Source organism: Clostridium sp. LIBA-8553 (genome assembly GCF_057782465.1).
The window spans coordinates 1,268,775-2,191,520 of the sequence record NZ_CM173489.1 but is presented as its reverse complement, the minus strand read 5'-3'; the positions used below and the strand labels follow the sequence as shown (position 1 = coordinate 2,191,520).

The 922,746-nt window shown below is 28.1% G+C and carries 825 protein-coding genes, 1 tRNA gene, 1 other RNA gene, 10 pseudogenes, 11 riboswitches and 3 other annotated features (2 of these 851 running past the window's edge); of the genes and pseudogenes, 473 read left to right on the top strand and 364 right to left on the bottom strand.

Translation table 11 applies throughout. The features are described 5' to 3' along the window. The 13 genes from AC2JAQ_RS09700 to AC2JAQ_RS09640 all read left to right on the top strand — a co-directional run. On the top strand, nt 1-1,090 hold the 3' portion of the coding sequence (locus tag AC2JAQ_RS09700; protein ID WP_488456269.1) for a cellulose biosynthesis cyclic di-GMP-binding regulatory protein BcsB. The gene continues 995 nt to the left of window position 1, outside the view; the window shows 1,090 of its 2,085 coding nt (coding positions 996-2,085); its start codon lies beyond the left edge, outside the window; its stop codon occupies nt 1,088-1,090. Between the two features lie 477 nt (nt 1,091-1,567). Continuing rightward, nucleotides 1,568-2,914 carry an NADP-specific glutamate dehydrogenase gene (gene gdhA, locus AC2JAQ_RS09695; RefSeq protein ID WP_488456268.1) on the top strand — a complete coding sequence of 449 codons (1,347 nt, stop codon included), beginning with the start codon at nt 1,568-1,570 and terminating at the stop codon, nt 2,912-2,914. 204 nt (nt 2,915-3,118) lie between these two features. Continuing rightward, on the top strand, nt 3,119-3,430 hold the full coding sequence (locus AC2JAQ_RS09690; RefSeq protein WP_488456267.1) for a hypothetical protein: 312 nt from the start codon (nt 3,119-3,121) through the stop codon (nt 3,428-3,430). Nucleotides 3,431-3,450: 20 nt separating this feature from the next. Further along, nucleotides 3,451-4,668, top strand: coding sequence for a DEAD/DEAH box helicase (locus tag AC2JAQ_RS09685; RefSeq protein ID WP_488456266.1), 1,218 nt, complete (start codon nt 3,451-3,453; stop codon nt 4,666-4,668). A 307-nt stretch (nt 4,669-4,975) separates the two neighbouring features. Then, nucleotides 4,976-5,473, top strand: coding sequence for a DUF4358 domain-containing protein (locus AC2JAQ_RS09680; protein WP_488456265.1), 498 nt, complete (start codon nt 4,976-4,978; stop codon nt 5,471-5,473). Nucleotides 5,474-5,690: 217 nt separating this feature from the next. Then, nucleotides 5,691-7,058: an MBOAT family O-acyltransferase gene (locus AC2JAQ_RS09675; RefSeq protein WP_488456264.1), complete on the top strand. Its 1,368-nt coding sequence runs from the start codon at nt 5,691-5,693 to the stop codon at nt 7,056-7,058. A gap of 23 nt (nt 7,059-7,081) precedes the next feature. Continuing rightward, complete coding sequence (locus AC2JAQ_RS09670; RefSeq protein ID WP_488456263.1) at nt 7,082-8,182, top strand: DHHW family protein; 1,101 nt, start codon at nt 7,082-7,084, stop codon at nt 8,180-8,182. Between the two features lie 81 nt (nt 8,183-8,263). After that, nucleotides 8,264-11,539 (top strand): ligand-binding sensor domain-containing protein, encoded by a 3,276-nt coding sequence (locus tag AC2JAQ_RS09665; protein WP_488456262.1) that lies wholly within the window; start codon nt 8,264-8,266, stop codon nt 11,537-11,539. A gap of 150 nt (nt 11,540-11,689) precedes the next feature. Beyond that, on the top strand, nt 11,690-12,082 hold the full coding sequence (locus AC2JAQ_RS09660) for a hypothetical protein (RefSeq protein WP_488456261.1): 393 nt from the start codon (nt 11,690-11,692) through the stop codon (nt 12,080-12,082). 166 nt (nt 12,083-12,248) lie between these two features. Next, entirely contained in the window at nt 12,249-12,689 is a 441-nt protein-coding gene (locus tag AC2JAQ_RS09655; RefSeq protein WP_488456260.1) for a PH domain-containing protein, read from the top strand. Between the two features lie 9 nt (nt 12,690-12,698). Further along, entirely contained in the window at nt 12,699-14,117 is a 1,419-nt protein-coding gene (locus AC2JAQ_RS09650; protein WP_488456259.1) for a PH domain-containing protein, read from the top strand. A 183-nt stretch (nt 14,118-14,300) separates the two neighbouring features. Next, entirely contained in the window at nt 14,301-16,484 is a 2,184-nt protein-coding gene (locus AC2JAQ_RS09645) for a DNA topoisomerase III (RefSeq protein ID WP_488456258.1), read from the top strand. A 248-nt stretch (nt 16,485-16,732) separates the two neighbouring features. Next, a complete protein-coding gene (locus AC2JAQ_RS09640; protein ID WP_488456257.1) occupies nt 16,733-17,689 on the top strand; it encodes a polysaccharide deacetylase family protein in 957 nt (318 codons plus the stop codon). Nucleotides 17,690-17,735: 46 nt separating this feature from the next. On the opposite strand, the gene AC2JAQ_RS09635 is transcribed toward AC2JAQ_RS09640, so the two are convergent. Continuing rightward, nucleotides 17,736-19,319, bottom strand: coding sequence for an ABC-F family ATP-binding cassette domain-containing protein (locus tag AC2JAQ_RS09635; protein ID WP_488456256.1), 1,584 nt, complete (start codon nt 19,317-19,319; stop codon nt 17,736-17,738). A 187-nt stretch (nt 19,320-19,506) separates the two neighbouring features. Between AC2JAQ_RS09635 and uraA the strand changes: the two genes are divergently transcribed. The 12 genes and pseudogenes from uraA to AC2JAQ_RS09575 all read left to right on the top strand — a co-directional run bounded on the left by uraA (nt 19,507) and on the right by AC2JAQ_RS09575 (nt 30,460). Continuing rightward, nucleotides 19,507-20,808: a uracil permease gene (uraA, locus tag AC2JAQ_RS09630; RefSeq protein ID WP_488456255.1), complete on the top strand. Its 1,302-nt coding sequence runs from the start codon at nt 19,507-19,509 to the stop codon at nt 20,806-20,808. 427 nt (nt 20,809-21,235) lie between these two features. Further along, the gene (locus AC2JAQ_RS09625; RefSeq protein WP_488456254.1) at nt 21,236-22,249 is read left to right on the top strand and encodes a resuscitation-promoting factor; all 1,014 of its coding nucleotides are present in this window, start codon (nt 21,236-21,238) and stop codon (nt 22,247-22,249) included. Nucleotides 22,250-22,483: 234 nt separating this feature from the next. Further along, nucleotides 22,484-22,771: a thiamine-binding protein gene (locus AC2JAQ_RS09620; protein WP_488456253.1), complete on the top strand. Its 288-nt coding sequence runs from the start codon at nt 22,484-22,486 to the stop codon at nt 22,769-22,771. A gap of 102 nt (nt 22,772-22,873) precedes the next feature. Further along, nucleotides 22,874-23,917, top strand: a complete 1,044-nt coding sequence (locus AC2JAQ_RS09615) for an N-acetylmuramoyl-L-alanine amidase (protein ID WP_488456252.1) — start codon at nt 22,874-22,876, stop codon at nt 23,915-23,917. A gap of 137 nt (nt 23,918-24,054) precedes the next feature. Next, the gene (locus AC2JAQ_RS09610) at nt 24,055-24,765 is read left to right on the top strand and encodes a LytR/AlgR family response regulator transcription factor (RefSeq protein WP_488456251.1); all 711 of its coding nucleotides are present in this window, start codon (nt 24,055-24,057) and stop codon (nt 24,763-24,765) included. Beyond that, a complete protein-coding gene (locus AC2JAQ_RS09605) occupies nt 24,759-25,862 on the top strand; it encodes a GHKL domain-containing protein (RefSeq protein ID WP_488456250.1) in 1,104 nt (367 codons plus the stop codon). The genes AC2JAQ_RS09610 and AC2JAQ_RS09605 overlap by 7 nt, the downstream gene beginning before the upstream one ends. Further along, nucleotides 25,832-26,086 carry a GHKL domain-containing protein gene (locus AC2JAQ_RS09600; RefSeq protein ID WP_488458796.1) on the top strand — a complete coding sequence of 85 codons (255 nt, stop codon included), beginning with the start codon at nt 25,832-25,834 and terminating at the stop codon, nt 26,084-26,086. Before AC2JAQ_RS09605 ends, AC2JAQ_RS09600 begins: the two co-directional genes overlap by 31 nt. Nucleotides 26,087-26,276: 190 nt before the next feature. Further along, the gene (locus AC2JAQ_RS09595) at nt 26,277-27,155 is read left to right on the top strand and encodes a ComEC/Rec2 family competence protein (RefSeq protein WP_488456249.1); all 879 of its coding nucleotides are present in this window, start codon (nt 26,277-26,279) and stop codon (nt 27,153-27,155) included. A 320-nt stretch (nt 27,156-27,475) separates the two neighbouring features. Then, a complete protein-coding gene (locus AC2JAQ_RS09590) occupies nt 27,476-27,979 on the top strand; it encodes a QueT transporter family protein (protein WP_488456248.1) in 504 nt (167 codons plus the stop codon). A gap of 188 nt (nt 27,980-28,167) precedes the next feature. Next, nucleotides 28,168-29,031: pseudogene (locus AC2JAQ_RS09585) on the top strand (tRNA 2-thiocytidine biosynthesis TtcA family protein); the annotation flags it as partial. 324 nt (nt 29,032-29,355) lie between these two features. After that, nucleotides 29,356-29,853 (top strand): DedA family protein, encoded by a 498-nt coding sequence (locus AC2JAQ_RS09580; protein WP_488456247.1) that lies wholly within the window; start codon nt 29,356-29,358, stop codon nt 29,851-29,853. Between the two features lie 106 nt (nt 29,854-29,959). Next, nucleotides 29,960-30,460, top strand: a complete 501-nt coding sequence (locus tag AC2JAQ_RS09575) for a DedA family protein (protein ID WP_488456246.1) — start codon at nt 29,960-29,962, stop codon at nt 30,458-30,460. 67 nt (nt 30,461-30,527) lie between these two features. Here AC2JAQ_RS09575 and AC2JAQ_RS09570 read toward each other — a convergent pair whose 3' ends face one another. After that, nucleotides 30,528-30,950 carry a hypothetical protein gene (locus tag AC2JAQ_RS09570; RefSeq protein WP_488456245.1) on the bottom strand — a complete coding sequence of 141 codons (423 nt, stop codon included), beginning with the start codon at nt 30,948-30,950 and terminating at the stop codon, nt 30,528-30,530. A 140-nt stretch (nt 30,951-31,090) separates the two neighbouring features. Between AC2JAQ_RS09570 and AC2JAQ_RS09565 the strand changes: the two genes are divergently transcribed. The 11 genes from AC2JAQ_RS09565 (at nt 31,091) to AC2JAQ_RS09515 (ending at nt 39,290) form a co-directional block, all read left to right on the top strand. Continuing rightward, complete coding sequence (locus AC2JAQ_RS09565; protein ID WP_488456244.1) at nt 31,091-31,867, top strand: sulfite exporter TauE/SafE family protein; 777 nt, start codon at nt 31,091-31,093, stop codon at nt 31,865-31,867. Nucleotides 31,868-31,970: 103 nt separating this feature from the next. Then, nucleotides 31,971-32,828 (top strand): hypothetical protein, encoded by an 858-nt coding sequence (locus tag AC2JAQ_RS09560; RefSeq protein WP_488456243.1) that lies wholly within the window; start codon nt 31,971-31,973, stop codon nt 32,826-32,828. Between the two features lie 204 nt (nt 32,829-33,032). Next, complete coding sequence (locus AC2JAQ_RS09555; RefSeq protein WP_488456242.1) at nt 33,033-33,221, top strand: hypothetical protein; 189 nt, start codon at nt 33,033-33,035, stop codon at nt 33,219-33,221. 182 nt (nt 33,222-33,403) lie between these two features. Then, a complete protein-coding gene (locus tag AC2JAQ_RS09550; RefSeq protein WP_488456241.1) occupies nt 33,404-33,589 on the top strand; it encodes a hypothetical protein in 186 nt (61 codons plus the stop codon). 252 nt (nt 33,590-33,841) lie between these two features. Continuing rightward, a complete protein-coding gene (locus AC2JAQ_RS09545) occupies nt 33,842-34,843 on the top strand; it encodes an ABC transporter substrate-binding protein (protein WP_488456240.1) in 1,002 nt (333 codons plus the stop codon). After that, nucleotides 34,818-35,573: an ABC transporter permease gene (locus AC2JAQ_RS09540; protein WP_488456239.1), complete on the top strand. Its 756-nt coding sequence runs from the start codon at nt 34,818-34,820 to the stop codon at nt 35,571-35,573. Before AC2JAQ_RS09545 ends, AC2JAQ_RS09540 begins: the two co-directional genes overlap by 26 nt. A 1-nt stretch (nt 35,574) precedes the next feature. After that, entirely contained in the window at nt 35,575-36,261 is a 687-nt protein-coding gene (locus AC2JAQ_RS09535) for an ABC transporter ATP-binding protein (protein WP_488456238.1), read from the top strand. Between the two features lie 16 nt (nt 36,262-36,277). Then, entirely contained in the window at nt 36,278-37,606 is a 1,329-nt protein-coding gene (locus AC2JAQ_RS09530; protein WP_488456237.1) for an MATE family efflux transporter, read from the top strand. Nucleotides 37,607-37,859: 253 nt separating this feature from the next. After that, nucleotides 37,860-38,054: a DUF4250 domain-containing protein gene (locus AC2JAQ_RS09525; protein WP_488456236.1), complete on the top strand. Its 195-nt coding sequence runs from the start codon at nt 37,860-37,862 to the stop codon at nt 38,052-38,054. A 38-nt stretch (nt 38,055-38,092) separates the two neighbouring features. Continuing rightward, on the top strand, nt 38,093-39,058 hold the full coding sequence (locus AC2JAQ_RS09520; protein WP_488456235.1) for a carbohydrate kinase family protein: 966 nt from the start codon (nt 38,093-38,095) through the stop codon (nt 39,056-39,058). Between the two features lie 79 nt (nt 39,059-39,137). Further along, on the top strand, nt 39,138-39,290 hold the full coding sequence (locus AC2JAQ_RS09515; RefSeq protein WP_423238832.1) for a hypothetical protein: 153 nt from the start codon (nt 39,138-39,140) through the stop codon (nt 39,288-39,290). Between the two features lie 52 nt (nt 39,291-39,342). On the opposite strand, the gene AC2JAQ_RS09510 is transcribed toward AC2JAQ_RS09515, so the two are convergent. Next, nucleotides 39,343-40,998 carry a SulP family inorganic anion transporter gene (locus AC2JAQ_RS09510; RefSeq protein WP_488456234.1) on the bottom strand — a complete coding sequence of 552 codons (1,656 nt, stop codon included), beginning with the start codon at nt 40,996-40,998 and terminating at the stop codon, nt 39,343-39,345. Nucleotides 40,999-41,216: 218 nt separating this feature from the next. Between AC2JAQ_RS09510 and AC2JAQ_RS09505 the strand changes: the two genes are divergently transcribed. Both AC2JAQ_RS09505 and AC2JAQ_RS09500 read left to right on the top strand, forming a co-directional pair. Further along, the gene (locus tag AC2JAQ_RS09505; protein WP_488456233.1) at nt 41,217-41,852 is read left to right on the top strand and encodes a hypothetical protein; all 636 of its coding nucleotides are present in this window, start codon (nt 41,217-41,219) and stop codon (nt 41,850-41,852) included. Between the two features lie 127 nt (nt 41,853-41,979). After that, a complete protein-coding gene (locus tag AC2JAQ_RS09500; RefSeq protein WP_488456232.1) occupies nt 41,980-42,516 on the top strand; it encodes an N-acetylmuramoyl-L-alanine amidase CwlD in 537 nt (178 codons plus the stop codon). A 17-nt stretch (nt 42,517-42,533) separates the two neighbouring features. On the opposite strand, the gene AC2JAQ_RS09495 is transcribed toward AC2JAQ_RS09500, so the two are convergent. Then, complete coding sequence (locus AC2JAQ_RS09495) at nt 42,534-43,250, bottom strand: polysaccharide deacetylase family protein (RefSeq protein WP_488456231.1); 717 nt, start codon at nt 43,248-43,250, stop codon at nt 42,534-42,536. Between the two features lie 176 nt (nt 43,251-43,426). Between AC2JAQ_RS09495 and AC2JAQ_RS09490 the strand changes: the two genes are divergently transcribed. Both AC2JAQ_RS09490 and AC2JAQ_RS09485 read left to right on the top strand, forming a co-directional pair. After that, complete coding sequence (locus AC2JAQ_RS09490; RefSeq protein WP_488456230.1) at nt 43,427-43,717, top strand: hypothetical protein; 291 nt, start codon at nt 43,427-43,429, stop codon at nt 43,715-43,717. Between the two features lie 11 nt (nt 43,718-43,728). Then, nucleotides 43,729-44,613, top strand: coding sequence for a LysR family transcriptional regulator (locus AC2JAQ_RS09485; protein ID WP_488456229.1), 885 nt, complete (start codon nt 43,729-43,731; stop codon nt 44,611-44,613). A gap of 46 nt (nt 44,614-44,659) precedes the next feature. On the opposite strand, the gene trhA is transcribed toward AC2JAQ_RS09485, so the two are convergent. Beyond that, nucleotides 44,660-45,307 carry a PAQR family membrane homeostasis protein TrhA gene (gene trhA / locus AC2JAQ_RS09480; protein WP_488456228.1) on the bottom strand — a complete coding sequence of 216 codons (648 nt, stop codon included), beginning with the start codon at nt 45,305-45,307 and terminating at the stop codon, nt 44,660-44,662. A 236-nt stretch (nt 45,308-45,543) separates the two neighbouring features. Here trhA and AC2JAQ_RS09475 point away from each other — a divergent pair, with 236 nt between their 5' ends. From AC2JAQ_RS09475 to AC2JAQ_RS09465, 3 genes are all read left to right on the top strand, one after another. Then, the gene (locus AC2JAQ_RS09475) at nt 45,544-46,098 is read left to right on the top strand and encodes a DUF1836 domain-containing protein (RefSeq protein WP_488456227.1); all 555 of its coding nucleotides are present in this window, start codon (nt 45,544-45,546) and stop codon (nt 46,096-46,098) included. 93 nt (nt 46,099-46,191) lie between these two features. Further along, on the top strand, nt 46,192-46,830 hold the full coding sequence (locus tag AC2JAQ_RS09470; RefSeq protein ID WP_488456226.1) for a hypothetical protein: 639 nt from the start codon (nt 46,192-46,194) through the stop codon (nt 46,828-46,830). 141 nt (nt 46,831-46,971) lie between these two features. Beyond that, nucleotides 46,972-47,436 (top strand): dUTP diphosphatase, encoded by a 465-nt coding sequence (locus tag AC2JAQ_RS09465; protein ID WP_488456225.1) that lies wholly within the window; start codon nt 46,972-46,974, stop codon nt 47,434-47,436. Nucleotides 47,437-47,730: 294 nt separating this feature from the next. Here the strand turns inward: AC2JAQ_RS09465 and AC2JAQ_RS09460 are convergent, their stop codons facing one another. Beyond that, on the bottom strand, nt 47,731-49,662 hold the full coding sequence (locus tag AC2JAQ_RS09460; RefSeq protein WP_488456224.1) for an ABC-F family ATP-binding cassette domain-containing protein: 1,932 nt from the start codon (nt 49,660-49,662) through the stop codon (nt 47,731-47,733). Between the two features lie 170 nt (nt 49,663-49,832). Here AC2JAQ_RS09460 and AC2JAQ_RS09455 point away from each other — a divergent pair, with 170 nt between their 5' ends. Then, nucleotides 49,833-51,119, top strand: coding sequence for an aminotransferase class V-fold PLP-dependent enzyme (locus AC2JAQ_RS09455; RefSeq protein WP_488456223.1), 1,287 nt, complete (start codon nt 49,833-49,835; stop codon nt 51,117-51,119). A gap of 136 nt (nt 51,120-51,255) precedes the next feature. Continuing rightward, nucleotides 51,256-51,621, top strand: coding sequence for a C-GCAxxG-C-C family protein (locus AC2JAQ_RS09450; protein WP_488456222.1), 366 nt, complete (start codon nt 51,256-51,258; stop codon nt 51,619-51,621). Between the two features lie 60 nt (nt 51,622-51,681). Here the strand turns inward: AC2JAQ_RS09450 and AC2JAQ_RS09445 are convergent, their stop codons facing one another. Further along, on the bottom strand, nt 51,682-52,884 hold the full coding sequence (locus AC2JAQ_RS09445; protein WP_488456221.1) for a 6-phosphofructokinase: 1,203 nt from the start codon (nt 52,882-52,884) through the stop codon (nt 51,682-51,684). 381 nt (nt 52,885-53,265) lie between these two features. Here AC2JAQ_RS09445 and AC2JAQ_RS09440 point away from each other — a divergent pair, with 381 nt between their 5' ends. The 3 genes from AC2JAQ_RS09440 (at nt 53,266) to AC2JAQ_RS09430 (ending at nt 57,956) form a co-directional block, all read left to right on the top strand. Continuing rightward, entirely contained in the window at nt 53,266-53,676 is a 411-nt protein-coding gene (locus AC2JAQ_RS09440) for a Fur family transcriptional regulator (protein WP_488456220.1), read from the top strand. Nucleotides 53,677-53,967: 291 nt separating this feature from the next. Further along, nucleotides 53,968-56,391: an FN3 associated domain-containing protein gene (locus AC2JAQ_RS09435; protein WP_488456219.1), complete on the top strand. Its 2,424-nt coding sequence runs from the start codon at nt 53,968-53,970 to the stop codon at nt 56,389-56,391. A gap of 173 nt (nt 56,392-56,564) precedes the next feature. Continuing rightward, nucleotides 56,565-57,956, top strand: coding sequence for an MATE family efflux transporter (locus AC2JAQ_RS09430; protein ID WP_488456218.1), 1,392 nt, complete (start codon nt 56,565-56,567; stop codon nt 57,954-57,956). A gap of 145 nt (nt 57,957-58,101) precedes the next feature. Here the strand turns inward: AC2JAQ_RS09430 and AC2JAQ_RS09425 are convergent, their stop codons facing one another. From AC2JAQ_RS09425 to AC2JAQ_RS09415, 3 genes are all read right to left on the bottom strand, one after another. Further along, the gene (locus AC2JAQ_RS09425) at nt 58,102-58,911 is read right to left on the bottom strand and encodes a metal ABC transporter permease (RefSeq protein WP_488456217.1); all 810 of its coding nucleotides are present in this window, start codon (nt 58,909-58,911) and stop codon (nt 58,102-58,104) included. Nucleotides 58,912-58,928: 17 nt separating this feature from the next. Continuing rightward, nucleotides 58,929-59,597 carry a metal ABC transporter ATP-binding protein gene (locus AC2JAQ_RS09420; protein ID WP_488456216.1) on the bottom strand — a complete coding sequence of 223 codons (669 nt, stop codon included), beginning with the start codon at nt 59,595-59,597 and terminating at the stop codon, nt 58,929-58,931. A gap of 72 nt (nt 59,598-59,669) precedes the next feature. Further along, complete coding sequence (locus tag AC2JAQ_RS09415; RefSeq protein ID WP_488456215.1) at nt 59,670-60,005, bottom strand: hypothetical protein; 336 nt, start codon at nt 60,003-60,005, stop codon at nt 59,670-59,672. Between the two features lie 167 nt (nt 60,006-60,172). Between AC2JAQ_RS09415 and AC2JAQ_RS09410 the strand changes: the two genes are divergently transcribed. The 8 genes and pseudogenes from AC2JAQ_RS09410 to AC2JAQ_RS09375 all read left to right on the top strand — a co-directional run bounded on the left by AC2JAQ_RS09410 (nt 60,173) and on the right by AC2JAQ_RS09375 (nt 68,584). Further along, a complete protein-coding gene (locus AC2JAQ_RS09410) occupies nt 60,173-60,571 on the top strand; it encodes a DUF6762 family protein (RefSeq protein WP_488456214.1) in 399 nt (132 codons plus the stop codon). Nucleotides 60,572-60,591: 20 nt separating this feature from the next. After that, on the top strand, nt 60,592-62,391 hold the full coding sequence (pepF, locus tag AC2JAQ_RS09405) for an oligoendopeptidase F (RefSeq protein WP_488456213.1): 1,800 nt from the start codon (nt 60,592-60,594) through the stop codon (nt 62,389-62,391). A gap of 16 nt (nt 62,392-62,407) precedes the next feature. Beyond that, nucleotides 62,408-63,439 carry a rhomboid family intramembrane serine protease gene (locus AC2JAQ_RS09400; protein ID WP_488456212.1) on the top strand — a complete coding sequence of 344 codons (1,032 nt, stop codon included), beginning with the start codon at nt 62,408-62,410 and terminating at the stop codon, nt 63,437-63,439. 408 nt (nt 63,440-63,847) lie between these two features. Beyond that, nucleotides 63,848-64,819 (top strand): YkvA family protein, encoded by a 972-nt coding sequence (locus tag AC2JAQ_RS09395; protein ID WP_488456211.1) that lies wholly within the window; start codon nt 63,848-63,850, stop codon nt 64,817-64,819. Nucleotides 64,820-64,832: 13 nt separating this feature from the next. Beyond that, the gene (locus tag AC2JAQ_RS09390; RefSeq protein ID WP_488456210.1) at nt 64,833-65,465 is read left to right on the top strand and encodes a ribonuclease H1 domain-containing protein; all 633 of its coding nucleotides are present in this window, start codon (nt 64,833-64,835) and stop codon (nt 65,463-65,465) included. A gap of 79 nt (nt 65,466-65,544) precedes the next feature. Next, nucleotides 65,545-65,703, top strand: coding sequence for a YtxH domain-containing protein (locus tag AC2JAQ_RS09385; protein ID WP_488456209.1), 159 nt, complete (start codon nt 65,545-65,547; stop codon nt 65,701-65,703). 296 nt (nt 65,704-65,999) lie between these two features. Beyond that, nucleotides 66,000-67,302: pseudogene (locus AC2JAQ_RS09380) on the top strand (helix-turn-helix domain-containing protein). Nucleotides 67,303-67,318: 16 nt separating this feature from the next. Then, nucleotides 67,319-68,584, top strand: coding sequence for a helix-turn-helix domain-containing protein (locus tag AC2JAQ_RS09375; protein ID WP_488456208.1), 1,266 nt, complete (start codon nt 67,319-67,321; stop codon nt 68,582-68,584). Between the two features lie 596 nt (nt 68,585-69,180). On the opposite strand, the gene AC2JAQ_RS09370 is transcribed toward AC2JAQ_RS09375, so the two are convergent. Beyond that, nucleotides 69,181-71,241 (bottom strand): helix-turn-helix domain-containing protein, encoded by a 2,061-nt coding sequence (locus AC2JAQ_RS09370; RefSeq protein ID WP_488456207.1) that lies wholly within the window; start codon nt 71,239-71,241, stop codon nt 69,181-69,183. A gap of 267 nt (nt 71,242-71,508) precedes the next feature. On the opposite strand from AC2JAQ_RS09370, the gene AC2JAQ_RS09365 reads away from it, so the two are divergent. The 14 genes and pseudogenes from AC2JAQ_RS09365 to AC2JAQ_RS09300 all read left to right on the top strand — a co-directional run bounded on the left by AC2JAQ_RS09365 (nt 71,509) and on the right by AC2JAQ_RS09300 (nt 86,005). After that, nucleotides 71,509-71,790, top strand: a complete 282-nt coding sequence (locus AC2JAQ_RS09365; RefSeq protein WP_488456206.1) for a GIY-YIG nuclease family protein — start codon at nt 71,509-71,511, stop codon at nt 71,788-71,790. Further along, nucleotides 71,768-72,388 (top strand): DUF2238 domain-containing protein, encoded by a 621-nt coding sequence (locus tag AC2JAQ_RS09360; RefSeq protein ID WP_488456205.1) that lies wholly within the window; start codon nt 71,768-71,770, stop codon nt 72,386-72,388. The genes AC2JAQ_RS09365 and AC2JAQ_RS09360 overlap by 23 nt, the downstream gene beginning before the upstream one ends. Nucleotides 72,389-72,582: 194 nt before the next feature. Beyond that, nucleotides 72,583-73,395 carry a formate/nitrite transporter family protein gene (locus AC2JAQ_RS09355; protein ID WP_488456204.1) on the top strand — a complete coding sequence of 271 codons (813 nt, stop codon included), beginning with the start codon at nt 72,583-72,585 and terminating at the stop codon, nt 73,393-73,395. A 147-nt stretch (nt 73,396-73,542) separates the two neighbouring features. Further along, nucleotides 73,543-74,235, top strand: a complete 693-nt coding sequence (locus AC2JAQ_RS09350) for a Crp/Fnr family transcriptional regulator (RefSeq protein ID WP_488456203.1) — start codon at nt 73,543-73,545, stop codon at nt 74,233-74,235. 243 nt (nt 74,236-74,478) lie between these two features. Then, the gene (gene asrA, locus AC2JAQ_RS09345; protein WP_488456202.1) at nt 74,479-75,495 is read left to right on the top strand and encodes an anaerobic sulfite reductase subunit AsrA; all 1,017 of its coding nucleotides are present in this window, start codon (nt 74,479-74,481) and stop codon (nt 75,493-75,495) included. Beyond that, complete coding sequence (asrB, locus tag AC2JAQ_RS09340) at nt 75,488-76,279, top strand: anaerobic sulfite reductase subunit AsrB (protein ID WP_488456201.1); 792 nt, start codon at nt 75,488-75,490, stop codon at nt 76,277-76,279. The genes asrA and asrB overlap by 8 nt, the downstream gene beginning before the upstream one ends. Nucleotides 76,280-76,290: 11 nt before the next feature. Then, nucleotides 76,291-77,271 carry a sulfite reductase subunit C gene (gene asrC, locus AC2JAQ_RS09335; protein ID WP_423238869.1) on the top strand — a complete coding sequence of 327 codons (981 nt, stop codon included), beginning with the start codon at nt 76,291-76,293 and terminating at the stop codon, nt 77,269-77,271. Nucleotides 77,272-77,455: 184 nt separating this feature from the next. Further along, entirely contained in the window at nt 77,456-78,658 is a 1,203-nt protein-coding gene (hemA, locus tag AC2JAQ_RS09330; protein WP_488456200.1) for a glutamyl-tRNA reductase, read from the top strand. Further along, nucleotides 78,622-79,278, top strand: a complete 657-nt coding sequence (locus AC2JAQ_RS09325; RefSeq protein WP_488456199.1) for an NAD(P)-dependent oxidoreductase — start codon at nt 78,622-78,624, stop codon at nt 79,276-79,278. Before hemA ends, AC2JAQ_RS09325 begins: the two co-directional genes overlap by 37 nt. A 147-nt stretch (nt 79,279-79,425) precedes the next feature. Further along, a complete protein-coding gene (hemC, locus tag AC2JAQ_RS09320; protein ID WP_488456198.1) occupies nt 79,426-80,301 on the top strand; it encodes a hydroxymethylbilane synthase in 876 nt (291 codons plus the stop codon). An 8-nt stretch (nt 80,302-80,309) separates the two neighbouring features. Beyond that, complete coding sequence (cobA, locus tag AC2JAQ_RS09315; protein WP_488456197.1) at nt 80,310-81,788, top strand: uroporphyrinogen-III C-methyltransferase; 1,479 nt, start codon at nt 80,310-80,312, stop codon at nt 81,786-81,788. Between the two features lie 56 nt (nt 81,789-81,844). Next, nucleotides 81,845-82,810: a porphobilinogen synthase gene (gene hemB, locus AC2JAQ_RS09310; RefSeq protein WP_488456196.1), complete on the top strand. Its 966-nt coding sequence runs from the start codon at nt 81,845-81,847 to the stop codon at nt 82,808-82,810. Between the two features lie 63 nt (nt 82,811-82,873). Then, nucleotides 82,874-84,151: a glutamate-1-semialdehyde 2,1-aminomutase gene (hemL, locus tag AC2JAQ_RS09305; RefSeq protein WP_488456195.1), complete on the top strand. Its 1,278-nt coding sequence runs from the start codon at nt 82,874-82,876 to the stop codon at nt 84,149-84,151. Between the two features lie 206 nt (nt 84,152-84,357). After that, nucleotides 84,358-86,005: pseudogene (locus tag AC2JAQ_RS09300) on the top strand (FAD-binding protein). 91 nt (nt 86,006-86,096) lie between these two features. On the opposite strand, the gene cls reads toward AC2JAQ_RS09300, so the two are convergent. Both cls and AC2JAQ_RS09290 read right to left on the bottom strand, forming a co-directional pair. Further along, complete coding sequence (cls, locus tag AC2JAQ_RS09295) at nt 86,097-87,527, bottom strand: cardiolipin synthase (RefSeq protein WP_488456194.1); 1,431 nt, start codon at nt 87,525-87,527, stop codon at nt 86,097-86,099. Nucleotides 87,528-87,602: 75 nt separating this feature from the next. Next, entirely contained in the window at nt 87,603-89,144 is a 1,542-nt protein-coding gene (locus tag AC2JAQ_RS09290) for a GTP pyrophosphokinase (RefSeq protein ID WP_488456193.1), read from the bottom strand. A gap of 335 nt (nt 89,145-89,479) precedes the next feature. On the opposite strand from AC2JAQ_RS09290, the gene clpB reads away from it, so the two are divergent. From clpB to AC2JAQ_RS09265, 5 genes are all read left to right on the top strand, one after another. Next, the gene (gene clpB / locus AC2JAQ_RS09285) at nt 89,480-92,080 is read left to right on the top strand and encodes an ATP-dependent chaperone ClpB (RefSeq protein WP_488456192.1); all 2,601 of its coding nucleotides are present in this window, start codon (nt 89,480-89,482) and stop codon (nt 92,078-92,080) included. Nucleotides 92,081-92,324: 244 nt separating this feature from the next. Continuing rightward, the gene (locus AC2JAQ_RS09280; protein WP_488458795.1) at nt 92,325-93,005 is read left to right on the top strand and encodes a DUF969 domain-containing protein; all 681 of its coding nucleotides are present in this window, start codon (nt 92,325-92,327) and stop codon (nt 93,003-93,005) included. 12 nt (nt 93,006-93,017) lie between these two features. Continuing rightward, nucleotides 93,018-93,947 carry a DUF979 domain-containing protein gene (locus AC2JAQ_RS09275; protein ID WP_488456191.1) on the top strand — a complete coding sequence of 310 codons (930 nt, stop codon included), beginning with the start codon at nt 93,018-93,020 and terminating at the stop codon, nt 93,945-93,947. A gap of 34 nt (nt 93,948-93,981) precedes the next feature. After that, nucleotides 93,982-94,623, top strand: coding sequence for a pyroglutamyl-peptidase I (pcp, locus tag AC2JAQ_RS09270; protein WP_488456190.1), 642 nt, complete (start codon nt 93,982-93,984; stop codon nt 94,621-94,623). Further along, nucleotides 94,623-95,063, top strand: a complete 441-nt coding sequence (locus AC2JAQ_RS09265) for a gamma-glutamylcyclotransferase family protein (RefSeq protein ID WP_488458794.1) — start codon at nt 94,623-94,625, stop codon at nt 95,061-95,063. The genes pcp and AC2JAQ_RS09265 overlap by 1 nt, the downstream gene beginning before the upstream one ends. 46 nt (nt 95,064-95,109) lie before the next feature. On the opposite strand, the gene AC2JAQ_RS09260 is transcribed toward AC2JAQ_RS09265, so the two are convergent. From AC2JAQ_RS09260 to AC2JAQ_RS09250, 3 genes are all read right to left on the bottom strand, one after another. Then, nucleotides 95,110-95,289, bottom strand: a complete 180-nt coding sequence (locus tag AC2JAQ_RS09260) for an alpha/beta-type small acid-soluble spore protein (RefSeq protein ID WP_060795835.1) — start codon at nt 95,287-95,289, stop codon at nt 95,110-95,112. A gap of 232 nt (nt 95,290-95,521) precedes the next feature. Continuing rightward, nucleotides 95,522-96,499 carry a P1 family peptidase gene (locus AC2JAQ_RS09255; RefSeq protein WP_488456189.1) on the bottom strand — a complete coding sequence of 326 codons (978 nt, stop codon included), beginning with the start codon at nt 96,497-96,499 and terminating at the stop codon, nt 95,522-95,524. A gap of 97 nt (nt 96,500-96,596) precedes the next feature. After that, entirely contained in the window at nt 96,597-97,349 is a 753-nt protein-coding gene (locus tag AC2JAQ_RS09250) for an ECF transporter S component (RefSeq protein WP_488456188.1), read from the bottom strand. A 352-nt stretch (nt 97,350-97,701) separates the two neighbouring features. On the opposite strand from AC2JAQ_RS09250, the gene AC2JAQ_RS09245 reads away from it, so the two are divergent. Both AC2JAQ_RS09245 and AC2JAQ_RS09240 read left to right on the top strand, forming a co-directional pair. After that, a complete protein-coding gene (locus tag AC2JAQ_RS09245) occupies nt 97,702-98,352 on the top strand; it encodes an HDIG domain-containing metalloprotein (protein ID WP_488456187.1) in 651 nt (216 codons plus the stop codon). A 70-nt stretch (nt 98,353-98,422) separates the two neighbouring features. Further along, a riboswitch (glycine riboswitch) is annotated at nt 98,423-98,501 on the top strand. A 2-nt stretch (nt 98,502-98,503) separates the two neighbouring features. Beyond that, nucleotides 98,504-98,587, top strand: a riboswitch (glycine riboswitch). A gap of 75 nt (nt 98,588-98,662) precedes the next feature. Beyond that, nucleotides 98,663-100,051, top strand: coding sequence for an alanine/glycine:cation symporter family protein (locus AC2JAQ_RS09240; RefSeq protein ID WP_488456186.1), 1,389 nt, complete (start codon nt 98,663-98,665; stop codon nt 100,049-100,051). A gap of 41 nt (nt 100,052-100,092) precedes the next feature. Here AC2JAQ_RS09240 and AC2JAQ_RS09235 read toward each other — a convergent pair whose 3' ends face one another. Next, nucleotides 100,093-100,821 (bottom strand): lysophospholipid acyltransferase family protein, encoded by a 729-nt coding sequence (locus AC2JAQ_RS09235; protein ID WP_488456185.1) that lies wholly within the window; start codon nt 100,819-100,821, stop codon nt 100,093-100,095. Between the two features lie 159 nt (nt 100,822-100,980). Next, a riboswitch (SAM riboswitch) is annotated at nt 100,981-101,093 on the top strand. A 77-nt stretch (nt 101,094-101,170) separates the two neighbouring features. Between AC2JAQ_RS09235 and metF the strand changes: the two genes are divergently transcribed. From metF to AC2JAQ_RS09185, 10 genes are all read left to right on the top strand, one after another. Beyond that, nucleotides 101,171-102,055, top strand: a complete 885-nt coding sequence (metF, locus tag AC2JAQ_RS09230) for a methylenetetrahydrofolate reductase [NAD(P)H] (protein ID WP_488456184.1) — start codon at nt 101,171-101,173, stop codon at nt 102,053-102,055. Nucleotides 102,056-102,077: 22 nt separating this feature from the next. Continuing rightward, the gene (locus AC2JAQ_RS09225; protein ID WP_488456183.1) at nt 102,078-102,749 is read left to right on the top strand and encodes a methionine synthase; all 672 of its coding nucleotides are present in this window, start codon (nt 102,078-102,080) and stop codon (nt 102,747-102,749) included. Continuing rightward, nucleotides 102,742-105,087, top strand: coding sequence for a homocysteine S-methyltransferase family protein (locus AC2JAQ_RS09220; protein WP_488456182.1), 2,346 nt, complete (start codon nt 102,742-102,744; stop codon nt 105,085-105,087). Before AC2JAQ_RS09225 ends, AC2JAQ_RS09220 begins: the two co-directional genes overlap by 8 nt. A 23-nt stretch (nt 105,088-105,110) precedes the next feature. Then, nucleotides 105,111-105,950 carry a homocysteine S-methyltransferase family protein gene (locus AC2JAQ_RS09215; protein WP_488456181.1) on the top strand — a complete coding sequence of 280 codons (840 nt, stop codon included), beginning with the start codon at nt 105,111-105,113 and terminating at the stop codon, nt 105,948-105,950. A 45-nt stretch (nt 105,951-105,995) separates the two neighbouring features. Beyond that, a complete protein-coding gene (locus AC2JAQ_RS09210) occupies nt 105,996-106,592 on the top strand; it encodes a GNAT family N-acetyltransferase (protein WP_488456180.1) in 597 nt (198 codons plus the stop codon). A gap of 316 nt (nt 106,593-106,908) precedes the next feature. Further along, nucleotides 106,909-109,488, top strand: a complete 2,580-nt coding sequence (locus AC2JAQ_RS09205; protein WP_488456179.1) for an alpha-mannosidase — start codon at nt 106,909-106,911, stop codon at nt 109,486-109,488. A gap of 387 nt (nt 109,489-109,875) precedes the next feature. Beyond that, nucleotides 109,876-110,313 carry an ACT domain-containing protein gene (locus AC2JAQ_RS09200; RefSeq protein ID WP_488456178.1) on the top strand — a complete coding sequence of 146 codons (438 nt, stop codon included), beginning with the start codon at nt 109,876-109,878 and terminating at the stop codon, nt 110,311-110,313. A gap of 180 nt (nt 110,314-110,493) precedes the next feature. Then, nucleotides 110,494-111,639 (top strand): cysteine desulfurase family protein, encoded by a 1,146-nt coding sequence (locus tag AC2JAQ_RS09195; protein ID WP_488456177.1) that lies wholly within the window; start codon nt 110,494-110,496, stop codon nt 111,637-111,639. Further along, the gene (gene thiI, locus AC2JAQ_RS09190; RefSeq protein ID WP_488456176.1) at nt 111,636-112,793 is read left to right on the top strand and encodes a tRNA uracil 4-sulfurtransferase ThiI; all 1,158 of its coding nucleotides are present in this window, start codon (nt 111,636-111,638) and stop codon (nt 112,791-112,793) included. Before AC2JAQ_RS09195 ends, thiI begins: the two co-directional genes overlap by 4 nt. A 104-nt stretch (nt 112,794-112,897) precedes the next feature. After that, nucleotides 112,898-113,152, top strand: coding sequence for a DUF1653 domain-containing protein (locus AC2JAQ_RS09185; protein WP_488456175.1), 255 nt, complete (start codon nt 112,898-112,900; stop codon nt 113,150-113,152). 301 nt (nt 113,153-113,453) lie between these two features. Here AC2JAQ_RS09185 and AC2JAQ_RS09180 read toward each other — a convergent pair whose 3' ends face one another. Together AC2JAQ_RS09180 and rsxC are read right to left on the bottom strand one after the other, a co-directional pair. Next, nucleotides 113,454-114,425 carry an RnfABCDGE type electron transport complex subunit D gene (locus tag AC2JAQ_RS09180; RefSeq protein ID WP_488456174.1) on the bottom strand — a complete coding sequence of 324 codons (972 nt, stop codon included), beginning with the start codon at nt 114,423-114,425 and terminating at the stop codon, nt 113,454-113,456. 13 nt (nt 114,426-114,438) lie between these two features. Continuing rightward, nucleotides 114,439-115,749 (bottom strand): electron transport complex subunit RsxC, encoded by a 1,311-nt coding sequence (gene rsxC / locus AC2JAQ_RS09175; RefSeq protein ID WP_488456173.1) that lies wholly within the window; start codon nt 115,747-115,749, stop codon nt 114,439-114,441. Nucleotides 115,750-116,012: 263 nt separating this feature from the next. Here rsxC and AC2JAQ_RS09170 point away from each other — a divergent pair, with 263 nt between their 5' ends. Together AC2JAQ_RS09170 and AC2JAQ_RS09165 are read left to right on the top strand one after the other, a co-directional pair. Further along, entirely contained in the window at nt 116,013-117,584 is a 1,572-nt protein-coding gene (locus tag AC2JAQ_RS09170) for a ClC family H(+)/Cl(-) exchange transporter (protein WP_488456172.1), read from the top strand. Nucleotides 117,585-117,704: 120 nt separating this feature from the next. Next, the gene (locus AC2JAQ_RS09165) at nt 117,705-117,884 is read left to right on the top strand and encodes a hypothetical protein (protein WP_488456171.1); all 180 of its coding nucleotides are present in this window, start codon (nt 117,705-117,707) and stop codon (nt 117,882-117,884) included. A gap of 47 nt (nt 117,885-117,931) precedes the next feature. Here AC2JAQ_RS09165 and AC2JAQ_RS09160 read toward each other — a convergent pair whose 3' ends face one another. Then, nucleotides 117,932-118,513 carry a flavin reductase family protein gene (locus tag AC2JAQ_RS09160; RefSeq protein WP_488456170.1) on the bottom strand — a complete coding sequence of 194 codons (582 nt, stop codon included), beginning with the start codon at nt 118,511-118,513 and terminating at the stop codon, nt 117,932-117,934. A 156-nt stretch (nt 118,514-118,669) separates the two neighbouring features. On the opposite strand from AC2JAQ_RS09160, the gene AC2JAQ_RS09155 reads away from it, so the two are divergent. After that, entirely contained in the window at nt 118,670-119,395 is a 726-nt protein-coding gene (locus AC2JAQ_RS09155) for an N-acetylmuramoyl-L-alanine amidase (protein ID WP_488456169.1), read from the top strand. Nucleotides 119,396-119,569: 174 nt separating this feature from the next. On the opposite strand, the gene AC2JAQ_RS09150 is transcribed toward AC2JAQ_RS09155, so the two are convergent. Further along, nucleotides 119,570-120,721, bottom strand: a complete 1,152-nt coding sequence (locus AC2JAQ_RS09150) for an amidase domain-containing protein (RefSeq protein ID WP_488456168.1) — start codon at nt 120,719-120,721, stop codon at nt 119,570-119,572. 168 nt (nt 120,722-120,889) lie between these two features. On the opposite strand from AC2JAQ_RS09150, the gene AC2JAQ_RS09145 reads away from it, so the two are divergent. The 7 genes and pseudogenes from AC2JAQ_RS09145 (at nt 120,890) to AC2JAQ_RS09115 (ending at nt 127,537) form a co-directional block, all read left to right on the top strand. Beyond that, nucleotides 120,890-121,159: a hypothetical protein gene (locus AC2JAQ_RS09145; protein ID WP_488456167.1), complete on the top strand. Its 270-nt coding sequence runs from the start codon at nt 120,890-120,892 to the stop codon at nt 121,157-121,159. Between the two features lie 456 nt (nt 121,160-121,615). Further along, on the top strand, nt 121,616-124,537 hold the full coding sequence (locus tag AC2JAQ_RS09140; protein WP_488456166.1) for an insulinase family protein: 2,922 nt from the start codon (nt 121,616-121,618) through the stop codon (nt 124,535-124,537). A 181-nt stretch (nt 124,538-124,718) separates the two neighbouring features. After that, nucleotides 124,719-125,627, top strand: a complete 909-nt coding sequence (locus tag AC2JAQ_RS09135; protein ID WP_488456165.1) for an exonuclease domain-containing protein — start codon at nt 124,719-124,721, stop codon at nt 125,625-125,627. A gap of 268 nt (nt 125,628-125,895) precedes the next feature. Further along, on the top strand, nt 125,896-126,240 hold the full coding sequence (locus AC2JAQ_RS09130) for a hypothetical protein (RefSeq protein ID WP_488456164.1): 345 nt from the start codon (nt 125,896-125,898) through the stop codon (nt 126,238-126,240). Between the two features lie 11 nt (nt 126,241-126,251). Beyond that, nucleotides 126,252-126,668, top strand: coding sequence for a TcaA second domain-containing protein (locus AC2JAQ_RS09125; protein ID WP_488456163.1), 417 nt, complete (start codon nt 126,252-126,254; stop codon nt 126,666-126,668). Nucleotides 126,669-126,670: 2 nt separating this feature from the next. Beyond that, nucleotides 126,671-126,769: pseudogene (locus AC2JAQ_RS09120) on the top strand (hypothetical protein); the annotation flags it as partial. A 12-nt stretch (nt 126,770-126,781) separates the two neighbouring features. Further along, nucleotides 126,782-127,537, top strand: a complete 756-nt coding sequence (locus AC2JAQ_RS09115; RefSeq protein WP_488456162.1) for a TcaA 3rd/4th domain-containing protein — start codon at nt 126,782-126,784, stop codon at nt 127,535-127,537. Nucleotides 127,538-127,579: 42 nt separating this feature from the next. Here AC2JAQ_RS09115 and deoD read toward each other — a convergent pair whose 3' ends face one another. After that, nucleotides 127,580-128,287 (bottom strand): purine-nucleoside phosphorylase, encoded by a 708-nt coding sequence (deoD, locus tag AC2JAQ_RS09110; RefSeq protein ID WP_488456161.1) that lies wholly within the window; start codon nt 128,285-128,287, stop codon nt 127,580-127,582. A gap of 200 nt (nt 128,288-128,487) precedes the next feature. On the opposite strand from deoD, the gene AC2JAQ_RS09105 reads away from it, so the two are divergent. Then, on the top strand, nt 128,488-128,748 hold the full coding sequence (locus AC2JAQ_RS09105) for a hypothetical protein (protein ID WP_488456160.1): 261 nt from the start codon (nt 128,488-128,490) through the stop codon (nt 128,746-128,748). Nucleotides 128,749-128,784: 36 nt separating this feature from the next. Here the strand turns inward: AC2JAQ_RS09105 and AC2JAQ_RS09100 are convergent, their stop codons facing one another. After that, nucleotides 128,785-130,371 (bottom strand): DEAD/DEAH box helicase, encoded by a 1,587-nt coding sequence (locus AC2JAQ_RS09100; RefSeq protein WP_488456159.1) that lies wholly within the window; start codon nt 130,369-130,371, stop codon nt 128,785-128,787. 203 nt (nt 130,372-130,574) lie between these two features. Between AC2JAQ_RS09100 and AC2JAQ_RS09095 the strand changes: the two genes are divergently transcribed. The 10 genes from AC2JAQ_RS09095 (at nt 130,575) to AC2JAQ_RS09050 (ending at nt 141,596) form a co-directional block, all read left to right on the top strand. Beyond that, nucleotides 130,575-131,363, top strand: coding sequence for a sugar phosphate isomerase/epimerase family protein (locus AC2JAQ_RS09095; protein WP_488456158.1), 789 nt, complete (start codon nt 130,575-130,577; stop codon nt 131,361-131,363). Nucleotides 131,364-131,488: 125 nt separating this feature from the next. Then, nucleotides 131,489-132,775 (top strand): trigger factor, encoded by a 1,287-nt coding sequence (gene tig / locus AC2JAQ_RS09090; protein WP_488456157.1) that lies wholly within the window; start codon nt 131,489-131,491, stop codon nt 132,773-132,775. Nucleotides 132,776-132,964: 189 nt separating this feature from the next. After that, nucleotides 132,965-133,549 (top strand): ATP-dependent Clp endopeptidase proteolytic subunit ClpP, encoded by a 585-nt coding sequence (gene clpP / locus AC2JAQ_RS09085; protein WP_423238913.1) that lies wholly within the window; start codon nt 132,965-132,967, stop codon nt 133,547-133,549. Nucleotides 133,550-133,588: 39 nt separating this feature from the next. Beyond that, nucleotides 133,589-134,896 (top strand): ATP-dependent Clp protease ATP-binding subunit ClpX, encoded by a 1,308-nt coding sequence (gene clpX, locus AC2JAQ_RS09080; RefSeq protein WP_488456156.1) that lies wholly within the window; start codon nt 133,589-133,591, stop codon nt 134,894-134,896. Between the two features lie 104 nt (nt 134,897-135,000). Then, nucleotides 135,001-136,713: an ATP-dependent protease LonB gene (gene lonB / locus AC2JAQ_RS09075; protein WP_488456155.1), complete on the top strand. Its 1,713-nt coding sequence runs from the start codon at nt 135,001-135,003 to the stop codon at nt 136,711-136,713. Between the two features lie 122 nt (nt 136,714-136,835). Next, nucleotides 136,836-139,166: an endopeptidase La gene (lon, locus tag AC2JAQ_RS09070; RefSeq protein WP_488456154.1), complete on the top strand. Its 2,331-nt coding sequence runs from the start codon at nt 136,836-136,838 to the stop codon at nt 139,164-139,166. Then, the gene (gene yihA, locus AC2JAQ_RS09065; RefSeq protein ID WP_423238917.1) at nt 139,166-139,759 is read left to right on the top strand and encodes a ribosome biogenesis GTP-binding protein YihA/YsxC; all 594 of its coding nucleotides are present in this window, start codon (nt 139,166-139,168) and stop codon (nt 139,757-139,759) included. The genes lon and yihA overlap by 1 nt, the downstream gene beginning before the upstream one ends. Before the next feature lie 495 nt (nt 139,760-140,254). Beyond that, on the top strand, nt 140,255-140,398 hold the full coding sequence (locus tag AC2JAQ_RS09060; protein ID WP_488456153.1) for a hypothetical protein: 144 nt from the start codon (nt 140,255-140,257) through the stop codon (nt 140,396-140,398). 122 nt (nt 140,399-140,520) lie between these two features. Further along, nucleotides 140,521-140,823, top strand: a complete 303-nt coding sequence (locus tag AC2JAQ_RS09055; RefSeq protein ID WP_423238919.1) for a hypothetical protein — start codon at nt 140,521-140,523, stop codon at nt 140,821-140,823. A gap of 83 nt (nt 140,824-140,906) precedes the next feature. Further along, nucleotides 140,907-141,596, top strand: coding sequence for a hypothetical protein (locus AC2JAQ_RS09050; protein ID WP_488456152.1), 690 nt, complete (start codon nt 140,907-140,909; stop codon nt 141,594-141,596). Between the two features lie 64 nt (nt 141,597-141,660). On the opposite strand, the gene AC2JAQ_RS09045 is transcribed toward AC2JAQ_RS09050, so the two are convergent. Further along, a complete protein-coding gene (locus AC2JAQ_RS09045; protein ID WP_488456151.1) occupies nt 141,661-142,581 on the bottom strand; it encodes a hypothetical protein in 921 nt (306 codons plus the stop codon). 99 nt (nt 142,582-142,680) lie between these two features. Between AC2JAQ_RS09045 and AC2JAQ_RS09040 the strand changes: the two genes are divergently transcribed. After that, nucleotides 142,681-143,277 carry a zinc dependent phospholipase C family protein gene (locus AC2JAQ_RS09040; protein ID WP_488456150.1) on the top strand — a complete coding sequence of 199 codons (597 nt, stop codon included), beginning with the start codon at nt 142,681-142,683 and terminating at the stop codon, nt 143,275-143,277. A gap of 331 nt (nt 143,278-143,608) precedes the next feature. Next, the gene (locus AC2JAQ_RS09035; RefSeq protein WP_488456149.1) at nt 143,609-144,478 is read left to right on the top strand and encodes a methionyl aminopeptidase; all 870 of its coding nucleotides are present in this window, start codon (nt 143,609-143,611) and stop codon (nt 144,476-144,478) included. Nucleotides 144,479-144,519: 41 nt separating this feature from the next. Here the strand turns inward: AC2JAQ_RS09035 and AC2JAQ_RS09030 are convergent, their stop codons facing one another. Continuing rightward, nucleotides 144,520-145,461 carry a DUF6414 family protein gene (locus AC2JAQ_RS09030; protein WP_488456148.1) on the bottom strand — a complete coding sequence of 314 codons (942 nt, stop codon included), beginning with the start codon at nt 145,459-145,461 and terminating at the stop codon, nt 144,520-144,522. A gap of 248 nt (nt 145,462-145,709) precedes the next feature. Here AC2JAQ_RS09030 and AC2JAQ_RS09025 point away from each other — a divergent pair. The 3 genes from AC2JAQ_RS09025 to AC2JAQ_RS09015 all read left to right on the top strand — a co-directional run bounded on the left by AC2JAQ_RS09025 (nt 145,710) and on the right by AC2JAQ_RS09015 (nt 146,875). Further along, nucleotides 145,710-145,796 (top strand) — tRNA-Leu (locus tag AC2JAQ_RS09025). 69 nt (nt 145,797-145,865) lie between these two features. After that, nucleotides 145,866-146,453, top strand: a complete 588-nt coding sequence (locus tag AC2JAQ_RS09020; RefSeq protein ID WP_488456147.1) for a class D sortase — start codon at nt 145,866-145,868, stop codon at nt 146,451-146,453. 95 nt (nt 146,454-146,548) lie between these two features. After that, the gene (locus tag AC2JAQ_RS09015) at nt 146,549-146,875 is read left to right on the top strand and encodes a hypothetical protein (protein WP_488456146.1); all 327 of its coding nucleotides are present in this window, start codon (nt 146,549-146,551) and stop codon (nt 146,873-146,875) included. 23 nt (nt 146,876-146,898) lie between these two features. Here AC2JAQ_RS09015 and AC2JAQ_RS09010 read toward each other — a convergent pair whose 3' ends face one another. Continuing rightward, on the bottom strand, nt 146,899-148,011 hold the full coding sequence (locus tag AC2JAQ_RS09010) for a DUF5808 domain-containing protein (protein WP_488456145.1): 1,113 nt from the start codon (nt 148,009-148,011) through the stop codon (nt 146,899-146,901). Nucleotides 148,012-148,042: 31 nt separating this feature from the next. Beyond that, a complete protein-coding gene (locus AC2JAQ_RS09005) occupies nt 148,043-148,402 on the bottom strand; it encodes a GntR family transcriptional regulator (protein WP_488456144.1) in 360 nt (119 codons plus the stop codon). A 228-nt stretch (nt 148,403-148,630) separates the two neighbouring features. Between AC2JAQ_RS09005 and AC2JAQ_RS09000 the strand changes: the two genes are divergently transcribed. The 7 genes from AC2JAQ_RS09000 (at nt 148,631) to cax (ending at nt 155,143) form a co-directional block, all read left to right on the top strand. Next, a complete protein-coding gene (locus AC2JAQ_RS09000; protein WP_488456143.1) occupies nt 148,631-149,182 on the top strand; it encodes a hypothetical protein in 552 nt (183 codons plus the stop codon). A gap of 271 nt (nt 149,183-149,453) precedes the next feature. Then, nucleotides 149,454-150,227, top strand: coding sequence for a M15 family metallopeptidase (locus AC2JAQ_RS08995; protein WP_488456142.1), 774 nt, complete (start codon nt 149,454-149,456; stop codon nt 150,225-150,227). 35 nt (nt 150,228-150,262) lie between these two features. After that, nucleotides 150,263-151,174 carry a DUF368 domain-containing protein gene (locus AC2JAQ_RS08990; RefSeq protein WP_488456141.1) on the top strand — a complete coding sequence of 304 codons (912 nt, stop codon included), beginning with the start codon at nt 150,263-150,265 and terminating at the stop codon, nt 151,172-151,174. 198 nt (nt 151,175-151,372) lie between these two features. Next, a complete protein-coding gene (locus AC2JAQ_RS08985; protein WP_488456140.1) occupies nt 151,373-151,786 on the top strand; it encodes a hypothetical protein in 414 nt (137 codons plus the stop codon). A gap of 135 nt (nt 151,787-151,921) precedes the next feature. Then, a complete protein-coding gene (locus tag AC2JAQ_RS08980) occupies nt 151,922-152,281 on the top strand; it encodes a hypothetical protein (protein WP_488456139.1) in 360 nt (119 codons plus the stop codon). A 149-nt stretch (nt 152,282-152,430) separates the two neighbouring features. Next, nucleotides 152,431-153,717, top strand: a complete 1,287-nt coding sequence (locus AC2JAQ_RS08975; protein WP_488456138.1) for an alkaline phosphatase family protein — start codon at nt 152,431-152,433, stop codon at nt 153,715-153,717. A gap of 379 nt (nt 153,718-154,096) precedes the next feature. After that, complete coding sequence (gene cax / locus AC2JAQ_RS08970) at nt 154,097-155,143, top strand: calcium/proton exchanger (RefSeq protein ID WP_488456137.1); 1,047 nt, start codon at nt 154,097-154,099, stop codon at nt 155,141-155,143. Nucleotides 155,144-155,206: 63 nt separating this feature from the next. Here the strand turns inward: cax and AC2JAQ_RS08965 are convergent, their stop codons facing one another. The 5 genes from AC2JAQ_RS08965 to AC2JAQ_RS08945 all read right to left on the bottom strand — a co-directional run bounded on the left by AC2JAQ_RS08965 (nt 155,207) and on the right by AC2JAQ_RS08945 (nt 161,718). After that, nucleotides 155,207-156,283: a pyridoxal phosphate-dependent aminotransferase gene (locus AC2JAQ_RS08965; RefSeq protein WP_488456136.1), complete on the bottom strand. Its 1,077-nt coding sequence runs from the start codon at nt 156,281-156,283 to the stop codon at nt 155,207-155,209. Between the two features lie 112 nt (nt 156,284-156,395). Continuing rightward, nucleotides 156,396-157,091, bottom strand: a complete 696-nt coding sequence (gene thiT / locus AC2JAQ_RS08960; RefSeq protein ID WP_488456135.1) for an energy-coupled thiamine transporter ThiT — start codon at nt 157,089-157,091, stop codon at nt 156,396-156,398. Nucleotides 157,092-157,181: 90 nt separating this feature from the next. Continuing rightward, nucleotides 157,182-157,284: riboswitch (TPP riboswitch) on the bottom strand. Between the two features lie 69 nt (nt 157,285-157,353). Next, nucleotides 157,354-159,192, bottom strand: coding sequence for a S8 family peptidase (locus AC2JAQ_RS08955; protein WP_488456134.1), 1,839 nt, complete (start codon nt 159,190-159,192; stop codon nt 157,354-157,356). 80 nt (nt 159,193-159,272) lie between these two features. Continuing rightward, nucleotides 159,273-160,586 carry a sodium-dependent transporter gene (locus AC2JAQ_RS08950; protein ID WP_488456133.1) on the bottom strand — a complete coding sequence of 438 codons (1,314 nt, stop codon included), beginning with the start codon at nt 160,584-160,586 and terminating at the stop codon, nt 159,273-159,275. A gap of 352 nt (nt 160,587-160,938) precedes the next feature. Further along, nucleotides 160,939-161,718: a histidinol-phosphatase gene (locus tag AC2JAQ_RS08945; protein ID WP_488456132.1), complete on the bottom strand. Its 780-nt coding sequence runs from the start codon at nt 161,716-161,718 to the stop codon at nt 160,939-160,941. Nucleotides 161,719-162,025: 307 nt separating this feature from the next. On the opposite strand from AC2JAQ_RS08945, the gene AC2JAQ_RS08940 reads away from it, so the two are divergent. The 4 genes from AC2JAQ_RS08940 (at nt 162,026) to AC2JAQ_RS08925 (ending at nt 169,980) form a co-directional block, all read left to right on the top strand. Next, nucleotides 162,026-162,529, top strand: a complete 504-nt coding sequence (locus tag AC2JAQ_RS08940) for a GNAT family N-acetyltransferase (RefSeq protein ID WP_488456131.1) — start codon at nt 162,026-162,028, stop codon at nt 162,527-162,529. A gap of 238 nt (nt 162,530-162,767) precedes the next feature. Next, nucleotides 162,768-167,909: a CehA/McbA family metallohydrolase gene (locus AC2JAQ_RS08935; RefSeq protein WP_488456130.1), complete on the top strand. Its 5,142-nt coding sequence runs from the start codon at nt 162,768-162,770 to the stop codon at nt 167,907-167,909. 76 nt (nt 167,910-167,985) lie between these two features. Beyond that, nucleotides 167,986-169,149 (top strand): YibE/F family protein, encoded by a 1,164-nt coding sequence (locus AC2JAQ_RS08930; RefSeq protein ID WP_488456129.1) that lies wholly within the window; start codon nt 167,986-167,988, stop codon nt 169,147-169,149. A 78-nt stretch (nt 169,150-169,227) separates the two neighbouring features. Further along, complete coding sequence (locus tag AC2JAQ_RS08925) at nt 169,228-169,980, top strand: hypothetical protein (RefSeq protein WP_488456128.1); 753 nt, start codon at nt 169,228-169,230, stop codon at nt 169,978-169,980. Between the two features lie 31 nt (nt 169,981-170,011). On the opposite strand, the gene AC2JAQ_RS08920 is transcribed toward AC2JAQ_RS08925, so the two are convergent. Next, nucleotides 170,012-170,665, bottom strand: coding sequence for a GntR family transcriptional regulator (locus AC2JAQ_RS08920; protein ID WP_488456127.1), 654 nt, complete (start codon nt 170,663-170,665; stop codon nt 170,012-170,014). A gap of 221 nt (nt 170,666-170,886) precedes the next feature. On the opposite strand from AC2JAQ_RS08920, the gene AC2JAQ_RS08915 reads away from it, so the two are divergent. The 4 genes from AC2JAQ_RS08915 (at nt 170,887) to ybaK (ending at nt 177,572) form a co-directional block, all read left to right on the top strand. Next, nucleotides 170,887-175,314 carry a discoidin domain-containing protein gene (locus tag AC2JAQ_RS08915; protein WP_488456126.1) on the top strand — a complete coding sequence of 1,476 codons (4,428 nt, stop codon included), beginning with the start codon at nt 170,887-170,889 and terminating at the stop codon, nt 175,312-175,314. Nucleotides 175,315-175,431: 117 nt separating this feature from the next. Then, entirely contained in the window at nt 175,432-176,376 is a 945-nt protein-coding gene (locus AC2JAQ_RS08910) for a ribonuclease Z (RefSeq protein ID WP_488456125.1), read from the top strand. An 89-nt stretch (nt 176,377-176,465) separates the two neighbouring features. Next, entirely contained in the window at nt 176,466-177,026 is a 561-nt protein-coding gene (locus AC2JAQ_RS08905) for an AAA family ATPase (RefSeq protein WP_488456124.1), read from the top strand. 60 nt (nt 177,027-177,086) lie between these two features. Further along, on the top strand, nt 177,087-177,572 hold the full coding sequence (gene ybaK, locus AC2JAQ_RS08900; protein WP_488456123.1) for a Cys-tRNA(Pro) deacylase: 486 nt from the start codon (nt 177,087-177,089) through the stop codon (nt 177,570-177,572). Between the two features lie 34 nt (nt 177,573-177,606). On the opposite strand, the gene AC2JAQ_RS08895 is transcribed toward ybaK, so the two are convergent. Further along, nucleotides 177,607-178,014 carry a hypothetical protein gene (locus AC2JAQ_RS08895; protein WP_488456122.1) on the bottom strand — a complete coding sequence of 136 codons (408 nt, stop codon included), beginning with the start codon at nt 178,012-178,014 and terminating at the stop codon, nt 177,607-177,609. A gap of 206 nt (nt 178,015-178,220) precedes the next feature. Here AC2JAQ_RS08895 and AC2JAQ_RS08890 point away from each other — a divergent pair, with 206 nt between their 5' ends. The 3 genes from AC2JAQ_RS08890 to AC2JAQ_RS08880 all read left to right on the top strand — a co-directional run bounded on the left by AC2JAQ_RS08890 (nt 178,221) and on the right by AC2JAQ_RS08880 (nt 181,340). Continuing rightward, entirely contained in the window at nt 178,221-178,589 is a 369-nt protein-coding gene (locus AC2JAQ_RS08890) for a DUF2164 family protein (protein WP_488456121.1), read from the top strand. 163 nt (nt 178,590-178,752) lie between these two features. After that, on the top strand, nt 178,753-180,597 hold the full coding sequence (locus AC2JAQ_RS08885) for an SH3 domain-containing protein (RefSeq protein WP_488456120.1): 1,845 nt from the start codon (nt 178,753-178,755) through the stop codon (nt 180,595-180,597). A gap of 146 nt (nt 180,598-180,743) precedes the next feature. Continuing rightward, nucleotides 180,744-181,340, top strand: a complete 597-nt coding sequence (locus tag AC2JAQ_RS08880; RefSeq protein WP_488456119.1) for a hypothetical protein — start codon at nt 180,744-180,746, stop codon at nt 181,338-181,340. A 79-nt stretch (nt 181,341-181,419) separates the two neighbouring features. Here the strand turns inward: AC2JAQ_RS08880 and AC2JAQ_RS08875 are convergent, their stop codons facing one another. Then, nucleotides 181,420-181,983: a class IV adenylate cyclase gene (locus AC2JAQ_RS08875; protein WP_488456118.1), complete on the bottom strand. Its 564-nt coding sequence runs from the start codon at nt 181,981-181,983 to the stop codon at nt 181,420-181,422. A gap of 147 nt (nt 181,984-182,130) precedes the next feature. On the opposite strand from AC2JAQ_RS08875, the gene AC2JAQ_RS08870 reads away from it, so the two are divergent. Beyond that, on the top strand, nt 182,131-183,171 hold the full coding sequence (locus AC2JAQ_RS08870; RefSeq protein ID WP_488456117.1) for a nucleoid-associated protein: 1,041 nt from the start codon (nt 182,131-182,133) through the stop codon (nt 183,169-183,171). Between the two features lie 45 nt (nt 183,172-183,216). Here AC2JAQ_RS08870 and fba read toward each other — a convergent pair whose 3' ends face one another. The 3 genes from fba to AC2JAQ_RS08855 all read right to left on the bottom strand — a co-directional run bounded on the left by fba (nt 183,217) and on the right by AC2JAQ_RS08855 (nt 185,308). After that, entirely contained in the window at nt 183,217-184,083 is an 867-nt protein-coding gene (gene fba, locus AC2JAQ_RS08865) for a class II fructose-1,6-bisphosphate aldolase (RefSeq protein ID WP_423239927.1), read from the bottom strand. 95 nt (nt 184,084-184,178) lie between these two features. After that, nucleotides 184,179-184,613: a DUF4363 family protein gene (locus AC2JAQ_RS08860; protein WP_488456116.1), complete on the bottom strand. Its 435-nt coding sequence runs from the start codon at nt 184,611-184,613 to the stop codon at nt 184,179-184,181. Next, a complete protein-coding gene (locus AC2JAQ_RS08855; RefSeq protein ID WP_488456115.1) occupies nt 184,610-185,308 on the bottom strand; it encodes a DUF421 domain-containing protein in 699 nt (232 codons plus the stop codon). Before AC2JAQ_RS08855 ends, AC2JAQ_RS08860 begins: the two co-directional genes overlap by 4 nt. Nucleotides 185,309-185,438: 130 nt before the next feature. Between AC2JAQ_RS08855 and AC2JAQ_RS08850 the strand changes: the two genes are divergently transcribed. After that, nucleotides 185,439-187,094 (top strand): nucleoside kinase, encoded by a 1,656-nt coding sequence (locus AC2JAQ_RS08850; protein WP_488456114.1) that lies wholly within the window; start codon nt 185,439-185,441, stop codon nt 187,092-187,094. 87 nt (nt 187,095-187,181) lie between these two features. Here AC2JAQ_RS08850 and galT read toward each other — a convergent pair whose 3' ends face one another. Together galT and AC2JAQ_RS08840 are read right to left on the bottom strand one after the other, a co-directional pair. Beyond that, a complete protein-coding gene (gene galT / locus AC2JAQ_RS08845) occupies nt 187,182-188,678 on the bottom strand; it encodes a UDP-glucose--hexose-1-phosphate uridylyltransferase (RefSeq protein ID WP_488456113.1) in 1,497 nt (498 codons plus the stop codon). An 85-nt stretch (nt 188,679-188,763) separates the two neighbouring features. Beyond that, on the bottom strand, nt 188,764-189,927 hold the full coding sequence (locus AC2JAQ_RS08840) for a galactokinase (RefSeq protein ID WP_488456112.1): 1,164 nt from the start codon (nt 189,925-189,927) through the stop codon (nt 188,764-188,766). 224 nt (nt 189,928-190,151) lie between these two features. Here AC2JAQ_RS08840 and AC2JAQ_RS08835 point away from each other — a divergent pair, with 224 nt between their 5' ends. Further along, nucleotides 190,152-191,177 carry an aldose epimerase family protein gene (locus AC2JAQ_RS08835; RefSeq protein ID WP_488456111.1) on the top strand — a complete coding sequence of 342 codons (1,026 nt, stop codon included), beginning with the start codon at nt 190,152-190,154 and terminating at the stop codon, nt 191,175-191,177. Between the two features lie 44 nt (nt 191,178-191,221). On the opposite strand, the gene mglC is transcribed toward AC2JAQ_RS08835, so the two are convergent. From mglC to mglB, 3 genes are all read right to left on the bottom strand, one after another. Next, nucleotides 191,222-192,250, bottom strand: a complete 1,029-nt coding sequence (mglC, locus tag AC2JAQ_RS08830; protein ID WP_488456110.1) for a galactose/methyl galactoside ABC transporter permease MglC — start codon at nt 192,248-192,250, stop codon at nt 191,222-191,224. Continuing rightward, nucleotides 192,222-193,769 carry a galactose/methyl galactoside ABC transporter ATP-binding protein MglA gene (mglA, locus tag AC2JAQ_RS08825; RefSeq protein ID WP_488456109.1) on the bottom strand — a complete coding sequence of 516 codons (1,548 nt, stop codon included), beginning with the start codon at nt 193,767-193,769 and terminating at the stop codon, nt 192,222-192,224. Before mglA ends, mglC begins: the two co-directional genes overlap by 29 nt. An 84-nt stretch (nt 193,770-193,853) precedes the next feature. After that, nucleotides 193,854-194,918, bottom strand: coding sequence for a galactose/glucose ABC transporter substrate-binding protein MglB (mglB, locus tag AC2JAQ_RS08820; protein ID WP_488456108.1), 1,065 nt, complete (start codon nt 194,916-194,918; stop codon nt 193,854-193,856). A 214-nt stretch (nt 194,919-195,132) separates the two neighbouring features. Here mglB and AC2JAQ_RS08815 point away from each other — a divergent pair, with 214 nt between their 5' ends. Further along, entirely contained in the window at nt 195,133-196,146 is a 1,014-nt protein-coding gene (locus tag AC2JAQ_RS08815) for a LacI family DNA-binding transcriptional regulator (protein ID WP_488456107.1), read from the top strand. Nucleotides 196,147-196,263: 117 nt separating this feature from the next. On the opposite strand, the gene AC2JAQ_RS08810 is transcribed toward AC2JAQ_RS08815, so the two are convergent. Continuing rightward, nucleotides 196,264-197,109 carry a patatin-like phospholipase family protein gene (locus AC2JAQ_RS08810; protein ID WP_488456106.1) on the bottom strand — a complete coding sequence of 282 codons (846 nt, stop codon included), beginning with the start codon at nt 197,107-197,109 and terminating at the stop codon, nt 196,264-196,266. A gap of 117 nt (nt 197,110-197,226) precedes the next feature. Beyond that, nucleotides 197,227-197,336, top strand: a riboswitch (TPP riboswitch). A 74-nt stretch (nt 197,337-197,410) separates the two neighbouring features. Between AC2JAQ_RS08810 and thiD the strand changes: the two genes are divergently transcribed. The 8 genes from thiD to AC2JAQ_RS08770 all read left to right on the top strand — a co-directional run bounded on the left by thiD (nt 197,411) and on the right by AC2JAQ_RS08770 (nt 206,657). Continuing rightward, nucleotides 197,411-198,205, top strand: a complete 795-nt coding sequence (gene thiD / locus AC2JAQ_RS08805) for a bifunctional hydroxymethylpyrimidine kinase/phosphomethylpyrimidine kinase (RefSeq protein WP_488456105.1) — start codon at nt 197,411-197,413, stop codon at nt 198,203-198,205. A gap of 11 nt (nt 198,206-198,216) precedes the next feature. After that, nucleotides 198,217-199,014 (top strand): hydroxyethylthiazole kinase, encoded by a 798-nt coding sequence (gene thiM / locus AC2JAQ_RS08800; protein WP_488456104.1) that lies wholly within the window; start codon nt 198,217-198,219, stop codon nt 199,012-199,014. Beyond that, nucleotides 199,007-199,630, top strand: coding sequence for a thiamine phosphate synthase (gene thiE / locus AC2JAQ_RS08795; RefSeq protein ID WP_488456103.1), 624 nt, complete (start codon nt 199,007-199,009; stop codon nt 199,628-199,630). The genes thiM and thiE overlap by 8 nt, the downstream gene beginning before the upstream one ends. 245 nt (nt 199,631-199,875) lie before the next feature. Beyond that, entirely contained in the window at nt 199,876-201,654 is a 1,779-nt protein-coding gene (gene recQ / locus AC2JAQ_RS08790; RefSeq protein ID WP_488456102.1) for a DNA helicase RecQ, read from the top strand. A gap of 94 nt (nt 201,655-201,748) precedes the next feature. After that, nucleotides 201,749-203,671 (top strand): PrkA family serine protein kinase, encoded by a 1,923-nt coding sequence (locus AC2JAQ_RS08785; protein WP_488456101.1) that lies wholly within the window; start codon nt 201,749-201,751, stop codon nt 203,669-203,671. A 4-nt stretch (nt 203,672-203,675) separates the two neighbouring features. Next, complete coding sequence (yhbH, locus tag AC2JAQ_RS08780; protein ID WP_423239910.1) at nt 203,676-204,854, top strand: sporulation protein YhbH; 1,179 nt, start codon at nt 203,676-203,678, stop codon at nt 204,852-204,854. 26 nt (nt 204,855-204,880) lie between these two features. After that, complete coding sequence (locus AC2JAQ_RS08775; RefSeq protein WP_488456100.1) at nt 204,881-206,230, top strand: SpoVR family protein; 1,350 nt, start codon at nt 204,881-204,883, stop codon at nt 206,228-206,230. 73 nt (nt 206,231-206,303) lie between these two features. Then, on the top strand, nt 206,304-206,657 hold the full coding sequence (locus AC2JAQ_RS08770) for a hypothetical protein (protein WP_488456099.1): 354 nt from the start codon (nt 206,304-206,306) through the stop codon (nt 206,655-206,657). A 42-nt stretch (nt 206,658-206,699) separates the two neighbouring features. Here AC2JAQ_RS08770 and pssA read toward each other — a convergent pair whose 3' ends face one another. Beyond that, nucleotides 206,700-207,221, bottom strand: a complete 522-nt coding sequence (gene pssA / locus AC2JAQ_RS08765) for a CDP-diacylglycerol--serine O-phosphatidyltransferase (protein ID WP_488456098.1) — start codon at nt 207,219-207,221, stop codon at nt 206,700-206,702. A 316-nt stretch (nt 207,222-207,537) separates the two neighbouring features. On the opposite strand from pssA, the gene AC2JAQ_RS08760 reads away from it, so the two are divergent. The 3 genes from AC2JAQ_RS08760 (at nt 207,538) to AC2JAQ_RS08750 (ending at nt 209,677) form a co-directional block, all read left to right on the top strand. Then, complete coding sequence (locus tag AC2JAQ_RS08760; RefSeq protein ID WP_488456097.1) at nt 207,538-208,419, top strand: YegS/Rv2252/BmrU family lipid kinase; 882 nt, start codon at nt 207,538-207,540, stop codon at nt 208,417-208,419. Nucleotides 208,420-208,492: 73 nt separating this feature from the next. Next, complete coding sequence (locus tag AC2JAQ_RS08755; protein WP_488456096.1) at nt 208,493-209,161, top strand: hypothetical protein; 669 nt, start codon at nt 208,493-208,495, stop codon at nt 209,159-209,161. A gap of 72 nt (nt 209,162-209,233) precedes the next feature. Next, nucleotides 209,234-209,677, top strand: a complete 444-nt coding sequence (locus AC2JAQ_RS08750) for a hypothetical protein (protein WP_488456095.1) — start codon at nt 209,234-209,236, stop codon at nt 209,675-209,677. 96 nt (nt 209,678-209,773) lie between these two features. Here AC2JAQ_RS08750 and AC2JAQ_RS08745 read toward each other — a convergent pair whose 3' ends face one another. Genes AC2JAQ_RS08745 through AC2JAQ_RS08735 form a run of 3 tightly spaced genes read right to left on the bottom strand, consistent with a single transcriptional unit; the run spans nt 209,774 to nt 211,938 of the window. Continuing rightward, on the bottom strand, nt 209,774-210,481 hold the full coding sequence (locus tag AC2JAQ_RS08745; protein ID WP_488456094.1) for an amino acid ABC transporter ATP-binding protein: 708 nt from the start codon (nt 210,479-210,481) through the stop codon (nt 209,774-209,776). A 12-nt stretch (nt 210,482-210,493) separates the two neighbouring features. Then, nucleotides 210,494-211,135 carry an amino acid ABC transporter permease gene (locus tag AC2JAQ_RS08740; RefSeq protein WP_488456093.1) on the bottom strand — a complete coding sequence of 214 codons (642 nt, stop codon included), beginning with the start codon at nt 211,133-211,135 and terminating at the stop codon, nt 210,494-210,496. Nucleotides 211,136-211,149: 14 nt separating this feature from the next. Further along, complete coding sequence (locus tag AC2JAQ_RS08735; RefSeq protein ID WP_488456092.1) at nt 211,150-211,938, bottom strand: amino acid ABC transporter substrate-binding protein; 789 nt, start codon at nt 211,936-211,938, stop codon at nt 211,150-211,152. A gap of 334 nt (nt 211,939-212,272) precedes the next feature. Here AC2JAQ_RS08735 and AC2JAQ_RS08730 point away from each other — a divergent pair, with 334 nt between their 5' ends. The 6 genes from AC2JAQ_RS08730 to nth all read left to right on the top strand — a co-directional run bounded on the left by AC2JAQ_RS08730 (nt 212,273) and on the right by nth (nt 217,858). Then, nucleotides 212,273-213,544, top strand: a complete 1,272-nt coding sequence (locus tag AC2JAQ_RS08730) for a magnesium transporter (protein ID WP_488456091.1) — start codon at nt 212,273-212,275, stop codon at nt 213,542-213,544. Between the two features lie 58 nt (nt 213,545-213,602). Further along, nucleotides 213,603-213,840, top strand: a binding site (T-box leader). A gap of 44 nt (nt 213,841-213,884) precedes the next feature. After that, nucleotides 213,885-214,796 carry a cysteine synthase A gene (gene cysK, locus AC2JAQ_RS08725; protein ID WP_488456090.1) on the top strand — a complete coding sequence of 304 codons (912 nt, stop codon included), beginning with the start codon at nt 213,885-213,887 and terminating at the stop codon, nt 214,794-214,796. 18 nt (nt 214,797-214,814) lie between these two features. Further along, the gene (gene epsC / locus AC2JAQ_RS08720) at nt 214,815-215,324 is read left to right on the top strand and encodes a serine O-acetyltransferase EpsC (protein WP_488456089.1); all 510 of its coding nucleotides are present in this window, start codon (nt 214,815-214,817) and stop codon (nt 215,322-215,324) included. Between the two features lie 158 nt (nt 215,325-215,482). Continuing rightward, complete coding sequence (queG, locus tag AC2JAQ_RS08715; RefSeq protein ID WP_488456088.1) at nt 215,483-216,475, top strand: tRNA epoxyqueuosine(34) reductase QueG; 993 nt, start codon at nt 215,483-215,485, stop codon at nt 216,473-216,475. 37 nt (nt 216,476-216,512) lie between these two features. Then, a complete protein-coding gene (locus tag AC2JAQ_RS08710) occupies nt 216,513-217,217 on the top strand; it encodes a lysophospholipid acyltransferase family protein (RefSeq protein WP_488456087.1) in 705 nt (234 codons plus the stop codon). An 11-nt stretch (nt 217,218-217,228) separates the two neighbouring features. Further along, on the top strand, nt 217,229-217,858 hold the full coding sequence (gene nth, locus AC2JAQ_RS08705) for an endonuclease III (protein ID WP_488456086.1): 630 nt from the start codon (nt 217,229-217,231) through the stop codon (nt 217,856-217,858). Between the two features lie 28 nt (nt 217,859-217,886). Here the strand turns inward: nth and AC2JAQ_RS08700 are convergent, their stop codons facing one another. Next, the gene (locus tag AC2JAQ_RS08700; RefSeq protein WP_488456085.1) at nt 217,887-218,750 is read right to left on the bottom strand and encodes a DMT family transporter; all 864 of its coding nucleotides are present in this window, start codon (nt 218,748-218,750) and stop codon (nt 217,887-217,889) included. A 200-nt stretch (nt 218,751-218,950) separates the two neighbouring features. Between AC2JAQ_RS08700 and AC2JAQ_RS08695 the strand changes: the two genes are divergently transcribed. The 30 genes from AC2JAQ_RS08695 (at nt 218,951) to AC2JAQ_RS08550 (ending at nt 253,573) form a co-directional block, all read left to right on the top strand. Continuing rightward, entirely contained in the window at nt 218,951-221,314 is a 2,364-nt protein-coding gene (locus AC2JAQ_RS08695; protein WP_488456084.1) for a sensor histidine kinase, read from the top strand. Nucleotides 221,315-221,435: 121 nt separating this feature from the next. After that, nucleotides 221,436-222,341 carry a D-alanine--D-alanine ligase gene (locus AC2JAQ_RS08690; RefSeq protein ID WP_488456083.1) on the top strand — a complete coding sequence of 302 codons (906 nt, stop codon included), beginning with the start codon at nt 221,436-221,438 and terminating at the stop codon, nt 222,339-222,341. A 71-nt stretch (nt 222,342-222,412) separates the two neighbouring features. Further along, on the top strand, nt 222,413-223,378 hold the full coding sequence (locus AC2JAQ_RS08685; protein ID WP_488456082.1) for a glycoside hydrolase family 25 protein: 966 nt from the start codon (nt 222,413-222,415) through the stop codon (nt 223,376-223,378). A gap of 169 nt (nt 223,379-223,547) precedes the next feature. Beyond that, nucleotides 223,548-225,044: a VanW family protein gene (locus AC2JAQ_RS08680; RefSeq protein ID WP_488456081.1), complete on the top strand. Its 1,497-nt coding sequence runs from the start codon at nt 223,548-223,550 to the stop codon at nt 225,042-225,044. A gap of 148 nt (nt 225,045-225,192) precedes the next feature. Further along, a complete protein-coding gene (locus tag AC2JAQ_RS08675; RefSeq protein WP_488456080.1) occupies nt 225,193-226,026 on the top strand; it encodes a Cof-type HAD-IIB family hydrolase in 834 nt (277 codons plus the stop codon). Between the two features lie 88 nt (nt 226,027-226,114). After that, nucleotides 226,115-226,576: a tRNA (cytidine(34)-2'-O)-methyltransferase gene (locus tag AC2JAQ_RS08670; protein ID WP_488456079.1), complete on the top strand. Its 462-nt coding sequence runs from the start codon at nt 226,115-226,117 to the stop codon at nt 226,574-226,576. A gap of 14 nt (nt 226,577-226,590) precedes the next feature. Then, a complete protein-coding gene (locus AC2JAQ_RS08665; protein WP_488456078.1) occupies nt 226,591-227,430 on the top strand; it encodes a DegV family protein in 840 nt (279 codons plus the stop codon). 104 nt (nt 227,431-227,534) lie between these two features. After that, nucleotides 227,535-228,602, top strand: a complete 1,068-nt coding sequence (locus AC2JAQ_RS08660) for a BMP family lipoprotein (RefSeq protein ID WP_488456077.1) — start codon at nt 227,535-227,537, stop codon at nt 228,600-228,602. Between the two features lie 58 nt (nt 228,603-228,660). Next, a riboswitch (cobalamin riboswitch) is annotated at nt 228,661-228,832 on the top strand. 544 nt (nt 228,833-229,376) lie between these two features. Beyond that, nucleotides 229,377-229,886, top strand: a complete 510-nt coding sequence (locus AC2JAQ_RS08655) for an ECF transporter S component (protein ID WP_488456076.1) — start codon at nt 229,377-229,379, stop codon at nt 229,884-229,886. Further along, the gene (locus AC2JAQ_RS08650; RefSeq protein WP_488456075.1) at nt 229,873-230,646 is read left to right on the top strand and encodes a hypothetical protein; all 774 of its coding nucleotides are present in this window, start codon (nt 229,873-229,875) and stop codon (nt 230,644-230,646) included. The genes AC2JAQ_RS08655 and AC2JAQ_RS08650 overlap by 14 nt, the downstream gene beginning before the upstream one ends. A gap of 200 nt (nt 230,647-230,846) precedes the next feature. After that, the gene (gene rpoN, locus AC2JAQ_RS08645; RefSeq protein ID WP_488456074.1) at nt 230,847-232,232 is read left to right on the top strand and encodes an RNA polymerase factor sigma-54; all 1,386 of its coding nucleotides are present in this window, start codon (nt 230,847-230,849) and stop codon (nt 232,230-232,232) included. A gap of 227 nt (nt 232,233-232,459) precedes the next feature. Next, nucleotides 232,460-233,494, top strand: coding sequence for a sugar-binding transcriptional regulator (locus AC2JAQ_RS08640; RefSeq protein ID WP_488456073.1), 1,035 nt, complete (start codon nt 232,460-232,462; stop codon nt 233,492-233,494). Between the two features lie 91 nt (nt 233,495-233,585). Then, nucleotides 233,586-234,584, top strand: a complete 999-nt coding sequence (gene gap, locus AC2JAQ_RS08635) for a type I glyceraldehyde-3-phosphate dehydrogenase (RefSeq protein WP_003460339.1) — start codon at nt 233,586-233,588, stop codon at nt 234,582-234,584. 151 nt (nt 234,585-234,735) lie between these two features. Beyond that, nucleotides 234,736-235,929, top strand: a complete 1,194-nt coding sequence (locus AC2JAQ_RS08630; RefSeq protein WP_488456072.1) for a phosphoglycerate kinase — start codon at nt 234,736-234,738, stop codon at nt 235,927-235,929. A 241-nt stretch (nt 235,930-236,170) separates the two neighbouring features. Continuing rightward, nucleotides 236,171-236,917 (top strand): triose-phosphate isomerase, encoded by a 747-nt coding sequence (tpiA, locus tag AC2JAQ_RS08625; RefSeq protein WP_488456071.1) that lies wholly within the window; start codon nt 236,171-236,173, stop codon nt 236,915-236,917. Nucleotides 236,918-237,042: 125 nt separating this feature from the next. Further along, nucleotides 237,043-238,581: a 2,3-bisphosphoglycerate-independent phosphoglycerate mutase gene (gene gpmI / locus AC2JAQ_RS08620; RefSeq protein WP_488456070.1), complete on the top strand. Its 1,539-nt coding sequence runs from the start codon at nt 237,043-237,045 to the stop codon at nt 238,579-238,581. A gap of 233 nt (nt 238,582-238,814) precedes the next feature. Beyond that, the gene (locus AC2JAQ_RS08615) at nt 238,815-239,582 is read left to right on the top strand and encodes a GDSL-type esterase/lipase family protein (RefSeq protein WP_488456069.1); all 768 of its coding nucleotides are present in this window, start codon (nt 238,815-238,817) and stop codon (nt 239,580-239,582) included. A gap of 172 nt (nt 239,583-239,754) precedes the next feature. Then, complete coding sequence (locus AC2JAQ_RS08610) at nt 239,755-240,231, top strand: DUF4358 domain-containing protein (protein WP_488456068.1); 477 nt, start codon at nt 239,755-239,757, stop codon at nt 240,229-240,231. Between the two features lie 14 nt (nt 240,232-240,245). Then, nucleotides 240,246-241,652, top strand: a complete 1,407-nt coding sequence (locus AC2JAQ_RS08605; RefSeq protein ID WP_488456067.1) for an MBOAT family O-acyltransferase — start codon at nt 240,246-240,248, stop codon at nt 241,650-241,652. Nucleotides 241,653-241,671: 19 nt separating this feature from the next. Further along, nucleotides 241,672-242,817: a DHHW family protein gene (locus AC2JAQ_RS08600; protein ID WP_488456066.1), complete on the top strand. Its 1,146-nt coding sequence runs from the start codon at nt 241,672-241,674 to the stop codon at nt 242,815-242,817. Nucleotides 242,818-243,195: 378 nt separating this feature from the next. Beyond that, complete coding sequence (gene gadC, locus AC2JAQ_RS08595; protein ID WP_488456065.1) at nt 243,196-244,653, top strand: glutamate/gamma-aminobutyrate antiporter; 1,458 nt, start codon at nt 243,196-243,198, stop codon at nt 244,651-244,653. Between the two features lie 237 nt (nt 244,654-244,890). Then, nucleotides 244,891-245,031 (top strand): hypothetical protein, encoded by a 141-nt coding sequence (locus tag AC2JAQ_RS08590; RefSeq protein ID WP_423239878.1) that lies wholly within the window; start codon nt 244,891-244,893, stop codon nt 245,029-245,031. A gap of 300 nt (nt 245,032-245,331) precedes the next feature. After that, entirely contained in the window at nt 245,332-246,627 is a 1,296-nt protein-coding gene (eno, locus tag AC2JAQ_RS08585; RefSeq protein ID WP_423239877.1) for a phosphopyruvate hydratase, read from the top strand. Between the two features lie 335 nt (nt 246,628-246,962). Continuing rightward, nucleotides 246,963-247,271 (top strand): hypothetical protein, encoded by a 309-nt coding sequence (locus AC2JAQ_RS08580; RefSeq protein WP_488456064.1) that lies wholly within the window; start codon nt 246,963-246,965, stop codon nt 247,269-247,271. A gap of 789 nt (nt 247,272-248,060) precedes the next feature. Continuing rightward, entirely contained in the window at nt 248,061-248,618 is a 558-nt protein-coding gene (locus tag AC2JAQ_RS08575) for a tryptophan transporter (protein WP_488456063.1), read from the top strand. 138 nt (nt 248,619-248,756) lie between these two features. Beyond that, nucleotides 248,757-248,987 (top strand): preprotein translocase subunit SecG, encoded by a 231-nt coding sequence (gene secG, locus AC2JAQ_RS08570; protein WP_423239875.1) that lies wholly within the window; start codon nt 248,757-248,759, stop codon nt 248,985-248,987. Between the two features lie 242 nt (nt 248,988-249,229). Beyond that, nucleotides 249,230-251,488, top strand: a complete 2,259-nt coding sequence (rnr, locus tag AC2JAQ_RS08565) for a ribonuclease R (RefSeq protein ID WP_488456062.1) — start codon at nt 249,230-249,232, stop codon at nt 251,486-251,488. A 584-nt stretch (nt 251,489-252,072) separates the two neighbouring features. Further along, entirely contained in the window at nt 252,073-252,210 is a 138-nt protein-coding gene (locus AC2JAQ_RS08560; protein ID WP_488456061.1) for a hypothetical protein, read from the top strand. Continuing rightward, nucleotides 252,188-252,658 carry an SsrA-binding protein SmpB gene (smpB, locus tag AC2JAQ_RS08555; protein WP_423239873.1) on the top strand — a complete coding sequence of 157 codons (471 nt, stop codon included), beginning with the start codon at nt 252,188-252,190 and terminating at the stop codon, nt 252,656-252,658. Before AC2JAQ_RS08560 ends, smpB begins: the two co-directional genes overlap by 23 nt. A 312-nt stretch (nt 252,659-252,970) precedes the next feature. Beyond that, a complete protein-coding gene (locus AC2JAQ_RS08550; RefSeq protein ID WP_488456060.1) occupies nt 252,971-253,573 on the top strand; it encodes a hypothetical protein in 603 nt (200 codons plus the stop codon). Between the two features lie 79 nt (nt 253,574-253,652). On the opposite strand, the gene AC2JAQ_RS08545 is transcribed toward AC2JAQ_RS08550, so the two are convergent. Continuing rightward, nucleotides 253,653-254,633, bottom strand: coding sequence for a tetratricopeptide repeat protein (locus tag AC2JAQ_RS08545; RefSeq protein WP_488456059.1), 981 nt, complete (start codon nt 254,631-254,633; stop codon nt 253,653-253,655). A 172-nt stretch (nt 254,634-254,805) separates the two neighbouring features. Here AC2JAQ_RS08545 and AC2JAQ_RS08540 point away from each other — a divergent pair, with 172 nt between their 5' ends. From AC2JAQ_RS08540 to AC2JAQ_RS08500, 9 genes and pseudogenes are all read left to right on the top strand, one after another. Next, a complete protein-coding gene (locus tag AC2JAQ_RS08540; protein WP_488456058.1) occupies nt 254,806-255,384 on the top strand; it encodes a xanthine phosphoribosyltransferase in 579 nt (192 codons plus the stop codon). A 396-nt stretch (nt 255,385-255,780) separates the two neighbouring features. Further along, nucleotides 255,781-256,141: a transfer-messenger RNA gene (gene ssrA, locus AC2JAQ_RS08535) on the top strand. A gap of 98 nt (nt 256,142-256,239) precedes the next feature. After that, the gene (locus tag AC2JAQ_RS08530) at nt 256,240-256,578 is read left to right on the top strand and encodes a hypothetical protein (protein WP_488456057.1); all 339 of its coding nucleotides are present in this window, start codon (nt 256,240-256,242) and stop codon (nt 256,576-256,578) included. A 47-nt stretch (nt 256,579-256,625) separates the two neighbouring features. After that, entirely contained in the window at nt 256,626-257,387 is a 762-nt protein-coding gene (locus AC2JAQ_RS08525; RefSeq protein ID WP_488456056.1) for a ComEC/Rec2 family competence protein, read from the top strand. Between the two features lie 282 nt (nt 257,388-257,669). Beyond that, nucleotides 257,670-258,124 (top strand): annotated as a pseudogene (gene tnpA, locus AC2JAQ_RS08520) (IS200/IS605 family transposase). Nucleotides 258,125-258,482: 358 nt separating this feature from the next. Beyond that, on the top strand, nt 258,483-261,446 hold the full coding sequence (locus AC2JAQ_RS08515) for a zinc-ribbon domain-containing protein (RefSeq protein WP_488456055.1): 2,964 nt from the start codon (nt 258,483-258,485) through the stop codon (nt 261,444-261,446). A gap of 327 nt (nt 261,447-261,773) precedes the next feature. Beyond that, nucleotides 261,774-264,635: an SIR2 family protein gene (locus AC2JAQ_RS08510; RefSeq protein ID WP_488456054.1), complete on the top strand. Its 2,862-nt coding sequence runs from the start codon at nt 261,774-261,776 to the stop codon at nt 264,633-264,635. A gap of 426 nt (nt 264,636-265,061) precedes the next feature. Beyond that, entirely contained in the window at nt 265,062-266,144 is a 1,083-nt protein-coding gene (locus AC2JAQ_RS08505) for a hypothetical protein (RefSeq protein ID WP_488456053.1), read from the top strand. Between the two features lie 14 nt (nt 266,145-266,158). Further along, complete coding sequence (locus AC2JAQ_RS08500; protein ID WP_488456052.1) at nt 266,159-266,575, top strand: hypothetical protein; 417 nt, start codon at nt 266,159-266,161, stop codon at nt 266,573-266,575. A 68-nt stretch (nt 266,576-266,643) separates the two neighbouring features. On the opposite strand, the gene AC2JAQ_RS08495 is transcribed toward AC2JAQ_RS08500, so the two are convergent. After that, entirely contained in the window at nt 266,644-267,072 is a 429-nt protein-coding gene (locus AC2JAQ_RS08495) for a DUF1097 domain-containing protein (RefSeq protein WP_488458793.1), read from the bottom strand. 574 nt (nt 267,073-267,646) lie between these two features. On the opposite strand from AC2JAQ_RS08495, the gene AC2JAQ_RS08490 reads away from it, so the two are divergent. The 4 genes from AC2JAQ_RS08490 (at nt 267,647) to AC2JAQ_RS08475 (ending at nt 273,920) form a co-directional block, all read left to right on the top strand. Beyond that, nucleotides 267,647-269,365, top strand: coding sequence for an ABC transporter ATP-binding protein (locus tag AC2JAQ_RS08490; protein WP_488456051.1), 1,719 nt, complete (start codon nt 267,647-267,649; stop codon nt 269,363-269,365). 3 nt (nt 269,366-269,368) lie between these two features. Beyond that, the gene (locus tag AC2JAQ_RS08485) at nt 269,369-271,210 is read left to right on the top strand and encodes an ABC transporter ATP-binding protein (protein WP_488456050.1); all 1,842 of its coding nucleotides are present in this window, start codon (nt 269,369-269,371) and stop codon (nt 271,208-271,210) included. Between the two features lie 359 nt (nt 271,211-271,569). After that, nucleotides 271,570-271,977, top strand: a complete 408-nt coding sequence (locus AC2JAQ_RS08480) for a MarR family winged helix-turn-helix transcriptional regulator (RefSeq protein ID WP_488456049.1) — start codon at nt 271,570-271,572, stop codon at nt 271,975-271,977. Nucleotides 271,978-272,027: 50 nt separating this feature from the next. Next, nucleotides 272,028-273,920: an FUSC family protein gene (locus AC2JAQ_RS08475; RefSeq protein WP_488456048.1), complete on the top strand. Its 1,893-nt coding sequence runs from the start codon at nt 272,028-272,030 to the stop codon at nt 273,918-273,920. A 241-nt stretch (nt 273,921-274,161) separates the two neighbouring features. On the opposite strand, the gene AC2JAQ_RS08470 is transcribed toward AC2JAQ_RS08475, so the two are convergent. Continuing rightward, nucleotides 274,162-274,911 carry a GntR family transcriptional regulator gene (locus tag AC2JAQ_RS08470; protein ID WP_488456047.1) on the bottom strand — a complete coding sequence of 250 codons (750 nt, stop codon included), beginning with the start codon at nt 274,909-274,911 and terminating at the stop codon, nt 274,162-274,164. Between the two features lie 416 nt (nt 274,912-275,327). On the opposite strand from AC2JAQ_RS08470, the gene AC2JAQ_RS08465 reads away from it, so the two are divergent. The 34 genes from AC2JAQ_RS08465 to AC2JAQ_RS08300 all read left to right on the top strand — a co-directional run bounded on the left by AC2JAQ_RS08465 (nt 275,328) and on the right by AC2JAQ_RS08300 (nt 323,813). After that, nucleotides 275,328-276,719 carry an MFS transporter gene (locus AC2JAQ_RS08465; RefSeq protein WP_488456046.1) on the top strand — a complete coding sequence of 464 codons (1,392 nt, stop codon included), beginning with the start codon at nt 275,328-275,330 and terminating at the stop codon, nt 276,717-276,719. Between the two features lie 240 nt (nt 276,720-276,959). After that, nucleotides 276,960-277,112 carry a hypothetical protein gene (locus tag AC2JAQ_RS08460; RefSeq protein WP_322502258.1) on the top strand — a complete coding sequence of 51 codons (153 nt, stop codon included), beginning with the start codon at nt 276,960-276,962 and terminating at the stop codon, nt 277,110-277,112. Between the two features lie 140 nt (nt 277,113-277,252). Then, complete coding sequence (locus AC2JAQ_RS08455; RefSeq protein WP_488456045.1) at nt 277,253-277,897, top strand: cupin domain-containing protein; 645 nt, start codon at nt 277,253-277,255, stop codon at nt 277,895-277,897. Between the two features lie 396 nt (nt 277,898-278,293). Beyond that, on the top strand, nt 278,294-281,767 hold the full coding sequence (locus AC2JAQ_RS08450; RefSeq protein WP_488456044.1) for a beta-N-acetylglucosaminidase domain-containing protein: 3,474 nt from the start codon (nt 278,294-278,296) through the stop codon (nt 281,765-281,767). A gap of 620 nt (nt 281,768-282,387) precedes the next feature. Continuing rightward, the gene (locus tag AC2JAQ_RS08445; RefSeq protein ID WP_488456043.1) at nt 282,388-284,310 is read left to right on the top strand and encodes an OPT family oligopeptide transporter; all 1,923 of its coding nucleotides are present in this window, start codon (nt 282,388-282,390) and stop codon (nt 284,308-284,310) included. Further along, nucleotides 284,303-284,644, top strand: coding sequence for a PqqD family peptide modification chaperone (locus AC2JAQ_RS08440; protein ID WP_488456042.1), 342 nt, complete (start codon nt 284,303-284,305; stop codon nt 284,642-284,644). The genes AC2JAQ_RS08445 and AC2JAQ_RS08440 overlap by 8 nt, the downstream gene beginning before the upstream one ends. 555 nt (nt 284,645-285,199) lie before the next feature. Continuing rightward, entirely contained in the window at nt 285,200-286,381 is a 1,182-nt protein-coding gene (locus AC2JAQ_RS08435; protein WP_488456041.1) for a NupC/NupG family nucleoside CNT transporter, read from the top strand. Nucleotides 286,382-286,677: 296 nt separating this feature from the next. Further along, nucleotides 286,678-287,256: a hypothetical protein gene (locus AC2JAQ_RS08430; RefSeq protein WP_488456040.1), complete on the top strand. Its 579-nt coding sequence runs from the start codon at nt 286,678-286,680 to the stop codon at nt 287,254-287,256. A 196-nt stretch (nt 287,257-287,452) separates the two neighbouring features. After that, nucleotides 287,453-288,775 (top strand): FAD-binding oxidoreductase, encoded by a 1,323-nt coding sequence (locus AC2JAQ_RS08425; RefSeq protein WP_488456039.1) that lies wholly within the window; start codon nt 287,453-287,455, stop codon nt 288,773-288,775. Nucleotides 288,776-289,085: 310 nt separating this feature from the next. After that, nucleotides 289,086-290,345 (top strand): CYP152 family fatty-acid peroxygenase CypC, encoded by a 1,260-nt coding sequence (cypC, locus tag AC2JAQ_RS08420; protein ID WP_488456038.1) that lies wholly within the window; start codon nt 289,086-289,088, stop codon nt 290,343-290,345. A 216-nt stretch (nt 290,346-290,561) separates the two neighbouring features. Further along, entirely contained in the window at nt 290,562-291,884 is a 1,323-nt protein-coding gene (locus AC2JAQ_RS08415; protein ID WP_488456037.1) for an FAD-dependent oxidoreductase, read from the top strand. Nucleotides 291,885-292,460: 576 nt separating this feature from the next. After that, a complete protein-coding gene (locus AC2JAQ_RS08410) occupies nt 292,461-293,822 on the top strand; it encodes an MATE family efflux transporter (RefSeq protein WP_488456036.1) in 1,362 nt (453 codons plus the stop codon). A gap of 118 nt (nt 293,823-293,940) precedes the next feature. After that, entirely contained in the window at nt 293,941-294,906 is a 966-nt protein-coding gene (locus tag AC2JAQ_RS08405) for a tRNA dihydrouridine synthase (RefSeq protein WP_488456035.1), read from the top strand. Between the two features lie 198 nt (nt 294,907-295,104). Further along, entirely contained in the window at nt 295,105-296,253 is a 1,149-nt protein-coding gene (gene fliB / locus AC2JAQ_RS08400; RefSeq protein ID WP_488456034.1) for a flagellin lysine-N-methylase, read from the top strand. Nucleotides 296,254-296,720: 467 nt separating this feature from the next. After that, complete coding sequence (locus tag AC2JAQ_RS08395; RefSeq protein WP_488456033.1) at nt 296,721-297,551, top strand: ABC transporter permease; 831 nt, start codon at nt 296,721-296,723, stop codon at nt 297,549-297,551. Between the two features lies 1 nt (nt 297,552). Continuing rightward, nucleotides 297,553-298,335, top strand: a complete 783-nt coding sequence (locus tag AC2JAQ_RS08390) for an ABC transporter permease (RefSeq protein WP_488456032.1) — start codon at nt 297,553-297,555, stop codon at nt 298,333-298,335. Between the two features lie 35 nt (nt 298,336-298,370). Next, complete coding sequence (locus tag AC2JAQ_RS08385; RefSeq protein WP_488456031.1) at nt 298,371-299,402, top strand: ABC transporter ATP-binding protein; 1,032 nt, start codon at nt 298,371-298,373, stop codon at nt 299,400-299,402. A 160-nt stretch (nt 299,403-299,562) separates the two neighbouring features. Continuing rightward, nucleotides 299,563-300,609, top strand: coding sequence for an ABC transporter substrate-binding protein (locus AC2JAQ_RS08380; RefSeq protein WP_488456030.1), 1,047 nt, complete (start codon nt 299,563-299,565; stop codon nt 300,607-300,609). A gap of 15 nt (nt 300,610-300,624) precedes the next feature. Beyond that, on the top strand, nt 300,625-302,331 hold the full coding sequence (locus AC2JAQ_RS08375; RefSeq protein ID WP_488456029.1) for an adenine deaminase: 1,707 nt from the start codon (nt 300,625-300,627) through the stop codon (nt 302,329-302,331). A gap of 104 nt (nt 302,332-302,435) precedes the next feature. Then, nucleotides 302,436-303,770, top strand: coding sequence for an amidohydrolase (locus AC2JAQ_RS08370; protein WP_488456028.1), 1,335 nt, complete (start codon nt 302,436-302,438; stop codon nt 303,768-303,770). A 276-nt stretch (nt 303,771-304,046) separates the two neighbouring features. After that, complete coding sequence (locus AC2JAQ_RS08365; RefSeq protein WP_488456027.1) at nt 304,047-304,304, top strand: hypothetical protein; 258 nt, start codon at nt 304,047-304,049, stop codon at nt 304,302-304,304. Nucleotides 304,305-304,791: 487 nt separating this feature from the next. Beyond that, nucleotides 304,792-307,275, top strand: coding sequence for a GH39 family glycosyl hydrolase (locus AC2JAQ_RS08360; RefSeq protein WP_488456026.1), 2,484 nt, complete (start codon nt 304,792-304,794; stop codon nt 307,273-307,275). Nucleotides 307,276-307,804: 529 nt separating this feature from the next. Next, complete coding sequence (locus AC2JAQ_RS08355) at nt 307,805-309,520, top strand: glycoside hydrolase family 3 protein (RefSeq protein WP_488456025.1); 1,716 nt, start codon at nt 307,805-307,807, stop codon at nt 309,518-309,520. A 26-nt stretch (nt 309,521-309,546) separates the two neighbouring features. Next, entirely contained in the window at nt 309,547-310,194 is a 648-nt protein-coding gene (gene pgmB, locus AC2JAQ_RS08350; RefSeq protein ID WP_488456024.1) for a beta-phosphoglucomutase, read from the top strand. A gap of 29 nt (nt 310,195-310,223) precedes the next feature. After that, nucleotides 310,224-311,306 (top strand): alpha/beta hydrolase, encoded by a 1,083-nt coding sequence (locus tag AC2JAQ_RS08345; RefSeq protein ID WP_488456023.1) that lies wholly within the window; start codon nt 310,224-310,226, stop codon nt 311,304-311,306. A 143-nt stretch (nt 311,307-311,449) separates the two neighbouring features. Next, complete coding sequence (locus AC2JAQ_RS08340) at nt 311,450-312,556, top strand: alpha/beta hydrolase (protein WP_488456022.1); 1,107 nt, start codon at nt 311,450-311,452, stop codon at nt 312,554-312,556. An 11-nt stretch (nt 312,557-312,567) separates the two neighbouring features. Beyond that, nucleotides 312,568-313,425 (top strand): phosphatase PAP2 family protein, encoded by an 858-nt coding sequence (locus AC2JAQ_RS08335; protein ID WP_488456021.1) that lies wholly within the window; start codon nt 312,568-312,570, stop codon nt 313,423-313,425. After that, nucleotides 313,388-313,906: a hypothetical protein gene (locus tag AC2JAQ_RS08330; protein WP_488456020.1), complete on the top strand. Its 519-nt coding sequence runs from the start codon at nt 313,388-313,390 to the stop codon at nt 313,904-313,906. Before AC2JAQ_RS08335 ends, AC2JAQ_RS08330 begins: the two co-directional genes overlap by 38 nt. A 270-nt stretch (nt 313,907-314,176) precedes the next feature. After that, nucleotides 314,177-318,241: a glycoside hydrolase family 2 TIM barrel-domain containing protein gene (locus tag AC2JAQ_RS08325; protein ID WP_488456019.1), complete on the top strand. Its 4,065-nt coding sequence runs from the start codon at nt 314,177-314,179 to the stop codon at nt 318,239-318,241. 179 nt (nt 318,242-318,420) lie between these two features. Then, nucleotides 318,421-319,902 (top strand): hypothetical protein, encoded by a 1,482-nt coding sequence (locus AC2JAQ_RS08320; protein ID WP_488456018.1) that lies wholly within the window; start codon nt 318,421-318,423, stop codon nt 319,900-319,902. A 116-nt stretch (nt 319,903-320,018) separates the two neighbouring features. After that, entirely contained in the window at nt 320,019-320,732 is a 714-nt protein-coding gene (locus AC2JAQ_RS08315) for a DUF434 domain-containing protein (RefSeq protein WP_488456017.1), read from the top strand. A gap of 125 nt (nt 320,733-320,857) precedes the next feature. Next, on the top strand, nt 320,858-321,175 hold the full coding sequence (locus tag AC2JAQ_RS08310; RefSeq protein WP_488456016.1) for a DUF6442 family protein: 318 nt from the start codon (nt 320,858-320,860) through the stop codon (nt 321,173-321,175). Nucleotides 321,176-321,503: 328 nt separating this feature from the next. Beyond that, complete coding sequence (locus AC2JAQ_RS08305; RefSeq protein ID WP_488456015.1) at nt 321,504-323,042, top strand: ABC transporter permease/substrate-binding protein; 1,539 nt, start codon at nt 321,504-321,506, stop codon at nt 323,040-323,042. Nucleotides 323,043-323,054: 12 nt separating this feature from the next. Next, on the top strand, nt 323,055-323,813 hold the full coding sequence (locus AC2JAQ_RS08300) for an ATP-binding cassette domain-containing protein (RefSeq protein ID WP_488456014.1): 759 nt from the start codon (nt 323,055-323,057) through the stop codon (nt 323,811-323,813). 156 nt (nt 323,814-323,969) lie between these two features. On the opposite strand, the gene AC2JAQ_RS08295 is transcribed toward AC2JAQ_RS08300, so the two are convergent. Continuing rightward, nucleotides 323,970-327,245 (bottom strand): glycoside hydrolase domain-containing protein, encoded by a 3,276-nt coding sequence (locus AC2JAQ_RS08295; RefSeq protein WP_488456013.1) that lies wholly within the window; start codon nt 327,243-327,245, stop codon nt 323,970-323,972. Between the two features lie 451 nt (nt 327,246-327,696). On the opposite strand from AC2JAQ_RS08295, the gene AC2JAQ_RS08290 reads away from it, so the two are divergent. Beyond that, nucleotides 327,697-332,451 carry a discoidin domain-containing protein gene (locus tag AC2JAQ_RS08290; RefSeq protein ID WP_488456012.1) on the top strand — a complete coding sequence of 1,585 codons (4,755 nt, stop codon included), beginning with the start codon at nt 327,697-327,699 and terminating at the stop codon, nt 332,449-332,451. A gap of 255 nt (nt 332,452-332,706) precedes the next feature. Here AC2JAQ_RS08290 and AC2JAQ_RS08285 read toward each other — a convergent pair whose 3' ends face one another. Together AC2JAQ_RS08285 and AC2JAQ_RS08280 are read right to left on the bottom strand one after the other, a co-directional pair. Next, nucleotides 332,707-333,171, bottom strand: coding sequence for a GreA/GreB family elongation factor (locus AC2JAQ_RS08285; protein ID WP_488456011.1), 465 nt, complete (start codon nt 333,169-333,171; stop codon nt 332,707-332,709). A gap of 186 nt (nt 333,172-333,357) precedes the next feature. Next, entirely contained in the window at nt 333,358-334,716 is a 1,359-nt protein-coding gene (locus AC2JAQ_RS08280) for an FAD-binding oxidoreductase (protein ID WP_488456010.1), read from the bottom strand. 310 nt (nt 334,717-335,026) lie between these two features. Here AC2JAQ_RS08280 and AC2JAQ_RS08275 point away from each other — a divergent pair, with 310 nt between their 5' ends. The 9 genes from AC2JAQ_RS08275 (at nt 335,027) to AC2JAQ_RS08235 (ending at nt 350,144) form a co-directional block, all read left to right on the top strand. Further along, a complete protein-coding gene (locus AC2JAQ_RS08275) occupies nt 335,027-335,647 on the top strand; it encodes a hypothetical protein (protein WP_488456009.1) in 621 nt (206 codons plus the stop codon). 66 nt (nt 335,648-335,713) lie between these two features. Continuing rightward, the gene (locus AC2JAQ_RS08270; RefSeq protein ID WP_488456008.1) at nt 335,714-336,844 is read left to right on the top strand and encodes a deaminase domain-containing protein; all 1,131 of its coding nucleotides are present in this window, start codon (nt 335,714-335,716) and stop codon (nt 336,842-336,844) included. Between the two features lie 137 nt (nt 336,845-336,981). Next, nucleotides 336,982-337,302: a hypothetical protein gene (locus AC2JAQ_RS08265; RefSeq protein ID WP_488456007.1), complete on the top strand. Its 321-nt coding sequence runs from the start codon at nt 336,982-336,984 to the stop codon at nt 337,300-337,302. Between the two features lie 2 nt (nt 337,303-337,304). Continuing rightward, on the top strand, nt 337,305-338,222 hold the full coding sequence (locus tag AC2JAQ_RS08260; RefSeq protein WP_488456006.1) for a coiled-coil domain-containing protein: 918 nt from the start codon (nt 337,305-337,307) through the stop codon (nt 338,220-338,222). A gap of 184 nt (nt 338,223-338,406) precedes the next feature. Then, nucleotides 338,407-340,290: a DNA phosphorothioation-dependent restriction protein DptF gene (gene dptF / locus AC2JAQ_RS08255; protein WP_488456005.1), complete on the top strand. Its 1,884-nt coding sequence runs from the start codon at nt 338,407-338,409 to the stop codon at nt 340,288-340,290. Between the two features lie 4 nt (nt 340,291-340,294). Then, on the top strand, nt 340,295-341,686 hold the full coding sequence (dptG, locus tag AC2JAQ_RS08250; protein ID WP_488456004.1) for a DNA phosphorothioation-dependent restriction protein DptG: 1,392 nt from the start codon (nt 340,295-340,297) through the stop codon (nt 341,684-341,686). Then, nucleotides 341,667-346,838 carry a DNA phosphorothioation-dependent restriction protein DptH gene (gene dptH / locus AC2JAQ_RS08245; RefSeq protein WP_488456003.1) on the top strand — a complete coding sequence of 1,724 codons (5,172 nt, stop codon included), beginning with the start codon at nt 341,667-341,669 and terminating at the stop codon, nt 346,836-346,838. The genes dptG and dptH overlap by 20 nt, the downstream gene beginning before the upstream one ends. 134 nt (nt 346,839-346,972) lie before the next feature. Then, nucleotides 346,973-348,727 (top strand): KAP family P-loop NTPase fold protein, encoded by a 1,755-nt coding sequence (locus AC2JAQ_RS08240; RefSeq protein WP_488456002.1) that lies wholly within the window; start codon nt 346,973-346,975, stop codon nt 348,725-348,727. Between the two features lie 202 nt (nt 348,728-348,929). Beyond that, nucleotides 348,930-350,144, top strand: a complete 1,215-nt coding sequence (locus AC2JAQ_RS08235; RefSeq protein ID WP_488456001.1) for a hypothetical protein — start codon at nt 348,930-348,932, stop codon at nt 350,142-350,144. 192 nt (nt 350,145-350,336) lie between these two features. Here the strand turns inward: AC2JAQ_RS08235 and AC2JAQ_RS08230 are convergent, their stop codons facing one another. The 7 genes from AC2JAQ_RS08230 to AC2JAQ_RS08200 form a co-directional block, all read right to left on the bottom strand. Further along, nucleotides 350,337-351,527: a cysteine desulfurase family protein gene (locus AC2JAQ_RS08230; RefSeq protein ID WP_488456000.1), complete on the bottom strand. Its 1,191-nt coding sequence runs from the start codon at nt 351,525-351,527 to the stop codon at nt 350,337-350,339. Further along, complete coding sequence (locus AC2JAQ_RS08225; RefSeq protein WP_488455999.1) at nt 351,524-351,913, bottom strand: DndE family protein; 390 nt, start codon at nt 351,911-351,913, stop codon at nt 351,524-351,526. Before AC2JAQ_RS08225 ends, AC2JAQ_RS08230 begins: the two co-directional genes overlap by 4 nt. A 2-nt stretch (nt 351,914-351,915) precedes the next feature. After that, complete coding sequence (gene dndD / locus AC2JAQ_RS08220; protein ID WP_488455998.1) at nt 351,916-354,072, bottom strand: DNA sulfur modification protein DndD; 2,157 nt, start codon at nt 354,070-354,072, stop codon at nt 351,916-351,918. After that, nucleotides 354,062-355,687, bottom strand: a complete 1,626-nt coding sequence (gene dndC / locus AC2JAQ_RS08215; protein ID WP_488455997.1) for a DNA phosphorothioation system sulfurtransferase DndC — start codon at nt 355,685-355,687, stop codon at nt 354,062-354,064. The genes dndD and dndC overlap by 11 nt, the downstream gene beginning before the upstream one ends. Next, the gene (dndB, locus tag AC2JAQ_RS08210; RefSeq protein ID WP_488455996.1) at nt 355,680-356,780 is read right to left on the bottom strand and encodes a DNA sulfur modification protein DndB; all 1,101 of its coding nucleotides are present in this window, start codon (nt 356,778-356,780) and stop codon (nt 355,680-355,682) included. The genes dndC and dndB overlap by 8 nt, the downstream gene beginning before the upstream one ends. A gap of 961 nt (nt 356,781-357,741) precedes the next feature. Beyond that, nucleotides 357,742-360,459, bottom strand: coding sequence for an SH3 domain-containing protein (locus AC2JAQ_RS08205; protein ID WP_488455995.1), 2,718 nt, complete (start codon nt 360,457-360,459; stop codon nt 357,742-357,744). A 405-nt stretch (nt 360,460-360,864) separates the two neighbouring features. Then, nucleotides 360,865-361,422 carry a hypothetical protein gene (locus tag AC2JAQ_RS08200; protein WP_488455994.1) on the bottom strand — a complete coding sequence of 186 codons (558 nt, stop codon included), beginning with the start codon at nt 361,420-361,422 and terminating at the stop codon, nt 360,865-360,867. Nucleotides 361,423-361,642: 220 nt separating this feature from the next. On the opposite strand from AC2JAQ_RS08200, the gene AC2JAQ_RS08195 reads away from it, so the two are divergent. The 3 genes from AC2JAQ_RS08195 to asrC (AC2JAQ_RS08185) are packed head-to-tail and all read left to right on the top strand — an operon-like array spanning nt 361,643 to nt 365,434. Then, nucleotides 361,643-363,364, top strand: a complete 1,722-nt coding sequence (locus AC2JAQ_RS08195) for a ferredoxin hydrogenase (protein WP_488455993.1) — start codon at nt 361,643-361,645, stop codon at nt 363,362-363,364. 15 nt (nt 363,365-363,379) lie between these two features. Then, the gene (locus tag AC2JAQ_RS08190) at nt 363,380-364,411 is read left to right on the top strand and encodes a 4Fe-4S dicluster domain-containing protein (RefSeq protein WP_488455992.1); all 1,032 of its coding nucleotides are present in this window, start codon (nt 363,380-363,382) and stop codon (nt 364,409-364,411) included. Between the two features lie 24 nt (nt 364,412-364,435). Further along, the gene (gene asrC, locus AC2JAQ_RS08185; protein ID WP_488455991.1) at nt 364,436-365,434 is read left to right on the top strand and encodes a sulfite reductase subunit C; all 999 of its coding nucleotides are present in this window, start codon (nt 364,436-364,438) and stop codon (nt 365,432-365,434) included. A gap of 462 nt (nt 365,435-365,896) precedes the next feature. Here asrC (AC2JAQ_RS08185) and AC2JAQ_RS08180 read toward each other — a convergent pair whose 3' ends face one another. After that, complete coding sequence (locus AC2JAQ_RS08180) at nt 365,897-366,265, bottom strand: DUF6483 family protein (protein ID WP_488455990.1); 369 nt, start codon at nt 366,263-366,265, stop codon at nt 365,897-365,899. Nucleotides 366,266-366,481: 216 nt separating this feature from the next. On the opposite strand from AC2JAQ_RS08180, the gene AC2JAQ_RS08175 reads away from it, so the two are divergent. The 17 genes from AC2JAQ_RS08175 (at nt 366,482) to AC2JAQ_RS08095 (ending at nt 386,293) form a co-directional block, all read left to right on the top strand. Further along, nucleotides 366,482-367,489 carry a serine hydrolase domain-containing protein gene (locus AC2JAQ_RS08175; RefSeq protein ID WP_488455989.1) on the top strand — a complete coding sequence of 336 codons (1,008 nt, stop codon included), beginning with the start codon at nt 366,482-366,484 and terminating at the stop codon, nt 367,487-367,489. Between the two features lie 449 nt (nt 367,490-367,938). Further along, complete coding sequence (locus AC2JAQ_RS08170; protein ID WP_488455988.1) at nt 367,939-369,387, top strand: ABC transporter substrate-binding protein; 1,449 nt, start codon at nt 367,939-367,941, stop codon at nt 369,385-369,387. Nucleotides 369,388-369,581: 194 nt separating this feature from the next. Next, on the top strand, nt 369,582-370,988 hold the full coding sequence (locus AC2JAQ_RS08165) for an ABC transporter substrate-binding protein (protein ID WP_488455987.1): 1,407 nt from the start codon (nt 369,582-369,584) through the stop codon (nt 370,986-370,988). A 119-nt stretch (nt 370,989-371,107) separates the two neighbouring features. Then, nucleotides 371,108-372,274, top strand: coding sequence for an iron-containing alcohol dehydrogenase (locus tag AC2JAQ_RS08160; RefSeq protein WP_488455986.1), 1,167 nt, complete (start codon nt 371,108-371,110; stop codon nt 372,272-372,274). A gap of 566 nt (nt 372,275-372,840) precedes the next feature. Beyond that, nucleotides 372,841-373,740 carry a sulfide/dihydroorotate dehydrogenase-like FAD/NAD-binding protein gene (locus AC2JAQ_RS08155; protein WP_488455985.1) on the top strand — a complete coding sequence of 300 codons (900 nt, stop codon included), beginning with the start codon at nt 372,841-372,843 and terminating at the stop codon, nt 373,738-373,740. Continuing rightward, nucleotides 373,733-375,127 (top strand): NADPH-dependent glutamate synthase, encoded by a 1,395-nt coding sequence (gene gltA, locus AC2JAQ_RS08150; RefSeq protein ID WP_488455984.1) that lies wholly within the window; start codon nt 373,733-373,735, stop codon nt 375,125-375,127. The genes AC2JAQ_RS08155 and gltA overlap by 8 nt, the downstream gene beginning before the upstream one ends. A gap of 36 nt (nt 375,128-375,163) precedes the next feature. After that, the gene (locus AC2JAQ_RS08145; RefSeq protein WP_488455983.1) at nt 375,164-375,502 is read left to right on the top strand and encodes a hypothetical protein; all 339 of its coding nucleotides are present in this window, start codon (nt 375,164-375,166) and stop codon (nt 375,500-375,502) included. Between the two features lie 241 nt (nt 375,503-375,743). Next, nucleotides 375,744-376,469, top strand: a complete 726-nt coding sequence (locus tag AC2JAQ_RS08140) for a Bax inhibitor-1/YccA family protein (protein ID WP_488455982.1) — start codon at nt 375,744-375,746, stop codon at nt 376,467-376,469. A gap of 216 nt (nt 376,470-376,685) precedes the next feature. Beyond that, nucleotides 376,686-377,669, top strand: coding sequence for a hypothetical protein (locus AC2JAQ_RS08135; protein ID WP_488455981.1), 984 nt, complete (start codon nt 376,686-376,688; stop codon nt 377,667-377,669). Nucleotides 377,670-377,679: 10 nt separating this feature from the next. Next, nucleotides 377,680-378,843: a hypothetical protein gene (locus AC2JAQ_RS08130; protein WP_488455980.1), complete on the top strand. Its 1,164-nt coding sequence runs from the start codon at nt 377,680-377,682 to the stop codon at nt 378,841-378,843. 189 nt (nt 378,844-379,032) lie between these two features. Further along, nucleotides 379,033-379,524, top strand: a complete 492-nt coding sequence (locus AC2JAQ_RS08125) for a hypothetical protein (protein ID WP_488455979.1) — start codon at nt 379,033-379,035, stop codon at nt 379,522-379,524. A 149-nt stretch (nt 379,525-379,673) separates the two neighbouring features. Next, nucleotides 379,674-380,606, top strand: a complete 933-nt coding sequence (locus tag AC2JAQ_RS08120) for a flippase-like domain-containing protein (RefSeq protein ID WP_488455978.1) — start codon at nt 379,674-379,676, stop codon at nt 380,604-380,606. A gap of 214 nt (nt 380,607-380,820) precedes the next feature. Beyond that, nucleotides 380,821-381,141 carry a hypothetical protein gene (locus AC2JAQ_RS08115; RefSeq protein WP_488455977.1) on the top strand — a complete coding sequence of 107 codons (321 nt, stop codon included), beginning with the start codon at nt 380,821-380,823 and terminating at the stop codon, nt 381,139-381,141. A gap of 357 nt (nt 381,142-381,498) precedes the next feature. After that, nucleotides 381,499-384,048 carry a bifunctional lysylphosphatidylglycerol flippase/synthetase MprF gene (gene mprF, locus AC2JAQ_RS08110; RefSeq protein WP_488455976.1) on the top strand — a complete coding sequence of 850 codons (2,550 nt, stop codon included), beginning with the start codon at nt 381,499-381,501 and terminating at the stop codon, nt 384,046-384,048. 472 nt (nt 384,049-384,520) lie between these two features. Further along, the gene (locus AC2JAQ_RS08105; RefSeq protein WP_488455975.1) at nt 384,521-385,492 is read left to right on the top strand and encodes a Gfo/Idh/MocA family protein; all 972 of its coding nucleotides are present in this window, start codon (nt 384,521-384,523) and stop codon (nt 385,490-385,492) included. A 129-nt stretch (nt 385,493-385,621) separates the two neighbouring features. Continuing rightward, a complete protein-coding gene (locus AC2JAQ_RS08100; RefSeq protein WP_488458792.1) occupies nt 385,622-386,032 on the top strand; it encodes a L,D-transpeptidase in 411 nt (136 codons plus the stop codon). Nucleotides 386,033-386,083: 51 nt separating this feature from the next. Then, entirely contained in the window at nt 386,084-386,293 is a 210-nt protein-coding gene (locus AC2JAQ_RS08095) for a heavy-metal-associated domain-containing protein (RefSeq protein WP_488455974.1), read from the top strand. A gap of 41 nt (nt 386,294-386,334) precedes the next feature. Here AC2JAQ_RS08095 and AC2JAQ_RS08090 read toward each other — a convergent pair whose 3' ends face one another. Further along, nucleotides 386,335-386,544 carry a cold-shock protein gene (locus AC2JAQ_RS08090; protein ID WP_110028513.1) on the bottom strand — a complete coding sequence of 70 codons (210 nt, stop codon included), beginning with the start codon at nt 386,542-386,544 and terminating at the stop codon, nt 386,335-386,337. Nucleotides 386,545-386,691: 147 nt separating this feature from the next. Here AC2JAQ_RS08090 and AC2JAQ_RS08085 point away from each other — a divergent pair, with 147 nt between their 5' ends. From AC2JAQ_RS08085 to AC2JAQ_RS08065, 5 genes are all read left to right on the top strand, one after another. Next, a complete protein-coding gene (locus AC2JAQ_RS08085) occupies nt 386,692-387,351 on the top strand; it encodes an HAD family hydrolase (RefSeq protein WP_488455973.1) in 660 nt (219 codons plus the stop codon). Nucleotides 387,352-387,634: 283 nt separating this feature from the next. Next, nucleotides 387,635-388,408, top strand: coding sequence for a YdcF family protein (locus AC2JAQ_RS08080; protein WP_488455972.1), 774 nt, complete (start codon nt 387,635-387,637; stop codon nt 388,406-388,408). A 485-nt stretch (nt 388,409-388,893) separates the two neighbouring features. Continuing rightward, a complete protein-coding gene (gene mgtE / locus AC2JAQ_RS08075; RefSeq protein ID WP_488455971.1) occupies nt 388,894-390,231 on the top strand; it encodes a magnesium transporter in 1,338 nt (445 codons plus the stop codon). Between the two features lie 28 nt (nt 390,232-390,259). Beyond that, nucleotides 390,260-390,424 carry a hypothetical protein gene (locus tag AC2JAQ_RS08070; protein ID WP_488455970.1) on the top strand — a complete coding sequence of 55 codons (165 nt, stop codon included), beginning with the start codon at nt 390,260-390,262 and terminating at the stop codon, nt 390,422-390,424. A gap of 84 nt (nt 390,425-390,508) precedes the next feature. Next, complete coding sequence (locus AC2JAQ_RS08065) at nt 390,509-390,682, top strand: hypothetical protein (protein WP_488455969.1); 174 nt, start codon at nt 390,509-390,511, stop codon at nt 390,680-390,682. Between the two features lie 89 nt (nt 390,683-390,771). Here the strand turns inward: AC2JAQ_RS08065 and AC2JAQ_RS08060 are convergent, their stop codons facing one another. Then, nucleotides 390,772-392,214: an MFS transporter gene (locus AC2JAQ_RS08060; RefSeq protein ID WP_488455968.1), complete on the bottom strand. Its 1,443-nt coding sequence runs from the start codon at nt 392,212-392,214 to the stop codon at nt 390,772-390,774. Between the two features lie 309 nt (nt 392,215-392,523). On the opposite strand from AC2JAQ_RS08060, the gene AC2JAQ_RS08055 reads away from it, so the two are divergent. The 8 genes from AC2JAQ_RS08055 (at nt 392,524) to AC2JAQ_RS08020 (ending at nt 408,780) form a co-directional block, all read left to right on the top strand. Then, the gene (locus AC2JAQ_RS08055) at nt 392,524-393,135 is read left to right on the top strand and encodes a hypothetical protein (protein ID WP_488455967.1); all 612 of its coding nucleotides are present in this window, start codon (nt 392,524-392,526) and stop codon (nt 393,133-393,135) included. Between the two features lie 61 nt (nt 393,136-393,196). Next, on the top strand, nt 393,197-393,880 hold the full coding sequence (locus tag AC2JAQ_RS08050) for a superoxide dismutase (protein ID WP_488455966.1): 684 nt from the start codon (nt 393,197-393,199) through the stop codon (nt 393,878-393,880). Between the two features lie 124 nt (nt 393,881-394,004). Continuing rightward, entirely contained in the window at nt 394,005-398,633 is a 4,629-nt protein-coding gene (locus tag AC2JAQ_RS08045; RefSeq protein WP_488455965.1) for an endo-alpha-N-acetylgalactosaminidase family protein, read from the top strand. A 152-nt stretch (nt 398,634-398,785) separates the two neighbouring features. Further along, on the top strand, nt 398,786-401,791 hold the full coding sequence (locus AC2JAQ_RS08040) for a beta-N-acetylglucosaminidase domain-containing protein (RefSeq protein ID WP_488455964.1): 3,006 nt from the start codon (nt 398,786-398,788) through the stop codon (nt 401,789-401,791). Between the two features lie 361 nt (nt 401,792-402,152). Beyond that, the gene (locus AC2JAQ_RS08035; RefSeq protein ID WP_011592237.1) at nt 402,153-402,845 is read left to right on the top strand and encodes an iron-sulfur cluster assembly scaffold protein; all 693 of its coding nucleotides are present in this window, start codon (nt 402,153-402,155) and stop codon (nt 402,843-402,845) included. A gap of 33 nt (nt 402,846-402,878) precedes the next feature. Next, complete coding sequence (locus tag AC2JAQ_RS08030) at nt 402,879-403,880, top strand: GGGtGRT protein (protein ID WP_003452142.1); 1,002 nt, start codon at nt 402,879-402,881, stop codon at nt 403,878-403,880. Between the two features lie 597 nt (nt 403,881-404,477). Further along, the gene (locus tag AC2JAQ_RS08025; protein ID WP_488458791.1) at nt 404,478-408,077 is read left to right on the top strand and encodes an SH3 domain-containing protein; all 3,600 of its coding nucleotides are present in this window, start codon (nt 404,478-404,480) and stop codon (nt 408,075-408,077) included. 394 nt (nt 408,078-408,471) lie between these two features. Continuing rightward, entirely contained in the window at nt 408,472-408,780 is a 309-nt protein-coding gene (locus tag AC2JAQ_RS08020; RefSeq protein ID WP_488458754.1) for a hypothetical protein, read from the top strand. Nucleotides 408,781-408,807: 27 nt separating this feature from the next. Here the strand turns inward: AC2JAQ_RS08020 and AC2JAQ_RS08015 are convergent, their stop codons facing one another. Further along, entirely contained in the window at nt 408,808-410,046 is a 1,239-nt protein-coding gene (locus tag AC2JAQ_RS08015; RefSeq protein WP_488458753.1) for a 3D domain-containing protein, read from the bottom strand. Nucleotides 410,047-410,265: 219 nt separating this feature from the next. After that, nucleotides 410,266-410,444, top strand: a riboswitch (cobalamin riboswitch). A 222-nt stretch (nt 410,445-410,666) separates the two neighbouring features. Here AC2JAQ_RS08015 and AC2JAQ_RS08010 point away from each other — a divergent pair. From AC2JAQ_RS08010 to pepV, 16 genes are all read left to right on the top strand, one after another. Then, the gene (locus tag AC2JAQ_RS08010; protein WP_488458752.1) at nt 410,667-411,509 is read left to right on the top strand and encodes a sirohydrochlorin cobaltochelatase; all 843 of its coding nucleotides are present in this window, start codon (nt 410,667-410,669) and stop codon (nt 411,507-411,509) included. Further along, nucleotides 411,509-412,138, top strand: coding sequence for a precorrin-8X methylmutase (locus AC2JAQ_RS08005; protein ID WP_488458751.1), 630 nt, complete (start codon nt 411,509-411,511; stop codon nt 412,136-412,138). The genes AC2JAQ_RS08010 and AC2JAQ_RS08005 overlap by 1 nt, the downstream gene beginning before the upstream one ends. 18 nt (nt 412,139-412,156) lie before the next feature. Further along, nucleotides 412,157-413,254, top strand: coding sequence for a cobalt-precorrin-5B (C(1))-methyltransferase CbiD (gene cbiD, locus AC2JAQ_RS08000; protein WP_488458750.1), 1,098 nt, complete (start codon nt 412,157-412,159; stop codon nt 413,252-413,254). A 27-nt stretch (nt 413,255-413,281) separates the two neighbouring features. After that, on the top strand, nt 413,282-413,893 hold the full coding sequence (gene cbiE, locus AC2JAQ_RS07995) for a precorrin-6y C5,15-methyltransferase (decarboxylating) subunit CbiE (protein ID WP_488458749.1): 612 nt from the start codon (nt 413,282-413,284) through the stop codon (nt 413,891-413,893). A 19-nt stretch (nt 413,894-413,912) separates the two neighbouring features. Beyond that, entirely contained in the window at nt 413,913-414,506 is a 594-nt protein-coding gene (gene cbiT / locus AC2JAQ_RS07990) for a precorrin-6Y C5,15-methyltransferase (decarboxylating) subunit CbiT (RefSeq protein ID WP_488458748.1), read from the top strand. Further along, entirely contained in the window at nt 414,506-415,168 is a 663-nt protein-coding gene (locus AC2JAQ_RS07985; protein ID WP_488458747.1) for a cobalt-factor II C(20)-methyltransferase, read from the top strand. Before cbiT ends, AC2JAQ_RS07985 begins: the two co-directional genes overlap by 1 nt. Nucleotides 415,169-415,182: 14 nt before the next feature. Next, complete coding sequence (cobM, locus tag AC2JAQ_RS07980) at nt 415,183-415,938, top strand: precorrin-4 C(11)-methyltransferase (RefSeq protein WP_488458746.1); 756 nt, start codon at nt 415,183-415,185, stop codon at nt 415,936-415,938. A gap of 2 nt (nt 415,939-415,940) precedes the next feature. After that, nucleotides 415,941-416,954: a cobalt-precorrin 5A hydrolase gene (cbiG, locus tag AC2JAQ_RS07975; RefSeq protein WP_488458745.1), complete on the top strand. Its 1,014-nt coding sequence runs from the start codon at nt 415,941-415,943 to the stop codon at nt 416,952-416,954. Nucleotides 416,955-416,956: 2 nt separating this feature from the next. Further along, the gene (gene cobJ, locus AC2JAQ_RS07970; protein ID WP_003452107.1) at nt 416,957-417,679 is read left to right on the top strand and encodes a precorrin-3B C(17)-methyltransferase; all 723 of its coding nucleotides are present in this window, start codon (nt 416,957-416,959) and stop codon (nt 417,677-417,679) included. Nucleotides 417,680-417,697: 18 nt separating this feature from the next. Continuing rightward, the gene (locus tag AC2JAQ_RS07965) at nt 417,698-418,462 is read left to right on the top strand and encodes a cobalt-precorrin-6A reductase (protein WP_488458744.1); all 765 of its coding nucleotides are present in this window, start codon (nt 417,698-417,700) and stop codon (nt 418,460-418,462) included. Between the two features lie 12 nt (nt 418,463-418,474). Further along, nucleotides 418,475-419,473: an ABC transporter substrate-binding protein gene (locus AC2JAQ_RS07960; RefSeq protein ID WP_488458743.1), complete on the top strand. Its 999-nt coding sequence runs from the start codon at nt 418,475-418,477 to the stop codon at nt 419,471-419,473. 412 nt (nt 419,474-419,885) lie between these two features. Continuing rightward, nucleotides 419,886-420,932, top strand: coding sequence for a FecCD family ABC transporter permease (locus AC2JAQ_RS07955; protein ID WP_488458742.1), 1,047 nt, complete (start codon nt 419,886-419,888; stop codon nt 420,930-420,932). Beyond that, nucleotides 420,929-421,684, top strand: coding sequence for an ABC transporter ATP-binding protein (locus AC2JAQ_RS07950; RefSeq protein ID WP_488458741.1), 756 nt, complete (start codon nt 420,929-420,931; stop codon nt 421,682-421,684). The genes AC2JAQ_RS07955 and AC2JAQ_RS07950 overlap by 4 nt, the downstream gene beginning before the upstream one ends. 162 nt (nt 421,685-421,846) lie before the next feature. Further along, the gene (locus tag AC2JAQ_RS07945; protein ID WP_488458740.1) at nt 421,847-422,257 is read left to right on the top strand and encodes an acyl-CoA thioesterase; all 411 of its coding nucleotides are present in this window, start codon (nt 421,847-421,849) and stop codon (nt 422,255-422,257) included. A 292-nt stretch (nt 422,258-422,549) separates the two neighbouring features. Then, on the top strand, nt 422,550-423,860 hold the full coding sequence (locus tag AC2JAQ_RS07940) for a uracil-xanthine permease family protein (protein WP_488458739.1): 1,311 nt from the start codon (nt 422,550-422,552) through the stop codon (nt 423,858-423,860). Nucleotides 423,861-424,007: 147 nt separating this feature from the next. Continuing rightward, on the top strand, nt 424,008-425,405 hold the full coding sequence (gene pepV / locus AC2JAQ_RS07935; RefSeq protein ID WP_488458738.1) for a dipeptidase PepV: 1,398 nt from the start codon (nt 424,008-424,010) through the stop codon (nt 425,403-425,405). Nucleotides 425,406-425,531: 126 nt separating this feature from the next. Here the strand turns inward: pepV and perR are convergent, their stop codons facing one another. Beyond that, the gene (gene perR, locus AC2JAQ_RS07930) at nt 425,532-425,951 is read right to left on the bottom strand and encodes a transcriptional regulator PerR (RefSeq protein ID WP_488458737.1); all 420 of its coding nucleotides are present in this window, start codon (nt 425,949-425,951) and stop codon (nt 425,532-425,534) included. Nucleotides 425,952-426,584: 633 nt separating this feature from the next. On the opposite strand from perR, the gene AC2JAQ_RS07925 reads away from it, so the two are divergent. Both AC2JAQ_RS07925 and AC2JAQ_RS07920 read left to right on the top strand, forming a co-directional pair. Beyond that, on the top strand, nt 426,585-426,920 hold the full coding sequence (locus AC2JAQ_RS07925) for a hypothetical protein (protein ID WP_423240283.1): 336 nt from the start codon (nt 426,585-426,587) through the stop codon (nt 426,918-426,920). 29 nt (nt 426,921-426,949) lie between these two features. Continuing rightward, nucleotides 426,950-427,126: a hypothetical protein gene (locus tag AC2JAQ_RS07920; RefSeq protein ID WP_322503278.1), complete on the top strand. Its 177-nt coding sequence runs from the start codon at nt 426,950-426,952 to the stop codon at nt 427,124-427,126. Nucleotides 427,127-427,212: 86 nt separating this feature from the next. On the opposite strand, the gene AC2JAQ_RS07915 is transcribed toward AC2JAQ_RS07920, so the two are convergent. Then, entirely contained in the window at nt 427,213-428,685 is a 1,473-nt protein-coding gene (locus tag AC2JAQ_RS07915) for a nicotinate phosphoribosyltransferase (protein WP_488458736.1), read from the bottom strand. A gap of 152 nt (nt 428,686-428,837) precedes the next feature. Between AC2JAQ_RS07915 and AC2JAQ_RS07910 the strand changes: the two genes are divergently transcribed. From AC2JAQ_RS07910 to AC2JAQ_RS07895, 4 genes are all read left to right on the top strand, one after another. After that, nucleotides 428,838-430,832 (top strand): ATP-dependent helicase, encoded by a 1,995-nt coding sequence (locus AC2JAQ_RS07910; protein WP_488458735.1) that lies wholly within the window; start codon nt 428,838-428,840, stop codon nt 430,830-430,832. Nucleotides 430,833-431,039: 207 nt separating this feature from the next. Continuing rightward, complete coding sequence (locus tag AC2JAQ_RS07905; protein WP_488458734.1) at nt 431,040-432,236, top strand: M20 metallopeptidase family protein; 1,197 nt, start codon at nt 431,040-431,042, stop codon at nt 432,234-432,236. Nucleotides 432,237-432,295: 59 nt separating this feature from the next. Then, nucleotides 432,296-433,270, top strand: coding sequence for an RluA family pseudouridine synthase (locus tag AC2JAQ_RS07900; protein ID WP_488458733.1), 975 nt, complete (start codon nt 432,296-432,298; stop codon nt 433,268-433,270). Between the two features lie 21 nt (nt 433,271-433,291). Next, nucleotides 433,292-434,908: a putative polysaccharide biosynthesis protein gene (locus AC2JAQ_RS07895; protein ID WP_488458732.1), complete on the top strand. Its 1,617-nt coding sequence runs from the start codon at nt 433,292-433,294 to the stop codon at nt 434,906-434,908. Nucleotides 434,909-434,949: 41 nt separating this feature from the next. Here AC2JAQ_RS07895 and AC2JAQ_RS07890 read toward each other — a convergent pair whose 3' ends face one another. Continuing rightward, complete coding sequence (locus AC2JAQ_RS07890; protein ID WP_488458731.1) at nt 434,950-437,556, bottom strand: calcium-transporting P-type ATPase, PMR1-type; 2,607 nt, start codon at nt 437,554-437,556, stop codon at nt 434,950-434,952. A gap of 272 nt (nt 437,557-437,828) precedes the next feature. Here AC2JAQ_RS07890 and AC2JAQ_RS07885 point away from each other — a divergent pair, with 272 nt between their 5' ends. The 10 genes from AC2JAQ_RS07885 to AC2JAQ_RS07840 all read left to right on the top strand — a co-directional run bounded on the left by AC2JAQ_RS07885 (nt 437,829) and on the right by AC2JAQ_RS07840 (nt 453,601). Further along, nucleotides 437,829-438,740: a nucleotidyltransferase family protein gene (locus tag AC2JAQ_RS07885; protein ID WP_488458730.1), complete on the top strand. Its 912-nt coding sequence runs from the start codon at nt 437,829-437,831 to the stop codon at nt 438,738-438,740. A 1-nt stretch (nt 438,741) separates the two neighbouring features. Further along, nucleotides 438,742-439,848 carry a phosphotransferase enzyme family protein gene (locus AC2JAQ_RS07880; RefSeq protein WP_488458729.1) on the top strand — a complete coding sequence of 369 codons (1,107 nt, stop codon included), beginning with the start codon at nt 438,742-438,744 and terminating at the stop codon, nt 439,846-439,848. A 122-nt stretch (nt 439,849-439,970) separates the two neighbouring features. Beyond that, entirely contained in the window at nt 439,971-440,762 is a 792-nt protein-coding gene (locus AC2JAQ_RS07875; RefSeq protein WP_488458728.1) for a rhomboid family intramembrane serine protease, read from the top strand. A 9-nt stretch (nt 440,763-440,771) separates the two neighbouring features. Then, entirely contained in the window at nt 440,772-442,169 is a 1,398-nt protein-coding gene (locus AC2JAQ_RS07870) for an MATE family efflux transporter (RefSeq protein ID WP_488458727.1), read from the top strand. Nucleotides 442,170-442,271: 102 nt separating this feature from the next. Then, nucleotides 442,272-444,617 carry a helicase C-terminal domain-containing protein gene (locus AC2JAQ_RS07865; protein WP_488458726.1) on the top strand — a complete coding sequence of 782 codons (2,346 nt, stop codon included), beginning with the start codon at nt 442,272-442,274 and terminating at the stop codon, nt 444,615-444,617. 254 nt (nt 444,618-444,871) lie between these two features. After that, a complete protein-coding gene (locus AC2JAQ_RS07860; RefSeq protein ID WP_488458725.1) occupies nt 444,872-446,860 on the top strand; it encodes a YgiQ family radical SAM protein in 1,989 nt (662 codons plus the stop codon). Nucleotides 446,861-447,150: 290 nt separating this feature from the next. Further along, the gene (locus AC2JAQ_RS07855; RefSeq protein ID WP_488458724.1) at nt 447,151-450,078 is read left to right on the top strand and encodes an acyl-CoA dehydratase activase-related protein; all 2,928 of its coding nucleotides are present in this window, start codon (nt 447,151-447,153) and stop codon (nt 450,076-450,078) included. Between the two features lie 8 nt (nt 450,079-450,086). Beyond that, a complete protein-coding gene (locus AC2JAQ_RS07850; protein WP_488458723.1) occupies nt 450,087-451,349 on the top strand; it encodes a 2-hydroxyglutaryl-CoA dehydratase in 1,263 nt (420 codons plus the stop codon). 160 nt (nt 451,350-451,509) lie between these two features. Next, nucleotides 451,510-452,187 (top strand): response regulator transcription factor, encoded by a 678-nt coding sequence (locus tag AC2JAQ_RS07845; protein WP_488458722.1) that lies wholly within the window; start codon nt 451,510-451,512, stop codon nt 452,185-452,187. After that, a complete protein-coding gene (locus AC2JAQ_RS07840; protein WP_488458721.1) occupies nt 452,174-453,601 on the top strand; it encodes a HAMP domain-containing sensor histidine kinase in 1,428 nt (475 codons plus the stop codon). Before AC2JAQ_RS07845 ends, AC2JAQ_RS07840 begins: the two co-directional genes overlap by 14 nt. Nucleotides 453,602-453,635: 34 nt before the next feature. Here the strand turns inward: AC2JAQ_RS07840 and AC2JAQ_RS07835 are convergent, their stop codons facing one another. Next, a complete protein-coding gene (locus tag AC2JAQ_RS07835) occupies nt 453,636-454,214 on the bottom strand; it encodes a metal-binding protein (protein WP_488458720.1) in 579 nt (192 codons plus the stop codon). A gap of 337 nt (nt 454,215-454,551) precedes the next feature. Between AC2JAQ_RS07835 and AC2JAQ_RS07830 the strand changes: the two genes are divergently transcribed. The 4 genes from AC2JAQ_RS07830 to AC2JAQ_RS07815 all read left to right on the top strand — a co-directional run bounded on the left by AC2JAQ_RS07830 (nt 454,552) and on the right by AC2JAQ_RS07815 (nt 458,997). Continuing rightward, a complete protein-coding gene (locus tag AC2JAQ_RS07830; protein ID WP_488458719.1) occupies nt 454,552-455,886 on the top strand; it encodes an APC family permease in 1,335 nt (444 codons plus the stop codon). Between the two features lie 265 nt (nt 455,887-456,151). After that, nucleotides 456,152-457,648: a glutamate/gamma-aminobutyrate family transporter YjeM gene (gene yjeM, locus AC2JAQ_RS07825; RefSeq protein ID WP_488458718.1), complete on the top strand. Its 1,497-nt coding sequence runs from the start codon at nt 456,152-456,154 to the stop codon at nt 457,646-457,648. Nucleotides 457,649-457,762: 114 nt separating this feature from the next. After that, complete coding sequence (locus AC2JAQ_RS07820; RefSeq protein ID WP_488458717.1) at nt 457,763-458,173, top strand: hypothetical protein; 411 nt, start codon at nt 457,763-457,765, stop codon at nt 458,171-458,173. 53 nt (nt 458,174-458,226) lie between these two features. Continuing rightward, complete coding sequence (locus AC2JAQ_RS07815; protein WP_488458716.1) at nt 458,227-458,997, top strand: putative ABC transporter permease; 771 nt, start codon at nt 458,227-458,229, stop codon at nt 458,995-458,997. Between the two features lie 37 nt (nt 458,998-459,034). Here the strand turns inward: AC2JAQ_RS07815 and AC2JAQ_RS07810 are convergent, their stop codons facing one another. Then, nucleotides 459,035-460,300, bottom strand: a complete 1,266-nt coding sequence (locus AC2JAQ_RS07810) for a VanW family protein (RefSeq protein ID WP_488458715.1) — start codon at nt 460,298-460,300, stop codon at nt 459,035-459,037. 253 nt (nt 460,301-460,553) lie between these two features. Between AC2JAQ_RS07810 and AC2JAQ_RS07805 the strand changes: the two genes are divergently transcribed. Next, nucleotides 460,554-461,456: a DUF2156 domain-containing protein gene (locus AC2JAQ_RS07805; RefSeq protein WP_488458714.1), complete on the top strand. Its 903-nt coding sequence runs from the start codon at nt 460,554-460,556 to the stop codon at nt 461,454-461,456. A 20-nt stretch (nt 461,457-461,476) separates the two neighbouring features. Here the strand turns inward: AC2JAQ_RS07805 and AC2JAQ_RS07800 are convergent, their stop codons facing one another. The 4 genes from AC2JAQ_RS07800 to AC2JAQ_RS07785 form a co-directional block, all read right to left on the bottom strand. After that, nucleotides 461,477-461,674 carry a hypothetical protein gene (locus AC2JAQ_RS07800; protein WP_488458713.1) on the bottom strand — a complete coding sequence of 66 codons (198 nt, stop codon included), beginning with the start codon at nt 461,672-461,674 and terminating at the stop codon, nt 461,477-461,479. 19 nt (nt 461,675-461,693) lie between these two features. After that, nucleotides 461,694-461,882, bottom strand: coding sequence for a hypothetical protein (locus AC2JAQ_RS07795; protein WP_488458712.1), 189 nt, complete (start codon nt 461,880-461,882; stop codon nt 461,694-461,696). A 227-nt stretch (nt 461,883-462,109) separates the two neighbouring features. Continuing rightward, nucleotides 462,110-462,841 carry a type 1 glutamine amidotransferase gene (locus AC2JAQ_RS07790; protein WP_488458711.1) on the bottom strand — a complete coding sequence of 244 codons (732 nt, stop codon included), beginning with the start codon at nt 462,839-462,841 and terminating at the stop codon, nt 462,110-462,112. A gap of 18 nt (nt 462,842-462,859) precedes the next feature. Continuing rightward, nucleotides 462,860-464,215, bottom strand: coding sequence for a MurT ligase domain-containing protein (locus tag AC2JAQ_RS07785; protein WP_488458790.1), 1,356 nt, complete (start codon nt 464,213-464,215; stop codon nt 462,860-462,862). Between the two features lie 259 nt (nt 464,216-464,474). Here AC2JAQ_RS07785 and manA point away from each other — a divergent pair, with 259 nt between their 5' ends. From manA to AC2JAQ_RS07765, 4 genes are all read left to right on the top strand, one after another. Next, the gene (gene manA, locus AC2JAQ_RS07780) at nt 464,475-465,452 is read left to right on the top strand and encodes a mannose-6-phosphate isomerase, class I (protein WP_488458710.1); all 978 of its coding nucleotides are present in this window, start codon (nt 464,475-464,477) and stop codon (nt 465,450-465,452) included. A 310-nt stretch (nt 465,453-465,762) separates the two neighbouring features. Then, nucleotides 465,763-466,677, top strand: a complete 915-nt coding sequence (locus AC2JAQ_RS07775; RefSeq protein WP_488458709.1) for an undecaprenyl-diphosphate phosphatase — start codon at nt 465,763-465,765, stop codon at nt 466,675-466,677. A gap of 209 nt (nt 466,678-466,886) precedes the next feature. Next, nucleotides 466,887-467,987 carry a 6-phosphofructokinase gene (locus AC2JAQ_RS07770; RefSeq protein WP_488458708.1) on the top strand — a complete coding sequence of 367 codons (1,101 nt, stop codon included), beginning with the start codon at nt 466,887-466,889 and terminating at the stop codon, nt 467,985-467,987. A gap of 229 nt (nt 467,988-468,216) precedes the next feature. After that, nucleotides 468,217-468,996, top strand: coding sequence for a serine hydrolase (locus AC2JAQ_RS07765; RefSeq protein WP_488458707.1), 780 nt, complete (start codon nt 468,217-468,219; stop codon nt 468,994-468,996). Between the two features lie 88 nt (nt 468,997-469,084). On the opposite strand, the gene AC2JAQ_RS07760 is transcribed toward AC2JAQ_RS07765, so the two are convergent. After that, a complete protein-coding gene (locus AC2JAQ_RS07760; RefSeq protein ID WP_488458706.1) occupies nt 469,085-470,185 on the bottom strand; it encodes a site-specific integrase in 1,101 nt (366 codons plus the stop codon). Between the two features lie 31 nt (nt 470,186-470,216). Further along, nucleotides 470,217-470,456, bottom strand: a complete 240-nt coding sequence (locus AC2JAQ_RS07755; RefSeq protein ID WP_488458705.1) for a helix-turn-helix domain-containing protein — start codon at nt 470,454-470,456, stop codon at nt 470,217-470,219. Between the two features lie 264 nt (nt 470,457-470,720). On the opposite strand from AC2JAQ_RS07755, the gene AC2JAQ_RS07750 reads away from it, so the two are divergent. Beyond that, nucleotides 470,721-470,867, top strand: coding sequence for a hypothetical protein (locus AC2JAQ_RS07750; RefSeq protein WP_488458704.1), 147 nt, complete (start codon nt 470,721-470,723; stop codon nt 470,865-470,867). Nucleotides 470,868-470,883: 16 nt separating this feature from the next. Here AC2JAQ_RS07750 and AC2JAQ_RS07745 read toward each other — a convergent pair whose 3' ends face one another. Then, nucleotides 470,884-471,231 (bottom strand): helix-turn-helix domain-containing protein, encoded by a 348-nt coding sequence (locus AC2JAQ_RS07745; RefSeq protein ID WP_488458703.1) that lies wholly within the window; start codon nt 471,229-471,231, stop codon nt 470,884-470,886. Nucleotides 471,232-471,413: 182 nt separating this feature from the next. Between AC2JAQ_RS07745 and AC2JAQ_RS07740 the strand changes: the two genes are divergently transcribed. From AC2JAQ_RS07740 to AC2JAQ_RS07430, 63 genes are all read left to right on the top strand, one after another. Continuing rightward, on the top strand, nt 471,414-471,644 hold the full coding sequence (locus AC2JAQ_RS07740; protein ID WP_488458702.1) for a helix-turn-helix transcriptional regulator: 231 nt from the start codon (nt 471,414-471,416) through the stop codon (nt 471,642-471,644). Between the two features lie 40 nt (nt 471,645-471,684). Next, nucleotides 471,685-471,990 (top strand): histidine kinase, encoded by a 306-nt coding sequence (locus AC2JAQ_RS07735; RefSeq protein ID WP_488458701.1) that lies wholly within the window; start codon nt 471,685-471,687, stop codon nt 471,988-471,990. 31 nt (nt 471,991-472,021) lie between these two features. Then, nucleotides 472,022-472,192, top strand: a complete 171-nt coding sequence (locus tag AC2JAQ_RS07730) for a hypothetical protein (protein WP_488458700.1) — start codon at nt 472,022-472,024, stop codon at nt 472,190-472,192. Between the two features lie 15 nt (nt 472,193-472,207). Beyond that, nucleotides 472,208-473,119, top strand: a complete 912-nt coding sequence (locus AC2JAQ_RS07725) for a YqaJ viral recombinase family nuclease (RefSeq protein WP_488458699.1) — start codon at nt 472,208-472,210, stop codon at nt 473,117-473,119. Nucleotides 473,120-473,121: 2 nt separating this feature from the next. Next, a complete protein-coding gene (locus tag AC2JAQ_RS07720; RefSeq protein WP_488458698.1) occupies nt 473,122-473,934 on the top strand; it encodes a recombinase RecT in 813 nt (270 codons plus the stop codon). Nucleotides 473,935-474,051: 117 nt separating this feature from the next. Then, the gene (locus AC2JAQ_RS07715; protein WP_488458697.1) at nt 474,052-474,987 is read left to right on the top strand and encodes a hypothetical protein; all 936 of its coding nucleotides are present in this window, start codon (nt 474,052-474,054) and stop codon (nt 474,985-474,987) included. A gap of 21 nt (nt 474,988-475,008) precedes the next feature. Continuing rightward, nucleotides 475,009-475,692: a hypothetical protein gene (locus AC2JAQ_RS07710; protein ID WP_488458696.1), complete on the top strand. Its 684-nt coding sequence runs from the start codon at nt 475,009-475,011 to the stop codon at nt 475,690-475,692. A gap of 150 nt (nt 475,693-475,842) precedes the next feature. Next, on the top strand, nt 475,843-476,385 hold the full coding sequence (locus AC2JAQ_RS07705) for a dUTP diphosphatase (protein ID WP_488458695.1): 543 nt from the start codon (nt 475,843-475,845) through the stop codon (nt 476,383-476,385). A gap of 1 nt (nt 476,386) precedes the next feature. Further along, nucleotides 476,387-476,800, top strand: a complete 414-nt coding sequence (locus AC2JAQ_RS07700; RefSeq protein ID WP_488458694.1) for a single-stranded DNA-binding protein — start codon at nt 476,387-476,389, stop codon at nt 476,798-476,800. A 54-nt stretch (nt 476,801-476,854) separates the two neighbouring features. Then, nucleotides 476,855-477,598, top strand: a complete 744-nt coding sequence (locus AC2JAQ_RS07695) for a helix-turn-helix domain-containing protein (RefSeq protein WP_488458693.1) — start codon at nt 476,855-476,857, stop codon at nt 477,596-477,598. 1 nt (nt 477,599) lies between these two features. Further along, complete coding sequence (locus AC2JAQ_RS07690; protein ID WP_488458692.1) at nt 477,600-478,016, top strand: hypothetical protein; 417 nt, start codon at nt 477,600-477,602, stop codon at nt 478,014-478,016. Next, the gene (locus tag AC2JAQ_RS07685) at nt 478,013-478,411 is read left to right on the top strand and encodes a RusA family crossover junction endodeoxyribonuclease (RefSeq protein ID WP_488458691.1); all 399 of its coding nucleotides are present in this window, start codon (nt 478,013-478,015) and stop codon (nt 478,409-478,411) included. Before AC2JAQ_RS07690 ends, AC2JAQ_RS07685 begins: the two co-directional genes overlap by 4 nt. A 13-nt stretch (nt 478,412-478,424) precedes the next feature. Further along, on the top strand, nt 478,425-478,595 hold the full coding sequence (locus tag AC2JAQ_RS07680; protein WP_488458690.1) for a hypothetical protein: 171 nt from the start codon (nt 478,425-478,427) through the stop codon (nt 478,593-478,595). Next, the gene (locus AC2JAQ_RS07675) at nt 478,592-479,113 is read left to right on the top strand and encodes a hypothetical protein (RefSeq protein ID WP_488458689.1); all 522 of its coding nucleotides are present in this window, start codon (nt 478,592-478,594) and stop codon (nt 479,111-479,113) included. The genes AC2JAQ_RS07680 and AC2JAQ_RS07675 overlap by 4 nt, the downstream gene beginning before the upstream one ends. An 11-nt stretch (nt 479,114-479,124) precedes the next feature. Then, nucleotides 479,125-479,331: a hypothetical protein gene (locus tag AC2JAQ_RS07670; protein WP_488458688.1), complete on the top strand. Its 207-nt coding sequence runs from the start codon at nt 479,125-479,127 to the stop codon at nt 479,329-479,331. Continuing rightward, nucleotides 479,324-479,863 (top strand): hypothetical protein, encoded by a 540-nt coding sequence (locus tag AC2JAQ_RS07665; protein ID WP_488458687.1) that lies wholly within the window; start codon nt 479,324-479,326, stop codon nt 479,861-479,863. The genes AC2JAQ_RS07670 and AC2JAQ_RS07665 overlap by 8 nt, the downstream gene beginning before the upstream one ends. 51 nt (nt 479,864-479,914) lie before the next feature. Continuing rightward, entirely contained in the window at nt 479,915-480,547 is a 633-nt protein-coding gene (locus AC2JAQ_RS07660) for a hypothetical protein (RefSeq protein WP_488458686.1), read from the top strand. Further along, nucleotides 480,547-480,858 carry a hypothetical protein gene (locus tag AC2JAQ_RS07655; RefSeq protein ID WP_488458685.1) on the top strand — a complete coding sequence of 104 codons (312 nt, stop codon included), beginning with the start codon at nt 480,547-480,549 and terminating at the stop codon, nt 480,856-480,858. Before AC2JAQ_RS07660 ends, AC2JAQ_RS07655 begins: the two co-directional genes overlap by 1 nt. Before the next feature lies 1 nt (nt 480,859). Next, the gene (locus AC2JAQ_RS07650; protein ID WP_488458684.1) at nt 480,860-481,162 is read left to right on the top strand and encodes a hypothetical protein; all 303 of its coding nucleotides are present in this window, start codon (nt 480,860-480,862) and stop codon (nt 481,160-481,162) included. Nucleotides 481,163-481,177: 15 nt separating this feature from the next. After that, the gene (locus tag AC2JAQ_RS07645) at nt 481,178-481,648 is read left to right on the top strand and encodes a YopX family protein (RefSeq protein ID WP_488458683.1); all 471 of its coding nucleotides are present in this window, start codon (nt 481,178-481,180) and stop codon (nt 481,646-481,648) included. A gap of 11 nt (nt 481,649-481,659) precedes the next feature. Then, nucleotides 481,660-481,884, top strand: coding sequence for a hypothetical protein (locus tag AC2JAQ_RS07640; RefSeq protein WP_488458682.1), 225 nt, complete (start codon nt 481,660-481,662; stop codon nt 481,882-481,884). 220 nt (nt 481,885-482,104) lie between these two features. Then, nucleotides 482,105-482,545, top strand: a complete 441-nt coding sequence (locus AC2JAQ_RS07635; RefSeq protein ID WP_488458681.1) for a terminase small subunit — start codon at nt 482,105-482,107, stop codon at nt 482,543-482,545. After that, a complete protein-coding gene (locus AC2JAQ_RS07630) occupies nt 482,538-483,785 on the top strand; it encodes a PBSX family phage terminase large subunit (protein ID WP_488458680.1) in 1,248 nt (415 codons plus the stop codon). Before AC2JAQ_RS07635 ends, AC2JAQ_RS07630 begins: the two co-directional genes overlap by 8 nt. Before the next feature lie 13 nt (nt 483,786-483,798). Next, nucleotides 483,799-485,244 carry a phage portal protein gene (locus AC2JAQ_RS07625; RefSeq protein ID WP_488458679.1) on the top strand — a complete coding sequence of 482 codons (1,446 nt, stop codon included), beginning with the start codon at nt 483,799-483,801 and terminating at the stop codon, nt 485,242-485,244. Continuing rightward, entirely contained in the window at nt 485,244-486,761 is a 1,518-nt protein-coding gene (locus AC2JAQ_RS07620) for a minor capsid protein (RefSeq protein ID WP_488458678.1), read from the top strand. Before AC2JAQ_RS07625 ends, AC2JAQ_RS07620 begins: the two co-directional genes overlap by 1 nt. A gap of 13 nt (nt 486,762-486,774) precedes the next feature. Then, complete coding sequence (locus tag AC2JAQ_RS07615; protein WP_488458677.1) at nt 486,775-486,942, top strand: hypothetical protein; 168 nt, start codon at nt 486,775-486,777, stop codon at nt 486,940-486,942. After that, on the top strand, nt 486,939-487,133 hold the full coding sequence (locus AC2JAQ_RS07610) for a Thoeris anti-defense Tad2 family protein (protein ID WP_488458676.1): 195 nt from the start codon (nt 486,939-486,941) through the stop codon (nt 487,131-487,133). The genes AC2JAQ_RS07615 and AC2JAQ_RS07610 overlap by 4 nt, the downstream gene beginning before the upstream one ends. 74 nt (nt 487,134-487,207) lie before the next feature. Further along, nucleotides 487,208-487,462, top strand: coding sequence for a crAss001_48 related protein (locus AC2JAQ_RS07605; RefSeq protein ID WP_488458675.1), 255 nt, complete (start codon nt 487,208-487,210; stop codon nt 487,460-487,462). A 152-nt stretch (nt 487,463-487,614) separates the two neighbouring features. Then, complete coding sequence (locus tag AC2JAQ_RS07600; protein ID WP_488458674.1) at nt 487,615-488,265, top strand: phage scaffolding protein; 651 nt, start codon at nt 487,615-487,617, stop codon at nt 488,263-488,265. 4 nt (nt 488,266-488,269) lie between these two features. Continuing rightward, nucleotides 488,270-489,130: a N4-gp56 family major capsid protein gene (locus AC2JAQ_RS07595; protein ID WP_488458673.1), complete on the top strand. Its 861-nt coding sequence runs from the start codon at nt 488,270-488,272 to the stop codon at nt 489,128-489,130. A 63-nt stretch (nt 489,131-489,193) separates the two neighbouring features. Continuing rightward, nucleotides 489,194-489,490 carry a phage head-tail connector protein gene (locus AC2JAQ_RS07590; protein ID WP_488458672.1) on the top strand — a complete coding sequence of 99 codons (297 nt, stop codon included), beginning with the start codon at nt 489,194-489,196 and terminating at the stop codon, nt 489,488-489,490. After that, on the top strand, nt 489,490-489,801 hold the full coding sequence (locus AC2JAQ_RS07585; protein WP_488458671.1) for a hypothetical protein: 312 nt from the start codon (nt 489,490-489,492) through the stop codon (nt 489,799-489,801). Before AC2JAQ_RS07590 ends, AC2JAQ_RS07585 begins: the two co-directional genes overlap by 1 nt. Further along, complete coding sequence (locus tag AC2JAQ_RS07580) at nt 489,795-490,142, top strand: hypothetical protein (protein ID WP_488458670.1); 348 nt, start codon at nt 489,795-489,797, stop codon at nt 490,140-490,142. Before AC2JAQ_RS07585 ends, AC2JAQ_RS07580 begins: the two co-directional genes overlap by 7 nt. Then, complete coding sequence (locus AC2JAQ_RS07575; protein ID WP_488458669.1) at nt 490,142-490,573, top strand: HK97-gp10 family putative phage morphogenesis protein; 432 nt, start codon at nt 490,142-490,144, stop codon at nt 490,571-490,573. The genes AC2JAQ_RS07580 and AC2JAQ_RS07575 overlap by 1 nt, the downstream gene beginning before the upstream one ends. Before the next feature lie 12 nt (nt 490,574-490,585). Next, nucleotides 490,586-491,251 (top strand): hypothetical protein, encoded by a 666-nt coding sequence (locus tag AC2JAQ_RS07570; protein ID WP_488458668.1) that lies wholly within the window; start codon nt 490,586-490,588, stop codon nt 491,249-491,251. 4 nt (nt 491,252-491,255) lie between these two features. Then, the gene (locus AC2JAQ_RS07565; protein ID WP_488458667.1) at nt 491,256-491,576 is read left to right on the top strand and encodes a hypothetical protein; all 321 of its coding nucleotides are present in this window, start codon (nt 491,256-491,258) and stop codon (nt 491,574-491,576) included. A gap of 77 nt (nt 491,577-491,653) precedes the next feature. Then, on the top strand, nt 491,654-491,872 hold the full coding sequence (locus tag AC2JAQ_RS07560; RefSeq protein WP_488458666.1) for a hypothetical protein: 219 nt from the start codon (nt 491,654-491,656) through the stop codon (nt 491,870-491,872). Then, nucleotides 491,872-494,148 carry a phage tail protein gene (locus tag AC2JAQ_RS07555; RefSeq protein WP_488458665.1) on the top strand — a complete coding sequence of 759 codons (2,277 nt, stop codon included), beginning with the start codon at nt 491,872-491,874 and terminating at the stop codon, nt 494,146-494,148. The genes AC2JAQ_RS07560 and AC2JAQ_RS07555 overlap by 1 nt, the downstream gene beginning before the upstream one ends. A gap of 16 nt (nt 494,149-494,164) precedes the next feature. Beyond that, nucleotides 494,165-494,548 (top strand): phage tail domain-containing protein, encoded by a 384-nt coding sequence (locus tag AC2JAQ_RS07550; protein WP_488458664.1) that lies wholly within the window; start codon nt 494,165-494,167, stop codon nt 494,546-494,548. Continuing rightward, a complete protein-coding gene (locus tag AC2JAQ_RS07545) occupies nt 494,545-497,841 on the top strand; it encodes a phage tail spike protein (protein WP_488458663.1) in 3,297 nt (1,098 codons plus the stop codon). The genes AC2JAQ_RS07550 and AC2JAQ_RS07545 overlap by 4 nt, the downstream gene beginning before the upstream one ends. A 37-nt stretch (nt 497,842-497,878) precedes the next feature. Next, a complete protein-coding gene (locus AC2JAQ_RS07540) occupies nt 497,879-499,471 on the top strand; it encodes a hypothetical protein (RefSeq protein ID WP_488458662.1) in 1,593 nt (530 codons plus the stop codon). An 11-nt stretch (nt 499,472-499,482) separates the two neighbouring features. Beyond that, nucleotides 499,483-499,743, top strand: coding sequence for a hypothetical protein (locus AC2JAQ_RS07535; RefSeq protein ID WP_488458661.1), 261 nt, complete (start codon nt 499,483-499,485; stop codon nt 499,741-499,743). A 31-nt stretch (nt 499,744-499,774) separates the two neighbouring features. After that, nucleotides 499,775-502,570 (top strand): hypothetical protein, encoded by a 2,796-nt coding sequence (locus AC2JAQ_RS07530; protein WP_488458660.1) that lies wholly within the window; start codon nt 499,775-499,777, stop codon nt 502,568-502,570. A 94-nt stretch (nt 502,571-502,664) separates the two neighbouring features. Continuing rightward, nucleotides 502,665-503,081: a phage holin family protein gene (locus AC2JAQ_RS07525; RefSeq protein ID WP_488458659.1), complete on the top strand. Its 417-nt coding sequence runs from the start codon at nt 502,665-502,667 to the stop codon at nt 503,079-503,081. A gap of 12 nt (nt 503,082-503,093) precedes the next feature. Continuing rightward, nucleotides 503,094-504,125, top strand: a complete 1,032-nt coding sequence (locus AC2JAQ_RS07520; RefSeq protein WP_488458658.1) for an N-acetylmuramoyl-L-alanine amidase — start codon at nt 503,094-503,096, stop codon at nt 504,123-504,125. 129 nt (nt 504,126-504,254) lie between these two features. After that, a complete protein-coding gene (locus AC2JAQ_RS07515; protein ID WP_488458657.1) occupies nt 504,255-504,581 on the top strand; it encodes a hypothetical protein in 327 nt (108 codons plus the stop codon). A gap of 4 nt (nt 504,582-504,585) precedes the next feature. After that, nucleotides 504,586-504,798, top strand: coding sequence for a helix-turn-helix transcriptional regulator (locus tag AC2JAQ_RS07510; RefSeq protein WP_488458656.1), 213 nt, complete (start codon nt 504,586-504,588; stop codon nt 504,796-504,798). 271 nt (nt 504,799-505,069) lie between these two features. Next, on the top strand, nt 505,070-505,243 hold the full coding sequence (locus AC2JAQ_RS07505) for a hypothetical protein (RefSeq protein WP_488458655.1): 174 nt from the start codon (nt 505,070-505,072) through the stop codon (nt 505,241-505,243). Between the two features lie 336 nt (nt 505,244-505,579). Next, entirely contained in the window at nt 505,580-506,005 is a 426-nt protein-coding gene (locus AC2JAQ_RS07500) for a hypothetical protein (RefSeq protein WP_488458654.1), read from the top strand. A 12-nt stretch (nt 506,006-506,017) separates the two neighbouring features. Then, nucleotides 506,018-506,260, top strand: a complete 243-nt coding sequence (locus tag AC2JAQ_RS07495) for a hypothetical protein (RefSeq protein WP_488458653.1) — start codon at nt 506,018-506,020, stop codon at nt 506,258-506,260. A gap of 11 nt (nt 506,261-506,271) precedes the next feature. Further along, complete coding sequence (locus tag AC2JAQ_RS07490) at nt 506,272-508,671, top strand: type IV secretory system conjugative DNA transfer family protein (protein WP_488458652.1); 2,400 nt, start codon at nt 506,272-506,274, stop codon at nt 508,669-508,671. Nucleotides 508,672-509,239: 568 nt separating this feature from the next. Further along, entirely contained in the window at nt 509,240-510,163 is a 924-nt protein-coding gene (pyrB, locus tag AC2JAQ_RS07485) for an aspartate carbamoyltransferase (protein WP_488458651.1), read from the top strand. Nucleotides 510,164-510,167: 4 nt separating this feature from the next. Further along, entirely contained in the window at nt 510,168-510,326 is a 159-nt protein-coding gene (locus AC2JAQ_RS07480; RefSeq protein WP_488458650.1) for an aspartate carbamoyltransferase, read from the top strand. 21 nt (nt 510,327-510,347) lie between these two features. After that, entirely contained in the window at nt 510,348-511,547 is a 1,200-nt protein-coding gene (locus AC2JAQ_RS07475; RefSeq protein WP_488458649.1) for a dihydroorotase, read from the top strand. 9 nt (nt 511,548-511,556) lie between these two features. Next, nucleotides 511,557-512,420, top strand: coding sequence for an orotidine-5'-phosphate decarboxylase (pyrF, locus tag AC2JAQ_RS07470; RefSeq protein ID WP_488458648.1), 864 nt, complete (start codon nt 511,557-511,559; stop codon nt 512,418-512,420). Nucleotides 512,421-512,442: 22 nt separating this feature from the next. Beyond that, the gene (locus AC2JAQ_RS07465; protein WP_488458647.1) at nt 512,443-513,183 is read left to right on the top strand and encodes a dihydroorotate dehydrogenase electron transfer subunit; all 741 of its coding nucleotides are present in this window, start codon (nt 512,443-512,445) and stop codon (nt 513,181-513,183) included. Between the two features lie 17 nt (nt 513,184-513,200). After that, nucleotides 513,201-514,100, top strand: a complete 900-nt coding sequence (locus AC2JAQ_RS07460; protein WP_488458646.1) for a dihydroorotate dehydrogenase — start codon at nt 513,201-513,203, stop codon at nt 514,098-514,100. Nucleotides 514,101-514,213: 113 nt separating this feature from the next. Beyond that, nucleotides 514,214-514,792 carry an orotate phosphoribosyltransferase gene (gene pyrE / locus AC2JAQ_RS07455; protein WP_488458645.1) on the top strand — a complete coding sequence of 193 codons (579 nt, stop codon included), beginning with the start codon at nt 514,214-514,216 and terminating at the stop codon, nt 514,790-514,792. 631 nt (nt 514,793-515,423) lie between these two features. After that, nucleotides 515,424-515,852: a hypothetical protein gene (locus tag AC2JAQ_RS07450; RefSeq protein ID WP_488458644.1), complete on the top strand. Its 429-nt coding sequence runs from the start codon at nt 515,424-515,426 to the stop codon at nt 515,850-515,852. A 484-nt stretch (nt 515,853-516,336) separates the two neighbouring features. Continuing rightward, entirely contained in the window at nt 516,337-517,047 is a 711-nt protein-coding gene (locus AC2JAQ_RS07445) for a nuclease-related domain-containing protein (RefSeq protein WP_488458643.1), read from the top strand. 136 nt (nt 517,048-517,183) lie between these two features. Then, nucleotides 517,184-517,654, top strand: a complete 471-nt coding sequence (locus tag AC2JAQ_RS07440; RefSeq protein WP_488458642.1) for a glutaminase — start codon at nt 517,184-517,186, stop codon at nt 517,652-517,654. A gap of 169 nt (nt 517,655-517,823) precedes the next feature. Then, a complete protein-coding gene (locus AC2JAQ_RS07435) occupies nt 517,824-518,621 on the top strand; it encodes a class I SAM-dependent methyltransferase (protein WP_488458641.1) in 798 nt (265 codons plus the stop codon). Between the two features lie 25 nt (nt 518,622-518,646). Continuing rightward, on the top strand, nt 518,647-519,069 hold the full coding sequence (locus tag AC2JAQ_RS07430; RefSeq protein ID WP_488458640.1) for a GNAT family N-acetyltransferase: 423 nt from the start codon (nt 518,647-518,649) through the stop codon (nt 519,067-519,069). Nucleotides 519,070-519,251: 182 nt separating this feature from the next. On the opposite strand, the gene AC2JAQ_RS07425 is transcribed toward AC2JAQ_RS07430, so the two are convergent. After that, nucleotides 519,252-519,674, bottom strand: a complete 423-nt coding sequence (locus AC2JAQ_RS07425) for a GNAT family N-acetyltransferase (protein WP_488458639.1) — start codon at nt 519,672-519,674, stop codon at nt 519,252-519,254. A gap of 202 nt (nt 519,675-519,876) precedes the next feature. On the opposite strand from AC2JAQ_RS07425, the gene AC2JAQ_RS07420 reads away from it, so the two are divergent. Next, nucleotides 519,877-520,629, top strand: a complete 753-nt coding sequence (locus AC2JAQ_RS07420) for an exodeoxyribonuclease III (RefSeq protein ID WP_488458638.1) — start codon at nt 519,877-519,879, stop codon at nt 520,627-520,629. An 80-nt stretch (nt 520,630-520,709) separates the two neighbouring features. On the opposite strand, the gene AC2JAQ_RS07415 is transcribed toward AC2JAQ_RS07420, so the two are convergent. After that, nucleotides 520,710-521,246 carry an ECF transporter S component gene (locus AC2JAQ_RS07415; protein ID WP_488458637.1) on the bottom strand — a complete coding sequence of 179 codons (537 nt, stop codon included), beginning with the start codon at nt 521,244-521,246 and terminating at the stop codon, nt 520,710-520,712. Between the two features lie 170 nt (nt 521,247-521,416). Here AC2JAQ_RS07415 and AC2JAQ_RS07410 point away from each other — a divergent pair, with 170 nt between their 5' ends. From AC2JAQ_RS07410 to AC2JAQ_RS07400, 3 genes are all read left to right on the top strand, one after another. Beyond that, nucleotides 521,417-522,151: an HAD-IB family hydrolase gene (locus AC2JAQ_RS07410; protein ID WP_423239159.1), complete on the top strand. Its 735-nt coding sequence runs from the start codon at nt 521,417-521,419 to the stop codon at nt 522,149-522,151. A gap of 352 nt (nt 522,152-522,503) precedes the next feature. Then, complete coding sequence (locus AC2JAQ_RS07405; protein ID WP_488458636.1) at nt 522,504-522,887, top strand: NUDIX domain-containing protein; 384 nt, start codon at nt 522,504-522,506, stop codon at nt 522,885-522,887. A gap of 61 nt (nt 522,888-522,948) precedes the next feature. Further along, nucleotides 522,949-523,167 carry a hypothetical protein gene (locus tag AC2JAQ_RS07400; RefSeq protein WP_423239161.1) on the top strand — a complete coding sequence of 73 codons (219 nt, stop codon included), beginning with the start codon at nt 522,949-522,951 and terminating at the stop codon, nt 523,165-523,167. Between the two features lie 30 nt (nt 523,168-523,197). On the opposite strand, the gene AC2JAQ_RS07395 is transcribed toward AC2JAQ_RS07400, so the two are convergent. Next, complete coding sequence (locus AC2JAQ_RS07395; protein WP_423239162.1) at nt 523,198-523,845, bottom strand: YczE/YyaS/YitT family protein; 648 nt, start codon at nt 523,843-523,845, stop codon at nt 523,198-523,200. Between the two features lie 277 nt (nt 523,846-524,122). Between AC2JAQ_RS07395 and AC2JAQ_RS07390 the strand changes: the two genes are divergently transcribed. After that, nucleotides 524,123-524,455, top strand: coding sequence for a hypothetical protein (locus AC2JAQ_RS07390; protein WP_488458635.1), 333 nt, complete (start codon nt 524,123-524,125; stop codon nt 524,453-524,455). Between the two features lie 37 nt (nt 524,456-524,492). Here AC2JAQ_RS07390 and AC2JAQ_RS07385 read toward each other — a convergent pair whose 3' ends face one another. Then, the gene (locus AC2JAQ_RS07385) at nt 524,493-525,713 is read right to left on the bottom strand and encodes a dicarboxylate/amino acid:cation symporter (RefSeq protein ID WP_488458634.1); all 1,221 of its coding nucleotides are present in this window, start codon (nt 525,711-525,713) and stop codon (nt 524,493-524,495) included. A 213-nt stretch (nt 525,714-525,926) separates the two neighbouring features. Further along, nucleotides 525,927-526,101: riboswitch (Lysine riboswitch) on the top strand. 123 nt (nt 526,102-526,224) lie between these two features. Here AC2JAQ_RS07385 and AC2JAQ_RS07380 point away from each other — a divergent pair. Continuing rightward, nucleotides 526,225-527,655, top strand: a complete 1,431-nt coding sequence (locus tag AC2JAQ_RS07380) for an amino acid permease (protein WP_488458633.1) — start codon at nt 526,225-526,227, stop codon at nt 527,653-527,655. A 155-nt stretch (nt 527,656-527,810) separates the two neighbouring features. Here the strand turns inward: AC2JAQ_RS07380 and ilvA are convergent, their stop codons facing one another. Further along, on the bottom strand, nt 527,811-529,010 hold the full coding sequence (gene ilvA, locus AC2JAQ_RS07375) for a threonine ammonia-lyase (protein WP_488458632.1): 1,200 nt from the start codon (nt 529,008-529,010) through the stop codon (nt 527,811-527,813). A gap of 122 nt (nt 529,011-529,132) precedes the next feature. On the opposite strand from ilvA, the gene AC2JAQ_RS07370 reads away from it, so the two are divergent. Continuing rightward, nucleotides 529,133-529,351, top strand: a complete 219-nt coding sequence (locus AC2JAQ_RS07370) for a DUF3892 domain-containing protein (RefSeq protein ID WP_488458631.1) — start codon at nt 529,133-529,135, stop codon at nt 529,349-529,351. A gap of 832 nt (nt 529,352-530,183) precedes the next feature. Beyond that, the gene (locus tag AC2JAQ_RS07365) at nt 530,184-531,191 is read left to right on the top strand and encodes a tyrosine recombinase XerC (RefSeq protein WP_488458789.1); all 1,008 of its coding nucleotides are present in this window, start codon (nt 530,184-530,186) and stop codon (nt 531,189-531,191) included. 106 nt (nt 531,192-531,297) lie between these two features. On the opposite strand, the gene AC2JAQ_RS07360 is transcribed toward AC2JAQ_RS07365, so the two are convergent. Then, entirely contained in the window at nt 531,298-531,687 is a 390-nt protein-coding gene (locus AC2JAQ_RS07360) for a hypothetical protein (protein ID WP_488458630.1), read from the bottom strand. A gap of 240 nt (nt 531,688-531,927) precedes the next feature. Here AC2JAQ_RS07360 and lexA point away from each other — a divergent pair, with 240 nt between their 5' ends. Beyond that, complete coding sequence (gene lexA / locus AC2JAQ_RS07355) at nt 531,928-532,539, top strand: transcriptional repressor LexA (RefSeq protein WP_488458629.1); 612 nt, start codon at nt 531,928-531,930, stop codon at nt 532,537-532,539. Between the two features lie 53 nt (nt 532,540-532,592). Here lexA and AC2JAQ_RS07350 read toward each other — a convergent pair whose 3' ends face one another. The 9 genes from AC2JAQ_RS07350 to ppcA form a co-directional block, all read right to left on the bottom strand. Further along, nucleotides 532,593-533,498: a hypothetical protein gene (locus tag AC2JAQ_RS07350; protein ID WP_488458628.1), complete on the bottom strand. Its 906-nt coding sequence runs from the start codon at nt 533,496-533,498 to the stop codon at nt 532,593-532,595. 183 nt (nt 533,499-533,681) lie between these two features. Further along, the gene (locus AC2JAQ_RS07345; RefSeq protein ID WP_488458627.1) at nt 533,682-534,962 is read right to left on the bottom strand and encodes a methionine gamma-lyase family protein; all 1,281 of its coding nucleotides are present in this window, start codon (nt 534,960-534,962) and stop codon (nt 533,682-533,684) included. Nucleotides 534,963-535,065: 103 nt separating this feature from the next. Beyond that, nucleotides 535,066-535,308: an RNA chaperone Hfq gene (gene hfq, locus AC2JAQ_RS07340; RefSeq protein ID WP_003460455.1), complete on the bottom strand. Its 243-nt coding sequence runs from the start codon at nt 535,306-535,308 to the stop codon at nt 535,066-535,068. A 42-nt stretch (nt 535,309-535,350) separates the two neighbouring features. Further along, entirely contained in the window at nt 535,351-536,283 is a 933-nt protein-coding gene (miaA, locus tag AC2JAQ_RS07335) for a tRNA (adenosine(37)-N6)-dimethylallyltransferase MiaA (RefSeq protein ID WP_488458626.1), read from the bottom strand. 17 nt (nt 536,284-536,300) lie between these two features. After that, nucleotides 536,301-538,358: a DNA mismatch repair endonuclease MutL gene (gene mutL, locus AC2JAQ_RS07330; RefSeq protein WP_488458625.1), complete on the bottom strand. Its 2,058-nt coding sequence runs from the start codon at nt 538,356-538,358 to the stop codon at nt 536,301-536,303. Nucleotides 538,359-538,392: 34 nt separating this feature from the next. Beyond that, nucleotides 538,393-541,128 (bottom strand): DNA mismatch repair protein MutS, encoded by a 2,736-nt coding sequence (gene mutS, locus AC2JAQ_RS07325; RefSeq protein ID WP_488458624.1) that lies wholly within the window; start codon nt 541,126-541,128, stop codon nt 538,393-538,395. Between the two features lie 131 nt (nt 541,129-541,259). Then, nucleotides 541,260-541,967, bottom strand: a complete 708-nt coding sequence (gene pflA / locus AC2JAQ_RS07320; protein WP_488458623.1) for a pyruvate formate-lyase-activating protein — start codon at nt 541,965-541,967, stop codon at nt 541,260-541,262. Between the two features lie 76 nt (nt 541,968-542,043). Further along, a complete protein-coding gene (gene pflB, locus AC2JAQ_RS07315) occupies nt 542,044-544,278 on the bottom strand; it encodes a formate C-acetyltransferase (RefSeq protein ID WP_488458622.1) in 2,235 nt (744 codons plus the stop codon). A 1,095-nt stretch (nt 544,279-545,373) separates the two neighbouring features. Then, nucleotides 545,374-546,987: a phosphoenolpyruvate carboxylase gene (gene ppcA / locus AC2JAQ_RS07310; protein ID WP_488458621.1), complete on the bottom strand. Its 1,614-nt coding sequence runs from the start codon at nt 546,985-546,987 to the stop codon at nt 545,374-545,376. Nucleotides 546,988-547,291: 304 nt separating this feature from the next. On the opposite strand from ppcA, the gene AC2JAQ_RS07305 reads away from it, so the two are divergent. Next, complete coding sequence (locus AC2JAQ_RS07305; RefSeq protein WP_488458620.1) at nt 547,292-548,587, top strand: acetyl-CoA hydrolase/transferase family protein; 1,296 nt, start codon at nt 547,292-547,294, stop codon at nt 548,585-548,587. A gap of 45 nt (nt 548,588-548,632) precedes the next feature. On the opposite strand, the gene miaB is transcribed toward AC2JAQ_RS07305, so the two are convergent. From miaB to AC2JAQ_RS07290, 3 genes are all read right to left on the bottom strand, one after another. Beyond that, nucleotides 548,633-549,976 carry a tRNA (N6-isopentenyl adenosine(37)-C2)-methylthiotransferase MiaB gene (miaB, locus tag AC2JAQ_RS07300; protein ID WP_488458619.1) on the bottom strand — a complete coding sequence of 448 codons (1,344 nt, stop codon included), beginning with the start codon at nt 549,974-549,976 and terminating at the stop codon, nt 548,633-548,635. A 178-nt stretch (nt 549,977-550,154) separates the two neighbouring features. Next, the gene (locus AC2JAQ_RS07295) at nt 550,155-551,138 is read right to left on the bottom strand and encodes a linear amide C-N hydrolase (protein WP_488458618.1); all 984 of its coding nucleotides are present in this window, start codon (nt 551,136-551,138) and stop codon (nt 550,155-550,157) included. Between the two features lie 212 nt (nt 551,139-551,350). Further along, complete coding sequence (locus tag AC2JAQ_RS07290) at nt 551,351-552,127, bottom strand: class I SAM-dependent methyltransferase (RefSeq protein ID WP_488458617.1); 777 nt, start codon at nt 552,125-552,127, stop codon at nt 551,351-551,353. A gap of 119 nt (nt 552,128-552,246) precedes the next feature. Here AC2JAQ_RS07290 and AC2JAQ_RS07285 point away from each other — a divergent pair, with 119 nt between their 5' ends. After that, entirely contained in the window at nt 552,247-552,642 is a 396-nt protein-coding gene (locus AC2JAQ_RS07285) for a DUF5684 domain-containing protein (protein WP_322503357.1), read from the top strand. Nucleotides 552,643-552,801: 159 nt separating this feature from the next. Here the strand turns inward: AC2JAQ_RS07285 and AC2JAQ_RS07280 are convergent, their stop codons facing one another. Then, a complete protein-coding gene (locus tag AC2JAQ_RS07280) occupies nt 552,802-553,326 on the bottom strand; it encodes a GNAT family N-acetyltransferase (protein ID WP_488458616.1) in 525 nt (174 codons plus the stop codon). A 184-nt stretch (nt 553,327-553,510) separates the two neighbouring features. On the opposite strand from AC2JAQ_RS07280, the gene AC2JAQ_RS07275 reads away from it, so the two are divergent. After that, on the top strand, nt 553,511-553,981 hold the full coding sequence (locus AC2JAQ_RS07275) for a helix-turn-helix domain-containing protein (RefSeq protein ID WP_488458615.1): 471 nt from the start codon (nt 553,511-553,513) through the stop codon (nt 553,979-553,981). Nucleotides 553,982-554,025: 44 nt separating this feature from the next. Here AC2JAQ_RS07275 and AC2JAQ_RS07270 read toward each other — a convergent pair whose 3' ends face one another. After that, a complete protein-coding gene (locus tag AC2JAQ_RS07270) occupies nt 554,026-554,598 on the bottom strand; it encodes a hypothetical protein (RefSeq protein WP_488458614.1) in 573 nt (190 codons plus the stop codon). A 139-nt stretch (nt 554,599-554,737) separates the two neighbouring features. Here AC2JAQ_RS07270 and AC2JAQ_RS07265 point away from each other — a divergent pair, with 139 nt between their 5' ends. Then, nucleotides 554,738-554,887, top strand: a complete 150-nt coding sequence (locus tag AC2JAQ_RS07265) for a hypothetical protein (RefSeq protein WP_488458613.1) — start codon at nt 554,738-554,740, stop codon at nt 554,885-554,887. A gap of 99 nt (nt 554,888-554,986) precedes the next feature. Here AC2JAQ_RS07265 and AC2JAQ_RS07260 read toward each other — a convergent pair whose 3' ends face one another. The 7 genes from AC2JAQ_RS07260 to AC2JAQ_RS07230 form a co-directional block, all read right to left on the bottom strand. After that, a complete protein-coding gene (locus AC2JAQ_RS07260) occupies nt 554,987-555,778 on the bottom strand; it encodes a GNAT family N-acetyltransferase (RefSeq protein WP_488458612.1) in 792 nt (263 codons plus the stop codon). A 106-nt stretch (nt 555,779-555,884) separates the two neighbouring features. After that, on the bottom strand, nt 555,885-556,733 hold the full coding sequence (locus AC2JAQ_RS07255; protein ID WP_488458611.1) for a 4-hydroxy-3-methylbut-2-enyl diphosphate reductase: 849 nt from the start codon (nt 556,731-556,733) through the stop codon (nt 555,885-555,887). A 1-nt stretch (nt 556,734) separates the two neighbouring features. Then, nucleotides 556,735-557,388, bottom strand: coding sequence for a (d)CMP kinase (cmk, locus tag AC2JAQ_RS07250; RefSeq protein ID WP_488458610.1), 654 nt, complete (start codon nt 557,386-557,388; stop codon nt 556,735-556,737). A 121-nt stretch (nt 557,389-557,509) separates the two neighbouring features. Beyond that, complete coding sequence (locus AC2JAQ_RS07245; protein ID WP_488458609.1) at nt 557,510-558,730, bottom strand: BaiN/RdsA family NAD(P)/FAD-dependent oxidoreductase; 1,221 nt, start codon at nt 558,728-558,730, stop codon at nt 557,510-557,512. Between the two features lie 239 nt (nt 558,731-558,969). Then, nucleotides 558,970-559,845: a MurR/RpiR family transcriptional regulator gene (locus AC2JAQ_RS07240; protein ID WP_096515963.1), complete on the bottom strand. Its 876-nt coding sequence runs from the start codon at nt 559,843-559,845 to the stop codon at nt 558,970-558,972. A 32-nt stretch (nt 559,846-559,877) separates the two neighbouring features. Beyond that, nucleotides 559,878-560,429 carry a tRNA 5-(aminomethyl)-2-thiouridylate-methyltransferase MnmM gene (mnmM, locus tag AC2JAQ_RS07235; protein WP_488458608.1) on the bottom strand — a complete coding sequence of 184 codons (552 nt, stop codon included), beginning with the start codon at nt 560,427-560,429 and terminating at the stop codon, nt 559,878-559,880. A 5-nt stretch (nt 560,430-560,434) separates the two neighbouring features. Further along, nucleotides 560,435-561,145: a pseudouridine synthase gene (locus tag AC2JAQ_RS07230; protein WP_423239194.1), complete on the bottom strand. Its 711-nt coding sequence runs from the start codon at nt 561,143-561,145 to the stop codon at nt 560,435-560,437. Nucleotides 561,146-561,361: 216 nt separating this feature from the next. Here AC2JAQ_RS07230 and AC2JAQ_RS07225 point away from each other — a divergent pair, with 216 nt between their 5' ends. After that, nucleotides 561,362-562,180 carry a TIM barrel protein gene (locus AC2JAQ_RS07225; RefSeq protein WP_488458607.1) on the top strand — a complete coding sequence of 273 codons (819 nt, stop codon included), beginning with the start codon at nt 561,362-561,364 and terminating at the stop codon, nt 562,178-562,180. A gap of 62 nt (nt 562,181-562,242) precedes the next feature. Here the strand turns inward: AC2JAQ_RS07225 and AC2JAQ_RS07220 are convergent, their stop codons facing one another. Continuing rightward, nucleotides 562,243-562,440 (bottom strand): hypothetical protein, encoded by a 198-nt coding sequence (locus AC2JAQ_RS07220; RefSeq protein WP_488458606.1) that lies wholly within the window; start codon nt 562,438-562,440, stop codon nt 562,243-562,245. 125 nt (nt 562,441-562,565) lie between these two features. Between AC2JAQ_RS07220 and AC2JAQ_RS07215 the strand changes: the two genes are divergently transcribed. Continuing rightward, complete coding sequence (locus tag AC2JAQ_RS07215; protein ID WP_488458605.1) at nt 562,566-562,955, top strand: PadR family transcriptional regulator; 390 nt, start codon at nt 562,566-562,568, stop codon at nt 562,953-562,955. Between the two features lie 214 nt (nt 562,956-563,169). Here the strand turns inward: AC2JAQ_RS07215 and AC2JAQ_RS07210 are convergent, their stop codons facing one another. The 18 genes from AC2JAQ_RS07210 to AC2JAQ_RS07125 form a co-directional block, all read right to left on the bottom strand. Next, complete coding sequence (locus AC2JAQ_RS07210) at nt 563,170-563,985, bottom strand: acetyl-CoA carboxylase carboxyltransferase subunit alpha (protein ID WP_488458604.1); 816 nt, start codon at nt 563,983-563,985, stop codon at nt 563,170-563,172. Beyond that, complete coding sequence (accD, locus tag AC2JAQ_RS07205; RefSeq protein ID WP_423239198.1) at nt 563,978-564,856, bottom strand: acetyl-CoA carboxylase, carboxyltransferase subunit beta; 879 nt, start codon at nt 564,854-564,856, stop codon at nt 563,978-563,980. Before accD ends, AC2JAQ_RS07210 begins: the two co-directional genes overlap by 8 nt. Beyond that, nucleotides 564,849-566,201: an acetyl-CoA carboxylase biotin carboxylase subunit gene (locus AC2JAQ_RS07200; protein WP_488458603.1), complete on the bottom strand. Its 1,353-nt coding sequence runs from the start codon at nt 566,199-566,201 to the stop codon at nt 564,849-564,851. Before AC2JAQ_RS07200 ends, accD begins: the two co-directional genes overlap by 8 nt. Before the next feature lie 11 nt (nt 566,202-566,212). Next, on the bottom strand, nt 566,213-566,632 hold the full coding sequence (gene fabZ, locus AC2JAQ_RS07195; RefSeq protein WP_322503375.1) for a 3-hydroxyacyl-ACP dehydratase FabZ: 420 nt from the start codon (nt 566,630-566,632) through the stop codon (nt 566,213-566,215). A gap of 2 nt (nt 566,633-566,634) precedes the next feature. After that, a complete protein-coding gene (gene accB / locus AC2JAQ_RS07190) occupies nt 566,635-567,126 on the bottom strand; it encodes an acetyl-CoA carboxylase biotin carboxyl carrier protein (RefSeq protein WP_488458602.1) in 492 nt (163 codons plus the stop codon). Nucleotides 567,127-567,137: 11 nt separating this feature from the next. After that, nucleotides 567,138-568,379, bottom strand: coding sequence for a beta-ketoacyl-ACP synthase II (gene fabF / locus AC2JAQ_RS07185; RefSeq protein WP_423239201.1), 1,242 nt, complete (start codon nt 568,377-568,379; stop codon nt 567,138-567,140). A 10-nt stretch (nt 568,380-568,389) separates the two neighbouring features. Further along, entirely contained in the window at nt 568,390-569,130 is a 741-nt protein-coding gene (fabG, locus tag AC2JAQ_RS07180; protein ID WP_488458601.1) for a 3-oxoacyl-[acyl-carrier-protein] reductase, read from the bottom strand. Nucleotides 569,131-569,133: 3 nt separating this feature from the next. Next, nucleotides 569,134-570,078 (bottom strand): ACP S-malonyltransferase, encoded by a 945-nt coding sequence (gene fabD, locus AC2JAQ_RS07175; protein WP_488458600.1) that lies wholly within the window; start codon nt 570,076-570,078, stop codon nt 569,134-569,136. Between the two features lie 95 nt (nt 570,079-570,173). After that, nucleotides 570,174-571,148, bottom strand: coding sequence for a beta-ketoacyl-ACP synthase III (locus tag AC2JAQ_RS07170; protein ID WP_488458599.1), 975 nt, complete (start codon nt 571,146-571,148; stop codon nt 570,174-570,176). A 1-nt stretch (nt 571,149) separates the two neighbouring features. Beyond that, nucleotides 571,150-571,614, bottom strand: a complete 465-nt coding sequence (locus tag AC2JAQ_RS07165) for a MarR family winged helix-turn-helix transcriptional regulator (RefSeq protein ID WP_488458598.1) — start codon at nt 571,612-571,614, stop codon at nt 571,150-571,152. Nucleotides 571,615-571,786: 172 nt separating this feature from the next. Continuing rightward, nucleotides 571,787-572,287, bottom strand: a complete 501-nt coding sequence (locus tag AC2JAQ_RS07160; protein WP_423239206.1) for a deoxycytidylate deaminase — start codon at nt 572,285-572,287, stop codon at nt 571,787-571,789. A gap of 74 nt (nt 572,288-572,361) precedes the next feature. Then, the gene (locus AC2JAQ_RS07155; protein ID WP_488458597.1) at nt 572,362-573,162 is read right to left on the bottom strand and encodes an RnfABCDGE type electron transport complex subunit B; all 801 of its coding nucleotides are present in this window, start codon (nt 573,160-573,162) and stop codon (nt 572,362-572,364) included. 17 nt (nt 573,163-573,179) lie between these two features. Further along, nucleotides 573,180-573,755: an electron transport complex subunit RsxA gene (rsxA, locus tag AC2JAQ_RS07150; RefSeq protein ID WP_488458596.1), complete on the bottom strand. Its 576-nt coding sequence runs from the start codon at nt 573,753-573,755 to the stop codon at nt 573,180-573,182. Between the two features lie 29 nt (nt 573,756-573,784). Next, nucleotides 573,785-574,453 (bottom strand): RnfABCDGE type electron transport complex subunit E, encoded by a 669-nt coding sequence (locus tag AC2JAQ_RS07145; RefSeq protein WP_488458595.1) that lies wholly within the window; start codon nt 574,451-574,453, stop codon nt 573,785-573,787. A gap of 16 nt (nt 574,454-574,469) precedes the next feature. Then, nucleotides 574,470-575,504 (bottom strand): RnfABCDGE type electron transport complex subunit G, encoded by a 1,035-nt coding sequence (locus AC2JAQ_RS07140; RefSeq protein ID WP_488458594.1) that lies wholly within the window; start codon nt 575,502-575,504, stop codon nt 574,470-574,472. A 255-nt stretch (nt 575,505-575,759) separates the two neighbouring features. Further along, complete coding sequence (locus AC2JAQ_RS07135) at nt 575,760-576,812, bottom strand: alanine racemase (RefSeq protein WP_488458593.1); 1,053 nt, start codon at nt 576,810-576,812, stop codon at nt 575,760-575,762. A gap of 190 nt (nt 576,813-577,002) precedes the next feature. After that, nucleotides 577,003-577,947, bottom strand: coding sequence for an SPFH domain-containing protein (locus AC2JAQ_RS07130; protein WP_488458592.1), 945 nt, complete (start codon nt 577,945-577,947; stop codon nt 577,003-577,005). A 12-nt stretch (nt 577,948-577,959) separates the two neighbouring features. Continuing rightward, nucleotides 577,960-578,373 (bottom strand): NfeD family protein, encoded by a 414-nt coding sequence (locus AC2JAQ_RS07125; protein WP_488458591.1) that lies wholly within the window; start codon nt 578,371-578,373, stop codon nt 577,960-577,962. Between the two features lie 306 nt (nt 578,374-578,679). Between AC2JAQ_RS07125 and AC2JAQ_RS07120 the strand changes: the two genes are divergently transcribed. Further along, nucleotides 578,680-580,587, top strand: coding sequence for an NAD(+) synthase (locus tag AC2JAQ_RS07120; RefSeq protein ID WP_488458590.1), 1,908 nt, complete (start codon nt 578,680-578,682; stop codon nt 580,585-580,587). A gap of 371 nt (nt 580,588-580,958) precedes the next feature. Continuing rightward, the gene (locus tag AC2JAQ_RS07115; RefSeq protein ID WP_488458589.1) at nt 580,959-582,395 is read left to right on the top strand and encodes a tetratricopeptide repeat protein; all 1,437 of its coding nucleotides are present in this window, start codon (nt 580,959-580,961) and stop codon (nt 582,393-582,395) included. A gap of 121 nt (nt 582,396-582,516) precedes the next feature. On the opposite strand, the gene hisJ is transcribed toward AC2JAQ_RS07115, so the two are convergent. From hisJ to AC2JAQ_RS07090, 5 genes are all read right to left on the bottom strand, one after another. Continuing rightward, a complete protein-coding gene (gene hisJ, locus AC2JAQ_RS07110; RefSeq protein WP_488458588.1) occupies nt 582,517-583,341 on the bottom strand; it encodes a histidinol-phosphatase HisJ in 825 nt (274 codons plus the stop codon). Between the two features lie 237 nt (nt 583,342-583,578). Continuing rightward, a complete protein-coding gene (locus AC2JAQ_RS07105) occupies nt 583,579-584,367 on the bottom strand; it encodes an endonuclease/exonuclease/phosphatase family protein (protein ID WP_488458587.1) in 789 nt (262 codons plus the stop codon). Between the two features lie 146 nt (nt 584,368-584,513). Next, nucleotides 584,514-584,753 carry a DUF1292 domain-containing protein gene (locus tag AC2JAQ_RS07100; RefSeq protein ID WP_488458586.1) on the bottom strand — a complete coding sequence of 80 codons (240 nt, stop codon included), beginning with the start codon at nt 584,751-584,753 and terminating at the stop codon, nt 584,514-584,516. Between the two features lie 181 nt (nt 584,754-584,934). Next, nucleotides 584,935-585,360 carry a hypothetical protein gene (locus AC2JAQ_RS07095; RefSeq protein ID WP_488458585.1) on the bottom strand — a complete coding sequence of 142 codons (426 nt, stop codon included), beginning with the start codon at nt 585,358-585,360 and terminating at the stop codon, nt 584,935-584,937. 3 nt (nt 585,361-585,363) lie between these two features. Beyond that, nucleotides 585,364-586,719 (bottom strand): rhodanese-like domain-containing protein, encoded by a 1,356-nt coding sequence (locus AC2JAQ_RS07090; RefSeq protein WP_488458584.1) that lies wholly within the window; start codon nt 586,717-586,719, stop codon nt 585,364-585,366. 332 nt (nt 586,720-587,051) lie between these two features. Between AC2JAQ_RS07090 and AC2JAQ_RS07085 the strand changes: the two genes are divergently transcribed. Together AC2JAQ_RS07085 and AC2JAQ_RS07080 are read left to right on the top strand one after the other, a co-directional pair. Then, on the top strand, nt 587,052-588,236 hold the full coding sequence (locus AC2JAQ_RS07085; RefSeq protein WP_488458583.1) for a class I SAM-dependent methyltransferase: 1,185 nt from the start codon (nt 587,052-587,054) through the stop codon (nt 588,234-588,236). Nucleotides 588,237-588,413: 177 nt separating this feature from the next. Continuing rightward, nucleotides 588,414-588,560: a hypothetical protein gene (locus AC2JAQ_RS07080; protein WP_488458582.1), complete on the top strand. Its 147-nt coding sequence runs from the start codon at nt 588,414-588,416 to the stop codon at nt 588,558-588,560. Nucleotides 588,561-588,828: 268 nt separating this feature from the next. On the opposite strand, the gene AC2JAQ_RS07075 is transcribed toward AC2JAQ_RS07080, so the two are convergent. From AC2JAQ_RS07075 to AC2JAQ_RS07060, 4 genes are all read right to left on the bottom strand, one after another. Further along, on the bottom strand, nt 588,829-589,992 hold the full coding sequence (locus tag AC2JAQ_RS07075) for a class I SAM-dependent methyltransferase (RefSeq protein ID WP_488458581.1): 1,164 nt from the start codon (nt 589,990-589,992) through the stop codon (nt 588,829-588,831). A 229-nt stretch (nt 589,993-590,221) separates the two neighbouring features. Continuing rightward, nucleotides 590,222-590,656 carry a PIN domain-containing protein gene (locus AC2JAQ_RS07070; RefSeq protein WP_488458580.1) on the bottom strand — a complete coding sequence of 145 codons (435 nt, stop codon included), beginning with the start codon at nt 590,654-590,656 and terminating at the stop codon, nt 590,222-590,224. Between the two features lie 226 nt (nt 590,657-590,882). Then, nucleotides 590,883-591,335 carry a thioredoxin fold domain-containing protein gene (locus tag AC2JAQ_RS07065; protein WP_488458579.1) on the bottom strand — a complete coding sequence of 151 codons (453 nt, stop codon included), beginning with the start codon at nt 591,333-591,335 and terminating at the stop codon, nt 590,883-590,885. 99 nt (nt 591,336-591,434) lie between these two features. After that, on the bottom strand, nt 591,435-597,329 hold the full coding sequence (locus tag AC2JAQ_RS07060) for a discoidin domain-containing protein (protein ID WP_488458578.1): 5,895 nt from the start codon (nt 597,327-597,329) through the stop codon (nt 591,435-591,437). A gap of 345 nt (nt 597,330-597,674) precedes the next feature. Between AC2JAQ_RS07060 and AC2JAQ_RS07055 the strand changes: the two genes are divergently transcribed. After that, entirely contained in the window at nt 597,675-598,400 is a 726-nt protein-coding gene (locus AC2JAQ_RS07055) for a LytR/AlgR family response regulator transcription factor (RefSeq protein ID WP_488458577.1), read from the top strand. A 17-nt stretch (nt 598,401-598,417) separates the two neighbouring features. Here AC2JAQ_RS07055 and AC2JAQ_RS07050 read toward each other — a convergent pair whose 3' ends face one another. The 15 genes from AC2JAQ_RS07050 to cobT all read right to left on the bottom strand — a co-directional run bounded on the left by AC2JAQ_RS07050 (nt 598,418) and on the right by cobT (nt 614,244). Then, complete coding sequence (locus tag AC2JAQ_RS07050) at nt 598,418-599,194, bottom strand: sensor histidine kinase (protein WP_488458576.1); 777 nt, start codon at nt 599,192-599,194, stop codon at nt 598,418-598,420. Between the two features lie 46 nt (nt 599,195-599,240). Then, a complete protein-coding gene (locus tag AC2JAQ_RS07045; protein ID WP_488458575.1) occupies nt 599,241-601,205 on the bottom strand; it encodes a diguanylate cyclase in 1,965 nt (654 codons plus the stop codon). Between the two features lie 209 nt (nt 601,206-601,414). Then, nucleotides 601,415-603,133, bottom strand: coding sequence for a hydroxylamine reductase (hcp, locus tag AC2JAQ_RS07040; RefSeq protein ID WP_488458574.1), 1,719 nt, complete (start codon nt 603,131-603,133; stop codon nt 601,415-601,417). Between the two features lie 224 nt (nt 603,134-603,357). Beyond that, nucleotides 603,358-604,821 carry a cobyric acid synthase gene (locus tag AC2JAQ_RS07035; protein ID WP_488458573.1) on the bottom strand — a complete coding sequence of 488 codons (1,464 nt, stop codon included), beginning with the start codon at nt 604,819-604,821 and terminating at the stop codon, nt 603,358-603,360. A gap of 9 nt (nt 604,822-604,830) precedes the next feature. Beyond that, complete coding sequence (locus AC2JAQ_RS07030; RefSeq protein WP_488458572.1) at nt 604,831-605,484, bottom strand: Dph6-related ATP pyrophosphatase; 654 nt, start codon at nt 605,482-605,484, stop codon at nt 604,831-604,833. A 9-nt stretch (nt 605,485-605,493) separates the two neighbouring features. Then, nucleotides 605,494-606,249: an ABC transporter ATP-binding protein gene (locus AC2JAQ_RS07025; protein ID WP_488458788.1), complete on the bottom strand. Its 756-nt coding sequence runs from the start codon at nt 606,247-606,249 to the stop codon at nt 605,494-605,496. Between the two features lie 4 nt (nt 606,250-606,253). Continuing rightward, complete coding sequence (locus AC2JAQ_RS07020; protein ID WP_488458571.1) at nt 606,254-607,285, bottom strand: FecCD family ABC transporter permease; 1,032 nt, start codon at nt 607,283-607,285, stop codon at nt 606,254-606,256. After that, entirely contained in the window at nt 607,272-608,189 is a 918-nt protein-coding gene (locus AC2JAQ_RS07015; protein ID WP_488458570.1) for an ABC transporter substrate-binding protein, read from the bottom strand. Before AC2JAQ_RS07015 ends, AC2JAQ_RS07020 begins: the two co-directional genes overlap by 14 nt. 310 nt (nt 608,190-608,499) lie before the next feature. Next, nucleotides 608,500-608,675, bottom strand: a riboswitch (cobalamin riboswitch). Between the two features lie 80 nt (nt 608,676-608,755). Next, entirely contained in the window at nt 608,756-609,820 is a 1,065-nt protein-coding gene (cobD, locus tag AC2JAQ_RS07010) for a threonine-phosphate decarboxylase CobD (protein ID WP_488458569.1), read from the bottom strand. After that, nucleotides 609,817-610,764, bottom strand: coding sequence for an adenosylcobinamide-phosphate synthase CbiB (gene cbiB, locus AC2JAQ_RS07005; RefSeq protein ID WP_488458568.1), 948 nt, complete (start codon nt 610,762-610,764; stop codon nt 609,817-609,819). The genes cobD and cbiB overlap by 4 nt, the downstream gene beginning before the upstream one ends. Before the next feature lie 2 nt (nt 610,765-610,766). Next, on the bottom strand, nt 610,767-611,411 hold the full coding sequence (locus AC2JAQ_RS07000) for a histidine phosphatase family protein (protein ID WP_488458567.1): 645 nt from the start codon (nt 611,409-611,411) through the stop codon (nt 610,767-610,769). A gap of 4 nt (nt 611,412-611,415) precedes the next feature. Further along, nucleotides 611,416-611,796 carry a bifunctional adenosylcobinamide kinase/adenosylcobinamide-phosphate guanylyltransferase gene (locus AC2JAQ_RS06995; RefSeq protein ID WP_488458566.1) on the bottom strand — a complete coding sequence of 127 codons (381 nt, stop codon included), beginning with the start codon at nt 611,794-611,796 and terminating at the stop codon, nt 611,416-611,418. Nucleotides 611,797-611,809: 13 nt separating this feature from the next. Continuing rightward, nucleotides 611,810-612,565, bottom strand: coding sequence for an adenosylcobinamide-GDP ribazoletransferase (locus tag AC2JAQ_RS06990; RefSeq protein ID WP_488458565.1), 756 nt, complete (start codon nt 612,563-612,565; stop codon nt 611,810-611,812). Then, nucleotides 612,549-613,109 carry a bifunctional adenosylcobinamide kinase/adenosylcobinamide-phosphate guanylyltransferase gene (locus AC2JAQ_RS06985; RefSeq protein ID WP_488458564.1) on the bottom strand — a complete coding sequence of 187 codons (561 nt, stop codon included), beginning with the start codon at nt 613,107-613,109 and terminating at the stop codon, nt 612,549-612,551. The genes AC2JAQ_RS06990 and AC2JAQ_RS06985 overlap by 17 nt, the downstream gene beginning before the upstream one ends. A 49-nt stretch (nt 613,110-613,158) precedes the next feature. Next, a complete protein-coding gene (gene cobT, locus AC2JAQ_RS06980; protein ID WP_488458563.1) occupies nt 613,159-614,244 on the bottom strand; it encodes a nicotinate-nucleotide--dimethylbenzimidazole phosphoribosyltransferase in 1,086 nt (361 codons plus the stop codon). Between the two features lie 65 nt (nt 614,245-614,309). Here cobT and AC2JAQ_RS06975 point away from each other — a divergent pair, with 65 nt between their 5' ends. Continuing rightward, entirely contained in the window at nt 614,310-615,110 is an 801-nt protein-coding gene (locus AC2JAQ_RS06975; protein ID WP_488458562.1) for a phosphotransferase, read from the top strand. A gap of 206 nt (nt 615,111-615,316) precedes the next feature. Here AC2JAQ_RS06975 and AC2JAQ_RS06970 read toward each other — a convergent pair whose 3' ends face one another. The 4 genes from AC2JAQ_RS06970 to AC2JAQ_RS06955 all read right to left on the bottom strand — a co-directional run bounded on the left by AC2JAQ_RS06970 (nt 615,317) and on the right by AC2JAQ_RS06955 (nt 621,137). Then, nucleotides 615,317-616,615, bottom strand: a complete 1,299-nt coding sequence (locus tag AC2JAQ_RS06970) for a M20 family metallo-hydrolase (protein WP_488458561.1) — start codon at nt 616,613-616,615, stop codon at nt 615,317-615,319. A 176-nt stretch (nt 616,616-616,791) separates the two neighbouring features. Next, on the bottom strand, nt 616,792-617,526 hold the full coding sequence (locus AC2JAQ_RS06965; RefSeq protein ID WP_488458560.1) for a metalloregulator ArsR/SmtB family transcription factor: 735 nt from the start codon (nt 617,524-617,526) through the stop codon (nt 616,792-616,794). Nucleotides 617,527-617,725: 199 nt separating this feature from the next. Further along, nucleotides 617,726-619,171, bottom strand: a complete 1,446-nt coding sequence (locus AC2JAQ_RS06960) for an ABC transporter substrate-binding protein (protein ID WP_488458559.1) — start codon at nt 619,169-619,171, stop codon at nt 617,726-617,728. Between the two features lie 568 nt (nt 619,172-619,739). After that, nucleotides 619,740-621,137, bottom strand: a complete 1,398-nt coding sequence (locus tag AC2JAQ_RS06955) for an ABC transporter substrate-binding protein (RefSeq protein WP_488458787.1) — start codon at nt 621,135-621,137, stop codon at nt 619,740-619,742. A 222-nt stretch (nt 621,138-621,359) separates the two neighbouring features. On the opposite strand from AC2JAQ_RS06955, the gene AC2JAQ_RS06950 reads away from it, so the two are divergent. Then, nucleotides 621,360-621,905, top strand: coding sequence for a phosphatase PAP2 family protein (locus AC2JAQ_RS06950; protein WP_488458558.1), 546 nt, complete (start codon nt 621,360-621,362; stop codon nt 621,903-621,905). On the opposite strand, the gene AC2JAQ_RS06945 is transcribed toward AC2JAQ_RS06950, so the two are convergent. Together AC2JAQ_RS06945 and AC2JAQ_RS06940 are read right to left on the bottom strand one after the other, a co-directional pair. Then, nucleotides 621,902-622,990 carry a pyruvate kinase gene (locus AC2JAQ_RS06945; RefSeq protein ID WP_488458557.1) on the bottom strand — a complete coding sequence of 363 codons (1,089 nt, stop codon included), beginning with the start codon at nt 622,988-622,990 and terminating at the stop codon, nt 621,902-621,904. The genes AC2JAQ_RS06950 and AC2JAQ_RS06945 overlap by 4 nt on opposite strands. Nucleotides 622,991-623,345: 355 nt before the next feature. After that, entirely contained in the window at nt 623,346-623,786 is a 441-nt protein-coding gene (locus AC2JAQ_RS06940) for a hypothetical protein (protein WP_488458556.1), read from the bottom strand. A gap of 113 nt (nt 623,787-623,899) precedes the next feature. Here AC2JAQ_RS06940 and AC2JAQ_RS06935 point away from each other — a divergent pair, with 113 nt between their 5' ends. After that, nucleotides 623,900-624,373, top strand: a complete 474-nt coding sequence (locus AC2JAQ_RS06935) for a DUF4883 family protein (protein WP_488458555.1) — start codon at nt 623,900-623,902, stop codon at nt 624,371-624,373. 25 nt (nt 624,374-624,398) lie between these two features. On the opposite strand, the gene folK is transcribed toward AC2JAQ_RS06935, so the two are convergent. From folK to AC2JAQ_RS06900, 7 genes and pseudogenes are all read right to left on the bottom strand, one after another. Next, nucleotides 624,399-625,211, bottom strand: a complete 813-nt coding sequence (folK, locus tag AC2JAQ_RS06930; RefSeq protein WP_488458554.1) for a 2-amino-4-hydroxy-6-hydroxymethyldihydropteridine diphosphokinase — start codon at nt 625,209-625,211, stop codon at nt 624,399-624,401. Between the two features lie 11 nt (nt 625,212-625,222). Continuing rightward, nucleotides 625,223-626,032 carry a dihydropteroate synthase gene (gene folP, locus AC2JAQ_RS06925; protein ID WP_488458553.1) on the bottom strand — a complete coding sequence of 270 codons (810 nt, stop codon included), beginning with the start codon at nt 626,030-626,032 and terminating at the stop codon, nt 625,223-625,225. A gap of 12 nt (nt 626,033-626,044) precedes the next feature. Then, nucleotides 626,045-626,518, bottom strand: a complete 474-nt coding sequence (locus AC2JAQ_RS06920; RefSeq protein WP_488458552.1) for an HD domain-containing protein — start codon at nt 626,516-626,518, stop codon at nt 626,045-626,047. A gap of 25 nt (nt 626,519-626,543) precedes the next feature. Then, on the bottom strand, nt 626,544-627,101 hold the full coding sequence (gene folE / locus AC2JAQ_RS06915; protein ID WP_488458551.1) for a GTP cyclohydrolase I FolE: 558 nt from the start codon (nt 627,099-627,101) through the stop codon (nt 626,544-626,546). Then, on the bottom strand, nt 627,091-627,885 hold the full coding sequence (locus AC2JAQ_RS06910) for an aminotransferase class IV (RefSeq protein ID WP_488458550.1): 795 nt from the start codon (nt 627,883-627,885) through the stop codon (nt 627,091-627,093). The genes folE and AC2JAQ_RS06910 overlap by 11 nt, the downstream gene beginning before the upstream one ends. Before the next feature lie 18 nt (nt 627,886-627,903). Next, a complete protein-coding gene (gene pabB / locus AC2JAQ_RS06905; RefSeq protein ID WP_488458549.1) occupies nt 627,904-629,250 on the bottom strand; it encodes an aminodeoxychorismate synthase component I in 1,347 nt (448 codons plus the stop codon). A 5-nt stretch (nt 629,251-629,255) separates the two neighbouring features. Beyond that, a pseudogene (locus tag AC2JAQ_RS06900) lies at nt 629,256-629,848 on the bottom strand (anthranilate synthase component II). A gap of 271 nt (nt 629,849-630,119) precedes the next feature. Between AC2JAQ_RS06900 and AC2JAQ_RS06895 the strand changes: the two are divergent. Then, nucleotides 630,120-630,962 carry a PHP domain-containing protein gene (locus AC2JAQ_RS06895; RefSeq protein WP_488458786.1) on the top strand — a complete coding sequence of 281 codons (843 nt, stop codon included), beginning with the start codon at nt 630,120-630,122 and terminating at the stop codon, nt 630,960-630,962. 205 nt (nt 630,963-631,167) lie between these two features. Further along, nucleotides 631,168-633,804 carry an FAD-dependent oxidoreductase gene (locus AC2JAQ_RS06890; RefSeq protein ID WP_488458548.1) on the top strand — a complete coding sequence of 879 codons (2,637 nt, stop codon included), beginning with the start codon at nt 631,168-631,170 and terminating at the stop codon, nt 633,802-633,804. Nucleotides 633,805-633,845: 41 nt separating this feature from the next. On the opposite strand, the gene AC2JAQ_RS06885 is transcribed toward AC2JAQ_RS06890, so the two are convergent. The 3 genes from AC2JAQ_RS06885 to AC2JAQ_RS06875 form a co-directional block, all read right to left on the bottom strand. Continuing rightward, nucleotides 633,846-634,580: a GntR family transcriptional regulator gene (locus AC2JAQ_RS06885; protein ID WP_488458547.1), complete on the bottom strand. Its 735-nt coding sequence runs from the start codon at nt 634,578-634,580 to the stop codon at nt 633,846-633,848. A gap of 173 nt (nt 634,581-634,753) precedes the next feature. After that, nucleotides 634,754-637,156 carry a glycoside hydrolase family 38 N-terminal domain-containing protein gene (locus AC2JAQ_RS06880; protein ID WP_488458546.1) on the bottom strand — a complete coding sequence of 801 codons (2,403 nt, stop codon included), beginning with the start codon at nt 637,154-637,156 and terminating at the stop codon, nt 634,754-634,756. 105 nt (nt 637,157-637,261) lie between these two features. Further along, nucleotides 637,262-638,140, bottom strand: a complete 879-nt coding sequence (locus tag AC2JAQ_RS06875; RefSeq protein ID WP_488458545.1) for an ROK family protein — start codon at nt 638,138-638,140, stop codon at nt 637,262-637,264. A gap of 163 nt (nt 638,141-638,303) precedes the next feature. Between AC2JAQ_RS06875 and AC2JAQ_RS06870 the strand changes: the two genes are divergently transcribed. Further along, nucleotides 638,304-640,055, top strand: coding sequence for a class I mannose-6-phosphate isomerase (locus AC2JAQ_RS06870; protein ID WP_488458544.1), 1,752 nt, complete (start codon nt 638,304-638,306; stop codon nt 640,053-640,055). A 107-nt stretch (nt 640,056-640,162) separates the two neighbouring features. Here the strand turns inward: AC2JAQ_RS06870 and AC2JAQ_RS06865 are convergent, their stop codons facing one another. The 9 genes from AC2JAQ_RS06865 to AC2JAQ_RS06825 all read right to left on the bottom strand — a co-directional run bounded on the left by AC2JAQ_RS06865 (nt 640,163) and on the right by AC2JAQ_RS06825 (nt 647,783). Beyond that, complete coding sequence (locus AC2JAQ_RS06865) at nt 640,163-640,408, bottom strand: TIGR03905 family TSCPD domain-containing protein (RefSeq protein ID WP_322503441.1); 246 nt, start codon at nt 640,406-640,408, stop codon at nt 640,163-640,165. Between the two features lie 40 nt (nt 640,409-640,448). Further along, nucleotides 640,449-640,829: a RidA family protein gene (locus AC2JAQ_RS06860; RefSeq protein ID WP_488458543.1), complete on the bottom strand. Its 381-nt coding sequence runs from the start codon at nt 640,827-640,829 to the stop codon at nt 640,449-640,451. 82 nt (nt 640,830-640,911) lie between these two features. Then, nucleotides 640,912-641,169, bottom strand: a complete 258-nt coding sequence (locus AC2JAQ_RS06855) for a phage holin family protein (protein WP_488458542.1) — start codon at nt 641,167-641,169, stop codon at nt 640,912-640,914. 129 nt (nt 641,170-641,298) lie between these two features. Continuing rightward, complete coding sequence (locus AC2JAQ_RS06850) at nt 641,299-641,658, bottom strand: methylglyoxal synthase (protein WP_488458541.1); 360 nt, start codon at nt 641,656-641,658, stop codon at nt 641,299-641,301. 157 nt (nt 641,659-641,815) lie between these two features. After that, nucleotides 641,816-644,089 carry an EAL domain-containing protein gene (locus tag AC2JAQ_RS06845; protein WP_488458540.1) on the bottom strand — a complete coding sequence of 758 codons (2,274 nt, stop codon included), beginning with the start codon at nt 644,087-644,089 and terminating at the stop codon, nt 641,816-641,818. 139 nt (nt 644,090-644,228) lie between these two features. Continuing rightward, nucleotides 644,229-645,635, bottom strand: a complete 1,407-nt coding sequence (locus AC2JAQ_RS06840) for an aminopeptidase (RefSeq protein ID WP_488458539.1) — start codon at nt 645,633-645,635, stop codon at nt 644,229-644,231. A gap of 59 nt (nt 645,636-645,694) precedes the next feature. Beyond that, nucleotides 645,695-646,624, bottom strand: a complete 930-nt coding sequence (locus AC2JAQ_RS06835) for a magnesium transporter CorA family protein (RefSeq protein WP_488458538.1) — start codon at nt 646,622-646,624, stop codon at nt 645,695-645,697. 44 nt (nt 646,625-646,668) lie between these two features. Further along, nucleotides 646,669-647,592, bottom strand: a complete 924-nt coding sequence (hprK, locus tag AC2JAQ_RS06830; protein ID WP_423239266.1) for an HPr(Ser) kinase/phosphatase — start codon at nt 647,590-647,592, stop codon at nt 646,669-646,671. An 11-nt stretch (nt 647,593-647,603) separates the two neighbouring features. Beyond that, nucleotides 647,604-647,783: a DUF896 domain-containing protein gene (locus AC2JAQ_RS06825; RefSeq protein WP_003448677.1), complete on the bottom strand. Its 180-nt coding sequence runs from the start codon at nt 647,781-647,783 to the stop codon at nt 647,604-647,606. 307 nt (nt 647,784-648,090) lie between these two features. On the opposite strand from AC2JAQ_RS06825, the gene AC2JAQ_RS06820 reads away from it, so the two are divergent. Both AC2JAQ_RS06820 and aspD read left to right on the top strand, forming a co-directional pair. Beyond that, the gene (locus AC2JAQ_RS06820) at nt 648,091-649,113 is read left to right on the top strand and encodes a hypothetical protein (RefSeq protein ID WP_488458537.1); all 1,023 of its coding nucleotides are present in this window, start codon (nt 648,091-648,093) and stop codon (nt 649,111-649,113) included. A 215-nt stretch (nt 649,114-649,328) separates the two neighbouring features. Next, on the top strand, nt 649,329-650,954 hold the full coding sequence (aspD, locus tag AC2JAQ_RS06815; RefSeq protein ID WP_488458536.1) for an aspartate 4-decarboxylase: 1,626 nt from the start codon (nt 649,329-649,331) through the stop codon (nt 650,952-650,954). Between the two features lie 67 nt (nt 650,955-651,021). Here aspD and AC2JAQ_RS06810 read toward each other — a convergent pair whose 3' ends face one another. From AC2JAQ_RS06810 to AC2JAQ_RS06780, 7 genes are all read right to left on the bottom strand, one after another. After that, a complete protein-coding gene (locus AC2JAQ_RS06810) occupies nt 651,022-651,636 on the bottom strand; it encodes a DUF488 domain-containing protein (protein ID WP_488458535.1) in 615 nt (204 codons plus the stop codon). Nucleotides 651,637-651,762: 126 nt separating this feature from the next. Continuing rightward, the gene (locus tag AC2JAQ_RS06805) at nt 651,763-651,918 is read right to left on the bottom strand and encodes a zinc-ribbon domain-containing protein (RefSeq protein ID WP_061427728.1); all 156 of its coding nucleotides are present in this window, start codon (nt 651,916-651,918) and stop codon (nt 651,763-651,765) included. Nucleotides 651,919-652,075: 157 nt separating this feature from the next. Continuing rightward, the gene (locus AC2JAQ_RS06800) at nt 652,076-652,642 is read right to left on the bottom strand and encodes a hypothetical protein (protein WP_488458534.1); all 567 of its coding nucleotides are present in this window, start codon (nt 652,640-652,642) and stop codon (nt 652,076-652,078) included. A gap of 217 nt (nt 652,643-652,859) precedes the next feature. Next, nucleotides 652,860-654,518 (bottom strand): glutamate--tRNA ligase, encoded by a 1,659-nt coding sequence (gltX, locus tag AC2JAQ_RS06795; protein ID WP_488458533.1) that lies wholly within the window; start codon nt 654,516-654,518, stop codon nt 652,860-652,862. Nucleotides 654,519-654,572: 54 nt separating this feature from the next. Beyond that, nucleotides 654,573-654,797 (bottom strand) — a binding site (T-box leader). 283 nt (nt 654,798-655,080) lie between these two features. After that, nucleotides 655,081-656,796, bottom strand: coding sequence for a hypothetical protein (locus AC2JAQ_RS06790; protein ID WP_488458532.1), 1,716 nt, complete (start codon nt 656,794-656,796; stop codon nt 655,081-655,083). A gap of 16 nt (nt 656,797-656,812) precedes the next feature. After that, entirely contained in the window at nt 656,813-657,523 is a 711-nt protein-coding gene (locus AC2JAQ_RS06785; protein ID WP_488458531.1) for a hypothetical protein, read from the bottom strand. A gap of 231 nt (nt 657,524-657,754) precedes the next feature. Beyond that, nucleotides 657,755-658,795 (bottom strand): M42 family metallopeptidase, encoded by a 1,041-nt coding sequence (locus AC2JAQ_RS06780; protein ID WP_488458530.1) that lies wholly within the window; start codon nt 658,793-658,795, stop codon nt 657,755-657,757. 174 nt (nt 658,796-658,969) lie between these two features. On the opposite strand from AC2JAQ_RS06780, the gene AC2JAQ_RS06775 reads away from it, so the two are divergent. Beyond that, a complete protein-coding gene (locus tag AC2JAQ_RS06775) occupies nt 658,970-659,884 on the top strand; it encodes a radical SAM protein (RefSeq protein WP_488458529.1) in 915 nt (304 codons plus the stop codon). Between the two features lie 159 nt (nt 659,885-660,043). On the opposite strand, the gene AC2JAQ_RS06770 is transcribed toward AC2JAQ_RS06775, so the two are convergent. Beyond that, nucleotides 660,044-660,754, bottom strand: coding sequence for a Crp/Fnr family transcriptional regulator (locus tag AC2JAQ_RS06770; RefSeq protein WP_488458528.1), 711 nt, complete (start codon nt 660,752-660,754; stop codon nt 660,044-660,046). Between the two features lie 213 nt (nt 660,755-660,967). Here AC2JAQ_RS06770 and AC2JAQ_RS06765 point away from each other — a divergent pair, with 213 nt between their 5' ends. Further along, entirely contained in the window at nt 660,968-662,035 is a 1,068-nt protein-coding gene (locus tag AC2JAQ_RS06765) for an NAD(P)H-dependent flavin oxidoreductase (RefSeq protein ID WP_488458527.1), read from the top strand. Between the two features lie 78 nt (nt 662,036-662,113). On the opposite strand, the gene truA is transcribed toward AC2JAQ_RS06765, so the two are convergent. Next, nucleotides 662,114-662,860 carry a tRNA pseudouridine(38-40) synthase TruA gene (gene truA / locus AC2JAQ_RS06760; protein WP_488458526.1) on the bottom strand — a complete coding sequence of 249 codons (747 nt, stop codon included), beginning with the start codon at nt 662,858-662,860 and terminating at the stop codon, nt 662,114-662,116. A 134-nt stretch (nt 662,861-662,994) separates the two neighbouring features. Beyond that, nucleotides 662,995-663,441: a GNAT family N-acetyltransferase gene (locus tag AC2JAQ_RS06755; RefSeq protein ID WP_488458525.1), complete on the bottom strand. Its 447-nt coding sequence runs from the start codon at nt 663,439-663,441 to the stop codon at nt 662,995-662,997. Between the two features lie 298 nt (nt 663,442-663,739). Between AC2JAQ_RS06755 and AC2JAQ_RS06750 the strand changes: the two genes are divergently transcribed. After that, complete coding sequence (locus tag AC2JAQ_RS06750; RefSeq protein WP_488458785.1) at nt 663,740-664,465, top strand: tRNA 2-thiocytidine biosynthesis TtcA family protein; 726 nt, start codon at nt 663,740-663,742, stop codon at nt 664,463-664,465. A 36-nt stretch (nt 664,466-664,501) separates the two neighbouring features. On the opposite strand, the gene AC2JAQ_RS06745 is transcribed toward AC2JAQ_RS06750, so the two are convergent. Next, complete coding sequence (locus AC2JAQ_RS06745) at nt 664,502-666,382, bottom strand: sensor histidine kinase (RefSeq protein ID WP_488458524.1); 1,881 nt, start codon at nt 666,380-666,382, stop codon at nt 664,502-664,504. Nucleotides 666,383-666,771: 389 nt separating this feature from the next. Between AC2JAQ_RS06745 and AC2JAQ_RS06740 the strand changes: the two genes are divergently transcribed. Both AC2JAQ_RS06740 and AC2JAQ_RS06735 read left to right on the top strand, forming a co-directional pair. Further along, nucleotides 666,772-668,280 carry a YfcC family protein gene (locus AC2JAQ_RS06740; protein ID WP_488458523.1) on the top strand — a complete coding sequence of 503 codons (1,509 nt, stop codon included), beginning with the start codon at nt 666,772-666,774 and terminating at the stop codon, nt 668,278-668,280. Nucleotides 668,281-668,430: 150 nt separating this feature from the next. Next, complete coding sequence (locus AC2JAQ_RS06735) at nt 668,431-669,849, top strand: spore germination protein (protein WP_488458522.1); 1,419 nt, start codon at nt 668,431-668,433, stop codon at nt 669,847-669,849. 166 nt (nt 669,850-670,015) lie between these two features. Here AC2JAQ_RS06735 and AC2JAQ_RS06730 read toward each other — a convergent pair whose 3' ends face one another. Beyond that, nucleotides 670,016-670,186, bottom strand: a complete 171-nt coding sequence (locus AC2JAQ_RS06730; protein WP_488458784.1) for a pantoate--beta-alanine ligase — start codon at nt 670,184-670,186, stop codon at nt 670,016-670,018. Nucleotides 670,187-670,267: 81 nt separating this feature from the next. Between AC2JAQ_RS06730 and AC2JAQ_RS06725 the strand changes: the two genes are divergently transcribed. After that, a complete protein-coding gene (locus AC2JAQ_RS06725; RefSeq protein ID WP_488458521.1) occupies nt 670,268-671,050 on the top strand; it encodes a Tim44 domain-containing protein in 783 nt (260 codons plus the stop codon). A gap of 77 nt (nt 671,051-671,127) precedes the next feature. Here AC2JAQ_RS06725 and AC2JAQ_RS06720 read toward each other — a convergent pair whose 3' ends face one another. Together AC2JAQ_RS06720 and AC2JAQ_RS06715 are read right to left on the bottom strand one after the other, a co-directional pair. Then, on the bottom strand, nt 671,128-671,595 hold the full coding sequence (locus AC2JAQ_RS06720) for a hypothetical protein (RefSeq protein WP_488458520.1): 468 nt from the start codon (nt 671,593-671,595) through the stop codon (nt 671,128-671,130). Between the two features lie 122 nt (nt 671,596-671,717). Next, complete coding sequence (locus tag AC2JAQ_RS06715; RefSeq protein WP_488458519.1) at nt 671,718-673,550, bottom strand: beta-N-acetylhexosaminidase; 1,833 nt, start codon at nt 673,548-673,550, stop codon at nt 671,718-671,720. A gap of 166 nt (nt 673,551-673,716) precedes the next feature. On the opposite strand from AC2JAQ_RS06715, the gene AC2JAQ_RS06710 reads away from it, so the two are divergent. The 3 genes from AC2JAQ_RS06710 to AC2JAQ_RS06700 all read left to right on the top strand — a co-directional run bounded on the left by AC2JAQ_RS06710 (nt 673,717) and on the right by AC2JAQ_RS06700 (nt 677,525). Then, nucleotides 673,717-674,535 carry an AraC family transcriptional regulator gene (locus tag AC2JAQ_RS06710; RefSeq protein ID WP_488458518.1) on the top strand — a complete coding sequence of 273 codons (819 nt, stop codon included), beginning with the start codon at nt 673,717-673,719 and terminating at the stop codon, nt 674,533-674,535. A gap of 153 nt (nt 674,536-674,688) precedes the next feature. Then, nucleotides 674,689-675,201, top strand: coding sequence for a ferritin (locus AC2JAQ_RS06705; protein WP_488458517.1), 513 nt, complete (start codon nt 674,689-674,691; stop codon nt 675,199-675,201). A 326-nt stretch (nt 675,202-675,527) separates the two neighbouring features. Next, on the top strand, nt 675,528-677,525 hold the full coding sequence (locus tag AC2JAQ_RS06700; protein ID WP_488458516.1) for a KUP/HAK/KT family potassium transporter: 1,998 nt from the start codon (nt 675,528-675,530) through the stop codon (nt 677,523-677,525). A gap of 47 nt (nt 677,526-677,572) precedes the next feature. Here AC2JAQ_RS06700 and AC2JAQ_RS06695 read toward each other — a convergent pair whose 3' ends face one another. Both AC2JAQ_RS06695 and AC2JAQ_RS06690 read right to left on the bottom strand, forming a co-directional pair. After that, nucleotides 677,573-677,926, bottom strand: coding sequence for a hypothetical protein (locus tag AC2JAQ_RS06695; protein ID WP_488458515.1), 354 nt, complete (start codon nt 677,924-677,926; stop codon nt 677,573-677,575). Between the two features lie 262 nt (nt 677,927-678,188). Beyond that, the gene (locus AC2JAQ_RS06690) at nt 678,189-680,141 is read right to left on the bottom strand and encodes a GTP-binding protein (protein WP_488458514.1); all 1,953 of its coding nucleotides are present in this window, start codon (nt 680,139-680,141) and stop codon (nt 678,189-678,191) included. A gap of 210 nt (nt 680,142-680,351) precedes the next feature. Here AC2JAQ_RS06690 and AC2JAQ_RS06685 point away from each other — a divergent pair, with 210 nt between their 5' ends. From AC2JAQ_RS06685 to AC2JAQ_RS06675, 3 genes are all read left to right on the top strand, one after another. After that, entirely contained in the window at nt 680,352-681,371 is a 1,020-nt protein-coding gene (locus AC2JAQ_RS06685; RefSeq protein WP_488458513.1) for a lactonase family protein, read from the top strand. Nucleotides 681,372-681,566: 195 nt separating this feature from the next. Beyond that, nucleotides 681,567-681,737 (top strand): hypothetical protein, encoded by a 171-nt coding sequence (locus AC2JAQ_RS06680; protein WP_322503475.1) that lies wholly within the window; start codon nt 681,567-681,569, stop codon nt 681,735-681,737. Nucleotides 681,738-681,749: 12 nt separating this feature from the next. Then, nucleotides 681,750-681,893 carry a hypothetical protein gene (locus tag AC2JAQ_RS06675; RefSeq protein ID WP_322503476.1) on the top strand — a complete coding sequence of 48 codons (144 nt, stop codon included), beginning with the start codon at nt 681,750-681,752 and terminating at the stop codon, nt 681,891-681,893. 50 nt (nt 681,894-681,943) lie between these two features. Here AC2JAQ_RS06675 and AC2JAQ_RS06670 read toward each other — a convergent pair whose 3' ends face one another. Beyond that, the gene (locus AC2JAQ_RS06670) at nt 681,944-682,732 is read right to left on the bottom strand and encodes a histidinol-phosphatase (RefSeq protein ID WP_488458512.1); all 789 of its coding nucleotides are present in this window, start codon (nt 682,730-682,732) and stop codon (nt 681,944-681,946) included. Between the two features lie 239 nt (nt 682,733-682,971). On the opposite strand from AC2JAQ_RS06670, the gene AC2JAQ_RS06665 reads away from it, so the two are divergent. After that, entirely contained in the window at nt 682,972-683,595 is a 624-nt protein-coding gene (locus AC2JAQ_RS06665; protein ID WP_488458511.1) for a methyltransferase, read from the top strand. Nucleotides 683,596-683,628: 33 nt separating this feature from the next. After that, nucleotides 683,629-685,083, top strand: coding sequence for a cation:proton antiporter (locus tag AC2JAQ_RS06660; RefSeq protein ID WP_488458510.1), 1,455 nt, complete (start codon nt 683,629-683,631; stop codon nt 685,081-685,083). A gap of 24 nt (nt 685,084-685,107) precedes the next feature. On the opposite strand, the gene AC2JAQ_RS06655 is transcribed toward AC2JAQ_RS06660, so the two are convergent. Further along, a complete protein-coding gene (locus AC2JAQ_RS06655) occupies nt 685,108-687,015 on the bottom strand; it encodes an FUSC family protein (protein ID WP_488458509.1) in 1,908 nt (635 codons plus the stop codon). Nucleotides 687,016-687,226: 211 nt separating this feature from the next. On the opposite strand from AC2JAQ_RS06655, the gene AC2JAQ_RS06650 reads away from it, so the two are divergent. Beyond that, nucleotides 687,227-687,736 (top strand): flavin reductase, encoded by a 510-nt coding sequence (locus tag AC2JAQ_RS06650; protein WP_488458508.1) that lies wholly within the window; start codon nt 687,227-687,229, stop codon nt 687,734-687,736. 74 nt (nt 687,737-687,810) lie between these two features. Here AC2JAQ_RS06650 and AC2JAQ_RS06645 read toward each other — a convergent pair whose 3' ends face one another. The 7 genes from AC2JAQ_RS06645 to AC2JAQ_RS06615 form a co-directional block, all read right to left on the bottom strand. Further along, nucleotides 687,811-687,936 carry a hypothetical protein gene (locus AC2JAQ_RS06645; RefSeq protein WP_488458507.1) on the bottom strand — a complete coding sequence of 42 codons (126 nt, stop codon included), beginning with the start codon at nt 687,934-687,936 and terminating at the stop codon, nt 687,811-687,813. 16 nt (nt 687,937-687,952) lie between these two features. Continuing rightward, entirely contained in the window at nt 687,953-688,948 is a 996-nt protein-coding gene (locus AC2JAQ_RS06640; protein ID WP_488458506.1) for a hypothetical protein, read from the bottom strand. A 258-nt stretch (nt 688,949-689,206) separates the two neighbouring features. Further along, nucleotides 689,207-690,457 (bottom strand): Gfo/Idh/MocA family protein, encoded by a 1,251-nt coding sequence (locus AC2JAQ_RS06635; protein ID WP_488458505.1) that lies wholly within the window; start codon nt 690,455-690,457, stop codon nt 689,207-689,209. Nucleotides 690,458-690,569: 112 nt separating this feature from the next. Then, complete coding sequence (locus AC2JAQ_RS06630) at nt 690,570-691,733, bottom strand: dicarboxylate/amino acid:cation symporter (RefSeq protein WP_488458504.1); 1,164 nt, start codon at nt 691,731-691,733, stop codon at nt 690,570-690,572. A gap of 582 nt (nt 691,734-692,315) precedes the next feature. Continuing rightward, the gene (locus tag AC2JAQ_RS06625; RefSeq protein WP_488458503.1) at nt 692,316-694,802 is read right to left on the bottom strand and encodes a CoA-disulfide reductase; all 2,487 of its coding nucleotides are present in this window, start codon (nt 694,800-694,802) and stop codon (nt 692,316-692,318) included. Between the two features lie 498 nt (nt 694,803-695,300). Beyond that, on the bottom strand, nt 695,301-695,423 hold the full coding sequence (locus tag AC2JAQ_RS06620; protein ID WP_423239830.1) for a CPC_1213 family protein: 123 nt from the start codon (nt 695,421-695,423) through the stop codon (nt 695,301-695,303). Between the two features lie 336 nt (nt 695,424-695,759). Next, nucleotides 695,760-696,206, bottom strand: a complete 447-nt coding sequence (locus AC2JAQ_RS06615) for a rhodanese-like domain-containing protein (RefSeq protein ID WP_488458502.1) — start codon at nt 696,204-696,206, stop codon at nt 695,760-695,762. A gap of 305 nt (nt 696,207-696,511) precedes the next feature. Here AC2JAQ_RS06615 and yjeM (AC2JAQ_RS06610) point away from each other — a divergent pair. Next, nucleotides 696,512-698,122, top strand: a pseudogene (yjeM, locus tag AC2JAQ_RS06610) (glutamate/gamma-aminobutyrate family transporter YjeM); the annotation flags it as partial. Nucleotides 698,123-698,260: 138 nt separating this feature from the next. Here yjeM (AC2JAQ_RS06610) and AC2JAQ_RS06605 read toward each other — a convergent pair. From AC2JAQ_RS06605 to kdpA, 7 genes are all read right to left on the bottom strand, one after another. Then, a complete protein-coding gene (locus tag AC2JAQ_RS06605) occupies nt 698,261-699,229 on the bottom strand; it encodes a hypothetical protein (protein WP_488458501.1) in 969 nt (322 codons plus the stop codon). Between the two features lie 237 nt (nt 699,230-699,466). Beyond that, entirely contained in the window at nt 699,467-699,838 is a 372-nt protein-coding gene (locus AC2JAQ_RS06600) for a hypothetical protein (RefSeq protein WP_488458500.1), read from the bottom strand. Between the two features lies 1 nt (nt 699,839). Beyond that, nucleotides 699,840-700,553 carry a response regulator gene (locus tag AC2JAQ_RS06595; protein ID WP_488458499.1) on the bottom strand — a complete coding sequence of 238 codons (714 nt, stop codon included), beginning with the start codon at nt 700,551-700,553 and terminating at the stop codon, nt 699,840-699,842. After that, nucleotides 700,528-703,230, bottom strand: a complete 2,703-nt coding sequence (locus AC2JAQ_RS06590; protein WP_488458498.1) for a DUF4118 domain-containing protein — start codon at nt 703,228-703,230, stop codon at nt 700,528-700,530. Before AC2JAQ_RS06590 ends, AC2JAQ_RS06595 begins: the two co-directional genes overlap by 26 nt. A gap of 11 nt (nt 703,231-703,241) precedes the next feature. Continuing rightward, nucleotides 703,242-703,838, bottom strand: a complete 597-nt coding sequence (gene kdpC / locus AC2JAQ_RS06585; protein WP_488458497.1) for a potassium-transporting ATPase subunit KdpC — start codon at nt 703,836-703,838, stop codon at nt 703,242-703,244. 14 nt (nt 703,839-703,852) lie between these two features. Next, nucleotides 703,853-705,919, bottom strand: a complete 2,067-nt coding sequence (gene kdpB, locus AC2JAQ_RS06580; protein ID WP_488458496.1) for a potassium-transporting ATPase subunit KdpB — start codon at nt 705,917-705,919, stop codon at nt 703,853-703,855. 13 nt (nt 705,920-705,932) lie between these two features. Continuing rightward, on the bottom strand, nt 705,933-707,669 hold the full coding sequence (gene kdpA, locus AC2JAQ_RS06575; protein WP_488458495.1) for a potassium-transporting ATPase subunit KdpA: 1,737 nt from the start codon (nt 707,667-707,669) through the stop codon (nt 705,933-705,935). Between the two features lie 461 nt (nt 707,670-708,130). Here kdpA and AC2JAQ_RS06570 point away from each other — a divergent pair, with 461 nt between their 5' ends. Together AC2JAQ_RS06570 and AC2JAQ_RS06565 are read left to right on the top strand one after the other, a co-directional pair. Then, nucleotides 708,131-708,619, top strand: a complete 489-nt coding sequence (locus AC2JAQ_RS06570; protein ID WP_488458494.1) for a DUF2975 domain-containing protein — start codon at nt 708,131-708,133, stop codon at nt 708,617-708,619. Between the two features lie 12 nt (nt 708,620-708,631). Continuing rightward, nucleotides 708,632-708,856 (top strand): helix-turn-helix domain-containing protein, encoded by a 225-nt coding sequence (locus tag AC2JAQ_RS06565; RefSeq protein ID WP_423239819.1) that lies wholly within the window; start codon nt 708,632-708,634, stop codon nt 708,854-708,856. Between the two features lie 37 nt (nt 708,857-708,893). Here AC2JAQ_RS06565 and AC2JAQ_RS06560 read toward each other — a convergent pair whose 3' ends face one another. Both AC2JAQ_RS06560 and AC2JAQ_RS06555 read right to left on the bottom strand, forming a co-directional pair. Continuing rightward, on the bottom strand, nt 708,894-709,535 hold the full coding sequence (locus tag AC2JAQ_RS06560; RefSeq protein WP_488458493.1) for a pentapeptide repeat-containing protein: 642 nt from the start codon (nt 709,533-709,535) through the stop codon (nt 708,894-708,896). A gap of 22 nt (nt 709,536-709,557) precedes the next feature. Further along, entirely contained in the window at nt 709,558-710,334 is a 777-nt protein-coding gene (locus AC2JAQ_RS06555) for a YdcF family protein (protein ID WP_488458492.1), read from the bottom strand. Between the two features lie 303 nt (nt 710,335-710,637). Between AC2JAQ_RS06555 and AC2JAQ_RS06550 the strand changes: the two genes are divergently transcribed. From AC2JAQ_RS06550 to AC2JAQ_RS06535, 4 genes are all read left to right on the top strand, one after another. Further along, entirely contained in the window at nt 710,638-710,793 is a 156-nt protein-coding gene (locus AC2JAQ_RS06550) for a hypothetical protein (RefSeq protein ID WP_322503504.1), read from the top strand. Nucleotides 710,794-711,081: 288 nt separating this feature from the next. Next, a complete protein-coding gene (locus AC2JAQ_RS06545; RefSeq protein WP_488458491.1) occupies nt 711,082-711,312 on the top strand; it encodes a hypothetical protein in 231 nt (76 codons plus the stop codon). 213 nt (nt 711,313-711,525) lie between these two features. Then, on the top strand, nt 711,526-712,104 hold the full coding sequence (locus AC2JAQ_RS06540; RefSeq protein ID WP_488458490.1) for a metal-dependent hydrolase: 579 nt from the start codon (nt 711,526-711,528) through the stop codon (nt 712,102-712,104). Nucleotides 712,105-712,239: 135 nt separating this feature from the next. After that, nucleotides 712,240-713,421: a collagen-like protein gene (locus tag AC2JAQ_RS06535; protein ID WP_488458489.1), complete on the top strand. Its 1,182-nt coding sequence runs from the start codon at nt 712,240-712,242 to the stop codon at nt 713,419-713,421. A gap of 36 nt (nt 713,422-713,457) precedes the next feature. Here AC2JAQ_RS06535 and AC2JAQ_RS06530 read toward each other — a convergent pair whose 3' ends face one another. The 7 genes from AC2JAQ_RS06530 to AC2JAQ_RS06500 all read right to left on the bottom strand — a co-directional run bounded on the left by AC2JAQ_RS06530 (nt 713,458) and on the right by AC2JAQ_RS06500 (nt 720,736). Beyond that, nucleotides 713,458-714,753: an ABC transporter permease gene (locus AC2JAQ_RS06530; protein ID WP_488458488.1), complete on the bottom strand. Its 1,296-nt coding sequence runs from the start codon at nt 714,751-714,753 to the stop codon at nt 713,458-713,460. 9 nt (nt 714,754-714,762) lie between these two features. Then, nucleotides 714,763-715,686: a COG1361 family protein gene (locus AC2JAQ_RS06525; RefSeq protein ID WP_488458487.1), complete on the bottom strand. Its 924-nt coding sequence runs from the start codon at nt 715,684-715,686 to the stop codon at nt 714,763-714,765. Between the two features lie 57 nt (nt 715,687-715,743). Then, the gene (locus AC2JAQ_RS06520) at nt 715,744-716,409 is read right to left on the bottom strand and encodes an ABC transporter ATP-binding protein (protein ID WP_488458486.1); all 666 of its coding nucleotides are present in this window, start codon (nt 716,407-716,409) and stop codon (nt 715,744-715,746) included. 227 nt (nt 716,410-716,636) lie between these two features. Beyond that, entirely contained in the window at nt 716,637-717,173 is a 537-nt protein-coding gene (locus tag AC2JAQ_RS06515) for a glutathione peroxidase (protein WP_488458485.1), read from the bottom strand. Nucleotides 717,174-717,459: 286 nt separating this feature from the next. Further along, nucleotides 717,460-718,671 carry a BaiN/RdsA family NAD(P)/FAD-dependent oxidoreductase gene (locus AC2JAQ_RS06510; protein ID WP_488458484.1) on the bottom strand — a complete coding sequence of 404 codons (1,212 nt, stop codon included), beginning with the start codon at nt 718,669-718,671 and terminating at the stop codon, nt 717,460-717,462. 189 nt (nt 718,672-718,860) lie between these two features. Further along, on the bottom strand, nt 718,861-720,192 hold the full coding sequence (locus tag AC2JAQ_RS06505; RefSeq protein WP_488458483.1) for a DUF4179 domain-containing protein: 1,332 nt from the start codon (nt 720,190-720,192) through the stop codon (nt 718,861-718,863). Nucleotide 720,193: 1 nt separating this feature from the next. Beyond that, entirely contained in the window at nt 720,194-720,736 is a 543-nt protein-coding gene (locus tag AC2JAQ_RS06500) for a sigma-70 family RNA polymerase sigma factor (protein WP_488458482.1), read from the bottom strand. Between the two features lie 401 nt (nt 720,737-721,137). On the opposite strand from AC2JAQ_RS06500, the gene AC2JAQ_RS06495 reads away from it, so the two are divergent. Further along, nucleotides 721,138-721,365, top strand: a complete 228-nt coding sequence (locus AC2JAQ_RS06495) for a single-stranded DNA-binding protein (protein WP_488458481.1) — start codon at nt 721,138-721,140, stop codon at nt 721,363-721,365. Between the two features lie 72 nt (nt 721,366-721,437). On the opposite strand, the gene AC2JAQ_RS06490 is transcribed toward AC2JAQ_RS06495, so the two are convergent. The 11 genes from AC2JAQ_RS06490 to AC2JAQ_RS06440 all read right to left on the bottom strand — a co-directional run bounded on the left by AC2JAQ_RS06490 (nt 721,438) and on the right by AC2JAQ_RS06440 (nt 736,693). Continuing rightward, entirely contained in the window at nt 721,438-722,289 is an 852-nt protein-coding gene (locus AC2JAQ_RS06490; protein ID WP_488458480.1) for an AraC family transcriptional regulator, read from the bottom strand. 217 nt (nt 722,290-722,506) lie between these two features. Next, nucleotides 722,507-723,535, bottom strand: a complete 1,029-nt coding sequence (locus tag AC2JAQ_RS06485) for a Gfo/Idh/MocA family protein (protein WP_488458479.1) — start codon at nt 723,533-723,535, stop codon at nt 722,507-722,509. Nucleotides 723,536-723,667: 132 nt separating this feature from the next. Next, entirely contained in the window at nt 723,668-724,588 is a 921-nt protein-coding gene (locus AC2JAQ_RS06480) for a sugar phosphate isomerase/epimerase family protein (protein WP_488458478.1), read from the bottom strand. Between the two features lie 112 nt (nt 724,589-724,700). Then, nucleotides 724,701-725,792 (bottom strand): Gfo/Idh/MocA family protein, encoded by a 1,092-nt coding sequence (locus AC2JAQ_RS06475; protein WP_488458477.1) that lies wholly within the window; start codon nt 725,790-725,792, stop codon nt 724,701-724,703. A 416-nt stretch (nt 725,793-726,208) separates the two neighbouring features. After that, nucleotides 726,209-727,114, bottom strand: coding sequence for a sensor histidine kinase (locus AC2JAQ_RS06470; RefSeq protein WP_488458476.1), 906 nt, complete (start codon nt 727,112-727,114; stop codon nt 726,209-726,211). A 12-nt stretch (nt 727,115-727,126) separates the two neighbouring features. Then, entirely contained in the window at nt 727,127-727,882 is a 756-nt protein-coding gene (locus AC2JAQ_RS06465) for an ABC transporter permease (RefSeq protein ID WP_488458475.1), read from the bottom strand. After that, nucleotides 727,875-728,795 (bottom strand): ATP-binding cassette domain-containing protein, encoded by a 921-nt coding sequence (locus tag AC2JAQ_RS06460; protein ID WP_488458474.1) that lies wholly within the window; start codon nt 728,793-728,795, stop codon nt 727,875-727,877. Before AC2JAQ_RS06460 ends, AC2JAQ_RS06465 begins: the two co-directional genes overlap by 8 nt. A gap of 256 nt (nt 728,796-729,051) precedes the next feature. Further along, the gene (locus AC2JAQ_RS06455; RefSeq protein ID WP_488458473.1) at nt 729,052-729,744 is read right to left on the bottom strand and encodes a response regulator transcription factor; all 693 of its coding nucleotides are present in this window, start codon (nt 729,742-729,744) and stop codon (nt 729,052-729,054) included. A gap of 383 nt (nt 729,745-730,127) precedes the next feature. Then, a complete protein-coding gene (locus AC2JAQ_RS06450; protein ID WP_488458472.1) occupies nt 730,128-732,566 on the bottom strand; it encodes a glycoside hydrolase family 38 N-terminal domain-containing protein in 2,439 nt (812 codons plus the stop codon). 205 nt (nt 732,567-732,771) lie between these two features. Further along, on the bottom strand, nt 732,772-734,079 hold the full coding sequence (locus AC2JAQ_RS06445; protein WP_488458471.1) for a dicarboxylate/amino acid:cation symporter: 1,308 nt from the start codon (nt 734,077-734,079) through the stop codon (nt 732,772-732,774). 141 nt (nt 734,080-734,220) lie between these two features. Further along, nucleotides 734,221-734,459: a binding site (T-box leader), on the bottom strand. Between the two features lie 98 nt (nt 734,460-734,557). Next, a complete protein-coding gene (locus tag AC2JAQ_RS06440) occupies nt 734,558-736,693 on the bottom strand; it encodes an EAL domain-containing protein (protein ID WP_488458470.1) in 2,136 nt (711 codons plus the stop codon). Between the two features lie 529 nt (nt 736,694-737,222). Here AC2JAQ_RS06440 and AC2JAQ_RS06435 point away from each other — a divergent pair. Next, complete coding sequence (locus tag AC2JAQ_RS06435) at nt 737,223-738,104, top strand: hypothetical protein (RefSeq protein ID WP_488458469.1); 882 nt, start codon at nt 737,223-737,225, stop codon at nt 738,102-738,104. A 352-nt stretch (nt 738,105-738,456) separates the two neighbouring features. Further along, the gene (locus tag AC2JAQ_RS06430) at nt 738,457-739,113 is read left to right on the top strand and encodes a pentapeptide repeat-containing protein (protein WP_488458783.1); all 657 of its coding nucleotides are present in this window, start codon (nt 738,457-738,459) and stop codon (nt 739,111-739,113) included. Nucleotides 739,114-739,170: 57 nt separating this feature from the next. Here the strand turns inward: AC2JAQ_RS06430 and AC2JAQ_RS06425 are convergent, their stop codons facing one another. Next, entirely contained in the window at nt 739,171-741,069 is a 1,899-nt protein-coding gene (locus AC2JAQ_RS06425) for an endonuclease MutS2 (RefSeq protein WP_488458468.1), read from the bottom strand. A 669-nt stretch (nt 741,070-741,738) separates the two neighbouring features. Between AC2JAQ_RS06425 and AC2JAQ_RS06420 the strand changes: the two genes are divergently transcribed. The 4 genes from AC2JAQ_RS06420 (at nt 741,739) to AC2JAQ_RS06405 (ending at nt 744,906) form a co-directional block, all read left to right on the top strand. Then, nucleotides 741,739-742,083 carry a DUF1622 domain-containing protein gene (locus AC2JAQ_RS06420; protein WP_488458467.1) on the top strand — a complete coding sequence of 115 codons (345 nt, stop codon included), beginning with the start codon at nt 741,739-741,741 and terminating at the stop codon, nt 742,081-742,083. A 31-nt stretch (nt 742,084-742,114) separates the two neighbouring features. Continuing rightward, a complete protein-coding gene (locus AC2JAQ_RS06415) occupies nt 742,115-742,450 on the top strand; it encodes a DUF1622 domain-containing protein (RefSeq protein WP_488458466.1) in 336 nt (111 codons plus the stop codon). A 134-nt stretch (nt 742,451-742,584) separates the two neighbouring features. After that, entirely contained in the window at nt 742,585-743,907 is a 1,323-nt protein-coding gene (locus AC2JAQ_RS06410) for a hypothetical protein (protein WP_488458465.1), read from the top strand. 111 nt (nt 743,908-744,018) lie between these two features. Next, on the top strand, nt 744,019-744,906 hold the full coding sequence (locus AC2JAQ_RS06405) for a DUF7852 domain-containing protein (RefSeq protein ID WP_488458464.1): 888 nt from the start codon (nt 744,019-744,021) through the stop codon (nt 744,904-744,906). Nucleotides 744,907-744,989: 83 nt separating this feature from the next. Here AC2JAQ_RS06405 and AC2JAQ_RS06400 read toward each other — a convergent pair whose 3' ends face one another. The 15 genes from AC2JAQ_RS06400 to AC2JAQ_RS06330 form a co-directional block, all read right to left on the bottom strand. After that, a complete protein-coding gene (locus AC2JAQ_RS06400) occupies nt 744,990-745,499 on the bottom strand; it encodes a GNAT family N-acetyltransferase (protein ID WP_488458463.1) in 510 nt (169 codons plus the stop codon). Nucleotides 745,500-745,713: 214 nt separating this feature from the next. Then, entirely contained in the window at nt 745,714-746,388 is a 675-nt protein-coding gene (locus AC2JAQ_RS06395) for a ferric reductase-like transmembrane domain-containing protein (protein ID WP_488458462.1), read from the bottom strand. Nucleotides 746,389-746,600: 212 nt separating this feature from the next. After that, nucleotides 746,601-748,079, bottom strand: coding sequence for an amino acid permease (locus AC2JAQ_RS06390; protein WP_488458461.1), 1,479 nt, complete (start codon nt 748,077-748,079; stop codon nt 746,601-746,603). Nucleotides 748,080-748,755: 676 nt separating this feature from the next. Beyond that, the gene (gene dhaT / locus AC2JAQ_RS06385; RefSeq protein ID WP_488458460.1) at nt 748,756-749,913 is read right to left on the bottom strand and encodes a 1,3-propanediol dehydrogenase; all 1,158 of its coding nucleotides are present in this window, start codon (nt 749,911-749,913) and stop codon (nt 748,756-748,758) included. Nucleotides 749,914-750,009: 96 nt separating this feature from the next. Further along, nucleotides 750,010-750,438 (bottom strand): GlcG/HbpS family heme-binding protein, encoded by a 429-nt coding sequence (locus tag AC2JAQ_RS06380; protein WP_332833396.1) that lies wholly within the window; start codon nt 750,436-750,438, stop codon nt 750,010-750,012. Between the two features lie 23 nt (nt 750,439-750,461). Continuing rightward, complete coding sequence (locus AC2JAQ_RS06375) at nt 750,462-750,974, bottom strand: cob(I)yrinic acid a,c-diamide adenosyltransferase (RefSeq protein WP_488458459.1); 513 nt, start codon at nt 750,972-750,974, stop codon at nt 750,462-750,464. A gap of 18 nt (nt 750,975-750,992) precedes the next feature. Beyond that, complete coding sequence (locus AC2JAQ_RS06370; protein WP_488458458.1) at nt 750,993-751,343, bottom strand: glycerol dehydratase reactivase beta/small subunit family protein; 351 nt, start codon at nt 751,341-751,343, stop codon at nt 750,993-750,995. Next, nucleotides 751,336-753,186 (bottom strand): diol dehydratase reactivase subunit alpha, encoded by a 1,851-nt coding sequence (locus AC2JAQ_RS06365; protein WP_488458457.1) that lies wholly within the window; start codon nt 753,184-753,186, stop codon nt 751,336-751,338. The genes AC2JAQ_RS06370 and AC2JAQ_RS06365 overlap by 8 nt, the downstream gene beginning before the upstream one ends. A 17-nt stretch (nt 753,187-753,203) precedes the next feature. Further along, nucleotides 753,204-753,629 (bottom strand): diol dehydratase small subunit, encoded by a 426-nt coding sequence (locus AC2JAQ_RS06360; protein WP_003451918.1) that lies wholly within the window; start codon nt 753,627-753,629, stop codon nt 753,204-753,206. Between the two features lie 19 nt (nt 753,630-753,648). Beyond that, the gene (locus tag AC2JAQ_RS06355; protein WP_488458456.1) at nt 753,649-754,215 is read right to left on the bottom strand and encodes a propanediol/glycerol family dehydratase medium subunit; all 567 of its coding nucleotides are present in this window, start codon (nt 754,213-754,215) and stop codon (nt 753,649-753,651) included. Between the two features lie 13 nt (nt 754,216-754,228). Beyond that, nucleotides 754,229-755,893, bottom strand: a complete 1,665-nt coding sequence (locus tag AC2JAQ_RS06350) for a propanediol/glycerol family dehydratase large subunit (protein WP_488458455.1) — start codon at nt 755,891-755,893, stop codon at nt 754,229-754,231. A 338-nt stretch (nt 755,894-756,231) separates the two neighbouring features. Then, on the bottom strand, nt 756,232-756,984 hold the full coding sequence (locus AC2JAQ_RS06345) for a response regulator transcription factor (protein ID WP_488458454.1): 753 nt from the start codon (nt 756,982-756,984) through the stop codon (nt 756,232-756,234). A gap of 18 nt (nt 756,985-757,002) precedes the next feature. After that, the gene (locus AC2JAQ_RS06340) at nt 757,003-758,235 is read right to left on the bottom strand and encodes a sensor histidine kinase (RefSeq protein WP_488458453.1); all 1,233 of its coding nucleotides are present in this window, start codon (nt 758,233-758,235) and stop codon (nt 757,003-757,005) included. Between the two features lie 165 nt (nt 758,236-758,400). Continuing rightward, complete coding sequence (locus tag AC2JAQ_RS06335) at nt 758,401-759,105, bottom strand: MIP/aquaporin family protein (protein WP_488458452.1); 705 nt, start codon at nt 759,103-759,105, stop codon at nt 758,401-758,403. Nucleotides 759,106-759,331: 226 nt separating this feature from the next. Beyond that, nucleotides 759,332-759,514 carry a hypothetical protein gene (locus tag AC2JAQ_RS06330; protein ID WP_488458451.1) on the bottom strand — a complete coding sequence of 61 codons (183 nt, stop codon included), beginning with the start codon at nt 759,512-759,514 and terminating at the stop codon, nt 759,332-759,334. Nucleotides 759,515-759,914: 400 nt separating this feature from the next. Here AC2JAQ_RS06330 and AC2JAQ_RS06325 point away from each other — a divergent pair, with 400 nt between their 5' ends. Then, nucleotides 759,915-760,943 carry a threonine aldolase family protein gene (locus AC2JAQ_RS06325; protein ID WP_488458450.1) on the top strand — a complete coding sequence of 343 codons (1,029 nt, stop codon included), beginning with the start codon at nt 759,915-759,917 and terminating at the stop codon, nt 760,941-760,943. Between the two features lie 44 nt (nt 760,944-760,987). On the opposite strand, the gene AC2JAQ_RS06320 is transcribed toward AC2JAQ_RS06325, so the two are convergent. The 3 genes from AC2JAQ_RS06320 to AC2JAQ_RS06310 form a co-directional block, all read right to left on the bottom strand. Next, nucleotides 760,988-761,809, bottom strand: a complete 822-nt coding sequence (locus AC2JAQ_RS06320; RefSeq protein WP_488458449.1) for an MBL fold metallo-hydrolase — start codon at nt 761,807-761,809, stop codon at nt 760,988-760,990. A 437-nt stretch (nt 761,810-762,246) separates the two neighbouring features. Further along, nucleotides 762,247-762,660 carry a hypothetical protein gene (locus AC2JAQ_RS06315; protein ID WP_488458448.1) on the bottom strand — a complete coding sequence of 138 codons (414 nt, stop codon included), beginning with the start codon at nt 762,658-762,660 and terminating at the stop codon, nt 762,247-762,249. 19 nt (nt 762,661-762,679) lie between these two features. Continuing rightward, the gene (locus tag AC2JAQ_RS06310; RefSeq protein WP_488458447.1) at nt 762,680-763,312 is read right to left on the bottom strand and encodes a hypothetical protein; all 633 of its coding nucleotides are present in this window, start codon (nt 763,310-763,312) and stop codon (nt 762,680-762,682) included. Between the two features lie 207 nt (nt 763,313-763,519). Here AC2JAQ_RS06310 and AC2JAQ_RS06305 point away from each other — a divergent pair, with 207 nt between their 5' ends. Then, a complete protein-coding gene (locus AC2JAQ_RS06305; RefSeq protein WP_488458446.1) occupies nt 763,520-765,541 on the top strand; it encodes a tetratricopeptide repeat-containing diguanylate cyclase in 2,022 nt (673 codons plus the stop codon). 62 nt (nt 765,542-765,603) lie between these two features. Here the strand turns inward: AC2JAQ_RS06305 and AC2JAQ_RS06300 are convergent, their stop codons facing one another. From AC2JAQ_RS06300 to AC2JAQ_RS06280, 5 genes are all read right to left on the bottom strand, one after another. Beyond that, the gene (locus tag AC2JAQ_RS06300) at nt 765,604-766,149 is read right to left on the bottom strand and encodes a nitroreductase family protein (protein WP_488458445.1); all 546 of its coding nucleotides are present in this window, start codon (nt 766,147-766,149) and stop codon (nt 765,604-765,606) included. A gap of 142 nt (nt 766,150-766,291) precedes the next feature. Beyond that, nucleotides 766,292-767,638: an AMP-binding protein gene (locus tag AC2JAQ_RS06295; RefSeq protein WP_488458444.1), complete on the bottom strand. Its 1,347-nt coding sequence runs from the start codon at nt 767,636-767,638 to the stop codon at nt 766,292-766,294. Nucleotides 767,639-767,660: 22 nt separating this feature from the next. Further along, a complete protein-coding gene (locus AC2JAQ_RS06290) occupies nt 767,661-768,896 on the bottom strand; it encodes a thiolase family protein (RefSeq protein ID WP_488458443.1) in 1,236 nt (411 codons plus the stop codon). Between the two features lie 105 nt (nt 768,897-769,001). After that, nucleotides 769,002-769,538, bottom strand: coding sequence for a biotin transporter BioY (locus AC2JAQ_RS06285; RefSeq protein WP_488458442.1), 537 nt, complete (start codon nt 769,536-769,538; stop codon nt 769,002-769,004). Beyond that, the gene (locus tag AC2JAQ_RS06280; protein ID WP_488458441.1) at nt 769,539-770,168 is read right to left on the bottom strand and encodes a hypothetical protein; all 630 of its coding nucleotides are present in this window, start codon (nt 770,166-770,168) and stop codon (nt 769,539-769,541) included. Nucleotides 770,169-770,502: 334 nt separating this feature from the next. Between AC2JAQ_RS06280 and AC2JAQ_RS06275 the strand changes: the two genes are divergently transcribed. Beyond that, on the top strand, nt 770,503-771,321 hold the full coding sequence (locus tag AC2JAQ_RS06275; RefSeq protein WP_488458440.1) for a nitroreductase family protein: 819 nt from the start codon (nt 770,503-770,505) through the stop codon (nt 771,319-771,321). A 44-nt stretch (nt 771,322-771,365) separates the two neighbouring features. Here AC2JAQ_RS06275 and AC2JAQ_RS06270 read toward each other — a convergent pair whose 3' ends face one another. The 4 genes from AC2JAQ_RS06270 to AC2JAQ_RS06255 form a co-directional block, all read right to left on the bottom strand. Next, nucleotides 771,366-771,746, bottom strand: coding sequence for a YxeA family protein (locus AC2JAQ_RS06270; RefSeq protein WP_488458439.1), 381 nt, complete (start codon nt 771,744-771,746; stop codon nt 771,366-771,368). 150 nt (nt 771,747-771,896) lie between these two features. Beyond that, nucleotides 771,897-773,186 (bottom strand): MFS transporter, encoded by a 1,290-nt coding sequence (locus AC2JAQ_RS06265; RefSeq protein ID WP_488458438.1) that lies wholly within the window; start codon nt 773,184-773,186, stop codon nt 771,897-771,899. Between the two features lie 166 nt (nt 773,187-773,352). After that, nucleotides 773,353-775,176 carry a hypothetical protein gene (locus AC2JAQ_RS06260; protein WP_488458437.1) on the bottom strand — a complete coding sequence of 608 codons (1,824 nt, stop codon included), beginning with the start codon at nt 775,174-775,176 and terminating at the stop codon, nt 773,353-773,355. A gap of 341 nt (nt 775,177-775,517) precedes the next feature. After that, nucleotides 775,518-775,715, bottom strand: coding sequence for a hypothetical protein (locus tag AC2JAQ_RS06255; protein ID WP_488458436.1), 198 nt, complete (start codon nt 775,713-775,715; stop codon nt 775,518-775,520). A 142-nt stretch (nt 775,716-775,857) separates the two neighbouring features. Here AC2JAQ_RS06255 and AC2JAQ_RS06250 point away from each other — a divergent pair, with 142 nt between their 5' ends. Next, a complete protein-coding gene (locus AC2JAQ_RS06250) occupies nt 775,858-776,037 on the top strand; it encodes an oleate hydratase (RefSeq protein WP_488458782.1) in 180 nt (59 codons plus the stop codon). Nucleotides 776,038-776,079: 42 nt separating this feature from the next. On the opposite strand, the gene AC2JAQ_RS06245 is transcribed toward AC2JAQ_RS06250, so the two are convergent. The 3 genes from AC2JAQ_RS06245 to AC2JAQ_RS06235 all read right to left on the bottom strand — a co-directional run bounded on the left by AC2JAQ_RS06245 (nt 776,080) and on the right by AC2JAQ_RS06235 (nt 777,535). Continuing rightward, complete coding sequence (locus tag AC2JAQ_RS06245) at nt 776,080-776,358, bottom strand: hypothetical protein (protein WP_488458435.1); 279 nt, start codon at nt 776,356-776,358, stop codon at nt 776,080-776,082. A gap of 22 nt (nt 776,359-776,380) precedes the next feature. Beyond that, on the bottom strand, nt 776,381-776,716 hold the full coding sequence (locus AC2JAQ_RS06240; RefSeq protein WP_488458434.1) for a hypothetical protein: 336 nt from the start codon (nt 776,714-776,716) through the stop codon (nt 776,381-776,383). Between the two features lie 99 nt (nt 776,717-776,815). Then, nucleotides 776,816-777,535: a nitrite reductase gene (locus tag AC2JAQ_RS06235; protein WP_488458433.1), complete on the bottom strand. Its 720-nt coding sequence runs from the start codon at nt 777,533-777,535 to the stop codon at nt 776,816-776,818. A gap of 258 nt (nt 777,536-777,793) precedes the next feature. Between AC2JAQ_RS06235 and AC2JAQ_RS06230 the strand changes: the two genes are divergently transcribed. Next, entirely contained in the window at nt 777,794-778,438 is a 645-nt protein-coding gene (locus AC2JAQ_RS06230) for a DedA family protein (protein ID WP_488458432.1), read from the top strand. Nucleotides 778,439-778,503: 65 nt separating this feature from the next. Here AC2JAQ_RS06230 and AC2JAQ_RS06225 read toward each other — a convergent pair whose 3' ends face one another. The 3 genes and pseudogenes from AC2JAQ_RS06225 to AC2JAQ_RS06215 all read right to left on the bottom strand — a co-directional run. Then, a complete protein-coding gene (locus AC2JAQ_RS06225) occupies nt 778,504-779,931 on the bottom strand; it encodes an MATE family efflux transporter (RefSeq protein ID WP_488458431.1) in 1,428 nt (475 codons plus the stop codon). 240 nt (nt 779,932-780,171) lie between these two features. Beyond that, on the bottom strand, nt 780,172-780,837 hold the full coding sequence (locus AC2JAQ_RS06220) for a biosynthetic peptidoglycan transglycosylase (protein WP_488458430.1): 666 nt from the start codon (nt 780,835-780,837) through the stop codon (nt 780,172-780,174). Nucleotides 780,838-781,134: 297 nt separating this feature from the next. After that, nucleotides 781,135-781,248, bottom strand: a pseudogene (locus AC2JAQ_RS06215) (alpha/beta hydrolase); the annotation flags it as partial. A gap of 131 nt (nt 781,249-781,379) precedes the next feature. Between AC2JAQ_RS06215 and fliB (AC2JAQ_RS06210) the strand changes: the two are divergent. Then, a complete protein-coding gene (gene fliB / locus AC2JAQ_RS06210; protein ID WP_488458429.1) occupies nt 781,380-782,534 on the top strand; it encodes a flagellin lysine-N-methylase in 1,155 nt (384 codons plus the stop codon). A 129-nt stretch (nt 782,535-782,663) separates the two neighbouring features. After that, entirely contained in the window at nt 782,664-783,797 is a 1,134-nt protein-coding gene (locus AC2JAQ_RS06205; protein ID WP_488458428.1) for an SLC13 family permease, read from the top strand. Between the two features lie 129 nt (nt 783,798-783,926). Here the strand turns inward: AC2JAQ_RS06205 and amrS are convergent, their stop codons facing one another. The 5 genes from amrS to AC2JAQ_RS06180 form a co-directional block, all read right to left on the bottom strand. Next, complete coding sequence (gene amrS / locus AC2JAQ_RS06200; RefSeq protein WP_488458427.1) at nt 783,927-784,829, bottom strand: AmmeMemoRadiSam system radical SAM enzyme; 903 nt, start codon at nt 784,827-784,829, stop codon at nt 783,927-783,929. A 15-nt stretch (nt 784,830-784,844) separates the two neighbouring features. After that, nucleotides 784,845-786,230, bottom strand: coding sequence for an AmmeMemoRadiSam system protein A (gene amrA, locus AC2JAQ_RS06195; RefSeq protein ID WP_488458426.1), 1,386 nt, complete (start codon nt 786,228-786,230; stop codon nt 784,845-784,847). 137 nt (nt 786,231-786,367) lie between these two features. Then, nucleotides 786,368-787,369, bottom strand: a complete 1,002-nt coding sequence (locus tag AC2JAQ_RS06190; protein ID WP_488458425.1) for a tyrosine-protein phosphatase — start codon at nt 787,367-787,369, stop codon at nt 786,368-786,370. Between the two features lie 24 nt (nt 787,370-787,393). After that, nucleotides 787,394-788,077: an MgtC/SapB family protein gene (locus AC2JAQ_RS06185; RefSeq protein ID WP_488458424.1), complete on the bottom strand. Its 684-nt coding sequence runs from the start codon at nt 788,075-788,077 to the stop codon at nt 787,394-787,396. A 377-nt stretch (nt 788,078-788,454) separates the two neighbouring features. Continuing rightward, complete coding sequence (locus AC2JAQ_RS06180) at nt 788,455-790,050, bottom strand: beta-N-acetylhexosaminidase (RefSeq protein ID WP_488458781.1); 1,596 nt, start codon at nt 790,048-790,050, stop codon at nt 788,455-788,457. Between the two features lie 225 nt (nt 790,051-790,275). On the opposite strand from AC2JAQ_RS06180, the gene AC2JAQ_RS06175 reads away from it, so the two are divergent. Beyond that, nucleotides 790,276-791,910 carry a glycoside hydrolase family 20 protein gene (locus AC2JAQ_RS06175; RefSeq protein WP_488458423.1) on the top strand — a complete coding sequence of 545 codons (1,635 nt, stop codon included), beginning with the start codon at nt 790,276-790,278 and terminating at the stop codon, nt 791,908-791,910. Nucleotides 791,911-792,166: 256 nt separating this feature from the next. Here the strand turns inward: AC2JAQ_RS06175 and AC2JAQ_RS06170 are convergent, their stop codons facing one another. From AC2JAQ_RS06170 to AC2JAQ_RS06145, 6 genes are all read right to left on the bottom strand, one after another. Further along, entirely contained in the window at nt 792,167-792,928 is a 762-nt protein-coding gene (locus AC2JAQ_RS06170) for an SDR family NAD(P)-dependent oxidoreductase (protein ID WP_488458422.1), read from the bottom strand. A gap of 305 nt (nt 792,929-793,233) precedes the next feature. Next, a complete protein-coding gene (gene mgtA, locus AC2JAQ_RS06165) occupies nt 793,234-795,903 on the bottom strand; it encodes a magnesium-translocating P-type ATPase (protein WP_488458421.1) in 2,670 nt (889 codons plus the stop codon). A gap of 330 nt (nt 795,904-796,233) precedes the next feature. Beyond that, nucleotides 796,234-796,391: riboswitch (M-box (ykoK) riboswitch) on the bottom strand. 91 nt (nt 796,392-796,482) lie between these two features. Continuing rightward, nucleotides 796,483-797,175, bottom strand: a complete 693-nt coding sequence (locus AC2JAQ_RS06160; RefSeq protein WP_488458420.1) for a hypothetical protein — start codon at nt 797,173-797,175, stop codon at nt 796,483-796,485. A 15-nt stretch (nt 797,176-797,190) separates the two neighbouring features. Beyond that, a complete protein-coding gene (locus AC2JAQ_RS06155; protein ID WP_488458419.1) occupies nt 797,191-797,877 on the bottom strand; it encodes a pseudouridine synthase in 687 nt (228 codons plus the stop codon). Nucleotides 797,878-798,096: 219 nt separating this feature from the next. Then, nucleotides 798,097-798,765, bottom strand: a complete 669-nt coding sequence (locus tag AC2JAQ_RS06150; protein ID WP_488458418.1) for a DUF3592 domain-containing protein — start codon at nt 798,763-798,765, stop codon at nt 798,097-798,099. A gap of 506 nt (nt 798,766-799,271) precedes the next feature. After that, entirely contained in the window at nt 799,272-802,565 is a 3,294-nt protein-coding gene (locus AC2JAQ_RS06145) for a DEAD/DEAH box helicase (RefSeq protein WP_488458417.1), read from the bottom strand. Between the two features lie 171 nt (nt 802,566-802,736). On the opposite strand from AC2JAQ_RS06145, the gene AC2JAQ_RS06140 reads away from it, so the two are divergent. Then, complete coding sequence (locus tag AC2JAQ_RS06140; protein WP_488458416.1) at nt 802,737-803,669, top strand: hypothetical protein; 933 nt, start codon at nt 802,737-802,739, stop codon at nt 803,667-803,669. A 112-nt stretch (nt 803,670-803,781) separates the two neighbouring features. Here AC2JAQ_RS06140 and AC2JAQ_RS06135 read toward each other — a convergent pair whose 3' ends face one another. Both AC2JAQ_RS06135 and AC2JAQ_RS06130 read right to left on the bottom strand, forming a co-directional pair. Beyond that, on the bottom strand, nt 803,782-804,975 hold the full coding sequence (locus tag AC2JAQ_RS06135) for a hypothetical protein (protein WP_488458415.1): 1,194 nt from the start codon (nt 804,973-804,975) through the stop codon (nt 803,782-803,784). Next, nucleotides 804,976-805,485 carry an RNA polymerase sigma factor gene (locus AC2JAQ_RS06130; protein WP_488458414.1) on the bottom strand — a complete coding sequence of 170 codons (510 nt, stop codon included), beginning with the start codon at nt 805,483-805,485 and terminating at the stop codon, nt 804,976-804,978. Nucleotides 805,486-805,775: 290 nt separating this feature from the next. Between AC2JAQ_RS06130 and AC2JAQ_RS06125 the strand changes: the two genes are divergently transcribed. Further along, nucleotides 805,776-807,023: a hypothetical protein gene (locus AC2JAQ_RS06125; protein ID WP_488458413.1), complete on the top strand. Its 1,248-nt coding sequence runs from the start codon at nt 805,776-805,778 to the stop codon at nt 807,021-807,023. 171 nt (nt 807,024-807,194) lie between these two features. Here AC2JAQ_RS06125 and AC2JAQ_RS06120 read toward each other — a convergent pair. The 14 genes and pseudogenes from AC2JAQ_RS06120 to AC2JAQ_RS06055 all read right to left on the bottom strand — a co-directional run. After that, nucleotides 807,195-807,440, bottom strand: a pseudogene (locus AC2JAQ_RS06120) (pyridine nucleotide-disulfide oxidoreductase); the annotation flags it as partial. A 179-nt stretch (nt 807,441-807,619) separates the two neighbouring features. Then, a complete protein-coding gene (locus AC2JAQ_RS06115; protein WP_488458412.1) occupies nt 807,620-809,656 on the bottom strand; it encodes a CotH kinase family protein in 2,037 nt (678 codons plus the stop codon). A gap of 87 nt (nt 809,657-809,743) precedes the next feature. Beyond that, nucleotides 809,744-810,433, bottom strand: coding sequence for a DUF4956 domain-containing protein (locus tag AC2JAQ_RS06110; RefSeq protein WP_488458411.1), 690 nt, complete (start codon nt 810,431-810,433; stop codon nt 809,744-809,746). 198 nt (nt 810,434-810,631) lie between these two features. Then, nucleotides 810,632-811,318 (bottom strand): polyphosphate polymerase domain-containing protein, encoded by a 687-nt coding sequence (locus AC2JAQ_RS06105; protein ID WP_488458410.1) that lies wholly within the window; start codon nt 811,316-811,318, stop codon nt 810,632-810,634. Nucleotides 811,319-811,609: 291 nt separating this feature from the next. Next, a complete protein-coding gene (locus AC2JAQ_RS06100; protein WP_488458409.1) occupies nt 811,610-812,866 on the bottom strand; it encodes a sensor histidine kinase in 1,257 nt (418 codons plus the stop codon). 3 nt (nt 812,867-812,869) lie between these two features. Further along, nucleotides 812,870-813,553: a response regulator transcription factor gene (locus AC2JAQ_RS06095; RefSeq protein ID WP_488458408.1), complete on the bottom strand. Its 684-nt coding sequence runs from the start codon at nt 813,551-813,553 to the stop codon at nt 812,870-812,872. A gap of 381 nt (nt 813,554-813,934) precedes the next feature. After that, nucleotides 813,935-814,354 (bottom strand): hypothetical protein, encoded by a 420-nt coding sequence (locus AC2JAQ_RS06090; protein WP_488458407.1) that lies wholly within the window; start codon nt 814,352-814,354, stop codon nt 813,935-813,937. Nucleotides 814,355-814,529: 175 nt separating this feature from the next. Then, nucleotides 814,530-816,392, bottom strand: a complete 1,863-nt coding sequence (locus tag AC2JAQ_RS06085; RefSeq protein WP_488458406.1) for an FUSC family protein — start codon at nt 816,390-816,392, stop codon at nt 814,530-814,532. Between the two features lie 198 nt (nt 816,393-816,590). Next, nucleotides 816,591-818,534, bottom strand: a complete 1,944-nt coding sequence (locus AC2JAQ_RS06080; protein ID WP_488458405.1) for an FUSC family protein — start codon at nt 818,532-818,534, stop codon at nt 816,591-816,593. Nucleotides 818,535-818,988: 454 nt separating this feature from the next. Then, a complete protein-coding gene (locus tag AC2JAQ_RS06075; protein WP_488458404.1) occupies nt 818,989-819,123 on the bottom strand; it encodes a hypothetical protein in 135 nt (44 codons plus the stop codon). A gap of 120 nt (nt 819,124-819,243) precedes the next feature. After that, nucleotides 819,244-819,492 (bottom strand): lysozyme family protein, encoded by a 249-nt coding sequence (locus AC2JAQ_RS06070; RefSeq protein WP_488458403.1) that lies wholly within the window; start codon nt 819,490-819,492, stop codon nt 819,244-819,246. 451 nt (nt 819,493-819,943) lie between these two features. Continuing rightward, nucleotides 819,944-820,153 carry a zinc ribbon domain-containing protein gene (locus AC2JAQ_RS06065; RefSeq protein WP_488458402.1) on the bottom strand — a complete coding sequence of 70 codons (210 nt, stop codon included), beginning with the start codon at nt 820,151-820,153 and terminating at the stop codon, nt 819,944-819,946. 303 nt (nt 820,154-820,456) lie between these two features. Further along, nucleotides 820,457-820,783, bottom strand: a complete 327-nt coding sequence (locus AC2JAQ_RS06060; RefSeq protein ID WP_488458401.1) for a winged helix-turn-helix transcriptional regulator — start codon at nt 820,781-820,783, stop codon at nt 820,457-820,459. A 234-nt stretch (nt 820,784-821,017) separates the two neighbouring features. After that, the gene (locus tag AC2JAQ_RS06055; protein ID WP_488458400.1) at nt 821,018-821,224 is read right to left on the bottom strand and encodes a DUF3955 domain-containing protein; all 207 of its coding nucleotides are present in this window, start codon (nt 821,222-821,224) and stop codon (nt 821,018-821,020) included. Between the two features lie 308 nt (nt 821,225-821,532). Here AC2JAQ_RS06055 and AC2JAQ_RS06050 point away from each other — a divergent pair, with 308 nt between their 5' ends. Continuing rightward, a complete protein-coding gene (locus AC2JAQ_RS06050; protein ID WP_488458399.1) occupies nt 821,533-822,351 on the top strand; it encodes a nitroreductase family protein in 819 nt (272 codons plus the stop codon). Nucleotides 822,352-822,827: 476 nt separating this feature from the next. On the opposite strand, the gene AC2JAQ_RS06045 is transcribed toward AC2JAQ_RS06050, so the two are convergent. The 7 genes from AC2JAQ_RS06045 to AC2JAQ_RS06015 form a co-directional block, all read right to left on the bottom strand. Then, the gene (locus AC2JAQ_RS06045) at nt 822,828-824,432 is read right to left on the bottom strand and encodes a putative ABC transporter permease subunit (RefSeq protein WP_488458398.1); all 1,605 of its coding nucleotides are present in this window, start codon (nt 824,430-824,432) and stop codon (nt 822,828-822,830) included. Nucleotides 824,433-824,466: 34 nt separating this feature from the next. Then, entirely contained in the window at nt 824,467-825,177 is a 711-nt protein-coding gene (locus AC2JAQ_RS06040) for an ABC transporter ATP-binding protein (protein WP_488458397.1), read from the bottom strand. Between the two features lie 304 nt (nt 825,178-825,481). Beyond that, entirely contained in the window at nt 825,482-826,048 is a 567-nt protein-coding gene (locus tag AC2JAQ_RS06035) for a hypothetical protein (protein ID WP_488458396.1), read from the bottom strand. A 315-nt stretch (nt 826,049-826,363) separates the two neighbouring features. Continuing rightward, a complete protein-coding gene (locus tag AC2JAQ_RS06030; RefSeq protein WP_488458395.1) occupies nt 826,364-826,972 on the bottom strand; it encodes a DUF3267 domain-containing protein in 609 nt (202 codons plus the stop codon). A gap of 608 nt (nt 826,973-827,580) precedes the next feature. Further along, on the bottom strand, nt 827,581-828,954 hold the full coding sequence (locus AC2JAQ_RS06025) for a sensor histidine kinase (protein WP_488458394.1): 1,374 nt from the start codon (nt 828,952-828,954) through the stop codon (nt 827,581-827,583). 31 nt (nt 828,955-828,985) lie between these two features. Next, entirely contained in the window at nt 828,986-829,654 is a 669-nt protein-coding gene (locus AC2JAQ_RS06020; protein WP_488458393.1) for a response regulator transcription factor, read from the bottom strand. A gap of 301 nt (nt 829,655-829,955) precedes the next feature. Beyond that, on the bottom strand, nt 829,956-830,465 hold the full coding sequence (locus tag AC2JAQ_RS06015) for a PepSY domain-containing protein (protein ID WP_488458392.1): 510 nt from the start codon (nt 830,463-830,465) through the stop codon (nt 829,956-829,958). 318 nt (nt 830,466-830,783) lie between these two features. Here AC2JAQ_RS06015 and AC2JAQ_RS06010 point away from each other — a divergent pair, with 318 nt between their 5' ends. Then, a complete protein-coding gene (locus AC2JAQ_RS06010; RefSeq protein ID WP_488458391.1) occupies nt 830,784-831,272 on the top strand; it encodes a GNAT family N-acetyltransferase in 489 nt (162 codons plus the stop codon). A gap of 978 nt (nt 831,273-832,250) precedes the next feature. Here the strand turns inward: AC2JAQ_RS06010 and hcp (AC2JAQ_RS06005) are convergent. From hcp (AC2JAQ_RS06005) to AC2JAQ_RS05980, 6 genes are all read right to left on the bottom strand, one after another. Next, nucleotides 832,251-833,891: a hydroxylamine reductase gene (gene hcp, locus AC2JAQ_RS06005; RefSeq protein ID WP_488458780.1), complete on the bottom strand. Its 1,641-nt coding sequence runs from the start codon at nt 833,889-833,891 to the stop codon at nt 832,251-832,253. 643 nt (nt 833,892-834,534) lie between these two features. Further along, nucleotides 834,535-834,771, bottom strand: coding sequence for a branched-chain amino acid ABC transporter substrate-binding protein (locus AC2JAQ_RS06000; protein WP_488458390.1), 237 nt, complete (start codon nt 834,769-834,771; stop codon nt 834,535-834,537). 525 nt (nt 834,772-835,296) lie between these two features. Beyond that, nucleotides 835,297-836,034, bottom strand: coding sequence for a hypothetical protein (locus AC2JAQ_RS05995; protein ID WP_488458389.1), 738 nt, complete (start codon nt 836,032-836,034; stop codon nt 835,297-835,299). Then, the gene (locus AC2JAQ_RS05990) at nt 836,027-836,491 is read right to left on the bottom strand and encodes a hypothetical protein (RefSeq protein ID WP_488458388.1); all 465 of its coding nucleotides are present in this window, start codon (nt 836,489-836,491) and stop codon (nt 836,027-836,029) included. The genes AC2JAQ_RS05995 and AC2JAQ_RS05990 overlap by 8 nt, the downstream gene beginning before the upstream one ends. Before the next feature lie 415 nt (nt 836,492-836,906). After that, the gene (locus tag AC2JAQ_RS05985; RefSeq protein ID WP_488458387.1) at nt 836,907-837,434 is read right to left on the bottom strand and encodes a hypothetical protein; all 528 of its coding nucleotides are present in this window, start codon (nt 837,432-837,434) and stop codon (nt 836,907-836,909) included. A gap of 756 nt (nt 837,435-838,190) precedes the next feature. Next, on the bottom strand, nt 838,191-838,664 hold the full coding sequence (locus AC2JAQ_RS05980; protein ID WP_488458386.1) for a hypothetical protein: 474 nt from the start codon (nt 838,662-838,664) through the stop codon (nt 838,191-838,193). A gap of 239 nt (nt 838,665-838,903) precedes the next feature. Between AC2JAQ_RS05980 and AC2JAQ_RS05975 the strand changes: the two genes are divergently transcribed. Together AC2JAQ_RS05975 and AC2JAQ_RS05970 are read left to right on the top strand one after the other, a co-directional pair. Beyond that, nucleotides 838,904-839,071 carry a hypothetical protein gene (locus AC2JAQ_RS05975; protein ID WP_488458385.1) on the top strand — a complete coding sequence of 56 codons (168 nt, stop codon included), beginning with the start codon at nt 838,904-838,906 and terminating at the stop codon, nt 839,069-839,071. Between the two features lie 418 nt (nt 839,072-839,489). After that, the gene (locus AC2JAQ_RS05970) at nt 839,490-840,524 is read left to right on the top strand and encodes an acyltransferase family protein (protein ID WP_488458384.1); all 1,035 of its coding nucleotides are present in this window, start codon (nt 839,490-839,492) and stop codon (nt 840,522-840,524) included. A gap of 85 nt (nt 840,525-840,609) precedes the next feature. On the opposite strand, the gene AC2JAQ_RS05965 is transcribed toward AC2JAQ_RS05970, so the two are convergent. The 11 genes from AC2JAQ_RS05965 to AC2JAQ_RS05915 all read right to left on the bottom strand — a co-directional run bounded on the left by AC2JAQ_RS05965 (nt 840,610) and on the right by AC2JAQ_RS05915 (nt 850,429). Then, nucleotides 840,610-840,879 carry a hypothetical protein gene (locus AC2JAQ_RS05965; protein ID WP_488458383.1) on the bottom strand — a complete coding sequence of 90 codons (270 nt, stop codon included), beginning with the start codon at nt 840,877-840,879 and terminating at the stop codon, nt 840,610-840,612. A 223-nt stretch (nt 840,880-841,102) separates the two neighbouring features. Beyond that, nucleotides 841,103-841,654, bottom strand: coding sequence for a hypothetical protein (locus AC2JAQ_RS05960; RefSeq protein WP_488458382.1), 552 nt, complete (start codon nt 841,652-841,654; stop codon nt 841,103-841,105). Between the two features lie 483 nt (nt 841,655-842,137). Further along, complete coding sequence (locus AC2JAQ_RS05955; protein ID WP_488458381.1) at nt 842,138-842,875, bottom strand: hypothetical protein; 738 nt, start codon at nt 842,873-842,875, stop codon at nt 842,138-842,140. A gap of 214 nt (nt 842,876-843,089) precedes the next feature. After that, nucleotides 843,090-843,767, bottom strand: a complete 678-nt coding sequence (locus AC2JAQ_RS05950) for a hypothetical protein (protein ID WP_488458380.1) — start codon at nt 843,765-843,767, stop codon at nt 843,090-843,092. A gap of 354 nt (nt 843,768-844,121) precedes the next feature. After that, entirely contained in the window at nt 844,122-844,535 is a 414-nt protein-coding gene (locus AC2JAQ_RS05945; protein WP_488458379.1) for an EamA family transporter, read from the bottom strand. A gap of 290 nt (nt 844,536-844,825) precedes the next feature. Continuing rightward, nucleotides 844,826-845,248 (bottom strand): MarR family winged helix-turn-helix transcriptional regulator, encoded by a 423-nt coding sequence (locus AC2JAQ_RS05940; protein WP_488458378.1) that lies wholly within the window; start codon nt 845,246-845,248, stop codon nt 844,826-844,828. Nucleotides 845,249-845,423: 175 nt separating this feature from the next. Further along, nucleotides 845,424-845,888, bottom strand: coding sequence for a hypothetical protein (locus AC2JAQ_RS05935; RefSeq protein WP_488458377.1), 465 nt, complete (start codon nt 845,886-845,888; stop codon nt 845,424-845,426). 278 nt (nt 845,889-846,166) lie between these two features. Then, a complete protein-coding gene (locus tag AC2JAQ_RS05930) occupies nt 846,167-846,802 on the bottom strand; it encodes a dihydrofolate reductase family protein (RefSeq protein WP_488458376.1) in 636 nt (211 codons plus the stop codon). A gap of 638 nt (nt 846,803-847,440) precedes the next feature. Beyond that, a complete protein-coding gene (locus AC2JAQ_RS05925; protein ID WP_488458375.1) occupies nt 847,441-847,662 on the bottom strand; it encodes a hypothetical protein in 222 nt (73 codons plus the stop codon). A 346-nt stretch (nt 847,663-848,008) separates the two neighbouring features. Beyond that, a complete protein-coding gene (locus AC2JAQ_RS05920) occupies nt 848,009-849,940 on the bottom strand; it encodes a beta-N-acetylhexosaminidase (protein WP_488458374.1) in 1,932 nt (643 codons plus the stop codon). A gap of 219 nt (nt 849,941-850,159) precedes the next feature. Next, the gene (locus AC2JAQ_RS05915; protein WP_488458373.1) at nt 850,160-850,429 is read right to left on the bottom strand and encodes a hypothetical protein; all 270 of its coding nucleotides are present in this window, start codon (nt 850,427-850,429) and stop codon (nt 850,160-850,162) included. A 282-nt stretch (nt 850,430-850,711) separates the two neighbouring features. Here AC2JAQ_RS05915 and AC2JAQ_RS05910 point away from each other — a divergent pair, with 282 nt between their 5' ends. After that, complete coding sequence (locus tag AC2JAQ_RS05910) at nt 850,712-851,389, top strand: ferric reductase-like transmembrane domain-containing protein (RefSeq protein ID WP_488458372.1); 678 nt, start codon at nt 850,712-850,714, stop codon at nt 851,387-851,389. 373 nt (nt 851,390-851,762) lie between these two features. On the opposite strand, the gene AC2JAQ_RS05905 is transcribed toward AC2JAQ_RS05910, so the two are convergent. Continuing rightward, nucleotides 851,763-853,226: a sulfatase gene (locus tag AC2JAQ_RS05905; protein ID WP_488458371.1), complete on the bottom strand. Its 1,464-nt coding sequence runs from the start codon at nt 853,224-853,226 to the stop codon at nt 851,763-851,765. Nucleotides 853,227-853,553: 327 nt separating this feature from the next. Continuing rightward, nucleotides 853,554-853,895, bottom strand: coding sequence for an SdpI family protein (locus AC2JAQ_RS05900; RefSeq protein WP_488458370.1), 342 nt, complete (start codon nt 853,893-853,895; stop codon nt 853,554-853,556). A 487-nt stretch (nt 853,896-854,382) separates the two neighbouring features. On the opposite strand from AC2JAQ_RS05900, the gene tlp reads away from it, so the two are divergent. Next, a complete protein-coding gene (tlp, locus tag AC2JAQ_RS05895; RefSeq protein WP_488458369.1) occupies nt 854,383-854,610 on the top strand; it encodes a small acid-soluble spore protein Tlp in 228 nt (75 codons plus the stop codon). A gap of 553 nt (nt 854,611-855,163) precedes the next feature. Here tlp and AC2JAQ_RS05890 read toward each other — a convergent pair. Beyond that, nucleotides 855,164-856,174, bottom strand: coding sequence for an SPL family radical SAM protein (locus tag AC2JAQ_RS05890; RefSeq protein WP_488458368.1), 1,011 nt, complete (start codon nt 856,172-856,174; stop codon nt 855,164-855,166). A gap of 1,273 nt (nt 856,175-857,447) precedes the next feature. Continuing rightward, a riboswitch (cobalamin riboswitch) is annotated at nt 857,448-857,626 on the bottom strand. 171 nt (nt 857,627-857,797) lie between these two features. Between AC2JAQ_RS05890 and AC2JAQ_RS05885 the strand changes: the two genes are divergently transcribed. From AC2JAQ_RS05885 to AC2JAQ_RS05870, 4 genes are all read left to right on the top strand, one after another. Then, nucleotides 857,798-858,067: a hypothetical protein gene (locus AC2JAQ_RS05885; protein ID WP_488458367.1), complete on the top strand. Its 270-nt coding sequence runs from the start codon at nt 857,798-857,800 to the stop codon at nt 858,065-858,067. Between the two features lie 40 nt (nt 858,068-858,107). Further along, entirely contained in the window at nt 858,108-858,452 is a 345-nt protein-coding gene (locus tag AC2JAQ_RS05880; protein ID WP_488458366.1) for a hypothetical protein, read from the top strand. A 193-nt stretch (nt 858,453-858,645) separates the two neighbouring features. After that, nucleotides 858,646-859,131: a hypothetical protein gene (locus tag AC2JAQ_RS05875; RefSeq protein ID WP_488458365.1), complete on the top strand. Its 486-nt coding sequence runs from the start codon at nt 858,646-858,648 to the stop codon at nt 859,129-859,131. Between the two features lie 276 nt (nt 859,132-859,407). Then, nucleotides 859,408-860,166 carry a class I SAM-dependent methyltransferase gene (locus AC2JAQ_RS05870; protein WP_488458364.1) on the top strand — a complete coding sequence of 253 codons (759 nt, stop codon included), beginning with the start codon at nt 859,408-859,410 and terminating at the stop codon, nt 860,164-860,166. Between the two features lie 70 nt (nt 860,167-860,236). Here AC2JAQ_RS05870 and AC2JAQ_RS05865 read toward each other — a convergent pair whose 3' ends face one another. Next, on the bottom strand, nt 860,237-860,428 hold the full coding sequence (locus AC2JAQ_RS05865; RefSeq protein ID WP_488458363.1) for a GNAT family N-acetyltransferase: 192 nt from the start codon (nt 860,426-860,428) through the stop codon (nt 860,237-860,239). A gap of 362 nt (nt 860,429-860,790) precedes the next feature. On the opposite strand from AC2JAQ_RS05865, the gene AC2JAQ_RS05860 reads away from it, so the two are divergent. Then, on the top strand, nt 860,791-861,003 hold the full coding sequence (locus AC2JAQ_RS05860; protein WP_488458362.1) for a hypothetical protein: 213 nt from the start codon (nt 860,791-860,793) through the stop codon (nt 861,001-861,003). Between the two features lie 48 nt (nt 861,004-861,051). Continuing rightward, nucleotides 861,052-861,657 carry a YdcF family protein gene (locus AC2JAQ_RS05855; RefSeq protein WP_488458779.1) on the top strand — a complete coding sequence of 202 codons (606 nt, stop codon included), beginning with the start codon at nt 861,052-861,054 and terminating at the stop codon, nt 861,655-861,657. A 389-nt stretch (nt 861,658-862,046) separates the two neighbouring features. Here the strand turns inward: AC2JAQ_RS05855 and AC2JAQ_RS05850 are convergent, their stop codons facing one another. Continuing rightward, the gene (locus AC2JAQ_RS05850) at nt 862,047-862,469 is read right to left on the bottom strand and encodes an NUDIX hydrolase (protein ID WP_488458361.1); all 423 of its coding nucleotides are present in this window, start codon (nt 862,467-862,469) and stop codon (nt 862,047-862,049) included. A 212-nt stretch (nt 862,470-862,681) separates the two neighbouring features. Between AC2JAQ_RS05850 and AC2JAQ_RS05845 the strand changes: the two genes are divergently transcribed. After that, the gene (locus AC2JAQ_RS05845) at nt 862,682-862,903 is read left to right on the top strand and encodes a hypothetical protein (protein ID WP_488458360.1); all 222 of its coding nucleotides are present in this window, start codon (nt 862,682-862,684) and stop codon (nt 862,901-862,903) included. Nucleotides 862,904-863,129: 226 nt separating this feature from the next. On the opposite strand, the gene pulA is transcribed toward AC2JAQ_RS05845, so the two are convergent. Next, entirely contained in the window at nt 863,130-871,037 is a 7,908-nt protein-coding gene (gene pulA, locus AC2JAQ_RS05840) for a type I pullulanase (RefSeq protein ID WP_488458359.1), read from the bottom strand. 429 nt (nt 871,038-871,466) lie between these two features. Here pulA and AC2JAQ_RS05835 point away from each other — a divergent pair, with 429 nt between their 5' ends. Genes AC2JAQ_RS05835 through AC2JAQ_RS05820 form a run of 4 tightly spaced genes read left to right on the top strand, consistent with a single transcriptional unit; the run spans nt 871,467 to nt 873,344 of the window. Further along, a complete protein-coding gene (locus AC2JAQ_RS05835) occupies nt 871,467-871,601 on the top strand; it encodes a hypothetical protein (RefSeq protein WP_488458358.1) in 135 nt (44 codons plus the stop codon). Continuing rightward, nucleotides 871,598-872,227, top strand: coding sequence for a class I SAM-dependent methyltransferase (locus tag AC2JAQ_RS05830; protein ID WP_488458778.1), 630 nt, complete (start codon nt 871,598-871,600; stop codon nt 872,225-872,227). Before AC2JAQ_RS05835 ends, AC2JAQ_RS05830 begins: the two co-directional genes overlap by 4 nt. A gap of 57 nt (nt 872,228-872,284) precedes the next feature. Further along, entirely contained in the window at nt 872,285-872,794 is a 510-nt protein-coding gene (locus AC2JAQ_RS05825) for a DUF5643 domain-containing protein (RefSeq protein WP_488458357.1), read from the top strand. Continuing rightward, on the top strand, nt 872,781-873,344 hold the full coding sequence (locus AC2JAQ_RS05820; protein ID WP_488458356.1) for a hypothetical protein: 564 nt from the start codon (nt 872,781-872,783) through the stop codon (nt 873,342-873,344). The genes AC2JAQ_RS05825 and AC2JAQ_RS05820 overlap by 14 nt, the downstream gene beginning before the upstream one ends. 471 nt (nt 873,345-873,815) lie before the next feature. Here the strand turns inward: AC2JAQ_RS05820 and AC2JAQ_RS05815 are convergent, their stop codons facing one another. Next, on the bottom strand, nt 873,816-874,037 hold the full coding sequence (locus AC2JAQ_RS05815; RefSeq protein WP_488458355.1) for a hypothetical protein: 222 nt from the start codon (nt 874,035-874,037) through the stop codon (nt 873,816-873,818). Nucleotides 874,038-874,270: 233 nt separating this feature from the next. Here AC2JAQ_RS05815 and AC2JAQ_RS05810 point away from each other — a divergent pair, with 233 nt between their 5' ends. Further along, nucleotides 874,271-875,032 (top strand): hypothetical protein, encoded by a 762-nt coding sequence (locus tag AC2JAQ_RS05810; protein ID WP_488458354.1) that lies wholly within the window; start codon nt 874,271-874,273, stop codon nt 875,030-875,032. A 174-nt stretch (nt 875,033-875,206) separates the two neighbouring features. Here AC2JAQ_RS05810 and AC2JAQ_RS05805 read toward each other — a convergent pair whose 3' ends face one another. Together AC2JAQ_RS05805 and AC2JAQ_RS05800 are read right to left on the bottom strand one after the other, a co-directional pair. Continuing rightward, the gene (locus tag AC2JAQ_RS05805; protein WP_423239421.1) at nt 875,207-875,389 is read right to left on the bottom strand and encodes a transcription initiation factor TFIIIB; all 183 of its coding nucleotides are present in this window, start codon (nt 875,387-875,389) and stop codon (nt 875,207-875,209) included. 439 nt (nt 875,390-875,828) lie between these two features. Next, complete coding sequence (locus tag AC2JAQ_RS05800; protein ID WP_488458353.1) at nt 875,829-876,395, bottom strand: hypothetical protein; 567 nt, start codon at nt 876,393-876,395, stop codon at nt 875,829-875,831. 298 nt (nt 876,396-876,693) lie between these two features. Between AC2JAQ_RS05800 and AC2JAQ_RS05795 the strand changes: the two genes are divergently transcribed. Both AC2JAQ_RS05795 and AC2JAQ_RS05790 read left to right on the top strand, forming a co-directional pair. After that, a complete protein-coding gene (locus AC2JAQ_RS05795) occupies nt 876,694-877,395 on the top strand; it encodes a 5'-methylthioadenosine/adenosylhomocysteine nucleosidase (RefSeq protein WP_488458352.1) in 702 nt (233 codons plus the stop codon). 39 nt (nt 877,396-877,434) lie between these two features. Beyond that, on the top strand, nt 877,435-877,737 hold the full coding sequence (locus AC2JAQ_RS05790; RefSeq protein ID WP_488458351.1) for a hypothetical protein: 303 nt from the start codon (nt 877,435-877,437) through the stop codon (nt 877,735-877,737). A gap of 429 nt (nt 877,738-878,166) precedes the next feature. Here AC2JAQ_RS05790 and AC2JAQ_RS05785 read toward each other — a convergent pair whose 3' ends face one another. The 6 genes from AC2JAQ_RS05785 to AC2JAQ_RS05760 all read right to left on the bottom strand — a co-directional run bounded on the left by AC2JAQ_RS05785 (nt 878,167) and on the right by AC2JAQ_RS05760 (nt 884,389). Next, nucleotides 878,167-878,574, bottom strand: a complete 408-nt coding sequence (locus AC2JAQ_RS05785) for a DUF5412 family protein (RefSeq protein WP_488458350.1) — start codon at nt 878,572-878,574, stop codon at nt 878,167-878,169. A gap of 95 nt (nt 878,575-878,669) precedes the next feature. After that, on the bottom strand, nt 878,670-879,140 hold the full coding sequence (locus AC2JAQ_RS05780; RefSeq protein WP_488458349.1) for a hypothetical protein: 471 nt from the start codon (nt 879,138-879,140) through the stop codon (nt 878,670-878,672). Nucleotides 879,141-879,475: 335 nt separating this feature from the next. After that, nucleotides 879,476-882,118 carry a calcium-translocating P-type ATPase, PMCA-type gene (locus AC2JAQ_RS05775; protein WP_488458348.1) on the bottom strand — a complete coding sequence of 881 codons (2,643 nt, stop codon included), beginning with the start codon at nt 882,116-882,118 and terminating at the stop codon, nt 879,476-879,478. A 263-nt stretch (nt 882,119-882,381) separates the two neighbouring features. Further along, nucleotides 882,382-883,236: a Cof-type HAD-IIB family hydrolase gene (locus AC2JAQ_RS05770; RefSeq protein ID WP_488458347.1), complete on the bottom strand. Its 855-nt coding sequence runs from the start codon at nt 883,234-883,236 to the stop codon at nt 882,382-882,384. Between the two features lie 187 nt (nt 883,237-883,423). Continuing rightward, a complete protein-coding gene (locus tag AC2JAQ_RS05765; RefSeq protein WP_488458346.1) occupies nt 883,424-883,684 on the bottom strand; it encodes a helix-turn-helix domain-containing protein in 261 nt (86 codons plus the stop codon). Between the two features lie 3 nt (nt 883,685-883,687). Further along, a complete protein-coding gene (locus tag AC2JAQ_RS05760; RefSeq protein WP_488458345.1) occupies nt 883,688-884,389 on the bottom strand; it encodes a GOLPH3/VPS74 family protein in 702 nt (233 codons plus the stop codon). Between the two features lie 474 nt (nt 884,390-884,863). Between AC2JAQ_RS05760 and AC2JAQ_RS05755 the strand changes: the two genes are divergently transcribed. Both AC2JAQ_RS05755 and AC2JAQ_RS05750 read left to right on the top strand, forming a co-directional pair. Beyond that, a complete protein-coding gene (locus tag AC2JAQ_RS05755; RefSeq protein ID WP_488458344.1) occupies nt 884,864-885,091 on the top strand; it encodes a hypothetical protein in 228 nt (75 codons plus the stop codon). A gap of 86 nt (nt 885,092-885,177) precedes the next feature. After that, entirely contained in the window at nt 885,178-885,477 is a 300-nt protein-coding gene (locus AC2JAQ_RS05750) for a hypothetical protein (protein ID WP_488458343.1), read from the top strand. 393 nt (nt 885,478-885,870) lie between these two features. On the opposite strand, the gene AC2JAQ_RS05745 is transcribed toward AC2JAQ_RS05750, so the two are convergent. Both AC2JAQ_RS05745 and nagE read right to left on the bottom strand, forming a co-directional pair. Continuing rightward, nucleotides 885,871-886,260 (bottom strand): hypothetical protein, encoded by a 390-nt coding sequence (locus AC2JAQ_RS05745; protein WP_488458342.1) that lies wholly within the window; start codon nt 886,258-886,260, stop codon nt 885,871-885,873. A 293-nt stretch (nt 886,261-886,553) separates the two neighbouring features. Continuing rightward, nucleotides 886,554-888,008 (bottom strand): N-acetylglucosamine-specific PTS transporter subunit IIBC, encoded by a 1,455-nt coding sequence (gene nagE / locus AC2JAQ_RS05740; protein ID WP_488458341.1) that lies wholly within the window; start codon nt 888,006-888,008, stop codon nt 886,554-886,556. 552 nt (nt 888,009-888,560) lie between these two features. Between nagE and AC2JAQ_RS05735 the strand changes: the two genes are divergently transcribed. Further along, nucleotides 888,561-888,779, top strand: coding sequence for a DUF4318 domain-containing protein (locus tag AC2JAQ_RS05735; RefSeq protein WP_488458340.1), 219 nt, complete (start codon nt 888,561-888,563; stop codon nt 888,777-888,779). A gap of 131 nt (nt 888,780-888,910) precedes the next feature. Here the strand turns inward: AC2JAQ_RS05735 and AC2JAQ_RS05730 are convergent, their stop codons facing one another. Beyond that, the gene (locus tag AC2JAQ_RS05730; protein WP_488458339.1) at nt 888,911-889,114 is read right to left on the bottom strand and encodes a helix-turn-helix transcriptional regulator; all 204 of its coding nucleotides are present in this window, start codon (nt 889,112-889,114) and stop codon (nt 888,911-888,913) included. A gap of 5 nt (nt 889,115-889,119) precedes the next feature. Then, nucleotides 889,120-889,530 carry a hypothetical protein gene (locus tag AC2JAQ_RS05725; protein WP_488458338.1) on the bottom strand — a complete coding sequence of 137 codons (411 nt, stop codon included), beginning with the start codon at nt 889,528-889,530 and terminating at the stop codon, nt 889,120-889,122. A gap of 601 nt (nt 889,531-890,131) precedes the next feature. Here AC2JAQ_RS05725 and AC2JAQ_RS05720 point away from each other — a divergent pair. Next, nucleotides 890,132-891,871, top strand: coding sequence for a S41 family peptidase (locus tag AC2JAQ_RS05720; protein ID WP_488458337.1), 1,740 nt, complete (start codon nt 890,132-890,134; stop codon nt 891,869-891,871). 179 nt (nt 891,872-892,050) lie between these two features. Here the strand turns inward: AC2JAQ_RS05720 and AC2JAQ_RS05715 are convergent, their stop codons facing one another. The 11 genes and pseudogenes from AC2JAQ_RS05715 to AC2JAQ_RS05665 all read right to left on the bottom strand — a co-directional run bounded on the left by AC2JAQ_RS05715 (nt 892,051) and on the right by AC2JAQ_RS05665 (nt 901,186). Next, nucleotides 892,051-892,701: a TetR/AcrR family transcriptional regulator gene (locus AC2JAQ_RS05715; protein ID WP_488458336.1), complete on the bottom strand. Its 651-nt coding sequence runs from the start codon at nt 892,699-892,701 to the stop codon at nt 892,051-892,053. Nucleotides 892,702-892,722: 21 nt separating this feature from the next. Beyond that, nucleotides 892,723-893,862 (bottom strand): ABC transporter permease, encoded by a 1,140-nt coding sequence (locus AC2JAQ_RS05710; RefSeq protein WP_488458335.1) that lies wholly within the window; start codon nt 893,860-893,862, stop codon nt 892,723-892,725. Beyond that, complete coding sequence (locus tag AC2JAQ_RS05705) at nt 893,862-894,578, bottom strand: ABC transporter ATP-binding protein (RefSeq protein ID WP_488458334.1); 717 nt, start codon at nt 894,576-894,578, stop codon at nt 893,862-893,864. The genes AC2JAQ_RS05710 and AC2JAQ_RS05705 overlap by 1 nt, the downstream gene beginning before the upstream one ends. Nucleotides 894,579-894,859: 281 nt before the next feature. Next, complete coding sequence (locus AC2JAQ_RS05700; RefSeq protein ID WP_488458333.1) at nt 894,860-895,744, bottom strand: sensor histidine kinase; 885 nt, start codon at nt 895,742-895,744, stop codon at nt 894,860-894,862. A gap of 263 nt (nt 895,745-896,007) precedes the next feature. Beyond that, nucleotides 896,008-896,691 carry a hypothetical protein gene (locus AC2JAQ_RS05695; RefSeq protein WP_488458332.1) on the bottom strand — a complete coding sequence of 228 codons (684 nt, stop codon included), beginning with the start codon at nt 896,689-896,691 and terminating at the stop codon, nt 896,008-896,010. Further along, nucleotides 896,684-897,607, bottom strand: a complete 924-nt coding sequence (locus tag AC2JAQ_RS05690; protein ID WP_488458331.1) for an ABC transporter ATP-binding protein — start codon at nt 897,605-897,607, stop codon at nt 896,684-896,686. Before AC2JAQ_RS05690 ends, AC2JAQ_RS05695 begins: the two co-directional genes overlap by 8 nt. A gap of 78 nt (nt 897,608-897,685) precedes the next feature. After that, nucleotides 897,686-898,363: a response regulator transcription factor gene (locus AC2JAQ_RS05685; RefSeq protein WP_488458330.1), complete on the bottom strand. Its 678-nt coding sequence runs from the start codon at nt 898,361-898,363 to the stop codon at nt 897,686-897,688. A gap of 283 nt (nt 898,364-898,646) precedes the next feature. After that, nucleotides 898,647-899,999 (bottom strand): MATE family efflux transporter, encoded by a 1,353-nt coding sequence (locus tag AC2JAQ_RS05680; RefSeq protein WP_488458329.1) that lies wholly within the window; start codon nt 899,997-899,999, stop codon nt 898,647-898,649. A 165-nt stretch (nt 900,000-900,164) separates the two neighbouring features. Then, nucleotides 900,165-900,608 (bottom strand): VOC family protein, encoded by a 444-nt coding sequence (locus AC2JAQ_RS05675; protein ID WP_488458328.1) that lies wholly within the window; start codon nt 900,606-900,608, stop codon nt 900,165-900,167. Between the two features lie 64 nt (nt 900,609-900,672). After that, nucleotides 900,673-900,885, bottom strand: a pseudogene (locus AC2JAQ_RS05670) (GNAT family N-acetyltransferase); the annotation flags it as partial. A gap of 85 nt (nt 900,886-900,970) precedes the next feature. Continuing rightward, nucleotides 900,971-901,186 (bottom strand): hypothetical protein, encoded by a 216-nt coding sequence (locus AC2JAQ_RS05665; RefSeq protein WP_488458327.1) that lies wholly within the window; start codon nt 901,184-901,186, stop codon nt 900,971-900,973. Nucleotides 901,187-901,642: 456 nt separating this feature from the next. Here AC2JAQ_RS05665 and AC2JAQ_RS05660 point away from each other — a divergent pair, with 456 nt between their 5' ends. Then, nucleotides 901,643-902,101, top strand: coding sequence for an NUDIX hydrolase (locus AC2JAQ_RS05660; protein ID WP_488458326.1), 459 nt, complete (start codon nt 901,643-901,645; stop codon nt 902,099-902,101). 140 nt (nt 902,102-902,241) lie between these two features. Here the strand turns inward: AC2JAQ_RS05660 and AC2JAQ_RS05655 are convergent, their stop codons facing one another. The 5 genes from AC2JAQ_RS05655 to AC2JAQ_RS05635 form a co-directional block, all read right to left on the bottom strand. Continuing rightward, entirely contained in the window at nt 902,242-902,403 is a 162-nt protein-coding gene (locus tag AC2JAQ_RS05655; RefSeq protein ID WP_488458325.1) for a hypothetical protein, read from the bottom strand. A gap of 157 nt (nt 902,404-902,560) precedes the next feature. After that, the gene (locus AC2JAQ_RS05650; RefSeq protein ID WP_488458777.1) at nt 902,561-902,998 is read right to left on the bottom strand and encodes a GNAT family N-acetyltransferase; all 438 of its coding nucleotides are present in this window, start codon (nt 902,996-902,998) and stop codon (nt 902,561-902,563) included. Next, nucleotides 902,982-903,488, bottom strand: a complete 507-nt coding sequence (locus AC2JAQ_RS05645; protein WP_488458324.1) for a GNAT family N-acetyltransferase — start codon at nt 903,486-903,488, stop codon at nt 902,982-902,984. Before AC2JAQ_RS05645 ends, AC2JAQ_RS05650 begins: the two co-directional genes overlap by 17 nt. 129 nt (nt 903,489-903,617) lie before the next feature. After that, nucleotides 903,618-904,226 carry a histidine phosphatase family protein gene (locus AC2JAQ_RS05640; protein ID WP_488458323.1) on the bottom strand — a complete coding sequence of 203 codons (609 nt, stop codon included), beginning with the start codon at nt 904,224-904,226 and terminating at the stop codon, nt 903,618-903,620. Between the two features lie 111 nt (nt 904,227-904,337). Then, complete coding sequence (locus tag AC2JAQ_RS05635) at nt 904,338-904,523, bottom strand: hypothetical protein (protein ID WP_488458322.1); 186 nt, start codon at nt 904,521-904,523, stop codon at nt 904,338-904,340. A gap of 353 nt (nt 904,524-904,876) precedes the next feature. On the opposite strand from AC2JAQ_RS05635, the gene AC2JAQ_RS05630 reads away from it, so the two are divergent. Together AC2JAQ_RS05630 and AC2JAQ_RS05625 are read left to right on the top strand one after the other, a co-directional pair. Continuing rightward, nucleotides 904,877-905,395, top strand: a complete 519-nt coding sequence (locus AC2JAQ_RS05630) for a transposase (RefSeq protein ID WP_488458321.1) — start codon at nt 904,877-904,879, stop codon at nt 905,393-905,395. Nucleotides 905,396-905,505: 110 nt separating this feature from the next. Beyond that, the gene (locus tag AC2JAQ_RS05625; protein ID WP_488458320.1) at nt 905,506-906,066 is read left to right on the top strand and encodes a GNAT family N-acetyltransferase; all 561 of its coding nucleotides are present in this window, start codon (nt 905,506-905,508) and stop codon (nt 906,064-906,066) included. 749 nt (nt 906,067-906,815) lie between these two features. Here AC2JAQ_RS05625 and AC2JAQ_RS05620 read toward each other — a convergent pair. The 11 genes from AC2JAQ_RS05620 to AC2JAQ_RS05570 all read right to left on the bottom strand — a co-directional run bounded on the left by AC2JAQ_RS05620 (nt 906,816) and on the right by AC2JAQ_RS05570 (nt 916,295). Continuing rightward, complete coding sequence (locus tag AC2JAQ_RS05620) at nt 906,816-908,072, bottom strand: sensor histidine kinase (RefSeq protein ID WP_488458319.1); 1,257 nt, start codon at nt 908,070-908,072, stop codon at nt 906,816-906,818. Further along, nucleotides 908,065-908,745: a response regulator transcription factor gene (locus AC2JAQ_RS05615; RefSeq protein ID WP_488458318.1), complete on the bottom strand. Its 681-nt coding sequence runs from the start codon at nt 908,743-908,745 to the stop codon at nt 908,065-908,067. Before AC2JAQ_RS05615 ends, AC2JAQ_RS05620 begins: the two co-directional genes overlap by 8 nt. Before the next feature lie 115 nt (nt 908,746-908,860). Next, nucleotides 908,861-909,409, bottom strand: a complete 549-nt coding sequence (locus AC2JAQ_RS05610) for a ubiquitin (RefSeq protein ID WP_488458317.1) — start codon at nt 909,407-909,409, stop codon at nt 908,861-908,863. A 394-nt stretch (nt 909,410-909,803) separates the two neighbouring features. After that, nucleotides 909,804-910,325 carry a DUF4342 domain-containing protein gene (locus AC2JAQ_RS05605; protein ID WP_488458316.1) on the bottom strand — a complete coding sequence of 174 codons (522 nt, stop codon included), beginning with the start codon at nt 910,323-910,325 and terminating at the stop codon, nt 909,804-909,806. Between the two features lie 101 nt (nt 910,326-910,426). Further along, nucleotides 910,427-910,792, bottom strand: a complete 366-nt coding sequence (locus AC2JAQ_RS05600) for a hypothetical protein (RefSeq protein ID WP_488458315.1) — start codon at nt 910,790-910,792, stop codon at nt 910,427-910,429. A gap of 105 nt (nt 910,793-910,897) precedes the next feature. Next, nucleotides 910,898-911,263, bottom strand: a complete 366-nt coding sequence (locus AC2JAQ_RS05595; RefSeq protein WP_488458314.1) for an ArsR/SmtB family transcription factor — start codon at nt 911,261-911,263, stop codon at nt 910,898-910,900. A 16-nt stretch (nt 911,264-911,279) separates the two neighbouring features. Next, entirely contained in the window at nt 911,280-912,056 is a 777-nt protein-coding gene (locus AC2JAQ_RS05590) for a nitroreductase family protein (RefSeq protein WP_488458313.1), read from the bottom strand. Nucleotides 912,057-912,159: 103 nt separating this feature from the next. After that, nucleotides 912,160-913,209 carry a helix-turn-helix domain-containing protein gene (locus AC2JAQ_RS05585; protein ID WP_488458312.1) on the bottom strand — a complete coding sequence of 350 codons (1,050 nt, stop codon included), beginning with the start codon at nt 913,207-913,209 and terminating at the stop codon, nt 912,160-912,162. A gap of 366 nt (nt 913,210-913,575) precedes the next feature. Further along, nucleotides 913,576-914,538, bottom strand: coding sequence for a helix-turn-helix transcriptional regulator (locus tag AC2JAQ_RS05580; protein ID WP_488458311.1), 963 nt, complete (start codon nt 914,536-914,538; stop codon nt 913,576-913,578). Nucleotides 914,539-914,767: 229 nt separating this feature from the next. Continuing rightward, nucleotides 914,768-915,613, bottom strand: coding sequence for an aldo/keto reductase (locus AC2JAQ_RS05575; RefSeq protein WP_488458310.1), 846 nt, complete (start codon nt 915,611-915,613; stop codon nt 914,768-914,770). Nucleotides 915,614-915,659: 46 nt separating this feature from the next. Then, on the bottom strand, nt 915,660-916,295 hold the full coding sequence (locus AC2JAQ_RS05570) for a flavodoxin family protein (RefSeq protein WP_488458309.1): 636 nt from the start codon (nt 916,293-916,295) through the stop codon (nt 915,660-915,662). 239 nt (nt 916,296-916,534) lie between these two features. On the opposite strand from AC2JAQ_RS05570, the gene AC2JAQ_RS05565 reads away from it, so the two are divergent. Beyond that, complete coding sequence (locus AC2JAQ_RS05565; protein WP_488458308.1) at nt 916,535-916,876, top strand: winged helix-turn-helix transcriptional regulator; 342 nt, start codon at nt 916,535-916,537, stop codon at nt 916,874-916,876. A 189-nt stretch (nt 916,877-917,065) separates the two neighbouring features. Here the strand turns inward: AC2JAQ_RS05565 and AC2JAQ_RS05560 are convergent, their stop codons facing one another. From AC2JAQ_RS05560 to AC2JAQ_RS05525, 8 genes are all read right to left on the bottom strand, one after another. Then, the gene (locus AC2JAQ_RS05560) at nt 917,066-918,316 is read right to left on the bottom strand and encodes an NUDIX hydrolase (protein WP_488458307.1); all 1,251 of its coding nucleotides are present in this window, start codon (nt 918,314-918,316) and stop codon (nt 917,066-917,068) included. Between the two features lie 14 nt (nt 918,317-918,330). Further along, complete coding sequence (locus tag AC2JAQ_RS05555) at nt 918,331-919,317, bottom strand: ROK family transcriptional regulator (RefSeq protein WP_488458306.1); 987 nt, start codon at nt 919,315-919,317, stop codon at nt 918,331-918,333. Nucleotides 919,318-919,557: 240 nt separating this feature from the next. Beyond that, the gene (locus AC2JAQ_RS05550) at nt 919,558-920,115 is read right to left on the bottom strand and encodes a hypothetical protein (protein ID WP_488458305.1); all 558 of its coding nucleotides are present in this window, start codon (nt 920,113-920,115) and stop codon (nt 919,558-919,560) included. 290 nt (nt 920,116-920,405) lie between these two features. Then, entirely contained in the window at nt 920,406-920,972 is a 567-nt protein-coding gene (locus tag AC2JAQ_RS05545; RefSeq protein ID WP_488458304.1) for a manganese catalase family protein, read from the bottom strand. 12 nt (nt 920,973-920,984) lie between these two features. Further along, nucleotides 920,985-921,236, bottom strand: coding sequence for a spore coat protein CotJB (locus AC2JAQ_RS05540; RefSeq protein WP_488458303.1), 252 nt, complete (start codon nt 921,234-921,236; stop codon nt 920,985-920,987). Between the two features lie 12 nt (nt 921,237-921,248). Then, nucleotides 921,249-921,395 carry a spore coat associated protein CotJA gene (locus AC2JAQ_RS05535; protein ID WP_488458776.1) on the bottom strand — a complete coding sequence of 49 codons (147 nt, stop codon included), beginning with the start codon at nt 921,393-921,395 and terminating at the stop codon, nt 921,249-921,251. A 284-nt stretch (nt 921,396-921,679) separates the two neighbouring features. Then, nucleotides 921,680-922,009 carry a hypothetical protein gene (locus tag AC2JAQ_RS05530; RefSeq protein WP_488458302.1) on the bottom strand — a complete coding sequence of 110 codons (330 nt, stop codon included), beginning with the start codon at nt 922,007-922,009 and terminating at the stop codon, nt 921,680-921,682. 4 nt (nt 922,010-922,013) lie between these two features. Further along, nucleotides 922,014-922,244 carry a PH domain-containing protein gene (locus AC2JAQ_RS05525; RefSeq protein WP_488458775.1) on the bottom strand — a complete coding sequence of 77 codons (231 nt, stop codon included), beginning with the start codon at nt 922,242-922,244 and terminating at the stop codon, nt 922,014-922,016. 415 nt (nt 922,245-922,659) lie between these two features. Here AC2JAQ_RS05525 and AC2JAQ_RS05520 point away from each other — a divergent pair, with 415 nt between their 5' ends. Next, on the top strand, nt 922,660-922,746 hold the 5' portion of the coding sequence (locus AC2JAQ_RS05520) for a DUF3784 domain-containing protein (RefSeq protein WP_488458301.1). The gene runs 246 nt beyond the window's last position; only the first 87 of its 333 coding nucleotides appear in the window; it begins with the start codon at nt 922,660-922,662; the stop codon falls past the right edge of the window.

The window sequence follows — 922,746 nt, the reverse complement described above, 5'->3', positions numbered from 1 at the left end:
AATGACCTTTGAAAATCTTGGATATGATAATGCATTTATGGAAGGTCCATTTAAACAAACAATGAATTTAAGTGTAGGTATTCCAAAAAATAGAGTGTTAAATGACCAAGCAAGCATAGTGACAAAGGTTAAATATTCTAAGAATCTAGATTTTAATAAGTCACTTTTAACGGTATTAGTTAATGGAGTGCCTGCTGGAAGTAAAAAGCTTTCTGCTGATAATGCTGATAATGATAGTTTAGAAGTTAAAATACCAAAAGAAGTTAGGAACGATTCTTCTCTAAACGTTCAGGTAAGGTTTGATTTAGAGATGAAAGATGAATATTGTGATTTTACAGAACAACAAACTCCTTGGGCTTTTGTTTCAAAGGATTCATATTTAAACCTTTCCTTTACAGATAGAACTGGTTATGACTTAAAATATTTACCATATCCATTTTTAAAAAATAATTCTATAAATAATACTGTTATTGTTCTTCCTGATAAACCTAATTTAGAATACTTGAATATGGGATTAGATATTAGTTCTTATATTGGAAGAAACATAAATGGAAATAGTGGGGAAATCCAAGTGGTTAAGTATTCAGACTTAACAGATGATTTGAAGAAAAAGAATCTTATACTTATAGGAACCCCAGAGGAGAATCCACTTATAAAAGATGTTAATAACTCATTACCAATAAAATTTAATGAGGATTTTACTTCTTTTGAAGGAAATGATAAGTTAAACATGAATCCTGACTACGCTAAAGAAATTTCTTCTATACAATTGTGCAAGTCAACTTTTAATAATGAGAATGGAGTTATGGTTATAACTGCTCCAAATGCTAAATCACTTGTGTATGCAGAAGAATATTTAAGTGATGAAGCTTTAATAAATAAACTTGAAGGAAAAGCCGTGCTAATAGATCAAAAAGGTAATACAACATTTTTAAAAGATGAAAATAGTAAGGTTCAACAAGAGGAAGTTAATAAAAAACAAATACTTAGTACACAGGGAAAAGTTCTTTTAGGATTTGTAGCTGTAATAGGTATTTTACTTATAGTTTCAGTGATAACAATAAGAAAGAAATATAAGAAAAACAAGTAAATTTAAACTTTACATAAAGAAGGCAATGTTAAAACCATTGCCTTCTTTACTTATAATAAATTATAAGTAAAGTAAGAACAATTTTAAGGATTAAAAGGTATAGGATTTGATTTCTTTTAAGGATATTATTTTTCAAAACCTGTTTCTTTTAAAGAATTAAAGCTAATTCACAATAAAAGGAATAGGTGTGATATAAGTAAAAATAGAGTCGAAATTAAGCTATTTTAACGATAAAAATGATTAATTAAAATATAATAAATGGTAAAATTATTAATTTATTAAATATTTAAGATTAATATTCAATAAATGGTATCTTATGCTATAATATAAAATAAGATTTAGTTAAAAGAAAATAATATTTCTTAACTAAATTTTAATAAAAACTATGGTTAAATGCTTAAAATCCAAATTAGTATGGGGTGGATTTAAGAATCTATAGTTATTATATAACTTCAAAAATAACAAGGGGGCATTAAAATGGAAGTAAAAAAATATGTAGACAATTTAATGGAAGATTTAAAGAAGAATAACCCTGGAGAAAGTGAGTTTTTAGCGGCTGCAGAAGAGGTTTTATATTCTTTAGTACCTGTTCTTGAAAAAAATCCAAAGTACATTGAAGAAGGAATTTTAGAAAGAATGGTAGAGCCTGAAAGAGTTATAATGTTTAGAGTTCCTTGGGTTGATGATGCTGGAAATGTAAGAGTTAACAGAGGATATAGAGTACAGTTTAATAGCGCTATAGGACCATATAAAGGCGGGTTAAGATTTCATCCCTCAGTTAATTTAAGTATAATAAAATTTTTAGGATTTGAGCAAATTTTTAAAAATTCACTAACAACTCTTCAAATTGGTGGAGGAAAAGGTGGATCAAATTTTGATCCTAAGGGAAAATCAGATAGAGAAATAATGAGATTCTGTCAAAGTTTTATGAGTGAGCTTTATAGACATATAGGTCCTAATACAGATGTGCCAGCTGGAGATATTGGAGTTGGTGGAAGAGAAATAGGATATATGTTTGGTCAATATAAAAAGCTTAAAAATTCTGTAGATGCTGGAGTTTTAACTGGAAAGGGCTTAACTTATGGTGGAAGCTTAGCTAGAAAAGAAGCTACAGGATATGGATTAGTATATTTTGTAGATGAAATGTTAAAAGATAATGGGCAAACAATAGAAGGAAAAACTGTTGTTATTTCTGGTTCAGGAAACGTTGCAATATATGCTACAGAAAAAGTTCAAGAGCTTGGTGGAAAAGTAGTTGCTTTGTCAGACTCATCAGGATATGTATATGATGAAAATGGAATAGATTTAGCAGTTGTAAAAGAAATTAAGGAAGTTAAAAGAGGAAGAATTTCTGAGTATGTAAATTATATTAAAAGTGCTAAGTTTACTGAGGGATTTTCAGGAATTTGGAATATTAAATGTGATATAGCACTTCCTTGTGCAACTCAAAATGAAATAGATGAAAATAGTGCAAAAACTCTAATTGAAAATGGAGTAATTGCTGTAGGAGAAGGTGCAAATATGCCTTCAACTTTAGAAGCTCAAAAACTTTTTGTTGATAGTAAAATTTTATTTGCTCCAGCTAAAGCAGCTAATGCTGGTGGAGTAGCCACTTCAGCTTTAGAGATGAGTCAAAATAGTTTAAGAATGTCTTGGTCTTTTGAAGAAGTTGATTCAAAACTTAAGGATATAATGAAAAATATCTATTACAATTCTAGAAATGCAGCTTCTGAATACGGATATGATGGGAATTTAATAGTTGGTGCTAATATTGCTGGATTCAAGAAGGTTGCAGATACTATGTTAGATCAAGGCATTGTATAAGACAAAATATATTGAAACTTTAATTATAAAATAATGAGTTTAATATAACCAGTTTTTGTTATTATTTTAAGAAGAAACTATATCAAAACTTTAAAGTTTTGATATAGTTTCTTCTGTTTTTTTCTTTTTACTTATGATATATTAAATGATGTTATGTTAATAATTTATGTGAAATCATAATTTATTTAGAAAGGAACAGAAGATATGGCAAAGATAACTAGTAGAAATAATGATTTTTTAAAGATGCATAGAAATTCGACTTCTCCTAAGGTATATTCTTTATTGTTAGAACTTATAAATGATGATAGAGAAGATTTAGCAAATGAAGTAATAAAGATAGATTATTTAGTTGATTATTTTAATACATGTATTAAGAAAAGAGATAAAAAAGAGGGAAAGGAAACTCTAGATAGAATAAATGCAAGACTTTCTAAATTAGAGAAAGAGGGAATAGACACTTCTCATTTCGAAACCCTTTGTGAGAATATATTAAAAAATAATAAGGTTAAACTTTAGAATAAAAGGATGGGATGCCAATGAATAAATTTTTAGAATTAGGATTAAGTGAAGAGGTTGCAAAATCATTAATAGGATTAAATATAAGTGATCCAACAGATATTCAAGAAAAAGCTATACCAGAAATTTTAAAAGGGAAAAATGTTATAGGAAAGGCTGAGACAGGAACGGGAAAAACTTTAGCATATTTACTTCCTATAATAGAAAATATTGATGACTCAAAAAATGAGATGCAAGCAATAATATTATCACCAACTCATGAATTAGGAGTTCAAATAAATAATGTTTTAAATGACCTTAAAAGAGAACTTGGAAAGAAAATAACTTCAACAACTCTAGTTGGTAGTGGAAATATAAAAAGACAAATGGAAAAGCTTAAAAATAAGCCACATATACTTGTAGGAACTACAGGAAGAATTTTAGAGCTTATAAACAAAAAGAAAATAACAGCTAATACTATTAAAACCATAGTTATTGATGAGGGTGATAAACTATTAGATTTTATAAACATAAAAGATGTTAAAAGTGTTGTAAAAGCTTGTCCTAGAGATACACAAAAACTTATATTTTCAGCTACTATGAATGAAAAAGCTTTAGAAACAGCAGAAGAATTAATTGGGGAAAGTGAACTTATACAAGCAAAAGCTGTCAATAAAGTTAATGAAAATATATCACATGGATATTTTCAGGTTGAATTAAGAGATAAAATAGATTTTTTAAGAAAGCTTATACATGCTATTGGAGATAAGGAGAAAATCATAGTATTTATAAATAATAGTTATAATATAAACAATGTAATTCAGAAGTTAAAGTATAATAAAATAAATGCAGTCTCTCTCCATGGAAGTGATAATAAGATGGATAGAAAGAATGCTCTTCAAGATTTTAGAAAAGGAAAGGCAAAGGTTTTAATAACTTCAGATGTATCTGCAAGAGGCTTAGATATAAAGGGAGCTACACATATAATAAATTTAGATATACCTATGAATCCTCAAAATTATTTACATAGAGTAGGGCGTGTAGGAAGAGCAGGAGAAGAAGGCGTTGCTTATTCTTTAGCTGATTATAAAGAAGAAAAAATAGTTGGAAAATGTGAAAGACAATTAAAGGTTAAAATTCCTAGATTATATTTATATGAAGGAGAAATTCATAAGACAAATGTAAAAAACACTTCTTCAAGCAAAAGTAATAATGGAAAGAAAAAGCCTATGGGAAAGAAGCCATTTAAAAAGAAATAATTTAATTATAGATTTTATTTCTAATTTAGGTGAATGTTTAGTTTTATCTAGATATTAATACTTATCTAAAAATCAATAATGGTTTAAAATGTAGCCTTAATTTAAAGCACCGTTAAGAAGAATTCTTAAGGTGCTTTTTATTATAACTCAAAATGAAAATTTGGTGCATAAGGGAGAATTTTGGGGGGATTATACTTGAAAAGTTACTAAAGAATTAACAATTAATCAAAGCTGTTGGAGGGGGTTAGCTTATAATGTATAATAACGTTAACATAATAAATATGTATATGTGGGAGTGAAATTAGGGATGAAAAAATTTTTTGTAAGTATTTTAGCTGCTGCTATGATAGGAGCTACGTTAATGGGATGTGGAGCTAAAAATAATGATGGTACTCAGGTTGAACAAAGCAATATTCAAATGTCAATGAGTGCTTCTGATATGACTAATAAACTAGTGGAAGCAGATATGGTTAGAATGCCTATGCCAGTGGATGAGCAAACAGCCAAAGAAGTTTATCATTTAAATTTAGATGATATAGAGGAATATGGAATTGCTGAAACTGGAATATCACCAGGAAATTCTGCCATTATAATTGTAAAAGCTAAAGAGGGAAAGGTGGATTCTGTTAAGGAATCAGTAGATAAAATTTTAGAAGATAAGATTGGAAAGGCTTTTTATCCAGAGGAAGAGAAAGTTGCAAAGTCTTCAGAAGTAAAAGTTAATGGGAATTATGTTTCATTATTTGTTTTACCACAGGATCAGTTAGAAGAAGCTAATAAGATTTATGAGGAAGCATTTAAGTAATATTTAATTTTATATTTGATTTTAAATAAAAATAGCATTTGATTAACTTAAGTAATATCAAATGCTATTTTTATAGGGTGAAAGAATATAGCAAATCAAAGGATTTAAAGTTTTTAACTATATAAGACTTAATAAAAAAAGAGACTGCTACTTCTAATCAAATTAAAAGAAGAAAAAGTCTCTATAAATATAAAATTAAATTTTTAGGAGATTTAAAATGGTATTTAGTAGCATTATGTTTATATTTAGATTTTTGCCAATAGCTTTTATTATATACTACTTAACTCCAAAAAAATTTAAAAATTTAACTTTACTTATATTAAGTTTATTTTTTTATTCTTGGGGAGAACCAAAATATTTTTTTATAATGATTTTATCAATAATAGTAGATTATTCTATAAGTATATTGATAGAAAAATATAGAGGAAGAATATTTATTAGCAAAACACTTTTAATTAGTTCGATTACTTTTAATTTAGGTATGCTTATGTTATTTAAGTATATAAATTTTTTTGTTAAAAATATAAACTTAGCTTTTGGAACATCAATATCTTTAATCTATTTAACTCTTCCTTTAGGTATAAGCTTTTATACATTTCAAACTATGTCATATACTATTGATGTATATAAAGGAAAAGTTAGGGCTGAAAGAAATATAATAAACTTTGGCACTTATGTTTGTCTTTTCCCACAGCTTATAGCAGGCCCTATAGTTAGATATACTGATGTAGATAGTGAACTTAAGAGTAGAAATATGAAAATGGATCAGATTGAAGAGGGAATTAAAGAGTTTATAATAGGCTTAGGAAAAAAAGTAGTCATAGCAAATAATATAGGACTTTTATGGAATGAGATTGAAGGATTAGGAGTTAGTAATGTTTCTACTTCTCTATTATGGCTTGGAGTAATAGCATTTTCTTTGCAAATATACTTCGATTTCAGTGGATATTCTTCTATGGCTATTGGATTAGGTAGGATGCTTGGATTTAACTTTCCTCAGAATTTTAATTTTCCATATATATCAAGAAGTATAACGGAATTTTGGAGAAGATGGCATATTACCTTAGGAAATTGGTTTAAGGAGTATGTATATATTCCTTTAGGAGGAAATAGGTTAGGACGTAAAAGAACAGTATTTAATCTTTTTGTAGTATGGTTTTTAACTGGTTTTTGGCATGGAGCCGAATATAACTTTATAGTATGGGGACTTTATTTTTTTATTTTAATTATATTGGAGAAATTTTATTTGCTTAAATATTTAAATAAATATAAATTAGCATCACATATATATGGAATACTTGCTATAGTTTTTGGATGGGCGATTTTTATTTTTGAGGATTTAGGAAATATAAAATACTTGTTTCAATTAAATTGGTCCTTGGATTTTATGTATTACTTAAGAAACTACTTCTTAGTATTTTTAATAGCAATATTGGGTTCAACAAAATTTATTAATGATATTTATGAAAAAAAGATAAAGAAAAATAAATATGTAGAATGTTTTATTTTAAGTATGATATTTATAATATCAATAGCATATTTAGTTGATTCTACTTATAATCCATTTTTATATTTTAGATTTTAAATTAATTTGAAAGGAAATATTTCATGAAAAAATATCCTATGGTTTTCATATTTTTTTCTATTGTCATTCTATTGGCAACTTTTGATATGAGTAAAAAAAATATAAATTTTTCAGAGTTTGAAAATAGAATTTTAGCTAAAAAGCCTAAGTTTTCTATTGATGCATTTATGAGTGGAACTTACGGTCATGAATATGAAGAATATATAAATGATAACTTTGCTTTTAGAGAAAAATGGATAAACTTAAAGTCCATAAGTGAATATGCTCTAGGAAAAGTTGAAAATAACAATATAGTTTATGGAAAAGAGAATTATATGTTTGATAAGATTATTTCCTATGATGAGGAAAGATTTAATAACAATTTAAAAGCATTGAATGAATTTATTGATGGATATGATGGAAGAGTTACTACTATGATTGTACCTAATTCATACACCATATATGAGGAATATATTCCATGGGGATTAAAACTTTTGAATCAAGAAGAACTTATATCTAAGGTTTATGAAGCTAGTAATAAAGATACTAATATTGATTTGATAAAACTTCTAAAGAAGAATAAAGAAGATTATATATATTATAAAACAGACCATCATTGGACAACATATGGAGCTTATTTAGCGTATGTAGCCTATATGGAAAGTTTAGGGGAAAAGCCTATTGAATTAATAGATAAAGAGAAACATGAAGTTTATGGTTTTTATGGCACATATTTTTCTAAATCTAAGCTTTTTAATGCAGAAAGTGATATTCTTACTTATTATGATATAAATAATGCAACTATGGAGATTCAAGGAGAGTGTTTTAATAATCTATATGATTATGAAAAGCTAAATACGAGAGATAAGTATTCATTTTTCATAAGAGGAAATAATGGACTTACTATAATAAGAAATAATGAAATTAAAAATAAGAAAAGACTACTAATGTTTAAGGATTCTTTCGCAAACTCAATGATTCCGTTTTTAAGTGGAAATTTTGAGGAGATTCATGTTATAGATTTAAGGAGTTTTCCATTTAAGGTAAGTGAATATATAAAAGATACGAATTTTAATGAGATTTTAATATTATATAATATGGATAATTTTTTGAGAGATGTTAATATTATTAGGATAAAGTACTAAAATTAATATGACATAGTTTGACAATATTCTTGTTTTTTGAGAAAATTAAATTGTTATTTTAGTTTTAGAGAGGTAATAAAATTGAATATAAAAAAATTAGCTATAAGATACGTTTTTGTATCCTTAATACTAATATTAATTCAGTGTGAAAATGTTTTTGCATTAGGAGAGTCAGAACTTAGATTCAACAGTTTAACTTTAAAAGATGGATTATCCCAATCTTCTGTGACGAAGATATTTCAAGACAATAGAGGATATATGTGGTTTGGAACATCTGATGGATTAAATAGATATAATGGACATGAATTTGTTATATTTAGAGAAGAAGGAAATAATAAGGAAAGTATTAATTCAAGTTATATATCATCTATAGTTGAGTATGATAAGGATAATATTCTTGTTGGAACTAGTAGAGGCGTAAGCAGTATAAACATAATTACAAATAAGGTTCATAGAATGTTTGAGGATGAAGAAGGGAAAAGTAAGTTATCTAATGATAATATATGGGATATATTAAAACATAGTGATGGAACTATATGGATAGCTACTCGGAAGGGATTAAATATTTATGATCCTCAGACGGAAAAGATAGAACAAATTTTTAAAGATAAGGAACCAAAAGGGTTAAAGAGTAATGTAGTTACTTCATTATGCGAAGATAAATATGGAAATGTTTGGATAGGTACAAGTGAGGGGTTAAGTTTATTTAACACCAAAACCAAAGAATTTCAACCAATAAATAATTTAGTTGATAATGATAATTCAGCAGTTTCTACAATTTATAAAGATAGAGAAGATAATATATGGGTTGTAACAAATAATCACACTATATGCATATCTAGTAATTATAAAGATGTTAAGTTTATAGATAAAGAAATTGAGTCTTTCAACATAACTCCAAACAATGTAAATAGTATTTACGAGGATACATATGATAACCTATGGTTATCTACCCAAAAAGGATTATTAGAATATGATAAAGATAATAAAAAGATGCATCTTTTTGAAAATAGATATTATGATGATACTAGTTTAGTAGATAATAATGTGTTAACTGCATATGAGGATAGAAGTGGACTGCTTTGGTTTGGAACATATAATGGGATAAGTTTACTAAATCCTAATCAGCCATTTAAACAATATAAAAGAGAACCCAATAAAGAAAATACTCTTAGTGCTAATAGTATGAGCGGAATTTATAAGGACTCAGACGGTACTTTATGGCTTGGAACAAATTCTGCGGGATTAAATGCTCTAAATACTAAAACCGGTGACGTTAGAAATTTTTATAGTGAAATTAATGATCCAAATACCTTAAGTAGCAATGTGGTTTGGCAAATATGCGAGGCTGATAAAGATCATTTATGGGTTGCGACTCAGGGAGGAATAAATAAAATTAATAAAAAGACAGGAGTAGTTCAACGGATTGAATATCCAGAAAGCATGCAGGAAAAAAATAAAATGGATGCTAGAAATGTTTATGTAGATAAAGATGGACTTTTATGGATTGGAACTAGAGGGGGATTACAATCTTATGATGATAAGACTGGAACTTTTACTGATTATTCAAATTTATTTAAAGCTGTAGGTATTGTTGAAAATGCTGTAACAAGTATATCACAAGATGAGGAAGGTTTTTTATGGATTACTATTGGAATTGATGGTGGAGTAGTACAGTTTGATAAGGAGAAAGGAATATTAAAAAGCTATGTAAATGATAGCTTTAATAGTAATAGTCTTATAGATAACGGTGTGCGTTGTTTAGCAAAAGACTCCAAAGGAAATATTTGGATTGGAACAGATGCGGGATTAAGCAAGTTAGATCCTAAAACAGATAATTTTACAAACTATACTGTTGAAAATGGATTAGCTAATAATCTTATATACGGAATACTTATAGATAAGGAAGATAATCTTTGGATAAGCACAAATGGAGGTTTATCTAGGCTTGATACTAAAACAAATAAATTTATAAATTATACTGTTATGGATGGACTACAAAGTAATGAGTTTAATGGAAGATCATACTTTGAAAGTAAAGATGGAGAAATGTTTTTTGGGGGAATAAACGGTGTAACTGCATTTTATCCCAAAGAGGTTTTAAATTTTACAGGGAATAAAACTAAGACAAAGGTAGTAATAGATGATATCAAGATTAATAACAAGTCATATCCTTATTACGGAGGAGAGCTTAACTTAAAATACAATGAAAATAATATATCTGTGGATTTCTTTTTACCAGATTATTTAAACACAACAAAGACAACCTATGAATATAAATTAGAAGGAATTGATGAGGATTGGGTTTTTGCAAATAAAAGAAATAATGCAAATTATGCAAATCTAGAGTCCGGAACTTATAAACTTCTAATTAGAGCAAGAGATAATCATGGAGATTTAACCCCAATAACAACTTTGGATTTAAAAATAGCTCCTCCACCTTGGAGAACACCGACAGCTTATTTAATCTATTTTTCTAGTGCAGTAATAGTTATATTCTTAATGTGGAGTTACATAACGGCATTAGAAAAGACAGTTAAAAAAAGAGCTGAACAATTAAAAAAAGAGGCTAAAGAGAATGAGAAGCTTTATCTTGAAAAAGAAAAACTTTTCAAGGAAGCTACAGCTTTAAAAGATGAAATGATTCAAAGACAAAAATTTAAAAATGATTATTTTGTAAATCTTTCCCATGAACTTAGAACTCCTTTAAATGTTATATTAGCAACAGTTCAATTAATAAAATTGAAAAATAAAGAAGAGTCTTTAGGAAAATATCAAGTAGAGGATTATAGCAATACTCTTAAAAATAATGCAAATCATTTATTAAAAATAATAAATGATATAATAGATTCCTCAAAAATAGAATCAGGAGCATATAAACTTAATATAGAGAGTTGTGAGATAGTTTCTTTAGTTGAGGATACAGTATTAAGTTTAAAATCTTATATTGAAGAAAATAACTTAGAACTTATAATAGATCCAGAAATAGAGGAGTTACAAGTTGAATGTGATAAAAATGAAATTGAAAGATGTGTCATTAATTTATTATCTAATGCAATAAAATACACTCATGGACATGGAACTATTGAAGTCTATATAAAAGAATATGATGATAAAGTAGAAATTTCAATAAAAGATACTGGGGTTGGAATTTCTAAAGAACAACAAGAAATCATATTTGATAGGTTTGGACAAGCAGATAGTGTATCTAAAAAGAAATATAGAAGTAGTGGAATCGGATTAACTTTAGTAAAAAGTATAATAGAATTACATCATGGAACAATTAGGGTGGAAAGTGAATTGCAAAAAGGAAGTACATTCATAATTACATTACCTTTAAGACAAAGTGATGAATAGAATTTTTTTATAAGAGATGTATCATAATTATTGATATATCTCTTTTCCTTTAGTTCATTGCTATAAGGTTTATTAATTTATTTTTTAAGGAATTTAGAGTAATTATAATACATAAACTTTATGGAATAAGTAATGCATTAGGAGAAAGAAATGTTTGATTTAAAAAGATGTGCAATAAAAATGGCTTCCAATATAAAGGTAGTAGGGAGTAAACGAGGAAAAGTAATATTAAAAAACGATTTTATACTTAAGGGCTTATTGAAAAATAAGAAGTATGAGGAGTTAGTTGGAAGATTAATAAAGATGATGAGAGAAATAAATAAAGTTGAATTTCTTTATGATGATTTAAAACTAGTTATTTCTTATGACTGGACAAGAACTTCAGAAAAAAAAGTTGTGAATTGGATAAAGTTAATAATAGAAATTTTGCTAGATAATTATGAGGAGATTAAAAAATTTATAGAAAGAAATAATAAAGAAGAATTAATAAATTTTATAGAACATCAAGTGAGAAGTGAGCTTAAATTCATGAAATATAAATAAGTGGATATATTAGGTAGAGAAGTGCTTTATAAATATAATGATTTAAATAAAAATAATAATGTGGTAAAATATTTAATACTAAGGGAAACTTTAGAAATAGAGAAGAATAGGGTTGCCTATAAGAGTGATTTTCTTATAGGTTTTTTTATTACTAAAGGAGGAGTGAATGAAATATAAATTAAGCAAACTATTTATTGTTAGAGCTGTTATATTTAGAACATTGCTTTTTATATGTATGTACTTTATTTTACAAATAGGAATTAAAGAGATTCAAGGGATTGCAGGTATTATATTATATAGTGTTCAATTAGTAGTTAGTATTTTATATGTTATATTAGGATTAGTAGGACCAATAATTGAATTTTTTTCATGGTCATATTTTATATTTGATGATTTTATTGAAATTAGATACGGAGTTTTGTTTAAACGATATATATGTATTAAAATAGATAAAATTAAATACATAAATATATTTGAAGATCCAATATCAATGCTTTTAAGAATTAAAAGTGTTAATATATATACTGCTGGAGGAAAAGTAGGAATTCCATCTCTTAGGGAAAGCCAAGCAAAAATGTTTTATGATATAGTCAAAGAGAATATCTAGGGGTGAAAAATGAGATTTTATAAAAAAAATCATTGGTATAATATTTTTATAACTTTTTTTAGAATAATGAAAAAAGCTTGGCCTATAATAATTTTTTTAGCTTTAAAATTTAATGAGTATATTATTGAAACTATTGTAGTATCTATGGTTTTAATTTTAGTTTTTTCAATATTAAGATGGTTGAATACAAGTATTTTGATTGATGATGGTTTTTTAATATATAAAGAAGGTGCTATCTTTAAGAGAGAACTTATAGTTCCTTTAAAAAGCATATCTTTAATAGAGCTTGAAAGAAATATAATATATAGAATTTTTCATTTGAGAAAAATAAAAATCGATAGTGTATATCCTGCTTCTAAGAGAAGTGCCGAAATAGTCATGGTGCTTAAGAAAAGAGATTTAGATTTTCTTTATGGGAATTTAAGTTTAAGAATAAGAAATTTAATACATGATGAACGAGAAATAAATGAGACGTTAGCTTACAATATATCAGCAATTCATTTAATTTTATTATCAATGCTTAGAAATAATATAATATTAGGAATTGGAGTTTTATATTCTAGCATACACTTTATGAATAAAATATACAAAGGATTAAATCAAGGGTTAATAAATTTTTTTACAAATGTTATTGAAGAAAATGTAATATCTAGAAATACAATATTAGCAATATTTTTATCAGCACTTTTTTTATTTAGTATCTTATTATTAATAATATTAGTATTTTCAATATCAGCAATATTGTCTAAATATTATAAATTCACAATATACAGAAATAATAACTATTTAAAGGTGGAATATGGCCTATTAACCAGAAGAAGTTATTCAATACCAACAGATAATATACATGCTTTAAAAATAGAACAAAATATTATAAATCAAATATTTAAATTTTATACAATAAAATGTTGTGTTGTTGGATATGGAAATACGATAAAAGAAGATGAGCTTATATTCCCACTTTGTAATGATAATGGATATAGAGAAATACTTAAAAACCTTGTACCTGAATTTATATTTGAGGGAGAGATATATAAGCCAGAAAAAAGCGTAATGAGAAGATTTTATACAGTTCCTCTTCAAGTAGCTATTTATTCAGGTATAATAATATTCTTATTAACTGGAGAGATATGGGTGATGATGGTAGCTATAACTTTAGTTGTTATTGAGAGAACTTTACTTTACAGAAATACTAAGATTGGATTTGGAAAAGATTTATATTATGTAAGTTATAAGTCTTTCAATAGAAGACAATTTTTTATAAGAAAATCTAGTATGGAGGAAATTAAAGTTACATCAAATCCATTTCAAATAAGGAAAAATATAGGGAGCTTTAAACTGAGATTCTATTCCCAAAAAAAGATAGATTGGATAAAATTAAAAAATTTAAAGGTAGATATATATAATGAGCTGAAAAGATGGGCTTAGTTGAAAATCTTTTTATTTAAAATTGATGTCTGAATAGATTAGATTATTTGGACATCAATTTTTTATTTGTTAAGTAAGAATATTTAATGTAGTATATTATTATGCAAGGTATTATTAAAAAGTCTTAATAATATCTAAAGAGGTACTATAAAAGGGATTTAGTACTATGAAAGGATGATTTTATTGAAAAAATTAGTATTAGCAGAAAAGCCAAGCGTTGGTAGAGAAATTGCTAAGGTTTTAAAGTGCAATAATAATAAAGGTAGTTATATAGAGGGAAAAGATTATATCATAACTTGGGCTTTAGGGCATTTAGTTGAGTTACAATCACCAGAGGATTATGACAATAAATTTAAAACATGGTCTATGGAGACTCTTCCTATGCTTCCTAAAAATATGAAGCTTAAAGTTATAAAAAAAGCTACAAAGCAATTCTATGAAGTTAAAAAACAAATGGAAAGAAAAGATGTAGATGAAATTATAATTGCTACAGATGCAGGAAGAGAAGGAGAACTTGTAGCACGTTGGATAATAGAGAAGGCTCATGTTAAAAAGTCTATTAAGAGACTTTGGATATCTTCTCAAACTAATAAGGCTATATTGGATGGATTTAAAAATTTAAAGCCAGGAAATCAATATGATAATTTATATAGAGCTGCTCAATGTAGAGCAGAAGCAGATTGGTTAGTTGGCTTAAATGTAACTAGAGCTTTAACTTGTAAATATAATGCTCAACTTTCAGCTGGAAGGGTTCAATCACCTACTTTAGCAATGATAGTCCAAAGAGAAGAGGATATAAAGAACTTTAAACCTAAAGCTTTTAATACAATCTCTGTGGATACAGACAAGTGCTCTTTCACATGGGTTAATAAGGATAATAATTCAAGAATATTTAATGAAGAGTTTAAAGATAAAGTTGTAAATAAATTAAAGAGTGTTAATGGTAAGATAGTAAGTATAAACGAAGCTAGTAAAAAGAAATTTGCTCCTCAGTTGTATGATTTAACTGAACTTCAAAGAGACTGCAACAAGATATTCGGATATTCAGCTAAACAAACTTTAAATATAATGCAAAGATTATACGAAAATCATAAGCTTCTTACATACCCAAGAACAGATTCAAGATATATTTCAAAGGATATAATTTCTACAATTCCAGATAGATTAAAAGCTGTTGCTACAGGAGAATTTAGAACTATAGCTACAGAGCTTTTAAAAGGACAAATAAAGAGTAATAAAAGTTTTGTAGATGATAGCAAGGTTTCAGATCATCACGCTATAATTCCAACTGAAGAAAGAGGTAATTTAGCTAATTTAAGTTCTGATGAAAGAAGAGTATATGAGCTTGTAGTTAAAAGATTTTTAAGTGTTTTAATGCCTCCATTTGAATATATTCAAACGACTTTAACTGGGGAAGTTAATGGAGAGAAGCTGATTGCAAAGGGAAAAGTTGTTAAATCCAAAGGATGGAAGAAACTTTATGATAAAGAAATAGAAGAGGATGGAGAAGAAGAGATAAAAGAGCAAGAACTTCCTAAATTAAATAAGGGAGATGAATTTAAAGTTCTTAAGGTTAATGTTAAAAAAGGAGAAACTAAGCCACCAGCAAGATTTAATGAAGGTACTTTATTATCTGCTATGGAAAATCCTCAAAAGTATATCTCTATAGATAAATCTTCAGCCAAAACTTTAGGAGAAACAGGAGGTCTTGGAACTGTTGCAACAAGAGCTGATATTATAGAAAAATTATTTAATTCCTTTGTAATAGAGAAAAGAGGAAAAGAAATAGTTCCAACTTCTAAGGGAAAACAACTTATAGATTTAGTTCCAAAGGATTTAAAATCACCACTTTTAACAGCTAACTGGGAAGAGATGTTAGAGAGAATAAGCAAAGGAAAAGGCGATTCTAAAAAATTTATAAAGGATATAAGAAATTATACGGTTGCATTAATTGAGGATGTAAAACTTGGAGAAAATAAGTTCCATCATGATAATTTAACAGGAAAAAAATGTCCAGAGTGTGGTAAATATATGCTTGAGGTTAAAGGAAAGAACGGAACTATGAATGTATGTCAGGATAGAGCATGTGGGTATAGAGAAAATATTTCTAGAATAACCAATGCTAGATGTCCTGAGTGTAAGAAAAAGTTAGAGCTTAGAGGTCATGGAGAAGGTAAAATATATGTTTGTCCAGGAGCTAACTGTAATTTTAGAGAGAAAGAATCTCAGTTTAAGAAGAGATTTGATAAAAATAATAAAACTAATAAAAGAGAAATAAATAAAATAATGCAAAAAATGAAAAAGGAAGCAAATGAAGATATAAATAATCCTTTTGCTGATCTTTTAGGTGGACTTAAGTTTGATTAATTAAATTTTGTAGAGCTTAAATATGCTTTTTAGTATATTTAAGTTCTTATTTTTTTATAAAATAATATAAAATCTTATTTTGAATATACTATTTGTATAGAGAAAAATTTTTACGCTATTTTAAAAGTTTATATTGATAATTAATGAAAAATACATAATATAACATCATTCTGTAATAAAAAATTTACCACTTAAAAAGGAAGAATTTTGTATAATTAAATAGAATTAAGTTGTGTTTTGGAGGGAATATGAGTAAGAGGAGTTTTAGCAAAAGAAAAAATAAGGCTTTAAAAAGAAAATATATACGAAGAAGGATAGGAGTAGTTTTACTTGCTATAGTTGTTTTAGTATTTTTGGGGACAAGAATTGCTTTAAATGGAAAGACAGAAATAGTTAAGGGAAATACAGGAGATGAAAATAAAGAGGTAGAAATGGAAGAAGCTACAGTTCAACTTCCTGAATATAAAGCAACTGATATTGTTCCAGGTAGAAATGTTACTTTTGATGGTAAAAACTATGCTGTAAATGTACAAGATGTAAGTAAAATGGTAGATGGTTCTTATAAAGGAGATGAGAAGTATGTGTTTCTTACTTTTGATGATGGACCTAGCCCACTTACAGAACAGGTTTTAAATATCCTAAAAAGTGAGGATGTTAAGGGAACTTTCTTTGTTTTAGGAACAAGACTGGAGTCTGGACAAGCGACGAAAGAAACTTTAAAAAGAGCGATAAGTGAGGGGCATGCCATAGCTAATCATAGTTATAGTCATAATTTTAAGAGTCTTTACCCAGGAAATGCAACAGATGTTGATTATTTTATGGATGAGTTTAAAAGGACTAATGATTTAATGAGAGAAGTACTTGGAGTTGAGTTTGATACAAATGTTTTAAGGATGCCAGGTGGATATAATAGCAGAGTGTATTATAAAGATAGAAACTTGAATGAATTAAATAATAGTTTAGAAAAGAATAGAGTAGTAAATGTAGATTGGAATGCTTTAAATGGAGATGCTGAAGGAAAACCATATACAATAGATGAAATGATTGAATATGTCAAAAAAACTTCGAAAGGAAAAGATCAAGTTGTTTTACTTATGCATGATACTTTCGGGAAAGAAAAAACAGTAAAAGCATTGCCTGAAATAATAAAGTATTATAAAGATGAAGGATACGAATTCAAAACAATAAGTGATGCAAATATTTAATTATATATCTTAAATAGAAAAGCACTAGAAAAACTAGTGCTTTTTATTATTTACTCTCTAAATATTCATCATATGAGCAAACTTTATCAAATTTAATTCCTTCTGGAGTTAACTCTATGATTCTATTTGCTATAGTTTGAACGAATTGGTGGTCGTGACAAGCGAATAATAGTACACTCTTATAGTCAGCTAAACCGTTATTTACTGCTGTTATTGATTCAAGATCTAAGTGGTTAGTAGGTTGGTCTAATGTTAAAACGTTAGCTGAGCTAAGCATTAACTTAGAAAGCATACATCTAACTTTTTCTCCCCCTGATAATACAGAAGCTTGTTTTAGAGCCTCTTCACCTGAGAATAACATTCTTCCTAAGAATCCTCTTAAGTAAGATTCAGATTTTTCATCAGAGAATTGTCTAAGCCAATCAACTAGGCTTAATTCACAACCCTCAAAGAATTCAGTGTTGTCTTTAGGGAAGTATGCGCTTGAGATAGTTACACCCCATTTGTAATCTCCTGAATCTGGTTCCATTTCTCCGTTTATAATCTTGAATAAAGTTGTTATTGATCTTTCATTTCCAACGAAAGCAATCTTATCGTCTTTGTTAACTCTAAAACTTACGTTATCTAAAAGTTTAACTCCGTCAACTGTTTTTGATATTCCATTAACTTCTAATATATCATTTCCAACCTCTCTTTCAGGTTTAAATCCAACGAAAGGATATTTTCTGCTTGAAGGTTGAATATCATCTAAAGTTATTTTGTCTAATAACTTCTTACGAGAAGTAGCTTGCTTAGATTTAGAAGCGTTAGCACTGAATCTAGCAATGAAGTTTTGAAGTTCTTTAATCTTCTCTTCTTTTTTCTTGTTTTGGTCTTTAGCCATTTGAAGAGCAAGTTGACTTGATTCATACCAGAAATCATAGTTACCAACATATAATTTGATTTTTCCAAAGTCAACATCACATATTTGTGTACAAACCATGTTTAAGAAATGTCTATCATGGGATACAACTATAACTGTTCCTTCAAAGTTTCCTAAGAAGTTTTCAAGCCATGTAATAGCTTTTATATCTAAGTGGTTTGTAGGCTCGTCAAGGATAAGTACATCAGGTTTACCAAACAGTGCTTGGGCTAAAAGAACCTTAACTTTTTCATCACCTTTAAGATCACCAACAGTGTTGTAGTGAAGTTCAGTACCTATTCCTAACCCTTGAAGTAATGAAGAAGCTTCTGATTCTGCTTCCCATCCATCTAAATCTGCAAATTCTGCCTCAAGTTCAGCAGCTTTTATTCCGTCTTCATCAGAAAAATCAGGCTTTGCATATAAAGCATCTTTTTCTTCCATTATTTCAAATAATCTTGGATTTCCCATTATAACTGTTTTTAAAACTTCACAATCATCATATTGATAATGATCCTGTTTTAAAACAGAAACTCTAGTCTTAGCAGGGATTGAAACTTCTCCTGTATTAGGTTCTATTTCACCAGCTAATATTTTTAAAAATGTAGATTTACCAGCACCATTTGCGCCAATAACTCCGTAACAATTTCCAGGAGTAAACTTTAAGTTAACATCTTCAAAAAGTTTTCTTCCACCAAATCTTAAGCTTACATTATTTACTGTAATCATTAAGTTCTGTCCTTTCTTCTTCTAATTTTAATAATTTGTTAATGCACAAAAATAGTTTTATGTACATGGATACTTATTATAACATAAAATGCGACAAAAAAATATTGAATTATTATGAACGGTGTGCTATATTTTATATAAACTTTTAATTTAGACCTGAGAGTCTAGAAAAGGGAGGAGAAATAACATGGCAGAAGCTGAGAAAAATAAAGAGGTAGAACTACTAGAAGTCATAGGAGTAGAGGATAAAGTACCTCTAAAAAAAGCAATTCCTTTAAGTGTCCAACATTTATTTGCAATGTTTGGATCATCAGTCTTAGTACCAATTCTTTTAAATATTGATCCTGCAACGGTCTTATTCTTCAATGGAATAGGAACCTTAATATATGCATTCATAACAAAAAGAAAGATTCCAGCATACTTAGGATCAAGTTTTGCATTTATATCACCAGTATTACTTTTAATGGGACAAGGATATTCCTTCAATGAAGTACAAAGTGGGTTTGTAGTTTCAGGTTTATTGTTTGCTACTATAGCTATTATTGTAGGCTTTGTAGGAACTGGTTGGATTAGAAAGTTATTTCCACCAGCAGCTATGGGGGCTATAGTAACAATAATAGGGTTGGAGTTAGCTCCAACAGCTGCAGATATGGCTGGTTTTCCAGTAGGTTTGTCTAATTCACCAACCTTAAATCCAACATGGGTATTAGTTTCAATGATTACAATAATAACTGTAATTTTATCTTCAGTATTGTTAAGAGGTTTCTTAAAGGTAATACCTATATTAATAGGTATAGTTACTGGATACGTAGCTAGTTGCTTCTTAGGTTTAGTAGATTTTACACCAGTAAGAGAGGCAAGTCTTTTTGTACTACCTCAAATACATATAGCTAAACCGAGCTTAAATGCAATATTAACAATTTTACCAGCAACATTTGTAGTAGTTGCAGAGCATGTTGGTCATTTAGTAGTAACAAGTAGTATAGTTGGAAAAGATTTATCTAAAGATCCTGGTCTTAATAAATCTCTTTTAGGAGATGGAATATCAACTATGATATCTGGATTTTTTGGATCAGTACCTACAACAACTTATGGTGAGAATATTGGAGTTATGGCATTAACAAAGGTTTATAGTTCTTATGTAATATGTGGTGCAGGAGCACTTTCTGTAATCTTAGGATTTTCAGGAACTTTATCAGCTCTTATAAGAAGCATACCAACACCAGTAATAGGAGGAGTAAGTTTACTTCTATTTGGTACTATAGCTACATCAGGATTAAGAACATTTATAGAAGAGAAAGTTGATTACTCAAAATCAAGAAACTTAATATTAACATCAGTAGTAATGATAGTTGGATTAAGTAATATAGCAGTAAGATTTGGTGCAATAGAAATTAAAGGAATGGGATTAGCAACAATAGTTGCTATGATTTTAAGCTTATCATTTATGTTATTTGATAAATTAGGTTTAATGAATGAAAAAGAATAGTTAAACAGAAAAGCTAAATTCTATTAATAAATTGGAATAAAGGATAAAAATTAAAGTTTTTTATTAATCCTTTGGTTTAGGTTTTTAATAGAATTTAGCTTATTTTTTGCCAAAAAAACCTTTAAAATAAATTTAGTGAATTGTCTGAATTTTAAATTAATAGCATAAAACTATGCATTATTTAGAGATACAAGAAGTATAATAGAGCATTTATAGAGTTGAACAGGGTTTTAAGAGAATATATCTAAGAATTTATAGAAATAGTACGAATATGAGTAAAATAGGCCATTTGATTAATTATTACAAATGGGTTACAATAAGTAATGTATTTTACTTAAAAAGTGTAAAATCCCTTCTGACATACAGAAAAGCGTATAACTTTCGCATGGAAGCGTAAAACTTTTACTTGCCAGAAGGAGGAGATAATATGGTAAATATTAAAAAGTTGTTTTCAAAGGAAAATAGAAATAAAACTTTAGCAGTTGGGCTGACGGGGTTGGTCTTAGCTGGAGGAATAGTAGTATTTTCAATGAGAAAAACTCTTAACGTAGTAGTTAATGGAGAGAAAACGGAGATTGTTACCTACCAAGGTACAGTACAAGGGGCTTTACACGATAATGGAATAACAGTAGCACCTCAAGACAAAGTAATACCTTCATTAGAAAGTAAAATATCAAAAAATGAGACAATCACTGTAAATAAGGCTGTTAATGTAAAAGTAAAAACAGCAGAGGGCGAAAAAGAGATTGTCAGTGCGGAAGATAATGTAGAGGATATGTTAAAATCAGAAGGAATATCTTTTGATGATAATGATAAGATACTACCAAGTAGAGATGAGAGTCTAAAAGATGGAATGAATGTTGAAGTGGTAAATGTTGATGTAAAGAAAGTTACAGAAGTTCATCCTATAGAATTTACAACAGAAGTTAAAAAAGATGAATCTAAGCCACAAACATATACAGAAGTATTAAGTAATGGACAAAATGGTGAGAAAGAAGTAACTCGCGAACTTGTTTATGAGAATGGAAAAGAAATAAGTAATAACGTTGTACAGGAATTAGTTGTTAAAGAACCTGTAAATAAAGAAGTTGTAAAAGGTACGCAAGAGGCTCAAACCCTAAGTAGAGGGGGAGAAAGTATAAACTTTAAGAAAAAGATAAGTGTTACCTCTACAGCTTATACTCATCCAGCAGGCTCAGCAGAGGCATATACAGCATCAGGAATGCATGTTCTTAGAGACCCAAATGGGTATAGTACAATTGCTGTGGATCCTAATGTTATACCTTTAGGAACAAAGCTATATGTAGAGGGATATGGATATGCTATTGCGGCTGATACAGGTGGTGCTATAAAAGGAAATAAGGTAGACCTTTTCTTCAATACAGAGGCAGAGGCATCTAACTGGGGCGTTAGAAACTTAGACGTTTATATATTAAATTAACTACGATAAAAGGACAGGCTTTTTAGCCTGTCTTTTTGTTTTGACTAAAAATATTTTTAAAAGTAGTATTTTCTAAAAATAAAAGCTTTATATCTATTAAGAATATAAGCTATTTTTATTGAAATAGAATTTATGATAAAATGGAATTATATAGAATAATATAAGTCCATTTTTTGTTATTGCATAATAACTTTAATGTATAATGTAAATTTTTAATATGAGGAGTGAATTAAGATGATGACTTGTAATGTTAGTTTGCAAATAATACCATCGGTAAAAGAAGAAAGACTTTATGAAGTTGTTGATAGGGTTATTGAATATATAGAGTCAACTGGTGTTAAATATGAGGTTGGACCTATGGAAACAACTATGGAAGGAAATATTGATGAACTATTAGAAATAGTAAAGAAATCTCAAGATATATGCCTTAAAGAAGGGGCAGGAAGAATTATATCCATAGTAAAAATAGATTATAAGAAAGATGGAGTTACTATGGAAGAAAAAGTTGGGAAATACAGATAAAATAACATAAATTAAAGAAAATTTTAGAATATTGGAACTGAAATTACTATTTGAAAATATTTATATAATGAGAAGAAAATATTTTTCAGGAGGTAATTTCTTATGAAAATAGCAGTAAGAGGTGGACATAATTTTCAAGCAAAGGGTGCAAGTGGAATAATAGATGAAACAACTGAGAATAGAAAGGTTTATAAGGCTTTAATTAAATATTTAGATAAAATAGGTCATAATGTTATTGATGTAACTCCAGGAGATTGTGATGTTAACACAGATTTATATTTAGGAGTACAAAAAGCAGAAGATAATGATGTAGATTTATTTATATCCATACACTTTGATAAGGCTTATAATATTTATGAAGGTGCATTGGGAACAGGTACTTGGATTTATGGTACTGGAGGAAAAGCAGAAGAATACGCAAAAAAAATAGTTGATAAAGTTTCTAGTGAAACTGGATTTAAGAATAGAGGTGTTAGAGTTAATTCTAAGCTATATGAATTAAGGAAAACATCAATGCCAGCAGTTATAGTAGAAGTTTGTTTTTGTGAAGCAACTGAAGATGTTAGAATATATAAAGAAAAAGGACCAGATTTTATAGGAAATTTAATTGCAGAAGCAATAGATGGAAATAGTATAAGTAGTGATAATGGATCTGATTCAGAAAATAATGGTGGGGAGACTCCGCCTTCTATAAATGACTCTTCAAAAGATAAGTTTTTAAAAATAACTAATGCAAAAGCAATGGTTGCTTTAGATCCAAGGGACAATCCAAGTAGTAATTATAGAGATTTAGGAGAAATATTTGCTGGAGAGAGAATTAGGATTTTGCCTGAAGTATGCGATAAAAAAGACTATTTACCAGTGACTTATTGGAAAGATTTTAATGGGGTAGAATCTTCAAGGGTGTGGGTTAGTGCTAATCAAAAATATTTGAGAATAGATACTAATGCAACGGCTATAAATATAGTGACAGAATTAGATGCTAGATATAATCCATCACAAACATCAAGTAGGATGGGATATGTTAAAAATAATGAAAGACTTTATGTTCATAAAATAGAAAATGAGTATGCTTTGGCAACTTATTTAGCTAGTGAAGGATATAAGACTGCATGGTTTACTGCAAAGTATATTAAAATGGATTAATGTTAATAAGACCTGGTTTTTCTAGGTCTTGTTTAGTTTTATTAAATATTTAAAAAATGACTTAGAATTTCCACCAATGTATAGAAAAATATGATAAAATTACGAGTGTACAATAAGGTAAAAGGAGATTATTAGACATGTTTACTATTGCATTATGTGAAGATAATTCCTTGCAAAGAGAAGAACTAAAAAATAATTTAAGTAAAGTTTTAGATGAAATAGGTATTGATTATAAAATAATAGCTTTTGAAAGTGGAGAAGATTTATTAAAATCATATCCAGAAAAGTTGGACATACTTTTTTTAGATATTCAAATGGGAAAATTAACTGGAATGGAAACAGCTAGAAAAGTTAGGGAATATGACGATAAGGTTGAGATTATATTTATAACAGCTTTATGGGATTATGTTCAAAAAGGATATGAAGTAAGGGCTTTCAGGTATTTGATAAAACCAGTTAAGCTTATAGAATTAAAAGAGCAAGTAACTGCTTGTGTAGAGAGTATTATTAAAAAAAGAGATACATATATAACAATAAAAGATAAGGGAAGTATGCTTAAGCTTAGGATTGAAGACATATTGTTTCTTGAAACCTTTGATAGAAAGGTGATTATACATACTAACTCCCAGGAATATATAGTAAAGACTAGTATGAACAAATTAGAAAAAGAACTAAAAAATATTGGCTTTTTTAGATGTCATACAAGCTATATTGTTAATTTATCAAAAATAGAGGAGCTTCAAAAAGACTCTCTTATAATAAATGAATTTAATCTACCTGTAAGTAAGCATAGAATGAAGAACTTAAAGCTGAGATTAACTAGTATTTTAGGAGACTTAATATGCTGATGAACAATATAACTTGGGATTTGATGGAGATTGTTTCTATACTTATAGAGTGGTTAAGTTTTTATATTCTTATAAGTCAATTTAGTGAAAAAAAGAGAAGTACTAAATATGGAATTTTCTCATTTATAATAATAATAATTTTTTCTATTGGTTTGAAATTTATAAATGTATATCCTAATGAGCGGATAATAATATGCTTTTTTTTAGGTCTAGTATTTTATAAGAGAAATTTTAAGGTTAACAATATAAAATGTATTATGGTTTCTTTAATATTTTGGTTGTTTATGCTTACAGTAGAGGCTTTGTCTATATCCTTTGTGGTTAAGATAAATGATTTAAGTAGTGTTTCTGAACTTTTAAACAGAAATTTTTATAGACTTGAAACAATGATATTATCTAAGGTTATTTTGATATCTTTAATTATTATTGTTAAGTATTTAAAGCTTCATGTGGATATTGGTAAAGGCGATTTTTTATATATGCTTACACCTATAGCAACCAATATAATAATGATATTAGTTATTTTTGGATATGCCTTTAGTGGTGGAAATGAGAATTTAGGAGATGATATTTCTATATTTTTTATTGCCATACTGATTTTGTTATCTAATATGTCTTTAATGTTTATTGTTAGCAAAATAATTAAAAATAATAAGTTAAAGTTAGAAAATAAATTTATAAAAAATAAATTGGAAATGGAATATGAATATTATTCTAATTTGAGAGATAATCAAGAAAAGGTAAAGAGGCTTTATCATGATATGAAAAATCATATTTCTTGTATTGAAGGAAATAATAAGGATTCAGAAATTAGAAAAAAATACATAGATAGCATTAAATTAGAAATTGATAAGCTTAATATTGGATTTAATACAGGAAATGAAGTTTTAGATGTAATATTAAATAATAAAAAAGATGCTTGTATTAAAAATAATATTGACCTGAAAGTTTTTATAGATTTTTCAAAGGCTAATTTTATTGAGTACTTCGATATATGTACTATTTTTTCAAATTGTATTGATAATGCTATAGAAGCTTGTAAGAAAATAAAAGATTATGAAAGAAGATATATATATATATTAAAGGAACATATGTAAATAATTTTTATGTTGTTAAGATTGAAAATTCAAAGACTAATAAAGTTAAAGTATTAAATGGGGCATTTTTAACAGATAAGAGAGATAAATTTTTGCATGGAATAGGACTTAAGAATATAAGATTAGCCTTAGAAAAATATGATGGAGAAATAAGCATTGAATCTTTAGAGAATAAATTCATTTTGAAAATGCTTATTCCCTTAAATAGAGAAAAAGAAGCTTAGACATAAAAAATCTATGCTTCTTTTTTTATATTTATATATTTGGTGACTATGTCTTAATTATATTATATTTCGGCTAATTTTAGAAGGGGATATTATACATAAAAGAACTATTTAAATTAAGAAAAAATACAATAAAGATTAAAAATATGTTAATATTATAAAAAATATATAAAAAACTTTTGGAGGGAAAATGTTTAAAAAAATATTAGCAATAATAAGTACAATTACAGTTTTAAGCTTTGTAGGGTGTGGAGCACAAAAAAGCAATACAAGTGTGAAAACTACTCAAGTTCAGGGAAATGGTATAAGTGTTACATATTTGAATGTTGGACAAGGGGATAGTGAATTAATTCAGGTTAATGGAAAAAATATGCTTATAGATGCAGGAACAAATGCAGGAGCTCAAGACTTAGTTAAGGATTTAAAAAATAGAGGAATAAAGACTATTGATATAGCTATAGCAACTCATCCACATGAGGACCATATAGGGGGAATGGATGAGGTTTTAGAAAATTTTGATGTTAAATCTTTTTATGCTCCTAAGGTGGCACATACAACAAAAACTTATGAAAATATGTTGAAAGCAGTGAAAAATGAAGGATTAAAAATAAAACAAATAAAAGAAGGAACTGATATAGATTTAGGAAAGAATACAAAGGTGGAGGTTTATTCTCCTATAAAAACAAATTACGAAGAGTTAAATGACTACTCGCCAATAATGAAGATATCTTATGGTAATAATTCATTTATGTTTACAGGCGATGCAGAAACTCCTGTAGAGCAAGAAGTTTTAAATGAGCATAAAAATCTAAAAGCAGATGTACTTAAATTAGGGCATCATGGATCTCATTCTTCAACTAGTGAACCATTTTTAAAAGCTGTTGATCCAAGTATTGCTATAGTTTCTTGCGGAAAGGACAATAAATATGGTCATCCACATAAGGAAACCATGAGCAATCTTAAAAAAGCAGGAGTTACAGTTTATGAAACTTTTAGAGATGGAGATATAACAATTACATCTAATGGAGAAAAACTTGATGTGAAATTACATAGTGAGAGCGCTAAATAGTTATTAAATGATGTGTTGATTTTTTTTTGTATATATTATATAATGACTTAGAAAATAAGATATAGACAGTTCGGAAGCCTCCTGTCTTTAAACAAAACTACGGTGTTTTAAGTATAATTATGTAAATTTTTTATGTAATATTTATTTGCATGCTTTAAACCGTAGAAATTTTTTCTGCGGTTTTAATTTTTATTGTTTAAAAATGATTTAAATTTATTTCTTAGTTTTATTAAAGAAGTAATTTTTTATGTGCAAATTATTGATTCTCCTTAAGGCATCTTAGTTACATTGGACTTCAAAATATGTTCTTAGGAGGAATTATGAAAGATAATGATATAAAGAGAATAGTTACATCAGCACTTATTGCCGCATTATATGCAACTCTAACAATAGCATTAGCTCCAATAGGTTATTTAGGAGTTCAATTTAGAGTATCTGAGGTGATGGTACTTTTAGCTTTTTATAAGTCAGATTATATAATTGGATTAACTTTAGGATGTTTTATAGCTAATATATTAGGTCCTAACGGTACCGTTGATGTGGTTTTAGGAACCTTTGCAACATTTATAAGTGTATGGGCTATATATTTGACTGGAAAGTATATAAAGGGTAAAAAATCTATATGGATAGCATCAATTTGGCCAACGATATTTAATGGGCTTATAATTGGATGGATGCTTAATTATGTTTATGGATTACCATTAGTTTTATCAATGGGGCAAGTTGCTTTGGGAGAATTTGTTATAATAACAATTATAGGAGTTCCTTTATTTAACTTTATAAACAAAAAATACTTTGGCAAATTGAATATGATAACAAGATAGTTTTTAGCTATATAAAAACAAATTGGTTGTATCATTTTAAGTTTTGATACTTACTATTTTAAGAAGTTTTTATATAGCTTTTAATTTTTTATAGTTGGTTCATTTTTAATTAACTATTATTTTATAAAGACAAAAAGAAATAAAATTGTTATAATAACAAAAGAGTTTTATATTGTGAGGTGATTTAAATGAGTGGTGTAGCAGGAGAAGGATGCGAGATTTTAGTACCATTTAATGAGAGAAGACCTTTAGCTGAGATAGAGAGAAGTTTAGTTAAAACATATAGAAAACAAGTTTGGTCAAAATTTATAAAAGCTATAAAGGATTATAAATTAGTAGAAGAAGGAGATAAAATAGCAATTGCCATTTCTGGAGGAAAGGATTCTTTAATAATGGCAAAACTATTTCAAGAGCTTAAGAAGCATGGGCAAATAAATTTTGAACTTGTTTTTTTAGCAATGGACCCAGGATATCATCCTCAAATTAGAGAGTTACTTGAGGATAATTGCAAATATTTAGATATACCAGTACATATTTATGATTCAGGAATATTCCAAGTTGTAGACAAAATAGCTAAGGATTATCCATGTTATATGTGTGCAAGAATGAGAAGGGGATCATTATATGGTAAGGCAAAGGAGCTTGGATGTAATAAGTTAGCCTTAGGACATCACTTTAATGATGTTATAGAAACAACAATGCTTAATGTTTTATATGCAGGCAACTTTAAGACAATGCTTCCAAAACTTAAAGCTGCAAATTTTGATGGAATAGAGCTTATAAGACCATTATATTATATAGAAGAAAAATATATAAAAAGATGGATTCAAAGAGCTGGAATATGGCCATTAAACTGTGCATGTATGGTTGCTGCTAAGAAGATTGGTAATAAGCGTTTTGAAATTAAGGATATGATAGAAGAGTTTAAGGAAAAGTTTGATGGTGTAGATAAATCAATATTCAGAGCTGCACAAAATGTAAGTGTTGATTCTATTTTAGGATGGGATATTGATGGAGAACATTATTCTTATCTAGACTTTTATGATGAAGATTCATTATTAAATTCAACAGCGGAATTAAAACAAAAGGGCTTAGTAAATGAAGCTGTAGCATATGAAAGACAAAATATAGCTAGAAATCTTATTGGACTATTAGATGATGAAGTTATTGCAGAAAAAACAGGACTTTCTTTAAAAGAAATAAAAAGCATGCAAATAGAAAATTAGAGAAAAAGCGTATTAAGGATTAATCCTTAATACGCTTTTATTTTTATAATGCTTTTAAGAACTAATTAAAATTTTTATAATAATAATATATGTTATAATATTCTATATTAACCTGTTAATATTAATTAAGGAAAGAATGGTGAATATTTTATGACTATGCAAGATGTTTTATATTATATACATACATATGGTTTAATAGTATTATTTTTAGTAGTTGTAGGAGAATATTGCATACCAGGAATACCAACAGGTATAGTAATGCCAGCAGCTGGAATAGTTGCAGGACAAGCTCATAAGGGATTAATTGAAGTAATGCTTATATCATTAATTGCAGGTGTTGTTGGAAGTATAATATTGTATTTAGTAGGATATTTTTTAGGCACAACATTATTAGAAAAACTTAAAATAAAACATCCTAAAATAGAAAGTGGAATTGAAAAAACACAGCATGTTATGGAAGAACACAGTTTTGTTGGGATCTTCATATGTAGATTAATACCAATTGTTAGGACCTATGTATCATTAATATGTGGAACAGTAAAAGTTAATTTCTTGAAATTTATGATTTTTTCTATTCCAGGTATATTCTGTTGGAATTTTAGCGGAATAGTAGTTGGATATTTATTTGGAGGAAAGATAGTTATTTAGATTAAAACATTATTAATACAAGTATTAAAATATATTGAATTTAATCTATTTTTAAGGGGAAAATATTATATTAAGGGAGTTTGTGAAAGGAGAATAAGAAAGATTTATGAGTCTTGATGTTGTTTTGAATTATTTTGCAACATATGGTTTAACCTTGTTATTTGTAATAGTATTTTTAGAATATTTAAATTTACCAGGATTACCGGCAGGGATAATAATGCCGGCGGCTGGGATTATAGCAACTAGGAATAATGAAAGCTTATCTTTAATAGTTTTTATTTCAGTAGTTGCTGGAGTACTTGGAAGTATAGTATTATATGCTTTAGGATATTATGGGGGAGCACTTTTGCTAGATAAAATAGCTAAAAAGTATCCCAAAACACAGCCCACTATAGATAAAACTAGATTAATTTTAAAAGAAAGAGGAAGTTTTGGAATTTTTCTATGTAGATTAATTCCAGTACTTAGAACTATAGTATCCATAATAGCTGGTTCTGTAAGAATGAGTTTTGGAAAATTTTTAATATACTCTGCTCCAGGTATATTTCTTTGGAATTTAGGATTTATTTTTGCAGGATATTTCTTTGGAGATATATTATTTAAATAAAAGAATAGAAAATAAAGGTTAAAAAGTACAGAATGCACTTTTAAAGTGGACATTCTGTACTTTTGTTTTACATAAGAAAAAAATTAGCTAAAGTGGAATTGGGATTTTCTTTTAAAACTTGTTTTGCAAGATTAGAGCATATTTCATAAGTTAATAGAGGCTTTTCTAAAGTTCCAAATAATAATAGCCATTCCATATATCTAATTGAATTTTCTAATTCAAATGCTTTTTTGCCATGATAAAAAGCTAATTCTTCGTAGTATAATGGGGTCATTACTATGAATAAATAATAAGAAATAAGATAATTACAATAAGCTAACTCCTCCTTTTTTGAAGAATCAGTAGAAAGAAGTTTATTGTAAAGATAAAAATAGAAGTTATTTTGAGTGTAAAAATCTTCTGTCTTTAATAATATTAAGTGTTCTTCAGTTATATCAAAAATATTAGATTTATTTAAATCTAAATTTAGTAAGTCATTTAATGTTTCCATAATACTAAGCTCCCTAGTTTATATTTATAACTATACCATACTACATAAAAAATCTTATGTAAACAATTGAATTTTTATGTTGTTAAAAATAATTTGTTGTAATATATTGGTATAGAGGGCTTGGGAAATAGGAGGAGTATATGGTTTTAATTTATTTTTTTGTGGCTTTATTATCAACTATTGCTGGTTCTATGGCTGGATTAGGTGGAGGAGTAATAATAAAACCTGTTTTAGATTTTTTAGGAGATTACAACATAGCAACTATTAGTGTATTATCTTCCTTTACAGTTTTTTCTATGGCTATAGTTTCCATAATAAGACAAATATTTTATAAGAGTAAAATAGATATAAAAAATACTGGAGCTTTAGCAATAGGCTCAGTATTGGGAGGATTATTAGGCCAACAGGTGTTAACATTAATATTAAAGGTGATTGAAGGTAGAATTGTTTCTTTAGTACAAAGTGGAATTTTAGCTTTGCTTCTTATCTTTGTTTATGTTTATATGAATCATAAGGAAAAATTTAAGAGTTATAAGATTAATAGTTTTATCTTAAGTATTTTAATTGGGATATTTTTGGGACTGATAGCAGCTTTTTTAGGTATTGGAGGAGGGCCTATAAATGTTGCTTTTCTAACGATATTTTTTTCAATGGAAGCTAAGAATGCAGCTAGAGATTCAATTATAATAATTTTATTTTCTCAAGGTTCTAAACTTTTAACTATTGCTTGTGGAACAGGATTTTCAGTATATGATTTATCTATGCTAGGTTATATGGTTTTAGGTGGTATTTTAGGTGGGTTTATAGGTGCTAAATTTAATAAAATATTTAATAATGAAGTTATTCTGAAAGTTTTTAATACAGTGGTAATTATGATTATAGGATTAAATATATATAATTTTATAATTACAATTTAAAAAACTTTATGGTTTGATACTCAGATGGAATATATATGTTAATAAAATGTGATATAATAGGTGAAAAAGAATATATTCTCAACAAAGTGAAGGTGATAAAAGTATGGGAAGAACTAGCATAAGTTATGGAGCTAAAGATATTTTATATAAGCTTATGGGACAACTTTATAAAGGAAGACCATTAGAAGCATTGGGAGTTAATGATATGCCCCAAATAATGGACAGGCTACCTAGAAACTTTTTTGAAAATGATGTTTTAGAGGGGGGACCTAATGAAATATTTATTTTAGAAGATGGTTCAATTTTACTGTTTGGATATGAAGATGAAAAGAATATAGATGAAAATATGTTTATATATTTAGAGGTAGCTGTTAAGGTAATAAAGAGATATTATAAACATAGAGGAAAATTTCCAAAGGTCAGAATGGCTATAATATACAATTCAAGTGTTAAAGAAGCTAGAAATACTTTAAGTTTTGGTGATATACTTATTTGTTCAGAAAGCGTATTTATGTCTGAGTTAGTTGCAGAGAAAGCTTTAGTTGAATTAAAGGAAAAAGTGCTAGAAGGAAATTTAACTCAAGCTGATAAAATAAAGTTTACAATGATACCACTTATGAAAAGTGAGCATGATGACAGTAATATTTTAAGGGATTGTGTGCAGCTAGCAAAATCAATAAAATCTGAAAGAGATGAAGCTATTATATTAAATGGATTAATTGAATCTACAGATAAATTTATTAGTGAAGATAAAGCTAGAGAACTTAAGGAGTTGTTAGAAATGACTAAAATTGAAAGATTATATAATGAAGAGAGAGATTTAGCCGTTAAAAATGCGAGAAAAGAAGAACAATTAAGAATAGCAAAAAATCTTGCTGGAATATTATCACCTGAGTTAATATCAGAAAAATTAGGTGTTACTTTAGAAGAAATTTATGAACTTCAAAATGCTGAGGGCTAAATATTACAGAATATTTTATTGTTAATTAAAAGATAAAAGAGACTTTGGATAAAAAGAGTTTTTGTTTTAGTAATAAAAATTATTTTTACCCAAAGTTTTTTATATTTATAAAGTATTTCTTTAAAATATAAAAATTATCAAACAAATTCTTAGAATGTATATTAAGATAATAGTAAATAATTCTATTATATGGAGGTAGTCAATATGAGTAAATTTGATAATGGTATGTTTAAAACCTGGCAACATATATTGAATGTTGAGGATAAAAATAAAGAAAATAAGAGAGAGCTTTTTATAAGAGAAGATGAAAGACATAAAATAGCCAATAGATTATTCGAATTAGGAATTGAAAAGGAAATAATATTTAAGGCTACTGGAATAGATTTAAAATAATAAAAATATTGATTTAATTGAATTATCATAATTAAATATGCTTTTATAAAAGTTAATTAAAATAGAAAATTCATAATAAATAGTATCTTGAAATCCTAATTATTATAAAGAAAATATTCATAAAAATGAAAAATATGCTATAATTAAAAGCATTATAAAGTTAAGGAGAGGAGTAATGAAAAATGGAGCTTTCAGTTTATGTTAAGGGGAGAAGAGATCCTTTTGTTTATAGTGGAGATAGAGTAGATGTTTTAGATTTTGAGATGAATGGAATAAAATATAAACAAATAAGATATTTTAGAAAGGGATTTTCTAAATCAGAACTTATAGAGACTGAATTAATAAAGAGAATTCAAGAGAAAAAATAGAGTTGCTTTGTTATGAATAAAATGAGCCTTTACTCATAAAATAAAATTAGTTTAATATGAGGAGGTGAAATTTATGGCAAAACGAAATCAACAATCTTCTTGGAATTCAAAAAGGTTTGAAACACCTAAAAAAAATAACGAGGAACCAGTGCCAGAAATTCAAGGTAAAGAAAAAAATAAATAAATATTGAAAAAATAATGAATAAGTGGCAAAATAAAACATAGAAAATTTTATTACATGGAGGCATAGGGGTGAAAAAGATAAGTAAAATTTTATCATTAATTCTAATGGTCACATTTTCAGTGTTTTTATTTGCAGGATGTAACACTTCAAAAGAAGAAGCTAAAGCACCTGCAGAAAAAACATCTGTAGAAATAGTTGTACCAGATGGATTACCAGCTATAAGTATAGTTAAAATGATAAAAGAAAAACCAGAAATGAGTAAGAACTTAAACATAAATTATTCAATTGTAAAAGGATCAGATGCTTTAGTATCTAAGGTTTTAAAAGAGGAAGGAGACATTTGTATAGTTCCTTCAAATGTAGCAGCTATTGCATATAACAAAGGAATAGGCTATAAACTTGCAGGGACTGTAGGATTTGGTTCATTATATGTAATCAGTAGTGATGATTCAGTTAAAAACTTAGAGGATCTTAAAGGAAAAGATGTTTATAATGTTGGTCAAGGATTAACTCCTGATTTAATATTTAAAATAATTCTTCAAAATAATGGAATAAATCCTGAAAAAGATTTAACGTTAAGTTATGTAAATGCAGCTTCAGAATTAGCACCTTTATTTATAGAAGGAAAAGCTAAATATGCAGTTGTTCCAGAGCCGATGTTAACTCAAATAATGACAAAAAAACCAGATACTAAAATAGTTGCATCTTTAAATGATCAGTGGAAAGAGATTAGTGATTCTCAAATGGGATATCCTCAATCTAGTGTTATAGTTAAAGAAGATTTAGTAAATAATCATTTTGATGATGTTCAAAAGATACTTAAAGAAATAGATGAGAGTACTAAATGGGCAAACGAAAATAAAGAAGAAGCTGGTTCTTTTGCAGAAGAAGTAGGAATAACAGGTAAGAAAGAAATAATAGCTAAATCATTAGAAAGAGCTAATTTAAATTATGTAAGTTCTGTTGATAATGAAAGTATTTATATTGGATATTATGACAAGATTTACAGCTTAGAGCCTAAAGCTATAGGAGGTAAAAAGGTAAATGAAGAAATTTTCTTACAAAAATAAGAAATTAATATTTTTATCTTCAATTATACTTTTTATTATATGGCAATCAGCTAGTATGATTATAGGGAGTGAGGTAATATTACCTTCTCCCTATTTAACATTTAAGGGAGTAATTGAAGTAATAAAATCAAATGATTTTTTTAAAATAATTATAAGCACCCTAGGAAGAACATTTATAAGTTTTATATTAGCTTTGGTTATAGCAATATGTTTAGGAGTTCTCAGTGCATTTAATAAATATATATATAATTTTATGATTCCTATAATTAATATAATGAGATCCTTACCAACTATAGGATTTATAATATTAGCATTAATTTGGTTAAGTCAGGGAAGTGCACCTATACTAGTTGGCTTTGTAATGAGTTTTCCAATATTTTATGATGCAATAATAGGTTCTATATTAAATATAGATAAAAAGATATTGGAAATGGCAAATGTTTATGGAGTTGGTAAAATTAATTTAGTAACTAACATTTATTTACCAAGTATAAGTTTTGCTATATGCAGAATTATGGTATCTACATTTTCTTTGACTATGAAATTAGTTATTGGAGGAGAAGTTATTGGACAACCTAAATATGGTATAGGAACTGCCCTTTTTGTTGAAAAGAATTATTTGAATACTAACATGGTTTTTGCATGGATAATACTGGTGATAATTATAGGAATAATTTTTTCTTTAATACAAAAAACTATTAATATTAGGGTTTTTAGGTGGATGAGGTAAAATGGATATTAAATTAATAAACATAGAGAAAAGTTTCAATAATAAAAAATTATATAATAAGTTTTCAGTGATTTTTGAAGAGGGAAAGGTTAATTGTATTTTAGGAAAGTCTGGTTGCGGTAAAAGCACTCTGCTAAATATTATAACTGGCCTTGAAGAATTACAATCAGGTAAAATAATAGGAGTTCCATCAAAAATCGCCTATGTGTTTCAAGAAGATAGGCTTATTGAGTGGAATAGTATATATAAAAATATGGAACTACCTCTTTTAAAACTTTATAAAAAAGATCAGAGAAAAGAAAAAATAAAAAGAATGCTAAAGGAAATAGAACTAGAGGATTACATAGATAGTTTTCCAAAGGAATTAAGTGGAGGGATGAGACAAAGGGCAAATATAGCGAGAGCTTTTCTTTGTGAAGAGAATCTTCTTTTAATGGATGAACCTTTTAAATCTCTAGATGAAAATAGCAAGAAAAATATTATAAAAATTTTCAAAAGGATTCATTTAGAAAAAAATAATACGGTTATAATGGTTACTCATGATATAAAGGAAGCTTTAGATTTTGCAGATAATATATTTGTTCTAGGCAATAACCCAGTGAATTTAATGGCACATTTTAAAAATGTAAGAAAAGTAGAAAACGGTATTATAGAAGAAAAAATTCTATGTATTTTAAAAGAAAAATAATAGAGGAGGGGGCACATTGAGCAAAAAATTAGATTTACTAAATGATAAAGAAAGTACACTGTTAAGAAGGTATATGATACCTTCAGTAGCTGGAATGTTAGGTCTTTCTGTATGCATATTATTTGATACTATGTTTATAGGTCATAAACTTGGGGAGCTAGGTTTAGCAGCATTAAATATAGCTTTACCTACATATAATTTATATAATGCCATAGGATTAGCTATTGGAGTTGGGGGAGCAACAGCATTATCAATAGCTATGGGACAAAAGAAATTTCATAAGGTTAATAGAATATTTACTTCAGCTGTATTTGCAGCTATTATATTTTGCATAATAATAAATTTATTAGAATTTTTCTTTTTAGATAATATAGTCTATATGTTAGGAGCATCAGAGGCTACTTTTTCTCTAACTAAGGATTATTTAAAAGTTATTTTAACTTTTAACTCAGCTTACATTTTTGCATCAGCTTTTATTGTTTTTGTAAGAAATGATAGAGAGCCAAAACTAGCTATGTATGCTGTAATAGCATCTAATATAACAAATATAATTTTAGATTATGTCTTTATTTATATTTTCAATTGGGGAATGTTTGGGGCAGCTTTAGCTACTTCAATAGGTCAGGTAGTTGCTTTAATTGTGTTATCAATACACTTTATAAAAAAGAAAAATACCATGCATTTAGAAATTGGAGGAATTAACTTAGAGCATATGGGAAAAGTGCTCAAAAATGGAGCACCTAGTTTCTTAAATGAAATATCAGCTGGATTTGTTATATTTATTTTTAATATTGCAATATATAAATTTGAAGGAGATTTAGGTGTATCAGCCTATGGAATAATCACAAACCTTGTTTTAATATTTACTGCTATATTTAATGGAGTTTCTCAAGGAGTTCAGCCTTTAATAAGTGTAAACTTTGGTGCTCAAAAAGAGGAACGTGTTAAAGAGTTTTTAAGATTAACAAGAAGAATAGTATTAATCTTAGGAGTGATATTCTTGGGAATGGGATTACTATTACCAGATCAAATGATAGGTATATTTACAAGTGATACAGGTAAATTACTAAGCATAACTAGACAAGGGATTTACTTATACTTTATAGCATTCTTATTTAATGGTAGTAATATAGTAAACGTAGCCTATTTACAAGCCGTTGAAAAAGCAAAGGAATCCTCTTTGTTATCTAGTTTAAGAGGATTAATATTTATTATAATCTTTATTATTATATTACCTAGAATACTAGGAGTTTACGGTGTCTGGTTAACAATACCAAGTGCAGAATTAACAACACTTATAATATTTTTACTATTCCAGATTAAGAATAAAAGAAAAAATGTTTAAAACAATAAAAACCGTTGATTATCAACGGTTTTTACTGTAAATGCAAAGAAATAAATACAGTATAGTAAGAGTTATAGTGATTTTGTAAACAGGAGGTTAAGTTCTTATAAGTGAGGTATTGACTTATAATTAACCTAATAATATAGTATGCTAATTTATTAAAATGTGACAATAAATTAAATAAAAAATTGTAGAACTCAAATAAGTTGTATATAATAATATTAAAGCATTTTTTAAAGGAGAGATTTTTATAATGGACATTGGAAACTATAAAGAGATGGATCCGTATATGTTACTTAGTATTATAAATTTAAAATTAAGAGATTATTACAGTAATTTAGATAGTATGTGCGATGACTTAGCAGTTGACAAGGAAGTTATTGGACAAAGGCTAAAGGAATGTGGATACATATATAATAGTGAAAGTAATCAGTTTGTTGCTGAATAATATAATTTATGTTTTTTTAAATAGGGAGGATTAATTAAATGAACTTAAGAAAAGAACCATACTTATTGGTGTTTGGAGCTTCTGTAGTAGATGTATTTGGATTTAGTAAGGCAAGTTATAGAGCATATAACTCAACACCAGGTCATGTAAAGATATCTTTTGGAGGGGTTTGCAGAAATATTGCTGAAAATATGGCAAGAGTAGGAGTAAATACTAACTTTATGTCAATATTAGGTAATGATGAACATGGAAAGAGCATATTGGAGCATTCAAAAAAAATAGGATACTACATGGATGATTCTATGGTAATTGAGGGTGGAAGTACCCCAACTTATTTAGCTATTTTAGATGAAAATGGTGAAATGGTTTCTGCTATTGCAGATATGAAAAGTATAGGAGCTATGAATACTGATTTTATAGATTCTAAAAGAGAAATATTTGAAAATGCAGAATATACAGTTTTAGATTCTGATAATCCAGAGATAATGGAATACTTATTAAAGAACTTTAAGGATAAAACTAATTTTATATTAGATCCAGTATCAGCTGAAAAGGCAAGCTGGATAAAACACCTTATAAAGGATTTCCATACAATAAAGCCAAATAGACATGAAGCTGAAATATTAGCAGGCTTCCCTATAACAGATACAGAGGATTTAATAAAGGCAAGTAATTATTTCTTAGGTTTAGGAATTAAAAAAGTATTTATAAGCTTAGATGCTGATGGTATATTTTATAATGATGGTGTATGTTGTGGTAAGATAAAAGCAACAGAAGTTGAAGTTAAAAATGTTACAGGGGCTGGAGATTCATTTGTAGCTGGATTAGGTTATGGATATATGAATGATTTATCTATAGAAGATACAGTTAAATTTGCTATAACAATGTCTAATATAACAATATCTCATGAGGAAACTATTCATCCAGACATGTCTTTAGATAATGTTTTAACTAAGTTAGAAAAGACAGAATGGAAAGAAGAAAAATACGATTTAAATAAGTAGAGTGAATAATAAATTTTAAACTTGACAATAGTCTTAATTATAAACATACATAAATATATAAATGTGGTGAGGTGAGATTATGAGTAAAAAAATAAAAAAAGGAAAACTTGCTCTACTAGCTCTAGCAGGAAGTGCTTTTATAGCATCATTAGTATATGATAAAAATCAAAAAAATAAAAAAGAAATGGAAAATTTAGAGTTAGAATTAGAAAATAAAGATTCTGAAGTTTAGTTTATAAAATAAAAGACACTAGTGTTTATGCTAGTGTCTTTTTTATGTATTCTTAAACTAAAGAATTAGCTTTTTCTAAAGCTTCATCAAAGGTACTTGCAAAATGATCTTCACCTAAATTGTTAATTAATCCCATTAGTCTCATAACCTTTTTTGGTTGTTCTTGTACTTCAGATAATATTAATGTAATATTACGAGATTTACAACTTAAGGCTATATTTTTTATTTGCTTATAACCAGTTACATCTAAAGTCTTTGTATGTCTCATTCTTAAAACAAGAACTTTAGCATCATCATTTATTTCTTTCATTGTATTCATAAAAGTATCAACAGCACCAAAGAATAAATGACCTCTTATGTCATATACAAGAACATTTTCTCCAACTTTAAGGTTTTCCATATCAGTATCTATAGTAGATTTATCAGAACAGTCACCTTCATTTAATTCATTTACTTCTATAGAAGTAGCAACTCTTCTCATAAATAAGCACATAGATACTAACATTCCAATTCCTATAGCAATTACTAAATCAAATAATACTGTTAAGAAGAATGTTGTTAATAATATGGCTATATCGCTTTTAGGTGCCTTAAGTATAGCTTTAAAACTTCTCCATTCACTCATATTATATGAAACTATCATTAATATTGCTGCTAAAGTAGTTAATGGAATGAATTTAGCAAGAGGCATAAATATAAGCATTATAAGTAATAATGTTATTGAATGAACCATACCAGATATAGGAGTTCTTCCTCCATTTTTTACATTGGCTGCAGTTCTAGCAATTGCTCCAGTTGCAGGTATTCCACCAAATAAAGAAGATCCTATATTAGCGACTCCTTGAGCTATAAGTTCAGCATTAGAATTATGCTTGTCTCCAATCATACCATCTGAAACTACAGCAGATAATAAGGATTCGATACCACCTAAAAGCGCTATTGTAAAGGCAGGCCCTATTAATGCTTTTAATGTTTCAAGATTTAAATTTGGAATATGAGGCATTGGAATAGTAGAACTTATTTTCCCAAATTGGCTTCCTATTGTTGCAACAGGTAAATTGAAAATAAATACAACAAAAGTAGTTACTATTAAGGCTACTAAAGAACCTGGAATCTTTTTATTAATTTTTGGCCAAAAAATAAGAATAGCTAAAGCTAATAATCCAATAGCTAAAGTATAAAAATTTGTAGTATTCATATGAGATATATATGCTTCCCACTTAGGTATGAACTCAGAAGGTGTTTTAGCAATTGTAAGACCTAAAAAATCTTTAATCTGAGTTGAAAAAAGTGTTACGGCTATACCAGATGTAAATCCTACTGTTATTGGATAAGGTATATACTTTATTAAGCTACCAAATCTCAATAAACCAAATAAAATAAGAATAATACCAGCCATAAATGTGGCAATTATTAATCCATCAATTCCATGGTTTTGAATTATGCCAAAGACTATAACAACGAAGGCACCAGTAGGTCCACCTATTTGAACTCTACTTCCTCCTAATAAGGAAATTATGAATCCAGCTATAATTGCAGTTATAAGACCTTTCTCAGGAGATACACCTGAAGAGATACCTAATGCAATTGATAGAGGTAAGGCAATAATAGCAACTATTATACCTGCAATTAAATCTTTAAAAAATTGTTCTTTTGAGAATCCATTCTCTTTATCACCAAATAAAGAGAGTAATTTTGGTTTATACATTGAAATATATCAGCTCCTTATAAAAACAGTCGATTTCTATTATATTACTTAAATGGGAGCTTTACAATTTCGTGGAACGATTTGAAACGTTATTAATTAGAAAATATGCTTTATTTACAAAAAGTTTACAAAATGTTTTTGGGTGGTAACCTATGTTACAGAAGAATAGGGAAAGATAAAATATAATTAAAATATAATTTATATTTAGAGGTGAAAATATGAGCTTATTTTTAGGAAAAATACATTTTTGGTTATTTGATAAAATAAAATGGTTTGAAAATTTAGAAGAGGAAGTTTTAGAAATAGCAAAAGAAAGAAATATGCCAGTAGATCAATGGGTTTCTTATGCTAACTTAACTTTTGGTGAGAAAACTCCAAACAAACCTTTAGATGAAATAATAGATGAAAGTAACATACATGGCTGGTTAGAATCAAGAATAAATGCAGCTGAAGGTAGATGCGCATATTATATAACTAATATGCTTAATAGGGATAAATCTGTGAAAGAAGATTTAATTAAACTTTATAAAAAACATGGTAGACTAAATGCTGAGGAATGTAAAAATCAATTAGATAAAGAGAGTGCTATTGAAATTTATACAGCCTTAAATGATTATATTTTAGATGGAATGCCTTGTGATAGAATAAATGAAGTTTTAGAAAACTCTAATGATAAAGTTGTATGGAGTATGAGTAGAGATTTACATAAGAGATTTTGGGATGAAGTGGATGGAAATGTAGAAGAGTTTCATAGTTTAAGAAATTCATGGATAACTACTTTTGTAGAGAAAATTAACCCTGAATTTGAATTTATAACTTATGAGAATGGAGATAAGGCAATATTAAGGAAATAAGTTTTAATATTAAATTTTATTTCTAAGGTAGAATTAAACAAAATAATATCAAATGAAATAGAATTATGGCATTTTGACCAAGACAAACATATTATAAAATATACCATTTTTAACATAGGAGGATAATATGTATTTGTCTCAAGGTGCCATTATAAGTATGGACTTAGGTAAAGATCATATTAAAGGAGAAAATACATCAGATAAATTAAAAGAAAATATTAGAGAGAAAATAAGCTATTTTTTTAAAAAGTTTATTGTTAATAATAATTTGAAATTTGTTGATTGTACTCCTTATAATGAAAAATTTTTTTTTAATGGAGAAGAACTAAAAAGCAGAGTTGAAAAAGTTAATCTCAGCAATTCATCTTTACACATTACATTAAATATTGATTTTTCAAAAGAAAATGAGATACTCTGTTTAGTAAATGAATTTGATCCTAGAGGAAAAAAGTTTGCAGAAAATATATGTACATCATTTGAAATGATTCAGTATAAAAATAAAGGAATAAAAAGTTCAGAAGTATATAATTTACTATACGTAAATAAGCCAAGTATAATAATAAATTTAAGTTTAGATGTGAATGATGAAATTGAGATGAGTGAGAAATGTTCTTTTATAGCTCAAACCTTAGTAGACTCAATTTTGACTTTAGGAACGAAATAATAAAGGCTGAGAAATTCTCAGCCTTTATTTTTTACTCTATAAATTTCTGGAGTTGTTTCATCTATTACTTCAAAACTATAACCAGAAGCTTTGAAGTGATCTATTACTGCAGGTAATGCTTTAACAGAGTTTTTGTTTATGGATCCACAATGCATTAAAAGAACTACGTAATCAGAGTTAGTAATACATTTTTTAAATATTGAATTTGGACTAAGGTTAGGATTTAAAGAATCGGTACTATCTACAGTCCAATCATATATTCTAAAACCTTGGCTATGTAAAGTTTCTACTAAAGAATTAGTAAGCTTATAGGCACTATTATTTGAGCCAAAAGGAAATCTAAGAGAAAATACTTTTTTTCCAATAACCTTTTCTATAGCGTCTTGTGCTTTAAGATTTTCTTGAATAAAAGAATTATTATTTCTATAAATTTTACTTCTTTCATGAGTAAAAGTGTGTACTCCTATAGAGTGTCCTTCATCATCCATACGTTTAACTAAGTCAGGATATTGTTCAACTTGTTCTCCTATTAAAAAGAAGGTAGCTTTGACATCTTTTTCTTTAAGTATGTTTAAAATATCCTCAGTAACCTTTCCACCAGGACCATCATCAAAAGTTAAAAAGATTTTTTTATTGTTATCCTCTAGTGTAGTTGCATTAACAGTTCCTGAGGAAACGTTAATTAAAGAAAAAGAGAAAACACATGTAATTAATAAAAGTATAAATTTTTTCATTTTGTCACTTCCTTAATTTCTGATTTTTGTATTTAAGATGTCTTAATTAGTATTGTCAGAAAATCATTAAATATAAGAGAAAATATATAGTAATTTTGAAACTAATAAGTGTTTTTTATTTTTTTCACTTTATGTTATAATTAATAAAATAAAAAATATAAAGAGAGTGATAATATATGGAGAAGTATTTAAAAATAGGATTAGGGATAATTATTGCAATACTTTTATTACAATTTGCATTTTTTATACTACCTTATGTTATAATTGGAGGGCTAATACTAATCTTTATAGGATGGGTATATTTTAAATTCATAAGAAAGTATGTTATTAAACGTAAAAATAAAAAAAATACTACAGAAACTTATAGTTATAAATTCACAAAAGAAGAACATAAATCAGAATCTGAAATGCAAGATGATGGACCTGTTATTGATGTTGATTTTGAAGAAGTAAAAGACGATAAGTAAGGATTGATTACATGAATTTTAGAAAGTTAAAAATATTTTTTGAAACAGCTAAATGTTTAAATATGACTAAAGTAGCTAAGTCTATGTATATAAGCCAACCATCTATAAGTCAAGCTATAGCTGAGCTAGAAAGTGATCTTGATGTTAAGCTTTTTGATAGAATAGGAAAAAAACTTTATCTTACTCATGAAGGAGAAGTTTACTTTGAATATAGTAGAAGAATTCTAAATTTATATGAAGAGGCTAACAGTACTATAAGAAGTAGCAAAGAGGGTCAAAAGGGCAAAATTGTTATAGGAGCGAGTACAACAATTGGAGTTTACATACTTCCTGAATTAATAAAGGAATTTAATGAATTACATAAAAATATAGAAATTTCTTTAATAATAGAAAATACTCAACTAATAGAGCAACTTATTATGGAAAATAAAGTTGACATTGCATTAGTTGAAGGGCATGTAATGTCAGATGAATTAGAGGTTTTAAGTGTAGGGCAAGATGAATTGATATTTATCGCCAATCCAAGTAATCCTATATTTTCAAAAGATAAAGTGACATTAAAAGATTTAGAATATGAAAAATTTATAATGAGAGAAGCAGGTAGTGGAACAAGAGAAGTTGTTGAAAACTATCTTATAAACAATGATTGTAATTATAATATGTATATGGAACTTGGAAATACTGAAGCTATTGTAAGAATCGTTGAAACAGGATTGGGTATAGCTTGCGTTTCTTGTAAGGCAATAGGAGATAAAATTAAGGATGGTTTAATAAAACAAATAAAGATAGATGGTGTGGAAATAAGTAGAGATTTATTTCTTATATATCATAAAGATAAGTTTATTTCTAAAAATTTAGAAATATTTATAGAGGAAATCAAAAATTCAGACATATAAAAAAAGGATATTATACTTAGTATTAAGTATAATATCCTTTTTTATTTTATAATAGATAAAAGAATATTGATATAAAATGACATAAACTTCCCAATAATATGAATATATGAAATATCTCATGAAATCCTAAGGCTTTAAATTCGAGAAACTTAGGTTTTAAAGCATAAATTACTCCGCCAATTGTATAAATTACTCCTCCTATTGCTAACCAAACTAAGGCTAAAGTAGGTATGTTTTTGAAAAATGGAATTGCACCTAAAGAAATCCAGCCCATTCCTATATACATAAGAGTAGAAAGTATTCTAGGACAATTAAACCAAACCATCTTAAATAAAATACCTAGTATTGTAAGGATTACTATTAGTGAAGTTATAAATATTTGTGCTTTGCCTTCAAGTCCAATTAAGCAGTAAGGCATATAACTTCCGCATATAAGTATAAAAATCATAGAATGGTCTAGACGTCTTAAAAATGCAATAGTTTCTTTTTTAGCATTAACTAAATGATAAATAGCAGAAGCGCTATAAAGTAAAATTAATGAAAATCCAAAAAGTATAACTGATAAAAGTGGTAATCCAATTCCATATACATAAGTAGCTTTAATTGTCAATGCTACTAGAGCAAATAAGGAAAGAATGGCACCAAATAAATGGGTAAAACCATTTATGGGCTCTCTAAAATAAATATTTTTCATAACATACCTCCAAGGAATAAATTCAAGTAGTTTTCAAAACTACGTATTATCATATTACAATTATCATCTAATTATAGGAATAATTCAACCTTTAAATTAAGGAGAATTTCAATAATATATAAAGAATATTGCCAAATAGCTTGAATTTATTTTAAATTACTAATAATATAATATATATAGAACGAAATGTAGTTTTAAAAACTATGTAATGCATTAAAACGAATGGAAGTGATTTTATGAATTTAAATAATTTGCTAGAAAACTTAAATTTAGATAAAAGTATAAACTTAGATGACATACCAGAATTAGATTTATATATGGATCAGGTAATACAGTTATTTGAAAATAAATTAGGTGAAAATAAAAGGTTTGAAGAGGATAAGATTTTAACTAAAACAATGATTAACAATTATGCTAAGGGCAAATTGCTAATGGAGATTAAAAATAAGAAATATACCAAAGAACATATTATATTGATGTGCTTTATATATAATATGAAAGGAATACTAGCTTTAAGTGATATAAAATTAGCTTTAGGAGATATAGTTGAAAAGTATAATAAAGAAGAAATTAACTCTAATGATATAAGAGAATTATATAAATTGTATTTAAAAGGCCATGAAAAAAATTTAGATGAAATGAATAAAGAAGTTAGTACTGATTTGAATAATTTAGGAGAAAACTTTGATTCCTTAGAAAAGAGTGAAAAAAGATTGTTAATTTCTGCAATACTTGTAGATAAGGCCAATATGTATAAGAGATTAGCAGAAAAAATATTAGATTTTGAATAAAATAGGAAAAATATCAAAAGTATAATTTGTAACAATTTGTAAAATGTAGTCATAATATATACTAATCATATGATGAAATTTAGGAGGTAGATTATGGACTACAAAGAGTACTGCAATGATCAATATGGAGGAATGAATGATTTAGAAGAATTATTTGAGGATATAGATTGTCACAATGATGATTATGAATGTCATGAGAATAATGATTGGGAATGTCATGAAGATGATAGAGATTGTTGTAAAAGAGCTAAACCAAAACCAATGCCTAAGATGGGAACTATTGAAGTTCAATCTTTATTAGGATGCTCAGATGGAGATCCAATAAGCGGAATGGCAATTCAATTATACAAAGTAGATTGTAATACTGGATTTGAACTTGTAGATTGCAAAGAGACAGATCGTTGTGGAAAAGTTGTATTTAAATGTTTAGAGGATGGATTATATGCTATTAAACAACCTGTAGATCGTTGTTATTTTGAAAATCCAGAATACTATCCATGTTATGAAGTATGTATCTCTCCAAGAAACAAATTTGCTAGAGTCATAATAATCAATAAGTTTAGAAAGAGAGAAGAAGATTGTAATAGACCACCAAAACGTTGTAGGTGCAAAGATCTTGATGAGTGCAATAGTAAATCAAGACGTAGCAGATCAAAACGTTGTAGTAAATCAAGACGTTGCAGTAGATCAAGGCGTCGTAGTAGATCAAGATGTTGTAGATGCTGCGATTAAGATTGTAAATAATTAGCAAAAACCTTATTTATAGGCCCATAGAGAAATCTGTGGGCTTTAATTTTTAAGAATAAAATTATATAATAGCTATAGTTTAAGTCATAATGATTATATAGGTTAAGCAAAAGAAAGGAAAATTATATGAAGATTAGAATTAAATATTTTGAGGGAGCAACTAAGTTAAAAAAAATAGTAAAAGGTAACTGGATAGATGTATATGCTAATAAGGATGTATTTGTTGAAAGTGGAGAAAGAGCCATGATACCTTTAGGTTTTGCCTTAGAACTTCCTAAGGGATGGGAAGGACATTTAGCACCTAGAAGTTCAACTTTTAAAAGTTGGGGAATAATACAAACAAATAGTGTAGGTGTTGTTGATGATACATACATAGGAGACAATGATCAGTGGCATATGCCGGTTTATTGCTTACAAGGAAAGCATGTTGAAGTAGTAGATGGAAAAGAAATGAAAGGCACTTGGGTAAGACAAGGAGATAAAATAGGACAATTTAGAATAATGGAAGTTATGCCAGAGATAGAATTTGAAGAGGTTTCTTCTTTTGGCAATGAAGACCGTGGCGGATTTGGTACTACAGGAGTAAAATAAGTTAGATATAAAAAAGGCATAGAGTATTAGGGCTCTATGCCTTTTCTATATTTGGCTATGTTTTAAACTAGTGTTGACTTTTACATATATCTGTAAGCCCATCGTAATGAACATCTAGTATTACATCATATACAAAAGAATAATAGCGTTAAGAAGATTTTTCTGTTTGAGCGGAGCGAGTTTAAAAGCTTTAGCTATTATTCTGGAGTAGATGATAGCAATACTTTGTGAAATTAAGTTAGGTCTGAAAGAATATCTAAAAATCACAATTGACCTAAAATATAGCTCTATATTTTAATCTTCCAGAGATTCAGAAAGTTCTTCCCAAGTTGCATAAAGAGAATCTATTTCTTCTTGAACTAAGTTTATTTCCTTATTAACTCTTATACTTTCTTCAGGATTTGAATAAACTTCCTCAGTACAAAGCATTCCTTGAAGTTTTTCAAGTTCTTCTTCCTTTTGAGGAATCATCTTTTCTATTTCTCTTAACTGAGCTCTTAAAGCCCTAGCTGATTTCTCAGCTGTTTTTTTCTTTTTTCTTTCCTCTTTAATTTGTGTTTTGGTTTTTCCTTGGTTTATTTCTTCATCTAGATCCTCGTATCTATTAGGATTGGCTTTTTTGTCCATGTAATAGTTATAATTTCCTAAGTAAGTTTTAAGACCATCTTCTTGAAGTTCAACTATTTTATTGATAACTTTATTTAAGAAGTATCTATCATGAGAAATTACTATTAAAGTTCCATCATAGCTTAAAATAGCATCTTCTAGTGCCTCTCTAGACATAATATCTAAATGGTTAGTAGGCTCATCTAGAAGGAGAAGATTAGCTTTTGAAAGCATAAGTTTTAAAAGGTTGATTTTACACTTTTCACCACCGCTTAAAAGAGAAATCTCTTTAAACACATCATCACCAGTAAATAAGAAAGATGCAAGATAATTTCTAACTTCAGTAGTAGTAAGATTAGGAAAATCATCCCAAACCTCATCTATTATAGTTTTATCAAGATTTAAGTTAGATTGTTCTTGATCATAATATCCTGTAAATACGTTCTTACCAAGAGAGACAGAACCTGAATCTTGTTTTATCATGCCCATTATTATTTTAAATAGAGTGGTTTTACCTCTACCATTTTCACCTATTAAAGCAACTTTTTCTCCACGTTTTAAATCTAAATTTACATTTTGGAATAGAAGATTATCATAGCTTTTCTTTAAGTTTTCAATATGAAGAACATCATTTCCGCTTTTAACTAAAGTTTCAAAACTTATTCTAGAAGCTTCTTTTATAACTTCGGGAGCTTCTAAACGCTCCATTTTATCAAGGGATTTTTGTCTACTTTCAGCAGCTCTAATGCTTTTCTCTCTATTAAAGGAACGAAATTTTTCTATTATTTCTTCTTGTCTTTTTATTTCAGCCTGTTGTAGGTTATAAGCTTTTAATCTAGCCTCAATATCTTTCTTTCTAAGTTCAAGAAACTTAGTATAACTTGCGTTGTAGCAATGTATTTTTCCACCTATAAGTTCAAAAGTAGTATTAGTTACAGAATCTAAGAAAAATCTATCATGGGAAATAACAAAAACAGTTCCTTTATAATTATTAAGATATTCTTCAAGCCATTCTATAGCTTCTAAATCTAAGTGGTTAGTAGGCTCATCTAAAAGGAGTAAATCTGGTTTCCTTAAAAGCAATTTACAAAGAGCAAGTCTAGTTTTTTGCCCTCCACTAAGATTTATGATTGGAGTGTTGAAATCTTCTTCCAAGAATCCTAATCCTTTAAGAACTCTAGAAATTTCTCCTCTAAAAGTATAACCACCTCTATTTTCATAAAGTTCTTGAGAAAGAGTGTAGTCTTTTATAAGCTTATTATGATACTCTTCCTTAGAAGCATCATAAGGCTCATTAAGTTTTTCTTCTAAATTTTTAATTTTATCCTCAAGTTCAGTTAAAGAGGAGAATACAGAAAGCATCTCATCATAAATAGTGTTTTCACTATCTAAAGATAAATTCTGTGAGAGATATCCTAGTGTTTTGTTTTTATCTAAAAATAATTCACCGTTATCATAATCAATTTGCTTGGTAAGAATTTTAAATAATGTTGATTTTCCTTCTCCATTTGGACCTATTAAACCAACTTTGTCACCTTCATTTATATTAAATGTTACATCTCTTAAAATCTCATCAATACCAAAACTTTTAGTTAAGTGTCTACAGCTTAAAATAATCATTTTAAAACTCCCATCATTGAATTTATAGTATTAATCAATACAATTATACTAATAATGAGATATTTCATCAAATTAAATGTATTAATAGTCAAGGAATTAGGCATATATTAAGTTTTTTAAGAACCTAATTTAGCACGTGAGAATAATATATACTATTGGAGTGATGTGGTATGAATAATAATTATAGAGATTTGTTTATAGGTATTGATGATGAAATAACTATTTATAATGGGAAAAAAGTAGTACCAATTAATTTAGATAATGGGGCTACTACTCCTGCTTTAAAAGAATGCTTACGGTGTGTCAGTGATATGCTATATGTCTATAGTTCAATAGGAAGAGGAAAGGGATATAAAGCTAAATTCTGCAATGAATTCTATGAAAATTCAAGAAAAAAGATTCTAGAGTTTTTTCATGTTAAAAACCCTGATGACTATACAGTTATATATGTAAAAAATGCTACGGAAGGATTAAATCTTTTAGCTCATTCCTTAGTAAATAAGAAGGATTATGTAATAAGTACTAGAATGGAACATCATGCAAATGATCTTCCTTGGAGAGAATGTAGTAATGTAGTATATGTTGAGGTTGATGAATTAGGGCTTTTAAAAAAAGATGAGATAGAAGAATTAATTAAAAAGCACAAAGGAAAGGTAAAGTATTTAACAATAACAGGAGCATCTAATGTAACAGGATATTTAAATCCAATAAATGAAATAGCTAAAATAGCTCATGAACATGGAGTGAAAATAATCGTAGATGCTGCACAGTTGGTAGCTCATAAAGCAATAAATATGGGGGGCACAGGAAATAATGATCATATAGATTTTCTTGTTTTTTCAGCTCATAAAATGTATGCTCCTTTTGGAACAGGAGTTGTTATTGCATTAAAGGAAGTTATAAAAGATAAAGAACCTTTGCTAAAAGGTGGAGGTGCAGTGGACTTAGTTTCAGATAATAAAGTTTATTTGGATAGTGAGCCAGAACGATTTGAAGCTGGTACACCTAATATAATAGGGGTTTGTGCACTCTTATCTGCTATTAGAGTAATAAATTCTATAGGATTTGAAAATATAGAATTAACAGAGACTGCTTTAAAAAGGTATTTGCTAGATGGATTAGAACGCATGCCTGATATAATAACATATGGAGATTCTAAATGTGAAGATAGAATTGGAGTGGCAGTATTTAATGTGAAAGACATTCATCATGATATAGTATCAGAAGGACTAGCAAATTTTAGGGGAATAGATATTAGAAATGGTACTTTTTGTGCTCATCCTTATGTTAGAAGGTTATTAAAGCTTAAAGATGAAGAATTTTTAAAGTTTGCCTATAGAGCTAAACCTAGGCCAGGTATGCTTAGAACGAGTTTAGGACTATATAATAATAAGTACGAGATAGATGAATTTTTAAATACTTTAGAAATAGTTAAGCAAAAAGATTTTAAGCTTTGAAGTTTATTCTAAATAAATTCTTTTGTGTATTTAATTTAAGAATTTATTTAGAATATTTTGTGCAAAAATCACAGAAATAAAATAGTTTTCTTGTATAATAATAATATAACTAAATTAAAAAGTAAGGAGAAGAGATATGAAAAAACCATCAGAATATCATAAAGAAGGATATACATGTGCAGAGGCTATAATAAAGTCTTATAATGAGGAGTTTAATAAGGATATACCTGTAGCTTTAGGTAGTGGTATGGGAACAGGTATAACTGTTGGAAGCTTATGTGGAGCTATTAATGGGGCAGTAGTAGCTATTGGATTTATAAAAGGAAGAGAAAGCAATGAAGAAAAGAATGAAGCAAGAGCTTATTCAAGAGAACTTATAAATAGAATAAGAGAAGAGTTTAATTCAGAAATTTGTTTAGATTTAAAAAAGAATAAGGTAAGCTGTGCAGAAATAATAGATTTTTCATATGAGACATTAAAGGATGTACTTAAAGAAAAATAAAAGACATGCATCTTATGCATGTCTTTTATTATAATGTGGGTAATTTGAGTAAAATAATATCTATAAAACAAAACTATGATAAAGAGGAAGAGAATCTCTATCCTCGAAATCGCTAATTAAAGGTTTAAGGTATGATAAACCTTCTTCAGTAATATTATTACCTTCTGAGTTTATCCATTCAGTTGGGAAATATTTTATATTGTTAGCTATTTTATCTGCCTCAATTAAGAATGTAGAACTTTTATATGGGAATGAAGATTCTCTCTTTATTGCTACCATATATCCACCTTCAGAAGTAGTAGAAGCTTCTAAAGCGGCTTGCCCTACCATTACAGCTTCATTTACATCTATTTGTGATGAAGAGTGCATAGCACATCTTTGTAAAGTATTAAGCTCTAAAGATTTAACTCTGTTTGTTATACTAGCTTGAATTATTAAGTTCTTTAAGTAAGCTCCTACACCACCTAATTGAGCATGTCCAAATGAATCTCCATTTGCTGCAGTTTCAGTAAGAAACTTTCCATTTTCATTTTTTAATCCTTCAGAAGCTACTATATACACATGTTTCTTTTCTTTAAATATTCTAGATACGTCAGTTAAAAAGCTTTGTACTGAAAACGCTCTTTCAGGTAAATATACTAGGTCAGCACATTGAACTCCGTTTATAGTTGCTAAAGCACCAGCGGCTGCTAACCAACCTGTATCTCTTCCCATAGTTTCAACTATGAAAATTCCATTGTTAGTATAAACTTTTGAGTCTAAATAAGTTTCTAAAACAGCTGTAGATATAAATTTTGCGGCACTACCAAAACCAGGTGTATGATCTGTGTGCATTAAATCATTATCTATTGTCTTTGGAATTCCAAAGAACTTTATATCTATATTTTTAGCCTTTGCATAAGCATTCAATTTAGCTGTTGTATCCATTGAATCATTTCCGCCTACATAGAAGAAAGCTTTTATATCAAGTGAATTTAAGATTTCAAGAAGTTTTAAGTATTCTTCTTCACTTTCATGTAGTGGTTTTAATTTGTATCTACAAGAACCTAAACCTGATGCAGGTGAATTTTTAAATCTTTCTAATTGAAGATCATCAAGTTCTGAAAGGTTTATTATGGTTTTGTTTAATATACCTTCTATTCCGTTTAAACCACCATAAACATTATCATATAATTTTAGTTCCTTGTTAGCTTTAACTAATCCATAAACGCTTGAGTTTATTACTGAAGTTGGACCACCAGATTGAGCTATAATACAATTCATTTAAAAAATCTCCCCTTTATGTTAAACACATTAATACTTAGAAAAGTTAAATGTGCTATACTATTTCGTTTAATATCATACTCTGTTTATTAATATACACTATATTTATTAAAAAATAAAGTGAAAAATGCAAAAAAATTTATATTTTTTTTATAAATAAAGTTCTATATATACGGAGAAGTGTTGATATTGCTGGTGTTTAATTGTTTTTATGATAAATACTAATATGATATACTATTTGATAAATAGTGTATCATAATTGAAAATGTTTTCTTGGGTTATGGGGAGTATAAAAAAGAATTTATAATATATTGCTATTTAAGTATTTGTAGTATGATATAATTTATAATAATGATTTAAATATTTGTTTAGGAGATTGTTATGGAAGTAAAAGAAATATTTAAGGCTAAGGGCGTAAAGATTACCAAAGCTAGATTATTAATATATGATTTGTTAAAAGAAAGTGATAGAAGTATTACTGCTGATTATATATATAGTAAGTGCAATGATATAAATTTATCTACAGTGTACAGAACTTTAGAAATATTTTTTGAAAAAGATTTAATAGATAAATTTGATTTAGGAGATGGAAAGAGTTCTTACAAGTTAAAAGATAAAAATATGCATAAGCATGTTTTAGAGTGTGACTTGTGTCATAAAGAAATAGAAGTTCCATGTCCAATGCAACAAATTGAGGAGCTTTTAAGAAATCAAACAGGATTTAAGGTTAAAGAACATAATTTAACTTTAAAAGGAATATGTGAAGATTGTATTAATCACAATAAAAAATAGAATAGTAGTCAACGAGTAGAATTAGTATTGATTTACTTAAATCAATAAAGATATATATATTTGCAGTCTTATTTATTTTTACATTTATATTGATGCTGAATTAGCAATTTTAATATAAAAAAAAGCTATGAAGTAGTGAATAAAATTATTCATACTTCATAGCTTTTTTTATTAAATTGTATGAACTTACAAAAAAGAATTTATAAAGAAAATCTTAATAAAAACTAAAATTTGTTCATTGTTTAAAGTAATTAGATTACTTAAAATGAGGTAAAAAGGGGTGTTTATTATATGATAAAGTTTGAGGGGAAAAAGAATAATAATTTAACTATAGTAAATATATATAATTTCATAAGAAAAACTGTTTATCCAAGTGGAGAATTTGTTGAGGATGATTTCCAAACAGTAGTTCAAGAAATTGAATTAATAAAGCAATATGGATTTCCAGCTACATATGCTCTAAAGCATGATGCTTTAATGGACGAAAGATTCACAAATCTTATAAAAAGTTCTGTAGATGAATATGATGAAGTTGGAGCTTGGTGGGAAATAACAGAGGAGTTAGCAAGAAAGGCTGGAGTAAAATGGAAAGGAAAAACTCCAATTGATGATCATGTTCATATAGGATATTCCTTAGGGTATAGTCCAGAGGATAGAATCAAAATGGCTGATGTTTATATGGAGGATTTCAAAAATATTTTTGGGCACTATCCTAAAACTGTAGGTTCTTGGGTTATTGATATAAGAACTTTAAGTTATTTAAAAGAAAAATATGGTGTAATAGGAGGGGCTATTTGTAGAGATCAAATAGGAACCGATGGATTTACACTTTGGGGTGGATATTTCAATCAGGCTTATTATCCGAGTAAATTAAATGAATATATACCAGCTCAAAGCGAAGAGATGCAATTAGACCTGCCTTTATTTAGACTTTTAGGACCAGATCCTATATATAATTTTGAGGAGGGATTACGTCCAGAGCTAAAGGGAGTTCATACTTTAGAGCCAGCATGGATAATTGGACAAAGTAAAGAGTGGGTAGATTGGTTTTTTGAGTGTTTAACTGATGAAGATGCCTTAGGTTTTTCTTATGCTCAAGTAGGACAAGAAAATACATTCTTATGGAATACCATGTACAAAGGATATGAGGTTCAAATAGAGCATATTTATAACTTAGAAAAAAAGAATAAAGTTAGAGTTGAAACTTTAGTTGAGAGTGCACTTTGGTATAAGAAAAAATACAAGTTAACACCTCCAACTACATTTGGAGCCAAAAAGGACTGGAATACTTATAATATGAAAACTTTATGGTATAACAGTAGATTTTATAGAAGTAGTTTTTTATTTGAAAATAATGTTTTAAGCATAAGGGATATTCATTTATTTAATGAGAACTATAAATCTAGATATTATGAGAGCTCATTAGATAGTACTGAAAGTATATTTGATGCATTACCTTTAATGAGACCACATTATTGGAAAGATGAAATAAATGAAAGACCTGAAATAAGTTTTGTTAAAGCAAAGAGAATTGGTGTATATGAAAAAGTAGAAGGAAAATATTTAGACTTTAAAGCAATTGGAGAGGAAAAATATGAAATCTTATGGCATCTTCATGAAGATGAGAAAATAAGAATACTTTGTGAAGAAGACAAGATTAAGATTAATTTTAATGTGAAATCTCCTGAAAAATATATGATTTGCTTAAATACTTTACCTGTTCTTAAGGAATTAAATTTAAATACAATTTTATGTGAACACAATAATTTTAAGTATAAAGTTTCTTTAATTAAAGGTAAGTTTACAATAGATGAGGACTTTAAAATATTAATAACTTCTGATGACGGTGAAGTTGTTATTGATTTAAATGAAACCAATAAAATAGTTAAGGAAAAAGAATGCTTTAATGAGGAATATTTAAAAAATAGAGAACAAATAGATGAATATGTGCCAGAATATAAGAGATATTATAAAAGCAACAAAGTTAAGTTAAGAGCTTTTAGGCCTATTGTAAATATTGATACTTTATTAGTAAATAAACCTTTTACTAAAGAGATTCTTTTAGGAAAAAAAGATAAAAAAGGAGAGATTAGATATACATTAGATGGAACTGAGCCAAATGAGAATTCAACTTTATATAAGGAGCCAATAGTTGTTAATGATAGGGCATTTATAAAAGCAAAAGTTTTTAAAGAAGGATATAAGCCAAGTGATACTATTGAAAGTAGAATATATGTTACTTTACCAATAGCTGATATTAAAGGCCTAACTAATCCTACAAATCATTATATGTACAATAAAAATGGAGTTTATGATTTAATTGATGGACAAAAAGGAAGTTTACATTATACTGACGGAAGATGGCTTGGATATACAGAGGATATGGAAGTAATAGTTGACTTAGGAGAAATAAAAGATATTAAAGAGGTTATGGTAGGCTTTTTACAAGATACAAGGGCTTGGATTTATTATCCTAAGTTTGTAGAATTCTATTCTTCAATAGATGGTAAGGAGTTTTCTATTTTATCAAGAGAAGAAAAAGACCAAAATGAGAAGAGAGAGGAGGTTGGTAAAAAAGACATTGTGGCAAGAAAAGAGAGTAAAGCTAGGTATATTAAGATATTTGCGAAAAATGAAGAGGTATGTCCACTATGGAGTATTATGCCAGGAGAAGGACCAACATTCATGTTTGTAGATCAAGTTACTGTACTATAAAAGATATTTTAAATTAGATAAAAGGTCTTTTATAAATTTCTAATTAAAAAAACATATGCTTTATAAAAAATAAATTCAAATTATTTTTTATAAAATAATTTTATATATTTAGATTAAATATAATATGAATTATAATGTGTAATAATAATTTTTTGAGATACACAGGGGGAAAAATGGACAAGAGAATTGACTTAACAGAAGGAAAAATAACAAGCAACCTTATAAAACTTTCCATACCAATTATGGCAACTTCTTTCATACAAATGGCTTATAATATGGCTGATATGCTCTGGGTTGGTAGAATAGGAAGTAATGCTGTAGCAGCCGTTGGAACAGCTGGATTCTTTCCATGGCTTGGTATGGCTTTTGTAATGATTTCTAAAGTAGGAGCCGAGATTAAAGTCGCACAGAGTTTAGGAAGACATGATATTGAAAGCACAAAGGATTATATAAAGAGTGCATTTCAAATTAATATTATACTTTCTATTTTGTATTCAATAATTCTACTTTTATTCAATAGTCAGTTAATAGGATTTTTTAATTTAGGAGATGCAGAAGTTATAAAAATGGCTGAAACCTATTTAATTGCTGTTGCTTTAGGAATGATATTTAATTTTTTAAATCCTGTTTTCACAGCGGTATTTACAGGTTCAGGAGACAGTAGAACTCCTTTTATAGCAAATACAATAGGGTTAATATTTAATATAGTATTTGATCCAATATTAATATTTGGAATAGGGATATTTCCAGAAATGGGGGTTTTAGGTGCGGCTCTTGCAACTGTTATAGCACAGGCTATAGTTACATTTAGTTTCTTATATATAATGATAAAGAGTAAGGCTGAACACTTAAAGATAAATTTATTTAGTGGAATAAAGATAAATTGTATAAAAACATTATTCCATATTGGATTGCCAGCAGCTCTTCAAAGTGGGTTATTTACTGTTTTTTCAATGTTTATAGGAAAAATAGTAGCAGTTTTTGGACCAGTGCCTATAGCTGTTCAAAAAGTAGGATCACAGGTTGAAGCTATTGCTTGGATGACAGCAGGAGGAATATCTACTGCTTTAAGTAGTTTCGTTGGTCAAAATTATGGGGCTGGAAAGTTAAAAAGAATAACTAAAGGTTTTAATATAACAATGATAATTTCTCTTATAGTAGGAGTGTTTGCTTCAGCTGTATTGATATTTTTGGGAGAGGAGATATTTAGAGTATTTATACCAGAAGCACAAGCTATTGAACAAGGAACAGTTTATTTAAGAATACTTGGTTATTGCCAAATTCTTGTGTGTGTTGAAATAACAACAACAGGCGCATTTAATGGACTTGGAAGAACCTATATTCCTTCAATAGTAAGTATATTACTAACTGGTGCTAGAATTCCAATGGCATATATCCTTTCAAAACCAGAATTTTTAGGCTTAGATGGAATTTGGTGGGCTATAACCATAACTGGAGCTTTAAAGGGAGTAGTAGTATACGCTATCTATAGATATCTTTATAAGAAGAATAAACTTTTCAAAGTTTATAAAGACAATAATGAATTAGAGTGTGTAAATATATAATCTTTAAATTTAGGGAAATTTAAAGTGGGCATAAAAGAGTAATTAAGATTAAAACATAATTCAAGTTAAAAGAAAAGTCTATAAGTAGATATTAAAAATATCTTATCTTATAGACTTTTTATTTAGTATAGTTATTAAATTTATTTTATAATTTTTTTCTGTTTAAAAGTAATGCAAGTATAAGAACCACTACAGAGGTTAAAGCTATGGTTCCTCCTGGAGCTAAATCAAATAGAGAAGCCAAGATTAAACCACTTAAAACATCTATAACCCCTATTATCATTGAGATAACAAGAGATTTAGTAAAGCCTTTCTTAAATTGCATTGCCGTAGCTGCTGGTATAACTATTATTGAAGATATAACTAGTATCCCCATAACTCTAATTGAAACAGAAATAGTAGCACCTACTATAATTGTAAAAATATAATTTATAAGTTTAGTGTTTATTCCTGCAACTTTAGCTCCTTCTTCATCAAAGGTAGTATAAACTAGTTTATTATATAATGAAAATATACCTATGAAACAAAGTAAGGAAACTACGGCTATAATTATTAAATCAGCTTTTGAAACTGTTAGTATGCTTCCAAATAAAAAAGAATTAACAGTTGTACTGGACTTACCGCTACTAACTAATATTAAGGCCAAACCTAAACTAAAAGTAAGTATAATAGACATAGATAATTCTGCATATTTCTTATAATAATTTCTTAATATTTCTATAAGTAATGCACAAATGGTAGTAAATACAAAGGCTGTTAAAAGAGGATTAAAACCAAAGACTAATCCAATGGCAACTCCAGCAAATGATGAGTGAGAAAGAGTATCCCCTATCATTGAATATCTCTTTAATACAAGAAAAAGTCCTATGCATGGGCATAGAAGAGATATTATAAATCCAGCCATAAATGCATTACGCATAAATTCAAATTGAAACATATTTTGTATAATAGACATGTTTTAAAGAGCCCTTTCTATATAAATTCATTATTCATTTTGTTAAGTTTTTTTATATATTCATCAGTTTTAAATAGATTAGCATGTGCATTTTTTAATTCAAGAATATATGATGAATATTTAAGAGATTTTCTTATATTGTGCTCAACGCATATAATAGTCATTTTTTTCTCTTTATTTAATTTATAAATAAGTTCATATATATCTTTTTGAGTTTTTTCATCTATTCCTGTGGATGGTTCATCTAGTATTAGTATATCTGGATGACCAATTAAGGCTCTTGCTATAAAAACTCTTTGTTGTTGACCACCAGAAAGAGAACCAATTAATCTATTTTTAAAATCTAACATATTAACAGCTGAAAGAACTCTGTCTATTTCACCTTTGTCTTTTATTTTTAGAGTTTTTAAATGTGTTTTTAATATTTCATAAACCGTAATGGAAAATTGGGAGTTGAAATTATCAACTTTTTGAGGAACATACCCAACGCTATTTAAATTTATTTCAATATTACCTTTAATAGGCTTTAAATATCCTAAAAGAAGTTTTAAAAGAGTAGTTTTAGAACTTCCATTTTCTCCTACTATTGAAATAAACTCATTTTTAGGCAAAGATAAGTTTATATCGTCAAGTTGATAAGGTTTTTTACCACTATAGGAAAAGGAAAGATTATTTATTTTTATCAAATCGTATCACTCCTAGTATAATTCTAAATAAATTATACATTGATTTTCAGGTAAGTGCAAATAATTTGCATTTTAAGTTAGTCTCTCAATTCTTTTTAAATTCCAAATAGAATTTTTGTTTTTTTTAAAGTAAGCATTGCAAGAAATCGACTTATGAGGCTTTTCGTAGCTCAGTCCATTAATTTGAACAACAGCTATATCTTCATCTAAAAATGATAGTTCGAAGTTTTGAATTGTTAAAAGACTATTTTCAATATTCCCTTTGGTGGTTAAATATTCAGTGGCGAAGTATAAATCTTTACACTTTTGTCTAACATAAATTTTATTAATAATAAAAGCACTTGAAAATATAATTATAAAAAATAAAGATATTACTAAAATTAGGCGTCTAAGTAAAAACTTATTCATAAAACTCACCTCTATATATAATGATATAGAAGTATATTACCATAATTTTACAAATGAATAAAGAGTAAAAATATTACATTATTTATATATGTCATATATACACTTGAAAATATAAAAAGAAAATTTATAATTAGTATATATGACAAAACAGGAAAGGATGAGATAGTATGGATTTTTCTTCATTAGTTATAATGGAAAAAGAGAAAGAAAGTGGAGCTATAAAAGGAGAATTAGGAAGTTATTCCGTTGGAGAAGGAACTAATTATGTTAAAAAATTATATTGTGTAGATGGAGATGTAAGTCTATTTTTTGATACTGATAAGGATGTTGAAGAATGGGAGTTTTCAGCAATATATGATCTATTTAATGTGGAGGCTCTTACTTCATTAGGATATATAGTAGAAGAGTTTGATGAAGAATATAATCCAACTTGGGTGGTTAAATTTAAGTTTGATGATGAACATGAGGAAATGAGAGCAATTTTAAATGAGGTTTGCTCAATAATAAATGAACAGATGAATAAGGTGTTTGAGGATATAAAAGGGAAAGAAGAAGATTATAAATAATATTTGAAAGGAGAATTATAATGAGTGAGGTTAAAAAGCTTAGAAGAAGAGAGGAAATTCCAGAAAGTGATAAGTGGAGAATTGATAAAATTTATGAAACTCCAACTCTTTGGAATGAGGAGTTAAATCAATTAAAAAATGAAGCTCCAAGATTAAAAGATTTTGAAGGAAAATTAGGAAATAAGGAAAGTTTAAAAGAATTTCTTGCATTAAGTGAAAAGTTAAGTAGAAAACTTGGAAAACTATATGTTTACGCACACATGAGAAGTCATGAGGATACATCTAACTCTGAAATGCAGACTCTAGTAAATAAAATAGATCCATATTCAGCAGAGTTTTCAAGTTATACTGCTTATTTTGTTCCAGAAATACTAAGTTTAAAAGAAGGAACAATTGAAGAATTTATAAAGGAAGATAAGGATTTAGAGAAATATAAAATATACTTTGAGATGATATTAAACGAAAAACCACATATATTATCAAAAGAAGTAGAGGCAGTTTTAGCATCTGTTTCAGATTGCTTGGGAGCAGCAGAAAGTATATACTCAATGCTTACTAATTCAGATATAACTTTCGGGGAGATAACTGATGAAAATGGTGCTAAAGTAGAATTAAGTGAAGGTAACTATAGTTCTTTCATAAAGAGTAAAAATAGAAAAGTAAGAGAAGAGGCATTTAAACTTTTATTTGGAACATATAAAAAGTATGAAAATACATTAGCAACAAGCTTAGCTAGTTCTATTAAAAATTTTGTTTTTGAAAGCAAAACAAGAAAATATAATAGTTCTTTAGAAGCTTCTTTAAAACCTAATAATATTCCAGTAGAGGTATATCATAATGCTTTAAATACTGTAGATGAAAATATTGAGGCTCTTCATAGATATGTTGGAATAAAGAAGAAACTACTTAATTTAGATGAGATGCACATGTATGATTTATATGTACCAGTTATAGAAGCTGAAAAAGAGCATTTAGAATATAAGGATGCTATAAAATTAGTTGAAGAAGGATTAAGACCTTTAGGAAAAGAATACTTAGATATATTTAATGAAGGAATAAATGAAGGTTGGATAGATGTATATGAAAATAAAGGTAAGAGAAGTGGTGCTTACTCATGGGGAACATACGATACTATGCCATATGTTCTTTTAAACTATAATTATGAGCTAAATGATGCTTCAACTTTAGCTCATGAAATGGGGCATTCAATACATTCTTACTATACTAGAAAAACACAACCTTATATATATGGAGATTATAGCCTTTTCTGTGCAGAGGTTGCATCAACAACAAATGAAATATTACTTATACATCATTTAATAGAAAATGAAAAAGATAAGAATAAAAAATTATATCTAATAAATCAAGAGTTAGAGCAAATAAGAACAACTGTATTTAGACAATTAATGTTTGCAGATTTTGAGCTTAAGACTCATGAGGCTATTGAAAATGGAGAAGCTCTTACTTCAGAAGAATTATGCAGAATGTGGAAAGATATAAATGTAAAATATTTTGGTGAAGATATGATTGTAGATGAAGAAATTTCTATAGAATGGGCTAGAATACCTCACTTCTATTCTGATTTCTATGTATATCAATATGCCACAGGATATGCAGCAGCAGCTTCCTTTGCAAATTCAATACTTACAGGAGGAGAAGAAGCTGTTGAAAAATATAAGAGTTTCTTAAAAGCTGGAGGATCAATGTATCCTATTGATACATTAAAAATGGCAGGAGTAGATATGACAACTTCTAAGCCACTTAAGGATACTTTAGACAGATTTAATGAGCTTTTAGATATGTTAGAAGAAATAATTTAGAAGATGAGGAGAGGCTATGAGTAGATTTGAGCAAGATTATTTTAATTTGCTAATAAATAATTATGGTTTTTATGTAGAAGATCTAAAAGGAGAAAATAATAAAGAATTATGGATAGCTATAAAAACTGTTAATAATGAAGGAAAGTATGCAGTTATAATATCTAAGTCTTATGAAGAAGATGAAAATTTTAAAATAGCAGAAGATTATTTAAAGAGTTTAGATAAACCTTATTCTCTTCATAATATAATTCTTTATAAAAACTATAATAGTACTGAAGGAGAGGAAGATGATTTTTCTATAGATAAGAATTATCATAGAATAATTGTTGATGCTCAAAAAAAGGAAATTTTAAAAAGTGATAGAAGCTCTGAGCCTCTAGTTAAAATATTAGAATTTTTATTAAAGAAGAAAGAAGAGTCTAAAATTCCGTGGTATAAGAAAATAAGATGTGGAAAAGTAACAGGTATTTTAATTGGTTTAAATATCTTAGCTTTTTTAACTTGTCTTATTGTAGCTACTGTTTTAGGAGCTGGCTTTTTCAAGAATTTGTTAAGTGTAAATCCACAGATTCTATACTTGATGGGTGCTAAGCATAATAATGCAATACTTCTACATGGAGAGTATTACAGATTAATAACATCTATGTTCTTACATGCTGGAATAATTCATCTTTTATTTAATATGTATGCTTTATATGTATTAGGTGATTTTATAGAACGAGTGTATGGAGCAAAAAAATACCTAGTTATTTATTTTGTGTCAGGAATAATAGCTGGTATATTTAGCTTGTATTTCTCTCCAGTTATGGGTGTTGGGGCTTCAGGAGCAATATTTGGACTTTTAGGTGCTGCCCTAGTTTTCGCTTATTATGAAAAAGATAGAATTGGTAAGGGGTTAGTGACCAATATAATAATCATTATATTATTAAATGTATTTATTGGGTTATCAATGACTAGCATAGATATATCAGCTCATTTTGGTGGATTTATAGGTGGAGCTATATTAGGTCTTTTCTTCCATAATTACAAAGTAATAAAAAATAAATAAAAATACAAAATCCTCTGTGAGTAAAACAGAGGATTTTTTGTATATAATATTTGGTTTGGAGTAATTAAAGTTTCTAATACAGTAGCTAGAAACAATTATTATTATACAGTGTTAAAAAAATAAGTCTAATTAATTCTATAAGTTTTACCAAGGTAAGTTATGGATGAAATCATTGTTTATTTGTAGTATTTTTAATATTAGACTATCCTTTAGAAGAATATTGATTTTTAGTTAGGCTTTAGATTCATTTAAAATCAAGACATGTTTAAAGCAGAGAACAATATCTAAAAGAACGTAGATAGATTATTTAGTAAATGGTACCCAGTGGAGAATTTACCTTTAAAATCATATGCAAATAAGATATACTAAAAGATGGTTAACTACTAAATAAATAGGGGGAGAAGTACTTTGCAAATTTCAAATATAGATATAAAATTAAGCGCAGATGATTTAATGAGTTTTATTAATGATTTTGTAAAAATAGAAGGGTTAGAAATAAAGAGTTTAAAAATAAATAATAAAATAGAAGTGGAAGGAGTATTTAAAAAGATTCTTGCACTTGGATTTAAAGCAACAATAGATGTTCTAGGCTTAGAAGGAGATAACTTAATTATTGAGTTTTCTAAGGCTAAACTTATGAGTGTTGGAATTTTAAAGCCTTTTAGAAAGATAGGACTTAAAATAGCTTTAAAAGGTTTTAAAAATCAAGGAATATTAGTAAAACAGGATAAAATACTTATAAGTTATAAAACAATGCTAGATAAGATACCTTTTTTAAATTTAAACTTTAAGGAGTTAAGAATTCAAGAAAATACTTTAAATGTAAATTTAGAAAAGGTAGATGTTGAACTTTCAAGATTAAAAGAGCCAATGGTAGAAATTGAGGTAAGAGAAGAAATTGAGCATGAGGAAAAAACTGATGACTACATTATGAGTATAGATGTAGAAAAGGTTGAGGATATGTACACAAGTAGTAGAGAATATGTAGTTAAACATATTCCAGAAAAAGCTAAGGATTATAAAGATTACATAATGTTTATACCAGATATAGTAGCTTTAATCTTTAGACTTTTAAAAGATAGCAGAGTTCCAGTTAAAACTAAAGCTGTAGTAGGAGCTTCTTTAGTTTATGTAAGTTGTCCTTTTGATATATTACCAGATAAAATACCTTTCATAGGGACATTAGATGATATAAGTGTTGTATTTTTTGCTTTAAATAGAATAATAAATGATGTAGATATAAATATTATTTTAGAAAATTGGCAAGGTAAAAATGAATTCGTAGTTATTTTAAGAAAAACTGTAGATTTCTTTAGTGGATTTACAGGAGCAAATAATTTAGATAATATATATGAAGTCATAGATTTAATAAGTAATTAGAAGGAGCGAAATAATGGCTAAAAAATATTATGCTATAGCAAAAGGAAAATCAGGGGTTTCTAAGATCGTTGAAACATGGCCTGAATGTCAGAAAGAGGTCATAGGATGTAAGGGAGCTAAATATAAAAGTTTCACTTCAATAGAAGAGGCAAAGAATTTTATTGCTATTCATGAAAATGGTGGAGTTTCTTTAGAAGTCAAAGGAAATGAAGAGGAAGTTAATGATGATTCTATTTATATCTATGTAGATGGTAGTTTTATGGTTCATAAAGAAAACTATTCTTATGGGTTTTTAGTTGTAAAAAACAATGAAGTTCTATTTAAGGATAATGGTGTTGGATATGACAAGGAAGCAGTAGCTTTAAGAAATGTTTCAGGTGAAGTTGAAGGTGCTATGAAAGCAACAGAATATGCTATAAAAAATGGGTATAAAGAAATAATACTTTGCTATGATTATCAAGGAATAGAAAGTTGGGCTTTAGGCACTTGGAAAAGAAATAATAGAATAACTCAAAATTATCATGAATTTATGCAAGAAAAATTTAAAGTTATAAATATTAAATTTAAAAAAATAAAAGGACATAGCGGAAATAAATTTAATGATATGGCAGATATACTTGCTAAAAAAGCATTAGAAAGTATTTAATGCTATGAATTACCTCTAATAAAAAGTTTTGATTTGACCAAACTAAATATGAAGTCATTATTATAAAGAGGTGATTGTTATGGCAAACAGATTGATGACTACTTTAGCCGTAGGTGCTATTGGAGCAGCAGTTGGTATGATGGTAACTCCAAACTTAGACAGAAGAACTCAAAGAGCTATTAAAAAAGCGACAAGAAGAGTGATGAATGCAGCAGAATCTATGGAATGGATGAAATAATACAGAAAAAGCAGCTATTAAGCTGCTTTTTTTGTATATTTATAGAAATTTTTTTATTTTGTAGAGAAATTTTTAATTATAATATATAATAATTTTAAAGAATATGCGTATATATTTAGAAATTAATAATAAGCATTACAAAAATTTAAATAGGTTATTAAAAATGTTAAAAAATACACAAAGGTATATAGAATTTTACAAAAATACTGAATAATTGACATAAAAACCTAAATTTATGATATAATTTAATTGGTTATGGATGTTAAAATAATAACAGTAAGAGGATGATTTAAGCTATGGAAATATTATCATTGGGAGAAAAAATAAAAAGAAGAAGAAAAGAATTAAATATGACTCTTAAGGAATTAGCAGGGGAGAGAATAACACCAGGACAGATAAGTTTGGTAGAGTCAGGAAGGTCAAACCCTTCGATGGATCTTTTAGAGTATATTGCAATTACATTAAATACTTCTGTTGAGTATTTAATGGAAACGGAGAAAACACAGGCAGAAAAAATATGTTTATATTATGAACAAATAGCAGAAGGTGCTATTTTAAATGATGATATAAAAAAGGGTGAGAAATTTATAGAATATGCAATCTATTATGCCGATAAATATGATTTGGTATATAGAAAGGCAAAGAACTTAGCCTTAAAGGCTGAGATATATTTAAAAAGAGAAGAATATGTTTTAGCACAGCAGTACTTCTTATCTGCAAATATGTTATTTTTACAAATAAATAGCAATGTAGATATGGTGAAGACATATTTAAATATAGCAAAAATAAGCTTACATTCAAAGGCGTACTATTCAGCTAATTCATACCTAAGAGAGGCTGAAAAGATATATATAAATAACAAATTAACAGAGGACTTGCTTTTAGGTGAAATATATTATTTAATTTCAAAAACATATTTCTTTATTGAAAACTTACCTAAGGCAATAAATTTTGCATTTCTAGCAAAAAGCGAATTTGAAAAAAGTTTACAACAAAAAGGCTTATGCTAAGAGCTTAGAGTTATTAGCAGAAGAGCATGCTAAAGTTGGAGACTTAGAAAGTGCTATAGCATATTCAAAACAAAGTCTTAATGTTTATAAGGAATTAGAACAATTAGACAAGATAAGTTCTATAGAAGATTCTTTAGGAAAATTATTCTTTGAATTTGATAACATAGAAGAATCTTTTGAACATTATAATAGAGCCATGAAAATAAGAGAAGAAAACACTGACTCTAAACTTTTAGATACTTTATTTAATTTATGTGAAAACCATATTAAGACAAAGAATATGACTAAATGCATAGAGATTCTTAATGAAATAAAGAATAAATTAAATATAAGTGATGTTAATAGGTTAATAGAATATAAGGTTCTGACTTTTAGAATAGAAGTATTACAAAATAATATAAAAGAGGCGGAAAATATTTTATTAGATACACTTGAAATTGCTAAGAGAAATGATATGAAAAAGAAAGAGGCTGACATATCTATAAGACTAGGTAAATTTTATCTAGAGCTTAAGAGAGATTATGAAGCAGCTAAGTACTTAGATAAAGGTATAAATAACTTGAAAAATTTAGGTGTAATTAAAAGTTAAGGTATAGGTGAGAGTGATGGATTTTTTATCTACTGGTGAGAAAATAAAAAGAGCTAGAATATATAAAGGGTTAACATTAAAGCAACTTTGTGAAGATGATATATCTATATCTAGAATGAGCTGCATAGAAAATGGAAAAGTAAAAGCAGATAGATGGGTACTAGAGCTAGTTGCTAAAAGATTAAATTTAGATTTAGATTATCTTTTGTGTGATGATATAACTCAATTAAACAACTCAATTGAAAAATATGTTGGAAAGAAAATTTTAACAGAGAACGAAGCAAATGAAATTAAGGAGTATTTAGAGTATTCTTTAAGTAGGGAATATGATGAAATCTCAGCAAAACTTATGCATATTTTATTTATGAATTATACAAATCTTAGAGATTTCAGAAAAGCAAAAGAATTATTAAATGAATATTCAAGCATATATGAAAGCAATAGAAATAATAAAAGAGTATATTATGAAGATTTAGCTTTATATTTTACTGTAAGAAAAAACTTTGCAGATGCAATAACATATTATAATATGCTTTTAGACTTTTTGTTAAAAGATGGAATAGAAAAGAAGAATGAAGTTTATATAAAAAATGCTACAGCTTTAGCTATATGTAATTATAGAGTGGGACAAATAGAAAAGAGTAGTGAAATATTAAGAGACATTTTCTCAATTGAAGGTATTGATATAAATAATAAATACTTAGGTGAGGCACAAGGAGTCTTAGCTACTATAGCTTTATTAAATAAAAATATTGAGGAATTTGAAAAAAATTATAATCAATACAAAGATAAAGTCGATTGTAAAGCTTATAATTGGAAAAGAATAAATAGTCTTATTATAGATGCTTTTTTAAAGAATGGTAACTATGAAGAAGCACAAAAGCTTACAGAAGAGTCTATAAATAAGATTGATACAGAAGATAAAATAGGATATATAGAACTTCTATTATTCATAATAAATGTTTATAATGCAAATGAATGCATAGAAAGTATAAAAGAATACTGTGAATTATCCTTAGAGTTATCAATAAATAAGAACAACATGTTTTTTATAGAAAGAAGCTATTATTTTAAAGCCAAATTAAGTAAAAAGGAGAGAAATGATATGCAATGGGAAATGTATATGAATTTAGCGACAGATCTTTTACTTAAGTTTGGTACATATGAAGAAAAGAGAGAAAGATACTTAGAGATGGCGGATCTTTATCATTACTTAGATGATACTAATGAGGCTTTAAAATATCTAAGCTTTGCTATAAAGGAAGTTGATAATTTATATTAATATAAAATAAGGAGTTATATCAAAAATTAGTAATACACCTTACAAACATATTCTGAGAATTATTAGATTTCGCTAAGAATTTATAATCATTATTCCGAAGATATTACTAAAGCTTCGAAACTTGCTTCATTTCGAACAGTCTCAGCTTTTTAACGTAATATCTTCTTCATAATAATTTAAATTCTAAAGTTCATCTAGATATTCTCTTCATACTGTTTGTAAAGTGTATAAAAAGTTAATTTGATATGACTCTTAATTTTATTTAAAATAGAAAAAGAGCTAGGATTTTAAATCCTAGCTCTTTTCATATATATATTTAATCTCTATAAAATAAGTCCATTGTTTGTTGTAAAAAACTTAATTTGCAATTAAAACAGTTTAAATTGATCGGTCTAAAAAATTTTTTTAGCCTTGCCATAAAAAAATACCTTCTTTCATATCTTCTCTTTTCTTCTATAGTTATATTATATACCTATTTCCTCAATAAAATAATTTGCATGTATGTTTAAAAAAATGTACAAATGTAAGGAAAGTTTTTTAGGAAAATTTTTGAAAAAGGCAAAAAAGTACTCTTTTTTCATGGTTATTATACAATATTAAACTTTTTTAAGTATAAATAATTCAGCACAATATCCTTGGAGAGTTGTTTGAATGTTTAAAATTGTATTTTTTTTAGAGTATTCAAACTCTATTTTAGGATAAGATGCTTGAAATAATATATCCTTCTCTTCTTTTCTTAATCTTTTAGGTTTTCCCATTGAAAGCCAATAGTTAAATGAAGAGCCAAAGTTTTCTCCTATGGTATATTTAGTTATTCTAACATCACTATCTAAATCAAGTAGATTTAAGGAAAGCTTTTTATCTACTAGGTCTTTTATTCCTCTTAATTTAGTAAAGTTTTTAAAGTCTATAAGAGAATTAATTTCATCATTATATGTGTATATAAGAAGTTGATACTCATCTTCTGACTTAGTTAGTATATATCCATCTCCTTTATAAAGAAGGGTATCTCCAAGTTTGCTTAAGAAGTAATATGCATAATAAGAAGGTTTTTTAATTCCTTTATCATTAACCATGGCTGGATATCCAAAGAAAACTTCATTTGTAATATCAATTTGTCTATCTAAGGCATCAAAAGCTTTTATAAAATTTAATTTGCTTCCGGAATTTACTGTGTTGTGAATTATAAATGGAAGCATATAAGCAGTATCATATATTAAGTCTATTTTGTTATTAGGATTATATAGATTATCTACCAAAGTTAAATCTTTAGATTCAAATAATTCTATCAAAGAATTTTTGAGATCTTGATTAAATGTAGAAGTAAATTGGAATTTTAAATCTGTTAATTCAAAACTCTCTACTTCGCTGAAAAAGTCTATAAATGAATTTATAACATCTAAGAAGTTATCTTTAGAATATCCAGAATCATCTAAAACAATTAGAGGTATTAAATCCAAAGAAGATATATACTCAAAAATATCAAGGGTTCTAGTCCAGTTGAAAAATTTTGAACCAGGGAATATTCCCATATCAGATGAGAATACATGAAGAAGTCGTATATAGTTATATCCTATATGTTCTTGTAGATCTTCAACAATATCTTGATTATCTTCTAAAAGTAAGTCGAAGGCATCTCCAACGTTAAGCACTTCTTTAAAGTATTTATTAAATTCAGTACCTTCAATATTCATATTAAAAGTAAGTTTATGAATCTTATCTTCATAGTTAAACCTAGGATAATCGTCTAAATAGTAAGACAGTTCATTAAGACTTTCTTCTAAAGGATAATAAGTTATTTCTTTCTGCTTATTATACTCTTCTTCACTTATTTTATGTTTCTTTCTAAATTGCAAAGGGGTACAATTATAATAAGCTTTAAAGTGCTTATTGAAATAACGAGTGTGTGAAAATCCTATTTCATAAGAAATTTCAGAAAGTGATTTATCACTATCTAAAAGAAGCTTCACTGATTCTTCAACTCTGGTCAAGTTAAGGAGATCTGTAAAGCTTAACCCAGTTGCATATTTAATTTCATGAGAAAGATAATGGGTGCTAAGAAATTCTGTATTTGCAATATCTTTTAAAGTTATATTTTTATTATAGTTATTGTATATATACTTTGAAATTCTATGATATCTTTCTAATAACATGTTATTTTCATGTATTTCCTCATTATCATATAAAAGATAATGGAAGTTGTTTAAAAGGTGAAATAAAAGCTCTACTAAGGATTTTTCAATATATTTATCATAATCATCTACTTTTTGAGCTTCTTCACATAAAATAATTGATAAAAATACTCTAAGTTTATCATAAGATTCATCACTTTGAGCACCTTCATCAGAGGTGTTTGTATAAAAGAACATATTTTCTATATCACTATAATATTTTTCAAAAAAATGAGGATCTATTTTAAATATTAAAACTCTATTATCTTCATTAGAGTAAATTCTATGAGTTTGTTCTGTATTTACTATTTCAATTTCATCTTCTAGTATTTCATAACTGTCAGTATCTATATCTACTTGGATGCTACCTTTAAGTACATACAGTATTTCGATTGCATCATGCCAATGCAAGGGATAGTTTTTTATGTTTGCATAAGATATTGTTACTGGAATGTCTGAAGGGTAGTTCACATATTCTTTTCTCACTTAAAAAACTCCTTTATATAATAAGTTGAGACTAAGAGATTAGAAAACATATTAAGTTCTAAAAATTTAGTCTTATTTATATAATTCTAAATAGTTTTTCAATTTATTATTGAAAAAAATTAGAAATTATTTAGTAAATTTTAGATAAAAGTATTTATAGTATTATTATATCTCAATAAAAAATAAAAATAAAATTTCGTTAAATAATGTTATGTTTTCAGTTGATAAAAGTATAGGTATGATTTAATATAAAAAGTGGTGATTACTTTGAATTATGTTTATATATTAAAATGCAAAGATAATTCTTTATATACAGGATGGACTAATAATTTAGAAAAGAGAATTAATGCACATAATAATGGATGTGGAGCAAAATATACTAGAGGAAGAGGTCCTGTAAAGCTTATGTATTTTGAGGTTTTTGAAGATAAAAGAGAGGCTCAAAGTAGAGAGTATTATATAAAGAAGTTAACGAAAGAACAAAAATTAAAGCTTATAAATAGTAAGGATATTGAGGAGGGGACTTATGAAAAAGAAATTAACGTATGATATTTATTTTGAAATCATATTTTATATCTTACTTGTAGCATATTTAATATATGGAATAATAAATAAAGATATGATTTTATTATATTCAACAGTTTTAACATTCATTACTTTAGTTTTACCTAGAGCTATATGTAAAATTGCTAAAATAAAATTATCTCCATTTTTAAACTTTATAATTGTGGGATTTATTTTTATTTCAATGTTTTTAGCCAAAGTAAATAACTTCTATGCTATACCACATTGGGATACATTTTTACATGTATTATCCGGAATATTAACATTTATACTTGGATATTTGTTATTTTTATACCTTAATAACTATAAAACAGATAATGTAAACTCATTAGTAATAGTTGTATTTGCTCTTTTATTTGGAATAGCTTGTACAGCTGTATGGGAAATGTGGGAATTTTTCACAGATCAAACTTTTGGATTAACAGCACAAATAAGTTTATTTGATACTATGAAAGATATTATAACAGGAAGTATATTCCCTATTGTTTTATCACCATTTTTAAATAGATTTTTAAAGGGTAAACCTAATAAATTATTTCAAGATTTAACTGACTTTATGAAAAATAATAATAAAAGAAAATAAATTAAAGACTTTACTATTGATTTAGTAAAGTCTTTTTACTTTTATAAGATTAATTTAAATTAAAATATTGATTTAGTATTAATTAACTATGGATAAAAAGTTAAAAATAGATATTTTACTATTTTTATTATGGTTATTAAGCTTATTTTATTTTAGAATCTTAAAGGAAGGTTTTTTAGTGGGGAGGCTTTAACATGTTTAATGAGGAATTTAGTAGAGTTAATAGTGCTGGCATAGGAAAAATAGATTTGCTAAATAATAGTAAGGGACGTTATTTAGTATATGCTATGATGGCTGGACTTTATGTAGGTTTTGGTATAATGTTAGCATTTACCATAGGAGGGATATTAGATAGTGTGAATTCTCCAAGCACAAAAATGGCAATGGGTGCATCTTTTGGAGTGGCTTTAAGTTTAGTAGTTTTTGCAGGAGCAGAGCTTTTTACAGGAAATAATTTTGTAATGACCATAGGAATACTAAATAAAAAAATAAATTTTAAAGAATGCGGAAAAATATGGGGAATGGCTTACTTAGGAAATTTCTTGGGATCTATAGTAGCAGCCTTAGGGTTTGTAGGAGCAGGTTTAGCTACTGGTAGTGTAAGCGAATTTATAATTAAAACAGCTGGAATTAAAATAAGTATGCCAGTGGAACAGTTAGTTATAAGGGGAATACTTTGTAATATATTAGTATGTTTAGCTGTATGGTGTACTTATAGGTTAAAAACAGAGTCTGGTAAGCTTATAATGATGTTTTTATGCATTTTTGCTTTTGTAACAGTTGGATTTGAACATAGCGTTGCTAATATGAGTTTACTAGCAATAGGAGTTGTTTTAACAAAGGGAACAACTATAACAATATATGGTTATTTATACAATTTATTTTTTGTAACAATAGGTAATATAATAGGTGGAGCTATTTTGGCTATGGCATATTATTATATATCTGAGGAAAACAAAATAAGTAAGAAAAAAATAGTTAAGAAAAAAGATATTTTTGTGAACTAAGCTCAATTAAATAGGTATCTTTTATATTTTAAGACTAAATATTTAAAATATGATCATTTAAGTTCTGTTATTTCGTGAAGTTTTATGTTAAATTAGATTATATTGTGTGAAAATACTAATATTTTGTGAATTACAGTAGGAGAGATTATGAAAGTAATAAGTATTGATGAGTTAAAGAACATAAGTTTTTTTTCGAGACTTAATGATGATACATTAAAATATATAGCTCAAAATTCGAAAGTATTAAAAAAGAAAAAGGGAGAGCATATTTTTAGAGATAAGGATAAAGTTCAAGATATCTTTATTGTATTAAAAGGAAAAGTTACTCTTTATAAGATGAATGAGTATGGTCAAAAAAGAATAATATATATCCTTGGAGAAGAAAGCTTTTTAAATGAAGTAATAGTTGATAATCTATCTTCATCAATAAATGGAGAAGCTTTTGAAAATTCAATTATATTAAGTATAGAAAAAAACAAGTTAATAAAAATAATGAGCGAAGATTTTGAATTAACAAAAATTGTTTTAAATGAAATGAGTAGAAAAATAAGAAGACTTTATAGACAAATGAAGAACGTAACTCCTATAAAACTTGAAAAAAGAGTAGCAGCAAAGCTTTGGAAGCTTAGTAAAGATTATGGAAAAGAAGTTGATGAAGGAACACTTATTGATCTAGATATAAGCATAACATATTTAGCAGACATGTTTGGTTCACCAAGAGAAAGTGTTTCTAGAGCTATTAAAACATTAAAAGATGAGAATCTAATAATAAAAAATAACAAAAAAATAATAATACCTGATAGAGAGAGAATTGCAGCATATTTTAAATCTTTATTATAGGTAGAGTCCTTGTGGTTAAAAGTTATAAATATTTATTTATAACTTTTTATTTTTAAATAATCTAAGAAATTTTACAGTGTAACAAAAATCACATCATCTTTAACACTTTATTCTTATAATATACTTTGTTAAATTCTTAATTATTAAAGTTTAGTTTATGAAAGAGTAGCTTCTTTCATTTTATAAAATAAATTAGAATTTATTTAATTTCAAAATAAAGTTAAGTTTAAGAGGTGTTTTATTATGGGTTTAAGGCTTACAAAAGACAATTTTGATAAGATAATAGACTGTTTAAAAAAAGAATATAAGATATACGCTCCTAAAGTTATGGAAGGTAAAGGTAGATTTTCAGATACTGACATGACAAGATATGGAGAAATAGATTCTATAAATGATATTGAGTTTTCAAAGAAGTCAGATTTCTCATATAAAGAAGTTTTACTTCCAATAACTCAAACATTATTTTTCTTTACTGAAGATAAATTTAGTGAAGCAAGTGTAGAAGAAAAGAACATATTAATTTTCTTAAGAAGTTGTGATATGCATTCATTAAGAAGAATTGATGATATATATTTAAGAAATGGTTTTGAAGATCCTTATTATAAAAAGTTAAGAGAAAAAGCTAAGTTTATAGTAATGGGATGTGAAAATAGCTTTGATAATTGTTTCTGTGTAAGCATGGGAACTAATAAAACAGATGAATATTCAGCATATATAGGAATAGATAAAGATGAAGTTTTATTAGATATAAAAGATGAAGAATTAGCAAAAATCTTTGAATCAGTAGAAATTAATAAAGAAGAGGTTTCACCAAAGTTTGTAGAAGAAAATGAAACTAAGGTTGAAGTTCCAGAAGGAATTGATTTAAACATAATAAAATCAACTGTATGGAATGAGTATTCAGAAAGATGTATAGCTTGTGGAAGATGTAACTTTGTATGTCCAACATGTACTTGTTTCACAATGCAAGATATATTCTACAAGGATAATGAAAATGCAGGTGAAAGAAGAAGAGTTTGGGCTTCATGTCAAGTAGATGGATATACAGATATGGCTGGTGGACATAGCTTTAGAAAAGATAAAGGACAAAGAATGAGATTTAAAGTTATGCACAAAGTATATGACTACAAGAAGAGATGGGGATACCATATGTGTGTTGGATGTGGTAGATGTGATGATATATGTCCAGAATACATATCTTTTTCAGAATGTGTAAATAAACTTAAAGATGCTGTAGAAGAGGTGAAAGATAATGCATAATGAATATACTCCTTTTATATCAAAAATATTAAACGTAAAAAAACATACTGACATAGAATATACTTTTAGAATGGAATTTAAAGGCGATGTTAAGCCAGGTCAATTCTTTGAAGTTTCTCTTCCAAAGTTTGGAGAAGCTCCAATATCAGTAAGTGGTATAGGAGAGGACTATGTAGAACTTACAATAAGAAGAGTTGGAGTAGTAACAAATGAAATATTTGAAAAATATGAAGGAGATAAACTTTTCTTAAGAGGACCTTATGGTAATGGCTTTGATGTTGAAAACTATAAAGGAAAAGAAGTTATAGTTGTTGCTGGAGGAACTGGTCTTTCACCAGTCAAAGGAATAGTAGATTATTTTTCACAGAATCCACAAGATGCAGAAAGCTTTACTCTTATAAGTGGATTTAAAGGACCAAAGGATATTCTTTTCAAAGATGATATGAAAGAATGGGAAAAGAATATGAATATGATCATAACTGTTGATTCAGCAGAAGAAGGTTATGAAGGAAATACAGGACTTGTAACTAAGTACATTCCTGAATTAGAAATAAAAGATATGGATAATGTTCAAGTTATAGTTGTTGGTCCTCCAATGATGATGAAGTTTACAGTTTTAGAGTTCTTAAAAAGAGGAATTAAAGAAGAAAATATTTGGATATCTCAAGAAAGAAAAATGTGTTGTGGATTAGGTAAATGCGGACACTGTAAGATCGATGATACATACATATGCTTAGATGGACCAGTATTCAACTATACTAAGGGTAAACTTTTAATAGATTAGGAGGAAGGACTATGTCTTTAGATATAAATACTAAAAAACTTAAAAAGAACGCTTTTAGAGTAACTAAAAGAAGAGGATATACAGCATCAAGAATAAGAGTTCCAGGTGGACATTTAGATGCTAAATTATTACTTGGTATTCAAGAAATAGCTGATACTTATGGAGATGGTACAGTTCATATCACAACTAGACAAGGTTTCGAAATACCTGGAATAGATATGAGAGATATACCTGAAGTAAATAAAAAACTTCAACCTATTATAGAAGCTTTAGAAATAAACCAGGAAAATCCAGGAGATGGATACAATGCAGCAGGAACAAGAAACGTTTCAGCTTGTATAGGAAATAATGTTTGTCCATATGCAAATTACAATACAACAAATTTCGCAAAAAGAATAGAAAAAGCAATCTTCCCAAATGATTTACATTTTAAAGTTGCTTTAACTGGATGTCCTAATGATTGTATTAAAGCGAGAATGCATGACTTTGGAATAATAGGAATGACAGAACCACAATATGAAAGAAATAGATGTGTAACTTGTGGAGCATGCGTTAGAGCTTGTAAAAAGAAAGCTACAGGAGCTTTAAGTTTTGAAAACTTTAAAGTTGTTAGAGATGCAAGTAAGTGTATAGGTTGTGGAGAATGTGTTATGAACTGCCCAACAAATGCATGGACAAGAAGTAAAGAAAAATACTATAGATTAGCTATAATGGGTAGAACAGGAAAGAAAAATCCAAGATTAGCAGAAGATTTTATACTTTGGGTAGATGAGGATAGTATTGTTAAAATTATCTTAAATACTTATAAATATGTTACTGAATATATTGATAAAAATGCTCCAGGTGGAAAAGAGCACATTGGATACATAATAGACAGAACTGGATTCATGGAATTCAAAAAATGGGCTTTAGAAGGAGTAACTTTATCTGAAAAAGCATTAATGAAAAATAATGTTTATTGGAGCGGAATACATTACACAAACGGATTTTAATAAAAAGCACTCTATTTATAGAGTGCTTTTATTTATATAAGCAATAACTTATAATGAATATATATTTTTTTGATATAACTAATACAATTATTTCATTGGGCATATATAATTTTTATGATATTATAAAATATGTAGTATTTTAATAAAATTTTAACAGATGATATATAAACTTAGGAGGCAGTTCATGATAGGTGTTATAGGGGTTAAAAGGAATGTAGATATAGAAATAAGAGAAAAATTAGCCTTATATCCTAAAAAACATAAGAAATATATAGAAAAATTATTAGATTCATTTAAAGAAGTTGTAATAGTAAATACTTGCAATAGAACAGAAATTTACTTTAATTGTACTAAAAATATTTCAGATGATGAAATTTTTAATAAGATTTTTAGTGCATTTAATTGGGATGATGATTTAAAAAAATATATGTTTTTATCAAAGGAAAAGAGAGCAGTAACCCACCTTATGGAGGTTATCTGTGGATTCCACTCAAGAATTTTAGGGGAAGATCAGATTTTAGGGCAAATTAAAGATGCTTACAAAAAAGCTATTTCTGATAATAGTATTTCAAGTGAATTACAAAAGATGTTTGAAATAGCTATTGCTTGTGGTAAAAAGTTTAAAACTGAGTGCAAAATGTTTGAAGTGCCAGTTTCGTCGGTATCAATATCAATAAATAGTGCTTTATTAAAAGGGTGCAAAAAATTTATGGTGTTAGGCTACGGTGAGATTGGAAAACTTGCAATTAAGCACCTTTTATGCCATAAGGCGGAGTGTATTTATTTAATAGTAAGGGATAAGAGTAAGGCTAGTGATCTAAAAGATGAAATTGTAGAAATCTTAGATTTTAATGAAAAAAATGAAGTTATAAATGAGGTTGATTGTATAGTTTCTTGTACAGCAGCACCTCACACAGTAGTTAGAAATGGAGACATAAAAGAAGATGGCGAGAGAATATATATATATGATTTAGCTGTTCCAAGAGATGTTGATAAAGAATTATCAGGAAAAGAGCGAATAATTCTTAAAGATATAGATGAAATAAGTAAAATTGATGATAAAAATAAGCAAATAAGAAAAGAAAGAATGGAAGAATATAAGTATATAGTTGAAGAGAGTATAGACGAATTCATAAATTGGCTTAAAATAAGAGAGATTTCAAGTAGAATAAGAAACATAAAAATAAGAGAAAATGAAATTTGTAAAGAGAGAATAAAGACTTTTTCTAATAAAGGAAATGGAGAAAATGCTAAATTAGCAGAGAGAATGATAAAAAGTACAGCTGATGCTTATGTTAATAGGGCTATAGAACTTTTAAAAAGTGAAGCTTTAAAGGGAAGTGATAGTTCTTGTGTAGAAATAATAGAGAAGATATTTTTAACTTAGTACCAATAAATATTATAAGTAGCAAATTCCACGTTAAGGTAATAGGTGGTGGAAAGGCTGCAGCTATAAAAGTTAAAGGACTATTAGAAAAAGGTTGTTATGTACATATTTTATCAAAAGAGTTCTCAAAGGAAATATTAGATATTAACAATGAAAACTTAAAGCTTGAAAAGGGAACTTATTATAAAGAGTTTATAAAAGATGCTCATCTTATAATAATAGCTGTAGATGAAGATGCCTTAGCATATGAAATATGTAATGATTGTAATGATGAATATAAATTATATTTAAATGCCATTGATTACAAAGATGGTATGGTGTCTATTCCTTACAGTAGATGTTATGAAAATTTAGGATTTAGTATAAGTAGTAAATTAGGGTCACCTAGATTAACTAGAGCTATAGGTGAAGAGGTAGCAAATATTATTAAAGAAAATGATATATACTCAATTAAAGTAGCTAAGATTAGAGAAAAAGCTAAAAAAGAAGAATTAAAGGATGAAATAATAAAGGCTATTTCAAGTAAAGAATTTAAGAATGCTTTTTTAGAGAAAAGAGAATATGAATATTTAAGAAGTGTTTTGGGGGAAAAATTAGCTAATTCACTAACTGAGGATTAAGGTGAATATAATATTAATTTAAAATGATTCTTTATAATCATTAGCTTTATTAAAATAAGGATCTGTTTTAAACATTCACCTAAAATATAGTCTGAGAAAAAGAGTATTAAATTTATTATAAAAATAATCAATGTGAGGTTTGAACTAATGGAATTAATAATAGCAACTAGAAAAAGTAAGTTAGCACAAGTGCAAACTGAAAAAGTTATGGAACTTTTAAAAGAAAAAGAAAATATAGACAGTAAGAAACTTTTAGTTATGACAGAGGGAGACAGAAGACTAGATGTTTCGTTAAATAAAATAGGTGGTAAGGGGCTTTTTGTAAAAGAGATAGAATTAGCTCTTTTAAATAAAGAAGCTCACGGTGCAGTTCATAGTATGAAAGATGTTCCTTTTGAACTTCCTAGTGAATTTGAGCTTGTTGCAATGCCAGAAAGAGAAGATATAAGAGATGCCTTTGTGTCTTTAAATGGTTCAACTTTATCTAATCTAAGAAAAGGAGCTAGAATTGGAACTAGTAGTATAAGACGTGCAGAACAATTGAAATTATTTAGAAATGATTTAGAAATCGTTCCAATTAGAGGAAATGTCCAAACTAGAATAAGAAAAATAACTGAAGATAAATTAGATGGTATTATATTAGCCGCAGCAGGATTAAAAAGACTTGGTATGGAAGATGTAATAAGTGACTATTTCGATCCAAAGGTATTTTTACCAGCCATAGGACAAGGAGCTTTAGGAATAGAGTGTTTAAAGGGTGGAGAGTTTAATAACTATTTCAAAGCATTAGATAGCAAAGAGGTTAGAGTTACTGTTGAAGCTGAAAGAAGTTTTATGAAAGTTTTAAATGGAGGATGTCATAGTCTTATAGGTGCTTATTCAGAGGTTAAAGATAATGACTTGTATATGATAGGTACATTCACAGTAAACAATAAAATAGTTAAAAAAGATATATTAGGAAAGAAAGAAGATAATATATTATTAGGAAAAAAACTTGCAGAAAAAATATTAGGAGAGGTTTAGGAGGAACTATGAATAAAAAAGCATATATAATAGGCGCAGGTCCTGGAGATGAAGAGTTATTAACAATTAAGGCAATAAATGCATTAGAAAAATGTACAGCTGTCTTATATGATAGATTAGTTGGAAACAACATACTTAATTATTTAAATGATGATTGTGAAATTTATTATTGTGGAAAAGAGCCGGGATGTCATTATAAAACGCAGGAAGAGATAAATGAAAGTATAGTTGAACTTGCTAAAAAAGGACACATTGTAGGAAGAGTAAAGGGTGGAGATCCTTATGTATTTGGTAGAGGTGGAGAAGAGGTACTAGCTCTAGTAGAAGAAAATATTCCATTTGAAGTTATACCAGGAGTCACATCTCCTATTTCTGTACTTAATTATGGAGGAATACCTATAACTCATAGAGGGTTAGCACAAAGTTTTCATATAGTAACAGGAATGTCTGCTAGAACTTTGAATGTTAATTGGGAAGCTTTAGCTAAAGAGAACGGAACATTAGTGTTTATGATGGGGCTTTCAAATTTAGAAACAATAGTTGAGAAGCTTTTAGAAAATGATAAAGATATAAAGACTCCTTGTGGTGTGGTAATGAGAGGAACGACTTCAAAACAAAGAAAGGTTATTGGAACTTTAGAGAATATATGTTCAAAAGTTAGAGAGGCTAAATTAGAATCACCTTGTATAATAGTTGTTGGAGATGTTGTTTCATTAAATGAGAAACTTTCATGGTTTGAAAAGTTACCTTTATTTGGAGCTAATATCTGTATTACAAGATCTAAAGAGCAGTCAAAAGAACTTAAGTGGAAATTAAAAGAATTAGGGGCGGAAGTAACAGAAATAAACTCTATAAAAATAAAAGAAACTGCTGAAAATTTAGATGAATATATTAATAGTTTAGAAAAATATAATCATATAATATTTACTTCAGTAAATGCTGTTAATGTATTCTTTAATTACTTAGTAAAAAAGCAAGTTGATATAAGAAAGATAAGAGCAGATTTTGCTGTACTAGGAAAAGCGACTAAAAAAGCCTTAATAGCAAGAGGACTTATACCAACTATAATGGCAGAGTCATTTACAGCAGAAGGTTTATTTGAAGCCTTAAAAGATAATATTAAAGAAGGAGAAGAGATATTAATTCCATGTTCTTCTTTAAGTAGGGAATATTTATTTGATAATTTGAATGCTTTAGGAGCTATATGTCATAGAGTTAATATTTATGATACTGTATGCGGAGATGTTAAAAATCCAAGAGCTTTCAAGGAAGTTGATATGGTATTATACACAAGTCCTTCAACGGTTAAAAACATGATTGATATGATTGGACTTGAATCTCTTAAAGAGAAAGTAAGCATAGCTATAGGACCCATAACATTAAAAGCCTTAAATGAAAGTGGAATTCAAGGAAAAATGTGCAAAACACATTGTGGAGATGGATTTTTAAGTGAAATTGAGGGTATATGGAACGAGGTTAAAAAATAAATTTGTGGTAAAATTAAATTTATAAGTAAATCACAAATAAATTAGGAGGAAAGATTATGATAAAGAGAGGAAGAAGACTTAGAATAAATAAGGAAATGAGAGATCTTGTTAGAGAGAATACTTTAACAGCAAATGACTTTATATTTCCTATATTTGTAGTTGAAGGAAACAACGTAAAAGAGGAGATAAGTTCTTTACCAGGAAACTATCATGTATCTTTAGATAGATTAAATGAAATAGTAGATGAAGTTGTAGCTTTAAATATAAAAGGTGTAATTATATTTGGTCTTCCAGATCATAAGGATGCCTGCGGATCAGAGGCATATTCTGACGAAGGAATTGTTCAAAAAGCTATTAGAAAACTAAGAGAAGATTATGAAAATCTATTAGTAATAACTGATGTTTGTATGTGCGAATATACAAGTCATGGTCATTGTGGAATAATAGAAGGAAAAGATGTAGATAATGATAAAACTTTAAGTTTCTTAGATAAAATAGCAGTTTCACATGCAAAAGCTGGTGCTCATATGGTAGCTCCTTCAGATATGATGGATGGAAGAATATTATCTATGAGAAATGCTTTAGATGAAGCTGGATTTGTTAATGTTGGAATAATGAGTTATTCTGCAAAATATTGCTCAGCTTTTTATGGTCCTTTTAGAGAAGCTGCTAACTCAGCACCACAATTTGGTGATAGAAAAACTTACCAAATGGACCCTGCGAACTCAAGAGAAGCTATAAAAGAAGTAGAACAAGACATAGAAGAGGGTGCAGATATAGTTATGGTTAAGCCTGCTTTATCATATTTAGATATTGTTAAAGAAGTTAGAAGTAAAGTAGATGTACCAGTTTGCGTTTACAATGTAAGTGGTGAGTTTGCTATGGTTAAGGCAGCAGCTAAACTTGGACTTATAAATGAAAAGCAAGTAGCTTTAGAAATGCTTTTATCAATGAAAAGAGCAGGCGCAGATATGATAATAACTTATTATGCTATAGAAGCTGCTAAATGGTTACAAGAATAGTTTAAGACTATAATATAATCAAAAATATATTTGATTAACAATCTTATAGTTAGGAGAATGAATATGGACAGAAATAAAGAAATATTTGAAGAATCAAAAAAATACATGCCAGGTGGAGTTAATAGTCCTGTAAGATCTTTTGGAAGTGTTGGAATAAATCCTCCAATAATAAAAAGTGGTAAAGGAGCTATGATAAAGGACGAGAATGGAAATGAATATATTGACTTTGTCTTAGCTTGGGGACCAATGATATTAGGTCATTGTGATGAAGATGTAGTAGAAGCAATAAAGAAAACTTCAGAAGAAAGTATAGCTTTTGGTGCTTCAACAAAATTAGAATTAGACTTAGCTAAACTTTTATGTGAAACATTAGATAATGTTGACATGATAAGAATGGTAAACTCAGGTACAGAAGCTACTATGAGTGCTGTAAAGTTAGCAAGAGGATACACAAAGAAAGATAAAATAATTAAATTTGCAGGATGCTATCATGGACACTTTGATGGATTCTTAATAGAAGCTGGATCTGGAGTGTTAACAGAAGGAATTCCAGGATGCTTAGGTGTTCCAGAAGAAAGTATAAAGAATACTTTAATAGGAATATACAATGATGAAAAGCAAGTTGAAGAATTATTTGAAAAGTACGGAAATGATATTGCTGGAATAATAATAGAGCCAGTTGCTGGAAATATGGGAGTTGTTAAATGTGATCCTAAGTTCATGAGAAAACTTAGAGAATTATGTGATAAATATGGAGCGCTTCTTATATTTGATGAAGTTATGTGTGGATTTAGAGTAGCTTATAAAGGAGCACAAACTTTATTTGATGTTAAGCCAGATTTAGTTACTTATGCTAAAATAATGGGTGGTGGACTACCTTGTGGAGCATATGGTGGAAGAAGAGAGATAATGGAAAACTTATCACCACTAGGTGGAGTTTATCAAGCTGGAACAATGTCAGGAAACCCAATAGTAATGAGTGCAGGACTTGCAACAGTTAAAAAACTTTATGAAAATCCATCATACTATAATCATATTGAAAAAATAGGATCAAAACTTGAGACTGGTGTTCTTGAAATAGCAAAGAAAAAAGGTATTGGGCTTGTTGTTAATAGACAAGGTGGAATGATGACTTTATTCTTTACTGATTTAAAAGAAGTTAAATGTTATGATGATGTAAAAACTTGTGATGGAGAAAGATTTAAGAGATACTTCTTACATATGTTAAACAAAGGATTTAACATACCACCATCACAATTTGAAGCAATGTTCTTAAGTGTAAAACATACAGAAGAACATATAGATAAATTCCTAGAGGCTTTTGAAAGCTTTGAAGGATAATAAATTTTAAAAAGTTTTAAATGAATGCTGATTTTTAGGTATATGTTTAAGGAAATAACTTAATTTAATAGGGAGCTTTATTACAAATCAATATACTTATATGTTTTTGTATTAGAAATTTTCTTCTTAATTAAGCTATTTATATACCTATAAGTCAGCTTTAATTTTATGATAAGAAATTTTAATTTTAATTAAGTGGGGTTTTTATGAGAGAAAAAGTGAAATTAAAAAAAGACAAAGAATGTGATGTTTTTGTAATGGGAGCTGGAATTGCAGGAATTATGGCAGCAATCCAAGCCTCTAATAATGGTGAAAAGGTAATAATAGCAAGTAGTTCAAATATCTTTTCAGGGTCAAGCTTTTATCCTGGTACATGGGGCTTAGGTTTAATAGGGCCAGAGAATAAAAATGATGAAGAGGATTTAGCTAAGACAATTAAAGAAGTTGGTTGCAATGTGGTAGATGAGGAATTAGTAGAAACCTTTGTTAAAAATATTAATCCAAGTATAGATTTATTAAAAGAAATGGGTGTTAAGCTTAAACAAGCGAATAATTCAGGAGAAAAAGAATTCATTCCATGCTTTGACCATAAAAATAGAAATTGGAATGGTATTTTATTTGAAAGTGCAAAAAAAAGTTTTAGATCATAAGTTAAAGAGCAATGAAGTTTTGGAATATCCTTTCTCAGAGGTAATTGAAATAGTAAAGGAAGATAATAATGTCATAGGTGTAATCATTATCAATAAGTTGAATCAACTTGAATTTATAAAATGTAAAGCACTTGTAATAGCTTCTGGAGGAATAGGTGGTCTATTTAAATATAGATTAAATACTATTGATATAACAGGAATGGGGCAGTCTTTGGCATTAAAAGCTGGATGTAAATTAGTGAATATAGAGTTTATGCAGATGATGCCAGGATATATAAAGCCATGTCCAAAGACTATATTTAATGAAAAGACCTTTAAATATATAGAATCTAGAAATGAAGCTGGTGAAGATATATTTAAGAATATAGAAAATTTAGAAGAAAAACTTCAAGAAAGATCAACTTATGGACCTTTTACTTCAAGATTAAATTCTAAAGAGATTGACTATGCTATATTTAAGGAATTTATGAAAAATAACAACGGAGTCACTGTTAGATATAAGGAAGATTTACAATATAATATGCCAGAATTTATTGAGGTTTATTTTAAATGGTTGAAAGAAAATAAGAATCTTACTATAGAGGATAAAATAAACATAGGAATATTTTTTCATGCAGCGAATGGTGGAATTATTATAACTAAAGAGACAGAGACAAATGTAAAAGGATTATTTGCAGCAGGAGAATGTACAGGAGGCATGCATGGTGCAGATAGAATAGGAGGTTTGTCTACAGCAAATGGTCTTGTTTTTGGGAAAATAGCTGGAGAAAGTTCAAGTAAATATGCAAAAAATAAAAGTTTAAATGATAAAGATGAAGTAGAATTTGAACTTTATGAAATAGATAAGGCCGAAGAGCTTATTTTAGAAGTTCAAGAAATAATGTTTAAAAATGCAATGATAGAAAAAAATGAAGTTGGAGTTAAAAATGCTATTTCAAAATTAGATAAGATGTCTAAGGAATTTATATATAAGAAAGATATAAATATGGAAAATATAAAACATTCATATAGATTAGAAAATAATATATTGTTATGTAAAGCAATATTAAAAGCAATTGAGCTTAGAAAAGAGAGTAGAGGATCTCATTATCGAAATGATTATCCCAATATAAATAAAAATATGGAAAAAATGATACTAGCTGAATTAAAGGATGATATTAAAGTATATTTTAAAGAAGAAAAAAATAATTATACTTTAGTATAACTTTATTATTTCAATTAAGATAACTTAGAATTTTAGAATTGAAAATAAATAAAAAAATACAGTGTATGTAAAACAACACTGTATTTTTTTATTACATTAAAGGAGAAACAAGTCTTATTATTGATTCACCAATTTTAGATAGAATAGAACGATTTTCAAATTTTTCAAGAGTGACTTTTTCACAAGCCTCTAAATCCTTTAAAAATTGATCCTCCATAGCTTTTGAAAGTTTTTCATTATATACGAATATATTACTTTCAAAGTTTAAAGAGAAGCTTCTTATATCCATATTAGCAGTTCCTATGCTACATATAGAAGAATCTGCTACTATGGTTTTAGCATGTAAAAATCCTTTTTGATATAAGTAAATATTTGCACCAGCTTTTAGTAAAGATTCAAAATACGAATTTGCTATCCAACCCATAAACTTATGATCAGGGTTTCCAGGTAACATTATTTTTACATCAACTTCAGATAATGCAGCAAGTCTTAATGCTTCAAGCATAGGTTCATCCAGTACAAAATATGGAGTTTGTATAAATAAATTTTTCTTAGCAGAATTTATAATTTTAAAATAACCATTTTTAATCTGCTGTTCAATGTGGTCAGGACCTGAAGAAACTATTTGAGCTCCAATAATTTTATCAGGTACATCTAAAGAGTTAGGATGTATAAAGTACTTTTTAAGATCTATATTTAAGTCTGAATCATTAGCATAACTCCAATCAAGAAGGAATCTTCCTTCTAAATCATTTATTGCAAATCCTTTTATCTTAGTGTGGGTATCACGCCAATAACCTATTTTTTTATCTCTTCCAAGATATTCATCACCAATATTAAATCCACCTAGAAAAGCTACTTTTCTATCTATAACAAGTATTTTTCTATGATTTCTATAGTTTATTCTTAGGTTTATATATTTGCAAAAGCCAGGAAAGAATATTTTAAATTCTCCACCAGCAGCCTTAAAGTCATCTATATATTTTTTATGTATAGAGTTACCAATAGAGTCTACTAGTAGTTTTACCTCAACTCCTTCTTTAGCTTTTTCTGTTAAGGCTTTTAATATTTTTTTACCAATTTCATCGCTTTTAAAAATATAAAATTCCATATGAATAAATTCTTTTGCTTGTTCTATTTCATTTATCATCTCTTCAAAAAGACTGTGAGCATCAAAATATAGATCTATATCATTACGTTGAGTATAAGTTGAGTTATCATTATTAAAGTTCATCATTATTAAATCTTTATATTTTAAAGAAATATCATCTAATTTGTAATGTGCTTTAAATGCATTTAAGTATTTTTGTTTTGTTTTATCATCTGTAATTTTTTTCTTAAAGTTTTTCTCACGTGTTATGTTTTGACCAAAAAGAATATAAATAATAAATCCTATTATAGGTAAAAATGTTAATATTAAAATCCATGCCCAAGTAGTTGCAGGATTTTTCCTTTCAAAAAATATAATTGATAATATGAATATAATATTTATTAAAAATATTGCGCTTAAAAAAAAGTGCATAAAACTTCCTCCTTCGTATATTAAAAATATCAGTACAATAATTAAATTTGTGCAGACTGATATTTTAATTATTCATTATCTAATATAAATTTGCTCTAAAAGCTCACATGTGTTAATTGGAGAATTAATGTTATTTGAAGCTAGTAATTTAATCCCTTTATAGCTTATTCTAAGTTTACATTTACTATTTTTTAACTCCTTAACAAATTCAAGAATTGAATTTATGTTTATTTCAGAATTAAAAATACTTAATATATTAAGGTAAAGATATTCTGTATATAAGCATTTATAATCTGAATATCCTTCATAGGATTCCATATTTTCACATAAGAATTTAACATAATCATCAATGACATTAAATATTTCGGAAAGTTTATCTCTATATATGAATTTTAAGGAATCAACTTCTAAAAATGCTTTGCTTAAAGCGGATAAAATATCTTCCTTTATTATAGAAACTTCATCAGATGAGAAGAGTAAATATAGATTCAAATAAGAATCTCTTTTAGAAAAAATAGTTTCTAAATAGTTTATAAATGAATAGAAGTCCTCTCTATTATTACCTGGTTCTATTTGAAATAATATTTTGAAAAATAGATTCCAGTGGAAATCATAGTTCATAGCATGAGCCAATTTATTGCCTATAGAAATAGAAAAATCTGAATCAAAGTCTAAAGGCTCATTTCCAATAGATAATTTATTCTTAAAAGAAATAGAATTTTTAAAAACTTCATTTAATCTTACAGAAGTATTTATAAAAGTGGTGTAGTAATCTTCAGATGTATTACAATTATTCTTTGTAAATATGTAATCAATTATTATATCGCAAGCATTTCTAAAGTCAATTGATATTCCCAATTCATTTTTTACTTTAGAAGAGTAGATATCATAAATCATTTTAGATAAAAGAAGTTCTATACCTTCTTTTTTAATTCCCATACCAGGAGTATTATTCATGTTGGAATTAACATGATTAAATATTGTAAGAAGTTGGTTATCTATTAAACATAAATTATTCTTAATAGAATGAAGTATATTTTTATAAAACTTATCACCTAAAATCATGTTATAATTTTTATAAATAATCTTATGTTCAATTTCTCCCCAAAAATTATTTACCATTGATTTTATTTGAAGTTCAAAGTTAAATTTTTCACCTTCATTAACTACAAAGCCATCTATTCTATATAATTCAAAACCATTTTTTTGTTTTAAAGGTTGATGTTCATTTAGGTCTAAAAATATATTAGGGTTTTGAGAAGAATAATTGAAACCCTCTTCATTAGTACAGTTAAAAACTGTTCTTATGAATTTAAAAATATGCTCTTCATCTTCTATAAATCTACATTCTATTCTTACCCCTATTAAATCAGATAAATTTTCAAATAAATCCTTAGGAGAGTTATATTTAAGATAATAGTTATGTCGTATTATCTTTTCTTTTAAGCTTGAAGCGGATTTTACTCTAGTTGATATATTAAAAAAACCTTCACAAGAATTTTCTAGTAAGGAGTAGAAAAAATCATCTAATAAATTTGCACTATATGCAAGTTCCTTTTTTATATCCTTAAGTAATTCCAAAGTAGCTTTAGTGAATTCAAAAACTTTTAATTCCAAATTTAAAACACCATCCTTGTTAGTTAAAGTTGTTAAAGTCAGTATAGTTTAATAATATCAACATATATTAAGTATAACAATATAAGAATTTAAAATATTATGTATATAATATTGCTATTTTTTTGAAATAAAAATACATTTTGTTATTTAAATAGAGAATTAGTTTTAAATTTATTAATATAAATTATTATTAACTAATAGTTTATAAAGAAAAGAGGATATTAATTAAGATAATAAGAAAAAAATTAAAAGCTAAAAATAGACTTTGACTTTCTTTGACTTTTATAGTATTATTATTACATAAGATACAAACAAGAGAATATTGAGGTGATAAAATGAATGCAGATAAAATGACATTAAGAGTACAACAAAGCTTAAATGATGCTTATGAAATAGCAGTTAGATATAATAATCAACAATTAGATGTAATTCACTTATTTTCAGCATTAGTGAATCAAAAAGATGGTTTAATTCCTAATATATTTGAAAAAATGGGTGTTAATGTTGAGTCATTAAAAAGAGACATTCATGTTCAAATAGATAAAATGCCTAAAGTCTTAGGAGAAGCAGCACAATCATCAGGTGTTACTGCTACAAGAAGAATAAATGAAGTATTAATAAAAGCAGAAGAAATTTCAAAACAATTTGAGGATTCATATATAAGTGTTGAGCATGTAATGCTTGCAATTATGGATATAGATAAAAATGGAGTTGTGGGAGAAATCTTAAGAAGAAATAATATAACTAAAGATGGATTCTTAAAGGTTTTAAACGAGGTTAGAGGAAGTCAAAGAGTTGATTCACAAGACCCAGAAGGAACTTATGAAGCATTAGATAAATATGGAACTAACTTAATAGAACTTGTAAAACAACATAAATTAGATCCTGTTATAGGAAGAGATGAAGAAATAAGAAGAGCTGTTAGAATTCTTTCAAGAAAAACTAAGAATAATCCAATATTAATAGGTGAACCTGGAGTTGGTAAAACTGCTATAGTTGAAGGATTAGCAGAAAGAATTGTAAGAGGGGATGTACCAGAAGGATTAAAAGATAAGGTTATTATCTCATTAGATATGGGAGCTTTAATAGCTGGTGCAAAATACAGAGGAGAATTTGAAGAAAGATTAAAAGCTGTATTAAAAGAAGTTCAAAGCTCAGAGGGAAAAATTCTTTTATTCATAGATGAAATTCATACAATAGTAGGAGCAGGTAAAACAGATGGTGCAATGGATGCAGGAAATCTTATTAAGCCAATGCTTGCAAGAGGTGAATTACACTGTATAGGAGCTACAACTTTTGATGAATATAGACAATATATTGAAAAAGATAAAGCTTTAGAAAGAAGATTCCAACCTGTAATAGTTGAAGAACCAACAGTTGAGGAAACTGTATCAATTTTAAGAGGATTAAAAGAAAGATTTGAAATTCACCATGGAATTAGAATCCATGATTCAGCAATAGTAGCTGCTGCAAAACTTTCTCATAGATATATTCAAGATAGATATTTACCAGATAAGGCTATAGATTTAATAGATGAAGCTGGTGCAATGATAAGAAGTGAAATAGATTCTCTTCCAACTGAATTAGATATTATAAGAAGAAAAATTTTAATGCTTGAAACTGAAAAGGAAGCTTTATCAAGAGAAAGTGATGATGCATCAAAAGAAAGATTAGTCGCTTTAGAAAAAGAGCTTGCTGAACTTCAAGATAAAAATGATGAAATGACAATTAAATACGAAAAAGAAAAATCTCATATTTCAGCAGTTAGAGACTTAAAAGCTGAATTAGATGAAGCAAGAGGATTAGCTGAAAAATATGAAAGAGAATATGATTTAAATAAAGTTGCAGAACTTAAATATGGAAGAATTCCAGAGCTTGAACGTCAAATAAAAGAACAAGAAGCTTCAATGGAAAAAGATAATGAAAATGCATTATTAAAAGAAGAAGTTACTGAAAATGAAATTTCAGAAATAATTTCAAAATGGACTGGAATTCCTGTTACAAAACTAGTTGAAAGTGAAAGAGAAAAACTTTTAAGATTAGAAGAAGAGCTAAGAGAAAGAGTAATAGGTCAAGACGAAGCTACAACTGCTGTTGCTAATGCAGTAATAAGAGCTAGAGCTGGACTTAAAGATGAAAGAAAGCCAATAGGATCATTTATATTCTTAGGACCTACTGGGGTTGGTAAAACAGAGCTTGCAAAAACTTTAGCAAGAAATCTGTTTGATAGCGAAGATAATATAGTAAGAATAGATATGTCTGAATATATGGAAAAACATGCTGTATCTAGATTAATAGGACCTCCTCCAGGATATGTTGGATATGAAGAAGGTGGACAATTAACAGAGGCTGTTAGAAGAAATCCATATTCAGTAATATTATTTGATGAAATAGAAAAAGCACACGATGATGTATTTAATTTATTCCTTCAAATACTAGATGATGGTAGATTAACAGACAACAAAGGTAAAACTGTTGACTTTAAAAACACTATAATTATTATGACTTCTAACATAGGAAGTAGCTATTTATTAGAAAATAAATCTAATGAAGGTATAGAAGATGATGTTAGAGAAAATGTAATGAATGAAATGAAGTTAAGATTCAAACCAGAATTCTTAAATAGAGTAGATGACATTATAATGTTTAGACCTTTAAGTAGTGAAGGTATTAAGAAAATTATAGATATCTTCTTAAGAGATGTTGAAAATAGATTAAGAGAAAGAAATATAACTCTTGAAGTTACTGATGCAGCTAAAGATATATTAGCTGAAGAAGGATATGATCCAGTATATGGAGCTAGACCATTAAAGAGATATATAAGTAATGTATTAGAAACTGAAATAGCTAAGAAGATAATAGCAGGAGAAATTTATGATGGATCTGTTGCTTTAATAGATGGAGTAGATGGAAAAATTATAGTTTCAAGAAAATAAAATATTAATTAAAAGAAACCGTAGGTTTTAAATAAGACCTATGGTTTCTTTTTTTGTTTTAATTTTAAATAAACTTTAAATAAAATGAAAATAAAATTAAAATGATAATAAAAAAGTCTTAAATTTAAAAAATATTCATAAAAAACTGTAGAAAATTGATAAATTTATGGTTATAATAATTTTAAAATAATAAAAAGAAAATTTTAACGGTATTAAGATGATAAATTGAAAAGGGGAGATAATGATGGAACTAATAGGAATATTAATCGTAATAATAGGATTTGCATTAAAGTTTGATACTATAGCTGTTGTATTAGTTGCAGGTTTAGCTACTGGGTTAGTAGCAGATATGAGTGTATATGAAATATTAGAAAAATTAGGTTCAACTTTTGTAAGTCAAAGACATATGACTTTATTTATTTTAACCTTACCTGTAATCGGTATGTGTGAGAGATTTGGTTTAAAAGAAAGAGCTATAACTTTAATAAAAAATATGAAAAATATGTCAACTGGAAAACTTTTAAGTTGTTACCTATTCATTAGAGAGGCTGGGGCAGCAGTTTCACTAAGATTAAGTGGACAAGCGCAGTTTATAAGACCACTTATAAATCCAATGGCTCAAGGAGCAGCAATAAGTAAATATGGAAAAATAGATGATAAAAACGAAGATTTAATAAAGGGAACAGCAGCGGCTATGGATAATTATGGTAATTTCTTTGGACAGAATGTATTCTTAGCAAGTTCAGGAGTACTTTTAATAGCTGGAACACTACAAGAATTAGGGTATGGAGTTAGTACTCTAGAAATAGCAAAGGCTTCAGTACCAATAGCTATAATAGCTTTAATACTAGGAGTATTGCAAAATAAGTTATTAGATAAAAAGTTAAGTAAAAACCTATCAAAGAACAAAGAAGAAGTAAAGTAGAGGTGAGATTTAATGAATATGGAAATGATTTCTAATATATTGCTTGAAATCTTTTATATAATAGTAGGTCTTTTAATGTTAAATACGGCAATTGACACACTAAGAGATAAAGAACATAAAACTAGAATAGGAACAGCAATTTTTTGGACTATACTATCAATTATATTCATAGCTGGAGGAGCTATTCCACCAGTAGTAGTAGGAGCTTTACTTTTAGTTATAGGTGTATTAACGGCAAGTAAGCAAGTTAATATAGGAAACTTAAAGATGCCTAATATAGATTTTGCAGAAATGCAAGCTAAGAAGTTAAAGAATAAGATTTTCTTACCTTCAATCGTAATAGCAATAGGTTCTTTGGTAATTGCCCAATTTACAAGTTTATCAGGGACTGTTGCGATAGGTATATCTTCAGTGGTAGCGGTAATAACAACATTTATAGTATTAAAAGCTAAGCCTAAGCACTTAGTAGAAGATAGTAATAGAATGGTTCAGTCAGTTGGATCTACAAGTATATTACCTCAGCTTTTAGCAGCCTTAGGAACAGTATTTACTGCTGCAGGTGTTGGAGATGTTATATCATCAGGAATATCTAATTTTATCCCAGAAGGGCATATATTAGCTGGTGTAACAGCTTACTGTGTAGGTATGGCCGTATTCACTATGATAATGGGAAATGCCTTTGCAGCCTTCTCAGTTATAACTGTAGGAATAGGATTACCGTTTGTATTTGCTCAAGGAGCTAATGTTGCTGTAGCGGGAGCCTTAGCCTTAACAGCAGGATACTGTGGAACATTATTAACACCAATGGCAGCAAACTTCAATGTAATGCCAGCGGCTCTTTTAGAGACAAAAGATAAGAATGTGGTTATGAAATGTCAAAGCTTATTTGCTATAATTTTATTAGTGATACATATAGCATTAATGTATTTCTTAGCATTTTAATTAACTATGATTTTAAAGTAAGGAGTGTATGAGAATGAAAGTATTAATCACAGGATTCGATCCTTTTGGAGGAGAGAGTATAAATCCAGCTTTAGAAGCTGTTAAAATGATACCAGAAAATATAGAGGGAGCTGAGGTTATCAAGTTAGAAATACCTACAGTTTTTAGAAAATCTCTTGAAAAAATTGAAGAGAAGATAAATGAGATTAATCCAGATGTAGTTATTTCAATAGGACAAGCTGGAGGAAGATTTGGTATAACTCCAGAGAGAGTAGCTATAAATATTGATGATGCCAGAATAAAAGATAATGAGGGAAATCAACCAATAGATATTCCTATATATGAAGATGGAGAAAGTGCATACTTTAGTAATTTACCTATAAAAGCAATGGTTAAGGAAATGTTGGATAATGGAATACCAGCATCTGTTTCTAATACAGCAGGAACTTTTGTTTGTAATCATGTGATGTATGGAGTTTTACACTTAGTTAATAAGAAGTATAAAAATATAAGAGCAGGATTTATACATGTACCTTATATTCCAGCTCAGGTTGTAAGTAAACCCAATACACCATCTATGTCAATTAATGATATAGCAAAAGGATTAGAGCTTAGTATAAAAGCTATTGTTTTAAATGATAATGATATCAAAGTTATAGGAGGCGCTGTTTGCTAATGTTAGAACCTAGGATAAAAAGAAAAATCTTTGTTTATGGAAGTTTAAGAACAGGATTTTTCAACTATGATAAGTACTTAAAAGGAAAAGTTATAAAGAGTGAATTAGGAAGAGTAAAAGGAACTTTATATCATATGCCTAAAAAGGGATATCCTGCTTTAGTAGAGGGGGATGGTTTTGTATATGGAGAGGTAATGACTATTCTTGATTATGAAGATGTAATAAATGCTATGGATCTTATGGAAGGTTACTTTGGAGTTAATAATAATAGTAATGAATATAATAGAGTTGAAATGGATGTAGAAATCCTAGGAAAAAAATCACCAGAAAAATGTTATGTTTATTATTATGCAATGAATGATAAAGAAGAATTTGAAAATAATAGTATTTTAATAGAGGATGGAAATTGGAGAAACTTTATGCTTCAAAAGGTTTCTTAAGAAAAAGACTAGAGGATAAGAATTTCTTATCCTCTAGTCTTTTTTATTATTTCATTGATTGTTCGTATTTTTCTACCATTCTTTTAACCATTTCTCCACCAACGCTTCCGCATTGTTTTGAACTTAGGTCACCATTGTAATCTGAGAATGGTACTCCCATTTCATTTGCTACCTCATTCTTAAATTTTGCTAATCCGTTTTTTGCTTCTGGAACTAATTGTGCCATTTTGAATTCCTCCTTTTAAGTTAAATGAGATTTTTTGAAAGGAGAAGTTTTCTTTTCCTTTCGCTATTATGATGTGCAGAAATAGATTTAATAAACTATAAAATGATATCCATTACAGGATTAAAAGACATGTTATGGAATAAAATGAAAAAATAATTTTTAAATTTTATAATAACTAATAAATCAAATAAAAAAACTCAAACAGAAATAGCATCTGCTTGAGTTCAAAATATTATACATCAAAATTTAAATCTTTATAAGCTAGAAATCCATGACAGGTATCTGCCTCTTTTACTGCCTTAATAATAGCTTTTTCCATAACTTGAGCAGCTAAAAGACCAACAACATTTATATCAGCAGCTACTTTATTTGAAGAAAGAGCAAAGATTGTATCACCGTCAAACATAGTATGAGCTGGTCTTATGGTTCTTCCAAAGCCGTTTTGAGCCATAGAAGCAATCTTATTAGTTTGAGCTTTATTAAACTTACCATTAGTGACTATGGCCCCTATAGTGGTATTACCTTTAAAAGCATTTCTAGGATTTGCATAGTTGCCTATTAAACTTTCCTCAGTGTCAATGAAGGCTTTCATATCTTCACTTAATCCACCAGCAATGATTTTATTATTATTATTTGGATCAACGATATCTCCAAGACTATTAACCCCAACAATAGCACCAACTTTTAAGTCACCAACTTGCACTGCATAGCTTCCAAAGCCACCTTTCATTGCAAATTTAGGATTTATAGCTTTACCTACAGTAGCACCAGTACCACAACCGATGTTACCATTTTTTGAATCTTTATAATCTTCGGAATTTTTACAAGCTTCTATTCCCATTTCCTTATCAGGTCTTACTTTTGGATTTCCACATATTAAGTCAAATAAAACAGCTCCGCACACTATAGGGACTTTAGCTACGCCTACATCAAAGCCAACATTTTTATTTTCTAGGTATTCCATAACTCCAGAACAAGCATCAAGACCAAATGCAGAGCCACCAGATAATACAACAGCATGAACTTTATCAACCATTTCCATTGGATTTAAAAGATCTGTTTCTCTAGTACCTGGCGCACCACCACGTACATCAACACCACCAGAAGCTCCTTCCTCACAAATCAAAACTGTACATCCAGTAGCACCTTCAAAATTATGCGCATGTCCTAACTTAAATCCGTCAATATCAGTAATTTTTATTTCAAACATATAATATACACCTCACATTATTAAACCTTTACTATTCATTAAATAAAATTTTAGCGTATAACTTTAATAAGCTATACGCTAAAACATATTTATAAAATTATTTTAATATTTTTCTAACTCCAAGTATAACAGGTATAGATATTAAGGCAGATATAAAAGCCTCAGGTATTCCATTTGTTATACCTATTCCTGCTAAAGTTAATTTAGCAGCTTGTTCAGATATTCCTAAAGCAGAAGCATATCTTTCTAAATAAAAAACATATGTTAAACCAAGTACACCAACAGTGTTTACTAAGGTTCCAATTACGGAAGCTGTACCTATAGATAAGGCTTCTTCTTTATTATTATGTTTAAATTTAAACATAATAATTACGCTTGCTACAAAGAATAAAATTCCAATTATAGCTGATGTAAGTAAAGAATTTGTTAAAGCTAATGAACTTATAAATAAAAGAACTCCAAGAATAAGAGAACTTATAAAAGTTGTGGCTTTTAAATTCTTTTTAACTCCCTTAATCATAAATGCGTATACATAGTAACTTACTACACCTATAAGAATTCTAGGAACTAAAGCTATAATAGGATTCCAAAACATAAAGCTAGTTGGCATTGGTGCCGTAAAAGCTTGATACATAGAAAATAATCCAAATACTAGTCCTATTAATCCTCCTACAATTGGTCCTTCAATAATAGCACCTATTATAACAGGAATATGCATAATAGTGGCTTTAACAGGTGGAATATTTATAAAACCTAATCCTGTTAATCCTAGGAAAATTGATATACCAGATAGCATACCAATAACTACTAGTTTTCTCGTCTTTTGTCTAGTTTGATAAACTGCACTCATTGACTCTCCTCCGTTCTTATTCCCTTTGGGATATAATTCGGTTATTAAGTTTTTAACCGTGAAAAAATTGTTCAGCTTCTAAGATAGAATACCGACAGTGATATTTTAACATTAATTTTTTAAGTAATTCAATATGAAAAGGAAAATTTGTGCAAATATATAAGTGCCATAAAAGGCAGAATGGCTTATTTACAGGAATCAAAAACATAAAGTAGTAATTTTCTGACAATTCATTATAGGAATTGAATTTAAAAATTAGTGGTAAAATATAATTAATCTTAAGTTTAAAATAAGTTCTACTTGAGATTAATTTGATAGATAAAATTATAATATAAAGTTTAGGAGTTTTACTATGAATGATAGAGAATTATTTAAAGTTTTAGAAAAGCATATTTTAGAAGATAAAGTTCCATCAAAATTTTTAATTTCTCTGAATGAAGAAGGAGAGTTAGAAAATTCTTTTTTAGAAATAGTAAAGGAGTTAGAGAAAGTTCATCAGGAAAAGAAACATCATCCAGAGGGTAATGTATGGAATCATACTTTGCAGGTTTTAGATGAAGCAGCCAGTTTAAGAGAACTTGCTAATAATAAAAGAGAATTCATGTGGGCAGCTTTACTTCATGATATAGGTAAAAAGGATACTACTAAGATGAGAAAAGGAAGATGGACTGCTTATGATCATGATAGAGTAGGAGCAAATCTTGCAGAAAATATTCTAAGAAATGTAGTAGAGGATGATAAGTTTATACGAGATGTAAGCAATCTAATAAGATATCATATGTCATATCTTTATATAGATAAAAACTTGCCATTTGCAAAGCCAGAAGAGATGGTTTTAAATTCAGATTTACATGATATAGCTTTATTAACTTATTGCGATAGAGTCGGTAGGGGAGAAAAGAGTTTAGATGAAAAGAAAAAAATATTAAATTCAATAAATGATTTCATTGAAAAAACAAATAGTATAACTAATAAAAAATATGAAAAATTAAATATTTTGTAAAAATAGTATTTGATTTTTGTAGCAAATACTTATATAATGACTATAATAAATTAAAATTCAATATGTTCGGATGAAGGTAATGGGAGAGTGATATTTTATATATCCACCGAAGAGGGAAATCTTTCAGGTATTAGGACCGTTACTGGACGAGCCTCTGGAGAGACTCTTGTAAAAGAGCACCGAAGGAGCAAGGTCAAATTATTTTGACTGAAACTCTCAGGTAAAAGGACAGAGGATAAGGTTAGTTACTTAAGTTTTTTAAGTATCCTTATTCTCCTCCGCAAATTTAAATTTAAGGAGGATTTTTTTTATGGAAAACTTATTAAATCAAATCGACAACTTAGTATGGGGAGTGCCGCTTCTTGTACTACTTGTAGGAACAGGAATTTACCTGACTATAAGATTAAAATTATTACAAATTTTAAAATTACCAATGGCTTTAAAGTATGTATTTGGAAAGGATGATGAATCTTCTTGTGATGATGCAGAAGGAGATGTTTCAAGTTTTGGAGCCTTATGTACAGCACTTTCGGCTACAATAGGAACAGGGAACATAGTAGGGGTTGCAACAGCTATAAAAGCTGGAGGACCAGGAGCCTTATTTTGGATGTGGATAGCTGCTTTCTTTGGAATGGCAACTAAATATGCAGAAGGTGTACTTGCTATAAAGTACAGAGTGGTAGATGAAAATGGTCAAATGGCTGGAGGACCAATGTATTATATAAAAAATGGTCTTGGTCTAAATTGGCTAGCAAATATTTTTGCTTTCTTTGGAATTGGTGTAGCCTTGTTAGGAATAGGAACTTTTGGACAAGTTAAATCCATAACAGATGCTGCAAGTATTACATTTAATATTCCAACTGTAATTACAGCAGGAATAGTTACTTTATTAGTTACTTTAGTAACTTTAGGTGGAATAAAGAGAATATCTAGTGTATCAGAAAAGGTTGTTCCTTTAATGGCAGGTCTTTACATATTAGGAGTTTTGATTGTTATAGCTTTTAATTTAGATAAAGTTCCAAATGCCGTAGCAATAATTGTAGAGAGTGCTTTTAATCCTAGAGCGGCCTTAGGCGGAGCTGTGGGAGTTAGTATAATAACTGTTATGAAAAGTGGAATAGCAAGAGGAGTTTTCTCAAATGAAGCTGGCCTTGGAAGTGCTCCAATAGCAGCGGCTGCAGCTAGAACTAAGTCACCAGTTAAGCAAGGACTTATTTCTATGACCGGTACATTTTTTGATACAATTCTTATTTGTACAATGACAGGTATAGTTATAATTCTTACAGGTGCTTATACAGGAAACTTAGAAGGTGCCGCCCTTACAACGCAAGCTTTTGAAATTGGTCTTCCTATTAGTAATATAGGAACATATATAGTTAATATAGGACTTATGTTCTTTGCTTTCACAACAATATTAGGATGGAATTATTACGGAGAAAGATGTGTTGAGTATTTATTTGGAATAAAAGCAATAAAACCATATAGAATATTATATATACTTCTTGTTGCTGTAGGATCATTCTTACCATTAACATTAATATTTATAATAGCTGATATTGTTAATGGATTAATGGCAATTCCAAACCTTGTAGGTATTATTGGACTTAGAGAAGTGGTTATAGAAGAAACAGAGGAATTCTTTAAAGAGAAGGCTCTTAATAAAGATAGTGTTGAATTAGAAGAAACTGTTTTGAATTGATATAAATAAAAAATCCATGAGTAATATACTCATGGATTTTTTTATTTTCCCTCATTAGGAAGTTTGCTTCTAACTATATTTTCAACTTTTTCAGGAAGTTCTGCAATCTCTTCCTTTGTAAGTTTATCAGTATAAACTGGTGGATGAATATAAAGATTTACTTCACCAGGTTTTATAAAATAGTGATTTCCTTCCATTATTTTATATGTTCCATCAATTGTTAAAGGAACTATAGGAGCTTTTGATTTAGTAGCTAATTTAAAACTACCTGCCTTAAATTCTCCCATTTTACTACATTGACTTCTTGTTCCTTCAGGAAAAACAACCATTGAATAACCTTCTTTTAATTGTTTAATTCCTTGTAAAATACAAGCCATTGCTTTTTTTGGATGCTCTCTATCAATAAATATTGCTTTTGAAAGTAGTATCCAATCTTTTAATATAGGCATTTTTTCAAGTTCTTTTTTTGCTATGAATCCTTTTGGTCTATCAATAGAATACATGATAACAGGAATATCCATATTACTTTGGTGGTTACCAACAAAAAGAACAGGTCCTTCAGGAATATTTTCTAAACCTTGAACGTTAACTTTTATTCCGGCATCTTTAAGAAAAGTATGAGCTATCCTTCTACTACATTGATAGATATATTCATCTCTTTCTTCAAGTTTGCCTTCCTCTTCCATTTTATTTATTTTTTTTATATCAGATAAGGATTTTATTAATGTCCAGGCATATCCTTTTCCATACCAATATATAGATCTAAACATATATTTCGCCCCTTTAATATTACTAGTACTAAGTAATATTATAACAGTTTTTAAAAAATATCAAATAGACAAGGATTTTTATAAATTATAATAATAAAAAAAACTTATATATTTACTATTATGGTTTTATATACTATAATTTACCAAAACAGAATATTATTCTTATCAAGAGAGGTGGAGGGACTGGCCCTGTGAAACCCAGCAACCTATAGTATAAATAAATTTTATTCTATAACGGTGCTAAATCCTGCAGGTTTACTGAAAGATAAGTTTTAAAGTTAAGAAAATGAGAGATTTTATGCCTAAAGGATTACTTCCTTTAGGCTTTTTTATTTTTAGGAGGGATTTTATGAATATTAGAGAATTATTTGACAAAAAAGAATTTGTGTTTTCTTTTGAGGTTTTTCCTCCAAAGGAAAGTACGCCAATAGAAAATATATATAGAACTTTAGAAGAGATACAAGAATTAAGACCAGATTTTATAAGTGTAACTTATGGAGCAGGCGGGAATTTTGTAAGCAATAGAACAATAGAATTATCATCAATAATAAAAAACAAATATAATTTAGAAACTTTAGCACATTTAACTTGTATAGGAGCAGAAAAAAAAGATATAGAAAAAACTTTGAGTATATTAAAAAGCAAGGGAATAGAAAATGTATTAGCTTTAAGAGGTGATAAAAGAGAATATATTATATCGGAATATAACTCTTCAATAGATTTAATAAAACATATTGGAGAATATAGAGATATAAATATTGCGGGAGCTTGTTATCCAGAAATTCATCCAGAAGCCATTAATAAAGAGAATGATTTAGAATTTTTAAAAAGAAAAGTTGATGCAGGTGCTAATCACTTAATATCTCAATTATTTTTTGACAATGATATATTTTTTAATTTTCTAGATGCATGTGAAAAAAAAGGAATAGATGTACCTATTCAGGCAGGAATAATGCCTGTAGTTAATAAAAAACAAATAGAGAGAATACTATCTCTTTGTAAGGCCACATTCCCTAAAAAATTTATGAAGATAGTAAATAAGTATGAGTATGACAAGGAAGCTTTAAGGGATGCCGGAATAGCTTATGCAAATGAGCAAATAATAGATTTAATCTCTAGTGGAGTAAGAGGTGTGCATTTATATACAATGAATAATTCATATGTAGCAAAAAATATAGTAAGTGGAACTAAGAATATTATTAATTCAGTAAATAGAAAGGAAAAAATATCTTAAAAGGAGAAAGAATTATATAAATATGAAAATTACTAATATAGATAAAAAAGAAGTACTTAGATATTTGGGTGTAAAAGGAAAGGAAGAAGATTTTGAACTTATAGATAAATGTATTGAGGAATGTAAAGAAATAGTTGATTATAGGGTAACTTATAGAGAATATGGCTTAGAAGAGTATAAAGATAATTTAAAAATATTAGGAACTGAAAAATTTTTAAAGGGAATATCAATAAAAAGGCATTTAAAAGGATGTTATAAAGTTATTTTATTGGGTGTTACCTTAGGGTATGAGGTAGAGAGAGCTATAAATAAATATGAGAAAATTGATTTGTTAAAAGCACTTGTCTTAGATGCTTGTTCTACTGCCGCTATAGAAGAAGTTTGTAACGAAATTGAAGAGGCTATAAAAGAGAGAGTTGAAAGTAGAAATGAGTTCATAAGAGAAAGATTTAGTCCAGGGTATGGAGACTTTTCAATAGAATTTCAAAAAGATTTTTTAGAGCTAATAGATGGGCAAAGAGCAATAGGTTTAAATTTAACGGAAAGTAATATTTTAATACCAAGAAAATCAGTTACAGCAATAATTGGTATAAGTAAATATAGAAATAATCAGGCTTCTATAAGAAGTTGTGATAAATGTAGTTTTTATACAAAGTGCAATTATAGGAAAGGCGGTAAGAGATGTTATGATTAAGATTTTTGATGGGGCTATTGGGACTATGCTTCAAAAGTTAGGATTAAAGCTTGGAGAGAATCCAGAAGTTTTTAATATATATAATGAAGATATTATATATGAAGTTCATAAAAGATATATAGAGGCAGGAGCAAATTTTATAACTACTAATACTTTTGGAGCAAATAGAAAAAAGTTAGTGAATACAGATTTTAAAGTAGAAGAAATTATAACAAAAGCTTTAGAAATAGCAAAGAGAGCTAGAGAGGGAAATGAAGTTAAAATAGCTTTGGATATAGGACCTATAGGAGAGCTTTTAGAGCCTATGGGAACTCTAAGCTTTGATGAGGCCTATGACATATTTAAGGAACAGATTATAGTTGGAGCAGAAAATGGGGCTGATATTATACTTATAGAGACAATGAGTGATTTATATGAAGCTAAAGCAGCTATTTTATCAGCAAAAGAAAATTCTAAATTGCCTGTATTTTGTACTATGAGTTTTGAAAAGAATGGGAGAACTTTTACAGGGTGTATTCCTGAAAGTATGGCTATGACATTAGAGGGATTAGGAGTAGATGCATTAGGGATTAATTGCTCTTTAGGACCTAGAGAAATGGAATCAATAATAAAAAGAATAGTAAAGTCAACTAATAAGGATGTAATAGTACAGGCTAATGCAGGAATGCCTATTATAGATGGAGATAGGACAAGTTATGAAGTTGATAAATATGAATTTTGTGAATATGGAGAAAGATTTGTTTCTTTAGGCGTTAATTATATTGGTGGATGTTGTGGGACTAATCCTGAATATATAGAGGAATTATCAAACAGATTAAAAAAGAAAGAAAGTATAAAAAGAGAGAAAGTTAGTTTAACCGGTGTATGTACACCTTCACTTACTATAAGTGGAAGAGGTGTTTCTGTAATTGGAGAAAGAATAAATCCTACTGGCAAAAAGAGATTTAAAGAGGCTTTAAAGAATAATGACATAGATTATATTGTGAGACAAGCAATTGAACAGGTTGAAGCTGGAGCAAATATTTTAGATGTTAATGTAGGAATTCCAGATATTGATGAAGAAAAAATAATGGTTAAAATAGTAAAGGATCTTCAAAGTGTTTTAGATGTTCCTCTTCAAATAGATTCTTCTAATCCAGAGGTAATAGAAAAGGCGTTAAGGTATTATAATGGTAAATGTATCTTAAATTCAGTAAATGGAGATGAAGAGACTTTAGATATAATACTTCCAATAGTTAAAAAGTATGGAGCTATGGTCATTGGATTGACCTTAAGTAATAAGGGGATACCTAAAACTTGTGAAGAGAAAATAGAAATAGGAAAAAGAATAATAGAGAAGGCTTCTGAATATGGAATCAGTAAAGAAAATATAATTTTAGATCCTCTTATATTAACAGCGGCAACAAATCAAATGGAAGTTAAAGAAACTTTAAGAGCTATTAGAAGAATAAAGAATGAACTTGGAGTTAAGACTACTTTGGGGGTTTCAAATGTTTCCTTTGGACTTCCAGAAAGAGAAAACATAAATGAGGTGTTTTTAGGAATGGCTCTTAATGAAGGATTAGATTTTCCTATAGTTAATCCAAATAAAGAAGGAATAATAAAAGTAATAAGAGGATTTGAACTTCTTTATGGATATGATCAAGGTGCTAATAAGTATGTAAGCTATTATTCTAAGAAAAATAATATTAAGGAAGAAAATTTAAGAGAAAATGGAGAAAATCGTTTAACCTTAAAAGAAATAGTAATAAAGGGATTAAGAGGAGAGGCAAGAAGAAAGACAGAAGAACTTCTTAAAACCATTAAAGGTATGGATATTGTTGATGAGGAATTAATACCTGCTTTAGATATAGTTGGAGCAAAATTTGAAAAGGAAGAGATATTTCTTCCACAGTTAATAGCATCAGCTGAAACGGTTAAGGAATCCTTTGAGGTTATAAAATCAAGTATTGATTTTTCTAAAGAGGACAAAAATAAGGGATGCATAGTATTAGCTACAGTAAAAGGAGATATACATGATATCGGTAAAAATATAGTGAAAGTTATACTAGAAAACTATGGTTATGATATTATTGATTTAGGAAAAAATGTAGAACCAGAAGAAATTTTAAAGGTGTGCATTGAAAAAGATGTTAAATTATTGGGACTAAGTGCTTTAATGACAACAACTTTAAAAAGTATGGAAGAGACAATAAAGAAAGTTAAAGAAAAAGACTTAAAAACTAAAATATTTGTTGGAGGAGCTGTTTTAACAGAGGAATATGCAAAGAAAATAGGAGCAGATTTTTATGCTAAAGATGCTAATAGAGCTGTAGAAATAGCCAAGCAAGTATTTTAAAATTGATTGGAGAAAAGCTTAAGATGAAGAAAGTAGATTTAAAGAAAAATTTAATATTAGCTGATGGAGCTATGGGAACTAGGATTATGGAGTTAGGAGTAAATTTAAAAGAGACTCCTTCAGAACTTTTAAATATTAAGAGGCCTGAATTAATAGAAAAAATTCATAGAGAGTATAGAGAGGCTGGAGCTAACTTAATACTTTCAAATACATTTATGTGCAATGTTATAAATGCAAAGAGAAATAATTATAATTTAGAAGAAGTGATTGAAGCAGGCGTTAATGTTGCTAAAAAAGTATGTGACAATGAAGGATTAGTTGCCTTAGATATAGGTCCTCTTTCATATTATATAGAAGAAACTAATAACGACTTTAAAAAGGTTGTAGAAGAGAATACAGAAAGAATAATTAACGCTTCTAAGAATAACTTTGACTTAATTGTTTTTGAAACTTTAGGAAGCCTAAAAGAAGCAGAATTAGCAATAAAGAAAGCCTTAGACTTAACTGATAAACCAGTTATATGCTCCTTTACTTTAGCTGGAAAAAATGATATTCCTAAATTCATAAAAGAAATGGTTTCAAGTTTGGAGCCTTGTGGAGTAAGTGCCTTAGGAATAAATTGTACAGAGTATGAGGAAGTGTTAAAGGCGTTAGATATTTTAAAAGAAAATACTTCTCTTCCTATTATGATAAAAGCTAATTTAGGAATACCTAAAAAAATAGGAGATGAACTTATATATGAACAAACTCCAGAAGAATTTAGAGATTTTTCTAAAAGGGCTATTGAAAAAGGTGTAAATATAATAGGAGGATGTTGTGGGACAACACCAGAATATATAAGAGCTATTTGTAACTTGATATAGAGTATAAGTTGTAAAATTTTCCAATGATATAATAAGGGGGATAATGTGAGTATTAAAAATCAATTTTTAGAAAATAAAATAGAAAAATTTTTCTTAGAGTTTCCAATTGTTGAAACTAAACGATTTATACTTAAAGAGATAGAAGAAAAGTATAAGGAGAATTTCATTAATTTATTTTCAGATGAAGATGTTATGAAATATTCTGGAACAGAAGTTTCTAATCCGGAAAAACAAGTGGATTTTTATCTAAAAAAAGTTAAAGTAATGTATAAGGAGAAAAAAGTCATAAGGTGGGCTATAGTCAATAAGGAAAGTAAAGAGTTCATTGGAGATATAGGTTTTTATAATATGGATTTTTATTCTAATAATACTGAGATTGGGTATACTGTAGCAAAGAAATTTTGGAGGCAAGGGGTTGCTTCTGAGTGCATTAAAGCTATAGAAAACTTTGCATTTGAAAATTTAAGTATGAATAGAATTGTAGCTATGATCGATAGTAATAATATTTCATCAATTAAACTATTAGAAAAGCTTGGATTTCATAGAGATGGAATATTAAGAGAACATTATTATAATAAGAATAGAGATGAATATATTAATATATGCGTTTATTCAGTTATAAAAAGTGATATAAAAATATAATAAGATTAGAGTAATAAATATTTAAAAGCCGGTAGTTTTAATGATTACTGGCTTTAATTTTTAGCTGTGTTTTAGTTGGGTGTTGATTTTTAGATAGAACCATAAGATAGGTCTTAGGGAATATCTAAAAATTAATATCAGTTTAAAACATAGCTTAATTTTTTTATATACAACTTTGATAAAAAAACAATTAGCTAAAATTAAATAACCTATAAAAAGTCCACTAAACATATAAGATTGAAAATTGAAGAAATGTGTTGTAAACGTATATAATATAGGTATAGGTTAATGAACTTTAGATAAGGAGAGGTTAGACATGAAAAAAGTACATGTAGTTTCACATAGTCATTGGGACAGAGAGTGGTACATACCATTTCAAAAACATAGAGTTAAATTAGTAGATTTTATGGATTCATTAATAGATACATTAGAGAATAATGAGCATTTCAAATATTTCCACTTAGATGGACAAACTATAGCTTTAGATGATTATTTAGAAATAAAGCCATATATGTTTGATAGATTAAAAAAGCTTATAGGAGAAGGAAGGCTTCACGTAGGTCCTTGGTATGTTCTTCAAGATGAATATTTAATAAGTGCAGAAGCAAATGTAAGAAATATGCTTTTAGGAATGAGATTTGCAAAGAGATTTGGAAATCCAGTAAAAATAGGATATTTCCCAGATTCATTTGGTAACATATCTCAAGCGCCTCAAATATTAAGAGGATTTGGAATAGATAATGCAGTATTTGGTAGAGGAATAACTCCAATAGCATTTGATAACCAAAAGGTTGAAGAAGCAGGAGAAAATGAGTACCATTCAGAAGTATTATGGAAATCACCAGATGGATCAGAAGTTTTAGGAATACTTATGGCTAACTGGTATAGTAATGGTAATGAAATTCCAGCGGATAAGAAAGAAGCTGTTGAATTCTTAAATGACAGAGTTAATAAAGCAGATATGTATGCTACAACAAATCAAATATTATTAATGAACGGATGTGACCACCAACCAGTTCAAACAAATGTTGGTGACATAATAGATAATGTTAAAGAAGATGTTGATTTTGAATTAGTTCATAGTAATTTAGTTGATTATATATCAGATGTTAAGAAGGAAGTTAAGGACTTAAAAGAAGTTACTGGAGAGTTAAATGGACAATATACAGATGGTTGGTGGACTTTATGTAATACAGCTTCAGCAAGACTTTATTTAAAGCAAATGAACAACAAATCTCAAGTTCTTTTAGAAAGATATGTTGAACCTTTAGGAGTTATGGCTTCATTAGAAGGAAAGAAATACGAAAGTGATTTCATACTTCAATCATGGAAATACTTAATTCAAAACCATCCTCATGATTCAATTTGTGGATGTAGTATTGATGAGGTTCATCAAGATATGGTAACAAGATTTAAAGCTAGTATGCAAATATCAGAAGAAATGATAGATAGAAGTACTGAGCATATGCTAAATCTAGTAAATGGAACTACTACTGACAGAGAAAGCATCGTTGTATTTAATACATTAGGATGGGATAGAAGTGAAGTAGTAGAAGCAACAGTTGATGTAAATAAAGAATCAGGAATAGAAAACTTTAAGGTTGTTACAGAGAATGGAGAAGAGGTTCCATCAGTAGTTGAAGCTTTAGGCGAAACATTTAAATATACTCTTCCAAACAATAGATTTAGACAACCAGAGTATGTAAATAGATTTAAGGTTAAATTCTTAGCTAATAATATAAAAGCTTTAGGATTAAAATCATTTAAAATAGTTCCATGTGAAGCTATAGAAGAAAAAGAAGTTTCTCAAGATTTAACTTTTGAAAATAAATTCTTCTCATTAAAATTCAATGAAAATGGTACATTTGATTTACTTCATAAAGGAACAAATAAAGAATATAAGAACTTAAATGCCTTTGAAGATTGTGGAGATATAGGAGATGAATACATCTTCAGAGCTCCAGAGAAAGACTTAGTAGTAAATACTTTAGGAAATAAAGCTGAGATTAAAGTATTAAAAGATAATTCAGTAGAAAAGATAATCGAAGTTAAAAATACTTTAGAAGTACCAGTAAAAGCTATTAAGAAAGAAAGCAGAAGAGTAGAGGAAATGACTGAAATTAAGTTAGTTTCTACTATAATATTAAGCGAAGTTTCTAAGAGGGTTGATGTTAAGGTTGAAATAGAAAATACTGCAGAGGATCATAGAGTAAGAGCATTATTCCCAACAGGAATAGAAGCAAGCACTCACTTTGCAGAAGGACATTTTGATGTTATAGAAAGAGAAACAACTCCATGGGAAGGATGGCAAAATCCATCTAACTGTCAAAAACAAACAAACTTTGTTGATGTAAATGACGGAAAAGTTGGACTTATGGTTGCTAATATGGGATTACCTGAATATGAGGTATTAAGAGATGGAGAAAACACTATAGCTATAACAATATTAAGATCTGTTGGAGAATTAGGAGATTGGGGAGTATTCCCAACACCAGAAGCTCAATGCTTAGGAAAAAATGTTGCTGAATATTCAATAATAGCTCATGAAGGAGATTACACTGGAGAAAGAGCTTATGAAGAAGCATACAACTTAAATACTCCAATGTTAGCTCTTCAAGGAGACTTTAAAGGAGAAGATTCTTTAGTTTCAATTACAGGAGAAAATATAGTTTTATCAGCATTTAAGAAAGCTGAAGATAGAGATTCTATAATAGTAAGAATATTTAATATTTCTGATAAAGAAGAAAACTTCCAAATAAAAGTTAATAGAGATGTTAAGGAAATAAATGAAGTTAACTTAAATGAGGAAATTATAGAAAAACTAGAAGTAAAAGAAAATGCTATTAATGAAACTCTTTCAAAGAAACAAATAAAAACATTTGAAATAGTACTTTAGTTGATTTATTATAAGGGGATGTATCGTTAAGATATATCCTCTTTGTTAATTTTATATGTCTTTTGTACAAGAACATTTGTGTTTTAAAATCTTGAGTGATATACTTTTTATATAGATAAATTTAAAGTATACTTTAGTATATGAAAGGATAAGTTGAAAACGTATATTTTATCTAATAAAGGAAATAAATTAAAATAAATAGGATTGCTTTAATAAATAATTAGTTTTTTTAATTAAAATATTTATAAATTTAATTAACAATAAGTGATGCTTCTTATTGAAAATATTAATTAGAGGTGGTATTTTAATAAGTGGCGAATAAAAGAGGGCTATTATTTACTTAAGTTTTGGGCATTTATATAAAGATAAAAGAGGTGAATAGTTCCAATGGAAGGAAATTTATTAGTTATAGATAAAAGAGTATTACCAGAGGTTTTTGAAAAGGTAATAAATGCTAAGAGACTTTTAAAAGAAGGAAAAGTTAAAGAAATAACAGAAGCTACAAAGCAAGCTGGAATTAGTAGAAGTGTATATTATAAGTATAAGGATTATATATTTGAGTTTGCAGAAACGCTTCAAGGAAGAAAAGTTATATTTAATATGGTGGTTACTCATGAAAAAGGAGTTTTATCATCTGTTTTAAATATATTATCAGATGTTGGGGGTAATATACTTACAATTGATCAAGGGTTGCCTATACATGGTTTAGCACATGTAAGTTTTACAATAGATATATCTACTATGAAATGCGATATAAAAGAAATGCTGAGTGAAATAGAATTAGTACAGGGTGTTGAAAAAGTAGAGTTTGTTGCTATGGAATAGAAAAATTCCTAACTTAGTGTAATCTAAGTTAGGAATTTTTTTTGAATTTTTTGAATTTGACATAAAATGTCTTTGATAAGGATTATTATTATGGTTTAATAATAGATATAATTAGGGGAATATGTATATATAATTATTTAATAGAAAAGTATATAAGTATTAAGTATAAGGAGGGTGAATATGCAAGTTTATTTTGATAATAGTGCTACTACTAAGCCTTTAAAGGAAGTTAGAGAAGAAGTTTGTTATGCTATGGATGAATTTTGGGGAAATCCATCATCTTTACATAAGTTAGGTGTAAAATCACAAAGAAAGATAGAGGAGCTTCAAGACTCTATATCAAAGAAGTTAAATTGTTCTAAAGAAGAAATAGTATTTACTTCAGGTGGAAGTGAGGGTAATAATATGATTATAAAAGGGCTTGTAGGAGCAAATAATCATATTATAACTACAGCCTTTGAGCATTCAAGTGTTTTAAATACATATAGAGAATTAGAAAAACAAGGTGTAAATGTAACTTATTTAAAAGTAGATAATAAAGGGTTCATAGATTTAAAGGAATTAGAAGAGGCCATAAACAAAAATACTGTTTTAGTTTCTATAATGCATGTAAATAATGAAATCGGAAGCATACAAAAGATTAAAGAAATAGGGAAGTTAATCAAAGAAAAAAGCAAAAGAGCTAAATTCCATGTAGATGGAGTTCAAGGATTTGGAAAATTTAAGATTGACGTGAAAGAGTGTAATGTAGATTTTTATTCTGTGTCAGCTCATAAGTTTCATGGTCCTAAAGGTATAGGATTTATATATATGAGAAAAGGATTAAACTTAAAATCTCTAATAATTGGTGGTGGCCAACAAGGCGGTTTAAGAGCAGGAACAGAAAATATTCCAGGTTATATGGGTATGGTAAAAGCCATGAATATAGCTTATGACTCTTTAGATGATTCTTATAATCATGTAAAGAAACTTAAGGAGTATTTTATAGAAAGGCTTTCTAAAATGGAAAATATCATAATAAATACTCCAAACAGTGAAGAATACAGTCCGTATATACTAAATGTTTCATTTTTAGGGACTAGATCAGAGGTGTTACTTCATATGCTAGAGGAAGATGATATTTTTGTTTCAACAGGTTCAGCCTGTTCCTCAAAATCAGCAGTAGCAAAAGGAAGTTATGTATTAAATGCTATGGGTTTAGAACCAAGATGCATTCAAGGATCTATAAGATTTAGTTTTTCTAAATATAACACCTTAGAGGAAGTAGATTATACCATAAATTCTTTAGAAAAATCTTTGAAGTTTTTAAGGAGAATAAAAATATGAATAAATTAATTTTAGTAAAATATGCTTCAGAAATATTTTTGAAGGGACTTAATAAAAATAAGTTTGAAAGAAAATTAAAAGATAATATAAGAAAGAAATTAAAAGATATAGACCATGAAATAATAACAGACCAAAATAGATGGTTCATAAAATCAGAAGATTTAGATGGAGTTATTGAAAGAGTAAAAAAGGTTTTTGGAGTTAAAGAACTTTGCTTAGTTACTCAAGTAGAAGGAACTTTTGATGCAATAAAAGAAGAAGGATTGAAAAAGATTAAGGAAAGCAAAGCTAAAAGCTTTAAAGTAGAGACAAATAGAGCTAATAAGAAATTTCAAATGAACTCTATGGAGGTTTCAAGAGAAGTTGGAGGATATATTCTTTCAGAGCTTAAGGATGAAATAGAGGTAGATATACATAATCCGGAATGTAAACTTTATGTTGAAATAAGAGGAAATGCCTACATATTTACTGATAAAGATAAAATAAAGGCTGTAGGAGGGCTACCATATGGAATGAATGGAAGCACTATGGTCATGTTATCAGGAGGAATAGATTCTCCAGTAGCTGCTTATTTAATGGCTAGAAGAGGAGTTGAAACACACTGTGTTTACTATCATTCTCATCCATATACATCAGAAAGAGCTAAGGATAAAGTTAAAGAATTAGCTAAAATAGTAGGCAGATATACAGAAAAAATAACACTTTATGTTGTTCCATTTACAGAAATACAAATGGATATAATAGAAAAGTGTAGAGAAGATGAATTAACTATAATAATGAGAAGATTTATGATGAGAGTTGCTTGTGAACTTTCTGAAAGAAAAAATATACAATCAATTACAACAGGTGAAAGTATAGGTCAGGTGGCTTCTCAAACTATGGAAGGACTTATGGTAAGCAATGATGTAGCTGATAGACCAGTATTTAGACCATTAATAGCTATGGATAAAGAGGATATAATGGATATTGCAAGAGAAATAGATACTTATGAAACATCAATACTTCCATATGAAGATTGTTGTACAATATTCGTACCAAAGCACCCAAAGACTAAACCTAGAGTTAAGGATATGAGAATAGCTGAAAGAAAACTTGATATAGAAGCTTTAGTAAATAAGGCTATTGATGAAATGGAAACATTCATATTTGAGTAAGTAGTTTTATATAAACTTATTAGAATATTGTACTTTAAATAAATTAAATATAAAATAAAAGAATCAAGATTATCTTGGTTCTTTTATTTTTAGGAGGAATTATTATGGATAGAAACATTGAAAATAGTATAGGAAAAATATTTAGACATTTTAAAGGAGATCTTTACTTAGTAGAAGGAATAGTTACTCATTCTGAGAGCAGAGAAAAATTGGTTTTATATAGAGCTTTATATGGCGATTGTGGTCAATTCGTAAGACCTTATGATATGTTTTTAGAAGAGGTTCCAAAGGAAAAAGAAAATCCTACAGGACAGAAATATAGATTTGAAGAGTTTGAAGTTAAAAGTTTAAATAGATAAAGAGACAATTTAATATACGATTGAAAAAATTATATATTAAAAACGTAATAGCTCAGAAAGAATTCTAGAATACTTTCTGAGCTATCTTAATGAATAAGAGGTTATAGCAGACTTAGCTATAACGAAATGAGTTTAGAGGAATTTAAGACCCTAAAATAATAACACGTACATTTTAGAATACAGTCTTAAATTGAAACTCTAAAGTAGAGAAAATTTATATAGGAACAGCTGTATAGATTAAATGACTCTACAGCTAATATTATTAACATATAAAAGAATTTATATACTAAAATTAAAAAAATTATTTTTTGTGGCCAAAACCCTTAGGTTTAATGTAGTGATCTATAACAGGTACAAGTAAATTCATAAGAAGAATAGAATAAGATACTCCTTCTGGATAACCACCAAATATTCTTATTAATGTAGTTATAAGTCCACATCCAAAAGCAAATAAAATTTGTCCTTTTTTTGTCATTGGAGAGGTTACATAGTCTGTTGCCATAAAAAAGGCACCTAGGAATAAACCACCTGTGAAAATTTCATAAAGACCATTTCCACTTAAGAAACCATTTCTACCTATAACAGTTGTTAATATTAAAACTGTAGCAATATAGACAACAGGTATATGCCAAGTTATTATTTTTCTATACATTAAATATATAGCACCAATTAATATAGCAAGAGCAGAAACCTCTCCTATACATCCGGCTATGTTACCTAAGAAGGCATTACTTAGTGAAGGAAGATTTCCCTGTCCACTTTTTAATAAAGCTAAAGGTGTAGCTGTAGTAACACCATCTAAGGTAAAAATACTAATAGCTTCAGGCCATGCAGCTAGGATAAAAGCCCTAGCTGCTAAGGCTGGATTCATAAAGTTACATCCTATACCACCAAAAATTTGCTTTACTAATACTATTGCTACGATAGAGCCTATACATGCTACCCAAAGTGGTGTGTTAACAGGAAGATTTAATGCTAGTAAAACACCTGTAACGACTGCACTTAAATCCTTTATGGTAATCTCTTTCTTTGTGAGCTTTTGAAAGGCGTACTCAGAAATCACAGCGGAGAGTGCACAGGTTGCAATAATAAATATGGCTCTTAATCCAAAAACTAAAGCTCCAACTAGAGAGGTAGGAATTAAAGCTATTAAAACATCTCTCATTATGCTTTGAGTGGATGTATTCGTCCTTATATGGGGAGATGAATTAACTAAAAGGTCCTTATCGTTTATTAAGAGTGGGTCCATATACTCTTGTTTTGTATCAATCATTCTTTTCACCTCTTTACTTTTTAGAATTATTTCTAATTGATTTCTTTGCTTCTCTAATATTATTAACTATAGAGATTTTGGCAGGACAAGAAAATGTGCAACAACCACATTCTATACAATCCATTCCATTAAATGATTTAAAGTCTTCAAATTTATTTTTTATAGCAAAATCATTTAATTTTTGAGGAAATAGATTCATTGGACATGAATTTAGACATTTTCCACATCTTATACAATGGCTCTTAGGAGCATTATCCACTTTAGACAAACAAAGAATACCAGAAGTTCCCTTGGTCACGGGTAATTCTAAAGAATTTATAGCAAAGCCCATCATAGGACCACCTAATATTATTTTTGATGGCTTATTTATAAATCCACCACAAAATTCAATTACATCTTTTATTGGAGTTCCTATTTTTACCTTAATATTTTTAGGCGTTTTTATAGCATCACCACTAACTGTAATTATTCTCTCTGTAAGAGGATATCCTTTTACTAGACTAATATATAGCTGATAAATAGTAGATATATTATGAACAATGCAGCCTATATCTAGAGGAAGCTTTCCAGAAGGAACTTGAAGTTTAGTCAAGGCATAAATTAAATGTTTTTCAGATCCTTGAGGATACTTTGTTTTTAATGGTACTACTTTTATTCTTGAATTATTTCCTAAAGTGCTATTAAATTTATCTATGGCATTTAGCTTATTATCTTCTATACCTATGTAGATTAGAGCTTTAGGGAAAAGTTCTAGAAGAATATTTAAGGCACTAATTATTTCATCAGTATATTCAAGCATAACTCTATGGTCACAGGTTAAATATGGTTCACATTCAGCGGCATTTATAATTATATAATTAATTTCTTTATCATTAGGAACATTAAGTTTTACATGACAAGGGAATGTAGCTCCACCAAGGCCAACAATGCCATAATCTTTTACTAGTGAAACAACATCTTTTAAAGAAAGTGTATTAGAGTACTTAATATTTTCATTTTGAAAATTTTCATATTTAAAGTCATTTTCTACTATTATTGACTTAACTTTTGAACCATTAAGTGTAGAGATATCCTTAATTTCTTTTACAGTTCCTGATACACTAGAATGAATTGGAGCAGAAACAAAGGAAGAGGAATCAGCTATTTTTTGGTTTACGAAAACCCTGTCTCCTACACTTACTATAGGTTCACAGATTTTACCTATATGCTGAGAAAGTAGAAATATTAATTCTTTTTTAGGTTCAAAAATTTCTATAGATTTATCTTTAGTAAGTTCTTTATTATAAGGTAAATGAAGCCCTTTTTTAAAGGTAAAGAGACTCATATATGCACATCCTTTCATATAATCTTCATATTTTAATACTATGTATAAAATTATTAATAAATTACATATTTTTAATTATTAATGTTTTATATTCAAAGAAATAAAATTATGTAAAACTATTATTATTAGAAGAAGGTAATGTTTACAGAGATGTTTTTTGAAAAAATAATTTAAAATTGAAGTTTAATTAAATTTGAATATGCAAAAACATAAGCGTATAATGTATATGTTAATAAAATGTTAAGAGTAAGGAGGGGGAACCTTTGAGTAATGAGAGTACGAAGAGAGTACTGTCACACAGAAAGGATTTAAGATTTAAATTAGTTCTAGAAGGTGCTGCTATAGGGCTTTTATGTTCTTTAGTTTTAGTATTAAATAGAATGATTGTTAATTACTTATTTCCACTTTTTAAAAAGCTTTATGCATGGGCTGCATTAAGCGGTACTAATATGATTATAGTTTTAGTTATTTTAGCTATTTTAGGAGCCATAGTTGGATTCATGGTTAGAAGAGAGCCAATGATTTCAGGAAGTGGTATTCCTCAAGTAGAGGGAGAATTAATAGGTAAACTTAGAATGAACTGGCTAAAGGTTTTAGTTTATAAGTTCTTAGGTGGAGTAATATCTCTAGGAGCTGGATTATCTTTAGGTAGAGAGGGCCCATCAGTACAAATGGGTGCTGCAGTTGGTGAAGGGTTTAGTAATAGTTTAAAGAGAATAAATATAGAGAAGAAATACCTTATAACATCAGGTGCTTCAGCAGGTCTAGCGGCAGCATTTAATGCACCTTTATCAGGAGTCATATTTGCCTTAGAAGAGGTTCATAAAAGTTTTTCGCCACTAGTATTAGTTTCTGCAATGGCAGCATCCTTAGTATCTGATTTTGTTTCAAAACAATTCTTAGGTATGAATCCTAGCTTAGGAATGGCTAATGTCCCTGTATTACCTTTAAATTATTACTGGGTATTAATAATATTAGGCGTCGTTTTAGGAGTTGGTGGTGCAATATTCTCAAAGGGAATTTTAAAAGTACAAAGCATGTATGGAAAATTTAAAAAGGTTCCTGTAGAGATTAAAGTTATGATTCCTTTCTTACTAACAGGTATATTAGGTATTTTTGCACCTATAATATTAGGTGGTGGTCATGAACTTATAATGGATTTAGCAACTAAAAATTTTACAATTAAAATTCTTTTAGCTGTGCTTTTAGTGAAATTCTTATTAACAATTATAAGTTTTGGTGCCGGTACACCAGGAGGTATCTTCTTCCCATTATTACTTTTAGGTGCAGTAATAGGTAATATAGTTGGAATAATAAGTTGTAATGTGTTTGGAGTTCCCAATCAATATATAATAGATTTTATAATATTAGCTATGGCGGGTAACTTTGCTTCAATAGTAAAGGCACCTATTACAGGTATAATACTTATTACGGAGATGACAGGTTCTTTTGAACATATGTTAGCTTTATCAGTAGTTGTTATAATATCATATGTAACATCAGACTTATTAAAGAGCGAACCAATTTACGAATCTTTATTAGAAAGATGGATAGAGAAGGTTGGATCAGATGTAGAAGAACCTTCTAATAATAAAACTTTATTAGAGATTGGTGTAGAACTTGGTAGTGTTGCTGCTGGAAAGAAAATAAAAGATGTACATTGGCCAGAATCTGCTCTTTTAGTTGCAATAAAGAGAGGAAATAATGAAATAATACCTAGAGGATGCGTTGAAATACAGAGTGGAGACTATTTAGTCGTAATGGTTGACGAAAGTAGAGCAAGTTCTGTTTTAGAAGAAATTCAATTCTTAACATCTGCTAAGGAAGAAATTTAAAGCTGTGAATATTCACAGCTTTATTTTTTAGGGAATTTAAACTGAAAAATTTTATGCATAAGTAAGGATGGGGTGAATATAATCATATTAAGTTATATTAAATATTCTTTGGAGGGTATTATGCATAAAATAAAGGAGTGGGCTAAGGAAGTTTATAACCTTTGTGAAGTTGGAGAAGTAGATGAAGAGATTATAAGGGAATGTGAAAAGATTTTAGAGGATATTAGAACAGATGAGATTAAAGTTGATGTTGAAACGGAAGGAATTTTACTAGAAGTTTGTGATAAATATACAAAATAAAAAAATGATGTATCAAATGATGCATCATTTTTTTATTTAGTTAAATTTTATCTTGAACCTTTTTTCTTTTTTTTAATTGAATATCCAAAAGAGCCTAAAGGCTTTGAGTTAAGGCCGAAATATTCACCGTGACTATAAGCCATTAGATTAGCTTTGCTAAAATGAATCGTTCCTTTTTCATCTATAAGGCTTTCATCAACTTTTACGTTAACAACTTCAAATAAGAACATGTCATGTGTACCTAATGGAGTTATGCTTTTAAGCTTACACTCTAAAGCAACTGGTGCCTTTTCAATAGATGGAGTAGATATTGCTTCTCCTTTACTAAGGGCATATCCAAAGTGTTTTATTTTATCGACTTTTCTTCCAGATTTAACACCACAAAAATCAACAAATTTGACCATATCCCTAGAAGGTAGATTTATTACGCATTCTCCACTTTTTTTTATGTATTCATAGGATAATCTTTCCGGTCTTATTCCCATAGCTATCATTGGAGGTTTAGTGCAAACTGTACTTACCCAACCTACAGTAAAAGCATTTACTTTATCTTCTTCATTTTTAGAAGTAACAAGAACTACTGGCGTAGGATTTAGCATTACACTTCCTTTAAAATTAACTTTTCTCATATGTATCTCCTTTAATTTATATTAAATTCTTTATTAGACATAATTTAAGACTTTAAAATTATAACATGAAAAATTTATATATAAAACTAAGAGAATAATATTTTTAATAAATTAGAGGAATACTATTTATTATTTAATTTTAGAAAGGATTTTTTTATGAAGAAGAAAAGTATATTTTTATGTGTAGTTTTTATTTTAGCAAGTTTTATTATAGGAGGGATAGGAGAAAAGGAAATCAAGGCAAAAGAGAAAAGTGAATTTACAATATGTATTGATGCAGGACATCAAGAAAAAGGAGATAGTAAGCTTGAGCCAATAGCTCCTTGGTCTAGCAATAAAAAGCCTAGAGTATCATCAGGTACTGCAGGCGTGGGAACAAAAAACAGAGAGTATGAGATAAATTTAGAGGTTGCTATGATATTAAAGGAACTTTTAAACAAAGAAGGATATAATGTAGTTATGACTAGAGAAAAAAATGAAGTTTCCTTAAGTAATAGGGAGAGAGCTGAAATATCTAATAATTCAAAGGCTGATATTTCAATAAAACTTCATTGTGATGGTTCAAATAACTCAGGTAAAAGAGGTGCTTCAATTTTAATACCTTCTTCTGAAACAAAACAACTTTCAAGTATATATGGAGAAAGTAAAAGATATGGAGATGTTTTATGTGAAACTTTAAAAGAAAATGGAATAAAAGTTAATGGAGTTTTTGAAAGAAAAGATATGACTGGTTTTAATTGGTCACAGAGACCAGTAGTAATATTAGAAATGGGATTTATGAGCAATTGGGAAGATGATAGACTTTTAGGAGATAAGTTATATCAGCAAAAAATAGCTGACTTAATAGTTAAATCCTTAGAAAAATATAGAGTAGATTTATAATTTAAGAATTTTACTTTTATATATTAAAATAAATTCTAGATAAAATACAGATAGTTATGATTAAAAATTCACTATGTTTAAGAAAATAATTAAACATAGTGAATTTTTATGTTAGGATATGTTTTAGAAATCAATATTCACCTAAAAAATATCCTTATATTAAAGGCTTTAGAATTAATAATGGACATCTATTAAATGGAAGCGTATATTATCATTACTCCATCCTAAATCAAAAGGAACAAGAAGTCTATCAGTATTGTGACAAGTAACTAAAGGATATCCTTTGCTATCTAAGCCTGTAACTGTTGATATGTGTGTTATTCTTCCATTCTTTTCATAAGCCACAAAATCACCAGGTCTTAAATTATAGGCTTCTTTATATATTTCAGAATATTTTCCCTTAGCAATATAAGAAGCACGTCCGCTGTGTACCATATAATTTTTGAAGGCTTGAGCATTCACCCAGGCTTTAGAACCTTCTTTACCTGAATAATTCCAAGTAGAGTTTTTCTTAAACCCTCCTCCTTCATGTAGTATTTGAGAGGCAAAGTTTGCACAATCGCCTCCTTGAGGGTTAAAATCAGTATATTTTTTATTATAATTAAATCCAAGTTCATCATCTGCAGCGGCACCACAATATTGGTGAGCGTAATCAATTGCTTTTTGAGTTCTTTCATCAGGAGTGTAATCTGGACTCGTTCTATTTAAAATATATGATTTTATTTCGTCTGACTTGATATTATTTAAATCTAGAGAATCAGCAAATGGATCTGTGTACCATTCTTTAGTTATAATATATCTACCATTTTCATCTTTTAAGTTTAAGTAATGATAGGTACCTAATCTAAATGTATTAGTTTTAAGTGGATCGTTTAAGTAATAATATGTAAATTCAGTGGATACCGTACATATTATTCCATATAAATCTTTTTCTCTTTCCTTAGCTTTTTTTACTTGAATCTTTGATTTTATATCATTAAATACAACTCCTTGTTTTTGAGACCAGTTATTTAGATATTCAACTTTTTTACTTTCACTTTCATAAGCCCAAAGACTAGGTTTTTTTTGTAAATCATAAAATTTCTTTAATTCTTCTAAATCATTATTTAGTATTGCTATATTTCTATTTTTAAATAAGTCCTGGATAACAGTTTCAAATTTAGTTTTTAATCCATCATCTTCTTTTTTATCTGGTTCTTTTAATAAACTTATTGCCTCAGTTAAATCAGAAGTTTTTTTTCTGTTTAAATACACATATATAGATAAGCTTAATATGACTATTAATATTATAGATGTTAATAAAAGTACTTTGCGTTTTTTTAGCATTAATATCCTCCTAGTTAATACATAATTCAATAATGTATATGTTAAGTAATAAGAAAAAATAATAATTAAGAGCAAAATATTAGTTTAATAAGATATATATGCTTTCAAATTTTAAAGAATGTTGATAAAATTAATATGTAATATGAAAGTAAAGGAGAATTACATAAGATGAAATTAATTAAAGGAAAAGTTCCGTTTATAAGAAGCTTATTTGGATGTTTTATCTTTCCTCTTGTAATAGGGTATTTTTATACATATCTTAATCCAAGCTGGTTCGTAACTAATCAATTGATTGGACTTGCTGCTGGAGGTTTACTTATAGCTAGAGGTGTTTTTGAGGAAGTTATTGCAAAAAATAAAAAAAATGCAAAGTATAGCTTTGTTGGTGGAGGAGCAATAATTCTTTATGTAATAGCTAGATATTTTGGAATATTATAGTGATAAATATTAAAGGTTGATAGAATTTTTAGTATTTTATCTTCTCAAAAAGGTGATAATATTAAGTAACCTAGAATTTGTTAAAGAGCATGTTAACGTGTTCAATTAGCATTAAATAACTATGGAGAATAATAGTTCAAAATTAAAAGAAATGGCATAGTAACCCTATGTCATTTCTTTTTTTATAAATTTAAATAAATTACATGTGCATTGGAAATAAATAAATTAAGATGAATTTTAAAAGTATTATGATGAGAGAGTTTTATATAAAAATCCTTTAAAAATTAGTTTTTTAATTGATATTATTTTTATATATTGGTTTTAAAGAATATATACTTATTAATATTAGTAAACTTTTTAATAAAGGGTAATTATGGTACAATTATTAAAATAAATATATTAATAAATATTAAAATAAACATACTAATAAAATTACTTTCCATAGGAGTGTGAAAAATGAATTTTAAAGAGAATAATATTTATAGTGGTTTTAAACTTTTAAACATAGAAAATTTAGATGAAATAGGTGGAATAGGATTAACATTTGAACATGAAAAGACTAAAGCTAAGCTTATAAAAATATTAAGTGAAGATGATAATAAATGTTTTGCAATAGGATTTAGAACTCCTCCAGAAAACAGTACTGGAGTTCCTCATATCTTAGAACATTCAGTTTTATGTGGATCTAGAAAGTTCAACACTAAAGAACCTTTTGTAGAACTTTTAAAAGGGTCATTAAATACATTCTTAAATGCTATGACATATCCAGATAAAACAATATATCCAGTAGCGTCAAGAAATAAAAAAGATTTCATGAATCTTATGGATGTATATTTAGATGCTGTATTATATCCAAATATATATAAGCATAAAGAAATATTTATGCAAGAAGGATGGCATTACTATATAGAAAATAAGAATGATGAATTAAAATATAATGGAGTTGTTTATAATGAGATGAAAGGAGCTTATTCATCTCCTGATTCTTTATTATACAGAAAGATTCCGGCAACAATATATCCAGATACTTGTTATGCTTTATCTTCAGGTGGAGATCCTGATGAAATACCTAGTTTAACTTATGAAGAGTTCGTAGCTTTTCATGAAAAGTACTATCATCCATCTAATTCTTATATATTCTTGTATGGTGATGGAGATACAGAAAAGGAATTAGAATTTATAAATAATGAATATTTAAAAGATTTTGAATATAGAGATATAGATTCAGAAATAAAAGCACAGAAGCCTTTTAAAGAAATGAAACAAGAGAGTTATACTTACGGAATAGCTGAAAATGAAGATTTAAATCATAAGAGCTATTACAGCCTAAACTTTGTAATAGGAGATGCTACAGATAGTGAAAAGGGATTAGCATTTGATGTTTTAGCTTATCTTTTAACAAGAAGTATAGCAGCTCCTTTAAAGAAAGCTTTAATAGATGCGGGGATAGGAAAAGCTGTATCTGGAGATTTTGATAATTCAACTAAACAGTCAGCATTTACTGTTCTAGTTAAGAATGCAGAGCTTAACAAAGAAGAAGAATTCAAAAATGTTGTAATGGATACTTTGAAGGGATTAGTTGAAAATGGAATAGATAAAGAGCTTATAGAAGCTTCAATAAATAGAGTGGAATTTGAACTAAGAGAGGGAGACTATGGTTCTTACCCTAGTGGATTAATTTATTATTTAAAGGTAATGGATAGTTGGCTTTATGATGGAAATCCATATGCTCATCTAAAATATGAGAAAGATCTTGAAAAAATTAAAACTGCTTTAACAAGCAATTATTTTGAGAAATTAATTGAAGAATATATGGTTAACAATACTCATTGCTCTCTCGTTTCACTTCATCCTGAAAGAGGAATAAATGAAAAGAAAGCAGCAGAACTAAAGAAAAAATTAGATAATATAAAAAATAGTTTTGATGAGAAGACTTTAGATGAAATAATAAATAATTGCAAAAAGTTAAAAGAAAGACAAAGTACACCAGATAAAAAGGAAGATTTAGAAAGTATTCCTATGTTATCTTTAGATGATATAGATAAAAAGGCAACAAAAATTCCTATGGAAGAAAAGGAAATATGCGGAATAAAAACATTGCATCATGACTTTCATACCAATAAAATAGATTATGTTAATTTCTTCTTTAATACAAATAGTGTTCCTCAAGATTTAATACCTTATATTGGATTATTATGTGATATATTAGGTAAATGTGGAACAGAGAAGTATGACTACTCTAAGTTATCAAATGCTATCAATATAAATACTGGTGGAATAAGTTTTGGAGCTATAACCTTTGCTAATTTAAGAGAAAATAATACTTTTAGACCATATTTAGAAGTATCATATAAGGCATTAAGCAGTAAAACAAATAAAGCTATAGAGTTAGTTGAAGAAATATTAAATCATACTGATTTAGATAATATGGATAGAGTTATGCAATTAGTTAGAGAAAAAAGAGCTAGATTAGAAGGAGCTATTTTTGATAGTGGTCATAGAATAGCAATGAAAAAGGTTCTATCATATTGCACAAGTAGAGGAGCTTATGATGAAAAAATAAGTGGATTAGATTATTATGATTTCTTAGTTAGTATAGACAATGAGAGTAAAAAATCAATATTATCAGAAAGATTAAAAATAGTAAGAGATTTAATATTTAATAAGAAAAATATGCTTATAAGCTACTCAGGCAAAGAAGAAGAGTATGAAAACTTTAAAGAAAAAGTAAAGTATCTAATAGACAAAATAAAGGATGAAAAATTTGATGAAGTAAAATATGAGTTTGACTTAGAAAATAAAAATGAAGGTCTTTTAACTCAAGGAAACGTACAATATGTAGCTAAAGGTGGAAATTATAAAGTTGATGGATACAAATATTCAGGAGCCTTATCACTATTAGAAAGTATTTTAGGATTTGATTATTTATGGAATACTGTAAGAGTTAAAGGTGGGGCTTATGGAGTATTTTCTAATTTTAGAAGAGATGGTGGAGCTTATATAGTTTCATATAGAGACCCTAATATTGTAGATACATTAAATGCTTATGACAATATACCTGATTATTTAGAAAAGTTTGAAGCTGATGAAAGAGAAATGACAAAATATATTATAGGTACAATAAGAAAATATGATCAGCCTTTAAGCAATGGAATAAAAGGGGATATAGCAGTTTCATATTATTTAAGCAACTTTAGTTATGAAGAGCTTCAAAAGGAAAGAGAAGAAATCATAAATGCAGATGTTGAAAAAATTAAGAGCTTTACACCTATGATTAAAGAGCTAATGCAAGAAGAATTTATTTGTGTATTAGGAAATGAAGAAAAAATAAAGGAAAATAGAAATCTATTTAATAATATTAAAAAAGTTATAAAATAAGATTAAGAAGATCTTACTAAAATTGAGGATTTTTTTTAAATGCTAATTTTAAAATTAGCATTTTAAAATATTTTCTTTAGTAAGGTCTTTTAATTTTAAATTAAACTTAAATAATTAAAAACAGCAAAAGAAAATATGATATAATATTATTTATTGTACATAGAAAGGGAGACGGACAAAAATGGATTTTGTTGCAATAGACTTTGAAACTGCTAACGAGAAAAGAAATAGTGCTTGTTCTATTGGATTGACTATTGTTAAAAATAATAAAATTGTTGATGAAAAATATTTTTTAATAAAACCTTGCGAGATGAGATTTCAGCCTATGAATATATGGATACATGGAATTAGACCGGAGGATGTAGAACAAGAAAAGACTTTTGATGAAATTTGGGAAGAAATAAAAGATTATATAGATGGCAATTTAGTAATTGCGCACAATGCGGCATTTGATATTAGTGTACTTAGAAAAACTTTAGATTTTTATAGCATACCTTATCCAGATTTTGAATATGCTTGTACTGTTGTTATGGCAAAAAATTATTATAAAAATTTACCAAATCATAAGTTAGGAACTGTCAGTGAAGCTTTAGGCTTTGAATTTTCTCATCACCATGCAGGAGAGGATGCTAAAGCTTGTGCTAATATACTTATTAATATATGTAAAGACTTAGAAATTAGCTCTGTTGAAGAACTTTCAGATAAGCTTGCAATTAGAATAGGAGCTGTTTATGATAAGGGATATAAGCCTTCAGGTAAAAAGGGAGAATGTAGATATTTAAGTAATCTAAAACTTAAAGAAAATAAGAAAGAAGGAAAGTTTTCTTTAAGATGCAAGAATGTAGTTTTTACTGGACCTCTAAGTTCAATGTCTAGAGGGGAAGCTATAGGCAATGTAATAAGATGTGGAGGATTTGTTTCTAGCTCTGTTAGCAAAAAAACAAATTATTTAATTACAGGTATTAAAGAATTAGAGAAATTAAAGGAATCTGAAAAAAGTGTTAAATTAAAAAAGGCTGAAAAGCTAATAAAAGAAAATTTTGATATTAAAATTATAGGTGAAGAAGAATTTTTATCAATAATAGAATAAAGTAAGAATAGGTATCCAAGTGATAAACTGAAACTTGTATAATGAACGCTTATAAAAAGTGTCTTTATATAAGTTCTTTTTATATAATGAATATTAGAAGATAAAATAGATTGATAAAAAATATTATCTTAAAGAGTATCTTTTTATTTAAGTTGAAGAATTTCTTTATTTAAAGTAAAATTTATTATATTGAAATAAGTTAGAAAAATTAATTGATTTATGTAATAATAAACTTATTAAAGTTAATTAGAAAATTAGAGGTGGTTAAATGAATAAATTATTTACTATAAGTGGAGTGGATTTTTTAGAAAAGGATTTTCAAGATGATATAAATGAATTTCAAGATATAATACCTATATTACAGGATTTTCAAAATGAATTAAAACTAGAAAAAATAGAGTGTACAGATGAAAATGACTGCTGTTTTAAGACTAAAGAAAATTATATATGTGAGTTAGTTGGAGCTATAACTGAAGATGATGAATTTTATTCATTAGATGAATTAAGAAATGATTATGATAAGTTTAAAGATCAAATGCTATATCCTTTTGGAATACAAGTTTATAAATGTACAGCATGTAATAAGTGGATTATAAATTTACTAGAGGAGTAAGCTTTTAACATATGGATAAATTAAAGGAGAATATTAAAGAGGTAGGTCATAAAGTTTCTAATTTTTTCAAAAAGGGAAAAAATAAGATTATAAAGGAAAAAGATCCTAAAATAATCATTCTATGTCTTATATCCTTAATTGGGATTATAGTATTTCTATATGGCAATGTTAGTAGCAAAAGAAGTGATGTTATAGAACAATTAGCTAATTCTTTGAATAAAGGGAATGAAAGAGCTTTAATGAATTTAATAGAAGAGGGAGATAAAAATTCAGGAATAACAAAAGAAGAATTAACTCCATATATTAATTTTTTTAAAGAAGATAAAGCTAGAGTAAATAAACTTATTCATTCTTTAGAGAATGGAGAAGAAGTATATTCAACAAAATTAGAATCTAGAAAGGTTTCTGGGGTGAAAAATGGTATGTAGTAATAGAAAAAAAAGATTTACTTGTATCATCAAACTTCCAAGAAGCAAGTGTATATTTAAACAATAATTTTATAGGGACAACAAATAGTTCTGGAAGTTTAGAAATTCCTAATTTGATTCCAGGTATTTATGATCTTAAGGTTGAAAAGAAAGCATATAATTCCAATCTAGTAGAAGAAAAAAGTATAATTTTTATGGATGATAACAAAGTTGATATACCATTAAATGGAGTATTGGTTACAGTAAAAAGTAGCTTTGATGATAGTAATGTTTATATAAATGGAGAAGATTCAGGAATAAAGGTTAGAGACTTTAAAGATGTAGGACCTTTTCCAAAGGATGGTTCAACTTATTTAACTATTAAATGTAATACTCCTTGGGGAGAAATAGATAGTGAGAAGGTATATGTAAAAGATCATCCAGATATAAAAATAGAATTAGATTTAAAGAATACAGTTATCAAAGATGATGTGGAAAAAGTTGTTAAGGAATTCTACAGTAGTGTTTTTCAATCTTTAAATTCAGAGGATAAAAATGATATAAAAGATGCTACAGCGGATGTTAAAGAAAATGTATACTCAATATTAAGTCAAAAATATTTCTTTTTAAAGAATGACTATGATATAAGTGATTTACAGATTAAGATGGAAAATAGTTCTATAGAGCGCAATCATGGATTATATCAAGCTAATATTGTTGTGAATGTATCTTATAAAATAAAGAAGAAAATACTAGGAATAAATGTTAAGAGTGAGGATATGCAGAAGAATTTTTTCACAAAGATGAAATATGAAAATGGAAAATGGGTAGTATATAATGTTCAGGACTTTTCTTTACCAGGATTAGAAGAAGAGAATAATAACCAATAATAAAAAAAACAGATTGATTTTTCAATCTGTTTTTTTATTATTTTATAGAGTTATAGCGGCATCAAGAGCAACTTCCATCATTTTAGTAAATGTTGTTTGACGCTCTTCGGCAGTAGTTTCTTCCGCTGTTATTAAATGATCACTTATAGTAAGTATTGTTAAAGCATTAACTCCATATTTAGCGGCTAGAGTATATAAAGCTGCGGTTTCCATCTCAACAGCTAAAGTACCAAATTTAGCCCATTGTTTCCATGCTTCTGGATTATCATTATAGAAACTATCAGCTGTGAATACGCTACCAACCTTAGGCTCATATCCTTTCTGAACAGCAGTATCATAAGCTGCTTTTAAAAGTTTAAATGAGGCTGTTGGAGCGAAATCTAAACCGTTAAATCTAACTTTATTTATTGCAGAATCAGTATGAGATGACATTGCTAAAACTAAATCTCTAACCTTTATATCTTCCTGCATACCACCAGCGGTACCTACTCTTATTAAGTTTTTAACTCCATAATCTCTTATAAGTTCATTAACGTAAATAGAAATTGAAGGAACACCCATGCCAGTACCTTGTACTGATATTCTTTTACCTTTATATGTTCCTGTGTATCCTAACATACCTCTAACATTATTATAGCAAACTGGATTTTCTAAAAAAGTTTCAGCTATAAATTTGGCTCTTAATGGATCTCCAGGTAATAAAATAGTTTCAGCTATTTGTCCTTCTTTTGCACCTATATGAACACTCATAATGTACCTCCTCGTAATGTAAATGTTTTTGTAAATAAATTCTAACACAAATATAGAAAAAATGCTAAAATTTATAAAAATTTAAAATTTTATTTAAGTAGTTAATCCTAATTTCTTATGTTATATTATTAAGTAATAGTAATTTATTATTAAATTTTATCTTTTCTTTTAAAAGAAAAATAAACGAGGTGATAATTTTGATGAATATAGATAGAAACATTATTAAGGATACACCAGAGTATGAAAGTCTGGGTGAAAATGAATTTCCATTAAAATATTTAAGTGAGGAAGAACTTGAAGAGTTAGGTTTCAAGAAAAGTTGTTGTGCTAGTAGAGGAGGGTGTCCTAAAAAAGCAAATGGAACTTGTGGAGGATGTTCTTCAAAGGGCGGATGCCAAGGAGGGTGTTCCTCAAAGGGATGTGGATGTTCAACAGGATCTTGTTGTTGTAAGAATAAATAAAAAATACATACTCATATGAGTATGTATTTTTTTATATTATTTTCTTTTTTTAGCAACTTCTATATTAACAGTTCTTTTGTTAAGTTTTTTACCCATTGATTTTTTCATTATATTATTTACTGCATCAGCATCAACGTTAGCAAAGCAGAAGTTTTCTTTTATATCTATATCTCCAACTTGTTTAGGACTTATTCTAGCAGTCTCTTTTAAGAAATTAACAAGAGATTTAGGAGTTATACCATCTCTTCTTCCAACAGACATAAATAATCTAGTTTCGTCCATTACAGGAGCTTCTATAGAATTTGAAGTGTAATCAAAAGAAGATTCTTTATCAAATACTATTTTTAAAAGAGCAGCTGCAACATCTACTAAGCTATAATCTTCATCTAATTGAGTAGCTATTGGAATAAACTTTTGGAAATCTTCTGAAGCTTCTTCTATAGTAGATTTTACATTATTTATTATGTTATTATGTTTATTTTGGAATATTTCATCAACTGTAGGTACAGCTTTTCTTATTATTTTACTCTTAGTATGCTTTTGTATTTGCTTAAGCATCATATATTCTTTTGGAGTAACTAAAGAATAAGCAACTCCCTCTCTGTTAGCTCTACCTGTTCTTCCGATTCTATGTACATAACTTTCATTGTCTTGTGGTAGATCGTAGTTTATAACGTGAGTTACGCTTTCAACGTCTATTCCTCTAGCTGCAACATCAGTAGCAACTAAGAAGTCTAAGCTTCCTTCTTTGAATTTTCTTAAAGTTTGAAGTCTATGGTTTTGGCTCATATCTCCGTGCATACCTTCAACCATATATCCTCTAGCTTGCATTTTTTCTACAACTTCGTCAACACCTTTTTTTGTTTTGCAGAAAATTATCGCAGCATTTGGTTCATCAAAATCTAAAACTCTACAAAGAGTTTCAAATCTATCTCTATGTTTTATTTCAAAATAAAATTGTTCTATTTTTGAAACTGTTAAAGAACTTTTCTTTATTGCGATGTGCTTAGTATCTTCTTTCATGTAATTTCTAGCTAATTTCTTTATTTGCGGAGGCATAGTAGCAGAGAATAAAAGTGTTTGTCTATCAGTTTTTAGTGATTTAACAATTTCTTCTAAATCATCAATGAATCCCATGTTTAACATCTCGTCAGCTTCGTCTAACACTAGGAATCCTATATCGTTAAGAGGTAAACTCTTTCTTCTTATTAAGTCTAATACTCTACCAGGTGTTCCAACCACTATATCAACACCATTTTTTAAAGCTCTAATCTGTCTATCTATTGGTTGACCACCGTATATTGGTAAAACTGAAAGTCTTTCGTGCTTACCAAGTCTTACAAGTTCTTCATTTACTTGTATAGCAAGCTCTCTAGTTGGTGCTAAAATAAGTGCTTTAGGAGTTTTCTTTTTTCCTGAAAAATCAGCATTGTTTATTATAGCGCATCCAAAAGCAGCTGTTTTACCAGTACCAGTTTGAGCTTGACCGATTATATCGTGTCCTTCTAGGGCTACAGGAATACTCTCAGCTTGTATTTGAGATGGTTCTTCAAATCCCATATCTTTTATAGCTTTAAGTAAGCTTTCCTTAAGACCTAAGTCATCAAATTTTATATTGTTCATTCTTTATCCTCTTTCTTTTCGTGTATTTTAGTTTTTTAAATTTATTTTATTCTTTAAAAATTCTCACAATCAAACAAAGCTTATCATAACATAGTATCTCCATATAAGCAAATGATATTATTAAAATAAGAATTAAAAAGTTTATTTAAATGTTTACTATAAGTTATAATAATATAGATTAAGAAGGAGAGTGAGGAATAGATTTGAAAATAGGAATTTCTTCAGCATGTTTTTATCCAGATTTCGAATTAGAAAAATCTATTAAAATAATGAAAGGATTGGATTTCGATACAGGAGAATTATTTTTAAATACTTATTATGAATATAGTGATAAATTTTTATATAAGTTAATGGAAGAAAAAGAAAAAAATAATTTTAACATAAAATCAGTACATTTTTTTTCATCTATGTATGAGCCTTATTTATTTGATGAGTATAAAAGGAGAAGAAAAGATGCCTTATCTATATATAAAAAGATATGCAAAGCAACTAGTAAGTTAGAGGCTTCATCTTATACTTTTCATGGTATGAGAAAAAGAGAACTCCATACTATTAATAAGGAAAAAGTCTTAGAAATATACAATGAGTTAGCTTATATTGCAAGAGAAAACAATATATATTTATCACAGGAAAATGTTTCTTGGTGTATGTCATCAGAAATGGAATTTTTAGAACTTTTAAAAAATCATATTAAATATGATATTAAATTTACTTGTGATATAAAACAAGCATATAAAAGCAATAAAAATCCTCTTGATTATATTGATATCATGGGAAATGATTTGATTAATTTTCATATAAATGATAGGGATGAAAAAAATATTTGTTTGCTTCCAGGTAAGGGGAATGTTGATTATAAACCTATATTTGAGAAATTAAAAAACATAAAATACAAAGGTCCATTAATAATTGAAGTTTATAGAGAAAATTTTAAAAAATATGAAGAATTAAAAGATGTCAAATATTTTATAGAAAAAAATTTGCTAGTATGATAAAATGTATAAATGTAAGAATAAAATTAAAGAAATATTTGATAAAAAAAGAAATTATATGTTATAATTGCCTAGGTTAATTCATGAAAGATGAATTAAAAGGCTATTTACAGGAGGAATATACAATGGAAGCTAAAATGAACAAAATAGACACAAATGTTGTAGAATTAGAAATTAAAGTTGATGCTAAAGACTTTAACGAGGCGTTAAAGAAGTCTTACAATAAAAACTCAAAGAAGTTTAACATACCAGGATTCAGAAAAGGAAAAGTTCCAATGAATATGGTTAAAAAATTCTATGGAGTAGAAGTTTTATTTGATGATGCAATAAACACTTGTATAGATAAAACTTATGGAGTTGCTTTAGATGAGAACAACATAAGACCAGTTGATTATCCACAAATCGAAGTTGTAGAAGTTGGAGAAGGAAAAGACTTAGTTTACAAAGCTAAAGTTACTACTTATCCAGAAGTTACTTTAGGAGATTACAAAGGATTAGAAGTTGAAGAAATATCTTACGAAGTTAAAGACGAAGATATAGAAAAGCAATTAGCTGATATGCAAGCTAGAAATGCTAGAGTTGAAACTAAAGAAGAAGGAACAGTTGAAAACGGAAATATCGCAGTTATAGATTTCAAAGGATTTATCGATGATGTAGCATTCGAAGGTGGAGAAGGAAAAGATTATCCATTAGAAATAGGTTCAGGAAGTTTCATAGATAACTTCGAAGAGCAATTAGTTGGATTAAAAGTTGGAGAAAGCAAAGATGTTAATGTAACATTCCCAGAAGCTTATGGAAAAGAAGATTTAAACGGAAAACCAGCTAAATTCGAAGTAACTGTAAAAGAAATAAAAGTTAAAGAAATGCCAGCTTTAGATGATGAGTTTGCTAAAGAAGTTTCAGAATTTGATACTTTAGAGGAATTAAAGGCTGACTTAAAAGAAAAAGCTGTAAAAGCTAACGAATTAAGAGCTAAAAGAGAAATGGAAGAGAAAGTTATAAACACTGTAGTTGACAATGCAACAGTTGAGATTCCAGAAGCTATGATAAACAGAGAAGTTGAAAACATGGTAAGAGACTTAGAAATGAGATTAGGACAACAAGGACTAAGCTTAGAGCAATACTATGAGTTTACTGGAAGCACTGAAGACAAAATGAAGTCTTACATGAAAGAAAATGCTGAGAGAAAAGTTAAAACTGACTTAGTTATGAATGCTATAACTAAAGCAGAAGCTATAGAAGCTACTGAAGAAGAGTTAAAAGCAAAAGCTGAAGAAGTTGCTAAAATGTACTCAAACGGAGCAGAAACAGAAAAAATGGTTGAGCTTTTATTAAACGCTCAAAAAGAAGCTTTAGAGTTAGACGTTAAAAGAGAAAAAACTTTAAAAATGTTATTTGAATCTTTAAAATAATAAAATAAACAAACTTTCAGATAATTGCCAGGAAGTATTTCTTGGCAATTATTTTAAAATTAAAAGTTTATTTGAAAAAAGAATAATTAACAAATCACTATTTTTTTTATATAATAATTATGATAATGTATGTTTTTATGATATATATGGCAATATTATAATTAGAGTTTTTTAAAAGGAGGGAATTTCATGAGCAATTTAGTACCTATGGTAGTTGAACAAACAAACAAAGGTGAAAGAAGTTACGATATATTCTCAAGATTATTAAAAGATAGAATAATAATGTTAAGTGGAGAGGTTAATGATGTAACGGCTAACCTTGTTGTTGCACAATTATTATTCTTAGAAAGCGAAGATCCAGATAAAGATATACATCTTTACATAAATTCGCCAGGAGGTTCTATAACTTCAGGAATGGCAATTTATGATACTATGCAGTATATAAAGCCTGATGTATCTACAATCTGTATTGGTATGGCTGCTTCTATGGGAGCATTCTTATTATCTTCAGGTGCAAAAGGAAAAAGATTCGCATTACCGAATGCTGAAATAATGATACATCAACCTTTAGGTGGATTCCAAGGTCAAGCAACTGATATAGATATTCATGCTAAGAGAATATTAAAGATAAAAGATAAATTAAATCAAATCTTAAGTGAAAATACAAATCAACCTCTTGAAAAAATAAAGATAGATGTTGAGAGAGATTATTTCATGGAAGCATCAGAAGCAGTAGAATATGGATTAATAGATAAAGTTATAGAAAGAAAATAATCTACAACTTAAGTCTTATTGAAAGTTGAGGTGGATGAGATGGGAAAATTCGAAGATAAAAAGCAATTAAGATGTTCTTTTTGTGGTAAAAATCAGGAACAGGTTAAGAGATTAATCGCAGGTCCTGGTGTGTATATATGTGATGAATGTATAGAACTTTGTTCAGAAATTATAGAAGATGAATTTGAGGGAAATACACAAGCATCACCTTTAGAAGCAAGTAATCTTCCAAAGCCACAAGAAATCAAAGACTATTTAGATCAATATGTTGTTGGTCAAGATAGAGCTAAGAAATCTTTAGCAGTAGCTGTTTATAATCACTATAAGAGAATAAATGCTAATAAGGCAGAAGATGATGTTGAACTACAAAAAAGTAACATACTTTTATTAGGTCCTACTGGTTCAGGTAAGACACTACTTGCACAAACTCTTGCTAAAATGTTAAATGTTCCATTTGCTATAGCAGATGCTACAACATTAACAGAGGCAGGATATGTTGGTGAAGATGTTGAAAATATACTTCTAAAGCTAATTCAAAATGCAGATTATGACGTTGAGAGAGCTGAAAAAGGTATAATATATATAGATGAGATAGATAAGATTGCTAGAAAATCAGAAAATCCATCTATTACAAGAGATGTTTCAGGAGAGGGTGTTCAACAAGCCTTACTAAAAATATTAGAAGGAACAACAGCTTCAGTACCACCACAAGGTGGAAGAAAGCATCCACATCAAGAGTTTATACAAATTAATACTTCAAATATTTTATTTATTTGTGGTGGAGCTTTTGATGGAATAGATAAAATAATAGAAAAAAGAGGCACTAAGAGTTCTATAGGATTTGGCGCTGAAGTTAAAGGTAAGAGTGAAAAGAATGTTGGAGAACTTTTAAAGGATATAATGCCTGGAGATTTATTAAAATTCGGTTTAATACCAGAGTTTGTTGGTAGATTACCAGTTCTTGTAACTTTAGAAGCTCTAGATAATGAAGCTCTAGTAAGTATTTTAACTAAGCCAAAGAATGCTTTAGTTAAACAATACAAAAAGCTATTTGAACTTGATAATGTAAAGCTAGACTTTACAGAAGAAGCTTTAAAAGCTATTGCAGATGAAGCTATAAATAGAAAAACAGGTGCTAGAGGATTAAGAGCTATAGTAGAAGAAACTATGATGGATATAATGTTTGAAATACCATCAGAAGAAAGTATAGTAAAAGCTACTATAACAGAGGAAACAATAAAAGATAGAAAAGAACCTGAAGTTGAGAAACTTCCTGAAGGAGAAGTTAGACCAACTTTAAGAACTGAAAAGAAAAGTAAAAGTAGAAAAGATATAGAAACTGCTTAATAAAAAAAGATGCGTACTAGTATGCATCTTTTTTTTATGGATTTTTTGGAATATAATCACATTAATAAGTAAATACTAACCTTAAAGAACGGGAGGTATTAAAGATGAATAGTTATACATTTATAATGTTATTGCAATTGCTTATATCAGTTTTATTTTTTGTATATATGAGTAATTCGGTTAATAATAAGAAGAAAAATAACAGTGTATTAGAAAAAGAGAATGAAAAAGAAATGGAAAAGTTAAATAAATTAAGGATGATAAAGTTAACAGAACCTTTAACTGAGAAGAGTAGACCGAGTAAATTAGAAGAAATAATCGGGCAAGAAAAAGGTATAAAGGCTCTTAAAGCTGCATTATGTGGGCCAAATCCACAGCATGTAATAATATATGGTCCTCCAGGGGTAGGTAAAACAGCAGCCGCAAGAATAATCTTAGAAGAAGCAAAAAAAATGGTATCCTCTCCTTTTAACAAGGATTCTAAGTTTATTGAAATTGATGCAACAACTCTAAGGTTTGATGAGAGAGGTATAGCAGATCCTTTAATAGGATCTGTACACGACCCTATATATCAAGGGGCTGGTTCTTTAGGGATAGCAGGAGTGCCTCAACCTAAACCTGGAGCGGTAACTAAGGCTCATGGAGGAATGCTTTTTATAGATGAAATAGGAGAATTGCACCCAATTGAATTAAATAAGCTTCTAAAGGTTTTAGAAGATAGAAAAGTCTTCTTAGATTCAGCTTATTATAGTTCAGAAGATCCTAATACACCTAGATACATAAAAGAGATATTTGATAATGGGTTACCAGCAGATTTTAGATTGATTGGAGCTACTACAAGAAGTCCAGAAGAAATTGTTCCAGCTATAAGATCAAGGTGTGTAGAGATATTTTTTAGAGGATTAACTGTTGAAGAGATTAGAGAAATTGCTTTAAATGCAACTAAAAAAGTTGGATATAGAATAAGTGATGAAGGATTAGATATAGTAGCTAGATATTGTACTAATGGAAGAGAGGTTATTAATTTAGTTCAATTGTGTTCTGGTCTTGCTATAAATGAAAATAGGGATTATATAAAAGAAAGTGATATTTATTGGGTTATTGAAAATGGTCAATATAATCCGAGAATGGAAAGAATGATAAATGATAAACCAGAGATTGGATATGTAAATGGTTTGGCTGTATATGGTGCCAATAATGGGGCGTTAATGGAGATAGAAGCTACAGCTAAAGCTTCAAAAAATAATGTTGGAAATATAAAGATTACGGGAATAGTGGATGATGAAGAGTTAGGAGGTGGAGAGAAAAAAATAAAGAGAAAGAGCACTGCATATTGTTCTGTGCAAAATGTATTAACTGTTTTAGATAATATATTTAATCTAAATTCAAGGGAATATGATATACATGTTAATTTCCCAGGAGGAATACCAGTAGATGGACCATCAGCTGGTATAAGTATAGCAACAGCTATATATAGTGCAATAAAGGAGATTCCTGTAAGTAATAGAGTCGCCATGACTGGAGAAATATCAATAAAAGGAAAAGTCAAGCCAATAGGTGGAGTTAATGCTAAAATCTTAGCTGCAAAGAGAGCAGGGGCAGAATTAGTCATAGTTCCCAAGGAAAATTTAAGTAGTGTAACAAGAGATATTGATGGTATAAAGATAGTAGGAGTTAAAGGAATTGAAGAGGTTTTAAAACTTGCACTTTTTGAAGAAGAAAGTGTTCAAGAGGATAATTTGACAATTAATGATAATGCAGCATTCTTTAGTGCTGGCGCATTAAATGCAGAATCTGCACAGAAAGCTAACACTTAATGTGTTAGTTTTCTTTTATGTACTTAATTAAGGTTGAAAAAAACTTGTAATATGTGTATACTTGTTAAAGGCTATATATTTACATAATATATAGTTATTAATTTTTTTTGGAGGGGATATTTATGAAAGAAGATAAATTAATTCTTCCTTTAATTCCTCTAAGAGGTTTAACTGTATTTCCTAATATGGTTATATACTTTGACGTTGGTAGGAAAAAGTCAATAGAAGCTGTTGAAAAAGCTATGGCAGGAGACCAAAAAATATTTTTAGCAGCTCAAAAGGATATAGAAATTGACAATCCAAGTGAAGATGACATCTTTAATATAGGTACAATCTGTGAAATAAAGCAAATTGTAAAAATGCCCAAAAATACCATAAGAGTTTTAGTAGAAGGTATTGAAAGAGCAAAGATGGATGAATTCTTTGATAAAGAGGAATTACTTGAAGCATCAATAGAAAAAATAGATATTGATAATGAAGTTGACCATGAAATTGAAGCTTTATCAAGAAAGTTAAAAGATGACTTTTTTGAATTTTTAGATATTACTGCAAGCAGTGGAATAAATGGTGTTGATTTATTTGATAATCTAGAAGAAGAAAAAGACTTAAATAAGGTTACTGATTTAATTTCTTCATATGTTCTTGTAAAACAAGAGGACAAGCAAGATATTCTTCAAACTTTAAACCTTAAGGAAAGAATGGAAAAATTAATATTCTATGTGAAACAAGAAATTGAAGTAGCTAAGATAGAAAAAAGAATAGGTACTAAGGTTAAGAAGAAACTTGATAAAGGACAAAGAGAATACTATTTAAGAGAGCAAATAAAGGTTATCCAAGAGGAACTTGGAGAAGAGGATGATAATAAGAAGGCTATAATTGAGTTTGAGAAAACAATAGAAGAGAAAAAGTTACCAAACCAAATTAAAGAAAAAGCTCAATATGAAATCTCAAAACTTAAAGCTTCATCACCATATTCACAAGATGGCGGAGTTACAAGAACTTACTTAGAAAATTTATTAGACATGCCTTGGGGAGAGTTTACTAAGGATACTTTAAATATAAAAGAAGCTAGAAAAGTATTAGATAAAGATCATTATGGATTAAAGGATGTAAAGGATAGAATACTTGAGTATTTAGCTGTAAAACAAATAAGTAATTCCTTAAGAGGACCTATTCTTTGTTTAGTTGGGCCTCCAGGAGTAGGTAAGACTTCTATAGCTAAAAGTGTGGCTACTTCATTAAATAGAAATTTTGTAAGAATGTCTTTAGGTGGAGTTAGAGACGAAGCAGATATAAGAGGTCATAGAAGAACTTACGTTGGTGCAATTCCTGGAAGAATAGTTACAGGTTTAAAAGAAGCTAAAAGTATGAATCCAGTATTCTTATTAGATGAAATTGATAAATTAGGAATGGATTTTAAAGGAAATCCAGCCGATGCCTTATTAGAAGTTTTTGATAGTGAACAAAATAAAACTTTTAGAGACCATTATTTAGAAGTTGATGTAGATTTATCAGAGGTTATGTTTATAACAACAGCAAACTCTTTAGATGGTATTCCAAGACCTCTTTTAGATAGAATGGAATTAATTGAGGTATCAGGATATACTTATGAAGAAAAATTTAGAATAGCTAAAAAATACTTAGTACCAAAGGTTTTAAAAGAACATGGAGTAAGTAGTAAAAAAATAAACATATCTGATTCAGCTTTAAAGCTTATTATAGATAGTTATACAAGAGAGTCAGGAGTAAGAAATCTTCAAAGACAGATAGCTAATGTTATAAGAAAAGGAATAAAGGATATAATAGAAAAGAATAAGGAAAAGCTAAATATATCCACAAAGCTAGTTGAAAAATATTTAGGACCAAAGATATTTAGCTATGAAGAGATTGATAAAGAGGATAAAGTTGGAGTAGTAACAGGAATGGCTTGGACAGCTTATGGTGGAGATACTCTACCTGTAGAAGTAATGGTCATGGACGGTAAAGGAAGATTAGAACTTACAGGTCAACTTGGAGATGTAATGAAAGAATCTGCAAGAGCAGCATACTCTTATGTTAGAGCTCATATGAAAGAGTTAGGGATAAAAGATGAATTTTATTCTAAGAAGGATATTCACATACATGCTCCAGAAGGAGCTGTGCCTAAGGATGGGCCTTCTGCTGGGGTTACTATGACTACTGCCTTAGTATCAGCCTTAACTGGCAAAAAAGTTAAGCATAATGTTGCTATGACAGGAGAAATAACTTTAACTGGAAAAGTTTTAGCTATTGGTGGGTTAAAGGAAAAATGTTTAGCCGCAAGAAGAGTTGGAATTGATACAGTTATAGTTCCTAAGGAAAATGAAAAAGATGTTATTAAACTTCCTAAGATAGTTAAGGATAGTTTAAATATAATACTTGCAGATAAAATTGATGATGTATTAAAGAATGCATTGGTTGGAGTTGAAAAATAATGAAAATAAAAAGTTCGGAATTTATAATATCAGCGGTTAAAAGAGAGCAATATCCTGATGACAATTTACCTGAGATTGCTTTTGTTGGTAGATCAAATGTTGGTAAGTCTTCTATAATCAATTCATTAACAAATAGAAGAGGATTAGCAAAGGTGAGCCAAACTCCAGGAAAAACTAGATTAATAAACTTTTTCTTACTAAATAAAGACTTTTATCTAGTTGATTTGCCTGGATATGGATATGCTAAAGTATCTAAAAAGGAAAAAGCATCTTGGGGAGCTACAATAGAAAGATATTTATTAAATAGAGCACCTTTAAAAAAGGTTGTTTTATTAGTAGATTGTAGACATAAACCTACTGCTGATGACGTTCAGATGTATGAATGGATAAAGCATTATGGATATGAAGTTGTAGTTATTGCAACAAAAAGTGATAAAATATCTAATAACCAAATAGGAAAAAGTGAGAAGCTTATAAAAGAAACTTTAGGATTACCTAAAGATTATAAATTAAAGTTTTTCTCTTCATTAAATAAAAAAGGAAAAGATGAACTTGTAGATTATCTATTTGATGATTTAGTGGAAGAAAATTAAATTTATAAGAGCAACTATTATATAGTTAACCTTTTAGAAGCTTTGAGAATATAATATTAAAAGATAGCCATGAAGGATTATGCTTTCATGGCTATTTTTTTTTGAAGTATATGCTAAGCTATAAAAAAATATTACAAAATATAGAAAATATTCCATAAATAAGTGTCAAAAAATATAAGTCAGAATACTATATAGTATAAAGAAAATATATGGAGGCAAATTTTATGGATTTAAATGAAATCTTAGAAGGAATATCAGATAATAATTGGAGAGATGATCGTGATTGCGATAGATCTAGATCAAGAAGAGTCTCTAGATCCAGATCTAGAAGATGTTGTTGTGATTTAGACAGACTTTTTAGGGATTGTGATTTCGACAGAAGAAGAGATTGTGGTTTCGGAAATGGTGGCTTCGGCTTCGGCTGCGGCGGTGGAATATGGACTTTAATCTGGCTACTACTTTTATGTTGTGGTGGATTTGGAGGCAGCGGCGGATTTGGCGGCTGGGGCGGATTTGGAGGCTCAGGTAATAATTGTTGTTGTTGCTGTAATAATTGTTGTTGTGATGACTGCTGTTGCTGCTGCAATGGAGGAAATAACAATTGGGGAGGCTTCGGCGGCTGTGGATGTAGCTGGTTAATATGGATAATTATTTTAGTAGTTCTATGTGGTGGAAGCTTCGGAAATAACTGCGGTGATGGTTTCTTCGGCAATTGCGGATGCTAGTAAAAGTTTTTAGAAATTCAAAAAGGAGTGAACATTATGAGTAGAAAAAAATGCTGCAAATGCAAATGTTGCAAATGTAAATGCAAATGTTGTAAATGCAAATGCAAGCATGGTAAATGCAAATGCAAATGTAAGAAACAAGATTGCTGTTGTCCAATAAATAATTTTTCAGGAGTAAATAATTGCTCAGGATTTGATCCTTGTACAGTATTGCCAACACTTTTAGTACTACAAAGCTCAGGCTTATTATGCAATGATAGAGCATTTATCTTATTCTTATTATTCTTGCTATGTGGTGGTACAAATAATACAAATAGCTGCGGCTGTAATTGTTGTTAGAATAATATGTGGAGGGTTTTTTAACCCTCCTAAAAAAATAAAAAATATAGTACATATTAAAAATATATTAAGGAGGATAGGAGATGTCAAAACGTAGACATAAGAACAAAAGCAATCAAAATTCAAATTCAAAGCAAGGAAATATTAATTCAAATTCAAGGCAAGGAAATATTATGGGAGGATTAAATCCTCAAATGTTAGAGATGTTAGGTCTTGGGAATATAGATATGAATAAAGTTTCTGAAGTCTTATCTTCTATGGGGAATAATGGATTTGATATGAGTTCTATAAGTTCAATGTTAAATAATCAACAGGGAGGAAAAAAAGATTCACAAAGTAATAATAAAGAAGAAAAGGGAAAAATGAATAATAACAATAACAACAATAATAATAATAATAATAATAATAATAATAATAATAATAATAATAATAATAATCCTTTGGCAGCTATGATGGGAGGTGGTAACCCTATGGCTGGAGGAAATCCTATGGGAGATTTAGGATCACTTATGGGATTGTTAGGTGGAGGAGGGACACCAAATGGTGCAATGAATCCTATGGGTGGCATGGGGGGATTAGGAGCTCTTGCTAATATGTTAGGTGGAAGTAGTAGGGGAAAAGATAATTCAAGAAGCAATAATATTAATAACAGTGTTAATATAGATCCTATAGTTACTATGTTACTTTCTCTTAGAAATTTTGTTGACCCACAAAGAGCTAGATTTTTAGATAAAGTTTTAAAAATGTATAAGGAAGGAAAAATAACATATTAATATATGAAATATTTATGGATAAAGAGGGTAAATTAAAATCATATGATTTTAATTTACCCTCTTTTTATTTCTTTGAATGAAGATTAATTGAACTTATAAGAAAAGTATCATCAACTTTTTCTAATTGTATTGTAAAATTAACCTGTGATTTAGCGTTATTGTTTTCTTTTGAAATTTTATTGAAATTTATACTCCATGAACAAGTAATTATTTCCCCTTTATTATTCCAAGCTATATCTCTAAAAAAAGCATCTTGAAATGTATAGTAATAAAGCTCTTTTTCTAATCGCCATATTTGAGATAAATCCCCGGATGGAATATAACTTGTAAATATATTTGGAAGTTCAGAAAGGTCATAATCTAATGAGATTATATCTATGAAACTAATGATAGGGTATAATCCAGGAGGTTCTATGGAATCATATGATATATTTTTTAGTTTTTTATTTAAAAGCATATATTTTTGTATATTTTCTTTAGAATCTGTTAAAGAAAATGAAATTATCTTTGGAGTTTTTCCATTATTTGAATCTATAATACCTAATATGTTATTTGTAGAATAAAAAATATTTTCAAAGTTCTCTCCAGTCCATTTAAATAAATGTTGAATGGAAACATTTTCTTCTGAAGATTGAATCATTATCTCTGGAATATTATTTCTATCTAAATCTAAAAGGTTTAAAGTCATTGGCCAATTAGAAGAAAATTTACCTAAAGAATTAATTTTTTTATTTGGAATTAAATCATAGTTTTTATCATTAATGCTTGTATGAACGTGATACTTTTGTTCGTTTTCTAATTCAATATATATATAATCTTCTTCACCATTACCATTTAAATCTGCTTTTACAGTTTGTTTATGGATATTATCATTAATAACAGCCTTAGTAGGAGTTTTTTTAAAGAAAACTACTAAAACAAAAGGAATTAAAATAAGTACAAAATAAGTGAATTTTTTTATATGCTTTTTATTCATAGAACTCATAAAATCACCTCAATTAGATTATATGTAGATATTATATTTTTTATTAATTTGTTATTTTTTTTTGTACTTTGAACAAAATATATTTAGGTGGTGATTAATATGCTTTATAAAACTCATCTTGAAATTGGAGAAAATACATTAAAAACTATTGAGGGAAGAGGAAAAAAATTAATTGATGAAAAGAGTTTCCTAAAAGGTAATGTTCTACCAGACATATCTCCTAAGTATAGATTAAAAAAACATGGTAGAAAACAGTTTGAAAATATCATTGAGAAGAAGATATCTTATTTAACAGGTTTAAATAGCTATAATGTAATAAATCAATTAGGAAAAGAAAAGTTTAGTATAGAGTTAGGAGTAATATGTCATTTCCTATGTGATTTCTTTTCATTACCCCATGATGAGGAATGGGGATTTAAAGAAAGCGTAACACTTAAGCATGTTTTATATGAGAAGAAGTTACATAGGGTTTTAAATAAAAAGGTAATAATAAGTGATAGCTATAAGATATTGGGAAATTCTAATTATGATGATTTTTTTAAAAAATCCTTAGAAAAATATAGAAGCCTATATGGTTATCATAATGATTTATTTTTCGCTATGTATCTTACTAATTCAGTTACAAGATATATTTTAGAGTGTATAGAAAAAAATGATAAAAAAGAACTTTTAAGAGAAAAATACGTTATTTTTTAATAAAGAATAGAAATATTACATATTATTATAAAAAGGGTAAAGGAGAGGAGAGTTTTATGATAATACTAACCAAAAGATTTAATATAAGAGGAGTTATATATAACTTAATGAATTATAATGAATACAATAAAAGAAAATATAGCTCTTTTTATAGATAGGAATTAGAAGGAATTGTATCAAGACAACTTAATTTACTTAAAGTTTTGATACAATTCCTTTTTTAGGGAAGGAGAGAATGGGTAAACTTGAAAAAAGTATAACTTGGTATATACTTAAAGGTATAGATATATACTTTATGGAGTATTTAAAGTTTTTATAAGGAGACAAGAAAATGAAAATTAATAGAAATGATTTATGTTGGTGTAATAGTGGGAAGAAATACAAAAAATGTCATATGGAATTTGATGAGAGAATAGAAAACTTAGCTAGAGAAGGATTTGAAGTTCCTACTAGAGATATAATAAAAAATGAAGAGCAAATAGAAGGAATAAGAAAAAGTGCAGAAATAAATAATGCTGTCTTAGATTTGGTTGGAGAACAAATAAAGGCAGGAATGAGCACTGAAGATATAAATAAAATAGTACATGACTATACAATAAGTAGAGGGGCTATTCCAGCGCCACTTAATTATGGTGGATTCCCTAAAAGCGTTTGTACATCAATAAATGATGAAGTTTGCCACGGAATTCCAGATGAAAATATAATCCTTAAAGAAGGGGATATAATAAATGTAGATGTTTCTACTATATATAATGGATATTATTCAGATGCTTCAAGAATGTTTATTATTGGAGAGGCTAGTGAAAATGCTAGAAGACTAGTTAAGGTTGCTAAAGAGTGCTTAGAAAAAGGAATTGAAGCAGTTAAGCCTTGGGGATTCTTAGGAGATATTGGAGCTGCAATTCAAGAGCATGCTGAAAAGAATGGATATTCTGTAGTAAGAGATTTTGGAGGACATGGGGTAGGGCTAAAATTCCATGAGGATCCTTTTGTATATCATTATGGAGATGCAGGAGAAGGAATGATATTAGTTCCAGGAATGATATTCACTATAGAGCCTATGATAAATGAAGGAAAATATGATGTATTTGTTGACGCAGATAATGATTGGACTGCATTGACTATGGATGGTTCTCTTTCAGCTCAATGGGAGCATACTATATTAGTAACAGAAGATGGAATAGAAATAATAGCTAAATAGTAAAAAGTTTTAAAGGCTTTCTAATTTAAACTAGAAAGCCTTTAAAAATACATACTTATTGGTGCTATCAATACTGTAGGAGATTTAATTTTAGGTTCAGGGTATTTAGGAATAGGTATATCAAGATTTTTTAGTAAATCTAAATAAGGAGAAATTGAATTTAGTAACTCAATATAATAATTTTCTTGTGTAAGTTTTCGCAAGAGGTTTATACAGTCATTACCATCCGTACACACTTTGATAACCTTGCCTAAAACATTACAATTACAGTTACATTTATCATAAACATAGCAATCTCCATTTAAAAAATATTTAGAATTTGTATTAAGTATTGCTGTATAATCAGAACAATTCATAATTATATCATCAGTAGAGGTGCAAGAGAGTTTATTTTTAATTGATTTTAATAAATTCAATATTATGGAAAAATTTAACTTACCTAAGTTCTTATCTACTAAAAGAGAATCAAGTAGTTCTATAGGAAAACATTCCAATAAACTTATGATTGAATCTAAATAGGATGATATTGAGGTTTCAGTTATACATCCTTTTATTCTTATATAATCTCCTTCTGAAATATTTGAATTAACAAAGGAGATGTCATTTATATCTTTTAGTGCATTTGAATCAGTCATTCTCGTAATCATATTATTGTGTATTTCAAAGGTAGTAAAAATTCTCTTTATCTCTTCTTCAGTTCTTCCAAATATTCTGCTTTCTACACTTCGATCATTTCCATAAAAAGTTGTTTCATTAAAATCATTTGATTTATTATTAGTTTTAAAACCCTTATTGTAAATTCTACTTTTTCCATCACTGCAAAATATTTTATTATTTTCATCTAAATGAATCCTTCCAGCTAAGGTGTTATCACATATTCTTCTAGAAGTTCGTATATCTATAAATCCATTCAGATATACAGATGATAAGCTTTTAATTAAGTATTCATCTATGTATATAAAGAGGTTTAAAAGATCATTCATTATTATTCTCCTAACTTAATATGATGCTATTATAAATTATATTATAAATATTTATTTACTATGAATAGTTAAGGTAACAAAGTAATAATAGATTGAGGAAAGAGAAGATATTATTTTTTATTAAGCAAGTAATAAAATATCATTTATTATATTATGATAAATGATTATGTTGAAGTATATAATATGAATTATATGGGAATTATTGTGTTGACAAAATTGTACAATTGATATATAATAAAAATGTTCACGCCGAAGTGGCGGAATTGGCAGACGCAGCGGACTCAAAATCCGCCGGGCTAACACTCGTACGGGTTCGAGTCCCGTCTTCGGCACCAAACATCTGAGGATTCTCAGGTGTTTTTTTTATAGTCAATTATAAAATTATAAGTTCTGGAGGAAATAATTTGAAAAATAAAAAAAAACTAATTATTAATATAGGAATATTAATAGTTTTTATAGTGGGCTTATTTATAACTAGTAGCATATTATATTTAAATTATAAAGGACAAGAAAAAGAAAAAGCATTGATAAAAGAGTATGAGAATAGTTTAAGTATAACTGATGATACTTCAGATTCTTTAAAGGAAGAAAAGAAAAATATAAATAAAGAAAATATATGGGGATTACTAGAAATAAAGAAAATTAATCTTTTATCTCCAATAGTAGAGGGGATATCTGATGAAAATTTAAAATATTCTATAGCTCATTTTGAAAATTCCTCTTTACCAGGTGAAGATGGGAATTGTGTTTTAGGGGCTCATAATAATGTTTATGGAAGTATATTTGAAAATTTAAATGAATTAGAAATAGGCGATGTTATAGAATTAAATTATAAAAACAAGATATATAAATATAAGATTTTTAAAAAGAAAGTTATAGAGCCAACAGATTTTACTTTATTAGAAAAAGGTGAAGGAAAGGAAATAACTTTAGTAACATGTACTAATAGGGCGAAAAATAGACTTGTTGTAAAAGGAGTTTTAATTGAATAAAAATTAAAAAAATCTTTAATAAAGCTTAATTGGTAGTGCGAGAAAGTTATGTTAAATTATGGTATAATTAAATAAAATGGTATTTGGAGGGGATTATGGTCATAGCTATTTTATTATTATTACTAAGTGTTTTCAATATCTTCATAGGAAAGAAGGTAAAAGAAAAAAAGTTAGCCAATCTTTTATCAGGATTTGATAAAGAAAAAGATGATTTAGAATATGTAAGTTGTATATTAGGAGATACACTTAAAAGAATTGGCATTTGTGGAATTATAATTACAGCTATGTATTTAGTTTTTATGAGTAATCTATCTATGGGATTATATTTAATTTGTTATGTGGGTGTTATAATATTATTTATAGTTAGTCTTACTTTTAAAACGGATAAACATAGAAGAAGTAGACTTAAAGGAGAAAAATAAAAAGAGGACAAATTGTCCTCTTTTTATTTTGAGTAAAGAAATGGAGTTATTAAAGAGATTAAAAGAATTAAACATATTATTATAACAAATATTTTTGCAGGTAAGGTAGCATAATTAAAGTCATAACCAAGACCAACACGTTTTTCAACCATAATAGCTGGATCATTAGGATTATAATAAAATAAACCTAATTTATATAAGTCATCATCATCTCTATAAAGTTCACAATCATTAGTACTTATTAGGTGTTTTCTTGATTTTAATATTCTAAATATAAATATTAAAGGTATTAATAATATTAAAATTAAGAATAAGATGTTTACAGCAGTAAAAATTTCTTTATTAACTTTAATTAAGTTTAAAATTACAGATGTTAGAAACACAAACAATGAGCTAATACTTAATGATGTGAAAAATAACATTGATGATATTTCTCGTTTAAAAACTTTTTTTTCTTTGATTAGAGAAGCAATTGTTCCGCCATTTAATCTAGTTCCTTTTTTTACAAAATACTTTATTATAAACAATGAAAGTAACGTAGTAAATAGTGAAAAAACAGGTAGCATATAGACAGAAATTTTTGTTCCTATTAAATTTGAACTAGCGTAGCTTGTTATATTGCCTGAAAAGTCAAAATGCATAGGAATTTCTGTAATTTGCTTAGGATAAAAAGTAAGTACTTCTAATAAATTTACTATGCCTAAATAAATAGGAATGGAAAACCACCAAAGATTTAAAGTAACCTTTTCTTTTTTATTATCAATAGATAATATTATTTTATTTTTAGATAAAACTTTCCATCCAAGTTCTTTTTTTATTCTTTTCATAGCTTTATTTGCTTTTATATAAGGAATTGTAATTGCAAATAAAAGTATATATATATGAACAATTATAGATGCTGGATGATTGAAGATACTAATAATTAATGCTATTGCCGTAGCGATTAAGCAGTATATTAAACAATGTCTTTTATAAATCTTTTCTATTAATTTAATTTTAGGATTGCTTCTAAATTCTATAGGAACCCTAATTCCAAATATGATTCCTTGATCTGAAAATTTATTTACATATGCACCTAAAAAGTAAAAGATAAAGAAATCAAATAATATAAATAAAAAGGATATAGTGTAGTCCATATTCTCCTCCTAATAAAAGATATTTCTCATTTTAAAAAAGTGACTCAGCAATTTTTATAAAATCTTCTTTAGAGATATTTCTAACAATGCATTCATTTATATAATTCTGCATATCTGTTTTTAATTTTTCTTTAAACTTTTCATTAGATAAGAAGTCAATAGAAACAACGGCTCCAGTACGCCTATCTAGTTTTATGTAGCCTTCATCTTTTAAGAGTGTATAGGTTTTATTTACTGTATGAAGATTTATACCAAGTTGAGAGGCGAAGGATCTTACTGAGGGCAATGAATCTCCGTTAACTAGAGTTTTATTTGCTAATAATTTTATTATTTCATTTTTTAACTGTATATATATAGGGATATCACTTTCAAAATCTAATTCAATAATCAATGAAATTACCTCCTAAATATTGTTATATATATAATATAACAAATGGAGTATTGTATGTAAATGAAATACTACATTATAATTGTTTTTTATTTTCTAGAATTTAAACAAATAGGTAATATTTTAGATAGGAATGAATTTTAAAAGTTTTATATGATATAAACAGCCTTTCTTTCATATAATTTACTAATATTATTTAATATTAAATTTATTTAATGGTGGAGATGATTTATGATAAATTTAAGTGATAAAGAGAAGGAATTAATATGTGATGGAAGATTAAATTTAAGAAATCTTAATGAATCATTAGATAAAAACAAAGAGGGGTTTGAAGTGTTTTTAAAGAGAGTATCAGAAAACACTACTGTTGGTTTCCATAGATTAAAGATATTAAATGTTATATCCACGTATTTTCTTTTATTACAAGATAATAAAGATATTTTTGAAATTTATTTTAACATAGTAAAAGAAGGCGGACTGTTAAAAATAATAGGTTTTAGAAAATATTTTAATAACGTATTAAAGATTAAAGAATATATAAAGGGAAATGAATTTAAAGAAGCAGTAAATAATAATGATGAAAGTATATTATCTTATATTAGTAAATATAAAGATAAAAATTTACTTTTTGTATGTAATCTTTTAGATAGGGAAAATTTTTTTTCCTTTGATTGTCGTGAAGGTATAAGTCCCAATATATTAATTAGCAATTATGAAAATTCCGAGAAAGAAATAGATGAATTAAGATTAAGAGCATACGAAGTAATAATTTATGAGTTTTAAAATAAGAAGATATCAAGAAATTTTCAATTTTTTGATATCTTTTTTATTGAAAATATAATATAAATTTTGATTAAAATATATAATTTTAAATTATGATATTGAATATAGAATAAAGTTTATAATATAATAAAAATTGTATTACTTCTTTAGGAAAAATCTCTTTTTTATGGTTTTATAGGTTAATTTTTAAAAAATCAAGTTTATATAATTTAAATTTGGCAATAATTTAAAAGATTAGTCTGTTTAACACATAATTTGGAGGTAAATTTAAGTGAAACTTAAAAGATACATATTAATAGGAATTATTGCTACAGTAGCAATAACTAGTTTTTTTATAGGAAGAAGTTATGAAGTCTATAAGTTAAGTGCTCTAGAGGCAAATAATCTAAAGTTAAATGAAGAAATAAAGAAAGAAGATGAGCTTAGTGAAGAGCAAATTCGTATTAAAAATATAATTTTAAATGATAAAGACGAGTTGTTTAAGATTGTAAATGAGGAAAATCCTATAGATAGAAACTATGAACCAAAAGAATTAATAGTTCCAAATGTTAGTTTGGTTGGAGCAGAAAGTGAGCCTAGAAATAAGGTAAGCAAAGTTTTAAAAGATGATTTAGAAAGATTATTTAAAGATGCACGAAAGGAAGGACTTGATTTATATCTTTCTTGCGCACATAGGTCCTTTGATGAGCAGGAATATTTATATAGAAGAGCTTTAGAAAAAGAAAAAAGTAATTCAAGTGTACTTGTAGCTCTTCCAGGAAGAAGTGAACATCAGTTAGGATTGGCCGTTGATTTAACTACTAGTTCTATAGGATTTCAGTTAGAAGAATCCTTTGAGAATACAGAAGAAGGGCAGTGGCTTTTAGAAAATTCATATAAATATGGTTTTGTTTTAAGATACTTAAAGGGAAAAGAAGAGATAACTGGGTATAGCTATGAACCTTGGCATTATAGGTATATTGGTAATTTAGAAGTTAGTAAGTATTGTTATGATAATAATCTTACATTAGAAGAATTATATGATGAATTAGATATAACAAAATAATATTATAATATATAAGATTTTAAAGGAGATAGTCTATGTATGTGATTAACTTTATAAGAGGTTTTTTCATGGCTTTAGCGGATAGTGTTCCAGGTGTTTCTGGAGGAACTATAGCTTTTATAATGGGATTTTATAATGATTTTATAAATTCATTAAATGCTTTAACCTCAACTAAAAAAACAGATGTGGCTAAAAAAGATGCTTTACTGTTTTTATTAAAACTAGGAGTAGGTTGGGTAGTTGGTATGGTTTTATCCATATTCTTTATAGCATCAATATTTGATAAAGAAATATATAAAATTAGTTCTTTATTTACTGGGTTTATAATATTTTCTATACCAATAATAATTAGTGAGGATAAAAAAGCACTAAAGAAAAATTATGGATACATAATATATGCTATTTTAGGTATTGCTATTGTTGCTGCTATAACTTATTTTAATCCAGCAACAGGAGCTGCAAAAGGTACAAGTTTAGTATTAAATGAATTTTCATTACCACTTGCTTTATATGTTTTTGTGGCTGGTATGATAGCAATCTCAGCAATGGTTTTACCAGGAATATCAGGGTCAACATTACTTTTAATATTTGGACTTTATGCACCAGTAGTAAGTGCTGTAAAAGAAGTATTAACATTTAATTTTAGTTATTTACCTATGCTTATAGTTTTTGGATTAGGAGTAATAACAGGTATAATAACAACTATAAGATTAATAAAGTTTTTACTTTCAAATTATAGAACACAAATGATTTATTTCATAATAGGATTAATGATTGGATCTATATATGCAGTTTTCATGGGACCAACTACATTAGAAGTACCTAAAGCTGCTATGAATTTAAGTACTTTTAATTTCTTATTCTTTATTATAGGAGGAGCTTTAATTATAGGATTACAACAATTAAAGGTTTATCTTGAGAAGAAAGAAAAAGTATCAGATATATAAAAAATAAAATTTAAGCTGTTGTTACTTATAAGTAATAACAGCTTATTATTTAATATTATAGATTTTTAGAATATAATAAAGAAATAGAGAACTGTATTCATTTAGTAATCAAAATTTAACTATAAAGACTTTGTTATGCTAAAGATTTTGTAGTATATTATTAATAAACTAAAAATTATTTGCACGGAGGGATAAGCAATGTTTTTAAAAGAATTAAATAAAGAACAAGGATTAGCATTTATAAATTTAGTAACTGAATTTGCTTTAGCTGATGAGGATATAAGAAAAGAAGAAGAAGCATTAATTCGTACATATATAAAAGAATTAGATTTCGAAAAAGTGGATTTAGGAAATCTTTCATATGAAGAAGCAATAAATTTAATAAGAAATTCATCAGAAAAGATTAAAAATATTGTTTATTTTGAGCTTGTTAGAATAGGGCTTGTTGATGAGAATTACGATATAGAAGAAGTTGATTTCTTAGAAAAAATAAGTAAAGATTTAAATATATCAAGAGCTAAAAAGATACAAGTAGCAAATTGTTTTTATAACTTCTCAGAAAAAGATGGGGAAGAAAAATTAGAAGAGATGGCAAAGGATATAATAGGTTAATATAAACTTTTAAAAATACTTAAAGTTAAAGACTTTGAGTATTTTTTTATATTTTATACTATATATTGTGGAAAAAAATGGAGTGAAAAGATATAATTATATTAATCATTATTGATTTATTAGGGGGAGAGATATATGGGGGATAGAGCTTTTGCAAAGAGGAGTAAGGACAAAATTTATGAGTTTGAATATAGTAATTCTATAAGTGAACTTTGTAAACCATATAGGATAATTTCTAATGTGGCTTGGGTTGTAGTAGTGATTGCATTAGTAGAACCTAGGATTTTGTTACCTACTTTTATATTGAGTTTACTAATGTTTTTAACTAAAAAAATGAAAGTGTCTTGGCGTATAAGTACTTTTATAGAAAAGATAAGGAATGGAAGATTTCAAGAGGCTGAAAAAGTTCTAATTAAGTTAAAAGGCGTTGTAGATGTAGAAATTTACTCAGAGCTTAAAGATATGTTAAGTATGGAAAATAACATAAAAGGTTAATGGTCAGGTATAAAGCTTAGTCAGTTAAAGATTAGAAGAACAAAAGCAAGATTTATTAGTTGAATAAGGTAACATTAAAATGTTCATATATTCATACAAATGATAAAAGATTTGAAATAATTTAGTAGGAACAGGAGACGATAATTAATATGAAAAATAAATATATGGTAGTTATATCCTTAGATGCAGTATCTTCAAAGGATATTGAAATAATGAAGGATTTACCTAACATATCTAAATTGATAAAAAATGGTGCACTTATAAAGAATGTAGAGACAATATATCCTTCTTTAACATATCCAGCACATGTATCTATTGTAACAGGAAGATATCCAGTTAATCATGGCATAACTAACAATACTGTATTGAAGTTTAAGGACAAAAATCCAAATTGGAATTGGTATGGAAATAAAATAAAGGGAGAAACTTTATTTGAATTAGCTAAAAAGAATGGACTTACAACAGCTTCAGTAGTTTGGCCAGTAACTGGAAAAATGAAAATAGATTACAATATGCCTGAGATATTTGAAACTAAGTCTTGGCATAATCAGATAATTATGTCTGCCTTAGCTGGAAGTAAAGCATATCAATTTTCAATGAATAAAAAGTTTGGTTATCTTAGAAAAGGAACTAAAGAACCTTATCTAGACAATTTTGTTACAGAATGTGCTAAAGAGACAATAAAGAAATATAAACCAAATTTAATAATGATTCATTTAATAGATGTAGATTCTCATAGACATGATTATGGTTATGAAAGTTTAGAGGCATTAGAGGCTTTAAAGAGGCATGACATTAGAGTTGGGGAGATAATAGAATGTTTAAAGGAAGCTGGAATATATGAAGATACAACTTTAGTCTTATTAGGAGATCATAGTGCTATAGATACTAATAAAGTAATATGTCTTAATAGTGCTTTTAAAAAGGCAGATTTAATCGAATTTAAAAATGGAAAGCTTAAAGAATTTAAAGCAATATCTAAAGAATGTGGAGGATCCGCATATATTTATTTAAATAATAAGAATAGTATTGAAGAGAATAAAAAGTGTTTAAAGATTTTAGAGGAACTTAAGGAGAAAGGTGCTTTAGAATTTATATTAAATAAGGAAGAAGCTATTAAAGCTGGAGCGAATAATCAGTGTGATTTTATGGTAGAAGCTAGTAGAGGATATTATTTCTCTAATGAATATGAGGGGATGGTTGTTGAGGAAACTAAAGATATACACAATAAACATACTTATAAGGCTGTCCATGGATATTCACCTAAGAAAAAAGATTATGAAACTTTCTTTTTAGCCTTTGGAAGAGGAGTAAAATCAGGTGTGGTTTTAGATAAAGGTAAGTTAATAAATCATGGTCCTACCTTAGGAAAAATATTAGGTTTTGATTTCAAAAATGCAGATGGGGTAATTGAAGAAAGAATATTAGATATTTAAGAATTTTTTTTTATAACTTGGATAAAATAATTAATTAAATAAAATTGTTGAAATTGTCGCAAAATTATGATATTTTAAAATAGTAGAAAAATTATTGCCAAAAATTATTTCATAATGTAGATATGTGATTAATTAAAAGAACGCTTATAATAGCGTTTTTTTTGTTTTTATAGAAAAAATTAGCTTTTTGTAGGATGAAAATTAAATTTACTTAAAAGAAATATACGGAATACAGAATATATCAAATATTTTATGATGTTTGTACTTTAGTATTTTAAATATATTAAATGAATAAAATAACAATAAACTATTAAATTAATTAATAAAAATGATATAATTATTATGGTAAAATTTATTATTAATATTAGGAGGACTAAACATGAAAATACTAAAGTGGTTGTTAATATTTATTCCTATAAGTATTATAGGAGAATTTATGCACTTTTCGCCAACACTTATGTTTGTATTATCTGCTTTAGCAATAGTCCCTTTAGCAGGTCTTATGGGAGAAGCTACTGAGGAAATATCATTTTATACAGGTCCAAAATTAGGTGGTTTTTTAAATGCTACTTTTGGAAATGCTACAGAGCTTATAATATCATTTTTTGCTTTAAAGGATGGATTATTCAATGTGGTTAAGGCTTCTATTGCAGGTTCTGTAATCGGAAATATATTATTAGTATTAGGTGCTAGTATGTTAGCAGGAGGATTAAAATATAAAACTCAAAATTTTAACAAGAAGGTAATGGAAACTAGTTCAAGCATGCTATTATTTGCGGTTATTGGTTTAACAATCCCAGCTATATTTATGCATACAATAAAACCAGAGTTTTTAAATACAAAATATGAAATTATAAGTGTAATAGTTGCAGTAATAATGTTTGCTATATACATATTAAGCTTAATATTCTCATTTTTCACTCATAAAGATATTTATGCCGTAGAGAAGAGTGAAGAAGAAGGAGAGGCTAAATGGTCATTAAAAAAAGCCATAATAATATTAATTATAGCCACAGTAATAATAGCTATAGAAAGTGAATTTTTAGTAGGAGCTGTAGAGCCAATGACAAAAAGTCTTGGATTAAGTGAACTTTTTGTAGGTATAATTTTAATACCTATAATAGGAAATGCAGCTGAACATAGTACAGCAATAATTATGGCAATGAAAAATAAAATGGATGTTGCTGTTGAAATAGCTATAGGATCAAGTTTACAAATTATTCTTTTTGTTGCTCCAGTATTAATATTTTTAAGTCTTATATTCAAGCCTATGAGCATAATATTTAATGCTTTTGAATTAGTTGCATTAATCGTATCTGTATTTATAGCTAATAGAGTTGTTAGTGATGGAGAATCAAATTGGCTTGAAGGTGTTCAACTTTTGGCAGTTTATTTAATAATAGCAGCTATGTTTATGATTGTTTAATAGATATAAAAAAGGCAGTATTAAAATATACTGCCTTTTTTATAAGTAAAATAAACACAAAAATTATGAGAATATGTGTTTTAGTGAATTTATAAGAAGTTTATTATCCTCAGGTTTTAAGACACAAACTCTAAAGAAATATTCATTTAATCCTTCAAAAGAAGAACAATTTCTTATTATTAGTCCTTTTTCTAAAAGCTTATTGTAAAGTTCTGTTGCAGTAAGTTTTTTAGAAATAATTTTACAAAGAATAAAATTACTATAGCTTTCATAAACTTTTAAATCTTTTAAAGAATTTAGTTCCTTAAATAGAAAATTTCTTTCTTCTTTTAACTTAGAAGTATTTGAGTTTATGTATTCCTTATCTTTGAACATAATTTCACCCATTGTTGTGGCAAAAATATTTATATTCCATAAATCAAGCTTCTCAAGCATTTCTTCCTTTATTTTTTTATTAGAAATAAGTCCATAGCCTAATCTTATTCCAGGTGTTGAGAAAAATTTAGAAGTTCCTCTAATTATAAAGAGATTAGAGAAGTTATCTACAAGAGGAGTAGAGGAGTATATTTCAGGTTCTGTAAACTCAACATATGTTTCATCTACCATAAATATAGTAGAAGTATTTTTTAGTAAAGAAGAAATTTCATCTTTTGAAAAAGCAAATCCTGTAGGATTGTTAGGATTGCAAATTATAACTAAGTCATAATCTGAGGAATTTATAGAATTTATCAATTTATGTACATCTATTTTAAAGTCATCTTCTTCTTTAGAAAAAAACTTAATTATTTCACAATTTATTTTTTTAAGTTCGCTTTCATATTCTGAATAGGAAGGAGAAAGTAATAATGCTTTTTTAGGATTAATAATACCTATAAAAGAAGAGATTAATTCTGTAGCACCACTTCCAACTATAATATTTTCTTTTTTGCAATTACAGTATTCTGAAATAGATTCTTTTAATGATGTATATTTAGGATCTGGGTATATAGAAACCATATCAATATTTTCTAAAATAGCATTCTTAGCTTTTTTAGATGCGCCAAAAGGATTTATATTTGAACTGAAATCTTTAATATCTGTTTTTTTTAAGCCTAGTTTACTTGATAAATCAAATAAATTAGCTCCATGATTAATACTCATAAGTAGTACCTCCTAAGTTGATTTAACTTTTTATCTTATAATTATAGTATAATTCTTTAATAAAAAAATAAAAAGGTCTAGATTTTTATAAAAATCTAGACCTTTTTTTATTTTAAGCCGCATATTTACTTGTTATGCTTTTAGATTGTATAGCTTTAATTAATCTGTTAACAGGTAAAATACTTAATATTACTATACATATTAAACCATCAGCACCTATTAAAGAAGCATTTACTAAAAATGAATATAGAATTGGAGACATTCCTTCAGGAGCAAATGATCCAAAGAAAACAACTCCTGAAATAAAGTGAGCTACAAACTTTAAGAATATAGCAATTGCGGCTCCTGAAATTCTATGCTTTTTGAAGAATCCTGCTACTCCTAAAGCCATGTATGGTAAAGGATAATCAAATAATACCTGAACAGGATGAAGTATATATGGATCTATGAATAAGGAAATTATACCAAATAGAAATCCAGTAAGCATTCCAACTAATGGACCATAAGCATAAGCAATAAGTATTATAGGAACCATACTACCTAATGTAATTCCTCCACCTTGAGGAAATTTGTATATCTTTAGCATGTTTAATACAGCTGTAAGAGCTAAAGCAATACCTATAGTCGTAAGCATTTTAGCATCAAATTTTATATCTTTAGCCTTTATAAGTAAGACTAATATTATTAGGAATCCAATTAAAGTGAGTATCGTTAATGGATTAGTTAAAATCTCCTTTAAATTTCCCCCTAAATTAATTGATGAAAAACTTTGTATAAAGTCATTTATTATTTGTGAAAATGACATCATAGTTTAAACCCCTCCTTAAACTTTAAGTGTGCTTAGAGAGTCTAAAGAATGTAAATAAAAAAACCGAATCTAAATATAGATCCGGTTTAAATACAGCCCTAAACGCTTCCCTACGCTGGAATTAACCAGATCAGGTGTTGAGGGTTAATGATAATTATCATCTCTCAGCCTAAAGGCACCCCTAGCACATGAAAATAATTCTAATTTTATTTTATATGCTAATTATCATTAGGTCAAGAAATATTAAAAATTAAATAAATTTTTATTTTGGAATTCTTATGAATAAATTATTCACATTAAAGCTTTCAGTATAGTCTTCAGGCTCTAGGGAACCCTCTTTATCAAATTCTCTATTGGATAAAGAGTCTCTGCTTAAAGAGCCTAATCTTAGAGCGTTTACGGTTCCTGCCATATCTAAAAGGCCAAAACCTAAGTTTCTATTTGGATACGTATCATTAGGTCTTTTTTTAGCTCCTCTAATTAAATAGGTTTGAAGTTTTTGAGCATACATTGTTGGATTATTACCATCTATTATACCCCACTGGAGGATGAGAGCACAGCATCCAGCAGTAACAGCTGCTGCTACACTTCCACCAGAAACTAAAGAAGACCCACCACCAGGCTTTGTTGCTATGGCATTAATCCCACCAGCAGCTATAATAGGTTGGATTACGTTATTTCTTGTATAGCCTTGACCAGAACTAGATATTAAAGCATTGTTATTTTGGTTATAATTTGCTGTACAGATTATATTTGTGCATGTTCCAGGTTCTGTTAAAGTGGTTTCTTTAGTAGGAGTTAAAAATTTAGTGTTTGAAGCTAATAATTCTCTTTGAAGTAACCAAGCATGGTATTTTCCGTAAGCTATATACTCACCGGTGAGGGTAAATTTCCAAATCCCCTCTGTTATATTATTTGCACGGACTAATATGGATTCATCTCCTGTAAATTCATCTGGAGAATCATATGCTATTTCCATTGTAGTTCCTTCGTATATAAATTTAATTTTATAGAATAACCCAAATAATCCCAATTTAGTATCAGATACCGTTATGTTTTTTATTGATTGTCCAGATGGGGAAGTTATACTTAAAGTGAATTTATCAGGCCTTGTGCCATAAATTTGTAAAATAAGTCCCTTTTGTTCTCTATCAACATTTATTTCTATTACACTATCAAGGCCAGTACCAGGAATTATATCAGAGGTATGAGTATCTGTATTTCCTTGATTACCACTTGAACTAACTACTATTATACCTCTTTTGGTAGAGATTTCATTTATATATCTTTCTAAATTACTTTCACCACTATGTGGCCCTAAATTTCCACCTAACCCTAGATATATTACTATAGGCTTTTGTAATCTTATAGATTGATTATACAGGTATTTTACGGCTAATATAATATCAGTATTACTATACATTGGTATATTGTTTTGGGGAAAAAATAAGTTAGCATAATTTTTAGAAGCTTCTTCTAATTTAACTATAATAAAATCACAATTAGGTGCAGCACCTATAAAGTCTCGATTTTTTCCTCTTCCTCCAGCTATAGAAGCCATTTTTGTACCATGTCCAATTTCATCTTTTGAAGGAACAATAGTATAGGGATCACCACCTTCTCTAAATAATGATAAGGCTTTATTTATATCCTCTTTTGAATATTCACTGCCGTGTAGCATATTATCTGGAATTTTTCCAGTATCAATTGTTTGATCCCATAAATAAAGTATTCTAGTGGAGCCATCTTCAAGAAGAAATTCATCATTTAAATAATCAATGCCAGTATCAATCATACCTATTATTACATCTGTTCCGGTTAAATTTAAGTAAGGATTCCTATGAAAATTTATAGCAGAAGAAGCTTCAATCGGAGTAGTGTTCTCTAATGTATAGAGGGTTCCTAATTCTGCAAGGATAAAAGGTTGAATTTTTTCTAATAAATTTTCTAACTCAGCTTCTTTTAAAGAGAGTATTGCTAATGTGTCATCTATAATATAAACGCTTGCGCCAGGAAGCTTATCTACTATGGATTTAATATCTCCAAAATAGTTTACAATTAAATTTATGGAATCTGGATCATTATAAAGGCTTTGTTTCATAAAGACTCCTATTTCATATTGATATTATTTATATTATTCCAGGTTTTTATTTAAGTTCTAGTATTTTAAAAAGAAAAATTTTAACCTATGCCACCATATATTATTCCAAGTATTATTACTAAGATTGTAACTAAAATAAATATATATTTTCCTAATGGAATAAACCAGTTTCCAAGCTTTTTATGAGCCCCTTTATTTACTTCTAGTAATACATCATCTCCCCCAATAATGTAGTAGAATACAATAGCCACTAATAAAGCACAAAGTGGAGAAATTATTATTGTAATAAGATTTGAGAAGTTATCAAACATACTCATATTTAAGGATAAAGGTATTCCACATATGAAACAAAGTACTGATATTGTGATTGAAGTTTTTATCCTGTTTGACTTAAAATGTGCCATAAAGGCTTCAACAGGACCTTCTAACATATTTACAGATGATGAAATAGCAGCGAAAATTACGCTAAGGAAAAATAATGTACTTAATAATGCTCCAAAATTCATACCCTGGAATATCTTTGGTAAAGTTATAAATAATAAAGAGGGCCCAGATGAAGGGTTTAATCCATATGCAAATACTGCAGGCATAATCATAAATGATGCTAAAAGTGCAGCTAAAGTATCGAAGATAGCAGTTTGCATTGCAGAAGAAGGAATATCAAATTTATCATTTATGTAACTACCATAAACAACCATACCACATCCATTAAGAGAAACAGTAAAGAAGGCTTGTCCTAGAGCCATTACCCAAGTATCTATTTTAAATAAGTTTTCCCATCTTGGAACTAAAAGATATTTAACTCCTTCAAAAGCACCAGGTAAAGTTAAAGATCTTATAGTTAGAATTATAAATATTATAAGAAGTAGAGGCATTATTATTTTATTTAGCTTTTCTATACCACGACCTATTCCTAAGCAAACAATTACTAAAGTTAAGATTATAGCTAAAGCAAACCAAAAGATTGTGCTAGATGTCCCAGCAAAGTTACCAAAATAAGTATTCGGATCAATATTATTAATAGAACCAGTTAGGCTTAAGAAAAAGTATTTAAGAATCCATCCTATAACTATAGAATAGAATATAAAAACTCCAATTAATCCTATAGGAGGGATCATTCCAAAGAATTTTCCTCCTTTTAATGATTTGTTTTTTAAAGATTCAACTATACCAGTGTATGAGCCAGCTCTAAATTTTCTACCAAAAGCGAATTCAGTCATAAGTCCTGTAGTTCCAAGAATGAAAACAAATAAAAAGTATGGAATTAAAAAGGCGGCACCTCCATATTGTCCTAGCCTGTAAGAAAATAGCCATATGTTACCAAGACCTAAAGCGGCACCTACACAGGATATTACAAATCCAAACTTTCCAGTAAAATTTTCACGTTCTTTCATTTTAAATACCTCCTAAATTTTTATATAAATATAAAAAAATAGGTCATATAGCTAAACTATACGACCTATGGTATCAAAACTCTTTTATAAGGCCATATAGTATTATCTATGTGACCTATTTTTATTAACGTAAACTAAGCCATCATAGATACAATCCAAAATTCTTTTGGAGTTTGTATCTATGACTACGTATATTCAATCATAAATACAAACTATCTATAATAGCAATAATAAAAGTTATTAAGTTTTGCTTTTATTAAGTTTGTATTATTCCTCATAACAAGTTCTCCTAAAAAGTAAATTTAAACTGATTATATAACTAAAAAAAATAAAATGCAAGGATTTTTATTTTTTAAAAATCATAAACAAGGTTTAAATTAAGAGCATTAGCAAGTGTATATGCATAATCCATAGTAGTATCCCAAAGTTCTTTAGGGCTGTGACAATCAGAGTTAATTATGGTTTTAACTCCTGCTAAAGAAACCTTATTCCAAAATTTTTCATAGGGATAAGGAAATCTTTCCCCATCACAATATTTTTTTATTCCTCTTCTAATACCATTTGCATTAAATTCTAATATAAAATCAAGTTCTTTTGCTGTATTTATAATTAAGTCACAGGCTTTATCACAATTTTCGTCCCAAGGAAAATCATTTATAAACATTAAATCAGGATGAGCTACAAAGTTAAAGTATCCACTTTTTATACCAAGACAAATACTTTCAGCATATTCTATGTAGTCTTTGGTATTTTGTAAAGAATATGTATTTTTCAATTCGCCATTACTATTTAAAAATAAGTGTTGTCCTAAAGCTAAATAGTCGAATTTTAGCTCGTTTTTTAAATAATTATAATAAAAATCATCAGAAAATAAATATTCTATTTCTAATCCTATTTTAATATCAATAAAATTTTTAAATTTTATTTTAAGATTTTCTAAATTAGCCTTATATTCCTCAAGCTCATTAAAATTCATTCTAAGTCCAAATCTATTATCAGGATATGGACCATGATCACTAAAACCTAAAATATTTAAATTATTTTTTATAGCAGCATTAATGTAATCAACATCTTCTCCACTAGCATGTTTACATCTTTGGGTATGTGTATGAAAATTAATTTTTTTTAACATAAACTCCACTTCCTTCCCTTAAATAGAGTATATCAAAAAAACAAATAAAAGATAAATATTAATAGAATTTAAACAGAAAAATGTTAACAAAAAATTCTTTGACTTTTTCTTTTGAATAAAATAAAATTATTCCACGGCAAGTAATTAACTATATTTAAAGCAGATAGTTTATAAAAAGAAATTTATTGAATTGAAGTTATTTTATTATTAATATTTAAAGGAGATATGAACATGGGGTAAAAGTTTGATTTGATTTTTGGATAAAACATTATTTTAAATTAATTTATTAGAAGAGGTAAAAAAAGGAATGAAAATAAGATTAATAGAAGAACATGAATTAAACAAAGTTAAAAGTATTTATGATAATGTTGTAAAGGAAATGAATTTAAGAGGGCTATATAATTGGAATGAAAGTTATCCCAATACTGAAATAATTTTTAAAGATATTTCTAATAAACATCTTTATGGACTAGAAGCTTTTGGAGAAATCGTAGCTGTTGCTACTATAAATGATCAAGCTTACGATGTTTATAATGATATTGCATGGCAAGTTGATGGGCCATTTTTATCATTTCATAGAATAGCCGTTTGTCCATATCATAGAGGAAAAGGATATGGAAGAAAAATAATAAATTTTGTAGAAGAAATGGCTAAGGAAAAAAAATATAATTCTATAAGGATTAGCGCTTATCATAAAAATGAAAATGCAGTTAATCTTTATAAAAATTTAGGATATGTTCACGTAGGAGAGATGATGTCTATGAGAGACATAGTAGAACCTTTCTTATGTCTTGAAAAAGCGATAATGTGATTATAATATGAACCAATTTATAGTTTTTAAATAGACTATGAATTGGTTTTTTTATTGTTAAATTTACATTAAGGTTATGTTAATTAAGAATATTAGGCTTTTCTTATGAATAAACATATATTGAATGCTATGAAAAAAATGGGGGAATAGACTAAAAAATGTATTTATTACTCTATATATGTTGAAAAAGGAGGGAGGAAAAGTAGCATTTAAAAATTTTATCGTAAGGGAGATTTATATGAAAAACAACTATAAGCTTTTAATAACTAAAGTTTTGTCTTTAAGTATGATAGGAAGTTTATTTACCGCTTATCCAACTTTAGCTAAGGAAGTTAAAACACAGGCAGATGATTTGATAATATCAGAATATTTACATGGACCATCTAATTCAAAGGCTATTGAAATTTATAATGGAACAGGAAAAGGAGTAAATCTTTCTAGTTATGATTTAGCCATATATTCAAATGGAAAGTATGATGGAAGTCCAGTTTCTCAAAGTTTAGAGGATAAGGTTATAGAAAGTGGAGAAACATTTGTACTTTACAACAGTCAGGGAAAAGATGAAAAATTTAATGCAGTTATAGAAGGATTAGAAAATAAATTAGGAGTAGGAAGCCAAACTGTAAGCTTTAATGGTGATGATGTTTTATTACTTAGAAAAAATACTGTAAATGGATATGAAGTAATAGATTCTTTTGGAGCTAAAACTGAAAAGGGAAATAATTTTTATAGTAGTAAAACCATAAGTGCTAGAAGAAAAGCAGATGTGAAAAATGGAGAAGCCAATATAGACAATACACCTTTTGATATAAATGCACAATGGGATGTAGACGTAGAAAATTTATATGATGATTTAGGAAAACATGATATTTCATGGAGTGAAGGGGAAAATCCTTCAGAAAAAGTTATTAAGGTAAAAGAAGCAAGAGAGAAGAGTTTAGGAGAGGAAGTTACTATAAGAGGAGTTGTAACTTTTAATGATAGAAATAAAACTCTTCATATACAGGATGAAACAGGTGCTATTGCAGTTTCAAACTTTAAATCAGGAGTCGATTTTGGGGCAATCACTAATGGAGATAGGATTGAAATAAGTGGTGCTTTGGATGATTTCAATGCATTGCTTCAAGTACAAGCTACCCAAATAAAAGTTTTAGAGAATGTAGGAATGCCAAATCCTAAGGTAGTTACTATAAAAGAATTAAAAGAAGAAAATTTTGATTCTCATTATGTTGAAATAAAAAATGCAGTGGTCGACTTAGAGGCTAAAACATTAACTCAAGGAGAAGATATTTTAGATATTTACTTTGTTCCTTCAGGGTTAGATATTAAAACAGGAGACTTAGTAGATGTAAAAGGAGTTGTAGGTAGATTCAAGGATACAGTTCAACTTTATGGTTCTTCATCAGAATTTATAAAAATAGTTGAAGATAATGAAAGTCCTATAATAACTCATGAAAAAATTGAAAAGGCCAATATAAATGAAGATTTAAATATTGAAGTAGAAGTAAGTGATAATAATAAAATAGAAGAAGTATCTGTTAGTTTTAAGGGAACAGAAGAGAATGAATTTAAAAAAGTAATATCAAAAGAAGTAAATGGAATATTTAAAGCTACAATACTTAAGGAAGATTTAAAAGCTTCTGGAATGGAATATTATATTGAAGCTAGTGATGGTAAAAATACTTCAAGAGTACCTGAAAATGGAGTATATACTGTTGAAGTGGTAGACGAAGACTTAAGTGGACCAGAGGTTTTAAATGTTTTACCAAAGGAAAATTCAAGTATTGGAGAGAATAGAAGACCTACTATAAGTGGAGAGTTCCTTGATAATTCAGGAATAGATTTAAATAGTATAATTATTAAATTAAACAATAAAGACATAACAACAAAAGCGAAGGTAACAGAAGAAGGATTTTCATATGAAGTAAATGAAAACTTAGAAGATGGCGAACATAGAGTAGAAGTGAGTTTAAATGATTCTTTGGGAAATAATAGCATTAAAGAGTGGAAGTTTAGGGTTGGAAAGATAAATCATTATTATGGCCAACTACATTCGCATACTAATATTTCAGATGGAACTGGAAGTTTAGATGATGCTTATAAGTGGGCGAGAGATGAAGGAAATGCTGATTATTTTGCTGTAACTGACCACTCAAATTGGTTTGATAATGATACTGCAGCTAATATAAATGATGGTTCTATGAGTAAGGCATGGACTAATGCTCAAAATATATCTGATAAGTATAATGAAGATGGTAATTTTGTTGCTATATATGGCTATGAAATGACTTGGTCAGGATCTACTGGAGGATGGGGACACATAAATACATTTAATACTCCAGGTTTTGAAACGAGAAAAAATAGTAAAATGGATCTAAAAACTTATTATGATACAATTTCACAAGTACCAGAGTCAGTTTCTCAATTAAATCACCCTGGAAAAACTTTTGGTGATTTTGCAGACTTTGGTTTTTATAGTGAAGGTGCAGATAAGGTAGTTAATTTAATAGAAGTTGGAAATGGAGAAGGTCCTGTAAGAGGTAGTGGATATTTCCCAAGTTATGAATACTATACAAGAGCTTTAGATAAGGGCTGGCATGTTGCTCCTACTAACAACCAAGATAATCATAAAGGAAAGTGGCTTACAGCAAATGATGCAAGAACAATTGTATTAGCAGAAGAGAAGTCAAGAGATGCCCTATATGAAGCTATGAGAAAAAAGCAAGTTTACTCTTCAGAAGATAAAAACATGACTATTGATTACACTGTTAATAATCAAATTATGGGAAGTAATTTAGGAGAAGTAGAGAATTTAGAATTTAATATATCAATAAATGATGAAGATAAAAATGATACTATAAAAAAAGTTTCAATCATAGCTAATGGTGGAGTTGAAGTTGTTTCAAAAGAATTCAATAGCAATGAGGTTTCTTGGAACTTTGAACTTACCCCAGAGTATAGTTATTACTATGTAAAAGTTGTACAAGAGGATAAAGACATTGCAGTAACAGCTCCTGTATGGATTGGAGAAAATGTAAATGTAGGATTAAATGAATTAAAAGTTGATAAAGAAATGCTTTTAGTAGGGGATGAGGCTAAATTCTCAATAGAAGTTTATAATAATAGTTCTGAAAGATTAAACAATATAAAAGTTGAATTCTTTAATGGAGAAATTTCAGATGAGAAGAAAATTGGGGAAGAAATTATAGAAGGCTTAGAAGAAAATAGCTTAAAGGAAAGTTCTATAACATGGAAACCTGAAAGAGCAGGAGAATTTACTATTTATGCAAGAGCCACAATTTCAATAAATGGAACAGACAAGACATTTACTAAGAGTTCTAAGGTAGAAGTTGTAAATGAAGGTGATGTTTATAAGGTAATGATAGATGGAGCTCATGCTAATCAGTATGTAACAGGAAACTATGCAGGAAAAATAGATGCTTTTGAAAAGTTATTAACAGAAAATGATTGTATTCCTATAATAAACAAAGAAGAAATAACAGAAAAATCTTTAGAAAATGTTGACCTATTAGTTATAACTGATCCTCAAGGAACTGACGAACCTAATTATGATGTTTACAAAAGTAACTTTACAGATTCAGAAATTGATGCTATAGGAAAATACATGGCCAAGGGTGGAAATATAATAATTACATCAAGAGCAGATTATAAAGATGGAGTTGGAGAGTATAGTAATGGTGCTCAATTAAATCCTATTTTAGAGAAAATAAATTCAGACTTAAGAATAAACGATGACCAAGTTGCAGATTATGAAGTTAATGAGGGACAACAATTTAGACTTATGTTAAATAAGTATTCTTCTCCTAACTTTAATCTTGTTGAAGGATTAGGCGAAGAGGATAAATTTAGTTTTTATAGTGGATCATCAGTAGTATTAAAGGATGGAGCTAAGGGAGAAAAGGTTGACTTCTTAGTAAATGGTCATGAAACTACAGGAACAGATGATTCAGATAAACAAGGTGATAATATTCCATTAGAAAAAGGGAAAGTTAATGTTTTAGCAGTAGAAGAATTATCTAATGGAGGAAAGGTTGCCGTAGGTGGAAGTACTTTCTTCTCAAACTTTGAGATAGATGGAACTAATTCTGAAAGCAAAAGTAATAAGTCTATAACAGAAAATATCATAAATTGGATGTTACCTGAAAAAGAAGCTGAAAAAATTACTATTAAAGAATTTAGAGAAGATAAAAATGAAGATGGAGTACCAGACAGATTAGGAGAAGAATATATTTTAGAAGGAACTGTAACTGCACAATCAGAAGCTATAGAACCTAAGAATGCGTTCTTTGAGGTTATATATATTCAAGATGAAACTGGTGGAATAAATGTTTTTGGTGTTTCTAATACTCCTGTAAGAGTTGGACAAAAAGTAAGAGTTAAGGGAAGAGTAGAAGCATACCAAGGTGAATTTGAAATTCAAATAAGTGATGAAAGTGCAGATTTAGAAATAATTGATGAAAATGTAAATGAAGTACAGCCTAAAGAAATGAGTACTGGAGAAAGTATGCTTCATGAAAATGAAGGATGGTTAACTAAGGTAACTGGAAAAGTTGTAGATATGGATGAGAGTAACCTTTACTTAGATGATGGTTCAGGCGTTTCAAGAATATATGTTGAAGGATATATATGGGATGGAATAAATGAAGATATGAAAGGTAAATGGGATACAAGAATAAAGGTTGGAGATACTGTTTCAGCAATGGGACTTAGCTCAGAAGATCCAGAAGGAAATAGATTAAGAGTAAGAAATACTGGCGAAATAGTTCTTCAAGAAGAAGAAAACATTGGAACTATAAATACTGAGATTTTAGGAGATAAAAATGAAATAAAAGAAAATGAAAATGTAAGTTTAGTAGCTAAAATAGAAAATACTACTAATAAAACTTTAGAAAATATAACTGCTAAAATCTTTGCTAACAATGGAAAAGAGGAAATTTTATTAAGAGAAGAGAATTTAACTTCTTTAGGAATTAATGAAGTTAAAGAATTAACTTTTGATTATTCTTTTGAAAATGAAGGGAAATATGATATAAGCATAAAGCTTTTTGATTCAGAAGAGGATGAAATAGAGACTAACAATAAGAATTTCCTATTATTAGTTTCAAAAGAGGACAGTGATGAAAATCCAGGAAATGGTGAAAATCCGGGAAATGGTGAAAATCCGGGAGATGATGGAGATGACTCAGATAATGGATCAGGTGGAGAAGATAAACCAGATACAGATGATCCAGACTCAGAAAAGCCAGATGAATTACCTAACACAGGAAGTAGAATGAATTCTAATATCCTTATGACATTTGGAGTTTTATATTTAGCTGTAGGTTTCTTCATTATTTCTAAAAAGAAAAGAGTAAGATAATAGTTTGTAAATCTTAGGGCTGGCCTTTTTTAGGCCAGCTTCAATAATAATTAATTGGGGTAGTGGGAGAAGTATTATGAAAAATAGTAAAAAAAGCATTATTTTTTTAGTAAGTATAGTTTTATTATCTTTTTTTATTGTAGGGCTTTCAAAGTTTATATTTGATAGCGGCTTTATAAATGATAGATTAAATAAAAATGTTCAATATTATGAGGGAAAAGTAAAGAGAATAACCAAGGAAATGTTAGAAGGAGATAAGTACATAGAAGGTATAGAGCTAGGATATCAAAATATAGTAATAGAAATTTTAGAAGGACCTGAAAAAGGAAAAGAATACGAAATAGTAAATAATATTAGTAGAGTTTATAATATGCCAGTTAAGGAAGATACTAAGGTAATATTAGGTTTTTTCTATGAAGGAGAGGAAATAAAAGATATAGCTGTCTATAGTTATAAAAGAAGTAACATAATATTTTTATTAGGATTATTATTTGTAATAGTAATAATAGGAGTAGGAGGATTTAAAGGAGTAAAATCCTTAGTTTCTTTATTTTTCACTTGTGTTTGCATAATATTCTTAATGATTCCTTTAATGCTAGTGGGAGTAAATCCTATAGTAGCTGCAATTTTTTCATCTTTTATAAGCATTGTTGTTACATTAACTTTAGTTTCGGGAGTGAATAAAAAGACTTTCACAGCCATTTTAGGAACTTTAAGTGGAATTATTATATCAGGAGGAATAGCAATAAGTTTTGGAAATCTTGCTAAATTATCAGGTATTAGTATGGAGGAAGCTGAGAGCATGATGTATATAGCAGAAAATACATCTTTAGATATTCATGGAATAATGTTTGCAGCTATTTTAATAGCTTCTTTAGGTGCTGTTATGGATGTAGCAATGTCAATTTCATCCTCAATTTTTGAGATAAATGAGGTAAATAATAGCTTAACTAAGAAAGGTCTATTTAAAAGTGGAATGAATATAGGAAAAGATATAATAGGAACTATGGCCAATACATTAATTTTAGCTTTTGCTGGAGGATCTTTAAATACAATAATAATGCTTTATGCTTCCAATATGAGTAAGAATCAAATGTTGAATCTAGATGTATTGTGTATAGAAGTTATACAAGGACTTTCAGGAAGCATAGGAATTATACTTACTGTACCAATAACAGCATTTATAGCAAGTTGTTTTTGTAGTTTAAATTTAAAAAAAAGTGTTAAAAGCCTTTCATAATACTATCATAATATGATAGTATAAAATTCCAAGTATTATTAATTAAGAATTTACTTAAGACTAATAAGGAGGACTAGAATGAGCAAACAAAAGAAAGAGTTTTTAATAATTGGAATTGGCTTAATAGGATTATCCCTATTTTTACATTATGTGCATTATCTTATCTTTCAAGATTTACATCATACATTAATATTTCTTTTTGCTGATATAGCTTTTATACCTATGGAAGTATTCTTTACTACTTTAGTAATTGATAAATTACTTGAAAAGAGAGAAAAAGAGCATTTAAAGGACAAGCTAAGTATGCTTATAGGTGTTTTCTTCAGTGAATTAGGAATTGATATTTTAAATACCTTTGTACATACAGATAATAATACAGAACTTATTGCAAAGGAAGCTATAGTCACTAAGGAATGGAATAAGAATGATTTTAAGAATTTAGAGAAAGTGGTTAATGAATATGAGTATAAAGTAGATATTAAAAAGATAGACCTAATAGCTTTAGAAAAGAAATTAAACGCTCAAAAAGATTTAGTTATTAATTTAATAACTAATCCAATGTTAATAGAGCATGAAGAGTTTTCAGATATGCTTATGTCCATACTTCATTTAAGAGAAGAATTAAGCAGTAGATGTTCTCATGAATTAGAAGTTTATGAAATTCAACATTTAGAAAAGGATATAAATGTTGCTTATAAATACTTAGTCTTTGAATGGGTTCAATATATGAAACAATTAAAAGCAAATTATCCTCAATTATTCTTAAAAGCATTAATTACAAATCCTTTTGATAAAAGATCATTAAGAGAAAAAGAATGCAATTATTTATAAAATAAAATAGTACAGTGTAACATTTAAGTTACTACTGTACTATTTTTTCATTTGAAAAAGTACTGATTTTAGATATATAATTCTTTACATTTTCTAAAACCTCATCTTCACCAACATACATTATTATATCATTAGCCATTATTTTAAAGTATGGACCAGGTGATAAAAATAATTCACCATTTCTTTTTACACCTATTATTGTTGCTTTAGTATTTTGCCAGAAATTTAAGTCTCCAATACTCTTACCAACTGCAAAACTTTCACTTTCAACTATACTTTCAAAAGGGATAACAGTTCCTACATTTCTAAGTTGGGTAGCGAATTCAATCATATTTTCTATATTTTTTTCAAGTTGTTTGTCCAATTCGTTTTTAGCTTTTAATATTTTATAAGTATCATTGCTAAGTGTTGTAAAGTCAGATTGAGCTTTAAACTTACTTAAAAAATCTTTTGCATTTTCCTTACTATTAATTATTATTCCACTTTTTTCATTAACAGATACTACGTTCATATCCTTAAGTAAGGCTACTGAGCGTCTTATAGTTTCAGGTGAAACTTTATATATGCTAACTAGGGTTGTACGACCTGTAATTTTACTTCCTTCTTTAAAATCATTATTTAAAACTCTATTAGCTATATCAATAGCTATCTTTATGTAGTTTGGCGTTTTTGTACGTTTAGCCATTATAACATCACGCTCCATAGTATATTAATATATTAAACTAAATTGATTTTATCACTTAGATAGTAGGTTTGTAAATTATAAAGAGTATTTTTAGCAAAAAAGCAAGAAATGAAAGTATCAAATTCCCTAATTTAACATATTTTTAAAAATGTATGCATATATATTTAATGTACTGAATAAATATGTACTTAGAATTATTATAAAAATTTGGGGGTGGAATTTTGTTAAAGAATAGGGAAAGAATGAAAAGATTAATAGCCTGTGGAATAGCAGCTAGTATAGTCTCTGTTAATGGATTACCTGTTTTTGCTTCTGAGTTAAATAAATCAGATAAGGTTAATTTAGCTCTAAATAAAAAGACTGTAGCTTCTTCAAGAGAAGTTAATGATAAGTGGGGAGCAGAACTCATAACAGATGGTATTAAGGATAAGCCAAGTGATCCAAATGCAAAGCCCGGTAATTCTAGATGGGCTAGTTCAAGAAATGTACCACAATGGATATATATTGATTTTGAAGAAGCAACTACTTTTGATCAAGTTGATATACTTTGGGATGGAGCATATTCAAGAAATTATAAATTAGAGGTTTCTAATGATGCACAAACTTGGGAAGAAGTTTATACAACTAGTGAGGGAAAAGGAGATCAAGAGTCCATAAATCTTGGAGAAGATATAACTGCTAATTATTTAAGAGTTAGCTGTGAAGATACAGCTCATGAATGGGGAAATGTATCAATATATGAAGTTGAAGTTTATGATAATGAAGAAAATGTAGCTCCACCTGAAACAGAAACAGGAGTTAATATTGCTTTAAATAAAACTGCTACGGCATCAGCATCAGAAACTAATGCGCTTACTCCAGATAAAGTTGTAGATGGAGATACATCTTCAAGAAGTTCTAGATGGTCAAGTGGAGGATTTTCTAATGGAGCTAAACAATGGATAACTATTGACTTAGAAAAAGAAAGTACTTTTGATAAGGTTAGATTATTCTGGGAAGCTGCCAATGCAAAGGTTTATGAAATTCAAACTTCTAATGACAATCAAGAGTGGAAAACGGTTCATAGAAATGAAGCTGGACAGGGTGGTACTGAGGTTATAGAGTTAAATGAAAAGGAAAATGCAAGATATGTAAGAGTTTACTGTGAAGAAAATAATCCAGATGTATGGAGTTCAGTATCATTATATGAAGTTGAGATATATAATGGAGAGATTCCTTCATCAGGAAATATTGATGAGGTTGTAAGTTCTATAGAGGTTCCTACTATAAATAAGGGGGATTCTAAACTTCAAATGCCAGAGGTGCCAGAAGGCTTTGAGATATCATTTATTGGAGCCGATTATAATCAAATCATAAATGATGATATGACTATAAATGAACCTTTAGTGGATACTACTGTAATTGTAGACTTTGAAATTAAAAAGGGAAATGAAAAAAGGGAGACTACTGGTATAGAAATAAATGTACCAGGTAAGTATTCTGAATCCTTAGGAAGTAATACTAAGCCAGAAGTAGTTCCAAGTTTAAGAGAATGGGTTGGAAAAGATGGGAACTTTACTATAACAGATTCTTCAAGAATAGTTATTGATCCTGCTTATGAAAATGAGTTAAGTAAAACTGCAAGTGAATTCAAGTCTGATTATGAGGAAATAGTTAATAAGCCTATTGAAATAGTTTATTCAAATTCACCTGCAGAAGGGGATTTTTATTTTACTTTAAACTGTGAAGATGAGAGTATAGGAGAAGAAGGATATTACATGTATGTAGATGAGTACTTAAAGGTTGAAGCTACTCATAATACAGGAGCTTTCTACTCAACTAGATCAATACTTCAAATATTAAAGCAAAATGGTGAAACTATTCAAAAAGGAATAGTTAGGGACTTTCCAAGATATGAAAATAGGGGATTTATGCTTGATGTTGGAAGAAAATTCTTTACAATGGATTATTTAGAGCAATTTATGGAAGCTATGTCTTGGTATAAATTAAATAACTTCCAAGTTCATTTAAGTGATAACTATATTTGGACTAATAATGAAAATTGGGAAACTGCTTATGCTGCTTTTAGATTAGAATCTGACACATATCCAGGTTTAACAGCAACAGATGGTAGTTATACTAAGGAGGAATTTAGAGAGTTTATAGAAAAATCTGGTGATCATGGAGTAGAAATTATTCCAGAAATAGACGTTCCTGCACACTCACTAGCATTTACTCGTTATAACCCATCCTTAGCTTTAGGTACAGGAGGAGATGCCACTTATTTAGATGTAGGTAATCCAGAGGTTTATGATTTTGTAGATGGATTATTTGATGAATATTTAGGAGGAGAAGATCCAGTCTTTGGAGATCAAGATTTCCATATTGGAACAGATGAGTATAAGGGAGCTCCTGAGAAAAAAGAGGAATTTAGAGCATTTACAGATAGATATCTTAAAAAGGTTAGAGATGAATATGGAAGAAATCCAAGATTATGGGGAAGTTTAGATGTTTTCCCAGGAGAGACGCCTGTAACTAGTGACGGAGCTCTTATGAATATCTGGTATAGAGGATATGCTGATGCTAGAAATATGATAAATCAAGGATATGATATTTTAAATACACAAGATGCAGATCTTTATATAGTTCCAGAAGCTGGTTATTATAATAACTATCTTAATACAAGATTCTTATATAATGATTGGGAGCCAAGAAGATTTGCTTCAGATTATAAACTTCCAGCAGGTCATCCTCAATTAAAAGGCGGAATGTTTGCTGTATGGAATGATATGATAGATGAAAAAGCAAATGGAATCTCTGAAAGAGACATTTATGATAGATCATTCCAAGCAGCTCAAGTTTTATCAGAAAAAATGTGGGCAGCACCTGATAGTGAAACTAGCTTTGAAGAGTTTAAAGAAAGAGTAGACAAAGTAAGTGATGTTCCAGATTCTAACTTAACTTATAATGTGGAATCTAAAACTGAAACTGTAATTGATTACGATTTCGAAGAAGAGGCTACAGAAAATATTAAAGATAATTCTGGAAATGAATATAATGCTACAGGAACAAATGTAGAATCTGTAGAAGGTAAAGAAGGAAAAGGAATTAAATTAAATGGAGGAGAAAGCTATATTGATACTCCAGTTGATAACAAAGGTTTAGATTACACAATTTCTATGTGGGTTAAAAAAGATGCTAATGGAGATTATAGTGAACAAATATTATCAGAATCTAATACAGGAGTATTAAAAGCTTGTCAAAAGGAAACTGGTAATGTTGGTTTCTCAAGAGAAGGATATGACTATTCATTCAATTACAAATTACCTGAGGATGAATGGGTTGAGTTAACTTTCATTGGGGAATTAAATAAAACAAGTCTTTATGTAAATGGAGAATTTATAGAAACTATAAATAAGAGTAATGGTGGTAAAGTAGGAACATTTATATTACCTCTAGATAAGATTGGAAGTTCAACTAATTCATTTAAGGGTAGTATAGATGAAATAACTGTTAAGGATGGTGCGCATAAAATTATAGATCCTACAGTTATACCACAAGATCAAATGACTGCAAGTGCTAGTAGTGAGCATCCTAATATAGGAACAGAGGGTATTGCTCAGTTTGCTATTGATGGAGATGAAAGTACTATATGGCATACAAAATGGAGTCCAGTAGATAAATTACCTCAATACATTACTTTAGATTTAGGTGGAAGTTATGATATAAATAAATTCACATATATGCCTAGACAAAATGGTTTAAATGGAAGTATAAGTGAGTATGAATTACAAGTAAGTACAGATGGAGAGAATTTCACTAAGGTAGCAGAGGGAAATTGGACAGCAGATAATAGCACGAAAGTATTAAATTTTGATGCTGTCAATGCAACTCATGTAAGATTAGTAGCTAAAGCTGGTCATGGTGGATTTGCATCTGCAGCTGAGTTAAATGTTCATCAAGTTTTAGAAGTTCCAGAAGAAAATGTTGGACAAAGCTTCTTAACAGTACCTGAAAGTGTTAAAGTAAATGAGAATTTTGATATTTTCTTAGGTGCTAATGAAATAAAAGAAGATTTATCAGCTTATGCAGCTGAATTTACTTTAAAATATAATCAAGAAGTATTTGATTTAGTAGAAGTTACAAATGGAATAGATGGAGTATTTGTTAATCATAAAGAAATAGAACCAGGTGTAGTTAAAATAGTAGCTGCTAGCTTAGGAAACCCAATAGAAAGTGCTACTAATTTAATAAAAGCTACTCTTACTCCTAAAGCTGAATCAGAAAGAGAAACTTTAGAAATAATTTCAGCAAACTTAGGAGATGGAGAAACTGGTAAAGTTCATGAGTTAGGATTAACAAGTGGAGAAGTAGCTGTAAGCAAGGGAAATGTAGATATAATAGTTAATCCAGTAAGAAATTTTGTTGCTTCAGAGGTTAATAAGAAAGATGTAACTGTAACTTGGGAGGCTCCAGAAACAATTGAAGGTTTAGAAGGATACATTCTTTATAAAGATGGTAAAAAAGTTGGAGAAATTGGTGCTGACGAGATAACTTATAAATTTAAAGGATTAAATAGACACACAATTTACAACTTTAAAATAGCAGCTAAGTATTCAAATGGAGAGATTTCTAGTAAGGAGTCAATAACTTTAAGAACTGCAAGATAATTAATATGAAAATAAGAAAAAGACTAGAATTATTAAATTCTAGTCTTTTTTGAATTTATATAGAAATAAAAAGGTAATATATAATAAAAAGTAAGAATATTATAAGGAGATTTTTATATGTTAAATTTAACTTTACTTGGTACTGGTGGAGGTATGCCAATGCCAAATAGATTTTTATCATCAATAATTATGAATTATAAAGGAAGAAAAATTCTTTTAGATTGTGGAGAAGGCACTCAGGTAGCCATGAGAGTAGTTGGAACTGGGTTTAAGAGTATAGATATAATTTGTATAAGTCATGTTCATGGAGATCATGTTAATGGCTTGCCAGGATTGCTTTCTACAATTGGAAATAGCGGAAGAGAAGAACCTATTTATATAATTGGACCTGAGGGAATAAGTAATGTTATAAAAGGCTTTAGTGTTGTTTTAACATACTTACCATATGAGCTTAGAATTATAGAGGGATTAAAAAGAGGAGAGTTTAGAGTAAATAAAGAAAATATCGAATTAGTAGATGAAGGAGAACATTCAGATATCATAATAAATACATTAGATTTAGATCACTCAGCACCTTGTTTTGGTTATTCTTTTTATATAAAAAGAGAAAGAAAGTTTGATGTGAAGAAAGCCATGAAAAATGATGTTCCTAAGATGCTATGGTCTAAATTGCAAAAAAATGATGAGGTAGAATTTGAAGGAGTTAAATATTCTAGAGATATGGTTCTTGGAGAAAGTCGTAAGGGACTTAAGGTAAGTTATACTACGGATACAAGAGCTATAGAAACAATTCCTCATTTCATAAGAGATAGTGATTTATTTATATGTGAAGGAACTTATGGAAGCGAAGAGGATATACATAAGGCCATAAAAAATAAACATATGACTTTTAAAGAGGCTGCTAACTTAGCTAGAAATGGAGAGGTAAATGAGCTATTATTAACTCATTTTAGTCCAGCTATGAATAAGCCAGATGAATTTATACATAATGCAAGAGAAGTTTTTGAAAACTCTTATACGGGAAAAGATGGAGAAGAGAGAACTTTAAATTTTAAAGAATAAATAAGTTTGTTATAAAATATAATGTTTAAAAATTCCAAAAAATGTTATAATTAATGTATAGTTTTATAACTAAGAAAGGAATTGATGGTATGAAGGGGTTAATAGTTTTTGGAGAAAAGGGTTCTGGAAAAGATACGGTAGCTAGACTTATAAATGAATATTCGGAGAAAAGTGTTAGTTTCTTTAATATAGGAGACTTAGTTAGACATATGTCTTGTATATTTTTAGCTACTGATAAGTGGAATAATAAAAAAAGAGAATTTTATGTAGATACTGCCATGAAACTAAAGGAAATAGATGAGAATTTTTTAAGTTATTACGTTTTAGGAAGAATTTTAGATAAGTTTAAAAAGAATTCCATACTTGAGATAGATAATGAACAACTTATAATAGTAACTGGTGGAAGAACCTATGAAGATTATGAGTTTTGGAAAAAGAGTGGTTTTAAGACATTAGGAGTAAAATGTGATGAGAATGTTAGAAAAGAAAGACTGAAAAATAGAGATGGTTATGAACAGAATTCTGAAGATAATCTTGAGAAAAATACAAGTAAGATAATTGAGTTATGTGATTTTAATGTTGATAATAGCGGATCTTTTCAGGAGCTAGTAAAAGAGGTTACATCTTTTGTGGTTCAAAATGGGTTGTAAGAAAATGTAAGTTTATATGTGATAAAATAGATAGGTAATAATATTATTAGAGGTGTAAAGATGGCTAAGGAAAAAATACTTAAGACAAATGCTATGAGAATATTAGACTCAAAAAAAGTATCTTATGATATGTTAAGTTATGAAAGCAATGATGGTAAGATAGATGGAATTTCAGTAGCTCATAAAATTGGAGTAGATGAGAAAAATGTATTTAAAACATTAGTAGCTCAAGGGACAAGTAAAGAGCTTTATGTTTTTGTTATACCAGTTGCAGAAGAATTAGATTTAAAATCAGCTGCTAAAATAGCTGGAGAAAAGAAAGTTGAAATGATAGCAGTTAAGGATATATTAAAATATACCGGCTACATTCGTGGTGGATGTTCACCTATCGGTTTAAAACGTGATTACAGAACATTTATACATGAGAGTGCTAAAGGCTTAGATTTTATGATAGTAAGTGCAGGAAAGATAGGGCACCAAATAAAGATTAATCCAAATGATTTATTGAATGTAGTAAAAGGAAAATTTGAATTTTTAATAAAATAATAAAAAGCCACATAATTTTATGTGGCTTTTTGTTTTAAAGCATATTTTTAGCAAATTTTATTAAGGTTGGAGCAGCTGTTAAAAATCTTTTTTGTGGCTTTGAATTCATTTTCTTTATTGCGCAAGTCATACCTATTATACCTGCAGCGGCACCAATGCATGAAACAATAACCATTTTTTTGTTTATCTCAACTTCTTTGTCTAATAGACAAGATTTTACTTTACAATTATTATCATTTGATTGAACATAATCTTTCATATCTTCCATAGCATCAAAAAATGAGTAATCATTAATATTGTCACTATACTCATTACAGTTACAGTAATCATAATTATTAGATGGACAACTATCTTTATAGTAAGATGGTGGAACAAAACGTTTAGTTCTTTTTCTTAAAGCTCTATATTCTTTATCCATGTTTACACCAATTCCTTTGTACATAAAATCACCTCAAATTTATTATTTACAAAATTAATTTATATAGTCATAAATTTAAAAGGATTTAGAAAAATTATTTATATGTATAAGAAAAAACTTATAGATTAATATCTTATATTAAGTAACTTTAATATGTTATAGTGAATAAAATGTAATAAGTGGAATAAATGGAATATATTCCGAAACTATTGTTAAAGGCGTGAGTTTATATGAATACAAATGATTTAAATAAAATTGAAGAAGGATACTATGGAAATAAAGAGGATTATTATGATAAGCAAGGGCATTGTTATACTAGCTTTTTTATAAGTGATATTATTATAAATAATAATAAAAAAGGTAGTGTTACAATAAACAATAATTTTGATATTTCAAAGGAAAAAAAAGATTTTCTAAAAAACGAACTTTTAAAATATTTTGAACTTGAAAAAAACGAAAATTTAGAGAATGAAGAAGTAGAAAAGCTTATAAAATTCTTTGTAGAAAATTTAGGTGCTCAATTTTATATTCAAGGAGTTATAGATTCTTACAAATATATTGTAGATAAGTCAGATGATTTATTGAGTATTGAAAGGTGATAGAACATAGAAGTTGTCAAAATTTAATGTAGACAACTTCTTTTTGTTGTTTTTGATATTTTTTTGTAACTATTTTATTGATAAATTTTCTTAAAGAATATATTATATAAGTTGGAAGATAATTTTAAGTAGGGGGTAATATAACTACTAGGGAGGATTTTGTATGAATAGGAATAAGATAGCAGCTTTAATTTTTGCTATATCAACGGTATGTATTGTTTCGGCGCATAGTGAAAATGCTTATGCAACTGAACATAAGAATTCGAATCAATTAGAAGAGAATAATCAAACAAAAGCGGTGAAAAAAGGACAAGTTATAAATGTAAGTACAAATTTAAGAGTTAGAAAAAGTCCTAATACAAGCAGTGATGTTGTTGCATATTTAACTAATGGCGAAGTTTTTAATATAGATGGAAAAGAAGGGGCATGGTATAAAATAAATGCCAATGGTAAAGTTGGATATATACATGGAGATTATGTAAAAGAATTAAATGGCAGTTCTAATAATAGTGGGGGAAGTAGTAATTCAAATTTAGATACATCATTAGCGGGGAAAACTGGTAAGGTTGTAAATGTAAGTAGCTCTTTAAGAGTAAGACAATCACCAAGTACAAGTAGTTCAGTTATAGGTAGCTTAAGTAGTGGACAAACATTCCAGATAAAAGGAAAACAAGGCTCTTGGTATTATATAAGTGCAAATGGGGTTACAGGATATATTCACGGAGATTATGTACAAGTAGGTGAAGGTGGTTCAGGAAATGGTGGATCATCTGAAAATGGATCAGGATTAGATACATCATTAGCAGGAAAAACTGGTAAGGTTGTAAATGTAAGTAGCTCTTTAAGAGTAAGACAATCACCAAGCACAAGTAGTTCAGTTATAGGAAGCTTAAATGGTGGACAAACTTTTGAGATAAAAGGTAAAAGTGGAGATTGGTATTATATAAGTGCAAATGGAGTTACAGGCTATATCCATGGAGATTATGTACAAGTAGGTGGAAGTAACTCAGGAAGTGGTGGATCATCAGAAAATGGATCAGGATTAGATACATCATTAGCAGGAAAAACAGGTAAAGTTGTAAATGTAAGTAGCTCTTTAAGAGTAAGACAGGATGCAAGTACAAGCAGCTCAGTTGTTGGCTCATTAAGCTCAGGACAAACTTTTAAAATAAAAGGACAAAAAGGGTCTTGGTATCATATTGAAGCACAAGGAACAACAGGATATGTCCATGGAGATTATGTTCAGGTAGTAAGTGGAAACTCTGGCAGTAATCAAGGTGGAAGCTCAAATAACGGTTTAGATGAATCTTATAATGGAAAAACTGGAAAGGTTGTAAATGTAACAACTAATTTAAGACTTAGAAGTCAGCCTAATACTAGTAGTTCTGTTTTAGCATATTTATTACCTAATGAAAGATTTACCTTAAAGGGTAAAACATCTTCAGGATGGTTTAAAGTAGATTACAACGGGAAAATAGGATATTTAAATGAAGAGTATGTTAAAATAGTATCTTCAAACGAAGGTTCAAATGAAGGTTCAAACGGTGGACAAGTTAATCAAAGTAAGTATGAAAAAGTGTTAAGTGTTATGAAAGCACAAATTGGTTCACCTTATATATGGGGAGGATCAGGAGAAGTTTTAACACAAAGTCTTTTAAATAGCTTAAGAAAATCTTTCCCAGATCAAGCAGCTAGAGGGTTCTATGATATACCATCAAGTTATTTAAATGGAAATTATAGAGCTTTTGATTGCTCAGGATTAATGCAATGGAGCTTTAGACAAGCCGGTGTTAGTATAGGAAGAACAACATGGGATCAAATAAACAGTGGTTATGAAGTTTCTCCAAGCAATGCTCAGCCAGGAGATTTATTATTCTTTAGTAATTTAGGGCATGTAGGTATGTATATAGGAAATGGACAGTGGATAGAAGCACCAAATAAGGGTAAATTCGTATCTATTGCACCAGTTCCATGGAGCAAAATAGGAAGAGCAAGAAGAGTATTATAAAATTAACATAATAAAAAGATTATAAAGCAAGTTATGCTTAGTTGAAATTTAACTAAGTATAACTTGTTTTTGTTTTTAAAGAAATTGATATACAAAATATGTAAAATATATTATAATTTAATTGTAAAATAGTGGGAGGTGGGCTTGTGAGAGAGGTTCTACTTATTATAGGAAGTTATGAAGGAAGTGAGAGTAATTCCTATTGTATAGCAAATTATATAGAAGATAATTTAGGTGGAAGAGTAAAATGTTCAAAAGTTTTATTAAGTGAATATTATCTTAAAAATATAAATGATAATTTAAAGGTTTATGATAATATTATTTTTATTTCATCTTTAAGAAAAGATAAGTTTAATGATTTATCAGAAAGATTTTTGGATTTTATTAGTAATGAAAATAAGGATATTAATAAAAATATTTATTTTTCAGTAATTCTAAATGGAGATTTAGAAGTTTTAAAAGGTACAGAGGATTTAGAATTGCTTTTAGAAAATTGTATGAAAATATGTAAGAAGAGATTCATTATATGGCAAAAAGGGATAGGTGTATTGGCTAATTTAAATCTTTGGAGAAGTGGGTTAGAAGATAATAGTTTAGAGTATGAGCAATTATTAATAGAATTAGAAATGTTTTGTGAAGACATAATAAACTGTAAAACATATCATCATAATAGTTTTGCCTTGCCAAGAAAGGGAAGTGGATTTTTAAAATTTATAAATAAAAGGATAAAACATTTTATTTAGAATCATAAAGTAAAAGATTCTTATATTATATTTTATAAAAAAATATGCTATATAGAAAACTATATAACATATTTAAATTCTATAATCCTTTTTTATTAGAATCTGCAGAAATGCCTTTATCTTTTAAAATTTCATAAATAGTTTTAGATGTTGTATCTTCCATTGTATAACCTAAATCTATTAGTATTTCATTAAGCTTTTCTTCAGATGATGTTTCTATTTCTATATATGGAAATGGACAAAATGATGGATCATTAATATCTATTTCAATTAAAGAATTTTTATATTCATAGCTTTCTCTATATTTTTTTATTGTTTCAAATAATTCTAATCCTAAAGATTTAAAAATATTTTTACCTACAGCACCGTCAGCTATGATTGTTTCATTTTCTTCCATTACTTTAAATTTATCTTGACTAAGCATTTTTTTTGTTGTCATAAAATACACTGTTTTGTTATTTATAAGATCTTCAACAGTTCTTATTCTTGCATACCCTTTTTTATCTAATAATTTTCTATCTGGAAAATCAAAAATATCATTTGTTTGATTTTCACGTTTAACGTTTTTAGCACCAAGTTTATTTAATGTATCTCTTAGTTTTTCAACATTTATGTCTATAACACGTGTTTCAAGTTCTTTCATAATTAAGTTACCTCCAAAGTTCTTATAATATTATTATAAACAAATTATTAATGATATGAAAGCAGATGAATGATGATTTTTTATTTGTATTTTGATAAAATATAAGATGTGTCAAAAATACATGGAAATTTCTATGGAGGTTTAAGAATGGAATACGTAAATGATATAAATATAATGGAAGCTGTTATACATATATTAGATAGTAATAGTGATGAACCTATATTAAATGAATATAAAATAGATTTAACAGATGATGTATATAAATTTATATATAAACATGTTGAAAAAGGATTAAAGAGTGAAGACTTAAAATATGCTATTTTCAATCCTGAAAGACATGTAGTCAAGGAAGTATCTCAAGATTATTTAAATGGAGTTAATAGAGATATTGTTGAGGTTTCTCAAGAATTAGCAAGACAAATGTTTTATATTATGAAGGGGAACAATAATATACCTAGTTGTGATTTGATTACAGTATCAATATCAACAGATCAGGGACCTATGCTAGGAATATTAAAAATGGATTATATAAAGAACTTTACTCATAAGGTTGACTTTGTTGACAATAAAATAGGGATAGGAATAGTAGAGCAAGCAGCAGGATTGCCAGCATCAGGACAAAAGGTTCAAAAGTGTGCTTTTATAAAGCCTATAAGAGATGATCAGAATATAAACCTTATGGTAATAGATAAACAAAGGAAATCATCAGAAGATGATGAGTATGGAGCAAATTACTTTATAAATAATTACCTAGGATGCACAGTTATTCAAAATGAAAGAGATATGACAAAGACATTTGTTAAGGCAACTGAGACTTGGACAAGAAACAATATTATTGAAGATGCAGAAAAAGCTGAAAATATTAGAACTAAAATAAAAGGTAAGCTAAAAGAAGAAGAAGTTATAAATATAGAGGAGTTATCTCGTGAATTATTTAATGAAGAACCTATGATGAAAGAGAATTTCACAACCTTTGTAAGAGGACAAGGTTTAGAGGAAGATATTGAAATAGATAAGCTTTGGGTTGAGAAAAAAATGAAAAGAACTAGACTTAAAATAGATAAGGAAATAGATTTATATATTGATGATGAGGCTTACCATGATGAATCTAAGTTTGAAATAATAAGAAATGGTGATGGAAGTATAAATATGGTTATTAAAAATATTAAAAATTATATAGAAAAATAAAAAAAGAGATTAGAAAACCTAATCTCTTTTCTTTATTTAAGATTATTAAGCTCTGTTTACTGAACCGAATAATTCCATTTTTTCTTTAACTGTAGCTTTTATAGCTTCGAATCCAGGATTTAATAATTTTCTTGGGTCAAATCCTTTTCCTTCTAAATCTTTACCCGCTTCTATATATTTACGAGTAGCTTCAGCAAATGATAATTGACACTCAGTGTTAACATTTATTTTTGATACTCCTAATGATATAGCTTCTGCGATCATATCTGAAGGGATTCCAGTACCACCGTGTAATACTAAAGGCATATCTCCAGTAGCAGCTTTGATGTTAGCTAAAGCTTCGAAGTTTAATCCAGCCCAGTTTGCTGGGTATTTTCCGTGAATATTTCCGATACCAGCAGCTAACATAGTAACTCCTAAATCAGCGATTTGTTTACATTCAGCAGGATCTGCGATTTCTCCAGCTCCAACAACTCCGTCTTCTTCTCCACCGATTGATCCAACTTCAGCTTCAACTGATACGTTTTTAGCAGCAGCTAAATCGATTATTTCTTTAGTTTTAACTATGTTTTCTTCGATTGAGTAGTGTGATCCGTCGAACATTACTGATGAGAATCCAGCAGCCATAGCATCTATAGCTCCTTGGTAGCTACCGTGATCTAAGTGTAATGCTACAGGAACAGTTATTTTTAATTCTTCTAACATTCCATTAACCATTCCAACTATTGTTTTGAATCCACACATATATTTAGCAGCACCTTCTGATACTCCTAATATAACTGGTGAGTTATTTTCTTGAGCAGTTAATAATATAGCTTTTGTCCATTCTAAGTTATTTATGTTGAATTGACCAACAGCGTATTTTCCTTCTCTTGCTTTATTTAACATTTCTTTTGCGTTAACTAATGCCATTTTGTTTACCACCTTTCAAAATCTTACATTAACTTTATTAAATTTATGTATAGGGACATAAAAAGTCCATGTGGGACTTGCCCCTTACAATAACATTATAAACTAAAATTAGTATAAATTCCACAATAAAATATATTTTTTAGATTAGAAATTAAAATATTTCCTATATTAACCTTTTGAATTTCTTCTATATGATTTGTATAATCTTTAATTATATGTACAGAAGCTAAACTGTTTGAAAGATCTTCTCCTTTAATATATTGAGTTAAACTAATTATCTCTTTACTTAAATTATCTAATTGCTCATGATTTACATAAAGAGATATAGATAGATAATTTTCTTCTAATATATCTAGTAAATTAAGAGATTCTTTGTAAGATTCATTCCAATTCTCTTTATTTAAATAATACTCTATTTTTTCACTAGAGTCAGTCACTTTGTCACAAAAATCTGTTAATTTAACATTGAAAAATAAAACAGAACCAAGAACGAAAAAAAATATTAGTGCTGAAATTAAAGTATTCTTCATAATACAATATCCTCTTTATCTTTTTGATTTTTCTTTTGAACGAATAATTTCCCGTCAGAATCTAGCATAACTAAAAATAGTTTATTCCTAGGAGGATAGTTCATAGATTTTAATTTGTCGTCTAGCCATTTTACATCCTTATGCAGTGCTTTAAGAGCCTTTTTGTTTAAACGCCCGCCTTCTAATAAAACAACAGGAATCTTTGCTTCACTTTCTTTTATCTTTAAATCTTTTCTTTTAACATTTTCACAGTCACTTTTAGGAATAATAGATATAGTTCCATTAGTTTCTATGATTGCATATTGAATATCCTTTATATTTAAATAACCTGCGCTTCGTAATTCCTCTAGTATATCATTCATTGTTAATCTTTGTTTTTTCATCATATCTAAATTAATTTCGCCGTTACTTATTATTATAGAAGGAGTACCATCTAGTAGTTTTTCAAAAAAGCGGCTATGTTGTTGAATTTCAGATATCAATGCTTTTATAAATAAAAGAGTAATTATTGGTATTATTCCTAGAAGGAGAGGAAGACGAGGATCTTGCATTGGTAAGGCTACCAAGTCTGATACCATTAATGTTATTACAAGTTCATAAGGTTGCAATTCACCAATTTGACGTTTCCCCATAAGCCTAATACTTATTATTACTAGGAAATATAGGATTAAAGTTATTATAAAGGTTATTAGCATAAAAATCCCTCCTCTAATAAAATAGGTTAACAAATTTAAAGGCTATTTATACAAAAATAGATAACTTTTTTAAATTTTTAAGTGTATAATAACAATAAAGCGGGATTATGAGTAGAGAGGAATGGTGTTTATGAAAAGCTTTAAAGTCAATGTAAAAGGTAAAGTCTTGGTTTTTAATGAGGGAGAGAAATATTCAGCTATTTTAGAGAAAGACTATATAAAAGAATCAATACCTATTACTTTGGTTAAACAAAAAAATCAGTATTATGAATTTACTGATTTAATAAGGGAAGATGGAATTATAGAACTTATAAACATAAGTAATCCCCAAGGAAAAATAGCTTATAGTAGAACTTTACAATTTGTGTTTATAAAAGCTACTTTGGATCTTTTTAAAGATGCAAGAATAGATATAGAGCATTCTATAAGCAAGGGAATATTTGGCGAAATTCACAAGGAAAAAGCTTTAAATGAAGAAGATATAGTTAATATAAAGAAAAAAATGAAGGAAATAATAGATAAAAATATTGTAATAGAAAAAGTAAAAGTTCCAAAGAAAGAGGCCATAGAAATTTTTAAATCTTATAAAATGAAGGATAAGGTTGATTTATTACATTGGGTTCAAGAGGAATATGTTAATTTATATAAATTAGAAGATAGGTATGATTATTTCTATGGAGATATGGCTTATTCCACAGGAGTATTAAAGTATTTTGATTTATTATACTATGATCCTGGTTTTATACTTATGGTTCCAAGTCATAAAAATCCGACAGTCGTACCTGTATTTAAAGAGCAAAGGAAACTTTTTAATGTATTTAGAGAAAATGAGAGATGGTTAAATATATTAGGTACTCCAGATGTAGGTTCTTTAGATTATAAATTAGAAGGAGAAGAGTCTTTAGATATAATACGGGTTTCTGAAGCTTTACATGAGAAAAAGATTGCTGAAATAGCAGATATGATAAGTGAAAGAAAAGAGGTTAAAATCGTTTTAGTGGCAGGTCCGTCTTCCTCAGGAAAGACTACATTCTCTAAAAGACTTGCTATACAACTTAGAGTTAATGGATATATACCAATAGCTATTTCATTAGATGATTATTTTATAAATAGAGAGCATACTCCTTTAGACGAGGAGGGAAAACCTGATTTTGAATCTATAAATGCTTTAGATTTAGAACTTTTCAATAAGAATCTTTATGACATTTTAGAAGGAGAAGAGGTGGAGATACCTTCTTATAATTTTAAGTTAGGAGAAAGAGAGTGGGTTGGAAATAAAATTAAACTTCCTGACAATGGAATACTGGTAGTTGAAGGAATTCATGGATTAAATCCAGAACTTACAAAAAAAATAGCTTCTAAAAATAAATTTAGAGTATATATTTCTGCCTTAACTCAATTAAACTTAGATAATCATAATAGAATTCCAACAACGGATGTAAGAAAAATAAGACGTATAGTTAGAGATTACTTATCAAGAGGATATGGTGCAGAACAAACCTTAGAAATGTGGAGTTCTATAAAAAGAGGAGAAGAGAAAAATATATTTATCTACCAAGAAGAAGCTGACGTAATGTTTAATTCAACATTAGTTTATGAATTAGCTGCCTTAAAACAATATGCTTTAAGAGAGCTAGAAAAAATAGATAGAGATAGTGAGGTTTATTATGAAGCTAAAAGAATAATAAATTCTTTAAAGTTTTTTGTTGAAGTAGCCTCAGAAAGAGTTCCTGAAAACTCAATATTAAGAGAATTTATAGGTGGAAGTTGTTTCTACAAGTATTAATAAAATTTGATTTTAAGGAATTTAAATTTAGAGATAATAAAAAATCTCCATATTATTTTATGGAGATTTTTTATTTAAAGATTAATTTTATTCATTAAGTGAGTTAGTGAATTTTTTGAAACCTTCTAATCCCTTTTCATCTAACTTAAATACGCCACAATGTTCTAAAACTGATACAAATTTATTTGATAATTCCTTATTTACAAAATCATTTAAGTCAGTTGAAGATTTTAAGTAATTATATTTCTTTTTAAGCTCAAGAGTCCATGGCTTATGGTATTCTTCAATAGAGTCAATAGAAACATTACCTAATAAATATTCTTTAATTTGTTCAAGTTCTTTTAATAATCTGCCAGGAAGAACAGCAAGTCCCATAACTTCAATTAATCCTATATTTTCTTTTTTTATGTGATGAACTTCTTCATGAGGGTGGAATATTCCAAGTGGATGTTCATTAGAAGTTCTGTTATTTCTAAGAGATAAATCGACAACAAATTTGTCATCTTCTTTTCTTACCATAGGTGTTATAGTATTATGAGGCTCTTCATTAGAGTAAGCTAATATATCTAAAGACTCGTCAGAATAATTTCTCCATTTTTTTAGTATTAAGTCAGATGCTAAAACTAAAGAATCTATATTTTCTCCTCTTAATCTTATAGTTGATATTGGCCAGTTAATAGCTTCACATTGAACATCTTCAAAGGTATTTAGGGAGAAATCAAATAGCTTTCCAGCATCATTCATAGGGAATCTATGATTTCCTCCTTGATAATGTTCATGGGATAGAATTGATCCTCCAACTATAGGTAAATCAGCATTTGAACCAGCAAAATAATGAGGAAATTGATTTACAAATTCTAAAAGATTTTTAAAAGTATTAGTATTAATTTTCATTGGAACATGTTCTTCAGAAAGTATTATACAATGTTCATTATAATAAAGATAAGGAGAGTACTGTAACATCCAAGTCTTATTATTAAGATTTAATCTTATCATTCTGTGATTAGCCCTATCAGGATGAGTTACTGTACCTTCGTATCCTTCATTTTCAATACATAATAGACATTTAGGATAGTTGCTTTTAACTGAATTTCTTGATAATGCTATTTCTTTAGGATCTTTTTCGGGTTTAGATAAATTAATAGTAATATCCATGATTCCATACTTAGATGGAGTTTTAAAGCTTATATTTTTAGCAATTCTATCAGTTCTTATGTAGTTTGAGTTTTTACTTAAAGAGTAGAAGTAGTCAGTACTTTCTTCAGGTGAAGTAGAGTATTTTATGAAAAACTCTTTGTTTATTAAAGATGGAGATGGTAAAAATACATTCATTATTTCACTAGAAAAAATGTCTTTAGCGTATAATGCATCTTCTATTAATTTTTTGTCTAAAGCTATATTTATTAAGGCAGTTAATGTTTCATGGAAAGAAAGAGTAAGTTTTTCTTCCATTGGAGTATAACTTTCTTCTTTAAATAAGCTAAGAAGTCTATTTCTAATATATATTGTATCCATTTCTTCTATAAGGTTATTATTTATTGATATTTCTATTAATCTATCTATTAAATTATTTAAATTAAACATGTAAATTCCCCCTTATTTTAATCATGTAAATTTTCCATTATTCTAATTATGTAGGCTATCTGTTTTTAGATAGCCTACATTTAATTTAAAGTTCAGTAGGACCATCACCTATAGAGGCTACATAAAATGAAGCTTCATATCCTATAGCATCTTTATATGTTTGTCCAACATTTTTAATGAAATCATCAATATGATTATTATTAACTATAGCTATGGCACAGCCACCAAATCCAGCGCCAGTCATACGAGCACCTAAAACACCAGGTTGTTTCCAAGCTGTTTCAGCTAGAGTATCTAGTTCTTTACCTGTAACTTCATAATCATCTTTAAGAGAAATATGAGACTTATTCATAAGTTCTCCAAATAGTTCAAGATTATTTTCTTTTAATGCTTCTACAGCATTTTTTACTCTTTCATTTTCAGAAATAGCATGAACACATCTACGTAATTTGTTAGAATCTTCTATTTTATCTTTAAGAGTTTCAAACTCTGAACTTGTTAGCTGGCAAAGAGAAGAAATGTTAGCAGATTCTTTTAGAACTTCTAGAGAGTCGTCACATTCTTTTCTTCTTTCATTATACTTAGAATCTGCAAGTTCACGTCTTTTATTTGTATTCATTATAATTATTGAATTATCTCCTAAATTTAAAGGGACATATTCATAGTATAGTGTGTTACAGTCTAGTAAAATTGCTTTATCCTTTTCCCCTAATGATATTGCAAATTGATCCATTATTCCACTATTAACGCCTATATAATTATTCTCAACTTCTTTACCTATTAGAGCAGCATCTACTTTTGATATGTTAAGAGAGAAGAAAGTATCTAAAATCTTTACTATTAACATTTCCAAAGAAGCAGATGAAGATAGACCGGCACCGTTTGGAAGAGTTCCATTAATAACTATGTCTATACCTTTATCTATTATATAACCCTTATTTGAAAGTACTTTTAGAACACCCTTAATATAGTTTGTCCAATTATCTTCTTTTTTATAGGATAAGTCATCTAATGAAAATTCTATTGTGCCAAGAGATTCAAAGTTAAGAGAGTATGCTCTAAAAACTCTATCTTCTCTTAAGCTTGCAGCGGCAAATGTACCAAGAGTTATTGGGCAAGGAAATACAAAACCACCATTATAGTCAATATGTTCACCTATAAGGTTTATTCTTCCGGGTGAAAAAAATAATGAAGTAGGTTCCTTTTTAAAATTATTAATAAAAGCTAATTTAAGTGCATTTAGTTCCATAATATACCTCCGAATATAAAATCTGTAATATAATTATACGATTACATAACTAAAAAATCAATTGTTTTACTAAAAATTTTACTAATTTTTTTATTTAATATTTTCATTTGTGAATTTTGAATAAATTAACTATAATTTAAGGAATTTAGGCGTACGAAGTTATTGAAAGATATATATTAAATTGTTAAAATTAACCTATAAGCATAAAGGGGAGAGTGTGTAATATGGTCATTAAAAGAAAATTAAATGATAAAATAAGTAAAATAATACTGAAAAATGATAAAATAACTGTGGAGCTTTTAAATTTAGGAGCCACTATAAAGAGAATATTTGTGGAGGATAAGGACGGAAATAAGGAAAATGTAGTATTAACATATAAAGATGAGAATAGTTATATTGCAAATCCTTCAAGCTTAGGAGCAAGCATAGGAAGAGTAGCTGGAAGAATAGGAAATTCAACTTTTGAGTTAAATGGTATTAAATATAATTTAGATAAAAATAATAATGGAAATTCTCTTCATGGAGGATATAAAGGTTTTAGTAAAAAAATATGGGATTATGAGTTAAACGAAGAAAAAGATAAGGCATCTGTAACTTTTCAGTGTTTTAGTGAAGAGGGAGAAGGAGGATTTCCAGGAAATTTAAAGGTTTCAATTACTTATTCTCTTAACAATAGAAATGAACTTGCTATAGAATATAGAGCTTTTTCAGATAAAGACACTTTGGTTAATTTAACAAATCATTCTTATTTTAATTTATCAGGGAATAATAAAAGAAATGTATTAGAACAAAAATTATATATAAATTCAGAAAAAATTTGTCAATTAGATGAGAACTTAATTCCAACAGGTAATTTTATAAATGTAGAAAATACGCCTTTTGATTTTAGAAAGTTCAAGAAAATAGGAGAAGATATAGATAAAGAAGATGAACAATTAAAAATTGGATCAGGATATGATCATCCGTGGCTTTTAAATAAGGATAATGAGATAGATGCAATTTTATTAGATGAAATTTCGGGAAGAATAATGAAGGTTAAAACAGATCAAAAGGCTATGGTATGTTATTCAATGAATTTTCCTGATGATTTACCTTTAGAAAGTGGAGTAGTTGCTAAAAAGCATGATGGAATATGTTTTGAAACTCAAAGTTTGCCAATAGGTTATGATGATTGCTTTTTAGAGAATATAGTATTGAAAGAAAATGATGAGTATTATCAAAAGACAATATTTGAATTTCAATGGATTTAAAAAAACTGTATGGAAGAAAAATTTCTCTTCCATACAGTTTTTTATTAGTTCTTTTTAGCGTATTTTCTCATATCAAGAGCTACGGCTAGAATTATGATTATACCTTTTATAACGAATTGTAGATAAGGGCTTACTTCTATAAATGCTAGACCATAGTTTATAACTTGGAAAATTAATACCCCAGTTACTATACCAGGAACTGTACCAACTCCACCTGCTGTGGAAACACCACCAACAACACAGGAAGCTATTGCATCAAGTTCATACATATTTCCAGTACTTGCAGTAGCACTACCAACACGGCCTGCCTCTAAAGTACCAGCAAATCCATAAAGAACTCCAGCTAAACAATAAACTAATAAAAGAGTTCTGACAACATTTACACCGGAAACAACAGCAGCTTCTCTATTTCCACCTATGGCATAAAGATTTTTACCAAATTTAGTTTTATTCCATAATGTCCAAATTATAGCTATAGCAACAAGTGCATAAAGAACTAAATAAGGTATTTTTATATCGCCAGATATAGGAATAGATCCTAGAGTGAAATTACTAAATGATTCACTAAGTCCACCAATAGGCATAGCACCATATGGAGGTCTATCAAAGTAAATTGAGTTAATACCATATATTCCAGTCATCATTCCTAGCGTAGCGATAAATGGAGGAACATTAAATTTAGAAACAACTATACCGTTTATAAGACCAACTGTTCCGCAAACAGCCATTGCTATTAAAATTGGAATGAATATAGGTAATTCAGGTAAATTAGGATACATTTTATATGCATAATCTCCAGCTTGAAGTAAAGAAGCTGAAACTACTGCAGCTAAACCAACAGTTCTTCCAGCAGAAAGGTCAGTACCTTCAGTTAAAAGTATTCCACCAACTCCTAGAGCTATGATTATACGAGATGATGACTGGCTTAAGATGTTAATAAAGTTTTTTATAGATAAGAAATCTGGTGATATTATACAGATTCCTATTAATAAGGCAAATAATACTATGTAAATAGCATTATTCATTAACCATTGACTGTTAATTTTAAACTGTTTCTTTGATTTCGTTTGCATTTTTAACTCCCCCTGTTACTGATAGATATTTTGCAGAAAGATGCATAATTTCCTCTTGAGTAGTTTCGTTAGCATTAACTATGCCAGCAACCCTACCATTACTCATTACTAATATTCGGTCACATACACCTAAAAGTTCAGGCATTTCAGAAGATACCATAATTATCCCTTTATCTTTCTTTGCAAGGTCATTTATAAGTTGATATATTTCAAATTTAGCACCGACATCTATACCCCTAGTTGGTTCATCTAAAAGTAGAATTTCAGGCTTTCTAAGAAGCCACTTACCAATTACTATTTTCTGTTGATTACCGCCAGATAGGCTACCGATTAAGGTTTTTTGACTTGGAGTTTTAACCTTCATAGAGTCTATAACCCATTGAGTATCCTCTGATATTCTTCCATTTGAAAGAAGACCAGAAGATGTCTTGTAGCTATCTATATTAGCTATTATAGAGTTAAAATCTATAGGTAGTTTTCCAAAAATACCAGTTTGTCTTCTTTCCTCTGTAACAAGAGCAAATCCATTTTGCATAGCCTTGAAAGGTTTACTATTATCAACCTTTTTACCGTGAAGAATTATTTCACCAGAAGCTATTTCTCTAAGACCAAAAATTGTTTCTAAGGTTTCGGTTCTTTTAGCACCTACAAGACCAGCGATTCCTAAAATTTCTCCCTTTCTAAGTTTAAATGAAACATTATAAAGTTGATTTTTAGTATCACTAAGGTTATTTATTTCTAAAATAGTTTCTTTTGGAGCATGAGTTTTAGCAGGAAATCTATCTGTAAGTTCACGACCAACCATAAGTTTTATTATTAAATCCATAGTTAAATCAGAAGCTTTTTCAGTAGCGATCCATTTACCGTCTCTCATTATGGTAACTTCATCAGATATTTCTAATATTTCTTCCATCTTATGAGATATATAGATTATACTTATACCTTGTGCTCTAAGTTTATTTATTATTCTAAATAAGTGGCCAACTTCTTTTTCAGTTAGGGAAGAGGTAGGCTCGTCCATTACTATTATTTTTGAGTTATATGAAACTGCCTTTGCAATTTCAACCATTTGCATTTGAGAAACAGATAGAGTAGAGACCTTTGCTTTAGGATCTACATTTATATCTAAATCTTTAAAGATTTTTGATGTTTCCTTATACATTTTCTTTTCATCTATAAAAAGACCTTTTTTAGGATATCTACCAAGCCAAAGATTGTCCATAACACTTCTTTCTCTAACTTGATTAAGTTCTTGGTGAACCATTGATACACCATTATCTAAGGCATGTTTTGAGTTTTTGAATAATATTTTTTCGCCAGAAATAAATATTTCTCCTGAATTAGGATGGTAAATACCAAATAAACATTTCATTAGGGTTGATTTACCGGCACCGTTTTCTCCCATCAAAGCATGGACAGAACCTTTTTTTACTTTTAATGTAACATTGTCTAGTGCTTTAACCCCAGGGAATTCCTTAGAGATATTTTTCATTTCTAACAGGTTTGAAGATTCTTTCATCTTTTTATACCTCCTGTTTTTTTATTAAGGGAGACAGATATTTTTGTCTCCCTAATTATTAATAATTGTTTATAAGAATATTAATTATTTATATGAATCTTCAGCAACGTTTATATTATCCTTAGTTATACCTACATAAGGAACACGAATTGATTTCTTATCATCAAGTTTCCAACTAGTTCCTTCTGTTATATCTTTTTCATTAACTAAATTCATACAAGCATCCATTAGAGCTTGAGCTTGGTTTTTAGCGTCATTTAATACTGTACCTGCCATTTTACCAGATTTAATTTTATCTAAAGCTTCAGGAATAGCATCAACACCATAGATTGGAACGAATTTTTCTGGAGTTCCATCTAAATAGCCTGCTTTTTCAAGAGAAGAGATAGCTCCTAAAGCCATTCCATCATTATTACAAATTACCATTTCTATATTATCACCATATTTAGAAACCCAAGCATCCATTTTTTCAGTAGCTTTAGTTGAATCCCACATAGCTATATCCATTGCTAATTCTTCAGTCTCTATACCTGCTTTATTTATAGTTTCAACAGAGAAGTTTGAACGAGCTTCTGCATCAGGATGTCCAGGTTCTCCTTTTAGAAGTACATATTGCATTTTTCCATCGCCGTTTTTATCCCATGAAGGATTAGCTTTCCAGCCTTCTGACATTATTTCACCTTGTATTATTCCTGATTCCTCAGAAGTTGTACCTACATACCAAGCTTTATCGTAGCTTTGCATAGCAGCTTCGTCAGGTTCTTTATTAAAGAAAACTACTGGCAAATCATCTGCCTTAGCTTTATCTATTACAGTAGGTGCTGACTTAGGGTCAACTAAGTTTATTGCAAGGATATTAACTCCTTTAGCTATCATAGTATCTATTTGCTCCATTTGCTTAGCTTGATTGTTTTGAGAATCATTCATTAATAATTCTGCTTTTCCATCAGCAAGCTTTTCTATATTTCTACGTTGATATGACATAAAGTTATCTTCGAAACTATAGATTGTGGCTCCTATCTTAGGGGAATCGTTTTCTTTTGCCCCATCATTAGATGATCCAGTAGAACCGGAACCTCCACCACAGCCAACTAAAGTACCCATAGTTAAAGCTGAAATTAAAATTAATGCTAAACCTTTCTTTTTCATAAAAATCCTCCCTACGCTTATCCCAAAATTTTTAATTTATTAAAATTTAATACAATTATACCATATAAAGGAAAATGGGAAAAGAGTTTTATAAAAAAAAGTAATTGTTTTAGTAAATTTAAAGATTAAATTTATATATTATATTGAATAAATGTTAGAAAATTTTAGTAAAAAAATATATAATATTACTTAAGGAAAGTTAAGGAGTGATAATGTGGCTACAATTAAAGATATTGCAAAAGGTGCTGGAGTTTCAATAGCTACTGTATCTAGAGTTTTAAATTTAGATGAAACACTTAATGTGTCTGAAGAAACAAGGAAAAAGGTAATGGAAATAGCTGAGGAGTTAAATTATTTAACAGTAAAAGAGAGAAAAAATAAAATTAAAAATTATACTATAGGAATAGTTTATTGGTACACAGAAATACAAGAGTTAAATGATCCGTATTTCCTTTCAATAAGAATGGCTGTTGAAAAGAAGTGCAGTGAAGAAAAAATTAAGTTTAAGCCAATAGATTTCCAAAAGATTATTAATGAAGGTATAAAAGAATATACAGATTTAGATGGTATATTAGCTATTGGAGTATTTGAAAAAAAGGAAATAGAACTAATGGAGAAACTATCTAAAAATATAGTTTTTGTAGATTCTTCTCCAGAAGAGTGGAAGTATGATTCCGTTGTGGTAGATTTTAAGTATGGAGTTAAGAAAGCTTTAGATTATCTAACCTCTTTAGGTCATAAGAAGATTGGATACTTAGGGGGAGAATCTATTCCTCATAATAGTAATGAGTCTTTAAGAAAAGTAAATTATAGAGAAAAAACTTTTAAGGAATATATGGAAGGTATAAATGGATATAATGAGGAGTGGGTTTTAAAAGGGAGATTTTTACCTGAGGATGGTTATGATCTTATGAAAAAAGTGCTAAAAGAAAAGAATTTACCTACTGCGTTCTTTATTGCAAGTGATCCTATGGCTATAGGAGCATATAAAGCTATAGCTGAGGCTGAACTTAAAATACCGGAGAACATAAGTATAGTTGGTTTTGATGACATATGTACAGCTAAATTTTTAACCCCTTCTTTAACAACAATAAAGGTGTACACAGAATATATGGGAAATGTTGCAGTAGACACACTTTTAGAGAAAATTAGAACAGGAAGACAGATGTCTAAAAAAATAGTTTTACCTGTTAAGCTTATTGTGAGAGATAGTTGTAGGAAGCTTTAAAAATAATTTAAGTTTTTAAATAAAAGAGACTATATTAGAATTTAAAATTAAGTTTGATATAGTCTCTTTTATTTAAGTCTAAATTGAGTAGAAATCAATATTCACATAAAAAAGGGACTATTTTAAAAATAAAGCTTTAATTTTTTCTAAGTTCTTTATGCCAGCATTATAACCAGCATTATAAGCTTTTTCTAGTTTGCAGATATCTTTTTCAAAGCTTTCAATTGCTTCTTCTTCAGAAGGTCTAATTATTAATGCTTTTCCTTCCTTTTCTAACTCTTCACAAAATTTCACTGTATCATTATATTTAATATGTCTTGTCAAGAAGGAATCCTTTAATTTAGGATATTTACGCCCAACTATTTTACATGCAAATTTATTACTTTTACCTAAGGTTTTTTTATAACTCTCAGGACGAGTAAGAATGATTAAATGTTTTTCATTCCCATCTTCTATGGCTTTTTTTATGGGAATTGGATCTAAAAGACCACCATCATAATATTCATTTCCATTTATTTTTATTGCTGGGAAAAGTAATGGAATTGCACAGGTTGCTCTTAAAGCCATATATTTTTCGTCCTTAACTTTACCATCTAAGTATTCTGTTTTCCCTGTTCTAGCATTAGTAACACCAATTAAAACTTTTCCCTTATAATTTGAAAGTGCATTAAAATCATAAGGAAAGAGTTTGTTTGCTAATTCATCAAAGACAAAATCTAAACCAAAAATACTTTTACATTTGAAAAAATTAGTAATCCCTAAATATCTTTTATCATTTCTATATTTTTTTAATATTTCAATATTTCTTCCTTTTTGATTAGAAAAATAAGAAAAACCATTAGTTATTCCTGCTGATACTCCAATGCAATATGGAAAGATTATATTGTTATCAAGAAGAGCATCCATAACTCCTGCACTGAAAATAGGACGCAAAGTTCCTCCTTCTAAAACTAAACTAACCATAAAATATCCTCCTAAAATTGATATACTTAAAATTATAATCCTTAACCTAGAAAATATCAAAAACATATGTTGAAGAAAGAGGATTTATATGGTATCATTTGGATGAGAAAACATTATAAAAATAGCTAGGGGGGCCAGTGGTGTCTGGCTGAGATTAGAAATTAAATTTCTTGACCCTTTAACCTGATCTGGTTAATACCAGCGTAGGGAAGCCCAAGACAAGTATATTTTAATTGATTTTAAAGCATATATAGCCTTAGGGCTATATATGCTTTTTTATTTTAAAAAAGGAGAGATATATATGACTAAATTATTTAATGCACTGACAATTGCAGGATCTGATAGCTCAGGAGGAGCAGGAATACAGGCTGATATAAAATCATTTTCTGCTAATGGAGTATATGGAATGAGTATAATAACTGCTATAACAGCTCAAAGTACTCAAGGAGTTTTTGGAATAATGGATGTTACTCCTGAAATCATAGAAAAACAAATAGATGTAATTTTTGATGATATAGAAGTAGATGCTATAAAAATAGGAATGGTATCTAAAATTGAATCAATAGAAGCAATAAGCAAGGCTTTAAGAAGAGTAGAGAATTTATCACAAATAGTTTTAGATCCTGTTATGATTTCAAAAAGTGGATTTAAGCTTTTATCAGATGATGCTAAGAATACTTTAATAGAGAAATTAATACCATTAGCTACTTTAATAACTCCAAATTTACCAGAAGCAGAGGAATTGTTAGGTAGAGAAATACTTACAATAGAAGATATGAAAAAGGCTGCTATTGATATTAAAAAAATGGGAGCTAAAAATGTCTTAATTAAGGGTGGTCATTTAGAAGGAGAAGCTACAGATCTTCTTTATGATGGAGAGAGTTTTGTTATTTTTGAGCAAGATAGAATAAATACAAAACATACTCATGGAACAGGGTGTACGTTATCGTCAGCTATTACAGCTAACTTAGCAAAGGGAATGAATATAGTTGATGCAGTTAAAAATGGAAAAGAGTATATTACAGGAGCCATAAAAAATGGCTTTGAACTTGGAAAAGGTGTTGGACCAACACATCATTTTTATAAATTTTATTAGGAGGAATAATAATGGAAGCTTTAAAAATAAAAAATCCTTTGATACATATGATAACAAATTATGTTACAGTTAATGATTTAGCACAAGTAACTATTAATTATGGTGGACTACCTCTTATGGCAACACACCATGAGGAATTAGAAGAAATAACAGGAATGGCTAATGGACTTTTAGTTAATATAGGAACTTTAGAGCCTTATCAAATGGAATCATCAATGATTTCTATAAAAATAGCAAAGAAAAAAGGTATTCCATCTGTTTTAGATCCTGTAGGTGTACAAGCATCTAAGCTTAGAAAAGACTTTGCAAAAAGTTTAATATTAGAGGGAGAGCCTTCACTTGTAAAGGGGAATTTAGCTGAAATAAAAACTCTTATAGGTGAAACTTCTAATTCAATTGGAATAGATTCCTTTGATGATTCCTTAAGCGAAAATACAAAAAATAAGATAAAGGAATATGCAAGAGAAAGAAATCTTATAATAGTTGTTTCTGGAGCCATTGATTTTATAACAGATGGACACGAAAGTGCAATTGTTAAAAATGGAACTTCTAAAATGAGCAAAATCACAGGTACTGGATGTATGTTGGGAGCTTTATTAACCATAGCTTTAAGTTTTTATGATGATAAAGCTTTAAGATTTAAAGAAGTGGTTAAAACAGTATCCGCATGGGGAATATGTGGAGAAATGGCTGAGAAAAGATTAGGAGAAAAAGAAGGATTAATGACTTTTAAACATAATCTTCTAGATGAGCTTTCAATAATTAATGATGAAGTAATAAGAGAAAGAGAGAAGGTTTATTATGAGTAATTTACAATGTAAAAAATTATATTTAGTAACTGATTATAAGATTCCTTTTAATGAACTTTTAGAAAAGACGAAGGAAGCTTTACTTGGGGGAGTATCTATTGTTCAATATAGAGCAAAGAATAAAGATACTAAGGAAATGTGCAAAGAAGCTAAAGCTTTAAAAAAGCTATGTGATGAATTTGGAGCTATTTTTTTAGTAAATGATAGAATTGATGTAGCATTAGCAGTAAAGGCTCATGGTGTTCATATAGGACAAGATGATATGGATGTTTCTATAGCAAGAAAAATAATGCCAAAGGATGCTGTTATAGGTGTTACAGTTCATAATAGAGAAGAGGCATTAAAAGCTATAGAAGATGGAGCTGATAATTTAGGTGTTGGCGCTTTATTTTCAACAAATAGTAAAGATGATGCAACCTTAATGACCTTAGAAACTTTAAGAGAAATAAGGAAGGTTTCTTCTATACCCCTATATGGCATTGGAGGTATAACTCCTTATAATTTAAATTCTGATATCTTAGAAAACTTAGAAGGTGTTGCTGTTATATCTGCTTTGTTAAATAGTGATAATATAGCAGAAAGAAGCAAGGAATTTTTGAAGATTCTTAGTAGATAAGAAAAATTTGAATATTAAATTTAAAATATGAAATAATCAAAAGAGGTTCTTTAATTAATAGAATCTCTTTTTTTATTTAGAATTTATTTTATAGTATAATATTTATAATTTAAAATTTAGCGTTGTTTTAAATAGGTATTGTTTTTTAGAGAAAAATTAAATTGTTAGATAAAAATCAATATTTAACTAGAATATAACCTAAATTGGATTTAAGTTAGGCTAAGTAGTGATTTTAGGAGAAGGATATGGGAAAGGAATTTGAGGTATTAAACAATATTTTTGGATATAGAGAATTTAGAAAAGGGCAGCAAGAAGTAATAGAGAAGATTTTAAGTGGAAGAGATGTATTTTGTATATTACCTACTGGAGGTGGAAAATCTCTATGCTATGAAATACCAGCTTATACTTTTAGGGGAGTAACATTAGTTATTTCTCCATTAATATCGCTAATGAAAGATCAGGTTGACAATTTAAATTCTTTAGGAATTAAGGCAGCATATATAAGTGGTGGAAATGATTTTGAAGAAGTTAAAAGGATAATGGGAAGTTTTATAAAAGGTGAAATAAAACTTCTTTATGTTTCACCAGAGCGATTAGAAAACAAGTATTTTTTAGAAAATGTAGAAAAAGCTAATATTACTCAAGTAGTAGTAGATGAGGCACACTGCGTTTCAATGTGGGGACATGATTTTAGAAAAAGTTATAGCAAGATAAAGCCTTTTATAAATAAATTAAGAAAAAGACCGATTGTTACAGCATTTACAGCAACAGCAACAGAGGTTGTTATGAAAGACTCCATAGAGCTATTAGGTATTAAGACTCCGTTTGTTTATAAAGGAAGTTTTACTAGAGATAATTTAGAGATAAATATCTTAAAAGAAGTAGACAAATTAGAGTGTATAAGTGAAATAATAAGTGAGCATGAGGAAGAGTCAGGAATAATTTATTGTTCTACTAAAAATGAGGTTGAAGAACTTTATAAAAATATGACTTATAGAGGAAAGAGTGTTGGTAAATATCATGGATCATTAAAAGATAAGGAGAAAATTTATTATCAAGAAGAATTTTTAAATGATAATTTTAAGGTCATGATTGCTACAAATGCTTTTGGAATGGGAATAGATAAGCCTGATGTTAAGTTTATAATACATTCAACTTTTCCAAAGAGTATAGAAAATTATTATCAGGAAATAGGAAGAGGAGGAAGAGATGGAAGTTTAGCTAAGTGTTATCTTCTTTATTCAGAACATGATATACGTCTTATGGATTATTTAATAAGTTCCACAACAGAAATATCAAGAAGGACAATAGAGCTTAAAAAATTAGAGAAAATAGTAGAGTTTTGCAACTTTGATAAGTGTCTTAGAAAATATATTTTAGACTATTTTGGAGAAGAGAATTCAATAAAGTATTGTAATAACTGTAGTAATTGTTTAAAAAACACTGATTTTATAGATATGACCTTAGAAGCTCAAAAGATATTATCATGTATTTATAGAACAAAAGAAGCATTTGGAGAAAGTGTATTAATAGATATTTTAAGAGGAGTACATGGGCCTAAAATAGAGAGATATAAGCTATATGAACTTTCTACCTTTGGAATAATGAAAGAATACACTAGTAAATACATAAAGGATATAATAAATGAGCTTTTAGCTATTAATGTCTTAGAGAGAAAAGAAGGAACATATTCTATGATAAGATTAAATAGAAAGTCTATAAACATATTAAAAGGAGAAGAAAAGGTATTTCTGGATATAAATAAAAATGAAAAGGAAGTATGTAAGGATCTAGAGCTTTTCAAGAGATTACGTCTTTTAAGAAAAGATATATCAAGAAAAGAGGGGGTTAAACCATACATAGTTTTCACTGATTCTATGATTATGGAAATAATAAATAAAAATCCTAAGGACAAAGAGGAATTAAAAAATATTAGAGGGTTTGGTGAACAGAAAATAATAAAATATGGTTCTTTTATTATTACAACTTTAAAAGACTATGAGAAGTATAAAAAGAGAAATTAGTTAAACTGATTTCTCTTTTTTTTATTTTATATAAAATATTTTGTCATAGAACATAATGTATGGTGAATATATTTAGGGTAAAGGAGGGATTACAATGGATTTTAAAGAGTTTATAAAAAGTGATAGGGAAAAACATAATAAGCAAAAATTTAAAGGAACATTTATTGATTATTTGGAAATTGTAAAAGATAATCCTGACGTTGCCAAGCTTTCTCATAAGAGAATTTATGATTTGATTGTGGATAAGGGCTTCGAAATATTAAGACCAGAGGAAAATGCTAAAATTAAAAAAATATATGGCAATGAAAAAATTAAAAAATACAACTTCTTCAAGGATGACTTTTATGGAATTGATACAGTTATTATGAAATTAATGAATTACTTCCACTCAGCATCAATGAAAGGAGAAGAAGCTAGACAAGTATTATATTTAGTAGGACCTGTTGGAGCAGGTAAATCTTCATTAGTAGAGGCAATCAAAAAATCCTTAGAAACTGCACCACCAGTTTATGTTTTAGAGGGATGTCCTATGCACGAGGAGCCGCTACACTTAATACCTAAACATTTAAGAAAAGAATTTGAAGATATGTTAGGAGTTAAGATTGAAGGAGATTTATGTCCTGTTTGTAAGTATAGATTATTAAATGAATTTGGTGGAGAATATGAAAAATTCCCAGTTTCAACAAAGAATTTTTCAATTCGCTCTAGAAAGGGAATTGGAGTTGTACCTCCAGTAGATCCTAATAACCAAGATACATCTATTTTAACAGGATCTATTGATATTTCTAAAATGGATATGTATCCAGAAGACGACCCTAGAATATTCTCATTAAATGGTGCGTTTAATGTTGGTAATAGAGGAATGGTTGAATTTATTGAGGTATTTAAAAATGATGTTGAATATCTACACACCATAATAACTGCAACCCAAGAAAAATCTATTCCATCACCTGGTAAGGGATCAATGATTTATTTTGATGGACTTATAATAGCTCACTCTAATGAAGCTGAATGGAACAAGTTTAAATCAGATCACACTAATGAAGCTATTTTAGATAGAATTGTAAAAATTGAAGTTCCATATTGTTTAGAGCTTAGTGAAGAGAAAAAGATTTATGAAAAGATATTAAAGAAATCTAACTTTGATGCTCATATAGCACCTCATACTATAGAAATAGCTTCAATGTTTGCAATATTAACAAGATTACTTCCTTCTATGAAGGTTGATCCAGTTACTAAGCTTAAACTTTATAATGGAGAGGAAATAGTTGAAAAAGGAACAACTAAGAGAATCGATGTTTTAGAGCTTAAAGAAGAAGCTGGCCCTATGGAAGGCATGAAGGGAATTTCAACAAGATTTATCATAAAAGCAATAGATAATGCTCTATCAAATACAGAGCATAAATGTATAAACCCATTAAGTGTTATGGAAAGTATAATAAAATCGGTTAAAGATATGGATATATCTCAAGATGATAAGAAGAAGTACTTAGGATATATTCAAGACACAATAAGAAAAGAATACAATAAGATTCTTGAAAAAGAAATTACAAAAGCATTCATTCATTCATTCCAAGAACAGGCAGAAAGCTTATTTAATAATTATATAGATAATGCAGAGGCTTATGTAAATAAAACAAAACTTAAAGATTCTGCAACTAGTGAAGAACTAGAACCAGATGAAGAATTCATGAGAAGTATAGAGGAACAAATAGGAATATCAGAATCCTCAGCTAAAGGATTTAGAGCTGATGTAACATCATATATGTTCTATATAGTTAGAAGTGGCGGAAAAATGGACTATAGATCTTATGAACCACTAAAAGAAGCCATTGAGAAGAAGTTAACAGCTTCAGTTAAAGATTTATCAAGAATAATAACAAAATCTAGAGTAAGAGATAAAGATCAAGATAAGAAGTATGATTCAATGGTAAATCAAATGGAGAAGAATGGTTATTGTCCACACTGCTGCGATGTGATCTTAAAGTATGCAGCTAATAACCTATGGAAGGATTAAAAAAATGGCCATATTCAGAGATCAGGGAGAGAACCATGTAGAACATGATAGATCTATAGAGGATAGAAGACGTCACAGACAGCTAGTAGAAAAATCGATTAAAGAAAATTTAGGGGATATACTTTCTGAGGAAAGTATAATTGGAGAAACTAAAAATAAAAAATATAAAATTCCTATTAGAGGAATAAAAGAATATCAATTTATTTATGGTTCAAACAATAAAGGTGTTACAACTGGTACTGGAGAAGAGAGACGAGGAGATAGAATAGCTAGTGATAAGAGAAAAGCTATTGGAAATAATAAGGCAGGAAATCAAGAAGGAAAAGATATATATGAAACCGAGATAACCTTAGAGGAACTTATGGATTATATAGTTGAAGATCTTGATTTGCCTAACTTAGATAGAAAGAAATATTCTGAAATAATAGTTGAAAGTGCAGCTAGGAAAAGAGGATATCAAAAATATGGTATAAGGCCTAGACTTGCAAAGAAAAAGACTGTCATGTCTAAAATAGCCAGAAAACAGGGCAAAAAAAGAGCGTTGCTTGAAATTGGTAAAAAAGAGGAAATCGAAAGATTTCCTTTTAGAGAAGATGATTTAAGGTATTACAAAGTAAAAAAACAACCTAAAAAAGAGAGTAATGCTGTAATGATATTTATAATGGATGTTTCAGGATCCATGGATAATACTAAAAAGTATTTAGCAAGATCATTCTTCTTTGTTCTATCTAGATTTATAAGAAGAAAATATCATAATATAGCCTTTGAATTCATATCTCATACTACTACAGCTAAGAATGTTAATGAATATGAGTTCTTCCATAAAGGCGAATCTGGAGGAACTTATATATCATCAGGTATAAATGCAGCCATAGATTTAATAAAAGAAAAATATCATCCAGGTGTTTGGAATATATATCCTTTCTATGCTTCTGATGGAGATAACTGGAGTGAAGACAATGAAAGGGCTATGAAGGCTGTAAATGAAATTTCAGATTTAAGCAATATGTTTGGTTATATAGAACTTCTACCTTCAACGTATTCTACTACAATGTTCTACAGATTTAAAAAGGAAATAAGCAAGAAAAATTTCGTTTCTGTAGCAGTAAAAGAGAAGAAGGATCTATGGAATGCAATAAAATATATGCTATCTGAAGAACTTCAGGAAGAAAATAAGGAATGAGAGTTTTTAGATAAGGGGCTTTAAATATGGATTATAATTTAAAAGATTTAGAAGGGTGGAACAATAAAATAGAAGAAATAGCTCGAAGTGAAGGGCTTGATTATTATCCACAGGAATATGAAATTATAGGATATAATGAGATGTTAAGCTATGAAGCATATGTAGGAATGCCTTCTAAATACCCACATTGGAGTTATGGTAAGGCTTATGAAAAAAATAAAACATTATATTCATTAAATATGACAGGATTACCATATGAGATGGTTATAAATTCTAATCCTTGCCTAGCTTATTTAATGAAGGATAATACATTGTTGCTTCAAATATTAACTATGGCACATGTTTATGGTCATAATGATTTCTTTAAAAATAATAGATTATTTGCAGAAGGAACAGATGCAGATAATACTTTAGAAATGTTTAAGTTAGATGCAGACACTATAAGAGGATATATAAATGATCCTAGTATAGGATATAGTCAAGTTGAGAGAATATTAGATGCTGCTCATTCAATAAGATATCAAATTCCAAGAGTTATAGGTGAGAAGAGAGAGTCTCAAGATGAGCAGAGACAAAGAGTATTAAGTATATTTAATAAGAAAAAAGAAAATAGGGGTATTTTAGACTCTATGGAGGAAATACTTCCTCCAGATATAAGTAAAATTCCGCTAAATCCAGATGATGATATTCTTCAATTTATAATAGATTATAGTAATTTAGAGGATTGGGAAAAAAATATTTTAAAAATAGTTAGAAGAGAAAGTTTATATTTCCTACCTCAAATAGAGACTAAGATAATGAATGAAGGATGGGCAAGCTATTGGCATTATAATATTTTGAAAAAATTAAATTTACCACAAGGACTTCATTTAGAGTTCTTAAAAAGGCACAATGATGTTGTAGCTCCTATTGCATATGGATTAAATCCATATTATATAGGATTTAGAATTTTTCAAGATATAGAAAAAAGGTATGGTAAAGAAAAGATTTTTGAGGTAAGAGCTTTAGAAAGAGATAATTCTTTCATAAGAAAATATTTAACTAGGGAACTGTGTGAGGAGCTTAATTTATTCCAGTATGTTAAAAAAGGTTTCGATTATGTTGTAGATGAAGTTTCAGACGAATCGGGATGGAAAAATATTAGGAATTTAATTGCAGATGAGTGTGGAGTGAGTTCTATTCCACATATTAGGGTTAAAGAGTTAAATAAAAAGGATATGACCTTAAATTTAGAACATGTCTTTGATGGTAGAGAATTAGAGGCTACTTATGCAAAAAAAACATTAAAGTATATAAATGTTTTATGGGGAAGAAAGGTAACTTTAAGCAGTAAAGGGAAAGATAGCTCAGATATTTTATTTATGTGTGATGAATAGAAAAAGACTTTCATAAAGGATATTTTAAACTTTTAAATGAGTGCTAAAATTTTAATAAGGAGTTATTTAGAGAATGAGTCAAACTGAAGTTTTTAAGAGGCATTTTAATGAGATTAATAATTTAAGTTCACTTCTAAGTAGCTATGCTAATACTTATAGACTTTTAGTGGGAGCAGCTGGAGAGTTAAATAATATAGCCAAAGTTAGGAAAAGGGATTTAGATGAGGCTTTAGACAGAGTTGATGAAATGGGAAAAATAATAGACTCTGTTTTAGAGATAATTAAAGAAAATGAAGAGGCATATATTAAGTATATAAAGCTTAAATCTCAAGTTATAACAGCTAAAGTATCAAAGGATATAATTCTAACTGAAGTTGAACATGACTTGTTTTTTGATAATTCTATTAGAGAAGAGGAAGAAAAATAATAAAAAAGCCTATTAAAGAAAATTCTTTAATAGGCTTTTTTTTTAAAATTTTTTTAATTGTAAATTACTAACCATTAAGTAAGAGAATACAACTAATATTACTATTGGGAATATAATATTTATAGGATTATTTACAGTTAATAAAATAAATAAAGCTACAACTGCTCCAGCAATAGTTATAGGTACTCCTCTAAATATACCGTCAAATTCAGTTGCATTGTATCTAGCTAATCTAAAAGCTCCACAAATAGGGAAGCAAAGTAATAATGCATAACCTATAATTCCTTTAGGACCTAAAGATTCAAAATTATAAAATACAAAAGTTAGTACTGATGGTGCAACACCAAATGATACTAAATCAGCTAAAGAATCTAGTTCTTTTCCAAGATCACTAGAAACATTTAAGTAACGTGCAACTCTTCCATCGTATCTATCAACTAATCCAGCCATAATTATAAATATTGAGGCTAACAGATAGTCTGATTTAAATGTTGCTAATAATGATAATATACCAAAAGATAGGTTTATAAAAGTAAATATATTTGGTATACTACTTTTTCTCATATAATCACTCCTAATAAAAAGATTAACAATAATAAAATTATATTAATGTGTATCCATAAGTTTTAGATTAAATATCAATATATAATGAATTAATTTAAAATTAATTGTGAATATAAAGTTAAAACATAGATATTATTGCATAAATATTGATTAAAGTCAAAAACATTTACCGACACTATATTATCGACAATGGGATTAACAAATGATATAATTTTATAATATTGTAAGTTTGTTAATATATTAAAAATGATACCATTAATTAAAGGAAATATCAATTTAATTTATAATAAAGAATTAAAATTGGAGGCGTAAAACATTGAAGAAAGTAAGATTCATATATAATCCATATTCAGGAGAAAATGCTATTTTAAAAGAACTTGATAAGATAATAACTATGCACCAAGAAAAAGGATATACTATAGTTCCTTATAGAATTCAAAGAGGAGTGGATGTAATAAATGCTTTAGATGTAGTAGATTCTACTTATGAATACATACTTATTGCAGGTGGCGATGGAACTATTGATACTGTTGTTAATGCTATGAAGAAAAGAGGCATCGATATTCCAATAGGAATCATTCCAGTAGGAACAGCAAATGACTTTGCAAAACACTTAGGAATGCCTCAAGATGCTGGTGCATGTGTTGAGCAAATATTAGATTCTCATGCTGTTGGTGTTGATTTAGGTAAAGTAAATGATAATTATTTTGTAAATGTATTATCTACAGGATTATTTACTGATGTATCTCAAAAGACAGATACAAACTTAAAAAATACAATAGGTAAGTTAGCATACTATTTAAAAGGATTAGAAGAATTACCTAACTTTAGAAAACTAGATGTTAAAATAACTGCTAATGGAACAGTATTTAATGAGCCTATATATTTAATGCTTGTTTTTAATGGTCAAACAGCTGGAAACTTTAAATTAGCAACTAAGGCAAAAGTTCAAGATGGATTCTTAGATGTAGTTATATTTAAGGCTTGTCATATTCCGGAATTAATACCTATGTTCATAAAGGTATTAAAAGGAGAGCATTTAGAAGACTCTAGAATAGAGTATATAAAAACAGATGAATTACTTATAGAATCTAATGAGGAAATAGTTACTGATATAGATGGAGAAAGAGGGCCAGATTTCCCATTAAGAGTTCAATGTGTTAAAGATGGAATACAAGTTTTAGGAATAAATAAGTAATATAAATAATACTTTATAGTAATGATGATTTAATATGTAAACAAAATAGGTGAGAAATGATTGAGGAGGAGTTATGAATCAAACATTTATTTATTACACAGTTTTGTTTCTTATAATTTTTATTACTATAGGTAATTTAGTAGGAAATTATAGATATTCACCTAAAAAAATAAAAAATATTATAGGTATAGTTTTTTTACTACAAATAATAAGAATAAGCTCTTTAATAGCCTTATCATTAGTAAACAATCAGAGATATATAAGTCTATTTAAGTACGCTGGTTTTTTGGACATAGTATATATTCCTTTAATAGTAATACTAGCTTTCTATATATTTTTAAGGAGTGATAAAATAAAATTTGAATTTTTTAAATTTGCTCCATTTATCTTAATAGGATTTTATTTCATTATGATAGCTATTTTTAATCCTTTTTTTACTGTTTCATGGGAATATGGTTATTTAATTACAACAGAAAAATATTTTTTGTTTAAGGCTATATATATATCTATATTAACCATAATATTAAGTGCTTTATTACTTTTCAAGAAGGAGAAGCATTCTGATAAAAAAGGTGTTACATTTTTAATAATTACTGTATCTCTTATACTAATAGAAAACTCTCTAGGTCTATTAGGTACTAATTTTTTGAATGGTACAGTAATTAGTGAAGTTTTTTTATGCCTTTTATGCTTTTATATAGTTTTAACTTTTAAGAGAAATAGAATTTCTATAAATGGATAGTTTTTAACTATCCATTTATTTTTTTGCTTTTAAAGGGGATACTAAGTTAAAACTAAATTTTGAGGTGAAAATATGAAAAAACTAATAATTGCATTTTTGGTTGGAGTAACATTTTTTACTATGGGATGTAAGAGTGCAAAGGAAACAGTGCCAAAGGAGTCAAACACTCAACAGGTTAATCCATCACAGAGTGTTTCACCAAATCCAACTGAAGTGCCAGAAGAAAAAAATTCTAAAGAGGAATATGGGAAAAATAAAATCAAAAGTTTATATGATGAGTTAGTGAATAAAGTGGATGGAATTAAAGAATTTAATGAGAAGGATTGGAATGATTTTAAAGGCAATTATATGAATGAACTTGCAAAAGCAGAGGAAGAATTAAAAGGAACTGAAAGCTTAAAAAATATAGAGTTATTGAAAAGTTTAACTTATGAATATGATAAGTTCTTAAATGGAAATGGTAATGAAGAAGAAATAAAAAAATTAAAGGGGCAAATTCAATCTAATATAAAATAATCATCAAGTTTGAAATAAAATAATAATAGGCTAAATAGAAAATTCTGTTTAGCCTAATTTATTAAAAGTATAGTTTGTAATTTTTATAATTTAGTTTTATATAGCAGATGTTTCACGCCAAAATTCTTCAGAGGTAAGATCTTTTAAGATTTCTCCAGAGTCTAGTTTTATAACTCTTGAAGAAGCTTCTTTTGCAAATTCCATATCATGAGTTATTATTAACACCCCGATATTTTCTTCAGCTAAGGATTTTATAATATTTGCAATATCCTTTGTTAATGTAGGGTCTAAGGCTGAAGTGGGTTCATCAAAACATATATAATTGGGATTTAACATTAAAGCTCTTCCAATGGCAACTCTTTGTTTTTGACCTCCTGAAAGCTCACAAGGATAGGCATTAGCTTTGTCTTCTAAAGAAAGCTTAGAAAGTATTTTTAATGCTTCATCAGTAGCTTCTTTTAGAGATAGATTTAAAGTATGCATTGGAGCTAATATTAAATTTTGTAAAATACTCATATGAGGAAAAAGGTTAAATGTCTGAAATACTAGACCGATTTTTTTGTGAATTTCCTTCAAGATGCTTGAATCAGCATATATTCCATTTTCACAAATTTTTATATTATCTAGGTTTATGCTTCCAGAATCACAAGTTTCAAGACCATTTAATATTCTAAGTATTGTGGTTTTACCAGCACCAGAAGGGCCAAGTAGGGTCAAGATTTCTCCTTCTTTAAAGGTGAAAGAAATATTTTTTAATATTTTATTTCCTTTAAAAGATTTTTCTAAATTTTTAATTTCTATCATTTTAAAGCCCTCCTAATTATAATATGAATATTTTTCTTCAAATCTATCAAATAATTTAGTTAAAATTGCTACTAATATTAAGTATATAATTCCTGTTAAGAATAATGGAATAAGAGAAGCATCTCTATTACTTGCTATTTTTCCAGCTCTTAAAAGTTCTCCTATACCAACTACATAAACTAATGATGTATCTTTAACTAGTGTAATAACTTCGTTTGCTATAGATGGTAGAGTTTTTTTTAATGCTTGAGGAAGAATTATTTTCTTAAATGCAAACCACCTTGAAAGTCCGAGGATTTTACAGGCTTCAAATTGTCCTTTATCAACATCTTTTATACCTGACCTAAATATTTCTCCAAAATAAGCAGCATAGTTTAATGTAAAGGCTATTATAGCAGCAGGAAATCTATCAATGCTAATTCCTATGATAGGTAATCCGAAGAATATAAAGATTAACTGTAATAGTAAAGGGGTTCCACGCATTACCCAAACATAAAAAGATGATAGAGAACTTATTAATTTAATTTTTGATAATCTAAGTATTGCAACAAATATTCCTAAAGGAATAGAAAGTATTAATGTTAATATAAAAACGCCTAATGTATTTTTTAAGCCATCAACTATCGAAGGCATTAAAGTAATAATATAATCCAAAGCTTGTACCTCCTTTAATTTTCTAAGTCTTTTCCAAACCATTTTTTAGCTATATTAGCTGTAGTTCCATCTTTTTTCATTTCATCTAAGGTCTTATTTAGAGAATCTACTAAATTAGAATCTTTTCTAAGGCCTATGCTATAGCTTTCCTCTCCTAAATCTTCAGACAGTACGTAAAATTTATTTGGATTTTTTTTTGAAATATAATATTGAGCAAGAATTTCATCGCAAACAACAGCATCACTTCTGCCAGCCTCTAAATCCATAAAGCAATCATTAAAACTGTCAAATAATATAGGTTCTCCACCCTTAAAGGTTTTAGTTAATTCGGGTCTTTCAAATAATGTATCTAAAGAACTTGAACCATCTTGAGTAGTAACTGTTTTATCCTTTAAGTCATTTAAAGTTTTTATGTTAGAATCAGAAAGAGTAATGATAACTTGTCTATTTTTTAAATAGGGTTTTGTAAAGGCAACTTTTTCAGCTCTTTCCGGAGTCATAGTATATCCATTCCAAATCACATCTATATTTCCGTTAGTAAGTTCGGTTTCTTTCATTGACCAATCAATTGGTTGAAAAACAACTTTTAAATTCATTCTTTTGAAGGCTTCTTTTGCTAAATCAATATCAAAACCAACAATTTCTCCCTTTTCATTTCTAAACCCCATAGGAACAAAGGTATCATCTATTCCAACTACTATAGTGTTTTCATCCTTTTTGTTTTCCACATTTTTTGAGGAACAACCATAAAGTATGGATGAAAGAATTAATATGGCAAATAATAAAGATAATCCTTTTTTCATAATTTCCTCCTAAACTTTAATTTATTATCACTTTAACATGATGAAGTAATAAAGTCAAATAAAATATTTTTATTTAAATAAGAGTAAAACGTTGCATTTTAAAGTCTATATAATATAATAAATTAGAGAGTTATGTAATTTTTTATTTATAGGTGGTGAAACTAAATGGAAGATAGCCCTCGAGAAGATAGGTGTAATTTAAAATTAAATAAAACAAGAGAAGAGAGAAGTTATTTTCTATTTAGTGAATTTAGGACATACTTCTCCTTTTCTTGATAATGAAATTTAATTTTAAAATTCATTTGAATTTTAGAGTTAAGAGGAGGAGATATGTATGAATAAATTAACAATGTTTTTATACAGCAACATAATCAATAAGAAAATATATGACGAATTTAATGAAGTTTTAGGCGTCTTAAAGGACGTATATGTAACAACAGAAGAGGGATATCCAAGAATTATAGGATATAAAGTAAAAAGAGATGGAGTTATATTTGATTATGAATTTAAGAATATAGACTTTTATCAAAGAGATAATGGTAAGTTTAAAATACAAATAAGAGGTAGCAGAGAAATCTTGCCAAGAAATTATAGCTATTTATTATCTCAAAATTTATTAGATAGAAAAATAGTTGATATAAATGGAAAAAAGGTAGTTAAGGTTGATGACTTAAGAATAGTTAAGATAGCAGGAGAGTTTAGAGTTATAGCTGTTGAAACAGGGAAAATAGTTAAGTTTAGACGTAAAGGTATGGAAACTTTAGGGAAAATACTAGCTAAGATATTTAGAGAGAAGTTCCAAGAAAAAGTTATTATGTGGGAAGACGTTGAATCTTTAGAAATGATAAATGAGAACTTAAAATTAGCTATTCCTTATAAAAAGCTTCAAAAACTACATCCTGCAGACTTAGCAGATATACTTGAAGAACTTGATGCCACAAACAGAAAAAAGGTCTTTGATAGTTTAGATGAAGACTTAGCTGCAGATACCTTAGAAGAAATAGAACCAGAAGTGCAAAGTAGTATCATAAAGGGACTTTCTCATTCTAAAACAGCAGAACTTTTTGAAAATATTCCAAATGATGAAATCGCAGATATTATAGATGAGCTAGATGAAGAGGAAAGAGAAAAAGTTTTAATTGCTCTAGAAAATGAAGATGCTGAAGAAGTTAAAGAACTTATGGGTTATTCAGATGAATCTGTAGGTAGTATCATGAATAAGGACTTTATATCCTTTAATTTAGATCTTACAGTTAAAGAAACTATAGAGCTATTAAGAGAGTTAAATGCTGATGAAGAGGTTATGTACTATGTTTATATAACAGATGAAGAGGATAGACTAAAAGGAGTAGTAACCTTAAGAGATTTAATAATGAATGAGGAAAATACTAGACTTAAGGAGATTATGCATACATCTTCTATAAGTGTTAATATAGACAGTACTATCGATGATGCTATAGAAAAATCTACTAAATATGATTTAATATCTATTCCCGTTGTAGATTATGAAGAAAAATTAGTTGGTATGGTTCTTATTCATGATATAGTTGATGAATTGATTCCTAATAATTTAAGAAGAAAATTTAAGAAAAAGTACGCAGATTAGTTGACAAAAACAAATAAAAGCATATAATGAAATATATAATTCTTATCAGAATAGTCGGATAAATGTTGTGATAAAGTAAAGTATTATAAAGAAAGGTCACAGAGAGAAAGTGATGCTGGAAATCTTTCACCAAAGCTTTATAAGAAGTGCGCTTTTGAACAGAAATTTCGAAGAAGTTAAATAGTAGAAATTTTCGAGTATCACCCGTTAACGTGATAGAGTATTTATGTACTTGATTAAGTGAGGTCTTTACCTAATTAGAGTGGAACCACGGAGCAAAATTCTTCGTCTCTAAATAGTGTAGGGACCTTTTATTATATATTTTTAGGAGGAAATTTATATGGTTTTTGAAAATCTTTTAAGTTTGATAGGAAATACACCAATATTAGAAGCTAACAACTTATTTAAGGGAGAAAATTTACCAAAGATATTTGTTAAATTAGAAAAGTTTAATCCAGGAGGAAGCATAAAGGATAGAGCAGCTTTAGGAATGATAGAAGAAGCTGAAAAAAATGGATTATTAAAAGAAAATGGTGTCATAGTGGAACCTACTAGTGGAAATACAGGAATTGCAATAGCAATGATTGGAAAGGTTAAAGGATACAAGGTTATTATAACAATGCCTGAAACTATGAGTAAAGAAAGAAGAGATATGATAAAAGCTTATGGAGCAGAAATTATATTAACTGAAGGAAGCAAAGGTATGAAAGGAGCCATTGAGGAAGCTGAGAGGTTAGCTAAAACAAAAGGATACTTTATGCCACAACAATTTTTAAATGAAGCAAATGCGAAGAAACATTATGAAACTACAGCTGAAGAAATAATAAGAGATTTACCAGACCTAGATATTCTAGTAGCTGGAGTTGGAACTGGAGGAACTATTACAGGTATAGGAAGAAGATTAAAAGAATTTAATCCAAATATAAAGATAGTTGCTGTAGAACCAAGTGACTCAGCAGTTTTATCAGGAGAAAAACCGGGACCTCATAAGATTCAAGGAATAGGTGCTGGTTTTATACCAAAGATATATGATAACTCAGTAGTTGATGAAATAATAAAGGTTAGTAACGAGGATGCATATTCTATGGCAAAAAGTTTTGCTGATAAAGAAGGAGTTCTTATAGGAATATCTTCAGGTGCAGCTCTTCAAGGAGCAAAAGAAGTTTTAGAGAAACTAGATAAGGATAAAAAAGTATTAGTTATAGCACCTGATGGAGGAGAAAAATATTTTTCAACAGGGCTATATGATTAATCAGTAGGAGTGAAAATTTTGTTTAAAAAACTAAGATATGATATAGAAAGTGTTATGAAAAATGATCCTGCAGCTAGATCAAAGATAGAAGTTCTATTACTTTATCAAAGTATTCATGTTTTGATTTTTTATAGAATTGCTAACAGGTTATATAGATTTAAATTATTTTTTCTAGCAAGGTTAATTTCTCAATTAGGAAGATTTTTTACGGGTATAGAAATTCATCCAGGAGCTAAAATAGGTAAAGGTCTTTTTATAGACCATGGAATGGGTGTTGTAATAGGGGAAACTGCAGAGATAGGAGATAATGTAACAATATATCATGGTGTTACTCTTGGAGGAACTGGAAAAGAAAAAGGGAAAAGACATCCGACGGTTGGAAACAATGTTATAATTGGATGCGGAGCTAAAGTTTTAGGGCCAATAAATATAGGAGATGAAGCTAAAATAGGGGCTAACGCTGTAGTATTAAAGGATGTTCCGCAAGGGAAAACTGTTGTTGGAATTCCAGGAGTTATTAAAAATTAGATTATAAATAAGTTCATTGTTAATATTTGATTTATAATAAGACTATATGTAAAATTATTTTTAGTAATAAAAAAACAGAAGGTTGAATTTTTGTTTAGGTATTATTAAAAAGAGATTTTAGTATAGTCTTTTGTTTATATAATTTGAGGTGATAATTTTTGAAGGAGAAAATTTTAGAGTATTGCAAAGCTTTAGGTTTAGAAAATGTTGGATTTGTAAAGTGTAGAAGATTTTCAGAACTTGAAGAGGTATACTATATAAGAAAAGAAAAAAGGTTTGAAAATGAGTTTGAAGAAAAAGACATTGAAAAGAGAGTTAATCCTAAAGCTTATATGGAAGATGGAAGAACCATAATAACAATTGCTTTTCCTTATTTATATAATGAAGAATATGTTGATAATGGTTTTTCGGTTTACACAAGAGGAAAAGATTATCATTATGTTGTAGGTTCTTACTTAAAGAAAATAGGTGAATATATAGAAAGTTTAGGTGGAAAGGCAGTGGCTTTAGTTGATAGTAATTCTTTGCCTGAAAGATATATTGCTTATTTAGGTGGCATAGGTTTTATTGGTAAAAATAATATGTTAATTACTAAAAAGTATGGTTCTTATGTATTTTTAGGAGAAATAATAACCAATCTAGATATTGACTGTGATGAAGAGAAAACTTTAGAGGAACTTAGAGCTTTTAAAGAGTGTGGAACTTGTGAAATATGCTATAAGAATTGTCCAACAAAAGTTTTAAATAGGAGCGGAATAAAAAACACTAATTCATGTATGTCATATATAACTCAAAAAAAGGATATAGAAGATAAATATTTTAAGCTTATGAAGGGAAGAATATTTGGGTGTGATAGTTGCCAAAAAGAATGTCCATATAATAAAGGGATTTCATACACCAATATAGAAGAGTTTAGACCTTTTGATTTTATGCAAAAGGATTCCTTTGATGATATTGATAAAATGAGCAAAAAAGAATTTAATGAAACTTTCAAAAAGACCTCTTGTGGATGGAGAGGGAAAAATACAATATTAAGAAATATAATGGTGAGAAAAGCATTGGTGGAGAAGGTTGATATATCAGAATATCAACTTAATTCGGATAATCTTAAGGATTTTAAAAATAGACTTTTAAATTTTTATGATGTATAATAATATATTGTTAAAATTTAATTCAGGAGGTAATTGAATGTTTACTCGTATAGGGGCTAATGTTTTAGTTAGACTACCAGATAGTATGTTTAAACCAATAGCGGGAAGTTTAATCGGAAGATGTTTAAATAAATATGCTGACTTAAAAGTTGAAGGACTTGAAGAAATAAAAAAAGAAAAAGGACCTTTTATATTTATAGGAAATCACTTAAGCAATGCGGACGGTTTAGTTTTAGATAAAGTTTTAAGAAAAGATTATGATCCATATTTCATAGCGGGAGTAAAATTAAATGATGAAGCTTTAACTAATATAGGAACTAGATTAGTTAAGAATATAAAAATAAAACCTAATTCAGCAGATAGAGAGTCACTTAACAAAATAGTTAAGTCTGTAAAAAATGGGGAAAATATAGTCATTTTCCCAGAGGGAACTAGAAGTAGAAATGGTGAAATGATAGAGGCTAAAAAAGGAATTCTACTTATAGCTAGATTAACAAAGGCTAAAATTGTTCCTTTTGGAATGACAGGAACAGAAAAACTTATGCCAATAAATGATGAAAATATGGGAGCTGAAAAATTTTATCATGCTGAAGTTAATATAAAATTTGGCAAACCTATAGAATTACCTAAGAAAGAAAAAGGTGAGGACAAACACGAATATGAAGAAAGATCTTTAAGACACCTTATGAAAGGTATTGCAAGTCTTTTACCAGAAAGCTATAGAGGTGTATATAAAGACTAGGGGTAAATGTTATGAAAAAGAGAACTAAAGAGGTATTAGAAATTTTAAAAGAAGAATATCCAGATGCTAAGTGCGAATTAAATTATGAAACTCCTTTTCAACTTTTAGTTGCAACTATTTTATCGGCACAAACTACGGATAAAAAAGTAAATGAGGTAACTAAAACTTTATTTAAGGACTATCCTGATGTAGATGCTTTTTTAAAAATAAGTCAAGAAGAGTTAGAAGATAGAATAAAGCAAATTGGACTTTATAGAAATAAGGCGAAAAACTTGATCATGATGGTACATCAGTTAAAAGAAAACTTCAATGGAGAAGTTCCTAAGACTATGGAAGGAATAACTTCTTTAGCAGGAGCGGGAAGAAAAACTGCTAATGTGGTTTTATCAAATGCCTTTGGAGTTCCATCTATTGCTGTAGATACTCATGTGTTTAGAGTTTCTAATAGAATTGGATTAGCACACTCAGACAATGTTTTGGAAACTGAGAAGCAACTTCAGAAAGAATTGCCTAAAAAAGAATGGTCTCTAGCTCATCATCTTTTAATTTTTCATGGAAGAAGATGTTGTATAGCTAGAAAGCCTAAATGTGATATTTGTAAAATAAATAAATATTGCGATTATTTTAAAAATAATAAATAAAAGAAGCTACACTTTTGTGTAGCTTTTTTTATTTTACTATCTCTTTTTTATTATATAAGAATATAGTAAGTGATGCTAATAATATTAAAACATAACCTATTAAAGAAATTTTATCGGGAATATCTCCAAATAAAGTGAAGCCTATTAAAGCTGAGAATATAACTTGAGTATAATCATAAATAGATATATCTCTAGCAGGAGCATATTTGTAAGCGGCAGTTAAGGCGAATTGAGCACAAGAAGCGGCAACACCTGCAAGTATTAAAAATACAAATTGTTCTAAAGTGAAAAATTTAAATTGGAACAACATAATAGGGAAAGTTGTTACTATGGAGAAAAAAGAAAAGAAGAAAACAATAGTAGCTCCTTTTTCCTTTCCACCTAAATATCTTACGAAAGTGTATGCACCACCAGCAAAGGCTGCTGAGCAAAGACCTACTATAGCAGGTATAAAGTTACTTGCTAAGTTTCCAGATGGTCTAACTATAAATAAAACCCCTGAGAAGGCAACTAAAAGAGATATTATATGAACTAGCTTTAGCTTTTCTTTTAAAAATAAATAAGAAAATATAATAACAAAAAATGGGCTTAATTTGTTAAGAATAGTAGCATCTGATAGCATTAATCTATCGATTGCATAGTAATTAGCCCAAATTCCTAAAGTTCCTAAAGCAGAACGTCCTATTAGAGCAAGTCTATTTTCTTTGTGACCAAAAATTAAGGCATTATCTTTTTTTACTAAATAAAATGCCACAAAACAACTAACTAAGTTTCTAAAGAAACTTTTTTCTATTGATGGTAAATCTCCGGATAATTTAACAAATGTACTCATAAGAGCAAAACTAAAAGCTGATATTGTTATTAAAATTATCCCTTTTGTTTTATTATTCATTTATTCCTCCTTTAAAATTTTTGAAATTTTTCTATTAACATTGTAGTTCTTATAAATAAATAGGTCAACAACAAATAAATATGGTAATATTATGAAGAAAGAGATAACTTTTTGAAAAAAATACAAATTTAACTTTTTAAAAGATTTATTTAATATATAATAAAAGTATTATTCTAATTAAGAATGGGGATAAATTAGGTATGTTAATTGGACTTTTTAATAATTTAAATATTAAAGGAAAAAACATAAAAAGAATAACTATAGTTACAATAGTTTTATTAGTTGTATTTTTTTTTAAAAGTTTAGATATTATTATGGGATTAAATGGAAATAAATTTAGTAATCTAATCATAAATTATGCTATTGAAGAAGTTATAGTTATGACACATGTACTTCTTTGTTTCATGATATTAGCAATATGCTTTATATATTATAGAGGGTTTAAGAAAAAAAACTTTTTTGGGATTTCTCTTATATATATAAGTTTAATTAGTGAAATGATAGCTATGTTAATTATGGGCAAAATAGCTAGAAATCAAGTTTATGATTTGAATTTGTTTAGCATAATGTTTAGAGGTATATTAATGCTTTTAGCTATTTTAGCTATGAAAAGGTTTGAAAAATTTATACGTAAATATAAGAAGACAACATTACTAGTTGTAATTGGAGTAACGCTTATTCTACAGTGTTTAAATATGAATTATGATTTAGGTGTTTATCAGGATACCTTCATATTAAATTTAACAGTAGGAATAATTATTTTAATATATATATTGTGTGTTGCAATTTGTTTTGTAAAATGCTTGAAATATAGAGAGATAACATATTTAGCAATAATGATAAGCGGAGCTCTTATGCTATTAAAATTAATTTATGGAGTTTCCTTATCTATTACTAATGATGATTTAATAAAGATAAATATTATCTTCTTTTCCTTCTTATCTTTTATGAGCTTTGTTTTTGGAATGTTTTTTGATTCTCTACAAGTTATTAAGAATAAAAATTTTATGCAAGATGAATTAAGTGCATTTTTCGATCTAATAGAATTTGATTGCAATAGTGAGGTAATATTACTAAGCAATAATTTAAGTATAATATATGCAAATGAAAAATGTAGAAAAAAAAGAATTTCAAATAAAGTAGGTAGTAATGAGAATTATTATGATTTAGAAAAACAGATAAAAGAATTTTTATATGATAAAAATGTAATTAGCATAGAAAGTGTTCTTAGAAATTCTAAAGAGTGGAAGGGAATAATAAAGTTAAATGAAGAGAGAGAAGTAATAAGAGTAAATCTTCAAAGAATAAGAAAGAAAAAGCATCTTTATTATGTTTTAAGGTTAAATGACATAACAGAAGAATATATGATGGAGAAAAATTTGAAGCTAGATGAGCAAAGGCTTAGAGGCGTTACTGAAAATATAAAGGATTTAATCTTTACAATTGATGTGGAAGGCAAAATAACCTATATAAATAAAGCTGTAATTGATGTCTTAGGATATGATGAAGAAGAGCTTATAGGAAAAGTTTATTATGATTTTCTTTTACTTGAATCCAATCTTAAAATGATAGATAGCAAATATTTTAATAAGGACAAGGTATTAACTATAGATAAAGTAAAATCAAAAAATGGCGTAGTTGAATTGGAATCCATATCAAGTAGAACTAAGGATAGTAAGAACAATACACTAGGATGGGTAAGAGTTGCTAGAAATATTGAAGATGTTAAGGAAATAGAGGTGTTAAAAAATAAATTTGAGGAAATAAAACAATACGATAAGGTTAAAAACGAGTTTTTTGCTAACCTATCTCATGAACTTAGAACTCCCATTAACATAATATATTCTTGTATACAGCTTTTAAATAATAATAAAAAAAATGAAGTTGGATTTTCTAATTTTTATGAAAAGTATGAAAAGACTTTAAAACAAAATTGCTTTAGAATGCTAAGGCTTGTAAACAATCTTATAGATATAACAAAAATAGATTCTGGATTTATAAAAATGGACTTTGTTAATTATGACATAATAAAACTTACAGAAGATATAACTATGTCTGTAATACCTTATGTTGAGTCTAAAAATATTGATATAGTATTTGATACTGATTGTGAAGAGTTAGAAATAAAATGTGATCCAGATAAAATTGAAAGAATAATTTTAAACCTTTTATCTAATGCCATAAAATTTACAGATTCAGGTGGAAAAATAGAGGTTAATATTATAACTGATGAAACTTGGGTTGATATAAGAATTAAGGATACAGGAATAGGAATTCCATCTCATATGAAGGAATTTATTTTTGAAAGATTTATACAAAATGATAAGTCTTTAAATAGAAATAAAGAAGGAAGTGGAATAGGCTTATCCCTAGTTAAATCTCTAGTAGAGCTTCATGAAGGAAAAGTTTTCTTAAGGGAAAGTAGTAAAAATGGAAGTGAATTTTCAATTTTATTACCTAATACAAGATTTGAAATTGATGTAGAAGAAAGTGGAAGTTTAGGTTATAAAACTGAAGTGGAAAAAATATCAATAGAGTTTGCGGATATTTATGAAATATATTAATTATATTTCATAAAATAAATGGTTTCACTAACTTTCTATTTTGAAAATATAATGCTATAATATTAAAGGCTTGTTCAACAAATAACAAGTCTTTAATTATTTCTATTTTGGAGGTAAATATATGAAAATTGGAGTAATAATGGGAGGCATTTCTTCAGAAAGAGAGATATCAATACAAAGTGGTAATGCTGTAGTAAGTGCCTTAGATAAAGATAAATATGAAGCTATTCCTATAGTATTAAATGAGAAAGAGGATTTAATAGAAAAAGTTAAAGGAATAGATTTCGCTCTTTTAGCTCTACATGGAAAATTTGGAGAAGATGGAACTGTTCAATCTGTTCTTAAGACTCTAGGAATACCATTTTCAGGATGTGGTCCTTTAAGTAGTGCAATATGCATGGATAAGGATATGACAAAGAGAATTTTAGCCTTTGGAAATGTTAGAACAGCAAAATGGTTAATGGTTTCATCAGTAGATAAAATTGATTATGATGCAATAGAAAGATTAGGATACCCAGTTTTTATAAAGCCTAACAATGGAGGATCATCAGTTGCAACAACTTTAGTTGAGTCTAAAGAAGGAGTTGAGGAGGCTGTATTAGAGGCTTTAAAATATGATACAGAAGTAATGATTGAGGAATACATAAAGGGTGATGAAATAACTTGTCCTATAATTGATGGTAAGATGTTACCAGTATTGGCTATAAAACCGAAAGGGAAGTTCTTTGATATAGCATCAAAATATGAAGATGGTGGAGCAGATGAGTTTATTGTCAAATTAAATGAAGATCTTCATAAAGAAGTTGAACGTATGGCTTTAGAAACTTACAAGCTATTAAAGTGTGATGTATATGCTAGAGTTGACATGCTTGTAAAAGATAATATTCCTTATATATTAGAAGTAAATACATTACCAGGAATGACAAAAAACAGTTTATTTCCTAAGAGCGCTGCAGGCGTAAATATGAGCTTTGAGAAACTTTTAGATACAATAATAGAAAAATCTTTAAAGGTTAATAGAGAGTAATTTATTAGTAACAACTTTCTCTGTAAATTTATATTTTATATAGTAAGTACTAATTTACAGGGAGAATATTGATGCAAGATAAAAATCCGTTAAGTACATTTGGACCAGATTTAAATGAATTTACTCAAGATGTTAATTTTGAAACTTTGGCTAAAAATTCAGATTTTATTTACTTAAGATCTTCAGGTTCTGGAACAAATCAATTAAGAATTGATAAGAAGTTTTTTGAGTTTGTAAAGGGGTGCAGAAGCTATGGTATTCCATGTGGTGCTTATCACTATGCAAAACCTTCTAGTGATTTGCAAACTGCAGTAATGCAAGCTGATCAATTTATTGATGTTCTTCAACAAGGATTTGGAAAAGGAGACTATGGTGATTTATTCCCTGTAGTTGATGTAGAGTCACCTACAGATAGATCACTAACAACTACGCAACTTGTGAATTGGATAGATAGGTTTAGAACTAGATTTGAGGAAAGAACTAGAAGAAGATTAATGTTGTATACAGGACTATTCTTCATAGAGTTATATGATAATTTTGAGGTTCCAGGAAGGGGATATCCTTTAAGTGATATGCCTCTATGGATAGCTATGTATACAAGAGTTCCTACGAATCCACCATTTCCTCCAAATATTGGTGGATGGACAAGGTGGACTATATGGCAATTTACAGATGAAGGTAAATTAGATGGGATTGGAAGTCCAGTAGATTTAAACTGGGGACCTAATAGTATAGCTAGACTAATGCCACCAACTAATGTTACCGGTTTACAAGCATATGTGAGTGGTGGAAAGATAAATATTTTTTGGAATGCTAATAAGGAAGACGATTTAAATGGATACAATGTATTTATCAATGACAACTATGCAGGAACATTACCTAGAAAAGCTACTAAGTTTGTTGTAGATAAGAGTAAATTTTATCTACCAAAAGGAAGGCCAATAAGAGTATCCATAGAAGCTTTTGATGTTACTGGAGATTTTTCAAGAGAAAGAACTGAATATATTATAGAAAGCAATGAGTCCTTTTTAGGTTAAAGGTATTTTGGTCAGTATTAAATAGAGTTAAAAATTTTTTAGCTCTATTTAATTTTTCCCAAAAGTTGTGAAAATTTTGTTATAATAAGAAATGTTATTATATTGTAATAAATTTCTGTAAAATTTAGCTTATAGTTTTTTTAGGAAGATTATAGAGAGGAGAATAATTGTGAACGAAGAAAGTAAAAAACCAAGCAAAAACTTACATAAGAGTAAGAAAAACATAATAATATCAGTTATTGTTATATTAGCAATTATAATAGGTTCTATTGGTGTATACATAGTTAGTATTCAAAAGAAAGTTGAAAAATGGAACAATAAGATATACCCAAATGTATATGTTGAAAATGTTAATTTATCAGGAATGACTAAAGAAGAGGCTGTAGATGCTTTAAATAAAGATATAAAAGAGCCAATTCAAAATAAAACTATAACAGTAAAGGCTGCTGACAAAAGCATAGAAATAAAGTATTCTGATTTATCACCAGAATATAACATAGATGAAACAGTTAATGAAGCTATGCTGTATGGAAAAGATTTAAATCTTTTTGGCAAAAATGACTTAATAAATGGAAAAGATAAAAAAGAATTTAATTTAGACTTTAAATATGATGAAGCTAAATTAACTGATTATGAAAATGAATTAACTGAAATGGTTAATCAAAAGGCTAAAAATGCTACTATAAAGGTAAACGGTGGAAGTGTAAGTGTAACAGAAGGACAAGATGGACGAGCTATAGAAAAAGATAAAATGGTTACATTAGTGAAAGATGCTATAAATGCTAAGCCAGAAGCTAATACAGTAGTTGAAGTACCTGTAGAAGTTACTAAACCTAAAATAACAAAAGAAATGCTTTCAAAGATAGATGGTGTTATAGGAAGTTTTACAACAAGTTATATAAGCTCTAATGCTGATAGAAGTGCTAATGTTGAAATTGCAACTAACACAGTAAATGGAACAGTACTTATGCCAGGTGAAACATTTAGTTATAATAACACTTTAGGAGAAAGAACTACAGCTAAGGGGTATAAAGATGGAGCTGCTTACATAGGTAATAAGGTTGAAATGGTTACAGGTGGAGGGATTTGTCAAGTTTCTACTACTTTATATAGAGCAGTATTAAGAGCAGGAATAATGCCAACTGAAAGACATAATCATAGTATGACAACAACTTATTCAGGTCCAAGTGAGGATGCTACAGTTGCTTGGGGATCTTTAGATTATCAATTTAAAAATCCTTACGATTTCCCAATATACATTCAAGGATACACAAGTAATAAGCATGTTACTTTCAATATATATGGAAATGTTCAAGCTATGGATGGAAAAACATATGAATTACAAACTGTTGTAAATGAAACATTAAAACCATCAGTTAAAACAGTAGAAGATTCTAGTTTGCCGGCAGGACAGAGAGTTGTAGAGCAAAACCCAGTTACAGGGTATAAGTCAACAGGATATTTAGTAACATATCAAAATGGAAAAGAGATAGATAAGAAACTAATAGGTCATGATGTTTATAAGCAAAAGGATGAAATAATAAAGGTTGGAACTAAGAAGGCTGAACAACCAGCAACACCACCAGCACCAGCACAAACAACACCTCAAGCTCCAGCAACACCGGAGAATCCAGGTGCTACTGAACAACCTGCTAATCATTCTTAATTAAATTAAACATGATTTGAAGAATGACTTGCTTTAATTAAGATTAATATAAAGCATATATAATCTTATTATTTGGTAAATTATTAATATGCTTAAAGGGGAGAGGTTAAGTTTTTAATCTCTCCCCTTTAATTTAGGAGGAGAATTTATGAGTTACAAAATGATATGTATAGATATGGATGGAACATTATTAAATTCAAAAAAAAGAATAAGTGAAGAAAATAAAATTGCTTTAAAAAAGGCTTATGAAAAAGGAGTTCATATAATAATATGTACTGGAAGAAATGCTAAAAATGCTATTTATTTTTCAGAATTCTTAGGAGTTAACTGTGCAGTAATTGCTAATAATGGTGCATGGGTAATTGATGAAGATAAAGAAATTTTAATTTCTAAAGATGTTTTAAGTGGAGAACAGTGTAAAGAAATTATAAAGGTTTGCAAAGAGTATAAAGGGGTTCCTAGTTTTCATTCAAGAGATAAGGTTTATTGGCCATCAAAAATAAGAAAACATCTCTGTGATTTAATTTTAAATAAAAAAATACCACATAAGCATAGAGTAGAAAATGTTTATGTTAATGACAAAAGTAAGTGGGATGAAATTTTTAGAAATGATAGTATCGGTAAATGTATAATAATTGAATTGAATGTAGATAAACTAAAGAAAATAAGAGAAGAACTTATAAAAAATAGGAGTTTTGAAATTACTCAGTCAGGAAGATATGCCTTAGAAGTAAACAATAAAGGAGTCTCTAAGGGAAAAGCTGTAAAGGCTTTAGCCGATGAATACAATATAAAGCAAGATGATATAATTTGCATAGGAGATAATGAAAATGACTTATCTATGATTAATTATGCAGGTTTAGGTGTAGCTATGGGAAATTCAATAGATTCTTTAAAAGAAAAAGCAGATTATATAACTGAAAGCAATGATAAAGATGGGGTAGCAAAAGTGATATATGAATTTGTATTAAAGAATGATTAACTTGCATTTTATTTCATTAGATAATATCATATACTTGTGACTTAACTTAAAAATTTATAAATTTTTACATTTATTTGGAGGGACAAAGGTGAATCTTAATATAGTATTATATCAACCAGAAATACCACAAAACACTGGAAATATAGCAAGAACATGTGTTTTGACAAATTCAAAGCTTCACATAATAAAACCTATGGGCTTTGTTATAGATGATAAACATTTAAAAAGAGCTGGATTAGATTATTGGAGTCAATTAGATCTTGAAATCCATGAAAGTTATGAAGACTTTATGAAAAAGTATGGAGATAAGAAAATCTACCTATCAACAACTCATGCTGATGCACATTATGATGAAGTGAAGTATGAAGAGGGTGCTTTCATAATGTTTGGAAGAGAATCAGCAGGAGTTCCAGAGGAGGTTCATAATGCTCATCATGGGATAAAAGTACCAATGATAAATACAACTACTAGAAGTTTAAATTTATCAAATACAGTAGCCATTATAGCTTATGAAGCTCTAAGACAAATTGGATTTCCAGGCATGAAATAAGGGGGATATATATTTTGGAGAAAATAAAGATTATAACAGATAGTACCTGTGACTTATCTAAGGAGATTATAGAGAAATATAACATAGATGTAATGCCTATGTTAATAAATTTTGGTGAAGAGAGCTATTTAGATGGTGTTGAAATAAAGGTAGATGCTATGATGGACAGAATAGAAAGAGAAGATGCTCTTCCAACGACTGCTCAAATAGTTCCAACTAGATTTATAGAGAAATATAAAAGCTACTTAGAAGAGGGATACAAAGTTATATCAATACACATATCATCAAATATGAGTGGGACTTATCAATCTGCGTGCTTAGCTAAATCTGAATTGGAAAGTGATGACATAGTTGTAATAGATTCAAGAAATGTAACTGTTGGACTTGGACTTATTATATTAAAAGCTGCTAAATTAATAGAAGCAGGAATAACTTTAAAGGAATTAGAAAAAGAAATACTAGAATATAGGAATCATATAAAAAGTACTATAGCATTTGAAAGTTTAGATAACTTAGTAAGAGGTGGTAGACTTTCAAAGGGAAAAGCTTTATTTGTTAATGCATTAGGAATAAAACTTATGCTTAATGTGTTAGATGGAGAAATGAATGTTCAAGGGAAAATAAGAGGAACTAAGAAGATGGTTAAAGCTATGATTGAACAATTTTCTTCAATTCCTAAAAAAGATGGAGAACCTATCATATTAGTTGAACTTGAGAATGAGGATATTTATTTACCTATAAAGGAATATTTAGAAAGTAATAATATAGAATATATAAAACTTCCTTTAGGATGTTCAGTAGCAATACATTCAGGTCCTAAGGTTTGTGCATTATTTTATGTAGAGGAATATTAAAAAGAAGCTCCTTAAAAGGAGTTTCTTTTTTTATTTTAATTTACATAAATTCTCCTAATTAAAGAAATAATAATTTTGATATGAAAAAAAGAGGAGGATTAAAAATGCGTTTTAAGAGGCTTGTTAAATCTTTAGGACTTATTTTAAGCTTAACTTCTATTATAGGATGTGGCTCAAAAAATTCATCGGCATTAAGAAAAATTGATTTTATAGAAAAGAAAGTTTATAATTTCGCTTTAGTTAAGGATGATTTTGCTAATGAAGAAAATCATTTTGTTAATTTAGCTATAGAAGGATTAAATAGAATAAAAGAGGAGTATGGTGCAAAAATAGAGATTTTTGATACTAATTCTCCAGAGGATTATGAAAAGAGGCTTAGAGAGGCTGCTCAAAATAATGATTTGACTTTTGCATCAACATTTAAGTTTTTAGAGAGTTTAAACAATGTAGCTAAGGATTATCCAGATAAAAATTTTGCTATTATTGATACAGTATCAGAGCTTCCAAATGTAAAATCTATAAATTTTAGAAATGAACAAGGTGCCTTTTTAATGGGAATAATAGCTGGCAACATGACTAAAACTAATAAAGTAGGATTTATAGGAGGAGTTAAAAATGAACTTATAGATAACTTTTTAGCTGGATACTTGGCTGGATTGAAGGTTTCTAATGAGGAAGCTTATAAGAATATAAAAGAAGGAAATTTAATTCAATATGTTGGTGATTTTATAAATGAAAAACAGGCATATAAAATAGCTAAGGAAATGTATAATGAAGGAGCAGATATAATATTCAATGTAGCTGGAGAAGCTGGTGTAGGTATTTATCAAGTAGCTAAAGAAACTGGGAATTATGCTATTGGTGTTGATGTTGATGCTGCCAAAGTTTTTCCAGACTATGCCGATAATATTCTCTCATCTATGGTAAAAAGATTAGATGATGCGGTTTATAAGACTGCAAAGGAAGTTATAAATGGTGATTTTAAGTCAGGACCAAATAATGTAATGGAAATGGGACTTAAGAATAATGGTATAGAGGTGGCCCAATCTACAAGTAGATTAGTACCTAAAGAGGTCTTAGATAAGGTAGAAAAATATAAAGAGGCCATAATAAAAGGAGAAATTAATGTTCCAGAAACATTAAATGAAGTGGAAAATTTTAATGTTAAGTAAAGTTGATGTTAAAAATAATATTGACAAAGAGTAAATAAATGTGTAATCATAAGATGAAAATAAAATAAGTATATTAGGTGTTATCTAACTTAATAGGGAAAGTTAAAAACTGCAGCCCCCGCTACTGTTGATAAGGACGAAAACAAGAGACCACTGTAACTTAAGTTATGGAAAGGATTGTTGGAGGAAGATTTATTAGCCAGGAGACCTGCCTAGTATGAATTGCTTATTGTTTCGGTGGGAAACAGTATATAAGTTTTAATAAAGTATGTAAATTATTTTTTAACTGGTGGGGAAGGTTAGCCGCACCAGTTTTTTTATTTTTATAATTGGCTATGTTTTAAACTAATGTTGATTTTTAGATAGAACTGTAAGACCATCTTAATGAAACTCTTTGCGAAATCAAGTTAGGTCTGAAGGGCTAGCTAAAAATCAATATCCATATTAAACAAAGCCTTATAATTAAAAATAATTATTTACGAGAAAAGAATTTATGTACAAGCTTTCCTAAATAAGTTGATTTGGAAAATACAAAAGTTTCTAAACAACTTAATCTATTTACCTCTAATAGTTAGTTAATATTTAACTTAAATTTATACGAGACATATTGAATCTATGGTTAAAATATATTAATGAAAAATTTGAAATTATATTTATAGTAAAAGATATTATTGGGTATAGAATTTGATTTGATATTAAAAGTGAATATTTAAGTTAATTGTTGCTTATATATTAGAGAAAAAATATAAAGATTAATAGGAGGGTAAAATAATTATGAATTTTACTAAGGAAAAAAAGAAATTAAATGTAAGAAATATGTGTTTTGCTGCTATGTTAATAGCCTTAAGTGTTATATTAGCTAATTTCCCGATTTTTGCTAGTATAGCCTTAGATTCTATGCCAGCCTTTATTGGTGGTATTTTAATTTCTCCAGTAGTAGGAGGAGTTATAGGACTTTTAGCTCATTTATTTGTTGCTTTAAGAACAGGATTCCCATTTACATTACCAGTACATATTCTAATAGCCATTGAGATGTTTGTGGTTGTTTATATAACATCAAAAATATTCAATAGTGGCAAAGTGATCTTAGCAGGAATAGTCGGAACTCTTTTAAATGGAATTATTTTTACTTTAATAACAGGAGCTTTCATGCATTTTGTTTTAGGAGGAATGAATCCAATTGATTTCTTAAAACTTATGGGATTACCACTTACTTTAGCAAGCTTAGTTAATATAGTAATAGCATTTTTAGTGGCTAAGGGACTTAAAAATGTCAATATATAAATTTAGAGATTTAACCATAATTAAAAATGAAACCCATAAAGATGAGATGGTAATAGCCTGTGATAGTTGTTGTGGAATTGGAGAAAGAGAAGCAGATTTTGTTAATGCTAGTAATGAAATTGTGGGATATTTTTCAGCTAGAGTTTGTCTTTTTGAGCTTATAGCCTTTAAAGCTAATCCACTAGTAATAGTAAATAATTTAGGAATGACTATGAAGTGTGGTGGAGAGAGTATAATAAATGGAATCAATAGAGCAATAAAGGAATATAATTCTGAAGGATTTTTTGAAAACAATTTTAAATTAGAAGAATGTATAACGGGAAGTACAGAGGATAATTTCAAAACTCTTCAAACATTTTTAGGATTAACCATAATAGGGGAAAAAGAAATAAGTTCTGAGATTAAGTTTGAAAGTGGAGATGAGGTTGGCTTATTAGGAATACCAAAGGTAGGAGAAGAGGTTTTAGATGATATAAATAACAATATAGGAGAAATTGCTGGGTTTAAGGAATTGAAAATTTTAGTGGAAAGTAATTCTATTAAAGATATATTACCTATTGGTTCAAAGGGTGTTATACATGAAGTGAAGGAACTGGAAATTAGTAATAATATAAATATAACTCTATCATATGATGGAGCTTATTTAAGGAAATCTGCAGGGCCAGCCACTGCTATTTTATTTATATGTAAAAAAGGCTCTTTAGAAGAATTTAAAAATAAAATAAGTGTACCAATCATTAAAATTGGTGAAATTATTTAATCTTAACCACAATAGAGAATTTTCTCTGTTGTGGTTATTTTAGAATTAACATAAGTATTTTTTAATATAATATTAATATAAGAGAAAGTATTAAGAATGTTATAATGTTGAAAAATGTTTTTTTTTGATGGATAATGAAATGAGAAAGGTTACTAGAAAAAAAGTTATGATTTAGAATTAAATAGTTTTAGGTGATATATATGTTAATGGATTTTAATTTAAATTTAACTCAAGAGCAAAAGTTGATTATGACACAGCAAATGCAACTTTCAATAAAACTTTTGCAAATGTCAACATATGATTTAAGAGAATATATAGAAAAAGAGTTTTCAGAAAATCCTGTTTTAGAAGCTCAATATGAAGAAAATAAAGAAATAGTTAATGAACAGGATAGATTAGATTATAAGGAGCTAGTAAAATATTTAGAGTCAGATAATTATGGTTCGCAAAGTTATGGTGAATATGATCAAGAAGGAATTTCTCCTTTCACATTTATAAGTAAACCGGAATCTTTAACAGATTACTTAGAATCTCAAATCTTAGAGTTACCAATAAGTGAATATATGAGAAGTGTGTGCAGTTATATGGTTGAATGCTTAGACAATAAAGGATACTTAGATATAAAAAAGGAAGAATTAATGAGTGAGTTAGGGTGTTCAGAAGAAACCTTTAATAGAGCCTTAATAGTTCTTCATAATTTAGAGCCTGCAGGAATAGGAGCAAGGGATATAAAAGAATGTCTAAAGATACAATTAGAAAGAAAAGGCCAGTATGACGAAATAGTAAAAAATATAATAGAAAATCATCTAGATGATTTAGCAGATAATAAATATCAAGTTATTGCTAAGGCTTTGGGAATAACTCCTAAGAAAGCACAGGATTATGGAGATTTAATAAAAACCTTAGAGCCAAAACCTTCAAGAGGGTTTTATACTGGAGATGAAGTTAGTTTCATAATTCCAGATGCTGAAATTAGAAAGATAGATGGAGAATTCTTCATAATAATGAACGATGGAGTTTTACCTATGCTTTCAGTAAATCCTTTATATGCTTCTATATTAAAGGATAGTAGTAATGATAAAGAGGCTACAGAGTATGTAAAGGAAAAAATGAATAAGGCAATGTTTCTTATTAAAAGTATAGAGCAAAGAAAAAGTACTTTATATAAAGTTCTCGAAAAAATATTAGAAAAACAAAAAGAATATTTTGAAAAGGGAGAAAAATATTTAAAGTCTATGACTCTTAAAGAAATAGCAGAACAATTAGAAATGCATGAATCAACTATTTCAAGAGCAATAAGAGATAAGTATATTTTAACTTCTATGGGCACAATAAAAATAAAGGATCTCTTTGTAAACTCAATAAGCAATAAAGAAACAAAAAATGGAGAAGAGGATGTTACAGTTATAAACATTAAAAAAGCTTTAGAAGAAGTGATTAATGAAGAAAATAAAACAAAGCCATTATCAGATCAAGCCATAAGTGAAATACTAAATGAAAAGGGAATGGCTATTTCAAGAAGAACTGTAGCAAAATATAGAGAAGAGTTAGGAATAAAATCATCTAGCAAAAGAAAAAGATTTTAAAAAGTAATAAATTTAATTTTGTTACAAAAAAAAGTAACTTAGATGCTTAAATAGAGTGAAAAATATAGAGAGATTGGGTAATCTCTCTATATTTTTTTATATTTTTTAAAAAAATAAGAAAAAATTTTCTAAAAACCCTTTAATTTTTTTTAAATATGTTTTATAATAAACATGCGGGACATTTAAGAAGCAAGTGGGACTTTGAATGTCCAAAGGAGTTGTTAAATTTGCTAGAGATTTTAAAATTGCAAAAAATAATAGTTCCTGAAATGGTAGAACTATTAGTAAAAAGATACAATATAATCAGAACAATTTATTATAATCAGCCAATAGGCAGAAGAGCTTTGGCAAACAATTTAAATTTAGGTGAAAGAATTGTAAGAACAGAAATAGGTTTTTTAAAATCTCAAAACCTTATACAAATAAACACTCCAGGTATGTCTGTAACCCAAGAAGGAGAATTCATGCTAGAATCCTTAAAAGGATTCATACATGAAATAAAAGGGCTATCTAATCTTGAAAAACAATTATGTGATATGCTTAATGTTAGAGATGTAATTGTTGTTCCGGGAGATTGTGGTGAGGAAGAAAGCACTATAAAAGAGCTTGGGAAAGCCGCTGCAAATTATTCTAAGAACATCATTAAAGATGGCTATACAATTGCTGTTACTGGAGGAACTACTGTAAAAGAAGTTATAGATGAATTACCAGAAATGGCAAATCTACGTGATGTGTTAGTTGTGCCTGCAAGAGGTGGTATGGGTAAGAAGGTTGAGACGCAGTCAAATACATTAGCTGCAAATTTAGCTAAAAAGTTAAATGGAACCTATAAAATGCTTCATGTACCTGATAACATAAGCAAAGAAGTAATGGATGCTTTAATGAAACAGGAAGATATGAAGGAGCTTATACAAAATATTAAAAATGCAGATATGCTAATATATGGCATAGGTCAAGCAAAGAAGATGGCTAATAAAAGAGGAGTTCCTAAGGAAGAAATAATGAGATTATTAGAATTAGGAGCTATTGGAGAAGCATTTGGGTGCTACTTTAATGAAAAGTCAGAAGTGGTTTATGTAATGCCAACTTTAGGTGTTACAATAAATGACCTTAGAAAAATAAAAAATCATATTGCCGTAGCTGGAGGTAAAAATAAAGCAGAAGCTATTTTAACTACTATCTATGGAAATGAGAATGCTGTCCTTGTTACAGACGAAGGTGCAGCAAATGAAATTCTAAATTTTTTAAGTAGAGATGAATAAAAAAATATTAAATCTCTAAAAATAAATTTGTTTAAAATATTTTTTAATATTTTATATATAAAAAAACAACATCTTTTAGGAGGTATTTATAATGGTAAAAGTAGCTATTAACGGATTTGGAAGAATAGGAAGATTAGCGTTAAGATTAATGATCGATAACCCTGAGTTTGAGGTTGTTGCAATCAACGACTTAACTGATGCTAAGACTTTAGCACACTTATTCAAATACGATTCAGCACAAGGAAGATTCAATGGTGAAATAGAAGTTAAAGAAGGAGCTTTCGTAGTTAACGGAAAAGAAATAAAAGTAACTGCTAAAAGCAACCCTGCTGAATTACCATGGGGAGAATTAGGAGTAGACGTAGTATTAGAGTGTACTGGATTCTTCGCATCAAAAGAGAAAGCTTCAGCTCACTTAACTGCTGGTGCTAAAAAAGTTGTTATCTCAGCTCCTGCTGGAAACGACCTACCAACAGTTGTTTACAACGTAAACCACGACATATTAGATGGAAGCGAAGATGTTATCTCAGGTGCTTCATGTACTACAAACTGTTTAGCTCCAATGGCTAAAGCTTTAAATGATAACTTCGGATTAAACAAAGGTTTCATGACTACAATCCACGCTTACACTAACGATCAAAACACTTTAGATGCTCCACACAAAAAAGGAGACTTAAGAAGAGCTAGAGCTGCTGCTGCTAACATAGTTCCAAACTCAACTGGAGCTGCTAAAGCTATCGGTTTAGTTATCCCAGAATTAGCTGGTAAATTAGACGGAAACGCTCAAAGAGTACCTGTAATAACTGGTTCATTAACTGAGTTAGTTTGTACTTTAGACAAAAAAGTAACTGTAGAAGAAGTAAACGCTGCTATGAAAGCTGCTTCAAACGAATCATTCGGATACACTGAAGATCCAATAGTATCATCAGACGTTATCGGAATCAGCTTCGGATCATTATTCGATGCTACTCAAACTAAAATCATGGAAGTTGATGGACAACAATTAGTTAAAGTTGCTTCATGGTATGACAACGAAGCTTCATACACTAATCAATTAATCAGAACTTTAAAATGCTTAGTTTCTAAGTAATTTTAAAACTAAATATTTAGACTGATTGAACATATAAAAGGGTCTGGTTTTATAGTTAAGGCTATGAGGCCAGACTACTTTAACATATAAATGATTTTTTTATTTATATTATAAATAATTATAAAATATTATTATTTAAGAGGTGAATACAATGAACTTCAATAAAAAGACTATAGAAGACGTTCAAGTAAAAGGTAAAAAAGTATTAGTAAGATGCGACTTTAACGTTCCATTAAAAGATGGTGTTATAACTGATATAAATAGATTAAACGGAGCTATGCCAACTATAAAATACTTAGTTGATAATGGTGCAAAAGTAATCCTTTGCTCACATATGGGTAAACCAAAAGGAGAAGCTAAACCAGAATTCTCATTAGCACCAGTTGCTAAAAAATTAAGTGAAATGCTTGGTAAAGAAGTAGTATTTGCTGCTGACGACAATGTTGTTGGAGAAAATGCTAAAAAAGCTGTAGCTGAAATGAAAGATGGAGATGTAGTTTTACTTCAAAACACAAGATACAGAAAAGAAGAAACTAAAAACGGAGAAGAGTTATCAAAAGAATTAGCTAGCTTAGCTGAAATGTTTGTTAACGATGCATTCGGAACTGCTCACAGAGCTCACTGTTCAACAGTTGGAGTAACTGAATACTTAAAACCAGCAGTATGTGGATACTTAATCCAAAAAGAGCTTAAGTTCTTAGGAGATGCTGTAGAGACTCCAGAAAGACCATTCGTTGCTATCTTAGGTGGAGCTAAGGTTTCAGACAAGATAAACGTTATAAACAACCTTTTAGAAAAAGTTGATACTTTAATAATAGGTGGAGGAATGGCTTACACATTCTTAAAAGCTCAAGGATACACTGTAGGAAGTTCATTAGTAGAAGAAGATAAAGTTGAATACGCTAAAGAAATGTTAGCTAAAGCTGAGGAAAAAGGTGTTAAATTATTATTACCTGTAGACCACAGAGTAGCTAAAGAATTCAAAGATGTTGAGGCTGTAGTTACAGAAGATCAAAACATCCAAGAAGGATTCATGGGATTAGATATCGGACCAAAAACTGAAGCTATATACGCTGAAGCTATAAAAGATGCTAAAACAGTTATCTGGAACGGACCAATGGGAGTATTCGAATTCGAAAACTTCAATAAAGGAACAATAGCTGTTGCTAAAGCTATGGCTGAAGCAGATGCTACTACTATAATAGGTGGTGGAGATTCAGCTGCTGCTGTAAACATATTAGGATTCGGAGATAAAATGTCTCACATCTCAACTGGTGGTGGAGCTTCATTAGAATTCTTAGAAGGAAAAGTATTACCAGGAATAGCTGCTTTAAACGATAAATAATATTATAAACCTTAAAGTAGTAATTTATTAGATTGAAGTATAAAGATTGTTGTTTTATAAATAAAATAAGACTAGATTCAATGAAGCGTTTTTCATTGAATCTTAGCCTTATTTATCTAAAAACTAATGAAATTTTCATATAGTATTGAAGATTTCATAGTTATTAGATGAGTAAATGGCGTTTGATAGATAAACTATCAACACCATTTAATATTTAAAATATTAATAGAGGTGAATATAGATGAGAACTCCAATAATCGCAGGAAACTGGAAAATGCACTATACAATAGATGAGGCTGTTAAATTAGTTGAAGAATTAAAGCCATTAGTTAAAGATGCTAAATGTGAAGTTGTAGTTTGCCCAACTTTCGTTTGTTTAGATGCAGTTAAAAAAGCTGTTGAAGGAACAAACATAAAAGTAGGTGCTCAAAACATGCACTTTGAAGAAAAAGGAGCATTCACTGGAGAAATCGCTCCAAGAATGTTAGAAGCTATGAACATAGATTATGTTATAATTGGACATAGTGAAAGAAGAGAATACTTCAACGAAACAGACGAAACTTGCAACAAAAAAGTTAAAGCTGCTTTCGCTCATAACTTAGTTCCAATCCTTTGCTGTGGAGAAACTTTAGAGCAGAGAGAAAACGGAACTACTAATGACGTTATAAAAGCTCAAATTACTGCTGATTTAGAAGGATTAACTAAAGAGCAAGCTGAGAAAGTTGTTATAGCTTACGAACCAATCTGGGCTATCGGAACTGGAAAAACTGCTACTTCAGATCAAGCTAATGAAACAATAGCTGCTATAAGAGCTATGGTTGCTGAGATGTTCGGACAAGAAGTTGCTGATAAAGTAAGAATCCAATACGGTGGATCAGTTAAGCCTAACACAATAGCTGAACAAATGGCTAAATCAGATATCGATGGTGCTTTAGTTGGTGGAGCTAGCTTAGTTGCAGCTGACTTTGCTCAAATCGTAAACTACTAATATAATATTAGTAATTAAATAGTAGCAATAGGCAAGTAATACCAATTGTCTATTGCTATTGTTTTTTAATTATCTACACATTATAATAAATGTATAAATAGAAATTAAGTTTTTGGAGGGTTATTATGAGTAAAAAACCTGTAATGTTAATGATATTAGACGGATTTGGAATATCTCCAAACAAAGAAGGTAACGCAGTAGCTGCTGCTAATAAACCAAATTATGATAGATTATTTGCAAAATACCCACACACTGAGTTACAAGCTTCAGGATTAGAAGTTGGTCTTCCAGAAGGTCAAATGGGTAACTCAGAAGTTGGTCATTTAAATATAGGTGCTGGTAGAATAATATACCAAGAATTAACTAGAATAACTAAAGAAATCAAAGAAGGAACTTTCTTCACAAATAAAGCTTTAGTTAAAGCTATGGATGAAGCTAAAGAAAATAATACTTCATTACACCTAATGGGATTATTATCAAATGGAGGAGTTCACTCTCACATAGATCACTTAAAAGGTCTTTTAGAGTTAGCTAAGAAAAAAGGTCTTCAAAAAGTTTACGTTCATGCTTTCATGGATGGAAGAGACGTTGCTCCATCATCAGGTAAAGAATTCATAGTTGAATTAGAAAATGCTATGAAAGAAATAGGTGTTGGTGAAATAGCTACTATAAGTGGTAGATACTATGCAATGGATAGAGATAACAGATGGGAAAGAGTTCAATTAGCTTATAATGCTATGGTATTAGGCGAAGGTGAAAAAGCTTCTTCAGCTGTTGAAGCTATAGAAAAATCTTATCATGATAATAAAACTGATGAGTTCGTTTTACCTACAGTAATAGAAGAAGATGGACACCCAGTTGCTAGAATGAAAGATGGAGATTCAGTAATATTCTTTAACTTCAGACCAGATAGAGCAAGAGAAATAACTAGAGCTATTGTTGATCCTGAGTTCACTGGATTCGAAAGAAAGCAATTACATGTTAACTTCGTTTGTATGACTCAATACGATAAAACTTTAGAGTGTGTAGATGTTGCTTACAGACCAGAAAGCTACACAAACACTTTAGGAGAATATGTTGCAAATAAAGGATTAAACCAATTAAGAATAGCTGAAACTGAAAAATATGCTCACGTTACATTCTTCTTCAATGGTGGAGTAGAACAACCAAATAATAACGAAGATAGAGCATTAATAGCTTCACCAAAGGTTGCTACATATGATCTTAAACCAGAAATGAGTGCTTATGAAGTAACTGATGAATTAATAAATAGATTAGATCAAGATAAATATGATATGATAATCTTAAATTACGCTAACCCAGATATGGTTGGACATACTGGAGTACAAGAAGCTGCTGTTAAGGCTATAGAAGCTGTTGATGAGTGTTTAGGAAAAGTAGTTAATAAAGTATTAGAAAAAGACGGTACTGTATTCATAACTGCTGACCATGGTAACGCAGAAGTAATGATAGATTACTCAACTGGTAAACCAATGACTGCTCACACTTCAGATCCAGTTCCATTCTTATGGATTTCAAAAGATGCTGAAGGAAAATCATTAAAAGATGGTGGAAAATTAGCTGATATAGCTCCAACTATGTTAAATGTTATGGGATTAGAAGTACCAGGAGAAATGACTGGAGAATGTCTTTTAAACAAGTAATATAATAGTTAATCATATATTTTAAAATAGTATTCTTCAAAAGGAAGAATACTATTTTTATTTACAATAAAACAGGAATTTGGATTTTATTACTTTTTATGATTAAAATTATTAATTAGTTATTTATATTAGTGTTTTGTTAACGAAATGTAACTTTTAAGTACTTTAATTTTTACTAAAAACAAACGAAATTTATGTAAAATTAATGTATAAAATTATAAAGGATGAATGAAATGAAGTACAAAAGAAGAAGACGAATAAGTGCAATTGTTTTAGGACTCTTAATAGGAGGAACCTTATTAGGAACAGGATGTAAAATAATAAAAGATTATGAAATAAATAAAGCTAAAGAGGAAAAAGTAGCAAAGGGAGTTACTGTTCTTCAATCCTTAGAAAAAAAAGACGTGGCGGAAATAGAAAATAAAATAAAAAATATGAATAGTGAAAATGATATTAAGGAAAGTACTGCAGATGATAGTAACTTAAAGGAAGTTTTTAAGGATACAGTATTTATGGGAGATTCTTTAACAGAGCCACTTAGTTTCTATAATATTTTAAATGAAGATTCTGTTATAGGAATAAAAGGAAGAGATGTCATAAAGGCTAAAAAAGAGGATCTTGGAACCTTAAAAAGTTTAAATCCTAAAAAAATAGTAATGATGTATGGAATGAATGATTTACTTTTATTTAGTAATTCAAAAGATTTTATAAAAAATTATGAAAGTTTAATAAATGAAATAAAAAGGGAATTGCCTAGTACTGAAATATATGTTAATTCAGTATTCCCAGTTTCAAGCAATGCTATTGCTAAGAAAAAAGAATTTAGTAAAGTAAATGATTTTAATAATGCCTTAAGAGAGATGTGTAATACTATGGGAATAAAGTTTATAGATACTACTTCTATGGTAAAGGAAAATATGTACGAGCCAGATGGGATTCATTTAAAAGCAGAATTTTACACTCCTTGGCTTCAAGTTATTAAAACAGAAATAGGTTTATAAAATAAAAAGATAACTTACATAGTTTATTTAAATTTTTATATGCTTTAATTCTATAATTAGTTTTAAGTAGATAGACGAGTTTTCTAATTAATTATTAAAGTATATTAATAATTAAAATAAAGATATGAATTTTAATAAATTAACAAAAGAAAAAGGAAAAGGAGTGCAAAGTGTGAAGAGTAAAATTTTAAAGAGAAGTTTTTCTATAATAGGTGTTATTATAATTACCTTTTCTCTAGTAGCTTGTGGAAGTGTTAAAGATATGCCACTGAACCAGGTGCTAAATGAAATGGAAAGTAAGGGTGTTGTAATATCTAATATGAAGAGTGGGGGAGAAAAGGAATTAAAAAGATTTTATAAGTTAAATTCAAATGATTTTCAAGAATTTTTATTGTATCTTCCTAGTTCAAGTATGAACGTAGAAGAAATGCTTATTGTCAAAGTAAAGGATAAGTCTCAGATTGATACAGTAGAGAGTGCTATAGAAAATAGAGTAAATAATCAGTTAGAGAGTTTTAATGGATATGGTGCTGAACAATGTGCACTTCTAGATGAATATGAACTAAAGACAATAGGAAATTATGTTTTCTTTTGTGTAGGAAAAAATGTAGCAGACATAGCAGATAGCTTTAAGGCTGCGGTAAATTAGGAAGAGGTGGCATCGTGGTTTTTAGCAGTATAATTTTTATTTTTACTTTTTTACCAATAACATTAATCTTATATTATATCTCTCCAAGAAAGTTAAAAAACATAGTATTACTTTTAGCAAGTTTAGTTTTCTATGCTTGGGGAGAACCAACATACATATTTTTAATGCTATTTACTACTATTATAGATTTCTTTGCAGGGCTTTTAATAAACAAACATAGAAAGAATAAGAATAAAGCTAGAGCAATACTTTTTATTACTGTGGCTATAAACTTATTAATTTTGGGATACTTTAAGTATTATGATTTTCTTATATTAAATATAAATTCACTGTTTAATATTAATATACCTATAAATGATATACCATTACCTATAGGAATATCATTTTATACTTTCCAAACCTTATCATATATAATAGATGTATATTGGGGAAAAGTTAAAGTGCAAAAAAGTTTATTATCTTTCTCCTTATATGTTACTATGTTTCCTCAGCTTGTAGCAGGACCTATAGTTAAATATTCAGAGATAGACAGGGAGCTTACTAGTAGAAAAGAAAGCTTAGAGAAGTTTGGGGAAGGTGTAGAAAGATTTATTTTTGGATTAGGAAAGAAGGTTCTTATTGCAAATAATGTTGGATTATTATGGACAAGTATTCAAGGAAGTAGCTTAGGGAATATGTCGGTTTTAACATCTTGGATAGGTATTATAGCCTACACACTTCAAATATATTTCGACTTTAGTGGATATTCAGATATGGCTATTGGTCTTGGAAAAATGTTTGGCTTCGATTTTTGTGAGAACTTCAATTATCCATATATATCTAAGAGTATAACTGAGTTTTGGAGAAGATGGCATATATCTTTAGGAACTTGGTTTAGAGAATATGTGTACATACCTCTAGGAGGAAATAGAAGAGGATTAAAAATTCAATTAAGAAACATATTTATAGTTTGGTTTTTAACAGGAATATGGCATGGAGCAAGTTGGAATTTCATAATGTGGGGTGTTTATTATGGAGTACTTTTATTAATTGAAAAAGTATTTTTACTTAAAGTATTAAATAAAACACCTAAGTTTATAAATCATGTATATACAATGATATTAGTTATGGTTGGATGGGTATTCTTTTCAAATGACAGTCTAAAAAATGGACTTAATTACATAAAGGTTATGTTTGGAATAGGAAATAACTCATTAGTAAATGGAGCCTCTTTTTATTATTTAAGCACAAACTTAATAATTTTAGTCATAGCTCTTTTATGTTCAACTCCTATAATGTATAAGCTTTTTAGAAAACTAAAATATGATATGGGTGTAAGAGGAATATTAATAGCTGAAGGAATACAAGCTATAATATTATTTTTATCAATAGCTTACATTGTAACTTCAACATATAACCCATTCTTATATTTTAGATTTTAACAAAGGAGAAAAGAGCAATATGAATAAAAATAAAAAAGTATATACTAGAATTTTAGCTTTAGTTTTCATAATTTCAATTTTTGGTATTTTCTTCATGAATATATTTAGTAAAGACAAAAACTTCTCAGAAGAGGAAAATAGAATGTTAGCTAAAAAGCCTAAGTTTTCTATAGATAGGCTTTTAGAAGGTAGATATACAGAAAAATATGAAAAATATGTAGAGGATCAATTTGTTTTTAGAAATTCATGGATTGGAGTTAAATCTACTGTGGACAAACTTTTAGGAAGAAAAGAAGAGAATGGTGTTTTCCTAAGTAAAGATGGATATTTAATAGAAGACTTTAAAAAGCCAGAAGAAAAGAATTTAGAAGAAACTATTAAGGCTATGAATAATTTTAATGAAAAGTATAAAGGTATAAATCAATATGCTTTAATAGCACCTAATGCAGTAAGTGTTTTAAAGGATAAGTTGCCTAAAAATGTTCCTGTAGAGGATCAAAGAGTGTACATAGAAAAATTAAAGAGTAGTTTAAACAGCAATATAAAGTTTATAGATACTTATAACACTTTAGAAAGTCATAAAGATGAATACATTTATTATAGAACAGATCATCACTGGACTACTTTAGGTGCTTATTATGCTTTTTTAGATGCTGTTAAGGAGATGGGGTTAACTCCTAAGGATAATTATTATGATATAGAAACAGTTACAGATGAATTTTACGGCACATTATATTCAAAAAGTGGATTTAAAGGAATCTCACCAGATTCAATAGAGGTTTATATTCCTAAGGATGAGAATGATCAGGTACTAGTAAGCTATGAGGAAGAGAAGAAGAAGAGTGGAAGTATTTATAATAGTGAGAAGCTAAAAGAAAAGGATAAATATGAGGTTTTCTTAGAAGGAAATCATCCTTTAGTAAAAATAAATACTTTAGTTAATAATAATAAAAAGCTACTTCTTATAAAAGATTCATATGCTAATAGCTTTGTTCAATTCCTAACTCCTTATTTTAATGAGATAGTGATTGTTGATCCAAGATATTACTATGGAGATATTGATAAGCTTATTTCTGAAGAGGGAATAACAGATTTATTATATCTTTATAATGCTAATACCTTCTTTTCTGATAATAATATAGCACCAGTTTTAAACAATGAATAATGTTTTTATAATAAAAACTTAAGAGATGTTCAAAAAATTAGCATTGAGATAAAAGTTAATTATTAAAAATAGTTTTAGTAATTTAGAAAATAAAATATTTTAAAAGTAGGGTGATTATCTTTGTATTAATTACAATATAATCACCTTATTTTATTATTTTTTTTAAAGATTAAAAGGATATAATGAAAATTTGAAATATTTTCAAAAAATATTTAACAAATCATGGGTTAAGAGTTATAATATATATAAACAAAACGTTAACAAAATGTTAATTATGTTTATAACTCAAAAATTTAAAAGTTTCTTACTTCTCTTTGAAGCAACTAACTTTTTAATTTATTTGGGCTAGTCAAATAATTTAAAAGGAGTTGAATTTAAATGAAACAAGAAGGAACAACAAAAAAATCTTTAACACTTTTTGGATTTTTTGCAATGACAGCCTCTATGGTTATGGCTGTATATGAATATCCTACTTTTGCAACATCCAAATTGCACTTAGTATTTTATCTACTTTTAGGAGGTTTTTTATGGTTTATTCCAGTTGCTTTATGTGCAGCTGAAATGGCGACTGTAGATGGTTGGGAAAAAGGTGGAGTTTTCACCTGGACCGGAAAGAATTTAGGCAAGAAATACGGTTTTGCAAACTTATTCTTTGAGTTCTTTGAAATAACAGTTGGATTTGTAACAATGATTTATTTCATACTTGGAGCGCTATCATATGTATTTAATTGGCCAGCACTAAATAGTAATCCAATGATAAAATTCATAGGTGTATTAGTAATTTTCTGGATTTTAGCATTATCTCAATTTGGAGGAACAAAATATACTGCTAAAATAGCTAAAATAGGTTTTATAGTTGGAATACTTTTACCAGCAGCTATTTTAATTATCTTATCTCTTGTATATATAATTCAAGGAAATCCAATATATATTTCAAGCAAAGATACTTTTGTTCCAGATTTTACACAGGTTAATACCTTAGTTGTATTTGTATCCTTTATCTTATCTTATATGGGTGTAGAAGCATCAGCTACTCATGCAAATGAAATGTCTAATCCAAAGAAACAATATCCATTAGCAATGCTTTTACTAGTTATAGTAGCTATAGTTGTTAGTACATTAGGAGGACTTGCAATAGCAGCTGTTATACCTCAAGATCAAATAAATTTAAGTGCTGGGGTAGTTCAAACCTTTGCAGTGCTTTTAGGACATTTCACAGCAAATAATACAATCTTAGTTAAGATAATAGCTTTATTACTTGCCTTTGGTGTAATAGCAGAAGTAAGTTCATGGGTTGTTGGACCAACAAGAGGTATGATTATAGCAGCTGAAGAAGGTGCTATTCCAAAATCATGGGCTAAAACAAATAAACATGATGTACCAGTTTACTTAGTTATAGCACAAGGTATAATTGTTAGTATATGGGATGCTGTATTAACTTTTGGAGGTGGCGGAAGCAACCTTTCATTCTTAGCAGCAATGTCATTAACAGTTGTAATTTACTTAAGTGGATATGTTTTATTCTTTGTAGGATATATAAAAGCTATTTTGGGTGAAGGCTTAAATGGTGCTTACCAAATGCCTGGTGGAAAGCCAGTTAAACTTATAGTAGCAATAGTTGGACTTGCAACTTCAGTGTTTGCATTCTTTATATCATTTGTTCCACCTACATCAATTGCAGGAAACATGGTTAAATCACATGAATATATGTGGATGCTTATTATAAGTTATGCAATATCCTTAGTATTACCATTTGTAATTTATGAATTATGTCAAAAATATATGCATTCTCATGAAAGAAATATTCATCATGTGGTAGCAGTTCATAAACGTTAATTTAAAGAAGGCTGTCCTAAAGAGTTGAGAAAATCATCTTGTTTAGGAGAGTCTTTTTTTTGTTAAATTTTTAGAATATTTATTTTAATATAGAATTATAAGATCACTTTAATACTAAATAAGACCAGAATTAAAAATAAAAGCTATAAAAATATAAAATTTCTATTTATAAATCTTTAAATAAAGCAAATAATAAAAATAGAATTTAATTATAACTAATGATAAGGAGTAAATATTATGAGTAAACAAAAAACATTAAATGGAATACAACAAAGTATGAAGCAACATAATGCTGAATCTTCAAAATCTAAAACAGGATTTAATAGTACAAGTAACACAGCAAAGCAGGCTGGAATAGCTAATACAAAAGGGCTTTAAAATAATCTTTATAAAGAGGACTAAACGTCCTCTTTAATTTTGTTCTATTTTAAGTAAAAAGATTGAAAAATTTTTGGCAAATATTCAGGGTGAATATGTACCTTAATTATAATTTTTATAGGAATTTGTGAGATATTTTTTTAAAAAAAGAATTGATGATAATCATTTTCAATAAATGTGATTTGAATCATATTTTTCCTTAAAAAAATAGATTAAAATTAAAGCATAAAATTTATTAGAAAAGTAAAAGATAAAAATAATTGAGTATTAACTTGAATTTTCTTAAGGAGGAATTTAAAGATGAAACAATATATTGAAATAATTGACGTGGTAGCAAGACAAATTTTAGATTCAAGATGCTTCCCAACAGTAGAGGTTGAAGTTTATTTAGAGGATGGAACAGTTGGTAGAGCGGCAGTTCCTTCAGGAGCTTCAACAGGTATATATGAAGCTGTTGAATTAAGAGATGGAGATAAGGATAAATACCTAGGAAAAGGTGTTGAAAAGGCAGTACAAAATGTTAATGATACAATTGCTGAAGAAATAATAGGATTAAATGTATTAGATCAAGCATACATAGACAAAACTCTTATAGAATTAGATGGAACTAAGAACAAAGGTAAATTAGGAGCTAACGCAATCTTAGGAGTTTCTTTAGCAGTAGCTCAAGCAGCAGCTAACTACTTAGGAATGCCTTTATATCAATACATCGGAGGAGTAAATGCTAAAGTTTTACCAGTTCCAATGATGAATATAATAAATGGAGGAAGTCATGCTGATAACTCAGTAGATATCCAAGAATTTATGATAATGCCAGTAGGATTTAACTGCTTTGAAACAGCTGTAAGAGCTTGTGCAGAAGTTTACCATGCATTAAAGAAAACTTTAAATGAAAAAGGATATTCAACTGGTGTTGGTGATGAAGGTGGATTTGCTCCAAACTTAAAATCAAATGCTGAAGCAATAGAAATTATATTAGAAGCTATTGGAAAAGCAGGTTATGAACCAGGAAAAGAATTCTTTATAGCAATAGATGCAGCTTCATCTGAGTACTACAAAGATGGAAAATATGTTTTAGAGCATGAAGGAAAAACTTTAACAGCTGCTGAAATGGTTGATTTCTTTGAAGATTGGGTTAACAAATATCCAATAATCTCAATTGAAGATGGTATGGCTGAAGAAGATTGGGAAGGTTGGAAGCTTATGACTGAAAGACTTGGTAAGAGAGTTCAATTAGTTGGGGATGACCTATTCGTTACAAATACAGAAAGACTAAAAACTGGTATAGAAAAAGGAATTGCTAACTCAATTCTAATAAAACTTAACCAAATAGGAACATTAACAGAAACATTAAATGCTATAGAAATGGCAAACAGAGCAGGATACACAGCTGTTGTTTCTCATAGATCAGGGGAAACAGAAGATACAACTATAGCAGACTTAGTTGTTGCAGTTAATGCAGGTCAAATAAAAACTGGTGCTCCAGCTAGAAGTGAAAGAGTAGCTAAATACAACCAATTAATCAGAATAAATGAAGAATTAGGTGAAGTAGCTGAATATAGAGGAAGAAATGCATTCTTCAATCTTTCAAAATAATATAAAAGATAAAAAATAATAAATAAAAAACCTCTGAGTTTTCTTAGAGGTTTTTTTATTTGAATATGTTTAGGTGAATGTTGGTTTTAGTGAGCACTTCAGACTTATCTAATTTTAAGTAAAAATCAAAAATTTTTAATTTTGTATTTAAATTTACTGAAGTTAATGCCAGCTTAAAATATAGAATTTTAGTTATCCTATCGTTTAATACACTTAATTAATATACTCGTAAATGATTATATAATGAAAAAAACATAAATATACACGAAAATATTTAATTTTATTGAAAAATATGTTAAAATAATGTAAACGGAAACAAAGAGGGGGAGATATTTATGGATGGATCATTAAGTGTTTTATTAGAGGTTTTACTAATTGCAGGTTTAGGAATAGCTGCTTATTATGGTATTCCAACAATTTATAAGAAAAATGAAATAGTATTTGAGTTAGATGATAGATATACTAACTTAAAAGATTTAAGAGAAGCTACTGTTGAATATTTAAAAAAGGAAGGTAAATCTTGTGAAGTCATAGATTCTAGAATCTTGAGGGTAAATGGAGAAAAATATATATTAATGGAAAGAACTATTGGATTAAGAGCTTCAGTACCAGTTCAACAAGTTGTACTTAAAAGATGTAAATAACTTTAAAAAGTGTAGAATAAGATTGAACTGTAAATGGTATTATAGCTATATTAAAAAATAAATGTTAAATCAAAATATAGCTTTTATTTTAAAGTTAAAAAATAATATATGCACACTTATTAATAGTATTTAATAATATAAATTATAAAGAAAAAACGATAAGATAATTTTAATTGTTGAAAATAGTACATTAATAAAGTAAAATAGAAAAAAAGAAAATATTAAATAATCCTTTGAAAAGGAGTAAGTAGTTAAACTTAGTTTCAATAAAGAGAGTCAATGATGGTGGAAATTTGACAAGAAGGAGTTTAATGAATGGACCTTGGAGGAATGAAATGAAATCTATTTAAGAAAGTAGTGGAATGGTGGACTGCACCTTATAGCAGATAGAGTATGTTAGTACTTGAAAATGAGAGATATTAGTAAGTATTTTAACTCTAAACCCTAGCTAGGGATTTTTAGTCATAATTAAAATACAATAACTAATATAATTTAGGTGGTATCGCGGATTCAACTTCGTCCTATTTTTAGGATGGAGTTTTTTTATTTTACAAAAAATTAAAGGAGGGAGTTTAAAGATGAAATGAAGTTTTAAAAGTGAATATGAAAAGAAGAAAAAAAGTTTTAAAGTTAGAAGCTCCCTTGTGGAGAAGAAGTAGCTTACAGGTATGGGGTTAAAGTAAATTTTATTTTTAGAGTAGTATTTTAAACTTATCTAAAAATCAATATTATTTTAAACCAGAAATTTTATCTAAGAGATATTATTAAAAATTATTAGGAGGATTTAAAATGAATATAAGAAATAATACAAGAATTATAACAATAAATGCTTTATTACTAGCAATAGGATTACTATTACATCAAATAACACCTGCATTAGGATTACCTATGCAACCAGATTTTGCACTTACTATGTTATTTATAATAATTATATTAAATGATAACTTTAAAATTACAATGATTTCAGGAACTTTAATGGGAGTATTTACTGCTATGACAACTAAGTTTCCGGGAGGACAATTACCTAATATAATAGATAAATTTTTTACAGCTTTTATAGTATTTATGATTATAACATTAATAAAAAAATCTAATATATTAGGAAGATTATCTTTAGAAAAAAGAAATAATGTATTAATGACAATCATATTACCTTTAGGAACATTAATAAGTGGACTTTTATTTTTAGGATCAGCTCAAATAATTGTAGGATTACCAGCTAACTTTTCTATATTATTTTTAACTGTTGTAGCACCTGCAATTGCATTAAATACAGTTTTAGGATTAGTATTATATAAAGTAATTGAAAATGCTTTAAGAAGAGCATCATATAGTATAAGAAAATAATACAATAGTTAAACTATATAATATGTAGATTATTATAATTATGTGCACAAAATCATATAAATATTGTAAAATTTTCATTGGTGTGATATGATAATTTCATGGAATTATGCAACTATACAAAGCTTAGGAGGTTTTCTTATGAACACAATTTTAATAGTGGTCCAAACTATTTTAGCTATAGTGATTTTGGTTTCAATAATGATGCAACCAAGTAAAGCAGACGCATTAAGTGGATTGATTCAAGGAAGTCAAGATAGTTTCTTTTCAAGAAATAAAGGTAGAACTAGAGAAGCTAGACTTGTAAAAGTTACTATTTTCTCATCTATCTTATTTGCTATAAATACGCTAGCTATAAATTTAGTTAAATAGTTCTTTATGTGGCCACCCATATATTTTAGGGTGGCTTTTGAATTATATTGGATTGAATTTCCTTAATCAAAGAGGCAATTTAGACATATCATATTAATAAGAAAATAAATTAATATATCCTGGCAAAAGTCTTAGGTGCTTTAGATTATTTATTATGAAGTTAGGAAGAAAGAGCTTTGGTATAATCTATAAATTAATTAAAATGTTGCATTAAAATCTATATATAGAACGGAGGAAAAAACATGAAAATAAAAGATATAATTTTAGGTCTTATGAAAGAAGAAGCATATAGACCAATGACAATGTTAGAGTTATCAAAAATATTTAATATAAATAAAGCTGAATATAAACAGTTTAAGAAAGTTTTTAAAGCTATGGAGGCAGAAGGCTTAATAGCTAGAGATGAAGAGGATAGATTCGGTCTAGTAGATAAAGTTGGACTAATAGCTGGTAAAATTCAAATACATCAAAAAGGCTTTGGATTCTTAATACCAGATGAAGAAGGAATGACAGATGTATTTATACCTAAAAATGCTTTAAAGGGTGCTATGAACGGAGATAGAGTATTAGGTAAGGTTGTAAAGGAAAGTGCTGAAGGTAAAAGACGTGAAGGTGAAATAGTTAGAATAACTGAGAGAGTTAACACAAAGATTATAGGAATATATGAAGATAATAAGAGCTTTGGATTTGTGCTTCCGCAAGATCAAAGAATACAAAATGACATATTCATATCTAAAAAGGATGGAAATGGAGCTAAAAAAGGAAACGTAGTTGTTGTTGAAATAACTAAGTGGCCAGATGGTGGTAAAAGAAAAAATCCAGAAGGCGTAGTAATAGAAATACTAGGAAATAAGGGAGATTTAGGTCTAGATATCATAACTGTAATTAAGAAATATGCTCTTCCAGAAGAATTCCCTCCAAAGGTTTTAGCCTTTGCTGAAGAAATCCCAGAGGAAATCCCAGAATCAGAAATTAAGAGAAGAACAGATTTAAGAGATGTAAGAATGGTTACTATAGATGGAGAAGATGCTAAAGACTTAGATGATGCTGTATCTATAGAAAGACTTCCAAATGGAAACTACAAATTAGGAGTTCATATTGCAGACGTAACTCACTATGTTAAAGAAAATAATCCTCTAGATAAAGAAGCATTCCAAAGAGCTACTTCTGTTTACTTAGTTGATAGAGTTATTCCTATGCTTCCTAAGAAGTTATCAAATGGAATATGTTCATTAAACCCACAGGTTAATAGACTTGCATTAACTTGTTTCATGGAAATAGACCATAAGGGAAATGTAGTTAATCACTCAATACATGAAAGTGTAATTAAAACTAACGAGAGAATGACTTATACAAACGTAACTAAGATATTAAGAGATAATGACCAAGAGTTAATTGAAAGATATAAAGATTTAGTAGATGACTTTAAGGCTATGGAAGAGCTATGCAAAATCTTAAACAAGAGAAGAATGGGAAGAGGAGCTATTGACTTTGAGTTTACAGAATGTAAAATCATACTAGATGAAAAAGGAAAGCCAATAGAAATTAAACCATATGAAAGAGCTATAGCGAACAGAATTATAGAAGAATTCATGCTAGTATGTAATGAAACTATAGCAGAATATATGAATAAGGCTGAAATACCTTTTGTTTATAGAATACATGAGGAACCAGATAATGAAAAACTTCAAAGATTTAAAAACTTTGCATATAGCTTAGGATATACATTTAACGTTGGAGAAGAAGTTGAACCTAGAGATTTACAAAAGATTGTTGATGAAGTTAAGGGTAAAAATGAAGAGATGGTAATAAATACATTGCTTTTAAGAAGTATGATGCAAGCTAAGTACTCACCAGAATGTGCAGGTCACTTTGGATTAGCAGCTGAGTATTACTGCCACTTTACTTCACCTATTAGAAGATATCCAGACTTACAAATTCATAGAATAATAAAAGAATATATAAATGGAAAAATAGATGCTAAGAGAGAGAAGAGATTAACAAGTATTGTTGATTCTGCATCTAAACAATCATCTGAAATGGAAAGAATAGCTCAAGAAGCTGAAAGAGAGACAAATGATCTTAAGAAAGCAGAATACATGAAGGATAGAATTGGAGAAATCTTTGATGGTATTATTTCTTCAGTTACTGGATTTGGAGCATTCGTTGAACTTCCAAATACAATAGAAGGTCTTGTACATGTAACAAGCTTTAGAGATGATTACTACATCTATGATGAAGAAAATCTTCAATTGATAGGTGAAAGAACTAAGAAGGTTTATAAGCTTGGAGAAAAGGTTAAGGTTATTTGTTCAAAAGTAGAAATGGATACTAGAGAAGTTTACTTTGAAATAGTTGAAGATAAGTACACTATTGAAGAAAAAGAAGAAGAAACAGAAGAAAGAGAAGATTTACTTGAAGAGGTAAAAAAAGAGCTTGAGGCAGAAGGCAAGGTTGAAATAATAGAACCAAGAGAAGCATCTGCTGAGGAAGAGCTTTAATATTAGACTTTATTTTAGGTGAAGGTTGATTTTTAGCTAGCCCTTCAGACTGAGCTTAATTTCGCAAAGTATTGCTATCATATACTTCAGAATAATAGTTAAAGGTTAAGTGAAAGTTCAAATTTTCAATTTGGTATCTTGAACTTATGCAATCGAACTATAGTGAGATTGTATTCCTTTTTTGATTACGCTCAAACAGAAAAAGCTTCTTAACGCTATTATTCCTACATATATGATGCAATACTAACTGCTTATTAAGATAGTCTTACAGTTCTATCTAAAAATCAACACTAATTTAAAATCAAATCTTAAGAAGTATAATAGAAGCTTGTAAATAGATTGTAGTTTATCTATTTACAAGTTTTATTAATATCTTCATATACTTAAACGCTCTTAAGAGATAAGCTTGTATAATAAGATAAAATATTAAATTAGAATATTTATTAGCTTATTACACATTAGAATCATTGATATAGAAATTTAGTATATTGAAAAGCTATTTAGGTAATGGATAAAGTGATTTGAAGCTTTTTATAGGGGAAAGTATAGAGGGCGGTTAGCTTAGTGTTAATAAGTATAGTTTTGTGAATTTACATTTAAATAGTAAATATGTTAAAATAGTAAGAAAAGAAGAAATAAAAGGTGTATCATTCTTTTGGAATAGATATGCTTTCAATATAACCATAGTAGGTGAGAAGTATGGCAAAGAGAAAAGACAATAAGACATTAGCAGAAAACAGAAAAGCTAGACATGATTACTTTGTTGATGAAGCTATGGAAGCAGGTATAGCTTTAGTTGGAACAGAGGTTAAGTCTATTAGAAATGGAAGAGTTAATCTAAAGGATTGTTATGCAGATATAAATAATGGAGAGATCTTTATCAATAATATGCATATAAGTCCATATGAACAAGGAAACATATTTAATGTTGACCCATTAAGAAAGAGAAAATTACTTCTTCATAAAAGTGAAATACAAAGACTAATAGGTATAGTTCAACAGCAAGGTATTGCTTTAATACCACTTTCTTTATATTTAAAGAACGGAAGAGTTAAGGTTAACTTAGGTGTTTGTAGAGGTAAGAAGAACTACGATAAGAGAGATACAATGCTTGAAAAAGCTCATAAGAGAGAAATGGATAGACAGCTTAAGGAAAGAAATAGATACTAGTTTTTTTGGAAAAGTGCTTATAGAGATGAAGCGATTAGATTGTAAATCTATAGATTTTTATCTTCTAGGCACTTTTTTTATTTACCTTTAGTTTAAGTTAATATTGATTTTTAGCTAGTTATTTAGAAATATTTAACTTTGTAAAGAGCCTTTATTATTTAGGTTTATCCAGATGGACCTTATATTATATTTAAAGTTTAATAGGAATTTAATTATAAAATCTAAATAATATATTTTGATTTTTGAATATTTATTTAGTTTATATATTATTATACGTATATAATGGAAAATTTTGAGAAATAGGAGTGTATAATGAGAAAATTAAAAGGGGTAATTTTAGCTGTAGTTCCAACATTATTTTTCATGGGATGTGGTGAACTTTCTAAAAATGAAGTTGCAAAGGTAAGTTTTGAAAAACTTTCAGAAAAAGAGGAGCAGATATTAAGTTTAACTGAGAATAGAGTTTTCTTTTACAAGATAAAAGATATTTCTACTGATAAGGGATATAAGATGAATTTATACTATGAAGTTTATAAAGATGGAGAGGTTTTGAAAAATGAGTCTATTCTAGCTACTGTAAATGAAGTTTATGAAAAGGGAAAAACAGAAGTAACTCTAGGTATAAATATTAAAGAAGGAAATAAGATAAACTGCCTTTTAGGAGAAGAAGGAACTTATAGCAATCATAATTATGAAGTTGAAGAAGCCTTTAATGAATATTCAAGCATTGCTTTTGCAGGGGATTATGATTTAGAATTAGAAAAGGGAAAGAGAGTTTGTGTTTATTATGCAAATTCAGAAGGTTATATTGAAAGTGATATTATAGGAATGGATATGGAGTCAGAACGGATAAAAGAGATTATAAAAAGAAATAAAGAGAGTATTTTCTTAAGTATAAGTGTGGATGATTTTTAGAAGTGTTGAGGAAGAGGTTTAAATAAGGCTATATTTTAAATCAATAATTTAAAATATAGCCTATAATTATGACTAAAAACTATGATTTTATTTCTAATAGTTCACTAAATTTTGAAAAGAATTTTAAGTTGTTTAGCATTTCATCTTCTAAAGCTATTTCCTTTAGACAAGAACAGTAATGTAAGGCTCTTTCTAAATAGTAAAATGCATTGTCAAAATCTTTTTTTAAGGCATATGCTCTAGCCTTATAGTAAAATGCTATGAAGTTAAAAGGTGATAGTGATAGGGCTTTATTTAGGTTTTCTAAAGCCTTATCATATAAGCCTAAATAAATTAATACGTTAGCATATTCACAATAGCAAGTATAATTTTCTGAGTTTAATTCTAAGGATTTTTTATACATTTTAGAACTATTTTTCAAATTATTTAGGAAGAAGTAACATTCTCCTAATTTTTTATAGGCTGAAGCTTCACTTTTATCTATTGATATAAAATCTTCAAGATATTTAGAAGCAAGGAGGTAATCTCCTTTTTCATAAGCACAATGAGCTTTTCCAGATAAGGCATTTTTAAAACAAGGATTAAATTCCAAAGCTTTATCAAAGGCTTCCTCAGCTTTAGAAAATTCACCTATTTCAATATGAGAGAATCCTTTATTGCTTAAAGCGAAGAGGTCTGTGGGATTTAAGTTAAGAGCTCTCTCAGAGAAATCTATAGCCCTATGATAAAGCTTTAGATTGTAATATATAAATGCAATATTATTATAAAGTTGATAGTTTGGTTCTTTAATATTTTTCATTGCCTCTATGGAAAGTTCATAGGCTGCATTAAAATCTTTTTGCTTTGAGAGTACTAGAATTTTATTATTATAGAAAAATAAAGGGTCTAATTTTTCTGTATATTTATTTAAAAGATAAAGAGCCCGTTCAAGCTTTCCTAGAGAGACATATTTTGTAATTTGTTTTTCTGGTAAGAAATTATCAGATTCTATTAAATATAAAATTATTATTATGGATAAAATACATATGAGTATTATTATGAGTGATTGAAGTGGATTCATATTCATCTCTCCAAAATATTTTTCTACTATTATTATATAAGAAAATATTTAAAAGGATTACATGAATAATAAGAATACTGTATAATAAAATTAGATAGCAATAAGTTTTTCTATTATGATATAATATAGGAAATTAATACTATAAATTAATAGTAAGAAAGGGTGTAACCAAATGGAACTATTAAAAGACAAGATAAAAAAAGAAGGCAGAGTTACAGAAGATAATATTTTAATGGTTGATTCTTTTTTAAATCACCAAATGGATGTAGAATTTTTCAACGAAGTAGGAAAAGAATTTAAAGATAGATTTAAGAATGATCAAGTAGATAAAATACTTACAATAGAATCAACAGGAATAGGCCTTGGAATAATAACAGCTCAATACTTTGACAACGTGCCAGTTGTTTTTGGTAAGAAAGTAGAAAGATTACCAAGAAACAAAAGAGATGAAGTTTTTAACTCAGAGGTTTATTCATTTACTAAAAAAACAATATACAATGTTGTTGTTGATAAGAAATTCATAAAACCAGGAGAAAAAATTCTTATAGTTGATGATTTCTTAGCAAATGCATGTGCTGTTTTTGGATTAATAGATATAGTTAAACAAGCTGGTGCCGAGGTTGTTGGAGTAGGAATAGTTATAGAAAAAGGATTCCAAAGCGGAAGATGCCACTTAGAAGACAAAGGAATAAGAGTGGAGTCTTTAGTTACTTTAGACAAAATAGAAAATGGAGAAGTTTACTTCAAGTAATTATTAATAGAATTATAATATGATTTTTGATTGAGAGAGAGTAAATGCTCTCTCTGAATTTTATTTAAACATGTTTATTATCAAAAATAAAATTTCTTTTTAAAATAATAAACTTAAAGTTTTTTGTTTCTAGATATATCATAAAAATCTTAGATATAGGGAAAAAATACCATTGATATTTTAGATAGAATTAGGTATTATATAAATTGTCTATTTTAGAAAGTTAAAAGTTAATTAATTAGTCAAGGAAATTTATCTCTTACAAACACAAACATATATGTCCCTTGACTAAATTAATTAATTGATATATAATGAGAACATAAGTTTGAATAAAACTTTTAAATTTAAAAATTGAATATGGAATTAGCGTTTAGACCATATTATTATCTCATACATGGGGGCGTTTTGGCTTCGACGGGGGTAAGATGGGTTTGATAAGCGAGTCGAGGGAAGCATGGTGCCTCGTTAATAAAGTATGCATTAAAGATAAACGCAGAAGATAATTTTGCATTAGCAGCTTAATTTAGCGCTGCTCATCCTTCCTCAATTGCCCACGGTTGAGATCAAGGGTGTCATTTTAAAGTGGGGAACCGAGCTTAGCAAAGCTTTGAGCTAGGAACGGAATTTATGAAGCTTACCAAAGAGGAAGTTTGTCTGTGGACGGCCTCTGAGGGAATTTTAAAACACAAGACTACACTCGTAGAAAGTCTTACTGGTCTGCTTTCGGACACGGGTTCGACACCCGTCGCCTCCACCATATAAAAATCCACGATATTCATATCGTGGATTTTTTGTGTGATAATTACAATAGATACATATAAGAGTATATTTATAGATTAGCAAAAGGAGAGAATTGTGGATAGTTTATTAAGAGGAAAGAAGTTAGCTTTTTCTATTGATGAAATTTATAAAAAAGAAGATGGTTTATATGGTATTAAGATTATTCCAGAGATTGAGTCAGAATATTTTCCGTCATATCATTTAAGAAACATTAATGTGAAATATTCATTATTGGAAAAGGAGTTTTATAAGGCTATTAATAAAGGTAAAGAGGTAACGATTAAACATTTTAAGGGAAGTGTAGTACAAGGTGGCTATTATTCAATAGAAACAACTGAATTAAGAAATATGAGAATATTTAATAGTAAAACTATAATTACTGATAATAATGATATATTTGAAGGAAAAAAATAGAGTCGCCATATAATAAGAAGAATATAAGAAAAGATAAAGTATTAACAGTGGATAAAGGATGTAAAGAATTATCTAAACCACAAATACAAAATGAAGGGGAATTATACTTATATTGTTTTAATGTTGGGCAAGGAGATTCATTTTTATTGATAACTACGAATAAAAGTGCATATTTAATTGATACAAATATTTCCACAGAAAAAAGAGCATTAAAATTTTATAATCAAATTACGAAGATATTAAATGAACATAATATAAGTAAACTTACAGGTTTTATAGTTACGCATAAACATATAGACCATATAGGAGGAGCTGATAAGTTTATAAGCTATAGTGGATTAGAAATTGATAATTTTTTAATTAATATGGATTATTCTCATGAAACAAAAGTGGTTGATAGATTATTAAAAGAAGCAGAATTAAAAATACCAAAATGGATAAATATAAATTCACCTGGGATAATTAGAGATGGAAATACAGAAATTATATTTAGAAATCCAGATAATGCAACATCAACAGTAATTAATGCCCCTGATATAAATGATAGTTCAATTGTTATTTGTGTAAAATATAAAAATACTATGATGTATCTTACTGGAGATGCTAGTTATAGTGTATTAAATTGTAAGTTAAATAAATGCATAAATAGTAATTGTGTAAATATGTTAAAAATTTCTCACCATGGAAGTAGAACAGGTACTGATAGTAGATTATTAAATAATTTAAATCCCATACATGCTTTCATCTCAGCAGGAAATAATAAAAAATTCAACTATCCTCATACTCAAGTAATTAATCACTATAGTTAATATATCCAAGATTATAAAAACTACAATTTGTTATAAATCTAATGGAAGTAAAATAAGTCTCATTAATAAGAAAATTAGTGAAGATTATGATATGTAATAGAGTAACTAAAATAGTAGGTGGTTTTATAAAAAAGGAATTTAAAGTGAAGATAGATGAGCTTAAAGAGTAAAAGTTTTAAAAAAATACATTGAAATTACTTCAATGTATTTTTTGTTTAATAAAAACTACTCGCTATGCGAGTGGTTTTAGAGTCAATTTTTGTGAAAAAAGGAGGTTTTAAAATGAATACAAACAGTTTAGCATATACAAAATGGAATTGTAAATATCATATAGTTTTTGCACCGAGATACAGAAGGAAAGAAATATATGGAGGGAAAAAAAGAAATAGGTAAGATATTAAGGCGGCTTTGTGAATGGAAAGGGGTTAGGATAGTCGAAGCGCACACTTGCGTAGACCACATACACATTCTTGTTGAAATACCATCTAAAATGAGTGTTTCAAGTTTTTTCGGATTTCTAAAAGGTAAAATTAGTCTTATGATTTTTGAGAAATTTACAAATTTAAAATATAAATGTGGAAATAGGCATTTCGGGTTCAGGGGGATTTTACGTTGATACTGTCGGGAAAAATAAGAAGGCAATTGAAGATTATATAAGAAATCAAGAACAAGAAGATATGATAGCTGATCAAATAAGTTTAAAGGAATATATGGACCCTTTTAAGGGCAGTAAGTAAAGAAGTATGCGTGGCTGGCGGACCAATTTAAGCGTCTTAAGATGCAACGCAGGTAGTATCCTCCTTATAGGGCTGAGGAAATACCACCAGCTAAGCTGGTAGATTTTTATTAATTAGGTATGATTATAAGTATAATTAAAATACATAAATAGTTTTTACGTTAAATTTATTAGTCAAGAAATATAAATTTAATATATAAGCTGATCAAAAAAGTACTTTCTGCGAGCAAAATTGGAAATAAATGTTTGGTGTAAGGATAATTATGTACAAATATCAAATAATATAACGTTGCAATAGATTTGTTTTGAAAGTAAATTATTTTATAATATTATTGAAGAAATAATATATTGGAGGTCTTATGTTTAATACTAACGTTGATGAAGTAGAAAAGAAGAGTAACTATTTAGCAATAAAAAGACCTGATTTAGCTAATGAATGGAATACTATTAAGAATGGAGATTTGACACCGTACGATGTAACATGCGGAAGTGGCAAAAAAGTATGGTGGAAATGTGTAAAAGGACATGAATGGAAAGCCGTTATTGGTGATAGAGTTAGGGGAAATGGTTGTCCGTATTGCTCAGGTAAAAGGGTAACTTTAGAAAATTGCTTAGCAGTAGTCAATTTCGAATTGGTAAAAGAATGGAATCAGGATAAAAATGGAGAAGTAACACCGTATGAAGTATCTTATTCTAGTAACAAGAAAGTATGGTGGAAATGTAGTAAAGGACATGAATGGAAAGCAGCTATTAATAATAGAAATCAGAACCGTGGCTGCCCATATTGTTCGAATCAAAAAGTATGTGAAGATAATTGCCTATCTACAATTAAGCCTGAGTTAGTAAAGGAATGGAACTATGAAAAAAATGGTGAGTTAACACCGGATAATGTTGTAGCTGGAAGTAATAAGAAAGTGTGGTGGAAATGTAGCAATGGGCATGAATGGGAAGCAGCTATAGGAGGTAGAGTTAGGGGAAGTAGATGTCCATACTGTTTAGGTCAAAAGGTATGTAAAGATAATTGTTTAGCAAATATAAATCCTGAACTATCAAAAGACTGGCATCCAAAAAAAAATGGAGAATTAACACCATATAATGTGACGTTACATAGTAATAAGAAAGTGTGGTGGAAGTGTAGCAATGGGCATGAATGGGAAGCAACTATTAATAATAGGTCAAAAGGAAAGGGGTGCCCCTTTTGTTTAAACAAAAGAGTGTATGAAGATAATTGTTTAGCAAATGTAAATCCTGAACTGGTCAAGGAATGGAATTCAAATAGAAATAAAGATTTGACACCATATGATGTTATAGCAGGTAGTAAAAAAAAGATATGGTGGAAATGTGAAAAAGGTCACGAATGGAAAGCATCAGTAGCACATAGAAATAATGGAACAGGCTGTCCGTACTGCTCAAACCAAAAAGTATGCGAAGATAATTGTTTAGCAAATATAAATCCAGAGCTCTCAAAAGAATGGCATAAGAATAAAAATGGAAAAACTACTCCATACAATATTGTAGCAAGAAGTACGAAAAAAGTATGGTGGAAATGTGATAAGGGTCATGAATGGCAGGCAACAGTGGTAGACAGAAATAGTGGAAAAGGTTGTCCATATTGTGCAAATAGATATGTAAATATTGATAATTGTTTAGCTAATTTAAGACCGGAATTAGCTGAAGAATGGCATAAAAATAAAAATGGAGGATTAACACCATATGATGTTGTACCTGGCAGTGGAAAAAAGGTATGGTGGAAGTGTAAAAGAGGACATGAATGGCAGTCTGTTATTTCTAGCCGAAATAACGGAACAGGCTGCCCGCATTGCTATGGTGAGCAGACTTCGTTTCCTGAGCAGGCTATTTGTTTTTATTTAAAAAAGATATTTCAAAATCTGCATAACAGATATAAATATGATGGTATTGAATTAGACATATTTATTGAGGAGATTAATTTAGGCATAGAATACGATGGGGTTAAGTTTCATTCTGAAGAGGTGGCAGTTTTAAGAGACCTTAGAAAAAACAAATTATTATCACTAAAAGATGTTAAGTTTTTTAGGATAAGAGAAGCTGGGTGTCCTGAAATAGATATGAGAGGTTTTGATTATATAATATATAACACTTCTAGTTATTATAGTAATTTTAAAAATTTAATGATTGAAATTTTAGAGAAGATAAAAGAAATAGATAATAGATATAGTGAAGATATATTGAGAATAAAAAATAAAATAGATATTAATAAAGATAGGTTTAAAATTTTAAAACAATACAAATATATTAATCACATAAATAAAGAGGATATAAGGTATAATCAACTTCTAAAAGAATGGAATTATATAAAGAATGAAGATTTAAAACTATCATATTTCAAGAAGAATAGTAAAGAGTATGCATGGTGGAAATGTGAAAAAGGTCATGAATGGAAAGCCGTGATTGGTAGCAGATATAGCGGAACTGGATGTCCATACTGTTCAAATCAAAAAGTATGTATAGATAATTGCATGGCGAATACAAATCCAGAGCTAGCAAAAGAATGGCATCCAAGTAAAAATGGGAAACTTACGGCATATGATGTTGTACCTGGTAGTGGAAAAAAGGTTTGGTGGAAGTGTGAAAGGGGACATGAATGGAAAGCGTCGATATCAAGTAGGTATGCTGGATTAGGATGTCCATATTGTTCAAATAAAAAAGTAAGTGAAGATAATTGCTTAGCGAATATAAATCCAAAGTTAGCAAAGGAATGGCACCCAAGTAAAAATGGAGAGTTAACACCATACGATGTAGTTTGTGGAAGTGTAAAAAAAGTATGGTGGAAATGTGAAAAGGGGCATAAATGGGAGGTATCTGTCCATAACAGAGCAAAAGGAAGTAGCTGTCCATATTGTTCAAATAAAAAAGTAAGTGAAGACAATTGCCTAGCCCATACAAATCCGGAACTAGCGAAAGAATGGCATCCAGATAAAAATGGAAAGTTAACTCCATATGACGTATTGGCTGGAAGTGGAAAAAAAGTGTGGTGGAAATGTGAGAAGGGCCATGAGTGGCAAGCTAGAATATGCAATAGAAATAGTGGAAGTAAGTGTCACTATTGTACAGGACAGAAGGTTACAATAGATAAGAGTCTTGCAAGAATAAACCCGGAACTAGCAAAGGAATGGCACCCAAGTAAAAATGGAGAAGTTACACCAGAGATTTTGGGACATGGAAGCCATAAAAAAGTATGGTGGAAATGTAAAAAAGGACATGAATGGCAGGCTAATATATATTCAAGAAGTGCAGGAAGTGGATGTCCTGAGTGTTATAAACTATCAAGGACAAGTAAATAAAATGTAAGTATTTGGAATAAAGTATCCTATTGTATCAAAGTAAATGATTGACATTGGTTATTGACAATAATAAATATGAATTAGATAATGAATAAATAGAATATTGGATAGTGCTAAATAGATATTGGAGTGAGAATATTAGAGGAAAATTATTAAAGTGTGTTTATTTTTAATTAGCATAATAGAGCAATTAGTGGATTTTAAAGGTCGTGCTTCGCCTCCACCATAAAATCCATGATAGAAATATCGTGGGTTTTTATGCTTTAAAATATATGTATAAGAAATACTTATATTTTAAGATATTAATAATTTTATAGGAGGGATATTTTGAATTTAGATGAAAAAGTAAGATATATTAAAAATGCTAGGGATGAGGATAAACTAATAATATTTGTAGGTGCAGGTATTTCAAAAAATTCTAATTTGCCAGATTGGGAGCAATTAATTAGAGTATTTATTAATAAACTCAACTATCCTATTAATGAAGGAAAAAAATTATCTTCTGATGAGTATTTAAAAATTCCACAGTATTATTATAATATTTTTGGAAGTGAAGAATATAAAAAGGTAATTAAAGAAGAGTTAGATGTCAAACGACAACCTAATGATATTCATGAGCTAATTTTCAAGTTAAATCCTAAACATATAATAACAACAAACTATGATAGATTATTAGAAGATACAGTTATAGAACAAAGAATGTTATTTGATGTTATAACTAAAGACAAAGATTTATTAGATTCTAAAAAGAGCAAATATATTATAAAGATGCATGGTGATATAAAGGAGTTAGATAATATAGTTCTTAAAGAAAATGATTACTTAAATTATTCACAAAATCATATTTTAATTGAAACATATATTAAATCATTATTAGTTAGTAATACATTTTTGTTTATTGGCTATTCATTAAATGACTATAATTTAAAGCAAATTATAAGTTGGGTAGATTATTTAGCTAAGAGTTATACGGAGGTAAAGGATAGACCTAAAAGTTTTATTATTCAAGAGATTAGCGAAGAATATACTGGATTTATAGAAGATTATTATGAAAAAAATAATTTATTTATTATAAATCCACAAGAAGTAAATAAACAATATTTAGAAAAGGTTGAAAGTAATTTATCAAATGAATTTGGAAAAAGATTATATGGAACACTGATGTATATAAGAGATTATCCAAAGGGTATTATAGATAAGTTTTATTATTCAGGAAAAAGCTTTAAAAAAATTAGAAGGATTTCTATAAATGACCTTTTTAGTATATATAGATTTAAGTATGCAGAAGTAATGGGAGGTAATACACTTAACTTTTCTAATGTTGATTCAGAAGAATATTTAGTTATACTGGATATTATTAATGGAAAAAATAATAAAGAGAAATTCGTTAAAGAGATGTTAATTAAATCAGGCATTGTATATATTAATATTCAAAATAACAATAAAATAGAAACGTATGATTTGTTAGAGGCTTATAATGAACAGAAAGATGACTTTACTGAATTGAATGAACTGGAAATTAAGTGCAATTATATAGAGATTGGCAAACGAATTAATTCAATAAACAATAAAAATATTAAAGCTCTTTATTTATTTAAATTACAAGAGTTTGATAAAGTAAGGGAGTGTTTAGAAGAGTTAAAAGAAAATATTTTGAATAATGACATATACGATTTGTTATTATACAAATTTAATATAGGTATAATAAATCAGTTGATGTTTTATAATGATAAAGGTAATTACGATGACTTTAGTTATATATATGAAAATATTGCTAAAAAAACTATGTATGAATTAAATTACTTAAATGATATATTTAATAATAACAAAAATCAGAAATTGGAGTTATCTAGGTTAAAAGAGGAGCATATAAGAAAATATTTAAAGTTAGATAATTCGGTACAACTAGGGAATATTAAGAGAGATTTATATAAGATGATGACTATTGCATATGATTATTATTTTTATATAAGAGAAAATGGATTATATTTAGATTATTTCAATAATATGGAGAAATTCTTTGAGCCATATATAGAAGCAATAATAAGTACGTATTCACCAAAAACGAAGAGGATTAGAACAAATACGGTGTTTCCAGATTTTAATAAATATGATAGTCATATATTTAATATATATGATTTGGATATTATAATTAAGCATTCAGATTATAAAAAGATAAAAGAACTACTAAGTAAATATGAGGTAAAAGAAATAGAGTATAAAACTGATATTAATATAGTAGAGATGCTAAAAAACTTATGTGAATATATTAAATCAAAACCTAATAAATATAATATAGATTATTTAAAGAAGTTTGTATTATTATTGACAGTAATTGATTTAGAAAAAGAGGATGTAAATAGAGTTGTAAAAATACTGGAGAATGTATTAATAAAAAGTGATGGAAATTTACATTGTTATATTTTTATTGAAATAAGTGAAGAGTTAAATTATTTCATTAGTAGGAATATTGAAGCAATAAATATTAATTCTTTTAAATTAGTTATTAATGAATTATTCACTGAGAAAGTATATAATCAATTGGAAGGCGAGAATAAAACTAGAGCTATCTTTAATTTTTTAAAGAGCGTTAATACTTTTTCATATGATTTATATACGTATAAAATAGATAAGATAATAGAAGAGAATAATATTAAATATATCTCAGGATTAAGTAAGTTACTTTCTAATGAACAAAGAGGAAGAATAAGTAGGAAGATATTAAATATTATAGATAGCATTGATATAAATACACTAATAGATTTTATTTTCGATAATTTAATTGAATATAATGAAATTATAGAGAGTAAGATTATATCAGAAGTAGAGTTACATGTTTCTAATAGAATAAAAAATCAAGGAGTTACAACTTTCCCTGATCCATTAGAAAGTATATTGGAAAATATTATAGTATTATTTTTGTTAGATAAAGGTGTAAATATAATTAAATTTGAAAATTATGTTAAATATAATAGTGTATTGGAGTTTATTATAAATCCAGATAAATTTGATTATGAAAAAGTAGCATTAGATAATTTAAATTGGATGAATATTATGGGAATTAAAGAGTATTTAAAAATAATAATTGATAATGGTAAGGATATAGTAAATAAAAAGTTAAAATATATTATAAAAAATGGATTTGCTAATGAGGACCAGACTAGATTATATTATAAATATTTTGAATAGATAATGCAGAGGATTTTAAAGGCTGCGTATTGCAACAACCATAAAAACCACGATAGAAATATCGTGGTTTTTTGAAAAAATATAAAATATATATAAATTAAATAATTTATTAGTGGCTAGAAGATCTACGAGTTTAAAATACAAATGAAAGACATATATTTAGATAATTAATATAGTTTTTTACAAATTCACATAGAAATATAGATGAAAAAGAAATATAATATAAATTGAAAAAAGAAAATTATGTCATTTTAATTATAATTAGTAAGAATATAAAAATAAAGAGTTAATATTAATTATCAATTTATGTGAGTGAAAAGGAAGAAATACATTTTACTTAAATTTAAGATCTTAGAATTCTAGATTATCAAAAAATGAGGTGCTTATGATATATAGAATATTTTTTGTGATGTGAGAGGATAAATTATGGATATAGAAGAATTACGTAGAAGAAGAAAAGAAGTAAGTAGTGCTTCAGAAAAAACATTAAGAAATATGGAGGATATAGCTAATGAATCGTTTAGAGTAGCTGAAGTAGCACATAATTCAAGAAAAATTATTGATAATTTAGATTTAGAGTTTGAAAAGCAAACAGGATTTAATTCTTTAGATGTGAAATTTCTGTTTTTTGCAATAGCATTACAGTGTGTAAGACAGTATTGGTTAAGTAATGAAAAATTAAGATTCAAAAATGATCAGCAAGCAGGAAAAGTAATAAAGAAATACACCCCAATTTCTTTATGTGGGCCTGTTCCTTATGATGCTTTTAAAAAAGAAGGATATTATGATAATACAGGGATAAGTGGAGCTAATCATAGATATAGTACACTAGGACACGATCCTTTACTTGGTTGGATTTTTGGAACAGCTAATATTTTATCGGAAACTGTAACTAAAAATAATATTATTTTAGAATCGTATAGTACTATATTAGTAGGAAATGAATATAAAATCAATGGAATAACTAACATTGTATCAATTTTTTCTGAGTCTTTTAATAGAGTTCAAGCTGATTATAAAGATTTAGTTTTAGCAATTACTAAACATGCAATACACTTAAGTTCAGATGCTTTTACAACTATGGGATTGCCAATACCAGTAATTAATACTGTATCACCGAATTTTTCATCAAAGTTACTTAAAAATGGAATAGATATTTATAGTGTTAGCAGGGGAGTGGCAATGTCGTCCTTAATTAATATGATAATAGGAGCAATTCATGGATTATTTTATGATGAAACTAAGTATCATAATAGAGATATTTATGAAGTTAAGACTAGAAAAATTTTAAGTTACTCAAATGCAATTGCATCAGCAAGCAATATTATATATGTTGCAATTAGTGCTTATTTAGGTAATGAGGGAGCATTAAAGAAATTAGATGTAGGTGGATTAATAGTAACTATTTATAGATTATTATCTGATAGTAAATTTATTAGAGAAATAAAAGAAGAGTTCGTATTTGGTAATTTTAATAAATTAATTCAAGGTGAAGAATATAAGTTTTAGAGTTGGAGGGTAAAATGGGATTTAAGAGATTTCTAAAAAAAAGCTTAATACCTGGATATGAATTAAAGAGTATTGTTGAAAATGTTGTAACTTTTGGAGTTGTTGATGGATTAAAGGAGGAATTTAAAGAAACTTATTTAGAGGATATGCCAGGGATTAGTCATGTTTATAATGTAGGTAAATATGATGGAAAAAAAGATGGGTATGAAAAAGCTTCTAATGAGTATGAGAAAAAGTTAATTAAGCAAGCTGATGAATTTTTAAAACAAGAAAAGGCATTCGAAATTGATAGAGCTAGATACGAAGAATTAATTGATGATTATGAAATATATATTGAAGAAATGATGAAAAAGAGTAATATGTCAAATGAAGAAAAAGACTATATGAATCAAATTATGTTTATAGAAAGAAAGCTAAAGCAATTGAAATAGAGGATAATAATATTATATTAAGTTTAATGGTAAGCATTTATTTTATTGCTTACCATTAATTTATTTATTTAATTCTTACTGAATACTTTATGACAGTAGATTCCTATCTTTTGTGATATATATCCTAATACGTTTCCACAAAGCAATGCTGGTATAACCGCCTGCCAATTCCCGTTTAATCCAAAGGTTGAGAAACATCCACAAAATGCTCCTGATATAAATTCGAATTTTTTAAATTTTGCTTGTATTACCATTATAAAAGAAAAGAATGCAGTTAAAAAATAAGCCCAATATTCATTTGGAAAAATAGATGATCCTTTTATAATGAGCAAAGCATAAATAATCCCTGTTGCATTTGAAGAAAGAGATCTAAAAAGTCCTTTAGCCATTCCTCCTGAAGAATAGTAACTAGTCCATCCAACAAATCCAGTCCAACTAACCATCCCAAATACTGCTGCCATCCATGCCCAAACTCCAGATAGTACTCCAACGCTAATCGCTACGAAAAAAAAGTACGTCCATAAAACTTTATCCTCCTGTTAGTATCTCCTAAACTTTAATCCTAATGTTTTTATTATACCTTAATATTTTATCTAAAAGTAAACCTTTAATCAACTTGTTAAATTTACTAAAGTTTAACATATGTTTTTCCTAATAAATATATTCCATTATATATTTATTAAAAATTATTAAAAGTAATATTAAATTAGTCACTAAATCTTTCTAAAACTATTATAATGAACAGATTTAATCTAAGAGTATTTCTAACAACTTTTTAGAATTGATATAGAAAAATATAAATGATATTAAAATAAGATATATTTTCCTAGCATAAAACTTAAAAATATGCAAGAATTATATAGTAATAAGGTTTATAAGTTATTAATAAATAATATTAGTTAATATAAATAAAAGGTTGTGTTTTAAACCAGTGTTGATTTTATAGAACTTTAAGACTATCTTAATAGAAATTCTGTGCAAAATTAAGTAGATATAAAGAGCTATAAAAAAATAAAAATTCACTTAAAACATAGCCAAATAGAAAAAAATAAAGAAAAAGGAGAGGGAAAAGTGAATTTTTATAGCAAATATTTTAAGAGATACAAGCTTCCTTTTTTAACTGCTATTATTTGTGTGACAATGGAAGCTATATGTGATTTACTTGGACCGACTCTTATGTCTAACATAATTAATTTAGGAATAGATGGAGCAAATCTTTCAAGTGTTTATTACTGGGGAGGATTAATGCTTATGGTTACAGGTTTTGGTGCTTGTTTTGCTATAACTCGTAATATATTAGCTTCTAAGGTTTCTCAAAGAGTTGGTGCAGATTTAAGGTATGATTTATTTAGGAAAATATTATATTTTTCTGAAAATGGAGCAGATAAAATAGAAAGTGGTTCTCTTATTACACGTATGACAAATGATACTTCGCAGATTGTGCAATTTATAAATGGAATTATGCGTATATTTCTAAAAGCTCCTATAACTTGTATAGGAAGCATTGTTCTTGCAACAATTCTTAATTTTAGGCTTTCTTTAATTATTTATGGCGTTGTAATAATAGTTGTGGGACTTATAGTAGTTAGTATGAAACTTAGTTATCCACGTTTTTATAAGTTACAAAAATCTATAGACAAGGTTAACTCCGTAGTTCAAGAATACTTAATAGGGGTTAGGTTAGTTAAGGCTTTTTGTACTTATGATAAAGAAGAAGAAAAGTTTGGAGATGCTAATAATACACTAATGAAAAATAGCGTTTCTTCTCAAATGATTATAACAATAGTATCCCCTCTTATTACTTTTACCGTTGGAATAGGAACAGTAATTGTAATATGGATTGGAAGTAAGCTTTTCTCTTTAAATCTTGCAAATCCAGGAGATATAACAGCTTTCACAATATATATGGCTCAAATTCTTACTTCTTTAATAATGATAACTAACATATTTAATACTTTTGTTAGAACAAAGGCATCCACTGCTCGTATTAAAGAAATATTTAATTGTGAAGATGATTTTACTGAAAGTGGAGAGGTTTCAGAATTAAAAGGAGAAATAGAGTTTAAAAATGTTACCTTTTCCTATCCTAATGGAAGTGGAATACCTGCTATTAATAACTTAAGTTTTTCTTTAAAGGCTGGAGAAAAACTCGCTATTATAGGGCCTACAGGAAGTGGAAAGTCAACAATAGTTTGGTTATTACTAAGATTTTATGATGTGAATAAGGGAGAAATTTTAATTGATGGAAAGAATATAAAAGATATAGATGTAGATTATCTTAGAAAAAATATTTCTATTGTTCCTCAAAAGCCAATGTTATTTTCAGGTTCAATTAGTGAGAATATTAAATGGGGAGATAAAAATGCTTCAAATGAGAAGGTTAAATTATCAGCTGAAAAGGCTGAGGCCTCTTTTGCATATAATATGCCAGAAGAGTTTGAATCGACTTTAGGAAGTGGAGGAGTTAACTTATCTGGAGGTCAAAAACAAAGAATTTCCATAGCGCGTGGAATTATTAAAAATTCTAAAATACTTATTTTAGATGATGCAACTAGTGCTTTAGATGCAGTTACTGAGAGTAAGGTTAGAGATAATATTAATTCTTCTATGAAGGATGAAACTGTTATTACTATTACTCAAAGATGTGGAACAGCTATGTTTTCAGATAAGATTTTAGTTATGGATAATGGAGAAAATGTTGGATTTGGAACTCACAGTGAACTTATGAAAAACTGTGATATTTACAGAGAAATTTATAGAACTCAAATAGAAAGTAGCAAGGAGGCATAAAAGATGGGAGAAACATATAGTAAATCACAAGCAAAGATGCCTTCTATAGGAAAAGGTGGTGGAGGACCAAATAGGTTTGCTCCTAAAGCGAAACCTAAAAATGCTAAAGGAACTTTACTTAGAATAATAAAGATATATATGAGATGGGGAAAAACTATATTTTTAGCTATGTTCTTAACAGTTATTTCATCAATCATAACTGTTAGCATTCCTTATTTCGTTGGTAAAACATTTAATTATTTTGATATTAGTACAAGAACTGTAAATGCCAAAATAATTATGTGGATTTTAATGATTATAGTAGCTCTTTATTTATCTAATTTTATTATATCAAGTATTAATGAGATAATTATGCTAAAGGTATCTCAAAAGTTAGTACATGCTTTGAGAACAGAGTTCTTTCGTAAAATGCAACATCTTCCTTTAGATTTTTATGATAAAAGATCTCATGGTGATACTATGAGTAGAATTACCAATGATGTAGATAATATTAGTTCTACTTTAGCTCAAACTACTACACAACTGATATCAAGTACTTTAATTTTAATTGGATCATTTTTAGTAATGATAAACTTAAATTTTTATCTTACTTTAGTTGTACTTTTATGTATTCCTTTAGTAATTTTACTAACTAAAATAATTGCCTCCAAAAGTAAAGCCTACTTTTTATCTCAGCAAAGAAGTCTTGGTGCTTTAAATGGAGTTATTGAAGAAAACATTTCAGGATTAAAAATGGTTAAGGCCTTTGGAAAGCAAGAGGATGTATTAGAAGATTTTAAAGCAATTAATGAGAAGTTATATAAAAGTAGTAGTAAAGCTCAAATATGGTCAGGGTTTATGATGCCTTTAATGAATGTTATTAACAACTTTATATTTGCCGTAGTTGCTATTGTAGGAGGAGTTTTATCAGTGGGATTTGGATTAGAGGTAGGAACAGTTGTAAGTTTCTTAAGCTATTCAAAGCAATTTTCTAGACCATTAAACTCCTTAGCAGGAATGTTTAATACAATTCAATCTGCACTGGCTGGAGCTGAAAGAGTTTTTGAAATTTTAGATACTGCAGAAGAAGCAGAGGATATAGAAGATGCAATAGAATTAAAATCATCACAGGGAAATGTAGAATTTAAAAATGTAAGCTTTTCTTATGATAAATCAAAACCAATATTAAATAATATAAGTTTTGAGGCTAAGCCAGGTGAGGTAATTGCTTTAGTTGGAGAAACTGGAGCAGGAAAAACTACTATTGTTAATCTTTTTACACGTTTTTATGATGCGGATAGTGGAGATATTCTTATAGATAATAAATCTATAACAAAGTTGAAAAGAAATAGTCTTAGAAAGTGTTTTTCTGTAGTACTTCAAGATACATGTTTATTTACAGGAACAATTATGGATAATATTAGATATTCTCAAAGTTCTGCTTCTGATGAGGATGTGATTAAAGCATCAAAAATAGCCCATGCTCATGATTTTATAAGTAAATTGCCAAAGGGATATTACACTATGGTTTCAGGATCTAATGATAACTTGAGTCAAGGGCAACGTCAACTTATAGCAATTGCTAGAGCGGTTTTATGTGATAGTCCTATTCTTATTTTAGATGAAGCAACTAGTAGTGTGGATACTAAAACAGAGAAAGATATTCAAAATGCTTTAGTTAAATTAATGAAAAATAGAACAAGCTTTTTAATTGCACATAGACTTTCTACTATTAGAGATGCAGATAAGATTATGGTCGTTGGAGATGGAAAGATTCTTGAAAGTGGAAATCATAAGAGCTTAATGGATAAAAAGGGTTACTATTATGAAATGGTAATAAGTCAAATGGGAAAATTAGATGAATAAATTTAATGATATTATTAAAGAGAAATATTCCAAATAGTAAGTTTGTAATTATTTATTCTACAAGATTTTATAAACTTATTGAGGATGATTTAGTCATGGCTCTTTATCTTGAGACATTTGTTTTATAATAAATAAAAGATTGTATTAAGTAAAAGATAATTTATTAAAATATAATTAAATATAAACACATGAAAATCGTAGATTAAGATTTTCGTGTGTTTTTTTATTTATAAAGATTTATAGATATATTATAACTGATGTAGAGTTTTACAGGTTTAGAATTTGATTATTATAAATTAAGGTGATATAATTACCTAGGTAATTATTACTTAGGTAACTAAATGGAAGGAGGAATAAAATTGAACTTGTATGGACATAAAGTAAATCAGTTGGCTAGAAATTTTACAAAGAAATTAAATGAAAAAATTGCTCCTCTTGGGCTATATTCATCACAGTGGGGGATTATATTATACTTACATGAAAAAGATCAGTGTACCCAAATTGAACTGTGTCAATATCTTGGGGTAGAGGCTCCAACAATTACTAGGACATTAACTAGAATGGAAGAAATGGGCTTAGTAATCAGAAATGAAGGAAAAGATAAGCGTGAAAGAATTATAAAACTAACAGAAAAGGCTTATGAAATGTTTCCTAAATGGCATGAAGAGGCTAAAAATATAGAGATAGAGGCTATAAATAATATTAATAAAGAAGAATTAGAGATTTTTAATAGTGTTTTAGAGAAAATGATGAACAACTTAGATTAATAAATATAATAAATTTAATGGAAAATAAAATTAGTAAAAAAGGAGTGTACATGGATAAAACTATAATAAAGCAATTATTTAAAATTAATAAAACTCCTTTCCCTTGGCAAAAAGCAATAAATGCTGGAATATGTGCAGGATTTCCAGTGATTATAGGTGTTTTGATAAATCAAATTCATTTAGGATTACTGGCTGGAATAGGAAGTTTTTCATATTTATATGTTATAAATGAACCATATGCTCAGCGTGCAAAAAAAATATTTTTTGCTGCTCTTGGTATTAGCTTTTCAGTTGCATTAGGAACTTTATTAGCACCATATCCAATACTTATTATTTTAATGGTAGGTTTTATTGGAGGAATTGCAATTTTTATATTTGGGGTTCTTAAAATACAAGGTCCTTCTTCAATGTTTTTTGTATTAAGTTTTTTAGTATCAACAGGAATGCCTATTAATCAATCAGAAGTCTTTATACGATTTTCTGTAGTACTTATGGGTGGACTTTTTTCATGGTTAATGAGTATGAAAGGATACTTTTTTAATCCACATGGTCCTGAAATAAAGGTAATTAAGAAGCTTTATCTAACATTAGCAGATTTTAGTGAGGCTATTGGTAGTGAAAATATTAATGATATACGAAATAGAACCGTGAATGCTTTAAAGGAAGCAGAAGAAATTCTTTCAATAGGGTATATTCCATGGAAGAATTCATTCTTATTTAATCGATTATCTCTTTTAAATGAAGAAGCGAATAAATTATTTTTAGAAATGCTTGAGTTACATGTTAATAAAAACAAGAAATTACCAAAAGAATTTAGTCATATGATAAGAAAATTATCTATGGCAATTGATTTTAAGGATGAAGAAAAAGTTAAAATAGTTCCTTATAAGAATTTAGATCAGGAGTATCATAAATTTTTACAAATAATTTATGATACTGAAGCTATTATTAATTTACCATTAACATACATTGGAAGAGGAATTAAGATTTCAAAAACTTCACTAATTAGGAAATTTAGAAGAGCTTGCAATAAAGATTCAATAGTATTTATTAATGCAGTTAGATATGGAATTGTTCTTTCTATATCAGGAATAATAGCATTTAGTTTTCATTTTTCAAGACCTTACTGGATACCTCTATCCTGTGCTGCCGTCATGTCAGGTTCAACTATTATATCAACTTTTCATAAATCTATTCAGAGATCCTTTGGTACGATTATTGGATTAATCATAGCTATTATTATTTTAAGAATTCAACCAGAAGGTTTTATGATAGCAATAATTAATATGCTTTTAACAGCCCTAACAGAGCTTTTTATTGTAAAAAATTATGCTATAGCAGTAATGTTTGTCACGCCAAATGCTTTACTTATAGCAGAAGCATCAACTCAAATACATAATGTTACTTATTTTGCAACAGCACGTATTACGGATATATTAGTTGGATCTGCTATTGGATTAATTGGTACTTATATTATTGGACGTCGTTCAGCTTCTAGCAGATTACTAAGTTTAATAGTAAAATTAATAGATAGTCAGAAGAAATTACTAGTTCTTTTATCAACTAATAATAAAGAAAGTAATAAGGATATGACAAAAGATATAAAAGAAAAAATGGGTGTAGATCTTATGAATCTTAAGATTGCATATAATACCGCATTAGGAGAGATACCTCGTAATGAGGAAATGCTTGCAATGATGTGGCCTGTATTTTTTTCATTAGAACATATTAGTTACTTACTTGACCAATATTGTACAACAAAGGGCTATTTAAGCTTATCTGATGAAGAATTAGCACAACTATTACTTGTATTAGAGAAAATAGCAATATCTATTGAACAGAGGATAGATATAAAGCCTAAAAAAGTTTCTAGTATAGAAGAAATATCTCAAATTTGTGAAGAATTTAATGCAGTTCAAGAAGCGCTGACTATGAAAAGTTGATACTAGAAGAATATAAGTTTATGTAAAATATGGTATTCTTATTAAAGAAAATCATATTAATGAGTTTAAGGTACAGGTATTTCATTAAAAGTGAATAGTTCAAAAGCTATTAAGGATATAGCGCACAAGTTATAAATAATAATGAATATAAAGAAAATGAATAAAAAAAGATGATTTCCATAGATTATTGAAGTCATCTTTTTTTACTCTATTTTATAGAGTGCATTTTTAATTATGCAGATTATTCTTTCTTTGTTGCTTTTATTTTAAAATTACTATATTGAGAAGGAATATAGTATTTATTGAATAATATTGGTGGTGAATAATCATTTTGATACAATGTTTCTAAAATTAAATCACATTGATCGCCACCAATAAGCTTATATTTTTGATTAGGTAGATTACCGGCAGATGAATGTTTTATTTCTAAGATAGAACTAACTGATACTTCATAGGCTTTATTTTCAAGAAAATCTAATAGCTGAGCTTCATTATTTAGATCTATATTCATTTCTTTTATTGTTTCAATAGATATAAAAGTAAAAGCATAAGCTAAAAGCTTGTTGTTACCTTTATAATAACGCTCACAAGCAACAACTGCTGTAGACTCTTTTTCTAGGACTTGTCTTGTATAGTCACTTTCAAGTTCTAAACGAAATATTAATTCAACATCATCAATATTTTCATTATGACACTTGTATATTGGATTACCTATTAATTCTAAAAAATCTTTTTGAGTACATTTTTCAGGAGATGTTATAAAATTACCTTTGCCATGTATATTTTTTACTAGACCATCATCTTGTAATAGTGAGAGTGCTTGACGTAAAGTCATACGGCTAACACCAAATCTTTTTGCCAATTGAGGTTCAGATGGCAATTTTGAATTTATAGGATATTTACCATTAATAATCATTTTATATAGTTCGTCATATACAAATGTATAGAGTAATTTTTTTGAAGTTTTGAGATTGCTTGAAGTGAGTTTCATATCAACACCTTACTTATCATAAAAAATTTATAGTATGTTTAATAAAAATAGTATATCATATATTCTTATTTGTTTAAATGAAGTTGGAATTCCTTTCTTAAGATATAAGCTAAATTTAGACAAGTTAATGGTGGAAAAAGTTTTAGGTTTTGTAATAAAAAGGCTAAAACTAAGTAAAATAAACAATTAAACAGGTATTGTAATTAAGAAAAATCTATGTTAGTATTAACTTGTCTAAAATATTGAACAAAAAATAAACAAGTTTAACAAAAAATAAACAAGTTTATTTTGATCAATTATTTGTAAACGATTATTAAGGGAGGATGAAATGAAGAAAAATCAACAGGTTTATAATGATTAGTTTGTAAACGATTATTAAGAGACACAAATGAAAAAGAATAAGAGAGGGATACAGCATGGAAAATTCATTTAATACGTCAAAAAATATTGAAGAGGCAAAAATAAAAAAAGCAGTACCTGCGGTATTAGCTTTAATGATTTTTGCATTGGTTATTGATAATTCATTTAAAATTATTTCACCAGATTTAGCAAAGGCTTTTAATATATCAGCCAGTACTGTTAGTTGGCAAGTAACTTTAGCTGGATTAGTTATTGGTATTGGAGCAATTGTATATGCTTCTTTATCAGATTCAATAAGTGTTAGAACCTTATTAGCAATAGGGATTTTGCTAATATGCGTTGGTTCATTACTAGGTTTTATTTTTCAGAAATCATTCTTAATGGTAGTTGTCTCAAGAATAATTCAAGCAGCTGGATTAGGAAGTGCAGAAACCTTATATGTAATATTTGTAGCAAAGTATTTTAAAGAGAGTGAACATAAGAAATATTTGGGATTCAGTACAAGTAGTTATGCTATTTCACAAGTAATTGGTACTATTACAGGTGGATATATATCAACATATTTAAGTTGGCAAGTGCTATTTTTAATTCCATTATTAACTTTAATAATACTACCTTTTATTTTAAAGTATATTCCTAAAGAAAAAGTTAAAGCTAAAAATGTAGATTTTATAGGATTTATATTAGTTGCATCAGTTGCAGCGACATTAATGATTTTTGTTTCAGAATTTCAATGGATATTTTTAGTTGGATTTATAATTGCACTTGTATTATTCCTTATATACATAAGTAAAAATAAAAACGCTTTTATCAGTATTAAATTTTTTACAAACAGAAACTTTATATCAGTATTATTAGTGGCTTTTGTTATATATAGTGTTCAACTTGCATTTATCTTTATGTTCCCATTTTTAGTTGAATCTATATATCATTATAGATTAGATCAAGTTTCATTACTTTTAGTTCCATCATATGTTTTAGCAGCTACTGTAGGAGCTTTATCAGGAAAAGTTGCAAAGAAAATTGGAAGTAAGCAATGTATTGAAATGGCTATAATAGGTATAATAATCAGTCTTGTTTTAGGTGCTTTCTTTATAGAAACATCTGTATGGGTATTTGTTTTTGTAATGATATTATTCTCAAGTTCATTTGCTTTAATGTATGCGCCTATGATTGATACATTAACAAGAACAATATCTAAAGAAAAAACAGGAACCGCTATTGGTTTTTATAATTTCTGTTTAAATATAGCTACCTCAATAGGTATAACATATGTAGCTGTATTTATGGAATCTAAGTCTTTAGGAAAAAATATTACTGGTCTTTTCAATAATGCAATATCTATACAATATAGTAATGTGTTATTAGTGTTAGCAGTTATATCTGCAGTAGCACTTTTATTATACTGGAGTTTAATTGGAAGAAGAGAGAAGACTAAAAATAAATAAATTTTTATCATAAAACCTCAATAATACAGAGATGTATTATTGAGGTTTTTCTTTTATATCTACTATTGTTAGTTGATTTTTGTGAAAAATTGGAATTTAGCAAGCTATTATATTTGTTAGTAGCATTTATAAAAAACAAATTTAAATTAATATTTAAATTTTATATATAATTTTTTGTTATAACACTAAGAATAATATAGTGGTGAATGATAAATATAAATATTATAGGAGGTGAGAAAAATGGGTAATAAACATAGAAATAGTAAAAAGAAAATGGCATCATTAGGGCTCAGAAAAGATGAAAATGGAGATTATAAATATATTGACCCTAATGATACAACTTCGGAATTTGTTCCAGTAAGAAATAAGATGTCAAAGTCTCTAAAGGATTAATTATTCAGTTATAGCTCTTTATACTGATGAAATTATTTTAGAGTAAATAGAGAACTGTATTAAGTGACGGCATATGGAAGCACAATTCAAAAATTTAAAGCATATTATAGTTTTATAAGATTATGACAGGAGAGAGTAATATGTATAATACTTATAGAATGTATACATGTCCTTATTGTGCTAACATAGCAATGTATAACTCATATGGTATGTATAACGCTTATCCATACCCTTGTTTCGTTAACACACCAAGTTATGATGATTTAGGCTTTTCCAGGAAGTTTAATGACAGGCGTACTTCTTTTACTGATGAATTAGAGTGGGGTTCAAGATTTGTTTCTCCACAATCAGTAAAGAGCAATGGGGAAATTGAATTAAAGGATTATGGTCCACAACCCTTTGTAGTTGACATCAATGAAGCGACTAAACAAAATGATACTTTTCGTACCGCTTTATGGACAGGAAATCATCTACAAGTTACTTTGATGAGTATCAATGTTGGTGATGATATAGGTTTAGAAATACATCCAGATACTGATCAGTTTATACGTGTTGAAGAAGGCGAAGGACTTGTTCAAATGGGAAGTAATAAGGATAGGATGGATTTTCAAGCAAAAGTTTTTGATGATTTTGCAATTATGATACCTGCTGGTACATGGCACAATATTATCAATAAGGGCAATAAACCACTTAAAGTATATTCTATCTATGCACCACCTCACCATCCACATGGTACAGTTCATGAGACTAAAGCGGATGCAGAAGCAGCCGAAAAGAACCACTAATTAAAATTAACTATATGTAAGATGATCACAAAGAGAATTTGTGATCATCTATTATTTGTTGAAAATTATCATACATGTATGCACCAAAATACATGATTTAATACCCTGAGATTGCTATTTTAGGGTATTTTTTTATTTTGATATGAATTTCTTTTAATTTAGAATAGTAGCAAGCTCTATTAAATTTGTAATATTATAGTTTAATTTTAAAGCTTAGCAATCTTAATAGTTCTTATTGGGGATAAAAGTATTATTTTTTCCTAAATTAAAGAATAATACAAAAAAATTAACTTACATAAAATTTAATATATTGACATAAAAGTATATAAATGGTAAAGTGATTTTGATGTAAAGTATAATAAAAATAATGAAAAGGGAAATTAAGGGGGAAAAAGTATGCGGAAAAAAAGCAACAAACTGATTTGGATTATCAGTAGAATAATGACTTTAGTTATGTCAGTAACTTTATTATCAAGTTTACCTGTAAAAAATGTATTAGCTACTGAGATCAAGGAAACAAAGGGAGAAGAATATGAAATATATCCAATTCCTCAAAGTATAAAGTATGAAAATAGCACAGTAACTTTAGGGGCTGAGGCTAATGTTGTATTTGAAGAAGGAATTGATGAGGCTACAAAAAATAGACTATTAGAAGTTTTAGCAATTAAGGGAATTAATCATGAAGTAAGTAATGAAATAAAAGAAGATAAAACAAACTTCCTAGTAGGAATAAACAATTCAGAAGAGATTGTAGATAAATACTTTACAGAAAATAATTTAGTAGATGACGCTCATTTTGAAAAGAATGATGCACATATGTTATCAGTTAAGGGAAATGTAATTGCAGTATTAGGTAAAAATACTGATTCAGCATTTTATGGTATTACATCTTTAAAAGCAATATTTAATCAATTAGAAGGAAATGAATTAAAGGAGTTATTAATTGAAGATTACTCAGATGGTCAATGGCGTGGATTTATTGAAGGATATTATGGAATTCCTTGGAGTAATGAAAATCGTATGGACTTAATGAGATTTGGTGGAGATTTTAAGATGAATGCATACATCTTTGCACCAAAGGATGATGAATATCATAGTCTTAAGTGGAGAGAGCCATATCCAGCAGAAAAGTTAGCTGAAATTAAAGAGATGGTTGAAGTTGGAGCTGCAACAAAGAATAAATTTATATGGACAATACATCCATTCTTAAAAGATGGTATGAATTTTGAATCAGAAGAAAATTATAAATCTGACTTAGAAAAGATAATAGCTAAGTTTGAACAATTATATAGTGTTGGAGTACGTCAATTTGGTGTGCTTGCAGATGATGCTGAAGGAGATGCTAATAATCAAGTAAAACTTATGGAAGACTTAGAAGAATGGCGTTTACAAAAAGGTGATGTATACGAATTCATATTTGTTCCTAAGGTTTACACAAAGGAATCAGCTGGTGGAAATGTTAATAATGAATACTTAAACACTATTGGTACAATGCCAGAAACTATTGATATTATGTGGACTGGAGATGTAATACTTGGTTATGTAACTCAAGATACATTTGAATTCTTTGAACAAGCTGTAGGACGTCAAGCATTTATGTGGTTAAATTGGCCAGTAAATGATATTAATAATAAACGTTTATTAATGGGTAAAGGTGAAATGTTAGATTCAACAGTTACAAACTTTAAGGGTATCGTAACTAATCCAATGCAAGAGGCTCAAGCGTCAAAGGTGGCTTTATTTGCAATAGCTGACTATGGATGGAATAGAGCAGATTTTGATATGGACAAGAGTTGGGAAGATTCTTTTAAATATATAGAGCCTGATGCAAGTGAAGAGTTATACACATTTGCAAAGCACATGAGTGATCCAGCTCCAAACTGGCATGGGTTATCTTTAGAGGAATCTGAAGAGTTGAGACCAGTAATTGAGGAGTTTACAAGAAAGTTATGGGCAAAGGAATCTATTTTAGAATATAGCAAAGTTATTTTAGATGAGTACCAAGAAATTTTAGATGCAACTAATAATTTTGCAACTAAATCTAAAAATGAATTATTAAAAAGTGAAATTAAAGGATGGGTTGATTCTTTAAGAGATTTAACAGAATCAACAATGGCATATATAAATGCTGCAATAGCTTTTGAAAAAGGTAATTACGAGCAAGCTATGAAGTATTATGTTTTAGGGGAAGAGGAGTATGTTGCTTCAAGATCCCATAGAACTCCGACATTAACTGGACAATCTAGACCAGAACCAGGCACAAGACATTTAATACCATTTGTAAAAGATTTATCTAAGATGATAGGTGATAATATTGACCAACTTATAAATCCTGATACTACTAAGTTAACACTTCGTCCTTATACAAACATGGGACCTTTATATTGGGGACATGTTCAAAGTATAGCTGATGGAGATAATACTAGATATTCATGTATGTGGATACGTAATTCAGCTAAAGAGGGAGATTATGTTGCTGTAGAATTAAATGAGGTAACTGAGGTTAATAGTATTATATTTGAGCAAGGTCAAGATGAGGGAGATGCATTTAACTATGGTAAATTCCAATACTCTATGGATGGTGAAAATTGGACTGATGTAGATGGTGTAGATTATGGACCAAAAATGCATAAGATTGTTGTGGAAGATTTAGATATAACGGCTAAATATTTAAGATTTATCCCTACTAAAGAAATCTTAAATAACTGGATTGCTGTTAGAGAGTTTTCTGTTAATAAAAAAGATGAAAGTAATATGAAGCTTGAAGCATATACAAATATAGAGGAATTAGAAAAGAATGAAGTAATCATTTCAGAGGAAAAAGCTACACTTGTAGATTTAAATGAGATTAAATTATCAGAAGGACAATATGTTGGAATTAAGTTAAATAAACTTAGGGAAGTAACTAACATAACTGCTGACTTTACAAATAATGATAAGTTAGTATTAGAAACATCAATTAATGGTGTAGAATGGACAGCAGTAAAAAGTTTATCTGAGGTTGTAAATGCACGTTATGTTCGTATTATAAACAATACAGCTAATGATATAATTTTTGATTTAACTAAATTAGAGGTTGAGTATTCTAACAATGACGTTAATTTTGATATTAGACCAACAGCAGAAGCAACATTTGAGCCAAAGAACTTAATTGATGGAAAATTAAATACAGCATTTAAACCATTAGAAAGTGCGCCTAAATCTGGTCATTTAACTTACAGAATCTCTGATAGAACAGACATTAAGAAATTTACTATAGTGCAAAATCCAAATACAATTTCTAATGCAATAGTATCTGTAAGAAGTGAAAATGGGTGGAAAGAAGTTGGAAGCTTAGGAAAGAGTTTTAATGAGTTCAATACAGAAGCTTTTGAAAATGTATTTGAAGTTAAGGTAGAATGGGATGGATTTGCACCAACTCTTCATGAAATAGGAGTTTCAACAATTAAAGAAGAGGTTGAGTTAGACAAGTCTAAGTTAGAAGAGTTAATTAAGGAAGTAGAAAACCTTGAAGAGGAAGATTATACAAAAGAATCATGGGATAACTTAAAAGAAAAATTAAACTTAGCTAAAGAAGTTTTAGCTAAAGATGATGTTACTCAAGAAGAGGTAGATAATGCTGTAAAAGCTTTAAGTGAGGCAATTACTGGATTAGTTGAAAAAGACGATACTGAAGGACCTGTAGATCCAGAAGAACCGGAAAACCCAGAAGGTCCAGTTGATCCTGAAAATCCGGAAGATACAGAAAAGCCAGAAACTCCAGAAGGAAACTTACCAAACACTGGGGGAGCTTCATCATCAGTATTCTTACAATTAGGATTAGCTATGATGGCATCAGGAGCTCTTGCTTTAAAGAGAAAGAAAAAGTAATAATTTTTGTTGATTGATAGAAGAAATTTGTAATAAGAAAACTGCGTAGGTTATAAGTCTACGCAGTTTTTTTTATACAAGTTAAAATAACAAATAACATGAATTATACATAAGGGTAAGGAATTAGTTGTAAATTGTAATAAAATTGAATTTATGAAAAATTTATCATGGATTTTTTAAATTTAAAATGGTATTATTATAAATATAATAAAAAAATTACTATTATCATAATTTAATTTAATAAAAGGTGTAAAAGTTTAATGCTTAAATATGGATTTAAGCAAAAGATTAATTGATTTAAACCATGAAATACGTCTCATAGTTCATTTCTTTTTTATGTAGTTAGTAAAATTTTCAAGAAAAAATTAACAAGTATAGTAATAATAGCTTTTACTATACAAATAATATACTTAAAAGGCAACTTAGAGATTTAAGTTAACTTTTGAGTAAAAATTTGAATATAACATGTACAAATAAATTATATAAAACCAAGTGATGATTGTTTTATATGGACATAGTATAATATTTGTGCATTTTATAGAAAATATAACATTAGAATATATCAATGGATACAGTGTTATATCTATTGATATAAATAAACGAAAGGAGAGATTAGGTATATGAAAAAGAAATTGCCTAAGGAGGCTTATGGTGGCGTAAGTGGAAAGGATTATGTTCCGTATTTTACTGGTAAATCAAAAAATGGAACAAACTTCGCTGTAATCATAATAGGTGTAATACTGGCTGCAGTTTTTGCAGCATCTACTGCTTATTCAGGAATGAAGTCAGGATTAACCGTTGCAGCTGGAATACCGGGTGCTATTATAGGTTCAGTGTTTGTAGGCATATTTGCTCGTAGTAAAGGTATTCTTGGGAAAAATATAACTCAAGGTATGGCAAGTGGGGGAGAATCCATAGCAAGTGGTATGATTTTTGTATTGCCAGCAATTATACTAATAGGAAGTAATATTACTTTCTTAGAAGGTTTAGCTGTAGGTGTAGGAGGAGTTCTATTTGGTATAGGATGCTTATCACTAGTTTACAACTACCTAATAATTGAAGAGCATGGAAAGCTTATGTATCCTGAATCAATGGCAATATCTGAAACTCTTGTTGCTTCTGAGGGAAGTGAGGATTCCATAAAATTCATGGGAATTGGATTTGTCATAAGTGGTATTATAAACGTTTTAACAGGATCATTCTTTAATTTAATAAATAATACTATTACATATTTAGGAAGTAAATTTTATAAGTGGAAGTTTTCTACTGAAGTAAATCCACTTTTACTTGGTATAGGATTTATAGTTGGATTAGAAGTATCACTTACTATGTTTGCAGGTTCTATACTAGCTAACTTTGGAATAGCTCCATTAATAGGATATTTCAGTGATATGGCAGAAAAGAGTATACATTCATGGAATGATGCTTCAATATTAATTCACCAAATGGATGTAAATGCAATCTCAGGAAGTTATGTTAAATATATAGGAGCAGGAATGATGCTTTGTGGTGGTATAATAGGTGCTATCAAACTTATACCAACTATAATTGTTTCTATAAAAGAAACATTAAAAGCAAGTCCTGTTAATGAAGAAAACGCTGAAAAGAATAGTGGTGCTATCATAATACTTTTAGTAGGAGCTATAATAGCTTTCGTAGCAGGTTTCTTTATTTCTAGTAGTATTGGTATGGCTATAGCAGGAGCTATTGTTTCATTAATATTATCTTTATTATTTGTAATAGTTGCAGGACGTTTAACTGGTACAATAGGAACATCAAATCTTCCAGTATCAGGTATGACAATAGCTTCTTTAGTTATATTAACATTAGTATTCGTTATAATGGGATGGACTGGAAAAGCTGATAATAAAACATTACTTTTATTTGCTACATTTATGGTTGTCGCAATATCAGTAGCAGGTGGATACAGCCAATCTCAAAAAGTAACTTACATAATTGGTGGTAGCAAAAAAGAAATGCAAAACTCTTTCGTGCTTGCAAGTATAGTTGGTGTTGTTGTTGTTACTGGAACAATATTAGTACTTTCTAGCCAATTAGCAATCACTGGAGCAGATGCACCTTTCGCATTACCACAAGCTAACTTAATGTCAACATTAACTTCAGGTATAATGGAAGGTAACTTACCTTGGCCTATGATTATAGTAGGAATAGTTATGGCTTTATTCTTATACTTAGTAGACCTACCAATAATGACTGTTGCTATTGGATTCTACTTACCTATATCAACAACTTCTATAATTTTAGTAGGTGCATTAATACGTGTATTTATTGAAAAAATGAGCAAGAGCGACCATGAAAAAGAAGTTAAGGTTTCTAATGGAATAAGTTTATCTTCAGGACTTGTGGCAGGAGGATCTATTGTAGGATTAATAGGAATAGTTCTACAAGTAACAGGAATAATAACACCTAGAACTCCAACTGGTTTTGTAGCTAGTAATGGAATGGCAATAATTGTATTAATTCTTTTAGTTTTATCTACTACATTACCTATTATGAAGTCTAAGGTGAAAAATAATGGATAATGATGAAATTTTAAATATGAGATTTAAAATTTGTGATAATATTGAATATGAAGTGGATGAAAATGGAATAGTTACTGTTTTAGAAAAACAAGACCATAAGATTCAAAGATTCTTTAGAAAGTTAAAGGTTAAAATTCCTATGTATAAAAGAATTGCTTTTGATGAATATAGTAGCGAAGTGTTTTTACAAATTGATGGGAATAAAACTGTTAAGGAAATTGGTGAAGAATTAGAAGCTAAATTTGGTGATAAAGTACAACCACTTTATGAAAGATTATTAGTTTTTTTAAATCACATATATATAAATTGCAAGTATATTGAAAGAATAGAGTAAAAATTTACTTTAATTTTTAAATATAAAAAAATTTAATATAAAATAAAAGTTTATTTTATTAATTTTAGAGTGTTGATATTTAAATAAAGTCAACACTCTATTATTTTTTTATTAAAGAACATCATAAGTCTCTAGAGTTGCCTGGTATGTATGTTATTTTGATTTTTTCACCATCTATAATATTATTAGGGTCACAAATTATTTCTTTAGTATTATATAATGGTGCATTTTTATATTCAAAAACCTATTTACGTAATTTTCATTAAAATAGCAATTTGTAACTATTTTAAAAGCAATATTTTAATTTTATTCAAATAAAATTAAAATATTGCTTTACAAATGTTTAGAAGGAACTTATAATAAGTATGTTTGTAATCGTGGAGAAAAATGCCTTTTAACATTTGTATTGTTCTAAGATTATAAAATATAATTACAAGTTTAGATTAAAGGTTATTAAAAATAAAAAAACAACCTACTAAAAGAAAAGTGCGTTTATTGTACTAGATATAGAACATAATAATATTAAACTTATCGTATTTAAGAAGGAGTATAAAAATGAAGTATATTATTGGAATCGTAGGATTAGTTGTCGTTTTAGCACTTGCGTGGGTTGGGAGTAGTGATAAGAAAAATGTAAAATATAAGCCTATAATTATAATGCTTATTTTACAATTCATACTTGGTTTTGTCTTACTAAATACTGAGTTAGGAAATTATTTAGTAGGTGGTATAGCAAATGGTTTTGAAGTATTGCTTAAATGTGCCGGAGAAGGAGTAAATTTTGTATTTGGTGGATTAGTTAATGATAATCAGTTTTCATTTTTTATTAGTATTCTTCTACCAATAATCTTTATTTCTGCTTTAATTGGTATTTTACAATATTTAAAAATACTTCCTGTTATAGTGAAATATATAGGATTAGTTTTAAGTAAAGTTAATGGCATGGGTAAATTAGAATCTTATAATGCAGTAGCATCAGCTATACTTGGTCAATCTGAAGTATTTATTTCAGTAAAAAAACAACTTGGTTTATTACCTAAACATAGATTATATACTCTTTGTGCATCAGCTATGTCAACAGTATCTATGTCCATAGTTGGTTCTTATATGGTTCTTCTAGAACCTAGATATGTTGTAACAGCTCTTGTTTTAAATTTATTTGGTGGATTTATTATATCATCAGTTATAAATCCATATACTGTAACAGAAGAAGAAGATATTTTAGTAGTTAATGAAGAAAAGAAACAAACATTTTTTGAAGTTCTTGGTGAATATATTTTGGATGGATTCAAGGTAGCTGTTATAGTAGGTGCTATGTTAGTTGGATTTGTAGCAATAATTGCTATGATTAATATATTATTTAGAGGAATTTTTGGGATGGGTTTCCAAGATGTGCTCGGATATGTATTCGCTCCATTTGCATTTTTAATGGGTGTACCTTTAAATGAATCAATACAAGCTGCAAGTGTAATGGCAACTAAATTAGTATCTAATGAATTTGTTGCAATGAATTTATTAGCAAGTGGAAGTGTACATTTATCAGCAAGATCAATGGGAATTGTTTCTGTATTCTTAATTTCTTTTGCAAATTTCTCGTCAATTGGAATTATTTCAGGAGCAGTAAAAGGACTTAATGAAGAGAAAGGAAACGTGGTTGCACGTTTTGGATTAAAATTACTATATGGTGCAACATTAGTAAGTATGTTAACAGCAACTATTGTTGGATTAATTATATAAACACATATTATAAAACCCATCACAGATTTGTGGTGGGTTTTATCTATTATTGAAATATAATAAATAGAAGCATACTTTAAAAATTTGGAATATATTATAATTTTATAAGATTATAACAAAGAGAATTTGTAATAAGCTATTATTGGTTGAAAAATTATCAAAAGTAAAGATTAGAGTTTATTTACATTGCGTTATCTAAAAAAATATTAAAGATCTAATAAATTGATAACATAATTATAAATTTGTAATATATTATATTATAAAGAAAATTTAAAGTAATCAGGAGGTAACACAATATGTCAAATTGTTGTTGTCCAAGACATGAGTCACAAAATTGTTGTTGTCCAAATCATGAACCAGAAGAGTTTAGATCATTAGTATTCAATGCCGGAAGCATAAATGATGGTCCTGAGAGTATACCTGATAGTGCACCACTTGGAAGTGCTAATTCTAATCTTAGTATATTGGGATGGCTTTTACCTCAAGGTGATACAGATGAGTATTCATTAACTTTTAATGTGCCAAGAGATGCTAGCAATGAATGGCAAAGAGCTAAAGTGTTTGTTCATTTATTAACTGATAATTCAAATACACCAACTGGAAATAGATTCGCAATTAGACTTTCATCATTATTCACTAGAGCTAATGGTGTAGTAAATGCAGCTAATATAATGATTAATAATAGTGGAAATATTCCAATTCAAAACTCACCAGGCAATTTTCAATATAATCATTATGTTTTAGAGTTTGACTTAGATGATATTATTAAATCTGAAGATTTTGCATTTTTGAGCGTTGCTCGTACTGCAGTTACTAATGACTATGCTGGTGCATTACTTTTAACAAGTATAGAATTTAGATATTTAAGCCGTTAAAACAATTAAGCTATATGATTAAGATATATTTTAGGATATCTTTCTTCATATGGCTTTTTGTTTTGTATATGGTATATGTATTTTTAAATTAAAAAGTTTAATTAAATATATTAAGAATAGCTCCTAAGTTACTACCATATATTAAACATGGCATGTAATGTTTAATATATGGTTAATAAGATTGGAGGAAATCAATATGATAGAGGGGTTAACAGGGCTTGTTATAACCAAAGCAGATGAAAGTTATAATATTGTTCGTAGAAATAAAAATTTATATTTTAGTTATTACCCAAGAGTAATAGTATATCCTAATAATATAATAGATGTAGTTAATGCAGTAAATTGGGCAAGAAAGCAGAATTTAAACGTACGGTGTAGAAGTGGTGGTCATAATTATGAATCATTTTCTGTAGCAAATGATGCTGTTGTAATAGATGTTTCTAATTTGCTTGATTTTGAAATAGATATTAAGAAAGGTTATGTAAGAATAGGAGCAGGATATACTCAAGAACAACTTTATCCTAAGATAGCTAAATATGGATTTGCATTTGCTGGAGGAAGTTGTAGATCTATTGGTGTTACAGGAATCACATTAGGAGGAGGAGTTGGATTTTTACAAAGAGAATATGGACTAGTATGTGATAATTTAGTAGAAGCACAAATGGTAGATGCTTTTGGTAGAATAATAACTGCTAATTCATATGAAAATAAGGATTTATTTGCTGCATTAAGAGGGGCTGGTAGTAATAATTTTGGAGTAGTAGTTTCACTTACCTTTAAAGTATATCCTATTGATAAATTAACAGTATTAACTACTGAATGGCCTAAAGAAAGAAGATATGAAGTGATTCAAGCATTTCAAAAGGTAGGAGAACATTTAGATAATAGGTATACGATTAAAGTTTCTATGACTAAAGATTCTATTGAACTATATGGAGTAGGATTAAAAAGTACAGAAAAAGAAATGGAACAAGCTTTAAGTGTTTTATTAAAAACACCCAATAAAATGAATTATAGAATAAAGAATATTAGTTTAAATGAGTATATACAGAAACGTCCAGGTTTTGTAGCTACACCAACAGCATTTAAGATTACAGGGTTATTAGCATATAAGTCATTAGGAAAAGCACCTTGTCAAATATTATTTGACTATTTAGACAATGCACCACCTATACAGCCACCTATAGATGTTGGATTCCTTCTATTAGGAGGAAAGATTGCAGAAAATAAAGGCTTACCGAGTGCTTATCCTCATAGAGGTGCTAAGGTATTAATACAAATTGATGCCGAATGGATTTTTAAGTATAGTAATTATGCTAAGGATACAATTAGATGGGTAAATAGTTTAAGAACATCCTTGCTTCCATATGCAGGCTTTGGATATCTTAACTATTGTGATATTAATATACCTAATTATTTATATAATTATTTTGGTAATAATGTATCTTGGCTAAAAACTGTAAAAGAAAAATATGATCCATATAACTTATTTTACTATCCTCAAGGAATAAATTTATAAGCCATGGATATATTGAAATAATATTTAAACCAAGATTATCTATAAATAATTAAGCTGTATGATTAAGATATATTCTAGAATGTATTTTGGGATATATTTACTCATACGGCTTTTTATTTTGTATAATTCATGGAGAATAGCTTCTTTACATAATCTAAATATTGTAATAAATAAGAATAAAAACTGACATACTAATTAAAGGAATACAGGGAATCTTTACAAAATAAAATTATTTCAATTGAATCCTATTGAAATAATATTCAGGAAGATTTTAAGTATATTTCTAAATATCAAATAAAGGAGAATAGGTATGGCACTTAAGAGTCAGATTCCACATGATAAAGGTTTAGACAGCACACTTGATTTATTACAGGAGGGTTATCTATTTATTAAAAATAGAGTTAATCGGTATCAATCAGATATATTTAAGACTCACTTGCTTGGAGAAAAAGTAATTTGTATTAGTGGGGAAGAGGCTACAAAAATTTTTTATGATCCAGAATTATTTTATAGAAAGGATGCAACTCCTAAACGAGTACAAAAAACATTACTTGGTGTTGGCGCTATTCAGTCTATGGATGGTAAAGCGCATATTCAGAGAAAGCAGCTATTCATGTCATTAATGACTCCTTCGTACCAAAATCAACTTGCAAAGCTTGTAATGGAGAAGTTGCAAAGTTCTGTTGAAAAATGGGAAGGAGAAGAAAATATTGTTCTTTTTGATGAAATGAATGAAATCTTATGCAGAGTAGTGTGCCAGTGGGCTGGAGTTCCATTGAAAGAATTTGAAGTAAAAGGACGAGCTGAAGACTTTAGTTCTATGGTTGATGCATTTGGTGCAGTAGGGCCTAGATACTGGAAGGGAAGAAGAGCCAGAACAAGGGTAGAAGAATGGATAAAAAGAATCATAGAAGATATTCGTTCTGGTAATATTAAAGCTGAAGAAGGAACTGCACTTCATGCTATGGCTTTTTATAAAGATTTAGATGGTAATCAGTTAGATAGTCATATGGCTGGTATAGAGCTTATTAATGTGCTACGTCCTGTTGTTGCAATTTCAACTTTTATTACCTTCGAGGCTCTAGCACTGTTTGAATATCCACAATGTAAAGAAAAACTTTCAACAGGGGATAAGAATGAGCTAAAATTCTTCGTGCAGGAAGTTCGACGTTATTACCCATTTACTCCTTTTTTAGGCGCAAGAGTTCGAAAAGATTTTCGCTGGAATAAAAATGAATTTAAAGAGGGAATGCTTGTACTGCTTGATGTTTATGGCATTAACCATGATTCGAAAATATGGAAAAATCCTGATAAATTCTGGCCAGAGCGTTTTAAGGAGAGAAAGAATAACCTATTTGATTTTATACCCCAAGGTGGAGATGATCCTTCTAAAGGACACAGATGCCCAGGAGAAGGTATTACTATAGAAATAATGAAAGCTAGCCTAGATTTTCTTGTTAATAAGATTGAGTATGATGTACCAGATCAAGATTTAGCATATAGTATGGCTAAAATGCCTACATTGCCTGAAAGTAGATTTATAATTAGTAACATAAGACAAAAGAGATAACAAAATAATTAAATGATTTATCCTTTAGTACTGTATAATAGTATATTCTTATAGAATGAAAATATGTAATTTGGGAATAAGATAAATAAAGAAGAGGTATTTGAAGATAATGTAGTAGAGAATAAATATATTAAGAATAGCTCCTAAGTTATAACCATATATTAAACATGGCATGTAATATTTAATATATGGTTAATAAGGTTGGAGGAGATCAATATGATAGAGGGATTGACAGGACTCGTTATAACTAAAGCAGATAAAAGTTATAATGTTGTTCGTAGGGGTGCAAATTTAAATTTTAGTTACTACCCAAGGGTAATCATATATCCTAATAATATAACGGATGTAGTTAATGCAGTAAATTGGGCAAGAAATCAGAAATTAAACATACGGTGTAGAAGTGGTGGTCATAATTATGAGTCATTTTCTGTGGCAGATGATGCTGTTGTAATAGATGTTTCTAATTTACTTGATTTTGAAATAGATATTAAGAAAGGTTATGTAAGAATAGGAGCAGGATATACTCAAGCACAACTTTATACTAAGATAGCTAAATATGGATTTGCATTTGTTGGAGGAAGCTGTGGATCTATTGGCGTTTCAGGAATTACATTAGGAGGAGGAGTCGGCTATTTACAAAGGGAATATGGATTAGTATGCGATAATTTAGTAGAAGCAAAAATAGTAGATGCTTTTGGCAGGATAGTAACTGCTAATTCATATCAAAATCAAGATTTATTTGCTGCATTAAGAGGAGCGGGTAGTAATAATTTTGGAGTAGTAGTGTCACTTACTTTTAAAGTATATCCGGTTGATAAAGTAACAGTATTGACTGCTGAGTGGCCTAAAGCAAGGAGATATGAAGTAATTCAAGTATTCCAAAAGGTAGGTGAATATTTAGACAATAGGTATACGATTAAGATTTCTATGACTAAAGATACTATTGGGCTATATGGAGTAGGATTAAGAAGTACAGAAAAAGAAATGGAACAAGCCTTAAGTGTTTTATTAAAAATACCTAATAAAATAAATTATACAATAAAGCAGATTAGTCTTACGGAATATATGCAGAAATATAAAAATTTTGTGCCTAAGCCAACAGGATTTAAGATTACAGGATTATTAGCATATAATCAATTAGGAAAAGCTCCTTGTCAGATATTATTTGACTACTTAGATAATTCACCACTTATACAGCCACCTATAGATATTGGATTCCTTTTATTGGGAGGGAAGATTGCAGAAAATGAAGGTTTACCTAGTGCTTATCCTCATAGGAAGGCTAAAGTATTAATACAAATTGATGCCGAATGGATTCCTCAGTATAGTATGTATGCTAATGATACAATTAGATGGGTGAATAGTTTAAGAAAATCCTTGCTTCCATATGCAGGCTTTGGATATCTTAACTATTGTGATATTAATATACCTAATTATTTATATAGTTATTTTGGCAATAATGTATCTTGGTTAAAAAATGTAAAAGAAAAATATGATCCATATAACTTATTTTATTATCCTCAAGGAATAAATTTATAAGCAGTGGATATACTGAAATAAAATTTAAACTATGATAATCTTAGTTTAAATTTTAGGATTTTTAATAGTAGAAAATTTTAATGAATTACTTAATTAGAATAAAAAATATTAATATAATAACCTCAGTAGTTTAATGGATGCTTGCTACTGAGGTTATTTATCATTCTTAAAAGTTTACTTATATATATAATTTTTTTTAATTCTTACTAATAATCACTTAAGAATGACAGTACAATTACAGGCTGTTATGTTTTAGGTAAGTATGGGTAACTCCACTAAGAATATATATTTAATAAAATTAACTGGCAAATCAGATGTCTGTCTAGCAATGTCATACTAAGTTTTATAAGAACTTTTGGAGTTATAGTTGTATCAACGTAGAGTTATTTTGATAGTTATTAAGTTTTTCAGTTTAAAACGAGAAATATTTAATATTTTTAAAATTATATATAAAAAAATATTGACTAAGTTTAGTGAGATGATATAATAAACTGTAAATGATAATAATTATTAATAATAAATGAGATGGTTATTCATCAAATAAAATATATGATATTATGGAATAGGTATATTATTATGAAAAATCAAGATGAACTAAGAAATGAAAAAATAGGCAGATTACTTTTAAAATATTCAGCGCCGGCTATATTATCAATGATGGTAGCTTCATTATATAATACTGTAGATAGAGCCTTTATAGGTTCTATTAAAGATATAGGGGCATTGGCCATATCTGGTTTAGGGGTAACTATGCCATTATTTACGATACTGGGTGCTTTCTGTGTGGCAATTGCTATAGGAGGAAGTACCAACATATCAATAAAGCTAGGAGAGGAAAATAGAGAAGAGGCTGAAAAAATATTAGGAAATACTTTTATCCTATCAATAGTTGTTGCTTTAATAATTATGATAGGAGGATTCTTCTTTCTAGAAGAAATACTATACTTTTTTGGCGCAAGCAATGATACTATTATATATGCAAAGGATTATATGAGTTTAATACTTGTAGGTTCATGGTTTAATTTTCCAGGATTTGCCCTAAATAATGCAATAAGAGCTGAGGGAAATCCGAGATTAGCTGCTAAAATGATGATAATAAGTTGTGTTTTAAATTTAATTTTAGATCCAATATTTATATTTTTATTTAATATGGGGATAAAAGGAGCTGCTTTAGGCACTATAATTTGTCAATTAATGGTTTTTCTTTGGGCAGTGTATTATTTTACATTAGGAAAATCTAATTTAAAGCTAAAAGTTAAAGACACCATATTAAATAAGAAAATCTTAAAATTAATAATATTAATTGCTTTAACTCCATTTTTTATGGAGCTTGCATCAGGATTTATACATTTAATAACAAATAGAGTGTTAAAAAACTATGGTGGAGATTTAGCAATAGGAGCAATGACTTCAATAACATCTATATACTTAATGTTTTTAATGCCCGTTTTTGGATTGAGCCAAGGGATGCAAACCATAGTAGCATACAATTATGGAGCAAAGGAATATAATCGTGCTAAAAGGACATTGTTCATGACTATAATATTAGCAACAATTATTTTAACTATAGGATTTATACTTATTAGAGTATTTCCAATGACATTTATTAATATATTTACAAAGAATAATGAGCTAATAAATATAGCGATTAATGGACTAAAAATATACTCTTTTACTTTGCCAACCTTAGGAGTTTCAATATTGGGAGCGGTATATTTCCAGTCTATAGGAAATGTTAAGAAGTCAGTTATATTAAGTTTATTAAGACAAGTTATAATATTTATACCTACTATACTTATACTACCTAGAGCATATGGATTAAATGGAGTATGGGCTTCACAACCAGTAGCAGATATTGGCGCTACTATAATAATAGGTGTATTTTTAATAAAAGAATTTTACATAAGAGATGCTGATGACTTAATTTGTAGAGTATAAAGAACTTAGCTAATTAACTAATTTTTTGTATGAAAAATTAGTTTTATATAGTTAAGTAGATAAGAAAAAGAAAGGCTGATATAATATTTTTTAGAATCTTTAAAAAAGGAGTAAACAAATGAAGTATTATTTAGCACCAATGGAAGGTATTACTGGATTTATATATAGAAATTCTTATGATAAGTTTTTTGGAAATATTGATAAATATTTTACCCCTTTTATTGTTCCAAATGAGAGTAGAAGTCTTAAAACTAAAGAGTTAAGAGATGTTTTACCTGAAAATAATAGGGAGATGAATATAGTTCCTCAGATACTTACTAATGATTCAGAAGGTTTTATCAATACTGCTAGAAAGCTACAACAATTAGGCTATAATGAGATTAATTTAAATTTAGGATGTCCTTCTGGAACTGTTGTTGGTAAGAAAAGAGGTTCAGGATTTTTAGCTCATATAGATGAACTTGACAAGTTTTTAGAAGAAATATTTAAAATAGATGATATGAAACTTTCGATAAAAACTAGACTAGGAATGGATAAACCAGAGGAATTTTATGAGCTAATTAAAATTTACAATAAATATCCTATGGAAGAATTAATTATTCATCCTAGAACAAGACAAGACTTTTATGGAAACAAGCCTAATTTAGAAGTATTTAAAGATGCCTTATCATTAAGCATTAATTCAGTATGTTATAATGGTGACATTTTTACTGTGGATGATCATAAAACACTAATAGAAACTTTTCCTGAAGTCGATAAAATAATGTTAGGAAGAGGGATATTAGCTAATCCAGGATTAATGAATGAGATAAAAAATAATGATTTTATGGACAAGAAGATTTTAAAAGAATTTCATGATGAAATTTTTAATAAATATAAAGAAGTATTTAATGAAGATAGAAATGCAATGTTTAGGATGAAAGAACTATGGGGATACATGATTTACATGTTCTCAAACAATAAAAAGTATGCTAAGAAAATAAAGAAGGCACAAAAGATAGTAGATTATAACCAAGCTGTTACAAGTTTATTTGCTGAACAAGAAATAATAAAAGGAGCTGGATTATTTAATAATCAAGATTAAATATAAATTAAACGCTGAAATCTAGACTTTAGATTTCAGTGTTTTTTACTATAAATATTTAATATTCATATAAAATAGAGGCTATTAAAAAGGTTATGATTATGAAAAAGATGTTTTAAATGTTAGAATTGAAATATATTATTTATAAAAGTTTGGGATTAAATCTAAATATATCAATGAGATTGGAGCTATTTACATATGAATAAAGAGATAAATATATTAAAAATTACGAATTATGATAAGTTTAAGTGTATAGCTGATAAATGTAAGTTTACATGCTGTGAGGGATGGGATATTAATATAGATAATGATACCTATGATAAATGGAAAAGAGATAAGAAAGATTCTGAGTATCTTTTAAATAATGTAAAAATTAAAAAATGCAATGAAAAAACGGAATATTTTATAAATAAGGAAATCTATGAAGCATGTGCATTTTTAGATGGACAAGGACTATGTAATATAGTTAAAAGTCATGGGGAAGAGTATTTATCTTTAACATGTCATACATTTCCTAGAATAGAGAATTTATTTGAAGATAAAACGGAATTTTCATTATCATGTGCATGTCCAGAAGTGATAGAAATCCTAAGTGATATGTCTGGAAGAATAGAGATGGTTTCAGAAAATAATACTTTTAAAGAAAATGATTTATTAGAACTTAAAATAAGAGAGACTTTAATAAATATAATGTATGAAGAGAGTTTTTCTTTAGAAGAACGTTTGCTTATAGGTTTTGAAATGCTATTAAATATCTTAGAAAATGAAAGTTATACTAGTGGAGAAATTTTGTTAGAAGAGTTAGAAAAATATAATGACAGAAATTATATAGAAGAAGTTATAGATATTTATAATGAAATAGAATTAAATATATTAGAATCAATAGAAGAAATAAATTCTTTATTTTTAGATATTATAGAGAACTACAAAAAAGTTGTTAGTTTTAAATGTATTTTAGAACAGATTTCTGATTTTTCAGAAAATGCTGAGATTGAAATTCTAGAGGATAAATGGAGTTCTTATAAAGAGAAGTTTAAAGAATATGATAAATTAATTGAGAAGTGCATTGTATCTAAGATATTAAGCAATTGTGTCAGTGATGATATAGAAGAAATGATACTTGCTTTTCAGATTATTATATTAGAATACTTATTAATGAGATATTCAGTGTTTTTAAAGTATTGTATAAGTAAGGAAGAAATAAGTATTGAAGAGATAAAAGATTATATTGTAGCCTTTTCAAGAATTATTGGAAATAATACTGAAGCAGTTTTAGAGTTTTTAAGAGAAGGTTTTGAGGATACTATCTTAGAAATAGGATATTTATGTTTTATATCATTATTTTAGCTGTAGATTCTTATGGAAGAGAACTTAATTAATTAGTTTTAGGAAGAAATGTTTTTTTGTTTAAGTTAAATGCCGAACTATAAATGGGAATTAGCAATAAATTGTTTTGGTATTGAAAATGATTTGTTTATAATTGAATTAACAATAATTTAAAATATATTATTAAAATTAAGACAATGGTCAGGTATATTTGTATAGCTGACCATTGTCTTTTTTGCATGTTTTCAAATAAATTTTATCTAAAAACAAAGAAAATCTTAATGATTTTAAATTGTTCGTAAATACAGATAAATGTGAATAAATTTTTAAATTTAATCAAAATAAAAAGTTTTTAAATGAGGAAAAACACGAAAAATAAAAATAATTAATTTGACAATATACGGATTGATAGGTAGAATAAAATTGAATTATGTAGAAAGAGTTTAAAGAGTGATTAAAGACAGATTACTTAAAGATGGAGGAAAAGCATGAGGAAAATAAGTCAGTATTTATTATTTATACCCTGTATGGTATTGGTAGCATATTTTATGATAGTTCCATTAGTAGATATAATAATTCCTACTTTTACTAATACAAATGGTGGTATGTTTAGTGCATATAAAGAATTTTTTACGGATTCTTATATGATGTCAATATTTTGGAGAACCATTAAGATATCCTTAGTATCATCTATAATTTGTATGTTTATAGGTGTGCCAGTTTCTTATTACATATCAAGAGTTTCTAAAAAGGTTAGAGGCTTACTTATAGCCTTAACAGTATTCCCAATATTAACAAATTCGGTTGTTCGTTCATTCGCTTGGATGAGTATCTTAGGAAAAAATGGAATAATAAACAGTTTACTTATGAAGTTTAACTTAATACAAGAACCATTATCCCTTTTATATACAGAGGGAGCTATTATAGTTGGTACAATTTATATTTTCTTACCATTAATGATTATTTCTTTAGTAGGAGTTATGGAAAATATAGATAATGACTTATTAGAAGCAGCAGAAAGTCTAGGAGCTAATAGGTTAAAAGCATTCTTTAAAGTTGTATTTCCACTTAGTTTACCGGGATTAATCGTTGGAACAGTTTTAGTATTTACTGGTTCCTTAACAGCTTACACAACACCTCAATTATTAGGAGGAAATAAAAATACAGTTTTAGCAACTTTAATATACCAAAAAACTATGACCTTAGGAGATTGGCAAGGAGCTGCAGTTGTAGCAACAATAATGATCATAGTTACTTTAATAGTAATAAAGGGAATTAACTTCCTAGCATCAAGATTAGATAAGAGAGGGGTTGCTTAAAATGAAAAAGAGTAAAGTTTTAACAGCTTTCGTTGTTTTAGTATATATATTCCTATTTGCCCCATTAGTAATTATAGCTATGACAAGTATAGGAACGGAAAATTACATAGCATTTCCTCCAAAGGGATTTAGTATGCAATGGTTTGTTACAGTATTTAAATCAGAGTCATTTATAAAGAGTATGGGGACAAGCTTACTAATATCAACAGTGGCTACATTAGCAGCATTAGTTATTGGAATGCCAGCAGCTTACGGATTAAGCAGATATAACTTTAAGGGAAAGAATATTATTAAAAGCTTTTTCTTTTCACCACTAATAGTTCCTGGAATAGTAGTTGGATTCTCATTATTCCAATTTTTATTAGTAAAGATGAATCTTTCAGTATATGCTAGTTTATTTATTGGACATACTGTAATAATTATTCCTTATATCATAAGAGTTGTAGGGTCAAGCTTAGAAGGATTTGATTATTCCATAGAAGAAGCGGCTATGAGCTTAGGATGCAAAAAATCAAAAACTTTCTTTAAGATAGTCTTACCAAATATAACATCAGGGGTAATGGCAGCCTTTATGTTAGCTTTCATAAATTCATTTAATAACGTTCCAGTATCTATATTTTTAACTGGGCCAGGAGTAAGTACATTACCTACAACAATGATGAACTATGTTGAATATAATTACGATCCAACAGTATCAGCATTATCAGTAATCTTAATGATATTAACTATTGGAATTATGTATATATTAGAAAAAACATTAGGATTAAATAATTTTGCAGGATAAAATCTTAGCTAAAAATTTATTTGGAGGATGAAAATATGGATTTAATAAACCTACAGAATATAAATGTTTCTTATGATAAGAAAAATAATATATTAGAAAATTTAAATTTAAAGGTCAAAAAAGGAGAATTAGTATCTCTTTTAGGACCAAGTGGATGTGGAAAAACAACAACATTAAGGGTTGTTGCAGGATTTATAGAGCCAACATCAGGAAAGTTTCTATTAGGGGATGAAGACTATACAAATATACCTGTTCATAATAGAAACTTTGGATTAGTATTTCAAAGCTATGCATTATTTCCACATTTAACAGTAGAAGAAAATGTAGCTTTCGGATTAAAAATGAAGAAGATGAATAAAGAAGAAATAAAAACAAAAGTAGATGAAATATTAAAGGTTGTTGATATGAGTCATCTAGCAAAGAGATATCCAAAAGAGTTATCTGGTGGACAGAGACAAAGGGTTGCTATAGCAAGAGCCTTAGTAATAGAACCAAGTCTTTTATTACTAGATGAGCCTTTAAGTAACTTAGATGCTAAATTAAGATTAAAAATGAGAGTTGAAATAAGAAAGCTTCAACAAAAGCTTGGAATAACAACATTATTCGTAACTCATGACCAAGAAGAATGTTTTTCAATTTCAGATAGAGTAGCAGTTCTTAATAAGGGAGTAATAGAGCAATTTGATACTCCAGAAAATATTTATTCAAATCCAGCAACAGAGTTCGTTGCAAGATTTGTAGGCTTTGAAAATTTCATAGATTTAACTAAGGTATCAGAAGACACTTATAAAAATGAAAGTGGAATTAACTTAAGAGTTAATAAAGCTAAAGATAAAAATGAAGTAAAGGCAACTATAAGACCAGACGATATAAAAATTGTAAATGAAGATTTAGAAAATACAGTAGATGGTGTTATAGAGATAAGGACTTTTTTAGGAAAAGCATATCAGTATGATGTTAAAACAGCTATGGGAAATTTAATTGTAAATAGTGAAAATAGCATTGTTTATGAAAAGGGAGAAAAAATAAAACTTCAATTACCAGTAAATAAAATAGTGATTTTATAAAATTTAACTTTTTAAAATAAATATTGATTTTGGACTAGCTCCTCAGACCTAACTTAATTTCACAAAGAGTTGCTATTAAAATGGTCTTATGGTTCTATTCAAAAATGAAAATCAGTTTAAAACTTAAATATAAAAAATACGTTTATAAAGGAGTAAGCTTATGAAAAAGAAAATTTTAGCGACGTTATTAACAGGAGTAATATTAGGAACAGCATTAGTTGGATGTGGAAAGACAGAAGGAGCAGAAGTAGGAAAGAAATTAGTAGTTTCAACTTGGGGACTAAATGAAGATGTATTAAAAGAAACAGTATTTGATCCATTTGCTAAAGAACATGGAGTAGAAATAGTTTTAGATGTAGGTAATAACTCAGAGAGATTAACTAAAATGAAAAATAATCCCAACTCACAAATTGATGTAACTTACTTAGCTGAATCTTTTGCAGAGCAAGGTATAGAAGCTGGAATATTTGATGAATTAGATTATTCAAAGATTCCTAATGCAAGTGAAATGAATGAAAAAGCTAAGTCTACAGTAGAAGCTGGATATGGGCCAGCATATACATTAAATAGTATAGGAATAGTTGTAGATCCATCAGCAGGGATAGAAATAAATTCTTGGGAAGATTTATGGAAGCCGGAACTTAAAAATAAAATAGCTATACCAGATATTACAACAACTAATGGACCAGCAATAGTAGAAATAGCTGCAGAGAAAGCTGGAGTAGATGTAAAAACTGATAATGGAGAAGCGGCATTTAAGGAATTAGAAGCTTTAAAACCAAATGTTGTTAAAACTTATAGTAAATCTTCAGACTTAGCAAATATGTTTTCAAATGGTGAAATAGTAGCTGCAGTAGCATCAGACTTTGCTTATGGAACAATTTCAAAAGCTAAACCAGAGGTTATAAATGTAATACCTGAGTCAGGAACTTACTTAAATTTTAATACAATAAACATAAACAAAAATTCGAAAAATAAAGATTTAGCTTATGAATTCATTAACTATGCATTAAGTAAAGAAGTTCAAGAGAGAACTGCGAAAGCTTTAAATGAGTCACCAGTTAATAAAGAAGTTAAATTAACAGACGAAGAAACTAAAAACTTAACATATGGACCAGTGCTTGATAATGCTAAAGTAATAGATTTTAAATTTGTTAATTCAGTAATGGATCAGTGGGTTAATAACTGGAATAGAATAATGAACTAGTTTATGGGTAAGAAAATGGAAGTAGAATTAATTATTAAAAACTTAAATGTGTATAATAGCTATTTCAAAAAGTTCATAAAAGGTGATGTTTTAATAAATAAGGGGAAATTTATTCATATAGGGAAAGATTATGAAGAGAGATTAACATCTAAAAATATAATAGATGGAGAGAATAAATATATTATTCCAGGTTTAATAGATATACACATGCATATAGAGAGTTCTATGACTATTCCAAGTGAATTCTCTAAGGCAGCAATAAAACATGGGGTCACTACGGTTGTAGCTGATCCTCATGAAATCGCTAATGTTTTTGGTGTACATGGTATAGAAGAATTTATTAAATCTAAGGAAAAACTAGATATATTTTATGGCATACCTAGTTCGGTTCCTTCAACTTCAAGCTCTTTAGAGACAACGGGTGGAGAAATAACTGCTAAAGAAGTAGAGAAATTATTAGAATATGATAATATTCTTTGTCTTGGAGAGGTAATGAATTTTAAGGATTTAATAGAAGATGAAGATTCTAATATAAATAAAATAATAAATATAAGCAAAAAGAAGAACTTACCTCTGGAAGGACATTGTCCTAAAATACAAGGAGTGGATTTATCTCTTTATATTTATAGAGGGGTTAATGGAGATCACACTCAGCAAACAGTAGCTTCTCTTAAAGAAAAAATACAAAATGGTATGTTTATAGAGATGCAACATAAATCAATGACTGTTGAAAATATAAAATTTTTAGTTGAAAATAATTTATATGAGCATTTTGCTTTGGCAACAGATGATGTAATGGCAGATAAACTAACTAAGGGACATCTTAATGAATTGATAAAAGAAGCTGTAAAACTTGGTATGTCTATAGAAAATGCAATCTATGTGGCTACATATACACCAGCTCGAAGAATGAATCTTTTGGATAGGGGAACAATTGCACCTGGAAAGGTAGCAGATTTTATATTACTAGATAATATAGAAAATTTTAATATATATGAAGTTTATAAAAATGGGGAAATGGTTTTTAATAGAGATAAGGGATTGAAAAAAGAGTTTTTTGAAGAAAAGAGTACTTTAGATTATAGATTTTATAATAGTTTAGAATTAAGTCCAATTACTAAGGAAAGCTTATTACTTAAAGTGCCAAAGGGTTATAAAAATGAGGTGACTTGCAGAACTATGAAGGTAGCGGAAAACACTACTTTTACAGAAGAGGGAGAAGTAACTTTAAATATTCATAATAATCTCTTAGAGTGGGAAAATAGCAATTGTGCATTGATTGCTGTTTTTGAGAGATATGGTAAAAGTAATAATATAGCTTTTGGATTAATAGAAGGGGAAATTATAAAAGAAGGAGCAATAGCAACTACTTGGGCTCATGATCATCATAATCTTATGGTAATGGGTAGAAATATTAATGATATGATTATAGCGGCTAATGAGGTTATACATTCTAAGGGGGGATATGTAGTCTCAAATAATAATAAAGTAATTGCTAAATTAGAACTGCCAATAGGTGGAATAGTTAGTGACGAGCCTATTGAAATCATAGGAGAAAAACTAGGGAAAGTTAGAAATGCTATGAGAGATTTAGGATATAATCATATGAATGAAATTATGTCATTTAGTACTTTATCATTACCAGTGAGTCCTGCTTTAAAAATAACGGATAAGGGATTAATAGATGTTAAAAAGTCTAGTATTGTTTCTTTATTTAAATAAAAACTCTACTTTGCAATATAGGAAATTAGGATAAAATAAAGTAAGGGGGTGTATCATAGGGAGGTACATCCTCTTATTTTTAGTAGATGTTTGGAGGGGAAAAAATGAGTAAAAGAATAACTTTATTAAAAAATGTTACGGTTCTTACTATGAATGAAAATAAAGAAATTATAGAAAATGGAATAGTTGCTTTTGAAGGAAATAGAATAATATATGTTGGACATGATGGAAATAAAGAGGATAGCTTTAAAAGAGAAGGATATAATGTTGAAATAATAGATGGAGAAGAGGGTATTCTAATGCCAGGTATGATAAATTGTCATACTCATGGATCAATGGTGCCTTTTAGAAGTTTAGCTGATGACTGTAAGGATAGATTAAAGAGATATTTATTCCCTTTAGAGCAAAGATTAGTTGATGAAGAATTAACTTACATAGGAGCTAAATATGCCATAGCAGAAATGCTATTAGGAGGAGTAACCACTTTTTGCGATATGTATTATTTTGAAGATGAAGTGGCGAAAGCAGCTAAGGAGTTAAATATTAGAGGAATTCTTTGTGAGACAATAGTGGATTTTCCGTCTCCAGATTCTAAAGAAGCTTTTGGTGGATTAGATTATTCAATAGATTTCATAGAAAAATGGAAAGGCGATGATTTAATAACTCCAGGGATAGCTCCTCATGCCCCATATACAAATACAGATGAATCATTAAAAGCGGCTTATAGAATTAGCAAAAAGTATAATGTTCCTATTACTATGCACTTAGCAGAAATGGATTATGAGTTAAAGGAGTGTATAGAAAAATATAATCTTACTCCTGTGGGATATTTAGATAAGCTAGGAATTTTAGACTCTAATTTTATAGCAGCACATGCAGTTTTAGTTAATGATGAGGATATAGAGATTTTAAAGAGAAATTGTGTTAAAGTATCTCATAATATTGGGGCAAATTCTAAGGGAGCCAAGGGTGTAGCACCAATATTAAAAATGAAAGAAGAAGGAATAAATATTGGGCTTGGAACAGATGGTCCTATGAGTGGAAACACCTTAGATATATTAACTCAAATGGCGCAAGTAGGAAAAATCCATAAACTATTTAATAATGATAGAACCTTATTTCCATCAATAGAGTTAGTAGAAATGGGAACCTTAGGTGGTGCTAAGGTATTAGGCATAGATAAAGAGGTTGGATCCATAGAAGTTGGGAAAAAGGCCGACTTAACTTTAATAGAAACAAAGTCAGTAAATATGCAACCAATATATGATTATTATGCAGCCATAGTATATTCAGCTAATGCCAGCAATGTAGAATTAGTAATTGTTGATGGTAAGATTGTTGTTAAAAATAAAAAGTTAATAAGTAGTAACTTTTCTGAAATTAGAAAAAGCTTATTAAACCTACAAGATAAAATAAAGAAAGTTGCTAGAGAATTATAATTTTTCATATAAAGAACAAAAACTAAAATAATAAATAGAAAGTAGTTTTTATCTGATCTATAAGCTTTTATATTTAACTATTTATAATAGCACTTATAAATTATATTAGTCATAAATAATTTAAAAAGAATGACACAAAAAACTGTATAAATGAATACCATGATATGGAAAGGAGCTGGTTAAAAGATGTCATTAGAAGTAATGGATTATTATAGAGATTTACAGTCTCTATATGATGAATGTAAAAACTGTATGTCCTATCATATTGTGATGGAAATGAAAGACGGAAGTACATTTGATGGTATTATTGATGAGGTAGATACTGATAATGTAACTGTATTGGTTGGTGAAGATGTAGTGATGGATGATCCAGAAGATCCAATGGGTAGACAACGTCCTCCTATGGGTGGCAGACCTCGAAGAAGATTTAGACGTTTTAGAAGAAAGAGATTTCCAATTCGTAACATTAATAGATTAGGTTTATTAGTATTCCCATTTATTGGCCCTCCATTCCCATTTTTTCCAATTTTTTAGAACTATAAGTTTGTAGTTGTTATATTAGTTATAACAATATTTTATCAATCTATTTCATATAATGTTTAAAAGAATAAAAAGATAATCTAAATTAAAATCTCAAAACATAAGACAAGCTTAAATAATTCTAGAAAAAGATATAATAAATAGGAATATCCTACAATATAAAATTTATATAGCATTTTGTACGAAAAGTAGTATTATATAAAAACACATTGAATTTATTTTCAGTGTGTTTTTTTGTTAGAAACATTACAAATTATATCTGTGCTTCTTAAGATTGTGTTATACATAAATAAAAAAATTATATGATTTAATTGGAGTTAAGTTAAAAATTAGCATTATTATAAAAAATTAATTATTAAAAAGAGATTTTATTAATATATATCCTTAAGATTAAAAGTATAAAAAAATAAGACTACTTTAAAGAAATCATAATGTTTGTTAAAATATAGAAAACTATATGAAGGTATGAGAGGGGAAATATATGAGTTCTATTTATGAAACAATAAAATTTAGTAGCAAGACTAAGATGAATTTATTTGTACATAGCGTCAATTATGTACAAAATCATTGGCATGAGAGTTTAGAGATTTTATTTATTTTAAAAGGAAATGTAAATATAGTTATAGATGATACTTTATATAATTTAAAGCAAGAGGATGTAATAGTTATTAACATGAATGAGATACATACTGTAAGTGCTGATGGTGATAACATGATATTAGCTCTTCAAATTCCTATTGATTTTATAAAATATCATTACGAAGATATAGAAAATATAAAGTTCTGTAATTCAGTATTTCTTGAAAATGAAAATAAAGATATTGTTGATGAAATTAGACATATATTGGCAAAGACCATGTGGACTTATAGTAAAGATGAAGAAGATTGTGAATTAAAAATGCAAGCTTTGGTATTAGAATTAATTTATATACTATGTAGAAATTTCAAAGAAAACAATTCTTTAAATAATAAGAATAGCAATAAATATTCAGAAAGATTAAAAAGAATTATAGAGTTTATTGATAAAAATTATAAAGAAGATATAACACTTAGTAGTCTAGCAGAGAGAGAATATCTATCTAGTGCATATTTATCTAAGTTTTTCAGCAAGTATATGGGCAAAAATTTTCATGGCTATTTAAGCAGTATAAAATTAGAGCATGCTGTAAAAGATTTGATTTATACTGACTTATCAATAACAGAAGTTGCTCTTAATAATGGATTTAGTAATGAAAAAACATTTTTTAATTTATTTAAGGAAAATTATGGACAAACTCCCAACTCATATAGGAAAAAGATAAAAGCTAATTTAAAAGAAATAAAAACTAAGAATAAAAATTTTAATTATATAAAAATAGACGAAGATAAAATATATACTTCTCTTTTTAAATATTTAGAATTAAGCAAAGAAGAAAGTATTAAAAGAGTAATACATAATGATAATGTAATTATTGATTTAAAAGAGGAAAGGGATTTAATAAAACATAATTGGAAGTTACTTACTACTATTGGTAGAGCTAAAGATGGATTAAATGAAGGTGTACAAGATCAACTAAAAACTATTCAAAGTGAAATTGGATTTAAATATATAAGATTTCATGGAATATTTGATGATGAAATGAGGGTGTATGATGAAGAGAAGAATGGAGATATAGTATTAACTTTTTCATATATAGATAAACTGTTTGATTTTTTATATAGTATAAATTTAAAGCCTTTTATTGAATTAGGTTTTATGCCTGAAAAATTAGCAAAAGAGCAAGAAAAAATATTTCATAGACCAACTATAATTAGTCCACCAAAGGATATCAATAAGTGGAATAAATTGATAAGAGAATTTATAAAACATTGTATAAATAGATATGGATTAGAAGAGGTTAAAACTTGGTACTTTGAAGTGTGGAATGAACCTGAAATAGTTAATTTTTTTGGCTTTAAAGATGTTAATGAATACTATAAATTATATGAAAACACATATAAAACATTAAAGTCTGTTTCTAAGGAGTTAAAAGTAGGGGCACCAGGTATAGATTTCATATGTGCTGCAAGTTATAACTGGACTAAAGATTTTTATGATTTTTATTCTAGTAAGGGAATAATTCCTGATTTTATATATAGTCATAGTTATACCTATAGTATAAGTAGTGATTTAAAACAAATTGATCCTAATACCCTTAGTGAAGAGGGTATCTTTTCTAAAGATGAGAACTTTTTATACAATTATATAAAGGAAATAAAAGAGAAGACAAAAGAAATAAATAAAGAAGATATGAAGTTATATATAACAGAGTGGAATGCTTCACCAAGTCACAGAGAATTAACCCATGATACTTGTTATAAAGCAGCATTTATAGTAAAAAACATAGTTGAAAATATGGATAGTACAGAATGTTTAGCATATTGGACTATTACAGATTTTATAGAGGAATTAGCTTTGCCAGAAGAAGTTTTTCATGGTGGTGTTGGATTGATAACCTTTAACTCAATAAAAAAAGCTGCATATAATGCTTTCTATTTATTATCAAAATTAGGAAATAAGTTTGTTGATAAAGGTGAGGGATTTTATATAACAAAAAATAATAGAGGTTATCAAATAATCTTATATAATTATTGCCATTTTGATAAATTGTATTTATCAATGGATACTTCAAAGATAACATTAGAAGAAAGATACAATGTATTTAAAAATGATAATCCAAAAGAATTTACTTTTAAATTAGAAAATATAGATAGTGGAGATTATGAAGTAAAAGAATATAGAGTAAATAGAAAACAAGGAAGTTCTTTTGATGCTTGGGTTGAAATGGGTGCTCCTAAATATTTAGAAGCAGAAGAAATAGAGTATTTAAAAAACAAATCATATCCGAAGTATAAAAGAAAAAATATAAAAATAGATAAATCATATAAAATAAATACGGTTTTAGAGCCACATGAAATAGTATTATTTGAAATAAATAATTTATAATTATAGATATAAGGATTTATATCAAAAAGATTATCTCAGAATAAATTTGCTAATAAACCTAAAAATAGGTGATTTAATAGTAAATTGAATTCTGAGATATTTTTATTAATGGCTTTGTTTTAAGTGAATATTGATTTTTAGCTAGCCCTTCAGACCTAACTTAATTTCGCAAAGTATTGCTATCATCTACTTCAAAATAATAGCTAAAGCTTTTAAACTTGCTACGCTTCAAACAGAAAAAGCTTCTTAACGCTATTATTCTTACGTAGATAATGCAATACTAATTGCTCATTAAGATGGTCTTACAGTTCTATCTAAAAATCAACACTGATTCAAAACAGAGTCTTATTAATAAAAGAATTATTTAACCTTAACTTGAGGTTGAAAAGATATATATCAAGTGTTAAATATATAAATTTTATTAAAAAGGACAAAAAATTACAGTGTTTAAATAAAAAAAATGAACGTATTTCCTGATTAAAACGTTTAAAATTAAAGTATAAACTAAGAAACATTAGGAGGACGTTAAATGAATAGATTTGAAAACCTTAAAAAGAAACCGTTTAATTTAAATGATAATGATATAGCTTGGGTAGAAAAAACTTTAAATAATATGACTGAAGAAGAAAAGATAGGACAAATATTCTGCTTAATAGCTTTTTCAGATGATAAAGAATATCTTAAAAATTTATTAGACACAGTTAAACCTGGAGGAATAATGTGCAGACCAATGTCTTTGGAGCAAGCCGTAGGAGCAAATAGATTTCTACAAGAAAACTCTGAAATTCCAATGTTAATAGCTGCAAACTTAGAAAAAGGTGGGAATGGAGCAGTTTTTGAAGGAACAAGCTTTGGTTCTCCTATGGAGATTGGAGCTACTAAAGATTATAACCAAGGATATAGACTAGGAGATATATGTGGAGCAGAAGGTTCAGCAGTAGGTATTAACTGGGCATTTGCACCAATAATAGATATAGATTATAACTTTAGAAATCCAATAACAAACACTAGAACATTTGGTTCAGATCCTGAGGTTGTAAAAAATATGGGAGCTGAGTATGTTAAGGCAGTTCAAAAATATGATATGGCAGCATCTATAAAACATTTCCCTGGGGATGGAATGGATGAAAGAGATCAACACTTAGTAACTTCAATAAATAGTATGAGTTGCGAAGATTGGGATAAAACTTATGGGGAAGCTTACAAAGCATCTATCGAAGCAGGTGCTAAGACTGTAATGGTTGGTCATATAATGCAACCAGCATATTCTAGAAAGTTAAATCCAGAATTAGAAGATAAAGATATATTACCAGCTTCATTATCACCAGAATTAGTTACAGGATTATTAAAAGAACAATTAGGCTTTAATGGTTTAGTAGTTACAGATGCATCTACAATGGCAGGTATGATAATTCCTATGCCAAGAGCAAAAGCAGTGCCACAAGCAATAGCAGCAGGATGTGATATGTTCTTATTTACTCGTAACTTAGAAGAGGATTATGAGTTCATGAAAAAAGGTGTTGAAGATGGAATAATAACAAGTGAACGTTTAGATGATGCAGTAACAAAAGTACTTGCTCTTAAAGCATCTTTAAAGCTTCACAATAAAAAAGAGGAAGATAAACTTTTACCAACTCTTGAAAATGCAAAAAAAGTAATTGGTAATGAAAAACACTTAGAATGGGCAAAAGAGTGTGCAGATAAGTCTATAACTTTAGTAAAAGAAGAAAAAGGTGTATTACCTATATCTCCTGAAAAGTTCAAAAAAGTTCTTTTATACTATATAGGTGGAACAACAAGTCCTTTCTATGGAGCAAGACAGGGTGTAGATGAGATTGTAAAAGGCAAATTGGAAAAAGAAGGTTTTGAAGTAGATATATTTAGTCCAGGTGAAGGATTTGAAGGAATGGTTGCACCATTCTCATCAGTAGTTGGTAAATATGATTTGATAATCTATGTTACAAACTTAGCTACTAAGAGTAACCAAACTATAGTAAGAATAGAATGGGATGAACCTATGGGAGCTAACGTACCAGTTTACATGGAAATGGTTCCAACTATATTTATATCAGTAGAGAATCCATATCACTTAATAGATGTACCACGTGTAAAAACATTTATAAATACTTACCACAGTTCAGATACAGTGTTAGACTCATTATTTGATAAGTTAATGGGAAGAGGTGAATTTAAGGGACAAAACCCAGTAGATCCATTCTGTGGTATGTGGGATACAAGACTATAATTATTAAGAAACTTAAGGAGAGCGCTATGGAAATAAAAGCAGTAATATTTGACTTGGATGGAGTTATCGTTTCAACTGATGAATATCATTATCAAGCATGGAAAAGTATATCAGATGAACAAAATATATATTTTGATAGAGGTATAAATAATAGACTAAGAGGAGTAAGCAGAGCTAAGAGTTTAGAGATTGTATTAGAAAAGGCTAATAGAGAATATACTCAAGCTGAAAAAGAAGTGCTATTAGAAGAGAAAAACAATATATATAAAGATCTTTTAAAAAATCTTTCCTCTTCAGATATATTACCAGGTGTAAATGAGGTTTTGGATTACTTGAAGTCTAATAATATAAAAGTGGCCATAGGCTCTTCAAGTAAGAATACGTCCTTAATATTACAAAAAATAGGATTACTAAATTCTTTTGATGCAATAGTAGATGGAACAATGATAAAAAAATCTAAGCCAGATCCAGAAGTATTTATAATGGCAGCAGATAAGTTAAATTTATTACCTAAGGAATGTATAGTAGTTGAAGATGCAAAGGCTGGAGTAGAGGCTGCTCTTGCTGGAAATATGAAGGTAGCAGCCATAGGGGATGCCATAAGATGCAATAAAGCTAATTTTAATCTAGAGCATTTAATAGATTTAATTAATATAATCAATAAAAACTATTAATATTTCAAATGATTTACGAGGTGTAAAATATGTATAAAGAATTAGTAAAAAAACTAGAAGAAAGTAAAAAAGTTGAAATAATAAATGGACAAGAAATAATCATAAAAGAAGTTCCAGATGTTGAAGAACAAGGAACTTTAGATCCAAGAGTATTGGATGTTATGATGAACCCAGAGAAGTATCCATACGAAAATAAAAAAGCTGATAAAACTTATACATTTAATAATTTTCCAGTAGGAATGATTCGTAGTGTTTTTGGATGGGATAATGAAGATTTAACTAATGGAGAAATTGAAACAACTCACAAAATAATAGAAGGTGAAAATGGAGATATTCCAGTTAGAATATATTCACCAAAGTCTGGAGAAAAAATGCCAGCATTAGTATTTATCCATGGAGGTGGATTTGTAGCTGGTAGCGTAGATGTTGTTGAAAATCCATGTAAATTAATTGCTAAAAAAGCTAATGCAGTAGTTATATCAGTAGATTACAGATTAGCACCAGAAAACCAATTCCCAGCTGGAATGACAGATTGCTTTGATGTAATTAAATGGGTTTACAATAATGGAGAAGAAATTAATGTAGATTCAAATAAAATAGGGGTGGCTGGAGATAGTGCTGGTGGTAACTTATCTGCTGTTTGTACATTAAAAGATAGAGACTTAGGTACTAATATGATAAAGTATCAAGCATTAATATATCCTGCAACAATAGTTTCAGAAAAAGAAAATCCATATTATAAGTGGAGCATAGATGAGTATGAAATTAAATCAAATGAGGAGCTTGTTAAAAAATCCATATGTGCTCTTGGAGATGCAACTGGAATGTTAGCATTATATATGAAAGATTTTTCATTGGCCGAGGATAAATATGTGTCACCTCTTCTAGCAGAGGATTTAAGCAATCTTCCAAAAACTTTAATGGTGGTTGGAGAATATGATTTTATAAGAGTTCAAGGAGAAGCATATTCAAAAAGACTAAAAGAAGCAAATGTTGACTGTAGAACTATAAGATATAGAGGTATGGATCATGCCTTTATAGACAAGCTAGGATTATATCCTCAAGCAGAAGATTGTATGAATGAAATAGCTAATGATTTAAAATCTCTTTAAATATAATAAGGATTCAGTACTTAAATATTAATCTTTTAACAATAAGAATAAATGCATACTTTGTTTATTACAACTGTATGCATTTATTTATAAAAAACATTACAAACGTTTTCAAAATATTATGGTAAAGGGGAATAAGAGAAATGAGTAGAAAATATTCACAAGAATTACTTGATAAGATTGTCGAAAGACAAGAAATAGTTGAAATTAAAGGTATAGAGGTTTTAGTTAAGAGGTTACCAGATAGCGATGAAATAGGAGCAATGGATCCACGTCTTTATAATGACAGTAAAAAGCAAATGACAATAATGAGATTTATGCCTAAGAGTTTCATGAAGATGGATGCTTCTCCAAAATCAGTTGCTAAATTAAGAAAGATGTTTGGTGAAGTTAAAAGTAAACCTATAGTTGAAAAGAACATTAATATTATAAATGAATATGTGGAAGCTAATGACGGGTACAAAATACCAGTTCGTATTTATAAATCAGAAACTATGAAAAAGAATGCTCCAATTCTTTATTTCATACATGGTGGTGGATTCTTTGGAGGATCTCCTGATGTTATTGAAGAGTTAGTAAAATTAATTGTTGAAAAGACAGATATATTAGCTTTTTCAGTTGATTACCGTTTAGCTCCAGAGCATCCATATCCAATAGGCCATAATGATTGTTATTCTGTTTTAAAGTGGATTTACAATAATGCAGAAAGATTAGGTGGAAATAAAAAGAATATCTTTGTAGCAGGAGATAGCGCAGGTGGAAACTTAACTCAATACTGTACTACTAAAGACCTTGAAGAAAATTTAGGTATGGTAAAGGGACAATTATTACTTTATCCAACTGTAAATATGGCTAATGTAGAAGATGAGTTTTTTAAATGGAGTAAGGATGAATATGAAATGTCACCTAAGCATAGATCAGGCTTAGAAATGATGTTAGATATGTTTAGTGGGTTAGCAGGGGGATTAAAAGATATTTTAGGAACAGATGATATTAAAAATGGTTATTTAACACCATATATTAGAGATCCAAAGGGATTACCACCAACATTCATAACAGTTGGAGAACATGACTTTTTAAAGGTTGAATGTTTGGCTTATGCTGCAAAACTTGTAAAAGCAGGAGTAGATACTACAACTGTGTTATATAAAGGATTAGGTCATGCATATGGAGATAACATAGGAGTTTATCCACAAAGCGAAGATTGCGCAATTGAAATGGGAAATTTTATTTTAAAATATAGTAAATAGGGGATGTTTATATGAAAAAGGAATATAAAATTGGGTTAACGGTTGTTGGAATTCTATTATTGATATTTGCATTTGCAGATATGAATATTTCTAATGCACTTTATAATCCAGAAAGCAAGTTTGGATTAATATTTGAGGCTATTGGAGAATTCCCAGCTTCTGTTATAGCAACATTTTGTACAGTTGGCTTAATGTTAACTAGAAATAAAGAGAAAACGTTTAAATATACTTTAGGAACTATTGGTTATATTATTTTATTAATTTTTACATCATCAATGGCGGCTGCATTGCCAGTAAAATACTTTGAAGGGCCTAATTTATTAATTCCAATACTTATGGTAGTTTATATAGGAGTATCTTACGCTATTGCTAAAAAATACTCAGTTACCAATAAAAAGGAATTGCGTAGAGCTGCATTAGTTGGATTATTAACATTTGTATTTGTAGTAATTGCTTTTAATTCAATCAAATTATTATGGGGAAGAGAACGTTATAGACATATGATTGCAGTAGGATCATTTGCAGGATATTCAAAATGGTTTATTCCTCAAGGATTAGCAGCTGGTAATGAATTTATGTCATTCCCTTCTGGACATAGTGCAAATGCGGCAATTATGATTTGGATTATACTAATTCCTACTTTTGTGCCTAGCTTAAGAGATAAGAAAAAATGGTTCATAGGCTTTGCTGCTCTTTGGACAATATTAGTTCCAATTAGTAGAGTTATATTAGGAGCTCACTTCGCATCAGATGTTACAATGGGAGTAACATTAACATTAGTAATATTTACATTATTAAAAAATAAATATATTAATAATATGGAGGATGAAAATGAAGAAGAATGTATGTCTACACAATTATATAATTAAGAAAAGTATTATTAACTTTTGGATTGTTAATGCTTTAATTAATGCAGGAATATTTATTGTTCAAATTAGTGATAAAACTAGAACATTTACAACTACAGACATTGCATTAGACTATGTAATATCTATTATAATTTTGGGAATGTTATGTTCACTTACTGGATTCCCTATGATAAAAAAGGATATAGAAAAAGGAGTTGCTCCTGAAATAGATTATGATAAAAAAGATCACATTATTGCCAAATATTTTCCTGAAAATAACTTCTTAAAAGCAATAATATTAACTATTATAGCTCTTGTTTTAATAATACCATTCTTCGTGGGAATTCCAGCTATGTTTGGTATGTTGACATTAAACTATACACAGGCTCTTATCTTGAAAACAATTGCAACTGGGTTTGCTGGAGTAATTGTTGGATACTTTGTTATGATACTTACACTAACTGAAAATAAATTAAGCATAGAAAAGAGTAAGGCAGTATAAAATAAAAATTGACACATTATTGTGTCAATTTTTTGTTTTATAAGGATGAAGTAGACTTAGGTTATTCAATTAAAATTATAATAAAGAAGGGCTCATTCAGGAGATTAATACTTTACTGTTTGCTAATAAAATGTTATTATTATACATAATAGTTAATAAAAGTAAATAGAGATTGTTGATTTGAATTGATTATAAATTGTAAAAAATTAATAGTTTTATATTTATAATTTTATTAACTAAGTTATGTTAATTAAAAGGGGGAATAGTAACATGAAACCATTTCACAAAAAAGGCTCTGCGCTAGGGGTAGCATTAGCTTTTGCTTTAACTTTGTCACCTACTTTGGTAATGGCTGAAACAAGACAAGTTCCAGAATCTGAAACAGTGCATGTTGGATTTATTAAGGATGGAGAACGGTCAACTATTTTTAATCAAAATTGGAAATTCTTTAAGGGAAATCCATTAGGTGCTGAAGCTGTAGACTTTGATGATTCTTCTTGGAGAGGATTAAATTTACCTCATGACTGGAGTATTGAGGGAGACTTTACTGTACAAGGAGAGGCTGAAAGTGGATTCTTATTAGGAGGAACTGGATGGTATCGTAAAAGCTTTGTAGTACCTGAAAAGTATGATGGTAAAGACTTTACATTAAATTTTGATGGTGTATATATGAATGCTGAGGTCTATGTAAACGGTAAAAAGATAGGTGAACATAATTATGGTTACACTGCTTTTGCCTTTGATATTACTGATGCATTAGTATGTGATGGACAAACAGAAAATATAATTGCTGTTAAGGTAGCTAATCCTGTGCCAACTAGTAGATGGTACTCAGGAAGTGGAATTTATCGTGATGTAACATTAAGTGTTACAGATTCTGTTCATGTTTCTCATTTAGGAACAACAGTTACAACTCCAAATATTGAAGAACAAAAAGATGGTGATGTAGACGTAGCTATTGAGACTGTTGTTGAAAACGAATCCACAGAAGAAGCTAATGTTACAGTTAAAAGTACTGTATTAGATGCTAATGGAGAGGAAGTTAGTGAACCAGTAATAAGTGAAGAAATTATAGCTGCTAATGGGAGTGTAACTTTTAATCAAACTGGTATTGTCAATAAACCAAATTTATGGTCAGTTGATAATCCTAATATGTATAAAGTAAAAAGTGAAGTCTTAATAGATGGTAAAGTGGTAGATACTTATTTTACAGACTTTGGATTTAGATATTATAACTTTGATAAAGATACTGGATTCTCATTAAATGGAGAAATGATGAAACTAAAAGGTGTTTGTATGCACCATGACCAAGGGGCTTTAGGAGCTGCTTCTTATTATCGTGCTGTAGAGCGTCAAATGGAAATAATGAAGGAAATGGGAGTTAATGCAATACGTGTTTCTCATAATCCAGCAAGTGATATGTTATTAGAAATTTGTGACCGTTTAGGGTTATTGGTTATAAATGAAGCTTTTGATACATGGACAAATCCTAAGAATGGAAATGTAAATGACTTTTCTAAGTATTTTAATGAAGTAATAGAAGAAGAGAATGAAATTATAAATGGAACTACAGGAATGACATGGGGAGAGTTTGAAGCTAGATCTATGGTTAAAAACTCTAAAAATAGCCCATCAATAATAATGTGGTCAATAGGTAACGAGATATTAGAAGGAATTAGTGGAAGTGCATCTAACTATACTAATGTAGCTCAAGATATAATTGATTGGATTGAGGATGAAGATGCAACAAGACCTGTTACTATAGGTGATAATAGAACTAAAAATGGTGATAGAACGGCAGAGGCTATTTCAGAGGTAGTTGACGATAATGGTGGACTAGTTGGATTTAACTATGCTAATGAGAGGCAAGTAGCACAACAGAGAGAAAAACACCCAGACTGGACATTATATGCTTCTGAAACTAGTAGTGCACTTCATACTAGAGGATATTATAAAACTAAAGGAATAGATTATTCAAATCATCGTATTTCAGAGTATGACAATGATGTTACAAGAGTTGGATGGGGACACTCAGCTAGTGATGCTTGGAAGTTTGTTATAAAGAATGACTATAATGCAGGAGAATTTGTATGGACAGGATTTGATTATATAGGTGAGCCTACTCCTTGGAATGGAACTGGTACTGGTAGTGTTGGAGGAGGAAATGGAGCATCTCCAAAATCAAGTTACTTTGGTATAGTTGATACTGCAGGTTTTGAAAAAGACATATATTATTTATATCAAAGCCAATGGAATGATGATGTAAATACATTGCATGTACTTCCAACATGGAATAGAGAAGATATAGTTATAGAAAACGGAAATGTTGAGGTAAATGTATTTACTGATGCCCATAAAGTAGAATTATATCTAAATGGTGAAAAGGTTGGAGAGCAAACTTCAACTGAGCATACAACTGAGGCTGGTTATAAATACTATACTTTTGGAAATGATTCAGTATATCCAGTATTTAATGTTCCTTATGAAGAAGGTACATTAACTGCTAAGGCATATGATAAGGATGGAAATGAAATTACAAATACAGAGGGAAGAAAATCAGTTACAACAACAGGTGACCCTACTACTGTAAAACTAAGTGCAGATAGAGACACTATTGATTCTGATGGATATGATTTATCTTATATTACTGTAGATATTGTAGATGAAGATGGAAACATAGTTCCAGATGCATCTAATAGATTAAACTTTGAACTTGAGGGCAATGGTAAGATAGTAGGTGTGGATAATGGAGATCAAACTGATACAGAATCTTATAAACCTACAAGTGATACAACTGCTTCTAGAAAAGCTTTAAGTGGTAAAGCTTTAGTAATAGTTCAATCAACTAAGGATGCAGGTACTATGACATTAAATGTTTCAGGAGAAGGATTGCAATCTCAATCTATAGAAATTAATACTGTAAACAATGCTGGGGATGATAAATTCTTAGAATCTTATGAAATAGTTAAAGATTACTATGTTAACCTAAATGAAAAACCAGAATTACCAAGTACTGTAGAAGGAAGATATAGTGATGGAACAACTGAGACTTTTAATATCTTATGGAATGGATATGATGAGTCAGAGTTAGATACTCCACAGGTATTTAAGATAAATGGTAAATTAGAGGGCACAGATGTGGCTGTAAATGTTAACGTTCATGTAATTGGTGATGTTGTTTCAATGGAAAACTATTCAACATTCACTTATGCTGGACAAGTCCCTACACTTCCTAAGACTGTAAAAGGATATTTAGCAGATGGAAATGAAAGTGAAGAATTTAAAGTGAATTGGAACTTAGATGGAGTAGATTTTAATGAGCCTAATACAACAGTTGTTGTTGAGGGTGAAGTATCATTATTAGGTAAGACATATACTGTAACTTCAACAGTACGTGTGGCTGAAGCTCTAAAAGCAGCTTCTAACCTTGCAATAAATAATTCTTCAAATAAAGATGTTCCAAACTTAAGTCAAAGTTGTATTTCTCAATCAGATAACTTAAATTCTATTAATAATGGAATAACTAATAACGGATTAGATACAAGAGAACGTTGGACAAACTGGAATGAACGTGATTTAACAGTTAATGGCGAACCTAAAGGTGCATATGTTCAATTGGATTGGGAAAATAAATATGATATTGATAGATTAGATTTATGGTTATTCACTGACAATGTATATGGAAGAATTCCTAAAAAGGTTGAAATAAGTTATAGAAATGAAGCTGGTGAGTATGTTGTAGCACCTCATTCAAACACAACAGAGGTATCATATCTTGCTGGAGAAACAACTTATTTCTTAGATGAGGTAATAAATACTGATAGCATACGTATATATATGCAACAACCTGAGGTAGGTAAGTGTATTGGATTATCAGAAGTAGCTGTTTATGAATATGTACCTCAAGTAAATGCTAATACAACTAATACTTTATCTGAAATTAAATTAGATGGAAAAGTTTTAGAAGATTTTGATCCTAATACTACTGAGTACACAGTTAATTTAGAAACATTACCTACAAGTGTAGAAGCTTTAGCAGATGAGAATGCAGCAGTAACTATTTTGCCAGTTTATAATAATAAATCAATAATAGTTGTTCGTTCAGAATCTGGTTCTAAGAATGTTTATACTCTAAATTACGTATTAGAAGAGGCTGAAATTTCAGCTGATGTCAACGGTGATGGAGTTATAAACGTAGGGGATTTATCAATAGTATCTAAATATCAAGGTGCTGTTATATCAGGAAATACTTTAAGTGAAAAATCTGATATAAATAGAGATGGTATAGTAGATACAGCTGATATCCAAATAGTAATGGATAAAATTTTAGAGTAATAACTTTTAATAGAGAATTTTAAAAATAAAATCAATTTAAATAAACACACAAGGTAGAGTATATAAAGTATCTTGTGTGTTTTTTTATATAAATAGTGAAGAAATTAGTAATATTATTGAGCGTTTTTATCTTATTAGATATAATGTTGCAGTGAGAATATATGTAAAGGAGAAATTAGGTGAGCTTAACGACTTATTTAAAGAGTAAAGATTTTGAGGAATGTATTAGATTCCAAGAAGAAATTAAAAAAATAACACCAGAAAAAAAGGATTTTATAGCTTTACAAAGTAATTATAAAGCCTTTGAGACAAAAAGAGATTTAAAAGCGCCATATTATTTAGAGACATCTAAGGATGCAATGCTGGTTGGAACTACTTTTGATTATTTAGCTAGGTTTAGAATTGCCCAAGTTATATCTGAAAATAAAATTGAAGCAATAGAAAAAGTTGTTTCTGACAATTTCTTTGATTTTTCAGGTAACAAACTATCTAATAAAACATTTAATAAGATACAGAATAGGTATTTGAGAGCTAAAAGTAATATACAAAAATATATATTTAATAATAGAAAGCTTGAGGATATTATAATTGAAAGTGCATTTACATTAGCAATACTAGAGCAATGTTGGAGAGGTAAAAAATTACCTAAGGATGTAGATGACTTATTAGAAAAACCTTCAGAAATAATTAAATATGATTTAAAAAATTTAATGGTAGTATTTGAAGAAAATTTTATAAATAAGGTAGTAAAAAAAGATAGTTTAGTAAAATTTAATCCTGATTTTGGTGCTTGTTCATATGCAATAGGTGGAGCAGATGCCGATATTTATATAGATGGAACTCTTTACGATTTTAAGTGTACTAAAAGCTTAGGATATAAAGCGATAGATGCTAGACAAATAATAGGATACTATGTATTAGATGTAATTTGTAAAAAAAGAAAATCATTGAACTTATCAAAAACCTTAATGAATAATGAAATTAATAGAGTTGCATTATATTCAGCAAGAGTAGGAGAAATTTATTATTTTGATGTAGCTCATATAAATAGTGAAAAGCTTAGAAAAGTGATATTAGAGGTTGAGGATATATTATTTAATAATAGGTCTAAAGTGGTTAAAAGTAATAGTAAAAGAAAGATAAAAAGAAAAAGTGAAAAAAGTCATTTTTTTAAGTATCTAACAATATTACTATTTATACTTGTATTATTTGGAACGATAGTTTATTTTTTAAAAGAGATTAAATATAATTCTCAAATAACTAATATAAGGGGAAGTAATACATCATATATAATAGAAGATATAAGAGAAGACTATGAAAAGAAACGTATAAATTCACAAGAATTGCTTACTAAAGGACAAGGAATTTTTAGATATCTCAATGCATTAATAAAAACTTTAAGGTCTTATGATGTAAGTAATTTAGAAAATGCAAAAGTTGTTTATGAATTAAGTGATGAGTTATTAAATAATATGTATCAGAATTTTAAAATGGAGTTTAGTGAAGATAAGTTTAAAAAAATAACTAAAACTCAAATTAAATGGATAGACAATAAAATGCAAATTGAAAAAAATCTAAAAGATGATGAGTTAGCCAAATACCAAAAATTTATTTATATGACATTAGATAAATGTGAAGAGTGGACAAACTATTATAAATAATTAAGAACATAAAATCCATAATATTATATTATGAATTTTTTTATTTCTAATATTATATAATTTAAATAGCGTTATATACTTAAATTATATAGTATTATTTTAAAGCGAGGATAAATATGAGTAAGGTAACTAGAAGAGGATTTGATGAAGACGATAAAAGGTGGTTTTCTAATAAGGAACAAGAAAGATTACAAAAAGCAAAAGAAGAAATTGAATGGTTAATAAGTAGAGATTATAAAATGGATCATGTTATTAAGTTTGTTGGAGATAGATATCAATTTTCTTTAAGACAGAGAGATTCTTTAAAAAGAGGAGCCTGTTCTGAAGAAAGTAAGAAGATAAGAAGAGAAAAAATGCTTCCTTTAGAATGTTTAAAAGAAGGAGCTATAAACATAGATGGCTTTAATTTATTAATAACCCTTGAAGTTGCTCTATCAGGAGGAACTTTAGTGATAGGAAGTGATGGTTGTATTAGAGATTTAGCAGGACTTAGAGGGACTTATAAAATAATTGACAAAACAGATAAGGCTCTAAAAATAATTGGAGAATTTTTGAATAAGTATAATTGTAAAAATGTTATTTTTTATTTGGATTCTCCTGTTTCTAACTCAGGCAATTTAAAGCATAAAATATTAGAGTATTCTAAGGAATGGAATATCAATGTAGAGGTCAATTTAGTTAATAATGCAGATGTAATTTTAGAAAAATTAGATAGAGTTGTAAGTACTGATGCAGTAATAATTGATAAGTGTGTAAATTACTTTAATATGGCACGAGAGATAATTAAAGACTATATAGAGGGTGCTAATATAATAAATTTAGAAAAATAGTTTAATAATCTTAAAAGATGTAAACTTTGAATTATAAAATGATTGTGATTCTATTGGAATATATTTACAAATAGCTTTTTTTATAATAAGATATAACTGATAACAAAACTATTCAGGGAGATATTATGAGAAAAGAAGAAGTTTTAAAAAAAAGACAACAATCCAATAAAGATGAAGGTATAGAGTATGCTGAAAATCAAGGGCGTAAAATAGGTTTTGTTTTATTTGAAATATTATTTGCATTTCTTGCAGTATTCAATATGTTTTTTGGTGAACCAAGTACATTTCATGCAATATCTGCCTTGTTTTGGATACTTATTGCTGGTGAGGCATATGGGAAATATGGTTTTGTAAAAACTAAAGTATATCTTATCACTTTTATAGCAGGAAGTATTGCTTCTCTTTTCTCTGTTATTAATTATATATTAACTACATTGAGATAGTAAGTTATGAATGAAAAGATAATATTAAGAGATAGGTTAAAAGTATGAAGAGATGAAAAAAATCTTTTTCAACTTTAATGATAAAATTGAAGATTAAATTTATAAAACATCCTATATTTAAAAGTTTAAATATAGGATGTTTTTAATTTTCTTATTCAAGTATTTTGATTTGAAATATATTTTAAGTTATTTGTGATTAATTCATATAAAAATATTTAAAGTAATAAATAGTAATTCCTAATTATAAAATAGTAAAAAAGAGCGTGTTTTACTTAATTGGTTATTTATAGAAAGTTGTTTTAAAAATTATAAAGGGGGACAGAAAAAGGTGATTAGTGATATATTTGTGCAATTAACAGAAAAGAAGGAATTCTATTTGAATCTTTTACTTGAGCATTTGCAAATTTCACTCCTTGCTATTATTATAGCTTGCATTATTGGGCTATTAATAGGAATTTTAATTAGTGAATATAAGAAAAGTTCTAAGGTAATTCTTGCAATTATAAATTTTGTCTATACTATTCCATCAATATCACTATTAGGTTTTTTAATTCCTTTATCAGGTATTGGAAATACTACTGCAATTATAGCATTGACTATATATGCACTTTTACCAATGGTTCGAAATACTCATACTGGAATTACCAATATTGATAATAGAATTTTAGAAGCTGCCGAGGGAATGGGGAGCACAAAGTTTCAAATTTTATATAAGATAAAACTTCCTCTTGCAATGCCAGTAATTATGGCTGGAATAAGAAATATGGCTACTATGACAATTGCTCTTGCTGGTATAGCTTCTTTTATAGGTGCAGGGGGACTAGGGGTTGCTATTTATAGAGGAATAACTACTAACAATTCGGCTATGACTTTGGCAGGAAGTTTACTTATAGCTTTATTAGCTATATTAGTAGATTTTATTCTTAGTAAAGTCGAGAATATAGGAAAAAGAAAGAGAAGAAATAGGGGAAAGAAACAAGAAGTGGTAGGAATTATTTTAATTATAATTTTTGCATTAATATTGGGAAGAGTATTAACAAAAGAAGGTAGCATTGATACTATAAATATTGCTACAAAACCTATGACTGAACAGTATATAATAGGAGCTATGCTAAAAGATGTAATTGAACAAGACATGGATTTAGAAGTTAAATTAACTCAAGGTGTTGGTGGAGGTACATCTAATATTATGCCAGGTATGGAAAGTGGAGAGTTTGATATGTATCCAGAGTATACTTCTACTGGATGGAATATGGTTTTAAAGCATGAAGGATTTTATGATGAAACTATGTATGAAGATTTAAAGAAAGAATATGCAGAAAAATATGATTTCGCATGGACAGGAATATTAGGCTTTAATGATACTTTTGGATTAGCTGTAAGAAAGGATATAGCAGAAGAATATAATCTTAAAACTTATTCAGATCTTGCTAAAATATCTGACAAGTTAGTATTTGGTGCAGAGTATGATTTTTATGAGAGACCAGATGGATATGAGGCATTTTGTTCAAAATATGGATTCAATTTTAAAGAAGCTGTTGATTTAGATATTGGATTAAAATATCAGGCTATGAATGAAGGTAAAGTTGATGTTATGGATATATTCACTACGGATGGACAGCTTGCAGTTGCTGAGGTTGTAGTTTTAGAGGATGATAAAAATTTCTTTTCTTCAGCTATGGCAGCCATGGTAGTAAGAGATGAAATCTTAGAAGAGTATCCTGAATTAAATGATGTTTTCAAGAAGCTTGAGGGAATTTTAGATGATGAAAAGATGGCATACTTAAATTATAGAGTAGAGACAGAAGGGATTGACGCTGAAGTTGTTGCTCGTGAATTCTTGATAGAAAAGGGAATTCTTAAATAGGGGGAGAATAAAATGAGTGCAATTATTAAATTCCAAAATATAAAGAAAGCTTATGGGGAAAATACAGTTATAGAGAATTTCAATCTTGATATTGAACAAGGAGAGTTCTTAACTGTAATAGGAAGTTCAGGATGCGGAAAAACAACGATTTTAAAGATGATAAATGGTCTTATAAAACCAGAGGAAGGAACCATACTAGTTAGAAATAAAAATATTGAAGAGGAAGATATTATATCACTTCGTAGAAATATAGGTTATTCAATACAGGGGAGCGTTCTTTTCCCTCATATGACCATAGAAAAAAATATTGCATATGTTCCTAATTTATTAAATAAAAAAAATAAAGAGAAAACAAAAAATGCAGTGAAGAAGTGGATGGATATTGTAGGATTAGATGAAGAACTTTTAGGTAGATACCCGGATGAACTTTCTGGAGGACAACAACAAAGAGTAGGAATTGCAAGGGCATTGTCAACATCACCAGACTTACTTTTAATGGATGAACCTTTTGGAGCTGTAGATGAAATTACTAGAGGACAATTACAAGAGGAAATAATTAGAATTCATAAGCAAACTGATATAACCATTATTTTTGTAACTCATGATATTTCAGAGGCAATTAAACTTGGAACAAAGATTCTTGTTATGAATGATGGGAAAATAGAGCAATATGCAAAGCCTAGAGAAATATTAAATAACCCAAAAACAGAATTTGTAGAAAAACTAGTTGCAAGAGAAAAGAAACTACATGACCTGTTTGAAAGTAAGTAGTGTTTAATGGTTAGCTAAAATAAATACTTTCTAAAAATAAAGTTAAATAAAAAAATAATATTCGTTTTATTTAAAGGATTAGCTAAAATCAAAACTAAATAAAAAAAGACCTTATTCTTATGTTTTAAAAGAATAAGGTCTTTTTTATATGAAAATTTATCTTGTAGTTCTTAAGGTAATGGACTCCTTATTAGAGATTTTACCATTGCTATACTTAGCTGCTATTTTAAAGTTATAAATAGTGTGTCTATTTAAATTAGTAAATTTATAAGTAGTTTCTTCAGGTTTTAATTCTACTACTTTTTTACCATCCTTATAAAGAATGTATCCCTCTAAGCCATTAGTGGTTTTAGGAGCTTCCCAAGTGACAGAAACATTAGTCTTATTGATTTCTAGTACTTCAAAGTTTTTAACAGGATTAACTATTATATTTTCATATTGTGATGAGATGAATTCTTTTGCAAAATCATTTATTCCATCTTTCATTCTATTTACTTCTGAAATAGTTAAATCTTTATCAGCTTGAGAGGCAGCTACTGCAGAGCCATATCCATTTCCACCTTGCTTAGGTCTTTTAAGTGATTTAACTAAAGCATCTATATCATCCTTTAATCCTGGAGCATTTTCCATTAGATATTTAGCTTTATTTATATTCCTTATACCTTCTTTTAATCTTTCAAATCTAGGAGTAGAGTAGAAGGTATTAGTAGTACTATCTTTTTCAGCTGGGTATATAAACCAAGGATCACCAGGCTCCCAATATTTATATGATACATTTTCTAATGGATTTTCAACCCATCCATCCCATGACCAACGCATAAATCCATCAGTATTTTGAGCTAATGAATACCACATAGTCCAAGCACTTTCGGCAGTATCACTTATTGTGAAGCTATTTGGATAATCTCCAGTACAAGTATATATTGTAGTTAATAATCCAAGTTCTTGTCTGTGTGCAGCCATATTTTTCATATCATCAGAATTATGATTTATATGAGATAAACCAATTGAGATATCATCTATTCTATCTAAGAAAGAATAATCATTTCCACTTTGATAGTTCATAGCAGATGAAATCTTAAAATGCTCTCCAGACTGATTTGTTATACTTTCAATTAAATCAACAGAAGCTCTTAAATCATCCATACTTCTTTCATCCATTGAAATATATGTTATATCAAACCAACCTTTTTCCTCAAGATGAGACATAAATGAAGTTAAAAATTGAGTCCAAGTATTTATCCAAAGTTCACTACCAGGTCTTGGGTTAATAGATTCATTTCTATTGGTGCTTTCATCAAAGTATTGGATTCTATTATTCCAAGGAACTATGCTGTAACATTTTATTTGTCCAAAACCATTCTCTGGGTCTAAAATTCCTAGGTCTACATTAAATTGAATCCACTTATCAAAGTGAGAGTAGTCAAATTCAAAAGTACCATCTGATTTTTTTGTCCATTTAATCATTGAAGGATCACTATCGTAGGATTGATGGTTCCAAGCTTCTTCAACTATATTAGCTATAACACCACGACCACCCATATCTCTATACTCTTCAAGATTATCTCTTAAATATTTAAAATGCTTTTCTGTAAATAAATCCTCTTCAGCTATACCGTAATATCTCGCTGTAGTGTAAGGATGCTGCCATAATTCAATTTGAGTATTTGTTTCCTTGGGTAGAGGTTGTACTAAATCTAAAACTTCAAAGGAATAATCAAAAACATATGGTTCCTCTAATTCATTTGCATTTACAGTTAAAGAACCAGTATAAACTCCAGGTTTTGCATCTCTAGGAATTGAAATATTAACCCATGCAGAAGTAACTTTCTTTGATTCTATATTTAATGAACCAGATTTATGGATTATATCTGGGAATGGCTCAACAGGAGCAGAAGGGTTACCACGACCTATATTTGCTAAAGTCTCCTTAAGCCAAGATATTTCAACATTATCTGAAGAAATTGTATTTCCATTTTCATTTATAAAATCACTTGAAGTTACTGTAACATTATTAACAGGGGATGATTTTGTCCAAGTAACAATTTTAGAATTAAGCTCATCTCCTATCCAAGCTACATAATTCCATGTATTTGAATTTAATTTTTTTATATCATTATAATTTTTTTGAAGGTAATGAAAATCTGTGGAACCAACAGCGGCACCAAGAAGAGCTCCTGCCTTAGTAACTTTTAATGGTATAGTTTTAGAAATATTAGTTCCTTTAACAGTAGCAATTATATTAGTTTCTCCTTCATTTTTAGTAGTTATTTCACCATTCTCATCAATAGAAGCTATATTTTCATCTTCTATTGAATAGTTTATTGTTTTCTGAGTTGAGTATGAAGGAATGACTGTTGCGTTTACTGAATCACTTATACCATTTTCAATTTGAATACCCTCTGTATTAAAAGTTATTCCAGTAGCAGGAATTTGTTTATGATAAACCTTTGCATAATCTATTTCTCCATTATAGCTACTTGAAGAAGGATTTTTTCTATGAGTAACTTTTACAGTAAGAGTGTGTTCACCATCTGATAATCCCTCTTTTTCATATAACTTTTGACCAACTAATCTAGTTGGGTTGTATGGATCCATTTCCTCAGGCTCACCACCATCTATAGTAACTTCACATATAGCAGAAGAAGGTTCTTTAACACCGTATAATTCTACTTTGTTCCCATAAAACTTTAGGGTATAACTAGGCTGAAAATCAGCAGTAGCTAAAGTCCAGAATTCATCACCATTATAGAAAGAACCTATGCCAGTACTTTCACTCCAACCACTTGAATAAGTAAATTGGAATAAATCATCACCAATAGTGTGATCGTTTACTGGTGTTACATATTCTTTATTAGGATCTACAATTTCAGTAGAGTAGACCTTAGCGAAATCTATTTGAGCTCCTAAGGGTTTTGAACTGTTTGCCATAGGATTTCTCTTATCTAAGATTTGAAACTTTAGAGTATGCTCTTCATTAGTTAAATTAGAAGCCTCAAATAATTTCTCTTGATTTTGAGCATCAAGATTATAGGCATCTATTTCAATAGCTTTATTATCATCAATGCTTATGGCATAAATACCTAAGTCATTATCCTTTTTTCCATAAAGTTCTATTTTAGTTCCTTTAAATTTAAGTTCAAAGGATGGTGCCTTTCCATTTGACCATCTATTTTGATTTGTCCAATGTTCAGTACCATTGTAATCAACAGAAGCTCTATCAGCTACCCAACCTTCTGAAAAGTTAAATTGATTTAAGCCAGTACCTTTTTCAGAATCATCAATAATAGTTATAACTTCTTCTGTGTCTAGAGAATTATTCTCTTCCTTAGCTTGAGCTTGTAAAGTTCCCATTGGAAGAAGGGAACAACACATAATTAATGTTAAAGAATTACTTAAAATTTTAGTGAATCTACCCTTAGATTTCTTCATAAATTAACCCCTTACTTTAATTTTTTTAAGAATATTTTTTAATTAGATTATGCTTTAAATTATTATTGATTTTAGTTAGTTATAGATTCTATTTAGAATCAATACTATTTTAAAACATAGAAATAGATTAAAGTTCTAAAAAGATCCTCCTTTCTTTTAATTTATATATAAGAATATTATAAATTACCATTAACAAAAATAAAACATATTTTCAATTTTATGTAATAGATTATAAATTAAAGTCATATATAAAAATTTTTATGGTGAAATTAATAGTTGAATTGGAGAAGTGGTAGTGATATAATTACAATATAATTGGTAAAATAAGTAATAAAAGTAAAATAATGTGAAAAAGTTAAGTAAATTATTAAATTTATATTTGAGGGTAAAAGAATATATTTAAAATTTAATATATTTGTTAAGTTAATTTAGAATTTGAGGGGGAAATGAAATGCCGGGTAAAAAATTTTCAAAAAAAACTTTATCTCTAACATTAGGTCTTAGTGTTGCTTTAACCAACATTGCACCAATGGCTGTATTAGCAGATAGTAAGGATAAGAGTAGCAATGTTACAGCTAGCAAAAGTGATGACAAGTTATTTATTGGAAACGAATTCATTTCAAGAGAGTTTTCAATTGCTGAAGGAAAGGTTTTAACAAGTGAAATAGAAAATAGTAGAGCTAATACTAATATAATTCCACAGGCTGGCTCAGAAGATTTTGTTATCAATACAATAAAACCTGAACTAGAAAATCCAGAGCCTACTTTACCTACAGAAGTTTTACAAAGAGATAATTGGAAAGGAACACTTTCTGTTCAAAATGGAACTGAGTATCCTCAAACAGATATTACTAAGCTATTTGATGGAGACAAAAATACTTACATTGATAGTTATAGAATAACTGGATACCCAACATCATTGAAAATTGATTTAGGTGAAGTTAAGACAGTATCATCTTTTTCATATTTAAAACGTCCTGGATATACTGATGCTAATTATGGTAAGAATGGAACAATGGGAGCATACAAACTTTACGTAAGTGAAGATGGGGTGAATTGGACAGAGGCAGGTGAAGGTGAATTTACTGCAGAGGATTATAATCTACATCAAGAAGGAAATCTACACAATGTAGGTGATGTGGTTTATGGAAATCTTGATAAAACTTATGAAACAAGATATATAAGAATTGATCAGTTATCAGATGCTTTAGGAAATACTCAAGAGTTTTCGGGAGCAGAAATAAACTTATATTCTGATAAATATGTGATTCCAGAAACTCCAAAAACAGAAATTAAGTCAAGTGATTTGACAATAGATGTGTCTAATACAAAGATAGAAGATATTGAGAATGGTAAAAAGCTTACTATTTCATATGAGCCATATGAGATTTTTGGAACAGAATATAACATTGATATGGTAACAGTTCTTGAAGATGATGATCATTATATGAGATCATTCCTTGAAATTATAACTAATAATGAAGAAGCACAAATTGATTATATTGATTTAGATCACTTTGTACTAGATGATAATATAAAAGACACAGTTTGGTCACATCCAGATTTAAAAGATGTATCTTCAATGTGGATTGGTAAGAATGAGTTAATGCTTGGACAACCTATTTATGCAAATGGTATGTTCTTTGGCTCAGAATTCCCAGCGGCAGATACAGATGTAGTAAATGATGAAATGCAAATAAGATATTATAGTGGTAAGACTTTTGAACAATTAGAAAGAGATAATCAGTTAACTACAGATGGGAAATTTGTATCATGGCAAAATGTTGTTGGGGCAGCAGAGGGCGTAGACACAGATGTTGTACAAACAGACTTCTTTGAGTATATTTCAGAAATAGCTACACCAACTGAGTTCAGAAAACAATATAACTCATGGTATGATAACATGCTTACAATTACAGATGAGAGTATTTCAAAGTCTTTCTATGGTTCTGAAAAAGGATTAACTGAAAATGGAGTAGAGCCAGTTGATTCTTATGTTGTTGATGATGGATGGCATAACTATAGAGATCCAGAGTTTAATCCTAATATATCAACAGCAGAAGCTGGAAATAGTATGAACAGAACCGACTTCTGGGAGTTCAATGATAAATTCCCAAATGAGTTATATACATCTACAGAGTTAACAAATAAATTCCAATCTAAGTTTGGATTATGGCTTGGACCTCAAGGTGGATATAACTACTTTAGTGGGTTTGCAAGATATCTAGAAAAAATGGGAACTGGATATGCCCAAAATGATTACTGGACTAATGTTTGTGTAGGTTCAGATAAATATGTAAAGAATCTAACAAGTTTATTCTTAGATTATCAAAAAAGATTTGATATAGACTATTGGAAATTAGATGGATTTGCACTTAGACCTTGTACAAATTCAAATCATGATCACATGACTGGTGGCCATAACAATATGTATTATACAACAGATTTATGGGAGAAATGGACTGATGCTTGGGATACAATGCGTGAAAGTAGAGCAGAAGAAGGAAAAGGATTATTTATAAATGCTACTTGCTATGTTAACTTAAGTCCATGGTTACTTCAATGGGTAAACACTGTATGGGTACAAGATTCAGGTGATACTGGTCATGCTGGAACTGGATCAAGACATCAACAAAAAATAACTTATAGAGATAATGTTTATTACAATCTTTATAAGTCAAATCAAGTTCAATTCCCAGCAAAAAATATATATAACCATGATCCAATATATGGAGTATCAGATAGTAGTTCAGCAACTACAGAGGATTTTAGAGACTTCTTATTTGCAAATGCAGTTCGTGGAACAGCATTCTGGGAATTATATTATTCACCATCAATAATGGATGATGAAAAATGGAGAGTTAATGCAGATGCTTTAGATTTTGCTGAAAGCAATGCTCATATTTTAGAAAAGGCTAAATTATTTGGAAACAGAGCTACAGAAGGAGTTTATGGATATTCTGCATGGAATGGAAATGAAGGTATAGTTTCATTTAGAAATCCAACTGGAGAGACTAAAGAATATACTTTAGAATTAACTGATATAGTTGGTGTTCCAAAATCAGTTTCAAACTTAAAAGGAAATCAAGTATTACCATATGTTGTTGGAGATGCTGGTACAGTATCTTACGGAGATAGTATAACAGTAACTTTAAAACCATATGAAACTAGAATACTTCAATATGGTAAAGTAGATACTGAAGAGGCAGAAATAGTTTCTGCAAAGGTAACAGGAGAGAATGAAATCACTATAAAATACAATGAGCGTGTTGAAAATGGTGAGGGAGTTTATTCAGTTAAAGGAGCAGAAGTGGCTGAAGTTAAGTTATTAGATGATTATAGAACTATTGTTATAACTACTAATGAAGCTTTAGATAAAGAAGTAACTTTAAATGTTAATGGAGAGAGAGATGCTTTAGGTAATTCATTAACAACAAGCTTAACAATTCCTGTTTACCAAAATGGAAATGTTGTATCAATAGTAAATGGTGATGAATTAATTGGCGGAGAAAATATAAATAAAAAATACAATGGAAATTCAGATACTTATTTCTTAGAAATGAATAAGGAATATGAAGTTGATACAACTAAGAGCTTTGAAGGAACAACTGACTTTGCAGTGACTATGGCAGTTGATACTACGTCAACTAATGTAAATTTATTAAGTCAAGGAGATGACATTAAGTTATCAATTGATGATGAGGGATATGTAAACTTTAAAGTTAAAGATTTAAATGTTAACTCTAAGTCAGAGGTAACTACTGTGGTTGAAAAAGCACATGGAACTTTTGGAACTGATGAATATGTTCCAACTTCAACAGAATCAACTTTTGTTGGTAAAGTAAATGATGGAGAATTACATCATATATCTGCAGTTAGAGAAGTTAATGGAATGCTTAAGATTTATATTGATGGAGAATTAATAAATTCTGTATATGATAAATCAATTATAAATCAAGAAATAAGCGGTGGAACTATTAAGGTTAGTGATAATAACTTTAATGGAATTATGGGAGATATTCAATTAAGAAATAGTTCAGTTTACTACGATGAAGCAAGAGAAATAGCAAACTCTTATGAAGGATCAGATATTATAGAATATAACAGAGAAAACTGGGAAGCAAGTGCTTGTTCAGAAATGAATCCACCAAGTGGTAATGATGGGCCTGCATCATATGCTATTGATGGAAATGAAGCTACTTTATGGCATACAAACTATAATGGAGCTGATAATCATAGTGGAAAACACTGGCTCGCTGTTGACTTTGGAGAAGAAATAGAGTTTGATACTGTAAATGTATTATCTCGTGGAAAAGGAACAAATGGTTCAATCAAAGGATATAAATTAGAGGCTAATATAGGTGGAGAATGGAGAATTGTCAAAGAAAGTGAGTTCACTGATGGCGTTAAAGAAAAAATAGAGTTAGATGAGGCTATAAAAGCTAATGGAATTAGATTAACAGCTCTTTCCACATTTAATGGACAAAACTTCGCAGCTGTGAAAGAAATTAGTGTTACTAAGAAGGATAGAGCAGCTACTACTGAGGAGATTGATGAATTAAAGGCTTTAGTAGAAGATATAAATGAGGCTGACTATACAAAGGCTTCTGCAGATAGATATAATAGTGTAGCTAATAAAGTTAATTCTTTAGAAGTAATAAACTTATCACAATTAAGTGTATTAAGAAATAAACTTAAAGAGGCACAGGGTGGATTAGTTGAAGCTAGAGAGTTAAATGAATTATTAGTTCAAGCTTCAAAATTAGTATCTAGTGATTACACAGTTGAAAGTTGGACTGCCTTTGAAGAAGTATTAAATAATGCAAAGGCGTTAAACAACAATATAGAGACTACTAAGGAACAAGTTGATGAGATTACAACAAACCTAAAAGCATCTATGGAAGCTCTTGAAAGAGTTGATGGAGAAGAAGAGATAGTAGTTAAGCCAGTTAGAAACTTTGGTTCTTCTGAAATAAACAAGAAAAACGTAGTTGTAACTTGGGAAGCTCCAGAATCAACTAAAGGCTTAGAAGGATATGTTCTTTATAGAGATGGTAAAAAGGTTGCTGAAATAGGAACTGAAGAAACATCATATAACTTTAATGGATTAAACAGACATACAATCTATAATTTCAAGATTGCTGCTAAATATTCTAATGGAGAGCTTTCAAGCAAAGAAAGTATAACATTAAGAACTGCTAGATAATAAGATGATTAGTTAGATTTTAAAAGATGAAATTTGATTAAGTATATAGGAAGAGTCACTACACTTTTAAGTGTGGTGACTCTTTTGTTTGGGAATCTGTTTTAGGTAAATGTTGATTTTTAGCTAATACCTCATAACTAGCTAAAATAAGTCCAGAAATTAAAGGCGTAAAATCTCTATTGTTTAAATTTGAGATTTTACACCTTTATTAAAATAATTAAGATTTTATGCTATATCTATAGTTCTTTTAAAAATTTATAAGATTTCTAAGACTTCTACAGTGTAGCTTCCACCAGGAGCTTCTACTTCTACTGTATCACCGACTTTTTTACCCATTAAAGCTTTACCTAAATCTGATTCAATACTTATACACATGTTTTCTAAATCTAAATCCATAGTTGTAACTAAAGTAACAATATCTTCATCATCATCTTCAACAAATTTTATTCTAGCTTTGCTATTAAGCCCTAATGCAGACTTATCAGCAGTTTCCTCTTCAACTATTATTGCTGTTGATATCATAGTTAAAAGATATTGTATTCTATTATCATTTTCTCTATAGTTTCTACATGCTTCCTTATATTCAGCGTTCTCAGATCTATCACCATGAGCTGCTGCCTCAAGTTTTTCTTTTGCAATTTTAGCTCTGACCACAGACATTCTATAATCTAATTCTTCTCTTAATTTCTTAACGTTTTCCTCTGTCAAATAATTATTCATAATAAAATCTCCCTTAAATGAAATATCTTATTTTATCATTATACAACATATATATAATTTTTAAAGAGATTTTAATGTACTTATTAATTTAGTAAATATATTTATTATAAATAATTTTTAAGAGTATAATTTGATAAAAACTAATAAAATTAATAGAAGAGGTTATTCTGATTTCATTAAATTATTTTAATTGTGGAGAGTATTTATTGATTGTTGGAATTTAAATATATTAAAAGGATCATATTTTCTTTTAATAATTCTTAAATTACATATATTATTACCATAATATTCTCTTTCATAATCTTTTAGGAAGTAGTAAGGAAAATTAATATAAAAACCATTAGTTATACTTTCTAAATATGGCAATTTATAAGCTATCCAAGCTCTATTTACTTCATCATATATAGGACTTTCCCAAACAGATTGTATTCCTATAATATAGTTACTATTTCTATAGTAAAATGCTGTTTGATCTTTTTCTATATCACTTACAGCACCACCTAACCCATAAAAGGTAATAGCAGTAAATACAGAGCCTAAAGGCCTTCTTTTAATAGATTCTGCTAAATTCAATAGCTCATCTTTAGAGTATAATCTATTTGAAAATACACCTGTAGATTTAAACATTTCATTTTCAGGATAAATCTTTTCAACTTCTAGTATTGCATCAAGAAAATCCATATATTTTAATCGTGATATAGCATTAGGAATTGATAAAAGTGGTGCTAATATAGTTTTAAGTTCTGATTTAGTACCATAGAATAAACCAATTATAGAACTTGCAAGTCCTTCGTCTTTAGAGTTATAAAAGCTACATCTCATATTTACTCTTCTATCTAAATTTAAATATAAATTTTGAAAAATATCCATTATCTTTGCTTGTTTTATAGATGAAGTATTTGGATAATTTATTTTAAATAAAGTAACTTTATTTAATTTTGGAGGTAATCTGAAGGTTGCTGAAGTAACAATTCCAAAATTTCCTCCTCCAGCACCTCTTAAAGCCCAGAATAAGTCACTATTACATTTAGAATTAGCAGTTATTAGTTCGCCTTTATAATTTACAAGTTCAACTTCTAATAAATTATCTGCACCTAACCCAAACAATCTACAGGATAACCCCCAGCCTCCACCTAAGGCATAGCCAATTACTCCAACTGTTGGACAAGTTCCACCTGGAAATGGGTATCCTTTTTGTCCTAAATAATTATAAAGAGCATTGTTATTTACTCCAGCACCTATTTTAACTGAATTATTTGCATAATCAACTTCTATATTATTAAGTCTACTTAAATCTATTATCAAAGCTTTGTCTTCAATGGAATAGCCTTCATAATTATGCCCACAACCTCGTATTCTAAATTTATATCCATTTTTCAGGGCGAATTTTAGGACAAATATTACATCATTTATATCAGTGCAATAAAGAATCGAATAGGGATATCTTTGAATTGCCCTATTCCATATTTGTCTATCTTCATTATAATTTTCATAATTAGGAGTTACAATGTCACCATTAAAACATAAAGAATTACATAAACTCATCAATACTCACTCCTTAATATTTAAGCTTAATTAAGTTGTTACTATATATTATTAAAGTTAAGCTAAAAAGGGTTCAGATAGTTTTTAAAAGTCTCTTTTTAAATTGATTTTGATTTAAGAAATACAATCTCACTATAGTTCTACTATATAAAAAGTCAGATAAATTAGGAGGTTACTATGGATTTTAAAGAGCAGATTTTTATTTCTTTGAGGATGATATAGGCTATAATATTTTGACAAGTTATTGTAATTTGTTATATTTATACATATGGTAAAATTAGTCTTATAGACATGGGAAGGAGAATGGGATATGAAAAGAGGAACTGGAGTAGCTATTTCAATTTTAACTTTAGGAATTATTTTAATTTCGTCATTTTTTATGATTGCTAATAAAGAAATAAAAGAGTATATGAATTTGGGGATTAATGTTACTTATGATGAAAATGTAAGAGAACCCATTGAAGAACTTGTAAGTAGATTTGTTGATTTTGATTATTCTAAAGAACCTGTTAATTGTGAAGAAATAATTTCTAACAAGGAAGTGGCATATAAATATAATTCTTCTTTCAATTCTACAGTTGAGTATAATGTAGAAAGTGAATTAAAGATGTCAAAGGTTGATATAAAAAAGATTGTGAAAGAGCCTGATAACGAATATAAAGTAAAATTCAATAGAGAATTTGAGATAAAGTTTGACAAAGATAGTGATACTATATCATGGGGAATGGATGATTATACGGCTTATGTAATTGAAAAGAATGGTAAGTTTTATATAGATAGAATTCTTAATGATGTTGACTTGGAACAGTTCAAAAATAGTAAGAGTAAAATAACTAAATTATTTAAATCAGAGGAAGAACTCTTTAATGAGGCTATGAAATCTGAAATAGAAGCTAGAAAAGCTTATGATGAGTACATTGGGAATTTATAATTTAAACATATCTAAAAAATAGTTGTATAATAGTAAAATACGCTTTTAATTAGAAGGGAAAAATATATGGTACAAAAGAATAAAGAGTTAAATAGAAAGAAACTAAGGGTAAGGATTAAGGATAAAAAAGAATTTAGGAATGTATTAAAAAATGAAGGATTTGAAATAAAAGATTTTAAAGAGGAAAAAATTAAGGAGCTACTTTTAAATGAGTTCATCGTAAAGGATAATACTTTAAGAAAAATGAAAGAATGTATAAATGATGAAATTGCTTATAGAGTAGATGATATAAAAGACTTTATTGATTATATAGAAAAGATATTGCTTTTTGAGAAGAATCATAAGCTTTTAGTAAGTAAGATTAAGAATATGGATGAATTTTATATAGATAGAATTGAATATGAAAAAGAAGTGCAATTTCAAGAAGACATTTATAATCTTATGGAAATTGTTGAGGAGATAAAATTAAAAACCAAGGAAGAAATATCAGAAGAAGAACGTGAAAGGTTAATAAACTTAGAGAAGGAAATAGAAGAGGAGTATCTTTATGCAAAGGATATAGAACTTCTTAAAAGTATGGTTATAAAAAATAGTTGTAAAGTAAAGGAAAGTTATAATAGGGATACAAAGGTGAAAAGACTTTTAATTAAGTCAGAAGAGAGTTTAGGGTATGGATATGTTAAAGTTAAAAAAGGAACAGTGGAATATCATGAATACTTAAATAGAAATATTCCAAGAATGAGAAGGTTAATAAAAAATATAGACAAGTATATTGAAAAAGATAAAGTACATATAGAAAAAATAAGAATAAACCAAAGCAAGGCTCTTCAAGATTCAATAAATGTAGCTGTAGCATTATTTAATGGAAAAGAATTTAAAGCTATTAGTGGAAGCAATGAGATATTTGGATATTGTGAAGGAAGAAAAGAAGAGAAACAAGCCTTCAAAAGTATGAAGGTAAATAAGCTTGGTAAGTTAGGTATAGGATACAATAGAATAAATGATAGTGAAAAAAAGATATTTGAGGAAATACATAGACAGATAGAGAAAAAAGAAATTAAAGGAGAAGGAGATCTTACTCTATATAGTAAGTGGGAACCTTGTCCAAGCTGTTATTTAGTAATAAATCAATTTTCTAAAAAGTATCCCTTAATAAATGTTAGAGTAAAGTATGGCGAAAAGTATGGTTCTATATAGTTTAAAATGAATTTATATACCTTAATTTTGAATATTTTTAGATGAATTTAAATTTAATTTAAACTTTATTGACTTAAAAGTATAAAGATGTAAATGTAAATATATACGAGGATTTATATTTTTAAGGGGGACATAAGATGAAAAATTCATTTATGAAGAAAATTTCTAATTTTAAAGCTCTTATTGCATTAGGAATAGGAATAACTTTAGTAATCTCTTTAAATAGTAGAATTTATAGAGATCACGTTGATAGGTTTAAAGAAAAATACATAATAGCTAAAGAAAAGCTTAATGATTTAGTTTTAGAAAATGATAAAGCAAAGGAAAGAAAAGAATCATATGTAGAACTAAAGAAAAAGTATGATGAACTAAATGCAAAATATACTGATTATGAAAAAAATACTTTAAAAACTTTAGATGAGAAGATAGCAGATTTAAAAAGTGAGATAGGAGAATAATCATGAAGAATAGCTTAAAAAACTTTTTAGATAAGTTACCTGGAGTAAGTGGGAAATATAGAGTGTTTATGGCTTCATATTATGTATTTTTTGCTTTTTTAGCTTTATTTGATTTTATAAGTAAAATTACTATGGGTAATATTATTTTTAGTATGTGTATGTTTTTCTTAATTTTACCGTCAATAATAGTGGGAATAAGAAAAATAAATACTTTAGATAGAAGAGGTAAATTAAATTATTTATTATATCCAATATTATTTATATTTTTATTAGGAATTAATCTAAATTTAGATTTAAACAATGAAAATAATATAAAAAGGGATGGACTAAAAGAGTTAGGAATAGATGAAACTTTATATAGAGATACAATAGAAGAGTATGAACAAATAAAAGAAGAATTAAATAACAACAAAGTTGATGAAAATGATTATAAATTAACTGAAGATAACTATAAAAAACTTGAAAGTTCTTATGAAGCTTTAAAAAATGAAGTAGATAAAAAACAAGAAGTTTATGATAATCTTGTACAGAAAAAAGCTGAAAAAGAAGAGCAAGAAAGAATAGCTAAAGCAGAAGCTGAGAAAAAGGCTAAAGAGGAAGCAGAAAAAGCTGAAAAGGCAAGAATAGAAAAAGAAGCTAAGGCTAAAAAAGAGTCTTCAAAAAATAATCAATCTAGCAACAAAAATAGTGGAACATTTAAATCAAATGGTGGAACAGCTAGCCATGATAATAGAACAGGATATGGTAGTCCGGATAGTGATCCTAATGAACCCGTAGTAACATCTGATTATGGATATGTAGCGAGCGGAAATAACTATATCCATAAAACTACAAATTGTAAGTTTATAAGAGGAAAGTCAGCAAGTAAGGTTAGTGTTAGTGCTAGTGGAAAGCATACATGTAACTGTTGGTATTATTAATTAAAAGGTAGTTTTAAACTACCTTTTAATTTTATAAATAGGTAGAAGTTACAGGGAATTGGACAATTATACGTAGAGATTTTATAATAAGAATATATTATTGGTTTTTATAGAAATTTTTGAAAAAATTAAGGAGTTTTTTATAATAAATAATTAAGAAAATTAGAGAAAAAGGAGAATTTTAGTGGACTTTAATAAAGTTATAGATAGTAATGAGAGAAAAAATGAAATTGAATTAAAAAAAATAATGTCAATTGATAAAGATTTAAAAGAAAAAAACGAGAATCCTATAAAAAATAAAGAAATAAAAGAACTAAATAGAAATTGCTTAATAGATGAATTAGGTAGATTAAAAGAATCTTCTAAAGAGGCTGTAGAAGGATTAAATAGTTTTAGCGATTTTAAAAATTATATGCATATAGAAAGAAATGTTCAAAGTAAACTTGAAGATTTAATAATAAATGCCGCTAAAAGTGATAAAGCACAACTAATATTAGTTTGTGGTAGTGTAGGAGATGGAAAATCTCACATCATATCTTATTTTAAAAATAAATATCCAGATATTATTTCAAAGTTTAAGCTTCATAATGATGCTACAGAAAGTTTAGAACCTAATCAAACATCTATGGATACTTTAAATGATGTATTAGATAAGTTTAGTGATGAAAAAATTGATTCAAGTAATCAAAAATTTATATTAGCTATAAATCTTGGAACTTTAAATAATTTTATTGATTCTAAGTATGGTTCAAGATTTACTAAGTTAAGAGATTTTGTAGAAAGCCATAAAATACTTGAACAAACCATAGTAGAAAATGATTTTGATGAAGAAAGTAATATTCAATTTGTGAATTTTTGTGATTATCATCTTTATACAATAAAAGATGGTAAAGTTAAATCAGAATACATAAAAGAGTTGCTTGGAAAACTGACTAATAAATCAGAATTAAATTATTTTTATAAGTCGTATAAAGAGAATTGCACAAACTGTTCAATTTCTAATAGATGTCCAATAAGAGCTAATTATGATCTTTTAAATAGTGAAGAGGTTCAAGAAAGTATTATAGACTTACTTGTTCAAGTAATAATAAAAAATAAAGCTATAATATCAACTAGAGCTTTATTGAATTTCTTGCATGATATATTAATATCTAGAACGTATATAGATATTAATTCACCAACATTTAAGCAAAAAATATCAAGATTAAAACCTGAAGAGTATATAAATTCTTTAATGCCTAATATATTATTTAGCCATAAAGAATTATCAGCAATATTCGAAGGATTAAATAGATTAGATCCATTAAATATAAGAAATGAAGAGTTGGATGATTTTGTGATTAAATTTAACAACTCAGTAAATCTAATAGAATTATTTAATGAAAATATTGATTATCCAAAAGGTTTTTTAGGTAGTATTCAAGAGTTAGATTTTAATGATAAACAAGTAGTAAATAAAATAAGAATTGACTTATTAAAACTATTTATTAGAAGTTATTTATTATGTGGTAAAAACAATATCTTTTCATTAAAAGATGATATTTATGATGAGTTTATAAAAAATCTTTATTATTGGAATAAAGGTGAAAAAGGTAAACTTAAAGATTTATATAGTTTTATAAAAAATGGAGTTTTAAAATGGAACGGAGAAGCTGATAAGGATAGTATAAACATTTTTATCGGAAATAGCCAAACTAAATATAAGGTTAGTGAAGAAATTGATTTTAAGGCTGATACAAGTAATTTACCTAGTAATAAAGATAGTGAATTAATAAAGTTTTTAAATACTATGGAAATTAAATTTAAGAGTGATAGATTAGAAAATTCTCAAACTATTGATATAGATTATTCATTATACAAATTATTAAGGAAAATTAATAATGGATACAGACCAAACAAAAAAGATAAAAATCAATTTGTTAAATTTATTGAATTTATAAATAAATTAGAGAATTCTGGTTCACAAAATAAAAATCTTTTATTTACAGAAAAAAATAGAGGGAATAATAAAAAATATATATTAAAATATAATGATGAATTTGAAATATATGAATTTGTGGAGATTTAAGAAAATGAGTGAATTTAAAGATTATAAAATACATTTAGACAATTTTAAAAGTGAATTTAAAATCATAGAAGAAGATTCAACAGTAAAACATAAACATTGTTCAAGATTTAAATTATTGCCTTATGTTACTGGTGATGGAAAATTAGTTCATGATTTCTCGGGAGTTGTTGGAGCATTTTCTAGACTTATTTCAGAGAAAGACATAAATAGCGCTTTTGATTGTGAAGAATTTATAAAAGAGGTCACTGAACAAATTGCCGAATATGATGGGGATTTAAGTAAAGAGACTTTTAAAGATATAATAAGAGAAATGTTTATAGAAGATGAAAATTTAGCTTGTTTTGATATTAAAACATTAAATTATATATTTTCAACAAAAAATGATATTAGAATAGCTAATTTTATATATTCAATATTGTTTGATAAGACCATGAAGAACGATGTTCTAATTTACTATAATAAGGAAGTAAATAATATTTTATATAAGCTAGTTTTACAATCGTTGCCTATCTTAAAAGATAAGAAATATTTAGTAGATAATTATAAGTGTTATTTACCTTATGTTAAGGAACTATTTGTAAAAGATTTTAGCTTTTTAATACAGCATGAAGAACTATATAAAAATTCTTTAAGAAGAATTTTAGAATACTACTATATGTTTTATATATCACAACTTATTATCAAGTTAGATAAGTTTGAAAATGCAGAGTTAGATAAAGTCGAAAATATTTATTATACTTTATCTTGGGAAAGCACATCTAAAAATAGAACTGCATATAGGTTAGGTTGGGAATTACTGAAAAAAAAAGCTAATTCATTATTTTCTCATGCTGTATTATTAGAGATATTAAATACAAATGGAGATGAAAATCAACTTGGCTATGTAGAATTAGCAAAAGCTTATGATTCTATGGATAAAAATGAAATTGAAAGGAATTTAAGAGAAGTTATTGATGTATATAAGAGTCGTATAAAAGATGTAGTTTGGAGTGATCTAAAATATACTTCTAAACAAAGTAAAATTAATGGATTTAACGAAATATATAAATTATATGATTCAATAGAATACCAATTTAATAAGAGTTCAAGAAAAAGGGCATATGATGGTTATAGAAATTGGTTTATAAAGTTTGTTGAAAGTAATTTTGGAAAAAGAAGAGGAGCATTAGGATATACCTTAAATATAACCGAAGATGATATAATCTTAATGACAAAAATATGTATTAATGATAAGAAAAGATTAAAATTAAATATATTATTTGAAGAGTTTGAGAAAAGAGGATTATTCTTCGACAGAGATTCAAGTAAAAAAATAATTCAGCTTTATGAAAAATTAAACTTACTAGAAAAGAAATCAGATAGTGGGGATGCACAATATGTTAGATCAGTTTTATAGTTATTTATCAGAAAGAATTTTAGAGTTTTTTAAAGATAACCCTTTAAATTCAGGAGCAAAATATAATATTCAATTTGAGACTGAGGAACAAGTAAGAAATTTATATAATGTTTTAAAGGAAAATACTTTAAGTGAAACTTATGAATATAAAGATGAAAATGGAAATATTAAGTACAAATCATATAAATTAAATTTTCATGATGGTAAAGAGTTAATAATTGCTGCCACTATTAATAATGTTCAACCAGACTTTTTAACTAGACTTAGAAATATGGTTGGACATGAACCTAGATATGAGAATAAGGGAATACTATTTATACACAATACAACTTTGGATAGTATTGTTGGTGGAACAGAATCTTTTTCAAAAGAAGGTATGCCATTTCATGTAAATTATATACAAAATAATATTAAAGAAAAAATTTCAAACAATAATTTTAGTCAGGTAGATAAAGTTATTGTTGAAAAAGACTTAGAGAGAAAAAATAAGTCATTATTTAAAGATAACAATTCAATTTTTGAGTATAGAGAAATCTTAGAGATAATAAATAAAGGATATATAGATAAAAGTGAATATAGAAACTTTGGACTTTTTTATGATAGTAAATTAGATGGAATGACTGAAAAAGAGTTAAAAAATAGAATAGATGAAAATGCATTGTATTTTGGAAGAGTTGCTGAAATTCACAATTATGGCAATCCAGAAAATGAACTTGAGAAGTACTTTGATGATAAAGGGATTGATAAACTAAAGGATACTAACTGGAAGGATGTTGAGTATAAGTATGTAATAAAATCTGTTGAAGAGAAAAAACAAATAAAACCTTTAGAATATGTAGGAGCTTCTGTAGAATGGGACAAAGAAGAAGGAACTTCTAAGGCAAAATCAAGAACTAGAAATATAATAGTATTTAATGAAAATAACTTAGAAGAAATAGATTTAGAATTTACATTTGATAATAGGCTAAAAAAAGAATATATTCATGAAAATGGAATAGTTGGTGATTTAAAAGCTAGCACTTCAGGTAGAAAATTAAATGTAACCTTAAAGGTGGATGAATTCAAATCAAATTTTTATAAAGTAATTTATAAGCCGGAAAAACTGAAGTTTGAATTTAAAATAGTTGTTTTAAACTTTAATAAAAAATACTTAGAGGCAATAAAGCCTAAATACACATTGTTTATTAATAAGAATGAAAGTTATATTTCTATAAATACAAATGATTCAACTATTATATTTAATGAGTTTGAAAGTAATAAATCAGAATATCAATTAACTTCTAATAATGAACAGATAAAGATACCTTCAGATGAGTTAGTAGAAATTAAAATAGCAGAAGATTTTAACTATGAAAATGATGAGGAACTTATTAGATTTACAGCAAAAATTGAAAATGAGATTATACCATTTGGAATAATTGGAACAAATCAAGCGCCAGAATATGCAACAGGTATTAAGGTGTGGAAACTTAAAAGAGAGAAGAAGTCTGACTTTAAATCCATAGGAGATAATAAGCTGGGTTTTGGAACAAGAGAATACTTAATAAGAGATGAATTTAGAAAAAATCTTTCTTTAGAAAAAGAGATTATAGAAAAAGAAGGATTGTGTTTTGTTGAAACTACAGAGGGATTAGAGGAAAGTGAACTTTCACTATATTCTGAAGTAAGAGAAGCTTATTCTAAAATTCTAGAGTATTATAAAAAATCTAGAAGATTACCTAGTTTAACATATTTAAATGATAATTTGAAATCAATATATAAGGATTTCATAAAAGTTTATTTAGAAGCATTAAATTCAATAAGTGAAGGAGGATATTTAAATAAGGAACAAAAGAATTTATTTAAATTAGGAGTGATAAAAAGAGAAATAGAAGATAAAGAATTAATATTTACTCCATTACATCCTTTAAACATAGCTTATCAATTAAAAATAAATGATGAACTTGGTGGCGAGGATTTATCAGATGAAATCATTAAGAGGTTTACTTCAACTTATCTTTTACCTTATATAGTTGGAGAAGAAAATGAACTGTATATTCCAATGGAACAATTACATTCTCCAGAGTGGAAATATTATGTTGATGAAAAATTACCAAGATATAAAGGATCTAGGGAGTTTGTGTCAAAGCTGGTTACAGAAAAAATTGAAGAGTTTGTAGGCCATTTTAGATATTTATTTAACATGTCTGAAAATGCAGCAATTAGAATAAATTTGATAAACACAGGAGATAGCAAAGAAATTCTTCAAGGAATTTTTAAATATTACACAAAGAGACTTAAATCAGGAAATAATGTATTACCAATAGATTTATTTATATATTCAGATAAAAATATAACAAATGTTTTTGAAGAAGTTGCTTTTAATGAGAACATAGCTAGTCTAAAAGGGTTATATGGTATAGATTTAAAAGTTGATAATATGTCAGAAGAGGATGTACTTAATCTTTATAGAGAAAAGGTACAGTTCTATACAAAAAAAGTTGAAGAGGGAATAGAATATGCTCATATTACATTCTTAGAGATGAGTGAAGATGTAAGGACTATAACATCAAAAATGAGTGATATAACATCAGGAGTAATATTAAATGGTGAAATCTCTGGGATTCCATCAGTATTTTTAGGTGATGCATATAGAACTGGATTTGGTACTAAATATGCAAATACTGATACTGATTTAATGAATGTTGCTATGAAACTTAATGCACTAAATACAGCTTCTAATGGAGAGCCTTTTAATAGTGATCAATGTAAAGCAATTTCAGTTCCTAATAAAAGTAAAAGTTCATTAGATGATATATATAATGCAAGTCATTGGGTAACATTTATAAATCCAAAGGTTGATTTAAACTTCTTTAAAAGTGATCCTGATGCAAAAGACTTGTTAATAATACATTATAGTGATCAATATACAACTGCTGGAGGGTATGATGCAATAACTGTAACTAGAAAATCAACTCCTTATCAAAGAGTAATTGAAGAATTCTTAAACAAGAATGAAATAGAAAATTCTGAAGAGTACTCTCCAATGATAATAAATATGTTTAATGCTATAAATGGAGATTGGTTATTAAGGTTATTATCAAGTAAGTCACATTTTCCTAAAGAGAAAATAAGTATACTTTCAGCTGTTAAGTTAGCATTAGCTAAATTTAAAAATGAAAATATAATATGGGTACCAATATCATTAGAAGAGATTCTAAGAGTTTCTGGAGGGGTAGGACTAAAACAATCAGAAGGATTTTTCTCAGTTAAAAACTTAGGGTTTGATAATAATGGTGCTACAAGTGATGACTTATTGTTAGTTGGAATAGAAGAAAAAGATGAAAAAGTATTTGTTAATTACTATCCTATAGAAGTTAAGATTGGGATAAATGATGATGGATATATAAAAAAGGGCATAACACAAGCTAAAAAAACAAAAAGTCTCCTTAAAGAGACTCTATTACCTAAAGAAGGTGAAGTGCTTTCAAATACAAAGAAAGTATATAGAAACTTCTTGATGCAATTAGTAGTATCAAGTGCAGAGAAATTAAATCTATATGGAGTTTGTAATAATCAAAACTGGGAAAAAGTAATTGATTCTGAATTAAGAAGAAAGTTGTTAAATGAAGATTATCAAATAGTAGATTCAATGGATAAAATTTTAGGACAAGCTGCTGTAGTGTCTTTCAAAAGAGGTGTAACTAAAAATATTTCTGAAATAACTGAAGATGTTATGGTTATAGAAATGTCAGAAGAAGATGGAATTCAATTTATAACTAAAACAGTTAGTGAAATTGAAGATTTAATTTCTAAAGTTGATTTTTCAGTAGTAGAAAATATTGAAGGTGTAACTGAACAAGATGTAGATAGTAAAGAAACTATTGAGAATACTGATGGTGAAGATTTTGTAAATAACGAAGTTATTTATGAAGAGAATACAACAGGAGAAGTAGTTAAATTAAGAGAAGAGATTTCAGATGATTGTAAAGAAACAACAGAAAGTTGTAGTAGTCAAATAGAAGAAAATAGAACTATGGAAATAGTATTTGGAACTAATGAGAAAAACAATAAAAAAATCATTCTTTATCCAAATGATACCAATAAGGTTCTTCATACGAATACAGGAATAATTGGAACTATGGGAACTGGAAAAACTCAGTTTACTAAGTCAGTAATTACTCAAATTCATAGAGAATCAAAGAATAATGTTGATGGAAAAGACATTGGAATTCTTATTTTTGACTATAAAGGAGATTATAATAAGTCAAAAGAAGACTTTATAGAGGCTACAGATGCTAAGGTGTTTGAATTATATCATTTACCATTCAATCCATTATCAGTTGTAAAAGGACCAAATTCAAAACCAATGCTTCCTCTTCATACTGCTAATAGTTTAAAAGAAACTATTGCAAAAGGCTTTAGACTTGGTAATAAGCAAGAAACAGTATTAAGGGAACTTATAATGGAGGCTTATGAGAAGAGAGGAATTATAAAAAATAAGCCAGATACTTGGGATAAGCCAGCACCAACATTAAAAGATGTTTATGATGTTTATGAATCAAGGGAAGATTTGAAAAAAGATGATAGTTTATATTCTGCATTAAGCAACCTTATAGATTTTGAAATATTTGAACCAGATCCATTTGAGACTAAAAGCTTATTTGAACTTATAGATGGAGTTACAGTAATAGATTTATCAGGATATGATGAAGGAATACAAAATCTAGTTGTAGCAATTACATTAGACTTATTCTATGCTCAAATGCAGGCTGGGGGACATAGTAAGATAGAAGGTCACCTAAGACAGCTGAACAAAATAGTTTTAGTAGATGAAGCAGATAACTTCTTAAGTAAAGATTTTGCAGCATTAAAGAAAATACTAAAAGAAGGCAGAGAGTTTGGAGTAGGAACAATACTTTCAACACAATTATTAACTCACTTCTCAACAGATAAGAATGATTATGCTAACTATATATTAAACTGGATTGTTCATAGAGTTGATGATTTAAATAATAGAGATGTTAAAAAACTATTTAATGCTCAAAGTAAGCAGGAAGAAGATAAATTGGTAACAACTATTAAAGGATTAGCTAAACATCATAGTCTGGTTAAGATAGGTGATAGTGAAAGACCATCATTTATGAAGGACTTAGCTTTTTGGGAGTTATAGTAATTTAAATATCATATAAAAAAACAACTTAAATATTCAATAAATTAATATTTAAGTTGTTTTTTTTGTAGAAAATTTTATAAAAATATCAAAAAAAGTTAATTTTTATGATAAAATAAGACAGGGTGAACAAAATGCGAAATTTTTTAAATGATACAGCAAGTGAATATGATTATTTGGGATATAAACCTTATATAGAAGCTTTTAATTATATACTAAAAGAAAATAATAAATTAATTACTCCACCATTAGTCTTCGGAATTCATGGTAAATGGGGAGAGGGAAAAACAACTTTTATGAATTTAATATGTAAAAGAATTGAAAAAGATTTTTATACTATAAATATAAATCCATGGGAATATGGTGATAATAAAAAATTTATAACAATTTTTTTAGCAAAATTATATGAAAAAGTTAAAAGTGAAAAGTTAAAATTAAATAAATCTGCAAAAGCAGATTTTGTAAAAACAATATTTAAACCTTTAAAAATATCTCTAGGTTTTTCAAGTATAAAGGCAGAATATGATTTTGATAAGTTTAGCCAAAAGCAACAAGAAGAAACAATAGATTCTATTATTAATGAAAATTTCGCGTTAAAAGAATCTATAAATCAAATATTAGGTAATGAAATATTTAATAAAAAAAAGATAGTAATTTTTATTGATGATTTAGATAGATGTGATGTCGATAAAGTAATGGAGGTAATAGAATCTATAAAATTAGTATTAAATTCAAAAAATTGTATTTTCTTTTTAGGGTGCGATATTACTTATATAGAAAGTGCGTTAGCTAATAAATATAAAGGTATTATTCAAATATCGAAAGAGGAGTATTGGAAGGAGTTTTCAAGAGAATATTTAGAAAAAATTATACAAATTCCTTTTTATATACCTAAAAGTGATACTGAGTCAATTGAAAAATATATTGAATCAATAATATTTAATTCTAAAAAAGATGAAAGAAAAATAAATATAAAGAATGATTTGTTTAAAGAATTTCAAAATGATTTACAAAAACGATTTATTATGAAGTTAATAGATTATACTAAAGTAAATCCAAGAAGAATTAAAAGAATAATGAATTTAAGTTTTTTGAATTATGTTTTTTTAAAGTTTAAAAATATAAATGGCTTAAAGGTAGATACTAATCTATTAGTATTATTATGTATAATAAGAGAGGTATATCCAGAATATTACAAAAAGTACTTATCATATAAACAAACATGCATTAAAATATTTAATACATCATTTGAACTTTATAAAAAAGAAGATGATGAAAGTTTAAGTAATAGAGAAAGTGTTGATAAATTTAATGAAAAAGAAAAATATGAAGAAGTATTTAAATTATTAGAGTTATACTTTGAATACCAAAAATTAAACAGTAAAAAAGCTATAAATGAAAAATTGAATAATATTGAGATATATATAAATGTAAACAATATAAGTAGTTCAGAAGAATATGATTTATCAGAATGGGGAGATATAGCAAATATTAAATCGGAAATTACAGGAAGAAAATTAAAAGTGTTTTTAGAACAAATTAAGGAAAATAAAAAGGCTAAAGAAGTTATATTTTGGTTTTTTGATTCTTTATATAATATATTTAAAGAAAAAATTAAGTTAGGTATAGTTAAAAATGTACAAGTATATGATAAAGAAAATGATATATGGTTGTTTAGATTTGATTATGATACAAAATTAAATGAATTAAGTATAGTATTTTTTTGGAGAAAAAATACTAGTGGATTTATTGGTTTAAATAAGAATATTAATTATAATGGATTTACAAATAACAAAATTTCAATAAATGATAAATTAACTGAAGGTGATATAGAAACTATAAAGCTTGATATAGAAAACATATTTAATATATATTTTAATAAAAGTTAGTAGGAATTATGAATTATAAATTAAATATGTTAGTTTGTTATGAAAAATAGCTTAATTATACGTATAATTACTACTTCTTTAAAATTTATATAAGTTTGAAAAATTTTTTATATGGCAAACTTTATTGTATTCTAAAGAATTGAAAAGAGTGATATTTATTTAACTTAACATAACAGATTAAATCAAAAAAGTGGAGGGAAAAATGAGGTATTTAACATTAGATATTGATGAGGCTGAAAGAGAGCTAATTCAAGAGAATAAAATAGAACAAAAGAAAACTATAAATAGAGAATTAGCAAGAGCTAGAAAAGAATCTAAACAAGAGAAGTGTAAATATTGTGGTAAAGAAACAACTAGTTTTTGTAATTCTCATACTTTACCAGCTTTTTGTTTACGTAATATTGCTAATGAGGGTAAGGTTTTGATAACTAATGCATTAGTTGGATTTCCTTTAATTGATGAAGAAAAAGGAGTAAATAATGCTGGAACATTTCAATTGATTTGTCGTGATTGCGATAGTAAAATATTCCAAGAGTATGAAGATCCTGAAAATTATAAAGAAAAGCCAACAAATGAAATGTTAGCACAAATAGCTATGAAAAATAGTTTGCGTTATATTGGAAAAAGACAATATGAACATGCTATTTTTGATTTACCTACATTTAGCAATGGTGCTACAAATATTTTTGGGGTGAATTTAGATGACGTTTTAGATGAAATAGAAGCAAAAAGTTTTAATGAGGATAATAAGGAATTAGATGAAATGTCTGATTTCTTAGATTTTCTAAAAGAACTACAAGGAGTTCAAAAAGGTTTAGATATAAAAGAAAATATGCATATAAGTCAAGAATTAGACTTAAAGGAGTTAGAAGATTCATATCAATTAGCTAAGAATAGAGCATTAGGAATAGACAAGAGTCAGTATGAGCTTATTTTCTATGAAAAACTAAATTATGTTACTCCAATAGCTTTTCAAGGTCCAATAGCTCTAATACAAGATTTCAATAATGAAATAATTAATGATAAATTTTGTTTAGATCCGGAGTATAAGATCATGGATTTAAATATTTGCATATTTCCATTAAAAAATGAAACTGTAGTTATGATATTTATGGATTCAGAGTATAAAGAAAGATATAAAAATTTTTGTAGCCAGTTTGATAAATTATGTTTAGAAGAGAAGTTATCAGTAATAAATTACATGATATTTTTATATTCTGAAGATATATTTTTATCAAAAAAGCTTGGAGAAGAAGTATTAAAAAATAAAAATTTAATAGAAGTAGCTCAAACTACAGAAATTGCTATTAGTGAGTTATTATTTGATAGTGGAGAGGAGACGGAAAAAGAAACATATAATTTGAATAAACATAATACTATACCTAATTTATTAAGTGAAGAATATAAATTAAGATAATCTAATTAAATTATAAAGAATCTATATTGTAATTCATCAAGTATATAATAGAATATTAAATGGAGAATTATAATGATTTAAAGAATATCTTCAATAGATTTGGATAAAGAAATACAAAAATAAGTAACTAAACTTAATAAAATGATAGTCAAAAAAATATATCCACATAGAATAATATATGTGGATATATTTTTATAATAAAAATTTATTTATATCATAAATTAATAAATTTTTATTTAAACTAATTCGAATAAAGTGATTAGTGCAATTAGCTTTACCAATCTCTTGTATGATATATGATGGTTCACCAATTCCACAAGCAGAACCTGCTGAAATAGCTACTTTATCAGCTAAATTCTTTATTAGCATTTCATTTATTACATTTGGTATAATCACACCTATTACACCAGGTATTTTATTTTCTGGATCTCCTAAAAACTTTATTTCAGGATACTTTTCTTTTAAAATACTCTTAGTTTCTTCCTCAAGCTTAAGCATTTTTTCAATATAATTATCCATATCTCTTTTTGCAATTTCACAAGCTTTTCCGAATCCTACTATATTATGAACCGCATGAGTTCCAGCTCTATATCCAAATTCTTGTTGGCCTCCATGTATAAGAGAAGTCATTTTATAATTATTAAAGCTTTCTTGTCTTATAAAAGCAGCTCCAACCCCTTTAGGTCCATAAATCTTATGAGCAGAGAATGATAGGAAGTCTATAGGAGTTTTCTTTACATCTATAGAAACTTTACCTAATACCTGTGTTGCATCAGAATGTATAAGTATATTGTTTTCTTTAGCAATCTTAGAAAGTGAGTCTATATTATTTAAAGATCCAATTTCATTGTTACCCCAGATAAAAGAAGCTAAAATAGTATTTTCTTTTATAGAATTTTTAAAGCTTTCATCAGTAACTTGACCATATTCATTAACTGGTAAGAAACTTACTTCAAAACCTCTATCAATTTTCTTAGTAGTCTTTTTCTTTTTTAGAAATTGACTTGCAATTGTTTTATCTGGATTATTCCAAAATACATCACCATTTAAAAATTTACATGTTTGTAAAATGGATTTATGTTCTACAGTTGAAGTTATAATATGATTACCTTTATCTTCATAAAATTTAAGATAATCAGAAACACCTTTAATAATCATATTATTACTTTCAGAAGCACCACTTGTAAAAATAATTTCTTTTGGGTCTGCATTAATTAAAGCAGCTACTTGCTCTCTTGCTTTTTCTACAGCTTTTTCTGCGTTAACAGCTAATGTATAGTGTCTACTAGAAGGGTTACCGTATTCTTCTTTTAAATACGGTAACATTGCCTCCAAAACTTCTGGGTCAATTGGAGTAGTAGCACTATTATCTAGATATATCATATACTAGCATCTCCTTCATCAAGTATCTTAGTTATAAATTTTTCTAAGTTACCCCCTGAGTATTTATATTTATTATATAGAAGTTCAGCACCTCTATCCATATGAAGTTTCATATAAGTAGGGTAGTATTCATCATCTGAAATATGTCTACCTAAATTCATTTCAATAAGAGCTTTAAATATAGTATCAAATTCACCAGTAACAGTAGCTCTTTGTAGTTCAAGTCCATTTGTATCTTTACTTTCATATTCTTCAATAGGTGTTTCATGATTTAGAGACATAGAAACGGCTATTTTACTTAATGCAAATGGTTTAAGATTTGAACTTCCACCTAATTCTTCAAATATTTCTTTTGTCTTTTTTGACGTTTTTAATCTAAATCCCATAATTACACCTCAAAATATCCATTTTTAACTTCTGTTTTTCTTAAATCTGTATTGTAAAGAAGTAGATATTCATTACATACATAAGGCTTAACAACTTTATATAATTCGCTATCAATTTCTTTGTTAGTTGAAAGTATAATTACTTGTTTACTTATATTAGGTAAATAAGTTGTTGTTAAAGCATTTCTATGAGTTTCATCTATACGTGCATATGGTGTATCAATTATAAATGGTATTTCAACACCAGAACTCTTTATAATAGCCCAAATTAAACAAAGTATATAAATTTGTTTTTCACCTTTTGAAAAATCATTTATGTTAACCTTTGAACTTAAAGAAATATATTCAACTAAGGCTATCTGCTCAAGTTTTTTAGTTAAATTCTTATAGTTTGATACATCAAAATAACTAAACAAATCATCTATGAATTTAGAACCATATTTCTTTTCAGTTCCTTCAAAACCAAGGTTAGTTAATATATTTAATATTTCATTTGTATCATATTCTTTATTTATGTAAAGAGTAGAATTAAATGAATCATCAATTACTATACTATTAACATAATTGTCTTTTCTTATAATATTTTTAAATATATTAATAAATTCGTGCTCTATAGCATCAATTTTATCTCTAGTAATATTTTTTAGAAGTTTATCTAAATAGCTAATTATGCTAGATGACATTTCTAAAACATTATTATTTTGTAGTAATGATGTAAGTTCATTTTTAGCTCTTGTTAAATGATAATCCTTTAAAGATAATTGATTATTTTTTTCTTCAAGTTTAGCTTTTGAAGAAGTAATTATATTTTCAGTTTCACTTATTTGTTTGTTTAAAATAGTAGTTGATTCTAAATAGTTATTTAAGAAATCACCAGAAACTGTTGAATTAAGTTTCTCTCTTAAAATTTTCATACTTACTGAAATTTCTTTAAGTCTAGTGAATTTTGATAATATATCAGATTTTAAATCACTACTTTTACCTAATATATTATTAATTATGAAGTTGATTGAATTTTTATCTTCGTTTGAAAGTTCTAATATATTAGAAATATCCTTCATTTTATCTACTTCAAACATTTCATTTAAAAGAGTTAAGGCTATTTCATCATAATTAAGGTTATTGTGTTTAGGTAAATGTTTATTGAGTGTTGATTCTATAATATTACCGGACAACTTTTTACTTATACTATTAAATGAAATAAGTGAATCTTCTTCTTGAATTTGTTTTTTAGTATCTTTTAATAACTTAGATACTATTAAAAATGGTAGAGTATCATTACAAAAATCTTTAATTTCTTGATTTATTTCTGTACGTTCAGATTCAAGCTTGTTAATCTCTGAATTTAACAATAATCTTTCTTCTTCAAAAATACCACCACTATTTCTAAAGTTATCGTCAGCATTTTGTTTTTTTATATATAAATCATCAAGAATAGTTTTATTATTTAAAATAGTATTTTCAAGTTCTTTTATATCATTTTTCAACTCATATATTTCTGATGAAATTTCATCATACTTAGCTTGAGCTTCATCTAAATTTTTATTTGATTTAGAATGAGTTCTTTGATAAGAAAGCAATTGTTTTTTTAATACATCAAAGGTATCATAGTTGAAAAGTTCAAGTACAGCTTCTTTTAAGTTTGAACTTGATGATTTACCAACAAAGAAATCACTTAATTCTTCACCATCAAAAAAGAAAAAGTCGAATAGTGAAGGTGGCAACACTGATTTTAAATATTTGTCGAAATAAAGTTTATCATCTTCAGAAAGTTCGTCATTATTTAAAAACACCTTAAATTCTTCATTTAATTTATGATTTTTATATTTCCATATACGTTTAAGATAATAATTTTTTAATTCTGTTCCTTCTTTAAATGAAAGACTTAATCCTATAAATGATTCTATATCTTCATTTTTAAATGCATTATCATTAATATTATTTTTAATTTTAGTTTGGTAATTATAATTGTTACCAAGGTAGCCGTAAGTTGTAGGACCGTATATACAAAGTTTAATTGCTTCAAATAGAGTAGATTTACCAGCTCCATTTTCACCACCAATTAAAACTATGTTTTTATTACCATTTGGAGTAAATGAGAAGGTAGTTTCGTCTTCATATGATCTAAAGTTTTTTAGTGTTATATTATTAATTATCATTGTCTATCTCCTCAACTAAACTTTTGTGTAAGTGTTTTTGATTTAATAATTTACTTATAGATTTATCCAGTATAGTTTTATTAGTAAAATGTTTATATTTATTGCTTTCTATAAGTAATTTATTAATTAAATCCTCTGGGATACTTGTTTCTACACATAAATTAGATATCTTTTCTAATGTAGAATTGTCAAAAATAGGTTTTTTATAATCATCCCAAGGAAGTCTATTACCAGTTTTATTATAATAAATATCAACTAAGCTTCTACGAGTTAAATCTTCCTCGTCATCCCAAATTTTATCTATTGCTTCTAACTCTTGAATTGTTATTAAATCAAGGTCATATGCTTCTTGAATTTTAGCTTGAGTTTCAAGTAATTTTTCAAGAATAAGTTTTCTAGCTTTAAAATTAAATGGTCCATACCCAACAACATTTATGAATTCACCCTTTGAATCAGATTGAATTTTACTAACATCTAATTTAATGTCTTCACCAGATTCAATCGTTGGAATTAGTTCAAGGAATATTTTGTCTTTATCTGTTGATTTTTTATTTAAAAGTTCATCAGTTTCTCTAGATCTAACTAAATCTATATATCCTTCATTATTTTCTTTATCAAAGAATAGATGGTTTTTATCAATAATATAATCACTTAATAAAGGCATTTTGTCTAAGTAAAGTTTTTTATAATAATGATTACCATCTCTTCTATATTGTTGTCTATATTCATGTTTATCACGTATGCTTAATAACCAACTTCTAAAATCAAGTAGTGGTTGAAGTTCAGTTTCTCCACTTTCAATAAATCCAGTCAATGATTTATCTTCTTTAACAACAGTACATATCCAACATCCAAATCTTGAGTTTCCACAAGATGGTGTCTCTGAATCATTTGTTACGGTGAAAGGACATTCTCCACCTTCACCACCCATATAAAGGGCAAATAAATCATTATTATTGGTTCCCCATGGTGTTTCACCATTATTTGAAAGTAGAATAGCCCAAACATCATCTGTTGTAAGTTCAACAATAGGATTATAAACATAAGTGTTTTGTAGAGTTACATGAGGAGTTAATAAATAACCTTCAATTTCTCTATTTTTTATTCTAATTCCTCTTGCTATACTTTCAGATTTTCTAACACCAAGTAATACTACAACCTCTCCATTTTCTTTAACTTTATCTTCAATAAATTTATTAGAAGGCTTAATTTTTAATCTTTCAGTACACCATCTAAACCTAATAGAAGTAGGGGTTGGAAGACCCTTGCCAATTACATTAGCCCAAAATGTATTATTATAATCTGGATGTATCATATCAGTATATAAAGGCAATCCTAAATTTTCAGCACCTTCATTTATATATTTTGAGTTTTGTTGTAAATAAGATAATACTATAGGATTTTCAATTAATGTATCTGATGAAATTACATAAACAGGTTTATGTCTTTCTTCCTTTGGTAAGTTTTGAAGCATTTTAAATGCTAATAAAACTACAGTAGTACTATCTTTTCCACCACTGTATCCTATAACCCAAGGTCTTGAATCATTTTTATATACACGAGTCATTTCTTCTAGTATATTATTTATTTTGTCATTTATATTTAAACTACTCATTTTTATTTTCCTTCTGCTTTCTATATGAATTTTCTAATTCCAATTCATCTTTATTAAGTTCAAGACCTATTTTTATTTTTATAAAATTAGTGGTTAACTTAATATAGTTGGAATTTTTTACTATACGTCCATTGGTTCCAATAGCACGATTGCCCCAATCTTCAAGATTAGACCTATTCCAATCAATAGTACTTATTTTATTTAGATAGTCTTTCCAATTAGATTTATTTTTTCTAAAAAGACAATTTCCTATAACTCCTAAAGCTTCAAGTACAACAGCATTGGAACTAATATAAGATTTTCTAAAATTACAAGGGCTAATTTCTTTATTAAAAACAAATTGCCATTCTTTCATATTTGTACATAAGCAATCCCAAAATTCATATACAAATTTTTGAGTAGATTCATCCTTAGGATTAAGTTTACAAAGTAATTTTTTATTTGTTTCATTTATACTACTTAATGTAAATAGTTTATTTGAATACTTAGACAAAGAAGGCTGTTCCCTATCTGTAAAATATTTTAGAAAACTATTTTTTTCAATAAGTGATTTAGTGGTTAAGGCAATTGGATCTCTAGAATCATATAAAATACCTATTGACTTTGAAACATTAACAGCATGCTTATTTAAATCAGCAAATATTTGTTGGCTTCTATTAAGGCCCTCATCTATAAATAAAACTACTGAGATAGTTTCGCTACCTAATTCAGGTGAAATTTTTAAAGCCTCCTCAATAGCTGCTCTTCTATGCTGGCCGTCATTAATTAATAATCTACTATCCATGGACACATGCAAAGTTCCCATGTTTTCATTTGAAGCTTTTTCAAAAGGTTCAAATGAAAATTCACCATCAATTGATGCTGTGACAGAAGAAAATACATAGTCATTAGGATTATCCACCATATAGGATGTTATTTCAGGTATTCTAGATTTATTTAATAATCTTTGTGCACGATATTCTGGAGGTAGCTCATCATCATTAAAAATAAATAACTTTGATAGTACAGATAAAGGACACATAATTACGAAAAACTCTCTAGATGCCTGAATTCCTTTAAGTGCTGGAAATGTATAAAAGAAATTATTATCCATTTTTAACCTCCTTACGTACGTAATTATAGTACTTATTATATCAAAAAAATATATATCAGTAAATTGAAGAGGTGTAATAAGAACAATTAAATAAAAATTATAATTTATGATTTTTATTTTTTAGTACATTTGGTAGAAAGAAAAAGTAGAATATGATGCTTAAATTTAATAAAATAATTTTAATACAGATAGAAGAGGAAAGTAGTAAGAGTTTTAAAGACAATATGATTTAAGTAAATTGATAAATGAGCATAGAAATAGCTATTTTTTTTATTGAAAACTTATAAATATTAAGCACACTTTAGAAGTTCTGCCGGACTTTTAATATTTCTGCCAGATTTTTTCAAAGTCCGTCATAGGCTCAAACCCTTGATATTACTTGTTTCTGCCAGACTTTGCTCAAAATGACGGACTTTTTCTTATTTTGTATACTACGTTATATAAGTTATTTGTTTTTATTTTAATTAATATATTTTTTCCTATACTATATAAATAGAAAAAGTCCGTCAAAAGTGTCGAAAGCATTGAAATCACTAGAAAAACTCTGGCTTCAAGTCCGTCAAAAGTCCGGCAGAAGTCCGTCATTGTATCAAAAATTAATCACATGTATTAAAATATAAAATTAGAAAATAAATAACATATATAGATATTGGTTTTGAAAGATAAGAGCATGAGATTTAGTGAGAAAATAAAAAACTCCTTTTGTTAGAAGAAAACGAGGATTAAATCCAGTTTTTTAACAAAAGGAGTTTTTATATAGTATTAATTTTAGCTAGTCCCTCGGAACTATTTAATTTCGCAAAGAGTTTCTATTATCTACTCTAAAATAATAGCTAAGACTTTTAAACTTGCTATGCTTAGATAGAAAAAGTCTCTTAACACTAATATTTTTCCATAGATAATGAAACTTTAGATACTTATTAAGATGTTCTTATAGTTTTATTTAAAATAATAGAAAAGTTTATTGAATAATATATTTATTATAGCACCATCCTATATTTCCATTGTAATCAACTTTAGACCAAGTATCGCCTTCCTCTAAAACTGTTACTTTTGCTCCATTATACATATTAGTTAATCTAGATGAGGAAGAAGTGTCCTTACTAGAATGTAACCATAAACCACCATTAGCTTTTATATGAGCTGTTTTCGTACTTGGCTTAGTAGATATGGTAGATACTTGTGAAGATGATGGATTAGTTAAAAATTCACTTGAACACCATCCTATATTTCCATTATAGTCAACCTTAAACCAAGAACCACTTTCATCTAAAATTGTAACTTTTGAACCTTTGTTCATTATAGTTATTCTAGAAGAAGCATAGGAGTCTTTACTAGAGTGTAGCCATAAACCACCATTAGCTTTTATATAAGCTGTTTTTACAGTTGTTTCAATAGGTCTACTTGGTTCAACTGGAGTAGTTGGCTGAACTGGTTTACTTTCCTCTGTATGATTAGTTGATGAACCTTGAGATGTAATTGTTGGGTTAGTTAAAAATTGACTTGAACACCATCCCATAGTTCCATTATAGTTAACCTTAAACCAAGAACCACTTTCATCTAAAATTTCAACTTTTTCTCCATTACTCATTACAGTCATCCTAGAAGAAGCATAAGAATCTTTACTAGAGTGTAGCCATAAACCGCCATTAGCTTTTATGTAAGCTGTTTTTATAGTTGATTCAGTAGGTTTACTTGGCTCCACAGGCTTAACAGGTTTAGTAGGTTCTACTGGTTTGCTAGGTTCAGTAGGTTTAACTACTGGACTTTGAGAAGCAACTGGTTCTGTTAAGTATTCACTTGAACACCAACCTGTATTTCCATTGTAATTAACTTTAAACCAAGAACCGTTTTCTTCTAAAATTGTAACCTTTGCACCTTTGTCCATAATAGTTATTCTAGAAGATATATAAGAATCTTTAGTAGAGTGTAACCATAAACCACCGTTAGCTTTTATAGAAGCAGTTTTTACAACTGTATTATCAGGTTTTGAAGGAGCTACTGGTTTACTTGGTTCTGAAGGCTCTGTACCTGGAACCTTAGTAGAAGTTATGTTAGTTAAATAATCCTTTGAACACCAACCTGTGTTTCCATTATATTTAACTTTAAACCAAGATCCACTATCATCTAAGACTTCAACTTTTGAGCCATTACCCATTAAGGCTAATCTAGAAGATGTATAAGAATCTTTGTTAGAATGTAACCATAAACCACCATTAGCTTTTATGTAAGCTGTTTTTAGGGTTGTTTCAACAGGCTTACTTGGCTCTACAGGTTTATCAGGCTTAGTAGGTTCTGCTGGCTTACTAGGCTCAGTTGGTTTAACAGGTTTACTTAAATCCTGTTCTTTATTTTGATCAGTAGAGTCATTAGGTTTTGTTGGCTCAACTGGTTTGTTTGGTTTTTCTGGAGTAACAGGCTTTTCAGGCACTTTAGACTCATCAGTAGTTTTAGATGGTTCACTTGGATTAATTGGTTTCTTAGAGTCATCTGGCTTATTAGGTTTAGTTGGAGTAGTTGGTTCAACTGGTTTATTAGATAAATCTTCTTTTGCTTCAGTGTAGTTAGTATACTTATTACTTATATAAGCCTTTTGTCCATTATAAAGAACCTCATACCATCCATTTGATGCTTTGCCAGTTACAGTGAATTTATCTCCTCCATGAGCAAGTCCTACAGCTGTTATTCCTTCAGTAGTAGGAAATGGCTTTTCATTAATATAAACATCTTGCTTAGCTGTTACAGTCCCTTTAAATGATTCTACAGTATATTTATGGTTCTGTGAACTAGAAGAAGTTGAAGTAGTAGTGCTTGTATTAATAATATCGGAATTACTATCACCTTTTATAGCATTTCCTTTATATTTATAATATCTTGTAGCTTTATACTGTCTATTCCATCCATTTTCTTTAGAAGGGGTTTGTCCATTTAAATTACGATTTGCATAAGCATCTCCTTGAGTATAGGCTTCATTTCCCATTACATAAGCAATTCCATTTGCTTTATCCTTCCATCCCATGAAACACATTGTATGATATTCACCCGCAAAGATAATATCTCCCTTTTGGATGTTTGAAAAATCTCTATGCATTTCCCAGTTATTATCTTCTAACCAATTCCAAAGGACTGAAGTATATCCAATATTATTTGGAACTGGTATTCCTATTGCTCTTAAACAAGCAGCTTGGAAGAAAACACAAGTATTACTAGGGTCCCCATTATGTAAGCGAATAGCTTCATTCATAGCATTAGCTTGATTGCTCTTAACCTTTTCATATTCATATAATCTTTTATTAACATCTGATGCAAAGTCATTTGAATTAGAAGGTAAGACTGCAAAAGAAGCATATCTTGATTGCTTTGGAACAGGTAACTGAACTTCTTCTATAACAGGTTTTTGTTTTTTTACCTCTTCTTTAATTTCTGCATTAGTTTTTGCTTGGTCTTTATTTTTAGCTTTAGTCTGTTCTTCTTGTCCAACTTTAGATTTGTTTTGCTTTTGTTCATTTTTAGACTGTACTTTGTTTTCTGATTTAAGATCTTCTTTGTTGTTTAATTGCTTTTTTTCGGGTTGCTTACTTTCCTCCTTACTTTTTACTACAGCAACTTTAGAGTTAGATAAATCAATATTAATCTTATCATTTGCTTGCTGCTGTTGCTGAACTATTGCTACAGCCATTAAAAATCATCTCCTATTTCTTATATTAATATTTTAAAAAGTTTTTGTATTAAAAAATGGCTATGTTTTAGGTGAGTGTTGATTTTAACTAGTCATTCAGACTACTTAATTTTAAGTAAAAATTAACTCTATCTAAAATCAACAATAGTTTTAAATAGCACATTATATTTAAATTTTTCCATTGCAATTATATCATACTTGGAAATGTTAATAAATGATGAAATAATTATGAATTTGAGTGGTCGTAAATAATGATAATGCAAATAAAAAAATACCGATTCTAAAATGCAATATAATTAAGGAATTTTAAACTTAATCATCATAGATATATTGTATATAAATTAAGAATTTTTAAATAAAAAAATAGATAAAGTCAAATCTTTATCTATTTTTTTACTAATATATTTAATTTTCAGTTAGTAATTTTCTAACATCTTCTGGTGAAGAGAGTGGTGCAACTGAACGAAAAGTATAATCATCATATAAAAACATAGTTTCATTTGAAGTTTCATTTTCTCCTAATAGGAATAATGCTTTTGTATATTTATTAGAAGCCACTTGGTTTTCACCTAAAGGATATGAGAATTCTTGAGGAGTAATATATACAAACTCTAGTATTCCTCCTTCATAAGTACTATAGTCTTCTTTATTTTCTACAGGAAAGGCACATTGACAATGCCCTTCTATAGTTTTTAGGCGTTTCTTAGTTAATTCAACTATCTTATTGAATTTTTCATCTGAGGAATCTAATGTTATTTCTTTACCGTCATTAAAAAATACTATATTATCGGGAGTAGCTAATTGATTTTCATTTTCCTTTAATTTTTCATATCTAGATTTAGTTGATTCCTCTGTTGTATTTGATGAATTTCCTTCAGGATTATTAACATTACATCCAACTAAGGACAAACTTAAAGATCCAATTAATAATAGCGATATCAATCTATTTTTCAATAAATTCATTCCTTTCATCTTAAGTTTTATTTACAATTATACCATATGTTTCATAAAGTTAAACTTTTCATTATAACCAATACGTAATTTATAATGTATTAACCAAAAGTTTTAAATTATATATAAGTATTTACTTATATGTTTTAGAAAATATAGATATTTAACAATGAATTATAAAGGTGCTACCATAAAATAGTTGATTTAAATAAATTGTTTTAGAGGAGATATTATGTGCCAAGTAGTTATAAATGGAAAAGAAGTTATTGCTAAAAATGAAGAAACCATATTAAGCTTAGCAAAAAGAGAAAATATAGATATACCTACTCTATGTTTTCTAAAAGATTGCAATAATATGGGGAATTGTGGTGTTTGTCTTGTTGAAGTAAGTTCAGAAAAAGATTTAGTAAGAGCGTGCTCTTATAAGGTAAAAGAAGGAGATATAATAAACACAGCTAATGAAAGAGTTCAAAAGGCTGTAAAAGAAAGAGTTTCTCAAATACTTAATGATCATAATTTTAAATGTGGAACATGTAAAAGACTTGAAAATTGTGAATTTTTAGCACTTATAAAAAAAGTTAATGGAAAGAAAGCAGAAAATTTTGTTTTTGATGATGAAAAGTACATAGATAATAGAAGTAAATCTATTGTCATTGATAGAAGTAAGTGTATAAAATGTGGAAGATGTGTGGCTGCATGTAGAGAAAATAGTGGAACAGAAATCATGGGGTTTAGAGATAAAGATGGCACTCTTTGTGTAGGGCCAGAAAATTTAGCTTGTTTTGATGAAACTAAATGCTTACTATGTGGCCAATGTGTAGTTGCTTGTCCAGTTGGAGCTTTAAGTGAAAAGTCTCATATAGATAGAGTGTTAGATGCTCTTAAAGATGAAGATAAGCATGTAGTTATAGGAATAGCACCTTCTGTAAGAACAGCTATTGGAGAAGCTTTTGGAATGGACTATGGAACTGATGTAACAGGTAAGTTATATGCTGCCTTAAGAAAATTAGGTTTTACAAAGGTATTTGATGTAAACTTTGCAGCAGATGTTACTATTTTAGAAGAAGGAACAGAGCTTATTGGAAGAATACAAAATGGTGGTCCTTTCCCAATGTTTACTTCATGCTGTCCAGGTTGGGTTAGATTAGTAGAAAATTATTATCCAAATCTATTAAATAATTTATCTTCTGCTAAATCTCCACAACAAATTTTTGGTGCTGCAAGTAAAACATATTATCCATATGTAGAAGGAATAGATCCTTCAAAAGTATTTACAGTTTCAGTAATGCCTTGTACTGCTAAGAAATTTGAAGCAGATAGAGAGGAAATGTGGAATGATGATATAAAAAATGTAGATGCAGTACTTACAACTAGAGAACTTGCTGAGTTAATCAAAAATAATAACATAGATTTCCTTAACTTAGAAGATGAAGATGCAGATCCAGCTATGGGAGAATATACTGGAGCAGGAACACTATTTGGTGCTACTGGTGGTGTTATGGAAGCCGCCTTAAGAACTGCTACAGATATCTTAGAGGGTGTATCTTTAGAAGATATTGACTACAAAGAAGTAAGAGGACTAGATGGAATAAAAGAAACTACTATAGAGATAGGAAACAATGAGTATAAGATTGCTGTCATTCATGGTGGTAAAAACTTATTTAACTTTATAGAAAGTGGAATGATGGAAAAAGGAAATTATCATTTCATAGAAGTAATGGCTTGTCCTGGTGGCTGTGTAAATGGTGGTGGACAACCATTTGTAAGTTCTAAAAATAGAGAGCTATTTAATATTAAAGAGCTTAGAGCTTCTGTTTTATATAACCAAGATAAGAATTTACCAAAGAGAAAATCTCACAAAAATAACTCTGTATTAAAAATGTATGATTCATTTATAGGTGAACCAACTAAAGGAAAAGCACATGAGTTATTTCATCTTAAATACAAAAAATAATATGGAGGATTTTTTATGGATTACAGATTATCAAAAAGTGAAAGCAATGAATTAATAAATCAGTTAAAAAAACAATATAAAATATATGCCCCAATAAGCTTTGAAGGGGAAGGAAGACATAGTTATACAAATAATATTAGATATGGTGAAATAAATTCTTTTAATGATGTTGTATATAAAGAGAAATCACAATATTCACCTAAGGAATTATTAATTCCAATAAATCACACATTATCACTTCAATTTGAAGGTAAATCTTTAAAAACAGATGATTTAGAAGAGGAAAAGGATCTATTAATAATTTTACGTTCTTGTGACCTACACGGAATAAAGAGAATAGATAATTCCTTAAAGCATGATTCTTTCTATAGAAATAGAAGAAATAGAGTTAAGTTTATGCTTATGGGATGTCCAAAATCCTTTGATACATGTTTTTGTGTTTCAATGGGAACTAATCAATCAGATGACTATTCTTTAGGAATTAAATTCCATGAAGATGGAGATATTTCTATAAAGGTTAAGGATGATGATTTCAATAAATACTTTGAGAATTCAAGGGAAGAAAGCTTTGAAATGGAATTTGCAAAGGAAAATGAAATAAAGGTTAGAAGGCCAGAAATAGAAACATGGGACAAGGTTGTATTAGATAAAGTTAAAGAACTAGACTTATGGAACACTTACAAAAGTCGTTGTATAGGATGTGGAAGTTGTAATATGAGTTGTATAACTTGCTCTTGTATGATTACTAAAGAGGTAACTCATTCAGATAATTCTAAATTAAAAGAAGTAAGAAGAACTTGGAATGGATGTCAGTTAGTTAAATCTTCTGCTTTAAAAAATAAGAGCATGAGTGAAATAGTTCCAACAAGAATAAGACAAAGAGTTTTAGACAAATTCTACAGACCAAAGCTTGATGTTTCTAAAGAGCAAATATGTGTAGGGTGTGGAAGATGCACTGATATATGTCCAAGATATATAAACTTTGCAACAACAGTAAATAAGTTAAGTGATGAATTAGATAAGATTTATAAAGAATTAGGAAGATAATATTAAAGGGAGAAGAGTATAACTATGAATAGAGATATTGATATAGATAAATTACGTACCAATTGTTTCCGTGAATCAAAGGTTCCAGGAGAATTCATGTTTCAAATGAGGGTTCCTGGTGGTACAATAAGTGCTAAACATTTAAGCCTAGTTCAAGAAATAGCAGAGAAATATGGTAATGGAAGTTTCCATTTTGGAACTAGACAAACATTTAATATTCCAGGAATAAAATATGACAATATAGAGGCAGTAAATAAATTAGCTAGAGGATACATAGAAGAAGTTGAAAATGAACTTTGTAATGTTGACTTAGAGGTTGATGATTATGGTTATCCCACTTTAGGAGCAAGAAACATATCTGCTTGTGTTGGAGCAGATCATTGTATAAAAGCTAATGCAAAAACACCTTATTTAGCAAGAAACTTAGAAAAAATAATATTTCCAAGTAATTACCACATAAAAATATGTGTTGCTGGTTGCCCAAATGATTGTATAAAAGCTCATATGACAGACTTTGGAATAATAGGAGTTACTATTCCAGAGTATGATTATGATAGATGCGTAGGTTGTGGAGCTTGTGCAAGAGCATGTGCAGCTCATTCAACTTCAGCTATTCAAGAAGTGAATGGAAAAGTTATAAGAAATGAAGAACTTTGTATAGGATGTGGAGAGTGCGTAGAAGCATGTCCAACAAGAGCCTTCACTCGTTCAAAAGAAACTTATTATAGAGTTTTAATAGGAGGAAGAACAAGTAAGAAAACTCCTAGACTTGGAGAAGTATTCTTAGATTATATTACAGAAGAAGTATTATATGAAGTAATAAAAAATTGGGAAAAATTCTCTAAATATGTACTACAAGGTTCACCAAGATACCTTCATGGTGGTCACTTAATGGACATGGCAGGATATAGTAAGTTTAAAGAAATCATGCTAGATGGAGTTAAGTTAAACAAAGAAGCTAAAGTTGCTACAAGACTTAACTGGAAAGAGCGTGAATATAAAGCTAACATAAATGTTAAATAAAAAAATAATATAAATAACAAGTTATTCTAAATTCAAAGATAAAATTAATAAAAAGCAAATTTAACCAAATAAAGATTACAAAATAAATTTAACAAAACAAAAAATAAAAAACAGTATTTTTACGACTTAAAATAATAAATTAACTTAACAAAAATGTAAAATAATTTCTTAAATATATAAATAATAAGCCTATTTATTATCAAGTAGAGGATAAGTCTTCTTGGTATTTAAATGAAAGAGATGAAGCTTTAATAAAACTTCATCTCTTTTTACTTAGTTAAACAAAGAATTAGCTAGTATCAAAGAATTATTTTAATACTGGCTAATTTATATGTTTGTAAACTTAAGGGTAAGGAGTTAAAACTATTATATAAATAATAATAGTTTTAACTTATATATAGGTTACGTAATGGTTTCTTAATTAAAAAGAAATGGTTACAGAAAAGTTTTTTTGTAGAAAGTTTAATAACTATTCTTATCCATTAAATTTTTAAAATCATTAAGTCCTTGAGAAATTTCACTTCTACTAAAATTATGAGAGCTTAAATCTTTATCACTTTTTAGAGATAATTCATTATAAAACCAAGTAGCAATAGGATAAAGTTCTTCTAAATTATATAATTTATTATCTTTTAAAGAAGAAAATAATAGATCTTCTGCTTCATTATATTCTCCTTTTAAAATCATCTTTTTTAAATTAAGGGATAGTATATCTTTGTCTGTTAAGTTTTCTATTGAAATAGGTTCAGAATCTTCTTTTGCATCGTGAACAAGCTTACCTAGTTTTTTGCCTAAGGATTCAGCTAAATCTAAAATATAATCATTTCTCATTACCTTTTCTCCTTTTTAATTAATACTTATATTTTACCATTAAAAGACAATATTCATATATAAATTGAGTTTAAATTCATATTAAAAATAGATTTAAATGTTATAATTATACTTGAAGAGGCAAAATATAGAAAAACTATAGTGGAATAGAGATATATAAATACGAATATATTTAGAAGATTTTTAGAGGAATGAAACTATTATGGGAGTGGTAAAATGAGAGTTTATGATGAAATAAGTGAGGGTATTAAAGAAATAAAAAACTTTTCTGGAGTTCTTACTTTAAGGGATAAAAATGGATTAGTACTTAGTAAAATATGTGGATATGCAGATATTCCTAATAAGAGAGAAAATAACCTAGAAACAAGATTTGGAGTTGCTTCAGGAGCAAAAATATTTACTGCTATATCTATATGCAAATTAGTTCAAGAAGGAAAACTTAAATTTGATTCTTTAATAAAAAATTATATTGATTTACAAAATTATGATGATTCTATAACAATAGAACAACTTTTAACTCATACTTCAGGAATTCCTGATTATTTTGATGAGGATGAAATGGATGATTTTAGCGAACTTTGGAGAGAGATTCCAATGTATCTTTTAAGAGAACCAAAGGATTTTCTACCTCTTTTAAAAAAAGGAAAAATGAAATTTAGACCAGGAGAAAAGTTTGCTTATAATAACTCTGGTTTTGTTGTTTTATCTTTAATAGTTGAAAAAGTTAGTGGACAAAGTTTTAAGGATTTTGTACAAGAAAATATATTTGATGTTTTAAATATGAAAGCTTCAGGATACTTTGCTATGGATATGCTTCCTGAAAATTGTGCTTATGGATATGAAGAAGAGGGAAAAGGACAATTAAAGAGCAACATATATTCTATACCAGTTGTAGGCGGTGGTGATGGTGGAGTCTTTGTAACAGAAGAGGATATGAATAAGTTATGGAAAGGATTAATTAACTTTAAAGTTTTAAATGAAGATATAACAAAGAAGCTGTTAACTCCTCATGTTTACGTAAATTATGATGTTTATTATGGATATGGGATTTGGATTATAAAAAGAGAAGAAGGGATATATAAATATTATTTGACAGGTTCGGATCCTGGTGTTACCTTTATGTCTGCAATATATCCAGAGAAAGACATTGTTGTTAACATATTAGGAAATAGAGAATTTAGTAGCTTTGAACTTTCTAAGAAAATAGAAGATTATTTAATGTGATTTTATAATTTTATGTAGTCTAATTATTAAAAAATAGCTAATTTTAAGTTAGCTATTTTTTTATTTTAAGGCTCTGTTTTAGATGAATGTTGATTTTAGCTAGCCCTTCAGACCTACTTAATTTCGCAGAGAGTTTCTATTATCTATTTCAAAATAATAGCTAAGGCTTTTAAACTCGCTACCGCTCAAACGGAAAAAGCCTTTTAACGCTATTATTTCTCCATAGATAAAGAAACTCTAAACTGTTTATTAAGATGGTCTTACAGTTCTATCTAAAATCAACAATGGTTTAAAACATAGCCTATTTTAAATATCTATTAGTAATTACCTTTATCTATATTATGTAAACGATTTATAAATTATTAGGAGAATAAGAATAATAATTTGGTTTACATAATAAATATATATTACAAAGAATTAATAGTTTTACTTAAGGGGGAAAAGAAAAAATGCTTAAAAACAAAAAAATAATGGCACTAATATTAGGAGGAATGATTGGAACATCTGCTCTTTTAACTGGATGTGGCTCTGGGGGGAGTGCTTCTTCGGGGGGAGAAGGAGAAAAACCAGTAAATTTAGTATGGTATGTAATAGGGGATGCACCAGCTGATAATGAAGTTGTAGAAGAAGAAGTCAATAAATATATAAAGGATAAAATAAATGCTACAGTTGATATTAAACATATTTCTTTTGGAGATTACACTCAAAAAATGAATGTTTTAGCTAACTCAGGAGAGGAATACGATTTAGCATTTACATGTTCATGGGCTTTCCCATATTTAGAGAATGCTAGAAAGGGAGCTTTCTTAGAGTTAAGTGATTTATTAGATAAACAAGGATCAGATATTAAAAAAGTTATTGATGAAAGACTTTGGAAGGGTGCAGAAGTTGATGGAGGTATATATGCAGTGCCAAATCAAAAGGAGATAGCAGGAGCACCTATGTGGGTATTTGATAAAGAACTTGTTGAAAAATATGACGTTCCATATCAAGATATTCATTCAGTTGATGATTTAGAGCCATGGCTTGAACTTATAAAAGAAAAGGAACCAGACTTTGTTCCATTTTATACTCAAGGAGATGGAATTCCTTTAGAAGGTATAGAGGATATAATGACAGCCTTAGGAATTTTCTATGATGATGAAAGTTTAACAGTTAGAAATATATATGAAACAGAAGAACAAAAACATCTTTTTACTAAATTAAGAGAATTTTATGAAAAAGGATATATAAATCAAGATGCAGCAGTTAATAATATGCAAAATGAAGTTAAGAGATTTGTATGGAAGGCAGATGGACAACCATACGCTGAAAATGGATGGGGAGAATCTCTGGGACGACCAGTTGTAACTTCATCAATAGTTTCTTCATATGTTACAAATAACTCAACTACAGGAGCCATGACTGCTATATCAGCAACATCTAAAAATCCAGAAAAGGCTATGGAGCTTATAAACTTAGTAAATACTGATTCTACATTAAGAAATATGTTAATGTTTGGAATAGAGGGAACTCATTATGAAAAGGTAAGTGATAATCAAATAAAAAGAGATCCAAATGGACCATATAATGTAACAAGCTGGGCTTATGGAAATCTATTTGATACTTATGTTTTAGAAAGTGATCCAGCAGATAAATGGGACGCTTTTGAGGAATTTAACCAAAATGCTAAGACATCATCTATCTTGGGATTTAAGTTTAATATAGAGCCAGTTGTAACACAAATATCAGCTTTAAATAATGTACTTAGTGAGTTTGTAAGACCATTATATAGTGGTTCAGTAGATACTGAAGAAGCATTAGAAAAAGTAAATAAAAAATTATATGATGCAGGATTAGAGGATGTAAAAGTTGAGATGCAAAAACAATTAGATGAATGGAAAAAAGAAAATAAATAGAATTAATAAAGGGAGCTAGTAAGCTCCCTTTATTAATTTAAAACTACTCAACGTAAACGTTTTATTAATTTCTATGCAATATGTTATATAAGGTAAAAAAATAAACATATATAATTATGTGGTTTAAATATCATTTAAGGGGGAAATAAAAATGATTAAAAGAAAAAAAAATACTAGCAATGATCTTAGGAGCTATGGTTACAACTTCAGTTGTATTAACGGGATGTGGAGGTTCTGGAGGAAATTCAAAGTCCGCTGATGGAGATAAGCCTGTTAATTTAGTATGGTATGTAATAGGGGATGCACCAGCTGATAATGAAATAGTAGAGGAAGAAGTAAATAAATATATAAAAGACAAGATAAATGCTACAGTTGATATTAAACATATTTCTTTTGGGGATTACACTCAAAAAATGAATGTTTTAGCTAACTCAGGAGAGGAATACGATTTAGCATTTACATGTTCATGGGCTTTTCCATATTTAGATAATTCTAGGAAAGGAGCTTTTTTAGAACTAAATGATCTTTTAGATAAAGAAGGTGCTGATCTTAAAGGTGTTATAGATGAAAGACTTTGGAAGGGAGCAGAAGTTGATGGTAAAATTTATGCTGTTCCAAATCAAAAGGAAATAGCAGGAGCACCTATGTGGGTATTTGATAAAGAGCTTGTTGAAAAATATGACGTTCCATATCAAGATATTCATTCAGTTGATGATTTAGAGCCATGGCTTGAACTTATAAAAGAAAAGGAACCAGATTTTGTTCCATTTTATACTCAAGGAGATGGAATTCCTTTAGAAGGTATAGATGATATAATGTCACCTTTAGGGATATTTTATGATGACGAAAGTTTAACAGTTAAAAATATGTATGAAACTGAAGAATTAAAGCATCTTTTTACTAAATTAAGAGAATTCTATGAAAAAGGATATATAAACCAAGATGCAGCAGTAAATAACATGCAAAGTGAAGTAAAGAGATTTGTATGGAAGGCTGATGGACAACCTTATGCTGAAAATGGATGGGGAGAATCTTTAGGACGACCAGTTGTAACTTCATCAATAGTGCCTTCATATGTTACAAATAACTCAACTACAGGAGCTATGACGGCTATATCAAGTACATCTAAGAATCCCGAGAAGGCAATGGAGCTTATAAATTTAGTAAATACTGATTCTACATTAAGAAATATGCTAATGTTTGGTTTAGAAGGAACTCACTATGAAAAGGTTAGTGACAATCAAATAAAGAGAGATCCGAATGGACCATACAATGTAACAAGTTGGGCTTATGGAAATCTATTTGATACTTATGTTTTAGATTCTGACCCTAAGGATAAGTGGGATGCTTTTGAAGAGTTTAACCAAAATGCTAAGACATCATCTATCTTGGGATTTAAGTTTAATACAGAGCCAGTTGTAACACAAATATCAGCTATAAACAATGTATTAAGTGAGTTTATAAGACCTTTATATACAGGTTCTGTAGATACTGAAGAAACATTAGAAAAAGTAAATAAAAAATTATATGATGCAGGATTAGAAGATATAAAAGTTGAAATGCAAAAACAATTAGATGAATGGAAAAAAGAAAATAAATAGAATTTAGGAATAAAATTAAATTATAAGAAATAAAATGTAAAGTAGGTTTTATACTAAGTATAAAACCTATTTTATTTGAAAAAATATACAATGTTACTATTATGTTAGGAGGCATTAGCATGGCAAGATTTACTTTACCAAGAGATTTATATCATGGAAAAGATTCTTTAGAAATACTAAAAACTTTAGAGGGAAAAAAAGCTTTTATTGTTATTGGCGGAGGTTCAATGAAAAGATTTGGCTTCTTAGATAAGGTTGAAGGATATTTAAAGGAAGCTGGAATAGAAACAAAGGTTTTTGAGGGAGTAGAACCAGACCCTTCAGTTGAAACAGTTATGAAGGGTGCTAAAGAAATGGAAGCTTTTGGACCGGATTGGATAGTTTCAATAGGAGGAGGATCACCTATTGATGCAGCAAAGGCTATGTGGATTTTTTATGAGTATCCTGATTTTACATTTGAAGAGGCAATCGTTCCTTTTGGATTACCTAAGCTTAGAAAAAAAGCTAGATTCGTAGCTATTCCATCAACCTCTGGAACTGCCACTGAAGTTACAGCTTTTTCAGTAATAACTGATTACAAAGCTAAGATTAAGTATCCACTAGCTGATTTTGAAATAACACCAGACATAGCTATTATAGACCCAAGTTTGGCTGAAACTATGCCAGAGAAATTAGTAGCTCATACTGGAATGGATGCATTAACTCATGCTATTGAAGCTTATACAGCAAGTCAAAGCTCTAATTTTACAGATCCATTAGCTTTAAAGGCAATAGAAATGGTAAATACTCATTTAGTAAATTCCTTTAAGGGAGATATGGAGGCAAGAGGAGAAATGCATGAGGCTCAATGTCTAGCAGGAATGGCTTTCTCAAATGCTCTTTTAGGTATAGTACATTCTATGGCACATAAAGTAGGAGCTGTATTCCATATACCTCATGGTTGTGCTAATGCTATTTTCTTACCATATGTAATTAAATACAATAGAAAAACTTGTGAAAATAGATATGGTGATATAGCAAGACATATTGGCTTAAAGGGAGAAAATGATTGTGAGTTAACAGATGCTCTTATAGGTTTAATAAATAAATTAAATAAAGAATTAAATATACCATGCTCTATGAAAGAATATGGGGTAGATGAAGATGAGTTTAAGAGTAATCTTAAATTTATAGCTCATAATGCAGTATTGGATCCATGTACAGGTTCTAATCCAAGAGAAATAGATGATGAAACTATGGAGAAACTTTATACTTGTACGTATTATGGTAATAATGTTGATTTTTAAAGTATAAATATGAAATAAGACTAACTTTATAAATAAAACTTTTCAATTGATTCTCATGAAATTCATTTCGGAGTAAATTAATAATTTTATTGTTTTATGATTTATGAAGTTATAATTTGAATTTAAAATAAGCTATAAGATAAAGCAGAGAAGGCTGTATCAGAACTTAGAATAAAACTTATAAATAGTATGAAGAGAATATCTAGATGAACTTTAGAATTTAAGCTATTACGTAGAAGAATTTACGTTAAGAAGCTGAGACTGTTAATTTCTTAGGAATACAATCTCATTTTATTCGATTGCATAAGTTCAAGTTTCCAAATTAAAAATTTGGACTTTCACTTAACTTTCGAAGCTTTAGTAAATTCTTCGAAGTAATTGCTATAATTAATGACTACAATGTAACTAAAGTTCCATTGTATAAGTTCAAGAAGCTAAATTAAAATTTAGACTTTCACTTAAAATCTAGTAATTCTCGGAATATATTTATAAGTTTTTGGAGTTAGTTTGATACAGTTCTTTTTATTTACTTAAAAATTATTAAAAATTTAGGGGAGTTTAGTTCTATGTTTAAGATTTTAGAGAAAAAATATTTAAGTGAGTCCGTTTATTTAATGAAAGTAGAAGCACCAAGAGTAGCTAATAAAGCTAAGCCTGGTCAATTTATAATACTTAGAACTAATGAAGAGGGAGAGAGAATTCCTTTAACAATAGCTGATTATAATGCTAAAGATAAAAGTGTAACTATTGTTGTTCAAAGTCTTGGAGCAACTACCATAGAGCTTGGAAAATACAATAAAGGAGACTATATAAATGATTTTGTTGGTCCCTTAGGAAAAGAAAGTGAGTTCATACATGAGGATATTGAAAAGTTAAAAAATAAAAAAATACTCTTTGTAGCTGGAGGTGTAGGAGCCGCACCTATATATCCTCAAGTAAAATGGCTTCATAGTAGGGGGATTAAGGCAGATGTTATAGTAGGAGCTAGAAATAAGGAGTTATTAATATTTGAAAAGGAGCTTAAGGAAGTTTCTGAAAACTTATATATAGCAACGGATGATGGAAGTTATGGATTTAAAGGTAAAGTAACTGAACTATTAAGTGATTTAGTTAAAAATAAGGGATTAAAATATGATAAGGCAATTGTAATTGGACCTATGATAATGATGAAATTTATGTGTAATCTTACAAAGGAGTTAAATATTCCGACTATAGTAAGCCTAAATCCTATAATGGTTGATGGAACAGGTATGTGTGGCGCATGTAGGGTTACAGTAGGAGGAGAAGTTAAGTTTGCTTGTGTTGATGGCCCAGAGTTTGATGGACATCTAGTAGATTTTGATGAATCAATTAGAAGACAAGCTATGTATAAAACTGAGGAAGGAAGAGCTTTTTTAAAGCTTAAAGAGGGAAAAACACACAGTCATGGTGGATGTGGATGTAGAGGTGATTTAAGAAATGAGTAATTTAAAAAAGAAAAGAGTTAAAGTTAGGGAGCAAGATTCTTTAGAAAGAGCAAATAATTTTAATGAAGTTTCATTAGGATATAAGGCAGAAGAGGCTATGGAAGAAGCAAATAGGTGTCTAGGATGCAAAAATCCTAAGTGTGTAGAAGGATGCCCTGTTTCTGTAAATATACCAGGTTTTATATCTTTTATAAAAAAAGGGGATTTTTCATCATCATTTGAGGAGTTATCAAAATATAATTCTTTACCAGCAGTATGTGGAAGAGTTTGCCCACAAGAAGTTCAATGTGAAGGAAAATGTGTTTTGGGAATAAAAGGAGAAGCAGTATCTATAGGGCAATTAGAACGATTTATAGCAGATTGGGCTAAGAAAAATTCAATAAGCATTTTAAAAAGAAATAATAAAAATTTAGAAAAGGTCGCTGTAATTGGAAGTGGACCAGCAGGGTTAACTTGTGCAGGAGAATTAGCTAAGTTAGGTTACAATGTAACTATTTTCGAAGCATTGCATGAGGCTGGTGGAGTTTTAGTTTATGGAATTCCTGAATTTAGACTACCTAAGGAAGAGGTGGTTAAGTATGAAATAGAACAAATAAAAAAATTAGGAGTAAAAATAGAAAACAATGTTGTTGTTGGAAAGACTGTTGATATTAATGAGTTAATAGAAAATGAAGGGTTTAAAGCAGTTTTTATAGGATCAGGGGCAGGCCTTCCTAAATTTATGGGAATTCCAGGAGAAACTGCTAACGGAGTCTTTTCAGCCAATGAAGTATTAACTAGAGTCAATCTTATGAAGGCTTTTCAAGGGGAATGTAATACTCCTTTAAACTTAGGAAATAAGGTGGCTGTAGTTGGTGGGGGAAATGTTGCTATGGATGCTGCTAGAACAGCTTTAAGATTAGGTGCTGAAACTCACATAATTTATAGAAGAAGTGAGAAAGAACTACCTGCTAGATTGGAAGAAGTCCATCATGCTAAGGAAGAAGGAGTGATTTTAGATATTTTAACTAATCCTATTGAAATATTAACTGATGAAAAAGGATGGGTTAAAGGAATAAAATGTATAAGAATGAAGCTTGGAGAAGCTGATTCATCAGGTAGAAGAAAACCAATGAAAATTGAAGGGTCAGAATTTATTATGGAAGTAGATAGCGTAATAATGTCTTTAGGAACCTCACCTAATCCATTAATATCATCAACTACAAAAGGACTAGAGGTTAATAAGAAAGGATGTCTTATTGTTGAAGAGGAAAGTTTAAAGACTTCCCTAAAGGGTGTTTATGCTGGTGGAGATGCTGTGACAGGAGCTGCTACAGTTATACTTGCCATGGGAGCAGGTAAAAAAGCTGCTAAGTCAATAGATTCTTATTTAAGAAGTGAGGAGTAGAAAAGGTTATTTAATAATATTAAGGAGCAATTTCATATGAAATCTAAAAAAAATAAAATTAGTGTAATAATTTTTAGTATTATATTGATTTCAACAGCTGTAATTGCGTATATATTAAAACCAATGAAGTTAAGTAGTAGAATACTCTTTTTAACATATGTATTTTTAGAAATTTTTTTATACAAACTTTGGATGGTATGCACTTATGGATTCATTTGTATTGATTGTGGTAATGAATTTAATATAGGATTATTTAAGAGAATTTTATTTTTTAAAAATAATAAAAAGTGTCCTAGATGCAATAGTAATAATATAATAAAAGAAACTTTTGGGAATTATTGCTTAAATGAGTGGGTTGATTCAGAGGAAGACTAAAGAAAGGCTGTATTGAAATATAAAATAAGATATGAATATACAAAAAATATTATATTTATATTTTATATTTACTTTTAATACAGCCTTTATATTTTTAAATTTAATAATTATAAATGGGTTTTGATAAAATAATACATAAGATTTATATATTTAAAGTATAAAATGAAACAAATTTGACATACTTTGACTATATAATTTAAACTATAGTAAATAAATTATATTTATATAAGGAGGTAAGAATATGAGAAAAGAATCAAATCCTGCATTAACCCTTGGCTTTGAAAAGGCCGTTAGTGATGGAACTACCATGACAGTAGGAGGGACTATAGTTAAGATATTAATAATGACAGCAATCTTAGGAGTTGCTTTTGTTTATAGTTGGATAGCATTTCAAAATCCTGATATAAATTATAGAAGTGCATTAATTGTATCATCAATAGGAGCCTTAATTTTAGGTTTTTTAACATCTTTTATACCAAAGGTTGCACAATATACAGCAGTTTTCTATGCTGCTTTTGAGGGTGTTCTTTTAGGTTCTATATCAAGATACTTTGAAAATGTATTCCCAGGTATAGTATTTCCTGCTATTCTTTTAACAATAATATGCTTAGTAGCAACAGTTCTTATATACAGAAGAACACCAGAGATAGCTGGAAGAATTAGAAAGGGTGTTTTAATAGGTATAATATCAATTGCGGCTATTTACTTAGTAGGAATGATACTTAGCTTCTTTGGAATAATGTTACCTATATATGGTTCAGGAATAATTGGTGTAGGATTTAGTTTATTTGTTGTGGTTATTGCTACAGCAAGTTTAATAATGGATTATGACTTTATATTAAAAGCTTCACAATATGGTTATCCTAAATATATGGAGTGGTATGGAGCTTTTGGATTAATGGTAACTTTAATATGGTTATATACTGAAATATTGAGTCTTTTAGCTAAAATAATGGATAATAATTAGAACATAAACAAACCGGTAGATTTTAATCTATCGGTTTATTTTTTTTAAAAATTAAATTATTTAAAACAGTACATATAAAGCATTTACATATATGGAAAATAAAGTATAATTATTGTAAAGAAGAGTTAAATTTTATGGCTTTTATTAGGGAGATTTAGTAGTAAATGAATTTTTATGGTGTATAAAAGTATATAGGTAGTGGGGTAGGAGGAAGTTATGGAAAATAGAAATGAGGATAATTTAATAGATGAGTTTAATGAATTAGTTTCAGAAATAAGTAAATCTGTCTTTGATAAATCTATTTATAAGGATTTAAAGCTTACAGAAGAAAATTTGATAAAGACTCTTGCAAGTACTTCAGAAAAAACTGCTACAGTAAATAGAAATAATTTAATAAGTTTACAGAACAATTTAAAAGTAATATTAGATGATGCTATATCAGATTTTAATTTAGGTATTGAACAGGGAGAGCAGACCTTTGAAAAGAAAGCTAATGAGTTTTTAAATAATATAGAAGAGTTATCTACTAAAGCTAGAGCTAATATATATGTTCTTCAAGAGAAAGCTAAGGAGACATTTAATGAAATTGAGGCTTTAAATAGACAGGTTGGTATTATAAATAAAAATATATGTGAACTATCTCAAGAGGAAGGGATTCACAATATATCTACTCTAAAAGAAATAGCTGAAGATTTAACCAAAAGTATAAAGTTAAGTAATAATATAGCCATGGAGCATATAGGCAAAATAGAGGAAATGGATAAAATGCTAAAAGGCGAATGCTTGAAAATTATGAACTGTGTCAATAAATTAGAGAATAGATTGAAAATTGATAAGTTAGAAGTAGGAAATGCTTTAATAGAATGTAAAGAGTATATAGAAAGCAATTTTGATAGAGCTCAGCATAGCTTTAAATTAGATTTGGATGAATTAAAAGATTTATTAGAAGAAGGAAACACTAATATGGACAATTCTATGGAGTTATTAAATAGCACAATAGCAAAATATAATGTTGATGCTATTGATGTAACTAGAAGACTTGGAGATAAAATTAATAATATAGATAAAAAAATGGCTAGTAATAATAAAGAAATAGTTCAGCCATATTTTAATGATGAGTTTAAAAGTGAGTTTGAGAAGAAATATTATTTTTTAATTTCAATTGTAGCTATTGTAGGTGTTTTAGCTGTATTATTTTAGGAGAAAAATTATGCTGGTTAAAGAGTGTGAGTTAAAAAGTAATGATAATATTATAGAAAATGAGACCTTATCAGATTTAGAGGAAAGGTTTTTAAAACTATACAGTAGTATAAAGAAATATGAAAAAGAAAACAAGTTAGATATAATGTGTTTAAAATTAAAGAGTTATTTAGAATTATTAAAGGAAAGATTAGATGACTTAGAACATAGTAGTAAAAATAATTTTGAAAATAACAATGAGTTAAATTTATTGTTGAAATCAGTTAGAAGAGAAATCAAGATTATAGAAATTAAAATTGATAATTTAAAAGATAAGAATTCTGAATTGTTAGAGGAAGAAATTATAGAGGAACTCTTATTAAATTTAAAATATAAGATATTACCCAATATTAGTGAATATAAAGAAAATTTGAGTTCATCATATCTATATCACAATGAATTAAGAATTAGCTTTGGGGTTAAAGCTAAAGAGATAAGAAAAAAATTTTTAATAGAACTAAAAGAGTTTTTAGATAATTCCACAGAAAGATTAAAAGAAAAAATAAATTTAGGCAGTAAATCAATATTAAGAGAAATAAAGCTAATTTCATGTGATGATGTTAATTTAAATGTTGTTGATATAATAAAAAATGAAGTTTTAGAATTAAATATATTAAATGAGAAGATATTTAGTATATATTTAAATACTGAAAAAAAGATTTTTCAAGACTTTTTTGATATACAAAACAATTTAGGGATAAGCATGGATGAGAATGAACTTTATGAATCACAAGAGGTTGATTATAGCTCATTAAATAAACGTTTCTTTAAATTAATAGATTCTTATAACAAAGGTTTCTTAAAAAGTAGAATTTTAATTGATGCAGAAAAATTTATAGGATCTGAGAATATAAAGCATAAAATAGAAATAGAGCTTTTATATGCATTAGACTTTATTAAAGAAGAGTATGTTAAAAATCTTGAAAATTTAATTTTAAAATTTAAAGAAAAAATAGATGAAATTATATATATTAATTTTGAAAATAAGTATGGAAATATATTTTCTGTATCAGAACAAATTGATATTTTAAATTATATATATTTACATTTAAATAATATGCAGGTAAAAGATTTAAGTAAGATAACTTTAGCTGATTACTTAAATAATAGTAAGAGAAATAAAAGATATATTTAAATATATCTTTTATTTTTTATTATAAAAATGCCTCCTTAGCATAGAAAATAGAATTGTTACTTGGATTTTTTTTACAGTGAATGACCAATTTCGCACGAAAAAAGACCAGTTATGCAAGATGTCTTTAAAATTATTAAAAAATATGGTAATATTAGTAATATATAAACAAAAGTATAGGAGGTAATTTTTGTGAGTAAAAGAATTTTAATTTCTATAATAGTAGCAACTCTCATTGTGGGAATAATTATAGTTAGCTTTATTAACAATTTAACTTCCTTTAACATTGGAGCAGATGAAGTAGTATCAATTAAATATTATATGAACAAAGGAAGATATGAAAATTATCAAACAATACCTAATAATATAGAAAAAGAGAGTATTGAAGAAATAGTAAATGTTTTAAATGAGAGTGATATTGAAGTTAATAAAGATTTTACACCAATGAACGACAGTGATAGAAAACTTTATATTTTTTTGGAAAATAAGGATGTAATTATTATAAATAATAATATTATGGACCAGAATAAATATGTAGTAGAGTTTCCTAATGATTCTATTTTAAGAAGCAAGGAGATATCAAAATATGCTATAATAAATTCAGAAAGGTTAAAAGATGTATTTTTAAATATTGAAGATTCTTTTAGAGATGTAAACGTTTTTGAGGAGAGAATGAAGGTTTAAAATTATTCTATATGGGTTGAGAAAAGTCTATATATTGTTTTGAGCGATTTAAAATATTTTTTTAAATCGCTTTTAATTTTGAATTTTATTTGATTTAATGTAAAATAATCTTAATAGGATGTTAACAAAAGTAAAAGGAGAGAAAGGATTTGAAAATTAAATTAAATAATAAAGTTAAGCTTTTCTTGAAATTAAGTTTTATAACAGTAATACTTATTATGGTTATATTTGGTTTTAAAAATATGTTTAAAGAATTTAACATTAAGTATTTTAATATGTATAGAGATAGATTGCATTTTCTACAATTGTTTCTAATAGGTGTTGCTGGTATTATAGCATATTTACCTTTATCTTTTTATGATTTTATTCTTAAAAAGAATGTTGGTATAGATATGAATAATAAAAAGTTATATAAGTACTCTTGGATAGCTAGCTCCATAGCAAGTTTACTTGGATTTGGTGGAGCAACTTCATTAGCTTTTAAGCAATACTTTTATGGAAATCATGTAAAAGATAAAAAGAAGCTTTTGAAAGAAATAGGAAAGATAATATTTTTAAATTTAAGTGGCTTATCTATATTATGTATAATTTATATTCTCTTAGAATTTAAGGATATAAAAAATTTAGGAATTATAAAATATGTAGTATTTGGAATAGCTGCATATACACCATTAGTTGTTATAAATTCGTTATATAAATATAAAAAGAAAAAAGAGGAAGAAGGTTTTGTCTTAAAGGTAATAGGAATATCTTTTATAGAATGGATAGGAAACATGTTACTGATATATTTAGTATTATTTATTACAGGGGCCTATATAAATATATCAGAATATTTCTATGTCTATGTAAGAGCTACTGCTATTGGTATAGTAAGTATGATTCCAGGAGGACTTGGAACTTTTGATCTAACTTTTATAGATGGGTTTAAAGCCTTGGGAGTTCCTATAGAGCAAACTTTCTTAGTAATAATACTTTATAGAATAAGTTATTTTATATTGCCAGCAACTATAGGGTTAGTTCTTTATATTCATGATTTTGGAATGAACTTTAAGTCAATAATAAAAAGTAGACAAAATAATTAGTATTAAATTAGTAAAAATCATTAAGGGATTGTATGAAAATAAATTTTAAGTTATTTTCATACAATCCATTTTTTATATTAAACTTTTTGTATTCTTTTTCATTTTGGCAAGTTGTTTAATGTTAAAGATGTAATTATAATAATTGTAGTTATTTAAGTATAGATATTATGCATATTTAGATTATTTAAGATAAAAATATAGATGAGGGGATGAAATGAAAAAAAGATTTATGTTTTTATCAATTATATTTTTTTTATTAATAGCTCCTATAGATGTAAAATGCAATGATATACCAATATCAAGTATTTATAAGCAAGGAATTCATTCCATTAAAGATAGCGGAGAATATAAAGCTGATGTAAAACTAATAAAGGGAGAAAAAACTTCTTTGTTTGTAATAAATAATAATAATGATATTACTGCATATATAAAATTACCTTTAAATGAAAGTCTTGTATTAGAAAAAATAAATAAAAATCATAAGATTATTATAGTTGGAGACGGTGAAGTGGCTATTACATATGAAAAATCTTAGATTTAAAAGATAAATTTGCATATAATAAAAATACTGCACTATTCAAAAGGAATATGTGGTATTTTTTTATTTAAATTTAGACATTAAGAAAAATAAAAGACTAGGATTTTTCCTAGTCTTTTGTTTCGTCAAAAAAACGTCAAAAATTAGTTTCTTTTTCTTTTCTTAAATTTACATTAAATTTCACATTAAATTATGTTAAATCTAGTAATTGTAACCTTCTCTATGTTGATTTCCTTTTTATTCTAATATAGAATTCTTACATAATTGTAATCTAAATGAAATATTAATCAATGGATTACAATTGCATTAAGAATATATAATATTATTAAAGTTTGAACAATGGGAGGATAAAAAGTGAAGTTAAAAATAGGGGATAAATTAAAATTATTTTTTAAAATAGCATTTGTTTCGGTAGTTATACTGTTTATAGTAAAAGAGTTTACTTCAGTATTTAGAAATTTTAATACTGAGTACTTCTTTATGTATAGAAATAAACTAGATTTTTTAAATCTATTAATAATTGCAGTATTAGGTATAATTTCTTATATTCCTTTATCTTTTTATGATTTTATTTTAAAGAAAAAAGTAGGGATAAGATTAAAGAATAGTAAATTATATAAATATTCTTGGATAGCAAGTTCAATTGCAAGTTTACTTGGATTTGGAGGAGCTACATCTTTAGCTTTTAAGCAATATTTTTATGGAGATTATGTAGATGACAAAAAGAAACTATTAAAAGAAATAGGAAAAATAGTAGCTTTAAATTTAACAGGATTATCAATAGTTTGTTGTACATATATGGGAATTCAAATATATTCTTGGAACAGTTTAGGAGTAATAAAGTATGCCATAGCAATAATAGCTTTATATTCACCAGGATTTATAATTTATTCAGCATATAAATATTTTAAGACAAAGGACAGGTTAGAATTTTTCAGTACTTTAGGTACTATATTCATATCTTTCTTAGAATGGCTTACAACTATAATTTTAATTTATGCTACTTTAAGAATAACAGGCGCATCAATAAGTGTGAATACTTTCTTGCCAATATATATTGAGGCTGCTGTTATAGGAATAATAAGTATGATTCCAGGAGGAATAGGTACTTTTGATTTAACATTTATGACTGGATTAGAAGGTGTTGGGGTTCCTATAGAACAAACACTATTAGTTATAATACTTTATAGAATAAGTTATTTTATAGTGCCAGCAGTTATAGGTGTATTACTTTTTATACATGATTTTGGTAGCAAAATAAATGAAAAGTTTAATGGATTACCTTATGAAATAGTTTCTAAAATTGCTTATAAAGTAGTAGTAGCATTAGTATTTATATCAGGAGCTATTATAACTTTATCAAATATAGCACCACAATATTTATTTAAAATAAGATTATTAAAGGAACTTTTAGGAAAGCAAGTACTAGGACTTTCCATGGGAATGAGCATAGTTTTAGGATTCTTAATAATGCTTATATCACTTATGATGAAGTATAGAGCTAAAAGTATATATAAAACAAGCATGTTTCTACTTGTTTTAGGAATACTTCTATCACTTACAAGAGGAATAAATGCATATGAATTAGCTTTTATAATAATTGTAGCATATATATTATATTTAAGTAGAAGAATGTTTTATAGAGATAGCTTCGTTGTGAGTTGTAAAAATACAATAATAGATTCAGCAATATTAATGGCATCTTTTTCAGTTTATTTCTTCATTTTAATTAGATTTGGAAGATATCTTAAGTATGTTGGAATAGTACGTAAAATGCCTTATAAAATGGCATATAAATTTGGTTTTATAGCATTTGTATTAGTGACTGTAATTTATGTTGCTATCTATTTCTTCAATGTGAGAAGAAAAATTCCTGTAAGAGTATTTGATGAATGTAAGGAAGATGTTGAAAGAATAATAGAAGAATATAAGGGAGATTCCCTAACTCATTTAGTATTTTTAAAGGACAAATATATTTATTTAAATGAAGATAAAGATCTATTTATTCAGTATGAAGTATATGGAGACAAGCTTTTTGTTTTAGGAAATCCTGTAGGAAATACAGAAAATTTATTTAGGGAAATAGAAAAGTTTTGTGAATATGCTGATAACTATGGTTATACACCAGTATTTTATCAAGTTAATGATGAGATGATAAGTTATCTTCATTCCAATGGATATGATTTCATGAAAATCGGTGAAGAAGCTAAGGTAGATGTAAAAGAATTTAAAGTTGTAGGAAATAAGATGAAGAGTTTAAAAACTTCAAGAAGTAAGGTAACTAAGGAAGGATATACTTTCCATATGGTTGAGCCACCATTTTCAAGAGAGTTCTTAGATTCTTTAAGAAATATATCAGATGAATGGTTAGATGGAAGAAAAGAAAAAGGATTTTCAGTTGGATTTTTTGATGAAGATTATTTAAATAAAGCTCCTATAGCTGTCTTAAAAGATGCAGAGGGAGAAATAAAAGCTTTTGCTAATATTATGTATATGTATGATGATGAAAGCTTCTCAGTAGATTTAATGAGATTTAGCAAGAATACTCCAAGAGGAGTAATGGATTTTATGTTCATAAGTCTGATTGAATATGGAAAAGAAAAAGGATATGAAATATTTAATATGGGAATGGCTCCATTAGCTAACGTAGGTTTATCTAAATATGCTTTTTGGAATGAAAAATTAGCACTTCAAGTTTATGAAAACGGACAAGCCTTTTATTCTTTCAAAGGTTTAAGAAGATTCAAAGAAAAATTTAGTAACAAATGGGATTATAAATATATTGCTTACAGAAGAAATACCTCTATATTAATTACAGTAATACAAGCTGCTATAGTATGCTCAAGAAGTAGAAATGTAGAAGAGGGTGTATTTGTAAGAAATTTAAAAAATATAATTAGATAAAAAGCTATATTTAAGGTAAGTGTTGATTTTAGCTAGCTCTTCAGACCTACTTAATTTCACAAAAAGTTTCTATTATCTATTTCAAAATAATAGCTAAGACTTTTAAACTTAAGTGAAAGTCCAAATTTTAATTTGGTACCTTGAACTTATGCAATCGAACTTAGTGAGATTGCCGTCATAATAAAATTAAGAAAAAGTCTCTTAATGCTATTATTTTTTCATAGATAATGAAACTCTAATTGTTCATTAAGATGGTCCTACAGTTCTAGCTAAAATCAACACTAGTTTAAAACATCGCCAAATAAAAAATAAAAGTTGTATTGAATATTTTATTATAAGTTATTGTTTAAAAAAAGATAATTTGTAATAAAAACAATACAACTTTTTTTACAATAATCTTTGATTTAAAATCGGGATTAGTTTAAAATGAATTTAAATGACGTAGTTTACATTAAAGAGGGGAGCTGAAAATATGAAAAAACTTAAATGGGGAATATTAGGACCAGGAAATATAGCTAGAGATTTTGCTAAGGCTTTAAATAGAGTTAATGGCGAGGTTTATGCTGTAGCATCTAGAAATAAAGAGAGAGCTGAAAAATTTGCTAGTGAAAATAATGTTAAAAAAGCTTATGGAAGCTATGATGAATTGATAAATGATGAAGAAATAGATGTTATATATATAGCTACTCCACATAGTAATCATTATGAGTATATGATAAAAAGTTTAAATAACAATAAACATGTTCTTTGTGAGAAAGCAATAACTGTAAATAAGAAAGAATTAGATGAAGCTTTAAAAATAGCAAAAGAAAATAATTTAGTTTTAGAAGAAGCAATGACTATATTCCATATGCCATTATATGAAAAGGTATTAAATAAAATTAAAAATGGTGAATTGGGAAAAGTTAATATGATTCAAGTTTCTTTTGGAAGTTTTAAAGAATATGATGAAAATAATAGATTTTTTAATATTGATTTAGCTGGAGGAGCACTTTTAGACATAGGAACTTATGCTTTATCCTTTGCTAGATATTTCTTATCTAGTATGCCTGTAGAAATACTAACTACAGTTAAGAAAGCTAATACTGGTGTTGATGAACAATCAGGAATAATATTAAAGACTAAAGAAGATGAAATGGCTGTAATTTCCTTAGCTTTTAGATCTAAGATGCCTAAGAGAGGAATTGTTTCTTGTGATAATGGATTTGTAACAATTGATGATTTCCCAAGAGCTAATAAAGCTACTATAAATTATTTAGATGGAAAAGTAGAGGTTATAGAAGAGGGAAATACAGAAAATGCTTTAGATTACGAGATTCTTTTCATGGAAAATAGAATAAGAGAAAATAAAAAGTCTAAAAGCATGGAATTAACATATGATGTTACAAATATTATGAATAATGTAAGAGAACAATGGGGAATATTTTATCCTTTTGAAAAATAAGAAAAAATGTAGAGAATAATATCACCTAAAGAATATAATATAATATTAATATTCTTTAGGTGATTTAATTTGAATATAGATCTTTCAAAAAAATATAATTCTTTAGACTATACAAACTTTAACACAGATATGGATGCTTTTGTTAACTCTAATAACTTAGAGAGTAAAACTGATTATCTTTTAGTAACAAATTTACGTACTAAATATACTTATGTTTATAAAAAAATCAATAATAAATGGACGAGGATATATAAGTGGATTAGTACAGTGGGAAAACCTTCAACACCAACAAGAAAAGGTATCTTTTTAATTAATGGAAGAAAGCCAACCTTTGCAGGTGCAGACTATTCAGTAAAATATGCAACAAGAATAATTGATGGGTATTATTATCATTCTATTTTGTATAATAGAAGTGGAAAAAACATTAAAGATGGTAGGTTAGGACAAGCTCTAAGTCATGGTTGTATTAGACTTGCCACAGATAATGCTAAATGGATATATGAGAATATACCAGATAATACTACGGTTTTAATAGCTTAGATTACACATACTATTTTAGAAGAATCATTTGATTTGAAAGGAGAAAATAGTATGGATAAGATTCATTATTTAGTAGACGGACTAGGAAGTTCTACAAATAAGACTCAAGTTAAAAACGCTCTAGAAAATATAGGTGGAGTTCAAAAGGTATGTGTAGATGTAGCTAGGGGAAGTATAGAAGTAATGTTTAATGAAAATACAAATGAAAATGAAATAAAAGATTGTATTGAGAATGCAGGATTCCCTGTAAAAGATTCTTAATTAAGTTAAAATAAAAGAGCTCTATAATAGAGCTCTTTTATTTATAACTTTTGAACATTTGTAGCCATTGGGCCTTTTTCACCTTCGCTTATATCAAAAGATACACTTTCACCTTCATGCAAATCTTTTTCAGGACCTTTTTCTTTAACTTGTGATATATGTACAAATATGTCATCACCTTCATCACAAGAAATAAAGCCATATCCTTTTTCTTGATTAAACCATTTTACTATTCCAGTTCTACTACTCATAAATATTTTTCTCCTTACATAAAAAAGTTAAACACCTATAGTATTCCAAATAATCATAAAAAATAAACATATTTTTATTTATAATTTTAAGTTATCATTAAGAATTAAATGGTATAATAATAAAAAATTGATATTTTAGGAGGATTTATGGATTGTAAAGGGGTTATATTTGATTTCAATGGAACCTTATTTTGGGATTCAGAAAAGCATGAAACTGCTTGGAAAGAATTTTCAAAAGAAATAAGAGGTGTGGAATTAAATGAAGAGGAATTTAAAACTAAGGTTCATGGTAGGACAAATGAACTTATTTTAAAGTATATTATGGGAGAGGATTGTGATAAAGATAAAATAGATGAGCTTTCCAAGGAAAAAGAAAGAGTTTATAGGGAATTATGTAAAGGTGATAAAGAGAATTTTAGGCTAGTACCAGGAGCTAATGAGTTTTTTGATTATTTAAAGGAAAAAGAAATTCCATTTACCATAGCTACTGCCTCTATAAAGGAAAATGTAGACTTTTTTGTTGAAAGTTTTGATTTAAATAGATGGTTTGATTCAAATAAAATAGCTTTTGATGATGGGAATACTAGGAGTAAACCAGATCCGGATATTTATTTGAAAGCTGCTGATTTACTAGGTGTTGATATTAAAGAATGCATTGTTTTTGAAGATGCTATTTCAGGCATAAAATCAGCAAATAATGCAGGCGTAAAAGAAATAATAGTTATTGATGGCACAGGAGAAAAAGAATCTTTTAAAGATATAGTTGGTGTGAGTAAGGTGATTAAAGACTTTAGGGAGTTATTATAATTGACAATTTAATATAGTAGTAATTAGATAAAAAGGGATTGTAGCAAAAATTAGCCTAAAGTAAAACTTATAAATATATTCGGAGAATTACTGAATTTTGCTAAGGATATATAAGTTTTATTATTGAGTTTTGATATGGTTCCTTTTTATTTATTTTCAAAATTGAAAAAAATTAATATTAACTTATTTGCCATGTATATATCATCTTTGTAATATTATTGTATAGATTTGAATTTACAGTTTTGGTAAAATTTATATTGACTACTTAGGAAAGGAGAATACTGTGAAGAAATCAGTACTTAAATTTACCTTAATTCTAATTGGAATAATTTTTATAGCATATTATTTTTTAGTCAATACCTTAACTGGAAAAACTACCTTTAGTTCTTTTTATTTAATAGTTGGAATAGGGATTATATCTTATGTATTATTAAGAGATAAACTTTTGAAATTAAATTGGTTTAAAAGAATATATAAACCATTTAAAATTTTAGCTATTATATGTGTAAGTATATTTATTATAGTTGAAGGAGCAATAATTTTTTATCCTAAGAAATCATTAAATACTTGTGATTATATAATTGTTTTAGGAGCTGGTATAAGAGGAGAGAATTTAACGGCTACCTTAAAAGATAGGTTGGATAAAACTGTAGAATATTTAGATAAAACTGGTTATGATGGTGAAATAATAGTTTCAGGTGGACAAGGTCCAGGAGAAAATATAACAGAAGCTGAGGCAATGACAAAATATTTAATTGAAAAAGGAATTCCACAAAATAGAATAATACTTGAGAATAAGGCAACTAGCACTTATGAAAATTTGAAATATTCTAAAGAAATCATAGAACATTTAAGTGGAATACCTATTAAAGATTTAAATGTTTTAGTTATCACAACAGATTTTCATGCTATGAGGAGTGAACTTTTAGCCAAAAGGAATGGGTATGGCAATGTAGAATTATATACTAGCAATAGTCAATGGTATTTAATACCTTCTATGTATGCAAGAGAATTTTTTGCGGTGTGTAAGTCTTTAGTATTTGATAAAGCAATTTAAATGAAAAAGCAGATTAGTGTTTACTAATCTGCTTTTGGTTTTAGCATGTAGAATATAAATAAAAAATGTAAAAGGAGAATTACAACACAAAGAAACAAATTATAGGTTATATAGTTTAAGAATATTCATAGAAAGTTCTACATGCTTTTATAAAATAAGAAAAAGTGAGGTTAAAAATTACTAAATTATAATTTTTGTTATTATATATTTATGAATCGTAATTACAAAATATTCCCCAAAAAAAAATAAAATAAATTTTTGTTTACAAAACATTAAAATTTACTTAATATAATATATAGAAATAATATTTGAAAATTTTTATTACATTTGGAGGTGGTGTAAATGGAAGGAGATCCCCTTAGTAGAAAATTAATATTTAAATTAAAAACGAGAGGAAAATACATTTATACCATTTGTACAATATGCTAGTTTAAAATTTATTAAGTGTAATTAATTCTCTTGTTTAATAGAAAAGAGGAAATAATATGAACAAAAGAATAACTAAAGAGAAGTTAAAGGATATGTTGATTAAATATCCTAATAATAAATTAAACTCACTAGATGATGTACATCCAGCTGATATATTAGATTTATTAGAAGAAAATGAAGAAAATATTAAACTTATACAAAAACTTCCAGATGATATGATTGCAGATATTATAGATTTTGCGAAGGATGATGACAAGGTAAATATTTTAAAGAGTTTACCAGAGGAAAAAAAGAAAAATGTTTTACATAATATATCCTCAGATGAGCTTACTGACTTAATGGCAAATTTAAATAGTGAAGAATCTAGTAAGCTACTTTCAAGTATGCCTGTCCAAGAAGCCAAGGATTTAAAAAAGTTATTAACATATGCACCAGATACAGCTGGTGGAGTTATGGCAACAGAATTTATTTCAATAAAAGATACCATGAGTGTAAAAGAAACATTAGAGTATCTTCAGTTAGCTGCTCCAGAGGCTGAATCTGCTTATTACATATATGTAGTTGATGATTTAGGAATATTAAAAGGGGTAGTTTCTTTAAGAGAACTTGTTATAAGTAAGTTTGATGAAAAAATTTCAGAGATTGTAAATAAAAATGTCATAAGTGTTCCTTTTGATATGGACCAAGAAGAGGTTGCAAATATATTTGATAAATATGGTCTTTTAACAATACCAGTTGTAGATTATAAAGATATGCTTTTAGGTATAATAACTATTGATGACGTTATAGAAATCATAAAAGAAGAAACAACTGAAGATATACACCGTTTAGGAGGTGTAGATGGAGAAGAAAAAGTTGATAGTACTGTAAAAGAGTCTGTAAAAAGTAGATTACCATGGTTATTCGTAAACTTGATAACAGCTTTCTTAGCTTCTGCTACTGTTGGACTTTTTGAAGGAACTATTAGTAAAGTTGTAATTTTAGCAACATTTATGCCTATTGTTGCGGGAATGGGTGGAAATGGAGGAACTCAGACTTTAACAATCATAGTAAGAGGTATAGCTTTAGGAGAATTAACTTTTAAAAATGCAAAGAGAATTTTCTTTAAAGAAATTGGTGTTGGTATTTTAACAGGTGCTGCTACAGGGTTAGTAACTGCTATCGTAGCAGTTTTCTGGTCAGGAAAGCCAGCAATTGGTGTAGTAATCGGCTTAGCTATGATATTAAATATGACAGCTGCTACATTTGCGGGATATTTAGTACCGGTTATTTTAAAGAAATTAAAGGTAGATCCTGCCTTAGCATCAGCTGTATTTGTTACAACAGTAACTGACGTGTGTGGATTCTTTTTCTTCTTAGGTTTAGGAACATTATTCTTACCATATCTAACTTAGATTATTATTTGTTAAGAAGGTGTAATATATGAAAAAGAGTTTTAGAGCTAAAAATATTTTAATGATTATAGTATTATCACTTGTAATATTTATTGGTGGAAAGATTTATTTTAGTAATCCTAATAATATAGCAAAATTAGATGTATCTAATAATACTCAAGGAATAATTAGTATTCAAGAAGTTAATAATTAATATAAAAATACCTATGATTAAAATTTTTATCTTAATCATAGGTATTTTTATGTTCGTATTTTATTCTTAGATAAAGGGATAAAAATGTGTAGTTATTTTTTTAGTGGAGGAATAATGGGAGGCTTTGGATCTATAGTTATGATGATTGGAATGTTTCTTATAGTTTCCCTTATAGGCTATTTCTTAGTTAAGCTTTTTAAAGAGTTTAATAGCCCTAGTAATCAGGCATTAAAGACATTAAAGTCAAAGGTTTGCTAAGGGTGAAATAAGAAAAGAAGAATATAATGAAATTAAAAAGAATTTATAGTAAAACAAACCTGACATGAATAATTCATGTCAGGTTTGTTTTACTTAGATTTAGAATTTATATATTCTATTAAAGAAATTATAAATCCTATGAAGCATAGAGCAGCAACTAATATATATACAAATCTCATTCCTGAAATAAAAATTTCTGGTTTACCAGGTATTGCACCTAGAACTCTAAATCCAGCTAAATCACTCATTTTGGCATATAAAATAGAAGTTGATGCTGATACACCAAAAGCAAGTCCTAAATTTCTTATTAAAGCATTAGTACCACCAGCTATTCCAAGTTTGTCCTTAGGAACAGAGGACATTATTAGGTTTGTATTTGGTGATTGGAATAATCCATTTGAAAAACCTAATAGTGCTAAAATAATGAATATTGTTGCTTCCTTTGAATTACCGTTTAATAATGATAATAAGATCATAGAAACACCAGTTAAAAATAAACCTATTAAAGTAAGTATTTTACTACCTATTTTATCAGATAATGTTCCACTAAGAGGTGCTACTATGAATAATACAATTGGGTAAGCAGTCATTATTACTGAAATCTTTCCAGGACTATATCCTAAAATATCATTTAAGTAAAATGGTTGAATAACATTTATTGTATTTATTGCTGTGAAAGAAATAAATGCACATATTAAGCTTACAGAAAATATAGATTTTTTGAATAAGTTTAAATGGAGCATAGGATTTTTTGTTTTGTTTTCGAACATTAAGAAGAATGCAAGAACAATACATCCTATTACAAAACCTAAAATTACATATATACTATTAAAACCTAAAGATTGACCAAGTAGTATTGAAGTAAAGATAAGAATTGTAGCAATAAAGAACATTGTTGCTCCAGGTTTATCCATTGATTCAGACTCTTTAGAAACTCTTATTGGTAGATATTTCTTTGCAAATATATAACATATTATACCAATAGGAACATTTATTAAGAAAATGTAGTGCCAAGTAAAGTATGTTACTATAAATCCTCCTAAAGCTGGCCCTAATATAGATCCTAAAGCAACGAATGAACCGGAAATACCTAAAGCTTTTCCTCTTTCATTAGGAGGGAAAACATCTGTTATAATACCTTGGTTTGATGACATTAACATAGCAGCACCTATAGCTTGCACAATTCTAGATATTACCAAAATAGGAAGCGATGGAGATATTCCACAAAGCAAAGATCCTAAAACAAATACTAATATTCCTTTTATAAATATTGAACTTTTTGAATGCATATCTCCTAATCTACCAAAGATTAAGATAGATGCAGAAATTATTATTAAATATGAACTTACAATCCATTCAGTTCCAGCCATAGTTGCGCCTAAATCTCTTTGAAGAATTGGAAGAGCTACATTGACTATACTACTGTCTAAACATGCCATGAATGGTTGCATTACTAATACTCCTAATATAAACCATCTGTTTTTATAGACCAGATCGGTTGAATTTTTAGAATTTTCATTAGCATTAATCACCTAATCATCTCCTTTATTAAATTTTAGTTAAATTTTTATTAAATATGAACTATACAATTATAAAACGACAAAATTTTATTGTCAAAGCTGAAAAATGCTATATTTTCTTTGTGTAACCGTTTATTATTATTTACGGAATGTTAAATTTTAATAATAATATGTTTTATTCAATATTGACTTTACTCAATAAATATATTTATGAAAATATTATTTATATTGGAAAAAGATAGATGAAATATGTACTATTTGTAAAGGGAAAGTGATAGAATAGAGATAGAAAAAAGAAGTGTCATTTAAAGGAGGAGAGATATGAAGGATTTAATCTTTTCTTTTAATAAAAAATTTATAGAACATAAATTGTTATTTACATCCATAGTTTTATCTTTATTCATGGCAGGGACACTTCAATGGAGTTTTTTTAGGTATCTAGTAGGAATATTATCTTGTCTTATGATTATATTAGATTATAAAGATGGATTAAATTATTTTAGTAAAAATAAAAAATTAATCTATAAAAAATATATAAGAAATATATTTTTCTTAATCGAAAGTTTACTTATAGGATTTATAGCTAATGAAATATTTTGGTTTTTTACTAAAAATAGAATTTTTATCTTAAAAGAAGGAATTGTTAAAAGTACTCTAATTACTACTATTTTTATAATAGTAATTATTAATTTGATTTCTGTATTATTTTTACAAAAGTTGGGCTTTGATACAATAAAATGGATTAATATGATTTTAGCTTTATTTTTTATGAATAGTAGTGTAATTAATGAAATAATAAATAGTTTGTATATTATTAAAAATGAGGATGCATTAAATTTTATAATAACTTTAATAATAGTACTAATTGTATTTTATAGTGGATATTATATGTTTAAAATATCCATATTAAAAAGTATTAATTTAAAACATTAGTATATATAAATTAGTATAGGAAAAACTACTATAAATGCTTAAATATCAAGGAGGTATGAAAATGAATAATACTTTTTTAAAACACAAAAAAAATCCATTGATGTATCCAGCTTATTGTGGCTCAGCTTCAACTCCAGGAGTAGGATTTAAATTAAAACCATTAGATTTTCCATATGACGCTTTAGAGCCATCAATAGACGAAGAAACAGTAAGAATACACCATAATAAGCACCAACAAGCTTATGTGGACAAATTAAATAAGGCATTAGAAAAACATCCTGAACTTTATGGTAAAAATTTATGTGAAATTTTAGGTGATTTAGATAATATGCCTAAAGATATCATAACAGATTTAGTAAATCAAGGTGGAGGAGTATATAATCATGAATTCTATTGGAGTATTTTAGGTAAAGGATGTAATAGACCGGTAGCTGAAATTGCTGATGCTATAGATAGAGATTTTGGTTCCTTTGAAAAGTTTAAAGAACAGTTCACACAATGTGGAATTTCTGTTTTTGGCTCTGGATATGCATGGTTAGTTAGTGATAAAGATGGTAAATTAAAAATAATGCCAACTAAAAATCAAGACTCACCTATTTCTTTAGGATTAATTCCTATATTAACAATGGATGTATGGGAGCATGCTTATTATTTAAAATATCAAAATAGACGTCCGGAGTATATAAATAATTTCTTTGATATTATAAATTGGAAAAAGTGTGGAGAATATTACAACAATAGATAATAAATAATAAGAAAGAGGCTTAATTTTAAGATTAAGCTTCTTTTTTATTGCTATATGGTAATATTTGTAAATAGATTTTAGTATACATATTATGTAGAAAGTAAAATGAAAAAGGGGGAGAATTATGACTCGGTATAAATTTATGAAAAAAAATGCAGCCAAATATACAGCTGCTTTGTTAACCTCAATTTATGGGTTAACCTTAGTATCACCTCAAGTTGTAAAGGCTGATGTTAATGAGGGTAAAGCAGTTATTGAGGAAAAGACAGTAGAAGGAGAAATAGTAGATGTAACTGAGCAGCTTACAAGAGAATTAGAGGTTAATGCAAAGGATGTTGCAAATCCTGAGATTATTCTAGCTGCAGAAGGTGAACTTAGAAAAATAAATAAGACAGAGGTATTAAGTTCAGAAGAATTAACTGTAACTGTTGATACTGAATTTCCTAATATAGTTGAATATAGAATGGGAGATAAGGTTATTAAAGGAGCTAATAAATCAAGAGATGAGTTCTTAATCAATGGAAAGATATTTAAACCAACAGTTCAATCAGAAAAGAATTCTGACGATTCAATGGGAGAATCATATTTATATAGATTAAACTTTGAAGATATAAATGTTGAAATGACTATATCGCTTACTATAATAGAAAATACAGTAAAACTTCAATTTGAAGAAATAAATGAAAATGGTGATTTTAAAGTTGGAACTATACAAATTCCTAATCATAATCTTGTAACAATAAATGAAGAGGAAGAAAATCCAGATATTACAGCAGCTAAGGTTCATGGAATACTAAGTTCAGATGATTATTTTTATGATTTAAAAGAAAAAGAAGTTGATGAAAGCCCAGTTAATCAAACTATGACATTTTTAGATAACGGGGACTTAGTTGCATCTTTAGAAAATAATGTTATTGATTATGAAAAACAAGTTTATTACCAAACTGTTTTAAATGAAGGAATTAAGGAAGCTGGACTTTGGAATGGTTCATGGATATATAGAGAACAACTAAGCAATTCAGATGGAATGCAATTTAATATGACTGCTGAAGGTTTAGAGTTTGAAGGAAATCAAGTTATAAGTGATTCAGAAAATGCAATATATCCTGATTTAAATAAGGATATGGAAGCTGTTTATTGTGGTTTAGGTAAAGAGGAGGACTTTGAGGGGAAAGATTTAACTGGAAAAATAGCTCTTGTTGATAGAGGAGAAACTACCTTTGTTTCAAAGGCCGAAAATGCTAAAAAAGCAGGGGCTGAGTTTGTAATAATAATAAATAATGTTCCAGAATCTATTCCAGGTCAAGGTACACAAAATGCATGTAATACTATAGCTGTTAGTAAAGAAGTTGGTGATAACATAAAGGCTAATTTAGGTGAGGATAATAGTATAGTTATAAATGCAAAAGAAAAGGTTGGAAAATTTAGTGGAGTTACAGAGTTACCATGGTCAAGAGTTGTAATTTCAGGTGATAAAAATAATGATGAGACTGTAGATTGGCAAGATGGTGCTGTTGCATATAGAGAACATATGGTTAGACCATATGGAGATGATGTTGTAAAAGATCATATTTCTCATGTTGCTATGAACTTTGCATCACAAGCTCAATATCCATTTGATAGATTAACAGACCAAGTTGCTAAGTACTCTAATTACTTAGATGGTTTTGGGCAAATGATGCTTATTAAAGGATACCAATCAGAAGGTCATGATAGCGCTCACCCAGACTATGGTAATAATTTTAATCAGAGAGCTGGGGGAGTAGAAGAATTTAATGAAATGGCTAAGGTTGTAGAAGAAAAATATAACACTTTAGTTGGAGTTCATATAAATACAACAGAATTATATCCGGAGGCTAAATATTTCTTAGATGAACTTTTAGAGCAACCTTATAGAAAAGGATGGAAGTGGCTTGATCAATCATATTATGTAGATAAAAGAGCGGATGTTTTAAATGAAACAGAAACTGGATTAAAAGCAAGACTTGACGAGATGAAAGAAGCTACAGCAGAATTAGATTGGGTTTATGTAGATGTTTATAGAACAAATCCTTGGAACGAGTACATGCTTCAAAACTTCTTAATGGATAATGACTGGTATGTTGCTACAGAGTGGAGTGGTCCTATGAGAAAAAATGCTATTTGGACTCACTGGGCTGATTTAACCTATGATGGTGGAAATATATCAAATGGAGTTAACTGGGGAGAGCAATATAGAGGAACTAGAAGTAAGATTGTTAGATTTGTAGAAAATGAAATGAAGGATGTATTCCCTAATGATATTTTATTAAAAGGTAATAAAAATAAAGGATTTATGGGATGGGAAGGAGATTGTCCAAGAGAGAAAAATATAGAGTATTCTGTAGAGACTTTCTATAATTGGACTTTACCTACAAAATATATGCAACACTTCCCAATAACAAAATGGACCGATACTGAAGTTACTTTTGAAAATAATCTAGTTAGTTCAGTTGAAAATTTAAATAAAGATCAATATGGAAAAGTTTTAGGGGGAGATACCAAACTTGAGAAAGATGGTAATTTAATATACTCTGGAACAACTTACAGAAATGGAAGTTCAGAAGGAAGTAGAGCTGAAGATGCTGGAGATAAATTATTATCAAAAAATAATAGAGTATTTATACCTTATAGTGAAACAGATATAGAAAATCCTGATAAAGTTTACGCATGGAATGACTTTGATGAGGAAAGAACATGGCATTTACCAAAGAGTTGGAAAGAAGAGGGGACATCTAAAGTTTATCTTTATGAAACATCAGGAGAAGGAAGAAGATTAGTTCAGGAAATTCCAGTAGTAGATGGACAAATCACTTTAAATCTAAATCCAAGTACTCCATATATCATTTACAATGAAAAGGTTGAAGAAACAGTCGGAACAACAGAGTGGAGTGAAACAAGTACAGTTGGAGATATGGGATTTGATAGCTATGATTTCAAAGATGGAGAAGATGATTCCTATGGATGGTGGAGTAAGGTTACTGAAGGCGATGGAAGCAATATAAACTTTGAAAGAGAAACTGGAGTTTCAGAGGCAAATGGAAGTTTTACTAATAATACTGGACAGACCTATTTAAGAATAGATGGGGAAGAGGCTGGTGGAGTAACTCAAAATGTAACTCTTAAGGGAGGAAAAGATTATTCAGCATCAGTTTGGGCTGAAATAACTCCAGGTAAGGAAAGAGAAGCAGAAATAGAGGTTAAAGTTGGAGATGAAGTATTTAAACAAAGTATAACTTCAACTAACTTTAAAAACTTTACAGTAAACAGTGATAAGCACAACACATACTTCCAAAGAATTAAGGTGGATTTCACTGTACCAGAGGAAGTAAATGATATTCAAGTATCATTAAAAGCTGGAGAAGGAGAAAGTGATTCTTATGTTAGATTCGATAATGTAAGAGTTGTTGAGCATAAGAGAAGTGAAGAAGAGAAGAATTATCAAAATGAAAACTATTATTATGAAGATTTTGAAAGTGTAGATGAAGGATGGGGACCATTTGTTTATGGATATAATGGTTCATGTCAAACTCACCTTTCAGAAAGAAATATAAATGGCTACACTAACGATACAATAAATGGTGACTGGTCATTTAAAACTCAAGAGGGAGGAACAGGTTTAGTAGCTAGAACAGTTCCGGGTTTATTAAAGTTAGAACCTAATAAGAAATATTCAATTAAAGTTGATTATAAATTCCCAGATAGTGATTTCTATAAGAAAGATAAATATGCTAATTATGACATAGCAGTTAAATCTGATAAAGCTAAGGGTAGCGAAGAAGAAACTGTTATGAGAGCAAGACTAGACAGATATGAGGTTAATGAAGAAAATGGACAAGGTTCAGGTACTTTTGAATATACCTTTGAAACAGGAAGTCAAGATGATTACTATATAGCTATTGAAAAGGTTGGAAATGGAATCTTAGTTTTAGATGATTTAACAATAAATGAGTATGATGGAGAGGTTGATAACCCATTCCCAGAACCACCAAAGCCACCAGTAGATCCATTAGCTATTCCTCAAGAAAAAATGAGTATTGTTGCTAATGCAGAACAGTCAGATGCCGGCGGAGAAGGACCAGCTAAATATGCCTTAGATGGAAATGAAGGTACAATATGGCATACTCCTTGGGATGGTTCAGGAGATAAACCATATCATGTAACTTTAGATTTAGATAAAGAGGGAGATAAGAGTTATGTTATAGATACGTTTACTTATCTTCCAAGACAAAGTGGTGGAAATGGTAGAATAACTCAATATGAACTTCAAGTAAGTAATGATGGAGAAAACTTTACAACTGTTAGCACTGGAAATTGGGCAAATGATGAGGAACTTAAGGTAGTTAAATTTGATGCTGTAGAGGCTACTCATATAAGACTAATTGCTTTAGAAGGTGTTGGTGGGTATGCATCAGCAGCAGAACTTAATGTTAAGCAAAAAGAAATACCGGTTGAACCAGAAATAGTTGTTAATCCAGTAAGAGACTTTAAGGAATCTGAAGTTAATAAAAAAGATGTAACTGTAACTTGGATAGAACCAGAAACTACAGAAGGCTTAGAAGGATATATACTATACAAAGATGGTAAAAAGGTTGATGAAATAGGAAAGGAAGAAACTTCATACACCTTTAAGAAACTAAATAGACATACAATTTATAATTTTAAGATTGCTGCTAAGTATTCAAATGGAGAAATTTCAAGTAAAGAGAGTATAACATTAAGAACAGCTAGATAATAAATTAATATAAAAATATCTAACTTTAAAAACAAATAGATAAAATAAAAAAACGGAAGGATTTTTTTATCCTTCCATTTTTTTTATACATTTACATAAGTTGTAAACGATATTATAATTATATTGTAAATAATTTACAACGGGAGGGAACTATGAAAAGAAAAATGCTTAAAAGACTTTTAACATCAGCTTTTGCTTGTATTTTTATAGCTAACGGGTTAATAACAACTACTGTAAGAGCTGTTGGGCCTAAAACTGGGGAGGAAACACAGATTTTAGTTCCAAATTTAAATCCAACACCAGAAAATTTAGAAGTGGTTGGAGAGGGATTTCAAATAACTTCTTCTATAAATTTAGTTGGAGAAGATCTTGCTGATGGTGATGCAGTAAAATCATTAAGAGAATTTTTAGAGGCAAATGGCATAGAAGTAAATACTGAACATAATGCTAATTCAACAACTCTTATAATAGGTGAAGTTGAGGATGATATTCATGAATTAGATGAAGCTTTAAATGGAACTACAGCAGAAAATTTAAGAGAAGAAGGGTATGCTTTAGTTTCAAATGATGGAAAAATAGCTATTGAGGGTAAAGATGGAGATGGAACTTTTTATGGGGTTCAAACATTTAAACAGTTAGTTAAAGATTCTAATATACCAGAAGTAAATATAACTGATTATCCTACAGTAAGTGCAAGGGGAATTGTAGAAGGATTTTATGGAACCCCATGGACACAAGAAGATAGATTAGATCAAATTAAATTCTATGGAGCGAATAAGTTAAACACATATATTTATGCTCCAAAAGATGATCCATATCATAGAGAAAAATGGAGAGAGCCTTATCCAGAAAGTGAAATGTCAAGAATGCAAGAGCTTATAGATACTGCTTATGAAAATAAAGTTGACTTTGTTTTTGGTATTTCTCCAGGAATAGATATAAGATTTGATGGAGAAGCAGGAGAAGAAGATTTTCAACATTTAATAACAAAGGCAGAATCTTTATATGACATGGGTGTAAGAAGTTTTGCAATATATTGGGATGATATTCAAGATAAGAGTGCAGCTAAACATGCTCAAGTTTTAAATAGATTTAACGAAGAGTTTGTAAAGGCTAAGGGGGATGTAAAACCATTAATAACAGTTCCAACAGAATATGATACCGGAGCTATGGTAAGTAATGGACAACCTAGAGCTTATACTAGAATTTTTGCAGAAACTGTTGATCCTAGTATAGAAGTTATGTGGACTGGTCCTGGAGTTGTTACAAATGAAATTCCTTTAAGTGATGCACAGCTTATAAGTGGAATATACAATAGAAACATGGCTGTGTGGTGGAATTATCCTGTAACAGACTATTTTAAAGGTAAACTTGCTTTAGGACCAATGCATGGTTTAGATAAGGGACTAAATCAATATGTAGATTTCTTCACAGTAAATCCTATGGAACATGCTGAGCTTTCAAAAATATCAATACACACAGCTGCAGACTATAGCTGGAATATGGATAACTATGATTATGATACAGCTTGGAATAGAGCAATTGATATGCTTTATGGTGATTTAGCAGAAGATATGAAGGTATTTGCAAACCATTCAACAAGAATGGATAATAAATCTTGGGCAAGATCAGGAAGAGAAGATGCTCCAGAACTTAGAGAAAAAATGGATTCTTTATGGGATAAACTATCCTCTAAAGAGGATGTTACTACTCTTATAGAGGAGTTATATGGTGAATTTGCAAGAATGGAAGAAGCTTGTAATAATTTAAAGGCAAATTTACCTGAAGTTGCTTTAGAAGAATGCTCAGCACAACTTGATGAGCTTATTACTTTAGCTCAAGGAGATAAAGCATCCTTAGATATGATAGTAGCTCAACTAAATGAAGACATGGAAGCTTATGAGAGTGCTAAGGAAATTGCACAAACTAAATTAAATGAAGCCTTAAGTAGCTTTGCAGTTATATCTGAAAAGGTTGCACAGTCTTTCATACAAGAAGCTTTAAGTTTTGACTTAACATTAATAAATCCAAGCACAGTAAAGGTAACAGCTTCATCAGAAGAGGTTACAGGTGAAAATGCACCAGCTTCTTTTGCTTCAGATGGAGATATGAATACTTTCTGGCATAGTAAGTGGTCAGCTCCTGCCCATGAAGGACCTCATTATTTAACTTTAGAATTAGATAATATATATGAAATAAACAAAGTTAAATATGTTCCAAGACAAGATAGCCAAAATGGAAGAATAACAGGATATAAACTTTCTGTTAGTTTAGATGGAGAAAATTTCACAGAAGTTAAATCAGGAACATTAGCTGATAATGCATCTATAAAGTTTATAGAATTTGATAAGGTAGAAGCTAAATATGTTAGATTAGATGTTACAGATAGTGTTTCAGATCAAGCAAATAGCAGAGGAAAGTTTGCTACTGCTGCAGAACTTAATGTTCATGGTTCATTGAAAGAAAATAATGAGGTAACAGGTAATGCGTCTCTTGAAACTTTAGAAGAAGTTAAGGTGGGCGACAACTTAGAAGTTGGAATAGGAATAGAAGAATTAACAAATTCAGAAGCATGGGCTTATGATTTTGTATTAAATTATGACGAAAATGCCTTTGATTATGTAGAAACAACTTCAAAGGATGGGGTGTTTGTAAGTGCTAAGAAAATAGAAGATGGAAAGATTAGAGTTTTAGCAAGTTCTGTAACAGGAGAGCCATTACCAGCCAAGGAAGCTTTAGCAAAGGTTGTATTAAAAGCAGAGGCTAAGATTGAAGGAACATCTTTAAGTATAACTAACTCATCCATAGGAGATGGAGAAGGAATGGTTCATGAAATTACAGGAGCTGAAAAAATAGTTAATATAATAGAAGGAACTACTCCAGAGATTATTGTAAATCCAGTAAGAGACTTTAAAGAATCAGAAGTAAATAAGAAGGATGTAACTGTAACTTGGGTAGAGCCAGAGACTACAGAAGGATTAGAAGGATACATTCTTTATAAAGATGGCAAGAAGGTTGGAGAAATTTCTGCTGATGAAACTTCTTATACATTTAAGGGATTAAATAGACACACAATCTATAACTTTAAAATTGCAGCTAAATACTCAAATGGAGAGATTTCAAGTAAGGAATCTATAACTTTAAGAACTGCAAGATAATAATATAATAAAAAAATAAGCTAAATCTTTTAAGAGTTAGCTTATTTTTTTTGTTTTTAACATGAGAATATTTTTAAAATATTCCTATAGAAGGAATTAAATGTGTAAAAAACAGAGATGTTATTTCAATAAATTGGGAAAAAATATGATAATTATTCTCAAATGTTGTAATAAAATAAAAAAATATTGAGTTTTTTTAGAAAAATTTTTAGAAATATATTGTTACATCGCCATTGTTTTGTTAAAATAGGGGTGAGGGTAATTAAATATCCCATAGGGACGGAAAAAGTCCCAAGTTGTTAAGAGGAATAGATATAGCAATTTTTTGCTATAAGTTATTTTTTAGGGAGGAGAAATGAATATGATGTATTCAAGCGAAGTTCAAGAAATGTGTGTAATTGCTAAAGGTCCAAACCATGGTCCAGCACCAATCCCTGTAGAAGGTAGATGGGTTCAATCAAGAGAAATAAAAGATGTTTCAGGTTTAACTCATGGAGTTGGCTGGTGTGCACCACAACAAGGAGCATGTAAATTAACTTTAAACGTTAAAGATGGTATCATAGAAGAAGCTTTAATAGAAACTATAGGATGTTCAGGTATGACTCACTCAGCTGCTATGGCTTCAGAAATATTACCAGGAAAAACTATATTAGAGGCTTTAAACACAGACTTAGTTTGTGATGCTATAAATACTGCAATGAGAGAATTATTCCTTCAAATAGTTTATGGTAGAAGCCAAACTGCTTTCTCAGAAGGTGGACTACCAATAGGAGCAGGTCTTGAGGACTTAGGAAAAGGATTAAGATCACAAGTAGGTACTATGTACGGAACTTTAGCTAAAGGACCAAGATACCTTGAAATGGCTGAAGGATATGTAACAAAAGTAGCTTTAGATGCAGATGATCAAATCATAGGATACAGATTCGTTCACTTAGGTAGAATGATGGAAATGGTAGCTAAAGGAATGAATGCTAACGAAGCAATGGAAAAAGCTACTGGTCAATACGGAAGATTTGACGAAGCTGTTAGAACTATAGATCCAAGACACGAATAATCTATATATTCATTATTGAAGGAGGATAATAAAATGGCATTATTTGAAAGTTATGAAAGAAGAATTAACCAAATACAACCTGTATTAGAAAAGTACGGAATGGAAACAATAGAAGATGCTAAAGTAGTTTGCGAAAATTTAGGAATAGATCCTTATACAATCGTTAAAGAAACTCAACCAATAGCATTCGAAAATGCTGGATGGGCTTATACTTTAGGTGCTGCTATAGCAATTAAGAAAGGATGTAAAACTGCTGCTGATGCTGCTGAAGCTATCGGAGAAGGATTACAAGCTTTCTGTATTCCAGGATCTGTTGCTGATGACAGAAAAGTTGGATTAGGACACGGAAACTTAGGAGCTATGCTTTTAAGAGATGAAACTAAATGTTTCGCATTCTTAGCAGGACACGAATCATTCGCTGCTGCTGAAGGTGCTATCAAAATAGCTGAAAAAGCTAACAAAGTTAGAAAAGAGCCTTTAAGAGTTATATTAAACGGTCTTGGAAAAGATGCTGCATTCATAATTTCAAGAATCAACGGATTTACATATGTTGAAACTAAATTTGACTATGTAACTGGTAAATTAAACATCGTTAAAGAAACTCCATACTCAAACGGTCCAAGAGCTAAAGTTAAATGCTACGGTTCAGACGACGTTAGAGAAGGTGTTGCTATAATGCATCATGAGGGAGTTGACGTATCAATCACTGGTAACTCAACTAACCCAACAAGATTCCAACATCCAGTTGCTGGAACATACAAAAAAGAATGTGTTGAGCAAGGTAAGAAATACTTCTCAGTAGCATCAGGTGGTGGTACAGGAAGAACTCTTCACCCAGATAACATGGCTGCTGGTCCAGCTTCATACGGTATGACTGATACTATGGGAAGAATGCACTCAGATGCACAATTCGCAGGATCATCATCAGTTCCAGCTCACGTTGAAATGATGGGATTAATCGGTATGGGTAACAACCCAATGGTAGGAGCTACTGTTGCTGTTGCTGTTGCTGTTGAAGAAGGAATGAACAAATAATTTTAAATCTAAAGATTTAATTTATTAGTTTAGTTATTCATATTATATAGTGCCTATTAGGTTATAAAATTTAACCTAATAGGCACTATTTTTATTTTAAGAAAAATAATTTTTATATAATTGACCAGATGAAGTCTAAATTATATATGAAATTTAATTTTAGTAATATTTAGGTAGAATATTATGAATAATTATATCTAAGTTTGAAATTTATTGGGAAAATAAAGTTTAATATTTTTTATAAATAAATGTAAAGTTTATATATAAAATGTGGAATAAAATGTAAATTAAGACTCTTAATAAAGAATAATATTTAAATATATTTATTTAGTAAATGAAAAAGGTGGAAATAATGAAAGATTTGATTTATAATTATTGGCTAATTTTATTTTTAGAAGTATAATAGTATTGGAAAGATTATGAGTTATAAGTAATGATTATTAAAACTTTAATTATTTTACAGTTAAATACAGTTAGTATATAATTGCTGTTTTATAAATTGATATAAAATATTAATTCTTTTATAAAAGGAGATTAATTATGAATAGAAATAGACTAAGTTGCCTAATAATAGGTGCTGTTCTTGGAACTGGTGCAATGGTATGTGCTTCTAGTGTTCAAGTTCATGCAGAGCCTGTAAATGGAATTAAGAGTATAAATGAAGCTAAAGGAAATATGGTTGGAGAAATTATTTCATCAGAAGCATTAGGATTAAGAAAAGGTGCCGATTCTTCTCATGAAATAATAACTTCAATACCTAGTGGTGCTAGAGTTAACATAATAGATAAGGTATCAGATGACTGGTATAAAGTTGGCTATAAAGATTATGTTGGATATGTACCAGCTAAGGATATAAGAGTTTTAGGTGACAATTTAAATCAAGATAATGTTGGATTGATTTCTGCAAACCAATTAAATGTTAGAACTAGTCCAAATGAAAATGGTCAAGTAATTGGAACTTTACATAAGAATGATAAGGTTAATGTATTAGATAAAGAAATTAATGGGTGGTATAAAATTGATTTCAATGGAAGAAGAGCATATATATCTAGTTCATATGTAAATTTAATTTCATATAAAAACAATGAAGTTAAAGAAGTAGTTAAAAAAGAGCCAATCGAAGGAACTGGAAAAGTTAATATAAACACGTCTTTAAATGTTAGACAAGCTGCCACTAATAATAGTAGAATAGTTGGAAGTTTAAAAGGTGGAGAAAAAGTTAATATAATAAGTGAAAGTAATGGGTTCTATAAAATAGAGTTTAATAATTCATATGGTTATGTTTATTCTAAATATATTTCAAAAGATGAAAATAATGATAAAGTTCAAGAAGTAAAACAAGAAAAACAAGTTAAGAAAGAAATAGAAGTAAAACAGGAGAAGATTGAGGAGCCTAAGAAAGAAAATGCTATAGCTAATCATAAAGTAGAACCAATACTTATGGCTGTTAGATCTTTCAATAAAACAGGAATAGTAAATGTAAGTAGTTCTCTAAATGTAAGAGAAAGTGCGAGTACAAGCAGTAGAGTAATAGGAAGCTTAAGTGGAAACTCTAAGGTAACAATAGTAGGAGAGTCAGGATCATTCTATAAAATAGAATACAAAGGTTCATATGGATATGTAGCTAAAGAATACATCAAAGATCTTAAGGATGAAGGAAATAATACAACTCCAGAACAACCAAGTAAGCCTGAAAATACTAAGAAAATAGGAATAGTAAATGTAAGCAGTTCTCTAAATGTAAGAGAAAGTGCGAGTACAAGTAGCAAAGTAATAGGAAGCTTAAGTGGAAACTCTAAGGTAACAATAGTAGGAGAGTCAGGATCATTCTATAAAATAGAATACAAGGGTTCATATGGATATGTAGCTAAGGAATACATTAAAGATGTTACAGAAAGCAATAACAATAGTAATAGTAACCAAAGTACTCAAACTCCAGAGAAACCAAGTAAGCCTGAAAATACTCAGAAAACAGGAATAGTAAATGTAAGCAGTTCTTTAAATGTAAGAGAAAGTGCGAGTACAAGCAGTAGAGTAATAGGAAGCTTAAGTGGAAACTCTAAAGTAACAATAGTGGGAGAGTCAGGATCATTCTATAAAATAGAATACAAGGGTTCATATGGATATGTAGCTAAGGAATACATTAAAGATGTTACAGAAAGCAATAACAATAGTAATAGTAACCAAAGTACTCAAACTCCAGAGAAACCAAGTAAGCCTGGAAATACTCAGAAAACAGGAATAGTAAATGTAAGTAGTGCTCTTAATGTAAGAGAAAGTGCGAGTACAAGCAGTAGAGTAATAGGAAGCTTAAGTGGAAATTCTAAGGTAACAATAGTGGGAGAAGAAGGTGCATTCTATAAAATAGAGTATAAAGGTTCATATGGATACGTAGCAAAAGAATATATAAAAGATCTTAAGGATGAAGGAAATACAACGACTCCAGAACAACCAAGTAAGCCTGAAAATACTCAGAAAACAGGAATAGTAAATGTAAGTAGCTCTTTAAATGTAAGAGAAAGTGCAAGTACAAGTAGTAGAGTAATAGGAAGTTTAAGTGGAAACTCTAAGGTAACAATAGTAGGAGAGTCAGGTTCATTCTATAAAATAGAATACAAGGGTTCATATGGATATGTAGCAAAAGAATATATAAAAGATGTTAAAGATGAAGAAAATAATACAACTCCAGAACAACCAAGTAAGCCTGAAAATACTCAGAAAACAGGAATAGTAAATGTAAGTAGCTCTTTAAATGTAAGAGAAAGTGCAAGTACAAGTAGTAGAGTAATAGGAAGTTTAAGTGGAAACTCTAAGGTAACAATAGTAGGAGAAGAAGGTTCATTCTATAAAATAGAGTATAAAGGTTCATATGGATATGTTGCTAAAGAGTATATAAAAGATGTTAAGGGTGAAGAAAATAATCCAACTCCAGAACAACCAAGTAAGCCTGGAAATACTCAGAAAACAGGAATAGTAAATGTAAGTAGTGCTCTTAATGTAAGAGAAAGTGCGAGTACAAGTAGTAGAGTAATAGGAAGCTTAAGTGGAAATTCTAAGGTAACAATAGTGGGAGAAGAAGGTGCATTCTATAAAATAGAGTATAAAGGTTCTTATGGGTATGTTGCAAAAGAGTACATAAAAGATGTTAAGGATGAAGAAAATAATACAACTCCAGAGCAACCAAGTAAACCAGAGGAAACTAAAAAAACAGGAATTGTAACAGCTTCTAATGGATTAAATGTAAGAAAAGAAGCAAATACATCCTCTCAAATTGTCGGAATTTTAAATGGTGGTGAAAGTGTTGAAATTTTAGGTGAAGAAAATGGATTCTATAAAATAAATTATAAGGGGCAGGAAGCATATGCATCTAAGAACTATATAAGTATTTTTGATGGAAATTCAAATGTTAATCCAGGATTAGATTTGGGAAATGCATCAAAAACACCATATGGAGTATCTCTTGATGAATACATTAGGATGCAACAGAAAAGTAATCCATCAAATTATTCATATGCTGAATTTGAAAAATATATAAATCCAGCAAAAGCTACTAATAAATTACAATTCTTAAGAATTGATAGATTTAGAGCTGTTAATGTAAGCGGATTAAGTAGTAGGTTAAATAATAAAGGTATTTTAACAGGTCAAGGACAAGCTTTTGTTGATGCTGCTAGAGCATATAATATAGACCCTATATACTTAGTTGCGCAGTGTTTACATGAGACAGGTAATGGAACAAGTAAGCTTGCTAGAGGAGTAACTATTACTGAAATTGCAGATGAAAGTAAGCCGATATACAACAGTTATGGTCAATTAATAGGATATAAAATGATACCTTTATCAAGGCCAGTTACAGTTTATAATTTATTTGGAATAGGAGCCAAGGATAATTCTTCAGCATTTCCTAATAGAGCATTAATATTAGGAACAACATATGCTTATAATAGAGGTTGGACAAGTATTGAAAGTGCTATAAAAGGAGCAGCAGCATTTGTTTCTGCAAATTATGTCCATAGTTCAACATATGAACAAAATACACTTTATAAAATGAGATATAATCAAAATGTAGCTAATATGTGGCATCAATATGCAACGACTCCATGGTATGCATCAGGTATAGCTGATATTATGAGTAGTTATGAAGATTTATATTTAGAAAATAACTTTACATTTGAAGTACCTGTATTTGCAAATTAGAAGAAATAGAAGTTTAAAATTAATTGGTATTTAGAATTTAATCATAGTAGATAAAAGGAGTCAAGAGACTCCTTTTATTTTAGCTAATTTTAGTGTGGGATAGGAAACAAATGAATAATTATGTGTTGAGAAGATGAGTAAATGCAATAATTATATCAAGAAAAAGAAAATGAAATATATTTCTTTGGGAATAAATGTTTCTGCTATACAATTACTGAAAAATGCTTTTATAAATGAAGTTAGAGAGATTTTAAATTAGATAAATCTTTAATAGAAAACATGAAAAACAATAAGTTTAATGAGAAATAATTAAAAAATTTGAAACAATAAAGTAATAATAACTACTTCTGTTAAGTAATATAATAATGAAAGTATGTTTAGGAGAATGAAGCCCGTGGATATTTTAGATTGGAAGTTTATTTTCATAATAATAACATTTGCTTTAATAGGAGTATTATGCTTATTTAAAAAATCAAAAATTGGATTGACTTCAGCTTCTGTAGGGATTGTAGGAAGTTTAATTTTGTGGGGATTTTTTAAGATAAGTATAAAATTTAGAGAATTTTTAACAGGTGTTGGATTAAGCTTTAAGGATATATTAAACTTTATTATTACAGTTATTATGGCTATAGTAGCCTTTGTAGCAATTTTTTTTATTTTAAAAGTTTTTAATAATTTTGGTAGGAGATTAAAAAAAAGATAAGACAAAAGTGTCTTATCTTTTTTTGTTTTACCATTCGCCAGGATAGGCAACTATGTGTAATGTAACTTGACGTCTTCCCCAAGATGTACAGTCATCATGAGAGTTCATATAAAGGTCTATTATATTTCCTTTAATAGCTCCGCCTGTATCTGATGCTATGGCATAACCATATCCAGGGATGTACACTTTTGAACCTAATGGAATTACACTAGGATCTACAGCGATTGTGCTTATTCCACCTGGATCTCTTACAGGTTTAAGTCCCATAGCGGTTAATGTTCCGCCAGTATATGCTGTAGCTTCAACGGAAAGTGTTTTTTTATATTTACCATCACTAGGTTGGTTAGAATTATTATTTTCATTATTGTTATTTGAATTATTATTATTTGAATTAGCTGAAGAATTATTATTACTACTGTTTTTAGCCGCTTCCTCAGCTTTTATAGATTCAATTTTATTTTTTGCAGCTTGTACAGAATTATTTGCTGTATCTTTTACTGAATCAATATTAAGTTGTGGGATTAATTGATTCAATGTGCTTATTGCACTTTCAAGCTCGCTAATTGATGAGGAAGAGTTTATAACGGAAACAGAATGAGAAATTAAAGACATTTCATTTTCTTTAATTATTCCTAAAACAGCTTCCTTTTGATTATTTAACTCAGTAATCTTCTTTTGCTCTTCCGCTTTTTTACTATCTAGTGTTTTAAGAGATTCTTCAGTGGAACTTTTTAATTCCTTAAGCTCAGCCTTATCTCTTTCTAATTTTTTAATATCATTATTGAGAGAATCTTTTTGGGTATCTAGATCGTTTATAAGATTTTTATCTAAGGCTGTAACCCTTGCTAAAGCATCTATTCTTGTTATTAAATCTGATAAGCTTTCAGATTTAAGAAGAAAAACTAGTGGGTTCATTGAATCTTTGCTCTTATACATAGCACGCATTCTTTTACCTAAAACAGATTGTTTTTGATCTATTTCGGTCTTTAAAGTGCTTACTTTACTTTCCGTTTCTTTTAAGTTTTCCTCAGTATCTTTCATTTTAGTTTGATTATCTGCTAATTTAGTATTTAATTCTTCAATTTCATTGTTGAGTTTTGATACTTGAGAATTAAGAGACATAACCTCATTATCTAATTGTTCATACTTTACTTTATTTTCTTGTATAGTTGATTTCTTATCACTTACTGTATCAGCAAAAACTATTTGAGTCGTTGAAATACTTATAGTCATTGCTATTAATGCTGATAAAATTCTTTTTTGCATAAAGTACACTCCTTTTAGTAAACTGTCCACAACTTAAGTGTATTTCATCCTGTATTATTGAATTATAACATAAAAGCCAAATATAAAACAAATTTAACCTTTATCCCCTTAATGTGCTAAGAAAAAATTAACATCTTAATTATACTACAAATACAAAAAAATAAGAAATTTAAAGAATGTTGAAATAATTAAGATTATATATTATAATGAAGAAAAAATAATAATTTAATATTTTTAGGTTTAATTTACTTAATTAAAAGGGAAAGTGGTTAAAAGCCACTACAGCCCCCGCTACTGTAATAGGATACAAGTTTCTAATTACCACTGATTTTTTATTGGGAAGGGAGAAATGAGGATAAGCCTTAAGTCAGGATACCTGCCTAGAAATTATGCACTAAACTTCGGAGGGAAGATGTTAGGACTTATTTGTTAATAATTTTGAGGAATAATTACTTTGATTTTTAAGCATCTGGTTCTTGGTAACACAGATGCTTTTTATTTTTAGTTATGTTTTAGATAGGTGTTTACTTTAGCTAGTTATTAAGAGAGTGCTATAGTTTTATTTAAGACCAATACTACTTTAAAACATAAACTTATTTAAAAATTTTTAGAGGTGAAACATGAAGAAAGCTATATTAGTTGTAAGTTTTGGAACGAGTCATTTAGATGCTTTAAACAATTCTATTAAAAAAATAGAAGATTCAATACGAGAGAGTTTTAAAGAATATGATATTTTTAGAAGTTTTACATCACATATGATAGTAAGAAAGCTTAAAGAAAAATATGACATGAATATACTATTTCCAGAAGATGCTTTAAAAAAATTAGCAGAGGATGAATATGAGGAAGTTATTGTTCAACCACTTCATATTATTCCTGGAGAAGAGTTTGATTATATAAAGCATATAGTAAAGGAATATGAATCATGTTTTAAAAAGATAGAAACAGGAAGACCAATATTTTATTATGAAGGTTTTGAATCAGGTCCAGATGATTATTCATACTTTGTAGATACAATGAAAGATGTAATAGAAAATAATTCTCCATGTGTATTTGTTGGACATGGTAGTGCTCATCCATCAAATGCTGTTTATGGATGTTTACAATCTGTTTTAATAGATAAGGACTATGAAGATGTTTTTGTAGGAACTGTAGAGGGATATCCTAATTTTTCAAATGTCTTAAAGAAAGCTAAGAAGAAAAATATAAAAGAGATAACAATAATTCCTTTAATGGTTGTGGCTGGAGATCATGCTAAAAATGATATGGCTTCAGATGAAGAAGATTCATGGAAGAGCAGATTTGAAAGTGAAGGAATAAAAGCCAATGTTGTCTTAAAAGGATTAGGGGAATACGAAGAGTTTGGAAATTTATACATAGATAGAATTAATGATGTTATTAATGGTACATATAAAGGACTTGGAGAAACTAAAAAGAAGAAACATAGAAGGGAAATGAAATAATGAATTATATAAAGAGCCCTATGGGAATTGAAAAAAGAAGTTTTGAAATTATAGGTTCTGAAATGCATGAACATAATTTTTCAGAAGAGGAATTACAAATAGTAAAAAGAGTTATACATACTACTGCAGACTTTGAATATCAAGATTTAATAGAAATAAGCCAAGGGGCTATAGAAGCAGGAGTTTCTGCATTAAAATCTGGAGCTAAAATATATACTGATACAACAATGGCTTTATCAGGAATGAATAAAAGAGCCTTAAAAGAATTAAACTCATCAGTTGAATGCTATGTTGGATTAGAAGAGGTATTTAAATTAGCTAAGGAAAAAGGAATAACTAGATCAATGGCAGGGGTTGAACTTGCAGCAAAGGAAAATGTAGATATATTTGTTTTCGGAAATGCTCCAACTGCCTTATTTAAGCTAAGAGAACTTATTAAGGAAGGAAAAGCTAATCCAAAACTTATAGTAGCAGTTCCAGTTGGCTTTGTAGGAGCTAGTGAGAGCAAAGAGGATTTAGATGAGCTTGGAATTCCATATATAAGAGTTAAGGGAAGAAAAGGTGGAAGTACAGTAGCAGCGGCTATAATAAATGCATTACTTTATATGAATTATAAAAGAGATATGTAATAAAAGAAGGTAATCTAAATGTTTGAAATGTATATAGAAAGCGGCGGAAAGAAACTTAGATGTGGATACACTACAGGATCTTGTGCAGCAGCAGCGGCTAAAGCCGCCACTTATATGCTTTTTCATAAAAAAGACATAAGTGTTATAGAAATAGATACTCCTAAAAATATAAAACTTAATTTAGAAATACAAGATATAGAGATTGAAAAAGACTCAGTTGTTTGTTCTATAATCAAAGATGGTGGAGATGATATTGATGCTACATCAGGAATATCTATATTTGCGAAGGCAGAAGAAATTCCAGAAGGCTTTGAATTATGTGGAGGAGAAGGTGTTGGAGTAGTCACTAAAGATGGTCTTTTTGTAGAAAAAGGACAGCCGGCTATAAATCCAGTGCCTAGAGAAATGATTAAAAAGGAAGTTCTTAGTGTATTACCTAAGAATAAAGGGGTTAAAATAACAATTTTCGTTCCAAGAGGGAGGGAGATTGCTAAGAAAACCTTTAATCCAAGACTAGGTATAGTTGATGGAATATCGATACTTGGTACTACAGGAATTGTGTATCCTATGTCTGAAGATTCTTTAAAGGAATCTATTAGACTTGAGATAAGACAGAAAGTAGTGAATAATAAAGAACTTGTATTTGTATTTGGTAATATGGGAGAAAGATTCTTAAGAGAAAGAGGATATAAAAAAGATAATATAGTTGTTATATCTAATTATGTAGGATTTTCTATAGAATGTGCTTTAGCTCAGGGAATAAGAGACTTAACTATAGTAGGACATATAGGAAAGTTAAGTAAAATTGCTTTTGGATGTTTTAATACGCATAGTAGAGTTTCAGATGTGAGATTAGAGGTTATAGCTTTAGAATTAACTTTAATGGGATATGACTTAGAACTAGTTAAAAAGGTTTTAGAAGAAAAAACAAGTGAAGGTGCTGTAAGACTTCTTGGAGATGATTTCCCAAGGTTATATGAGAGAATTGGAGAAAAAGTATTAAAGAGATTAGATATTTACTCTTATGGTGAAGTAAATTTTAATATTCTTATGTATTATGGATCAAAGGAAATGAAATTATTATATGAATCTAAAAATTCAAACTTGTTTGATTAAACTTAAATTAGAAGGGAATGAAGGCTATTGGTTAAGATACTAGGATTAGGACCAGGCCATGAAGACTATATAATTCCAAAGGTTATTAAGGAACTAGAAAAAAGTGATTATATAGTAGGTTTTAAAAGAGCAATTTTAAGCTTAAAGTTTTTAAATAATTTAAGAGACGAAAAGTTTAAAAAGGTAAAAACTTTAAGTGAATTAATAGCTTTTTTAAATGAAAATGAAGAAAGTGATATTTCAATTGTTGCTTCAGGAGACCCTACCTTTTATGGTATTACGAATTACATAGGAAAAAATTATGATGGAGAGATTTCTATTATTCCAGGAATAAGTTCTTTTCAGTATTTAACATGTAAAGTAAATAAATCTTGGAATAATGCTTTTGTAGGAAGTATGCATGGAAGAGAAGAAAATTTTATAGAAGTTGTCAAAAAAAACAAACTTTCTATATGGTTAACTGATAAAAAGAATACTCCAAATGAACTAAGTAAAAAGTTAATAGAAAATTCTATAGAGTGTACTGTGTATGTTGGAGAAAATCTTTCATATGAAGATGAAAACATAACAATTGGAAGTCCAAGAGAAATTTGCGAAAAGGATTATGGAGATTTATCTGTAATAATAATTGAAAGATAAATTTTCCTTTGGAGGATATATGAAGTTTATAAAGGATTCAGAGTTTATTAGAGGAAAATGTCCTATGACAAAAGAGGATATTAGGATTCTTACTATTAGCAAACTAGATTTAGATACAAATTCTAATTTTTTAGATATAGGAAGTGGAACTGGTAGTATTACTATTCAAGCTTCTAAATTTATAGAAGAGGGAAAAGTATTTTCTATAGAAAGAGATGAAGAAGCTCTAAGAGTAACTAAAGAGAACTTAAAAAAGTTTCAGTGTAATAATGTTACTTTATTAGAGGGTGATGCTATAGAACATATGGAATCACTTTCAAAGGAAGTTAAAGAAGAAAAAATCTCAAAATTTGATTCTATATTTATAGGGGGTTCTGGTGGAGGACTTGAAAAAATTATAAATATATCAGATGAAATCTTAAAAGAGGATGGAGTTTTAGTATTAAACTTTATAACTTTAAACAATGCATATAATGCAATAGAATTCTTAAAGAAATTAGAATATAAAACAGAAATTTCTTTAGTTAACATAAGCAAAAATAGAGAAAATACATACATGATGATTAGCAATAATCCAATTTTTATTGTTAAGGCGTTTAAGGAGGAAATTTAATGGCAATATTATATGGAATAGGTGTAGGACCTGGAGATAGTGAATTATTAACAGTAAAGGCAGTAAAAGCTATTGGAAATAGTGATGTTATAGTAGCTCCAAGTGCAGAAGAAGGTGGGGAGAGTATAGCATTAATCGCTGCTCAAGAATATATAAAAGAGGGAACAGAAATAGCTGTTAAACATTTTCCAATGGGAAAGAAAAATAGAGATTTAAAAGTTAAAGAGGCTTATGACTTTATTTTAGAAAAACTTAATGAAGGAAAAAATGTAAGTTTCTTAACTATAGGTGACCCTTATGTTTATAGTACATATATACATTTATTAAATTATGTAGAAGATCATGGTTTCCATGTAAAAACTATTCCAGGAATAACATCTTTTTGTGCTGCAGCTAGTATAGTTGATAGAACATTAGTTGTAGGTAATGAACCATTACTTGTTCTTCCAGCAGCTAGAGTACATGATATAAAAGATGAGAAGTTCGTTGTAATAATGAAAGTTTATAAAAAGGAAGAAGAAGTTATAGACGTTCTAGAAGAAAAGGGATTTGACTATGTGCTAGTTAGTAGAGCAGGTAGAGAAGGAGAAAAAATTCTAAGAACTAGAGAAGAAATTGTAAATCATAGAGATTATATGTCTTTAATACTAGCAAGTAGATAAGAGGAGGAATAAAAATGCTTTATTTTATAGGTGCAGGACCAGGAGCTGTTGATTTAATAACTGTTAGAGGAAGAAATTTATTAGAAAAAGCAGATGTTGTAATATATGCAGGATCTTTAGTAAGTAAAGAACATTTAGATGTTTGTAAAGAAGGAGTTAAAATATATAACTCAGCTTCAATGACTTTAGAAGAGGTAGTTGAAGTTATAAAAGAAAATGATGGTGAAGATAAAGTAATAGTAAGACTTCACACTGGAGATCCATCAATATATGGAGCTATTAAGGAACAAATGGATGAGCTAGACAAGTTTAATATAGAATATGAGGTTGTACCAGGAGTAAGTTCATTTACGGCAGCAGCTTCAGCTATAAAGAAAGAGTTTACCCTTCCATCAGTAACTCAAACTGTTATATTAACTAGAGTTGAAGGAAGAACACCAGTACCAGAAACAGAAGATTTAGAAAAGTTAGCTTCAATCGGGGCTTCTATGGCATTATTCCTTTCTATATCAATGATTGATAAGGTAGTTGAAAAATTAAAAAGAGGATATGGAAGAGAGGATGTTCCTATAGCTGTAATTTCTAGAGCAACATGGGATGATCAAGAAATAATCATTGGAACATTAGAAAATATATCAGAAAAGGTTAAGGAAGCTGGTATAAATAAATGTGCTCAAATATTAGTTGGAGATTTCATTGACTGTAATTATGAGAAGAGTCTTCTTTATGATAAGCATTTTACTCATATGTTCAGAAAAGGAATTGAATAAATATGATTGGAATAATAAGTGTTACTGAAAAGGGAGACTTTATAGGAGATAAGCTTAAGGATTTTTTTGAAGAAAATAATATTAGTTTCAAAGGAATTTATAAAAGTAAATGTGAAGATTTTTCTTTAAAAGGAGCTACACAGGAAATGTTTGAAACTTGTAAGAATATTATTTTTATAAGTTCAACAGGAATTGCAGTGAGAGCTATAACTCCTTTTATAGTAAAAAAAGATAAGGATCCAGGGATTGTTGTGGTTGATGTAAACAATAAGTTTACTATAAGTTTAGCTGGAGGACATATTGGTGGAGCCAATGAATTAACTTTAGAAGTAAGCAAAGTTTTAAATAACACTCCAGTTATAACAACTGCTACAGATAATCAAAATAAAGTTGCACCAGATATGGTTGCTAAAAGTAATAATCTTATTATAGAAGATTTAAAAAAGGCTAAAGATATGGCTTCAAGGTTAGTAAATAATAAAAAAGTTTATTTTATGGATGATAATAATTTGATCAAATTGCCTTTAGGCTATGAAAGTACATATTTATTAAAAGACAACACTCTTTGGATAACTAATAAGGAAAAAAGTGAAGAGGAAAACCTTAAGGGAGTTTTAAGATTAATAAGAAAAAATATATTACTTGGAGTAGGGTGTAGAAAAGGAGTACCTTCACAAGATTTAATAGATTTTGTTGAATCTTCACTTAAAGGTTTAAATATTGATAAGAGAGCTGTCTTAAAAATAGGATCAATAGATTTAAAAAAAGACGAAGAAGCTATTTTAGATTTAAGTAAATATTTAAATTGTCCTTTTGAAACATTTTCTAAGGAAGAGATTAAAAGTGTTCAAGATGAATTTGAAGGTAGTGATTTCGTAGAAAAATCTGTTGGAGTAAGAGCTGTATCGGAGCCAGCAGTTGTTTTAATGGATGGAAATATTGTAGTAAATAAATTAAAGAAAAATGGAATGACGTTAACTATTGGAAAGCTTAAGCTACATAATAAGGAGGAATAAGAATGGGAAAATTATATGTAATTGGAATTGGACCAGGTGGATTAGATGAAATGACTTTAAGAGCGGTTAAAGCTATTGAAGAATCTGACATAATAGTTGGTTACACTAAATATATAGAAATGGTTAAAGATTTAATAAAAGATAAGGAAATCTTCAAAACTGGTATGCGTGGAGAAGAAGAAAGATGTAGAGAAGCTTTAGAACTTAGTAAGGATAAAAAGGTTGCTTTAATAAGTACTGGTGATTCAGGAATTTATGGTATGGCTGGGCTTATCTTAGAGATGAGAAAAGATGAAAATGTTGAAATAATACCTGGTATTACAGCATCTAGTGCAGCAGGATCAGTTTTAGGTGCTCCTTTAATGCATGATAACTGTAACATAAGTTTAAGTGATTTAATGACTCCTTATGAAGATATAAAGAAAAGAGTTCGTTTAGCAGCAGAGGGAGATTTCGTAATTTCTCTTTACAATCCAAAGAGTAAGGGAAGACCACACTATTTAAGAGAGTGTGTTGATATAATTAAGGAATTTAGAGGAGAGGAAACTCCTATAGCAGTTGTTAGAAATGCTTTAAGAGAAGGAGAAAGTAAAGAAATATTTACTTTAAAAGACTTTAATGATGAAGTAGTTGATATGTTCTCAATAGTAATCATAGGAAACTCAAAAAGTTATATTAAAGATGGATATTTTGTAACTCCAAGAGGATATAAAATAAAAAAATAAAACTAATGGGGTGAGAATGTGATTGCACTTATATTAGGAACTTCAGAAGGAAGAGAGTTTCTTAAAAAGCTTAAGGGATTTGAAGATAAAATAGTTATATCTACAGCTACAGAATATGGTGGAGAACTTTTAAAAGAATTTCCAGTTGCATTTATGAATACCAAGCCTTTAGATGAAGAAGGACTTTTAAATTTTGCTAAAGAATTTAATTTAAAAGGAATAGTTGATGCTTCTCATCCTTATGCAAAGAATGTTAGTGAAAACACAATAAAAGTATGTAAGGACTTAAACATAGAATACATAAGATATGAAAGAAATGGTGTATTAAAAGAGTTAAATCATCCTAATATTATTAGAATAAGTGGATTAGACAAGCTTAAAGAATTAGACTCTATTATTGATGGACCTATTTTGAATACTACAGGAAGTAATGGAGTAAAGCAGATATTAGAATCTTCTCTTGAAAATAGAGTTATTCATAGAGTATTACCTTCAAAAAAAGTTATGAATGATCTTATAGATTTAGGAGTTAAGATTGAGGATATAGTTGCGATTAAAGGGCCTATTGGATATGAACTTAATAAGGCCTTTATAGATGAATACAAAGCAAAGGCTCTTCTAACTAAAGATAGTGGTGAAAGAGGGGGAGCTTTAGAAAAAGCAACGGCTGCACTAGATTCAAATATTAAATTAATAATAGTCGAAAAGCCTAAGGTGGATTATGGTAGATGTTTTTCTGATATAGATGAAACAGTAGAATATGTTAAAAATATTTTGAAATAACAGGGGGATAAAATGAGAAGAAAAAGAATTTTAGGTTTAGCTACTATAGGATTAGTATTTTCCTTAGCTTTAGCAGGATGTACTGGAAGTTCAAAGGGAAGTACAGATTCAAAAAATACTGAGGAAGGTTACCCAGTAACAATAAGTACATATGACCAAAATGGTAAAGAATTTCAAGAAACTTTTGAAAGTAAACCTAAGAGAGTTATTAGTACAAACCAAACAACTACAGAAATAATGCTTGATTTAGATTTACAAGAATATTTAGTAGGAACATCATTTATGGATAGCCCTATACTTCCAAGATTAGAAGAAAAATATAAAAATATCAATGTAATCTCTGAAACATATCCAAGTAAAGAAGCTGTTTTAGCCTTAAATCCAGATTTAATAATGGGATGGAAAAGTGTATTTTCAGAAAAGAACTTAGGTTCTGTAGAGTCATGGAATGAAAAGGGAGTTAAAACTTTTATTCAAAGAAACTCTGGAATTTCAAAAGAACAAACTTTAGAGGATGTTTACTATGATATAAATGATATAGGTAAAATATTTAATATAGAAGAAAAATCAACTAAGTATGTTGATGATATGAAATCAAGAATAAATTCTGTTTCTGAGAAGATAAAATCTGTTAAAGAACCAATGAAGGTTTTAATACTAGAGGGTGAAGGAGAAAATAAATATAGAGTTTATGGACCAAAGACTTTAGTTTCAGATATGGTTTCTAAGGCGGGTGGAGTTAATATAGCTAAGGATTCAGGTAGTGTTGGAGTTGAAAATATAATAGAAATGAATCCAGATGCTATTGTTCTTATACATTACTTAATGCAAAATAAAGATAACCAAGAAGAGAGTTCTTTATTAGATAATAAAGCATTAAAAAATGTTACAGCAATAAAAGAAAATAGAATAATATATACTCCACTTTCAGAGACATATGCAGGAGGAGTAAGAACTGTAGATGGAATAGAAAGAATAGCAAAAGGCTTATATCCAGACCTAGTAAAATAAAAGTTAGTTTTTTAAAACTTATGCTCTGTTTTAGGTGAATGTTGATTTTTAGCTAGCTCTTCAGACCTAGCTTAATTTCGCAAAGTATTGCTATCATCTGCTTCAGAATAATAGCTAAAGCTTTTAAACTCGCTACGCTCAAACAGAAAAAGCTTCTTAACACTATTATTCTTACGCATATAATGCAATACTAGATGCTTATTAAGATGGTCTTACAGTTCTATCTAAAAATCAACACTAGTCTAAAACATAGCTTAAACTTAAAAATTTTAGAAGCTCTAAGGTTCTCGCTTTAATAAGGTGGAGCCTTAGAGCTTAGTAATTATTAGGTATAAATTAAAATAGAGTTAAAAAAGTTTATTAAACTTCAATAGAGGAGTGTTAAATATAGTTGTTTAAATTAAATAGGAGAATGAATAAAAAAGTTATAATTGCTGTTTTATTAGTTATACTTTTTATATTATCTATAATATTAGGAATATCCTTTGGTGCTGTAGATATTCCTCCTTATGATGTGTATAGAGTATTTCTATACAAAGTATTTGGAATTAAAATAGGGAATTTAGGAGCCTTATTAAATAGTACAGTTTTCGATATAATATGGGAAGTTAGAATGCCTAGAGTGATTTTAGGGGCTTTTACAGGAATGTCATTAGCAGTTGTTGGAGTAATCATGCAAGCCACTATACAAAATCCTTTAGGAGATCCATATATATTAGGACTATCTTCAGGAGCTTCTCTAGGAGCGACATTTTCAATACTTGTAGGATTTTCTGGAGTTTTATCAAGTTTTGGTGTAGGGCTAGGAGCATTCCTAGGAGCTTTAATGGCTTCTATACTAGTTTATTTCTTAGCCAAAATAGGAGGGCGTATAACGCCTTTTAAGATGATATTAGCGGGTATGGTTATAAGTTCTATATGCTCATCTCTAACTAGTCTTATAATTTTTTTATCAAAGGATAATGAGGGGATAAGGACAGTTAACTTCTGGATGATGGGAAGCCTTGCTGGAGCAGAATGGAGTAATATAGCTCTTCCTATAGTTGTATCAATAATTCCTTTAATATATTTCTTTACTCAATATAGAAATTTAAACTTAATGGTATTAGGGGATGAAACATCTATTACCTTAGGGTTAAATGTGGAAAAGCATAGAAAGATATATATGATATTATCTTCTTTAGTAACTGGAGTAATTGTTTCAGTATGTGGAACTATAGGTTTTGTAGGTATTATGATTCCTCATATTGTAAGGCTTATATTTGGTACAGATCATAAAATTTTATTACCCTTTAGTGCTCTATTAGGTGCTATATTTCTTATATGGGCAGATGTTATTGCTAGGTGTGCAGTTTCTAATATGGAACTTCCTATAGGAATAATTACATCTGTAATAGGTGCTCCATTTTTATTATGGTTAATGATAAAGGGAAATGGAGAAAAGGAGCAGGGATTATGATAAAATTAGAAGATTTAAAGGTTGAATTAGGTAAGAGTAAAATTATAAAGGGCATTTCTTTTAATGTTAATAAAGGAGATTTTGTTGGGATTATAGGCCCAAATGGAAGTGGTAAATCAACCTTATTAAAAACTATTTATAAGCTACTAGATAAAAAGAGTGGAGAAATATATATAAATGGTAAGGAGATAAATAACATAAGTATAAAGTCAATGGCAAGAGAGCTGGCTGTAGTAAGTCAATTTAATCAATATAATTTTAGCTTTAAGGTTAAGGATATTGTACTTATGGGAAGAAATCCTTACAAAAAAACTTTTCAATTAGATAATAAAGAAGATTATAAAATAGTAAAAGACTCATTAGAAAAAGTAAATATGCTTGAGTATAAAGATAGAGATTTTTTAAGTTTATCAGGTGGTGAAAAACAAAGAGTTTTATTAGCTAGAGCTCTAGCTCAAAAGACAGAAATTCTTTTGCTAGATGAGCCTACAAACCACTTAGATATTAAATATCAAATAGAAATAATGAATATCGTCAAAGAATTAAATATAACAGTTTTAGCGGCACTACATGACATGAATTTAGTTTCGGCTTATTGTAATAAAGTATATATGATGAATAAGGGAAAGATTATTTGCGGAGGGGAAACAAGAAAGGTTTTAACTCCTAAAAATATAAAGGATGTCTTTGGGGTTGAATGTGAAATAGGAGAAAATTCAAAAGGAAATATAACGATAAATTTTTTATTTTAATTTTAGGCTCTGCTTTAGATAAACAGTAATTTTTATTTAAAGCAGGGTAGTTTTTATATTTTAACTAGTTTTATTTTTAAAGTATCAAAATGTTTGTAAATCAAAGTAAAATAATATAAAATTACAATATGGAAAATAAATTTTGTTAAGGAGTAATTTTATATGAAAAGTATAAGTAGAATTAAGGTAAGGTATGCAGAAACAGATGCAATGAAGGTTGTACATCATGCCAACTATTATATATATTTTGAATCAGCAAGAGAGGATTTCATAGAAAAGTTTGGAATAAGATATAAGGATATGGAAGATAGCGGAGTTATGATGCCATTAGTTGAGACACAATGTAAATATATAGATGCTGCAAAGTATGGAGATAATCTTATGATAGAGACAGAATATGATGAGATAACACCTATTAAAGTAGGATTAAAATATACTGTTAAAAGAGAAAGTGATAATAAGCTTATTGCTACAGGAAAAACACTTCAAACTTTTGTTGATAGTGCTACTTTTAAAATAATAAACCTTAAAAAAGCTCATCCAGAAATGTGGAAAAAATTAAGTGGGTGTTAAATTGGTGAATAATTGATTAATTAAGTGTTAAAAACTTTTTTGTTTATTGAAAATATATATTAATTAAAATATAATCTAATAAAATAAAATTATTCTTTAATTCAGTCCAGAGAGGCTTGAAAGAATTTTAATTATTTAGATTATAAATATAATTTTATTAGTTTAAAGAATTAACTTCTTGCCTCTAATCTGGCAAGAAGTTTTATTTTTACCTTTTTAAATCAGTCCCGTGAGGCTGGAAAGAGGAGAAACAGAGCTTTCTCCTTAATAAAAATAAGGAGGCTTAAAATTTATGGCACAACAAGTAATTAGTAAAGAAAAAAGCAGTATTAAGACAGAAGGAATTTTATCCTATTTTAAAAATGGTATTCTAGGCTTACAGCATTTAGTTGCTATGTTTGGAGCTACAATATTAGTACCTATGGTAACAGGACTTGACCCATCAGTAGCTTTATTCACAGCAGGAGTAGGTACTTTAATATTCCATTTATGTACTAAGGGAAAAGTTCCAGTATTTTTAGGATCATCTTTTGCATTTATACCTGTAATTACAGCAGTTGCTAAGGAGTATGGCGATTTAAGATATGCTCAAGGAGGAATATTCTTTGCAGGATTAGTATATGTATTAATTTCTTTTGGAATAAAGAAAATAGGTGTAGAGAGAATAAGAAGATTTTTACCTGCAAGAGTGGTAGGTCCTATGATAATGGTTATAGGTTTAAATCTTATACCTAATGCTTTAGAAATGGCTGGTGTTAAATCTTTAATAGCTGGTGAATCAGGAGCAATTACTTCAGTTATAATAGCGATTACTACATTAGGATTAGCATTATTAATAAGTAAGTTTGGAAAGGGATTTTTCTCACAATTAGCAATAATAACAGCAGTTGCAGTTGGATATAATTTAAGCTTAGTATTAGGACAAGTTGATACGAGTTTAATTCAACAAAGCACTATGGTTGCAGTGCCAAACTTTACACTTCCAAAATTTGATTTTGGGGCAATAATGATAACTTTACCAGTAATATTAGCTGTATCAATGGAGCATATAGGAGATATAACTACTAATGGACAGGTGGTAGGTAAAAACTTTATAGAAGATCCAGGCTTAAATAGAACAATATTAGGAGATGGACTAGCAACTTTAGTAGCATCTTTATTAGGAGGACCTGCTAACACTACTTATGGAGAAAATACAGGAGTTTTGGCAATAACTAAAAATTATAATCCATCAATTCTAAGATTAACAGCTGTTTTTGCCATAATACTAAGCTTTATAGCGAAATTTGGAGCAGTTATAAGAACAATTCCTCAATCAGTAATGGGAGGAATAAGTTTAATGCTATTCTCTATGATTGCATTAGTAGGAGTTAAGACAATAAAGAACGAAAAAGTTAAGTTAAATAAAACTAACATAATATTAATGACAACAATAATGTTTGTTGGTCTATCAGGTTTATTTATGGAAAAACCTATAGGAATAAATATAAGTGAGGCTGTAAGTATATCTGGGTTAAGTTTAGCTGCTTTAGTAGGGGTTATCTTAAATTTAATAATAACTAAATTTGAAGCAGTAAAGAACAGCAAAGAAATAACTGTTTAAAAAGAGTGATAACAAGTCATTTTAAAATTAAAATGACTTGTTATTTTTTATATAAAAAAATTAGAAAATTTTATTAGAATGTGGTATCATATTAATAATAAATATTAATATTTTGTTAACACAAATTAATGAGAGGAAGTGTCAAAAATGAATTTAATAAGTAGTAAAATTGATGAAATGAAAGAAGATATAGTTGAGTCAGTACAAAATATTATTAAAATCAAAAGTGTCGAAGATGAACCTAAAGAGGGTATGCCTTTTGGAGAGGGAGTTGCAAAATCTCTTGAATGTGCCTTAGAAATTTCAAAAAAATTAGGCTTTAAAGTAGTTAATTTAGATGGACATGTAGGTTATGCTGAATATGGTGATGGAGAAGAATATGTAGCTGCTTTAGGACATTTAGATGTTGTTCCAGAAGGAGATGATTGGATCTATCCAGCGTATGGTGCAGAGATACATGATGGAAAAATGTATGGAAGAGGAACAACTGATGATAAAGGACCAATCATGGCATCATTATATGGTTTAAAGGCTATAAAAGATTTAGGATTGCCTATATCAAAGAGAATAAGAATAATATTTGGTACTAACGAGGAAACTGGAAGCAAAGATATAGAATACTACTTAGAACATGAAAAAGCTCCAGTAGCAGGATTTACTCCAGATGCAGAGTTCCCAATAATAAATGGAGAAAAGGGTATCACTATTTTTGACATTGTTAAAGCTTTTGGAGAAGATTTAGTTACTGGCAATGTATGTGTTGAAAGTATAAAGGGCGGAATAGCATCAAATGTAGTTGCTAGTCTTTGTGAAACAAAACTAAAAACTAAAGAAGTAGATAAAGTTTGTGAATTAATAGAAAAGGTTGCTAAGGAAAATAATATTAAGTTTGAATTATCACACAGCAATGATGAAATCGAATTAAAAGTATTTGGTGTTTCAGCTCATGGTAGTACACCAGAAAAGGGTATAAATGCTATTATGCAATCAGTTAAAATATTATCAGAATTAGATTTAGCACAAAAGGATATTAAAGACTTTATTAAATTCTTAAATGATAATATTGGCGAAGATGTATATGGAGAAAAATTCGGTATATTCTTAGAGGATAAAGCTTCAGGAAAATTAAGCTTTAACGTTGGAGTGATCGATTTAAATAATAAAGAAGCAAGAGTTACTCTAAACTTAAGATATCCTGTTACTAATACTTTAGAAGATATGATGAAACCATTTAATGAAAGAATAAGTGGAAAAGGCATAGAAATAGAAAATTTTGAACATCAAAAACCATTATATTTTTCACCAGATCATCCTTTAATAAAGACTTTACAAAAAGTATATAAAGAAGAAACAGGAAAAGAAGGAGAATTAATGTCTATTGGGGGAGGAACATATGCTAAAGAAATGCCTAATACAGTAGCATTTGGACCAATATTCCCAGGAGAACCAGATGTTATTCATAAACCAAATGAATATATTAAAATAGATGACTTAATTTTAATAAGTAAAATATATGCAAAAGCTTTATATGAATTAGCAAAATAATTTTAGATATTAATAAAATAAATAAAAGTGTATATTTTTTAGCTAATCTTAACTTTATGAATATAGTTAGTTAAAAAATCGACAACTAAGAAAATAAAAAAAGAGTGGCGAAAATCCACTCTTTTTTTATTCATGTTTATTCTGACATTCTTCACATATTCCGTAAAAATACATCTTATTTGAAAGTATTTTATAGTTTGAATGTTTTTGGGCTTCTTCATTTAGATGGTTATAATCTAAATTTTCAAGATCGTCAACTCTACTACAAGTTAAACATTGAACATGACAGTGATCCTTTGCATTACCATCATACCTAAAGTTTCCTTCACCAACATTAATCTCTTGTATTAATTCAACTTCTACAAGAGTTTTTAATGCTTTATAAACCGTAGCTAATGACATTGTAGGATAATCTTCCTGTAAAGCCTTATAAATAGTCTCAGCAGATGGATGTTCTTTAGTACCTTTTAAGTACTTATACACAGCAATCCTTTGAGGCGTTAGTTTTAATTTTTTTTCTTTAAAAATAGTAGTTATATTGTCCATTTCCACCATCCCTATCATCTATGAGAATTAAATATATTATATAATAATTATTATTATGTGTCAAAGATTATCTTTTAATACTACTTAATATTTATAAAATTTTCAGTAGTATTAATATTATTTAAGAAAAATTCATAAAAAAAACTTGTAAAAATAGCCTTTTTATGATAAAATTTATTTAAAGGTTGTTAATTAATTAACAAAGTTTTTCCATGTTCATTTCATTTTCCTTTAAGAACAGTTTTCAACTGTTCTTTTTTTTTTACAACATAAAAAAAGGTATTAAAGATTTTAACTTTAAATACCTCTAAAAATACTTTTATGTTAAATAAAGTTTAATTTAAATATTTTTAAACGCCATTAACTATTTTACTTCTATAAAAAGAGAATTGCAAGTAAAGTAATTACAATTATATATTAATATGTTACGAAAATGTAATGTTTTTTAATAATTTTTTTATTAATTCAAGAAAAAAATATAAAAATAAAATTTTGAAAAATTAATTCATTTACTATAAATAATAAGAATAAAATTAGCAAATAATACATTGGTATATAAAGGTATAAGTCTTTACTTAAAGCTAAATGAGTGGTAAACTTTACTATATAAATTAATTACTTAGGAGGTTAATTATGTCAAAATATAAAGTTGGAGACGAATTAATTATTGTTACAGATCCTAATCAGGAAGAGAAAAAATTAAAGGATTTAAGTTTCTTAAAGAAAGATGGAGACTATGCTTCTTTATCATGGGGAATAAAAATAGTTGATGTATTATATGAAAAACCAAATGTTACATTAACTTATAGAAATGTTATGGGCGAAACTAACAAGGTTTTTGCTGTTTGTAATGATGTTGCTAATTTTGATCACGAAAAAGTTTTAGAGAAAGCTTTACTTAAAGCATTCCAAAATGAGCTTACAAACATTACAGTTATAAAAAATGCAGGCTTAAAGACTATGTTATAATTAAATTAAGAGGGGATTGAGAGTATAATATGGCATATTGTCCATTTTGGTCAAGCGAGAGGGAAAAATTTAGTTGTTATAAAGAATGTCCAATGAATGAGAAAATTACAGGAGAGGAATGTGTATTTTCTCTTTATTTAGATAAAAACTTTTTACTTGGGGAAGAAGATAAGGAATCAGACTTAGTTTTAACTCAGGTAAATTAATAAGAGACGCTTCTTGGGTATGAAGCGTCTCTTATTTTTATATATTTATAATAAGAAAGAAGAGTAAGGAATCCTACAAATCTTAATTATTTATATATATTAGAATATCTATGAAGTAAATTATGCTTTAGATTCCATAGTCCATTTGATAAGTCCACATAATAAGTATGAGGGTTTTCAAATCTTAAAATTTCTGGCCAAAGCTTTTCACATTCTTTTTTAGCATAATCTCTAATTTCCATGACTGATGGATTTGTATAGCATACCTTTCCATTTTCAAATATTTTAACAAGTAAATCTTTAACATAATAATTAGTTAATGTTTTTCTTTTCCATACATGTATAGGATTAAAAATTTCTAATGGTGTATCAGTATCTATTTTTTCATCGTTTAATAATATCAAATCAGCTAAAGCTGTGTGGGTTGTATTATCAAATATTCTTATCAATCTCTTGAATCCTGGATTTGTTATCTTTTCTTCATTTTCACTTATTTTTATTCTAGGAATTATATTACCTTCTTCATCTTCAACTGCAACTAATTTATATACACCGCCAAAAACAGGTTCAGATCTAGCTGTTATAAGTCTTTCTCCAACTCCAAAAGCATCTATTGAAGCTCCTTGGCTTAATACATCTCTTATTATAAATTCATCTAAGGAGTTTGAAACTATTATTTTACAATCTGGGTATCCAGCATCATCTAGCATTTTTCTACATTTTTTAGAAAGATAAGTAATATCACCGCTATCTATTCTTATTCCTTTTGGTCTTTTACCTAAAGGCTTTAATACCTCATCAAAAACTCTAATTGCATTAGGAACACCAGATTTTAAAACATTATATGTATCTATTAAAAGAGTACAATTATCTGGATACGCAACTGCCCACGCTTTAAATGCTTCATATTCATCTCCAAAAAGTTGAATCCAACTATGAGCCATAGTCCCTATAGCTGGTATATCAAACATTTGGTCAGCTATTGTACATGCTGTAGAATGACATCCTCCTATGGCAGCAGCTCTTGCACCATAGATTGCTCCATCATATCCTTGGGCTCTTCTAGAACCGAATTCCATAACAGTTTTATCGCCAGCAGCTCTACATATTCTATTGGCTTTAGTAGCTATAAGTGTTTGGTGATTTATAGTAAGAAGTATCATAGTTTCAACAAATTGTGCTTGTATTACAGGTCCCTTCACTATAACTAAAGGTTCATTTGGGAAAACAGGATTACCCTCTGGAATTGCCCAAACATCACAAGTAAATTCAAAATTTATTAAAAATTCTAAGAATTTATCACAAAATATTTCTTTTGATTTTAAATATGCTATATCATCTTCTGAAAAGTGTAGATTTGATAGGTATTCTATTAATTGTTCAACACCAGCCATTATACAGTAACCGCCGCCATCTGGTACTCTTCTAAAATACATATCAAAATAGGCAATTTTATTTTCTATACCATTTTTAAAATAGCCATTTGCCATAGTAAGTTCATAGAAATCAACTAGCATTGTAAGATTTCTAGGGTTTTTTACATCAAACTTATAATCCATATAAAATTTATCTCCTTTTCATAAGTTGTCAATAACTATTGTAACCAGTAGTTAGAATTATTACAATATATATGTTACTAAATATTATGTTTTACTAAGTATTAATTTAGTCAATAATTAAAATAAATTGTATTAAAATTAGGAGAATTATCATGTCAAATTTAGATAAATATCAAAAGGAAGCTGTAAGGGCAAATAGCAAAAGTGTTCTTGTTATAGCACCTCCAGGAGCTGGAAAAACAACTGTAATATTAAATAGAATAAAGTATCTTTTAGAGGAAAAAAAAATTAAAGGAATACATGTTGTGGTAATAACCTTTACTAAGGCAGCGGCAGAAAATATGAAAAGTAGATTTAAAGAAATGCATAGTGAAGGTGTCATTCCTTTTTTTGGGACATTTCATGGACTTTTTTATAAGATATTGCTTAGAAATAAGGAAGATATAAGACTTATAGAAGCAAAGGATGCTTATAATGTCATACGAAAAGTTTTATCAAATTATATAGAAGAAGTAAGTGATGAAAAAATAAAAGAAGTTTTAAATAATATATCTAGAAAAAAAGTTTCGTCTAAAGAATTAGAAATATCAATGACTCAGGATATTTTTGATAAATGTTATGATGCTTATGAAACTTTTAAAAATCAAAGAGGGCTTTTAGATTTTGATGATTTGCAAATTAAAGCAGTAAATCTTTTAAAAGGAAATCCTCATATATTAGGGTATTATAGAAATTTAATAAGACATATATTAGTTGATGAATTTCAAGATTGTGATGAAATTCAATTAGAGTTTTTAAGACTTATAAATAATGAAGTCTTTTGCGTAGGTGATGAAGACCAAAGTATATATTCTTTTAGAGGAGCAACTCCAAAATGCATGATAAATTTTGGAGAGAATTTTGAAGAAAGTGAAAAAGTTTATTTAAAATACAATTATAGAAGTCTTAAAAATATTGTTGAAGTATCTAAGGATGTTATAAAGCATAATAAAGAAAGGTATAAAAAAGAAATAATAGCTTTTAACGAAAATGAAGGTAATATAGAGCTAAAAAAACCTTTTAATGAATCTGAAGAGGCTAATATGATTATTGGAAGGATAGAGGAGGCTAAAAGGCTAGGAAATAAATATTCTGATAATGCTATTCTTTATAGAACTAATATGGAAAGTAGAAGTTTTATTGATGCATTTATTAGAAAGAAGATTCCTTTTAAGCTTTTAGATAAAGAATATAATTTCTTTAACCACTTCATATGTAAGGACCTAATAGCTTACTTAAGACTATCAATAGATCCATTTAATAAAGAAGCTTTCAATAAAATAATAAATAAGCCTTTTAGATATGTTTCGAAAAGTGCCGTTTATGGAGTTATGAATTCTAAAAGACAAGAAAATGTTTTTGATTTACTGATGAGTGCAGATGGTGTACATCCGTTTCAGATGAGAAAATTTGAGGAGTTAAAAAGTGATATAGCGTATTTAAATAAGCTTTCTTTAAATAGTGCGATTGATTTTATATTAAGTGATTTAGAATATAGCCAATATATAAGGGAATATTCTTCTAAATTCAAACAAAATCATGATGAACTATTAGATATTGTAGAAGAATTTAAGAGTTCAGCCATAGAGTTTAAATCAATAATAAATTTCTTAGCACATATAGAGAGCGTTGAGGAAAATTTAGAAAATATAAATTCAAAAGGGAATATAGATTCTGTTATATTAAGTACAATGCATGGAGTTAAGGGAATGCAATTTAAGAATGTTTATATTGTTAATATTGTTGATGAAACAATACCACATAAAAATAGTATGGAAAATTTAGAAGAGGAGAGAAGACTTTTTTATGTGGGAATTACTAGAGCAATAAATAACCTTTATTTATATGCTCCTAAAAATTTAAGAGGAAAGTTTAAAGATCCATCAATGTTTTTAAATAATACAAATTTAGAAAAGGAATCAAATATAAAGGATTATGGAATAAAAGAGGGGGATGTTATAAGACATAATTATTTTGGGATAGGAGAAGTTTATAAATTAGATAAAGATACCGTTGAAATTAAATTTGTTCAAGGAGATAGTAAAAAATTTTCCTTAAGAACTTTAGTTGAAAATAACTTAATAGAAAAAATAGTTTGCGAAGTATAAATAAAAGTGACAAAGAAAATTACATAAAATTTCTAAGTATTTTTCTTTGTTACTATATTTTTTGGAATTTAACTCTTAAATAATATACTCGTAAATGAGTATAAAATATAATTGAATAAAAAAATATAGTAATATATAATCAAAAATATATAAAATAAATAAAATATAAAATATATATATTTTATAAACAAAAAGTAGGTGTTAAAAATGAATATAAATTTAATAGAGGAAGCTCAAGAAATAAAAGATTTATTAGTAGCTTTAAGAAGAGATTTTCATGAAAATCCAGAATTAGGATTTGAAGAGTGGAGAACTTCAGGAAAAATAAAAGAATTTTTAACTAATGAGGGTATTGAATATATAGAAACTGCTAAAACAGGAGTGTGCGGTGTAATAAAAGGAACGTTAAAAGATGATAATAAGAAGGATAGATGTATAGCTTTAAGAGCTGATATAGATGGCCTTCCTATGAATGATAAGAAAACTTGTTCATATTCTTCAAAGGTCAAAGGAAAAATGCATGCATGTGGTCACGATGCTCATACAACTATTTTACTTGGAGCTGCAAAGTTATTAAACAGACATAAAGATAAGTTTAGTGGAACTGTTAAGCTATTATTTGAGCCAGCAGAAGAAACAACAGGTGGAGCTCCTATAATGATAGCTGAAGGAGTTTTAGAAAATCCTAAAGTTCAAAAGATAATAGGTCTTCATGTAGAAGAGACTTTAGACGTTGGAAAAATAATGATAAAAAAAGGTGTTGTTAATGCAGCATCCAATCCATTTACAATAAAGATAAAGGGAAGAGGAGGACATGGTGCATATCCACATATGGCCGTAGATCCTATAGTTATGGCTTCTCAGGTCGTTTTAGGATTACAAACAATAGTAAGTAGAGAAATAAAGCCAGTAAATCCTGCAGTTGTGACAGTGGGAAGTATAAATGGGGGAACAGCTCAGAATATAATACCAGATGAAGTTATATTAAAAGGTGTTATAAGAACAATGACTCTAGAAGATAGAGCATATGCTAAGGAAAGACTTAGAGAAATAGCTACATCAATTTGTACTGCTATGAGAGGCGAATGTGAAATCGACATAGAAGAGAGTTATCCATGTTTGTACAATAATAGTGAAGTTGTAGACTTAGTTTCAGAAGCAGCTAAGGATATAATAGGACCTGATAATGTTAAAGAACAGGAAGCACCAAAGCTTGGAGTTGAAAGTTTTGCATACTTTGCTTTAGAAAGAGATTCGGCTTTTTACTTCTTAGGAGCTAGAAATGAAGAGAGGAACATTATTTACTCAGCTCATAATAGTAGATTCGATATAGATGAGGATTTATTACCAATTGGAGTTTCAATTCAATGTAAATCTGTGTTAAATTATTTGACAAGGGAGTAATTTAATATTAATCTATAAAATAGTAATTATAAAATGATTTAAATTAGGAGTGAAGCAATTTGAAAATAGAGATAGGTACAAATGAAGCAGGACAGAGATTAGATAAGTTCTTAAGAAAATATTTAAAGGATGTACCTCTAAGTGCTATATTTAAAGCATTAAGAAAAGGAGATATAAGAGTAAACGGAAAGAAGCAAAAAGAAAAGTATTCTCTTTTAGAAGGAGATGTTATAGAAATAAGATATCTTCAAAGCGTAGTGACTAAAGAGAAGAAAAAGCCTAATTTCCAAATGGTTGATTCAGGATCACTTCAAGTAGTATATGAAGATGAAAACATGCTTTTAGTTGAAAAATGGCCAGGAGTATTAGTTCATTCAGATAAAAAGAATGGATCACCAACATTAACTGATTATGTATTATCATACTTATTCAGAAAAGGAGACTATGTTCCAGAAAACGAATTAACTTTTACTCCGGCATCTTGTAACAGATTAGATAGAAATACCTCAGGAATAGTATTTTTCGGTAAGAATTTTGAAGGGTTAAAATTACTTAACGAAATGATAAGGGAAAGAAAAGTTAAGAAGTATTACTGTGCTTTAGTAAAGGGTAAAATACAACCTGGAAAATATGAAGCATACATATCAAAAGATGATGAAGCTAATAAGTCAACAGTTTATGATACTGAAAGACCAGATACAAAGAAAATAAAAATGGATGTTAAAGTTCTACAAACTAATGGTGCTTTCTCATTATTAGAAATAGAACTTATAACTGGAAGAAGTCATCAATTAAGAGCTCATTTAGCTCATTTAGGAAATCCTATAGTTGGAGATTTTAAATATGGTGATAATAAAATGAATTCGTTCTTTGAAAATAAATTTGGATTAACATATCAATTTCTTTATGCGTATAAGGTTACGTTTAAAGAGGTTCCTGAAAAGTTTAGTTATTTAAAAAATAAAACTATAGCTCAGGGATTACCTCCGATGTTTAAAAAGATAAAGAAGGATGTATTTAAATTTAGGATTTAGTTTTTAAGATAGGAGATTTTTATGAAAGAGCAGTCTATAACTAGAGGATTTGCAATACTTTCTATTGCAAGCATAGTTGCTAAATTATTATCTTTAATTTATGTACCTTTTCTTACTAGAATCGTAGGAGAAGTTGGTATGGGGATATATGGTAAAACTTATGATATATTTGTTTTTGTATATGCATTAACAAATGTAGGATTACAGACAGCCATATCAAAGTATGTTTCAGAATTAGATGCAGTTGGAAATTATAAGGATGCATTAAGAGCATTTAAGATTTCAAGATCATTTTTACTTGCAGTTGGAACTTTATTTACTATAGGGTTAATGGTAAGTGCTAATTTTATAGCAACAATAAGTGAAACACCAGAAATGGTTTATCCAATAATATTTTTAGCACCAACAATTATGATAACAACCGTGTTAGTTACTTATAAAGGATATTTTCAAGGAAGATCTCAAGCTACGCCAATAGCAATAGCTACTGTAATAGAGCAAGTTGTAAATGTCGTTTTAAGTTTAGTCTGTGCATACTTGCTTATAAAGAAGAGTGTATCTTTAGGTGTCGCTGGAGGAACTATAGGATCATCAGCTGGAGCCTTAATGGCAGTTTTATATTTAATATACATATATAATATATATGGAGTTGAAAAAGAAGCTAAGAGAAAACAGGAACCTGGAGTTAAAAGAATTACAGGTAAAAGAATAGCAAGGACTTTATTTAAATATGGATTACCAATAACTCTTAGTACAGGTCTTCAAAATTTAGGAAATATAATAGATATGCTAACAGTAAGTAATAGACTTGTTGATGCAGCAGGATTTTCTCAAAATCAAGCTAATGCTCTTTATGGATATTTTTCAACAAGATATAAGATTTTATTAAATGTTCCAATGGTATTTATAACTTCTTTGGGATATATGGCATTACCTGCAATATCAAGGGCATATACTTTAAGGGATAAAAGGGAGATAAAAAGTAAGATTAACTTTTCTATGAGGGTTACATATCTTTTATCTATACCGTCGGCTTTTGGATTAGCATTATTAAGTGAAAATATATATAAATATATCTTTGCAGATTCAAATGGATATATGATGATGGTAATAGGTGCTGCTATGATTCCTTTAACGGCAATAGTACTTATGCAGAACGTAATACTTCAGAGTGTAAGCCAGTTTTACTATGTATTATTTACTCTAGCACTTAGTATTGTAGTTAAGTTTACATTGAATATGACTTTAGTTGCAAATCCTAATATAAATATTTACGGAGCTGTAATTTCGGGAATGGTGGCTTTCACAATTTCTCTAGTGCTTAATCACTTTAGAATGAGAAAAACATTAAAGATGAAAATATCAATGTTTAAATATGCAGTAAAACCTGTCTTAGCATCGATATACATGAGCATAGGAATAATGTTGAGCAAATATGTATTATCTTTCTTTATAGATTTAAATAAGTTAAGTTTTATATTTGGTATAACTATATTACTTGTAATAATAGCAATAGGTGCATTTATGTATCTTCATGCTATTATAGTCTTAGGTGGTATTAAAAAAGCTGATATAGAAGAAATTTCACCTAAACTTTTAAGAATTATGCCAAAATTCTTAAAGAAAAATATTAAATAAAAAAAGTAGGTTATCTAAAGCTTAGATAACCTACTTTTTTATTATTTTTTTCTAAATAACTTTAAAATTTCATTTATTATGAAAGGAATTAGAGAGACCAATATAACTACAATCCAATCATATAAAAGTAAAGGAGTAACCTTAAAGATATTAGCAATAAAAGAAATAGATATTATTATAACTTGAAGAAAGATTCCAAGTAATATTGAATATACTAAATATTTATTTGAGAATATCCCTAATGAAAAGGCTGATTTAGTGTTGCTCCTAAGAGAAAGAGATAAAAATAATTGAGACACACTTAGAACAACAAAAGCCATTGTTTGTGCATGAACTAGGGAACTAGGATAAAGTCTTTCACCTAGTTTGAAGGCGAATAATGTTATTCCACCTATTAAAATACCATTTATAACAAGTTGTATTTTATCACCTCTAACAAATATGCTTTCCTCAGGATTTCTAGGTGGTTTATCCATTACATCTTCCTTTGTCTTATCTACTCCTAGAGATAAAGCAGGGAAACTATCGGTTATTAAATTAACCCAAAGTATGTGTATTGGTTGAAGTGGAGAATTCCAATTTAGTAGTATAGCTGTGAATAAGGTTAAAATCTCACCTAAATTACAAGATAGTAAAAATACTATGGATTTTTTTATATTTAAGTAAATTTTTCTACCTTCTTCTACAGCTGAAACTATTGTTGAAAAATTATCGTCAGTTAGAATCATATCTGAGGCACCTTTAGAAACATCAGTTCCAGTTATACCCATGGCAACACCTATATCAGCAGCTTTTAGGGATGGAGCATCATTTACTCCATCTCCAGTCATTGAGACTATATTGCCATGAGATTTAAAGGCTTTAACTATTTTAACTTTGTGCTCAGGAGATACTCTTGCAAAAACTCTATAATTTATTATTTTTTCATTAAATTCTTCTTCCTTAAAAGTATCTATTTCATGGCCTGTGATTGCCTGGGATATATCTTCAGCTATTCCAAGTTCATTAGCAATAGCAAAGGCTGTATTTTTATGGTCACCTGTTATCATAACAGGTGTTATTCCTGCACTTTTACAAAGTTTAATAGAATCCTTTACTTCTAATCTTGGAGGATCAATCATACCGACCATACCAATAAATATTAAATCTTTTTCTAGAGAATCCAAAACTATATTCTCTTTTGAGGTATCCTTATAAGCAAAAGAAAGAACTCTTAGTGCTTTATCTGACATTACATTAGAGTTTTCTAAAATTTTATTTTTATACTCAGGTGTAAAGTCTAATATGTTTCCATTAATGGATATTTTATTACAAATAGATAATATTGAGTCTAAGGCTCCTTTAGTGAAAACTCTTGCTTTTCCATCTACTAAATTTACTGTGGTCATTAATTTTCTATCAGAGTCAAAAGGAATTTCATCTATTCTTTTAAATTCTTTTTCAAGATCTTCTTTTATTACATTTAATTTAAAAGAACTTTCTAAAAGCGCAATCTCTGTAGGGTCACCGGTTTTATTTTTTTCAGAATAAGTTGCATCATTACAAAGAACCATACAATCTATTAAAAGCTTAGATTCTTTTTGATTTAAATTAAAATCATCTTCTTTTAAATAAGAATCATTTGTATAGACTGTGGTAACTGTCATTTTGTTTTGAGTAAGTGTACCTGTTTTATCAGAACATATTATACTAACAGAACCTAAGGTTTCCACAGCGGGAAGCTTTCTTATTATGGCATTCTTTTTAACCATTCTTTGAACCCCTAAGGCTAATACAATAGCAACTATGGCAGGAAGCCCTTCAGGAATGGCAGCAACAGCTAAGGAAATGGCTGTTAAAAACATTTCAAGCAAATCTCTTCCTTGAAAAAAAGAAATAACAAATATAAGTACACAAATTCCCACTGCTAAAAATCCTAGGATTTTACCTAATTCACTTAGTTTTTTTTGAAGAGGAGTTTCTTCATTTTCTTCTTGCTCTATCATTTTAGCTATTTTACCAATTTCAGTGTTCATACCAGTACCAACAACAACACCAATACCACGTCCATAGGTAGCTAAAGTTGACATGAATGCCATATTATGCTGATCACCAATTGGAATATCCTTATCAGGTAAAAAGGAAGCATCTTTTTCTGAAGGAACAGACTCACCTGTAAAAGCGGATTCTTCTATTTTTAAATTTGCTGTATCTATTAAGCGAAGATCACCAGGTATATATCTACCAGCATCTATTATGGCAATATCACCTGGAACAACATCCTCAGAAAGAATTTCTTTTAAAGAGCCATCTCTTTTGACAAGAGCTTTGGGAGTTGAAAGTTCCTTTAATGCATCTAAGGCCTTTTCAGCTTTAGATTCTTGAACAACTCCAATGATTGCATTTATTAGCACTACCAACACTATTATTAAAGCATCACTTATTTCTCCTAAAAATGCTGATATGATTGCAGCTATGATAAGAATATAAATCATCACATCTTTAAGTTGAGCTAAAAATTGTTGGAGTACAGTTTTTTTCTTTTTAGTTACAAGTTTATTTTTACCGTATTTCTCAAGTCTCTTTAAGGCTTCTTCAGAGGAAAGACCATTTTTTTCATCCACATTTAATTCTTGTAATATTTCATTTTTTGATTTTTTGTACCACAAAAATAATCACATCCTTTCTATTATATTAGCTTATAGATTTTTATAAAAAAAATACAAAAATGAAAGAAATTTTTTGCTGTATATAAAATGTTATGCTCAAAAGAATATAAAAGAGATAATATTTAACAAGATTTAAAATTTTTATAAATTTAAAAGAAATATAACAAAAAAATCGGAAATTTTAGTAAAATGAATTTATCTATTTAAATAGCTATTTTTTATTAATTGTATGATGTAAATGGAAAAACTTATTTTAGAAGGGGGATATGGAAATGACCAAGACTACTTTGGTGATAATGGCCGCAGGAATGGGTAGTAGATATGGTGGATTAAAACAACTTGATAAAATTGGTCCAAATGGAGAAACCATAATCGAATATTCAATTTATGATGCTATTAAGGCTGGTGTTAAAAAGGTTGTATTCATAATAAAAAAAGATATTTTTCAAATATTTAAAGAGACTATAGGTTTTAAGATAGAAAATATAGTTGAGACAGAGTATGTTTTTCAAGAAGTTGATAACATAAATAAAAATTTTATAGGAAAATTTGAAAGAGTCAAACCTTGGGGAACTGGACATGCAATTTTATGTTGTAAAGATGTTATTGATGGTCCTTTTATAGTAGTAAATGCTGATGACTTTTATGGAAGAGAAACATATAATATCCTTTGTGAAGAACTTAAGAAAAGCAAATTGGATTTTGAATATTTCATGGTTGGATTTAGCGTAGATAAAACCTTAACTGACTTTGGAAGTGTATCTAGAGGAATATGTGAGTTTAGCGAAGATGGAGATTTACTTTCTATAAAGGAAAGAACCAAAATTATAAAAAAGGATAATAAAATATACTATGAGGAAGAAGGAGTTTTTTATGAAATTCCAAATGATACTTTAGTTTCAATGAATATATGGGGACTAAAACCTAGTGTATTTAAAGAGTTGGAAAATAAGTTTTTAAGCTTTTTAACTAATAAAAATATAGATAAATGTAAAGATGAATTTTATCTTCCTATGGTAATGGATGAACTTATAGAGGAAGATAGAGCCAGTATCAAGGTTTTAAAAACAAATGAACAATGGCATGGAGTAACTTATAAGGAGGATAAAGAAAAAGTAAGTAACTCTTTAAAAGAGTTATCAAAAAATATTTATCCAGCTAATTTGTGGGAGGAGTTTAAATAAAATGATTAAGACATATAAATTTAAAAGCATAGCAGAGAAGTTTGAATTAGAAGGAGAACTTAAGACATCAGATAATCATATTTGTGGTCATATAAACGATACATTTATATTAAAGTGTGAAAAAGAAGATGGAGAAGATATAAAATATGTTCTTCAAAGAGTAAATTCAGACATATTTAAAAATCCAGAAGAGTTAATGGAGAATATTGAGAAAGTTACTTCTCATATAAAAAATAAGGTTATAGAGGAGAAAGGAGATCCTTTAAGAGAAACTTTAAACATAGTTAAGACTAAGGATGGTATGAACTATTATAAATGTGAAGATGGTAATTACTGGAGAGTATTTAATTTTATCCATGGTGCTAGCACATATCAAATAGTTGAAAAGCCAGAACATTTATATACTGCAGGTAAGGCTTTAGGAAAATTCCAAAAACAATTAGCTGATTTTAATGTTGAATCGCTTCATGAAACTATTCCAGATTTTCATAATACAGAGAAGAGATTTGAAACTTTTATGGAAGCTGTAAAAGAAGATATAAAAGGAAGAGCGGAAAGTGTTCAAGAGGAAATAGACTTTGTTATTAAGCGTGCTGAGGATACTAAAGTTTTAGTAAATATGATTAAAGAGAATAGAATACCTTTAAGAGTTACTCATAATGATACAAAATTTAATAACATAATGATAGATGATGAAACTGGAGATGGAATAGCTGTTATTGATTTAGATACTGTTATGCCTGGGTTATCTTTATATGATTTTGGAGATTCAATTCGTTCGGGAGCAACAACAGCTTTAGAGGATGAAGTGGATTTATCAAAAGTAAATTTTGATTTAAATCTTTATGAGAACTTTGCAAAAGGATTTTTAGAATCAGCAGGAGATGCATTTACTAAGGATGAAATTGATTATTTACCTTTTTCAGCTAAGCTTATGACTTTCGAATGTGGAATGAGATTCCTTATGGATTATTTAAATGGAGACACTTACTTTAAAATTCATAGAGAAAATCACAACTTAGATAGAGCTAGAAATCAATTTAAACTTGTTTCAGATATGGAATCACAGATGGATGATATGAAAGAAATAATATATAAATATGTTTAAATTAATTATTTTTAATTTATTCAATAAAAATAATTAATTATTATACATTTAGAAAATTATGTTATATTAAATAGGTGGATAATTTAATTCACCTATTTAATACAAAGAAAGGAGAGTGCAAAATGAAGCTTTGGGATAGCTTGGAGAGAAGAATTGGAAATTTTTACATAAGAAACTTAATGATATACATAATATTCTTCAATGCACTTATCTATGTTATGATGTATACACCTATTGGAAGAGGTTCTATACTTAATTTAGTATTAGTACCAGGTTTGGTTCTAAAGGGGGAAATATGGAGATTGATAACCTTTATATTTATTCCTCCGATGGCTAGTCCTATATTTATAGCTTTTACTTTATATTTTTATTATATTGCTGGAAATAGTTTGGAAAGAGAATTAGGTGGCTTTAAATTTAATATATATTATCTTATAGGAGTTTTAAGCACAATAATAATTTCCTTTTTAACAAATACGCCAGCAACAGCAGCATATATAAATTTATCTTTGTTTTTAGCATTTTCTAAAGTAGATCCTAATCATGAAGTATTATTTTTATTTATAATTCCTGTTAAGGTTAAGTATTTGGCTGCATTAAACTGGATTTTAATAATTTGGAACTTAATTACCGTAAATTCTATTGGAGGAAAATTACTAGTTTTAGCACCTATTATAAATTATTTAATTTTCTTTGGAAAGGATATAGTTAAAGGAACCGTATCAACTTCTAAAAATCATTATAGAAAAAAGAATTTTGAAAGTAAAATGAAAGCACCTGATTTTAGACACAGGTGTGAGGTGTGTGGAATTACAGAAGTGGATGATCCGAATATGGAGTTTAGATATTGTTCTAAATGTTTCGGTAATAAATGTTATTGTAAAAATCATATAAAAAATCATGAGCATAAATAAAAGGGAAGAATGGTGAATAATATGGGCAAAAAGTCAACAGACTTAGGAAAAGATAGAGTAGGAAAACTTCTTTTTAAATTAGCTATGCCAGCTATAATAGCTCAGCTTGTTAATGTTCTATACAATATAGTTGACAGAATGTTTATAGGAAGATTACCCGCAGGTGATATGGCTATGGCAGGTGTTGGAGTAGCATTTCCAATTATAATGATAGTATCTGCATTTAGTGCATTAATTGGTATGGGAGGAGCTCCTTTAGCAGCTATCAAAATGGGAGAAAAAAAACAAGAAGATGCAGAAGAAATAATGACAAACAGTTTTTCTGCACTTGTGGGACTAGCAGTAATTTTAACTGTGGTTTTCTTTATATTTAAAGAACCTATTTTATGGACTTTTGGAGCTAGTGAGGCAACTATAGGATATGCTATGGATTATTTAGGTATTTATTTAATAGGTACTATATTTGTTGAAATAGCTTTAGGTATGAATCCTTTTATTAATACACAGGGATTTGCTAAAACTGGTATGATAACAGTTATGGTTGGAGCAGTAATAAACATTGTCTTAGACCCTATATTAATTTTTGGTTTAGACATGGGAGTTAAGGGAGCAGCTTTAGCAACTATAATTGGACAAATGGCATCTGCTATATGGGTATTATATTTCTTATTTGGGAAACAAAGTATTCTTAGAATAAGAAAAAAATTCTTAATTCCAAAGTTTAAAATATTATTTTCAATAATGGCTTTAGGTATATCACCTTTTATAATGCAGGCTACAGAAAGTTTAGTAATAATAACTATGAATAATAATCTTTTAAAATACGGTGGTGACTTAGCTGTAGGAGCTATGACTATTATGAGTAGTGTAATGCAAATTATATTACTTCCATTAATGGGACTTTCTCAAGGTGCTCAACCTATAATAAGTTATAATTATGGAGCAAAGCAACTTAATAGAGTTAAAAAGACTTTTAAATTACTTCTAATTTCTTCACTAGCATTCAGTATTACTATGTGTGGAGCTTTAATAACATTCCCAGAAATGTTTGTAAAAATATTTAATAGTAATAATCCTCAACTGATGGAGATAACTTCATGGAGCATTAGAATATACTTCGCTGGTATTGGAATTTTTGGTGCACAGGTTGCATGTCAACAGACTTTCTTAGCTTTAGGACAAGCTAAAATATCCTTAATTTTAGCATTACTTAGAAAGGTAATACTTTTAATACCATTTATATATATACTTCCAATGATTTTTGAAAATAAACTAAAAGGTGTACTTATGGCAGAACCATTTGCAGATATAATAGCATCCGTAGCTACTATAATATGCTTTGCTGTATTTTATAAGAAAAAACTTTCAAAAAGCTTAGAAGAGGAAGAGTTAAAAGCAAATTGTTAATATAAAGTTAAAAGGCTAAAAGAATTTGATTCTTTTAGCCTTTTAATTTGGTATTGTTATATGATAGAGTTTATATAGAGACAATGAAAATAGGTGATTTATATGAAAAATGAATTGATAAAGATTTCTATAAGAAATTTAGTAGAATTCGTTCTTAGAAAAGGAAGTATTGATAGCAGAGTAAAGGCATCAGTAAGAGCTTTAGAAGGAATAAAGGGACATAAGAAAATACAAAGTACCTATTCAGAAAAAGATAAAGCAGAGGTGTCTTTAAAGGAAGATGTTGAATTTGAAGGCTTTACATTAAGAGTAGAAGGTAGAGCTGATGGAATATTAGAAGAAAAAGACAAGGTAATTATTGATGAAATAAAAACTACAACAAGAAATGTTATGGATATTGATTATGACTTTAATGAATTACATTGGGCTCAAGCAAAGGTATATGCCTATATATATAGTAAGGAAAAGAATTTAGAATCTATAATAGTTCAATTAACATATTACAATATTGAAGATTTTGGAACAAAGTTTTTAAGGCGTGAATATAGTTTTAATGAACTAGAAGAATTTTTCTATGAATTAATAGAAAAATATAAAGAGTGGATAGCATTAGAAAAGGAATGGATAGATATTAGAAATGATTCTATAGAAGTATTACAGTTTCCTTTTGAAAGATATAGAAAAGGGCAAAGAGAATTGGCAGTCAGAGTATATAAAGCTGTTGAAGAAGGGAAAAAATGCTTTGCGGAAGCTCCAACGGGAACAGGGAAAACAATGTCTACATTATTTCCTACTATAAAGGCTTTAGGCAAAGGGGAAACCTCTAAAATTTTTTATATAACAGCTAAAACAACAACAAGAGAGATTGCTAATAACAGCCTTCGTATAATGAGGGAAAAGGGATTAAATATAAGAAGTGTAAATATAACAGCAAAAGATAAATGTTGTAAGATGGATGAAAAAAAGTGTATTCCAGAGTATTGTCCTTATGCAAATGGATACTTTGATAGAGTTAATCCTGCTTTAAAAGAGGCTTTAAATAATAAAGGAGAATATAATTTAGAGTATATAAATAAATTATCTGATGAGTATAAAATTTGCCCCTTTGAATTTTCACTTGAATTAACCAATTTCTGTGATGTAGTAATTTGTGACTATAATTATATATTTGACCCTCAGGCTTCTTTAAAAGGAATCATGGAGGGTAAGGCTAAGGAATATACAGTATTAATTGACGAAGCTCATAACCTACTTGATAGAGGAAGAGATATGTATTCCTCTAGAATATATAAAGAAGACTTCTTAAAACTTAAGAGGGAATTTAAAAATAAGGATAAGGGGATTTTTAGTTCTTTAGATAGGGCCAATAAATATTTAATAGAAAAAAGAAAATTACTCGAAAACTTAGAAACTAAGAGTCTTATAGAAAAAGAAGAACCTAAAGAATTATATGGCATTTTAAGAGGTTTTTTAGAAAAAACAGATATTTATCAAAGCAAAGCTAATGAGGAAAATTCTAATCTTTTAGAGTTATATTTTAATATTTATGAGTTTTTAAACATAAGTGGTTATTATGGAGAAGAGTTTATAACCCTATACAAATCAAATGGAAGTGATTTAGAATTAGCTATTAATTGTTTAGATCCATCTAGAATACTTAAAAGCATAATGAATAGATTTAAAGCGGTTATAATATTTTCAGCAACACTACTTCCAATGGAGTATTTTAAGGAACTTTATGGGGCACAGGAAGGTGATTATTCTGTTAACTTAAGCTCTCCTTTTAATCATAAAAATAAGTTAACTATAGTAGGAAAGGATATATCAACAACTTATTCTAATAGGAAAAGAACTCTTCCTAAAGTAGTTGATTATATTTTAGAGTGTGCTAGAGGCAAGATAGGAAATTACCTTGTATTTTTTCCATCATATGAATATATGCTAATGGTTTATGAGGAAATAAAGAAACGGGATGTTGATTTTAGCATAAGAGCTCAAAGTAATGATATGAATGAAAAGGAAAAAGAAGAATTTTTAGAAGTGTTTGAGGAAAGAAGAAAAGAAACTCATATTGGTTTAGCTGTTTTAGGAGGACATTTTTCAGAAGGAATTGATTTAACTTTAGATAGACTTATTGGAGTAATAATTATAGGAGTTGGAATGCCAAAAATTTGTTTGGAGAGAGAAGCTATAAAAGAATACTATAACTCAATAGGACAAAGCGGATTTGATTATGCATATGTATATCCTGGAATAATTAAAGTGCTTCAAGCAGCAGGAAGATGTATTAGAACAGAAGAGGATAAAGGTATAGTACTTCTTTTAGATGATAGATATTTTACAAATAAATATAAAAGTCTTCTTCCAAAAGAATGGTTTTTTAATATTTTAGCAGAGAATGAATTAGGTGTAAGAAGCACTTGTGAAAAATTTTGGAATAAAGTTTAATTTAAAGTTGAAAATGAAAAGAATTAATTTACTCTGACTCAATAAATGCATATACAGTGATAAAAGATAAAAGAAATTTATTATTTAAAATTTGGACAATTTAATAAAAGATAATATTACAAGTAAATAAATAACATTAAAAACAGTATAAAATAAAACTTTATTTTATACTGTTTTTAATGTTATAATCATATGAAGATTTATTTTAGATATGTTTTTTAAATAATCTTAAGAAGAGACAAGTAGGTGAAGAAATGAGTGAAAATAAGTTTTTGCCAATTTGCAAAGATGATATGATAGAAAGAGGATGGGAACAGTGCGACTTTGTACTAGTTACAGCAGATGCATACATAGACCATCATAGTTTTGGTACAGCAATTATATCTAGGGTTTTAGAAAATGCTGGATATAAAGTGGGAATAATAGCTCAACCAGATTGGAAGAGTGTTGATGATTTTAAAAAGTTAGGTAGACCAAGACTAGGATTCCTAGTTAACGGGGGAAATATGGACCCTATGGTTAATCACTATACAGTAAGTAAAAGATTAAGAACAAAAGACCTATATACTCCTAAGGGGGAAATGGGTAAGAGACCTGATAGAGCTACAATTGTTTATTGTAATAAAATAAGAGAAGCCTATAAAGATGTTAATATTGTAATTGGAGGAATTGAGGCTAGTTTAAGAAGATTTGCTCACTATGATTATTGGGAAAATAAGGTGAGAAAATCAATATTAGTTGATAGTGGAGCTGATCTTTTAGTATATGGAATGAGTGAAAAACAAATTGTTGAAGTAGCTGATTTCTTAAATCAAGGATTTGATGGAAAATATATAAGACATATACCAGGTACATGTTATATTGCTGATAGTTTGGATGAAATCTATGAAGAACATATAGTTTTGCCATCATTTAAAGAGGTTTCAAGTAATAAGAGAACTTATGCAGAATGTTTCAAAATTCAATATGATGAACAAGATCCTGTAAGAGGAAGAACTTTAGTTCAAGAACATAATGGAAAATATGTTGTTATAAATAAACCTGAAATGCCTCTTTCAAGAGAAGAGTTAGATAGAGTATATGCTCTTCCATACCAAAAGACTTACCATCCTATTTATGAAAAAGATGGTGGTATAGCAGCCATTGAAGAAGTTAAATTTAGTTTAGTAAGTTCAAGAGGGTGCTCTGGAAACTGTTCATTCTGTGCAATAACATTCCACCAAGGAAGAATTGTAACTAGTAGAAGTGAGGACTCTATAGTAGAAGAAGCTGAAGAGATAACTAAGTATGATGATTTCAAAGGTTATATACATGATATAGGAGGACCTACAGCTAACTTTAGAAAACCTGCATGTAAAAAGCAATTAACTTTAGGAGCTTGTAAGCATAAAAGATGTATGTCACCAGGAATATGTAAAAACATGGAGGTAGACCATAGAGAATATCTTCATTTATTAAGAAGAGTAAGAAAATTACCAGGTATTAAGAAAGTGTTTATACGTTCAGGATTAAGATATGATTATATAATGGCAGATAAGGATGATACTTTCTTCAAAGAGTTAGTTGAACACCATGTAAGTGGTCAATTAAAGGTTGCACCGGAACATGTATCTCCAAATGTTTTAAAATACATGGGTAAACCAGCTGGAAAAACTTATGATGAGTTTAGAAAAAAATTCTTTAGAATTACAGAAAGATTAGGAAAGAAACAATTTATCATTCCTTATTTAATGTCAAGTCATCCAGGATGTAAGTTAGAAGATGCTATTATGCTTGCTGAATATTTAAGAGATATAAATTATCAACCAGAGCAAGTACAAGATTTCTATCCAACACCAGGAACATTATCAACTACAATGTTCTATACTGGATTAGACCCATTAACAATGGAAGAGGTATATATTCCTAGAAGTAAAGAAGAAAAAGCTATGCAAAGAGCTTTATTACAATTTAAAAATTCTAAAAACTATAATATAGTTTATGATGCTTTAGTTAAAGCAGGAAGAGAAGATTTAATTGGTAATGGACCAAAGTGCTTAATTAAGGATAAAAATAGTAGAGGAAATGCAAGTCACCATGGTTATAAAAATGGTGGAAGAAAGAACTCTCATGATAACAATGGAAGAAGAGGAGCATCAGAGGATAAGAGAAGAAGTTCACACAGTAAAAAACAAAGAAGCTCTCATTCAAGAAATTCTGAGCAAAGAGGCTCCACAGGTTCAAAAGGAAAGAAAAGAAGATAGTTAAAGGTACAAAAGGTGGTTGTTAGGTGAAATACTTAATAACCGCCTTTTATGCATATATTTACAGTTGATAAGTAATCTTTATTTTAGTGAGGATAATAAGTAAATTTATGAAATAAATTTATTTTTTGCTTATTATTAAAACTTTTAATTAGATGATATAATCGTATATTTGTGATATAGTTAATAAAGAGTTAACGAAATATGAATTAAATTATCTAAATTTTATTCATATTTTTAAATAATAATTAATAGAGTATATCAATTATAATAAAGAGGTGAAATTAACTTTGTATTATAAAATAGGGATTGATGCAGGATCTACAACTTTAAAGTGTATTGTCTTAAATGAAGAAGATAAGATTATTTATTCAAACTATGAAAGACATTATTCTAAAGTAAGAGAAAAATTAATAGAAGAACTAGAACGTATAAAAGGGATAATTGAGAATAAAAAGTTTAAAATAGCCATAACTGGTTCTGCTGGTTATGGAATTTCAAAAGAATATAATCTGCCTTTTGTTCAAGAGGTTTTTGCAACTACATTAGCAATAAAGAGATATTATGATGATGTTGATGTTGCAATAGAACTTGGAGGAGAGGATGCTAAGATAATTTTCTTAACAGGTGGTTTTGAGGAGAGGATGAACTCAAGTTGTGCAGGAGGAACAGGAGCATTCATAGATCAAATGGCGCATCTTATGGGACTTACTGTAGATGAAATGGACAACTTAAGTCTTAAACATGAGAATATATATGAGATTGCTTCAAGATGTGGAGTTTTTGCTAAGACTGATATTCAACCATTATTAAATCAAGGAGCAAGAAAAGAAGATATTTCTGCAAGTGTATTTCAATCAGTTGTAAATCAAACTATAGGTGGATTAGCACAAGGGAGAAGTATTGAAGGTAAAATAATGTTTTTAGGAGGACCTCTATATTTTTGTAAGGGTTTAAGAGAAAGATTTATAAAAACATTAAAATTACAGGAAAATGATGTTGTTTCTCCTGAAAATGCACAGGTTTTTGTAGCTATTGGAAGTGCTATATATTCTAAAGAAGATAATAGAGAATATGAATATGAAGAATTATTAGAAATAATAAAAGAAAATCGTAATGAAATAGCTACTATAAATATCATCGATCCACTATTTAATGATGAATCTGAATATGAAGAATTTAAGAAAAGACACAATAGAGCTAAAGTAATAAGCAAGGATATAAACCTTTATAATGGAGAAGCTTACATAGGAATTGATGCTGGAAGTACAACAACTAAGGTTGTTTTAATAGACAAAGAGGATAATATTTTATATGAGTATTATGGCTCAAATAAAGGAAATCCTATTGAGGTTGTAAAAAAGGAATTAAAGCATATTTACAATATATGTGGTGAAAAGATTAAAATAATAGGAAGTGCAGTAACTGGATATGGTGAAGAGCTAATAAAAAAAGCTTTTTCAATTGATTTTGGAATAGTAGAGACTGTAGCACATTATATTGCAGCTAGTCACTTTAATCCTAAGGTGGATTTCATTTTAGATATAGGTGGGCAAGATATTAAATGCTTTAAAATAAAAAATGGAATTGTAGCAAATATAATGTTAAATGAAGCATGTTCATCTGGATGTGGATCATTTATAGAAAGTTTTGCAAATCAAATGGGATATGATGTAGAAACTTTTTCAAAGCTTGGTTTATTTGCTAAACATGGGGCAGATTTAGGATCAAGATGTACAGTGTTTATGAATTCATCAGTAAAACAAGCTCAAAAAGAGGGGGCGACAGTAGAAGACCTTTCGGCTGGTCTTTCAGTAAGTGTTGTTAAAAATGCTCTTTATAAAGTAATCAGAGCTAAGAGTGTGGAAGAATTAGGTGAAAATATAATTGTTCAAGGTGGAACAATGTATAATGATGCCATACTTAGAGCTTTTGAAAAAGAACTTGGTATGAATGTTATAAGACCTAGTATATCAGGACTTATGGGTGCTTATGGATGTGCTCTTTATGCAAAAAGAAAGAGTCCAAAAGAAAGTAAAATAATATCTAAAGAGGATTTGGAAAAATTCACACATAAATCTAAGATAGCTAAATGTGGTTTATGTACTAATAGATGTAATTTAACAATAAACATCTTTAATGATGGGGAAAGATACATTTCAGGAAATAGATGTGAAAGACCAACAGGTAATAAAAAAGCAGAAAATATTCCTAATATGTATCAATATAAATACAAAAAGTTAAGAGAATATGAGTCATTAGAAGAAGGAACAAGAGGAACTATAGGATTACCAATGGTTTTAAATATGTATGAAAATATTCCTCTATGGGCTACTTTCTTTAAAGAATTAGGATTTAAGGTTGTTTTATCTGATCAATCAAATAAAAAGATGTATTTAAAGGGGCAGCATACAATTCCATCAGATACTGTATGTTACCCAGCAAAATTAGCTCATGGACATATAGAAAACTTACTAAGTAAGAATATAGAGCATATATTCTATCCATGTATGAGCTATAACTTCGATGAAGGTATATCAGATAACTGCTTCAATTGTCCTGTTGTAGCTTATTATCCAGAACTTTTAAAGACAAATGTAAAAGAGCTAAATAGTAATAACTTTATGATGGAATATTTAAGCTTAAATAATAAAAAGTTATTAAGTAAAAAGCTTTATGAGATTTTAAATGAAACTTTTGGAGATATAAAACAAAAGGAAGTTAAAAATGCTTTAGAAAAGGCTTATATAGAATATGAGAGATATACTAAGGATATAAAACAAAAGGGTGAAGAATTTATAGGGTATGCTAAAAATAACAATAAGAAGGTTATAGTAATAGCAGGAAGACCTTATCATATAGATCCAGAGATAAATCATGGAATAGACAAGGTTTTAAGCAGCTTAGGAATTGTTGTTTTAACAGAAGATTCTATTGAATTAAGTCATGAAAAGCCAAAGGTTAATATATTAAATCAATGGACATATCAAGCTAGATTATATAATGCTGCTTATTATGTTGCTAATAATAAAGATGTAGAACTTATACAATTAGTTTCTTTTGGATGTGGAACAGATGCCATAACTTCTGATGAAGTAAAAGATATACTAGAGAGAAATAATAAGATATATACTCAGTTAAAAATAGATGAAACTAATAATTTAGGCGCAGCGAAGATAAGGATTAGAAGCTTGCTAGAGGCTATAGCACAGGAATAGGTGATAGAATGGAAATAGGAAATAATAAAGAATTTGCAGTATTTACTAAAGAAATGAAAAAAACTCACACTATTTTAGCTCCTACAATGTTGCCAATACATTTTAAACTTTTATCTGGAATAATGAAAAAATACGGTTATAAACTAGAATTCTTTGAAGGTGATACAAGTAGTGCCATTGAAGAAGGATTAAAAAGTGTTCATAATGATATATGTTATCCAGCTATGATTGTAATTGGACAACTTATGGAAGCTTTAAAAAGTGGAAAGTATGATCCAGATAAAACAGCTTTAATAATAAGCCAAACTGGAGGAGGATGTCGTGCATCTAACTATATACATTTATTAAGAAAGGCTTTAAGAGAAAATAATTTAGAGCATGTGCCAGTAATTTCTTTAAATGCAAGTGGACTAGAAAAACATGAAGGCTTTAAAATGTATCCAGGATTATTAATTAAATGTATATATGCTCTTTATTATGGAGATTTACTTATGTACATGTATAATCAATGTAAATCTTATGAGATTAATAAGGGAGAAACTGATAAAGTTTTAGATAAATGGATTAATATTTTAAATGATATATTTAAAAATTTAAGTTATTTAAAAATAAGAGAATTATTTAAAGATATAATTTTAGATTTTTCTAAATTAGAATTAGAAAATACTGAAAAGGTAAAGGTTGGTATTGTAGGAGAAATATATTTAAAATATTCTCCTTTAGGTAATAATGATTTAGAAAAATTCTTGAGAGAAGATAATGCAGAGGTTGTTATGTCTGGGGTAACAGATTTCTTTATGTATTGCTTATCAAATTCTGAGATAGATTATAAGTTATATGGTATGAAAAAAGTTTCAAGTAAGATTACTAAAATAGGATGTTCATATCTAGAGCATCTACAAAATATTATGATAGATTCAATAAAGAAATACAGCAAGTTTAGAGCACCAGCTCCATTTAGAGATTTAAAGAATTCTGTTGAAGAATATATTGGCAGAGGAGTTAAAATGGGTGAAGGATGGCTTATGACTGCTGAAATGCTAGAACTTATAAATAGTGGAGTAAATAATATTGTTTGTGCTCAACCTTTTGGATGTCTTCCTAACCATATAGTAGGAAAGGGAATGATTAGGGGGATAATGGAAAAACATCCAGAGGCTAATATAGTTGTCGTGGATTATGACCCTTCATCAACAAAGGTTAATCAAGAAAATAGAATAAAATTAATGTTAGCAAATGCAAAATTAAGCGAATACTTGTTAAACAATTAATTATAATAATAAATAATAAGGTCCCAAATAAAAAATTAATTTTTTATTTGGGACCTTATTGTCTTAATCTTAAAAGTATCTTAAATAATAAAAATATAAGTTTAGAAAAAGCATATTTTAATATTATAATGTACTTAAGTAATTATTATAGGAGGAGCATATGAATATTTTAATAGCTGAGGATGAACAAGATATAAGAAATCTTTTAGAATTACATTTGTTAAAGGAAGGATATACGGTTTTTAAAGCTGTAAATGGACTAGAAGCCTTAGAAATATTAAAAAAGGAACATATACACTTAGTATTATTAGATGTTATGATGGATGGAATAGATGGTTTTAATTTATTGAAAATGTTAAGAGAATGGAGTCAAATTCCAGTTATCTTCTTAACTGCAAAAATTGAAGATGATGATAAGATATTAGGACTAGGTTTAGGGGCAGATGACTATGTTATAAAACCATTTAAGCCAGTAGAGCTAATGGCAAGAATAAAATCTAATTTAAGAAGATGCTATAAATACTCTGGAGAAAATGAGCTTATAAAGATTGGAAACTTAGAGCTTGATAAAGAAGGATGTACTGTGAAGAAAGATGGGGAAATAGTTTCTTTAAATGCAAAAGAGTTTAAAATCTTAGAGATGTTAATGAACAACATAGGAAGAGTATTTACTAAAAAGCAGATATATGAAAATGTATGGCAAGAAGATTATTTAGGAGACGATAACACAATAATGGTTCACATAAGTCATTTAAGAGATAAAATAGAGGAGGATCCTAAGAATCCTTGTAAAATAAAAACTATAAGAGGGATAGGTTATAGATTTGAAAAGATTTAATCTAAGAAAAAATAGATATAGGGTTTCTAATATACTACTTAGGAATTACCTTAAGGTATTTTTACTCATAAGTATTATAACTACTATTATATTTATATTTTCATTTATAACAGGTATTGCTATATATTTAAAAAGTGAGCCTTTAGAAGGTGAAACTTCAGATATAATTCTAGGTGAAATAGAGAATAAAGATTATGATAGTATAAGCGAAAATTATATAACAGAGCATAATGGATGGATTGAGGTTATAGATAAGGACTTAAATGTGATAAAAACAATTGGTACTCCTAAGGTAAAAAGAGATAAGTATTCTAATGAAGAGTTTGGGGAAATTTTAGTTAATGAACTAAATGCTGAAGAGAATGATTATTTTACTTCCGTGGGATACAGTAAGGAAGGACATTTTTTTGTTCTTACTAGAATGAAAAAAGAAGATCTTTCTAAAATGTTTGTAAAAAGTTCTAAAATAGGATTTAAAATATTTGTTTATACAATGATAGTATTATACATTTTTATATTTATAATAAGCTTAATTCTTTATTCTAGACTAACTTCAAAGACATTTACTAAGCCTTTGGATAAACTTATGAATGGGGTCAGAAAATTAGCTTCAGGTGACTATTCAACTAGAATAAATATTGAAAAGAATAATGAATTTAAAGAACTTGGAGATGCTTTTAACAATATGGCTTCTAAAATAGAGGAAGAGAAAAAGCTAAAGGAGACATCAGAAAGGCTTAGAAAAGAATTTGTTAGGAACATAGCTCATGATTTAAAAACTCCTTTGTCTAGTATAATAGGTTATTCTAATATTATAAAAAATAATCCTAATATCAATGAGGAGAATTTAAATAAATATATAAGTATAATTGAAAATAATGGAGAAAGAGCAAATGAAATGATAATGGAGCTTTTTGAGTTTTACACATTACAAAGTTCGGAATTTATTTTAGATAAAAGAAAAGATGACTTAAGTGAGTTTTTAAGAAATTTAATTGCTGATTACATATATCTCTTAGAAGAGAAAGATTTTAACTTTGAGTTTGAAATATGTGATGAAGAGATTTATTTAGAATTTGATCCTAAGAGACTTGAACGTGCCATAGGAAACTTAATAATAAATAGTGTTAAATATAACAAGAAGGGAACTAAGTTCTTAGTATCTCTTACAAAAGAGGAGGATAAGGCTAAAATAATAGTTAGTGATAATGGTATAGGATTAAGTGAGGACATTAAAAAACATATATTTAATCCTTTTGTAAGAGGAGAAAAATCAAGAAACTCTAAAAAAGGTGGATCAGGTCTAGGCTTAACTATAAGTAAGGAAATTGTAGAAAAGCATGGAGGTACTATATATTTAAGCGATGGACCTTTAAAAGGATGCAACTTCGTAATAGAGTTACCAATAAAATAAAAAAAGGACTAGAGATATGCTAGTCCTTTTTTTGTTATGCTGCCTTTCTTGCAGATCTTTTATTTCTACTGTATTTATTACTTGATTTTCTCTTTTTATAGGAGAATTTCTTTTTAAAATAACTATAAATTATATCTGTTATAGTATGAAGTCCAGATCCTAAAAATAAGGCTAAAAGCATATTAGCAAATAAAACCTTATTGCTTAATATAAAACTTGCAACCAATTTTAACATTTCTGGTGTAGATACACTAGTTATAGAAAAGGAATATAATAGTGAAGAGATTGTTATAGGTATAATAGATACATAAAGTATCCTAATTATAGGTCCTAATATAAAACCATGTGTAAATACACTTCTATGTTCAAATAATTTTTGATACGGAATCCAAATAAACTTTAAATAACCCCATCTTTTAAATTCTCTGCTCTTAATATCTAAATCTCCAGAAAACATATATCCACCAAACATATATATAGACACACCTAATATAGTAAAGGCAAGACTACTTCCTAAATCCTCCAAAAAAACCATATTTATAAAGAGGAAAAATGAAGCTACGAAAGGGGTCATAATAACCGTAATTTTGTCATGTGTTTTTCCTGCTGCCAAAATATCACCCCACAAAAAAAATATTTATAATAATAATATAACATATTTTGGAGTAATATCATATAATTTATTGAATTAACATATTAAAACTTATATAATGGTGGATTTTAATAAAATTGCTAATAATACGGTGTTTTATCTTTAATAGCTTAAAATTTTCATATCTAAATATTAATAAAGGGTTAAATTGATAAAATTAAACTCCTAATCTATAAAAATTTATAAACTAATATTTACTCTCTAATTAGTTTATGATAATATTAATAAAAACTTAGTTTTATAAGTAATTTAATATTTAACAAAGGCTAAAATAATTTCGTAGATTGGGGGATTATGTTTGAATAAAAATAAATATGGATTATTTACAACAATCGGAATGATAGTTGGTGTTGTTATAGGTTCAGGAATATTTTTTAAAAGTGACAATATTCTTATAGCAACTGGCGGAAGTATTACTTTAGGAGTATTAGTTTTTTCTATAGCTGCTCTTGGTATCATATTTGGAAGTCTTACAATTTCAGAATTAGCTTCTCGTAATTCAAAGGCTGGTGGAATTATAACCTATGCAGAGGAATCATATAATAAATCTGTAGCGTGTTCATTTGGGTGGTTTCATACATTATTATATTATCCAACACTTATTGCAGTTGTCTCATGGGTTACAGGAATATATACTTGTATGCTTTTTGGAATAGACGGAACTTTAGAGATACAAATTTTAATTGGACTAGCAGTCATTGGGGTATTATTTTTATTTAATGTTTTATCTGCCAAAGCAGGAGGATATTTTCAAAATGCATCTACAATAATAAAGTTAATACCTTTAGTACTTATAGCTTTAGTGGGATTAGTTTATGGAAATCCAACAAGTATAAATCCAACTGACGTTACTAATATGCAGTCTTTAGGATGGATTTCAGCAATAGCTCCTATTGCCTTTTCATTTGATGGGTGGATTGTTGCAACGTCCATAGGGCATGAAATTAAAAATCCTAAGAAGAACTTACCAAAGGCTTTAATAATAGCACCATTATTTATACTTATTATATACATAGCTTACTTTGTAGGCATAAGTACTTTTGTAGGACCAGAAATGGTAATGCAACTTGGAGACGCTCACGTAGACTTAGCAGCTAATAAAATTTTAGGGCCTATGGGGGCAAAGATATTTATAATTTTTGTTATTATATCAATTATGGGAACTGTTAATGGTCTTTTAATGGGAATGATAAGATTACCATATTCATTAGCTATAAGAGGTATGTTTCCTAAGTCAGATAAGATTGCTAAAATTAATGATAAATTAGGAATACCAGTTAATTCAGCTATAATATCTTTAACAGTAATTTTATTCTGGGTAGTAATACATTATTTAACTCAAAAGTTTAATGTTCTTCCTAATTCGGATATATCAGAAATCTCTATAACAATAAATTATGTTCTTTACATATTCTTATATATAAAAGTATTTAATATGGGGAGAAGTGGAGAAATCCAAGGAATTTGGAGAGGATTCTTAAATCCACTTCTAGCAACAGTTGGTTCTTTAATAATATTAATTGGAAGTATGAATAATCCATTATTCTGGATTTATACTGCATTTTGTTTAATATTATTATTATCAGCAGGAGCTTTCTGGAAAATAAAAGAAAGAAGTTTAAATTTATCATAAATAAAAAAAAACACTAAGAACAATCGCTCTTAGTGTTTTTTTTTATTTTTATTAACTAAATCAGATAAAATAATTTAAATTAATTAATAAAAAAGGGTTAAATTTTATGATAATATTTTAAAAAAAATAAATTATTAACTATATTTTAATAAACTGTTATCATATAGTGTGAAAAATATTTAAAATATTTAAAAAATATGTTAAGATGATATATTATACGTATAAATATACCTATAATCTAACAATTTAACTAAGGAGGAAAAATATGAGCTCAGAACATAAAAGTAAATTGTCTTTAACAGCGCTTATATTAATGATTTTCACATCAGTATATGGTTTCGCTAACATGCCAAAGGCCTTTTATTTAATGGGATATGGTGCTATTCCATGGTACATAATATCAGCATTAGCCTTTTCAATTCCATATGCTTTTATGATGGCAGAATATGGAGCAGCATTTAGAAAGGAAAGAGGGGGAATATACTCATGGATGGCAAAATCTGTAGGGCCTAAATATGCTTTCATAGTTACATTCATGTGGTATTCATCAAATCTAATATGGTTAGTTAGTAACTCATCATCAATATGGATTCCTTTCTCAAATGTTATATATGGAAAAGACACTACAGGTACATGGTCTTTATTAGGATTAAGTGTTCCACAAACTATGGCTATATTAGGATCAATCCTTATAATAGTTATTACTTATGCAGCATCTAAAGGATTAAAGAGCATAACAAAAGTAACTTCAATTGGGGGAACTGTTGTTGCATTATCAAACATAGTACTTATTCTTGGTGCTATAATTGTTTTTGCAGGTAATGGATTTAAGCCAGCAGAGGCTATAAACGCATCAGCCTTTGTTCATGCTCCAAATCAATCTTATCAGTCACCAATTGGTGTATTAGGATTTTTAGTTTTTGCAGTCTTTGCTTATGGTGGATTAGAAGCTGTTAGTGGATTAGTTGATGAAACTAAGGATGCTAAAAAGAATTTCCCTAAAGGATTAATGATTGCATCTATAATAATAGCTGTTGGATATGCTGTTGGAATACTTTGTGTTGGATTATTTACAAACTGGCAAGAAACATTATCAGGAGATAATGTTAACTTAGCTAACGTAGCTTATGTAGTAATTCAAAACTTAGGTGTTAAATTAGGACAAACTTTCGGCATGAGTACTGGAGCTTCACTTCAATTAGGAGCTTGGTTTGCAAGATACATAGGTCTTTCAATGATGTTAGCATTAATGGGAGCATTTTTTACTTTAAGTTATGCACCTATTAAACAGTTAATAGAAGGAACACCTAAAGAAATATGGCCAAAAAAATGGACAAAATTAAATGAAAATAACATGCCAGTAAATGCTATGTGGATTCAATGTGCGGTTGTTGTTGTATTTATTTTAGTTGCTTCTTTCGGAGGAGAATCTGCAAATAAATTCTTCAGTTATTTAATATTAATGGGTAACGTAGCTATGACAATACCATATATGTTTTTATCAGGTGCTTTCCCAGCATTTAAAAAGAAAAAAGAAATTGAAAAACCATTTGTTATGTATAAATCATATAAGGCTTCAGTAGTATGGTCAGTAATAGTAACTTTCACAATTGGGTTTGCAAATTTATTTACAATAATAAAACCTGTTATTGTAGATAAAGATTACACAGCTATGGCGTTCCAAATAACTGGACCAATAGTTTTTGCTATAATTGCTTTTATACTTTATCATAACTATGAAAAGAAAATGAAAAACAAATAATTTAAAAACAACATCTTTTAAGATGTTGTTTTTCTTATTTTTCTTAATATGGATTCTTTTAGAAGTTTTATAGTATAATTATTTTAACAGTAAATAAAATGGAGAGTGTAGCATATGAAGAAAAAAACATTAATTATTTTAGGAATTATCTTAATAGTATTAATAAGTGTAGGAGTTTATTGGTTAAAGGATAGTTCTACTTTTAAAATTACTATTAATAATAAGACCAATAAAGAAATAAGTGGTCTACAAATAAGCTATAGTAACAATAGCAAAAGTATAAATGTGCCAAGCATAAAGGCTGGAGAATCTACTGAAGTAAAAGTAAAAGCTGATGAAAGTGGTTCATTAGTTATGTATTATACAGATGTTTTAGGAGATTCCCATAAAGAAATTTTAGCAGGGTATTTTCAACAAGGGGATTCTGGAAAGGTTGTTGTAAATATAACATCCGTTAATGAGTTAGGAATATATGGAATGGAAATAGCATCTCCTGAAGCTGAGAATATATTAAATAATGAATAAAATAAGAAAGGAAGTGAAAGTAAAAAGGAGAGAGTACTCTTTTTTACGATTAAATGGAAAGAGTTATATACAATATCCTATATATAATAATATATAGCTTTTTAGGATGGGGATGTGAAGTTATATATTGTTATATAATAGACCATAGATTTACCAATAGAGGCTTCTTAAATGGTCCTCTATGTCCTATATATGGATTTGGAGCCTTTTTTGTTTTGACATTCTTAGATAGCTATAAGAATAATATAATATTAGTATTTATCTTAGGAGTTATAATAACATCAATTTTAGAATATATTACATCTTTTGTATTGGAATCTATATTTCATACAAAGTGGTGGGATTATTCAGAACATAGATTTAATATACACGGTAGAGTATGTTTATTAAATTCAACTCTATTTGGGGTATTGTCAGTGGTTTTAGTTGAAGTTATAAATCCTGCCATAGTTGATTTTGTTAGCAAATTCCCAGAGAAGTTAGTTTTTGCTTTAACAATAGTTCTTACAGCTACTATTACAGTAGACTTTGTAGTAACAGTTCATACTATGCTTAAGTTAAATTCAAAATTAAGAGGATTACATGGACTAGCCAAAGAGTTTGGAGAGCTTGGAGTATCATTTATAGATAAGACAGAAAAAGAATTAGAGTTTACTATGAATAAATTTAAGGGTGAAACTAGCTTAAAAGAAAATATGTTAAATAGAGCAAGAGCTTTAAGAAAGAATAATATTCTTCAAAGAAGACTTTTAAAAGCTTTTCCTAATATGAAACATAAAAAATATGATGAATTACTTCAAAAATTAAGAAAAGAAAATAAATAAAAAATAAAGGAAGTCTATTAATAGACTTCCTTTATTTTTAATTGTATTTGTCTTTAGATAACACTTCTTTTTTCACTAAAACTCCATTTTCGTAAGTTTCCTTATAAGTTGTTGATGACTTAGGACCATGTTGATCAACAGCTATTACTATTTCTTTTCCAGGGTCTTCATTTATACCCCAAATATTAGCCTTTACTTGTCCAGATGATGTTATATAAGTTTGAACAATAACAGGATTATTCATATTATTTTGGAATTTAAAATCAACAACATCTTTTGCCATAGTTGCATCTCTACCTATAGGAGCATAAGTTACTGGAAGGCTATGAGGAGATCTTTCAACAATTTTTAAGTCAGCATATAAGACTGAGTTATAAAGTGTTGTAACACCTTGACATATTCCACCAGCTAAAATATCAACGACTTTATTACCTATATAACCAGGTGCATAGGTGTAACCATTACTTTCAGTTCTATCTTCTCCTTCTTTATCAGCAGAGAAAATATCTCCAGGCATTAATACTGTACCATTAAGCTTGCTTAAATAAGTACGTATATTTTGAGTACGACCTCCACTTAAACTTGGTAGAGGAGTAGAATATGAACCTAAAATAACCATATTATTAATTGTTTCTTGAGTTAATTGTGGTTTTATTTCTTCTACTGGTATTTCAATGGTACAATTTTGGTTGTCATGATTATGGTTATCCAAATCACTTATTATGTCAGAAGTAAGCTTGTCTAAATCAAGCTTGTACCCACTTTCTTCTTTGGTTGCTGTTAAAGTATCATTTGAAAATGAAATAGTTGGTTCAACCTTTTCTTTATTAATTTTATTACTTATTTCAGAAAGTTTTTCACTTAATTTCTCAGAATTAGGCTGAGGATTAAACTTAAAGTACTTTGGATTAGATTTTAAGTTCAATCTTTCAAAGGTGTTACTTAAAATATTGCCTTCCTTTCCAAAAGATAAAACTTCATTTGATATATCATTAACATCAAAGAAGAATCCTAGATCTTTTGCTGAAAAAGTTTCATTGAACATATCTTTATAATTAAATGTTATTTTAAAATTATCTAATAAATTAGAGTAGTGCTCAGCTATTTTTTCTTTTAAATCTTCTTTAGTTAAGTTTGACATATTTATGTTTTCAACATAAATTCCTTCATAAGTAATATCTTTACTAGAATAGGTTGTAAATAAAATTACTGAAACTAAAACTAAAAATAAAGCTATAAGTACTATTAAAATATTTAGTGCTACCTTTTTTGAATTGAATTTTTTTGTTCTCTTACTTCTCACTTTTATTACCTCAACTATAATTAATTAATATTATAAAAATATGTACATATAAATTAACAAACAAATATAAATAAAATGTGGAGAATTTACATAATTTACTTTATTTAAATAGTTTTAATCCTTATTAAATTTTTGTAATGTTTATTTGATTTTATCTTAACACTTTTAATTATAATACATAATCTAGAAATAATATACAAGTTTGAGGAAAATTTCATATTATATTTAATAAAGAACAAGGTTGAATGATATTATGTTTAAAAAACTTACTTTAAAAGACAAGAATCTTCATAATAAATATATAGATGAAAATAGATTTTTAAGCTGTGAATATTCTTTTACAACCCTTTTTATGTGGAGAAATTTCAATAATATAAAATATGATATATTAAATGATATTTTTGTTATTAAAAAATATGATAAAAGTGAAGGGGATTTTTTTATGGAGCCTTTAGGAGAAATAAGCGATATGGGATTAAAAAAGCTTATTGAAAATCTAGATTCCATAAGAGAAAGAGAAGAAAGAAAATGGCTATTTGGAGATGTAAGTGAAGCATTTCTTCTTAGATTACAAAAGCTTTATAGAAGTGAGCTTATAGTAAAAGAAGAAATAAATAACTTTGATTATCTATATGATTATAATGAGTTTATAGCTTTAAAAGGAAAAAAATTTAGAAAAAAGAAAAATAAATATAATCAATTTGTTAAAAACTATAATTATAAAACACTTATGTTTAAGAAATCTCTAGAGGAAAGTGAAAAGCTTAAATGCTATAAGTTTTTAGATGAATGGTGCTTAGGAAATGAGGAAATGGATGAAGAATTTTTAGCTGAAATAGAAGGAACAAAAGATTTAATAAATTTTTTAGAAGAGTTGAATCTTGAATTAATAGAGCTTTATGTCGAAGATAAATTAATAGGTATATCCATAGGAGAAGTATTTAATGATTATATGTATATAGTTCATGTTGAGAAATGTTTAAAAAAGTTTAATGGAGCTTATACTTTTTTAAGTAATAGTCTATTGAAAAATTCTTCTTCTAAATTAAAGTATGTTAATAGAGAAGAGGATTTAGGTATTCTAGGTTTGAGAAGATCAAAAATGTCATATAATCCTAAATTTTTTGAAAAGAAATATTTAGTAAAAATAAAATAAGGCTTTTTTTAAGCCTTATTTTATTTTTTTAAACTATATAATGATGTTTTTGTCATATTTAAAGATTTATTCACATGATTTAATGTATTTTGAATAAGTTGTCTATTATCATTATTCTCAACTGTATTTAAAGCGAATTTTATGTATTCTTGAGCATGAAGAGCATTTCTTACAGCAAAATTTAATTCTTTTTTCACATTCTTTTCTGAAATTTCCATACATAACACCTCTTAAAAATTAGTCTTTATAGCTATTATAATTATCTTTAGCATACTCTATAGCGCTAGAAACTGTTTTTAAAGCTGCATGTACTTCTCTTTTACTTTCTTCATTAGTTATATTTGTATATGCATTATTTAAGTGATTCTGGCAACAACAAAGTTCGTCAATAGCAAGTCTAAAATCATCTTTTGCATTATGTAGCATGAAAAACACTACCTTAAAATATTATTTATTTATATATTATGTATATCTAAATAAATAATAAGTGGAAATATCCTAATATAATACCTTACAATTCCTTAGATAATCAATGCTCATTTACTCTTAAATAATATACTCGTAAATGAGCATTAAAAACAAAAAAAACTAAATAAAAACATTAAAAATAATAAAAAAAGAAAAAACAGAGAAAAATCTCTGTTTTTAAAAAATTACTTATTTTCGTTATTTAATCTATCTATCATAACATTTTTAGCCTTAATTTCAAATGTATCGTCTAAAGGTGATAATGAAATATTATCATATTTATTGCTAAGAGCTAATGTTAAAATTCTATCTGCAAGCTCTGGATTCTTAGATAAAAGCGAACCGTGGAAGTAAGTACAGAAAGTATTTTTATAAATACATCCTTCATAACCACTTTCACCATTGTTTCCATAACCGTGAACACATTTTCCAAGAGGCTGTAAATCTCCAATAAATGTTCTACCAGAGTGGTTTTCAAAACCAACATAAGTTTCATCGAATTCTTCGTTATGAATAACAGTATTACCTATGAATCTAGTATCTCCACCTTCAGTGTATATATCTAAAATACCTAAGCCATCAATTTTTTCACCAGTAGGAGCAGTGTAATAATTTCCTAAAAGTTGATATCCACCACAGATTGCTAAAAGAACTTTTCCTTCTTCAACATATTCTTTTAAGACATCTTTTTTTAAGTTTATTAAGTCATCTGATACAATTGATTGCTCAAAATCTTGACCACCACCGAAAAAGACTATATCGTAATTATCTTTATCAAATTTATCACCCATAGAAACATTTATTACATTTACTTTGATTCCACGTAATTCAGCTCTATGTTTTAATATTAAAATATTTCCTACATCTCCATAAACATTTAGTAGATCAGGATATAAGTGACATATATTTAATTCCATGTGAATCTCTCCTTTAAATTACCAAAGCTTTTCAATATAACCTTTAGCATGTAAGTATTTTCTATAGTTAATCATAGCAGTATAAGTCGCAAGTATATAAATCTTGTTTTCTTTAGAGTTTTTGATTGCATCTGTTAATCCATCAAAATCTTCTTTGATTGTAAACTTTTCAACTGGTAGATTAGCAATTTTTAATCTTACAGCCATATCATAAGCTCTTATTCCAGAGATGAATATTTCATTTAAATCCATAGAATTTAGTTTTTCAAAATCAACATCCCAAATCCAAGAAACGTCCTTACCATCTGCATAGTTATCATTTAATAAAAAGGCTGCAGCAAAGCTTTCAGAGTTTAGAAGTAGAGTATCTAAGGCTTGATTGTATCCAGCTGGATTTTTAACTAATATAATTCTTGCTTCTTTATCTCCTATTTTTATAGTTTCTTGTCTACCAAAAGATGAACTTTGGTTAGAGAATGATTTTTGAATAACTTCATCACTAATATGTAATTCTTTTGCAACAGAATAAGCACATAATGCATTATATATATTATAAGTACCTGGTTGAGTTATATTAAATAATCCACCATTTATAACAACCTTAGAACTTTCTGGTGTAAGTTCTACTATTTCTTCCACTTTATATTTTAAATCTTCTCTCTTGAATCCACAGTTAGGACAGTAGTAACTTCCAAGATGATTATATGTTATAAAGTTATAAGAATAAGGTTGTTTACAGAATTTACAGAACTTAGCATCTGCATTAATCTCTATATTCTTATTGTTATTTGGAGAAACTTCGAATCCATAATAAACTTTAGGATTCTTAACATCAAGTCTTCCTAATAAAGATTCGTCTCCATTTAAAAGAAGAGTAGTACTTGGTACTTTTACAACTCCTTCTAATATTTTGTTTAAAGTAGTATAAACTTCTCCATATCTATCTAACTGATCTCTAAAAAGATTAGTTACAGTTATTATTTCAGGAGTTATGTACTCAGTTATGAATTTTAAGTTAGCTTCATCAACCTCAATTACTGCATATCTCTCTTTATTTGAAGAGAATTTGTAATTAGCTACAAATGTGCTAACTATTCCTGGATATAAATTTGCTCCAGTAGCATTAGTTATAACATCTAATCCATTACCTTTAAGGACATTATATATCATTGAAGTAGTAGTAGTCTTTCCATTAGTTCCAGTAACTAAAATAACTTTATAATTTTGAGAAACTACCTTTAAAATGTTTCTGTCAAATTTTAAAGCTACTTTACCTGGAAAGTTAGTTCCACCTTTAAAAACTTTCTTTGAAATAAATTGTGTCATTTTAGATAAGATTATGCTTAGATAAGATTTAATAGCTATTTTAAACACCACCTTACAATTACTTTTTAGTCAATCTTCTTAAACTATTATAGTATAGCACAAAGTGTTTAATTTACCAATATATTAATTCCTTAATAAAAAGAAGGATTTTTAAATTAGGAAGTAATTAAATGAATTTATTCTATACTTACTAGAAATTTTACAATGAAATATACCTTTAAATATTGTATTATATATAGGAAAGATATAATTAAATTGAATTAATTATACAAATGACTATAAATAAACTAGACTAGGGGGAATACTAATGTATCCAATAAGATTTGAAAATTTATATTATGATAAAGTTTGGGGCGGAAGAGATTTTGAACTTTTCAGAGACAATATGCCAGAAGGAATGATAGGAGAAACTTGGGATGTTGCTTGTCACCCAAATGGAATGAGTATAGTTGAAAACGGTGAATATAAAGGTTTAAGATTAGACGAATTAATAGATAAATTAGGAAGTGACTTAGTAGGAACTGAAATATCAAAAGAGAAATTTCCTCTACTTGTAAAATTAATAAATGCAAAAGATAAATTATCAGTACAAGTTCATCCAAATGATGAATACGGTATGAGAGTTGAAGGAGAACTTGGAAAAACTGAAATTTGGTACGTTGTTGAAGCTTTTGAAGGAGCTAACTTAATAGTAGGAACAAAGGATTGTACTAAAGAGCAATTTGTTAAGGCTATAGAAACAGGTGAATTTGATCAATACTTAAACAAAGTGCCAGTTAAAAAAGGTGATACTTTCTTTGTAAGAAGTGGATTAGTTCATGCTATCTGCGAAGGTGTTATAATAGCTGAAATTCAACAAAACAGTGATACAACTTATAGAGTATATGATTATAACAGAGGAAGAGAAATTCATGTTGAAAAAGCTTTAGACTGTATTGATTTCTCATTAACAGGGGATAAGGCTAAAGGATTAAAAGTATCATATGATCAATATGACAAAACTTATCTTTCATTATGTGAATACTTCTCATTAGAAAAATATGATATACATGGAATATGTGAAGAAGAAAGTGATAAAGAAAGATTCTTCATATTTACATGTGTTGAAGGAGAAGGTGTAATAACTTCAGAAGAAGGCGAGTTATCAATTAAAAAAGGTGATAGTATATTCATACCTGCATCATTAGGAAAATATACTTTAAAAGGAAATATGTCATTATTAAAGAGTTATGTTCCTAAAGAAGGTGCTGTTGAAGAAGAAATTCTTTCAATAGTAAAAGCTTAATATATATTATTTAGTTTAAAATTTTTGTGATAATACCTCTTCATGAGAGTATTACCAATATAATAAATATAGAACTAAGAATTTATAATTAGATTAGAAAAGAGTATATCGAAACTGATTAAAAAATAATTAAGGGTTATGAATAATTTATTTGGAGTATTACATTCTAAATAAGAATTTATACTTATTATGGAGAAAATTAGTTTTAGATATGCTCTTTTATTTATATATATGTAAAAGTGGACAAATTTAACTAATGAAATTATAATAAAAAAGTAAAACTTAAAATTATTAGAAAGCGAGTGTAGTTATGGGAATTGATTTTTTATTCATACTTAAGGCCTTAATAATCGCAGTTGTCGAAGGTCTTACAGAGTTTGTTCCGGTTTCATCAACGGGACATATGATTCTAGTTGGTGACCTTATTCACTTTAATACACAAGCAGGTGGATTCCCTGAAATGTATGAAGTTGTTATTCAGTTAGGTGCCATACTAGCGGTTGTAGTATTATATTGGAGAAAGATAAGTAGCTCAGTAGTTGAATTTTTCAACTATATATTTGCCTTTATATTATCTAAAACTTCAGGAGATAAAAGACAGTATGAAAGTAGACTTGCTAAATCAGAAACAGGATTTAGATTTGGTATAAATGTTATTATAGGAACAATACCAGCAGCTATTTTAGGACTTTTATTCCATGATGAAATAAAAGAATATTTATTTTCAACAAAAACTGTAGCCATAGGGTTTATAGTAGGTGGTATATTACTTATAGTTATAGAGAATAACTTTAGAAGAAGAGCTAAAAGAAGTAAAATTGTAAAAGATATTGATAAAATGACATATAAGCAATCATTATTAGTTGGATGTTTCCAATGCCTTTCTTTATGGCCTGGTATGTCAAGAAGTGCATCAACAATCATGGGAGGTTGGATTGCTGGATTAAGTACAACAGTTGCTACTGAATTCACATTCTTCTTAGCAATACCAGCTATGGTTGGAGCATCAGGATTAGATTTGCTTAAATTTGATTATTCTCAAATGAATGCAACAAATTGGATTGCCTTAATCTTAGGATTTATAGTTGCATTTATAGTTTCATTAGTTGTTATAGACAAGTTTATAAATTACTTAAAGAAAAAACCAATGAGAATATTTGCTATATACAGAGTATTTGCAGGTATAGTATTAGCTATATTAATATTTACTAATGTAATTAGTTAATTAAAAAAGACAAGGAGCTTAATTCCTTGTCTTTTTTATTTTTTTATAAATAATAGTTTTACTAATATTAAGTAAAAAAACTTAAATTTTCTTAATTTTTAAAACAATTTTACTTTTCATAAAAACGTTTATATGATATCATTTACTTAAAGGGTAATTGTAAAAAACTTACAAACTATGATATAAGATTGTTTAGAGGAGGATTTTATATGATGCAACCAATTAAAAAAATTGCTATACTAACAGGCGGAGGAGATTGTCCTGGATTAAACGCAGTAATAAGAGCGGTAACTAGGACTGCAATTTTACAGTATGGATATGAAGTTATAGGTTATAAATTTGGATATAGAGGTCTTTATAATAATGACTTTATCAAATTAGATCTTGATTCTGTTTCTGGAATACTTCATAGAGGAGGAACAATTCTTCATAGTTCAAATAAGGACAACCTATTTGATTATCAGGTTGAAGATGAGAATGGTGAAATAGTAAAAAAAGACGTTTCTGATGTAGGTGTTGCTAATTTAAAGAAAGAAGGTGTTGATGCTTTAGTTGTTATTGGAGGAGACGGAACATTAACTTCTGCAAGAGACTTCTCAAGAAAAGGAGTAAATGTTATAGGTGTTCCTAAGACAATAGATAACGATTTATTAGCTACAGATGTAACTTTTGGATTTAATACTGCAACAGAAATTGCTACAGAAGCTTTAGATAGACTTCATACTACAGCTGAGTCACATCATAGAATAATGCTTTTAGAAGTTATGGGAAGAAATGCTGGTTGGATTGCTTTAGAATCAGGAATAGCTGGTTCTGCTGACGTAATATTATTACCTGAAATACCTTATGATATAAACAAGATAGTTGAAAAAGTAAGAGAAAGAGAAGAAGCCGGAAAACAATTTACAATTATTGTGGTTGCAGAAGGTGCGAAACCTAAAGATGGAGAAATAGTTGTTTCTAAAATAGTTGATGATAGTCCAGATCCAATAAGATTGGGAGGAATAGCTAATAAATTGGCCAATGATTTAGAAGGATTAATAAAAAATCATGAAGTTAGAAGTACTGTTCTTGGACATATACAAAGAGGGGGAAATACTTCTACTTATGATAGAATACTTTCTACTAGATATGGTGTTAAAGCTGTTGAACTTATCAACAGTAATTTATTCGGAAATATGGTTGCATTAAAGGGAAATAACATATCTTTTGAAAGCTTAGAAAATGTAATTGGATATACTAAGAATGTAGAGCCAGAAGGAGAATTAGTAAAAGCAGCAAAAAGTATAGGAATTAGCTTTGCTGATTAATAGAAAATAAAACACTCATCATATAGATGAGTGTTTTATTTTTTTTATTTAGTAAAATTTTACTTATATTAATAAGGAAAATTGATAATACTTTAAAAGTATTAAAATAAAAGTTTAAACGTTAACAAGAAAAAATTTACAATTAATACTTCAAAATTTTCTGAAAATATGGTACACTTTAAACAAGGCAACATTAAAAGCAACATTAAAAGAAAGCTGGTGGGTATTTATGAAAGAAGTTCAAAAATATTTAGAGAGCAGAATCGGTTCGTATAGCTTTTTCTTTGAGGATTTGAAGAGTGGTTATACTTATGGTTATAATGAAAACGTTAAAATGATTTCAGCAGGTTGTATGAAATTACCTATAGCTATAGCTCTTATAAAGGAAGTAGAAGAAGGTAAAATAGACTTTTTGGATAAAGTTAAAATTGAAAGTTCAGATAAGGTCTATGGAACTGGAATAATACACGAGTTTGGAGAAAGAGATTATACTGTATTTGAACTTATGGTAGCAATGCTTATACAAAGTGATAATACAGCGGCTAATAAAATAATTGATTTAGTTGGCATGAATAAAATAAACGAAATCATCAAAGAGTTAGGAATGAAAAATACTGAGCTTAATAGAAAGACTGCTGATGAAAGAAATTTCAAATCAGATATAGAAAATTATACTACAGCTTATGACTTAACTCTAGCTTGGAGAAAACTTAGTGAAGGTTCTTTCTTAAACAAAGAGAACTCTCAGATGCTTATAGATATACTTACACGACAACAGATTAAAAACAAACTAGCTTTATATATACCAGACAACCTTAAGTTTGATATATCAAGTAAAACAGGTGACAAGAAGGGAGTAGAGAATGATACAGCCTTAATTCATACTCAAAAAGGAAACTTTGCTTGCACAGTAATGTCAAGTGAAATCCCTAATTCAGTTTATGGAACTGTGACCCTTGCGAAGTCTGGAAAAATGATGTGGGATAATATAATGAATAATTGGGTGTAAACCATAGAACCCTTGAAATACAAGGGTTCTTTTCATTTTCAATATGTATATTTTAATTAATCGGCCATAAAAACGGCCAAAAAAAATATTATGCTTCTAAATCAAAATCAGTTATAAGCCTTTTTGCTTTTTCCATCATTTCATCGGTTACGTGGCTGTAAGTTTTCATTGTTTGTTCTACATCATGGCCAAGGAGCTTTGCAGTTGTCTTAAAATCTAAACCTTCATGTATTAATCTAGTTGCAAAACTATGTCTAAAGTCATGCATGGAAATATCATAGTTTTTTCTAATACATTTATTTATATTTACACATAAAGAATGTGGATTATCATAATCATTAATAATTCTATTATCTAAAGCAGTATTTTTATTAATTGATTTTATTTCTTTTAATCCTTCTAAAAAGCTTCTTGTTACTGGAATATCTCTATAAGAATTTTTAGTTTTAAGTTCTCCAAAACCAAAAACACCTTCTCTTAATTCTTTCCATTGCTTATTAACTGTAACAATTGAGTTTTCCCAATCAATACAATCCCATGTAAGTCCTAAAATTTCACCTAACCTCATACCGGTATTAGCAGCTATCAAACAAACTTTATAATAATTATAATTCTTCATTTTCATATGTCTTAATAAGAATTTAATTTCATGTTTATCCATAGCTCTTCTTTTTGTACCATCTTTTTTTTCGGGCAAAACTAAATTTTTAAAATTAGGTATAGAAATACCATATTGACTATTTGCGAACTTTAACATAGTCTTAAATACAGTAGTTCTTCTTTGAACAGTAGTTGGACTAAGATTTTTTGCAACAAGCTTATTAATACATTTTTGAATATCAAGAATATTAAGGTTATTAATTCTTATATCATCTATATCAAAATTAGATAATGCTGCTCTAGTACTTTTATAAGTATTAAATGTTCTATAAGTATAAACATGTTCTAAATATATAGTTTTCATTTCTCCAACAGTCATATACTCATTACATAGTAAATCTTTATTTTTTTTCAATTCTTCCTTTAATTGGCTAAGTAATTTATCTGCGCCTAATTTAGCTAACTTTTTAGTTTTAAATCCTTGTTTAGATTTTTCTTTCCATTTACCTGTTCTAGGATCTTTAAAGGATATTCTTACTTGAAAACCTCCATCTTTTTCCCTAAAGTTAATATTATATTGTAAGTCCATAACAAACCCCTTTCAATAATAATTCATTATATTAAAAGCATTTTATCATTAAAGAACATTGTCTGCAATTTTGTGGACATTCAATTAATAAAATTGGACAAATGTTTAAAGTTTTACCTATTTTATAAAGAGTTTTTAAACTACAAATTTTCTTGCCACTTTCTATTTCAGATAAATAACTTTTACTTAAACCTGTTTTCTTAGCTAGTTCCACTAAAGAGAGTTCTTTTAATTCTCTATATTTTCTTACATTTAATTTTATATTTTCCATTTAAAATCCTTTCCCCAATTCCAAACCACAATATAGATTATATGTTAACTTTTTAAATAAATTCAAAAGAAATATATACCAATTTAAATAATAAAAAAATAAGTTGTTAACTATATAATTTAATAAAATAAATTTAAATAAAAAATATGTAAATGTCGAACGAATTTGCTATATATGTCGAATGGTTCGCAAATAGTGAACAATATTTATGTTAGTATGAAAATACAAAGTTTAATGTTAAATTCTTTTTATGGGGGTTATATAATGGATAAATATAGTTTAGAGAAAAATCTTTCAAAGGCACTTTTAGAATTAAATAAAAATGAAATAGAGGATCTATTAAATAACACAAATAGAATAATAGAAGAATATAAAAAAATAATAGAAGAACATAAAAAAAATGACCAATAAATAATTGGTCATTTTTTTATTTCTTCATAGCAAGAGCTATTTTTATAGCTTTTATAACATCGGGTATATCTTCTTGAGATAATTCAATGTTATTCTCTTCAAATTCTTCTAATAACTTTCTAGCTAATTTTTCATTTGTATTTAGTTCATTAATTTCTCTAATATCACTTACTCCTAAAATGTAATCTAAAGAAACGCCAAAATAGTTTGCTGCTTTACTAGCAAAATCAACCTTAGGTTCTCTTAATCCATTTTCATAACGTGATAAGGTTGCTTTAGTTGTTCCTAAAATATCTTTAAGTTGATCAAGTGTTAAACCTTTTTCATTTCTCAAAAGTTTTAATCTTTCACTAAAGTCAGCCATATTAACACCTCATTTTTATTTTTAAAATTATTTAATATAAGCTATATTATATATCAAGTTACCATTTTTGAGTGTTTAGTTACCAAAAATATAAAAAAGTTATAAATAAGTGTTGACAAGTTACCAAAAGTGTAATATTATATAGTTACCGAAAGGATAACAAAAGATTGGAGGTGCTACTTTTGGAAACAAGTCTAATTTTAAAAATGCTTAGAATTAAGTATAACCTTACACAAGAAGAAATTGCCGCAAAGCTTGGAATTTCAAAGAATACATACCATAGAAAAGAAAATGGTATACATGATTTCACTATTACTGAAGCTATTGCAGTAGGTAAGATATTCAATGTTAATCCTGGTGAAATTTTTTTTACAAAAGAAGTTACCAATTGTATAACAAAGGCTGTTAATTAGAATATAACACTTTATAAATTGGTTAGGAAGAGGGGAGCTTATGGGGGAAAAAACATTAATTACTAGAAAAGAACTATCCGAACGATGGGGAGTAACAATTAAATGTATAGATGATTGGAGAAGGGAAGGTATTTTACAAACAGTTAAAGGCATACCAACCCCACGCTTCAACATTCAATATATAAAAAAACTTGAAGAAACAGAGCTTAAACAATTTTCTCCATTAGAGAAAGTGCGTTTAGAAAGAGAATTAGAAGCAACTAAAGCTGAGGTTAATAGATTAAAAGAAGCAATAATCAAAATAACACATGAAAGCACTAAGGCTTTAAATTTGATTATTACTTAACATATTAAAAGAAATGTATGGAGGTATTAAAGTGTTAGAGTTAGCAGCTAAATTATTTCAAGTTTACTCAATTATAGTGTTAACAGTTTTACTTATAAAAATGTTCACATTATCAATGAAAAAAGAAACTCAAAGGGTAGGAACTTTAGGAATTGTATTTTTATTACCAATTTTCTTATTTGTTGTAAATGTAGTTATTTAAAAGGGGTGTAGTTAAATGTGTAAAGAAAAATTAAATTGGTTAATCGAAAGACAAAAAGGGATAGGCGGTTCAGATGTTGGGGCCATTTTAGGAGTTAACAAGTGGAAAACAGCATTCGAGGTTTATATAGAAAAAACAGAACCTATTACAGAAGTTAAAGAGCAAAGCGAGGCTGCTTATTGGGGTGACCAATTCGAGCAGGTGGTTGCGAAAGAATTTGAAAAGAGAACAGGGAAGAAAGTAAGAAGAGATACTAGACACTTTCAACACAAAGAACATTCTTTTATGGTTGCTAACATAGATAGAAGAGTAGTTGGGGAAAACGCCATATTAGAATGTAAAACAGCTAACCAGTATTTAGCGCAAGAGTGGGAGAGTGAAGAGGTCCCGGCTTCTTATTTGCTGCAGGTACAACACTATATGGCAGTTACGGGAGCTGAGAAAGCTTATATAGCGGTTTTAGTAGGCGGCCAAAAGTTCTTATTCAAGGAAATTGAACGCGACGAAGAGTTAATAAACATGATTATAGAAGCGTGTAAAGAGTTTTGGAAAATGGTTGAAGATAGAACACCACCGGCTTTGGATGGATCTAGTGCGGCTGAAAAGTATTTAAAAGAAAAGTATGCCGAAAGTATAAAAGATAGTATTCCTCTTAAGTCAGAAGTTGAAGAGAGGGTAAAAATATACTTAGAACTTAAAGACCAGGCTAAAATTCTAAATGATAACATCAAGGAAATTGAAAATAACTTAAAGCATGAGTTAAAAGAGTACGAGGAAGGGTACACAAAAAAATACAATATATCCTGGAAACAGATTGTAAGCAATAGAGTGGATAGTAAAGTATTAAAAGCTAAGTACCCGGAAGTTTATAAAGAAGTATGCAAAGAAAGTAAAAGCAGAAGATTCGGTATTAAGGAGGTAATTTAGTTATGGCAACTAATAGCAGTTTAAAAAATCAATTACAGAAGCAGGGAGCAAATAAACCTGCAGCAGTTGGAAATACAGTAAAGGGACTTTTAGACAGTTCCGCTATGAAAAAGAGATTTGAGGAAGTATTAGACAAAAGAGCACCTCAATACATGAGTTCTATAGTTAACCTGGTTAATAGTGATACTAATTTACAAAAATGTGAGGGTTTAAGTGTAATAGCTTCTTGTATGGTAGCAGCTACTTTAGATTTACCGATTGATAAAAACCTTGGTTATGCCTGGGTTGTACCTTATGGAAATAAAGCACAGTTTCAAATGGGATATAAAGGCTATATCCAATTAGCATTAAGAACAGGTCAGTATAAATCTATAAATGTTATAGAGGTCCATGAAGGAGAATTACAAGGATTTAACCCGCTTACAGAAGAGTTAGAGATTGATTTTAGTAAAAAAGAAAGCGACGTAATAATTGGGTATGCAGGATATTTTAAGTTAGTTAATGGATTTGAAAAAACAGTTTATTGGACTAAGGAACAGATAGAAGCGCATAAAAGAAAATTTTCAAAATCAAACTTTGGTTGGTCTAAAGATTTTGACGCCATGGCTAAAAAAACAGTTTTAAGAAATATGCTTAGTAAATGGGGAATTTTAAGTATAGATATGCAAAACGCTTATGCTGCTGACGTTAACAAAGTTAAAGATACTATTCTTGAAGATAATCAAGGGATAGATATACAAGCAAACCTTGAAAGTTTTGAATATGATACTGAAACAATAATTGAAGTTGATAATCCGATTGAAGAAAATCAATAGGATTTAAACCAAAGAGGTTACATAATACCTCTTTGGTAAAATCATAATCATTTTATACAGTTAGATATTAACAGTATGTGCAATTATTAATCATTTTATACAGTTAGAGGTGAAAAAATGGCATACAGACTTATATATGGAGAGTTTTGGAGTGATCCTAAAATTCAAGAGGAAATGACACCGGAAGATAGATACTTTTACCTTTACATTCTAACTAATCCATGTACTACAATGTGTGGAATATATCAGATTACTAAAAAACAAATGGCTTTTGAACTTGGTTATTCAATGGAAAGTATAAACAGCTTAATGGAAAGATTTATTAACCATCATAAGCTTATTAAATATAATTCAGATACGAGAGAATTAGCTATAAAAAATTGGGGGAAATACAACTTAAATAAAGGTGGAAAACCAGTAATTGATTGTTTAAATAAAGAACTTGGATTAGTAAAAGATAAAGATCTTATTCAATATGTTGGATGTAAAGTGAAAAGTTCTCAATTAAAAGGGTTATACGATTCGTATAACGATACGAGTAACGATTCGTTAAATTCTAAATTTAATGAAAATAGTGAAAAACCCAGTAAAAATGAGGGTTCTAACGATACGTTAGACGATTCGTATAACGATACGGGGGCAATACAGATACAGAATACAGATACAGATACAAATACAGATACAAATACAGATACAAATACTTCTTCTTCTACTGAGGAGGAAGAAGTTAAAGAAGTAATGAAACTTTGTCAACTTTTATCTTATAAATTAAAAAAAGTTGATGCAAAAGTTTTTATAGAAACATTTGGTTTAGCTTTAGTTAAAAGAGCTTTGGGTATAGCTTCAACTTCAACAGCTTTTATGAATGGAGAAGTAAAAGGATATGCCAGTTATTTGGGAGCAGTATTAAAGGACTTAAGTAAAGAAACTAAAGTGATAATTAACAAGGGGAACAGTAAAATAAGACAACCTAATTTTACACAAAGAGAATATGATTATGAAAAATTAGAAGAAGAATTATTAGATAATTCAAGTTTAGAGTTTGAAGGTTAAAAAATGAAGGAGAGTGTTATTATGAGTAAATTTGCAGAGGAATGTAAGAAAAGAATTGCTGAGGCAGGGGTGGAACCTAGAGAAATAAAAGTTGGTAATATTGGAATAAAATATCATGCCATTGATCCGAAAATAATGAAGGTTGGTTTAGAATGTTTAAAAAGTATACCTATAAGCTTAGAAGATGTAGCGGTAGAATATGAGGTTAACTTTAATCCTATTGGAGCTATGATGAAAGAATTTTATAAACCTAGTGAGTGCCAAAAGCTTTATGAAGCTAATTTAGAGATAGAGAAATTAAAAGAAGAGAATAAGTATTTAGACGAAAGACGTAAAGCGTTTAATGAAAAATGTATAAAATTACTTAAAGAAAAGAAAGAGTTAGAAAAAAAATATACTGATTGTATAGAAGGCAGTATTAAGTTTGAAAATAGCTATGTTAAAAAGCATAGTGAATTAGTTAAAGAAGCTGCAGCACTTAGAGAAGAGAACGAAAGGTTAAAAAGAAGTAATACTCTTATGTCAGAAGAGATTGAAGTTTCAAAAAATAATACAAGCATATTCCTTGATGAAATTAATACGCTTTGGGCGAACTTAATTAACATAAATTTAGAAAGTGAAGAAGGAAAAGAAAAGTTTAAAGAGTTGCAGCACCAGGCAGCAGGAAGCAAATTGTTATTAGAATTAGCGTTATCTACTAAGTAGGAGGTTATAAGCTATGGTAGAGGATCCTAAAGGATGTTTATTAGGAATAGCCGCAGCTTTGGTAATTGACATTATTTTAATAGTTTTAGCATTAAAGCTTAGTGGGTGCATTTAACCCACTAAGTAATTAAAAAAAAGAGAGGTTTTATTATGCTTAAGAAAGATATTTTAAGAGAAATGATCCAGGATCAATGGGAAATGGATAAAATTTGTTGGAGAAATGCCGGGGTTGCTAAAAATCCAGTAACTAAGGATAGAGTAGCCTTATTAACTGAAATTGGAGAGTTAGCAAATGAGGTTAACGCCTGGAAGTATTGGAAAAAGGGAAAGTTTACAGATAAGAACAAAGCAAGTGAGGAATTAAGTGACTGTATTGCCTTTACCTTAAACTTACTAAAGGAAAGAAACCGCTTTAACGTTGATAAGTTTGAATATAAGATAAGCGACATAGGTTACAAAATAGAAGAATGTGAAAAATTATATAAAGACAGAGAAAAAAGGTTTTTAATAGGGCAGGAAGTGGCCATGCTATTAGATGCAATATTTTACTTAGTAGCAACAGAAAGTTACCACACCGCTTTAGTTAAGTTGTTTGAAGTTGGTTTTATGCTAGATTTAAGCTTTGATAAGATTGTAAAAGCTTATTACAGAAAAAGAAATATAAATTTAAAAAAGCAGCAGGAGGGCTATTAGAATGAATAAGGTTGTATTGATTGGACGTTTAACCAAAGATCCAAATTGCAGTTATGCAGCAGGAAGCGGCACGGCGATAACAAGATTTACATTAGCGGTTAATAGACAATTTAAAAAAGATGAAGCGGACTTTATAAGTTGCGTGGCCTTTGGAAAGACGGCGGAAACTTTAGGAAACCATATGAACAAAGGAAAACAAGTAGCAATTTGCGGGAATATAAGAACGGGTTCATATGATAAAGACGGAACAAAGATATATAGAACAGATGTAGTGATAGAAACCTTTGACTTTTTAGGTAGCAAAGAAAGTGGACAAGCTAACGGCGGTTATGATTTTGACGCAGGTTATGGCGGAGCGTTTGCACAACCGGACCAGGATTTAAACCCGGTTTATGACGAGGATATGCCATTTTAATAATATGAGTAGCTGCAATGCAGCTACTTAACTTTAAAAGGAGTATGGGGGAATATGACTAATAGAAATTCATATCGAAAATGGACAGAAAAGGAAGTTGAAATATTAATAAATAGACATGGGACGTATTCATTACAGAGTACAGCAAAAAAGCTTAATAGAACATTAACAGCTATACAAGTAAAGGCCTACAGGATAGGTTTAACAGATAACCGGGACGCATTCGACTATATAATTAGAAATAGATTAGCTGAGGCCCTGGGGATCTATGGGGCTACAATAGATTTTTGGATTGAGAAAAAAGGTTTTCCAGTTAAGAAAATAATTCCTTGTAAAGTTAGAAAGTTTAGTTTTGTAAGCTTGAATGAGTTTTGGGAATGGGCGGAAAACAATAAAGAGCTTATAGACTGGACCAAATTAGAAAAAAATGTACTAGGTAAAGAGCCTTTTTGGGTAGATGTAGAAAGAAAAAATATAACATTGAAAAAAAGACCTACTAAAGTAAGAGGTTGGGGAGCTGAGGAAGAAAAAATATTAGTTGATTTATATAACAAAGGAGAGAGTTATAAAGAAATAGCTAAAATATTAGGACGTTCACCGGTGGCCATTCAATCTAAACTTAAAAGGACTAAAAACACTAAAAGTAGACGTGTAGAGTGGAGATTTAAAGAAATAGTTCTTTTAAAAGAGTTAGTTAAAGAAGGTTTAACGGATAAGGAAATAGGTAAAAGGCTAGGAAGGAGCGGCAGTTCGATAACAACTAAACGTTTATATTTAAAGAAGAGAGGTGAGCTTTGATTTGAGCCGTAGTTTAAATGATTTTTTAAATTTAACAAGTTGCCAAAGTAAAGAAGTTGTGATTAAGAAAATCAAGAGAGATTATGGGTTGAAGCAGGAAGAGGCGGAAAAAGCGTACAGAAATTGGAGAAGAGATTTTATGGGGGAAGGGTTTAAGCCCCTATCAGAGAGGCGAATAGTAATCAAAAACATAGAAGAATTTATTAAGTATTATGCAGCTAAGAATACAAAGAACATTAAAGAAGAGGAAATTAGAGATATAGGCACTCTTTTAATGTTGGGGTTATCAGTTGCGGACCTAACCAAACTTAAGAAATGGAATAATAAAGATATTTTTAGGGTGTACGCAGCTATAAGAAAGCATGAATTTTTTAAGAGAGAGAGAAGAATTATTTATAAAAAGGGGTATCGAACATGATAGTTATTGAAGGACCTATTAAGGGAAAAGATAGGCCGAGATTTAAAAGAGGCGCAAAGAAACCACATAACACTAGGGAAACGATCAAATATGAGGCGTTGGTTAAAAAGTGTTATAAGCAGCAAGGTGGAGAATATTTCTTGGGACCTTTAAAAGTATTTATAACTGTTTATTTTAAGATTCCTAAGAGCTATACAAAGAAACAAAGAGAAGCAATAAAAGCAGGGGAATTATACCCAACTAAAAAGCCGGATGCGGACAATATAGCTAAGATAATACTTGATTCACTTAATAAAGTGGCCTACAAGGACGATACACAGGTTATAGAGCTAGTAGTTATAAAAAGATACACGCAAGAAAAAGAAAGAGTAGAGCTTGAAATAAAGGGCATTTAAAGGGGTATGTGTTATGCTTATAAATCATTTTAAAAGAGGTAGTGAGGAAATATTAAATATAGCATATGAAAAAGCTTTAATTAAAGCTAGAGAAGCTGCAGCGGTGAACGAAGATAAGATTAAAAGAAAAGCTAAATATTTAAAAAGGGTAGCTAATTCCAGGAAGCTAAGGGGTAAAAGATGAGTAAAGCAAAGAATGACTTTAAAGAAACTGAAAGAAGGGTTAAATTATACTACAGGAATAAAAAGGCTATAGAAAAACTAAAGAATAAATCTAATAGATTAGATGTGCAAATAGGTGATGTTTTAAAGGAAATGAGAGAGTTGAAAAGGTTTAAGGCTGAGGTTTATTCCAATATGGGGATAGATTACTCAAAAGAATTAATTCAAACCTCTTCAAATTCAGAAAATGCAGTAGAAAAAGAGATTTATAAGTATATAGAGGATCTAAGAAGAAAGTGTATTTTAAATAAAAAAAGAATGCTAAAAACTAATGACAGAATAAGAGAATTTGAATATATAAACCAGGATATAGAATTTTCTATCAATGAACTAACAGAAGAAGAAAAAAGATTTTTAGAATTAAAATACAGCGAGAATAAGTCTATAGAGTTTATAGCACGTAACTTATTTACAGGTGCTAGGAGTACAACCTATAGGAAGAGAGAAGAAATTATTAAAAAGCTGTCTAAGCTTATATAGGAGGTATGACTATGAGTAAATATGAAAAGATATTAGATAAACTTATAGGGACACAGTACGACGTTTGCGAAGATGAATGCAATTGCAGCGATTGTTTATTTTCAGATGAATGCTTTGAGAAATATGGAATAAATGATCCGACAAGAATAGAAACCAAAGAAGATTTTATAAACGTTATTAAAAATAAATTAGTTAAGGGGATTGAAGAGAATGAGTAAATTTAAAATTGGTGATAAGGTAATCGTAAGAAAAGGAGTGAATGACACTTTTTTCAGTGAAGGAGCTAAAGGGGTAATTGTTGGAGAAAGAAAATATAAAACTATTAGGCTTTTAGGTGTTGAATTTTTTGAGGGGGATTATTTAAAGAATTTAATTGGTGGTAAGTCTAAATGGTGGGCTTTGCCGGAAGATATTAAAAGTTTAGAAAAAGGGAAAGCGAGAGCACCAAAGAAGCCTATAAGAAGCATAACTAAAAAATATAAATTTAATTATAGATACGTACTAACTTTAAGAATGGTAGAGGCGTATAGAGTTAATACATTAAAAGAAACTGAGGATATATTAATTAAGTTGCGCCGCAAAGGGTTTAAGTGGAGCACAGGCAAAACCATAAATAAAAATGATTTTACTAAACATTATAGAAAACATTTTGGAAAGTTTAAACCAATTTATATATTTGCCAACCCTAACGGTTCTATAACCTGGATAGAAGCTGAAAAAGGGAGTTGGACTATAAAAAAAATAAAGTAATAAATAAGGGTACTATTAAAGTACCCTTTAAAATAAAATAGGGTGGTTAGTATGGGAAAAGAAGTTTATAAAGAAAGAAAATTGAAAGGTCTTTGTGTTAGGTGTGGAAAAGTTAAAGAGAAGGAAAAAGGTGTATTTTGTAATGAATGTCACCAAAAAGATTACGAGTATAAAAAACGTAGAAAGGAATATTTGATTAATCGAGGTAAATGCACAAAATGCGGCAAAGAAAAAATATACAGATGTAATTTATGTCTTGTTTGTTGGGGTTCACAAAATGAGAGTATTAGAAAATATAAAGAAAAACACAAAGAAGAAAAAAAAGCAAAACAAATTTTACAAAGAGAAGAACGCAGAGCTAAAGGCGTTTGTACTATATGCGGAAAAATGAAACCAAATCCAGGTAAAAAGTGTTGTGAAGTTTGCTTAAAAAAAATAAGAATTAATAAGGCTAGGAGAAAGCCGAAAATTTCAAAGAGGGATCTATGGAGAGAAAATAATTGGTGCTTCTTATGTGGAAGTAATGAAGTTGTTAAAGATAAGAAAGTTTGTTCAAAATGCTATGATATTTTAGTTAAAAATATTAAGGGTTCTCAAAAGATAGGCGATAATAAAAATCATATATGGAGAAAACTTAATAGTGCATTTTTAGAAGAAAATAAGAAAAGAGAAGGGGATATTTAATGGAAGTTTTGAGGGATCAAATTGATATTTTCGCCTTAATAGGTGAAGAGGTGACAGGTGAAAAAATGGTAACACTAGAGAAACCTAAGAAGATTAATAAAAAGAAGAGTGAGAAAAACAATGAACTTGAAGTTTTAGAGGGGCAAATAACAGCTTTTGAACTGGTAGAAACTGAGGAAAAGGAGGCTATTAGTAATTTTACTGATGGCCAACTTAAAACAATACAAAAACTTAAGGAAGAAAAAGAGTGGATAGAGTATAGCTTGTATGAGAGTGGAAAGGTCCTATTAAAACTATTAGGAGTGAAATAATTTGAAAAATATTATAGAGAGTTTTAAAAAGAAAATAGAAAAAAGAAACAAATTAAAAAATAGATTTTATGTAATGGGTAGTGGGGACTGGTATTTTGATAGCAGCAAAGCTGACTTGATATTTAAATATTTTGACGGTGAAAATCATTACGCGTTGTATTTAACCGATAAAGGAAACTGGATAGAAATTAAAAATAAAAGTGATGCGCAAATTTTAAATGCTGACTATGTAAAGTCATTTATGAAAGCAAATAATAAAATGGAGCTTTATAAACAGTATTTTGGGGAGTTAGAAGAAATTTAGTAGGAGGGTGAAAATATGAGAGCTTGGGACAAGCAAGAAAAAAGAATGATAACAAATGATAGTGAATTTTTAAAAGTAACTAATGTAGGGATCTTTAAATTAGATCCTTGCATTGAAGAGGATAGGTGGATTCTTTTATCTAAAAAAAGATTTGAATTTTTTAAATCTACTGGTTTAAAAGATAAGAACAATAAAGAAATATATGAAGGAGATATACTTAAAAAGACAATAAGATATTTGCTTAATAGAAACATTGAATTAAGTAAGGAGGCTATGAAAGAGTATACCAAAAGGGAAGATGGACGTTATTATAGATTTGAATATAGATTCTTAGAAATAAGATGGGATAATGAAACAGCGAGATTTATAGTTTACGAGAATTCTACAGGTGAGGAAATTTCATTTGATGATGCTATGTTTTTATTTTTGGAGGAAGATTTTGAAGTGGTAGGGAATATAAAAGAGAACCAGGAGTTATTGAGTTAGGAGGGGAAAACATGAATAAAGATATAGAAACAGTAGAAGAAGCCGTAAGGGCTTTATATGAAGAAGTCAAAAAGGTTTTTATTGAAACTGTAGATACGGTTAATAAAGCAGTTTCAAATTTACCGCCTAAATATAGATATAAATTTTTAAGGAGTTTAGGTGTGGATAAAGATAAAATTATATTGTTTTTTAATAGAGAAAGTGAGAAAAAAACGGGACAAAAAGGGGACTTTTAAAAGGAGTTTTCATGTTATACTTATATCAAGTCAAATACAATTCCTTTCAATTTTAAAATACTTTCAATTTAGAGTAATTTGAGTAAAAAGAACCCTATTTTTAGGAAAACACATTTTATTAACTAAAACCCTTTTATTATCATTCAAAAAGAACTTATTAAGAAAAAACTTAGTAAGTTCTTTTTTTTATAAAATTCTTTAAGAAAGGTGGTGTAAATAAATGAAATTGACAGCAAAACAGAAAGCATTTGCGGATTATTATATCCAAACCGGGAATGCCTCAGAAGCAGCAAAAAAAGCAGGGTATAAGGGGAAAAACTTAAATAGGATAGGTAGCGAGAACTTGTCAAAACTTGATATTAAGCAGTATATCGACGAGAGAATGGCGGAAATTGAAAGCGAACGAATAGCAAAAGCCGAGGAAGTATTAGAGTATTTAACCCGCGTACTGAGGGGAGAAGAAACAGAACAGGTTATAGCCATTGAAAACGTAGGGGATTTTACAAGCGAGGCCCGTTTAATAGATAAAGAGTTATCCGCAAAAGATAGACTAAAAGCAGCGGAGCTATTAGGTAAGAGATACAGGTTGTTTATTGATAAAGTGGAAGCGGACGTAAACCAAACGGTAGTATTTGAGGGAGAAGAGGAACTAGATGACTAATACTTTAAGAATACATTTACCGAGTAAGATAGGCCGCGGATATGGTACGTTTTGGAGATATAAGGGCAGGTATAGGGTATGTAAAGGCGGAAGAGGAAGCAAGAAAAGCACTACTACCGCTTTATGGATCATTTATAACATGATGAAGTACCCATTAGCTAATACTTTAGTCTTAAGACGTGTTTTTAATACTCATAAGGATTCTACTTATACTCAGTTAAAGTGGGCAGCTAACGTTTTAGGTGTAGCGCATTTATGGCACTTTAGTAAAAGCCCATTGGAAGCAACTTATAAACCTACCGGCCAAAAGATATTATTTAGGGGCCTTGATGATCCTATGTCAATTACTTCAATTACGGTTGAAATAGGGTATTTATGTTGGGCTTGGTTCGAGGAAGCTTTTCAAATAATGAATGAGGACGATTTTAACAAGGTTGACATGAGTATAAGGGGAGAATTACCACCAGGGTATTTTAAACAGATTACTATTACTTTTAACCCTTGGAGTGAGAAGCATTGGTTAAAGAAAAGGTTTTTTGATGCTGAGGACGATGATATTTTAGCTTTAACGACCACCTATGAATGTAATGAGTTCTTAGGTGAGGACGATATTAAGCTTTTTGAGAAGATGAAGGAGAAGAACCCACGCCGTTACAAGATAGAAGGTAAAGGAGAGTGGGGAATTGCTGAGGGGTTAGTATTTGAAAACTTTGAGGAATTAGATTTTGACTTAGAAGAAATTAAGAAAAGGCCTGGTATTATCAGTATTTTTGGTTTGGACTTTGGCTACACACACGATCCAACCGCTTTTATATGCGCTTTGGTTGATGAAAGCACAGAAGAGATTTTTATATTTGATGAACATTATCAGAAAGCCATGAGTAATAAAGATATAGCTACAATGATTAAATATAAAGGTTATTCAAAAGAGCATATTTTTGCAGAGTGCGCGGAACCTAAGAGTATAGATGAAATAAGAAAAGCAGGTATAAGAAGAATAAAAGCAGCAGCAAAAGGGGCCGACAGTATTTTAAATGGTATTCAGTATATCCAGGATTTTAAAATATGGGTAAAGCCGGAATGTGAAAATACACTTGTAGAGCTTAATAACTATGTATGGGACACTAAAGACGGCAAGGGTATAAATAAGCCTATAGACGATTATAACCACCTTATGGACGCTTTACGTTATGCTATGCAGCGCGTTAAAAAGAAAGGCGGTTTATCAATAATGAAATAGAGAGGTGAAACGAATGTTTAATTTTAATAAAGAAATAAATATGATGACAACTAAAGATATTATATTAGCTGAGATAAAAGAATTTGAGGGATCAAGTAGAAGGCAATGGATGCTTAAGGGAGAGCAGTATTACCAGGTGGAGAACGATATATCTAATAGAGTGTTTTATAAATATGAAAATGATAAAAGAGTAGTGGATATTGACAAGGTAAATAATAAATTAAACCATGCACACCACAAAAACCAGGTAGACGATAAAATAAACTACTTATTAGGAAAACCCTATACATTAAAGTGTCCAAATGAGCCTTATTTAAAGCAGGTTAAAGATTCTTTAGGAAAATACTTTTTGGACACTTTAAATGAATTAGCCTATGAAGCAAGTAACAAGGGTATAGGATGGCTACAGGTTTATTTAAATGAAGAAGGCAAGTTTAAAACTATGGTTATTCCTGCAGAACAGATAATACCAATATGGAAGGATAGAAACCATAGGGAACTAACAGCGCTTATAAGATACTATGAACAAATTGAATATGTTGGAAAAGAAAAGAAAACAGTTACTAAGGTTCAGTATTGGACAAGTGAAACGGTGGAATACTATATTAAAAAAGATAATGAGTTAATCTTAGACAGTGAAATGTATTTAGGAGCTGCAGAAGGACCACTAGGACACTTCACAGACGACGGCGCGGCCTCTTCATGGGGGAGAGTTCCTTTTATACCATTTAAAAATAATAGGCTAGAGTTAACAGATTTAAAATTCAATAAATCATTAATTGATAACTATGATATATCACGCTCAGAGGTTGCGAACTATGTTGAAGAACTACAAAATCTTATATATATATTAAAGGGCTATGGTGGGGAAGATTTATCAGAGTTTGTGAGTGATTTAAAAAGATATAGAGCCGTAAAAATTGATGATCCAACAGATGGAGGGTTAGACACACTAAATCCAACTATGGATATAACAGCTATAAGGGAACATTACGAGCAGCTTAAGAAAGACATAATAGAGAGCGGCCAGGGTGTTAATAAAGAACTTAATTCATTAGGAGCAGCACCGAGCGGAATAGCTTTAAAATTCCTTTATAGCGGTTTAGATTTAAAGTGTAATGCCTTAGAAGTTTTATTTAAAAGAGCCTTTGAAGATTTATTATATTTTGTTAATAGCTATTTAAACATAACCTTAGTGATAAATGAAGAGGAAGAGGTAGAACTTATCTTTAATAGAGATATAACAATCAATGAACTAGAAGCTATAGACGGATGTCAGAAGTCAAAAGGGGTTATAAGTAATAAAACTATAATTGCAAACCATCCTTGGGTTACTAACGCAGAAGAAGAGTTAAAAGCTTTAGAGGAAGAACAGGAGCAGGAGGCGGAAAGCTTTAAAAATGATATGATTCCATTTAGTAGGCCAGGAAGCGGATTGAGCGGACAAGGTGAGGAATAATGAGTAAATATAGTAAAGATAGTAAAAACTATTGGATAGAGAGAACCGCCGACGAAACATGGAAAATATATAATGACTTAGAAAAACAAAATAAAGCTTTAATGCAATTTTACTCTAAAGTCATTGAGGATATAAACAAAGAAATTTCTTATTTGTTAACCAGGGTAGAAAGTGGAGAAATAACACGTAGCGAACTTTACAACTATAGGCGCTTAAGTCAACTAACACAGAACTTAAATAATAGAATGGTGGACTTAGCTTTAAACCTGGACAACCACACAAAAGAAAGAATAGAAGAGGGAATTAAAAATAACTATAAAAAAATGAATGAGGCTTTAGAAATTGATTTTGCTATTAACAATGACAAATTAATAGAAATGCTTTTTGCTAATCCTTGGAGCGAGGAAATGTTTTCCGAGAAAATATGGGAAAGCACAGGAACATTAGCAGGACAATTAAATTCTATATTAAAAACTCATTTAATCCAGGGATCAAGTATTACAACTATAACAAATATAATTCATAAGAAAATGGAAAGCCATTATAAAAATACCTTAAGAGTTATAAGAACCGAAACAATGCACTACTTAAACGCCTCTTCCCTACAAAGCTATAAGGATGCAGGAGTGGAGGAAGTAGAGTTAATTGCAGCAAAGGACGAGAGAACCTGCGAAATATGTGGCGGGGAACATGGAAAGAAATATCCTATAACTGAGGTTCCTATTTTGCCGCTACACCCACATTGCAGGTGTACTATTATTCCAATAGTACATATACCAAAAGCAGGAGAAAAACCGCAGCCAAAGCCACAGCCTAAAGGATGGCACGACAAAGAGTATAAAGGCAAAGAATTTAAAACTAAGAACGATATTAAAAAGCACCTTTTAAAAGAGTATGGAATAAAGTTTAGTGACAGTAGGAAATACCCTATAAACCAGGAAGTATTAACAGAAATGGTTACATGGCTAGATAAGTTTAGCGCTTATTTTGAAGGGTTTAACAGCATACGACCTATAGATTTACCTAACTTAAAAGTTAAAGTAAATATAGGAGCGGTGGGCCATTATAGATATTATACCCGTTCGCCAAAGGCTGAGGAAATTGCTTTAGAAGCCAGTATGTTTAGGCGAAAAGAAAAGGTGTTAGACTACAATAAAAGAGCTATGGCCCAGGGGTGGAACTCACAAACAGACGGAACCGCAGGAACCTTTGTGCATGAGTACGGCCACTATATAGCGCATAATCTTTATTATTTAAGTAAAGGGAATGAAAAGGGAATAAGCAAAAAGGAGTTTGAAAGAGATTTTATAAAAGATGTTTTAAAAGAATATAATGAAGTCACAGGCGGAGAGTACAGCTTTAAGGATGTTAAAGACTTAGTTAGTCAATACGGGGCCAGTTCTAACACTGAGGCATTTGCGGAGGCGTTCGCAGAGTATTTTGGCAGCAGTCAACCGCGTGAGTTTTCTATAATATTCGGAAAAAAAATAGAGAAAATGATAAATAGTTATTTGTAGGGAGGTTGTTAAAATGAGATTAGAAAGACCATTATTTATAGAAAAAGGCTATGCGGTTTTTACTGATGAAGGAATTAAAATAAAAAGTGATGCGCCGCAGTGGGCTAAAGAAGAGTATGAAGAATACATTAAATGCGTAGAAAGAGGATATATAGAAGAGGGAGAGGAAGAAGAGGAATGAATTTCAGTGTAGCTTTAAGAATTTTAAAAGATGGGTACAAAGTACAGCGTAAAGGTTGGGGTAATATGTATATTACTCTAACAGAGGATAAAAAATATTTTGTGATCCATAATAACTGGAAAAGGTTTGATGCTATGGACTTATTAAATGAGTTCTTGGCCGAGGATTGGAGAGAATACAAAGAGGATTAAAAACCCTGCAGTTAATGGAAATAAGCGGCTTGGAAACTTATACTATATACAGAAGAAGCGGTGGGGGTGAGAATATGAATATGGGATTAAACGAAACAGTTCAAATGATGAATAGCTCAGATTATAAAGAGAGATTTAAAGCAGAGTATTTGCAATTAAAAATAAGAATTAATGGATTAAGTAATATGCTAAAGAAATATAAAGAAGGTACTTTAACATTTAAACCTTCATGTAGTTATGAACTACTACACACTCAATTAGTTTATATGGAATGCTATTTAAATGCACTTGAGGAAAGAGCAGCAATAGAAAATATAGAATTAGAGTAAATAAAAACTAAATAACCTCAGTAAAACAAAGTCTAAAACATAGGCTTTTTTATTTTGCCTTTTTTAGTTAATTCCAGGCGTAACAAAAGGAAAAGACAACTATATTAAGGGAAGCGAAACCCGTAAAAAGCGTAAATATAGGAGGGTAAAACATGGACAAATTCAAAGAATTCTTAATTAAACAAGGGCTAACAGAGGACCAGGCCAACGGGATAATTAAGGGAATGGGATCAGAAAAGATCTATCTATCAGAAAATGAAAACATAGACGAAAGATATAACAAGCTAAAAACTCAAAAAGAGGATTTAGAAGGGCAAATTAAGACAGCTAACACAACTATAGCTGACTTAAAGAAAAATCATACTGATAATGAAGCCCTGCAGCAAACTATTAAAGAGCATGAAGCAGCTTTAAAAACTCAGAAAGAAGAGTATGAGGGCAAAATTAAAAATATGGCCTTTGACACAGCTATTAATAATTGGTTAACCGCTAACAATGCTAAACATGGCGAACTATTAGCGGCCCGTTTTGATAGAAGTAAATTAACTTTAAAGGAGAGTGGAGAAGTTGAGGGATTAGAAGAACAAGCCAAAGGGATAAAAGAAACTTTTAAAGACTTATTCGTAACTGATAAGAATTTAGGAGGCCAAACACCACCAAACCCAAACCCACCAGGAGGCGGCGCAGGTGGTGGAGTACCAGGACAGGTGACAAAAGAGCAATTTGACAAAATGGGGTATATGGAAAAAGTACAACTATATAACGAAAACCCCGCACTATATCAAAATTTAAGAGGTGAATAAAATTATGGCAGCAGGAACAACAAAATTACAGGACTTAATTAACCCGGAAGTAATGGGGGATATGGTAAGTGCTAAATTACCAAAAAAAATAAGAGTAGCACCGATTGCAAAAATTGATACTACTTTAGTAGGACAACCAGGGGATACTATAACAATACCTTCTTATGAGTATATTGGAGATGCTGAGGACGTAGCAGAAGGAGTTGAAGCCGGAACTACTAAATTAGCAACAACTTCAAAGAAAGTTACAGTTAAAAAGGTTATGAAAGCAGTTGAATTAACTGACGAGGCTGTTTTAAGTGGTTATGGTAATCCAGTAGGAGAGGCAAACAACCAATTAGCTTTATCTATAGCGAGTAAGATAGATAACGATTGTTTAGCCGAGCTTTTAAAGACTACAACAAAAACATATGACGGCAGCGCGAAAGTAATAAGTTATGCAGGTATAGTTGACGCTATCGACTTATTCGACGAAGAAGAAAACACAGAAAAGGTTATGTATATTAACCCTAAGCAAGTTACATCTTTAAGAAAAGATCCGGAGTTCACAAGCGCTGACAAATATCCAGGTTACACTATTGTAAGCGGGGAAATAGGAAAGATATGTAATACTAGGGTTGTACCTTCTAAGAAAGTTACTTTAGATGGTACAAGCGCATTTTACACTTGTCCAATAGTAAAATTAACAGAGGATCAAGAAACAGAAGAAGAGGCAGCAGCTTTAACTATATTCCTTAAAAGGGATGTTAACTTAGAAACTGAAAGAAACACATTAGCAAGAATGACAGTTGCCTCAGTTGACGAGCATTATGTTGCTGCAGTTACTAACGCTTCAAAAGTAGTATTAGCTAAATTTAAAAAATAATACTGGATCACAGAGGGGATTAATTTAATATTAACCCCTCTTCTTTTTAAAGGGGGGTTTATATTGCTAGAAAAAATAAAGATAAGATTAGGGATAGAGGATAATAGCCGCGATTTGCTAATCCTTGACTTAATAGAAGATTGTAAAGAGGAACTAAAAGAACTTACCAATACGCCTAACTTAGAAATTAATACTAAAGTAGAGGGTATTGTTAAAGAATTAGTATTAATCAAATATAACAGGCTTGGAGCTGAGGGGTTAAGTTCCGAGAGTGTTAACGGCCATTCTCAAAGCTTTATAGATGGTTTACCAAAGAATTTAAAATCAAAAATTCTTAGCATGAGGAAGTTAAAAAGATAATGAGTATAAATTCTAATATGAAACTATATGAAGTTTATAACCTTGAAGAGGGCGAAAATGAATTATTGGAGCCTATACCAATTTTAACCCCACATAAAAAGGTTTTAATAAGTATAAGCCAATCTATAAGCACCAGGAAAGATAATGAAATAACTAATAGATACGTTCAACTAAAGGGCCTAACCTATGATACAAGCTTAAAAAATAACATGGTTGTAAAAATAAATGGTGATAACTTTAAAATCACTAATATGCCATTTATACCAGGGCGTAAAATTACGTTTGACTTGGAGGAATATAAAGAATGTTAAGCACAGCATTAAAGCATTTAAAAGGGTTAGGTATAAAAATAGCAGCTATGGGAATAGATGAAGAGGAACTAAAAAGGGTTAAAGAATGTATTGTTTATACATATGAACCAGGAGAAAAGGAAAATAAGTTCACTCTTAAGCTAAGGATCATAGCGCCTACACTTCTAAGGTGTATAGAAATTAGAAAGCTCATAACAAGTAATTTTATAAGTTTATCCGATTCTCAGAAGGTAGAAGGATTTACAAAGATAGAATTAATGGGCGGTGGTTCTTTGAAAGATGAATATAACAATGTAATACACTTGTTTATTAGCTTAAGATTTACGGAGAGGTTAGAATAATGAGTTTTGATTTTGATGTAGACGTGGAAGAGTTCAACAGGCAATTAGACGAGTATATAAATAAAACCTTGCCTAACAATGCGGAGCAGGGAATGGAAAAAGCGTGTTTATTAGTTGAGGCAACCAGTAAAAGAGATTGTCCCGTAGATTATGGACAACTTAGGGCAAGTATAACTCACAAAGTAGAAACAGGAACAAATGAGATAGTGGGTTATGTAGGTTCTAATGTTGAATATGCAGCTTATGTGCATGAGGGAACCGGGGTATATGCTAAGAATGGGAATGGCCGCCAAACCCCATGGTTTTATAAGGACCGAAAAACAGGGAAAATGATAAGAACTATAGGCCAAAAGCCTAAGCAATTTATAAAAGATGCCATGAAAGAAAATAAAGAAAATATTATAGCAATTTTAAAAGATGCTATTTTATAGGAGGTATAAGGTATGTCAAAAGCAGCAAGAGAAGCAAAAGCAGCAGCAGAAGTGCAAAGAGTAACGCTTGGGAGCGGTGATCTTTATATACTTAAATATACTGGTTCAGTTCCTGCAGATGAAACTATAGAAACAGAGGACAACAAAATAGGAGGAATTAAAGGAGGCGCGGAGCTGTCTTATAAACCTACTATTTACGTTGTAAAAGACGATAAAGGGGTAGTTCATAAGGTATTTATAACTGATACTGAGGTAATTTTTAAGAGTGGTATTTTAACATGGAATAACACAGTTTTAAATAAGATCTCATTAGCAGGAGAGCTGCAAACAACTTCAAGCAAAAGCACTTTAAAACTAGGAAAAGTAGGGGAAATTGATAATTATTTAGTAAGATTCGTTCACACTATAGATAAAACTGGAAGAAAGTACAGAGTTACTTTAGTTGGAACTTGTCAAAATGGTTTTACTATTACTTTTAACCCGGAAGAGGAAACGGTTATAGATGCTGAATTTGTTGCAGGTAGCTTAGATACTACAGGGGTTAAATTAATCCTTGAAGAAGAGATAACAGCACCGTTACCGTCTAATTTAGAAGAATTATCAGAAATTAGTAAAACAGGACCAGGAGAACCAGGAGATCCAGGAGAACCAGGAGAACCGGGAATAATGAGGGGGTAATTAAATGTTAGATTTATCAGTTTTAAAGGAAAAATATTTTGAAATAAAAATGCCTAACGGGGAAGTATTAGAAATTAAAAAGCCTACTCAAAGAATGGCCTTAGAATTTTCTAATAATAAAGAACTAATTCAAGCTCAAAAGGACCAGGACGTAGAAAAAATATTAAGACTAACACTTAATAAAGTGGAAGATATTTTAAATCATAATAGAACAGGTAAGAAAATATCAAGGGAAGAGGTAGATGCTTTAACCTTTGACATGATCCAATTAATAGTAGAAGAATATTTAAAGTGGGTTAAAGAGGTGAACAGTAACCCAAATTAAAACCCCCTTCAATTCCTAACTTCAATAAAAAGAAGAATGGAAGCGGAGGGGTAACAGTAACAACCGATACTGACGTTATGGAAATGACTAAAGTTGTTATTGATTACCTAAATATAAGTTTTATAGAAGCATTAGAATTAAATTCTGATGCTTTTTTATTAGCTTATAAGTGCGCGGTAATCAATAATTTAAGAAAAACAGAAGAAGGAAGAGAGTATTTAGCTTTATGCGAGAGATTAAATACTACTGAATTAGATGAAGAAGGGTTTAAAGCATTAAAGGAGGTGAATGGTTAATGGGCGTAGATATGGACGGTATTAAAATAAAGGTCAAAGCCGATACCAGTCAAGCAAAAAGCGAATTAGAGAAATTAAAAAGCGCGGGGAATAGTCTTGCGTCTTTAGGTTCTACGTTAACAATGGGGTTAACGGTTCCTATTGCAGGGATTGGCGCAGCGTGTTTAATGAGTGCTTCAGATGCCGACGAAATGGAAAGTAAATTTAATACAGTATTTAAGGACTTAGCAGGAGAAGCGGACGCGTGGGCTAATAAATACGCTGACGCGATAGGACGTTCACAGTATGAAATTAAAGAAGCTATATCCAACCAGGCGGACTTATACCAGGGTATGGGATTTACAGCGGATGAAGCTTTTAACTTATCTAAGCAGGTTACTACACTTGGATATGATTTAGCATCATTCAATAACGTAAATGACGACCAGGCGGTAGATGCTATGACCAAAGCCCTTATGGGGGAAACTGAGAGCGCTAAAATGTTAGGGGTTAACTTAACAGATACGATAATGGAAACCTCAGAGTTCACTAAAGCAACGGGCAAGAGTTGGAAAGAGTTAAGCATGGCCGAAAAGGCACAAGCAAGATACCAGGAAGCTGTTAAGCAGAGTAAAAACGCTATAGGTGACGCGGAAAGAACCTCCGACGGGTTCGCCAACCAAATGAAGAGATTAAAAGGAAACTTTGAAGAGTTAGCGGTTGAAATAGGAAAAGTATTTTTACCAATAGCGAACAACTTAGTAACTGGATTTAATGAAATTTTAAGTAATGTTACTACCTTAGTAAGTGAAAACCCTAAATTGGCCCAAACTATAGCAGCCCTTGGGACGACTTTAGCAGTAATACCCCCTATCTTATGGGCTATAGGAAAAGGGATGGTTTTATTTGCAACGGCACCGGCTTTATTTACAGGGATAGCAGCAGCGGCAGGAATAGCGGGAGTTGCCTTCTTAGGAATGAATGAAAACGGTCAAACGGCCATGGACAATTTAACTTATAAAGTAAGTGAGTTTTGCGGAAACTTTGTAACTCAAATACAAACAACAGCACCGCTTATTTTAGAGCAGGGAACCCAAATAATAAACAACTTAATAACCGGTTTAGCTAACGGTATTCCTTTATTGGTAGAGGGCGTATTTACAATAACTAAACTAATAGTAAATACTTTTATGCAAACAGCACCAACACTTCTAATGGTCGGAACTGATTTATTATTAAATCTTATAAATGGAATAATGGCGGCCATTCCTGGTTTAATGAATACTTTATTAAACCTTGGGTTGGATATGCTAAGTTGGTTTTTAAGTAATTTACCTTCTTGGGTTGCTGCAGGTGTGCAGGTACTCACAAATTTAACAGCCGGTTTAGCTAGTAGCATACCTGCAGCAGTAGCCGCAGTATATGACACAGGTACTCAGATGTTGAATACTTTGATCCAACGTATGCCGGAGTTCTTGGCCAAAGGTAAAGACACTATTATAAAAATAATAGAAGGTTTAAAAGTTCAATTACCAGTATTACTAGATAATATGGGCCAGGCCATAATGAGAACTTTAACAGTTATAGCAGAAAAAATGCCGGAATTTTTACAAAAAGGTGTGCAATTCGTAACAGAAATGATTAAAGGTATAGCCCAAAATATACCCGCTATTATGGGGAAAATGGGAGAATTACTTGGTGAGTTAGTAGCCAAAATAGTTGAATATTTACCGCAGTTCTTAGCGAAGGGTATTGAAATAGTAGTAAAATTAGTAGCAGGTTTAATACAAAGTATTCCTAAGCTTATAAGTGCGGGGGTAGATTTAGCAAACGGTATTTTAGACGGAATAGGGAGCATGATAAGCGGCTTTTTATCCATAGGGGGTAAAATAGTCGATAACATTAAACAAGGCGTAGCCAACGCGTGGGGCAGCTTTACGGGGTGGTTAAGTTCTAAAGTTAAGTCTATTCCTATAGTTGGAAGCTTCTTTAAGAGTGTAGAACCCCCACCAGGTATGGAAGGATTACCAGGAAGCGGGGAAGGGTTGCCGGTTCCATTTGCTGCAGCGAGAGGGATAGAAGGGCCTTTAATGGATATGCTTAACTTTAATAACAGTTTCACAAAAGCGAGAAGAACAGAGAAATTAAGGTTTAAAGATGATGAAGAGTTAGTAAAAGAGAATAAAGTTGAAGTTAATGTAAATATCCAGGAGTTTAATAACAATGAAGAAAAGGATATAGAGGACTTAGCGGAAGAGTTAGCCTTCTTAATTCAACAAAAACTGGTATTTCAATAAAAAGGGGGTATAGAATATGTTTAATTTTGACGGGGTACTAAGTACAGCGCATGGCTTAATAGTAACTAAAGACAATCATTTAGATAAAGCAAAAAAGAATATTGAATTAATAAAAATCCCTGGGAGAACCGGGGATTTAATTTTTGATGATGACAGCGAGGAAAATTTAAAAATAACTATAGAGTGTGTTTTAGATGCTGTTAAAACAAATGATATAAAAACCAAAATGGATAATATAGAAAAGTGGTTAAAGGTTAAGGGCTACAGGCCCTTAATATTTCCCGAAGATAATACAAGATTTAACGCTATATGTGTAGGGGATCTTAAACCTAAGCTTATAGCGCGAAACTTAGCTGAATTAACTATAGAATTTAGTTGTTATAAGGAGGTGGTTAAATGATACCTAATTTATTAGAAAGTAATGGTGAGGTCCTAATTGGACCTCTTACAGACAGTATAAAAGGAATAGCAATAGAAGAAAGAAACGGACTTTTTGAAATAGAATTAGTTTATCCGTTCTTTTCACCTTATAGCGATAAGTTATTAAGAGGGAATATTATTGTTGTTAATGCGAATGATAAATTAAAAAATCAGAAATTTAGAATATATAAAATTAGTAAACCTTTAAGCGGGAAAATTACAGTATTAGCAAGACATATTTCATATGATTTATTAAGAGATTATATAGAAAGTATAGATATAGAAAACCAAAGCTGCGAATATGCTTTAAATTCAATTTTCAGAGCCTCACAGTTTTGTAAACACTTTGTAGGGGTAAGTGATATTATAAACGCTCAAGATTTTCATATTGCCGACGTAGATCCGCTAAGAGCTATTGCAGGGGTACAAGGTTCTATTTTAGACACATACGGAACAGGAGCGGAGCTTTTAAGGGATAATACTACAATAAAAGTATTAAATAAAAGGGGCCATGATAACGGGGTTACTATAGAGTATAAAAAGAACCTAACAGGCTTTAATTATACTTTAGATGAAACCGGACTTGCTACCAGGTTAAAGCCATATGCAAAGTATAGAAATGGTAATGAAGAAATTACGGTATATTCTACACCTACTTTTATAGACAGCCCACGAATTAATGACTATGAAACCCCATTTATAAAAACTATTGATTTTAGCAGCCACTTTGACGAAAATAACCCACCTACACCGGCAAAATTAAAGCTTTTAGCCGAAAAACATTTTATAGATTCTAAATGCGATATTCCAAAGATGAATTATAAAATTGAGTTTATTCCACTTTCTAAGTGTGTAGGTTATGAAGGATTAGAGGATCAAATAGAATTATGTGATTTAGTAACAATTAAAAACTCTATGTATAACATAACTACTATATCAAAGGTTATTAAAGCTAAATATGACTTCTTAAGAGAGAGATACGAAAGTATGGAGTTAGGAGAGGCAAAAACAACTTTAGGAAATGTTATAGGAGGCGGAAGCGGAGAACAAGGCCCACCAGGACCACAAGGACCACAGGGGCCGCCGGGGGCAGATGGTAGCATGGGAGATTTTCCGGACAGTTTACCACCAGTACCGCAGGTTACAGCAACAGTTTACGGATTTGCTTCAATAGAACTTAAATGGACATATGAAAATAAACCATATTACAACTATGAATTATATGCCTCTAAAACTGAAAACTTTGAACCTAATGTATTTAATTTAATATTTAGTGGTCAAGCCTCAGCGTTTTTGCACCAGGTCAAACCAAATGAAACATGGTACTACAAAGCAAGGGCAGTAAATAGCCATAGTAAATTTACTGATTATTCTATCCAGGTTAAAGCAGTAACACGAAAAGTAGATGATATGGAGAATTACTTTGATAAAGCAGCTATAGGGAACGCGGTTGTTGGAGTGTTAACAGCGGATTATATGACAGCGGGTATTATTAAAGGTCATTGGATAGATGCCAGGAACTTAAGCGTTACCGACGGCAACGGGAAGAGAACACTAGACATAGACAGCGCGGGAAATGTTGATTTAGATGTTAATTCCTTAAAAATAAGAGCTAAGTCAGTTAGTACAGAAGAAGATACTATAAATAAAATCAATACAGCAATAACCAATTATAAAAAAGAAGTAGATAAAGAATTTATAGAAGTTAACAACGCACACGCAGGGCTAGTTGAAGAAATGAACGGAGCTTTTAAAGATGGTATCATAGAAGAAACAGAAGCAAAAGCAATTAACGAAAGATTAGTTTCAATCGAGAAGGAAAATGCGGATATAGAAAAAGAATTTGCCGTTTTATATAATAATGCAAATTTAGAAGCTAGTATAAAAAGTGATTTATTAAATAAAAAAAATTCTCATAGTACAGCTTATACAAATTTGAAAAACTCTATAACAAACGCTATTTCTAACGGATCCATAAGCGATATTGAATTAACTGATATAAACAATAAAACTTTAGAGTACCAAAAAACTTTTTCTAATTTAAAAGAAGCGTTTAGCAAGTCAATAGATAGTATTGGAACTACTAAAGTTAATACAGTTAATAAGAAAGTTGAAGCCCTTGACGGTAAAGTAATAGAAACTCAAAAGAAAGTAAATAAAGTAGAGCAGGAAGTTACAGCGGAAAGCATAGTCAATAAGGTTGCGAGTTCAACGGAAATTAATAGACATAGCGAAGCTAATTTATTAAAAAACTCACTGCCTGCCAATAATTCAGAATGGCACACATTAAACGGCGGGAAAGTAACTTTTATAAGTAGCGATACCCAATTAAAGATACACATTATAGATACAAAAAAACAAGCTGACGCGATTCTTATACAAGAAAATGGAAAGAATATTTTAATTGATTGCGGTTACGATTCTACTATAAATACAGTTATTGAATATTTAAAAAGTAACGGAGTAGGTGAAATTGATTTATTTATAGCTACCCATGCACATACGGACCACGTAGGAGGTATAGAAGCGATATGCAATAATTTTGCTATAAAGGAAGCTATAGTAAAAGAGGCGGATTGGAGTATTATAGATCAAATAGAGCCGCAAGGTTGGGGAACAAGCGCAGCACATAGAAGAATGATAGAAGTATTTAAAGCTAAAGGGATCCAGTATAGAGAACCTAAGAATTTTGATGTATTTAAAATAAGTGATTATGGAGAATTAAGATTAGTTAATACTAAGAATTATATCTATGATGAATATAACACTCTAAGTATAGGCGTTTTATATAAGCACTATAACAATAAAATTTTCTTAGCTAGTGATATGACAAAAGCGAGTGAGAAATTTTGTGCGGGAGAAATTGGAGAAATAGACATTTTAAAAGTTGGCCATCACGGGGCCAATGGTTCTAATAGTGAAATGTATATAAATGAACTTAAACCAAAATACGGCCTAATAACCACTATGGATATAGACCATATCGACAGAAAAGACGCTTTAGGCTGCTTACAATGGAAAGGGGTTAAAATGTACGACACCGGGAACAATGGTACGTTTGTTATAACTTCAACTAAGAGCAGCTTACATATAAGCAATTTAACTAGAGAATATAAAGTAAAAAGTTCCTGGTGGCACAGAAGAGATATAGGGGACTTTAGAGAGTGGGTTTATTATAAGTCAGATGGAACCATAGCAAGAAATGAAACTGTAAATATAGGGGGTGGAAATTATGAATTCGACGAATACGGAATATGTAAAAACCCGTACTGATGAAGAAACAAAGTATATAAGGCTATTAGCGCCGGAGGTGATAGACAACGGCTATTGTGCATTAACGAGCAGTATTTCAGAACTAGAAAATGAAAAAGATTATATAATACATTTTAAATTAATTTCTCATAGAGCCTCTTCTATAGTTGTAAAATTTGTAGATTTAGAGGACACCGAAACAACTTTAGGAGTAATTGATTTAAGTAAATGCGAAATAATAAGACTTGTAAATGGTAAAAATGAATACTATTGTATTTTAAAATTTAAAGCTTCTTTTACAAAGAGGGGGAAAGTTGCAGTAGGGGTTGAGTTAAATAATAACTATACCCCTAATGAGATCCTAATTGATATAAGAGAGATTGCACTACAGAAGGGAATATTATTATTACCATACGCGCCAGGGGTAGAAGATAACGCAAAAATGATTATAGAAGCTAATACAAAAATAGAACAGTTAGCTGACATTTTAGCCTTAAAAGCCTCAAAGACGGAGATAGATGATTTTGGCGAGAGATTAAACTCAGCGGAGATTAAAATATCACCAACCAAAATAACTGATACTGTAATGGATTCAAGCAGGTTTAACACATTTACAAGGGATTTAGACGGCTTCAAGTTTGAAATAACCCAAAAGGCAAACGTTCAAAATATAGTTTACAATGGAGCTTTAAGGGGTGGTTATATGCATTGGTCCGGACATGGTACAAGCGGAACCGGGTTTTGGTGGGATGTATATACTAATCAAACCGATTATGATTTAAAAGGTAGAAACGCTATAGCAACAAAGAATACTAACAGTTTTCCAAATGAAAAGTCGGTTTGGTCCGCTAAATGTTATAGGCTTGAAAAGAATAAAGATTATACAATATGTTTTCACTATGTAGCGGAAAAGAATATAGAAAGGGTTAAAGCTTACGCAGTTTTTTCAAATACAGAAGCGGGGGATTATGCAAAAGCAATTGAAATATTAAATAAAACCGGTGGATCACAGTCACAAACCTATGACGATATACCACATTATTTTACTTTTAATAGTGGGGAGTACGAGTGGATATGGTTAAGGTTTGATAATGACGGTATGAAACCAGGTGTAAATGTAAACGAGTTTTGTTGGTTCTATATAGCGGATATAGCTATATATAAAGGGAAAACCGGGCCTATTCCATTTGTACCACATAAGGACGAGTTATATAGCAATAGAGTAACTATAGATAGAGATAACTTTAAATTGGTATTCGAGGACGACCGTTATGCACAAATGGGGCGCAAAGGATTAGAGCAAAAGGTGGGGAATATGTTATATCCTTATCATTGTTTGGGATGGGCTAAGGCGGTTGGAGTTCCTGCAGGTAATCCAGGGAAAGTTAACGTAAGGTTGCCGGACGAGTTCGACCATGTTGCAGCGGAAAGTATAAATTGGTCAGTTTCTCAAAGAGGTTATTATTTTTCTACTACAGGGGCCTTTTTCCCTTATTATGTGCAAGTGCAAGGAGAAAGACTATTTAGACATACTGACGGCCATTGGTACGTAGAAATACATGGATATTCCAGGATCCAAAACGCTAACAATCCAAATGATGTGCAAAATATGCCTAGTGGTGTAAATGCTATGTTAACGGTAAATGCTTAAGGAGGTAAAAAATGAGTTATACAATACAAGATACAGATAACTTTATGACTATTTTCTACAGTAAAATCGACGGCGAGATAATGAATACAAGCGCAGGAAAAGAAACAATGTTCTTTTTTGCAGATAGAGAAAAAGAATACTCTTTAATATGGGATTATATTCAATTACCATATGTCGCAGAGGTTATGCAGTTCCCGCAGCTTTTCAAGGTGGAAAATGGGGAAGTAGTTTTAAAAAATATGTCATTTTTTAAATATAAAGCTTTAAAGTAGTAAAATAAATATAACAATTTAAGGAGGTTCTATGGAAATTTTAATTCTTGATTTAAACAACTTTGAAAAGCACTTAGGAACTTATGAAAAATGTGATAGTTTAACATTAAAAATAAAATTAGAAGAAGATAAAGATTATGAAGGCTGTAAATTTAGAATTTTAGCGAAGAAAAGTGATAATAATTATTTAGAGCAAATAATAGAAGATATAGAAGTAAATACGTTAGAAAAAACGATATTAACTGAGTTAAACCAGGAGTTTTCTACTAAAGAAGGTTTAGTAAAATTAGAGATTAACATAAGTAAAAAAGGCAAAGAAAATACTACTAAAGAAGCTTTTTTTATAATAAATAATACAATTAATAGTGAGATAGTTGAAAGTAAATCTATAATTCCAACGCTTGAAAATGTTGATAATTACATTAAAGAAGCTAATTCTAATTTATCAGACTTAAAATTATCAGAGGAAGAAAGAAAAATAAATGAGCGTGAAAGAAATGATAGAGAAAATTTAAGAAGAGAGGCTGAAAAGTTAAGAAAGTCTAATGAAATTAAAAGAGAAGCAGCAGAAGAAGAAAGATCCAGTAATTACGCTAACAATGAGAATAAAAGAAAAGAAGATTTTGAAGCCGCAGAATTAAAAAGAACGGAAAGCTACTCTAATGCTGAAAAAAATAGAAACAATTCATTCCAAACCGAAGAAAATGAAAGAGCTAATACATTTAGAACCAAAGAAGAGGAAAGAATACTTACTTTTATAAATAATGAAAATGAAAGAGAAGAAAACTTTGAAATAGCTGAATTAAAAAGAAATGAAACAGAATTATTAAGAGTAGAAGCTGAGAATTTAAGAGTAGCTGCAGAAGAGGAAAGAAAACAAACTTTAATAAATGTAGAAGCTAATGTAAAAAGAATAGATGGAGCACTAAAAGAACATATAGATAATCACCCTACTGGTGGTAATGGAGAAACTTCAATAGAGGTAATAGAAGCTAGGAGAGGATTCTTTGGTAAAGAACACCTTAATTTAAAAGAAAGATTAGATGAAGAATTTAATTTTCAAAATAAAGGCCAAAAGGGAGAATTTATAGAGCAAGTAGAAACTCATAGTCATTCTATTCAAAATACAATAGTTGGAATTACTAAAGATATGATTATTAAGGGTAGGACTTTACAGAACTTATGTACTACAAATAATTCAATTACAACTGTCATAGGTCAAGATAAATTTATAACTAATGATTTAAAATTTAATTGGATTGTTGGTAAAACTTATACAATCATAGTAACAACTGATGGTAGTTGTAGATTTGATGTTAGTTTTAGAAGTGGAAATAATACTGTTATTGATAGTTTACCTACATATGAATATCCAGCAGGTACTAACATAATTAAAATTACGCCTACCAAAGAATGTACTGTTAATCCTAAATTAGTTTTAGGGGCTAGAAGTTCAACAAGTGTTGTAAATATAACTAATCTGTTTGTTGTAGATGATGATATAGATTTTATTCCTTCTTATTTTGAAGGTATTAAAAATTTTGGACAAGAAGAAAATAAAATTAGTATTTTTTCCTTTGATAAATATAATTTATTTACAGAATGGGTTGCTGATACTATCATTGATGTTAATAGTGGAGAATTAAAAGTTGGATTAGGTTCATCAGCGTGGAAAATAAAAAAAATTAAAGGTGGTACTAATTATATTTTTAATAAAAATTCTCATATTATAGGAATGGATGCTAGTGGTAAAAGTAGATATTATGGCGTTATAAGTGCAAATACTCCATTTACAACAGATGTTAACCATATAGAGCTTAGGGGATATAAAGCCAGTACAGATTTGGAAAATCCAGTATTCTATGAAGGAGTATCATTAGAAAATCAACAAGATAAAAAAGATATTTTATTACCTTGGGAAGGTGGATTAAGCGGCTTTGGAAATGTAGCGGATGAATTAAACTCTATTAGCAGAAAGGTTGTTAAAAGAATAGATAAAGTCGCATTGAATGGTGAAGAAGTTGGAAAAGGTTTAGGTTGGGAATTATGGAGTGTACTTGAGGATACAATTAAATTTAAGTTGAATGATGATAGATTCATAAACTCAAGATACAAGGAAGTATTATCGAATAAGTTACCTTGGGCGAGTGGAAATATGACTATACTAGATAAAAAAACAGGAAATTTTATAGCATCATGTTACCCTGGAGCTAATGGCTTAGGATTAGTTGTTGGAATAAGAATAAGCGAATTACCTACTCCAAATTTAGAAGGATTTAAATCTTTATTGAAACAATGGCATAATGAAGATAATCCATTAATTGTTTACTATGAATTAGCTACACCAGTAGAATATCCATTAGATACAGATATAAATTTAAATACTTATGATAGTGTTACTCACATAAACTTTGAAAATGTTATAGAAGGTACAAGTAGTTTTAAAGCACCTATAAATACAACACAAATGTTAGCGAGGTTAGATGCAGAAAATAGAGTATTGAGGGAAGAAAATATAAGGCTTAAAGCGGGTACTTATAAAAACACAGAAGATATAAGCATAACCAATGAAGAATTACAAGCTACCCAAAGCGCAGTAGATTTTATTTTATTTAATGGCGGTGTAGGGTTAAATGAATATAAAATCAAAATGCCTTATAATGGAACTAAAAACATGAAAGGAGGCGAAAGTATGGGAGCTTACTTAGCAATGCGTATAATGAAAGGTATGTTAACTTATGATGAAGTTATAAAGCAATACGGCGAGTTTAAAGAGGATATAGATACTATTTTAAGAGCGGAAGGTTACGGACACTTAATAAAATAGAATTCCGCAATAAATGACTTAAAAATTAAATAAAAAATTTATATAAAAAGCGCTCAAAATGGGCGCTTTTATTATTTAAAAAGAGGTGTAATTAATGGAAATTTTAGAAATATTAAAACAACTTAGCGAACAAATTGCTTTAGAAACCTTATATCTTATTTTTGCATTTTTAGTATTTGCGGACACTTTAACAGGTGTAACACAGGCCTGGAAAAATCAAAGTCTAAAGAGTAGAACTTTAAGGGATGGGTTATTTTGTTCCGTTGGTGAATTAATGTTTATGGTTTGCTGTATAGTGATAAGTAGCTTCATACCTTTAGTATGGCCAGTTATGTTTATAACCTTTGTATGGTTAAATGTTAAAGAATTTTATAGCATACTAGAGAATTTAATAAAAATAGGGGTACAGCCGCCGCCATTCTTAATTAAAGGGCTAAAGGTATATAAAGACTTGATAGGGAATATAAACGTTCCTGGAGCTAATGAGGAAGAAAAAGAAAAGATTGAATAAGGGGGTAATATAATGAGTAATAAAAAATTATTAGTAATAATTGATTGCGGTCATTGTTTAAGCGGAAGTGATACAGGGGCTCAAGGTTTAGGATATAGAGAAGAAGTATTAACTAGAGAGATTGGAAACGCGTTAGGAAATATTTTAGATAAAGTAGGCGTAGAATACATATTCGTGCACCCTAATAGTGCTAGTAGCGTGAATGAGAGCTTAAGAGCCAGGGTTAACAAAGCTAATAAATACTCTTATGCTATTTTATACGTGTCTATCCATTTAAACAGTTTTAGCGGCGGACAGGCCCATGGGGTAGAGGTTTTAATAAGCGGCAGAGGTGGAAACGCGGAGAAGTTCGCGAACCAAATCCAGGCCCGTTTTGTTAATGACATAGGATTATATAACAGAGGGGTTAAAGTTAATAATAAGCTTTATGTATTAAATAATACATCTATGGCCGCGGCACTTGTAGAGTGCGGATTTATAAATAATACTGGTGATATGGCAAAATATAACGCCGCTAAGTATGCGGAAGCAATAGCGGAAGGAATATTAAATATGGATATAGAAACCGGTCAAAGCAACCAGGATCAAACAGCACCAACCCCACCACCTGCAGCAAATAAAGAAAGATGGTTCACTACTTATAATGTTACCTCTTCTTTAACAATAAGATCCATTGGCAGCACTAACGGAAAACCAATAGGTTCTATACCTGCAGGAGCTAAGTTTAAATTTAACTATGTTAATAGCGATTATTTAGGATGGTTATATATAACTTATAATGGTATAAGCGGTTACGTGTGTGCTAAGTACACTAAAGAAATAAAAGAAATTCAACCACCTGCGGAAAAGTGGGGTATAGTTACAGCAAGTACACTAAATGTAAGAAGCGGAGCAGGGACGAATTATAGTACAATAGGTTCCGTTTATAAAGACGAAAAGGTAAGAATAGTATGGACAGAGCCAGGGTGGTATTATATAGAGTATAATACAGCTAAAGGTAAAAAGAGAGGCTATATAAGTGCAAAATATCTAAAAAAAGTTTAATAATGAAAGGCTAATAGATATTATATTTATTAGCCTTTTTTATTATAAATTTATTTAGAAAATATATATAATTTTTATATACATTTTATGGTAGAATATAATAAATTTATATTTGAAGGGATTGTATATATGAAATTTGGAATTAGAACACCGAGCTTAAAGAAAAGCTTTAAAGCAAGAACGACGGCGAGAGCCAAAAGAACATTAAAAAGAAGTATAAATCCTGTTTATGGTAAAAAGGGTATGGGGTGGATTAATAATCCTAAAAAAGCAATGTATAATAAAGTATATAATAAAACAACTATAGGAGCTAGTTTAGGAAACTTAGAAAAATCCACCGGAGTTTACAGTAATAATTTCCTAAAAGCTTCATTTATGCTAATAACATCACCTTTATGGCTTCCATTCTATTTAGTATATTTACTATTTAAATTTGTATTTAAAAAGATAAGGTAATATTATGAGAGTAAATAATAAATTAAGAGAAATTAGAATGAGAGAGTTTTTAATGGAGATTAAAGAGTTTGCAGATAAATTAGAGGTTAATTTAAAAACGTACTCTAATTGGGAAAAGAATAGAAGTAAGCCACCTTTGGAAGAGGCTTTAAAAATAGCAAATAAATTAAATAGAAGAGTTGAAGATATTTGGTACTTAGAAAAGGATGCAAATTAATTTGTATCCTTTTTTATTTTAAGAGTTTTAACCATTTATTTTCTAAAAAATACATATAATTATTAAAATTAGAAAATAAAAATAAAAAACTCTTAAAATTTAAGAACAAATTCAAAGGTTAATACATATGTATATATCATAAGCAATGTAAAGCAATGCTAAGAAAGAAAAAATAAACTTTCAATGCTATCATAAGCAATTATTTAAATGTTTGTCTTTAACTTGCAATGCAACACAAAGCTTAAATAAAAAAGTATTGGAGGGTGCTCAAATGGCTAAAAGATTAGTTATACCTGTAGAATTTTCTAAAAGTAAAATTGAAGATTTACAATTATACGGAAAGTTAAAAGAATATTCCGCGCCAGGATCAATTATAAAGGATATTTTAAAAGGGAAATTACCTATAAGTATATTAAAGGAAGAGGGAATTAGTTCAGATGAGTAAAGTTATTTTTTAATATGATAGCAATGAATGACATTGAATTAAAAAATACATGAAAAAAGCACCTTTTCAAACAGGTTGAAAAGATGCCAGGTAACTAAAAACTACTACGTACGTTGTTAGTTTATGCGCTTATATATTTGAATGTTACTATTTTCTTAGTTTTTTAAAGAGTTTTAATTAAAAGTTAATTAATAGCCAAAAACTCTAAGGGCTATTTCTATTCCAGTTGAAACACCTAGAGCAGCGCAAGCAATTGCAAAATACATTTTAATCAACTCCTTTTTAATTGATATTCTTAGTATTTGTTTTTTAAAAATTATTATACATGGAGGTAATATGCTTATGTTAGAAGTTTCTGTAATTAAAAATGGTTTTCTAGTAAAAGAATTTAATGTTAATAGCTGCAAAAGAGAAGTGAAGCTATTAACTAATAGAGTTTTAAAAACTGTAAAAGGTAGAAATTTTATTATCTTTTTATTGGCTATAGCTTTAATAGTTGTTGAATGCTATTCAAATACTTTAACCGTCGCGACCGCTGCCAATACAGAAAAGTTAAATAACTTAGGAATGGAATTACTAAGAGTAGCGCAGCAGTTCGGAAAAATGGTTTTTTTGGTAATGGGCTGTACTAATATTATTAAAGATGCTATGGAAGGGGCAAACAAAGATACTATTTTAAAGACTGTAGTTAAATATCTAGTTGCATATGGGAGCCTTTATGCGCTGCCATGGTTATTTAATCTAATAGAAAGTTTTCAATAAGGAGGCTTGAACATGGATGGATTTATAGAAAGTGGAATTAATTTCTTTAACACTTGTAATTATGTATTTGATTGTATAAGTTCGTTTTTTTCTAATCCTTTACTTTATATAAGTGCATACGGGTTTTATATATGTTTATTTATAACTATTGTAGCTTTGTTTGCTAAAACGTGCGGGTTTGATAGTGGTAAGTGGATAGCAGGTGGAACCCTTGCAAGTGTAGTATTTAAGATATTATTTTTAAGTGTTAAATAAGAGGTGTAAGAATGTTTAAAAAGAAAAATACCGCTATACCATTAGATAGATTCTTTCAACTTATTAAACCTCAATATAAATACTTAAAAATAACACCGGATAAGAGTATCAGAAATTATAATACCGCAAATATAGCGAGATCCATTAAACATACTTTTAAAGTTATAAACAAAAGAATAAGAATAGAACAAAAGAAACTATTCTTTGAAACTAACTTTAAAATAAGCTACCTGGTGGACATAAGGCCAGGTAGTACGGACTATTATTTTTTAGTACCTGCAGTATTTTTGCCAATGCTGCAGGAGAAAATTAGAGAGGTATGGCCAAAAGCTACTATAACTATAGTGGATAATATAGAACCTTTTAAAGATGATGCGGACGTTTACCAGGTTAGCTATAAGAAAGAGGATGCTTTAAGCTTAAACGTGGACCGAAAGACTAACGAACCACTAAACTCTATATTATCCGTCATGGAAATAATGAAAGAAACGGACCGGGTGACAATAGTATATAATTTTATTCCAGGTAGTAATTTTGGTTGGGATAAGCAGTATAGTGACACTATAGAAAAACATAAGCTTAAGCAACCTTTGGACAAAGAAAAATTAACTTTAAAGTATGCTGTAAAAAGTTCATTATCATTTATTTTAGGTCTTATAAATGTATTAACGGAAACGTTAGGGGAATTATTAGGGGCTAATATGAATAAAAAAAATGATTCTATAGCATTTACGGAAGCATTGGCAACGGCCTTAAGTTCTAACGAAGAGTTATCCGTTTCAACTAAAAAGAAAAAAACAGCAGCTATTTTAGAAACTCAAATTGCAGTAATAAGCAGCTCAGAGGACAGCACCAGGAAAGAAAATAACGCGCTTAGTGTGTGTCATGCTTATTCAACCCTTGACGAAAAAGGGGGAAATGAGTTACAAGCAAAAAAGCTTAAAGGCAATATAGATATGAATGAAAATATTGAAAGCTATAAATTACAAGGGATAGACAGTAATAAATTTAGTGTTGAAGAGGTGGGAAACTTTATTCAAATACCTGGGCGTTCATTATTAAAAAGTTTTAACCTGGATCATATTAAAACTACTGAAAATCCAGTACCTAAAGAGTTGCAAGAAGGAACTAAGAATTTAGGTAGTGTTAAATGTAGAGGTGAAAGTGTAGAAGCTTTTTTAGAAAATAAATATAATGTTGGTAATTTCCCGTTAGTCATAAATGGCGGCCAGGGAGCCGGTAAAACTACTTTTATATGCAATTATGCAAAAGATTGCGAGAGAGCAAACGAGGGAATTATAGTATTAGATTTTATTAAAAATTGTGAAATGTCAGAGGATATTAAAAACAGTATAGAGGATAAAAGCCGTATTATTGAAATAGATTTAGGAAAACAAGAAACTATTCAAGGGTTAGGATTCAATGAGATAGAATTAAATGAAAATATGACAACGTTTGAAAAATTAGACCTTGCAAGTCAACAGTCGCAGCAGGTAATGAGTTTAATAGATGCTGTAAGTGTAAGTGATCCACTTAGTGAGAGAATGGCAAGATTTTTAAACGCTGCAGCAACGGTTGTATTTGCTTTAGGTCATAATTCAATTAAGAACGTCATTGAGTGCTTAGAATACCATGAAAAGAGAATTAATTATATAAACAGCCTCACTGATGAAATGAAGGAGTTTTTAAGTGATGAAATAAGAGCTTTAAATGAACTAAATGAATATTCTAAGGTTAGTAAAAAGGAAGAGGCCGAAGGAATAACACCGCAGGTCATAGGTACTCATTTATCTAAAATTGAACACATTTTAGATAGAGTAAGCGCACTTAGAAGAGATTTTAAATTAAAGTTTATGTATAATAAACCTTTAAAAGATAATATTAACCTTGTTGAGTGTATGGAAAATAATAAAATAGTCTTTATAAAGATGCGGGAAGGGGATTTCCCAACAAAGCAGATAAAGAACATTTTAATTACTTACTGGATAAGTAAAATATGGTTAGCAAGTCAAATAAGAGGAATGTTATCAGTAAAGCCCGGCAGATGCAATGTAATAATAGATGAATTATTTCAAGCGCCAACGAGTTTCAATCTAATGGAATATATATTACCTCAAAGTAGGAAGTTTGGTACTAAGTTCGTTATTAGTACGCAGTATATGGGCCAATTAGATAAAATAATAGAAGCATTAGAAGTAAGTAACAGTTCTTTTATGCTGCTAAGAGGTAGCTTAGAAAAAGATTTTGAACACTTTAAATCTAAGTTTGATAATTTTGAGTTTGAAGACTTGAAAGAAATGAAAGAATTTCATAGTTTAAATTTAATTTATTATAGTAAAGGCTATGCGAGTTTTATAAGTAAATTACCTTATAAAAACGGCCGGCCAAAAGAAACCAATGGCCGACCATAAGAAACGGCCGAAATTAATGTTAATTTTAGTATATAATATAATAGTAGAGATTTTAAATAAACCTTTTGGAAATGGCTTGAAATGGGTAAAAGTTATTTTAAGTTATTTTAATTCTTCTACATATTATATTTTGTGGGATAATATCATGAACAATTGGCATTAAAATTAGCATTAAACCCTCGATTTACGAGGGTTTAATTTTTTATAGGAAGATTTATTAATGGATATAAGAAAAATAAATGAGAAAGCTTGGGATAATGAGGTAAAGCTTGGGGATAAGTGGACAATAGCAATAAATGCTAAAAGTTTATTGACATAAAAAATTTAATATGATATCATAAGCACAATGAAAGCAGTCCAGTGAGGCTGATTAATGAATAACCTTTAAATTTGATCCAGAGAGGTCAATAAGGAAGTTATATAGTTGAATTATAATCTTTTTAGAGTTATAAAGATTTATATATTAAAGTCTTCCTTGAATAAGGAAGACTTTTTTTATGCACAACTAAAATTATATAACTTTTCTTCTTTAAATTAACACAGAGAGGTTAAAAAGGAGTGAATTTTTATGTTAAAAGACAAACATTTATTAGATCCATCAGATTTCACAATAGAAGAGTTTGATGAAATTTTCAAATTAGCACATCAAATAATGGCAAATCCAAAAGAATATCAAGACATATGCAAAGGTAAAATCCTAGCAACGCTTTTTTATGAGCCAAGTACTAGAACGAGATTATCTTTTGAAGCAGCAATGCTTAGACTTGGTGGACAAGTTATAGGTTTCTCAGAACCAAACTCTTCATCAGTTGCTAAAGGAGAATCGCTAAGGGATACTATTAAAACAGTAAATTGCTATGCAGACCTTATAGCAATGAGACATCCTTTAGAAGGTGCAGCAAAAGTCGCTTCAATGTATTCAGATATCCCAGTTATAAATGCAGGAGATGGAGGTCATCAACATCCAACTCAAACATTAACAGATCTTCTTACAATAAAAGAGTACAGAGGTAACTTAGAAGGAAATACAATTGCATTATGTGGAGACTTAAAATTCGGTAGAACAGTGCATTCTCTTATAAAAGCACTTTCAAGATATAAGAACAACAAGTTCATCTTAATATCTCCAATAGAACTTAGAATTCCCAATTATATTAGAGAGCAAATTTTAGAAAAAAACAATATAGAGTATAAAGAAATAACTAGTTTAGAGGACGGCATTAAAGAAGCTGACATTTTATACATGACAAGAATACAAAGAGAAAGATTTGTAGATCAAAGTGAATATGAAAGATTAAAAGACGTATATGTATTAGATGAAGCAAAAATGAAGAGTGCCAAAGAAGATATGATGGTTCTTCACCCTCTTCCAAGAGTAAACGAAATAGCTTATGAAGTAGATGAAGATTCTAGAGCACTATACTTTAAACAAGCTAAATGCGGAATGTATGTAAGAATGGCATTAATGGCAAAACTTTTAGGGGAGGCGTAATAAGATGAAGAATAAAGAAGTACAAAATCATAAATGTAAAAATACAAAATGCATAACTCAAGTAGAAAAATATGTTCCTCAAAGTTTCACTTTGATAGATGAAAAGAACGATACATATCACTGCAATTACTGCCATGCAGAAAACACTTTTCCAAAGTTTTAATTCGAGGAGGAAATAATTAAGATGGATTTGCTAATTAAAAATGTGAATTTAATAGATGAAAGTAACAACTTTTTTGGTGATATATATATAGAAAAAGGATTAATAAAAGAATTAGGGACTGAATTAAATAAAGAATGTGAAGCAATAGATGGTAAAGGCTTAGTACTTATGCCAGCATTTATAGATACTCATGCACACTTTAGAGATCCTGGATTTGAATATAAAGAGGATATAGAAAGTGGCTCTAAGGCTGCAGTAAGAGGGGGTTACACAACTGTAACTCTAATGCCAAATACTAAGCCAGTTTGTAGCTCAAAGGAAATTTTAGATTATGTAGTTAAAAAAGGTAAGGACATTGGATTAGTAGATTTATACCAAACAGTTTCTATAACTAAGGATTTATCAGGTGAGGAAATAAATCACCTAAATGAATTCAAAGGAGATCCTAATGTTAAAGCAATAACAGATGATGGTAAAGGTGTATCTGATTCTAAGATTATGATGGAGGCTATGAAAGTAGCTAAGGAAAATAACTGGGTAGTAATGTCTCATGCAGAAAGCCCAGAGTTTTCAAAAGTGGACATGCGTCTAGCTGAGAATATGATGACTTGGAGAGATATAACTCTAGCAAAGTTTGTAGGTTGTAAGTTACACATGTCTCATGTTAGTACTAAAGAAGCTATGAAATATATTATAGACGGAAAAAATGATGGGGCTCAAGTTACTTGCGAGGTAACTCCTCACCACATAGCTTTAAATAATAAAATTAATAATTATAGAGTTAATCCTCCTATAAGAGAAGAAGAAGATGTAAATTTCTTAATAAAAGCAATACAAATGAACTATGTTGATTGTATAGGAACAGATCATGCTCCACATTCAAAAGAAGATAAGGAAAAAGGAGCACCTGGCATGATTGGAATTGAACAAGCCTTTTCAATCTGCTATACAAAATTAGTTAAGGAGAATTATATTAACTTAAATAAGCTAAGCCAATTAATGAGTGGAAATGCTGCCAAGTTATTAAACATAAATAAAGGAAAACTTCAACCTGGATTTTCAGGAGATTTAGTTCTAATAGACCTAAATAAGAAAAGAATATTCAAAGAAGAAGATATAGTATCTAGAAGTAAAAACACTCCATTTAATGGAATGGAGTTTTACGGAGATGTAGTATTAACAATAAAAGACGGAAAAATAGTTTATAAAGGTGAGTTTTAGGAGGTATATATGATAGCTGATAAATTGTTTGAAAAGGTAGAAAAAAATGGAGTGGTTTGTGTTGGATTAGACACGAGCTTAGATTATATACCAGAAGAATTCAAAAGTAAGTTTTCAAATGAAGCCGATATGTTATTCTCTTTCAATAAAGAAATCATAGATGCAACATTAGATGTATCTGCATGTTTCAAAGTACAAATAGCTTACTATGAAGCTCTTGGTCTTAAAGGATTAGAAGCTTACAAAAACACTTTAAGCTACTTAAGAGAAAAAGATGCTTTAATTATAGCTGATATAAAGAGAGGAGACATAGCAGCAACAGCAAAAATGTATGCGAAGGCTCACTTCGAAGGTGATTTTGAAAGTGACTTCATAACTTTAAACCCATACATGGGAATGGATAGTATAGAGCCATACTTACCTTATATAGAGAAAAATGAAAAAGGAGTTTTTGTACTAGTAAGAACTTCAAATAAGGGTGCTGAGGATATAGAATATCTAGAAGCTGGAAATGGAAAGAAAGTTTACGATGTAGTTGGCGAAAAGTTAAATACTTTAGGTAAAAACTACTTAGGAAAACATGGTTATAGCTCAATAGGTGGAGTTGTAGGGTGTACTCACCAAGAAGAGGCAAAAGAAATGAGAGCTGAATTAGATACAATGCCATTCTTAATACCTGGATATGGTGCACAAGGTGGAACTGCAGAGGATGTAGCAGCTTATCTTAATAATGGAAATGGTGGAGTTGTAAACTCTTCAAGAAAGATCTTGTTAGCATACAAAGCTATGGAAGATAGTAAAAACTTTGCAGAGTGTGCTAGAAAAGAAGCAATTTCAATGAGAGACAGCATAAGAGAAGCAATTTTAAAATAGAGAGAACTTGGGAGGACAGATTATGGCTATGGAATATTTCAAAGGCAAAGTAAAAGAAAATATTGAATTAGTAGAGGGAATATACTCATTAATAGTAGGGCATGAAGCTAAAGTAAATGCAGGACAATTCTATATGATAAAAACTCCAAACACTTTCTTAGGAAGACCAATAAGTGTTTGTGAGGTAAATGAAAATGATGTACGTTTCGTGTATGCTACTATTGGAGCTGGAACAAATGAAATGAAAAAAATGATTCCTGGAGATGAAATAGAAATAATAGGTCCTTTAGGAAATGGCTTCGATGTAACTAAGGATTATGGAAGAGTTGCTTTAGTAAGTGGCGGTATAGGAACTGCACCAATGTTAGAACTTGCGAAAATGCTTAGAAAGAATAATCCAAAAATAAAAATGGATTTCTATGGCGGTTTTAGAGATGAGATATACCTAGTAGATGAAATAGAGGGATATGTAGATGAAACTAAAATTTCAACAAATACAGGTAAACATGGACATAAAGGTTTTGTAACAGAAATTCTTCCTCTTCAAAACTATGACACAGTACTATGCTGTGGACCAGAGATTATGATGAAGAGGGTTGTTGAAATGTGCAAAGAGGCTGGTGTTAATGTGTATGTTTCAATGGAAAAGCACATGGCTTGTGGAGTAGGAGCTTGTTTAGTATGTACATGTAAAACAAAATCAGGAAATAAGAGAACTTGTAAAGATGGTCCAGTATTCAATGGCTTAGAAGTTGAATTCTAATTTAGGAGGGGTTAAGCATGTTAAAGACAGTTATAAATGGAGTAGATTTTAAAAACCCTGTTATAGCAGCATCAGGTACTTTCGGCTTTGGAGCTGAGTACAATAACTTCTATGATGTGGGAAAATTAGGGGGAATAAGTTCAAAAGGACTAACTCTTAATGGTAGAGAAGGTAATGAAGGAATAAGAATATATGAAACACCTCAAGGAATCATGAATTCAGTAGGACTTCAAAATCCAGGAATAGAAAAATTTATAGAAGTAGAACTTCCTAAAATGTTAGAATTAGATACAAACATAATAGCAAATGTAGGTGGAGCTACTATAGAAGATTATGAAAAAGCAGTTTCACTTTTAAATAAAGAAAAAGTAGATATGATAGAGTTAAACATATCATGTCCTAATGTAAAATCTGGGGGAATGGCCTTTGGAATACAATCAGATGTAGCTTATGAAGTAGTTTCTAAAGTGAGAAAAATATGTGATAAGCCTCTAATGGTAAAATTATCACCAAATGCTGAGAATATATGTGATATGGCATATAGATGTGCAGAGGCAGGAGCGGATTCCATATCACTAATAAACACATTAAAAGGAATGGCAATAGATATAAAAAATAGAAAGCCAGTATTCAATAATGTGTATGCAGGACTTTCCGGTCCAGCTATAAAACCAGTAGCACTTAGAATGGTTCATGAAGTTGCTAAAACTGTAGATATTCCAGTAATAGGATTAGGTGGGATTTCAACAGCAGAGGATGCAATAGAGTTTATGATGGCAGGAGCATCTGCTATACAAATAGGAACAATAAACTTTGTAAATCCTAAAGCAGGTATGGAAATAATAAAAGGTTTAGAAGACTTCTGCATACGAGAAGGGTTAAAGAATATAAATGAAATAGTAGGATGCATAAAATAATAAAGTAAATAAATTTAGACTTCATAATATATAGTGATAATTAATTAAAAGATAAAAATTGTAATTTGAAATTAAATAGAAATTAAAATAAGGAAGTTTTGGAGGAGTTAAATATGAAAAATACAGACGTTATGGTTATAGATACATTAAAAGAGGTTGGAGCATTATTAGAAGGACATTTCTTATTATCATCAGGAAGACATTCAAATAGATACTGTCAATGTGCTCAATTATTAAAGCATCCAGATAAAGCTGAGAAAGTATTAAAAGTTGTTGCAGATCAACTTAAGGATATGGATTTCGACTTAGTTGTTGGACCAGCTATGGGAGGAGTTATAGTAGCTTATGAATTAGGAAGACAATTAGGTAAGCCAGCAATCTTCACTGAGAGAGAAAATGGAGAAATGACTCTTAGAAGAGGATTCACTATAGAAAAGGGACAAAAAGTAGTAATAACAGAGGACGTAGTAACTACAGGTAGGAGCTTCAAAGAAGCAGCAAAGGTAATTGAAGAACAAGGTGGAGAAGTTGTAGCAGTAGTTTGTATAGTAGATAGAACTCCAGGAAATGTAACAAACTTCCCAATGTATAGTTCAATAAAACTTGATATAGAAAGCTTTGAACCAGAAAACTGCCCACTATGTAAAGAAGGTACACCTTACATTAAACCAGGTAGCAGAAACATAAAATAAATAAAAAAACTAGCTAAATTTAGCTAGTTTTTTTATTTATACAAGCGTTAAAAGATAATTAGTATTAAAAACGTTATAAAATAAAGTAGCTTAAAGTTATTATTTTTTAATATATCGTAGTAAGTATAAGTTATTATATATAAACACATTATGATTTAAAAACTTTAATTTTGAGATAAGTTTATATAAATTAAAAGTTTTATATATCCTTTAAAAACGATTCTAATAAATGTACGTTTAAAAGACAATAAAAAAAGTTCTTATAAAATACATAAAATGTAATTTATAAGAACTTTTCTTATTTGTACTTTTCCACACATCGCACTCGAGACCTATTATAGAAGAATATAAGTAGTGTTACATTAAAATAAAGAACTGTATTACTAAAAGAAAGTTTAATCTGTCTATAATATCTGAGTCGCTTAAAACTAAAAAACATTAGTACTTTAAAATAGAGAATTTGAAAAGTTATGTGTTTAGAAATTTATTACACTTTGTTTTTTATTTGTATCTTCAAATTGTATTTAATTACATATACAATGTAAATGATAAATATTTAGGCCTTTATGAAATATAAATTTCAATAATGAATTAAGTGAAAAAAGTTTTAGGGTATTGGAGGAGAGAGATTATGAAAAGAAAATTGGTTAAAATGCTGACAGTTGCATGTGTTACAGCTATTGCTGCATCTACATTTGTTGGATGTGGCAATAAAGATGAAGCGCCAAAAGATAATGAAAAACCATCAACTGAGCAAGCAGAAGGTTCAGGAGAGAAGAAGGTTTTAGAAATAGATATAGAAAATCAAAAAGAGAAAAATATTAATGATCCATTGCCAAATGAAAATAAACAAAAAGAACAATCTAAAAAGAATGAAGATTTAAAGCAAGATAAAGAGATTCAAAATAATATAAAAGATAATAAAGATACAGTACCTGAAGAAAATAAAAAAAATGAGAAAGAAAAAACACCACAAATAGGTGATATTGTATGTAAAGCAGGATGCGTATATGGAAGTGAACATAAAAAAGGATGCGATAAATATACTGGAAATGAATAAATTGAGCAAAAAAAGGGTCTGTAAAATACTTTGTGTAATCTAATCTTTTTCTTAAGATAGATTTAGGTTTTTCGAAAAAAGACTTTATAAAATTTAGTCTAATTTTGAAATTTAAATATTTTATATCTTATGTATATTATATCCAAAAGTTGTTTAAAATATACAGTGATATAGTTATAAAAGAACAACTTTTTAAGCTGTGAGGATTACCTCATGGCTTTCCTTTTTTTATACGTTTTTCCATAGTGTTTCGCTAAAACGTATATTTAATTCATTGATTACTAAATCCCAATATTGTACAAAAAAGGAACCTATATATAGACTCTTTTTATAAGTGTCCATTATATAGGTTCTAGTTTATATGGTACTGGAGTTTTTTATTTTTAATATATCTTATTGACTTTTATCAGTCCAAAATAATATTAAAGTTATATATACCATATTTTGGCTAATAATAGAAGTATATTTTATTTTGAGGTGATTTATGGCTATACTAAATAAAGAAAATACAGAACTTCAAGAATATTTAAAAAAGAGCAATTTTAAAATATCAATTTTATTCATCATAACACTAATATTTTTTGTTATTTACAAACCTATTTCTATTATAGCTTTAATTATTTTAATATATAATTTAAATTCTAAAAAGTTTAAGCTATATACTAGAGGTTTTGAGGGTGAAAATTATGCTAAAAACATGCTTTTAAATCTAGATGATAGTTATCACTTATTTTGTGATGTGACAGTGCAAATTAATAATAAAACATCTCAATTAGATACAATAGTTGTAGGAGATAATGGTGTTTTTATAATTGAAGTTAAAAATATAAAGGGAAATATAACAGGTGATATATTAGATTACCATCTTAAAGTTAAGCGAAAAGGAAGAAAAGGCAAAAAATATTATATATCAATTTATAATCCATATAGGGAAGTTAAAACACATGTTTACAGATTAGATAAATATTTAAAAAAATATGATATAGACATTTCTATAATAGGTCTGGTATTTTTCAAGTGTAATAACAGTCCTTTTATACAAGAATCTTATATAAATGTAAGTAATTCATATGGCATAATATTTGATGATCCTGAAAAATTGCTATATAAAATAAAATCTACAAATAGTAAATGTAAATTTGAAAATAAAAATGACATAATAAATAAAATTAAAATACTAGTTGAAGGAAAATAGAAGTAATTTCTTTATTTAATAGAAAATCATTTTTTATTTTAAAGTAATTTTTTTCTATTATAATTGATTATTGAAGCCTAATAACTTATAATAGAAAAAAATACAATAAATTACAAAGAATGAGGTAGTATTAGAAATGGATATATTATTAAAGCATGGGAATAAGATTATAGGTTTAATTCTTTTTATGATTGCAATTATCATATTAGCTATGGTTCCTAAAGATGATTTTCCATTTGATAAACCGAAGCTTAAAATAATTTATGATAATGAAAAAGTTTCTACAATCAATGGAGAATTTAATTGGTTTAATAAAGAATTAGGTGGAAATAGTACTTTTGCAGAGCCTTTAGAGAATTTAAATAAGCCAATATATGCAGAAGGCGGAGAAACACTTCAAATAAAGTTTTCTAAAGAACCTAATTCTGTAACAGTCAAAGAACTATCTACTATCCCCTATACAGATTATGAATATTTAAAGGGAAGTTCAAAGGAGGAATATTCTTTTATCTTACCTAAAGAAAAGGGAGAGTATCACTTTGAAGTGAGAGGAGTTTGGGATGAAACTCATAATGTATCTGAGATATTTAAGGTTTGCATTGAATAATATTAAATAGTTTAATCTTATTATTTTCATATTAAATGTAATTATTGTTTTAAAGAAGTAATGATAGTAATGTATGAAATATGGACAAGCGATAATTTAGCTTGTCTATATTAATGATTTACTTATTTTTAGATTTTATAAAATTATATTAACTAAAGGGGAGAAATTTATGAGAGAAGAAGAGATCTTGAAATTTGAAAGTGAAGAGGAAAGAGTGTCAGCCTTATATGGTATATTTAATGAAAGTACTAGACTTTCATCAAAGGCTACTCAAGTTGAATTCTTGACAACAGTAAGAAACATTGAAAAGTTTCTTAAACCAGGAATGAAGATTCTTGATTTAGGAGCTGGTACTGGAGAATATAGTTTATATTTTGCTAAAAAAGGATTTGAGATAACAGCTATTGAATTAGTTGAAAAACATGTTAAAGAGATCAAAAAAAAATGTGAGAAGGACATGAATTTAAGCGTTTTTCAAGGTAATGCACTAAACATATCTAATATTAAAGATAATAGTTATGATATTGTACTATGTTTTGGTCCTCTATACCATCTAAGTAAAATTGAAGATAGAATGAAATGTATAGAACAAGTAAAAAGAGTTTGTAAAAAGGATGGAAAAATGTTTTTTGCCTTTATATCTAATGATATGGTAATAACTACAGAAACCATGTGTTATAACCTAGACTTTCTAAAAGGAGATACTTATAATCATGAAACATTTAAGGTAGTTGATTTTCCTTTTGTATTTGATACTGTTGATCAATGTAGAAAGTTATTAAATAACTCTAATCTTAAAATAATATCAGAAATTGCTGCAGATGGTTTAAGTGAACTTTTAGCAGATAAGATAAATGCTATGGATGAAAAAGACTATAATTTATGGTTAAATTATCATTATTATTGCTCAGAAAAGCCAGAATTTTTAGGATGCAGTAATCATCTATTATTTATAACTAAAAAATAATATTATTTTTAATTAAAGAGGTTTTATGGATTTAGAAAAAGTAATTTTAAAAAGTGATTCAATTAATGATATAAAAAGTATTGCTTTATTATATGAAAGTGCAGGATGGTTTGATTATACTGAGGATTTAAATAAATTAGAAATTGCATTTAAAAAATCATTAAAAATAACTTCAGCTTGGCATGGTAAAAAGTTAGTAGGACTTATTAGAGTTATTGGTGATGGTTTAACCATCATATATATACAAGATATAATAGTACTTCCTGAATATCAAGGAAATGGTATTGGAAGAGAATTAATTAATGCTGTATTAGATGAATATAAAAATGTTAAACAAAAAGTATTGATAAGTGATGATGCAGAAGCTTCAGTTGAGTTTTATAAAAAGGTTGGTTTTAAATCAATTGATAATTATAATGGAGTAGCTTTTGTAAATTATATAGAATAAATAAAAAAATATAAAACCTCAGTAATTATTACTGAGGTTTTATATTTTTTTATAATTAAGTTAGTGACCTTATATTGCTTAAGTTAATATAAATTGTTTTATTATCATAATTATCAATTTTAGTGTTATCTTATCTTTTATTGGATAAGATATATTTTTTTATAAGTGCATAAAGAGATAACTTATAAGTATTTTTTAAAGAATACTTCACCAACTCCGTTTTCATTTATTGAAGAGATAAAACCACACTCTTTAAAACCTCTTCTCATATGCCATTTTTGAGCCTTTGTAGCATCTATCATTGAGGAACTTAATAAGAATTCTGAATTTTTTTCCTCTTTTAAATAATTTTCTAAAAAACTTAAGAGTTTTGCTCCAATTCCTGAAGTTCTAAGCCCCTCTTTGACTATTACATAGCTTATAAAAGGCATATGAGTCCAAATATATTCTATTTTTAGACATCCTACTATCTCTCCTTCTAATTCGGCTACTATAACTTCTTTCATTTCTATTTTATTAGAAATTATACTTTTATCTTTATGTAAATCAAAGTTTATAGCTGCCTTCAAATCATTTTTATTAGCAAACCTAACTAATACATCCATTTGACTCTCTCATCTCCCCATATTTTATTCTTAAATATATTATATGTATAGTTTATTTAAAAAATTTAAGTTATTTAATAAAAGTTAGATTATAATAACTATGGATTAATTATTATTTTCAATTAAGTAATGATTTATTTTAGTTTTTTTATTACAATATAAGTAATAGATATGAATTTACTACCTAGGAGGAAATAAAAAAATGAAATTAATATCATGGAATGTTAACGGCTTAAGAGCTTGTGTTAAAAAAGGATTTTTAGATTATTTTAAATCTGAAGATGCTGATATATTTTGTTTACAAGAGACTAAACTTCAAGAAGGACAAATAGATCTTGATTTAGAAGGATACTATCAATATTGGAATTATGCCGAGAAAAAAGGTTACTCTGGAACTGCAATATTTACAAAAAAAGAACCTTTAAATGTTTACTACGGAATAAATATGGAGCATCATGATAAAGAAGGAAGAGTTATAACTTTAGAGTTTGAAGATTTCTATATGGTAACTGTATATACTCCTAACTCACAAAGTGAACTTGCTAGATTAGATTATAGAATGCAATGGGAAGATGATTTTAGAAACTATCTTTTAGATCTTTCTTCTAAAAAAGGCCTAGTTGTATGTGGTGATTTAAATGTTGCTCACAAAGAAATAGATTTAAAAAATCCTAAGACAAATAGAAAAAATGCTGGTTTTACAGATGAAGAAAGAGATAAATTCTCTACATTATTATCAAGTGGATTTATAGATACTTTTCGTTACTTCAATCCAGAGGTAGAAGGAATTTATTCTTGGTGGTCATATAGATTCAATGCAAGAAAGAATAATGCTGGATGGAGAATTGATTATTTCCTAGCTTCAAAGAGTTTAGAGTCAAGAATAAAAGATGCTTCTATAGACACAGAAGTATTAGGCTCAGATCACTGTCCTGTTAAATTAATAATGGATTAATACTTAAAATAATAAAAACGTGCAAACACAGTGTAAGTTGTTTGTACGTTTTTATTATCAAGTAATAATTTTAATAAATTTTAGCTAAAAGCTTTCTTTTCTTGTTTATATAATACTTTTGAAAGTGGTAATGCTATAACTATACCTACACCAGCTTGCATTATATTACCTATTATATCTTTTGCTGAATAAGCTAAAGCTCCTATAAGAGTATTAGAACTTCCTGTGAATAGGAATGCTATTATTGCTCCAGCGAAGAAATATGCTACTACCATAAAAACTCCTGAAATTAAGAAAGGAATTAAATAACTCTTTCTATGATTAGCTTCTAGAAGATATCCTGCTATATATGCCATTAAAGCCTTTATTATAAAAGTAAATGGTGCCCAAATTATATATCCACCATATAAGTCTACAAGAGCCATACCAATACCGCTTGCAATAGCACCTCTTTTCTTACCTAATAATGCTGCAGATAAAAGAACCATACAATCACCTAGTTGAACATATCCGCCAATAGTAGGTATTCTTATTAAGCTCGCTGCTATAAATATTATTGCAATCATTAACGCTGTAAAAACTGTCTTATGAAACCTCTTATCAGTATTAATATTCATCTTTTTAACCTCCTGAATAAAAAATATAGTTATATATTAAAATATTATTAATACATTATCAAATGTATGGGTACAATTATATTTTATATATTCCCTTTAAAATTTATTTATTTATGATATACTGTTAAATAATACATAAATGGAAAGCATACAGAAGAGGAGTGAAAAATATGAAAAAGAGAAACATAGCAGCATTTTTTGATATTGATGGAACAATATATAGAGAAGGACTAATAACAGAAGTATTTAAAAAAATAATAAAATATGAATTAGTTGATGAAACTAAATGGTATAAAGATGTACGTCCTGCTTTTATAAAATGGGATAAAAGACAAGGTGATTATGATGAATACTTACTTAAAATGGTTGATATATATACTGAAGCTATAAAAGGTATAAGCAATCATCATATAGAATACATAGCTAAAAAAGTAATAGAGCAAAAAGGGGATAGAGTATATACCTTTACTAGAGAAAGAATTAAATGGCATAAAGAACAAGGACATATAGTAATAGCTATTTCTGGTTCACCTTATGAACTTGTAAAAGAGATGTCAGAAAAATATAATATGAATGATTTCAAAGGTACTATATACAAACTTGATGACAATAATACATATAATGGTGACATAATACCTATGTGGGATTCAGAAAGTAAAGAAAAAGCTATTTTAGAATTAAAAGAAAAATATAATATAGATTTAGAAAATAGCTATGCTTATGGAGATACTTCAGGTGACTTTACTATGTTTAAAAGTGTTGGAATACCATATGCAATTAATCCAACAAGAGAACTTTTAACTAAGGTACTTGAATGTGACGAAATCAAAGAAAAAATTAAAGTTATTGTCGAAAGAAAAGATGTTACTTATGACTTAGATATAAATAATTTAAAACTATTATAAATAATAAAAGGAATCACTCTTAGAGCATTCCTTTTTTATTATATCATTCGTAATTATGCCTAAAAATACGGGGTTTATATTTTGTTAAGTTATTAAAAAAGTACGTAATACAACGAATAAAAATATTTAAATTAGAATTATAATTCACATAAATAAAAGGGTGCTTTTCAACTGAATATATAACAATCGAATATATATAAGATAAGTTAAAGGTTTAAAAATAATTAAATATAAAGATCATTAAATAATATTGAAAACTTTATTTAAACTTATATTAAAATAGCACAATAATATATAATAATTTGCTATAATATGTATATAAAAAGCGAAATGTGTAAAAGGGGAGACTTATATGGGTAACATTAAATTTTGTTCTATCCTTATAAAGGATGATTTTAATAATATTTTAATTTCAAAAAGAAAAGGTAAAAAAGCTGATGCACACTTATGGTATCTTTTTGACAGAAAAATAAAAGGTAGAGAAACTCCAGAAAAATGTGCAAATAGGGCTATAAAAGAAGATTTAAAAACTATAGTTTTCGATTTAAAAGAATTATGTGATTTTACTATTAATGAAGAGGAAAGTTTAAGAGTATTTACAGGATCTTTAAAAGAAAAGGTTACTTGTGGTGCAAACATAACTGAATACAAATGGATAAATAAAGATGAATTAAGTAACTATACTTTTGCAGATGGAGAATTAGAAAAGATAAACGCTTTTTTTGAGACTATATAAAACATGCCAATATTGGCATGTTTTTCTTTTATTGTTATAATAAAATTGTGAGGTGATTATTATGACATTATTAAGAAAGAAAATTTTAGGAGAAGATTTTCATGTTACTATAAAACCGATATATAATAGAGAAGATGCATTAGCTTTTACTTTTTCACCTGATCAGAAGAAGGTTGAAATTGGAGAAGAAATTAAAATAACGGTAACACATCCTACAGAAAGATATGATGCTTTCTGTGATGAATTAGTAGAACTTATAGCTAGATATCAAGAAATATAAAAAAACAGTCCATATGGACTGTTTTTTTTATTATTTTTCAGCAGTTTTTCCTATGAATTTATGTACAATTTTTTCACATGGTGGCATAAAGAATTGTATAGCCGGACCTGTGAAAAGAACTGCTATTATTGTACCAACACCAACAACACCAGCTAATAAATAACCAACTACTAAGAAGCTTAAATCTAAGCCGATACGTATCCAACGGTATTGGAAATTAGTTTTATCTCTTATTATAAGAGGAACTAAATCGTTTGGTGCAACTCCTAATTCAGTACTAACTAAGAATGAGAATCCTATAGCTATTATTATACAGCTTAAAGCTACAATCACACATTTTACAGGTAAGTTAAAACTACTAAGTGAAGTATCTAATCCAGCCTTTTGTAATAATCCCATAATAGCATCTATAGTAGGTCCTACTACTAAAACAAGTACAAAAGTTCCAAGTTTAAGTTGTTTTCTATCTACAATAAAGATTCCAATAACTAAAGTAACAAGTATTATCATGTTAGCTGTTCCAGTTGAAACACTTAAAGCTTTTGAAAGTCCTTGAGTAAATACAGTGAAAGGATCGGATCCTGCACCACTTAATAAGAATATTACAACACCTAATTGTATGATTGCCATTCCTAATAAGAAAAATATAAGTTTAGGAATAAATTTTTCTTTTTTCATTTTTAATACACTCCTTGTTTTTGAGTTTTGTGAATCGTATTATTGAATGTGAATTTAATATTTAATGTGCATTTAAAAACTTAAAAGAATACCAAACAAAATGATTATACAAGTTGTTCATCAATATGTCAAATATATTTAATAAACACATAAAATCTTTTACAATTTAATGTGAAAATAGGATAATAAAACTATATTATTGGTATAAATAAGAAAAATTGAAAAGTACGTATTTTTATCTTATAATTATTACGTTAGATATAGAGAGGTGAAAAACATGAAGGATAATAAGACTAAAGAACATATTGCTAGAATAGCAAAAGCTTCAACATATTTTATTTTTAAGAATGGACCTGTAAGTAAGCTTCATAAGGAAAATAAAATTTCTGATGAAGAAATGAAGAGTATGCAAGAGTATATGCAAAACCACTTAGCATATCTTTATGAGGTTTTACTTGAGGAAGGTAATCTAAAAAAATATGAGCTTATAATGAATACTATGAATCAATTCTATGTAAATGATGATACTGAAGTAGTATTAGCTGATGAGGGATTTGATGCTTTATATGATCAGTTATTCCCAAAAAGCAATAATATAATTATTAAATAAAAAATGACTATGAGAATTTCTCATAGTCATTTTTTTTTTAATTACAGCTAGCCTCTGGAAGAAAGTCTTTTTCAACCTCTTCAATTTTAAGATTCGAGTTTTTAGTTCTTTTTAATATCGATTCTACTATTATGGCTATAGCTCCATCACCAGTTACGTTTGTTGCTGTACCAAAGCTATCTTGTGCGGCGTGTAATGCTATCATTAATGATTTTTCCACATTACCAAATCCAAGCATACTTTCAAGTAAACCTAGAGAAGCCATAACGCCACCACCAGGTACTCCAGGTGCTGCTACCATAGTCACTCCTAACATAACTATGAAAGGTAACATAAGTGATAATGTTGGAACTTGTCCTTTCATATACATTACAGCCATAGAAGCAAGTACTAAAGTTATAGTATCACCAGCTAAGTTTATTGTAGCGCATAAAGGTATAACAAAGTCTGAAACATCTTCATCAACACCATTTTCTTTAGTGCAGTTTAAAGTGACTGGAATTGTAGCTGCTGATGATTGAGTACCTAAAGCTGTCATATATGCAGGAACCATATTTTTTAATAATTTAAATGGATTTTGTTTCTTTATAGTTCCAGATAAAATATATTGAACTAATAAATAAGCTCCTTGTATTGAGAAAAGAACGACGTAAACAAGTCCAAAGGATTTTAAAGTAGTAAATATCTCACCATTATAACTTAATTTAGCAAATATTGAAAGAATATATACTGGAACTAATGGTATTAAAAGATTTTTTATTGTTAATGAAACAACATGATTAAACTCTTCAGATACTTTTAATAAGTAACTATTTTTTATTCTTGATATTCCTATACCTAGTAGGAATGCAAAAGCTAAGGCAGACATAACACTAAACATTGGAGGTATGTCAATTGTAAAGTACGGTTCAACATTTACAGAACTAGTGCTTAAAGAAGCACTTACTATAAATTTAGGAAGTAATGAACGTCCTATAAAGAATGTTATTATACCTATTAAAAATGTTGATGCATATGCGATTAAAGTTGTTACTAAAAGTCCTTTCCCTGATTTATTTCCTAAAGATGCAATTCCAGGTACTATAAATCCAACTATTATAAGTGGTATTAAAAAACTAAGTAAGTTTCCAAATAGTCCATTGAAGGTCATTAACGCCCTAACGGGTATATCAAAATTTATATAGGAACAACCTAGCCCAATCAGTATTCCTAAAATAATTGCAAAAAATATTCTTTTTATTAAAGATAAATTTTTCATAATAGCCCCCTTTTGTATTTTTATTGAATACACATGTTTTTAATATGAGTACATATTACTATAATTAATATTTAAAGTCAAGGTTAACTATTAATTTTTACTTATAAAATATATTATTTTTACAAGTGTAATTTTAAAATTGGATTTAATTGTTACGAAAAAATAATTGACAATTTATGAATTTAACATCATAATTATTAATAGAAAGTGAATAACTGAGATAGAGGCGCGATGATTAATAGTATCTTTGCAGAGGTAAGCACTGTGAAGCAAAGTGAAAGGATGAATCGCCGAAACCATTAGAAGAGGCTTTAATTCTATTAGGTTGGGGTTACATATAATATATGTAACACTGTCACAATTAATTTTGTGGTGTGCTATCATGAAAGAAGAGTATTGTATAAGACTTTACAAACCCTTAAGCATGAAACCACGCTTAAGGGTTTCTTTTGTTAGCGAAACTTAGTTATCACTTATGGCTTAATTATTAAAACCATAAGGAGGACTAAAAATGAGTCAGGAACAAAATACTAATCTAAAAAGAGGGTTGAAATCAAGACACCTTAGTATGATTGCTATGGGAGGAGCCATAGGTACAGGTATTTTCTTAGCAATGGGAGATACTTTACATCAAGCAGGCGTTGGAGGAGCCTTTGTGGCTTATGGAGTAATAGGAATAATGGTTTATTTCTTATGTACAAGCTTAGGTGAAATGGCAACATATATGCCAGAGACAGGTTCTTTTGGAACTTATGCAACAAAATTTGTAGATCCAGCCTTCGGATTTGCCTTAGGTTGGAACTATTGGTATAACTGGGCTATAACAATAGCAGCAGAAATGGTTGCAGGTTCTTTATTAATGAAATTCTGGTTTCCAAACGTTCCAGCTATAGTATGGAGTGCTTTATTCTTAGTAATTATATTAGGTCTTAATTTATTGTCTGCTAAAGCTTATGGAGAATCAGAATTCTGGTTTGCAACAGTAAAAGTAGCTACTGTTATTATTTTCTTAATAGTAGGTGTGCTTATGATATTTGGAATAATTGGTGGAGAAAAAGTAGGTTTTAAAAACTTTTATGCTAATGGAGGTCCATTTATTGGAGGAGCAAAATCTATATTTATGATTTTCTTAATAGCTGGTTTCTCATTCCAAGGAACTGAGTTGGTAGGGGTTGCTGCTGGAGAAAGTGAAAACCCTGAAAAGAATGTACCTAAAGCTGTTAACACAATCTTTTGGAGAATATTATTATTTTACTTAGGAACAATCTTAGTAATCGGAGCTTTAGTACCTAATGCTCAAGCAGGAGTAGAAACAAGTGCTTTCACAGTAGTATTTGAAAAAATTGGACTAGCTGGTGCAGCATCAGTTATGAATGCGATAATACTTACATCAGTTTTATCAGCTGGTAACTCTGGAATGTATGCATCAAGTAGAATGCTTTATGCTATGGCTAAGAATGGAATGGCACCAAAAATATTTGGAAAAACAAATTCTAGAGGGGTGCCGGTTAATGCAATCATAGTAACAACAATAATTGCTAGTTTATGTTTTTTAACAGGCATTTATGCTGAGAATACTGTATATGTATGGCTTGTAGCAGCATCTGGTTTATCAGGATTTATAGCATGGCTTGGTATTGCAATATGTCACTATAGATTTAGAAGAGCTTATGTGGCACAAGGGAAAGATATGAGTAAATTAGTTTATAAAGCTAAATTATTCCCACTTGGACCTATAATTGCTTTAATATTATGTGGCATAATTGTTTTGGGGCAAGGATATGCTTATTTAGATGTTAGAAATGGAATAGACTGGGGTGGATTAATTTCATCATACATAGGAATTCCTTTATTCTTAGCTTTATTATTTTATTACAAATTTAAATATCATACTAAATTAATAAAATTAGAAGATGTTGATTTAAGTAGAGATAATTTTTAATAATATACACTTTCAAAAAAGGAGTCTATTCAAATAGGCTCTTTTTTATTAGCTTTTATTTAATATGTAGAGTAGAGAAGTAGAACATTTTAAATAATAAAGAGATAAAACTTTAATTAGTTAAAATTCTATCTCTTTTGTTTATTATTTTTATATTAATAAATTTGCTTAATTACATAGTTCTGATCAGTTAGAGCCTTTTTAATTTCCTCAATGTGAGAATGTCCATTAGTTTCTAATGTTATTTCTATAACCATATTTTTTAGAGCATCTATTGCTTTAAAATGATCATGTTCAAGTTTTACTATATTAGCATTTACATCAGCAAGAATTTTTGCGATTTTTAAAATTTGTCCTGGTTTATGAGGAACTTCTAAACTGAATCCAAAAAGTCTACCTTTAGCTACTAAGGCACTATTTATTAATGAAGTTATGGTAACCATGTCTATATTACCACCACTTATTATTGATACTACATTCTTATCTTTAAATTTCAACTTAGAAGAGGCTGCTAATGAAACAGCACCAGAAGCTTCTGCTAAAAGTTTGTGCTTTTCACTTAAGGTAAAGAAAGCTTCAACTATTTCATGATCTGAAACGGTTATTATATCATCTACATATTCTTTTATAAAATTAAAAGTCAAATCACCGGGTCTCTTTACAGCAATACCATCTGCAATTGTATCTACAGATTCTAAATTGACTATTTTGCCTGATTTAAAACTTTGTTCCATGGCATTAGCACCTTTAGCTTGAACTCCTATTATTTTCACATTAGGGTTTAATTCTTTAGCTGCTAAAGTAACTCCACTTATAAGACCACCACCGCCTATTGGGCAAAGAATAACATCTACATCTTTTAAATCTTCAAAGATTTCTAAAGCAACAGTACCTTGACCGCATATTATATCGATATCATTAAATGGATGGATAAATAAAGCACCTTGTTCTTGTTCTATTCTTTTAGCTTCATTAAAAGCATCGTCGTATACATATCCTGATAAGACAACATTTCCTCCTAAATCCTTTGTAGATTGAATTTTTAATAGAGGAGTGGTTTTAGGCATTACTATAGTTGATTTTACATTAGCTTGAGAGGCGGCAAAAGCTACACCTTGAGCATGATTCCCAGCGGAAGAGCATACAACACCTCTTGCTTTTTCTTCCTCTGATAAGGTTCTTATCTTATTTAATGCACCTCTAATTTTATAAGCTCCTGTTAATTGTAAGTTTTCACATTTCATATACACTTGATTCCCAGATTTCTTTGAAAATACCTCACTGTATATTAAAGGCGTTTTTATAACTACATCTTCTATATTCTTTTTTGCTTTAATAATTTTTTCTAAATACAAAATAATCACCTCTCATTTATGTAAACCTTTTATATAATAATTATAACAAAGAAAAATATTTTTTTACAGAGAATATTTTTTGAAAATACATGCAAAATAATAGTAAAGGAAGGTGATAATTTATGTCAGATTCTATAGTTAAAGTAAAAAAGGATAGTAATGGAGAAATTACAGATTACGTTTTAAGTAATGGAAAAACTGTTTCAAAAGCTGAGGGTGTAAAACTTGCAGAAGAGGGAATGATTGATGGTGTTATAATTTCTCATTCTAAAAAAGGTGAAGCTTATTTAAGAAGTATTCCTGATGGAAAAGAAAACAATAACTTAGATGAATTATCATAATTAAATCTTTATAGTATAAGAATTAAAAGGAAGCTAAAAAATATAGTTAGCTTCCTTTTAATTATCATCTTAATATCTGAAAACGATATTAGAATAGTGAGAGATTTAAATATATATTTGTGTTGTAATAAATATTACGTTTTTTTAGTTTATCATGTATATTATTTTGAAAAATGGTCATAATTAAAATAACTTGTTTTAATTGTATTGTTGTAATACATATATACGTATTACTCATAGTATTACGGTTATAAAATTAATATGTAACATTTTATTTTAGAAAGTTGAGTCGAAAATCAAAATTGCAAATTAGGTCAAAACATAACTAGAAATTCATTTTTAAAATTGTTTTTCAAACACAATATGTTTTTCTTAAAATATCCTCAATTTATAACTTCGCTAAATATACATTTAGCGAAGTTGTTGCGTTTTTTGAGCAAATATGCTACAATATAGTCATATCAAGGCTTTGAAAGGATTTTAGACTATGAATAATGAACAAAATCAATTCGAAAATTTTCAATACTCACAGGAAATTAAAGAATTACTCAATATCAATTTAAGTAATGATGATTTAACCAATCTAGATCATATATATAACTATTACGATTCTCAAAATATCCAACGTGATTACGAAGATTTAATTGAAGACATTTATATTTTAATTTTTAAAAGAAATTTTAGTATTACACAATTAGCAGATATATATAAGATGAATCAAAGAATAATAAAAAGATGGTTAAAAGAACTTGGTATGGACAAGCTTTTAGAAGTAGAAAAAGATATCAATTCTGTTGAAAAATTAAATTTTAAAAACGAATCAAACGATGAATTGCACAAAAACAAAAATCTTAAATTTGATTTTATAGAGAAATCGAAGTATCCAAAACGAGTTATTGAGTTTCTAAATTACCTAGAAAATGTAAAAGGTAAATCTTTGAATACAATAAAAGGATACTCAGTTGACTTAGGATTATTTTTTAAATTTTTAAAAGTATATAAAGGTTTAGAAAATAATATTGAATTAGAAAAAATTGAGGAAGTTGAAGTTTCTGAGCTAGGTGATAATTTTATAAAAGACATAACCTTATCTGATATATATGCATTTTTAGCTTTTTTAGAAAAAGTAAGAAATAATAGCGCTTATGCAAGAGCAAGAAAAGTTGCTACATTAAAGTCTTTCTTTAAGTTTTTAAATTCAAAAATAAAAATAATAGATGAAAATCCAACTGTAGAATTAGAATCACCTAAAATAAATAAAAGACATCCCGTTTATTTAACTCTAGATCAAAGTATAACCGTGTTAAATTCAATGGATAAAACAAACAAAAATTACTATAGAGACTACTGTATACTTACTCTATTTTTAAATTGTGGAATGAGATTATCAGAACTTTGTAACATACAAATAGAAAAAATCAAAGGAGATACCTTAACTATCATAGGTAAAGGTAACAAAGAAAGAACTGTATATTTAAATGAGGCTTCAATTTCTGCTATAGATAGTTATTTAAAAAATAGAAATGATTCAAAGGCTACGGAAGAAGCTAAAAAATATCTATTTTTATCTAGCAAATATCGACCTATAAATAAAAGAAGTGTTGAAATGTTAGTTAAAAAACATATAGAAAATGCAGGGTTTAAAGATCAAAAATATACCCCTCATAAACTTAGACACACAGCTGCTACGCTAATGTATAAGTATGGAAATGTAGATATAAGAAGCTTGCAGAATATCTTAGGGCATGAAAATATTTCTACCACTCAAATTTATACCCATGTAGATGATGAAACTCTAAGAAAGGCTGTTAACACCAACCCTTTAGCTAATATTAAATAGCTTAATTTGCTTGGATTTTTACGTTTAATAACTTAAAATTATAAAGAAAATACGGGTATAGAACATATGTTCTATACCCGTATTTTTAGCATTTTTATCTATAAAACTACTCTTTTATTTTTAGCTTTCTAACCCCTGGGAATACTTCTTCTGTCATCTCTTCCATTGTTAAATCATCATTTAAATCTATATCTTCAAGGTATTCTATATGATCAAAAGCATCTTCATACTCGTCTTGTCTAGCTAAATACTCTTCCCAAGTTTCTGTTGTAAGTTCTTCTTCAACATCATCTTCTACTTCTTTATTTTCTTCTTCAGTAAGCTTTTTTAAAGCTTCTTCTATTTTTTTATTCTCTTCAACTTCTTTTGCTATATCCGCTATTTTTATAGCTTTTGTATCTACCCCTTGCATCTCTAAACAATCGCCACAATTGTCGCAAATTTTCCCGTTATATACATCGCAATAATCATCGTTATTAAACACTTTTTTATCCATAAAGTCACCTCTTAATTTGAAAATCATCTTTTCATTATAACAAATAAGTTGAGTTTTATCAAATAAAACTCATTTTTATACTTAAAAATATCCTTATTTCCTTATTCTTTCTAGAAAACAAATTTTAATTTTTTCTTTTTTATAAATCATCTTATAATTTTTTAGATATGAGAACATAAGTTTGCTATGTTCCTATTCATATGATATAATATTACCAAAGAATCGTGAGGTGCAATTACTATGATAGTTAAGGAAAGTTCAGATAAACAAACTCAAATATATAATTTTTTAGTTGAATTTACAAAATCAAAGGGGTATCCGCCTTCAGTTAGGGAGATATGTCAAGCTGTTAGTTTGAAATCAACTTCAACTGTTCATGGACATTTAAAAAGATTAGAGAAAAAAGGATTAATATACAGAGATCCAACTAAGCCAAGAGCTTTAGAAATAGTGGAATTATCCACTGAAGAAAAAGAGCTTATAGACATACCTATTATAGGAAAGGTTACTGCTGGTATGCCTATTTTAGCTACAGAAAACATAGAAGATATGTTTCAAATCCCTATAAACTACGTTAAGCATAATAATGATTTGTTTATTTTAAAAGTTACTGGAGACAGTATGATAGAATCAGGAATATTAGATGGTGATTTAGCAATAATAGAACAAAAAAACGTAGCTTCAAACGGTGATATTGTAGTAGCTTTAATAGAGAATGAAGCAACTATAAAAAGATTCTTTAAAGAAGATGGATTTGTAAGACTTCAACCGGAAAACAAAAATTATGAACCTATAATAGTTCCAGACTGTTCCGTTTTAGGTAAATTAGTAGGAATATATAGAGCGTATTAACAAAAAAGAAAGCATCATTTGGTGCTTTCTTTTTTGTTTTATTATTTTTTATTTTAGGAATTTAATTTGCTTTCTAAAACCTCCTTTTCGTGTTTTAAAGCTTTTATATCTAACTCCAAACTTCTCTTTTCTAATTCTAATCTATTATCAAACGCCTCTCTAAGCTTCTCAGACTCTTTTTTTACCATTTTAGAGTATTTATCCTCTAATAACTCTAACTCCTTCTTGTGGTCATTTCTCATGGCTTCTATAAGCTTTTTATAAGATTCTACCTCTTCTTTATAAGAGTTTTCTTTTTCTACATAGAAATTTATTCTTTCTTTTAAGGAATCTTTTTCTAATTCTAAAGATTTTATATGAGATTCTTGTTCTTTTATAAAGTCTCTCTCTTTTTCCAACGCTCTTTTCATCTCTTCATTTTCCTCTTTTAAGGATTCTAAAGGCTTTAGAGATGCTATTTCCTCCTTGTTTTTTTCTATTAAATCATAGTTTCTAGATACCAATTGAGATAAAGTACTCTTATCTTTTTCTAATATTTTAATAGTTTCTTTAAGCTCATCAACTTCTTTTATTTTAGCTTTATTTTCTTCTTTTAAAGATTTGTCTCTTTCTATAAACTCTTCTTCTCTTCTTTGCATTCTCTCTATAGTTACATCTTTTATAGAAAGTTTCTTTACAAATTCCTCTTCTGCTCTTTTGCCTGCATCCTCACTCATTTGTAAAGATGTTAAAAATAATTGATTTATCTTATTTAGATAATCCTGAAAAGATTCTATTTCTAACTTTCTTTCTATCAGCGTTGATTTAGAATTTTCTAATTCGTATAAGGCTATTAAGGCATCTAAACACTGTCCTTGGTTCCCAAATTCATCAGATGCTATTTTTTTAAATTTATCGAAAGTTTCTTCAGTAACTCTGAAACTTTTTACTTTTAATTCTTTGTTTCTACTCTCCTCCAAAACTATGCCAACCTTTCTTTATGTAATACATTTAGTAATATTATATTTGTAATACGTAATATTACTATATTTTGATTATACAGTATTTAAGAAATTTATTCCATAAAAAACGCCTTAAGTTATAAAACTTAAAGCGTTTAAAGTAAAGTTTCAATTTTTTATATTAACAACTAAATTAAAATTTTATTTAAAAATATTATTTAGAGCTATTAATACACCTATTTTAGCATGATCAAAAGTTAATCCACCTTGTAAATAAGCTATATAAGGCTCTCTTATAGGTGCGTCTGCTGAAAGTTCAATTGATGAACCTTGGATAAATGCTCCTGCTGCCATAATAACTTCATCTGAATATCCTGGCATAGCCCATGGTTCACATTCAACGAAAGAATCTATTGGTGATGCATATTGAACACCCTTACAGAATTTTATAAGTTTTTCTTTATCGTTGAATTTTATAGCTTGAATTATATCACTTCTCTTATCTGTATATTTAGGAAGCACCTCAAAACCTGCAAGTTCCATTATTCTAGAACAGAATATAGCGCCCTTTAAAGCTTCCATTGCAACATGAGGAGCTAAGAATAATCCTTGATAGAAATCTTTCATAACTCCAAAAGTACATCCACACTCTGCTCCTATACCAGGTACAGTTAGTCTATAAGATGCTTGCTCTACGTATTTTTCTTTTCCTACTATGTATCCACCAGTTGGAGCAATTCCTCCGCCTATGTTTTTAATTAATGAACCCGCCATTAAATCTGCACCAACATCTGTAGGCTCTATTATATCTATAAATTCTCCATAACAGTTATCAACAAATACTATTAAATCTTCTCTTAATTCTTTAATAGCTTTTATAGCTTCGCCTAACTCTTTAACTTGGAAAGCGTTTCTCCAACCATAACCAGTTGATCTTTGCATATGTATTAGCTTTATTGAATCATCTTCTTTAATCATCTCTAAAGCTTTTTCTATGTTAATCTTTCCATCAACAAGATCTACTTGTTTGTAGTTAACTCCATATTCTTTTAATGAGCCTATGTTTTCTTCTCCACTTATACCAATTACACTATGTAAAGTATCATATGGGCTACCAGTAACAGCTAATATAGTGTCTCCTGGTCTTAAGTTACCAAATAAAGCTGTTCCTAAAGCATGAGTTCCATTGACGAAGTGTGGTCTAACTAAAGCTTTCTCAGCATTAAAAATTCTAGCATAAACTAAATCTAAAGTATCTCTTCCAATGTCTCCATATCCATAACCTGTTGAATTAGTAAAATGACTATCTGAAATTCTTTCCTCTTGGAAAGCTTTAAGAACTTTTAATTGATTATATTCTCTTATCTCATTATATATTTTAAATTCATTTTCTACATCAATTATAGCTTGATTATAAAGCTTTAAAGTTTCATCTGTGAAACCATATTGGTTTTTTAGTAATTCTATAGTTGCATTAAGCATTATTATACCCCCGCATTATTAAAATATCGTACATTTATAAATATTATCATATAGAAAAAAAATAGGCAAACCACCAAAGGTTTACCTATTTTTCTCTATATATTTAATTATCAAAAACTTGTGCATTATTAAATAAAATAGGTTTAGCTGGTGAAACTGTGCTTATAGCATGCTTATAAACAAGTTGTTGTTTCCCATCACTATCTAAAACTACTGTAAAACTATCGAACCCTTTAACGATACCCTTTAATTGAACCCCATTTACTAAAAAGATTGTTACAGGTATTCTTTCCTTTCTTGCATTGTTTAAGAATATATCTTGTAGGTTATTGATTGACTTATTCATTCTATTGCCCTCCATAAATTTTAATATAACTTAATTATAAACCTAAGCCTTTATTATGTCATTAATAATTTTGATAGAAATCTCTTCTTCTGAAGCGAAGTTATCCTTATCTATAAATATGGCCCTAGGATCCTTTCTAAACCATGTAAGTTGACGTTTAGCATAATTTCTACTACCTTGTTTTATCATCTCTATACATTGTTCTAAAGATATTTTTCCATCAAGATAATACAAAACTTCTTTATATCCTATGCCTTTCATAGATTGCATGTCGTCAGTAAGTCCCATAGCTTTAAGAGCTTTAACCTCTTCTAAAAGACCTTTTTCAAACATTATATCAACTCTTTTGTTTATTCTATCATAAAGCTTTTCCCTATCCATATTAAGTACATAATAATATATATTATATGAAGTTTCATAAATACTATTCTTAGCTTTAAAAGATGAAAATGGTTTTCCAGTTAATTTATAAGTTTCTAAAGCTCTAATAACTCTTTTTCTATTATTAAAGTGTATAGAATTATAACTTTCTAAATCAATATTTTTAAGCATCTCGTGTAGATATTCATTACCATGTTCCTCTGCTATTTTTTCAAGTTCTTCTCTATAAGCTTCATCCTTATCACTTTCAGCAAAGTTCATATTACATATAATTGAATTTATATAAAGCCCTGTGCCTCCTACTAAAATAGGAAGTTTTCCTCTACTTTGAATGTCTTTAATTTTTTCTGTAGCTAATTCTTTAAACTCGGCCACACTGAATTCTTTATGAGGATCAACACAATCTATTAAGTAATGAGGAATTCCTCCCATTTCTTCTTTAGGTATCTTTGCTGATCCTATATCCATATATTTATAGATTTGCATAGAGTCAACAGAGATTACTTCTCCATTTAACTTCTTTGCTAGTTCTACTGAAAGGTCACTTTTTCCTACAGCTGTTGGCCCAGCAATAATAAGTAAATCATTATTCATTTAAACTGTCTCTCTCCTTAAGTTATTCTTTTAAATTTCTTATCTAATTCATAACTAGTAAATTTAATTATAGTTGGACGTCCATGTGGACAATGAAAAGGATCTTTTATATATCTTAAATCCTCTATTAAGTTTTCCATCTCTACTATAGATAAAACATCATTAGCCTTTACTGCTGCTCTACAAGACATTGAAGCTATCTTATTATACTTAACCTCTATAGTTTCACCACTACCCATTTTCTTTAAGTTGTTTATCATAGAAGTTATTAAATCTGTTGGGTTTAACTTATCTAAAAAGTATGGAACCTCTTCAATTCTTATTGAATTATCACCAAAATCACTTATTCTAAATCCAGCCTTTTCAAAAATATCCCTATTCTCATCATAATAAAGATAATCTTCAGTAGGCAGAGTTACTACTAAAGGAATCATTAAAGGTTGAATTTCAACTTTCTTTTTAGAAATATCTTCTGAATACTTTTCAAAAAGTATTTTTTCATGAGCTGCATGCTGATCTATTAAATACAAAGTAGAATCATATTCAGCAAGTATATAAGTCTTATTAAATTGACCTATAACTTTTAATCTATGAAATTTAGCCTCCCTATAAACTATTTCCTCTTCATTACAACTTTTATCATTCTTATTATTTTCAATAGAAGAATTTGAGATTTCTATTGATTCATTTTGAGCTAAAGAAGGTTTAAATGAATTAATAGTATGATTTTCACTTATTTTATCCCTAATTTCATTTTTAATAAGTACTGGTTCATAAGAAAATTCTTTTTTATTTATGGTAGATAAACTTTCTTTATTATCTAAAGCACTACTTAAAACTTCTTGTTTTTCTTGTCTAAAAGAAAAATCCACTGGAATTTGAACTTCAGTTTTATTTTCTTCATTGCTTGAAGTTTTATAAGGAGCTAATTCTTCTCTTCTTCTTTCTTCATTAACTTTGTAGATTACATTTTCCTTTAATCTTTCTAAAGTACTTATTTCATTATCTAAACTTTCTTGAATAACCTCTTCTTTTAAAGTTTCAAACTTTCTTTCTTCTTCCTCAGGAAGAGTGAAGGTATCCTTGACATATTCTCTCATGGCTGAGTGAACAGCATCAAAGACAGTCTTAAATATAAAACGCTCATCCTTAAACTTAATCTCAGATTTTGTTGGATGTATATTAACATCTATAAGTTCTGGATAAGTATCTATAAATAAAACAAAGAAAGGAAATTTCCCAGTTACATTAAATGATCTAAAAGCATTTTCTACAGCTACTGTTAAACTTCTATTTTTAACATATCTTTTATTAACAAAGAGACTTTGATTGTTTCTAGAAGCTCTTGCTAAAGTATCATTACCTATAAAGCCATAAACAGAAGCTGTATCCTTATGCTCTTCAAAATATATTAGGTTTTCAGCAGTAGATTTACCATAAATAGTCCTTATAACATCTATTAACTTTCCATTACCATAAGTACTTAAAACCTTTTTATTGTTATTAAATAATTTAAATGATACATCTGGATTAGCTAAAGAAATTCTGTTCACTAAATCATTTATTAATGCACTTTCCCTTGCTGTTGTTTTTAAAAATTTCTTTCTAGCAGGGACATTGAAAAATAAATCTTTAACTTCTATTTGAGTTCCTTTATTCATAGAACAATCTATTAAAGACTCTTTTTCACCACCGCTAATTATGATTTCTTTTCCCATATCTTCATTTTCTATTTTACTTTTAAAGTTTACTTTAGATATAGAAGCTATACTAGGTAAAGCTTCCCCCCTAAATCCAAGAGTATTTATACTAAATATATCGTAAGTATCTTTAATTTTACTTGTGGCATGAGGATTAAAAGCTTTTTCCACATCTTCTGGATGAACTCCAGCCCCATCATCTATTATTTTTATAAGAGATTCGCCACCATTTTGAATTTCTATAGTTATGTTCTTTGAACCTGCATCTAAAGAGTTTTCTACAAGTTCTTTTACAACAGAAGAGGGCCTTTCAACAACCTCTCCTGCTGCTATTTTATTTGCTGTATCTGTATTTAAAATATTTATTCTATTCAAAATCTCTCACAGCTCCTTCCTTTAAGCTAATAATCTAAATTAAGTTTTTAGCTTCCTTAACTAGAGCATATAGCTTATTCATAGCATCCATAGGATTTAATGATAAAATATCCACTTCTGAAAGTTCTTTTATTAAATTTTCCTTTCCTATAGCAGAAAAATCTAATTGTATTTGATCATCTTCATTTTTAATAGTTTTAGTGCTTGAAGTTGATGATATAATTTCTTCTTTAACATCAATTTTATTATCATCATATTCTACTGTTTCTTTAACCTTGTAAGAAGTTGTAATAGCAGCTTCCTTAACTTCTTCATTTAAAGTTTTTGATTCCTTAAGAGCTATATCTAAATTATCTTTTGAAGATTCCATTTCAAGAGCTTCTAGAATCTCTTTAGCTCTATTTATTACATCGTCTGGAATACCTGCAAGTTTAGCAACTTCAATACCATAAGATTGATCTGCGCCACCTTCTATAATCTTTCTTAAGAAAATAATATTATTATTAACTTCCTTAACAGCTACTGAATAGTTTTTAACTCCGTGAATTTCTCCTTCTAACTTAGTTAATTCATGATAGTGAGTAGCAAAAAGAGTTTTACATCTTAAATTCTTATTTTTGCATATATACTCTATAACAGACCAAGCTATACTTAAACCGTCATAAGTACTAGTACCCCTTCCAACCTCATCTAAAAGAACTAAACTGTTCTCTGTAGCATTTTTAAGAATATTTGAAACTTCCCACATCTCAACCATAAATGTACTTTTACCACCTGCTAAGTCATCTGAAGCACCTATTCTAGTAAAGATTTTATCAACTATACTTATATTAGCTTTATTAGCTGGTACAAAGGAACCTATTTGGCACATTAAAGTTATAATAGCTACCTGTCTCATATATGTTGATTTACCAGCCATATTAGGTCCTGTTATTATAAGAAGCTGATTATCATCTTTGTTTATAATAGTGTCATTAGGAATAAATTCTCCTTTAGGTATTACCTTTTCAACAACAGGATGTCTTCCATTCTCTATGTTAGTTTCTCCCTCTTCATTTATTTCTGGTTTTACAAAGTCATTTTCTAAAGCTACGAAAGCTAAGTTACTTATACAATCTAACTCAGCTATTATCTTAGCAGTAGTTTTTAATCTATCTATATGATTTTCAACTTCATTTCTTATTTCTAAGAATATATCATATTCTAAAGAACAAAGTTTTTCACTAGCTCCTAAAAGTTTCTCTTCTATTTCCTTAAGCTCTGGAGTTATAAATCTTTCAGCATTAGCTAATGTTTGTTTTCTTATATATCTTCCTTCTGGTATAGAAGAATAGTTTGCTTTGGATATTTCTATATAATATCCAAATACCTTATTGAAGCCTACTTTTAATGATTTTATTCCAGTGAATTCTCTTTCTCTACTTTCTAAATTTGATATCCAATCTTTACCGTTAGTTTTAGCAAGTCTTAATTCATCTATTTCACTATTAAAACCATCTTTTATTAAATCTCCATCTTTTATTGTTAAAGAAGGATCATCTTTTATTGATTTTTCAAGAAGCTCATATATATCTCTTAAATCATCTAAATTTTCATGATAGTTTCTTAAAAGATTTGAATCACAACCTTCTATAATACTTTTAACATTAGGTATTTTTCCTATAGATGTTTTTAAAGCAATTAAATCCTTAGCATTTGCATTTTTATTTGAAATCTTACCTAATATTCTTTCTATATCATAAATATCATGTAAAGCTTCTTTAAGAGAATCATTTAAAGAAAGATCATTAAATAATTCCTCTACAGCATTTAATCTTAAGTTTATCTTCTCCTTATTAACAAGAGGTTCTTCAATCCATCTTCTAAGCATTCTGCTTCCCATAGAAGTTTCAGTTTTATCTAAAACCCAAAGAAGAGAACCTTTTTTGCTTTTTTCTCTTAAATTTTCTGTAAGCTCTAAGTTTCTTCTAGAACTTAAATCTATAGTCATAAAATCAACTAAGCTGTATACTTCTATATCATTTATATTTGTTAAGCTTATTTTCTGAGTATCTAGTATGTACTTAACTAAAGCATTACTTGATTTCTTTAGCATTAAACTTAGAGAATCTACTTTTTCACCAAATTGTTGTCTTAATACCGCTTCAAAGTTCTCTTCAAAATAATCAGCAGATTTTCTACTGATTAAGGCAGAAGTAGTTAATGTTATATCTCTTATAAGTTCTTGATCTAAAGAATCTAATAGTATGATTTCTTTAGGATTAAAATTAGATATTTCATCTAGAATAACTCCCTTTTCTAAATCGCCTTCTGTAGCTAAGAAATCTCCTGTTGAAATATCTGTTATGGCTAATGAACACTTATTTCTATTTAAATCTGCATAAATAGTCATTATATAGTTATTTTTTGTTTCTTCAACAAAAGAAGAATCTGTATATGTTCCTGGTGTTATAACCTTAATAACATCTCTCTTAACTATTCCCTTAGCAACTTTTGGATCTTCGACTTGCTCACAAATAGCAACCTTATATCCTTTTGCAACTAATCTTCCTATATATGAATTAGATGCATGGAATGGAATTCCACACATAGGAGCTCTTTTTTCTAAACCACAATCTCTACCAGTAAGAACTAATTCTAATTCTCTTGCAGCTGTTTCTGCATCCTCAAAAAACATCTCGTAGAAATCTCCAAGTCTAAAGAATAATATACAATCCTTATAATTTTCTTTTACTTCAAAATATTGTCTCATCATTGGAGTCAACGCCATTTCAGTACCTCCATTAAATTCTTAATTTATGTATTTATATATTATGTCATACTAATTATTCTAACATATTTTTTATGTAAGAAAAAACTAAAGCCTAAAATTAGACTTTAGTTTTTATCTAAATAATTATATTAATTAAATATTTCTTTTTCAAGTTCTTTTAACCAATTTTTATCTAGAGGTTGAATCCCCTCTAATCTATACGGAATATTAAGCCCTTCATATTTATTTACACCTAAAACATGATAAGGTAAAAGTTCTACCTTTTCTATATTATTAAGACCATCTACAAAGTTCTTTATTCTCATTAAATCTTCTTTGTTATCTGTATACCCAGGAACTACAACATGCCTTATCCACATTTTCTTATTCATAGATTGGGCAATTTTTAAAAATTCTAAAGATCTATCTATAGGAACACCTACTAAACTCTTATACTTTTCAGGATTTGTTTCCTTTACATCAAATAATATAAGATCAACATACTTAAGAATCTCTTCATAATCACCTAGTCCAACGCCAGCAGTATCTATTGTAGTATGTATTCCTTCTGCCTTACATAGTTTTAAACATTCTAGTAAAAATTCTGGTTGAAGAAGAGGTTCTCCACCTGAAAAAGTTACTCCACCGCCTGATGCATTGAAATAAGTTTTAAAGCGTTTAATTTTATTTACAAGCTCTTCTGGAGTGTATTCAGTACCTCCATCTTTACACCAAGTATCTGGATTATGACAATAAGCGCATCTTATACCACATCCTTGCATAAACACTACAAATCTTATACCAGGCCCATCTACTAATCCCATAGTTTCTAATGAATGAATTCTTCCTTTTATCATAATGTTGTCCCTCCTTATAGTGAAAATTCTAAAAAGGAGAGATAAGAAACTCTTATCTCTCCTTTATTATATAAGATTATAGAGAATCGTGGAATGTTCTGCTTATAACCTCTAGTTGTTGATTTCTAGTTAATCTGTTGAAGTTAACAGCATAACCTGATACTCTGATTGTTAATGTTGGATACTTTTCTGGATGTTCCATAGCGTCCATTAAAGTTTCTCTGTTAAATACATTAACATTTAGATGATGAGCACCTTGTTTGAAGTAACCATCTAAGATAGCAGCTAAGTTATCTATTCTGCTATTTTCTTCTTTACCTAAAGCATCTGGAACGATTGAGAATGTATTTGATACTCCATCCTCACAAACTTCACAGTAAGGAATCTTAGCAACAGAGTTTAAGCTAGCTAGAGCTCCACTATTATCTCTTCCGTGCATTGGGTTAGCTCCTGGAGCAAATGCTTCTCCAGCCTTTCTTCCATCTGGAGTTGAACCTGTTTTCTTACCATAAACTACGTTTGAAGTTATTGTTAAAATTGATAATGTGTGCTTAGCACCTCTGTATAGAGGATGTTTTTTAAGTTCATCTGAGAACTTCTTAACAATTTCTACAGCTAAATCATCAACTCTATCATCATCATTTCCGTATTTAGGGAATTCACCTTCAATTTCAAAGTCTACAGCAATTCCATTCTCTCTTATAGGTTTAACTTTAGCGAATTTAACAGCACTTAATGAGTCAGCTACAACTGATAAACCAGCTATTCCGAATGCCATTAATCTTCCTACATGAGTATCATGTAAAGCCATTTGTCCAGCTTCATAAGCATACTTATCATGCATGTAGTGGATAACATTCATTGTATCTACATAAAGTTTAGCAACATATTCTAACACTTTATCATAATTAGCTCTTAATTTATCATAATCTAAAACTTCATCAGTTATTGGCTCTAAACCTTTGATTACAACTTTTCCTGACTTCTCATCAACTCCACCATTTATAGTGTAAAGTAACGCTTTAGCTAAGTTAGTTCTAGCTCCGAAGAATTGCATTTGCTTACCAATTTGCATTGCTGATACACAACAAGCTATTGAGTAGTCATCTCCATACATAGGTCTCATTAACTCATCATTTTCGTATTGAATTGAGTCAGTTTTTATTGATACCTCAGCACAAAATTTCTTGAATCCTTCTGGTAATCTATCTGACCATAAAACAGTCATGTTTGGTTCTGGAGCAGGTCCTAAGTTAATTAAAGTTTGAAGATATCTGAATGAGTTCTTAGTTACTAATGGCTTACCATTGATGCCCATACCACCGATACCTTCTGTTACCCAAGTTGGATCTCCAGCGAATAAATCATTGTACTCAGGAGTTCTTAAATGTCTAACTAATCTTAATTTAATTATGAATTGATCTATTAATTCTTGAGCTTCTAACTCAGTTAAAGTTCCTGCTTGAAGATCTCTTTCTATGAAGATATCTAAGAAAGTAGAAGTTCTTCCTAAAGACATTGCAGCTCCGTTATTTTCTTTAACTGCAGCTAAGTATCCAAAGTATAAAAATTGAACAGCCTCTTTAGCATTTGAAGCTGGTTTAGATATATCAAAACCATATCTTGCAGCCATTGATTTTATTTCACCTAAAGCTCTGATTTGCTCTGAAACATTCTCTCTTAATTGAATGTACTCTTCTACTGAACCTTCGCTTTCAAATGATATGTTAGCATAATCTTTTTTCTTTTCCTCTATTAAATAATCTATACCATAAAGAGCAATTCTTCTATAGTCACCTATGATTCTTCCTCTACCATAAGCATCTGGAAGACCAGTTAAAAGACCAGCAGATCTTGCAGCTCTTGTTTCAGCTGAATATGCATCAAAAACACCTTGGTTATGAGTTTTTCTGTAGTCATTGAAGTGTTCTCTTATATTGCTATCTAATTCATATCCATATTCTTTTAAAGAACTTTCAACCATTCTCATTCCACCGAAAGGATTTACAATTCTTTTAAGTGGTGCATCTGTTTGGAAACCAACGATAACTTCGTTATCTTTATCTAGGTATCCTGGCTCATATTTATCTATTCCAGATACTCTATCTGTAGCAACATCTATAATACCTTTTTCAATTTCTTCTATTATTAATTTTTGAGCTTTTTCTAAAACAGCATCAGTTTTTTCAGTTGTTCCTTCTAAGAAACTCTTGTCCCCTTCATATGCAGTATAGTTCTTTTGAATGAAGTTTCTAACGTCTATTCCGTTTTGCCATGCTCCTTCTCTAAAACCTTCCCATTGTTTAAACATATGGTATATCCCCTCTTTCTTAATTGAAAATCTTTATCAATTTAAATCTAACATATTTTAAATTGCTTGTAAAGTAGTTGATAACCAATTTCAACACTTTCCCAGGAAATACTTGTTAATTTATTAAGATTTAAATCGAATTATAAACTAATTACTTAGATTATAAGTTCTTTTTAAGAAAATATAAATATTAAATATTTAAAATTTTCATATACTTAATAATTTAAAAATAAAAATAACATATTTTTACTATTGAAAACATTTTCTGAGTAATAAAAGATGAAGATACTCTTTAGGGTATCTTCATCTTTTACTTGTTTATATTTTTCTAAAATGTCTATATGGAACTGTAAATATTGTTTTACTAAATAACCCCATATATACCTTCCTTCAATATAATATTTTTATAGAAATATTATATTGAATAAAACATGACAATATTGTAATAGTAATCATTTAAAATAAAATCTTTTTTCATTATTAAGTCCTCCTAAAGGTTAAATTATTTATTGATTTAATTATATATTTAAATCTCTGTAAAGATAATATAATCACTTAATATTAAATATCCATTTTATCAACTCTTTAAACTTGGCCTTGTTTAAGCAATATAAAATAAAAGTTGTTGGAATAAAGCTTAAAATAATTATAAATAATAATATTAATGCTCCTTCAGGATTTCCATACATTATCTTCATCTTCTTTCTTTAATTTTTACTATATTATAACATTAATAGCCAAACTTGTTCTAATGTAGACTCTAGCAAAATTTATGCTTTCAATAATTATATTCTTAAATTCTTTTAATCAATCTATAATCAGTTCTTTACTTTTAGCCTAAATTTATAATCTGTTATAAAAGTATCTAATAATTTATGTCTGTTCTTCTGCGATATTCTAGTCATAATAAAAAGACACATCCTACTAATCAGTAAAAAACTAACTAATAAGAAGTGTCATAAGACTTCGATAAATTTGTTTATTTATCGGTATTATATTGAAATTATTTATTGGCACAAAATTATGTTTATTGGCTTTTTTTAGCTATGAGTAAATTTAATAAAAGTCCATATATCTAAATGAAGCCAAACTCTTCTAACCTATACTTCCTCTTACTTTACCCATTCTTACTATCCACTCATTTAGGATTTTAAGTTCTTCTGTCTTGCTACGCATTACATTTTCCTCAAGTCCCATAAGGTGCATAATTATAGGTTTAGTAGTTTTAAGTAAAGTATGATAGAATTCATTTTCATTTAAGAATTCATAGTCTAAACCAAGAACTAGAATTTCATTTACATATTTCATATCATTTTTATATTCTTGTCTAGCCTCTTCATTTATTATTTTCTTAGAAACACCTCCATTTGCGAATCTAGCTGCAAATGCTAAGTCTTTTCTTAATATTGGGTAAATTTCTAAAAGCTTATCAATTCCTTCTTGACCATACTTAGTCTTTATTTCATTTAATGCTCTACCCATTCCCATAAGTTCTGGTGGCATTCCTAAAGTATACATAGCTCCTGTAAATGATATAGCTCTTGGAACTGTATATTCCTTAGTATTATCTATGCTAAGTATTTCAGCTTTTAGTTTTTCATCTTTAACTAAATCAGCTACATTATCTAAATTTGCAACTTCTCTATTATATTCTAATCCAGTTTTAGCCTTTGTTAATCTATCTCTATTTTTAGGAATGAAATCTGAAACAAATGAAACTGTATCTATTACCTTTAAGAATGTTTGAAGATAATGCTTTGAACAAATTCCTATGAATTCTTTCATTAAATCTTTATCTTCTTCACTAAAGTTTCTAGGCTTTGACTTTGCAATTTTTGATTTTAACTCATTAACAGTATGTTTAGTTGCGTCTTCACCATGGTCATATCTTAATGCAGATTGGAATGTGAAAGTTTTAATTCCACTATATGTAGCAAGGATTTCATCTATATTTTCTTCAGAGAAGTGTCCTCTAAATGGAAGTGATCCACAACCTAATATAGGATTTATAGCTACTCCATGTTTTTCGCCCCATTTATAAGCTCCGTCAACTGCCATAAGCACTGATAAAACTCCTGATATTAATCCATAAGACATGGCAGTATCTGACCTTGCTATCATTATTCTAAGATCTTTTAGAACATTTCCTTTACTCTTTTCTATTTCATAATGTTCATCTAATATTTTATCTATATTTACTAGTGCGGGTACATCTTCAACTAAAGGTATTATCCTAACACTATTTAAATCTAATTTAGTTTTGTAGTTTTTATTCCCCATATCTACTACTGAATTAACTCTATCTTGAAATTCTGAAATTTCTTTTCCTGTTTCAATCATAGGAACAACAACCTCTGAAATCGCAGGTACTCCTGATAATTCCTTAGATTGAACGTTAGTTTCAATTATAGACATTATACTCATAAGCTGTCTAAAAACTGATTCCTTATTTGCATTAGGTATTCTAGGTGTAACCCTAACATCTTTTCCAGGAATTATACCATTTGAAATTAATCCTAATGCTATTTGTGATGTTTGATGGTAAGGTGTTAACTTCCCTTCAAAATCTATCATAACTTCCTCTATGCCTAATCCACCTTTATCTTGTGGAGTTAATCCCTTTATAGCCTCTGCTGGTTCTTGTTGTATTGAAACGTAAGTTTCCACATTATCCGGATGTTGTGTCATCATGGAACAAGGTATCTTCATAATACAGCCCCCTTTTATTTATTATAAAATGAAATTTACAAGTTAATTATATTGCAACAATTTATTAAAATCAAGTATTTTAAAAATAAAAATGCAATTTTTTAAAAAAATAACTTGCATTTTATATTTGCAAGAAATATTTCAATAAAAAAACTACAAATTTTTACGTTTTATATATTACGAATTATAATATTATTTAAAATAATATAATTCGTGTAAATAATTATTTAAATAGTATCAATTATATTATGCTCTTAAAAATCATATTAATTTATTAGAAGCTATCTTTTATTTAGGAGGTAATATGAACTGGGAGGAACTTTATAATTCAAAAAAAGTTACTGCTAGGGAGGCTATAAATAAAATTCAATCTAATTCAAGAATAGTAACAGGCCATGCTGTTGCTGAGCCAAGAGTTTTATTAGATGAACTTGTTCTTAACTATAAGAACTTTAAAAACCTAGAGATACTTCATTTAGTATCTCTAGGTAAAGGAGACTATACAAAAAAAGAAATGGAAGGACATATACGACACAATGCATTATTTGTTAATGCCAATACTAGAAAGGCTGTTCAAGATGGGTTTGCTGACTATACTCCATCATTCTTTTTTGAAATTCCTAAATTATTTAAGAAGGATTACTTGCAAATTGACGTATGTTTACTCCAACTTTCATCACCTGACGAACATGGGTATTGTAGTTATGGCACATCTTGTGACTATACAAAATCTGCCTCTGAATGTGCCAAAATTGTTATCGCAGAAATAAATCCTAATATGCCTAGGGTTTTAGGAGATAATTTTATTCATATATCTAACATTGATTATATTGTTGAAGTTGATTACCCGCTTCCAGAATTAAAACCAAAGCCTATAAATGATGTAGAAAAAGCTATTGGTGAAAACTGTGCTAAGTTAATCGAAGATGGTTCTACATTACAGCTTGGTATAGGAGCAATCCCAGATGCAGTTTTAATGTTTTTACATGATAAGAAGGATTTAGGAATACATTCTGAAATGGTTTCTGATGGTATTGTAGACTTGTTTAATAAGGGTATTATTAATAACAAGAAGAAAAGTATTCACAAAAATAAAATAGTCCTTACCTTTATGATGGGTACAAAAAAACTTTATGACTTTGTAAATGATAACCCTGTAGTCGAAATGTATCCTGTTGATTACGTTAATAACCCTATTATTGTGTCTAAGAATAATAAAATGGTTTCTATCAACTCTTGCATACAAGTAGATTTATTTGGGCAAGTAAATTCAGAATCAATAGGAGGAAAACAATTTAGTGGTGTCGGAGGACAAGTTGATTATGTTAGGGGTACTAGTATGGCTGAAGAGGGAAAATCAATAATAGCTATGCCATCTACTGCATCTAAAGGCTCAATATCTAGAATAGTTCCTAAATTAGATTATGGAGCAGCTGTAACAACATCTAGAAATGATATTCATTATATTGTTACTGAATATGGAATAGCCGATTTAAGAGGCAAAACACTAAAAGAAAGAGCTGAAGCTCTTATAAGCATAGCTCATCCTAAATTTAGAAATGAGTTAGAGAAATACTACAAGAACTATTTTAATATATAAAAGAAAAAGGCTTTATCATATTTATGATAAAGCCTTTTTTTAAAATTATTCTACTATTTCACCAATTAATGAGAATGGTTGTGCTCTAACTATTTTAACATCAACTAATTTTCCTACTAAGCTTTCATCTCCAGCAAAGTTAACTAATTTACCGTTTCTAGTTCTTCCAGTCATCTTAGTTTCATCATTTTTACTTGGACCTTCAACTAAGACTTCTACAACTCTTCCTTCATATTCTTTGTTCTTTAATATAACTTTTTTGTTTATAGCTTCAACTAATCTATTGAATCTTTCATGTTTTATATCATCTGGAATTTGATTTTCCATCTTATCAGCAGGAGTATGATTTCTTCTTGAATATATGAATGTGAATGCTGAATCATATCCAACCTCTTCACAAAGGCTTAAAGTATCTAAGAAATCTTCTTCAGTTTCTCCTGGGAATCCAATGATTATATCAGTTGTTAAAGTAACATCTGGAATTTCAGCTTTAATTTTCTTAACTAAATCTAAATAATACTCTCTGTCGTAGTGTCTGTTCATCTCTTTTAATATTCTTGATGATCCACTTTGGACTGGTAAGTGTACTTGTTCGCAAAGTTTATCACATTCTTTTATAGCTTTAATTACATCGTAGCTTAAATCTTTAGGGTGAGATGTCATAAATCTAACTCTCTCTAATCCTTCTACTTCATTAACTTTTCTTAAAAGTCCTGCAAAATCAATATCCTCTTCTAGACCTTTTCCGTATGAGTTTACATTTTGACCTAGTAAAGTTATTTCTTTATATCCCTTAGCTACTAACTCTTCTATTTCTTTTATGATATCCTCAGACTTTCTACTTCTTTCTCTTCCTCTAACATAAGGTACTATACAATAAGTACAGAAGTTATTGCATCCGTACATTGTTGTAACGAAAGCTTTAACATCACTTTTTCTATCTATAGGTAATCCTTCAACAATACCTTCTTCTTTATTTAATATTTCTTTAACTTGAACTCCTTCTTGAAGTACTCTATGTAAGTATTCTGGGAATTTGTGTGCATTATGAGTTCCAAATATTATGTCAACATAAGGGAAAGTTTTTAAGACTTTGTCTGCCATACCTACTTGTTGCATCATACAACCACAAATTGCTATTACTAAGTTAGGATTTTTTCTCTTTAATTGTTTAAGTTGTCCAAGATTACCGAAAACCTTATTTTCAGCATTTTCTCTTACACAACATGTATTAAAGATTATTATAGAAGCCTCTTCTTTATTTTCAGTTCTCTCATATCCTTGAGATTTTAACATTCCTGATAGTTTTTCTGAATCTTCTTCATTCATTTGGCATCCGTATGTAGAAATACAGAAAAGTTTTTTATCCATGTTATTATCTAATGTCATGTCTTTTCCTCCAATTAAAATTGTTATCTGTTGTATTATAGCATAAAATTTATTCGTATTTAAAGATTGAATTTTCTATATTTTATACCTAAATATAGCTAGCTTATTTATTCACCTTTAATAAAGCTAAAAAAGCAAAATAAAAAAGCCTTATTTCTAAGACTTTTTTTATTTCTTTTTATCTAACTGAATAAGTTACTAATTCGTCTTTTTTAACATTTTCTAAAGAGAATTCCATTGTATCTAGATGATTAAAGATACGTAAATATAATTTTCCTAAATTTTGATCATATGCACACATATAACTTGAGAAGTCTGAATCATCTCTATCTTCCATGAAACGTTCAACTCCTTTTGGAACCCAAACAGAGTTTAAAAGACTAAATAAACGAGCTGGTGCTTCTTCATCACTAACATAACCTGTAAGATTTCTTAAATATGCTGCACGTACAAATCTTGATGGTGAAGTATAATCACCTGGTAATCCAAGCATACCTGTACCATTTGAAATTGGTGTAATAACTGTTTTTTCATTTAAATTCTTTTGTTGCTTATTAAATCCTTGAACTTGGATATAATTTGATAAATTAGTCATATGCCAATCAAACGTTGGATCATTGGCCATTACTCCTACAGTATTGTCAAAAACACGAAAATGTCCATGGTTTGTTGGTTCTAATACAACTGACTCACCCATCTTATCTGTGAAAGTATAATGAGCAGTAATAGGATTTCCTTTTCCTAGCTCACCTAATGAAGGAATATCATCAGAAGTAACTACAACTTTTGATATATTGTTTTTTATATCACTAACACTTTCAAAGTTACTTAAGATCCAAGGAATTATTTCACCACTATTAATGGCTGTAAGTCCTTGTTTTTCTATATTTTCTTTCTTATCCCATGTGCATGCATTTAAAAATAAAAGTCCTCCAGCAAGACCTTTTTCGTTAACCCCATCAAAAAATAGGGTAGATCCTGATAAATTTATACCTAAAAAAGCATATTTTGTTTTCCAAGGTTTACTTTGTGTTTCTAATATAAAATCTTTAGGTACAATAGTTACTTTTGAATCAACATCAAAGGGATTAAATGATGTATCCAAAGTTCTTCCCCAATAAAAATTATTTTTACTACTTGAAATATGTATGTGAGTACACATTTAAATCATCTCCTCAAAAATAATTAAAAATTATATTTTTAGAGTATACCTACATATATTTATTGTCAATTTGCACTAAATTAATATATGTATATTAAAAACCAAAATTTTTGTATTTTTTTAACTATATATGTCATAATAAATAACTTTTTTTATGATATATATAGTATTTTTTTATTTTTATTAATTTAAAAAGTTCTTTATATAAATAATCAAAATTTTAATTTTATTGCTTTAGTAGCTATATAAGTTGAAATATGTTTATCTAATAGCCCTTCCCCTAAAATATCTTCATAAAAACCAGAAATCATAAATCCAGCTTTAATTTGTCCTCCTATTTGACTTTGTAAGGAATGTCCAAATTCTAAGGTGTCTTTATTATTTAGTCTTTCTTCTAATTGTTCTCTAGGTAGTTGTTCTATATCTGAATATGGTATTGTATTTTTTACAACAAGTTTATTATTTTTTTCCCATTCATATAGATCAAAGATATATGCAAGTGGATTTATAAAGCCTGATATCAAAGTTCCACCTACCTTTAAAACCCTATAGCACTCATTCCATACTCTTTCAATATCATCAATAAAACAGTTAGAAATAGGATGAAAAATCAAATCAAGAGCTTCATTGTCAAATCTTGATAAATCTCTCATATCACCATGCTCTAATGTGATTTTTAAGTTATCTCTTTTTGATACCATTTCATCTTTAGATAATTGTTCTTTACTGTTATCAAATACCACTACATCAGCTCCTAATGCTGAAAATATAGGACCTTGCTGTCCACCACCTGATGCAAGACATAGAACTTTTTTATTTCTTACATCTCCAATCCATTCCTTAGGAACTTCTTTATTAGGTGTAAGTAATAATTTATAAATCCCCTTTTTAGCTAATAAAACCTCCTTTGTAGTTAATGGTATTGTCCATTTATTGCCTAATTTGACTTCATTATCCCAAGCAATTTCATTACATTTTCTTATATCCATTCCCCATACTCCTTTATTATTTTCTATTTTTTACCACACTATTAATACTATCTTATTGTTAAATATTTTTCAAATTTACATAAATTTTATGATATAATTAAATTAGGGAGGTGAAATACATGTCATATTTTCAAGGATTATACGATTTTAGTAGCACAAGTATTTTAGTAGCATTTATATTTTACCTAATAAGAATCTATCCAAGTTATGTTATGTCTAAGAGGGCAAACTTAAAACATTCATGGATGATGTTCTTTCCTATACTTGGAGAATTTCAGTTATTACATTTAGCTGGCTTATCTTATTTATATTGGATACTTTATTTAATACCATTTGTTAATATAATACTTTCTATAATTGTATTTTATAAAATACTTAGAAATTTCGACTTTGGATTATTTATGACCATATTAGGAATTATATTCTCTTTTATAGCATTCCTAACATTCTGGTATATAGTTCTAAGCAATAGAGAATTCGTAGGGGATATCCCAAGTGAATATCAAGAATTTTAAAAAGACTCTGATTTAAGTTAATGCTGATTTTCAGCCATTACTTAAAACAAAGCTAGTAAAAAAACTAGAGTAGAAAGGTTATCTTCTCTAGTTTTTTGGTTTTATATACTTTTATTCCAGTACATTATATATTTATTGGTGTCGTGAAATTCAAGTATTTTATTTTAAATCAATCCAATATCTACAGGTGATTCTATCGCCTTTTAAAACCTCATTTTCTAATACTCCATTCTGTGAAAGAATAGTTTTCATTGAAGGAATATTATCTTTAGAACAAGTTAATAATACTCTATCTATGTTTAATTCTTTACACTCACCTAAAGCTAATGCTAGCATCATCTTAGCATATCCTTTTTTACGTTCTGATTTTCTAACACTATATCCAATATGTCCTCCAAATTGTTCTAAATAATCATTTAGGAAGTGACGAATATCTATCATTCCAACGATTCTATTATCTGATTCTCTTACGGCAAGATAAGTTGATGAAGGAACAAAGCCCTCTCTTACAGTATTAATATTAGAGTTATCCTTTAATATATCTATCCATTCTTCAAAAGATTCTATATTTCCTAATCCAGCACATCCATCCATGCTATCACCATTTAACAAGAATTCTTTCTTATATTCTTCTATTTGATTTCTTAAATTTAGCTTGGGTGAAATTAATTTAATTTTATCCATCACTAATTCTCCTTCACATTTTATTAATAATTTATTATATATGTTTCTTTTTAAATTAACAATATCATTTGTAAATTTGGAAGTATATTGATAAAAAATATTTCAATATATTTACAATTTTACACTTGAAATATGAAAATTTATGAAATATAATGAAAATATATGAATTGAGAGGTGTATATATATGAATAATTTTGAAAAGCTTTATACTATTGAAGATATAGCAGAAATGACTAGGCTTACTTCACGTACTATTAGAAACTATCTTAAAGATGGCATACTAGAAGGCAAAAAAATTGGTGGACAGTGGAGATTTTCTATGAAGGATATTGAGAAGTTTTTTGATAATAGCAAAACTAATCAAGATATAAGTATTACTTATAATAACGAAGTAATTGATTTTTTAGAAGGAAAGAACATGGATTCACAGAAAGAAGTACAAATTTGTACTATAATAGATCTTCACTGTAAAAACATATTGGAAGGAAAAAAACTATCTAAAAAGTTAATGACAATAATAAATGAGGATGAAGAGGCCTTTAAAAACGGCGCTAAATTTTCCTATGAATATATGAAGGACTCTTCTAAAGCACGTTTCACTTTATTTGGAGATCCAGAATTCATAATAAGCACATTAAAAACTCTTGAAAAGTAGAAAAATAACCTTTGGAATATCCAAAGGTTATTTTTATTCTAATTCTATTTTATTATATCAAATATATATTTTTTGAAATCTTCAAAAGACATTTTTTCTATTGAAGCTCCCTTATTAACTTTTCCAGTTGCAAAATCATATGCTGCTGATCCATAGTTGAATGCAGGACTACCAACTATAAAGTTATTTCCTGGAGTTCTATATGTAACCTTACATCTTAAAATCTCTTCACAAAACTCTAAAACATCTAAATAATCCTCTAAATGTTTTTCAGCAATCATCTTAACTATAAATAAGAATAATTGATATCCTCCAAGTAATTGTTGCATTTTTCCATCATGCATATTAAAGATCTTATCTGTACTATAAAAATACTTCATATTTTTATAAGTTAAAGTTTTAAAGTGATTATTTATTTCTAAATCAGGTAAATTAATACCTTCTAAATCTTTCTCTATATTGTCCCATTGAATAGATTTTGGCATAGCATTATTATTTACTGTTTGAGTAAATTTTTCTATTGCGTTATCCATATATTTATTAACTGTAATTACTTGATCATTCATATATACAGTAAATTCACCATTTTCATATACTAAGCTAATTTTATTGTCCATAAAAAAGCACCTCATTTTTCTAATTAATAATAATTATTATATAATAATTAAATAAATTTGTCTATGTTAAATTTTACAAAGGTAATTAAATAAGATTTTTCAAACTTGTTAATACTATTAAAAAGGAGGTGACTCATCCATGTATGATTTAAAAGAAATTGAACAAAATTCAATGAATGCAGAGAAAACTGATGTAGAGCTTAGTGACCGTGGATATTACAGTCCTCACTTAACAGATAGTGTATTCAAAACAAAAATATCTTATGTACCTACTGATTCTCTACTATAATTTAAGACTTATTTATAAATAAGTAAATCCTCTTAAATAATAAAAGAGAATTTCTACATAAAATCAAACTTAATGTAGAAATTCTCTTTAAATAACTATTTAGCTCAATAACTCATATATATTTATTTCTGAAGATTCTTCAAAACCCATTTTTTTATATAAACTTACAGCACTTATATTATCTGATTTAACCTTTATATATACCTCATGTAACCCTTTTTGTTTAGCTTGGTTCAATATGTGTATAAGAAGAGCTTCTCCATAACCTTTTCCTCTAAATTCTTCTATTATTCCAAAGTTAGCAACTGTATATTTGCCTTTTAGGAGTAATATCTGACCATATCCAATTATATTATCACCTTTAAGTTCAAAGAAAGCTAAATCTTCTAAAAAAGCTTTTCTACTACATTCATAAACAATATCCTTTGTTTTTAGAGGTATTCTATTTTCCTCATGAAATATTTCATTTTGTAAATTACAGCGTAAGGTTTCATCTTTTCCCTTAATAAAAGGTTTAAAATTAAATTCATTAGTATTTTTTTTATTAAAATTATGAAGATCTAGTTTTAATATTGTATTAGAAGCTTTTTTAATGAACCCATACATACTCAAATCACTTCCCTCATCTTCCACTGTTTCATATATATATTTATTTATTTTAAATTCTGAAAAAATATTACTCTTTTCAGGAATATACCTGTTGCACTTCACCTTAGTGATTTTTTTAATATATGCATCAAGATTTACTGCATAATCAATTTCCCAAAGCATTAAAACATCATTTTTATAAGTTACTTTGACAAAATAATTAGTACATAGTCTTTTAAGCGATAAATTTAAAAGCTTTGCATATTTAAAATAATCCCACAATTTAAATCTAACTATATTCATACTACTACTCCTAAAGCTTTGTCATATATTATAGTATAAAACAATTTCCAGTTTAATACCAGTAGCACAAAATAATTATCATTAAATTGCGGGATTTTTTATAAAATTATAATTCTTTAATTTTTGAAATCACTTCATTTATTATCCAATCTGGAGTTGATGCTCCAGCAGTAATTCCTATAGTCTTAATATTTTCGTCTTTTAATAAGTTTTCATCTAATTCCCTAACATTTTCTATATGATAACTCTTAGGACATTCCTTTTTGCATATTTCATATAGCTTTGTTGTATTAGAACTATTTTTTCCACCTATAACAAAAACTAAATCAGCTTCTTTTGAAAGTTCTTGTACACTTTTCTGTCTAACATCTGTTGCTGAGCAAATAGTGTTGAAAGCAACTATTTCCTTGCTTTCTCTTACTATTTCATTTAAAACCTTATTCCAAGTTTCTTTTTTTTCAGTAGTTTGTGAAACAACACAAACTTTTGCTGGTATATTTATAAGCTCTGTTTTTCCATTTGTTATTATAGCTGAATCATTGCACCATCCATTTATTCCAATAACTTCTGGATGATTTTCATCTCCAACGATTATTATCTTATAACCTTGTTCATAACATTTTTTAACCTTTTGTTGAATATTAGTTACATATGGACAAGTTGCATTTTTAACAATTAATCCTTTAGCTGTTAAATCATTTATTACACTTTCTTTAACCCCGTGAGATCTTATAAGTACAACATCACCTATATTTAAAGAATCTGCATCTGAAAGTTCAATTGCAAATATATCATTATTCTCTAAATATTTAACAACATCATTGTTATGAATAAGTGGTCCTAAAGTATATATTTTCTTTCCAAATTCTTTTTGATATTTTATAGCTTCATCAACTGCTCTTTTTACTCCAAAGCAAAAGCCAGCATTTTTAGCTAAAATTACGTTTCTTTCCATATTATTTCTCCATGTAGCTAGATATCTTTTCAACTACTCCCATTATACCTATGCCAGTAGTATCAATTTCAATAGCATCCTCAGCTTTTCTTAAAGGATCTACTTCTCTATTAGAATCTATGTAGTCTCTTTTTATTATATCTTGTAATATTTCATCATAATTAACTTCTACGCCTTTTCCCATAAGCTCTTTGTATCTTCTATCTGCTCTTTCTTCTGGGCTAGCAGTTAAGAAAAATTTGAAATTAGCATCTTTTAATACAACTGTTCCAATGTCTCTTCCATCCATTATTACGCTATATTTTAAGGCCATTTTTCTCATAAGATTAACTAATCTTTCTCTTACTTCTCTTATTGAAGCATAAGCTGAAACATTTTTACTTATGTTAGGCATAGTTATTAATGAGTTTATATTTTCTCCATTTAATATAAGCTCATCATTTTCAAAATGCATATCCATTCCATCTATCATAACTAATAATTTATTAACTTCTTCAGCTGAAATATTATTTTCTAAGGCTTTTAAAGTAACAGCTCTATACATAGATCCTGTGTTTATATACATTAAATTAAATTTTTCTCCTATTATTTTAGCAATAGTACTTTTTCCAGCTCCTGCTGGTCCATCAATAGCAACTGTAATTAGTTTATTCATAATTCTTAAGTCCTTTCTCATAAAAACATTGTAAAATTTATACTCTCTTTAAGTTTACTATAAAGTTTCTATTAAACTAACTAAAATTTTTATTAACTTTATAGCAACTATAATTTTAAATCTAAATTGATTTTCCTGCTAAATATCCTGTTGATAAGGCTATTTGAACATTATATCCCCCTGTAAAGGCATCTACATCTATAACTTCCCCTGCAAAGTAAAGATTATCTACAATCTTTGATTGCATTGTAGAAGGATCTATTTCTTTAGTTGAAACTCCACCAGCAGTGACAATAGCTTCTGCTATATCCCTTAAGCCTTTAACAGAAAAAGTTAAGTTCTTTAATAGATTTAATAAAGTTCTTCTTTCTTCCTTAGTAATAGAGTTAACTTTCTTATTCTCATCTATACCAGATAATTCTATAATAACAGGTATAAGTTTCTTTGGAAGAAGCTCATCTAAAGAATTTTTAAAGTCTTTATTTAAATTCTTCTTAAAATCCTTTTGAATTCTTAAATCTAATTGTTTCTCTTCTAAAGCAGGCTTTAAATCTAGAGAAATTTCAAACTTCTCACCATTTTTTATGAATCTACTACCGCTTAAAACAAGAGGTCCTGATATTCCAAAGTGAGTAAATAGCATCTCTCCCTGCCCACTATAAACTATTTTAGAATTCTTTTTATTCTTTATTTTAAGTTCTATATTTCTAAGAGATAGGCCCTGTAATTCACGAACCCAAGCCTCTTCAATTTCTATAGGTACTAATGATGGTTTAGGCTCTACTATTGTGTGTCCCATCTTTTTAGCCAAGTCAAAGCCTATGCCAGTTGAACCTGTAAGGGGATATGACTTGCCTCCTGTTGTTATTATAAAGTAATCACCTTTAACCTTTATACCGCTTTCTAAAATAACAGCTTCTATTTTATTATTATTAAAAATAACATCTTTAACTTTACTATGTAATCTTAAGTTTACTCCTGCTTCATCTAAACCTCTTGATAATCCACTTATTATATCTGAAGATTTATCTGAATTAGGGAAAACTCTAGATCCTCTCTCTACTTTTAATTTAACTCCAGCATTTTCAAAGAAATTCATTACATCAATATTAGTATAAGTATATAATGCACTATATAAGAAATGTGGATTTCCAGGTATGAAATCAAAAAATTCACTTATATCCTTTGCGTTCGTTACATTACATCTACCTTTACCAGTAATAAATAGCTTTTTTCCTATCCTTTCATTACCTTCTAAAAGAGTAACTTCATGATTTTCTGCTGCAGATATTGCCGCCATCATTCCTGCTGGACCGGCACCTATAACTATTACTTTAGCCAATTTATCAGCTCCTTAATTTAATTGAATCAAACTAATAATAAACTTTATTAAATGCGTTTGTCAACAAATGCATTTACTTGATATTCTATGTAATTTCGAAAAATTAAGCTATATAAAGATATAATTTATAAAACTTATAAATTACATAAGAGAATAGTTTTTATAATATTTTTAGCTTACAAAATTAATTCTCAAAATATGTTTATAGTTTTTATTATATCTTTATACAGCTCTTATTTTTAAGGTTCTATGTTGTTTTTATTATATGAATAGACATTATAATCTTTCCATATCTTTTCTAATTCACTAAATGTTGATGTTATTTTTTCTTTTTCTCTTATTCCCACAGCTATTATTAAAGCATTTATTACACTTAGAGGAGCAACTAATGAATCTACAAATGAAGCCATGTTACTCTGCGCTATAAGTGTATGATCTGATTGAGATGCTAAAGGTGAAATTAAACTGTCTGTAATAGAAACTATTTTAGCATTTCTAGTTTTAGCAAATTCTAAGGCATCTATTGTTTTTAATGCATATCTTGGAAAACCTATTCCTATAACTAAGTCTCCTTCTCCTAAATTAAGCATTTGTTCAAAAGTATCACTTATTCCATTAGAAACTACTCTTACATTATCTAATATTAAATTTAAGTAGAATCCTAAGAATTCTGCAAGTGCAGTAGAACTTCTAAGACCTATTATATATATTCTTTTAGCCTTAAATATTTCATTTACAACTTCATCAAAAGTTTTATGATTTATCTTTTCTAATGTTGCTCTTATATTCTCTATGTCAGCTTTTAAAACACCCTTTAAAGCATTTTCCTCACTTATAAAGTCATTAGATAATTCTAATCTTTGTACTGAAGTTAATTTATTCTTTATTAATTCTTGAAGTGCCTTTTGTAATTTTGGATAACCTGAGAATCCAAGTTCAGTAGCAAATCTAACAACTGTTGATTCACTTACTCCAACGTTGTTTCCTAATTTTGCAGCAGTCATAAATGCAGCCTTATCATAATTCTTTAATATATATTCTGCTATAAGCTTCTGTCCTTTACTAAGCTTTGGAAACTTAACTTGAATTAATCTCATTAAATCTTGACTTTCCATTTTAAAAATCCTCTCTCTATCTTATTAAAATCTTATTTAAATTTCTTTTCAATAACAACCAAAGAAGGTGCGCTTTTAGCTCTATTTGCAAACTCTGTATGTAAAACACCATATTTATTCTTAGGCAATGTACTTGTAAAATCAAGTACGGCTTGTTTTTCTATTTTTCCTTCTTCATGTCCACTATAAAGTGCTATTATCATTAACCCATTAGCACCTAATAAATCTAGTCCTATTTTTATACTTTTTAAAGTACTATGTGCAACCGTAGTAACTTCCTTATTATTACCTGGAAGATATCCTAAATTATAAACTATACAATCAACATTTTCTTCTTTTATATAAAGTTCAAAATTTTCATGTGAATCTAAAATAACTTCAACATTTTCTTTATTTTTTGATTTATATGAATTTACAGCCTCATCTTGTATATCGAAGGCATATACCTTTTCAAATAGTTCACTTAAAAAATCACAATCATGGCCATTTCCTAATGTAGCGTCTATTGCTACATTTTTATCTTCTATGAAAGAAGTTATTATATTATGATATATATTACTTACATCAGATACATACTTAAACATAATGATTATAGAGATTTTATATAATCAACTTCTGAATTACTTAAATATCTCCATTCTCCTTTCTTTAAATTCCTTAAAGTTAGTCTTCCAATAGCTTCTCTTTTTAAAGAAACAACTTCATGATTAAAAGCAGCACACATTCTTCTAATCTGTCTATTTTTACCTTCATGAATGATTATTTTTACTTTACAGCTATTTGTATATTTTTCTAGTAGTTTTATCTCACATTCAGCTGTCTTATAATCTCCTATATCTACACCTTTTCTAAATTTATTCATTTCATCTTCTGTGAAAATTCCTTTTACTAGTGCAATATATTCCTTATTTAAATTAACTCTTGGATGTATTATCTTATTATATACATCTCCATCATTAGTTAATAAAAGCAACCCTGAACTGTCATAGTCAAGGCGTCCTATTGGATATATTCTCTCATTAACTTTTACTATATCTAATATAGTCTTTCTGTTTTTTTCATCTTTATTTGTTGTTACATATCCTTCAGGTTTGTTTAACATTATGTACACTTTATTTTCTTCTGGACTTATTACTTTATCATTAACGCTAACAACATCTATTGAAGGATTTACTTTTGTACCAAGAGAATCAACAACAATGTCATTAACCTTTACTTTTCCACTGCAAATTATTTCTTCGCACTTTCTTCTTGATGCTACTCCACATCTTGCCATGTATTTTTGCAATCTTTCTTCCATTTTTCACACTCCATATGATAGTTTCTATTAATAATTTTAAATAACTATAGGGTAAAATGCAATATTTATTTCGAATTATTGCATTTTTTCTTGAAAAAAGTGAAGATTTTCTCTATATATTAACAAATTTGATAGATTATAATTCATATTAAACAATAATTATTTTCTATTGAATAATTCCTAGTACTTTGCTATACTTTAAAAAGAGGTGATAACATGGAAAAACTTTTATTTGGAATTTCAGGTTTACCAATAGGTGAAGAAGGACAGAAATTCAACTATGCAACAGGAATTGAATATTTAAAAGAAATAGGATTAGAAGCTATGGAGCTTCCTTTTGTTAGATCTGTTAATGTTACAGCTAAAAATAAAGACAAGATAATAGAAGCTAAAGAGAAAAATGATTTTTATCTTTCAGCTCATGGTTCTTATTTTATAAATTTAAATGCTGAAGAAGAGGAAAAGAAAGAAAAATCTATTGAAAGAATATTAAAAGGTGCCGAAGCATTAAAAAGCGTTGGAGGTAGAAGTTTGGTATTCCACCCTGGATTTTACTTAAAATCTTCAAAAGAAGAAGCTTTAGCAGAAATAAAGAAAAATTTAAAGAAATTACCTTATGAAGGTGTAGATTATAGATTAGAAACTACAGGTAAGGGTACTCAATTTGGTAACCTACAAGAGTTAGTTGATATATGTAAGGAAGTACCCTCTTGTAAATTATGTATTGACTTTTCACATATACACGCAAGAGGAATTGGAGCTTTAAAAGAATATAAAGATTTTGCTGAAATCTTAGAATATATAAAAGAAAACTTAGGAAATGAAGCTTTAGAAGATTTACATATTCATATGTCTGGAATACATTACACTGAAAAAGGAGAAAGAAATCACTTGCCATTTTTAGAAAGTGATTTTAACTATGTTGAATGTTTAAGAGCACTTAAAGATTATAAAGTAAAGGGATGTATAATATGTGAAAGTCCACTTTTAGAGAAAGATGCCTTATTACTAAAAGAAACTTATGAAAAATTATAAGATAGGAGAAATTCTCCTATCTTATATAACTAATCTATGCTGTTATTATAACGTAATACTAATTAAAAGAAGCATCCACGATTAAAGCCACCGCATCCGCCACATCCTAGTAAAAGAAGCCAAATTAGAGGGAATCCGCAATTACCAAATCCACAATTACCAAATCCATTGCATCCTCCGAATCCACCACAACCTCTTCTACAACAACAATCTCTTCTGCAACAACAACAATCTCTTCTACAACGACACCTTCTTGACATAATAGTTCACCTCACTTCTTTTGTATAGTACAGTATATTCAAGAAATCATAAATTGTTAATTACTTTATATAATAATTTGAGTTATACTTATAATATAAAATGTAAAATTTGGAGGTGAGGTTTTTTGAATAAAAGAACTCGTATGGTTGCACCAAGAAATATTATAAATGCAAAACAGTTATATTCTTTTTATGTGTTAAAAGAACTTTCAAAAGGACATGAGGTTTTCGGAAATAAAGTTCTAGAAGCTTTTAAAGATGAATTTTCTAGTTCTCCTCTTCCATTCCCAGTATCATCTAGTACAATCTATGATACACTTTACGACTTAGAGCAAAAAGGATTAGTTACAAGTTACTGGATAGGTGATGACTTTATAAATAAAAGAACAAAAAAGATGTATAGAATAACAGATGAAGGCAAAGAATACTATAAACTTCACGTAGCTGACTATATAGATGCCTTAAAGAAAAATAAATCAATAATAGATATATTAATAAAGATGCTCACAAAATAATTTTCTCTTAAAGTTTTAATATTATAATATATAAACTAAAAGGGATGCTTTTTATGAGGTATTCACAAAATATAAATAATAATAGACACTAAAAAAAACAAGGTGATAAAGATAATTCCAAAGTAGATATTCCAGTATTAGAGTTTTTAAATGCTCAAATAATTCCAAAATATGATTTTAAAAAAGGTTAATAGCATATGCTATTAACCTTTTTTTATAAATCATTTTCTATATTTCTATATTTATTATATCTTTCGTTTAATAAGGTATCTAAATTTGTACCTTTCATTTCAGACAATGTTTCTAGAAGGGTTTTTTTAATATTTTGAGCTGTCTTAGCAGGATTCTTATGAGCGCCTCCTCTAGGCTCTTTTATTATTTTATCTATTATATTAAAACTTTTTAAGTCCTGTGCAGTTATTTTCATTACATTAGCAGCTTCTTCTGCTCTAGATGAATCCTTCCATAATATAGATGCAAAACCTTCTGGAGATAATACTGAATAAACTGAATGTTCTAGCATGAATACTCTATCAGCAACAGCCAATGCTAAGGCACCGCCACTGCCACCTTCTCCAATAACTATTGATATTACTGGAACTTTTAATCCCATAAGTTCAACTAGATTTTGAGCTATAGCTTGCCCTTGTCCTCGTTCCTCTGCACCTATGCCACAAAAAGCTCCTGGAGTATCAACAAAACAAATTATAGGCCTTTTAAACTTTTCTGCTTGTTTCATAAGTCTTAATGCTTTTCTATATCCCTCAGGATGAGGCATACCAAAGTTTCTTTTTATATTTTCTTTTGTATTTTCTCCCTTGCATATACCTATAACTGTAAAACTCAAGTTATTTAAAAGAGCTATACCTCCTATGATTGCTTTATCATCACCAAAATTTCTATCTCCATGTAATTCGATAAATTCATCAAATATTTCATCTATATAAAATTTCGCATTAGGACGTTCAGGATCCCTAGCTATTTTCACTTTACTCCATGCATCTGCCGTTCTTATTAATTCTCTACTCATAATCCACCTCATGCATTCTTAAAAGAGAAGTTAATATTTGTTTTAAATCTTTTCTTTCTACTATTTTATCAATAAATCCTTTTTGTAGTAAAAATTCTGCTGTTTGAAAGTCATCAGGTAGCTTTTCATTTATAGTACCTTCTATTACTCTTCTACCAGCGAAACCAACTAAACATCCAGGTTCACTTAATATAATATCGCCTTCCATTGCAAAGCTAGCAGTTACCCCACCTGTAGTAGGATTAGTTAATACTGTAATATATAATAAGTTCTCTTGATTGTGTCTATAAATAGCACCACTAACTTTTGCCATTTGCATAAGAGAATAAATACCCTCTTGCATTCTTGCTCCACCTGAGCAAGTAAATATTATTAAAGGAAGTCTATTTTTAGTTGCATATTCAACGGCTCTTGTTATTTTTTCACCAACAGCTGTTCCCATGCTTCCCATCATGAAATTAGAATCCATGACACAAAGAACAACTTTTCTGTCAGCAATAAGAGCTTCTCCGGTTACAACACCTTCAATAACATTGCTTTTCTTTTGATAGCCCTTAATTTTTTCTTCATATCCTTTAAAGTCTAATGGGTTTCTTCCAACCACTTTCTTATTAAATTCAACAAAGCTATTTTTATCTGTTAAATATTTAATTCTTTCATATGCACCTATTTTAAAATGATGTCCGCAATTAGGACACACATTAAAATTCTCTTTTAAATCTTCGGTGTATAATATTTTTGCACACTTCTCACATTTGCTCCACATACCAGATGGTATATTAGGTTTTTCCTCTGCAGTTAGTTCAGTTTCAATTAATTCAACTGAACTAACCGTTATATATTTTCTTTTGTTTAGTAAATTCTTAATCATACTTATTCACCAACTTTTCAGCTAAAAATGAAGTATTATAAGTACCATTTTTAAAATCTTCATGATCTAATATTAAAAAGTGATAGTCTATGTTACTTGTTATACCATCAATAGCAAACTCATCTAAAGCCCTTTTCATTTTAGAAATTGCCTCTTCTCTATCTTTACCATGAACTATTAATTTCCCAATCATTGAATCATAACAATGCGGAATCTTATATCCTGAATAAATAGCTGTATCTAAACGAACTCCAAAGCCCCCTGGGAAATTAACTTCTTTTATTAATCCAGGACATGGCATAAAGTTTTTGCTTGGATCTTCAGCATTTATTCTACATTCTATAGAATGACCATTTATTTTTAAATCATCTTGAGTTACTTCTAATTTTTTACCAGCCGCAACTCTTATTTGTTCTTTAACAAGATCAATACCTGTTATCATTTCAGTTATTGGATGTTCAACCTGTATTCTAGTATTCATTTCCATGAAATAGAACTCACCTGTTTTATCTAATAAAAATTCAATTGTTCCAACGTTATGATAATTTACAGCTTTTGCAGCCCTAACAGCTATATTTCCAAGGTTAGCTCTTTGCTCTTCGGTTAAAACTGCTGAAGGAGCTTCTTCTAAGACTTTTTGATTTTTTCTTTGAACTGAACAATCTCTCTCAAAAAGGTAAACAGCATTTCCGTGTTTATCGCATAATAACTGTACTTCTATATGCTTAGGTTTCTCAACAAATCTCTCAATATAGATTTTATCATCTCCAAAGTTTGTTTGGGCTTCTGATTTAGCTGTATTGTAGTTTGAAATAAAGTCTTCTTCTTTATAGACTATTCTTATTCCTTTTCCACCACCACCAGCAGAAGCTTTTACTATTACAGGAAAACCTATTTTCTTTGCTATCTCTAAAGCAAACTCTGGACTTTCAATTTCTCCTTCATATCCAGGTACAACAGGAACATCAGCTTTTTTCATTATTTCTCTTGCCATAGCTTTGTTACCCATAAGCTCTATAGATTTCCAATTAGGACCTATAAACTCTATATTACACTCTTCACACATCTTAGCAAATCTAGGATTTTCAGATAAAAAACCAAATCCAGGATGAATAGCTTCAGCACCAGTTAAAACACAAGCACTTAGTATATTTTGAATATTTAAGTAACTTTCTTTAGAATTCCACGGGCCTATACATACGGCTTCATCAGCTAATTGTACATGCAGTGCATCTCTATCTATCTCAGAATAAACAGCAACCGTAAGAATTCCTAATTCTCTACAAGCCCTTATTATTCTAACAGCTATTTCACCTCTATTTGCTATTAATATTTTTTTAAACATACTCTAATCACCTAACCTATTGCAAACATAATTTCTCCAGAACAAGCGATTTTTCCATCAACAGTAGCTGTAGCTTTACCAAATCCAATGCTTCCTCTAAGTTTTATTATCTCAACTTCCAATCTTAAAGTATCACCAGGTAAAACTTGCTTCTTAAATCTAAGCTTATCTATTCCTGCAAAAAAAGGAGTTTTTCCTTTGAATTCTTCTTTGCTTAACATTGCCACTGCTCCAGTCTGTGCTAATGCTTCTACTATTAATACGCCTGGCATTACTGGATAGTCAGGGAAATGTCCTTGGAAGAAAGGTTCGTTTATAGTTACATTTTTATATGCAACAACTTTATTTTCTGTTATTTCTTCTACTTTATCAACAAGTAAAAAAGGATATCTATGAGGAAGGATTTCCTTAATTTCATTTATATTCATCATAATTATACTCTCCTAACTTTAAATAATGGCTGGCCATATTCAACCATATTTCCGTTTTGAACTAGTATCTCAACAATTTCTCCAGATACTTCACTTTCAATTTCGTTCATAAGTTTCATAGCCTCAACTATACATAAAATATCTCCTGAAGCAATTTTACTTCCAACAGACACATAACTTTCTTCACCAACACCAGGTGATTCATAGAATGTACCCACCATTGGTGAAGTAACTACATATAAATCCTCATCTACCGCCACTTCTTGAACTTTTTCTAATACGGTTTCCTCTACATTTGAAACTGATTCTACTTTTGTTTCTTTTACTTCAGTTATTTCATTAACTTCTACGTTTGAAGACTTACTTTCTTTTATTAAGTTTCTAGTTAGTGATTTATCCATTTTTATATATGAATTATCTATTTTAACTTCAAAATAAGCAATATTAGAAGAATCTATTTTATCTATAAGCTCTTTAATATCATTAAGATTCATTGTTTCAACTCCTAATCCCATTTTTTAAATAATAATGATGCGTTATGTCCACCAAAACCTAGTGCGTTATTAATTACATATTTTAAATTCGCTTCTCTACCTTCATTTACAACGTAATCTAAGTCACATTCTTCATCTGGAACTTTGAATCCTATTGTTGGTGGTATAAATCCTTCTTCTAAAGCTTTGACACATATTACTGATTCTATAGCCCCAGCAGCACCTAAAAGATGGCCAGTCATTGATTTTGTTGATGAAACAGGTATATTATAAGCCTTTTCACCAAAGCATCCTTTGATAGCTAAAGTTTCAAATTTATCATTTAAAGGAGTGCTTGTTCCATGTGCATTTACGTATGAAACTTCATCCTTGTTTATTTTACCTTCTTCTATAGCAGCTTCTATAGCTCTTTTAGCTCCTTCTCCTTCTGGATCAGGTGAAGTTATGTGATATGCATCGCAAGTTGCACCATATCCTATGATTTCTCCATAAATTTTAGCTCCTCTTTTTTGAGCACTTTCTAAGCTTTCTAAAATTAATATTCCAGCTCCCTCTCCCATAACGAATCCTGATCTTTCCTTATCAAATGGAATTGAGGCTCTTTCTGGTTCGTTATTAGTATTTAATGCTTTAAGGTTAGTAAAACCTGCGATTGCAGCTCTTGTTATAGCAGCCTCTGAACCACCTGATATAACTATATCAGAATATCCATGTTTTATACTTCTATAAGCAGCTCCTATAGAACTTACACCTGTTGCACAAGCAGTAACTAATGACTCACATACCCCTTTTGCACCATATTTAATAGCTATGTTTCCAGCCACTAAATTTATTATTCCAGCAGGAATTGCAAATGGAGAAACTCTAGCTGGCCCCCTGTTTAATAAAACATCAAACTGAGCTTCTAAAGTACCATATCCACCTATTCCAGATCCAACAATAACTCCAACTCTATTTGGATCTACATTTTCATCACTTAAATCTAACTTAGCATCCTTCATAGCTTCTTCTGTTGCAACAAGAGCAAAATGAGTAAATCTATCTAAACGCTTAGCTTCTTTCTTATCAATAAAATCTTCTACATTAAAGTTTTTAACTTCCCCTGCTATTTTAACCTTATAATCGGTTGTATCAAAAAGAGTTATTTCATCTATTCCACAAACTCCTTTTTTTGCATTCGTCCAAAATTCATTTACATTATTTCCGATTGGTGTAATCGCACCCATTCCCGTTATGACAACTCTATTTTCCATAAAAATCCTCCTACATTACCATTCCGCCATCTACATTAATCACTTGGCCTGTTATATAATTTGCTGAATCTGATGCTAAGAATCCTACTAAATTAGCAATATCTTCAGGATTTCCTAATTTCTTTAAAGGAATATTCTTCATAGCTTCTTCTTTAACCTTATCAGATAAAACTGATGTCATATCTGTATTTATAAATCCAGGAGCTACTGCATTAACAGTTATTCCTCTACTTCCTAACTCTCTAGCTAATGACTTAGTTAGTCCTATAACTCCAGCTTTCGATGCTGCATAGTTGGACTGACCAGCATTACCTGTTATTCCAACAACAGATGTCATATTTATAATTTTACCAAACTTTTGTTTCAACATTATGGCAGAAGCATGTTTAGCACAATTAAATGTTCCTTTTAAATTAACATCTATTACACTATCAAAATCTTCTTCTTTCATTCTCATAATTAAAGTGTCTTTTGTTATACCAGCATTGTTTACAAGAATATCTATTTTACCAAACTCTTCTTTACACTTATCAATAAGTTTCTTAGAATCTTCGAAATTACTTATATCACATTTTACAGTAAGAACTTTTACACCTTTTTCTTCTAAAATAGCTTTTAATTCCTCTGCTTCTTTATCAGAACTTCTATAGTTTATAACTATATTTGCTCCTTCATCTGCTAATTTTAAAACAATCGCTCTCCCAATACCTCTGGTTCCCCCAGTTACTACTGCTACTTTATCCTTTAACATAGATTAAAGTACCTCCATCTCTTTTAATTTTGACAATGTTTTTTCTAATGAATTTAAATCTTCAACATTAAGTACAGTAACATTTTTATTGATTTTCTTTACAAAACCACTTAATGCTTTACCTGGTCCTATTTCCACAAAAATGTCAACGCCATTTTCAATCATCTTTTCTATATCATTTATAAATAAAACAGGTTTTTTAACTTGAGAAGTTAAAAGTTCTATTATATCATCATCTTCTGAGTAAGAATCTCCTTTAACATTTGACATAACAACGCTATTAAGTTTATTTATTGAAATTTTCTTCAACTCTTCTTCTAACTTTTCAGCTGCTGGTTGTAACATTGAACAGTGAAAAGGTGCTGAAACTGGTAATTTAATAGCTCTTCCACCAGCTTCTTTTATAAATTCCGTAGCTTTATCTAAAGCCTTTAACTCTCCTGATATAACAATTTGACCAGGTGAGTTATAATTTGCCCCCTCAACTATTCCATATTCAGAACTTTTTTCTATTACTTCATCAACTTGCTCTGGTTTCATTCTTAAAACTGCAACCATACCTCCAATACCTTCAGCAACAGCCTCTTGCATAAACTTACCTCTTTTTTTAACAAGCTTAACTCCATCCTCAAAGTTAATGGCGCCACTATGAATAAGTGCAGAATATTCTCCTAAGCTTAATCCACAACTTATATCTGACTTAATTCCTAATTTGTCTAAAGCTACTAATATAGCCATGTTTGTTGTTACTATTGCAGGTTGAGTAAATTCTGTTTTATTTAATAATCCTTCTGGATCATTAAAACATAATTCTTCCATATCTAACCCTAAAGCAGCACTGCTTAGTTTAAATATTTCTCTACTTTCTTCGAATTTATCAAAGAATTCCTTTCCCATGCCTATATATTGAGCTCCTTGCCCTGCAAATAAAAATCCTAGTTTAGCCATTAAAATACCTCCTAAAACTTAACGGATTAAAAATTAATATATTTATAATTATATTCTTATATAGTACTATTTTCTAGATTTTGTTTTTTGAAATTTTATAATTTAACTAAAGTAGCTCCCCAAGTAAGACCACCACCGAATCCAACCATTATTATGTTGTCTCCTTTTTTTATCTTGCCTTCATTTATAGCTTCACAAAGTGCTATTGGAATGCTTGCTCCAGATGTATTACCGTAATTTTGTAAGTTTATTATAAATTTTTCTGTTGGTATTCCTAATCTTTTACCTACGTAATCTATAATTCTTAAGTTTGCTTGGTGAGGAATTACAGCATCAATTTCTTCAATTTTTATATTTTCATTTTCTAAAATTTCTACTATACTTTCTTCCATTACTTTTGTTGCAAACTTAAATATTTCTCTTCCATTCATACTTATGTAATTTTCAGAAATTTCTTTTTCAGCTTTAAAAGGACTATTTAGTGGTAACCCTTCAATGACAAGAGAATTTCCCTTTGAACCATCTGATTTTACGTTAACACATTTAATACCACACTCTTCTTCAGTAGCTGTAATGACAGTAGCACCAGCCCCATCTCCAAAAAGAACACAACTTCCTCTATCTTCCCAGTTAAGTGCCTTTGATAAAGTTTCAGCTCCTATTATTAATGCATTTTTAACTTCTCCTGACTTTATTAATGATCTTCCCATTTTAAGTGCATATATAAATCCAGTACATGCTGCATTTATATCAAAAGCCCATGCATTTTTAGCTCCTAATTTATCTTGTACTATACATGCTGTAGATGGAGTAAAATTATCAGGAGTTACAGTAGCTAAGATTATGACATCTATATCTTCTGCACTTAAACTAGCTTGAGCTAAAGCCATTTTTCCAGCCTCTACTGCCAAATCAGATGTATTTTCTTCTAGTGAAATATATCTTCTCTCTATTCCAGTTCTTGTTCTAATCCATTCATCACTAGTGTCTAAAAATTCTTGTAATCTTTCATTTTCTATTAAATTTTTAGGTGTGTACAAGCCAAATCCTATCATTTTAGCATTTTTCATATTAAATCTCCTTTGATTTTATAAGTTCTAGTTTCTTTTGGAAGAACTTATCTAGCTTCTCTAAAGAACTTATTAAAACTTCCTCCTCATAAACACCTAGTTCTTCTAGAACATGATCTATCATTTCTTCATGAAATTTCTCATGTACCTTATAAGCTAGAGTTCCTTTTTCTGTAAGTTCTATCATAACAACTCTTCTATCTTCTTCTATTCTTCTTCTATTAACATATCCTTTTTTTATTAACTTGTTTATAGCAGTTGTTAAAGTTCCTACAGTAATATTTAAGTCCAATGCCACTTCAGACATTGTTCTTGCTTTTCCTACTCCTATAGCCTCTATAGTATGATTTTCTGTTATAGATAAATCATTAAAAGGTGCACTTTTCAATGCAAATTCCTCTATTCTCAAAATATTGTTAAATAATTTTACTAAAATATTATTTAGTACTAACTCACTTTCCCTCATCTTAAAATCGCTCCCTTACTTCAAAATCATTAGATATAAAATTCAAATATTTTGAATATCAAATCAAATATTTTGATATTCAAAATATACTATACTCAATAAGAATTGTCAACTTTTCTATTTTTTTAAGCAAATAAAACCTATAGGAAATATCCCATAGGTTTTATTTATTTTAAACATCTTCGGGTCTAAATGATATTAATAAATTTTCTCTTTTACTTCCTAAATATCTATATTTTACATTGGCCTTATCAAACATAAGTTTAGATGCTTTAACAATGTCAGTATCCTTATATTTATCTGATAAATATATTACCTCATTTATTCCAGATTGAATTATAGCTTTAGCACATTCATTACAAGGAAATAATGTTGCATATACTCTACAATTTTTAACATTTTTACCTGTACTATTTAAAATAGCATTAAGTTCAGCATGACATGCATATGGGTATTTTGTTTCTAGAAACTCTCCAGTATTTCCCCAAGGTAGTTCGTCATCTGAACATCCTTTAGGAAAACCATTATATCCAATTCCAACTATTTTATTATCACTATCTACTATACAAGCTCCAACTTGAGTGTTTGGATCCTTACTTCTTTTCGCACTAATTAATGCAACTCCCATAAAATACTCATCCCATGAAATATAATCTTCTCTTTTGCTAATCATATTAACCCTCCTAAATAGAACTTAACACTAATTTTAAAGTTTTTTTATTTTTTTTCAAGTGTTTCTTTATTATTTTATCTCAAATTTATTGTTTTCTTAGGACATTTTGATGCGCATATTCCACATGAATTACATTTTTTATAATCAATACTTGCTAATGAATTTTCAACCTTTATAGCTTCATTTGGACAATTTTTTTCACATATTTTACATCCAATACATCCTACAGTACAATTTTGATTTACTACTTTACCAACATCATTAGAATTACATTTAACAACTACTTTCTGATCATCTTTTATTATATCAATAAGATTTTGTGGGCAAGCTCTAACACATGCTTTACATGCTACACATTTTGAAGAATCAATCTGTGCTATACCATCAACAATACTTATAGCTCCAAATTTACAAGCCTCTTTACAACTTCCTAATCCAAAACAACCAAATTTACAACCTTCACTTTCTTCATTTTCTAAAAATTCTTTAGCTTCACTGCAACCTTTATCTATAGGAATATTTAATTTAATTTTTTTATTGTTACAATCTCCCATACACTTTACAAAGGCAACCTTCTTTTCTACAGCTTTAACTTCTACTCCTAAAATTTCTCCAATTTGTTTAGATACATTAGGTCCTCCAACCCCACATAAAGTTATATCAGCTCCTTCTTCAACTACAGCAGTCGCATAAGCATCACATCCTGGATAGCCACATCCACCACAATTAGCACCAGGTAAAATTTCTCTTATTTTAGGAATTCTCTCATCAACTTTAACCTCAAACTTTTTTGATGCATATCCTAAAAGGATTCCAAACAAAAGCCCCAACACTCCTAAAACTAAAATAGAACATAAGATACTTGAAAAATCCATTTTAAATTCCTCCTAACCTATATAAGTCCTTGAAATCCTAAAAATGCTATAGACATAAGTGCTGCTGTAAAAAGAGTTATTGGTAATCCTTTAAAGTACGGATGTATTTCTTCATTATCATCTATTCTTTCTCTTAAAAAGGACATTAAAACTATAGCAAGCATAAATCCACTAGCAGCACCTAAAGCATGAACTATAGATTGAATTAGTGTATAACCCTCTTCAACATTTGTAACAGCCATACCTAAAACTGCACAGTTTGTAGTTATTAAAGGTAAAAATATTCCTAATGCTTTATATAAACTAGGACTATATTTTTTTACAACCATTTCAACAAATTGAACTAAAGAAGCTATAACAAGAACAAAAACTATTGTTTTTAGATATGTTATATTAAATTTATCTAAAACTAAATTATAAACAAGCCAAGATATAATACTAGCTAATACCATTACAAAAGTAACAGCAAGTCCCATTCCTACTGCTGCCTCTTTCTTTTTAGATACTCCTAGAAATGAGCATATACCTAAAAATTTAGATAAAACAAAGTTGTTAACAAGCATAGCACCAATAAAAATAAGTAATAATTCCATAAACTCCACCTCTAATCCCTATATTTTTATCAAGAATTTTTGCCACATCCAGAACAAGTACTACAATTATGTTCTAAGCATTTAGCTTTCTTTCCTTCTTTTTTTGCCTTACTTATATTTCTATAATTTAAGAATGTCATTAAGGCTCCTAATGTTAAAAAGGCTCCAGGTGCTAATATCATAATAGTAGCTGGTTTAAAGCCCTGTGGCATAACATTCATTCCTAGGAATGTTCCTGCTCCTAATATTTCTCTAAAAGTACCTATAGAAAATAGAGCTATAGTAAATCCTATTCCCATTCCAATAGCATCAAAAATTGATGGTATTATTGGATTTTTAGAAGCATATGCTTCTGCACGGCCTAAGATAACACAGTTAACAACTATAAGCGGTATAAAAATCCCTAAGGATTTGTATAAAGATTGAACATAAGCATTCATTAACATATCAACTACTGTAACAAAGGAAGCTATTATAACTATATATGCTGGAATTCTTATTTTATTTGGTATTAACTTTCTTAAAGCTGAAATTATCATATTGGAAAAAATCAAAACAACAGTTGAAGCAATACCCATACCTATAGCGTTTTCAACACTTGAAGTAACAGCAAGGGTTGGACACATAGCTAATACCTGAACAAATATAGGATTTTCAGTAACTATACCATTTTTTAATCTTTCAAATAGAATCTTCAAAAATATCCCTCCCTAATTAACTAAGATTATTATTATAAAAGTTAATTACATTTGTAACTCCTTTTATAACAGCCATGGAGCTTTTTGTTGCTCCACTTATTGAATCAACACTTATTACTTCTCCATAGGAACTTAAATCAATCTCTGCTGTATTTTCTTTAACTGAATGCTTATCTAAAGAAGAAATTCCTATAAATTCATTTAAGAAATTTTCATCCTCTATTAAATCTCCAAGACCAGCAGTTTCTTTATGATCTATTATTTGCACCCCTGTAACTATTCCACCAGTAGAAATTCCAACAGCAAACTTTACTGGTTTATCATCATACATTCCAACATTACTTCCCTCAATTGCATATCCAATTTCCTTTTCATCATTGGATACTATATAAACCTTTTCTATTCCCTCTTCTAATTCAATATTTAATTCTTTAGAATTTCCCTCTAAATTAATGCTTGCTAAATCTAAAGTTTTTTCTTGTGATAAATCTTCTCCTAAAATATCTTCTTTATAAAAATTTATAGCATCATTAATTCCACTTAAAACTGCATTTGATGATATTGTAGCTCCTGTTATCCCTTGAATTTCTCCCTCACTACTTGGAGTGGTTTTAACTATTTTTATTTTATCTTCGACTTTTAATCCTTTAAATTTATCAGTAAATACAGTCTCCTCTACTTTTGCACCTAATCCTGGAGTCTCTGATTGTGATAAAACTTTAACTCCACTAATTTCTCCTTTTTTATCAATAGCTACAACCATATCTATTGCACCATTAAACCCTTTTGGTGAAACCTTTATAACATATCCCTCACTTTCTGAATCACTTTTTGCTTCAAAAACTTCTGATATGGTTGAATCCTCATTTTTTTGAAAAGCAAAATCTTCTATCTTATTTGCGCTAGGTAATATTTCCTTTAAATTTTCTGCACTTAACTTTGAATTCTGAGCAATAACTTCTTTGGTAAATTCATTAGCAAATCCTAAAAATATACCAGCAAATGAAGTTATTAAGCAAAGTATAAGTCCTAATTTTAGATTTTCTTTCATGACTTATTTCTCCCTCCCTTAAAACAATTAATTTAAAAAATCTAAAATCCTTAGTATCCTACTTTTCCTATATTCTGTTGATTACTTTAAAGCATTAGTTAAAATTGGGAATTAAGCTTAGTATTATTCTTTTAAGGCTATATTAAAAGGTAGTGTTTTAATCCTTAAAATATTACAAAAAATAAAAAAAACATAAGACTAAATTTGTTTAGTCTTATGTTTATAAAAACTTTTAAATCAAACTATTAATTACTTCTAATAAATATATCTTTTTTCTATGCTTGAATCTGATATTATAGGAGAAATATCAATCTTTAAAACAGAATCTTTTGAACAGTTTTCCATTGATATAATAGTTATATTCATATTTACTTTTCCTAATATCTTTACTGGTGTATTATTATTGAAGATTACACTTCTCTCCTTAAATCTTCTATAAACCATTCTAAATATATCGTAAAAAATATTGTTCTTAATTTCTCTACTTATACCTAAACCATGTACATTACCACATTCAATTATTCCTATTTCCATATCTTTATTGGCTTTAAAAAGACAACCATAACCAACTGTTTGTCCTTTTGCAACTTTATAAGTATTTACTGGTTTTGCATAGTACTCATAAGTTTTCATAATTCCTTTGTTAAATCCTATATATCCATAAAGGACATTTCCAGCTCTAGCTCCTGTAGTAAAATCACATGCTTTTCTTAACTGATCATTTACAATGGCACTTGATGCCATACAATGTATTACTCTAACTTTTCCTATATATTTTTGAGTAGTAGATTTAAATAAATTTATTTGATTTAAAGTATAATTAACATCCTTTGCATTATGTAAATGAGTGTATATACCATCGATCTCAATATTAGGGAAATCTCTTTCTATTCTTTCTATAAATGAATCTAATCTTTCAGGTTTGATTCCCATTCTATTCATACCTGTATCTATATATATATGTACTCTTCTTTTTGTCTCTTTATCTAAACATTTTAATATTTCTTCATTGTCTAAAGTTAATATTAAATTTTCTCTTTCATCATTGAAATCTTCTTTTGTACATAAAGGAGATAATATAAGTATATCTTTTTTAATATCTTCTAAGCATAAACTTTCTTCTATATTACCTACAGCTATTATATCAACCTTATCTTCTATGAATTCAGCAATTTTTTTACTTCCTAATCCGTAGGCATCTCCTTTTATAACAGCAATAAACTTTTTATCTTCTATTAAATCTTTTATTATATTTATATTTTTCTCTATGTTTTTTAAATTTACATCGCACCAAAAATAATTACTCATATTTTAATCCTCTTTCTACATTGAAATTACATTTTATATGATAACATTTTTTTATGAATATATAAATTACTAATTTATTATTAATTGTATTCAAATAAAAAAAATCCCTTTACTTAATTTAAAAGTAAAGGGAAAAATAAATTCCTACGTAAGCCCTATAAAGGACTCATAAATAGTATATTCTTCAGAGTTATTTTTTATTCTCTTTTAATATATCCGCAATAGCCGCTATGCTACCTAGAGAAGATACTGCTTCATTAGGTAAAATAAGTTTATTAGCTGGGTTAGTAGCCATTTCTTTTAATGCCTCAACTTGCTTTAATGCTATTACTGTTTCATTAGTTCCAGATTCTATTATTGCAGTATTTATTCTTTCAATAGCAGCCGCTTCTGCCTTAGAAACTTCAGCAATAGCTCTTGCTTTACCTTCTGCTTCAAGTAATTGAGATTCCTTTAAACCTTCTGCATGTCTAATATTTGCCTCTTTTTCTGCTTCTGCTCTTAAAATCTTAGCTTGTTTTTCTGCTTCTGCTCTTGCAATTTCACTTTGCTTTAAACCTTCTGCTTGTAATATAGTAGCTCTTTTATCTCTTTCAGCCTTCATTTGTTTTTCCATAGCATCTTGAATTTCTGCTGGTGGCATTATATTTTTGATTTCTACAGATAGTATTTTTATACCATATGCATCTGTTATTGTATCTATTATTGTTAAAAGCTCTAAGTTTATTTGATCTCTTCCTGATAAAACTTCATCTAAAGACATATTACCAACTATATTTCTCATATTTGTTATAGTTGAATAAACTATACCAGATTTAAAATCTTCTATGTTATAAACAGCATCCTTAGCATTTAATACTTTATAAAATATAACATTATCAATTTCAATTTTTACATTATCCTTAGTGATTACGTATTGTGGAGGTATATCTAATATTTGTTGTTTAGTTGAAATTTTTTTTCTTACAAAGTCAGCAAAAGGAATAACTAAATGCCAACCCGGCTCTAATATTTTACTAAATTGTCCAAAACGTTCTAATACATAAACATATCCTGTATTTACAACTTTTATTGAAGAAATTGCTGCAAATACCACTATTAATAATAAGATTATAATAATTACAGTAGCTACCATTTGTAACCCCTCCTATTTTTTTATTAGAATTTTATTTCCTTCTATACCTATAATCTCAACCTTTGTCCCCTTTTTTAAAGGACCACTAACACTTTTAAATGTCCAATAAATCCCTTCAAATTTAATTAATGCTGAATCCTCTATGTTTTCATCTAATACAAGTTTTCTTCCTACATAGTCTTGTTCCATTGTTTTAGTTCCTATATTATCCACCTTTATTTTCTTCTTAATTTTAGGATAAATATAGAAGAAAAAGAAAATTGTTATTATGGCGAATAGTATGAATTGTAATATTACATTAGTATTTAAAAATGCTAATACTAACCCACCTAAAGCCCCAAAGGAAAATCCAACAAATAGAACATCAGAGCTTAAATAGTCTATAATTATACCTGCTAAAATTACTGTTACCCAAAGCCATAACATTAATACCCCTCCCTTATTTAATTTACTTTTTATTAATATTTACTTTATTATACAGTTTATACATTATTTTTGCAAGTATTATTTTTAACTTTTTAAAACAATATTTCAAAACATTATAAGAGTTAATAAATACTATGTTTCTTCAGTTGATTTTATTAAGAATTCACATTAATATTTAATATATAGATTTGTTTAGTAAATGTTTCTACTATAAGAAAATATTATTTAAAAACATATATTTCCTTATGGGATAAACTTTTATTACTATAGAAATACTAAAAATAAAATACAACTGGAGATGATGCTATGGATTTTATAAAAGTAGGTGCAGCCTCACCTAAAGTAAAGATAAGTGATACAAAATACAACCTTAAAGAAATAGAATCTATTATTTTAGATGCTATAGATGAAGAGGTTAAGGTTTTAGTTTTTCCAGAGTTAAGTATATCTGCTTACACTTGTGGAGATCTATTTACAAACCAAAAATTAATTGAAAATTGTAACTTAGCTATAGAAAGTTTAGTTAACTTTTCTAAAGGAAAAGATATATTAATAGCTGTTGGTGCTCCTTTATTATATAGATATTCTTTATATAACTGTGCATACATAATCCTAAATGGAAAAGTTTTAGGTATAGTCCCAAAAAGCTACATACCAAATTATTCAGAATTTTATGAAAAGAGATGGTTTACAGAAGGTTTCAACATTAAAGGATTAAATATTGATTTACATTTTCAAAAAGAAGTTCCTTTTGGAACTGACTTAATATTCTCATTTGAAAGTTTAAAAATAGGATTTGAAATCTGTGAAGATTTATGGGTTACTATACCGCCTAGCTCTAATTTAGCTCTCATGGGTGCCAACCTTATTTGTAATCTTTCAGCTTCTAATGAACTTGTATCAAAGAGTTCATATAGAAAATCATTAGTTCAAAATCAAAGTGCTAGAACAATGAGTGCTTACATTTATTCTTCAGCAGGAGTTCATGAATCAACTACAGACCTATTATTTAGTGGTCATATGCTTATAGCTGAAAATGGGTCTATTATAAAAGAAAATAATAGATTCAAAAGAGAAAATGATTTATTAACTGGTATAATTGATCTATTTAGATTAGATGCAGAAAGAACAAAAAATATAAGTTTTAGAAATTCAACTTTTAATGAAAATAATGAACCTAGATTTATTCCATTTAATTTAGAAAGAACAACAATAAAGAATTTTGATAGAGAAATAGATAAGCATCCGTTCTTACCAAAATCTCAATATGCCATGGAATCACGTTGTGAAGAAATATTAAATATACAAGCAGCTTCTCTTGCTAAAAGATTAGAACACACAAATCTTAAAAAAGCTGTAATTGGTATTTCAGGAGGGCTTGATTCTACTCTTGCTCTATTAGTAGTAGTAAAGACATTTGATATGTTAAATATACCTAGAAAAAATATAATAACTATAACTATGCCTGGTTTTGGAACTACAGATAGAACATATAATAATGCTGTGACTCTTTGCAAAGAACTTGACTGTGATTTCAGAGAGATAAATATAGTAAAAGCTGCTCTTCAACACTTCGAAGATATTGGTCATGATAAAGATATTCATGATGTAACTTATGAGAATGTTCAAGCAAGAGAAAGAACTCAAATACTTATGGATATAGCTAATAAAGAAGGTGGATTATTAATAGGTACTGGTGACCTTTCTGAATTAGCTTTAGGATGGTGCACTTATAATGGAGATCATATGTCAATGTATTCTGTTAACTGCTCTATTCCTAAAACTCTAGTTAGATTCTTAGTTAGTTATTTTGCTAATCATGAAATCTCAGAGGATGCTAAGGAGGCATTATTAGATATTTTAGATACTCCTGTCAGCCCAGAGTTATTACCAAAAGATAAGGAAGGTAAAATAACTCAAAAGACAGAAGATATTGTTGGTCCTTATGAACTTCATGATTTCTTCTTATATCATTTTATAAAACATGGTTCAAGTCCTGAAAGAATATTATTCTTAGCCAAGGAAGCCTTCAAAAACGATTATGACGAAGAAACCATAAAAAAATGGCTAGATAAATTTATAAGAAGATTCTTTACTCAACAATTTAAGCGTTCTGCTCTTCCAGATGGTCCAAAGGTCGGTTCGATATCTCTTTCACCTAGAGGTGATTGGAGAATGCCTTCTGATGCAGTATATAATGATTTTTTAATATAAAAACAATTAAGAAATTTTTAATTTAAGCTATAAATATTATTCTAAAACTATTTATTATACTCTAAACCCTTGTAAAATAAATAGTTTTTAGAATATATTTATAGTTTTTTTATTAAAATTTTTTAATGTATATGGGTATAAATCACTTATTTGAATAGATTATTTTTACTATTTTTTGATGTATTCTTATGTAAAAAAATATTATTTTGTAAAAAAAATAAGAACATTGACATAGTTTTGCCAAAAATATATTGTAAATTTTTATATATATAATGTATAATTAGAATTTAGACAGATACTTATTTTAAATTAGTTTATTTTGTCAAAATCTGTTTTATACAAATTATTTAAAAAGGAGGAGCTATAAAGCTATGAGTAAATATGATAAAAAACTTAAAAAAGCATTAGCTCAATATGAAAATGGAAATTATGAAGAAGCATTAGATATATGTGAAAAAGTACTTGATAAAGATTATAACAACGAAGAAGCACTTATATTAGAAGGAAGAGCTCTTGAGAAGCTTAATAGAATAAGTGATGCTATTGTTTCTTGGAAAATAAACTCTGAGTACAACAACAATGAAGAAGCTAGAATAAAACTTGAAAAATTTAATAATATAGATGAGAAAAAACTAGCAATGAGTACTATATTCAGTGAGACTATGAAGGATGAAATTAAGGCTAGACTTGAAGAAGAAGCCCAAAAAGAATATGCTAAACAATTAGAAAAAAGAGAGCCTAAAGCTAAATCTGAAGTTAGAAAGACTGAAAAGGTTAAAGAAAATTCAAAAGTTGAACAAGCTCCAGTTATTAATATCAATAAGGAAACACCAAAAGAAGATATTAAAATGGGTGATATAAAAATAAGTGAACCAGTTAAGGCAACTCCAAATAAAGAAGCTACAAAAACTGAAAATAAACATCTTGATAATGTAACAAGAGTTGATTTTCATAAAAAAGATGAAATTAAAAATGAAAAAGTAAAGGAAACTAAAGAATCTAAGGATGATAATGAACCTAGAGTTATTAGTACTCCTAACTTCAAAAATGAGAAATCAAATGCAAAAAAATCAAATAAAAAGAAACCTGTTAAGTATGTAGCTGTAGCTGTTTCAGGTGCTATTGTCCTACTACTTGCTTATGGTATAACAAAGAACATAAAAACTACAAATGCAGGTAATACTCAAGTAACTTCAACTGAAGAAAGTACTAACCAAGCTAATAATTCAACTGAGAATAAGTCAAGTGAAAATTCATCAGCTGAAAATAAAGCACTTAATGTAGATGAATTAAACAAAGCTGTTCAAGATAAAGATATAAACTCTCTTTATACAATATTAACTTCTACTCCTAAGGATAAAGTCCCAGCAGATGCTTTAGATGCATATAATAAAGCTGAAGAGTTAATGAAAACTGATGGAGTTAAGGATTTATACTTAAAGGGGTCAGATTTATTTAAAGAGAAAAAATATGAAGACGCCCTTAAAGATTTTGAAAAAGCTTATGCATTCTCAGATGGTTCTTACTTAAGACCTCACTTAATGTACTTCATAGGAACTTCTTATGAAAACTTAGACAATAATGCAGAAGCAATTAAATACTTCAAAGAATATTTAAATAATTATAAAGCTAAACCAGATGCTGATGATGTTATGTATACTCCTCAATGCTTATATAACTTAGCTATATTATATGATAAAGACGGTAATAGTGCTGAAGCTAAGAAATATGCTCAGGAAATTGAAGATAATTATCCAAATACAATGTTCTATAATGACGTTACTAAGAAGATTATCTACGGTAAATAAGAAAAAAACACAGGTTTTATTTAAAACCTGTGTTTTTTATTTAAATAAATTTAAATTAATTCTAATCTAAATAAATACTATATTCTTAAAATTTAACTTATGAAATATTTCAAGACACGATTTACATTGCTTCTGAATCTGGAAAGATCATATTGGCAACTTTTTCAAATTCTGCTCCTACATATTTTGAACTATGAGAATCTGATCCTAAAACCATAGGTATATTATACTTTAGGCATAAATCTAAAAATATCCCTTGTGGATGCACTTCCCCGCACTTTGCTCTTCTAAGGCCTGAAGTATTTAAGTCAATCTCATATTTACCCTTTTTCATCTCTTTAAGGACATTTTCTAAAAGTTTTATGTTATATTTTTCATTTGGAAAATCTTCTTTATATTTTCTTACTAAAGTTGGATGTCCTATTCTTTTTGGCTTGTACTTTCCTAAATTACTCTGAATTGACTTTAACATAGTTTCATAGTATAAATCATAAAGCTTGTCCATTCCACCAATCTTTTCTACTAATTCACCAATCATATCTGATCCATTTCCTATTTGATAGTATTCATCTTTAAATTTCACTATATGCACTGAAAGAATAGCATCATCTAGATATTTCCCATACTTATCTAATATAGCTTTGGTTTCCTGTTCATATCCTTCAACGTAGTCTACCTCTAAGCCTACATTAACCTTAATTTTATCTTTAACTTTTTCTTTTAATTCAGCTATGCCCTTTAGATATTCTTCTAATCTCTCCATAGGCAAAGCACTGTTTTTCCTTGGAGAAGGATCTTCCATAGGAAGTGGCATATGTTCTGTAAAAGTTATTTCTGTAATACCATTTTTTAATGCAGTATCAATATACATGTCTAAACTATCATCACTTCCATGAGGACAATAAGTGCTATGTACATGTCCATCTCTTTTTGTGTTTAAAATCATTTTTATCCTCCGTACTATTCTGTTGTATTTTTTCGTCAATTTATTATAAACCCTGTATCTTTATTTAATAATGAAACAATATTATGTAAAATCTCAATAAATAAAGGCTTAAAAAGCATATAATATATAATTAATCTAAATTAAAAACTATATGAATTAATATTCCTATAGTTTTTAATCTCTCTATATTATACCTTATTAAATAAATAAGACAAAATAAACCCTATAAATATACTTTTATTTTAGTTTCAATTCACATATAACAGGATAATGATCTGATGGATACCCTCCATCTATTTCTCTATCATCTATACACAGATTTTTAATTTCAAACTCTTTTGAATATATGATGTAATCTATTATTCCTCCATCATATCCTCCTTTGAAATCATGAAAAGTACCTATTATACTATTTTCAATCTTATCATAGCAAACATTAAATTCTATAGTATTTTTTTCTAAATCTCTTATTATATTAAAAAGATTATCTTCTAAGTAACAATTAAAATCTCCCATTATTACATATGGTATTTTTTTAATTTTATAATTTTTTTTAACTTCATTTAATATTATTTTTATTCCTTCTTCTCTTGCTATTTCACTTTCATGATCTAAATGAGTATTATATATATCTAACTCTACTCCATTTGTTTTATCTTTTACCTTTAATATTGTACATATTCTTGGAAGACTGCTATTAAAATCTTTGCTCCCCTTAATTTCTGGAGTTTTAGATAACCAAAATTGATTCCATTCTAACAAGTCAAACTTTTCTTTTTTGAAAAATATGGCATTAAATTCATCTTTGCCAGTTCCTTCTCTATCCTCTCCAATCCATGAATATTCATCTAATATACTATCCATATCATTTAACATATGAATTAAACCCTCTTGAGTTCCTATTATATCCGGTGAATGCTCCTCTATTAGTTTTGTAATTCTAGCACATCTTTGACTCCATTCATTATTATCTTGAGACTTAAAATCGTATTTTAAGTTAAATGTCATAAATTTTAATTTTCTCATAATCTATTATTCAATTAAGTAAAATTATTAATTGAATCTCTCCCCCTTTATTTATATCTTTTTAAAATAATTATAATCTTTATATGAGTAAATTTTATAGTGTCAAATTCTATTTTATATGTATATATCTTAAAATAAATATATGATTATAATTTTAAGCTAGATACTTGTTTAAACATGTTTATTTCTTTTTCAGACTCTACTGAATCTAAAGTTTCATTCCAGTCTTTATCAAATTTAATTTTAAATAATTCAATATGATTTTTATTTTCCTTTGGTGCCATGGCTACATACTCTTCACCACATATTAATTTTTGCTCTAAAATTAAATATTCTACTCTTTTACCATTTTCATCTCTAAAAGATACAACTTGATTTTCAGACATATTAATCCCTCCTTGAATATATTACCATTTGATTTTTACTTTCTTTTTTATTATTTTATATATTTTTTTATTTATTCTTTTTTATTTTTATACTCATTTACGAGTATATTATTTAAGAGTATATTAAAAAAATAAATCATCCTATCATTAGATAGGATGATTTATTAAAATTATTCTTACTTTACTTATATTTTATTGAAACTACTATATTCCAAATAATTTGAATTACTAAAACTATTAATGCTATCATTATAAAATAATAATACGCTAATAAGTTTTCAAAGAACTTTAGTTTTATAACTAAAGCTAAAATAATAGCCATAACCGCTGTTATAATTGTTTGAATTTTATAAAAGTTATTCTTATTAGTTTTTAACAAATAAATAAACCATATTAAGAACAACAAAGCTAAAATTAAAGCTACAACTGATAAAGCGTATAAATTTTCATTACTTATGCTTTTTGAATACTCATATTTTTTAAAATAGACATGGTGCATTACACCAGCTTTTTTATTAGTTAAATACTGAATAGTAATTACTCCACACCATAAAATTGCTTGAATTAATAATATTAGCGGATATATTATTTTTTTCAATTTATCCATTTATTACTTTTCAGGCTCTCCAGTAACTGATGGGTTTCCACCATTACTCCAACCAATCCATCCATCACTATATATAGATGTATTTTTAAGTCCCATTACATTAGCATAAGTATAAACCTCGGCTGCACGCCATCCACTACCACACATAAATGCAAGATGATTTTTTAAGTTTATTCCTTGATCTTCCCACATCTTTTCTATTTCATATCCATTTCTCATTGTATTATCTACATTTCTGTAATAATCTAATGAAGTTGAACCTTCTATTCCTGCATATCCAAAAACAGCTCCTGGAATACGACCTTTTTTATCATGATAGCTGTATCCTGATATTTTACCTATGTATTCATCCCAAGTACGGTTATCAACTAAAGTAAAATCAGATTTTTTAAGATCTTCTTTAAGTTCTGGAATCGTAGTAATTACACTAGGATCAGCTGGTATAGTAGCACCGAAATCTCCACCTGGAGTTTTTGGATTAACTTTAGTTTCTAATTCATAACCAGCACTAGTCCATGCTCCATCTCCTCCATTTAATACTCTTACGTCTTTAACTCCCATATATTTAAGAACGCTAGCTACACGATAAGCTGCCATTTGTTCAGCACCTGTAAGTATTATTGTATCATCTTTATTAATACCGTAGTCTAAAGCAAATTGAGTTAATGTTTTATCATCTGCAAGTGCCCATGTTGGAGGTGGTTCTATAGTATCTGTATTTATATGTACACTTGTAGGTATATGACCTTTTCCGTATGTTTGATTTTCATCTCCCCAGCTTGCTTCAAATACTTTTATATTTTTAGCATTCTCAAAAGTTTCTGGTTTATTTCCATCAATAACCTCTTTTAATATTTTAGCAGGAACTATCAAACTATAGTCATCATATTTCTCTAAAGGAAGTTCTTTATCACTAGCCCATTCTTTAATGTCATATGTATAAAGATTTTTGTATCCTTTTTTTGAAAGATAATCTGCAACTACTTTAGAATCTTCTCCATTAGCGTCATATAATATTATGTTCTTATCTGTAGTTATTCCTTTAGTTTTTAAGGCTTCATCTAATTTTTTTTCTTTATCTTTAGCATCAACCTTTATCCAATTTGCAGAAAAATCTTCAGCATTAGGAATGTGTCCTCCTCTAGCTTCATCATATAATATCCATCCATTATATGAATCACTTAGACGTGTATCCACAGCTATCCAAGAATTGTCTTTTAAATTTTCTTTTACTTCTTTTGTGCTTAAAGATTTAATAGAAATATTTGTTTCATTACTTTTATTACTAGAACAAGCCATAAAAGTCACAGTTGAGGATACTACTATTAGACCTAAAGTCAATTTTTTTAATAAACTCATATCGTCCTCCTTAGTTTTATTTAATTTTCAACTAAATTTAACACCATTAAAAATAATATCAAATTTATATTATTTAGTAAATAGCTATTAAAATTTATTAAATTTTCACTAAATACCATATTTAATTAAATCTTTTATTATATTTATAATAAAAGATGTTATTTTATTATTTTCTTTTTTTTAATCAAATCTTTTTATGAGTATTTTCAAGTATTTTTTGATTAATTTCCTTGATTCATTAAATTTAAAGAATTAAAGTATATTTTTCAAAAGATTTTTTAATAAATATAGGGTATTATAAAAATATAAATATTGGATGAGGTGATTTTTTTATGGAAATTAATAAAAGTATAGTCAAATCAATAGCTGAACACCTTTCAGACAGACCCTTCGATTTAGAATATTGGGATGGAGAAGTCATTAAATATGGTGATGGTGACTCTGAATTTAAAGTTATTATAAAAAACTTCCCAAGTAAAAAAGAACTTTTATCAGATCCTAGTGTAGCTTTAGGTGAAGCATACATGAAAGGTGATATTGATATAGAAGGAGACCTTCAAAAATTCTTTGAAAGTATTATTCGTAATAAAGATAGTTTTATGAACAAGAATACAGTATTCAAACTTGCTTCTAAAATTAAAGCTCCATCTTTATTAAAATCAAAGAAAGATATAGCACATCACTATGATATAGGTAATGATTTCTATAGTTTATGGTTAGATAAAACAATGAGTTATTCATGTGGATATTTTAAAAATCCAACAGATACACTTTATGATGCCCAGATGAATAAAATACATCATATTCTAAAGAAACTTAATTTAAAAGAAGGTCAAAGTCTTTTAGATATAGGTTGTGGTTGGGGATACCTAATTATAGAAGCTGCCAAACTTTATAAAGTAAAAGCTTTAGGTATAACTCTTAGTGAAGAACAATTTAAAAAAGCCAAAGAAAGAATTAAAAAAGAAGGGCTTGAGGATTTAGTTGATGTTCAATTAATGGATTACAGAAATTTAGAAAAATCCAACTTAGAATTTGATAGAGTTGTTAGTGTTGGTATGGCAGAACATGTTGGTCACGCTAACCTACCTTTATTCTTTAAGAATGTTGATTCAGTTCTAAAAGAAGGAGGACTATTCTTATTACATAACATAACTAATCTTATAGAGACTGAAGGTAATAAATGGATTACAACATATATATTCCCTGGTGGATATCTTCCAACATTAAGAGAAGAGCTTAATATCGCAGCTGACCTTAACTTCCATGTAATAGATGTAGAAAGTTTAAGACTTCACTACATGAAAACATTAGAAGAATGGTGTAAGAACTTCATGAATCATTTAGATGAAGAAAAAGAAATGTTTGATGATGAGTTCTTAAGAATGTGGCATTTATATCTTGCTACATGTGCTGCTGCATTCCATTATTGGGATATAGATATACATCAAACTCTATTCTCTAAAGGAATAAATAATACTCTTCCTATGACAAGAAAATATTTATATGAAGATTAATTAATATATAAGGCAAAAGCTTAACTAATTTATGGTTGAGCTTTTGCTTATTTTTAGTTAATTTATATATTTTGCAATATATTAAACAAATTAACCTTTTTGTCTATATTTATATAGAATATCTTCTAAATTTATAGAAAAACTATAATTAAAGTTTTATTTTAGGAGGTATTTCTAATGACTAATGAAAATAAATCTGCTCATGATATAGCTAAACAAATGATTATCAATGGTGATCCCTTTGATAAAATAAAAGAGATGACTAATTTAAGATTAAAAGAACTTAAAAGAATTAAAAGAGAAGAGATAAGTTCAAAGTTCTAGAATTTCTTTAATATTTATTTATTTTTGGTTTAATTCTTATACATTTTAATTCTAAAATAAATGTCTTATTTATTAAACCAAATTTAAAAGGAAGTAAAGTTAAAGAAGGGGCTGTAGCAAAAGTAACTTAAAATAAAACTTATAAATTCTTAACGTAACCTAGTAATTCTCCAAATATATTTATAAGTTTTATTATTTAAAGTTTTGACACAGACCCTTCTTATATGTTTAAAAGTTAATCCTAATACATCCTTTTTTGAAATATACTCTAAATTATTTTCTCTTCTTTTAATAATTTATATAAAGTTGGACTTAAATTAAATTCTTCAATAAGATTATTTACTTCTAATAAAGATTTTTCCTTTTTATTTTTAGAAACATTGCTCTTTATAGCTCTTATTAAAATATTTTTAGGTGAATGGGCAATATCTATAAATTCAAGAAGTTGCGTCTTATATCCTGCACATTCTAAAAGATTTGCTCTAACTGAATCAGTCATAAGAGCTGCTATTCTTTCTTTTATTATTCCATAGTTAGTAAGTATAGAAAGCTTCTCACTCTCTATTTGACTATTAAATTCATGCTGACAACATGGAACTGAGAATATCATTTTACTATTCCATTTAATTGCATTATATAAAGCATAATCTGTTGCTGTATCACAAGCATGTAATGTTATTACCATATCAACCTTGTTATTGTATTTAAAGCCGTTTATATCTCCAAGTTCAAAATGTAAGTCTTCATAATTATATTTTTTAGCTATGTCATTACATTTCTTTATTACATCAGCTTTTAAATCTAATCCAATCATATTAACTTTTATCTTTTTAATTTCAACGAAATAATAATATAATATGAATGTTAAATATGACTTACCACATCCAAAATCTAAAATTGTAAGCTCTTTCTGGTTAAGTTTTTTTACTTCATCATCAATTATTTCAATAAATCTATTTATTTGCTTATACTTATCATATTTTGAGTTAATAACCTTACCTTCTTTAGTAAAAACTCCTAAGTCTATAAGAGGCTCTATTATCATTCCCTCTTCTAATATGTAATTTTTCTTTCTATTATGTTCCTTCTTAACAACCTTTAAAGATTCATTTTTCTTAATCCCTAAAAATACCTTTCCCTTCTTAGAAACCTTAAGATCAAAAGAACTTTCTTTAGAAAAAGCATTTAATTGTTTATATTTAAAAACAAATAACTCTTCTACTTTTCCTTTTAATTCACTTTTTTCTATATTTTCATGAAAAACTTGCTTATCAGTATACTTCTCTATTTGATAAAAATCCTTTTTATTTTTTTCTTTAAGTTGAAACACTATTTTTTTATATTCAACATCTTTATTAATCTTATTACTAATTACTAGTTTTACAATTTCTTCTTCTGTAATTTTATTAATTGCTTTTATTAAATCATCCATTAAAACTCACCTTACAAATTTATTATTAAAATTAAGTTAATTTCCTAACTTAACTTGCTATATAATATAATACATAAGATTTATACATATATCAAATTAAAGTATTAAAATCAATAAGCTAATATGATATCTATTAGGAAACTATTAAATACAAGCCCTAAAAATAGTGGTTAAAATTTAGCATAATATTTTTCTTTTAACTTTTGAAATAGAATATGGAGATTATACTTTATTCAACATCCTTAATTCTTAATACTTTATTTTCTCCTAATAAATCTTTTGCTACTTCAAATAAGGCCTTATCCTCTGTAACCAAAGAAAATTCTTCTTTTTCTTTAGAAGCAAATATAAGGAATATATCATTTTTAGTAAGCTTTTTCCCATTATAGTAATAAGCTTCTCCTTTTATATTGTCAAAATCTATATAATTTAAAAACTCTTTAAACCTTCTTATATCTATTTCAATCATTAATGGAACAAGCTTCATAAAGCGTTCTGACATCACATTTTCTCCATTAAACCTTCTTTTCTCCTTTCTAGCTAACTCCTCTAGAATCTCTCTTATAATTATAATTTCATTGTATTCTAAAAAATCATCAAAAAAACCTTTTTCTCTATTCCAAAAATTTATAATCACATTAGTATCCAATATATACTTTCCCATAGACATTCACCTCATTAGTATTATATCTTTAATTTATTCATTTTAGAAATATTATACCCAACGTATCAATAGCTAATAAATTAATTTCTAAATAGATTTTATAAATTAATTTATATATAAAAAATCTTGATTTTATAAAAGTCATGATTATATATTGAAACTTCAATTAAGTTTAATATATAATCTAGGGCTTTTATAAAATCAAGCAATATTTCTTTCAATATAATTATTTAGCATCAAGCTTATTCTTTACAACCCATTCATCTAATTGCTCTTCGCTTGTCACTTCAAATATTTGATCAATTATTTTTCCATCTTTTACATAATACATTGATGGAGTTGAATTAAACTCTGGAAAAATTTTATTTATTTTTTTTCTATTATTTTGAATCTCCTTTTTAGATGTTCCTTCATTATCTAAAACAACTTCATTGATAAGTATATTATGATTTTCTAAATAAGGAAGTAATATCTTCTTTAACTTTATACAATCTTTACAAGTCGACTGTGTAAAAATAATAAGAGATTCTTCTTTATTTTCAGCCATAGTGAGCGCATCATCTAATCTAACTTCTAGTATTTCTCCACTAGAGTTGTCTCTTACATACTCTTTTTCTCCACATCCAACAAAAGTAAATAATAGTATAAATATCAATAGTGTATTTATTATTTTTCTCATAATTTAATTCCTCTCCCCTCAAATGTATATCAGTACAATCAAGGAGATGAAGCTTTATTCTCTCTCCTTGATTAAATACTTAATTATTTTGTCTAATTATTATCTTGCAGTTCTAATAGTTATTGATTCTTTTTCTGAAATTTCTCCATTTGAATATTTGGCAGCAATCTTAAAGTTATAAATTGTATGTCTATTTAAGCCTTTAAATGTATATAAAGTGTCCTCAGCTTTTATCTCTGCTACCTTCTTACCATCTTTATATAAGATATATCCATCTAATCCATTAGTTGTTTCTGGAGCAGTCCATGTTACAGTTACATCCTTCTTATTAACTTCAGAAGCTTTAAAGTCTCTTACTGGATCAACTATTATTTCCTCTGAGCCATTATCATTTACTGTAACTGTAGCAGTAGCAAATTCTCCATTTGGTATTGTAGCAGTTATTGTAGCAGTACCCTTGCCTACACCAGTAACTAATCCATTCTCATCTACTGTAGCAACAGACTCATCACTTGAAGTCCAAGTAATAATATCTTTACTTTCAATAGGATCTAATATAGCAACTAATTGCTCAGTTCCATTTACTTCTAGATTTAATTCTGTCTTTTCTAATGTAATTGATTCAGCGCTTACATTTCCCTCTTTACCGTAAAATACTAACTCAGCTGCACTTGCATACTTATTATTTGTATCTCCTAAAGTCTTAAGGGCAGTAAATCTTACATATTGAGCATTGACAGTATTAAATCTTATAGGATTATATCCTCTATTAGCTAATGCAGTACCTTCATCATTAGCTTCTAAAGTTCCTGTTCTAGCCTCAGTCCAATTTTCATTATCTAAACTTGTTTCAATCTTATATTCAGTAACATGACCATTTCTACTATTTTGTCTTGGTAAATAATCTATTTGATTAAGATCATAAGCTTTATCTAACTTAATTGTTATAGATACTGGAAGTTTATCAGCAGCTTGATAGCCTGAATGCCAGATACTATTTTCATCTCCATCTACTGCATTTTCTTTGTAATCTCTATCAGCTTCACTAGTTGCATGTATAGCTTCTAATTTATTAAAATCTATTTTATCTTCTTCTATAGTTTCACGCTCTTGTAATGAAGCAATCTTATTTCTTAAAGTTAAAATAGCATCTCCGATTTCTTTTTCATTTGAGCTATTTTCTAATACATTTTCAGCATGTTTAATAGCTTCAAGTAAAGCTTCATAAGTTTCAGGAGTATAAATCTCACTTAAAGATTCATATGATTTAGCTTGCTCTATAGCTTGAACTAGTAATGTCTTATCAATTCCATCTAAAACGACTATTTCTTTTTCAACTGTATGGTTTCCATCAGCAGTAGTTGCAACAACCTTAGCTACTCCTGGTTGTAATCCACGTAAATAGTAAGTTACCTTATCTTCTCTATCTACACGTAAAACTTCTAAAACTTCAGGATTTTCAGAAACTAATCTATAATTTAAGTTATTTGCATTGTCAGGTGTAACCACTGCAAATATAGGAGTAATTCTATTTAGATATACTGATTCTGGAGTATTCTCAGCAAAACTTATTCCAGTTGTTTCAACTCCACTCTTTTCATAGAATTCAATTTCATTTATAGCTAGAGTATTCTTATCTTTATGAGAATCTAAAGCTGTAATAACAATCCTATCAAATTCTTGTCCACCTAATTCATAAACAGTTGTAGCAGTTGTAATATCTTCTTTTTCTCCTAGATCAAACTCTTCTCCATTTAAATATCCAACAGCCTTAACTTTCTTCATAGCAGCTATATTTATAGTGCCATTAGCATTCATTCTATTGTATATAGTAAAGTTTTCTAAAGCTTTTGGTTCATCAAATTCAAATGTCATTTCAAAAGGAAGAGTTCCTTTATCCTCTTGGTCAGCATTAAAGATCCATTTTAAATCCATACGAGAACTATCATCACTACTTGTTGTTCCATCTATTAACTTGTCTAATCCCATTCCTGCTTGTAATTGACTTGAATCTCCACTTACAGTAATATGCTCTTTATCAATCTTACTACTAGTTGGTCTTCCTGATGGTAATTCAGTTTCAGGATCAACAATCTCAGCAATAGCCATCTTAGAATTTAATTTGCTATCCACTAATAAAGCATGACTAACTTCCATATCCCAAGAAATGTTTTGTTTAGCTTTTAATGTTACTCTTGCTATTGTATCTGTTCCGCTAACTTTTACATTATCACCAATATTAGTAAAGTTTACATAAGCATGTTGTGTATTATCTGTATGAACTCTTACCTTTGAAAGATTTTTCATTCCTGATGTTGCAATAGTACCTTCAGTCTTAACATATTCATACTTAGAAGCATCTAAAGGAATTTCAACACTAAATGCATTAATATCAGAAAGTCCAGTTCCTACAACATCAACGGTGAATGTTTCACCAGCAGCAAGTTCTTGCTTACTTGGTACAAGCATTACTTCACCTTCAAGTTCTACTCCCTCTGAAGGTTTTACTCCACCTTCTAATTTACTAGCAACATAAGATATATCATAAGCATCAATTAAACCATTATTATTTAAATCAGCCATTGATACATATCCCCAGTCAGCATCAGCAGTTGTTAAACCTGCATAGTTTTCAAGGAATACTAAATCTCCTTCTTCTATGGTTCCACTGTTATTCCAGTCTCCAACCACTTGTCCATTAGTTCCATCAACTTTATATGGTCTAAATTCTCTCATAGCCATAAAGTTTCCTACAGACTCCTTAGTTACAACCTTAAAGTAACGAGCTTTTATAGGTTTATTAAAGTTTATTGTCTTAACTTCACCATCCGTAGCCCATGCTGGAACGTTTGATCCTTGGGCATTACTAAATACTTTCTCATAATTTACACCATCTAAGCTACTGTATATTTCAGCACGCTTAACTGATCCATTACCATTTTTTCTAAATAATAAGTCTAATTTTTCTATTGTATACGCCTTTTGCATATCAATTATAAATGGCTTATCTATAGCACTATCCTTTGAGTGGAATTGTGAGCTATCATCTCCATCAACAGCATTTTCTGGTTTCTCACTGCTGTATTGTCCCCACTTCCACTCAACCTTCATATCCTTAGGTACGTTTCTATATGGGTCTAAATCTGTTCTTACTGTCATTAATTCACTCCACTCAGAATGACCATCTTTATTTACGCTACGTACACGATAACTATATTCTGTATCATAGTTTAATCCACTGTCTATATATTCGTTAGTTTTGATATTATTAAATATCATTCCATCTATTTCAAGATCATAACTTGTAGCACCTTCAACTTCATCCCAATTTAATTGAATAGATTCTGATGTTATTCCTTCTTCTGGTGCTCTAAAGTTACTTGGAACACTTAAATTTTCATTTACTTCATTCTTAGTTATATCTTGAGTATTAACAAATCCCTCAACTGTTAATTTAACCTCATTTTGTTTTACATTTGTCTTATCAACCTTTACATAAACCTTAGGAGTAGTTGTTATTTCTACCTCTGCAAACTCTGACCCCTCAGTAGCATACTTATTAAGATTTGGAGTTTCATCATAGAAATACATATTCGTTCCATTTTCAAACTCTTCTAAACTTTGAGCTTCTGTTAACTGTACATCATTACCACCTACAGTAACATCTAAACTACTTGGTTTTTCACTTACATTAACTATAAATTCAGTTGATCTATCTACAACTATTCCGTTATAATCCCCTTCTAATAAACCTGCAGTAATAACTGCTGTTCCTTTTCCTGTCTTTGGAGCACTTGAAGTAATCATAGTTTTAGCTGACTTTCCTTCTTTATAGTCAGTTGTTAAACCATCATCTTCATAAACTTCAAAGTTTGTATCTCCACTTGGATATACTTCATAAATACGATGTGAATCATCCATAGCTTCTGGATTATTGTTTTCACTAGTCATAGGAATTATAGCTCCATTCTTAACAAAAACTGGTACCTTCCATAAAGGAGCTTCAAAGTTATTTAATACTCCACCGCCTCTATATTGTTCTCCAGTAAAATAATCTATCCAAATTTGTTCTTCATCTGGAAGATATATATCATTTCTTATATCATTACCTTCATCATCAGTAGCTGTATTTTGATATATTGGAGCTACCAACATATTTGGTCCCCACATATATTGATACTCAGTAGCTGTTCCATAAGTATATGCCTCTGGATATTCAAGCATCATAGCTCTTATCATTGGAACTCCATCTTCAGTAGCTTCATTAGCTATACTATAGTTATATGGCATCATTTGGGCCTTTAATTTTAAATACATTCTATTAATTGAAGTGTATGGATCTCCAAATACATATGGATATTTAGCATTGGCTCCCCAACCATCCATATCTATTTGAACTGGAGTAAATGCCTTCCATTGGAAATCTCTAGTTTGTACTAATGGACTTCCTCCAAATATACCATCCATATCAGATCCTACGTTAGGTTGACCTGATAGGCCTGATCCTATATATGTTGGTATATGGAATCTTATATATTCCCAATCTCCACCATATTGATCTCCTGACCATATACTTGTATAACGTTGAGTTCCTGCCCATCCATCTAAACTTACTATAAAAGGTCTTGCTTTATCCTTAGAATTATTTACTATTCCCTCTGCAGCTTGTCTCACTGAGTTGAGAGCAAATGAATATCCTGCTCCAACCCAAGCAACGTCCGTTTTAACTCCATTTGTACCAGCAACTCCAACTTCTTTGTCTATATCACGCTCAAGGTAAGCTTCTTGTCCTCCAGTAGGCTTTAAAGAGCTTTGAGTCCAAAGGCCTGTTTGAATACCAAAGCCTCTTGAATAATCAACAAATTCTTTTAAATTCTCTATATTTCCATCTATAGTCTCTTCTCGACCATAACCACATCCATAACCATCATTTGGTAAAAACCATCCAAGAGGTGTGTCATTAGATACATGATCATCAACAACCTTTTTAGCATCTATCATTAGACTCTCTTGTCTATCAAATCCTGGTTTTGGTGTTTGTGATTCTTGTCCAGTTTCATCATTTATCCAGTCACGAGAATAACAATTTGCATGACCTAAATAAAATCCATATTCAGGTAATAGAACAGGGGCTCCTGTTAACTCTGTAAACTTGTCTATAATGTTTGTTGGTTTTTCATCAACAAAATAATAAGCATCAAAACGATTTTCATCATGCTTTGTAGTAACTTTTCCTGCTTCAGCTGCTTCAAAATCATATTCACCTGGCTTAAATGTATGTCTCATAACTCCGTATCCATTAGTTGAAAAATAGAATGGATTTGGACTTGCTACTCCTCCGTCAACCCAGTTATTTTCATTCTTTATATTTATCTTTTTACCCTTATGTGAGAATCTACCATTTTGCATTCCTCCACCATAGAAGTATTCATCTTCATTTGATTCAAGAGTTTGAATTGTACTATCAGATTTGTGTTTTAATGGCTCTGCTTCTTTCCATATAGTCTTGTTAGTTAATTTATTAAAAAGCTCCATTTTTCCAGTAGCTTTTTCTATTCTAAGCTCAACAGCACTTGTGGAAATTTTTATTATATTACCATCTTCAACTGTTGGAGTAGGATTTTCATACTCCTCTTCAACTTTATCAATTATTTTTGTTACATGATCTTTTCCATTTGGCGTTGGATCTTCTTGGAACTTTCCTGTCGGATCCATATAAATCCTTAGAACATCATCTTTTAAAAATGATACTCTAAGTTCCTCTCCTGTTGTTAATTTCATAGTTACATCGTTTTCACTTTGAACAAAACTTTCTACTCCCCCTATTTGAGAATAACCAACATCTTTTTCATTCTCTGATTTTTCAACTTTTTGAATTAATCCATCAAACAAAGGAAATGCATAAGCAGGTATTGCTGGCAGCATAATATTAGATACAAAAACAGTACCTAAAGTTAAAACACTTAGCTTTTTAATTATCATCTTTCTTTTCATATTTTCCCCCCTAATTTTCATATTCCAAGAAGAAGTTAAATTTATGACAAAATTTATATCAATATACTATTAGCCTTTTCTACCATTTAGTATTTCTTAGTTTTTCTAAATAATATTGTTATAAATTTTATATTAAAATTAACAATTACCAACTTGTTATTACAAGTATATTTTATACAAGAGTTTCCTATTTGTCAATTTATTACTTTTATTACTTTTTATGTAATATAAATGTGTTTTTTACTGCTTTCGACTAAATTGTAGACTAATTGCCTTTTTCTGTTTATAAATTTTATTTAATGCTATATAATAATTACATATCTAAAATTAATAGGGGGTTCTTTTTTGATTAAAATTGCTATTTGTGATGATGAAAAATATGACTTAAATTTACTAGAAAATATGTTAAAAAATATTTTAAATAAGAATAATTTAGAAGCCAATATATTTAAGTTTTCATCTAGCTACGAATTTTTAGAATTTCAAAAGAACAGCTTTATAGCTTTCGACTTGATATTATTAGACATACTTATGGATGGATTAAATGGCCTAGATTTAGCCAAAGAAATACGTAATTTAGATCTTGAAGTTAAAATTTTATTTATAAGTACTAGTAAAGATTATATTTTAGACGGCTATGATGTACATGCCTATAATTATATATTAAAGCCAGTCTCTTATTTTAAATTAGAATATGTAATTTTAGATTTTATAGATAGCTTCAATAATTCCCAAAATAATTTTTTTACTGTAAAAAATAAGCAAAGTATATTTAGAATAAATTTAGATAATATAATCTTTTTTGAATCAAAATTAAGGAAAATAAATATTGTTTGTTCTAATTATTCTGAAATTTCGTTTTATGATAAGTTAGATAATATTGAAGATGCTCTCATTTCAAAAAACTTTATAAGATGTCACAAAAGTTATTTGGTAAACTTAAATTATATAAAAAAAATAGAAAATTCTAAAATCATCACTTTAAATAATAATATTATTCCTATAAGTAGATCTTATTTAAGAAAAACTAAGGATCTATTTTTTGAATACTTTAGGTGTAAATCTACATAAAAAAAATGAGGTTTTTATTACCTCATTTTTATTAAAATAGCTACATTAAATCTCTTATCATCATAATAAAACTTAATTTGACCATCATATTTTTCTATGCTCTTTTTTATACTTTCTAAGCCAATCCCATGATTTTTTTTATCTTTTTTTTTCGTTCTAAACCCGTTATTCTTTTTATCAAATTCTTCATAAAAACTTATACTATTTTCAACCTCTATATATAAATAATATTTATTAGATTTACTACTGACTATTATATATTTTTCACTGCCATCATCAATTCTATTGCAAGCCTCAATAGCATTATCTATTAAATTACTATATATTACACAAACATCTATATTTTCTATTGGTAAATTTTCTTTTATATATATATTCAAATTAATATCTATGTCATTTTCCTTACATAACTCTACTTTCCCCCTAAGTAAGGCATCTAAGATTTTATTATTTGTTATACTTTTTCTCTGAACTCTTAATATCTCATTATTTAAAGAATTAAGATAATTTTTAAATTCATGATAATCGCCATTTTCATATAAGGCGGTTATTATATTTAAATGATTTTTCATATCATGCCATAACCTTTTTATTTCCTCATGATTTCTTAAATCCTCACTCCAATATTTTCTTTGATAATTTATCTGTTTGCTTAATATATCTAAGTTAGTTTTTAAAATAGAATTCAATTTATTTTTTTTATTATTTAATGATATAAATTTTAATATAACTGCCAAGCAAATAAAGTTGATTATTATTAACCCACTGATAATTTTTCTTTTTTCAGATTCCATACTCTCTTTATTTCCTCTTAAGATTTTTTCTTTAAATTATTAAAACTTAACTTGTATATCTATTTCTACCTTTTTTCTTTGACTCATATAGCTTTTTATCCGCATCTCGTATTAACTCTTCAATATTCTTTTTAGAACTAATAGTAGCTTTGCTAATACCTATGCTTAAAGTTACTCTATTACTAACCTTTGAATACTCATGCTTTATATCTCTTTCATGCAAGTCATTCATTAGTTTTTCTATGTCCTTTATGACGTCCATTTCAGATCGTTCTGATAAAACTGAAAACTCTTCACCTCCATACCTAAAAACATAATCTTCTTTAAAAACATTTTTAATAATATTAGCAACACTTATAAGTGCCTCATCTCCTTTCATATGGCCATAATTGTCATTGTATTTTTTAAAATAATCTATATCTATCATTATAAAAACTAAACTTGTACATTTATTTATACTATCTTCTAATCGCCTGTATAAATATCTCTTATTATATACATTAGTTAAACCATCAGTTAGTATAGCTAATTCTAATTCCTTATTTAAATTTTTTATCTTTTTATTTTTTAAATGTATAATACTAATAATTGCTATTGCTATAATAAGTAATCCACTTAAAGAATAGATTTTCCTTCTATCTCTTACTCTAACTTTATTGAATAAATTATTATTTAATCTAATCAAAGCATCATCTGTACTAGAATTAAAACTAATTTCATTATATTCCTCATACATATGAATTATATATTTAGAGAATTCTTCATAATCCTCATTTTCATAACTTATTCTAGCTATTGAATAAGCTACTGAATAAAATATATCCGTACTTATATCCCTTGATTTTATCTCATTTAATAGCTCTTTATATTTATAAATAGCATTTTTAAAATCACCTGTTTTTATGTAATTTATATTTATGTCTAATTTCTTTAAAAGTATGTCAGTATTAGCATAAGCATCATTTTTATCTTTATTATATAATTCACTAGCTTTGCTAAAATAATATTCTCCAATTTCTAAATTTTTCTCTCGTAAGTTTATGTCTGACAGAACCAAGTATAACCAAATATATTCTCTGTTTTGCTCTTCTTCATCTAATTCTTCTATAGTACTTAAATATTTTTCTTTATATCTTTGTACCTTATTATAATTACCAACTTCAAAATGACTTTCTAATAAGTATCCATATATAGTTAACTTGTTTTCCGGACTTGTAACATTGCCACTTTCAATTAAAGATTCATATACAGATATAACCTTGTTATAATCCCTCTTTACATAATAATTTTCTCCTAGATTAATTATACAAGCATTTAAATTTTTATTATCATTATGCTCTAATGCTATTTCTAAAGCATATTCATCATATTTTAATGATAAATCACATTTCCCACATAACCTATACATTGTTGAAAGAAGTAAGTAGGCTCTTATGCGTTTCTCATAACTTTGGTTTAATTCTATAGATTCTTCCATTAAAGCTATAGCATCACTTACCTTTCCGTTAACGGATAAAATAGCTTTTGCTCTTGCATAATACATATTGGCTAACTCATCATTTTTTTTATTATCTAAAGCCATTTTTTTTGCTTTATTAAAGTATTTTTCAGACTCCTCTTTTTCTTCTATCATTAAATAATTAGTTGATAAAGCACTATATATCATTAAATCTACAATATCTATTTTTCTCTCTATATAACCTTCTGACTTCAAAAATAACTCTATGGCCTTATTATAATTTTTCTCTAAATATTCTATTGATCCTAAGGAATAATATGCTTTTTTTAAATAAATCTCATCTGTTGAATTTACTATTTCTTTCTCTAATTCCCATTTTAATTTTTGTAACTCATCCGATTTTAAATTTCTCTCTTCATCAAGCTTTACTATTTCTATGAACTGATCTGCATAAGAATCATTATTCGTTTTTTCAAAATAAATTCTATATCCTACTATAAAGGCTCCAAATATAAAAATTATTAACGCATATATTATAACTTTAAATTTCATTTAAAAATCCGTCCTATTTTTTATTATATAGTAATTTTTTTCGTTAAATAATGCCTTTTATATATTACCATTTATAGTGTATATTTTTAAGTGATTTTGTAATTTTTTGTACTTTTATTGTACTTTTTTGCCATTAAGTTTAATTGTAAAAAAAGAGATATAACTAAAAGTTATATCCCTTCTTTGTTTTAAAATATATAAATTCAATTTTATTGTTGTAAAAACATTTTTATATCATCTTCAACATTTGTAATTCCACCAATTCCAAAGTTCTCAACTAAAACTTTTGCAACATTTGGAGATAAAAATGCTGGTAATGTTGGTCCTAAGTGTATATTTTTAACACCTAAATATAATAGTGATAATAATACTATTACTGCTTTTTGCTCATACCAAGCTATGTTAAATGATATTGGTAAATCATTTATATCCTCTAATTCAAAGACTTCTTTAAGTTTTAACGCTATTAATGCAAGTGAATATGAATCATTACATTGTCCTGCATCTAATACTCTTGGAATTCCATTTATATCACCTAAAGGAAGTTTATTATACTTATATTTTGCACATCCAGCTGTTAGTATTACTGTATCCTTTGGTAATGCCTTTGCAAAATCAGTGTAGTAATTTCTTGATTTAGCTCTTCCATCACATCCAGCCATAACAAAGAATCTTCTTATTGCTCCAGACTTAACTGCTTCTACTACTTTATCAGCTAAGGCAAGAACTTGATTATGCGCAAATCCACCTATAATTTCTCCTGTTTCTATTTGCTTAGGAGCCTTGCATTTCTTAGCATGCTCAATTATAACTGAAAAATCTTTGTCTGATTCTGATTTTCCTTTTATGTGAGTACATCCAGCAAAACCTGCTGCTCCAGTTGTGTATAATCTATCCTTATAACTATCCTTTGGAGGTACTATACAGTTTGTAGTCATTAATATTGGTCCATTAAAGCTTTCGAACTCTTCTTTTTGCTTCCACCAAGCATTTCCATAGTTACCTGCAAAATGAGAATACTTTTTAAATGCTGGATAGTAATGAGCTGGTAACATTTCTGAGTGTGTATATACGTCTACCCCTGTTCCCTCTGTTTGCTTTAATAATAATTCTAAATCTTTTAAATCATGTCCTGATACTAATATACCTGGATTTTTTCTAACTCCTATATTAACCTTAGTAACTTCAGGATGTCCATAAGTTCCTGTATTTGCACTATCAAGTAATGCCATTCCATCTACTCCAACCTTACCAGTTTCTAAAGTTAAAGCTATTAATTCATCTATTGTTAAGCTATCATCTAAAGTTTTAGCTAATGTACTTTGCATAAATGCATTTATTTCTTCTTTGTCATATCCTAATGCATTAGCATGCTTCATGTATGCTGACATACCTTTTAAACCATATATTATAAGTTCTCTTAAACTTCTTATATCTTCATCCTTAGTAGCTAAAACTCCTACTTTAGTTGATTTTTCATCTAATATTGAATCTACTGAAATTTCTTCTTTCTTTGAGAAAGCATTCTTTATCTTTTGTAATAAACTTACTTTTTCATCTATTTCGCTTTTATTAGAAGCATTCCAAAGTGCAGCTTCTGATAAATTCTTTTTATTCTTTAAAGTGCTTAATAAATTTTCTTTTATTCTTAAAGTTTCTTTTACTCTCTCATAGAATATTTCATCATCAAAGTTTGCATTAGTTATTGTAGTAAATAAGTTTATAGTTACTAAATGATTAACTTTTGAATCTATCTTCTTTCCTTCAGCTCTTAATCTAGTAGTTACTTCTGATAATCCTTTAGTTGTATATATTAATAAGTCCTGCATTCTTGCTAAATCCGGTGACTTTCCACATACTCCAAACTTAGTACATCCTGTGCATCCAGCAGTCTCTTGACACTGGAAACAAAACATTTTATTTTCCATTAATATTCCTCCACTTTATTCAAAACTTTTTCCTTTGTTATCTAAAGCTTTTTTCTGTCCGCTTTAACAAGTATTATTCTATCTTATATACTTTATTAATCACGTAACCTAAGTTACCAAGACTAAAATTTTTTTGATAAAAATAAAAAAAATTTAAACTAAAGAATAATATAAAAAAGCAAAAACAGTGTATTAAATAATAAAATTTAATACACTGTTTAAAATTAAGATTTAATTAGATTCTCAACATATTTCATATCTATATTTTCTTCTAAAAGTTCACAAAGCTTATTATATTGACTTATTTTGTAATCTTTATAATTCACTTCATCACTTTCTTCTATATTTAATTCTTTCTTTAATTTATTTATAAGCTTTTCTGCAAAGTCTCCTTCATCAAATATTCCATGAATATATGTACCAAAAACATTTAAATCATCATTCTTCATACCAAGAACATTTCCATCTTTCTCTTTTAGCCATATATTCTCTTCAATTGTAGGAATACTTTCTCCATTATGAATTTCATATCCACTAACTTCATTTCCTTCTAAATCAAAAGCTACAACCTGTTTTGTAGTCTTTTCTTTATTAAATGATGTTACTATGTTTAAAAGTCCCAATCCATCCTCTTCTCTTACGTCTCCTTCAACACCAAGAGAATCAATTATTTTTTCTCCTAGTATTTGATATCCTCCACATATTCCAAAGATTAATCTTCCTTCAGAACTTTTATTAATTAATGCCTCTTTAAAACCACTTTCTTTTAAATAAATTAAATCATCTATGGTATTTTTACTTCCAGGAATTATTATCATATTTGCATTTTCTAAATCCTTAGGATTTTCTGCATATCTTATACCAACATCTTTTATTCTTGATAGAGCATTAAAGTCAGTAAAGTTTGACATATGAGGCAATCTAATTATTGCTATATCTATTCCTTTTCCATCACCTTTTATTAATTTAATAGAAGCACTGTCTTCTTCCTCTATGTCTAAATCAAAGTAAGGCATAACTCCTAAAACAGGAATTTTTATTATTTCTTCTATTTGTCTCATTGCAGGCTCAAAGAATTCTTTTTTGCCTCTAAATTTGTTTATTATAACTCCTTTAACTCTTTTTCTTTCCTCTTCAGTTAAAAGCATTATAGTACCAACAATAGAAGCAAAAACTCCTCCTCTATCAATATCTGCAACTAATATTACATCTGCATCTGCCATTTTAGCAGTCTGCATATTTGCAATATCTGTTTCTCTTAAATTTATTTCAGCACAACTACCAGATCCCTCTAAGACTATTAAATCATAATCCTTAGAAAGGTCATCATAAGCTTCTTTTGCTTTTTCTTTAAGATATTTATTTAAATCCTTATATTTATAAGCATCCATAGTACAATGAACTTTACCTCTAACTATTACTTGAGTTTTAAATCCTGCACTAGGCTTCATTAAAATAGGATTCATATATTCTTTAGGATCAATTTCACATGCCTCAGCTTGTACCACTTGAGCTCGTCCTATTTCATCGCCATCCTTTGTCACAAAGGAATTCAATGATATATTCAAAGCTTTATAAGGTGCAACGCTATATCCTTTTTTCTTAAAATATCTACAAAAAGCTGCTGCAACAGTACTTTTTCCCACAGAAGATGCTGTTCCAAGTAGCATTATACCTCTATACTTCATAAAATACACCTACTTAATATCTAAGAATCCATGAGTTTCTGTTAATATATTATCTCCAGTTTCAAAATTTATTCTTTCTTTAAATAAAGGTCCATCATAAACAAATGTATGATATTCTCCATTTTCTCCACAAGCATCTGAACCAGCTGCTTTTAATCTTTCAACTACATCCTTAGTTAAAACTTCACCTAAGAATTCTTCACCTAAAATGCTTAACTTTACATTTTTTATTACAGTTTTGAAGCCACTATCTATAAACTCATAAGTTAGTGCTTCTCTATCTTCTTCCCAAAGTGGGAAAATAGCTTCAAGTCCTGCTTTTTCACATTTATCTTCACACCAAGTTCTATGAGCCATTAAATCAATATCTCCAAATACACAAGCTTCTGCACCCATTTCCTCTTTAATTTTCTTTAAAGCCTCAACAAATGTTTCACCATAATTTTCTTTTCCGTTACTTGCAACTAAAACTAGAGGTATATCTAGAGATTTTGATACGTCTTTTAATAATTTATCTGGTATTCCATGGAACCAGCTTCTTAAAACTTTTTTATCAACAGTAACTAATAAAGCTACTGGAGTATGTCCAGCTTTTATCATTCTATATAATGATAATGTACTATCCTTTCCACAACTATATGATACAACAAATTTCTTTTTCATATTGTCCACCTACTTCCATTTTTCTAATGCTTCTAGCATAAATTTTCTAATATCTATTTTATAAACATCTTTAATTTTATAACTATTTAATATTTCCCTTGCTTTTCCATGGCTATAAATTTGGCCCTCTTTAATAAGAATTACGTCCTCACTAAACATTTGAACTAAATTTAAATCATGTAAAACCCCTATAACTGTTTTATTATTTTCTTTTGTCCATTTATTTATGTAATCTAAAATTTCAATTTGACATTTTAAGTCTAAATGATTAGTTGGCTCATCTAAAAGTAGTATATCAGGCTCCTGAGCAAAGGCTCTTGCTAAATAAACTCTCTGAAGTTGTCCACCTGATAATTCATTTATAAGTTTATCTTTTTCTTCTAACAAACCAACACTTTCAATACACTTTAATACTATATCCTTATCTTCATTACTGAGACTTGAAAAAATACCATTTATGTGAGCATATCTTCCTAAAGCAACTGTTTCAAATACAGTATAAGAAAAGTATATTTCAGAATTTTGACTCATTAAAGCAACTTTTTTAGCTAAATCTTTTCTTTTAATCTTTTTAATTTCTACTCCATCTAGCTTTATTTCTCCCTTATATTCTATAAGGTTAGCTAAAGCTTTTAATATTGTGGATTTCCCACATCCATTTGGTCCTATTATAGAAATATTTTCTCCCCTATTGACCTTAAAAGATATGTTATGTACAACATCATTTTCATCGTACCCACAGCATAAGTTTTTAACTTCTAGCAAAATATCACCTACTTCTTTTTCCAAAATAAATGTAAGCAAAAAATGGTGCTCCAATTAAAGCTGTAATTGCCCCTACTGGCAATTCTGATGGTGAAATTAATGTTCTTGAAACTAAATCTGTTAGTACCATAAGTGTTCCTCCAAGTATAATGCTCATTGGAATTACTACTTTATGATTAGAACCAAATATTTTTCTAACTATATGAGGAGTTATAAGGTCAATAAAGCCTATAACACCACTTAAAGCAACTGCGCTTCCAGTTAAAATAGCAATTGAAATAAGTAGTCTTTTTTTTACCTTTTCAGTTTCAACACCTACGGTCTTTGCACTCTCTTCTCCAAAACTTAAAATATCCATTTCTTTTGTATATCTTAATACCATAAAGACTCCAATCAAAAAAAATGGGAGACCAGCCAAAACATAGGACCAACTTTTCATAGCAAATGATCCCATTTGCCACATAGTAATAGCCTTTATATCCTCACTACATAATGCTGTTATGGTTGTTAACATGGCACTAGTAAAAAGCGATAGAACCATTCCAGCTAATATTACTGTATTATTTGAAAGTCCTCTGTCTACTTTATTTGAAAAAATTATCACTGCGAAAATAGTAAAAACTCCACATAAAAATCCTATAATAGGCATAGCTAAATTGCCTATAAAAGGTATTGTTATACCAAGAACTATGTATATTCCAACTCCTAAAGAAGCTCCTGATGAAACTCCTAAAGTATATGGTGATGCTAAAGGATTTTTTAAAATTGATTGAATTACAGCTCCACTAACTGCAAGGGAAGCTCCAACTCCAAATGCTAATAAAACTCTAGGTAATCTAATTACCCAAATAATTGCTACGTCCTCTGGTTTGATACCAGCTCTAAGTGGAATATCAAAAATCTTATTTCCAACTATAGAAATAGTATCCCATATATTAATATTGGAACTTCCAATAGAAGTTCCAATACAAAGTACTAATAATACTAATGGAATAGATAGTGTTATTAGTAATTTTCTCTTTTTAGATTCCTGCATATTGTTCTGGATAAATATCCTTTGCTATTTGTTTTAAAGCACTTATCACATATTGACTTCCACGTGATGTTGCATTTTTATCTACTAAGAATATTTGATTATCCTTAACAGCAGTTATTGTATTCCAACCTGGACGTTTAGCAATTAAATCTGTTGCATTTTCAATATAATCTTCATTTGTTAAAATCACATCTGGATTTGCTTTTATAACAGCTTCTTCACTTGGTGAAATCCATCCTCTTTCATTTGCAAATACATTTTCTGCTCCAACTATAGTTAATAGATTGTTTAAGAAAGTATCACTTCCAAAGCTGTATAAATTTGGACTTGACCCAATTTCAAAGTAAACAGTCTTTTTATCTTTTATAGTTTCACCTATAGTTTTAATTTTGTTTACTTCACTTTTCATTTCATCAACCATTTTGTTTCCTTCAGACTCTGTTCTAGTTAACTTAGCTAAGAAATTTATATCTTCGTATATTCCATCAATGCTTTCACTAGTTGGAATATAAACTACTGGTATTCCAGCATCCTTTAAAACCTTAAATGGGTCTTCTTTACCTTCCCTATTATGACCTGAAGCTATTATTACATCAGGCTTAAGGGCCAAAATAGCCTCAGCATCTGGATTTCTAAAATCTATTTTAGGTATATCTGGGTTTAATCCTTTTACATCTGCTGAGTATTTATCAATACCTACGATTTTATCACCTAAGCCTAAACCTACTAATATTTCTGTATTAGACGGTGCTGTTGATACTATTCTTTGGATTTTTTTTGGTACTGTAAATTCAGTTCCTTCCATATCTTTCATTGTTACCGTTTTGCTTCCACAGCCAACAAATAACAGTAATGACATTACTATTAAAGTTACTAGGGAAATTAATTTTTTAAAGTTTTTCATATTTTTCCTCCATTTTTGCCTTTGTAATTTCTTAAGTCATATGAAGGATTTTTTATTTGATTTTAAGTAATGATTTTAATATGTATTTAATATTGCTAAGTACCCCTACAACCTATAAAAGCAAATTTGAAATTTCTTAAATTAAGGTTAAAGCATCACTAATAATCAAATTTCTCTTTCATAAAACTTAACAATTAAATATTTGAGGTTTAAGATTAATACGTAGAAAATAAAAAAACATACCCATTCGAAGGTATGTTAAGTATATTCTGAAAGCGTACGCATCCTATTACCTTACCCTCAGAAGATAATAGTATTCGCATAAAAGGCAGGTATCCCGACTTTGCTTCATCCTCTATCTCGTCTTCCCACATAAAAATGCAGTGACATATTGAGATTTCGTCAGCTTCACGGTTACTGAGGTAGTTGAAGATTTTAACTTCATTCCCTATTAAGTGAAATCACACCAATTATGAATCAATCAACTTGATTATATTATTATATTTTATTATTGTCAAACACCTTATCTACTTTAAATTTATCTTTTTAATAAAAATGTAAATAAACTATTTTAAAATCTTTGAAAGCACTTCTAAAAGTCTTTCATTTTCTTCTCTTCTTCTAACTGCAACTCTATAATAACTATTGTCTAAACCTACATAATTATTACAACTTCTTATTATTAATCCTTGTTTAATTAGTTCTTCCCTTAAATTTAATTCTCTGTTTAATTTAAAGAATAAAAAATTAACAGCTCCCTTAAAAACATTAATATCTTTAAAATCTTTTAAACCATTATATAAAAATTTATTTTCTTTTTTTACGTAAGCTACGCTATTTTTTATATACTTAACTTCTTTTAATGCCTCTCTTCCAGCATAGTCCGCCACTGTATTTACACTCCAAGGAGTCGCAACAGAATTTATTTTTTTTATCATTTCAAAATCTGAGCTTAATCCATAACCTAATCTTATACCTGGGAAAGCAAAAAGCTTAGTTAATGATTTAACCACAATTAAATTATCAAAATCATCTAGATATTCAATAACAGAGTATTTTTCATTATTTTCAACAAAATCTAGAAATGATTCATCAAAAACAACTTTTATATTCATCTCTTTTGCCTTTTTCAAAACTCTTAATGAAAATTCTTTCTCTATTAAAGCTCCTGTTGGATTGTTTGGATTACATAAAAATATTATGTCTAAATCATCTTTTATTTCATCTATAAATCCATTATCTAATGAATATCTATCTTTTAATATATAATGATTCACTTTGCATTCTAGAGATTTTAAAGCATCCTCGTATTCTGAAAAAGTAGGTGCTATTATAAGAGCATTTTTAGGTTTAATTCCTCTTACTATGTTAAAAATCACTTCTGCAGCTCCGTTACCTAAAACTATTTTATCTAAATCTACTTTCTCGAAACTTGAAATTTCTTTTTTAAGTTCATAATAAGTTATATCTGGATACCTTTCTATTGAGTTTATTCCTCTAATCATTGCCTCTTTTACTTTTTCTGAAATCCCCATAGGGTTTATATTAGCAGAAAAATCAATTATATCCTCTTCTTTTAACCCATAAACTCTTTTTATTTCTTCTACATTACCACCATGTCCTAAATTCATATGATCACCTCTAAAGCAAATCTAATAATAAGAGCTATTACCATTCCTAAAAATGAAACTAACCCCAAAATTTTATTAGTCTTGTAAACATCTGAAATTTCTATTTTCTTTTTAGCTTCTCCTATTGTTGGCTTTTCTATAAGTTTTCCAAAATAATAATTTGCTCCTCCAAGTTTTATTCCTAAAGCCCCTGCAACTGCTGCCTCTGGATGAGCACTATTAGGACTTGAATGATTATATCTGTCTCTCTTATATATTTTTAAACTTCCTTTATAATTAAGTCTTAAAACAAATGAAGCAATTACTATTAGATAAGCTGTTAATCTAGCAGGAATATAATTAAATATATCATCAAGCTTTGCTGAAACAAATCCAAAATCCTTATATTTATCATTTTTATATCCAAACATAGAATCACATGTATTTACTGCCTTATATAGAAAAGCTAATGGTGCTCCTCCAATACCAGCAAAAAACAATGGTGCTATAATACCATCTGACATATTTTCAGCAACTGTTTCTACTACAGCTCTTACTATAGCTTCTTCATCTAAGTTTTCTGTATCCCTTCCTACTATATAAGATAATTGCTTTCTAGCCTTAACAATATCTCCTTCATTTAAAATTTTAATTACTTTAAGGCCCTCAACTTTAAGCCCCTTGGCTGAAATACAAAAATAAATAAGTACTCCAGATATTAAAGTTTCTAAAATAGGATTAATCCTATTTGCAGTATGTACAATTCCTAAAGTTACTCCAAAGGTTATAGCTACTATGAAAAACCATGCAAAAAAACCTGCTAACTTAAGATTTTTCTTAAATACTCCTCTCCAAAGTTTCTCCATACTAGAAGCTAATTTTCCTATATATCTAATAGGATGATATGGATTATTAGGATCTCCTATTATTAGGTCTAAAACGTAGCCTATTATAATTTTTATCATTTCTAAAACCTTTCTATTATTTCTAGCCTTATGTGATTTTTTATATTTTCTTCAAAATCTAGACTTGAAAATTCTTTTTTTAAATTTTTCGTAACCTGTTCAACTTTTAATTTATATCCTCCTCCACACTTAGGTTGATAAGTATAAAAGTCTAGTCCACTTTTTTCAAAAAGTTCTAAAATACAAGCTATACTTCCGCCATGACATACTATTAAAGCTTCTTCTTCCCCTTCTTCCTCTAGCCTTAAAAGTAATTTTAAAAATGCTTTTTTCATTCTTTTTTCAAAATCTTTTCTAGATTCACCCTTAGGACAAGAAACTCCTTTACTTTCATCTAGAATCCACTCTAAATATTTCTTATCTTCTTTTAGCATATCATAGGATTTCAACTCAAATTCTCCAAAGTTATATTCTCCAAATTCTTTTATAATTTCATACCTTTCATTTGGATATAAAATATTAAATGTTTCATTAGCTCTCTTTGCTCCACTTGTAAAATTCTTTTTACATCTTGGAAAATTCACACTCTTTCTTTTTTCCTCTAATTCACTTATTCCTATTTCACTTAGAGACACATCACTTATTCCACAATAAAGTTTCTTTTCATTGCAAAAAGTTTTTCCATGTCTAATTAAATAAATTATCATCTTATTATTCACCCTTTAATCTCGTTGGTATTCCAAAAAATATCCTATAAACTTCTTCACTTTCCTTTGATAAAAATTGAAGAACTTTTCCTGTTTCTTCTCTCCATAATCTTTCTTCTTTTTTTAAAGGAACTATTCCAGAGGATATCTCATCACAAATTAAAATTTTACCTTTAAAACGTTCCTTGTTTTCCTTAAAAAAACTTAAAGACTCTTTTCCCTCTAAAGCATTAAAATAAATAAGCTTATCTATTCCACTAATTACTTTTTTAGAAAAATCTATATTATTTTTACTGCAGTAAAATATCTCTTCTTCTTTTATTCCTAAGTTTTTTCTCAAATAATTTAGTTTACCATTATAGGCACCACCAAATAAAAGTTTCAAAAGTTTTCCCTCCTTAAATAATTCCTAAAATAAGAATTCCTGTAAATTCCATAATAACAAGAATATATCCTGCAACATCTCCATTTATTCCTCCTAATTCTTTTTTCACTTTTGAAAGTAAAATTAGAGAAACAACTCCCATTCCTGCCATAGCAATTAAATAATTTATTCCTAAGATAAAAAACGTTAATATTGAAGCTATTATATATATTCCTATTAAAATTATTTCATCTATTTTTCCAGTTCCATTTTTAAAGAATTTTCCTAAAGAGCTTTCTCCAATCATTTCTTTACTAACAATAAAATATCCATTTATGGCTCTTGATGCTATAGGTATGAATATTAATATTCTCATATCTATATTTTTATCTAGTACAGTAAAAATTCCTGCAAACTCTACTATTATCAATAAAAGAACAGAAATAACTGAAAAAGCTCCAACTCTTGAATCTTTTAAAATTCTAAGTTTTTCTTCTTTATCTCTTCTTGAAAGAAGAGCATCTGAAACATCCATGAAACCATCTAAATGCAAAAATCCAGTTAAAAGATACGGAACTGATAAAATAATAGCTCCCATAAGCATAATTGACACATTAAGTTTATTTAATATAAAGAAACTTAAATACCAAAGGCATCCTATGATTAATCCTATTAAAGGATAAAGTTTCATTATGTGCTTAGATACTTTATCATCCCATTCATATTTGGGTAATGGAATAACTGTAAACATACTCAAAGCCATATTTATGGCCTTATAAAAGCTTTTCATTTTTTAAAACCTCCTTTCCTTTATGAAATATTAAGTTTCCAAAGGAAGCTTCTATAACAACATCTGAAAAGGAAGCTAATTCACAATTTATTGCTCCTAACTCTCGTCTAAAAGCCTCTGTATAAGAATCATATTTAATTCCATCGCTAAAAACATAATCTGAAACTATTACTAAGTTAGAAACTTTCATTCCTAAATTTTTTATATGATTTAAAATCTTTTTATTTACACTTTCATTAAATTCTTTTCCTACAAACATTTCATTAGTAACTAAAGACGTTAAACTATCTAGTAAAACTGTATCTTCCTTAGAAAATTTATTAAGAATTCCATTTAAATCTCTGTGTCTTTCAATGGTTTTAAAATCATATTTCCTTCTGTTCTCCAAATGATTTTCTATTCTTTTTAAATCTTCTAAATCATAAGGATTCATAGTAGCTAAATAATAAAGCTCTCCTTTTTTTAGTTTTGAAAGCTCACTACTATAAAACTCAGCATAAGAGGACTTACTACTTTTAGCTCCTCCAATAATTAAAACTATCATAACTAATTAAATTAACTCCTCTAATATTTTTGAAATACCTCTTAAAGCTTTAAAATACAACATAGCATTCTTCTTCCTTTACTTCATCTAAATAACTATTATCAATATTTCCTTCTTCAAAAGTCGCCATATTATTCATCATAGCTATTGAAAAATCAATAACTGAAAAAGCAATTGGACAACCACTTCCTTCTCCAAGTCTCATATTAAGGTCTAACATAGGATTTAGTCCAAGCTCTTCTATAGCAAGATTATATCCTATTTCTTCTGATTTATGGGAAGTAAAACAAAACTCTTTAATTAAAGGATTTAACCTATTGGCTAAAAGAGCTGCTACAACAGATATAAATCCATCAATTACAACAGGTATTCTATAGAAAGCAGCTCCTAAAAATACTCCTGCCATGGCTCCAATATCATATCCTCCAACCTTTGAAATAATATCAATAGGATCCTCCCTATTAACATCATGCTTTTTTATAACTTCTTCCACAATAGTTTTTTTCTTTTCAAAAGATTCGTTGGTTATTCCGCCACCTTTTCCTACTACTTGAGAGGTTTCACATCCAATAAGAGCCTTTAATACTGCCGCTGAAGTAGTTGTATTTCCTATTCCCATTTCACCTACTCCAAGTATTTTATATCCTTTTTCCTTAGCCATTTTTACAGCTTCGATTCCTATTTCTAAGGACCTTTTAGCCTCCTCATAAGTCATAGCTGGTTCTTTATAAATGTTTTTAGTTCCCTTTGAAATTTTTCTATTTATAACTCCTTCTATAACTTCATCAGAATTAATCCCTACATCAAAAACCATTAAATCTGTTCCATTAGCCTTTGCTAAGGTAGCTACTCCAGTATTTCCTCTCATAAAGTTTTTTGTTTGAAGTAAAGTTACGCATTGAGGTGCTGAAGCTACTCCTTCTTCTACAACTCCATTATCTGAAGACATTATAATTACACATTTTTTATCAATTTCATTAAATAGATTTCCAGTTATTCCAGATAACCTTATAGCTATATCTTCTAACTTTCCTAAACTCCCTAAAGGTTTAGCTAAAGAATCTACTCGTTTTTTAGCTTTCAATGTTATATCCTCATCTATCCCCTTTATTCCTTTTAACACCTCATTTAACATTATCCTTTTCCATCCCTTCTTATTTTTTGATATAATATTTTCATTAGAAATATAAGGAGATTAAGATGACTAATAAAATGAAAAATCATAAGATAACCAGACTAGGCGGCCTTAATAACTCAAACTATTTATTAGAGTGTGAAAATAATAAATATGTTTTAAGAATACCTAGTAAAGATAATAAAAATAATTTTTCAGAGGAAAATTTTGTTTTAACTTTTGCTAATTTGAACAAGCTATCCCCCCCTATTATATATCATAATAAGGATAATGGAATACTAATAAGCAAATTTTTAGAAGGTTCAAAAGTAAACATGACTACATTTACCTCTTTAGAATTCATTGAAAATTTAGCCAATACTCTAAAAAGACTACATATTCTTAGATGCAATCATACTTTTAATCCTTTTGAACATATAAGAGAAAACTTTAAACTTTTAAAATCTAAAAATTTTATATTACATAAAGATATCCACTTAATTTTAAATAGGTTAAATATTCTTGAAGAGAAGCTAAGTAGAGATATTACTTTAGGACTTTGTCACAATGATTTAAATTCATCAAATGTACTTTACTATAATAATAAAGTTTTTTTTATTGATTTTGAATTTTCTGCTATGTGTGATATATTTTTTGATTTGGCAACTATATCATGGATGCTTAAAGAGAATGAAAGATATTTTTTAATAAAAAATTATTTTGGTTATTATTCTAATAAATTAATGGAAAAATTAGACGATTATCTTTTTGTAGTTAAGCTTTGGAATGCTTCTTGGAGTTTTATAAAGTCTCTAACATCAAAATCTACATATGATTATAAATTAGGTGGAAACATGATTATAGATGATTTGTTATCTAAACTTTAAAATAAAATAATTAACTTTAATATATGAAACTCCATCTTCGCTGTGTCGTTTCATTGCATATATCTTAAATTCTTGACTATATGTTTTCCTAACTTTATATTGTTTTTTCAAAAAAATCACCCCATTAAGTAGATAATGCACCAGCTATTTAAGCTATGTCTACTTAATGGGGTTCAGTTCATAAGATGAAGAGTAACTATTTAAATTTACTTACATAATCTTATAATTGTTCTTAAATATAAATTAATCGCTGGAAACATGTCTTCTTCATTAAAATCAAATTTAATAGAATGATGTTCATCTTTTAATTGACTTCCAAACATAATATATGATGCTTTTCCCCCTCTATCCTGTACTCTTTTCATCATATAGCATATATCTTCACTAGCCCCAAAATCTTCTTCATCTATTATTATTTCATAACTTTTTATATCCTTTGCCACATATTTAATAATATCAATTAATTCCTTATCACTTTTTCCACTTATAGATTGTCCTAAACATGCTATTTCAGCATGATTATCATGCATATCCGCAGAAGCTTTTAAAATTCTTATAGCATACTCTTTCATATATTCATTTAACTCTGTAGTTTCTCCTCTAGTCTCTACTTCCATAAATGCTTTTCCTGGAATTACATTTCTTCCACTACCAGCTATTAATCTACCTACATTTATTCTTGTTATTCCTTCACTATTTCTAGGGATAGCATCTAAATTTAAAACTGCTGTAGAAGCTGAAAGTAATGCATTATGTCCTTTTTCAGGTGCCACACCTGCATGTGATGATTTTCCCTTAAATTCAACATTAATCTTTGAAGTTGCCAAAAATCCTTTTGTTCCACAGATTATTTCTCCAGACTTTTTAGCCTTTATTCCAATATGTCCACTTAATAGATATTCCACATCATCTAATATTCCTGATTCAGCCATGGGATTTCCTCCACAAACACTTTCCTCTCCTGGTTGAAAAATAAGCTTTATAGTACCTTTAAACTTCTCCTTTAAAATAATTAATCCTTCAGCTACTCCAAGTCCAATAGCTATATGCCCATCATGTCCACAAGCATGCATGATTCCTTTATTTACTGAAGAAAATCCCATTTTAAATGGAATATGTTCTTTATCCTCACTTTCAAAAACCTTAACTCCATCTATATCAAACCTTAAAGCAATGGTTGGTCCTTCCCCATTCTTCAAAGTTCCAACTACTCCAGTATATCCTCCAATCATTAAATCACTTATTTCTTTAAATGCCCCTTGCTTTAAAGCTCTTTCATAACTTCTATTTAGTTCATTTTCACTAGGAACATCTAACCTATGTTCTTTACTTATAACTTCTTTTCCTACCTTAATTTCATATCCAATATCTCTTAGATACTTGCCTATTAAAGAGGCTGTTCTAAATTCTTTCCAAGCTCCTTCTGGATACTTGTGAAAATCTCTTCTATAATTAATTATTTTCTCTCTACTTTCATTAAGAAATTTCTCAATATCCTTATTCATTATTTATTCCTCCATGCTAATAAATCTTTAAAATACCATTATATTTAATAATACATTATCTTTAAGTAGAATAAACCATTTAAAATTTTCTTAATGTTTAAACTCTTTTTCCTAAAAATCTCCAATAAAAAAACAAGTCCTTACAAGAACTTGTTTTTTTAATATATATTATATGCTTAGTGATTACATCCATGATGATTACATGTATGTGTGCTTGAAAACTCTTTTAATTCTCCTTTTTTAAATGCCTCTAAATTAGCTTCTATATCTCCATCAATTGCTTTATAAACTTTAATTCCCATAGAGTTTAATTTATTTATAGCACCAGCACCTATTCCGCCAACTACTACAGCATCTACAACTTCGCCTGATAAAGCCTTTATTGGCTGACATTTGCCATGTTCATGACCTAAATCGCCATTACCTACAGTAGTTACCTCATTCTTTTCTAAATCGCATATTACAAAAGTCGGAGCTGTACCAAAGTGACCATATGGAATGCTCTTAACTCCTTCATTAGTTTTAACTGGGAAACAAATTCTCATTATATTTTCCTCCTTTAAATTTTTATTATTTATGCATTTAACATAATTACATACTTTAATACATTTTGTGTAAGTATTTTCTTTTGTTTTTATATTATTATCATCATTTACGATATAATCAATTAAGATATTAATACTTTCTAGCTCCTCTATATTTAAATCATAAACAATGTGATAACCTATCTTATATCCAATTACAAGGTTTGCTTCTTTTAATATTTTTATTTGTTGAGAAACAGCTGATTCTGAAATATTCAGTTCTCTAGCTATCCCTTTTGCGCACATAGATTTTTTTCTTATAAGGTGTAATATATTTATTCTTGTTTCATCACCTAAAGCTTTAAATATTTTTATTTTTTCTTCCATAAACCACCTCTTAATTTCAATTAAGTATTTGCTTAATTAAATTTTACTACTATTACTTTCCAAATTCAATAGTTATTTTTATTTTAATTAAGTATTTACTTAATTAATTTTAATTTATATATTGCTTATCTCTTAAAAATAATTAAAATAAAAAGAGTGGTATAAAACCACTCTTTTATAATTTATAATTTATTATTTATTATTTATTAGAAGCTTTCCACTCATCTAATTGCTTTTGCATTTCAACCTTTATATCTTCTAATCCAGCTGAATATAACTTTTTATTTAAGTCTTCTAATCCTTTTACTGGATCTATTGAACCTGTGTATAAAGATCTTTCGAATTCTTGTAATACGTTGTTAACTGCTGATATTTGAGTTGTAACTGGCTCTGTATTAAACTTAAATCCTAAGATTTTTGAAGTTTTAGCGTTTTGGTTGAACTCTTCAAAAGCATCCCATTTGTCTGCTGGGTCAACATCTAATACATAAGTATCAAATAGGTTTCCATACGCCCAACTTGTTACACTATAGTTACTTTTCTCTGGTCTCTTAATTTGATTATCACTAACCTTTTCATAGTGAGTTCCCTCTAATCCAAACATTAACATATTTCTTAATTCAGCATCAGTATTTACTAAGTTTATAAGCTCCATAGCTTTTTCTGGATTCTTGGAGTTAGCTGATATAGCTGTCATTGCCCCTGTTGTTGAGTTATTTGTAACATATGATGGTATTATTGGTGAAGTTACAACATCTCTTTTTAAAGATTGTCCCCAACCATTTTCAGCATATGGTTGTCCATCAGCTTTCCATAAAAATCTCTTAACTTCATTTTGCATGTTATTAACAGCTGCATCTTGATTTATATATCCTTTTTCATAGTATTCTCTTAATTTAGCCATCATAGCTTTCATTTCTTCAGTTTCAAACATGTTTTGTACTGTTAAAGTATCATCATTGTAGAATACTCCTAATGGTTTCATTATTTCATCAAACTCTAATGGAATTGAATCTCCTTGAGTATAGAATGGAACGAAATCTGGCTCTTTTTCTTTTATTATTTGTAACCATGGTTCTAAATCTTCTACTGAGTGTATATCTTGGTATGGAATATCATATTTTTCAACAAGTTCCTTATCAAATACCCACATAGGTGCTAATGCTATTTCTTTTTGATTTGGAACTGCATAAATCTTTCCATCAACTTCAGCACCTTTCCAAAGTCTTTCATCTATAACACCTTTAAGATCTGATCCTTCTTTGTCTAATAAATCATTTAATTCAAGGAAAGCTCCTTTTCTAGCATTCTCTAAATATGGGAAAGCCCATGAACATGTAAATGCTAAATCATATTCTTCTCCTGAGTTAGCTAATACGTTCATCTTTTGAGTGTAGTCTCCAAAAGAAACGTGTTTTATATCTACAGTAGCATTTATCTTATCTTTTATATATTTATTTACTTCCTCTTCTACCATTTCATTATCATTTTGCGGATCCCCTATTACATACCATACTAAATTAACAGGTTGCTCACTTGATCCACCTTCTGCACCTTTGTCGCTTGATCCACAACCTGTAAGTGCTACAGATGTAGTCATCATTCCTCCTAAAATTAATGCTAATAATTTTTTGTGTTTAAGCATTTTTTAATCCCCCTCATATTACTATTTTTATACCTTTTAGATTCTTTAATACTTAAAAATTTCAAACAAACGTTTACAAATAGTATATAACTCTCACTTATTCCAATGTTATATATACTTATTTAATCTTCTTTACTTGAGAAATTTAAGTGAATTAAAGTTTCTATAGTTAATTTATACCATATTAGTAAAAAAGTCAACATTTGCAGAAATAACTATTTTTTTGCTCTAAAGTGGCTATTTCAGCCACTTTGAAAAATTTTTATCACTAAAATGTGTTTATATATATTTCGTTAACTTTTTAAATGATTTGAAAAGTTTGAAATATTTGTAATAAAAGTGTTATGTTTAGCATATTTTTATTCTTTATTTAATCATATATGCCCTTAAATTAATATAGTAATTATTTAAGGATATGTTAAATGCAAAAACTTTTACTTGCTCTTATAGTGGACTATAGTAGATTTTCAAATGCTGATTTAAGATAATTTATTTCTATATTTGTAGCACAAACTTTAAATTATAGTAGATATGTTGATATAATAAGATTTAAAAAATAAAAAACAGACTAATTAGCCTGTTTTTTATTTATCCAATCATTTAATTGTCTCTCTAATTCTTCTTCGACTCTATCTATCCCTGCACTTTTAAGCTTATTATTTAACTTTTCAACATATTCTTCCGTATTAACTAATCCAGTATATAAACTTCTTTTAAACTCTTCAAGCACAGAATTTATAGAATTTATTTCAACTTTTACATTACTTGAATCAAATTTAAACCCTAAAACCGGTGAAATTTTAGAATTCTCATTAACTGCTTTAAATTCTTCCCATTTATTATCCGGTTCATCCTCTAAAACATAAGTTATAAATAAGTTACCTAAGGTATAATAATCAACCAAATATTTTTGTGATTCTTCTAAAAGTCTTATTTTATTATCTGATATTTTTTCATAGTGTATTCCTTCAATACCATAATTTATAAGATTTCTTAAATATTTATCTGTATTTAAAAGATTTAAAAATTCCATAGCCTTTTCTGGATTATCTGAATTCTTTGATATAGCAATCATAGATCCATTAATAGAATCGTTAGTTATATAACTCTCAAAAATTGGTGTCGCAACAACTTCACTTCCACCTTTATTTGACCATATTTTTTCAGCATATGGCTGCCCATTAGCTTTAGTCACAAACTTTTTAGCAGAAAAATCCCCAGTATTTCCAAGCTTAGAATTAGTGTACTCAAGCTCATTGTATTTTCTCATAGTTTTTAAATTATTTAACATTTCTTCTGTTTCAAATATATTTACTACATCTAAGTTATTACTTATTAAGGAAACACCTAATCCCGGAGCTAATTCATCCCATGTCATTGGCACTGAATAACTATCATCTACATAAAAAGGTATTACTCCCTCTTCATTTTCCTTAATCAACTTAAGCCAAGGCTCTAAATTGTCCAATGTCTTTAGTTCCTTATAAGGGATATTATATTTATCTACATATTCCTTTGAAAATACCCACATAGGCATATTGACTATTTCTTTTTGATTTGGAACGGCATATACTGCTCCATTAACCTCAGCACCTTGCCAAAACTTTTCGTCGATTTCCTTATATACTTCTTTTCCATACTGTTCTAATAAAGCATTTAAATTAATAAAGTTACCTTCTTTAACATTAGGTAAGTAATCATTTGCCCATGATGATGTAAATACAAGATCAAATTTTTCTCCTTCTTTTGTTTTATTATTCATAACCTTTGTAAAATCAACATAATCTATGAATCTAATATCAATAGTTGCATTTATTTTCTTCATCAAATACTTGTTTACTTCATTCTCAACTCTTTCCATATCCTCTGGTTCTATGCCTATGGTGTACCAAACCAACTCGGTATTTTCAAAATCACTAGTATATTTACCATTCTTCACAAGATTAAATATTATTAAAAATATCATAAGTATTGAACTTATAATAATTAAAACCGGCTTCTCAACCTTAATCACTCTTATCCCTCCATTTTTTATTACAAATACATTATATTTATTTTTTATAATTCTTTAAATGAATATTTTTTATATAATATTACTTTTTTTTATAAACCTACTTTTGCTTTTACTAGACTTATTAAACTTTTAGTAATAAACTATATTTATCGGTTTGTTATGGAGGTAATATTTATGATTATTCAACACATAGATATAAATATACTTTATTGGATCCAAAGTAATCTTCAAAATAGTTTTCTAAATCCAATAATGATTTTTTTCACTTCATTAGGTAATTTAGGATTTATATGGATTGCAATAAGTGTATTATTAATATTATCAAAAAAGTATAGAAAAATTGGTTTATTAACATTAGCTGCTCTAATTGTAAATACAATTCTTGGTGAGGGAATACTTAAACATATTATAGAAAGGCCTAGACCATTCATTACTTATTCTGATTTACATATAATAATTCCAAAGCCAACAAGTTATTCTATGCCATCTGGCCATACATCTGCATCTTTTGCTGCAGCTTTTATGCTTGCTTATTCATTTAAGAATCTAAAAGTATATATCTACTTATTAGCTTCACTTATAGCTTTTTCTAGATTATATTTACTAGTTCATTATCCAAGTGATGTATTATCAGGTATTTTATTAGGATATATAAGCTTTTTAATAGTTATAAAAACTTATAACTTTATAAAATCTAAAAAAAAATCAAAAGAGTCTTAAGTTGACTCTTTTGATTTTTTCTTTATTTTCGATATTAACTTTTCATAATGTTTTATGCTATTTTTTAATGTTGTTACTGCATACTTTTCATTTGTTCCTGTACTTGTCTCTCCTGTTAAGATGAATCCTGTTACTCCACATCTCATTAAATGATATATATCACTTAATTCATTTATAGTAGGCTTACTTTTATTACTTCTAGAAATGGAGCTAAGTACATTAGTTGCAACTATTATTGATTTATTCTGATTCTTTAGAAGATAAACTATCTTTTCTTGTGCTATAGGAACATTTATTATTCCTACTTCAGCAGATAAATCTCCTCTAGCTATAACTATTCCATCTAGCTCCTTTGCTATTGCCTTTATATTATCTATTCCTTCTGAAGTTTCAATTTTCCCCCAAAGTTTTGGTATAACTTGATTCGGTTTTAGGTTTTTAAAAACACTATTTTTAAATTCTTTACATTCTTCTACATATGAACAATAAGAATAGGCTATAATATCTACCTTATTATCTATAGCAAATTTAATATCTTCTAAATCCTTAGGCGCCATACCCCAATTTTTTCTATCAAGCTTTGGAAGGTTACATCCTTTTTCTTTTCTAACAACACCTCCAAGCTTAACCTTAGTTTTTATAAGCCCACTATTATTATTTATAACTTCAAACTCCATTGTTGCATCTTTCATATATATTTTTTTAAAATTATTATTATAAATAAATTTATTTTTTATGTTTAAAGGTATCAATTTTGTTTTATCAATATTTTCTAAATAAAGCTCATAAGTTTCTTCTGAACAAAAATAAATAATATCATTTACATTCACTTTAAATGTGCCACAAATGTTATTAGATACCCTAATTTTATTTCCTTGTAGGTCTAAAAGAATTTTTATCCCCTCATATTTATCTCGTATGTAATTGATGCAAACTTCTATGTCTTCATACTTTCCATGAGAGAGATTCATTCTAATTATATTGCCTCCACTTTTAACTATATTATCTATTTTATTAAAAATTTCTTTTTTGCTCTGTTCGTTTTTATTAATAAATCTAGTATTAATACTACCTACAATGTCCATAATTTCCTCCATAAATATTGCTATTCAATGATATATATGCATAAAAGCTACTAAATATAATTTCTATATATTAACAATTAAAAATAACTTAACATAATATATTTTATAAGTAAATGTTCTTATGGTTTTTACTAAAATCAAAATATAATGTTCTCTATCTTTGGTGATTTATTTGGTGATAATGTCTTAGCAGATTCTTCTTTTATTTTTTATAATTATGACTAAAATTCATGGTATAAGAGAAGAAATAAAATTTGCTTATAAAAACCAAAAGGACTAGAAAAACTAGTCCTTTTAAAGTAAATAACACAGAATAGAATGCTATAATACTTTATTTTATAATAAATTCAATTACTTAACTTACTTCCTTAATTATTCTATATAAAACATCTTTTAACTTTTCTTGATCTATATTCTTAAATTCCTCATCACTTATATTTATAATTAAACACAAAGACTCTAAGTTTTTAACTAAGTACAGTCCTTTTCCACTTTTAATACATATTTGAGCTAACTCCAAATAATTTACCATATCCTCTAATGTTAAAGATACTACTCTTCTAAGAATTTGGTTATCACCTAAAATTTCTATTTTTTTCTCATTTCCTAATTCCTTTGTTATTCTTACAAAAATATCCGCTTTTGTAGTGTTAGATAATAATACTTTTTTAAAAAAACTTTCCCCTAAACACCCTTCTTCATTAAAACAATCTATAGTTAGATTACCATCTTCTTTTAATTTTTTTATTAAAAATTCTCTTAAATAGGAGTCATTTATATCTAATGCATATTTCATTATAAAGCACCTCCTTATTTTAATGTCAACTGTAATATATATTATTCATTTTGTTGAAAAAAGTTCTACCCAAAACATAACTTTCATAAATTAAACTTGAGGAGGTGATAAAATTGATAAAAAAATTTACTACCATATTTATAATAATTCTATGCTTTTCCTTGGCTTTAACCTCTTGTTCTAAAGCTGATATATTTACTAAGGAAAAACCTTCTTTAAATTACCATACTAAAAATCTTAGTGAAATAGCCTCTAAAGATAATGTAAAAATTAGAATATTAGATATGAATATTTATAGTGAAGTTATTGTCGATAATGAAGATGCAAGAATTGTAGAAGACTTACTTAAAAGCTTAAAGGATTCTAACTTTATACAAGAAGAACCTTTACCTACTAAGCCTCTTTATAAGTTTTTTATTGATGTAGCTTCAACTAAGTATGTAATAGATATTTATGGAGATGATATAGTGACGCTTTATCCTTGGGATAGTGATATAAGTAAGGATTATATAAGTTTAAAAGATACGCCTAATGCTTTTAAGCTTGAACCCTTTTGTCAATATGTTTTTAATAAAAAACAAAAATAAAAGAGCTAAAAATAGCTCTTTTTTATTATTTTAATTCCTCTAACAATTCAAATACACGTTTTTTATATAGCGGATGAATTTTATAAGGAGCAATTTCATTTAAAGGTTCTAAAACAAAACTTCTCTGATGCATTCTAGGATGTGGAAGAACAATATCCTCATCCTCACTTATTAAATCATTAAAGAATATAACATCTAAGTCTATAGTTCTAGGTCCCCATTTTATTATTCTTTCTCTTTTAAGCTTTTCTTCTATTCCTAGTAGGAATTTTATTAATTCCTTAGGGTTTAAAAGGGTTTTTATAATGCAAGCTCCATTTAGAAACTCATCTTGTTCAGTATATCCCCAAGGTTCTGTCTTAATTAAAGAAGACTTTTTTATAACCTCAGTGTGATATGTTTTATTTATCTCATTTAAAGCCGCTTCTATATAATACTCCTTATCGCCCATATTTGAGCCATATGAAATATAAGCCTCATTCCACTGTCTTTCTATATCTATAAACACAGTATCTAAACTTCTTAATATAGGTGCCCAAGGCTTCTTTAAAGAAACCTTAACTTTTTTAACCAAAGGATATTCTAATAATATGAATTCACAAATTTTTTCAGCAGCAGTCTCTATTAAATCATAACTTTGTTTCTTAAATTCTTCTTCTACTTTATGTGCAAGTTCTCCATAATGAACGGACTTACTCAAATCGCCAGTCATGCCTGCTTCTCTAGTATCTAAAGAAAGTTCTATACTTAAGATAAATTTTTGCCCTAATCTCTTTTCCTCTTCAAAAACACCATGATTACCAAAAACCTCAAAATCTTTAATAATAATCTTATCCATACACTTAACTCCTATCTTCTTACCATAGCATCAGTCATAAGAGCAGTTCTTTTATTCTCTAGTACATCATGAATTCTTACAAATTCACAGCCCTTAATTATTCCAAGAGTAGTGGTAGCTAAGGTTCCCTCAACTCTTTCATTTGTAGGAAGGTTTAGAGTAGTTCCTATTACTGACTTTCTTGATGTTCCTAATAGAACTGGATACTCCATAGAACAAAATTCATCTAATCTGTTTAATACTTCTAGGTTCTGTTCATAATCTTTTGCAAAACCTACACCTGGATCTAAAATTATATTTTCTTTCTTAACTCCTGCTTCTAAGGCTATATTTATACATTCTTCCATATCAACTTTCATAGTTTCTATTATATCATCTCCGTACTCATTGTCATTTCTATTGTGCATTAAACAACAAGGTACTCCATATTTAGCTGCAACTGTAGCCATATATTTATCCTTCTTAAATCCCCAAACATCATTTATTAGGTTTGCACCTGCCTTTATTGCCTCTTCTGCAACCTTCCCCTTATATGTATCAACTGATATAGGTATATCAAATTTTTCTCTTAAAGCCTTAATTACAGGAATTACTCTTTCTAATTCTTCCTCTTCTCCTACTGGTGTATGGGTTGGTCTTGTTGACTCTCCTCCAATATCTATTATATCTACTCCATCTTGAATCATTTTTTCTGCTTGCTTTAATGCTAATTCAATATCATTATATTTTCCACCATCTGAAAATGAATCTGGAGTTACATTTAAAATTCCCATTATATATGTTCTTTTACCTATTTCAAATTCTTTATTTCCTATTTTCACAAAACTTCCCCCTTAAACAAATATGTCTAAATTCTTTTTCTCTTTGTCCCATTTACAAAGCTTCTCAGCTTTACATAAAAAGCAACTTCTTGATTTTTTATCTGCTAGATATATGATTTCATCTAAGCCTAAGGCTTCTTTATTTCTATGATTTAAAATTCCACTTAAGATAATTTCTATTTCATTTTCATCAAAATCACATTCTTTTAAAATATCTAAACTTAATTTATAAGAAGCCTTATTGTGCTTTTCTCCTCCTTCATATTCTACCCATCTTCCAATGTCATGAAGAAGTCCAATCGCATATATAATTTCCTTAGAAACCTCTAGCTTTTTTTCTAAAACCATTATATATGCAATTCTTGATACATCTAAAAAATGTTCTAAGTTATGCTTACAAAAAATTCTATCTTTTTCATAGAAAGAATTCTTATTTAAATATTCCTTATACTTACTATTATTAAGTATCTTATTTACTTTCTCCATAATCCCCACCTCGAACAATTGATATCTACATGAAAATCATTCTGAATACATCATTCTTTAAGTTTTCATCATCTAAGAATCTTCCTCTATAAGTTGTTGTTACTGTCTTTGCACCCGGCTTTTTAACACCTCTCATGGTCATACACATATGTTCTCCCTCAACAACAACCATTGCCCCTTGAGCATCTAAATACTCCATTAATGCATCAGCTATTTCTTTAGTAAGTCTTTCTTGAAGCTGTGGTTTTTTTGAATAAACCTCTACACATCTAGCAAGTTTAGATAATCCAACAACTCGCCCATTTGGTATATATGCTATATGAACCTTTCCATAAAAAGGAACTAAATGATGTTCACACATTGAATGAAAAGTTATATCTTTTTCTAAAACTAAGTCATTACTATCAACCTCAAAAGTTTTACTTAAATGCTCCTTTGCATCCATTCCTATTCCTGAAAATATCTCTTCATACATTCTTGCAATTCTATCTGGAGTTTCTATTAAACCCTCTCTATTAACATCTTCTCCTATTGCTTCAAGTATTAATTTCATTCCTTCTCTTATTTTATCTTTATCGATCATTTTGCCCTCCATTTAAAAAACTTATAATAGAATTGTCGTATTTCCTTTTTACCTCTTCTATTAAGTCTTTTTCCCCAAAAAATTTATCTTCAAATTTGCTTACTTTCATTATTCCTAGAAGGGAATTACTTATGAAAATTCCTTCACTATTTCTTAAGTCATCTATATTATAACACCCTTCTTCAACTAAGAAGTTTTTCTTTATCCATTTTCTAATTATACCATCTAAAAGACCACAACTCACTTTAGGAGTATATATCTTATTGTCTTTTATAAAGTATAAATTACTGGTAGCCCCTTCTGTCAATTCTTCTCTTTCATTTAAAAATATTACTTCATCAAAGCCTTCATCCTTTGCTTTTTCCTTTTCCATAATATTTTCAATATAACATGTACTTTTTAAATAAGTTAATTTAGAAGTGCTGTTTCTTCTTACATCACTAAGCTTTAATGAAAAACCTCTATTATAGTCATCAAAACTATAAGGAATATTTCTAGTGGAATAAATTATATTTTTCTCAGTAACCGTTATTTTTAAAGCCTTATTATTTATTTTTTCATTTTTAATAAACTCTTTTAATTCCTCTTCATTAATATTAAAAGGAATTTTTAAAGCTTCACACCCCTCTTTTAATCTCTTTAAGTGTTCTTTTAAAAATATCCCCTCTTTTAATACATATATTGTTTCAAAAATTCCTCTGCCAAAGAAAACCGAAGAATCTATATTCAATAAATCTTCCTCTATCATATTATAATTTTCTTCATTTTTACCTATATAAATCACTTTATATCACAACCCTAATTATAATACTCTCATTAAGGCCTTTGCCTTATCTAACGTTTCTTCATACTCCATTTCCTCATCTGATTCAATGGTTATGCCTCCGCCAACTCCAAAATAAGCCTTATTGTCCTTTGCTAATATAGTTCTTATAACTATATTAAAATCACAATTTCCTCTTAAATCAAAATAACCTATAGCTCCAGTATATATTCCTCTTCTAATACCTTCTAACTCTTCTATTATCTCCATACTTCTTATTTTAGGTGCTCCAGTTATAGATCCACCTGGGAAACATTCTCTTATACATTTTACAGAACTAATATTATTATTTAATTCACCTATAACAGTTGAGACTAAATGGAATACTGTAGAATATTCCTCTAATTTAAATAGTTCCGTAACCTTAACTGAAAAAGGCTTACAAACTTTACTTAAATCATTTCTTTCTAAATCAACAATCATTAAAAGCTCTGATTTATCTTTTTCACTATTTAAAAGCTCTTCTCTATTTTTTTCATCCTCTATTTTATTTATTCCTCTAGGCCTTGTTCCTTTAATAGGTCTTGTCTCAACCTGATTATTAAATACCTTTAAAAATCTTTCTGGTGAAGAACTTATTATTTGAAAATCCTCTAAATTTAAATAACAGGAAAATGGAGCTTTGTTTATACTTCTTAAACTAATATATGTATCAAAAGGATTAGAATTATAGTCACATTGAAACCTCTGAGTTAAATTAGCTATGTATGTATGTCCCTCTTTTATATACTCTTTTACTTGCTTTACAGCATCTATATATTCTTCTCTTGAGAAGTTTGAAATAAATTCACTTTTTTTATCTAAAACTATGTTAAATTCTACTTTTCCTTGTTTTATTTTTTCCTCAATATCTTTTATGCTTTTTTCTGAGTCCTCTTTAATTCCTAAAGCAGTTATATAAGTTTTCTTATTTCTTAAGTCAAATATTATTACATTATCATAAAATAAAAAATAACTATCAGGAATACTTACATCTTCTTTAGCACTTTCAGGCATTTTTTCAATTACTCTTCCTATATCGTATGAAAAGTATCCCATTGCCCCTCCTAAAAAAGGAATATTACTCTCATAATCAATTTTATATTTTTTAATTAATTCATCTAATTTGTCAAAAGGATCTCCATAACTCAATTTCCCATCTATATAAATTTCATCCTCTTTAGAAATAAATTTTTTAAAAGGATTTATTCCTATAAATGAGTATAAAGAAAACTCGCTTTCTTCTTTTGAACTATCTAAAAATATACTATCCTTTTCATCTTTAAATAAAGAATACACTTCATGAGATTCAAGTTTATTGTCTATCTCTTTAATTTTAAAATTCAAGCTAATCACCTTTCTATAGTATTAAATTTCTTCTAGAAACTTCAATAAAATTCCTAAGCATTTCATGACCATATTCAGTTAAAACAGCTTCTGGATGAAATTGTACACCTTCTATCTTATACTTCTTATGTCTTATCCCCATAACAACACCATCATCACTTAAAGCTGTTATTTCTAAATCCTCGCCTAAAGAATTTTTATCAACTATTAAAGAATGATATCTAGTGACATTTATGTTGTTTTTAATCCCCTTAAAAACACCTTTTCCATCATGAGTTATTTTGCTAATCTTTCCATGCACTGGAAATTCCCCTTTTATTATGTTACTTCCAAAGGAATATCCTATACACTGATGTCCAAGACAAACTCCTAAAATAGGAATCTTTCCTTTAAACTTATCTATGATATTCAAACACTCTTTCATATCTTTAGGCGCCTTAGGTCCAGGTGATATGATTATTCCTTCTGGATTTAATCTTTTTATTTCTTCTATAGTTATCTTATCATTCCTTTTTACAACAATCTCTTCATTTAGTTCTTTAAAATATCTAACTAAGTTAAATACAAAGGAATCATAGTTATCTATTATTAAAAACATTAATTCACCTCTAAAATATTTAGTTTAAAATCATTATATCAAAAACATCTCAAAAAAAATATGAATTTTATACCATTTGTACGCCTACGCCTTCTTAATTGATAATCCAAAGTATTGTTATTCCTTGATTTAAAGTTAAAAATTAATTTATTTTATTCTAACTTCTGTGTTAAAATATTTATACTACAAATTTTATAAAAATAACAATATTATTCAAATAATAATTCTTATACATACATTAATTTTTTTCAATTTCAAAGGAGGGTTTACTATTAATATTAATGCAGAATTTCATTGTCACTCACTAGCTTCAGACGGAACACTATCTCCCAAAGAGATAATTAAAGAAGCTAAAAAAGCAGGTATATCATTAATAGCTTTAACAGACCATGATATAACTTCTGGTCTTGAAGAAGCTAAAGAAGCTGCAAAAGATTTAAATATTGAATTCATTCCTGGAATAGAACTTAGCTGTGAACATAAGAACGCTACTGTTCATATATTAGGATATTTTAGAGATGACTCTTATAAATCAGAATCTTTTCAAAACTTCTTAAAAGAATTAAAAAATTCTAGAATAGATAGAGCTAAAAAAATTGTAGCTAATTTAGAAAAATATTTTGATATAAAACTTGACTATAGAGATGTTTTAGCAAAAGGAAAAGGCGTAGTTGCCAGACCTCATATAGCTCAATGCATAATAGATGCTGGTTATCCTTATGATTGGGAATATATTTTTGATAATTTCATTGGAAACGATAGTCCAGCTTATGTTCCAAATAAAAAAATCTCTGTAGAAGAAGGAATAAATATATTAAAAGCTAATAATGCTATAACTGTTCTAGCTCATCCAAAGCTTATAAAAAGGGTTCCTGTAAAAGAAGTTATGGAATCTCCTTTTGATGGTATAGAAGCTATTTACTATCAAAATACAAAAAAAGATACTGACTTCTTTATTTCATACGCTGTTCATCATGACCTTCTTATAACATGTGGATCTGATTTTCATGGTGACCATGAAGGAGATGAAAGACATGGTCATGTTGGATGCATGAGTATACCAGAAGAATATCTAGAAAGATTTCTTGAAAAATATCACTGTAATAAAAAATAATATTAATGATTAAAATAATGGTAATATGGTTTAACTACCAAATTACCATTATTTTTTTATAAATTTTAATAATATAATATTTTATAAAAAAAGTATTTACTTTTCATTTAAAAGGAATATAATTTAATTGTAGATATTAATTAATAATTAATATTAATTGATTTTGATTGTTAAGAACTTAACATATATATTAGGTGGTGTTTTTATGAATTATTTAGAAGTAAAAAAAGATATTTATTGGGTTGGATCTTTAGATCCTGAATTAAGAGTTTTTGATATTATTATGTACACTCCTTATGGAACTACTTATAACTCATATGTTGTTAAAGGTAGTGAAAAAACAGCTGTATTTGAAACAGTAAAAGCAAAATGTTTTGAAGATTATTTATCAAAGCTTAATAACTTAGGTGTTAATCCTAAGTCAATAGATTACATAGTTGTTGATCATACAGAGCCTGACCATGCTGGTTCAGTTGAAAAATTACTAGAAATATCTCCAAAAGCTAAAGTTATAGGTTCAATGCAAGCTATAGAATTTTTAAAAGATATAGTTAATAAAGATTTTGAATATATAGTTGTTGGAGACAATGACACAATCTCATTAGGAAATAAAACATTACAATTTATTTCTGCACCATTTTTACATTGGCCAGATTCAATGTATACTTATATTCCTCAGGATAAGGCATTAATAACTTGTGACTCTTTTGGAAGCCACTACTCTTGTGAAGAAGTATTTAATGACTTAATTCCTAACGAAGAAGAATACCTAGATGCTTTAAGATACTACTATGATTGTATCTTTGGACCATACAAACCTTACGTTTTAAAAGCTATAGATAAGATCAAAGATTTAGATATAGATTTAGTTTGTCCTGGTCACGGTCCTGTACTTAGACAAGATCCATGGAAAATAATAAATACTTATAAAGAATGGAGTACTCCAGTACAACCTAAAATAAACGGAGATAAAAAAGTTACTATTCCTTACGTATCAGCTTATGGATACACTAAAGAATTAGCTGAAGAAATCGCTAAAGGAATACAGTCTGAACATAATGTTGAAGTTAAATTATATGATTTAACTTATAGTAAGCAAGAAGATGTGTTAGCTGATATAGGTGAATCAGATGGAATATTATTTGGCTCACCAACAATAGTTGGAGAATTATTACCTCCTATCAGAATTCTTTTAGCTAACTTAAACCCTATTATTCATGGAGGAAAATACGCCGCTGCCTTTGGTTCATATGGATGGAGTGGTGAAGCTGTTCCTAGAATAGAAGCTAGATTAAAAGAATTAAAAATGAATATATTTGGACCTGGTTTAAGAATTAAATTTAAACCTTCAACTGTTGAATTAAAAGAAGCTTTTGAATTCGGTAGAGATTTTGCAAGAACTATGTTTGGAGAAAAAGAACTTGATTATGCTCCAAATAACGCTACTGAAACTAAAGAAGTATTAACTGGAAACGGAAAGACAAGATATTGGAAATGTCTGGTTTGTGGTGAAATATTTGAAAGTCCAGTATGTCCTAATATCTGTCCTGTTTGTGGAGCTGGCAAAGAGCAATTTATAGAAGTTGAAATGGATACATTCGAAAAGAATGACACTAATGATAACTTCGTAATCATAGGTAATGGAGCTGCTGGATTCTATGCTGCTAAAACAATAAGAGAAATCAACAAAATAGCTTCAGTTAAATTACTTTCAAGTGAAGAAGTATCTTCTTACTCAAGACCAAACCTTTCAGATCTTCTAAATGAAGAAATGAACTTAGATACTTTCTACTTAGCAAAATCTTCTTGGTACAAAGAAAATAATATAGAAGAATTACTAGGAGTTACTGTTACTTCTATAGATAAAGATAATAAAAAAATAATTTTAAAAGATGGTACTGAAATACCATATACTAAACTTATATTAGCTAATGGTAGCCACAACTTTATTCCACCATTTAAAGTTAAAAATAATAATGAAGAAATTGCTTTAAATTGTGAAAATATTCATGAGTTTAAAGGTATCTACTCTATTAAAGATTTAAAAGATACTTTTGATGTTAAAGAAGAAATGAAAGAAGCTAAGAAGGCTGTTGTTATAGGTGCTGGTCCTCTTGGATTAGAAGCAGCTTGGGAAATGAAACTTGCAGGCTTAGATGTTACAGTAGTTGAATTCTTACCAAATCTTATGAATAATCAATTAGACCAAGAAGGTGCAGATATATTCAGAAATCAAGTTTCTGATTGCGGAATAACATTCTTAATATCAGAAGAATGTGATGAAATAATAATTAAAGATGGTAAGTTAACTTCTATAAGCTTAAAGAGCGGAAAAACTTTAGATGCTGATATATTATTAGTTTCAACAGGCATAAGAAGCAATATTGAATTAGCTAAAGAAACAGGAATTAACTGTAACAGAGGTGTTATTGTTAATGAAAAAATGGAAACAAGTGCTAAAGATATTTATGCTTGTGGTGATGTAGCTGAATTTAACGGTCTTGTTTATGGAAACTGGCCTGCAGCAATCGAAATGGGTAAAAGCGCTGGTGCTAATGCAACCGGAGCAGAAAAAATATTCGAAAACTTTACACCATCAATAATATTAGATGCTTTAAATACTCATGTATTCTCAGCTGGCTTAATAAAATTTAACGATGCTTCTTATGAAAAAATAAGCTCTAAGGATGAAGCAAAAGGACAATACACTAAACTATTCTTCAAAGATAACATTTTAGTTGGAGGAATTATAGTTGGTGATATCTCTAAAGCTGGTCAAATAATAATAGCAATAGATAACAAATTATCTAAAGCTGCAGCTTTATCAAGTGATTTACTATAATATATAATAAAAAGGATATTAGTAAAACTAATATCCTTTTTTTAATTTAAATTTAACTCTACTATGAATTTATTTCTCTCTCCTGGATAAATACTTTCTGAATACTCAATTGGCTTTCCACTCTTTAAATATCCAACTGATGATAAATAATGAATAGCATTTCCCTCATCTACCTCTAAAAGCCTTGCAGTTTTATAATCCGCACTTTTAGCTTCTATCTCTCTAACTACTCTACAAACCTTTAAATCCATACTCTCTAAAATATCATATAATGATGTATTCTCTAGATTGTTTCCTAAAACTTCTTTAGCTACTTTATAGGGCAAATAAACAGTTGTTAATAAAACTGGTTTATTGCTTATAACATCATTTTTATTATCTCTTTCCACAAATCTAAGTCTTTCAATTCTAATAACCTTATCCCCTTCGACTATCTCTAACTTTTCAGAAATTTTACTATCTGCTAGTATTATGTCTTTTCCTAATACCTTTGTTACAGGTAACAATCCCTTATTATTCATTTCTCTATTGTAACTTTCTATGAATCTAGTATTATCTTGCACTATTTTAGGTTTTGTGACAAATGTACCCCTTCCCTTGACTCTCTTTAAATATCCTTTATTAACTAAACTATTAAGAGCCTGCCTAACTGTAGGTCTACTTACAGAAAATCTTTCTGCTAATTTCATTTCAGTAGGAAGCACTTCCCCTTCTAACCACTCTCCAGACTCTATCCTATCTAATATATAATTTTCTATTTTATTATGTAAATGCATAAAAACACCCTTTTCTTTAATAATGTATCTACTAATAAAAATTATATCATATATCTATTTTAAAATGTAATTACATATCCTTTTAAAATCAACATTTACCTAAAACATAGATAAAATTAAAAGTAGCCCTTTAAAGAATTCAAAAGACTACTTTTACACATTAATTATTTACACTAATCCCATCTATTGAAAGAAACTACTCCTTCATTTTGATTAATAATCTCTTTAAATGCCTTTTTAGCGTCACCCTTTACCTTAAATACAGAGTAATTAAATTCGTAGAATCCACCTAAAGAAGCTTTAAAATTTGTTTCCCAATAATTATTCATTACCCATGAATATACTAAATCATTATTTATTACTCCTGGATCACCACATAAATTTATTTCATGAGGTTTAATATCTCCCATAAAAATCATATGAGCATCTTTTGATGTTATTGCAAGAGATTCCTTTTCTCCCTCTAAAACTATTCCATTTTGTATTGCATAAAAATCTACACAACTCTTTGGAAGTTGATCTATTCTAGGTCTTAAATAACACCCTGTCTTATCTATATAAAGTTCCTCTTTTTCTTCCATAGTAAAAGGAAGTGCTACATATAAATTTTCAGCATTTAATATATTATCTTTTCCAACTCTACAATCTACATCAACTCTAGGTAATTCTTTATAAAGGGTTAGTATTACAAAGTAATTGGAGCATCCCTTTACCTTGTATTCAAGTTCTACTCTTCCAAATAAATCTCCATCGTTTAATACTTTAACATTTATAAGCTTTCCAAAATCTCTAATACTATGATATGCCTTTCTATTTCTTCCCATTAACCTTCTATCATTGGCAACATCTGTTTTAAGCGGTGTAACTTCATATATAGGTGTAAAAGCATTTACAACTCTATCTTCTCTTTGAATATTTCTTCCACTTTCTTTATCAATAAATTCTGTAATTCCCTCTTCTAATTCAAACTTTATCTTAAAGAAAGGAGATTCTAATCTGTTTGGAGTAACTATTAAATCTTTTCTATTATTAACTAAGTCCTGTACTCCATCAGCTCCTGTTAAGGTATATCCCGCTGTTGTTTTAAGCTTTTCCCCATTGATATCTCTAAATACTAAAGATTTCTCTTCCTTTGGCTCTAAATCAATTAAAACATTTATTTCATATCCTCTAGGTACCATAGCTATTTGATGCGGATAAACCTTACCAGTATTCTTATCTACAATCTCAAAATTTTCATGTCCAAATAAAACTTCCAAGAAAAATTTTGTAACTTCTCTTCTCTTTTCATCATGTGGATTTACTACTTTGAAAGTTATATCTCTCCACATCTTAAGCTCCGTCTCTCCAAGCTTATAAGTTATTTTATCTAAATTTCTTGCTGCCGCCTCATGCCCTTTTGAAGCAAAAGATTGCTTTCTTAAATCAAGATTATTAACCATAGTGTGCCATGGTTCAGTAATTGAAGCTGAGTATCCCCAAGTATGCTCTGAATACATCATGAAGTTATTAAGAGCTTCATTCATAAGTTTTTCTTCTCCTAATTCATTGTTAGGATCCAATTTCTTACACAAATTATATAATCTTAAACCTTCCCTATAGTGCTTAACAGCTCCAGGAGTTGATGCTGTTCCATCAGCCCACCAATCAGTCCAATCTCCTTTATAAGTTGGTATTAAACCTGAGTCTTTGAATCTATTAATATTTTCTAACAAATCCTCTAATATGGCCATTTCAAGCTTAATTTCATTTCCATGTTCCTTGTTCCATCTATTGATAAATTCTATAATTTTAAAACTTGGAGGAGCATTATCTGTCATAAGAGCCGAAACTGTTATTGGAAGGAAATCAAAAGGAAAATCTTCTTCTTCAAACTTTTCTAAATAATTAAATATTCTTTTTTCAGCTCTTTCATAGCGCCCCATATCTTTACTATCTAATCCATCCTTTATCATGTATTCCCAACTATTAAACTGAGAAAACCCCAATTCATTTCCAATGTGATAATGTTCTCCTACCCATGAAAGAAGCTTGTCTCCATTTGGAGTTTCCCAATAAAAAGGATATTGTTTTCTTCCATTAGGATACATTCCATGGTGAGTGTGAATACATGAATATAAAATGTTTACACCACTATCCTTAAGTGCTTGTGAATATCCCCATGAATATCCATTTATATCTGCTGTCATAGCACAATTAGCACTTAGTCCTAAATTGTTTAATTTATCAATTGTTCTATTGAACACATCTCTTAATACATCATAACTTATTAAATCTGTTAGATTTAAATAGTTTAAACTTAATCCAATTCTACCTAATTTAACATGCTTTATAAAATCACTTAATTCCTTTTCAGTGGCCTCTTCTAAGAATTTTTCTACACACCAAAAGCTTTCACAAGTCCATTTATATCCTTGCCATTCTTCTTTTCCATTTTCATAAGCTTCATTTAATATATTTATTGCCTCTTTTATATATTCTATATGATGTCTCTCTATTTTTTCCTGTCTATCAGTATATCCAATATCAGTATGACTATGATTTAAAACAAGTATTTTCCACTTTTTCTTTAACATAAAAATATACACCTCTCAAAACCTTATTATTTTATATTTTAGATATAATTATCTTTTTAATTTTATACATTAAAATTTTCTTTAACTTATATAAACAAAACTAATCTACTTTTTAAATAACATAGGAACAGCTATTAAAGTACTTTCTGTAGAATCCTCACTTATTAATATTGTTATATTGTTATCACTACACATTTTTTCTAGGTCTTCTTTAAAAAACTCATATGCTTTAGATATATTTCCTCCTATAACTATAGCCTCTATATTGCATTTTTTAACATATAGCTCCATAAGCTCTTTTATATTTTTACCGAAAGCCTTAAAAACATTTAAAGCTTCCTGGTCATTATTACAAGCCAAATCATATAATTCTTTTCCATTTGAAATAGATATATTAGCCTTTTCTGCAATCCTTAACAATCCTCTTGTAGATATATAATCATCTGCTATAGAGTCTTTAAAAGAAGTGTTATATATCCATCCTTCCTTTGGTATATTTTCATCTTCATATAATAAGCTTTTATTTTCAATAAAAGCAGAACCTATTCCCGTTCCAATACATATACATAAAAGCTTATTAAAATTTTTCCCTTCTCTAAAATTACACTCTCCTAAAGCATATAGATGAGCATCATTTTTAAATTTAAATTCTAATTCTGAAAAAAAAGTTTTAAGCGCCTTTTTTAAATTAACTCCATATAAGCTTTCATATTTACCTATATCTTTTATTAGAGAAATACCATTTTCATAATCAAAAGGACCTGGAAAAGCAATTCCTACTCCTTCTATATTTCCTCCTAACTTCTCACCCTCTAAAATGTGTAATTTTATAATTTCAATAAAATTTTTTAAAATAGTATTTTTATCTTCATTAGCTAAGGAATCTCTTACTGAAATATTTGTAATAACATTCCCTAAACTATCAACTAAAGCACTTTTAATAGAACTTCCTCCTACATCTAATGCTATAAAATAATTTCTCATAAATACCACCTCATACTAAATTTTATACGTACCCCTTTAATATGTAAATACATTTATTCTTTATTAATAGTATATTAATAATTTTAATCATATTAAACTTGATATATGTAATTACATATTGTAATATTATTTTATAATACAAATATTTCAAGGGAGAATTTTTATGTTTAACAAATATAATAATTATGACAAATATCCTACAAATAAAATTAAAGGATTTAATAATGAAGCTTGGCAAGGATATGATTCAATAATAGAAAAACTAAAAAATAATATAAATATACTTAATAAAAATAATCCTATATTAGTTATAGATTGTTATATAGGAGTTGACTTATTAGAAATAGAAAAAGCTTTTTCTAAATTATCTCCTGTTAAAATGATAAAATCTGATGATTTTGCATTATGTGGTGATGAAATAAATGAAAAGATTAAAGACCTCATGACTGAAGATAGAGTTTTTGGAATTATGAATAATAAAAAACTTTCTGAGTTTTTTCCTGAAGAAAACATAAACAAAGCTAGGGAACTGCTATCTAAACAAGATGAGGGATTAATAATTATATATGGTACAGGTGCTTCTTTAATTACTAAAGGAGATATACTTATATTTTCAGACCTTGCAAGATGGGAAATACAAATGCGCTATAGAAAAGGAATGGGAAATTGGAAAGCTAATAATGAAAGTGAACAAATATTAAAAAAATATAAAAGGGGCTTTTTCTTAGAATGGAGAATGATGGATAGACATAAAAAATCTCTATTTTCTGAAATTAATTATATTTTAGATACCAACCTTCCAAATGACCCTAAAATGATAACTTCTGATGCCTTTTTTAATGGACTCAATCAAATCTCATCAAAGCCATTTAGAGTAGTTCCTTACTTTGATCCCGGTGTATGGGGTGGCCAATGGATGAAGGAAGTTTGTGATTTAGATAAAAATTCAGAAAATTTTGCTTGGAGTTTTGATGGAGTTCCTGAGGAAAATAGTCTTTATCTTCAATTTGGGCAAATTAAAGTTGAACTTCCTGCAATCAACTTAGTACTTATAAATCCAAGAAAGCTTCTTGGCGAAAAGGTACATGCTAGATTCGGTTGTGAATTCCCTATTAGATTTGATTTTTTAGATACTATGGGTGGTCAAAATCTTTCTCTTCAAGTTCATCCATTAACAGAATATATTCAAGAAAACTTTGGAATGCACTATACTCAAGATGAAAGCTATTATATATTAGATTGTGAAGAGAATGCTTATGTGTATTTAGGTTTAAAAGAAGATATAAATAAAAATGATATGATTAGAGATTTAAAGGTTGCAGAAAAAGGTGAACTTATATTTCCCACAGATAAATATATAAATAAGTTTCCTGCTAAAAAACATGACCATTTTTTAATACCTGCAGGTACAGTCCACTGCTCAGGTTCTGGAACTATGGTTCTAGAAATAAGCGCTACTCCTTATATATTTACATTTAAATTATGGGATTGGGGAAGAATTGGTTTAGATGGTCTACCAAGACCTATTCACTTAGAACACGGTGAAAAGAACATTCAATGGGATAGAACTACCTCTTGGGTAAAAGAAAATTTAGTTAATGATATAAGGATAATCTCTAAGAGTAATAATATAAAAGAAGAAAAAACAGGATTACATGAAAGAGAATTTATTGAGACAAGAAGACATAGATTTTCAGAGCCAGTACTACACTCAACAAATCAAAGCGTAAATGTATTAAATCTTGTGGAAGGTGCTGAAGCAATTGTAGAAAGTCCTACAAATTCCTTTGAACCATTTATTGTTCATTACGCTGAAACCTTCATAATACCAGAATGTATAAAAGAATATACCATAAGACCTTACGGCAAATCTTTAGGAAAAGAAATTGTAACTATAAAAGCTTACGTTAGATAAAAAAAGTGACTATATGAATAATTCATATAGTCACTCTTCTTATTTAAAATATAATTTCAATTTAAATAAAATTTCTTTTGATTAAAATTGAAATTATACTTTATGTTCTATTGCATGCTTTTATATTCTTCTAAAGCCTTTGCAAGTTGATCTGGACAAGATGTTCCTTTGCCTCTACAGTCTATTCCTTTTAATTTTAAAATAGCCTCTTCAACTTCCATTCCTTCAACAAGTCTAGCAACTCCCATTAAATTTCCCGGACATCCATTTACGAAACTAACATTTTTTATTTTGTTATCTTCAATTTCAAAGTTAATTTCTTTAGCACAAACTCCTGTAGTTTTGTAATTCATACTTATCTCCCCTATCTAGCTAATTATAAAAATATAGCTACTATTTTAAAGTAGCTATAACTTCAATCTCTATTTTAGCATCTTTAGGCAATTTAGCAACCTCTACTGCACTTCTTGCAGGTTGATTTTCTGTAAAATAAGTAGCATATACCTCATTCATTCTTCCAAAATCATTCATATCACTTAAAAACACTGTAGTTTTTATTACTTTATCCATAGAAGTTCCCGCAGCCTCTAAGATAGCCTTTACATTTTCTAATGATTGAGTTGTTTGTTCTTCAATTGACTCTGGCATTACTCCTGTTTCAGGATTTAGTGGAATTTGGCCTGAAGTATAAACTAACTCTCCTATTTTTATTCCTTGTGAGTAAGGTCCAATTGCACCTGGTGCTTTGTTTGTTTTTATTATTTCTTTTGCCATATAAAACATCTCCTCTTCTACAATACATTACTTCTGATACTTTAATTTTAATACAGCAAAAGTTTAAATTCAACATTTTACACTATTTATTATCATTAACTGTATTGTCACTTATTTCACCTAATGTTTTGGGAGCAATTTTATCATCTCCAAAGCCCCTTGTCTCAGTAGTTGGATTACTTAATATTCCAGCCATAACTAATATTGATAAGATAGCAGTTACTATTTCATTATAATTACTTGGTAAAATACTTATATGGCAACTTTCAAGTATTAATGGTATCAAGGCAAAAATTGACATCCATAGTCCATAGTTTTTTAATCTACTCCAATCATACATAAATATTTCCTCCTAAATTTTAATATATATTATTATATTCACAATATTCATGTATGGTTATAATATAATTAGCATAACAAAAGACTGTTTTAAATAAACTTAAAACAGTCTTTAAATTAACATATACTATTAGATATCTGTCATTATAAGCTTAGCAGTTTCTGTATTTGTAGCTAATGGAACCTTGTAAACATCACAAAGTCTAAGTAATGCATTAATATCTGGCTCGTGAGGTTGAGCTGTTAATGGATCTCTTAAGAAGATTACCATATCAATATCATGATTGGCTACCATAGCTCCTATTTCTTGGTCTCCCCCTAGTGGACCACTTTTACATCTTTTAACCTCTAAAGATGTGTTTTGCATGATTTTAAGACCAGTAGTTCCTGTTGCAACAAGAACATGTTTAATTAATTTGTCTTCACATTCCTTTGCAAGTTCTATCATTTCTTCTTTTTTCTTATCATGTGCAATTAACGCTATTTTCATTTGACTCTCCCCTTTTATCTAAATAACTAAAACTAATCTACTTAAATACTTAATTATAGTTATTTGTGCTTTTAGATAGAATGTATAAAAATACTTATAATTACTCTACCTTTTTTAATTATATCCTTTACACAACTTAATTATATACTAAATATACCTATATTGATATACTAACTCCTAAATTCATTGCATATTCTAAAAACTCTTTTTCTTTTAAAGCCTTAGAGAAATAAAACCCTTGAATAACATCAAAATCTAATAATTTAAAAAAGTCATAGTATTCCTTGCTTTCCACACCCTCAACAACAAGCTCTGCATCTAAACTCTTTGCAAAATTAGAGATAGCACTAAGCATTGATATATATTTATCATTTGGTATATCGGCTATGAACTCCTTTGGAATTTTTATCTGATCAAAAGGTATTTTTAATAGTCTATTTATGGATGAATATCCCTTTCCAAAATCGTCAATAGCTATCTTAAAACCATATTTCTTTAATTTTATTATTTCATTTAATGCAACACAATTAGCCTCTAAATCAACATTTTCTAAAATTTCCAAAGTAATATTTCTAGGTATTAGATTATATTTTTTTGTTATCTTATCTAATTTACCTACTATTCCTCTATTTTTTAATGTATTTATTGATATATTTACTGAACACTGTAAGTTAATATTATTCTTAATCAAGGAACTTTGAAAAGCACAAGTTTTTTCAAAAACATAAAGATCTAACTCATTAATAGCCTTAAGTTCCTCTAAAGTACTAACTATTTCACTAGCAGATACTGCTCCTAAAGCATCATGATTCCATCTTATAAGTGTTTCATATCCCTTAAGTTTGTTGTCTAAAGCTGATATCTGTGGCTGATAAACAGTATATAATTCTTTATTTAATAAAGCTTCTTTAATATGCTTCTTTATTAAAATTGTTCTAACTCTTAACTTATGCATTTCTTCAGTATATTCTAAACTTGAAAGAAATATATCCTCTTTAGATTTTTCTTTCGCAAATGCTGCCTCTGCTACAATTTCATTAAAACTTTTATTGCCAAAATTAATTGAGTATCCTATATTAAATTTTATTATAATTTCTTTATTAATATTTATTAATATTAGCTTTTTTATTGATTCTATACTTTTCAAAGCCTCTTCTACCTTAGCCTTATCAGTAGTATTTAATGCAATCAAGAACTCATCGCCTTCGTAAATACCATATATATTCTTAACCTTTAATATTTTAGAGAGCTTACTTAATTCTTTTGAAAACTCTTCTAAAACTTCATCTCCACCTTTTCTTCCTAAAATATCATTTATAAGGCTAAAACTATTTAAATCCAATAGAAATAAAGTGTATTTCTCACTCCAATTTTCTAGCTTGTCCTCAAATTCAAATCTAGTATATATCTTTCTAATTGGATCAAATTTTTCTTTTAATAATATCTCTTCAGTAAACTCTTCTTTACTTCTATTGTAAATTATTACTCTTATTAAAAATACACTCATTGTTACAACACTTAGTAATACATATCTAAAAATATTAAACTGAGAATCTAATATTCCAAATACAACCAGACTTAGAAAAGAAAAAACAATAAATGTAAGAACTATTATTGTATTAAAAATATCATTATAACTTTCTTTTCGTATGTGAGCTATTTTATTAGAGTAAATTTTTCTATCCTTTTTTCCTAAGCTTAAAATTATAGCATATACAAATACCTCAAAAAAATTTATTAATGTATATATAAAATTAATTTCATATTTCGTGTTTAGACTTAGATAATAAAATATAGAAATTTTTACACACATATATATTAATAAAGAAATATTTACTTTCATTTCAATTTTAGAGTAAAAGGACAATATGAGAGAAGTAATTAAAATAAAAATAAAATTTATTATTATAAAATTTCCCAATATAGTATTTATATTTAATGCAACGTCCGTAAATTTATTTGTATATACCTCCTGTGGTAAATTTCTAGGTGCAAATCCAGCCAATATTATTAAAACAGGAATTAACAATAATAAAGAATCCTTTAAAGCTAGTTTATAATAACTATAAACCTTTAGTCCATTAAAATACTTGTATGTCCTAAATATTAAAAACAAGCACCAAAATAATAATAAAAAAGAAATACCTATTAAACTTATTTCTAAACCTATAATCTTATTAAATAATATAATTGTAAAAATAATATTAAATACATAACAATCCTTAATAAGCTTCCATTTTTCCTTTGTGGTTTCTTCTAAATATCTATTTTTATTAAAATCTCTTATCATAAATATTATTTGAAGATAAAATACTAAATTTAAAACCAAAAGATTATTATCAAAGTCAACTCCCTTAATCCTTGTGCAAACTAATACAAAAAGGAAAGCAACACTTGAAAAAATTAAATTCCCCTTTAAAATCTTATTCATATATAAACCCTTATTAAATAACTTATTTTTATACAATTAAAAAGCTGTACCATAAATTCTTCTAATATACCTAAAAATTATTTCTTATTATATAGGTCATATTAGATGTTTTTTGGCACAGCCTTCTCTTCATTAGTAATTATGCTTCTTCAAAAAATGCTTTATAGCATTTCTTTGTTTCATATATATCAGCTTTGGATGCAACTTCTAAAGGTGCATGCATATTTTGTAATGCTACTCCACAATCAATAACTTCCATGTTATATTGTGCTAATATATAAGCAATTGTACCACCGCCACCTTGGTCTACCTTACCAAGTTCTGCAGTTTGCCATACAACACCATTTTTATCCATGATATTTCTTAGATGAGCTATATACTCAGCATTAGCATCATTACATCCTGATTTTCCTCTAGCTCCTGTGTATTTACTAAATACTACTCCATTTCCGAAGTATGCAGTATTTTTCTTTTCACATACAGATGGATAGTTTGGATCAAATGCAGCAGTAACATCTGCTGATAACATCATTGAATTTTGAAGACATCTTCTAAGTTTTAACTCTGAGTACTCTCCTTTTCCATCCATAAGCTCCGCAACTAAATTTTCAAAGAATCTAGATTGCATACCTGTAGCCCCTACACTACCTATTTCTTCTTTATCAACTAATAATGCTACACAAGTCTTATCAACATCACCTAAATCCATTAAAGCCTCAGCTGAAGTATATGCACATATTCTATCATCATGTCCATATGCTAAAACCATACTTCTATCTAATCCATAATCTCTTGCTTTTCCTGCAGGCACTATTTCTAATTCAGCTGAAACAAAATCCTCTTCTGTGATACCATATTTTTCATTTAATAAAACTAGGATATTTGCTTTAACAGCTTCCTTTTCATCTGTATCCTTTAAAGGCATACTTCCTACTAAAACATTTAAATCTTCACCTTCTACCACTTTAGCGCCCTTTTTATCCATTTGATTAGCTGATAAATGAGCTAGAAGGTCTGATATTCCTATTACAGGATCATTATCATCTTCACCTATTACAATGTTTACCTTAGTACCATCTTTTTTAATAACAACTCCATGAATTGCAAGTGGTATAGTTACCCATTGATATTTTTTTATTCCTCCATAATAGTGTGTATCTAATAATGCTAATCCTGAGTCTTCATATAGCGGATTTTGCTTAACATCCAATCTTGGAGAATCTATATGAGCCCCGATTATTCTTAATCCATTTTCTAATGGTTTTGAACCTACTTTTATTAAGGTTATTGTTTTATCCATATTAATAGAGTAAAGTGCATCACCAGCTGATACCTTTTCTCCATTTTTAATTATTTCATCAAAATTTTTAAAGCCTTTTTTTTCAACCATTTCTGCTAATACAGAAACACATTCCCTCTCAGTTTTTGCAACTGACATAAACTCTCTATATCTATCACTTAAAGAAAAAACTTCTTTAAGATCCTGTTCTTCATATTTTCCCCAAGCATTTTCATATTCTTTTTTTAAATTTTTTACATCCTTCATAATATAGCCCTCCTATCTATTTTAATTTAATTTTATATTTTTGGTAATATTTTGTCAAACTATAGAATTTTCCTTATTTTAAATAATAATAGTAAAATTAGTGCCATTAAAGCTAATACAATAACCATAACATAAAATCCATAAGGATATGTCTTAAAAGGCATACAATCAAAGCTCATGGAAAAGATTGCAGTCATTAATTCTAAAGGCAAGAAAACTGCTGTTATTATGGTGAATACTTTCATAAGTTCATTGGTTTTATTAGCTAGTTCCGATTCATATGCCTCTCTTACAATTGCCAACTCCTGTGATAAAGTATCTAAAGAAGTCATCAACTTCTCTATTTTACTATTTATGTTTCTGAAGTAAATTCTATTTTTTTCTCCTACAACACCATTTTCGTCAATAACTAAAGCATCCCCTATGTATCTAATAGGTTTTATAAGCTTTCTAAGTTTGTAGGCCTCTCTTCTTATAAATAGCAATGAATTCAGATATTTACTATCCGGATTTTTTAATATTTCTAATTCTATTTTATCTCCTTCTGTTTCTAAGTCTGAGATTATATTATAATTATTTTTTATTATTCTATCCAATATATAATAAAGAATAATTGAAGGACTTTTATCCATTTTAAATAACTGGCAATTTTTCTCTTCTTTTATATCTTCAATTAACTCATACAAAAGTGATATATTACTCTTATAAACTGTAACTATAAAACTCTTTCCTAAAAATATATCAAGTTCTTTTGAAATGATTTGCTTACCAGATTGCTCAATTATGTTAATCAAAATAAATATGTAATCCTTAAAATAATCTATTCTCTGCTCTTGTCTATAATCAATACATTCTTTTATACACTCATAAGAAAACATTTCTTCTAAAAGATTTATTTCATCTTCTTCCATTAGAATCCACGCTGGGAATTCATCGAGCTTCCACTCTTCAACAACTTTAAAATTATCTTTAATATTAAATATAACCATATCATCACCTTTAATTCTGATATGGTTATAGTTTATACTTTTTATTAAATTTTACTCTCTTTCTCCATGCTTTCAAGCATTCTTTTTTCTATTATATCAACTGGTGTAACATCAGACATACGTTGATATCTATAGTTAGCTGCAGCGGCCTCTATTATTACTGCTATGTTTCTTCCAGGTCTTATTGGAACTCTTAGCTTTTTAACCTTCACACCTAAAATATCTTGATATTCGTCATTTACACCTAATCTATCATAATCTCCATCATCTTTCCAATGTTCAAAATGGATTATTATTTTTATTTCTTTAGAATTTAAAATTGAACTTAATCCATATAATGCTGATACATCTATTATTCCCATACCTCTAACTTCAAGCATTCCAAAAGTTATCTCTGGAGATCTACCTATAAGGTCACCATCTATTTCTTTTATATCAACAGCATCATCAGTTACTAATCTATGACCTCTTTTTATAAGCTCTAAAGCAGTCTCACTTTTACCTATACCACTTTCCCCTGTTATTAACATTCCTATACCATATACATCAACAAGAACACCATGTAATCTTGTCTCAGGAGCCATCTTATCTGATAAATACATTGTGATTTTACTTATAAACTTAGTAGTTATCATTTTGCTTCTAAGAATCCATAAATTTCTCTTTCTAGCTGCTTTTAAAAGTTCCTCATGTATCTCTAAATCTCTAGTTATTATAAGACAAGATATATCAAAAGAGAAAAACTTATTTAATCTCTTTTTTCTAAGATCTGGAGACATGTCTTCTAAGAAACTCCACTCTGCTTTTCCTATAACTTGAATTCTTTCTGGAGCGAAATAATTATAAAAACCAGCTAATTGTAAACCTGGTCTATTTACATCACTAACATTTATAGGGACATTTTCTTCACCAGTTTGAATTACCTCTAAACTAAAATCCTTTATTAACTTTTCTACTGTAACACCCACTTAAATCACCCTTAATTTTTCTTATTTTTTGGCTCAATCCCTTTTAACTGCTCTCTTAAATTGCTTTTAAATCTGTTTATATATTCTTTTCTAAGTTCTTCTCTTTCTTTGTGTTCATCCTCTGATAAACCTTCTTCTTTATGTTTCTTATGTAACTCATTTATTCTTTTTGTTAATTCATCTATATTCATCTTTATTCTCCTTTTAACTGTAACTTTAATTTAGTTTAATTTATTTATAATATTATTTTACATTTGTATGTATTTTTTAGCAACAATCTTTCTTGTTAAAATCTTCATTTAATCCAAATTATATTATAATATATATAAAAAATATATATAAGATGTAAAAACCTTTGAAATTTTTACCTATTTTAATTGTAATATATTTTATATTAATTGATTTTATCTTATAATATTTATATAAACTTTTGTAATATGGTAAAATTCCCATTACCATTAAACATAATTTATATTTGTATTTAAGGGTGAAATAATTATGAGTAATAAAAAAATAAACTTTAGAAATATGATTAATTCAGATAAAGTTAAGTTGATAAATAACTCCTTAGTTCTAGATGGACTTTCTCTTAAGGAGCTTTCAAAAAAAATAGATATACAAAAGAAAGAAATAATAAACTTTATGAAGAATGAAGGTTTTTTCTTTGATGAAATAGATGGCTATTTTAAAAAATTTAAAGAAATACCCACTCTAAAAGGAGAGAATTCTTCAGTAAAACTAAACAAAAAAGTTTCAAATTTAAAAACTGAACGTGAAGATATCCAATCTATTATAGATTCCATAAATGAAAAGTTAAATTTAAAAGATATTGATTCTAATAAAATTTTACTACCTGAGATTAAACCAAATAAAGAAATTAGTGTTTCTCTTGAGTCCACTCCAGAAACTACTGATTCTAAATCTCAAACTCTTACATTAGAAATACCTAAAATATCTAGAACTGCTAGAAGAAAAAAAATGAAAAAAACAGCCTTAAAAAGATTTTTCTTGTATATGAGAAATAAATTTTCTAAAATATTTATGGTAAAAAAATCAAAGAAATTAAAAGAACCTCTAGAATCAAGTTCCAAGGAATCTTTACATAATAAAGATTTAGAAAAGAAAGATTCTCCTCATGTTGTTTTAGAAGAAGTAGCTTTAGAAATCTTACCTACAAATAAAGATATAGTAACTGATTTATTACCAAGCCATAAAGAATCTAAATTATCTTTTGAAATAAAAATACCTAAAAATTTTAAAGGAAGAAAAAGACTTACTATTTCAAAAGAGAGTTTAAAAGAACTAAGTATTTTAAATTTAGATCAAGATTCCTTAGAAGATTTTAAAAATGAACTACAAAGGCTTAAACTTCATTCATCCTTTATAGAAAATTTAAAATCAAATAATCTAAAAGATAATGAAAATAAAGCTTTAGAAGAACGAATATATAATCTTGAAAAAAAAGTAACTGAACTTGAAGAATTTTTCTTAGAAATCTTTCAAGCCATGTCAATAAAATAGGACTTACTTTATAAAAGAACTCTATTTTAAATGAACCTTGATTCTTAGCTATTCCTTCGGTCTAGTAAAAAAATCAATATCGGTTTAAAGCATAGCCTATAAAAAATCTATTCCAAACAGGAATAGATTTTTTTATTTTGTAATCATATTTAATTATAGAAATTCAGCTTTATACCTATACTATAGTTACACTATACTTTTGGGAGGAATGACATATGTCAAATAGAAACTTACGTTTAGAAGAACTAAAAAAAATTTATGGTAAAATAAGTCCTTTTGAGTTTAAAAATAATTTAATAGATTTGGCTAGAGATAAAAAAAGTGCACATACTCTTTTAGATGCAGGACGTGGGAATCCTAACTGGACAGCATCAACACCTCGTGATGCATTTTTTACTTTTGGTCATTTTGCAGTTTCTGAAACACGACGAACTTTTACTTCAGGAGATTTGGCTGGTATACCTCATAAGGAAGGAATATATACAAGATTTTTAGATTTTTTAAAAAACAATCCAAATTCTCCTGGAATAGGACTACTAGATGAAATAATCAAATATGGCATTAATATAAAAGGTTTTAATCCAGATAACTTTCTTTATGAACTTACTGATGCTATTATAGGAGATAACTATCCTTATCCAGATAGAATGCTTCCACATATAGAGGCAATAGTTCATGACTATCTAATAAAAGAACTTTGCTACTTACCTCCTTCAAAAAAATTCAAACTTTTCGCAGTTGAAGGTGCTACAGCAGCAATGTGCTATATCTTCGATTCTTTAATAGCCAATGAACTTCTTCAAAGAAAGGATAAAATAGCCATAATGGCTCCTATATTTACTCCCTATTTAGAGATTCCTCAGATACCTAGATATGATTTAGAAAGTATATATATTCATGCTAGTGAAATTAATGAAGAAGGCAATCATACTTGGCAATATCCAGAAGAAGAATTAAATAAGTTAAAAGATCCATCAATTAAAGCTCTATTTTTAGTTAATCCAAGCAACCCACCTTCTGTTGCTATTCATGATAAAAGTAAAGAAATCCTTAAGAATATAGTTAATAATTATAATCCTAATTTAATGATAATATCAGATGATGTTTATGGAACATTTGTAAATAAGTTTCAGTCCTTAGTGGCAGATTTACCTCATAACTCTATTGGTGTTTATTCTTATTCAAAATATTTTGGTGTAACTGGTTGGAGACTTGGTACATTAGCCCTTTATGAAGATAATATATTTGACAAATTAATAAGTGAACTACCTAAAGAAAAGAAAGATATTGTTAATAGAAGATATGAATCCTTATCTACTAATCCAGAAAATATTCCATTTATTGATAGAATTGTTGCTGATAGTCGTCAGGTAGCACTTAATCATACTGCTGGTTTATCAACTCCTCAACAAGTACAAATGGCATTTTTCTCAGCCTTTTCTTTAGTAGATGAAGAAAATAAATATAAAAATCAAACAATAGATATATGTCACAGACGTCAAAAACTTTTATTTAAAAACTTAGGACTTCCACTAAAAAAAGATCCATATGATGCATCATACTATACTGAATTCGATTTACTCCAATGGGCGATTAAAAATTATGGTCATGAATTTGCAAATTATTTAAAATCCAATTATAAACCAGTAGATGTTCTATACAAATTAGCCGAAGAATCTTCCATAGTATTATTAAGTGGAGGTGGCTTCCAAGGTCCTGAATGGTCTGTAAGGATTTCTTTAGCTAATTTAGATGATGATGCTTACTCTAAAATTGGGACTGTACTCCGAAAAATTCTTGAAGACTTTGTAACACAATGGAAAAATTCAATTAATAAATAAAAAAGCAACATTTACCTAAAACAGAGCCAAAATAAAAATAGCAGTTAGTTTGTCATAACTGCTATTTTTATTTTATTTTTTCCATTCTATATCCTATTTCCTTATTGGCTAACCTATAACCCTCTTCTATCATCTCTTCTGTACTTTTCTCACTTCCCATTAAAGAATCTATTGTTAGTTGAGCTCTATCTCTAAAATATTTATCTAAAAGCATATTCTCTATTTCTCTTTGATCACATATTGAATAATCATGTAATATATGATTGACTTTAAATCCTTGCTTTTCCAACTCTCTTCCAACTAATATACTTCTATGACATCTTATAGGCTCTTGCATTGCTCCTAATAAAGCTATTCTATATCCTTTACCTATTCCAACTTTAAGCCTTTCTATTCCATTTTTAAATAATTCCTCATTAATAACTTTATGAAAATCTGCATATCCTTCTTTATTATAGGAAATTTTACTTTCTCTTTTTGCTGCAAATTCCTTTGCCATATAAATATAAGTAAACCCTAAATCGGTTAAAGTTTTCTGAATAGTTTCTTTATTATATTGAACATTATATTTGGAATATGGAATCCCCCTTATATCTACAACACAATTTATATTATATTTATTTAACATATGAACAAGTCTACTTACATCATAGTTTGAATGTCCTATAGTATATATTTCCATGCTAAACCTCCTTATCCTTAGCTCAAAATAAATTATTATATTTATTACGGCTCCATTTAAGGCTTATTAATATAATAATAAAAAAGGTTGTAAGACTAGTCTTACAACCTTATAATAAACAAATTATTATCTATTGTTTCTTTGTGCTTTTCTTGCTCTTCTACAATCTAAGCATCTTACTGGATCATTTTCAAATCCTTTTTCTTTGTAGAAAGCTTGCTCTCCCTCAGTGAATATGAAATCTGCTCCACAGTCTTTGCATTTTAATGTTTTATCTGCCATTTTGACATCCTCCTTAAATTTAAAGATTTAAATGGATTAATAAAAATTTTCTTTAAGTTTAAGGAAAATTTTATTCATCTTTTAAAGCTTTTTCTGTTATAAATCTATTATAACACTATTAAATTCACATTGCAAGTTTTTTTCTTCACTTTTTTCTTTATTGAGGTAATAAAGCATTTAAAGTATATACTCTACTTAAGAAATATATGCATAATATAACTAATAATAAAATAATTATTGCCCCTATTATATTCACAATACCACTTTTAAGTTCAGCTAAAAACTCTTTTGATCCAAATTTAACGCCCTTATCTTTTCTTATTCTATAAAGCCCACCCCATATAAGACCACTAGTTATTATATTACCTGTAACAATTTGAGCTATAGCTATTATATTAAGTGCCACTTTGTTAGATGTTATATTCTTACCTTCTTTTAAATCTTTTATAGCATATTTACATATTGCTCCACTAAAGAAAGCTAACATTGCTATAACAAACATTACTGTTGTTCTAGTATCATCTAAAACTGGTTGATAAAATTTTTCTCCTTTAGCCATAGTTAATGTATATAAGTAAATTATATATACTATAGGTATTATGAATAATACATACTTTGCTAAATTTAGAGGAAAATACTTTTTCTTTAACTCCTTTTCTTTAGCTTCGATTTCTTTTTTTGTAGGTTTGTTTTGATTTTTTTGATTCTTTTTCTTTTGTCCCAAACTTACTTGCACCTCTCTTCTTTCCACTTAATGTAGTATTGAAATCTGCATAATAAGATTATATCAACTTAATATATCATTTAACAATGTGTTTTTTACATTTTGTGAAAAATCTCATTATTCTGTTATAAAAAAAAGATTGTATAAGCTTATACAACCTAAAAACTAAATTGTTTTTAAAAATTTATATAAAACTTACACAATCTCTAAAGCCAAATTATATAGCTAAGAATTTTTGGAATCTTTCTCTCACTGCTTCCTCACCCATAATTTGCATTATTGTATAAAGGTCTGGTGTATTAGCTCTATGTGTTAAAGCTGCTCTTACAGCTCCTGCAACATCTGAAACCATTCCTTTATATTCTTCTGGGTTCTTTTTATATTTCTTTCTATCAGTAGCATATCCTAATTCTACAGCAACTTCTTTTAAATCTGAGAACCAAGTATCCTTATCTGTATTGAAGTTATATGCTTTTGCATAAGCTTCTATTATTCTCTTAGCTTCTTCTAATTCTAAAGTCTTTGGTAATTCAACATCATTAGCTGTTTCCTTATCAAATAACTCATCAAAGAAATAGAATATTTTTTCTCTAACTTCATCCCATTTAGCAAAGTCTTTTCTTGGCTTTGGACCTTCTTTATCTATATTGAATACTTCTTTCATCATAGCTTCTTTTGAAGTAACTAAATCATACATTTCTTTATCATATTCTTTAGCCCAGTTTGTATATAAATCATAAACAACTTCTGGTTTCATTTTACAGATAACATCTTTACTTACATCATTTAATTTAACTAAATCAAATAAAGCTCCACTCTTACTCATTTTATCTAGTTCAACTTTGTAATCATGATAATCTGCATCTGGATTTTCAGCTCTCCACTCCTCAAATGCTGAGTTTATTATATTTAAAAGATATTCAATAACTGATTGAGCTGGATATCCTTTTTCACTGTAATAACTCACTGCACTTTCCGGATCTTTTCTCTTTGATAATTTTCTTTTTGAACTTCCATCCATTTTCATTATTGTTGGAATATGAGCATACTTAGGTGCTTCTACTCCTAAAACTTCAAACATTTGAAGATGTATTGGAAGTGATGATAACCATTCTTCTCCTCTTATAACATGAGTAGTTCTCATTAATGTATCATCTATTGCATGAGCAAAGTGATAAGTTGGAAGGCCATCACCTTTTATTATTACTACATCTTGAAGATTTTCTGGGAATGAAACCTCTCCCTTTATCATGTCATGAGCAACAACTCTCTTTTCAGGATTTCCAGGTGACTTCATTCTTATAACATAACTTTCACCAGCTTCAATTCTCTTTATAGCCTCTTCTGGTGATAAATCTCTATATTTAGCAAACTCTCCATAACATCCTGGAGTTAATTTTTCTGCAATTTGTTTTTCTCTTAAAGCTTCTAATTCTTCAGAAGTCATAAAGCATGGATAAGCTAATCCTTTTCTTAAAAGATCCTTAACAAAAGCTCTGTATATATCAGCTCTTTGACTTTGTTTATATGGTGCATAAGCTCCCTTTTCTGAATTTTCACCAGTTATTCCTTCATCAAAATCCATTCCAAAGTTGTGCATAGTTTTTATAGTATCATCTATAGCACCTTCAACTTCTCTCTTTTGGTCAGTATCTTCTATTCTTAAGTAGAATATTCCACCACTTTGATGAGCTAATCTTTCATTTATTAATGAAGCAAAAACCCCTCCTATATGTTGGAATCCAGTTGGACTTGGTGCATATCTTAATACTTTAGCACCTTCTTTTAATTCTCTCTTTGGATATTTTTCAAAATAATATTCCGGTGTTTTATCTATATCTGGGAATATTAAATTGGCTAATTTTTCATAACTCATTCTTTTCACTTTCCTTTCTAAACTTATGTAATAAAAAAAGCCCTTCGTCCTAAAAATTAGGACGAAAGACTTAACTTCCGCGTTACCACCTAAATTAGTTAGCTAAGCTAACTCACTCATAATTAATTAAGGGAATTACCCCTAGACCTACTCCTTAAAATTAAGATTTTCAGTCTATGCTCCGAAGCTTCTTTCTATAAGATTATTTTTCAGGCTCACACCACCCCTAAATCGCTTTGAAATAACTACTTATATACTCTTCTTCATCATAACAATAAAATATTTGGTTTTAAATAACAAATTCTATTATATCAGATTCTTTAAAGTTGTAAATAAAAAATATTATTATTTTTAACTTTAACAATCTCTAATATGATTATAGCACATACAAATTAGTAAATAGATTATTTTAATTTCACTTATAGTAAAATATTACTTAAAATTTTATTGATATTTAACTTTTTTTCTTAATATCTTTATATTTAAACATCTTAATCATTAAATAACCTTATTTATTATAAAAATAATACAAAATATATTATTAATATTTGTACTTAATGCTTTATTTATGTATATTTTTTCTCATAAAATCATTCCAAATCATAAGATTCCTTTTATCCTCTAAAAGCTTGTACCTAATATTTACGTCTTCACAAGAAATATTACAAAGTTTTGCTCTTAAAATCCATATTTTTAATAAAAAACTTAAAGTATTTGAATACGCTTCTATTTCTTTTGTTATATGTGGATTATAAATATTGACCTCTTCATTATTTAAAAAGTCTTTGAATTCTTTTTTATATGATTTCACTTCATCTTTAATATAATTTTCATCTTCTCCTAAAAACCATGTCCACAAAATATACTCGTATTCCTCTAAATAATCAACTACCTTTTTATCATCTAAGTAATTTTTAAGATTCCATAAATGAATTAAACTATTGCCAAATAAATAATTAGCTGCAAAAGCATTACATTTATCACCTAATAATTCATAAAAAAGATTTTGCATAGAGAATTTTTCTTTTTTATTCTCTACTAAGTAATTTATAATTTTATTATTTTTCTCTTCCTCATTTTTTAATTCTTCTATACAAAAAATCAATAGTGGAGCTTTAGTATAATGAAGAAACTCTATTTTACCATGACTTCTTATGCTTGCCTCCTCCATAGGAATAACGCTAAACCTACTTGGCTCTTTTAATGTCATATATAAATATCTAGTATATAAAATAGCCATTTCATTTTTGAAGCTTATTCCTAAGCTCTCTTTTAAATCTTCATCTAAAGATTCTAAAGCCAGATTTTCATAGTAGGTTGCTAATCCTTCTGTTAACCAAAGGTTCGGTGGAAGGTGATAATCCCTTGATTTTAAAACATCATCCATGAAAGCATGAAACAATCTATGAGATAAAAGTTGCCAATCTCTCTTATTATCCATATCAAAAGTTGCACTTATAACATTTTTTCCACTTCCACCCAATATATAAGGATTTTCTTTTTTACTTTTTCTTAATAAAACTATATTTATATCTTTTTTATTAAAAGAATTTATTTTAAATAAATTAAAGTAATAATCACAAATTCCTTTTATATTCCCTATAAGCCTCTTTTTTCTTTTTTCATCTTCACTAAGAAGATTGTTTTCTATGTGGTTATATATTGTTATATTTCCATAACTCTCTTTAAAATCTATTTTTTCAAAATAACCAAAAGTATAAGATGATTTCATTATTTCATATATATCACTCCAAATAATATTGGTGCACTTTGACTTAAAATCTTCTTTTTTAAAAGGAATTATACTCTTAACCTCATTTACTTTATTAAGTTCCAAAAGATTGTTATTTTCAAGTTGTTTCTCCTTGAAACTTTCAGGATTTAAAACTTCTGCAAATTTTGAAAAATCTATTTCTATGGTGCTATCAAATTTACTATTATCATTCATGGCAAGCATTTCAACTGGTAATAATAATATCTGTTCTCCCATGAAGGTTATTAAATCATCACTTAACTCTCCTCCACTTCCATGCTTACCTAAGCCACCAATAAGAACATCATATTCTAAAACCAAATTACTATGGTAGCTATTTATATATATAAAGTTTGAATCATAATAAAATTTTTCTTTACACCTTATATTTTTAATTTTGGACTTTCCCTTATAAAATTGAATTTCTTTTCCTAAGGAAACCCCTTTAACTTCCAACCTTATATTTAAAAAATCCTTTTTATTTGAAATTTTTCTTACTGAAAATTTAATATCTCCATATCCCATTTATATCCTCCCACATCTAACTATCCGTATTTCTAATAACTTCTCCTGATTTACTTATATATAGCTTTTCTAAAGGTTCATAAATTTCTTCTTTTTTCAAGCTCTTTGAATATAGATTAACTCCATAATATATTTGGTTGTTGATTTCTTTCTCACCCCATATATTGACTTCTAAATCACTATTATTTAATGAGACCTCATATTTTTTCGCAATATTTTCTAACTCTATGCGCTCATTATTGCTTATATTTAGTTTGGTTATAAGTCCTTCAATTCCAGTTAAGTGTTCTCCATTTTCACCTTTTAAAACATTGCCTTTTTTACTTATAAGAATTCTATCCACTACTCCTGTTAAATCATCACTTTTTGCACTTTTAGAATAAAGTGTTATTTGGTAATATCTTTCCTTACCTATTTCTTTAAAGCCATCTATATTAGCTCCTAAATCCAAAAAAGTCATCTTATCTTCATACTTTAATGCATACTCTTTTATATTTTTTTCCTCTTCCTTTGTTAAAGATATTTTGGTACCATCTTCTATATTTATATTTTCTTTCTCTTTTTGCTCCATCATATTGTCTTTATGGCCATTTTTAACAACTAAAGGATCAATATTTTTATTTAAATTAACAGCCTTTTTACTCTCTAACAAAGTACTTCCGTAAGTCAAAACCCCATCTAAAAATAAGAAAAAAACTAAAATAGTTCCAATTAAAATTCTTTTCACTTGTAAACAACTCCAATCAACTTTATCTTAAGTATATTATTTACAAACCCATTAATTTATAACCATTTCAATAGGGATTTTATTAATTCTAATATTATGTTAATTATAATTCAAGTAAAAAAACTCTTAATTATATTGTATATATATGATTAAATCTTAGAGACTTTATTAAAAATCTCTAAGACTTATAAACTTAATATTGGCTTTTTAGATAAAGTTCAATACTTGATATTAATTAGCTTCTATTAAATAAAGATATATAAGCTTTATAGTATTTTCTAAAGCATCATAATGTGTTCTTTCCATTCCATGAGATGCATGTACTCCTGGTCCAATTAAAGCTCCTCTTATGTTATTTCCACCTTTTAAAGCAGCTCCAACATCTGACCCATATCTCGGATATACATCTACTGCATAACTTAAATTATTTTCCTTAGCAAGTCTTATAAGCTCTGATGTCATTTTATAATCATAAGGACCTCCTGAATCCTTTGCACAAATAGAGACATCATACTCGGTGCAACTTAAATCATCACCAATGCACCCCATATCAACAGCTATCATTTCAGTAATATCCTCTGGTAAATATGATGCTCCATGTCCAACCTCTTCATATACTGATATAAATATTTTAGTTTTATATTTAGGTTTAATATTTTCCCTTTTTAACATTTCTAATAAACCAATTAAGACTGATACACTTCCTTTATCATCTATAAATCTAGATTTTATAAAACCACTTGGTGTTATTATTGTTTTGGGATCTATAAATATAAAGTCTCCTGTCTCTATTCCTAAAGCTTTTACATCTTCTTTATTAAAAACTCTTTCATCAATCCTAACTTCCATATTTTTTGCATCTCTAGTTTTACTTGATGCATCATCATAAACATGTATTGAAGGACTTGTACTTAAAAAAGTACCAGTATATTCTTTTCCCTCTCTTGTTCTTATTACACAATATTCTGAATCTAAAGTAGGTACTATAGGGCCTCCTACTAATTCAAATTTTAAAGTTCCATTAGGTGTTATTGATCTAACCATAGCCCCTAATGTATCTACATGAGCAGCTAATCCTATGACTTTTTCATCACTTTCTCCTGGAATAGTTACTATTCCGCATCCTTTGTTAGTTAACTCTAGTTCATAACCTAATTCTTTAATTATTTTTTCTATTTTCCCCATAATCTCAAAGCAAAATCCACTTGGACTATTAAAGCTTAAAATCTTCTCTGCCACATCTAAAATAAAACTTTTATTTATACTTATCATTTATTTCGCCCCCTCTAATTATATGGATTATTATACCACATTCCATTTAAATAATAGAGTGAATAAAAATTTGTAAATCCAAAGTAATTTTATTCAAAGTAAAATTTATGACTTCTTGTTACTTAATTGCTTAAAATATATAATTAATATTGAATATAGATTAGAGGTGTTTTAATGAAAAATAAAGAATTATTAAAAGAATGTACTCTTTGCAATAGAAATTGCAAAGTTAATAGATTTAATACTTTAGGAATATGTAAGGCCAATGAAAAAGTTAAAGTAGCTAGGGCAGAACTTCACCACTGGGAAGAACCACCTATTTCTTTTAGAAATGGATCTGGAACAGTATTCTTCTCTCATTGTAATTTAAAATGTGTTTTTTGCCAAAACCATGAGATAAGTCAAGATTTTAAAGGACTTGAAATCTCAATAGAAAGACTATCAGAAATCTTCCTAGAACTTCAAGAAAAGGGAGCAGAAAACATAAATTTAGTTACCCCAACACACTATGCTATTCAAATATTAGAAGCTTTGAAAATAGCAAAAGAAAATGGGTTAAATATTCCTATTCTGTATAATACTAATGGATATGATAGTTTAGAGACTATTAAACTTTTAGATGGATATATAGATGTTTATCTTCCAGATTTTAAATATTTTAAAGATGATTATGCATTTAAATACTCAAAGATAAAAAACTATAAAGATAATTTAATTCCTGTACTTGATGAAATGTTTAGACAAGTTGGTACTCCTAAATTTTCAGAGGACGGCAAACTTTTAAAAGGTATGATAATAAGACATTTAATGCTTCCTGGTTTATTATTTGATTCAAAAAAGGTTATTGATACAATTTTTTCAAGATTTGGTCACAATGTCTTTATAAGTATAATGAATCAATACACTCCAATGAATAGAGCATGTGATTATCCTGAAATAAATAAGCCTTTAAATCCTAAACATTATGATTCATTAATAGATTATGCTTCATCCTTAGGAATAAAAAATGCCTTTATACAAGAGAGCGGAACTAATTCAAAAGCTTATGTTCCTTCATTTAAGTACGAAGGAGTCCTTAAAAATAATTAATTACATCATTCAAATTATTATTTTGTGTAAATCCATACATATACAGTTGTAAATTTTCTTTTAACATAAAAACAATATTAACTGCATTATTAATAAATCTAATTTAAAAATAGTTAGACTACATATACTTTAAAACTCCTTAAATGTAGTCTAACTATTTTATGATATTATCTTTCTTATTTTTTCTATATCCTTTATTATTAATGATTTATTTCCTCTAATTTCTATTAGTCCTTCATGCTCAAAAATAGAAAGTTTTCTACTCATAGTTTCTCTAGTTATTCCGCAATAATTAGCCATGTCTTCTCTATTAATAGGTAAATCAATGAATATTTCTCCATTCTCTAACTTCCCATATTTTCGCTTAAATTCTTTTAACATATATGCTATTCTTACTTTAACGTCATTAGTAGCTAATTTATGTGCAAATTCTTCTGTTTCCTTTAAACGACTTGTTAAAGATTTCAAAACAACCATTGCTATTCTTGGATTTTCTTCTAAAATACTATCAACTTCATACTTATCTATAGCACAAACTATAACATCATTTAAAGCAATGGCATTAAATGAAATACCCTCTTCATTATCAAAAAGACTTGTTTCACCGAAATAATCTCCTACGGAAAAAATATGCATTATTTGCTCTTTTCCTCCTTTAGTTAGTTTAGATATCTTTACACTTCCTTTACTGACTAAAAATAATTTAGAAAGCGATTCACCTTCATAACATATGTATTCTCCTTTATTAAAATGAAAACATGCCATTCCAGTAGCTAATTTATTAAATTCTTCTTCTGTTAAATCTTTAAATATAGTCAATTCTTTGTTACATAAGCAACTTTTATAGCCCTTGCAATCACATTTTTTCATAAACCTTCTCCTAACTTCATGTTTTTTCTTAACACATCATAATATTAATTATAATATATTTATGTAATTTATTCATATTTTTTTAACATAATAAATTAATTTATTTTACCACTTGTTTATTTCTTAACTTATTCTTATAATATATTTATATTCAAATATTTTTATTATCAAAATATTTGTTGTTCTAATTTTTTAATCGAAAGGATTGTTTTTATGAATATAAAACCACTTACCATTGGAAATATATCAGCTAGATTACCTATAATTCAAGGGGGTATGGGTATAGGTGTGTCTCTTTCAAATTTAGCTGGAGCTGTATCAAAAGCTGGAGGAATAGGAATAATATCCGGAGCTCAACCAGGATATTTAGAAGAAGATTTTAAGAGAAATCCTTTAGAGGCTAACTTAAGAGCTCTAAAAAAACATATAAAATTAGCAAAAGAAAAATCACAAAATGGAATTATTGGTGTTAATCTAATGGTAGCTATGAATAATTATGCTGAACATGTAAAAGCTGCTATAGATTCTGGAGTTGATCTAATAATATCTGGAGCTGGTCTTCCATCTCATTTACCTAAATTTACAAAAGGTAGCAATGTTAAAATAGCCCCTATAGTCTCTTCTCTTAAAGCTGCAAAAGTAATTTTAAAACTTTGGGACAGACATCATAAAGTTGCTCCAGATATGATAGTAATAGAAGGACCAAAAGCAGGAGGCCATTTAGGATTTACTAAAGATTCTCTTGAAGAAGAAACTAAAAACTTTGATTCAACTATACTTGATATAATAAAAGAAAAATCTAGCTATGAAGATAAATATGAAAAGAAAATACCAGTAGTCGTTGCTGGAGGAATTTTTGATGGAAATGATATTGCAAAATATTTAAAACTTGGAGCAAGTGGAGTTCAAATGGCAACTCGCTTTGTTGCAACTAAAGAATGTGATGCTAATATAAAATTTAAGGAAGCATATATAAACTGTAATGAAAACAATATATCTATAGTAAAAAGTCCTGTTGGAATGCCAGGAAGAGCTATTAGAAATTCCTTTGTAGAAAGTACTGAAAAGGAAAAATCTAAGGTTACTCACTGTTATAATTGCTTAATTCCATGTAATCCGGCAGATACTCCTTATTGCATAAGCCAAGCACTTATAAATGCAGTAAAAGGTGATTTAGAAAATGGTCTTATCTTCTGTGGTGAAAACGCCTCAAAGATAAATAAGATAGTTTCTGTAGAAACTCTAATGAATGAATTAGAAAGAGAATTATTAGAAGCTTAAAAATTAGCTGTATAAAAAGTTGTAAATAATAAAATGTTAAAATTCTATTGTTTACAACTTTTTTATACAGCTTTTAATTTAGTAATTTAATTCTAAAAGACATAAACCATGAGCTGGTGCTTTCTCTGAAGCTTTTGCTCTTTCCTTAGCTTCTAGTATATCAACTATGTAATTAGGTTCTATTTCACCTAGTCCGACAGCCACCAATGTACCTACTATTATTCTTACCATATTTAATAAGAATCCATTACCATTTATTTTTAAATTTATTATGTTATTTTTTTCATTAACATCAATACTATTTATAGTTCTTAAGGTTGATTTATTTTTTGATTTTAAGCTTGTAAAACTTTTAAAGTCATGAGTTCCTATTAAATATTCAGAAGCTTCTTTCATTGCATCTAAATCTAATTTACTTTTAATATGCCATGAATACTTTCTTAAAAACACATCTTTAAACCTATTATTATCAATAGTATATTCATAAGTTTTTGATTTCACATTAAATCTAGCATGAAATCTTTCGCTTGCATCCTTAAGTTCTTTTACTCTTATATCTTCTGGTAAATATTCATTTATATACTCAATCATCTGATCTAAAGTTATAAGAGAGTTAGTTTTAAAATTAGCAATATAATTTTTAGCATGTACTCCACTATCAGTTCTTCCACAACCAATAACCTGAATTTCTTCACTTGTCATCTTACTTAAAACATTTTCTAATTTATCCTGAACTGTAGCAACATTACTACCCTTTTGGTTTTGCTTTTGCCATCCCTTATACTTACTGCCATCATAATCTAAAGTCATTTTTATATTTCTCATTTTGTTTTCCTTTCAAAAGTAACCTATGTGTTCTTTACTCTTCTTTTAAATCTTTGTTTAATTATTTTTTATAAATACTATCAGCTAAAATTGTACTATCAATAAAAATATATGACAATTAAAACTTTTATTTTTTATTGCTTTTCATATAGCATTTCTATATGAGGAATATCATCTTCTAAATATGTTTCTGAAACCTTTTTAAAACCAATCTTTTCATAAAAGCCTTTTGCATACTCTTGGGCTGAAATTCTTATTTTCTCTTCATTTAATTCATTTTCAATAAAACTTATAGCCCTTTTCATACATTCTTTTGAAAGCTTTTTCCCTCTAAATTTCTCATTAGATAGAACTCTTCCTATGGAAGCCTCTTCATAAGATATTCCTCTTCTTAATATTCTTGAATAAGCCCCAATTTCTCCATTAATCTCACAATAAATGTGGTATGCATCTAAATCTTTGTTATCACAATCCTGATAAGGGCAATTTTGTTCTACAACAAATACTTTATTTCTAATTCTAAGTATTTTATAAAGTTCATTTAAATCTAATTCATTAAAGTGCTTTAATACCCATTTCATTTTACACACTCCTTAAAATAAAAACTAATTATTTTACTTTCCCTTTGGATATATATATATTTATTTCATAAATAGCTATTGGCAAATAAATAACCTCTCTATACATAAAATCCTGTTAGACTTAATTATATAGAGAGGTTATCTAGTAAACAATAGATTAGTATAATTTTTATTAATTTTCTCATTAATCTGAACTTTTATTCTAAAATTTTGTAAGCTTTTAATTTTTATCTTTATATTTTAACTTTTTTATTATAATATAATTAAATAAACATTAAGAGGTGATTCTGTGAAAACCATGCAAAAGTTATTAAGTAAAACTAGACAAGCCATAAAAGAATATAATCTTATTGAAAATGGTGACAAAATAGCTGTAGGACTTTCTGGAGGAAAAGATAGTCTAACTCTTTTACATATATTGAAAAACTATCAGAGATTCTCTCCTGAAAAATTTGAACTTATAGCAATAACCTTAAATCCTGGTGGAGTTGATAACAGTCCTTTACATGAACTTTGTAAAAATATAGATGTTCCATTTTATGAAATCCAAACTAACATAAAAGAAATAGTTTTTGATATAAAAAAAGAAAAAAATCCTTGTTCTTTATGTGCTAACCTTAGAAGAGGTGCTTTAAATGACAATGCTCAAAAACTTGGTTGTAATAAAGTGGCATTAGGCCATCATAAAGATGATGCCTTAGAGACCCTTATGCTTTCAATAAGCTATGAAGGAAGAATAAACTGTTTTTCTCCAAAAAGCTTCATGCATAAAAACAATTTAACTCTTATAAGACCTATGGTGTTTATTGAGGAAAGTCAGATTAGAAAGGCAACTTTAGAGTATAAATTTCCTATAATAAAAAATCCTTGTCCTGCTGATGGTAAAACTAAAAGAGAAGATATAAAAAATTTAATTAGAGATTTAGATAAGAGCATGCCAGGTTTCAAGAAAAATCTTTTTAAATCCTTAACCAATACAGATCAAATGTTTGTGTGGGATAAAGAAATAGTAAGAAAAATGTAAAATGAAGTGTACAAGAAAACTTGTACACTTTATTTCTTAATGAATATATATATCTGATAATTCTATTTTATATATCTCATCTCTTCTTTCTTGATTAAATGTAAGAGCAGCTTCATCTAAAGGTGAATTTTCTATCTTTCTCATAGGTATTTTTATTATAAATTCTGTTCCCTCTCCAAGTTCACTATGGACTTCTATTTCACCATTATGAATTTTAACTAACTCATTAACTATAAACAATCCAATTCCACTACCTTCATTAACTTTAGTTAATCTATTATTTATTATTTTAAATCTATCAAAAAGCAAATGAATTTTATCCTTTGGTATCCCTATCCCTGTATCTTTAATACTTATATTTACGTACTTTTCATCAAAACTCATATAAACGTCTATATTTCCATTTTCTCTATTAAACTTTATGGCATTGGATAAAACATTTAATATTATGCGCTCTAAGTGGCTTAGATCAAAGGCAACTATTTTCTCCTCTTCCTCTGTATCAAATGTAATATCAATCTTATTAGCTTGTGCGAATTCACATATAGACATTGTTATATCTTCTACGCAACTAACAATATTATGATTTTCTATATTTATATTAAAGAATCCTGCTTCTAACTTAGTGCTATCTATTAAATTATTTATTAATTTTAATAACCTAAAAACGTTTTGTTTTCCTATTTTTATATAATTAAGATAGCTATTATTATTACCTTCCTTAGAATTTTTTAATTTTAATTCTAAGAGCTGAAATATACTAAATATTAAATTTACTGGTGTCTTAAATTCATGAGATATATTAGCAAAAAACTCCTTTCTAAGCTTTTCCATTTCATTTTTCTCATACATACTGTCTGTTATATCATTTATAACTATAATTCTTCTTATAGTCTTTCCTTCTTCATTCTTTATTGCATTTGCTCTAAACCAAACAGTTCTAACTTCATTATCTGCTCTAATTATTCTGGCCTTCTCAGAGAAAAACTTTTCAAAATCAATATCTACGAATTTATATCTATCTTCTGGATGAATTCTATCCAATTTAATTATCATACTTTCCTCTTTGTATAATTCTTTGCAATTTAATCCATATAATCTTTCAAAAGCATCATTTACATAAACAGTTTTAGTACCCTCCTTAACTATTACTACGTCATCTAAATAATTTAAAACTTCAAAAAACATACTATCATTTTTTTGTAGCATCTGCTCTACAGCTTTTTTATATGATATATCTCTAGTTAAGCCTATTATTCCTTTTATTTCATTATTTTCATCAAAATATGGAGCTTTTATTGTTTCTTCTAAATAACCATCATTATTTGCAAACTCCCATTCTTCACCATACACTCTTTTTTCTTTAGATTTAATAACTTCCATATCAGTTTTATAAAACATCTCTAATCTATAATCATCATTAAAAAAAATTTCTCTATCGGTTTTGCCTATTATATTCTTTTTTTCCATTCCAACTTTATTTTCAAAAGCCTTATTACAATTTATATATTTTCCATCGATATCTTTAAAAAATACATAATCGGTTAGAGAATCTAAAAATAAATCTAGCATATCTTTTTCTTGTTCTAATTTATTCTCTAATTCATCATACTCTTTTAATACATCTTTCTTAAACCAAATAACCGCATAATCTTTGTCCATTGTCTTTACATTTATAAATTTATTAGTGTACTCACTTAAACCTAAGTCTTTTTCTACCTTTTGAAAAGGTTTACCTTTGAATATATTGTTTAGCTTTAAGTTATTATTTAATATTTCACTTAATAGTTTTCCATTTAAACTTTCTATACTAGACTTTATTATTAATAAGTCACTAAAGTCTCTACTTTTTAATTTTCCATAAATGTAATCCATAGGACATGATTCTAATATTGTCTCGAAATTAAAATCTTTCATCTATAACTCCCCTTTAAGTTATGAAACTCACTCATTTACAAATTAAAACAATTTTCCCTATATTTTATTATATTTTTTTTAATCCTTTAACACAATACATTAAATTTATTTTAATGATGTTAACATATAAGAATTATATATTTAAATATATCTTTTACCTTAGAATCTCTTTTAAGTCAAGTACTATATATTTCTTTTAAAGTTAATTAACTATAACTACATATTTATTTAATCATTAATTCATGCTATTAATATTTTTTTCACACTTTACCACTAAATTACAAAATAGTATAATGAAAATAATATAGAATATACTTAAAATACATATTTTAAGTATTAAATATATACAAAGTTTAATAATATAAAAGAACATAGGAGGAGGTAAACAAATGAGTAAAAAGAAAAAAATTACATTCCCAACAGCCTTTACAGTACTGTTCATCGTATTAATTTTATCAGCTATTTTAACATATTTAATTCCAGCAGGATCATACTCAAAATTGTCCTACAACGAAGCTGAAAATATGTTTGTTATTACGAATCCTCAGGGAAAAAGTTCTAAGGAAGCTGCAACTCAAAGCACTTTAGATAACCTTGGAATAAAAATAAGCTTAGATAAGTTTACTGATGGAAGTATAAACAAACCTATAGCTATACCTAACACATATGAAAAGGTTACCCAAAACCCCCAAGGTCTTGCTCAAATAATAGAGGCACCTATTCAAGGAACTTACGATACAATAGATATAATAATGTTTGTTCTTATAATTGGCGGAGTAATAGGAGTACTAAATACTACAGGAGCATTTAACGCTGGTATTGCTAGTCTTTCTAAAATAACTAAGGGAAAAGAATATATTCTTATAATATTATTATCAGTACTTATTTCTCTTGGTGGTACTACTTTTGGATTAGCAGAGGAAACAATTGCTCTTTATCCTATACTACTCCCAATATTCCTGGCCTCTGGTTATGATGCTATAGTATGTATAGCTACAATATATATGGGTTCTTCAATAGGAACAATGTTTTCAACTGTAAACCCATTTTCTTCTGTAATAGCTTCAACAGCTGCAGGGATAAGCTTTAAAGAAGGACTTAATTTTAGGATGATAGGATTAATTTTAGCTACAGCTATAACAATTATTTATATACTTAGATATGCTCGTAAAGTCAAAAATGATCCATCAAAATCACTTGTATATGATCAAAAGGATGAAATAGATTCTAAATTTCTTCATGAATCCGCTAGAGATGTGCCAGTATTTACTTGGAGATTAAAGCTTATGCTTTTAATTTTTGCTGCTGCCTTTGTAATTTTAGTTTATGGTGTTTCCTCTAAGGGATGGGGATTCATACAAATGACAGCTCTATTCCTTGTTGTCGGAATAATCTTAGGATTCATATCAGGTCTTGGCGAAAAGAAATTCGTTAATTGTTTTATTGCCGGTGCTGCTGACCTTGTTGGTGTTGCTCTAGTTATCGGTGTTGCAAGATCTATTAACTTAATACTTGAGAATGGTAAGATATCTGATACTTTACTTTATGTGTTCTCTAATGGAGTCCAAGGTATGGATAAGAACGTCTTTATACTATTAATGCTTATAATATTCATAATTTTAGGTTTCTTTATTCCATCATCTTCAGGTCTTGCAGTTTTATCAATTCCAATTATGGCACCACTTGCAGACACTGTTGGATTACCAAGAGATGTTATAGTTAGTGCTTACCAATTTGGTCAAGGCTTAATCTCATTTATAACACCAACCGGATTAATTTTAGCAACCCTTGCTATGGTTGATGTGACATATAATAAATGGTTAAAATTCATTATGCCTCTTATGGGCATTATAACAGCTTTTGCAGCTATACTTTTACTAATACAAGTTCATCTATAAGATCTTAAAAATGCATGGTTTAAAATAAACCATGCATTTTTTATTTTGGATGAAAAACTTTTATATTTAACCCTATAACTTATTATAGGAATATTATTTATCCTCCTTTGAAATAATAAATTTATATTGTTAAACTAAGGAGGAATTTTTTTGGAATTAACATCAAACTTTGATAAAAATATAAATACTTTGTCGAAAGCCTTAAGAGTTGGAAAAAGTTTTGATATAATTGAACGCTCCATAATTATAGGTGATAAAAAAGCAACTATGTATTATATTGATGGCTTTGTAAAAGATGACATAATGGAACTAATAATGAGTGATTTCTTCGAATTAAGCAGAACCCAAATGAGTTTAATAAAATCACCTAAAGATTTTATTAAAAGACAAATCCCTTATGTAGAGGTTGCAGAAGAAACTTCTATAAAAAATATAGTTTCTCAAGTACTCAGTGGACAGACAGCTTTAATATTAGAAGATTTCTCTAGTGCAATTATGATTGACCTTAGAACTTATCCAGTTAGAGGAGTACAAGAGCCTGAAACAGAAAAGGTTCTAAGGGGGTCTAGGGATGGTTTTGTAGAAACAATTGTCTTTAATACAGCTTTAATAAGAAGACGGATTAGAGATCCAAGATTAACTTTTGAGATGGTCTCAATAGGAAATGTTTCAAAAACGGATGTGGTAATCTCTTTTTTAGATGAGGTTGTTGATAAAAAAACTCTTGATATGATAAGAAAAAAATTTGCTAACTTAGATATCCAAGCATTGACTATGAGTGAGCAAAGCCTTGTAGAATCCATTGCAAATGCATCTTGGTATAATCCGTTCCCAAAAGTTAGGTACACAGAGAGACCTGATATCGCTGCAGCTCATATAACCGAAGGTAAAATAGTTGTTATAATAGACAACTCTCCTTCTGTTATAATTTTGCCAACTACCATATTTGATTTCATACAGGATGTAGATGATTACTATCTTCCAGTAATAACAGGTAACTTTGTTCGTTTTTTAAGAAATTTTATATTAATATCTACAATTTTTATTACACCACTTTATTTACTCTTGGTTCAAAATGCGGGTAGATTACCAGATTACTTAATATTTTTACTCCCTGATGAAGGATATAAAGTACCATTAATAATTCAGTTTTTACTTCTTGAGGTTGCTGTAGATGGATTAAAACTAGCATCATTAAATACCCCTAATGCTCTAGGTATGTCCTTATCTGTTATAGGTGGATTAATTTTAGGCCAGTTTGCAGTAGATACTGGTTGGTTCTTACCTCAAACGATATTATACATGGCTATAGTTACACTAGGTAGTTTTTCTCAACCTAGTTTGGAACTTAGCTATGCATTTAAATTTTTAAGAACCTTCCTGCTTATATTAACAAGCTTATTTAATGTAATTGGATTTATTGCAGGATTAATACTTGGTTTAGTCTTAATTGCAACCAATAAAACTCTAACTGGAGATTCTTATTTATACCCACTTATTCCATTTGATTGGAAAGCACTTAAAGCACTTATATTTAGGGTAAGATTAATACCTAAGCAAAAAGATTAATAGAAATAAAATGGCTTTATTAAAGTAATATTAAATCTTAATTATCATTACAAGATTTTATACTTTAATAGAGCCTTTAATTATTAAATAACTTCAATACTACTATACTTCCTAATATGCATTGTTCTATTTTTCCTACATAACTCTTTACTTAAAATTTCAGTTTCTAAAAAAGTACAAAATCCTTCATCATATATTTTATTTTAGGGTTGAATATAGCACTGCCTCCTGCAAATTCACAATTTTTCTTACCACTTTCTAAATCTCTTAGATATCTATCTAACTCCTCATTATATCTAAACTGAGTAGAATTAACCAATATACTTACAAGAAAAATATTTTAACATTTAGTAAAAAAGAAGGATTTTGTTAAATATTGTAGAAATTATTAACTTATAAAAAGTTTGGAGGATTTTAAATGAAAAATATAAGAAAAACTTTAAGTATATTATTACTCTTAATCTTTTTAATCCCAGCTACCACCGTTCTTTGTCGTGCTGGTGGTGGCGGAGGCGGAGGTGGCGGGGGTGGTGGCGGAGGCGGAGGTGGCGGAAGAAGTAGTTCTTCTTCAGGCGGTTCCTCTGGGAGAAGTCATAACTCTCATTATGAAAATGGAATTAGTTTTCTAGGAATAACTATATTTCTAGGAATACACTTCATTTTCTTTAAGAATGGTTCAGTATATAAATACAAGATTTATTCTAGGAAAAGAGAGACTCTTTCCACCATAAAAGACTTTGAAATAGAAAATCCCTCTTGGAATTTCTACGAAATAGAAACCCAAATCGAAGATTCATTTCCTCTAATTCAAGAGGCTTGGATGAATAGAGATTATTCTCCTGTAAGGCATTTAATGACAGATGACTTTTATAAAACTCATACTGTAAAAATGAATTGGATGATTTTAAAAAAAGAAAAAAATATATTAGATAGAATAAAGCTAAATAAAGTAACCCCTGTATTAGCTGTTGAAGATAGTGAAAATCATGATGATTTTATTTGGGTATTACTAAATGCAAAAATGGTTGACTATACTATTAATGAAGAAAACCTTGAAGTAATTGACGGTGATCCTTTAGCCACTAACTCTTTTGAGGAATTCTGGAAATTTGTAAGAAAAGATGATAAATGGTTAGCTGATAAAATACTTCAAGTAAGTGATATAGACTCATTAGATTACTTTGATAGCCTAAAAAAATAGATTATTGAAAAAAACTAGATTTATTTTTGCTTATATAAATGCATCAGTTATTTAACTGATGCATTTATATATTAAATTTAATCTTCCTCTTTTAATTCAGCTATAAACTCTTGAGCCTTTATTTTTAAAGGACTGTCATCTTTAAGTTTTTGTAAACCAATACTAAATCCTTCTTTATCTATTACTAATCCATCTGTAGGAATATACCATTTTACTCTTCTGCAATGTTGCATTGGTAACTCATCTAATCCAACCTTATTGAATATAGGCTCAAATCTATAAGGACTTGTTACTTTACCAGCTGCCACAATAGTAAAACTTCCATCTCCTGAATTTATCTGTTTTAATATAAGTACATCTCCAACTTTAACCTCTTCTGCAAATCTTTGAATCAATATGCCCTCTTTACCAAGAGATTCATACTCTTCTTTATTGTCAAAATAATCTCCTTTATCTCCAGGGCCAACAATTGCTACACCTAAATCAAAGAATATATCTATTAAATTTGTGTTACCTATCTCTGCTGATATTTGCCAATAATTCATAATTATTACCTTCTTTCATCTTTCTTAATATAAAAACAAAGTTATCAACAAAGTAAATATTACTTTATAATAATATATTATACTCCTTAAAATTATATTTGTTTAGCACTAAAAATTTCAGATTATCCTCTTAAGTATGAAGACATATACACTATAACTTCTCTTATTCTATTTAGCTCACTTTCTTTATTATATTTTCTCCAAATTGATGTATAATCATAAAACCAAAGTTCTAACTCTTTTGCTAAATTCTCCTTATCTATAACTAATAAGCATTCCTTATCAAACTCTTTTTCAAGTAATACTAGTAAAAATTTATCTATAAGCTCCCAACCTTTTGAAGATATAATAAAGCTTTGCATAACTTCTTTATCTTCAACCTCTCTAAGAAGTTTAATAAAATCTTTTTTAACTTCTGAAGCAACTTTATATCCTGCAAAAACTTTTAAAGAATCTATATTTTTTATTTCTTCTCTAATCTCTTCTCTTTCATTAAATTTTTCTTTCCATCTAACAAGCTCTCCCCATCCAGCAACTTGGTTTTTAGAAAGCTTATCCATTAAAGAGACTACTGTCATAGATTTATCTCCAAATTCCATAAAAGATATTGATTTGAACATCTCATCAAAATCGCCCTCATCTGGGTTCCAAGAGATAGCTCCTCCATAAATCATAGATGGTATTGAATTAGCAAGTAAATTAACGTTTCCATAGTCACCCCAATTTGTGTTTAAAACACCTATAGCTCCATACTTTCTTCCATGAGCAACCATTCTACTTATATTACTAAAAGAACCTTCAATAAGATTCATCATCATATTCCATCCACCTACCCCTGGACAAACATACTGTTCCTTATTATGTTCTGCTATTATTTTAGTAGCTATATCATTAGCTTGAGGATGGTAATTCCAAGTTAAACAAGTTAAATCTTCTGGTATGTCACTTAAAAGCTCTGGATATCCAACTATTATATCTCCCCAAAACATAACATTTTTATTAAATCTTTTTACAATCTCATAAACCTTATTTAAAAACTCTGTATATATTTTTCCTACTCCTAATTTATCTGCATATTCTTTGCTTTTTCCCTTTCCTAAATCAAAGGTTTCATCACAACAAATATTAAATTTATCAGAACTGAATAAAGGAATAAATTCTAATAGCATTGACTCAACAAATTCTAAACTTTTACTATTAGTTACGTCTAATGTATGATGAGCCATTCTGTCAACAAAAGAATACTCTTCATCTCCTATTTCTAATTCACAAAGTTCTCTAAAAGATTTGCTTCTTAAAGCTTCATATAAATGGCCGAAAGTAGATAATGATGGTACAAGCTCCACATGTCTTTCTCTACAATATTTATCTAAAACCAATATTTCTTCAGCCGTTAATGGATCTTTATCCATCCATACCTCACTCATTCCTTTGAATGCAAAAGTATGCTCTATATATAATTGAAGTTGGTTTATTTTATAGAAGGCCGCTTTATCAACTAAGTCTTTTAATGTTTCTAGAGTTGGCACTTTTCCTCTTGTAACATCATGATAAAATCCACGGTATTTAAAATAAGGAGTATCTTCTATTGAAATACTAGGTAAACATGCTCCAAATTCTCTTATAATTTGTCTAAAAGTTTGTCCTCCATAAAATATTCCAGCATCTCTTCCCTCTATTACTACATGATTTTCATTAATTCCTAATTTATATGCTTCTTCATTTGAAAATTTGGCTTTTTTAAGAATTATTGCATTATCATAATCCTTTTGCATAAATAATTTATTTATATTAAGCTTAAACCCTAAGTTTTTTTCTATTTCTTTTTGAATCATAATAGCTAAATTAAGCTCATCAAAAGATAATTCACTACTTAATATAATTTCTGTATCTCTTTCAATAAGGAAATTCCCATCTTTTTCAACTATACTTTTTGGTCTTGGTATTAAATGCATCAATCTTCCCCCTAATACAAACTAAAACTTTACTTTAATTCCAAAATTACTCATAATAATATTAAACAATATAAATGTTTACTATAATTATATAAAATTATTTTCTTTATTTAAGTAATCATTTTGCTATTCTTTGATACAATATTGCTTTTTGAAAGGAGAGACTATGAATAATTATATATATGAAAACCATGTACATAAAGATCCTGACTTCCCTGTAATATTTCATTGTGATATTTTAAATAAAAGCAGGCCAAATTTTATTATGCATTATCATGAAAGCATAGAACTTCTTTATTTTTTAAAAGGAACAGCAAAAATAAGCTGTAATAATAAAATGTTTAATGCGACTTCTAAAGACATTGTAATAATAAATTCAAATGAACTACACTCAATAGAAACATATTCTGATTCATGTAAATATTATTGTCTTATTATAGATAAAGCCATGTTTAGCTATAACAAGAAATACTTTGATGATTTTAGCTTCAAAAGTTTGATTAAAGATTCATTTTTAAGCACAAAAATAGAAGAAATAAACTCTGAATTAGTTGAAAAAAAAGAATTCTTCAAGGATTTCATAAAATCAAATATACTCCAAATTTTAATTCATCTACACAGAAACCATATTGACTATAAAAATCAATGTATAAAAGTAAAAGATAATAATAAAATAATCATGGTAAAAGAGATAATAAGTTATTTAAAAGAAAATTATATGAATTCAATTTCAATTGATGATATATGCAATCATGTTTCCTTTAGTAAGTATTATACTTGTCGTACATTTAAAGAAGTCACAGGGAAAACTTTATTAGATTATATAAATCACATTAGATGCCTTAATGCTAGAAATTTAATTCTTTACAATGGATATACTATATCTGAAAGTGCTTATAGAAGTGGATTTAATAACTTATCTTACTTTTCAAAAATTTATAAAAAACACATGGGATTACTTCCATCACAGGAAAAGATTACATAATTAAGTATGGTAAAGTAATTAAAAGAAATAGCCATCTATTATTAATAGAGCTTTAATTTTAATTAATAACCTTTACAAATTAGTTTGATTAATTTTCTTTTTAATACTAAAATATTTTTATAGTAACAATAAAAAAGAAGAAGGTGTACATATATGTTAAGTGAAAATCTATTAAAAAAACTTAATGAACAAGTTAACTTTGAATTCTATTCATCATACACTTATTTAGCTATGGCTGCTTATGCAGAGTCAATTGATTTAAGTGGTTTTGCTAATTTTTTCAGAGTTCAAGCTCAGGAAGAATTATTCCATGCAATGAAATTTTATGATTATATATTCCAAAAAAATGGAGTTGTAGAATTAGAACAAATAGATAAACCTAAGTTTAATTTTTCAAATGTAATTGAAGCTTTTGAAAAAGGTTATGAACATGAACAATTAGTAACTCGTAGAATCTATGAACTTGCAGATGTTGCTTTTGAAGAAAAAGAACATGCAACTATGAGTTTACTTAAATGGTTTATAGATGAACAAGTTGAAGAAGAAAATAACTTCCACTCATTATTAAAGAAAGTTAGAAGATCTGAAGGCAACCCTGCAGCTTTATACATGATGGATGATGAATTAGCTGCAAGAGTATTTACTACTCCAACAACTACAAGATAGAATTTAATAATCATTAATAAAAAATAGAGAGAAGGAATATTAAAACACTATTCTTTCTCTCTATTTTTATACTTTTCCATATATTTCCCTACCTTTATAAATTCATTGCGTTTTTTATAAAAATCCTATGTTTTTTTTAATAAACTTTCTATGTAAAAGTTTTAATAAAATATATTTCATTTCTTTTTCACTAATTCCTTTACAGCTATTCCTAATGGTGCTAGTATAATTTTTATTATATTTAATTTTTTGTGTACACATTAATAATTTATTAACATTTTGACAATTAAATGAATTAAACTTATCAGATTAAAGGAAGAATAAATATGAATACTAATAAGAGTTCTATTGAAAAAATTACATTAGGAAGCTTTTTAATAGCCTTAGGAGTTGTTTATGGTGATATTGGAACTTCTCCTCTTTATGTTATGAAATCAATAATAAATGGTAATGGTGGATTAGCAAGTGTTACTCCTGATTTTATCCTTGGAGTATTATCACTTATTTTTTGGACCATGACTTTATTAACAACAATAAAGTATGTCCTTATAACTCTAAAAGCTGATAATAAAGGAGAAGGTGGTATATTTTCTCTTTATACCTTAGTTCGTCGTCGTGCTAAGTGGCTTATTATCCCAGCTATGATAGGAGGTTCTGCATTATTAGCAGATGGAATGTTGACTCCTGCAGTAACTGTTACCTCTTCTATTGAAGGATTAAAAGTTTTACCTAGTTTCAACAGTATTTTTGGAAGTAACCAAGATATAATTATAATTATAGTATTAATAATTATAAGTGTTTTATTCTTTATTCAACATTTTGGTACAGAAGTAGTAGGTAAAATCTTTGGACCAGTTATGCTGATTTGGTTTTCCTTTTTAGCTATATTAGGTATTGTAAATATGTCAGGGAATTTATATCTTTTAAAAGCGCTATCACCATATTACGCTATAAAGATTTTATTTAGTCCTAATAATCATTTAGGATTTTTCATACTTGGCGGGGTATTCTTATCAACTACTGGAGCCGAAGCTTTATACTCTGATCTTGGACATGTTGGTAGAAAAAATATCTACTTTACTTGGCCATTTGTTAAAATTTGCTTATTACTTAATTATTTTGGTCAGGCAGCTTGGATATTATCTCAAAAAAATAACACTGAGCTATATAAAATTGAAAGCCTAAATCCTTTTTTCCAAATGATGCCTCATTGGCTTTTAATATTTGGAGTAATAATTTCAACATTAGCTGCTATTATAGCATCACAAGCTTTAATTTCAGGCTCTTATACCCTAGTTTCAGAAGCTATTAAATTAAATTTATTTCCAAGACTACAATGTCTTTACCCTTCTAACTCTAAGGGACAAATTTATATGCCGTCCATAAACAGAATACTATGGATTGCTTGTATAGCTATAGTTTTATACTTTAGAAGTTCAGATAATATGGAAGCAGCTTACGGACTATCAATAACTGTAACAATGCTTATGACATCAATACTTTTATTTAACTATTTATTAAAAAGAAAAACTCCATTCCCAATTGCATTGGTTGTATTAATTTTCTTTGGTACTTTAGAGTCTTCATTCTTAATTTCAAGTGCAGTTAAATTTGAAAAAGGAGGATTTGTATCAGTTTTAATAGCTTTATGTATTTTAAGCATAATGTACATTTGGATAAAGGGTCATTATATTAAAATGAGTTTATTAGATTATATTCCTATTGAAAACTATAAAGATCAATTAAAGGAATTAAAAAATGATGTAGATAGACCTAAATATGCTACAAACCTTGTTTATTTAACAAGCTCAGAAAAATCTAAGCGAATTGAAAGAAAAATAATGTATTCTATATTAGATAAAAGACCTAAAAGAGCTGATGTATATTGGTTCGTAAATGTAGTTGTAACTGATGAACCTTATACTGCAGAATATACAGTAAACACATTTGGCACTGATTATATGGTTAAAGTTCAACTTAAACTTGGTTTTAGAGTTAATCAAAAGCTAAATGTATTCTTACGTCAAATAGTATGTGAACTAATAGATAACGGTGATATTAAAGTTCAAAACAAAAAATATACTACTCTTCCTAATAGAAAAGTAGGTGATTTCCGCTTTACTCTTATAAATGAATGTTTATCATCAGAAAGTAAACTAAAATCATGGAACTCAATGATAATTAGAGCTAAACTTTTTATAAAAAAATTCACAGTTTCTCCAGCAAAATGGTTTGGACTTGAGTCTAGTGAAATTGAAATTGAAAATGTTCCATTAATACTTGGATGCACTGAACACACTGTATTAACTCGTGTTTCTAAATAAAATAAGGCATAGACTTTTTAAGTCTATGCCTTATTTTATGTTCTGTTTTAAAAAGTTTTTAACATCTCATCTCTTCTTCTCTTATTTACGTAATTTGCAAATCTCATTTTAAATCTCTCAAATTCTTTAATCTTATAAAAGTTATTTAAATCGAAAGTAAGAAATAATGTATCAACAATTAAATATTTTAAATCTTTTAAATTATCTACATTTTCATCACTAATTTCTAATTCATCAGCTTTTATTTTTAAATCTCCAATAGAGTTTTGAAAATTTTCAAGATTACTCATTACAAAATCTTCACTGAATCCTTCAAAATTTTTACTTACTAACTCTTCTATAAAATCCACATAATTTTTATTTACTTCTCTATATTCATCATAAATATTTACTATTTCCATTTTTCCACCTCATAGAACATTAATTTATCTTAACTAGTTAAAGTTTCTCTATAAATTATAACCAAGCCCTATGTTTTTGTCTAATTAATATATTTTTTACTTAAGCTATGTTTTGAACTAATATTAATTTTTAGATATAACTATAAGATGGTCTTAATGAGTAGTTAGTATTACATCTTACACTTAAGAATAATAAAGTTAATAAGCTTTTCTGTATTTTCTTATGAATTCAAGGTGCCAAATTGAAAATTTGGAATTTCACTTAACTTAAACAATGCATATGCTCTTTTGCCTCTTCTCCTTTTACTAAATAAGATTGTCCTTTTAAACAAAATATAGATGTTGAAGTATAATCAATATCTGCATTTTTATCATAACCAATCTTTTCAATAACTTCATTTTCATTGTGACATAAATCATATCCTTCAAATTTAAGGGCAAGTCCTCCTTTACCCTTAGTAAAAGATTGAAAGTCCATACCATAATTTATAAATGTAGAAACTGGACCTCTTCCCGTTATAGTTGCCCTCTCTCCATTTATAATTGGCTCATTAAACTCACCACTCATTTTTTGTATATCGGTCATTACTTTTCCTATTAAGTTTATGTCTACATCTATTTTAAATTTATAATAAGGTTCTAAAAGTTTGTTTTCTCCGCTTTCTAATCCTTGTCTTAAAGCTCTCTTTGTAGCTTCTCTAAAATCACCACCGCTAGTATGTTTATTGTGAGCTCTTCCTGTTAACAATGTTATTTTAATATCAGTAATAGGTGATCCTGTCAATATACCTTTATGTTCACATTCAAATATATGAGTTCTAATTAGATTTTGATTTCCCACAGTAAGATCATCAGTATGACACTTATTTTCAAATACAATTCCTGAATTTCTCTTTCCAGGCTCAAGTTTTAAGTGTACTTCACTATAATGTCCTAAAGGCTCAAAATGGCCATATCCTATTACTTCTTCCTTTAAGGTTTCTTTATATAATATTTCTGGAATTCCAAATTTAATTTCTTCATTAAACCTATTTTTAACAACTTCCTTAAGAACTTCTAACTGGACTTTTCCCATAATGTTTATCTGTATCTCTTTTAATCTCTCATCCCAAGTTACCTTCAAGCTATTATCTTCACTTTCTAAAATTTTAAACCAAGAAAGCACTTCCTTTGGATTTAATCCTTCTCTATATAATACTTTAGATTTTAATGTAGGAACCATATCATATGAAACCACATCTTCTATACCAATTCCATTTCCTGCCTCTAAATCTTTTACTCCAAGTACAGCAAATATATCTCCTGCATCTACTCTATTTACAAATTCATACCTATTTCCATTATAAACTCTAATTTCGTTTATCTTATCTCTAATCTCTTCTCCCTCTTTGAAATAAACTAATTCTTCCTTTGTCTTTAAGCATCCTTCCATAGCTTTTATAAAGGTTAGCCTATTTCCTTTTTCATCATATCTAATTTTAAACACTCTTCCCTTGAAAGAAGTTGATTCATCACTATAATTACTAAAGGATAGATTGTCAAACCATTTTATAAAATTTTCTACTCCTTGATCTAATAAGGCAGATCCGCTTAAACATGGAAATACCTTTAAAGTTTTTATCATCTCTGCTAACTTATTTAAAATTAGTTTTTTATCTAAAATTCCTTCTAAATATGAATTTAATAATTCCTCATCCCTTTCAACTATTTCCTCTATAGTCTCCTCTTTTAATTCCTCATTAAACTCTTCATCAAAATAAATTATATTCTCACTTAGCTTGTTCTTCATTTCTTTTATAACATTATTTACATCAGCACCTTCTCTATCTACCTTATTTATAAAAATAAAGGTAGGCACCTCATACTTCTCTAATAATTCCCATATAGTTTCACTATGCCCTTGGACTCCTTCAACAGCACTTATAATTAATATAGCATAATCTAAAACACTAATTGTTCTCTCCATCTCAGGAGAAAAATCTATATGTCCTGGAGTATCTATAAGGTAATACTCATTATTCTCTATGGAAAATTTTCCAACTTCAGAATATATTGTTATTCCTCTTTCTTTTTCTATTTCATTATTATCTAAATAAGAGTTTTTATGATCGACTCTTCCCCTATTTTTTATACTCTTAGTGTGATATAAAAGCTGCTCTGAAAAAGTTGTTTTTCCTCCATCAACATGAGCTAATATACCAATAGTCTTCTTCATTTACTTCCCTCCATCTATAAAAAAAATTAATCATTAAATTTTTTATATTTTTTCTACTTTTATAGTCCTCGAAATCTTTACTATTTCCCTTTTATATGGTATAACAAATAATATTTAATATTATTTATAAATTTTGTTAACATATATCTTATATCATACAATATAAAATATGAACTTAACAATATAATTAAGTCAGAGGGGGCTTTAAAAATGAACAAATCTATTGCATATATAGGTACTTACACTAATGGGGCTAGTGAAGGTATATATAGATTATCTCTAGATACTGAAAAAGGAAATGTTGAAGATTTATCATTAGTTGCTAGATTCGGTAATCCTGCTTACTTATGCATAAATAAAAATAAACTCTATGCAGTTGGGAATCCATTTTCTTTAGATACCTTAGGTGGAGTTGCTTCTTTTAACATAGAAGAAGATCATTCATTAAAATTAACAGGAGCTAGTTTACTTCAAGGAAAAAGACCTTGTCATATAAACATACTTTCTAATAAACCTATAATTGTTTCAAGTAATTATCATGAAAAATCAATTAATACATATTCTTTAAATGAATCATTCGATATAGATACTTCTTTAAACGTATTTACTCATAAAGATGATTCGAAAATGCACTTTGCAACCTTAACTCCTGATGAGAAATTTATATGTGCTACAAATCTAGGAATGGATAGAATAGAACTTTTTGAAATTAATTTAGACAATACACTAACTTATATAGAAGACTTAAGCTTTCACTGTACCAAAGGATGTGGTCCAAGGCATATAGAATTTTCAAAAAATGGAGAATTTGCATATGTTATATGTGAAAACAGCTCTGAAGTTATAATATTAAAATATTTAGGAGAAAATGGCTTTAAACTAATTCAATATACTCATGTACTTCCTAATGGATTTGGAGGTATGAATTTTGGGTCTGCTATTAAAATAAGTCCATGTAGTAAATTTTTATATGTATCTAATAGAGGTTTTAACGGAATATCTGCCTTTAGAATCAATGAAGAAAACGGAACTTTATCTCTTATAAATCACTATAGTTCTTATGGAGATTTTCCTAGAGATTTTGAAATAAGTCCATGTAACAAATTTTTGATTGTTGCAAATGAAAAATCAGATAACTTGACAATTTATTCAAAAAATTCAGATGGAACACTTAAACTTTTAAATAAAGATATATTTGTTCCTTCTCCTACATGTATAAAATTTAAATAGAAAAATAAGTGTATTAAGATAAATTAAAGCTTAATACACTTATTTTTTATTCTTCTCTTTTACCATAAAGCTATTTCCAATACCTTTTATATCTTACCAAAAAATATATTTAATTAATCTTTTTGCCTGTTATATGAAATATGCAAATGGATAAGCTATTAATAAATTCTAAAATGTTAAAGGAGGTACTAAAATTTGGATAATAATAAAAATAGACTAAAAGATAGACCTAAGTCAAATGCTGAAAAAAGAAAAATGTACTCAGAAGCAGGATCTGAAATAGGTATTGAAAATGGGCAAAAAAAAGGTGCACATTCAAATGGTAAAAAATTTACAAAGAGATCAAAACTTTCTCACAATAAATAGGAGGCTACCCTTATGAATAAAAATTATAATAAAAAACAAAGAATAGATTCAACTTTCCCAACTTCTCATAATTACAATGACAAAATTAAAAATAAAGCCAATGAAAAGACTCCATATGGATCTAATGAACCATCTCCTAGAACAACATATAAGTAATACTTATATGAGATAATAGGGACTGTATCATTTCGATACAGTCCCTATTTTTAATCTTCATTAAATTCTAATTTATCTATAACACTTAAATTATGTTCCTTTGCAAAGTTAGCCCCCATATCTAAGTCATACATTTCTTCAGGATTATGAGCATCTATTCCAATTATTCTTTTTACATTATATTCTTTAGATAACTCCCAGAACTCTTTTATTGGATACTGATATCTTTCCCCATTATTATAAGAAAGCTTCTCTTTTCTCATACCATTTACATTTATCTCTATAGACATATTCATCTCTTCAGCAGCTTTTAAAATCCTTTTTGATGCCTCTTCTGCATGTTCATCCCAATTTCTATATGTCATTCCAAAAAGATCTGGATGAGCAAGATAATCAAAATATCCACTTTTAATAGCCTCTACTACAAAATCAGCATAAACCAATAAGCTTTCAGGCGTTAACTCTATTGTACCAACATAAACCCACTCTCCTTTATAAGGAAAAAAGTGTACTCCTAAAGCTAAATAATCAGCCTTATATTTGTTCTTTAATTCTTCATAAAGCCATGTAAAATCAGGAAAATATTCACATTCCATTGATCTCTTTATTGATATTTTATCTCCATATTTCTTTATTGCCTCTTCTATTTTTCCAAAATAATCTTCTAAGTCTTCATAAGCCATTCTATGATAATTATCTATATTCTTACCTGGATGTGGTAAATGATCAGAAATTCCAATCTCATCTATATTAGCTTTTATAGCCTCTTTAACATAATCTTCAATAGTTCCAGTAGCATGATTACATCTATATGTATGTGTATGATAATTGCTTTTCATTAAAATTCCTCCTATGTATTCAGCTTTTTTCATTTATTATTGTATCTAATTATAAAAAATTGACCAACACTAAATTTCTATTCTATAAATCTATTATCTCTTCTTTAGTTTAATTTGCATAAAGTATTTACAATTAACATAGAATTCCTTCTCTCAAATTTTAACTTGCCCTATTTAATACAAAATACTATACTGATAGTTGTAAATTTAAATACTAAAATTTTACGAAAGAGGATAATATGAAAGAACAATACTTTGAAAAATTACTAAACATAAAAACTTCTGGTGAACAAAAAACATTTAATGAATCTCTTCATTATAACAGGTATGAACCAACATCCTATGAAGTATTAGATGCTCTTTGCTCACAATATGAATTTTCCGAAGATGATTCCTTAATTGATTTTGGATGTGGAAAAGGAAGATTGAATTTTTATATACATTACTTTTTTAATACTAAGGTCACTGGAATAGAAATGAATAACTTTTTTTATAATGAATGTTTAAGCAATAAAAAATCTTATTTATCACAAAATAAAAATAACATAGATAAAATAAACTTTATTAATTGCTTTGCAGAACAATATGAGATAGACTCAAAGGATAATAAATTTTATTTTTTCAATCCTTTTTCTGAACAAATATTTATAAAGGTTATTGGAAACATTCTTGATTCTGTATCTAATCATGAGAGGCAAGTAAATATTATACTTTATTACCCTTCTGATGATTATGCCTACTATTTAGAAAATTACACTCCTTTTTCTCTGAAGAAGGAAATAAAAATACCTAGAAAGTATGAACATGATTCAAGAGAAAAAATCCTTATATATGAACTTAGCTATTTAAATTTAATAAATTAATATAGAAAACTAAAGAAAAGAGAGGATTTATTTATGAATGAAACTATAAATTATGATTCATTATTGATCTTATCTGTAGTAGCTTTTTTTACTCCTTTTTTAGTTTCAAAACTAAAAAGAGTAAAAATCCCCTATCAAGTTGGGGAGATTTTTATAGGTATACTATTAGGTAAAAGCTTTTTAAATATAATTAAACCTGATATTTGGATATTATTTTTATCAAATCTTGGCTTAGCTTACTTAATGTTCTTAAGTGGTCTTGCCATAGATTTTGATGAGCTTAAACCTAAAGAAGGAGAACTTTTAAAGGATTCAAAACTATTTACTAGTATAAAAATGTTTATTGTATCAATAACAACCTCTATACTATTATCCTTCACATTAAAGTTTGCAGGAATTTCTCAAGGCTATTTATTCTTCGCCTTATTATTCACTGCTGCAGCCCCTGGTCTACTTGTTCCTATTTTAAAAGCAAAGCACATTATAAATAGTAGCTATGGACAAACTTTACTTGTTTTTGGAATAATAACTCAATTAGTAAGTTTAATAGGTGTTACCTTTGTTGCTTCAGTTGCAGTAAATGGTGTTACTTTAAAAAGCTTTACTTTCTTAATAATTTTTGCCGTAGCTATAATAGTTTACTTCATAGCAAAAATAATTTTTAAAGTTCATGATTTCTCAGCAATAGCATTTAAAAACCTTCATCTTAGTGTAAGAGGTGCTTTCGTTCTTGTTTTAGTTCTTGTTGCTGTAGCTGAAAAGGTTGATTCTGAAATAATTTTAGGTTCGTTTTTAGCTGGTATGGTATTTTCACTAATAGTTGGAAAAGCTAAAGAGGAAATTTCTCACCAATTAGATGTAGTTGGATATGGATTCTTAATTCCTATATTTTTTATAATGGTAGGAGTTAATGTTGATTTAAAAGCTGTTTTCGAAAATCCACAATCTATTGCTAAGATACCTTTATTTATACTTATTTTCTTCTTAGTAAAATTTATACCTTCACTTTTACTGAAAAGAAAATATGGAATAAAAAATTCATTGGCAGCTTCTATGCTATTAACTGCCCAACTTAGTTTAGTTATAGTTGGCGCCCAAATGGCCTTAAACTTAGGATACATAAATACAGCTGATTATTCAGCCTTCGTTGTTACAACAGTAATAACTTGTATCTTATTCCCAATACTATTCGAAAAATTCATAGTCATTAATGAAGAAACCTCTGATACTGTAGAAGAAGATGAAAAAATAATAATACGTGAAGTAATTGTTACTAGCCATTGGTATATTGGTAAAGCTCTAAAAGAGTGTAAACTTCCTACAGGCTGTAGAATATTCTCTATAGTAAGAGATGACCATGAGTTTATGCCAAATGCTAACACTACTTTAGAAGAGCATGATTTAGTAATACTTGCTGGAGTTAAGCATGATGTAAATGAAACATTAAATATGTTATCAACTTGTGACTTAACCTTACCAGAAGAATAAAAAAGAGAGGTTAACCTCTCTTTTTTATTTACATATTAATTCACTTAACTTTTTCATCTTTTCTATAACATTAAAAAGCTTATAAATTAATAAAAGTATTAATCTTTCATCTTCTGTTTTTGATTTATCTAAATCTTCTATTACTAAATTCTCAAAATCCTTTTTCTTCATATAATTTTTGAAATCATTAAAACTTTTTTCAAATAAATCTTTATTATTTTTTATAATTGGACTTTTTATTAAAAAGTTTATATATGATATAAAATCATTTTGTAATATTAATAATTCTTTTATATTATCTGATTTTATCTCTTTATTGTTATAATTTATCTTTTTCCATATACTATAACTTTCATGAAAAGAATATACTAGCTTTTCTTTATCTAAATTATTTTCTATTAAGCCATATAATATTTTTTCATTTAAATAAACATATGTCTTTACAGCTTTATTAGTTTCATCTTTCATTTTATAAGGAAAAACATAATTCATAACTATTGCAACTATTATTGATGCGGCTAAAATAAAAAATACTCTATATTCACTTAATAAATAATATGGAGTATGAGATGGATCCATTAATCCGGCCATAAGCAATGCATTTAATGTTATAAAAATACACCTTATTTTATAAGGCACAATAAACATACTCAAATATATACATATAACTATAAATACTAATATTAATATTATATTTGATTGGACGAAATAAAAAATTATGTTAAATAGAATGGCACCTATTATAGTCCCTACTATTCTTGCCTTTGCCTTTTTATTGCTTTGTTCTGCATACGGTATTAGCAATAAAGAAATTGTATACAATGCCCATTTTCCTTGAAATATGTTGAAGTAGTTTACTATAAACACAGAAAAAGAAAGAGTTATAGCAGCTTTAATAGCTAAATTCAGCCTTAATGATGTTATTTTTAAGCTTCTTCTAAAACTTTTAAGTTCCTCCTTTGAAGTTTTAAAAAAATTCACACCATAAGTCGCATATCTCTTGATTTCTTCTTCTTTTACATCAAGTCCTTGTAAAAATTCTTTTACACTTAACTTAACTGTATAGTAACTATATCTATCCAAATCATCTCTTAATCTAAAAGAATCTAAGTAATTGTAATACTCCTTTAATTTATAGCTTAAATTTTCTTTATTTCCCTCTTCTATAAACATCTGAATATCTTTAAGCAAGTCAATACTTTTTTTAATAATATCCTTATTAACTTCTCTTTCTATAGTCTCTGAAGAAAGGGTTTCTATTCTTTTCAAGAAAATTACAACTAACTCCTTTACATATAAAGAATATCTATTATTTTTATCAAGCTCTATTCTTTCATGAACTTTTATTTCAAGTTCCTTGGTTAGCAAAGCAACCTTTTCTATATTATCCTTTTCTATTCTACCAGTATTGGATAATTCATTTAAATTTTTAATTAATAGACTAATACAATTATCTATAGATTTTTTAAATACATTATTAAAATTATATCTAGTTAAAATATAATAAAGTATCATTATAACTATACCACCAAATATTAAGGCAAGGATTCTTTTTGGTAACTCATTAGTCGAAACTGGTTGATATAACAAGAATAAATATAATTGTATAAATCCCAAAGCTTTAGTTGGTTTTGTATCATAAGTAAACATAAAGTATACAAAAAATGATACAATTAATGTTACTATAGCACCTAAAAAAGGGTTAAGCCCTGCAAAGTATGCTCCAAGTCCAACAAAAAGTTCTACTCCAATAAAATATAATGTATTATGTACTGGATTTATTGTATAGTCATCTCCAAACATTGTGGTAACCGTAATAACAGCTGTTAGCGCAATAAAAAGATTCTCTTTTCCAAAAAATAAAACAAATAATAAGATAAAAGATAAGACCATCAAAAATATCTTTAGATACTTAATCTGTTTCTTCCACATGTTTTATCACCTCTTATGAAGAACACATACTATTTTTATATTAAATCTCTAACATCTCTAATGCAAGAGTTATATCCCATATAATTATATTTTACTTTGTATGAAAATCTTTTTAATATTATATATTTATTATAATAATTTAAAAGTTTTTTTTAATTATTATATTTGATATAATTTTATAAGATATTTATATTAATTGGAGGATAATGTCATGGATAAGTTCACTGAAATTAAAACTGAAGAATTAAATGAAAATCCATTTAAATTAATAGGAAAAGACTGGATGCTTATAACAGCAAAAAAAGATGATAAAGTTAACACAATGACAGCTTCTTGGGGTGGTCTTGGTGTTATGTGGGGTAAAGATGTTGCTTACATTGTTGTAAGACCTCAACGTTATACAAAAGAGTTTATAGATAATTCTGATACTTTCTCTTTAACATTTTTTGATGATGAATATAAAAAAACATTAGGTTATTTAGGAAAAGTTTCTGGAAGAGATGAAGATAAAATTTCAAATTCAAATCTTACATTAAATACATGTGAAAATACTCCTTATTTTGAAGAAGGAAAAGTTGTTCTTGTATGTAAAAAATTATATGGACAATACATAGATCCTAAATGCTTCTTAGAAGATGGAATAGATGAAAGATGGTATCCTGAAAAAGATTACCACATGCTTTATATCGCAGAGATTAAAAATGTACTTGTAAGAAAATAAAAAATTAAAGCAGTAGATTAATTTACATCTACTGCTTTTTATATTCCTATTGTTTATTTAATCCTTATAAAATTCTATTTATTTTTTTTGACCTCTTCTAGATAATCCTTTTTATTGACTATATTTTTTTCAAACTCCTTTACTGCACCTTTTGTATAATTTCCTAAGGCAGCCTTATTTAAATGATTCTTATTACTCATTTTTATCACTACTCCTTTATATATGCCGTTCTAAAAGAACATTTTCATAAAACTCTTTAATTAAAGAGTTATTAACTGTAGTATTTTCTGATAAAAATGTTATTATTCCTTCCTCATTTCTCCATGACTTATCTGAATTATGATATTTAACTTCTCTCAAATTTTTTAATTGCTCTAATTCTTCTATAAGGATTAAGAACTCATTTCTTAAACAGTTGAAAATTTTTATATTAGCTTCTTCTTTATTTTCCTCAATATTTAATAACATTTTAAATAATTCACCTTTTATGGAATTACTTTTTGTTAAAAACTTTTTATTTAGCTTTATAAGTTCTACAAAGTCCTTATTTAAATACTGATAAATATCTGTTCCAATCATTGTAAATCTCTCTATATTTTCTAATATATCTAAAAGAATATAGATGTAATCTTTATTTAATTCACCTGGATTACTTGAAATATTAATAACTAATCTCTTCTTTAACTCTTCTAAAATGTATTCAATCTTTTCTTTATGACAAGTACTTCTATAAGTTTCTATTTCTTGATTTATAAAGTCAAGTATTTCATCTCTCCATAACTTATAATTAGAATCATTTAAATTCATAGCTTCATAAAGCTCAACATTATTCGTTATACCATTACTGTTTAAACTTCCTGAAGATATATAACAAAATTTATCTGTTAATATAAAGTTAGCTTCATTTATTGAATTTAATATTGTTCCTATATTATTTTTTGAAAAATTTTCTATAAATTTAATTTCATTGATAACTTCCCTTTGATTTCTAAACATATAATTAAATGGACTTATAATTATTTTAGGACAATTAACATTATTTAATACTTCCCAGATCTTATCTGTAAATGGAAGTTCTCTACACCCTAAAACTATATATTTTGGATTACAATTTATTATATTAACTAAAATATTTTCCAAATTTTCATCTAAATTTTTTATTCCTAAAGCAGCAACTATATGATTACTTACCTTATTAACTCTGCTCCGCATAAGTTTTTATCAAGCTTCTTAAAACTTGATAATTACCTCCTTTCGTAACTTTAAAATAATGTAAATATTTTTGTTTTCAGCTTAAATTTCAATGCACTATCCCACATTCACAGTAATGAAAATCTAAATTTATTTATACTCCCTTATACTATTCATATTAGCAAAATTCTACATTTTTGTGATTTTTACCAAAAATTATATGTATTTTATAAAAAAAAGTCAGCTTAATTCTTAGCTGACTTTTTTTTAACTCTTTAATCATCTTTTTGACTCCCAAAATTCATTTATATTAATTATGCTACTATTTAATCTAGATTCTTCAGCTGCAAAAGCCATAATATGACTTTCTATACTTCTTAAGGCTGATGTTCTTGTTTCGCTAACTCCTTCTCTTATAGATTTTATGAAATCCTTCATAATTCCGATATCTCCTCCAAGATGTCCTCCTTCAACTTCTTTTGGTATTATAATTTCTATTTCATCACTTCCAAACTTTTTAATTTCAATAATATTTTTCATATCATTTCCACCAACTTCACCTTCTGTAAACATTAATTTTATAGTTCTATGGATATCCTTTGTAAAAGCTGACAAATTAAATGTTGCAGTTACTTCATTATCAAAATCAAGTATTGTGACCATATGATCTACAACATTATTATCACATTTATAAACACATCTTCCGTATGGACCTTCTCTTAAAGCCTTTTCTAAGTTTTCTGAAGTCGGATTAGGATGTACAACTGAAGTAAACACAGGTTTTTCTCCTAAATATAACTTTTTTGCAGAATAAGGACATTCTTCTTCACATTTACACTCTAAACATCTATTTCCCATATTCTTTTTAAAATTCTCTTCCTTAAAATAAGTCAGATGACCAAAAGAAGCTATTTTTTTGCACTTAGCCCCAGTCAACCATAATAATATATCCATATCATGACAACTTTTAGCCAAAATTAATGGTGATGTTTCATTAGAATTTCTCCAATTTCCTCTTGTAAAACTATGAGCAAAATGCCAGTAACCTATATTTTCATTATGTTGAATATTAATAAGTCTTCCAAGCCTTCCACTATCCACTATATTTTTTAAAGCCTCAAAGAAAGGAGTGTATCTTAAAACATGACATACCATAAATACTCTATCATTATATTTTTTTGCTAGTTCCCCTAGCTTTATAACTTCACCTAAGGAATTTGACATTGGTTTTTCTAATAAAACATTATATCCCTTTTCCAGTGCTATTTTTGTTGGCTCAAAATGTCCTTCATCATTGTTTGCTATTATAATACCATCTGCTAATTTCTCTCCCTTTAACATGTCCTCCCAACTATTAAAAATAAGCTCATTCTTTATACCATGCTCCTTAACAAATAAATTCCTTCTCTCTTCATTAGGCTCTGCAATTGCAACAATTTCAACATCTTCTTTATTTTTTAAGGCATATGAAGAATAAGCAAATCTTCCCCGTGCCCCTGCTCCAATAACAGCTATACTCACTTTTTTCATTATAATCCCTACCTTTAAATTAATATTGCATTCTTTATTAGTTCTACAATTGTATATATATTCCTTTTATTAAAATAAAAAAGGTATGTCTTAATAACATACCTTTTAACTATTATAAATTTCTTTTTTTAGCTATACCTGTTAACATAAGTGCTATGGCTCCATCTCCAGTAACATTACATGCTGTTCCAAAACTATCTTGAAGAGCAAATATTGTTAGCATAAGTGCTGTTCCAGCTTCGTCAAAAGCTAGTACACTAATTATTAACCCTAAAGATGCCATTACAGTTCCACCAGGAACTCCCGGCGCTCCTATAGCAAACACACCTAATAATAATATAAATAATATCATAGTTGGTAAACTAGGAATTTTACCATATAAAATTTGTGATACCGTCATTACAAAGAATACTTCTGTAAGAACTGAACCACATAAGTGGATATTTGAACATAGTGGTATTGCAAAATCCACGATATCCTCTCTTAATGCCTTTGATTTTTTAGCTGCTTCTAAAGCTACTGGTAATGTGGCAGCACTTGACATTGTTCCTACAGCAGTAAGATATGCTGGTCCATAATATTTTACAACTTCCCATGGATTTTCTTTTGATATTAATCCACCTATTAAATATAAAACTGTTAACCATATAAAATGACCAAATAATACAATTAATATAACCTTAAAGAATACAGGAAGCTGAGTACTTAATCCACCTTCATAAGCTAAAGCTGCAAAATTAGTAGCTATAAAAAATGGTAGTATAGGTATTATTATTTTATTTACTATACTAAGTACTATATCTTGAAATTGATCTAAAAGCTTTTCTACTAAATCAGCCTTTGTCCAACCAACAGCTAGTCCTAAAAGTAAAGCTAAGGCTAAAGCACTCATTACACTCATTACTGGTGGTATATCTAATTTAAATATAAGTTCTGGCAATTCCTTTAATGATGATATATTTGATACTATAGATAATTTAGGAATTAAAGCATATCCAGCAATCATTGAAAGAGTAGCAGCAAAAACTGAAGATAAATAAGCTATTAAAACAGCATATCCTAACAATTTACTTGCATTCTCTTTAAGCTTGGCAATAGATGGTGCTATAAATCCTAAAATAATAAGAGGAACAGAGAAAAATATAATTTGTCCTAATACATATTTAATAGTCACAATTGCTGACATTAATCCCTCTGAAGAATATGTACCTATTATTATTCCTAATATGACACCTAAAATAAGTTTAAAAATAAGATTATTAAATAATTTCTTCACAATTTAACCCCCTTTATTTTATATTTTTATATGTAAAAAATTATTTATAAAGCATAATAAAATAAAAAAACTTCCACCTCTATACAGAGGCAGAAGTATAAATTCCGCGGTTACACTCTGATTTTATGTAATCAAATCCATCTAACAATTAATATTTAAAATAAATTTAATTACAAAATCTTTTTTTGGTACAAACATACCATTCTGCTATAACGGGCATTCCCGCATTCCCCTACTTTAATTTAAAATTATTTCTGGAAATGAGCTCATAGAGGCACTCATGAAAAATTCTTTAAAGTCTTTTCCAGCCTAGAAGACTCTCTCTGTATAAAGAAATTAATTCTACTTTTCTAATCATAGCCTTTACTTTATCTGAAGTTTAATTCTTAGTGTTTTTCTATGAATTAACTTTATTATAATTTAAACTTTATCCTTAGTCAACATAAATTTAAAATTTTGTAAATAAAAAGAGTAATATCTGTAAACATATTACTCCTTTTATTTCTAAAATAATAATTTCTTATTTCAAAATTAAAGTTAACTCTTTATTACTTAATGATTAAATTATTTGTGAATTAAATTTTATATGAATAAGTTTAATCCTGAATCTTCAGCTGCTCCTAAATATGATGCAACTCCTCCAATTTCAACTCCATCTATAAATTCTTCTTTCTTTATTCCCATTAAATCCATGCTCATAGCACAGGCAACTACATTTACTCCCATATCAATAGCATTTTTTATTAATGTTCCTAAGTCATCAACATTATTATCCTTCATTATTTTCTTTATCATAGCTGGTCCTATTCCCATCATATTCATTTGTGATAAAGGAAGTTTTTCTGAATTTCTTGGAAGCATTGCATCAAACATCTTTTCAATTGTTTTCTTTTCAACCTTTGTCTTGTCTTTTCTCTTTAATATACTAAGCCCCCAGAAAGTAAAGAACATAGTAACCTTTTTCCCCATAGAAGCAGCTCCTGTTGCTATTATGAATGATGCTATAGCCTTATCTAAATCTCCACTAAACACTACTAAAGTAGCTCCATCTTTTGTAACATCACCTGAATATTTTCTTATACATGCAGATTCTAAAGTTCCCTTTTGAATGTAAGCCTCAACAATTTTTTTATCATTCTTTCCTGTTTTTAAAAGAGTATTTCCTGTTTTTTCACACCAACTCTTTATATCTTTTACAAAGCCTGGATCACTTGCAGAAACCTTTAAAATTTCTCCCTCTTTCATTTTATTAATCTCTTCAAAAACTCTTTTTATAGGTCCTGGACATTGAAGACCACATGCATTTAAATTAACATCTACTTTTATATCATTTAAATCAATATCCTTTGAATCCATATTTTTCTCCTCTATATTGACTAAAGTTTCTTTTTCTAAAATTCCTTGATTCTTTAAAGCATTCTCTGATTTTTTTGCAGATAAATAAGTCTTAATTCCTCCATCTATATTAGTTACATCATATCCTTTTTGCTCTAATATTCTACATCCTATATAACCTCTTAATCCTACCTGACAAGTTACATATATTTTTTTATCCATTGGAATTTCATTTATTCTTTCTCTTAACTGTCCAAGTGGAATATTTACAGAATTCTCTATCTTCCCAGTCATAAGCTCGAACTCTTCTCTAACATCAATAATTAATGAATTTTCCTTATCCAACAAATTAACTTCATACCATTGAATTGTTTTTACATTTCCTTCAATTATATTAGAAGCATAGTATCCAAGCATATTTACTGGATCTTTGGCTGAGTTATAAGGCGGTGCATAACAAGGCTCTACATCTTGTAAATCCTCTACTTTTAGTCCTGCTTTAATAGCTGTTGCTAAGACATCTATTCTCTTTTCAACGCCTTCCATTCCAACACCTTGTGCTCCATATATTTCTCCTGTTTTGGGATTAAATAGCATTTTAAATGCAATTGGAAAAGCCCCTGGGTAATATCCAGCATGAGAAGATGGATGAATATGAATTGCTTCATACTCTAATCCTAACCTTTTTAAAGTCTTTTCATTATTTCCAGTTGAAGCAACAGTATAATCAAAAACTTTAGCCACTGACGATCCTAAAGTTCCCTTATATTCAACATGTTTTCCACATATATTATCAGCAACTAATCTTCCCTGCCTATTTGCCGGCCAAGCTAAAGGAATCATTGTAGATTTTTTATTGATAAAGTCCATAATCTCTACAGCATCACCTAAAGCATAAATACTCTCATCTGAAGTTTTCATTGTTTTATCAACAATTATTGCTCCTCTTTCATTTAAATTTAAACCGGCCTCTTCAGCTATTTTAGTTTCTGGCCTAACCCCTATTGAAAGAATTATCATATCAGTATTAATTACTTTTCCGCTGCTTAAAATAACTTTCTTACCGTAGTCTTCAAAAGAGGAGACTCCATCTTCTAATATCAATTCTACTTCCTTATCTATTAAATGTTCATGAATAATACTTGCCATTTCAATATCTATAGGTGCCATAACTTGATTTGAAGCTTCAACTAAGGTTACCTTAATCCCTCTTTCATGAAGATTTTCAGCCATCTCAAGACCTATAAAACCTCCACCAATCACAGTAGCATGCTTAGGCTTAATATTATCTACATAAGCTTTTATTTTATCTGTATCTGGAATATTTCTAAGAGTAAATAGATTATCACACTTATCTATGCCATTAATTCTTGGTTTTAAAGGCTTAGCACCTGGTGATAAAACTAAAATATCATAGCTTTCTTCATATTCCTCACCATTTTTATTATTTTTTACTTTTAATTTTTTATTTTCTTTATCTATTGAAATAACTTCACTTAAGTTTCTTATATCTAATTTAAATTTATCTGACATTTGTTCTACAGTTTGAACTATTAAATTACTTCTATTTTCAATTGTTTCTCCTATATAGTAAGGTAATCCACAGTTTGCAAAAGATATATACTCGCCTTTCTCAAACATTATTATTTCGGCATTTTCATCTAATCTTCTAAGTCTTGCCGCAGTGGAAGCTCCTCCTGCAACTCCACCAACTATAACAATCTTTTTTTTCATAATAATAAGTTCTCCTTTAAATAAAATTGTTTCTTATTGATTTATTTTGTAAATTTTTAACTTTCTGACTTATAACCATCTATCTAATTCACAATGTAATTATAAAAAAATATATGTATTTCTTCTGTGACTTTATCACACACAAAAAAGCACCTTCTTTAACTAGTAAAGAAGATGCTTTTAATATTACTTGTTATTTTTCTTTTTTAATAATTTTATTCATGCTAAAGATGTTATTAAACCAATAAAGGCAAAGTTCACAACGTCTTGTCTTGTATTCGGTAAATCATATGGCTTTTCATGCTTCTCTGACTTTCCTTAATAATTATCTTTTATTATAAAGTTTAGTTAATATTGTTATTTATAATTTGCAAATAGGTTAAGAAAATTTTATTACTATAAATATTTAAAGAATTAAATAAAATAGTAAAGACAATTCATTTAGAATTGCCTTTACTATTTTAATGACAGCTACTATATTTTTAGGAGGTTTTTAACTTACTTAAAAGTCTTTGGAGTAAACTCATCACTCTTCGCCTTTGGTTCTCCAAAAACAGCTTTTACACTCTCGCTCTGAGGATTATGATTTATGTGCTTTTTATTGTTATTTTTTTTACTCATTAATATCACCTCAATTATATATTGTGTAAATTCACCTTCTTTATTCCTACCATATCTTTACTTTGCTCTCTATTTTACTTAATTAAAATCCATTAAAAATACTTATATATTTTTAAATTCTTTATTTACCTTAAGTACATTGACTCCTAGGAAAAAACATATGATTATACTTATCCATCCTAAATAAGACCCTTCAAAGAAAAAAAATATGGTTTCTATAAAAAAATAAAACATTCCTATTATCCATAAGATTCTCTGATTTTTTAAAGACATTAAATCCCCCAAAAACTTTCTATGATAAATTATATAATGTCACTCTTTATGCTATCCCTGTAATTATAGTACATCTTTTTTATTTATCTTTAATATGGAATTTACTCCATACTTAAGTACCAACGTTTTTGAACCAAATATATTAGCAATCATTGAAATCCCTCTACTCCTTATTCTGGCATGCCTACAAGCTAAAACAACAATGTTATTTTTTTCATATATCTTTATATTCTTAATTATTGTATATAACTTAGGTAATATATAAAATATTGACTTCATCATTGTAGAAAAATAAGTTTTATTCTCAAACATTCCTTCTAATTTTAATGACTTCTTATCATCTAGTAAAGGAAAATGAACACTATTTTCTAGGTGTTTATAATTAAATTCTTTATAAGTTCTTAAATCTAAAATTAAGTACTTATCTTTTTCACATATTTCTTCATAATCTATATAATAAAAAAACTTATCTATAAATTTCATTTTTTCAGCATTAAAAAACTCGCTCATCTAAAACCTCTTACTAACAATTGATATTTAATTATATTCTTCTAACTTCATCAAATTACCAAATAAAAATAAATTTTATTTACATTATATTTAATTACTTATTCTGTATTAATTTTATTACTTTACCATTAAAACCATAAAATCTTTACTTATTTTCACAAAATGTAAATTAATTTACAAAACTTTTTATCTCCTTCTTGTTAACAAATAATGAATTTATTAACATATTGTACTTTAAATTAATTGTTATTATTTGTATACTTATAAAAAATAGGGTTTTACAAGTATATATGAGAGGTGATTTTATGGAATCAAAAGGAAAAAATAAACTTACCCTAACAGCTTTGATACTTATGATATTCACATCGGTTTATGGCTTTACTAATATGCCAAGAACATTCTACTTAATGGGTTATAGTGGAATTATATGGTATATAATTTCCGCCATTCTATTCTTTATTCCATATGCTTTTATGATGGCTGAATATGGTGCTGCTTTTAGAAAAGAAAAAGGAGGTATATATTCTTGGATGGCAAAATCCGTAAATCCTAAATTTGCTTTTATAGTAACATTTATGTGGTTTTCCTCAAATCTAATATGGATGGTATCTGTATCTTCATCTATATGGATTCCGCTATCTAATGTACTCTTCGGAAAAGATACTACTGCATCTTGGAATATATTAGGATTACAAGGTCCTCGTGCAATGGCTATATTGGCTATAATATTGCTTATTATAATAACTTTTATTTCATCTAAAGGACTAAATAAAATCTCAAAAATAACATCCATAGGTGGAACAGTTGTAGCTCTAGCCAATGTAGTTTTAACTCTTGGTGGTTTAATTGTGTTAGTAAGTAATGGATTCTCTACTGCTCAGGGATTTAATCTTCAAGAATTTATTCATTCTCCAAACCCATCATACCAATCTCCTTTAGGAGTTTTAGGTTTTGTTGTTTTTGCAATCTTCGCTTATGGTGGATTAGAAGTAATTGGAGGATTGGTTGACCAAACTGAGAATTCTAAAAAGAATTTTCCTAAAGGAATAAAAATTTCAGCATTTATAATTGTTGTAGGATATGCAATAGGAATACTTTGTATTGGATTTTTTGTTAATTGGAATAGAGATTTAACTGGTCCAGATGTAAATATGGCTAATATAGCTTATATTATAGTAAATTATCTTGGTTTTTATATTGGTCAAGCAATTGGATTAAGTCTTAATGCTTGTACACTTTTAGGTGACTTTTTCGCCAGATTTATAGGACTTTCAATGTTTTTATCTCTTATAGGTGCTTTTTTCGCATTAACTTATTCTCCTTTAAAACAATTAATAGAAGGTACTCCTAAAGATATTTGGCCTGAAAAATGGACAATATTAAATAAAGAGAAAATGCCCGCTACTGCTATGTGGATTCAATGTATAACCGTAATAATATTTGTATTATGCTGTTCAATGGGAGGAGAGGATTCTTCTAAATTCTTTAATTATTTAATACTTATGGGAAATGTAGCAATGACATTACCTTATATGTTTTTATCCTTTGCTTTTCCATTCTTTAAAAAGAAAAAGGAAATAGAAAAACCTTTTGAAGTTTTTAAAAGCTATAAAAGTTCATTGATTTGGTCTATTATTGTAACATTAACAGTGGGTTTTGCTAACTTATTTACAATAATACAACCTCTTACTTTACCAGAAAAAGATTATACTGCTGTGGTTTTTCAGCTTTCAGGTCCAATCGTATTTGGAATATTAGCATGGCTAATATATAGAAGATATGAAAATAATGTTTTAAAATTAAAGATTTCAAATATAAATAATAAAATTGATGATAAACTTGAAAAAATTGAAAATGCAGAAGAGGATATTACTAATGATGAAATAGGTCTAATAGGTTCAGAAAACCCTAATGATGGCCATTCAAACTTTCATGAAGTTACTTCTATAACTGAAGAAGAGGTTATTTCTATAACTGAGAAAAATGATAAAAGTAAATAGCAAAAATGAGTATAGAATTTTTATAATTCTATACTCATTTTTTTAATGAACAACTTATTCCACCTTATATTTCATATTACATTGTTTTTCCTCTTTGAATAACAAAAGAGCAACTAGAATAAAAAGAGCGCATCCAATTCCTATTTCTATAGGATAAAATGGCAACTGACTTTTATCTAAAAGCATAGGTAATAATGCAATTGCTGCTACTGGTGGAAAATGAATATTAAAGACTTCAAAGAAAACAAATGCACTAAGTACAACTAAAATCGTACAAATCCATAGGGGTACTCCTAAGTATTCATTTAATCCTAATCTAAAAAATGATCCTAATAAAGCAACTATTATAAAAAGTAAAAATAAACTTTTTGCACGCTTTCTAAATTTACAATGACAATTAGTAAGTTCAACAAAAGTAACTATTAAAGGCGGCGCTATTAATAAAGTTTCTTTAAATTTTACTGAAAAATATGTTAATATTCCAACTATAAAAAATATCTTAACCATTTTTATAAATTCTTTTTTTCTTAAAGCTGGATTTTTTTCAAGATTCTCAATTTCTTCTTTTATTTCTTCCTTTACTTCATCTATCTTACTACAACTATTATCCTCCATAATATATTGAATTAATACTATGACCATAGTAAGTATAAACACAGATATTGGATATATCCAAGTTTCAGTTCTAAGTAAAATTGGTAAAATACAAGCAGATATAATTGGAACAAGTGTTGTTTTAGTAAGCTTTAATAATAAACCTGTAAAAACTAAACCAATAAGTACTTGTAATGTTAATCCTAAGTGTACATATCTGACTATAAGTACACCAGTTATAGAACACAATGTCATAAGTGAAACTAATCCCATTTTACTAACCTTCCATGGTTGTTTTTCAACTACCCAGGCTCCTACAACAAGTGCAGCTACTTCTGGAAATATAACTTCCCTTTCTCCTGTATATTCCGCAACAGCTACCATAGCTAATATAAGCATAAGTGCTATAAAGTATCTTTTGTACCTCATAATAATACATCCTTTGTTTAAAATTTCTAACTTATTTTATCACACTAATTAAATTTGTTAAAAATAAAACAAATTTTCAATTTCATATTTAAACATTTTCATTTTTAAATTTTTAAAAAAATAATTATTTTTTTTATTATATTTTATTTTTAATCTATTTATTTAACATATTTCAAATAATTAATAACCTATATAGTCAATAAACAATTGAATATATAGGTTATTTCTGTGTTTATTCTATCCCATATCAAAATTTAAAATCCCACTATTATATAAAACAGTTCTTCTCAAATTATTATCTGCTGGCAAATAGCATGGTTCAAAAGCTAATGCTGCTCTATAATATCGTTGTGCTAACAAAACATTTCCTCTTTTTTCTTCAATTATCCCAAGTAAATTTTCTATTTCTGCTGAACTACTATTAAATATTAAAGCATTTTTTAATAATAATTCTGCATTATTATACTCCTTATTAAGGATGTATTTTTTTGCTTTATCTATACACTCTTTTATATAAATATTTTCTTTAATATTTTCTATCTTTTTTCTTATAAAATCAACTTGTTCTATCAAATCATCTATTAAGCATTTTGAAATTATAATACTCATATTAAACTTCACTATCCTTGTCTTGAATTCTAAGTAGCCTATATCCAACACCTATATGTGTTTGAATATAACTTGTATTAATAGACTTTTTATTTAGTTTTTTTCTTAATGTTGCCATAAAAACTCTTAATGATGGAATATCACTTTCACAGGTGCTAGACCAAATTTCTCTTAATATATAGTTATGAGTAAGAACTTTTCCAACATTTTTAGAAAGCAAACACAATAACTTATATTCAATTGGAGTCAAGTGCACCTCTTCTTCATTTAAAAATACACATCTTGAAGTATAATCTATCCGCAAATCTCCATTTATAAATTCTTGTATTTCCTGAGTGTTACTTCTATCATAATTCATTTTTCTTATAGCAACCCGTATTCTAGCAAGTAGCTCCTCTACACTAAATGGTTTAGTTAAATAGTCATCAGCCCCTAAATCTAATGCTTCAATTTTATCTTTGTCCTCACTTCTTGCACTGACTACAATTATGGGACAATTTGACCATTCTCTTACTTTCTTAATAATTTCTATACCATCCATATCCGGTAACCCTAAATCTAGTATTATAATATCTGGTCTTTTAGATATAGCTAAAATTATTCCCTGTGAGCCATTAGATGCTGTATAGCAATCATATGAATTTATCTCTAATGTGGCTGTTATAAAATTTCTTATAGCCTTTTCATCTTCAATAACCAAAATTGATGACTTCATCTTCATTCACCTCAACTCTCTGCAAACTAAAGCCAATTATAGTTCCTCTAGGTTTATTATTTTTTACATATATCTCTCCTTGGTGTACATTTATAATTGACTTACATAAAGCTAGTCCTAATCCTAATCCTCTTCTACTATCACTACTATTTTCCTTAGAAGTAAAGAACATGTCAAATATATGTTCCTTATCTTTTTTACTAATTCCATTACCATTATCAGCTATTTCAATTATCACATTATCTCCTTTAGGAAAAGCTCTTATTTCTATCTTTGAACCCTTTTCTGTGTACTTTATTGCATTATCTACAATATTTATAATCACTTGTATTATAAGTCTCACATCTACATTAACCATTAACAATTCGTCTTTTAAATCAACCTCTATATCATAATCACAGGACTTTCTATCTATATGCTGTAAGGCCTCTGAAATAATTTCCTCTACCAATTGTGCTTCTTTATTTAAATTTATATTTCCATTGTCTATTCTTGAAACTGAAAGTAAATTCTCAACTAAGTTTATTAACCAAACTGAATCATCATATATATCTAATGTCAACTTTCTTTTAGTGTCTTCATCAAAATTATTATTTAAAAGGGAACTTGCGCTTCCAGATATACTAGTTAATGGTGTTCTTAGATCATGGGAAACTGATCTTAATAAATTTGCTCTAAATTTTTCATTTTCAGCCTGCATTAAAGCTCTTTTTTTTGCCTCTTCTAAAATATAATTATCTATTACAAAAGATATCTGATTTATCATTGCAATTAGTAAAGATTTTTCTCCTTCTTCTAATTCTTCTTCCTCTTCTAAAATTACTCCTATTACTATTCCTATATCCTCATGACTTAATATAGGGACATACATTGCTTTAGCTCCTGGTAATGTGTCTGTACCTCTTCCTGCATATTTCTTATTATTTACGGACCAGATTACTACTCCCTGTTCATCTAAATTTATATATTTATCACTTAATTCACTTCCATCATTAAATTTATAATTATATATATTTTCAATTTGTCCATTTTTCAATTTATAAACCACTACTGGTTTTTTTACTAATCTATTTATTTGTTCTTGAGACTTTAAAATAATCTCCTCTAAATTTGAACATCTTCCAAGTTCACTACTAGATTCTAATAAAATATTAGTTCTATATGCTGTTATTGCTGATTTATTCGCTTGTGTTTTTACTTTATTTGTAAGTGTACTAGTTATTAAAGCTGATATAAGCATTATTAAAAATGTAACTATATAGCTTGTATCATATGAATCAAAAGTGAATTTAGGTTCTGTGAAGAAGAAGTTAAAAAGTAAAACACTAAATAAAGAAGATAAAACTCCATATATTCTTCCATAGGTTTCCTTTGCAATGATTAAAACACCTAGAATAAATACAATTATTATATTCGCTTCGCTAAAGCCTAGATTTTCAAAAAATATACTTATACCAATTGTCAAAAGTAAAATCCCTAAAGTCTTTAGAGAATCTTTAATTGTTATCTTTTCTTTATTAAAAATATTTTTATTTCTATATTCTATTGTTTCTTCTTCATCTGGTATTATATAAACATCTAACTCTGGAGCTAACTCTATTAGCCTATCCACAATGCCAAGTCTTGACCAGAGATGTCTTTTTTTCTTAGTTCTTCCTATTATGACTTTTGAAACTGAACTTATTTTAGAAAACTCCGAAACCTGATATGCAATATCATCGCCATAAACAGTTTCTATTTTAGCTCCTAACTCTTTCGCTAATTTAACATGCTCTCTTAATCTTTCAATATTTCCCTCCTTCAGTTCCCTGGATGAAGTTGTTTCAACAAACAAAGCAGTAAACTTTCCATGAAAAGCTTCTGCCATTCTTGCTGCTGTTCTAATTACTTTACCATTTGAAGGAGAGGAGCTTAAACATACTAATATATGTTCATTAGTATGATAAGCATTCTCATTTCTATTTATCATAACCTCTTTATTTACACTATTAGCAGTTTCTCTCAAGGCTAATTCTCTTAAAGCAACTAAATTTTCTCTTATAAAAAAGTTCTTTAATGCCTTTTTAGCTTGATCCTTAACATATATTTTCCCATCATTTAATCTTTCCATTAGAACTGATGGATCTACATCTATTAATTCAATTTGAAAAGCATTTTTAAATATTCTATCAGGTATCCTTTCTTTAACAACTATATTAGTTATAGATGCCACCACATCATTTAAACTCTCTATATGTTGAACATTAAGAGTGGTATAAACATTTATTCCAGCATCTAATAACTCCTCTATATCACTATATCTCTTTTCATGTCTAAGACCCTTAACATTTGTATGAGCTAACTCGTCTACAATTATTAGATCTGGTTTTCTATCTAAAGCCATATCTAAATTAAATTCCTTTAATATCATTTCTCTATATGATATTTCTAAATTAGGTAGCAATTCTAACCCTTCTAAAAGTGCTACAGTCTCTGGTCTTGTATGTGGCTCAACATATCCAACAACAACATCTATCCCCATATTTTTAGCTGAGTGTGCTGCCTCTAACATAGCATATGTCTTACCTACACCAGCAGCATACCCAAAGAAAATTTTAAGTTTTCCCCTTTTTTCATTTTTTTCTTCTATATTAATTTCCTTTAGTAACTGCTCTGGACTTGGACGAGCTTCTCTCATTTATAATCCCCCTATTCTTTTAATATCCCATCTAATGCTAAATTCACTTCTAAAACATTTACTACCTTCTCTCCAAAAACACCTAAAAACCTTCCAGTAGTATATCTATCTATTATTTCATTAACATAATCTATACTTAAATTTCTTTTCTTAGCAATTCTATCTACTTGATATTTTGCTGCAGCAACAGATATATGTGGATCTAATCCACTTCCTGATGAAGTTACTAAATCTACAGGAATAGGTTCATCACCCTTGCTTGTATTAGAACTTTTTATTCTCTCAATTCTTTCCTTTACTAAATTTTCATACTCTTCACTTGCTGGACTTAAATTTGATGGTGATGAATACATTAATGGCTTTCCATTATCATCTTTAAATATTTCTACATTTATATTCATAATCCTTCCCCACAAATATTTGTCATCTGTAAATTGTTGACCTAATAATTCACTCCCATATTTTTTACCATCTATTTCTATAATACTTCCATTGGACTCTTCCTTAAAGAAAACTTGTGCTAATACTGTTGTTGAAACTGGATAAATTATCCCACATAATATTGTAAAAATCAAAACAGCCAAAATAGACTTTTTAATAATCTTCATATTAATCCTCCTTTTTAAACTATACCTAACATTGTTATTAATATATCTATACCTTTTATAGCTATAAATGGAGCTATAATACCTCCTAGTCCATATACAAACAAATTCCTTGATAATAGCTTATTAGCTGGAACTTCCCTGTATTTAACACCCTTAAGAGCTAAGGGAATTAAAAGGATTATTATAAAAGCATTATATATAACTGCTGATAATATTGCACTTTCTGGACTTTTAAGATTCATAATATTTAACTTTGAAAGTTCAGGAAATAATCCTATAAAAAGTGGAGGAATTATAGCGAAATATTTTGCTATATCATTTGCTATACTAAAAGTTGTAAGTGCTCCTCTAGTCATAAGAAGTTGTTTTCCAATTCTTACTATATCTATTAATTTAGTTGGCGATGAATCTAAATCTACCATATTTCCAGCCTCTTTAGCTGCCTGTGTTCCTGTATTCATAGCTACAGCCACATCTGCCTGTGCTAATGCTGGTGCATCATTAGTTCCATCCCCTGTCATAGCTACTAAATGTCCCTTCTTTTGAAAATCTCTTATCATATTTAATTTACCTTCTGGAGTAGCTTCTGCTAAAAAATCATCAACTCCAGCCTCTGCTGCAATGGCCGCTGCCGTAAGCGGATTATCTCCAGTTATCATTATTGTTTTTATCCCCATTTTTCTTAAATCAGAGAATTTTTCTTTAACTCCTCTTTTTACTATGTCTTTTAAATAAATTATTCCTAGAATTTTATAATTTTTAGCTACTACTAAGGGAGTCCCACCCTTTTTAGCAATCTCTTCAACCTTTTTTTCACATTCCTCAGAAAAAACTCCACCCTTTTCAGTTATATATTTTTTAATGGAATCTGCTGATCCTTTTCTTATTTCATCTCCATTAAAATCAACTCCACTCATTCTTGTTTTAGCAGTGAATTCAATAAAATTAGCATTTGAAGAACTTAAATTTCTTCCTCTAATTCCGAACTGTTCCTTTGCTAAGATAACTATACTTCTTCCTTCTGGAGTTTCATCTGCTAAAGATGATAATTGAGCAGCATCTGCAAGCTCTTCTATATCAACTCCATCTACAGGTAAAAATTCACTAGCTTGTCTATTTCCTAAGGTAATTGTCCCAGTTTTGTCTAACATTAAAATATCAACATCTCCTGCAGCCTCGATAGCTCTTCCACTCATAGCTAGAACATTAGCTTGATTTAATCTACTCATTCCAGCTATTCCAATAGCAGAAAGTAAGGCTCCTATTGTTGTAGGCGCAAGACAAACCAGTAAAGCTAGTAATGAAGTTACTGAAGTACTATTTATAACTCCACTCTGATTTGAAGCAAATTCTGAATAAGCATATAATGATACTGTAACAACTAAAAATATTATTGTAAGAGAAACTAATAATATTTGAAGAGCTATTTCATTTGGAGTTTTCTTCCTAGAAGCTCCTTCTACCATAGCTATCATCTTATCCATAAAACTTTCTCCAGGATTATTACTTACCTTAATCACTATATAGTCTGATATAACTTGAGTTCCACCAGTTACGGCACTCCTATCTCCACCACTTTCTCTTATAACAGGGGCTGATTCTCCTGTTATTGCACTCTCATCTACTGATGCTGCTCCATAAATTACATCTCCGTCAGCTGGTATTTGCTCTCCAGCTTTTACTATTATTAAGTCTCCTTTTCTTAACTCAGTTGAATTAACCTTAATAACTCTTTCCTTTGTTTCTATAGAATCTATTCTATTAGCTGAAATATCTTTTTTAGCAGAACGTAAAGCATCAGCTTGTGCCTTTCCTCTACCTTCTGCAATAGCTTCAGCAAAATTAGCAAATAAAACAGTAAACCAAAGTAAAATCGAAATTCCTAATATAAAAGATGGCGAGTTATCTTTTATTCCAAATAATGAAAATATATATAAACCTGTTGTTAATATAGAAGCTATATATACTATAAACATTACTGGATTTTGTAATTGAATCTTTGGATTTAATTTTATAAAAGAATCTTTTATAGCTCTTTTAATCATTTTGCTATTAAATAAAGAATTTTCTTTCTCCTTCATATTTTTCTCCTCCTTAAGCAATCATTTGCAAAAACTCAGCTATTGGGCCTAAAGCAAGGGCCGGGAAAAAGCTTAAAGCACCTACTAATAAGACTACAAAAATTAACAAGCCTATAAATAACAAATTATGAGTTGGTAATGTTCCGATACTAGTTGCAACTTTTTTCTTTTTAACTAAAGAACCTGCAATAGCAAGTGTAGCAATCATAGGAACAAACCTAACAAATAACATTATTAATCCTATAGTTACATTTATAAATACCGTGTTAGCACTTAGTCCAGCAAAGGCTGATCCATTATTTCCTCCTGCAGAAGAATAGGCATATAAAATTTCTGAAAAGCCATGTGTACCTGAATTAGTTAAGCTATTTATTACTTCTGGATTAATAGCTGCTAATGCACTTCCTATGAGAATAGCAATAGGAGTTGCTAAACATATAAGCATAGCCATCTTCATCTCATAAGGTTCTATTTTTTTACCTAAATATTCTGGTGTCCTTCCAACCATAAGCCCTGCTATAAATACAGTTATTATTGCAAATGCTATCATTCCGTAAAGACCACATCCAACACCACCAAACACAACTTCTCCAAGTTGCATTAAAAGCATTGTAATCATTCCTCCTATTGGAGTAAAACTATCATGCATAGAATTTACAGAACCATTAGATGCCGCTGTAGTAAATGCTGCCCATGTACTGGAGCCAACTACTCCAAACCTACTTTCTTTACCTTCCATATTTCCACCACTCTGATCTATATAACCTAAATTTACATCTCCATTTTGAACTAATTGTGGTGTTCCATTAGCTTCACTTATTCCAATTATGCATAGTGCAACAACAAGTAAGGTAAACATAGCTATAAATATAGCTCTCCCTTGTCTTTTATCCTTTACATTTCTACCAAAAGTAAAGCAAAGAGATGCAGGTATTAAAAGTATAGATAACATTTCTAATAAATTTGAAAAGGCTGTTGGATTTTCTAAAGGATGTGCTGAGTTTACCCCAAAGAATCCACCACCATTAGTTCCTAGCTGTTTTATAGCTACCTGACTGGCTGCCGGGCCTTGAGGAACTATTTGACTAGTAACTATACTCCCATCATCTAAAACAATTTCTTCTAAAAGAGCTACCTCTTCATAAGATTTAAAATTTTGTACTGTTCCCTGTGAAACTAATAATATTGAAAGAATTATTGAAAGAGGAACTAATAAATAAAGAACACTTTTTGTTAAATCTCTCCAAAAGTTTCCCAACCCATTTTTATTTACTCTTGTAAATCCTCTTATTAAAGCAAATAAAACAGCAATTCCAGTTCCTGCTGATAAAAAGTTTTGAACTGTCAAGCCAAGCATCTGAGTTAAATAACTTAATTGACTTTCACCAGAATAAGCCTGCCAATTTGTATTTGTAATAAAACTAGCTGTTGTATTAAAACTTAAATCCCATGAAGTTCCTTCTATTCCTTCAGGATTTAATGGCAATACTCCTTGGAACAAATTCAAAATAAACAAGAATATAAAGCCTATAGCACTGAATGCTAAAACTGATAATGAATATTTCTTCCAGTCCATCTCCTCTTCATTAATCCCTAGTACCTTATATATAAAGTTTTCACAAGGTAATATTAATTTTGATAAAAATACCTTTTCTCCATTCATGACTTTTCCAATATATTTTCCTAATGGAATCGCTAATAAAACTAAGATTATTAAGTATAACGAATATTGTAAAATTGCATTACTCATTTCTATCCCCCCTAAGCAATATATACCAAAGATAAATAAATAATATTAAGGATGTTAATCCCATAATGATTAAAATGAATTTCATCTTTCTCTCCCCCTTTCCTTAATTTATTATATTTAAAAACATATTAAGATGGCGTTAGAGTTTTATTTGTTAGTATTAAGATTGTATAAAGATTAATTTTTATAAGATTTTATTGAAAATAAAAAAAGAGCCTTTAAGAATTTAATTTAAAGACTCTTAATATTTATATATGCTTTTTCAAAATCCTCATTTTAATTACAGAATAAAATTCACTACATAGTATAGAAAGTTTATAGAATTAATATATTGCTTTTATGTTCTTATTAAGATATGAGCCTATGAACTACATGCACTTTATTAATAAGTATTTATTGACATTCGATAAGAAAATGTTTATAATTTCTTCATAATATAAAATTGAAATGGGGTACTAAAATTGAAAAGTAATATTACTTCAAAAATATTAGATTATGTAGTAGCAATAGGAATCATTTTGACTATATTAGCTCTTATAGGAACACCTTTATTATTAACTGCACTTTTTAAGAGCCATTTTTCTATGATAGACTCTAGTTTAATATGGACTGTGACTATATGTATTTACATTTGTGCTATTCCTTATATACTAGCTCTATTTAAAGTAAAAACAATATGTCATTTAATAAAGAAAGAAAATCCTTTTTCATTTAAGATAGTTAAATCACTGCAAGTTATTTGTATTTGCTCTTTTGCTGAAATAATAACATTTTCTTTAACTTCTATTTATTTAAAATATTCAATAGATTTCTTTGAAAAAACTATAATAGCACCTCCTATATTAATAATATCTTTTATATGTGTTACCATAGGTTTATTATGTATGGTTCTTGCTAGATTATTTGAAAGATTTATTGAGATTAAAGAAGAAAATGATAAAACAATTTAGGAGGATTAAAATATGCCAATTCTTGTGAATTTAGATGTAATGATGGCTAAAAGAAAAATTAGTTCTACAGAACTCTCAGAAAAGATGGGAATAACAATGGCTAATCTTTCTATTTTAAAAAATAATAAGGCTAAAGCTGTTAGATTTTCAACCTTAAATTCTTTATGTGAAATATTAAAATGTCAACCTGGAGACATTTTAGAATATGTAGAAGAAGATGATGAAAGATTAAAATAGGTAGACAATGATTTATCATTATCTACCTATTTTAATCTTATTTTATTATTATTTCTAAAAATCTACTTAATTCTAAAGCTTGGTATGCTGTAAATATACCACCTTTTAAATTTTCCATATTTATGTCTATATCATTTATATTACAAGTTCTAAAATCAATATCCTTAATATTTGTTCCTCTAAATATTGATTCTTTAAAATCTACATTTTCTAGATTTAGCTTTTTTAGCTTGGCTTCTTGAAATATAGAGCTAGTTAAATCACATTCTTTAAACTCTACTTCTTTTAAGGTACTAAAAGAAAAATTACAATATCTTCCTAAACAACCTTTAAAAGAAATATTACTTAAAGATGATTCATCAAATCTACTTCCTATTATTTTACATCCTTTAAACTCTACTCTATAAAGTCCACCCTCAAAAAATTCGCAATTAGATAAATCACATTTTTCAAACCTTACATCTGTCATATCTATTCTTTTAAAGCTACAATTTATAAACATAACATTTCTAAATATACATGAATCAAACTTTACTGAATTTTGTTCTATATTTTCTATTATTGCATTTTCTATTATAACTTCTTCTAATTTTTCTTTACTTAAAATTTCTCTAGTTGCATCTTCTATTTTATTTAATTCTAAAGGAATCTTAGGTAATTGTAGTTTAAAAACTTTCATATTCTATCTCCCAAAATAAAATTTATCTAGTTTCTTTTCCTAAAATATTACTTAAAGTCAAGTAATGAGCCTCTATTTGCTTAGGTATATCTATATGTTCTATATAATTTGCTCCTTTAGGTCCATATCCATTTTTATCATCCCTAAGTCTTGGTATTTCTCCAAGAATAAGCTCTGCATATCTATCTAAACTCCATATTCCATCAACATCATTGTTATTAAACTCCAACTTTTCATTCAATATTGGTATAAATGGAGCATAATTTAAGACTTTAACCTTATGTTTATTTTTTAAAACTTTTAAAAACCCTAAATATGTTCTAAGTTGCATTGTGGGATCTTGTATAAGCAATAATGAATCATAACTAATATCTAATTTATCTAAAACTTCTATGGCTTTTATTGCGTTATCACCACAATTAGTTGATTTGTTCTCTATAATTATATCTTCCTTTGGTATATTAAAATGTTTTAATATTATTTCATATATAATATCTGCCTCTGATTTATCATAAGTATTTATATCACTATAATCTTTATGTTTTCTAACGGCTTCTCTAAGAAGCTCAGTTGAATGGCCAATTCCTCCACATATTAAAATCTTATTACAAAGTCTATTTTCATAAGCTTCTACAGCAACTTTAATATTATAAGTTATAGCACTTCCTAACAATATTAAAACATCTACTTTTTCAATTCCAAAATTCTTCTTTAAAGATTCCTTAGTAAGCTGACTGAAATCTCTCTTAGCTAAAAATCTTCCTATACTATTTAAACAATTTATTTTACTTTTATCCATATCTTCTCCTAAATTTCTATTCATAAAAAAATCATGCAATAATAAAACCTACTTAATGCACACTTTTTAAAGTTAATAGTTAATCTTGATCTTTTTTTATAATTATTAAACTTAAGTTCCTCAAAATTCATTTTATGATTTTTAAATTTTCTTCTGAAATAATCTTATAATACTTATAACCTCTAATCTCATGACAAATTTCCTCCTATACAAATTATTTTATACAAATATGGTCTCAATTTACAATATATTTTTCTTAAAACTTTACATACTAGTAATATAAAAACTTAAGGAGTTGATTTCATGAAAAGTATAAATAAAAAAGTATATACCAAAGAAAAGTATTTAGCTAATGGTAATAAAACTCAAAACCAATGGTCTAAGAACCATCTTAACACAACTATAGAAGAGCCTGCACTTAACGAAAGTGGAATAGAAGCAAAAAAAAGAGGCTTCTAAGCAGTCTATAACTATTTAATTAAGAATTTAAGGTCATAATTTATAAAAGTTTAGTATCTAATAGTTTCATAAATTATGACCTTTAATATTTTCTTATAATTATTAATTATAGTATATTTTTATTAAATTAAAGATTACATTTTACATACATTGCCCACTTTTACCTGTTTTTTACCCAGTTATGCATAAACTATTCCATATAATCTAAAATCTTGTTAGAATACAGTTGTAATATTTCTTAAATGAAGTTTGTAATATTTATTTTAATAAGTAAGGAGTTGACATATTTTGAAGAACACGAGAAAAGCTTTAGTAGCTGTAATTGCAATTATATTATCAACTCTTTTTTCTCCCTTAATACTTGAAAATATATTTTTAAATAACATAGCTTTATATATAGAACAAAGAGTTTTGGGCTTTACATCTATAGAGGCTCTTTCAAGTACTGTAAATTCAATCCTTGCTTTATTAGGAATACTATTAATTGCATGTTCTGTACTCATTAATAAAAATAAATAATATTACTCAGTAATTTAAGTATATTACTTTAAATTCAGTAAGAGACCTTACATAAAATTACCACCATAACTATCATCCTAGGAATAGAACTGTCCACTCTATTCCTAGGATCTTTTGTTAAACTTTCTCTTTCTATTTTAGCTTTATAATAAAGGAATATTATGATAATATTTTTAATATAAAACTAATGATGATTATCTTTAAGGAGGATATATGACAAAAGAAACACATTCAACAGGTGGTGTATGCATTTCTCTTATAATGCTCAACTTGCTTATAACTCTATTTTTACTTCCATACGATATAACTTATACGATTTTATTGATAGCTTTATTTTTTCATTTTTCTTATATAGGCTCTTTGTTTCCAGATATAGATCAAAGAAAATCCTCAATCAGTCAAATGTATCCATTTCTTTCGAAACATCTAGGAAGTAAATGTCGACATAGAGGCTTTACCCATAGTCTTTTATGTTTATCGTTAATAACATTAATTCTTTATACAGTTGTACATGTTAGTAACTTCAACATAATATTTTTAGTAATTTCCATAGGATTTATTTGCGGTTATGTATCTCATCTATTTTTAGACTTTTTCACTTCTGAAGGAATTGAGTTATTCTTTCCTTGGAAAGCTAACTTAAAAATAGCCAAAATCAAAACTGGATCAAAGCTTGAAAAAATGATTAACAAATTGCTTAAAATCGTTAATATCTTTCTTATTGGCTATAACATATATCTGATTTCATACCATATTTTAGGAATAAACTTATTAAGAAATATAGTTAAATAATTAAAAAACACTCTATATTGTTTATGTATTGAGTGTTTTTTTAATTTTTATTTTGTATATTTTGGAACAACATAATAAAAAATTCATAAACTAATATTGAAATTGCTTTTTAAATATTATGCAAGGAGTTTTATTATGGTAAGAAGAAATTATAATCCAAATGAATATAACAATTATTATAATAGTGACGAATCTGATTATTACGATAGATATAATAACAATTATCAAGATAATTGTTATGATGATAAATCTTGTGATGACAAATGTTGTGATGACAAATGTTGCGATGATAAATGTTGTGATGATAAATGTTCTTTTGAAATAAAGTGTGGTTGTTGTAAACCTGGTCCAAGAGGCCCTATGGGCCCTAAAGGTTGTACTGGCCCTATGGGTCCTAGAGGTTGTACTGGTCCTCAGGGTCCTCAAGGCCCTACTGGTCCTACTGGCCCTGAGGGTCCTCAAGGTGATCAAGGCCCTACTGGCCCTATTGGTCCTCAAGGTCCTCAAGGTGATCAAGGGCCTGTTGGTCCTCAAGGTCCTATCGGCCCTATAGGTCCTGATGGTGATACTGGACCTCAAGGTCCTGCTGGTCCTCAGGGTCCTCAAGGTCTTACTGGTCCTCAGGGTCCTCAAGGTCTTACTGGCCCTACTGGTCCTGTTGGTCCTACTGGACCTCAAGGTCCTCAAGGTGATCAAGGGCCTACTGGTCCTCAAGGCCCTACTGGACCTCAAGGTCCTCAAGGTCTTACTGGCCCTACTGGTCTTCAAGGCCCTGCTGGACCTCAAGGTCCAATTGGCCCTCGAGGTCCTCAAGGTGAACCTGGAACAAACTTTGATGATACACTATTAGTTAGTTACTCATCTGTAGCAACACAAAATATTAATGCCAATGGTATTTTCACTTACAATATTCAAAATTCTAATGGTTCAACATTCACAGCAATAACAGCTAATATAGCCAATGGGACATTTACAATAAACGAGGCTGGAAGATACCTATTTATATGGTCATTTAATTTAGACAATATAAATCCTTCTACAGCTAGTGCATTAGTTTCTTTATTTAGAAATAATACTAGAGTATTTTTATCTGGAACTCCTAGGGTTAACCCTGGTGAAATAGGAGTGGTTAATGGAAGTATCGCTGTAAATGCTAATGCTGGAGATGTATTTACTTTAGTTAATAATTCTACAAGAAATGTTTTAGGCCAAATAATATCAGTACCAATTGCTGTAACTCCAGCAATTTTAGGAGAATCTACTGGTATAAATACAGGAATAGGTTCATGGGTTCAAATAGTTAGAGTCGCTGATTAATAAAGGTAAAAGACCATACTAGTGTATGGTCTTTTTTTATCTTATAGCCGTTATAACATCCGTCTTAGCAGCCTTTCTAGCTGGAAGAATTCCGGCAACGAAACCTATTATTAAACAAAAAATGAGAATACCTAAAATTAATGAAACGCTTGGAACTGCTATTTTTTGTATAGCTTGTCCCATCATATTTTCTGTTATTGATCTTGCTACTGAATTTATTCCCCATGTTGCTAACCCACCTAATATTATTGAAATAAATCCTCCAGTAATTGATATTGCACATGCTTCTCCAACAAAGATTTTTATAACATCTTTTATGCTTCCACCAATTACTTTAATCACTCCAATTTCTCTATTTCTTTCATATATAGCCATATCCATAGTATTAGTTATACCTAAAGCCGCTACTAAAAGAGAGATTCCTGCTAACGATCCAAGTATTATACTTACACCCAATAGCATAGATCTTGTTTGTTTTTCAAATTCCTTAAAGGAATTTGTTTGATATCCCATGTCTCTTAGTATCCCCTCATAAGACTCTAACATTTCTTTATCATCAACTCTAACATCTATTCTCTCGTAGGTTGTAAGCTGTTCTTTCAAATATTGTTCATCTACCAAGGGAACACTTTTTATCATATCATCAACAAGTTTACGTGAACTCTGGATTTCATAGTTACTCTGTCCATTTCCACTTGTTAAAATCCCAACAATATTACAAGTTACTTGTTTACTTTTTATTGAATTTCCCTTTTCATCTTCTCCAAAGTCTTCTCCACCTAATTTTACTCTTTTTCCAATAAGCTTTTGAAATTCAGAATCATCTTTAACTTTTTCATCCCAAGTGTACCCTAATAGCTCCTTTGCCACATCATATCCAAGTAATAATTCCTTACTTCTTGGTCTAGGAGCTTTTCCTACTAAAATAGAACTTTCTGCAATCAAATTCGCCTTATCATTAGCTAATATTCTTGAATATATTTGTACTTTGCCGTACTTTATTTGAGTATGTGCATACCTTTTAGGCATTACCTCAGAAAAATATCCTAAATTATTTAATTCCTCAACATTTTTATCTGTTAATTTAGTTTTAGAGCTACTCGCATCCTTATCATCTGTCTCGCCTCCCCAATTAGGGTATATATTTATTACAGATGTATCCATTAAACTTTCCATTTCGTAAGTTAAGTATCGTTCAAAGCCATTTGTTATAGAACTTATTATAAAAATTGCAAGACAGCCAATTATTACACCCATCATAGTAAAAATTGTTCTTGTCTTTCTTTTCCACATGTTTCTCCATATTATGGATAATAAATCCTTAAATCTCATAAAAATCACCTAAAATCCAAATAAACTTTTTATAAACGATATTAATCCTAACTTATTATTTTTCGGTGGCTTCTCATCTATAGGCATCATAGCTGGAACTATACATGAAGTTGTTTCTGTATATTGCTTTCCAGTTGTGTCTTCATAGCTTATTTCAATAGATGCATTTCTTTCTTCTTCAGCTGGTGTTATTGCTATATCCATATACTCTTCACCTTCAACATCTATACCTCCTATATTTTGCTCCATAACTTCTGCCCCTATAGTAACCTTAGCCTTTACATTCTTAACTTTAGTTTTACTATCATTTCTTAAAGCGGCACTAATGGCACCTTCACTAGGTGTAACCCCACTTATACTTATGCTTGGAGTATTTTGAACCATTATTCCAACTATTTTAGTTATTTCTTCTTGTTCTTTGCCTTTTTCATTAAACATAACACTCGTAACGAAATTATGTACTCCAGCCTTTATATTAGGATCACTTGCTAAGGTTATGCTTATATATTTAACATCATTTCGTGCTATACTTCCAACATATATTTCATTTGTTGTTCCCACAGGCATAAATCCATCTAAAGTGCCTTTCCCTTCTACATTTACGATTTTAAGTGATACTCCATAAAGACTATTTCCACTTATATTTTCAACCTTAAAGGTTAATGTAAATGGCATTCCTGGTTCCACTATGTCCTCATCTGTTGTAACTGAACTTATTATTAAATCTTTTGACTGAATATTACTAGTTGGAGGTACTGCTTGCTCTCCCCCATTTAAATTATTACCATTATTTTCTCCATTACCATTTTCATTTCCCATTTCAGATAATGCATTAGAAACCTTATCTGTAAAAGCAACAGTCTTTTGTGGAACTGATACTATTGTTAAAATAGTAGCTAAAGCCAAAACTAAACTCAAATTTCTCTTTTTCATATTTTATCCCCCTAAATTTCATAATTTATATAAACACTAATTTTTGTTTATTCACCTTTAACAAAGAAGACCATCTTCCATCCTTATCACTCTATCTGCATATTCATAAACTACTTGAGAATGAGTTACTACAATAAAAGTTGTATTAAATTTTTTATTTAAATCCTTTAATAAATCTAATATTTCTATAGTAGTTTTACTATCCAAATTTCCAGTTGGCTCATCAGCTAAAATTACACTTGGATTATTTACTAAAGCTCTAGCTATAGATACTCTTTGTTGCTGTCCCCCAGATAATTCAGATGGCTTATGATCCATCCTATCAGCTAACCCAACTCTTTCAAGCATTGACTTTGCTCTTTCTATCCTTTCCTTTTTAGGAACTCCAGAAAAAATTAATGGCATTTCTACATTTTCCAAAGCTGTTAGTTGAGGCATTAGATTGTAACTTTGAAATATAAATCCCATATTTCCTCTCCTAAATAAAGCTAGTTCATTCTCATTTAATCCTTCAAGATGATAATCATTTATAACTATTTCCCCCTCATCACAAGGCATTATTCCCCCTAAAATATTCAAAAAAGTTGATTTACCAGATCCTGATTCACCTATAATAGCAGTAAATTCGCCTTTATTTATGGTTAAACTTATACCTTTTAATATTTCAACGGAAGTATTTCCAACTTTAAATGTTTTTTTTATATCTTTACATTTAATTACCATGATTTCCCCCTTTTTAAAAGATTTCAAATTTTTATCCAGATAGCATATTCTTACAAATAATCATAATTAAGTATATCTTTATTAAATTTAAACTTAATAACAAATTAATTACTGCAACATGAATATTAAGTTAATAAAAGTAAAATAAAATGTAAAAAAGCTTATAGCTGAGACTTTTAATCCTAGCTATAAGCTTTTAAATTATGTTAAATTACTTAAAAATTATTTTACTCTTCTATTAACTCTTCTATAAGTTCTTCTAATTTTTCAGGCTCAAATGTAGGTGCAAATCTAGCTATAACCTCACCATTTTTATCAATTAAAAATTTAGTGAAATTCCACTTTATCTCATCACCCTCTGTAGTGAATCCTAACCCCTTTAATTTATCATATAATCCTAAGGATGATTCATCTTCTTTTGCCATTGGAGCTTCTTTTTTTAAAAATTTATATAACTCATTAGCATTTTCTCCATTTACATCTATCTTTGCAAAAGTTTTAAATGTTGTGCCATAATTTAGTTTACAGAATCCTGAAATTTCTTCATTAGTTCCTTGTGCTTGATTAAAGAATTGATTACATGGAAAATCTAATATTTCAAATCCCTTATCTTTATACTTATCATAAAGCTTTTGTAATCCTTCATATTGAGGAGTAAAGCCACAACCTGTTGCAGTATTAACTATTAAAAGTACCTTTCCCGTATAATCACCTAAAGAAATGTCATTTCCTTCAATATCTTTGACTTTAAAATCATATAACATGGTAATCTCTCCTTTTAAATCATTGTGTTTTCCAAATTTAATTTATCCTATTTAAAAATTTTTAATCTAATTATTAAGTTTTAAAATATGACTTTTTCTATTCTAATAAAAATCATATTTAAATTATCAAATAACAGTCTCTACTATTTTGCCATTTTAAATTTAATTGCATAAAATATTTTTTATTAATTATATGCTTATAAGTTTTAATTGTCAATAAAAGCTACTAATAAATAATATTTATTAGTAGCTTTTTATTCTTATTCCAATTATTGTTTAATACCCATTAGAAATCACTTCCTGCTAAATATCCTGTTGAAAATGCCATTTGAAGATTATAGCCTCCTGTTTCAGCATCAATATCTATAACTTCTCCTGCAAAGTAAAGATTTTTGATAAGCTTTGATTCCATAGTCGATGCATTTATCTCTTTAACCTTAACTCCACCGGATGTTACTTGAGCAGCCTTTATAGTTAAAGTTTCTCTTACAGTAAGTTTCATCTCTTTCATATAAGATATGATTTTATTTTCATCTTCCTTCTTTAAATCACTAGCTTTAACTTCTGTTAATCCTAGCATTTCAAATATCTGCTTTAAAAAATTTTGAGGTAATATTCCCTTTAAGTTATTTAATACAGTCTTATTAGGATTACTTCTTATTATCTTAGATAATTCCTCTTTAGATTTATCTCTTAAAAAATCTAAGGTTAGTTCAACTTCTCCTTGATCTAAAGCCTTAGTTATATAAGAAGATAACTTTAAAACTGCTGGGCCAGACACTCCAAAATGAGTAAATATCATATCTCCAAATTTCTCATATTTCTTCTTTTTAACCTTAGCTGAAACAACTACATCCTTCATTGCTACTCCTTGAAGATTTTTCACGAAGTCTTCCTTAGTAACAAGAGGAATTAATGCTGCATGAATTGGAGTTATCGTGTGGCCATATTTCTCTAATATCCCATACATCTCTCCATCAGAGCCTGTATTAGGGAAACTTTTCCCACCAGTAGTTATTATAATCTTATCACCTAATATCTTTTTACCATTATTAGTTACAACACCTTTTATTTCCTCATCTTCTACTAAGAAATCACAGACCTTAGTGTTATATAGAGCCTTTATGCCACTCTCCTCTAATTCCCTTTTGAATATTTCTATTACCTCTTCAGCGGTGTCACTTTTAGTGTATACTTTTTGATCTAATTCAACCTTATATTCTAAGCCTTTCTTGCTTAAGTAATCTAAAAGTTGATAGTTTGAAAAAGTGTACAATGCACTGTACATAAATTTATTGTTTGTAACTATCTTATCAAAAAACTCTTCGATATCCCTATTATTTGTTATGTTACATCTTCCTCCACCAGTAAGCCTTAACTTCTTACCAATTTCATTATTTCTTTCTATTAATATGACTTCATTATTAGATGATGCTGTTAAGGCTGCCATTATACCAGCAGGGCCTCCACCAACTACTATTACCTTTTTCTTGCTCATTTGTTTCCTCCAAATTTTTAACTTCTAAATATTATGTACTTTTAATTTTTATTCAATATATTTTATCTATTAAAACTTTTTTCTACTTTTAAAAACTTAATACATGAAAATTATATATGTATTATACACTAAAAAAGGTGAGTAAAACTATATAATAATTTCACTCACCTTAAAGTTAAAATTTATTTTTTATTTAACATCAATTACTTTATAATCTTTTATATCACTTAAATTACTTGTTCTATGCCAATAAACAAGCTCTAAAGGATTATCTGTATCTATATCTTCAAACTCTAAAATATACTCCCCTTCTCTTTCTGGATTCTCATAAAATCCCCCTAAAATTCTTTGTCCATACTCATTCTCATCTTTTACTTCTTTTAACATAATATCTCTAAATAGAGTTAAAGGATCATAGTTACTCTTAAAATAGAATTTTATTTTACCCTCTCCCCTTTTAACCTCATAAAATCCTCCCTTTAAATCTTCTCCATAGTTCATCTCCACAGGATATTTTATTCCATCCTTCTCCTCTAACTTAATATCTAATTCTTCTTTATACTCTTCATCTATTCTTGCATAAATAACTTTTATATCTTCAGCATTTTTTATATCTTCATATTTTACATTTGGAAAATTAAGTACTGACATAGTTCTAGGAATAATTAAGGATGTATCTTCCATTCCTGTACCATCCCACCATCCATATGCTTTTCCATTAACCATTAAATAAAATATTGAATTATCTTCAAATGCTCCAAGTCCATCAAACCAAAGTTTAGATTCAATAATATTTCCTTCAATAGAATTTATTTTTATATTTTTATCTACTCTTTCATTAACCTGTACCTTTTCTATATCCCTAAAACTTGAACTAAAGTCCACTTTAATATTGAAATCACAACTTATATAAGTATCATTTTCTAGAACTTTTGTTGCAACTAAATTTAACTCCCCAATTTCTCTTAACTTCTTCTCTGTTGTATTTATCTCAGCAGTTAATATTGCTGTATAATCATCTAAATAAGTTACATCAGTTCCAGAAGTCCAAGAATGTACTCCAAACTTACTCATATCAATATCAACTCTAAAGTTATCTTCTTGTCCTAATCCTTTTAAAGGTACAGGACTTTCAACCTTAACTCCTACAAGCAAGTCAGTTGGAGTACCTACTATATTATCTATTGTAAACTTATATCCTTCAACTTCTTTTGTTTCCCCTATATAATTTGTGTAATCTTCAAAACCTTTAAAGAATCCAAGTTCCCTATATATATCTCCTATAATAGGGATATTAGCAGCTATTACAGGCTTACTAATTACTCCTGCTGTGAGTATTCCTAAAGCTAAAGTAGCTGCAATAGCTGATTTTTTAAGCTTTTTATTTCTTTTATCTTTTATAGTATTTTTAATTTTTTTTCTTACTCTCTCTTTTCCTATTTCACCTAAATCTACCTTTGCTATTTCTATTTCATCAATATTAATCTCATCTATTTTATCTAAAATATCCTTTGGATTCATCTTATACATTCCTCCCCTTAAACTTAGCCTTCAACTTATTTCTTCCCCTAAAAATTCTAAGATTTATAAACTTATTAGTTAATCCCATTTTCTTGCTTATCTCTTCACCAGTTTCCTCTAAATAAAATTTTCTTAAAAATATTTCCCTATCAATATCCTTCATAGAATTTATCTCTTTGGTTACCATTTCCAATTGATTTTTACTATGATATTGACTAGCTAAGCAAACCTCTTCTGATACATTAACATCTGAAATATCTAAAGTTTTTGAATGTCTTACTTCTTTTCTTAATATATCTATTGCTGTATATTTTGAAATAACTAAAACCCAAGGATAAAACTTGTCCTCACTCTTATTAAAGTGATGTATATTATCCCATATTTTTAATAGAACATCATTTACACATTCCTCACTAAGTTGTCTATTCTTTAAAACTCCATAAGCAACTTTAAAAATAACATTAGAGTAATTATCTATAACATAGTCTAATGCTCTTATATCCTTCTTTTTCAACTGCTTAAGGAAATTCCCCTTATTTATCATTTAAAATTCCCCCTAATAAAACTGAAAGCACTTTCTTATTTTCAATAATATATTCGTAATAAGTTTTAAAACTATTTCAATATTTATAAAAAATTATATAAAAAAGGTCTAATTCACTAATGTAAATTAAACCTTTATATTAAATCCTCAAGAAGAAATACTGTAATTGAAAGTTATCCATTTATTACTCTCCAATATTTTACTTAACTCTTAATACAAATAATTCTTCAATTAATTTGTATGTCACAAAAACATAATACTATAATAAAGGTACTTTTTTTGTAGAAATTTGACAATCTAATAATTTTTTCACATAAATTTATTATTTAAGTTCTTAAAATCAATATTGAAACATATATTATATCCAGTAGTATTTCAAACTTTATAAAGGAGGTTTTCTTATGAATTCACTATTGCCACAAGCAGTTAATCTCTTAAGTTTTATACATTCTGGTGAAACCTTCATAGTAAAAGATCTTTTTCCTAGAATAATTTGGGATAAGTTATCATTGACAGAAAAGAGAACCTTAGAATCTGCATTTCTTAAACATATAAATAAAAAGGATGATTTAAGAATCAAAGCACTAAACGAAATCAGAGAAGGTCATCAAGTTTATAAAAAACTTTAGATTAAATTTCATTTGATAATAAATAAAAAAATAAGCAATTTAAATTAAAATTGCTTATTTCTAATTTCTATTCTATAAATTTAAGTTTTTCTTATATTCCATAGGACTACATCCTTTTAAAATTTTAAAAACTCTATTAAAAGTCTTAACACTATTAAAACCAGCCTTAAAAGCAACATCTGTTATACTATTTTCCTCATTTAATAATAACCATTCAGATTTTGCTATTCTAAAATTATTTAAATAATCTATAAAAGTCATTCCTGTATTTTCTTTAAAAAACCTTGTGAAATAAAACTTACTAAAGCCTGCTACCTTTGATATTTCGTCTAAAGTTATACTCTTATCATAATTTTTTTCCACATACTGCATTACACTATCTAACTTTTCTAGTCGCTCTTTTTGTTTTTCGATATTTTCACTTTTGCTAGTATCTTTAGGAAGAGATCTCAACAGTATTCCTGCTAAATCATAAAGTCTAGCCTTTAAGAAAATCTTGTATCCTTCCTTTGCATCTTCATGTTCTCTTATAATATCCTGAATCTGTTTTTCTAATATTTCATGAATTTCATCCTCTTTACCAAGCAACTTACAATTAGAAAACATAGGCTTTAATGTTAGTCTATCTTTAGTTCCAGAATTAAAACTATCATATATTGACATTCTAAATTGAATAACAGCTCTAATGCTTAAATTATTTTCCTTTAGAAAGTAATGTACCTCTCCTGGCCCAATTATAAGAATATCTCCTTTATTTAGGTTGTAAACTTCTTTGTTTACTCCAGCCTTTAATTTTCCATCTACTATATATATTATTTCAATATCTTCATGCCAGTGATGTGGCGTGCTTGTACTTCCCTCATTAAAGAAAAATCTCATGGGGAAATCAGATTCCAATACTGTTTTCTCAAAATATCCCTTCATATATCCATTTTCCTTTTAAAACATTAAAATTAGGTATAATATACTTCCTCTCTTATACTTAATTCTATTATATATTATGTAAAGAAATAAGTTGTAAATATATTGTTTATATTCTACTTAATGAAACAAGAGTTGTATAAAATATTTGCTAATTTACACAACTCTCACTTTTAATTTATCTTAATTAAAATAAATATAAACTTACATATTATAAACTCTAAAATTTTATTCTTACGCCTTCTTTACCTGATTTATAAATATTACATATCATCTTTTGAGTTTTTAGTGCCTCTTCTCCTGTTATCTCTGGTTCAATTCCATTTTTTAATGCCTCATAAAAATTCTTTATTTGCTTTTTATGACTTGTTCCCCAATATCCTTTAACTCCATTTCCATAATCAAAGGTTTCATTTGGATCATTATCAGCAATTAATTCTCTTCCATCATTAAATTTTATATGTGCTCTATCTGCTATCATTTTTACTATTCCCTTTTCACAATGTAATTCAATTTTAACTGGTGCATCATAAGAATAATAATTTACTGCATGAAAAGCTGTAAGAACTCCATTTTTATACTTTATAACACCCTCTGCACTATCTTCAACTTCTATTATTTCATGAGCTCTATTACTTATGTTAGCATCTATATAATCAATTTCATCATTAATAAACCATCTCATTAAGTCCATTGTATGAATAGCCTGGTCTATTACTACACCTCCGCCTTCTTTATCCCAAGTTCCTTTCCAATCACTATTGGTGTAATATTCATCTGAACGATTCCAAGTAACTTCTAACTTACCGGCTTTAATCTTCCCTAAATCATCTGATTCTAAGGTTTCTTTTATTAATTTAGAACCTGGATTATATCTATTTTGAAAAATAACTCCTAAAACTGTCTCATTATCCTTAGCTGCTTCAACCATTTTTTCTCCATCATCTAAACTAATAGACATAGGTTTTTCTGTCAAAACATGAACTCCTAGATTTGAAGCATATATAGATACTTCTGGATGAAGATAATGTGGAAGACATATATGTACCACATCTAAATTTTCTTTTTTAAACATATCTTTATAATCTAAATAATAATTACAATTATACTCAGTTCCTTTATTTTTAGCTCTTTCTTCCTTTATATCACATACTGCTACTATTTCTGCCTCTTCAATTCCTTTTATTGATTGAGCATGCATAGGAAAAATATTTCCGCAGCCAACTATTCCAACTCTAAGTTTTTTCATAATAACTTCCTCCATAAACTCATACTTAAATACTAGATAAGTATTGACTCTAAAAATCGTCTTTTATTCTCCTTAGAATCAATACTTATCTAAAATAAATTTAGCTATGATTTAAAACACTACTAAAAATTTCTATATTAATTTACCTAAATATTCTACTCCAAGTTTTAAGCCTTCTTTTACTTTTTCCTCAGAACCTTCGTATACAGGATCCTCATGCTCTATGCTTAAAACTCCTTCATATCCTACTTCTTTTAATTTATCTATGAATGCTTTCCAATCAATATCTCCAAGACCTGGCATTCTATATCTCCAATATCCAAAGTCTTCAGTTGTTGAAAGAATCTTATTCCATTTTCCATATTTATTTAACTTATCTTCAAATATTTCTGTATCCTTAGCATGTGTATGGAAAATTCTATCCTTGAATTCCTCAATTGGATCAATGTAATCTATTAATAAATGCTTTAAATGAGATGGATCATAGTTTAGTCCAAAATTCTTGTTTGGAACTCTTTTAAACATTTCTCTCCAAAGCTCTGGAGTAAATGAAATTGTTCCTGGATACCCTTGAGTTTGCCATCCATTCATATCACAATTTTCAATTATAACCTTAATTCCTCTATACTCAGCATATTGAACTAAATCATTAAAAACTACTTCAAACTCATCAAAATTTTCTTCAAAAGTTTTATCTGAATTTCTTCCTACAAATGTCCCTACTGCTGGTACTCCAAGCATTACTGCGGCATCAACACATTTTTTAAAATGATTATTGATAAAAGCTCTTCTTTCTAAATCTCTATCTAAGTTGTTATCATAGTAAGCTAAAGATGATATCTTTAATCCCAATTCTTCAAAATATTCCTTTATTTCCTTTGCCTCTTCTTCAGTAAGATTAGCAACGTCTATATCACTTCCAGAATAATCTCTATCATTTGTTCTTGGCCAACATGAAATTTCTAAAGCCTCAAATCCATACTCCTTAGCTAGTTTCGCCTTTTCCTTTAATGGCATATTACCAAGACATCCTGTTAAATATCCTAAATACATAATAAATCCTCCAATACATTCATCTCTAAAATTTTAACTTTTTTTATAATATACGCTTAAAATATTCCAATTCTTCTTTTATACTTTCAAAATCTTTATAGTCTAAATTTTTCTAAATAGCTCTATTTAAATATACTGGTTGTCCTGTTTTAGAAGACTCATATATTGCTTCAAGTATTTCTGTTACTACTAAAGCCTCCTCTGGTTTTACAACAGGCTCTAAATCATTTATTACACAATTTATCCATGATTTAGCTTCTACATCTCCTGGTTCTTCTGATTCTCCTTCATAGAAATCAACGCCACCAGCTTGTAAATCTATCTTTTTTTCATAAAGTCTACTGTACTTTTCTCCATTTAAAGTTAATCCATTTTTCATATCAGCTCCACCTTCAGTTCCACAAAGAGTTGTCTTTGCTTCATCAACTTCAAGAGAGTTTAATGCCCAACTTGATTCAAGTACTATTGTTGCTCCATTTTCCATTGTTATAAATCCAAAAGCTGAATCCTCAACAGTAAACTTTTCTGGATCCCATGGTCCCCATGCATTAGCTGCATTTTCCTTATGTCCTAACTTATGATAAATATTTCCTACAACGTATTTTGGCTTATGATTATTCATCATCCATAAAGTTAAATCTAATGCATGAGTTCCTATATCTATTAAAGGACCTCCGCCTTGTTCAAACTCATTTAAGAAAACTCCCCAAGTTGGAACTGCTCTTCTTCTTATTGCATGTGCCTTTGCAAAATATATCTCTCCTAATTCTCCAGCCTCACAAACCTTATGAAGATAATCTGAGTCTAATCTAAAACGATTTTGATATCCTATTGTTAGTTTTCTGCCTGTTCTCTTTGCTACTTCAAGCATTTTTCTTGCTTCTTCTGATGTCTTAGCCATTGGTTTCTCACACATTACATGCTTACCAGCTTCTAAAGCATCTATAGTTATAAAGCTATGAGATCTATTTGGTGTACAAACATGTATAACTTCAATATCTTCATCTTTTAAAAGTTCTTTATAGTCTGAATAAATCTTTGCATTTTCCACACCATATTTTTTAGCAGCTTTTTCTGCTTTCTCTATTTCTAAGTCGCAAAATGCAACCATTTCTACTTCTTTAATCTTTGATAATCCAGGTAGATGCTTACCATTAGCAATACCACCACAACCTATTATTCCAACTTTAACTATTCTACTCATAAAATTCACTTATTTATTTCAATATTGCTTTAAAATAAATAAGTTTTCTCACTCCCCTCATATTTTTTATCTTAAATTTAAATTAACTAATTGACTCTTTCCAAGGATTTCTCCTCTTATTTACAACTCCATTCTATACCATCCATTCCCAAAATACTTGTCATTAATTGCTTACTTCTTCTCATATATTGCTTATTTTTTATATTGTATAAATCTCTAAATTTCCTAATGGATACTAAAAAAATAATGACTAAAAATAAAATTATAAATAATACAAACTTTTCAAAATAAGTTCATGGTTTAAAGTAGTATTGCTTTTTAGATAGTACTATAAGACCATATTCTAAAAAAACAAAATAAAAAAAACACTAACTTTCAATAAAGTAACTCTGTACTTTAATAAGTTAGTGCTCTTTTTACTTGGATAAACTCCATATTATATTTATAACAAGTCTATTTCCAACTTTTTTAGCTTCTATCTTTTGTCCTTGTTTCTCTACTAATAATTTAACTATTGCCAAACCTAAGCCAGTATTTTGTCCAGTCCTCATCCTATCTCTAGTGAAAAACTTTTCAAAAATTCTCTTTATATCTTTAGCTTTCAGTGCCTCAGCTTTATTAGAAAACTCTATTATTATATTATTTTTTTCTTTTCTTAAGGATATTTTAACATCCCCTTCTCCATGCTTTATTATATTTTCAGTTAAGTTTGTAAATATCCTGTTTAAGGATTCTTTATCCCCTAATACTATATTTAATCCTTCTTCAATTTCAATTTCTGGTTCTCCGAACTTCTCATATAAAGTTTCATAAAAAGCTGCAATAATTTCTCCTAAAACTATTTCTAGTTTAATAGGTTCAAGGGTAATTTCATGCTGATCTGCTTGAATTCTAGATAAACCATAAAAATTAGTTATTAATCCATTTAAAACTGAAGCTCTTTTTTCTATTATTTTTAAATACTCTCTTTTTTCATCTTCCTTTAGATTCTCATCATTTAATAAGTAAACATATCCCATTATTGATGTTAAAGGGGTTCTTAAATCATGTGACATATTGGCTATGGCATCCCTTAACTCCATATCTTTTTCTTTATAAATTGATTCTTTTTCTCTTTTATCATCTATTAATTTATTTATTTCTATTACTAAATTTTCAATATTTTTATTTGGAACTCCTAACCTTAATTTTTCAATCTTTTTCTCTTTATTTAGCCTTCTTAGGTCTAAAGTTAATTTTTTTATTTCCCTTTTACTTAAAATCAAATTTATAATAACAATAATAAGGATTGCCAATAGCAACCCTATTATAAAAAGATTCAATACAATTCCTCCTTATTTAACTTCTTGTTTTTTCATAACCAAAACCCCTAAAATTAAAAATACTATTGTATTTACTATTCCTACTATTATATTTGTTCCTATAATACTATTAGTTAATCCAATACTAACTAATTCTTTTAAAGGATTAAATAATAAGTAAGGATAAATCAAAGTGAAAACTCCTCCATAAAGGCTATCTAATATAGAAAATACTATTGGTACTCCTGAAACTATTCCTAAAATTATCACCACAGCTAATGTTTCTTTCTTAATGATTACAGTTATTAAATCATATAAGGCTAATGCACTTAAATATATTGGAAATGCTACTAATAATCTATATATTACATCTAAAAAATCAGAAAAACCATTTGGTCCAACTAATCCAAAAATATATGATGTTACTATCATAGTTATTACTGCTGCTATTTCCATAATTAAAAATATTATTACTTGTGCTATATATTTACCTAAATATATTTTTTCTCTTGATAAAGTTGAAGAAACTAAGTTTTTAAGGGTATTTTCCTTATATTCTTCCATAGGTACATCCATAAATACAAGCATCATAAAAGAAATTGCACCTATAAAATTAATTGCTGTAAAAGCTAATGGTGAGAAATCCATCACAGTAGAAGTTTTTCTCATCATATTACTGATAGCCACTCCAGCTACCACTATAAGTAAGTTAAAACCTAAAGAAATTGTAATATATAAAAATGGCCTTCTTGATGTCTTATAAAGTTCTGCTTTTATTAGATTAAGCATTATTTTCACCCCCAATAAGATTTATAAAATAGTCTTCTAAATTAACTCCTATTCTTTCTAAAGAATAAACATCCACTCCACCTTCTACTAAGGCTCTATTTATTATTTGTGGTTTATCTAATTCTCTATAAACTTTTATAAATCCATTTGGTAAAACTTCATATGAATTATTACTTAATACTTGTTCTAATATTACAGAAGCTTTCTTACAATCATCAACCTTAATAAGTAAATGATGTCTACATTTTTCATTAAGCTCTTCTTCTGAAATTTCCTCTACTATTTTTCCATCTTTTAAAAAACCATAACAATTTGCAAGTTGTGATAGTTCTCCTAATATATGACTTGATACTAATATTGTAACCCCACTTAATTTATTTAATCTAATTAGCACTTCACGAACCTCTTTAATTCCCATAGGATCCATTCCGTTAGTAGGCTCGTCTAGAATAAGAAGTTCAGGTTCTCCTAAAAGTGCAAGTGCTAGTCCAAGTCTTTGTTTCATACCCAAGGAAAACTTTTTAAATTTCTTATTTCCTACATCACCAAGGCCAACCATTTCTAATACTTCATCTATAGATTTTTCACCCACTATTCCTCTTTGAATTCTATAATATTCAAGATTTTGCTTAGCTGTAAAAAATGAATAAAAACTTGGAGTTTCAATAATGTTTCCTATTCTTCTATGCTCTAAAAGCTTTTCTTTTTCATCTATTTTTCCAAAAAGCTCTATTTCTCCCGAATCAGTATTTGCTAAAGATAGAATCATTCTTATTAATGTTGTCTTACCAGCACCATTTTTACCGACTAATCCATATATATCTCCTTTTTTTAAATTCATGTTTAAGTTATCAAGAATAATCTTCTTGCCATATCTTTTGCTTAAATTCCTTACAGAAATTATATTTTCCAAAGTTCTATACCTCCTAATAAGTTTTCTTATATCCTTTTCTCTATGTTTATATAATAAACATCAAGTTTCAAAATACCTTAAAGAAAACCTTAAGAAAGTCTTAATTTTTTTATTAACTCTTTTTTAAGTTTATCTATGTTTTAAACTAATGTTAATTTTTAAATAGCACTGTAAGACCATCTTAATAAGTAGTTAAGTCTGAAAGGTCAGCTCCAAATAAACATTTACCTAAAACAAATCTAAAAATCAAAGTAAGTTATTCCATTTTAAATCCTACACCCCATATGGTTTTTATATAGTCATTTTCACTATCTAAAGAGCTTATTTTATTTCTAAGATTACTTATATGAACATTTATAGTATTATCATCCCCAAAAAACTCTTCTTCCCATACAGTTTCAAATAAATTTCCTTTTGTAAAAACTCTTTTAGGATTACTTACTAACAATTCTAATATCTTAAATTCCTTTGAAGTAAGTTGAAGTCCCTTACCATTAACTCTTACTTCTCTACTTTTAGGTTCTAAAGTAAGTTTTTTGTATTTTAATATTGTAACTTCTTCATGGTTTATTATTTTGCTTCTTCTTAAATGGGCCTCAACCCTAGCTAATACCTCTTTAACATCAAAAGGTTTTGTTACAAAATCATCTGCTCCTAACTTTAAAACATTTATCTTATCATCTATTGTAGTTTTTGCTGATATAACCATTATAGGTGTATTTTTTATTTTTCTAACCTCTTCGATAAACTTTTCACCACTTATTCCTGGTAACATTAGATCAAGTAATACCATATCAAAATCAAAAAACTCTAAACACATTTTCCCCTCAGAGCCTGAAAAAGCTTGTCTAACATTATATCCTTCCTTAGTAAGTATTCTACTTAACAAACCATTTATATCTATATCATCCTCAACAATCAAAATATTTCCTGATTTATTTTCATTCATAATTATCCCCCTTTAAGTAATCTTAAAGCTTATATCATAATAATATTGCAATAATTCTAGCATTCTATATATAGCTAAACATAATATTTCTCATATAAATGATACCATATTATTACAAAATGTATTGTTTAAATTTTGCTTAAATTTTATATTTCAGTTTATTACATACCTTTATTACTATACTTTAGATAAATTAAAAAAGAGCAATTAAATTATTCATTTTTAAAAAATAATAATTTAATATACTCTCTCTTTATTAGCTTTCTATACTTTTAACCATTATTAAACATGGATTTTTTTGACCCATATTTCTTTTATCTCTTCTAGTGGAAAGACTTCACATCTTTCATAAAAACTTCTCGTTCTTTTATAAAAAATATTTCTTAATCTATTCTATAATTTAAGAATCCTAAATTCATCTCTTTATTACGTTCTGCTAGTTCGAACTGATTTTCCCCATTATTTCCCCAAGTTATTGAGTAATTAAATTCTATGAATCCTCCTAAGGAAGCTTTAAAATTGGTTTCCCAAATATTGTTCATTATCCAAGAATATAGTTCATAATCTTTTGAATCTATATATTTTTCATGGAATAATTTCTTCGAATTTTCATACTTAAGCTGAGATGTATAAATTAAAGATGAATCTGGCATAGCTATACTTATACCATAATCCCCCTCTTTAAGTACAACTCCCTCTTGAACTAAATTAAAGTCACAATTTGTTCCTGGAAGTTGTTCTTTTTTAACCTGAACTACACAGCCAGTCTTTTCACAGAATAAATCCATTTTATTATTGTTATAAGCAAATGGTAATGCTATATACATACTCTCTGGATCCCAAACACTTTCCTTATTCATAATAACATTTATCTCTGCTTTATTTATCTCATTGTATATTTTTACTACGATATTTATTAAGCCTGTACCTTCTAAGTCTAACTCTAAATTTATTTTTCCAAATACTTCTCCTAATTCACTAACTTTTATAGCTTTTATTTCTGGATAAAAAACTTTTGCATTAACCCCTCTCATATTTCTACCTAAAACCTGACGAACTTTATATTGAGCATCAGAAGTTTGTTCAACTGCTTCAGTCAATTCATAAACAGGCATAAATGCACCAACTTTAGAGTTTTCATCATATAATTCAACCTGATTAATCTTATCAAACCAACTTATTATTCCCTTTTCTTTGTTCCACTTAATTCTAACATTATTATTTTCAAAAGCATTTTCATATTTTATTATTTCTCTATTATCTTCATATAAGAATATATCATCAATCCCTTGACAACAGTGACTTTCATTAGCAATTTTTATGAAGTTAATTTCATCTTCATGTCGCTTAACCCAAATAGTTCTCTCTTCTTTAGGCTCTAAAGTTATTACAAAGTTTATATAAACTCCACGTGGATGTGGTTCGCTTTGAGTCTTAAATTCATTTCCTAAGTTATCTACTATAGTCTCTCTTAAGCTTGAAATTTCCCAGTAATCTAGAGAAAGCTTAATACATTCTGTAATCCTCTTATTGTGTGGATTAACGATTTTAAACTTAGGCTCTCTATTTGGCTTTAAGGTAGTCATTCCCTTTTCTTCTAAAACCTTATTATAATTTCTTATGGCCATTTCATGAGCTCTTATGGCATAACCTGATTTTTTATAATCTAATAGATTTACAAAACTATTCCAAGGATTTGTAAGGGAAGAGGAATGTCCCCATGTATGCTCTGAATAAAGCATTAATTGATTTTCACATTCATTAATCCACTCTTTATTACTAAGTTTTAAGTCCTCATCTATAAGCTTCGTTGTATTTAAAAGTCTTTGAGCCTCTTTATATATTTTTAAAACTTGAGGTGTTGATCCTACTCCAAAAGACCACCAATCTGGCCAATCTCCCTTATAAGTTGGAATTTCAACCTTTGAATTTTTAAGCCTTTTAAAAAATGAATCTAAAGAAATCATCTTCATTTCCACTTCTGCTCCAAAATTATTGTTCCACCAATTTATGAATTCAACAACCTCAATATTAGGTGAACCATTATCTGTTGGAAGACCATGTACTGTTATTGGAACAAAATCATACTCATAATCTTGATTTTCTAATCCTTTTAAATATCTAAACATTCTTATTTTTCCATACTCAAATCTTTTGTCCTCTGTAAATGATGAAGTTAATTCATCTCTATTTATATATGAACCTGTTGCAGTTTTTACTATTCCAAATTCATTTCCAAAATGATAGTGTTCCCCATTCCAAACAAGAATCTTATTTCCTTTTTGAGATTCCCAATAAAAAGGAGTTTGTTTTTTAAATAGAGGATACATACCATGATGAGAATGGACACATGAATATAAATTTTCTATTCCACTTTCATATAAGGCATCTGCATATCCCCATGCATATCCGTTAATATCTGCTGTCATTGAAGAATTTACTTTTTTCCCTAAATTATCACAGTAATTAACAGCCTCTGAAATATGATTTTTTAATACATCATAATCAATTGTTTCATTTAAGTTTAAATAATTGCCTGTAATTTCAATACTTCCATTTAATACACAATCTTCAAAGCGTTTTTTCCAATCTTCTGATGAAGCCTTTAAAAAACATTCAACGCCCCAAAAAGATTCACAAGTCCAAATGAATTCACTTTCTCTCCCCTCTTTTCTAAGCTCCTCTGCGATTTCAATGGCTTGCTTAATAAAATTAACATGATAATGTTCGATAGTTTCCTGACTTTGTGTATATCCGATGTCTGTGTGAGAATGATGAATTAATAAAACTTCCCACTTTTTCTTTAATTTAAACTCTCCCATGGCTCTGCCCCCATTTTCATAAATATTTTCTATTTGTATTTACATTTGATAACGTCTACATTATAACATGATTAATATTTTTTTGAATATTTTAATAAAACAACCTAGAAAAAAACTACTTTATATGGAATTCGACTATATGTTAATACATATAAATTCAAATAAAGTAGTTTTTTTATTAATCATTCTAAAAATTTCTAAAATTTTATGCTTCTTGCACTATGCTGTGAACCTCATATTCTTTTCTTTTCTCTGTTTGATCAACTACCAATGCCGCTACTGAAGCTCCAGTAACATTAGTAGCAGTTCTTATCATATCAATTATTGAGTCAACAGCTATTACCATTGCTAAAGCTTCTATTGGTAATCCTAAAGCTGTTAACATAACAGTTGTTGATATAGTAGCTGAGCCTGGCACACCAGCTATACCTATAGATGATATAATAGCAGTTACTACTATCAGTATGTATGAATACATTGTAAGCTCTACGTTAAAAACATTGGCTGCAAATATAGCAACTATTGCTGGGTAAAATCCACCACATCCATTTAATCCAATTGTTGATCCAAGGGGTGCAACAAAACTTGCTATATTCTCTGATACTCCAACACCTTCTACTAGTGATTTTATTGTGACAGGTAAAGTTCCATAACTACTTTGACTTGTAAATGCTACAACCTGTGCAGGGAAAATTCCTTTAAAGAATTTTAGTGGATTCACTTTAGCAACAAAACTTACTAATGGAGTATATACAAATAAAAATTGAAGTAAAGCAGCTATATAAACAGCGGCAATAACCCATATTAATGACATTAAAGTATCAACTCCATTTTTTGCTGCAGCCGTAGCAATTAAGGCAAAAACTCCATAAGGTATTATTCTTAATACCATTTTAGTAATTCTTAATACCACATCATAAGCTGATAAAACAAAATCTTTAAAAGGCTTAGACTTCTCTTTATTTGTATTGTCTTCAATAACTAAAGCAATAGCTACAAATATTGAGAAAATAACAATTGGTATTATCTTATTATCTACGATGGCTGCTAAAGGATTTGATGGTAACATATCTATAAATACCTTTGAAAACTCTGGTATTTCCCTTGGTTTAAAGTTTTCAACTCCTACAAAATTTAATCCTTGTCCAAGTTTTAAAGCACTTGCTACAACTATACCTATAATAGCTGCAATTCCTGTAGTTCCTAATAAAACAGTAAATGTCTTTACTCCTATTGATTTTAATGTATTTAAATTTTCTAATCTAACAATACTAGTTATTAATGATGTTACTACTAAAGGCACTACTATCATCTTAATTAAAGACATATATGCCTTTCCTACTGTATCTAAAAATAGTATATTTTCTTTAAATATAATTCCAAGTACTACCCCTAAAGTTAATGCTGTCAGCGTAGCAAATGAAAATTTATTTGTAATTTTTCTTATTTTGTATATAGCATAAGTTGCTAATATTGAAAGCACAATTGCTAATATTAATTGAATATTAATCATAAAATTTTCCTCCTATAAAATTATTTTTAATTTAACCTTGTTAACATTTTTGTTTTAAAACAAAGCTTCTAAAGTATAATTTTATTTTTATACGCTGGCCAGCAAAATATAAAATAAAAAAAGCCCTCTACCCCTGTAAATTACAGAGGCAGAAGACTATACTTCCACGGTTCCACTCTGATTAGATATAAATAATATCCATCTCTATTTAGGTACATACATACCCTAACTCTATAATGGGAGTTCCCATAAACACCTACTTAATTCGGCATTTCAGCTCCAAGGGGCACTTCAATAATACTTATTACAGGTTATCTCAGCAAACTAACCTTTCTCTGTAGTAACTTATAATATTTACTTTCCCTCTTCAACGCATTTGAAAGAATATTTTTCTTGTTTTAAATAATATATTATTTATTTTTTAAAGTCAACATTTTTTTAAAAATAATTAAAATTTTAATTAATAATTTTATATAGATTACTTTCTATCAAACAAATTAAGTTTCTTCAAATCAGCTAAACACAAAGGTTTGCTGTAAAAATATCCTTGAATATAAATTTTATTTGATTTTGTATCTTTTATAAAATCAACTTGATTTTTTGATTCTACCCCTTCAACAATTATTGTCTTATTTCTTGTACAAGACAAATAATCTGAAGTTTCTATAATAGATTTATTCACATCTGACTCTTGAATATTGTCTATAAAACACTTATCCAATTTTATAACATCAAAATTGAACTGTTCTAACATTGAAAGATTAGAATATTCTACTCCAAAGTCATCTAAAGCAATAAAAAATCCATTTTCTCTAAGATACTCAATATTATTCTTAGCATTTTCTTTATTTCTACATTTATTGTTTTCAGTGATTTCTATACCAACTCTTTGATCACTCAATCCTGAATTATGTAGTATAGTTGTTAAATTTTCTACAAAATTTGTATTTTCAATTTCTTTTAATGATATATTCATAGAGATATAAAACTTATCTGATAAACTCTTTGTTTTACTTAATTCTTCATAATCACTTATCAATCTATTCAGTATCCATATTGATACTTCGCTCATCATATCAGCCTTCTCTATATCATTTATTATTATGTTAGGCATAATTATCTTATCTTTTAATTTTAGCCTTAAAAGTGCTTCAAAACCAACAATCTTTTCTTTTTTAGGATCTACTATAGGTTGATAATTCAGTAAATAACTATCTTCCCTTATATAACTTTTGATTTTCTTTTTAATTCTTAACTTATTTAAAACTGGATAAACATTTAATTTTAAAACTACTAAAAGCAATATAAGTATTAAAAACTTAAAAATTAAATTAATATTTTTTATTAGATTATTTTCTTTTTTAGTTCTATCATTTTCAAATTCATGTATTGAATTTATATAGTAATTCTCTGCAAAATTTTTATTTTTAGAGTTCTCTAAATATAATAAGTCATCAATATATTTATCCTTTTGCTGATAATTTCCAATACTATTAGAGGATTTAATTAATCCTTCTAAAGCTATTTCTAGATATTCTAAATTATAGCTTTCTTTTGATAAATCCATTAATTTTTCATATGCTTTTATGGCTTCATTATATCTTTTTTCCTTAAAATATAAATTAGCCAATACATCATAATACATAATATCTTTATCAGAAAGAAATAGACCTTTATCCTTAGCTATCTTTTCCTTTGCTGCATCCAAAAGACTTAAAGCCTCTGAAAATTTTCCTTCACCACTTAAACATTCAGCTTTTATTATATTCTCTAAAATTTTAACATACTTATATTTGTTTTCATTGATATCATCCTTATATTTATCAATTTCATCCATATATGATAATGACTTATCATAATTTCCCAACATGGCCTCTATTTCACTCATATTTATTAATTTATATATATTTAATTCAGATTTAACTGTCTTATTCTTTATATCTATATTCTTTATATCATTTAATGTATTAAGTGCCTGATCATATTGACCCATTTTCTTAGCTATAATTCCTAGGTCTATTATGGCCTTATATCTACTTTCATTATTTTTAGTTTTAATTGCATAATCTATAACATTTAAATTATCTTCTATTGCAGATGCATAATTATTTAAAATAGTATTTATGGTTGCTAACCTTTCATAAACATATAACTTATTTTTATTACTAAGCCTATAATTATATTCATTCATTTTATTATATATACTTAAAACTTCATATGTTCTATCCTCTGTACTGGCAAGTTCTCTTGAAGTATCCCATATTATTTTTTGGTATTTATTATAGTCATCTGGACTTAAACTCTCAAACCCTTCTTTATAATATTGAATAGCCTTATTACCATCTCCATTCTCTAAAGAATTTTCACATAAGTAAAAATAAGAATATAAAACTGCAAATTTTGATGTTTTTTTATTCTTGTTCTCAGTTGTCTTTTCAAAATATTCTTTAGCTAATTCCTTATTTTCACTAATTTTCAAGTTATAATATCCTAAAATAAAATAATCATTTGAATTTTTTTCTTTTTCATTAATAACTGTTTTTTCAGCCTCACTTATAACATAATCATTTGTATCTTTTCCTTCTAAATATGAATACTCTATTCTACTTATCACATTAGGAATTCTTCTACAGTTAAAATAATATAACATGAAAAATGTGATTAAAACTAATAATATGATTAAAAAATATTTAAATTTCTTTTTAATTTTAATCATCTCCTCACTCCATTCGGATATAAACATTATCTCAAAGCTAAAATTTTATGTCAATATTTAGCTATTAATGCAATTAATTGTCAGCATTTTTATTTTTTTGTTTTTATCTATTGACAACTTTATAAATAGAATGATATTATTATTAAGCAGTTGGTACGTATAGTGCTAATTCTTTTGTAGAGCTTGGTTTGTCCTTCGCCGGATGCCAAGCTCTACTTCTTTATGTAGATTTAAATTTATTTGTAAAGTAATGTCTATTAAAACCATTCAGTATCTTTCTTCTTATTAACAATTTCTATAATTTATCCCATAAACAAATTAGAAAATCTATGCATATAATATATAAATATTTTTATTACTTTAAGAAGGGAGGTTTAATCAATAGGTGGATATTCTCCTATGATTATATGCTCTTATTGAAAATTATATGGAAAAGAATCTGTTTAACAATGAGGCTTTAGATGATATTCTATATAGATTATCAAACAGCACTTTTTCAGATTTCTTTTATGAAAAAATTGATGAACGTAACATGATAATGGGAGCTTTAAATTCTGATTATTCTGGAGTAGCATCTACAACTCTAAGTGGTTGTTCCTTTCAACTTCAGCAATTAACTCTATTTAAAAGATTACTAAATGAATGTGAATTTATCCTAGAATTTATACTTGAAAATACAGATGAATTTAGAAACTGGTTTAATAATAATCCTTATGCCTATTTTAAAAATTGTTCTATATTCAAAAACTCAACTTTAAACAAAGATTATTATAAAGATTTTAAATCTTCTTACTATCAACTTACTTTAAAATATAATTTAAACTTACTTAATTTTATATCATCTCTACTTTTTCTTTCCTCCTATAATTGTTGCATAAAGAAAAAAACTCCATCTTCAGAAACATTCACCAAAGCAATTGTTGAAAATTTTATAAATAAAATTTATGAGAAATCAGATGATATAAAAAACTATCTTGAAAAACTAGATTTGAAACCCTTAGAATTTAAAGATGAAGTTAGAAATCTATTAGGACTAATCGCATCTGAAGCATTATATTTTGAAGATATTCCTTTAAGATTATTAGATTATGCAAGCACTAGTGATGTTCTTACAGTTATAATATTAATTGTAAATGTGAAGGAATATATTGCTAAGAGTAAAATAATACCTTTAAAGCTTTCTAAATGTTCTTTTATGAGCATAGATGAATATAAGAATTTTATGAGCTCTATAAGTGAATCATACCTTAGAATATATGACTATGATGAAGAAGTACGTAGAAAGATAGAAGAAGATCTTAAACTTTAAAATAAAAAGGCAATTTGAAATAAGCTTCAAGTTGCCTTTTTATTTTGTTTATTATATTTACTGATTTATTCTTCTATCTTTTAATATCTTATTATTTTTAACTATTTGCAATATACTTTAAAAGATATTATCTAATCTTAATATTCTGTGATACAATGTAAAGATGTGAAATAAAAATTAAGTTAATTATTTATATAATTTATAACTATTTTGCTCTTATAAAATTATTACTTTCTAAAGTAATAGTTTTTGTTTATTAGTTGATATTAAAATTAAGAAAGGTGGTGAAATCCGTTACTATATGCTAATAATAATAATATATTTTTTTAAGCAAATTGGTAACGGACACATTATGACAACAACTACAAAAAACACGCAAATTTTTAAATACAATAAGGCAGAAAAAAGAAATAAGAACTTTATGTACATGGACTTTAGAAGAGGAAACTGCTATAACTGCGATTTCTCCAATTCTAATTTTAGCTATGCGAGCTTTAGAGGTGCACATTTTAAATCTTGTGATTTCTTTGAATGTAAATTTGATTCCACTGAATTCATAGGGAGTAATCTTAAAAAAAGTAAATTTAAAAAAGCAAAGTTTAAAAATGTAATATTTGAAGGAGTTAACTTAGATGGAGTTGATTTTTTAGGTGCAACATTTGAAAATGTAATATTCTTAAATACAGATATAAATAAAACATCTGGAATGAAATTTAATGAAGATGAAGTAAAAATTTTTAAAGACATGCCATCTTTCGAGATTAGTGAAGAGCTTAAGGACGCTACTTTAAAGGCCTTACAAAATGAATACATAAAAAAATCTAGAGTTTTAGATACAAAAGAAGGAGAAATAAACACTCTAAGTTTAATTAGACTTCTTGAAAATCATAAAGAAAGTATGCTTATAGAAGGACTTAAGCTTTCTGCTGAAAAAATAGATAGAGATTTTTGCACTTTAAGCTATATAGATAAAGCTATTGAAAAGCTTAAAAATGAAGGCTTATTATAAAAAAAACATTATCAGAATCTATATGGTTCTGATAATGTCTTTTAATTAAATCATAATTTAATTTCTTTTAATTTCTTTTTGAATAATTTTTAAAGCTTTTTTAGATCCCCTTTTAATATCTTTTTCTAATTTTCTCTCCTTAAATTCTATAAATAAGGAATTCATATCATAACCTTCTGGATATAATTCTTCTGCTCTAATCTCTAATATAACTCTATTTACAGGAACTTCTATAAATTCTTTTCTAAAAAAGACTGTTAATATACTATATTTATTTCTAGGTTTATATACGATTGCATTTTCATCAAAATCTAATAATCTAACTCTATCTCCAACATTAAAATCAGTCTTTTCTAATTTTAATTCTTCTTCATCCATATTTTTCTTTCTAACTTTTTTCTCATCAACTTTTTCAAGATTATATTCTCTTCTTTCAATATAGTCTTTTGCTCTTTGTAGTATATTCTCATCAATTCCCATTTTTCTTGATATCCAAAGAGCATTACTTTCGCCTACTTTTCCTATAAGTAATCTATACAATGGTTCTAAAGTACTACTTTCAAATTGCATAGCAGAATTTTCAAAGTCCTCATGCTTTTCAGCAAAGTTTTTTATCTCTCCATAATGGGTTGTTGCTACTGTTATGCATCCTTTTTTATAAAACTCTTCTAAAATAGCTATAGCAAGACCTGCCCCTTCGTTTGGTTCTGTACCACTTCCGATCTCATCACATAATATAAGTGTTGATTTATTACATCCTCTAATTATCTCAGATAAATTTTTTATATGTGAAGAAAACGTACTAAGTGAATTTTCAATACTTTGATTATCACCAATATCAACAAATATTTTTTCAAAAATAGAAATTTCACTTTTCTCATTAGCATTTATATGAAATCCACTTTGAACAGCTAAAGTAATTAGCCCTACAGTCTTTAAAACTACTGTTTTTCCGCCTGCATTAGGTCCTGTTATTATTAAACTTCTATAATCTTTACCTATTTCAAAATCTAATGGTACTACATTTCCTTTTAATAAGGGATGCTTACCTTCACTTATTTTTATATAACCATGATTATTTATCCTAGGTTTTATTCCATCTATAGCTTTGCTATATTTAGCCTTTGCAAAAATCATATCATATTCAGCAACAACCTCTATGTTTATTTTTATCTTATTTATCTTTTCATAAACTAAATTACTAAGTTCTGAAAGAATTCTATATTCTTCAATGGATTCTTCAGCTTTTAATGCTGTTAATTCTAAAGTATATTTTGATATAGTAATAGGTTCTATAAAAACTGTAGATCCTTTTGATGAAACTTCAATAACATTTCCTTCAACTTGATTTTTATAAGAAGCCTTTATTGGAATAGTAAACCTATCATTTCGCTTACTTATAAAAAATTCTTGTATATAATTCTTATTAGCGCTACTTTTTAAGAATTTTTCTAGTCTTTCTTTTATTTTTTCTTCACAATTCTCAATATGCCTTCTTATTCTTTTTAACTCCTTGCTAGCATTTGAATCTATTAAAGAACCTCTTATACTATTTTCTATTTCTTCTTCGATATTAAGTAAAACTGTTATTGAATTACTATATTCACTAAGTGTTTTTGCATATTCACTTTTCTTTTCCATGAAACTTTTGATTTTTCTACAACCTCTTAAAAAGTCACCTACTGCTACAAGCTCTTGAGGATCCAATATAAGACCCTTTTCAATACTCTTAATTAAATTCTTTATGTTTGATATTCCATCTAAAGGAATATAACTAGATATACTTAATATACGTCTTCCTTCACTTGTTTCATTTAATCTTTTATTTACTACTTTCAAATTAGAACTTGGCTCTAATTTATCTAGTAATTCTTTTCCTAATCCACTAATGCAATATGATTTTATAATCTCTTTAAGTTCATTATATTGTAATTTTTCAAAAGTATTATTATTCATAACTCTCTCCTCATTTCAGAAATAAATTTTTATAAATTAGCTAAAATAGTTTAAATTACTAAAACTTATTTTTTATAACTTAAACTTTATTTCTTTCTATGAAGATACAAAATTTATATATCAGTATTTTTTATACCCCCAAAGCTTCTTAACACTATTATTATGTAGATGATGCGATATTAACTACTCATTAAGATGACTTTAAGGTTTTACTTTTAAATCAACACTGGTTTAAAACATAACCTGAAATAAAAAAGCTGTGGATACTCCACAGCTTTAAAATCACACCTATAAAATTTAAGCACAAATACTTAAATCAAAACAATAATAATAAATTTTAAATTATTACTTAAAGATGTATAGCTAGATTGTATCTCCATAGAATACTTTAAATAAACCCATGACAAATAAAGGCACTTAATACCTTACTTAAAAAGATTTATTTAAATATTAAATTATCTATTTAGATACTACCTCACTCATAAAACACCTCTGTTATTTAAAATTATTCTTCACCAAAAGAATATTATATTTTAAATATATTGTCAATTAAATTTTTGTTAATTCAATAACTAATAAATTGTATAAAATTTTATGATATACTATTTATATGAAAGAAAATAAAAATTATGCTTTTTTTAAAATTTAAAGATAAGGAGTGAACACTATATGTTTAAACATATTTTAGAAGGAGCAATTTGGATTATAAATACAGTCTCAATAATAGTTCTCCTATGGGGAGTTGTTTTAACTGCAAAAGATTTTCTTATATCTGAAATAAAATCTAAGGATAGAATTGAGGCAGTAAAAAGATTAACTATTGTAAAAAATTGCTTAGGAACTTATATATTACTTGGACTAGAACTTCTAATCTGTGCAGATATAATTGAATCTATATTAAATCCTACATTTCATGATATTATAGTTCTAGCATCTATCGTAGTCATAAGAACTGTAATTTCTTACTTCCTTAATAAAGAAATTGAATCTAATAAAGAACACCTTGAAGATTAAATTCTAAATTACTATAAAGGAAGTGATTGCTTTGGTAAATAGGATTTTAGAGGGGATAATTCTTGTATTACAAGGAATAGCTGTTGTAATTGTTGTTTATGGTGTTATCTTAACTACCTTTAAATTCTTTAAAATAGAATTTTCAAGAGAGGATAAAATATCAAAAGTTAAAAAGTTAAATATAGCTAAAAACTTTCTAGGTAGCTATATATTATTAGGTCTAGAAATATTAGTTTGTTCAGGTATTATATTATCAATTTTGAAACCAACCTTACATGATATACTACTTTTAGGATCTACGGTTGCTCTTAGAACTGTAATTTCTTATTTCTTAAAGAAAGAACTTAAATTAAATAAAACTAAATAAAATCCTAAAAAGAAAACTCTTAATGAGTTTTCTTTTTATATTTGATTAAAATACACATAAATTGAGTACAAATATAATATTTTTAAATAATTATTAATATCTATTAAGTAAATGAATTTTTGAGGTTAAGTTAAATGAATTTGAAATATGTTTTTTCTTTATTTATTTTATATTGTAAGGATTTACTTTCGACTAAATTTAGAAAAGTATTACTTTGTTTTTTGTGTTGTCAAATTATTATTTTAATTACTTCGCCAACACAATCTAATAAAAGTTTTAATAAAAAAAAGACAAAGTCTACATTTAATAAAGTTATACCAAATCAGCAGATTCTTAGTAAGAACATAAAAAGGCCAAAATCTGTACTTAATAAAGCTATACCATATAAAGCAATTCCTAATAAGAATATAAAAGAGTCAAGGACTATAATTAATAAAACCATACCACATGAGCCAATTACCACTAAAAATATAAAAAAACCAAAGTCTGTACTTAATAAGGCTATACCATATAAAGCAATTTCTAATAAGAATATAAAAGAATTAAGGACTATACTTAATAAAACCATGCCACATGAGCCAACTGCCACTAAGAACATAAAAAGACCAAAGTCTGTACTTAATAAGGCTATACCATATAAGTCAATTCTTAGTAAAAATATAAAAGAGCCAAGTCCTATACTTAATAAAAACACACCACATCAGTCGACTGCCACTAAGAATATAAAAAAGCAAAAGCCTATACTTATTGAAACTATACTACATGAACCAATTGTCAATAACAATATATCAAGCTCAAGGTCTATACATGATAATTTAGAAAAAGAAACTTTTAATCATAATAAAAATTTCTTTTCCTCATTAAAAATAAATAATTCAATTATCCACCTAAAAGATTCAACTCATTTTAAGGATATGGATAACAACTTTGTTACTCCCAACTATAATATTCAATTACTAAAAGATAATTATAAATTTTCAAAATTACCTATTTATCTAAATGAATTTTCTATAGTTGAAACTTTTACAGGTGATATAAACTTTCCCAAACATATTACTTTCATAGACTCAATACAAAACACTCTCAAGTTTTGTTCAAGCTCACTTATGCTGGATGCTCAAAGTAGAACTTCAGGCTTTTTGTTTCTAAGCGGTCATTTAGAAATAGATGTATTATATTCTTTGCCGGAAAATGAAATAACGCCTCTTATATCTAAATTCCATAGCTATATTATTAGGGTGCCTTTTGATAGTTCTATTCATGTAAAATTTAAATCACCTATTGTAGGAGATACTCTCTATTTCAATGACCTAAACATATCCTTAAAAGAAAGTAAATTTACTACCGACATAAAATTTAATGATGAAAAAATTTTAGAAAATTATATTTATTTATATAAAACTGTTAGGCTATCAATAATCGCTAACTATATAATAGAACTCTATGATTTTCTATAATAAAAATCAATCATTTTAAAAAAAAATGTAGAAATTTAGAACATTTTTTTTTAAAAAGAATAATATATAACATAAGATATTATTAAAGATTTATATTATGAGGTGAAACAAATGAATTCAAAGTGCGAAAAAAACTTTCCAGTATGTGCTGATGATATCGATGTAACTGTTAAAAATTTCACTGCAACTACTAAAGAGGACTGTAATAAGAAGAAAAAACATGACTATGATAAAGATAAAGACTGTATGAAATCAAAAAATTTTGATAAAGATGATTGTATGAAGGATAAAAAACCTGAATGTGATAAATATAAAGAGAAAGAATGTATAAAAGCAAAAGTTCTTGCTAAAGTGGCTGAAGTAGAAGTAACTCAACCTTTAACTGATACAATATTTATACCTGAAGGTTTCTTCAGCATAAAAAAAATAGCTAGAAGAGTTGTCTTAACTCAATGCTATGTTGTTCCTGATGAAATGAAGGTTAAATATTACGATTACTATGACAAAGATAAATGTAATGCTCATTTATTTGTAGAAGGCTTTATTCTAAAGAATATACAATATGCTACTCCAAGTTGTGGTCAAGAAGAAGCTGAAGATGACTGTCTAGTAATGAGAAATGATTATAAAGATATCACTGCTAAGATAAACTTTAATTTCTCAGTTCCTATAAAACTTGAAAATGCTGAATTAGTAGGAGAAGTAGACGATGATGAATTTGCTATACTAAAAGACTGCATGAAACCTTGTGATAAAGGAACAATTAGTGAATCTGATTGCGAAAGATTACATTCTCAATCAGTTAGATTACAAGAGCCATTTACTTGTGAATTAGAAAAATATGATATATCTGAAGCTGTTATAAATAAAACTAAGAATGAATGTACTGATGAAAATCTATTTGATACTATTGTTGAAAAATTAGCAATAAAATTAAATATAGATATATTCCAACTTCAAGTAAAAAAATTAGAAATGTGTGATGAAAAACACTATTAATTTATTCTCTTAACTATTGAAAATAGAGATTGACTTTTCAGTCAATCTCTATTTTTAGTTATAATTATTAATAATGATTTTAATTATACACTTAATACTAGCTCAAAGGCTATTCTCTCACTTCCATCCTCTAAATATATTATTCCACATTTTTTAAAATCATTATTAAATAATGCCTTTTGCATTGAAACATTATCTTTATGAGTGTCTATCTTTATACTATGTATATTATTGCTTAAAGCTATCTTTTTTGCTTCTTTGATTAACTCTTTAAAAAGCCCTTTTCCCTTATAATTACTATGCACTGCAACTCTATGCATAACCATATACTCTTCTTCAGTAAGCCATTCTCCATGAAATATAGAATTATAAGTGCTTTCCCCATTTAGGGATATTACTGTAGTTGCCAAGACATCATTTCCATTAACTAGTACATAACTATTTTGGCCCTCTATATCTTTTCTTAAGTCATTCTTTTCTGGATAACCATTTTGCCATTGATCAACTTTAACTTCTTTAAGATATTTCTTAGACTGTTCTATTATATCTACTATCTGATCTAAATCAGAAATTTTTGCTCTTCTAAATTCCAAATTTCTTCCCCCTATTTACTAAGTTTGAATGATATTTTATATTAAAACATTTAATTTGTCCACATAAAAATAATTAATATTAATGAAAGTATATCTTATTACATTATAGATTTAAATATCACTCTATAAATCTTCTCTATTATTTATATCTAATTTTTTAATATAAAAGAACAAAACTAAAAGCTAACAGAAAAATCTGTTAGCTTTTAAAATATTATTTAGCAACTTTTTTGCTATTAACCAATTTTAAAACAAAATACCCTAAGAATATTACTGTATAAGTTCCTACTGTATTCCAATTAATTTCTCTTTTGTTCAATAAAATAATTATTATATGAGCATATATTAAGAAATAAAAGGGATAAGCCCATCTTTGAAGACTCTTCCACTTACTTGACGACATGCTAACTCTCACTTTTTTAAAGGAAGTTATGAATAAAGGAATCATTATTACAAATGCTAAAATTCCTATTATCACAAAAGCTATATAGGATCCACTTAAAGTCTTTCCATTAAATAAATTTATTAAGAATTTATATGTATATACTATAAAATGAGGCAATATCAATATAGATGCTAAAATGGCCATTTCAGCTCTAACCCTTAACAGCTTTTTAGTAATCCCCCATTTTTTACTTAATGCTCCTGCAAACATTACCAATATAAATAATGCTGTTGATACATACCCCTTCATAAAACTTCTTTCTAAAATATAACTAATTCCTTCTAATTTGAAACCTGTCCATATTTTAAAAAACTCATATGTAGTAACTATGATTGTTATTAACGAAGCTAAAAAATAAAAATACTTGACTTGCTTCTTTAAAATGTTATTTAGTCCTAATGATAAAATTATTACTGCTATCAGTGAATAAATTAAATAGTTCATTGATTTCTCCCTTCAATTATTATTGACAATCATTTTCATTTAGATAATACTATACAATTTATTAAAAGTCAATTAAAAATTTAGTAATAATTGAAACAAATTATTTTTATCTTATTATTAATTTAATAAATAAAAGAGGTAAGACGAGTTTTTTCGTCTTACCTCTTTTTATTAACTAGAATATTCTAATAAATTTTTCTTTAATTAATTTATTACTCATTATATTCAAATACAGTCTCTTCAATCAATTCAACTTTATTCTCTTCATTAAGTTCAATCTTATTTTTATAAGATTTTTCGGATATAGCTCTTAGAACTAAACCTAAAGCCATAAGTATTACTGGTCCTCCATAAGTTTTTATTATTAGAACAAATGCTTCCTTACCTGAACTTCCAACAATATCTTGAAGCCCTGCTCCAAAAAATCCTGCACAAGAAAGTACTAAAGCTATACCGGCTACTGTATATGCTAAGACATCTGATTTAAAGAACTTAAACTCTAATTCTTTATTATGTTTTCTAAATGATATAAACGCACATATTAATACTACATAAGGTACCACAACTGCTAATGATGATAAATCTGTTAATAATTTAAAGAAATCATTAATTGATCCTATTCCTAATAAAGGTATTGATATTAATACTACTAAAATTGCACATTGTGTCCAAAGAGCATTAACTAAAGTACCGTCCTTTCTCTTTTTAGTTAAAAAGCTTGGGAATGTTCCCTTTGGAACCTCTCCAAACATAGCTCTTATTGGTGATTCCATCCAAATAACATATGCTGCTATTGATGTTATTAAGTTAATTGCAGCATATATTTGAACTACTATCTTACCATTTATTCCAAAATTATTAGCTAAAATATAATATACAACATAACCAGCATCTTGAATTCCAGCCTTTTGTAAAACTTCTGGTGAAGCTATAAGTTGTATAGCCACTGAACCCAAAATATATGAAAATGCTATTAAAGCTGTTGCTATTATCATTGCTTTTGGAAATGTCTTTTTAGGATTTTCTGTTTGCATTATATAAGTACCTGCAACCTCTGAACCTGATACAGCAAATAATAACCATGAAAAAGTCGAAAAATAACTTACATTAAAATCAGGCATTACATTTTGAGCTGTAAATTCAGTGGCAGATGGAGTCCCTATAAAATATCCAACTATTGCCATTAATATGAATATTACTGTTGCCGCTAAAGTAAATTGTCCACCAAAATCAGCAAGTTTTGAGAACTTACTTACTCCTATAGTTGCTATATATGTCATGGCTATACATATTACTATTGATAAAATAGGTAATAAATATGCATTAGAATCAGTAAATACATTTCTACCTAGTATTGCCCATGATGCCGCTACTGGTATTCTTGAAAACACCATTTGTAAATAAAATAATATTCCTATAAAATATGTCCATGTTCCTATAAAAGCCCATTTTTCTCCTAACGCTTTATTTATCCATGAATATATTCCACCTTCTTTATCCTGATTTGCAGAAGCCATTTCTGCTATTATTCCACATAAAGGTAAAAAATAAAAAATAGATACTATTACCCATGATGGAATTGCTGCTGGTCCTAAATAAACAGCATTACTTGCTATGTTAGTAAAACCAAATGTTGGTACAAAAATAAGCATTACTAAAGCCCAAAGCTTTATTTTTTTATCCTTTCCCATTATAAACTCTCCTTCTTTTGTACTTTTGAATCCACTTAATATTTTATTAATCGTTTGTTCATTTATCTGTAAAAAATTATACCACCTAAATAATAAATATACAACACCTCATTTTGAATATTTATTCATTTTTTTTGCATTTTTATATATGTAATCGATATTAAAACGTTTTATTTCATGTTATTATGCTAATATAATATCTTTATACATTTTACATATGCAATTTTTATGCAATTTATTGTATAATTTACTTTAAATAAAAAGGTTATAGGCACAATTAATAACTTTTAATTATGTTTATAACCTTTTTATAGTTTATTAATTAAATAGCTAAAAGACTCTTCCATCCTTGAAAGAGTCTTTTAAATATATTATGAAAAATTCTATTATAATTTCAGTTTTAAAATAATATCACTGGGTATCTTATGAAATTATTTTAAATCATTTAATACTTAAGTCATCGGGTATTTACAACTTAATTATTTTTTATTGTTATTTAATCCGTAAATAGGATTTTATATATTAAATTTTTAATGTTGTTTATTTTATTAAAGCCTATATAAAAAGTCTATTGTATTTATGCCTTTTATTTATTATTTTTAGCTAGCTCTATTATTTAGAGCTAGCTTTATCCATATTTAATTCTATTATTTAAATTTACAAATTCATTTTCTTATTAGAATGCAGCTTTGAAAATTTCAACGATATCTCTTTCGTTACCTTTTCTTGGGTTACTGAATGCATTACCGTCTTTAAGAGCCATTTCAGCCATGTATTCGAAGTCTTCTTCTTTTACACCTTTATCTCTTAATCTTGCTGGTATTCCTATATCAGTTGATAATCTGAACATTGCATCTATAGCTTTTTGAGCAGCATCCATTACTGATAATCCTTCTATGTTTTCTCCCATGAATTCAGCTATATCAGCGAATTTTTGTGGGTTAGCTATTAAGTTATATTTACATACGTGTGGTAATAACATAGCGTTAGCTACTCCGTGAGGCATGTCATATAATCCACCTAATTGGTGAGCCATAGCGTGTACATATCCTAAGTTAGCATTGTTGAATGCCATACCAGCTAATAATGAACCGTAAGCCATGTTTTCTCTAGCTACTAAGTTTTCTCCTAAAGCAACAGCTTGTCTTAAGTTGCTTGATATTAATTTTATAGCTTGTATTGCAGCAGCATCTGTTACAGGGTTAGCATCTTTTGATACGTATGCTTCTACAGCATGAGTTAAAGCGTCCATTCCTGTTGCAGCTGTTAATCCTGCTGGTTTTCCAACCATTAACATTGGGTCATTGATTGAAACTAAAGGTAAGTTTCTCCAGCTTACTATAACGAATTTAACTTTAGTTTTAGTGTTTGTTATAACACAGTGTCTAGTTACTTCACTTGCAGTTCCTGCTGTAGTATTTACTGCTACTATTGGAGGAAGTGGATTTGTTAAAGTTTCTATTCCAGCATAATCATAAAGATCTCCTTCATGAGTTGCAGCTATACCTATTCCTTTACCACAGTCATGTGAACTTCCTCCACCAACTGTAACGATCATATCACAGTTTTCGTCTTGGAATATTTTTAAACCATCTTTAACATTTGTATCTTTTGGGTTTGGTTCAACTCCATCATAATAAGCAACTTCGATTCCTGCTTCTTTTAGGTATTTTTCAGTTAATTCAACTGCTCCACCTTTTAATCCTCTTAAAAATTTATCTGTAACTATTAAAGCTTTCTTTCCACCTAATATTTTACATCTTTCACCAACTACTGATATTGAGTTAGCTCCCATAAAGTTTACACTTGGTACTAAATAATCGTACATTCTCATTTCATTTTCCTCCATTTTTTCAACATTTTATATGTATTAAAATATATTTTTAAATATTTAATCTATATAATATGATTAAATACTATTAGCTTTTTATTATTTATTGTTAAAACAATCTACTGCTGCTTGTGCTATAGCCATATCTTCTTCAACTGTTCCACCACTTACACCAACAGCTCCTACAACTTTTCCATCAACTATAATTGGGAATCCGCCACCAAATGGCACTATTCTACAATTGTTTGTTAATTGAAGACCGTAAAGACTTTGTCCTGGTTGAACACATTCTGCAATTTCATGACTTCCTTGTTTTAAACATGCTGCTGTATAAGCTTTGTTTATAGCTATGTCTATACTTGTTAAAAATGCATTTTCCATTCTATGCATAAGCATTAAATTAGCACCAGCATCAACTGCTGCAAATATAACTGGAACATTCATTTCAGTAGCTTTAGCTTCTGCAGCTTTAGCCATTTCTTTAACTATTTCTAAGCTTAATTCTTTTACATCATTTAATTTTTTCATATTTTCTCCTCCTTTAGGTTAATTTATTTTTCTTCATAATATCTTGCTAATGCAAATAAAGTATCTGATAATCTATTTATATATTTTTTAATTTCTTCTCTTAATGGCTGTACTTCGTTTAAAGCAGTCATTATTCTCTCTCCTCTTCTAGCTACAGTTCTAGCTACATGAAGAGTTGCTGAAGGTTTATTTTTACCTGGTATAACAAAGGCTGTTAAAGGCCCTGCTATTTCCATATATTTATCTATTAATTTTTCTAAATACTCTATATGATCCAATTGAATTTTATCTTTTAAAAGCTCAAGTCCTTTTTCATCACTAGCAAGCTCGGCTCCTAACATGAACAATTCCTTTTGTATTCTATTAAGTATATCCTTCTCTTCTTCATCAGGTAATTCAGCATAAGCAAGACCTATGAAAGATATTAATTCATCTATTGTTCCATAAGCATCTACTCTTAAATCACATTTATCTACTCTACTTCCTCCGAAAAGAGAAGTTGTTCCTTTATCACCAGTTTTAGTGTAAATATTCATGTTAAACACCTCTTCAATTTAAATATTTTTTAAAGGCATCCCCTTAACTAATCTTGCTCCATTAGCTCCTAAACTTCTTAAACAGTTGTTTCCTTTTTCTAAGTTTATAAAGAATAACGGTTCTTCTTCTTTTAACTTATCAATAGTTAAGCTTATATCACCTTCACTATTAATTCCTATTCCAACTGAAAGTTTAGAATCATTAGCAGCTAAATTAGCAAGTTCCTTAGCATCATTTAAATCTTTATTTTTCAATATGAAAGGGATTCCTTCTTCTTCTATTCCCCATAGAATTTCTTCTATATCCACTTCATTTATTCCTAAAGAACAATATACAAATATGCTTGGATGATTATAATCCTTAATCATTTTCTTTGACACCCTTTCTGTCAAAGGCTAACACTAATCCAGTTGCAACTGCATTTCTTGGACCTTCACATCCTCTTATATTTCCTCTTCCTGCAACTACTCCATAATGAGATAAGGCATCTGTTACTAATTCTGGAACCTCAAAGTCTAATGATGATCCTCCAACTAAAACAACGAACTCTATATCTCTTATATTTCCTGTAGGTGAAACACTTCTTAAGGCTCTTAAACAGTTAATTACAAAAACTCTTTCCTTAGCAGTTTTTCTAACATTTTTAATCTTTTCTAAAGAATTTTGTCCATCTACAGGAATAAGCATTCCCTCTTTAATAATTACAATCTTAGCAAAAACTGAAGAATCTAAAGGTTTTTCAAAGAATTCTACAGTTCCATCTTCATGTCTTATATGGAACAAACTCTCAACCTTAGCTAACGGATATTTTTTTATATCTTCTGCAAGTCCAAAGTCTTCTATACCTAATTCTGATTTAATAAGCATAGTTACCATGTTTCCCGCACCAGCTAAGTGTATTGATGTTATATTACCTTCTTTATTTATAATAGAAGCATCTGTAGATCCAGCACCCATATCAAGAATAGCTAAAGGAGTATTTGTACCTGGAGTTGTTAATGCTCCTCTTATTGCCATATCAGCTTCTACTCCACCAACTTCTACTGGAACACCTAATTTTTCTTCAAGTTTATTAGCTATTATTTGCATTTGAAGTTTATGCGCTTTAACCATTGCTGCTATTCCAACGGCATTCTCCATTGAAAATTCTTTTGCAAGTCCACCCTTAACCTTTTGAGGAATAAAAGTATCTACTGCTAATAAATCCTGAATCTTTATATCTGAAATGTTTTGGTTAGTTAAATCAGCCATAACTTGTCTAACTTTTTCAAGCATTCCTCCAACATTAGAACCAGCATCTCCTCTTAAATCTTCTATTGGAGAACAAAGGCTAACAGCCTCCATTATTTTATCTGCTCCTTCTTCAACATCCACAGATTCTTTTCTTCTCATTCCTGTTATATTAATCTTACCAGCTGGTATTTTCTTTTCCTTAACATCTCCTTGAGGAGTTTTTATTACAACAGCTGATCTATTTCCTATTAAAGCTCTTGATACAGGAACAATCATTTTTGTCTCTTCTGGACTCAAGTCAAAAACAGTAGCTATTCCATATGGATTTGATAGCTGTCTAATTACAGAACCTTGTGGCGCTACTTCAACAGCTGCTTTCATATCCACAGGAACCTTTTCTAAAAGAGAAACTTCATCAACTATAGGTATTTTTTTGTCTAATCTGTTATTGATTAATACTCCATCATCCTTTTGAACAATAGCAGCAGTTATATTAATACCTCTTCTAGTTGCTTGATTTATTCTAAATACAGCCTCTAAAAAACTTATATTTCCTAAAACCAATGGAATAAAAGCATTGTCTTCCTCTTTGATTTCATCAATATTTAAAGTTTCTAAAGTTTCTAATCTTATAGTTTTACCTATTCCTATACCTAGTCCTCCTGGAGTAGAAGGGTTATGCCCTATCATTGTTGATTCAGTTATTATTGTTTCAGTTATTGTCTCCATAGCAACATCCCCTATAACAGGTGCTGCTTCGTTAATTCTAACTAAATCTAAATCTTCTAAAGTTAAGTTAGCTTTCTTTAAAGCTTGGTTTAAAGAAGCTATTACCCCACTTATATTTTCTTCCGTTCCTTTGATTCCTGTAGTGGGAATTATCCCACTAGACAGAAATTCAACATTATTTTCATAAACCTTACCTAAAGCAGTTTCTGTAGAAGAGTTTCCTATATCAATTCCTGCTATGATTTTCATCTTTTCACCTCTGATTTTTACTCTTCTATTCTTAATTTATTTCTAGTTTCATATACTTCAGCTGCTTCTCTAACAAAATCAGCATTAACCTTAGCATCATATTTTGTTTCAAGTTCATCAGCTATTTTGAATAAATCTTCTTTTGTTGAACGATATGGTCTTAAAGCATTATACATCTCTAATATTCTATCGTCTGGAACTCTTATAAGCTCCGCAGCTCTTCTAAAGTTTCTAGCTATAGCATCTCTATTCATACTTTCAGCTATTTGAGCTTGCATTTCTAAAGTTTCTGGTGAAATTCTTATATCATCTGCATTGATTTCTCCACTTAAAACTTTTTCTAAAGTTATATCTTCTAAAGCTTTTCCTGTAGGAGTTTTTATATCTCCTTTTCTCTTAGAAGTTAAAGGATAATCTGCCGCAGTCATTCTCTTATTTTCCATGATTTCAATCCTTTCTAAATTAAAACTTAACTTCTAATTGAACTGGCTTTTTACCTAGTTCAACATGTTTAGTTTCTTTTATGTGTAATAAAGCTGCCTTAGCCATAAACTTAGGTCTAACCATTTGGTCATTTTTTACTGGTACTGGTGTTGGTGACTCACCCTTAGCATATTTAGCAGCATTTTTTCCGATTAATCTATATGTTTCTGGAGTTAAAAGTGGAGCCTGTGAGAATAATTCTAAGTTATTTAATGGTAATAAATCTTTTTGATGTATTACTGTAGTACCTTTTGATTGTATTCCTATACCTATTCCTGATCCACTTAAACAAGCTGCATCATGAGCTATAAAAGATACATCAGATGTTCTTAAAATTCTAACTACTCTTGCGTGTAATCCTTCTTCTTCAATACCTGCTATGATTTCAAGTAAAGTTTCAGTATGAGAAACACCTACTATTGTTTTATTTTGATATTTTAAAAATGCAGGTGCTAATCCTATAACAACTTCATCTGATCTTAAACCAACCTTAGCTTCTCCAACTTCTTCAACTGTTATTTCTGGTATAAAAGTTCTTTCTTCCATTGTCATTCTCCCCCTACTCTATATCCTCTGGTCTCATTACTGTAGGAACATTTTTGATTTCTTCCCATCTTTGGCCATCTAGTCTATATCCTGTTCCAGGTCCCATATAGTCATTTACATCATTAACAGCACTTATAACATTGAAATCTTTATCTAAAATTGCTGAAGTTTGAAGGTAATCTCCAGTAACTCTTTGCTTAAGCATGTTTAATAAATTGTTTGCTATATCTTCCATACCATTTTTGCTTAAAGCTTTTATTATATCTAATCCTGTTATTCTTCTTTCTAACATTTCTTCTGCAGCTTTTAAGTCTTCAACTACATTTCTGTTTGGCATTTCTTTACTTCCGTGACAGTAAGTTGCAGCTTCTACTTCTTCATCAGTAACTTCTGGGAAACCTAATTCTCTAAAGATTATTTGTATGCATTTAGCTGCTTTATTTCTAACCTTTATAGTTTCTTCTTCTGTAACTGGTCTTAATCCACCGTCAACTTTTAAGTCTCTTTGAAGTATGTTGTAATCATCAAAGTCTTCTGCATCAAAGTTTGATCCAGCAAACATATTATCGTAGTTTGGAACTGCACTATATCCTGAGAATATGAAATCTGTTCCTGGAAGCATTTGCATTAACATTCTTGCTGTTCTTCTTATATCTGAATGTGAGAATGTTTGGTCATTTGCTGATGCAACCTCTATATCAAGCATTGCAGCTATTAAATTTTCTCCAAGAACTGCTCTTATTCCTGATGGAACTGCCCCTGTCATACCTATGCAACTAACTGCACCATTTTGTAATCCTTGAACTCCAGCCCCCTTAGTTATATATATACATCTTGATTCTAAGTAAAGCATTGATCTACCTTCTGAGTATCCCATTAATGCTTCTGAACCTGAACCTGATGTAAATCTCATCTTAAGTCCTCTTGAAGCATAAGCTGATGCTAAGAATGCTTTTGACCATGGAGTATCATCTCCATCTGTAAATACTGATTCTGTTCCATAAACTGAAACTGTTTCTGCATAACTTGTAAGTCCTCTCATTCCTAGGTCAAGTTCAGTAGCTTCCTCAACTGCACATTGAGTTAAAACTCCTCCTCTACCTACTTGTGAACCTACTAAGATAGCTAATGCATTAAAAGGTGCATATCTAACTATACCTACTGTAGTTTCTTGCTCTGCAAATCCTCTTAAAGCAGCCTCTGCAGCATCTGCTGCTATTTGAACTGGGTTATCTTTTACGTTAGTAACGTGACATTGGTTAGCAGGTGTTCTTCTTGCTCTCATTTTTTGAAGAGCCATCATCATTTCAACAACGTTCATTTCTTGAATAACTTCTACAGCTTTCATTGGTGTTATTGAAGTTGTAATTTTTACTATTTCATCTCTACTAACATTTATATCAACTAATCTTCTTGCTATTTCTTTAGATGAAAGTTTCATAGATTCTTCTGCGTCTTCTATGTTTATAGCATACTCTGCTATAAATTTATCTATCATATCAAATTCATCTCTTGATCTGCCATCTAATTCAGTAATTATTCCATTTTCTATTTTTATTGATGATTTTGGATCATTTGGGCTATCTAAAGCTATTAAGCCTTCATCAGCCCACTCTCCTATAAGTCCATCTTGATTTACAGGACGCTCTGATAATACTTGGAATCTTTTAGATTTCACTTTGACGTCTCCTCACTTTCAAATTCAAATTCATTTGTTAATTTTTTATCCATGTCTAGATTTTAATATAGTTTTAATAAAATTCCATCGAAAAATCTTCATATGTTATGTTAAATTTTTGTCGTATTTTAGGTAAAAAAATAGGATTATTTTAACTTTGTATATACGAAAGTTAAAATAATCCTATCTAAATATCGTTTTTTTAATATTTTTACCTCTTTAAGGTGATATTTTCCTATCAATCTTGATTTTTTTGTAACAATATATTATCTCATAGCTATAATTTCATATGTAACATTTCTCACGAAAATAAAAGGATTGTTAATTTAATAATCAATTTATTCTTCTCTAAAAGCCTTCGGAGTCAATCCTGTTATCTTTTTGAATACTCTTATAAAATATCCACAATCATCAAAACCTAAGTCTAAAGATATATTGATTATAGGTTCTTTACTCTCTTTTAGTAATTTTTTTGCCTTTTCTACTTTCTTTTCATTTATATAAGTAATTACTGTCTTTCCAGTCTCTTTCTTAAAAATTCTACTAAAATACCCAGGACTTAAGTTGCAAATAGATGCTAATTCTTCAAGCTTAAGCATTTTATCCATGTTATCATCTATATATTTTGAAACCTTCTCTACAATATTCTCTTTTTCTTCAAAGCCTGTCTCTGAATTTTTTATAAAATTATAATCTGTATTCTCTACTGATCCCTTATTATTTTCTATCTTATCTATAATACTATTAACAATTTCTGTTATCTTATTCGGCTTTATTGGCTTTAGTATATAATCTGATCCACCTAGTACTAAAACCTTATGTATAAATTCAAAATCATCATATGCAGTTAGCATTATTATTTCCTTATTAGGATTTTCTTTCTTTATAAGCTCCAAAGCTTTAATACCATTAATTCCTGGCATTTTTATATCCATGATTATTAGATCCGGATTATGCTCTCTATTTAACGCCAAAGCTTCCTTTCCATTTTTGGCCTCAATAATTTCTTTTACTCTTACATTCTTTTTTAATATGGCAATTAAAACACTTCTTTCTAATTGCTCATCATCAGCAACCATTATGCTAACCACTAAAACGCACTCCCTCTATTAAAGTTTTCTAGGTATTGTAATTTCCACCTTAGTACCTATTTTAACTTTACTTTCTATATTTATAATGTAATCATCACCATAATAATGGTACATTCTTTTATTAACATTATTTATTCCGACTTTATCAAGTCCAACTTTATCTCTACTTTTTATTTCATTTCTAATTTCACAAAGTTTTTCAACTGGTATTCCAACTCCATCATCAATTATTGTAATAAGCATACTATCTTCCTTATTAGAAATTGATAAATTAATTGTTCCACCTTGCTCCTTTTCTTCAATTCCATGCAACACTGCATTCTCTACAAAAACTTGAAGAGCCATAAATGGAATTTGAACATTAGAATCATCTTCATTAAAATCTATATTATATTTTATTCTTTCCCCAAACCTTACCTTTTGAATCTCTAAATAGGCCTTAACATGATTTATCTCTTCATCAAGTCTTACAATTTTATTAGCTTTTTTCAAGGTATACCTTAAAATATATGATAAATTATAGATTATCTCCTGTGTTTTAGGAGCATCTTCTATAATTGCTAAAGAGGCTATACTATTTAATACATTGAATAAAAAATGAGGATTTATTTGAGATTGAAGAGCCTTTAACTGACAAGCTTTATATTCTTCTTCAAGTTCTAACTTACTTCTTTCTGCCCTTGCAATTTCTATATTTTTTTTGTAAATTTCATTTTGAGTTCTTTTTAAAAGCGCCTCCTCAACAATGTAATTGCTTACATGGGACATCATTTCAGAAACAGCTTGTATTTTATCAAAACTTAACACTGGAACTTTCTCATATGCTTCAAGTATTTTTTCTTTCTCCATTGAATCATACTCTAACTCTTTCGTAAGAACCTCCTCAAGGTTATAATTCTCTGCATTCTCTAAAAGTACTTGTCCAACCATAACAGCACCTAAATATTGACCATCAATTATTATAGGAACTGCAACGTCAACAAGTCCTCTATGGCATTTATATATGTAAAAACTTCCTTCCCTAGCAGCTTCTAATCCACCTCTTGAATCACATTTTTCGCATAATTTAGCAAATTCTTTTTGTTCTCTTATAAGTTTACAAAATTCACTGCATCTACTATGCTTTGTAACAGGTATTCCTTTATAATCTACTGTAATTATTGCAAACTCCGTTGCTCTAGCTATATCATCCTGTATTTTTTGAAAGGAATTAACATCTAAAATCTCCCTAATATCTAATAAGCTTGCCATAATGTCCTCCTTTAAGAACTTTATAATATATACGCTATACTATTCTGTAGTAAAAATAATACTAAAAAAAACAACACTAATTCTCTATATTTTGTATTTGAAAAAAAAAATTATTATCTATACTAAAATATAGATAATAATTTTTAATCCCTTTAACTTAGCTTATTAAAATATATTTACATAAACTAAGGCTCCACATATTGCCCCTAGTATAGGTGCAACAACTGGAATCCAAGCATATTCCCATTTTGAACTTCCTTTTCTCGGAATAGGAAGTAAGAAGTGTGCTAGTCTTGGACCAAAATCTCTAGCTGGATTTATTGCATATCCTGTTGGACCACCTAAACTTAATCCAATAGCCCATATTAAACATCCTATTATAATTACTTTCACACCATAATCTATGTTTTGAGCACCTATTCCTAATACAGCAAAAGCTAGAACAAAAGTTCCAATAAATTCTGTTAAGAAGTTTATCTTGTGATCTTCTATTTCTGGAATAGTACAAAATACACCTAACTTTGAATTTTGATCTTCTGTTTCATCAAAGTGATTATAGTAAGTTATATAAACTACAACAGCTCCTAAGAAAGCTCCTAAAAGTTGTGCAATTATATAAGGAATAACTTGAGCCCATGAAAATTGTCCAACTATAGCTAAAGCTATTGTTAATGCTGGATTAAATAATGCTCCACTGACGCTAGTAAAAATGGCTGCTGGTATAGCAACAGCTAATGCCCATCCAGTAGTTATAACTATCCATCCTGAGCTATTTCCCTTTGTTTTCTTTAAAACTACGTTAGCAACAACACCATCACCTAATATTATAAGTAGCATTGTTCCTATTAATTCCGCTAATAATGTTGCCATAAAATATACTCCTCTATACTTATGACACAAATACAATACTCTTTAATAAAACTTTAATATTTCTTTAACAACACTTATAATATAATACATATGTTAAAAAATAGTCAAGCTTATAATTAAAATTTCTTTTTATTTTTAATATATTTGTTAATATCGCTAAAAAAATACTCCATTTAAAGTAAATTTATCCATGAAAATCTTTTAAATTAGTTAAAATTTCAACATTTTAGAATTCTTTATTATTCTCTTTTAAACTCTCTGAAATTTCATTTAACTTGTCTTCTATTCTCTTTAATCTATTCATTGAACTTATTATCATTTTTATTGCTTTAATAACTAAATATACAATTAAAATTATTAATCCTATGTTAAATAAAGTAGCAAATATCCTTAAAAAGTCTAATTCCATTTTATCTTCTCCTTTCAATATATTAATATTGTAATTTATATATTTAGTTCTTTCAAATGCATTTGTAAATTCTCTATACTTATTTACAAATATTCTTTTTGTATATTTTTTTAAATTTTATAAAAAATCATTTAAAATTTTCTTGATTTTTTGATATTTTTATAGCTACAAAAAAAATGTAAACATTATCCTATTCTATTTTAATCCAATATGTTTTTATATGGCGAACTCTTGTATTTATGCATATTGAGAAGGCATTTGACATCCATATTATATTTGATATATAGTTATTTTTAATTGGATTTTAATTTATTTTAATTTTATATTTATTCATAATTTATATTTTACAGATAAAAAATTTAAGCAAATGTAATATTTTTTTACTAGGGAGGATACTAATATGTATAGCTTAAAAAATGATTATAGTGAAGGAGCTCATCCTAGAATATTAGAAGCTTTAATGGAATCAAACTTTTCTCAAGAAGAAGGTTATGGCTATGATAGTCATACTAAAAATGCAATTTCAATAATAAAAGAACTTTCTCAAAATGAAAATATAGATGTCCATTTTATTTCTGGTGGAACTCAAACTAACCTTATAGCAATAGATGGCTTTTTAAGACCATATGAAGCATGCATATCACCTAGCACAGGGCATATAGCTGTTAATGAATGTGGTGCTATTGAATATACCGGTCATAAAGTAATAACTATTGATTATAATGAAGGAAAACTAAATCCTCACTTAATTGAAAACTTATTAACTGAATATGATTCTGAACATGTTTTAATGCCAAAATTAGTTTATATATCTAACCCGACAGAACTTGGTACAGTTTATAATAAAGATGAAATGAAAGCACTTTATGATTGCTGTAAAAAGAATAATCTTCTTTTATATGTAGATGGTGCAAGACTTGGTTCAGCCTTAACTCTTGAAGAAGCTAATCTTTCTCTATCTGATATGTGTAAATATACTGATGCATTTTCAATTGGAGGAACAAAAAATGGTGCTCTTCTAGGAGAAGCTTTAGTTATAAGTAATGATCTTTTAAGACCTAATTTCAGACATAACATTAAACAAAAAGGTGCTCTACTAGCTAAAGGAAGACTTTTAGGGATCCAATTCGAAGAATTATTTAGAGATGGCTTATACTTTGAATTAGCATCTCATTCAAATAAAATGGGTAAACTTTTAAGCGAAGGTTTAAAGGAATGTGGTTGTGAGCTTCTAATAGAATCTCCTACTAATCAAATTTTCCCAATCCTTCCTAACAATATAATTGAAGAGCTTGAAAAAGATTATAGATTCTATAGATGGACTAAAGTCGATGAAAGTAAATCTTCTATAAGACTTATAACCTCTTGGGCAACCAAAGAAAAGGCAGTTAAAGATTTTATATTAAAAGTTAAAGAACTTACAAAATAAATAAAAATACAGGTCATATAGTATTTACTATATGACCTGTATTTTTATATGTTTAAAACTTGACCTGTGGCTATATAATTAATCTTATCTCCAAGTCTCTGTTCTAGCATTTTAAAAGCTTTCATACCAGTACAGTGACAAGTATAAAAATTAGTATCTCTTTCAATCAGATTATCTCCTAATGCATTTATAAAAGTATCACTTTCACTTCTTCCTGTTGCTGGATTAAATATGTGAAATCCACTTATAACATAGTCTAAGTTTTTTCCTACAATTACTTCTGCCTTATCAAGAATGTTTCTTATATCATTATGAGCACAACCACCAAATAAAATATACTTTTCTCCCTCTTTTATTATAAGGTTTTGTTCATGAGTAAAATCATCTTCTAAATATATTCCATTAACTTTTTTATATAATGCTCTATTAAAAGTAGAACTCTTGTGATTGTTTTCAATAGTTGAAAATAAATATAACTCATCATTAATTTTCATGTCACCATCTGTTAATATTATTCTCGAATTTAATTTTAATTCTTTATCTAATCCTATATATTTTTTAAATAATCCAACAACACTATAATGCTCATTAAAAGCATCCTTGTGTATATATATTTTAGCTTTATTATTTATTTTTAAGAAGGATTCTAAACCTCCACCATGATCACTATGTCCATGAGATATTATAACAGTATCAACTTCAGATAAATCTATATTTAACATTTTTGCATTTTCTATAAAAACATCCTTTGGTCCTAAGTCAAAAAGTATATTATGTTTTTCTGTTTTTATATGAAATGACAATCCATGTCTATTATTATATTCACTTGCTATCTTTGTATTTTCTACTAATGTTGTTATTACCAAATTACCCACTCCTCTTAATTTTCTTAATTCTATTTTACATTAGATATAGTTTAAACCTCATATATAATATAAAAATTATATTTTAAATTTTAAAACCCAAATTAAATTTTAAATATATAAAATACCCTTATTTAAATATTTTCAACTTAATAAATTGTAACTTATTACTAAAAATATTAAAACATTTTTCCCTATTCTTTATATATATTATACTACTCTCTAGATCTATTTAAAGTAAATTTAATCAATTTTTCCAATTAGAGTTAATAAATTTATTTCTATACTGTTGATTAATTATATTATTTTTCTTAAAATTTAATATAATTTTATGCTAAATATTCGCTTATTTTAACTCATTAATCTATATTTATATAAAATTTATTAATATTAAGATAAAAAGGCTTTATTATATTTCATATAATAAAACCTAATTAATATTATAATGGTAATAAAGTTGTCCTCTTAGCAACTTCCTTCTCTTCTTCACTTAAATTCCTTGAAACATATTGATAACAGTTTAAAATTAAATCTGAATAAGTATCAAAAGCTTGCTGATTTGCAAAGCCTTTTCCTTCAAACATCCTATCCATCATTTGAACAAGATTTTTAATATACAAATATGGATTTACAAAAGTGCTTAAATCTCTAAATCCATTTCCTTCATAATCTTTAATCTCATCTTGTAAAATATGATCACATTCTCCCTTACAGCATGGAAGAACTCTTATTATTTGATTATTTTCATCAGTTATTATTTGAACCATAGACATTTTTATATCATCCATTAAATTTTTACCACATACAATACATTTAATTATTTCATTATTTGAAAATATATTTGATTTTTCCATACTATTTACATCTCCTTTGTTATAATAACTTCATGTCCATTAACAATTTATTTATTTTATAAATTGTATTTTTTTCATCAATATTATCTTCATAACAGGTCACGTAAATACTTCTTCCTGATTCTAAATGTAAAAACCAATTATCTAGCATATTTAAATAAATATACTTTATATATAAATCATTAAACTCTCTTCCAACAAATCCATTTCCACTATTATATACCTCATTACTAACTGCATAATTAGAATGATATATTATATCTTCTGGATTGCTCTGTATTAACTTTAAATTTCCTTCAAAATCTATTATTAGAGAGTTGTTATATCTATCATCTCCTTCTTTTAGAACTCTTCTTATATCATCAATAGTAAAAATACTAGGCTTTGTTTTTCTATGTACTACTATCTCAATATTAAAATTATCAATCCCAAAGCAACTTATTTGGAAGCCTCCAACATTGACCTTTTCTCCATTTATATGAAGAATATTATTATTAATAAGCCACTTTTCAGCCTCTTCATGGGTTTTAAATATCATATCATCTTGAAAATTAATATTCAAAAAGTTTTCTTGTGGTACCCACTCATAGTTATTTTTAAGCCTGTACACTGACTCTAATGGTATTTTATAAGCATTAATTGTAAAAACCATATACTCACCCCTATTTATCAAAATAAAAGCAGAACCAAAGCCAAATAATTACAATTCAATTATATCATTCTATTAACTTTTTGTATACATTTACACGATATAAAATTGCAATAATAGCCAATAATATTCATTATTATTAGCATTATTGTAAAATTTATGTAAATATGTTATTCTCATTAATAGACACATAAATAAGGAGAAAATATTTTGAAAAAGAAATATAGTATTATCTTAGTTTTTCTTATACTTATATTCTTATTTCCTATTACATTTAAAGGATATAGTGTATATGGAAAGCCTTCAGATAATCCAAATAAAGATTATTTAACAGAAAAAAAAATATTGAACAATATAGAAAATACTTACAGAGATACTAAAGTATCTCCTTCATACATAAATAAAATGAAAGATTATTTAAATAACATTCCAAAAAACTGTGATGTTTACTTTTGTTTAGGATATTTTTATTATTTATCAAAGGATTACAATAATGCCATTGAAAATTTTATAAATGCTAAAAGTACTCTTAATAAATCTTCTTCCGACTTTGTGAAAATATATACCTATATTTTTTTAAATAGATGCTTAATTGAAAAAAATAATAATTTTGGAAGATATTCAGGATTGATTGAAAATGCACAGGATGCAATAAAATATATAAAAAAAGATAGTTCTTTTAAGAATGATACTTATGTAATTAATGATGTCTTAAAAACTCTTACTAGTGTATCTTATACTCGAAATGCTGCAATAAATATACTAAATGACTACATTGACAATACAGCTGGGCTTACAGAAGAATCTAAAATAGCTTTAAATTATTATCTTGCTAATTTTTACTTATTAAACTTTAATTATACTAATGCAACTTATATTTATTTAGATATTATAAATAGTATTAATACTAAAAAAAATATAAAAGATGGAGAAATATATAAAATAAAATCATATACTTATTTGGGAAATATAAATTATCAGTTAAAGAACTTCAGCACAGCTATTGATTTCTATCAATTAGCCATTAAAACGCCTGTTAAAGATGATGAAAGTGCTGCCGAATCAAAAGTTGAGGCTTACATAAATATAATTAATTCATATACTAATTTAAATTATTTTTCAAGCGCTGAATATGCTGCCACTAAAGTACCCCCTTTACTTGCAAAATTATCTTCTTATTATAAGGATGATGCTGAAATATTATATCTAAATAGTTTAGCCATATTAGCTATGAAAAGAAAAAACTTTAAAGAAGCCGAAGAATACATAAATCAAGGATTTGAACTTTTAAAAAATGACAATGCTTCTATATATTCTAATAAAGATATTATAATTAAATTAACATATGCAAATCTTTTATTTGAAAAAGGAGATTATGGTGATGCTTTAACTCAATATAATGAAGACTTGAAAGAATCCAATAAAAGAGGTGCAATATTAAATATATCTATCTATGAAGGGTTAATAAAAACTTATGAAGCCCTCGGCAATACTGATCAAGCTTTAAATTTTAGTAAGAAACTAATTGAAGAAGAGGATAAAATTCAAAATGAAATAGATAAAGATTATATCGATTATGCTATAAAAGCTTATGAAAATGAATCACTTAAAGAACAAAAGAATAGAGAGCAACTTTTTATGATTATATTAATAACTATTGTTAGTTTTTTACTAATAATTATTTTCACAAGGATGAGATTAATAAAACTATTAAAAAAATCTAATTGTACTGATGGAATGACAAATCTTCTTAATAGAAAGTTTTTAGCTTCATACGCTAGTAAAAACAAAAAATTCCTTGAGCTTAATGAAATTTCAATACTACTTATAGATATTGATTATTTTAAAAATTACAATGATAATTATGGTCATATAAAAGGAGATGAAGTTATAAAGTCTGTTTCTCAATCTATTTTAGCTAATATTGATAAGGAGGATTTTGCTATAAGATATGGTGGTGAAGAATTGTTAATTATACTACCAAAAAAATCTGAATTAGAAGCAAAAAAAATTTCATTTAAAATTCAAGCGGATTTAAGACTAAAGTCAATTGAACACAAATTCTCTTTAGTCAACCAATATGTAACCATAAGTATAGGAATATATACAAAAGCAAAAGGATTAAGAGAAGATCTTTATGATATGATTCAAAAATCAGATGAAGCATTATATTTAGCTAAAAACAATGGTAAAAATAGAATTGAAGTTTTCTCAAAAATAAAAACAAACTAGGTTTAATAATCTAGTTTGTTTTTTTCCAACCCAAACTTTCTAAAGCAATCATATAAAAATTTTTACTTATACTCATTAAATGAATATATCTCATCTATGTTTTTCCTAACTTTTTTTCTTGTATTCTTATTCTCATAATATCCTAAAGATATTACTAAATGAATTTCTTTACTACTTGGTATGTTAAGAAGATTTTTTATATTTTTTTCTTTAAACCATCCCATCATACAAGTACCAAGTCCTAATTCTGTAGCAGCTAAGCATAAATGTTCTGATGCAATTCCAATGTCTATTGATGTATAATCCTTTTTCTTTATAAGTTCTCCCATCTTAGATGTAAAATTACGTTTCTCACCAACAACCACAATAAATACTGGAGAAGTTAAGGCAAATTTATTAATTCCTATTAATGGATCATATAAATTATCTGCAATTTCTTTTGCCATTTCTCTATTATCAACCACAACGAATTTCCATGGTTGAGCATTGCAAGCTGATGGTGCTAATCTAGCTGCTTCAATTATTTTCAATATTTTTTCTCTTTCAACCTTCTTATCTAAATACCCTCTTACGCTCTCTCGTTTATCTAATAATTCAAAAAAGTTCATATATATTCTCCTCTAAAATAATATTCAACAAACTTATTTTATCATTTAATAAAAGATTATGTGTATATTTTAATTTCTATTCCTCCCTTAATTCCTTCATGCTTACTAATAATATTTTCTATACTATAATTTATAATACACTCTAAAACAAATTTATTAATCTCTTAATATCTATCTTACCATTATTATTTATAGGCAGTTCTTCAACTACAATTATTCTTGGCATTTCATACAAAGAAAGTTTATTTTTTAAAGAAGCTTTTAAAATATTAATGCTAATATTTTTACTTTTTAAAACTATTACTGCACCAACATCTTCCCCTCTTAATTTGCTAGTTAGTTTTAAAACTACAAACTCTTCAATTAATTCATTTTTTTCAATTACACTTCTAATTCTTTTAAGACTTATTTTATTGCCAGCTTTATTTACTACATCATTATCTCTTCCTTCAATAATCAATATTCCATTAGAGTCTATAAATCCATAATCATTAACTTTAAACCTCTTCTCAAACCCATAAGCAGCATAAGGACTGCTAACCAAAAGTTCATTATTATTTACTATTACCTGAACTTCAGGAAATATGATTCCAACCCCATTATTCTCCAAAGAAAATGTCTCTTGATTATTATAAGAAATAAAGCTAGTTTCACTACTACCATAATATTCAATAACCTTTGCTACTCTAAATATTTTATTAAGTTTATTAAATAAATCATAAGATAGCTTTTCTCCACAACTTAAAACACTTTCTGTAAAAATATTTTCTTCTTCATAACATTTTAGAAGGATTCTATATCTAGATGGAACAAGAAATATGCTATTTACCTTATTAAGATTTATAACCTTTTTCCAAGTTTTAGGAAGATGGCTATCTGTAATAATTATGCTTCCTCCTAAATTCAAAATATGCATTGCCATATTTAAATTAGCTGAAAAACTAAATGAACCAACTAAAAAACTCTTTACTCCTCTTCTTAAATTAAAAATATCGCTTTGATAGCTAAAGGCTCTTATCCAACTTTCTGAACTTCTCACTATCAATTTATGTGTTCCTGTGGTTCCAGAAGATAAAACACCAAAACTTTCTAAACTTTCTCTTTTTAAGATAACTGTTTCTTTAAAAGCTCTAATATTTTTATTTTCATCTATAATATTAATCCTATAAAACTCTATTAAAATACCTTCTTCAAAATAAAAGTCCTCTAATTTATCTACTTTTCCTAAAAAACTTAAATCATCTATATTTTTATTAACTATTATAGGAACATTACCAGAAGATAGTACCCCTAAAAAACCTAATATCTCTCCTAGTGAATTCTCACTTTTTACAGCTATAAGTTCACCTTTATACTTTAAAAATAAATTACCTATACATGTCACTACATTACTTGCTCTTCCATATGTAATTTTTAAATTATCTAATAAAATAAAAGTCCTATCCTTAAAGTTTAACGCTCCAAATTTTAACATATCTATAAAACTCATCTTTATTTCCCTCTATATCTACCTAATCTAAAGGTTTCAAATTTGTACGCTCTAAAATCATTGCTTCTCCTAAGCCTCCAGCAGCTGGAATTGCCACTATTCCTCTTCTACCATTAAAGTGTTTAAGAACCTCTATTAAATGTAAAGTTATTATCCCACCCGAAGCTCCATAGGGATGTCCATATGCTAAAGCACCTCCAAACCTATTTAGCTTTTCCATATTTCCAAACTCTTCTTGGAAAAGTGCTGTTATTACAGCAAATGCCTCATTTATTTCAAAAGCATCTATATCATCATAAGTAAGATTAAAATTGCTCATAATCTTTTTAACTACCTTAACCCCATTTTCAGGACTTAGATTTCCCTCACCAGAAATATTACAAAATCCTTTTATCTGAAAGATTTCATCTAACTTTACTAACATATCATTTTTTAATTCCTTCTCCGCTTCTATATAGACATTATTTAAAATCTTTTTTATTCCTCTCTCAGAGCAAAGTATAACCATAGCTGCTCCATCATGAGTTAAACATGAGTTGCCTGCTGTCATCATATTTCCGCCATTTAATATTGGCCTCAATCTTTTTAATAACCTTTCATTAATTCCTTTTCTTATACCTTCATCTTCCTCAATAATTAAATTAGTATTATTCATATTTAAATTTTCACATTTATCAGTATTAACTGCTGTTTTAATTCCTTCTAGATATTTTTTAGATTCAAATGCTTTTCTATGACTTTCTATACTTAATAAATCTAAATCTTCCCTCGAAAAAGCATATTTTTTTGCCACTCTTTCAGCTCCTTCAATCATAGAAAGCTCGCTATGATCATCTGGCGTAAATTGAGCTACCTTATAAAACTCATTATCTTTTGTCTTTCTAGGATCATTTTTAGAATAATATCTTACTGGAGACATAGAAGTACTTTCAACTCCTCCAGCTATTATAACTTCTGAAAGACCACAAGCTATTTCAGTGTAAGCAACCTCAATACTTTTAAGTGCTGAAGCACATTGCATATCTATAGTAAAGGATGGTACATCTAATCCTGCCATTAATGAACTAAGCCTAGCTATATTACCTCCTGGTCCTACAGCATTTCCTAATATTACAGAATCTATATGTTGTAAATTAAATTTTCTTATTAAATTTTTTATAACTATGGCTGCTAATTCTTCAGGCAATTTATTTTTCAGTATTCCATTAGTTATACCAATGGGCGTTCTAAGTCCTCCTAAAATATAAACCTTCTCCATAATATCCTCCTAGTAAAATGAAATTAAGAGAACCTAATATTCTTATCTATAATTAATTTTAAGAATATCCAAGCTCTCTTAAATGAATCTCTAACTATTTGTTTTTTACTTTCTCATAAATTGGAGTTTATTTATTCTTAAAGCTATGATTGAAGCAGCTACTGCCTTTATTAAATCTCCTATTAAAAAAGGTAATACAGCGACTTCTATAGTCTTAATTATTCCTATTCCATTATAAATACTCATCCAAGTAGCACCTAAAATTAGTATAATAGGTAGTCCAATACATATTGTTATAAATAAATATTTCTTAAGATTTACTGACTTTCCTCTTAAGTAAGCCATAACTATTGTAGCTACTAAGAATCCTAAAAAGTATCCTCCACTAGGTCCAAATAATACTCCTAAACCGGCTCTTCCACCTGAAAACACAGGTACTCCAATAGCTCCTAATAAGAAAAATGTTATTATTGCATAAGCACTATTTTTAGGACTAAGTGTAAGTCCTATTAAATTTATTATTATAGTTTGTGCTGTAATCATAATCGGAGTAAATGGTATTGGAAAAGCTATGTATGCACTCGCGCAAAGAAGTGCAACCATAAGCCCAACCATAGAGATTTCTGTCGATTTATTCTTCATTTAAGAACTCCCCCCCCTAATAAATAATTTATTTTTAGAATATACAAAGAAATCATCTCCATCTATTTTTAAATTAAAAATTTCTTCTACAAATAATGGCTCTAAAAATCTAATATTTATTGTAGTAAAACTTATATTTTCTTTAGCAATATTCTGTACTATATATTTTAAAATCATCATTCCAGGAACAACTGAATTCTTTCCCTCATGAATAGAATTAAAATCACCAACAAAATTACAAAAAGTTGTTATTTCTTCTTTAGAAAAACATTTTTTCTTTTTATAAAACTTTCTTTTACAACTGGTACCTTCTTCAATATTAAATTCAGATAAAGTCTTTTGCCAATTATAGTTTTCTATTCTATCTTTAAAATTTCTATTTGATTTTGGCTTCATTAAGGTTAATGTCAAAGTTACATTCTTTTTATCTGCTAAAAATATTGAACTTTCACAGATCTTAACTGACAAGTTATCCCTAATAATCTTAGATTTTGAATTATAATCCATTTCTAAAACTTTATAATAAGAATTATTTGAAAGCTTCAAAACTCCTTTAGCAATAAAATATCCATCAAAGTTTTTCTCATAAAGCTTACCAAATTCTTTAGCTAGAATAGTTACTAAATCCATCTTTATTTCACCTCTGTAAACTATAATAAACTTTGATATTCAAAATGTCAACCATTAATATTAAATAAGTTTACAATAAAAAATCTTACTAAGACCTATATAATGAAACTTAAACTTTGTTTTAATTAACAATTTAAAATGAAACATTATTTTTAACTAAAGCTCTTATAAATCTCCCCCCTTTAAATTAATATACTTAATAATTAGACATTCTTACTTTATAGATGATATAATAAGCAAATAAATTCACTTGAAATTTTAAGTGAAGTATTTTATCTATACTAAAGAATAAACATCTTATTTTAAGATATTTTTATTATTAAGGAGAGATTTTATGTTTAAAGTTCATAAAGAGAAGTGTATTGCATGTACTCAATGTATAAAGGATTGTCCTGTAAATGATATATCACTTATAGATGAAAAAGCTAATATTAAAAATAGAAACTGTATAAAATGTGGTCATTGTATTGCGATTTGTCCAACTAAAGCTGTTTCAACAGACGATTACAATATGGAAGAAGTTAAAGAATATGATAATGAAACCTTTGATATAGAATCTGAAAACTTATTAAACTTCATAAAATTCAGAAGGAGTGTTAGAAGTTTTAAGAATAAAGATGTAGAAAAAGAAAAACTAGAAAAAATTCTTGAAGCTGGTAGATTCACTCAAACAGCAGTTAATAGCCAAGATGTTTCTTATGTTGTTGTTACTGAAAAAATAGCTGAACTAAGAGATTTAGCTTATGAAAGTTTAAAAGAAAAAGGTGAATATATACTTAACAATTTAAATGATGAAAATAAACATTTAAGAAGATACGCCTTAATATGGACTAAAATGTATAAAGCATATAAAGCTGATCCAATAAAAAATGATAGGTTATTTTTTAATGCTCCAGCAATTATAATTGTCTTTTCTCATCATGACTTAGATGGTGAATTAGCCTCTTCAAATATGGAACTTATGACTAATGCATTAGGGCTTGGAACCTTCTTTAGTGGATTCTTACAACTTGCTGCTGAAGGAAATGAAAAAATTCTAAATCTACTTGGAGTTAAAAATAAAAAAATAGCTTCATGTATGATTATAGGCTATCCAGCAATTACATATAAAAGAACAGCTCCTAGAAAAAAAGCTGAAGTAAATTGGATTTAAAAAAAGCTCTACTATTTTAATTAGTAGAGCTTTTTTATATTTTATTATTTCACATTTAATTTTTCTTTAGCTAAACTCGGCAATTCATCTACTTGAACTTCTTTGTAAGAAAGAATAGAATTTAATTCATTGCTTTTTGGATCTCTAACACGCACTTCTAAGAAAGCACCTTTTCTTAGATTCTTATCTGCTGTAAATACTACTTTTATTTCATTTCCAGATTCATCATAAGCTTTAATATCTCTATATTCATATCTGTAAACATCTTCCTCACCATCTTTAAATGCAAACTTTTTGTTCCCATCAACTGAAACTTGTAGATAATATTTATCTGAACCTACGTCTTTTAAACTTCCACATCCAGTAATACCTACTGCAACAAAACATAATGTAGCCACTAAAATAATTTTTGATAATATTTTCAATATAACCCCCCCATTTAAATAAAATATAAAATTTTATGTTTTAATTATAATTTTTTATTTTAATTTGTTATATTGATTTATCTTTCGTTAGTGTTACATTTTTGTAAGATATAATAGTTAATATAAACTTTTTATTCACTTAAAGCCATTTTAAATTTTTCTTTGTACATATGTATATCTCATATGACACTTACAATGTCTCTCTTTTAACATCTTTATATGTATCTCCTCATCAAAATACTTAGTTACTTTTAAATAAAATACTAATGTTGTAATAACCATTAAAACAAACCCATATACATATATTCCTCTATAAGTCAATTTATCTATTATAAGTCCTCCTATAAAATTTCCTATAGAACTAGATAATCCATTAACTAATAATTTAACTCCTGCAAAGATATCCCTATTCTCTAACTCTATATGACTCATCATGGAACTATCTAGAGAAGAACCTACTAGGCATGCACTTGCTGCTCTACATATTAAAGCTACAATAAAAATCACTGTAGGAAGGCCTAAAGAAAGAAAAAATGTACTTAGTACTATTCCAAGCATAGCTAAAAGTTCAAATTTACGTATACCAAGCTTCTCTATAACCATTGGCATTAATGTTATGCTTACCATATTGAGAGAAGTTATTATAAAGTTAATTATAGAAATAATTGTATTACTTAAATTAAACTGATTCTTAAGTATTAAATTATTATATGGCCAAATTGCACTTCCTCCTACAGATAGTATGAATAAAAACATAGCAAAAACTCTTATTCTCTTATGAGTTTTAAATAGCGTTAATGCATTTTTTAAAGCTTTATTTACTACTTTACTATCACTCTTAATTCTCTTATCTTTTGGAAGTAAGAATAATCGTATTATAAAAGCTCCTATTGTCATCATAGTAGCTAATAAAAAGAGAGTCTTATAGCTAACATTAATAAATATAGGGATTTTATTTATATTTCCTGCCAATAGCCCACCTAAGGTTGATGCAATAAAATTCACTGATGATTTATAACTATAAGCACAACATTCTTTATCTGGTGTTGTATATGAATATAATAACTGTAACTCTGTAACCTGAATAAAGCATAAGCCAATGTTGACTAAAATTTGAGCTATTAATAACATAAAATAACTTATAAAAACAACATAAAATCCCATTCCTAATGCACTTAAAAGACATCCAGCTGTCAATACAGTTTTTCTCCCTAAAATATTAATAAATGGACCTACAAAAAATCCAACCATAGATGATAATGCTCCTATAGAAAAAAGCATTCCTATTTTATCTGGAGGTATTTTTATTTCATTTAGATATAAAATTTGTAAAAAACCATATATTCCAAAAGCTCCAGCTAAAATTAATTCACTTATAACTATTATTTGAACATTTCTAGGAAATGAAGCATAATTTTTTATGGATTTAAATCTATCCATTTATAATCTCCTCCTTTCTCAAATTTTTATCTAATTAATCATTTAGAATATATAAAATTATGATAAGCAATATTTTTTAAATTTATGTATTTATTAATTTTAGATAAAACAAAAAGTGTATTAACCTATAAAAAGTTAATACACTTAAATACTTATTTACTATAAATTACTTAACTAGCTTTTGTAATTTTTCACTTAATTCCTTTAATCTTTCCACTGATGGATATGGAGATTTCTGTTCAAGAGCTTTATTAATTACATCAAGCGCCTTTTTATATTCCCCTACTCTTTCATAAGCCAAAGCTAAATTATATGAATTAACTCCTGGATTTACATTACTTTCTACAAGTTTTTCATAATGATCTACCATTTCTTTTTGTATTCTTTCTCTTAATTCCTTTAACCTTTCCACTGATGGATATGGAGATTTCTGTTCAAGCGCTTTATTAATTACATCAAGTGCCTTTTTATATTCTCCTACTCTTTCATAAGCCAAAGCTAAATTATATGAATTAACTCCTGGATTTACATTACTTTCTACAAGTTTTTCATAATGATCTACCATTTCTTTTTGTATTCTTTCTCTTAATTCCTTTAACCTTTCCACTGATGGATATGGAGATTTCTGTTCAAGCGCTTTATTAATTACATCAAGCGCCTTTTTATATTCTCCTACTCTTTCATAGGCTAAAGCTAAATTATATGAATTAACTCCTGAATTTACATTACTTTCTACAAGTTTTTCATAATGATCTACCATTTCTTTTTGTATTCTTTCTCTTAATTCCTTTAACCTTTCCACTGATGGATATGGAGATTTCTGTTCAAGCGCTTTATTAATTACATCAAGCGCCTTTTTATATTCTCCTACTCTTTCATAGGCTAAAGCTAAATTATATGAATTAACTCCTGAATTTACATTACTTTCTACAAGTTTTTCATAATAATCTACCAGTTCTTTATAATATTTTTTATCATTAGAACTATTTATCTCTTCTTCTTTCAACTTTTCTTCATTATTAGAATCTGCTCTTAACTTAAATTCCTCAGTGCCATCTAAGTAATTCTTATTTAAATAAGGGCTATAAAAATCTATAAATATAGAATTCATAGTCTTTATACACCTTGTATTAATTAACTTATCTTCTTTTACTTCTTCATTAAGCGTCTCCGTTTCTTCTTTGAAATTATAATAATAGCTTATATCAATATCACTATACTCTTGTCTTTCCTTAGCTCTATAATCACTTATTCTTTTTCCCAAAATCTTCTTAGTTTCTTTATCTTCTTTTTCTCCAAAAGTAAAGGCACCAATATTGAAAATTATTATATTATTATCAACTAAACTAACCAAACTCTCAATATATCCAATTGTATCTGCATTAGATGATCCTATTACCCTTTGTCTTATAAAAAGATATGGGTTGCTAATATATAAGCTCTTTATTGGAAAGGCACTATTTATAGCTGATACAGTTGGAGTTACATTTTCTCTTACATTTCCATCCTTATCATATATCATATCTAAATAAATTTTAGGCTTATTACCTATATAAAATATAAACTTTTCTTTTAATGATGTTGAACTTACTTTTACCATATTTCCTGGTAAGTATTCCGCTACGAAGTTATATTTTTTAGAGAACATTTCTGGGCTAAAAATTTCTTTTAATTTCCCATCTTTATATTGATAAATGCTAGCTATTTCATATCCACCTGATCCTCCATAGGCTCCTCTTAACATTATTTCATCTAATCCATCATTATTAAAATCTCCTAGAAATAACTCTAAACCATATCCAGTATAATCAACATTGGTAGTTATCTCTTTTCCTCCACTTTCTGGAATTATAACTATTTGTACATTTTCAACAAAGTCCCCTCCCTTTTGATAATATGTTCCAACTAAAACAATTTTATCTTTGTTATATTCCTTTGTAACACTGCCAACTTTAAGATCTAAAATTATTTTATTATCTGAATTAGGCATATATACTTTTCCTTCTATTATTAATTACAATATATTCTATTTTAAAAAAGGTAAAAAGTTTAATCTATTTACTCTTTAGATTTATATATTCTTATTGCATTATTTTGACATATATTTTTTTATAAGTTTTATATAATAATTTTTAAATACAATATTTTAAGTAATACTAATTCTAAACTGGAATATTCTTTAATCTTTTGGTAAAAATAAAATTAGACTTAATTCAGCATATAGTCTTAAAACTGAATTAAGTCAAAAATTTTATGATATTAGCTATAATAAACACTTTCTTACTTCTTATAGCTGTTAAAAACCTTTTAATAAATACATAAAATTAAATTTTATGAAAAAATATATTGAGGTCTTCCATCCAAGTTTGCAATTTCTACTATATCTATTAAATCTAACAAATATAAGCATCTTATTCCTGAATCTACCTCTTCTTTTGTAAAACCATGCGGCATTATATTTCTTTCAATAGCACCTATGGAGGTTGTTCCAACACTCTTTACAAAAGCTAAAATTAGATGAGATACCATATTAGACACCTCTTTATTCTTTCTATTTATAAGAATGATTTAATTCTTATATTAATATTTTTCGCTTTTTATATATTAAAAATACTCTAGATACTAAGGCTACTGAGTTGTTTTTTTCCAAACTCTCCTTAACTTATAATATATAACATTTTTCTATAACTATGATAGTAAAGTATATTTTATAGGTAGTGGACTAGCTTCCATTGCCTATACTGCTTATTTAATAAGAGACTGTAATTCTAAAGGTAAAAGCATACATATATTCAATGATATTATCGGAAGTACTGAAAACGGCTTTATATACCGTAGTGGAAGAATATAACTTTAACTAGTCATTCTAAAAATTCTGAATTGGCTCATATTCTTATTTTTTTGCTCTTATTATTTTATACCAAAGTTTGTTACTTTTTGGGAACTCTTTCTTTTGAAGATATTTTAAGGATTTTTTTAATTCTTTTTCATCAATATTTCTAAATATCTTTCTATCAAAGCCATCTTCTTTTACATTAAAAAGCCCATCCTCTAATTTTTCTATCTCAACTTGTCTATCTTTTTTAAATGTTTTAAAATTAACTTTATCATTAATTTCTATCCTCTTTAGTGTGTATAAAGCAACATCTATAAAATCTGTTATGCTTACCATTTTACATACACCCTCCTTAATATTATGCTTTTTTTACAGCCTTTATTTTTGATACTAGTTTTGTAAATTCATTTTTCTTTATTATATTTGATATAAAGAATACCCTTATTTCTTCTCCTTCAAAAATATATGCAACTCTGCAATCTAATCCTGGCTCCAGAGAAATTTTATATTCATATATGGTCTTATTTTTATATTTATATCCCCTTACAGTTTTGATTTTATGAGGATTATTGTTTATCAACTCTAATGTATTATTGTATATCCTACTTTTTATATATTCCTCATATTTCTTATTGTGTTCAAAGAACCTTTTTAAATAAACATTGTTGTCAATGATTATTTTCTTTTCTACCATATTTACTCATCTCTTTTCAAAATATTTATAAAATAAACTCCACTTTAAACCCGTGTTGGTTTTTGGATAGAACTTTAAAACCACCTTAATATCAATAAATTATATTCTATTAAATCTATATATTAAATTTCTCTCAAAATTTATAGTTCCAATTCTTTCAATAACTTCTGCTAACCTTTCTTTACCATTAGCAGCTTCATTGTAATAATCTATAGTACATTTTAAAAGTCTTGTTAATTCATTCTCTTTAAACTTTCTCTTCATAGGCTCTGCTTTTCTAGATTTTCTTCCAGCTCTTCCTCCTATAAAAACTAAGAATTCTATCTCCTTACTATTTATGTTTATAGTTGGTATAACTGCAAAATCATTGCTCTGAGCCTTTCCATAACTATTTATACATCCAAAAACACCTATTTTAAATTTAGCTGGAACCTTCTCTCCTAAAAACTTTTTCTCAAAAACTTCTCCTATTCTTCTTGTATCAATAAGTCCATGCTTACAAACAGTTCCTTTACATGTGACTATAGCTCTAACAGTTTTTCCTGCGCCCCCAATTCTAAGACCTTTTTCTTTTGAAACTTCTATTACTTTTTTTATATTCTCTTCTTTTATATAAGGTATTTCTATAGTTAACCTGCTAGTTAAACTTAATTCTCCATTTCCATACTCTTTAGCAATATCTGCTAAGTCCCTCATTTCTTCTGCTTTAAAATATCCAACTTTACTTAAATATCTTATAGCATAAAACTCTTCTTGTTTTTGATTTAATATTCCCTGTTCTTTTAAACATTGCTTTTCTTCTACTGTGAACTTATTCATTATTACTCTCCTTAAACCATATATAATTAAAAATAACTACCCTTATCTTTATTATAGTATTTTAATAGTAATAAGAAATATAGTTTTTATTTAGATTAATCATAACTATTTTCTTATATATAATATGAATTTTTAATAAAAATAATTATCTAGATATTAACTGAATTATTAGTTTATTAAAATTTTTTAATGAATAAACTTTAAATTAGTATTATAATAAAAAAATATTATTTAATATTTTTAGTTAGGAGACTTTATATGAACTTGATAAGTAACTTTTTTGATTTAATATTACATTTAGACAAATATTTAGGTGCCTTTATCACCAATTATGGTACCTTAACCTACTTAGTTTTATTTTTAATAATCCTTGCTGAAACCGGATTAGTGGTAACTCCGTTTTTACCAGGTGACTCAGTAATTTTTGCATCTGCTACATTTTGTGCTTTAGGATTACTTAATATTTATATATTAGTACCCTTGCTTATAATTGCTGCAATAGCTGGAGATACCTTTAATTATAGTATCGGTAAATTTTTAGGAAGCAAACTGCTTGAAAATTCTAAATTAATAAAAAAAGAATATATAGAAAAAACCAATGCCTATTATGATAAATATGGCGGAAAAACTTTAATAATTGCTAGATTTATACCAATAATTCGTACTTTTGCTCCTTTCGTTGCTGGAATAGGAACAATGAAGTACAAAAATTTCTTAACTTATAATGCTATTGGTGGATTTGTATGGGTTTTACTTGTATCATCTCTAGGTTATTTCTTTGGTAATATAAAAATTGTTGCTGATAACTTTTCTATAGTTATTATGGGAATAATAGTAGTTTCTATTTTACCAGCTATAATAGGTGTACTTAAAACTAGATTCTCATCTAAACCAGCTATGTAACCTATAATTAAATTACATAAAAAACTCTGATTTAAAATAAACTTAAATCAGAGTTTTTCTTGTTTTTAATATGGCTTTTTCTTAAAATAATAAAATACAATAATTAATGTTACTACTTCTGCAAATATTAAAGAAAGCCATAATCCATTATCTCCAAATATAAATGGTAAAGTAAAAAGACCTACTATCAATACTATTAAGCTTCTTGAAGAGGCTATAATTATAGAAATCAATGGTTCATTTATTGATGTATAATACATAGATGCAACTATATTTATTCCCATTATAATTATTGCTATTCCATAGAACTTAGTAATATGGACAGCTAAATTTATTACTTCTATATCATCACCAACAAATATCTCTGCAATAGGGGTTCCCTTAGAGAATATTACTAAAGCTAGTACTAATCCTAAAATTAAGCTTGTAATAACACCAACTCTTTTAAACTTCCTTACCCTTTTATTCTCGCCCATTCCTTTATTAAAGCTTGCTCCTGGACCAATAGCTGATGCTATACCCCAGTAAACAGACATAGCAACAGTGGCTATATAGTTAGCAACACTAAATGCAGCGACTCCCATTACTCCTAAACGCCTCATTATTAATATATTAAAAAGAAATCCACTTATAGCCACTGAAACATTACTTAAAAGCTCTGAAGAACCATTAAATAACATTTCTCTTATAGCTTTCATATCAAAATGTGGTTTAACAAAATTCCAAGATGACTTTTTAATTATAAATATTAACATTGCAATCATAGGTATTACTTGTGATGTCCCAGTAGCAAGTGCAGCTCCACTCAGTCCAATTTTAAACTTTGCTATAAATAAATAGTCTAATACTATGTTTATCACTGCTCCTAAAGTTGTACATACTATAGGGAATACAGGAAATCCTCCACTTCTCAAAAACATATCTAAAGCTGCATTTCCTATAAACCCAACAAAAAATAGTGATGATATAAATAAATACGAGCTAACCAGGGATGTTGTACTTCCGCTAGCACCAAGTAAAATGGCAATTTGCCTACTAAATAATATACATATCATGGTTGCTAATATAGATATTATAGTCACCATTAAGAAGGTTACTGTATAGAAATTATTACTCTCATGAATGTCACCTTCTCCTCTTTTTATATTAGCTAAAGTTCCCCCTCCAATACTTATCATCATTCCAACACCAAATAAAAAGTTCAAAATAGGCATAGATAGATTTATGGCTGCTACCGCCTCAGAACCAACAAACTGACCTACAAAAATTCCATCTATAAGCCATGCTGATGTCATGGATACCATTCCTAAAATAGCTGGAATAGCATAATATAAAAATATTTTTAAAACATTATCTTTTCCTAAATCTATTTTACCTCTTTTTTTCCCCTCACTACTTTCCATCTCTAGAAGAACTTCACAGGCTTCTTCACTTAAAATTTCCTCTTTAAAATGAGATTCTTCTTTCACATCGTTTTTAATTTTCTCTTTCATAAACTTCTTCCTTTTAATATTAAATTTAGTCTCTTTATTTTAAAGCCTCCAGTAACTGTACAGTCAATGTACTCTAGTCAAAATTTTCTTTTTATTAATATATTTTATAATAAATATACCAAAAAAAGACAGCAGAATTATGCTGTCTTTTTTTTAAAATACGACTATATTTTAGACTATCGTTAATTATAGATTGGTATGAAGAACTAGCCAAAAGTCAAGCTTCACTTAAAATATCAGTTAATTTTTAAACTTTTTTAAGGTAGCTTCAACAGTCTTTTGTCTTTTTTTTGCTGACTCTAAACCTTTTTTTGTGTTTAGAGCATAATTGCTTGGTGCCTGAGGTACTCCTGCAAGTAATGTTGCTTCATTGTAAGTCAAATTTTTAGGGCTTTTGCCAAAATACCCTCTTGTAGCTTCATTTATTCCTTTATGCCCATTTCCAAAATAAATTGAATTCACATATATTTCCAATATTTCTCTTTTAGAATACTTTTTCTCTAAAGCTAAACTAAAAAATATCTCTTTAAACTTTCTTTTAAAACTTCTTTCATTAGTTAAACAAAGATTCTTTGCAGTCTGTTGTGTTATTGTACTTCCACCTTCTATGCATCTTCCTGCTTTCGCATTATTTACTGTAGCTCTAGCAATAGCCTTAAAATCTAAAGCGCCATGTTTATAAAATCTTCTATCTTCTATAGCAACTATTGCATCTAAAAAGGTTTGATCTATATTATCTATTTTCACATAATTAGGGTTTTTCTTTAACTCACTTATCTTCTGATTTAATATTTCACTATCAGTTTTAACTTTAAAATCAGTACATCCTAATAAAACCATTGGAAGTGTAAATATTATTAAAAACATTATTATAAATTTAGATTTATTTCTCAATATTTTTTTCACTATTAATCCTCCCTATTTGTTTATAAAAATTCATTATTTTTAAATTAATTTTAATCTATCAAATGTTTTATTTGATTTTTCTTTTTATAAGCTAATTATAAATAATCTAATATATATGTAGTATTTAATTCTCTTTCTTTTAGATTTCAATTTTGTAAGAAACTCATAATATTCAATAGTTATATTAAGTATCCTTACTAAAAAAAGACTAGCTGTTAAATCTAACAACTAGTCTTTTTCCTTTCTTATAATCCTAATTAAAAGCCTTAGTTAACATATTTATTAAAAAAACTATCTATAGTTGACTAAATCTATTATATCTAAACGCTCGTCCCACCCCATACCGATATAGTCACCTTCACTAGTGCCATGCCCTCTTAAATCTGGAATAATAACGTTATATCTAATATCTTTCTATCTATGCATAATTGTTATTTTCATTTATTATAAAAAATTTCTAACTATTTATAGAATTAAGTGATAAAATATTAAGGCAAGTTTAAATTTAAATAAATTTTTTATATACGAAAGATGGTGTTTTTTTGAAAGTAAATTTTTTTATACCAAAATATATGTCTACATTTAAATGTATAGGCCCTAAATGTACTGATACTTGCTGTGCCGGCTGGGATATTAACATAGATGAAGTTACATTTAAAAAATATGAAAATAGTAATGGTAAATTAAAAGAAATAGTAAAAGAAAAATATATAAAAAATGAGAACTTAGATGATTCCTTTAACTATGGTTTCATGATTTTAACAGAGGATAAGAAATGTCCTTTTTTAAAATCTAATCTACTTTGTGAAATTCACGGTGAATGTGGTGAAGAAAATCTTTCTATAACCTGCAAAAGATATCCTAGAGTTTTTAATATTATAGATGGCATATACGAAAAAAGTGGTATTCCTTCATGCGAAGAAATTTGTTCTAAAGCCTTCTTAAACAAAGAGAAAATGGAATTTATAGAGACTGAAGAGGAAGTTGATGAGGAAACTATAGAAATACGTAGAGTTATAGATACTGATGCTTTTATTGATTCAGATAGCTTAATTCAATATTTCTGGGATATAAGGGTTAACTCCATAAATATTATGCAAAATAGAGATTTTTCTATTGAAGAAAGACTCATTTTACTAAATTCTTTCTATGAAAAACTTGAATATTTAAGAGGTAGCCATAACTTTTATGAAATTGAAGAATTACTTGAGAAAATTAATGAAGATTCTTCAAACATAGACTCTATGATTAAACCTATAGAGTTTACTCCTTTTAATTTTGATAGAAACTTTTTTAACCTTATTTTAAATGAGGATCTTTTAAAAAAAGTTATTGGTACTAGATTAAAAACTTTTTTAACTTCTTTAAACGACAAGAAAAACCTAATGTCTGAATCTTTTAATGATGATAAGTTAAAAAAATTAGATATTACTCTCACAAACTATTCATATATATTTGAGAACTACCTAGTAAACCAAATATTTAAGGATATAATACCATTTAACAAAGGAGAAAATTTAAAAGATAGTATTAAAGTTCTTATAAATACCTATAAATTAATAAAAGGCTATTTAATACTTTTATATAATTCATCATCAAAAGAAATTTCAGAATACGAAATAATACATATAATTCAAGCTTTAAGCAAGGATTTAGAACATAATAAAGTATTTAAAAACCTCTTAGAAATTGATTAGTTAATCAAAATACTTAACTTTAATTAAAATTTCAATAAATTATATATATTTAATTAGTATAAGACAAAGTTTTAGGTAAATGATTAAAACAGCGACTAATATAAAAATAGAAAGGAGTCTGTAATAATCTTGTTTTTATCACTATCGGTTTCAAAAAGAGAAAAAATTATAGATTTTTTTAAAAAGGAAGTTGTTCTAATTATAGCTACTACCCTAGCTTTAATTAGTTCATTGATATCCATACCCCAAATAGAATACATAGACTTTAAAGTATTGATTTTGCTTTTTAACTTAATGATTGTAGTTGCAGCATTTAAAGAACTTAAAGTTTTAGATTGGATTGCTACATATTTACTGTATAAATGCAAGACCTCCATATCACTTTCATTTACATTAGTATTTTTAACATTTTTTGCTTCTATGCTAGTGACAAATGATGTTGCTTTAATAACCTTTATTCCTTTAAGCTTAGTTTTAGGTAAAAAATCAAACTTAAACACTTTGAATTTGATTGTCTTTCAAACTTTAGCAGCTAATGTAGGAAGTACTTTAACCCCTATGGGAAATCCTCAGAATTTATTTATATATTCATATTTTAATATGTCACCATTTGAATTTTTTAAAGTAACATTTCCTCTTACTATTTTGTCTTCTTTCTTTTTAATGATAACGCTCTTAATGTTAAAAAGAAAAAAACTAGATGTTATTCTTTTAAAAATAGAAATAAAAAATTTTAGACATCTAATTATATGGAGTATTTTATTTGCAATAATATTATTATCAGTTTTTCAAGTTATAAATTATAAATTGGCTTTTATATGTACTATTCTAGTGACATTAATAATTAATAAAAGCTTATTAAAAAAAATAGATTATTCATTAATTTTAACTTTTATAGCATTCTTTATATTTATAGGAAATATTTCTAACTTAGATAAGGTTAAAACTTTAATGAATACTCTTCTAAGTGATAGTAGTACAACCTATTTCACTTCAATAATTACTAGTCAATTTATAAGCAATGTACCAACGACAATATTGCTTTCTCCATTTACAACTTTCAAGGATTCATTACTTCTTGGAGTTAATATTGGAGGTGCAGGTACTTTAATAGCCTCATTAGCTAGTGTTATATCTTATAAACTTTTTATTAAAGAGAATCCTTCTCTTAGTTTTAAATACCTAAAAAGCTTCACTATTTATAATATAATTTACCTTATTATATTCATACCATTGATATTTATATTAGGTTCTATTTTTTAATAAATATTTACCTGTTAGCATCATATTAATAGTATATTTATATGCTATCTTAATACTATAAAAAGAGAGGTTATCAAATAATTTTACACTAAGTTACTCTTTGATACCCTCTTTTTATTTCTATCATTTTTATTTTTCTAAGCAATATTCTAATTCATCTCTGCTTAAGTTTCCTAAATGAATATTGTCTAAATATTTGCTTAAAAAAACATATGCATTCTTCATTTCTTCTAAGGATGTAGCCTCTTCTTGCATTTTGTATCTTGGAAAATATCTTGATATATGAATAGGTATTGATTTATCTACGCTTCCTAAGAATTTTCCTATACGCTCTAAGGTTTCATTATCTGTATTAGAACCAGTTACTAAAAGAGTAGTAACCTCAATATGCTTTCCCATTTTATTAGCTATCCTAATAGTTCGTTCGACTTCATTTAATGATCCAAAGCATAATCTTTTATAATACTCATCATTTCCTTTTAAGTCTATGTTTAAGGCATCTACATAAGGTAGCAACTCCTTTAAAGGCTCTTCACTTACATAACCATTAGTAACTAAAACTATTTTATGGTTAGAGTCTAATTCTTTAATTTTTTTAGAAACATCCAGTACATATTCATACCATATTGATGGCTCATTATAGGTAAAGGCTAAACCTATACTATTATTCATACTAAGGGAAGTTTCTGCCATCTCCTCTGGAGACACAAACCTACTATTAGCTTCATATTGAGATATGCTGTAATTTTGACAAAATGAACACTTAAAATTACATCCAAAAGAGCCAATAGATAATATATTACTTCCAGGTAAAAAGTGATATAGTGGCTTTTTTTCTATTGGGTCTACGGAAATTGAGGTTATCTCTCCATAGTTTATTGAATAAAGCCTTAAAGCTCCCTCTTCACCCCTACTAACTTCTCTAACATTGCATATTCCTCTTTTTCCTTCACCTATTAAACAATTATGCGGACATAAATAACATCTTATATACTCTTCCTCATGTTTATAATATAAAGCTTCTTTTTTCATAGTTTATCACCTAAATTAAACTTCCTTGAACCTTTCTACTTTAAAACGCTCTAATGTATATTTATCAGAAGGACTTATTCCACCTTTATTCATAGCTATCTCAAGTTGTTCCTCTTTATTTTCTACTCCCTCTAAATTTGGAAGAAGTAAGCCTTTTTTATTTCCATAAGTCACTATAACTCCATAATTATATGGATCTAAATCTTCAAAATTAGCCTTTTCAGGTGGATATAATAAATCAACAGATATATCTATTTCAACTAATTCTTCTTTCTTTAAAGGAGCAAATCTTGGATCATTTAAGGCAGCACTTAAAGAATTCCTAATTATTTCTTCTCCAACAGAATCTGTTGTTGGCATAATAGTCCCTATACAACCTCTAAGTTCTCCATTCATTTTCAATGATACAAAAACTCCCTTTCTATCTTCTAGGAGATCCTTATCTTCAATCTCTTCTCTAGTTAATAATCTACCTAAATTAAAATAGGTATCTAAATTTTTTCTTGCTAATTTTGTATATGGATTTCCTTCCTCTAATCTTCTCTTATGTTTCTTCTCTTTTTCATTCATAATATCTTCATAGAGATTTCCACTGCCCTCTTCAAACTGAAAAACAGCATATCCTACCCCTAAAGGTCCTTCATAACTAAGTAACTTTGATTTAGCCCTTGATGAATTTATAATACCTAGTAGTATATAAATTGAACGCAATCCACATTCTCCAGCAGATTTTATAAGATTCCTATCAATTTCTAAAATCTTTTTTAAATCTCCTGATGATAGTATTTTTACTAATTCATCATCAAATTCTTTGCCTAAAGGAGTATAAGGATATGTTCCATTTTCTAATAATCTATGAGATAAATCTCCTGAAGCTATTATTGCAACTTTTCTTCCTGTGTTATTAATTGCTTGCTTAATTACTAACCCCAATTTTAAAAGCTCAATTGGTGTTAGTAACCCATAATTTATATGCACTAATTTATGTTTTTTATTTTTATCAGCATAATATAGTGGAACCATAGCTCCATGGTCTAACTCTAAAGGAGCTCTATATCTTACGCTTGAGTTCTCATCTAAAGCTACTGCTGGTATCTCCTCCTTTACTGATAGATTAATTATCTCATCTGTTAGCTCTATATCTATATTATAATTAAATTTAACCTCTGAAGCTCCAAAATCGCCTAAATCACCATAAATATAATCTGTCTTAATTAATGAAATTGCATCTCTAAAGACTGTTCCATGAGGAGATATAATTATTATTGTTTCTACTTCTGACTCCTCTATTATGTCTCCTACCTCTTTACATGAATTAACTGTTTTTATAACTTCCTCTTCTCTCCCTTTTCCTATCTCTGGAATAATTATAGGAGGGTGTGGCATTAAAAAGTATTTCATAACATACACCTCTCTAATTTTATAAATATATTAATTTATCACACTATATATTGTTCCAAATAAAAACTATCTTATTTAATTACATATAATAAAAAATTCAGCAAACAGTAACTTAGCTTGCTGAATTTTCTTTTAAATTAATATAGATAAACATCTCTTAATTCTTTTAATTTATCGCTATCTAATCCATATTCTTCTTCAAAATATTTGTCATAAGTACCATATTTATTTTTTATAGCATTTAAACTTGAACTTATAAGAGATTCATCTACTCCTAGCATTCCTTGTATACTTGCCTTTAATTTTTCATCCTTAATATACTCTTTAAAAGTTGCCATAACCTTGTCATTGAATTCTTTTCTATTTTTATTACTTTCCATATAATCCTGTATAACTGTTTTTTCTGGAACATTAAGAGCAAGTAAAACTAAAGCTGACCCAACACCAGTTCTATCTTTTCCTGCTGTACAATGTTGTAATATAGCCATATTATCTGGATTTTTAAATAATGTAAATAATTCCTTATATGCAGGATTATTAAATGGCATCATTTCATAACCTTCTTTTAATAGCTGCTCTGGGCTAATAGTCATTTTTCCTCCACTTAATAGCTCTTTAACATATCCAGTCATATCTAAGTTATCATTTCCTTTTAAATTCATCCCAGATATATTTATATTTTTAACTGAATCAATCTGAACATCAGGATTGCTTAAAACCTCTTCCTTTGATCTATAATCTAAGACATATTTTATTCCTAAAGATTTAAAATACTCTAAATCATCGCTCTTTAAAGCTGATAAATCTTCAGATCTATAGAATAATCCCCATTTAACATTTCTTCCATCCTTAGTTTCATAACCTCCTAAGTCTCTGAAATTACAGAAATTTTTAAGAGGTAAAACTCTTTCCGCAACTATGATTTCCTCACCATCAGCTTCAATTTTATAAAAAGTTCTGTTAAGTGGTTTTGGATCTTCAAATTCTAGGCTATTTGTATTATTAAAATCCATAAGAAAAGTTTCTTTTTTATCTAGTGCATCTCTATAAAACACTTTAATATTTTGACAAACTCTATTTAACTTTATTAATATTTTATTGTTATCAACTCTTTCTACATATCCATTTAATTTTTCCATTTGTAATACACTCCTTATGCTTTTTTACTTATTTTTAATTTCTCTTATTCTATTTATATTCTTATTACCTATTAATCCACTTATAATCTTATTTGAAGTTATAAAGTGTGGAATTTCTAAAGTGTAGATATATTCTCCATCACAATTAGATTCAAGACTATCAATCTTAATCTGATAATCTTCAAAATAACTATTTATTTCATCTATTGCCTTATCATTTAAACATCTAATCTCAATGTTTAATTTTTTGGATTTATCTATGAATTTATCCTCAACTTTTTTTAAGAAAGTAAGCACTATTAATATACTAAATCCACTTAGAATGCTAATTTTATAAAATCCCATTCCTATAGCAAGTCCAACACATGCAACAGCCCACATAGATGCTGCTGTAGTTAGTCCTTTGACAGCCCATTTGGTTTGTATTATTGCACCAGCTCCTAAAAAACCAACTCCTGATATAACCTGACATATAACCCTTCCTGCATTTACTTTTAATACACCAGATAATGCAGGATTTTTTGCAAGTTCCTCCCCAGCAAAATAAATTAATTGAACTTGAATAAGCGCTGCAATAGTAGCTCCTAAACACACTAAAACATGAGTTCTAAACCCAGCTGGTCTATTTTCATATTCTCTGTTGTATCCAATAAGACCACCTATAATTATAGATAATATTATCCTAATTCCTACTTGCGAAATATCCATTTTAAATCCAACCTTTCACCTTATAATAGATTCCAAAGCAAATCTAAATATGTCTGTATTATAAAGATTAAGATTTTTACCAAGAATTCTTACTTTATAAAAACTTATATTATTTATAATAAGTTTATAACTATTAAATACATAAATCAAACTGCATATCTTTTAACGCTAAACATAAATTAAAAAATTTTTACCTTTTCCAAGAAGATTTATTAACAATTTGTTCATTTTAATAACTTATTTTTACTTTTTAACTAATTCAATTGTATATATAATAAAAAACTATGGAATTACTAAAAATTCCATAGTTCATTATAAAAAATTCTTTTTAATTAATATTGAAAACTTCTACCCAAACTATATATTAATTGTCATATTTATTGCTTGTTTTCAAAAATAGTAGGATCATTAAAATAATTTACTCCTTGGTTTTTAAGTCTAGACTCTTGAGCTTTTAACCTTTTCTTATATTCATCCCAATTTCTAGATTCTTTTGGTGTCCATCCTATCTCTGAATATCCTATCAATCTTGGGTATATCATAAAATCCATTTGTTCCACAGTTGAAATTCTCTCTGTCCATAAAGGTGCTTCTATACCTAAAATTAAATTCTTAGGAGCAAAGTCTGTAGGATTCCAATTATATGCATCTTCAACTGAAATATATCCAGCCCAATCTGATCCATAAGGAGTATCTTTATTATACTTCATATCTAAATAAGCTTTTTTAGCAATGGAAATAATCATGTTCATATTTTTCTTCCTAGCAGCTTCATTAGAATCCTTCCAATTTTGAAGAATTGTATTAGAATCTATATTAGGTGAAGTATCTATTGGATCCCATCCTATTGGAGTTTTACCATATTTTTGAGCGATTTTTGAAACCCTTCCCACAAAATAATCATAATCTTCTTTCTTAGTCGCATCAGCTTCATCTCCTCCTATATGTAAGTATTTAGAAGGTGAGATAGCAGCTAATTCTCTTATTACATCTTCAATAAATTCATAAGTTTTTTCATCATCTGTCATAAATGTGCTAAAGCCTACTGAAGTTCCTGTATACAGTGGTTTTTTCTTTCCATCAGGATTTAAAAATCCATAAGAAGCTAATGCTGCATTTACATGCCCCGGCATATCAAACTCAGGAATTATTTCTATGTATCTATCTGATGCATAATTTATTAAATCCTTAAACTCTTCCTGAGTGTAATATCCTCCTTTTCCTCCACCAACTTGAGTTGATCCTCCTATCTTAGTTAAGTTAGGCCACTTATTTATTTCTATTCTCCATCCTTGATCATCAGTTAGATGAAGATGAAGTTTGTTTATTTTATATTGAGATGCTAAATCTATTTGACGTTTTAAATCGTCAATAGTGAAAAAATGTCTAGCTACATCTATCATAAGTCCTCTATAACCATACTCTGGCTTATCTGTTATAGTAGCTGCTGGAATACTCCATTCTACTCCTTCTACCATTGATTGTTTAGTTATTTCAGGAGGTAACATTTGTCTTAAAGTTTGAATGCCCCAAAATACTCCTCCAGACTTATTCCCAATTATTTCGACTCTATTAGCTGATGAATTTAATTTATAGCCTTCATCTCCTAAACTTTTATCACCACCTATAGTGGTTAAAAAAATGCCTTTTTCTTTGGTTGACTCTCCTTCAACAATGTTAATTTCAAATCCGGTTACTTTCTTTAAAAGACTAGCAAAATCTCCTGCTATTTTATAAAGTTCCTCTGTTTCATCCGTATTACTTCCTTTAACATAAATAGGTAGATTATTTTCTAATTTAAATACGCCTTCCTTTTTCTCATAACTTAGAGGTTTAGGAATAATAGTATTTTCAATGCTCTGTAATTCTACCATCTTCATAGCTTCCTTTGTTTCAGGAAAACCAAAATATCCTACAATTAAAATAGCTATAGTTAATATAACATAAGCAAGATTTAAACTCGATTTTTTCATCATATTAATCTCCTTTACAAAACTTTTAATCTATACTTTTTATTCCCATATATAAGTAATAGTATGTAAAATTTAAAATAACCCTCTTCAAAAAATTCATTCAATTAACTTTATTAAATAAAAATTTAATAATTCTCCTTTTAAAATTAATGAAAACTCACAATTTACTCCTCATAAATTTAATAGTAAAATTAGTAAAACATCATTATTTAGGAGAGGATTATTATGCTAATTACTAAGAATTCTAAGCCTTTGTCATCAATTTTTTCAATAAAAAAAAGTAAAAGAGCCTCACAAATACTAAAAGACTATTTAGAACTTATTACAGATGCTGATTTTACTCTATATATGGAAGATACTTATTTAAAAATTTCTTTAGAAGATAACTCATCATTCATTCCAAACAAAATCCTATTTGTATTAGATTCTTCTAATGGTGAAAATGGATTTTCATATCATATTGATAAAAACATCTTATATTTCAAAGCTAAAAATGAACAAGCCTTTGTATATTCAGTCTATGATTTTTTAGAGCGAATAATAGGATGTGGTTTTTATAGTAGTGATTGTGAGTTTGTTCCTAAAATCCAAACTTTAGATATTAATTTTGCTTCCTATTCATTTAATCCTCCAATAGACTATCGTGAGGTTTTTTATAAGGATTTTGAAAATCCTATTTTTGCAGAAAAATTAAAGATGAATACAAGTAAAGAACATGAGAGTTGGGGCTTTTGGTGCCATTCATTCCAAGTTTTACTACCTTATGATTTATTTCATGAACATCCAGAATATTTTGCCTTAATAGATGGGCAAAGAAATCCTAAAGGAGAACCTTGTTTAAGCAATCCTGATGTTAGAAAAATAATAAAAGAAAACTTAAAAAAATTTATGGATGAAAAACCAGAATGTAAATATTGGTCTGTAAGCCAAAATGATGATAACTTATATTGCCGTTGTCCAGAATGTGCTGCTAGAGATGCTTATGATGAAACTCAAATGGGTTCTATATTAGATTTTATAAATGAGGTTGCTAATGAATTTCCTGACAAAGTTATATCAACCCTAGCTTATTGGTATTCTAGAAAACCTCCAAAACATACACGTCCAGCTTCTAATGTCCATATAATGCTTTGTAATATTGAGGCTAATAGAGGACTCCCTATAGAAACTGATCCTACTAATAAAGAAGTCAGAGAAGAATTAATAGCCTGGTCAAAAATATGTAAAAATATCTCTCTTTGGGATTATAATATACAATTTGCTAATTTAGTTAGCCCTTTTCCAAACTTAAGAACTCTAGGACCAAATATGAGATATTTTGTAAAGAATAATCTTAAACTTTTATTTAGCCAATGTAATAGAGAAATAGGCGGGGAATTTGCTAAGCTTCGTGGATATATGCTAGCTAAACTTGCTTGGAATCCAGACTGTGATGAATTCTATCATATGAAGGATTTCTGTGATAAATATTATAAAGAAGCTTCTCCTTTCATTCTTGAATATATAGAGCTTATTCATGATGCTCAGGAAAAATTCAATGAAAGATTAGACATATTTAATGGTCCTAAAAATGCTGAAAACACCTATCTTTCTTTAGACTTATTTAATAAATATAATGACCTTTTTGATAAAGCTTATGAAAAAACTAAGTATAATGAAGTCTTATTTACAAGAGTTCAAGAAGCCAGACTTCCACTTTACTATGCTGGAATAGTTTTAAAATATGGTACTTTAGAAGAACAGCTATTGAACATTAAGGAATTCGCTAAAATAGCTAATAAAGTAAATTTGGAAATGGTGGAAGAATGGAAAATAACCACTGAAAAATTCCTTATGGATTCCCTAATAGCTTTAGATTAGTATAAGAAATAATATTTCTATATAATACATTCATTGTTAAGAAGATTTATTCAACCTTTTCTACTAAAAAAGAAAAATCACATTCATAGATAATCCTGTTGTTTGACTTTACTCTTACAATCTTCATACTATGAATGTGATTTTATAGACTTGAGCCCATTTTAATGATCCATAAGCCTCCAAATTAGTCTCTTTTTGATTCCATCTAGTTGATGTAATATTTAATATTCTGCCATATTCTTATCCTATATCTATTTTAAAGCACAACAGCTCCATCTACTGATAATATCTCTCCACTTATATAACTAGCCATATCAGATGCTAAAAATAAAAAAGCATTTGCTATGTCTTCAGCTTTCCCAACTCTTCCCAACGGAATATTCTTAGCTATTTCTTCTATTAACTTCTTATCTAAAGCAGCTACCATATCTGTAGCAATTATTCCAGGAGCTACTGCATTTACTCGTATACCGTCTTTTCCAAGCTCTCTTGCTAAAGATTTAGTTAATCCATTTACTGCAAATTTTGAAGTTGGATATCCAACTCCTGTTCTTTGACCATATAAACTCACTACTGAACTTGTATTTAAAATAACTCCTTCTTTTTGAGTTTTCATTGTTTTTACTACAACCTTTGTACAGTTGAATACTGCTTGGACATTGATATCCATAATTTTAGAAAAATCATCATCACTTTGACCATATATTGGTCTATTATCACTTACACCAGCATTATTTATAAGAATATCTATTCTTCCCCATTTTTCTAAAATTATATTTTCCATATCCTCTATTTCACTTATTTCTAATAAATTAGGATAAAATCCCATAACTTCATAATTAGGATTAATTTCATTTATTTCTTTTAAAGCTTTATCAACAGTTTCTTTTTTAGAACCACATAAGGCTACTTTAGCTCCATGAGCAAGAAATTTTTTAACTGTGGCAAATCCTATTCCTCTAGTTCCTCCAGTTACAATAACTACTTTATTATTTACACTTTTTGATAACATATCCATAACAAATCACCTCTTAAATATATATTACTTCAATACACTCCATATACTCTTTTAATAATCGTATTTTATTTATATAATAATACAATAGGAATATATATTATTCTAACTATAATATAAAACTTTATATTTTTCTCTTTATTATTTACTTAACTTAATAGATATCTTACACATATTATTTTAAAATTACTCATTTCATGATTAAAAATATATAAAATTTATATATTTTTTACATAATAAAAAACCATATAAACCTTAAAAAGTTTATATGGTTTTAATATTTTTTTCTCTAATTGTTTAATTATAAATTAAAGTAATTCACCATAATATTTTCTAAATGCATTTTTCATTGCTGTTGCAAGAACCATATAGCATATTACTATTCCTAATAACCAAGGGAAATAAGTATATGGTAACGCAGTCATCCCTAATGATGTTCCTAAAAAAGTATAAGGAATTACTGTTCCAACAATAATAGCTAAAGTCGTAACAGCTAATACTGGAAGTGATGCTCTACTTTGTATAAATGGAAGCTTTGGTGTACGTATCATGTGTATAACAAGTGTTTGAGACCATAAGCTTTCAACAAACCATCCTGCATTAAATACTGAAATAAATAATGCATTATTTACTCCTGGTGCACCATAGTGTCCTCCTGCAATACTCGGACAAATTATAAAGAACATAATAATATAAGTTGCTATATCAAAAACTGAACTTGTAGGTCCTATCCAAACCATGAACTTACCTATTGAAGAAGCATCCCATTTTCTAGGTTTTCTTAAATATTCATCATCCATATTATCCCATGGAATTGAAATACAAGAAATATCATAGATTAAGTTTAAAGCTAAAATTTGAATAGGTAGCATTGGTAAAAATGGTAAGAACACACTTGCTATAACTACAGAAAACATATTTCCGAAATTAGAACTTGCTGTCATTTTAATATATTTAATTATATTTCCAAAAGTTCTTCTTCCCTCAATAACTCCTTTTTCTAATACCATAAGGTCTTTTTCTAAAAGAATTATATCTGCGGATTCCTTTGCAATGTCAACTGCTGTATCAACTGAAATTCCTACATCTGATTCATGCATTGCTGCGGCATCATTAATTCCATCTCCCATAAATCCAACAGTATGTCCATTTTCACGAAGAATTCTAACTATTCTAGTCTTTTGTTGTGGACTAAGCTTTGCAAAAATATTTGTTTTTTCAACTTCAACTTTTAATTCTTCATCACTCATTTCACTTATTTGAGAACCAAGAAGAATATTTTCAACCTCCAATCCAACTTGCTTACAAATACATTTTGTGACCCCATCATTATCTCCGGTTAAAACTTTTACTGCTACTCCATTATCATTAAGAGCTTTAATTGCAGATAATGTTGATTCTTTTGGTGGATCTAAGAAAGCAAGATATCCCATAAGAACCATGTTAGATTCATCTTCTACAGAGAAAACACCTTCTACAGAAGGATTGTTTTTTTGTGCAACCGCAATTACACGCATTCCTTCATTATTTAATCTCTCAACAGTAGCTAAGATCTCTTTTCTTATTTCATCTGTTAAAACTTCAACTTTTCCTCTATATTCTACCTTCGAAGAAATTTTTAGCATTTCTTCAACTGCCCCCTTAGTAATTAGCTGAGTTTTACCTTCTTTATCTTTTATTACAACACTCATTCTTCTTCTATTAAAGTCAAAAGGTATTTCATCAACCTTAGTGTATTTTCCCTCTAAGTCACTAAAATTCAATTTGTTAGCTTGTTCTAAGATTGCTACATCCATAAGATTTTTTAATCCTGTTTGGAAAAAACTATTTAAAAAAGCATGTCTAAGAACTCTTTCATTTTCATTACCATGAACATCAAGATGATATTCTAAAACAACCTTATCTTGAGTTAATGTACCTGTTTTATCAGTACAAAGTACATCCATAGCTCCAAAATTTTGTATTGAATTTAAGCTCTTTACAACAGTCTTTTTCTTTGCCATTTTTACAGCACCTTTTGCAAGGTTTGTTGTAACTATCATAGGTAACATTTCTGGAGTTAAACCTACTGCAACTGATAATGCAAATAAGAATGATTCACCCCAGTCTCCCTTAGTTAATCCATTTGCAAAGAATACAACTGGCACCATACACATCATGAATTTAATTAATAACCAAGAAACTGAGTTTACGCCTTTTTCAAAGCTAGTGACAACTTTCTTCTCTGTAATTGTCTTTGCCATAGAACCGAAGTAAGTATAGTCTCCAGTTGATAATACAATACAAAGTGCAGAACCACTTATTACATTACTTCCCATAAATCCTAAGTTTGTACTTTCTAAAGGATTAGTTAAATTAGAGGTTACTTCTTCTCCATATTTTTCAACTGGTTCACTTTCACCAGTTAATGAAGCTTGGCTAACAAATAAATCCTTTGAAGAAACTATTCTTAAATCAGCAGGAATCATATCTCCAGCTGATAAATATACTATATCTCCTGGTACAATTTCTGAAAGTTCAATTTCTTTTCTACCTTCTCTCTCAACTGTAGCTGTTGTTTTTACCATAGCCTTTAACTTCTCAGCGGAGTTATTTGATCTACTTTCTTGAACAAATTTTAATACTCCACTAACAGTAACCATTGTAACTATTATTACTACTGTACTGTAAGATCTATCACTTGGTGCTGGTAAAATGATATCTGTAAATGTTGATATTATTGCAAGAATAAAAAGTACAACTGTAAAAGGATTAACAAAAGATTCAAAAAGTCTTTTAAATACTGAATCACCTTTTTCATGTGAAATTACATTTTCGCCATACTTATCAATTCTTCTTTCAGCCTCTTTCTCACTATATCCATTTAAAGATGTTTCCATTTCTTTTAATAGATTTTCTGAGCTCGTTTTACTTGCTCTTATTAATCTTTCATTCATTAAAACTTCATTTATAACTTTTTGTTCTGTTCTCTTCTTCATAATTCTTACCTCCTAATTCTTTGAAGAAATTTTTTAGGAAGTAAAGACATTAAACAGGACAAAAGTATCCTTCTACTCTATTAAATTAATTAAGCCTTCGAAAAATGATAGCAGGAACATTAACAGAAATATTCTTAAAACATTTTTCATATAAAATACTTCGCCCGTCAAGTTGTATGCCTCCACTACTTCCCGTGTCCATTACTATCACCTCTACTTTCTTAAAATAATTTAAATAATATGTTTCAACATAAAAAATCCTTACCTAAATTTAGGTAAGGATTAAATTCATGCAAAAACAAAGTACTAAGCGCATAAAAAAACGCCTAAGCACAATATCGTTCAAGCTTTAGCTTCACCGGGCAATGAAATTGCATTAGATTATGCCTTGTTTTCTCGACATAGCCTGCTAACCTTCTCATAGTGTCTCCACTACTCCGCGGCAGCAATCCGTATCCCGGTGGTAACCTCACCTACCGATTTTTATTCCGTTGTTAGTTTCATTCTATGCAATAAATTTTAAAATGTCAACCAAAAAACTTATTTTCATAAATACATTTCTTTAATTTATTTAAAATTTTATATTGTTTTATTAAAAAATTTATATGAATTCCTCTTATCTTTAACAAAACTAATTGCAATAATAGTATAAACTAATAAAAACATAAATGTGCCTAATGCACCTACGAAGTCAAATTGTTCTAACGCGTATTCTCCTAAAATAATTTGGTAATAAATCCACAAAATCGAAAATATCAAACCCGGTAACAACAAAATTAAATCCAAAACTAGATTTTTTTTCTTAGGAATCCACTTTATTTTCCTATCTTCTCCATAAGTAGCCTTCATACCAATAGCTAATAAAGCAAATAGTGAAAATTGTAATGCTAATATTATATCATTAATTCTATTTAATAAATATTTTTTCTCATTTATTATTAAAAGCTTATAATCCTTTAAAGAATATTTGACCTTAACTTCATCACCAACAAAATCAACCAAATCTTTATCAATTTTATTCAACGTAGCAGGAACATCAATCTCTTGTCCATCAATCTTTATTCTTACAATTGGAGTATATGATTTTAATTTACGTCTTCCTGAAGTAATCTTTTCATCAAAAGTTATTAATTTCCCTGTTGTTTCTACTCCTTTTAATTCCAAATAACCAATTTTATATAAATCAGATATAACAGAATACAAAAGTACTATGGCTGCTAAAATTAATATTAACTTTGTAAACCCTATTTTTATCTTATTCTCTTTTGCCATTTTTTATCCCCTTAACTATTTTATAATCCTTTCTAAGCTTTCAATTTCTTCTTTGCTTATATATCTCCACTTTCCATAATCTATACCCTCAAGATTTATATTTACAATTCTTATTCTTTCTAATTTAACCACATTAAACCCAAATGCTTTACTCATTCTTCTTATTTGTCTATTTAATCCTTGTGTTAGTATTATAGAATATGTATTTTCATTTATCCTTTTAACTTTACAAGGCTTTGTTACTTGTCCTAATATTTCAACACCCTGCTCCATTTTTTCAATAAAATCATCATAAAATGGCTGATCTAATTTAACAATATATTCCTTTTCATGATTATTTTCTGCTGCTAAAACTTGATTTGCTAAATCACCATCATTAGTTAGAATTATTAACCCTTGTGAATCCTTATCAAGCCTTCCTATTGGAAAAACATAATCGTCGATTCCTAAGTAATCTATTATATTATTCTTAACCTCTTCTGCAGCAGTACACACAACTCCTACTGGCTTATTAAGTGCTATATAAATCTTTTTCTTTGGAACTAAGGGCTTTCCATCTAAAAGTATTTCATCACTCAACTCAACCCATTGCCCCTCAATACATGGCTTACCATTGACAATAACTCTTCCCTCTCTAATAATTTTATTAGTTTCTTTTCTAGAGCATATCCCAAAATTGCTAAAAAGCTTGTTTATTCTCATTATTAATTATAAACATTCCTTCCTAAACTCAAATTATTATTTATATTAATTTTAAATTCATCTGATTAATTATAACAGAATTAATTAATAATTTTCAAAATTAGTATGTATCATAATAATATATAAAATTTAAAAGAACTAACAATTTGTCAGCTCCATAAAATTTTAGTTAATTAAACTTCATTTAAAGTTAACTATTAAGAAAGGTTATAATGAAAACTATCTCCAACAATTATTTTTTCTTTTAGCAAAATTAACTATTCCCAATAGATATATTCCTATGATCAATAAGGATAATATTAAAGTTCCGGAAGTAAAACCTAAACCATTATATTTTAATGTAATAAAGCCATAGTAAAAGCTAAGAAATGCCCCTATAACTCCTGGTAATCCTGAAATCAAAAATATTATTTTATTCTTTGTAGGAACATCAAAAGTTAACTCTCTTCCCCTATATGTTTCTACAGACATTTGACTTAACATAACCATTAATAAAAAAGATCCCACAAATACTAAAGAATTAGATATCTCATATAACCAAAATAGTTTATCATCTATTATTACTTTAGATGGAGTATTTTTTAAGTAATTAACTTTTACATCTAATCCTATTATGTCTAACTCTTCATTTAAAGAATTCATTGTTACAGGAACTTGTATTTTTTCCTTTCCATCAAAAAATTCAACTATAGGGACATAATCGTAATAACTGCTCCTTCCTCTTCTACTACTTTTTTGAAGCAAATCATATGCAACTATTTTTGCATCTGCTTTTTCTCCATTAGATTTAATATATATTAATTCTCCTAATGGTCTTAATGCGCTTAGAATGAAAACAACTCCAAATATAAAAAATATTATTCCATTGTTTTTTCTTTTTAAATTCATAAACTTCCTCTCTTCATATTAAACTATAAATTTATTTACAATATCCTTTTATTACAATTGTTAAAATTAAATTATATATAGACTTCTTAAAATCCCCTAAATAATAGTTTCTTTCTAAAATAAAATTATCCTTTTTTCTTTAGTAAAAATATTTATTTTAACCAAATTTTAAAAATTAGTTTATATATTGCAAATAGTAGTTTATAATGTAATTATAGTATATTTAAAATTTAATAACATACTTTAGGAACGTATGGTTATACTATAAAATATTTTTCGGATTTTCTGTTAGCCTGTTTTTATATTGTATTTTTAGAGTAAATAACCTTCTTTGCTTTAAAAATAACTTGGATGATTTTTATGGATAAATAAGCTTAAATTTTATGTTTTAAACTTATTTCTTTAAACTCTCTAACTTGGTTTGCCACCAACTACAGATAATCAGTACGATTAGAGAAAAAGCTAAGGTAATTTAAATTACCTTAGCTTTTTTCTTATTTTAAACCCTATTCAAATAATTTAGTTATTTCTTCTTCAGTAAGTCTTTTCAATCCTTTGCCATCCATAGCCTTACCATCCATTAAACTTTGAATAAGCTCTCTTTTATCCTCTTGCATTAATACTATTTTTTCTTCAATAGTATCCTTTGCAACTAACTTTATTACTTCTACTCTATTTTCTTGTCCAAATCTATGAGCTCTATCCGTAGCTTGATCTTCTACCGCTGGATTCCACCATGGATCAAAATGTATAACCACACTAGCAGAAGTTAAGTTTAATCCTACTCCTCCTGCTTTTAAAGATATTAGAAATACCTTTATACTCTCATCCTCATTAAACTTCTTTACTCTTTCAACTCTTTCTTTAGCTGATGTTCCTCCATCTAAATATAAATGAGAGATACCTTCCCTTTTAAAATCATCCTCTATTTTCTTTAATACTGAAGTAAATTGAGAAAATAATAAAATTTTCTTACCGGATTCACTGGCATCCTTAACAATTTCCTTTACTACAGTTAGTTTTCCACTTCCTCCAGTGTACTCTGGAATAACTATTGAAGGATCCAAACAAATTTCCCTTAACTTTGTTAAATAGGCAAATAGATTTATCTTCTCATTCCCACTCTTTCCACTTATTTTACTTTCATTTAATTTGGTTTTTATTGCTTTTACATATGAATTATATATTTGCTTTTGTTTACCCTTAATTTCTACTAAATATTTCTTTTCAAGTTTTTCTGGAAGTTCACTTAAAACATCTTCCTTAAGTCTTCTTAGTATAAATGGATTTATTAATGATTTTAATTCATCCAAATTATTTTCATCTAAGATAAAACGCTCTCTAAACCTTTCTTTAGTGAATAAATATCCAGGCATAACAAAATCAAATATTGACCAAAGTTCCATTAAATTATTTTCTATTGGAGTTCCTGTTAAGGCAATATTACATCTTGACTTTATTTTCTTCACAGATAAGGTTGCTTGTGCACTTGGATTTTTTATATTCTGAGCCTCATCTATTATGCAATAATCGAAACTTAAGTTATCATAAGCCTCTTCATCATTTTTTAAGGTACCATAAGTAGTTAATAAAATATCATATCTTTCATAAGACTTTGATGATTTCTTGGTTTTATTTTTACCATTTGATTTATTTTTGCCTTCTTTTGAGTTATTTATATTTTCCTCTTCATCTAAATCTAATCCTTCAAAAGAATCCATGTAATCTAATTTAATACCAAGACTTCTTTTAAAGTCATTTAAAACCTTGTCTCGTCGTGCTTTACTTCCATGAACTAATCCAATCCTTAAGCTAGGTGCAAACTTTTCAAATTCGTCCATCCAATTATATATAACTGAAGTTGGAACCACCACTATGCTTTTACTTTTCTTTTGAGATAATAAAAAAGCTATTATTTGAAGAGTTTTACCAAGCCCCATATCATCTGCTAAAACTCCTCCAAATCCTAAATCAGTAATTTCATTAATCCACTTAAAACCTTCTTTTTGATAAGATCTAAGCTCTGCATTTAAAGCTTTTGGAACAAGTTTTCTCTTAAACTCTTTATTTAAAAGTTTATTGACTATTTCTTGAAGAACCTTACCACCTTTTATGAATGATAAATTTCTGTCTTTCAACTTTTCTTGTATATATAAAACTTTACTCTTATCAATATTAATTTCATTATTACTAATATTGTCTAGCCCTAAGTCCTCTAAAAGGTTTAAGAAATGTACTATACCTGGTTCTTCTAAGTCTAAGTAAGTCTTCTTAGTCTTATAAAATCTCTTCCCATTTTTCATGGCATCTATACTTTCTCTAAGCTCTTGTATATCAAAATCTCCAAAATTAAATTTTAACTTATAGAAATTTGTTAACTCTGAAAGTTCTGATGAAATAAGTGATGAATCTATAACCTTAAACTCCTGTAACTCTTTAGATAATATAACATCACCATGCTCTTTTATCTTCTTAAGTCCTTTAGAGAAAAAATCATACATTGCCTCTTCATCTCCAATAAAACAAAAGTCCTCTTCCCTTTTTATAAATTTAAATCTTTCAAGTTGAAATTCTATATGTTTTTCACTTTTTAAATCCCTTAAAAAGCTATTATCCTTTTCATCTCTTATTAAATCAATTATATATCCACAATAATCTATTTTTACATTACAATAAATTTCTCCCTTATTTTCATAAAAATAAAATGTTGTTTTCATTAGCTTTTCTTTAAAGATTTTAACATTCTCATCAAGCACTATATTTTTACTTATATTTTTTAATTCTTCCAAAAGATTTTTTAAGTTTTCTAAAGTTTTCTTATATGTAATTGTATTATTCTTTAAAAACAACTTATGAATTGGAATATAATATTCTAATTGTCTCTTTCTTGGAAGATATAAATTTCTATCAAAAAACATTACATCTCCTGTATTATTTAAAATAACAGGAAATTTTTTATGATGACTTAATATAAATTCTTCTTTTCCTTCTTTTAAAGTTAGAGCTACCGGAACATTTTCCTTTCTAACCTTAACTTCATAATTAATTGAATTAAAATTAAAGTTTATTTTCTTTTTCTCATCAATTAACTTAAGAAAATCCTTTAAACTATTTTGTCTAAGCCTTAAATATCTTCCATTTATCTTATCACTATTAGCTCCAATAAATTGAAGTATTCTTTTATCCTCCTTCAAAAAATCATCCTTCAAAGGATTATATGTAAAACTATCATTAAATTTCAATGGCTTTTTCAAGCTGTTTTTGTATAAGAAATCTTTTAGATCTAATATTAAGTTTAAATTTCCTACTCCTATTCTAAATTCGCAATTGAAGAATTGAATTCCCTCTTTTACCATATGCTTAATGCTTATATCTAAAGAAAGAAATCTCTTCTCTTGTTGTTCATTATTCTTCTCATTCTCTTTAACTAACTTGTTTTCCACCTTAATTATTGATTTTTTACTTGCTATTTTTTTCTTAGCTAAAGAATAAAAAGCATCACCAGTTGCTGATATATGCTTGCACATATAATTTTTCACCTGTTTACTATTCTCCTTAAAGGTTTCACAACTACAGTTAACTCCAATAATCTCATTATTTTTCATATTTATTTTTAAGTGAGTATCATAATCCCAGTTTTTATCTTCATTTAATACCCTTCCATAAATATGATAAACTCCATCTATGCTTTTCCCCTTAACATCTTTTATGTATGCTTCCTTAATTAACTTTTTTCCTTGCTCTCTAGTAAAACTGGAAGTTCGCCTTACTAAGTTTTTCATTAAAATTTCTAAATTCAAAGGCATTCCCCTCCTTAACTTTTATAGAATTATTCTATCATACTTATAGATTCCTCTCTACTTAACCTATTTCTTAAGCTTTAAACTATTTGTAAAATCAATTTATTTCACTAAAAAAATGTTATAATATATAATTACATAATTAACCTATTAAAGAAAGGAAAGTTAATATTGTCTAAATATGAACTAGTTAAAAAATTAAAAAGTATACATTCAAATATAGGACTTATATTTACTAATATTTTTTTGTTTCTTACTTCTGTTGGTGTTTTTTTTGGATATATAATAGGAATTTATAAAAGCAATTATGATTTAAATTTTATTATTGAAAATGGGAAATGGGCCATCCCCTTAAGTTTTACTATCTTTATTTTTTGGCTTATTATATTTATATCATCAACTAATAAAGATGAAGAGGAAGAAAATGAAAGAAAAATTTATAAAAAGAAAAAAGTAAAAAACTTAGCAAGAAGCAACGAAGAAACAAACAAAAAATTAACAAGAAAAGAAAGAGCTCGTATAGGATACAAGCCCCCTAAGGATTTAATAAGTGCTACTAGATTTTCTATATTAATGATTATGTTTCTCTTTAATACTCTTTTTCCAATGATACTTAAACTATATTATGATTATGAAACATTTACTACTAGCTATCTAGATATAGTCTTTCTTAGTTTTGTTGTTTTTAACACTCTATCATTGATTTTATTAGCATTAGCTAAAAAACTCTACATATTTTTAACTTTTTATAAAGCATTATCAATGAGCATTCTTTCATTATGTTCCTTCTTATTTTCACTAAGAATACTATATATAAGCGTATTAAGTTCTAGGTTTATAAGCCTTTTAATAGCTTTTTCATCCATATACCTTTTAATAATTATTCTTGCTTTCAAGCATTTAATAAAACCTACAAGAATAATATATCCTAAGGTAGTTTATATTAAAATACTTTTAGGAGTAATAGGCTTTTTAGTAATTATTTACTTAATAGGACTTCCACTTCTAATTTTTTCTTATTGTTTTGCTTTATTCTATGCTTTCTTTTATAAAGCTTATAAAGAGTTCAAGCATAGACCAAGAAACCCAAAGGTGAAAAAGTAACTTACCTTTGGGTTTCTTTTATTCTCTCTTTAAATCCACATACTTTTCTAAACTTAATTTTAAATTTTAAATTTTAAATTATAAGTATTATAAAACAATTAAAATCATCTATTTATTTTTCTTTGAAAAAGTTAATCTTATCTATGCTCTTTCCATCTGGATTTTTAATCTCTAATGTAAATTTCTCCACATTATCAAAAGAGCTTATTCCATCAAAAGTTCCACTTAACCTATCTCCCCCATTTTCTAGAGATTCCATACTAGCTCCATTCATCCTATACTCTTTCCCATTTTCATCTATAACTTTCATAGCCCATAATATATTTTCATCATGACCTGGTGCTAAATAATCAAATTTTAAGAATAATCCTGTTGGTATAGCCTTAGCCTCATGAATAACTATATTAGGTGATTCATTTTCAAATGAATATTGTATCTCATTAACTTGAGTAAATTTTTCATCTAAATTAACAGTTAAATTCCAATTTAATTCTGAACTATAAATGAGATTATCTGTAGTTAAGTTTCTAAAGTTTATACTGTTAACCTTTATTTTAATCTCATCCATTTTAGGAATTTTTCCTTCTGTTGACTCAAATAAAGTTCTTAAGTAAAGCTTTCCTTCACTTGCTTTACTATTATCAAAAGTATACTCAGTACTTCCAATTGCACCCTTCTGTCCATTTTCAGAAATTATTTCTCCATCTCCAGTGTATAAGGATATATCATTATAAACATCAGTCTTTTCACTATCTAACTTTAAAAGATTTTTTGTATTTTTAACATCTAACTCAAACTCTAAAATTATATGACTACTATCAGCTAAAACATTATTTAACTTCATATTAAAATCATCAGTAACTATCCATTCATTTGATACTTCTTGAATATAGTTGTTGTTTATTGCACTTTCAATTCCAGGATTATTGAAAAATAACTTATTAATGGTTGCTCTAACTGGACTTGATAATCCTATTAAAGTAGTAATAGTTAATCCTGCTGCTACAGCTACGTATTTTCTTTTATTTGATTTACCTTTTCTCTCTTTACTTTTCATATATATTATGTTCTTATAAGTTTCATCAGAACTCATATTACACTCTTTATTTAAATCTTTATTATCTTTTATGTCTAACTCTAATTTTTCTAATTTATCTTTTTTACTAAATATATACTCACTTGATGATTTGTTTTGGTCTTTTTCTCTTATTTCATTTAAAGCTAGGTTAACCTTATCTAAAACAACTTTTGGAACTTCTATATTTTCATTTTTTAAATTTAATAATTTCTTTTCTAAGTTATCCATCTACTTTACCCCCTTATTAACTCCATAAAAATCTCTTAAGTCGTTTCTTGCCCTACATAACCTTGATTTTATGGTTCCTTCCTTATCATCTAAAATAGCTGAAATCTCCTTCACACTAAATCCCATAATATAATAAAGTGTTATAACAATTCTATAATCCTCTTTTAACTGATTTATTGCTTCATTAAGTTCTAAATTTCTTATTCCCTTTTCTTTATAACTAACAGCATTAATATCATCTATAGAAATAATTTTCTTATTCCTATTTAAAATATAGTTACATCGATTTATTAAAATCCTAATTAACCATGTATTAAAAAACTTCGGCTCCTTTAAAGTATTTAACCTTTCATAAGCTATCATTATGGTTTCTTGCATTGCATCCCCAACATCTTCATCATTTTTTAATATAGATTTACCTATTCTATACATCTGTTTTGTAGATTTGTTTATAATCTCTATAAAAGCTTCCTGTTCTCCACCTAAAGCCCTCTCTATAAGCTCTTGCATTTTTAGTTATTCCCCCTTAATAATCTTTTAAAATTTATTTCCTTAAGACCTCTTTCACTTATTAGATAAACTTCCCCATAAAAAGGTTGCAAATTATTTTTTAATAATTAGGCTATGTTTTAGGGGAATGTTGATTTTTAGCTAATAATTAAAATTTTATCTAATTCAATATATTTATTTTTAATTATAAATTTTAATCTTTCAAACTTATAGACCTTAGTGAATAATCAAATATTAATTTCCAAACACTATAAAGGTATTATAATTTGAAAGGTAGTGATTTGTTTATTATGAATCCATTTTTAGAGAAAAGTTCAAAAATTCAATCACATTTTACAGATTGGAAAAATATCGCTGCAAAGCCTTATAATAAAAGTGAGGTTAATCCTTACACTAAAACTAGAATAATTTTAATGAACGGAGCTGAATTTGAGTCAAACTGGTTTTCTCATCAATTTTCCAGACATTGCTTAAATAATGAACTTAGAAGAGAACTTGCACTTTCTAGAAGGTTAGATAAGCAGCAACAAATGTTAATAGGTTCATTAAGACCTGCACATGAGACTATTCTAGAAACTACTATAAGTTATGAACAACTTGCAGTAGATTTAACCGCAAAACTTGCTAAAAGAGAGCCTAATAAGCATGTAAAAGAAGCGCTAGATTTTGCATTACTTGAAGATTTTGATCACTTATATAGGTATTCAGATTTACTCTTCATGGAAGAAGGAGTTAAGGCTGAAAACCTAGTAGGTCATTATACAGAAATAATGCCAGCTAGACCAACAATCTCTGAACATAGATGCCCTACTGATAACATAAGAAATTTTGTAGATTTTAAAACAGCTGATATTCTTACTAAGTTAAACATATCAATAATAACAGCGGCTGAACAACAAACTATGAATTATTACATGAATATAGCAGGTTTCTATACTAGTGATATTGGAAGAAGCCTTTATCAAGAAATAGGATTAATAGAAGAACAACATGTTTCACACTATGGAAGCCTTTTAGATCCTAACTGTACATGGCTTGAAAATTTACTTATGCACAAATATACTGAAGCATATTTATATTATTCTTGCTATAATTCTGAAGTTGATCCATATATAAAAGGTCTATGGGAACAAGGCTTTGTTCAAGAAGTTTCTCAATTACATCACGCAGCTGAACTTCTTAAAAAATATGATAAAAAAGAATGGCAAGAAGTTATTCCAAATGGAGATTTCCCAGAATTATTAACTCTAGGTGAAAATATAGATTATGTTAGAGATGTATTAAAAAATACTGTCAACAATACAACAATAAAAGATGATTATGTGGATGTAAGCACATTAAAATCTGATTCATCATTCCATGAATTCCAAAGTAAAGTTAATGCTGATGTTGCTAGTGTTCCAAGTCATAAGGTTATAACAGACTTCATATCAAAAAATAATCAAGATTATAGATTTGAAACTTGTGAAAATCCTATTGAAGATTTAAGAGGTAGAAAGTCTGACAATACTTCTGTAGGTAGAACATCTTTAAGTTAATATAAAAATAATTATAAAGAGCCAATATTTAATAAAATATTGACTCTTTATATGCTTTATAAAAGAAATTTTAATACATATTTGTTTTTTTGATTTTTGCTTTCATTAATCTATATAAAAATTATCTTATTGACTACTTATATAATATATTTATCAAAACAAACTACAATCCTATACTAATGAAAATAAATCATTTAAAGCTTCACTCATAGTAGGATGAGTAAATATATTATCTCTTAAGAAAGTATAGTCCTCATCAACCTTCATAGCTAAACTAACTGTCCTTATTATTTCAGCTGACTCTGCACATAACAGTGTACAACCTAATATCTTATTAGTATTTGTATCCACTATAGACTTCATCAGTCCTTGAGTTTCTCCAATAACTTTTGCTCTTGGAATAGCATTAACCTCTAATTATATTCCATATTATAGCTCTAATATTTCTTTTTAGCTACTATTATTAACATCATTGTTCTAAGTAGTTCATCCCTAATTTCTTGATAAATATTCAATGACTTCTTAATTCCACTAGATTCTCCCACAAATTTTTTAAAATCTTTTATTTAATGTATATATAAATATTCTCCACTAAATTAATATTTTCTTCTTTTATACTTACTTACGAATAATGTACTGATTAGTAATATAAAAGAAATTACCCCTAACAGTATGAAATAAATTTTATTAAATGATGTTTTAGAAAATTCTCCTTGATTCTGTCTCGGCATACTTTTAAACATATTTATGTTTTCTTCGCTTATTCCAAGTTCAGTTAACTGATTTTTCTCCTCTTCACTTAAACTTGAATAATCTCTATTATTTAATATAATCATAGCTTTCTGTATATTTTCTTGGGAAGGCATATTATCCATATTAGGTATACCCTTATTATTAGGAGGAGCACCATTAGAATTCTTCATATTGTTAAGAGCTTCTCCATTAAAAGCTGCTCCGCCTTGAGGTGGTTCTTGTCCATTGTTATTTTTTTCATCATTATTTTCTAAATTTTCTCCATTCATTTTATCATTAGGCATTTTTCCACCCATATTTTGTTCTCCTAATGCTTTTAAATTTAATGAAGTAGTAATATTGCCATATTCACTTGAAGTCTGTTCTCCATTTAATTGAGCTTCTACACTCTTTGTTCTATCATTTCCAAATACCAACAACTCTTTAATAGCATTTTTATATTCCTCGTAATTATAAAATGCTGTAGGATCAATCTTTACGTAATCTCCTATTAATTTATCATTATTTGTAACAGTTGTGTTAAAAATTCCACTTTTAAAATATTCATTTGCTATTTTTTCTAAATATCCATGGTATTTCTCTTTATATTCATCATTTTCTAAAAGTTTTCCTATAAGAGGAGCATTTTCTAAATTACCTGTAACAGGAGAGTCAATAGGGAAATTAACTGCCTTACTTCCACTATTCACTGAGAATCCTCCAAAGGACATGTTTAAATCCCATGGGATTATCTCACATACCCCATTATTTTCGTAAAGATAATAATTATGATACATTCCACCTGAATAGCTATCTAAATTAACTAAAAATGTATTAACAGCAAAATATTTAAGAACTTCATCAACATTTAAATGACTTTCTATATCTGTTCCAGTCTCTAAGCTTTTCATCATTTCAATCACATTTTCAAAGTCTTTGTCATTTGTACTCTTAAATACTGCACTATCTCTTAAAGTAGAATAGCTACTAACATTATCATCTATATATTTTAAATCAGCACCTTCATTGTTTTTTCCGCCCATCATAGAAGGCATTTGTCCCATTCCTTCCTTTTCTTCACTTTTATCTCCCTCTGCTTTTTGATTTTCATTAGGAATATTCATAGGTTTATTTCCCTCATTATTATTTTCAGCATTATTAGGCATATTTGGTGGTTTCATCATTCCACCTTCTTTTCCTTGATTATTTTTCATATCAGGCATGGCATTTTTCTCGTTACCTTCACCTTTTTTAGCTCCTACCCCCATAGTTTCAGGTTTATATAAATTCCCCTCTAATTCACCATAGTTCTTTTCAACAAATCTTTCATCAATTACTTCTACTGCCAAATATAATCCCCATTCATCTCCATTAATCTTTATATTTGAATAAGAATATTCTGGAGTAGGAACGCCTAAAAAATTATATATATCATAAGATATCGCTTCTTTCATGTAAGTCGCATCAGATATATTATTGTTTAACGCTAATTTTCTTATACCGTGATAAGTCTGTCCATCAACGTATTGTCCAAAATCTATTTTTAAACTATACCTATCTGTCGTACTATCATTTGCTACAGAGGACAAACTTGAATTTCCCTTAGGTCTAACCCCAACATTATAAAAAGTTTCTCCATTTATAGTGACATCTGCACTTCTATATTCTTCATCTGTAGCATTTTCAATAAGCCAATCCCAATCACTATCTTTTATCTTTATATTTATATTAGTTACAGTATTTTTATCCAAAACTGCCTCTATATTAGAATACTTTTCACTAGTAATAGCTGCCTTTGTGTAATTCAATGACTTTAAAGCAAATACTGATACAAAAACAAATATAACAGCTAAAGAAATACTTATTAAAGAAATGTATTTACTTCCCTTTTCATTTATCAATTAACCTCACCATCCTAATAAAATTTTAACTTATCTAAAATAGGAGAGAATATCCTTACTCTCTCCTATTTCTCCTTATTACTAAATCTAAGCCATATAATCTCCATTGTAGCTAACTAAAACAGCATTTGAAACTCCATTTACTTTCGATACTTCATTAACAAATGATGTAGTAACATTCTTTAATTTAATCTCTATTGTCATTTCAATTCCATTTGAAGGTGAAACAGTTTTTGATTTAACACAATATTTATTCACATTCTTTGATAGTATGTTAAGTACACCATTTTCACTAAGATCATTTTCACAATTAACTACTAATATATATGGGTTATCAGTTGTTTTCTTATTAGCAAATAGAACCATTACTATTCCTATAAAAACAGCACCTAAAACGGCTAGTGGAATAAGACCAGCACCTAAAACTATTCCCTCACTTATTGACCAAAATAAGAATGCAATATCCATAGGTTCCTTTATAGCACTTCTAAAACGAACTATAGAAAGCGCACCAACCATACCAAGTGAAAGAACTACATTAGATGTAACTCCAAGTATAATTAATGTAGTTATTAAGGTAAGTGCAAGTAAAGACATGGCAAAAGTTGATGAATACATAACTCCCTTAAATGTTTTTTTATAAACCTGCATTATAAATAGTCCTACTACAAAAGATAGCGCCATTGCTATGAACATGTCTAAAAATGATATAGACGTCATTTTGTCAATAAAACTTGATTTAAATATATCACTAAAATTAATTGCTTGATTATTCATTTATTTTCTCCTCCTAATTTTAATTTAAGACTATGTTTTAAACTAATGTTAATTTTAAATATAACTGTAAAACCATCTTAATGATCAGTTATTGCATTATTCCGAAGTAGATAATAGCAATACTTTGCGAAATTAAGCTAGCTCTTAAGGAATATTTAAAAATCAACGCTTAAATAAAACATAACCTAATTCAAAAGCTTATCCATATATTCTTGAAGCTGCATACTTAGAAATAGCTGATGCTCTACGGTCATTAGTTTGAATAATATCCTGTATTAATTCTGGTAAGAATTCATCAAACTTTACTTCTAATACAACTATGTTATTATCTATTGCTTCTATTGTAGGTAAATTATTATCAAATATATTTGTACTACATATTCCTGTTCTTATTTTTTTATCAAATGTTATACGTACATTTCCTAATCTATATATATAAGCCTCTCTGATGTAATCAACTATACTTTTCGGCTTTAATAAATCACCTTTAATTTTTGAATAAAATTCAATAAACAAAGCTTTATTGCTATATCTTAAGAATTCAATATCTCCCTTAATGATTTTTTCGCATTCTTCTTTACTTATTAACTCACTCTCCTTTGAACATAATCCATTTATTTTAGATTTTTTTTCAAGCTTAATAAAAGAGTGATTATCATTATAAAATCTTATACGAAACTTTTCTCTATGATTTATTCCATTGATTTTTTCCATAAGAACCTTATCCTTTAAATTATCAAAATAAAGACTTCTTATTTTATACTCATTATTCTCGCTAGCATTTTTATCGATTTTCATAACATGCATCAATCTATTTCTGATAGCCATATAATCTGAATGATTTATATAATGCTTAATTTCATGTCTAAACTTTTTTTCTTCCACTGATATCACCTCCAATCTCTCATCAAAATCTATTTTATAGAGTTAACCTTAATAGTTCCTTAACGCAAATAGAAAATTATTAAGGTTATCTATAAATTCTTCTACTATCCATATTTCAATGATATTTAGTAACTTCTTAAAATACAAATTCTTTTAAAATAATAAGTTTTAAGATTAATTCCTTTACTTCTAAACTTTGATTAAATAAAAATAAGGTTATATAGGTTAAACAATAACTGTTTAACTATACAACCTTATTAAAACTCTAAAAACATTCTTTTTACTTAAGCTCTAATTTACTATCTTAGGTATTATAATCTCAAATTTTGTTCCAACTCCATACTTGGAATATAACTTTATATCAACACCTAATGTTTTACCAATTGACTTTAACAAACTTAATCCAATTCCGCTACCATTTATATTTTTCCCTCTAACATCTGCACTTCTAAAGAATCGGTCAAAAATACGCCCTTTATCCTCTTCTTTTATTCCTATCCCATTGTCCTCAACTGTTATTTTAATATTTTTATTTATCTCTTGAAAACTTAAAGTTACGCTTCCTCCACTCTCTGTGTATTTAAAAGCATTTTCAAGGAGTATAATAATCATTCTTTTTACCTTACTATAATCCCACTTTACCATTACAGGCTCTAAAGGTCTATTAACCTGAAAAACCTTATCTTGAATTTCTGCTAAATCTATATAAAATTCACTTAAATCCTCTATAAATTCCTCTAATTCAAAGGATGTAACATTTATGCTGTTATCTATATCTTCTTTTGATAGAAGTAATAAATCACTGTTTAATTTTTCAAGAGCTCTAACTTCACTCATCATCTTAGATATATGTTCAAAATGCTCGTCTATTGTATCATCCCAAGAATTTGCTAAAAGCTCTAACTTTCCTTTAATTACAGCCAAAGGTGTTTTCATCTCATGAGATGCATCCTGAACAAAGAAAACCTGTTTATCATAAGCTTCTTTTATTGGTTTTATAACTTTTGAAGAAAGTATATATGATAAAACCAAAGCAATTCCAATTAATATTATTAAGGCAATTATTATTGTCTTAATTAATTGATTTATTGATTGAACCTCAGAATCAATATTTATAAGCAACTGTATTTTAATATCTCTATTTACTATAGTAACTCCTCTAAATTTATATCCATTTGATGTTATTTGTTCTACGTTATTTAAAGATTCATCCCCTAAATTAGGTAAATTATACTCATCAAAATAAGGATTTGGCTTCATTGCAAAAACTTTATCTCCTCTATATTGAATTACTATAATATTAGGTGGAATAGGGGGTAACATAAATTTACCATTTTCAAAAAATGCTTTTTCATATGGTTCAAGATTTAATATTTTTTGAATTTTTTCTTTTTCTTGAATCAAACTATTATCAACATCACTAAATACTCTAGAAGTATATAAAGTTATTGTTATAATAGCAAAGATTAAAAGGCAGAAAAAAACTATGCCTACACTAATTAAAGTAACACTTCTCTTGGTTTTATAAAAAATATCCTTTCTCTTCATTCTTTAATCCTCAATACTTTCATCTATTAAATATCCCATTCCTCTTTTGGTAACTATATATTTATCATATCCAAAAGGAGTTAGTTGTTTTCTAAGCCTACTCATATAAACCTCTATAATTTCAGTAGATGCATCGCTATTATATCCGCAAATATTATCAAAAAGTTGTTCTTTAAAAAGTACAACACCTTTATTTATTACTAAGTACTCTAATAAATTAAATAACTTTTCATTCAATTCTAGCTCTAAACCATTTATAAATACTTTCTTAGTCTTCATATTTATCTCCATATCTTTAAGCTGAAGTATGTTAGAATCCTTTATTTTCCCTAAACTTTTTAATATAAGATTTACTCTAGCCTTTAACTCCTCCATATAAAATGGCTTAGTTAAATAATCATTTGCTCCTAAATTAAAAGCTCTAAGCTTATCCCCTAACTCTTCCTTTGCTGTTAATACTATAACACCAGTATTTAATCTCTTTTTAGATATAAAATTTAAAACTTCCATACCTCCAGTACCTGGTAACATTAGGTCTAATATAACTATATCGTAATAATATGTGTTTAAATATTCTATAGCATCTAACCCATCGTAAACACATTCTATTTCTACATCATTTTTAAAATATTCAACTATATTCTCACTAATCTTTATATTATCTTCAACAAGCAATACTTTTATCATAATTTCTCCCTCTAATTATATTTTCCTACCAAACAATTTTTTCATATTTTAAAATTTCCTATACAAATATTTTTATACTTTAAGAACCTCCCTTATTATATCATTGATTTCTTTACGTAAGCTTAATGATTTTAATTAAGTTTTTATAAAATACTCTTATATTAAGCAAATAACAATTTTAAAAGTAAATATTACAAACTATATTGTAATATAAAAAAGGAGTATCCTTAAAAGATACTCCTTTCCTAGCTTAAATCATAATTTACATTAAAATATATTAGTTTCACTAACAACCTATTTTGTTTAATGTACTCTTAATCTTCAAATCTTATTTATTGTCAACAATATTTAGTTTAGTTATGACAAATAAGTTCCTTGTTTTTAAAATTCATTACTATATAAAATTTTTTCTAAAAAGTCGATTAAATATTCTGCATCTTTTTCCTTAGCATATTCTATTATTCTTTCCTTTTGAGTAGAGTCTAAATTATAATGATTCTTTAAATGAAGTAAACTTTTCTTAGCTGAGCTTTCATATAAATAATTTAAGTTAATACTTTCCCTATCTAACTTTTTAATTCTTAGTTCGCTGTTTATCTCTTTTATTATTGCTTCTACAACACACTCTAAAGAACAATACGGTTCATCTACTATGAAATAACCTCCATCATTAACACTAAATCCTTTTTCACAGTTAAAGCAAAATGTATCTATACATTGATTCTTTATGTTATTTTGTTTTATACCAACATCCAAATCACATCTAGACATTGTGCAATTATACTTTAAATTTTCTTTCACCTCTACTCCTCCTTTTCCTTGCCAAAATGTAAAATTTAAGCAACTATTATTTATATATGCTTTCAAAAGATTAAATATGTTAGATTTAGTAAAAAAGTTGTTTTACTTTTTAACATTAAACTATTTTTTAAAAATATTCTTAATAAAAATTTACTTTAGTTATACTAAAAAAACTTTAATTATTTATTAAAGTTTTTAAAGAATTTAATCCCTTTTCGATTCCATAAAGCCTATCTACACATTTTATTAAACAATAATTCTTATAATTATTCTTATGTTTTATTAATTGAATATTACGGCATGACTCACCTACTATATTATAACCCTCTGGAAAGTTCTTATTAAAACTTGATAACTTTTCTTCTATAATTCTTATGCCTTCATTTATATAATCATAATCTAAAGAATCTTTTCTTGAATTATATAAAACAACAACATAATTTATTATGGATGTTGTGAACTCACTATTGGCTAACATAAACTTCTTAAGTTCTTCATACTCTCTTTTATCCTTAGAATCATTATGCATCTGTATTCTTCCGCTAATTAGATAAGATGAATAAATGATTCTTCTTAGCTCCATTTCATTAAAATCATCTTTTAATGCTCCTTTAACCTTACCAATCATTATTTTATCTAAAGTAATAAGTCTTTTTATCATGTTTATTAATTCTACACGATTTTTATTAGGTAAAATAAATTTATTAGCAAATAATACTATTAAGGCTGCAATGGCAGTATAAGCTAATCTTAATGTAACGGCCTCTCCATCTCTCATAGAAATAGTAGTTATGGCTAAAGCATAGCAAGTTATATAAATGCTCATAGTTGCATAATCCTTAAATGCATACATAAAGAATGTTGAGATTAAGATTATAACAAAATGCATTTCATAACCTTTAAAAATAGAAAATAATACAAAAGCTAATATAACCCCTAAAATAGTTCCTCTAAATCTATCATAAACTCTCGCTTTACTATCTTCATAAAAAGGAAGAGCTAAGATAAATACTGTCATAGGCAACCAATATCCCTTTGGAAGAGAGAATATTCTAACAATAAAGAATGAAAATGTTACTATTATAGCCATCCTTATGGCAAATCTAAATTTAAATTCATTAAGCTTAAAATTATATTTACTATAAACTTGAAAATACTCTTTATTCTCTTTAAAATCTAAGAATCTTTTCAAATTAAATCTATGAAGATTTAAATGTTCTATAGCTTCTGATAAATACTTTAAAACTAACTCTGTGTAGAAAGTAAGATTTTTATTATGAAACTTAAATTCCTTTTGAAATTCATCTAATTTTCTATAACACAATTCATAATCATTAAAATTATCTCTAAGATACTTAAATAGCTTATAGAATTTTTTAAACTCCTTCTTATTTTCACGAATCATTTCCTCTGAACTTTTTAAATCATGAATTAAATTATTTATATGCTGAAAAGCAACCATAATCTGATAATACTTTCTTCTTCCTCCTGAATAAACAAATCTATTTAGTTCTCTACAAATATCAAAAAGTTCAACTTGTCCACTTTTAACTTCAGTTGTATTTTCACTATAAAGATTCTTAAATTGAAAATAAAGATTATCAAAACCATTTCTTATTAAGGATTCAATTTTAGTCTCCTCACCTTTAGGTGATACAATGATTAAGGCTAAATAAACAATTATATATGATACAAAAATTCCACAAAGTCTAGTAGGAATTTCTTTAAAAGTTACTGGAAACATTTGAAGAAGTACAAATGCCATTAAATAAGGGAAATAACTATTAGGGTTATAATCATCTGTTAATAAATAAACCAATAAAATTATTCCAAAAAAATTGATTAGTACTTCACTTATTCCACCCATACTTGCTATGGATGCAAGTATTCCAATAGGTAAATGTATAAATAATGGTTTAAACACATTTTTTTCAATTATTAAATATGTTCTCATTCTAATAAAAGTTAATGTCATATAAGTAGCAACAATTATATTACTAGATCCAAAAAACTTTAAATTTATGATAAGTAGTAACATTGATAAAATCGTTGGCGGTAACGCTGTTTTTAAAACTTTTTTATAGATTTCAAATCCATACTATCACCCTCTTTCAAAAGCTTCATTCAGATTTCATATAATATATAGAACTTTTAATAGCATTACCAAAATATATTTTTTAGTATTATTTAAATAAACTGTAGTAAAATTTAATAAGTCTATTTACTTTTATTTCTACTAAAGCTTACTTTCAATTTCATTAAGTCTTCTCCCAATTAAAAGTAATCTATCTAGGGATTTAATTAAAGAATAATTTTTATAATTATCCTTATGACTAATTAATTTAAATTCATTAACGTCTTTTTCTAGAATTTTAATACTAACTAAATTATTTAAGCTTAAACCACTACTTGCCTTTTCCAAAATATTAATTCCTTTTAAAGCAAAGTTATAATCTTTACACCCAATTTTTAAATTTGAATTATTTAAAACTATACAATAATTCGTGATACTAGCTAAAAAAGCATTATTATCCAACATAAATTTTTTTAAAGAATCATTTAATCCATCATTAATTGAATTATTGTGAATTTGAAGACGCCCACTTATTAAATAAAATGAATATATAATTCTTCTTATATCTGTCTTTCCTTCCTCTCTTTCTTTATCGTTAATCCCATGCAAAATTTTAATACTTTTATTTACCATGACTTTATCTAATTCTAATAATCTTCTAATCATATTTTTAAGCTCCATGTGGTTTTTATTGGGAAAAATAAACTTATTAGCAAATAGAACCACCAAGGCTGCAATCCCTGTATATCCTAATCTGTAAAAGCAAGCAGCTCCATCACTCATTGACATAGTGCTTATTCCAAGTGCATAACAAGTTATGTATATACTCATAATTCCATAGTTTTTAAAACTATATTTAAAGAATGTAGCTAAAACTATTATTATGATATGCTCTAAAGGAGTTCTGAAAATTGAAAATAATATTAAAGCAACTACAGTTCCTATAGCAGTTCCTCTAAACCTATTCCAAACTCTAGCCTTACTATCTGTATAAAAAGGAACCTCCAATAAAAATATTGTCATCGGAAGCCAATATCCCTTTCCTAAATGAAATACCCTAACAATTAAAAATGATACAGTAATTAAAATCGATATTCTTAATGCAAATCTAAGTTTAAACTCATTTAACTTTAAACTATACTTACTATAAACTTCAAAATACTCCTTAGTCTTTTTATGTTTAAAATCAAGAAATTTCTTTAAACTAAATCTTTTAGAATTCATATGATTAATGGCTTCTAGAAAATACTCCATTACTGAATCTACATATTTCTTTAAATTTTCATTATTAAAATTATTATTTTTTATAAACTTACTTATTTCATCCTTGCATGCACTTTCATCTTTCAGATTATCCTTAAGAAAACCTAATAAACTAAGAATATTATTATAACTCTCTTTATTATTATCAATCATTGACTGACTAGCAAAGTCTTCAATTATGTTATTTATGTGTTGAAATGCAACTATAAATTGATAATATTTATTTTTCTGTCCTAAGTAAACAAATCTATTAAGTTCCTTCTCAACACTAAATAGCTTAAACTGGTTTTCTCTAACCTTATTTCCATCTCCTGAGATAAGAATTTTCATTTGAGAAATAGCTTCGCTAAATCCTTTCTCTATTAGATCCTCAATTTTTCTTACTTCTCCTCTTGGAGAAACTATAAATAAAGCAAAATATACTATTAGATATGATATTATTATAGCTAATATTCTGTCTGGCATTTCTTGCGGCTCTATAGGAAACACTTGTAAAAATACAAACGCCATTAAATAAGGGAAATAACTATTAGGATTATATTCATCGGTTAAAAGATAAACTAAAACTATTATTCCAAAGAAATTTATGAAAGCTTCACTCCACACCCCTCTACTAACTAAAGAAGCAAAGATTCCTATAGCTAGATGTAGAAAAAGTGGACTAAATTCATTTTTTTCTATAATAGAATAATTTCTCATTCTTACAAAGGTTAATGTCATATAAGGCGCAATTATTACATTTTTCATTCCAAAGAATTTTACATTGACAAATAGAAGCAATGAAGAAACAATAGTGGGTGGTAATGCCTTTTTAAAAGTTTCTCTTATACTATCTAGTTCCAAGCCCTCCCCTTCTTTCAAAAATTTTTCATTTCACTTTTTTTAAATATGCTACTATAAAAATTGTACCACATTTAGTTACATTTTGTTCATATTTTGTTTATAAATTTTATTTAAGAGATTTATGTAGTATTAATCTCTTAAATAAAATTTATAAAAAAACTTATTTCCACTAATGTAGAAACAAGCTTTTTCATTTGCTTGGATATAAACATAACTTATAAAGTTGAACCATCTATGTAATATCTCTTTCCATCTTATTCTTATTTATATTTCTAATGGCTAAACCTATACTTAATCTCGTAGCTTAAATTTAATATCCCATACTTCTATATTAAAGAATTTAGTTCTATCTACCTTTATTTTAGAGAAATTAACTACCTTCTCCGAATTAAATTTTAAGCTAATTCTAAATGGCTATCTAAAAATCAACATCTACCTAAAACAGATTTAAATTTTAAAACTGAAAACATAATATTTTATAAATGGCCTCTCTTTTCTTGATTTTATCTGTATAATATTTCTTAGCATATTCTTTCATGTCTATTTCTTCATTTTTTTCTTCACCATTTCTTATGGACCATTCTCCCACTGTATCTTCTAAAGATTTTCCATTACTTTTTGATAAATAATATGTTCCATACTGTATATTTTTATCATCATCTGCTATTTGTTGCGGATTAAAGTTTGTATCCCCAATTTCTTTTGCTATTTAAGCTCCAGTATCCTCTGTTAATTTCATTAATCCTGAAGCTTTATGTTCCTTATATTCAACCTTATCAAATCCTGTTTCAAAGTTTATAAATGCTGCAATTCTTTCTGATTTAACATTATATTCCTTAGCATATTTCTCTATTGCATTTCTATCTTTCATTGGAAATACAGTTTCCCTTGCTACAAATCCAGCTCCTATAGTTACTGCTAATGCTATTAATATCCCACTTGTTACTTTTTTTATCATTTTGTTCCTCCTAAATTTAAATATATACATTTTTTGTCTTAATCATTTCTTCTCACCTGACAACTTTATTATAAATTCTAAATTAAAATTCAAGTATCTAAGCACCTTACTTTTCATTGCAATTTTGTAAGAAAACACCAACTCACCTAAATACTTCTTAATAAAATTCCGGATTGTCCTAGCTGCTATTTAGACTTTCTATACGCCTAAATAAAATTCACTAAACTTAAGAGTCCTCAATCTCTGTCTTAATTAAGTCTTATTTCTTTTAAGGAACACAACTTCACTATGTTCAATTACATAAATTTAAGTAGACAAATTTAAACTTTAATCTTCACTTAAAATAGAGCAAAACAAAAAGTCCTAAAATTCATAATTAATATATGAACCTTAGAACTTTTATTCTAAAATTTAAAACTTAACAATTTTTATCAATACGATTAGTAATAAACTATGAAACTAGGAAGTCTAATATATTCATTCCTGTTGATGTTTTAGCTTTATAGAACTCAGTGAATCCACATTGCTTGCAACTTATAGTTATAAACTTCTTATTTTGAACATCAAAAAGTTTAGCCATAGTTCCACCAGTAGCTTGTATTTGATCACTTACAAATTCCTCACATTGACATTTTGGACAAATAAATTTTCTCTTCTCCATATATAAAAAACTCCTTTTCTTACCCTTAAAAATTCTCTTATTTAATTTATAAATTAAGTATATACCATAGATTCGATTTTTAATATTTAAGTTTCTTACTTTTTCATTTCAAATTTGTAAGGAATATATCATGTAATTTAGAATTAAATAATAAAAATCTAAAGTTCAAAAGCTTTTTAGCTTTCATTTTAAGCTTCTCCCTTTTTAATATCATTACTCTTTTAATTATATTATCACAAAACTTTTGAATATTCTTGATTCTTAAATATATTTAAGTTTTATTTAATGTTAAAACTTCTATTCTTATGCTAAGATATTTTCACCGAAATCTTCTAAAAGTTTTATTATTGGACAAAGACTTTTTCCAAGGTCAGTTAAAGAATATTCAACATGTGGAGGAACTTCATTAAACTGAGTTCTTAGTACAAGTTTATTTTCTATAAGATCTTTTAAAACTCTTGTTAACATAATACTTGATATTCCTTCAATATTTTTTTGAAGTTGGTTAAACCTTATATTATCATAACTAGAAACTTCCCATAAAACTTTCAACTTCCACTTTCCACTTAAAACTTTCAAAGCGTGCTCTATATATCTTTCATTAATTTTTCTCTTATTATATTTTTTCATATGACACCAGTCCTAAAACTTATTTTACTGATTAATGATATCATATAACAATCTAAATTCATAATCCACAAGAGTATTACTCAATTTAAAACCATGTCTTAAACAATCTATTGTAACCTCATTAAAAATTTTATAAAAATAGCTAAATAAAGCTATACATTTGATAAAAATAAAAAATAAGCTCTATTATAAATTTTTATATAACTAAAAATTTATAATAGAGCTTTTATGTAGCTATTTTCTTTTTTTTATTAATGATAGGATTGCTTGTACACCTATATTTAATATACCTACAAATAAAGCTAGATATGCTATAGGTATTAAGAAAAATGGCTCAACGAGTCTACCATCTGGTAATACTTCTGATCCTATGATGTTAAAAGCAATAATACATATTACAACTATTAAAAAAGGTATTGAATTTAAAATATATTTTTTCATGTTAAAATCTCCTTCATACTTTGTTTAAGTTAAATTAATAATATCACCTCCCAAAAGAAATTTCAATCATTTTTTATCGAAAAACAATATATTTATATCCTTTTGATATATTGTTTTAAAAACCTAAACAAACTATAACACTCATTCTTTTTTCGAATAAATAATACAAATTAAGTTCAATACTTAACTTTTTGTAAGTAACTAAACAAATTTTGCGTACTTGTTTTAAATTTTAATGATTACTATAATTTTACTTAGACGTACAGAAATTTTAATTAATATTTATTAGATAGGTAGGTTGATTTATTATGATGAAAGTAGACACTAGTAAATGTATAGGTTGCACTCTTTGTATGCAAGATTGTATAGTTAGTGATATTGAAATGATAAATGGTAAAGCACACATAAAAAATGAAAGTTGTATAGAATGTGGACACTGTATTGCTATTTGTCCTAAGAAAGCTGTTTTAGATATAGATTATGATATGAGTAATATTCAAGAATATAAAAAAGAGGATTTTGATATTGACTCAGATAGACTTCTAAATTTTATTAAGTTTAGAAGAAGTACAAGGCTTTTTCAAAATAAAGATGTGGAAGATGAGAAGCTTGAAAAAATAATAGAAGCCGGAAGATTTACTCAAACAGGAAGTAATATGCAAAACGTTTCTTATGTAGTTGTAAAAGATAAACTTCAAGAACTTAGAAAAATGGTTTTAGAAACATTGAATTCTTTAGGAGAAGATTTAATAAGCAAAGAAACTACTCCAACGACTATAAAAAGATATTGTTATATGTGGATTAAAATGTATAATGATTTCTTAGAAGATCCAAATGGAGAAGACAAGTTATTCTTTAAAGCACCTGCACTTATAATTGTTAAGTCAGAATCTGCTGTAAATGCCTCTCTTGCAGCATCAAATATGGAACTTATGACTAACGCTCTAGGTCTTGGAACTTATTTTAGTGGATTCTTAAAAAGGGCAGCTGACGTTAATCCTAAAATAAATGAATTCTTAGGATTAAAAGAAAATGAATATCTAGTAAACTGTATGGTGATTGGATATCCTAGGGTTAAATATAAAAGAACTGTTCCAAGAAAAGAAGCTAAAATAACTTGGATATAGTTTTAAATTTGTTTCTTTATCTTTATTTTATATAAGTTATATTTTCAAGTAAAATCTTAAAAGTAATTTTTAAAATATAATATTAAATTAAAATAAATTATTATATTTCATTATATAACAAGACCTTTTTAACTATATTTATTTTTAGATATGACTGTTAAAAGAAAGCACTTAATAAAAAAGAGTTGTATTAAAGCACTATTAAAGTTACTTTTAATACAACTCTTCTTTATATCTTCTAATATTTAAACTATTTCAGGTTTAATAACTCTCTCTAAGTATTATTTAATCTACCTTAATTTCAAAAACTAAATCAAAGGTTTTAGACATACCATATCCACTAAAACTAGTATCAACATTCATCTAAAACAAAGTCTAAATAAGAAAAAGCTTAATATAATAATAGACATTAAAAGTAAATAAATTACTCATAATGTCTACTTATCCATTCAATTTCACTCCGAAAATTATATTATCTAAAGTCTATAGAATAACTCTCTTCCTTTGCTTTTAAGTAATATTAGCTCTCCCACAATTACTAAAATGATTAATCCTAAACAAATTCCTAAAAATGTATTTATTCCAATATCAGATAATACCATAAATATTTCCACAGGAATTCCTATACTTATAAAAGTAAATATCATATTTACAAATACACTAGTACTTTGCTTAACAGCCGCAATTGGTGATGACCATTCAAGCTTAGGGAAATATAAATTTATGATTATTCCCATTATTGCTGAAAGGAAACAATATAATACTGATATAACTAGATTCCAAAGTATATCAACAATTGAAAACTTAAGTCCTATAGCAAATAATATATTAGCTAATATAACTGCTGGCACTGTTATGGTTAAACAAAGTAAAATCTTACTTAAAAATATGCTCTTTTCCCCTATTGGCAAAGATTTCGCAATCCATAAATTTTTACCTTCTATTGATATTGAGGATGGTGTAGTTGAAGAAAGACCAATACAAAATATCATAACTCCTAATATTAAAAGATCCATTCTATTACTCATTCCTGGCACTCCTACAAATGTAGCTATTATATTCTTATCAACAAAGAAAATGGCAACTGCGCCTATAAGAAGAATAAGCATTCCAAAAGCTGTATTTAATACATAAATAGGAGTAGAAAAATACCCTTTTAATTCTTTTAAATAAAGAGCTTTAAGTTGACTGTTACTCTTTAACTTAGAAATCCTAAAGTTTTCTTCCTTCTTAAAGTTTTCTCCAAGTCTTGAATTTATCTTCTTAAATTGTGTACTAAATAAAAACACAAATATTATAAAAGTTGTTATTGATATACCTACAAACTTTAAGAGCTCAAATAAGTCTCCATTTATAAGTCCATTAGTTAAATATATTACCGGAGGATAAATAACTCCTAAACTCTCTATTATATTACTACTATTCTCTGCTAAGGATTTAAATAAGTCTTGTATTTTAAAAGAAAATAGGAAAATAACTAAAAATATTAAAGTACTTCCTAAAATGCTAATTAAATTCTTATATTTAAATTTTGAAGCAAAATAAGATATTATAAGTGCTACAATTGCTCCTATTATTATAGGAAGTAATGGTAATAAGAATATAGAAATAACTATCATTAAAAAGAATTTTACAGAATTTCCACCCATATTAATGAAATATATAACTGAAGGTGGTATCATTACACAAGCTGTAAATATCCAATTTAGAGATAATAAATCTACAAGTTTACTTGTAAAAATTACTCTATCACTTATTGGCAAAGCCATTAACATATCAAAATCCTTAGCTGAAAATAAAGTACCTTGAGCCTTATATACTGAGGTAAAGAGTACAGCTAAGGTACTTGCCATAGTTCCTAAAAGAAGTAAAAGTTCCATAGCTCCTATACTTTTAAGCATATCTGCTAAAAGTATAGAATATACAGAAGAAATATACAAAAAGACTATAGGAACTAAAAGAACTATTCCCAACTTACCTAAGGACTTTCTTTTCTCCTCTTTATCATCCTTTACAGAAAAAACATTAAGTCCCAAATTGTTTATAAAATTAACTTTTAAAAGTTTAAATAATTTATTCATCGAAATCACCCTTATAAGTAAATTCCTTTCAATTTTATTCTTTAATAAGTCCCATAAATATATCTTCTAGAGAACTATCCCCTATTAAATCTTCTGTTTTTCCTTCTGCAACTATCTTACCCTCTTTTATAATAGAAATTTTAGTGCAAAGTTTTTCTGCCACTTCTAAGACATGAGTTGAAAAGAATATAGCATGTCCTTCATTACATAACTCCTTCATTATTTCCTTTAAAGTATGTGATGCCTTAGGATCTAATCCAACAAAAGGCTCATCAAGAATTAAAAGCTTTGGTTTATGAATTAATGCAGAAATTATAGCAAGCTTTTGTTTCATCCCATGAGAATAAGAACTTATTAATCCTCCTAAGCTTTTTGTAAGTTCAAAAGCATCCCCATATTTTTTAATCATTCTCTCTCTTTCTTCTTTTTTAACTCCATAAATATCTGCAATAAAACTTAAATATTGTATTCCAGTTAAAGATTCATAAAGGTCTGGATTATCTGGTATATATGCTATTTCTTTCTTGTATTCAATAGGATTTTCTTTAATTGATAGTCCATCAAGAGTTATCTTTCCCTCACTAAATTCCAATATACCAACTATTGATTTTATTGTGGTTGTTTTTCCTGCACCGTTATGGCCAATAAAGCCAAAAATATCACCTTTATTAACATCAAAGGATATATTATCAACAACCTTTTTTCCTTTCTTATATGCCTTAGAAAAATTTTTGACACTTAGCATTCTTGCTCCCTCCATACCTCTTTATTAAAATTATCTTTTTCCATTTTGTACCCATAATTTTATTATATTAATTATAGTTCAACTATAACACAAAAAGCAATAGATTTATTATTTTTATTCAATAAAAAAGAGATTTTATGACTTTATAATTAGTCAAAAAATCTCTTTTTTTCCTTATGTAAGAATACTATTAAATAAAACTTAGTAAGAATAAAATATTCCTTTAAATATAAAAAGCTCTTTTAATAGCTTGTCTAAAACCTTACTAAAAATCACTTTGAAAGTATTTAAATCTCTAATATAATTAAGATAATTTCATTTCTCCATCCACAAGAACAATTTGTGATTGTTGAACTCTATTAATTCTTTTTATTAAAACCTTACTTCTTTCAAGTTCTTTAATTATTGGATATTTTCTAGCTAAGACATTAAAAGCATCTCTCTCATCTAAACCTAATACCATAGCAGATTTAAAAGGAATTATTTTACTATCCTCAAAATTTAAGACTACATTGAAAAGCTCCTTAGGAGTTGAAATTATTCTTTTATGTTCTGAAAGCAATCTGCTTACACCTGAATAATCATTAGCTTGTATAAGCTCATTAAGTTTAATCTTTTGCTCATCTGAAAGAGTAACCATGTAATCTAACATAATTTCTTCTTGTTTAACTGGTGTTGGTATTGGATTTAAAAGTTCACCTTGCTCATCCAGCTCCTTGTTTTCTTCATTTTCTACTTGTTCCTCATCGTCGGTCATTCCAAAGGCTACAGCATCACTCTCATCAAAAGTAACATTCTCTACATTACCCTCTTCATTTACAGCAACTTCTATAGCACTCTTTTCCTCTTCATTTTTGTTGAAAAAATTCATATTTAATTCCTCCTAATTCTAAATTTTTATCCATTAATTAAAATGATGTTTTTTACTCTCTAAATTTCACTCTAAGTTGTCTAGTAACCTATTAATTCTAGAACTAATGCCTTATCAACCATAGAGTTTTAATGTTTGTGAATATAAGATAAACGCTTTACTTTATCTACTCTATTTTCTCCATTTACATTATATCATTTTTCATATTATTTTTTCTCTAAAAAGTATAAAAAAAAGCAAGTAATTTTACTTGCTTTTTCACCTTAAAATTTGTCTGATTTATATATGCATAACTTTATTTCATATATTTCTATTTTAATCTTCTTTAAAAAACCAATAGGAATTAAATCCTGAAATCTGAGTCATAGCTCCCTTTGGAACCTGTTTTATGGTATTATAGACATTCATAAAATCTCCTACACCCATAGTTAAACTTATGAAACCAAAGGTAAAGAGAGTTCCAGATGTAAAACTCATATTATTTGGTATGAAAATCCATAATATCAGGGGTAAAAACCCAAATACTATGTTTGGGAAAAGACTTAAAAATATAAATCTTTTCTTAGTTATGGGAGCAGTTGATGTAACTAAAGCTACCATTTGTTTAATTGAATACCACATCTCAACCTCTGAATTCTTTGGGAAAAGAATAGCATGTAAAAATTCATGTGGTAATATACTAAATGGTATTAAAATAACGCCCAAAGGATTTATTACATCTCTTAGTTTAAAAAATCCAATGACTCTTATTCTAAGAAAAATAACTGCTAATAAAAATATTACAACTGGTATTAAAAACCTTCTGGTTTCTTTAGCTAATTCCTCAGCTGATTCTGGCTCTTCAAATCTTACAGCATTCTCAGGTAACTCACCTACTGGAAGATCTTCGAAACCTTTAAACTTCCCTTTCCAAATTAACTTCAAAAAACTTAGTCACTAATTTGATGAAACTAAAAAATCAAATCATAAATTAAGCAAATTTTCCTTACAACACATCCTAGCATTTCTTAAAATACATTAAATGTAAGATAACTAAAAGGCTTAATATATTAGTGACTTTCACCTCCCCTTTTATTTTAACTATGCTGATTAAAGTATAATTTTCCCTTCTAAACTATACAAACTAAGTTTCATTTACTCAATCGCATCAAAACTCTTAATTTATATCTTTACTTTTTAATAATTACTTAACAAAAATATACCCATTTTAAAGTATAAATTAAAATAATACAATCTTTTACTCCTTAAGGACAAATAACTATTTTACATCGTAAATAAACTTTTAAAATAAACTTTAGCATATAAATACAAACCTTATATAAAATATAAGATTTATTAAACAATTAATTCCCTATTAACCTTATTATACCATAAGAATACCAATTTTCATCGTGGTAATTCATACCAATTAATTTCATCCAAATTAATACACATTTCTTAATTTTTTTATATTAAAAAAATTAAGAAAAGCCCTAAAATAAGGGCTTTTTTAAGCTTTCAAAAAATAATATAAGTTTTGCTTTAATAACATTTTAATTATTTAATTTAACTTTAATCTCAGTAAATACTTCTAGTTTACTAGATATAATAATTTCTCCTCCATAAAGTTTAACTATTCTATTAGCTATTGATAATCCTAACCCAAAGGAATTATTGTTTACTCTTGATTTATCAACTTTATAAAATCTATTCATAACGTTATCTATATCTTCTTTAGGAATACCCATTCCATTGTCTCTTACTGAAATAACAATCTTATCATTTTCATTAAATAAACTAACCTGAACCTTAATCTCTTCTTTATCGTTATATTTTATGGCATTATCGATAAATATTATTAAAAGTTGTTTTAAATGTTCTTCTAAAATCTTAATTTCTAAACCCTTTTCTATATGTAAAGTATAAATAAGTCTCTCATTTAAAACTTTATAACTCTCTAAGGTTTCATTTATTAAGACTTCTGGGTTATATGATTTTAAAGTTGATAAGTTAATTTGTTCCTTTTCAACTCTAGATAAAACAAGCATATCATTTACTATTTTCTTCAATCTATTAACCTCATTTAAACAAACATCTAGGGATTTCTCTAATCTTTCCTTATCATTTTTCCCCCATCTTTTAAGCATATTTAAATGTCCTTGTAGGGCTGTTAAAGGTGTTTTCAACTCATGAGAAGCATCTGAAACAAATCTCCTTTGCTCATCAAAGCTCTCTTCAACTTCATCCATCATAGAATTAAAAACCCTATTAACCCTATCAAATTCATCATTTTCCTCTGAAACATAAGCTCTTTCTCCAATTCCATTTTTCTTTATTTCCACCATAGTATCTGTAAGCCTATTTAATCTTTTCAAGAAGATTCTAGACACATAGATAGCACCTAGTACACTAAGTATTATGGCTAAAATCACAATACCAATAAAACTATAAAAATAACTTTCAATAAAGTCTTCAAAAATATTTATGTTCTTAACCATTTGTATTGTATATGTTTTTCCTTTAATATTTATAGGACCACTTAAAACATCATATAGCTTAAAATCTCTAAACTCTGTTTTTATTTTAACCTCATTGTCCTCTCTATGTAGATTAACCCCTTTAACTAAATCTCTTTCATCTTTTATGTTTTCCTCTGAATCATAAACTCTAATTAAAGAACTATGTCCTTTACGAGAAGATATTTTATCCAAATAATTTGTCAAACTCTCCTCTGAAATATTTACACTTTCATCTTCAGCTAAAGCCACTATATTCTTATACTCATTTTTTAATAAGCTCTTTTCATAATCCCTACTAAAAAAAGCAAAACTGATTAATTGTACTCCAGTGTAAACAATCAAAATCACCATTATTATTGCTAAGGATCCTAAAGTAAGCTCTTGAAAAATAGGTAATCTTTTTTTCATAAATTCCGCCTCCTTAATTAATACGAAACCCTTAAGACTTAATTATATATCCAACTGAACGCACAGTTTTTATGTATTTCTCCTTATCCTTAGGATCTAGTTTTGTTCTTAAATATCTAATATACACATCTGTTACATTAGTTCCAGGCTCATAATCATAACCCCATATTTCATTTAGTATTTCATCTCTTGAAACAACTTTATCCTTATTTGAAATAAGTAACATCAAAAGCTCATACTCCTTATTAGTAAGTAGAATATCTTCTCCAGCTTTCGTTACAGTTCTAGATTCCTTATTTATAACAAGGTCTTTAAAATTTACTACCATAGATTCTTTCTTTTTTTCTCTTCTAAATACCACCTCTATTCTTGCTAAAAGCTCCTCTATAGCAAAAGGTTTCGCTAAATAGTCATCAGCACCTATTTGAAGTCCATTAACCTTATCCATAACAGAATCTTTTGCACTAAGCATTATTACTGGAGTATCCTTCTCTTTTTTTAACCTTCTACAAATCTCAAAACCATTCATATTAGGAAGCATTATATCTAAAATTATTAAATTATAATCATTTTCTAAAGCTTTATTAAGTCCTTCTCTACCATCGCTTTCTACAGTTACATCATACCCTTCATATTCAAGCTCCATTTTAACAAAATCTGATATACTTTCTTCATCCTCAACCATTAAAATTTTCTTCATATACGTTAGCTCCTTTTTATCTAATTAAACTTTATACCTTCTATAATATAAGCTTAAACTTTAATATAAGACTATGTTTTAAACTAGTATTGATTCTTAGATATAACTGTAAGTCCATATTAATGAGAAGTTAGGTCTAAAGGATAGCTAAAAACCATTATTCATCTAAAACAAATCTTAATATAAAAAAATAGTGAGCATTCAAACTCACTATAATTTTATCATTTTACATTAAAGATACCAAATTTAGCTATTTTAATAATTAATCTTTACTTAAAATATTATCTTATTTTTAAATAACTTAGTTATTTTGTACTTGTGAATCTTGTGCTGGTGTATTATTTTGTACTACACCATTTCCTTCGTTTGAATTATTATTATTTGTGCTATTTTCATTGTTATTTCTATCTATATTATTATAATGTTCTTTTCTATGATCATCTTTATCGTGGTGTCCACGAAAGTCGTCACCTTTATGACCAATATCTACTATAGCACCTGTAGTTGCATCAACAGTTATCTTTTTAAGCATATTGTCCTTATCTTTTATTTGAAAATCATATTCAAAAGTTCCATCTTCTAAGTCCATATCCTTTTTAATTTTAACAATTTCTCCAGGAATTTTCTTTAAAGCAACCTCTTCACATTGTCCTTGTGTATATTTAATATTTGATTGAACTCTATTATATAGGAAAGCTCCTCCTGCTGCTGAAACTCCAACACCAGCCAAAACTATAACTACTCCTGATACTATTATCTTCTTTCTATATTTTCTTAATACCTCATTTACTTTTAATAAAACATTTTTCATTTTTAAATTCCTCCCTCATTTCTCTTGAGTTAATCATATAATAAATTCTTACTATCATCATGAAGATAAAATTAGATAAAGATTAAAATTTTTTAATTTTCCTTATTTGCTACTATCTACTAAACTCAAAACATATATATAAATATAATCATTTAAAACTCATACTCTTTTAAGGGTTCTCACCTATAAAATCTCCTTCTTTTTAAGAGAACCCTATTTTTAATAAATTTATTCCTTAACATATTTAATTTTGGTTTGATAATAAGAAAGGGGGATTGGGTGAGAGCTTAGACTTATTACAAGCTCCACATATTTATTATGAATATTAAAATTTATCCTCTTGAAAGCTTTAAAGATTTAGATCTATTTTGGAATATGTTTTATGATTATATAAATCATATTTTTGAAATAACTCCAAACTTCAAAAAGACTTTTGAATATTTTCTCTCTGAAGAATACAAAAATGCCATTATAAAGCTTTCTGAAAGAGATTTTAATCCATTAAGAATCGTATTTTTTAAAGATAAGGAAAAGATACTAGGTTTTGCAACTTATGTTATTTGCGTTGATGAGTGTGGCAAATCTATTATTTTGGAATATTGTATAAATAAAGAGTTTAGAGAGCAAGGCTTAGGTAAACTATCTTACACTAAACTTCAAGAAGTAATGATAAAAGAAGGTGCTAAAACCATTGAACTTACTCCTACAAACAAGAGAAATGAGGCCTTTTGGAAAACTAATGGTTTCTCAGATAGTATGATTTTCTATGAAGATGGAAGACGTCTATTAAAAAAAGAATTAACGTAAATAATAAAATTGTATAAGAATTCTTAAATGTGTCTATAATCTTTACTAATGGTGTTAAAAAAGATATATTGGTAATTTTCAGTTAGGTAGGTTGTCATTATGATTAAAGAACTAATACTATATTTGTTATTAATCTTATTATTTTGCAGCTTCACATATCTATTTTTTAGAGAATTAAAAGTAATTATTACCTTTCAAAAAAATATATTTACTAAAGATTCTAAAGAAATCCATGAAAATGGCTGTATTTTGAATCAAAAAGAATATACGCTTTTACTAACTAAGTATATTTATTTGTTCTTATACTTAGGACTGCTTATTCATACTACCTTATTTTTTAGATGTTTTGAATATTTTTGAAAATTATAATCCTATGATTTTCAAAACTCTAATAGTATATGCTTTATATTTTTATTTGCAGTAATAATATGCAAATATATTATAGAACAAAGATTTAAATAGCTTATATACTAAATATAAATAAGTGTGTAGCTAAAACAATAATGATGCTCTCCTCTCTAAATACTTTCATTACACAAATAGCTACACACTACCTTAAAAAGCTAAAAACATGGATTTTATCCATTTTACATAATTACATAATGTTTATGCTAGTATAAACAAATTAAATAAGATAAAAAACTAAAGATTATATCTTCTATAAGTAAAATACTACTTTTATTAATCAGTACCTAATAAAACCTGTTTTACTTTAAAGATTAATTACTAAGGAAAATTTCAATAAACAAAAGAATCCTATAGATTAACCTAAAATCTCCTTTAAACTAATCTAAATCTTAATCAAAAGAAAAAGAATAAAGCATAAACCTACATATTTAAACTTAGGTCTTGCTTTATAAATTAAGCTCAAAATAAGAGAAAGTATCCTCTTTCTCTTATTTTTTGTCTAAAAAAATAAGAAGAAGTCTAAGCCTCTTCTCTTTTGTATATCTTATTTTTAAAAATATATATTCATTATTACACTCTCTGTTGCAAACAGTTTTTAAGATCATCTTCTGGAGTGCTTATTGGTTTAATATCAAAATTATCAACTAAATACTGAAGCACATTTGGTGATAAAAAAGCTGGTAATGATGGTCCTAAATAAATCCCCTTTATCCCAAGCGCTAACAATGCTAATAAATCTGCTACTGCCTTTTGTTCATACCATGAGAGAATTATACTAAGAGGTAATGCATTAACATTAGTATCAAAAGCATCAGCTAAAGCTGTTGCTATCTTAACTGCTGAATATACATCATTACATTGTCCTATATCAAGTAATCTAGGAAGTCCTGCAACTTCTCCAAATTCTAATTTATTAAATCTATACTTTCCACAGGCAAGAGTTAAAATTATACAATCCTTAGGAACCTTTTTAGCAAAGTCTGTATAATAATTTCTTCCTGGTCTTGCTCCATCACATCCACCTATTACAAAGAAATGTTTTATCTTTCCATCATTAACTGCTGAAACTATTTCTTCTGCATGACTTAAAGTTGCCTTATGACCAAAACCAACTATAATTTCTTTACATTCTTCATCCTCATCATATCCACCAAGTTCAATGGCTTGATTTATTATTTCTGAAAAATCTTTATATCCATCTTCATCAGCTTCTATGTATTTTATTCCTTCCCATCCTACTACACTAGTGCTATATATTCTATCCTTATAACTTTCTCTAGGTTGCATTAAACAGTTTGTTGTCATTAGAATACATCCTGGAATATTATCAAACTCTTTTTGTTGATTTTGCCAAGCTGAACCAAAGTTTCCTGCTAAATGCTTATATTTTTTGAGTCCTTCATATCCATGAGCTGGCAACATCTCTCCGTGAGTATAAATATTAACTCCCATACCCTTACTTTGCTCTAGTAGCATTTCTAAATCTCTTAAGTCGTGGCCTGAAACTATAATAAATGGCCCCTTTTTAAGCGTTACTTCTACTTTGTGAGGTGTTGGATTATTGTATTTACTTGTATTTGCATCATCTAATAGCTTCACAACTGCAATTGCTGCATTTCCAGTCTTCATGGTTAATGCTATTAAATCATCTACAGTTAATTTATCATTAGTTGTAGCTTCCAAAGCCGTGAAATAAAAATTATCCACCTCTTTATCACGGAAATTTATAAATCTAGCTTGATGTCCATAAGCTGCTATTCCTTTTAAACCATATAAAATTGTTGATCTTAAGGATCTTATGTCTTGATCTAAACTATCATCATACATTATTCCTGCTTTGACAGCATCACTTAACATTTCTTCTTTCGTTTCACTTAAATTATATGTAGCATGTTCTGGATAATCACCCTCTGGTGCCCTCTCTCTAAGTTCTTCTTTTACTCTTTGAGATGCTAAGAGAAGCTTAACATGAACTTCTGGATCGAAATTTACGTTAGTAAGAGTTGTGAAAAGCCCATTTTCAACCAATTTAACAACCTCTTCATCAATAGATTCTCCTTTATCAATAAGAGCCTTTGCATAACAAGATATCCCTTTTAATTGATAAATAAGTAAATCTTGAAGATTAGCTATTTCAGGAGTTTTGCCGCAGATTCCCATCTTAGTACATCCTTTTCCTCCCATTGTTTGTTCACATTGATAACAAAACATTAATGAATCTTTCAAAATAATTCCTCCTTAAAATAATATTTGCCTTAATCTAATTAGTACTTATCTCCTTATATTTTTTATATCTCTAAAATAAGAATTGCAAACTTTATTTATTATTATGTGAAATAAAATTAAACTTAATTCAATTTTATAAGAAGGTTTTATTAAGTTCTAAAATAATAAAATCTTAATCCATTCACCAAAATTGTAAATTATCATATTAATAATTATATAGGCTTACACATAAACACCTCCTTGTTTTTCTATTGTATGGTTTTTTATAAACACTTTTTTGCTTTACTATTCACATCTCCCTGTTTTTAATTCCATACAAAAAACTTACTTACACTTTAATTTTCACTTCAATCAAATTATGTATTAGCCTATATGACTATTTTAGTAGCCTCATTTCAAAACTTACTTCTAATTTACATTATTTTATTAAATTGTGAGGATTTGCTCCTCACTTTTTTTGTTATCTTTTTAAATACGCTACTATCTTAAAATAAACTTATACTAAATGCTTATCTTATTAAAATTTACTCTCATTATTTAAATTTATATATGAAAAAAGATTAAGAATCTCCTTAAAATAAGATTCCTAATCCCTCAAATATATCTACTATATCTATAAAATTACTTTTTATTCCTCTACAGGAATTAAAATTGCATTTTGAATACTTTTTGAACCTTCAGATGTTAAATTTTGATTTCTTAAATAATATTTTCTATTATTAATACTTAAATAATAAAGATCTAGAATCTTGCAATCTTTATTATGTTTAGTCAAATATCTAACAACAGCTCTCACAAAATCCACTCTACTTAGAAAGTCTTCGTTAAAAGTTATTTTCATTCTTTCATTGCTTTTGTATAGCATAATGCAACACCCCTCATAATAATCATAAATTCCTTACAAAGCGAATCATGTTAAAATGTAAAGTCTTTTAAAGAATTAAAGTTTCCACAACTCTATACCACCATAGTATCCTTTAGCAAGAAAAGAGTTTACTATGGGAAAAGCAAAACTAAAACTTTTAGATTGTCAAGAAACATTTACAAAAACAAACCACTTTTAAGTTTATTATAACTAAAGGCTTAAGCCTTGTTTTTTCTAGCAATCTCTCTTTTCTTGCTATCTTTATTATACTACTACAGCTCCTCCATGTAAACATTTTCTATAAATTTTTCATAAACAAAATTACGTAAATTAATTTGAATAATTTCAAGAAAATAAGACCTTATTTTAAGTTCTTTTTGATTTAATGTATACGAGTAAATCATTATACTTTCTCATATAAAAATCAACTTTAACTTAAAATAAAATCCTAAAGTTAAACTCCAACATTCATTTAATCATATACAAATTTTATTCTTTCATAAAGTATTTTTATTCTATCTATATTTATGTGAATCGTTCTTTAAATGGGTCATACCATGCTACGCTCCATTTCATTTTTTCACATAATTCAAAAAGCTCATCCTCATCATTTATACATTTTTCTGTTATTAGCTTATGAGTTTCCTTATTGACTAAGAGTCCATTTTCAAGACTTCCTTCACTTTCAGGATATAGAGAAGCACTTCTTATATGTGAAAATTCAGCTGTTCTAAATCTTAATGGCTCTAAAGTTAATTCATCAACATCTATTTTATATTTATTCTTTCTCTTTTTCTTTAAGACTTTTTTAATTTCAGCCATATCTCTTCCATATTCAAGCCTTAAAATTCTAGCTTTATCACTATTTGTTATGGCATCATAATACTTCTGAGAAAGAATAAGATATTTCTCTGTTTTCCCTAATCCACTCTCCTCAATTCTTTTATATATAAGTTTAACTATTTCAAAACCTCTAACGTAGGTTGTATTTCCAATATTCATCTTATATTTATCATATATCTTATCTAAAAGATATGCTGCATTTCCCTTTGTTGTCCTCAAGATTGAATGTAATCTATCCTCTCTAATCCAAACCCATCCTTTATCATCTAAAAAAGAAGAGCCCTTCCAGGCATTATCAATTTCCTTGTGTACCTTGGAAGAAAGCTCCTCATCTCTTTCAGGCTCTTTAAAATTAAAGTCATTACCGCTACACTTAAAAATTTCTAGAGCTTTGCAATCACTTATGCTTTTATTAGCCATTCTTCACCATATTCTTATAAAGGGCATTTAGTTTTGCCATAGCTTTATCTGCCTTTGGATGATTACATTGATCAGGATGGATACATTTAGCAATCTTATTCATCCAATTTCTCGCTCTAGTCCTATTGCTATAATGAGCCTTAGTAATACCTAGTTTTTTAGCCCTTATATCTCCATCAAGCTCTAAAAGATAAAAAATGTACTCATTACTTAAACTTGAGAAATATGTTGTAGGAATTTCTGATATTTCATGAACCTCTGGTTCTGGCTTTGGTAAAAGTTCCTTAGCTTTCTCTAAAACATCTTTATAAATAACAACTTTATTATAAAGATCATTCCATCCTCTACATTTCATATTAACTAAAGGACCAGCATCCTCTTGTATTTTATTTCTAACCGCCTTAAAAGTCCCAAGCTCCTTTAACTCATCTAAAGACTTAATTCCAATCCAATTCATTTTTCTATCCTTAAAAATTATTCCCATGTAAATATATTAAATTCAATAACCTAATATTACTTAAATATAAAAATAACCCTATATTTTAAAATTATTTTCTTTATATCTTTAAGTATTGCCTTACTTTATTACATATATGATTTAATTATTTTCTCTTCTAAAAAAAGTAAAGCACTTTCTCTATTTTTAAATATAAAGGTTTTATCCAATAAGCTATTAATAGCTAAAAATTTTTCAATAAAATAAAAAGCTTATAAATATTACAAAGAGAGTACTCTTATATGTAATATTTATAAGTTTTATTACTTCTCAGCTATTTAAATGTATTAATAAATTTAATATTTTTCCAATAAACTCTAAAAATATCAGTTATTTTTTTAAATATATTTATAATGTCTAAATCATAATCTATATATTAAAAACCTTCACGAAAGGGTGGAAATACATAATCATCTTTTCTTCTAAGTGCAATTAAAACCTCTTCTCCACAAATATCTTTGCACACTACAGTTCCTCTAAAGACCTTAAGATTATCACAAGCTCCCATTTTAAGAAACTCCATAATTGCCTCAACCTTTGTATCATAACAAGCTTCTGGAATTTCTTTTCCCTCCGGAGTAATCTCTGCTATTATATACTTCTCAGAAATATACTTACACCAAGCATTTTCCTTGTCCCAGTTAACTCCAAATTTTTCACACATCACATCATACCAGTTTTCAGCTAACTTTTCCTTTTCAGATTTTCCTTTTCTCCCTACTAGCTCTTCTTTCAGTTTCATAACTGCATATCTAAGATAAAAAACCTTGTCCACTTCATCTTCAAACTCATATAAATTAAGATCAAACCCATAAGTTTTATAAACCTCAGTGACCTTCTCATTAAGCTTCTTAGAATCAATTACAAAATTTCCGTTCTTTGTCTTGTATGTAGTAACTCCCATTCCTGTTCTCCTTCATCTAGAAATATTATTATTTTTAACCTATTTAAATACTTTAATTATAAATTAAGTTTGACTAGCTTATTTAAGCTATTAAATGCTAATTTAATTCTAAATACAATATTAATAAAATATATTTAAACTTCACTAACTTCTAAATATTTGCATTTTAATACTAATTAGAACTTTGCGAAGCAACAATAGCTTAAAAATAAAGTCTACAAATTAAATACCACCAACAAAAATTATTTCTTTGCATAATTTGTTATTAACAATTTGTTATCATATTTTATATAATACCATAAATAGTAAAAGCCTACCACTTCTTTGTAACTACTCTATTCTTATAACTTAAAATATTTACTCCGTGCCAAAAACTCTCTATTTATTGAACATTTCTTTAATAAATATTTTCTTAAATATTGGCTTAATCTACTCTTTAAAGTAGCTTTAGTTTTAAGCTAGCTCTTTATATCTATTTAATCAAAAGAAGATTCTAAGTTTAGTCTGCTTTATTTAAAGGTTTATTTTCTTTTATAACTTGATCTTATAAAAAGATATTTTTATACTCTATATTACCAATTAAATAAAATTTAACTAAAAACAAATTTTATTCTGCATACATATTATATCATTATAAAGTTTTTAACTTTATTAAATATTTAAGAAATTATATTAAAAATTATACTTTTCCTTTTATTAAATAAACTGTTTTGAAAAATAAAGTTTCTATATGAAGTGTTTATTAAGTTAACTTATTTATTGGCAGTTATAAGTTTTTAAAATCTCATATTCATCTAGAATCCTTACTAATTCAGCTATCGATGTTTTATCACTTGAATCTAGTGATATGTTATGCATCGTTCTAGCAACATTTTCATTAGCTAAATATTTTTTAGCCCCATCCTTATCATTCATCATAAGAAGCTCAAGATCTAATAGTATTAAAGGTAAACTATATTTAGCCTCCTCTGATGGAATTCCTTTTCTATCCATTAAACCTAGTAATGCTGTTCTTGCATTTGTTATATATCCATAAGCCCTAAGATATGACTCATCATCATATAAATTCATACATTCTAATGAAAAATTCTCAAGATTTTTACTAAACATTATGCTTAAATCTTCCTTATAGATTTTTAATTTGTAGCTTTGATTAATATTAAATGTAATAAGTCCAATAAAAGTGACTATTAATACTGAGATTATTATTTTTTTAGAATTCTTATTCATAGTATCCCTTCCCCCTAAACCTTTATACATTTAATTATATATATTACTTATTTTCCCACCACTTTTTTTCTCATATATTATCAAAAAAATTACAATTGAAGTAGAAATAAAAAAGATGTATTGTTTTAATATAGATAAATAATATTTTTTATCTCTTAAATTAAATTTTAATTTATATAAAATTTTTGTATTTAGGTGATTTAATATTGTAACTTATATATTTAAAAGGAGAACTTGAAATGAAAAAAATGGATTTTAAGAAAGATGAAATTAAAAATATAAAAGAAATTTGTGAAATTTGTGGTGAAGAAATGGAAGAAAACCCTTTTGCTTACGATTATGATGAAAAAATTAAGCTTGTTTTCAAATGTCCTGCTTGTGGCCACAGAAAGGTTAGAAACTTATAAAATAGACTCTATTTTTAGTGAATTTTACTATTCAACTAGATGTTAAGCCCTAACTCACAGTTCCATCTAAAAGTCATCCATACTTTAAAACATAAATTTTGAAGAAAAAAACACAAGAATATTTCTTGTGTTTTTTATTTTGTTTAGCAGTATTTTAATTAATTATATCATAATACCTGAATATTAACTAAAGACTAATTTTATATTTACAGGTATTTTTTCTATTTAATATTATAAAAAAATATATCTTATATTTTTTTACATACTATCTCTATAAATTTAGCGCTTTTATAGAAATATTTTTAATTCATATAAACTATTTAGTGATATAATTAATCTGTTATAAAAATAATACTTTTTCTTATGCTACAAATAATATAGTAAAGGTATTCAAAACTTATTTAAGGAAGTGGACTACTTGAAAACGCAGACTAGGAATTACTTAATTGATAATAGTAAAGGCCTTCTAATATTTTTAGTTGTTTTGGGACACAGTTTAGAGTTTATTAGAAAGGATTATGAGCTAGCAAGATTTTTATATGTTTTTATATATGAATTTCATATGCCTGTATTTGTTTTTATTTCAGGCTATCTTTCTAAGAATGTAGAAAAAGGACGTAAGAATGCTGTTAGAAACTTTCTTATACCATTTTTACTTTTTAATATAATCTGGAATCTACTTGAGTTAATAGGTTCATTATTTTTACATGGTAGATTTGTTGAACTTCCCAATGCACAGTCATTTTCTTTTTTTACTCCTGGATGGGCATTGTGGTATATATTTGCTATGTTTTTATGGAAGATATTCCTGCCAGATCTTTTGAAGTTTAAAAATGTATTTGTGCTTAGCATTATTGTTGGTATAATTGTAAAATTATCTGGAGAGTTTGGTGCTTATATGGCTCTTTCAAGAACTATTACCTTTGCACCTTTTTTCTTAGCTGGATATTACTCTAGTGAGGAAAGACTTAAAAAGCTTAAGAAATTTATAAAGTTTAGATTTTTAAATAAGGTTCCTGCACTGCTTATTGTATCCATGGGAATTCTAATAGCTTTTGTATTTGTTAGATTCACAAATATTCCAGATGAGTTTTTCTGGGCTGATAGATCATATCATAATTTTAATATAAATATAATTACTACCATATTGCTTTATATTTCAGTTTATATTATAGGATTTGCTTTTGTCTATGTTTTCATAAACTTAATGATTGATAAACCAACATTTCTATCAAAAATAGGTAAAAATACTCTTGCAGTATATTTCCTACATACTTACTTCATCGGTAGTATTTTAGGATTAACAACTTTAATGTCTAGTAATTCAGGCAAGCTCTTTGCCTTGATACTAGGTTCTTTGATAGTTACTTTTATTCTTTCAAGAAATAGAGTAGCTAGAATTTTCTCTAAGTTCTTAAATAAAATTAATAACTTGTTATTTATAAAAGAATAAGAGGATAAATATTTATTTTATCCTCTTTATTTTTTTGCTTTAATTATTTTTAATAACTTTTTATCTAAAAAAATATCTTACACATCTACTTACTATTATACTTTTTCATAGTTATCATATATAAAATTTCAACAAATATACTTAATGAAGCTAATAATATAATTCCTCTAAAAACTATATTTACATTACTTATAAAGATTTCTAAAAAGTATTGATTTAATATATACAGTATTATTAAATAGGTACTGCTAAATGCTATTCTTGTATTTGAATTAAAATCTAAATCAATGTCTTCTGTTAATTCCTTTAATCCAAAGAAAAATAATAGCTTTCTATAAAACTTAATTTTTTTCATAAAATATACTCCTATAAAATCCCTTTAATATTAAAATTATATAGAGAAATATGTTCTAAGATATACTCACTTATATAAAACTTTTTTATGTTTTTAATTAAAGCATTTAATCATATTTTGAAATCTATTGCAAAAATTTATAATTAATTTTGTTCCAATTTAATGTATCATATTTAATATGTTCACTTTCTTCTTTTATAATATAATCATTAATAAATTCTATTCATTTATCTGTACTTTCTGTAGAAACTTTTGAAGTTAATTTTATTTTTAATTTATCAAACCTTTCTTTTTGAGCTTCAGAGATTTGTCTTCCATCCAAACTTTTTGCAAGTAATAAAGCATCTACATAATTTTTATTATCTATAAATTGATTTAATTTTTCCATATCTCTGGCTATCGCTTTATCATATTCATCTTTTTCCTCTATATTTTTCACAAGATTATCTACACTTTCCTTAAAACTTGCATAAGCTTCATCTTTATTACCTATAGCCTCAATTTTAACTTCAGCCTTATTAATTTGACCACTTTTAAAAGCTTTCTCTGCTGCTAAATAATCTTCCACCATTTCTTTTAATTCTTTTGCATCCTTATTCTTAGGATTATCGTCTAATGCCAACTCTAAAGAAGCAACTGCCTTTTCATATTGCTTTTCATTAATAAGCTCTTTCCCTTTAGCTAATGCTTTATCTGAATTATTACATCCCATAAAGCTTCCTGCTACAACTGTAATAAATATTCCTGAAATCAAAAATTTAATATTTTTTTTCACTTAATTAACCTCCTGTCCACTGCCATAAATTGTTTTAATTTAATCTAGCAAAGTAAATCAAGTAAAATCATAAACAAATTTGAATTTCTCACTGTTATTTAACAGGTATCTCTTTGCTTTTAACCTTATAAATAAAGTAATTTTATTTACTTTATTAAATTGTTCCCCTTATAACTTTACTCCTTCGTAACATAAAAAATAGCAACCTTTTCCCCTTATAAAATCACCTTCTATAATTTAACATGCATTTCTATAATTTTTCCATTTCCTTTTTATCCCAATTAAATAGTAGCATATTTTAAATAATAAGTAAATATTCTTAATTTAATAAAACAATGATGAATAATTTGGTAAAAGTTTCAAAACAAAAATACCAATACCCTTAGAAGTACTAAAATCAAAGGGATAATCTAGATACCACTAGATTATCCCTTATATATGTAAAATTTATTTTTTATATTTTTCGTAATTTCATACAAAAAATCATATAAGATTTATGTAACTATTTAATTTAGAAAGCTGAATTTCATTTTTCATTTTATACACTCCATATTTACTCTCAACAACTTTTCCACCAAGCTTTCTAACATGCCATTGAATATTCATTCTATCCTCTAAACCTTCTATCTCAACATAATCATCACTTTTTATTTTTATATAGCATTCTCTAATAACCTTACAAAGTTCTCTTGGCATTTTTATTTCTCTCATGGCTCTTACTATACCTTCTTTTCCTTCAATTAAAAGAACTTCAAAAGTGTAATCCAAATCCTCTGATAGATAAAAATCATCGGAAGCAAAATTTAAATCAACTGGAAATGCACTACATTCTAAGACTCCGTCTATGGTAAGAGTAAAACCTACAAAGTCTCTTAAAAGCCCAAACTCTTTTTTAGGATATATTTGAAACCCCAGTTCCATCTTTCCAAAATTAATAGCAAATTGATCTTCTGATGTTGAATTATCCCATCTAAGTAAAAGGTTAAACTCATCCCTACTCTGAAGAATCATTGCACTGTCTCCTTTAATATCCATATAGGTCTTATCTCCTATACCAACAATAACCCCCTTATCATCGTATTCCTCATCTGACTCCAAACTCTTTCTAAGCTCTTCCTTAGCATCATTAATGTTACTTAAGAAAAGTTCATCTTCAAATTCTTCTGTTTTAATAAGTTCTCTGACGAAATCTGTTACATCACTAAGCTTTTCATTCATCATAAAAACCTCCCCATTTATTACAATAAGATTTTAAACCATTATATACCAAAATCTCCTATTGGTACAGAAAATTAAATAGACTGTATCAAAATGTTTACTTAATTAAAACTTACATAAAAACTTATAAGTTTCAGTAATTAGCTCCATTTTAATACAGTCTTCTGCAAAACTATATGCTTACAATATATACTTTTCCAATAAATTATTATTTATTTTAGTCTTCTATATATTTATCTAAGGTGGACTTTTCTGGTTCATCTGTAAAATTGTAAAGACTAAAACTCTCCTCCACCTGTTTTGAAGTTATTCCATCAAAAAGTATGGTATCAAGATTCTCTATATCTTCTAAAGCAAGCTCTCTATCATATTCTTCATTTGTAATTTTCACATAGTACTCTCTAATAATCTTACAAAGTTCCCTTGGAAGTCTAATGTTCCTCATAGCTCTTACAATATGATTTTCATCTATAGCTATTATATTTAAAGCATAGTCCATTCTTTCTGAAAATTCAAAACCTTCCGGAGTAAAATTAAAATCTAGTCTCATATCACTATAATCTACAGCATCCTTAATAGATAAGGTAAAACCTACAAAATCATAGTGCATACCAAATTCTTTTTTATCGAAAAGCTGAAATCCAAAATCAACTTTTCCTTTGCTAACTCCTCTAAAACTTTTCTTAGCTTCACTTGGAAACCTTAGAATAACTAGGAGACTATCCTTGTCCGTCAAAAGGCTCACCATATCCTCTGAAAGGTCTATGGAAAGTTTACTACCAACCTCTAAGTAGCATTCCCCATTTTCTTCACCGCATTCTAACTCTTGAAGGTTGTCCTTTCCTAAAACATGATATAAATACCTTTTAAACTCAATATCAAATTCATTTTCCATCCCTTAAGTGTCTCCTCCATTTAAAAATAACCTTCAACTATTATATATCAACAAACTTAGAGTTACAAACCATATTTTAACCATTTTACAATTCTAAAAAGCTATAAAAAGTGATGAAGTGTCATTTTTACCAGCAATTAGTTAAGTTTTTAGGAATAACTATATTAAATCTATATTTTAAAGTAAACATATATTTTAATCACCCAATTATATTTTTCTCAATATGCTAGGATATTATTTATTATAAGTAATAGGAAAACATTATAAAATTAAGTCAGCATATGTTTCAGAAAAAATAAAACACATACTGACTTAATTAAATTCATTTAAATAACCAAAAAAATTTTATTAAAACTATAATGCCATAAATAATGTACCTATGAAAATTAGTATGCCTCCTCCAATAGTTTTTATAGTTACTTTCTCATTTAAAATAAAGAATGCCATTACTACTGTTATTATTATGCTAAGCTTGTCTATAGCTATAACCTTAGTTACTTGCCCCATTTGAATGGCCTTATAATAGAAAAGCCAAGAAAGCCCAGTTGCTAAACCTGAAAGTATTAAGAATATCATAGAAGTGTTTGAAATGTTCTTGATTCCCTTGAAGCTTCCTGTAATAAAAACAATTCCCCAAGCTAGTATTAATACCACAACAGTTCTAATAGCTGTAGCAAGATTTGAGTTTACATTCTCAATTCCTATTTTAGCTAATATAGAGGTTAGTGCTGCAAAAACAGCTGATAGCATAGCGTAAATAAACCACATATTTTCTCCCCCATTCAATTGAAATAGATTATCACTTTCATATTTTATCACAATATTTCTTCATTAAAAGAAAAGTTAATTAAAAATTAATTATTCTTTTAATCTCCTTTAATTGTAACAATATAGAAAATTTCACAAAACATAAATAGTTTAAATTAAATGTAGCACTATCAATTGTACTTATCTTTCTCTTAATTTGAATCAAAAAATTGCCTAAAATAAATAAAATGATAAATATTAAATATAAAACAATGTTTAATTAAAATAAAGAACTAGCATCAGCCTATCCTTTACTTTATTTTGTCTCTAAGTTTTAAAAGTACTTCTCTTATTTCTTTAATTTCTTCATGAGTGAAATTTTCAAATATACTATCAAAGCTATTGTTTATATCACATTTGAATGTTCTTGCAAAGTTTATTCCCTTTTTAGAAAATATTATATAAGTGTTTCTCTTATCTTTTTCATCCTTAAATTTTTCAACATACCCCATATTTTCAAGTCTTGAAACAATGCCAGAAACTGTCCCCTTAGCAAGAGACATCTCATCACAAAGCTCTTTAACTGTAACTTTTCCTTTATGAGCAATAAGTTTAATAACTGTTATTTGTTGGTGAGTAAGTCCACTTTCCTTAAGCCCCTCACTAACCTTCCCTACAGTGGTTGAATAAATTTCCTTTATTAGCATAGCTATTTCAAATGAATCATAATTCATATAAATCCCTCTTTTTTTTTAACTTTATTTTTAAGAAAGCTCATTGTTTAATACTCCTTTATATTTAAACTAATTTTAAGTATATAGCAAAATATTCTATCAAGTTATATAAAATTAAATGGTACATAGAGGTTTATTAAACTCTATGCACCACTAGCTTTCTTTATCTTAAGTATTAGCTTATTTTATATTTAACTTTTAAATTGTCAAATGTAAAGAATCCTACGAAAAAATATATACCAGCTATAAATAATGCTGCTCCTAATCCAATATAGAAAGTTCCTAAGTAAACTGGATTAAATATTCCTAAGTTTCTAACTGTAATTCCAAAGAAAATCATAAATCCCATTATGATATAACCTTTAAAATCAAAGAATGAAAATACACAATGCTTATCAAGTTCACTGTTTACAATTCTTGTTGTATGCTTTTTAAACATTTTACTAAATATAAATTTAAAAAATACAAAAAATACAATAGCAGCGAAAATAGTTGTAAAAATTAAATTACCGTGATGTGACATAACATCTCCAAATCCTAAAGTAAATACTCTAAATCCTGCAAATCCCCAAACTAATCCTGCTATGAAAAGTAAAACTTTTTTACTAACTCTTGGAGTAAATTTTTTAATTTCTTCCATAAGTGTCATCTCCTCTAAAATCATCTTAATCTATTAAATGCTGAACTCCTAAAAATGGTTCGCATGAGAACTCTTCGTTCCTATGCAAATCATTTTACTCCCAACAATAATTATTGTCAAATAAAAGTTTTTACTTTTCAGAAATAACTCTAAGCCATCTTAATAAACTAAAAAAGGAACACTTAAAGTATATTTTTCATACACTAAAGTACTCCTTTTCTTTTTTTAGGCTATTAATCATAAAAGATTTCTAATATGGTTAGTAGCCTTATTAAATTCTATCCTCTTCTATAGTATTCACTCATAATCATTCCATCAAAAATTTTTACATTATCAAGTTTTAACTTAATTTCAGGGTTACCATCCTTAAATAAAGGAATTCCTTTTCCTAATATAACTGGTATTGTAGTTATTATGTATTTATCAATAAGATCTTTCTTCATTAAAGTATCAATGAACTCACATCCTCCTACAATCCAAATATCCTTTCCCTCTTCTTTTTTAATCTTTTCAATAAAATTAGCTGCATCCTCATTTATAAATTTAATATCATCATTGTAAGTTTTTGTTTTGCTATAAAGCTTTCCAAAGTCCTCATTAACAAATATTATATCATCACTTTTATCTCTTAAACTTTCTTCAAGTAAAGCTTCCTCATCTATTTTATTTTTTGTAAATATGTAGCTTTTTTTACCTTTATATGGCCAAACTTCTGTACTTAGCTCATTAACTATTTGCTCATAAGTTTTTCTTCCCATGATTACAGTATCTATTCCACCTAAGAATTCTTCATAGCCATTGTCTATATCTTCTTTTCCTTCTCCTACAAGCCAATTAACATCTCCATTTTCCTTTGCAATATATCCATCCAAACTTTGTGCAATATATAATATTACTTTTTTCTCTTTACTCATACCTAATTTGTTGCAAATAATATGTATATTTTCTTTTATTATCCTTTATCTATAAATCTATTTTAAGTAATCATAATTCTCTTATGCTAAACATATAACTCCCAAATAAACAATAAGCCTTTAAACTTATTACTAATTTAAAAAATACAATTAATAATTACGTAAAATAACTCTCCTAAAGCGTACTTAAAGATACATATTATCTCAACGTCCACCTCCTAAAATAAGTATTTTTAGACTATATTTAAATTAAGCTAACTCTGAAAATCAACACTAGTTTAAAGCAAAGCCTAAATTAATATTCTCTTAAAATATAAGAAAGTTTTCCCTTTCTTATATATAAGTTTACTACTAAAATTAATTAAACTAAAATTTCATATAAACTGAATAAGTACTCTTTCATAAAATCTTTTCTTAATTTCATTAATAAGCTTTCAAATATATAGTATAAAAGATTTCTTTAAGGGAAATCTAAGTGTGTATCCTTATAGAAGTTAAGACTCCATTTTTGTGATTGATGTTCATCACCTCCTAGAAAGTCTTAATTTCTCAAATTTTCTATATGCCTTTTTAAATTGAAGAAGGCTATACCTTTATATTTCCCCCTTCTGAGAAACTTTTGGTATAGCCTCCTTATTTTATTTAATATTACATCTTATAAGCTTAAAGGTTGTAATTGCGAAAATAACTACTCCCACAAAAGATAAAAGTCCACTTAAATAAAAGAATATATCCCCTAATAAAGTTACACCTACAAAATTTAAGAATCCTATAGACCTCTGAAATACTTCTGCTTGAAGTAATACAAGCATAAAAGATCCTAAAGCTACTAAAAGCAATTTAACATTTTTATTGTCCATACAATAAAATCCTTTCTATATTCTCCCCTTACTTATTCTCCTATTTTCCATTTGAAATATTTATTTATAAAAATTAAGAAAACTACTAGTAAAATAGTCATTATAAATGGCTCTAATATACCATACAATTCTCCAAAGGTTTCCACTAAAAATTCCTCCTTATTTAACCTTAAAGCCAATAATAGTTTAAAATTACTTTCAATTTCTAAATCATAAATTCTATTCTCGGCCTTAGTAGCCAGTTTACTTCCTAAACCAACTCTTATCTTTTACTATATATACTTCTCTAATGAATCCCCTGTCTTCTCTTTTGCACCAATCACTTTTAATTAAATATTCCTTTATTTTACCAACTTAAAATATTTTGAGTTGCTATTTTTTGATATTCGTTGCAGCATATAAGCTTGCAATCCTCTCCACCAAAATGTTCTGAAAAATAAAGTCTTTCCTCTTCAAGCTCCTCTATTCCCTCTATATCACCTTTAAGGTAAGCTTTAATTCTATACATAGCAGAGTCACATCTTGCCATAACCCCTCCAAGTCTTATATCTATAACCTCAAAGCCTTGACCTTTGCATTCTTTGTACCATAAATCTCTAAAGCTCTTATGGAAACTCTTTAACTTCTCTTGTATTTCTGGAATAAAGCTATATGCTATAAGTCTTAAGGCATCTCTATCATTCTCTAAATAGGCCTTTCTTATTTCTAATCCAATCTCGCTTTTAACAGAAAGATAGACAGCAAACTTAGAGTACATCTTAAACATTGACTTAAAGTCACCGCTTCTTTCACCTATTTCTTCATATTTTTTAGAAAGATTCATATAGTAATCTTCTAAAGATAATCCTTCTAAGTGCTTATCAAAAGCTCCTAAAAGTATATCTTGATATGCTATATATTTTGAAGGATTGCAAACTTCCATATTTGGAGTTTTAACTGAAGGAACAAGATCTAGTTCTTCTAAAGAAATAAAGTCTTTCATACTTAAACCTGTTAAGGCCTTACATCTTTCATCTATCCACTCCTCATCTACATTCTCATAGTAGCCATGCTCCCCAAATAGTATAAGCCCTACCATTATTGAATATATTGGGGTTTCTGATCCATCATCTCCCCATGCAGTAGCAAAGACCTCTTTTATTCCTTTTGCCTTGCATTGATTTAAGGCAGCATTTGTTGTAGTAAATGTCTTTGAATAGTTTGGTGCAAAACCACTCCATCTCCAACATCCACCTGCAAAGATAATATTATTTTTGAATGCATCCCTAATATCTAAAAGCTTTTTGTATTTTTCTTCATCAGAATTATAGTAATCCCAATAAACTAAGGAAACTTCCTCTGGAATATTATTAGCTATTTCAGGAGTTATAACTATGTCAGTATCATAGTATCCTCCATCCGGTGCTCCACATCTTAAGAACATATCATCCCACATCATTGGATTAAAGTCATACTTCTTAGCTATTTCATTAACTTTATTTAAATGTTCTACCATAAGTTTTTGATGAGGAACATGTCCATGCTTAGTTAAATAATGTCCTCTTCCTAAATCAAAGGCTTCATCCATTCCTATATGAATATTTTTACTTCTAAAGCATTCTCTCAATGATGAAATCATCGCCTCTATAAACTTATAAGTCTTTTCTTCTCCCACTAAAAGCACATCATGAGTATCCTTCATACCTTCACCATAATTCCATCTTAAGGTTTGTTTTAAGTGAGCTAGGGTTTGTATGCATGGTACAACCTCTATACCTAGGGAATATCCATAATCATCAATCTCTTTTAATTCATCCTTAGTATATCTTCCTCTCATATATCCAAAGTATGGATATCCATCAACCTCATAAGTATCTTCAGTGTAAAGCATACATTTATTATGACCCATTAAAGCCATATATCCTAAGATTTTTTTAACCTCTGAAACTCGATAAACAGCATTTCTTGAAGCATCTATCATTGATCCGACTGAGTCAATACAAGTTTTTTCACTTTTTGAAAAACTCTCTTCTCCATTTTTAGCAAATTGAAGATATAAACTCAAAGCCCTAAAAAAGTGATGCTTCTCCTTATACCTTATTTCATTAACTACTCCTCTAACAACTTCTATGACATTTTCTGAACTCTTAGGAAGCTTTGAAACATCTATCTTTTCTAAGTTTACTAGACTTACTTCCTTATTTTCCTTCTCATTATAAAGCTGAAAATCAATTAGCCCTTCTAATCCCCTAACAGCCTCAGACATTTCCTCATTTAACCCAACTAATTTAATTCTCATCTTTATTCTCCTCTCATACTAATCTAGAAATTATATAAATTTTAACTTATGCTTTAAACTATAAGTTACTTTCAAATAAAAATTTATATCTTAATAAATATGTGACACTTTCTGATCTAAACTGACTATTAGAAATGCTTTACAAAATTAAGTTATTTCTAAAAGCTCTGTTAAAAATCGGCTTTCATCTAAACTATAGTATAATTTCCATCCGTATTTTTATATAATTATAAAAACACTGAATATAAATGCAATTACTAACATATTTAAGATTAATGTAGTCATATCTGACTTACTCTTATTCTCTTTAACCTTTAAATAACTATTTAATATTGATGCAACCGCAAAAACACCTAATGGGATAAATATAACCCATCTAATATGGTCTTTTATATACTCACTTAAAACTATCAATATTGTAAGTATCCAAAAACTAACACCATATACAGCCTTTATTTGTTTGCCCCATCTCATGATATCTAATTCCATAAATTCTCCCTATTCTCACTTATATACTTATACAAATAACAAATAAACAATTACATATACTCCAATAAGTTTTTATTTAATTTTCTCTTTTCCTCAAATAATTTTTTAAGATCTGTTTCTTATATACTTCCACATAAAACTCAAATATCCTACTTAAAAATTTATTTTATGATAAATAAAAATTCTTTTTTATAAAAAATGAATTTTTTATTGACTAAAAGTTAACTTGAATATATAATCTAAATGAAATTGATTATCAATAACAATAAAGGAGGTAGATTAATGCTACTTATAATTTCATTATTAATAACAACATTCTTGAGTATTGTCTATTACAAACAAATTAAAAAATATTCTTCAATACTCTATGTAATAGCTACTCTAATAGCTATATTTTTCATAGTATTTATGAAAACTGATTTACATAACTATGTACCGAAATACATAAGTAAATATACAATAGGTATATTCTCTAAGAGTACTTTTTCACTGGCCTTATTTACTATAGTAATGTACACGGGAACTTTAAGTAATTCCTTTAAATACAAGAAAAACCTAATTGCTATAAGAGGTGAGCTTTCAATAATAGCCTGTATTTTAACCTTAGGACACAATATTTTATACGGAATATATTATTTCCCTACTTTCTTTACTAACCCATACTCTTTAACCTATTATAAGCTTTTTGCAACATTATTGAGCTTAATCATGATATGTTTAATGCTTCCTTTAATGATTACTTCATTTCAATGTGTAAGAAAAAGAATGCCTTATAAAACTTGGAAAAGAATTCAAAGATCAGCCTATTTATTTTATGGTCTAATATATATACATATAATGCTTTTATACATACCAAAGTATAACAATAAGCTTTTTGAAATACTATTATATAGCATCATATTCTTTGCATATTACTTCCTACGCATAAGAAAGTATTTTAAAGATAAAGTTAAAGCTTAATTTTAGCGTATAAAATTTATTAACATATAAGAATAAATAGACCTTATACTTTTAATATACTAAAAATGGACAAGTTAATATTTGACTAATTTTAAATATTAAATAATATACTCATATAACATTTAATATAAGAAAATCTTTATATAAATTTAAAACAATAGAACTTATAAATAGCTAAAGAGTTTATTTAAATGAATTTCAATTTTTAAAACATTGTATGAAAATTTTTAGCTAAAATCATACTATTTAAATAATAATATACAAATTAATTAGCTTTAATTATATAAATTTAAACTACTAATCAAAAACTCTATAATTTCATTTAATACTCAAAACTATTTATAAGTTCCTTTGTTTGCTTTTTAATAAATTCCTATTTAAATTCTTCTGGATGTCTTCTCTTAAGTTCCGGAACTACCCATCCTCTTCCTGTTTCTTCTAATCTTTCACAATATGCTTTCAAATGCCCCTTAGCGTGATATGGACCGCCTTCTCTTATTACAGTCCAAAGCGGGTCAACATCACATTCACTGGTCATCATCATTTCATCATGCCATTCTTGAAGAAGGTATGCTCCTTCCATGCATAAATCTCTTCTTACCTCTGCTAAGTCTCTTATTTCATGAGGATCATCTACAACATTGAAAAGCATTTCCTTTGGGAATAAATGATATCCATCATGATAAGTTCTCATATAAATATAATCCTTAAACCTAACCGCTCTTCGGCATACATGAGCACATTGTCCTAAAACTAAGTAATCTCTTCCTGTATCTTCTCCAGTTAAAATACTTTTGGCATAACTTTGTCCATCCCAATAAGATTTTTTCTCCTTATTGAATAACTCAGCTAATGTTGGTGCTAAATCTAAGTTGTAGTGGAATCCACTATCTCTATATTCTTTCATAGCTCCTGGCCATTTTATTATCATTGGAATTCTAGTTGTTGTGTAATCTGCAGTTCCATGTTCTGCATATATACCAAACTCGCCCATAGCCTCACCATGATCTGATGTTATTATAATAGCAAGGTCATCATATAACCCTTTATCCTTTAAAGCTCTAAGTATTTCTCCAATATGAGAATCCATATAGTTTATACCTGAATCATATCCATCAAAGAACTGTATAAGTTCATCATAATTTTTAATCTCACCCATATGTTTTGGAAATCTTGGAGATGTATCACTATTATACATTCCTATTTCTCTTGCTCCATGAGGACCAACTTTATTCTTACGATGGTCATTAAATCTCTCTTCACTTATCCATCTCTTAAAGCCATCTCCCTCAAAAGGATTTTTATAACCTTCTGGAGTTCTATAAGGAGTATGCGCATCCCAATAGTTTACATGAAGGAACCAGTTATCCTTGTCCCCATTATCTTCTATCCATTTCAAAACAGTAGGAGTTACTTCCTCTGCTGACTCTGCACCACATCCTCCAACATTGTGAAGTTCATTAAAGCCTGCATTAAACCACCAAGCACTATGTCTCTCAGCAAAAGTACTTATTGATGCTGTATAAAAGCCCTCACTTCTTAAAAACATCGGTAAACTATTAAAGCCCATGCTATCATTAAAATCTCTCTTCTCACCATCGATTCTAAAATCAGCACAAACTCCTCCATGGTTAATAACTCCTGTATGTATTCCAAATTTTCCTGACATAAGTGCTGCCCTTGAAGGAAGACAAGGTGCATCTGAACAATGATAATTTTCAAAGGTTACACCATCCTTTGAAACGCTATCTATATTGGGTGATGTATTTCTACCATACCCATAGCAACCTAAATGATCAGCTCTTAAAGTATCTAAATCTAGCATTAATATTCTCATTTTCTCAACTCCTTTAAATATAATGAAATTTAAAAATCCTCTCCTTATATACTTCAACATAACTTTCTAAAATCCTATGGGAAAATTCTATTTATATTAAATTAAATAAACTTTGTAAAATTTTATAAAGATAATTAAATTAAAAGAAAGTCTTAATTTTTTAATATTAAAACAAAGTAAATGATGAGTATGTAGAAGTTTATAATAAAAACATAAAATTGTAATAAAAAAATAAGCACTATATAGTGCTTATTTTGATTTCTAGTCCTTTTATAATCTAAAGTACTCAACAATATTAAAATTATATTCTAACTACGCAGTATTCTTCTATTTCTTAATTTCCCTTTTCTTATTAAACCTTCTTATATGTATTTCTGTACAAATTATAGGTCCAAGTAAAACTAATGCTATTACTAAAATATATCCTAAATTAGAAATTTTCAAACTAAACTTCTCCAGTATCAATGTAAAAATCACAGAAAATATAAAAGCTACTAAAGAAGGTTTGTATATATAATTATTTGCCTCTTCCCAAGTTTCTCTATCCTTCATTGCATACTTAAGTTTATATCCTACAAAAAGATTTGGGTATTCCTTATAGTCATCATGTAATTTCTTACATATAAGACCTACAACAAATATAACTGTTCCCATAAAAATTATAACCAAGAATATTTACCCCTTTCATTAATAGAATAAAGCTACCTTATATCCAACTATAATTTCATATTTTTCCAAATCATACATATTCAATATTACCATTAATTTCTACCAATTTCACTTGCCAAATAAGCCCAAAATTCTTTATCTATGCTGTTTTTTTTACAAATTGCTCCTTTTTAAAGCAATACTCCCCAAAATATAAAGACTTAATTAAAACTTTGTATATAAAATTAAATTAAGCAAATACTAAGTTATGAAGAAGGTTTCGTTCATACCTTCTTCCAAAACTACTTACTTTTTTAAAAGCTTATAGGTCTAAACCTTAATAGCCTATCTCTTACAATTATTTAAAAGTGTAATTAATTAGATTTAGTCAATCAACTTTAACTCTCTCAAGATTGTTGTCACTTCGTTTAATTAAAGAGAATGCCTCTATTCCAAATAGATTTTAGACCTATAAGCAATTTATTTTTATTACGGAGGAAATCATTTCATGAAACAAAATCCAGATGATAGAAGAGATAATGTAGATAAGATTCAAAACACTATTGATAACACAATTAAAAATATCCATGAATCTGAATCTATGATTAATTCAACAGACAACCGTAATACTCAGGCGGAACTAAAAGCAAAGAACGAGAGAAGAGAACAAGCACTAAATTCTCTTATAGATGAAATTAAGGATGAAGCATGCCACAAGAAAAATGCTTCTAAGTAACTACATACTTTTAAATTTTAGATAAACCTTCAAAAGCTAAATTTATATAATTTAAGATAAAAAAAGAAAAGCTATTCCTCCCACTGAATAGCTTTTCATATACGCACATAAACATATACAATATAAATTAATACTTTCTGATATTCTTAAATATTATCACTAACTTTAATATTTAACAACTTCCCAAAATGAACAAAAACTTACATATATTATAGTAGCAAATTATTTTGTCACATTATTCTACTATAACTTTTAATTTCGTTAAAATATTCACTTTAATTATGCCATCTATTATCTATTTCGATTTCGCTAACTGAAATTGGTCATACCACCTTATAATTGGCTATTTTGACTCTTTCTTAATTTTAGATTTATTAAAAAATCATATGTTTTTATAAGAATTTTTAAGCTATAAAATAAAACTTTTTGCAAGAATTTTTTTAATATATTTTAACTCATTATTGATTTTTAAATAAACTATAAGATAACCTTAATAAAATTTACACTTATAATTAGCTAAAAATCAATATTTAATTAAAATATAGTCTCTCTATCAAACCATATAGCTTAAGGTTCCCTTAGGCAAGTATTCTTTTATTAGTTCTAATATTAACTTTTCCGCTGGTTCTCTTTCTTCACTCTTATATTGATATTTTCCTCCTCCCTTTGGTTTCATTTTAATTCTATGAAATATATCTACTGAATTTAACATACTAGCTCTATTTATCATATCATTTGAAATACTATAAGTCATGAATATAACCTCTATAAAAATTTGATCTTTTACCCCGTCACTTAATTTTTCTCCTAAGGTTTTAAACATCTTTCTATAAAGCTTTTCCCATCCATCTACTAAAATAACTGGAGCTATGTTTAATCCAACTCTATATCCAGCCTTATACATCTTATTAGCTGCCTCTATTCTCTCCTCTAAAGAACTTGTTCCTATTTCAACCTTCCTTATTATCTCCTCAGGATTAACTGAAATTCTCATTTGAGTATTTCCATTGTGTTTAGCATCTAAAAGGTCATTAATCATGTGAAACTTTGTAGCAAAAGTAGCTTTTGCATTTTCAAGCTTTCCAAATTCCTCAATTGCCCATCTTAAATTTCCTGTTATAGTGCTTTCCAAAACCATATCTGAATTACATCCTAATTCATATGTTGCCATCTTCCCTATTTTTTTTATATTTTTCTTTACCTCATTCATTATTTCATCTCTATTAACAAAAACTCTTAAATAAGAAGTAACTCCAAAGTTAGAAACTAAATAGCAATAAAGACAACTTGCTGCACATCCACTAGAGGTAAATGGCACTATGAAATCTGAACTTTTATCATTTTCTGTAAGCTTTAGTGTCTTTCTTGTGCCTAAAACCAAATACTTCTTAAGTACATTAAACTCACTATGAGGCTGAAATCTAAGTTCATTGATTCTATTATGAGACTCAATTTCTATGGTTGGAATTCCTAAAGCTCTATATCTTTGAAGAAGCTCCCTCCCTTGAGCATATGCTATTATTCCTTGTTCATAATAAACCCTTGTTGGCTTAAACTCTCTCATTTTCTCAATCCTTTCCTTAAATCTTTTATTCTCATAGAAGTTATTTTTCCTTTACTTTTCCTCTTTTATTCCTTAAGACCTCCACTTTTACATAAAATTTTATGGAAACTTTTTTGAAAATAAACTTAGAATAAGAATAAAAATAATTAACTATTTTTAATTTGCACATTTACCCTAGCGAAATTAAGTAAAATTGTCATAAATCCTCAATCAGCTAGTATACTTAAAATTAGATGAATTAAATTTTAGCTAACTATTCTAGATCTAGTTAAAAATCAATAATAGTTTAAAACATAAACAAAAATAAAATAGCAAAAACTTTATTTTGCTACTTTTTAGTTATTTTAAAGGAGCTAATCTTTATGAGAATAATAGAAAGTCTATTTCTTTCCTTAGCATTTATAAAGGTTCTTTCGAATATAAAAGCCTTTAAATTAAAGAAAAACACTTCAGTTAAAAGCAAATTTAGGGTTATAAATATAGAATATTATGAAATGCAATTAGCCTTTAGTCTTTTAATTTTTTTTCTAATTTTTATTCTATCTTTAAATAATATTAATCACATTGGCTTATATTCAGCATTGTGTGCATTATGTAATGTGACCTGCTTATACACATTAGAAAAAATGGCTTTAAGATGTGGTTATATATCACTTAATAAAAAATAAATTTTGAAAGGATTTATCAAACCTAAAAGAAGCTTATATCCATAGAAAATGTTTAAAGTTATTTAATACTGACTTATCTTTTTTAATGGAAAACGGACAAGTTTATACTTGTCCGCTTATCTTATAATATAAAAATTTTCTAAGTTGTTTAAATTTTAGAAGATATTCTCTATTCACTAACCCCATTGTTAGTTGATATTTTGAATTGATATCATCTTAAAAACAACTTAGCTCTGTTTGTTTTTTTAGATTCCTCATTGAACCTTAGCTCCCCGTTGAGCCATACTCATCATTGAGTTATTTTACCTGTTTTAGATTTGCTTTCTGCTATTATTCTTAAGTAACCCTAGCTTAAATTACTCAAAAATAAAAGATAGATACTCTCTTTGAATACCTATCTAGGAAAATCTCTACAAGTTAATTGATAAATCTATATAATCATACTTATTCTAAGCTACTTCTTTGTAGCTTCACCTCTTACTTTTAAGCATGTTTACCAAGTTAAAATCCATACTTTTCAGTAAACTTATTTATTTAAGTTTGGTGTTAATAACCTTCTAGTATGATAAAAATTCAATCACTTGCCTCTTTCCCCAGAAAGATAAACTGTTACGTTGAATCAGGCAGGTCTCCTGGCTCATGACTATTTCTTCTTAGAGCCTTCCCATGAATACTCACAGTGGCATATTGCTAAGTAGAAGTCACTTACAGTTGCTGGGGGCAGCTTTAGTTTCACACTAAATTCCCTATTAAGCATTTCTGCACCTAACTCAAAAGTAGATTTATATTTATCTACTTATTTATATTATATAAATAAACATTCTATTTATCAACGTTTTTCCATATAAAATCTAATACTTTAAATAATTCTCTTAAAAAATTTACTTATTTGAAACTACTATTTTTTCAATATTTTAGTATATTATAATTAAAATGGATATTAAAGGAGAAATATATGAAAGAAAGAATTAACTTGAGAGTTTTAAATTTAGCTGCTTGGCTAACTGTACTTTTAACCTTTATAACGCCTTTTGAATTAAACTCTGGTGGTTTTAAAACTTGGGGATTCCCCTTTAAATATTTTACAACATATGAATTTCCTCAAGAAAGCAATACACTTCTATTTTCTACATCAATCAGTATAAGCGGCCTTCTTTTTAATGTTGTAATTATATATTTAGTTATTATTACATTACTATTTTTAAAAGAAAAGTTTATAAAATAGAAAATAAAAATATACTGTTTATATAAGGGGGATAATAAATATGTTGGAAATACAACCTTTAGATGATATTATGTCTTATTTTCAATTTATCTTTTTTACTTACGTTACATTGTTTATTATTGTATGCGTAAATTTTTTCAAAGCACTATATATTAATAAAAAATCAAAAGGAAATCATTCTATTGAAAAATCAACTCAAATATTTGATTTGGGTATTGATGTTCTATGTGGATTGGCTATGTATGCAGGTCTTATATTTCAAGGGGTATTAGCATACAATAATGCATTGAATTCTTCTATTTGGTCTAATAGACTTGTATTAATATCTATTGTAAGCTTTGCTATTTTTATATTAAATTTAATTGTAGTTTTTAGAAAAAGATAATGGATAAGTAAAAAATAAATCATGGTAATTTTTTCATATCTTCTTTTAAACCTACTTCTCTTATTTGTAATATTTTGTAAAACAAGTTATAATTAGTATATAAATGCAAAGAATTGAGGTGTTTATTATTATATTTATAGCTTTTTTGATTATAATTGCAATAAGTATCTTTTTAGGTAGAGGAAAAAGTCTCATGAAGCAGAAATTATTCATAGCCTCCTCTGCATTATTAATCTTAACTGGAATAATTACTACAATTCTAATAAAAAGCATATTAATAGTTAAACTAGGAATGGCTAAAGAAACTTATGGTTATATTGATGATACTTTTATAAATTTGGCACTTTATCGCTTTAATTCTTATTTTAAATGGTCTTATTTATATGTAGCAATAATTCTTGGAGTCCTTCTCTTTACACTATATACAAATAAAACTATGAGAAGTAAAGAAAACTTAAGACAATTTACTTTTATGTGCGTAACTTCTATGGGAGTAGTTTTAGCTGCATCAATTATCTACTCTTTTAGTACCATGAATAAACTGTTTAATCTTCCATTATATATAGGGATAACCTCCATGGCTCAGGTATTTATACTTTATATTCCACTTGTAGCTATGAGACTTTATATAGGAAATCCTGAGGTTGAAAACACAGTTTTTACTATTAATTTATCTTAATATACCTACCTTTTTCTTAAATATTGTATAATTAACATATATATTGTATAATTAACATATATTATGAAATTACTAGAGAATTTCAATTATATTTATCACGTAGGTATATAAAGAAATATGAAAGCAGGTGAATTCCTAAATGAGAAAAAATCGAATTAATTACTTGGTGCAGTTATAAGAACTGATAGTAGATTGTACCAAGATTAATTTATATTACTATCAGGTAACTGCACCAATTTTCTTATAATAAAAAACTTAAAGAAAAGAGGACCAGTTATGAATTATAGTGAATTAAAAGAATTGTGGCAAAAAGAAGAGAAAATAAATTTTAAAGGGTGGGACTTTTCCTATTTAGAAAATAGATGGGAAAGTGAAGAATTACCTTGGAATTATAAAGATATATTAAAGAAATATTTAAATGTAGATTATAAATTACTTGATATGGGTACTGGTGGTGGAGAATTTTTATTATCATTAAATCACCCATATAATAATACAGTAGTTACAGAAAAATGTGAGCCTAATGTGAAGTTATGCAAAGAGCGTTTAGAACCACTTGGAATTGAAGTCAAGCAAGTATTTCATGATAATGAATTACCTTTTGAAGATAATACTTTTGATATTGTTATCAATAGACAAGCATCATTTAATATTAAAGAGGTAAAAAGAATATTAAAGCCTAATGGACTATTTATTACTCAACAGGTTGGTTGTAAAAATAATAGAACATTATCAAAATCACTAATAAAAGACTTCAAAGCAAATTTTCCAGAAAACTCTTTAGCAAATATATTAAAAGAATTCTATGAAAGCTCCTTTGAGATCATATATAGTAATGAATATTTTCCATATTTAAGATTTAAGGATATTGGAGCAATTGTGTATTACGTTAAAAGAATAGAATGGGAATTTCCAAACTTCTCTGTAGATAATTGCTTTAAAGAGTTATGCAAATTAAATGAAGAATTAAAAGTTAATGGCTATATAGAGAGTTTTCAACATAGATATATCATAATTTGTAGAAACTCAAAATAATCCTACTCTTAAATTCACAAGAATTATAAAAAAACAGACAAGTACTCCTTGTCTGTTTTAATTATTTTTATTAATACACTTTTCTAAAGCCTAGTATACCATCTACACCTCCAACCTTCTCATAGAATTTATGAGCGGATTTTCTATAGTCTGATGAAACTAAGAGGGCATAGTTACAATTTTTCTCTTTAGCAAACTTATCTGCTTCATCCATAAGTTTTTTTCCAATTCCCATGCCTCTTGTGTTCTTTTTTAGTAACATTACTATTTATGCTAAAAAACTTTTTTATCTCATTAACTATTATTCTCATATTTTACCTCTTTATTTAATTTAATATTTCTATATTTCTCTCCATTATAACTTCCATAGCTAAAAATACTATGAAAATTATATATAAATATTCCTTAGTCTGTATATGATCTGCATTTAAAGTAATCATTGTATCATTGACAGCATTAACCTTTTTTGCATAAAATTATATTAACCCCTTTAATTTCTTATATTATATTCTATACTTAATTATTATTCCTATTGCTCCATTCATGGGTAAGAATTAAAGAAAGTAATGATAGTAATAAATATGTGAAGTTATGAAACTAGCTAAATTTATGGAGGTTATGAAAATGAAAGATCCTTTAAAAATATCAAAGTTTGGTATCTATGTTTCTTTGTTTGGTATGATTGTAATTCTACTAAGTATAATTTGTTCAATGATTAAAGGTCATCCATTAAGAAATTCATATACATTACTTGCTGCTATGACTACTATACTTTGCTCTAACCTTGCAATTTATAGTTCAAATAAGAATAAATATGATAATAATACTTCTAAATAAATTATTGCATTATGAAAACAATAGAAAGGTATGTAAATGGTATTCCCAATGAGAATATTAGATGATATAAGTGAATTTATTTTTGTTGAAGATGAACCCAAACCTTGTGACATAATATTCATACCAGGTTCATCTAAGTATGAGCCAAGTGAGAAAGCTAGCTTATTGTATAGGCACGATTTTGCTAAATATATTTTACCATCAGGTAAGTTTTCTTGCAAACTAGAAAAATTTCCTAATGAGAAGATAAAAAGTGAAAAATATGCTGGTACATATAAGTCAGATTGGCAGTTTTGTTCTGAAGTTCTACTTAAAAATAATGTACCTTACGATGCTATTTTACGTGAGGATAATTCGACTAATACATATGAAAACGCCTTTTTTTCAAGGAAGGTTACAGATGATTTAAAATTAGAAGTTAAAAGTGCAATAATATGTTGCCAAGCCTTCCATGCTAGAAGAGCTTTAATGACTTATTCATTAGCTTATCCTAATACTAAGTTTTATATTGTTCCTGTAGAAACTCAAGGTATTTCTAAAGATAATTGGTATAAGTCTGACTATGGAATAAGCCGAGTTCTTAGAGAACTTAAGAAATGTGGTTCTTATTTCGAAAGCTACTTAAAAGAATTTACCACACTGAATAAACTTTAACAGTAAAGCAATACTTTAATTATAATTTGATGAAAAAACATATTTTAAGATTACAAGAAAAACAGTATTACGAATTTTAAAATGACAAGGTTGCCTTAATAGACAACCTTTTTTAGCTTTTTATTCATATATTTTTGCCATATAGTACTCATCAATATATTGCCCATCAACGAATACAGAATTTCTTTTGATTCCTTCAATCTTAAATCCACTCTTTTCATAAATATTCTTTGTAATAATATAATTTAATATATAATTCTTCTATTATCCTTTTTAATTATAAGCTATGTTTTAAATAGTAGTAATTTTTAGATAGGACTGTAGACCATCTTAATAAGTAGTTAGTTCTAAAAATCTAGCTAAAAACCAACATTCTCCTAAAACAGAGCCTAATTGTATATACGCATAATAACTTCATTAAATAAATATGGTTGAATTAAAGGATATGTTAAATTTACAGGTATTGTATCAAATAACCTAACTTCACCAATTTCAGAATTAGGCAATTCATCAAGTTCATTTATTTCTGCATAAAACAACTTACCAAAAGATTTAACTCCTTCATGTTCTACAGAATAAATACATACTGGTGTAATTTTAAAATCCTTTGCTCCTGTTTCTTCAACCAATTCTCTTAGTGCAGTCTCATTAATATCTTCATTTTTCTCTCTATGTCCACCTGGGATCTCCCATGTTTTTCTCTCTTTATGCTTTACAAACAAACATTTTTCTTTATATCTTGCCACAATAACAGCAAATAAAGGTTTACTATCTTCTACTTTATGTAATTCATAAAAATTCACTTTTAGCATAATACCCTCTCCTATTTATAAAAATTAAAATCACCCTAATACTTTTTATAAAATATTTCGTCTTGTATCCATATAGTAACATAAAAAATAAATGTTACTTTTAAAAAGTAACATTATTAATGATAAGTTTAATACTTATAAACATATTAATAAAATAAGTCTAAGTTAATTTTGTATTCTTTCTTATTAATACATACTTAAATAATAAAGTAATGAATAATTGTATTGCTCACATAAAAGGGAGAATTACTTTAGAAAAGATTTTAATATTATGTGTAAGTGGATCAGTTGGTAAGACTTTATGTAATGAATTAAAAGCCTCTTACAAGATTTATGGCACATATAACAAGAATAAAATTTCTATTGATGCTGTAGAAATGATAAAATTTGAATATGAAATTAACCACTTTGATTTTATAAAAAACTATTACTAAAATACTGGTTCATACTTTCTCTAGGCATTAATTTTATAAATTATAGTTATTAATATTTATAAAAAATAAAAACCTCCTTTAGCTTTTGAAATAAGCTTGTACCTATTTTCCTCTTAGCTAAAGAAGGTTTTATTAAAATTCTAAAAGTATTCTTAACTCTTATAAATCAAGTTATTTTCTATTTAGGCTCTGATATATAAAATTGTTATTTCTATAACTTTACCTCTTAATTTCTATTGTTTTTAGCACCTTCTATTTTCCATAGAAGCATAGCCACTCCTATACCAACAGCTGCAACTCCAATTATTACAATGACTATTCTTCCACCTACTGAGCCAGTGTTAGGTAAGAAACCTGAATGTTTAACCTTAACTTTACATGTAGCTTTAAATCCTCCATCTTTAGTTGTTACTGTTATTTCAGCTTCTCCAGATGATAGTGCTTTTATTTTTCCATCCTCATCAACTGATGCCACCTTAGGATTATTTGAAGTCCAAGTAACCTCTTTGTTAGTTGCATTCTTTGGACTTATTTTAGCTTTTAAAGTATAACTTTCACCTTTTTTAAGGTTTAAATTCTTTTTATTTAACTTAACTCCAGTTACCTTCACCTCTTCTGAAGGAGGAACTTCTTTTTCATTTACTTTAACATTGATTTCCTTAGTACTTGATGCACCATTGCTATCTGTTACTTTGTAAACTACTTTGTAATCTCCAGCCTTTTCTGTATTAACTGTATTCTCTACAATCTTAATACCCTTTGTTAAGTCTCCATCTTCTTTATCATCTGCTGTTACATCTTTCATTGGCTCGAAAGTATCTCCAACTGTTAAAGTAACATCCTTAGCATTTATTTCTGGAGCATTATTTATAACTGCTGGCGGTACACTATCCTCTTTAAGTGCTAAAATAGCAGTTCCTCCATCTTCTTTTGAAGGCACTTTCACAGTTACATTTCCATCCTTATCTACTGAGTATTCATTTCCACTATATAAGTCTTTAACCTTATCCCCTTCTTTGAAGTTTGTTTTAAAGCTTACATCTTTGCCTTCATTTTTAGTGTTTAATACGACAAATAGATTTTCTCTATTTGGAATATTAGAAGATTCATTAGTAGCATTTAAATGCATAGAAGTATCTTGCTCTCCTCCATTGTAGCTTCTTAATACAACTGAGTATCCCTCTTCATTGTTTCCAGCAATAGTTTTTCTATCACCTTTTGAGAATACCTTAGAGTATTCTTTTCTTATATTAAGAAGTTTTGAGTAATGGTCATAAACCTTTTTATACTTAGGATCATTTAATCTTTCAAAGTCCATATCATATCTATTTTGATCCCCTTGTTCAAAGCCATTCCATCCTGACATTCCAAGTTCTTCTCCATAGTATATAACTGGGATTCCCTTATCTGTTATTTGAAGAGATGCTGCAAGCATTTGCTTTCCTAAATCATCTCCTACAGTTTTTAAGAATCCATCTTCATCGTGGCTGCTTAAGAATTGTCCCATTAAGTTAGTATTACTTATTTTGCTTGCTCTATCATCTAAATAAGCTGAAGCTCCTTCAACATTTCCATTTACAAAATCTCTTGCTTTACCCTTATAACCAAAGTCTAATAAAGCATCCATTTGTCCATTTTGAAGTTGTCCTCCATCATTATTTATATCAGCACCGAAATATTCACCAATAGTTTTAAAGCTTGGATCTATTTCTGTTAATTTGTTTTTAAACGCCTTCCAAGTTGTGTTATCAACATGCTTAACTGTATCTACTCTGAAGTAATCAATAGTGTTTCCTTTATCAGTCTTAGCTTTTTTAATCCATCCTGTTTGCCAATCTATTAATTTTGCTCTTACTTGTGGATCCTCTGTTTTGAAATCTGGAAGACCTGACGACTCTTGAGTTATAAAATCATTTCCTGGATTTTCTCTAAGCATTCCATTGAACTTAGCTCTATCTCCATCTGTTGGATAGTTGTTTGCTCCACTATTACCATCTGCATTCTTCATTCCGTATCCAGTATGGTTTAAAACAACATCAACCATTATTTTTATTCCATTATCATGAGCTGTATCTATTAAAGTTTTTAAGTCATCCATAGTTCCTAAGTGTGGATCTAATGTTTCAAAGTCCTTAGCCCAGTAACCATGATATGAGTATTGAGTTTTTCCTTGAGAGAACATTTGATTAAAATCAGTATTCTCAACAATAGGTGTTATCCAAATTGTGTTGATTCCAAGTTCTTTTAAGTATGGAACCTTATCTGTTAATCCTTTTAAATCTCCCCCATGATAAGTATATGGATTTTTCTTATCATAGTTATTTTCATGAGGATCATCATTATTATTATCTCCATTAAAGAATCTATCTGTTACTGTAAAGTAAATTCTAGACTCATCAAATCCAAAGTCTAAAGGACCAACTCCAACCTTTGATTTAACTGTTAACTTTCCTGAAGCTTTATGATTTTCTCCATTATTATCAACTATTGTAACTGGTATTTCCTTTTCTCCAGTCGGTACGCTATCATTTATTCCTATACTTTGACTTAATGAACCATTCTTTAATAAATTTAAATCCATTAAGATTTTATTAGGTCCACCTACACTTGTAAGATCCATATAAACTTCTTTTATATTTTCTTTTTTAGCATCACTTCCGCTTAATTTAAGATTTACAAGAGCATTTTCATCATAGTTAACCTGATTATTTGCAAAAGTAACCTCTCCATTTATCTTCAATGGAGAATATTCTATTGTTTGCTTTTCAGTTTCTGTTGTCTTACCATCCTTAGTAACTAAGAAACTATATTCATAAGTGCCAGGTTTTATATCTTTTAATGAATAGCCAAAGAACTCATTTTGTGAATCATAAGTCATATCATAAGTCTTTGTATCCTTAAATAATAATCCTGGTGAAGTAACCTTAACTTGAACCTTATCTATTGAAGATTGATTATTTTCTTCATATAAAGCTTTATCTCTGTATTTAAAGTCAATGTTTCCTTCCTTTATTTCAGCATTCTTTATTGCTGGAACTTGGAAGAATTCTCCCACTCCACTCTTAACAGTTACCTTTGTTACATTCATTGATGGATCTATTTTTATATATCTGTCTGAATCATATGGGTCTTTTTCATCCCAACCTGTTCCTTTTCTTAAGACAAATCCAACTTGTGTTACATCTGGTGCTATTTCAAACTTAACTACTGCCTTACCATCTTTAACTTCAGTGAAGTTTTGTTGTCCATCATTTACTCCTGTTTGCCAAGTCCAAATGTTCCATCCATCATAGTCTTTATCATCTCTAACATAAGTGAATTCAATATACTTTTTAGTATATTTTTTAACTTCTATTTCTTTAGTTGCTTTTGTATCTCCACTCTTAGCTGTTATCTTAACCTTACCTGGCTTTATTCCTTGAACTACTCCAAGAGTTGATACCTTAGCTATGCTTTCATCAGATGATGTCCACTCTATATTAGCTCCTGTCATCACTTGACCAAATTGATCTTTAACAGTAGGGTTAATTTGAATATCCTTACCTGTATAAACTTGATTTGGTCCATCTAATTCTAAAGAAGTTGGAACAAGGTGAACTACTTCCACATCTACTTCCTTAGTTAAACTTCCAGAGCTTAAAGTTATAATTGCTTTTCCTTCTTTTAAAGCAGTTACTTTTCCATTGTTTGAATCAACATTTATTACTGAATCATCTGAAACAGTCCATTTGATTTCTGAGTTAGGAATTATTCTTCCATTTTGGTCTTTAACCACTGCCTTTAAAAAGCTTGAAGCTCCTATATCTAGTTTTAAGCTTGAAGGGGTAATATCTATAGAAGTTGGTGTTTGTACCTCTCCATCTAGGCTTTCATCATAAAGAACCTTAGCTGATAAAGGTGCGACTTTTACTGAATTTGCTCCCTTAAGAGTTTCTAAGACATCTGTTCCAGCCTTATGTTCATTTACTACTACATTCCAATCACCTTGGTGAGGAAGTCCTACTTCCTTCTCAGCATTGTTTCCATTATAAACTACTACGATATTCTTCCATGAGTCTCCATTAGCAAAATTCTTAAGTTGGAATACAACTACGTTATCATTAGCCTTAGTCACTACTAAGTTGCTTTCAATAGCAGCCTTTGTATCCATTCTAAATGCTGGATGTGATTTTCTTAAGGCTATTAATCCTTGATAATAATCAAATACTCCATTAAACTTTTCTTTATTTTGCCAATTTATTTGATTTATAGCATCTGGACTCTTATAACTATTATGATCTCCATATTTACTTCTTAAGAATTCATCTCCTGCTTGGAAGAATGGAATACCTTGTGAAGTCATTGTAATAGCAGTTGTTAATACACTTCTTCTTACATATTCATTGTCTAAAGGATTATCTTCTGTTATTACGCTATATGGTCTAGCTTTCTTTTCAACAGCTTCTTGAACTGAGGAATAATTGTTAGCATCCTCTCCTGTTAAAGCTCCATCTCTCATTTCTAAGAAACCTGCGACCTTTTCCTTGCCAGCTGCCTTTATTATCTTATCCCAAAGATTTAGGTTATCGTGAGCCGTTACATAGTTTATTGTTTCACTTGGACTATCAGTGAAATCATCAACTGAGCCCTTAACACCTGCTACTATAGCACCTTCTTTACCAGTGGCTCCAGTGGCAAAACCTTGTCCAGCTCCATCACTATCGCCTTTTATAGCGTTTCTAAAGTTATCATTAAATACTGCAAACCCTTTACCTTTTTGGCTTCCTTTTAAAGTTTGTTGGTCTTGTGGAAGAGCACTTCCTCCCGCTTGCCATGGTTCACCATATATTATTAAGCTTGGATCAACTTCATTTATTAACTCAGTTGTTAGTTCACTCATAGTTTTTGTATCTATTAATCCCATTAAGTCAAATCTAAATCCATCAACATCATATTCTTTAGCTAAATGTTTAACAGAATCTTTTATATATTTTCTAACCATAGGTCTTTCAGTTGCAACTTCATTACCACAACCTGATCCATTAGTATATTTGCCTTCATCATTAGTTCTATAGAAATATCCTGGTACAACTGGATCAAAAGGTGAATTTTGTCCTGTTCCTGAGGTATGGTTATAAACTACATCCATAACAACTCTTATGTCATTTTTATGAAGAGTTTGTACCATGTCTTTAAATTCTTTTACTCTTGATGTTGGATCTTGTGGATTTGTTGAGTATGATCCTTCTAAAGAGTTATAGTTTTGTGGGTCATATCCCCAGTTAAATTGAGGCTTATTACTTACTTCATTTACTGAAGAATAATCAAAAGATGGTAATAAATGAACTGTTGTTATTCCTAATTCCTTTAAATGATCTACTCCTGTTTTAAAATCAGTTCCTGGTACCTTTGTTCCTTCCTCTGCTATTCCTTCAAACTTACCTTTGTTTTTTATACCTGAATCTTGAGATATTGAGAAATCTCTAACATGCATTTCATATAAAATTGAATCTGTAGGATTTAACATAGTAGGTTTTTTAACACTACCCCATCCATCTGGGTTCGTAGCTGAAAAATCAATTATAGCTCCTCTTTGACCATTAGCTGAAACAGCCTTTGCATATGGATCTATAGCATAATTAGTTTTTCCATCAGGGAAGCTTACTTTGTACATATAGTACTTACCTTCTAAGTTCTCATTAACTTTTAAGCTCCAAACTCCCTTATCTTCCTTGGTCATAGGAATTTCTCTTCCACCAGTATTATCTGTTACCTTACCATTTTCATCATAAGTTCCTGCATTATCATATAATACTACGCTAACATCCTTAGCTGTTGGAGCCCATAATTTAAATGCTGAAGAATCCTTTGAATAAGTTAATCCTAAGTCATCTCCATTATAGAAATACTCTGGATCATCTAAAATTTTTCTCATAGTAACCTTAGTCGCTCTAAAGTTATCACTGCTTACTTCATAAGAATGGCTTGGATCTATTTCTGGAGTTCTAAAAAATCCTTTTTCTAAAGTTAATTTAACCTTATTATCAGCCACCTTAACTGCACTTGTTTTAAGCTCTTTATTATCAGTTTTATCAACTAGCTTAAAGGAATCTAATTCTGAATCCTCTATTTTTCCAGCTGAAGTAACTAAAAGGTCTGTTTTGCTATCCATTAAGGCAGATACTAATTTAGGTGAAGTGTCCACATCATTTTTATCATAATAAATGTTTTCATCTCCCTGAATTATCCAAACCTCTACGTTGTTTCCATTCTTAACTTCTATTGTTCTATCATGTCCAATATCTTTATCTTCCCAATTTCCTTTTCTAACAAGAAAATTCAATTTATCTGATGGGAATTTATAAACTGCTCTTGTGAAGCCTTTTTCAGCCTCATCTTTTCTATTGAAGTCATATCCTTTTCCTTCTCCACCAGTTTCCCATAACCATAGATTCCAATTATCATAGTTACCATCAAATCTATAGTAATTTATTGTATAGGTATACATTTGAGATAAAATAGAAAGTTCTTTATTAACTACATATTTTCCATCAGTTGCTTTAAGTTTTATCTTTTTACTTGAGTCTACATCCTTAGAAACCTTTAAAGTATTTCCTTCTATTGATACTCCACTTATTGGTTCCTCTAAAGACCAAGTAACCTTAGCTTCTTGTTTGTTCCCTTCTTTGTCATAGATATATGCAACTAAATCAACATCATTGCCTACTTCTACACTTGATTCTCCACCAATCTCTAAGCCTGGCATGTTTAAAACTGAATTTCCATTAGCCATGGCTTTATTTCCTGGATCTGTGAAAGAGTTGTCCCAATTATCCTTATTAGGCTTGAATTTATATTCATAAACTCCTCCTGATAAAGGCATTGTTACTTTAAATACACCATCTTCTCCTTTTTTCATTTCAACCTGTTTACTTGTGTCCCAAGATACCATTGAACCTATAAGATATAAACTATCTCCATTAAATTTAGCATTAAAGGTTACTGTTCCATCATCATTTATTACAGGGCTTTTTATTTCATCTGGCTTATTTCCATCCTCTTCTCCACCTGTATTTCCATCATCTTTTATCCCTAGTGCTTCATTTATTTCTTTAGGATTGTTTATTGAATCGTATATTTTATTTGCTTTTAAATCCGCTACAAAGATAACATTTCTGTCCTCTGGTACATTTAAAGTAACATTTCCTTGAGCTGGTATTCCTCCATTATCCCAAGAATGGTTTATAAGCCCTTTATACTCATAAGTTCCTTTTTTCATTACCTTTGAATATAAAACTTTATTTCCATCAATATTGTGCATTTCAAAATCTTTATTTGCTACATCCCAATCTCCATTTCCTTCCCTAACTGTTCCTATTAAAGAAACTGTGTTAGAAAGACTTGGATTCTGAATTGAATCTGTAACATAATTTTCTAAGTAATTGCTTAGAATAGTTATACTCTTTGTTCCTTTTGGAATTGTAGTTTTAATATTTTCTCCTACTTCACCATTGTTCCAATCACCATTATAAGCAACCTTGTACTCTAAATTAAAATCCTTTTCTTGAGCACTCTCTTTTATAGGGAAAGTCTTTTTATACATACCTCCACCTATATAATCTAACTTTTCGGTATCGTTACCGGGATTCCAATCAGAAGCCCCTTCAATTAGATCTTTTATATTTCCTGTTAATATTGCTTTAGTTTTAAACTGATCTGGATTGTTTATTGAATCATATACCTTTTTATTCTTATAATCCAATCTGAATGTTACTTCTGAATCCTTTGGTAAGTTTAGAGCTATGTTTTCTCCATTATTTCCATAACTCTCATCCCAAGTTCCATTCATGGCAACTTTGTAATTATAATTACCTGCCTTTAGCTTTAAAGTGCTTTCATATAAACCATCCTTGTACTTTTTCAGCATTCCCGGCATATTTGTGGGATTCCAATTGGAACCGTTACCACTTTGTTCTAAAAAATCTCCCACAACTACTGCAAAAGCTTCACTCTCATTCTGAACTAAAGTTTTTTGTACTTCTTTAGCCTCACTTTTCTCTTCTTCAGCCATTACTGGCATGTGAGGTAAGAAACTAAATAAGAATGTACATAAAACTAAAATAGCGATGGATTTAATCTTTTTTCTCCTACTCACTATCACAAACCCCTTTCGTATTCAATTTTTAATAATACATCTTAATATTAACATTTTCGTAATAACGTTTTCAATACTTTTAGTATTTTTGTAACATTATACAAAAATAACTAAATAAAATTAATATTTGAAATAGTTCCTTTTGTAAATATACTAAACCCGTGCTTAATTTCTTTTAAAAATTCACTTTCTTTTTTAACAGCATAGTAAGTATCCCCTTTTCTTTTAATAGATGCATTTCTTATTTTCTATTTTCCCCTACTCCTTTTAAGTTATATATTATCAAAGTATCAAACTCTCTTAAATGAATTTATTTCCATTTAAATAATTTTATGGTATATTGTCTATATTACAAATACTCATAATAATTAATATTTTTTTATAGTAAGTTTAGTTTAATAAATGAAAATATATTGTGGAGGTTCTTATATGAATTTAAAAAGCTTAAATCCTAAAAGTAGATTTAGTGAGTATGCTGAAATCTATGAGAAATATAGACCAAGCTATCCAAGGGAAATAATAGATTATCTCAATAAATCAATTGGTTTTAAAAAAACTCAATAATTGCTGATATAGGTTCTGGAACAGGAATTTCAACTAAATTGTTTTTAGATAATGGTAATACTATATATGCAGTGGAACCAAATCAAAACATGAGAAAAAAAGGAGAACAATCTCTTAAATCATATAATACTTTTCATTCTATAAATGGTTCTTTTGAAGAAACAAACTTAGAATCAGAATCTATTGATATTATAGTAGCTGCACAATCTTTCCATTGGTTTGATCCTATACCAACTAAAAATGAGTTTATGAGAATACTTAAACCTAATGGATACATTGTCTTATTAAATAATTATAGAAAATATAATTCACAAGAATTTATGAGCGAATATTTAGAAATTATAAAAAAATACAGTGAAAAATATACTAATGAGTCTACAAAAAATTCAAAAATTAATTTTTTTGACTCTAAAATTGTTTATGAAAAAACTTTACCTAACCCAATAAAAGTAGACTTTGAAAATTTTAAAGGACTATCAATATCCTATTCTTATATGCCGAAAGAAAATGATCCAAGATTTATACCTATGATATCAGATCTTAAAAAAATATATGATAAATATGAGGAAAATGGACAAGTTACTTTAAAATATGAAACCTCTATTAGTTATTGTAAGATAAAATAATTAATAGATTGCAAAGTATAATAATTTAAGCTTTAAAACTAGAAAATTATAAGTAACTTGATAAACATTAATAAGGAGGGGAATAAAATTAAAGTACTAAGAAGATCAATAATAGTAATTTGTTTAATTACTCTTTGTGTTATAGGATTTGCCTGCTTACCTAAAAGCAAATATTATTATAATGACATTAAAACACTTGTTGATGAAGGCAAAGCAGAAGTAATTGAACTAAATCAAAAGATGAAAATAGATAATGATGATTTAATCATAAAAAGAATTATTAACACTGAAGATAAATCGTATGTTAGATATAGACAAATTAGAACTACCCGAGGTTGGTCTTTCTCAGAAAGTATCTTTAGAATATTTGATGATAAAGGAGAAGAATATATCAAAGTAGCTGGAAGTGCCTCTACAAATTTTTGGGGACAAGAAGGTTTAATGCAACTTGATAAAAAGATAGGGAAAGATGTAAAATATTTAACTATTAAAGTTGACTGGTATGATAGAAAAAGTGAAATTAAAATTCCACTTAGTAAAGAAGGTGAAGCTAATGAAAATTTATAAAAAATATAGTGCAATTATAGAATGGTCTTTAGCAATACTTCTTATACTAGTTTGCTCTAAAATATTCTTTCCTGGAAGCTTCACTCCTTTAAAAACTCATGAACAATCAGAAAAATCAGTATATTATGGACCTTCTGATGTAATTAAAACTGTGGACTTAGGTAGAGAAAAAATTTATCTATGTAAATATAAGGATTGGTTTTCAGAAAGTACTGTTAGAAGAAAAATAATTAAATGGTATCCAGTTAATTATCCAGCTGGACATCCAATAGATTACTCTAAACAATTAACTTTTAATGCTTATACTTCAAAGTCTACAGAAAACTCTGAACCTATAACTAAAGTATATGGTTATGTAAATGATCCTAAAATAAAAACTATAGTATTAGAAGATAAGAATAAAGAAACTATTTCAAGTTATGAATTAGATGAAAATAAAATGTTTATTTTTGCTTGGTATGAAAATATTGAAAAAAAAGAAGTGAGCTATATAAAAGGCTTAGATAGTGATTATAATGTTGTGTATGAGGAAGAGATTACTGGCTTTTAATCCAACTAAAAACAGGATGCCAATATTTAGCACCCTGTTTTTATTTTCATCTATTAATATTTAATTTATTTCTACAGTATTTATTAATTATATAAATAACTAGGTATTATTACAAATAACAAGGAGAGAATTATGAATAAAAATGACAAGATTTCAATTATTGGTTATGTACTATCCTTATTAAGTTTTTTATTTGCACTAATCTTTTTTATGAGTGAATTTAAAACAGGTGGGAATATCTTTTTAATTACAGGTGGTATTTTATTATTTATCACCAGCATTTACAAAATAGTTTTAACAACTAAAAAAAAACATCTTAGTAAGTATTTTAAGGAAAGTTATTCAAATAGAAATGCTTATTTAGTTAGTAAATATAATAACCCTTATTATAACTTTAAATATATTACAAATAAGGGTTATAAACTCTTTAAATTCTCTAATAAAATTTCTAAACTAATTTATTTAAAAGCTTTATGCTCTATGATTACTCATTATGTTTTTAACCTCTTCAACACACTCTGGTTTTATTAATTGTAACATTCTAGGAATGAAAACCATCATGTACTCTTGATTAAATGTACCATCAGCTTGTTTTCCGAAGCTTTCAGCTAATAATTCCTTAGCCTTATCTTGATTCTCTATATCTACTCTTTCCATTATGAAATTGAAAAAATTTTCTTGCCCTTTATTCATATGAATTCTCCTCTTCTTTTGAAATATTTATAGCTATTTGCTTTAATTCTATTTTACACTATTTTCTCATCAAATATCATATAGAAAGTTTTAATATTTAATACCAAAGTATATCCTTTTCCTCCGAGAATTATTACATAATTTATTTAACTTTACATATTTAAACAAAACTGTTATATTAACTGAGTATTAATAAATTAACATTATAGAAACATAAGAGGAGGGGGACAAATTTGAATATACTATCACCGATTAAAGCAACGAGACCTAAAGAAATATTAAAAAGCATATTAAACACTATATTTTTAATTGTATTAGGAAATGGGATTATATTTTATTTTTTTAGTAAAAATTTTAAAATAACTTCTGAGTTTAAGATTTTATTTTTCATACCAACTACTGTATTTGCTTTGATTTCTTTAGCATGTCTGCTACGTTACAAAAGTATTGGCAAATTTATATTTTTATATAGTGGAATTTCTTTAACACTATTTTCATCAAAATCATTGTTATTATCTTTATATGAATTGTATTGTTTATTAAGCAATTCTATGTTTACGAAGTTTCTAATAGTCTATATAGTTATCTATATCTTTGTTATTGTTCTTAATTTGATTAACTATAATGAAATGCTTGAAAAAGCTATTAGAGGAGAAATAGTGAATAACTCAAATAATGAACCTTCTTTTTTTGGAGGATTATCTGCCTCACTTAAATTAATATTTGTTGTTTTATCATTATTATTAAGCAAAAATGTATTAAGTGGAAATCTAGCTAATTTAGCATATTCATTTATAACATTCCTAGCTGCAGTATCCTATGTTGTAGGTGTACATAACTTTGTTCTATATGCGAAACATAAGAAAATAGTAAAAATATTAAAAGAAAATTACTCTATTTATGAAGAGAATGATACTCCTTCTAATAATTTTCAATCAACTTCACTTTATATTGAAAATCAAAGTTATGAGAACTTAATGAAAAATAATAGTTAATTATAAAGTTGATTTCGTAATAACTAATAATAAAAAGAGAGAGAATCCTTTGATGTTTATCATAGATTTCCTCTCTTTTTCATTATATTTTTATAAGATTTTCAAAGTTTATCCTAGTTTCATTACTACTTACTTTCTTTAGTTCTTCTAACAACTTTCAATTATATCCTTATTTTAAACTTTGCTTAGTTCAGCTACTCTCATTCTTAATATATAACCACACTCTGTACACAGGTTCACTATGACTGGTACTGACTTTGGAAATATAATGTTTGAGGTAATTAGCTCTTTATACTTTTCAAGCTCTCCTTCTCCTATATCTGTGCATCCACATAATGGACACTTAGTTATATCCATCTTGCTCCCCCCAATATCCATAGTGACTTTACCTTAAGAAAAGATACATTAACTTATCTCTAAAACATTTTATTACAAATAAGTTCTTAAAATAAATATCATATTAACCCTAAACGTAATTTTATATAGATTTCTTTTTAAATCTCTTTATATTTTATTGCACAATATAAGATTCAAAGGAAAAATGCTATGTTAATTAACATTTTCATTTCTTCAAGTATGCCTATAAAAATAAAAAATCTAACTAACAATATATCTATATGTTAAATATTATCATATGAAAATTCTTTAGGCTAGTAATATCTATTAGAGCTGTCATCCTAACACCCTAAGATTTTATTAAAAATCTTTATTTTAGATTAATTATAAGAGGAACTCAAAAGAATTTAATCCTTGAATTCCTCTTATTTTTAATATCTTATAACAAATATAATTCTAACTAAAAGCATTTTTTACAAGCTACATATCCTTGAGTTTCTGCTTGTTGTCTAGTCATTTTTATAGCTCCCTCCATTTTATGAGCATGTGGTGAGCTGTGGTATTTATTAGACTTAGATCTCCCTCCATTAGCATAAACGTAATCTCCAGAGCCTGAATCTACTTGTTGTGCTGGGGCAGGGGTAGACTTTTTAGTTGATTCCTTAGGCTGTGAACTATGTGTTGTTGAACTTTTAGTATAATTACCAGAAGAACTAGAATTACTTCCACTTGAAGTTGTAGCTCCTCCACTTACTACTCCAGAAGTTCCGCTAGCTTTTGATGATGTATTATTAGAGGAAGTACTACTATTAGTATTTGTATTAGTACTTGTAGTATTTTTAGCCTCATCAGCCTTATTACTGTCTACTTTAGTTTCAGTATCTGATTTAGCTGATGTTGTATTGTCTGATTGAACAATGTTTTCTTTAGTCTGTTCAGTTTTTGATTGTGTCTCTTCTCCACAACCTACCATTATAAAACTCAGCATAAAAATTGCTGTTAAGATTGCTAATAATTTTTTCTTCATATATAATTCCTCCTTAGTATGTTTCAGACAACTCATATTACCATAAAATTTATTTAATGTTAAATAAATTTAAATATATAAAAATACCCCTTGAGAAATTACCTCTGAAAAACTCCTCTTACGCATAAATTTCTATTATTTTCTTTAATTTACTTATTATTGATTAAAACTTTCTTTCTTAATAATATTTATTTTTTACTTATCTATTTTTACTAATAAAAGAAATATTGTATAATTTATATTAATGGTAATTATATATCTTACTATGCTATGAGATATAAAATATGAGGTGAATATTATGAGAATAGGAATTATAGGTCCTTCTGCGGAAGAAATAATGCCCTTCATTGAAAATATTTCTGATAAAAAAACAAGCACCTTTGCCATGTTAAATTTTTATAGTGGAAAATTTAATGGGGTTGATGTTGTTTCCTTATACTGTGGAGTTTGCAAGGTAAATGCTGCTATTGCCGCTCAATTATTAATAGATAAATTCAATGTTACCCATATTATTGTAACTGGTGTGGCTGGCGGAATTGATAAAAGATTAAATATAGGAGATACGGTTATTTCAACAGAGGTTGCCTACCATGATGTTGAAGAAGGAATTCTAACTGAATATCATCCGTGGATGAGAAGTGTTTACTTTAAAGGGGACAACTCTCTTCTTGAAATATGTAAGAAAATATTAGATGAAAATGCTTTTACTCAAAAAATCTACTTTGGAAAAATTGTTACTGGGGAAGCTTTCATAAATAATGATATGAGAGAAGAAATAATTCATAACTTTAATCCCCTTTGCGTAGATATGGAAACTGGAAGCATTGCTCATGTATGCTATGTAAATAAGATTCCATTCCTAGCTGTAAGATCAATAACTGATACTGAGAATGAAAGCGGCATAGAAGTTTTTGAGAATAACTGTGAAATAGCATCTCTTAATTCTATTAAGATAGTAGAAAAAATATTGGAGTTTATTTCAGAAGATATTAATTTATAAAATTTTATGACAAACTGATTCACTAAAGGAGGAATACATATGATGAAATCTTTAAATAACTTAATTCCAATGGTATTGGCTTTAACTTTAACTACAATTATTTTTATGCCAATAAATAAGAAATTCAATATATCTAGCAAAATAGCACCATATATTCCTGTAAGCCGTGAGTTTAAAGCCTTATTTTTTATAGGATCTACACTTTTACTCTTACTTTTAGTAGGGCTTTTAGGTATATATATAATTCCAATGTCTGATTTAACATACTGTATATTTACTGGAATAGTTGCAGGTATTGGTATAAGTATAACTACTGAATTATCACCTAAGCATTGTAAATAAAAATATATGCTCAAGATAACAGTATATATTTTCATAATTTAATACAATCAGAAAATATAAAAAGCTCTATGGATACTTATAAACATAGAGCTTTTCTGAATTATTGGGATTATGTTTTGATTGTATATAACATTATTACCTAAATATTTATAAACTATACATTTTCCCCTTATCAACAGCTAAAATATTAATTACTTTTTAATTATAATTTATATTAAACTTAATTTAAAAAATAGAAAAATTCATTTTTGTATTGACATTTTTCAGTGCTCGTTATAAGTTAACTGTAAGGATATGTTAACATTAGTTAATAATTCTTAACAAACAATCTCTATTCAGCAATTTATACCATTTCTAAGAAACGCCTAACTAATATATTAAATTTCATAATTTATATTCTCCTTTGTAATAAGTTAAATGAGCTTTTAATTACCCATCTCTAAAGTCATACCTTCCACTAGGCAAGTCTATATTATGTCCATTTATAGATATGGTGTCATTATCAACCCAAATCATCTCTGCATCTTCTATATGGTAATCCTTATATATTAGCTTTTCATTTTTACTATTATTCTCTTTCAAATAACATTCTACTGCCCAATCTACTGTTGCTCCTCCATTAATACGATAAGCCTGAACTTTATATTTTCCATCACTGGATACTGTTTCATTTATAAGTTCTTTGCCAGGTTGAAAAGTAGCTTTAATATCATTTACTGTGGTTATTACTCTAAAAGCACATACCCCTAACAATATTATAAAAGCTAAAATAATTATTTCCCATATTGTTTTAGTCCTTTTATTTTTTAGACCTTCACTAAACTCCTTATCCTCCATAATTCTCTCCCCTTAATAATTAAACTCATAAATATCTTATTATCTTAATTATAAATTACCCTTAGAATTATTGAAACTTACTTATCTTATAAATATCAATCTTTACAGATTTTCTTCATAACAAAGATAAGAAAAAGGAAGTATATTGGCACAATTATAAAGGAAAAATCAAATAATCCAAAGTTATATAAAGCCTCAAATATTCCTACAAAAGGTAATAAAATTATGTTTAATGGGTAGGTAATAAATGAAAGGATATTATCATTTGGTGTTGATTGTTGAAATCCAGATAAAAAATAATCCTTGTCAACTATAAACACAATAAATAAAGTCATTAATCCAATAATAAAGTTTTTAACCAATTTAAATTTTATATTGAATAGTTTTACTAAGCCAATAAATAAAATAGTATTTGTGATTATTATAATATGAGCATTTTCTGTCATTGGAGTATATTTATTATCAACCTTAAAGCCTACTGCCAGAGATGAAGCATATAGAAAAATATAAATAATCACAAGTTTTAATGTTTCATTTATACTTCTAAGCTTATTTAAAAAATTCATTTTACCCTCCTCCTCTTTTATAAGCTTATCATTTAAATATTGCCAAGATATTACCTTAAAAATGTTTTTAAATTTCTTTAACAGATAATATATGTCTAAACAAAAATTTCTCTATACTCTAATTCAATCATATATAATTAATAAAAACTCGCATCATAGAAAAATAGGATATTATTGGTCAAAAGAAAAGAATTAAGTACGTAATCTTAAATAAGAACCTTTAAAGCCTAAAATGTTTTAATTATATAAAAAAGCTTATATCCTCACTGAATAGGGATATAAGCTTTTAACTCTTCTATTAAAGAATATAGATTTATATTTTCTTTTGAATGCTGTTACTTAGAAAGTCTTCTTTGAATTAGCTTGCTGATTTCAGAAATTAGTATTACTAAAGATCCAACTAAGATTATTTTAATCCACATGCTAATTGGTAAGGCTATAGTGTTGAAAAATACTCCACCAAATTGAGTTATAATGACTTGTAGGGTAAATGTCACTAAGAATACTAATAGCATTATCTTATTATTAGTAATATTTTTGAAAATACTAGTATTGGTTAACTCTCTACTATTAAAGGCATTGAATAATTGGAATACAATAAACAAGGTGAATAACACTGTTGGCATTTGTTCTTTAGTAGCACCCATAAAATTAAAAATATGCTGTCCTAGAAATACTAAGGATATGAATACTCCATTTATTACTATTCTTCTTAACATTCCTTTAGTTACAATATTAGCATTCCTCTTTGTTGGTTCTCTTCCCATTAAATCCTCTCTTATGGGCTCAAGACCTAAAGTTAAAGCTGGTGGCCCATCCATTATTAGATTTATCCATAATAATTGTAAGGCTGTAAAAGGAGATTTAAAACCTAACAATATGGTGAAAAGAACAACTATTACGGATGATAAGTTAACTGTAAGCTGAAATTGTATAAATCTTTGGAAGTTCTCATATATTCCACGTCCCCATTGCACAGCCTTTATAATTGTGGAAAAAGAATCGTTTAATAATACTATATCACTTGCCTCTTTTGAAACCTCAGTTCCTGATATCCCCATGGCTATTCCTACATCAGCACTCTTTATTGCAGGAGCATCATTTATCCCATCACCTGTAACTGCTACAATATTTCCTAATTCTTTAAGGATTTTAACAACTCTCATCTTTATTGATGGTGTACTCCTTGCTATTACTCTAATTTTTGGCAATAGTTTTTCTAATTCTTCATCACTTAATTTTTCTATTTCCTTTGCCTCTACTGCTATGTGTTTGTTATCAAGTAAATCTAACTCCTTTGATATTGCCTTTGCTGTTATTAAATTATCTCCTGTAAGTATCTTCACATCTATTCCTGAGCTAAGACACTTATTTATTGAAGCAAATACATCCTCTCTAAGTGGATCTGATATTGCAACAAATCCATCAAATATCATTTCACTTTCTACTAACTCTCGAATCCATTCATAATTATTAATGCACCCTAAATTTTTATGAGCAAAAGCTATTACTCTATAAGCCTTATTTTGATATTTCTCAATTTCCTTCTCTACCTCTTTTTTATTTTCCTCATTTATTTTACACATAGATATAATTTTTTCTGGACTACCTTTTGTGTAAGCATATGCCTCCTCTTCCTTCCCTATTATTGTAGTCATATTCTTAGTATCTGAAGAAAAAGGAAATACATAGAGCATATTATTAAAATTACGTATTTCTTTATAATCTTTCTTTGCTTCCTTAACAGCTACTAATAAAGCACATTCTGTAGGGCTTCCAATGAATTTAATTTCCTTATTCTTTAATTCAAGGTCTGCCGTACTATTTATACAGATATTTTCTATTATGTCCTTATTATTTAACTCACTAGGTTTTACTATATGAGAATCTACATATATATCTATTACCTTCATCTTATTCTCTGTGAGAGTACCTGTCTTATCTGAGCAAATCACATTTATACACCCAATTGTTTCACAAGCAATCATCTTCTTAACTAAAGCATTTTGCTTTGACATTTTTATGATATTTATAGATAAAGATACTGCAACAATAGTTGGTAACCCTTCTGGTACAGCTGCTACTATTAATACTATGCTTGTTATAAATGCTTCAGATACTGTGTCAATGGAAATTGTTCCACTTAGAAAAAATATTATAATCTGTACTGAAAATACTATGAAGGCAGCAATTACTCCGAGCATAGTTATAAACTTTCCTAATCTAGCTAACTTTTCTTGTAATGGAGTATTTGATTTTTGAGTTGATGATAACTCATTGGCTATCTTACCAAACTCAGTACTTTCTCCTACATTGGTTACAATCATTTTGCCTTTTCCCTCTGTGACAAAACTTCCTGAATAAAGCATATTTACACGTTCTGCCACTGGGATGTCTTCCTCATTAAATATTATCTCTGAATCCTTACTTACAGGCATACTCTCACCTGTTAAAGTCGATTCATCCACCATAAGAGAGTCAGCCTCTAGTAATCTTCCATCTACAGAAATCTTATCTCCCGTTTCAACTAAAATAATATCTCCACTAACTATATTCTTTTGTGGTATTCCCTTAACTTCATTATCCCTAATAACCTTTACCAATATATCTTCATTAATTTTGCTTAAGGCTTCAAAAGCTTTAGCACTCTTTTGCTCCATGAAAACTGTGATTATAACTGATAAAGAAATTGCTATAAATATTCCTAAACATTCAAGAAAGTCAGCATTACCACCACTTAAAGCTCTTATGATATTAACACCTAAGGCAATTATCCCTGCTGAGATTAACATTAGAATCATAGGTTCTGTAGCTGCATCAACCACTTGTTTAATAAGGGAATCTGATTCATATTTCTTAAGTTTATTCTCGCCAAATTTCCTCTGATTTTCTTTTACCTGTAGTTCACTTAACCCTTCCCTTTCATTTGAGTTGAAAAAGTCAATAACTTCTTGTTTTTCCTTCATAAAAGCATTCATATAATCCTCTACCTCCATTTTTATCTATATAAAATAAAAAAACTCATGTACAGCTTTTAAACCATACATGAGTTTTACCTCTAAAATAAAAAGAGACACACGTATAGCATAAAAACTATACGTGAGTCTCGTTATTTAATACAAAGCCAGACTATAACTAGTCAGTATGTTGGCATTTGTAACACATTCTCGTGCGAACTACTCCCCCACAAGATATTTTATTAAAAAATCCTTTTTTATGTGAAAGTAAAATCTAAAAAATTTTAAACTAATACTTCTTCCTTAAGGAATTTATTTAGTGCATAAGCAATTCCATCTTCATCATTTGATAAAGTAACAAAATCAGATATATCCTTTAATTCTTGTACTGCATTGTCCATAGCGACCCCTAAACCAACGTATTTAATCATTGATGCATCATTATGACCATCACCAAAGGCAATAGCCTCATCTTTACTAATCCCTAAATGAGCGAACACAGTATCTAAAGCCTTTGCTTTATCAATTCCTTTAGCAGTGAATTCAAAGAAGAAATCTGCTGTAAACATACAACTTAAAGTATCTTTAAATGGCTCCATCATCTCTTTATAGTGTGCTTGTAAATATTCCGGATCACCAGCAGTTAATATCTTATTTAATGGATAATCTGCAAAAGCTACTAAATCATTCTCTTCACATAATTTAAATCTACAATTACGAGCTTCATATTTAATTATGTTGAAAGGCTCTCCTTTATAATTTATCTTATTATCATACACATCCTTAACATACATGTATTCACCTTTACAAATCATAGGTTTAACCTTAAATTTTTTCATATGCTCAAGAACAGCTTGTCCATCTTCTACACTCATAGTTTCATTAAATAAAACTTCATTAGTCTCACAATCAATTACCTTTGAACCATTAAATGAAACTAAAAGTCCATGATGCTCGTCCATTTTTAATTCTTTAGCTAAGTACATTAAACCTGATGTTGGCCTTCCTGATGCAATAACTAAAATCATTCCATCTTCTTGAGCTTTTAATAAAGCTTGTTTAGTTTTTTCGCTTATTTTCTTTTCATTGTTTGTTAATGTTCCATCAACATCCATAACAATTACTTTGTATTTCTTCATACTTTCACCTCATAAACTGTAATAATAAAATCAATTAATATTATATAGTGAAAAATATTTCCTAACAAATTATTCTATAGCTTATATGTAGTTAAATAAGGATATATATTGTGCTAAGGAGTTTTCACCTTAACTATACGTAAAAAGTGATTTAGTTTCTATCACATAACCAAATCACTTATAACTTCTAAAGACCTAATAATATTTTTTTAATTTTTTCTATTGTTAACCCATTAGCTTTTAATCCTTTTATTTCTTCAATACGCTTAATTGCCTCTTCTCTTGGAAATCTTCTAACGAGCCTACTATCAATCTGTTCAAAGGGTAATAGCCCCTCCTCCGTATAGTATTTTAATGTGCTATATCTCATGCCAGTTAACTTAACTAATTCGCTTATTGTAACAAAATCAGAATTTTGTATTTTCTCAATACTTCTTGGTATTGACATTATCTACACCAACCCTGCAATTATATCTGAAACTAAGTTAAGTGCTGAATAAGTTTCAATCTTAGTAATTTCTTTCTTAATTAATGTAAAAATTCTAGTTTTATTACTTTTAGCTACTTCTTCTATTCTCTCTTTTATTATTTTATACTCATATTCTGAAAAATAAGCTCTTAGCATTTTATTTGAATCTAAAAGAAGTACAAGATACATAGTATTTTCATCAATAGCTCCCTCTTCCAATAATTCAGCTCTTAATTTTTGAATTATATGCTCTCCTATATCCTCGCTATCCTTAAAGGTTCCTTTAGATAAATCCACTAACTCTTCTCCATTTTCCTTTTCTAAAATTTCATTATCAATAATCTCTTTTACAATAGAGTTATATACCTTGCTACAAAACTTAGAGTGTATATAAAAATGCTCCATCCACTCATCTAGTTTCTTTAACTTCTTGGACTCATGAATAGTCTTTAAAACCTCATCAATATATTGAATCCCTGTTAATCTTGCATCAGTAACAATAATTTGCTCCTTCTCATTAAAAGCTATCTTATTATCTAAAAACAACTCAATAAATATAGATGCAATTGAATAGATCTTAGTATTTCCTAATTTAAGCTTTTTGTACTTAAACATTTCTTTTCCAGTAAGCATGAGAGTAACAAACTCTTCTATAATAGATAGATTTTTATCTGTAAGATTCATAATCATATGCCTCCATTTACTTATTACTTATTACTTATTACTTATTACTTATTACTTATTACTTATTACTACATTATATCCCTCAGATTTCAATCGGTGCACTATTTTTATAAATAAAATTTCAGCTTATCTATTAAATATAAAAAAAACTCCTTTCTTAACATCTAAAAGAAAGGAAGACTTATAAACTCTTACTTAATACAACTTTATTCATTCCATTAGGAAGCAATTCTGTTTTTAACTTATTCAAGAAGTTTTAAAACAATCAATTTTAACATTAAAATTGACTTATTAATATTTTCTATATATTTTATTTCCCAAATTCACAATTTATAAACTTTTTGTTGATACTTTTTATTACTTTCACACCAATTTTGTTAATTTTCTGACCAGTTATGCAAAATGTATTGTGATTTTTTTATATGAAAGTATAATTTAACTTAAATAAAATTCTAAAGCAAAGGAGAGAAAATTATGAAAAGATTTTTGTGGTTTAACATTGAAAAGCTAAAAGAAGATCCAGATTATTTTTTGGTCATATTTTTATTTTTTATAATAATACAATTAGCATTTTATTTTCCTTTAGACAAATCTCAAGATTTTGGTGATATTGTTTTTGGAATATCTACATCCATTTTCTTCATCTACACTCTATTTTGCAACAAAAAATTTACATATAAAGATGTTTGGAAATGTTTTTAGACTTTAATTAAAATATATCTCAAAATGAATAACTTAATTTTAGTTGTTTATTAATTAAAATATTAATTTTAGAAAGGATTGAATTTATGGTTATATATTATTGTATATCTTTAATAATACTTTTAATTATATTGATGGCTGGTATTGTTCATCCACTTTGTGCATTTTTAGCTAGAGATACTCACATAAGATTTAATGGTGTTTTATATAAAAACTTAAATGAAGAAAAATACAAAAAGATACTCTTTTCGACCTTTTTAAATTTCATCATTCTAATTTTATGTCTATTTACAGTATATTTTAAAGCTAATACTGTTTCTTCTTTACTTATATTAATATTAGGCATAGTATTTCTTCAACAGTATATATTAAGACCTTTAAAATAGTTTAATTTTAAAATAAAAATGCTGGTTATTCTCACTTCAACTATATTACAGTAAAAATTCACTTTCTCTTTTGACTTTGATACAAACCTAAAGCCAACAATGCTAAAAATAAAGATTAATAATAAACCTATAACTCCAAATACCACTTTATTTTTTCTCAAATTTATTCCTCCCTGATTTAAAAGAATTTGATACTCTTTTTACAAACTTGCATTTTTTTATATTTTAAAGCATTGTTAAAAATATAAATTTAAAGGGAAGTCAAAAGACTTCCCTTTATTGGCTTTTTAAGAAGATTATATTTTTCAATCCTCTTTATTTCTAAATGTAAATATTAATTTTTCTCAATTAAAGTTTGTATATAATGATTTTTCAAAATTACCTAAAGTATAATTATTTAAACTCCTCTACTACTTTAGCCATAGTTAAAGCTAAATTATCACCCTTTGAATTATCTCTAAAAAAGTTAAACTCTTTATTTGTAGTTATTATTTTTACTTCTTCTTCCTTATCTTTAGTAGTTACTGAAAACTCTTTTAAATCTTTAAAAGGTATTCGATCAATATTTCTTGTCTCTTCAGCATATCCTAAAGATGCATGTCCTATATGCTCTAAATAAAGAGCATCCTTAGTCAAGATTAGATGTATCTTATATGCAACATCTCCTCCTGCTCTTGTTATTAAATTTCCTATAAAATTCATAGCTGCCTCTTTATTACTCACAGGTTTCATAACTGTAATCTTCATTAAAATCTCTTCTTCATTTAGATTTAATTTAAACATAAAATCCCTCCCATTTTATACATTTATTGTAAACTAATTATATAACAAAATCTTGAATAAATAAACTCTTGTAAAACTTTAATTTTAATAATAGGCTCTGTTAAACAATCAACAGTTAAGTTGCAATCTATACAATCTTTAAATAAACTAAAGGCTATGTTTTATGTGAGTTTAAGACAGCACCAAACTAAAAAATCCAGTAGAGATAACTAAATATTTCTACTGGACTTATTTTAAAATTTCAAAGATAAATTATTAATTACACTTAATCTTTAAGATAAATAAATTAATTCTTATACGTAATTCTTAGACTTACAAAGTTTCTTAAATTCGTCGGCTACGAATTGAACTTGTGTTCCAACTATAACTTGAACACTTGTTTTTCCAGGTCTTATAACACCTGCTACACCTGAAGATTTTATCTTCTTCTCATTAACTAGTATAGGATCTTTTACTTCTAATCTTAATCTAGTTACACAGTTGTCAATTGAAGTAATATTTTTTGCTCCACCTAGTCCTTCTAAGATGATTTTTGCAACATTAGTGTAATCATTATTTGCTAAAACTGCACTTGAATCATCATCTTCATCATCTTCTCTACCTGGAGTCTTTAAGTTAAATTTCTTTATCATAACTACGAATACTACATAGTATATAACTGCGAATACTAAGCCTATACCAAGTAAGTATAATGGATTCATAGCCATTGGTGCTTTAAAGCTTAATACCCAGTCTACGAAACCAGCACTGAAGTTAAATCCTGCTCTTACCGGTAAAGCCGCAACAACGGCCATAGATATTCCTGTTAATAATGCATGAACTACATATAATCCTGGTGCTAAGAACATGAATGCGAATTCTAATGGTTCAGTAACACCTGTGAAGAATGAAGATAAGGCAGCAGCTAATAATATACCAGCAGCAGCTTTCTTTTTATTCTTTTTAGCACAAGTATACATAGCAAATGCAGCAGCAGGTAAACCAAACATCATTACTGGGAAGAAACCTGACATATACATACCAGTTTGTCCTAAAGTACCATTTGTTGCTGACCAGAAGTTTGCTATATCATTTATACCAGCAACATCAAACCAGAATACTGAGTTTAAAGCATGGTGTAAACCAAGTGGTATTAATAATCTATTGAAGAATCCATATATCCCAGCTCCTATTGGTCCCATAGATATCATAGATTCACCAAATGAAACTAATCCGCTGTAGATTACAGGATATACAAAGTATAAAACTAAAGCAGCTACTATTGAAGCAAGTGCAGTTACTATAGCAACACATCGTCTTCCACTGAAAAATCCTAAGAAGTCTGGTAACTTAGTATTTTTAAATCTATTATAACAACTAGCTCCTATTAAACCTGCTACGATACCTATAAATTGGTTTTGTATCTTTCCGAAGGCTGGGTTAACAGCTTCAACGTCTACACCTTGTAGCATAGCAACAACAGCAGTAGATAATAATGTAGTTATCATAAGCCATGATACTAAACCTGCTAAGCCTGCAGCTCCATCATTATCATCTGACATACCAACTGCGACCCCAATAGCAAATAGAATTGCCATGTTATCTATAATAGCTCCACCAGATTTTAATAAGAAGGCTGATATAACACTATTTGCTCCCCAACCTGTTGGATCTATCCAGTAGCCAATTCCCATTAATATACCTGCTACTGGAAGTGCAGCAACTGGTAGCATTAAAGATTTACCTAATCTCTGAAAATATTTCATCATATTAATATTCCCCCTATAAATTCCATTGTCTATTAAATAAACTATTTAAAAACCCCTTATTTTTTAAATAGTTAAACTAATTTTTCATAGTAAAATAATAGACTTACAATTAAATATTATATTTATAATTGCTTTTAAAAACGTTTTCTTTAACTACTCAAATTCACCATTAATAATTTTAAAAATAAATTTGAGAGCTCTCATAAAAATTTCTTTCACACCCCCTAAAAACTATGTAATAAATTTTTGATTTAATAAACATTTAATTTCATACACCAAACCACCTATAATAGTTGTATGTATTTTATTTAATTGTTTATTATATATGTATTTACTTATTAAAAATATAGTTTAAAAGTCAACTTTCCAACTAACATTTTTAACAATAAAATACATATTTTTACTTTGTTTACAATTTCATTATAGCATGTATTTTAACTACATCTATATATATTAAGTGAACAATCTTTTAAAATTCTATATATTGAATAATATTCTGTTATAATTAATGTAAATATATTACATTAATTACTAAAAGGAGTGATTTTAATAATGAGATTTTTTAGAAAAACTTTTAATGTAGATTTAAATGACTCACTAGAATATCCATCCTCAGGTACAATATGTGATGCTATTTTAAAAGAAGAAAGCAATGTTGAATTTATAAGTAAAGAAAAACCTGTTACTTTTAAATTAGACAATGTAGTTTATGAAGTAGAAATTACAATGGCTCGTGGTGGATACCAACTAACTTGTAAAGAGGTCAAATAATATTATTCTTTAAACCAAATTTTTTCATTACAATTATCAATTAAGGCTATGTTTTAATTTTTTTGTTGACTTCATGACTTTTCTATCATCTATAAAATCAACATTACTTTAAAACATAGCCTTAAACCTTATTACTCTTCAAATTTAAATAACTCTTCTACTGAAACTTCAAAAATTTTAGCTATATCCATAGCTAATTTTAAAGAAGGATTGTATCTACCATTCTCTAAGTGAACAATAGTCTCTCTCCTTACCCCAACTAACTCTGCAAGTTCATTTTGTTTCATCAGTGCTTTTTCTCTATATTCTTTTATTTTTGTTTTTAATATAGGCAATTTATTTAAATCCCCTTTCTCTCATAGCGACTAAAAAGGATAGCTCTTAGAATAGCTATTACAGTTACAATTAACCACAATATCTGCTTAAATAATTCTATAATAAACTCATTAGAAAGATTTGTAGGAAAATCTACAAAAACAATAATTGCTAGCACAATCCAAGATAAAGCTCTTATACATATACTATCTATTTCCCCAAAAATTTTATTAGTATATTCATCATTTTTTTCTTTTTTCTTTGTTTCATATCCAAAGGCAATAGCTAGAATAATCAAAAGAAATATTCCTAAAAAATCATTTGTTCTCTCACTGAAAATTCTAAGATTTTGTACTAAACTTATTAAAGCTACAATTGAATGTATTGCTGCTCCTAAATATAGTTGGTTTTTGATACTTAGCGTCTTCTCTAACATACTAATCCCCCTTTAAAGTTATATATTTCTAACTTTCATGTTATAAATATACAACTTTTACATTTATTTGTAAATATTTTTTTGTGATATATTTATAACTTTTTTTGCTTATGCCAGAAAACCTCTTTTCATTCCATTCAAAGTTATAAGTTCAAAATACAAAATTATAAATTCTGATTTTCACTTAAATTTAAGCTAAATCTAAAAGAATGACTAAAAAGCAATACTCAATTAAATCATAATTTAAAACTATAATTTTAAATTATAAAAGTTATATATTAACCATTTGGAATTTATTTCATTTTTATCAATTATTTGTGTATAATAAGAATAAAGATTATTTAGTAAGATATCCTTCTAAAAACACTACATTTATAGAGGTGAAAGTTATGAAAAATATTATGATTATACCTAAGGTAAATGGATGGATCAGACCTAATCTTTTTGGTACAAGTTAAAATCTAATATAAAATTATTTCATTATTCATATAAGATTTTTTATTCTGATTATTGCAAACTAGATAAGAGAATTTGCAGTAACTTTTTAAAATACTTAATTAATAAAAAGTATATTATATTAATATGAGAGGAAGATGTCAAAATGAATGGTAAAAAGGGAGAATTTGATTCACTAAAAAAATTAGTCTTAATTACTATCCCCCTCATTATAATCATGTCGCTAATTTTCTTCTATTATAATAGGAGTTATTTTGATACTGAGTTTAAAGCTGGTTCAAATATTACTATTGATGATTTAGATAACAATGAAATTGAAAGCTTAAATAAGCTATGTAAAGTTTGGGGCTTTGCTAAGTATTATCATCCTAAAATAGTAGCCGGTTCGAAAAACTGGGATTTTGAATTATTCAGAGTCATGCCAACGGTTATGGAAGCTAAAAGTCAAGATGAAGTAAATGATATTTTATATGATTGGATTAATAAACTTGGAGAGTTTAAAGAAAATGCATATAGTGAAAACCCTGAAGTTATGGTAAAGGCAGATACTAATTGGATAAGTGATGAAGAATACTTAAGTAAAGATCTTAGTAACCTATTAGTTAAGATATCAAAGTCTTATATATCTGATAGAAATAGAGCTTATGTAAATTATAAAAATAATTCAATCTATTCAAATTTTGATAATGAACAAGTGTACCCTGTTATTGACTATAATGATGATGGGTACAAGCTTCTTAGCTTATTTAGATATTGGAATATAATTGAGTATTACTACCCATATAGAACCGTTATGGGTGAGGATTGGAATGAAGTATTAAATGAGTTTATTCCAAAAATTATTGAGAGTGATGATGATTTATCATATAAACTAACCTTATCAGAATTAACTTCAAAAATACATGATTCTCATGGATCTATTAATGATATTGCTGGTACTTTGTATAACTATTGGGGAACTAATCTTGCACCTATTAAATTTCTTTTGGTTGAGAATAAAATTGTTGTTACAGATATAATTAAAAAATATGAAAATGACTGTAATTTAAAAGTTGGAGACGTGATATTAGAGATTAATAATAAAGATATATTTGAAATAATAAAGGAAAAATCTAAGTATATTTCATTTTCTCGTGATGAAGCTATAGTAAATAGTTTAAAATATTATTTATTTAGAACTTCAGATGATAGTTTATCTCTTAAAATAGAAAGAGACGGAAAAGAATTAATTGAAGAAGTTAGATGTTATAATGCGAAGGAAGTCGATATTAATGAAGTAAATGGAGGATCCCATGAGCTTTTATCTAATAATATAGGTTATATAAATCCAGGAGCTTTAACCAAAGGTGAAATAGATAGTATTATGGATAAATTTAAAGATACTAATGGAATAATTGTTGATTTAAGATATTATCCATCAGATATGATAACATATATAATGCCTAATTATCTTTTACCAGAAGAAACTGTGTTTTCAAGAGCGACAATCGCTAATAAATCAATACCTGGTGAATTTATATTTTCTGAAGACATAACAGTTGGAAAAAATAACAAAGATTATTATAAAGGAAAAATTGTAGTAATAATTAATGAATGTACTCAAAGTAATGCTGAGTTTACTACAATGGCCCTTAGGAAATCACCTAATGCAGTTGTAATTGGAGAAAACTCCATAGGTGCAGATGGAAATGTAGCAACCCTAACTTTACCTGGCGGAATAAGAACCACAATAACAGGAATAGGAATATATACACCAGAGGGCCTTGAAACTCAAAGGATAGGGATTAAACCTGATATATATGTAAAACCAACTATTCAAGGAATAAGAGATGGAAAGGATGAGCTTTTAGAAAAGGCAATTGAAATCTCAAAGACAAAAAACTAAAAGAAACTTGTATCAACAAATATGCTATTACAGATTAAATAGATAAATTCTAATTTTTAGAATAAATTAAATAGACTTTATAAGAACAATTTTAAAATATTACAAAGATATAAAAATGGAGAATCTAAAAATTTTAAATTCTCCATTTTTGTTGTTGATTATAGTGTTTTATACTTGTTTTATTTTGATAATCCATTTATTAGAAGCCTACTTATTTTTTTTATCTGTTCATGATCATTAAAATCTATTGTATCTTCTAGTATAAACTTAGTGATAGCATATCCTGCTATATTAGTTATTATGAATCTTATTATATCTATATTAGGCCAATCTACTAATAAATTGTTTGCTTTGAAGTTATTTAAAATATTATAAAATGACTCTATAGTTTTTTGAGGAACTGAAGATATTAAATTGTTTAATAAATCATCTCTATACATTACCTCTGTAATTACTATTTTACAAATTTTTTTATTGCTCTTTATAAACTCTATTCTATCCTTAACTATTGAATAAATAAATGTTTCAAAATCTAAATAATCTCCCTTTAATTTATCATCAGTAAAATCATTTGCAACCTCCGGAAATATCTCTTCAAGTATAAAAGGAATTATATTTCCTATTAATAAATTTTCCTTTGAACCAAAATGTTTAAATATAGTTCCCTCAGCAACTTCAGCTTCTCTTGCAATCTGACTAGTTGATGTATTTGAGTATCCATTCTTTGCAAAAAGATCTATGCTTACTTCTAATATTTTTTTCTTTTTTTCTGTCATCTTTGTATCTTTATTAACCTTATTTTTAAATATATTAGAAATTGAATCTGTCAAATTAAAACCTCCACTTCTATATTAAACTTTACGATATCTTTTTAACCCCACAATGTTTAATACAGTAAAACCAAATGCAAATAGTAAAAGTACCAATAAATCTTTTCCTATATAGCTTAGGGAATTTCCCTTAATAATTACTTGAGATAATGCATCGCCAGCATAATACATCGGCATTATCTTGGCAAAATTTTGAAGACCTTGAGACATATTATGGATAGATATTATACCAGAGAAGAAAATTTGAGGTACTACGATTATTGGTATAAACTGCATCATTTGAAACTCTGAATTTGCAAAGGTTGATAATAAGATTCCTAAAGATAATGCCACAAAGGCTATTATTATATTAGTTAAAACTACTAATCCTAAACTTCCTAAAATATCCACCTTTAAAACATAAACTGTAAATAGAACTATTATTATAGTTTGAAGTATTGCAAATAATCCATATCCTATTAAATATCCAAACACAATCTCACTTCTTCTTACAGGTGTTGATAAAAGCTTGTATAATGTTCCTGAAGTTCTCTCTTTTAATAAGGATATACCTGAAATTAAAAATACAAAGAAAAAAACAAAAAATCCTATAAGAACAGGAACCATAGTATCAAAAATATTAGTATTTTCATTTCCATAAATATAGTTAACTTCCAAATTCATCTCTGATGGTTTCTTTATATTTAAATTATCATTACTTGGCATCTTTCCTAATGATGCTAAAAGGGAGGCTTGATTCTTTATGATTTCTCCTTGTTCCTTTGTTAAATTAACTAATTCCTCTAATTTAACTTTAGTCATGGCACTTCCTATCTTAGCATTGATTTCTAGAGTTTTAGATGGATCACTATTTTCATATGTGATATTTAATTTATCATCTTTCATGTATAAGAAGGCTTGAAGATTATCATCTTTTATCTTATCTTCTATATTTGAATAATCACTATATTCCTTTACTACTATGTCATTATCCTTAAGTGTATCTACTATACTTGAGTTTATATTATCTATTCCAATAATTGGATCATTACTTGAAGTTGAATTAAATAAAAGATTCATTAAACTCAATAAAATTAATGGAGCAAAAAGCATTAATGCAAGGGTTCTCTTATCATTTAATATTTGCTTTATAATTCTTATTACCATAATCTTTACTCTCATTACTTCTTCCTCCCAGCTAATAAGAATACTTCTTCCATTGTATCTACATTAAACTCTTTCTTTAATTCATCAGGTGTTCCACTTGCTGTTATGTTTCCATCTCTAAGTAAAAGAAGTCTATCACACTTTAAAGCTTCTCCCATATCATGAGTGGTTACTATTATGGATTGTCCTTTGCTTTTTAAATTGTTGATTTCTTTCCATATACTTAAACGAAGCTCTGGATCTATACCAACTGTTGGCTCATCTAAAATTAAAAGGTCTGGGTTTTGAAGTAATGCTATTATTAAAGATAAACGTCTTTTCATACCACCAGAGAACTTATTAACCCTTCTATTCATATAAGGTGTTAGTTCAACTAAATCAGCTAAAAAATTTACTCGCTCCTTAAGCTCAGCCTTTGGAATCTTAAATATATTTCCAAAGAAAAGTAGATTATCCTTTGCAGTTAAGTCTAAATATAAAGCATCTGATTGAGCCATATACCCAACATTTTGTAGTATTTTTCTGTTAGGAACACTGGTTCCAAATAGTTCTATCTCTCCACTATCCACCTTTTCCATTCCCATAATGCACTTAATAAGAGTAGTTTTCCCTGCTCCTGAAGGGCCTAGTATTCCTACTATTTCAGCCTTATCTACTTCTACACTTATATTATCTAGTACCTTTGATTTTTTGAAACTTTTAGAAACATTTTTTACTGATAATATTTTCAAGCAAATCTCTCCTTTTCATATATTAAAAAGTGAGTGATTACTCACTTTGCTTATTCGATTATACTCCTTTTTTTCTATTTTGAATATAATATAATTTCTAAGAACTAAAAAACACTACTTCTCTAATATAAAAATGCCAATATTTAAGGTTTTCATTAAGCTTAAATATTAGCATTTTTATATTAAACTATTCAATTATAAATAACTTGTATTAAATAATATTCTTTTAATTAAATAAACTAGCACTTTAACATAAAATTTTATATTATAGTATATTTAAATTAAGTATTATCTATATTTTTAAAAGCTATATCTATACTAATTCTATTATTTTCAAGAGAAATATCTAGAACTCTGCCTCCTATTTTTTCAAGTAATATTTTCACAATAAATAGGCCTAATCCTGTATTTCCTGAAGATCTAGACTTATCTGCAACATAAAATCTATCAAAGAGATTTGTTATTTCTATTTGATCAGTATCTTTAACAGAATTACTAATTGCGAAAATAGTTTCCTCTTTGGTTCTTATTAACTTTAATTCAATCTCCCCAGTAGAATACTTTATTGCATTGATTATTAGATTTTGAATTATTCTTTCGCAAGCTACCACTTCACCAATAATCATCATCTCTTCCTTAGGTATATTAATTCTAGGTTCTATATCCTTTTCTGAGAATAATGAGTAATTACTCATCAATACTTCCCCTATTATTGAAGTTATATCTATTGAATAAGTTTCTATTATAAACTTATTATCATCTAATATAGAAATTTCATAAAAATCTTTTATAAGTTTTTCTAAGGAGGTGGCTTTTAATCTTATGACTTCTAAATATCTTTCCTTATCTTTATCATTACATTCTTCTAATAATGTTAAATACCCTTGTATTGAGGTAAGTGGAGTTCTTAAGTCATGAGAAAGATTTGCAATAGATTCCTTTAACTTTTCTTCTCTTTTATTAATATTAACTTGTTCCTCTTTGCACTTACTTATTTTCTTATTAATAGCATTTGCTAATTCCTCAATACTTGAGTTATTTAAGGTAATTCTTATATGCTCATCATTTTTCAATTGTTCAGTAATTTTATTTATTTGAGCCCTTTGAGAAATAAACAAAATTATAATTAATGCTAAAGCAATAGTTAATATTAAGGTAATCAACAATTCATAATCTCCCTCTATTTTTATTTTATGGCTCTGTTTTAAACTAGTGTTGATTTTTTAGATAGAACTGTAAGACCATCTTAATTAGCAGTTAGTATTGCATTATCTACGTAAGAATAATAGCGTTAAGAAGCTTTTTCTGTTTGAGCGAAGCGAGTTTAAAAGCTTTAGCTATTATTCTGGAGTAGATGATAGCAATACTTTGCGATATTAAGTTAGGTCTGAAGGGCTAGCTAAAAATCAACACCTACCTAAAACATAGCCTATTTTATATCCTGAGTTTTAAACAATATATTTCCTATGACTACCACTAAAATTGGGATCGCAAGTATAATTAAGGTTATATATATATTGCTATTAACCTGAACTTTACTAGCTATATTTAATGCAGTATAGGACCAAAATGTTTGTGAAAGTGCTAAAAAAATACCCATTATAAAAACCGAAACTGCTGTTGCCATAGCTCCATCTCTTACTATAAAAGGTACGAGAAAAACCATGGTAGCAATACATAATATAAATAATATATTTATTAAAACATACATTACAATAAACATAATTTCAGAACCATTAAAAGGTGCTCCCCATCCATAAAACATTGAATAAATACCACCATTAATAAAAAGATTTGAGGCTATTATAATAAAGCATCCTATTAAATATGATGTAAGTTTGCTAATTAACACGGAAAATCTGCTATACCCTGAAACTATTAAATGATATATGGTTCTTTTAGAAAATTCACTCCCTATATACATTCCAGCAAATATAGCACAAGCCATTAAAGAAAACATATCTGTAGATTCATTTGTAAGGCTTTCACGTCCTGTTGGGATACCATGAAAATATAAATTAATAATTCCTAATATTATTATTAAGATTACACATAACCTTATCTCTTTATTGTATTTGAGCCTATATATTTCAGCTTTTATAAGATTATACATCACATGCACCTCCAACAATATTTGAAAAATAGGATTCTAAACTATCACCTTTTATTGTTATTTCTTCTGCATATACCTTATTAATAGCTAACTCTCTATTTATTTCAGCACCTTTTTCTATACACTCATATATTCTTAATATATTATGAGGATAAACTACAAATTTTTTAATATTTAATGACTCCTCTAATATATTGGACGCTTTTTTTATATCACTAACTTTAATCAATAAGTGCTTTTTACACTTTTCATCTAATTCATAAGCAGTTATCTGCTCTATAAGCCTACCATTATGTATTATTCCATAAGATGTAGCAAGTTTATGAAGTTCACTTAAAATATGACTTGAAATAAATATTGTCATATTTCTCTCTTTATTTAACTTAATCAGAAGTTCTCTAAGTTCCTTTATTCCTGTTGGATCAAGTCCATTTACAGGCTCGTCTAAAATAAGTAATTCTGGCTCTCCAAGCAATGCAATTGCTAGTCCCAACCTTTGTTTCATTCCTAAAGAAAAATCCTTCACCTTTTTATTTCCAGTATTATTTAAACCTACAATGGATAAAAGCTCATTAATACAATTTTTATCTGGTACACCCTTTTGAATTCTCTGATACTCAAGATTTTGTTTTGCTGTCATATCAATATATAGTGCTGGACTCTCTATAATAGATCCAATCTTTTTTCTAATGCTATTTAAATCTTTTTCATCTTCTTTATTAAATAAAATTATTTTTCCATTACTCTTCTTAGCTAAACCAGTTAATATTTTTATCAATGTGCTTTTTCCAGCACCATTTTCACCAATAAGACCATATATCTCTCCACGTCTAATTTCAATATTAATGTCATTTAATACTTTTACATTTTTATATTGCTTACTTAGATTAATAGTCCTACAAATAATTTCACCCATAATAACATCTCCTCTCTTAGTTATTATGTGATATAAGTTTTTAGAATTTCTAAAGTTAATTCTAAAGAAATTCTAAAGTTATATTAATTTATATCCCATTCCCCAAACTGTTTGAATATAGTCTATATTATTTTTTGCCTTAAGCTTTTTTCTAAGGTTGCTAATATGTGTATTAACTCTATCCTCATCACAATAATCATATATTTCATTCCATACAGATTCATATAAATTCTTCTTTGAAAATACCTTTGAAGGATTTTTCATCATTAATTCAAGAATTTTATATTCTTTAGATGTTAATACCAAGTCGCTTCCATCAACACTTACTTCCTTTGTGAATTTATTTAAATTAATATTCTTATAGACTAGGTATTCTATCTTCTCCTCTAACCTAAAATATCTATTTAAATTAACTTCAATTCTTGCTAAAAGTTCTACTAATGAGAATGGCTTGGTAACATAATCATCTGCTCCTAATTTAAATAAATCGACCTTAGATTGCACCATATCTTTTGCTGATACAACAATTACTGGAATATCTGAAAATAGTCTAATCTCTCTTAATACCTCATCTCCTGATTTATATGGTAACATTACATCTAAAATTATAAGATCTATTTTATTATTCCTTATACACCTAACTCCCTCTATTCCATTATATTTTTCTATTGTTTTGTATCCATTTTTAATCAAATACTCTGAAATCATTCCTGAGATTTCTTTATCATCCTCTATGATTAATATGCTCTTTTCCATATTCTTCTCCTATTAATAAAGTTTAAAAGTAATTCCTTATTTATAATTCATCTTAATATTTCATAAACAATAATTGTTCTATTACATCATTTCTATATATTTTAATTAATAATATCAAAAGAGTTTCTTTGAAACAATTAACACAAAGTAAAACTTACTTAAATATATTACATTCAACAAAGTTTAAATGAAATTGAAATTTGAAAAAGTATTTAAATCTAAAAAATAGATAGACCAAAATGATCTATCTATTTTCATTCTCTTATCTTAAAACCTTTATTTCTTATATATCCAATCCAATCTTAGTTCCAGTAATTTCGCTATCATTAAATACCCTATTTTTATCTTTCAAAGAATAAAAATAGATTATAGTTATAATAAATACTATAAATTCAGTTATTACAAATGAAATCCATACTCCATTCATATTAAATATGATGCTAAAGATTAAAACAATTGGTACAAGAATTATACAACTTCTTAAAGTAGATATAATCATTGCTTCTTTTGCCTTTGATGTGGCACTAAAAAAAGCTGCAGAGATAATATTTATGCCAGCAAATATATATCCTATAAAATATATTTTAATTCCTACAGAGGCTAAGATAGCAAGTTGCTCATTATTTTCGCTGTTAAACATAGATATAATTATATTTCTATTAGAATATATGACTATATAAATAACAGCTGAAACAATGATAGAAGTAATAATTGTATATTTTAAAATCAAATTAACAGATACCATGTCTTTCTTACTATAATATTTACTTGCCAATGGTTGTACACCCTGAGATATTCCTACAAAAATTGCTGTAGCAATAAGTGCTACATTGGCTACTATTCCATATGCTGCCACACCAATATTTCCTTCTATTTTTAATATAATTAGGTTGAATGTAATTAAAGCTATTGCAGATGCAAGCTCTCCAATAAATGAAGAAAACCCTAAAGAAATTATTCTTAATACTCTTAAAAAGTGAATTTTACATCTTACAATATGAAAACTTTGCTTTTTAGAAATAAAATGTGATGATAAAATACCTAAACTTATAATAGGAGAAAGTCCTGTTGCAAGAGCTGCTCCAAAAATCCCCATAGAAAGTGGAAACATAAATATATAATCTAAGACAATATTAGAGAAACTACTTACAATCATTGCAATCATTGATAGTTTAGGATTTTTATCATTCCGAATAAAAGCAAGTAAAATATTATTTAATATAAAAAAAGGTGAAAAACTTAAAAGCGTAGTTAAGTACACGTGAGTAAGTGGTAATGTTGCCTCATCAGCTCCAAGCAATATTCCTAATTGTTTAGTAAAAAATATAGCTACTACAACGAATATAAGTGATGCCACTGCTCCCATAATAATAGCATAAGTAAAAGATTTATTATTTGAATTATTATTCTCTTGTTTTCTAATTGAAAAGTCAGTTGCACCACCAATTCCTATCATAAGTCCTACCCCCTGTAAAATAGAAAATATTGAAATTGAAAAATTCAATGCAGCAATTCCAACAGTTCCAAGGGCTTCTGCAACGAAAAATGTGTCGGCTAAGATATAACAAGAAAGTCCTATCATTCCCATAACATTTAAGCTTACATACTTAATAAACTTTAACTTTAATTCTTTCATAATTACCTCCTAAAATAAAAAGGTATCAGAGTATTCCTTCTAAGACCTACTGGAATACTTTGATACCTTAACATTCACCCGGTGGCGAATAATAACCATATTAAATTAATTTCTTAAATTATATCATATTTTAAAGTGCATTACAAATTTATGGAAAATAATTTATCAATCTTCTTTAGGTGAATATTCACCTGTAATTTCTATTAAGTTACCATCTGGATCTTCAACTTGAAAATAATAATATGGCATTACATTATTAACATATTTTATTTCTGTCACCAAATCACTAATATTTAAATTTAATATTCTTTCACGTTCTTTAATTAAGTCTTCAGTCCAAAAATTTAATACAAATTTGTTTGTATTTTTTGACTCAGCTATAGCAACTAGATTGTCAAATTTTTCTATATACTGCCCTTTATGTATAGTTAGTCCAGGGTTATCATTATCAAAGTAAGCATTCATTATAGAAATATTTTTACCCTTAAACTCAAATTGAGCAAATCGTTCCATATTTTTTGAAGTCACTTTCATCTCCAGTAGCTTCTCATAAAAGTTTATTGATGTATTAAAATTTTTAACTATTAAATAAATTGAACCTAAATGCACCTTACTCCCTCCACACTACTTTTTAGTAGAATTTTATAAATTTAATTACACTAATATACATAATCTAAATATTAAGTTTCATTAATGGTTCACCCCACTCATCAAAACCATCATCAATGAATCCTATACTTGTCCAAAAATTATGACTTCGCTCATTTGAAACATTAATTTCAAAATATTTAACACTATCATTTCTTATATAGTTCATTAGTGCATAATAACATTCATGTCCTGTTTTATTGCCTCGATACTTTGGTAATACCCAAAAATCCATAAGAAAACACTTTCCATCCTCTTCTCCCCCCTAATATAAATACCATCTTTCCAATAAAAATATATAACCTAAATTTAATCTTTCTATTTTACTCGTCCTTTTTCCATGAAAAATAGTTGAATGTTATAGCTCCTATAGTCGCTGCCATTAGTATTATTGGAATTACTAAATCTTTATTAGCATAATATATTAAAATACTCAAAAAGACATTTATTGGACTTGTCCATAAACATCTGATAAATTTTCTTCTGTAACTTAACTTTGAATAACTTAATTGAAATCCTTTATCTATCTTTTTATTCATACATTAAGCAAAGTTGTAGAAAAATTACTTAATCTACAGACTTCTCCCCCCTTAAGAAATAAATTTTTGTACTAAAAAGCTTGTTATAAAATCGCATTAATCCATTTACAATAATTGTATCTAAATACCATATATTGTATTTAGATACAATTTTAATCTAATCAAATTTCTCTTATTAAGTAGTTTTATAAAGTAAAACTTTAATTTGTTATATAAAAATAGATAGACCAAAATGATCTATCTATTTTCACTATATCTTCTTTAAATTTTAACTGTAACATTAAGCTATATAAATTTTAATAAAAACAAATATCTAATTACATTAAATTTATAAGTATGTATTAGCTTTTGAATTCTTGTTTCCATTCAGTTTTAACAGTAATTTTAAATTATTGTATAATTAGGTAAATAATTAAAACTAACCATACTAAATAATTTTAAGGAGATAAAATAATTATGGATAGACATTTTACAGTTTCAGTATTTATAGTATGTAATGATAAAGTATTATTACATTTACATAAAAAAGCTAAGAAAATACTTCCTTTAGGTGGACATATAGAGTTGAATGAGCTTCCAGAAGAGGCATGCATTCGTGAAGTAAAAGAAGAAGCAGGTTTAAAGATAAATTTATATAATCCCGTAGATATATCATTAAAAAAATCATGTGACTTATCAGGAGAAAAACTACTAATAAATCCTATGCACACGATTTTCGGTGATGTAAGTCCTAATCATTCACATATAGACTTTGTTTATTATGCAACTACAAACTCTTTTGAAACATACCCTGAAAATGGGGAATCTAAAATACTCAAATGGTACAGTAAAGATGAGCTAAATAAATCTACTAACATTCAAGCGAATATTTTAACTATGGCCAATGAAGCCTTGGAGTTGTTAGGTAAAAAATAATTTAATGGCTATACCTTAAATGAATTTTAATATATAAATATAATAAAAGTGGACAGATTAACTTGTTCACTTTACTTTTTTATTCTTATAAATTTAAAACTGTTTTTTTAATCTACTTGATAAATTGAACTTTGTTTTTTTTATTTCAAGTATTTTTCTTGCTTTCTTTTTCTTCCTTTTTTCCATTCCTTATCTAAATCAAAATTATTATCGGCAACCATTTCGAATATTAAATATAACATATCATATAATTGATGTTCAATCTTATCCCTTTCCGAATCATTTACAGCTCTTTTTAACAACTCAAATTCTCATTTAACCAAGTTATTTTCTGATGATTATTTCTATCAAAGAATCCATTTTAATTAAAAATTCTCTAACTTCATTTTTATATTCATTTAATGACATATCATCATCTCACAAATTACTAATTTCTCAATCTATTCTATATATTAGAATTTATTTTCTAATATATAATATCTTTTTCATATAGTATCTCTTATGTCCTTGTGGACAATCATCTAATACTCCATGTATATCATATCCTTGTTTAATATAAAAATCTTCTGCTTGAAAATCAAAAGTATCTAAATGTACAATGTGACAACCATAATCCTTTGAGATTTTCTCTATTTCACCTAACAATTCAGAACCAAACACATTATGTCTAAACTCCTCTTTAACCCATAAAGCATCTACATATATACATTTCCAAGCGTAATATATGCAATTTATTCCTGCTATAATATTGCCCTTATCATCCTGTATATATCTATTAATTTCAGACGATGTAATAAGTGAGTCAAATGGTACATTTGACTCATTATATTCACATATTCTATCCTTAATAAAATGAATTTTTTTCTGACAAAACTTACATCTAATATTTTTTAAAATTAAATCCTAATATTTCTATTTCATCATTTTTATTCAATCTATCATCATAATTTTTTCTTAGTTGAATTATATTTAAATGATCAAACCCACATTCTTTATATAATTTTATAGCTCCTTTATTTCTTGGTATTACATCAACAAACATTGACGTAATTTTTTTATTAATCATTAATTCATCTAATTTTTCCATTGCAAATTTTCCAATACCATTCTTCCTATACTCCTCTTTTATAAATAAATCTTCTAGCCAAGCTACATTTTGTCCTCCAAATCGTACATAAAAAAATCCTATAACTATATCATCTAAAAATATATTATAGATAGTTCCTTGTTGCTTCCACTCATCTAAAGTTTCTCTAGATTGCTCATCAGTTTGCCAATACTCCTTTGGCGCATTATTTAATTGTCTATGATAATTTATTAATTCTGTAATCATTTTTATCGTATTTTCAAAAAAAGAACTACTAATTTCATCAATCTTAATATTCAATACCTCATCTCCTTTAAACTAAATATTAAAAAACCAAATTTTAATATATAATAACCATTCCTCAATTGAAACAAAATCCACCTTAAAGTACGATTTTTTTATCCTATATATTTTAATTTAATATCAGTATTACTTTATATAGGACATGTCGCTCATTCGCTTAATAAATCTTTTTCCATCAGCTGTTTCTTGCATAAAAGTAACTCCACCAGCCAACCCCAATATTTCACTTCTATTAAGCATTTCAATATCCATTCCTAACCACATTGTATTAAATACGCTAAGTAAATCTCCATGAGAAACTATAATTATATTTTCATATTCATTTGTCATTAGCTCATTAAAAAAAGGTAATAATCTATTCCACTCATCTCTTCTACTTTCTGCATCGGAAAACATTTTATCATCAATAGATTTTTCTTGTTTTTCAATATTTTCTTTCAACCACTGTACTGATTTCCCAACACATTTTCCAAGGTTTCTTTCTCTTAACTCAGTAACAAAGATTGGTGTAATCCCTAAATGCTTGCCTATGATTTTTGCCGTATTCTTAGCTCTTAATAAATCTGAAGAATACATTACATACTTTTTATCTGCTAACTCTTTTGATAGATTTCTTCCAATATTATTTGCTTGTTTTATTCCTAGCTCTGATAAATCCCAATCGGTCCATGAACCAATCATTCCATTAGTATGATGTATAGATTGTGTATGTTGGATAGTTATTATATTTTTCATTTACTACTCCCCCAAGTTTATTTAAAGTTATCCTATTCAGACTCTATATCTAAGTTCTATTTTTATTAACTATATAAAATCCTATTTTTATATTACTATACACATAAAATTTTAGTTTCTTTTCTTATAATCTTTTCCTATTATTATTGTTGCAATGTTTATTGCTAGAAATAATATTAATATCTCAGATCCTATTTTACCTGATGATCCGATTAATAAAATCACTGATACTATAACTAAAACCCATCTTATTAATTTTACTGACTTTATAAAATCTTCATTTTTACTTTTATCCATAGTATATATCCCTCCAAACCATTATCCCTGTAAATCATAAAATCTATAAATGTATCTTGGACATAAGAAAAAACATATATTTTGAACATGAGTTTACTATACTTAATCTATGTTTTAAATGAATATTGATTTAAGATACAATTTTTAATGCTATATCTTTTAATTAATCATATCAAAAGAGTTCACTGTAAACCATTAACACAAAGTAAAACTTGCTTATAATCTATACTTTTAATAAATTTTACATGAGGTTGAGATTTCAAAAAGTATTTTATGGTAAAATTTTATTATATTTCAAATTTTAGTATAATCATAAGAATTCGTAGAGAAATATAATGATTTGGAGGGGAATTATGAAGTTTTTAAAGATTTTTGTGGTAATTTATGCTTTGCTTTTAACATTTATTATGTTTTCACCTTGTAAACTAATAGGAAGGTCAGCAATTGAAAAAGGGGATATAAAGGTAAAGGTTCATAATCAGGCTACTACTGGACCAGCATATTATCTTCAAAAGAAAGATTCTGAAAAACTTAAAGAAAATATAAAGGATACTTATCAATCTATAAATACTTCAGCTATAGAACTTGTTGGGAATACACCTTTTCATCTTATTAACGATCCAATTGAACTTGGAAGTTTTACTGTTTATGGGAAGGTAGTAGACGTAACTTCTAAATATAAATCATCTGGTGATGGAGTAATTCCTGTTTTTGAAGTTTCTTATTGGGATGTTCCCTTTAAAAAACTATTTTTAATCCAGTATCACTGGTTCTTCATAGGAATGTTTATACTATTTCCTATTTTTATAATAAATGTTGTAATAGTAATTAAATCTTATAGTAAAAAAAATAAAGAATTATCTAAGCTCTAACACAATACTTATAAATAATATAAATATTTTAATAACTTTAGAATTGATAAACTCTTATACAGAAAATTTTATCTTTTAGCTTAAAACTATATATAAAAAGGAGGATTTCTATGGGTATTGAAAATAGTAATAATATTATTAACAGTGTAAATTTGAAAGATGGTAAAAACTTAATATTAAGAAAACCATTAGTGAATGATGCTGAAAACATAATTAAGTATCTTAATACTGTAGGTGGAGAAAGTAATAACCTACTTTTTGGCAAGGGGGAGTTTCATCTTACAGTGGAACAGGAAAAATCTTATATTGAAGGAATAAATCAAAGTTCTAATTCCTTTATGTTACTAGGAACTATTAATGATGAAATAGTAAGTATAGCTCAAATAAGTGCCTCTAATAGAAAAAGAATATGCCATAATAGTGAAATAGCAATATCAGTTAGAAAAGACTATTGGAATATTGGAGTTGGAAGTGCTGTTATGGAGGAACTTATAAAATTTGCTAAAGATAAGAAATCAATTAAAACTATTAGTCTTGGAGTTAGAGAACCTAACAATAATGCCATTAAACTATATGAGAAATATGGCTTTAAGAAAATAGGCCTTCATAAGAATTACTTTAACATTGAAGGTACTTATTATGATGAAATCTTAATGGATTTATATATTTAGAATCAAGATTTGATAATAAAAGGGAGCTGTGTCAAAACTTTAATATAAAACTTATTTAATATATTTCTTTCAATAAAGTTTATATACAGTTAAAATTTCAAGAATTATTCTATGATAAAATTATATATAACAGAATTTATGAAAAGAAGGCGATAATATTCCAAATAATATAATATTTATGATTCAGATTATCAGTTTAATTATTGCTATTCTAATATTAAAAGGAATTCAGTATTATCATTTTTTTAGGAATAAGGATAATCTCTATGTTTTAATAAAGAAAAAAACTTATATATTTTCAATGATGTCTTTTTTTCTATTACTTTTAAATCTATATTGCATTATCTTTAAAGCTTTTCTAATACCATTCTTAGTAGAATTAATGTTTGTGAATATAGCTATAGGTAATCTTTTAAAAGTAACTGATATATTAAAAAAGAATTTTTTAGTTAAAAATTTAGAGAAAGGCTTATTTATAAAGGTATTAATTGCTTATAAATTGCCTTTAATAGCTTCATTGTTAATTTTAATTGAAGTACTTTTTTCTCTTTATCTTTATCCTAATATACTAATACCTATTACTATTCTATTTATTATTTTTGGATTATATTTTGTAATGGCTGTAAAGAAAGCAAAAAAACAGTAGTATTATTTTACTACTGTTTTTTTATTATACTCTAAAATATTATTATATGTCTTAAGGAAACTATAAAATGTAATAGCTTTCTATTGAAATATAGCTATATTTTCTACTTAATATTTTGTGGTAAGTACACAACTATTCTTGTGCCTATTCCTTTTCTGCTTAGGACACTAAAGTATCCTTTGTGGTTATCAATTATCCATTTTGCTATAGATAGTCCAAGACCTGTTCCTCCATCTTTTCTAACTCTTGCTGTGTCAGCTCTAAAGAAACGTTCAAATATGTGAGGTACATCACTCTCATCCATACCTATTCCATTATCCTGAATTGAGAAATAAGCTTCTCCTTTAGAATTTCTTCCTACTTTAAGTGTTATGTCCCCTCCCTCTTCTGTGTATTTAGCTGCATTTTCAACTAATATTCTTGCTGTCTGTTTAAGGAGAGCCATATCACCATGAACAGTTATATTCTCTGATTCAATGTAGTTATATATATGGTTTTTATCTATCATCTTAGATTCTTCAAAAACTTCATCCATCATATCATTAAGAGAAAATTCCTTTATAGTAAGCTGAGTTTTACCATTAATCCCTCTAGCTAGGAATAATAACTGCTCCACTAAGTTTTTCATATTTTCAGATTCACTCTTTATTGCTGTAATAGACTCTTCTAATACGCTCTCATCATTTTTTCCCCAACGATCTAGCATATTTGCATAGCCTTGAATTACAGAAATAGGGGTTCTAAGTTCATGGGATGCATCTGAAACGAACCTTGCTTGCTGCCTATAGGAGTCTCTCATCCTATCTAAAAGCTTGTTTATTGCATCCTCTAACCCTTGAAGTTCACTATCACCTATGTGTATTCTTTCATCAGATGTTACAGGACTTATTTTTGATATAGCATCTTCAAGACTATGAAATTTTTCCTCATCAAAGTCCATATTACTAAGTCTACTTGCTGTTTCTGCTATTTCATTAAGTGGTTTTAAAACCTTTCTAATTTTTGCTGTACCAAATATTATTTCTTCTAATAAAAATATTCCTTCTACTATTCCTAAAACTATAATTATTTTTCTAATAGTATATAAAAAAGCACTGGCTTCCTTAACCATAGTCTTTCCATTACTCCAAACAACTGTATAGGTTGAAGTTTCTATAGGAAAAAAGTTAAATGACCTTTGTGCATTTTTTACTAATTCTCCATAAAAGTCTTTTTCAGATTGAATACACCAAAGACCAACTAAAATAAGTATTAAACATATATCAATTGCTATAAATCTAAAAAATAAATCTCTAACAGAAATAGCATTAATTTTTATTGCAATAGAGGTAACATTTTTAGGTTTATTCTTCTTACTCATCTTTTATTACGTATCCTACACCACGTACTGTAGTTATTATTTTAACTTTAAAAACATCGTCAATCTTTGTTCTTAAATATCTTACGTAAACATCTATTACATTTGTTTCTCCAACATAGTTATAACCACATACCTTCTCTATAAGAACATCCCTAGTTAATACTATATTTTTGTTTTCCATTAATATTTGTAGCAAAGTAAACTCTCTATTAGTTAATTCTATTTCTGTGCCATCATACATTACCTTGTGTCTCATCTTGTCTAAGGTTAATAAACCACAGCTTATTACATCGTTCTCTTTTTTCTCTGGAACTACTCTCTTTTTAAGAGCTGTTCTTATTCTTGCAAGTAATTCCTCTATTGCAAATGGCTTTGTTATATAATCATCAGCTCCAGCATCAAGTCCTGAAACCTTATCCATTACAGCATCTCTTGCAGTAAGCATTATAATAGGAACCTCAGAAACTCTTCTAATTCTTCTTAATACTTCAAGTCCATTAATTTCAGGAAGCATAACATCAAGAATAACTAAGTCAGCTTCCCCTCTTTCTGCAATTTCAAGACCTGTTCTACCATTGTTTGCTTTTATTACTTTGTATCCTTCATGAATTAGCTCTAATTCTATAAATCTTGCTATTTTTTCTTCATCTTCAACAATTAAAATCTTAACCATTAATTCCCCCCCTTTTAAGATTGGCTTTATGTTTTAAGTAAGTGTTAATTGCTAGCTAACAACTTAAAGTATAAGTTTAAATTTCATAACTTCAAATTTAGCACCTTAATTCTTATTAGTGAATATGATCAGTAAATTTGCCTTTTATGTCTTTAACTGCTTTTGATATTTCATTAAATACCTTGTTTATTTTATCTACATTAACCTTTTTAGAAGATACTAAAAATTCTACATCAAAGAATAATCCAACTAGCATTAGAGGTATGATCATCCAGAATGCAAAAAATAAAAGTAGTATCAATACAGTAAAGGGAATCTTTAAAAGCACCTTATTATTTCTTATTATTTCAATGAAGATATTATTGCAGGTATCTATGGCCTTACATATTGCTTCAAAAATCCCTTCAAAACTATTTTTACTTTCAGAGTTATTCTCCTTTTTTTCTTCTTTAAGATTAACTACTTCTCCATGTTCAGTGTAACTTTCTTTAGATTCGTTGGTGTAAAATATACTAACTGAAGGCTTTTTCACTTTTCCATGCTTTTCTAAATATAGCATGGCATCTAGCATATCCCAATTGCTATTTTCTAAAGCGTTTTTCGCTTCTTCATAACTTATATTAGCTTTCTCCTTTAACTTATCTACAAGCTTAAGCTTTTCCATAAATAATCCTCCATATTTGCTGAAGCGCACTACTCCTATATTAGTAGCCAAACTTTAAACCCTCATTTTAATTCTCTCCATAATAATTAAATTATACCATCTCACTTAATATTCCACAGCATAAAATAAAGGAACTGCATCAAAACTCTTATATAAAACTTTATAAATATTATGAAGAGAATATCTGAATGAACTTTAGAATTTAAGCTATTACGTAGACTAATTTGCGTTAAGAAGCGAAGCTGTTTGACCAGCGGCAGTTCTGAGCTTTAGCAAATTATTCGGAGTAATCGCTATAAATTCTTAGTGCAATTCAGTAATTCTCGGAATATATTTATAAAGTTTTATTAAAGAGTTATTTTGATGTAGCTCCTTTAAGAATACTATCTAAAAACTATTTTTCATATCCTTCTTTGAAATCTTTTTTAATATGATCTGCTGATTTTGATACCTCTTCAAAAACGTTGTTTACTCCATCATAATTAAAATCAGAACCTGAAATTGAATATTTGTATCCACAGAATAATCCTATTATTAATAATACTATAGTTGGTACTGATAAGAATATTAAGAAAAGTATTGATATTGTTAAAGATATTCTTATTGGTTTTTCATTATCTTTTCTAATCTCAAAGAAATTCTTGTTTGCTTTTCTTATGAATTTTCCTATGAACTTAAACATTCTTCCAATAATTTCTCCAATACCACCATATTTTTCATCCTGCTTTTTCTTATCTTCTTTTACTTCTACTACAGTAAGGGCAGTAACTTCATTATTTTCTACTTTTCCCCTTCTTTCTAAGTAAACAATAGCATCTAAAAGATCCCAATTACATTTTTCTAACACTTCTTGTGCCTCTTCCTGACTTATATTAGCCTTTCTAACTAAAGTATTAATCATTTCATTTCTTTCCATCTATATTACCTCCACGAATTGATTACATTATTCATCTTGGTTATATAATACTTTTAGAAAATTAATCTAAAATATAAGAAAGATTAAAATTAGATTAAAAATTAATTTAATTTATTAATTTCATCTGTTATTAATGCTTTTGATATATACATGGCTTTTATTATTTTATTAAATCTATTGTAATTAGAAGTACCTTCTTCAAATTTTGATTGTGCTTTTTCACATTTGCTTATAATGGAAGATACAGGTGGAAGTGCTTTTGTTAAGTCTTCCTTTGTATATTTGTCCATAATATTCTCATTTGTTATTAATGACTGTGAAATATATAGAGCCTTTAATCTATTTTTAAGTAATGTATGCTGTGATGTACCCTCTGCAAACTTAGGCTGCATTTTTTCACATCTACTAATAGTGGAAGATACAACTTGTAATACATCCTTCAATTCTTCTCTTGTGTACTTTTTCATAGGACTTCCCTCCTGAAACTATTTATTTTATTACATTAGTTAACTATACAATAATTTCTTTATAGATTATACACTTTTCATCAATTCAACCTTAATACTTTTAGTTTACTCCTCTTTTCTGGCATCATCTTTACCAATATGTTGTATTCCAATAAATATAAGGTTTATTACCTCAGTTAGTGTTTTCCATTGTGATTCATTTGAATCTAAATAATAATAGTTTTTTGTTCCTTCTCTACGTACATTGACAATTTCTGCTTCTTTCAATATTTTAAGGTGATGAGATACAGCAGGTCGAGAAAGATGTGTTTTTTCTGTAATCTCTCCAACTCTAATTCCATTGAAGTCACTCTCTAAAAGTGTAAGTAAAATCAATTGTCTAGTTTCATCTCCTATAGCAGAAATAGCTTTACAGCATATTTTAAATTTTGATGTTATTTCATTTAATCTTTCCTCACATTCTTTTTCCATAACTTTCTCCTAACACTTATAAATATCTAACTACAGCTTCCTCTTTTTGTGCAGTACGTCTATATTTTACATCTGGATATCCAAGCACTAATGTTGTCACCACATTATCATTATGTTTTAAATTTAAAAGTCTACGTAACTTTGGTGAGTATTTTACCACAGTTGTAAAAAATCCACTATAAAGTACACCCAGGCCACAAGACTCAGCCATCAATGCCATATTTGATGCTGCAAGTGAACCACTGATTTTATCTTTTGATACTACCATTATTGCTATAGGAGCTTTCTTAAAAAAGAAATTATCATCAATTGTAACCTCTTTTGCACTTTTCATAAAAAGACTTGCAATTGGTTGTATTCTTTTAAAAAATTGTACTGCAACAGCTTCATATTTCCCTTTATCCTCACCTAAAACAATGTATGATGTATCTTGTGCATTTTTAGCACTAGGTGTTAATCTACCCGCTTCAATAATTTTCTCTACAATTTCTGAAGGAACTTCTTTATTTTTAAAGTGACGAATTGTTCTTCTTGTTTTAAGTGCCATTAACAATTCATTTGAATCTAAAGTAGTTTGTTCTTTAAATTCCATTGGTTTTTCTTTAAATCCAGTTAATGTAATAGCTGCTTTAGGACATATGGCTTCGCAATGACCACATTTTATACAAAGTTGATCTTTTATTACTGCCTTTTTTTCCTTAATGATTATATTATTTGCTGGACAATCCTTTTTACAAAGACCACATCCAATACAAAGATTTTTATTAACTTCAATGATATGTTCTTCTTTCATAATATATCCATCTCCATTTGGTTTATTTGTTTAAACCATTATAGCAAATAGATATTTTTTATGTTTATTGGTAAAGAATTTGTTTACCATTAAATTTTTAAAATTACTTCAAGTTATTATTTAAAAATTCACGGAATTCCTCATTATCCTTTAAAAAATCTAATTCATCACTCTTATCATTTTTTAGCATACTTATAAAGTTAGAAAGAAGTTGTTCATTAAATCCATCATCATTTTCCTTGGTCTTTATGTGCTTATATAATTTAGATTTTGATGGATCCCACTTTTTGCCCATTGAGTCTAACATTTTCTTTAATATAGGTACAAAATTTTCTACATCTTTTTCTGCTTTATACAATTCAAAATATCCACTATATGAATTATACTCCCACAAATCATATAACTTTGTTGTCTTATCTAAAACTTCTGCAAAATACTTAGCATCCTCATTACGCCCTTCTTTTAATGCTATTTCAAGCATAGAAATTAAACTTATAAATATATCAGTAGTGGCTGAAAGTAGCTTCTGTTCAAAAATTTCAGCAGCCTTTTGAAATTCACCAGATTTGTTGTAAATATTTCCTTGTAATACTTTTTTATCATAATTAATGTTAGGTAATTTATCCACACACTCTTGTGCCTTTTCATACTCTTTTCTTCCTAAATATATATTTATAAGCATAGAAACTGCTTGATTTCTAACTTCTATATCATCACTTTTTGTAACTTTCACGTAAAACTCTTCTATTTGCTTTTCATACTTTTCTCTATTCTCCAGCCCAAACATGTACATGCTTCCTTGCAAAACTGTAGCAACTGTCAAAATTAATTTATCACAAGTAGGATACTCATAGATTTTATCTATAGCTTTTTCAAAGGCTGCATCAAATCCATCATTACTTGCTATTTCTACTAGCTTATTCACAAAAATACCTATTTCTTGTTCTGATAGATCTTCTTTAAATGAAAGCAATGTATTTAAATCAACTCTTAAAAGTCTTGCTAAGGCTGGTAATATGGTGATATCAGGATAGCAAGTCCCCTTCTCCCATTTATTCACCGCTGGTGTTGATACTCCAAGATACATAGCAACTTGCTCTTGAGTTAATCCTTGGGCATTTCTCTTTTCCCTTATAACCTGATTTATTCTCATTATAATATCTACTCCTTGTTTGGATAATAATAACAAAAGCTTTTGATATTACTATTTTATCAAGAGTAATACTCCCTTACTATTGAATAATAGTTAATTTAAAATTAAATAACTTAACTATAGGTTAAGTTATTTAGAGTTAGACTCAAGTCTTTCTTATGCTCTATTAATTTTTACTAATAAAAATATCCTTAGGCAGCTTATATCAGCACCTAAGGATATAGAGTTTAGTTTATTCATATTATATTTTTCTATAACTATTTAAAGTAAGCTCTTTTAAATTTGGTTCTATTTTAGACTAGTGTTGATTTTTAGATTATTTATAAGATAGCAAGTTTACACATTGTTAGTTGATATCTAACCAATTTAGGTAACATACTTCAGTGATAAATTATCTAATTCTGCTTTTAATTTTGATTTATTAAACTTTGCCGCTATTGGTGAAAATATCTCTATGGTTTCCTTAGCTTTTTTCCTCCATTTTTCTGGCTCAGTAAATTGAAGTGTTCTCATATTATGAAGACGATCTGCTAATCTAATTAAACTAACACTATCATAAAAATCACCTTCCTCTTTTATTTCCATATATGGATTATAAGCTTTTGTTGTATTCTCTATGATTTTTGATATTGATGGTGAAAAAGTCTTCTCTACTATCTTTAATGTAACAGGAGTTTTTTCCTCAACAATATCGTGTAATAATCCTGCTATTATTGTCTCCTCATCAGTTTCCATTTCTGCTAATATAATAGCTACATTAATAGAATGAGTAACATAGTCTTCACCTGATTTTCTTTTTTGACCTTTATGAGCAAAACAAGCTAATTGGTATGCTTTCTCTAATCTAGTAAAATCATTAAACAATTTATTTTCTTTAACACTTTTAACTAATTGATTGTATAGTTCTTTAGGCTCTTTATAATACTCTGTAGATTTTAAAAACATGTTTGCATTCTCATAAATTTTATCCATATAATATTCTCCCCCATTCTCTTCTTGAATTTTTTTTATAACAAATACTTTAATTACTGCTGGAGAGAAACCATACTTTTTTCTAAAAGCTTTTGTAAAGCCATTATTTGTTTCATAGCCATATTTTATTGCAACATCAAGTATCTTTTCTCCTAAAATAATATCTTCTGCAGCTCTTAAAAGCCTTCTATCTTTAACGTATTCCATAATAGATACTCCCATTTCCTTTTTAAATATCCTTGAAAAATGATATGTGGAATATCCCATTGCTTTTGCTATTTCATCTGATGTTAAAGCCTCTGTAATATGCTCTTCAATATATTTAATACATAAAAATATTAATTCTGAATACCTCATTTCTATTCCCCCTTAGTGCCAAGCTGGTAATTATAGTATAAACCCTCTTTCCCTTTAATACAGTTCCATTTTTGCTAAAATAAAAAACTGCCCTACATAAGATAACCACTAAAAAATGTAGCGATATTTCTTATTAAGGGCAGTTTATATCTTTTATTTAGATAAGAATGAAGTAATTAACTCCACTTTTGGACATTTAAAGCTCTATCATAATCAGAAATAAAGTAAATTAGAAATCAAAATTATCTGGATCTGGTCCTACTCTTAAATCTTTGTTTAAGCTATCTATTTTATCCATATCATCTTTACTTAGATTAAAATCAAATATATCTATATTTTCAATTAATCTTCCTTCATTTGTTGATTTAGGAATAGTTATTACTTGGCTTTGTAAATCCCAACGTAATACTACCTGAGCTGTTGTTTTATTATACTTTTTAGCTATTTCTTTTAATACATCATTTTCTAATAATCCATTACCAGCCATTAAAGGTGACCATGCTTCAACTTGAATATCATTTTCTTTGCAGAATTCTCTAACTTTTTCTTGACTTAAGTATGGGTGTAATTCTACTTGGTTTATAACAGGTTTTATTTCAGCATCCTTTAATAAATCTTGAAGATGATGCACTTGGAAGTTACTTACTCCTATAGCTTTAACACGACCTTCTTTATATAGATATTCTAATGCTCTCCAAGCTTCTTTATATTTTCCTTCTACTGGCCAGTGTATAAGGTATAAATCTAAATAATCCACACCTAATCTCTTTAAACTTGCTTCATAAGCTGCTATAGTTGATTCATATCCTAAATCAGCATTCCAAACCTTAGAAGTTATAAATAAATCTTCTCTTGAAATTCCTGCTTCCTTTATACCTTCTCTTATTCCTTCTCCCATAGCTTCTTCATTTCCATATATAGCTGCACCATCAATACTTCTATATCCATTTTTTATTGCTACTTTAACTGCATTCACTAATTCTGAACTATTCTCTACTCTGAAAACCCCAAGTCCTAATCTTGGCATTTCAATACCATTATTTAAAGTAATTGTACTATTCATATTATTTGTCATATTAATTCATTTCCTTTCAAACTTTTAATTATTTTTATTAATATCTTTATCTTATGAAACTCATAAAATCCTTATTTTCTCTTTTTGGTGCTTCAACATTTTCTTTCCCAAATTCAACAAGCTTCATTAACCAAGCCATATTTTTACCTAATACTCTCATTATTTGCATTCCTTCAGAATCCTGAAGAACCTCATTTCCTGTTCTACCATAAGCTACATTCCAATAATTTGATGTAGGCATTAGCATTTCTGAATAATTAATATAGTTATTCAATTGATCAAATACTGGAACTCCTCCTGATCTTCTAACTGCAACAACACTTGCTCCAACTTTATGTCTAAGCATACCGTCATTTACTGATGTTACAAGAAATGCACGATCTAAGAATGATTTCATAGTTCCTGCAATAGCAGAATAGTGAACTGGAGATCCTAATATAATCCCATCAGCTTCTTTCATCTTTGCAATCCATTCATTAACTTCATCATTATCAATGACACATTTTTCATTCTTATTTCTACTACATCCACCACAGGCTAAGCATCCACGTATTACCTTATTTCCAACATGAATAATCTCCACCTCAATATTTTCTTTCTCTAATTCTTTTGCCACAACTTCTATTGATTTATATGTATTGCCCTCTTTTTTAGGACTTCCATTAAAAGCAACTACTTTCACAATTACATCTCCTTATGTTTAGTTTTTGTCTCTCCACTTATGTCCTCATTATATAAACGTCTATATTAATTAACAAGTACGCACTTTTAAGTTAGGTGTCTTACCTAAAAGTAAGATTTATTATAATATCCCATTTACATAAGAAATAAATTATTAATATAAATATGCTATATTCTTTATTTACATTAATAAATTTAGTATAATGTCTTATATAAAAAGATTTGAAAGTAGGTAATTTAATGATTTCTTTCAACAACAAAGAGTATGTTTGTTTATTAGATTTTGCAATGGATTTTATACGTGGTAAATGGAAAGCTCTTTTATTATGTAGTTTATATAAAGAACCCAAAAGATTTTTAGAGCTTCAGAGAATTGTTAAAGGAATAAGCCAAAAAATTTTAAATGAAAATTTAAAACAATTAGAAAGCGATGGATTAATAAGTAAGGTAATATATGCTGAGATTCCACCTAAAGTTGAATATCATCTAACAGATAAGGGGAAAGAGATTACCAAACTCATTAAAGAATTTGAAGCTTGGTCTATTAAATATTACCCTGATTTAGATGGCAGTTGTGAATAACGTAATTAATATTTTTCTTTATTGAATTCTTATTAGAACTAAAAACTCCTATGTATAATATGACTACATAGGAGTTTTTCTTATATTAAAACATTATAAAAATATTAAATTAAAAATAGAACAAAGATTCTTCTTTTGATCCAATTCAACTTATACCAAGTAAAAAACTTCTTATTTTTTCTCTATACTTTAGTCAAATACTGTTTCCCAATTATGATCTTTTGATGCTAAGAAGCACATTTGAATTTGAGATTCATTGTTTTTTTCTAAAGCTAAATTAGGTAATTCATCTAGAGCAAAGAACTTACTTTCAGAGGTTTCAATGTTAGGTTTAAATTCTCCACCTACTAACTTACAAAGTACAAAGACTTTACATATTCCATATGCATATCTTGGGATATTATGTTTATTTCTATCTTGGACAGCTATTATTTTGCTTGGAATAACATCAAGTCCTGCTTCTTCTTTTACTTCTTTAATTGTATTTGAGTAAATAGATTGATTTACATCAACCCATCCTCCTGGTAAAGACCAAGTGTTAGTGCTTGATTCCTTTACTAGTAATATTTTATTATCTTTAATGATTGCTGCTCTTGTATCTAACTTAGGTGTTTGGAAGCCAGTTTCATTACAAAATAAATCATTTACTTTTTCAAAGTCTAATTCTGTCTTTGCAGCAACAATTTCACATGATATTTCACGAATCCTTTGGAATCTTTCTAAGTCAAAGGAATCCTTTGAGTATGTTAGTCCAACTTGTGCTAGGTACTGTAACTCTATAGCCCAATCTAGCCAATCCTTATTTGGTTTATGTTTTTCAATTAAAATATCTAGAATTTCTTTTGGCTCTTTTATCCTATAAGTTGCATCTATTTTTTCTGCATCATTTGCTCCCCATAATGCTAATACAGAGTCAACACCTGCGTTTTTAGCACATTGCATATCATAAATTGAATCACCAATATAAATTACATTGCTTTTTTTAGCATTAGTTATTTCTAAATATTTTTCCATTGGCTCGCCATCTGGTTTATGCTTCTTAGTATCATCAGCACAGATTACTACATCAAAGTATGGATGTAATCCAAATCTTAGAAAATCATCTTCATATTCCTTTTTAGTTTTAGATGTTATAATTCCTAGCTTTATACCATTTGACTTCAAAGCTTGTACTACCTGTCTTACCTGAACAAAGAGATCTACTTCATCAGAATAATCATTAAAGTATTTATTCCATTTTTCCTCTGCCCTTTCCCAATCTTCAATTTCTAACTTTTCTAAAGCATATTTTCCTGGAATACCTAGTGAAAATCTTAATTCATCTAAATTTTTTCTTATACCTTTCTCTTCTAATACAACTCTTTGCAATGATTTTAAAATAGCACTCTCTGAATCTATTAAAGTGCCATCAATATCAAATACTACATGTGAATATCTCATATAATCTCCCCCATTTAATTTTTACTATCAATTAAGTCAATAGCAATTTTGCCCAATCCATACTCATAGTCACTTATAAATTCATCAGATAAAATAAGCTCTGGCATTACTTCTTTTGGAACTCTAAGCTTGCAATACTCTATTATCTCTTCTAATTTATCTGATATAAATGAATTATTATATATAACAATTAAATTAGGATTTACTAAGGCTATATATGATTGAATTATTTTGCCATAATACTCAACAATATCAATTCCATGAAAGCCCTTTTTACAATAACTTAAATTATTATCATCTATAGGCAGATAATGTATCTCTCCAGCAAAGCTAGTTGCACCCCTCCATACCTTGCCACCAAAGATCATTCCTGCACCTACTCCATTATCACCCATATATATGTTAACAATTACTTCCTTATCTTTATTATCATGTCTTTCCCAATATCCATTAATTGCAACATTCATATCATTTTCTATTTCTACAGGTATATTATATTTTTCTGTGAAATATTTAATTATGTCTATCTCTTTTAACTCTTCATATTCTAAATATGATTCTACTTTTCCATTAGCAACATTACTTGCAATACCAATTACCATACTTGCTAACTGAAAATACTTAGATTTTGTCAAGGATACTATGTTATCGATTTCTTCAACTATACTATTTTTTAATACTACAGTTCCAAAATCTATTTTGCTTCTACAGAAATCATTTAATATCCAATTTATTTTATTTCCCTCTAAATATAATAATAAAGAAACTGCATACATTGGATTAATACTATACTTTTTTGCACATCTTCCACCTAATGAACTTTTTAAACCTACTTCAATTACTTCTTCCCTTTCTATTAAGTATTCTACGATTGTACTAACAGTTGGAAAGCTTAGCCCTGTGCACTTAGCTATATCTGTTTTGCTCATAGATTGATTTTCTTTTAATACCTCATAGATATTTTTAATATTTAAACTTTTTATAGTCACTGAATTTGCCATTTATTTTAACCTCTCTAGACTTTTTAAAATAGTTTTAAAAAGTGTTTTAATAATTTAATTAAAGCAGTTTATACTTTAAGTGTCAATATTAGGATCTTTATTTTTTAATTAATTTATATTTTCTTAGAAATACCTCACTCTAATTTATTACAAAATAAAACTAGATGTCCTCCTTGGTCATCTAGCTTTAAATATTTATTACAAGTTTAAACTCAATTTTATAAGCTTTTCTTAATTCACTTATGATACTACAAAATAATTATCAATATATGATGTCATCTGATCTCCTAAATTAAGATAATAATATGTAGGTATTAGATAGCTTGAATAAAATAGTTTTTTAGCCTCTACTCTTTGTTCTTGTAATGCATTTATTAAGTTTTGCTGCTGCCTTAAGCTTATAATATAACTTTCAGCTATAAATAAAATTTGTTCAGAGAAAAATACATCTGAAAAAGAATCTTTATTTGAACTTATATTATTGTCTAAGTTTTTTTTAATTTCATTGAACTCTTGAATATAATAATCTAACTGCTTATAGGTGTCTTTTAAATCTTCAGGCTTTGAATTCTCAGTTATATTAACAGAAAGTAAATTTCCTCTTATTCTCTTTATATTTTGTAAGTTTTTAATAATAACATCTTTACTCTTTAAATCCTCTACTTTAGGTCCATAAGGTTCTGCTACTTCTTTCTCTAATTGTTCATGTGAAATATTAGTCTTTGCATATGCTACATTACTTGTTGCTATCATTATAAGCATAAAAAAAACTAATAAACGCTTTGTTTTTCTTCTCATTACTCTAACTCCTTTGTAATCACGCCTAAAATACGTTTTAATAAATTATATATATATATTTAGTAATTTTTAATATTTTATTCTCATTAAAATTAATAGACATTCTTACATTTAAAATTTTTAATAAAACACTTATTTATGTATAAGAAAACGTTTGAGATATAGCAATGCTATAATATAAGCTGCACACCAATTGAATTTAGGTGTGCGGCTTATTAGAAATTAAGAATCTTTTTTAATAACGCATATTTAATTGGACTGAGTCCAAAATAAGACTCTTTTATTTCTGCTTATTTTTTACATTTTAACTTTTCTTGAACATCCATTAATGCTTCACCGAATCTTTGAAAATGAACAATCTCTCTTTGTCTTAAGAAACGTAATATTTCCTTTATATCTTGATCATCGGTTAAGTTTATAAGCCATTGGTAAGTTGCTCTAGCTTTTTCCTCTGCTGCCATATCTTCATGTAAATCAGCTATAACATCTCCTTTTGCTTGAATGTAGCTTGCTGTCCATGGATTTCCTTGAGCATCAGAATAAAATAATGCTTTACCATGGTCTGTGTAACGCTCACCTAGTCCTGCTTTCTTTATATCTTCAACGGAAGCATTCTCCATTAACTGATAAATCATAGTTCCGATCATTTCCACATGAGCCATTTCTTCTGTTCCTATATCAGTTAATAAAGCTTTTGATTTATTTGTTGGCATTGTATATCTTTGGTTTTGATATCTAAGTGCTGCACTTAATTCACCATCAGGCCCGCCATATTGAGATATTAAGAACTTTGCCATTCTAAGATCATTACACTTTAAGTTTATTGGATATTCTAAGGTTTTTACATAATACCACATAATTAAATCCTCCTAACTTCTAATTTCCCAAGGCCAAGGTTGATTTACCCAGCACTCTGGATTTTCTATATAAGCTTGTCCAAAATTTCTTATAGGTCCATATTCAGACTCAAATTGCTGAAATAATTCACTCAATTTTGAAGAAATCTGTTTAAAATCCTCTGTAGCTTCTCTATTCTCTGGGAAATTATCAAGGTAAAGATTTAATTCTATTGCATAAAATTGAAACTTTTGTATCTCATCTAATAATTCAAGTGCTTTCATAAACTCACCTCATCAATATTCTCTTTTTTCTTTATAAGGTCTATACAAATCTTTAAATATTGTTCCTTTCCATAGAGCCTTATAGACGGAATATAAATTTTCATACCTTTGAGGCAAGACATATGCACGTGCATACTCTAAATTAATAGTTTTATCCATATAGTGAGACATATTATATATCCTTCCTTTGATTTTTTATATTAACATACTATGTCAATAACCAAAGTGGTGTTACATATTTATGAGTATTTAAATAGTTTATTTTATTCCATACTTACTTTTAAAATCTCAATTTATCTACACATAGGCACACTATTTCAATAAAATTAATTCCTTGAAATAACTATATCAAGTCTTCTCTCTTCTGATATTTGCACTGCCTATAATATAAGTAGTCTATTTTTTTATGTACTTTAGGAAATTTTTCTCCTACTTATAATTTTCTACTTTATATCTTTCAAAGCTTCTCTAGTTCTTTTAATTGATACTGTAACTAATGCAACAATAAAAACTCCCCCTACAACCTTATCTCCTAAAGTGAACTTTTCTTCCTCCTGAGAATCATCATTACTTCCAGATGAACTATGTACTCCACTACTTACTCTATTTGCTCTTCCACTCCTATGACTACTATGACTGCTATGACTACTGTGTCCCCCACCATGACCACCATGTCCTCCACCTGCTCTTGCATAGATATTATTGGATGGTACTGTTAATAATAATATCAATAGAAATCCTAAAATTCCTCTTTTATACTTTTTATTTTTCATTAATTCATTCCTTTTTCATGTCAATATTATTTCTTACAATGCTTATAAACTCATGAACATTTCCAGAAAGTATATTAGATATCTTAATAACCTCTTCACCTACGCGTATAACTATCTGTTCTTTAAATATTCCCTCTTCCTCTTCAATAGATGAAATATCCTTATATAAGAAACTTTCAGTGTACTCTAATCCTTCATTTAGTCCATAGAAAAATACTCTCTTATTTGTTGCTATTAATACTCCTGATCAGTGCACCTCACTGTACAAAAAAGTTGAAATAGAACATTGTAAGTGGCCTAATGGTCTTTCATCATCAATAAGCTTTTTAATTGCCTCTTCATAAAGTTTATTCATTTTCAATTACCCTCTATAAAATATTTTAAAAATTCTACTATTTCATGACTTAAAACATCACTAATATTAGAATTAACTTTGCTTATTTGAACACTCTTGATTGCTTGTACCAAATCTAACTAAAGATACTAATTAAAATTGTTTTTCTATTGATACATTTAATATTCGTTAATAAATTACTTTAACTTAATAACTTATTAACATTATATAGCAAAACTGTTAATAAGTTAAGAATATAATAATGGTATAAGAAAAGAATATTCTTATTAAAATTTTTTAGGGAGATGTCTATATTATGAATACAGGGGTAATAGCATGTTTAATATTGGCAGAATTTTTTTCAATACTTTCGATTTGCTTCGCTTTTTTAAAGGAAAAAGGT

Bases quoted from the DNA above. Each gene is read 5' to 3' on its own strand.
- pepV (WP_488458738.1), top strand. From the start codon at position 424,008: ATGAATTTAATAAGTAGTAAAATTGATGAAATGAAAGAAGATATAGTT.
- AC2JAQ_RS09535 (WP_488456238.1), top strand. From the start codon at position 35,575: ATGGATATTAAATTAATAAACATAGAGAAAAGTTTCAATAATAAAAAA.
- AC2JAQ_RS07460 (WP_488458646.1), top strand. From the start codon at position 513,201: ATGTTAAAGACAGTTATAAATGGAGTAGATTTTAAAAACCCTGTTATA.
- thiE (WP_488456103.1), top strand. From the start codon at position 199,007: ATGAGTAATTTACAATGTAAAAAATTATATTTAGTAACTGATTATAAG.
- AC2JAQ_RS06885 (WP_488458547.1), bottom strand. From the start codon at position 634,580: ATGCATTTACATAATAAAATAGAAAATTATATATTAGATAGGATAGAG.
- AC2JAQ_RS06060 (WP_488458401.1), bottom strand. From the start codon at position 820,783: ATGAAAAAATATAATAAGAGAAAAATTAATGAAAGATATATAGAGCAC.
- AC2JAQ_RS07475 (WP_488458649.1), top strand. From the start codon at position 510,348: ATGGATTTGCTAATTAAAAATGTGAATTTAATAGATGAAAGTAACAAC.
- AC2JAQ_RS09685 (WP_488456266.1), top strand. From the start codon at position 3,451: ATGAATAAATTTTTAGAATTAGGATTAAGTGAAGAGGTTGCAAAATCA.
- AC2JAQ_RS07080 (WP_488458582.1), top strand. From the start codon at position 588,414: ATGACTAATGAAAATAAATCTGCTCATGATATAGCTAAACAAATGATT.
- AC2JAQ_RS05780 (WP_488458349.1), bottom strand. From the start codon at position 879,140: ATGAATTTTTTAAATAAGCTTAGAAGTATAAATGAAACATTAAAACTT.
- pyrF (WP_488458648.1), top strand. From the start codon at position 511,557: ATGATAGCTGATAAATTGTTTGAAAAGGTAGAAAAAAATGGAGTGGTT.
- AC2JAQ_RS06675 (WP_322503476.1), top strand. From the start codon at position 681,750: ATGAATAAAAATTATAATAAAAAACAAAGAATAGATTCAACTTTCCCA.
- AC2JAQ_RS07635 (WP_488458681.1), top strand. From the start codon at position 482,105: ATGAAATTGACAGCAAAACAGAAAGCATTTGCGGATTATTATATCCAA.
- AC2JAQ_RS09275 (WP_488456191.1), top strand. From the start codon at position 93,018: ATGAATATGGAAATGATTTCTAATATATTGCTTGAAATCTTTTATATA.
- AC2JAQ_RS07225 (WP_488458607.1), top strand. From the start codon at position 561,362: ATGGAAAAACTTTTATTTGGAATTTCAGGTTTACCAATAGGTGAAGAA.
- AC2JAQ_RS08985 (WP_488456140.1), top strand. From the start codon at position 151,373: ATGTTTTTAAAAGAATTAAATAAAGAACAAGGATTAGCATTTATAAAT.
- AC2JAQ_RS08695 (WP_488456084.1), top strand. From the start codon at position 218,951: ATGTTAATTGGACTTTTTAATAATTTAAATATTAAAGGAAAAAACATA.
- AC2JAQ_RS06855 (WP_488458542.1), bottom strand. From the start codon at position 641,169: ATGTATGATTGGAGTAGATTAAAAAACTATGGACTATGGATGTCAATT.
- AC2JAQ_RS09620 (WP_488456253.1), top strand. From the start codon at position 22,484: ATGATGACTTGTAATGTTAGTTTGCAAATAATACCATCGGTAAAAGAA.
- AC2JAQ_RS08325 (WP_488456019.1), top strand. From the start codon at position 314,177: ATGAAACCATTTCACAAAAAAGGCTCTGCGCTAGGGGTAGCATTAGCT.
- AC2JAQ_RS09425 (WP_488456217.1), bottom strand. From the start codon at position 58,911: ATGTCTATTATACAAAATATGTTTCAATTTGAATTTATGCGTAATGCA.
- AC2JAQ_RS07570 (WP_488458668.1), top strand. From the start codon at position 490,586: ATGTCAAAAGCAGCAAGAGAAGCAAAAGCAGCAGCAGAAGTGCAAAGA.
- miaA (WP_488458626.1), bottom strand. From the start codon at position 536,283: ATGAATAATGATTTACTTATTATTGCTGGGCCAACAGCTGTAGGAAAA.
- AC2JAQ_RS08105 (WP_488455975.1), top strand. From the start codon at position 384,521: ATGAAAAAACTTAAATGGGGAATATTAGGACCAGGAAATATAGCTAGA.
- AC2JAQ_RS07815 (WP_488458716.1), top strand. From the start codon at position 458,227: ATGGAAAGAGTTATATACAATATCCTATATATAATAATATATAGCTTT.
- tig (WP_488456157.1), top strand. From the start codon at position 131,489: ATGGAAGCTAAAATGAACAAAATAGACACAAATGTTGTAGAATTAGAA.
- AC2JAQ_RS06160 (WP_488458420.1), bottom strand. From the start codon at position 797,175: ATGGCAAAAGAGAATAAGATAAAAATAGGGTTTACAAAGTTAATATTA.
- deoD (WP_488456161.1), bottom strand. From the start codon at position 128,287: ATGAGTGTTCATATAGGTGCAAAAGAAGGACAAATAGCTGAAACTATT.
- AC2JAQ_RS05630 (WP_488458321.1), top strand. From the start codon at position 904,877: ATGAAGTTTTTAAAGATTTTTGTGGTAATTTATGCTTTGCTTTTAACA.
- AC2JAQ_RS07015 (WP_488458570.1), bottom strand. From the start codon at position 608,189: ATGAAAAACTTTAAAAAATTAATTTCCCTAGTAACTTTAATAGTAATG.
- AC2JAQ_RS05850 (WP_488458361.1), bottom strand. From the start codon at position 862,469: ATGCTAAAAGTGAATTTTTATGAATTACATAAAGTAGAAGATAGTAAA.
- pgmB (WP_488456024.1), top strand. From the start codon at position 309,547: ATGGAAATAAAAGCAGTAATATTTGACTTGGATGGAGTTATCGTTTCA.
- aspD (WP_488458536.1), top strand. From the start codon at position 649,329: ATGTCAAATAGAAACTTACGTTTAGAAGAACTAAAAAAAATTTATGGT.
- AC2JAQ_RS07135 (WP_488458593.1), bottom strand. From the start codon at position 576,812: ATGAGTAATTATTTTTGGTGCGATGTAAATTTAAAAAACATAGAGAAA.
- AC2JAQ_RS08470 (WP_488456047.1), bottom strand. From the start codon at position 274,911: ATGAAACTCACTTCAAGCAATCTCAAAACTTCAAAAAAATTACTCTAT.
- AC2JAQ_RS06620 (WP_423239830.1), bottom strand. From the start codon at position 695,423: ATGAGTAAAAAAAATAACAATAAAAAGCACATAAATCATAATCCTCAG.
- AC2JAQ_RS07075 (WP_488458581.1), bottom strand. From the start codon at position 589,992: ATGGATGATTTAATAAAAGCAATTAATAAAATTACAGAAGAAGAAATT.
- pssA (WP_488456098.1), bottom strand. From the start codon at position 207,221: ATGAGAAAAAGTAGTATACCAAATATATTTACTTTTATAAACCTATCT.
- AC2JAQ_RS05965 (WP_488458383.1), bottom strand. From the start codon at position 840,879: ATGAAAAAAATTAAGTTTTATAGAAAGCTATTATTTTTCTTTGGATTA.
- AC2JAQ_RS09445 (WP_488456221.1), bottom strand. From the start codon at position 52,884: ATGAATTGTATTATAGCTCAATCTGGTGGTCCAACTTCAGTAATAAAC.
- AC2JAQ_RS07530 (WP_488458660.1), top strand. From the start codon at position 499,775: ATGGAAATTTTAATTCTTGATTTAAACAACTTTGAAAAGCACTTAGGA.
- AC2JAQ_RS07140 (WP_488458594.1), bottom strand. From the start codon at position 575,504: ATGAAAGAAAATCTAAAATTAGGACTTATACTTTGCTTAATAACTTCA.
- AC2JAQ_RS08165 (WP_488455987.1), top strand. From the start codon at position 369,582: ATGGTTACAACTTCAGTTGTATTAACGGGATGTGGAGGTTCTGGAGGA.
- AC2JAQ_RS09455 (WP_488456223.1), top strand. From the start codon at position 49,833: ATGAATAATAATTATAGAGATTTGTTTATAGGTATTGATGATGAAATA.
- AC2JAQ_RS07360 (WP_488458630.1), bottom strand. From the start codon at position 531,687: ATGGATAAAAAAGTGTTTAATAACGATGATTATTGCGATGTATATAAC.
- AC2JAQ_RS06395 (WP_488458462.1), bottom strand. From the start codon at position 746,388: ATGAACTATTTAATTTATTCACTGATAGCAGTAATAATTTTATCATTA.
- AC2JAQ_RS07875 (WP_488458728.1), top strand. From the start codon at position 439,971: ATGAAGCTTTGGGATAGCTTGGAGAGAAGAATTGGAAATTTTTACATA.
- AC2JAQ_RS06985 (WP_488458564.1), bottom strand. From the start codon at position 613,109: ATGATAGTTTTAATTATTGGAGGAGCTAAAAGTAGTAAGTCCTCTTAT.
- AC2JAQ_RS08890 (WP_488456121.1), top strand. From the start codon at position 178,221: ATGAATACAAATGATTTAAATAAAATTGAAGAAGGATACTATGGAAAT.
- AC2JAQ_RS05835 (WP_488458358.1), top strand. From the start codon at position 871,467: ATGAATTTAAAAAGCTTAAATCCTAAAAGTAGATTTAGTGAGTATGCT.
- AC2JAQ_RS06505 (WP_488458483.1), bottom strand. From the start codon at position 720,192: ATGAATCCAAAGGATATTTTAGATAAAATAGATGAGATTAATATTGAT.
- AC2JAQ_RS09215 (WP_488456181.1), top strand. From the start codon at position 105,111: ATGAAGAAAGTAGATTTAAAGAAAAATTTAATATTAGCTGATGGAGCT.
- AC2JAQ_RS07070 (WP_488458580.1), bottom strand. From the start codon at position 590,656: ATGGGAAAGTATATATTGGATACTAATGTGATTATAAATTTTTGGAAT.
- AC2JAQ_RS08700 (WP_488456085.1), bottom strand. From the start codon at position 218,750: ATGAATAATAAAACAAAAGGGATAATTTTAATAACAATATCAGCTTTT.
- AC2JAQ_RS06790 (WP_488458532.1), bottom strand. From the start codon at position 656,796: ATGGGATATGGAGATATTAAATTTTCAGTAAGAAAAATTTCAAATAAA.
- AC2JAQ_RS06780 (WP_488458530.1), bottom strand. From the start codon at position 658,795: ATGATAAGTATAAATAAAAGTTTTATTTTAGATGTGGCAGAGAAGATT.
- AC2JAQ_RS05880 (WP_488458366.1), top strand. From the start codon at position 858,108: ATGTTGGAAATACAACCTTTAGATGATATTATGTCTTATTTTCAATTT.
- AC2JAQ_RS08145 (WP_488455983.1), top strand. From the start codon at position 375,164: ATGAAATCTAAAAAAAATAAAATTAGTGTAATAATTTTTAGTATTATA.
- AC2JAQ_RS07790 (WP_488458711.1), bottom strand. From the start codon at position 462,841: ATGGAATTAAATATATGTCACTTATATCCTGATCTACTAAATGTTTAT.
- mglA (WP_488456109.1), bottom strand. From the start codon at position 193,769: ATGAAAGAATCTTCAAACCTGTTAGAAATGAAAAATATCTCTAAGGAA.
- AC2JAQ_RS08370 (WP_488456028.1), top strand. From the start codon at position 302,436: ATGAGTAAAAGAATAACTTTATTAAAAAATGTTACGGTTCTTACTATG.
- AC2JAQ_RS07065 (WP_488458579.1), bottom strand. From the start codon at position 591,335: ATGAGAAAAATAATAAATACACTATTGATATTTATACTATTATTTACT.
- AC2JAQ_RS08030 (WP_003452142.1), top strand. From the start codon at position 402,879: ATGGCATTATTTGAAAGTTATGAAAGAAGAATTAACCAAATACAACCT.
- cls (WP_488456194.1), bottom strand. From the start codon at position 87,527: ATGCACTTTTTTTTAAGCGCAATATTTTTAATAAATATTATATTCATA.
- AC2JAQ_RS06520 (WP_488458486.1), bottom strand. From the start codon at position 716,409: ATGGTAATTAAATGTAAAGATATAAAAAAAACATTTAAAGTTGGAAAT.
- AC2JAQ_RS05625 (WP_488458320.1), top strand. From the start codon at position 905,506: ATGGGTATTGAAAATAGTAATAATATTATTAACAGTGTAAATTTGAAA.
- AC2JAQ_RS05550 (WP_488458305.1), bottom strand. From the start codon at position 920,115: ATGAGAAGAAAAACAAAGCGTTTATTAGTTTTTTTTATGCTTATAATG.
- AC2JAQ_RS06070 (WP_488458403.1), bottom strand. From the start codon at position 819,492: ATGATAAAAAAAGTAACAAGTGGGATATTAATAGCATTAGCAGTAACT.
- AC2JAQ_RS06540 (WP_488458490.1), top strand. From the start codon at position 711,526: ATGACAAAAGAAACACATTCAACAGGTGGTGTATGCATTTCTCTTATA.
- AC2JAQ_RS06775 (WP_488458529.1), top strand. From the start codon at position 658,970: ATGAAAAATAAAGAATTATTAAAAGAATGTACTCTTTGCAATAGAAAT.
- AC2JAQ_RS05540 (WP_488458303.1), bottom strand. From the start codon at position 921,236: ATGAAAGCACTTGAATTATTAGATGAGATACAAAAGTTTCAATTTTAT.
- AC2JAQ_RS08365 (WP_488456027.1), top strand. From the start codon at position 304,047: ATGAAAGACGGAAGTACATTTGATGGTATTATTGATGAGGTAGATACT.
- AC2JAQ_RS06155 (WP_488458419.1), bottom strand. From the start codon at position 797,877: ATGAGAATAAACAAGCTTTTTAGCAATTTTGGGATATGCTCTAGAAAA.
- AC2JAQ_RS06130 (WP_488458414.1), bottom strand. From the start codon at position 805,485: ATGCAAGAGCTTATAGAGAGGGCTTTAGGTGGAGAACAGGAAGCTTTT.
- dndB (WP_488455996.1), bottom strand. From the start codon at position 356,780: ATGGATAATAATTTCTTTTATACATTTCCAGCACTTAAAGGAATTCAG.
- dptH (WP_488456003.1), top strand. From the start codon at position 341,667: ATGTTAGATCAGTTTTATAGTTATTTATCAGAAAGAATTTTAGAGTTT.
- AC2JAQ_RS06095 (WP_488458408.1), bottom strand. From the start codon at position 813,553: ATGATAAAAGTATTGCTTGTTGAAGATAATATAAAGATTAGTGAGAAT.
- uraA (WP_488456255.1), top strand. From the start codon at position 19,507: ATGGCAGAAGCTGAGAAAAATAAAGAGGTAGAACTACTAGAAGTCATA.
- gap (WP_003460339.1), top strand. From the start codon at position 233,586: ATGGTAAAAGTAGCTATTAACGGATTTGGAAGAATAGGAAGATTAGCG.
- AC2JAQ_RS08040 (WP_488455964.1), top strand. From the start codon at position 398,786: ATGAAAAGAAAAATGCTTAAAAGACTTTTAACATCAGCTTTTGCTTGT.
- accB (WP_488458602.1), bottom strand. From the start codon at position 567,126: ATGAATCTTAATGATATTAAAGAGCTTATAGATAAAATAGATTCTTCT.
- AC2JAQ_RS07755 (WP_488458705.1), bottom strand. From the start codon at position 470,456: ATGGAAAATATAAAATTAAATGTAAGAAAATATAGAGAATTAAAAGAA.
- AC2JAQ_RS08135 (WP_488455981.1), top strand. From the start codon at position 376,686: ATGGAAAATAGAAATGAGGATAATTTAATAGATGAGTTTAATGAATTA.
- AC2JAQ_RS09495 (WP_488456231.1), bottom strand. From the start codon at position 43,250: ATGAAAAAATTTATACTTTTATTAATTACATGTGTTTTCTCTTTTTCT.
- AC2JAQ_RS08945 (WP_488456132.1), bottom strand. From the start codon at position 161,718: ATGTTAAAAAAAATTAATTTTCATACACATACCCAAAGATGTAAACAT.
- gltX (WP_488458533.1), bottom strand. From the start codon at position 654,518: ATGAGTTATGAAAAATTAGCCAATTTAATATTCCCAGATATAGATAAA.
- AC2JAQ_RS05990 (WP_488458388.1), bottom strand. From the start codon at position 836,491: ATGAATTGGATTGGAATTAAGTCTTTAGATGAGTTAAAGGAGCTTGGG.
- AC2JAQ_RS05605 (WP_488458316.1), bottom strand. From the start codon at position 910,325: ATGGAAAGAAATGAAATGATTAATACTTTAGTTAGAAAGGCTAATATA.
- AC2JAQ_RS05820 (WP_488458356.1), top strand. From the start codon at position 872,781: ATGAAAATTTATAAAAAATATAGTGCAATTATAGAATGGTCTTTAGCA.
- AC2JAQ_RS08980 (WP_488456139.1), top strand. From the start codon at position 151,922: ATGGGGGATAGAGCTTTTGCAAAGAGGAGTAAGGACAAAATTTATGAG.
- AC2JAQ_RS05595 (WP_488458314.1), bottom strand. From the start codon at position 911,263: ATGGAAAAAGAATGTGAGGAAAGATTAAATGAAATAACATCAAAATTT.
- AC2JAQ_RS06700 (WP_488458516.1), top strand. From the start codon at position 675,528: ATGAATACTAATAAGAGTTCTATTGAAAAAATTACATTAGGAAGCTTT.
- dhaT (WP_488458460.1), bottom strand. From the start codon at position 749,913: ATGAGAATGTACGATTATTTAGTACCAAGTGTAAACTTTATGGGAGCT.
- yihA (WP_423238917.1), top strand. From the start codon at position 139,166: ATGAAAATAAAAAGTTCGGAATTTATAATATCAGCGGTTAAAAGAGAG.
- recQ (WP_488456102.1), top strand. From the start codon at position 199,876: ATGGGAAAGGAATTTGAGGTATTAAACAATATTTTTGGATATAGAGAA.
- AC2JAQ_RS07115 (WP_488458589.1), top strand. From the start codon at position 580,959: ATGAGTAAATATGATAAAAAACTTAAAAAAGCATTAGCTCAATATGAA.
- cbiG (WP_488458745.1), top strand. From the start codon at position 415,941: ATGATTGGAATAATAAGTGTTACTGAAAAGGGAGACTTTATAGGAGAT.
- AC2JAQ_RS08600 (WP_488456066.1), top strand. From the start codon at position 241,672: ATGAATAAAAATAAAAAAGTATATACTAGAATTTTAGCTTTAGTTTTC.
- AC2JAQ_RS08745 (WP_488456094.1), bottom strand. From the start codon at position 210,481: ATGATAGAAATTAAAAATTTAGAAAAATCTTTTAAAGGAAATAAAATA.
- pepF (WP_488456213.1), top strand. From the start codon at position 60,592: ATGAGTGAGGTTAAAAAGCTTAGAAGAAGAGAGGAAATTCCAGAAAGT.
- AC2JAQ_RS08590 (WP_423239878.1), top strand. From the start codon at position 244,891: ATGAGTAAACAAAAAACATTAAATGGAATACAACAAAGTATGAAGCAA.
- lon (WP_488456154.1), top strand. From the start codon at position 136,836: ATGAAAGAAGATAAATTAATTCTTCCTTTAATTCCTCTAAGAGGTTTA.
- AC2JAQ_RS08100 (WP_488458792.1), top strand. From the start codon at position 385,622: ATGGATGCTTTTGTTAACTCTAATAACTTAGAGAGTAAAACTGATTAT.
- AC2JAQ_RS07440 (WP_488458642.1), top strand. From the start codon at position 517,184: ATGGATATATTATTAAAGCATGGGAATAAGATTATAGGTTTAATTCTT.
- AC2JAQ_RS07100 (WP_488458586.1), bottom strand. From the start codon at position 584,753: ATGTCTGAAAATCAAGTTGTATCTTTTAGAGATGAAAATGGTAAAAGA.
- AC2JAQ_RS08755 (WP_488456096.1), top strand. From the start codon at position 208,493: ATGAATCAAACATTTATTTATTACACAGTTTTGTTTCTTATAATTTTT.
- AC2JAQ_RS07710 (WP_488458696.1), top strand. From the start codon at position 475,009: ATGAGTAAATTTGCAGAGGAATGTAAGAAAAGAATTGCTGAGGCAGGG.
- AC2JAQ_RS09590 (WP_488456248.1), top strand. From the start codon at position 27,476: ATGAAAGATAATGATATAAAGAGAATAGTTACATCAGCACTTATTGCC.
- thiI (WP_488456176.1), top strand. From the start codon at position 111,636: ATGAATAAATTAATTTTAGTAAAATATGCTTCAGAAATATTTTTGAAG.
- AC2JAQ_RS05600 (WP_488458315.1), bottom strand. From the start codon at position 910,792: ATGAAAAAGTACACAAGAGAAGAATTGAAGGATGTATTACAAGTTGTA.
- AC2JAQ_RS08540 (WP_488456058.1), top strand. From the start codon at position 254,806: ATGGAACTATTAAAAGACAAGATAAAAAAAGAAGGCAGAGTTACAGAA.
- AC2JAQ_RS07520 (WP_488458658.1), top strand. From the start codon at position 503,094: ATGAGTAATAAAAAATTATTAGTAATAATTGATTGCGGTCATTGTTTA.
- AC2JAQ_RS07915 (WP_488458736.1), bottom strand. From the start codon at position 428,685: ATGGATTATAAGTTTGATGTAAAAAACCCTAGAAATCTTACAATGCTA.
- AC2JAQ_RS09690 (WP_488456267.1), top strand. From the start codon at position 3,119: ATGGCAAAGATAACTAGTAGAAATAATGATTTTTTAAAGATGCATAGA.
- AC2JAQ_RS06710 (WP_488458518.1), top strand. From the start codon at position 673,717: ATGAATAATTATATATATGAAAACCATGTACATAAAGATCCTGACTTC.
- mnmM (WP_488458608.1), bottom strand. From the start codon at position 560,429: ATGTTTAAGTATGTATCTGATGTAAGTAATATATATCATAATATAATA.
- AC2JAQ_RS08360 (WP_488456026.1), top strand. From the start codon at position 304,792: ATGAGTTCTATTTATGAAACAATAAAATTTAGTAGCAAGACTAAGATG.
- AC2JAQ_RS07725 (WP_488458699.1), top strand. From the start codon at position 472,208: ATGTGTAAAGAAAAATTAAATTGGTTAATCGAAAGACAAAAAGGGATA.
- AC2JAQ_RS07775 (WP_488458709.1), top strand. From the start codon at position 465,763: ATGGGAATTGATTTTTTATTCATACTTAAGGCCTTAATAATCGCAGTT.
- AC2JAQ_RS09235 (WP_488456185.1), bottom strand. From the start codon at position 100,821: ATGTTTAGATCTATATATTGGTATGGAAAAGGATATGCCTGGACATTA.
- fabG (WP_488458601.1), bottom strand. From the start codon at position 569,130: ATGTTAAAGGATAAAGTAGCAGTAGTAACTGGGGGAACCAGAGGTATT.
- AC2JAQ_RS06500 (WP_488458482.1), bottom strand. From the start codon at position 720,736: ATGATAAATAAGGGGAATTTCCTTAAGCAGTTGAAAAAGAAGGATATA.
- AC2JAQ_RS05985 (WP_488458387.1), bottom strand. From the start codon at position 837,434: ATGGGAGTTACTACATACAAGACAAAGAACGGAAATTTTGTAATTGAT.
- AC2JAQ_RS09470 (WP_488456226.1), top strand. From the start codon at position 46,192: ATGGACTACAAAGAGTACTGCAATGATCAATATGGAGGAATGAATGAT.
- AC2JAQ_RS07505 (WP_488458655.1), top strand. From the start codon at position 505,070: ATGGCTAAAAGATTAGTTATACCTGTAGAATTTTCTAAAAGTAAAATT.
- AC2JAQ_RS06635 (WP_488458505.1), bottom strand. From the start codon at position 690,457: ATGAAAAAAGTGAGTATAGCTGTTATTGGAGCAGGGGCACGGGGAAGA.
- AC2JAQ_RS06595 (WP_488458499.1), bottom strand. From the start codon at position 700,553: ATGAAGTCATCAATTTTGGTTATTGAAGATGAAAAGGCTATAAGAAAT.
- AC2JAQ_RS07545 (WP_488458663.1), top strand. From the start codon at position 494,545: ATGATACCTAATTTATTAGAAAGTAATGGTGAGGTCCTAATTGGACCT.
- AC2JAQ_RS08730 (WP_488456091.1), top strand. From the start codon at position 212,273: ATGAATAAATTAACAATGTTTTTATACAGCAACATAATCAATAAGAAA.
- AC2JAQ_RS06560 (WP_488458493.1), bottom strand. From the start codon at position 709,535: ATGAAAGTTTTTAAACTACAATTACCTAAGATTCCTTTAGAATTAAAT.
- AC2JAQ_RS07210 (WP_488458604.1), bottom strand. From the start codon at position 563,985: ATGAGTAGAGAATTAATAAGAACGGCAGATGCATGGAGTAAAGTGAAA.
- AC2JAQ_RS09605 (WP_488456250.1), top strand. From the start codon at position 24,759: ATGCTGATGAACAATATAACTTGGGATTTGATGGAGATTGTTTCTATA.
- AC2JAQ_RS08070 (WP_488455970.1), top strand. From the start codon at position 390,260: ATGAAAAAGAGTTTTAGAGCTAAAAATATTTTAATGATTATAGTATTA.
- pyrE (WP_488458645.1), top strand. From the start codon at position 514,214: ATGAAAAATACAGACGTTATGGTTATAGATACATTAAAAGAGGTTGGA.
- AC2JAQ_RS05975 (WP_488458385.1), top strand. From the start codon at position 838,904: ATGAAAAAAATGGATTTTAAGAAAGATGAAATTAAAAATATAAAAGAA.
- AC2JAQ_RS06125 (WP_488458413.1), top strand. From the start codon at position 805,776: ATGAATCCATTTTTAGAGAAAAGTTCAAAAATTCAATCACATTTTACA.
- AC2JAQ_RS06420 (WP_488458467.1), top strand. From the start codon at position 741,739: ATGTTTAAACATATTTTAGAAGGAGCAATTTGGATTATAAATACAGTC.
- lexA (WP_488458629.1), top strand. From the start codon at position 531,928: ATGATAGTTAAGGAAAGTTCAGATAAACAAACTCAAATATATAATTTT.
- AC2JAQ_RS09640 (WP_488456257.1), top strand. From the start codon at position 16,733: ATGAGTAAGAGGAGTTTTAGCAAAAGAAAAAATAAGGCTTTAAAAAGA.
- AC2JAQ_RS09180 (WP_488456174.1), bottom strand. From the start codon at position 114,425: ATGATTGATACAAAACAAGAGTATATGGACCCACTCTTAATAAACGAT.
- AC2JAQ_RS09390 (WP_488456210.1), top strand. From the start codon at position 64,833: ATGGCTAAAAAATATTATGCTATAGCAAAAGGAAAATCAGGGGTTTCT.
- AC2JAQ_RS07610 (WP_488458676.1), top strand. From the start codon at position 486,939: ATGAATTTCAGTGTAGCTTTAAGAATTTTAAAAGATGGGTACAAAGTA.
- AC2JAQ_RS09350 (WP_488456203.1), top strand. From the start codon at position 73,543: ATGAAAGTAATAAGTATTGATGAGTTAAAGAACATAAGTTTTTTTTCG.
- AC2JAQ_RS09055 (WP_423238919.1), top strand. From the start codon at position 140,521: ATGAGTAGAAAAAAATGCTGCAAATGCAAATGTTGCAAATGTAAATGC.
- AC2JAQ_RS08425 (WP_488456039.1), top strand. From the start codon at position 287,453: ATGATAGAGGGGTTAACAGGGCTTGTTATAACCAAAGCAGATGAAAGT.
- AC2JAQ_RS06035 (WP_488458396.1), bottom strand. From the start codon at position 826,048: ATGAATTTTTTCAACAAAAATGAAGAGGAAAAGAGTGCTATAGAAGTT.
- AC2JAQ_RS08485 (WP_488456050.1), top strand. From the start codon at position 269,369: ATGGGAGAAACATATAGTAAATCACAAGCAAAGATGCCTTCTATAGGA.
- AC2JAQ_RS08910 (WP_488456125.1), top strand. From the start codon at position 175,432: ATGTTAAATTTAACTTTACTTGGTACTGGTGGAGGTATGCCAATGCCA.
- AC2JAQ_RS07120 (WP_488458590.1), top strand. From the start codon at position 578,680: ATGGATTTTATAAAAGTAGGTGCAGCCTCACCTAAAGTAAAGATAAGT.
- AC2JAQ_RS08345 (WP_488456023.1), top strand. From the start codon at position 310,224: ATGTATAAAGAATTAGTAAAAAAACTAGAAGAAAGTAAAAAAGTTGAA.
- AC2JAQ_RS06690 (WP_488458514.1), bottom strand. From the start codon at position 680,141: ATGAAGAAGACTATTGGTATATTAGCTCATGTTGATGGAGGAAAAACA.
- AC2JAQ_RS07390 (WP_488458635.1), top strand. From the start codon at position 524,123: ATGAAGGATAATAAGACTAAAGAACATATTGCTAGAATAGCAAAAGCT.
- mglC (WP_488456110.1), bottom strand. From the start codon at position 192,250: ATGCAAACGAAATCAAAGAAACAGTTTAAAATTAACAGTCAATGGTTA.
- AC2JAQ_RS09250 (WP_488456188.1), bottom strand. From the start codon at position 97,349: ATGAGTGCAGTTTATCAAACTAGACAAAAGACGAGAAAACTAGTAGTT.
- asrB (WP_488456201.1), top strand. From the start codon at position 75,488: ATGCATAATGAATATACTCCTTTTATATCAAAAATATTAAACGTAAAA.
- AC2JAQ_RS05735 (WP_488458340.1), top strand. From the start codon at position 888,561: ATGAGATTTTTTAGAAAAACTTTTAATGTAGATTTAAATGACTCACTA.
- AC2JAQ_RS06365 (WP_488458457.1), bottom strand. From the start codon at position 753,186: ATGAAAATCATAGCAGGAATTGATATAGGAAACTCTTCTACAGAAACT.
- AC2JAQ_RS07645 (WP_488458683.1), top strand. From the start codon at position 481,178: ATGAGAGCTTGGGACAAGCAAGAAAAAAGAATGATAACAAATGATAGT.
- AC2JAQ_RS09140 (WP_488456166.1), top strand. From the start codon at position 121,616: ATGAATTTTAAAGAGAATAATATTTATAGTGGTTTTAAACTTTTAAAC.
- thiM (WP_488456104.1), top strand. From the start codon at position 198,217: ATGGAAGCTTTAAAAATAAAAAATCCTTTGATACATATGATAACAAAT.
- kdpA (WP_488458495.1), bottom strand. From the start codon at position 707,669: ATGAGTAATGCAATTTTACAATATTCGTTATACTTAATAATCTTAGTT.
- AC2JAQ_RS06020 (WP_488458393.1), bottom strand. From the start codon at position 829,654: ATGAAGAAAATTTTAATGGTTGAGGATGAAGAAAGTATATCAGATTTT.
- AC2JAQ_RS05800 (WP_488458353.1), bottom strand. From the start codon at position 876,395: ATGAAGAAAAAATTATTAGCAATCTTAACAGCAATTTTTATGCTGAGT.
- hemC (WP_488456198.1), top strand. From the start codon at position 79,426: ATGGAATTAATAATAGCAACTAGAAAAAGTAAGTTAGCACAAGTGCAA.
- AC2JAQ_RS06175 (WP_488458423.1), top strand. From the start codon at position 790,276: ATGCTAATTACTAAGAATTCTAAGCCTTTGTCATCAATTTTTTCAATA.
- AC2JAQ_RS05620 (WP_488458319.1), bottom strand. From the start codon at position 908,072: ATGAGTAAGAAGAATAAACCTAAAAATGTTACCTCTATTGCAATAAAA.
- AC2JAQ_RS06025 (WP_488458394.1), bottom strand. From the start codon at position 828,954: ATGAAAAAAAGATTACCTATTTTTCAAGAGCTTACTTTAGGATCCTTA.
- hemB (WP_488456196.1), top strand. From the start codon at position 81,845: ATGATAAAGAGAGGAAGAAGACTTAGAATAAATAAGGAAATGAGAGAT.
- AC2JAQ_RS05775 (WP_488458348.1), bottom strand. From the start codon at position 882,118: ATGAATGCTTTTATGAAGGAAAAACAAGAAGTTATTGACTTTTTCAAC.
- AC2JAQ_RS08140 (WP_488455982.1), top strand. From the start codon at position 375,744: ATGAGAAAAGAATCAAATCCTGCATTAACCCTTGGCTTTGAAAAGGCC.
- AC2JAQ_RS08055 (WP_488455967.1), top strand. From the start codon at position 392,524: ATGAAGGATTTAATCTTTTCTTTTAATAAAAAATTTATAGAACATAAA.
- cysK (WP_488456090.1), top strand. From the start codon at position 213,885: ATGGTTTTTGAAAATCTTTTAAGTTTGATAGGAAATACACCAATATTA.
- AC2JAQ_RS08050 (WP_488455966.1), top strand. From the start codon at position 393,197: ATGAATAATACTTTTTTAAAACACAAAAAAAATCCATTGATGTATCCA.
- AC2JAQ_RS08660 (WP_488456077.1), top strand. From the start codon at position 227,535: ATGCGTTTTAAGAGGCTTGTTAAATCTTTAGGACTTATTTTAAGCTTA.
- AC2JAQ_RS07060 (WP_488458578.1), bottom strand. From the start codon at position 597,329: ATGAAAAGAAAGATGATAATTAAAAAGCTAAGTGTTTTAACTTTAGGT.
- tlp (WP_488458369.1), top strand. From the start codon at position 854,383: ATGAAACAAAATCCAGATGATAGAAGAGATAATGTAGATAAGATTCAA.
- AC2JAQ_RS08380 (WP_488456030.1), top strand. From the start codon at position 299,563: ATGAAAAAGAAAATTTTAGCGACGTTATTAACAGGAGTAATATTAGGA.
- AC2JAQ_RS07430 (WP_488458640.1), top strand. From the start codon at position 518,647: ATGGATTTAGAAAAAGTAATTTTAAAAAGTGATTCAATTAATGATATA.
- AC2JAQ_RS08390 (WP_488456032.1), top strand. From the start codon at position 297,553: ATGAAAAAGAGTAAAGTTTTAACAGCTTTCGTTGTTTTAGTATATATA.
- AC2JAQ_RS08375 (WP_488456029.1), top strand. From the start codon at position 300,625: ATGGAAGTAGAATTAATTATTAAAAACTTAAATGTGTATAATAGCTAT.
- AC2JAQ_RS06360 (WP_003451918.1), bottom strand. From the start codon at position 753,629: ATGGAAAATAAGAGAATGACTGCGGCAGATTATCCTTTAACTTCTAAG.
- AC2JAQ_RS06110 (WP_488458411.1), bottom strand. From the start codon at position 810,433: ATGAATAATCAAGCAATTAATTTTAGTGATATATTTAAATCAAGTTTT.
- AC2JAQ_RS08685 (WP_488456082.1), top strand. From the start codon at position 222,413: ATGCAAGATAAAAATCCGTTAAGTACATTTGGACCAGATTTAAATGAA.
- AC2JAQ_RS06290 (WP_488458443.1), bottom strand. From the start codon at position 768,896: ATGGAGAAGGTTTATATTTTAGGAGGACTTAGAACGCCCATTGGTATA.
- AC2JAQ_RS07605 (WP_488458675.1), top strand. From the start codon at position 487,208: ATGAATATGGGATTAAACGAAACAGTTCAAATGATGAATAGCTCAGAT.
- secG (WP_423239875.1), top strand. From the start codon at position 248,757: ATGAACACAATTTTAATAGTGGTCCAAACTATTTTAGCTATAGTGATT.
- AC2JAQ_RS05585 (WP_488458312.1), bottom strand. From the start codon at position 913,209: ATGAGAATAAATCAGGTTATAAGGGAAAAGAGAAATGCCCAAGGATTA.
- AC2JAQ_RS07490 (WP_488458652.1), top strand. From the start codon at position 506,272: ATGTTTAAAAAGAAAAATACCGCTATACCATTAGATAGATTCTTTCAA.
- AC2JAQ_RS08340 (WP_488456022.1), top strand. From the start codon at position 311,450: ATGAGTAGAAAATATTCACAAGAATTACTTGATAAGATTGTCGAAAGA.
- AC2JAQ_RS05535 (WP_488458776.1), bottom strand. From the start codon at position 921,395: ATGGATAAAACTATTAATTTAGAGTATGCACGTGCATATGTCTTGCCT.
- AC2JAQ_RS09560 (WP_488456243.1), top strand. From the start codon at position 31,971: ATGGGAAGAACTAGCATAAGTTATGGAGCTAAAGATATTTTATATAAG.
- thiT (WP_488456135.1), bottom strand. From the start codon at position 157,091: ATGATGTCATTTTCACAAATAATAAATGACTTTATACAAAGTTTTTCA.
- AC2JAQ_RS09670 (WP_488456263.1), top strand. From the start codon at position 7,082: ATGAAAAAATATCCTATGGTTTTCATATTTTTTTCTATTGTCATTCTA.
- AC2JAQ_RS06275 (WP_488458440.1), top strand. From the start codon at position 770,503: ATGTTTAAAGTTCATAAAGAGAAGTGTATTGCATGTACTCAATGTATA.
- AC2JAQ_RS05680 (WP_488458329.1), bottom strand. From the start codon at position 899,999: ATGAAAGAATTAAAGTTAAAGTTTATTAAGTATGTAAGCTTAAATGTT.
- dndD (WP_488455998.1), bottom strand. From the start codon at position 354,072: ATGATAATTAATAATATAACACTAAAAAACTTTAGATCATATGAAGAC.
- AC2JAQ_RS06975 (WP_488458562.1), top strand. From the start codon at position 614,310: ATGACTAATAAAATGAAAAATCATAAGATAACCAGACTAGGCGGCCTT.
- AC2JAQ_RS07985 (WP_488458747.1), top strand. From the start codon at position 414,506: ATGGCAATATTATATGGAATAGGTGTAGGACCTGGAGATAGTGAATTA.
- AC2JAQ_RS06615 (WP_488458502.1), bottom strand. From the start codon at position 696,206: ATGAGCGAGTTTTTTAATGCTGAAAAAATGAAATTTATAGATAAGTTT.
- AC2JAQ_RS07630 (WP_488458680.1), top strand. From the start codon at position 482,538: ATGACTAATACTTTAAGAATACATTTACCGAGTAAGATAGGCCGCGGA.
- AC2JAQ_RS07385 (WP_488458634.1), bottom strand. From the start codon at position 525,713: ATGAAAAATTTATCTTTAATAAAAAGAATATTTTTTGCAATTATTTTA.
- AC2JAQ_RS07940 (WP_488458739.1), top strand. From the start codon at position 422,550: ATGGCACAACAAGTAATTAGTAAAGAAAAAAGCAGTATTAAGACAGAA.
- AC2JAQ_RS05770 (WP_488458347.1), bottom strand. From the start codon at position 883,236: ATGAAGAAATACAAAGTAATTGTTATGGATGTTGATGGAACATTAACA.
- AC2JAQ_RS07860 (WP_488458725.1), top strand. From the start codon at position 444,872: ATGAGTGAAAATAAGTTTTTGCCAATTTGCAAAGATGATATGATAGAA.
- AC2JAQ_RS08405 (WP_488456035.1), top strand. From the start codon at position 293,941: ATGAAGTATTATTTAGCACCAATGGAAGGTATTACTGGATTTATATAT.
- AC2JAQ_RS09000 (WP_488456143.1), top strand. From the start codon at position 148,631: ATGATAAATTTAAGTGATAAAGAGAAGGAATTAATATGTGATGGAAGA.
- AC2JAQ_RS06950 (WP_488458558.1), top strand. From the start codon at position 621,360: ATGATTATTCAACACATAGATATAAATATACTTTATTGGATCCAAAGT.
- hemA (WP_488456200.1), top strand. From the start codon at position 77,456: ATGATAGGTGTTATAGGGGTTAAAAGGAATGTAGATATAGAAATAAGA.
- AC2JAQ_RS05875 (WP_488458365.1), top strand. From the start codon at position 858,646: ATGAAGCAGAAATTATTCATAGCCTCCTCTGCATTATTAATCTTAACT.
- AC2JAQ_RS06640 (WP_488458506.1), bottom strand. From the start codon at position 688,948: ATGCGGAGCAGAGTTAATAAGGTAAGTAATCATATAGTTGCTGCTTTA.
- AC2JAQ_RS09565 (WP_488456244.1), top strand. From the start codon at position 31,091: ATGGTTTTAATTTATTTTTTTGTGGCTTTATTATCAACTATTGCTGGT.
- AC2JAQ_RS08045 (WP_488455965.1), top strand. From the start codon at position 394,005: ATGACTCGGTATAAATTTATGAAAAAAAATGCAGCCAAATATACAGCT.
- AC2JAQ_RS08445 (WP_488456043.1), top strand. From the start codon at position 282,388: ATGAAAAAGAAATTGCCTAAGGAGGCTTATGGTGGCGTAAGTGGAAAG.
- AC2JAQ_RS07220 (WP_488458606.1), bottom strand. From the start codon at position 562,440: ATGTCAAGAAGGTGTCGTTGTAGAAGAGATTGTTGTTGTTGCAGAAGA.
- AC2JAQ_RS07565 (WP_488458667.1), top strand. From the start codon at position 491,256: ATGTTAGATTTATCAGTTTTAAAGGAAAAATATTTTGAAATAAAAATG.
- AC2JAQ_RS08195 (WP_488455993.1), top strand. From the start codon at position 361,643: ATGTGCCAAGTAGTTATAAATGGAAAAGAAGTTATTGCTAAAAATGAA.
- pyrB (WP_488458651.1), top strand. From the start codon at position 509,240: ATGTTAAAAGACAAACATTTATTAGATCCATCAGATTTCACAATAGAA.
- AC2JAQ_RS09525 (WP_488456236.1), top strand. From the start codon at position 37,860: ATGGACATTGGAAACTATAAAGAGATGGATCCGTATATGTTACTTAGT.
- clpX (WP_488456156.1), top strand. From the start codon at position 133,589: ATGGGAAAATTCGAAGATAAAAAGCAATTAAGATGTTCTTTTTGTGGT.
- AC2JAQ_RS08230 (WP_488456000.1), bottom strand. From the start codon at position 351,527: ATGATATATCTAGATAATAGTGCTACTACTCCAATTGACCCAGAAGTT.
- AC2JAQ_RS05785 (WP_488458350.1), bottom strand. From the start codon at position 878,574: ATGGAGGATAAGGAGTTTAGTGAAGGTCTAAAAAATAAAAGGACTAAA.
- fliB (WP_488456034.1), top strand. From the start codon at position 295,105: ATGAATAAAGAGATAAATATATTAAAAATTACGAATTATGATAAGTTT.
- AC2JAQ_RS08860 (WP_488456116.1), bottom strand. From the start codon at position 184,613: ATGAAGAATACTTTAATTTCAGCACTAATATTTTTTTTCGTTCTTGGT.
- AC2JAQ_RS09555 (WP_488456242.1), top strand. From the start codon at position 33,033: ATGAGTAAATTTGATAATGGTATGTTTAAAACCTGGCAACATATATTG.
- AC2JAQ_RS05860 (WP_488458362.1), top strand. From the start codon at position 860,791: ATGAAAGATCCTTTAAAAATATCAAAGTTTGGTATCTATGTTTCTTTG.
- AC2JAQ_RS06715 (WP_488458519.1), bottom strand. From the start codon at position 673,550: ATGCATTTAATACCAAGACCAAAAAGTATAGTTGAAAAAGATGGGAAT.
- AC2JAQ_RS07160 (WP_423239206.1), bottom strand. From the start codon at position 572,287: ATGATTAGCAAAAGAGAAGATTATATTTCATGGGATGAGTATTTTATG.
- AC2JAQ_RS06740 (WP_488458523.1), top strand. From the start codon at position 666,772: ATGAGTAAAAAGAAAAAAATTACATTCCCAACAGCCTTTACAGTACTG.
- eno (WP_423239877.1), top strand. From the start codon at position 245,332: ATGAAACAATATATTGAAATAATTGACGTGGTAGCAAGACAAATTTTA.
- AC2JAQ_RS07125 (WP_488458591.1), bottom strand. From the start codon at position 578,373: ATGTTATGGCTTTGGGTAACAGTAATTTTAGCAGGTATAATTATAGAC.
- hisJ (WP_488458588.1), bottom strand. From the start codon at position 583,341: ATGATTTTAAACACAAAAAGAGATGGACATGTACATAGCACTTATTGT.
- AC2JAQ_RS06480 (WP_488458478.1), bottom strand. From the start codon at position 724,588: ATGTATTTAGGATATTTAACAGGATGTCTTGGTAATATGCCATTAAAG.
- dptG (WP_488456004.1), top strand. From the start codon at position 340,295: ATGAGTGAATTTAAAGATTATAAAATACATTTAGACAATTTTAAAAGT.
- AC2JAQ_RS05565 (WP_488458308.1), top strand. From the start codon at position 916,535: ATGATTTCTTTCAACAACAAAGAGTATGTTTGTTTATTAGATTTTGCA.
- AC2JAQ_RS09100 (WP_488456159.1), bottom strand. From the start codon at position 130,371: ATGAACAATATAAAATTTGATGACTTAGGTCTTAAGGAAAGCTTACTT.
- lonB (WP_488456155.1), top strand. From the start codon at position 135,001: ATGAATAGTTATACATTTATAATGTTATTGCAATTGCTTATATCAGTT.
- cobT (WP_488458563.1), bottom strand. From the start codon at position 614,244: ATGTTAAATGAGGTGTTAAAAGGAATAAAGGGGATAGATGAGGATATA.
- AC2JAQ_RS06435 (WP_488458469.1), top strand. From the start codon at position 737,223: ATGGAAAAGAATCTGTTTAACAATGAGGCTTTAGATGATATTCTATAT.
- AC2JAQ_RS06670 (WP_488458512.1), bottom strand. From the start codon at position 682,732: ATGAAAAGCAATTATCATACACATACATATAGATGTAATCATGCTACT.
- AC2JAQ_RS07095 (WP_488458585.1), bottom strand. From the start codon at position 585,360: ATGGATAAATTGAAAAAAATAATATATCCGCTAATATTATTAATTCAA.
- asrC (WP_488455991.1), top strand. From the start codon at position 364,436: ATGAATAGAGATATTGATATAGATAAATTACGTACCAATTGTTTCCGT.
- AC2JAQ_RS07395 (WP_423239162.1), bottom strand. From the start codon at position 523,845: ATGAAAAAAGAAAAATTTATTCCTAAACTTATATTTTTCTTATTAGGA.
- AC2JAQ_RS06550 (WP_322503504.1), top strand. From the start codon at position 710,638: ATGAAAAGTATAAATAAAAAAGTATATACCAAAGAAAAGTATTTAGCT.
- AC2JAQ_RS06285 (WP_488458442.1), bottom strand. From the start codon at position 769,538: ATGAAGAATAAATCGACAGAAATCTCTATGGTTGGGCTTATGGTTGCA.
- AC2JAQ_RS05560 (WP_488458307.1), bottom strand. From the start codon at position 918,316: ATGAGATATTCACATGTAGTATTTGATATTGATGGCACTTTAATAGAT.
- AC2JAQ_RS08290 (WP_488456012.1), top strand. From the start codon at position 327,697: ATGCCGGGTAAAAAATTTTCAAAAAAAACTTTATCTCTAACATTAGGT.
- AC2JAQ_RS06770 (WP_488458528.1), bottom strand. From the start codon at position 660,754: ATGAAAAAATGTGATTGCAAGGGCTATAAAAGTTGCTTATGTAACAAA.
- AC2JAQ_RS09050 (WP_488456152.1), top strand. From the start codon at position 140,907: ATGTCAAAACGTAGACATAAGAACAAAAGCAATCAAAATTCAAATTCA.
- AC2JAQ_RS05590 (WP_488458313.1), bottom strand. From the start codon at position 912,056: ATGAAAGAAGAACATATCATTGAAGTTAATAAAAATCTTTGTATTGGA.
- AC2JAQ_RS09490 (WP_488456230.1), top strand. From the start codon at position 43,427: ATGGAGAAGTATTTAAAAATAGGATTAGGGATAATTATTGCAATACTT.
- AC2JAQ_RS07495 (WP_488458653.1), top strand. From the start codon at position 506,018: ATGGATGGATTTATAGAAAGTGGAATTAATTTCTTTAACACTTGTAAT.
- AC2JAQ_RS07805 (WP_488458714.1), top strand. From the start codon at position 460,554: ATGTTTAAAAAACTTACTTTAAAAGACAAGAATCTTCATAATAAATAT.
- AC2JAQ_RS05710 (WP_488458335.1), bottom strand. From the start codon at position 893,862: ATGAGAGTAAAGATTATGGTAATAAGAATTATAAAGCAAATATTAAAT.
- AC2JAQ_RS07450 (WP_488458644.1), top strand. From the start codon at position 515,424: ATGAAAAGAAAATTGGTTAAAATGCTGACAGTTGCATGTGTTACAGCT.
- AC2JAQ_RS07230 (WP_423239194.1), bottom strand. From the start codon at position 561,145: ATGGAAGAAAGATTGCAAAAATACATGGCAAGATGTGGAGTAGCATCA.
- AC2JAQ_RS07945 (WP_488458740.1), top strand. From the start codon at position 421,847: ATGAAAAGTATAAGTAGAATTAAGGTAAGGTATGCAGAAACAGATGCA.
- AC2JAQ_RS07170 (WP_488458599.1), bottom strand. From the start codon at position 571,148: ATGAAAAATGCTAAAATGATAGGATTTGGCTTGTACACACCTAAAAAT.
- cobM (WP_488458746.1), top strand. From the start codon at position 415,183: ATGCTTTATTTTATAGGTGCAGGACCAGGAGCTGTTGATTTAATAACT.
- AC2JAQ_RS06490 (WP_488458480.1), bottom strand. From the start codon at position 722,289: ATGAAGGGATATTTTGAGAAAACAGTATTGGAATCTGATTTCCCCATG.
- AC2JAQ_RS06380 (WP_332833396.1), bottom strand. From the start codon at position 750,438: ATGAAAAAATTAAATGATGTAAAAGAATTAAGCTTAGAAATAGTTAAA.
- AC2JAQ_RS09625 (WP_488456254.1), top strand. From the start codon at position 21,236: ATGGTAAATATTAAAAAGTTGTTTTCAAAGGAAAATAGAAATAAAACT.
- AC2JAQ_RS06065 (WP_488458402.1), bottom strand. From the start codon at position 820,153: ATGGAGAAGAGAAAATTTATTTGTCCAAAATGTCAATGTGAGGAATTT.
- AC2JAQ_RS05575 (WP_488458310.1), bottom strand. From the start codon at position 915,613: ATGACAAATAATATGAATAGTACAATTACTTTAAATAATGGTATTGAA.
- AC2JAQ_RS06860 (WP_488458543.1), bottom strand. From the start codon at position 640,829: ATGGCAAAAGAAATAATAAAAACAAACAAAGCACCAGGTGCAATTGGA.
- AC2JAQ_RS06625 (WP_488458503.1), bottom strand. From the start codon at position 694,802: ATGAAAAAAAAGATTGTTATAGTTGGTGGAGTTGCAGGAGGAGCTTCC.
- AC2JAQ_RS08855 (WP_488456115.1), bottom strand. From the start codon at position 185,308: ATGCTAATAACCTTTATAATAACTTTAATCCTATATTTCCTAGTAATA.
- AC2JAQ_RS09475 (WP_488456227.1), top strand. From the start codon at position 45,544: ATGAATTTAAATAATTTGCTAGAAAACTTAAATTTAGATAAAAGTATA.
- AC2JAQ_RS06810 (WP_488458535.1), bottom strand. From the start codon at position 651,636: ATGGAAATATATACTATAGGACATTCAAACTATGATGTAAGTAGACTT.
- AC2JAQ_RS09035 (WP_488456149.1), top strand. From the start codon at position 143,609: ATGAAAATTAATAGAAATGATTTATGTTGGTGTAATAGTGGGAAGAAA.
- amrS (WP_488458427.1), bottom strand. From the start codon at position 784,829: ATGAAAAAAGAAGCTTTATATTATAAACATGAGGAAGAGTATATAAGA.
- AC2JAQ_RS08440 (WP_488456042.1), top strand. From the start codon at position 284,303: ATGGATAATGATGAAATTTTAAATATGAGATTTAAAATTTGTGATAAT.
- cmk (WP_488458610.1), bottom strand. From the start codon at position 557,388: ATGAATAAACTAATTACAGTTGCTATTGATGGACCAGCAGGAGCTGGA.
- AC2JAQ_RS06835 (WP_488458538.1), bottom strand. From the start codon at position 646,624: ATGGTTATATTTAATATTAAAGATAATTTTAAAGTTGTTGAAGAGTGG.
- AC2JAQ_RS06880 (WP_488458546.1), bottom strand. From the start codon at position 637,156: ATGTTAAAGAAAAAGTGGAAAATACTTGTTTTAAATCATAGTCATACT.
- AC2JAQ_RS06605 (WP_488458501.1), bottom strand. From the start codon at position 699,229: ATGAGGTACAAAAGATACTTTATAGCACTTATGCTTATATTAGCTATG.
- AC2JAQ_RS05615 (WP_488458318.1), bottom strand. From the start codon at position 908,745: ATGGTTAAGATTTTAATTGTTGAAGATGAAGAAAAAATAGCAAGATTT.
- AC2JAQ_RS08465 (WP_488456046.1), top strand. From the start codon at position 275,328: ATGGAAAATTCATTTAATACGTCAAAAAATATTGAAGAGGCAAAAATA.
- AC2JAQ_RS06325 (WP_488458450.1), top strand. From the start codon at position 759,915: ATGTATAGCTTAAAAAATGATTATAGTGAAGGAGCTCATCCTAGAATA.
- AC2JAQ_RS07045 (WP_488458575.1), bottom strand. From the start codon at position 601,205: ATGAAATTTAAAGTTATAATATATGCGTTAATAATTTTTATATTTGGA.
- AC2JAQ_RS06310 (WP_488458447.1), bottom strand. From the start codon at position 763,312: ATGGTTTTTACAATTAATGCTTATAAAATACCATTAGAGTCAGTGTAC.
- AC2JAQ_RS08205 (WP_488455995.1), bottom strand. From the start codon at position 360,459: ATGGCTGTAGCAATAGTTCAGCAACAGCAGCAAGCAAATGATAAGATT.
- AC2JAQ_RS08460 (WP_322502258.1), top strand. From the start codon at position 276,960: ATGGGTAATAAACATAGAAATAGTAAAAAGAAAATGGCATCATTAGGG.
- AC2JAQ_RS06955 (WP_488458787.1), bottom strand. From the start codon at position 621,137: ATGATATTTTTAATAATATTTAATCTTGTGAAGAATGGTAAATATACT.
- AC2JAQ_RS09245 (WP_488456187.1), top strand. From the start codon at position 97,702: ATGAATGATAGAGAATTATTTAAAGTTTTAGAAAAGCATATTTTAGAA.
- AC2JAQ_RS08260 (WP_488456006.1), top strand. From the start codon at position 337,305: ATGAAGAATAGCTTAAAAAACTTTTTAGATAAGTTACCTGGAGTAAGT.
- AC2JAQ_RS08035 (WP_011592237.1), top strand. From the start codon at position 402,153: ATGATGTATTCAAGCGAAGTTCAAGAAATGTGTGTAATTGCTAAAGGT.
- ybaK (WP_488456123.1), top strand. From the start codon at position 177,087: ATGGCTAAGGAAAAAATACTTAAGACAAATGCTATGAGAATATTAGAC.
- AC2JAQ_RS07905 (WP_488458734.1), top strand. From the start codon at position 431,040: ATGAATATAAATTTAATAGAGGAAGCTCAAGAAATAAAAGATTTATTA.
- AC2JAQ_RS05760 (WP_488458345.1), bottom strand. From the start codon at position 884,389: ATGAATCTTACAGATAAAAATCTATCTATTATAGAAGAGTTTGTTACT.
- clpB (WP_488456192.1), top strand. From the start codon at position 89,480: ATGAATGCAGATAAAATGACATTAAGAGTACAACAAAGCTTAAATGAT.
- pcp (WP_488456190.1), top strand. From the start codon at position 93,982: ATGAAAGTATTAATCACAGGATTCGATCCTTTTGGAGGAGAGAGTATA.
- AC2JAQ_RS08940 (WP_488456131.1), top strand. From the start codon at position 162,026: ATGAAAATAAGATTAATAGAAGAACATGAATTAAACAAAGTTAAAAGT.
- AC2JAQ_RS06845 (WP_488458540.1), bottom strand. From the start codon at position 644,089: ATGAATAAGATTTTAAAGGGGAATTTAATTTTTTCAAGTGTTGCTTTC.
- gltA (WP_488455984.1), top strand. From the start codon at position 373,733: ATGAGTAATTTAAAAAAGAAAAGAGTTAAAGTTAGGGAGCAAGATTCT.
- AC2JAQ_RS09580 (WP_488456247.1), top strand. From the start codon at position 29,356: ATGACTATGCAAGATGTTTTATATTATATACATACATATGGTTTAATA.
- AC2JAQ_RS07680 (WP_488458690.1), top strand. From the start codon at position 478,425: ATGCTTATAAATCATTTTAAAAGAGGTAGTGAGGAAATATTAAATATA.
- AC2JAQ_RS08580 (WP_488456064.1), top strand. From the start codon at position 246,963: ATGGATGGATCATTAAGTGTTTTATTAGAGGTTTTACTAATTGCAGGT.
- miaB (WP_488458619.1), bottom strand. From the start codon at position 549,976: ATGACATTAGATAATAACATGGATAAAAAACTTTTCTGTATTTCTACA.
- AC2JAQ_RS05640 (WP_488458323.1), bottom strand. From the start codon at position 904,226: ATGAAAAATATAATAACTATCCAACATACACAATCTATACATCATACT.
- AC2JAQ_RS07410 (WP_423239159.1), top strand. From the start codon at position 521,417: ATGAAAAAGAGAAACATAGCAGCATTTTTTGATATTGATGGAACAATA.
- AC2JAQ_RS09255 (WP_488456189.1), bottom strand. From the start codon at position 96,499: ATGTTTGAAATAAAAATTACTGATATTGACGGATTTAAGTTAGGACAT.
- fabZ (WP_322503375.1), bottom strand. From the start codon at position 566,632: ATGATGAATATAAATGAAATTAAGGAAATCCTTCCTCATAGATATCCT.
- AC2JAQ_RS07130 (WP_488458592.1), bottom strand. From the start codon at position 577,947: ATGGTAGCTACTGTAATTATTATAATCTTATTATTAATAGTGGTATTT.
- AC2JAQ_RS09360 (WP_488456205.1), top strand. From the start codon at position 71,768: ATGAAAAAGAAATTAACGTATGATATTTATTTTGAAATCATATTTTAT.
- AC2JAQ_RS07660 (WP_488458686.1), top strand. From the start codon at position 479,915: ATGGGAAAAGAAGTTTATAAAGAAAGAAAATTGAAAGGTCTTTGTGTT.
- AC2JAQ_RS07665 (WP_488458687.1), top strand. From the start codon at position 479,324: ATGAGTAAATTTAAAATTGGTGATAAGGTAATCGTAAGAAAAGGAGTG.
- AC2JAQ_RS08300 (WP_488456014.1), top strand. From the start codon at position 323,055: ATGAGTGCAATTATTAAATTCCAAAATATAAAGAAAGCTTATGGGGAA.
- AC2JAQ_RS07735 (WP_488458701.1), top strand. From the start codon at position 471,685: ATGGGGGAAAAAACATTAATTACTAGAAAAGAACTATCCGAACGATGG.
- cobA (WP_488456197.1), top strand. From the start codon at position 80,310: ATGAATAAAAAAGCATATATAATAGGCGCAGGTCCTGGAGATGAAGAG.
- AC2JAQ_RS06430 (WP_488458783.1), top strand. From the start codon at position 738,457: ATGACAACAACTACAAAAAACACGCAAATTTTTAAATACAATAAGGCA.
- AC2JAQ_RS08975 (WP_488456138.1), top strand. From the start codon at position 152,431: ATGAAAAATAAATATATGGTAGTTATATCCTTAGATGCAGTATCTTCA.
- AC2JAQ_RS06230 (WP_488458432.1), top strand. From the start codon at position 777,794: ATGAACTTGATAAGTAACTTTTTTGATTTAATATTACATTTAGACAAA.
- AC2JAQ_RS06370 (WP_488458458.1), bottom strand. From the start codon at position 751,343: ATGATTAAGGATTATAATCATCCAAGCATATTTGTATATTGTTCTTTA.
- AC2JAQ_RS06050 (WP_488458399.1), top strand. From the start codon at position 821,533: ATGATGAAAGTAGACACTAGTAAATGTATAGGTTGCACTCTTTGTATG.
- AC2JAQ_RS06455 (WP_488458473.1), bottom strand. From the start codon at position 729,744: ATGAATGAAAATAAATCAGGAAATATTTTGATTGTTGAGGATGATATA.
- AC2JAQ_RS08950 (WP_488456133.1), bottom strand. From the start codon at position 160,586: ATGAAAGAACGTGAAAATTTTACTGGAAAGTTTGGATTTGTAATATCC.
- AC2JAQ_RS09040 (WP_488456150.1), top strand. From the start codon at position 142,681: ATGCTTTATAAAACTCATCTTGAAATTGGAGAAAATACATTAAAAACT.
- AC2JAQ_RS06865 (WP_322503441.1), bottom strand. From the start codon at position 640,408: ATGAATTACAAAACTACAGGAGTTTGTGCTAAAGAAATTAACTTTGAA.
- AC2JAQ_RS07050 (WP_488458576.1), bottom strand. From the start codon at position 599,194: ATGGAATCTGAAAAAAGAAAAATTATCAGTGGGTTAATAATAATCAAC.
- AC2JAQ_RS08095 (WP_488455974.1), top strand. From the start codon at position 386,084: ATGGATAAGATTCATTATTTAGTAGACGGACTAGGAAGTTCTACAAAT.
- thiD (WP_488456105.1), top strand. From the start codon at position 197,411: ATGACTAAATTATTTAATGCACTGACAATTGCAGGATCTGATAGCTCA.
- AC2JAQ_RS05725 (WP_488458338.1), bottom strand. From the start codon at position 889,530: ATGTTAGAGAAGACGCTAAGTATCAAAAACCAACTATATTTAGGAGCA.
- AC2JAQ_RS07515 (WP_488458657.1), top strand. From the start codon at position 504,255: ATGAAATTTGGAATTAGAACACCGAGCTTAAAGAAAAGCTTTAAAGCA.
- AC2JAQ_RS06280 (WP_488458441.1), bottom strand. From the start codon at position 770,168: ATGGATTTAGTAACTATTCTAGCTAAAGAATTTGGTAAGCTTTATGAG.
- AC2JAQ_RS05845 (WP_488458360.1), top strand. From the start codon at position 862,682: ATGAATAATTGTATTGCTCACATAAAAGGGAGAATTACTTTAGAAAAG.
- AC2JAQ_RS05945 (WP_488458379.1), bottom strand. From the start codon at position 844,535: ATGTGGTTTATTTACGCTATGCTATCAGCTGTTTTTGCAGCACTAACC.
- dndC (WP_488455997.1), bottom strand. From the start codon at position 355,687: ATGAGTAGTTTAAATATAAATGACAAAATAAATAATATACTAGAAGAA.
- rpoN (WP_488456074.1), top strand. From the start codon at position 230,847: ATGTTAATGGATTTTAATTTAAATTTAACTCAAGAGCAAAAGTTGATT.
- AC2JAQ_RS07560 (WP_488458666.1), top strand. From the start codon at position 491,654: ATGGAAATGACTAAAGTTGTTATTGATTACCTAAATATAAGTTTTATA.
- AC2JAQ_RS08575 (WP_488456063.1), top strand. From the start codon at position 248,061: ATGAATATAAGAAATAATACAAGAATTATAACAATAAATGCTTTATTA.
- AC2JAQ_RS06015 (WP_488458392.1), bottom strand. From the start codon at position 830,465: ATGAAAAATGTTTTATTAAAAGTAAATGAGGTATTAAGAAAATATAGA.
- AC2JAQ_RS08515 (WP_488456055.1), top strand. From the start codon at position 258,483: ATGTTTAATACTAACGTTGATGAAGTAGAAAAGAAGAGTAACTATTTA.
- AC2JAQ_RS07715 (WP_488458697.1), top strand. From the start codon at position 474,052: ATGGCATACAGACTTATATATGGAGAGTTTTGGAGTGATCCTAAAATT.
- AC2JAQ_RS08115 (WP_488455977.1), top strand. From the start codon at position 380,821: ATGAAAAAAAGATTTATGTTTTTATCAATTATATTTTTTTTATTAATA.
- AC2JAQ_RS05980 (WP_488458386.1), bottom strand. From the start codon at position 838,664: ATGAATAAGAATTCTAAAAAAATAATAATCTCAGTATTAATAGTCACT.
- AC2JAQ_RS07240 (WP_096515963.1), bottom strand. From the start codon at position 559,845: ATGGAAAGTCAAGATTTAATGAGATTAATTCAAGTTAAGTTTCCAAAG.
- AC2JAQ_RS07800 (WP_488458713.1), bottom strand. From the start codon at position 461,674: ATGGAAATTTCAGAAAAGAATGTGAAAAAAGAATTAAATTTTGCTGTA.
- AC2JAQ_RS05950 (WP_488458380.1), bottom strand. From the start codon at position 843,767: ATGGAAAATGAATTTGATATTGAGTTTAAAAGGTATTTATATCATGTT.
- folE (WP_488458551.1), bottom strand. From the start codon at position 627,101: ATGATCGATAAAGATAAAATAAGAGAAGGAATGAAATTAATACTTGAA.
- AC2JAQ_RS05915 (WP_488458373.1), bottom strand. From the start codon at position 850,429: ATGGAATTAGATATCATGAGATGGGGCAAACAAATAAAGGCTGTATAT.
- AC2JAQ_RS08955 (WP_488456134.1), bottom strand. From the start codon at position 159,192: ATGAAACAAAGCCTTTATAATGATCCAGATTCCATAAATTTAATTGTA.
- AC2JAQ_RS05765 (WP_488458346.1), bottom strand. From the start codon at position 883,684: ATGTCAATACCAAGAAGTATTGAGAAAATACAAAATTCTGATTTTGTT.
- AC2JAQ_RS06410 (WP_488458465.1), top strand. From the start codon at position 742,585: ATGAATTTGAAATATGTTTTTTCTTTATTTATTTTATATTGTAAGGAT.
- AC2JAQ_RS08200 (WP_488455994.1), bottom strand. From the start codon at position 361,422: ATGAATTTATTGAAAAATAGATTGATATCGCTATTATTAATTGGATCT.
- AC2JAQ_RS06425 (WP_488458468.1), bottom strand. From the start codon at position 741,069: ATGAATAATAATACTTTTGAAAAATTACAATATAATGAACTTAAAGAG.
- AC2JAQ_RS06450 (WP_488458472.1), bottom strand. From the start codon at position 732,566: ATGGGAGAGTTTAAATTAAAGAAAAAGTGGGAAGTTTTATTAATTCAT.
- cbiD (WP_488458750.1), top strand. From the start codon at position 412,157: ATGTTTGAAATGTATATAGAAAGCGGCGGAAAGAAACTTAGATGTGGA.
- AC2JAQ_RS07405 (WP_488458636.1), top strand. From the start codon at position 522,504: ATGGGTAACATTAAATTTTGTTCTATCCTTATAAAGGATGATTTTAAT.
- AC2JAQ_RS05955 (WP_488458381.1), bottom strand. From the start codon at position 842,875: ATGATGAATGAAAAGCTTAGTGATGTAACAGATTTCGTCAGAGAACTT.
- AC2JAQ_RS05755 (WP_488458344.1), top strand. From the start codon at position 884,864: ATGAAAAGATTTTTGTGGTTTAACATTGAAAAGCTAAAAGAAGATCCA.
- AC2JAQ_RS07695 (WP_488458693.1), top strand. From the start codon at position 476,855: ATGACTAATAGAAATTCATATCGAAAATGGACAGAAAAGGAAGTTGAA.
- AC2JAQ_RS07870 (WP_488458727.1), top strand. From the start codon at position 440,772: ATGGTGAATAATATGGGCAAAAAGTCAACAGACTTAGGAAAAGATAGA.
- manA (WP_488458710.1), top strand. From the start codon at position 464,475: ATGTATCCAATAAGATTTGAAAATTTATATTATGATAAAGTTTGGGGC.
- AC2JAQ_RS06920 (WP_488458552.1), bottom strand. From the start codon at position 626,518: ATGGAGAAAGTAAATAAGATACTTAATAATAGTAAGTATAAGGAATAT.
- AC2JAQ_RS06510 (WP_488458484.1), bottom strand. From the start codon at position 718,671: ATGAGCAAGAAAAAGGTAATAGTAGTTGGTGGAGGCCCTGCTGGTATA.
- AC2JAQ_RS09265 (WP_488458794.1), top strand. From the start codon at position 94,623: ATGTTAGAACCTAGGATAAAAAGAAAAATCTTTGTTTATGGAAGTTTA.
- AC2JAQ_RS06340 (WP_488458453.1), bottom strand. From the start codon at position 758,235: ATGGCAAGCTTATTAGATATTAGGGAGATTTTAGATGTTAATTCCTTT.
- AC2JAQ_RS06355 (WP_488458456.1), bottom strand. From the start codon at position 754,215: ATGGAAGAAAGAACTTTTATACCAGAAATAACAGTTGAAGAAGTTGGA.
- clpP (WP_423238913.1), top strand. From the start codon at position 132,965: ATGAGCAATTTAGTACCTATGGTAGTTGAACAAACAAACAAAGGTGAA.
- AC2JAQ_RS09375 (WP_488456208.1), top strand. From the start codon at position 67,319: ATGGATTTTTTATCTACTGGTGAGAAAATAAAAAGAGCTAGAATATAT.
- AC2JAQ_RS09655 (WP_488456260.1), top strand. From the start codon at position 12,249: ATGAAATATAAATTAAGCAAACTATTTATTGTTAGAGCTGTTATATTT.
- AC2JAQ_RS08315 (WP_488456017.1), top strand. From the start codon at position 320,019: ATGAGTAAGGTAACTAGAAGAGGATTTGATGAAGACGATAAAAGGTGG.
- AC2JAQ_RS05685 (WP_488458330.1), bottom strand. From the start codon at position 898,363: ATGGAAAAGAGCATATTAATCATAGAGGATGATAAAGAAATCTCAGGA.
- AC2JAQ_RS08675 (WP_488456080.1), top strand. From the start codon at position 225,193: ATGAGTTACAAAATGATATGTATAGATATGGATGGAACATTATTAAAT.
- AC2JAQ_RS06960 (WP_488458559.1), bottom strand. From the start codon at position 619,171: ATGCTTAAACACAAAAAATTATTAGCATTAATTTTAGGAGGAATGATG.
- AC2JAQ_RS08285 (WP_488456011.1), bottom strand. From the start codon at position 333,171: ATGAATAATTATTTGACAGAGGAAAACGTTAAGAAATTAAGAGAAGAA.
- AC2JAQ_RS06485 (WP_488458479.1), bottom strand. From the start codon at position 723,535: ATGAAAAAACTTAGAGTTGGAATAGTTGGCTGCGGAAATATTTTTCCT.
- AC2JAQ_RS07200 (WP_488458603.1), bottom strand. From the start codon at position 566,201: ATGTTTAAAAAAATATTAATAGCAAATAGAGGTGAAATAGCTGTTAGA.
- AC2JAQ_RS06755 (WP_488458525.1), bottom strand. From the start codon at position 663,441: ATGAAATGGGTATTAAAGCACTTTAATGAATTAGATTTAAATGAACTT.
- AC2JAQ_RS09200 (WP_488456178.1), top strand. From the start codon at position 109,876: ATGGAAGGAAATTTATTAGTTATAGATAAAAGAGTATTACCAGAGGTT.
- AC2JAQ_RS05530 (WP_488458302.1), bottom strand. From the start codon at position 922,009: ATGAAAAATAAAAAGTATAAAAGAGGAATTTTAGGATTTCTATTGATA.
- AC2JAQ_RS05940 (WP_488458378.1), bottom strand. From the start codon at position 845,248: ATGAATTATGATTCATTTGAAATAGCTATGCTAATAAAGGAAATTTAT.
- AC2JAQ_RS09195 (WP_488456177.1), top strand. From the start codon at position 110,494: ATGCAAGTTTATTTTGATAATAGTGCTACTACTAAGCCTTTAAAGGAA.
- AC2JAQ_RS07760 (WP_488458706.1), bottom strand. From the start codon at position 470,185: ATGGACTTACAATATAATATTAACTTTAGGGAAAAAGATGGAGGTTTT.
- AC2JAQ_RS06590 (WP_488458498.1), bottom strand. From the start codon at position 703,230: ATGAGAGAAGCTCGTCCAAGTCCAGAGCAGTTACTAAAGGAAATTAAT.
- AC2JAQ_RS07090 (WP_488458584.1), bottom strand. From the start codon at position 586,719: ATGAGTTTATTAAAAAAATTGACTTTAGGTCTAATAGTAGTATCCTCA.
- AC2JAQ_RS06875 (WP_488458545.1), bottom strand. From the start codon at position 638,140: ATGAGAAATTATTTTATAGCATTAGATGTAGGAGGAAGTTCTATTAAA.
- AC2JAQ_RS06150 (WP_488458418.1), bottom strand. From the start codon at position 798,765: ATGAATTTAAAAAGAAAAAACAATGGAATAATATTTTTTATATTTGGA.
- AC2JAQ_RS05870 (WP_488458364.1), top strand. From the start codon at position 859,408: ATGAATTATAGTGAATTAAAAGAATTGTGGCAAAAAGAAGAGAAAATA.
- AC2JAQ_RS06600 (WP_488458500.1), bottom strand. From the start codon at position 699,838: ATGAGTATTATAATTTCAAAATGCTTAATAGATGATTTGATAGAACAA.
- hcp (WP_488458780.1), bottom strand. From the start codon at position 833,891: ATGTTTTGTTATCAATGTGAACAAACAATGGGAGGAAAAGGATGTACT.
- AC2JAQ_RS06170 (WP_488458422.1), bottom strand. From the start codon at position 792,928: ATGGATATGTTATCAAAAAGTGTAAATAATAAAGTAGTTATTGTAACT.
- AC2JAQ_RS08175 (WP_488455989.1), top strand. From the start codon at position 366,482: ATGAGAGTTTATGATGAAATAAGTGAGGGTATTAAAGAAATAAAAAAC.
- accD (WP_423239198.1), bottom strand. From the start codon at position 564,856: ATGATTAAGAATTTACTAAACAAAAGAAAATATATAACGGTTAGTTCA.
- AC2JAQ_RS09105 (WP_488456160.1), top strand. From the start codon at position 128,488: ATGAATATAGATAGAAACATTATTAAGGATACACCAGAGTATGAAAGT.
- gadC (WP_488456065.1), top strand. From the start codon at position 243,196: ATGAAACAAGAAGGAACAACAAAAAAATCTTTAACACTTTTTGGATTT.
- AC2JAQ_RS08690 (WP_488456083.1), top strand. From the start codon at position 221,436: ATGAAAATTGGAGTAATAATGGGAGGCATTTCTTCAGAAAGAGAGATA.
- AC2JAQ_RS08005 (WP_488458751.1), top strand. From the start codon at position 411,509: ATGAATTATATAAAGAGCCCTATGGGAATTGAAAAAAGAAGTTTTGAA.
- AC2JAQ_RS06000 (WP_488458390.1), bottom strand. From the start codon at position 834,771: ATGCTATACAAAAGCAATGAAAGAATGAAAATAACTTTTAACGAAGAC.
- AC2JAQ_RS09160 (WP_488456170.1), bottom strand. From the start codon at position 118,513: ATGAGAAAAGTTAATTTTAAAGGAAGTGTAATGCTAAATCCTACGCCA.
- AC2JAQ_RS07925 (WP_423240283.1), top strand. From the start codon at position 426,585: ATGTCAAAATATAAAGTTGGAGACGAATTAATTATTGTTACAGATCCT.
- AC2JAQ_RS09575 (WP_488456246.1), top strand. From the start codon at position 29,960: ATGAGTCTTGATGTTGTTTTGAATTATTTTGCAACATATGGTTTAACC.
- AC2JAQ_RS06720 (WP_488458520.1), bottom strand. From the start codon at position 671,595: ATGAATTATTGGCAAATATCAGCAGAGATAGGTAACACAAATTTAATA.
- AC2JAQ_RS09550 (WP_488456241.1), top strand. From the start codon at position 33,404: ATGGAGCTTTCAGTTTATGTTAAGGGGAGAAGAGATCCTTTTGTTTAT.
- AC2JAQ_RS07960 (WP_488458743.1), top strand. From the start codon at position 418,475: ATGAGAAGAAAAAGAATTTTAGGTTTAGCTACTATAGGATTAGTATTT.
- AC2JAQ_RS09225 (WP_488456183.1), top strand. From the start codon at position 102,078: ATGAAAATTACTAATATAGATAAAAAAGAAGTACTTAGATATTTGGGT.
- AC2JAQ_RS09415 (WP_488456215.1), bottom strand. From the start codon at position 60,005: ATGAATAAGTTTTTACTTAGACGCCTAATTTTAGTAATATCTTTATTT.
- AC2JAQ_RS05855 (WP_488458779.1), top strand. From the start codon at position 861,052: ATGAGAATATTAGATGATATAAGTGAATTTATTTTTGTTGAAGATGAA.
- AC2JAQ_RS07670 (WP_488458688.1), top strand. From the start codon at position 479,125: ATGAGTAAATATGAAAAGATATTAGATAAACTTATAGGGACACAGTAC.
- AC2JAQ_RS07750 (WP_488458704.1), top strand. From the start codon at position 470,721: ATGGATAAATATAGTTTAGAGAAAAATCTTTCAAAGGCACTTTTAGAA.
- AC2JAQ_RS09145 (WP_488456167.1), top strand. From the start codon at position 120,890: ATGAAATTAATTAAAGGAAAAGTTCCGTTTATAAGAAGCTTATTTGGA.
- AC2JAQ_RS09410 (WP_488456214.1), top strand. From the start codon at position 60,173: ATGGATTTTTCTTCATTAGTTATAATGGAAAAAGAGAAAGAAAGTGGA.
- AC2JAQ_RS06240 (WP_488458434.1), bottom strand. From the start codon at position 776,716: ATGGTAGAAAAGAAAATAATCATTGACAACAATGTTTATTTAAAAAGG.
- AC2JAQ_RS06565 (WP_423239819.1), top strand. From the start codon at position 708,632: ATGCCAATTCTTGTGAATTTAGATGTAATGATGGCTAAAAGAAAAATT.
- AC2JAQ_RS06300 (WP_488458445.1), bottom strand. From the start codon at position 766,149: ATGAACTTTTTTGAATTATTAGATAAACGAGAGAGCGTAAGAGGGTAT.
- AC2JAQ_RS07555 (WP_488458665.1), top strand. From the start codon at position 491,872: ATGGGCGTAGATATGGACGGTATTAAAATAAAGGTCAAAGCCGATACC.
- AC2JAQ_RS07400 (WP_423239161.1), top strand. From the start codon at position 522,949: ATGACATTATTAAGAAAGAAAATTTTAGGAGAAGATTTTCATGTTACT.
- AC2JAQ_RS09675 (WP_488456264.1), top strand. From the start codon at position 5,691: ATGGTATTTAGTAGCATTATGTTTATATTTAGATTTTTGCCAATAGCT.
- AC2JAQ_RS07020 (WP_488458571.1), bottom strand. From the start codon at position 607,285: ATGCAGGAATCTAAAAAGAGAAAATTACTAATAACACTATCTATTCCA.
- AC2JAQ_RS09570 (WP_488456245.1), bottom strand. From the start codon at position 30,950: ATGGAAACATTAAATGACTTACTAAATTTAGATTTAAATAAATCTAAT.
- AC2JAQ_RS08385 (WP_488456031.1), top strand. From the start codon at position 298,371: ATGGATTTAATAAACCTACAGAATATAAATGTTTCTTATGATAAGAAA.
- AC2JAQ_RS07700 (WP_488458694.1), top strand. From the start codon at position 476,387: ATGAATAAGGTTGTATTGATTGGACGTTTAACCAAAGATCCAAATTGC.
- AC2JAQ_RS07270 (WP_488458614.1), bottom strand. From the start codon at position 554,598: ATGGACAATAAAATTAGCTTAGTATATGAAAATGGTGAATTTACTGTA.
- AC2JAQ_RS08735 (WP_488456092.1), bottom strand. From the start codon at position 211,938: ATGAAAAAAGGATTATCTTTATTATTTGCCATATTAATTCTTTCATCC.
- AC2JAQ_RS06335 (WP_488458452.1), bottom strand. From the start codon at position 759,105: ATGGCAACATTATTAGCGGAATTAATAGGAACAATGCTACTTATAATA.
- AC2JAQ_RS07295 (WP_488458618.1), bottom strand. From the start codon at position 551,138: ATGTGTACTCACATACATATTTCAAGTAGTAAAAATAATTTTTATTGG.
- AC2JAQ_RS06725 (WP_488458521.1), top strand. From the start codon at position 670,268: ATGAAAAATATAAGAAAAACTTTAAGTATATTATTACTCTTAATCTTT.
- AC2JAQ_RS06695 (WP_488458515.1), bottom strand. From the start codon at position 677,926: ATGGAAATAGTAAATATTTATGATGAATATAGAGAAGTAAATAAAAAT.
- AC2JAQ_RS06535 (WP_488458489.1), top strand. From the start codon at position 712,240: ATGGTAAGAAGAAATTATAATCCAAATGAATATAACAATTATTATAAT.
- AC2JAQ_RS07370 (WP_488458631.1), top strand. From the start codon at position 529,133: ATGTCAGATTCTATAGTTAAAGTAAAAAAGGATAGTAATGGAGAAATT.
- AC2JAQ_RS09030 (WP_488456148.1), bottom strand. From the start codon at position 145,461: ATGAATGATCTTTTAAACCTCTTTATATACATAGATGAATACTTAATT.
- AC2JAQ_RS06055 (WP_488458400.1), bottom strand. From the start codon at position 821,224: ATGAAAAAATATATTTTAAATTCAATACCTTTTTTAATAGTTGTAATA.
- AC2JAQ_RS05610 (WP_488458317.1), bottom strand. From the start codon at position 909,409: ATGGAAAAGCTTAAGCTTGTAGATAAGTTAAAGGAGAAAGCTAATATA.
- AC2JAQ_RS06945 (WP_488458557.1), bottom strand. From the start codon at position 622,990: ATGGACATTGTAGGTAGTATTAATACTAGATTTATTAATAAAAACGAA.
- AC2JAQ_RS09505 (WP_488456233.1), top strand. From the start codon at position 41,217: ATGAGCTTATTTTTAGGAAAAATACATTTTTGGTTATTTGATAAAATA.
- hcp (WP_488458574.1), bottom strand. From the start codon at position 603,133: ATGGAAAATAAAATGTTTTGTTTCCAGTGTCAAGAGACTGCTGGATGC.
- AC2JAQ_RS06235 (WP_488458433.1), bottom strand. From the start codon at position 777,535: ATGAATAAGTTCACAGTAGAAGAAAAGCAATGTTTAAAAGAACAGGGA.
- AC2JAQ_RS07510 (WP_488458656.1), top strand. From the start codon at position 504,586: ATGAGAGTAAATAATAAATTAAGAGAAATTAGAATGAGAGAGTTTTTA.
- AC2JAQ_RS06765 (WP_488458527.1), top strand. From the start codon at position 660,968: ATGAATATAAAACCACTTACCATTGGAAATATATCAGCTAGATTACCT.
- AC2JAQ_RS06820 (WP_488458537.1), top strand. From the start codon at position 648,091: ATGAGTAATAAAAAAATAAACTTTAGAAATATGATTAATTCAGATAAA.
- AC2JAQ_RS06135 (WP_488458415.1), bottom strand. From the start codon at position 804,975: ATGGATAACTTAGAAAAGAAATTATTAAATTTAAAAAATGAAAATATA.
- AC2JAQ_RS05795 (WP_488458352.1), top strand. From the start codon at position 876,694: ATGAGAATAGGAATTATAGGTCCTTCTGCGGAAGAAATAATGCCCTTC.
- AC2JAQ_RS07640 (WP_488458682.1), top strand. From the start codon at position 481,660: ATGAATAAAGATATAGAAACAGTAGAAGAAGCCGTAAGGGCTTTATAT.
- AC2JAQ_RS08870 (WP_488456117.1), top strand. From the start codon at position 182,131: ATGGAATACGTAAATGATATAAATATAATGGAAGCTGTTATACATATA.
- AC2JAQ_RS09130 (WP_488456164.1), top strand. From the start codon at position 125,896: ATGAATAAATTATTTACTATAAGTGGAGTGGATTTTTTAGAAAAGGAT.
- AC2JAQ_RS09155 (WP_488456169.1), top strand. From the start codon at position 118,670: ATGAAGAAGAAAAGTATATTTTTATGTGTAGTTTTTATTTTAGCAAGT.
- AC2JAQ_RS06870 (WP_488458544.1), top strand. From the start codon at position 638,304: ATGTTTAACAAATATAATAATTATGACAAATATCCTACAAATAAAATT.
- AC2JAQ_RS08905 (WP_488456124.1), top strand. From the start codon at position 176,466: ATGAAGGGGTTAATAGTTTTTGGAGAAAAGGGTTCTGGAAAAGATACG.
- AC2JAQ_RS08630 (WP_488456072.1), top strand. From the start codon at position 234,736: ATGAACTTCAATAAAAAGACTATAGAAGACGTTCAAGTAAAAGGTAAA.
- AC2JAQ_RS07275 (WP_488458615.1), top strand. From the start codon at position 553,511: ATGAATAATTTTGAAAAGCTTTATACTATTGAAGATATAGCAGAAATG.
- AC2JAQ_RS06045 (WP_488458398.1), bottom strand. From the start codon at position 824,432: ATGAATAAATTATTTAAACTTTTAAAAGTTAATTTTATAAACAATTTG.
- AC2JAQ_RS06525 (WP_488458487.1), bottom strand. From the start codon at position 715,686: ATGAAAAAGAGAAATTTGAGTTTAGTTTTGGCTTTAGCTACTATTTTA.
- AC2JAQ_RS08550 (WP_488456060.1), top strand. From the start codon at position 252,971: ATGAGAAAATTAAAAGGGGTAATTTTAGCTGTAGTTCCAACATTATTT.
- mgtE (WP_488455971.1), top strand. From the start codon at position 388,894: ATGAACAAAAGAATAACTAAAGAGAAGTTAAAGGATATGTTGATTAAA.
- galT (WP_488456113.1), bottom strand. From the start codon at position 188,678: ATGTTTAATTTAAATAATTTAATAGATAGATTAATAGAAATATCAATA.
- AC2JAQ_RS08810 (WP_488456106.1), bottom strand. From the start codon at position 197,109: ATGGTTAGTTTAGTTTTAGAAGGAGGAACTTTGCGTCCTATTTTCAGT.
- AC2JAQ_RS07345 (WP_488458627.1), bottom strand. From the start codon at position 534,962: ATGCTTAATGCAACTATAGAATTACTAAAAAACCAATATGGTTTCACA.
- AC2JAQ_RS08240 (WP_488456002.1), top strand. From the start codon at position 346,973: ATGCGAAATTTTTTAAATGATACAGCAAGTGAATATGATTATTTGGGA.
- AC2JAQ_RS08615 (WP_488456069.1), top strand. From the start codon at position 238,815: ATGAAGTACAAAAGAAGAAGACGAATAAGTGCAATTGTTTTAGGACTC.
- AC2JAQ_RS06990 (WP_488458565.1), bottom strand. From the start codon at position 612,565: ATGAAAAGCTTTTATAAGGCCATAAATATGGCTTTGAGTATGTTTACA.
- AC2JAQ_RS08265 (WP_488456007.1), top strand. From the start codon at position 336,982: ATGAAAAATTCATTTATGAAGAAAATTTCTAATTTTAAAGCTCTTATT.
- AC2JAQ_RS09125 (WP_488456163.1), top strand. From the start codon at position 126,252: ATGGATAAATTAAAGGAGAATATTAAAGAGGTAGGTCATAAAGTTTCT.
- AC2JAQ_RS07105 (WP_488458587.1), bottom strand. From the start codon at position 584,367: ATGAGAAAATTAAAATTTATGACATTTAACTTAAAATACGATTTTAAG.
- AC2JAQ_RS06665 (WP_488458511.1), top strand. From the start codon at position 682,972: ATGAAAGAACAATACTTTGAAAAATTACTAAACATAAAAACTTCTGGT.
- asrC (WP_423238869.1), top strand. From the start codon at position 76,291: ATGTCTTTAGATATAAATACTAAAAAACTTAAAAAGAACGCTTTTAGA.
- AC2JAQ_RS09205 (WP_488456179.1), top strand. From the start codon at position 106,909: ATGAAAAAAGTACATGTAGTTTCACATAGTCATTGGGACAGAGAGTGG.
- AC2JAQ_RS06940 (WP_488458556.1), bottom strand. From the start codon at position 623,786: ATGAAATATGCATTAGATATAAATGACTCCTATTTAAGAGAATTTTTA.
- mgtA (WP_488458421.1), bottom strand. From the start codon at position 795,903: ATGAAGAAGAGAACAGAACAAAAAGTTATAAATGAAGTTTTAATGAAT.
- AC2JAQ_RS06685 (WP_488458513.1), top strand. From the start codon at position 680,352: ATGAACAAATCTATTGCATATATAGGTACTTACACTAATGGGGCTAGT.
- AC2JAQ_RS07745 (WP_488458703.1), bottom strand. From the start codon at position 471,231: ATGGCTGACTTTAGTGAAAGATTAAAACTTTTGAGAAATGAAAAAGGT.
- AC2JAQ_RS07480 (WP_488458650.1), top strand. From the start codon at position 510,168: ATGAAGAATAAAGAAGTACAAAATCATAAATGTAAAAATACAAAATGC.
- AC2JAQ_RS08225 (WP_488455999.1), bottom strand. From the start codon at position 351,913: ATGGGATTTAGATTAAAAACGTCAAAAAAGACAAAAGAAATATTTGAA.
- AC2JAQ_RS08475 (WP_488456048.1), top strand. From the start codon at position 272,028: ATGGATAAAACTATAATAAAGCAATTATTTAAAATTAATAAAACTCCT.
- AC2JAQ_RS09220 (WP_488456182.1), top strand. From the start codon at position 102,742: ATGATTAAGATTTTTGATGGGGCTATTGGGACTATGCTTCAAAAGTTA.
- AC2JAQ_RS07585 (WP_488458671.1), top strand. From the start codon at position 489,490: ATGAGTATAAATTCTAATATGAAACTATATGAAGTTTATAACCTTGAA.
- AC2JAQ_RS08065 (WP_488455969.1), top strand. From the start codon at position 390,509: ATGTGTAGTTATTTTTTTAGTGGAGGAATAATGGGAGGCTTTGGATCT.
- AC2JAQ_RS08650 (WP_488456075.1), top strand. From the start codon at position 229,873: ATGTCAATATATAAATTTAGAGATTTAACCATAATTAAAAATGAAACC.
- AC2JAQ_RS06010 (WP_488458391.1), top strand. From the start codon at position 830,784: ATGAATATTAAAATTTATCCTCTTGAAAGCTTTAAAGATTTAGATCTA.
- AC2JAQ_RS09610 (WP_488456251.1), top strand. From the start codon at position 24,055: ATGTTTACTATTGCATTATGTGAAGATAATTCCTTGCAAAGAGAAGAA.
- AC2JAQ_RS09460 (WP_488456224.1), bottom strand. From the start codon at position 49,662: ATGATTATTTTAAGCTGTAGACACTTAACTAAAAGTTTTGGTATTGAT.
- AC2JAQ_RS06515 (WP_488458485.1), bottom strand. From the start codon at position 717,173: ATGTTATATGATTTTAAAGTCAAAGATATTGAAGGAAATGACATTTCT.
- AC2JAQ_RS06530 (WP_488458488.1), bottom strand. From the start codon at position 714,753: ATGAGATTTAAGGATTTATTATCCATAATATGGAGAAACATGTGGAAA.
- AC2JAQ_RS06825 (WP_003448677.1), bottom strand. From the start codon at position 647,783: ATGAATATAGATGAATTAACAAAAAGAATAAATGAGTTACATAAGAAA.
- AC2JAQ_RS08410 (WP_488456036.1), top strand. From the start codon at position 292,461: ATGAAAAATCAAGATGAACTAAGAAATGAAAAAATAGGCAGATTACTT.
- AC2JAQ_RS05695 (WP_488458332.1), bottom strand. From the start codon at position 896,691: ATGTATAATCTTATAAAAGCTGAAATATATAGGCTCAAATACAATAAA.
- AC2JAQ_RS08920 (WP_488456127.1), bottom strand. From the start codon at position 170,665: ATGGCTAAACGTACAAAAACGCCAAACTACATAAAGATAGCTATTGAT.
- AC2JAQ_RS08310 (WP_488456016.1), top strand. From the start codon at position 320,858: ATGAGAAAAGAAGAAGTTTTAAAAAAAAGACAACAATCCAATAAAGAT.
- AC2JAQ_RS09150 (WP_488456168.1), bottom strand. From the start codon at position 120,721: ATGCTAAAAAAACGCAAAGTACTTTTATTAACATCTATAATATTAATA.
- AC2JAQ_RS06085 (WP_488458406.1), bottom strand. From the start codon at position 816,392: ATGTTACTACTTATCATAAATTTAAAGTTTTTTGGATCTAGTAATATA.
- AC2JAQ_RS05935 (WP_488458377.1), bottom strand. From the start codon at position 845,888: ATGGAAGAAATTAAAAAATTTACTCCAAGAGTTAGTAAAAAAGTTTTA.
- AC2JAQ_RS06405 (WP_488458464.1), top strand. From the start codon at position 744,019: ATGAATTCAAAGTGCGAAAAAAACTTTCCAGTATGTGCTGATGATATC.
- AC2JAQ_RS06375 (WP_488458459.1), bottom strand. From the start codon at position 750,974: ATGAATATTTACACTAAAACTGGTGATAAAGGAACAACTTCTCTTTTC.
- AC2JAQ_RS08835 (WP_488456111.1), top strand. From the start codon at position 190,152: ATGGTCATTAAAAGAAAATTAAATGATAAAATAAGTAAAATAATACTG.
- ppcA (WP_488458621.1), bottom strand. From the start codon at position 546,987: ATGAAGATACCTTGTTCCATGATGACACAACATCCGGATAATGTGGAA.
- AC2JAQ_RS07420 (WP_488458638.1), top strand. From the start codon at position 519,877: ATGAAATTAATATCATGGAATGTTAACGGCTTAAGAGCTTGTGTTAAA.
- AC2JAQ_RS05555 (WP_488458306.1), bottom strand. From the start codon at position 919,317: ATGGCAAATTCAGTGACTATAAAAAGTTTAAATATTAAAAATATCTAT.
- yjeM (WP_488458718.1), top strand. From the start codon at position 456,152: ATGAGCTCAGAACATAAAAGTAAATTGTCTTTAACAGCGCTTATATTA.
- rsxA (WP_488458596.1), bottom strand. From the start codon at position 573,755: ATGGAATTATTACTTATTTTTATTGGTGCTATGCTTGTTAACAACTTT.
- AC2JAQ_RS08155 (WP_488455985.1), top strand. From the start codon at position 372,841: ATGTTTAAGATTTTAGAGAAAAAATATTTAAGTGAGTCCGTTTATTTA.
- AC2JAQ_RS07550 (WP_488458664.1), top strand. From the start codon at position 494,165: ATGTTTAATTTTGACGGGGTACTAAGTACAGCGCATGGCTTAATAGTA.
- AC2JAQ_RS07285 (WP_322503357.1), top strand. From the start codon at position 552,247: ATGTCATATTTTCAAGGATTATACGATTTTAGTAGCACAAGTATTTTA.
- AC2JAQ_RS05995 (WP_488458389.1), bottom strand. From the start codon at position 836,034: ATGGCTAATAAAAGCATAAGTGATTGCAAAGCTCTAGAAATTTTTAAG.
- AC2JAQ_RS06495 (WP_488458481.1), top strand. From the start codon at position 721,138: ATGAATTCACTATTGCCACAAGCAGTTAATCTCTTAAGTTTTATACAT.
- AC2JAQ_RS07885 (WP_488458730.1), top strand. From the start codon at position 437,829: ATGACCAAGACTACTTTGGTGATAATGGCCGCAGGAATGGGTAGTAGA.
- AC2JAQ_RS07030 (WP_488458572.1), bottom strand. From the start codon at position 605,484: ATGAAAAAGAAATTTGTTGTATCATATAGTTGTGGAAAGGATAGTACA.
- AC2JAQ_RS07525 (WP_488458659.1), top strand. From the start codon at position 502,665: ATGGAAATTTTAGAAATATTAAAACAACTTAGCGAACAAATTGCTTTA.
- AC2JAQ_RS09135 (WP_488456165.1), top strand. From the start codon at position 124,719: ATGGATTTTGTTGCAATAGACTTTGAAACTGCTAACGAGAAAAGAAAT.
- AC2JAQ_RS08840 (WP_488456112.1), bottom strand. From the start codon at position 189,927: ATGGAACTAAATGCACTTAAATTAGCTTTTATTAATAATTTTAAAAAG.
- AC2JAQ_RS07620 (WP_488458678.1), top strand. From the start codon at position 485,244: ATGAGTAAATATAGTAAAGATAGTAAAAACTATTGGATAGAGAGAACC.
- AC2JAQ_RS06465 (WP_488458475.1), bottom strand. From the start codon at position 727,882: ATGCTTAATCTAATAAAAGCAGAACTTTATAAGACATCAAGAAGGCCA.
- AC2JAQ_RS08710 (WP_488456087.1), top strand. From the start codon at position 216,513: ATGTTTACTCGTATAGGGGCTAATGTTTTAGTTAGACTACCAGATAGT.
- AC2JAQ_RS07000 (WP_488458567.1), bottom strand. From the start codon at position 611,411: ATGATAATTTATTTAATTAGACATGGAAAAACTTTTTGCAATGAAAAG.
- AC2JAQ_RS09615 (WP_488456252.1), top strand. From the start codon at position 22,874: ATGAAAATAGCAGTAAGAGGTGGACATAATTTTCAAGCAAAGGGTGCA.
- AC2JAQ_RS08435 (WP_488456041.1), top strand. From the start codon at position 285,200: ATGAAGTATATTATTGGAATCGTAGGATTAGTTGTCGTTTTAGCACTT.
- AC2JAQ_RS08430 (WP_488456040.1), top strand. From the start codon at position 286,678: ATGTCAAATTGTTGTTGTCCAAGACATGAGTCACAAAATTGTTGTTGT.
- AC2JAQ_RS08990 (WP_488456141.1), top strand. From the start codon at position 150,263: ATGTATGTGATTAACTTTATAAGAGGTTTTTTCATGGCTTTAGCGGAT.
- AC2JAQ_RS08280 (WP_488456010.1), bottom strand. From the start codon at position 334,716: ATGAGTTTATGTAATTCTTTATGTTTTAATGGTGACATTGTAACTCCT.
- gdhA (WP_488456268.1), top strand. From the start codon at position 1,568: ATGGAAGTAAAAAAATATGTAGACAATTTAATGGAAGATTTAAAGAAG.
- rnr (WP_488456062.1), top strand. From the start codon at position 249,230: ATGAAAATAAAAGATATAATTTTAGGTCTTATGAAAGAAGAAGCATAT.
- truA (WP_488458526.1), bottom strand. From the start codon at position 662,860: ATGAGAAATATAAAAATGACTTTAGATTATGATGGCAGTAAGTATAAG.
- AC2JAQ_RS06190 (WP_488458425.1), bottom strand. From the start codon at position 787,369: ATGGAAAAATTAAATGGATATGTAGAAAGAGTTGATAACAATAAAATA.
- AC2JAQ_RS05920 (WP_488458374.1), bottom strand. From the start codon at position 849,940: ATGAGAATTAAATTAGTTGGGTTAAATGAGGAAATGTCTGAGGCTGTT.
- AC2JAQ_RS08415 (WP_488456037.1), top strand. From the start codon at position 290,562: ATGATAGAGGGATTGACAGGACTCGTTATAACTAAAGCAGATAAAAGT.
- AC2JAQ_RS08455 (WP_488456045.1), top strand. From the start codon at position 277,253: ATGTATAATACTTATAGAATGTATACATGTCCTTATTGTGCTAACATA.
- AC2JAQ_RS07600 (WP_488458674.1), top strand. From the start codon at position 487,615: ATGGACAAATTCAAAGAATTCTTAATTAAACAAGGGCTAACAGAGGAC.
- AC2JAQ_RS09520 (WP_488456235.1), top strand. From the start codon at position 38,093: ATGAACTTAAGAAAAGAACCATACTTATTGGTGTTTGGAGCTTCTGTA.
- AC2JAQ_RS09595 (WP_488456249.1), top strand. From the start codon at position 26,277: ATGTTTAAAAAAATATTAGCAATAATAAGTACAATTACAGTTTTAAGC.
- AC2JAQ_RS05545 (WP_488458304.1), bottom strand. From the start codon at position 920,972: ATGTGGTATTATGTAAAAACCTTAGAATATCCAATAAACTTAAAGTGT.
- AC2JAQ_RS08090 (WP_110028513.1), bottom strand. From the start codon at position 386,544: ATGAGTAGTAGAACTGGAATAGTAAAATGGTTTAATCAAGAAAAAGGA.
- AC2JAQ_RS09185 (WP_488456175.1), top strand. From the start codon at position 112,898: ATGGATAGAAACATTGAAAATAGTATAGGAAAAATATTTAGACATTTT.
- AC2JAQ_RS06965 (WP_488458560.1), bottom strand. From the start codon at position 617,526: ATGGAAGAAAAAATAAAAATATTTAAAGCTTTAGGTGATGAAACAAGA.
- AC2JAQ_RS08130 (WP_488455980.1), top strand. From the start codon at position 377,680: ATGCTGGTTAAAGAGTGTGAGTTAAAAAGTAATGATAATATTATAGAA.
- AC2JAQ_RS08850 (WP_488456114.1), top strand. From the start codon at position 185,439: ATGAAAAGCTTTAAAGTCAATGTAAAAGGTAAAGTCTTGGTTTTTAAT.
- AC2JAQ_RS06645 (WP_488458507.1), bottom strand. From the start codon at position 687,936: ATGAGTAATAAGAATCATTTAAATAAGGCTGCCTTAGGAAATTATACA.
- AC2JAQ_RS07655 (WP_488458685.1), top strand. From the start codon at position 480,547: ATGGAAGTTTTGAGGGATCAAATTGATATTTTCGCCTTAATAGGTGAA.
- AC2JAQ_RS09015 (WP_488456146.1), top strand. From the start codon at position 146,549: ATGGTCATAGCTATTTTATTATTATTACTAAGTGTTTTCAATATCTTC.
- AC2JAQ_RS08355 (WP_488456025.1), top strand. From the start codon at position 307,805: ATGAATAGATTTGAAAACCTTAAAAAGAAACCGTTTAATTTAAATGAT.
- mutS (WP_488458624.1), bottom strand. From the start codon at position 541,128: ATGGCGTTGACTCCAATGATGAGACAATATTTTGAAGTAAAAGAAAAT.
- AC2JAQ_RS07765 (WP_488458707.1), top strand. From the start codon at position 468,217: ATGAAAGAAGTTCAAAAATATTTAGAGAGCAGAATCGGTTCGTATAGC.
- AC2JAQ_RS08785 (WP_488456101.1), top strand. From the start codon at position 201,749: ATGGATTTTAAAGAGTTTATAAAAAGTGATAGGGAAAAACATAATAAG.
- AC2JAQ_RS08015 (WP_488458753.1), bottom strand. From the start codon at position 410,046: ATGCAAAAAAGAATTTTATCAGCATTAATAGCAATGACTATAAGTATT.
- AC2JAQ_RS08395 (WP_488456033.1), top strand. From the start codon at position 296,721: ATGAGGAAAATAAGTCAGTATTTATTATTTATACCCTGTATGGTATTG.
- kdpC (WP_488458497.1), bottom strand. From the start codon at position 703,838: ATGAAGATTATTAAAAAGTCTATTTTGGCTGTTTTGATTTTTACAATA.
- AC2JAQ_RS08770 (WP_488456099.1), top strand. From the start codon at position 206,304: ATGAGTCAAACTGAAGTTTTTAAGAGGCATTTTAATGAGATTAATAAT.
- AC2JAQ_RS07500 (WP_488458654.1), top strand. From the start codon at position 505,580: ATGCTTATGTTAGAAGTTTCTGTAATTAAAAATGGTTTTCTAGTAAAA.
- amrA (WP_488458426.1), bottom strand. From the start codon at position 786,230: ATGAAATACTTTTTAATGCCACACCCTCCTATAATTATTCCAGAGATA.
- AC2JAQ_RS06970 (WP_488458561.1), bottom strand. From the start codon at position 616,615: ATGAATAAGGATATTGAGAAATTTCTTAATGAAAGTAGAGAGAAAATA.
- AC2JAQ_RS08275 (WP_488456009.1), top strand. From the start codon at position 335,027: ATGAAAAGAGGAACTGGAGTAGCTATTTCAATTTTAACTTTAGGAATT.
- AC2JAQ_RS09510 (WP_488456234.1), bottom strand. From the start codon at position 40,998: ATGTATAAACCAAAATTACTCTCTTTATTTGGTGATAAAGAGAATGGA.
- metF (WP_488456184.1), top strand. From the start codon at position 101,171: ATGAATATTAGAGAATTATTTGACAAAAAAGAATTTGTGTTTTCTTTT.
- AC2JAQ_RS09435 (WP_488456219.1), top strand. From the start codon at position 53,968: ATGATAAAGTTTGAGGGGAAAAAGAATAATAATTTAACTATAGTAAAT.
- AC2JAQ_RS05865 (WP_488458363.1), bottom strand. From the start codon at position 860,428: ATGTTACTAAAAAAGAACACAAGAGGCATGGGAATTGGAAAAAAACTT.
- AC2JAQ_RS09045 (WP_488456151.1), bottom strand. From the start codon at position 142,581: ATGAGTTCTATGAATAAAAAGCATATAAAAAAATTCACTTATTTTGTA.
- AC2JAQ_RS07705 (WP_488458695.1), top strand. From the start codon at position 475,843: ATGCTTAAGAAAGATATTTTAAGAGAAATGATCCAGGATCAATGGGAA.
- AC2JAQ_RS09450 (WP_488456222.1), top strand. From the start codon at position 51,256: ATGAAAAAACCATCAGAATATCATAAAGAAGGATATACATGTGCAGAG.
- cobJ (WP_003452107.1), top strand. From the start codon at position 416,957: ATGGGAAAATTATATGTAATTGGAATTGGACCAGGTGGATTAGATGAA.
- AC2JAQ_RS05660 (WP_488458326.1), top strand. From the start codon at position 901,643: ATGGATAGACATTTTACAGTTTCAGTATTTATAGTATGTAATGATAAA.
- AC2JAQ_RS06390 (WP_488458461.1), bottom strand. From the start codon at position 748,079: ATGGGAAAGGATAAAAAAATAAAGCTTTGGGCTTTAGTAATGCTTATT.
- AC2JAQ_RS06040 (WP_488458397.1), bottom strand. From the start codon at position 825,177: ATGCTAAGTGTCAAAAATTTTTCTAAGGCATATAAGAAAGGAAAAAAG.
- AC2JAQ_RS07895 (WP_488458732.1), top strand. From the start codon at position 433,292: ATGAAAGAGCAGTCTATAACTAGAGGATTTGCAATACTTTCTATTGCA.
- AC2JAQ_RS06245 (WP_488458435.1), bottom strand. From the start codon at position 776,358: ATGGTAAGCATAACAGATTTTATAGATGTTGCTTTATACACACTAAAG.
- AC2JAQ_RS08875 (WP_488456118.1), bottom strand. From the start codon at position 181,983: ATGAAAGAACTTGAAACACGTGTTATAGACATAAATGTTGAAAAACTA.
- AC2JAQ_RS07580 (WP_488458670.1), top strand. From the start codon at position 489,795: ATGTTAAGCACAGCATTAAAGCATTTAAAAGGGTTAGGTATAAAAATA.
- nth (WP_488456086.1), top strand. From the start codon at position 217,229: ATGAAAAAGAGAACTAAAGAGGTATTAGAAATTTTAAAAGAAGAATAT.
- AC2JAQ_RS05665 (WP_488458327.1), bottom strand. From the start codon at position 901,186: ATGAATAAAAAGATAGATAAAGGATTTCAATTAAGTTATTCAAAGTTA.
- AC2JAQ_RS07435 (WP_488458641.1), top strand. From the start codon at position 517,824: ATGAGAGAAGAAGAGATCTTGAAATTTGAAAGTGAAGAGGAAAGAGTG.
- AC2JAQ_RS06805 (WP_061427728.1), bottom strand. From the start codon at position 651,918: ATGGCAGATAAAACATTAAAATGCAAAGACTGTGGAGCAGATTTCATA.
- AC2JAQ_RS07255 (WP_488458611.1), bottom strand. From the start codon at position 556,733: ATGGAAAGAAACGTAATTTTAGCTAAAAATGCTGGCTTTTGCTTTGGA.
- AC2JAQ_RS08885 (WP_488456120.1), top strand. From the start codon at position 178,753: ATGAATAGGAATAAGATAGCAGCTTTAATTTTTGCTATATCAACGGTA.
- AC2JAQ_RS07595 (WP_488458673.1), top strand. From the start codon at position 488,270: ATGGCAGCAGGAACAACAAAATTACAGGACTTAATTAACCCGGAAGTA.
- AC2JAQ_RS09355 (WP_488456204.1), top strand. From the start codon at position 72,583: ATGTTTAATGAGGAATTTAGTAGAGTTAATAGTGCTGGCATAGGAAAA.
- AC2JAQ_RS06315 (WP_488458448.1), bottom strand. From the start codon at position 762,660: ATGGAAAAATCAAATATATTTTCAAATAATGAAATAATTAAATGTATT.
- AC2JAQ_RS09430 (WP_488456218.1), top strand. From the start codon at position 56,565: ATGGACAAGAGAATTGACTTAACAGAAGGAAAAATAACAAGCAACCTT.
- AC2JAQ_RS07955 (WP_488458742.1), top strand. From the start codon at position 419,886: ATGAATAAAAAAGTTATAATTGCTGTTTTATTAGTTATACTTTTTATA.
- AC2JAQ_RS06185 (WP_488458424.1), bottom strand. From the start codon at position 788,077: ATGGATATTTCGCAAGTAGGAATTAGGATAATATTATCTATAATTATA.
- cbiB (WP_488458568.1), bottom strand. From the start codon at position 610,764: ATGATAAAAATTATAATAGGCTACGTTTTAGACCTAATAATAGGAGAT.
- AC2JAQ_RS05930 (WP_488458376.1), bottom strand. From the start codon at position 846,802: ATGAGTAAAGAGAAAAAAGTAATATTATATATTGCACAAAGTTTGGAT.
- AC2JAQ_RS09540 (WP_488456239.1), top strand. From the start codon at position 34,818: ATGAAGAAATTTTCTTACAAAAATAAGAAATTAATATTTTTATCTTCA.
- AC2JAQ_RS06660 (WP_488458510.1), top strand. From the start codon at position 683,629: ATGAATGAAACTATAAATTATGATTCATTATTGATCTTATCTGTAGTA.
- AC2JAQ_RS07770 (WP_488458708.1), top strand. From the start codon at position 466,887: ATGATGCAACCAATTAAAAAAATTGCTATACTAACAGGCGGAGGAGAT.
- AC2JAQ_RS06650 (WP_488458508.1), top strand. From the start codon at position 687,227: ATGGATAAGTTCACTGAAATTAAAACTGAAGAATTAAATGAAAATCCA.
- smpB (WP_423239873.1), top strand. From the start codon at position 252,188: ATGGCAAAGAGAAAAGACAATAAGACATTAGCAGAAAACAGAAAAGCT.
- AC2JAQ_RS09385 (WP_488456209.1), top strand. From the start codon at position 65,545: ATGGCAAACAGATTGATGACTACTTTAGCCGTAGGTGCTATTGGAGCA.
- AC2JAQ_RS08775 (WP_488456100.1), top strand. From the start codon at position 204,881: ATGGATTATAATTTAAAAGATTTAGAAGGGTGGAACAATAAAATAGAA.
- asrA (WP_488456202.1), top strand. From the start codon at position 74,479: ATGGGTTTAAGGCTTACAAAAGACAATTTTGATAAGATAATAGACTGT.
- AC2JAQ_RS05815 (WP_488458355.1), bottom strand. From the start codon at position 874,037: ATGAATAAAGGGCAAGAAAATTTTTTCAATTTCATAATGGAAAGAGTA.
- AC2JAQ_RS08450 (WP_488456044.1), top strand. From the start codon at position 278,294: ATGCGGAAAAAAAGCAACAAACTGATTTGGATTATCAGTAGAATAATG.
- pflA (WP_488458623.1), bottom strand. From the start codon at position 541,967: ATGATAAAAGGAAGAATTCATTCATTAGAAACTATGGGATTAGTAGAT.
- AC2JAQ_RS08010 (WP_488458752.1), top strand. From the start codon at position 410,667: ATGAAGAAAGCTATATTAGTTGTAAGTTTTGGAACGAGTCATTTAGAT.
- AC2JAQ_RS08235 (WP_488456001.1), top strand. From the start codon at position 348,930: ATGAGGTATTTAACATTAGATATTGATGAGGCTGAAAGAGAGCTAATT.
- AC2JAQ_RS05910 (WP_488458372.1), top strand. From the start codon at position 850,712: ATGCTACTTATAATTTCATTATTAATAACAACATTCTTGAGTATTGTC.
- gpmI (WP_488456070.1), top strand. From the start codon at position 237,043: ATGAGTAAAAAACCTGTAATGTTAATGATATTAGACGGATTTGGAATA.
- AC2JAQ_RS06180 (WP_488458781.1), bottom strand. From the start codon at position 790,050: ATGAAAAAATCGAGTTTAAATCTTGCTTATGTTATATTAACTATAGCT.
- AC2JAQ_RS06745 (WP_488458524.1), bottom strand. From the start codon at position 666,382: ATGAAAGATTTTAATTTCGAGACAATATTAGAATCATGTCCTATGGAT.
- AC2JAQ_RS07685 (WP_488458691.1), top strand. From the start codon at position 478,013: ATGATAGTTATTGAAGGACCTATTAAGGGAAAAGATAGGCCGAGATTT.
- AC2JAQ_RS07425 (WP_488458639.1), bottom strand. From the start codon at position 519,674: ATGGATGTATTAGTTAGGTTTGCTAATAAAAATGATTTGAAGGCAGCT.
- AC2JAQ_RS06705 (WP_488458517.1), top strand. From the start codon at position 674,689: ATGTTAAGTGAAAATCTATTAAAAAAACTTAATGAACAAGTTAACTTT.
- AC2JAQ_RS07380 (WP_488458633.1), top strand. From the start codon at position 526,225: ATGAGTCAGGAACAAAATACTAATCTAAAAAGAGGGTTGAAATCAAGA.
- AC2JAQ_RS05580 (WP_488458311.1), bottom strand. From the start codon at position 914,538: ATGAGGTATTCAGAATTAATATTTTTATGTATTAAATATATTGAAGAG.
- AC2JAQ_RS05890 (WP_488458368.1), bottom strand. From the start codon at position 856,174: ATGAGAGAGTTTAAGCCAACAAGGGTTTATTATGAACAAGGAATAATA.
- AC2JAQ_RS07880 (WP_488458729.1), top strand. From the start codon at position 438,742: ATGATTAAGACATATAAATTTAAAAGCATAGCAGAGAAGTTTGAATTA.
- AC2JAQ_RS09240 (WP_488456186.1), top strand. From the start codon at position 98,663: ATGGAAAACTTATTAAATCAAATCGACAACTTAGTATGGGGAGTGCCG.
- AC2JAQ_RS07415 (WP_488458637.1), bottom strand. From the start codon at position 521,246: ATGAATATTAATACTGATAAGAGGTTTCATAAGACAGTTTTTACAGCG.
- AC2JAQ_RS09680 (WP_488456265.1), top strand. From the start codon at position 4,976: ATGAAAAAATTTTTTGTAAGTATTTTAGCTGCTGCTATGATAGGAGCT.
- AC2JAQ_RS07290 (WP_488458617.1), bottom strand. From the start codon at position 552,127: ATGGATATAAGAAAATGTAATGAAATTGCTTGGGATAATGAAGTCAAA.
- fabF (WP_423239201.1), bottom strand. From the start codon at position 568,379: ATGGAAAATAGAGTTGTCATAACGGGAATGGGTGCGATTACACCAATC.
- AC2JAQ_RS08925 (WP_488456128.1), top strand. From the start codon at position 169,228: ATGAGCAAACAAAAGAAAGAGTTTTTAATAATTGGAATTGGCTTAATA.
- AC2JAQ_RS06750 (WP_488458785.1), top strand. From the start codon at position 663,740: ATGCAAAAGTTATTAAGTAAAACTAGACAAGCCATAAAAGAATATAAT.
- AC2JAQ_RS09660 (WP_488456261.1), top strand. From the start codon at position 11,690: ATGTTTGATTTAAAAAGATGTGCAATAAAAATGGCTTCCAATATAAAG.
- AC2JAQ_RS06840 (WP_488458539.1), bottom strand. From the start codon at position 645,635: ATGAAGGATGTAAAAAATTTAAAAAAAGAATATGAAAATGCTTGGGGA.
- AC2JAQ_RS07720 (WP_488458698.1), top strand. From the start codon at position 473,122: ATGGCAACTAATAGCAGTTTAAAAAATCAATTACAGAAGCAGGGAGCA.
- AC2JAQ_RS07920 (WP_322503278.1), top strand. From the start codon at position 426,950: ATGGCATATTGTCCATTTTGGTCAAGCGAGAGGGAAAAATTTAGTTGT.
- AC2JAQ_RS07795 (WP_488458712.1), bottom strand. From the start codon at position 461,882: ATGCTACATAATGCAAAAGATGATTTTAGACTTGCTATTGACGAACTT.
- AC2JAQ_RS05790 (WP_488458351.1), top strand. From the start codon at position 877,435: ATGATGAAATCTTTAAATAACTTAATTCCAATGGTATTGGCTTTAACT.
- AC2JAQ_RS06445 (WP_488458471.1), bottom strand. From the start codon at position 734,079: ATGATTAATATTCAATTAATATTAGCAATTGTGCTTTCAATATTAGCA.
- AC2JAQ_RS07260 (WP_488458612.1), bottom strand. From the start codon at position 555,778: ATGAATATAGTTAGATTTAAATTGTGGGATTATTTTAAATATGCAAAG.
- tpiA (WP_488456071.1), top strand. From the start codon at position 236,171: ATGAGAACTCCAATAATCGCAGGAAACTGGAAAATGCACTATACAATA.
- AC2JAQ_RS08750 (WP_488456095.1), top strand. From the start codon at position 209,234: ATGAAAAAACTAATAATTGCATTTTTGGTTGGAGTAACATTTTTTACT.
- cypC (WP_488456038.1), top strand. From the start codon at position 289,086: ATGGCACTTAAGAGTCAGATTCCACATGATAAAGGTTTAGACAGCACA.
- AC2JAQ_RS08500 (WP_488456052.1), top strand. From the start codon at position 266,159: ATGGGATTTAAGAGATTTCTAAAAAAAAGCTTAATACCTGGATATGAA.
- AC2JAQ_RS05805 (WP_423239421.1), bottom strand. From the start codon at position 875,389: ATGGATATAACTAAGTGTCCATTATGTGGATGCACAGATATAGGAGAA.
- AC2JAQ_RS07085 (WP_488458583.1), top strand. From the start codon at position 587,052: ATGGAAATTAATAAAAGTATAGTCAAATCAATAGCTGAACACCTTTCA.
- AC2JAQ_RS07165 (WP_488458598.1), bottom strand. From the start codon at position 571,614: ATGAGGGAAAGTGAGTTAGTACTAAATAATATTTTAGTAAAATTATTT.
- AC2JAQ_RS07845 (WP_488458722.1), top strand. From the start codon at position 451,510: ATGAATATTTTAATAGCTGAGGATGAACAAGATATAAGAAATCTTTTA.
- cobD (WP_488458569.1), bottom strand. From the start codon at position 609,820: ATGAATTTAGGACATGGTGGTAATGTAGAAGAAATAAAAAGAGTTTAT.
- cbiT (WP_488458748.1), top strand. From the start codon at position 413,913: ATGAAGTTTATAAAGGATTCAGAGTTTATTAGAGGAAAATGTCCTATG.
- AC2JAQ_RS07615 (WP_488458677.1), top strand. From the start codon at position 486,775: ATGAGATTAGAAAGACCATTATTTATAGAAAAAGGCTATGCGGTTTTT.
- AC2JAQ_RS05635 (WP_488458322.1), bottom strand. From the start codon at position 904,523: ATGGATAAAAGTAAAAATGAAGATTTTATAAAGTCAGTAAAATTAATA.
- kdpB (WP_488458496.1), bottom strand. From the start codon at position 705,919: ATGAAGGAGAAAGAAAATTCTTTATTTAATAGCAAAATGATTAAAAGA.
- AC2JAQ_RS06265 (WP_488458438.1), bottom strand. From the start codon at position 773,186: ATGGATAGATTTAAATCCATAAAAAATTATGCTTCATTTCCTAGAAAT.
- AC2JAQ_RS08330 (WP_488456020.1), top strand. From the start codon at position 313,388: ATGAAGAAGAATGTATGTCTACACAATTATATAATTAAGAAAAGTATT.
- AC2JAQ_RS09280 (WP_488458795.1), top strand. From the start codon at position 92,325: ATGGAACTAATAGGAATATTAATCGTAATAATAGGATTTGCATTAAAG.
- AC2JAQ_RS08270 (WP_488456008.1), top strand. From the start codon at position 335,714: ATGGTACAAAAGAATAAAGAGTTAAATAGAAAGAAACTAAGGGTAAGG.
- AC2JAQ_RS09260 (WP_060795835.1), bottom strand. From the start codon at position 95,289: ATGGCACAATTAGTTCCAGAAGCAAAAAACGGATTAGCAAAATTTAAG.
- AC2JAQ_RS09010 (WP_488456145.1), bottom strand. From the start codon at position 148,011: ATGGACTACACTATATCCTTTTTATTTATATTATTTGATTTCTTTATC.
- cax (WP_488456137.1), top strand. From the start codon at position 154,097: ATGAAAATACTAAAGTGGTTGTTAATATTTATTCCTATAAGTATTATA.
- AC2JAQ_RS05885 (WP_488458367.1), top strand. From the start codon at position 857,798: ATGAAAGAAAGAATTAACTTGAGAGTTTTAAATTTAGCTGCTTGGCTA.
- AC2JAQ_RS06475 (WP_488458477.1), bottom strand. From the start codon at position 725,792: ATGAGTAGAATAGTTAAAGTTGGAATAATAGGTTGTGGTGGTATTGCT.
- AC2JAQ_RS09515 (WP_423238832.1), top strand. From the start codon at position 39,138: ATGAGTAAAAAAATAAAAAAAGGAAAACTTGCTCTACTAGCTCTAGCA.
- AC2JAQ_RS07865 (WP_488458726.1), top strand. From the start codon at position 442,272: ATGAAAAATGAATTGATAAAGATTTCTATAAGAAATTTAGTAGAATTC.
- AC2JAQ_RS05690 (WP_488458331.1), bottom strand. From the start codon at position 897,607: ATGGGTGAAATTATTTGTAGGACTATTAATCTAAGTAAGCAATATAAA.
- trhA (WP_488456228.1), bottom strand. From the start codon at position 45,307: ATGAAAAATATTTATTTTAGAGAGCCCATAAATGGTTTTACCCATTTA.
- AC2JAQ_RS07535 (WP_488458661.1), top strand. From the start codon at position 499,483: ATGAGTTATACAATACAAGATACAGATAACTTTATGACTATTTTCTAC.
- AC2JAQ_RS08180 (WP_488455990.1), bottom strand. From the start codon at position 366,265: ATGAGAAATGATTATATTTTAGATTTAGCTGAATCCTTAGGCAAAAAA.
- AC2JAQ_RS09400 (WP_488456212.1), top strand. From the start codon at position 62,408: ATGAGTAGATTTGAGCAAGATTATTTTAATTTGCTAATAAATAATTAT.
- AC2JAQ_RS08655 (WP_488456076.1), top strand. From the start codon at position 229,377: ATGAATTTTACTAAGGAAAAAAAGAAATTAAATGTAAGAAATATGTGT.
- rsxC (WP_488456173.1), bottom strand. From the start codon at position 115,749: ATGAGTCTCTTTACCTTTAAAAAAGGGCTTCATTTACCTTATAATAAA.
- AC2JAQ_RS08895 (WP_488456122.1), bottom strand. From the start codon at position 178,014: ATGTACAAAGGAATTGGTGTAAACATGGATAAAGAATATAGAGCTTTA.
- AC2JAQ_RS09440 (WP_488456220.1), top strand. From the start codon at position 53,266: ATGGAAGTAAAAGAAATATTTAAGGCTAAGGGCGTAAAGATTACCAAA.
- AC2JAQ_RS07465 (WP_488458647.1), top strand. From the start codon at position 512,443: ATGGCTATGGAATATTTCAAAGGCAAAGTAAAAGAAAATATTGAATTA.
- AC2JAQ_RS08505 (WP_488456053.1), top strand. From the start codon at position 265,062: ATGGATATAGAAGAATTACGTAGAAGAAGAAAAGAAGTAAGTAGTGCT.
- fba (WP_423239927.1), bottom strand. From the start codon at position 184,083: ATGGCATTAGTTAACGCAAAAGAAATGTTAAATAAAGCAAGAGAAGGA.
- folK (WP_488458554.1), bottom strand. From the start codon at position 625,211: ATGGATAAGATTATTATTAAAGATTTTGAGGTTTTTGGTAATCATGGT.
- nagE (WP_488458341.1), bottom strand. From the start codon at position 888,008: ATGATGAAATATTTTCAGAGATTAGGTAAATCTTTAATGCTACCAGTT.
- AC2JAQ_RS07155 (WP_488458597.1), bottom strand. From the start codon at position 573,162: ATGGATTTTTCAAGTATCTTATGTTCTATTTTAGTTTTAGGAGTGTTG.
- hemL (WP_488456195.1), top strand. From the start codon at position 82,874: ATGGACAGAAATAAAGAAATATTTGAAGAATCAAAAAAATACATGCCA.
- AC2JAQ_RS08190 (WP_488455992.1), top strand. From the start codon at position 363,380: ATGGATTACAGATTATCAAAAAGTGAAAGCAATGAATTAATAAATCAG.
- AC2JAQ_RS08085 (WP_488455973.1), top strand. From the start codon at position 386,692: ATGGATTGTAAAGGGGTTATATTTGATTTCAATGGAACCTTATTTTGG.
- AC2JAQ_RS07850 (WP_488458723.1), top strand. From the start codon at position 450,087: ATGGAAATAGGAAATAATAAAGAATTTGCAGTATTTACTAAAGAAATG.
- AC2JAQ_RS07950 (WP_488458741.1), top strand. From the start codon at position 420,929: ATGATAAAATTAGAAGATTTAAAGGTTGAATTAGGTAAGAGTAAAATT.
- AC2JAQ_RS07035 (WP_488458573.1), bottom strand. From the start codon at position 604,821: ATGAAGTATAGAGGTATAATGCTACTTGGAACAGCATCTTCTGTGGGA.
- AC2JAQ_RS05745 (WP_488458342.1), bottom strand. From the start codon at position 886,260: ATGTTTAAATTAAATCTAAATGAAGAAGAGATTTTAATGAAGATTACA.
- AC2JAQ_RS06890 (WP_488458548.1), top strand. From the start codon at position 631,168: ATGAATTATTTAGAAGTAAAAAAAGATATTTATTGGGTTGGATCTTTA.
- pflB (WP_488458622.1), bottom strand. From the start codon at position 544,278: ATGTTTAAACAATGGGAAGGTTTTAGAGAAGGAGCATGGCAAAACGGA.
- AC2JAQ_RS08335 (WP_488456021.1), top strand. From the start codon at position 312,568: ATGAAAAAGGAATATAAAATTGGGTTAACGGTTGTTGGAATTCTATTA.
- mglB (WP_488456108.1), bottom strand. From the start codon at position 194,918: ATGAAAAAGAAAGGTTTAGCATTAATTTTAATTTCAGCTTTAACTATG.
- AC2JAQ_RS09500 (WP_488456232.1), top strand. From the start codon at position 41,980: ATGTATTTGTCTCAAGGTGCCATTATAAGTATGGACTTAGGTAAAGAT.
- AC2JAQ_RS08025 (WP_488458791.1), top strand. From the start codon at position 404,478: ATGGTATGTGCTTCTAGTGTTCAAGTTCATGCAGAGCCTGTAAATGGA.
- yhbH (WP_423239910.1), top strand. From the start codon at position 203,676: ATGGCCATATTCAGAGATCAGGGAGAGAACCATGTAGAACATGATAGA.
- AC2JAQ_RS07305 (WP_488458620.1), top strand. From the start codon at position 547,292: ATGAACTGGGAGGAACTTTATAATTCAAAAAAAGTTACTGCTAGGGAG.
- AC2JAQ_RS07820 (WP_488458717.1), top strand. From the start codon at position 457,763: ATGAAGAAAAAAACATTAATTATTTTAGGAATTATCTTAATAGTATTA.
- AC2JAQ_RS09635 (WP_488456256.1), bottom strand. From the start codon at position 19,319: ATGATTACAGTAAATAATGTAAGCTTAAGATTTGGTGGAAGAAAACTT.
- AC2JAQ_RS07280 (WP_488458616.1), bottom strand. From the start codon at position 553,326: ATGGATAAAATTAAATTAATTTCACCCAAGCTAAATTTAAGAAATCAA.
- AC2JAQ_RS06850 (WP_488458541.1), bottom strand. From the start codon at position 641,658: ATGAAAATAGCGTTAATTGCACATGATAAGAAAAAAGAAGAAATGATA.
- AC2JAQ_RS05720 (WP_488458337.1), top strand. From the start codon at position 890,132: ATGAATGGTAAAAAGGGAGAATTTGATTCACTAAAAAAATTAGTCTTA.
- AC2JAQ_RS07675 (WP_488458689.1), top strand. From the start codon at position 478,592: ATGAGTAAAGCAAAGAATGACTTTAAAGAAACTGAAAGAAGGGTTAAA.
- AC2JAQ_RS05925 (WP_488458375.1), bottom strand. From the start codon at position 847,662: ATGGACAATAAAAATGTTAAATTGCTTTTAGTAGCTTTAGGATCTTTT.
- AC2JAQ_RS06260 (WP_488458437.1), bottom strand. From the start codon at position 775,176: ATGCCTAATTCAGATAATAAAATAATTTTAGATCTTAAAGTTGGCAGT.
- AC2JAQ_RS08160 (WP_488455986.1), top strand. From the start codon at position 371,108: ATGGCAAGATTTACTTTACCAAGAGATTTATATCATGGAAAAGATTCT.
- AC2JAQ_RS07575 (WP_488458669.1), top strand. From the start codon at position 490,142: ATGAGTTTTGATTTTGATGTAGACGTGGAAGAGTTCAACAGGCAATTA.
- AC2JAQ_RS06555 (WP_488458492.1), bottom strand. From the start codon at position 710,334: ATGGATAAAAGTAAAATAAATTGTTTAAATAGTATAGGAAGATTTTTA.
- AC2JAQ_RS06295 (WP_488458444.1), bottom strand. From the start codon at position 767,638: ATGAGTTTTATAGATATGTTAAAATTTGGAGCGTTAAACTTTAAGGAT.
- AC2JAQ_RS07625 (WP_488458679.1), top strand. From the start codon at position 483,799: ATGTTTAATTTTAATAAAGAAATAAATATGATGACAACTAAAGATATT.
- perR (WP_488458737.1), bottom strand. From the start codon at position 425,951: ATGGACAATATAACTACTATTTTTAAAGAAAAAAAATTAAAACTAACG.
- AC2JAQ_RS07445 (WP_488458643.1), top strand. From the start codon at position 516,337: ATGGCTATACTAAATAAAGAAAATACAGAACTTCAAGAATATTTAAAA.
- AC2JAQ_RS08295 (WP_488456013.1), bottom strand. From the start codon at position 327,245: ATGAAGAAATCTAAGGGTAGATTCACTAAAATTTTAAGTAATTCTTTA.
- AC2JAQ_RS06655 (WP_488458509.1), bottom strand. From the start codon at position 687,015: ATGTGGAAGAAACAGATTAAGTATCTAAAGATATTTTTGATGGTCTTA.
- hfq (WP_003460455.1), bottom strand. From the start codon at position 535,308: ATGAATAAGTCAATCAATAACCTACAAGATATATTCTTAAACAATGCA.
- AC2JAQ_RS08545 (WP_488456059.1), bottom strand. From the start codon at position 254,633: ATGAATCCACTTCAATCACTCATAATAATACTCATATGTATTTTATCC.
- AC2JAQ_RS06100 (WP_488458409.1), bottom strand. From the start codon at position 812,866: ATGAAGAGAAAGGATATTTTTTATAAAACCAAGAGAAGTGTTACTTTA.
- AC2JAQ_RS09165 (WP_488456171.1), top strand. From the start codon at position 117,705: ATGCATAAAATAAAGGAGTGGGCTAAGGAAGTTTATAACCTTTGTGAA.
- AC2JAQ_RS05750 (WP_488458343.1), top strand. From the start codon at position 885,178: ATGGTTATATATTATTGTATATCTTTAATAATACTTTTAATTATATTG.
- AC2JAQ_RS07265 (WP_488458613.1), top strand. From the start codon at position 554,738: ATGTATGATTTAAAAGAAATTGAACAAAATTCAATGAATGCAGAGAAA.
- AC2JAQ_RS07910 (WP_488458735.1), top strand. From the start codon at position 428,838: ATGTCAAATTTAGATAAATATCAAAAGGAAGCTGTAAGGGCAAATAGC.
- AC2JAQ_RS06255 (WP_488458436.1), bottom strand. From the start codon at position 775,715: ATGGTATCTCATCTAATTTTAGCTTTTGTAAAGAGTGTTGGAACAACC.
- AC2JAQ_RS08965 (WP_488456136.1), bottom strand. From the start codon at position 156,283: ATGAGTATTAATCATGGAGCTAATTTATTTGATTTATCAAGTAAACTA.
- fabD (WP_488458600.1), bottom strand. From the start codon at position 570,078: ATGGCTAAACTAGGATTTTTATTTGCAGGGCAAGGAGCTCAATATATA.
- AC2JAQ_RS05905 (WP_488458371.1), bottom strand. From the start codon at position 853,226: ATGAGAATATTAATGCTAGATTTAGATACTTTAAGAGCTGATCATTTA.
- AC2JAQ_RS09650 (WP_488456259.1), top strand. From the start codon at position 12,699: ATGAGATTTTATAAAAAAAATCATTGGTATAATATTTTTATAACTTTT.
- AC2JAQ_RS06225 (WP_488458431.1), bottom strand. From the start codon at position 779,931: ATGAAAGAGAAAATTAAAAACGATGTGAAAGAAGAATCTCATTTTAAA.
- AC2JAQ_RS08170 (WP_488455988.1), top strand. From the start codon at position 367,939: ATGCTTAAAAACAAAAAAATAATGGCACTAATATTAGGAGGAATGATT.
- AC2JAQ_RS09465 (WP_488456225.1), top strand. From the start codon at position 46,972: ATGAAGATTAGAATTAAATATTTTGAGGGAGCAACTAAGTTAAAAAAA.
- AC2JAQ_RS08935 (WP_488456130.1), top strand. From the start codon at position 162,768: ATGAAAAACAACTATAAGCTTTTAATAACTAAAGTTTTGTCTTTAAGT.
- AC2JAQ_RS06330 (WP_488458451.1), bottom strand. From the start codon at position 759,514: ATGGAATTAGACTTTTTAAGGATATTTGCTACTTTATTTAACATAGGA.
- AC2JAQ_RS08930 (WP_488456129.1), top strand. From the start codon at position 167,986: ATGAAAAATAGTAAAAAAAGCATTATTTTTTTAGTAAGTATAGTTTTA.
- AC2JAQ_RS09485 (WP_488456229.1), top strand. From the start codon at position 43,729: ATGAATTTTAGAAAGTTAAAAATATTTTTTGAAACAGCTAAATGTTTA.